Source organism: Agrococcus jenensis (assembly GCF_003752465.1).
GTDB classification, from domain to species: Bacteria; Actinomycetota; Actinomycetes; order Actinomycetales; family Microbacteriaceae; genus Agrococcus; species Agrococcus jenensis.
Genome location: NZ_RKHJ01000001.1, coordinates 506,120 through 1,400,638, shown reverse-complemented (window position 1 = coordinate 1,400,638; position 894,519 = coordinate 506,120). Strand labels below are relative to the sequence as shown.

Here is an 894,519-nt window from a genome sequence, read left to right as displayed (position 1 = left end):
AGACGCGCACGTACGTGAGGCGACCGAAGAAGGGGTGCACGGCGACCTTGAAGGCGAGCGCCGCGAAGGGCTCGTCGCGGTCGGCGTGGCGCTCGATGATGACCTCTTCGTCGCGCACGTCGTGGCCCGGGATGGCGGGCACGTCGAGCGGCGTCGGGAGGTAGTCGACGACCGCGTCGAGCATCGGCTGCACGCCGCGGTTCTTGAACGCGGAGCCGCAGAGCACGGGGTAGATCTCCGAGGCGACCGTCATCTTGCGGATGGCGGCCTTGATCTCGGCGACCGTGAGCTCCTCGCCCTCGAAGTACTTCTCCATGAGGGCGTCGTCCGTCTCGGCGACGGTCTCGAGCAGCGCCTTGCGGTACTCGTCGGCCTTCTCCTTGAGGTCGGCCGGGATCTCCTCGATGGCGTACTCGGCGCCCATCTTCACGTCACCCTTGGCGTCGCCGCGCCAGGTCTTCGCGTTCATCTCGACCAGGTCGACGATGCCCTCGAAGGCGCTCTCGGAGCCGATCGGCAGCTGGATGACCAGCGGACGGGCGCCGAGGCGGTTGATGATCGTGTCGACCGTGAAGTAGAAGTCGGCACCCATCTTGTCCATCTTGTTGACGAAGCAGATGCGGGGCACGTCGTACTTGTCGGCCTGGCGCCAGACGGTCTCGGACTGGGGCTCGACGCCCTCCTTGCCGTCGAACACGGCGACCGCGCCGTCGAGGACGCGGAGCGAGCGCTCCACCTCGACGGTGAAGTCGACGTGACCGGGCGTGTCGATGATGTTGATCTGGTTCTTGTCCCAGAAGCAGGTCACGGCGGCCGACGTGATCGTGATGCCGCGCTCCTGCTCCTGCTCCATCCAGTCGGTGGTCGACGCGCCGTCGTGCGTCTCGCCGATCTTGTGGTTGACGCCCGTGTAGAACAGGATGCGCTCGGTCGTCGTGGTCTTGCCGGCATCGATGTGGGCCATGATGCCGATGTTGCGGACCTTGTTCAGGTCGGTGAGCACGTCCTGTGCCACAGGGTTCCTCCGATGAGTGGATGGAGCGGGGTTTGGGGGTGTCGCGCCGACGCGGGCCCCGGCCGGGGCCGGGACCCTCGTCAGCGGACGATCACCAGCGGTAGTGCGCGAAGGCCTTGTTCGACTCGGCCATCTTGTGCGTGTCCTCGCGACGCTTCACCGCGGCGCCGAGGCCGTTCGATGCGTCGAGGATCTCGTTCTGCAGGCGCTCGGTCATGGTCTTCTCGCGACGCGCCTTGGCGTAGGAGACGAGCCAGCGCAGCGCGAGCGTGTTCGCGCGGTGCGGCTTGACCTCGACGGGGACCTGGTAGGTCGAGCCGCCGACGCGGCGCGACTTCACCTCGAGGGTCGGACGGATGTTGTCGAGACCCTTCTTGAGCACGACGACCGCGTCCTGACCGGACTTGGTGCCGACGCCGGCGAGCGCGCCGTAGACGATGCGCTCGGCGAGGCCCTTCTTGCCGTCGAGGAGGATCTTGTTGACGAGCTGCGAGACGATCGGTGCGCCGTAGACGGGGTCAGCAACGACCGGGCGCTTGGGGGCGGGACCCTTGCGAGGCATTACTTCTTCTCCATCTTCGCGCCGTAGCGGCTGCGAGCCTGCTTGCGGTTCTTCACGGCCTGGGTGTCGAGCGCGCCGCGCACGATCTTGTAGCGCACACCGGGGAGGTCCTTCACACGACCGCCGCGGACGAGCACCATCGAGTGCTCCTGGAGGTTGTGGCCCTCACCGGGGATGTAGGCGGTGACCTCGGTGCCGTTCGAGAGCTTCACGCGGGCGACCTTGCGCAGCGCCGAGTTCGGCTTCTTCGGGGTGGTGGTGTAGACGCGGGTGCAGACGCCGCGCTGCTGGGGGTTCGCCTTGAGAGCGGGCGCCTTGGTCTTCGAGACCTTCGGCGACCGACCCTTGCGGACCAGCTGCTGGATGGTGGGCACGTTGCTTCTTCCTGCTGCACGGTGACAGCGGTTCGATGTGGTTCGCCGGCATCGCCGGCACCATCGGTGATCCACCGCGCGCTCTCGCGCACTCCTCGCGGGTGGTGGATATGCCGTGGGGGATCGCGGACTCTGGTCCGCGGCCCAGTGCGGCCCGCTCGCTCCCCGCGCATGACGCAGGGCGCGCACGTGCGCACACCCGATCAAGGATAGGGCCACCGCCCATGCACGGTCAAGCGTCGGCGGTGCACGACGAAGGGGCCGACCTCCCGGTCGGCCCCTCGATGTCGCGTCAGCTCAGCTGCCGGCCATCTGCTCGTCGAGCGACTGGATCGCCTGCATCATGCCGCGCAGCGCCTCACCCATGTCCGAGATGCCCTCGATGGCCTGCTCCAGGCCCGTCGTCAGCTCCTCGTAGCCCTCGCCGAACTTGCCCGACGCGTGCTGCGTCTTGAAGTCCTCACCCAGCAGGGTGTCCACCTGGCTCTTCAGGTCCTTCAGGACCCCCGAGATGTCCTCACGGCCGGTGTCGAGCTTGCCCGCCACCGACTCCATCTCGGCGTAGGAAGCACCGAAATCGCTCATAGCCGTCTCCTCATCGAATCGAGTTCTGGGGCCCGACCGGACCACCTGCGAGCAAACCTACGGAGCGCACACCGGGAGCGCGATGGGGAGAGGTGCCCATGCCCCGACCGACGGGCCGCCGCGTCAGCGGCCGAGCGTCGCGCCGAGCCGCCCGAGCTCGACGTCGAGCGCCGCAGCCGCCTCGTCGGGGCCGATCGCGCCGTGCAGTCGCAGCCACTCGACCGCCGCCCGCCGGTCGGCCTCGAGCTCGCCCCGCACCGCGGGGTCGAGCTCGCGCACGGCCGCCGCGGCGGCCTCGGGGTCGGGTCCGGCGCTCGTCGCGCGCTCGCCCCGCGGCCGCGCGCGTCGAGCGAGCACCGCGTGCAGCGCGCCGATGCCGGCGCCGACGAGCGCGACCGCGAACCACGCCTGCCACGCCGGCACGTCCTGCCGGTCACCCACCACGGCGATGCCGACGGCGGTGAGCACGCCCAGCACGGCGATGCCGGCGCCGATCGAGCCGCCGTCGCCGCCGGAGCGGCCGCGCACGGTGCGCAGCAGCAGCACGACCTGCGCGAGGCCCGCGACGACCATCGCGATGCCGGCCACCGGGATCGCCGTGGCGCCGTCGACGTCGACGCGGCCGAACGCGTCGCCCGCGAGCGTCGCGAGGCCCCAGATCGGCGCCCACACCACCGCGAGGCCGACGACCGTCGCGAGCAGCACCGCGATGCCGAACCCGAGCTGCCAGCCGCGGCCCTCCGTGCGCACGACGCGCCCCGCGACGCCGAGCGACCGCAGCGCCGCGGGCTGGTCGCGCAGCACGCGGGCCTCGAGCTCCGCCCAGTCCACCCGCGCCCCGCGCGGGCGCTCGCGCACCCACTCGCTCGCGGAGCGCCGGCCGCTCACGCGTCGTCCTCCGGCGCCCAGCTCTCCCCCACCTCGAGCCCGAGCCGCTCCGGCAGCGCGAGCGCGCGCATGGGGCGGCCGTCGACCTCGATCACGAGGTCGGCCGCGAGCGCTCGCGCGTCGTCGAGCAGCGCGGGCAGCAGCTGCGGCACCGTCGGCTCGAGCGTGACGAGCACGTCGACCTCGTCGCCGGCGAAGACCGCCTGCCAGCCGACCAGGCCGTCCTCCGACTCGCCGGGGATCGGCGCGAGGTGCAGCCACTCGCATCCCGCGCCCATCGCGCCGTCGATGCGGTCGATGCGCGCCGCCCCGCTCGACGCGAGCCGCGCGGCGACCGCCTCGAGCCCCTCGGCGTCGTGGGTCGAGACCCGCACGACGCCGGCGATCGGGGCGTCGTCCGGCCACAGCTGCAGCGCGAGCACGTCCTGCGGCGCGCGCTTCGACAGCGCGTGCTCCACGGTCGCCCGCACGAAGGCAGGCTCGGTGAGCTCCCAGTGGGCGCTCGCCGCGACGCCGGCCTCGGTCGCGGCGTCGAGCCACGCCTCGCGGTCGAGCGGCTGGTCGAGGTGGGGCAGCACGATGCAGCGGTCGGCGTCGGCGTGGGCGAGCGCCGCGACGGACCGGCGGCTCACGCGCCGGCCTCCGAGCGCCGCCAGCGCACCGTCGACACGTGCGCGTCGAGCAGCAGCCTCGTGGCGGCGAGCAGCCGGTCGTCGGGATCGATCCCGGGCGGATGCGGCATGACGGCGCTGAGCGCGAGCGCCCGGCGGCGCCGCGTCCCCGGCACGGGCGTGAAGTAGTGCACCGTCGTGACCCCGAGCCGCACGCCGTCCTGCGAGACCTCGTCGGTCGACTCGCTGCGCACGAAGCGCCGGTCGCCGTCGAGCGCGGTGGCGCCGCCCGCGATGAGCTGCGCCATGTGGTCGTCGAGCCCCTGCTCCGCCGAGAGGATCGTCGCCGTGATCGACGCCGGCACGAAGGGCGCGTCGTCACCGCTCTCGAGCTGCAGCATGATCGCCTCGCCGCGCACGCGGCGCAGCTCCTCGAACGCGCGGTCGATCGACGCGCGCACCTGCGCCCAGAGGTCGGGCCGCTGCGCGGTGAGGAAGCGGGCGCGCGCCTGCGCGAGCAGCGCGTCGCGCGACGCGTCGCTCGCGTCCATCCGCACCCAGCCCGCGGGGAGCGTGATGTCGAACTGTGGATCGGTCGCGCCGAGGGCCTCGCGCAGGGAAGTCGTCACGCGCGAGAGCCTAGCCAGCGGGGCTGAAGAACCGGGGCCAGAGGCCCTCGCCCGTGCCCCACGACAGGCCCTGGTTGACGCGCCCGAGCTGGTTCCACCAGACCGTCACGAGGATCTCCGCGCCGTTCGTCATGCCGCCGATCTTCGCCGCGTCCTTGCCCGTGAACAGGCGCGCGATCGAGTCGACGAGGCGCCCCTGCTGGCCGTGGTTGCGCGCGAAGTGCGAGAAGCCGTTCTTGATGCCCTCGCGCATCGAGCCGCTGAACGCGTACGCCGCGCGACCCGACCCGATCACCTGCGACACCTCGGTGCGCAGCGCCGAGCGGCCGGGACCGGTGAGGAGCCCGCCGAGCGTGTCGTCGGCGATGCCCTTGAGGCCGTCCTTGCCCTTCGCGAGCTTGCCGAGGCTGCCGATCGGCAGCACGCCGATCGCCGCGATCCCGACGTCGAGCAGGTCGGCATCCTTGCGGCTGTACTGGTAGAGCGTCAGCACGAGGGTCGCGACGGCGACGATCGCCGCGAGCGCGGCGACGATCGGGCCGCCGATCACGAGCGCGGCGATGGCGAGGGCGATGCCCACCCACTTCAGCACCTGCAGCGCCCCGGCGACGAAGCCGTCGAGGTCGTCCCAGAAGGAGTCCTTGATCTTGCCCGCGAGCACGTCGCCCACGCGGTCGGTCGCCTTCTCGAACGCCGACTCCCAGGAGTCGTAGTCGTCGTCGAAGCCCTTCGCCTCGGTCTCCCAGGCGGCGTAGGCGAGGCGCTTCGCCTCGTCCTCGGCCGCCTGCTCCGCGGCCTCGGGGCTGTCGGCCTCGGGCTCGAACCAGCCGCCCGTGCCACGCGGCTCGAGCGAGCCGGGGAGCGACACGTACGCCTCCCACAGCGTCTCGCAGCGCGCGACGTGGCCGTCGATCGCCGGCTGGTCGGTCGCGAGCGCGACGCCGTAGTCGTAGACGACCGGGCCCGTCGGGCGGTACAGCTCCCCCGCCTCCTTGAGCGTGCCGTGCACGTCGCCGACGCCCTGGCGCAGCGTGTCTGCCGCCTTGCCCTTGAGGCCGTCGGTGCCGTCGGCGAGGCTCTGCAGCACCGTCGCGCTGTCGATCATCATCTGGCCGAGCTGCTCGATCTCGAGGCCCCGCGTCTGGATGCGGCCGGGCTTGCCCTCGACGCGCTCGATCCTGCGGCCCTTCGGCGAGTGTTCCATCCAGCTCATCGTGTGCTCCTCGAAGGGGTAGGGATGCGGGCGGTCGTCGGTCGGGCGGGGATGCGCGCGGTCATGACGTCGTCGTCATGCCCGCGGCGGTCTCGACGTCCCAGTCGGTGAAGCCCTCGATCACGCCCTGCACGTGCGCCTGCACCTGCTTGATGCCGTCGCGCAGCTCGTCGCGCTTGTCGTCCCAGCGGTCCTCGAAGTCCTCGACCGCCTCGCGCAGGTCGTTGCGGCCGAAGGGGTCGCCGATCGCGTCCTCGAGCTTGTCGGCGCGGCTCTCAGCGGCGTCGAACTCGGCCACGATCGCGACGAGGTAGTCGTTGAGCGTGCTGAGGTCGCTGAACTTGATCAGGACATCCATCGGGTCTCTCCTTGGCTTCGGCCGTGGTCCACGGCCCGGATCCAACGTATGCAGGGCGGCGCATGCGCGCCATGGGGAGGACTGCCCGGGCAGCCGCCCCCGACCTGATGAGGACCCGGCGGCGTCGCCGGGCCCTCATCGTCGGTCGTGCGTCAGCTCAGCTGCCGGCCATCTGCTCGTCGAGCGACTGGATCGCCTGCATCATGCCGCGCAGCGCCTCACCCATGTCCGAGATGCCCTCGATGGCCTGCTCCAGGCCCGTCGTCAGCTCCTCGTAGCCCTCGCCGAACTTGCCCGACGCGTGCTGCGTCTTGAAGTCCTCACCCAGCAGGGTGTCCACCTGGCTCTTCAGGTCCTTCAGGACCCCCGAGATGTCCTCACGGCCGGTGTCGAGCTTGCCCGCCACCGACTCCATCTCGGCGTAAGAAGCACCGAAATCGCTCATTGGCCCGTCCCCTTCTGATCTGCTCCGTCGACCCGTCCGGGCCACTCGAGCATCACGCTACGCATCGGATCCTGGGCGCGCGATGGGGAGGAGTCCCCATGCCGCGCGCTCATTCCGAGGCCGTCACGGGCTCCGCCGTCGGCACCTCGACGACCGGGGCGGGGCGCCGCGCGGCGCTCTCCGGCACGAGCGGCACCTGCACCGTGACGGCGCGGCCCTGCTGCACGAAGATGCCGCGGCCCTCTGGGAAGTCCGAGCGCTTGACCTTGGGGAACGGCACCTTGAAGACCGAGTCGCCGTCGTAGGCGTCGGGCTTCAGGATGATGCCCTTGCGCCCGGCCTTGAAGTCGCCGATGAACCCGTAGCCACCCGTGACCTGCGTGACGTCGGCGTCGCCGACGAGCAGGTGGTCGCTCCGGTTGATCGCCTGGAAGAGCTCCTTGAGCGCGCGCTCCGCGTCAGAGTCCGCGAACTGCGGCACGTTCTCGACGACGATCATGATCCGCCCGGGGATCGTCTCGTCGGCGACGATCTCGGCGAGCTCCTTCGCGAGCTCCTTCGCCGCATCCGGCCGGGTGACGCTGCGCACCCACGGGCGCCAGTCGTGCAGCACCGAGCGGCGGCCGCCGAAGTGGAACAGCTTCACCGCCGGGTCGAAGCGCTCCATCGCGACGACGAGCGCCTTCATGGCGTTCGTCTTGCCCGACCCCGGAGGGCCGGCGACGATGAACGTGCCGATCGGATCGAAGTCGCGCGCCGCGAGCGTGTCCTCCGCGACGCCGATGACCGGCAGGTCGTCGACGCGGTCGGGCAGCTGCTCGAGCGCGAGCCGGGTGGGCAGGGCGCCGATCTCCTCGACGTCCTTCGCGCCGTGCTCGCGCAGCGACTGCGCGAGCTGCGCCATGAGCTTCGACTGCTCGGCGACGTTGGGCGTGCCGCCGAGCACCGCCACCTGCATCTCGAGGCCGTCGACGATGCCCCTGCCGGGCGCCGACCGGTCGTCGAGCACGTCCTTGGGCGCGCCCACGAGCATGTAGCCCGACTCGTCCGAGAGCCGCAGCACGACGCGGCGCGAGATGTTCGAGCTCACCGCGGTCGGCACGGCCCCCGAGCGGTCGGCCGTGGCGATCGCGTGGATGCCGAGCGGCCGGCCCTCGCCGAGGATGCGCATGAACACCTGGTAGAACGGCGAGCGGGCGCTCGTCACCTCCCAGTCGGCCTTGAACTGCGGGAAGTTGTCGAGCAGCAGGAAGATGCGCGAGGCGCCGGGGTCGACGAGGTCGCGGTACTCCGTCAGGTTGGCGGCGTTCGCGGCGGCGAACGCCTTGCCGCGGCGGTCGAGCTCGCGCCCGAGCGAGCGCAGCAGCCGCTGCACGCGCTCGGCGTCGTCGCCGGCGATGATCGAGCCGACGTGCGGCAGCACCTCGAGCGACTTGAGCGCGCCGGAGGCGAAGTCGAGCCCGTAGACCTCGGCGCTGCCGAGCTCCGGCCGCATGCCGGCGGCCGTGCCGATCGTCTTCAGGAGCGTCGACTTGCCCGAGCCGGACGTGCCGTAGACGAGCATCGAGCCGTCGCGGTCGGGCAGGAGGTGCACGGGGTCCTGGCGCTGGCGCTCCGGCACGTCGGCCTTGCCGAGCACGATCTTCGCGTCGCCCTCGATGGGCAGGTCGCGCAGGTCGACGGTCGCGGCGAGGTCGTCGAGCCACGGGCGCCGGGGCGCCGGGATGCGCGCCTGCTGCGTCGCCGCGATGAGCGTGCGCACGATGCGCTTCTGGTCGTTGGGGCCGAGGTCCTCGTCGTGCGCGTCCGACTCCGGCGCGGTCTCGGGCTCCCAGCGCTGCTCGGAGCCGAACCGCAGCTCCGCAACCTTCACGTCGGCGACCTGCACCTCGTCGGGCCGGGTCCAGCCGCCCGCGTAGGCGGCCTGGAAGGGCACGAGCCTGCCGGGTCCGGTCTTCGCGATGCCGCGGCCGGGGATCGAGGGCGGGAAGGACGCCGCGATCGTGTCGTCGACGACGTCCTTCGAGTCCGACTCGTCGGCCATCCGCAGCGCGACGCGCAGGTTCGTGTTCGCGCGCAGGTTGTCCTTGATCACGCCGGCGGGGCGCTGCGTCGCGAGGATGAGGTGGATGCCGAGCGAGCGCCCGCGCTGGGCGATGTCGACGACGCCGTCGACGAACTCCGGCACCTCCCCCGCGAGCGCGGCGAACTCGTCGACGACGAGCACGAGCGCGGGCGGCGTCTCCGGGTCCTGCCGCTTCTCGAGCTCGAGCAGGTCCTTCGCCTTCTTGCGGTTGAAGAGGTGCTCGCGGTGGTGCAGCTCGGCGCGCAGGCTCGTGAGCGCACGACGCACGAGGTGCGGGCTGAGGTCGGTGACGAGGCCGACGCAGTGCGGCAGCTCGACGCAGTCGGCGAAGGCCGAGCCGCCCTTGTAGTCGACGAAGAGGAAGGTGACGCGGTCGGGGCTGTGCGCCGCGGCCATGCCGAGCACCCACGCCTGCAGGAACTCCGACTTGCCGGAGCCGGTCGTGCCGCCGACGAGCGCGTGCGGCCCCTGCGTGCGCAGGTCGAGCGTCATCGCGTCGGTCGCGCCCTGGCCCATGATGGCGCGCAGCGTGCCCGACTTCTTGAGCCGCGGCTTCGTGCCGCCCGAGCGGTCGAGGATGGTGTTGTTCTGCCGCCAGCGGTCGATCACCGCGCCCGGCTCCTCGGCGAGGTCGGGGCCGACGAGCGACAGGAAGGACACCTGCTCGGGGATGTCGGAGGAGTCGTTGATGACGATGCTCGCGTCGACCACCGGAGCGAGGCGCTTCGCGAACATCTGCATGTACTCGCCGGAGACGCCCTCGACGCGGGCGCCCTCGTAGTCGACACCGGAGCGCACCGTGCCGACGCGCGCCGCCTCGAGGCCGCCGCTCACGTCGACGAAGCTGCGGCAGACGGCCGGGAGCGACTCGACGGTCGGCGCGACGAACACGCCGTAGACGCCGACCGCTGCGCCGCGCTCGAGGATCTGGGTGAGGCGCGGCCGGTCGACCGGGGCGTCGTTCGTCACCACGAGCACGACCGAGGTCTGGATGCTCGTGACGGTGTCCTTCGCGGCGCGCTCGACGTCGGAGCCGTAGCGCATCGGGTCCCAGTCCTCGTCGAACGGCGTCTTGCGATCGGGCGCGGCCTGCTTCGACCGGCCGAGCACGAGCTCCTCGAGCGCGTTGAGCAGCGCGGTGCCGGCGGTCGCGGAGTCGGCGAGCGGCATCTGGCTGAACGGGCTCGTCTCGCTCGTCGTGTGCGGCAGCCACTTCATCCACTCGAGCTCGCTGGTCCACGCCGCGTCGCAGATCGCGACCGTCACGAGCTCGTTCGGCGCGTGCAGGCCGTAGAGCTGCACGGCCAGGCCGCGCAGCGCATCCGCGGTGAGCGACTTCGGCCCGGCGATGCCGATCGACCCGACGGCCGAGAACGACTCGACGATCGGCACGTCGTCGACGTAGCGGTAGCGCTCGCGCAGCCGGTCGACCCGCTCGACGTAGTCGGGCAGGCCGTCCTGGATCTCGTCCTCCTTGATGGAGTTGCGCGACTCGGCGCGGCACGTCCCGAGCCGCACCGAGAGGAAGTTCCAGTGCTCGGGCCTGCGCGTCCACAGCATCGGCCCGAGCCGCATCGCGTGCTCGAAGACCTCGGCGACCGGCGGCACCTCCATGCCGCGGACCTGCTCCTCCTTGGGCTTCTCGCGGTAGAGCAGCTCCTCGAGCTCCTCGTACCGCGACTCGAACATCTGCACCTCGAACTTCTGCTTCTGGCCGTTCTGCGTCTTCATGTTGATGAAGTTGCCGAGCAGCATGAGCGGCGTCATGAGGGCGATGAGGATCGAGCGCGGGTTGTTCGTCATCGCGAACATCGCGCCGGCGAGCAGGATCGGGGTGACGAGCATCGGCCACGGGAAGAGCCGCTGGATGATCTCCTTCGGCATCCGCGGGCCCTTGAAGTCAGTGCCGGGGTAGCGCGCCTCGACGCGCGGCGACCGGTTGAACATCAGGGCGCCGCCGCGCTCGAGCACGGGGTCGGGGCCGGATGCGTCGAAGGCGCCGGCGAGCGACACGGTCAGCTCGGTGTCGCCGATCGTGAAGCGCGCACCGGGGACGACGCGCAGGCGCGAGACGAGCCCGCCGTCGACGAGCACGCCGTTCGCCGAGTTGAGGTCGACGACCTCGATGTGCGCCCCGACCTCGATGCGTGCGTGGCGCTTCGAGACGAGCTGGTCGGCGAGCACGATGTCGTTCGACGCGTCGCGGCCGATCGTGGCGTGGCCGCGCCCGAGCTGGAACTCCTGCCCGGCGAGCGGACCGCTCACGGCGCGCAGCACCGCGACGACCTCGAGCGCGCTGCCGGCGGGCCCGCCGCGGCGCACGCCGCCGGCGCCGAGGTTGACGACCTGGGTGTGGAAGCCCGAGCCGATCGGCGCCTCGCCGATGAGCGCGTCGGGCTGCAGCTGCACGAGCGCCTGCTCCGTCGGCGGGGCGACCGCGAGCGAGAGCGTGTCGGTGTCGGCGAACGGGATCGAGCGCGCGGGGTCCGCGAGCGCGATCTGGCGCGCGACGTCCTCGACGGTCGCGGTCGAGTCGGCCGTGATGACGACGTCGGTGGGATCCGTCGCCGTCCGGTGCAGGGTGAGCTTGACCTTCACGTGGCTCCGATCAGTCCTGGTCGTCCGCCGCGCGGAGCGCGGGGTCGTCGAGCAGCGCGAGGTCGCTCCGGGTGACGAGCTGCGACGAGACGGCGTACTCGACGAGCCGGGCGCGGCGGTTGCTCGCGAGCTTGCCGACGCCGCCCCGCAGTCCCTGCACGCCCATCCGGTCGAGCTTGTCGCAGACGTTGTCGAGCTTGCGGTTGAAGCGGCTCATGGTCCAGCCGAGCCGCTCGGCGGCGGCGCCGCTCGAGGGCAGCTCGCTCACGCCGACGCCGTCGCGCCGCAGCATCGGCTCCGCGAGCGCGACGATGAGCAGCTTCTGCAGCTCGGTGAGGCCGACCGGCATGACGGTCGTCTCGCCCGAGGAGCGGCGGCGGTGCTCGGTCGACATCGCGAACGCCGCGTCGTCGGAGTGCACGCCGATCTCGTAGGTCGTGGGGCCGGCGGTGAAGACGATCGAGCACTCCGAGAAGACGATCGGCAGGCGCGCGCCCGGCGACAGCCATGACTGCACCGCGCCGCTGCCGCTCGAGATCGTCGCCGACAGCCGCGATCCGACGTTCGACAGCCACCAGAGGCCGTCGACGTGCCGCAGCTCGAGGAACGCGCGGTGGAGGTACTGGTTGTCGTCGACGGTCAGGTCGCCCTCGCGGCCGATGACGAAGGGGCGATCGGGGTCGAGCGTCATCCACTCCCCCGCGAACTCCAGCTGCAGCTGCGGGGCCGGGTCAGCCATCGACGCACCCTCTCGTGTCGGTGGAGGCGCGCCCGTCGGCGCGCACGAGGCTCACGAGGATGCACGACTCCCCGTCGGGGTCGCGCTCCAGCGTCACCGACGGCGACGGCACGGTCGAGGTCACCGGGTCGGCGCCGCTGCGCTCGTAGCGGTACTGGAAGGCGTCGCCCTCCTGCGGCTGCGGGTTGGTCCAGCGGAAGACGACCGTCTCGCCGGTGACCTCGCCCGCGACCGCGATGGGGGCAGGTGGCCGCTGGGCGGTCTGCGGGCCAGCGACCGTCTGCGTCGGGTCGGCGGCCGGCGGCGCCTGTCCGCCCGCGGCGAGCGCCATCCACACGATGCCGCCGCCGACGAGCACCACGACGGCGCTGCCGATGATCGTGGCGAGCGTGCGCCGGCGGCTCGCGGGCGCGGCCGGCTCCAGCGGCGCCTCGGGCGACGGCGCCTGACCGGGCACGGCCTGCCCGGGGCGCGGGCGGCGGACCGTCGCGTCGGTCGGCGCCTGCGTGCCGACCGGCGAGCCCGCCCTCGGCGAGCTCGCGTGCGGGTCGATCGAGACCACCCCGCGGATGCGCGTGGCGCCGCCGTCCTCCTCGTCGACCGCGTCGGGCTCGAGCGCGTCGTCGAGCACGTCGAGCGGCGTGACGGGCAGCGCCATCTCGGCCTCGACCTGCTGCAGCGCGCGCCCGAAGGCGACGGCCGTCGCGTAGCGGCGGGCGGGGTCGGGGTCCATCGCGGAGGCGAGCACGGCCTCGAGCCGCGGCGGCACGTCGTGGCGGGCGAGCGGCGAGATGTCGCCGCGCTGGCACCGGTCGATGAGGTCGACGCTCGTGTTGCTGCCGCCGGGCAGCTCGAAGGGCGTCCTGCCGGCGAGCAGCGTCCAGAGCGTCGCCGCGAGCGAGAAGACGTCGGACGCGGGGCTCGAGGCGGGCGGGTCCTGGAAGGCCTCGGGCGGCGACCACGGGATCGACATGCCGCTCGCGTCGTCGCCGGCGCCGGCGCTCGTGGCGATGCCGAAATCGGTGAGCGCCGGCCGGTTGTAGGCCGTGACGAGGATGTTCGCGGGCTTGATGTCGCGGTGCAGGATGCCCGCGCGGTGCGCGGTCTCGACGGCACCCGCGATCTGCACGCCGAGCGAGAGCACCTCGGGCACGGCGAAGCGGTCGCGGCGGTAGCGCACGCCGAGGTTCGGCTTCGAGCAGTACTCCATCGCGAGGAACGGCCGGCCGTCGGGCGCCACGGCGGCCCCGTAGATCGTCACGATCGACGGATGCGTCGACAGCTGGGCCATGACGTTGGCCTCGTGCCGGAAGTTCTCGATCAGCTCGCGGTTGACCGCGTCGGGCAGCAGCACCTTGATCGCGACCTTCCGCGACGGGAGCAGCTGCTGGTACAGGAAGACGTCGGCGAAGCCACCGGAGCCGAGCAGCGACACGTAGTCGTAGCCGGGCAGCGCCGGGGGCGCCGATGGGGCGCGCTTCGGGCTCACGAGGTCTGCCCGCTCGACGCCGGCTCGATCGTGACGACGACGCCGTCGCCGAGGTCGAGGCGGTCGCCGAGCTGGAGGATGGTCGCGACCTCCGGCCGCAGCCGCTGCGGCGCCGCGCCCTCGCGCAGCAGCAGCGTGCCGTTCGTCGAGCTGAGGTCGACGCCCACGAGGTTCCAGTCGTCTACGCGCAGCTCGAGGTGGCTGCGCGAGACGTCCTCGTTCGGGCTCTCGACCGTCACGAGCCGCGGCACGCGCCCGTCGGGCGCGCGGCGGGAGCGCGGTCGGCGACCGAGCACGACGCCCCGGCCGAGCGGCACGCGCTCGCCGGCCGGCAGCACGACGACGGCGACCTCCGGGCGGGGGCGCTGCGCGGCCGAGCCGTCGGCGACGGCCGCGCCGCACTGCGCGCACTGCACCGTGCCCGGCGCGTTCACGTGCCCGCTCGGGCACAGCGTCGAGAGCACGAGCGGACCGGTCGCGGGAGCACTCGGCTGCGCCGGCTGCGCCGCCTGCGCGGCGGACTCGGCGGCGCTGGCGCGCTCCTCCTGCAGCCGACGGGCCTGCTCGGCGGTGATCGTCATGCCGTCGTGATCCCCGTCCGCCGCGAGCGGTGCCGGCGGCGCTGCGGGCGCGGGCGCGGGCGCGGGCGGCGCCGGCCGGGTCTCGGGCGGGGCCGCGCGCAGGTCGACGGCGGGCCGGATGAAGCCGGGCACGGAGTCGATGAGGCCGCCGATGGGGTTGGGCTCGACCGCGCGCGGCGCCTCGGGTTCGGGCTCGGGCTCAGGCTCAGGCTCAGGCTCAGGCTCAGGCTCGGGCTCGGGCTCAGGCTCGGGCTCAGGCTCAGGCTCAGGCTCGGGCTCGGGCTCGGGCGCAGGTGCAGGTGCAGGCGCGGGTGCCGGCACCGCCGCCGCGGGCGTCGGCTCGATCGCCTGAGGCTCGACACGCTCGGGCTCGACCCGCCGGGGCTCGACCCGCTCCGGCTCGATGCGCTGCGGCTCGATGCGCTGCGGCGCCGCGGCGGGCGGCAGCGTCTCGCCGAAGGCGCCGGTGCGCGGCTCGGCCTCGGCGACCGGCGGCGCGCTCCGCGCCTCGGGAGCCGGCGGTCGCGGGGCGGCTCGCACGGCCGCGACGCGCACGACGCCGCCGTCGAGCGGCAGCACCTCGCCCGCGAGCGCGCCGAGCCCGCCGGCGGTGATCGTCGCGGCCGGGTCTGCGTCGTCGAGCGCCCAGTCGGCGCCGAACCGCTCGGGCAGCTGCGCGTCGTCGGCGGTCGCGGGCACGCCGTGCCGCCGCAGCAGCGCGCGGCGGTCGTCGAGGTCGACGAGTCCGAGCAGCGCGGCCGGCTCGGCGTCGAGCACGGTGCGCAGCCCCTCGAGCGAGTCGACGGCCGCCGCGGCGTCGTGCAGCGCCCTCGCCCGCACGGGTGGCAGGTCGCGCTCGCACACCAGCACGACGCGGCCGGCGGCGATGCACCAGGCCTCCCCCGGTGCGTACTCGATCCGAGCGCTCACGGGCGGGCCTCCCTGGGGACGGTGTCGTCGAGATCCGGCACGTGCGTGTCGAACAGGTCCTCGTCGGCGATCGCCACGGCATCCACGTCGACGACGACGATCGAGACGTTGTCGGGCGCGCCGGCATCGAGCGCTCGGCGCAGCAGCAGCGCGGCCGCGGCGGCGGGCGACGCGACGTCGCCGAGGATCTCGGCGATCTCGACGTCGTCGACCTCGCCGGTCAGGCCGTCGGAGCACACCAGCAGGCGCTGCCCGCGCTCCGCCGGGCGCAGCCACGCGTCGGCCGGCTGCCGCTCACCGGCGCCGAGCGCGCGGGTGATGACGTTGCGGTGCGGGTGGCGGCGGGCGTCCGCGCGGCGGAGCGCGCCGGTCTCGACGAGCTCCTGCACCACGGAGTGGTCGATCGTCACCTGCTCGAGGCTGCCCTGCTCGTAGAGGTAGGTGCGCGAGTCGCCGATGTTGAGCACGAGCCAGTGCGCGACGCCCGAGACGTCGACGAGCACCGAGCCCGAGAGCGTCGTGCCGCCGATCTCCTCGTCGGCGGCGCGCGCGCTGACCTGCTCGAACGCGTGCTCGACGGCCGCCTCGACGCACTCGACGTCGGCGAGCGTGCGGCCCTTGAGGCTGCGGAAGGCCTCGACCGCGAGCGCGCTCGCCACGTCGCCGGCCGCGTGGCCGCCCATGCCGTCGGCGACGACGAAGACCGGGAACGACGCGAAGACCGAGTCCTCGTTCACCGTCCGCCGCATGCCGGCGTGCGTGGCGCCCGCCCAGCGGAGCGAGATCGACGGATGGCTGAAGCGGAACTCCCCGATCGCGCTCATGCGGCTCCCTCGATCGTGAAGGTGCGGTCGCCGAAGCGCACGACGTCGCCGGGCACGAGCGCGAACGGCGTGCCGGGCTCGAGCTGCTGCTCGACGCCGCCGCGCACGACGGCGGAGCCGTTCGTGGATGCGCGATCGACGACCGCGAGCGGCGCGACGGTCACGAGCACGTGCGTCTTCGAGACCGTGCGGGTGTCGTCGGCGAAGGGCAGCAGGTGCTCGACGACCTCGCCCGCGCTCGGCGACGGGTTGCGCCCCACGAGCGCGGCGCCGGTGAGCGCGAAGCGGTCGCCGGTGTCGAAGGCCAGCGTGGCGACGGCCGGGCGGCCGGCGGACCTGGCGCGGGTCGCCTCGAGGTCCTCGTCGTCGGCGATCTCGACGCGCCGCACCGTGCGGTCGTCCACGTCGTCGATGTCGGGCTCGATGACGGTCTCGTCGCGGATCGTGCTCGCGACCGGCGCACCGCTCCGGGTGGCTGCCGAGGATGTCGCCGCCGAGGGCGTCGCCGAGCTCGTCGGCGCTGCGGCCGCCGGCATGGCGGCGGGTGCCGGGCGCGCGAAGCCGGGCGCGCTGTCGATGATGGGGCCGCCGATCGGCGCGGACGGCGCCGAGGCCGGGGCGGGCGCGGATGCCTGCGGCGTCGCCGGCTGCGGCGCGGCCGCGCCGCTCAGCTCGCCGGGGCGGTAGCCGCCGAGCCGCGCACCGCCCGCCGGCATGCCCGGCACGGTGTGCGACGGCAGGTCGGCGGCCGGCTGCGACGCGAGCCCCACCTGCTCGGTGCCGAGCTGCTGCGGCCTCGCGGCGCCGACGACGCCCGAGCTGATGCGCGCGCCGGGTCGGTAGGCCTGCGCGAGGCTGTCGGCCGGGGTGGCGAGCGACGGCAGCTGCGACTTCGCCGCCTCCGGCGCCGCCGAGACCGTCTTCCGCGCGATGCGCATCTTCTTGTCGTGGTACGGATCGAGGCCGTCGTTGACGTCGACGAACCAGGTGCCGCCGACCTTGTCGAGCCAGCCGCGGCCGCGCTTCTCGCGGTCGAGCAGCGGCGAGGCGAAGAACAGCACCGGCCCGACGACCGGCACGAGGAACACCGCCCACAGCACGAGGCCGCGGAGCACCGCGCGGCCGATGCCCGGTCGGGCGAGCGTCGCGACGTTGACGCTGCGGATGCCCGTGAGCGCCTTGCCGAGCGTCACGCCCCTGCGGCCGTGGAGCACGAGCTGGACCACGACGAACGCGATCGTCAGCACGGCGGATGCGGCGGTCGCGATGATCATCCACACGAGGTCCGGGTGGCTCGCGAGCCCGTAGGGCTGCAGCGCGCCGGTGGCGACCTTGACGAGCGACGGCAGCGCCACGAGCCAGTAGGGCAGCTGCAGCATGCTGAAGATCGCGAGCTCGATGGTCGTGGCGAGCGCTCGACGGCCGAGCGGCGCCGGCTTGAGCCCGAGCGCGGCGGCGTAGGCCGGGTCGGGCCGTCCGTCCTCGTCGAGGCCCTCGACGACCTTCCGGCCCTCGTCGATCTCCCAGATCATCGGCGTCTCCGCTCTCTCCTCCGTCGGGCGAACGACCGCAGCGACAGCCTGCCGAGCAGTCGTCGCCGCGCCGACGTCTCGGCCCGCATCCCCTTGACGCTGCGCTCGACGTCGAGCCAGAAGGCGTCGACCTCGGCCGCGTCGGGATCGCCGGGGCCGAAGACGCCCTCATCGACGAAGTCGCCGATCTCGGTCGCTCTCGATCGAGGGTAGCGATCCTCCACCACCGCGGCGACCTCGCGCCGGGTGACGCCGGCGGGCACCGGCAGGCCCAGGTCGACCGCCTCGTCGATCACCTCGTGCCACCCGCCCGACAGCCGGTCGCTCTCGCGCTCCGCGCGGCGGCGGCGCTTGCGGCGGGCCGCCTTGAGCGCCCCGACGACGAGGAACGGCAGGAGCAGCAGCACGAGCAGCAGCAGCACGCCGCCCGCGATCCACAGCCACAGCGTCCACGACTCGTCCTCGAGCTCCTCGTCGTCCTCCTGGCCCTCGTCGGCGACGGTGTCCGGCGACATCTCCGCCGGCTCCTCGGGCGGCTGCGGCGGCTGCAGCACCTGCGGCTTCGGCTCCGGCTGCGGCTCGGGCTCCGGCTGGATGTTGTCCTGGTCCTCGGGCGGGGTGGCATCGAAGCGCACCCAGCCGAGACCCTCGAAGGGCACCTCCACCCACGCGTGCATGTCGCCGCCCGTGAGCTCGACCGGCTGGTCGCCGCCCGGGAAGCCGTCGTCGGGGTAGAGCCCCATCACGACGCGCGACGGCACGTTGATGCGCGACAGCGCGAGCGCGAAGGCGACGGCGTACTGCTCGTCGTCGCCGACGAGCACCTCCTGCTCGAACATCGACTGCACGCGCGAGGCGCCGTGCCCTGCGAGCGACGGGATGGTGTCGTCCTCGAGCCCGTGGCTGAAGCTGCCGGCCTGCATGAGCCGCTGCATCGCCTGGATGTTCTCGAGCTGCGTGCGGCCGCTGACGCCGTGCTCGACGACCCACGCCTGCAGCAGGTCGGGGACGATCGCCGGCGCGGGCACCTCCAGGTCGGTGACCGTCGCGCGCTCGAGCTCCTCGGGCGACGGCTGCGCCGGCACGATCGCCTCGAGCTCGTAGGCGTCGCCGGCGCCGAGGCCGTCGAGCGCGATCGCCGTGCCCGTCTGGCCGTTGTAGTGGAGCGAGCCCTGCAGGTCGTCGGCGCGCGCGCCCTCGAACCGCAGCGCCTGGATGAAGCCGACGTCGGGCACCCAGATGCCCGAGTAGTCCTGCACCTCGACGCGCACGGTGGCCGGGTCGCCCGACTGCTGCACGAGCACCTCGTCGCCGATGCGCGCGAAGGAGCCAGAGCCGCTCGACTCGCGCGATCCAGCGACGGCGAAGACCGTGCCGTCGTAGTGGTCGAAGGTCGCGAGCCGCAGCCGGCTCTCCTCGGGCATGCCGGTGACGGTGAGGAGCGTCTCGTCCTCGAAGCTCTTCAGCCAGTTGCGGTAGCCGGCGAGCGGGCTCGGGTACTCGGCGAGCTCGACGGGCGGCTCGACGACGTCGCGGAGCACCGCGCGCTCGTGCGGCTGGATCGGGATGCTGACGAGCCCGGCCACGAGCAGCGCACCCGCGATCATCGCGACGGCGCCGCGGGTGCGCTCGCGACGGGCGCGACCGCGGTGCCGCGTGTCGTTCGTGACCTCGACCTCGTCGTTCAGCCCCGTGCGCCACCCGGCTCGACGCCAGGCGCACCAGGCGACGATCACGCCGGCGACGACGATGCCCAGCACGACCGGCCAGAACGCGATCTTCGTGCCGAAGGCGATGCCGACGACGAGGGCGACGACGCCCGGCAGCATCGCGAACGGCGCGCCGCGGCGGAGGCGCAGCGCCAGCACCGTCGCGAGCGTCGAGCACACGAGCATCGTCAGGAACGGCACGACCAGCAGGCTCGGGAAGCCCTCGGCCGGCGGCTCCGCGGTGAGCAGGCCCTTCCAGGAGTAGACGACGCCGAGCAGCAGCTCGCGCCACGCCTCGAGCGTCGGGACGACGCCGGCGATCGTCGAGCGCGGCACGGCGAGCGCCGGGCCGAAGACGACGAGCACGAGCATGACGCCCGCGACGGTCATGAGCCAGCCGCGCAGCGGGCGCAGCGACGTGGCGACGCCCACGCCGATGCCGAGCACCGCGGCGCCGAGCCCCGCCACGAGGTAGGCGGTGCCGCCGAACACGGGCCCGAACGAGAGGGTCGCCGCGAGCATGACGAGGAGGACGGCGGCGCAGTCGATCGCCGCGTGCACGGGTCTGCGCGGCAGGAGCCGGCCGGGGCGCGCGTCGCTCACTGCAGCCCCACCCCTCGCATGATGCGCGGCAGGTCGCTCACCGAGCCGAGCGTGGCGAGCGACACGTCGCCGATCGGCTGCAGGCGCGGCTTCGCGCCCTTGACCACGGTGAAGACGATCACGCGCGCCTGCGCCGGCAGCAGCGTGCGGGCGCGGCGCACGAGCGCGGGATCGACGGTCGCCCCGGCGTGCAGCATGATCACGGAGGCGCCCGCGTGCTCGCGCGCGATCGTGGCCGCGAGGTCGAGGAAGCGGTCGTGCCGCGGCGACCAGTCGACGCCGGACAGCGCGTCGAGCAGCCGCTTGCCGGTCGTCGCGGGCAGCGTGCCGCGCGAGGTGCGCACGACGAGGTCCGTCTCGTCGCGCACCGCCTGCAGCCCGACGGAGCCGAGGATCGAGATGGCCGTCTCGAACTCGAGCGGGTCGGCGTAGTCGTCGACCGCGGTCGAGAGGCCGAGCGCGAGCACGCTCCTGCGCGTCTGCTCGAACTGCCGCACCATGAGCTGGCCGGTGCGGGCGGACGACTTCCAGTGGATGTAGCGGCGGTCGTCGCCGGCGACGTAGTCGCGCAGCGCGTGGAAGGCGATGTCGCTGTTCGTGAGGTCGCGCGTCGTGATGCCCTCGAGGTCGCGGATGAGGCCGGGCGCGGTCTCGTCGAGCTGCACCGTCTTCGGGTGCACGTAGAGCTCGACCGGGTCGGTCCACTTCACCTGCCGGCGCAGCAGGCCGACGGGGTCGCCGCGCACCGAGCGCACGGGCCCGACCTGCAGGATCGTGCGGCGGCTCGTCGGGATCGCGAAGACGTCCTCGTGCACGTCGCCGGGGCGCATCCTGGGCAGGTGGAACGAGGCGAGCGCGCGTCCGACCGGCACCTCGATCGTGGCGGGCAGCAGCGGCTTCTGCGAGGCGGCGTGGATCTCGATGCGGCCGAGCGCCCGCTCGCCCACCACGACGCGCGTGTAGGCGAGGTCGAGCTCGATCCGGTAGCGGTTGCGGCCGATGATGAAGGCGATCGCGGCGAGCAGCAGCAGCGCCCCGGCGATGCCGATGACGATGAGCTCCTTCCAGCCGAGCGCGATCCCGAGCACGAGGGTGCCGACCGTGCCGATGAGCACCGCCCAGCCGAAGCCCGTGATCGGCTCGAGCACGGGCCAGACGACGCGGCGCACCCAGCCGGTGGCCCGCTTCGCCCCTGCGGCGACGACCGACTCCTCGCCGACCAGCCGATCGCGGGCGCGCTGCAGCGGCGTCCGGTCGCGCTCGACCACCCGCCGCAGGCGGGTGGTGTCGGACGGGCCGGTCGCGCCGAGGGTCGTCCGGACAGACGCGCCGGTCGACGTGCCGGTGTCGGGGTCAGGTGCGGGGGTCGAGGTCGCCCGCGGGGGCGCCTGCGTCATGCAGCGTGCTGCCGGTCCTGCGGCGCCGAGACGTCGGCGACGGCGCGGTCGATGATGCGGTCGCCGGTGACGCCCGAGAACTCGGCCTCGGGGTCGATGACGACGCGGTGCGCCCAGACGGGCTGCGCGAGCTCCTTGACGTCGTCGGGCAGCACGAACGCGCGGCCCTTGCTCGCCGCGAGCACCTTGACCGCGCGCACGAGCGCCATGGCGCCGCGCACCGAGACACCGAGGCGGGTGTCCTTCGAGTCGCGCGTGTGCTCCGAGAGCTGCGCGACGTAGTCGAGCACCGCGTCGTCGACGTGCACGGTCGCGGCGAGGTCGATCATCTCGGCGATCGCGCTCGTCGTGATGACGGGCTGCACGGTCGACGACGCGTTGCGGTTCGCGGAGCCGGCGAGGATGCGCACGGTCTGCTCGCGACCGGGGTAGCCGATCGACGTCTTCATGAGGAAGCGGTCGAGCTGCGCCTCGGGCAGCCGGTAGGTGCCGGCCTGCTCGATCGGGTTCTGGGTGGCGATCACCATGAAGGGCCTGCCGACGCTGTAGGGCGTGCCGTCGACCGTGACGCGGCCCTCCTCCATCACCTCGAGCAGCGCGGACTGCGTCTTCGGGCTCGCGCGGTTGATCTCGTCGGCGAGCACGATCGACGCGAAGATCGGTCCCTTGTGGAACTCGAACTCGCCCGTCTTCTGGTCGTAGACGGTCACGCCGGTGACGTCGGAGGGCAGCAGGTCGGGCGTGAACTGGATGCGGTGGTTCGTGCCCTGCACGGTCGCGCCCATCGACTTCGCCAGCTGCGTCTTGCCGGTGCCGGGCGCGTCCTCGAGCAGCAGGTGCCCCTCGGCGAGCATCGCGGTGAAGGCGAGCCGGATGACCTCGTCCTTGCCGAGCACGACGGTGCCGACGTTGTCGACGAGCCGGGTGAACGTCTCTGCGAACCAGGCTGCCTGCTCGCGGGTCATGGTGGCGCTCATGCGCGGTCCTTTCGGAGGAGCTCGTCGATGCGCATCAGGGCCAGCGCACGTTCGGGGTTCGGAGGTTGCCGTGGGCGATGTTGTCGGGTCCGCCCCAGACGTACATGTACGCCTGCCCGGCGAAGCCGGAGTAGCAGAGGCGCTCACCGTTCGGCTCGAACTGCGTCGAGCCGCTGAGGCCGCCGATCGCGACGTTGCCGCTCTCGAACGCGTTGCCGTCACCGTTGCTCGAGCCGGTGTTGTGGCACGCGAACTGGTACGTGCCGGGGCGCAGCTCGTTCCAGTTCAGCTGGAAGAAGCGGCACTGCTCGCCGTTGGCGCCCTGACAGTCGCCCGGGTAGGCGGCATCGCCCTTCGAGAGGGTGATCGACGGGCTCAGCCGTCGCTCCGCGGTCGCCTGGGCGGTCGCGGTGGTGGTCTGCGCGCCGTGCCCGGCTTCGGGCGCACCGGTGGTGGTCTCGACGGTGATGGTGACGGTCTGGCCGCCGTTCGCCGACGCGGACTGGGTGCCGTTGTTCGCGACGCCCTGCCAGCTGCCGTTGCCGATGCGGATGCGCGTCGAGATGTCGCGGCCGTTGCGGGCCGGCGCGGACCACGTGAACGTGACCTGCTCCACCTGCCCGGTGCCGCTCGCGCTCGGCGCGCCGATCGCCCCGTAGGGCCGGACCGCGTTGGACGACGATGACGAGGCGCCGGCGTACTGCTGGCCGTCGATGGTCGTCACGGCGCGGACGACGAACGAGTACGGTCCGCCGTTGTTCCCGAGCCCGCCGACCACGCCGCCGCCCGCAGCGATCGGCTGCCAGCCGCCCCCGTTGACGCTCACCTGGTACTGCACCTCGTTCTCGCGGGCGCCGTTCGTGCTCCCGGGGGTGAAGGTCACGTTCGAGTTCGTGTCGCCCTCGGTCGCGGCGACGTTCGACGGCGCCGCGGGCGCGGTGAACACGCGCACGGGCGCGGAGGGCGCCGAGGGCTGGCTCGTGCCCGCGTCGTTCGTCGCCGTCACGGTGAACGTCACGTTCTCGCCCGTCGCGTCGAAGCGGAAGCTCGCGGTCGTGCCGGTGACCTGCGCCGCTGCCGCGCCGTTCGAGGGCGTCACGGTGTAGCCGGTGATCGGTGCACCGTTCGCATCCGGCGCCGTCCACTGCACGCGCATCTGCACCTCGCCCGGCACGTCGCGGTTGGGGGTCGCGCTGACGCCCTGCACCTGCATCGGCGGGCCGGCCGGCGTGACCGACTGCGAGTACGCGGAGAAGTCGCTCGGCTCGTCGGCGAGGTTCACCGCCTGGATGCGGAACTGGTAGGCGACGCCGTTCGTGAGCCCCGTCCACGTGTGGCTGGTGCCTGCCGCCTGCTGCTGCACGACGCCACCGGGCGCGGGGGGCGAGATCTCGACGGTGTAGCTCTGGATGGGCGAGCCGCGGTTCACCGGCGGCTCCCACGACAGCAGCACCTGCGTGTCGCCGCGGACGACGCTCGGCGGCGCGGGCTGCTCGGGCCGCACGTCGGGTCGCGCCTCGTTCGAGGCCGCCGACGGGTCGGAGTCGCCGACCTCGTTCTGCGCGACGACCTGGAACGTGTAGGTCGTGTTGTTCACGAGCCCCGTGATGGTGCACGTCGTGGCCGAGCACGGGAAGCTGATCGCGCCGTCGGTCGAGCGCACGACGTAGCCGGTGATCGGCGCACCGTTCGCGGACGGCGGCGCCCAGGTGAGGGTGACCTCCGAGTCGCCGACCGCGTCGACGTTCGGGCGCGGCGGCGCGTCGGGGCGCGCCTTCACGTTGAGCGTGAGCGTGCCCGACACCTGGCGCTCGATGCGCTCGGTCGCGTCCTCGACGGTGTACCGGACCGTGAGCACGCCCGAGAAGTCGGTGCCGGGGGTGACCGTGACCTCGCGGTCGGTGTTCGACACCGCGCCGTCGCCCGCGACGATCTCCGCCGAGATGACGCGGAGCGGCCGCCCCTCGTTCTGGTACGGGTTGAAGTCGTTCGCGATCACGTCGGTGGTGAGCGGGATGCTCGCCGTGGCCTCGCCGGAGTCGGGGCGGGCCTGCGCGAGCGGCCGGTTCGTCGCGACGACCTCGACGACGACCGTGCCGGGCGCCTCGTTGCCGTGCGGATCGATGACGACGATCTGGAAGGAGCCGCTCGCACCGGGCGGCGTGTTGACCTCGGCCGTCGCCGAGAACACGCCGTCGTCCGAGAGCGAGGTCACGACGCCGGCCATCGAGCCGCCGCGCGACTCGAACCGCATCGCCTCGAGGTCGCCGGGGTCGGGATCGGACGTGGCGTCGCGCAGGTCGAACGTCGCGGCACCCTCGCCGGCCTCGGCGCGCACGACGGCGCCCGCGAAGGTGGGCGGCACGACGCTCGACGGCACGACCTCGATCGGGATCGTCAGGGTCGCGAGGTTGCCGTTGTCGGGCCCGGTGCCGTCGGTCACCTCGAACGTGATCGACGCCGGGCCGACGTAGCCCGCGGGCGACTGGAAGCGCAGCGTGTCGTTGTCGACGATCAGGCCGCCGCCGTCGCTGTTGACCGCCGTGACCTTCTCGCCGGTCGTGATGCGCGGCGTGTTCGTGGTCGAGACGGTGACGTACTCGCGCAGCTCCATCTGGAGCTCGATGCCGGAGCCGACCTGCACGGGCTCCGCGGAGGCGAGGAACGGTGCGCGGTCACGCACGGGCGGCACCGAGACGAACGCCTCCGCCGTCAGCCCGTCGAGGTCGGTCGCGCGGTAGGTGACGACCTGGAAGGCGTCGCTCGGCGTGACCTGGATCGTGTCGCCGACGACGCGGCCGGGGCCGGTCACGACCGAGAGCTCGAGGTCGCTCGGGTCGCCGTCCGCGTCGAGGTCGTTCTCGAGCACCGGCACGTCGAGCGGCACGTCGACCTCGAGGTCGTCGCGCGGCAGCGGGTCGTCGCGGGCGACCGGCGGCTGCAGCTCGGCATCCTCGGCGACCGTGAGCATGACGGTGCCGGTCGTCGACGCGCCGCGCGCGTCGACGACGCCGTAGGTGAACTGGTAGACGCCCGGCTCCGACGGCGAGCGCAGGTCGACGGTGCTGCGCTCGCCGTTCACGACGGCGCCCTCGAGCTCGGTCGGCAGCTCGAGCCGGTCGGACTGCAGCGAGAGCGCGTCCTGGTCGGGGTCGGAGTCGTTCTCGAGGACGGCGATCGCCACGGCGCGGTCGGGGCGGACGGTCACGAGGTCGGGCTGCGCGAAGGGCGTCTGGTTGACGTCCGCGGCCTGCGCGATGCCGATCACGACGGTCGCGGTGCCGTCGGCGCCCCACCGGTCGCGCACCCGGTAGGTGAACTCCACCGTGCCGGCGCTGCCCGGGAACGCCTCGAAGTCGAAGTAGTCCGGACCGATCGTGCGCAGGATCAGGCCGCCCTCGGGCGCCGTGTCGTAGCCGACCAGCTCGACGCCGTCGCCGTCCGGGTCGATGCCGTCGAGCGGGATCGGGATGCGCACGGTCGAGCCGGCGAGCACGCGCGACGTCACCGTCTCGGGCGCGGGCGGCGTGTTCTGCTCGGCCTCCCGCGGCACGATGGTGATCGCGACGGTCGCGGAGTCGCGGTTGCCGAAGCCGTCGGCGATCTCGTACGTCACCGTCGCCCGGGTGGGCGCGCCCTCGAGCGCGTGGACGCGCAGCTTGCCCTCCGAGAGGAACGCGACGCCCTCCTCCTCGCTCGCGAAGCTCGTCTCGACGATGCGCTCGATCGTGAACGGCGTGCCGTCGGGCGAGAAGTCGTTGCCGGTCACGTCGACGGTCGCGTAGTCGCCGGCGCGCACCGTCGCCTGGTCGTCGACGGCCTTGGGCGGTCGCGGCTGGGTGGGCGGCGTCACCGGGATCACCTCGACGGTGCCGATCTCGGAGAAGCGGCCGTTCGACACCGTGTAGGTGAGCTGGAACGGCGCCTCGAGCCGGTTGTCGACGATGCTGAGGATGCGCCGGTCGCGCAGCTCGACGGTGACGGGCGCGGCGCTCTCGATCGTGAACTGCTGCACGACGAGCACGCCGCCCGCCGGGTCGACGTCGTTCGCGAGCAGGTCGACGAGCGTCGAGCCCTGCTGCGGCAGCAGCGCGGTGTCGCGCACCGCGACGGGCCGAGCCTCGTCGTCGGGCGTGCGGATGTCGACGCGGATGCGGCCCGTGCTCGAGAGCGCGCCGTCGGCGACGAGGTAGGTGAGGTAGTGGCTGCCCACCGGGCCGCCGGTGACGCGGATCGTGCCGGAGTCGAGGTCGACGGTCGTCTCGAGGCTCTGGTTCGGCTCGACCGAGGCGAGGCGGAGCGGCCTGCCCGACGGCGAGAAGTCGTTGAGGAGCGGCCGCGCCGTCGCCTCGCGGCCCTCGACGGTCGAGACGAAGTCCGCGTTCGCGAGCGGCGGGGCATCGCCGCGCTCGCGCACGTCGACGAGGATCTCGGCGGTCGTGTCCGCGCGCCCGTCCGAGACCGTGACGACGACGGTCTGGATGCCCACCTCGCCCGTCGCGGTGTAGATGAGGCGACCCGACGGATCCGTCTGGATCGTGTCGCCCGAGTCGGTCGTGGCACCGCGGAGGTACATGTCGTCGCCGTCGGGGTCGACCCACTCGCTCAGCACCTGGTACTCGTACTCGCCGCCCTGCTCGACCGCGAACGCCTGCTCGCGCATCGGCTCGGGCACCGAGTTCTCGCCCTCGCCGCGCACGCGCACGGTCACCCGTCCGTCGTCCTCGCCGCCGCGGCCGTCGGCGACCCGGTAGTCGACCGTGAACGAGGCCGGCGCGAAGTCGGCGGGCAGCTCGACCTGCAGCTGCGAGTCGTTGGCGACCGGCGCGATCTGCACGCCGGCGGGCAGCTCGCCGACCACGCGCGCGGTGAGCACGTCGCCGTCCGGGTCGGAGTCGTTCCAGAGCACCGGCAGCATCGTCGAGCGACCCGTGCGCGCGCCGAAGTCGTCGTCGTTCGCGATCGGGTCGGTGTTCTCCTCGTTGATGGGCGGCGGCTGGTTCGTGAGCAGGTCCTCGGTCGACTCGGAGTCCTCCTCGTCGCTCTGCTCCTCGGACTGCGGCGGCACGAGGTCCTGCCAGTTGTCGACGAGCACGAGGGTGTCGGCGAGCAGCCAGGAGTTGCCCTGCACGAACTGGTTGAGCACCACCTGGTCGCGGTTGATGCGGAACGCGACCGGGGAGCCGTCCATGCCGTCGACCGGCTGGTCGAGGTCGCGCGCGTCGTCCGCGCAGTCGCGCAGGAAGGCGGAGCTGCCCGGCCACACCGCGTAGACGCAGCCGCCGAGCTGCACGGGCTCGACGGCCTCGCCGCCGCCCTGGCGCTGCTGCACCTCGGCCTCGCCGCCGCCGAGCGGCTGGCGGATGAGCGACGTCGGCGTCGCGAGGATCACGCGGTCGGAGGCGTCGCCGACGAGCTGCACCGCCGCGTCCGCGGGCGCCTCGACGGCGCCGCCCGGCACGAGGAGCGTCGAGGTGGCGGTGTCGAGCACGACCGGCTCGCCGCCGACGGCGCTGACGACCGGGTTCTGCATGCCGGCGAGCTCGCCGCGATCGCGCACGGTCGGCTCGCCGAGGCCGCCCTCCTCGAGCACGGCGATCGACAGCTGCTGGCCGTCGCGCGGCGAGACCGCGTGCACGGTGCCGTCGCGGTCGACGGTCGCGGCCGCGCCCTCGCCGAGCTCGAGCAGCGGCTCGGTGCTCTCGGCCGAGTAGCCGCCGATGTCGGCGAAGGGCATCGCCCACAGGTCGCCGTCGGCCGGGTCGACGATGACGACGGTGCCGCCGTTCAGCGCGATCTCGCCCTGCGGCGGCAGCTGCACGACCGCACCGGTGACGACCTGCACCGGGTCGACGATCATGACCGACGACGCCTCGCGGTTGTGGAGGAGGACCGCGGCGTCGTCCTGCAGCACGTCGAAGTCGGCGGTCGGCGAGATCAGGCCGGCGTCGAGCTCCTCCGCCTGCACGTTGATGCGGCCGAGCTGCTGGGAGTCCTGCTTCGTGACCCAGACGCCGCCGTCGTTGAGGTCGACGTCGGTCGTCGTGAAGCCGTCATACGTGAAGGCGAGGATGCCGAGCGCGACGGAGACCGCCGTGACGAGCGCACCGGCGGCCGTCGACTTGCGATGGCGCGTGACCCACCGGAGCAAGCTGCTCTCCCTCTCGCCGTGACCCGAGATCCAGAGCCGGCGCTAGGGCGCGCACAGGCTCGCGCTCAGTCTGTCAGACAAGAGGTGTCCTCAGCATCGATGCGGGCCACGAACTTCTGCGGCTCTTGCACCCGGAAGCGGTCGCGAGGGCGGGATCGCCTCCCGCGAGCGGCTCAGCGCGAGAGCCGGTCGGCGTTCTCCGCGTTGAAGTCGTCCATGGCCTGGCGGTTGTGCTCGCGGGCCTTGCGGCCGCGCCGGGCGACGATGCCGCCGACCCAGATCGGCACCTCGCGCGCCAGCACGAACGCCAGCACCGAGAGCGGGGCGAGCAGGAGCTCGCTGAGCGCCCGCGCGTCGATGCCGGGCAGCGCGGTGTAGCCCGCCCAGCCGCCCTGCGTCTCCATGTAGGCGCCCGCCAGGTGCGCGACGTAGACGAGCAGCGCCACGATGAAGCCGCCGAGCACGTGCGCCCACCAGCCGGCGCGGTTCACGATGAGCGTCAGCAGCCAGTAGGCGAGGAAGAACACGATGACCGGCAGCAGGTACGAGGGCAGCAGCCAGACCGTCTGCAGCGTCTCGGTCACGTCGAACTCGCGGTCGAAGAGGTAGCCCACGGCGAAGAAGGCGGCCGCGAACAGGATCGCGAAGATGAGCGTGGCGAGCAGCGCGACCGCGAAGCCGACGGCGCGCGCGCCCTTCCGGCGCGGCGGCACGGGCTCCTCGACGAGCACGACCGGCGTCCCTGCGGCCGCAGGGGCCGCGACGGTGCCGTCGTCGGCGCCGAGCGCGGGGGGCGTGTCGTCGCGCACGATGCCGAAGCGCTGCGGGCGCGTCTCGGTGGCGGGCTCCTGCGCCTCGAGCACGCGGGTGTCGCCCGCGTCCGCGTCGTCGGTGCCTCGCGTGCCGATGGGGCGCGTGGCGTCGTCGCTGCGGTCGCCGAGCCGCCCGTGGTGCGGCTGCTGGTCGATGGCCTGCGTCGGCTCCGGCTCGACGAACTCGCGCTCCTCGCGCGGTCGGGCCGCCGTCGCGCCTCCTGCGGCTGCGCCGCCCGCGGCGGCGAGGCCTGCGAGCGAGGCGACGGCAGCGGGGTCGGTGGCGTCGTGGTCGGTGGCGTCGTGGTCGGTGGTGTCGCGGCCGGTGGCGTCGTGGTCGGTGGCGTCGTGGTCAGCGGCCTCGTGGTCGATCGCGCCGTGCTCGGTCGCGCCGAGACCGGCGTCGCCATCGTGGCCGCTCTGGCGGCGCAGCCCGAAGGAGGGGCGGCGCGGCTCCACGAGCGCGGGAGGCTCGGTGGCGACAGGATCGGTCGCGATGGCCTCGGTGGGCGCGTCCTCGGCGTGCGTGACGTCGGCGCTCGGCTCGTCCGCGTGATGGACCTGCGCGATCTCCGGACGCTCGAGCGAGCTCGTCGCCGCATCGCTCTGCGGCTCGACGCGTGCGGTGTCGTCGGGGTGGGCCGCCGAGTGCGACGGTCCGCGGAGGGTCGACGGCGCGATGACGGTGGGCTCGATGGAGCTGTCGGCGGAGCGCGCGTCGCCCTGGTGCTCGACGAGCGGCTGGTGGTCGTCGTGCTCGTCGACCGAGGTCGACGCGATCTCGGCGTCGTGCGGCCCGCCGTCCGCGGAGCGGAGCGGCTGCGTGCTGGTGTCCTCGGCGGGCGCGTCGTCGTGCCCGGGGTCGGCCGCGTGACCGGCCGAGTCTGCCCCGTGACCGGACGGGTCTGCCCTGTGACCGGACTGAGCATCCTGGCCCGTGGGCTCCGTCGCCCGCTCGGGCGCACGGCCGCTGCCGAAGAAGCGGTCGCGCCAGGACGTCGGCTGCTCGTCGCTCATGGGTCCTACCTCCTGCGGCGGCACGGTGCCGCGTCGTCGGCCGATTGTAGGGGGACGTCGGCGGCGTCGGCTGGCGGCGCACCGCCGGGGGACGCGATTGGCGGCACGCGGAAGGGCCGCACCCTCGCGGGTGCGGCCCTTCGCTGACCTCAGGTCGTGCGGTGCTGCCTAGACGTACTGCCCCGGCTCCTGCTCGCCGAGCTCGCCGCCGGTGAAGGCGTCGAAGTCGAGGTACGAGAGGTCGGCCTCGTCGACGCTGCCCGCGTCGGCGAACAGGCGGTTCGGGTACCGCTCCGCCTTCGCCTCCTCGGTGGCCTCGACCGTGACGTCGCGGTAGCGCGACAGGCCGGTGCCCGCGGGGATGAGCTTGCCGATGATGACGTTCTCCTTGAGGCCGAGCAGCGGGTCGCGCTTGCCGGCCAGAGCCGCCTCGGTGAGCACCTTGGTCGTCTCCTGGAAGGAGGCGGCCGAGAGCCACGACTCCGTCGCGAGCGACGCCTTCGTGATGCCCATGACCTCCTGGCGCGCCGAGGCGGTCTTGAGGCCCTCGGTCAGCGCGGCACGGTTGATCTCGTTGTACTTCGAGCGGTCGACCAGCTCACCGGGCAGCAGGCTCGTCTCGCCGTGGTCGACGACCGTGACCTTGCGGAGCATCTGGCGGACGATGACCTCGATGTGCTTGTCGTGGATCGGCACACCCTGCGAGCGGTACACGTCCTGGACGCCCGAGACCAGGTGCTTCTGCACCTCGCGGACGCCGCGCACGCGCAGCACCTCCTTGGGGTCCACCGAGCCGACCTGCAGCTGCTGGCCCTGCTCGACGCGGTCGCCGTCGGCGACCTCGAGGGTCGCGCGGCGGAGCACCGGGTAGGCGAACTCCTCGTCGCCGTCATCGGGCGTGAGCACGATGCGCTTCGACTTCTCGTCCTCCTCGATGCGCACACGACCCGCGGCCTCGGCGATGGGCGACGAGTTCTTCGGGGTGCGAGCCTCGAAGAGCTCCGTCACGCGGGGCAGACCCTGCGTGATGTCGCTCGCGCCGACGGAGCCGCCGGTGTGGAACGTGCGCATCGTGAGCTGCGTGCCGGGCTCGCCGATCGACTGGGCGGCGATGATGCCGACCGCCTCGCCGATGTCCACGAGCTTGCCGGTCGCGAGCGAGCGGCCGTAGCAGTGGGCGCAGACGCCGACCGCGGACTCGCACGTCAGGACCGAGCGGACCTTGACCTGCTCGATGCCGGCCTCGACGAACGCGCGGATCTCGCGGTCGCCGATGTCGGAGCCGCCCGTGGCGAGCACGGTGCCGTCCGACGCCACCACGTCGACCGCGAGGTTGCGGGCGTAGACCGCGGACTCCACGTTCTCGTGCAGCGTCAGCTGGCCGTCGATGACCTCGGCGATCGGCACCTCGAGGCCGCGCTCGGTGCCGCAGTCGTCCTCACGGATGATGACGTCCTGCGACACGTCGACGAGGCGACGCGTCAGGTAGCCCGAGTCGGCCGTGCGGAGCGCCGTGTCGGCCGAGCCCTTGCGGGCACCGTGCGTGGCGATGAAGTACTCCGCCACGGTCAGGCCCTCGCGGTACGAGGAGATGATCGGACGCGGGATGACCTCGCCCTTCGGGTTGGTCACGAGACCGCGCATGCCGGTGATGTTGCGCACCTGGATCCAGTTGCCGTTCGCGCCGGCGGTGACCATGCGGTAGATGGAGTTGTTCTCGTCGAACGCCTCCTGCGTGGCCTTCTGCACCTCGTTCGTGGCCTTGGTCCACAGCTCGGTGAGGTCGGTGCGACGCTCCGAGTCGGTGATGAGGCCCTTCTCGAACTTGCCCTGGACATTGCTCGCCGAGGCCTCGGCGGCCGCCACGATCTCGCCCTTGCGGGCCGGCGTGATGACGTCCGAGAGCGCGACGGTGATGCCGGAGCGCGTGGCCCAGTAGAAGCCGGCGTCCTTGATCTTGTCGAGCGTCGCCGCCACCACGGTCTTCGGGTAGCGCTCTGCGAGCGCGTTCACGATGAGCGAGATGACCGGCTTCGCCGCGACCTCCGCCACGAACGGGAAGTCCGCGGGCAGCAGCTCGTTGAAGAGAGCGCGACCCAGGGTCGTCTCGTGCAGGAACGGCTCGCCGTCGACGAAGCCCTCGGGGCGGTCCTGGTCGCGGAAGACCAGACCGTGCAGACGGATCCGCACGGGTGCACCCAGGTCGAGCGAGTGCTGGTCCATCGCCATGATCGCCTCGGCGACCGACGAGAACGCACGGCCCTTGCCGACACCCTCCGGCTTGAGGGTCGTCAGGTGGTGCAGGCCCGAGACGATCTCGTGGGTCGGCAGGGTCACCGGACGGCCGTCGGACGGCTTCAGGATGTTGTTCGACGCGAGCATGAGCACGCGGGCCTCGGCCTGCGCCTCGACCGACAGCGGCAGGTGAACAGCCATCTGGTCGCCGTCGAAGTCGGCGTTGAACGCCGAGCACACGAGCGGGTGCAGCTGGATGGCCTTGCCCTCGACGAGCAGCGGCTCGAAGGCCTGGATGCCGAGGCGGTGCAGCGTGGGCGCGCGGTTCAGCAGCACGGGGCGCTCGCGGATGATCTCCTCGAGCACGTCCCAGACCTGCGGCTTCGACCGCTCGACCATGCGCTTCGCGTGCTTGATGTTCTGCGAGTGGCCCAGGTCGATGAGGCGCTTGATGACGAACGGCTTGAACAGCTCGAGCGCCATCTGCTTCGGCAGGCCGCACTGGTGCAGCTGCAGCTGCGGGCCGACCACGATGACCGAGCGGCCCGAGTAGTCGACGCGCTTGCCGAGCAGGTTCTGGCGGAACCGGCCCTGCTTGCCCTTGAGCATGTCGGAGAGCGACTTCAGCGCGCGGTTGCCGGTGCCCGTGACGGGACGGCCGCGGCGGCCGTTGTCGAACAGGGCGTCGACCGCCTCCTGCAGCATGCGCTTCTCGTTGTTCACGATGATCTCGGGAGCACCGAGGTCGAGCAGGCGGCGGAGTCGGTTGTTGCGGTTGATGACGCGGCGGTAGAGGTCGTTCAGGTCGCTCGTCGCGAAGCGGCCACCGTCGAGCTGCACCATCGGGCGCAGCTCCGGCGGGATGACCGGGACGACGTCGAGCACCATCGCGGCCGGGCTGTTGCCCGTCTGCAGGAACGAGTTCACGACCTTGAGGCGCTTGATCGCGCGGATCTTGCGCTGGCCCTTGCCCTCGGCGATCTGCTTGTGCAGGTCCTCGGACTCGGCTGCCAGGTCGAACGCCAGGAGGCGGAGCTTGATGGCCTCCGCGCCCATGTGGCCGTCGAAGAACTCGCCGTAGAGGTCGACGAGGTCGTGGTAGACCGCGTCCTCCGCCTTGAGGTCGCCGACCTTCAGCGAGCGGAAGTCGTCGAAGACCCGCTCGAGGTGGGCGATCTGGTCGTCGGCGATCTTGCGCAGCTGCGCCATCTCGCGCTCACCGGCGTCGCGGACCTTGCGCTTCTGGTCGGCCTTGGCGCCCTCCTCCTCGAGCTGGGCGACGTCCGTCTCCAGCTGCGCGAGGCGCTCGGCGATGTCGGCGTCACGGCGCTTCTCGATCTCGCCCGTCTTGAGGCGCAGCTCCTGCTCCAGCTGGGGCAGGCGCTCGTGACGAGCATCCGCGTCCACCCGGATGATCATGTACGCGGCGAAGTAGATGACCTTCTCGAGGTCCTTCGGCGCCATGTCCAGCAGGTAGCCGAGGCGGCTCGGCACGCCCTTGAAGTACCAGATGTGCGTGACGGGCGCGGCGAGCTCGATGTGGCCCATGCGCTCGCGGCGCACCGACGACTTCGTGACCTCGACGCCGCATCGCTCGCAGACGATGCCCTTGAAGCGCACGCGCTTGTACTTGCCGCACGCGCACTCCCAGTCGCGCGACGGGCCGAAGATCTGCTCGCCGAACAGGCCGTCCTTCTCCGGCTTCAGCGTGCGGTAGTTGATGGTCTCCGGCTTCTTGACCTCGCCGTAGGACCAGGCACGGATGTGGTCGGCCGTGGCCAGGCCGATCCGCAGTTCATCGAACGTGGTTGCGTCGATCAATGCAATTCCCTCTTGTCTGAGTTCAGTTCGCGGCGGATCAGATGTCGTCGATCGACGACATCTCCGGCCTGGAGATGTTGATGCCGAGCTCCTCGGCCGTGCGCAGCGCCTCGTCCTCGTCGTCGCGCAGCGTGACGAGCTCGCCGGCTGCGTTCAGCACCTCGACGTTCAGGCACAGCGACTGCATCTCCTTCATGAGCACCTTGAAGGACTCGGGGATGCCGGGCTCCTGGATGTTCTCGCCCTTGACGATCGCCTCGTACACCTTCACGCGGCCGACGATGTCGTCCGACTTGATGGTGAGCAGCTCCTGCAGCGTGTAGGCGGCGCCGTACGCCTCGAGCGCCCAGACCTCCATCTCGCCGAACCGCTGGCCGCCGAACTGGGCCTTACCGCCCAGGGGCTGCTGCGTGATCATCGAGTACGGGCCGGTCGAGCGGGCGTGGATCTTGTCGTCGACGAGGTGGTGGAGCTTGAGGATGTACATGTAGCCGACCGAGATCGGGTACGGGTACGGCTCACCGGAGCGTCCGTCGAACAGGCTCGCCTTGCCGGAGCCGTCGACGAGCCGCTGGCCGTCGCGCGTCGGGAGCGTCGCGTCGAGCAGGCCGATGATGGCCTCCTCGGTCGCGCCGTCGAACACCGGCGTGGCGACCTTCGTGTCGGCGGGCGCCTCGAGCGTGCGCGGGTCGAGACCCTCCGCCCACTCCGGGGTGCCCTCGACCTTCCAGCCCGTCTTCGCGATCCAGCCGAGGTGCGTCTCGAGCACCTGGCCGAAGTTCATGCGCTTCGGGATGCCGAGCGGGTTCAGCACGATGTCGACCGGCGTGCCGTCGGAGAGGAACGGCATGTCCTCCTCGGGCAGGATCTTCGCGATGACGCCCTTGTTGCCGTGACGGCCGGCGAGCTTGTCGCCCTCGGTGATCTTGCGCTTCTGCGCGATGTAGACCACGACCTTCTCGTGCACGCCCGAGCCCAGCTCGTCGTCGCCGTCCTCAGCGCGGAACTGCTTGACCGCGATGACCGTGCCCTGCTCGCCGTGGGGCACCTTGAGCGACGTGTCGCGGACCTCGCGGCTCTTCTCGTTGAAGATCGCGCGGAGCAGGCGCTCCTCGGCGCTCAGCTCGGTCTCGCCCTTCGGCGTGACCTTGCCGACCAGGATGTCGCCGGGGACGACCTCGGCGCCGATGCGGATGATGCCGCGCTCGTCGAGGTCGGCCAGCAGGTCCGGGCCGACGTTGGGGAGGTCACGGGTGACCTCCTCCTTGCCGAGCTTCGTGTCGCGGGCGTCGACCTCGTACTCCTCGATGTGGATCGACGAGAGCACGTCGTCCTTCACGAGGTTCTGGCTGAGGATGATCGCGTCCTCGTAGTTGTGGCCCTCCCACGGCATGAACGCCACGAGCAGGTTGCGGCCGAGGGCGAGCTCGCCCTGGTCGGTCGCGGGGCCGTCGGCGATGACCTCGCCGGCCTCGATGCGGTCGCCCGCCGAGACGATGACGCGGTGGTTGTACGACGTGCCCTGGTTCGAGCGGTCGAACTTGCGCAGGAAGTACTGCTGCGTGCCGCCCTCGTCGAGCTGGATCGAGACCATGTCGGCCGAGACCTCGGCGACCACGCCCGCGCCCTGCGCGGTGATGACGTCGCCGGAGTCGATGGCCGCGAAGCCCTCCATGCCGGTGCCGACGAACGGCGACTCGCTGCGGACCAGCGGCACCGCCTGGCGCTGCATGTTCGCACCCATGAGGGCGCGGTTCGCGTCGTCGTGCTCGAGGAACGGGATGAGGCTCGTCGCGACCGACACCATCTGGCGCGGCGAGACGTCCATGTAGTCGACCTCGGTCGGGACGACCAGCTCGACCTCCTCGCCCTTGCGGCGGGCGACGACGCGCTCCTCGATGAACTGCTGCTTCCCGTTGAGGCGGTTGTTCGCGTGCGCGACGACGAACTCGTCCTCCTCGGAGGCGGTCAGGTAGTCGATCTTCTCGGAGACGACGCCGTTCTCGACGCGGCGGTACGGCGTCTCGATGAAGCCGAACGAGTTGATGCGCGCGAAGGTCGCGAGCGAGCCGATGAGGCCGATGTTCGGGCCTTCCGGCGTCTCGATCGGGCACATGCGGCCGTAGTGCGAGGGGTGGACGTCACGGACCTCGACGCCGGCGCGCTCGCGGGAGAGGCCGCCGGGGCCGAGCGCCGACAGGCGGCGCTTGTGGGTCAGACCCGCGAGCGGGTTGTTCTGGTCCATGAACTGCGACAGCTGCGAGGTGCCGAAGAACTCCTTGATCGCAGCCGAGACCGGACGCACGTTGATGAGCGTCTGGGGCGTGATCGCCTCGATGTCCTGCGTCGACATGCGCTCGCGCACGACGCGCTCCATGCGAGCCAGGCCCGTGCGGACCTGGTTCTGGATGAGCTCGCCGACCGCGCGGATGCGGCGGTTGCCGAAGTGGTCGATGTCGTCGACGTCGAGGCGGATCTCGACGGGCTCGCCCTTGCGGACGCCCGGCAGGGTCGTCTGCTCGGCGTGCAGCGCGACGAGGTACTTGATCGTCGCGACGATGTCCTCGACCGACAGGACCGAGTCGCTCATCGGCACGTCGATGCCGAGCTTGCGGTTGATCTTGTAGCGACCCACCTTGGCGAGGTCGTAGCGCTTCGGGTTGAAGTAGAAGTTGTCGAGCAGCGCGCGGGCGGCCTCGGCGGCGACCTGCTCGCCCGGACGCAGCTTGCGGTAGATGTCGCGGAGGGCGTCCTCCTTCGACATCGGCGCATCCTTCTCGAGCGTCGCGATGATCGACTCGTAGCCGGCGAACTCCTTGGCGATGTCCTCGCTCGTCATGCCGAGGGCCTTGAGGAAGACGGTGACCGACTGCTTGCGCTTGCGGTCGATGCGCACGCCGACGGCGTCGCGCTTGTCGACCTCGAACTCGAGCCATGCGCCGCGGCTGGGGATGACGCGAGCCGAGTAGACGTCCTTGTCCGAGTTCTTCTCGGGGGTGCGCTCGAAGTAGACACCGGGGCTGCGCACGAGCTGCGAGACGACGACGCGCTCGGTGCCGTTCACGATGAACGTGCCCTTCTCGGTCATGAGCGGGAAGTCGCCCATGAAGACGGTCTGCGACTTGATCTCGCCCGTCTCGTGGTTCATGAACTCGGCCGACACGTACAGCGGCGCGGCGTACGTCTTGCCGCGCTCCTTGCACTCGTCGATCGTGTACTTCGGCACGTCGAGCACCGGCTCCGAGAACGAGAGCTGCATCTTCTCGCTCAGGTCCTCGATCGGGGAGATCTCCTCGAAGATCTCCTCCAGGCCCGAGTGCGCGGGGATGTCGTCGCGACCCTCGGCGTTCGCCTCGTCGAGGCGCGCCTTCCATGCGTCGTCACCGATGAGCCATTCGAAGCTCTCGGTCTGGAGCGCCAGCAGGTCGGGGACCGTGAGCGTCTCCGAGATGTGCGCGAAGCTCAGTCGGCTTGCGCGCCGACCGGTCTTGGGGGCCAGTTCAGCCAAGGCAGATACCTCCGGGCCGGGAAGGGTTGCGGGTCTTCCCGGGATCGTGTCGTCGGTGAGAGACTCGTCAACACCCTGAAGCGCCCTGTCCGGGCGCGCGCCGACCGCAATATGAAGGCAGAGGGGATGTCTGTGAGCGCAACTAGCCACGATACGCGGCTGGGCCCTGCGTGTCCAGTCCCTCGGCGTGTCGTCCTGCGGGTCGCCGTCGGCCGGTGGTAGCGCGCGCCCGATCGGGGATGCAGCGGTGCCGCGCACGGGAGGATGGAGCCCGTGAGCACCCCCAGCCGTCGCCTCTCGAGCGGCCTCCACGCGGAGATGCGCTACGCCTCGTCGGGCTGGCAGCTCGTCGTCGACGGCACCCCGCAGTCGCACGTCGACCCCGAGCAGCCGCAGCTGCTCATCTACGAGTACGTGCAGCAGATCGGCCACGTCATCGACGCGCTGCCCGCCGGCCCGATCACCGCCGTGCACCTCGGCGCGGGCGCCCTCACGCTGCCCCGCTACGTCGACGCGACCCGGCCCGGCTCTCGCCAGCAGGTGATCGAGCTCGAGCCGCTGCTCGTCGAGCTCGTGCGCGAGGTGGCCCCGCTCCCCCGCGGCGCGAGCGTGCGCGTGCGCTACGGCGACGCCCGCGAGCAGCTCTCGCGCCTGCCCGCGGGGCTGCGCGGGGCCGTCGACCTCGTCATCGTCGACGTCTTCTCGGGCGCGCAGACGCCCGCGCACGTGACGACCGTCGAGTTCCACGCGCTCGTGCGCGACCTGCTGGCGCCCACGGGCGTCGTGGTGGTGAACATCGCCGACGACCGCACGCTCGCGTTCGCGAAGCGGCAGCTGGCGGCCCTGCTCGAGGTGCACGAGGATGCGGCGGCGCTCGCCGACCCCGGCATGCTGAAGGGCAGGCGCTTCGGCAACGTCGTGGCGGTCGCCGGCCGCGAGCTGCCCGACCTCGACGAGATCGGCCGCGCGCTGCGCCGCGACCCGCTGCCCGGCAAGGTCGTCGCCGGCGCAGAGCTGCGCCGCTTCCTCGGCGGTGCCTCTCCGGCCCGCGACGCCGACGCGACGCCGAGCCCCGCGCCCGGCAGGGGCGTCTTCGGCTGACCCCGCTCTCAACGTCGCCCGTGGTCGCTCGCGCCGCATGCGGCCCCGTTCGACCACCCGCGACGTTGAGGTCCGATGCTGCGCAGGGACGGCTCGTCACGGATCGCGGCGCGTGCTCCCGGCGAATCGGTGCCGATGCGCGACGATGTGGGGATGAGCGAGTCGATCGGCTACGACCAGACCGCGCTGCGGAACGCCGTCGACGTCGCGGCGGCGGCCCGCAGGCTGCGCCAGCTCGGCCGCGAGCGCTCGCTCGCCGCGGTGTCGGAGCGCGCGTGGCTGCTCGAGAGCATCGGCAGGCTCGACGAGGCGCTGACGGCCGCGACCGAGGCCGTGACGCTCGCCCGCGCATCCGGCTCGCGCGACCGCGTCGCCGAGGCCCGGCTGCTGCGCGCATCCGTCGTGCAGACGCGCGGCGACCTGCGCACGGCGCTGCGCGAGTGCACGGCGCTCATCGCCGAGTCCCGCTCGAACGACTGGGTCGAGCTGTGGGCGCACGCGCTGCAGCAGCGCGGCACGGTGCACTTCGCGCTGCACCAGTGGCACGACGCGTGCGTCGACTTCACCGTGGCCGTCGAGCTGTGCCGCGAGGCCGACCTGCCCGCCGAGCAGCTGCAGGCAGCCGAGGTGGCGCTGCTCGTGGCGACCGACCGTGCGCAGACCGAGGCGATCCGCGCCGAGCAGGACGTGCCGCGCGCGACGCACCCGATCTGGGGCGGTCGCTGAGCCGCATCCACAGGGTGCGGTCGCCGGTTCGCGCCGGATCGGCAGCGGCTGGCATGCTCGCGGGGTCGGATGCAGGGCGGGGCAGGCGGAAGGGGCTCGCGGTGGCGGATCTCGAGCGCGTGCGCGTGTGGGCAGAGGCCCTCATCCGGCTGCACCTCGACGACGGCTGGACGTTCGGCTTCGACCGCGCCGTGAAGCGCGCCGGGCTCACCGACTACACGGCGCGGCGCATCTCGGTCTCGAAGCACCTCGCCGCGCGCTGGGACGACGACGACGTGCACCAGACGCTGCTGCACGAGGTCGCGCACGCGATGGCGGGGCCGGGCGCCGGGCACGGGCCGCGGTGGCAGCGCACGGCGCGCGAGCTCGGCTACGCCGGCGGGCGCACGCATCAGGGCGAGATCGCGTCGGAGCGCGCCGGGTGGGTCGGCTCCTGCCCCGGCGGGCACGAGCACGTGCGGTTCCGCGCGCCGCGCGGCCGCTACGCCTGCCGGGCGTGCACGCGCGCCGCGCGCCGGGTCGTCGAGATCCGCTGGCAGCGGCGCGCGAGCGCCGCGTGACGCGCGACGCTCCTTCGGCGCGGCGGACGCTGTCGAACGGGCTCGAGGCCGCCCTCCGCCCCGACGCGCACGGTCTCGTCCTCGTGATCGACGGCATCGAGCAGTCGCACCTCGGGGTGCCGGGCGCGCCGCCTCGGCACGCCTCGCATCGCTGGATGCTCGCGGCGTCGATCGCCGCGCTCGGCGCGCGGACCGGCGCGGTGCAGCCCGGCGGCGAGCCGCACCCTGGCAGCGCCGAGCTGCACCCTGGCCGCGGCGCTGAGCCTCGCGTCGTCAGCGGCGCGACCGCGCTGCACCTCGGCGGCGGTGCTGCCGCGCTGCACCTCGGCGGCGGCGCTGCCGCACTGCCGCGCGCGCTGCAGCACGCCGTGCCGGGGCTCCGGCAGCGCGTCGTCGAGCTCGAGCCGGCGCTCGTCGACCTCGTCGCCGAGGGCGCACCGCTGCCGCCCGGCATCGAGGTCGTCGTCGGCGACGGTCGCGCCGTGCTCGAGCGCGTGCCGTCGCCGGTCGCGCTCGTGACGATCGACGTCTTCGGCGCCGGGAGCGTCCCCGCGGCCTTCACGACCGTCGAGTGCTTCGCGGCGGCGCGAGCCTCGCTCGCCCCTGGCGGCACGCTGGTCGTGAACACCGCCGACGGCCCGCCGCTGCGCTTCGTGCGCAGCCAGGTCGCCACGCTGCAGGCGGTCTTCGCGCACGTCGCGCTCATCTCGACGGGCTCGACGCTCGCCGGCGCTCGCCACAGCAACCTCGTGCTCGTCGCGAGCGACGCGCCGCTGCCGGTCGACGACATCCGCGAGCGCGTCCGCGTCGGTCCGCCACCGGCCGCGGTCGTCGCGGGGCGACGGCTCGCGCGCTTCGCCGCCGACACCGCGCCACAGCCGGTGCGCGATGCGACCGCGGTCGACTCCCCCGCGCCCGTGCGTTCGGCCTACCTGGGCTCCGCCTCGCTGCCGCCCTCGCTCACGGACCCGACGGACGACTGACCGGCGTCGGCGTCGGCCGCGTCCTCGCCCTCGCCCGCGACCGGCGGCGCCGAGGCGTCGTACGACGCGCTGATCCGGTGGTACGAGCGGGTGAGGAACGCGAGCATCGCTGCCAGCACCATGATCGCGCCGCCGATGACGAAGACGAGCGCGATGCCGCGCGTGCTGCCGGTGCCGAGCCAGGGCTCGAGGGTCGCGGATCCCTCGCCGGAGCGCGCCCACGGGATCACCCAGAACTCCGCGATCGGGGCGATGAGGAACGCGGTGATCGGCGCGGCCGCCGACTCGAACGCCATCGCGAAGCCGAACACCCGGCCCTGCCGGCTGAGCGGCACGACGCGCTGGATGACCGTCTGCTCGGCCGCCTCGGCCGCGGGGATCAAGCACATGTAGAGCCAGATGCCGCCGGCGTACAGCCACCACTGCTCGCGGACGGCGAAGAGCGCGCCGAGCACGCCCATCGCGATCACGACGAGCAGCAGCGTGCGGATGGGCCGCTTGCCCAGGCCGAACCGCGCGATCGCGAGGCCGCCGATGATGAAGCCGGTCGCCGTGACGCCGAGCACGAGACCCCACATCTCGACCGAGAAGATCTCGAGCCCGTACGGGTCCATGAGCGCCATGTAGAGGCCGCCGATGAGGTTGTTGAAGGTCGAGAAGATGATGAGGGCGAAGAGGCCGCCGATCGCGAGCACAGCGCGGATCGAGCCGCGCAGATCGATCCCGCGCGCGGTGTCGTCGGCGTCGAGCGCGACGATGTCCTGCGGCATCCGCAGCGTCGCGAGGTGGCCGAGGCTCACGGTCGTGAGGGCGATGGCGATCGCGATCGTCCACCCCATCCCGAGCTGCCCGATCGCGAGGCCGGAGAACACGCTCGTGATGATGAACGCGAGGCCCTGCACCGTGCCGACCATGCCGTTCGCGTTCGCGTGCCGCTCGTCGGGCACCAGGATCGTCACGGTCGTCGACAGCGCGATGTTGCGCATGTGCTCGACGACCGCGCCGGCGAGGATGATCGTCGTGAAGAGCCAGAACCAGGGCTGGGTCAGGTCGAGCAGCGCCGGCTCTGGCAGCAGCAGGTACATCGCGCCGGCGAGCGCGAAGGCCGTGAGCGTGATGCTGCCCGAGAGCAGCATGACCCGCAGCTTGCGGTGGTGGTCGACGATCGAGCCGAACAGCATGCTGCTGAACGCGACGAAGAGCATGTAGGCGCCGCCGATGATGCCGGTGGCGAGCACCGACCGGGTCTCGAGGTACACCCAGAACGTGAGCGCGAACCACAGGAAGCTCGTCGTGATGTTCGCGAGCGCGGTGTTCGCCAGCACGTGCAGGAACGTGCGCTCACCGGACGTGGTGGGCTTCGTCGCCGTCATGGCCGACACGCTAGCCGGGGCCGCCCACACGCGACACCCGCGAGTCGCCGGGTGCTCCCGACGGCCCGCGGGCGGCGCGGATCAGCCTCGCGAGTCGCGCGCCTGCGCCCAGAGGTCGACGCCCGGCTCGTCCTGCGCGAGCTCGTCGATCGCGGCGAGCTCTGCGTCGGTGAAGTCGAGGCGGTCGAGCGCGCCGATGTTCTGCTCGAGCTGCTCGACGCGCGAGGCGCCGATCGTGAGCGAGGTGACGCGCGGGTCGCGCAGCGCCCACGCGAGCGCGAGCTGCGCGAGCGACTGCCCGCGGTCCTCCGCGATGTTCGCGAGACCGCGGATGCGCTCCATCGCCTCGGGCGAGACGTTCGGGTCGAGCGGCTTGCGCGGGCTGCCGCGGCCGGCGCGCGAGTCGGAGGGAACGCCCTCGAGGTACTTGCCGGTCAGCAGCCCCTGCGCGAGCGCGGTGAAGCCGATCACGCCGATCCCGAGCTCGCCCGCGGCGTCGAGCAGGCCGTCCCGCTCGATCCAGCGGTTCAGCATCGAGTACGACGGCTGGTGGATCGTGAGCGGCGTGCCGAGCGACGCGAGGATCTCGTGCGCGCGCCGCGTGTCCTCGGCGGAGTAGCTCGAGACGCCCACGTAGAGCGCTCGGCCGGTGCGGACGATGTGGTCGAGCGCGGCCATCGTCTCCTCGAGCGGCGTCTCGGGGTCGGGACGGTGGTGGTAGTAGATGTCGACGTAGTCGAGCCCCATGCGAGCGAGCGACTGGTCGAGGCTCGCGATGAGGTACTTGCGGCTGCCGCCGATGCCGTAGGGGCCGGGCCACATGTCCCAGCCCGCCTTCGTGGTGACGAGGATCTCGTCGCGGTGCGCGTGCAGGTCGCTCGCCATGACCCGGCCGAAGTTCTGCTCCGAGGCGCCGAAGGGCGGGCCGTAGTTGTTCGCGAGGTCGAAGTGCGTGATGCCCCGGTCGAACGCGGTGGTCAGCAGGTCGCGCTGGCGGTCGAGCGGCACGTCGTCGCCGAAGTTGTGCCACATGCCGAGCGTGAGCAGCGGCAGCTTCAGTCCGGATGCGCCGGCGCGGCGGTACTGCATGGCACCGGGGCGCTCGGCGTCGTAGCGTGCGGGGTCGGCCTGCCAGGTCATCGTTCGGCTCCTGCTCGGTGGTCGGTCGCGGACTGGATCGCGGCGTCGTCGGCCGCGACGAGGGTCTCGGTGGCGCCGCGCAGGGCGACGGCTGCCGCGCATGCGGCGGCGCACGCGGGGCTGTGGAAGTCGATGCCGAGCTCGGCGAGCTCGTCCACGACGCGGCCGGCGACGAGCAGGTCGGCGGCGGTCGGCCGCAGCGAGCCATCCGCCCACCGCGCGCCGGCGGCGACGATCGCGATCGAGGCGCGGTCCCCGCGCCGCTCCTGCTCGTCGAGCGCCGCCCGGGCGACGGCGGATGCGCTCGCGAGCGTCGCGTCGAGCACGAGCGACGTGCGCGGCGCGAGGTCGTGCAGCTCAGCGGTCTCGGGTCCGCGATCCGCGTCGGCGATCACGACGACGTCGGCGGCGGCGGCGCGCATGGCTGCCGCTCCCCACTCGAGGGTCACCTGGTACTGAGCGCTCATGCGGCAAGCCTACGGACGCCCGCCGGACGCATCCCGAGCGTCGGCGCCGCGCCGCTCAGCGGAGCGCGCCGCAGTGGGCGAGCGCCGCGCGAACGAGGCTGCCGCGGCCGCCCTCCATCTCGGTGGCGATGAGCTCGGAGGCCGCGGCCTCGGGGCTCAGCCAGGTGAGCTCGAGCGCGTCCTGCCGCGGGTCGCACGACCCCGTGACGGGCACGATGTAGCAGAGCGACACGGCGTGCTGCCGGTCGTCGGAGTAGAGCCCGTCCCCGTGGATCGGGAAGTACTCGGCGATGTGGAACGGCACCGGGCTCGCCGGCAGCTGCGGGAACGCCATGGGGCCGAGGTCCTTCTCGAGGTGGCGGTAGAGCGCGTCGCGCACCCGCTCGCCGCGCATGACCCGGCCGGAGACGATCGTGCGCGTCATCTGGCTGTGCTCGTTCATGCGCAGCAGCAGGCCGACGTCCGTCACCTGGCCGATGCCGTCGAGCCGCACCGGGATCGCCTCGACGTAGAGGATCGGCAGGCGCTCGCGCGCCTGCTGCAGCTCCTCGTCGCTGAGCCAGCCTGGATTCGGGTCGGGGGTGCGCACAGCCATGGCCCCATTGTGCCCGGTCGCGCTCCTCGCGCGGTCCGGACGTCAGGGACGCAGTCGCACGCCCCTGCGCTGGGCCCAGAGCGCGAGCGCGAGCCACGCCGCGACGACGAGCAGGCCGAGCACGACCGACGGGATGTCGCCGAGCGCCGCGAACCAGCCGACCGGGTCCGGGTCGGGCAGCGCCTCGAGCAGGGTGCGCACGGCGAGCGTCGTCCCGACCGCGACGAGGCTGATGCGGCCGACGGCGGCGAAGGGCTCCGCGAAGGCGCCGAGCGTCGACGTGCCACCTCGGAGGTCGGTGTCGACCGTCGGATGCGTCACGCCGGCGAGCACGGCGATGAGGCTCGCGACCGCGAGCGTGAGCGGCGGCGTCCACAGCGCGGTCGCGGGCTCGAGCGGCGGGTGGAGCCAGACGGTGGGCGTGAAGTAGGCGAGGATGCCGAGCACGCCGAAGAGCACCGCGGCGAGCAGCCCGTACCCGACGACGCGGCCTCGCTGGCGAGCGTCGACGCTGCGGGCCCGCAGCAGCGCGTGCACGAGCGCGGCCCCGGCGGCGGCCGGCAGCGCGAGGCCCAGCCCGGCGATCACCGTGGTGACCGCCTGCGTGACGGCGGGATCGGCGGGCACTCCCGCCGCATCCGCGATGCCGCCGACGAGGAGCGTCGCGGGGCTGCAGGCGTCGCTCAGCCCGCCCTGCGGCGCGCCGCACAGGCCGGCGCTCAGCCAGAGCGTGCCCGAGCCGATGGCGGCGGTGATCACGGTCGCCCACGCCCAGCCGGCCCAGGTGCTCGCGAGCAGGCCGAGGAAGCCGAGCGCGGCGAGCGCGACCGCGAGCTGCAGCAGCGGGCCGGCGACGCGCATCCGCTCGAGCCCGCCGAGCGTGCCGGCAGCCGGGTCGAAGGCGATGCCGGCGGCGACGCCGCCGATGAGACCCACCGCGGCCGCGAGCGCGAGGCCCGCGACGAGCAGCAGCGCGACGCGGCCGAGCACGCGCGCGCCGCTCGTCCAGCCGCGGTGCTGCGCCATCGCGAAGCCGCAGCCGGCGATGACGGCGAAGGCGGGCAGCGCGATCGCGTCGAGGCCCATCGCGCCCCACGGCTCCGACGCCGGGAACGGCCGGCGCGGCGCGGCGAGCCACGCGACCGTCGCGAGCACGAGCAGCCCGCGGGCGGCGTCGAGCGAGACCACCCGGCCGATCGTCCTGCCGCGGGGCCTGCGGGCGGCACCGCTCCGGGCGCGCGCCGTCGGCATCACCCTGGTGGTGGCCGAGGTGCTCGTCATGTGCCGCGCTCCATGCTTCGAGGCTACGGTGTGAGGGACGGCGCGGGGAGCCCGGCGTGGCGGTCGGAGGGAGTCACCATGCAGCAGATCGACGCGGATGCGGTGCGCTGGCGCGAGGGTGAGCGCGAGTCCGGCGAGGGCGACCTGCTCGTCGTGCTGCACGGCCTCGGCTCGCACGAGGGCGACCTCTTCGGCCTCGCCCCGCACCTGCCGGCGTCGCTCACGATCGCCTCGCTGCGCGCTCCGCTCCCCTACGGCGGCGGCTTCGCGTGGTTCGACCCGTCGCCCATCGACACCGACGAGCGCGCGCGCGACGCGAGCGCCGAGGGCGTGCTGCACTGGCTCGACGGCCTGGATCGCGGCTTCGAGCGCGTGCACCTGCTCGGCTTCTCCCAGGGCGGCGTGATGGCCGTGCAGCTAGCGCGGCTCGCCCCGGAGCGGTTCTCGTCGATCGTGCACCTCGCCTCGTTCGTGCACGACGGGGAGCTGCCGGGCGACGCGGCGCTCGCCGCGCGCGAGCTGCGCATCCCGATGCTCACCACGATCGGCGACCTCGACGACGTCATCCACCGCGACAGGATCGAGCGCGCGGCGCCGTGGCTCGACGCGCACTTCGACGTCGAGCGGCGCACGTACCACCGCGCCCACTCGATCGTCGCGGAGGAGCTCGCCGACGTCGTCGCGTTCCTCGAGCGCGTCTGACGGCGCCCGACCCGCTCGTCCGATCGGGCTGAGCGCCCCGCCGCGCCCGCATCCCGCCCACCTCGGCGCTCAGGCCGATCGAGCGCACGGCAGACTGAGGGCATGGAACGGTTCCGACTGGGCGGCGTGCCCGGCGTCACGCCCGCGAAGTGGATGCGGGTGTGGGCCGAGCGCATGCCCGACGTGCCGATCGACCTCGTCGCGGTCGACGACGCGGATGCGGCGGGTGCGCTGCAGGACGGGCGCGTCGACGCGGTGCTCGCGCGGCTGCCGCTCGACGAGGACGCGCTCGACGACCTGCACGTCGTCGGGCTCTACGACGAGCTCCCGGTCGTGGTCGCCGCGAAGGGCCACCCGATCGTCGCGTTCGACACCGTGGCCGTCGCCGACCTCGAGGGCGAGACGATGCTCGAGGCGGACGGCATGACCTCCGCACAGCTGCTGGAGGTCGTCGCGACCGGCGCGGGCATCGCGATCGTGCCGATGTCGGTCGCCCGCGCGCTCGGCGGCGAGGAGACGCGGCACCGCGTGGTGACGGATGTGCCCTCCACGACGATCGCCCTGGCCTGGCTGCGCACCGCCGACTCCCCGCTGCACCAGGAGCTCATCGGCATCGCGCGCGGCCGCAAGCCCGGCTCGTCCCGCGGCGCCGAGCGCGAGCATGGCGAGCGCGAGCACAGCGTCCAGCCCGGCCAGTCGGCGACGGGCGCGAAGCCGCGCGCCTCGAAGCCGAAGCAGCCGCCGCGCCCGAACCGCCCCCGCCGTCCCGGTGGCCCCGGCCGGTCCGGCCGCCCAGGTCCCGGGCGCCGCCGCTAGGCACCCGCCCGCCACTCGACCCGTTCGCGCCGAACGGACCCGCTGCAGCAGGTCGAGCCGGAGGGAACGGGTCGAGTCGCGACGGGGACGACGAAGGCCCCGCTCCCTTGCGGGATGCGGGGCCTTCGCCTCTGGCGGTGACGGTGGGATTTGAACCCACGGTGGAGGGTTACTCCACACGACTTTTCGAGAGTCGCACCTTCGGCCGCTCGGACACGTCACCAAGGGACGATCCTACACGAGGCTCGGGGCCGAGCCCAATCGCTCCGAGAACAGTCGCACGCGCCGCTCCTCGTGCATGCCCTCCTCGACCTTCCGGCCGCCGTCGGCGTGCCAGCCGTGCTGCTCGTAGAAGGCCGCGGCACGGGCGTTGCCGGCCAGCACCCACAGGTACGCGCCCTCGTGGCCGTCGGCGATGAGCCTGCGCTCGACCTCCATGAGCAGCGCGTGCCCGACGCCGCGCGACCACCGCTCGGCGATCGCGTAGATCGCGTAGAGCTCGCCGGTCGCGGGCGGGTCGGGATCGCGGGCGCGGCCCGCGAACGCCCAGCCGACCACCTCGCTGTCGGCGACCGCGACGAGGTCGTGCGCGGCGGCATCCGCGTGGTGCTCGTCCCACCGCTCGATCCGCAGGATCGTCTCTCGCTCGACGCTCAGCCGGTCGAGCACCTCCTGCGGCACGAGGCCGCGGTAGGCGGCGCGCCAGGTCTCGATGCGCACGCGGGCGATGCCGGCCGAGTCGCCGACCGTCGCCTCGCGCACGTGGGCGCTCATGCCGCCTCCCCCGGCGAGGCGTCGACGACGCAGAAGCGGTTGCCCTCGGGGTCCTCCATGATGAGGTAGTCGGCATCCGGCGGCCGCTTGGGCCAGTGCACGAGCTGCGCCCCGAGCGACTCGAGGCGCTCGACCTCGGCGGCCTGGTCGTCGGCGTACAGGTCGAGGTGGATGCGCGGCGGCAGCACCCGCTCGGAGGGCATCGCGTCGAGCGACACGTTGGGCCCGGTGTCGCCGCGCGGCCGGAGCAGCACGAAGTCGTCGTCGATCGGCAGGCGCGGCTCGTAGTCGAGCGCGGCTGTCCAGAACAGCAGCTGACGCTCGAGGTCGCTGCACCGGATCACGATCGAGCCGACGGTGAGCATGGGGTCACGCTAGCCGGTCGTCGGCGTTTGCGCCGCAATCTTCGAGCGATCTTCGGTTGAGTCGCACCCGCTCGGGCTGCGCAGGCCGCGCAGGCCGCGTGACCGGCGCGTCGCGCCGGGCCTGGGGAGCGTCGCCAGGCGGGGTGGGCGGTCGCCGATAGCCTCGCAGGCATGGTCAAGGCACCCGCGTACCGCTGCTCCGAGTGCGGCTGGACGACCCTGAAGTGGGTCGGTCGCTGCGGCGAGTGCCAGCAGTGGGGCACGGTCGGCGAGGCCGGCGTGCAGGCGAGGCGCGTGGCGCCCGCCGCGGTGCCCGACGCGCGCGCCGCGCGCCCCATCACCGAGCTGCGCACCGCTGAGGCGCCGCGCTGGCCGAGCGGCATCGCCGAGTTCGACCGCGTGCTCGGCGGCGGCCTCGTGCCCGGCGCGGTCGTGCTCTGCTCGGGCGAGCCGGGCGTCGGCAAGTCGACCCTGCTGCTCGCGGTCGCCGCGAAGGCCGCGCACTCGGGCCGTCGCGTGCTCTACGTCTCGGGCGAGGAGTCGCTCGCGCAGGTGCGCCTGCGCGCCGAGCGCACGGGCGCCCTCGAGCCGCAGCTGTACCTCGCGAGCGAGACCGACCTCGCCACGATCCTCGGGCAGATCCGCGACACCGACCCGGAGCTCGTGATCATCGACTCGGTGCAGACGGTCGCCAACGCCGAGAACGAGGCGCTCGCGGGCGGGCCGAGCCAGGTGCGCGACGTGGCTGCGGCCCTCACGCGGGCGGCGAAGGACGCGGACGTGCCGCTGCTGCTCGTCGGCCACGTCACGAAGGACGGCTCGGTCGCCGGCCCGCGCGTGCTCGAGCACCTCGTCGACGTCGTCGCGCACTTCGACGGCGACCGGCAGACGGCGCTGCGCTTCGTGCGCGCGTCGAAGAACCGCTTCGGACCGACGGACGAGGTCGGCTGCTTCGAGATGACCGGTGACGGCATCGTCGAGGTGCCCGACCCCTCCGGCCTCTTCCTCTCGCGCTCGGCGACGCCGCTCGCGGGCACGTGCGTCACGATCGCGCTCGAAGGCCGACGGGCGCTCCCAGTCGAGGTGCAGGCGCTCGTCGTGCCCGCCTCGACCGCGCAGCCCCGGCGGGTGGTGAACGGCGTCGACGCGTCGCGCGTCGCGATGGTGCTCGCGGTGCTCGAGCGGCACGCGCTGCTGAGCCTCGGCAGCCACGACGTCTACGTCTCGACGGTCGGCGGCATCAAGCTCACCGAGCCCGGCGCCGACCTCGCGATCGCGCTGTCGATCGCGAGCGCGCACCGCAACGTCGCGCTGCCGCGCGCGCTCGCCGCGGTGGGCGAGATCTCGCTCGCGGGCGAGATCCGCGCGGCGTCGGCCACGAAGCGGCGCGAGGGCGAAGCACGACGGCTCGGCTACTCCCGCTTCGTCGACGACGGCGTGGCGCTCGTGCGCATCGCGGTCGCCGAGACGATCGCCGCCGGCCGCAAGCAGGCGGAGCCGAGCCACCTGGTGGCCGTGCCCGAATTTTGAGCCCGGGTACCGCCTACTGCAGCACGAACTGCGCGCTCTGCTGGCTCGCGTAGTCGCCCACGCGCACCGCGAGCGTGTACGTGGCGCCACCCGCGTCGACCTGCGGCCGCTCCGCGGTGCACGTCTCGATCGACGAGGCGGTGCGGTCCCACTCGATCGGCACGGTCGACTGGGCCACGCCCGGCTCGAGCTGCACGACGTTGTCCTGCACGTCTGCGGCGCAGTCCGACCAGCGGTAGACGACCTGGTCCCCCGCGCGGATCTCGTACTCCTGCACGCTCGTGCCGGCGTTGAGCGAGCAGGCGCCCTCCCCGGTGTTCTCGATCGTGAACGACAGCTGCACCCGCTCGTCGGCCGCGTAGGTGTCCTTGTCGACCGAGGGGATGATGGCGATCTGCTCCGCCGCGCACGGCTCGGTCGGCTCGCCGGTCTCGTCGCTGCCGCCGACGGGCGTGAAGGGCCCGGTCGGCGTGGGCGTCGGCGTCTCGCTCGGTGCGGGGCTCTCGACGGGGGCCGCGGCGCTGCCGCTCGGCGCGGGCACGACGGCCTCCGGCGCCTGCCAGGGGCGCCACACGAGCAGCACGACGGCGACGACCGCCAGGATCGCGAGCAGGGCCAGCAGCGTGCGTCGCCGGCGCACGGCGGCGCGGCGCTTCGCAGTGGGTGCCTTGCTCATCGATCCAGGGTAGGCGAGCGGCGGCTCAGAGCCGCTTGAGCATGCGCGTGTTGCCGAGCGTGTTCGGCTTCACGTGCGCGAGGTCGAGGAACTCGGCCATGCCGCCGTCGGGCGAGCGGACCAGCTCGGCGAACACATCCGGGCTCACGACCTGCTCCGCGACCTCGACGTAGCCGTGGCGACCGAAGAACGCCGTCTCGAACGTCAGGCAGAAGAGCCGCGAGAGCCCGAGGTCGACTGCGCGCTGCTCGAGCGCCTCGAGCATCGCGTGCCCGACGCCACGGCCGAGGGCGCCCTCGGCGACGGCGATCGTGCGCACCTCGCCGATGTCCTCCCACAGCACGTGCAGCGCACCGCATCCGACGATCTGCCCATCGCGCTCGGCGACGACGAACTCCTGGACGGCCTCGAACAGCGTGACGAGCTCCTTGCCGAGCAGGATGCGCCGCTCGACGTAGGGCTCGATGAGGTCGCGCATCGCCCGCACGTCACCGGTGCGCGCACGGCGGACCACGAGCGCCGACGGGTCGAGGGCGGATGCGCCGGCTGCGGGTGCGTCGGTGGGGGCTGCGTCGGTGGTCACGGTCATCGAGCCTACGCGCGGGAGCCGAGCGCGAGGTCACGAGCCGTCCGACGCCGAAGGGGCGGAGCCGCAGCCCCGCCCCTCCGTGTCGATCAGCCGATCAGGCGATCAGCCGATCAGGCGATCAGCCGCAGACGGTCAGCGACGCGACCGCCGGGTGCAGCGTCGGCTCGCCGCCGATGAGCGACACGCTCGACACCTGCAGGCGCTCGAGCTCGTCGTGCACCCGCTCCGGCACGCACGTGGCGCGCGTGATGAGCAGCGGCACGTCGGTCGCCCCGGCCACCGCGGCGCCCGCGAGGGCGTCGGGGTAGTTCTCGCCGGACGCGAGGTAGGCCATCTCGACCGGAGCGTCGAACGCCGAGGCCGTGATGATGGCCGACGTCGCGAAGCGGTCGATGCCGCCGAGGCGGCTCACGGTGAAGCCGGCGTCGACCAGCTCGCCGGCGATCGCCGACGGGATGGTGACGATCGAGCCCGTGACGCGCACGCGGTCCACGCCCAGCGCGTCGAGCGAGCCGAGCATCGCGGCGGGGATCCGCTCATCCGGGTCGACGAGCAGCAGCGGCTGGTCGAGGTGACCGGCAGCCGCGCCGGCCGACAGGGCGTCGGGGAAGCTGCGACCGGTCGCCACGTAGGCGCCCGTCGCCGACTCGAAGGCGTAGTCCGCGACCAGCTGCGCGGTCTCGTAGCGGTCGTCGCCCGCGAGGCGCTGGACCGTCGTGACGGATGCGAGCGCGTCGATCTGCGCCTGCGTCGCCGTGCTGATCGTCGGCTCGCCGCCCACGATCACGACGCGGTCGGCGCCGAGGCGCTCGATCTCGTCGAGCACGATCTGCGGGGCCTCGCCCTTGCGGACGAGGAGCAGCGGGCCGCCCTCGTGCGCCGCGGCCGGGCCGGCGGCGAGCGCGTCGGGCCAGTTCTCGCCGCTCGCGACGTAGACGACGTCAGCGCCGTCCGCGTACGTGCTCGCCGAGAGCTCGACGGCGGTCGCGAAGCGGTCGTCGCCCGCGACGCGGTCCGACTCGAACGCGATCGAGATCGCGAGCGGCACCGCGGTGCCCGAGTCGGTGCGCAGCTCGAAGCGGTCGTCGCCGCGCAGCAGCGGCACCTCGAACGTGACGGTCGCCGAGTCATCGGTGACCGGGTACGAGCCGAGCAGCTCCTCGCCGTAGTAGAGGTCGAGCTCAGCGCTCTCGGGGGTGCCGAGCGAGGTGAGGTCGATCTCGTTCACGGTCAGCGAGACCTCGGAGCCCACGGCGACCGGAGCGGTCGGCATGCCGACGACCTCCAGCTGGCGGCGCGAGTAGTCGGGCGAGATCGGGGACTGCTCCTCGAGGTACGCCTCGAAGGCCTCGGAGTCGACGAGACCGGAGTCGCGGTCGTCCGTGCCCGCGATGAAGCCGCGGAAGTTGTCGCCACCCGACAGCAGGAAGCTGGGCACGGCGACGCGGAACGTGTCGGCCGCCGAGACCCACTGCTCGTCGACCCAGATGCCCGTGATGCGGGAGCCCTCGGGGAGCGTCGAGTCGTAGGTGTACTCGAGGTTGTCGCTGAAGCCGAGCTGCAGGTAGGCGCGCGAGGGCACGGTGCCGTCGGCGGCCCGCTGCCACTGCTGCTCCAGCACGACCTTGAGCTGCTCGCCCGTGAGGGTGGTCGTCCACAGGTTGTTCGCGAACGGCAGCACCGCGGCGGCCTCGCCCACGGTCACGATGCCGTCCTCGGACTCGCCCTCGGCGGCCTCGAAGTAGAACTCGTCGCGGAGGCCGCCCGGGTTCGTGATGCCGATCTCGGCACCGCCGCGGTTCTCGGCGGAGAGCTGGTCGCGCAGCATGTTGCCGACGAGCGTGCCCATCGTGGATGCGCTGGCGCGGTCATCGCGGGCGTCGCCCACGAAGGCCGTGGTGATGTCGCCGGTGATCTCGCCGAGCGGCTCGCGGCCGATGACCGCCGCCTGCTCGAGCGCCGCGGTCGTGATCGTGTCGACGGCCGCGACCCGCGGGTACGCGGCGACGAGCTCGGACGCCGGCGCCGTCGTGCGCGCGACGTTCTGCACCGTCGGGAAGGTCGCGGCGCCGGTGGCGGGGTCGATGACGACGACCACCTGGCTCACGTTCTCGGCGTACTGGCCGCTCTGCACGACCGGGCGCTGGTCCTGCTGGCTGCCCTCGGGGGCGGGCGCGAGCCAGGAGTAGGGCTTGTGCGTGTGGCCGTTGAAGATCACGTCGACGGCGGGAGCGGTCTCCTCGACGATCGAGCGGAACGCAGCGGAGGAGCCCATCGACGCCTCGAGCGCGGCGGCCTGGACGTCCTGCGGCGCGTTGAGCGCGAGCGTCGCCTGCGAGCCCTCGTGGTACTCGGCGATGAGCAGCTCGGCCTCCCCGTTGGCGGCGTCGCCGTCGGAGAGCCGCGCGGCGATCGCGTTGACCGCGTCGACCGGGTCGGTGAAGACGACGCCCTGGATGCCGGACGGGTCGACGAGCGTCGGGGTCTCGAGCGTGACGGCGCCGATGACGCCGACGGTGACGCCGTTGACCTCGAAGAGCTCGTAGCCCTGGTCGATGGGGGTGCCGTCGCGCGTGACGTTCGCCGCGAGGTAGGGGAAGTCTGCGGTGTCGCGGACGCGCCCCTGCAGGTCGTCGATCCCGCGGTCGAACTCGTGGTTGCCGGCGGCCGCCGCGTCGACCTCGAGCGCGTTCAGCACCTCCAGCGTCGGGGTGTCCTGCTGCGATGCGGACGCGTAGAGCGAGGCGCCGATGTTGTCGCCGCCGGAGAGGAGGAGCGAGGCGTCGTCGCCGTGCGTGGCGCGCAGCTGCTCGATCGTGCCCGCGAAGGCCACCGTGCCGCCGCGCGGCGTCGGGTCGGCGACCGTGCCGGCCGGCGCCTGCAGGCGACCGTGGAAGTCGTTGAAGTGGAGGATGTTCACGAGGCCAGGGGTGGCGGCCGCGGCGCCGACCTCGGCGGTCGCGGCGCCGGTGGCGACCGCCGCCTGCGGGGCGACGAGCAGCCCCAAGGCGACGGCGCAGGCGGCGCCAGCCGCCAGGTTGCGCTTCATGTGCTTGATCACGGGTGTATCTCCGATGCGAAGGGATCCAGACGGCGCGCAGGACACGCCACTGGTGAGCCTATGAAGTCGGAGACCGACGCGCGAGGCCCAATCGTTGCAGCGAGGTGAACAGCCGGTGACGATGCCGGAGACGCAGAAGAGGGGACCCCGCGGGGTCCCCTCTTCTGCGTCGCTCGTCGATCAGGCGTCGGCGGGCGCGAGCTCCGGCTGGTGCGGCTCGGGGCTCGTGTGCGTGAAGACGAACTCGTTGTCGGCGAAGTCCACCGTCACGTGCTCGCCCGAGCCGAGCTCGCCGTGCAGGATCTTCTCGCTCAGCACATCCTCGATCTCGTGCTGCACCGCGCGACGCAGCGGCCGTGCGCCGAGCGCCGGGTCGTGACCCACCTGGATGAGCCGCTTCTTGGCCGGCTCGGTGAGCTCGATCGTCATGTCGCGGTCCAGCAGGCGCTCCTGGAGCCGCTTGATGAACAGGTCGACGATCTGCAGCAGCTCGTCGTTGCTGAGCTGCGGGAAGACGATCGTCTCGTCGACGCGGTTCAGGAACTCCGGCTTGAAGTTGCGCTTGAGCTCCTCGCGGACCTTCGCGCGCATCTGCTCGTAGTCTCCGTGCGTCGAGCCCTCGAGCACGAAGCCGACGGGTCCGCCCGAGATGTCCTTCGTGCCGAGGTTCGTCGTCATGATGATGACGGTGTTTTTGAAGTCGACGACACGGCCCTGGCCGTCGGTCAGACGACCCTCCTCGAGGATCTGCAGCAGCGAGTTGAAGATGTCGTTGTGCGCCTTCTCGATCTCATCGAAGAGCACGACCGAGAACGGCTTGCGCCGCACCTTCTCGGTGAGCTGGCCGCCCTCCTCGAAGCCGACGAACCCGGGAGGGGCACCGAAGAGCCGCGAGACGGTGTGCTTCTCGCTGTACTCCGACATGTCGAGCGAGATCAGCGCGTCCTGGTCGTCGAAGAGGAACTCCGCGAGCGCCTTCGCGAGCTCCGTCTTGCCGACGCCCGTGGGGCCGGCGAAGATGAACGAGCCCGAGGGGCGGCGGGGGTCCTTGAGGCCCGCGCGCTGCCGGCGGATGGTCTTGGCGAGCACGCTGATCGCCTCGTCCTGGCCGATGACGCGCTGGTGCAGCGCCTTCTCCATGAAGATGAGCCGAGCCGACTCCTCCTCGGTGAGCTTGAACACGGGGATGCCGGTCGCGTTGGCGAGCACCTCGGCGATCACGCCCTCGTCGAGCACGCCGGTCGGACCGCCGTTGCCGTTGCGCCACTGCTTCTCGGTGCGGAGCCGCTCGCCGAGCAGCTCCTTCTCCTCGTCGCGCAGACGAGCGGCGGCCTCGAAGTCCTGGCCGTCGATCGCGGCCTCCTTGCGGGTGCGCACGCCGGCGATCCGCTCGTCGAACTCGCGCAGCTCGGGCGGGGCCGAGAGGATCGAGAGGCGCAGGCGGGCGCCGCCCTCGTCGATCAGGTCGATCGCCTTGTCGGGCAGGAAGCGGTCCTGCACGTAGCGGTCCGCCAGGTTGGCGGCCGCGACGAGCGCGCCGTCGGTGATCGTGACCTTGTGGTGCGACTCGTAGCGGTCCCGCAGGCCCTTGAGGATGTTGATCGTGTGCGCGACCGACGGCTCCTGCACCTGGATGGGCTGGAAGCGCCGCTCGAGCGCGGCATCCTTCTCGAAGTGCTTGCGGTACTCGTCGAGCGTCGTGGCGCCGATGGTCTGCAGCTCGCCGCGGGCGAGCAGCGGCTTCAGGATGTTGGCTGCGTCGATCGCGCCCTCGGCCGCACCTGCGCCGACGAGCGTGTGGATCTCGTCGATGAAGGTGATGATGTCGCCGCGGGTGCGGATCTCCTTCGTCACCTTCTTGAGGCGCTCCTCGAAGTCACCGCGGTAGCGGCTGCCCGCGATGAGCGAGCCGAGGTCGAGCGTGTAGACCTGCTTGTCCTTGAGCGTCTCGGGCACCTCGCCCTTGACGATCGCCTGCGCGAGGCCCTCGACGACGGCGGTCTTGCCGACGCCGGGCTCACCGATCAGCACCGGGTTGTTCTTGGAGCGGCGCGAGAGGATCTGCATGACCCGCTCGATCTCCTTCTCGCGACCGATGACCGGGTCGAGCTTGCCGTCGCGGGCGGCCTGCGTGAGGTTGCGCCCGAACTGGTCGAGGATCTGCGAGCCCTTGGCGTCGGTCTGCTGCGTCTGCTCGCCGCCGACGGCCGTCGTCTCCTTGCCCTGGTAGCCGGCGAGGAGCTGGTTGACCGTCTGGCGCACGCGGTTGAGGTCGGCGCCGAGCTTGACGAGCACCTGTGCGGCGACGCCCTCGCCCTCACGGATGAGGCCGAGCAGCACGTGCTCGGTGCCGATGTAGTTGTGGCCCAGCTGCAGCGCCTCGCGCAGGCTGAGCTCGAGCACCTTCTTGGCGCGCGGCGTGAACGGGATGTGCCCCGTCGTCTGCTGGCTGCCGGTGCCGATCATGTCCTGGACCTGGGCGCGCACGGCATCGAGCGAGATGCCGAGCTGCTCGAGGGCCTTCGCGGCGACGCCGTCACCCTCGTGGATGAGCCCGAGCAGGATGTGCTCCGTGCCGATGTAGTTGTGGTTGAGCAGCTTCGCCTCTTCTTGGGCGAGCACCACGACGCGGCGAGCGCGGTCGGTGAATCTCTCGAACATCGCTGGCTCCCTTCCTTGACTGCGAGCGTAGTCGCGGGGGTTCTCGCGAGGGGCCGTGTTCGCTGTCGGCGCGACACGGGAGGACGCTCGGCGACCGTCGGCGCGATCCGCTCATCGTGCTGTGCGATGCGCTCGACTGCCAGCCCGGGGAGCTCTTCGCAGTCGACGCCCATCGAACGCAGAAGGGACCTCGGTAGCCTCGAGGTTCAGACGCGAGGAGCATGGTGACCGATCAGCCCGCCCAGCCCTGGAGCCAGCCGCAGCACGACCAGGGCATGCAGCAGCAGGCGCAGCCCCCGTACGGGCAGCAGCCCCAGTACGGGCAGCCGCAGTACGGGCAGCCTGCATACGGGCAGCAGCCCCGGTACGGGCAGCCTGCCTACGGGCAGCAGCAGTACGGGCAGCCTGCCTACGGGCAGCCGCCCTACGTCCAGGGCGCTCCGCATCCGTCGTACGCGCCCGCGCCCTACGGTCAGCCCGGCTTCGCGCCGCAGCCCGCGCCGCCGAAGAAGCCCGCACTGCTGCCGGCCGCGCTGCCCGTCGACGGCCTGCCCTACGCGATGGCGTTCCAGCCGCTCGAGCGCCGCGTCGGCCGCTGGTTCCTCGCCTGGGCGATCGCCATCGGCTTCTTCTTCGGCGGCCAGGTCGTCTCGGTCGCGCTGCTCATGCCCGGCATGGTCGACTTCTTCAGCACCCTCGACCCGGCGACCGCGAGCGACCCGGACATCGCCGCCGACCTGCTCGGCGAGATCCTCGGCACGCCGCTCGGCATGGCGGGCGTCAACATGGCGTGGGCTGCGATGATCCCGGGCGCGATCGTGGCGATGGCGGCCTTCGGCAAGGGCGCCGCCGGCTACGCCTCGAGCGTCGTGGGCCGCTGGCGCTGGCGCACCGTCGGCCGTGCCGCGATCGTGATCCTGCCGATCTTCGCCGTCTACATCGGCATCTCGCTGTGGCTCGACCCGTCGGTCGAGTGGCAGTGGAACCCCAACTGGGGGCTCGTGGCGATCGTGCTGCTGACGACGCCGCTGCAGGCGACCGGCGAGGAGTTCACGTTCCGCGGCCTGCTGCCGCAGATGATGGCCGGCTGGCGCGTGCACCGCTACGTGCCGGCGCTCGTGATGCTGCTGCCGGTGGCCGCGGTCATGGTGCTGCAGCCCGCCACCTGGTACCTCTCGCTGCTCGCGCTCGTCGCAGCCGCGGTCGGGCCGTGGGTGCTGCGCGGCCGCTTCGGCAACGCGGTCTGGACCGGCCTCGCGACCGGGCTGCTCTTCGGCGCGATGCACGCGCATCCGTCGATCTCGGCGACGCTGCAGCTCTCGCTCGTCGGCTTCACGTGCTCGATGCTGACCTACCGCACGGGCGGCCTCGAGGCCGCGTCGGTGCTGCACACCGCGAACAACGTCTTCATCATGGTGCCGCTCGCGCTCACCGGGACGTCGGCGTTCGCCTCGTCGCAGCCGGTAGCCGGCGAGGACTGGCTGTCGTTCGGCATCACCGCGCTCGCGCTCGGCCTCGCCTACCTCGCCGTGCACGTCTTCCTCGCGAAGTCGCAGCGCTCGACCGTCGGCGCCCCGGGCGCCGAGCTGCTCGAGCCGCAGCCGGAGGCGCCGCGCGTGCAGCCAACCCCCGAGCCGGTCGGGGCGCGCTGAGCGGTCCGCCGATCGCGGCGCACTGCGCCGCGCCCCGTTCGGACGGCGCTAGGCGGAGGTGCGGTCCTGCCCGGGTGCTGCGCCGGGCGGCCGCTCGGCCGCCGCGGCGGTCGTCGCGGCAGGCTGGTCGGCGCTGGCCGCGGCCCCTGCGGCCGGGCGCGGCGGCAGACCGGCCTTCGCGCGCTCCTCGGCCTCGATCTGGTCGTACTTGAGGCGGGCGGTGCGGTCGCCGCGGATGATCATCCGCATGACCATCCAGAAGATGAGCCCGAGCACGATCGTCGGGATGAGCGAGAAGATCGCGTTCCCCCACCAGCTCTCAGGCATGCATCCAGGGTACCGCGCCCGCCCGGCCACGACGCCGAGCTTCCCCGAACCGCGGGTTCCTCGCGCCGAACCCCGCGGTTGAGGGAAGTTCGATCGGAGGTCAGGCGGTGAGGAGCGCGCGGACGCGCTCGGAGCCGATCGCCAGCAGCAGGGTCGGGATGCGCGGCCCGGTCTCGCGGCCGACGAGCAGGCGGTAGAGCAGCGCGAAGAACGCGCGCTGGGCCGCTGAGAGCGCCTTGTCGCCCTTGACGATCGCGTCGGGCTCGAGCCCGCGCTGCACCTTCGCGACGCCGTAGGTCTGGTGGGTGAGGCCGTCGAGCGTCCAGCTGTCCTCGATGGCCGGCAGGCCCTGTCCGCCGTCGAGCAGCAGGGCCAGCGCCTCGCGCTCGACCTCGGTGAGCGCGTCGAGCGCCTCGCGGTCGGGCGACTCCCGCACGGTCGTGTGCTCGTCGGCGGGCATGTGCGTCGCGACCCACGCCTCGACCCGGTCGAGCCGGGGCCGCAGGGGCTCCAGGTCGTCGATCGGGTCGGCCTCGTCGAGCCCGCGCAGGATGCGCAGGATCTGCGCCTCGTCGCCGAACGTGATGTCGACGACGGATGCGAGCGTCCGGTAGGCGACGCGGCGCGGCGTCTCGGGCAGGCGCTCGTGCGCCGTCGCGGTCGCGCGCTCGAGCGCCGCGAGCTCGGCGGGCTGCGCCGTGCCGGCCGCCGCCTTGCGCAGCAGCGCATCCCACTCGTCGTAGGTGCGCTGCAGGTCGGAGCCGAACGCGACGTCGAACGACTGGTTCATGCGGCGCCGGGCGTAGAGCCAGCGCAGCACCGGCGCCTCCATGACGGCGAGCGCATCCGCCGGCACCGGGGCGCCGCCGCGCGACGACGACATCTTCGCGACGCCGCCGAAGCCGACGAACGCGTACATCGGGCCGAGCGGCCGCTCCCAGCCGAAGACCGGCGCGAGCTCGAGGCCGACCTGGAACGACGAGCCGGGCGACTGGTGGTCGACGCCCGAGGGCTCGAAGACGACGCGCTCGTAGGCCCAGCGCATCGGCCAGTCGACCTTCCAGACGAGCTTGCCGGAGCGGAACTCGCGCAGCAGCACCGTCTCGCGGTGCCCGCACTGGCACGCGTACGTCATCTCGGTCGAGTCGTCGTCGTACGCCTCGATCGTCGTGAGGTCGGTGCCGCACGCGGTGCAGTAGGGCTTGTACGGGTAGTACTCGGCGCCCGCGGAGCCGTCGTCCTCGGCCGCGGCGCCGGAGCCGGCGTCGAGCGCGGCCTGCAGCGCCTCGTCCTCGTCCTTCGCGGCTGGGAGCGTGCGGTACTGCTCGAGGATCTCGTCGATCTCGCGGCGGTGGCGCATCGCGTGCAGGATCTGCTCGGTGTAGGCGCCCGCTGCGTACTGCTCCGTCTGGCTGATGCCGCGGTAGCGCACGCCCGCCTCGGCGAACGACGCCTCGGCCTGCGCGCGGAAGTGGGCGGCCCACGAGTCCGCGGTGCTGCCGGGAGGGGCGGGCACGCTGGTGAGCGGCTTGCCGATGTGCTCGGCCCACGACGCGTCGACGCCCTCGATGCCTGCCGGCACCTTGCGGAAGCGGTCGTAGTCGTCCCACGAGATGAGGTGCTCCGCGTCGACGCCGCGGCGCAGCAGCTCGTCGGCGACGAGGTGCGGGCTCATGACCTCGCGGAAGTTGCCGAGGTGGATCGGTCCGGACGGCGAGATGCCGGATGCCGCGACCGGCCGGGTGCCGCGGCGCGCGGCCTCGGCGATGACCTCGTCGGCGAGGCGGGAGACCCAGTCGGCGCGCTCGTGCTCGATGGCGGGCTCGGGCGATGGCTGCTGGGACTCGGTCACGACCATCGATCCTACCGAGCCGGGGCGGCGCCGCCGCGGTCGGCCGATCGTGCCCGCGCGGTCAGCCGATCGTGAACGTGGCGTTGTCGATCAGGCGGACGGTGCCGACGCGGGCGGCGACGAGCACCTGCACGGGGCCGCGGTGGTGCTCGGATGCCCCTGTGAACGTGCGCGGGTCGACCACGGCGAGGTAGTCGAGGCGCACGCCGGAGTCGTCCTGCATCACGCCCTGGGCGGCGGCGAGCATCGCCTCGACGCCGCGGTCGGATGCCGCGCCGGCCGCCTCGAGCGCGCGGGACAGCGCGAGCGCATCCGCCCGCTCCCCCGCCTGCAGGAAGCGGTTGCGGCTCGAGAGCGCGAGGCCGTCGGGCTCGCGCACCGTCGGCACGCCGAGCACCTCGACCGGCACGTTGAGGTCGCGCACCATGCGCCGGACGAGGAAGAGCTGCTGCGCGTCCTTCTCGCCGAAGACGGCGACGTCCGGCTGCACGATGGCGAGCAGCTTCGCGACCACCGTGAGCATGCCGTCGAAGTGCCCGGGGCGGCTGCGGCCCTCGAGCACCGTGCCGAGGTGGCCGGCGGTGACGACGGTGGACGAGCGGCCGCCGTCCGGATACATCTCCTCGACGGTCGGCATGAAGACGGCGGTGACGCCGAGCTCCGCGAGCCGATCGGTGTCGGCCTCCGGCGTGCGGGGGTAGCGGGCGAGGTCCTCGTGGGGCCCGAACTGCATCGGGTTGACGAACACCGACGCGATGACGAGGTCGGCGTGCTCGCGGGCCTCGCGCATGAGCTCGACATGCCCGTCGTGGAGCGCGCCCATCGTCGGCACGAGCGCGATGCGCCTGCCCTCGGCGCGGGCTGCGCGGACGAGCGCGCGAGCGGCGTCGATGGTCGTCAGGGTCTGGATGGCGTCGGGCACCACGCAAGCCTAGGTGCGCCCATCCCCGGTTTTGTCTCAACGGAGCGATCGGCGGCGGGAGGGCACTATCCCCTCGTGCTGCCAGCCGCTCCGTTGAGATCAGGGCTGGAGGGGCGGGTCGGGGTAGCGGGCGAGGGCCGACTCGACGGCGGAGCGGACGACGCCGCCGAGCACGCGGGCGGGCCGCTCGACGCCGATCTCATGCAGCTGCCGCATCGCCTGCGCGACGAGGCCGTCGGCGAAGCCGGCCGCCACCCCGACGGCCTCGGCGTAGGCGGGCCGGTCGGCCTCGTCGACGACGATCGGCTCGGCGCCCATCTCGACCGCGAGCGCCTGCCCGATCGGCAGCACCGGGCCGGGCGCGGTCACGGCGACGGTGGCGTCGAGCAGCCGCGAGAGGTCGAGCGACGTGCCCGTGAACGTCATCGCCGGGTGCAGCGCGATGGGGATCGCCCCGCGGGCGACCGCGGGCTGCAGCACCGCGACGCCGTGCTCGGCGGCCGTGTGGACGACGAGCTGCCCCGGCTGCCAGGCGCCGGTCGCCGCGAGCCCGGCGACGAGGCCCGGCAGCTCGGCGGTGGGCACGGCGAGCAGCACGAGCTCGGCCCGCTCGACGATCGTCGGGGCGTCGAGCAGCTCGACGCCGGGCAGCACGGCCTCGGCGCGCTCGATCGCGTCCTCGCCCGTGGCGTCGATGCCGACGATCGCGTGGCCTGCACCCGCGAGGGCCGCGCCCAGCACGGGGCCGACGCGGCCGGCGCCGATGATGCCGACGCCGAGCCTGCCGGGCTTCACGACTCGTCCCGCGGCCGCTGCCAGCGCTGGTCGGGCTGCTGCTGAGGCGGGGGCTGCGGCGCCGACGCCGGGGGCGCCGGCTGCGGCTGCGGGGGCTGCGGCAGCTGCGACGACTGCGGCTGCGCGGGCCACGGCTGCGGCGGTGCCGCGTGCTGGCCCGGCGGGCGCTGCTGCGGCCACTGCTGACCGGCCGCGGCAGGCGGTCCCGGCGGTGCCCACTGCTGCGGCGGGCGCTGCGGGTGCTGCGGCTGCGGCTGCTGCTGGGGCTGCTCGGGCTGCGGCCACGCGGGCTGCTGCTGCGGCTGCTGCCACGGCTGCTGCTGCTGCTGCGGCGAAGGCCACGGATGCTGCTGGGCCTGCTGCCACGGCGCCGCGACCGGCGGGCTCGGCGGCGACATCAGCCCGTCCTGCACCGCGGGCGCCGTCTCGAGCACCGCGTTGCGCGAGAGCGACGCGGCCCACGACTCCGACGCATCCCGATCGATCGCGACCTTGACCGTGCGCATCGCGTGGTCGAAGAGGATGCGGGCGTCGCCCTGGTCGATCGCGCCGATGCCGGGCGAGAGCACGGTGTCGGGCACGTGGAACTGCACGCGGCCGAGCCGCGCGAGGCCGTAGATCGGCCCCTGCTGCAGCGCGACCGACTGCACGCGGGCCTGCGGCACGAGGTGCAGCGAGCGCCAGATGCGGCCGGTCCGCAGCAGGAACGCGGCGTCGTGCACGTGGAAGCCGTTGCGGCGCACCGAGAACCAGCGGAACGCGCGAGCGCGCGGCGGGCTCACCACGAAGGCGTCGGGCGCCTGCCCGAAGAGCCCCGCGTCGACGAGCGGCGAGTGCGCGAGCTCGGGCAGCACGAGCCCGACGACCGTGCGCACGTCGCGCAGGTCGCCGACCGGCAGCAGGTAGCTCGCCATCTGGCTGCTCTGCCCGCCCTGACCGGAGCCGTCGGGCTTCGACTTGCCGGCGCGCGTGAACGTCACCTGCCACCACCCGAACGGCCGCCAGAGCAGCGGCTGCTTCACCTGCAGCGCGAAGATGCGCCCGGGCGGCAGGATCTCGGTCGTCGTCGAGGCGAGGCCGTAGGCGAGCCGGATGCCGTCGGGCGTCGCCGCGATCGAGTAGCGCAGCTTCGAGCCGAGCGAGCGCACGCCGGCGGCGAAGAAGGCGATCGCGCCGGGCAGCAGCGCGAACACGGCCCAGAACTGCTGGAAGCCGATGATGAGCACGAGCGTGCCGATCGCGTAGGCGACGGCCCACACGATCCAGCCGTCGAGCAGCGACGAGGCGACGATGCGGCCCAGCGGGATGCGCACGAGCGAGTGGGGCGCGAGGTGCGCGATCTCGGCGTCGGGTCGCAGGAACTCGTGCACGACGCCGCCCGCGGCGCCGGCGCGCTCGGTCGCCATGCGCTGGGCGTCGGCGGCGGACCTCCCGGAGGCGCGGTCCATGACCTCGTAGCGCAGGGCATCCGCGACCGACGAGCTCAGGTAGTTGAGGTCGACGTTGGCGTCGTTGCCCGCCTGCTGCACCTCGAACTTGCACGCGCCGAGCAGCCGCGCGAACCAAGGCTTCTGGATGTTGATCGCCTGGATGCGCGCGAGCGGCGCGCGGCGGTGCCGCTTGACGAGGATGCCCTGCTGGACCTCGACCGCATCGCCGGTGATGCGGAAGCGGTGCACGCGCCAGCTCAGCCAGAAGACGAGGATGCCGAGCAGCACGAGACCGACGGTGCCGAGCGCGACCCACAGGAGCTGGTCGATGATGAAGTCGCCGAACGGGTCCTGCTCGAACTCGTTCCACTCCTCGGGCACGACGATGCCGATGAGGCGGTCGCGGAACGTCGAGACGATAATGCCGAGGACGATGATGAGCGCGAGGCCGCCGCGCAGCAGCGGGGTCGCCGGGTGCAGCCGGTGCCACTCGCCGTCGACGAGCTCGATCGCCTTCGCGCGTGCGTCGCCGGTGCCGGCGGGCGGCTGCGGCTGCGGCTCCGGCGCTCCCGGCGACTGCGGCGGCCAGGGCTGCTGCTGCGGCCACTGCTGCATCGGCTGCTGCTGCGCCGGCCACTGCTGCGCCGGCGGCCGCTCCCCCGGCGCCTGCGGCGGGCGGGGCGCGTCGGTCACAGACCGGCCCGTCGGGACTCGGAGACAGCGACGAGGTGGTCGCGCAGCTCCTCCGCCGTCGAGCCCGGCATGCCGGGGATCGTGATGGCGCTCGACGCGGCCGCCGTGACGAACTTGAGCGACTTGAGGCCGAACATCCGCTCGATCGGGCCCTGCGTGATGTCGACGATCTGCATGCGGCCGTAGGGGACGGCCACGAAGCGGCGGAACAGCATGCCTCGGCGCACGAGCAGGTCGTCGTCGCGCTGCAGGTAGCCGATCGTGCGGGTGCGGAGGAACGACCAGACGACGCCGACGACCGCGAGGACCGCTGCGCCGATGAGGGGCAGCCATGCCCACAGCGGCATGTCGCCGTCGTGCAGGAGCCAGAGCGGGACGGTGACGCCCACGCCGACGATGACCCAGCCGATCACGGAGCCGATCGACTCGACCACCGCGTAGCGCATGCTGATGCGCTGCCAGGCGCCGGTGACGTCGAGGCGTTCTGCCACGGGGTTCCTCCACTGCTCTCCGGCGACCGCCGGCGGCCCTCGGCGGCCGGCCTCCAGGCTAGCCCGAGGGCGCTGAACAGGCCGTCTGCGATACTGCCCTCGTGACTTCGGAGACCCAGCCGCGACGACGGCACGCAGGCCGATGGATCGCCGTGTCGATCGTCGGCGTCATCGTCCTGGCGCTGCTCGCGGGCATCGGCTGGTACTTCCTGCGCATCAATCCCTCGGTGCAGCAGGTGGAGACGATCGAGACCGCGTTCCCCGAGGAGTCGCTGCGTCCGACCCAGCAGGCGACCGAGTCCGGCTCCCCCATCAACGTCCTGCTGCTCGGCAGCGACGCGCGCGCCTCAGACGGCTCGCTGCTGACGAGCCTCGGCGACCGGGCCGACACCATCATGGTCGCCCACATCCCGCCGGACCGCGAGACGGTGCAGATCATGTCGATCATGCGCGACTCGTGGGTCGACATCCCGGGCCACGGCACGCAGAAGGTGAACGCGGCGCTCGCGCTCGGCGGTGTGCCGCTCATGGTGCAGACCGTCGAGGGCATCATCGACCAGCGCATCGATCACATCGCCGTCATCGACTTCGAGGGCTTCAAGGGCCTGACGGAGGCGCTCGGCGGCGTGACGCTGCAGAACGACATCGCCTTCAGCGACCGCGGCTACGACTTCCCGGCGGGCGAGATCACCGTCTCCGGCGACGAGGCGCTCGCGTACGTCCGCGCCCGCTATCCCTTCGCCGACGGCGACTACCAGCGCTCGCACAACCAGCGCGCGCTGCTCCGCGGCGCGATCGAGCAGATGATGACGCGCGAGAACCTCACCAATCCCGAGCGCATGGCGAACCTACTCGCCACGGTCACGCCGCACCTCGCCACGTCCGACACCTTCTCGCTCCCCGACGCGCTCGGCCTCGGGCCGCAGCTCGCGCAGCTCGACTCGACGCGCATCCAGAGCTTCACGATGCCCACCCTCGGCACCGGCATGGAGGGCGACCAGTCGGTCGTCTACGTCAACTGGGAGGGCCTCGAGGAGATCCGCGAGGCCTTCGACCAGGACTCGATGTCGACGTTCGAGCCCGCCGCGGAGCGCTAGCCGCCTCGACTAGGCCGGCTCCGGCGCGGAGCCCGTGACGACGGCGTCGTCCTCGTCGTCGGGCGGCAGCACGCACCAGTGCTCGGCGAGCAGGCCGGCGGCGAGCTCGATCGCAGCGCCGACGGCGATCACGGTCACCGCGAGCACCGCGTCGCCCGCGACCACCGCGCGGGTCGCGAAGAAGGCGAGCGCACCGAGCGCGGCGCCCGTGAGCAGCGCGCCCACGACGGCGTTGGCCTTCGCGAAGCCCAGCACGCTCGTCGCGTGCCGGTAGTCGACGCGGCGCTTGCCGCGCGCGGCCTGCCGCACCGGCCAGGCGAGCAGCAGCAGCACGCCGCCGAGCAGCGCGAGCGCGATGCCGAGCGTCACGGTCGGCACCACCGCCGGGCGGCCGCTCATGACGAGCATCGCCTCGACCATCCACGCGAGGGCCGCCGCCACGACCGCGGTCAGGATGAGCGCGGTCGCGGAGGTGCGCCTCACGCGAGCCGCCAGACGTCGCCGTCGGCGTACTCGGCGAGCTCCGCGATCGGACCGTGGCCGGGCAGGGTCGCGGCCGGCTCGACCTCGAGCCACGGCTGCAGCACGAACTGCCGCTCGTGCGCGCGCGGGTGCGGCAGCGTCAGCTCGTCGGTGTCGAGCTCGAGCGCGCCGATCGCGACGATGTCGATGTCGATCGTGCGGCTGCCGTAGCGCTCCTCGCGCACGCGGCCGAGCGCATCCTCGACCGCCCGCGCCGCGTCGAGCAGCTCGAGCGGCTCGAGCGCCGTGCCGACGATCACGACGATGTTGGCGTAGTCGGGCGAGAGCCCCTCGCCGTCGGGGTGCCACGACGGCGACTCCCACGCGCCCGAGCGGTCCAGCACCCGGATGCCGTCGATCGCGTCGAGCGCGCGCACGGCGCGGTCGATGGTCGCCACGCGGTCGCCGAGGTTGGCCCCGAGCGACAGCACGGCCCGCCGCTCGAGCGAGAGCCTCAACGGATGCCCCCGCCGCGCCGCAGCCGCGCCCGCTGCACCGTCACCGCGACGTCGCCGAACGGCACGGCGATCGGCGCGCTCGGCTTGTGCACCGTCACGACCGCGTGCCCGACGCGGCGGTCCTCGAGGCAGACGTGCGCGATGCGGTCGGCGAGCGTCTCGATGAGGTCGACCGGGTCGCGCTCGATCGCCGCCACGATCCGCTCCGCGAGCTCGCCGTAGTGCACGGTGCGCGCGACGTCGTCGGTCGCGACGGCCTCGCGCACGTCGAGGCCGAGCGACACGTCGACGACGAACTCCTGCCCGTCCCTGCGCTCCTCGGGCAGCACGCCGTGATGCCCGGTCGCTCGGATGCCGCGGAGGTCGATCGTGCCGTGCAGCCGCTCCACGTCGTCGAGCACGACGTCCCAGTCAGGGCCGTCGGCGCGTCGGACGGCATCGAGGGACCGCACCGCCGAGACGGTCGAGGCCACGTCGTGGACGCGCACGGAGCCGGCGCCGCGCTGGGCGGCGAGCAGCGAGGTCGCGGCGGTCGCCGCATCGCGCTCCGAGGCGGGCGCGCCCTCGGGCACGAGGTCGCCGAGGAACCGCTTGCGGCTCGTGCCGACGAGCAGGGGCAGCCCCAGCTCGACGAGGTGGTGCAGCCCGGCGAGCAGTCGCCAGTTGTCGGCCGCCGCCTTCGAGAAGCCGAAGCCCGGGTCGAGGATGATGCGCTCGCGCGCGATGCCCGCGTCGACCGCGGCGTCGACCCGTCGCTCGAGGTGCTCGACGACCTCGCGCACGACGTCGTCGTAGTGCGTGTCCTGCGTCACGTCGATGCCGCGGGAGTGCATGAGCACGATGCGCGCGCCGCCCTCCGCGACCGTGCGCAGCATGTCGGGGTCGTGCTCGCCGGCCGTCACGTCGTTGATGATCTCGGCGCCGGCGGCCATCGCGGCGCGCGCGGTCGCCGCGTGGATGGTGTCGACCGAGACGCGGATGCCCTCTCGCGCGAGCTCCGTCACGACCGGCAGGATGCGGCGCTGCTCCTCGTCGGGATCGATGGGCGAGGCCCCGGGGCGGGTCGACTCCCCGCCGATGTCGATGACGCCGGCACCCTGCGCCCGCATGCGCCGCGCGTGGGCGATCGCCGCGCCCGCGTCGATGTAGCGGCCGCCGTCGCTGAACGAGTCGGGGGTGACGTTGAGGATGCCCCAGACCTCGGTGCGCTGCGTCGCCACCACTACCGCCGCTCCCCGATGAGCGCCATGATCTCGGCGCGCTCGATCGGCTCCGCGAGGGTGCCGCGGCTCGCGATCGTCACGGTCGACGACTTGGCCTGCCGCGCGCCGCGCGCGGCGACGCATCCGTGTGCCGCCTCGACGACCACGAGCACGCCGCGCGGCTCGAGGCCGGCGACGAGCGCATCGGCGATCTCGTCGGTGAGCCGCTCCTGGATCTGCGGCCGCGACGCGATGGTCTCGACGACGCGCGGGATGCGGCCGAGGCCGACGATGCGGTCGCTCGGCAGGTACGCCACGTGGGCGACGCCCGTGAACGGCAGCAGGTGGTGCTCGCACATCGAGCGGAACTCGATGTCGCGCAGCAGCACGAGCTCACCCGACTCCCCCGCCAGGTCGGCGGAGTCGAGGTGCGAGGAGGCGTCGACGCCGACGCCCGCGAAGTAGTCCGCGTAGGCCTCGGCGACCCGCCGCGGCGTCTCGGCGAGCCCGGCCCGCGCGGGGTCGTCGCCGATCGCCGCGAGCAGCTCGCGGACCGCCGCGGCGATGCGCTCCCCGTCGACCGCCATCAGACCTCGGCGACGGTCTCGGTGTCGGGCTCGACGGCCTCGTCGACGTGCTGCGAGACGGGCAGCTCGATCGGCGGGCGGTCGCTCACCGGTCGATCGGGGTGCGAGAGCCACTGCGGGCGCTCCGGCAGCTTCTCGACGTCCGCGAAGATCTCTGCGAGCCGCAGGTGGTCGAGCGTCTCGCGCTCGAGCAGCTCGCCCGCGAGGCGGTCGAGCACGTCGCGGTTGCGGTTGAGCACCTGCCACGCCTCGTCGTGCGCCTGCTCGATGATCGCCCGCACCTCGCGGTCGACCGCCTCCGAGAGCGTCGGCGAGTAGTCGCGGCTGCCGCCCATGTCGCGGCCGAAGAACTGCTCGCCCTGCGCCGACCCCAGCTTCACGGCACCGACCGCTGCCGTCATGCCGTACTCGGTGACCATCTTGCGGGCGATGCCGGTGGCCTTCTCGATGTCGTTGCTCGCGCCCGTGGTGGGGTCGTGGAACACGATCTCCTCGGCCACGCGGCCGCCCATCGCGTACGTGAGCTGATCGAGCAGCTCGTTGCGCGTGACGGAGTAGCGGTCGTTCACCGGGAGCACCATCGTGTAGCCGAGGGCGCGCCCGCGCGGGAGGATCGTGACCTTCGTGACGGGGTCGGAGTGCCGCATCGCCGCTGCCGCGAGCGCGTGGCCGCCCTCGTGGTAGGCGGTGATGAGCCGCTCCTTGTCGTTCATCACGCGCGTGCGGCGCTGCGGGCCCGCCATGACGCGGTCGACGGCCTCGTCGAGCGACTCGTCGGTGATCTGCGTCGCGTTGTTGCGGGCGGTGAGCAGCGCGGCCTCGTTCAGCACGTTGGCGAGGTCGGCGCCGGTGAAGCCGGGCGTCTTGCGGGCGAGCACGCTCAGGTCGACGCCGGGCGCGATGGGCTTGCCCTTCGCGTGGACCGTCAGGATCGTCTCGCGACCCTTCATGTCGGGGGCGTCGACGCCGATCTGCCGGTCGAAGCGGCCCGGGCGCAGCAGCGCGGGGTCGAGGATGTCGGGGCGGTTGGTGGCCGCGATGAGGATGACGTTCGTCTTCACGTCGAAGCCGTCCATCTCGACCAGCAGCTGGTTGAGCGTCTGCTCGCGCTCGTCGTGACCGCCGCCGAGGCCCGCGCCGCGGTGCCGGCCGACGGCGTCGATCTCGTCGACGAAGATGATCGCGGGGGCGTTCTGCTTGGCCTGCTCGAAGAGGTCGCGCACGCGGCTCGCGCCGACGCCGACGAACATCTCGACGAAGTCCGAGCCCGAGATCGAGTAGAAGGGCACGCCCGCCTCGCCCGCGACAGCGCGGGCGAGCAGGGTCTTGCCGGTGCCCGGGGCGCCGTAGAGCAGCACGCCCTTCGGGATGCGGGCGCCGACCGCCTGGAACTTCGTCGGGTCCTGCAGGAACTCCTTGATCTCGCCGAGCTCCTCGACCGCCTCGTCGGCGCCCGCGACATCCGCGAACTTGACCTGCGGCATGTCCTTCGTGATCAGCTTGGCCTTCGACTTGCCGAACTGCATGACGCCCTTGTTGCCGCCGGAGAGGCGCGTCATGAAGAAGTAGAAGAGCGCGCCGAGCAGCAGCACCGGGAGCAGGATGCCGAGCAGCGAGAGCAGCCAGTTGCCCTGCGGCACCTCGTCGATGTAGCCCTCGGCGGGGTCGGCGGCCGCGATGGCCTCGACGACCGCGGGGCCGCGGGGCGCGACGTAGTAGAACTGCACCTGCGCGCCGAGCTCGGCGTCGGGCTCGGTGAGGATGAGGTCCACGCGCTGCTCGCCGTCGACGATGCGCGCCTGCTGCACGCGGCCGTCCTGGATCATCTGCATGCCGACGTCCGTCTGCACCGGACGGAACTGGGGCGTCATGAAGAAGCTGAACGCGACTCCGACGATGAGGAGTGCGAGGACGATCCACGGGATCGGCCCACGCAGGAACTTCTTGAAGCTCATGACGTCCTTCTGGGTCGGGAGGGCACCAGGCTATCCCCGGCGGTGAGCGAGCTCGCCGCCTGTTCGCTCAGGGCGCGGACGGCTCGAGCAGCTCGAGCGACATGACGATCGCGCGGATCGTCGCGTACTCCTCGCTGCCGAGGTACTCCTCCGCAGCCGCGACGGAGTCCACCGCCCACGGGGCGCCGACCCCGGCGCCGGTGACGTTGACCTCCGAGCCGAAGCTGATGAGGCCGGCGGGCGTCTCGATCACGTTCACGATCGGGCAGCGGGGTGTCTGCGCGTCGGCGGCCGGACGGAGGCCGACGCTCACCACCCACTGCTCCCCCAGCTGCAGGGCGGCCGCGCCGAAGGCGATGCCGGCCGCGCCGGTGAGGGTCACGTCCTGGCGGTCGAGCACCGCGGTGCGCCAGCCGACGGGCGTGCCGTCGCCGTCGACGCAGCTGCCGTCGCCGGCCGAGACGCCCTCGGCGTAGCCGAGCTGCCGCTCGCCGTCGGCGCGCACGATGTCGAGCCCGCCCGCGGCCTCTGCGACCGACCAGTCGGCGGGGATGCGGAACGTGGCGGCGCCGCTCGGCACGGGGACCTGCTGCCAGCCGCTCGTGTCGACGCCCGCGATCTCGGCGGGCAGCGCCGACGTGACGGTCGGCGTCGGCGTGGCCGGCACGGTGGGCGGCGGTGCCGTGATGCCCGGAGGGATGGTCGGCTGGGGGTCGGGCGACGGCGTGCCGGAGCAGCCGACGAGGACCGAGGCAGCGATCGCGAGGGCGATCGGGGCGAGCAGCCGGGCGGGGGACGTCATGGCTCCATCATCCCAAACCGTGGGGGACGTTCGGCTGTGAGCGCGCCGGTGCGAGCGGCGCGGCGATCGCGCCGCGGGCACCCGTCACGGCGCCGCGTCCAGCAGCGGCGCGTCGGTGAGCTCCAGCGACTGGAGCACGCCGATGATGGCGTCGTGCTCGGCGCTCTCGAGCCACGCGCGAGCGGACTGCTCGTCGGGGAAGTCGATCGTCGGGTCGGGGATGCCGTCCTCGCGCTCGGCGTCGCCGACCACGTCGAGCAGCACGACGCGGCTGCCGCTCCAGAGCACGTCGGTGAGGTCGGAGCAGCCGTCCTGCGCGACGGGCAGGGTGGTGACGACACCCATCACCACCGACCACTCGCCTGGCTCCCCTGCCGCGTCGAACTGCGCAGCCTCGCCGAGCTCCGCGAGCGCGAAGGTCGGCCCGATCGGGTCGCCCTCTGCTGCGCGCGCGGCGGCGAGCTCCTCGGAGAACGGCGTGATCTCGGTCCGCTCGGCGTCTGCCGACACCTCGCGGCACTCGAGGAAGTCGTTGCCGTAGTCCTCGCGGTACCAGAGCATGCGGTCGCCGTCCTCATCGAGCACGACGAGCTCGTTGAGCCAGCTGGGGCCGTTGTCGTACATCTCGGACCCCTCGTGCATCGCGCTGCGGTCGTCGACCGACCAGCCCTCCGGCAGCGAGAATCGCACCGCGCCGTCCTGCGCCTCGAAGTCGTGCGTCGCCACCGTGATGCCCGGCGACGCGGTCGCGGAGGCGGTCGGCGACGCGGAGGCGGTCGGCGCCGCGGAGGCGGATGCGCTGGGCGGCGGGCCGTCGGGCGCCACCGTCGGCTCGGCGCCGGGCTGGGCGCATGAGGCGAGCGCCAGCGCCGCCAGGACGGCGACGGACGCTCGGACGGCGGCGGTGGTGCTGGTCATCGTGACTCCTCGGGCTCATCGGGCGCGGCGGCCCCTCGAACCGACATGTCCGATCGTCGCCCACGCGTCACATCCGGGCGGTCACGATCCGATCACGATCGTGCCCGACGGGCCCTGCCCGGCCGTCAGTTGTAGACGTGCGGCGCGAGCACGCCGATGCCGCGGAGGTTGCGGTACTTCTCGGCGTAGTCGAGGCCGTAGCCGATGACGAACTCGTTGGGGATGTCGAAGCCGCAGTACTTCACCTCGACCTGCACCTTGAGCGCGTCGGGCTTCCGCAGCATCGTGCAGATCTCGACCGACGCGGCGCCGCGCGACTCCAGGTTGGCCTTGAGCCACGAGAGCGTCAGCCCGGAGTCGATGATGTCCTCGACGATCAGCACGTGCCGGCCGGTGAGGTCGGTGTCGAGGTCCTTGAGGATGCGGACGACACCCGACGAGACCGTGCCGGAGCCGTACGACGAGACGGCCATCCAGTCCATCTCGATGTGGCGGCGGAGCGTGCGCGACAGGTCGGCCATCACCATGACCGCGCCGCGCAGCACGCCGACGAGCAGCAGGTCGAGGCCCTCGTAGTCGTCCTCGATCTGGCGGGCGAGCTCCTCGAGCTTGGCGTGCAGCTCGTCCTCGGTGATGAGGGTCTTGGCGAGGTCGCCCTCGACGTGCGTGAAGTCCATCTGCGCTCCTGGCGGTCGGCGTCGGCGGTGCGACCAACCTACCGGCCGGTCGCACCGCGCTCGCGCGTCAGACCCGGGCTTCGAACGAGAGCAGGATCTGCTTGAGGGTCGCGTACTCCTCGGTCTCGAGGTAGGCGCGCGCGTCCTCGATCGAGTCGACGATCCAGATGGCGGCGTCGCCCATGCCGCTCAGCTGCGACTCCGTGGCGAAGGTCATGATGCCGCCGGGCTCGCCCTCCGGTGCCGGACCGGTGGCGATGAAGTAGAACGGGCAGCCGAGCGGTTCCTGCAGCCACTCCTCGGCGGTGATGCCCATGCCGAAGATCCATCGCCCGTCCTCGAGCTCGACCGCGACCGCCCCGAACGCGACCGCCTCGGCATCGGCCGAGTCGTCGCCGAGGGTGAGTGGAGCCGTGTCGAGCAGCTCGCTGTCCGGCAGCATCGGCGTCGAGACGCCATCGCTGCCCTCGACGGCGCAGATCCCGCCGACGTCGCCCGGAGCCTGCGAGAAGGTGAGCTGCGGCTGCCCGTCGGGGCGGCGCACGGTGACGCCGTCGATCGGCTCGCCATCCTGCTCCGCGAAGGTGACGTCGGCGCTCCAGTCGGCGGGGATGCGGAACTGCGCGCGTCCGGACTCCGGCTGGATGAGCTGCCAGTCCGCCATCGGGTCGGCGCTCGCGGCCGGCGCAGCCGTGCCGGTCGGCGTCGCGGCCGGGGCGTCGGATGCGGTGGGCGCGGCGCTCGGCTCGGTCGCGGGTGCGGCGCAGCCGGCGAGCAGTGCGCCGAGCGCGAGCACGGCTGCCGCTCCTCGGAGTCGGGCGTGGTGCATGGGAGTCCTCTCGTGATGGATGGCGCGCGTCCTCATGGGAGCGCCGGGGCAGGGATGCCGGTCAGGTCGAGCGTCGCGACGATCTCGAGCACCGCCGTGACGTCGTCGCTCTCGAGCCACGCGACGGCCTCCGCCTCGCTGGCGAACTCGCCGCGGACGCCGAACGACACGGTGCGCTCCCCGTCGATGACGGTCGATGCCGGCGCGCTCTCGCCCGCCGGCGAGGTGGCCAGCCCGGCGTGCGCGGTGAAGGTGGTGCCGTCGCCCGTCGTCCACCACGCGCTCGCGTAGTGCTCGAGGTACGAGCGGTTCGTGTCCCCCGCTGCCGCGAGCTCGTCCGCATCCAGGGTCGCGACCGGCGTGGACCGCACGACGCCGAAGTCGGCGGCCGCACCCACGTCGTCGTACGGGCCGTCGGAGTAGCTGGCGGTCATGGTCGCGGTCTCGTCGCGCACGGTGATGGCGTTGACCCAGTGCTGCTCGCCGTCGTACGCGACCTCCTCACCGCCGACCTCCGCCGTCCACCCGGGCGGGATGCGGAACGTCGCCGTGCCGTTGGGCGTCGCGATCTCCTGCCAGTCGGCGCGCGGATCGGTCGGCGAGGGCGTCGGCGAGGGCGTCGGCTCAGCGCTCGTCGTCGGCGTCGGCTCGGCACTCGCCGTCGGCGTGGCCGTGGCCGTGGGCGTCTCCCCCGGACCCCCGGCCGTCGGGGCGCAGCCCGCGACCAGCAGCGCGATCGTCGTCAGGGCTGCTGCAGCCGCACCGCGGCGGCTCATCGTGCGGCCTCGAGCCGGAGCGACCGGAGCACGTCGACCAGCGCGGCGTACTCCTCGGTCTCGGCGTACGCGGCTCCGGCGTCGAACGAGTCGACCTGCCACAGCCCTCCGCCCATCGACGCCGAGGGCGTGCCGAGCGTGACCCAGGGGTAGCCCTCCGGCACGGCGACGTCGTCGTAGGTGAGGCACGGCATGCGATCTCCTTCTGGTCGTTCGGTGCTGTAGCCGACGTGGAACGAGAAGTCCCCCTCGGCCGGCTGGACGGTCGCTGCGTAGAGGTACGCCGGAGGTCCGTCGTCGAGGCTCTCGCCCGTCACGTCGACCTCCTCGACCAGGTGGATGCGCGCAGGCACGAACGCGGTGCCGTCGCCGTCCCAGTCGTCGCATGCCCCGCCGCGGTCGCCTCCGTTGCCGATGGCGAGGAGCGCCATCTCGTGCTGCAGCGAGTTGCGGACCCAGATCCACTCCACGTCGCCCACATCGCTCGCCACGGCCCCGCCCTCGACCGTCCAGGTCGGGGGGATGCTGACCGAGGCCATGCCGCTCTCCGTCGAGAAGCGGTGCCACGTCGCCTCGGGGACAGCGGTCGGCGAGGCGGCAGCGGTCGGGGACGCGGACGCCGGCGCGGACGAAGCGGGCGGTGCGGTCGTCGCCGCCGGCGCTGCGCCGGCGCAGGCGACGAGCAGCAGCGGTGCGACGAGGAGCGGCAGGACGGCGGCCCGTCGTGCGCCGGTCACGGGTGCACCTCGAGCGAGCGCACGATCGTCCAGGCGGCGGCGAGCCGGTCCTGATCGACCAGCTCGAGCGCACGGCTCGCCGAGGAGAAGCCGGCGAAGGACGGCGGTGACGTCAGGCTGGGGCCCGGGCTGCCGGTGCCGAAGGCGACGGATGCGATGCCGTCGGCACCGCTCGTCACGTCCACCGACGAGTCGGTGCAGCCCTCTGCGTCCGGCCGGCCGTCGGTCAGCGAGATCGACATCGATCCGCTCACGCCGAGCGCGTCGAAGCGCACCTCGGTCGAGAGCTGCCCAGGCGTGTCGATCGCGAGCTCCACCGGCTCCTCGTGCAGGACCCGCGCGTCGACCCCGGGGCCGTCGCATCGGAGCGTCCAGGGCTCCGCGTCGAGGTGGAGGCCCAGCAGGTGCTCCCCGTCATCGGTGTAGACGTGCGCGTAGCCCGCCGGCTCCGCCGTGCCGGGAGCGAACGCGTTCACGTCACGCACCTCCCAGGTGGGCGGGAGCCGGAACGACGCCTCGCCGCCGGGCATCGTGAACGTCTGCCAGTCCGTGGTGTCGACCGCCGACGGCCCGGACCAGGCAGGAGGCTCGGGCGCGGGCGGGGCGACCGTCACGCCCGGTGCCTCGGAGGGCGCGTCCTGCTCGTCCGCCGGGGAGGCGCTGGGGGTGGGGGTCGACGGCGCCGCGGTGGCGCTCGGCGCCTCGGTCGTGGCCGAAGGAGCCTCGGTCGGCTCCGCCGCGGGGGCGGCGCAGCCCGCCAGCAGCGCGGTGAGCGCCAGTGCGGCGGTGACCGCGCGCAGCCGTGGGGTGATCATCGTGATCCTCTCGTGACGAAGATGCAGGTGTCGTGCAACCCGACATGTCCGCCCCGACGGCGAGGTCACCCCCGCGAGGTCACGGTTCGATCACGAAGCACTCCATCGCATCGAACCGCACCGCGGCCGCCGGCAGGTGGCCGTCGGCTGGATGGCGGATCACGATCGTGCAACGACCTCGAACGAATCGAGCACATCGCGGATGGCGCGGTACTCGTCGGTCTCGGCATACGCGCGCGCCGCGTCGAAGCTGCCGAACACCGGCGCGGCGAGCCCGGCGTCATCGACGATCTCGAAGACCAGGTAGTCGTACCCCACGTCGTAGAGCGCGATGATCCCCGGCTCGCACGCCCCGTGGGGATCGTTCTGCGAGATACCGGCCGCGAAGATCACCCCGCTCGAGCCCTCGTAGGCGACGGCGACGCGCGCGGCACCGGCCGAGGCCACCGCGGCGCCCATCGGCGCCGCGTCGAGCACCTCGGTGGCGGGCCTCGTGCACGGCGTGTAGTCGGTGGCGTACTGGCCGCCGCTCGCGACCGCCTCGAACCGGAGCATCGGTGTGCCCGTCTCGTCGCGCACGAGCCCGCGGTGGTCGGTCCACACCGGGTTGCCCTCGACGACCTCGGTCGTGATGTCGGCGGTCCATCCCGGAGGCATGCGCCAGCTCGTGCGGCCGTCGGGAGCCGCGTAGCGCTGCCACCCGGGGCTCGCCGTCACGACCGGGGGCGCTGGCGTCGCGGTCGGCGGAGGCGTCGGCGTCGCGGTCGGCGTCGGCATCGCGGTCGGCACTGGCGTCGGCGTCGGGGCATCGCCGGTCGCCGACGGCGCTGGCGGCGCGGAGTCGGCCGGCGCAGGGCTCGGCGCGCATCCGGCGAGCACGAGCAGCGGCAGCAGCAGCGCGGCAGAGCGGAGCGCCCGTGCGGTGCGGTCGCGAGGGGGACGCATCAGGTGGCTCCTCCGGTCAGCGGACGCGGCGCGTCCGTCCACCCCGACATGTCCGGCAGCGCGCGACGGTCACACCGCGCCACGAGGCAGCGCTCAGGCCGCGACGAAGACGAGCCGACGCCCGTCGCGCGTCACGCGGATGCCCGGCAGGTGGATCGGCCCCTGGCCGTGCCAGTCGGTCACGAGGCGCGACACCTCGAGGGTCTGCTGCCGCGAGAGCGCGACGTGGAACTCGCTCTGCACGGCGAGGCGGATGATCCGCTGGCGCAGCGCGGGCGGGTTGGCGCCCAGCCCGCCCACGTCGAGCGAGAGTCCGCCCTCGGCGTGCTCGACGAGGTCGAGGATCTGCTCCTGCGCGAAGTGGGCGAGCGCCTCGGCGTCCTCGCGGAGCGTGTCGGCGGTGCGCGTGAGCGCGAGGGCGACGCCGCCGCCGAGCACCTCGTCGAGCATCGGCAGCACCCGGTGCCGCACGCGCACGCGGAGGAAGCGGTCGTCGTCGTTGTGCGGATCGCTCCACGCCTCGAGGCCCTGGTCGCGGCAGGACTGGTGCGTCGTCGCGCGCCGCACCTGCAGCAGCGGCCTGCGGAGGAAGCCGATCCGCGGGTGCATGCCCCAGAGGCTCTCGGAGCCCGACCCGCGCGCCAGCCCGATGAGCACGGTCTCGGCCTGATCGTCGAGCGTGTGGCCGAGGAGCACGGCGGCAGCGCCCTCCTCCTTGCGCGCCTGCAGCAGCGCTGCGTAGCGGGCCTGCCGGGCGGCCGCCTCGGGGCTGCCGTCGGACGCGACCTGCACGGGCATCACGCGCACCGGGGCGAGGCCCAGCTCGCGCGCCTGGTCCGCGGCGCGCTCGGCGATGTCGGCGCTGCCGGGCTGGAGGCCGTGGTCGACGATCACGGCGCCGGCCCGCACCCCGGACCGGGCGGCCTCGAAGGCGGTGGCCGATGCGAGCGCGAGCGAGTCGGGCCCGCCGGACAGGGCGACGAGCACGAGCGCGCCCTCCGGCAGGTCGGCGATCGACTCGCGCACGGCCCGGCGGACGTCGGCGACGGCAGGCGTCAGCCGCGGTCGACGGTCGCTTTCGGGCATGAAGTAACCTTATGCCGATTCCGCACCACCACGAGAAGGAGCCGCTCTTGGCCGCCTACGACGTCGTCATCGAGATCCCCAAGGGGAGCCGCAACAAGTTCGAGGTGGACCACGAGACGGGTCGCGTGTACCTCGACCGCGTGCTCTTCACGACCTTCGTCTACCCGACGGACTACGGCTTCTTCGAGGGCACCCTCGGCCTCGACGGCGACCCGGTCGACGCGCTCGTGCTGCTCGAGTACTCGGTGCCCCCGGGCGTCTTCGTGCGCGTGCGCCCCGTCGGCCAGCTCAACATGGAGGACGACGGCGGCATCGACACGAAGGTCATCTGCGTGCTCGAGAAGGACCCGCGCTGGGCGCACATCCAGGACATCACGGATGTGCCGCAGCAGACGCGCGACGAGATCGAGCACTTCTTCCTGCACTACAAGGACCTCGAGCCCAACAAGTGGGCCAAGCTCGGTGAGTGGGAGGGCGTGGAGGCCGCGGAGGCGACCGTGCAGGCCGGCTACGCCGCCTTCGACGCCGCCCACGGCGACCAGTCCGGCGAGAGCGTCGAGAAGCCCGAGGGCGGCCGCGACGTCACCGCCTGAGACGAGACGCGAAGAGGGGCGCACCGCGAGGTGCGCCCCTCTTCGCGTCTCCGCGCCGCTCGGGCTGGCGCGGCTCAGCGCAGGTAGACGCCCCGGGCGTTGAGGAAGGGCTCCGGGTTGACGAGCGAGCCGTTCACGCGGATCTGGAAGTGCAGGTGGCAGCCGGTCGAGTGGCCCGTCGAGCCCTCGTAGCCGACGACCTGGCCCGCGCGCACGCTCTGGCCCGGGTAGACGACCGCCGGCGCGATCATGTGGGCGAACTCGCTCTGCACGCCGCCGCCGTGGCTGATGTAGAGGATGTTCGCGCCGTAGATGTCGCGGCCGCGCAGCGCGACCGTGCCGTTCGCCGGCGCGTAGATCGGCGTGCCGCAGCCGGCGACGATGTCGACGCCCGCGTGCAGCTTGCGGCCGAGCACGCCCAGCGGGTCGTTGCGCCAGCCGTAGGCCGAGCTGAAGCGGCCGTAGTGCGGCGTCTGCCAGCCGCTGGACGCGGGCGGCGCGACCGGCACGGAGCCACCGCCGCCACTGCTGCTGCCACCACCACCACCGCCGCTGCCACCGCCGTTGCCGGCGTTCGCGGCTGCCTCCGCGGCCGCCGCGGCTGCCGCTGCGGCTGCTGCCGCCGCCTGGCGCTGCTGCTCGGCGATCCACCGCTGCCGCTCCGCCTCGCGGGCGGCGGCCTCCTCGGCGAGCCGGATGCGCTCCTGCTCGGCGAGGTAGGCCTGCCAGCGCTGGCCGGCCTGGAAGTCCTCCTCGGTCGCCACGCGGTTCTCGATGAGCACCGCGAGCTGGGTCTCCAGCTGGACGCGGTTCGCCTGCTCGAGCTCCACGGCGGCCTGCGCGGCGGTGGCGGCGTCCTGCGCGGCGGTGTACGCCGCGTCTGCCTGCTGCTTGAGGTCGAGGAGCGCCTCGCGCGCGACGGCGGCCTGGTCCTGCAGCGCCTGCGCGGTGTTGGCGTCGCGCTGGGCCTGCTCGTAGAGCGAGTCGGCGGTGCCGGCGACGCGGTCCATCAGGTCGAGGCGGTAGAGCCAGGTGTCGGCGGAGCCGGGGTTGGCGAAGAGCTCGGCGCTCATGTCGCCGGTGCCGCCGGAGCGCGCGAGCTGCGCGGCGAGCTGGCCGGCGGCGCGCTCGGAGTCGGTCGCGCGCGTCGAGGCCTCGTCGGCCTGCTGCTGGAGGCGATCGGCGACCGCCACCGCCTCGTCGTAGCGGGTCTGCGCCTCGATGGCTTCGGCAGCGAGCCGCTCGGCTTCGGCCTGCGCCGACTGGAGGTTGGACTCCAGCTGCGCGATGAGGCCCTGGATCTCCTGGATCTGCTGGTTCTTGGCCGACTCGTTGCCGCGGGCCGCCTCGACCTCCGCCCAGGTGGGGAAGCCCCAGTCGTCGACGGCATCGGCGGCGGGCGTGCCGGGCACGACCATGACGAGCACCATGCCCGCGACCGCGGCGGAGGTGGCGATCGCGTGGCGCAGGCCGCGCCAGTGGGCGGTCGCCTCGCCAGCGCCGGTCCGGTCGGGCCTCGCCATGTGACTCCTCGTTCGGCAGCGCCAGGCGCTGCTCAGGTCCATCGTGCCACCGCGGTGCGCGCACACAACGGGGGAAACTCTACCAACATTCACGCTCCGGCTGAAGGTTGGATTCCGCGCGATGCGGTAGGGCGTGTCGGCGGTCCCGTCCTCGCCCGGATCGCCTCGGCAGACCGGCTCCCGAGCTGCGCGGACACGCGGCATCCGCCGCCGGTTTGCACCGAGCGTCCGGCGTGCTGTAGCGTCTACCCTCGGTAGTCGAGCGCTCCGGCGCCCGGCCCCATCGTTTAGAGGCCTAGGACACCGCCCTTTCACGGCGGCAGCACGGGTTCGAATCCCGTTGGGGTCACTCAGGGCAGATTCGTTCTGTACGATGGGTCTACCAGCATGGCCCTGTAGCGCAGTTTGGTTAGCGCGCCGCCCTGTCACGGCGGAGGTCGCGGGTTCAAGTCCCGTCAGGGTCGCCATTGCCCTTGGCCCTCTCGAGAGAGAGGGCCTCGTGCAAGGGCGGACGATGTTCCGCCTGGCTCTGTAGCTCAGTTGGTAGAGCGCACGACTGAAAATCGTGAGGTCACGGGATCGACGCCCGTCGGAGCCACACCGGAAGCCCCCGCCGCGCGGGGGCTTCGTCGTTCCCGGAGCGACCGCCCGAAGCACGTGCTCACCTCGCCTTGAGCCAATCCTGTCCTGGACCCACGGCCTCGTTCTGTAACGTCGTTCGTGACGTGAGGGGGCGCACATGCGGGCAGTCGAGGTGCTGAGGTCGATGGTGCTGGATCGGCCGCCGACGCGCCGTCGCGAGGCGATCGCGGCACCGGCGCGGTGCGCCGAGACTGACCCGGATGGCCGGCGCTGCGCCAAGGACGGCGGGCACCTGCTGCCGCACCTCAGCCTCGCCGCCTCCGGGGCGGAGGCGCACGTGTGGCCGGACCGCGGACCCGACCAGGCGCTCGTCTACATCGAGGAGGACGGTCGGCTCTCGCTGCTCGACGGCGCGCGCGTGACGCATCGGCTCGACCAGGTGCGCATCGACTACCCGCTCGGCTCGCCCTGGAGCGGCAGCTTCATCGCCCGCAGCGACTCGACGCACTCGTGCCCGGCGTTCGGCACGCGCTCGACCTACGACGAGCTCCTGCTCGCCGCCGACCGACAGGGCATCGAGGTCTTCTGAGCCGAGCGCTCAGCCGATGAGCGCACGGAGCGTCGCGGCGTCCTCGTTCGCGCCGAACGCCGGGTAGCCCGGCTGCAGCCGCAGCCCCGCCTCGAGCGAGTCGAGCACGACGGGGTCGAAGCCGAACTCGTCGACGAGCCGCGCGACCAGGTCGACGTCGGCGCCGGCATCGCCCGCGACCGCGATCGCGCGCCGCTGCGGGTTGCCAGCGGGCCGCGGCCAGTCGGCGAGGTCGTGGTAGCCCATGTGGTTGAAGGCCTTGACGACCCGCGAGCCTCGCAGGAACTCCTGCACGATGACGCTCGTCGGCCGCGACGGGTCGGTGAACTCGTCGCGGATGCCGTCGGTCTCCCACCAGTAGTTCATCGCGTCGATGACGAGCTTGCCGCCCAGCGCCTCGACCGGCAGCGCGGTGTGCTGGCCGAGCGGTAGCGCGAGGATCACGACGTCGGCCGCTGCGGCGACGTCCGCGGCCGTCATCGCCTCGGCGCCCGGGGCGAGGTACTCGGTGATGAGGCGGATGCGCTCGGGGATGCCGGAGCCGGCGATGAGCGTGCGGTGCCCCGCCGCGAGCGCGCGGCGCGCGAGCGCCGTGCCGACCTTGCCGGCGCCGAGGATGCCGAGCGTCAGCGTCGCGCCGCGCGGGCGCTCGATCGATCGATCGGCGTCGAGCGTACTGGTGCTGGACTCGACCGGCTGCGTCATGCGGATGCTCCCCTGCTGCGGGCGCGCTCGTCCGCGACCCGTCACCATCATCCAACGCGAGGGCCCGGGCACGGCATTCCCGCGGCCGCGGCGGGCCGTCAGTCGGTGGCGCTGGCCGCGGGCTCGCTCTCGGGCGCCGGGGCCGCCTGGCGGTGGAAGCGACGGCCGGAGAGGCGGTCGAGGTCGATGCGCACGAACTCGCGGGTCACCGTCGGGATGAGCGGGTGGATGGGCAGCCGCTCGGCGGCCGCGATCTCGTCGCTCGACTCGAGGTGGCGGGCCCGCCCGTGGCCGATGACGCTCCACGCCTCGCGCACGCCGATGTGGTCGATCTCGAACACGACGTCGTCGGCGAGCAGCACTCCGGCGAGCTTCGTGCCGGGCGACGTGCGGAACGTGATCGCGCTGCCGTCGGCGTGGTAGTTCACCGGGAACACCTCGAGCACGTCGCCGACCCGGAACGCGATGCGCCCGAACTCGAAGGCCGCGAGCAGCTTGCGGCACTCCGCCTCGCTGATGTCGTGCACGGGGCTCTGGTCCATGGGCTCATGCTCGCACCGGCGGGGCCAGCGCACCAGGGGCCCACCGGGGCCGCGGCCGTCAGCGCTGGCGGCGCTCCTCGGCGAGCCGCGCGGCGAGGCCGGCCTCGTCGGCGAGCCGCGGCTCGGTGGTGCGCTCGGGATTGATGCCGACCTTGCCCGCGTAGAAGGCGCGGATGCGGTCCATGTCGGCCGGCACATCCCCGGTCATCGTCATCGTCGGGCCGAGCCCCGTCGTGCCGGTCGCGCTGTCGACCCAGCCGAGCGTGACGCCGATGCCGGTCTCGAGGGCGATGCGGTAGAAGCCGCTCTTCCACAGCGTCGAGCTGCGGGTGCCGTCGGGCGTGACGACGATCGCCGCGTGCGGGTCGTCGCGCACGAGCTGCACGATGCGGTCGACCAGGCCGGCGGGGTCGTCGCGGTCGACGGGGATGCCGCCGAGCCAGTGCATGACGCGGCCGAACGGGCCCTGGAACAGCTCCCGCTTGCCGAGCCAGCGCACGGGCAGCCGCGCATCCCACGAGATGGCGAGCATCAGGACGAAGTCGCGGTTCGACGTGTGCGGTGCGCCGATGAGCAGCCGCGGGCCGTCATAGGGCGGCTGCTCGCGCACGAGCCGCCACGGGCTCAGCCGCCAGTGCAGGGCGGCGAGCGCGTGGCGGACGGGGAGCCGCGGCCGGGTGGGGCCTCCGGTCACCGGCGTGCGTCGAGCATCGGGCAGTCGAACGGGTCGCGGGCGGCGAGGCCCACGCGGTTCAGGTACCGGATGACCGAGCCGTACGCGCCGACGAGGTTCGTCTCGGTGTACGGGATGTTGTGCTCGGCGCAGTGCGCGCGCACGATCTCGCTCGCCGCCTTGAGGTGCGGGCGGGCCATGTTCGGGAACAGGTGGTGCTCGACCTGGTAGTTCAGGCCGCCCATGAGCGTGCTCATGCCCCAGCCGCGGATGTTGCGGGAGGTGCGCACCTGCTTCGTGAAGAAGTCGAGCTTCACGTCGCGACCGACGGTCGGCATGCCCTTGTGGTTGGGCGCGAACGAGGCGCCCATGCCGACGCCGAAGACGGCGAGCTGCACGCCGAGGAATGCCAGCGCCATGAGCGGCGGCATGACGAGCAGCAGGAACGTGATGAGCACCGCGAAGCGGGTGGCGATGAGGCCGAGCTCGAGCCAGCGGCCGACGACCGGGCGGCGCTCGAGCAGCGTCATGACGGAGCGCACGTGGAGGTTGGCGCCCTCGAAGGTCAGCAGCGGGAAGAACAGCCAGCCCTGGCGCTGCGTGACCCAGCGCTGGATGCCGCGGGCCTTCTTGGCGTCGCTCGGCAGGAACGAGATCGTGTCGATGTCGATGTCCGGGTCGCGGCCGATCTGGTTCGGGTTCGCGTGGTGACGCGAGTGCTTCGTCATCCACCACTGGTGGCTGATGCCGACGATGCCGGCGGCGAGGATGCGCCCCAGGCGGTCGTTCGCGGGGCCGTTCTTCAGCACCTGGCGGTGCGAGGCCTCGTGGGCGATGAACGAGATCTGCGTGAACACGATGCCCAGGGCAGCGGCGATGAGCAGCTGGAACCAGCTGTCGCCGAGCAGGAAGGAGCCGACCAGCAGGCCGACGAGCGCGACGCCGAGCACGACCATCATGCCGACGTAGAAGCCGACGCGGCGCTCGAGCAGGCCCGCATCGCGGACGGCCTTCGCGACGACGCGGAAGTCTGCGCGCTCGGCGCGCTCGGCGCGCTCGCTCGCGGGGATCGTGGAGCGGAGGGCCCCAGTGGTCATCGTGGTGGTCATTGTGCCCCTCTCGGGCTCTGCAGCGACTTCCCAGTCCATACGGGTCGGGAGCATCCATGCTCCGAACCCCGGATGCTTTCAGCGTATGCCGTACGCAATGCCGTCTGCCGCATGCGACCTATGACTCGCAGATGGAAGCGCTGTACCCCACCCTGGGCGACCGCACTTTCCCGCAACGGCGAAGGACCCGAGCGCCGGCGTGGGCGCTCGGGTCCTTCATCGTGCGTCAGCGGGCTGCGACCTCGGTCGCCGCCTCCGCATCCGCTGCCTCGACCGCGTCGGCGTCCCGCTCGTCGCCGAGCTCGTGGTCGATCGCGACGACCTCCTCCGGGGGCAGCGGCGCGGCGCCGGCGCCGGCGAGCCGCTCCTCCCCCGCCGCCTCGCGCGCCTGCTTCTCGGGCACGGGCATCGCGCCGGACGCGCGCAGCGCCTCGTAGTGCGCGATCGCCTCCGCCTGTCGCTCGCCCTCGGCGCCGGTCGCGATCTTCGCGCGCAGGTGCGCATCGGTGAGCCCGAACGCCGAGACGAGGTCGAGCGCGTGCGGGCGCAGCTTCTGCAGCAGCCGCTCGATCGTCGAGGTGACGGCCTTCGAGCGGGCGCCCGACAGCCGGCCGTTCTCGAGGTGCCAGGCGGCGTGCTCCTCGATGATCGTGAGCGCGAAGAGGTCGCGGACGTGCGTCATGACCTTCTTCGTGGCCTCGGGCATCCGCTCGACGGCCGCGTCGAGCGCGTCGTACTGCTGCAGCTCGACCCACGCGCGCGCGGCCTCGATGAGCTCGTGCTGCTCGGCGTTGAAGGCCGCAGCGGCCTTCTCCTGGTCGCGCGGCGCGTGGCGCAGGCGACCGGCGATCTCGGCGACCATCGTCTCGACGCGGTCCTCGAGCATGTCGCGCTGGAAGTCGCGGTCGCGGATCGCGACGGATGCGTTCTGCACGCGGCGCAGGTCGCGCACGTCCTGCCCGAGCGTCCGCAGGCCGACGAGGGCGGTCGCGCGGTCGAACAGCTGGTCGGCGGCGAAGCGCGCGATGTCGGCCTTCGACGCGCCCTTGAGCTGCTTGGCGAAGTCGCCGAGCAGGCGCTTGCCGACGAGCTGCAGCAGCACGGTGTTGTCGCCCTCGAACGTCGCGTAGACGTCGAGGTCGGCGCGCAGCTGCACGAGCCGGTTCTCGCCCAGGAAGCCCGCGCCGCCGCAGGCCTCGCGCGCCTCCTGCAGGGTGTCGAGCGCCTGCCAGGTGGAGAGCGACTTCAGCCCTGCCGCGAGGGTCTCGAGGTCCTCGCGCTCCTCGGGGGTGTCGGTGCGGCCGGAGAACACGCCGTCGAACTGCGTGAGCAGGATCGCGTGCGCGTAGGTCTGCGCGTAGGCCTTCGCCAGGCGCGTGAAGAGGCGGCGCTGGTGCCGGCGGTAGTCGAGCAGCACCTCCTCCTGCGCGTCGCTCGACGCGTTGAACTGGCGCCGCTCGGTGCCGTAGCGGATCGCGATCGCGAGCGCCGCCTGCTGGGCGATGACCGCCGCGCCGTCGAGCGAGACGCGCCCCTGCACGAGGGTGCCGAGCATCGTGAAGAAGCGGCGGCCGGGGCTCTGGATGGGGCTCGAGTAGGTGCCGTCGGCCGCGACGTCGCCGTAGCGGTTGAGCAGGTTGGTGCGGGGCACGCGCACGTGCGTGAAGTGGAGGCGCCCGTTGTCGATGCCGTTGAGGCCGCCCTTGTAGCCGTCGTCCTCGCCGCCGATGCCGGGCAGGAAGGCGCCGGTCTCGTCGCGGAGCGGCACGTAGAAGGCGTGCACGCCGTGGTCGACGCCGCGGGTCACGAGCTTGGCGAACACGACGGCGTCGCGGCCGTGCAGCGCGGCGTTGCCGAGGTAGTCCTTCCACGCACCGCGGAACGGCGTGTGGATCTCGAACTCCTCGGTCTCGGGGTCGTAGGTGGCGGTCGTGCCGATCGACGCCACGTCGGAGCCGTGGCCGGTCTCGGTCATCGCGAACGCCCCGGGGATCTCGAGGCTCATGATCGCGGGCAGGAAGGCGTCGTGGTGGCGCTGCGTGCCGAGGTGCAGCACGGCGGCGCCGAAGAGGCCGAACTGCACGCCCGACTTGATCTGCAGGCTGGGGTCGGCGAGCACGAGCTCCTCGAAGCCCGCGATGTTGCCGCCGTGGTCGTCCTGGCCGCCGAGCCGGGTGGGGAACGCGGCGAGCACGGCGCCGTCGTCGACGAGCTGGCGCATCTGGTCCATCACGCGCTCGCGGTGGGCGGCGACCGTCAGGTCGTCGAGGCGCTGGTAGCGCGGGTCGGCGGCCTTCGCGCGCGCGGCGAGGCGGCGCTCGGGCCACGCACCGAGCAGGTCACGACCGAGCCAGTCGACGTCCACCTGCGCGTGCTGTCGGGGCTCGGTGCTGCGCGAGCGCTGGCGACGGTCGAGGCGTGCGGTTGCGGTGCGGTCGGCCATGGATCCCCCTTCCGGATCGGATGCGCCCCCACGGTAGGCGCGCCCCGCGGGTCCGTCGCGGGCGTTGGCCACCCCCGCAGAACGGCCGGGGACCGGCCCGGTGGCACTTGTGCCGCATCCACAACCGCCCGACGCATCCGCTGTCGGAACAGGCACCCCCGCGACGGCGGCTCAGCCGCGCCGCGGCACCGGCAGCGGCGGCAGCTGCGCGCGCTCGGCGACGATCTCGCGCACCTGCGCGTCGGCGACGCGGTCGGCCTCCGAGCGCAGCACGAGCGGCGCCATCGCCATCGCGTCGCCGTCGGCGCCGCGCACCACGTAGACCGACATGCACTGGGTCGCGAGCTCGAGCTCGTCGGTGCGCGGGTCGCCCGTGCGCGTGCGGGCGAGGATGTGCATCGAGCGCGGGCCGGTGTGCAGCAGCCGCGTCTCGATCTCGACGATGTGGCCGATGTGGATCGGCCGGTAGAAGTGGATGCCGCCGGTGTAGACGGCCACCGGGTCGGCGCCGGCGTAGCCCGCGGCGCACGCGGTCGAGGTCTCGTCGATCCAGCGCATGACGATGCCGCCGTGCGCGTTGCCGCCCCAGTTGACGTCGGTGGGGTTCGCGAGGAAGCGGAAGGTCTCGGACGGGCCGGTCATCGCCGGCGAGAACTGGATCGCGGTGTGCAGGTCGTGGATGCGCTTCCGCGCCTCGATGCGCTCCTCGCTGCCGCGCGCGAGCAGCTCGTCGTCGCTCGTGCGGGGCCGCCACGGCGGCACGGCCTTCGCCTTCCCCTGCTCGTCGACCGCCACGAAGACGAGCAGGCAGTCGAGCGCCACCTCGAACTCCCCGGTGCGCGGGTCTGCGGCCTCGACCGTGACGAACACGTGCATGCTCGACCGGCCGGTGTGCGTGATGCGGGCGCTCGCCTCGATGAGGCTGCCCGGCCGGATGGGCGCCGTGTAGTGCACGTTGCCGACGTAGGCCGTCACGCAGTACGACCCGGAGTAGCCCGCGGCGCACGCGAAGCCGGCCTTGTCGATCCACTCGAGCACGCGGCCGGCCTGGACGGTGCCGCCGCCATGCGCGGCATCCGTGGGTGCGGCCATGAACCGCAGCGTGATCCGATCGCGCATGAAGAGCTCCTTCGCCGGGACCGATCCTGCCAGTTCGGCCGAGCGGAGGGCAGGGTCAGGAGCGGATCGGCTGGCGTCAGCCCTCGAACACCGTCGCACCGTCGATCATCGTGAGGGCGACGGGCATGGCGCGGAGCGCTGCGGCGACCGCGCGCGGGTCGTCGTCCTCCGGCAGCGGCGCGGCGAGCACCGCCAGGTCGGCGGGCTCCCCCGCCGCGAGCCGGGAGCGCGCCGAGATGCCGACGGCCTGCTCGAGCGAGACGGCCTCCTCCGGCTGCCACGGCGACTCGTCGCCGCGCGTGCGGGTGACCGCGGTCGCGATGGCGAGCCACGGGTCGAGCGGCGTGACCGGCGCGTCGGAGCCGAGCACGACGGGCACGCCGGCGTCGAGCAGGCTGCGGATGCGGTAGGCGTCGCGGCTGCGGTCGGCCCACAGGGCGGCGGTCAGCTCGCGGTCGTCGAGCGCGTGCTCCGGCTGGATCGAGGCGACGATGCCGAGCCTCGCCATCCGCGGGATGTCGACGCCCGCGACGAGCTGGGCGTGCTCGATCCGTCCGCCCGTCATGCCGGCGCGCTCGAAGGCATCGATGGCCGCGGTGACGGCGGCATCGCCGATCGCGTGGACCGTGGCGTCGAGGCCGATCTCGCCGGCGCGCGCGAGCAGCCGGTCGAGCTCGGCCTCGTCGACGTTGCGCACGCCCGTGGTCGCCGGCGATCCGCCCCAGCCGTAGGGGTGCGCGGTCCAGGCGGTGCGGGTGCCGAGCGATCCGTCGAAGATCACCTTCAGCCGGCCGACGCGCGCGCGACCGGCGATCGGGTCGCCGGAGCGGATGCCGCGCTCGGCGGCGAGCTCGAGGTCGTGTCGGTAGACGCCCGCCTCGACGCGCGTCGGCGTCGCACGACCCGGCCTCGCCCAGGCGCCGACGGCATCCTCGAACTCGAGGTCCACGACGCCGACGACGCCGCGCGCGGCCGCGGCGGCGAGCGCGTCGACGACGTGGCCGTCGAGAGCTGCCGGGTCGAGCATCCCCTCGATCGCGGTGAGCGCGGCGAAGGCCGCGTCCTCGCGCAGCAGCGGTCCCTCGAGCTCGACGCCGAGCCGGCGGAGCATCGCGGTGTTGGGCCACGAGCAGTGCACGTCGCTCGACACCACGAGCGTCGGCACCGAGCCGGTGGCCGCGTCGAGCAGCGCGCGCGTCGGCGGCGAGGGCCACAGGCCGTCGCGCATGCCGACGAGCACGAGCGGGTCGGTGCCGCGGTGCGCCGCCGCGGCCTGCCTGGCGATCGCGGCGGCCTCGTCGGCGCTCTCGGCATCGAGCACGCTCTGCCGCGTGCGGTGCCGGGCCCACTGGCCCATGTGCGTGTGCTCGTCCCACAGGCCGGGGATGACCACAGCGCCCTCGAGGTCGCGGCGCTCGCCCACGGCAGCGGTCGAGCCGGCGAGGCTCACGCGCTCGATCTCGCCGTCGAGCAGGTCGATGTCCGAGAGGGTGCCGTCGAGCAGGCGGGCGTTCGCGAGGCGCATGCCTCCATTGTGGGGCGAGCGCGCGCTCGCACCCGCCATCCGGGCGAGCCGCAGCGGCGGGTCAGCGTGCCGGAGAACCGCTGCGCGCGACGCGTGCCAGGTCGATGCGGGTGCGGGGCGTGCGCTGCCGCAGCAGCGAGACGATCGTGCCCACCGCGCCGAGGGCGCCGATCGTCGTGAGGAGCAGGATCCACGTGCCGTCCAGCGGGACGTGGCTGAGCCAGGTGCCGTCCATGGCCCGATCCTCCGCCTGTCGCGGCGGGCGCGCCAGTGCCCGGATGCGGTCAGGGCGCCGGGACGGTGTCGAGCTCGACCTTCGGCGCGCGATCCCGGCGCACCGAGAGCGACACGAGCGCGGCGACGGCGCACAGGCCGGCGGCGGCGAACCAGGCGACCGTGTAGTGGCCCATCGCATCGCGCACGACACCGACGAGCACGCTCGCGATCGCGGCACCGATCTGGTGCGACGCGAAGACCCAGCCGAATACGACCGGCGCCCGCTCACCGAAGTGCTCGCGGCAGAGCGCCATCGTAGGCGGCACGGTCGCGACCCAGTCGAGGCCGTAGAAGACGATGAAGACCACCATCGGCGGCTGCACCTCTGCCGAGAGCAGGAACGGCAGCGCCATCAGGCTGAGGCCGCGCCCGACGTAGTAGATGACGAGCAGCAGGCGCGGGTTCCAGCGGTCCGTCAGCCAGCCCGAGAGCACCGTGCCCGCGATGTCGAAGATGCCGACGAGCGCGAGCAGTCCGGCCGCCGCCGTCTGCGGCATCCCGTGGTCGTGCGCGGCGGGGATGAAGTGGGTGCCGATGAGCCCGTTCGTCGTCGCACCGCAGATGGCGAAGCCGGCGGCGAGCGCCCAGAAGGTGCGGTGGCGCACCGCCTCCCGCAGCCCGTCGATCGCCGCGCGGGCGGGGTTCGTGCGCGGCGCGCTGCGCGGCACGACCGCCGGTGCCGCCACCCCGCGGGCGCCGGGCTCCGCGTCATCGCTCCCCGCCGCATCCGGAGCGCCGAAGGGCGTGACCCCGCGCGCCGCCGGGCTGTCGTGCAGGAAGAGCAGCACGAGCGGCACGACCGCGAGCGCGCCGAGCGCGACGAGCAGGCTCGCCTCGCGCCAGCCCCACTCGGTCGCGAGCCAGGCGGTCGGTGGGAGGAAGACGAGCTGACCGGTCGCGCTGCCCGCGGTCAGCACGCCGGAGACGGTGCCGCGGTGGCGCACGAACCAGCGCTGCGTGACGACGGCAGCGAAGACGAGCGCCATCGAGCCGGTGCCGAGGCCGATCATGACGCCCCACGTGAGCAGCAGCACCCACGGATGCTGCGCGAGCGTGCCGAGCGCGGCGCCGCCCGCGATCACGACGAGCGCGGCGGCGGTGACGCGCTTGAGGCCGAAGCGCTCCATCAGCGCGGCAGCGAACGGCGCCATGAGCCCGTAGAGCAGGATGTTGAGCCCGACGGCGGTGGAGAGCTCGGTGCGCGAGAAGCCCAGCTCGGTCTCGATCGGCACCATGAGCACGCTCGGCGCAGCGCGGAAGCCGGCCGCCCCCACGAGGGCGAGGAACGCGACCGCCGCGACGATCCACGCGGGGTGCAGGCGGCGAGTGGTCACCGGGACATTCTGATGGAGAGCGCCGTCGGCAGGCAGCACGCCCGCGCACTCGGCGCGGGCACGTGCCCCGACGGGATCAGGACCGTCGAGCAGCTCACAGCCCACCCGCCCAGAGCCGCTCGGTGCTGACGCGGTCGGTGCGGAGGCGGCGCTGGGGCGCAGCGGTGCGGGCGTCGCGCTCCTGCGCGAGCCGCTCGTCCGCCTGGCCGATGCGCTGCCGCGCGCGGTCGTCGGCGGTGCGGTCCCGCAGCAGCGCGAGCCGCTCGGGATCAGCGGGGGTCCTGGGCGCGCGCTCGGCGATGAGGGCGCGGATCGTGCTCGTTGCAGCCACGATCGCGATGGCGGAGATGACGATGATCCAGATGATGTCCATGGCAGGAAGTCTGCGCTTGCCAAGATCCCGCCACCAGTGGCAGGATGGCCAATGCTCGGCAAGATCCTGCCAGACTCGGCAGGGCCGATCCCGACCTCCCAGTCGGGTCGAGCGCACCGCCGAAGGAGCCCCATGCTGAAGATCGCCTGCATCGTGGATGACGACGTGAGCGTGTTCGAGCTCGCGGTCGCGGCCGAGGTGTTCGGCACCGACCGATCCGACCGCGGCGTGCCGCGCAACGACTTCCGCGTCGTCACGCCCACACCCGGACCCATCCGCCTCGCCGGCGGCCTGAGCCTGCCGGTGATGGTCGGCGAGGGGCTCGACTTCGCCGACGAGGCCGACGTCGTCATCGTCACCCCCTACGACGAGTGCAGCATCCACGGCGAGTGCTCGCTCAGCGTCGCCCGCGTGCTGCAGCGCGCCGTCGCACGCGGCGCACGCGTGCTCACGATGTGCACGGGCGCCTTCATCGCCGCGCGGTCCGGCGTGCTCGAGGGCCGCCGCGTCGCGACGCACTGGCGGCACGCCGACCAGCTCGCGGCGCAGTTCCCCGAGCTGGTGGTCGAGCGGGATGCGTTGTGGGTCGACGACGGGCCGATCACGTCGAGCGCCGGCACGGCGGCGGCGATCGACGCGTCGCTGCACATCGTCCGAGAGCTGCAGGGCGCGCAGGTCGCCGGCATCATCGCCCGCTCGATGGTCGTGCCGCCGCTGCGCGATGGCGGCCAGTCGCAGTTCGCGGTCGGGCCGGTCGCCGAGCAGCGGGCAGAGACGCTCGCCCCGCTCATCGACTGGATGGTGGAGCACATCGACGAGGACCACTCCGTCGCCTCCCTCGCGCGCAGGGCGCGCCTATCGGAGCGCACCTTCGCCCGCCGCTTCCGCGAGGAGCTCGGCACCACCCCGGCAGCGTGGCTCGCCTCGCAGCGGGTGCAGCGCGCGCAGCAGCTGCTCGAGGCGACCGACCTCGGGCTCGATGCCGTCGCCCAGCAGGCGGGATTCGGCACCGCAGCGCTCCTGCGTCACCACTTCACCCGGCAGCTCGGCGTGGCGCCGTCGGCCTACCGCCGCCGCTTCGCGTGCGTGGAGCCCGAGGACGCGGCCGGCTCGGCCGCGCCGGTGGCGATGGCGCAGCCGGCCGAGGGGTAGCGCACCGCGGGTCAGGGCCGCAGCACGATCCTCGGGCGGTGCAGATCGACCCGGGGCAGCGGCGCTCGTCGGCGATGACGCCGGGCGAGGGCTCGCCGTGCGCGGTGCTCGATGCTGTGCGGTTCATCGCTGTGCGGCTCGGCGCTCTGCGGCTCGACGCTCTGCGGCTCGACGCGCAGCGGCTCGATGTCGGCGCTCCGCCCGACGGCATCCGGCAGGCGGATGGCCAGCGGGGACGCGGCATCCACAGCCATCGACCCCGCGGCGACCGGCTCCGCGGTCGACCGCGAGCGTGCGCTGCGACGCACCGGCTGGAGCCGCGAGACGACGCGCCACTGCCCTGGCCGCGGCCCCGCTCGTTCGACGACGAGCCGCCCGGCGTGCACCTCGTGGTGGTGGTAGGCGCAGAGCAGGATGCCGTTGTCGACGTCGGTGGGACCGCCGAGCAGCCAGGCGAGCACGTGGTGCGCCTCGCACCAGGCGGCCGGCATCCGGCAGCCCGGCGCCTGGCAGCCGTGATCGCGGGCGGCGAGCGCCCGCCGCTGCGCGCGGTTGAAGAGGCGCTTCGCTCGCCCGAGCTGGAGCACGTGACCGCAGTCGTCGGTGACGGCGATCTGCACGAAGGCGTCGCAGAGCATCCGAGACGCCACGTCGACGGGCACGACGTCGCCGGTGTGCTCGACGCGCACGGAGCGCTCGCGGTGCTCGGCCCCGTCGAGGGCGGCGGCAAGCGCCTCGATCGTGCCGGTGATGAGCAGCGTCGGCGCTTCGCCGCCCACGGTCGGCGCGCGACCTGCGGCGGCGTGCTCGCGCACGATGCCGACCAGCACGTCGTGGCGCAGCTGCGCGGGGCTCCGGCCGTCGGGGACGTCGTCACCCGCATCGTCCCCCGCTGGCGCGTCTGGGTCGCGGAAGCGCACCGCGACGCGCGGGCCCTCGTACGCGTCGAGCACGGCCTTGAGCGCCGAGCCCTCCTCCGGCGGGGACACCAGCGTGATCACCCACATGCCGTCGGCGCGGCGGCCCACGGTGAGCGATCGCATCGCCCGCTGCCGCTCGGCTCCCGGCAGCACGCCATCGGGGTCGAGCACCGCGGCGTACATGCGGCCCTGCACGACGAGGAGCTCGGGCACGAGCGGCGCCGTGGGGGCGGTCGCCGCGTCGACGAGCGCCCGCTCCGCCCACGCCAGCTCGCGCTCGTCGGCGCGCGGCTCCGCGGGCCCGAGCGACTGCAGGATCGCGTCGGCCTGCGCGAGCGACAGCTCGCCGTCGGCGAGTGCGCCCGCGACGTGCGGGAAGCGCGCGGGCAGCATGCCGCCGGACAGTGCCGGCCGAGCGGAGGTCGCGGCGGCGACGGCGAGGAGGTCGGCAGCCTGGCGGCCGCGCAGCCCGAAGACCGAGCCGACGCACTCCTTCGCGCTGCGGTGGCCGAGCTGGCGGCACAGCGCCTCGTCGACCGAGCCGCGCGAGCGCTCGGCCACCTCTGCGGCGAGCCGCACCCGCTGGGCGTCGACGACCCGCGAGAGCTCGGCGGCGCGAGCCAGCAGCGCGGTGACCTCGGCGTCGGGGGCGAGCGACAGGCCGTCGAGCCCGGCGAGCATCGTGCGGGCCGCGTCGACCGCTGCCGCTGCCTGCTCGATCCGGGACATCATCGCCTCCTCTTGCCCGCAGGGTAGATGGGGCTACCCACATGGACCGCTGCAGCCGCATCCGTCCGCACGAGGCTGTCGGCGGCCGCGGGCTGGGAGCGAGCGCCAGCCGTCGGGCGTACCGTGGCGCGCACCGTGCGGCGCGCACCGGAGCGTGCTCTCCGCGCGGTGGTCATCGCACGTGCGTCGCACGTGATCACCCGCACGGGTCATGGAGGTTCGCATGCGCATCGTCGTCATCGGAGCGACCGGCAACGTGGGCACGGCGCTGCTGCGCCGGCTGCACGCCGCCGAGGAGGTGTCGGCGATCACAGGCGTCTCGCGGCGCGGCCCCGAGCGCGGCGGGGAGCCCTACGACGGTGTCGAGTGGCACCGGATCGACGTCTCGGACCCGACGTCCGGGCCAGCGCTCGAGCGCGTGCTGTCAGGCGCCGACGCGGTCGTCCACCTCGCGTGGATCATCCGCCCCAACCGCGACGAGCAGCTGCTCGAGCGCACGAACCTGGAGGGCTCGCGCCGGGTGTTCGAGGCCGCGGCCGCGGCGGGCGTGCCGCACCTCGTCGTCGCGTCGAGCATCGGCGCCTACGGGCGCCCGGACGCGACCCCACCCGGCTCCGAGCGCGCCGACGAGTCGTTCCCGCGCCACGGCGCCCCCACCTCGCACTACGGGCGGCAGAAGAGCGCGGTCGAGCGCATCCTCGACGACGTCGCCGCCGCGCACCCCGAGATGGTCGTCTCCCGGCTCCGCCCGGGACTGATCTTCCAGGCGGAGGCGGCGCCAGAGATCCGCGACTACTTCCTCGGCGCGCTCGTGCCCCGCACGCTGCTGCGCGCGCTGCCGCTCCTGCGACTGCCCGTGCTGCCGTGGCCCGCCGGCATCGTGACGCAGGCGGTGCACGCCGACGACATCGCGGATGCCTACTGGCGCGTGCTGCGCGGGCGCGCCGCCGGCGCCTTCAACGTCGCCGCGGAGCCGCCGCTCAGCCCGCAGTCGGTCGGCCGGCTCGTCGGTGCGCGACGGTGGCTGCCGATCCCGGTGCCGGTGGTGCGCGCGCTCGTCGCCGTCACCTACCGGCTGCGGCTGCAGCCGACGGACCCCGGTTGGGTCGACATGGCGGCCGTGACGCCGGTGATGGCGACCGACCGCATCCGGGCGCTCGGCTGGTCCCCGCAGCACAGCTCGATCGACACGCTGCGCGAGCTCGTCGCGCGGCTCGGCGCGCGCGGTGGCCTCGGCAACGCCCTGCACCGATCCCGCAGCCCGCTGGAGTGAGGCGGGCGCGCGATCGGATGCGCCGCGCGTGCCGGACCGTCGTCAGCCCAGCAGGCTCCAGCGCTCGGGCATGTAGCCCTCGGCCTGCAGCACGAAGCGTCCGATCGGCGTCGCCGGTCGCTTCCGCACCTTGGCGACCGAGGAGCGCAGCTCCTTGAACGGCTTGCCGTAGACCGTCACCTCGCGGCTGCCCTCGAACGCCTGGTCGGGGCGCTCGCGCGGGATCGTCAGCAGCCGGCCCGTCGCCCACGCGGGCTCCTTCGGCATGACCGGCTGCAGCTCGATCTCGCGCTTCTCCGGGAAGAGGAAGCCTCCGAACGCCACCGGTGCACCGCCGTCCACCGGGGTGAGCCAGCGCATCCACTGCCCGGGGTCGAACTCGGGCAGCGGCGATGCGGCGCGTGCCTCGAGGGCACGACGCGTGCCGACGAGCCACCGCTCGTACTCGCGGTCGTCGTCGCCGTCGGCGACGTAGAGCTGCAGGTCGAGCAGCGCGTCGTCGCCCTCGAGCGCGTGCTCCTCGATCTCGAGGGTGTCGGCGCGGACGGCGCCGTACGCCCACGGGTGGAGCGCCTTGCCGAAGCGGGTGGCCGCCTCGATGAGGAGCCCGCCCGATTCCTCGTCGCGCTCGACCTCGACCCGGAACGCGCTGCCGCTCTCATCGAGCGCCCAGAGCCCGTAGGGGTTGACGGGCTGGTCGCCCTCGCGCTCCGCGGGCGGCTCCTGCGGCTGGAAGCGCTCGGCGTGCGAGGCGATGAGCAGGTCCCGCTCGTCCGACTCCCACTCGTCGTCGAGCGTCGTGTCCAGGCGCACCTCGGCGCCCCGCGGCTCGGGCTCGAGATCGACCTCGACCATCCACCCACCGCGCTCGTCGAGGTCGACGACCTGCTTGAGCATCGTCGAGTAGATGCCCGGCGGCAGCTCACCGGCGCCCTCGGGCACCAGCACGTACGTGCGCGCGAGCCCGCCCGGCGAGTTCGAGAGCGCGATCTCGACGATCGGCCCGCGCCGGGACTCGAGGAAGCCGTGGAAGGGGAAGTCGAGCTCGCCGACGGTCTGCGTCACGCCTCCACGCTAGCCGTTCATCTCAACGGAGCAGCTGGTCGCAGGAGGGGATAGTGCCCTCGCGGCGCCAGCTGCTCCGTTGAGGATCAGGCGAGGAGGGCGCCGGCGCCGGGCGGGAGGGTGAGCGCGTCGGCGAGCGTGACGTCGGGATGCGTCTGGAAGCGCAGGTCGCGGCGCGAGACGGGCACGGTCTGCGGCTCGGTGCCGAGGTTGAGCACGATCTCGACCGCATCCGCCATGCCGGCCCGGCGGGTGAGGCGCAGCACGCGCGTCTGCTCGTCCGCCTCCACGAGGTTCCGCGCGTAGTGCGGATCGGTCAGCGCCTCGAGCTCGGCGCGCAGCGCCGCGAGCTGCCGGTAGCCCTCGAGCACGCGCGCGTGGCCCTCGCCCTGCAGCTCCGCCCAGTCGAGCTTCGAGCGCTCGAACGTCTGCGGGTCCTGCGGGTCGGGCACGACGGCCGGGTCCCAGCCCATCTGCTCGAACTCCTCGAGCCTGCCCTCGGCCGTCGCCTTGCCCAGCTCGGGCTCCGGGTGCGAGGTGAAGAACTGGAACGGCGTCGACGCCGCCCACTCCTCGCCCTGGAAGAGCATCGGCGTGAACGGGCCGCCGTAGAGCAGCAGCGCCGCGCACAGCAGCTGCGACTCGTCGAGCACCTCGGTCGTGCGGTCGCCGCGCGCCCGGTTGCCGATCTGGTCGTGGTTCTGCGCGCTCACGACGAGCCGCCATGAGAGCGAACGCTCGGTGTCGATCGGATGCCCGTGGTCACGGCCGCGGAACGACGAGTAGGTGCCGTCGTGGAAGAAGCCGCGCTCGAGCGCCTTCGCGAGCGCCGCGATCGGCTCGAAGTCGGCGTAGTAGCCCTCGGTCTCGCGCGTGAGGGCGACGTGCACGCCGTGGTGGAAGTCGTCGGACCACTGCCCGTCGAGCCCGTAGCCGCCCGCCTCGCGCGGCGTGATGAGCTTCGGGTCGTTGAGGTCGCTCTCGGCGATGAGCTCGAGCGGCCGGCCGAGGTGCGCCGACAGCGCCGCCGTCTCGATCGCCATCTCCTCGAGGATGTGCAGGTCGCTCTGGTCGACGAGCGCGTGCACGGCGTCGAGCCGCAGCGCGTCGACGTGCATCGTCTCGAACCAGTAGCGGACGTTGTCGAGGATGTACCGGCGCACCGCGGGCTCGGCGAGGTTCACGTGGTCGCCCCACGTCGAGCGGCCCTCGCTCGACAGGTAGGGGCCGTAGAGCGGCAGGTAGTTGCCGGAGGGGCCGAGGTGGTTGTAGACGACGTCCTGCACGACCGCGAGGCCCGCGGCGTGCGCGGCGTCGACGAAGCGCTGGTAGGCGTCCGGGCCGCCGTAGCCCTCGTGCACCGCGAACCACGCGACGCCGTCGTAGCCCCAGTTGTGGGTGCCGTTGAAGCCGTTGACCGGCAGCAGCTCGACGTGCGTGACGCCGATGCTGCGCAGGTGGTCGAGCCGCTCGGCTGCCGCGTCGAGCGTGCCCTCGCTCGTGAAGGTGCCGAGGTGCAGCTCGTAGAGCACGCCGCCGGCGATCGGGCGACCGGTCCAGCCCGCGTCCTGCCAGCCGTGCGCGGATGCGTCCCAGGCACGGGAGCGCTCGTGCACACCGTTCGGCTGGCGGAGGCTCCGCGGATCCGGGCGGACCGCGTCGTCGTCGTCGATCTGGAAGCCGTAGTCGCCGGCGCTCGCGAGCGCGTGCCACCAGCCGCCCTCGCCCTGCGACATCTCGACGGTCTCGTCGCCCGCCACCACGCGCATCCGCGCAGCGGTCGGTGCCCACACCCGGTACTCGTGCAGCTCGCTCATGTCCCCCATGCTGGCATCACGCTGCTCGGAGCCCGATGTGTATGGCGTGCACGGATGGCGTCGGCGCGGTCAGGCGTCGGCGGCGTCGCCCTCGCGAGGCGCACCCCGGTACCAGCGGCCGGACGCCGGGAGGGCGAGGAGCACGCCGCCGACGAGCGCCGCGAGCGCGATCCCGACCGTCTCGGGCGCGGGCGATCGCGTCGCCGCCATCGCGAGCAGCGCGAGCAGCCCGGCGCCGATGCCCGCGATGAGCGCGAACCACCGCGCCCACTCGCGGCGACGGCTCGCGAAGAGCAGGACGACCAGCAGCAGCACGAGCGGCACGACCGCGCCGACCACGCCGAGCGCCAGCTCGGCGGCCGTCGGCTGCCCACCGGGCAGGTCGATCGTGGCGAAGAAGAAGACGGTCAGGAGCGCCATGAGCCCGGCGAGGCACAGGAACGCGACCCACAGCAGCACGAGCCCGATGCGCACCGACCACGGCGGGTCCGCGGCAGCAGGCCGCCCCGGCTCAGCACCGTCGGTGCCAGGCGCCTGCCCCCGCCGCGCCACGTCAGTCGCCGCGGGTGAGCAGCGCGACCGGGAGCGTCCCGAGCAGGTCGCGCAGCCGGACCTCGCCGCCGCGGAGCTCCTTCGACGTGAGCAGGTCGCGCCAGTGCCCCTCGGGCAGCTGGATCGCCGTGTCGCCCCAGCCGCCGCGCTCCGCGAGGCCGATCGGCAGCCGCGTGGCGATGGCGATCGCACCGCCGCGGTCGAATGCCACGACGTGCTCGGCCGCCTCGCCGCGCGCGAGGAGCGGCGTGTAGGCCTCGAAGCGCTCGGGGTGCTCGCGGCGGAGGCGCAGCGCCTCGCGCACGAGCCGGGTCTTGGCGACCTCGAGCTCCCAGTCGCCCGACAGCGGCGCGCGCGCGGCCTGCCGCAGCGCATCCATCCGCTCCCAGTCGATCGGGCGGCGGTTGTCGGGGTCGACGAGCGACTGCTCGAGCGCCTCGGAGCCCTGGTAGACGTCCGGGAAGCCCGGGATCATGAGGTTGAGCAGCTTCGCGGCAAGCACGTTCGCGCGGAACCCCTGCTCGGTCTCGGCGAGGAACGCCTCGACGTCTCGCGACGCGGGCTCGGCCATGACGCTGCGGACGAGCTCGGCGAGATCGCGCTCGAAGGCCTCGTCGGGCGCCGTCCAGTGCGTGATCGCGTCGGCCTCGCGCGACGCCTTCTCCATGTAGGCGAGCAGCCGGTCCTCGCTCGCGGGCCAGGCGCCCACGACGGCCTGCAGCAGCAGGTTCACGAAGTCGCGCCCGCGGTTCGGCGCGAAGACGAGCAGCCGGTCGAGCAGCGCCTCCCAGCTCGAGGGGACCTCGGCGATCGTCGTGATGCGCGCGCGCACGTCCTCGCCGCGCTTCGTGTCGTGCGTCGACATCGCGTTCATGGCGAGCGGCCACTCGGCCTGCCGCCGGCCCATGAAGGCGTGGAAGTCGGGCACCGGGATCGCGAAGACGTCGGGATCGCCGCCCACCTCGTTGAGGCTCGTGAGCCGCGAGTAGCGGTAGAACGCGGTGTCCTCGACGCCCTTCGCCATCACCATGCCGCTCGTCTGCTGGAAGCGCAGCGCCGCCGGCTGCCGAGCGTTGCCGAGCACCGGCAGCAGCGCGTCGATGGTGTCGGCGAGGTCGGGGCGGTGCGCCTTGGCGCGCTCGGCCGCCTCACCCAGGTGCTCGAGGCCCTCGGGGAGGTAGGAGCGGTAGACGGGGAAGCACGCGAGCAGCTCAGCGATCGCGTCGGCGGCGTCGGCCGGCGCGCCCTGCGAGCCCCAGGCATCCGAGGCCTGCACCTCGCGCTCGAGCCGCAGCACCTCCGCGCGGAGGATGCCGTCGGCGATGCCCCGCTTCGTGCCGTGCGTGAGCTCGGCCCAGTCGACGCCCTCGCCGCCGCGCAGGCGCGCGTCGATCCCGTGCAGCGCGTCGGCGGCGGATGCGTCGGTGAGCACCCGGTCGATGACGCCCAGCGTGTCGTAGCCGGTGGTGCCTGCGGTCGCCCAGCGCGGCAGCTCCTCGCCGGGCTCGAGGATCTTCTCGACGAGCACGAAGGCGCCGCCCGTGAGGCGGTCGAGGTCCTCGAGGTAGCCTGCCGGGTCGCGGAGGCCGTCGGGGTGGTCGACGCGGAGGCCCTGCACGAGCCGCTCGTCGAACCAGCGGGCGATCTCGGCGTGCGTCGCCTCGAACACCTCCGGCACCTCGACGCGCACGGCGGCGAGCGTCGTCACCGCGAAGAAGCGCCGGTAGTTGAGCTGGTCGTTCCCCTGCTTCCAGTGGCCGAGCCGGTAGTGCTGGCGGGCGAGCACCTCCTGCGCGGTGCCGTCGCCGGTGCCGGGCGCGACGGGCAGCCGCGTGTCCCAGTAGCGGAGCGCCTGCGAGCCGTCCGCGCCCGCGGGCTCGAGCTCGAGGTGCGCGACGGTGCCGTCCTCCGACCAGTCGTCGTCGCCGACGATCGGCAGCAGCAGCTTGCCGCCGCCCGCGTCCCAGTCGACGTCGAACGCATCCGCGATCGGGCTCTCGCGCCCCTCGCGCAGCAGCTGCCACCACCACTCGTTGTGCTCGGGCACGGCGACGCCCATGTGGTTGGGCACGATGTCGACGAGCACGCCCATGCCGAGCCTGCGCGCCTCCGCCGCGAGCGCCTCGAGGCCCGCCTCGCCGCCGCGCGACGGATCGACCCGCGCGTGCGACACGACGTCGTAGCCGTGGTTCGAGCCGTGCTCGGCCTCGAGGATCGGCGAGAGGTAGACCCAGTCGACCCCGAGGTCGGCGAGGGCCTCGAGCCTGCCGGCGGCGTCGGCGAGGGTGAAGTCCTCGCTGATCTGCAGGCGGTAGGTGCTCTGGGGCGCGTGCACGGGACTCCTCCGGTGGTTCAGGGCTCGGTGTTCAGGACGCTGCGTGCTCAGGACGCTGCGTGCTCAGGACTCGGTGTCGGCGTCGGGCTCGATCGGCGGCACGATGCCGTCGACGCCCGGCTCGACGGGCTGGCCGGGCTCGGCGACCGGGGTGGACGCGTGCAGCGGCCGCCCCTCGTGCTGCGTCTGCTCGAGCGTCGTCACCGGCCCGGGCGCCGAGGTGCCCGTCGCCGCGGCGACGGAGGCGGCGACCGAGAAGTCCTGGTCGACCGGCGCGATGTGCTCGCGGAGCACCGCGATCGAGCGCGGCGCGAGGCGTCCGACCTCGCCGGCGCGCACCGCACCCTCGACGGCCTCCTGCGCACCCGTGTCGATCAGCACGTCCCACGACTCCGCGTACTCCGCGGGCGGGATCGTGATCTCCCGCTCCTCCTCGGAGGCGTTGCAGTAGATGAGGAAGTGGTTGTCGATGATGCGCTCGCCGCGCTCGCTGCGGCCCGCGATCCCGTTGCCGTTGAGGTACATGCCGACGGTCTTCTCGTGGGCGGCCTCGTCCCAGTCGCCGTCCTCCATCGGGGTGCCGGCGCTGCGCAGCCAGACGATGTCGTTGAGGCGCTCGCCGTTGCCGGTGCGCACCGTGTTGCCGGTGAAGAAGCGCTTGCGGCGGAACGTCGGGTGGTCGTGGCGCAGCTTCGCGACGGCGGCGGTGAACTCGATGAGCGGCTGGTCGATGTTCGACCAGTCGATCCAGCTCAGCTCCGAGTCCTGCGCGTAGGTGTTGTTGTTGCCCTGCTGCGTGCGGCCGAGCTCGTCGCCGTGGAGGAGCATCGGCACGCCCTGGCTCAGCAGCAGCGTCGCGAGGAAGTTGCGCTGCTGGCGCGCGCGGACGGCCTGGATCTCGGGGTCGTCCGTCGGGCCCTCGACGCCGTAGTTGTAGGAGCGGTTGTGGCTCTCGCCGTCGTTGCCGTCCTCGCCGTTCGCGTCGTTGTGCTTCTCGTTGTAGCTCACGAGGTCGCGGAGCGTGAAGCCGTCGTGCGCGGTGACGAAGTTGATGGAGGCGACCGGGCGGCGACCCGAGTGCTCGTAGAGGTCGGCGGAGCCGGCCATGCGGCTGGCGAACTCGCCGAGCGCCGAGGGCTCGCCGCGCCAGAAGTCGCGCACCTCGTCGCGGTACTTGCCGTTCCACTCGGTCCACTGGGGCGGGAAGTTGCCCACCTGGTAGCCGCCGGGGCCGACGTCCCACGGCTCGGCGATGAGCTTCACCTGGCTGATCACCGGGTCCTGCTGCACGAGCTCGAAGAAGGTCGACAGCTTGTCGACGTCGTAGAACTCACGGGCGAGCGCCGACGCAAGGTCGAACCGGAACCCGTCGACATGCATCTCGGTGACCCAGTAGCGCAGCGAGTCCATGATCAGCTGCAACGAGTGCGGGTGGCCGACGTTGAGGCTGTTGCCCGTGCCGGTGTAGTCCATGTAGAACTGCTCGTCGCCCTCGACGACGCGGTAGTACGCGCGGTTGTCGATGCCGCGCATGCTGAGCGTCGGACCCATGTGGTTGCCCTCGGCGGTGTGGTTGTAGACCACGTCGAGGATGACCTCGATGCCGGCGGCGTGCATGGCCTTGACCATGCCCTTGAACTCCTGCACCTGCTGACCGCGCTCGCCGGTGCCGGCGTAGCCGGCGTGCGGCGCGAAGAAGCTGAGGGTGTTGTAGCCCCAGTAGTTGCGCAGCCCCTTCTCCATGAGCGTCGCGTCGTGCACGAACTGGTGCACCGGCATGAGCTCGATCGCCGTGATGCCGATCTTCTGCAGGTGGGCGATGACCGACGGATGCGCGAGGCCCGCGTACGTGCCGCGCAGCTCCTCGGGGACGTCGGGGTGCGTCTGGGTGAGGCCCTTGACGTGCGCCTCGTAGATGATCGTCTCGTTGTAGGGCGTGCGCGGGTAGCGGTCGCCGGTCCAGTCGAAGAACGGGTTGATGACGACGCCCTTGGCCATGAAGGGGGCCGAGTCGTCCTCGTTGAAGCTCAGCGGGTCGCCGAAGTTGTAGCTGTGGAGCGGCTGACCCCACTCGATGCTGCCGCTCGTGGCCTTCGCGTACGGGTCGAGCAGCAGCTTCGCGGGGTTGTGCCGCAGGCCCTGCTCGGGCTCATAGGGGCCGTGCACCCGATAGCCGTAGCGCTGGCCGGGCTGCACGGACGGCAGGTAGCCGTGCCAGACGTAGCCGTCGACCTCCGTGAGCTCGACCCTCGTCTCGACGTCGTCCTCGTCGAAGAGGCAGAGCTCGACGCGCTCGGCCGACTCGGTGAAGAGTGCGAAGTTGGTGCCGGTGCCATCGAACGTGGCTCCGAGCGGATAGGCCTGGCCGGGCCAGACCTGCAGGGCGGATGCGGTGTCAGTCACTCTCCGGAGTGTATGGGGTACGCAAGAACTCGACCTGAGAGCCGTGTGACGGTCGCGTGAACGATGACGGACGGTTCAGCGTCGCCGTCAGTCGCCCACGACCATGGGCTCGCCGCCCGTGATCCGCAGCAGCTCGTCGTAGGTGAGCATGAAGACGGTGTCGGCGGTGCCGGCCGCCGCCGACAGCTGCGCGTAGTCAGAGAGCGCCACGTCGACGATCGTGCGGATGGGCGCCGGGTGGCCGAGCGGGGCGACGCCGCCGATCACCTGACCGGTGGCCGCCCGCACCTGCTCGGGCGTCGCGCGCTCGATGGGCCCCTCGCCCAGCTGCTCGGCGAGCGCTGCGGTGTCGACGCGGTGGCGACCGGAGGTCATGACGAGCAGCGGCGCATCCGCCATCCAGAAGATCAGCGAGTTCGCGATCGCGCCCACCTCGATGCCGAGCGCCGCCGCTGCGGCCTTCGCGGTGTGCGTTCCCTCCGCGAAGTGGATGACCTCGCGGTCGATGCCCATGTCGTGCAGCTGCTGCTGGATGGTCGCGGCCCTCGTCGGTAGCGTCATGCCCCCATCCTGCCGCCTGCGCAGCCCCGCTCGACGGGGCCACCCGGGGTCAGGCGATGCGACTGCCGGCGGCGAGCGTCTTCGCGGGTGCCCGCACCGCGGCGATCGCGCCCCAGACGGCGGCGCCCGCGAGCAGCACGTGGATGCCGAGGCCGACGAACCAGCTCGGCGCGGTGCGCTCGTAGATGCCCTCGACCGGGTCCTGCCACGTGCCGTCGTCGCCGTAGTCGGCGCACGACTCCGCGCGCGGCGGCTCCTGCACCATGCGCACGCCGAGACCGATCTGGCCGAAGATGTCGTCGGGATAGCCGTTCGCGTCGAGCTGCGGCGGGATCGCGTCGGCCATGATCACGTACGGGTTCGCGGCCAGCATGAGCCACACGCGGTCCGGTCGCGGCACCGTGGTCTCGTACGTGTTGCCGGTCGCGATGCAGGTCGAGTTGCCCGTGCGGTCGTCGAAGTCCCAAGTGATCTCGTCCCGCGTCTCCTCCTGCTGGAAGGCGAGCGTCCCGACGCCGAAGCCGATGAGCGTCCCGACGCTGAAGAACGCGACGACGAGGTACGTGACGACCGTCGACAGCACGGGCTTCCGGATCATGCCGGAGAGCCCGACGCCGATCGCGGAGACGAACCCGATCTCGAGCACGAGGATGGGGAGCGCGACGAGCACCGCCTCGATGCGCAGGCCGCCGAGCATGGCGGAGCCGAGCATGAAGGGCGTGCAGACGGCCAGGAAGCCGAGCGAGGCGATCCACGAGCCGATCACCTTGCCCAGCACGAGCTGCGTGCCGGTCACCTGCGTCACCTGTGTGGAGGCGAGCGTGCCGGCATCGCGGTCGCCGTTGATGGCGCTGCCGCTGAGCGCGGGCGTGACGAGCGAGGTCACGAGCATGACGAGGAAGATCGTCATCGCGAAGATCGCGCCGCCGAGGTCGCGCTGGAAGCCCTGCAGCGACAGGAAGAGCACGACGATCACGCCGCCGACCACGATCGCGACGATCACGAGCAGCACGTACCAGGCGACGCTCCGCACGCGCTGCGCGAGCTCGAGGCGGATCACGACGCCGAGCATCTGCAGCCAGCGGCTCATCGGGCACCTCCCGAGAGGCCGAGGTAGGTGCGCTCCATGTCGCCGACGGCGGGCGCGAAGTGGGTGATGGGCACGCCCGCGCCGACGAGCCGAGCGAGCACCTCCGCGGCGTGCTCGTCGCGGTCGAGCACGACGTAGGCGAGCTCGCCCTCGAGGCGCACGCGGTCGAACGCGACGCCGATGTTCGCGAGCTGGTAGCTGAGCGCCCTCGGGTCGAGGGCTCGGATGCGCCACTCGCGCGACGCCTGCTGGGCGAGCACGAGGCGCTCGCCGCGGACGACCTCGCCGCGGTCGACGAACACGGCGTCGTCGGCCATCTCGTCGAGCTCGCTGAGGTCGTGGCTCGAGATGAGCACCGTGCCGCCGTCGGCCGCGAAGCCGCGGAGCATGCCGCGCAGCTCGACGCGCGAGGTGGGGTCGAGGCCCGCCGCCGGCTCGTCGAGCAGCAGCACGCGAGGCCGGTGCACGAGCGCCCGCACGAGGCCGAGCCGCTGCTGCTGGCCGCGGGAGAGCACGCGGCTCGGGCGGTTCGCGAGCTCGTCGAGGCGCGCCTCGACGATGAGCTCGGCCGCGCGCTCGCGCGCCGCCGAGCGGTCGAGCCCGTGCAGGCGGCCGACGGTCGTGAGGATCTGCAGCGGCGTGAGCGTGCGCCACGTGCCCAGCACATCCGGCATCCACCCCATCGCCCGCCGGACGGCGCGCGGGTCGTGCATCGGGTCGGCGCCGTCGATGCGGATCGCACCGGAGTCGGGCGCGAGCAGCGAGGCGAGCATGAGCAGCAGCGTCGTCTTGCCCGCGCCGTTCGGGCCGATCAGCGCGGTGACGCGCCCCGGCTTGGCGTGGAACGTCATCTCGCGCACCGCGTGCACCGATCCGAAGCTGCGGTGCACGTGCAGGGCGACGATGCCGCCCTCGTCGAGCCCGGGCGCCGGCTCGCCGGCCGCGAGCGGATCGACGAAGGCGGGGTGGGATGCGGGGATCGGGTCCGGGCGTCCGTCGCCCTGCTGGGTCACCGTCGTGGCCGTCGTCGCTGCATGGCTCGATCCTGTCGGCTGAGCCCCGCCGACGCGAGCGGTCCCGAGCGAATCATCCTGCGGGATGACCGACCGCGCGGGGCAGGCGCTATGTAACATATTACTCATGGGCATGTTCGATGACCTGCTGCTGGTCGACGCGGAGCAGCTGCGGGGGCGCATCTCGATGGCCTCGGCGATCGCCGCGCTGCAGGCGGCGATCCGCGAGGGCTTCGACCCGGACGACGATCCGGCCCGCTCGATCGTCGACGTGCGCTCGGGACAGCTGCTGCTCATGCCCGCCGACCTCGGTCGCTTCACCGGGCAGAAGCTCGGCATGGTCGCCCCGGACAACCCCGCCCGCGGCCTCGAGCGCATCCAAGCGGTCTACGTGCTGCTCGACGCCGCGTCGCTCTCGCCCGTCGCGCTGCTCGACGGGACAGAGCTCACGAGCATCCGCACGCCCGCGGTGTCGGCCGCCGCGGTCGATGCGGTGGCAGCCCGCGACGCCGAGCGGCTCGTCGTCTTCGGCTCCGGCCCGCAAGCGGTGCGCCACGTCGAGGCGATGCGCGCGGTCCGTCCGCTCCGGGAGGCGATCCTCGTCGGCCGCGACCCGGAGCGCACCGCGCGCGCGGTCGACGCGGCGTCCCGGTTCGGCGTCGCCGTGCGCGCCGGGGATGCGACCGACGTCGAGGGCGCCGACCTGATCGTGTGCGCGACGACCGCTCGGGAGCCGCTGCTCGACGAGCGGCTCGTCGCCCCCACCGCGACGGTCGTCGCGATCGGGTCGCACGAGCCCGGCGCCCGCGAGCTGCCGGGCGTCCTGCTCGGGCGCTCACAGGTCGTCGTCGAGACGCTGCGCGTCGGCACGACGGAGGCCGGCGACGTGGTCATGGCGATCGCCGAGGGCCACCTCGAGCGCGACGACCTCGTCACGCTGCGGCAGGTCATGCGCGGCGAGGTGCCGATCGCCGGGGACCGTCCCCGCGTCGTCAAGACCTGCGGCATGGGCTGGCAGGACCTGGCCGTCGCATCGCTGCTGGGAGGCACCGCATGAGGTTCGAGACCGAGGACTGGCACACGGCGGGCGAGCCGTTCCGCATCGTGACGAGCGTCGCGACGACGGGCGCCACCGTCGCCGAGCGTCGCGTGCGCGCGATGACGGGCGCGCCGGACGACGCCCGGCGGTTCCTCTGCCTCGAGCCGCGGGGCCATGACGACATGTACGGCGGCTTCATCACGCCGCCGGACGACGAGGGCGCCGACTTCGGCGTGCTCTTCTGGCACAAGGACGGCTTCTCGACCGCGTGCGGCCACGGCACCATCGCGCTCGGCGCGTGGGCCGTCGAGACCGGTCGCGTCGCGGCGCCGGACGACGGCGAGGCGACCGTGACGATCGACGTGCCGAGCGGGCGCGTGCAGGCCGTCGTGCACCGCGAGGGCGGGCGCACGACGCGGGTCGTGTTCCGCAGCGTCGCGTCGAGGGTGCTCGTGACGGGCGTGCCCCTCACCACGAGCCGCGGCGACGTCGAGGTCGACCTCGTGTTCGGCGGCGCCGTCTACGCGACCCTGCCGGCCTCGGCCGTCGGGCTCTCGGTCGAGCCGCAGCACACGGCGGCGCTCATCGCGATCGGCCGCGAGATCAAGTGGGCGGTGGACCGCCACCCGGCGGCGCAGCTCGACGACCAGCGCCTCTCGGGCGTCTACGGCACGATCCTCGTCGACGACCTGGGCCGGGATGCGACCGGCCCCCACCAGCGCAACGTGACCGTCTTCGCCGACGGCGAGGTCGACCGCAGCCCGTGCGGCTCGGGCACCGCGGCGCGCGTCGCGCTCCTGCATGCCCGCGGCGAGCTGGCCGAGGGCGAGGTGCTCACGCACGACTCGATCATCGGCACGCGCTTCCTCGGCCGCGTCGCCGCGACGATCGCCGAGGGCGTGCTGCCCGAGGTCGAGGGCATGGCCCACCGCGTGGGGTCGAGCACGTTCGAGCTCGACCCCCGCGACCCGCTCGCCGCGGGCTTCAGCCTCCGCTGACGCAGCCTCGCGTCAGAACGCGCCGCTGAGCCCGCCCCAGCCCGACGAGAGGCCGGGCTCGCTCCGGCGCTGCGGCACGCCCCACGGGTTGGCGTCCTGCAGCGGTGCCGGCAGCAGCGACTCCGGCGCGTCCTGGTAGGCGACGCCCCGCAGGAAGCGCGTGATCGCCGCGGTGCCCACGCTCGTCGCATCCGTGGTGGTCGCCGGGTAGGGCCCGCCGTGCTGCATGGCGCTCGTCACAGAGACGCCCGTCGGCCAGCCGCCGAACAGCACGCGGCCGCTCGTCTCGGACAGCGCGTCGACGAGCGGGCGCACGGCATCGGCCTCCGCGTCCGTCGCGTGCAGCGTCGACGTCAGGTTGCCGGGGAAGAGCCGCTCGTGGAGGGCCGGCAGGGCCTCGAGCGCGTCGTAGCGGACGATGACCGAGAGCGGCCCGAAGGACTCCTCGAGCAGCGCGTCGCCGGCCGCGTCGAGCGCGTCGGCCGAGACCTCGACGATCGTCGGCGTCGCCCAGCGCTGGTCGTCGCCGTCGACCCGCACGGCGCCCTCGGCGAGCACCCGCACGCCGTCGGTCCCGAGCACCTCGGCCCTCCGCGCCTCGAAGGACGTGCCGATGCCGGGGTTGAGCAGCCGGTGCTCCGGCACGCCGCTGGCCGCGTCGGGCACGTCGCCGAGGTCGGCGTCGGCGGGTACGAAGAGGAACCCGGGCTTCGTGCACAGCTGGCCGGCGGATCCCGCGACCGACGCCACGAACCCGCGGAGGAGATCCGGCTCCGCCTCCACCGCGCCCGCGGTCGCGTACGCCGGGTTCACGGAGCCGAGCTCGCCGAAGAACGGGATGGGGCGCGGCCGCGCCGCGGCGATGTCGGCGAGCATCCGGCCCACCCGCCCGGAGCCGGTGAACGCGGCGGCGCGGATGGCGGGGTGCTCCAGCATCGCCGTGCCGTTCGCCTGGCCCTCGATGAGCTGGAACGCGCCGTCAGGCATCCCCGCCTCGGCCAGCGCGCCGACGACGACCTCGGCGGTCGCGCGCGAGAGCTCGGGGTGGCCGGAGTGCGCCTTGACGATCACGGGGCAGCCGGCCGCGAGCGCCGCCGCCGTGTCGCCGCCCGCGACCGAGAACGCGAAGGGGAAGTTCGAGGCGGCGAAGTTGAGCACGGGGCCCACCGGCTCCAGCACGCGGCGCACGTCGGGACGCGGGCCGATGACGTACTCGGGGTCGGGCGCGTCGATCCTCGCGTCGAGGTAGGCGCCGTCGACGATCGCCTCGGCGAAGAGCCGCAGCTGGTTCGACGTGCGCCGCACCTCGCCCGTGAGCCGCCCCTCGGCGAGGCCGGTCTCGCGCATCGCGATCGCGATCAGCGAGGGGGCTGCGGCGTCGAGCGCGTCGGCGGCCGCGACGAGGGCGGCGGCTCGGTGTCGCGGCGCCGTCGCGGCGAAGGGCCGCGCGGCGCGCTCCGCGCGCTCGGCGACGGCGTCGATGTCGATGTCGGTCATGGCGTCATCCCTCGTGTCGATCAGAACTCGAAGCCGTGCGGGAACGGGTCGGACGGATCGAGCAGGTAGGTGCCCATCCCCGTGACCCATGCCCGGCCGGCGATCGTCGGCACGACCGCGTCGCGGTCGCCGACGGTGGTCGTGCGCAGCAGCCGGCCGGTGAACTCGGTGCCGATGAACGACTCGTTGACGAAGTCGGTCTCGAGCGCGAGCTCGCCGCGGGCGTGGAGCTCGGCCATGCGCGCGCTCGTGCCCGTGCCGCAGGGCGAGCGGTCGAACCACCCGGGGTGGATCGCCATCGCGTGCCGCGAGCGCACCGCGTCGGAGCCCGGTGCGATGAACTCGACGTGGTGCACGTGGTCCGAGCCCTCGAGCGTCGGATGCGCGGGCGGTGCCTGCTCGTTGATCGCGTCCATGATCGCGAGCCCGCACGCCAGGATCTCGTCCTGTCGCGCCCGGTCGAAGGGCAGCCCCACGTCGTCGAGGTCGACCAGTGCGTAGAAGTTGCCGCCCCACGCGACCGAGTAGGGCACGCGGCCGACGCCGGGCACGTCGATGATGGCGTCGAGGCGCTCGACGAACGACGGCACGTTCTCGATCGTGACGCGCTTCGCGGCGCCTCCCTCGACCTCGACGCGGGCGACCACGACGCCGGCGGGCACGTCGAGCCGGATCTCGGTGACGGGCTCCGTCACCTCGACCATCCCGGTCTCGACGAGCACGGTCGCGACGCCGATGGTGCCGTGGCCGCACATGGGGAGGAAGCCCGACGCCTCGATGTAGACGACGCCCCAGTCGCAGTCGTCGCGCGTCGAGGGCTGCAGGATGGCGCCCGACATCGCGGCGTGGCCGCGCGGCTCGTGCATGAGGAGGCCCCTCAGCCCGTCGAGGTGCTCGATCGCGTGCAGCCGCCGCTCGTTCGCCGTGGCACCGGGGATGACCCCGACGCCGCCGGTCACGACGCGCGTCGGCATCCCCTCGGTGTGGGAGTCGACCGCCTGGAAGGCACGGCTGGCCCGCATCAGCGTCCGCGGATGGCCGCGAGGGCCCGCTCGGTGTCGGCGGTGACCTGGGCGACCTGCTCGGCGGAGAGCTCGCCGCGGGGCGGCCGCGTCGGGCCGCCGTAGGAGTTGCCGCAGATGTCCATCGACAGCTTGATCGCCTGCACGAACTCGGTCTTCGAGTCCCAGCGGAAGACCGGCACGAGGTGCTCGTAGAGCGCCTTCGCCTCCTGCCACTTGCCGGCCACCAGCAGATCGTAGAGCTCGACGGCCTCCTTCGGGAAGGCGTTGGGGTAGCCGGCGAACCAGCCGACCGCGCCGTTGATCATCATCTCGAGGAGCACGTCGTCGGCGCCGGCGATCACGTCGATGTCGCACAGCTCGCGGATCTCGTAGACACGGCGCACGTCGCCGGAGAACTCCTTGATCGCGACGACCTCGGGGATCTCGGCGAGCTTCGCGACGAGCGAGGGCGTGAGGTCGACCTTCGTGTCGAAGGGGTTGTTGTAGGCCATGATCGGCAGGCCGACCTTCGCGACCTCCCGGTAGTGCGCGATGACCTCGCCCTCGTTCGCGCGGTACATCGTCGGCGGCAGCAGCAGCACGCCGTCGGCGCCGTCCTCGGCCGCGAGCTCGGCCCAGTGGCGCGCCTGGTGGCCGCCGACGCCGTGCACGCCGGCGATGACGATGCCGCGGCCGTCGACCGCCTCCTTCGCGACCTGGATGACCTTGCGGCGCTCGTCGTCCGTGAGCGAGGAGTACTCGCCGAGCGAGCCGTTGGGGCCCACGCCGCGGCAGCCGTTGGCCATGAGGAAGTCGACGTGCTCGCCGAACCGGTCGTAGTCGACCGCCAGGCCGGCGGGGGCCGAGGCGTCCTCCTTGAAGGCGAGGGCCGTCGCGACGACGACGCCGCCCAGATCGATCGTGCTCATTGCTGCTCCTTGACGCTGCGGGTCCGACGGTGGCGCCGGACGCGCACCGTAATATGTCATATATTACACAGGGCTCGGCAGATCGCCAGGGGCATCGCGCGCACCGGCGAGCTCGCTCAGCCGCATCGGCGCGAGCAGCGGTCTGCGGTCGAGCCCGAGCCGCTCGCCGCAGAGCGCCTCGACCGCGGCGCCGCACGTGCGGCCCTGGCAGGCGCCGAGCCCTGCGCGCGTAGCGAGGCGCATGGCGCGAGACGCGGATCCGGCCGCGCGAGCGATCGTGCCGGCGTCCACCGATTCGCACCGGCACACGAGCGTGTCGTCCTCGAGCCACGTGCGCCAGCCGTCGCGCATGCCGTGCGCGCCCTCGAGGCGACGCGCGAAGGCGTCGGTCGCGTCCCGGCGGCGCACCGCCCTGCGGAGCGACGCCTCCGCGGCGCCGGCTGCCGTGCGCCCGGCGAGGTCGCCCTCGGCGAGCGCCGCGTCGGCGCCGCCGATGCCCGTGATCTCGCCGGCAGCCAGCACGCCGTCGACGCTCGTGCGCTGCACGGCGTCGACCACCACGAAGCGCGGGGCGCCGGGCGCCGCGTCGGTCACGGCGCATCCGACCTGCAGGGCTGCGTCGATGCGCGGCATGAACCCGTGGCCGAGCGCCACCGCGTCGCACGCCACCTCGCGCTCGGTGCCGGCGATCGGCCGCCACTGCGGGTCGAGGCGCGCGATGACCGCGCCCTCGACGCGGCGATCGCCGAGGATGCGCACCACGCCGTGGCCCGTGCGGTAGGGCGTGCGGTGGCGCGCGAGCGACGCGGCGTACTCGGCGAGCTCGCCTGCCTTGCCGGCGGCGCCGAGCAGCTCCCAGGGCCTGGCCAGCCACCCCGCGGCGAGCGCCGGCACCCGCGACGCCTCGAGCACCGCAACCACCTCGCTGCCCGCGATCGCGAGCGACTGCGCGACCGGCAGCAGGAACGGCCCGGCGCCCGCGACGAGCGTGCGCCGTCCGACGACGACGCCGTCGCGCTTCGCGAGCGCCTGCGCCGCGCCCGCGGTGATCACGCCGGGGAGCGTCCACCCGGGCAGCGGCAGCGCGCGGTCGTGCGCGCCGGTCGCGAGCACGATCGCGTCGCCCGCGATCTCGACGCGGCGGCGCCCCGGCGCGTCGGCCGTCCCCACGAGCGCGTGCACCCGGCGCGCCTCGCCGTCGATCCGCCACACCGCCGCGCGCTGGAGCACGGTCGCCCTCCCCGACTCGCACGCCGCCGCGATCGCGTCGCGCAGCGCGATGAACGCCGCCCAGCCATGCTGCAGGCGGGGGTCAGTCAGCCGCTCGTGATGGCGCCAGTACTGCCCGCCGAGGCGGTCGCCCTCGTCGAGCAGCGTGACCCGCGCACCCTCGGCGAGCGCACCGCTCGCAGCGGCGAGGCCCGCGGGACCGGCGCCGAGCACGATGACGTGTCGATCGCTCATCGCTCCTCCGGGGTGACGACGTCGCCCTCGCAGGCCGTGCGCAGGCACGCTCGCACGCCCGCAGCACCGTTCACGGTGACGATGCAGTCCTGGCAGATGCCGATGCCGCAGAAGACGCCCCGCTCAGCACCGGCAGCGGTGCGCCACGACGCACGGCCGCTCGCGATCAGCGCGCCGGCGATCGTCTGCCCGTCGCGCGCCTCGACCTCCCGGCCGTCGAACTCGAACGCGGGGCTCACGCGGCGACCTGCAGCCCGGGACGGCTGTGGAGGAACGGCGCCGGATCGAAGGGCGCCGCGGTGCCGAGCACGTGGTGGACGATGAGGGCTGCGGTCGCCGGGGCGAGGCCGATGCCAGCGCCCTCGTGCCCGGAGGCATGGAAGAGCCCCTCGACCCGCGCGTCGGGCCCGATGACGGGCAGGTGATCGGGCGCGAAGGGCCGGAAGCCGGCGTACGTGCGCAGCAGCTGCACGTCGGCGAGGAACGGGAACAGCCTGGCCGCCTTCGCCGCGATCTCGGCGAGCGCCGGCAGCGTGCCCGTCTCGTCGAACCCGACGCGCTCGCGGCTCGAGCCGATGAGCACGGTGCCGGCGGGCGTCGACTCCACGACGGTCGACGTCTGCAGCGCCGCGTCGCCCGAACCGACGGCGCCGACGTAGTCGGCGTCGTAGACCTTGTGGTGGACGCGCTGCCGCATGGGCGTCGTGACGAGGATCGTGCCGCGGCGAGGGCGGATGTCGACGTGCGTGCCCAGCCGCCCCGCGACCTCGCCCGACCACGGCCCCGCGCACACGACGACGGCGTCCGCGTCGATCGGCCCGGTCGTCGTGTCGACGCCGACGATCCGGTCGCCGCGCATGCGGGCGCCCGTCACCTCGGCGCGGACGACGGTGGCGCCGCACCGCAGCGCCGCAGCCGCCATCGACTGCGTAGCGAGCGACGGCTGCACCTGCGCGTCGTCGGGGTAGTGGACGCCGAGCTCCACCGCGGCCGAGAGGTCGGGCTCGAGCGCCGCGAGCGCCGCGCGGTCGAGCGGCTCCGCGCGGATGCCGATCGCGCGCTGCCCCTCCGCGAACCGCAGGAGGGCGTCGCCGCCGCCGGGGAAGGCGACGACGATGCCGCCCTTCGCCTCGTACTCCGTCGCCGGCCCGTCGCCGCGCTCGGCATCGAGCTCGGCAGCGAGGTCGCGCCACATCGCATTGGCCACGATCGCGAGCTCCGCCTCCGCGCGCACCGACGTGGCAGCGCTCTTGTCGCTCACGAGCACGTTGCCCTCGCAGCGGCTCGAGGTCTCCGCCGCGATGCCCGAGCGGTCGACCATCACCACCTCGGCGCCCGCCTGCGCGAGCCGCAGCGCGCACGCTGCGCCGATCACCCCGGCGCCGACCACGACCACCCGCATGCTCACGCGCCCAGGTATGCGTCGACGACGCGCGAGTCCCTCGCGAGCTCCGCCGCGTCGCCCTGCAGCGTGACGCTCCCCGTCTCGACGACGTAGGCGCGGTGCGCGATGCGCAGGGCCGCGCGCGCGTTCTGCTCGACGAGCAGCACCGTGGTGCCCTGGCGGTTCACCTCGGCGATGATCTCCATCACCTGCTTCACCACGAGCGGCGCGAGCCCCATCGACGGCTCGTCGAGCAGCAGCAGCCGCGGTCCCGCGACGAGCGCGCGCCCGATCGCGAGCATCTGCTGCTCGCCGCCGGAGAGCGTGCCGCCCTGCTGCTTGCGCCGCTCCGCGAGCCGAGGCATGAGCGAGTACGCGAGATCGACGCGCTCCGCGATCGCGCGCTGGTCCTTCACGGTGTAGCCGCCGAGCAGCAGGTTGTCGTGCACGGTCATCGTCGAGAAGATGCGCCGGCCCTCGGGCACGTGCACGAGCCCCTTCGACACGATGTCCCACGGCTTCGCGGCCGCGAGGTCGACGCCGTCCCACCGCACGCGCCCGCTCTTGGGCCGCACGAGCCCCGAGAGCAGGTTCATCGTGGTCGACTTGCCCGCGCCGTTGTTGCCGAGCAGGCAGACGATCTCGCCCTGCTCGACCGCGAACGACAGCCCGCGCAGCGCGTGGACCCGCCCGTAGAAGACGTCGGCGTCCTCGACCTCGAGCCAGCTCATGCCTGCTCCCCCTTGCGCTCGTCGTCCGCCGCGATCGGCACCGACTGCGTGAGCGTCGTGTCGTCGATCGCGGCCTCCTCGTCCTCGGCGCCCAGGTAGGCCTCGATGACGATCGGGTTCGCCTTGATCTCGGCGGGCGTGCCGTCGGCGATCTCCTTGCCGTAGTTGAGCACGACGATGCGCTCCGCGAGCTCCATCACGAGCCCCATGTCGTGCTCGATGAGCACGATCCCGACGCCGAGGTCGCGGATCTTGCGGATGAGCCGCATGAGCCCCTGCTTCTCGCCGTAGTTGAGGCCCGCGGCGGGCTCGTCGAGCAGCAGCAGCTTCGGGCTCGTCGCGAGCGCTCGCGCGATCTCGACGCGGCGCTGCTCGCCGTAGGGCAGCTGCGTGACGAACAGCTGCTCGTCGCCCTCGAATCCGACGAAGTCGAGCCAGCCGCGCGCCTCGCGAGCGCACGCCTCTTCGGCGCGCAGGTAGCGGGGCGTGTGCAGCAGGTTGTCGAAGATGCCCTCGCGGAGATTGGCGTGCATCGCCGTCTTCACGTTGTCCAGCACCGTCATCTCCTTGAAGAGGCGGAGGTTCTGGAACGTGCGCGCCATGCCGCGGCGCGTGATCGTGGACGGCAGCACCCGCATGATCGACCGGCCGTCGAACGAGATCGAGCCGCTCGTCGGGCGGTAGAAGCCGGAGATGCAGTTGAACGCGCTCGTCTTGCCGGCCCCGTTCGGACCGATGACCGCGAGGATCTCGCCCTCGCGCACCTCGAACGAGAGCCCGTCGACGGCCTTGACGCCGCCGAACCGCAGGTGCAGGTCGCGCACCTCGAGCAGCGCGGTCATCGTCGGACCTCCTCGTCGTCGGCCGGGTCCCCGGTCGAGGCAGCCTCCGGCCGCCCCTCCCTCGGCGCCGGCTCGTTGCGCGCGTCGTCGCCGAGCGACTCGATGGGCGCGGTGGCCGGCCACGCGCGCGGCTTGCGGGCGCGCAGCCATGGCAGCACCGCCGTCGCGGGCCACAGGCCGGAGGGCCGGAAGAGCATCACGACGACGAGCAGCACGCCGAAGATCAGGAAGCGCCACTCCGAGAACTCGCGCAGCAGCTCGGGCGCGAGCGACACGAAGAGCGCGCCGATGATGACGCCGGGGGTCGAGCCCATGCCGCCGAGCACCACGGCCATGAGGATGAGCGCCGAGTACAGGAACTGGAACGAGTTCGGGCTGATCGCCGTGAGATGGGTCGCCATGAGCTGGCCGGCGAGGCCCGCCCAGACGGCGCCGATGATGTACGCCGAGATCTTGGTGGCGTAGGTGTTGATGCCCATCGCCTCCGCCGCGTCCTCGTCGTCGCGCACGGCCTTCCAGGCCCTGCCCATGCGGCCGCGCGCGAGGCGACCGAGGCCGATGATGCCGAGCGTCACGACGATGAGGGCGACGAAGTAGTAGAAAAGGATCGTGCCCGAGAATCGGATGCCGAACAGCTCGAGCCCGTCCCGGAAGCTCCAGTCGCCGAACGACCAGGTGGGGATGCCGTGGATGCCGGAGGGGCCGCCCGTCACGTCGAGGTTGTTCGCCGTGATGCGGATGATCTCGCCGAAGCCGAGCGTGACGATCGCCAAGTAGTCGGAGCGCAGCCGCAGCGTCGGGCCGCCGATGATGATGCCGGCGAGGATGCACGCGAGGATCGTCGCCGGCACCGCGGCCCACATCGGCCAGTCGAGCACGGTCGTGAGGATGCCCGAGATGTAGGCGCCGACCGCGAAGAACGCGATGTAGCCCAGGTCGAGCAGCCCCGCGTAGCCGACCACGACGTTGAGGCCCATGCAGAGCATGATGTAGATGAGGGCGCTCGTGGCGATCGAGATCGTGTACGCGCTTGCGTCGATGAACGGCAGCACCGCGAGCAGCACCACGGCGAGGATGCCGAGGATCCGCATGAAGCCGCGCTGCGAGCGCGGGCCGGAGTCGGGCTTGCCGCGGTCGAAGAGCGGGGCCGGCGCGCGCAGCGGCGCGTGCTTCAGCGCCTGGTCGAGCTGGGAGGCCATGTCACATCCTCTCGACGACGCGGTTGCCGAGCAGCCCGGTCGGCTTGAAGGTCAGGATCAGGATGAGGACGAGGAACGAGAAGACGTCCCGCCACTCGCCGCCGAGCCAGGCGGAGCCGAACGACTCGAGCAGGCCGAGCAGCAGGCCGCCGAGCATCGCGCCGTACAGGTTGCCGATGCCGCCGATGACGGCGGCGGTGAACGCCTTGAGCCCGATCACGAAGCCCATCAGGAAGTCGATGGAGCCGTAGTACGCCCCCGCCATGACACCGGCAGCACCGGCGAGCGCCGAGCCGATGAAGAAGACGGTCGCGATGACGCGGTTGACGTTGACGCCCATGAGGTGCGCCGCCTGCGGGTCGAGCGCGATGGCGCGCATGGCCCTGCCCTCGCGGGTGCGCTCGACGATGTGGGCGAGCACGAACATGAGCACGGCGGCGACGATGACGAGGACGAGCTGCGACACCGAGACCCGCACGCCCAGTGCGTCGAACGACTCCGAGCTCAACCGCACCGGGAACGCTCGCGGATTCGGTCCGAAGATCTGGCGGATGCCGTACTCGAGCGTGAACGAGACGCCGATCGCCGTGATGAGCACCGCGAGGCGGGGGCTCCTGCGCAGCGGTCGATAGGCGACGCGCTCGATGCCGACGCCGATGAGGCCGGTGACGACCATCGCGAGCAGCAGGATCGCGAGCAGCGCGGGGATCGAGGCCGAGGCCGGGATGCCGCCGAACGAGCTGAGCACGACGAACCCGACGAACGAGCCGAGCATGTAGATGTCGCCGTGCGCGAAGTTCAGCAGCTTGATGATCCCGTAGACCATCGAGTAGCCGAGGGCCACGAGCGAGTAGAACGAGCCCACGATGAGGCCGTTCCAGATGAGCTGCATCACAGGGGTGCTGCTCCTTCCGGGTTCGCGGAGGTGGTGGAGGGCGGGAGCGTGCTCCCGCCCTCCATCGGGATCAGCCCAGCAGGTCGTCCTCGAGCACGAACTCGCCGGACTCCGGGTCGATCGAGACGATCACGAAGCCGCCGCTGTCGCGCGTGTGCGCGTCGGTGAACGTCAGCGGGCCGGCGAACGTCTCGAAGCCGTCGAGCCCCTCGAGCGCCGCGACGACCGCGTCGAACTCCGTGCTGCCCGCGTCCTCGATCGCCTGCGCGACGATGCGCACCGCGTCGTAGGCCTGCGTCGAGTACGGACCCGGGGCCTCGCCCGCGAGCTCCTCGTAGTCGGCGATCCACGTCTCGGCGCCCGTCAGCATGTCGGGCGTCTGCGTGAAGGTGCCGACGACGTTCTCGGTGTAGCCCTCACCGGTGATCTCGGCGAAGCTCGCGTCGACCGAGCCGTCGGCGACCATGAAGGTGCCGGAGAAGCCCGCGTCGACCGACTGCCGGTTGATGAGCGCGCCCTCCTGGTAGTAGCCCGTCCAGTAGACGACGTCGGGCGCCTCCTGCGCGAGCTGCGTCGCGACGGATGCGTAGTCGTTCTCGCCGGGCGTGACGGTCGCCTCGAAGGCGACCTCGACGCCGGCCTCGGTGGCCTGCTCGACGAACGCGCCGGCCAGGTCGGCCGAGTAGCTCGTGGCGTCGTCGATCACGGCGACCGACGCCGCGCCCTGCTCCTGCGCGTACTGCAGCGCGGACTGCGCCTGCTGCGTGCCCGTGCCGTTGATGAGGAAGACGCCGGGCAGGCCCGCGTCGGGGAGGTCGTTCGAGTTGGCGGCCGGGATGACCATCGGGATGCCGGCCTGGTCGAAGATCGGCAGCGTCGGGAGCGTGGCACCGGAGCAGTAGCCGCCGACCGAGGCGACGATGCCTTCGGTGACGAGCTTGTTCGCCGCGGCGACCGAGGCCGTCGCATCGCACGCGTCGTCCTCGACGACGAGCTCGAGCTGCTGCCCGAGGACGCCGCCCGCCTCGTTGATCTCCTGGATGGCGAGCTGCGCGCCGTTCTCCATGTAGGCGCCGAAGGCGGACTCGCTGCCCGAGAAGGGCGCGAGCATGCCGAGCGCGATGGGACCCTCGGCGGAGCCGGAGGCGTCGGGGCTGCCGCCCGCGAGGCCGCCGGAGCAGCCCGCGGTGACCGCGATCGTGCCTGCTGCGAGCAGGGCGGTGATGAAGCGCGCGGGGCGCGCGGAGGGTGCGGACATGGGACTCCTCAGGTGCATCGTTGCACCGCCCTGCGGCGGTGTGTGACATATTACACACGAGATCGAGGCGCCATGACACTGTTGCAACCAAACCGTAACCAAGCCGATCGCCGCCGGACACGGGGTGCGGAGCGTTGCTCGGCGCCCCCGCGGTCGCAGTACCGTCGACTCCGATGAGCCGCTCCTCGATCGCCTGGTTCGCGCCGCTCGTCGGCGTGCTGCTCGTGGTCGCCGCCATCAGCTCGGTGCAGCTGGGGGCCGCGATCGGCAAGTCGATCTTCGACGAGATCTCGCCCGCCGGGCTCACCTTCGTGCGCCTGCTGCTCGCCTCGCTCGTCATGGTCGCGATCGCGCGCCCACGTCCCCGGTCGTGGTCGCGGTCGACCGCCCTGCACGTGCTCGCGTTCGGCGCGGTGCTCGGCGCGATGAACCTCCTTTACTACGCATCGCTCGAGCGCATCCCGCTCTCGGTCGCCGTCACGCTCGAGCTCGTCGGCCCGCTCGCCGTCGCCCTCGCGCACTCGCGCCGCGCGTCCGACGTCGCGTGGGTGCTGTGCGCGGCGGCGGGCGTCGGCATCATCGCCGTCCAGGGATTCGAGGGCAGCATCGACCTGTTCGGCTGCGTCCTCGCACTGGCCGCCGGCGCGTGCTGGGGCGGCTACATCATGCTGTCGCAGCGCGTGGGGGCGCGGGTCCCGGGCCTCAGCGGCCTCTCCGCCGCGATGGTGGTCGGCGCGCTCGTCGCGCTGCCGTTCGGAGCCGTGCCCGCCGTCCAGGCCGTCGTCGACTCGCCGGCCGTGCTCGGCCCCGCGGCGCTCGTCGCGCTGCTCTCGAGCGTGCTCGCCTACGGCCTCGAGCTGCTCGCGCTGCGTCGCATCAGCGCGCACTCGTTCGGCGTCTTCATGGCGCTCGAGCCGGCCGCCGCAGCCCTCTTCGGGTTCCTCCTGCTCGCAGAGCTCGTCGAGGGACTCGACGCGCTCGCGATCGCGCTCGTCGTGATCGCGTCGGCGGGCGTCGCGATCACGACGGCCCGAGCGGCGCCGCGCAGGTCGAGCCCCGACGAGGATCTGCCGCCCATGCCGTGACGCCGACCCGGCTGCCTACGCCTCGTCGTCCTCGGCGTTGCCGCTCCAGATTCCGGGGACGTGCCCGATGTGCCGGTGCATGAGCGCTTCCGCCCCCTCGCCGTCGCCCGCGACGAGCAGGTCGAGGAGCTGGGCATGCTCTGCCGCCGACGCCGCCATCCCACCCGACTCGACGAGCGCCGCGAGGCCGCCGAGCCGCGTCTGCTGCCGCAGCTCGCGCACGATGCGGGTGAGGTGGTCGTTGCCGACGAGCTCGATGAGGGCCAGGTGGAAGCGCGTGTCGGCCGCGAGGTAGTCCTGCATGCGGCCCTGCTCGCCCGACGCGACGATCTCGGCCGCGAGCTCGCGCAGCTCGGCCAGGAGCGGCGCCGGCACGCGTCCTGCGATGTCGCGCATCGGCGGGCACTCGAGCAGCTGACGCACCCGCGCGAGCTGCTGCAACTCGTCGAGCGAGATGGCGGTCACGCGGAAGCCCTTGTTCCGCAGCGGCTCAAGGAAGCCGCGCCGTTGGAGCGTCAGCAGCGCCTCGCGCACCGGCGTCGCGCTGACGCCGAACTCTGCGGCGAGCGTCGGGGCGGTGAGCACCGTGCCGGGAGCGAGGAGGCCAGAGATCACCTGCGAGGAGAGCGCCTCCTCGACCTGCTCGCGCAGGCTCGCAGCCGGCTGCAGCACCGGACGCGGGCTGCTCTCGACCGGCTGCTGTGTCATGCGGCACATCGTACCGTCGTCGCTGACAGGATCGCGGCGGCAGCGGGCGTCACCTGCGACCATGGGGGCATGGCTGACGACGACGCGCGGCGCTGGGCACGGCCGACCGACCGCCCCGTCGCCGAGGGGCGTGGGATCGCGGACGAGCCGTCCCACTCGCCCGCGTCGGCCTGGACGCGCGGCGTTCGGCCGACCCGCGAGCCGGTCGACGCATCCGGCGTGCCCGTGCCTGCGCCGCCGTGGGAGGAGCCGCCCGCCGCGACGGACGAGGGGGTGCGGGAGCCGCGGATGTGGCCGATCGCGGCCGGCGTCGCGGGGCTCGCGGTGCTCGCGTGCACCCCGCACTGGGTTGCGCCCACGATCGCGCTGATGGTCTCGCTCGTCGGCATCCCGATCGCGTGGGGGTTCCGCCGCATCTCGCACGGGCGCCGGCGCGTGCAGTACATCGTCGTCGTGCTGACGCTGCTGCTCACCGCGACCCTGTCGATCGTCGCGCCGATGCTGTGGCTGCAGCTCGGCGTGCTGCAGCCGCTCACCGTCCCGACCTGATCCGGTGCGCCGGGTCAGCGGCGGTCGCCGCGGTGCAGCCACCCGGCCGCGAGCCTGGTGATGAACGGCAGGATGACGCCGACCATCACCGGCGTGAGGATGACCGTGGAGATGAGCAGTCGCAGCGGCAGCAGCAGCTCGTTGAAGCCCGGGATGAGCCCGAGCAGGAACGTGACGAGCACGTTCATCGGGAAGAACGCGAGCCAGACCACGATCATCTGCTTCCACACCGGCGGGGCGGACGCCGATGGCCGGATCTCGACCCGGTCGCCGTCGACGACGACGCCCTGCGGCGCGTCGAACCATCCCTCGATGCCCGTGCGGCGCTCGACGCGCGCCTCGCTCGCGAAGCCCGCGCCCGACGCGATCCACTGCTGCCGCTCGGGGCTGCGCTCCCACGCCTCGAGCGTCTCGGCGTCCTCGAAGCGGTAGAGCATGTGCCAGCGCTTGCTGCCGCGCGACTCCCGCACCCAGCCGGCCCCGAGGAAGCCCGGGAAGTGCGTCGCGAGGTCGACGCCGTGCCGCACCCACGCCTGGGCGTAGCGATCGAGGGTGGAGTCGACGGTGCGCTCGATGGCGACGGTGATGGGGCGGGGCTCCTGCATGCATCCACGGTGGCAGATCCGGGGTTTCGTCCGCATGTCGAGCGCCCTAGCGTGGCGGCATGACCAAGTACCTCATGTCCTTCCCGAGCGGCGAGATGCAGTTCGCCGAGGAGGACTTCCAGACCGTCGTCGACGAGTCGCACGCCGTGATCCAGGAGGCGAAGGACGCCGGCGTCTACGTCTTCGGCGGCGGCATCGACGAGTCGGTGCCGCCGGTGATGGTGGCCCACGACGGCACCGTCACCGAGGGCACCTACCCGCAGACGCGGCAGCTCGAGGGCGGCTACACCGTGCTCGAGATCCCGACGCGGGAGGAAGCGGTCACGTGGGCGGCGAAGATCGCGAAGGCGTGCCGCTGCCCGCAGGAGCTGCGCCAGTTCGGGTACGACCCGATGAGCTGAGCCGCAGATGCCCGGAGAGCTGTTCGAGGAGCTGCTGTCGGTCGCGTGCGTGCGCGAGCGGGCGGCGGGGCTGCGCTGGTACGAGGCGTTCTTCGGGCGCCCCGCCGACGAGGTGATCGGCGAGGAGGCGCTGTGGCGCGTCGGCTCGGACGCCTACCTCGTGGTCGACGAGCGGCCGGAGCGCGCGGGCGCGTGCACGATCACGTTCGCGGTGCGCGGCCTCGACGCGATGCTCGCGCGGATGGCCGAGGCAGGCATCCGGCCGGAGCACGCGGAGCGCTACGGCAACGGCGTGCACCACGTGACGATCGTCGATCCGGACGGCAACAGCCTGTCGCTCGCCGAGGCGCCGCCGGGCTTCGCGCCCTGAGCGCCGTCGGCCTCGAACGCCGTCAGCCAGAGATCACCGTCAGCAGGTGCCGTTCGCCTGCAGCGCCGGGTCGTGGATGATGCCACCGTCGATGTCGAAGCCCGTCACGAGCGCGTCGTCGAGCACCTCGATCGACTGCAGGGTCAGGGCGGCGGGCAGCGACGACGCGATGCAGACGCTGCGGTCCTGCAGCAGCGGCTCGAGCAGGCCGCCGAACTGCCCCCGCAGCTGGTCGGCCGTCACGGTCGCCTCCGCGACGGTGCCCTCGACGGGCGAGAGCACGAGGTCGCCGTCCGCGGCGCTCGGCGCGAGCGCGAGGCCGAGCGGGATGGTGGCGCCGAGCAACTCGATCTCGGTCGACGCCGTCACGTTCGGCGCCGCGAGCTCGATCGTCTCGGCGGGGAAGCCGTCGATCGTCGAGAGCAGCGAGCGCAGCTGCTCGGGGCTCATCCGCACCTCTGCCGTGCCGCCGGCCCCCGCCCGGTCGGCGCGGATGGGGACGCCCTGGAGCTGCGCGGTCACGTCGCCGCTGAACTCGCCGACCGTCACGTCGTCGGAGGCGATGCGCACGTCGGCGAGCGTGCCGGCGATGAGCTGCGGCAGGAGGATGCCGTCGACCTGCACGTCGACCGGGTGCTCCGCCGGCAGCTGCAGCTGCTCGACGACGGTCGAGCGGACGGTCGCGGGCACCACCTGCCGGGCGACGAGCTCGGCGACGACCGCGAGCACCGCCACGACGACCAGGACGACCAGGACGACGAGGAGCTCGATGAAGCCTCGGCCGCGACGGCGCGGCTTCGCGACGTCGCTCACGAGCGACCCCGCTCGTCGGGTCGGGGGTCGTCGCGCCGCGTCGTCATCACCCGACGAGCGTAGATGCGCGGAGGTCCGGTGGACCTGCACGCGCACCGCCGGACACGCGTGGGGCTCAGACGAGGAACGGCCCGATCCGGAGGATCGGGCCGTGACGAGCGGATGACGGGAATCGAACCCGCGCTATCAGCTTGGGAAGCTGAAGTTCTGCCATTGAACTACATCCGCGTGGCCGCCGGAGCGACGGGCCCATCCTACGCCACGACCGTCCGCCCATGCCTGAAGGCGTGGCTCGCGCGCTCGTGACGGGTCAGGGCGCCCGCCAGAACGGGACCGCGAGCACGGGCCGGCTGCGCGGGCGCGGCCGCGGCGCCGCCGCGGCCGCGCCGTGGTCGCGCGCTACGCCGACTGCTCGCTCGTGACCTCGCGCCGCGGCAGCACCCAGCCGGGGCGGGCGAAGTGGCAGGTGTAGCCGTTGGGGATGCGCTCGAGGTAGTCCTGGTGCTCGGGCTCTGCCTCCCAGAACGGCCCGGCTGCTTCGATCGTCGTCACGACAGGACCGGGCCACAGGCCGGATGCGTCGACGTCGGCGATCGTGTCGAGCGCAACGCGCTCCTGCTCGGCCGACAGCGGGAAGATCGCGGAGCGGTAGCTCGTGCCGACGTCGTTGCCCTGGCGGTTCAGCGTCGAGGGGTCGTGGATCTGGAAGAAGAGCTCGAGGATCTCGCGGTAGCTCGTGCGCGCCGGGTCGAAGACGATCTCGATCGCCTCAGCGTGCCCGGGGTGGTTGCGATAGGTCGCGTGCGCGTTGCTGCCCCCGGTGTAGCCGACGCGCGTGGCGACGACGCCGGAGCGAGCCCGGATCAGGTCCTCCATGCCCCAGAAACAGCCGCCCGCGAGCACGGCGGTCTCGGTGCCGGGGTTCTGCGTGATCGTGCCTGTGTCGGTCATCTGCTGCTCCTTCGTGGTGGATGCGGGCGCTCCGGCGTCGTGATCGCCGAACCCTCTGCTGTGCAACGTGTTCGAGACCGGATCTGGTCCCGGATGGGGCGATCGATGTGCGGCTCGACCCGCGGGCGTCAGGGACGGTACTCGTGCGCGACGAGGTCGTGGTGCTCGGGGTGCTTCACGAGCCAACCCTGCACGAACGTGCACTGCGGCACGATCGTGTGCGGGGCATCCCGCGCGCACCGCATCGCGAACGACGCGAGCGCGCTGCCGACCCCGTGCCCGCCGAACGCCTCGCCGACGACCGTGTGCCGGAGCGTGCGCTCGCCGGTCTCCTCGTCGTCCGAGTAGGCGAGCACGCCGGCGAGGTGATCGCCGATGTGCGCCTCGTAGCGCGAGCGGTCGGTGTCGTCGCCGACGACCACGTGCGAGGACTGCTCCGTCATGGCTCCATCCAAGCCCGTCGGGCCCGTCCCGACAAGGCGCAGCAGCGGTCGTCCTGACCGCCCGCCTCACGGCACGCGGTGCAGCCACTCCTTCGTGCTGAACTTCGTGCGGATGCGCTCGTCGGCCTCCTCGAGCTCAGCAGCGGAGAGCTCGCCGTCGGTGCCGCCGTAGAGCCTGCGGAAGGTCGCCTTCAGCGCGTCCTGCACCTCGGCCTTCTCCATGCCGGTCTGCGAGCGCAGCGGGTCGACGCGCTTCTTCGCGCTCGTCGTGCCCTTGTCCGAGAGCTTCTCCTTGCCGATCCGCAGCACCTCGGTCATCTTGTCGGCGTCGATGTCGTACGACATCGTCGCGTGGTGCAGCACGGCGCCGCCCGCGAGCCGCTTCTGCGCAGCGCCGCCGATCTTGCCCTTCGCCGAGGTGATGTCGTTGAGCGGCGCGTAGAACGCGTCGATGCCGAGCCCCTTGAGCGCCTCGATGACCCACGCGTCGAGGAACGCGTAGGAGTCCTGGAAGCTCATGCCTTGCACGAGGTCGCCGGGCACGTAGAGCGAGTAGGTGATGGCGTTGTCGGGCTCCGAGAACATCGCGCCGCCGCCGGTGATCCGGCGCAGCACCGGGATGCCGTGCCGCTCGGCCGCCTCGGGTTCGACCTCGTTCTTGTACGACTGGAACGAGCCGAGGTAGACCGCGGGGCCGGAGAGGTTCCAGAAGCGCAGGGTCGGGCCGCGCGTGCCCTTCGCGACTGCCTCGGTGAGCACCTCGTCGAGCGCGGTGTGCACGATCGGCAGCCGCGGCTCGTCGTCGATGATCGTCCACTCGTAGTCGCTGAACGAGCTCGCGTGCTGCAGCGCGCGGCGGATCGCGACGCCGACCGACTCGGGGGTGAAGCCGAGCAGCACGGCGTCGGCGGGCAGGCCGGCCTTGATCGCCTCGCCGATCTCGGCGGCGGATGCGGTGACCGCGAGGCCGTTCACCGACGCGTCGATCGCGCCGAGCGCCTCGTCCGGCTCGAGGAAGAAGTCGCCCGCGAGGCGGAAGCCGGCGATGCGGCCGTGCTGCTCCTCGAGGTCGACCACCACGAGCTTGCCGCCGGGGACCTTGTACTCGCCGTGCATGGCTCCAGCCTAGGGCGGGCCGCTCGGCGGATGCCTGCTAGTCGGTGCGGGCGCTCGGCGCGAGCTTCGCGTCGAGCCAGGCGACGAGGTCGTCGAGCACCTTCGACTTGTTGATCTCGTTGAAGATCTCGTGCCGCGCGCCCGGGTAGATCTTGACCGTGACGTCGGTCACCCCGCGCCGGGCGTAGGCCTCCCCCAGTCGCCGCAGCGACTTCGGGCCGGCCATCGAGTCGTCGGAGCCGCCGGCGATGAGCAGCGGCAGCTCGGGCGGGATGCGCTTGCTCGGCACCTGGTAGAGGCGCAGGCCCTCGACGATGCCGAAGGACTTGGCCGGCTTCGCGGCGAAGGTCAGCGGGTCGGCGACGAAGGCGTCGATCACCGACTGATCGCGCGAGAGCCACTCGAAGCCGCTATCGCCGAGGTGCACGTGGCGGGCGTTGAGGTCGCCCGCGTTCACCCAGCCGGGCATCGAGTACGCGGTGCCGCTGAGCACCGCAGCGTCGACGAGCTCGGCGCGGGTGCTCAGCAGCATCTGCGTCACGAGCGAGCCCCACGAGTGCCCGATGATCCCCACCGGCAGCCCCGGGTGCTCGGCGCGGATGCGCTTCAGCACGTTCACGAGGTCGCCGACCACCGCCCGCATGCCGCCCGGGCCGAGCCGGCCGAGCTGCGCGATGTCGCCGCCGTGCTGCTCGATGCCGGTCGCGCCGTGCCCGCGCTGGTCGAGCGCCCAGACGGCGTAGCCGGCCTGCACGAGCCGCTGGGCGACGTGCTCGTAGCGGAGCGCGTGCTCGCCGAGCCCGTGCGCGATGAGCACGACGCCGACGGGCTTGCCCGGCTTCCAGCGGTAGGTGTGGATCGTCACGCCTTGGAGGTCGACGAACGTCGACTCCTCACGCAGCGCGGTGAACTGGGGCACGTCGGGAGTCTACGTCGAGGCGTGCGGACGCGAGCCGAGACGCCCGTCAGCATCCGCTCAGGTCAGTCGAGCGCACCTCGGACCGCGACCGCGATCGCCGGCCTCGGGTCGGATGCGTCGTGGCGCGCGATGCGGTGCAGGATCAGCCCCTCGCAGAGCGCCATGAGCGCTTCGGCGGCCACCGCCGGCTCGGCCGCGCCGAGCGCGGAGAGCGCCTCGCGCGTGACGACGACGTAGCCCTCGCGCGCGGCCGCGAGCCGCGCCCGGAGCCGTCCGTCGTGCGCCGCCTCGAGGAAGAGCACGTGACGCGCGGTCGTTGCCACCCGCTCCGGACCGGTGACGAGCTCGACGAGGCCGGCGAGCACCTCGACGAGCTCAGCCGGGCCCTGCGGGCGCATCGCGTCCCGCAGCTCCGACATCTCCGCCGCGGCGATGCCGTCGACCGCTCCCTCGAGCAGCGCCGCACGAGTGCGGAAGTGGTTCGAGGTCGAGCCCTCGGACAGGCCTGCGGCCTGGTCGACCCGCCGGTGCGTGAGCGCGCGGGCGCCCTCGGTGCCGAGCAGCGCGATCGCCGCCTGCACGATGCGCTCGCGAGTGCTGCTCACGCGCGCCACCCTACGGCCGGAGCCGCCGACGAACTCGCCTCTCGCCACATCACTACGATCGTAGTACGTTGCCGCCATGCAGGTATCGATGCAGGCGCCAATGCCGGAGGTGGCAGGCGTCACCCATCGCCGGATCCGGGCCGGCGACCTCGACGTGCACGTCGCCGAGGCGGGCGAGGGCCCGCCCGTCATGCTGCTGCACGGCTCCCCGCAGCACTGGTTCGAGTGGCGCCGGGTGCTGCCGCTGCTCGCCGCCGATCACCGGGTCGTCGCGCCGGACCTGCGCGGATGCGGGTGGACCTCCGCGCCCGCCTCCGGCTACGACCTCGACACCCAGACGCGCGACGTGCTCGCGATCCTCGACGCGCTCGGGCTCGAGCGCGTGACGCTCGTGACCCACGACTACAGCGCCTTCATGGGGTGGCGGATCGCGTTCGACCACCCCGGCCGCCTGGACGCGCTCGTCGCGCTCGGCGCACCGCATCCGTGGTTCCGCCCGACCGCCGCGATGGCCGCGCAGCTCTGGCGCGTGTGGTTCCAGCCGGTGCTCGCGATGCCGGGCCTCGGCCAGCTCGTCGCGCGCGGCGGGCGGCAGCGCGTCGTGCGGTCCATGCTCGACGGATCCCGGCCGACGTTCGACGAGGCGGCGCGGCAGTCGTTCCTCGCCGCCTGGCGACCGTCCGAGCGCGCGCGGGCGCTGTCCTCGATCTATCGGCGGCTGATCCTCCCCGGCATGGCCGCGCTCGCGCGCGGGCCCTACGACGGTCGGCACCTGGCCGTGCCGACGCGGATCGTGCTCGCGGGCGACGACCCCGTCATCCGCGAGGCGGGCATGGGGCCCTGGCGCGGCACGGCGCACGACCTGCGGACGTCGACCGCGGAGCGCGCCGGCCACTACATCGCCGACGACCGTCCCGATGCCGTGGCGGCGGCGGTCCGCGAGCTCACCGGCCGCTGAGCCGCTCAGGCCGTGGCGAGGCGCTTCGCGAGGTGGTGGCCGGTGAGCGAGTCACCGGGGCTGGCCGCGAGCGCCGCGGGTGTGCCCTCGTAGACGATCGACCCGCCCTGCGCGCCGGCACCCGGCCCGAGGTCGATCAGCCAGTCGGCGCGCGAGACGACGTCGAGGTTGTGCTCGATGACGAGCACCGTGCGGCCGGCGTCGACGATGCGGTCGAGCAGGCCGATCAGGTTGTCGACGTCGGCCATGTGCAGGCCGGTCGTGGGCTCGTCGAGCACGATCACCTCGGCGTTCGTGCCCATCTCGATCGCGAGCTTCAGGCGCTGCCGCTCGCCGCCCGAGAGCGTCGTGAGCGTCTGCCCGAGCCGGATGTAGCCGAGCCCCACGTCGACCAGCCGGCCGAGCATCGGCTGCACCTGCTTCTCGGTGAAGAACTGCTGCGCCTCCTCGACCGACATGTCGAGCACGTCGCCGATCGACCTGCCGCGCAGGTGGTACTCGAGCACCTCCGCCGTGAACCGGCGGCCGCCGCACAGCTCGCACGGCGTCGTGACGCCCGCCATGAACGCGAGGTCGGAGTAGATGACGCCGAGCCCCTTGCACTCCGGGCACGCGCCCTCGGAGTTGGCGCTGAACAGCGCCGGCTTCACCCCGTTCGCGGCGGCGAACGCCTTGCGGATGGGCTCGAGGATGCCCGTGTAGGTGGCCGGGTTGGATCGCCGCGAGCCCTTGATCATCGTCTGGTCGACGAAGGTGGCGCCGTCCCGCGGCAGCGAGCCGTGGATGAGCGACGACTTGCCGGAGCCCGCGACGCCGGTGATCGCGACGAGCACGCCGGTCGGCACATCGACGTCGACGCCCTGCAGGTTGTGCTCGCGGGCGTCGCGGATCTCGATGCGCCCCGCTGGGGTGCGCACCGTCTCCTTGAGCTGCTGCCGGTGCTCGAGGTGCTGGCCGGTGCGGGTGCCGGAGGCTCGCAGCTCGTCGAAGGTGCCCTCGAAGACGACGGTGCCGCCGTGCACGCCCGCGCCCGGACCCATGTCGACGATGCGGTCTGCGATCGCCATCACCTCGGGCTTGTGCTCGACGACGAGCACGGTGTTGCCCTTGTCGCGCAGTCGGCTGAGCAGCCCGTTCATGCGCTCGACGTCGTGCGGGTGCAGCCCCGCGGTGGGCTCGTCGAAGACGTACGTGACATCGGTGAGCGCGGAGCCCATGTGGCGCACCATCTTCGTGCGCTGCGCCTCACCGCCCGACAGCGAGCCGGCTGGTCGGTCGAGCGAGAGGTAGCCGAGGCCGATGGCGTCGAAGGTCTCGAGCAGGTCGACAAGCTTGGCGCGCAGCGGCGCGGTCGCCGCACCGCCCGCGGTGGGCGGGATCGCGGCGATGAACGGCGCGAGGTCGGTGAGCTGCATCGAGGTCGCCTCGGCGATCGTGATGCCCTGCACCCGCACCTCGCGCGCGGCGGCGTTGAGGCGCGAGCCGCCGCACTCGGGGCAGTCCTCGAAGGTCGCGGCGCGCTCGACGACGGCGCGGAGCGTCGGCTTCATCGAGTCGACGTCCTTCACGAACACCGACTTCCGCAGCTTCGGGATGAGGCCCTCGTACGTCATGTTGAAGCCGGCGAAGTTGACCTTCTGCTCCTCGCCGTGCAGGAAGAGGTGCAGCTCGTCGGCGGTGTAGTCGGCGACGCGCTTGTCGGGGTCGAGCAGGCCCGACTCGGCGTAGATCTTCCAGTACCAGGTGCCCACGGTGTAGTTCGGGAAGTCGATCGCCCCGTCGTTGAGGCTCTTCGAGCGGTCGACGATCACGTCGACGTCGATCGTCGAGACCCGGCCGAGGCCCTCGCACGCCATGCACATGCCGCGCGGGTCGTTGAACGAGAACGTCACCGACGACTCGAGCCTGGGCTCGCCCACCCGCGACCACAGGATGCGGAGCATCGTGTACGCATCCGTCGCCGTGCCGACCGTCGAGCGCGAGTTCGCGCCCATCTGGTCCTGCCCGACGAGGATCGCGGCGGTGAGCCCCTCGAGGCTGTCGACCTCGGGCTGCGGCGCGGGCGGCATGAAGCCCTGCACGAACGCGTCGTAGGTCTCGTCGATGAGGCGCCGCGACTCCGCGGCGATGGTGCCGAACACGAGGCTCGACTTGCCGGAGCCGGAGACGCCCGTGAAGACGCTCAGCTGCCGCTTCGGGATGTCGACATCGACGCCCCGCAGGTTGTTCTCGCGCGCGCCCCGCACGCTGATGTGCTCTGCCACGGGATGACGGTAGCGCGAGGCGCCCACAGCCGCGCCTGCCATCCTGGCTCCGTGCCGCAGGTCGTCGTCCGCTCGTGGGTCCCCGTCGAGCCAGCGCTCGCGTTCGCCGTGTCGCAGACGCAGGGCGAGGTGCGGCTGCGCTGGGACCCGTTCATCCGCCACCAGCGGCTCGTCGATGCCGACCGCCCCGCGAAGGGCGTGCGCACGGTGACGCGCACGCGGCTCGGGCTCGGGATGGTGAGCGAGTACGCGTCGTACCGCCCGCCGACCTCGGTGGGCATGACGATGCTGCGGGGGCCGTGGTACTTCGAGCGGTTCGGCGCCGGATGGCGCTTCGCGCCGGAGGACCGCGACGGCGTGCCCGGCACCGCAGCGAGCTGGAAGTACAGCTACACGGTGCGGCCGGCGTGGCTGCGGCCGGTCGCCGAGCCCATCGGCCAGTGGCTGCTGGGCCGCGAGATCCGCGCTCGCATCGCGGCGTTCTCGGCCGCGTGCCAGGACGACGCCGTGCTCGCGGCGGCCAGGGCGGACCTCGCCGCCTAGCCGGATCCGCGCCTAGCGCAGCGCTGCCGCGTCCTCCCTCGGCGTGCGCCGGCGCGCGACGAGCAGCACCGCGGCCGCGAGCACGGCGCCGAGCGCCGCCCCGACGGTGTTCGCGATCGCGTCGTCGACGGCGCACGAGCGACCGAGCGCGGGCGCGAGCGCCTGCACGAGCTCGATCCCCACGGTGAGCACCGCCCCCGCGAGCGCGCCGAGCGCCGGCCTGCGGCTCGCGACGCCGACGAGCAGCCCGATCGGCACGAAGAGCGCAACGTTGGCGAGCGGCTCAGGGCCGGCGAGCGTGCCGTCGCGGCCGAGCACGCAGACGAGCTCGACCTCCCTGCCCGTCGGGTACAGCGTCGTGACGAGCACCGCGACCCCGGCGAGCGCCGCGAGCGCCCAGGCCGCGCGCGGGCGCGGCGCGAGCCACCACCCGAGCGCCGGGCCGACGACGACCGCGGCCGCGAGCAGCGCGAACGCCAGCCACGGATATGCCGCGAGCAGGGTGGAGAGCACATCGTGACGCTACGCCCGGGCGACGGCACCGCGCGTCCGCCGAGCGGATGACCCGTCCATCCGTCGCGCGGCGGGGTCGAGGCCGCGGCTGGTGGCCGGGCGGCGAGTACGATCCCGGAGGCGGCCGGCCGCCGTCCCCAGCTGGAACGACCGAGGAGCCGCATGTTCACCTGGAGCCGCCGCGACGACACGCGACTGCACGCATCCGAGCTCGTGCTCCCGGAGGAGCGCCTCAGCTGGGCCCGCACGATCGGGCTCGGCATGCAGCACGTCGTCGCGATGTTCGGCGCCACCTTCCTCGTGCCGATCATCACCGGCTTCCCGCCGTCGACGACCCTGCTCTTCTCGGGCATCGGCACGATCCTCTTCCTGCTGGTGACGGGCAACCGGCTGCCGAGCTATCTCGGCTCGTCCTTCGCCTTCCTCGCGCCCATCGGCGCGGCGACGACGATCGGCGGCCAGGGCTTCGCGCTCGCCGGCATCGTGCTCGTGGGCGCGCTGCTCGCGATCGTCGGCCTCATCGTGCACCTCGCGGGCACCCGCTGGATCGCCGCCCTCATGCCGCCCGTCGTCTCGGGCACGATCGTCGCCCTCATCGGCTTCAACCTCGCCCCGGCGGCAAGGGACAACTTCCTCGAGGACCCGCTGCTGTCGGTCATCACGCTCGGCGCGATCATCCTCACCGCCGTGCTGTTCCGCGGGCTCGTCGGGCGCCTGGCGATCCTGGTCGGCGTCGTCGTCGGCTACGCCGTCGCGGGCGTGACGAACAACGTCGACTGGACGGGCGTCGAGGAGGCGGCCTGGATCGGGCTCCCGCAGTTCCAGACGCCGACGCTCGACCCCGCGCTCATCCCCTCGCTGCTGCTCTTCGTGCCGGTCGTGCTGCCGCTCATCGCCGAGAACCTCGGGCACGTCAAGGGCGTCGGCCAGCTCATCGACCGCGACCTCGACCCGCTCGCCGGGCGCGCGCTCATGGCCGACGGCGGCGCGACGGTGCTCGCGGGCCTCTTCGGCGGCTCGGCCACCACGACCTACGGCGAGAACATCGGCGTGATGAGCGCCACGCGCGTGTTCTCGACCGCCGCCTACTGGGTGGCCGCGATCACCGCGATCGTGCTCGGCCTCTCCCCCAAGGTGGGCGCGATCATCTTCGCCGTGCCCGCGGGTGTGCTCGGCGGCGTCACGACCGCGCTGTACGGCCTCATCGGCATCATCGGCGTGCGCATCTGGATCGAGAACCGCGTCGACTTCTCGATCCCGCGCAACCAGTTCGCCGCGGGCGTCGGGCTCATCGTCGCGATCGCGAACTACACGCTCACCGCCGGGCAGCTCGTCTTCGAGGGCATCGTGCTCGGCACCGTCGCGACGCTCGTGATCTACCACCTCATGGATGCGCTCGAGCGGCTCCGCGGACCCCGCACGGACGCCCGGGACGACCACGCGCCGCCGGCGACAGCACCCGCCGGCGAGGCCCGCTGACCCGGATCCCCGGGAGAGGGGTCGAGGCTCGGCGATCCACGTGCCACGATGGCGCCATGGACGCTCCCGGCGATCGCTGATGCCCGCTCTCCCCTCACCGCGCCGCGTCCAGGGCACCTACTACGTGCTCACGCTCGGCAACACGCTCGCGGCCTCGTTCATCTGGGGCATCAACACCCTCTTCCTGCTCGACGCAGGGCTCACGAACCTCGAGGCGTTCGCGGCCAACGCGTTCTACACGGTGGGCGTGCTGCTGTTCGAGATCCCGACCGGCGTCGTCGCCGACACCCTCGGCCGGCGGGCGTCGTACCTGCTCGGCACGCTCACGCTCGCCGTCACGACGGTGCTCTACTGGCTGCTCTGGGTGTGGGAGTCGCCGTTCTGGGCCTGGGCGCTCGTCTCGGTGCTGCTCGGCCTGGGCTTCACCTTCTTCACCGGCGCGGTCGACGCCTGGCTCGTCGACGCGCTCCAGGCGGCCGGCTACGAGGGCAGCCTCGAGACCGTCTTCGGCCGCTCGCTCATCGTCAGCGGCGCGGCGATGCTGTCGGGATCCGTGCTCGGCGGCTTCATCGCGCAGGTGACCGACCTCGGGGTGCCGTTCCTCATCCGCGCGGGCGTGCTGCTGGCGATGATCGTCGTCGCGGGGCTGCTCATGCGCGACCTCGGCTTCCAGCCCGACCGCAGCGAGGGCCCGATCCGGGCGACGCGCACGGTGCTGCGGGCCTCGTGGCGGCACGGGCTCGGCAACGCGCCGGTGCGCTGGCTGCTGCTCGCGAGCCCGTTCACCGCGGGCGTCGGCTTCTACGTCTTCTACGCCCTGCAGCCGCACCTGCTCGAGCTCTGGGGCGACCCCAACGCCTACACGGTCGCCGGCCTCGCGGCCGCGCTGCTCTCGGGCGCCTCGATGCTCGGCGGGGCGATCGCCCCGCTCGTGCGCCGGCTGTTCCGCCACCGCACCTCGACCATCCTGCTCGCGACGGTGATGAGCATCGTCGTGCTCGTGGCGCTGGGCCTCGTGCAGGACTTCTGGGTCGCCATCGGGCTCGTCGCCCTGTGGGGCGTCATGTCGGCCATCGACGACCCCGTGCACCGCGCCTACCTCAACGACCTCATCCCCTCGAAGCAGCGGGCGACCGTGCTCTCGTTCGACTCGCTGCTGGGGTCGGCGGGCAGCACGGCGTTCCAGCCGGCGCTCGGGCGCAGCGCCGACATCGGCGGCTACGGCTTCTCGCTGCTGCTGAGCGGCGCCATCTCGGCGGTCGCGGTGCCGTTCGTGCTGCTGAGCAGGGCGCAGCACGACCCCGCAGACACCCAGCGCGACGTCGACGCCGAGGCGCCGGTGCCGACCGATCGGCCGCCGACGACCGGCACGGCCGTCCCGACCGAGCGGCCGGGCTCGACCGACTAGGCCGAGCCCGTCTCGACGGAGCCACCGGTCGCGCGAGGGGCATGTGCCCTCGCGCCGCCGACCGCTCCGTCCGGATGGAAGCGGCGGGGGTCGAGGAAGCCGATGTCGGTGAAGGGCTGCTCGTCGACGGCGAGCTGCGCGGCGAGCTCGCCGAGCGCGGCGGCGTGCTTGAACGAGTGCCCCGAGCACCCGCCCGCGACGACGACGCGGCCCGAGGCATCCGTCGGTCCGACGACGAACTGGCCGTCGGGCGTGTGCGCCATGATGCAGGTCGTGAGATCGGCGGGCTCGGGGTCGAGGTCGCGGAACGCGGCCTCGACGAGCTCGCGGATGCGGGCGGTGTCGGCCGGGCGGACCTCGCGGTCGATCGCGTCGGGATCGTCCTCGTCGAAGGGGCCGTCGAACTCGGGGCCCACCTTCGCGAGGTCACCGGGCAGGGCGCCGTGGCCCCAGATCCACTCCGCCGTGCCGGGCACGCTGCGGATGAACACCGGGATGCGGTCGATGGACGCGTCGTGGCCGTCGCGCGCGCCGAACCAGCTCATGACGACGCGGTGCGGCCGCACCGGCAGGCCGGTGAGCTGCGCGAGCCACGGGCCTGCGGCGATCACCACGCGGCGGGCGCGCACGTCGCCGCGCTCGAGCCGCACCGTGACGGCGGCGTGCCCGATGTCGCCGACGTCGTCGACCTCGATGCCGAGCACCCGCTCGCCGGTGCGGATGCTGGCGCCGGCGGCGCGCGCGGCGTCGACCGCCGCGACGATCGCCGCCTCGGGCCGCAGCACGCCCGCCTCCGGATCCCAGATGCCCACGTCGCCCGGGTCGAGCCGCGCGAGCGCCGGCAGCCGCTCGGCGATCGCCGCGGCGTCGAGCTGCTCGACGGGCAGGTCGTGCTCGCGGGCGGCGGCGAGCGTGCCGTCGATGATGCGCGTACCGGGCTGTCCGATCATGATGCCGCCGGTCTCGATGAGCAGCTCCTCACCGCTGTGCGCCTCGAGCTCGCGCCACAGCTCGCGCGCGCGGCGAGCGATGGGCGTGAGCCCCGGGTGCTCGAGGCACGCGACGCGGAAGAGCCGCGACCGGCCGTGCGAGCCGCCCCACGGGTGGCCCGGCTCGTGCTGATCGATGCCGACCACGTCGAGCCCGCGCGCGGCCAGGCGCCACGCGGCGCTCGACCCGACCGCGCCGAGCCCGACCACGACGACATCCACGACCCGCTCGCCCTGCTGCTCCACCGCATCCGCCTCCATGCTCCGACCCTAGTTCTCAACGTCGCCGGTGGTCGCACACCCCGCATACCGCCTCCAATCACCACCCGCGACGTTGAGGATCCGGGAATACAGTGTCGGCACCCGCGGTTGCAGATGTCGTTCAACTTTGAAATACTTGCCAGCGACGGAAGGAAGCGCCATGAGCACCATGCAGTTCGGCATCTTCTCGGTGAGCGACATCACCCAGGACCCCACGACGGGCCGCACGCCCACCGAGCACGAGCGCATCAAGGGCTGGATCGCCATGGCCGAGAAGGCCGAGGAGGTCGGCCTCGACGTCTTCGCCGCCGGCGAGCACCACAACCCGCCGTTCTTCTCCTCCTCGCCGACGACCATCCTCGGCCACATCGCGGCGCGCACCGAGCGGCTCATCCTCTCGACCGCCACGACGCTCATCACCACGAACGACCCGGTGAAGATCGCCGAGGACTTCGCGATGCTGCAGCACCTGAGCGACGGCCGCGTCGACCTCACGCTGGGCCGCGGCAACACCGGCCCCGTCTACCCGTGGTTCGGCAAGGACATCCGCGACGGCATCGAGCTCGCGATCGAGCACTACGCGCTGCTCCGGAAGCTCTGGACCGAGCCGGTCGTGAACTGGACGGGCAAGCACCGCACGCCGCTCACCGGCTACACCTCGACGCCCGCGCCGCTCGACGGCGTCGCGCCCTTCGTGTGGCACGGCTCCATCCGCTCGCCGCAGATCGCCGAGCAGGCCGCGTACTACGGCGACGGCTTCTTCCACAACAACATCTTCTGGAACAAGGAGCACACCGAGCGGATGGTGCGCCTGTACCGCTCGCGCTTCGCGCACTACGGCCACGGCGAGCCCGAGCAGGCGTTCGTCGGCCTCGGCGGCCAGATCTTCATGAAGCCGACCGAGCGCGAGGCGAAGGAGCGGTTCCGCCCGTTCTTCGACGTCGCCCCGGTCTACGGCCACGGCCCGTCGCTCGAGGAGTTCACCGAGGCGACCCCGCTCACGGTCGGCACCCCCGAGCAGGTCATCGAGAAGACCCTGAAGTTCCGCGACTACGTCGGCGACTACCAGCGCCAGCTCTTCCTCGTCGACCACGCGGGCCTGCCGCTCGAGGAGGTGCTCGAGCAGATCGAGGTGCTCGGCACCGAGGTCGTGCCGGTGCTGCGCCGCGAGTTCGACTCCGTGCGTCAGGCGGGCGTGCCGGATGCCCCCACGCACGCCGCGCGCGTCGCCGCCGCGAAGGAGGCGGGCACGCAGCTCGGCGAGCAGGGCAGCACCTGGCGCGACCAGGGCGAGCGCTCGGACCTCGACACCGGTGCGGCGATCGCCCGGCAGGGCGGTGAGGCAGCGTGACCTCCCCCCGCATCGCGGTCGTCTCGGCGGGCCTCGGCGAGCCGTCGAGCACGAAGCTGCTGGCCGACCGGCTGCGCGACGCCACCCTGCGCGCGCTCGCCGGTCACGGCCAGCACACCGAGGCGGTCGACGTCGTGCTGCGGCCGCTCGCGCAGGACATCGCGTCGCACATGCTCACGCACAACCCCTCGGAGGCGCTCGCCGCCGCGATCCGCGAGGTGGTGGACGCCGAGGCGATCATCGCCGTCACGCCGACGTTCAACATGTCGTACTCGGGGCTCTTCAAGTCGTTCTTCGACGTGATCGAGGAGGGCCAGCTCGCCTCGATCCCCACCGCGCTCGGCGCGACCGGCGGCTCCGCCCGGCACTCGATGGTGATGGACACGGCGATGCGCCCGATGTTCTCGTACCTCAAGGCGCAGGTCGTGCCGACGGGCGTCTTCGCCGCGAGCGAGGACTGGGGCACCGACTCCGGGCTCGAGCGCCGCATCGAGCGCGAGGGCAAGGAGCTCGCCGACCTCATGGTGGCGCTGCCGCGGCGCCGCGAGGCCGACCCGTTCGACGAGTCGGGCGAGGCGTTCCTGTCGTTCGAGCAGATGCTGGGGCACGCGTGACGAGCGACCGCGTCGCTCCGCGCGCCTGGCGCGCGTACTTCGAGGGCTCGCGGCTGCTCGAGAACGAGCTCGAGCGCCGCATGAAGGCGACGAGCGGGATCGATCTCGGCGACTTCAACGTGCTGCTCGTGCTGTCGGAGGCCGAGGGCGGGCGGATGCGCATGGGCGACCTCGCCCGTGCGATCGCCTTCGCGCCCGGCCGGCTGACGTACCGCATCGCCGCGCTCGAGCGCGAGGAGCTCGTGGTGCGCCAGCCGAGCACCGACGACCGCCGCGGCACCGACGCGGTGCTGACGGATGCCGGACGCCGCCGCCTGCGCAAGGCACGCCCGCAGCACGCCCGGCACGTCGAGGAGCTGTTCCTGGGCTGCCTCGACGCCGACGCCGTCGAGGTGCTCGACCGCGTCTTCAGCCCTCTGCGCTCGCGCCTGCTCGCCCGCGACCACGAGGACTGACCGCCGCGAGGATGTTGTCCGCACGAGCGCAAGCGTGCCGCGCACGAGCGATCTGCCCTCTCGGCAAGGGTCCGCCGCCGACCTAGCATTGCCCCATGGTGGCCCTCGCCGTTGCCGGACTCCTGGTGGTGACACCACGGCGCGTGCACGCAGAGGCGATGGCTCGGACGTTCGAGGCCACCCTCGGGGTACGGAGCGCTGGCGCTGCGACCGGTCACGCCGATGCCGTGGCTCGCATCATCGCGCAGCGGCCGCATGTCGTGCTCATCGACTTCGAGACGGCCGACCTGGTGCTGTGCCTCCGGGCGGTGCGTCGCACCGCTCCGTCGATGCCGGTCGTGGTCTACGGCGTCGGACGCGTCGCGGGCGTCGGCGAGCGCCTGATCCACGCGGCTCGGGCGGGGGTCAGCAGCTTCGTGGATGACGAGCAGCCGCTGGAGGAGATCGTGCCGGTGCTCGAGCTCGCCCTGCAGGGGCAGCCGTACTGCAGTCCGCACGTCGCCAGCGTCCTGCTCCACGCGGTCCAGCTCTTCCGCGAGCTGCCGCTCCCGCGGGACACCGATGCCCGCAGCGCGAGTGCGGTGCTGTCGCAGCGCGAGCGCATCGTCGCCGAGCTCGTCGTGTCGGGACTCACGAATCGGCAGATCGCCAACCACCTCGTCGTATCGGAGGCGACGGTCAAGTCGCACGTGCATGCGATCCTCCAGAAGCTCGGCATACGTCGGCGCGAAGAGGTGCGCCTGTGGTTCGGCCCAGCCCTCGCGCCGCCGGAGGCGCCGCTCCCGCTGCCGCTCCCGCTGCCTGCGTCCGAGCAGACTCCATCCCTGGTCGATGGAGCGCCCCGCCCAGTCCATCGATCGACCTCCACCGTTCCTGCACCGTCCTGGCCGTAGCGCGAGCGAGCCGTCGGCGCGACGCTCGACATAGCAGCGCGGGGTCCCGGCAGCCGACCGACCGACTCCTCGGCCCGCGCACGTACGCACCACTCTGGGGATCGGGGTCGACTGATGGACGTCAAGCAGCTGATGGGTGCGGTCGTCGACGCGCTCTACGACGGGCTCACCGGCGGGAGCGCAGAGCTGCCGCTGCCCGACAACGTGATGGTCAACTGGGTGCTGCCCGGCATCCCGTTCTCGGCGGATGCGTTCGACTTCGCCATCGCCGGCCCGTACTCCGGGCCGACGCCGCTCACGCTGCCCTACTTCCGTGAGCTCGTCGAGACGCTGATGGGACCGCCTGACGACACGGGGGCGACCCCGATGCCCCGAGAGCAGGCGATCGAGACCGCTCGCCTGATGTACCAGCAGCAGCTGCTCGGATCGTGGGAGCAGTGGTCACGGCTGGTGGACTTCATCCCACTGCCGGTGCCGACCGAGGCCTCGGCGCGCTGGACGGCGACCGGCGGCCAGGGCAAGTACAAGCACGTGTCGGTGGTCTACGGGCAGTCGGGCCATCGCTTGAGCGACATGTACGAGGACACGCTCCGGCGATGCGAGGTGGCCGATGAGGAGCTCACCGCCGAGGAGAAGGCGCTCGTCGAGCGGATGCGCTCGCTGCTGACCGAGACGGTCGAGGTCGAGGACTTCCTCACCGGTGAGAAGAAGCAGGAGCAGCGCGACAGCCGCGTCATGATCGCGTACAAGGCGAAGCGGAGCGAGTACGAGAACGCGGTGACCGACTACGCCGGCCGACTCGCGCGCGCGAACACCGGCTCCGCGCAGGACCTCATCGAGTGGCAGCGGTCCGGCGGCATCTACCGCCGCCGCGCCACTGAGGCGCTGCGGGAGTGGGAGTCGGCCGGCTACAAGCTCGACGTCGAACGGGCCCAGGCGACCCTGAACCACATTCTCGGCTCGTCGATGGTGGTGTGGAAGACGAACCTGCTCGCGGCGATCGATGACATCAACAACAACACGACCGGCCAGTTCGGCTACCCGTTCTTCCCAGCCACCGTGCTGCCGGGTTCCTTCGCGCGCTCGGACGGCTGGTCGACCTTCAACGAGCGGTCGCTATCGCAGCGCGCGACCTCGTCGACCCGCTCGCGCAGCGGCAGCGCCGGCCTCGGCTTCAGCCTCGGCATCTTCTCGATCGGTGCGAGCGGCAGCATGAGCAGCACGACGGCCGAGTCCGACTTCAAGTCCGACGACTTCGGCATGAGCTTCGAGTACACGACTGCCGAGATCTCGCGCCCCGCGTTCAACCCCGCGTTCTTCTCCTCCCGGGGCTGGCGGCCCACCACGGAGTTCGTAGCCGACAACGGCCCAGAGCACTCGGACGGCAAGCGGCCGCCGAGCGGCGCGATGATCGGCTTCCCGACGAAAGCGCTGTTCATCCGCAACCTGACGATCTACTCGGCGCAGCTCGCGACGTACATGCGCACGCAGGAGTCGCACATCAAGGGCGGCGGCGCGATCGGGATCGGGCCCTTCATCGTGGGCGGCAGCTACCAGCAGTCGAACCGCTCGAGCGAGTCGAACCTGCAGATCGACACCGCGTCCATCACCGTGAAGGGCCTCCAGCTCGTCGGCTTCATGTCGGCGATGCTCGACAAGGCCGCGAACCCGAACCCCGACGTCGCGAAGTGGATCTGACGAGGCGCGCATGGACGCTGGCCTGCACATCGGCATCGCCGCTTGGATCCACGCCCAGGGCGAGGCCCGCGGCTTCGCCGCCTGGCTCCCGTTCCCCGTCCGCATGACGCTCGTCGACCTCGAGGTCGCGAGCAGCATGAGCGACGTGGTGCGCGCGTGGGAGTTCGCGCAGCTGGCGAACGGCGGGGTGCGCGAGGGGATGCCGGTGGACAGCTCGGCGGCACCGCTCTGGTTGCGGCATCACGCGGTGCTGACGGCGATGGACCACGCGTCCCGCGCGTGGGACGCGACCGAGCAGGCGGAGCTCGAGCGGGCGCTCGCCGTGCTCTTCGAGCCGGGACCCTTCCCCGTGCAGACGCCGTCATACCTCCTCTACGAGGAGTACGCGAAGGCGCACCGGGACCTCGAGCAGACGCACGCGAGCGCCGCCGACATCGCCGCGGTGCTGGCCCTGTGGGTCGTAGCGGGCAGGAAGACGGAGATCGAGGCGGCGCAGGCGACGATCAGCCGGCTCATGCAGCGGTCTTCGCGGCCGGTCGCGGAGGCGGAGCGGGTCATGCTGCATCCGGACCTGCTGCTCAGCACACCATCGGGCAGCTACGCGCCGACGACCATGACGCCGCTGTCGGCCACGGATGAGACGACGTGGCTGCACGCCGAGGCGACCGTCGACGAGCTCGACCGCTCGATCGGCGACTCGCCCGCCAGGACGCAGTGGGATGCGTGGCGGGCCAACCGGCAGGGTTCTGTGCGGTTCAGGTTCATCGCGCTGACGCTGCACCGCTCCTGGTTCACGCCCTCGCTCTACGAGCGCCGCGACTGGCGGCTCGAGAGCGGCGAGGCCGCGGCCGCCGGCGACGGGGTCGGCGGGCCGGTGCCGGCCTTCGCCGACAGGATGTACCTCGCGGCCGTGGAGAGCACGCAGCTGCGCGGCATCGACCCTGGCCCGCGCCCGCAGCGCCCGCCCGACGGGCGCCCGATCGGTCCGATCGGGCTGCGCGACGCGGTGTTGCGGCCCGCCGCGCACCTGGCCCGACCCATGCGCGCCGGCATGAAGGGCCTCGACCTCGCCAGGATCGGGACGGTGCGCCCGGCGGCGGTGCCGTTCGGCCCGACACCGGCGGCCGAGCTGCGTCCCGAGCTCGCGGCCGCGACCGCACGGCCGCCGGTCGTGCCAGGGCCGATCGTGCTGCTGGAGCCGGCCATGCGGCCCGCCGTCCTGGGGCAGCTCGAGCTCGTTCCGCTCGCACGGCTGCACGCTCGCTTCGCGCTCGCGGAGCGCCTCGTCGTCCACGCGCCGGAGGCGCCGACGCCGCCCGCTGCCGCGCCCGCCTACGTCGTCGGCCTCGGCTGCCGAGCGCTGCCGATGGCACCGAACCCCGACGACCGCTACCAGTGGGTCGCCTAGACCATCCGAAGGAGCACATCATGTTTCAATCTCGACGCTTCACCACCGTGGCGACCCGCAGCACCCAGGACCGGCTCCTCGACGCACAGAGCAACGCCCGGCCCATCGTGCAGGGGGAATCGCACCGCGGGGCCGTCGTCGCCATCCAGGAGGCGCTCTGCGCCTTGAACTCCGGCTACATCCCGCCGAACGGCATCGACGGGTACTTCGGCCCGCGCACCTTCGCGGCAGTCGATGCGTTCCAGCGGGAGTACGGGCTCATCGCCGACGGCATCGTCGGCATGCAGACCCTCACGCAGCTCGACGCGCTCTTCTCCGGCGACGTGGTCCGTACGCCCGTCGGCGTCGGTGTGCACGTGGGGGTCGATCGCGTCGATCCCGCGCACTACGGGTCGCCCATGACCCTGCCGTCGTGCGGCAACGACGCTCGCGCGATGGCTGAGATCGCCGGCCGGCTCGGCTACGACACCGCCGTGCTGCTCGACGAAGAGGCGACGACAGCCGCCTTCTACGCGCTGCTGAACAACGCGGCCGTCAACCTCATGCCGGGCGACGCGCTGCTGGTCTCGTTCTCGGGCCACGGCAGCCAGCTGCCGAACGACTCCGCGGACCTCGAGGACGATGGGCTCGACGAGACGACATGCTTCTACGACCGCATGCTGCTCGACGACGAGCTCAACGAGTTGCTGCGCTGCCTGCGAGAGGGCGTCCGGGTGCACCTGGTGTTCGACAGCTGCCACTCGGGCACGGCGTTCAAGTCGATCCTCGACGCCGCCGACGCGAAGGACATCGCGACGGGCCATGCGAAGGACGTCAAGGGGGCGCTCGCGGCGACGAGCCCGCAGGACCTGCAGACGAGCGGCAGCGTGAGCCGCAACGACGTGATCCCGATCACGAAGGGATCGCTGTCGAAGGCGCTCGACGGTGAGGCCCCCGAGCTCGAGGCGGTCGCCGTCGACCGCTCGCGCGACGACGACGTCGCGAGCCTGTTCGGCGACCTCTACGTGCGCACGCAGGTCGGCGACGCCAAGTTCGCCGACGGCACCCAGGTGTATGCGACGAACAAGGAGCTCTACGAGGCGGTGAGGCTCGTCGCGACGAAGTCTGGGCCGGGCGAGCCGGTGCCACCCACGGTCACGATCCTCTCGGCGTGCGCGGACCACCAGACCACCCCGGCCGGCAATCCGCTATCGGCGTTCACCTACAACCTGACGACGGCGTGGGCGGGCGGCAGCTTCTCCGGCTCGTACGAGGAGCTCTACCGCACGGTGCGCTCGTCGTCGCAGCCGGATGCGACCCCCCAGCTCGGGACGCACGGCTCGCGCGGCGCTGCGGCACGGGTGCTCGAGCGACCGTTCGCGCTCTGAGAGGTCGCAGAGCTGAGGAGCGCGAGCGGCGTGCGCGCCGAAGCGGGTCGGGTGGTCACGACACGCCGCGGCGCGGGCGGCGGGGCGGCGTGTCGTGACCACTCGAGGTACCGCGCGGGGGTCGCTTCTTGGGCGAGCCCTCAGCGGTTCCTGAGACGATGACGAGGTGCTGGAGCAGCGACTGCTGGAGAAGGCGATCGGCGATGCCGGTCGCCTGATCGCCGTCGAGCCCTTCGGCGAGGGCAGCATCGCCCGCTTCGCCATCGACGCCGGCGAGCATGCCGGCGACTGGTTCGTCGACAGCTCGCGCCAGCCGGTCGCTCGCGAGACGGGCTTCGTGATCCGCTCGCGCGAGGGCGTCGCCGTCGCCCGCATCTGGCGGCATCCGCTCGACCCCCGGCTGCCGGCGCTCCGCACCGCGCTCGACCCCGTGCGCCTCGGGCGCATCGCGAACGCCGCGGGCAGCGGCGGCCCGATCGAGGCGCGCGTGCTCGCCTACCGGCCGGGCCGCCGAGCGGTCGTGCGGCTGACCCAGCACGGCGTGCACCTGTTCGTGAAGGTCGTCCGGCCCGGGGAGGCGGAGGACCTCGCCGAGATCCATCGCGCATGCCGTGCGGCGGGAGTCCCCGCGCCGGAGGTCGTGCACTGGACGCCCGCGGGCGTCGTCGTCGTGCGCGACGCCGAGGGCACGCCCGGACCCGTCGCCGCGAGCCGCACGCCCGCGGGCGAGCTGCTCGACGCGGTCGACGAGCTGCGCGAGCACCTGCTCTCGGTGCGCACGCGACGCATCGCGCGGGCGTCCGCCGGGTCGCGCATCGACTGGCACCTCGACCGGCTCGCCGCCGACCTGCCCGCGCGCGCCGCCGATGCGCGCGCGCTGCTGCCCGCGCTCGTGCCGCACCTGCGCCGGGTGGGCCAGGCGCGCGTCGTGCACGGCGACCTCCACATCGGCCAGCTCTTCCTCACCGGCGGGCGCGTGTCGAGCGTCATCGACGTCGACACGGCCGGGCTCGGCGACCCCGCCGACGACACCGCCGCGTTCATCGGCCACGCCATCGCGAGCGCCGTCACGAACGAGGTCGCGGGGCGCACGGCGGACGCCGCGCTGCTGCAGGCGATCGCCGACGAGGCGGCCGACCGCTGGCTGCGCGACGCGCACGCAGCGGCGCTCACGGCGCTGCACCTCGTGGGCCACGGCATCCGGGCCGCCGACCGCTCCCCCGAGGCGGCCAGCCTGCTGCTCGATCGCGCCCAGCGCATCGCGCCGGCTCGCGCGAGGCGCTGAGCCGCCGCTCGACGCGGTCAGACCAGGCGGTAGCCCATGCCGCGGACCGTCTCGATCCGGTCGGCGCCGAGCTTGTTGCGCAGGTAGCGGATGTAGACGTCGACGACGTTCGAGCCGGGGTCGAAGTCGTAGCCCCAGACGCGGCTGAGCAGCTGCTCGCGGGACAGCACCTGGCCGGCGTGCCGCACGAGCTCCTCGGCGAGCGCGAACTCGCGCCCGGACAGGTCGACCTCGCGGCCGTCCATCCTCGCGCGACGCGTGCGGATGTCGAGCTCGAGGCCCTGGTGCCGCAGCTCCGAGGGCGCCAGCGTGCCCGCGGCAGCCGACGCCATCCGCAGCCGGACGCGCGCGAGCAGCTCGTCGAAGCGGAACGGCTTCGCCATGTAGTCGTCGGCGCCGCCCTCGAGCCCGGCGACGGTGTCACTCCCGCCCCCGCGCGCGGTGAGGATGATCACCGGCATCGACGATCCCGAGCCGCGCAGCTGCGCGAGCACCTCGAAGCCGTCCATGCCGGGCAGCCCGATGTCGAGCACGAGCAGGTCGAACCCGTCGGTGAGCGCGAGGTCGAGCGCCTCGGGCCCGGTCGCGGCGACGCGGGTGCTGTAGCCGGCCGCGGCCAGCCCCTTCTCGACGAACGCAGCTATGCGCGCCTCGTCCTCGGCGATCAGGATCGATGCCACTGCTGCTCCCGGTGGTCGGCCGTCGTGTGGTCGTGGTCGTGGATGCCGCGGTCGTCCTGCCCCGACGGGGCCGCCGCCGACGCGATCGGCACGATCGCGGGCGGCACGATGGCGCCGGGCAGCGTGAGGATGAACTCGGAGCCGGCCCCGGCATCCGCCACCCACGCCCTGCCTCCGTGCCGGTCGGCGATGAGCGCGACGATCGACAGCCCGAGGCCCGAGCCGCCGTCGCCGCGCCCCTCGGCGGCGCCGCGGCGGAAGCGCTCGAACACCACCTGCTTGAGCTCGTCGGGCACGCCGGGGCCGCGGTCGCGCACGAAGAGCTCGAGGTCGCTGCCGCGCACCCTCGAGCCGATCGAGAACGGCCCTCGCGCGTGCCGCACCGCGTTCGCCGCGAGCTGCAGCATCGCCTGCGTGATGCGGTCCGGGTCGAGCCGGGCGACGACCGGCGTGGCCTCGACGTTCGGGTCGAGGTCGGCGCCGTCGATGGCGAGCGCCTTGACCGCGATCTGCTCGACGAGCGCCGCGACGTCGGTCTCGCGCAGCTCGAAGGCCGCCGGATCGCGCAGGCGGGCGGCGGCGCGCAGGTCGTCGACGAGCCGCGCCATCCGGTCGAGCTCGTCGATCGCGAGCTCGCGCGTCTCGACGACATCGGCCGGGCTCGCAGGATCCACGAGCTCGAGGTGGCCGCGCACGATCGTGATGGGCGTCTTCAGCTCGTGCCCGACGTCCTGCAGCAGCTGCCGCTGGTCCTCGAGCGAGCTGCCGAGCCGGTCGAGCATGCCGTTGACGGTCGCCGCGAGCTGCGACACGTCGTCCTTGCCCGTCACCGGGATGCGCTCCGACAGGTCGGCCCCCGAGGCGCGCTCCGCGACCTCGCGCATGTGCCGGATGGGCCGCAGCAGCCGCCCGGAGACGAGCAGGCCGATGCCGAACGTGGCCGCGGTGGCGAGCAGCGCGGTGAGCGCGAAGACCCGGGCGGCGCCGTCGAGCTCGGCGAGCTCCGCCTCGACGTCGTAGCCGGTGACGAAGACGGCGCGCGGCGGGCCGCTCGCGATCTCGCCGACCGTGACGGGCGCCGCCAGGTAGCGGATCGACCGCGTCCCCTCGACGTAGGTGCCGAGCACCGTGCGACCGTCCGCCGTCTCGGCGACGATCCGCTCGACGAAGCCGGGCAGCTGCTCGAGCGGCACGTCGGGCGCGATGCCGGGCTGCCAGGCCGCCTCGCCGTCGACGATGCCGAGGGTGCCGGTGTTGTCGTCCGGCGCGAGCCGCTGCACGATCGTCGAGACGGCCTCGTCGGTCGACGACCAGTCGTCCCCCTCGACGATGAACCGCACGGAGTCGAGCGCGGCGTCGAGGTTGGCGTCGATCTGCTCGAGCACCCGCACGCGATCGACCGCGTAGGCGACGCTGCCCGCGGCGATGGCTGTGATGAGCGACAGCAGCGTCAGGAGCCCCACGATCCGCGAGCGCACCGTCCAGGTGCGCAGGCGAGAGCGTGGCGCGTCGGGCATCTGACCATGCAACCACCCGCGGGTGCGCCATGCGCCGAAGGTGAGAGAAGCCTCACGGTCGCCCGCTGGCGCGTCGCGTCTGCTGGGATCGAGGCATGCAGGAGCAGCGCGAGCACGAGCAGGCGACGACCCAGCCGGTCGACGGCAGGAGCGCTGAGGAGCAGCTGCTGCGCGACGCGCTCGGCGACGAGCTGCGGGGCGGGCTGCGCGTGCTGAGCCACGAGCCGTACGGTCGGGGCGCGCTCACCGGCTTCGAGGAGGCCGGCACCGCCCGCGCCTGGTACGTCGACACCTCGGGCAAGCGGGTCGACAGCGAGACCGGGCTCGTGCTCGGTGATCCGCAGCAGCCGCAGGCGCGCATCTGGCTGCACCCCGCCGACCCGCGGCTGCCGGCGCTCTCGCCCGCCTCGTTCCCCGACGCCGCCACGACGCTCATGGCCCGCATGGGCGTCGTGATCGACCAGCGGCCCGAGCTGCTCGTCTACCGACCGGGCAAGCGCGCCATGTTCCGGATGCGCGAGGGCGTCCGCGAGACCTACCTGAAGGTCGTGCGCCCGTCGTCGTCGGCCGCGATCGTGCACCTGCAGGAGTCGCTGCGCGCGGGCGGCGTGCCGGTGCCCACCATCACCGCCTGGTCCGAGCTCGGCATCGTGCTCACGGAGGCGGCGGCGGGCGTGCCGCTGACCGCGCGGCTCGACGAGCTCGACCCCGAGCGCCTGCTCGACTCGATCGACGCACTGCGCGAGCGGATGGCAGCGGTCGACACCGGTCGCGATGCACGCGCCTCGCTCGCCTCGCGCACCCCCTGGTACGTCTCGCGGCTGCGCGCGGCGCTCGACCGCCACGACCGCCGCGACGGGGCCCGGCTCGAGGGGCTCCTCGCGAGCGTCGAGCGCTCGCTCGAGGCGTCGGACGCCGCCGCGCCCGACGACGCCGACCGCCGCACGGTGCACGGCGACCTCCACGTCGGGCAGCTGTTCGTCGACGCGGACGGGTCGAGCCGCATCGCCGGCGTCATCGACATCGACACGGCCGGCCTCGGCGATCCGGCCGACGACGAGGCGGCCATGATCGGCCACCTCGTCGCATCGATCGCGCTCTCGCGTGCCGACCCCGCGCGGGCGGCGGGCTTCCGGCGGCTCCTCGACGCGTCGGTGGCGCGCTGGCTCGCGCCCGGGCGACCGGGACGCGGGCGCGTCGCCCACCGCACCGCGGTCCACGTCCTCGCCCACGCCCTCACCCCGACGGAGCGCGGCGACCTCGAGACGGCCGAGGCCGAGCTCGCACTCGGCCTCGAGATCCTCGGTCGCGGCCGGTCCGCGGGGAGCGGCAGATGAGAGAGCTCTCATCCGACCCTCCTGCGCCGCTCACGCGCCGCCGCGATGGTGGACGCATGCAGCGGAACCAGTGGATCCTCGTCGGCACGGCCAGCGCGCTCAGCGTCGGCGCCCTCGCGATCGGCGCCGTCGGCGTCGCGAACGCGATGAGCGTGCAGGATGCGGCCGGCCGCCCGGTCGCGGGTGTCGAGATCCGCGGCGACGCCCTCGGCGGGTCGGCCGACGGGCTGCCGACGAAGGTGGGCGGCGACGTCATCCTCGCCCCGTCCCCGACCGCGATGGCCTCCGCGACCGGCGCGGCGAGCGCGGCTGCGCCCGCACCCGCACCAGCACCGGCGCCGGCCCCCGCACCAACGCAGCAGGCACCCGCTCCGGCGCCGGCGCCGGCGCCCGTGGCTCCGGCGGCCTCGGTCTCGGCCGCCTCCGCCGCGTCGAACGGCTGAGCCGCGCGCAGACCTCCCGGATCGGAGGGTCGTGAGGTAGACTAATGAAATGCCTGCCATCGCCCTCGCCGACTCCCTGCGCGTCGCGCTCGTGCGCATGGGGCGCCGCATGCGCCGCGAGCGGGCGGACGAGAACCTGTCGCTCCACCACCTCTCCGCGCTCGGCGCGATGCAGGCGCTCGAGGAGCCCACGCTCGCGAGGATCGCCGCCGCCGAGTGCGTGAAGCCGCCGAGCATGGTGAAGACGCTGCAGCACCTCGAGTCGCTCGGCTACGTCGAGCGCAGCGACCACCCGAGCGACGGCCGGATGGTGATCTTCCGCATCAGCGCCAAGGGCGAGCAGATGATCGGCGAGACCCGCGAGCGCCGCAATCGCGCGCTCGCCTCGGCGATCGAGCAGCTGAGCGCCGAGGACCGCGCCGCCCTCGAGCGCGCTGTGCCGATCATCGAGCGGCTGGCCGAGCAATGATGTTCCGAAGCTTGCGGCTCTTCAACTACCGCACCTGGTTCACCGGCGCGCTGATCTCGAACGTCGGCGCATGGATGCAGTCGACGGCGCTGTCGTGGACGGTGCTGACCGTCCTGACCGAGAACGACGCGACCGCCGTCGGCATCAACATGGCGCTGCAGTTCGGCCCGCAGCTGCTGCTCGTGCCCGTCTCGGGGCTCATCGCCGACAAGTACGACCGCCGGAAGGTGCTGCTCGTCACGCAATCCGCGATGGGCGTGCTCGCGCTCATCCTCGGCGTCGTCGTGACCACCGGCCTCGTCGAGCTGTGGCACGTGCAGCTGTTCGCGCTCGCGTTCGGCATCGTCCAGGCCTTCGACATGCCGGCGCGCCAGGCGTTCGTCTCCGAGCTCGTGGGACAGGGCGACATCGCCAACGCGGTCGCGCTCAACTCCGCCTCGTTCCACGGCGCGCGCCTCATCGGCCCGGCGGTCGCGGGCGTGCTCATCGCGCTCGTCGCGCCCGGCCCCGTCTTCCTCATCAACGCGGTGACGTTCATCGCGATGATCGTCGCGCTGCTGCGGATCCGCAGGAGCGAGCTGCAGCCGAGCCCGCGCGGCGCGAAGGGCTTCGGCGACATCGTGGAGGGCTTCCGCTACGTGCGGAAGCGCGGCGATCTGCTCATCGTCTTCGTGATGGCGTTCATCCTCGGCACGTTCGGGCTCAACTTCCCGATCTACATCTCGACCATGACGAGCGTCGAGTACCGAGCGGATGCGAGCACGTTCGGCATCCTCTCGAGCGCGATGGCGATCGGCTCCGTGACGGGCGCCCTGCTCGCCGCGCGCTCCGAGCGGCCGCGCTGGACGTACATCATCGGCGGCATCGGCTCGTTCGTGCTCGCGTGCGTCTTCGCCGCACTCGCGCCGAGCATCTGGGTCTTCGGCGTCGCGCTCGCGGTCGCGGGCTTCACGGCGCAGCTCTTCATGACGAACGCGAACTCGATGGTGCAGCTCACGAGCGCGCCGGAGGTGCGCGGGCGCGTCATGGCGCTCTACGGCGCGGTCTTCATGGGCGGCACGCCGATCGGCGCCCCGATCGTGGGCTGGGTCGCCGATCTCTTCGGCCCTCGCTCCGGCATCCTGGTCGCCGCGGCGACGTGCCTCATCGCCTTCGTCGCCGGCGCGATCTGGTGGGCCCGCGCGCGCCGCGGCGACCGGATGACGCGCACCGGCACGCTGACGCTGCCGCCGGCGACGGAGTCGGTCGACGTCGTGAAGTGACCGGTCGCGGGCGGCTCGAGGCTCCCGCCACTCGATCGTGGCCAGCCGGCTCCTGCGGGGTTGATAGGCGGGGTGCATAGCGTGGGCGCATGACCACGCGACCGACCGAGAACGTCTGGGACTACCCGCGCCCGCCCCGCATCGAGCCGAGCGACGAGCTCGTGCGCGTGGTGCTCGGCGGCGAGGTGATCGCCGAGACGCGCGCGTCGCTGCGCGTGCTCGAGACGAGCCATCCGCCCACCTACTACCTGCCGCGTTCCGCCTTCCGCGAGGGCGCGCTCGCGAGCGCACCGGGTGCGAGCGTCTGCGAGTGGAAGGGCCGCGCGAGCTACCTCACGGTCGCCGGCGGCGACCGCGCCGAGTCCGCAGCGGCGTGGTGGTACCCGACCCCGCAGCCGGGCTTCGAGCCGCTCGCCGACCACATCGCGATCTACCCGGGCCGCATGGACCGCGTCGAGGTCGACGGCGAGGCGGTCGAGCCGCAGGCCGGCGGCTTCTACGGCGGCTGGATCACGTCGCGCGTGACCGGACCGTTCAAGGGCGCGCCGGGCACGCGGGGCTGGTAGCCCAGGCGGTCAGCGCCCGCTCACTCCTCGTGGCCCATCTTCACGGCCTCCACCACGAGCCGCACGATGAGCACGACGAGGAACACGGCGAAGAGGATCGAGGCGGTGCGCGGGTCGAGCGCGATCGCGGCGGCCGCGCCGAGGGCCGTCGTCACGCACGCCGACAGGCCGACGACGAGGGCTGACAGCAGGTCGACGTTGCGCTTGCGCAGGTTGCCGATCGTGCCCGAGATCGCGGTCGGGATCATCATCGCGAGCGACGTGCCCTTCGCCACGAGGTCGCTCTGCCCGAACAGCAGGATGAGCATCGGCACGATGATGATGCCGCCGCCGACGCCGAGGATGCCCGAGAGCACGCCGGTGATGAAGCCGAGCACGACGAGCGCGGCGATCGACCACGGATCGAGCGCCGTCTCGGCCTCGCGCGAGGGCACCACGAAGAACAGGCTCACCGCGACGGCGGCGAGGAAGACGATGAACGCCCAGCGGATCGCGAGCACCGGCAGCTTGTGCAGCAGGTGCGCGCCGACCTGCGCGCCGATGACCGAGCCGATGACGAGGATGAGCGCGACGAGCCAGTCGACGTGCCCCGCGGCGGCGTAGCTGCCGACGCCCACGAGCGCCGACGGCACGATCGCGGCGAGCGACGTCCCGGCCGCGCGACGGCGGCCGAAGCGCGCGAGTAGCACGAGCAGCGGCACGATGACGATGCCGCCGCCGATGCCGAACATCCCCGACAGGAAGCCCGCGAACAGCCCGATGCCGACGAGGGCGAGGATCGGGCGGCGCTGGTCGGTCTCTTCGCTCTCGGTCACGCCTCCATCCTGCCGTGCTCGTGGGCCTCCTCCGGCGCGCGCGCCACGAGCACGACGACGACGAGCGTGAGGATGATCGCCGACACGGCGACCGGGAACGGCAGCACCGGGTCGAGCAGCACGAGCAGCGCGGCGGTCGGCACGACCGTGTTCACGACGCGGTCGCGCTGGTGCCGCAGCGCGATCCACCAGATGCCCATGACGAACACCGCGATCGGCACGGTGACGGTGAAGGACGCGATGAGCGGGTCGAGCGCGGACGTGCCGGTGAGCACGTCGATCTCGACCTCGATGCCGGCGGAGAGGGCGCCGGCGGCGGCGAAGACGAAGTAGTGCGCGTAGCCGTGCCGCACCGAGCTCGCGTAGTCGGTGATGAGCCGGTGGTGGGGCGACCAGAAGTAGATCCACCAGAGGGCGCAGGTGACGACGAGCGCGAGGGTCGCGATCCACAGCAGCGGGCCGAGCTCGTCGACCTCCTCGATCGCCACGATGACGGCGTTGGCGGAGGCGAGCAGGCTCTCGCCGAGCAGGATGAGCGTGAAGAGACCGAAGCGCTCGGTGAGGTGGTGCGGATGCCACGGCGTCGCGCCCTGCCGCTCGGCGACGATCGGCACGGCGAGCTCGACGAGGATGAGCACGCCGATCGCGACGAACGAGACCGGTTCCGGCAGCAGCAGCGACAGCAGCCAGAGCACTTGGGCGACCGCGATCCCGAGCGCGTACAGCTGCGTCGCCCGGCGGCTCTCGCCAGCCCACCGCGACGCGCGCAGCCACTGCGTCACCATCGCGACCCGCATCACGACGTAGCTGAAGATCAGCAGCGAGAAGTCGCGCTCCTCGAACGCGGGCTTCACGCCTGCCGCGAGCACGAGCACACCGGCCATCTGCACGAAGGTCAGCAGCCGGTAGAGCCAGTCGTCCGTCGCGAACGAGGTGGCGAACCAGGTGGAGTTGATCCACGCCCACCAGATGCCGAAGAAGATGACGGCGTAGACGAGCAGTCCCTCGACGATGTGGGCCTCGGTGAGCGCGTGGTGCAGGTTGACGGCGGCGACGCTGACCGCGACCACGAACACGAGGTCGAAGAACAGCTCGAGCGGCGTGGCCGTCCTCCCCGCCTCCTCGGGGTCACGCGGACGCATCTGCAGCAGCCGGAAGCGTCCCGCCTCCGCAGCGGGGACGACCTCGGGTTCGCCGCCCTCGCGGGAGCCGGCGTGATTGGACATGCTCATGGCGCTGAGCCTACGGTCGCGGACGCGCGCCGCGCGCCGCGCGCCGTCAGGGCTCGGCAGGTGGCCGAGCCGGTGACGGGGCCGCCGGCCGCATGGCGTGCGCCATCCACCACCAGGCGAAGACGCTCAGCACGATCGGCACGATGATCGAGGCGAGGCTGCCGATCGCGACGAACGGCCAGGCGATCGCGAGCAGCCGGTCGGCATCGGCCCACTCGGCCAGCGCATCCGGAGCGATGCCCGAGGACGACCCGCCGAGTCCCCCGGAGCCGATGCCCGGGAGTCCGCCGACGAAGGGGCCGCCGACGGAGGAGCCGAGCCCGCTGACGAAGCTCGCGGCCACGAGGGCGATGCCGAATGCGGCCCACGTGACGCCGGCGGGATGCGCGAGCCCCGGGTGGCGCAGCATGCGCGCGCTGAGCCACAGGCCGAGCAGCGCGATGCCGAGGCCCAACGGGACGCCGATCGCGAGTGCGATCGCGGTCGGCGTCCCGAGCCAGGGCAGCACCGCGCGGGCGATGCCGACGCCCGGGTCCGGCGCACCCTCCATCCACGCGACGGCGCCCAGCAGCAGGGTGGGGATCGCGAGCCCGAGCAGCAGCAGCGCCGCGCATGCCTGCGCGACGGCGAGCCCGAGCCAGGCGAGCCCACCGCCGACGCCGCCCGCGAGGCGGGCCCGGGGCGCCGCGGCGCGGGGCAGCGGCGGCCGCGGGACCGGCAGCGGCGCCGCCCCGATCGGCCGGCCGGACGCCGCGACGGCTCCCGGTTCCGACAGCGTCATGGCGTCAGGCTAGGACCGCGTCCCCCGGCGTGCCAGGGGCGTCATCGTGTCGTGCTTGCGGCAGCGCGGCGGTCAGGCGGCGAGCGCCTGCTCGACGTCGCCGCGCAGCTGCTCCGGCGTGGTGGTGGGCGCGAAGCGCTCGATCACCGTGCCGTCGCGGCCGATGAGGAACTTCGTGAAGTTCCACTTGACCGCGCCGCCGAGCAGCCCCTTCTTCTCCTCCTTGAGCCACTGGAAGACGGGGTGCGTGTCGCTGCCGTTGACGGCGACCTTCGCGAACATCGGGAAGCTGACGCCGTAGTTGCGCTCGCACGCATCGGCGATCGCCTCGGCCTCGTCGAGCTCCTGGTTGAAGCTGTCCGAGGGGAAGCCGAGCACGACGAGCCCCTCGGGCGCGAGGTCGCGGTAGAGCTGCTCGAGGCCCTCGAACTGAGGCGTGAGGCCGCACTGGCTCGCGGTGTTCACCACGAGCACGACCTTGCCCTCGTAGTCGGCGAGATCGACCTCGCCGCCGGTGAGTGCCTCTGCCTGGAAGTCGCTGAGCGTCGTCATGCGCTCATCCTCCCGGCTCTTGCTATGCGCGCGCCGAGCCGCGCGTCAGTCGGACGTCGTGGGCGCTGGACGCTCGAGCCCCGCGAACGGCGCGGTGCCGTCCCGGTAGGCCTGCTCGTCCGCCGCCTGGATGACGGTCGCGCCCGCCATGAGCGACACCTGCGACTGCACGGCGGCGTCCGTCTCCAGCGGCGCCCCCACCCCTCGATCGAGGTCCACGAGCATCACCGAGACCCAGGCGCTGCCGTTCGACGCCATGCCGAGCCACTGCCACATCTGCGCCGGGTCGAGCGACCCGTGCACTTCGACGACCTCGGCATCGCGCTCGGCCGGCGTCTGGTGCGCGTACGGCTCGCGATCGAAGTCCCAGACGATCGGGTCGAAGCCGCGCTCGGCGAGCTCGGCGTCGAGCGCGTCGCTGAGCGCCGGCCAGTCGTCGGGCACCGTTCCGGTCGACCGGTCGCTCGAGTTGTAGAGGTGGTGCAGCGTCGCCCCGCCGTAGCCGTTGCCGGTGTTCGCGAACATGCCGCCCGCCGCGCCCTCCGCCCAGGCGCCGCCCCTCGCGTGCTCGTCGACGACGCGCTGCAGATCCGTGAGGAGCGCGTCGCCGACCGACTCGATCTGCTCCGCTCGCGGCGCCGCGAGCACGTCGGCGGGCTCGATCCACGCCTCCCCGGGGAAGTCCGCCCAGGAGAGCGTGACCTCCTGCCCGGATGCGTCCGTCACCGTCGCCCTGGGCGCCGGCGGCTGCAGCAGCATGCAGCCCGTCACCACGGCACCGACGAGGCACAGCGCGGCGGCCGGCCAGGTCCAGTGGATGCGTCGCATGGCAGGAGCCTGGCAGGCGGCGGCGCCCGGCGGGGCCGCCGGAGCGCGCAATCATCCCTCCGATGGACGGCGGCGCGTCGAGCTCGGCGCCGTGCGTCAGCGCTCGACGCGCTCCCCGCCGATCTGCCAGCTCGTCGTCGCGATCAACCGATCGATGAGCGCGTGCATGCTCCGACGGAGCGCATCGGGGTCGCCGACCTCGCGATGCTCGAGCAGCTGGTGGCCGATGACGACGAGATCGCACGCCACCGGCGTGGGAGCGTCGAGCGAGCGAGCATCGGTGCGCGCGATCCTGACGCGACGGCGCGTGCGGAGCACCAGCAGCTCGCCGCCGTCGGCCTCGGCCAGCCGCGCGAGCTCGCCGAACACCGCGTCGGTGCGCCACATGCCGGGCTCCGGCGGCGGTCCCGAGCGCGGCTCGACCGGCGCGAGGAGGGCGTCCCGGTCGTGCCGGGTGCGCACGAACGGGTTGCGCCCGTTCCCGACGAGCATCGCGAGCAAGGGGTCTGCGATCCCGGACAGCAGCAGCACGCACGCCGCCGCCGCGAGCCCGGCGCCGAGGCTCGCGGGCGGATCCTGCTGCAGCACGAGCGCGATCGTGCCTCCGATGACGACGACGGCGAGGATCAGCAGCCAGCGCGCGCGGCGCAGGCGGCGCTCGTCGTCCTCGTCCATACGGCGAGCATCGCACGACCGCCGGCGCTCGCGCAGCCGCTCAGGCGTCCGGGTCGGCGGCCGCGTGGTCGAGGCGGCGGCCCAGGGCGACGGCGAGCGCCGCGCCCAGCACGCCGAGCGCGGTCGCCGCGATGAGCCAGCGGTAGTCGATCGCCCCGAGGAGCGCGCTGCCGAGCGCGAGCATGAGCATCTGCGGCACGTTGATCGAGACGTTGAGCGCCGCCGAGGTGCGGCCCTGCAGCCGCGGCCCCGTGCGCCGCATCCGCAGCGTCACGACGCCGACGATCACCCACGGGACGCCGAAGCCGATGAGCGCCTGCAGCGCGCCGACGCCCAGCCAGCGCATCCACGCCTCCGGCAGCGGCCACTGCACGACGAGGAACGCGACCACGGTGCCGAGCCCGACGAGCGCGAGCCCCCACGCGACGAGGCGGCGCTCGCCGATCCGCCGCAGCATCCAGGCGGAACACAGACCGCCCGCGAGCGCGCCGATGCCCTGGATCGCCTGCGCGGGTCCGAGCGCCGCGGGACCCTCCTGCAGGCCGTGCTCGACGAGCGGGAAGATCGTGGCGTTCAGCAGCCCGGTCAGGCCGAAGCCGATCGCGGTGGCGATGGTGAGCAGCCGGAGCAGCGGGTCGGCGAGCAGCGCGCGGAAGCCCGCCGAGAGCTCGTGCCAGTACGTCTCGCCGGCCAGTCGCGGCTCGGGCGGCGACTCCTGGATGCGCACGGTCGTGAGTACGATCGCCATGGTCAGGAAGCCGCCCGCGGCGAGCGCGATCACGGCCCACGGCCCGGCGGCGACGTACAGGGCCGCGCCGAGCGCCGGGCTGATGATGCGCATCCCGTTGTCGATCGACGTGAAGATGCCGTTCGCGCCGGCGAGCTCCTCGTCCGGCAGCAGGTCGCGCAGCAGGCCCGATTGCGCCGCGGCGGTGAGGTAGGCGGCGAGGCCGTAGCCGAAGGTCGCGGCGTAGATGAGCCAGACATGCTCGGCCCCCTGCACGAGCAGCAGCGTGAGCACGACGCCGGCCGTGCCGAGGTTCGTGCCGATGAGCAGCGGGCGGCGGTGCACGCGGTCGGCGAGCTGGCCGGCGAAGGGGGCGAGCAGCGCGGGCAGGCCGATGAAGAGGAAGACGAGCGCGCCCGCGGCGTCGGAGCCGGTGAGCTCCCGCACCCAGATCGCGAGCACGAGGTAGAGCGCGCTGTCGCCGAGGTTGGTGGCGACCCAGCCGACCATGAGGCGTCGGTAGGCGGGGCGGCGCATGGGCGACGCGGGCTTGGTGGCGGTCGCCGTGGATGCGGTGGTGGTCATGAGCGGTCCCTCGTATGGTGCGCGGGTGTGGTGCGCGGGCGGTGCGCGGGCGCGGCGGATCGCGACCGCGGGCGCGCGGCCGGGGCGTCGAGGCGGCGCGCATGGCAGCCTCGACGAGCGGACGGACGTCAGTCCGCGGCGGGCTCCGCGCCGGTCAGCGGCGCGTCGAGATCGGGGTTCAGGGTGGCGAAGAAGTGCGACTTGTGGCTGCCGACCGGGCGCAGCGACGCGTCGTCGTGGCGGCCGCGGAAGCGGTCGACGAGGTGGGCGATCTCCTCCGCGACCTCGGCGAGCTCGTCGGGCGTCGCCCAGAACGTGGAGATGTTGACGGTGACGCCGTTCACCCACTCCGGCAGCTTGCCGTTGCCGTGCGCGGTGAGGAACTTGATCATCCGGTCGGCCTCGTGCTGCACATAGAGGGCGCCGATCGTGCTCGACGACCGCACGGAGTCGATGTCGTCGGGGTCGGGGCGCAGGTCGCGGCTCCGGTGCGCCGACCGCCACGGCTTCGACGTGCCCTTGGCCTCGGCGCGCACGATGAAGCCGGCCTTCTCGAGCGTGCGCAGGTGGAACGAGCAGTTCGACGGGCTCTCGCCGACGCGCTCCGCGATCTGCGTCGCGGTCGCCTCCTCGAGCTCGTCGATGACGGCGAGGATCTCGACCCGCAGGGGGTGGGCGAGTGCGCGCAGCACCGCGGGATCGCTGCTCCGGAGCGCCGGGGCCTCATCGCCCGGCTCGCTCTGCGGTGCCCGATCGGACGGGTCGCGCGCCTCGGTCATGCTCAGATCAAACCACGCTGGATGCGCAGCTCGGCGCGCTCGCGGTCGTAGTAGCGCGCACTCGCCTCGCGCTCGACGCGGGCGCGGTTGCGCTCCTCGCTGGCGATGCGGTGCGGGATGCGGCTCGTGCGTCCCATGGTGTGCCTCCTCGGTGTCCGGCGGTGCAGGTGCCCTGCCGATATGCGAAACACTACCTTCGAAGCAGACGCTTCGCAAGGGTTCTTTCGAACGAGTTGCTTCGGCGTGTCGCGCCGCCAGCGGGCGGCCCGGGAGCCGCGGATGGCCCGCTCCGAGCTGGAGCGGGCCATCCGTGCGCGCGGATCCGCGCCGGGTCAGGCGGCGAACGTCGCCTTCGCCTCGGCGACCACGGCGGGGTCGCGGAAGGCGGCGAGCGCCGTGGCCGCGAGCAGCGCCGCGCCGTCCTCGATCACCGGCGTCGCCGCCGTGCCACCCGCCGCCTCGGCGAACTCGCGAGTGTGGGGCGAGCAGTCGGGGACGAGCGTGAGCATCGGGTGGATCGAGGGCACGACGTGGCTCACGTTGCCCATGTCGGTCGAGCCGCCCATCTGCGGCGCGACCGCGGGCGTGCGGCCGAGCGCGACGAGCGCCTGCTCGGCGAGGCCCGCGAGCGTCGGGTTGGGTCGCAGCGAGTAGTACGGCGGCGTCCGCTCCTCGATCAGCACCTCGCAGCCGGTGGCGATCGCCGCGCCCTGGAAGCACGCCTGCACGCGCGGCACGATGCTCGCGAGCAGCGCGTCGCGGTCCTCCGCGCGCACGAACGCGCGGATCGCCGTGTGCTCGGGGATGATGTTCGGCGCCTGGCCGCCGTCCGTCACGATCGCGTGGATGCGCGCGTCGTCGGGCAGCTGCTGACGCAGCAGGCCGATCGCGGTGAGCGCGAGCGTCGCCGCGTCGAGGGCGTTGATGCCGCGCTCGGGGTGCGCCGCCGCGTGGCTCGCGCGGCCCGTGAACTCGACGTCGAGCGCGACGCGCGACAGCGAGCTCGATGCGGCGACGTCCTCCCCCGCCGGGTGGATCATCATCGCCAGGTCGATGCCGTCGAGCACGCCGTGCTCGATCATCGGCACCTTGCCCGCCGCGCCCTCCTCGCCGGGGCTCCCGACCACGACGAGGTGGGCGGGCGCGCCGCCGTCGGCCGCGAGCGCATCCTTGACCGCGAGCGCCGCGCCCAGCCCCGCCGCGGCGATGATGTTGTGGCCGCACGCGTGGCCGATGCCCTCGAGCGCGTCGTACTCGAGGAAGACGGCGACGGTCGTCGTGCCGTCGGTCGCATCCGCCGTCGACCAGCGGCCGACGAAGGCGGTCTCGAGCCCCGCGAACCCGCGCTGCACGGCGAAGCCGGCGGTCTCGAGCTCCGCGGTGAGGCGCGCGGCCGCGTGCACCTCGGTGAAGCGGATCTCGGGGTTGGCGTGCAGGTCGGCGGCGACGTCGACGAGCGTCGGCAGGTGGGCGGCGAGCGCGCCGCGCGCCTCCTCGATCAGCGCGGGCACGTCGACCTCGCGGTGGGCGGCGAGCTCGGGGGCGATGGTGGTCATCGGGTTCCTTCCTGGGGCAGGACGACGGTGGATGGGTGGGGCCGGGTCACAGCGTCAGGCCGTGACCGGGGCCGAAGGGCAGCCCGGCGAGGCCCCACAGCGCGAACTGCAGGAGCCAGACGACGAGGATGACGATCGTGAAGGGCAGCACGAGGCTGAAGAGCGTGCCGATGCCGCCCTTCGGCGCCCAGCGCTGCATGAGGCCGAGGATGACCGGCAGCATCGGGTTCATCGGCACGAGCGGGTTCGTCGCCGAGTCGGTGATGCGGAAGGCCGTCTGCACGGCGGCCGGGTCGATGCCGTTGAGCATGAACATCGGCACGAAGATCGGCGCCAGCAGCGTCCAGAGCGCCGAGCCGCTCGCGAGCAGGAGGGCGGGGAGGATGACGAAGAGGCTGAAGAGCATGAGGCCGCCGACGCCGTCCAGCCCGGCCGCGCCCAGCGCATCCGCACCGCTCGTGGCCACGAGCAGCCCGAGCTTCGACCAGCCGAACCATGCGATCGCCTGGGCCGCCGTGAAGATGACGACGATGAAGGGCACGAGCTCCTTGACTGCGGCGACCATCATCTCGGGCACCTGCCCCCAACGGGTGAGCGTGCCGGCGACGAGGCCGTAGGTGATGCCGACGGTGAGGAACATGAGCAGCAGGAAGATCGGCAGGCCGTCCATGAACGGCGAGCGCAGCAGCTGGCCTCCCTCGCCCTGCAGGGGCGAGCCGGGCAGCAGCGCGGCCGTCGCGACGAGCGCGGCGAAGACGACGAGCGCGACGCCGGCCGCGATGAGGCCGCGGCGCTCGGCGCGCTCGAGCGGCTTCGTGTCGGCGGCCTCGGCCTCGCCGTTCCAGGCGCCGAGACGCGGCTCGAGGAAGCGCTGGCACGTGACCGTGATGGCGATCGCGAGGATCACGGTCGAGGCCGACATGAAGAACCAGTTGGCGAGCGGCGTGACCTGCGCCTCGGGATCGACGATCTGGGCGGCGGAGGTGGTGATGCCGCTCAGCAGCACGTCGGTGCCGGCGATGATGAAGTTGGCGCTGAAGCCGGCGACCACCGCGGCGTAGGACGTGATGAAGCCGGCGAGCGGGTGGCGCCCGGCGGCGAGGAACGCGGCCGCGGCGAGCGGCGGGATGATGACCATCGCCGAGTCGGAGGCGAGGTTGCCCATGAGGCTCACGACCACGACGACGATCGTGACGAGCGACTTGGGGGCCGCGAGCACCGCGCCGCGCATGAACGACGACAGCAGGCCGAGGCGCTCGGCGACGCCGATGCCGAGCATGACCGTGATGATGAGGCCGAACGGCGGGAAGGCGACGAAGTTGTCGATCGCACTGGTGAGCGCGTAGACGAGGCCCTCGGGCGACAGGATGCTCTGCACCGGCAGCTGCTCGCCGGTCGCGGGGTCGAGGGTGGATGCGCCGAGCCCGGACGCGATCGCGGAGGCGAGCGCGACGATGCCGGCGAGGATGAGGAACAGGTAGAACGGGTGCGGCAGCCTGTTGCCGACGCGCTCGATGCCCCGCAGCACGCGGCCGCTGGCGCCCGGCGCGTCGGCGAGGGCGAGCTCGGATCGCTCGGTCTCGGGACGGTCGTCCTTCGTGGTGGTCATGGTGGGCCCTCTCGGCAGGCGCTCGGGCTCTGGGGCCGGAGCGAACGTTGCGGACCAGGATGCGATCCCGGTGTTGCAGGCATGTGACATCTGCGCTCCTCGCCCCGGATTGCCGTCAGGATGTTCGATATGGACCTCGCCGCCGCCGAACCCGAGGACGTGCTGTCGCATTCGGACCTCGCCCTGATCGAGGCGCTGCAGCGCGATCCGCGCGCGCCGTGGTCGCAGGTCGCGCACGCGCTCGGGGTCAGCGCGCCCACCGCGCGGCGCCGCTGGGAGCGGCTGAGCGCCGAGGGCGCGGCGTGGATCACCACCTATCCGGGCATGGGGGCCGGGCTCGTCGCGGGGCTCGTCGAGGTGCGGTGCCGGCCCGGCACCTCCGACGACGTCGCCGCGGAGCTCGTGCGGCATCCGCGCATCGTCACCGTCTCGGCGCAGACCGGCGACCGCGACCTCGGGCTCATCATCTTCGCCGAGGACCTCACCGAGCTGCGGCGCATCGTGCAGCGCGACCTCGGCTCGCACGCCGACGTGCTGCACGTCCGCTCGTCGATCATGACTCGGGTGTTCCGGGAGGGGTCGCACTGGCGCGCGGGCGTGCTGGGCGGCACGTCGCGGGAAGCGTCGGCGGGGCCCACGGCGACGGTCGCGCGGCAGCTCGGCGCGCCCACCACCCGCGCGGTGCTCGGCGAGCTCGAGCGCGACGGGCGAGCGCCGACGGCCCGGATCGCCGAGGCGCTCGGCACCGGCGAGGCGCACGCCCGGCGGAGCGTGCACCGGCTGCTCGAGAGCCGGCGCATCGTGCAGCGCGTCGACGTGACGCTCGACCAGCCGCACTGGCCGCACTCGCTCGCGCTCTGGATGGTCGTGCCGGCCGGGCAGCTCGACGAGGCGGCGCGGCGCATCGGCGAGCTGCCGACGATCCGGCTGTGCGCGGCCCTCGCGGGCGGCGCGAGCAATCTCTACGTGATCGCGTGGCTGCGGAGCCTCGAGCAGGCCGCCGAGATCGAGGCGCAGATCACGCGCGGGCTGCCGGCGCGCGTGCTGGATCGCAGCCTGCTGCTGCACTACTACAAGCGGCTCGGCCACCTCTTCGACGACGAGCGGCGCCGCGTCGGGCAGGTGCCGTGGGTGATCGGCGACCCCCCGGACTGATCCTCGCCGACCGGATGTTTCGGTCTTGACGTATATAAGGCGCCGTGCAAGCATTGTGCTGTGCACGCACTCGATGTCCTCGGCGATCCGGTCCGGCGACGCATCCTCGAGCTGCTCGCTGACGGCGAGCAGAGCGCCGGTGCGATCGCGGCGACGATCGGCCACGAGTTCGGCATCAGCCAGCCCGCCGTGAGCCAGCACCTGCGGGTGCTGCGCGAGCAGGGCTTCGCGGTCGTGCGACCCGAGGGGCAGCGACGGCTCTACGCCGTCGACCCGAGCGGTCCGCGCGAGGCGAGCGAGTGGCTCTCCGCGTTCGACCGCTTCTGGATGCCGAGGCTCGCCGCGCTCGACACCGAGCTGGCGCGCGGACGTCGACGGCGGCGGCTGGACGCGGAGGCAGCGGAGCACGAGGCACCGCACGACGCGGAGCACGACCCTGAGCATGACCCTGAGCACGACCCTGAGCACGATTCCGAGCATGACCCCGACGCCGGCGACCGCCCCGTCGATCCCGATCCCACGAAGGAGACCTGACATGGTCGATGTGCTGGCCCAGCTGGGCGCCGTGACGCGCGAGGTGCGCGTCGACGAGATCGACGGCGCGGAGTCGCGCGTGCAGTCGCTCTCGCAGACCTACCGCTCCCCCATCGACGACGTGTGGGATGCCGTCACCGATCCCGAGCGGATCGCGCGCTGGTTCATGCCGGTGTCGGGCGACCTGCGGCTCGGCGGCCGCTACCAGCTCGAGGGCAACGCGGGCGGTGAGGTGCTCGAGTGCGAGCCGCCCGCGGGCGATGCTGCGCGCTACCGCGTGACGTGGGAGTTCGGCGGCGGCGTGACGTGGCTCACCGTGCGGCTCGCCGCCGAGGGCGACAGCACCCGGTTCGAGCTCGAGCACGTCGCTCGCGCGGCGGACGTGCCGAGCGAGATGTGGGAGACGTTCGGTCCGGGCGCCACCGGCGTCGGCTGGGACGGCGGGCTCCTCGGGCTCGCGCTCCACCTCGGGGCGACGCACGGGTCGCTCTCGCCGGGCGAGGCCGAGGCGTGGGCCGGCACCGACGAGGGCCGCAGCTTCTACCGCGGCGCGTCTGATGCGTGGGCTGCGGCTTCGGTCGCCGACGGCGCCGACGCGGAGGCGGCGGCCCGGCAGGCCGATGCCACCTACGGTTTCTACACCGGCGCGCCGGCGGCCTGAGGTTCCGGGCCTCGCCTCCGGCGGGTCGAGCCGGTCCGCGCGCCCACCCGCCGGTCGAGCCGGTCCGCGCGCTCCGGGCGCTGACCGAGTCGAGACCACCCGCTGATCCACGGCAGTGGCCTCGACTCGCGCGGCGCGCAGAGCGCGCCGTGCGGCTCGACCAGCAGACTGAGCGCGCCGTGCGGCTCGACCAGCAGGCGGAGCGCGCCGTGCGGCTCGACCAGCAGGCTGCGCGCGCAGTGCGGCTCGACCAGCAGGCTGCGCCCGCCATGCGGCTCGGCCAGCAGGCGGGAGGGCTACTCCGACGCCGGCGCGTCCACCAGCACCGGGCCGGACTGGCCCCGCTTCGCCATCGCGGTGCCCGCGGCGCTCCCCTGCGCGGTCGCGTTCACGATCGCCTGCAGGTCGATGCCCGTCGCATCCTTCATCATCTGCGTCATGGTCGCCATGTTGCCGACCATGTCGCTCGTGAGCTTGCCGGTGCCATCCGCCGAGACGACGGTGATCTGGCTCGAGGCGTACGCCTTGCCGAACGCCTCCGCCACCGCGGGCATCACCTTCAGCAGCTCCTGCGCGAGCACGACCTGCGCGTTCTCGGTGAGCGCCTTCGCGCGCGCCTCGATCGCCTCGCCCTCGGCGATGCCGCGGGCGCCGATCGCCTCTGCCTCCGCACGGCCGCGCGCGGCGGTCGCGACGGCCTCGGCCTCGCCCTCGACCTTCGCGGCCTCGGCGGCGGCGATGCGCGCCGTGCGCTGCGCGTTGCCCCGCGACTCGGTGACCGCGGCCTCCGCGACGCCCTCGGCCTTCGCCGCCTCGGCGCGCGCCTCGCGCGACGCTCGCTCGGCGTTCGCCTCGACCTGCCGCGCCTTCGCGTTCGCCTCGGCGGTGACCTGGATGCGGTACGACTCGGCGTCGGCGACCTTGCGCACGTCGGCGTTCAGCTGCTGCTCGCGCAGCTCGGCCTGCCGCTGCGCCGTGATCTCCTCCTGCGCGACGATCGCCTGCCGCTGCACCGCGTCCTCGAGCGGCTTCGCGGCGGCCGCCTGCGCCACGGCCTTGTCGGTCTCGGCGCGCACGGCCGCCTCCTGCAGCTGCAGCACGCGGTTCGCCTCGAGGATCTGCTTCTTCGCCTCGATCGAGGCCTGCTCCGCAGCCTTCTGCGCCTCGGTGTTGGCGATCGCGGCGGCGCGCTGCACGGCGGCCGACTCGGGCACGCCGAGGTTCGAGATGTAGTTCTGGTTGTCGTTGATCTCCTGGATCTGGAGCGTGTCGACGACGAGGCCCTGCTTGGTGAGGGCGTCCTCGGCGGCCTGCAGCACCGCATCCGCCAGCGCCTTGCGGTCGTGGATGATGTCGAGCACCGTCAGCTGGCCGATGATGCCGCGGAGCGAGCCCGAGAGCACCTCCTGCGTCGACGACTCGATCTCCTCCTGCTGCGACAGGAAGCGCTGCGCCGCGTTGCGGATCATCTCCTCGGTGCCGCCGACCTTGATCACCGCGACCGCCTGGGCGTGGATGGTGATGCCGTTCTTGGTCTGCGCAGTGGTGTTGAAGAGGAGGCGGCGCGAGCGCAGCGACAGCTTGAACGACTTCTGCACGAACGGCATGACGAAGACGCCGCCGCCGGTGACGACCTTCTGCCCCGAGAGGTCGGTGAAGGAGTGGCCGGATGCGTCGACCGTGGTCTTGCCCTTGCGGCCCGTGACGATGATCGCCTCGTCGGGTTCGGCGATGCGGTAGCGGCGCACGGCGCCGGTGATGAGCACGACGGCCACGAGGGCCGCGAGCAGGATGAGGATGAAGATCGGGTTGAGCAGATCGGGCACGAGCGCCTCCTGAGGTGCGGGGGTGTCTCCCGCAGGCTACGGTGCCGAAGCGGCAAGTTGCACGAATCTTCAGCAAATCGCCGCGCGGTTCCGCTCAGATGATCCAGGCCCGGGACGCGACGTCGGCGAAGAGGTCGGCATGCCGATGCAGGAGCCGCTCGCGCTCCTGCTGCTCGAGGCTCAGCGTGTGCCGCTCCTGCCAGGTCGTCCGGTCGTCCCCGTGGCGCGTGCCGCGCTGCTGACGTCCCATGATCGCTCCGATGCTCGTCGTCGAACGGTTCGAGACCATCCGATCACCGACCACTGACACGCGACCGCCCGCGGAGTGTCGGGTTCGCGCGCGAGTGTCGGGGCACTTCCGCAGCGACCCGACACTCCTGGGCAGGGTCAGCGGACGAGCAGGATCTTGCCGCCGGGCGCCTCGGCGCCGCCCATGAGGGCGTGCGCCTCGTTCGCGTGCGTCAGCCGCAGCTTCGCGCCGATGACGGGGGCGATCTCGCCGTCCTCGAGCAGCGGCCACAGCTCGCGGCGCACCTCGTCGATGACGTCGGCCTTCCCGCCGCGCCCGTTGTGCGGCCGCGCCCGCAGCGTCATGGCGCGCAGCGTGACGCGCCGCTGCATGAGGGCGCGCAGGTCGATCTCCGCCTTCGTGCCGCCCTGCGCGGCGATGACGGTGATCGTGCCGTCGAGCGCGAGCGCCGCGACGTTGCGCGCGAGGTAGTCGCCGCCCACGACGTCGAGGATCAGCTCGGCGCCGCGCCCGTCGGTCGCGGCATGGACGACGGCCTCGAAGTCCTCCGAGCGGTAGTCGATGGCGATCTCGGCACCCAGGCTGTGGACGAGGTCGTGGTGCCGCTCGCTCGCGGTCGTCGCGACCCGGTAGCCGCGCGCCGTGAGCACCTGGATCGCCATCGAGCCGACCCCGCCGCTGCCGCCGTGCACGAGCGCGAGCGCGTCGAGCGCGGGGGCGGGCGCATCCCGGATCGCGGTCCAGACCGTGCACGCCGCCTCGGGCAGCGCCGCCGCGTCCTCGAGCGAGACCCCCTTCGGCACCGGGAGCAGCTGGGTGGCGGGCACCGCGACCCGCTCGGCATACCCGCCGCCCGCGAGCAGCGCGCACACCTCATCGCCGACCGCCCAGCCCTCGACGCCGTCGCCGACGTGGACGATCGTGCCCGAGCACTCGAGCCCGATGACGTCCGACTCCCCGAGCGGCGGCGGGTAGTGGCCGGCCGCCTGCATGAGGTCGGCGCGGTTGACGGCGGTCGCGACGATCTCGACGACCACCTCGCCGTGCCCCGCGATCGGGTCGGGCGCATCCGTCCACTCGAGCGGGGCGCCCGGCCCCTGCTGCTGCATCGCCTTCACGTCTCGCTCCCGTCCTCGCCCGTGGCCCAACCCTAGAAGCCGGGCCTGTGCGGCAGGTGGCGGCGCGGCCGCGGCGCGCTCAGCCCGCGAGCACCTCGTCGATCGTCGTGATGGTGGCGAAGCGGCCCGACAGCGCGGCTGCCGTGCGCGCGATGACGTCGGCGGCGGGCAGCGTGCCAGAGCCGTCGTGGAGGGCGAGCGGATGCGTCGCGGTGGCGTCGAGCACGACCTCGACGTCGTAGCCCAGGTCGCTGCCGACGCGGGCGGTGGTCTCGACGCACTGCTCGGTGCGGATGCCCGCGAGCCGCAGCCTGCGGACGCCGGCCTGCACGAGCCGACGCTCGAGATCGGTGGTCGTGAACGCGTTGTGGCTGGACTTCACGACGACCGGCTCGTCGGGCAGCGGCTCGAGGCCCTCCTGCAGGCGCACGAGTCCGCTCGCCGGGTCGAACGCGCCTCCGGAGCCTGGCTCGGCGTGCAGCACCCAGATCACGGCGTCGCCGGCGCCACGCGCGTGCTCGACGAGGCGAGCAGCATCGGTGGCGATGCCGGGGTTCGAGATGTCGGCCCACGAGGGCTGCTCGCGGAAGGAGTCCTGCACGTCGATGACGAGGAGCGCGGTGGTGGTCACGGCCTCAGTCTGCGTGCTCGCCGGTCGCGGCGCCCAGCCCCGAACCGGTCAACCGCGCACAAGATGCCGCCAGCCGACCGGGGGGCGCCGCGCGGGCAGGGCCGTCGACCGTCGCGAACACCGGATGCGGCGTCACGCTGGAGGCGCACCCGGACCGGTGCGGCTGCCGGAGCCGCGCCCGTCCCCCGCGCGTCCCGCCGATCCGCGGTCCCGCGCCCGCTGCACGAGCGCCGAGCCCACGGCGAGGCCGATGGCGACGCCGACGATGTCGGCCACCGCATCCCACGGGTCGCCGGAGCGCTCGCCGAGCGCGAGGTGCTGCACGACCTCCGACACCACGGCATGGATCACGAGCAGCGGCGCGAGCACGACCGGCCGGATGCCCGCGAGCAGGCCGAGCAGCGCCGGGGCGAGGAACATCGCGGCATGCGCGACCTTGTCGAGGCCGGGGATGCCGCCGCCGGACGGCGCACGCGGGGCGTAGAGCCCGACGAGCTGCACGACGATCGCGAGCGCGAAGAGCACGAGCCAGCCGCGGCGACCGATCCATCCCATGCGTCGATGGTCGCACCTCAGCGCCGTCGCGACGCGCGCAGGCCGGCGCTGGGATACTCGTCGCGATGAAGGCGCACGAGACGGTGATGGGCTGGGTGACGGCCGAGCTGCAGAGCGGCCGGCTGTCGATCGGCGACCACCTGCCCGGCGAGCGCGCGCTCGCCGAGACGCTGCACGTCTCGCGCGGCTCGCTCCGCGAGGCACTGCGCGTGCTCGAGGCGCTCGGCACGATCCGCACGTCGACCGGCTCCGGGCCCCGTTCGGGCACGATCATCACCGCCGCGCCCGAGCAGGCGCTCGCGCTCGCGCTCGACATGCAGCTCGCGACCCGGCACGTCGAGCACGCGCACATCGTCGAGGTGCGGCTGCTGCTCGAGACCTGGGCGGCCGAGCACGCGCACGAGGGTGGCAGCGATCGGGCCGCCGCCGCGCAGCTGCTCGAGCGCATGGACGAGCCCGATCTGCCCGTCGAGGAGTTCCTCCAGCTCGACGCGGCCTTCCACGTCGAGCTGTCGCGCGCGGCCGGCAACCCGCTCATCAGCACGCTTATGGATGCGCTGCGCACGTCGATCGCCGATCACACCCTCGCGCGCGCCCGGTCGCTGCCCGACTGGCCGACGACCGCCGCGCGGCTGCGCTCCGAGCACCACGGCATCCTCGAGCGCGTGCGCGCCGGCGACCGCGAGGGCGCCGCGGGGCTGCTCCGCAACCACATCGAGGGCTACTACCGCGAGACCGCCGACGTCGACACCGGCGAGCCGCGGCCCTGACCGGCGCCTCGGTCCCTTGACCGGGCCGCCCGAGGGCGGCTATCGTTCGTGTGGTCCGACCACATCGACGAGGATCGACCATGAAGCGTCAGCTGCCCAGGATCGGTGAGCTCACCGAGCTCATGCAGTTCAAGAAGCCAGAGCTCGACGGACGGAAGCGGCGGCTCGACGCGGCGCTCACCATCGGCGACCTGCGCGCGATCGCGAAGCGGCGCACGCCCGCTGCCGCGTTCGACTACACGGACGGCGCGGCCGACGGCGAGCTCTCGCTGCACCGCGCGCGGCAGGCGTTCGAGGACGTCGAGCTGCACCCCGACATCCTGCGCCCGGCCGCGCACGTCGACACCTCGACGACCGTGCTGGGCGGACCGAGCGCGCTGCCGTTCGGCATCGCGCCCACGGGGTTCACGCGCCTGATGCAGACGGAGGGCGAGACGGCCGGCGCCAGTGCGGCGGGAGCCGCGGGCATCCCGTTCACGCTCTCGACCCTCGGCACGACGACGATCGAGGACGTCACGGCGGCCAACCCGACCGGCCGCAACTGGTTCCAGCTCTACGTCATGCGCCAGCGCGAGCTCTCCTACGGGCTCGTCGAGCGCGCGGCGGCGGCCGGCTACGACACCCTCATGTTCACGGTCGACACGCCCATCGCCGGCGCGCGCCTGCGCGACAAGCGCAACGGGTTCTCGATCCCGCCGCAGCTCTCGGTGAAGACGATCGCCAACGCCATCCCCCGCCCGTGGTGGTGGTTCGACTTCCTCACCACCCCCAAGCTCGAGTTCGCCTCGTTCTCGACGACCGGCGGCACCGTCGGCGAGCTGCTGAACGCCGCGATGGACCCGACCATCTCGTACGACGACCTCGACGTCATCCGCGGCATGTGGCCGGGCAAGCTCGTCGTCAAGGGCGTGCAGAACGTGGCGGATGCCGTGCGGCTCATCGACGGCGGCGTCGACGGCATCGTGCTGTCGAACCACGGCGGCCGCCAGCTCGACCGCGCGCCCGTGCCGTTCCACCTGCTGCCGCAGGTCGTGCGCGAGGTGGGCAAGGACGCGACCGTCATGGTCGACACGGGCATCATGCACGGCTCCGACATCGTGGCGTCGATCGCGCTCGGCGCGAAGTTCACGCTCATCGGCCGCGCCTACCTCTACGGGCTCATGGCCGGAGGCCGTCAAGGCGTCGACCGCACCATCGCGATCCTGCGCGGCGAGATCGAGCGCACGATGACGCTGCTCGGCGTCTCGTCGCTCGAGGAGCTCGAGCCGCGCCACGTGACGCAGCTCACGCGCCTCACGCCGCTCGGCGGCGCCCCTGCCGCCGCGGAGCGCACCGCCCGCTGACCCGCCCAGCCTGGTGAGGGTCTGCGTCCGGGTCGAGAGCAGCTCGGACGCGAACGCTCACCAGGCGGCGGGGTCAGAGGCGGGCGGCCGCCTGCATGAGGTGCGGGCCGGCGTTCCAGCCGGCGACGCCCGTGAGGCGGCCGGATGCGTCGGCGAAGTCGGTGAGCAGTCCCCCGCTGGCGAGCTCGTCGCTCGTCTCGCGGGCATCGACGCCGCGCACACCGCGAGCGCCGATCACGGCGCCGTAGGCCATGAGCGAGAAGCCGGTCGTCGGCGCCCACGCGCCCGGGTCGTCGCCGAGCCCGAGGTCGTGCAGCAGGGCGCGCGCGGCGTGCGCGCCCTGCGCGGTGGCCGCATCCCAGTGGTCGACGCGCACGCGGCCCAGCGGCAGCTCCGGCGCCGACACGCTGCCCGCCGCGTACACGCCGGGCATGGCCGGCACGCGGAAGCGGTCGTCGACGGCGATCGAGCCGTCGAAGCCGGCCCACGCGGCGTCCGGCTCTGACCCGACGGCGACCACCAGGGCATCCCCGGGGATCTCGCTGCCGTCGTCGAGCTGCACGACCACGGCGTCGTCGCGCCCCGGGATGCCCGCGGCGCGGATCGCGACGACCCGCGCGCCGAGCCGCGCGTCGACGCGCTCCGCGTGCAGGGCCGCGAGCCGCGCCGAGATGTCGGCGCCGATCGCCTCGCGCAGCGGCAGCCGTGAGCGCCCGATGAGCGTGACCCGGGCGCCCGCACCGACGTAGTGGCTCGCGACCTCCGCGCCGATGAACCCGGCGCCCAGCACCACGATGCTCGCCCCCGCGAGGTCGGGCACCGCGCTCCGCAGCTGCTCGGCATCCGCCGCGCTGTGCAGCGCGTGCTGGCGCACCGCCCCGTCGATCGCGATGGCGTCGTCGAGCCGGCGGGGCACGCTCCCGGACGCGAGCACGAGCGCGTCCGCCTGCAGCTCGACTCCGTCGTCGAGCACGACCGCGCGCGTCGACGCGTCGATCCGCACGGCGCGCGCGTCGACGACCTCGACATCCGCGACCGGTGGCAGCGCGATCTGCGCCCCCGTCAGGAGGCCCGGCAGCACGCCGGTGTCGACGAGCGTGCGGTTGATCGCCGGTCCGCCCTCGCCGTTGACGAGCCGGATGCGGCCGGCGAACCCCTCGCTCCGCAGCGTGCGGGCGCAGCTGTGCCCCGCCGCCCCCGCGCCGACGATCACCACCTCGTGCTCGATCGAATCCATCCGCTCCACCCTCTCGTCGCGCCTTGCATGCATACCCCCCTGGGGTATATCGTTCACGGTATCAGCACCGAGCAGCAGCGCTCGGGCCCAAAGCTCGGAGGACGACATGGCAACCACCCAGTACCAGGTGACCGGGATGACCTGCGGACACTGCGAGATGTCGATCCGCGAGGAGGTCGGCCAGATCGAGGGCGTCTCCGACATCCAGGTCAGCTCGACCGACGGCCACCTCGCCGTCACCACCGCGGGCGCGCCCGTCGACGACGCCGCGGTCTTCGCCGCCGTCGAAGAGGCCGGCTACGAGGCCCGCGTCGCCTGACGCCCCCGCGGCCGCGCGGCCGCCCGAGGCATCCGCCATCCCCAGCTCCACTCGCGCATCCCGATCGACCCGCGCATCCCGATGAAGAGGAACCGATGAACACGCCAGCCCGCCTCAGCCTCTACGGCCTCGGCCTCGTCGCCGCGTTCGGCACGGCATTCCTCGTCTCCGGCGCGGTCGTGCCCGACGCCGTCGTGGCCGACCGCATCGCGGCGACCGAGGACGGGCACGGCGGCGGCCACGAGGACGCCGCGGCTGCCGCCCCCGAGGCGGCCGGCGCGGCGCTCCCCGGCCTGTCGCTCGAGGCCGACGGCTACAGCCTCAGCCCGGTCGCGGCGCCCGCCGCGGTCGGCGAGGAGGGCGAGCTGGCCTTCACGGTGCTCGACCCGAACGGCGACCCGCTGCGCGAGTACACCGAGGAGCACGAGAAGGACCTGCACCTCATCGTCGTGCGATCGGACGGCAGCGAGTTCCGCCACGTGCACCCCGAGATCGACGACGCGGGCGAGTGGACGATCCCGTGGAGCTGGGACGAGGCGGGCACCTACCGCGTCTTCACCGACTTCACGCCGGGCACCGCCGACGCCGGCGTCACCCTGACCCGCACGATCAGCGTCGAGGGCGACTTCGCCCCGGTCGCGGTCGAGGACGAGGTGCGCGAGGCCACTGCCGGTGACTTCGACGTGACGCTCTCGGGCGATCTCGCCGCGGGCGGCAGCTCGACGCTCAGCCTCGAGGTGAGCCGCGACGGCGAGCCCGTGACGACGATGGAGCCCTACCTCGGCGCCTTCGGCCACCTGGTGGCGCTCCGCGACGGCGACCTCGCCTACCTGCACGTGCACCCCGAGGGCGCCGAGCCCGAGCCCGGCCAGGTCTCCGGACCCACCGTCGAGTTCGCCACCGAGGCCCCGACGGCCGGACGCTACCTGCTCTACTTCGACTTCCAGGTCGACGGCGAGGTCCACTCGGCCTCGTTCGTCCTCAGCACCTCTGGGGAGGCCACGGCCGCCACCGAGGCGCCCGCCGAGACCGACGCTCCCGCCGAGAGCCCCGCGCCCGCTGACGACGGCCACGACGACAGCCACTGAGCTGTCCGGGCCCCACGCACTCCACGAGAAGGATCAGCACCATGACGACATCCGAGGTCACGACCGAGCGGCCGGCGAGCACCTACGAGCTCGAGATCGGCGGCATGACGTGCTCGTCGTGCGCCATGCGCATCGAGAAGAAGCTCAACAAGCTCGACGGCGTCGCAGCCTCGGTGAACTACGCCACCGAGAAGGCGAAGGTCACGGCGCCCGACGACTTCGACCCGGCGCTGCTCATCGCCGAGGTCGAGAAGACCGGCTACACCGCAGTGCTGCCGAAGCCGAAGGCGACGACGCCCGAGGAGGGCGACGACGCCGAGCCGGTCGACCACGAGCTCGTCTCGCTGCGCCACCGCCTCATCGGATCGATCGTGCTCTCGGTGCCCGTCATCCTCATGGCGATGATCCCGGTGCTGCAGTTCACCTACTGGCAGTGGGCGTCGCTCGCGCTCGCGGCCCCGGTGATCATCTGGGCGGCCTGGCCGTTCCACCGAGCGGCGTGGATGAACCTCCGCCACGGCGCAGCGACGATGGACACGCTCGTCTCGGTCGGCACCGGTGCGGCCTTCATCTGGTCGCTCTTCGCCCTCTTCTTCGGCACCGCCGGCGAGCCCGGCATGACCCACGCGTTCGAGCTGTCGATCGCCCCGAGCGACGGCGCGGCGAACATCTACCTCGAGGTCGCCGCGGGCGTGACGATGTTCATCCTCGCCGGCCGCTACTTCGAGAAGCGCTCGAAGCGCCAGGCGGGCGCCGCGCTGCGCGCCCTGCTCGAGCTCGGCGCCAAGGACGTCGCGGTCGTCCGCGGCGGTGCCGAGGTGCGCATCTCGATCGACGACCTGACGGTCGGCGACGAGTTCGTCGTCCGGCCGGGCGAGAAGATCGCGACCGATGGCGTGATCGTCAGCGGCCACAGCGCGATCGACGCCTCGATGCTCACCGGTGAGTCGGTGCCGGTCGAGGCCGGCCCCGGCGACGCCGTCACCGGCGCGACCGTGAACGCGAGCGGCAGGATCATCGTCCGCGCCACCCGCGTCGGCTCCGACACCCAGCTGGCGCAGATGGCCAGGCTCGTCGAGGACGCGCAGTCCGGCAAGGCCGAGGTGCAGCGCCTCGCCGACCGCGTCTCCGGCATCTTCGTGCCGATCGCCATCGCGATCGCCGTCGTCGCCCTCGGCGCGTGGCTCGGCGCCGGCTTCCCGGCCGCGAGCGCCTTCACCGCCGCCGTCGCCGTGCTGATCATCGCCTGCCCGTGCGCGCTCGGCCTCGCCACCCCGACGGCGCTGCTGGTCGGCACCGGTCGCGGCGCGCAGCTCGGCATCCTCATCAAGGGACCGGAGGTGCTGGAGTCGACGCGCAAGGTCAACACGATCGTGCTCGACAAGACCGGCACCGTCACGAGCGGCCGGATGACCCTGGTCGACGTGGCCACCGTGCCCGGCACCGACCGCCGCGAGCTGCTCCGCCTGGCCGGCGCGATCGAGGACGCCTCGGAGCACCCGATCGCCCAGGCGATCGCGAAGGGCGCCTCGGAGGAGCTCGAGATCGACCTGCCCGAGGTCGAGGGCTTCCGCAACGTCGAGGGCAAGGGCGTCAGCGGTGTCGTCGACGGGCGCGCGCTCGTCGTCGGCCGGCAGTCGCTGCTCGACGACTGGTCGATCGCCGCGGACGGCGAGCTGCAGCGCCGCAAGGAGGCAGCGGAGCAGGACGGCAAGACCGCGGTGCTCGTGGCATGGGACGGCGAGATCCGCGGACTGCTCGTGGTCGCCGACACCGTCAAGCCGACGAGCGCCGAGGCCATCCGCCAGTTCCGCGAGATCGGCCTCACGCCGATCCTCCTCACCGGCGACAACGAGACCGTGGCCAAGCGCATCGCCGCCGAGGTCGGCATCGACCAGGTGATCGCCGAGGTGCTGCCCAGCGACAAGGCCGACGTGGTCTCGCGGCTGCAGGCCGAGGGCAAGGTCGTCGCGATGGTCGGCGACGGCGTCAACGACGCCGCGGCGCTCGCGCAGGCCGACCTGGGCCTCGCCATGGGCACCGGTACCGACGCGGCGATCGAGGCCTCCGACATCACCCTGGTGCGCGGCGACCTGCGGAGCGCGGCCGACTCCATCCGGCTCGCGCGGCGCACGCTCGGCACCATCAAGGGCAACCTGTTCTGGGCCTTCGCCTACAACGTGCTGGCCATCCCGCTCGCGGCGCTCGGCCTGCTCAACCCCATGCTCGCCGGCGCGGCGATGGCGTTCTCCAGCGTCTTCGTCGTCGGCAACAGCCTCCGCCTCCGCTCCTTCAAGAGTCGCGCGGTGGATACCCAGTCGTCCGTCCCCGTCACTGCGTAGTGCCCGGCGACGACGCCTGACCTCCCCCACCCGAAAGGAACACCACCATGTGCGAAGCCCACAACCACGCAGCGACCGACACGGCCACCGAGGCGGCAGCTGCGGAGACCAGCGCTGCGGAGACCACCGCTCACGACCACAGCGCGCACGACCACGGCACCGATGGTGGCGCGCACCACCACGACGTCGCGGCCGTGGAGTCCGAGACGGCCGAGTGCCTCGTGATGCGCGGCAACTACGTCAACAAGGCCGACGCCGAGGCCGCCGGACTCGTCCGCGAGCACGAGGGCACGAAGTACTACCTCTGCTGCGCCGCCTGCGGCCCGCTCTTCGACGCAGCCCCCGAGAAGTACGCGGCGGCCGCCGCGTAATCGGCGCCCGACGCCGGAAGAGGCGCCGCCCCGATCGGGGCGGCGCCTCTGCTCTGTCGTGCCGAGTGCCTACGCGTCGCTGCGCACCGGGGCGGCCAGTGCGGCGAAGGGGATGACCACCCACGCCTTGCGCAGCGTCTCGTGCACGACCCAGCGGCCCTTCCAGCCCTCGGGCGTGACGAAGAGCGAGCCGGCCTGCACCTCGAAGCTCGAGCCGTCCTCCTCGAAGATGGTCGCTCGGCCCGAGACGATCTGGCACATCTCGTGGTACTCCGGGCGGGTGCTGCTGAAGGCGCCGGGGGTGACCTCCCAGACGCCCGAGCGGATGCCCTCGGCCGACTCCCACACGGTGCGGGAGGACTCGGTCTGGCCGGGCTCCTCCGCGGTCGCCTTGTCGTGGTGCTCGCCGGCGTCGGTCGTGACGACATCGGTGATGTGGATGGACTTCGGCATCGCTGCACGCTCCTCGTTGCGCCGGTGCGCGCCCTCCCTGTGGGGCTGCGCAATCCCAGTATCGAATGGCCGGGTTTCGATTGTCAACAATCGACAACCACCTAGGCAGGGCCAGCAATCGCGCGTACCCTGAAATTGTCTACAATCCATCGGCGTCGGGCCATCCGCACCGCCCCGGAGTCGGGAGCTCGCATGAACGGCGTCCAGACCCTCTCGGTCATCAACAGCCGACCCACCGCGGTGGTCATCGCCGACCAGCTGCGCGAGGGCATCATCGACGGCGCGTTCTCGCCCGGCGATCAGATCAACGAGGCGCAGGTCGCGAGCCAGCTCAACGTCTCGCGCGGCCCGGTGCGGGAGGCGCTGCACCGCCTCGTGCAGGAGGGGCTGCTGCTGTCGCGCCCGAACCGCGGGGTCTTCGTGCAGGAGCTCACCACCCGCGATGTCGCAGAGATCTACCACTCCCGCGAGGTGATCGAGTGCGCCGCAGCGGAGATCCTCCTGCGAGGCGGACCGGAGCGCTGCGCTGCGACCGCCGAGGTGCTGGACGCTATCGTCGACCGCATGCAGGCGGCGCTCGCGTCCGACGACTGGACCACGCTCGGACGACTCGACCTCGAGTTCCACACCCGGCTCGTGAGCGAGGCCGGCAACAGCCGGCTCACGCGCGCCTACGCGACGCTCGCGACCGAGGCGCTCATGTCCCTCACGCACTTCCCGGGCGCGTATCCGCGACCCGAGCGCGTGATCCCCAGCCACCGCGCCATCGCCGAGCAGCTGCGCGACGGTGACATGGCCGTGCTGCACGGCACCCTGCACCGGCACCTCTCGCTCAGCAGTGCGGAGCGGCAGCTGACAGAGCCGCAGGGGGCCACCTGGCCGCATCGCCCCTCCTGGCGGCGCGAGGGCGACGAGCGATGAGGTGAGCGAGCGGTCGCGCAACCTCGCCAGCGTCTTCGACGCGCTGCTGTCGCACGACATCGCGACGCGAGGCGATCTCGTCGCAGCCAGCGCACTGAGCAAGGCGACCGTCTCCCGCCTGGTGGACGACCTGGCTGCGCAGGGCCTCGTGGTGCCTGCGGACCTCGCTCCGCACGCATCGAAGCGCGGACGGCGGCCGGAGGGCCTCACGATCCCGCGCTCGCTCGGGCACGTCATCGGTGTCAGCCTCGGGCTGCAGAGCACCGGGGTGCTCGCGACCGACATCGTGGGTCGTGAGCTGGCGTGGGCGACCGAGGCCACCCCCACCTGGGACTCCCGCGCCGCGGCGGTCTCATGGCTCGCGACGAGGATCGACGTGGCGAGCCGCGCATCCGGCGCACCGCTGCGGGGGGTCGCGGTGGCGGTGCCCGCACGCGTGCTGCGCGGCGTCGAGATCTCGCGACCGCCGCTGACGTTCGGCCCGCTCGCCGGCACCGACTTCGCGCTCGAGCTGGCGGCCGCCGTGGGCGCGCCCGTGACGTTCGACAGCGACGCGAACATGGCCCTCGCAGGGCTCACCATGGAGGGCGTCGTCCCCGGGACCGTCGGTCCCGTGCTCCTGAACATGAGCACGGTGCTGACGGTCGCCATGCGCCGCCGCGACGGCTCGAGCGCGCGCGGGTTCAGCAGCGCCTTCGGCGACTTCTCGCTGCTGCCGTTCCACGACCCCGCGGCGGACAGCACGCTCGGGGCACTCCTGAGCACGCACGGGCTCGAGTCCTACGCATCGCTGCGCGGGGTCCAGCTCGGGCACGTCGACGAGCTCTGGACCGAGCTCGACCCGCAGGCTGACGGGATCCGCAGCACGTTCGCGGCGGCACTCGTCGCGGCGCTCCGGGTCGTCGCGGTCATGGCGGATCCCCCCGTGGTGGTCCTGGCCGGTCGCCTCGTGCCGCTCGTCGAGCTGATGCTCCCGGCTGTGGCGGCGCAGCTGTCCGAGCAGCTGGCGGAGCCGCCGCGGATCATCACCGCGGACCCGAGCACGCGTGGGCACTCGACCTCCGCCGGTGCGGCGCTCATCGCGCGCCGGGCCGTCCAGCGATCGATCTCGTCGAGGATCGCGGGCGACGCCGGCGAGCGGCCTCCCGCCGTCGGGCCGACGGACTAGCGCAGCTCGCGGCGCGCCACGCCCTCCAGGGACTCGAGGAAGCGGTCGGTGTCCGCGTCGTCGAACGCGAGCGGCGGTCGGATCTTCAGCACGTTGACGCCGGGGCCGGCCGCGCTGATGAGGATCCGCTGCTCCCGCATCCCGTCGATCACGCGGGTCGTGCGCGCGCGATCCGGTGCTCGACCGTCGCGGTCCTCCACGATCTCGACGGCCGCGAGGAGCCCCGACCCGCGGACGTCGGCGACGTGCGGCGAGTCCGCCAGCAGCGCGCCGATGCCCGCGCGAAGCCGAGCACCGACGCGCTCCGCTCGCTCGGGGACGCGCTCCTGCTCGAACACGTCGAGGACCGCGGCCCCCGCGGCGATGGGCACGGACGATCCGCCGAACGTGTTGAAGTAGCGCACCTGCTCGCCGAAGTCGCGCGCCACCTCGGGCCGGAAGACGGCGGCGGACAGCGGGATGCCGTTGCCCATCGGCTTGCCCATGGTGACGATGTCGGGCACGACGCCATGGCGGGCGAAGCCCCAAAAGCCGGCACCGACGCGCGCGAACCCAGCCTGCACCTCGTCGGCGATGAAGACGCCGCCCGCGGCGTGCACCTCGTCGACCATGCCCTGCAGGTAGCCGTCCTGCTCGGGGAAGATGCCGTCGCTCATGAACGACAGGTCGAGCACGAGCGCCGCGGTGCCGAACCCGTGACGGCGCAGATCGTGGATCGCCCGCCACGTCTCGTCGAGCATGTGGCTGGCGAGGTCGCCGCCCGCCGGGACGAGGGTCGGGTCCGGCGGGTCGATCACCCGCACGTTGGCGCCGAGCGGCGATCCCTCCCCCAGGGCGGGCGAGATGCCCGCGACCTCTCGTGTGATGCCGTGATAGGCGTACCGGTTGACGATGACGCCCTCGTGGCCGGTGTGGTGGCGCGCGACGCGGAGCGCGAGGTCGTTCGCCTCCGATCCCGAGCAGGCGAACGTCACGCGCTGCAGCGGCTCCGGCAGCAGCGCGACGAGGCGCTCGGCGTAGTCGACGAGCCCCTCCTGCGCGTACCGGGTGTTCGTGTTGAGCGTCGCGAGCTGCCGACTCACGGCCTCGACGACGTGCGGATGGCAGTGGCCGACGACGGGCACGTTGTTGTACGCGTCGAGGTAGTCGCGGCCGTCGGCGTCGAAGAGGTGCGCTCCCCGGCCGCGCACGAACGCGACCGGGTCGTTGTAGATGAGCAGGTAGCCCGGCCCGAGCACGTCGAGGCGGCGCTCGATGTTGGCGCGCATGGCGGGTTCGACCTCGTCGAGCCGGGACGGATCGAACCGGCTGGGGTAGCGCTCTGCGGCAAGTGTGGCCATGGCGGTCGTCGCTCCTTCAGGGGGTGGCGTGCATCAGGTAGTCGAAGGCGGGGCCGGTGCCGACGCGCAGCGCGCGCTCGAGCCGATCCCAGTCGTGGCGAGCGTGCGAGCGGATGTACGCCTCGCGCTCGGTCCCGCGAGCGATCCGCCAGTTCGCGACGAGCGCGCGCAGCGCTACGCGCGCGAGCGTCGCGTGGATCAGCATGTCGACCTCGACGTCGCTGAGCGGGAGCTCGCGCCGGTAGCCGGCCAGCAGCTCGCGCGCTGCCGCCCACGGGTGGAGGAGCGCGCCGTGCAGGTGGTTCGCGAGGAGGACGGCGGGGTCGAAGATCACCGCGGTGCGGATGGCATCGCCGAAGTCGATGACGCCCTGGACGAAGGGATCGGCGCCCGGCTCGACGATGACGTTGTAGGGACTGAAGTCGCCGTGGATGACCTGCGTCCTCGCCGTGCCGAGCCGCGGTGCGACGTGCTGGTCGAAGCCGTCGAAGGCGCGGAGCGCGAGCTCGCGCCGCTCCGGATCCGCTTCGAGCTCGACGAGCGCGCGCAGGCTCGGGAAGCGCGAGAGGTCCCACACGAGCGCTCGCTCCTCCCCCTCGTGCTGGAAGCCGCGCAGCGCCACGTCGAGCCTGCCGAGGGTGGCGCCGACCTCGCGCAGCTGCTCGGGCGACGCAGCGGCGTCGGCGAGCAGCGTCCCCGGGATGTACTCCTGCACGCGCAGCAGTCCGAGCGGCCGGCCCGCGTCGTCGAGCAGCGGACGCAGGAGCTCCCCCGCGGCGTCCGGGACCATGCCCTGCACCCGGATGCCGGCGTCCTGCCGCTGCACGAAGCCCACCACGTCGACCTGGCACGCCACCACCGCCGCGGGCTCGTCGGGCTGGGAGACCTTCACGAGGAGCACGCCGTCGACCGCACCGCGCCGGCCCGTGAAGCGGAAGGTGGAGTCCTTCTCGGTGTCGAGCCGCGTGAGTCGCCCGTGCATGTCGTAGTGCTCGGCGAGCGCGCGGAGGACGAGCGGCTCGTCGGTGACGTGGGGCGGGCCCGTGAGGCCGGTCGCCCGGAAGAGGCCCTCGACCGCATCGTCCACGCCGCGCTCCCGTCGCTCTCGCGCACCGCCCGCTGCGAGTCCGCCGACGCAACGGTAGCGTTTTGTCTCAGGCTGAGTCAATATGGATGCACGGGCCCGCGACGTGCGGTGCTCGCATCTCGCAGCTGGCGAAAGGCACCCGATGACCCTCACGCTCCGCCGTCCGAAGTACATCTCGTTCGACATCTACGGCACGCTCATCCACTACCAGCTGCGCGCGACGGTCGAGCCGCTCGTGTCCGAGCGGCTCGGCGCCGACAGGCTCGAGCCGTTCTTCGAGCGCTTCCGCCTGAACCGGTACGACGAGGTCATGGAGTACCGCCCGTACGACGAGATCCTGGAGCGCTCCTTCCGGCGCACATGCAAGCGGTTCGGCATCGAGGCCTCCGCAGAGGACGTGACCGCGATCCAGGGCGCGCTCCTCACGTGGGGACCGCATCCCGACGTGCCCGCACCGCTCGCGAAGCTCGCCCAGCACTTCCCGCTCGTCGCGCTCTCGAACGCGGACGACCGGCACCTCGCCGTCAGCATCCCGAAGCTCGGGGCGCCCTTCCACGCGGTGCTCACCGCCGAGCAGGCCGGTGCGTACAAGCCTCGCCTGCGCGCGTACGACTACCTCGTGGAGTCGCTCGACTGCGACCCGTCCGACATCATGCACATCGCCTCCCACCAGCTCTACGACCACATCCCCATGTCGGAGCTCGGCTTCACCAACAAGGTCTTCCTGGACCGCGGCTACGACCCCGACCTGCCCGAGTACGGCGCGGTCCGCGTCACGTCGCTCGACGAGGTCGTCACCGCGCTCGGCATCGAGTGATGCCTCCCTGCGCCCCGGCCCTGGCGACGCAATCGCCGACCGGGGCCGCTAGGCCGCCGTGTAGCCGCCGTCGATCGGCAGCACGGCGCCGGTGATGTACGAGGATGCGGGCGAGCCGAGGAAGTAGATCGCCTCGGCGACCTCCTCCGGGCGTGCGAGCCGGCGCATGGGGATGGTGGCGGCCCGCTGCGCGCGGTACGCCTCCGGGTCGTCCCTCCGCTGGAACGACGCCTCGATCACCGGCGTCTCGGTGAGGCCCGGTGCCGCGACATTGACGCGGATGTTCTGGGGCGCGAGCTCGATCGCGGCGCCCTTGCCGAGCATGATGAGGCCGCCCTTCGCCGCGGTGTACATCACCTGCCCGGGGATGCCGACGATGCCGAGCCTCGAGCTCACGAGCACGATCTGCCCGCCGCCCTCCCGCATCGCCGGCACCGCGTGCTTCAGCACCGCGAACACGCTCAGCACGTTCGCGTCGAGCAGCTGGGCGGCGCGGTCGAGCGCCATGTCGACGAGCTCGCCGTCGGCCTGCAGCCCGTGGCAGGCGATGACCGTGTCGAGCGGCCCGAGCTCGTCGACGGCCTCCGCGACGAGCCGCGCGACGAACGCCTCGTCGCCGAGGTCGCCCGGCAGGTAGCGCTCGCCCTCGCGCAGGCTCGCGGGGGCCGCGTCGCGGCGGCCGGTGAGGAAGACGCGCGCGCCCGCCGCGCGGAAGCGCTCCGCGACCGCCTCGCCGATCCCGCTCGAGGCGCCGGTGATGAGCACCGTGAGCGCCGCGGCGGCGCTCACGCGCGCGCCTCGCAGACCATCTGCACCTCGACCGGGCTGTTCCGCGGCAGGCCGGCGACGCCGATCGCAGTGCGCGCGTGCCGGCCGTGCTCGCCGAGCACCTGGACGAGCAGCTCGCTGCCGGCATCCGCGACCCGCGACTGCTCGCCGAAGCCGGGGGCGCTCAGCACGAACACGAGCATCTGCACGATGCGCACCCGCTCGATGCCGCCGAGGGCGCTCGCCGCGACCGCGAGCGCGTTGAGCGTCGCCTGCGCCATGAGCTCGCGCGCCGCGTCGACCTCGACGGTGTCGCCCACGACGCCCGCGAGCGGCAGCACACCGTCGCGGTAGGGCAGCTGCCCAGAGATGTGCACGGTCCCGTCACGTGCTGCCCGCCAGTTGATGTACTTCGGGTCGTCGGCGATGACCGGCAGCTCGAGGCCGAGCGCCGCGAGCGCCGCGGCGGGGTCGGTCTCGGTGTCGGCCAGGGTGTGTGTACCCGTGCGGGCGTCTGCGTCGCTCATCGGTCGTGCCTCTCCATCATCAGTTCAGCTGTCCTTGCGCATCGACGGTCCAGGTGCCGAGCAGCTCGCCGGCGCGGTTCGCGATGATGAGCCGCTCGAAGCTGTTGACGACCGGGCAGACGTGGTGCGGGACGATCACGATGCGCTCGCCGACCGCCGGCCGCGCGCCGCCCTCCGGCAGCTGCAGGTAGCCGTGGTACTCGTTGAGCCGCAGCAGGTAGCCGCCGTAGTCGGGCACCTGGCCGTACCCGCGCTCGGGATTGCCCTCCCGTGCGAGCGCCTTCGTGCCGGCGTCGACCACGACGTGGGGGTGCCCCTGGTCGCTGACCACGGTCGTCGCCACGAACAGGCCGATGTCGTCGGCGCTGCAGTCGCCGATCCGCAGGTTGTCGAAGTCGTTGAAGACGTACTCGCCCGGCCGGATCTCGGTGATGACCGGATCGGTGCTGAGCGCAGCGGTGGGCGTGGAGCCGGCGCTGACGGTCTGCGCCTCGATGCCGTGCTCGGCGAGCGACGCGACCGCCGTCCGCAAGGCGAGCGCCTGGTCGCGCGCCGCGGCCTCGGGCGCGCCGACGCTGCCGCCGTGCCCCGGGTACGTGAAGACGCCGAGCGGCACGAGGCCGCGCGTGCGGGCGTGCGCGGCGAGCGCGCCCGCATCGTCGGGTCGCACCCCGGAGCGTCGCGCGCCGCAGTCGATCTCGATGACGACGCCGAGCATGCCGACGAGGTCGCCCATCGCGTCGGCGAGCCGGTCGACCGCCGCGATGCTCTCGGCGCCGACGCTCAGCGACGTCTCCTGCGCCAGGCGCACGAGCCGCTCGGCCTTCGTGCCGGTCGCCCAGAGCGGGTAGGCGAGGAAGATGTCGTCGCAGCCCGCCTCGGCGAAGATCTCGGCCTCGCTGAGGTTGCCGGCGGTGAGCCCGATCGCGCCGGCGTCGAGCTGCAGCCTGCCGATCTCGACGCTCTTGTGCGTCTTGACGTGCGGCCGGAGCGCCTTGCCGTGCGCATCCGCGAAGGCCTGCATGCGACGGATGTTCTCCTCGACGACGTCGATGAGCACCACGGGCGCCGGCGTGCTCACGCGATCGCCGAGCGCGGCGAGGACGGCCTGGAACGACTGCATCTGCATCTCCTACGAGCGCTCGCGCGCCGCGAGCATCGGGCCGAGCTGCTGCACCGGGAAGCGGTCGACGGTGCCGTCCGCCTCCAGCACGAGCAGCTCGCTGGCGTTCTGGACGGCGGTGCACGAGTGAGTCGGGATGAGCGGCAGCACCGTGCCGATCGGGTGCGGCGGCGACTCCCCCGGGTCGAGGAAGCCGTGGTACTCGTTCACGCGGGTGACGGCGCCGCCGCCCCCGGCGATCCGGCCGTAGTGACCGCGGTCGTCGACCTCCCTGCCGATCGCCATCGTGCCGACGTCGATGATCTGCGGATTCCCCGGCCCAGCGCTCACGACCGTCGTCGCGACGAAGAGCGCGATCTCGTCCGGGCTGCAGATGCCGTGGTCGCAGTGGTCCATCGAGAAGAAGACGTACTCGCCCGGCCGGATCTCGGTGATCCCGGGCGCGGCCGACCACGCGAAGGTCGGCGTGGAGCCGGCGCTGACGATCCGCGGCTCGATGCCGACCTCCCGCAGGCCCGATGCGGCGGCCGCGAGCGCAGCGGTCTGGTCGTGCGCCGCGCCCTCCGCCGCCCCGAGCGCCCAGCCGTGACCGGGATAGGTGAAGACGCCGGCCACCTCGAGGCCACGGTCGGCGGCGTACCGGGCGAGGTCGCCGGCCGCGGAGGGCGCGACCCCGGAGCGCCGCCCGCCGCAGTCGACCTCGATGACGAGCTCGAGCCGATCCACGCCCGCGAGGCCGCGGTCGACCGTCGCGTCGACCGCCTCGTGGCTGTCGAGCCCGAGCTTCAGGTCGACCGTCTCGAGCAGTCGCCGCACGCGTGCTGCCTTCGGCGCGGAGGGCCACAGCGGGAACGCCAGGAAGATGTCGTCGACGCCGTCGGCGGCGAAGACCTCGGCCTGGTGCAGGTCGCTGACCGTGATCCCGCTCGCGCCGGCCGCCAGCTGCATGCGCCCGATGTCGACCGACTTGTGGGTCTTCACGTGCGGGCGGAGCGCGACGCCGTGGCCGTCGGCGAACGCCTGCATCCGCGCGATGTTCTCGCGCAGCACCTCGCCGAGCACGACCACCGCCGGGGTGTCGAAGGCGTCGCGGTGCTGCCGCACCGCGTCGATGATCCTGTCCATGCGCCTCCTCGGTCAGCCCGGCCCGCTCGGGGCCGGGCATCGGCGGCCCTATCCCAGCAGGCTGACGATCACGTTCTTCGGCTCGCTCATCTCGAGGACGGCGCTCGCGACGCCCTCGCGGCCGACGCCCGATCGCTTCGAGCCGCCGAAGGGCATCGAGTCGATGCGGAAGTCGCTGGTCTCGTTGACGAGCACGCTGCCGACGTGCAGCCGATCGACGGCGTGCATCGCGGTGGCCATCGACGCGGTGAAGATGCCGGCCTGCAGCCCGAACTCCGTGTCGTCCACGCGGGCGAGCGCGTCGTCGAGGTCGCTGTAGGCGACGATCGAGACGACGGGGCCGAACACCTCGTCGCGCAGCACCTTCGCGTCGTCGGCGACGTCGAGCAGCACCGTCGGGTCGTAGAACGCGCCCCGGCGGCCGCCGCCGATCGCGAGCGTCGCCCCGTCGGCGATCGCCTCGTCGACCCAGCCCTCGATGCGGCGCGCCTCGCGCTCGGAGATGAGCGGGCCGACGTCGGTCGCGCTGTCGCGCTTCGACCCGACGACGAGCTTCGAGGTGCCGCCGACGACGAGGTCGACGAGCTCGCGGTAGCGGCTCTCGTGCACGTACACGCGCTGCACCGAGAGGCAGTTCTGGCCGGCGACGCCGAAGGCGCCGTCGACGATGCCCGCCGCGGCGGCGGCGACGTCGCCGTCCTCGCACACCACGACCGCGTTGTTGCCGCCCAGCTCCATGAGGATCTTGCGCGCGCCGGCCGCCCGCACGAGCGCGTCGCCCGTGACCGGTCCGCCGGTGAACGAGACGGCGGCCACGCGCGGGTCGCTGACGAGCGCGGTGCCCGCGTCGCGCTCCGAGACGAGCACGGCCATCCGGCCCTTCGGCACGCCCGCGCGCAGCAGGATGTCGAGCAGCGCGAGCGCCGACAGCGGCGTCGCCTTCGCCGGCTTCAGCACCACGGCGTTGCCCGCGATGAGCGCCGGCCCCACCTTGTGCGCGACGAGGTTCATCGGGTCGTTGAACGGCGTGATCGCCGCGATCACCCCGAGCGGCGCCCGGCGGTTCCAGCCGAAGCGCCCGGCGCCGCGCGGGGTGTCGGCGAGCGCGAGCGTCTCGCCCTCGAGCAGGTGACCGGATGCCGCCGAGAGGCGGATGGTCTCCGCCGTGCGCGCCGCCTCTCGCGTCGCCTCGGTGATGGTCTTGCTGCTCTCGGCCGAGATGATGCGCGCGAGGCGCACGGACTCCTGGCGGATGAGGGCGGCCGCCCGCTCGAGCGCCTCGCGCCGCTCCCACAGCTCCCAGTCGTCCTCGCGGAGGCTGCGCTGCACGCCGGCGATCGCGCGCTCCATCGTGGCGGTGTCGCCGACGTGGACGCGAGCGATGAGCGCGTCGTCCTCGGGATCGGTGACGGCCAGCGAGAGGTCGTCCGTGATCCACTCGCCGTCGACATACCCCCCGCCTGGGATCGCCAGAGCGTCGAGCCCCGCATCCCCGTCCATCACGCTGATCGCCTCACCGACGTTGCCTGCACCCATCGTTCGCATCCTCCTCGACGCTTCCTCTCAGCTCAGCTGAACTTGTCCTGCAGGCCGTAGTAGGCGCCTCCTGCGCGGAGGTGCAGCCACGGCTCTCCGAAGTACCCGGGGATCCAGGGGTTCTTGAGGTCGCGCCAGATGTTCGCCTCGGGGTTGCCCGAGATGACGTCGACCATGACCTTGCCCATGTAGTTCGCCATCTGCACGCCGTGGCCCGAGTAGTTCAGCGAGTAGTGGATGCCCTTGTGCTCGCCCGCGTGGACCATCTGGTCCATCGAGATGTCGACGAGGCCGCCCCACATGTAGTCGATCCGCGCGTCGCGCGTCTGCGGGAAGATGTGGTGCATCGCCTTCTGCAGGATCTCGCCGCTCTTGCGGTCCTGCGACGGGTCCGAGAGCGCGAAGCGCGCGCGGCCGCCGAAGAGCAGGCGGTTGTCGGGCGTGATCCGGAAGTAGTAGATGAAGTTCTTGCTGTCGGACGCCATGCGCCGGTTCGGCAGCAGCTCGTCGACGACCGCCTGCGGCAGCGGCTCGGTGACCACGATGAAGCTGCCGACGGGGATGATGCGGCGCTGCTGCCAGCCGAAGGGCTTGCCCGTGTAGCCGCTCGTGCCGAGCACGACGTTGCCGGCGCGGACGGTGCCGCGCGTCGTCTTCAGGTCGTGGATCGTGGTGTCGCCGATGCGCTCGACGTCGACGACCTCTGCCCGCTCGTGGATCGTGGCGCCGGCGTCGACGGCGAGGCCCGCGAGCGCGTGGCCGAACTTGCCGACGTGCATCCCCGCGCCGAGCGGGTCGACGAGCGCGCCGTGGTAGACGTCGGAGCCGATCTCCGTGCGGATGTTGGCGCGGTCGACGAGCTCGACGGGCTGGCCGACGAGCCGCTTGAGGTCCTCGGCCGTGCGCTGCATGCCCTCGAAGTGCGACGCCTTCCAGGCGAGGGTCATCTTGCCCGAGCGCTCGTAGTCGACGTCGAGGTCGTGGTCCTCGACGAGGTTCTCGATGAGGTCGATCGCCTTGTTGTACTCGTTGAAGTACCCGATGGCCCGCTGCTCGCCGTAGCGCTTCATCGCGCTGCGGAAGCCGATCGCCAGGCCGGTCGTGGCCATCCCGCCGTTGCGGCCGGATGCGCCCCAGTTGACCGTGTTCGCCTCGAGCAGCGCCACGGACTTGCCGGCCTTCGCCGCGTGGTACGCCGTCGAGAGCCCGGTGAAGCCGCCGCCGACGACCGCGACGTCCACCTCCTTGGGGATCGGGGTGCTGCTGTAGTCACCGCTCGGCGTGGACGTGTCGAGCCAGTAGGAGTGCATCTTCACGGGGGTCTCCGTCGTTTCTCTTCGTGCGTGGGTGCGTGTGAGGGACCGGGCGGGGCGCGAGCGCGCCCCGCCCGGTCGTGCCCGCTACTCGGCGGGTCGGGTGAACTCGGTGATCAGGCGACGCTCGAGCGGGTCGCGAGCGACGTCGGTCCAGGTGCCGGCCTCGCCCTGGACGACGCGGTCGTGCGCGATGGGCACCGCGGCACCGAGCTGCATGATCGCGGCCTCGATGTCCATGGTCGCCTGCTGGCGGTCGTCGCCCACGGGCAGCGGCTGACCGTCCGCGACCAGCTGGTCGACCGACGGGTCGCAGAGCCGAGCGATGTTGAAGCCGCCCTCGCAGGTGAAGTCCGCAGCCTCGAACGACAGCGGGTCACCCGTGTCGAGCAGCACGTTGCGCGACATGATCGCGGAGTCGAAGCCGCCCGAGAGCAGCTCGTCCTCCATGTTGATGTACTCGCGCACGTCCTGCGTCACCACGAAGCCGGCGGCCTCGAGCTGCTCCTCGAGCCGCACCGCGATCTCGGGCAGCTCCGCGCGGTCGGTGTAGGCCGCGAGGACGATCTCGACGCCCTCCACGTCGGCAGGCTCCGTGGTCGGCTCGACGTCGCCGCGGAGGTCTGCAGCCCACGGGATGGCCGGGCCGATCAGGCCCTCCGCGACGTCGGCGCGGCCCTCGTAGATCGTGTCGACGATGACCTGCGGGTCGATGGCCGCGTAGGCCGCGGCGCGCACCGCCGGGTCGGCGAACGGTCCGCTCTCGGTGTTGAGCGCGAGGTACGTGGTGCGCGACTGCTGCACCTCGAAGGCCATCGTCTCGTCGAGCAGGCTGGCCTGCGAGACGGGGATCGTCTCGGCGACGTCGGCCTCGCCGGAGCGGAGCGCGGCGGCGCGGGCAGCGCCGTCGGGCACGAAGGACACGTCGATGCCGGCGGCCTGCGCCGTCTCGCCCCAGTACTCCTCGTACCGGTCGAGCGTCGCGGTGGTCGTGCCGCTGAGCTCGGTGAGCTCGAACGGCCCGGTGCCCGTGCCGATCGGGCTCACGGTGCCGTCGTCGCCGTAGGCGGCATCCGAGAAGATCGAGAGCTGTGCGCTCGCGAGCCGGTTGACGAGCAGCGGGTCGGGCACGTCGGTCGTGATCGTCACCTCGAGGTCGCCCGTGGCCGCGGCGTCGAGCGTGACGCCTCGCAGCACGCGCGGCACCGGGTCGGCCGCAGCCGCCTGGTCGAGGCTGTTCTCGACGGCTGCGGCGTCGAGCGCGGCGCCGTCGTGGAAGGTGACGCCCTCGCGGATCGTGAACACCCACGTCAGGTCGTCGGTCTGCTCCCACTCGGTCGCGAGCAGCGGCTCGATCTCGAGGTCCTCGTTGAGCCGCACGAGCGACTCCGCGGTGCTCCAGCGGCTGAGCTTGGTGGCGTCGTCGCTGAACGGGCTGAGCGCGGTCTGCGGCGGCTGGAGCATCGCCAGCCGGATGCGCTGGTCGCTGCCCTCGCCGCTGCCGCCGCCTTCGCTGCTGGCCGGATCCGCACCGCCACCGGCACAGCCGGCGAGGAGGAGCGCTGCCGACGCCGTGAGGGCGACGGCGGCCCCGACCCTGCGCCTGAGTGTCTTGCTCATGATGGTGTTCCCTTTCATTGCCATGCGGAGGTCGTGCGGGGTCAGGCGATGCCGAGGGCGCTGTTGACCTCGTCGAGCGAGGTCATGCGCACCGCGCCGTAGGCGGGCAGGTCGGGGTCGTAGCCGCGGTCGAGGAACACCTTGTTGGTGAAGCCGAGCTTGGCCATGGGGATGTGGTCGTAGAGCTGGTGCGACGAGATGTGGAGGAACTCCGACGGCTTCGCGTCGAGCTGCCGCAGCATGTGGTCGAAGGCCTGGACGCGCGGCTTGTAGGCGCCGGTCTGCTCGGCGGTGATCACCGCGTGGAAGGGCGCGCCGAGGCGGGGGATGAAGGTGTTGAGGTGCCGGTCGTCGGCGTTCGAGAGCGCGACGAGCGGGAAGTGCTCGGCCATCTTCGCGAGCGGCTCGGGCACGTCGGGGTGCGCGCCCCACTCGAGCACGTCGCGCTGGATCGCGGCGACGTCCTCGTCGCGAGCCTCGATGCCGTAGCGCTCGCAGATGCGGCGGAAGGAGCGCTCGAGCACCTCGTCGTAGGGGTGGTACTCGAGGACCTCGTCGTAGCGGATGAAGCTGAAGTCGGCGAAGAAGGGCTCGAGCTGGTCGGCCGGCAGGCGGTCCTTGACGATCGGCTCGACCGTCTTGCGCATCTCGAAGTAGATGAGCGTGCCGATGACGTCGAAGGAGATGTACTTCGGACGAGGGAGTTCGATGGACATGTGCGCCTTTCGGTGGTGGTGCGGGACGGCTATCGGGTGACCGACGTGACGTCGGTCGTGGGCGGGACGCTGGTGGTGGGGAGGGCCGTCGGGATGAGGCCCGTGCGCTGGTCGGTGATGTTGCGGAGCGGCTTCCTGCGGCGGCTGACCTTGGCCTTGCCGCCGCGGAGGTCGATGCTGAGGCTCGAGAGCGAGACGGCGAAGATCGACAGCAGCACGAGCGCGCCGGCGGGCACGAGCACGACGAGCGGTGCGCGCTCCACGTAGGGCAGGCCCTCGGCGAGCACGAGGCCCCAGTCGGATGCCGGCGGCTGCGGGCCGAGGCCCAGGAAGCCGAGCGCGGCGAGCGCGAGCGCGATGCCGGGGAGGCGGAGGCACGCGTGGCGGAAGACCGGGCCGACGACGCTCGGCAGCACGTAGCGCAGCAGCATGCGCACCGGGCCGACGCCGAGCACCGGCGCGATCTTCACGTGCGGCTGCGCCTTCACCTCCGCGACGAGCGCCGCGGTGTGGGCCGCGAGCGGCGCCCAGCTGACGAGCGTGACGGCGACCGCGGCGCCGAACGACGACGGGCCCATGACGGCGGCGATGATGAGGCCCGCGAGGATCGGCGGGGCCGCGTTCGTCACCTCGATCGGCCCGGCACCGAGGTTGGGGAAGAGCCCGACGAGCAGACCGATGCCGAGGCAGACGGCCGCGACGACCGCGCCGACGCCGATCGTCGAGAGCGCGCCGTGCGAGATGCGGGCGAGCACGTCGCGGCCGCTCGCGTCGGCGCCGAGCGGCAGCTCCCAGCTCGGGGGCTGCAGGCGGGCGAAGTCGAGCGCGAAGGGATCGCGCGGCAGACCCGCGAGGACGACGACGAGGAGCAGCGCGAGCATGGCGGCGGGCAGCAGCAGCGCCCACTTCGAGCTGGGCGTCTTGGGCACCGCGGCCGGCAGGGAGTTGGAGCGCAGCGCCGGTCCCAGCAGCACCCGGCGCAGCAGCGTCGCACCGATGCCGAGCACCACCGCGAGGATCATGAGCAGGATCACGCCGCCCTGCAGCATCGGCAGGTCCTGCGACTGGGCGGCGGCGAGCGTCGCGCGGCCGATGCCGGGGATCGCGTACACCTGCTCGATCACCACAGCGCCGGCCGTGATGCCGACGAGGATGAGCGACATCGGTGCGGTCACGCCGGGGAGCGTGCGCCGGATCACCGCGAGGATGATCCGCGCCTTCGAGAATCCGGCGACCTGCCAGGTCGCGACCCAGCGCTCGCTGAACGTGCTCGCGAGGGCATCCGAGAGGAGTCGCCCGAGGAAGCCGCCGGCCGGCAGGCCCATGGACAGCGCGGGGAGCACGACGTAGTTGATGCCGCGCCAGCCGAAGGGCGGGAACCAACCGAGCCACACCGCGAAGACGACGAGCAGCACCGAGGCGAGCAGGAACTCCGGCAGCGCGGTGAACGCGGCGGCGAGACCGCCGCCCGTGCGGTCGGAGCGGCCGGCCAGGCCGCGGCGGAAGGTGCGGATCGTGAGCAGCGCGGCGAGGACGATCGCGATGACGAGGGCCGCGAGCATCAGGGTGAGCGAGTTGCCGAGCGCCTCGAGCATCACCGGCATGACCGGCTCCTTGGTCGTCCAGGAGACGCCGAAGTCGCCCTGCACGGCCTTGCCCACCCAGGCGAAGAACGCGCCGAGCGGGCCGGCCTCCAGACCGAGCTCGCGCCGGATGGCCTCGAGGGCCTCCGGCGTCATCTCGCCCTCGGCGTAGCGGGTGCGGAAGACCGAGGCGGCGATGTCGCGGCCGGAGAGCAGCGGGAGGATGCCGAGCAGGAAGATGACGGCGAGGATCGTGCCGACGCGGGACAGCGTCGAGATCATCGCCGCCTTCGAGCCGGTCGAGAGCGTGGTCCGGCGCTGCGTGCGTCGCAGGGCGGGAACGGCCTGGGTCGAGAGTGCCATTCGCGTGCCTTCCTAGGCGATCTGCAGGTCAGCGGGCATGACGTGGAGGGTGGGGATGGCGTCGAGCAGCTCCCTGGTGCGCTCGTGCCGCGGATCCGTGAGGACCTGCTTCGTGGAGCGGTCCTCGACGACCTCGCCGCCGTGCATCACGACCGTGCGCTCGCACAGGCTCGCGACCATCGAGAGGTCGTGCGAGACGACCACGATGCCGGTGCCGCGCTCCTCGGAGACCTTGCGCAGCAGGGCGACGATCGCCTCGCGCATCGGCAGGTCGAGGCCGCTGACGGGCTCGTCGGCGAGCAGGAAGTCGGGGCGCGTCGCGATCGCCCGGGCGATGGCGAGGCGCTGCGCCTGCCCGCCCGAGAGCTCGTTCGCGCGGCGGTGCATGAACGTCTCGTCGAGGCCCACGGAGTCGAGTGCCTCGCGCACCATCTCGTCGTGGTCGCCGTCGACGCCGAGGCGCACGAGCGGCTCGCGCACGAGCTTGGCGACCGTCATGAGCGGGTCGAGCGTGCTCGCGGGGTCCTGCGGCACGTACTGCACCTTGCGGCGGTACCACTTGAGCTTGCGCACCTCGGCCGGGAAGACCTCCTTGCCCTCGCACGTCACCGCACCGGTGTCGGTGGTGTCGAGCGCGAGCATGAGGCGCAGCAGCGTCGTCTTGCCGGAGCCGGAGACGCCGACGATGCCGACGCGCTCGCCCGCCCCGATGGTGAGGGTGGTCGGGTGCAGCGCCGTCTTCATCTCGCGCTTGCCGAACAGGCCCTTGCGCGGCATCGCGTAGGCCCGGCTGACCTCCCCGATGTCGTAGAACATCGCGCGGGCCGGCGCCTGCGCGGCGTCCTCGGCGCGGAGGTCCTCGAGCTCGCGCTTGAACCGCTCGACGTACGGGTCGACGGTCGCGGCGCGGGCGGCACGGATGAGCTCGCGGGTGTAGGGGTTCTTGGGGGCGGCGAAGATCGAGTGCACCTGGCCCGCCTCGACGACGTCGCCGTCCTTCATCACGACGGAGTCGCTGCACAGCTCGGAGGCGACCGCGAAGTCGTGCGTGATGAAGAGGAGCGCGGGGGTGTGCTGCCCGGCGGTGTACTTCTTCAGCACGTCGAGCACGCGCTTCTGGGTCACGACGTCGAGGGCGGTGGTCGGCTCGTCCGCCACCATGAGCCGCGTGTTGCACGCGAGGGCGAGGGCGATGCAGATGCGTTGGCGCTGACCGCCAGAGAGCTCTGCCGAGAAGCGGTCGATGATCGTCTCGGGGTCGGGCAGGCCGACCGACTCGGCGAGCTCGACGGCCGCCTGCAGCGCGTCCTCGCGGGAGAGCCCGCGGTGGCGGCGGAGCGGTTCGATGATCTGCTCGCGGATGCGCACGAGCGGGTTGAGCGCGACCGCGGAGTCCTGGAAGACCATCGCGACCCGCGCCTCCTCCGGGCGCTTCGAGGCCGGCACGCCGAGCACCTCGACGCCGTTGACCTTGATGCTGCCCGAGGTCACCGCGTTGGAGGGGAGGCGGCCGAGCACGGCGCTCGCCGTGAGCGACTTGCCGGAGCCCGACTCGCCGAGCAGGCAGACGCGCTGCCCGACGCGGACCGAGAACGATGTCCCGTTCACGATCGTGCGGCCGCCGATCGAGATCCGCAGATCTGTCACTTCGAGACTGTGCATGCTCACCCCGTCCAGAGAATCGGTGCCTGCTCCGTTGCTGGCCTACGGGTGACGCTAGACCTCCTAGCGGCAGATTGTCAACAATCCAATCATCTCGTTACCGCTCCGAAACATGCCCGTCACGCGCGGCGTCGGCGCAGCTCCGCGATGACGGCGGCACCCACCTCGACGGTGGAGAGCGAGCCGCCGAGGTCGGGCGTGACCTCGCCGCGCTCGAGCACCGCGGTGAAGGCCTCCTCGAGACCCGTGGCGATGTCGTCATGCCCGAGGTGGCGCAGCATCATGGCGCCTGCCCAGATCTGCCCGATCGGGTTGGCGATGCCGCGGCCCGCGATGTCGGGCGCCGAGCCGTGCACCGGCTCGAACATCGAGGGGTGCTCGCGCTCCGGGTTGAGGTTGGCGCTCGGGGCGATGCCGATCGAGCCGACCGCGCCCGCGACGAGGTCGGAGAGGATGTCGCCGAACAGGTTCGAGGCGACGATCACGTCGATGCTCTGCGGCGACCGCACCGCGCGCGCGGCGAGCGCGTCGATGAGCACCGACTCGAGCTGGACGCCGTCGGACTGCGCGACGACCTCGGCCACGACCTCGTCCCAGAAGGGCATCGTGTGGATGATGCCGTTCGACTTCGTCGCCGAGACGAGGCGGCCGGATCGGCCCTGGGCGACCTCGACGGCGAACCGCGTGATGCGCTCGATGCCGTGCCGCGTGAAGATCGACTGCTGGTGCGCGGCCTCGAAGGGCGTGCCCTGGTAGCTGCGTCCGCCGACGGCGGAGTACTCCCCCTCCACGTTCTCGCGCACGATCACGACGTCGATCTCGGGATCGCCGGCGAGCGACGAGCGCACGCCCGAGAACGAGCGCACCGGGCGCAGGTTGACGTACTGGTCGAACTCGCGGCGGATCGGGATGAGCATCCCCCACAGCGTCTCGACGTCGGACACGTCGGGGTGGCCCACCGCGCCGAGGAAGATCGCGTCGGTGGCGGTCATCGTGGTGATCGCGTCCGTCGGCATCATGCGGCCGTGCTGGCGGTAGTAGTCGCTCCCCCACGGCTGCTCGCGCCACTCGAGGCGCACGTCGTGCCCCTCGATCGCGGCCTCGAGCACCTCCATCGCGACGGGCATGACCTCCAGGCCGATCCCGTCCCCTGCCAGCACCGTGATCACGTGGGTGTTCATGTCGTCCTCCTCGTCGAGCTGCTGATGCAGACTGTCAACAATCTACACAACCGCTCGCTCGAGGTCACCGGTGCGAGGCGGCGAGCTCCGGATGCATCTCCCCGAGCGACGGCGTGCGCCATGCGTGCGCGGCGAAGCCGAGCGCGAGCGCGGCGAACACCGCGAGGAGCAGCGAGGTCGGACCGAAGCCGATGACCGTCGCACCCCAGCCCGCGACCGGGTAGCTGATGAGCCACCAGCCGTGGGCGAGCGAGAACTGCGCGGCGAACACGTCGGGGAGGTCGTCGTCCGGGACGGCGTCGCGCAGGACCCGCCCCATCGGCGCGAGCACCGCCGAGTAGCCGAGGCCCGCCAGGAACCAGATCGCCCAGAGCCACGGCAGCGCGTCCTGCCCGGAGGAGAGCGCGAGCACGGGCCACACGAAGGCCATCGACGCGATCATGAGCGCGAGGCCGGCGAGCATGTACGGACGCACCCCGATGCGGGCGATCATCATCGGCATCAGCACGGCGGCCGTGATCGACCCGACGCCGTAGACGGCGAGCAGGCCGGCCGCCTGGGCCTCGCCGCCGCCCAGCTCGCCGAGCACGAGGGGCAGGGTGAGCACGACCGCGATCGCGCCGACCGACGCGAGCGCGAGGTGCAGCGTCAGCACCGCGCGCAGCCGCGGCACCCGCAGCATGAGCCTCGTGCCGCGAGCGATCTCGCGGCGCACGCTGTGCACGCCGCGAGCGGGCGCCGCAGCCTTCGGCAGCGCCGCCGAGACGATGAGCAGGGCGGATGCGAGGAATCCGACGCCCGTGCCGAAGAAGAGCGCCGACGACGACGCCACGACCACCACGACGCCCGCGATCGACGGGGAGACGAGGGACTCGATGTCGTACGCGAGCCTGCTGAGCGCGAGCGCTCCGGTGTACTGGCGCTCATCCGTCACGACGGCTGGGATCGTGGCCTGGAAGGTGGGCGTGAAGAGGGCCGACGCCGCCTGCAGCACGAAGATCAGCAGGTAGGCCGTGACCACATCCCCGACGAACGGCAGCGCGAGCGCCACCGCGACGCGGGCGAGGTCGGTGAGCACGAGCAGCCGCTTCGTGCCCACGCGGCGCGCGACGAGGGGCGCGAGCGGCCCGAGCAGCAGGAACGTGAGCATCTTGATGCCCAGCAGCGTGCCGAGGACCCCGGCGGCGTTGCCGCCGGTCGTGTCGAAGACCAGGAAGCCGATCGCGATCGTCGAGAGGCCGGTGCCGAGGAGCGCGACGACGTGCGCTGCGAAGAGGCGGCGGAACACGCGGTGGCGGAGAGCGAGGAACATGGCTTCATTCTTTGCGTAGATGCGCAATAACGCAAGAGCGGATGCGGAAGTGCCGCGGCCGCAGTGCGCGACGGTGCGGTGCTGGTCGCCGCGAGCGGGGCCGGCTGGCAGACTGCAGCGGATGGACGAGGCACGGACGACGAGCGGCGCAGCCGCGGCGCGGCAGGTCGCTGCCGCGCCCGAGCGAGCGGTCGCGCCGCTCGCGCTGCAGCGCACGAGCGCCGCCGAGCAGGCCGCCGACCACCTCACCGCGCTCATCCTCGACGGCACGCTGGGGCCGGGTGAGCGCCTCCGCGAGAGCGCCCTCGCCGAGAGCCTCGGCATCTCGCGCAACTCGGTGCGCGAGGGCATCCGGCTGCTCGAGCAGGGCCGGCTCGTGCGCTACGAGATGCATCGCGGCGCCGTGGTCGTGACGCCGTCGATCGATGAGCTCGACGACCTGTTCCGCACCCGGCTGCACCTCGAGACGCTCGCCGTGGGCGCTGAGCGCACGCCCGCGCGCGTCGCAGCGCTCGAGGGCGCGTTCGAGGCGCTGGTCGCGGCTGCCGGCACCGGGCAGGCGCGCGAGATCGTCGCCGCCGACATGGCCTTCCACGCGGCGATCGTCGACGGCCTCGGCAGCGCTCGGCTCAGCGCCTTCTTCTCGTCGCTCACGACCGAGCTCGGCTACTACCTGCTGATCCTGTCGCACACCGACGACGAGCCCGGGCACGTCGACGAGGCGGTGCTCGCGCACCACCGGCGCCTCCTCGACACCGCGCTCTCCGGCGACGTCGAGGGCGCACGTGCTGCGCTCGCCGGGCACCTGCACGAGAACCACCAGCGCATCCGACAGATCCTGGCAGCCGGCGGCGCCGGCGCGACGGGCTGACCCCGGGGTCGCCCCCGGGATCAGCGCGCGAGCCGCGCTAGGCGCCGCGGCGGCCAAGGTTGTAGAACCGGATCTCCTGGTACTCCTCGAGGCCCTCACCGCTGCCCTCTCGCCCCAGGCCCGACGCCTTCACGCCGCCGAACGGCGCGGCGACGTTCGAGACGATGCCCTGGTTGATGCCCACCATGCCCGCGTCGAGCTGGTCGGCGATGTTCAGGGCACGGTCGATGTCCTGCGAGAAGACGTAGCTCGCGAGGCCGAACGGCGTGCTGTTGGCGCGCTCGATGGCCTCGTGCTCGCTCTCGAAGCGCGCGATCGCGGCCACCGGTCCGAAGATCTCGGTGTTCGCGATCTCCGCGTCGTCCGGCACCCGGTCGAGCACGGTGGCCTCGAAGAAGTGGCCGTCGCCCTCCGGTGCCGCGCCGCCGGTACGCAGGTCGGCACCCTTCGCGACGGCGTCGTCGACGAGCCGCGAGAAGCTCGACACCGCTCGGTCGTCGATGACGGGGCCGAGCGTGACGCCCTCCGCGAGGCCGTTGCCGAGCACCGCCTGGCGCATCCGCTCGGTGAAGCCCTCGACGAAGGCGTCGGCGATGCCGCTCTGCACGAGGATGCGGTTGGCGGCGACGCAGGACTGCCCGCCGTTGCGGAGCTTGGCCACGACCGCACCCTCCACGGCACGCTCGAGGTCGGCGTCGTCGAAGACGAGCAGCGGGGCGTTGCCGCCCAGCTCCATCGAGCTCTTGATGACGTGCTTCGCCGCCTGGCCGAGCAGCACGCTGCCGACGCCGGTCGAGCCGGTGAACGACACCTTGCGCACGCGGGCGTCGGCCATGAGCGCCTTGCTGAAGCCCGACGCATCCGTCGTGGTCACGACCTGCACGAGCTCGGCGGGCACGCCCGCCTCGACGAAGATCTCGGCGACCACGAGCGTGGTCAGCGGCGTGAGCGCTGCCGGCTTCACGACGGCGCCGCAACCGACGGCGATCGCCGGGGCGATCTTGCGCGTGGCCATCGCCATGGGGAAGTTCCACGGCGTGATGAGCAGCGTCGTGCCGATCGGCGCGCGAGTCGTGAGGATCGTCGAGCCGCCCGCGGGGTTCTCGCGGTAGTTGCCCGCGGGCCGGAGCGCCTCCTCGGCGTACCAGCGCACGTAGTCGGCGGCGTACTGCACCTCGCCGTAGGCCTCGGCGAGCGGCTTGCCCATCTCGCGCGTGATGACGCGGGCGAGGCGGTCCTTCTGCTCGATGATGAGGCCGTAGGCGCGGTGGAGCACGTCGGAGCGCTGGCGGGCGGTCGTGCGCGCCCACGCCCTGCCAGCCGCATCCGCGCGGGCGAGCGCGACGAGCGCGTCGTCGATCGAGTGGTCCGCGGGCGTCGCGATCACCCGACCGGTGGCGGGGTCGTGCACCTCGAACGTGTCGGTGGTGCCGAGCTCGAGGCGGTCGAGCACCACGCTCGCGATCGCGGCGTCGGAGCGCTCGCGCTCCTGCTGCGCGACGTCGCGCGCGACGGCGGCGGAGCGCTCGATGAGCTGCTGGTCGTCGCGGGCGCTCATCGGGCCACCGCCAGGCTGTCGGCCTTCGCATCGGCGGCGACGACGTCGAGCGCCGAGACCGTCGCGGCGACGATGCCGCGCAGCTCGTCGTCGGTCGTCGTGAACGGCGGGCTGATCTGCACGACGTTGCCGCGCAGGGGCCGCGCGATCCAGCCCTCGTCGACCATCGCATCCGTCACGCGCTCGGCCGAGAGCTCCGGACGCAGCTGGATGCCGCCGAGGAGGCCCGCGACGCGCGTCTCCTCGATGCGGTCGTCGCCCGCGAGCGCGTCGAGCTCGGCGTGCAGCACGCCCTCGAGGTGCAGCACGCGGTCGAGCAGGCCCTCCCGCTCGATGATCTCGATGTTCTTGAGCGCGAGCGCCGCCGACGTCGCGTGCCCGGAGTAGGTCGTGCCGTGCCGGTAGATCGGCGCGCCCGTGCGGTAGAAGGGCGCCCACACCTCGGGCGCGACGATGATGCCGCCGACTGCGGAGTAGCCGGAGGAGATGCCCTTGGCCATCGCGATGATGTGCGGGCGGATGCCGTAGCGCTGGGCCGCGAACCAGTGGCCCGTGCGGCCGAAGCCGGTGATGACCTCGTCGAGGATGAGCAGGATGTCGTGCTCGTCGGCGATCTGCTGCAGGCCCTCGAGGTAGCCCGGCGCCGGCGGGATGACGCCACCGGTGCCCTGGACCGGCTCGGCGATGATCGCAGCGATGCGGTGCGGGCCGATCTCGGCGACCGTCCTGCGCACCTGCTCGATGTCGTGGGTGTCGAAGCGCGCCGTGTCGGGCACGAGCGAGTCGGTGCCGTAGCCCTCGCGGTTGAAGTCGAGGCCCGCGACGCTCGTGCCGTAGGCGTGCAGCCCGTGGTAGGCGAGGTCGCGGCTGAGGATCATCGTCTTCTCGGGGCGACCCTGCAGCTGCCAGTAGCGGCGCGCGAGCTTGAGCGCAACGTCGATCGAGTCGGAGCCGCCGCTGTTGAGGATGATCTTGGCGTCGGCGATCGGCGAGAGGGACGCGACCTTCTCGGCGAGCTCGACCGCGCGGTCGTTGAGGTAGCGGCCGAAGACGTGGTACGTCTCGAGCGTGCGCATCTGCTGCGCCGCGGCCTCCGCCATCTCCTCGCGGCCGTGGCCGATGTTGGCGTGCCAGAGGCCCGCGGTGCCGTCGAAGAGGCGCTGGCCGTCGGTGGTGAAGACGTAGTTGCCCTCGCCGCGCGCGATGACGAGCTGGCGCCCGAGCACGGACGGCATGTGCGCCTGCGCGCTCCAGAGGGCGGACCCCGTGTTGGCTGGTGTGGTCACGGCAGAGCTCCTTCGACGATGGTCAGCACGCTGCGGTGCGCGGATCCTCTGATTGTAGGGCAATACTACGATGCGCGGAAGGGCAGGCGTGGAGCCTGCCCTTCCGCGCATCCGAAGGAGCGGATCAGGCCGCGAGGTCGAGGCCGAACGCCCGCGCGACACCGGCGTGCGTGACCGAGCCGGAGCGCGTGTTGAGCCCGAGGCGCAGCGCGGGGTCGGCCTCCGTCGCCGCCTCCCAGCCGCGGTCGGCGACCTCGAGCACGTAGGGCAGCGTCGCGTTCGTGAGCGCGCGCGTCGAGGTCTCGGGCACCGCGCCGGGCATGTTCGCGACGCAGTAGAAGACGGCGTCGTGCACGGCGAAGGTCGGCGCATCGTGCGTCGTCGGGCGCGAGCCCTCGAAGCAGCCGCCCTGGTCGATGGCGATGTCGACGAGCACGGCGCCGGGGCGCATGGTCGAGACCATCTCGTCGGTCACGAGCTTCGGCGCCGCGGCGCCCGGGATGAGCACCGAGCCGATCACGAGGTCGGCGTTCGCGACAGCCTCGGCGATCGCGAGGCGCGTCGAGGCGAGCGTGCGGATCGTGGTGCCGTAGCGCATCTGCAGCTCCTTGAGGCGCGGCAGCGAGCGGTCGATGACGGTGACGGATGCGCCCAGGCCGATGGCGTTCGCAGCCGCGTGCTCGCCCGCGACACCGCCGCCGATGACGACGACCTCCGCGGGAGGAGCGCCGGCGACACCGCCCATGAGCGTCCCGCGGCCGCCGCTCGCGCGCAGCAGCGAGTGTGCGCCGACCGCGATCGACAGGCGGCCGGCGACCTCGCTCATCGGCGAGAGCAGCGGCAGCGAGCGGTCGGCGAGCTGGACCGTCTCGTAGGCGATCGCCGGCGTGCCTGCCGCGACCAGCGCATCCGTCAGCGGTCGGTCGGCCGCGAGGTGCAGGTAGGTCATGAGGGTCTGGTCGGCACGCAGGTAGCCGTACTCCGAGGCGATCGGCTCCTTGACCTTGACGAGCAGCTCGGTGTCGCCCCACACGGTCGCCGCGTCGTCGACGACGGTCGCACCTGCGGCCCGGTAGGCGTCGTCGGTGATGCGCGAGCCCTCGCCGGCGCCGGCCTGCACGAGCACGGTGTGGCCGCGGTCGGTCAGGGCGTCGACGCCCGCGGGCGTGATGCCGACGCGGTGCTCGTTGTTCTTGATCTCGGTGGGGATGCCGATGCGCATGGGGGCTCCTCTGCTGCGGTGGTGCGATCGTTCTGGGAAGTGCCATCATCTTGGGGGCCTGTTCGGGTCAGGCGGCTCTTCTTCGCAGATCCTTCGGCAGATCGCGCCTATGCTGACGTCAGTCGCACATCGCGCCGGATGCGGGAGGCACGCGGATGCAGGATCTTCGGGAGCGCATGCTCGACCCGATCGACAGCACGCTCATCGGCGAGCTCGCGCGAGATGCGCGCGCGACGAACGCGCAGCTCGCGGCGCGGGCGGGCGTGGCGCCGTCCACCGCCCACGCGCGGCTGCGCGCGCTCGAGGGCCGCGGCATCGTGCGCGGCTACCACGCGAGCATCGACCAGGCGGCGCTCGGGCGCGGCCTGCAGGCGATGATCGGCGTCACCCTCCGGCCAGGCTCGCGGCAGGAGAGCATCGAGCGGTTCGCGGCGGAGGTGGGCGCGCTGCCGCAGGTCATCCAGCTCTTCTTCGTCGGCGGCGTCGACGACTACCTCGTGCACGTCGCGGTCGAGGACTCGTCGGAGCTGCGCGCCGTCGTCGTGCAGCACCTCTCGGCGCAGCACAGCGTCGCCTCGACGCGCACGAGCGTCATCTTCGCCTACCAGCGCAACGCGCTGGCGGCCCCCTTCGACTGACCGGCGCTCCCCGCTCGTCGAGGAGCAGCCTCACCGCGCTCGTCGAGCAGCAGCCGCACCACGCTCGTCGAGTAGCAGCTGGCGCAGCCGGCCGCGTATCGAGACGGACCGCGACCGCGCGACCCCATGGTCTCGATACGGGCCGGCTTCGCCGTCCTACTCGACCAGCAAGTGTGCGGGCCGCTCCGCCGTCCTACTCGACCAGCCCTACCCGCTCGTCGAGTAGCAGCCGGCGCAGCCGGCCGCGTATCGAGACGAACCGAGCCGGCGCGATCCCGTGGTCTCGATACGGGCCGGCTTCGCCGTCCTACTCGACCAGCAAGTGGGGCCGGCTCCGCCGTCCTACTGGACCAGCAAGTGCGGGCGGCTCCGCCGTCCTCCTCGATCCGCGTGGAGAGGGTCAGCCCTCCACGCGACCGTGCCGCAGCGTCTCCTCGTCGTGCGAGTGCAGATCGAGCTCGTCGATCGACAGGTGCTCGTGCAGCGCGAGGTGCACCGCCTCCATGTCGCCGGAGCGCATGAGCTCGGCGATGTGGACGTGGCTCGCGATCAGGTCGTCGTCGGGCTCGCTGTCGCCGAAGTGCAGCATGCAGATGAGCGCCTCGGTCGCGAGCGTCGTGTAGGCGCGGAGCAGCCGCGTGTTCTCGCCGCTGCGCACGAGCTGCGTGTGGAAGGCGAGGTCGGCCCGCCGCAAGCGGTCCCGATCGCCGGATGCCACCGCGGCCGCCATCGGCTCGGTGGCCGCCACCAACGCCTCGGCGATGCGATCGCGCTGCTCGGCCTCCATGCTCGTGATCACCTCGGCCGCCGCGCACTCGATCACCTCGCGCGCCTCCGCCACCTCGGCGATGTCGCGTCGCGTGACCTCCTTGACGAACACGCCGCGGTTCGGGCGGCCCTCGAGCAGCCCTTCCTGGACGAGCCGGTGGAGCGCCTCGCGCACGGGGCCGCGTGAGACCTGCAGCCGTTCGGCGAGCTGCGCCTCGTTGATCTGGTCGCCGGAGACGAACGTGCCCGCGACGATCCCCTCCCGCAGCTGGTCCGCGATGATGACCGCCGTCGAGCGATTCTCGATCGCCGAGAGCGTCTGGACTCCGTTCACGCTGCCTCCTGCCGACACGCTGGTGTCATGCCACTGTAGACATTCGGACGATGATATTGCTGTGCGGCGCGGTGCGCGTCACGCATGCAGCGCGTGCTCGTGATGCACGTGCTTCGCCGGCTCGAGCTGCAGCGTGGAGTGGTCGGAGTCGAAGTGCTCCCCGAGGCACGCGTGGAGCTCGTCGAGGATCTCGTGGTAGTCGCGCTGCTCCGCGGTCTCGTCGATGACGACGTGGGCCGAGAGGGCGTTGACGCCCGACGTGATCGTCCACGCGTGCAGGTCGTGCACGTCCGTCACGCCCGGCACCGAGAGCAGGTGCTCGCGCGTCTGGTCGAGGTCGACGTCCTTGGGCGTCGCCTCGAGCAGCACGCGCACCACGTCCTTGAGCAGGCTGTAGGCGCGCGGCGCGATGAGCAGCGCGATCGCGAACGAGGCGAGCTGGTCGACGATGTACCAACCCGTGAACAAGATGATGATTGCCGCGATGATCACGGCGACCGAGCCGAGCAGGTCGCCGAGCACCTCGAGGTAGGCGCCGCGGACGTTGAGGCTCTCCTTCTGGCCCGACTGCAGGATGAGCAGCGAGACGAGGTTCGCGACCGCGCCGATGATGGCGGCGATGAGCATCGGCCAGGCTGCCACCTCGACCTCGGTGCCGAAGCGGCGGACGCCCTCCACCACGATCACGACGCAGATCACGCCGAGGATGATGCCGTTGGCGAGCGCGGCGAGCACCTCGACGCGCATGAGACCGAAGGTGCGCTTCGACGTCGCCGGCAGCGCCGCGAGCAGGCTGGCGATGAGCGCGATCGTCACGCCGAGCGCGTCCGTGAGCATGTGGCCGGCGTCGGCGAGCAGGGCGAGCGAGTTGGCGATGAACGCGCCGATCACCTGCACGAAGAAGATGGCGAAGGTGATGCAGAGCACGATGACGAGCTTCTTGCGGTGCTTGCCGGTGCCGGTCGAGTGCCCTTCGAGGCCGTGGCTGTGCCCGTGCCCGTGATCGCCGCCCTCTGCGGCCGGGCGCGGCGGGTGCGCCTCGCCGAAGGCATGACCGCGCTCGTGGTCGTGGTCGTGGCCGTGGTGGTCGTGGGTCTCGCCGCTCATGTCAGCAATGTACCTCGGTTGCAGATTGTTGACAATACGATGATGCAAAGATCCTGATCATGGGGCTGCTTGCTGCGACGCTCTTGCTGTGTCACTGTTTGCGTATGAACGCAGATATGCAGTCAGCGGACGAGCAGGTCGAGCTGGCGGTCGAGGTCTTCTCGATGCTCGCCGACGTCACGCGGGTGAAGATCCTGCTCGCACTGCGCGACGGCGAGCAGTCGGTGGGCGACCTGGCCGCGGCGGTGCGGAAGCCCACCCCCGGGGTCTCGCAGCACCTCGCGAAGCTGCGGCTCGCGCGGATGGTCGTCGCCCGGCACGCGGGCACGCGCGTCTTCTACCGGCTCGCCGACGACCACGCGAGCGAGCTCGTCTCGGTCGCCATGCACCAGGCCGAGCACATGCTGGGCACCGCGCCCGAGCACATCCTCGTCGGTGACGCCGCAGAGCGCGAGCGGTCGGAGTCCGACCGTGCGTGACGTGCTGCGCAACCCCGCCTACGCCAAGCTCTTCAGCGCGCAGATCGTGGCGCTGCTCGGCACGGGACTCCTGACCGTCGCGCTCGGGCTGCTCGCGTTCGACCTCGCCGGTGGCGATGCGGGCGTCGTGCTCGGCGTCGCGCTCACGATCAAGATGCTCGCCTACGTCGGTGCGGGCCCGCTGCTGATCGCGGCGACGAGCCGCGTGCCGCGCAAGACGCTGCTCATCGGCGCCGACGTGATCCGCGCCGCGATCGCGCTCATGCTCCCGCTCGTGGGCGAGGTGTGGCAGATCTACGTGCTCATCTTCGTGCTGCAGTGCGCCTCCGCCACCTTCACGCCCGCGTTCCAGGCGGTCATCCCCGAGATCCTGCCCGACGAGCGGCAGTACACGCGCGCGCTGTCGCTCTCCCGGCTCGCCTACGACCTCGAGTCGCTGCTGAGCCCGGCGCTCGCCGCGGCCCTGCTGCTCGTCATGTCGTACTCGAACCTGTTCCTCGGCACCGTCGCCGGCTTCGTGCTCTCGGCGGCGCTCGTGCTCGCGACGCGCTTCCCGGCGATCGAGCTCGAGCGCGGATCGTCGTTCGCCGAGCGGCTGACGCGCGGCGTGCGGGTGTTCGGGCGGCACGCGGAGCTGCGCGCGCTGCTCGCCCTCAACCTCGCGGTGGCGGCGCCGACGGCGATGGTCATCGTGAACACGGTCGTGCTCGTGCAGGAGCGGCTCGGGCGGCCGCAGGCAGATGTCGCGATCCTGCTCGCGGCGTATGGCGCCGGATCGATGCTCGTCGCGCTCTCGCTCCCCCGCATCCTCGATCGCGTCGCCGAGCGCACCGTCATGCTGACGGGGGGCGCGGTCGTGGCGATCGGCCTCGGCGGCGTCGCGGCGAGCCTGGCGGGCGAGCCGCCGTGGGCGCTGCTGCTGCCGCTCTGGGCGCTGCTCGGCGCAGGCAACGCGGCGATCCTCACCGCGTCGTCGCGGCTCGTGCGCCGCAACGCGTCGACCGAGGAGCGCCCGGCGGCCTTCGCCGCGCAGTTCGCGCTCTCGCACGCGTGCTTCATCATCACTTACCCGCTCGCCGGCATCGTCGGTGCGGCGCTCGGCCTCTCGTGGACCGCGCTGCTGCTCGCGGCGATCGCGGCCATCGCGACGGTCGCGGCCGCCGCGCTCTGGCGCACCCGCGCCCTCGTCCCCGCCGGGTGAACGAGACGGCGAGGCGGGCCGACCAGCCGCCCCGCCTCGCCGTGGCTCGTGGCTCAGCTCTGCTGCATCGCGACGCAGTAGATGATGTGGCTGAGGTCCTTGCTGGTGCTGTGCATGTAGGCCATCCCGGACCACGGGTACATGATGACGTCGTTCGCGCTCGCCCCGGAGCCGGACTTCAGCACGAGCAGGGTGTAGATGCTCGGCGGCGCGATGGGGTCGAGCGTGTAGCTGCCGACGCCGTCGGGCAGCTCGACCTTCGTGCAGTCGCCGTAGCCCATCGCCTCCCAGTAGGCCTCGGTGTTCTGGGCGGCGTTGTCCGGAGGAGCGGCTTGCGCGGGTGTGGCGATGCCGAGCACGGCGAATGCGGCGACGGCGGTGGCCGCGAGCATCTTCTTCATGATGTGTCTCCTTGACTCGATGCGAGTGCCTCGGATCGAGCGACGCGCGACGTCGTCGTCATGTGTCGCCCGGATTCTGTAACGATGTTACGGCGAGGTGAGAGCGAGCGTAGAGCTCTGCGGGTCCTCCCGTAAGGGTCTGATTCCGCGCGCCGTGAGCGGCGCCATGGTGCAAATCGCTCTCGGCGCGTCCTGCTCAACCCTCTGCCCGTCAGGAGCGGAGGTCCTCCCGGCCCGGATGGCCCGCCCTGACCTCCGCCCGTGGCACGTCGCCGGATCGCACCGCCGCTGGTGGGGTCGCGTCAGCGACGCGGCCGCAGCGCCCCGCCCATCCACCGCCAGGCGCCCGCACCGGCTGCCGCACCGACGCCGACCCCGGCGAAGGCCGCCACGAGCGCGACGACCGCGATCCCGGTCGCCTCGTCGAGATCGGGCTGCAGCACGAACGACAGCAGGACGATCAGGATGTTCGTCCCGTGCACCGGCACCGCGGCGATCGCAGCGCCCGCGGCGGTGACGCCGAGCGCTCGCCCGCCGCCCCACCGGCGCAGCAGCGCCCAGCTGAGCGCGACCCCGAGCAGACACAGCACGGTGCCGACCGCCAGCACCGCCACGGTGAGCGGTGTGATGACGGCGGCGATCGCCTCCTGCAGCGGGTCGCCCTGGTCGTACGCGATGACGAGCGGCGCGAAGACCGCGGACATCCCGAGGATGAGCAGCCAGAAGAGCACCATGACGCCGCCGAGCCCGGTGCCGGCGCCGAGCAGCGCGCCGCTCGCGGCGCCCACGCGGAGGAGGCGACGGCGCTCGACGTCGGGCAGCGGCGCCCGGCTCTGGGGCGGCGGCGCAGCGGGATGCCACGCGATCGGCTGGCCCGGCGGCGGCGGGAAGCTCATGAGCCGACGGTAGGTGGCGACTCCTGCGAACCGCCTGCGCGACGCGCGTCTCGCCTCCGGGTGCCGCTCGAGCCGTCTGCGGCTCGTCTCTTCAGCTGAGTCGCGGCGCGAGGCAGCTGATGTAGTGGCTGATGTCCTTGCCCGAGCTGTGGAGGTAGGCGTAGCCGTCGTCGTACGGGTACGGGATCACATCGTTCGCCATCGCCCCGGATCCGGCCTTCAGCACGAGCAGCGAGAACTGCTGCGACGGTGCGGTCGCGGGCAGCCAGACGATGTCGGCGCCATCCGGGAGCTCGTACTTGGTGCACTCGCCGTAGCCGAGCGACTCCCAGTACGCCTCGGAGTTCATCGCGGCGGCCGATGGCTGTGCCGCGTTCGCGGGTGCTGCGACCCCGAGCACGGTGGCTGCGGCCAGCGCGGCGGCCGCGATTGCAGGCAGGTGCTTCATGATCAGACTCCTCGTGGAGAGCGCCCGGCGCCAGCGGCGGCGCCGGCTTCGCGGCTCAGCGTAACGGCGTTTCGCAGCGGCGCAGAGCCCCCCTCTTCGCTGCAGGTGACGCCCGAGCCTGAGGAGCCGCGGCGAGCGGGAGGACCCGTCGTCCTCGACTCGTGCACCCTCGACCAGATCTCCTCGTCTGCCGACGAGCGAGGGTCAGGCGTAGTGGGCAGCGAGGCGGCGCAGACCCTCGTCGAGCGAGACGGTCGGCGCCCAGTCCAAGTCCCGGCGGGTGTCGCGCTGGTCGAACCAGTGCGCCGTCGAGAGCTGCTCGGCGAGGAAGCGCGTCATCGGCGGCTCGTCGGCGCCTGCCCGCGATCCCACACCGGGCATCGCCCAGACCCGCTCGACGAGCGAGCCCGCGGCGCGGCCGAGCGACGCCGGCACGCTGACGCGCGGCGGGCGCACACCGGCGGCGAGGCAGATGCCGGCCAGCAGGTCGGCGACGGGGCGGGGCTCGCCGTTCGTGATGACGTAGGCGTTGCCGTGCGCCGCATCCGCGCGGTGCAGCGCGGCGACGATGCCGGTCGCGGCGTTGTCGACGTATGTCGTGTCGATGAGCGCCGTGCCGCCGTTCAGCAGCGGCAAGCGGCCGCGTCGCGCGCGGTCGACGACGCGCTCGATGAGCTGGGTGTCGCCGGGTCCCCAGACGATGTGAGGCCGCACGGCGATGACGTGCATCGCCGCCCCGTCGCGCGAGAGGGCGAGCAGCTCGGCCTCTGCCTTCGTGCGGGCGTAGTCGCCGCGCGCGTGCTCGGGCGAGGCGGGCTCGGCGCCGACGCCGGCGAGCGACGCGCCGGCGTGCGCGACCGACGGCGACGACACCTGCACGAAGCGCGTCACTCCGGCGCGCTCGGCCGCGTCGAGCAGCGTGCGCGTGCCCTCGACGTTGACCATGCGGAACTCGCTCGGGTCGCCCGCGAGCGAGACCTTCGCCGCGAGGTGGACGACGCCCTCGACGCCCTCCATGGCGCGCTCGACGTGGGCCGGATCGGTGATCGAGCCGAGCGCATCCGTCGCGCCGGGAACCTCGGACGGCCGGCGCTGCAGCGTGCGGACCTCGTGGCCGGCGGCAACGAGCTCTGCGGCGACCGCGCGGCCGAGGAACCCGGAGGCGCCGGTGGCGAGCACGATCATCGCTGGTTCCTCACGGGGCGCTGACCGTCTCGCCGGCAAGCGTGCGCTCGGCCCATGCGGAGAGCCGCGAGCGGTCGATCTTCGAGTTGTGGCGCACGTCGGTCGGCAGCTGCGGCACGACGAGCACGGCGGCCAGCGACTGCGGGGTGCTCGCGCGCACGGCGGCGGTCAGCTCGGGGTCTGCGAGCGCCGGCCGCCGGCTCGTGGGCACGGTCTCGACGACCGCGACCGCCTGGCGCAGCCGGTGCGGGCCGATGCCGACGACGGCGGCGCGGCGCACGGCATCCTCCGCCTCGATCGCCTGCTCGCTTTCGACCGGCGCGATCGGGCCGTCGGCGGTGACGATGACGTGCTGGATGCGGCCCTCGACCCACACGCGACCCTCGGCGTCGAGGTGGCCGACGTCGCCGGTGCGGTGCCAGCGGCTGCCGTCGGCCGCGAGCGGCTCGGTGTCGCGGGTCGCCGCGCGGTCGGTGAGGTGCAGCCGGTCGTAGTGGCTCTTGAGGTGCGGCGCCGAGATGACGATCTCGCCCAGCACCCCCGGCTCGGCGCTGGGCGCGCCGGTGGCTCGGCCGTCGGCGTCGAGCGCGCTGACGAGCACCCGGTTGCTGCCGATCGGCGCGCCGACGCAGACGCCGGCGTCGGGCGCATCCGCCGCGACGAGCAGCTCGTCGAGGGTCACGTCGGTGACGAGCAGGCACTCCGTCATGCCGTAGGGCGTGTGCGGGGTGGCGTTCGGCATGAGCTTCGCGACCGCCTGCAGCAGCGGAGCGCCGATGGGGGCGCCTGCCGACAAGAACGCTCGCACGCGCATGAGGGCCGCCTGGTCGGCGGCGGTGAGCGCATCCGCCGTCGCGACGACGTTGAGGATGGCCGCCGGCGAGAGGAAGACGATGCCGGCGTCGGATGCGCGCACCGCGGCCGCGACCGCGCTGGCGGTGAGCGTGCGGGGCGAGGAGACGTCCATGTCGGGCGTCGCCGAGCGGGTGCCGAGTGCCGGGCCGAGCAGCGCGAACGGCGCGAAGCCGGTGACGAGTCCGCTCTCGGGGGTGATCTGGAGGTGCGCGGCGAGCACGTCGCGCAGCGCGCTCAGCTGGCCGTGCGTGTAGACGACGCCCTTCGCGGGTCCGGTGGAGCCGGAGGTGAAGAGGATCGCGGCGTCGTCGGTGGGACCGGGTTCGGGCGGGAGGTCCGACTCCTTGCCGAGGGCGACGACATCGCGCAGGCTGCAGGCGACGCCGAGCGCGGTCGCCGCGATGCGCGGGAGCCGCTCGGCAGCGATGCGGAGGCCCGGCCAGCCGAGCGCGCGGGCGGCGGTGAGGCCGAGGCGCTCGCCGATGATGACGTCGGGCCACGAGCCGCGCACCGCGCGGGTCAGCCCCTTCACGCCGAGGCCGGCGTCGGCGACGACGACGACCGCGCCGATCCGGAGGCACGCGTAGAGGACGGCGGTGAGCGTCGGGCCTGGCTGCAGGAGCAGCGAGACGCGGTCGCCCCGCTGCACGCCCATCGCGTGCAGGCCGGCGGCGATGCGGCTCGTCTGCGTCTCGAGCTGGCGCCAGCTGACGCGGCGCGGCTCGCCGCCGCCGGCCATGTCGATGATGGCGACGTCGTCGTCGTCCGCGCGCGCCTCGAGCCCGCGCCAGAGCGGCACGTGGTCCTCGCTGGCGGTGGAGCCCTCGCTGCCGGTCGAGCCGGACGGCGCGCTCAGCGCGCCGCCCGAGTCAAGACCACCGCCACCGGCACGGCCTCGAGACGCGGCCTCCGGCTGCTCCTCGACCAGCGGGAGCATGCCGGTCGAGCCGGACGGCGCGCTCTTCGCGCCGCCCGAGTCGAGACCACCGTCACCGGCATGGTCTCGAGACGCGGCCTGCGGCTGCTCCTCGGCCAACGGGCGGAGCCACTCCAGCACCGTCGTCGCGTACGGCCGCTCCTCCGCCACGAGGTGGCTCGCCCCCTCGAAGCGGTGCACGTCGGCGTGCGGCAGCCGGTCGACGAGATCGTCGAGGTAGCGGTCGGTGAAGACCGGGTCCTTGGGCCCCCACAGCAGCAGCGCCGGCACCTCGAGCCGCGCGACGCCCGTGCTGATGCGCTCGAGTTCGGCGAAGCTCTCGTGCTCTGCATCGACCGGGATGTCGGCCACGAAGCCGCCGATGCCGCCGCGACGATCGGCCGAGCGGTAGGGCGCGCGGTACGCGTCTTTCACGTCGGCGGGCAGCGGTGGGGTCGCGAGCGTGAGCGTCGTGTCGAGGAAGCCCGTCGTCGCGACGGTCGCCGCCGAGAGCACACCGCGAGCGCGCGCGAGCCGCAGCGGCGCCGGGATCGGCACGCCCTCCGGGTGGTGCACGGCGGTGTTGAGCAGCGCGACGGCTGCGAGCTGCTCGGGGTGGTCGATGGCCCAGCCGAGCGAGACGACGCCGCCCCAGTCGTGTCCGAGGGTGACGACTGGGCCGTCGAGGCCGAGCGCATCCGTGAAGGCGGCGAGGTCGGCGACGCGCTGCGCGAGCGGGCGGTACAGCCCGGACCCCCCGGAGAGGACCGTGCGCTCCGAGAAGCCCATCTCGAGCTGGTCGACGGCGACCACGCGCCAGGCCGGCTGGCCGGCGACGGCGGCCGCCACGGACTCCGCCGCGATCGACCGCCACAGGTACGACCAGGTGGGGTTGCCGTGCACGGCGAGGATCGTGCCGGCGACGTGCGCGCCAATCTCGGCCAGGGCATCCGCGGTGTCGAGGCAGTGCCACTCGCGGGTGACGCTCTCGTCGAGGTCGCGGCCGCGCACGCCGACGATGCGGCTGAAGCGCGGGTCGAGGCCGGGCAGGTCGTGCGGGGGCAGCGAGGCCGCCTGGGTCACCAGGCCAGCTCCAGCATGGCCGTGTTGAGGCCCGAGCCGACGCCCATGAGCAGCACGCGGTCGCCCTGGCGGAGCGTCGCCTGCTCCTCGGCGAGGGTGATCGGGATGGATGCCGGCCCGACGTTGCCGTACTTCGGGAAGGTCGTGGGCACGCGCTCGGGGTCGAGCTTCGCCGCCTTGACGATCGCGTTCGTGTGCACCGAGGAGACCTGGTGGGTGATGTAGCGGTCCATCTCGGACCACTTCCACTCCGGTGCCGCCTCCTTCCAGGCGGAGACGACGAGGTCGAGGCCGCCCTTCAGCAGCGCCTTCGCGTTCGTGTACATGCCCTCGGCGCTGCCGACGCAGAGGTCGTGCCACTGCGTGGCCGCGCGGGTCACGCCCCCGAGGATGCGGTGGCCCTCGGGGTGCTCGTCGGCACGGCCGAGCACGGCGGCGGCCGAGCCGGAGCCGAGCGTCAGCGTGGCGAACTCGCTGAGGAAGTCGTCGCGGTCGATGTCGGCGCCGAGCAGCCGGTCGATCGTGTTGACCTGGATGTCGTCGGCGTCCTCGCCGTTGACGACGATCGCGTAGCGGATCTGGCCCGACTCGATCATGCCGGCGGCGAGGCTCATGCCGTTGACGAAGCCGAGGCAGGCGTTGGCGACGTCGAAGTTGACGGCCGAGGTGGGCAGGCCCAGCTCATGGTGCAGCCGCACGGCGACCGACGGCTCGAGGTGCTTGCGCGTGACGCTCGTGTTGATGAGGAGGCCTACGTCGGACGCCCGGACGCCCGCCTCCGCGAGCGCGCGCTCACCGGCCTGGACGGTCGCGGCGTCGGCCGACTCGCCCTCGCCCCAGTTGCGGCGCTCGAGCACGCCGGCGACGCGCTTGAGCAGTCCGCCACGCAGCTTCAGGCGCGAGAGGGCGGCCGCCAGGCGGTCCTCGATGTCTGCGGATGTCGTGACTCGGCTCGGCAGCGAGCTCGCGACGGAGAGGAGGGCCACGTTGCTGAAGCGCGTGGTGGCGTTGCCCGGGGCGGGGGCTTCGTCGAGAGCCGAGGCGAGCGATTGACGCATTGCTGAATCGTAGCGAGCCGACCTATGTCGAATCTGACCCCTGGGGTACGTCTTCCTGGCGGTTCGCCCGGCGGCCTTTCGCGCTGGTCGAGCAGCAGCAGGCCCCTTCTTGCTGGTCGAGTAGCAGCCGGCGAAGCCGGCCGCGTATCGAGACCACTCAGCCGCGCAAGGAGACCACCCCGCTACCGCACCGCCACCGTCAGCAGCACCGCGGCATCCGTCAGCGCATCCACCGCATGCCGAGCATCCGGCACGTCGACCACCTCGCCGACCCCGAGCTCGACCGCCTCGCTCCCCGACCGCAGCCGCACGCGCCCGACGAGCACCTGCAGCGTCTCCTCGCCGTTGGTCTCGTGCTCCTCGATGCCGTGGCCCTCGGTGAGCGCGAGCACGGTCTGCCGCAACGACAGCGCGCGGCCGGAGCGGGTCGAGCGCGCGGCCCGACCGCTGGTCGCGTTCCGGGCGATGCCGAGCAGCTCGTCGGCAAGGTCAGGCAGGTAGGAGGTCTCCATGGGGCCAGCATGGCCGTTCGACCCGCGCACCACTACCTCCGAGACAGGACAGCCGCGGATCAGACCCTCGACCCTTCGCAGGACGCAGGTGTAGGTTCCCCCGCATGACTGACGACGCCGTCTCGACCGCTCCCGGCTCCTACTCCGTCGTGTTCGAGAACGAGCGCGTGCGCGTGCTCGAGTACCGCGACACCCCGGGATCGAAGACGGACCGGCATCACCACCCCGACAGCGTGATGATCCCGCTGAGCGCGTTCCAGCTGCGGCTCGCGCACGGCTCGAAGGAGGCCGACGTCTCGTTCGAAGCGGGCGTCGTGAGCTGGGTGCCCGAGGAGTCGCACGCCGGCGAGAACGTCGGCTCGACCGCCGGCCACGCGATCCTCGTCGAGCTCAAGGAGCCGAACCCGAGCGGCGCGTCGACCGAGGCGGAGCCGGGCGCGGCGATCGACGTCTGAGGCCCCTCTTCTCGCTGGTCGAGTAGCAGCCGGCCCCACCCGCTGGTCGAGTAGCAGCCGGCGAAGCCGGCCGCGTATCGAGATCACTCCCGTGCGGAGCGAGCCGCGACCACCCCTCACTCCACGCTGACCAGCACCATCCCGCCCTCGTCGCGGTCATACGCGGCCGCGACCATCACGAGGTCCCCGTCGACCGTGCCGTTCAGCGTGATGAGCGGATTGGAATCGCCGCCGGAGTCGTCGTCCATCAGGCTCGAGTCATCCGCGCTCGAACGCCCCCAGAGCACCGAATCGAACTCGGCCTCCGCGCGGATCGACTCCTGCCCCGTCGTCACGCGCGCGATGAACAGGGCTGGCGCACCCGGCGCGACCTCCAGCGAGGCGCTCTCGCCCACGCCCACCACCGTCGAGCCCGTCAGCACCTGCAACTGGAAGCCGGTGCGGTCGCCGCTGTACTCGCCGAGCTGGATCCGATACGAGCCGGGTTCCAGCACCGCACCGATGAGCGGGTCGCGCGAGCCCATCTCGAACGCGAAGGCATCGAGCTCGCTGGAGCCGTCGTCGTTCTCGAGTTCCGCGCCATCGCCGACCAGCCGCATGGTGAGGTCCTCGTCGTCTGTCGACACCGCCCCGAGCACGACCGCGGAGCGATCAGCGACCTCGAGCTCGATCTCCGTCGTCCCGCCCGCCTCGACGAACCCCTCGCGCACGTCGGCGGCGCCGCTCGTGCCGGGCACGACCGGGTCGGTGTTCGGCGCCTGGGGCACGGGCGGTGGCGATGGGATGAAGCACGCGGTGAGCCCGACGAGCGTGGCCGCCGCGACCGTCGTGGCCGCGAGCATCCGCCTGGTGTGTGCTGCGCGCATGCTGCGGCTCCCTCTCGACGTGACCGGCCAGTCGAGTCGATCGTAGGCGGGGCCGCTGGCGGAGACGCGCCGCCGCGTGCCGGGATGATGGCAGCGTGACCATCCGACGCCGCTCCTCGATCGTTGCCGGGGTGCTCTGGATACTCAGCGCGCTCGTGCACCTCTCCACGGAGGCCGTGACCGCCGCCGCCTTCACCGGCTACTCCTACGCAACCAACTACATCAGCGACCTCGGCATCCCCGAGGTCGGCGAGTACCAGGGCCGAGCCATCGACTCCCCGCTGCACCTGGTGATGAACGTCGGATTCGTCGTGCAGGGCGCGCTGTACCTCGCTGCGGTCTGCGTCGTCGTCCGAGCGTGCGCAACCCGAGAGCGCCGGATGCTCGTCGCGCTGGCGATCGTCTACGCGATCGGCATCTCGCTCGTCGGCATCGTGCACGGCAGCCAGGCGAGCGACGACAACGGGTCGGCGATCTTCCACGTGCTCGGTGCAGGGATGGCGATCATCAGCGGCAACGTCGTGGCGATCGCGGTCGGCATCGGCGTCGCCCGCGAGCGTCCGCGATCGCCCTACGCGCTCGCCAGCATCGCGCTCGGCGCGATCGGGCTCAGCGGACTCGCGATGCTGCAGATCGACGCGGGGACGACGACCATTGACCTCCTGCCCGACGGCGTGTGGGAGCGGATCGCCGTCTACGCGGTGACCGCGTGGCAGCTCATGACGGGCACCGTGCTGCTCACGAGGAAGACTGACGGGTCGGAGGCGCGCCTCGCGCTGACGCGAGACCGAGTGACTTCGGCGCACCGCTGACCGCGGGCGCGCGCTCAGGGCAGGGAGCTCGGCCTTGCAGGCGCGGCGATAAGGTCGCCCCATGACCGAGCGCACCACCTATCTCCTCGTCGACGGCGAGAACATCGATGCGACGCTCGGGATCTCGGTGCTGAACCGCCGGCCGGAGCCGCAGGAGCGGCCGCGCTGGAACAAGGTGCTGTCGTTCGCCGAGCAGGCGTGGCAGCAGCCGGTGAAGGGCCTGTTCTTCCTCGCCGTGCCGGCCGAGCTGCCGACGTCGTTCGTGCAGGCGCTCATCGCGATGGGCTACACGCCCGTGCCGCTGCGGGGCGAGGGCAAGGTCGTCGACATCGCCATCCAGCGCACGGCGGATGCGCTCGTTGAGCGCGAGGCCGACGTGATGCTCGTCAGCCACGACCGCGACTTCGCGCCGCACATGGCACGACTCGCGGACCGGGACGCCCGCGTCGGCATCCTGGGCTTCGGCGAGTTCATGGCCGGAGGGTTGCGCGATGTCGACGGCGTCGAGTTCTTCGATCTCGAGTACGACGTCGCTGCCTTCAACAGCCGGCTCCCGCGCGTTCGCGTCATCCCGATCGACGAGTTCGACCCGCTGCAGTTCATCTAGTCGGCGGTCCCCGTCTTCGCCTCGACCCGCCGCGGCACAATGCGGCCATCGCCCCGCGCGGCAAGACCTGCCGCCATCGCCCATCTCGCTAGCTGACTGGCTCAGCCGGAGGCATCCAGGAAGCTCGCCACTGAAGCCGTGAGTGTCTTGTTGATTGCGTCAAGCGCTTTACCCCAGGCCTCCTCGACTTCGTCCGTGTGCAGGAACGTGACGCTGTCTGACGGTCGGAGCCGGATGAGACGCTCGAACGGCTGCGGTGTCTGTGAACTGGCTCCAGCCTTATCGCGCCGTGCAACTTTGCTCTCAGCGAAGAACGTCAGCGCAAGGATTCCAGTCTCCCCGTGACCAACCCTTTGCACGACTGCCACATAGTGAAGTTCTCGCTCAAGCACTCTCGCGGTCAACTTCGACCACCACACTCCATCCGACATGTTCGAGTAGAAGTCGACCTCGCGAGCCGCGCGAATGATCTCAGCCCTCCACCACTTAGACTTCTCGGAAGGCGGTTGCTGAGAGTCGGTCCAGACGTCCGCCCGGGGATCAATCTCGGCGAATACCGCCTGCAACTCGGCAGCGGTCTCGACGAGCAACTCATTCGTTTTCGAGTTGAGGTCCGTGGCGAGAGCTTCGGCACCCTCACGGCGCTCAGTGTTCGAGAACTCAAGACGCGCCTTGAGTGACCGAGCGTACTCCTGAGCGACTTCTACTGCCGACGTCGCGACCGTCGTCGGACGAATTTCTAGTTCCGCAAGTGCAGCTTGCTCTTCGAGCCGTGCGAAGAAGCGGATAAGAGGCTCAAGGTCTCCGCGATTGGCGAGGTCTAGCGCATCGATATACTCCTCTCTGCTGTCGCGACGCACGACGATCGGCACGAACTGTCCGTGCATGAGAGCAAGGAGCGTTAGCGCCCTGGCCACTCGACCATTTCCATCCGCGAAGGGATGGATGCTAATGAACGAGTGGTGCAGCCATGCCGCGAGTGCAATTGGATGAATCTCGGAATTTTGATAATCGAGATACAGCTCAACGAGTCGATCCATCTCATCCTGGATGAAGATCGCCGGCGTGTAGAGCTGCTTCGAGCCATCCCTCAGCATGACGTGGTTGTCCGTGCGCTTCCACACCCCATGCTCCAAGTGCACTGCCACCGCATGACCGAAGCTGTCTCGTGCGTCGATGAACCTCTGCGTCCTCGTGATCGCAATGTGCAACTCTTTCACGAAGCTTGTAGAGAACTCGCGCTTCTCGTTCACGAAACTGACGAGCAACTGCAGCCCGTCGAGCTGAGCATTGATGGTATCGAGCGTTTCTGGCGATACAGCGCCCTCACGCTCCGCAACATCGAGGGTGATACCTTCCGCCACCAGAGCCTCCGTCGTCCCCCAGTCAATATCGTAAAGACGCTCGATGATGCCGGTTTCAATCGCGTGCCGGCGGAAGTTGCGATTGCGACGAACCTCCAACTCGTCGTCGGTGGCTCCTTGCAAGAGTTCGCGCCAGCGCTCGCGGTACGCGTCGGCCCGTTCGAGCGCCGCGAGCGTTTCAGCTGATAGCGCTTCAGGGAACACCTGCAGCGCACGCCAGTCGAAGGTTTCCGTCATGCTCGCAGGTTACTTCAATGCACCGTGGCCGACGAGGCAACTACACCATGCCGCGTCGCCCAGGAATCGGTCTGTCGAGCGAATAGCGAGCTCCCGTGCCCGCACACCAGGGCACCAGCGGGTCGCCGCGAGTGGAAGAATGGCGTGTTGGCGCTCACGCGATCCGTGAGGCGCCGCATCACCTCACATCCACGCCGCTGTGCGATGCGCGTGCGGTGTGCCGCGCCCGCATCCGCTCCGCGCCCGCACCCCAGGGAGCACCCCATGAGCACCACTCATGCCACCGAAGCCACCACGCCGACCGAGGAGCAGACGTCGACGTCGGCCACCGCGAAGCCGGGCCGCACCACCCGCCGCTGGCCCTGGATCGTCGCGCTCGTCGTCGTCGCCCTGCTCGGCGCGCTCGGCGCCGGCATTGCCGCTTCCTCCGCCGCGAACGCGCAGGCGGAGCTGACCTCGGTCCGCGCCGAGCTCGCCGCCGTGCAGGCCGACTACGCCGACCTCGAGACGCGCGCGGGCATCGCCCAGAGCAGCCTCGACCTCATCCGCGAGCACCGCGACCGCCTCGAGCTCCAGCTCGAGGAGATGCAGGCGTCGCAGGGCTGACGCTTCACTCTACTGGCGGACGCGGCTCGGGCTTCGGCTCAAGCCGCGTCTTGCTTCTCACAGCGACGGCGCTCGGGTACGCACGCGTGAGCCGACTGGAACCGTCACCGCCCAGCAGGATCTCGATGGCGGTTTAGCCGGTCGCGCAAGCGGATCGGTCCTCGATCTTGCGATGGTTCCGACGAGGCTTAGGGCGACCCGAATGCAGAGACTGCATCATCGGTCGACGGGAGGCGTCGAGCCTCCAGCTCAGTTTGCTGCCTCTGCCCAGGCAAGCGACGACATCAGGGATACCTGCTCGATGTCAGCTCCCGACTATCGTGGGCGAATGCACGTGGGCAAGCAGGTTCGTCTCTTCCTCGTCGACGGCACGCCCGGCGGCCTCACGACGGCGGAGATCATCAACTGGACCGGCCACGTACTGAAAGGCAAGCGTGAGAAGCTCGTCGCGATCCGGGGACGCGAGGAGGCTAGACGCACTGGCGTCTACATCCTTCTCGGCGACGACGTCGGCGATGGCAGAATCGCTTACATCGGCCAGTCGGACGATGTTGCCAATCGACTTATGCAACACGATGCCAAGAAGGACTTCTGGGACGAAGTTGTTATCGTCACCTCAAAGGACTCCAATCTGACAAGTGCGCACGTGCGGTATCTCGAGTCGCGACTGATCAAGATGGCGAAATCCATCGGTCGCGTGCACTTGTCCAACGGGAACGAGCCCTCCGGCGGCGCTGACCTCCCCGAGGCCGACGCGTCGGACATGGACTACTTCATCGAGCAACTGCGCATTGTGCTCCCTGTGCTTGGCGTCGAGGTACTTCGAGGTCGTGAGGCTCGCTCCGAGCCAGGCGCTGCCGAGCAGCCTGTACATGACCAGTACGTCGACAGTCCCATTTTTACGCTGACGAATCGCGCAGGCGTTGACGCCCGTGCGCAGATGATCGACGGCGAGTTCACGGTGCTGAGGGGATCGCGCATTAGAACCGTCATGCAGCGTCCCAAGGCGGGCGTTGCGACCACCATGAGGCAGTTCGAGGCCCGATCTCGACTTCATGCACTCGTGATCGCCGACGCGGTGGCGTCGCCAGACGGAGCCACGATGAAATTAACCCAAGACGTCGTCTTTACCTCGCCGTCGGCCGCATCGGCCGTATTGCAGGGATACGCCACCGCGAACGGGCGCGCAGACTGGCGTACTACAGACGGGGTCACCTTCGGCGCCTGGGAGGCGGCCGGCGCGACGTGAGCGCCCCCCGCCGCCGAGCTCGCGCCCTCCCGGGAGGCGCTCGTCTGCCTCAAGGGTCATCCGCGCCCTAGGCGTTTGGGAAGCTAGCGTGCAGTCCTAGAAGGAAGGCGTAATCCTCCTCGGAAACTGCGTTCCCGTGGAAGGCAGTATTTCGAATTTCGTTGAAGCGGGTTACCCACTCAGACTTGTCCTTCCACGACGATGCCTTCGCGTCGCTAGGAAGCGTGAACCTGCTATCAAAAAGCTCGTTCCACGTCTTCATCCCGCCGTTACGCATTATCTTCTGATAGTCGACAACGTGAAGACAATCCCACCATTCCACCTGTGAATCCAAGTCCTGATCCCAGTTCTTCTTGGCGGCAAGCGTGGAAGCCTCCTCGAAGACTAACTTCGGGACGCCCTTCTTATACCACTCAGCTCCGTAGTTGTCCTCGAGCACCCGTCTGACCTCAATCTTCAGGAACGCCTCGATGTCATGCACCATCGTCAACGACTCGCTATTGAACTGTTTCTTTTGATCTACGAGCCACTCCGCCAGGCCCTCCGGTTCGAATGATGCGTCTTCCGCTGCGATCGCTGCCTGAAACTTTCGTAGGTACTTCGTCGGCGCGCCACTACCAAACCACCCGCGAAATTCAGTCACGTCGTCGGAGGCAAGCCCGGACAAGTAGTTCACCAGGTATGACAGGTAGGGGCGGACGTGCACGAACACAACCTCGGGCGCAGCATTGCGAGAGTCCGTGACGCCCGACGCATTGCAATGGTCGACAATATCTCCACAAAGCCGGACGACGGCTTCCGTCCCGGCGTTGGTGAAAACGAATCCGCCGTCCGCCCGCCCCAAGTTCCACTGCGCTTCCAAGCCATCTCTCAGGAAGTCGAGCGCGAGTTCGAGAAAAGACACAAGTGGGCCGACAGTGTCATCGTTGGAAGTCCTATAGAAGGATCCGAGCGTCTTTACTGAAGAAGCGTTGAACTCGCCGATGTAACGACCCCGGTCCACCCCTCTTTGAATCGCATCCAGGCTAATGCACCGGCGATCGCTGCTTTGCTCTTCCCCAAGAATGACGCGGCCCCTAAGCGGCGACGTCTTCTGCTCCCCCAGGAGTTGAGCCACTTTCAGCTTGAGTGCGTGACTTCTCTTACGAGCGTCGTCGCTGCCCCACAAGAGATCAGCGTTCAGCGTGTTCTGCAGATTCTTCGGCACCGATTGTTGGTTCTCATTGATCTGCATAAAGAGTTCTAGTTGCTTCTCTCCTGGCAGGTCAACAAATGCCACGACCGGCACCAGTTCACTTTGCGCTCTTTTCGACGTGGCGAAACCGTAGAGGCGGTGCTGCCCATCGATGATGTAAGCGGATCGATATTTCCTCGGCAGATGCAGCACCCCCAGATCGACGGCACCCATCTTCTGCCCGGCCGAATCGAATCTGACTTTGCGGCCACCGTTATTTAGATTGACGATCAGCGAGTTCGGGAAGAAGCCACCCGCCTCCACGAACGCGGCAACCTTCTTCAGTCGAGCGCGCTTGATGATGCGTTGGTACGTGGGCATCCACCGGGTATTCGCATTGTTCCGATGCAGCACGTAGGCCAGCTTGAGTAAACGCTCTGGCTCGATCGCGAAGGAGTAGTACGTGTGACCGCCCATCTTTCCCCTGATTGCAGGAACCGCGCTTTCCATCGCCTCGATCTGCGTTCCCGCAAACAAGTTGCCGAGCAACTGAAATTTCGCGGCAGGTCCTAGGTGGCCAGCCAACTCATGGTAGTAGTCGACTGCCTCTTCATCCAGTAGCGCAATGCTCGCCGCCTCCATGCGATCCTGGCTTTCGCGCCTGACTGCAATATTGTTGATCGCGAGAACGAATTTGACCTTACGGTCGGGGAACCGCTTCCGCAAGTCGCCGATCATGCGGGCGCGGTATCCCTGTATAGCTTCGATCTCAGTCTTGAACGTCATGACCGGCGCCCTGTCCGACGCCGACGACTTGCATTCGACTACGAGTAACACCTCATCGTCCACCGCAAGTACGTCGATCTGTTTGGTCTCGTTAGCATTTGCACCGTACGGCAGACTGAGGGTCCGATCTGCGTTGAGCGAAGGGAACCCAAGTCTCGCGAACATCGACCACACTCTGTCTTCGAAGGCCCGATCGTGAGTCTTCAGTTTTCGCATCCAGACGTCGCGCTTCAACTCTTTATCGATCACCCATTGCTGAGCGAGGTACTCGGGCACGCGTACGGCGGGGATCTTCTCGCGGACGTATGGCGACATCCGCTTCGGAAGCTCCGAGCGGATCGCCTTCTCATCAAGAAGTTGCATTTGCGTCTCGCATCTCAATGTTCGTGAAAAGGTATTCTTGCGCAGATCCGCGCGACGCTTTGAGCCCGCCAATAACGTTCTTGCGCGACACTCGCTCGACGCGTCCAAGCTTCCCGAATAATTCTAGAATGGAAGGATGCGCCGCGTTGCTGAGGATGAAATGCGCTCCCTGTTCTATAATCTGCGCGACGGCTGCCGCCAACCTCCGTTGATCTTCGAACGCGAAGAGATGCTGATTGTACTTTACGAAGCCATTGTCGTTGTGAGCGACCGTATAGGGCGGATCGAGGAACACTAGGTCGCCTCGTTGCACTTGCGATAGGGTCTGCGAGAAGTCTCCCGATGAGAGTTCCGCCAAGCTCAAGCGGCTGCTGATGAGAGTAAGTTCCTCCGCCGAGGGCATGACAACGTTCTTTCTATGGCCAAAAGGGACGTTGTACTCGCCGCGCAAGTTCACCCGGTAGATTCCATTGAATGAATGGTGGTTCAAGTAGATAAACCGGGCGGCACGCTCCGTCACGTCACCATGCTGGCTTGCTCGTGCATCGTAGTAGCAGTCCGCCGTGTTCTCGTAAGCGTTTAGCCGAGAAGCGACGGCCTCCGGGCTATCTCTTATGGTTAAGTACACCTCTATCAGGTCTTCGCTGAGGTCGGAGAGAAGCGCTCGTCTGCCAGAGGCGATCGCAAAGAAGACAGCGCCGCCGCCCAGAAACGGCTCGACGTAGCGCTCGAACTTGTGGCCTTCGATCATTCTTGCGAGTTGCGGTGTCAGCCACCTCTTGCCGCCCGCCCAACGCAGGAACGGTTGACCACCCGCGACCGCTTGATTCGCGGGCGTCGCCTCTGCGGTCGCGCGATGTGTCGCCAATTTGCCCCCTACATACTGGATCAACTCGAAGGTTAGCGAAGAAGTTGGATGTCCGTCCCCGCCTTGCCGCCATCGGACGCAACGATCGGACGCTGTGCCCAACGGCGATCGCTTGATAGCGGCGACACCCACCCCGCGAGCGGTCCGCGACTGCTGCTGACGTGTTCGGCTGACCCGCTCGAGACACGTCAGCTCTGCGAACCGAGGTCGAAAAGGTAGGAGTTTATGATTCGAGATCGCGCGATCGCCTCCGTGCGCACCTGTGCGACTGAGACGCCTGGACCATCGCTAAGCAGCACCGCGTTGTGCCCGAACGGCGTCGCGATGCAGCTGCGGCCAGTGAAGCCCGGACCGCACTGGTTCGCATAGGCGATGACCACGCCGTTCTCCAAAGCCCGCGCCGGCACTTGCAGCGTCGAGATCTGCGTCGCGGAGTAGTGCCACGCATCACCGAGCCCCTCGATGCCCTCCTCTACTCTCGGCACGGCCGTCGGCACGAGCAGGATGTCGGCGCCCGCGACCGAGAGCGAGCGAGCGAACTCTGGGAACTCCACGTCGTAGCAGATGCCGACACCCCAGCTCGTGCCGTTCCAATTGACCGGCTCGCCGTAGGCCGCCGCCGGCGTCATGTACTCCTGCTCGACGCCCCCGAAGAGGTGGCGCTTGTGCACGCGCGACAGCTCCTCCCCCTCGGGCGAGAAGAACGAGGCCGAGATGTGATGCGCAGGCCCCACCGTGTCGACCGACGATGCGACCAGTCCGATCCCGTGCGAGCGGGCTATGGCCGCGAGCGCCACTCGGATCGCCGCACCGTCGTGCTTCCACGCGCGGTCGGGCGCGTAGCCAGTGGCGAAGAGCTCGGGCGTCACGACGACGTCGGCGCCCTGCTCGGCCGCGGACGCGACCAGCCCATCGAGCGTCGCGAGGTTCTGATCGACGTCGTCGATCACGGCGACCCCCTGGGCGACGGCGATCGCGTGGCTCTTCGGCGCATCCATCCGAACATCCTCCCCTGCAGTGGGCGTCGCTGCCATCCGGAGTTGACGACAGCGCCATCGTGCCTCAGTATGACGCTAAACCAAATCGGATTTGGTTTACGGCCGCGAGCGCGGCCCGTCCCCTGCCATGGCGAAGGAGCCGGCGATGACGTCACCCCAGCAGAGCGCGACCGCAGCGTCGCACCCGACCGTGTTCGAGCGCACGCTCGTCGCCGGCGGCACCGATCCGGCGGTCGCCGCCGAGCTCGAGCGCCGCATCCAGATCGTCGAGCACGACGAGCGCGACGAGCCGTCGCGACTGCCGATGACCGGCCGCGAGATCGCGGTCTACGTCGGCGTCTCGGTCGTCGCGGTCGTCATCGGCCTCCTGGTCGTGGTCCTGTGAGCGCGCGCGGCGAGGCCGTCGTCGACCCGAAGCTCGCCAACGAGCACGTCTTCGGCACCTTCCCGCTGCTGAAGAAGGAGCGCTTCTGGAGCGCCCTCGACTTCACGTGGGTCAACACCGCCCTCGCGATCGCGACGTGGGCGTTCCTCGTCGGCGGCTCGACGGCGCTGCTCGTCGGCTTCGAGGCGGGCATCGCCGCGATGCTCATCGGCAACGCCATCGGCCTCTGCTTCATGGTGCTCGCCTCCGTCGTCGCCTCGCAGCGCTGGGGCTCGGAGCAGTACACGCTGCTGCGCGGCGCCTTCGGCGTCGTCGGCGTCGGCATCATCGTCTTCACCGTCATCCTCGTCACCGAGATGGGCTGGTCGTCGCTGCTCGCCGTCATGGCCGGCCGCGCCACGAGCCAGGTCGCCGCGACCTTCGCCGGCACCGACCTCGGCCAGTACGGCCCGGTCGTCACGATCGGCGGCCTCGTCGCCATCCTCATCGCCTGGTGGGTGCTCTCCCGCGGACCCGTCACGATCGGCCGCTTCAACGCGATCATCGCGCCCGGACTCGCCGTCGTCACCGTGATCATGATGGTGTTCCTCGTCGTCAACACGTCGTGGGACGCCCTCTTCACCGCCTCGCCGATCGCGCCGTTCGACGACCCGACGCTCAACTTCATGGTGGCGGTCGAGTTCAACGTCGGCGTCGGCGTCTCCTGGTACCCCGTGATGGGATCGCTCGCGCGCATGACCCGCAGCCGCAAGGCCGCCGTCTGGCCCGCCTACGGAGCACTGCTCGTCGCCACGCTCATCGCGCAGATCGTGGGCATGGCCGCCGCGCTCACGCTCGGCGACTCCGACCCGACCGTCTGGATGGTGCCGTTCGGCGGCGCGATCCTCGGCGCCGCGGTGCTCATCTTCATCGCCTTCGCCAACATCACGTCGATGTCGTCGATCGTCTACTCGACGATCCTCGCCATCCGGCAGTCGTCCGGTGGGCTGCTCGCGAAGGTGCCGTGGAAGGTGCTGACCGCGTCGTTCTTCATCGTGCCCGCGATCATGACCTTCTTCCCGCAGTTCATGTACGAGCAGTTCATGATCTTCGTCTCGGTCTCGGGCGCCTTCCTGACCGCCGTCTGCGGCATCGCCGTCGCCGACTACTTCGTGCTGCGCAAGCAGCGCGTCGACCTCCGCGAGCTGCACCTCGGGCAGCGCGGCACGCTCTACGCCTTCGCCGGCGGCATCAACTGGGCCGGCCTCATCGCGCTCGTCGCGGGCGCCGCGTTCTACCTGTGGCTCTACAACCCGATCACGCTGGAGACGCAGGCCGTCTTCTCGGTGATCACGGCATCCCTGCCCGCAGCCATCGTCGCCGCGGTCGTCTACCTCGCGCTCTCCGCCGTGCTCTACCGCGGCCGCGCCACGGAGGTGGTGCGCTGATGGCGACCACGCGCGCAGCCGTCTACAGCGGCAAGCCCGAGCTCGACATCCGCGAGGTCACCCTCCGCGACCCCGGCCCCGGCGAGGTGCTCGTGCGCATCGGCGCCTCGGGTGTCTGCGGCTCCGACCGGCACGTGCTCGACGGCGACTGGGAGATGCCGCAGCCGACGATCATGGGCCACGAGGGCGCGGGCGTCGTCGAGGCGGTCGGCGACGGCGTGCGCAGCCTCGAGCCCGGCGACCACGTGATCATGACGTGGTTCTACCCGTGCGGCGTCTGCACCAGCTGCCGCGAGGGCCGCACCTGGGTGTGCACCGGCTCCGGCTCGGAGGCGTGCGTGCTGCCGGATGGGTCGACCCCGATGACCCTCGACGGCGCCATCGCCTACCCCTACCTGGCGGTCGGCTCGATGAGCGAGCGCGTCGTGGTGGCCGAGCAGGCCGCGATCAAGGTGCCGAAGGAGCTGCCGTTCGACGTCGCGGCGCTCATCGGCTGCTCGATCGCGACCGGCGTCGGCGCGGTCGTCAACGACGCCGAGCTGAAGGCGGGCCGCTCCGCGCTCGTCATCGGCGCGGGCGGCGTGGGTATCAGCATCATCATGGGCCTCGCGCTCGCCGGCGCGAGCCCGATCATCGTCGCCGACGTGACGGATGCGTCGCTCGAGCTCGCACGCGAGTTCGGCGCGACGCACACGGTGAAGTCGGATGCGTCGCTCCCCGACCGCATCCGGGAGCTCGTGCCCGAGGGCGTCGACGTCGCGTTCGAGGCGATCGGCCGCCCCGACACGATCGCGATCATGCCGGCCACGCTCAAGCGGGGCGGCACCGCGGTCATCGTCGGCCTGCCGCCGCAGGACCGGCCGGTGCCGATCGACGCGCTCGCGCTCGCCGAGGAGGGCAAGTCGCTGCTCGGCTCGAACTACGGCTCGACCGTGCCGGCGCGCGACTTCCCGATGCTCGCGCAGCTCTACCTCGACGGCCGCCTGCCGATCGACCGGCTCATCACGAACCGCATCCCACTCGACGAGGTGAACGACGCCTTCGACCTCATGCGGTCGGGCGCCCGCGGGCGAAGCGTCATCATGTTCTGAGCCCCCCGCAACCGAACGGAGCCTCGTGGCCAGGCCGAAGCACCGCATCCTCTCCCCGCAGCTGATCGCGGGAGCGGCGCTTCGGCTGGTCGCGAAGCACGGCGACTTCACGATCCCGGGTGTCGCCGCGGCGCTCGGCGTGCACCCGTCGTCGCTGTACCACCACCTGCCCGGCGGGCGCGCGGCGATCGTGCACCGCATGCGCGAGGAGCTGTACGGCTCCATCGACCTCGGGCGCGCGCTCGACGCCTCCGAGGCACCGCTCGAGCGGCTGCGGCTGTGGATGCGGGCGTACCGCGCGGCCACCGCCCGCGTCCCGGCCGTCGTGCCGGTGCTCGTCGGGGCGCCGGTCGAGGACTTCCGAACGCTCGAGATCTACGAGGCGCTGTTCGTCATCCTGCGGGATGCGGGGGTGCCGGTCGAGCAGCGGGTCGCGTGCTCGGCGATGGTCGATGCGCTCGTGCTCGGGTCGGCCGTCGACGCCGGGTCGCCAGCGCCGCTGTGGCGCAGCGAGGGGCACGACCTGCCGGAGCTGCGAGGGGTCGTCGCCGCGCGAGATGATGCGGACCGCGCGCGCGCGGGCTTCGAGCTGGGCGTCGAGGCGGTCGTGGCCGCGGTGTCGAGCCTCGCGGTGCCGACGCGCGTCGCCTAGGGCGCACGTCGGCTGATTCTCGGAGCGCGCTACGCGCCGTCGACGAGCTTGGCGAGCAGCGACCGCAGCTGCGCTCGCTCTGCGGCATCGAGCGCACGCATCGCGGTCGACTCGGAGGTCACGGCGCCCACGAGGCGTGCACGGATCTCCACGCCTGCCGGGGTCGGCGCCAGCAGCTTCACGCGTCGATCTGGCCCAGCGGTCCGCTCCGCCACGCCGCGGGCTTCGAGCTCATCGGCGACGCCGGTGACGTACGAGGCATCGACGAGCAGCCGCTCGGCGATGCGTCGCATCGGCATCGGCTCGTCGAGCAGGAGCAGCACGCGCGCCATCGACGGCGTGATGCCCATGGGTTGCGCGGCTCTCGTGAGGTCCGCACCCGCGAGCGCGGCCGCGCGGTGGGTGAGCATCGCGAGCTCGCGCGTCTCCTGCAGGGCATCCGGCTCCGTCACCCCGCCAGAGTACTTGGGCAAATCAATGCTTGACCTGGTCAAGCATTGCGCGCATCATGAGGTCACGAGGACCCCGCATCGGGGTCGTGGCGGAGGAGGAATCATGACGAACGCATCCCAGCCCGGTGCAGCTGCAGCGCAGGTCGAGCTGCCCGCTGCCCCCGGGCACTCGCCGGGCCGCCGTCGCGGCCGTAGCCTGCTCGCGCGCGGGCTGCTCAGCGCGGGCATCGCGACGGCCGTCAACCTGGCGATCCTCGCGGCCGCCTCTGCTGCCGGCGCGTCCATGGTGGTGGCGCAGGGTGGATCGGAGATCGCGGTGGGACTCATCCCGGTGCTCGTGGCGACCTTCGTGCCCCTCGCGCTGGCGACGGTCGTCGCGTGGCTGCTCGCGAAGCGCTGGCCGCGCAGCATTCCGGTGCTCGCGTGGGTGGGCCTCGCCGTCGCGGCGCTGTCGACGACCGCGCCGCTCTCCGGCGCCCTCGACACGGGCACCGGCATCGCGCTGGCGCTCATGCACCTCGTCGCGGGGGTGAGCTGGTTCACGGCGCTCCGCTCGCAGCGCCGCCGCTGACTCGCCGCAGTGGTATCAGGCCGCGAGCGGCTCCCCGCAGTCCCGGCACGTGGCGGCGACGGGCACGACCATGAAGCAGTTCGGGCAGGTGGTCTCGCGCATCACCGCGGGCGGCGGGGTCGGCGCGGCCGCGGCCGCGCGGCTGCGCGACGGCTGAGCGCTGCGCGACGGCCGCGCCGGCCGAGACAGCACCGGCGCGAGCACGCTGGGCGTGCCGCCGTCGGCCGGCAGCTCTGCGCCGAAGGCGCGGTAGCACTCAAGGCGGTCCTCGGCGGCGCGCTGCTCCCGGGCGCGTGCGTCGAGGAGACCCGACGCCCCGGGGTGGCTGTCGCCGACCCGGCGCTCGGCGGTCACGCAGAGGGACGCGAGCCGCGGCTCGCCGCGCTGCTCAGCATCCGCCGCGACCGAGCCGAGGACGCGGCCGATCCACTCGGGCGCTGGCTGGTTCGTCGAGATGCCGGTGCGCTGCTGCACCTGCGCGCCGAGGTCGTCCTCGGTGATCCAGGCTCCGTACTCGTGAGCGGTGTCGATGAGCACCTCTCGGGCGGCCGGCCACCACTGGCGGATGGCGTCGGCCTGCGAGACGTACTTGCCGTTCGCGAGATGGGGCATGGAACCTCCTCGGGGCTGCGGCTTCAACGGTACGCGGGTTGGGGCGCGGGGGTTGACGACCGGATGGCGATCGGGAGGTGCAGCGGAGAAACGAGGTGGTCTCGATACGCGGTCGGCTGCGCCGACTGCTACTCGACCGGCAGGGAGGGAGTTGGTCTCGATACGCGGCCGGCTTCGCCGGCTGCTACCCGACCAGCGAGTGGGGTGGTCTCGATACGCGGTCGGCTTCGCCGACTGCTACTCGACCAGCGAGTGGGGGTGCCGCCGGCGGAGCAGGGTGCTGCGCCGCCGGCGGCGCGAGGGTTACGCGTCGAGGGTGGCGCGCTTGCTCGGGGCGGTCTCCGGCGACAGCAGCGCCGAGCCCAGCGAGATGACCGCGGTGATGAGCACGAAGACGCCGATCGCGACGGTGGTGTCGAAGGCGGTCAGCAGTGCCACGCAGACCACGGGCACGAGGCCGCCGAGGGCGCTCGTCAGCTGGAACGCGAGCGACGAGCCGGTGTAGCGCAGGTTCTGCGGGAAGAGCTCGGGCAGGAAGGCGCCCTGCACGCCGTACATGATCGCCCAGGTCAGGATGCCGACCGAGACCGCGAGCACGATCACCGGCGCCGACGCGGTGTCGAGCAGCGGGAAGAACACGAAGCCCCACACGGCAGTGGCGATCGCGCCGACGACGTAGAGCGGGCGGCGGCCGATGCGGTCGGAGAGCCGACCCGTGTAGAGGATGACGGGGATCGAGAGCGCGCTGCCGACGACGAGACCGGTGAGCACGATCGACGTGTCGGCGCCGATCTGCTTGAGGTAGGTGACGCTGACGATCGTGAAGACGTAGTAGCCGCTGAACACGACGGCCGTCGCGCCCATCCCGAGCAGCAGGCGCTTCCACTCGAAGCGGAAGACGTCGGCGACCGGCACCTTCGCGACCGCGCCGGCGGCCTCGAGCTGCTTGAACACCGGCGTCTCCTCGAGCCGCAGGCGGATGTAGATGCCGACGATCAGCAGTACGGCGCTCGCGATGAACGGCAGGCGCCAGCCCCACTCGAGGAACTGCTCGTCGGTGGTCGCGGTGACGGTGAGCAGCACCGCGCCGTTGGCGAGCAGCAGGCCGAAGGGCGATCCGAGCTGCACGAAGCTCGTGCCACGGCCGGCCAGCTTGGGGTCGCCGGACTCCGAGATCATGAGCACCGCACCGCCCCACTCGCCGCCGACGGCGAAGCCCTGCACGAGGCGCAGCAGCACCAGCAGCGCCGGCGCGACGATGCCGACGGTGCCGAAGGTCGGCAGCGCGCCGATCAGGATGGTCGCCACGCCCATGATGACGAGCGTCGCCATCAGCGCCTTGCGACGGCCGATGCGGTCGCCGAGGTGCCCGAAGACCGCGGCGCCGACGGGCCGAGCGAAGAAGCCGACCGCGAAGGTGGACAGCGACAGCAGCACGCCGATCGCAGGGTCGTCGCCGGGGAAGAAGAGCGCCGGGAAGACGAGCGCGGCGATCGTGCCGTAGACGAGGAAGTCGTAGAACTCGAGCGTGTTGCCCACCACGCTCGCGACCATCACGCCCCTGGGCGAGAGCCCACGCCCTGATGGATTGTCGGACAGTACGTCGTCACCGATGGTCGTGCTCATGGCGTTCCTCCGCGTCGTTGCGAATCGTTCAGCCTGATGGCGCGCGCTCAGATGGAGGCGCACCCTGATTGTCAGGCAATCATACGGACAGCACCGCGAAGCGCAAGACCTGTATGGGCGGCACTGAGCCTTGCACGGGCCGTTCAGGAGGCCGAAACACCCGACTTGACATTTTGTCTGACAATCAGGCACTCTTGCTCCGCGCGCTGCTGCGCGCCAGTACAAGGAGGTACTCGTGAGCACCAGCTCTGCAACGGCCGGAGCGCCGTCGAAGGCCAAGGTCGCAGTCGCGGTCGCGGTCGGCAACTTCATGGAGTGGTTCGACTTCGCGGTCTACGGCTTCTTCGCCGTGATCATCGGGCAGCTCTTCTTCCCGCCGGACACGTCCGAGTTCGTCGCGATCCTGTCGTCGCTGGCGGTCTTCGCGGTCGGCTTCTTCATGCGCCCGCTCGGCGGCTTCATCCTCGGCCCGATCGGCGACAAGTACGGCCGCCGCGTCGCGCTCGCGATCTCGATCCTCGCGATGGGCATCGCCACGACGATCATCGGCCTGCTGCCGACCTACGCGACCGTCGGCATCTTCGCCCCGATCCTGCTGGTGCTGTGCCGCTGCATCCAGGGCCTCTCGGCCGGCGGCGAGTGGACCGGCTCGGCCGCGTACCTCATCGAGTCGACCCCCACCGCGCACCGCGGCAAGTTCGGCAGCGTCATCTCGGCGACCGCCGCGCTCGCGACGATCGCGGGCAGCCTCTTCGCGCTCTTCCTCAACAACACGCTCGCGGAGGAGGACCTGCTCAGCTGGGGCTGGCGCGTGCCCTTCCTGATGGCCGCGCCGCTCGCGCTCATCGGCCTCTACATCCGCATGCGGCTCGGCGAGACGCCCGTCTACAAGGCCGTCACCGACAAGCACGAGGTCGAGAAGTCGCCGATCCTCCGCTCCTTCAAGGAGAACTGGCGCCCCATCCTGCTCACCGTCGCGATCGCGGCCGTGCAGGGCACCGGCTTCTACTACCTCGCGACCTTCATCGTGAACTACCTGATGACGACGGTCGGGATCGAGCGCCCCACCGCGCTCGCGATGAGCGCCACCGGCCTCACGGTCTACATGATCCTGTGCCCCATCGCCGGCGCGCTCTCCGACCGCTTCGGCCGCCGCCGGCTCAACATCATCGGCACGATCGGCTACGTGATCCTGCCCATCCCGGTGTTCATGCTCATGTCGGGCGGCTCCTTCGCCCCGGTCGTGTTCGGCATGATCCTGCTGACGATGACGCAGGCGCTCGTGAGCGTCACCACGGTCGTCATGCTCGTCGAGCTCTTCCCCGCTGCGAACCGCTCGAGCGCCAGCGCGATCGGCTTCAACTTCGCCCTCGCCTTCATCGCCGGCCCCGCCTCCTACATCGGCACCTGGCTCGCCGGCGCGACCGGCAACCCGGTCTCCCCCGCCTGGTACCTCGTGGTGCTCGCGCTCATCGCGCTGCCCTTCATCTGGAAGTGGCTGCCCGAGACCGCGGGCCGCGACATCACCTCCGAGTACCAGGCCGACCGCGGCGACGTGCTGGGCGTCGACCTCGGCCACCTCGAGGATCATGTGGGCACGGCGAAGACCACGCCCACGGCAGAGCAGCGCTAGGAGCAGGCGGATGACGAACCCGGTGTCCGACGAGCGGTCGACCGCAGCAGCGACCAACCGCGTCACGATCGTGCAGTACGGCACGCGACAGGGCCACAAGTCGGAGGTGTACCTCAACTGGGGCATCTACGGCCGCCCCGACGAGCCGATCGGCATGGACTACTTCTTCTGGCTCATCGAGTCGGCAGCAGGCACGATCGTCGTCGACACCGGGTTCTCCTCCGAGGGCGGCGCCAACCGCGCCCGCACCTTCCTCGTGCACCCCACCGAGGCGCTCCGCGCGCTGGGCGTCGACCCCGCCTCCGCCCCGGAGGTGCTCGTCACGCACGCGCACTACGACCACATCGGCAACCTCGACGCCTTCCCCGGCGCGCGCGTCACGATCGCCGCCGCGGAGCGCGACTTCTGGTCGAGCGGCATGGAGCGGCGGGCGCAGTTCCACCACTCCGTCGAGGACGCCGAGCTCGAGGCGCTGCGGCGCATCGAGGCGGAGGGGCGGCTGCGCACCTTCGACGACGAGCTCGAGATCGCACCTGGCGTGCGGATGCTCCGGGTCGGCGGGCACACGCCGGGGCAGTCGATCGTGCTGGTCGACACCGCCGACGGCACCGTCGCGCTCGCATCCGACGCCATCCACTACTACGAGGAGCACGACGACGACGTGCCGTTCGCCTACGTCGCCGACCTGCCCGCGATGTACGCCGGCTTCGACCTGCTGCACGCGATGGTCGCAGACGGCCGCGTGCAGCACCTCGTCTCGGGGCACGACCCCTCCACCCTCGACCGCTTCGGGCGCATCGCCGACGGACCGCTGCCCGGGCTCACCGCCCGCATCGGCTGACCCTCGACATCCACGAACGACGACACGACACCGACACAGGAGACCGCACACCATGACCGCATCGAAGAGGTTCGAAGGACTCGTCGCCGTCGTCACCGGCGCGGCCGGCGGACTGGGCGCCGCATCCGCGCAGCGCCTGGCCGCCGAGGGGGCGCGCATCGTCGCCGTCGACCGCGACGAGCGCATCGTCGAGGCCGCCGCGCAGCTGCCCGGCGAGGCCCTCGGCGTGGTCGCCGACATCGCGGATGCGTCCGCCGTCGACGCGTACATGGCCGCCGGGGTCGAGCGCTTCGGCCGCATCGACCGCTTCCACCTCAACGCCGGCATCTTCGGCTCGTTCTCGTCGCTCCCCGACCTGAGCGTCGACGACTTCGAGCAGGTCATGCGCGTCAACGTCACCGGCCAGTTCCTCGGCATCCGCGCCGCCTTCCGCCACTACCGCGACCAGGCCGCCGCCGGAACGTTCACCGGCGGCGCGATCGCCGTGACCGCATCCATCGCCGGGCACCGCGGATCGGCCGACCTGCTGCCGTACCAGACCTCGAAGCACGCGGTCGTGGGCCTCGTGCACGGCGCCGCCGTCTACGGCGGCCCGCTCGGCGTGCGCGTGAACGGCGTGGCCCCGGGCATCGTGCCGACCCAGCTCTTCGCCGCGGCCGCGAGCCAGAAGGGCGGCGGCAACGACATGGTGCAGCGCGCCTCGACGACGCCACTGCGGCGCGCGGGCGGGGCCGACGAGATCGCCGGCGCCGTGGCCTTCCTGCTGTCGGACGACAGCTCGTACACGACCGGTGAGATCGTCGCGGCCGACGGCGGCGCATCCATCGTCAACACAGTGCGCCCTGCCGGTGGCGCGGGCGCGTGGGACACAGCTCCCGGCGACGCGGCGCTCTACGCCGACTGGGCGCGCTTCGGCGAGGAGTCGACACGTGGCTGAGCGCATCGGCTTCATCGGCCTCGGCAACATGGGCGGGCGCATGGCCCGCTGCATCACCGGCGCGGGCGACGCGCTGCTCGGCTTCGACCCGCGCGCAGCAGCGATCGACGAGGCCGGCGCCTCGCCGGCCGCGAGCGCCGCCGACGTCGTCGCCGGCAGCGACATCGTGCTGCTCTCGCTCCCCGACTCGAAGGTGGTCGAGGCGGTCGTCTACGGCGACCCCGCCTTCCTCGACGCGGTGCACGAGGGCCAGGTGATCGTCGACCTCTCGACCGCTGCGCCCGAGTCGACGCGGCGCATCGCCGCCGACCTCGCCGAGCGCGGCGCTACCTACCTCGACGCCGGCATCTCGGGCGGCGCCGCGGCGGCCGAGAAGGGCACGCTCACGCTCATGGTGGGCGGCGACGCGGATGCGCTCGAGCGCGTGCGCCCGGTGCTCGACCGCTTCTCGGAGCAGGTCTTCCTGTGCGGCGGCTCCGGCGCGGGCCACACCGTGAAGCTGCTCAACAACTTCCTCAACGCGATCGCCCTCTCGGCGACCGCCGAGGTGATGGTGGCGGCCAAGAAGGCCGACCTCGACCTGCAGACGGTGCTCGACGTGCTGAACGCGTCGTCCGGCGTGAACTTCGCGACCCTCAACCGGTTCCCGAAGATCATCCACGGCGACTACCTGAAGGGCGGGCTCACGAACACGCTCATGCTCAAGGACGTCACGCTCTACCTCGAGCTGCTCGCCGGGCTCGGCGTCTCGAGCCTCAACGCATCCGGCCCCGTCGCCGCATTCGGGCTCGCCCGCGCGCTCGGCTACGCGGACGAGATCAGCAACACCGTCGTCGACGCGATCGGCGACGTCTCCGGGGGCGTGCGCCTCCACGACCGGAAGGACGAGGCATGAAGATCAAGCACCCCAGTGACTACGACGGCACCCGCGGCAAGCCGGGCTCGCAGTTCACCGGCGACGTCTACCCGTTCGTCACGATGGCGCAGACCGACGGCGTGACGATCAACACCGTCGACTTCACCCCGGGTGCCCGCACCTTCTGGCACCACCACGAGCACGGGCAGATCCTGCAGGTGCTCGCCGGCCGAGGCCTGGTGTGCGCGAACGACGAGGTGCACGTCATCCGCGCCGGCGACACCGTCTGGTGCCCGCCGGGTGAGCGGCACTGGCACGGCGCCGCCCCCGACTCGTACATGGTGCACACCGCCATCTCGCTCGGCGAGACGGTGTGGGCCGACGCCGTCGGTGACGACGAGTACGCACAGCAGCCGCTCGATGGAGCGACCGCGACCGATGGGAAGGACCAGGGCGATGTTCGCTGAGGGTACGCATCAGGAGACCTACGACGAGGGCCTCGCGATCCGCAAGGAGGTGCTCGGCAGCGAGCACGTCGAGCGGTCGATGGCGAAGGTCAGCGCCTTCTCGCAGCCGATCCAGGACTACGTGACCGAGTTCTGCTGGGGCGGCATCTGGTCGCGCGACGGGCTCGAGCGCAGCGAGCGCAGCCTCGTCAACATCGGCATCCTCACAGCGCTGAACCGGTCGCACGAGCTGGGCGTGCACATCCGCGGCGCCGTCCGCAACGGCGTCACCGTGCAGCAGATCCAGGAGGTGCTGCTGCAGACCGCCATGTACGTCGGTGCGCCCGCGGCGCTCGAGTCGTTCCGCGTCGCCGAGAAGGTGCTGCGCGACGAGCTCGGCGATGAGGCGGTCGACGGCGCGCACGCCTCGGCCGGTCAGCAGTGAGCCCCAACGTCGCCCTCATCGGGCTCGGGAACATGGGCACGCCGATGTCGCGCCGGCTCGTCGACGCCGGCAGCTCGGTGCGCGGGTACGACCTCGTGCCTGAGGCGCGCGAGCGGCTGCGCGACGGCGGCGGCACCCCGGCCGACACCGCGCCGGAGGCTGCGCGAGAGGCCACTGCGGTCATCCTCATGCTGCCGAACTCGGATGTCGTGGACGCCGTCGCCGACGAGCTGCTCGAGGCGGGCGCGATCGGCGAGGGCACGCTCGTCGTGGACATGAGCTCGTCGGAGCCGGCCCGCACGCGCGTGCTCGCGGAGCGGCTGGCGGATGCCGGCGTCGCGTTCGCCGACGCGCCCGTCTCCGGCGGCGTGCGCGGCGCCGAGCGCGGATCGCTCACGATCATGCTCGGGGCTCGCGACGCCGATCGCGAGCGCGCGCACGCGCTGCTCGCGCCGCTCGGCCGCGTCGTCGACTGCGGCGACGTCGGCGCCGGGCACGCGATCAAGGCCCTCAACAACCTCCTCTCCGCCACCCACCTCTGGGCGACGAGCGAGGCGATCGAGGCCGGCCGGCGCTTCGGCCTCGACCCGGAGGTCATGCTCTCGGTGTTCAACGGCTCGAGCGGCAAGAGCGGGTCGACCGAGAACAAGTGGCCCAACTTCATCCTGCCCGAGACGTTCGACTCAGGCTTCGGCCTCCGGCTGATGCTGAAGGACATGCGCATCGCGACGAACCTGGCGGCGCAGGTCGGGATGCCGTCGCGGCTCGGCGAGGACGCGGTCGACCTGTGGGCCGAGGCGGCCGAGGGGCTCGCCTCCGACGCCGACCACACGCGCGTCGCCGAGTGGATCGCGGCCCGCGCGTCGCCGGACGGCGGCCAGGGGGCGCAGGTGCGCGATGAGTAGCATCGCCGATGTGACCGAGTCGGCAGCGCAGCGGTGGGGCGTCTCCCCCGTCGGCAGGCTCGCCGCGCCGGTGAAGGAGCAGGTCGTCACCGCCATCCGTGACGCGATCCTCGACTTCAAGCTGCGACCGGGCGACCGGCTCGTCGAGCGGGAGATCATCGAGTCGATGGAGGTCTCGCGCGCGACCGTGCGCGAGGCGATCAGCGTGCTCGCGAGCGAGGGCCTCGTCACGATCGTGCCCCAGAAGGGCGCGCACGTGACGCAGCCGTCGCTCGACGACGCGGAGGACCTCTACGAGGTGCGCGCGTCGCTCGAGTCGCTCGTCGTGCGCCGGTTCATCGACCGGGCCACTGACGAGGACGTCGCCAGGCTCGTCGCGACCGTCGACCGCATGGCGGAGCGGCTCGACGAGCCCCCGACCATCCTCGACTTCCTCAAGGCGAAGGACGAGTTCTACGACGTGCTGCTCGCCGGCGCCCGCTCCTCGTCGCTCACCCAGCTGCTCGGCAGCATCCAGGCTCGCGTGCGCCTGCTGCGCGTCAGCTCGCTCTCCACCGCCGACCGCCTCCCCCAGGTCGTGCGCGAGATGCGCGAGATCGTCGACGCCATCTCGGCCCGCAACCCCGATCGGGGTGCCCGCCTGATGGCGGAGCACATCCACATGGCGTCGCGCCTCGCGCTGCGCACCCTGCGCGCGCAGTCCTAGCGACGCATCCCCACCGACCGCGCCTCGGCGCGGCCGTCAGCGAACCTCCGAAGGAGCAGCCATGACCCTCACCCCCCGACAGCAGCAGTCGAAGGACACGTTCATCGAGCAGCGAGGCGCGGGCGCCTGGAGCCCGCTGTGGGAGTCGATCGCCAAGATCGACCCCGAGTTCCTCGACGCCTACCGCGAGCTCTCGATGGTGCCGTGGCGCAAGACGCACCTCGATGCGAAGACGAAGGAGCTCATCTACATCGCCGTCGACGCGAACGCGACGCACATGTACCTGCCGGGCGTGCGCCAGCACATCAAGGCGGCCTTCGCGCAGGGCGCGACGGTGCAGGAGATCATGGAGGTGATCGAGTGCGCCTCGACCCTCGGCATCCACGCGATGAACATCGGCGTGCCGATCCTCGTCGAGGTGCTCGAGGAGCAGGGGCTGCGCACCGGCCCGGCGGAGCTCGACGCCCACCAGCAGCAGCTCAAGGACGACTTCACGCAGACGCGCGGCTACTGGCACGACTTCTGGAACGAGATCCTCGAGCTCGACCCGGAGCTGTTCGAGGCGTACACCGCGTTCTCGAGCGTGCCATGGCGCACGGGGACGCTCGAGCCGAAGGTGAAGGAGTTCGTCTACATCGCCTTCGACACCGCGGCCACCCACCTCTACAAGCCCGGCCTCAAGCTGCACATCGAGAACGCGATCGGCTACGGCGCGACCGCCGGCGAGATCCTCGAGGTGATGGAGATCGCCAGCGTCATCGGCATCCACGCGGCGACGACCGCCGTGCCGATCCTGGTCGAAGAGGCTGAGGCGGCGGGCAAGCCGCTCTCCTGAGCATCGCGGAGGCTGTCCTCAGCGCAGGCTGCGGACAGCCTCCACGATCGCGTCGTCGACCTCGATCCACCCGCGGGCGCGCGCCTCGGCGCGCTGCGCCATCGACCGCTCGAACGGCATGCGGACCGGCTGCGCCGCGTCCACCGGTCGGGTGCCGCGCATCAGGTCGGCGAACCCGTCGACCGACGCCGCGAATCCGTCATCAGCGATCAGGTCGGGGCGCAACGCGATGGCGAAGAACCCGAAGTCGCGCAGCTCGCCGGGCTGCGCCGGGCTGCCGGCGAGCATGCCGAGCAGCTGCACCGCGAGCGCCAGCCCCGACCCGCGGTGGCCGCCCCACGCGGCGAGCGCCCCACCCAGCGCGGCGGCAGGCTCGTCGGTCGGATCGCCGTTCGCGTCCAACGCGACACCCGGCGGCAGTCGCTCGCCGCGGCGTCCCGCGAGCACGACCTGCGCGTGGATGATCTGCGAGGTGCCGATGTCCCAGATCACCGGCGCGTCCTCGCCCGGGAAGCCGATGCAGAACGGGTTCGTGCCGAAGCGGGCCTCGGTGCCGCCCTCCGGCGCGACCCAGGGAGACGCGTTCGAGGCGATGATGCAGACGAGCCCGCGCTCGACGAGCTGCTCGGCGAAGAAGCTGAGCATCCCGGTGTACCAGGTGCCGTCCAGTCCCACGACGGCGATGCCCGCGGCTTCCGCCTTCTCGCCGAGCACCTCCGTCGCGCGCTGGGCGGCGAGGTAGCCGATCGCGTCGCCGCCGCGCAGCCGCGCGGATACCGGCGTCTCGCGTTCGACCACCACCTCGGTCGCCGGCGGACGCCCGCCAAGGCGCTCGGCGATCGAGAGGATGCGGGCGAGCCCGCTGAAGCCGAGCCCGCGCAGCTCGCAGTCGAGCAGGTGCTCGGCGATGCGCGACGCATCCGTCGCCGGGTAGCCGATCACGCGCAGGGCCGCCTCGGCCGTGGACGTCGCTTCGGCGATCGTCAGGCGCACGTGGTTACTCGATGACGCCGTCGCCCGAGTAGCCCACGACGACGCGGCTCTCGAGCATCGGGATGATCTGCATCTTGCCGATCGACGCGAAGTGGGCGCTCTCGCGGTGCGCGGTGAACGCCTCTTCGTCCCGGTAGACCTCGACGATCGTGAAGACGTTCGGCCGCTCGAGGTCACGGGCGATCGAGTAGGAGATGTTGCCCTCCTCCTGCCGGCTCGCCTCGGCGAGCAGCGGCAGCCGCTGGGCGACGCGATCGGCGGTGTCGGGCTTGGCGGTGTAGGTCGCGATGGCGACGTAGTGCTGGCTCATGGCAGGCCCCTTTCGATCCGTTCAGCGTAGGCGTGACGACATGGAGAACGCCCGCCCCAGCTTCCCGGGGCGGGCGTTCGACCCTGGCTAGAACCAGCCGAAGGCGACCGGCAGATACGTCACGCCCGCGAGGAACGCCAGGCAGATGCCGAACCAGGGCAGCATCGCCGGGATCACCTGCGAGATCGTCGTCTTGCCGATCTTGCACGAGACCAGCAGGCAGAGGCCGACGGGCGGCGTCAAGAGGCCGATGCCGAGGTTCACGACCATCACGAGGCCCAGGTGCACGGGGTCGATGCCGACCGCCGTCGCGACGGGCAGCAGCAGCGGCACGAAGACGATGAGGGCGGCGTTCGTCTCGATGACCGTGCCGATCACCAGCAGCAGGATGTTGATGAGGAGCAGGATCACCAGCGGGTTGTCGGTGAGCGCGAGCAGCGCCGCCGTGATCTGCTGCGGGATCTGGCCCGAGATCAGCGCCCACGAGTACATCTGCGCCGCCGCGATGACCAGCATGATGACGCCGACGAGCAGCCCCGACTCCGTGAGCGAGTGCACGAGCTTCTTGAGCGTCAGCTCGCGGTGCAGGAAGAAGCCGACGATGAGCGCGTAGACGACCGCGACCGCGCCGCCCTCGGTCGGCGTGAAGACGCCGAGCCGGATGCCGCCGATGATGACGACCGGCAGCAGCAGCGACCAGCCCGCGCGGCCGAAGGCGCGCATCACGTTGCCGAAGCTCTCCCGTGCCTCCGCCGGCTGCTTCTGCACGACGGCGAAGATGTACGCCGCGACCATGAGGACGACCACGAACACGACGCCGATGATGAGGCCGTAGAAGAACAGGTCGGCGATCGACGCCTGCGCGAGCACGCCGTAGACGATCAGGTTGATGCTCGGCGGAATGGTGACGAACATCGCACCGGCGGTCGCCATGACCGACACCGCGTAGTTGCGCTGGTAGCCGCGGGCGATCATCTGCGGAATCATGAGGCGGCCGACGTTCGAGGTGTCGGCGACCTGCGAGCCCGAGATGCCGCCGAAGATGGCGGTGGTCAGGATCGTGACGTGCGCCAGGCCGCCGCGGATCGAGCCGACGATCGCGTAGGCGAAGTCGACGAGCCGCTGGGTGATGCCCGAGGCGTTCATGAGCGCACCGGCGAGGATGTAGAGCGGGATGGCGAGCAGCGGGAAGCTGCGGATGCCCGCGATCATGCGCTGGGCGGTGACCTCGAGCGGCACGGCGGAGAAGAACTCCAGGCCGAACATCGAGGCGAGGGCGAGGGCGACGCCGATGGGCGCGCCGACCAGCAGGAGGAGCGCGAACGAGCCGAGCAGTGCGAGCGGCATGGGTCAGTCCTCCTTGGAGCGGTTGGGCGCGGATGCGTCGCCGGGCCCGCCCGGATCGCGCGTGCCGCTCGAGTCGGCTGCGAGCTCGTGCTCGAGCTCCTCGATGAGCAGCTGGTCGGGGTCCTCGAAGAGCGTCGTGATGCGACCCATCGTGAAGAGCACGGCGCGCTCGATCGAGAAGACGACCGAGAGCGCGCCTCCGACGATCACCGCCGCGTAGACCCACGACACCTTCGCCGGGATGCCGAAGCCACCGGAGATGCCGGCGAGCAGCTGGCGGTCGGCCGCGGGCAGCAGGTTGATCGTCAGCACGATGAGCACTGCGAACATCAGCACGTTGAGCGCCGCGATCCCGATGGCGATGCCCTTGGCGATCCCGCCGGAGAACCGCTTCGTGATGAAGTCGAGGGTGAGGTGCTCACCGCGTCGCAGGCCGAGCGGGATGGCGAGCATCGTGACCCACACGAACATGCTGATCGCCAGCTCCTCCGACCAGACGGTCGGGCTGTTCAGCGCGTAGCGCGCCGCCACCTGGACGAAGATGACCAGCGCCATCAGTCCGAGGCCCACGACGACCGCCCAGGACACGATCTTGTCGATCGCTCCGAGGATGCCACCGGAGAGCCCTTCGGGGCTCGGCATCCATCTCCGCTCTTCCATCGCGGTCTCTCCCTTGAATCCACGGCTGCGCAGGCGGCGTCCGTTCGGGACGCGGCGTGCGGAGTGCTGACTGGTCAACCAGTACTGAGTCACTGGTCTACCAGTAGGAGCACAATCCGCGCAACATTCCGAGAACGGACCCGGCAATAGCGGGAAATCGCGTCGCCAGTGGTTGACCACTTGACATGGGTTACGCACATCTCGCACAATCAGAGCACGCAGCCGCCTCGCACCGGGGCCACGCAGAACACCACTCGAGGGAGAGACATGCAGCTCGACGCGATCACCATCGCCATCGTCGGATCGGGGTACATGGGCGGCGGCATCGCTCAGGTGTTCGCCCGCGCCGGCGGACGCTGCGTGCTCATCGACGCCGAGCCGCGCCGCGCCGAGGCCGGCCACGCCCGCGTCATCGCCGAGGCGAAGGACCACGCCGCCCGCGGCTACATCTCGGACGAGCAGGCAGCCGCGGTCGAGGCGAACCTGTCGTGGGCCGGCTCCCTCGCGGAGGGCGTGCAGGGCGCCGACATGGTGCTCGAGGTCGTATTCGAGGAGATCGGTGTCAAGCACGCCGTGCTTCGCGAGATCGAGGCGGCCGTGGCGGACCACGTGATCATCGCCACCAACACCTCGGCGATCCCGATCGGCGAGCTCGCCGAGGTGCTCGAGCACCCCGAGCGGTTCCTGGGCGTGCACTTCTTCAACCCGGCGACGCTGCTGCCGGGCGTCGAGGTCATCCCCCACGCGACCACCGACGCGGCACTCCCGGACCAGCTCGTCGAGCTGCTCGCGCAGACGGGCAAGGAGCCGGCCGTCGTCGTCGACTCCCCCGGCTTCGTCTGCAACCGCCTCCAGTTCGCACTCTTCCGGGAGGCGGCCCGCATGGTCGAGGACGGTCACGCGAGCGCCGAGCAGATCGACACCATCGTGCGCGCCTCCTTCGGCTTCCGACTCGCGCTCTACGGACCGTTCGCGGTCGCCGACATGGCCGGCCTCGACATCTACGCGAACTCCTACACCTCGCTCGAGAAGGCGCTCGGCGATCGCTTCACCGTGCCGCCGTCGCTCAAGGAGCGCGTCGACGCCGGCGATCTGGGCATCAAGACGGGCGGCGGCTACCTCGGCCTCAGCGAAGCCGACGCGCAGGCGATGGTCGCCGCGCGCGACAACGCCTACAGCGAGCTCGGCAAGCTGCGTCGCACCCTGCAGTCGGCAGACCGCTGAGAGCATGACGTCATGACGCAGACCGAACCACAGCCCCCGCAGGCCACGAACGGCAACGTCCGTGCCGAGATCATCCACGCGCTCTCGACGCGGATGTTCTCGGGCGACGACCTGACCGGGTCGAAGCTCCCGAGCGAGCGGCAGCTGGCAGAGGAGCTCGGAGTGGGACGCGCCCAGGTGCGTGAGGCCATCCAGTCCCTCGGCCTGCTCGGCGTCGTCGACATCCGGCACGGCGACGGCACCTACCTGCGCGAGTCCGGCTCCGACCTGCTGCCGCGCGTCATCGAGTGGGGCCTGTTCCTCGGCGAGCCTCGGGTGCTCGACCTCATCGAGGCCCGCCAGTACATCGAGGTCGCACTCGCTGGGCTCGCCGCTCGCCGGGCGACCGACGATGACATCGCACAGATGCGCGCCTCGCTCGAGGCGATGGACCGCGTGTCCGGCGACGAAGCCGCGTTCGTCGACCTCGATGTCGAGTTCCACCGCGTCATCGCGGCCGCGGCACGCAACACGGCGCTCGCGGACGTCCTCTCCAACATCACGTCGCTGCTGCGCGTGTGGATGGCGAGATCGCTCCGCGCAGCCGGAGAGACGACCAGCTCGCACGGCGAGCACGTCGCGGTCGTCGACGCCATCGCGTCGCGCGACCGGCGCGCAGCCGAGTCGGCGATGCGCCAGCACATGCGCCACGCGGAGCGCCGACTCAAGCGAACGCTCGGCGACGCCCCGTCGCAGATCCAGGTCCGACACTTCCCCGACTAGACCCCCCAACACAACCGGCTCGGGTGGCTCACCCTCCCGAGGTGGCTGCGCCGCGCCCTCCAGCGCACCAACCCAAGGAGAAATCAATGAAGATCCGATCCAACCGACTCGCGACGACGGCCGTCGCCGCACTCGCGGCGAGCGCCGTGGTGCTCACCGGCTGCTCCTCGTCCGGAGGTGCCGCGCCGGGTGGCGCACCCGCCGCCGATGGCGCCATCGCCCCCATGACCCTGACGCTCGGCCACGCATACGCCGTCGACAGCCTGCAGCACCGCGCCGCGGAGCAGCTCGCCGAAGAGGTCTCCACGCTCAGCGACGGCGCCATCACGATCCAGGTGTTCCCGGCCGCGCAGCTCGGCAGCTGGGAGGAGATGCAGGAGGGCCTCGAGATCGGCTCGGTCAACATGGTGATCGAGAGCCTCGGCTCGCTCGAGCGCTACACCGACCTCGCCGCCATCGAGGGGGTGCCGTTCCTCTACGAGGACGCCGAGCACTTCTTCGAGGTCTGGGACGGCCCGATGGCCGAGGAGATCCTCACCACGGTGCGCGAGGACTCCGGCTTCCAGCTCATCGGCGCGCTCTACCGCGGTGGGCGCCAGCTCAACTCGACGCGTCCGATCGAGTCGGTCAGCGACCTCGCCGGCCTCAAGCTGCGTGTGCCGAACCAGCAGACGTACATCGACACGTGGCAGGCGCTCGGCGCCTCTCCGACGCCGATGGCGCTGAACGAGGTCTTCTCCGCCATGGAGCAGGGCGCCATCGAGGGCCAGGAGAACCCGATCGACGTCGTGCGCTTCTCGTCCTTCTACGAGGTCGCGCCCTACGTGACCGAGACCAACCACCTGTACGGCAACTTCCACTTCCAGATGTGGGGCGACACCTTCGACGGCTACCCCGCCGAGGTGCAGGAGATCCTGCTCCAGGCTGCCGACACCGTGTCCTCGACCTACCGCGAGACCTCGGTCTCGGAGGCCGAGGCGAACCGCCAGTTCCTCGTCGACGAGGGCGTGGAGTTCCACGAGATCGACCTCGAGGAGTGGCGCGAGCCGGTCGCAGGCCTGATCGACGACGCCGACCCGCAGGTCCAGGAGTGGGCCGAGGAGATCCTCGCCCTCCGAGGCTGAGCCACCGCTGCGCGGCCGTCCACCCGGGCGGCCGCGCAGCACCACATCCATCGTCGCCGCCCACCGGCGACCGCACGCAGCAGGAGGAACGCCATGCAGCTCGGCGTCATCGCAGACGACTACACCGGGGCCACCGACCTCGCTGGCATGCTCGCGAGGCTGGGGCTCCGCGCCGTGCAGCACCTCGGCGTGCCGACCAACCGCGCCGCGAGCGACGCCGACGTCGTCGTCATCGCGCTGAAGTCGCGCAGCATCCCCGCCACCGAGGCCGTCGAGCAGTCGCTCGCCGCCGCTCGCTGGCTGCTCGAGCAGGGAGCACCGCGCCTGTTCTTCAAGTACTGCTCGACCTTCGACTCCACCGACCGCGGCAACATCGGACCCGTCGCAGCGGCGCTCGCCGATCTCCTCGACGCCGAGTCGGTCGTCTTCGCCCCCTCGGTGCCTGAGAACGGCCGCACCACCTACCGCTCGCACCTGTTCGTGCACGACCTGCTGCTCTCCGAATCGCCGATGCGCGACCACCCGATCAACCCGATGCGCGACTCGGATCTCCGCCGCGTGCTCGCCGCGCAGGTCGACGAGCCGGTCGCGGCCGTGCACGCCGACGTGGTCGAGCGCGGTGCAGCGGCCGTCCGGGCGGCGCTCGTCGACGCATCCGCCGCCGGCACCCGCTTCGTCATCGCCGACGCCACCTCCGACGAGCACCTCACGACGCTCGGCGCGGCGCTCGCCGATGCCAGGCTCGCCACCGGTGCCGCTGGGCTCGCGCTCGGCATCGGCCGATCGGCGCTCACGGAGCGCTCGACGGCCGCGGACGACTTCCGCGTGCCCGCCGGCCCTGCCGCCGTGCTCTCCGGCTCCTGCTCCGCTGCCACCCGCCGGCAGGTCGCCCGCCACCGGCAGGCGCATCCCTCGTTCGAGCTCGACGTGCGCGCGCTCGCCGAGGGCGACGCCGCGATCGATGAGGCGATCGCATTCCTCCAGACGCACGCCGACGAGCGGCCCCTCGTCTACTCGTCGAGCGATCCGGACGTCGTGGCCGGCATCCAGGCGGACCTCGGCGTCGACGCATCGGCCGCCCTCGTCGAGCGCGCCTTCGGCCGGATCGCGGCCGCGGCGGTCGACGCCGGCATCCGCCAGCTCGTGATCGCCGGCGGTGAGACGAGTGGCGCGGTCGTCAACGGACTCGGCGTGCGGTCCCTGGCCATCGGTCCGGAGGTCGACCCCGGCGTGCCGTGGACGGCGAGCGGCGGCGAGACGCCCGTCGCCCTGCTGTTGAAGTCCGGCAACTTCGGTCAGGACGACATCTTCACCCGGGCCCTCGACACGGCACCCACCGGAGCGACCCGATGACCGGCGTCGCTGCGGAGCTCGTCCGCTACGGGCAGCGACTCGATCGACTGGGCATGTGCCCCGGCACGAGCGGCAACATCAGCGCCCGCGTCGACGACCGCATCCTGGTCTCTCCCACCGGCGCCTTGCTCGGCGAGCTCGACGCGGACCGGCTGAGCGTGCTCGACCTCGACGGTCAGCACGTCGACGGACCGCCTCCGACGAAGGAGGCGGTGCTGCACGCCGCCGTCTACCGCGTGCGCGCTCACGCCACGGCGATCGTCCACCTGCACTCGCCGTGGGCGCTCGCGGCGTCGTGCCTCGACGACCTCCCTCGTGAGGACGCCCTCCCCGCCTACACGCCCTACTACGCGATGCGCGTCGGCGTGCTGCCACGGGTGCCGTACGTCGCGCCCGGTCAGCCGGGGCTCGCGAGCGCCTGCGCGGACGGGTTCGCGTCGGACGAGCGGGCGCGGGGCGTGCTGCTCGACCGCCACGGCCTGGTGACGGTCGGCACGTCCGTGGGCGACGCCGCCGCGATCGCGGAGGAGCTCGAGCTCGCCGCGCGGATGCACTTCCTGCTCGACGGCCGGGCGGTCACGCCGCTGAGCGCTGCCGAGCGCGCCATGCTGGCCTGAGCGCATCGCGCGTCCCGGGCGCTCCTGGCCGACGCTGTCACCCGCGCTCCGTAGGCTCGCTGCCAAGGAGGCGACGTTGATCCTCGAAGCCGGCGATGTGCTGCTCACCGCGAGCGACCTGACGCGTGCGAGCACGTGCGAGTGGCAGGTGCTCACCGCGCTCGACGCGAAGCTCGGCCGACGCGAGCCTGTACCCGTCGAAGCCGACGCGATGCTCGACCGCACCGCCGAGCTCGGCGACCGGCACGAGGAGGCGCTGCTGGAAGTGCTCCGCGCCCGCACCGACGTCGTCGAGATCGCCAAGGGGCTCGACGCGGAGGGACGCTCGCTCGCCGTCGCGATGACCCGCAAGGCCGTGGACGACCGCGCCGACGCCATCTTCCAGGCCGCCTTCGAGGGCGAGCGCTTCTTCGGCTACGCCGACTTCGTCGAGCTCGACGACGAGGGCAGCTACGTCGTCTCGGACGCGAAGCTCGCCCGCCGCGCGAAGGTGACCGCGCTGCTGCAGCTCGCCGCCTACGCCCGCGCCTTGCGCTCCATGGGCGTGCCGGTCTCCGACGAGGTGCGGCTGCTGCTCGGCGACGGCCGCGTCAGCGTGCACCAGCTGCGCGACATCGAGCCGGTGCTGCTCGAGCGGCGCGCGCGGCTCGAGCAGATCGTCGACGACCGGCTCGAGGCCGACGCCGCGCTGCCCTGGGGCACGGACGGCATCCTCGCGTGCGGCCAGTGCGCGGCGTGCGCTGAGCAGATCGCGCTGCACGACGACGTCTTCCAGGTGGCCGGCATCCGCAAGCAGCAGCGCGACCGGCTGCGCGCGGCCGGCATCACCACGATGCCGCAGCTAGCGGATGCCGCGGCCGGCCCACCCGGGATGGCCGCGGCGACGTTCGCCTCGCTGCAGCGGCAGGCGAGGTTGCAGCTGCGCTCCCGCGACGCATCCGCCGTGACCTTCGACGTCGTCGACGACGCAGCCATCCGCGAGCTGCCGCAGCCGTCGCCCGGCGACCTGTTCTTCGACTTCGAGGGCGATCCGCTCTGGCAGCAGGGCGACATCTGGGGGCTCGACTACCTCTTCGGCGTGCGCGACGCCAACGGCACCTTCACGGGCTTCTGGGCACATTCGCTCGCCGAGGAGAAGCAGGCGCTCATCGACTTCCTCGCCTACGTCGACGAGCGGCGGCAGCGGCATCCCGACCTGCACATCTACCACTACGCCTCCTACGAGCGGACCCACCTGCTGAGCATCGCCGCCCGCCACGGCGTCGGCGAGGAGCAGATCGACGACCTCCTGCGTGGCTCGGCGCTCGTCGACCTCTACCCGGTCGTGAAGCGGTCGCTCGTGATCGGCAGCCCGAGCTACTCGCTCAAGAAGCTCGAGCCGCTGTACATGCCGGGCTCGCGGATGGGCGAGGTGACGAACGCTGGCGACTCGATCGTGTGGTTCCAGCAGGCGACCGAGCTGCGCGAGGCCGGCGAGGCGGCGAAGGCAGACGCGCTCTTCGCGCAGATCGAGGAGTACAACGCCTACGACGTCGAGTCGACGCAGTGGCTGCGCGACTGGCTGCTCGAGCTCGTGGCGGAGGGCGCCGAGGGGGCGCCGGTCCGAGACGCCTCACCGCCGAAGGAGCTCTCGCCGGAGCGCGCCGAGGTCATCGCAGCGCGCGAAGCCCTCGTCGAGCGGCTGCTCACAGGCGCCGGTGACGACCCTGCCGATCGCACGCCCGACCAGCTGGCGCTCGCGCTCGCTGCCGCCGCGGTCGGGTACCACGCGCGCGAGCGCAAGACCTTCTGGTGGGAGCACTTCAAGCGGCTCGCGGACCCGCTCGACGACTGGCGCGACCAGCGCGACGTCATCACGGTCGACGAGGTGCTCGAGGTCGGGCCCTGGGAGCAGGCGAAGCAGAGCCTCGTGCGACGCGTCCGCTTCCGCGGCACGGTCGGGCCGGGCACGCGGCTCTCCGACGAGACGACGCAGCAGTTCGCCGTCTACGAGCCGCCGCACGTGCCCGGCGACGACCCGAATGCGTGGCGCTCGACGCACGCGAAGACGACGCTGATGCTCGACGAGGACGTGTTCGAGCTCGTCGAGAGCGCGGGCCGCCACACCACGGCGATCCCGTGGAAGGCGACGCCGATCGCGCTCACGCCGGCGCAGCCGCCCAACAGCGCGCCGCTCGAGCAGTCGATCGAGCGCTGGGCCGATGCCCTCGCCGACGCGCTCGAGGACGGCGGCGAGCTCCCGGCGGCGCTGCCCGACGACGCCTCCCTCGACGTGCTGCGGCGCCGGGCGCCTGCTCGGCTCGCCGCGGTGGAGGGCGACGGCACGACCGACGCGATTGTCCGCTCGCTCGCCGAGCTGGACGCATCCTTCGTCGCCGTGCAGGGCCCGCCCGGCACCGGCAAGACCTACACCGGCGCGCGGGTGATCGCTGAGCTCGTGGGCCGTGGCTGGCGGATCGGCGTGGTCGCGCAGTCGCACGCGACCGTCGAGCACATGCTCGAGCGCGTCGTCGACGCGGGCGTGCCGGCCGAGCGGGTGCTGAAGAAGCCGCGCGAGGGCGACGTCGACGCGCACGCGTGGACGTCGGTGAAGGATGCGTCCGAGGCGCTGGGCGGCGAGCCGGGCGTGATCGGCGGCACGGCCTGGGCGTTCGCGGGGCACGCGAACAAGGGGTTCGCGCCGCTCGACCTGCTCGTCATCGACGAGGCCGGGCAGTTCTCGCTCGCGAACACGGTCGCCGCGGGCGGCGCGGCGCGGCGCCTGCTGCTCATCGGCGACCCGCAGCAGCTGCCGCAGGTGAGCCAGGGCACGCACCCGGCGCCGGTCGACGGCTCGGCGCTCGGCTGGCTCTGCGATGGCGAGGCGGTCATCCCAGAGCGCTTCGGCTACTTCCTCGGTACGTCGTGGCGGATGCATCCGGAGCTCTGCGCGGCCGTCTCCGACCTCGCCTACGACGGGCGGCTCGGCGCGCACGACTCCGCGCGGCGTCTGACCGGCGTCGAGCCAGGGCTCGAGCCCGTCGCGGTGCGGCACGCGGGCAGCACGACGTCATCGGCGGAGGAGGCGGATGCGGTCGTCGCGATCGTGCGCGACCTGGTCGGCCGCGAGTGGCACGACGGCACCGTCGCCCGGCCGCTCGATCCGCGCGACGTCATCGTCGTCGCGCCCTACAACGCGCAGGTCGGGCTGCTGCACGACCGGCTTGCCGCCGCGGGCTTCGGCGACGCCTCGGTCGGCACGGTCGACCGCTTTCAGGGGCGGGAGGCGGCGGTCGTGATCGTCTCGATGGCGGCGTCGAGCGCGGTCGACGTGCCGCGCGGCATCGAGTTCCTGCTGTCGGTGAACCGGCTCAACGTCGCGATCTCGCGCGGGCAGTGGCGGGCGTACCTCGTGCACTCCCCGGGGCTCCGCGCGCACCTGCCGCCGACGCCGGAGGGCGTCGCGCAGCTGAGCGCGTTCCTGCGGCTGCTCGGCTGAGCCGCGGCGGTCGGCGGTCGCGAGCGCCGGCGATCGTCACCGTCCGGGCCGACCCCTGGCCACGCATCCGCCCCTCTGTGAGACTCGGGGAGCGCGCCGGTGCGTCACCGCCTCGGCCGCGGCGCACTCGCGCCACCGACGAGAGGATGCACCATGACCGTGAAGCTCGAGGACGCCCGCCGCGTGATCGCCGCCGCCGAGGCGAAGGCCGACGAGATCGGCCAGCCCATGAACATCGCCGTCGTGGACGCCGGCGGGAACCTGGTCGCGCACGTACGGCAGGACGGCGCGTGGATCGGCAGCGTCGACATCTCGATCAGCAAGGCGTGGACGTCGCGCGCCTTCGACATCTCGACGAAGGACCTCGGGGACAACTCCCAGTCGACCCAGCAGTTCTTCGGCATCAACACGACGAATGGCGGGAGGGTCGCGATCTTCGCCGGCGGCATCCCGCTGACGCGCGACGGCGCGGTCGTCGGCGCTGTCGGTGTCAGCGGCGGATCGGGTGCGCAGGACCACTCGGTCGCGGAGGCGGGTGCCGCGGCCTTCTGATCGGGGGCGCAACGAGGGACTACTCGCAGCCCACGCCATCGTTGTCGCGGTCCAGGTGGCTCGCGTAGCCCGGCTCGCCCCTGTACACGGGTGCTGCCCCAGCGTTCCGTGCGGCCGTGCAGTTGGCGTAGTACACGTTGCCACCACCGCTGGACGATCCGGAGCCGGCCACGGGCGCGGGTCGTGCCGGCGCGGCCGGAGCCTGTGCGGCCGGAGCCGGCGCCGCCGCTGGCGGCGCCGGGGCGGGTGCTGGCGCGGCAGCGGCCTGGGCCGATGCAAGCGATGCTTCGAGTTCGACGATGCGCGCTTCGAGCCCCGCGATCGACGCCTCGAGTTCGGTGACGCGAGCATTGGCGGTGTCGAGATCTGCACCGCCCGCCGCCGCTGCGGCGACCGCCTCGTCGAGGTCCCCCTGCAACGCCTCCGCCTCTTGCTCGCAGCTTGCGACGAGCGCGCGCGCTTCCGCCTCCGCTGACTGCGCATCGGCGACCTCCACCGTGGCGTCGTCCAAAGCCTGCTGGGTCTCAGCCAGTTGCGTAGGGATGCCCCCCGCGGCGGCCACGCCGATGACGATGCCCGCGCAGTTGCTGAGGAGCAGCACGACTACGGCCGCTAGCGAGATCAGGACCCAGAACCAGGCCCCTCGCCGACGGGTCCGCGCGACCTGGGCGGTCGTCCCGACGTACGCGGTCGCAGGCACGCCCTGCGCCCACATGGGGTTCGGAGTGCGGCCTCGCGTGGAATCGCCCGGGCCCGGCTGCTGGAAAGGAGGCATGGCAGGCATCGCGGATCCTTGTCGTGCGAGAGATGGGGTACAGACGAGGATCGCGGTCTCGATGGGAGCGGGCAAGTGGACGGAGTCATACCTTCGGAAACGCTGAGCACCGGCGGCTCGTGGAGAGACGAGCGTCCCGTCGGTTCGTGCTGATGTCGCGGTAATCGGTTGGTGCACGGGCGACGTTCTGATCGCGTTCGCGGCGTCACTGCCTGCCGACCACGGGCGGCGCGACGCGCGGCGCCTCGGCGCGGCGTCGCGCGAGCGACACCATCCATTCGACGAGCAGCGCGAGCAGCCCACCGAGCCACGGGATGGCCGCGACCATGGCGATCACGGCCGACACGTCGTTGACCGGCGAGTCAGTGCCCGTGCTGCCGAGCATGAGGCCGAGCGTCGAGGCGACCGACTCACTCGTGTCGCCGCCGTCGACCACCGTGAGGCCGACGATGAGCACCCCGATCGAGGTGAGCCACGACCAGATGATGGCGCGCGTGCGATGACCTGGCCCGCGGAGCGATCCGCGCCGGCGCAGCATGCCGACGGCCGCCGGCACGACGACAGCCGCGTACCCGATGAGCCAGATCGGGAACGAGAAGACCATGCCGACGAGCAGCCAGCCGCCGGTGGGCAGCTTGAGCGCGATGGCCACGAGCGGCGCCAGGATGGCGACCCACGCGGCGGTGACGAGCGCCGCGTCGTCGTGGCCGCGCTCGGGCGGGTTCGGATGCATGCGGCTAGCGTGCCGCATCGACCTTCGGAGTGCGGCACGCGCGCCGTGTTGCGGCGGTGCGACGCAGCACGCCCGCACCCATCTCACAGGACAAAGGGGGGAGAGTTGGGGGACACACTCTCGATCGGAGGCCACGATGACCGACCGTCGCAGCGATGCCGACGACAACCTCGCGACCTACCTGAACGAGCACCTGCTCGCATCCGAGGGCGGCGTGCAGGCGTTCAAGGCGGCGGCGCGCACCTTCGAGGGCACCGCGCACGAGCAGGCGCTGCTCGCGCTCTCCGGCGAGATCGAGCGCGACCGGCGCGACCTCGCGCGCATCATCCAGCAGCTCGGGTTTCGGCCGAAGGGCTGGAAGCGCCTGCTCACGGGACTCCTGCGCATCGGCGGCGGCGTGAACCCCGTCAACCTGCTGCGGCTGCGCCGCAGCTCGCTCGCGCAGATGGAGCTCGACTTCCTCACCGGCGCGGTGCGGGCGAAGCGGTCGATGTGGGATTCGCTGCTCGAGCTGGCGGAGAGCGACCCGCGGCAGGATCGCGCGCTCCTCCTCTCGCTGCAGCTGCGTGCCGACCAGCAGATCGAGGAGATCCAGCGCATCAACCGCGAGACGGTGCGGGAGCGCTTCCATCGCAGCGCTGACTGAGGCCGTGCGAGCGGCTCAGCCGAGTCGCGGCGGCAGGACCGGCGGTGCGACCGACGCGACCGCACGCCGCGATCTGCCGGCGGCGACGATCCACTCGACGACGAGCGCCGCCCAGCCGACGATCCAAGCCACCGCCGCGATCCACGAGATGGCCTCGGTCAGGCTGTGCGCTGGCGACGGGCTGACGGGTGCGCCGAGCATGAGCGTCAGCGTCGACTGGACCGACTCCGTCGTATCGCCGCCGTCGATGACGGTGAACCCGAGCACGACGACGCCCACCGACGTCAGCAGCGCCCAGATGATGGCGCGGACGCGGCGAGTGCCGAACCGCAGCTGCCCGCGGCGCCGGAGCATGCCGAGCGACACCGCGACGATGAGCAGCCCGTAGCCGGCGAGCCAGAGCAGCCCCGAGATGAAGAAGAAGACCATGAGCCAGCCGCTCGACGGCAGCTTCACGAGCACGGCCACGATCGGCGCCGCGATCGCGATGACCGCCGCCACGACCGCTCCGGGGCCGGGCGCTGGAGGTGGCGCGTACCTCGGTGCGGGCGGAGGAGCGTAGGTCATGACGAGAGCATGGCGGGCGGTGGCGCGCAGGGCAACGGGACGGTCACGGCTCGGATGCTGCATCGCCGATCGCGTCGTCGTCGGAGGTTGCGTCGTTCGGCGCGACACGCGACAGCCACGCCGAGGCCACGAGGCTCAGCCCGGTGAAGGCGAACACGACCGCCGCGCCGCCGAGCGCGGAGATCGCCGCGACGAGGAGTGGTATCGCCGTCTGCCCCGCGCGATTGCCGACGAGCCGCATCGATGCGCCGACACCGCGCTGGTGACGCGGCGTGAGCATCGTCATCCACGACATCGTCAGCGGCTGCACGGTGCCGGCAGCGAGCCCGTAGACGACCATCGCGAGCACGAGCAGGACGGGGTGGACGGGCAGGGCGAGAGCCGCGAGCCCTACGGCAGACAGCAGCGATCCGACGATCAGCACGCGACGGCGACCGAACGCCCCGGTCAGCCGTCCGAGACTCAGTCGCGACACCATCGTTGCGAGACCGCGCGCCACGAGCAGCGCCGTGAGCACCCACGGCGCGAACGAGCGCTCCTGGGCGAGCAGCGGCAGGTAGGCGAGCGCGATGTCGAGCGACGACAGCACGAGGCTGCTCGTGACGAGCGCCGATACGACGCCGGGACGACGGAGCAGCCGCCACGCGGCCGGGGCGAGCCGCTCGGGCGTTGCATCGCGTTCGTCGTCAGCCAGGCGCCTGGTCGACCGCACGAGCAACGCCAGCACGAGCACCGCCGCGGACGCGCCCAGGCAGCACCACGACACCAGCTCGAACGGCGGTGACTGCGGTGAGCCGCCCGGCAGTGCCAGCAGGAACGGGCCGAGCATCTGCCCGCTGGAGGTGGCGAAGGTGTAGATGCCGAAGACCGCGTCGAGCCGGCCGCCGGGGGCATCGCGCATCACCCACGCCTGCTCGCCGACGACCGACCACAGCACGCCGAGGCCGAGCAGCACCGTCGCCGCGATGAGGCCGAAGAGCGTCGTCCCCCACAGCAGCGCCATGACCACCGCGCCGACGTAGGCGGCCCCGCCCATTGCGAGCGGCGCCCGCTCGCCGAAGCGGTCCGTCAGCCGCCCGGACGGGATGGCGAGCAGCAGCGGAGGCACCGCGAAGGCCGCGGTGGCGACGCCGAGCCAGACCGGACCGAAGCCGAGGTCGAGGATCGCGTAGCTGATCGCCGGTCGCATCGCGTAGCTCACGAGCTGCACGAGCACCGCGTGCGCGAGCAGCAGCGCGAGCTGCGGCGTCAACCAGCCGCGCCCCACCTCAGCGCCGGGGGCGTGGGTAGACGATGCCGTCCATGATCGGGCGCGCGGTGCGCACGATCGCGGTGCGCCGCACCTTGAGGCCGTCGAGCTCGATCTCGACCTCGAGGGCGCCCGTCGGGTGTTCGATCGAGAGCCGGGCGCCGTCCGGCGCGACGACCAGACCGTCGGCGACCGAGCCGGGCAGCAGCGCGGCGACGCCGACGCTCGCGGCGCCCAGCACGCCGATCGACGTGTGGCAGCGATGCGGGATGAACGTGCGGGTTGACAGCGTGCCGCCCCCCGTCGGTGCCGAGACCATCGTCATCTTCGGCACGGTTGCGTCGCGCACATCGCCGAGGCCCATCTGCTCGCCCGCGTCGATGCGGATGCGTTCGAGAGCCGCCCGCAGCGCATCGTCGGCCTCCAGCTCGGTCGGCGTCTCGTCGCCGCGGACACCCATGTCGGATGCGCGGAGCACGACGGTGGGCATGCCGTTGTCGACGAGGGTCACGGCGATGCCGTCGATCTCGTCGACCACCCGGCCGGTCGGCAGCAGGCTGCCGCAGCTGGAGCCGGCGGCGTCCTCGAAGTCCAGGACGATGCCGCCGGCGGTGCCGGGCACGCCGTCGATGCGGGTGCCGCCGTCATAGTCGACGACCCCGCCGGGCGTCGGGACGTGCGCGACCGCACCGCCGCCGGTGTTGACCATGCGGATCGGCACGAGCGTCTCGCCGTCGTCGGCGGGGATGAGGCCGCGCTCGATCGCGAAGGGGCCGACGCCGGCGAGCAGGTTGCCGCAGTTCTGCCGGTCGCTGACGAGCGCCTCGTCGACCGACACCTGCAGGAAGAGGTACTCCACCGCATCCGGCTCGCCATGCCCCGGCACGGGCCGCACGACAGCGACCTTGCTCGTGAGCGGATGTGCTCCGCCGATCCCGTCGATCTGCCGCGCGTCAGGGGACCCCATGATGCGCAGCAGCAAGTCGTCGCGCTCGGCTCGGTCGGCGGGCAGGTCCTCGGCCAGGAAGTACGCGCCCTTCGACGTGCCGCCGCGCATGAGCATGCAGCGCACGCCCGCGCCGGAGGCCCCCGTCACGACGCCGCCTCCAGCTGCGCGCGGGGCGCGTGCTGCGCCTCGGCCTCAGCCCGCACCGCGTGCATCGCGCTGATGACGCTGTCGAGGTGCGCTGCCATCGCCTGTTCGGCCGCCTCGCGGTCGCGGCGGCAGATGGTCTCGATGATGGCCAGGTGCTCGACGACGGAGACGTCGGCGCGCCCCGGCTTCTGCGCGAGCCGGAACTGCTGCCGCACGTTCTGCCCGCGCAGGCGTCGGATGAGCGTCAGCGCCGTGCGCTGACCGGAGATCTCGTGGACGCGGTCGTGCAGCTCACGGTTCTTCGCCGCGTACAGCTCCCGGTCGCCGTCGTCGACCGCGGTCCGCATGACCGTGCCGAGCGCCTGCAGCTCTGCGATCTCCGCATCGGTGATGGCCTCCGCCGCCTTGCCGGCGCACAGGCTCTCGAGCGCGCGCCTCGCCTCGGCGATTTCGATCGCCTCGTCGAAGCTGATGGCCCTCACTCGGGCGCCGCGGTTGGCCACGCGCTCGACCAGACCCTCGCCGGTCAGCTCGCGCAGGGCCTCGCGCACCGCGGGTCGGGATGCGCCGAACGTCTCGGAGAGGTCGGCCTCGACGAGCCGCTGGTTGGGCACCAGCTCGCCGTTCAGGATCATCTCCCGGATCTGCCCCGCAAGATCCATGCCTGTCTCCATCTCAATCGTCGTTCTCGGGTGCAGCCGGTGGGGCGACGATCGCCGCCCCACCGCGTCCGCACATCATCCCGTGTAGCCGAAGATCTCCGTCCACAGCGCCGCGTCCGCCTCGAGGTTGTCGAGCGACTCCTCGAGCGTCGAGCGGAACACGAACTCGGAACCAGCCTCGGGCAGCTCGACGTCACCGATCGTGGGGTTCGGAGCGCTCTCACGGACCGGGTAGTCGCCGAGCTCGGCGGCGAGCGTCTGACCCTGCGTCGAGAGGAGCCAGTTCACGAAGACCGCGGCCGCGTTGGGGCTGCCCGCATCGGCGGTCGCGCCGAGGTAGAACGGATACGCGGCGGCACCCTCCTCCGGCGTCGCGATCGTGATCGGCGCACCGTCGAGCGATGCCGCGTAGGCGGTGGCGATCGGCATCGGCCCGACCGCGATCTCGCCGCGCGCAACCGCGTCGGTCAGAGCCGCGGACGACTCGAAGATCCGCGGGCCGTTCGCCGCGAAGTCACGCATCCAGTCCTCGCCGAGCACGTCGAGCTGGAACCGCGTGAGCGCGGCGGTGCTGCCGCCGGCACCGACCTGCACGATGCCGGCCTGGCCACCCGACCACTGCTCATCCAGCAGGTCGGCCCAGTTCTGCGGGGCGCTCGCCTCGTCGACGATCTGGTTGTTGTAGCCGAAGCTGTAGACGCGGTCGAAGCTCGAGTAGTACAGGCCGTCCTCGTAGGTGGCCTCCTCGATGAGGCCGCCCGAGATGTCGTCGGTCAGCTCGACCGGCGCGAACGCCCCGGACTCGGCGATGCCGGCGATGAGGTCCTCACCCGAGATGCGGATCACATCCGCCGCGAGCTGACCCGCGGACTGCTCGGCCAGGATGCGCGAGTTGAGGCTGTTGGGCGCGAGCCGGACGATCTCGACCTCGAGACCGGTCGCCTCCGTGAACGCATCGGCAGCCTGCTGCTCCGAGACCTCGCTGCCGCCCGTGTAGAAGACGATGGCGTCCTCCTCCTGGGCGGCCGCGTAGACGTCGGCCGTAGCGATGACCTCGCCGTCGACGACGAGGTCCTCGCCGGCCGCCGGTGCGCCCTCGGAGGAGCTCGGCGAACCGCCGCCCGAGCAGCCGGTGAGGGCGAGGGTCGTGATGGCCGCGCCGGCGAGCGCGACCTTGATGGACTTGTGCATGGTGATCCTCCGTTGGATCGAATCGGGATGGGGTTGGTCGGCTACTTCGTCTGCTCGGCGCCGAAGCGACGTGCGATGAAGGCGAGCACGAAGATCACGACGCAGTAGACGAGGCTCGTCGCGGCGCTGCGCTGCAGCACGCCGTTCTCGAAGTCCTCGAAGATCACGATCGAGAGCAGCCTCGTGTCGGTGGTGAACAGGAACAGCGGCACGGTCAGCTCGCGCATCGAGAGCATGAGCAGCAGCAGGAAGGTGGAGGTGAGCGGCACCCGCAGCAGCGGCATCGTGATCCGCCATACGGCCCGCCAGCGGCTCGCGCCGTGCATCACCGCGCTGTCCTCGAGGTCGTGGTGGATCTGCAGGATCGACGAGCTCGCACCCTGGTAGCCCTGCGGCATCTGCGCTGCCACGAAGGCGATCATCATCACCAGCAGCGTGCCGTAGATGGGCACCGGCAGGATCAGCCAGGTCCACAGCAGGCCGAGGCCGAGCACGATCGCCGGCACGGCGAGCGGCAGCATCGAGATGTAGCCGAGGCCCTCGCGGCCGGGCAGCTTGGAGCGGTTGACGACGTAGGAGACCACGAAGGCGAGCAGCGTCCCCGCGAGCGCCGCGACGACGGCGACGATCACCGAGTTGATGGTGGCCTGGTGCACGACGGAGGAGCCGAGCGTCTCCTCGAACTGCTCGAACGACAGCCTGCCCTCGCTGAACGCCTGCGTGATGCTGCCGACGTAGGGCGAGTCGTGGAGGACGACGAAGAGCAGCGCGACGATCGGCAGCACGGTCGACAGCACGAAGTAGACGAGCCCGATGATGAGCGCCGGCAGCCTGAACCAGCCGAGGTTGACCACGCCGAGCTTCAGGCCCTTGCCCGAGACGGTGGTGTAGCTGCGCTTCGAGACCACCCAGCGCTGCAGGGCGGTGACCGCGAGCACGATGACGACGAGCGTGATGGCCACCGCGGCGGCCTCGTTGCCGCGCGACGGCGCCGAGTTCATGAGCCGGTAGATGTAGGTCGGCAGGGTGTCGAGGCCGCCGGCGCTGCCGATGATCTGCGACACCGGGAAGTTCTCGACCGTGAGGACGAAGATGAGGATGCCCGCGCCGAGGATCGCTGGGGTCGCGAGCGGGAAGGTGACCTTGCGCAGCACGGTAAGCGGCGTCGCACCGTGGATGCGCGCGGCCTCCTCGAGGTCGGGGTTCATGAGGCTCAGCGACGCGTGGATCAGCAGGAACGCGTACGGCGCGTAGTAGAGGGCGAGCACGAAGACGAGCCCGGCGACGTTGAAGATGTCGACGATCGCCGGCATGCCGAGGTCGCGAGCGAGGATGTTGAGCAGTCCTGCGTTCGGCCCGCCGAGCACTGCCCACGCGAGCGCGCCGACGTAGGACGGCAGGAACATCGGCAGCAGGCCGACGAAGTAGAGGAAACCCTTCGCGTAGGCGTTGGTGCGCGCCGCGACGAAGGCGAGGAAGCCGCCGATCGCGAGCGCGAGGATCGACGCGCCGACACCGACGAGCAGCGAGTTCAGCGCCGCCTGACCGGCACCGGGGCCGACGACCGCGGCGAAGTTCTCGAGGGTCAGCCCGGAGAGGTCGAGGTTGCCGGGCCGGGGCGTCGTCGTCGTGAACGCAGACAGCACGACGAGCGCGATCGGCATCACGATGAGGATCGCGAGCAGCGCGTAGAGCACTGCGGGCAGCACCCCGCGCCGCACGGCCGACGTGGCGGTCGACTTCGCCGTGGCTGCGTGCCGCTGCGGGCGCTCGAGGGTCGACGTCGCCATCAGGCCGCGACCTCTGCGTGCGCGGTCGTCGGCACGTCGGCGGGCGGCAGGTCGTCGACATCGAGCGGCAGCACCTGGATCGCATCGACGTCGATGCTCAGGCGCACCTCCTGGCCCTCGCCGCCGCGGAGCGGCCGGTGCTTCGAGCCGTAGACCTCGATCTGCACCCCCGGTGCGATCTCGACGCGGTAGATCGCGCTCGCGCCGAGGAACTCACGGGTGAGGACGTGACCGGTGATGATGTTGCCGTCGGGCCGGTCGTCCGCCGTGAGCACGTCCTCGCCACGGATGGCAGCCCGCAGCTGCGTCGCCTTCTCGTAGGCGGGTACGCGGAGCGTGAAGTCGGCGCCGGCGAGCCGCACGTGCGTGCTGTCGACCGCCTCGACGTCGAGGATATTGCCGACGCCGAGGAAGTCGGCGATCGAAGCGCTGCGCGGGCGGCCGTAGATCTCATCGGGCGTGCCGATCTGGACGATGCGGCCGTGCTGCATCATCGCGATCCGATCCGCGAGCGCCAGTGCCTCCTCCTGATCGTGCGTGACGTACACGGAGGTGAGGCCGAGCCGCTGCTGCAGCTCGCGCAGGTCGCCGCGCAGGCGGTGGCGCAGGCGGGCGTCGAGGTTGGAGAGCGGCTCGTCGAGCAGCATGATCGACGGCTGCATCACGACGCTGCGGGCGAGCGCGACGCGCTGCATCTGCCCGCCGGAGAGCATGCTCGCGCCGCGGTCGGCGAACTCCTCGAGCCCGACGAGCTCGAGCGTCTCCAGCACGCGCTTCCGGGTGTCGGCCTTCGACGAGCGCTGCATCTGCAGCGGGAACGCGACGTTCTCGAACACGGTCATGTGCGGCCAGATCGCGTACGACTGGAAGACCATCCCGATGTTGCGCTTGTGGGACGGGCGGTTCACGCCCGTGCTCGCGTCGAACAAGACGTTGTCGCCGACCGTGATGCGTCCCGTCGTCGGCGTCTCGAGCCCGGCGATGCATCGCATCGTGCTCGTCTTGCCGCAGCCGGACTGCCCGAGCAGCACGACCGATTCGCCCTCGCCGATGTCGAGGTCGAGATCGCGCACCGCGACGTTGTCGCCGTACTTGAGCGTCAGTGCTTCGACCTTGATCTCCATCAGGCCTTCTCCTCGTCCTCGGCTCGGAAGCCGTACGCGTCGTAGGACAGCTCGCCCGCGCGCCAGCGCGACCGGAGTCCTTCTTCCTTCTGCTCGCGCGCCCGCACGAGCTCGACAGCGATGTCGATCTCGTCGGCCGGCACGACGGCGGCGCCGTCGGCGTCGAGCACCACGATGTCGCCGGTGCGGACGGTCGCGCCGCCGATCTCGACGGCAGCATCGACCTGACCGCGGGCGTCCTTGCCGGCACCGTGTGCGCGGATCCAGCGCGTCCAGACCGGGATGCCCATCCCGCGCAGCTCCTCGACGTCGCGCACACTGGCGTCGCAGAGGATGCCCGCGGCCCCGGCGACCTGCAGCTGCGTCACGAGCAGGTCGCCGATGAGCGCGACGGGGCGGGCCTCGGGCATGGTCAGCACGGCGATCTCCCCGGGCTGGATGCGAGCGCACAGCTCGTGCACGCCGCGGTTGTCGTCCTGCGCGCACAGCACCGTACGGGCAGGGCCGGCGGCCCGGCTGCCCGCGACGAGCTGGATGAGGTCGACGTCGACGAGGCCCTTGCGACCTCGCGCCTCGTAGACCGTCGCGACCCCCGCGTCCGCGAGCGTCGAGATGGCCCCGGTCTGGACGGCGACGCCGCTCACAGCGCGCCGACCACGTTGGGTACGAGGCGCTGGAACGCCTCGGCCTGGCGGATGCCCTTGTCGCCGGTGACCTTGCGGGCGTGGTTGCCCCGGTGCTCGGCGCGCTCGGCGTAGTACTGCTGCAGGTACGACTGCGCCTTCATGGCAGCCATGGCCCGCTTCTTCTGCTCGAACACGTCGGTGATGTCGACGAAGACGGTCGGCATGAATCCGCAGAGCTCCGGCTGGTGCGGCTCGAAGACGAGGAACTCGCTCGGCGGTGCCGTGCGGAAGCCGGCCTCGACGACCGCACCGGCCGTCAGCAGGCGAGCCTTCGAGACGACGGCGTTCGCGACCGGGTGGTCGGGGTTGAAGGGGTCCTTGTCGGGATGCGTCAGCACCACATGCGGCTGGAAGTCGCGGATGAGCTCCGCGAGACGCTCCACCGTGTCCTCCCCCACGTTGAGCGGGTAGTCACCGCAGTCGAAGCTTTCGAAGCTCGCCCCGACGGCCTCTGCCGCCTCCGTCGCCTCCGCGTGGCGGTGGCGCTTGACGTTCTCGACCGTCTGGCCCGGCTCCTTCCAGAGCTCACCGCTCTCGCCGCGCTCGCCGTAGCTGAGGGCGACCACGCGCGCCTCGCCTCCGGCCGCAGTGTGCTTGGCGATGACTCCGGCTGCGCGCCAGACGAAGTCGGCGCTGTGTGCGCCGACGACGAGCATGCGTCGTGCTTCCATTCGTGGGGTTCCTTCCAGGTCGCCGCGGCCGGCCGTCAGGCCGTTGCCGCCGAGATCGGTGCGCTCTCGTCGCGGAGGCGACGGAGCCAGTTGCCGGCCGCGTCGGTCGACCAGCTGGGCTGACCGATCGAGCGGAGGTAGTCGGAGGCGTCCTGCACCTCATGGACGCGGCGCTCCGCGTGCTGCTTCGAGCCGACGATGAGCCGCTCGACGAAGGCCTCGGCATCGCCGCTCAGCTCGGCGACGATCTGCCCGCGCAGCCACGCCTCGCAGCCAGCGGCCTCGGCCGCGCCGACGCTCTCGAGGATGACGCCGGCGAAGCCCTTCATGAACGCGGAGCGGATGAGCTTGCGCGCCGCGGCGTCGCCCGCCTCCCCCTGGATCGACTCGACGTCGGCGCCGACGGGGGCGAAGAGCTCGACGAAGCGCTGCGCACCGGGACCGCTGACCATGAGCGGTGTCTGTGCGCCGGCACGAGGCACCGGCGCCAGGACGGCGACGTCGACGAACGGCACGCCCTGCGCGCCGGCGAGATCGCCGAGCTCGCGCTTCAGCGCGGGTGAGCCGGTGTTGAGGTCTGCCAGCACGGGGGCATGCTCGAGGGCGGCGAGCACCTGCTCGGTCACGCCCTTGGCGGCGCGAGCGCCGACGAGCGTGATGACGAGCTCGGCAGGCCGAAGCGCTTCGGCCAGGTCGTCATGCTGCGCGACATCGGGGTCGTCGAGGCGGGTGAAGGGATCGAATCCGTGGACCTCGAAGCCGGCATCGGCGAGCCCCCGGGCGTACAGCGCCCCTGCCTCACCGAGTCCGATGACCGTTGCCTTCGCCACGTTGCCTCCCGCGTCATTGCCGTGCAGGCTCGACCGTACGCGGCGGTCGCCAATCTTGTCAACGTATTTTGTAAGACAACTTTGGCGACGAAATGGTCAGGGCGAGAAGGGAAGGATGATGCAACGGAAGACGATGCCTCGTTTCGCTACACGGACCGCGGTTGGCGGCGGACCGGCCCGCGCTCGCAAGGCTGCGCTCCGCTTGCTCTGCTCAGGTTGACGCGGGAGGCTTGCGGCGCATCCGCTCGATCCGACGCATCCGCTTGGAGGCCGCATGACCACCGCCGTCATCGTCGGCGCCGGACCCAACGGCCTCACCGCCGCCGCCGTGCTCGCTCGCGCGGGCCTCGACGTCACCGTGCTCGAGCGCCTCGACTACGTCGGCGGTGCGAGCGCATCCGTGCCCGCCTTCGGCGACCAGGCCATCATCGACCTCGGCGCGGCGGGGCACCCGTTCGGCGCGACGAGCCCCGCCTTCCGGGCGCTCGGGCTCGAGCAGCACGGGCTCGAGTGGGTGCACGCCGACTACCCCATGGCGCACCCGCTGCCCGGCGGCCGCGCCGCAGTGCTGCACCGCGACGCCGAGCAGACCGCCCGCGAGCTGGGCGTCGACGCCCGCGCGTGGCTGCGGCTGCACAAGCCCGCGACCGACGACCCCAACGGCACGGCCGAGAGCATCCTCGGGCCGCTCGTGCGCATCCCGAGCGACCCGCTGCTGCTCGCCCGCATCGGCGTGCGCGGTGCCTGGCCCGCGACGATGCTCGCGCACACGATCTTCCGCTCCGGTGCCGCGCAGGCGCTCTTCGCCGGCAGCGTCACGCACGCGACGCTGCCGCTCGGCTACCCGCTGACGAGCGCGTTCGGCGTCGCCTTCGGCGGTGTCGGCCACACCGCCGGCTGGCCGTTCGCGAAGGGCGGGTCGCAGTCGATCGTGGATGCGCTGGCCCGCGTCGCCGAGCTCGCCGGCGCCCGCATCCAGACGGGCGTCGACGTGACGGACCTGCGCGACCTGCCCGATGCCGACCTCATCCTGCTCGACGTCACGCCGCACCAGCTCGCGCGCATGGCCGGCGACCGCATCGAGGGCCCGTACGCGAAGCGCCTGCGCACCTGGAAGTACGGGCCGGCAGTGTCGAAGCTCGACCTGCTGCTCGACGGCCCGGTGCCGTGGGAGGACGAGCGGGTCGCGCGCGCCGGCACCGTCCACCTCGGCGGCACGATGTCCGAGATCGCGGCCGCCGAGCACGCGGTCGCGGTGGGGCGGATGCCGGACGAGCCGTTCGTGCTCGTCACCCAGCCGACGGCTGCCGACCCAGACCGCGCACCTGCGGGGCGGCACATCCTGTGGGCGTACGCGCACGTGCCGCACGCGTGGCCGGGCGACGCATCCGCCGCGATCGAGCGGCAGATCGAGCGGTTCGCGCCGGGCTTCCGCGACCGCATCCTCGAGCGGCGGCCGATGACCCCGGCCGCGATGGAGCTGTGGAACCCGAACCTGGTCGGCGGCTCGATCGGCGGCGGCACGCTCGCGGGCACGCAGCAGCTGCTGCGACCGGTGCTGGCGCACCCGTACCGCGTGCCGATGCCTGGACGGGTCTTCCTCTGCTCGTCGTCGACGCCGCCGGGCGGCGGGGTGCACGGCATGAGCGGCTGGCACGCGGCGCACGCGGCGCTGCGCGAGATCGGTGTGCACGAGGGCTGAGCGATGGGTGAGCGCGCGGGTCTGGCGGTGCTCGAGCGTCTCTCGCCCGGGCTCGAGGCGACGCGTGGCCGTGGTCTCGATACGCGCGGCTCCGCCGTGCTACTCGACCAGCGTGTGGAGAGTGGTCTCGATACGCGCGGCTTCGCCGTGCTACTCGACCAGCGTGGGGGAACGCGCGGCTTCGCCGTGCTCCTCGACCCGCGTGTGGGGACCGGTCTCCTCGACCAGCGCGTCGGGGCGGAGGTGTAGCGATGGACTGGGGAGCGATCGTCGGCTGGCTCGACGCCCCGCACGCGGAGCTCGCGCGGCAGGTGCTGCAGCGCGGCACGGCCGCCATCTTCGCGGTCGCGTTCCTCTCGACGCTGCTGCAGTTCCCGGCGCTGCTCGGCGAGCGCGGCCTCTCCCCCGCGCCGCGGTACATCGCCGCCGGCGCGCTCGAGGGCCAGCCGAGCATCTTCCGGTGGCACTACTCCGACCGGTTCCTGCGCATCCTCTGCGTCGTCTGCATCGCGATCGCGCTCGCGCTCGTCGCGGGCCTGCCGCAGCTCGGCCCGCCGTGGCTGCCGATGCTCGCGTTCCTCGTGCTCTGGATCGTCTACCTCTCGATCCTGCCGATCGGCCAGGTGTTCTACGGCTTCGGCTGGGAGCTGCTGCTGTGCGAAGCAGGGTTCCTGGTCGCCTTCCTCGGCTCGGATGCGGTGGCACCGCCGACGCTCGCGCTGCTGCTCATCGTCTGGCTGGTGTTCCGGCTCGAGTTCGGCGCCGGGATGATCAAGCTGCGCGGCGGCCGCGAGTGGCGCGACCTGACGGCGCTCATGTACCACCACGAGACGCAGCCGATGCCGAATCCGCTCAGCCGCTGGGCGCACCTCGCGCCGGCGTGGTGGCACAAGGTCGAGGTGCTCGGCAATCACTTCGCGCAGCTCGTCGCGCCGTGGGTGCTGCTCGTCTGCGCCCTCGGCGCGATCGGCGGGGTGCGCGGCGACGCGACCGGCGTCACCGCGGTGCTCGGCGCGATCATGACCGCTGCCGCAGCGATCATGATCCTCACGCAGGGCTGGCTCGTGCTGACCGGCAACTTCGCCTGGCTCAACTGGATCACGATTGTGCTCGCCTTCGCGGCCGTCGACGATCGCGCCGTCGCGTGGCTGCTGCCCGCCTGGCCCGAGACCCGCGCGTACGAGCCGACGCCGATGTGGTTCGGCATCCTGATCGCCATCGTCTTCGTCGCCTACGCCTGGCTCTCGATCCCGTCGGCGCGCAACCTCGCGTCGGAGCGTCAGCTCATGAACGCGTCGTTCAACCGGCTGCGGCTCGCCAACGCCTACGGCGCGTTCGGCACCGTGACGAAGCGGCGCGACGAGATCATCATCGAGGGCACGATGGCGGATGCGCCGGAGGACGGCGACTGGGTCGAGTACGGCTTCAAGGGCAAGCCCGGCGACGTGCGACGGGTGCCGGGCTGGTTCGCGCCGTACCACCTGCGCCTCGACTGGCTCATGTGGTTCCTGGCGCTGGGACAGCGGGGCACATGGTTCCGGGTGCTGCTCGAGCGGCTGCTCGAAGCAGACCCGCCGACCCTGCGCCTGCTCGGTCACGACCCGTTCGACGGCGAGCCACCGCGCTGGGTGCGGGCGCGCGTCTACCGCTACCGGTTCGCCACCCGCGCAGAGCGACGCGCGACCGGGCAGGTGTGGATGCGCGAGGACCGCGGACTGCTCGTCGCGCCGATGCGGCTCGCGCGCCGCTGACCGCACTGGGCCGGTTTCCGGTACCGATGTGTCGGTGCGAGGCACCCGCGACCGACACATCGGTACCGGAACCGGAGCAAGCGCGCGTCGCTGCCAGGCGCCCGGTCAGCGCGAGGGCTGCGGCGGCTGGGCGGAGGCCGCCCAGTCCACCCGCTCGCGCATCGCCCGCAGCGCGAAGACGACCGTCGCGACGCCCGACTGCGGCTCCTCGTGCGCGATCGAGCTGCGGTAGAGCGCGTCGATGGCCTCCTGCGAGGTCGCCGACGCGGCGTCGACGTCGCCGCGGTCGTGCCACGCGCGCAGCTGCACGGCGAGCGCCGCGACGGCATCGGCGGCGAGCCTCCGCTCGTCGCGCTCGAGCGTGATCTCGATCGGCCGGTCCCACGCTGCGGCCGCGAGCGCCTCAAGCACGTCGTCCATCCGGAAGACGACCGAGCGCAGCGCCGACACCGCCTGCTCGTCGGCGTCGAGGTCGTGCCGGTGCCACAGCATCCGCACGTTGAAGCGTCGCGCCTCACGCGCCTCGTCGACCTGCGCGTCGAGCGCGACGACCCGGTCGCGGAGCTCCGGGCCCCACCCCGCCCAGTCCTCACGCTCGGGTGGCCACTCGCCCCTGAGCGTGTCGGCGAGCACCTCCGTGCGCTCGGCGAGGTCGTCGACGGTGTCGTGGATCTGCTGCCGCGTCTCGCGGTCGTAGAGCGGCGGCATCGCCACGGCGTTCACGAGCACGCCGATCGCCATGCCGAGCGTGAACTGCCCGACGTAGCCGATCGCGTAGCCGTCGGCATCGACGCCGCCGAAGATGATGACGAGGAGCGCGACGACCGGCACGACCGTCGCGGCCTGGCCGAAGCGAGGGATGCCCTGCATGAGCACGGCGACCCCCGCGATGAGGCCGATCTTGGCGATGCCGGGCCACTCGACGGCGAGCAGGCCGATACCGATGATCGCGCCCACCAGCATGCCGATCGCCTGCCGCAGCGCGGTGCGAGCGACGGTGAAGATCGTGGTGCCGGTCGCGACGAACGCCCCGAGTGGCGCGGCGTAGGCGTAGTCGGCCAGATCGCCGCCCATCCGGTTGGCGAGCAGCCAGGCGGCCATCGCGGCGAGCGCCGCGCGCACGGCGATCGCGACGCGGAACATCGGCAGGGCGCGGGCGACCGAGCGCTTCGCCACGCGCGCGGCGGCCTTCGCGTCGGGCGCGGCCGCGGTCATGGGCGCGAGCGCGCCCTCACCGGTCACCTCGGGATCGGCGACGGATGCGGGCCCGGTGCCGGTCGTCGACGCCTCGTCGCGCCCACCCCCGTCGAGCGGGCCACCACGCGGCTCATCAGGTCGAGTCACGGAGCCACCGTAGTCCCCCATCGGGGGACGAAGCAGCCACCGGCGATCGCCGATGCCCAGCGCTCGCTGCTGAGCGCCCGGACGCTGCAGTCCCCGATGCTGAGAGCATGGGGGCGTGCGGAGCGCGGTGAGGATCGCGGCGATGGTCATCGCGGCCACGCTGCTCGCCGGCTGCGTGCCCGGGGCGCTCGTCCCGACGCCGAGTCCCGCCGCATCCGCGACGCGCTCGGCTGAGCCCGAGCCGTCGACGGCGCCGTCACCGACGCCGTCTCCGCAGGCCACCCCCGTGCTGCTGGCGACCCTCGCCGCGTCCGACGGGCTCGCGATCGTCGACCCGGACGCCAGGTCGCCGGTGCTCGACGTCGTCACGGTGGGGCGCGCGCCATAGGGCGTCGCCGCTACGGCCGACACCGCGTTCGTCGCGACCGCCGAGGGGCTCGCGGTCGTCGACCTCGTGAGCCGAGAGCGCACCGCGCTCCTGCCCTTCCTCCACGACGCGCAGCTGCATCCGCCAGGTTCCGACGCGTTCGGGGAGTACCGCGACGGCGGGCTCGGCATCGCCGTCTCGCCCGACGGCACGCGGGTGTACGTCGCGGTGCACCGCTGGCCGGACCCGGCTTGGCTCGAGGTCTTCGATGTGGCGCAGGGCGCCTTCACGGCGAGCGCCGACGTCGGCGTGCGCCCGTTCGACGTGCTCGCCGACCCCGAGGGCGAGTGGGTCGCGACCGTCGACCACGACAGCTACACCGTGTCGCTCGTCGACACCGCGACGCTCGAGGTCGAGCAGGTCGAGATCGCGCCGTTCGGCAACTTCGGCTTCGCGGGGTGGGAGAAGCCGCACTACGCCTCGCTGACCGACGACGGCCGGATCGCGCTGCCGTACCAGGGGCTTGTGACGGTGCTCCTCGATCCGGCGACCGGCGAGACCCAGCGGGTCGAGGCGTCGGCGAACTCGCACCAGCACGGCGTCGCGACCGCGCCCGACGGGCGGCTCGTCGCTGCCGGCACCGGGCCGTTCGGCACGGCGACCGGCGGCACGAACGTCTCCTTCCTCGACCCCTCGGACGGCGACGAGGTCGTCGTGCCGCTCGCGCACCCGCACGAGACCGTGGCGATCTGGCAGCCGGATGCCGACGGCGCCTGGGAGGCGGTGCTCGCCGGCGGCTTCACGCGCGACGGCTGGTGGGACGGACTGACGCTCGTCGAGCCCTCGGGCTCCATCCGCGAGGTGCCGCTCGAAGGGCGGCCTCAGCACGTCATCTCGGCGACCCTGCCGGCCGTGGCGCCCTGAGCACAGCGAAGCGGGGCCGTTCCGGTGGGAACGGCCCCGCTGGTGCTGCGGTCACGACAGCAGCGTGCGTGCGAGTGCGTCCATCGAGGCGCGATCGCGGGCTGCGACAGCGCGCTCGAAGGCGGCGGCTTCGCGGCGAACCTGCTCGGTGACGACTGGCTCCAGGGCCCAGCGCTCGAGCAGTCGCGAAGCACTCAGAGCGAGCCGGCGGGGAGCCGGCAGCGAGAGGGTCACGGTTGACATGGTGATGCTGCTTTCTGGCATGGCGATATAGGCCTGCGAATGGGCGAGCGATATCGCTGAAGGAATTGCGTGGGAATTGCGCGACGAGCTGCACCATTCGGTGCGGATGCGCGGAATGCGACGAGTGGCGGACGGGTCGCGATGGACTCGGCCGTGCAGCTGTCGCCGATCAGCGAGGGGTGAAGGAAGGCGCAGGGCTCAGATGCCTGCAGTGGCCTGGCGATCGCGACGCCGGTGATGGCATCGCGGGCCGGTGGCCCGTGCGCTCCGCGCTAGCGGATCCCGCCGGGGAGGAGGGCTCCAGTGGTCTGGATGTTGACGGTCATGAACACGAGCTCCTCCTTTCTCGACGTGCGGGAGTTCGCAAGAGCGAAGGTATACCGAGGTCGCGACGGAATGCAAGCGGGATCGCGGAATTGGGTGAATGAACTGTCGAATGGGGGACAGAGCGGGGTGGAATGGTCTCGACTCGGGTGGCGCGCGGGGCGCGCCGTCCGGCTCGACCAGCAGAGCGGGTGGCCTCGACTCGGGCGGCGCGCGGGGCGCGCCGTCCGGCTCGACCGGCAAGGCAAGGGCGCCGTCCGGCTCGACCGGCAAGAGGGAGAAGCGCGCTGGGCGGCTCGACCAGCAACGGCGCAGGATTGGTCAGACCAATGTTGACAAGGGGTCGGCGCGTGCCGTAGCGTCCTGCACATTGGTCAGACCAATCGGTCGGGCCACTCGATGACGAGGAGGCGACATGGACGAGACGCGCGAGGCGTTCGCGATCCAGCTGATCGGCCTCTCGACGCCCGAGCCCGACGGCTCCCGTCGCCTCTTCCCCGAGCGCGAGCTCTGCACCCGGCTCGACGTCAGCCGCGGCGCGCTCCGCGAGCGCCTCTCCGAGCTCGAGTCGATCGGCATCCTCTCCCGCCGCCAGGGCCACGGCACCTACCTGCAGGCACCCGGCCCCGACGTCATCCGCACGTACTTCACCACCATGCGCGCCCTCGGCTTCCTCGACTCGAGCGAGATCGCCGAGGCTCGCGAGATGCTCGAGACCGTCGTCGCCGTGCAGGCCGCGCGCCGCGCCGGCGACGCCGACGCCGAGCGCCTCCGCGACCTCGTCGACGAGATGGTCGCGTGCACCGCAGCGGGCGATCACGACCGCGCGACCGAGGCCGACCTGGCGTTCCACGCCGAGCTCTTCGCCATCGTCGCCAATCCGGTCTTCACGATGGTCCACAACGGGCTCGCCCACGCGCTCGCGCAGGCGATGCACGAGCGCCGAGCCGCCGCGATCGCCGCTGAGGGCGTCACCGCCGACGGACGGGCCGAGACCGACACCATCCACTACCCGATCGTCGAGGCGATCGCCGCGAACGACCCCGATGCCGCCCGCAGCGCGATCCGCCGGCACTTCGAGATCCACTCGCTCATCACGCTGGACACCGCCAAGGAGGGCACCCCGTGAGCACCCCATCCCCCGTCGTCTTCGTCGGACTCGGTGCCATCGGCACCCCGATGTCGCAGCGCATCGCGGCGGCCGGCTTCGCCGTCACCGGCGTCGACCCGTTCGAGGCGGCGCGCGAGCGCTCGGCAGCGGCCGGCATCCCCGCCGTCGCGAGCATCGCGGAGGCGCCCGCCGACGGCGACGTCGTCGTCATGGTCGCCACGCCCGACCAGCTCGACGAGCTCGTCGCGCAGGCGACCTCCGCGGGCGTCGCCGCGGGACGCACGTGGGTCGTCATGTCGACCGTCGGCCCGGATGCCGTCCGTCGCGCCGGCGAGCAGCTCACGGCGGCGGGCGCCCGCGTCGTCGACGCGCCCGTCACGGGCGGCGTCGCCCGCGCCACGACCGGCGAGCTCATCATCTTCGCCTCAGGCGCGGAGCAGGACCTCGCCGCGACCGCCGACCTGCTCCGGCCGCTCGGCACCGCGCGCATCGTCGGCACCGACCTCGGGCAGGGCCAGGCGATCAAGGTCGTCAACCAGCACCTCTGCTCGGTGCACATCGTCGCGGCGGCCGAGGCGCTCGCGCTCGGCGCGGCGCTCGGGCTCGACAAGGCCGATGTGCTCGACCTCGTCGGCGGCGGCGCGGCCGGCAGCTGGATGCTCAGCGACCGCGGCCCCCGCATGCTGCAGGGCGCCGATGCCGAGGTCACCAGCACGATCGGCATCTTCGTCAAGGACTCCGGCCTGGTCGCGGATGCGGCCGCCGGCGTCGGCGCGGAGGTGCCGGTGCTCGCCGCCGCCCGCGAGCGCTACCTGCTCGCCGCATCCGCGGGGCTCGAGCGCCGCGACGACAGCAGCGTCATCGAGACCTACCAGCACTAGAACACGCGGCTCGGCCCCCCGGTCCGAGCGCAGCTCCCGCCACGGCCGATCCCGGCACGGGCTCACCACGCACGCACCCAGCACGAACGCCCGCGAGGCATGTTCGAGGAGGAACCATGTCCACCAGCAGCACCACCGACGCGCAGCCGCCCGTCGCGAAGAAGGACAACGCCGTCAAGGTGTCGCTCGCGTCGATGATCGGCACGGTCGTCGAGTCCTACGACTTCTTCATCTACGCGACCGCATCCGCCACCTACTTCGGCGCCGTGTTCTTCGCGACCGACGACCCGCTGGTCGGCGCGCTCGCCTCGTTCGCGACCCTCGCGATCGGCTTCCTCTTCCGTCCGCTCGGCGGCTACCTCGCCGGCCACTTCGGTGACCGCATCGGCCGCAAGCGCGTGCTCATCTGGTCGCTCGTGGTGATGGGCGTGGTGACGACGCTCATCGGCGTGCTGCCGACCTTCGCGACGATCGGCATCGCCGCGCCGATCATGCTCATCCTGCTGCGCGTCATCCAGGGCGTCGCCTACGGCGCCGAGTGGGGCGGCGCGGTGCTCATGGCCGTCGAGCACGCGCCCACGCACCGCCGCGGCTTCTTCGGCGCGCTGCCGCAGATCGGTATTCCCGGCGGCCTGCTCGTCGCCAACGGCACCATCCTCGCGACGAGCGGCCTGCCGGGCGACTGGGCCTGGCGCGTGCCGTTCCTGCTCGCGAGCGTCATGGTGATCATCGGCCTCTTCATCCGCCTCAAGGTGGCCGAGAGCCCCGCGTTCGAGCAGGCGAAGGAGCAGGGCGAGCTGCTCAAGCAGCCCGCGCTCGAGACCCTCAAGCAGGACTGGCGCGTGATCGTCCGCATCATCGGCCTGCGCCTCGCCGAGACCGGCGGCTACTACGTGACCACCGCGTTCACCGTCACCTACGTCGGCCTCGCCTCCATCACGGCCGGCTCGAACGTGCTGATCGGCACGCTCGTCGGATCGGCGCTCGGGCTCGGCAGCCACCTGCTCTTCGGCGCGCTGAGCGATCGGATCGGCCGCAAGAAGGTCTTCCTCATCGGCTCGGTCTTCACGATCCTGTTCGGCATCCCGATGTTCCTGCTCATCAACACGGGCTCGCTCGTCATGATCGTCATCGCGATCGCGCTCTCGCTGCTGCTGAGCCACGACCCGATCTTCGCGGTCGAGTCGAGCTGGTTCTCCGAGCTCTTCCCCGCCAACCGCCGCACCTCGGGCATCTCGCTCGGCTACAACGGCGCCGCCATCATCGCCGGCTTCCTGCCCTTCATCGCCACCGCCGCCTACGGGTGGATGGGCTGGATGGGCCCGGCGCTGCTGCTCACCCTGCTCGGCGTCATCTCGACGCTGACCGCGATCACGGCTCGCGAGACCGCGCCCGCCGTGGTCGGCGCATCCGCCGCCGCATCCGACACCCGCATCGCAGAGAGGGTCTCCGCATGACCATCGCCGACACCGCCGCCCGCGTCGCGGGCAAGGACGGCCGCAGCCGCGACGAGCGCATCACCGCCGTCGCCGACAGCGCCTACCGCGCTCGCCACCACGCCCTCGACATGGGCGAGGTGCAGGGACAGGGCTACGTCGGGCAGGCGCTCGGCGCCGCCGACATGATGGCCGCCGTCTATGCCGACCAGCTGCGCTACGACCCGGCCGACCCGCACTGGGAGGGACGCGACCGCTTCCTGCTCTCCACCGGGCACTACGCGATCGGCTTCTACGCCGCGATCGCCGACGCGGGCATCGTGCCCGTCGAGGAGCTGCTCACCTACGCGACCGACGACTCACGCCTGCCGATGTCGGGCATGGCGTCGTACACGCCGGGCATGGAGATCTCGGGCGGCTCGCTCGGCCACGGCCTGACGGTCGCGGTGGGCATGGCGCTCGCGCTGCGGCTGCAGGGCCGCTCGGACCAGCGCGTCATCAACTTCCTCTCCGACGGCGAGCTCGACGAGGGCTCGACGTGGGAGGCCGCGATGGGCGCCGCCCACCACCGCCTCGGCAACCTCACGGCGATGATCGACATGAACGCGCTGCAGGCCGACGGCCCGACCGCTTCGGTGCTGCGCATCGAGCCGGTCGAGGAGAAGTGGCGCGCGTTCGGCTGGCACGCCATCCGCATCGACGGCAACGACCCGGCGGCGCTCATCGACGCGCTCGACGAGTGCGCGGCGATCGCCACGGCAGACGGCCAGCCGCAGGTCATCATCTGCGACACGAAGGTCGGGCGCGGCGTGCCGCTGCTCGAGGAGCGCGAGAAGGCGCACTTCATGCGCATCGAGGAGCACGAGTGGCAGATCTGCCGCGAGCAGCTCACCGCAGGACGCGAGCAGGAGGCAGCACGATGACCACGGCCACGAAGCCCAAGGGGCTCAGCACGAGCGCGATGATCGCGTCGTTCGCAGACCCCGGCCAGCGCACCGAGTCGGCCCCGTTCGGCCACGCCCTCGCGGCGCTCGCCGAGCAGGACGAGCGGATCGTCGGCCTCACCGCCGACCTCGGCAAGTACACCGACATGCACATCTTCGCCGAGGCGCATCCCGAGCGCTTCTTCCAGATGGGCATGAGCGAGCAGCTGCTCTTCGGCGCCGCCGCCGGCATGGCGGAGCTCGGCCTCGTGCCGTTCGCGTCGACCTACTCCGTCTTCGCGGCGCGCCGGGCGTACGACTTCATCGCCCTCGACATCGCCGAGCCGAACCTCAACGTCAACGTGGTGGGCGGCCTCCCGGGCCTCACGACCGGCTACGGTCCGAGCCACCAGGCCACAGAGGACATGGCGATCTTCCGCGGCCTGCCGAACCTCACGATCGTCGACCCGTGCGACGCGCTCGACATCGCGCAGTCGGTGCCGCAGCTCGCCGCGCACGACGGCCCCACCTACCTGCGCCTGCTGCGCGGCAAGGTGCCGGCGGTGCTCGACGAGTACGACTACACGTTCGAGCTCGGCAAGGCCAAGGTGCTGCGCGTCGGCGCCGACGTCGTGCTCGTCTCGTCGGGCCTCATGACCATGCGCGCGCTGCAGGCGGCGGATGCGCTGGCGGCCCACAAGGTCGACGTGGCGGTCGTGCACTCCCCCACGATCAAGCCGTTCGACGCGGAGACCGTGCTCGCGGAGCTCGACACCCCGCGGCTCGCGTTCACGCTCGAGAACCACACGGTGGTCGGCGGGCTGTTCTCGGCCACGGCCGACGCCGCCGCGCAGCGGGGCCTCGGCAAGCGGATCGTGCCGATCGCGCTGCCGGACGAGTTCCTCGACGCCGGCGCGCTGCCGACGCTGCACGAGCGCTACGGCCTGTCGAAGGACCGCATCGTCGCGAAGGTGCTGGCCGAGCTGGGCTGAGGTGCGCACGAGGAGGGGAGGGGCGTCGAGCCCCGCCCCTCCGTCGTCCGCTCTCCGGTACCGATCTGCGGGTGCGGCTCGCCCGCATCCGCAGATCGGTACCGCAAATCGCAGTCCGCGGCGTTTGTGGCACCGATGTGCCTGCCAAAGGCGCCGGGAAGCGACAAGTCGGTACCGCAACCCGCAGGTCGGAGCGCTTTGCGGTACGGATGTGTCGCTCGAAGGCGCCAGTAGGCGACCACTCGGTACCGCAACCCGCAGGTCTCACCACTTCCCAGGCACGAGGCGCCCGTCGCAGCATGAGCTGGCGGCGACTCGGTGCCGCATGCGACTGCGGGCCGCGACCCAGCGCTCAGCGGCTGAGCGACGCCTCCATGCGAGCCGCGATCACGTCGCGCGCCGACGTGTTGTGGGCGCGCAGCACCCCGCGCGCCAGGTCGGCGTCGCCGCTCGCGATCGCCTCGACGATCGGCGCGTGCCGAGCCGCCGACATGTTCGCGATCGCGGTCTCCTGACCGGCCGCGGTGATGACCGCGCGCGCGAGCCCGCTCACCCGCCGCCACGATTCGACGAGCGTGTGGTTGCCGCTCGCAATGCAGATGGCCTCGTGGAACGCCAGGTCGGCCGCGACCTGATCGGCGATCGACGCCTGCTCGCTCTCCTCCATGCGCGCGAGCGCCTCGCGCAGCTGCGGCACGACCTCGTCGAGGTCGTCGCGCTGGCACACGACCTCGGCCGCCGCCGACTCGAGCGCGAAGCGCACGTCGAAGATCTCCCGCACCTCCTCGGGCGTGACGACGCGCACCGAGAGGCGGCCGCGCGCATCCTTCGACAGCAGGCCCTCCTCCTCGAGGTGGCGCAGCGCCTCGCGCAGCGTGCCGCGGGAGACCCCGAGCGATGCGCTCAGCTCGGTCTCGGCGAGGTGCGTGCCCGGCGCGAGCTCGCCGGTGCTCACAGCCGAGCGGAGCCGGTCGAGGATCAGCTCACGCCGTGTGACGCGCTCGATCGATCCCAGGGATCGGAACTGCGCATCGACTGTCATGTTGCCCACGGTATCGAGCATTCCTTCCTCGTGCCTCGCGAAGCGGGGGACGGATCAGCGCGTGCTGCGCTCAGTGGAGGTGGCTGGCGCCGTTGATGTCGATGTTCGTGCCCTGGAGGTAGGCGGCATCATCGCTCGAGAGGAACGCGAAGACGGCGGCGATCTCTTCGGTCGAAGCGACCCGGCCGATGGGGATGTCGGCGGCGAGCTTGGCCTCCGACTCGGGCGTGGAGCCGACCCGGATGTTCGTGTCGACCGCCCCGGGGGTGACGGAGTTGACGGTGACGCCCGAGTCGGCGATCTCACGGGCGAGCGCCTTCGTGAAGCCGAGGATCGCGGCCTTCGCAGCCGAGTAGGGCACCTTGCCGAAGACGCCGCCGCCACGCTGGGCGGAGACCGACGACATGTTGACGATGCGGCCCCAGCCGGCGTCGAGCATCGCGGGCAGGAACGCCTTCGTGACCAGGTAGGTGCCGGTGGCGTTGACCGCCATGACCTTGTTCCAGAGCGCCAGGTCGGTCTCGAGGAACGGGACAGGCGACGTGATGCCGGCGATGTTCGCGAGCGCGCCGACGGCGGGCAGCCGGCCGGCGTCGACCTCGGCCTGCACGGCGGCGTGGGCCGCGGTGACGGATGCCTCGTCGGCGACGTTCGCGGCGGTGCCGAAGGCGGGCACGCCGTGCCGCTCGCCGATCTCGGCGGCGACCTGCGCGGCGCGGTCGCCGTCGAGGTCGAGGATGGCGATCGCCCAGCCGTCGCGGGCGTAGCGGTCGGCGACGGTCATGCCGATGCCGCGCTCGGACGCCGCGCCGGTGATCACGGCAGTGCGCTCGGTCGTGGTGCTGGTCATGATGCTCCTTGGATGTTCAGGGACGGATCGGAGAGGTCTGGATCGGCGTCGAGGCCGGCGACGAGCGGCGCCATGCGGGCTGCCGCGTCGCGGATCGCGCCGACGCGGGCGGCGCGCGCCTCGTCGCTCAGCGCGCCGGTCGCGTCGTCCGCGTAGGCGCGCGAGGGCAGCTCGAGCGCGAATCCGCCCGCGTAGCCGATGCCGCCGAGCGCTTCGAGCGCGGCGGCGAAGTCGACCTCGCCGTCACCGATCGCTCGGCTGAACTCGCCGGCGACGGCGTCGCGCAGGTGCACGTGGGCGATGCCATCGCCCCACGCGCGGATGGTGTCGACGAGGTCGTCGCCCGCGGCGACGACGTGCGCGACGTCGAGGATTGGCCGCACGCCGCTGCCGGCGAGGCGCGCGTGCAGCGCGTCGGCGCGCTCGCGGTCGAAGCAGAGCCGCAGGAAGTGCAGCGACTCGACCCACAGCTCGACGCCGTGGTCGGTCGCGAGCTGCCCGGCGCGCACGAGCGCGGCGGCGACCCGGTCGAGGTCGGCGTCGAGGTCGACGATGGGCTCGTGATCCAGGGCGCCGCAGGGCAGCACGAGCGCGTCGGCGCCGATCGCGGCGGTGAGGCGCACGAGGCGCTCGACGTGCGCCGCCTGCGCGTCGGTGTCGGCATCCGGGTCGTTGAACGCCCCGACGTCGCTGTTGACGCTGCGCACCCGCAGGTCGTGGGCGGCGATGGTGGCGGCGACCTGCTCGATCGCGGCGTCGTCGAGCTCGTAGGGCACGTGGTCGCAGACGCCGGGCAGCGCGCCGAGGTCGATCTCGGCGAACCCGAGCCGCTCGATCTCGGCCAGCGCCTGCTCGAGCGTCAGGTGCTGGAACGAGATGGTCGAGCACCCGAGCCTGCTGGGCAGCAGCGACCCGGGGAGCCCGGCGACGACGTCGGTCATGGCAGCACGACGCCCTTGCGCGCGTCGCCCATGGGGATGGGGGTGTAGCGGGTCACCTCGACCGGGCTCGCGAGCAGTCCCTCGAGCTCGACGTTGAAGTCGGCGACCGGCGCGGCGGCGCCGTGCGCGTCGAGGGTCGCGGCGGAGTCCCAGTGCTCGATCATCGCGATCGTGCCGTCCTCGGCCTCCTGGATCGCGTAGAGGTTGCAGCCCTCCTCCTCGTGCACGCGCGGGATGACGCGCTGCATCGCGGCGAGCACCTGCTCGCGCTTGCCCTCGGCGGGGCGGAAGATGGCGGTGACCACCAGCGGTGCGTCGGTGCTGGATGCGTCGCTGCCAGGCGCGTCGGTGCTGGTCGCGTCGGTGCCGGTCACGTCGGGGTTGGATCCGTCGGGTGCGGTCGAGTCGGTCATGGCTGTTCCCTCGTGTCTGTCGTCGTCAGCGCTGCGGCCGACGGATCGTCTGGTAGATGCCGGAGTGGTCGAGGCCGCCGTCGCCGGCGGCGGATGCGGCCTCGAAGAGCGCGAGCGCCGTGCGGGCGGCGTCGAGCCGCAGCCCCGCGTCGTCGGCCGCTTCGCGCGCGAAGCGGAGGTCCTTCACCTGGTAGTCGATCGTGCCGCCGGGCTCGAACGACTCGGTGATCCAGTGGTGCCGCTTCTGCCGCAGCACCTCGCTCGAGGCGAGCCCGGAGCCGAGCGCGTCAGCGAGGGTCTCGGCGTCGATGCCGCTCGCGCGGGCGAGGGCGAAGGCCTCCGACAGCGCGGTGACCGTCTCGGCGACGATGAGCTGGTTGCACAGCTTGGCCATCGCGCCGGTGCCGGTGCCACCCATCCGCGTCACGCGCGAGGCGCACGGCTCGAGCAGCTCGGCGAGCTCGGCGACCTGGCGCTCGCTGCCGCCGACGAAGAAGCTGATGCGGCCCTCGGCCGCACCGAGCACGCCGCCCGACATCGGTGCGTCGACGACGTCGATGCCCTGGGCCGCGAGCTCGTCGGCCAGCTCGCGCAGCGCGACCGGCGAGACCGTGCCGTGCACGACGAGCATCGGATGCTCGACGCCGGCCGCCCGCCAGCCGGCGAGCAGCCCGTCGTCGCCCTCGAGCACCTCGCGCACCTGCGGCAGGTCGGGCAGCGCGGTGAGGACCACCTCGGCCGCCGCGGCGGCGGGCGTCGTGGCGACCACGACATCCGCCGCCCCGTCGCGCCGTGCCTCATCGCGCCGTGCCTCCTCACGCAGGGCCTCCTCACGCAGGGCCTCGGCACGCGACGCGCTGCGGTTCCAGACCGTCAGCGCGCCGCGCGCCGCGAGCCTGCGCGCCATCGGCAGGCCCATGGCACCCAGCCCGAGGAGGCTCAGCGAGCGGCTCATGAGGATCGGATCACGCCGCGGCTGCAGCGGCGAGCGCCTCGGTCTCGCGGCGCAGCTCGATGGCCTGCGCGAGCGAGTCATCGACCTCGACATCGTCCCAGCGCACGCTCTCGCCCTGCTTGATGTCGTTCTTGAGCGGCACGTGGTGCGCGAGCGCGACCGGCAGGTAGCCCTCGGCGACCGACGTGCGGGCCGAGACGAGCTTGCCGTAGACCGCGAAGCCGCCCTCGCCGTCGAGCGTGTCGCCCGCGGCCAGGTCCTTCTTGGCGGTCGCCACGACATCCGCCGTGAAGCCGATGGCCGTGCCCGTCGCGACGCCGCGCAGCACCGCGTTCGCGATCGAGACGTTGAGCTCGAGACCGACGTAGTGGTACGGGCGGTAGAGCGCCGCGTACTGCCCGGTCGGGTCCGGGTGCCACGGGTACTCCTGGAAGCACTCGGAGACGTAGTCGTTGGTCGCCTTCACGACCACGAACACGCCCTCCTGGGTGTTGTGGGGGATCCAGTCACCCTCGCGGGTGTAGCTCGACATCACGTCGACGGTGCCCTCGTGCGAGAGCACGCCGCCGACCGACTCCGGACGGCAGACCGTGGCGATCTCCTCGAGGTTGCCGGGCGTGAAGCTGAGGCCGGCGTCGCCGGGGACGAGGCCCGCAGCGTTGGCGACGGCTGCCATCTCGATGGCGGCCTTCGTGCCGTCGCGGAACGACGTGTGCATGTAGGGGTTGAGCTGGCCGGACTGCTTGAGCTCGTCCGAGAACTCCCAGTGGTCCCACACGTTGTCGGGGTTCATCTGGTTGTAGCCGGGCAGGTACTTCGCGCCCTTGCCGGCGCAGACGACGTCGAAGCCGCTCGTGCGCGCCCAGTCGACGAGCTCCCAGATGAGCGCGGGCTGGTCGCCGAACGCCATCGAGTAGACGACGCCCGCCTCCTTCGCGCGCTTCGCGAGCGCCGGGCCGGCGAGGGCGTCGGCCTCGACCGTCACCATCATCACGTGCTTGCCGGAGTCGATCGCGGCGAGCGCGTGCTTGATGCCGACGATCGGGTTGCCCGTCGCCTCGACGATCACGTCGATGTCGGTGCGGAAGAGGTCCATCGCGTTCGCGATGACGGCCGTCTTGCCCTCGGACAGGTCGTCGACCGAGTCGACGATGGCGTCCTCCGGCCAGCCGACGCGGGCGAGGGACTCGCGGGCGCGCGCCGTGTTGATGTCGGCGATCGCGAGTACGCGGACGCCGGGGATGTTGCGGGCCTGCGAGAGGTACATCGTCCCGAACCGGCCGGAGCCGATCAGGCCGACGCGGATCGGCTGGCCCTGTGCTTCGCGCTCCTTGAGCAGCTCGTGCAGGTTCATGGTCGCTCTCCTGAGATGTGGGATGTCGGGGATCGAGGGGTGGGGCCGCGCAGCCTGGGTGCTCGGATGCGGCGGGTCGTCCGGCCGGAAGACCGGAGGGGGTGGCGGGGCCCCGTGAGAGGGGCCCCGCCGTCGGTCACATGCCGCGGATCTGCTCAACCCAGGTCTGGACCTGCTCGGGCAGGCCCTCGACGACGGGCTGCGTCGCCTCGACCCATGCCTCGCGGTCGGTCACCTCGGAGAACGTCGCGCCGCCCTCCTCGAGCTCGGCCCGGTACTCCTCCATCTGGGTGATGGTGTTCTCGGTGTACTCCTCGCCGACCTGCGCGGCCGCGGTGCGGATGATCTCCTGCTGCGACTCGGGCAGGCCCACGAGGGCGTCCTCCCAGAGGATGAAGTGGTAGTTCGCGTACATGTGCTCGGTCTCGGCGATGTACGGGTTCACCTCGTGGATGGAGTTGAACAGGATCGCGTCGAGCGGGTTCTCCTGGCCGTCGATGACTCCCGACTCCAGCGCCGAGTAGACCTCGTTGAACGGCAGGGCCTCGGCGCGGGCGCCGATCGCCTCCCACGTCGCGAGCATCGTCGGAGCGCTGGGCGTGCGGATGGTGAGGCCCTGCACGTCGTCGATCGAGTCGACCGGCTCGCTCGTGGTGAGCATGCGCGGTCCGCGGTACATGTTGCCGAGCGGCTCGTAGCCGGAGGCCTCGCTGACCGCGTCGACGATCTCGGTGCCGAGCTCGCCGCCCCAGACGCTCTCGAACTGCTCGTAGTCCTCGTAGAGGAACGGCGCCGTCTCGACGCTCGCGAGGTCGGTGTACGACTCGAGCGAGAGGAGGCTCTCGATGACGATGTCGGTCGATCCGAGCTGCAGGCCCTCGATCATCTCCTCCCAGGTGCCGAGCGTCGAGGCGGGGTGCACCTCGACGGTGATGTTGCCGTCGGAGGCCTCCGAGACGAGCTCGGCGAAGCGCTCGGCGGCGACCTGGCGGGCGTCCTCCTCGCTGCCGGCGTGGCCGAGCACGAGGGTGAGCGGGGCGGCGGCGTCGCCCTCGCCGCCTGTCGATGCCGGAGCGGAGTCGCTCGGGCGGCAGCCCGTCAGGGCGATGAGGGCGATGGCGCCGACCGCGACGCTGCGGACGATGGTGCGCTGGTGCATGATGCTCCTTGCTTGGGTTGGGGTAGAGGTGGGGGAAGGGGTTCGGGCGATCACTGCAGCAGCAGGTTCGGGAGCCAGAGGGAGATCTCGGGCACGAACGTGATGAGCAGCAGGAAGAGGAGGCCGGCGAGCAGGAAGGGCACGACGGCCTTCACCGCTCGGAGCATCGAGACCTTGCCGATCTCGGCCGCGAGCATCAGTCCGATGCCGACGGGCGGGGTGAGGAGGCCGATGCTCAGGTTGACGACGATGATGATGCCGAGGTGGACGGGGTCGATGCCAGCAGCGGTCGCGACCGGCAGCAGGATCGGCGTGAGGATGATCAGCGCGGCGTTGGCCTCGATGAACATGCCCGCGACGAGCAGCACGGCGTTGATGAGCAGCAGCAGGATGATCGGGTTGCTCGTGATGCCGAAGATCGCCTCGGCGGCCTGCTGCGGCACGAGGCCGAGCGTGAGCGCCCACGAGTAGATCTGCGCGGCGGCGAGCACCAGCATGATGAGGCCGACGATGAGGGCCGAGTCGGCCATCCCGAACAGGAACTTCCTCCACGTCAGCTCGCGGTAGACGAAGATGCCGACGAGCAGGGCGTAGACGACGGCCACGGCCGCGGCCTCGGTGGGCGTGAACCAGCCGAAGCGGATGCCGCCGAGGATGATGAAGGGCAGCAGCAGCGCCGGCGTGGCCTTCCAGAGCGACGACCAGAACGGCGGGCGCTCCTCCTTGGGGATGGTGCCGATCGGCCGGTTCAGGGCCTTCGCCTCGGCGATCGCCTCGTCGGTGAAGCCGAGCGACTTCGAGGTGAAGTGCACGACGAGCATGAGGATGGCGACGTAGAGGAACGCGGGCACGATGCCGGCGAAGAAGAGCGCGCCGATCGACGTGCCGCTCACGACGCCGTAGACGATCATCGTGATCGACGGCGGCATGATCGGGTCGACGACCGGTGCGGCCGCCATGACGGCGGATGCGTAGGCCGGCTTGTACTTGCGCTGCTTCATCGCGGGGATGAGGATGCGCCCGAGGCTCGAGATGCTCGCGACCGCGGAGCCCGAGATGCCGCCGAAGAGCAGCGACGAGAGCACGGTCGTCTGCGCGATGCCGGCGCGCATGCCGCCGACGATCGAGTCGGCGAGGTCGAGCATCCGCTTCGTCATGCCGCCCTCGTTCATGACCGCACCGGCGAGCACGAACAGCGGGATGGCGAGGAGGGGGAACGGGGTCATGCCCGCGACGAGGCGCTGGGCGCCGACCGACAGTGGCGCGTCGGTCGTGAGCCAGATGGCGACGAACGAAGCTGCGGCGAGTGCGAATCCGACCGGCACGCGCAGCAGCATCGCTGCGCCGAAGGTCGACAAGATGGTGGGGCCCATCACACCTCTCCCTTGACGATGATCAGGTCTTCCGGCTGGTAGATCAGCGGAGGGTTGAGGGGGTCCTCGTCCTCGCCGGCGTTGAAGTTCAGCCACCACGCCTCGATCACGAAGATGAGGGCGATCGCCGAGCCGACGGGGACCGCGAGCGCGACCCAGCCGGTGGAGATGTCGAGGCCGGGAGCGGTGCGGCTCCACGAGGCGCCGAGGCCCTCGATGCCGAACCAGAGCAGCAGCAGCAGCGCGCCGGCGACGATGAGCGTGGCGACGGTGTCGATGGTGCGCGAGAGCCACTGGCGGTACTTCACGTACTCCCAGATGTCGAGCACCATGTGGCGGCCGCGACGCACGCCCAGGGCGATGGCCAGCATGGCGAGCCACACGAACGAGTACGACCCGAGCTCCGACGTCCACGCGGATGAGTCCTGCGTGACGTAGCGCGCGAGCACCTGCCACATGACTGCGAAGATGACGACCGCCAGCAGGGCGACGCACACCACCTGCAGCACGAGGTCCAAGCCGGAGAGCACCCGGCTGACAGCTCTCTTCATCGATCGCTCCTTTGCGATGCGGCCGGTTGATCCGGCGTCTTGCATGAGTGAACCAAGGTTGCGTTCTACTGTCAACAGTAGAACGCGCGCGTTATGAAACCGTGACGGACTGCTCGGCGCGGAACTCCGCCTCGAGCTCTCGGCGGAACCGGACGGCCGCGAGCGACCCGTCCGCATCCACGTCGTTCCAGGTGACCGAGCGGTCCTTGGGCACGTCGCGGATGAGCTTCGCGCCGTGCGCGAGGCCCAGCGGGAGCGCCTCCTGCTCGAGCGAGAAGCTCGCGGGGCGGAGCTTGCCGAAGACCGTGAAGCCGCCCTCGCCGTCGAGCGTCTCGCCGGCCTTGAGGTCGCGCTTCGCGGTCGTCACGACGTCGCCGCGGAAGCCTGTCGGGGCGCCGGTGGGCTCGCCGCGCAGCACAGCGCTCGCGATCGAGACCCCGAGCTCGAGGCCGATCATGTGGTACGGCCGGTAGAGCGAGCCGTAGCGGCCCGTCTCGTCGGTCTTCACGCCGTACTCGGCGAAGCACTGCACGGCGTAGTCGGTCTTCGCCTCGAAGGTGACGTAGACCCCCCAGCGGATGTCCCGCTCGACCTCCGAGCCGTCGCGGTGCAGGCTCGAGGCGATCTCGACGGTGCCACGGCGGTCGAGCTCGCCGCCGACGGAGCGCTCGCGGAAGATGCGCGGGAGGTCCTCGACGCCCGCGGGCGGGAAGTGGAGGCCCTCGAGCTGCGGCTCGAGACCGGTGCCGTTCGCGACGGCGGCCATCTCGATCGCCGACTTCGTGCCGTCGAGGAACGAGTTGAACATCTTCGGGTTGAAGTCGCCCGAGGCGAGCTGCTCCGGCGTGAAGCCGTAGTAGTCCCAGACGGTGTCGGGCGTCGAGTAGTGGTACTCGGGCAGGTACTTCGTGCCCTTGCCGGCGCCGACGACGTCGAAGCCGACCGTGCGGCACCAGTCGACGAGCTCGGAGATGAGCGCGGGCTGGTCGCCGTACGCCATGGAGTAGACGACGCCGGCCGCGGCAGCGCGGCGCTGCAGCAGCGGGCCGACCATGCAGTCGGCCTCGACGTTGACCATGATCACGTGCTTGCCGTTGTCGATGGCCGCGACCGCGTGGTCGGTGCCGACGATCGGGTTGCCGGTGATCTCGAGGATGACCTCGACCGAGGGATGCTTGATGAGCGCCATCGAGTCGTCGATCACGGCGGTCAGGCCGGTGCGCGCGGCCTCGTCGAGCGAAGTGGCGGCGTAGCGGTCGGCCGACCAACCGGTGCGCGAGAGCGCGTCCTTCGCCTTCGGCACGTTGATGTCTGCAACGCCGACGACGTGGAACTCGGGGGTGACGGATGCCTGCGTGAGGAACATCGACGCGAACTTGCCGGCACCGATCACGCCGACTCGGATGGGGCCGGACTCGGCCGCTCGACGACGCAGTAGCGCGTGGAGGTTCATGACTGCTCCTTTGCAGTGGGCATCTCGTGCTGTTCTACTGTTGACAGTAAAACACGGTCTGGGATCTCGTCAAGTGCGAGCTGTGGAGAGGCCTGACCGAGCGGGTGCAGCGCGGCGTACTCTGCCCCCATGCTCCGGAGGCTCGCAGCAGGCGCCGCGCTCGTCGCGGCGCTCGCGCTCGCGGGTTGCACGCCGCCGGGGCCGACGGAGTCCTCGACGCCGGTCGCGACGCCGACCAGCGAGCCACCGAGCGAAGAGGACCTTCTGGTTGAGGCGCGAGCTGCGTGGGACGCTTACCGAGATCGGCTCGATGACTTCGGAGCGGACCCGTCGACGGCCACTCGTGAAGGTCTACTCGAAGTGGCGACGCCGGAAGTTGCAGACGCGCTGCTCGTCAATTTCGAGGATGCCGCTGAGCGGCGCCTACACACCGAGGGCACTCGCGAAACGACGGCGTTTGAGGTGTCCGACTTCTCGTCCGGTCCGGCGTCACTTCAAGTCAGCGTCTGCGTCGACCTCTCCGGAGAACGCTACATAGGAGACGAGGGCACCGATCTCACTCCCCCGGACCGACCGAACCAGCGAGGCTCGCTTGTGGACCTAGTTCGAGCGCATCAGGGAGACAACTACCTGATCGCGGGCGAGGCTGAGCTCGCCTTGACCGACTCCCAAAACCCATGCGACTAGCAACCCGATGCCTTGCCTCCGCGACGCTGCTGATAGTCGGCGCAGCGGTTACTGCTGGCGCCGTCGCGCCTGAACCTCCGCCGGTCGTTTCCGAGTTTGAGGACGCCGCGCTCGTCTTGGCGGGCGAGAGGCTTGATGCCGGCACTCCCAGCACCGGTGCCCGCGCCGGCGCAACAGACTGGGCCGCACTCTGGGCCGCTTACATACAGTCGCTCCGCGAGGAATGCATGGCGAACTCCACGCCTGGGCTGGAGCGGTGTGACGTGCTGGTCGCGACGGGGCCCGGCCAGGCAGTGGCAGCAACTGGAGTCGCGCCGATCACGCTCGCGGACCTCGCGCAGTTCCGCCCGATCGTCGGGGAGCTCGTCGTCGAGCCGGACGGGTGGGGCGTCGTCGGCACACCGACGAACTTCTACGCCACCGCCGTGACGCACACGATGGACGGCGAGCTGTTCGACGCTCCGATCGAGGTGCGCTGGACACCCACCGCGTACGTCTTCGACTACGGCGACGGCACGACCGAGACGAGCGACGCATCCGGCGCGGCGTGGAGCGGCACCGACGAGTCGTGGACGGAGACCGCGACGAGCCACGCCTACGCGGAGCGCGTCGACGTCACCGCATCCCTCACGGTCGTCTTCACCGCCGAGGTCGACGCGGGCGGCGGCTGGTTCGCGGTGCCCGGCACCCTGCCCGTCGGCGCGCCACCGGTGAGCGTGAAGATCTTCGAGGTCGAGACCGTGCTCACGAACGGCGACTGCATGGCGAACCCCTCGGCCCCGGGATGCGGGTGACCCGGGCTAGAGTCGCCGCATGACGACCTCCTCGCCCGGCTGGGGCATCCTCGCGCCCGGCGGCATCGCCGGAGCATTCGCCCGCGACCTCGCCGTCGGCGGCCACCGCCTCGTCGCGGTCGGCAGCCGCGATCAGGGTCGCGCCGAGGCGTTCGCGACGACGCATGGCGCCACCACTGCGCACGGCAGCTACGAGGCCCTCGTCGCCGATCCCGACGTCGACGTCATCTACGTCGCGTCGCCGCACGGGCTGCACCGCGAGCACGCGCTGCTCGCGATCGAGGCGGGGAAGCACGTGCTGGTCGAGAAGGCGTTCACCACGACGGGCGACGAAGCGCAGGAGGTCGTCGACGCCGCCCGCGCGAAGGGCGTCTTCGTGATGGAGGCGATGTGGACGCGCTTCCTGCCGACGATGGTCGCCGTGCGCGAGCGCATCGCGGCGGGCGATCTCGGCGAGCTCGTGAGCGTCACCGCCGACCACTCGCAGATGCTCGACCTCTCCCCCGGCAGCCGCATGATCGAGCCCGCGCTGGGCGGTGGCGCGCTCCTCGACCTCGGCGTCTACTGCGTCTCGCTCGCGCACGCGTTCCTCGGTCCGGTGACGCAGGTGCGCGCGGCGGGTGCCGTCGATCAGGCGGGCGTCGACCACCGAGGCTCGGCGATCCTCACGCACGAGGGCGGTCGCCAGTCGACCGTGACCTTCTCGATGGAGACGCTCGGTTCCAACCGCGCCTCGATCGCCGGCACAGAGGGCGTGATCGAGCTCGACCCCGCGTTCTACGTGTGGACCGGGTTCACTCGCCGCCACGCATCCGGCGACAAGGAGACGTTCGTGCCCGAGACGGACGGACGCGGGATGCAGTTCCAGGCCGTAGAGGTCGAGCGCTGCGTCGCGGCGGGGCAGCTCGAGAGCCCGCTCATGCCGCTCGACGAGACGGTCGCCATCATGCGCGTGATGGACGAGATCACCGCGCAGATGCGCGCCTCCGCCTGAACTCTCAACGTCGCTGGTGGTTGCTCGCCCGCCATAGCGGCCCGAGCGACCACTGGCGACGTTGAGGATTCGGGTCAGCTCGCGGCTGCTGCGGCCGCCTCGCGCTCGGCGATGCGAGCCCGCACCTCCGGGCGGCGGAGCGGCGGCACGGTCTGCGGCGGCTGGCGCCGGTCCGGCAGGTCGGCGAGCAGGTGCTCGGTGATGTGCGCGATCTCGGCGACCGCGCGCTCGAACGCGTCGCGAGTCCGTTCCGTCGGATGCGTGATGCCAGAGACCTTCCGCACGTACTGCCGCGCGGCGGCCTCGATCTCCTCGTCGTTGGCGGCGGGCTGCAGCCCCCGCAGCTCGGTGATGTTCCTGCACATGGCGACCACGGTAGGCCGCCGGTGCGGTGATCGCCAAGGGCCGATGGTCTCGATACGCGGTCGGCTGCGCCGACTGCTACTCGACCAGCGAGTGATCAGGAGTACGCGGTCGGCTGCGCCGACTGCTCCTCGACCAGCGGGTGGTCAGGACTCCTTCGTGATCTCCACGCTGACGAAGAGCTGGCTCTTGCCGGCACCCGCGTAGACACCGCGCAGCGGCGGCACGTCGTTGTAGTCGCGGCCGAGCCCGACCTTGACGTGGCGCTCGCCGATGTCGATGAGGTTCGTCGGGTCCCACGCGTTCCACTCGCCGGTGAACCACTCCACCCACGCGTGCGACTCACCGCGGATCGTCTCGCCGATCTGCGCGTTCGGCCGGGGGTGCAGGTAGCCCGAGACGTAGCGTGCCGGGATGCCGACCTGGCGGAGCGCGCCGATCGTGATGTGCGCGATGTCCTGGCAGACGCCCTTGCGGTTGGTCCAGGCCTCGGCGGCGAGCGTGTGCACGTGCGTCACGCCCGACATGTACTCCATCTCCTCGCCGACCATGCGCGCGATCGCCGCAGCGGCGGCCCCAGGCGTCTCGGACGCATCCCGGATCTCCTGCGCCGCGGCGATGAGGTCGTCGGTCGGGCGGGTGCGGATCGTCTGGCCGAGCTGCTCGACGTACTGCGTGGCCCGCAGCGCGACCTTCTCGAGCTGCTCCCACGACAGGTCGTGCCCGCCGGTGAGGCGCGGGCGCACCTCGATGAGGCTCGTCGCGGTCAGCTGCAGCTCGGTGTGCGGGGCGAGCACGTCGAACGAGACGACCTTCGTGCCCCAGTAGTCCTCGTACGTGTTCACCGAGGTGTTGGGGCGGATGTCGAGGTTCGAGTAGATGACGAACTGGCCGTCGGATGTCGACGGCAGCATGCGCGACTCGTTGTACGACGCGACGGCCGGCTGCTCGTAGCGGTAGCCGGTGGTGTGACGGATGCGGATGCGGCTCACGATGCCTCCCTGGTCCAGGCGGGCATGTTGTGGGTCGGGAAGTAGCGCTCGCGCACGGCGTGCGACACGTTCGTCGTGGTCGTCTGGACCTTGTCCATCACGACCGGCAGGTCCTCGATGATGTCCTGGATCGGGCGGAACTCGAGCTCCGCGCGGATCTGCCCGAGCATCCGCTGGGCGATGTCGACGTAGCCGACCCGCTCCTGCCGCGGCTCGATGTCCTGCAGGCACGCCTCGGCGCTCCGCACCGAGAACAGGATCGAGCGCGGGAACAGCCGGTCGAGCAGCAGGAACTCGGCCGCGTTCGTGCTCGAGGGCACCCCGCGGTAGGTGCGCAGGTAGGCCTCGTAGGCGCCGACCGAACGCAGGATGGTCGTCCACGACGGGCCGGACGCCTCGGTGAGCGCGCGGGTCGCGAGCAGTCGCGCGACCATGTCGGCGCGCTCGATCGAGCGGCCCAGCGTGAAGAAGCTCCACGCGTCGTCGTGGCTCACCGTCGAGTCGGCCATCCCGCTCGCGAGCGCCGAGCGCTCGCGCACCCAGCCGAACATCTGGTGCACCTGGTCGGGGCTCACGCGCCGCGGCATGTTCGCGTAGGTGGCGTTGAGCACCTCCCACAGCTCGGTCGAGATGATCTCGCGAGCGCGGCGAGCGTTCTCGCGGGCGGCGTTCACGGAGTAGGCGATCGACGCCGGCTGCGTGCGGTCGGTCGCGAGCGAGTTCACGACGTCGACGCGCGTGAGCTTGCGCTCCGGCGGGGCGTCGTGGCCCATGACGCCGAGCAGCGCGCGGCAGGCGGTGTCCTCGTCGACCGCGACATCCTCGAGCAGCAGCTGGAGGTAGACGTCGAGGATGCGCGCGGTGCCGTCGGCCCGCTCGATGTAGCGGCCGATCCAGAACAGGCTCTCGGCGATGCGGCTGAGCATCATGGCTGGGTGCCTTCCGTGTCGGGCCGGTGTCGTCTCGGGACGCGGTCGGCTCCGCCGACCGCGCCTCGACGAGGGCCGGAGGACTGCGACTGGCGCTGCGACTGGCGCTGCCCGCCGCGCGACTGCGACTGCGACTGCGACTGGCTCTGCTGCTGCTGCTCGCCCTGGCCGCGCGGGGCGTCCTGCGGCGACTGGTCCTGCGGGTGCTCGTGGCCGGCGATGATCGAGATCGGCCGGGTCATCGGCTCACCCGACGCGCCGAACTCGGCGTCGTGGTCGATGAGCGGCAGCTGCTCGCGAGCGCCGGCGATCACCCAGGTGTCCTTCGAGCCGCCGCCCTGCGACGAGTTCACGACCAGCTGGCCCTCGGGCAGCGCGACGCGCGTGAGGCCACCGGGCAGCACCCAGACATCCTTGCCGTCGTTGACGGCGAACGGGCGGAGGTCGACGTGGCGGGGGCGCATGCCGTCCTCGACGAGCGTCGGGATGGTCGACAGCTGCACGACCGGCTGCGCGATCCAGCCGCGCGGGTCGTCGAGCAGCCGCTGCTTGAGCGCCTCGAGCTCCTCGGGCGTCGCGTCGGGGCCGACGACGAGGCCCTTGCCGCCCGAGCCGTCGACGGGCTTCACGACGAGCTCGTGCAGGCGGTCGATGACCTCCTCGAGCGCGCCCGGATCCTCGAGCCGCCACGTGTCGACGTTCTTGAGGATCGGCTCCTCCGACAGGTAGTAGCGGATGAGCTCTGGCACGTAGGTGTAGACCAGCTTGTCGTCGGCGATGCCGTTGCCGACCGCGTTGGCGATCGTGACGTTGCCGAGGCGCGCGGCGAGCATGAGGCCGGGGCTGCCGAGCATCGAGTCGGCGCGGAACTGCAGCGGGTCGAGGTAGTCGTCGTCGACGCGGCGGTAGATGACGTCGACGCGCGCCGGCCCCTCCGTCGTGCGCATGTAGACGCGGCCGCCGGAGGTGAACAGGTCGCGGCCCTCGACGAGCTCGACGCCCATGAGGCGCGCGAGCAGCGTGTGCTCGAAGTAGGCGGAGTTGTAGACGCCGGGCGTGAGCACGACGACGCGCGGGTCGTCGACGCCGGCGGGCGCGGCGGCGCGCAGCGCGTGGAGCAGCTTGTCGCAGTAGTCGCCGACCGGGCGCACGCGCATGGTCGAGAACATCTCGGGCAGCGTCTGCGCGATCACGCGGCGGTTCGAGATGACGTACGAGACGCCGGAGGGCACGCGCACGTTGTCCTCGAGCACGCGCCACTCGCCGTCCTGGTCGCGGATGAGGTCGATCCCCGAGACGTGGATGCGCACGCCGTTCGCGCCGACGACGCCCGCGGCCTGGCGGTGGAAGTGCGTCGACGTGGAGATGAGCTTCGCCGGGACGATGCCGTCCTCGACCGCGCGCTGGGGGCCGTACATGTCGGCGAGGAACGCCTCGAGCGCCCGCACCCGCTGCTGCACGCCCGACTCGACGTGGCGCCAGTCCTCGGCGGTGATGATGCGCGGGATGGCGTCGAGCGGGAACGGCCGCTCCTCGCCCGCGAAGTCGAAGGTGACGCCCTGCGCGAGGTAGGAGGTGGCGAGCGCGTCGGCGCGCGTGCGGAGGTCGTCCTTCGTCAGCTCCGAGAGCGCGTCGTACAGCGGCTTGTACGGGCCGCGCGCGGCGCCCTTGCTCTCGAACATCTCATCCCACGCGGTGCCCTCGCGCTTCCGGGGGTTCGCGAAGGGCTTGTCGTAGTCGTCGAACAGATCGCCCATGTCCGCGAGCCTAGCCGGACCGCTGTTTCCGGCTCGTGTCGGCGGCCCCGGCGCATCCGCGGTCCCGGGGCCCTCGACCGCTTCGTCAGCCGACCTTGCGGCGGTACAGCGCGGTGGCGAGCACCGCCGCGACGGCGAGGATGCCGACGCACCAGCCGAGCGCGATCCACAGCTCGGCGCCCACCGGCTGCTGCGCGAGCAGCGCCCTGATCGCGTCGACGATCGACGTGACCGGCTGATGCTCGGCGAACCAGCGCACCGGGCCGGGCATCGACTCGGTGGGCACGAAGGCCGACGAGACGAACGGCAGCAGGATGAGCGGGTAGGAGAAGGCGCTCGCGCCGTCGACGGTCTTGGCCGAGAGGCCGGCGATCACCGCGATCCAGGTGAGGGCGAGCGTGAAGAGCGTCAGGATGCCGGCGACGCCGAGCCACGCGAGCACGCTCGCGCCCGAGCGGAAGCCCATGAGCAGCGCGGCGCCGATCACGATCGCGACCGAGACGAGGTTCGCCACGAGCGACGTGAGCACGTGCGCCCAGAGCACCGAGGAGCGCGCGATCGGCATCGACTGGAAGCGCTCGACGATGCCGGCCTGCAGGTCGAGGAAGAGCCGGTACGCCGTGTACGCGATGCCCGAGGCGACGGTGATGAGCAGGATGCCGGGCAGCAGGTAGTCGACGTACGAGGCGCCGCCCACGTCGATCGCGCCGCCGAAGACGAAGACGAACAGCACGAGGAACGCGATCGGCATCACCGCGGTGGTGATGATCGTGTCGGGGCTGCGGAGGATGTGGCGCAGCGAGCGCCCGGTGAGCACGGCGGTGTCGCCGACGGCGTGCGTGGTCATGCGGACTCCTCGGAGGCGGGCGCCGCGGTGGGCGCATCGGTGCCGGCACGGCCGACGATGGCGAGGAAGACCTCCTCGAGGGTGGGCTGCACCTCGACGACCTCGACGGTCGCCTTGGGCAGCAGCGCGCGGAGCTCGGCGAGCGTGCCGTCGACCGCGATGCGACCCTCGTGCAGGATCGCGATGCGGTCGGCGAGCTGCTCGGCCTCCTCCAGGTACTGCGTGGTGAGCAGCACGGTCGTGCCGGAGCGCGCGAGCTCGCGCACCGCATCCCACACCTCGTTGCGGGCCTGCGGGTCGAGCCCGGTGGTCGGCTCGTCGAGGACGATGACCGGCGGCGAGCCGATGAGGCTCATCGCGATGTCGAGCCGGCGGCGCATGCCGCCCGAGTAGGTGCCGACCCGGCGACCGCCGGCCTCGTCGAGCGAGAAGCGCGCGAGGAGGGCGTCGGCGATGGCGCCGGGATCTTGCAGGTGGCGGAGGCGCGCGACGAGCGCGAGGTTCTCGCGGCCGGTGAGGATCTCGTCGACGGCGGCGAACTGCCCGGTGAGGCTGATCGCCTCGCGGACGGCCGCCGCGTCGGTGCGCACGTCGTGGCCCTCGACGGTCGCCGTGCCCGCATCCTGCCGCAGCAGTGTCGCGAGGATGCGCACGAGGGTCGTCTTCCCGGCACCGTTCGAGCCGAGCAGGGCGACGATCGTGCCCCGCTCGACGTCGAGGTCGACGCCGCGCAGCACCGAGAGCGCCTTGTACGACTTCTCGACGCCCCGGACCCGGATGACCGGCTCCGCGATCGCGGTGCTCATCGCTCCCCCTCGGCGACGGCCTTGGCGATCGAGGCGTTGAGGCGGGCGCGCTCCTTCGAGATCCAGCTGCCCTGCGGGTAGTTGGCGAGGAAGGTCTCGGCGAAGTCGACCGCGTCGTCGCCGAGCAGCTCGTGGATGGGCGTCCGCGCCTCGGCGCCCTGCTCGAGCAGCGTCACGAGGTCGTCGAGCATGGCGAGCAGCATCGCGGTGTCGTTGCCGGCGCCCAGGTTCATCAGGTACCGCTCGAGCGCTGCACCGCTCGCCCGGTACGGCTCCGGCAGCGCCTTCACGCGCGCCTTGTACTCGCGGTACTGACGCTTGCCCTCGAAGTCGCCGATGATCTTCTCGAAGATCGACATGGTCACATCCCTCCTGCCGTGGTGGGGCCGGTCCGGCCCTCTGCGCGCAGGGACTCGAGGCGCTCCGAGAGGAAGCCCCAGTTCGCCCAGAACTCCTCCAGGTACTCGCCGCCCTGCGCGTTCAGCGAGTAGACCTTGCGCGGAGGGCCCTTCTCCGAGGGCACCTTCTCGACGTCGACGAGGCCGCGCTGCTCCACGCGCACCAGGAGGGCGTAGATCGTGCCCTCCGCGATGTCGCTGAAGCCCTCCTCGCGGAGCCGCGCGGTGATCTCGTACCCGTAGGCGGGGCCGCCGCCGAGGATCGCGAGCACCAGGCCCTCGAGGATGCCCTTGAGCATCTCCGTCACCTGTCTGGGCATCCCGTCCTCCGTCCTGATGAGCACCGGCTGCATCTCTGGTGCCGACTACTCAGTGTCACTGACTACTGGTACATAGTATCGCTGAGTACCGGTTGCGCAAGCCCTTCGTGCGGTGGATCTGGCGACGGTCGTGGGGTGACACCGGCGGCGGCCCGGTGCACCCTGTCGGCATGGATGCGATCGCCCGACTCCGACCGGACGGCCTCGTCCGCTCCCCCGCCTTCAGCCATGTCGCGATCGTCCCGCCGGGGGCGACGATGGTCTACGTCGGCGGCCAGAACGGTGTCGACGAGACCGGCGCGCTCGTCTCGGACGATGCTGCCGCCCAGTCGGCGCGTGCCGTCGACAACGCCGCCGTCGCGCTTGCCGCGGCAGGCGCGTCGCTCGCCGACGTCGTGCAGTGGACGGTGCTGCTCGCCGAGGGCGCCGACATCGCCGCCGCCTACGGCGCCGTGGCGCAGAAGCTCGCGAGCGACGGCGAGCCGGCGCTCGTGACCGCGGCGATCGTCTCGGCGCTCGGCGTGCCCGGCGCCCTCGTGGAGGTGAGCGCCGTCGCGGCGGTCATGCCCGCCTGAATCTCGACGTCGCGGGTGGTAGCGCGAGCGGTATATCGCCTCGTGCGACCACCCGCGACGTTGAGATCCGGGGACGGTCAGCTCGAGGGGGCGCGGCCGCGGGACTGCTTGAGGCCGAGCATGTACGGGAGGCCCTCGCCGACGGCGCGGAAGGTGCTGCCGAGCCGCGCCGACCACGACGCCGGCGGCACCGGCGGCGGGTCGTCGAGGTCGGCGACGTCGACGAAGAAGGCCCGGATCTCGCCGATGCCCTCGAGGTCGGGGGTGATCTCGCGCACGTCGCCCGGCACGGACGCCTCGCCGGTGCGGTACAGGTCCTCCGAGAGCAGCACGTACTCGGGGATCGGCACGGTGTTCTTCAGCAGCCGGTGCGCGAGGATCACGTCGATCCCGACGAGCTTCCTGCGGCCGCGGATGGCCTGGCTCGCGACGTCGCCGACGTGCGCGACGAACTTCAGCTTCAGGTCGCGCGCCTGCCGGCATCCGCCGCAGGGGCAGAGGTTCGCGACGACGTACTCGCGCTCGTGGTGGAACGCGCGGTGCATCGCGACCGCGGCGCCCAGGATCTCGCCGACCGCGCCGTCGTCGCTGGTCCCCACCCGGCGCGAGAGGAACGCGGCGTCGCCCTCGATCTCGACGAGCTCGAAGCCCGGGGCGGCGTCGACCATCCGGTCGAGCATCCGCGCGGTGTTCACCTCGGCGTGCGCCAGGGTCATGCGGTGCGACCCCATGTAGTCCGTGTAGCCGCCGATGTCGGCGATGAGGAGGGTCGCCCGCTCGGTGGTCACGGCGCTCACGATCCCACCGATGCCCCCGCGCCACAACGGCGGATGTCACCGCGCCACGACCGGATGCCGCCGCGCGGCCGGTCAGGGCGCCGGCGGCTCCTCGAGCGGCTCGCGAGGGCCGTAGCGGTCGAGCTCGTCGCCGACGTGGGCGAGCGCGGCCTCGGTGCTCGGGGCGTAGCCGAGCACGGCGAGCAGGAACCGCTCCGCGTCGATCGCCCGCAGGCGGAGCGCGGTGCTCGCCCGCACGGTCGCGGTGCGGCGGGTGCGGCGCAGCAGCGCGATCTCGCCGAACCCGTCGCCCTCTGCGAGCGTCGCGACGACGCGACCGTCACCCACGACATCCGCTCGCCCGGACTCGACGACGTAGAAGCGGTCACCGATCTCGCCTTCGGTGATCACCGCCTGCCCGGAGTGCACCGCGATCGACTCGAGCCCGCGGGCGAGCTGCTCGATGGCCGGCAGCGGCAGCGGCGCGAGCATCGGCACCCGCTGCAGCAGGTGGATGGCGCCGTCGAGGTCGCCGACCGTCCCGTCGAGCCGGCGGAGGCGGCGCCAGGCGACGAGCGCGAGCACCGGGCACAGCAGGCCGATCGCGATGAGCGCCGCCTCGACGCCGAACCACTGCACGAGCGCCGACGCGAGGAGGGCGCCGACCCCGATCGAGACGGCGACGAGGCTCTCGAGGATGCCGAAGACGCGCGCGAGCACCTCGTCCGGCGCCAGTCGGCCGATCAGGGTGAAGCCGGCGACGTCGATGAGCGCGTTGCCGACGCCGATGAAGGCCAGCAGCACGAGCGCAGCGGGCTGCTCGGGGAAGACGCCCACGAGGGCGAGCGGCAGTCCCCACAGCGCGACGCCGAGGGCGAACCAGCCGCCCAGCCGCCCGGAGCCGACGAGGAACGACGCGGCGAGGGAGCCGGCGACCGCGCCGACGCCGACGGCTGCCATGAGGGCGGCGGCGCCGGGCTCGCCCGTGCCGAGCAGCTCGATCGCCACCACCACCGAGAACACCGTGAGCGCACCGCGCGTCAGCGACTGCGCGGCGGCGAGGACGAGGATGAGCTGGAGGTCCGGGCGCCCGGCGACCGCGCGGATGCCGTCCGCCGCCTCGCGCAGCAGTCCGGGACCGCGGGGCGCGGCCGCCCGAGGCGCACCGTCGTAGCGGACGCGGAGCAGCAGCAGCGCCGCCCAGATCGACGCGCCGGCGGCGACCGCGAACACGACCGACACGTCGGCGACCGCGAGCAGCACCGTGGCCAGCAGCGGTCCGACGAGCGTGGCCACCGAGTCGAGCATCCCGCGCACGACGTTGGCGCTCGTCAGCTCGTGCCCCGTGCGGCACAGCGTCGGCAGGAGCGCGGAGTGGGCGGGGCGGAAGAGCGTGGCGGCGATGGTCGAGAGCACCGCGAGGGCGTAGACGACGAGCGTCGGTCCGGCGAGCGCCACCGTGATGGCCGCGGCGCCGGTCGCGACGCCGCGCGCGGCGGAGACCACGACGAGCACCCGCTCGCGCCGCCCCCGATCGGCGAACGGCGACAGCAGCGGGGCGAGGATCGCCGACGGCACCATGCGGAGGAGGCCGACGAGGCCGACGGCGAGCGCGCCGCCGTCCGCGTAGGCGACGATGCCGAGCGCGACGGTGAACGCCCACTCCGCGGTCCACGCGCCGAGGAAGCTCAGCTGCGCGCGGCGGAGGTTGGGGTTGCGCCAGTTGCTCGTGAAGGCAGCCGCGGCCAGCGCGAGCCGGCCGCTGCCCCGCGCCTCCGCCATGCGGGCACTCTACGGCCGCACCGGGCACGGCGCTACGGCCGGGCGCGGGCCGCGCGCGGGACGGCGATCGGCGCCGATAGCGTGGAGGGATGCCCGACCCCAGCCCCGCAGCGCTCGAGCGCGCCGAGTCGCTCATCGCGATCACTCCCGACTTCCCGTCGCCGGGCGTGCTCTTCCGCGACATCGGACCGCTGCTGACCGATGCGGATGCGCTCGCGACCGTCACGCACGCGCTGGCCGCCCCGTTCGAGGGCGGCTTCGACCTCGTGGCGGGCGTCGAGGCGCGCGGCTTCCTGCTCGCCGGCGCGGTCGCGGCGACCGCGGGAACCGGTCTGCTGCCCATCCGGAAGGCCGGGAAGACGCCGCGACCCACCGCATCCGTCGACTACGCGCTCGAGTACGGGGTCGCGACGATCGAGGCGGCGGGCGACCTCACGGGCCGGCGGGTGCTGCTCGTCGACGATGTGCTCGCGACCGGGGGCACGCTCGTCGCGGCGATCAGCCTCGTCGAGCAGCTCGGCGGCACCGTCACGGGCGTCGCCGTCGTGCTCGAGCTCTCGGACCTCGGCGGCCGGCGGCGCCTCCCCCAGGCACGCGCGGTCTTCACCGCCTGAATCTCAACGGAGCGGCTGGTCGCGCGAGGGCACTATCCCCTCCTGCTACCAACCGCTCCGTTGAGATCAGTGGAGGGCGATCGTCTCGACGCTGCGCAGCTGGTCGCGGATGAAGCGGTTCGCGTGCGCGGCGAGGTCGGCGGAGTCGTCCCACAGGTTGCGCCAGATGCCGAGCGTGTTCGACAGCGACTCGGAGACCACCGCGCTCGAGAACGACTCGAAGACGATCGGGCCGTCGTAGCCGAGCCGGCCGAGCCCGCGGAAGAACGAGCCGAAGTCGACCGAGCCGGTGCCGAGGTAGCCGCGGTGGCTCTCACCGATGTGCACGTACTTCAGGCGGTCGCCCGCGTCGAGGACGGGCTCGAGCATCCCCGACTCCTCGATGTTCATGTGGTACGTGTCGAGGTGCAGGTGCACGTTGTCGTGGCCGACCTCCTCGAGGAAGCGCAGGCCGCCGCGGGCGGTGTTCGCGATGTTCGTCTCGTAGCGGTTGACGATCTCGAGCGAGAGGGTGACGCCCGCGGCGGCCGCCCGGTCGCCGAGCCGGCCGAGCGCGGCCGCCGAGCTCGCTCGGCCTGCCGCGGTCGCCGGTGCCATGTACTTCTGCATCGCCGAGTAGATGACGCCGCAGAGGTGCTGCCCGCCGGCCTCCGCCACCACGTCGATCGCGCGCTCGAGCAGCGTCTCGCCCTGGCGGCTGACCGCGGGGTCCTCGCTCGAGAGGTCGTGCGCGGCGTCGAGGCCGAGGCTCGAGGTCATGGCGACGCCGTGGTCGTCGAGCATGCGCCGCACGAGCGCGCCGTCGATCGCGAACGGATCCATGAGCGGCAGCTCGAGCAGGTCGAACCCCGCTGCCTGGGTGCCGGCGATGGCCGTCTGGAGGCCCGCCTCGTCGAATGTGCCGGTGAAGACGAGGCCGTGGACGCCGATCTGCATGGTGAGCTCCTTCGCTGGTGGTCAGTGGGCCGCGTCGAGGATGGCGCGGCGGACGTGCTCGTCGTCCCGACCGTCGATGCGGTCGAGGACGTCGTCGGACAGGAAGCGCGGCTCGCCCGCGGCGAGCGCGCCGAGCAGGATGCGCGCGAACTTGTCGGCCATCTCGGTGATGCGGAGGCACTCGGCCGGGCTCGCGCCGATGGCGAAGATGCCGTGGTTCTGCAGCCACGCGACCTTGGGCAGCGCGCCGTGCCGGTCGGCGAAGCCGCGCAACTCGTGCCGCATGAGCCGCCCGAGGCCGAGGCCGGGGTCGACGTACGGCACGAGCAGGCTGCGCGTGCCGAGCACGACGACCTGGTCGGGGAAGAGCGCGCCGGCAACGAGCAGCTCCGCCCGGTCCGAGCACAGCAGCGCATTGGCGGCGACCGGATGCGTGTGGCACGCGGCCTCGGCGCCGGACGTCAGGACGACGGCGTGCAGCAGCGCCTCGACGCTCGGCCGCTTCGCCGCCGGGTCGACGCGCGCATCCATGAGCGCCTGGGCGACCCGCGCGTCGCCAGCGCCGCCCTCGAACGCCGTCGGGTCGTCGAGCAGCTCGAGGATGGGCTCGAACCGGCACTCGACGAGGTCGTCGGGACCGGAGGCCGCGAGCGACGACCCGGTGGCCTTGACGAGCATCCGCTCGTCGTCGAGCCGCGCCGAGACGTTGCCCTCGGCGAGGATCGTGAGCTCGCGCTGCGGCTCCCCCACGGCGTGGGCGAGCCGCAGCAGCGACGCCTCGAGCGCGCTCATCGCACGGTCACTTGGCGCCCGGGGCGGTCCCCGGCACCGAGAGCGGCTTCGCGAGCCCGCCCTGCCGTCGCCGGATCGTCGCGTTCGAGAGCAGCGAGGCACCGAGCAGCACGACGCCGAGCGCGAGCAGCTGCGCCTGGGCGCCCTCGTTGCCGGGCACGACGAGCAGGATCGACGCGTTGAGCCACACGATCAGCAGCGCGGCGAGCAGGATGCCGCTCAGGCGCCCGATGCCGCCGGTGATGGCGACGCCGCCGAGCACCGCGATCGTGATGGCGGGCAGCGCCATGCCGCTGCCGCTCGTGCCCGCGTCGGGCCGGGCGGAGGCGAACTGCGCGACGGTGTAGACGCCGACGAGCCCGGCGATGGCGCCGGCGGTGACGTAGGCCATCATGCGGGTGCGGCGCGTGTCGATGCCGGCCCACTGCGCCGCCGTGTCGTTCGTGCCGATCGCGTAGAGCTTGCGGCCGTAGGTCGTGCGGTTGAGCACGAACCAGGCGACGATCGCGACGGGCAGCAGGAAGGTGAAGACGCCCAGCGGCACGAGCGGCAGCCCGCCGCCGATGACGGGCAGCTCGATCGCCTTCGCCGCGCTGTAGAACTCCGAGATCTCCGGGCCGGAGATCGGGCGCTGCTCGCTCACGACGAGCGCGATCGAGCGGTAGGCGTAGAAGGTCGCGAGCGTCGTGATGAGCGCCGGGTAGCCGAGGTAGGCCGTCAGGAAGCCGTTGACCGCGCCGAGCAGCGCACCGAAGGCGACCGCGAGCACGACGGCGACCGCGAGCGGCAGCCCCACCTGCTGGTAGAGCATCGCGAAGACGATGCCCGTGAGCGAGACCATCGAGCCGACCGAGAGGTCGATGCCGCCGCGGCCGGACGTGATGACGAAGAGCTCGGCGAGCGCGAGCAGCGCGAGCGGCACGTAGGCGATGAGCGTCGAGGCGAGGTAGTCGCTGTTGAAGCGGCCGCTCGTGAGCCCGATGCCGTCGAGGATCGCCATCGCGACGAGCAGCACGACGATGAGGGCGAGCAGCAGCACGGCGCGGTCCTTGAGGGCGCCGCCGGTGATCCAGTCGCGGAAGCGCGAGGGCTCGCGGCGCTGGTCGGCCGTGGTGGGGGTGGTGACGGCGGTCATGCGCGCCTCCTCGTTCGCTCGCGGATCAGGTCGGTGCCGACGGCCACCAGGATGAAGATGCCGACGAAGAGGAAGCCGAGCTGGGTGGGCCAGCCGAGCTGGGTGACGCCGGAGACGACGGTCTGCACGAGGATCGCGCCGAGCAGCGTGCCGACGACGCTGCCGCGGCCGCCGAGGATCGACGTGCCGCCGATCACGACGGCGGCGATGACCTGCAGCTCCTTGCCGGAGCCGACGGACTGGTCGAGCGTCGCGGTGCCGGTCGCGATGACCATGCACGCGGCCAGGCCGGCGAGGGCGCCGGTGACGACGTAGACCCACACGAGCCGCGGCTGCACCTTGATGCCCGCGAGCCGCGCGGCGTTCTGGTTGCCGCCGATCGCGTAGAGGTTGCGGCCCGCCTTCGCGTAGCGCAGGAACCACCAGGCGGCGGCGACCGCGATCACGGCGATCGCGAACGAGTGCGGCACCCCGAGGGTCGAGCCGGCACCGCCGCGCCCGAAGAACTCGAGCGTCGAGGGGATGCCGTTCACGGTCGACGAGTCGAAGACCCGCAGGCCCAGCCACTGGAAGAGGTTCGCGGTGCCGAACGTGATGATGATCGGATGCACGCGCCCGTAGGCGATGAGGAAGCCGTTGATCGCGCCGAGCGCCGCGCCGATCACGATCGCGACCAGCACGGCGGCGATCGCCGGGATGTCGAACGCGACGAGCATCCGCGCGGTCGTGACCGCGGAGACCATGATCATCGCGGCCACCGAGACGTCGATGCCCGCGGTGATGATGACGAAGGTCATGCCGACGCCGATGAGTGCGATCGGCGCGACCTGCACGAGCAGCGGGCCGATCGATGCGGGCGTGAGGAACGCGGGCGTGAAGATGCCGAGCAGCACCCACAGGATCACGAGCACGCCGAGCAGCACGATCTCCTGCCCGGTGACGATGGGCGGCAGGATGCGCCGCAGGCTCAGCGGCTTCGCGGCGGCCGGCGCGACGGTGTCGGTGCTCATCGGGGCTCCTCCCCAGGGGTGGGTCGACCGGGCAGGTCGGCGACGGGCTGGCCGGTCGCGGTCTGCGCGGCGGCGGGGTCGTCGACCGCGCCGGCGGCTGCGGCGAGCAGCGAGGCCTGGCTCGCGCTCGGCGGGAACTCGTGCGCGACGCGGCCCGACCGGAACACGAGGATGCGGTCGGCGATCCGCTGCACCTCGGCGAGGTCGGTCGTGATGACGAGCACGGCGGTGCCGCGCTCGGCGAGGTCGGCGATGATGCGGTGGATCTCCTCCTTGGCGCCGACGTCGACGCCCTGCGTCGGCTCGGCGAGCACGAGCAGCCTGGGCTGCTCGACGATCTGCCGCGCGAGGACGACCTTCTGGGCGTTGCCGCCCGACATGGCGCCGATGGGCTGGCGGCCCGACGGCGTCTTCACGGCGAGGCGGCGGATGAGGTCGTCGGAGATGCGGCGCTCGGCCTTGGGCGAGACCCAGCCCAGCCTGCCGAGCAGGCCGAGCGAGCCGATCGTGATGTTGAAGGCGATGGGCTGGAACGAGAACGAGCCCTGCGACGAGCGGTTGGCTGGCACCATGCGGATGCCGCGGCGCTTCGCCTCGGAGGGCGTCGCGGGGTGCCGGTCGTCGCCCGCGGCGCGCATGCGGCCGGAGCTCGCGGCGCGCATGCCGTAGACGACCTCGCCCACCTCGGCCGCGCCGGAGCCGACGAGCCCGTAGAGGCCGACGACCTCGCCGGCGCGCACCGACAGCGACACGTCCGAGAAGGCGCCGTCGAGCGTGAGGTGCTCGAGCTCGAGCACGAGGTCGCCGTGCTCGCCCTCCTTGTGCACGCCCTCGGCGATCTCGCCGCCGACCATGCGCTCGGCGATCTCGCGGACGGTCAGCTCGCCGATCGGCTGCGACGAGACCGTCTCGCCGTCGCGCATGATGGTGACCTCGTCGGCGATGCGGAAGAGCTCGTCGAGCCGGTGGCTGATGTAGATGATCGAGACGCCGTCGGCGGCGAGTCGCCGCACGACGCCGAAGAGCACCTCGATCTCGGCGTCGGTGAGGATGGCGCTCGGCTCGTCGAGGATGAGCACGCTCGCCTGCTCCAGCAGCGCCTTCGCGATCGACACCTGCTGCTGCTTGGCGATCGAGAGCGCGCCGAGCGGCTGCGAGGCGAGCGAGCGGTCGAGCCCGACGGTGTCGAGCAGCTCGAGCATGCGGGGCGCCTGCGCGCGCCAGTCGATGGTGGGGCCGCGGGTGATCTCGCGGCCGACGAAGAAGTTCTCGGCCACCGTCAGCTCGGGGAAGAGCTGCGGCTCCTGGTAGACCGTCTGCACGCCGAGCGCGATCGCGTCGGTCGTCGAGGCGATCGAGACGTCATGGCCGTCGATCGCGATCGTGCCCGTGTCGGGGCGCTCCGCGCCCGCGAGGATCTTGATGAGCGTCGACTTGCCGGCGCCGTTCTCGCCCACGAGCGCGTGGACGGTGCCGGGCCGCACGGTGATGTCGGCGTGGCGGATGGCGCGGACGCCGCCGTAGCGCTTGGAGATGTCGCGCATCTCGAGCCTCGGCGTCGGGCCCTGACCCGGTGCCGGGTCGGTGCGCTGGGCGGTGTCGGTCATGGTGCTCCTGGTCGGCGTCGGCGCCGGGTCGGTCACGGTGGTGCGAGTGGGAGTCGCGTGAGGGGGTGCCGGGGCGCGGCGCGAGCCGCGCCCCGGCAGTCGGGAGCCACGATGGCCGTGGCGCCCTGGGTCATCCGAGCCGGTGACTAGTAGTCGTAGTCCCCGGCGTTCTCGGCGGTGAAGACCGTCGGCGGGCCGAGCAGCAGGACGCCCGACGCCTCGTCGTACTCCGCCTCGGCGAGCGCCTCGTTGTCGACGCCGCTCAGGTCACCCAGGTCGCCGTCGTTCGCGAGCTGCACGCCGGCCCAGCCGGTGAGGTAGCCCAGCGCCTCGACGTCCCAGAGGATCGAGCCGCTCGACGCGCCCGACTCGAGGTAGGGCAGCATCGACTGCGGCGTGCCGAGGCCCACCGTGAAGACCTCGCCCGTGCGGCCGGCGTCCTGCACGGCCTGCGCGACGCCCGGTGCGCTCGAGGTGCACTCGCCGACGAGGCCGGTGAGGTCCGGGTTGCTGTTCATGAGGTCGGTCGCCATCTGCGTCGCCATGGCCTGGTCCTCGCCGGCGTACACGACGTCGACGATCTCGGCGTCGGGGTACTCCGAGGCGGTGTACTCCTCCTGCACCTCGATCCACGCGTTCAGGTTCGCCGCGGTCTCACCGCACGAGACGATCGCGTACTTGCCCGAGCCGCCCATGGCCTCGAGCAGCGTGTCGGTCAGCGCCTGGCCGATGCCCTCGACCGATGCCTGGTTGACGAAGACCTCGCGCACCGAGTCGGGTGCGTCGGTGTCGGTCGTGGCGACGTGGATGCCGGCCGCCTGGGCCTCCTCGAGCAGCGGTGCCATCGAGTTCGGGTCGTTCGGCGCCACGAAGAGCACGTCGACGCCCTGCTGGATGAACGAGCGCACGATGTCGGCCTGCGCGGCCGCGTCGGCGGTGGTCGGGCCCTGGTAGAGCCACTCGAAGCCGAGCTCCTCCGCGGCCTGCTGGCCACCGGTGTTCATGGCCTCGAAGTAGGGGATGCCCTGCAGCTTCGGGACGAACGCGATGGTCAGGCCCTCGGCGCTCGCGCCCTCGGTACCGCCGGAGGCGCCGGGTGCGGCGGACTCGCCGGGCTCGTTGCGCGACGTGCAGCCGGCGAGGACGACGGCAGCCGCCGCCGAGAGCGCCAGTGCTCCCGCGATCTTGCGTGAGATCTTCATCGATGCTCCTTCTGGGTGGGGCGACGGGTGCTTCCCGTCCGCGCCTGGACCGGCGCCGTGCCGGTCGTCTGGCCGCCGGGGACGGGAACGCGCGTGACAGGCACGCCGACCGCTCTCCAGTCCTCGACGAAGTCGTCGGATGCGCCCGCATCCGTGATGAGGCTCGTCACCTCGTCGGCGCGAGCGAACGAGTGCAGCGCGAAGCCGCGCGTCTTGCTCGAGTCGAACAGCCCGTGCACCGCGTCGCTCGCGGCGACGAGCGCCTGCTTCGAGACGGCCTCGTCGGTCGCGAGCTCGAGCAGCCCGCGCTCCGGGGAGAGGCCGACGACGCCGACGAAGGCCTTGTCGATGCGGCCGCGGCCCACGAGCGCGTCGGTGATGGGACCGACGAGGCCGGAGCTCTCGCGGCGCAGCGTGCCGCCGGGCATGATGACGCGGGCGTCGGAGCGCTCGAGCAGCACCATCGCGGTGGGCAGCGACTGGGTGACGACGACGAGGCCCTGGCGCTGCACGAGCTCGAGGGCGAGGTGGTGCGCGGTGCTCGAGGTGTCGAGCGCGATGACGTCGCCGTCGTCGACGAGTGCCGCCGCCTCGGCCGCGATCGCGAGCTTCGCAGCCGACTCGCGGTGCATGCGGTCGCGGAAGGCGCCCTCGTCGCCGCGCTCGGGGAGCACGGCTCCACCGCGGGTGCGTCGCAGGAGCTGCCGGCGCTCGAGGGCGTCGAGGTCCTTGCGGATCGTCACCTCGGAGACCCCGAGGTCGCGAGCGAGCTCGGCGACGGCCACGGAGCCCACGGCTCCGAGCGCATCGAGGATGCTCGCCTCACGACTGACCACAGCGTCTCCCTTGTCGGTGATGTTGGCGACAGTACGCATCCGAAACCGCTTTCGCAAGCGAGCGATACCAAATCGCAACATTTGGGCTTGCGTTCGAAACCCCCACCGGGCATGCTGGCTCGCAGCGAGCACCCCATCGCGCAGCCGCTCGGCCGCCGCGACGTCGACGAGGACAGGAGCGACCATGGCGATCACGCCCGCCGCGACCTCCGCCCCCCGCATGCGTCCCGTCTGCTTCCGCCTCCGCGTGCGACCAGAGCTCGTCCCCGCCTACCGCGAGCGCCACGCCGCCGTCTGGCCCGAGATGCTGCAGGCGCTCGCCGAGACCGGCTGGCACGACTACCGGATCTTCGTCGCCGACGACGGCACGTGCATCGGCACCTTCACGACGCGCGACCTCGACGCGTCGCTCGCCGGCATGGCCGCCCGCGACATCAACGCGCGCTGGCAGGCCGAGATGCAGCCCTTCTTCGAGGGCCTCGACGCACCCGCCGACCGATCCTTCGAGCTCATCCCGCTCGCCTTCGACCTCGACGCGCAGCTCGCCGCGCTCGACCCATCCCCTAGGAGCTGACATGGCCGTCACCCCCACACCTGCGCAGCTGGACCGGCTGCAGATCGAGGTCCCCAGCTGGGCCTACGGCAACTCGGGCACGCGCTTCCGCGTGTTCACGACGCCCGGCACGCCGCGCGACCCGTTCGAGAAGCTCGCCGATGCGGCCGAGGTGCACCGCCACACCGGCCTCGCCCCGACCGTCGCGCTGCACTACCCGTGGGACAAGGTGGACGACTGGGATGCGCTGCGCCGGCACGCCGAAGACCTCGGCGTGGCGCTCGGCACGGTGAACTCGAACACCTTCCAGGACGACGACTTCAAGTTCGGCTCGCTCGCCCACCCCGACGCGCGCATCCGCCGCAAGGCCGTCGACCACCACCTCGAGTGCATCGAGGTCATGCACGCCACCGGCTCGCGCGACCTGAAGGTGTGGCTCGCCGACGGCACGAACTACCCCGGCCAGGACTCGATCCGCGAGCGCCAGGACCGGCTCGCCGAGTCGCTCGCCCAGATCTACGCCGAGATCGACGAGGAGCACCGCATGGTGCTCGAGTACAAGTTCTTCGAGCCGGCGTTCTACCACACCGACATCCCCGACTGGGGGACGAGCTACGTGCACTGCCTCGCGCTCGGCGACCGCGCGAAGGTCGTGCTCGACACCGGCCACCACGCGCCCGGCACGAACATCGAGTTCATCGTCGCGCAGCTGCTGCGCCTCGGGAAGCTCGGCGCCTTCGACTTCAACTCGCGCTTCTACGCCGACGACGACCTCATCGTCGGCGCGGCCGACCCGTTCCAGCTCTTCCGCATCGTCGTTGAGCTCATCGCCGGCGGCGGCTACGGCGACCCCGACGTGCAGCTCGTGCTCGACCAGTGCCACAACATCGAGGCGAAGGTGCCCGGCCAGATCCGCAGCGTGCTCAACGTGCAGGAGGCGATCGCGAAGGCGCTCTCGCTCGACACCGACGCGCTCGCGGTCGCCCGCCGCGACTGCGACGTGCTGCTCGCGAACGAGATCATGATGGACGCCTACGCGACCGACGTGCGGCCGCTGCTCACCGAGCACCGCGCCGCGAAGGGGCTGCCCGAGAACCCGATGCGCGCGTTCCTCGACTCCGGCTACCTCGACCGCATCGCCGCCGAGCGCGTCGGCGGCACGCAGGCCGGCTGGGGCGCATGAGCGCCCGGATCGACGACGGAGACGACATGGACCAGGCAGTCAACGACCTCATCGCGCGGAGCAACCGGCTGGGCGCCGACCCGCGCAACACCAACTACGCGGGCGGCAACACCTCCGCGAAGGGCGTCGCCACCGACCCCGCGAGCGGCCAGGACGTCGAGCTCGTCTGGGTGAAGGGCTCCGGCGGTGACCTCGGCACGCTCACGCCCGCCGGCCTCGCCGCCCTGCGGCTCGACCGCGTGCGCGGGCTCGAGGCCGTCTACCCCGGCATCGAGCGCGAGGACGAGATGGTCGCCGCATTCGACTACTGCCTGCACGGCAAGGGCGGCGCGGCACCCTCGATCGACACCGCGATGCACGCGCTCGTCGAGCAGCCGCACGTCGACCACCTGCACCCGGACGCCGGCATCGCCATCGCGACCGCCGCCGACGGCGAGGCGCTCACGCGGCAGATCTTCGGCGACGGCGTCGTGTGGGTGCCGTGGCGCCGCCCGGGCTTCCAGCTCGGCCTCGACATCCGCGAGATCCAGCACGCGCACCCCGAGGCGATCGGCTGCATCCTCGGCGGCCACGGCATCACGGCGTGGGGCGCCACGAGCGACGAGTGCGAGGAGCGCTCGCTGCGGATCATCCGCACCGCGGAGGCGTACATCTCAGAGCACGGCAAGCCCGAGCCGCTCGGTGCGCCGCTCGAGGGCTTCGGCCCGCTCGAGCCCCAGGCCCGGCGCGCTCGCGCGGCCGAGCTCGCCGCGCAGCTGCGCGGGCTCGCGTCGACCGACCGCCCGATGGTCGGCCGCTTCACCGACGACGAGGTCGTGCTCGACTTCCTCTCGCGCAGCGAGCACCCGCGGCTCGCCGCCCTGGGCTCGTCGTGCCCGGATCACTTCCTGCGCACGAAGGTCAAGCCGATGGTGCTCGACCTGCCCGCCGACGCGCCCATCGACGAGGTGCGCGCCCGGCTCGTCGCGCTGCACGAGGCCTACCGCGCCGACTACACCGCCTACTACGAGCGCCACGCCACCGCCGACTCCCCCGCGATCCGCGGTGCCGATCCGGCGATCGTGCTCGTGCCGGGCATCGGCATGTTCTCGTTCGGCAAGGACGCGCAGACCGCCCGGGTCGCCGGCGAGTTCGCGATCAACGCGATCAACGCGATGCGCGGCGCCGAGGCGCTCTCGCGCTACCAGCCCATCTCCGACGAGGAGAAGTTCCGCATCGAGTACTGGGCGCTCGAGGAGGCGAAGCTGCAGCGGATGCCGAAGCCGCGCTCGCACGCCGGCCGCGTCGCGCTCGTCACGGGTGCCGCATCCGGCATCGGCAAGGCGATCGCCACCCGGCTCGCGGCCGACGGCGCGTGCGTCGTGATCGCCGACCTCGACCTCGAGAAGGCGCGGGCCGCCGCGGCCGAGCTCGGCTCGACCGACGTCGCGATCGGCGTGCGGTGCGACGTGACGAGGGCCGAGGAGGTGCAGGCGGCGGTCGACGCGACGGTGCTCGCGTTCGGCGGCGTCGACCTCGTCGTGAACAACGCCGGCCTCTCGCTCTCGCGATCGCTGCTCGAGACCACCGAGGCCGACTGGGACCTGCAGCACGACGTGATGTCGAAGGGCTCGTTCCTCGTCTCGCGCGCCGCCGCGCGGGCGCTCATCGACCAGGGCATGGGCGGCGACATCGTCTACATCTCGTCGAAGAACGCCGTCTTCGCCGGCCCGAACAACATCGCCTACTCGGCGACGAAGGCCGACCAGGCGCACCAGGTGCGACTGCTCGCCGCGGAGCTCGGCCAGCACGGCGTGCGCGTGAACGGCATCAACCCGGACGGCGTCGTGCGCGGCTCCGGCATCTTCGCCGGCGGCTGGGGCGCGTCGCGCGCGGAGGTCTACGGGGTGAAGGAGGAGGAGCTCGGCAAGTACTACGCGGGCCGCACCCTGCTGGGCCTCGAGGTGCTCCCTGAGCACGTGGCCAACGCGGTCGCCGTGCTCACCGGTCCCGACCTCAGCCACACGACCGGGCTGCACGTGCCGGTCGACTCGGGCGTCGCGGCCGCGTTCCTGCGATGACGGCGACCGTCGCCGCGATCGACCTCGGCGCGACGAGCGGCCGGGTCGTGAAGGCAGAGGTCGGGCCGAGCACGCTCCGGCTCGACGAGGTCGCGCGCTTCGAGAACCGGCCGGTGAAGATCGGCGACGGCCTGCACTGGAGCGTGCTGGCGCTCTACGACGCGGCGCTGCAGGGCGTCGCGACCGCGTCGCGGGATGCGTCGCTCGCGTCGGTCGCGGTCGACTCGTGGGCGGTCGACTACGGCCTGCTGCGGCGCGGCAGCCTGCTCGGCATCCCCTTCTCGTACCGCGACGACCGCACGGCGCACGGGCTCGAGCTCGTCGACGCGGTCATCGCGCAGCCGGAGCTCTACGCGCGCTGCGGGCTGCAGCGGATGCCGTTCACCACGATCAACCAGCTCATGGTCGACCGCGAGCGCGGCCTCCTCGAGGCGGCGGACCGGCTGCTCATGCTGCCCGACCTCTTCGGCTACTGGATGACCGGGCGGATGGTCACGGAGCGCACGAACGCGTCGACGACGGGGCTCATGCGCCTCGACGGCGCCTGGGACACCGAGCTCATGGGCATGCTGGGCATCGACCCGACGCTGCTCTCGGAGGTCGTCGAGCCCGGCACGCGGCTCGCGCCCATCAACGCGGTCACGCGGGCGCACTTCGGCATCGAGGGCGCGCCCGACGTGCTCGCGATCGGGTCGCACGACACCGCATCCGCCGTGGTCGCGGTGCCGATGGAGCCGGGCGGCGCCTACATCTCGAGCGGCACCTGGTCGCTCGTCGGCATCGAGACGCCGGCGCCCATCGCGACCGCGGAGGCGCTCGACGCCTCGTTCACGAACGAGGGCGGCGTCGACGGCCGCACGCGGTTCCTCAAGAACGTCATGGGGCTGTGGATCCTGAGCGAGGCCGTGCGCACGTGGCAGGCGGCGGGCGAGCGGCTCGGGCTGCCGGAGCTGCTCGAGGCCGCCGCCGCGGTCGACTGGGCCGTGCCGGTCTTCGACCCCACCGACGCCGTCTTCTACCCGCCCGGCGACATGCCCGAGCGCATCCGCGCCTGGTTCGAGGAGCGCGGGCAGCGCCCGCCCCGCGGCCGCGCGGAGGTCGTGCGCTGCATCCTGGAGTCGCTCGCGGAGGGCTACGCCGTCACGCTGCGGGATGCCGCGCGCATCAGCGGCCAGGCGATCGAGCGCGTGCACGTGGTCGGCGGCGGCGCGCGCAACGCGCTGCTGTGCCAGCTCACGGCCGACCGCACCGGCCTGACCGTCGTGGCCGGCCCGGTCGAGGCGACCGCGATCGGGAACGTGCTCGTGCAGGCGCGCGCGCTCGGCGCGGCGCCGGAGTCGCTCGAGGAGCTGCGCGCACTCGTCCGCGCGACCCACGAGCTGCGGGAGTACCGCCCCCGGCACCGCGCCTGAGCCGGCGCTGCCGCTCGCGGTGACGCGCCCGGGTTCGGCCGTCGGCGAGCATCCGGAAGCCTTCGCGCGCCCGGGCGTTGCATCTCATGGTGCGCCCACGCGGGGCGCTCGAGACGAAGGAGCAGGACGATGGCACGGTTCGACGGCAAGGTGGCACTCGTGACGGGCGGCGGCTCGGGCATCGGCGAGGCGGTGAGCAAGCGGCTCGCGAGCGAGGGTGCGCAGGTCGTGGTGACCGACATCGCCGTCGACGCGGCGCAGCGGGTCGTCGACGAGATCGTCGCCGCGGGGGGCACGGCGACCGCCGTGCAGCAGGACGTGGCCTCCGCGGAGGACGCCGAGCGCGTCGTCCGCACCGCGGTCGAGACCTACGGCGGCCTCCACCTCGCGGTCAACAACGCCGGCATCGGCGGCGCTCCGGCGCGCACGGCCGACATCGCGCCGGAGGCGTGGCAGAAGGTCGTCGACGTCAACCTCACGGGCGTGCTCCACGGCATGCGCGCGCAGATCCCGGCGATGCTCGAGCACCCGCAGCAGTCCGCGATCGTCAACATGGCGTCGATCCACGGCTCGGTCGCGGCACCCATGAGCAGCGCCTACACGGCCACGAAGCACGCGGTCGTCGGGCTGACGAAGAACGCGGCCGTCGAGTACGGCCCTGAGGGCCTGCGCATCAACGCCGTCGGCCCCGGCTACATCCTCACGCCGCTGCTCGAGCAGAACCTCGACCAGGCCGCGCGCGACGGGATGGCCGCGAAGCACGCGCTCGGCCGCCTCGGCACGCCCGACGAGGTCGCCGCGCTCACCGCCTTCCTGCTCTCCGAGGACGCGAGCTTCATCACCGGCAGCTACCACCTCGTCGACGGCGGCTACACGGCCGTCTGACGCCGTCCGCCACGAAGGGCCCGCCGCAGCAGCGCTGCGCCGGGCCCTTCGCCGTGCGGGTCAGAGGGCGACGTCGCCGCAGAGGTGCACGCGGATGCCCATGCCGGCGAACATCGCCGCCTTCGCGGTGAGCGCCCGGTCGGCGGCGTCCGCGTCGGGCGCGTAGGCGACCTGGATGTGGTTCGACTTGTGGCGCGCCATCAGCTGGTCGCGGCTCACGCCGTGCAGCACGGCGTGCATGATCGGCCACTGGCGGTCGGTCGACTCGAGGCGGCGCTGCGTCTCCTCCTCGGGCAGCGCGACGACGTGCGCCCTGCCGATGTCGACGTGCAGCGCGCCGTCCATGACGAACACGCGCGACCAGACGATCTCGCCCGGCTTCGAGACGCCCGAGAGCGTGCCGCCGCCCTTCGGGAAGAACATCGGCACCTGGCGCATCGAGTACGAGCGGTCGTAGCCGCCGTTGTGGCTCGCGGGCACCGAGCCCGAGATCTCGAACACCCAGACGAACTCGCCGTCGTAGTCCTCGCCCCAGCGGATGTCGTGCAGCGTCGTCGCGGGGTCGAAGCCCATCGCGGTCCACACCCGGTTCGTCACGAGCGCGTCGACCGCGACGCCCTCGTCGACCTCGTTGAAGTGCGGCAGCGGCGCGCCGGCCCACAGCTCCCGCTCGCCGTCGCGCGAGCGCACCGGCGGGCGCTCGACGTTGTTGAGCAGCCCCTCGGCGAGGTCGGACGCGGCGCACTGGTCCTTGAGGCCCTGCTGGTACTGGATGCCGATCGCGTCGACGCCGTAGTCGTCGCCGATGCGGAGCGCCGCGATGTACATGCGCATCTGGCTCAGCACCTGCTCCCGCGTCAGCTCGGTCGCGTCGTCCTCGCCCCAGTGGAACGTCAGCCCGGCGTCCTCGAGCCACCGCAGCGCGCCCTCCGCCTCGGCGTCCGGCACGCGGTCCATCTCGGCCAGTAGCGCGCTCTGCGAGAGGCGCTCCTTGTAGATGCCGGTCGGGTTGAGCATCTCGTCGTCGATGATCGCGTTGTACATGCCCATGCAGCCCTCGTCGAAGACGCCGATGACCGCGTGGTCGTCCCGCAGCTGTGCCGCGAGCTCGGTGCCCAGGCGGGCCTCCTCGCTCTCCGGCAGCGCCGGGAGGTCGCGCACGTGCTCGGTCGCGTGAGCGATCGTGCCGGTCTCGAGCCACTCCGCCAGCTTCGTGCGCGCCCACGCGTCGGTGAAGTCCTCGCTCCACAGGATCGAATGCGCGATCTCGGCCTTCGTCAGGCTCGCGGTGAGGTTGAGCAGCCCGACGAGGCCCGGGAACTGCCCGGACCAGTTGGCGACGATGAGGATCGGGCCGCGGTGGGCGCGGAGGCCCGCGAGCACGTGGTGGCTGTACTGCCAGACGGCGTCGACGACGACGACCGGCGCATCCTTCGGCACGTCGCGGAAGACGCGGATGCCCTTCGCCTGCGAGTCGATGAAGCCGTGCCCGGTCTCGGGGTCGACCTCGTGGGCGCGCTGCATGGCCCACCCGTGCGACTCGAGCGCCGCGCCGACCTGCGCCTCGAACGCCTGCTGGGCGGGCCAGCAGGTGGTGTTCGCGGCGAGCCGCAGATCGCCGGAGGCGACCGCGTAGACGGTGCGGGGGGCAGCCTCGGCGGCGACGCGCCGCTCGGGGAACGTGTAGGTGGTCACGGTGTCCTTCCTCGCGGCGCGCTCGCGCCGCCTGATGTCAGCGGTACGCGGCGACGACGCGGTGGATCTCGGCGATGGCGGCCTCGTCCGGTGCGTCGAGCATCATGCGGCAGGTGCCGTCGGCGACGCCGAGGATGCGCAGCGCCTCCTTCATGCGCGCCATGTCGCCGCCGATGATGGCGACGACGTCGTCGACGTCGTGCTGGGCGCGGTCGATCGCGGCCGCGTCACCGCTCGCGGCGGCGCCGGCGAGCGCGCGGAACGGCCGCGGCAGCACCGAGCTCACGCCCGAGACGACGCCCTGCGCGCCGGAGCCGGCGGCGGCGACGAGGTCGCGGTCGGCGCCGGTGTAGAGCACGAAGGACTCCGGCACCGCATCGCGGTAGGCCTGGATCTCGTCGAGCGAGAGCTCGCTCACCTTCGCGCCCACCACGTTCGGCAGCGTCGCGAGCCGCGCGAGCAGCGCGGGCGAGACGTGGTTGCCGCTGCGCGCGGGGTAGACGTAGACCCAGAGCGCGATGCCGTCGGATGCGGCCGACAGCTGCGCGAAGTAGTCGAGGATCGCCTCGTCGCTCACGGGCAGGTAGTAGGGCGTGATCGCGGCGACCTCGGTGGCGCCGGCGGCGCGGGCGATCGCGAGGCGGCGCAGGGCGCCGTACGCGCTCGGGTGGCCGATGTGCACGACCACGCGCATGGTGCCGCCGAGCGTGTCGATCGCGAGGCGCGTGAGCGTCGTGAACTCGTCCTCCTCGATGACGGGGAACTCGCCGGTCGTGCCGAGCACGAAGGCGCCCTCATTGCCGGAGCGGCCGACGTGCTCGAGGATCGCGCGGCTGCCCTCGGCGTCGAGCTCACCGCCGGGCAGGAACGAGGTGGGGACTGCGGTCAGGATGTCGTGGGGCACGTCAGCTCCGTCGGGTGTCGGCGCCGGGCGCGCTCGCGCCGGCAGGATCGGTGTGGTCGGTCTGGTCGGTCTGGCCGGCCTGGTCGGTCTGGTACTCGGCGGCCTCGGCCTCCGCCTCCTCGCGGAGGCGCTCGGCGAGCGAGCCCCGATCGCGGCGCGACCGCATCGCCGACCGGATGGCCGGCACGACGACGGAGAGCACCGCGAGCGCGAGCAGCACGAGCGCGATGGGGCTCACGACCTCGAGGAAGGGGCGCGTCGGCAGGATCGCGAGCGTGCGGGCGAGGTTCTCCTCCGCGAGCGGCCCGAGCAGGAGGCCGAGCACGACCGGGCCGGCGGGCATCTCGATGCGCTTGAAGACCAGGCCGACCACGCCGAACACGAGCATCGTGAGCACCGTCGAGAGGCTGTTCGTCGTCGCGTAGGTGCCGACGATGCAGAAGATGAGGATGCCGCTCCACAGGTACGGCTGCGGCACGTCGAGCAGGCGCACCATGCCCTTCATGCGCACGAGGCTGAGGCCGAGCGACAGCAGGGTCGCGAGCAGCATGATGCCGGCGATCGAGACGACGAGGTCGGGGTGGTTCGTGAAGAGGCTCGGACCCGGGGCGATGCCCCAGATGATCATCGAGCCGATCATCACCGCCATGACCGAGTCGCCCGGGACGCCGAGCGCCATGGTCGTCGTGAGCGACCCGCCGAGCGTCGCGCTCGAGGCCGTGTCGGCCGCGGCGAGTCCCTCGAGCGAGCCCTTGCCGAAGCGCTCGGGCGTCTTCGAGACGCGGCGGGCGCGCTCCCAGCCGATGAGCCCGGCGATGTCGCCGCCCGCGGCGGGGATGAGGCCGACGCCGAGCCCGACGCCGCCGCCGACGGCCACCGCACGGCCGGTCTGGCGCAGCTCCGAGCGGTTCGGCCACCACCGGCCGAGGCTCGAGATGGGCCGCACCGACGACTTCGTGTGGGTGAGCAGCTGGTCGAAGAGCTCGGCGATGCCGAAGAGGCCGATGATGACGGCGATGAAGTTGAGGCCCTCCTGCAGCTCGAGCACGCCGAAGGTGAAGCGCTGGTCGGCCGTGGCCGAGTAGGCGCCGACGGTGCCGAGCATGAGGCCGATGAGGCCGCCGAGGATGCCCTTGATCATCGACTTCGACGAGATGCCGATCATCACGGCGATGCCGAAGACGACGAGCGCGAAGAGCTCCGGGCTCTTGAACGACGACCGCGCGAACGAGGCGATCGGCACGGCGGCGGCGCAGAACAGGATGATCGACGCGAGGATGCCGACGGCCGAGACGAGCGCGGAGACGGTGAGCGCGAGGCCCGCCTTGCCCTGCTTCGCCATCGGGTAGCCGTCGAGCGTCGTCGCGATCGACGCCGGTGTGCCCGGCGTGTTCACGAGGATGGACGGCACGCGGTCGCCGAAGTTGGCGGCGACGTAGATGGACAGCAGCACCGCGAGGCCCTGCACGGGCTCCATGGTCATGGTGAAGCCGGCGGCGAGCGCGACGACCATGGTCGCGGTGAGGCCGGGGAAGGCTCCGACGAGCATGCCGAGGACCATGCCCACGACGAGGGCGATGATGACGTTGATCTCGAGCAGGGCCGAGATGCCGTCGACGAAGGCGTTCACAGGGGGATCCTCAGCAGCATCGCGAACAGCACCCAGTTGAGGGCTGCGAGCGCGATCGGGTAGATGACGAGGCCCTTCCAGCCGCGGTGGCCGTAGAGCAGCAGCAGGGCAGCGACCGCGAGCGCGGTCGCGATCGGGAACACGGGGATCTTGATGCCGGGCAGCACGAGGTCGTTCACGGCCCAGAGCGCGAGGTAGGCGAGCGCGATCGCCATGGTGCCGCCGACGCGGAGGAGGCCGCCCGGCTGGGCCGTCTCGATCTCGTCGCGCGGATCGGCGCCGCGCAGCATCGTGCGCAGCACGAGCGGGCCGGCGGTCACGACGGCGGCGACCCCGAGGAACACGGGCCACGCCCGGGCGTCCATCTGGCCCGGCGCCGCCTCGCGGCGCAGCTCGATCTGCGAGGAGAGCACGAGGTAGGCGATCGCGAGCGCGAGGAGCGCGAGCGACACCACCAGCTCCATCGCGGTGTCGCGCGTCCAGCGACGCGCGGGTGCGGGTGCGGGTGCGGCGTCCGTCATCGTCGACTCCTCAGCAGTCGCGCGGAAGGGGGCTGCCGGGTCGGCAGCGCGGGCCGGCGGGCTGGAGCCCGCGCGACGGGGATGGGGCGGCCGGGCTCGGCCCGGCCGCCCCGAGGCGTCAGCCCAGGAGGTCCTGGAAGATGCCGAACTGGTCCTCGACGAACGTCGTGAACTCCTCGGAGTCCCGGTAGACGACGAGGTTGCCCGAGTTGTCCTGGAACTGCTGGTAGCTCTCGCTCTCGACGGCCTGCGCGATCGCGTCCTCGAGCGTGGCGTGCACGTCCTCCGGAAGACCGGCCGGCGCGTAGATGCCGCCCCAGCCGCCGAACGCGACGTCCTCGCCGAGCGCCTCCTCGACGGTCTCGACGTCGGGTGCCTTCGGGTGGCGCTCGCCGTGCATGACGGCGAGCACGCGGACGGCGCCCTCTTGGGCGAGCGCCTCGCCGAGGCCAGAGACGGCCGCGTCGGCCTCGCCGGATGCCGCGGCGGAGACGGCGGTCGCGCCGCCGTCGTAGGGCACGGGGGTCAGCTGCGCGCCGGTGACGTCGCCGAGGCCCAGCGTGGCGGCCTCCCAGATCGAGCCTGCGCCGGAGTTGGCGACCGTGAGCGGCGCCTCCTCCGAGCGGGCGACGAGGTCCTCGAGCGTCTGGATGTCGCTGTCGGCGGCGACCGAGATGACGCCGGGGGCGAGCATGATCTGCCCCAGGAAGTCGTAGTTCTCGGGCAGCACGTCGGCGCCCTGCGTCGTGTTGAGCATCGCGATCTCGACCGGTCCGAAGCCGATGACGGTGCCGTCGGCGGGCTGCGACGCGACGTACTCCATCGCGAGCGCGCCGGAAGCGCCGGGCATGTTCTCGGCGATCACCGAGACGCCGAGGATCTGCTCGAGCTCCGCGGCGAGCGCGCGGGACGACAGGTCGGAGCCGCCACCGGGGTTGGCCTGGATGATCAGGCGGATGTCGCCCTCGGGGAACGTGGAGGCCGCGGACTCCTCGGGAGCCGCGCTCCCGTCGGTGCTCGGGGTGCTCGCGGAGCAGCCGACCAGTGCGGCGGCGCCGATGCCGATCGCTGCGAGTGCGGCGATCGGGCGGGGGGCGTGGGGACGGGGCATCGTTGCTCCTCCTCGTCATCGAGTGGGTCGGCGGGTGCCGATGGCCCGACACTAGCCCCGTTCACTGTTTACAGTCAACTGTTGTGCTGGATGCCGTCGTCGGCGTCTTGCCGGCGGGCGGGCGCGGGCGACGCCGGCAAGCGTGCCGGACGCCGCCGCGGCCAGGCGCGGCCCCGGTGCAGGCGGGTGACCGCCCGCCGTTGTCAGCGAGCCTCGATGGCAGCGCGCATGCGCGCGTGCGACCCCTCGAGGTGCCGCGCGAGCGCTGCCGAGGCGGCCTCCTCGTCGCCCGACCGCATCGTCTGCAGCAGCCGCGCGTGGTCCTCCGCCGCATCCGTGAGGTCGCGGTCCTGGTGGATGGTCACGTCGAGGAGCGCCTCGAAGGTCGGCTTGTACTGCTCCCACGCGCCCAGCAGCCGGGGGTGCTCGGCGAGGTCGTAGATGCGCGAGTGGAAGACGAGGTCGGCCGCGAGGAACGCCTCGGCGTCCTGCCGGCGGGCGCTCTCGAGCATCGCCTCGACAGAGCCTTCGGACTCGCGCCAGCGCTCCTCGTCCTCGACCCGCATCGCGCGCCGCAGCGCGAGCGCCTCGAGCGCGCCGCGCAGGCTGTAGAGCTGCTCGACATCGTCGAGCGTGAGGCCGATCACGAAGACGCCCGCGGGCTTGCGCACCTCGACGAGCCGCTCGAAGCTCAGCTGCGTGAAGGCGTCGCGCACCGGGCCGCGGCTGACGGCGAACTCCTCGGCGACGGCCTCCTCCACGAGGCGCGAGCCCGGCAGGATCTCACCGCGGACGATCCGCTGCCGCAGCACGTCCGCGACCTGGCGCCCGAGGCTCCTCGACCGCTGCACCTGCACTGACGACATCGCGCCCTCCTTCTGTCAACCGTAGACATTGTGCGCTGTGGGAGCCGTCCCGCGCGACTCTCGCGCCGGTCGGGGCGGCGGCTGCCGCTAGCCTCGAGCCATGCCTGAGACCAGCGGCGTCCTCATCGTCGGCTCGATCAACGTCGACCTGACGACCTTCTCGGCCCGCGTGCCCGAGCGCGGCGAGACCATCACCGGCGACGCGTTCGAGCTGCAGCTCGGCGGCAAGGGCGCCAACCAGGCGGTCGCCGTGGCACGGGCCGGCGCGACGGCGCACATGGTCGGATGCGTCGGCGACGACGTGTTCGGCCGGCTCGTCACCGAGAGCCTCGGCACCGCCGGTGTCGACCTCCAGCACGTCCGCACCGTGCCTGGCCAGACCGGCATCGCGCACATCCGCGTCGCCGACGACGGCGACAACGACATCGTCGTGGTGCCGCAGGCGAACGCCTCGCTCGACGCAGCGCAGCTCGAGCACGCATTCTCGGCCCTCGCAGGCAGCGCGCGCGTGCTGCTCACCCAGCTCGAGACGCCCTTCGCCATCACCCTCGCGGCAGCGCGGCTCGCGCGCGAGGCGGGGATGACCGTGATCCTCGACCCCGCGCCGGCAGCGCCGCTCGATCCGGCCATCTGGCCGCTCGTCGACATCGTGAAGCCGAACGAGTCGGAGGCGAGCCTGCTCACCGGCATCCGGGTCGACTCGCGCGAGGGCGCGATCGCGGCGGGGCGCTGGTTCCTCGAGCGGGGCGCGGGTGCCGCGCTCATCACGATGGGCGGTGCGGGCAGCGTGCTCATCACGGCGGAGGGCGCGACCGACCACCCGTCGATCCCGGTCGAGGTGGTCGACACGACCGCCGCGGGCGACGCCTACGCGGGTGCGCTCGCCGCGGCCATCGCCGCCGGCCTGCCGCTCGAGCAGGCGATCCGCCGCGCCGCGGCGGCCGGCGCGATCGCGGTCACGCGCCGCGGCTCCTCGTCCAGCGTGCCGACGGCAGCCGAGGTCGACGCGCTGCTGGGCTAGGCCGAGCCGAGCACGCCGAAGCCGCCGCGCGCCGCATCGGCGCTGCCGCGTGCATCGCGCTCCCAGGGAGCGGCGATCGGGAAGTACGCCTCGAGGAACGCGCGCACCGCGGCGGTGCGCTCCTCGACGGAGATCTCGGGGAACGAGCCGTCGTTGAGGCAGAACATGTCCTGGTCGCGCTTCCGCAGCAGCCGCTGCATCGCCGGCAGCGCCTTGCGCAGGGTCGTCTCGATGTACTGCACCTTCGCGCCGGTCTGCTGGACCGCTCGCCCGGTCATGAGCGCGTAGTAGTGGTAGAGCGAGTTCGTCACCGAGATGTCGGTCGCCGAGCGGAAGCGCGCCGCGGCCGTGCGGCGGAACTCCTCCGGGAACTCCCGCTCCATCTCGGCCATCACGCCGCGCGTGAGCGGCGCCGCGCAGTGCTCGAGGTGGCGGGTGGTGATGGCGCCGAAGCGGCGGCGCAGCACCTGCCGGTTCGTGCGCGCGGCGTTGTCGTGGCCGGAGCGGTCGGGCGTCGTGTCGCCGAGCCCGATGCGCGTGGTCGCCTCGACGAACTTCGTGACGCCACCGGGCGAGAAGAAGATGTCGGGCTTGAGCGCCCGGCCGAAGAACATGTCGTCGTTCGAGTAGAGGAAGTGCTCGCTGAGCCCCTCGATGCGGTGCAGCTGCGCCTCGACCGCGTGCGAGTTGTGCGTGGGCAGCACCGAGGGGTCGGCGAACATCGCCTCTGCGGGCACGATCGTGACCCTCGGGTGGTCGGCGAGCCAGGCGGGCGCGGGCGAGTCGGTGGCGATGAAGATCCGGCGCACCCAGGGAGCGTGCATGTGCACGGACCGCAGCGCGTACTTGAGCTCGTCGATCTGCCGGTAGCGGGCCTCGGAGTCGTCGCCCTCGCCGACGACGTACGCCTGCATCCGCTTCGCGCGCTCGCGCTGGAAGTCGTCGCTCGAGCCGTCGACCCACGAGAACACCATGTCGATGTCGAACGACACGTCGCTCGCGAGCGGCTCCCACATGTCCTGGATCGTCTGCCACTCGCGGCCGTAGCGCTGCACCGTGTCGACGACCGCCTCGTGGCGCGGCATCGTCGCGCGCATGAGGGCGTTGGGCAGCGGCGCGGTGAGCGACTCCTCGCCGAAGCGCCAGAGCTCGAGCTGCACCGCGGTCTCGCGGCCGTAGCGCAGCCGTCCCGCGGGCTCGACCCTCGGCCGGTAGACGCGCATGGCGGATGCCTTCGGGTGGCCGGCGAGGCGGCCGTCGGCGAGCAGCACCGGGCCGCGGCCCGCCTTCTTGGGCGCGATCGCCTCGGCGTAGAACGGCTCGCCCGCGAACGCCTCGGCGAGCGCCGCGGCGAGCGCCTTGCGGCGGGCGCGGTCGACCGCGATGATCGGCCGGCCGTCGTCGTCGCGCACGAGCAGGCACGGGATGCCGGCCTCGTCGAGCGCCGCGCCGATCGCGAGCAGGTCCTCGACCATCGACTCGTGCGGCGTCATGTGGCCGTCCGCGAGCGCGTACAGCCCCTTGCGCACCACGACGTCGTCCCGATCGAACCGCGCGAGCCGTCCGTCGACGTGCACCAGCACGAGCTCCGGCGCGGTCGACACCTGCGGTTCGACGTCGTCCGTGGGGCGCACGAACGCGGCAGCGTCAGCGGGATGCGGGTCGGGGATGCGGTGCTTCACGTGCTGGGCGGCTCCTGCCTTCTCGGGTGCGCCCGGCGTGCCGGGGCGCTCCCCATGGTACGACCGCCTCTCATCGGCCGTTCACCTGGCGTACACGCCGTGTGCAGACCCGGTTTCCGTGGGTGGACTGGAATAGGTTTCGACCAGTGCTCGATGCAGAGCGCACCCGACGACAGCGGAGGGCACCGTGCAGATCCGATCGGCCGAGCACCCGAGGCCGAACCACTTCCTGCTCCACATCTCTGACACCCATCTCCTCGCCGGCGGCGGCAGCCTCTACGACCGCGTCCCGAGCGAGGTGCACCTGCGCCGCCTCTTCGCCGAGTTCGAGGCGTCGGGTGCCCGGCCCGACGCGATCGTCTTCACCGGTGACCTCGCCGACCGCGGCGAGCCCGACGCCTATCGCCGGCTGCGCGCCATCGTCGAGCCGGTCGCCGACGACCTCGGCGCCCGCGTCGTGTGGGTCATGGGCAACCACGACGAGCGCGGGGCGTTCCGGCGCGAGCTGCTCGACGAGCCCGCCTCCGACGCCCCCGTCGACGCCGTGGTCGACCTCGACGGGCTGCGCATCGTGACGCTCGACTCGACCGTGCCCGGCCGCCACCACGGCGAGGTGAGCCCCGAGCAGCTCGAGTGGTTGCGGGGTGTGCTCGCGACGCCGGCGCCGCACGGCACGATCCTCGCGATGCACCACCCGCCGATGCCGAGCGTGCTCGACCTCGCCGTGAGCGTCGAGCTGCGCGACCAGTCGGCGCTCGCCGCGTCGCTCGTCGGCACCGATGTGCGCGCGATCCTCGCGGGGCACCTGCACTACTCGTCGACGGCGTCGGTGGCCGGCATCCCGGTGTCGGTCGCGTCGGCCACGTGCTACACGCAGGACCTCAACGTGCCGGTCGGCGGCACGCGCGGCCGCGACGGCGCGCGCGCGTTCAACCTCGTGCACGTCTACCCGAGCACGGTCGTGCACTCGGTCGTGCCGCTCGGCGAGTTCGCGGCGCTCGACTGGGTCGACGCCGACGAGTCGTCCCGGCGGCTCGAGGCGGCCGGGGTGCGGCTCGCCGAGCGGCAGGCGGCGCTGGTCTCGGCCTGACCCAGGGCCGGGGCCGAGGCGCTCAGACCAGCCGCGCCTCGAGGATCACGTCGTCGGTGACGCGCACCTGCACGTCGGCGAGCCGGATGCCCTCCGGCAGCTCCGCGGCGAGGTCGATGCGGCGGCCCTCGTAGCCGTGGACCTTGCCGCGCGTCGCCGCGAGCAGCGCCGCGACGAGCGGGTTGCCGCTCTCGAGCCTGATGTCGCTGAGCGTGACGCCCATCCGGTCGTCGATGCTCGCGCTCGCCGAGCCGTGCACCGACGCGCCCAGCAGCCCCTTGCGGACCTTGCCGTCGACGATGAGCCGGAGGCTGTGGGGGCCGGTCGACTCCACGTCGACGTCGAGCCGCGAGACGGTGACGCCCATGTCGAGCAGCGCCGACTCGGCGAGGCCGAGCACGGCGGCGCCGAGCTGGTGCTTGGGCACCGAGACGATCGCGTGCCCGTGCAGCGGGCGCTCGTTGCTGGGCCTCGCCAGCTCGACGGCGAGCTCGCGGTTGTCGGTCTCGATCCAGCGGAACGGCAGGTCGCGCAGCTGCGCGTCGAGCGTCACCTCGGCGCCGGAGACGCGCATCGGCGTCGCCCGGACGGTCAGGTTGCGGAGCACGGCCGGCTCGCTCGACACCGGTGCACCCTGCGGCTCCAGCCTGGCGCGGTCGCGGTCGATCTCGCCGGCGAGGGTGAAGTCGGTGAGGTCGAGGTGCAGCCGCGCGATGTCGGCGCCGTCGAGCTCCGCGTCGATGACGGAGGTGCACGCGATGCCCGCGGGCTCCGCCGCGATCACGAGGGTGCGGATGCGCTTCGCCAGCTGTGCGCCGTCGGTCGGCCTGGGGGCGTGCCCGAGGAGGATGCTCTCTGCCACGCCCGCGAGCGTACGCCAGTCTCGCCGGTAAGCGAACTCAGGCTCCCAGCGCTCGGCGCATCCCCGCCTCCGCCGAGCGCATGACGGCGCCGTGCTGCCGGGCGAGGGCGCCGTGCAGCAGCGGGCTCAGCGCGCGCAGGACGCGCTGGCGCACCTGCACCTCCTGCGCGAACGCGACGCGGGTGCCGACCCCCTCGGGCTCGACGCGCCACGCGCACCAGCCCTGGAGGTCGCCGCTGATGGCGGCGCGCAGCTCGTGCGGCAGCGGCTCGCCCCCTGCCTCGTGCGCGTCCTCAGCCAGGGTGATGCGCAGGCGGTAGCCGAGCGGCGCGCGCACCTCCAGGTCGGCCGTGCGCGCCCCTGCGGTGAGCGAGCCACCGGTCACCCGCACCGCGGGCCACCACGCGCCGTAGCCGGACAGGTCCTCGAGGAGCGCCAGCACGGCCTCCGGGGCCGCGTCGAGCTGCCACGCGTGGTCGAAGCGGTAGTGCGTGCGCATCCGTCCATCATGCCCCTGTCCACCCTGGGAGCCGGGGCGTAGCGTCGCGCCATGAGCAGCCTCGTCGTCCACTTCGAGATCCACGCGAGCGAGCCGCAGCGGCTCATCGACTTCTACGCCCAGCTGCTGGGGTGGCGGTTCGAGCGGTTCGGGCAGTGGCAGTACTGGTCGATCGCGACCGGTGAGGGCTCGATCGGCACGGGCTCGCCCGGCATGGGGATCGACGGCGGGCTCACGCAGCGCGAGGGTCCGGCACCCGCGGCGGGCGCGCCCGTCAACGGCAGCACGATCGTCGTGAGCGTCGACGACGTCGACGCGTCGTTCGCGCGCGGCATCGAGCTCGGCGGCGCAGCGGCCGTGCACCCTGCGGACCTCCAGGGCGTCGGCCGCGTCGGCTACCTGCGCGATCCCGACGGCAACGTCTTCGGCATGATCTCCGAGGTGCTCGCCGACGGCACCGACGTGCGGCAGCAGGCGGACGCGGCCGACCCGATGCAGGCGACGCCCGAGCCGTAGCAGCTCGGGGACCCCCGCCGCCAGCGGGGACCCGGTGCACCGGGTCCCGTCCGGTGGAAGGGGTCCCCGACGCCCGGGCTACGCCCCGACGGCCGCCCGGAACTCCCGGACGAGCATGTCGAGGTCGCCCTCCTGGATGACGATGGGCGGCGCGAGGCGCACGGTCTGGCCGTGCGTGTCCTTCGCGAGGATGCCGCGCTCGAGCAGCCGCATGCAGACGTCGCGCGCCGTGCCGACGGCCGGGTCGATGTCGATGCCCGCCCACAGCCCCGCGCCGCGCACAGCGGTGACGCCGTGGCCGACCAGCTCGCCGAGCCCCGCGTGCAGCCTGGCGCCCAGCGCGCGGGCGCGCGCCTGCATGTCGCCCTCGGCGAGCATCCGCACGACCTCGAGGCCGACCGCGGCCGCGAGCGGGTTGCCGCCGAAGGTCGAGCCGTGCGAGCCGGGCGTGAGGACGCCGAGCACGTCGGCGTCCGCGACCACGGCCGAGACCGGCACCACGCCCCCGCCGAGCGCCTTCCCCAGCAGGTAGACGTCGGGCACGACGCCCTCGTTGTCGCACTGGAACGTCGCGCCGGTGCGGCCGAGGCCCGACTGGATCTCGTCGGCGATGAAGAGCACGCGCTCGCGCGCGGTGATCTCGCGCACGCGCTGCAGGTAGCCGGCCGGCGGCACGATGATGCCGGCCTCGCCCTGGATGGGCTCGAGCAGCACGGCCGCCGTGTTGGGCGTGATCGCGGCCTCGAGCGCCTCTGCGTCGCCGAACGGCACACGCACGAAGCCGGGCGTGAACGGACCGTAGCCGGTGGTGGCATCCGGGTCGTCGGAGAACGAGACGATCGTGGTGGTGCGGCCGTGGAAGTTGCCCTCCATCACGATGATCTCGGCCTGCCCGGCGGGCACGCCCTTGACCTCGTAGGCCCAGCGGCGAGCCACCTTGATGCCCGACTCGACGGCCTCGGCACCGGTGTTCATCGGCAGCACCATGTCCTTGCCGGCGAGCCGCGCGAGCGCCTCGACGAACGGTCCGAGCGCGGCGGCGTGGAACGCCCGGCTCGTGAGCGTGACGCGGTCGAGCTGCGCGTGCGCCGCCGCCAGCAGGCGCGGGTTGCCGTGGCCGAAGTTGACCGCCGAGTACGCGGCGAGGCAGTCGAGGTAGCGGCTTCCGTCGACGTCGGTCACCCAGGCGCCGGACGCCTCGACGACCACGACCGGCAGCGGGTGGTAGTTGTGCGCGGCGCTCGACTCGACCTGCGCGATGGCGGCCTGCGTCGCGGTGCTCAGCGCGTCGGCGTGGGTCGTCGTGCCGGTCATCGTCGCAGCTCCAGCGTGCAGCACTTGATGCCGCCGCCGCCGAGCAGCAGCTCGGAGAGGTCGAGGCCGATCGTCTCGTAGCCGCGCTCGGTGAGCTGGCGCTCGAAGTCGGTCGCCCTGCCCGCGATGAGCATCGTGCGGCCGTCGCCGAACGAGTTGAGGCCCAGCACGGCGGCGTCCTCCTCGTTCACGTGCACGGCGTCGGGGTAGCGGCGCTCGAGCTCGGCGCGGCTGGCGTCGTCGAAGGCCTTCGGCAGGTAGGCGATGTTCTCGTCGTCGAGGATCGCGATCGCGGTGTCGAGGTGGTAGAACGCCGGGTCGACGAGGCGGAGGCTCACGACCTCGCGGCCGAAGATGCCGCGCAGCTCGTCGTGCGACTCGAGCGAGGTGCGGAAGCCGTGGCCGGCGAGGATCGCGCCGTTCGAGAGCAGGAAGTCGCCCTCGCCCTCGTTGATCTGCTGCGGCTCGTGCACCTCGAAGCCGTTCGCGGCGAACCACGCCATGTAGGCGGGGCCCTCCGGCACGCGCTGCTCGTAGGTGAACTTCGCGCCGTAGGCCTTGCCGTCGAGCGTGAAGCCGCCATTCGCGGCGTAGACCATGTCGTTGAGGCCCTCGATGGGGTCGATCAGCTCGACGTCGTAGCCGAGGCCGCGGTAGGCGTCGTAGAGCGTCTCCCACTGGCGGACGGCGGTCGAGGTGCTCGTGGGGATCTCGGGGTGCATCCAGGGGTTGATGCGGTAGCTCACGGTGAAGTGCTCCGGTCGGCACATCAGCACCGTCTTGTGCACGGCGGAGCGGGTGGTCGGGGCTGCGGTCTCGGGGCGCGCGATGATGGTCGTCTCAGGCTGCATGGCTCCATGCTCGCAAGGAATCGACGCACGGGCGGCGGTTTCGACGCCGGTTCTTTGCGAGCAGACCCGTGCGGGTCGTAGATTCGTGCGCATGGATCGCATCGACCACGGCATCATCGACCAGCTGCGGCTCAACGCCCGGGCGGGCTACGCCGACATCGGCGGCGAGGTCGGGCTCTCGGCCTCCGCCGTGAAGCGGCGCATCGACCGTCTGGTGGCCGACGGCGTCATCCGCGGGTTCACCGTGCAGGTCGACCCGGCGGTCGAGGGGCTCGCGACCGAGGCCTACGTCGAGCTGTTCTGCCGCGGGACGGTCTCGCCGAAGGACCTCAAGCGCATCCTCTCGGGCGTTCCCGAGATCGTCGAGGCGGGGACGGTGACGGGCGAGGCGGACGCGTTCGTGATCATGCGGGCGCGCGACGTGATCGCGCTCGAGGACGCGCTCGAGAAGGTGCGCGCGGCGTCGAGCGTCGACCACACCAGGTCGGCCATCGTGCTCTCGAAGCTCATCACCCGGAACGCAGGCTAGCCGCCGGCGATCGCTACCGTTGCAGGCATGCGCGTCATCACCGTCTCGGCGATCTGCTTCGAGCGCGAGGACGGCGCCGTGCTGACGGTGCGCAAGCGCGGCACGAGCGCGTGGATGCTGCCGGGCGGCAAGCCGGAGGCGGGCGAGGGCGCCGCGGCGTGCGCCGTGCGCGAGGTGCTCGAGGAGCTGGGCGTCGCGATCGCGCTCGACCGGATCGAGCCGATGGGCGACTTCGAGACGCGCGCCGCCAACGAGGCGGGCTTCGCGCTGCGCGCGAGCGTCTTCCGCACGCGTGACGCCATCGCACCGGAACCGCTCGCCGAGATCGAGGCGGTGCGCTGGATCGACCCGGCGGTCGGGATCGACGACGCGGCAGAGGCGCCGCTCAACCGCGAGCTCGTGTTCCCGCTGCTGCTGGCGGAGCGCGCTCGGCACCGCTGAGACGAGAAGGGGGCCCGACCATCGCGGTCGGGCCCCTCTTGCATCAGCGGGCGGCAGCGTCACGGCTGCCGCGCAGAGCCTCGCTCCATGATCGAGGGTCCCGCTCGTATTCCCTTGTCTGGCCCGATTCCCCTCCGCCTCTCGGCGTCGGGGCCCCAGCCGGGCCGTTCGACCACGGTAGTGACGCCACCTGGGCATCCGCCATGGGGAGAACTACCCATCGCTGGATGCGGGCCGACGTCACGCGTCGGCGTCGTGGAGGAAGCCCGGCGGCCCCTGCGTGGGACGCCGGGGCCGATAGCGGCGCCACACGTCGCGGAAGCCGAGGTAGCCCCGGCGCATGGACACCGCGCACCAGGCGAGGCCGACGGCGACGCCGACGGCGATCGCCCACGGCACGGAGCCGGTCGACGTGACCACGATCGCGGCGGCGAGCAGGCCGTCGACGCACGCGTTCACCACCACGATGAGCACCATCGAGCTGCCGAAGAGGTGGCTGGCTGCGCTGCGGCGAGCGATGAACGAGTAGGTCTGGTCCATCCCCGCCTGGTCGTCGGTGACAGCGGCGAGGAAGTAGCCCGCGACGCGGGGGTCGAGGTCGACGTAGCCGCCGCGCAGCCGGTTCATCGCGACGACGTACATCATGTCCTCCTGCGCGACGTTCAGCACGCGGAGCTGCGTCATGAAGCCGATCAGCGCGAGGAACGCCAGGATCGCGAGCATCGCCGGCGAGAACCAGCCGGCGTAGCCCGATGCCTGGCCGAGCAGCCCCATCGTGACGAGCCCGGCCGACACGAGCGTCAGGAAGATCGTGATGCGGGTGAGCACCTCGCTCTGCGCGGTGCCGCGAGCGGCGAGCAGCCCCCAGTGCTCGGTCGCGAGGATCTGGGCGCGCCGGGCGAGCGCGGCGTCGGTCTCGGCGCTCGCCGCGGCGGGGGCGTCAGCGCCCGACGCATCCGGCGCCGAGGGCGCGGCCAGGTCGTCGGCCATGGCTCATTGTGCGGCCGATCGCGCGTCGGCCGCCAGGGCCCTCCTGCAGCGGCGCAGCGCCGCAGCCGTGCTCAGTCGACGTGCCGCGGCGAGCGCCAGCCCAGCATCCAGTCGCCCGCGAGCTCGGCCAGCATCGTCGGCATGAGGTTGAACGCGCCGTTGCGGGCGGCGACCAGCACGGGGTTGCGCGCCTGCACCGTGGTGCGCGCGAGGCGGTGCGAGAGCTGCTGGAAACGCTGGGTGCGGCCGACCCGCTCGCGGTCGTACTGCCGCAGCGCCTCGTCGCGGGAGTGGTCCTCGAGCAGGATGCCGAGCGTCGCGGCGTCCTCGAAGGTCAGGTTGCCGCCCTGGCCGAGCGTGGGCAGCATCGCGTGCGCCGCGTCGCCGAGCAGCACCACGCCCGGGCGGTGGAAGCTGCGCAGCGGCGTCGCGAGCGACCACAGGTCGCGGCGCACGATCCCGGCCTGCGGCGTCGCGGCGATGTGATCGCGCACCTCGGGCGCCCAGGTGTCGAAGCGGGCGCGGGCGGCCTCGAGCTCGTCGCGCGAGGAGCGGCCCATGCGCGCGTGGGCCATGCCCCACCAGTAGACGCGGCCGCCGTCGATCGGCTCCATGCCGAACTCTGCGCCGCGACCCAGGTACTGCCGCACGCCCGAGGGCGAGTCCGCCTCCGCCTGCACGACGCCGTACCAGCAGGTCGCGCCGGAGTAGTCGGTGCGCGCCTTCGGCCAGAGCGCCTTCCGCACCGCGGAGTCGATGCCGTCGGCGCCGACGACGAGGTCGGCCTCGATCGTCTCGAAGCGGGCGGCCTCGACCGCGCGCACCTGCGCGCGGCTCGCGCGGCCCTCCGCCCGGCGGTCGATGGGGTCGTCGCCGGGCTCGAGTGCCCGGTGGATGCGGCGGCCCAGCTTCGTGCCGCGCGCCCGGTCGCGGCGGCGCTGGCGCTCGTCGCGGGCGTCGGCGGAGTCCGGGTCGGCCGCGCCGTGCTCGATCGTGACGCTCGGGCGGCCGCTCGCGCCGTCGGTCACGCCGACCACCCGCATGCCGGTCTCGATCTCGCGGCCCTCGCGGAGCGCATCCAGCAGGGTCGAGCGGTGGATCGCGTGGATCGCGCTCGAGTCGAGCTGGAAGCCGCGGTGCAGCGGCGAGCCCTGGTCGGTGAAGATGCCCTCCGGCAGTGCCCGGACGGCACGCTCGCGCACCGCGTCGCCGACGCCGAGGGCGTCGAGCGCCGCAAGCCCGTTCTCGGTGATGCTGATGCCGGCGCCGACGCTGCGCACGGCGGGCGCCGCCTCGAGCACCCGCACCTGCCAGCCGGCGGCCTCCAGTCCACGGGCGGCGGCGAGGCCGCCGAGTCCTGCACCGACGATGATGGCGGTCTGCGTCATGCCCGCAGGCTACCGTCGTGGGCTGGACGGCGCGGCGGGACGATCCTCCGAGGCGTGGTCGGCAGCAGAGGGGTGGCGGAAGCGCCACCTTCCGCTCGTCGGTCGCCGGGTGCACGATCCTGCTCGAGGGCCGGCATCCGGGCCGGCCACGGCATCGGCAGGAGACGTGATGCGAACGGTGATGCGCGGCGTGGCAGCCGCAGGACTGGCAGGGGCGATGCTCGTCGTCGCGCCTGCCGCGCACGCGGCCAGCGGGTGCGAGGTGATGACGATGCGGCAGCCCGCGAACGCCCAGTACGGCACGGTCATGGACATCGAGCAGGTGCCGGGCGTCGGGACCGTCTACTACGGCAGCTTCGAGCTCGTCGAGGGGGACGGCAGCTGGGGCAGGCATCCCGTCGTCTGGTACGGCCTCGACGGGGAACCCGTGCGGGTCGGGCCGACGGACATGGTCGACGGTGTCGCCTTCGAGCTGACCCCGACCGGCCTCATCAACGGCCAGGGCTTCGACGCATCCGGTCGCGAGCGCGCCTGGGTGCAGAGCCTCCGGTCGGGGCGGATCACCTGGGTCGAGACCGAGCAGGAGGCCGCTGGGATCGGCGTGCGACGCATCAACGACCGCGGTGATGCGGTCGGCACCGTCTGGACGAGCGACCTCGAGGCCGAGGCCCGCGTGTGGTCGCCGCGCCTCGACCGACCGGGCACGGCACTGCCGAACGACAGCGCATTCCCGTACGCCGAGGGTTGGGACATCACCAACGACCTCCGGGTCGCGGGCGCGACCTCGCTCGAGCTGCCGGACCTCGAGGCCGTCGTGCCATGGGGAGCGATCTGGTCACGGCGGGGCGAGGTCACGCACGTGGCGAGCAATCCCGGCGTCGAGGCGGACACGTACGTGCGCCTCCTGGACGAGCGCGGCGAGGCGGCTGGGGTCGCGTGGTTCGGCGACTGGTTCGGCGGCCACTACGAGGCCGCTCGATGGCCCTCGCCCACGACGATCGAGTCGCTCGGACTGCTGCCGGGAGGCGGCTTCAGCGCGGTCTACGGGCAATCGGAGGGCGGCTGGGTCGTCGGCCTCGCCGACCGGTTCGACCCGGCCAGCGCTGGGGCGAACGAGGAGGGCGTCGTCGACCACAGCGTGCTCTGGACCGATGACTCGGGCGTCGCACGCGTGCTGCCGAGCCCCTACGCGCTCGAGCAGGGCCAGGAGGACTGGCGAGACTGGATCGGCGGCGCCGCCCACGGCGTCAACGCCGCGCTCGACCAGGTGGGCTCGACCTCCCACACCGGCTGGCACGTGGACGGCAGTCCTCGCCTCGACCCCGTCGTCTACACGAACGCGAGCGCGTGCGGTGCGGCGGTGACGACGAGCCACACGGCGTTCTGGGAGGAAGCGGCGCCCGAGGGTGCGGCCGCGACGGCCGGCGCACGGACCGCGGCGAGCGGGCAGCAGCCCGAGGGCTATGAGCACGCGAGGGCGCAGGAGCGGATCGCCCGGGTGCGCTGACGGCGGCCGGAGCACCGCCCGCAGCGCGGGTGGGGCTGCACTTCAGCGGAAGGTGCGTACGCCTCCCACACGCGCGGCGTCCCTCCACAGGACGGCGAGCTCGGTGCGCGAGCGCGCTCCCGTGCGGTCGAACAGCAGCGCGAGGTGCTTGCGCACCGTACGGCTCGAGAGCCCGAGCCGTCGTGCGACCTGGTCGTTGGTCATGCCCGCGGACACGAGCTCGACGACCTGCGTCTGCCGACGTGTGAGTCCGACCGGGCCACGGCCCGTCCCCGCGATCGCCTCGAGCGACCGCAGCGACTCTCGGGCGCGCAGCGACGCACCCAGCGCCGTCGCCAGCAGACCGACCGCATCGACGTCGTCGTCGCTGAAGTCGTCGTCGGTCCGCCACATCGACAGCAGCGTCATCCGGCTGCCTGCGCGCTCGACGACGAGCGCAGCCTGATAGGTCAGCCCACGCGGCTCCAGGCACACCTGGAACACCTCCGAGCGCCGCAGCTCGCGCACGTCGACGACCTCGGTGAGCCGACGCCGCGGCCTGTTCGCCGTCGCGAGGTGCGTCGCATACGGATGGGTGCCGAGCAGCCGTCGCCACGCAGCGCCTTCGCTGACGTCCAGCGGCGCGGCACCGTGCGTCAGCACGTTCGACGAGCCGTCGGCGAGGTCGACGCTCGAGAGCGTCACCGCGTCGGTGCCGACCTGCTGCGCGACGAGCGCCAGCAGCTCCGGCAGCGCATCCTGGCCGTCGACCACGGCGCGGCACAGCTCGACACCGCCGAACGCGAGGGCGCGAGCATCCATGCGCCGAGTATGCGCACCTGTCGCTCGCGACGCCAGAGCCGAGGCGGTGCGGTGCGAGTCGGTCGAGCGTCAGTCCCGCTCGGGCGCATCCGCCTCGCCGGCCCGCTGCGACACCCGCCGGTCCCAGACGAGCCACTTCTCATCGATCGCCTGCTCGATGTCGACGCCCGTCGCCTCCGCGAGCGCGAGCAGCATCCCCACCGCGTCCGCGAGCTCGAGCGCGAAGCGGCGATCGATCTCCTCCGGGCTGTGGCCCTTGTCTCGCTGCCGGCCGGTCTTCGCCAGCCACGCCTGCACGACCTCGCCGACCTCCTCCTGCAGCTTGAGCACGAGCCAGTCGGCGTCGCGCTCGAAGCCGTAGACGTCGGCGTACCGGCGCGAGATCGCGTCGATCTGGCGGGCGAGCGCTCGGAGCTCCATGCGGCCCATGCTCGCACGCGCGGTAGATTCGGTGACCATGGAACACGCCTTCGACGACCTGCTCGCGAGCAACCGCGACTTCGCCGCCTCCTTCGACCTGCAGGGCTTCGACGGTGTCGCGAAGTCCGGCGTCGCGATGGTGACCTGCATGGACTCGCGGATCGACCCGCTCGGCATGATCGGGCTCGTGCCCGGTGACGCGAAGATCCTGCGCAACCCGGGCGGCCGCGCCACCGAGCGCACGCTCGTCGCGCTCGTGCTGGGCGTCAACCTGCTGGGCGTCGACCGCGTGCTGCTCGTGCAGCACACGCGCTGCGCGATGGCCTCGAAGTCGGAGCGCGAGCTGCTCGTCGACATCTCGCACGCCGCCGGCACCGACGCGTCGTGGCTCGACCTCGGCGCGATCGAGCACCAGCGGCTCTCGATCATCGAGGACGTGCACCGCGTGCGCTCGCACCCGCTCATCGGCGACCGGGCCCGCGTCGGCGGCTTCCTCTACGACGTCGACTCCGGCCTCCTCGAGCAGGTCGCCTGAGCCTCGACGGAGCAGCCGGCGCCGCGAGGGGATAGCGCCCTCGCCCGACCGATCGCTCCGTCGGGATCTCGCCGGACGGAACCCGCGGCGGCAGGATGGGGGCATGGATCCCTTCCTGCAGGTGCCCCTCGCCGACCTCCGCGATCGGACGAGCATCAAGTGGCGGTTCTTCGAGCCCGACGTGCTCCCGCTGTGGGTCGCCGAGATGGACGTGCTGCCCGCCGAGCCGATCACCGAGGCCGTGCACGCGGCGATGCTTCGCGGCGACACCGGCTACCCGCACGGCACCGGCTACGCGGAGGCCTTCGGCCGGTTCGCCGCTGACCGCTGGGGCGCCGCGGTCGACGTCGAGCGCACCGCGCTCGTCAGCGACGTGATGATGGGCGCGTTCGAGCTCATCCGCATGCTCACCCCGCCCGGCGGCTCCGTGATCGTCACGAGCCCGGTCTACCCGCCGTTCCACGCCTACGCCGCGCACGCCGAGCGGCAGGTGGTCGAGGCGCCGCTCGGGCCCGACCTGCGGCTCGACCTCGCGGCGATCGAGGAGGCCTGCGCGCGCGTCGGCGGCGCCGGAGCGGTCGTGCTGCTGTGCAACCCGCACAACCCCACTGGCACCGTGCACACGCGCGCGGAGCTCGAGTCGCTCGCCGAGATCACCGCGCGCCACGGGGTGCGGGTGATCGCCGACGAGGTGCACGCACCGCTGCTCTTCGACGCGACCTTCACGCCCTACTGGACCGTCGACCCGCGCGGCTTCTCGCTCACGAGCGCGTCGAAGGCGTGGAACCTCGCGGGCCTCCGCACCGCGCTCATCGTCGGCGGCGCCGAGACGGCCGACGACCTCGCGGGCATCGCCGAGGTCGTGAGCCACGGCCCGTCGCACATCGCCTCGATCGCGCACGTGGCGGCCTTCGACGACGGCCGGGCGTGGCTCGACGACGTGCTCCTCGCCCTCCGCGAGCACCGGGCGCTGCTCGCGCGGCTGCTCGTCGAGCACGCGCCCACGATCCGCTGGCGACCGGGCGAGGCGACGTTCCTGGCCTGGCTCGACTGCAGCGCGACGCGCGTCGCCGACCTCGACCCGCACGCCGAGGCCGGCTACATCGGGCTCTCCACCGGCCCCGCGAAGGCGTTCCTCGAGCAGGCGCGCGTGGGCCTCAGCGCCGGCGAGGCGTTCGGCACCGGCGGCGAGAACCACGTGCGCCTCAACCTCGGCACGCGGCCCGAGGTGATCGAGGAGGCGGTCCGGAGGATGGGCGCGGTCGCCTGATCCGCGCGGCGACCGTCGACGGCTGGCCGCGTCGTCGCGCTCGTGGGCGCCGGCCCCTAGCGTCAGGGCATGACGATCCGACTGCGGCCGCTGCGCGACGACGACCTCGACCAGCTCTTCCGCTGGGAGCGCGACCCCGACGCCGTCGCGATGGCCGCCTTCACGCGCGAGGACCCCACCGACCGGGCGGCCTTCGACGCCCACTACCGGCGGGTGCGCGCCGATCCCGAGAACCACCTGCTCGTCATCGAGCAGGGCGCGCAGCTCGTCGGCGCCGTCTCGACGTTCACGATCGAGCAGGAGCGCGAGGTCAGCTACTGGATCGACCCGGCCCGCTGGGGGCGCGGCATCGCCTCCGCGGCGCTCGCGCTCCTGCTGGAGCGCGAGCGGCAGCGGCCGCTCTTCGCCCGCGCCGCGGCGCACAACCCCGCCTCAGCCGCCGTGCTGCTGCGCAACGGGTTCGTGCTCGTCGGCTCGGAGACGTCGTGGGCCGCCGGCGTCGGCAGGGAGATCGTCGAGCACGTCTACCGGCTCGACTGACCCAGCCTCAGGCGCCGGCGAGCAGGTCGACCATGCGGTCCTCGAACCCCGGCTCGACCTCCATGACGACGCGATGGCGAGCGCCCTCGCGGTCGGGCCAGGTGCCCCACTCCCCCTCGAGCCGCGCGACGGTGCGCCCGCGCGAGGGGCCGTCGCTGCAGTCGACCTCCACGTCGACGATCGGCGACAGCGTCGTGCGCACGAGGCCGGTCGCCACCGCGAGCGCGAGCGCGTCGTGGTTGCCTGACGCGCGCTCCCCCGTGTAGCCCTCGTAGTAGCCGAGGTAGAAGTCGAGGATGTCCGACGAGAAGCGGCCGACCGCGCCGCCGGCGGCGAGCCGCGCGCGATGCTCGTCGGTGATGAGCGAGGTCATCGTCACGTCGAGGCCCACCATCGTCAGCTCCCACGGCGCGTCGAAGACGGCCTGCGCCGCCTCCGGATCGTGCCAGATGTTCGCCTCCGCGGTGTCGCTCACGTTGCCCGCCGCGAGCGCCGCACCGCCCATGATCGTCACCTGCCGGATGCGCTCGGGCAGGGTCGGGTCGGCGTCGAGCGCGGCCGCGAGGTTCGTGAGCGGTCCGACCGCCACGATCTCGAGCGTGCCGTCGTGCTCGTGGCTGAGCCGCAGCATGAGCTGGACCGCGCTCTCGGCCGCGAGCCGCGGCTCGTGGGCGGTGTCGGCGCATCCGCCCAGCCCGTCGTCGCCGTGCACCTGGGGCGAGAAGACGGCGACGCGGCCGTTGCGGGGGCCGGCGGCGCCCACCGCGATCGGCACATCCGCGTGCCCGGCGAGGCGCAGCACCTCGGAGGTGTTGCGCGCGCCCTGATCGACGTCGACGTTGCCCCACACGACGGTGCAGCCGACCAGTTCGATCTCGTTCGAGAGCGCGGCGGTGAAGAGGGCGAGGGCGTCGTCGATCCCGGTGTCGACGTCGAGCAGCACGGTGGTCACCCGTCGAGCCTAGGCGGGCGCGCCACTGGCGGCGGCGCTCGGGCAGGACGACACTGGGGTCGTGATGCGCCTGCCGGATCTGCCGCAGCGCGACCGCATGCAGCTGCGCGCAGCGTGGGCGGACGCGGTGGGCGTGCCCGTCACGGCCTTCGACGGCGAGGGCGTCACCTGGGTCGAGCGCGACGACCTCGACTCGGTCGTCGTCATCGAGCTCGGCGCCGCGATGGTCGTCGCGGCGCCCAGGAGCGCGCTCATCGCGCTCGAGACCCGCCACCGGGTGACGCTGCGGGATGCCGCCGCGGTCGCGGCGCTGCTGCCGGGCTCGCGAGTGGTCGGCTCCGCGCACCTGCTCTTCACCGGCACCCGGCCCGCAGCGCCCTCGCACGGCGTCGTGCCGGGCGACGATCGCGACCTCGCGCTCGTCCGCGAGGCGGTCGACGGCGACGAGTGGGCCGAGGCGGGCGTCGAGCCGATGGAGCGCCACTGGGCGGTGCGCGAGGGCCGGGAGCCCGTCGCCGTCGCGGGCTTCCAGCGCTGGCACACCACCATCGCCCACATCGGCGTCGCCACCGCGGCACGGCGGCGCGGCCGCGGCTACGCGTCGGCCGCGGCGACCGGCGCGGTGTGCGCGGCGATCGACGCGGGGCTCGTGGCGCAGTGGCGCTGCCGCACCGGCAACGCGGCATCGCTGCGGGTCGCCGACCGGCTCGGGTTCACGCGCGTCGGAGCGCAGGCAGCCGTCGCGCTCGCGGTGCCCTAGCGACGGGCGGTCGCGTCAGCTGCTGCAGAGGCAGAACGGGTGCCCGGCAGGGTCGAGGAAGACGCGGAACGTCTCGCCCGGCTGGTGCTCGTGCTTCGTCGCGCCGAGCTCGAGCACGGCGGCCTCACCCTCGTCGAGGTCATCGACGACGACGTCGAGGTGCATCTGCTGCGGGTGCTCCTGGCCTGGCCAGTCGGGCGCCGCATACTGCTCGACCTGCTGGAAGCAGAGCATCTGGCCGTAGTCGGCCTTGATCTCGACCCAGTCGTCGTCGGAGCTCGACACCGGCCAGTCGAGGAGCGCGCTGTAGAACCGCGCGAGCGCGGCGGCGTCGGGGCAGTCGATGACGAGCGTGGGGAAGCGTGCGATGGCCATGGCGGCGAGGCTACGGGAGGCCGCCGACATCCGGAACACCGGCTTCTCGACGACGGCGCGCGATCAGAAGCCGTGGACCAGCGGGAAGATCGGCAGCGCCTCCTGGTGGTGCGCGTGCACGATCACGAGGAACACCACCGCGTCGAACAGCAGGTGCACCGTCACGACGTAGAAGAGGTTCTTCGTCCAGGAGAAGATCGCGCCCTGCACGAGCGCGAACGGGATCGTCAGCAGCGGCCCCCACGACTGGTAGCCGAGCTCCCACAGGAACGAGACGAAGATCGCCGCCTGCAGCAGGTTGGCGAGCCACGGCCGGAAGTGGCGCAGCAGCAGCGTGTAGACGGTGCAGATGAAGAAGAGCTCGTCCCACAGCCCGACCGCGTTGACGCCCATGAACAGGCGCCCGATCATGTCCCACTCCGCGACCGGCGGCCAGTTGCGGTAGACGCCGGAGGTGAGGAAGTAGAACGGCAGGATCAGGTAGGCGGCGAAGACGACCACGATGAGGTACGTCCACATCCGCCGCGACCAGCGCCCGCCCTTCCACGGGAAGCGCACCGCGTGGTCGCGGTAGACCCAGCGCGAGATCGCGTAGGGGATGAGCACGGCGCCGCCGAGCGCGATCGTGAACCGCAGGATGCCGGCGTTCGAGATGTCGGCGTGCAGGGAGATCATGCTGATCCAGGCGAGCGCGATCGCGATGATCGCGAGGTCCTGCCCGAGCTTCGACGAGCGGCCGGCGCGGTCGGTGAGCACGCCGCCGAGCACGCCCAGGATGAGCGGCAGGTAGCCCCAGTCGGTCATCACCCAGAACTGCAGCACGGCGCCGAGCGAGACGAGCGCGGCGGGGATGATGGCGACGGGGTGCGTCGCGGTGCCCTCGGCCGCGATCCGCGACGAGCCGCCGGCGGCACGGCCGCCACCGGTGCGGCCGTCATCGGAGCGGCTGCCCGGCGCGAGGCGGCCGGATGCCGGCGTGTTCGGGGCGGCGGTCGTCACGCACCCAGCCTACGGACGAGCGCCTGTCAACCGAGGGGATGATCCTGCATCCACCGCTCGATGCAAAGGCGCCGCGATCGCTCGGATCTGCGGCCGGGCGATGCTCGGATGGAGCCATGCAGACCAACAGACTCGATGCCCAGCGGCTCACCCACACCTACGGCGAGGGCAACAGCGCCGCTCCCGCGCTCGCCGACGTCTCGCTCACGATCGGCGCGGACGGCCCGGAGGCCGTCGCCATCATGGGCCCCAGCGGGTCGGGCAAGTCGACCCTCCTCCACGTGCTCGCCGGCATCATCGCGCCCGCCGACGGCCGCATCGTCTGGCGCGGACGCGACCTCGCGACCATGCGCGACGGCGAGCGCACCCGGCTGCGCCGCAGCGACTTCGGCTTCGTCTTCCAGTCGGGCCAGCTGCTGCCGGAGCTGCCGGCCATCGAGAACGTCGCGCTCCCGCTCATGCTCGGCGGCGGCTCGCGGTCGGCCGCGGAGGCGCAGGCGGGCACCCTGCTGCACCGGCTCGGCCTCGGCGGCATGCTCGCGCGCCGGCCGGGCGAGCTCTCGGGCGGCCAGGCGCAGCGCGTCGCGATCGCGCGGGCGCTCGTCGGCCAGCCCGGCATCGTCTTCGCCGACGAGCCGACCGGCGCGCTCGACCGGTCGACGGGCGACGCGGTGATGAGCCTGCTCATCGGCGCGACGCTCGGCCATGGCGCCTCGCTCGTCGTCGTCACGCACGACCCGGAGGTCGCGGCGATGTGCTCGCGCGTCGTCCGCCTGCAGGACGGCCGCATCGTCAGCGATGAGCGCGCCGCCGGCGACGGATGGCCGCAGACCGCCCCCGCCGGCGCGGAGCGGCCGGCCGCGACCACGCCGCTCGGCATGGGCGTGCCCGTCGCGCAGGCGGCGCTGCCGCAGCACCCCTCCTACGGCGCCGCGCGTGCCGAGCAGCGCGTCGAGAACCCGATGACCGCGCACCAGGGCTGGATCGAGGCGTCGCGATGACCGCCCTCCGACTCTGGGCGCGCCTCGCCCGCGCGACCGGCCCGCGCGCGACCGACGTGCTGAGCGCGATCGCCTTCGCCTTCGCGACCGCGGCGCTGCTCGCCGTGCTCGGCGGCGTCAACGCCTTCCGGATGCGGCTCGAGAGCGGCGCCGTCGACCGGTTCGACGGAGAGTTCGTGCTGACGCTCGCCTTCGTGGCAGCCGCGCTGCTGCTGCCCGCGGTGTGGACGCTCGCGCAGGCCGCCGTGCGGCTCGCCATCGCCCGCCGCGACGACCGGCTCGCGGCGCTGCGGCTCGCCGGCGCGACGCGCGGCCAGGTGAGCGCGATGGCCGTGCTCGACGCACTCGCGCAGGCGGTCGTCGGCGTCGCGATCGGCGCGCTGCTCGCGCTCGCCGTCACGCCGCTCATCGCCCGGATCGAGTTCCAGGGCATGCCGTTCGCGATCACCGAGCTGCTGCCGCCCGCCTGGGTGTGGCTCGCCGCCGCCGGCGCCGTGCTCGCGGTCGCGCTCGGAGCGGCGCTCGCGTCGCTGCGCCGCGTCCACGTCACCCCGCTCGGCGTCGCCCAGCGCGTGCGCGGCAAGCGGCTCTCGCTCTGGCGCATCCTCGTCTTCGTCGCCGCGGCGGCCGCGTACGTCGCCATCGTCGTCTACGACGTCGTCGACCTCGGCATCGCGTTCTCGATCGCGCTCATCGCCGTCTTCGTGCTCGCGTACACGTTCCTCGGACCGCTCATCATCCAGGGCGTCGCCTGGCTCGTGGCCAAGGGCGCGCGCCGTCCGGCGACGCTGCTCGCCGCGCGCCGCGTGCTCGACGACCCGCGCGGCGCCTTCAACATCGTCGGCGCGATGGCGATCGCCGTGCTGGCCGGCGGCTTCGCCTCCCTCGCGCCCGCGACCGCCGGCGGCGCGGACCAGATGAGCACCGACATGGCGACGGGCGCGGCGCTCACCATCGCGATCGCCGGCGTGCTCGGCGCGGTCCTCGCCGGCATCGCCCAGTCGGCGAAGGTGCTCGACCAGCGCCGCGAGCACCGGGCGATGCACCGCATGGGGGTCGAGCTGCCGGTGATGCGCGCGGCGATCGTGCGGCAGGTGGCGCTGCCGCTGCTCGTGGCGGTCGGCGGCGCTGCAGCGGCGGCCCTGCTGCTGATCCTCCCCACCTTCCTGTGGTGGATCCAGACGCCCGGCTCGATCATCATGTGGGCGCTCATGGCCGTGGGCGCCGTCGCCCTGACGCTCGCGGCGACCGCGTGCGCGCTGCCGCTCGTGCGCCGCGTCGCGACGGAGCTCGCGGCGGCGTAGCCGGCCGGCGCATCCGCCGCTCCGGCCGCGCTCCACCGCCACGACCCGACCCGCCCCGCCGACCCGACCTGCCGCAGCAGGTCCGGTCAGCGCGGGCGGGTCGAGCGGAGGTCAGCGCGGGAGGAGCGGGAGCACGTCCTCGGAGAAGTGCTCGAGGAAGCGGCGCTGGTCGTCGCCGGGGCCGTGGAACACGAGGTGGGTGAAGCCGAGCTCGGCGTAGTGGGCGATCCGGGCCGCCACGTCGGCCGCATCCGAGCCGACGATCCAGCGCTTCGCCACCTGCTCGATCGGCAGCTCGTCGGCGAGCCGCTGCATCTCGAGCGGGTCGTGCACGCTGTGCTTCTGCTCCTGCGTGAGCGAGAGCGCCGCCCAGAAGCGGGTGTTGTGCAGCGCCGCGTCGGGGTCGCGGTCGTAGGAGACCTTGATCTCGATCATCCGGTCGACGTCGGCGGTGTCGCGGCCCTCCTTCTCGAGGCCCTCCTCGAGGTTCGCGACGATCGTGTCGCGGTAGTACTCGTCGCCCTTGCCCGACGTGCAGATGTGGCCGTCGGCGAAGCGCGCCGCGTACCGGGTGGTGGCGGGCCCGCCGCCGGCGACGTAGATGGGGATGGGGGCGTCGGGCCGGTCGTAGATCGTCGCACCGCTCGTCGCGTAGTAGTCGCCCTCGAAGTCGACCCGCTCCTCGGTCCAGAGCCGGCGCATGAGCCGCACCGACTCGCGCAGCCGGGCGAACCGCTCCTTGAGCTCGGGGAAGTCGACGCCGATCGCCTGCTCGTTGAGCGACTCCCCCGTGCCGACGCCGAGGATCAGGCGGCCCGGGTGCACCTGGCCGAGGGTCGCGAACTGCTGGGCGACGACCGCCGGGTGGTAGCGGAGGGTCGGCGTGAGCACCGAGGTGCCGAGCACGATGCGCTCGGTGCGCTCGAGCGCCATGCCGAGCCACGCGACCGCGTTGGGGGCGTGCCCGCCGTCGTGCCGCCACGGCTGGAGGTGGTCGGAGATGAACGCGCTCTCGAGCCCGACCTGCTCCGCGAGCTGCACGAGCTCGAGCAGCTCAGCCGGGGAGAACTGCTCGGCGCTGGCCTTGTATCCGTACCGCATGGAGCAAGTCAAGCACTCGCGGCCGGAGGGACGGCCCTCGCCGGTCGGCGAGGTGCCGCTCGACAGCCGGAAGGGCTAGACCTTCAGCGCCAGCATCTGCTCGTCGGGGTTGCCGAAGCGGTGCGCCGTGATCGACACCGCCTGCTCACGCAGGAACGGCAGCAGCTCGATGCGGCCCTCGGTCGTCACCGGCCCGTCGTAGACCGCGACGCGCACGTTCCCCGCGAGCACCTCGCGCAGCTGTGGGTCGGACCCCACGACGCGGATGCGCCGCACCGGCTCCGACACGCGGGTCAGCCCGAGCGCGTCCTCGGTGTGCACCGGCTCGAGCGCCCCGCCGGAGCGGATGCGCTCGTGGAAGGCCGCGTCGGACTCCTCGACGATCTCCTCGATCCGCAGGTGCGGGATCGGCAGGCGCGAGAGCTTCACGACGCCGCTCGGGACCTCGAGCGCCGACGAGATGCGCACGACCGCCCGGGTGCGCGCCGCCGCGGCGAGCAGCCGCACGAGATCGACCATCGCGCCGTCGTCCGCCACGCGGATGAGCAGCTCGGCCGGCCGGTAGCGGAGCACGTTGCGCTCGACGCCGAGCGCGGAGACGTCCTTCGACACCCCGAACTCCTCCTCCCACCAGCGCTCGTCGCTGTTCGCGCCCGCGCGCACGCGGTCGAACTCGATGAAGTCGAGCTGCGGGGTCGCCGCCTCGATGACCCCCGCCACGCGCTTGTGCAGGCCGTGCAGGCGCACGGACTTCCTCGGCTCGGCGTGCACCGGCTCCCAGTCGACGAGCGTCGCCAGGTAGTTCGGTCCGCCCGCCTTCGCGCCGGGGCCGACCTGCGAGAGCTTCCAGCCCCCGAACGGCTGCCGGCGCACGATCGCGCCGGTGATGCCGCGGTTGACGTACAGGTTGCCCGCCTGCACCTCGTCGAGCCAGTGCGCCACCTCGTCGGGGTCGAGCGAGTGGATGCCGGCCGTCAGCCCGAACGGGGTGGCGTTCTGCGCCTCGATCGCCTCGTCGAGCGTGTCGACCTCGATGAGCGACAGGTGCGGGCCGAAGAACTCGGTCACGTGCGACATCGTGCCCGGCAGCACGGCGTCGCGGATGCCGGGCGACCAGAGCCTCCCCGACGCATCCAGCTGCCGCGGCTCGAGCAGCCACTCCTCGCCGTCCTCGAGCGTCGTCAGCGCGCGCAGCAGGTCGCCCTGCGCGGGCTCGATGAGCGGCCCCACGTGGGTGCGCGGGTCGAGCGGCGAGCCGACCCGCAGCGTGCGCGCCGCGTCGATGAGCTGCCGGCGGAAGCGCTCGCTGTCGCCCGCCGTGCCGACGAGGATGGCGACGGACGCCGCCGAGCACTTCTGGCCGGCGTGCAGGAAGGCGCTGCGCACGATGTCGGCCGCCGCGAGCTCGAGGTCGGCCGAGGGCGTCACGATGATGGCGTTCTTGCCGCTCGTCTCGGCGAGCAGCGGGAGGTCGCTGCGCCACGAGGTGAAGCGCGCCGCCGTGTCGGACGAGCCGGTGAGGATGAGCCTGCCGACGGCCGGGTGGGCGACGAGCCGCTGCGACAGCTCGCCCTCGTCCATGTCGCACAGCACGAGCACGTCGCGCGGCACGCCCGCCTCCCAGAGCGCCTCGGCCAGCACGGCCGCCGAGCGGCGGGCCTGCGGCGCGGGCTTGAGGATCACTGCGGACCCGGTCGCGAGCGCCGCGGTCACGCCGCCGCAGGCGATGGCCACCGGGAAGTTCCACGGCGGGGTGACGACGGTGAGCGCCACGGGCCGAGGCCGCGCGTCCTCCACCTGCTCGAGCAGGATCGCCTGCTCGGCGTAGTAGCGCGCGAAGTCGATGGCCTCCGACACCTCGGGATCGGCCTCGCCGATCGTCTTGCCCGTCTCGGCGATCATCACCTCGACGAGCCGCCCGCGGTAGACGCCGAGCGCCTCGGCCGCGTCGCGCAGCACTGCGGCCCGGCGCTCGGCACCCAGTGCCGCCCAGTCCCCCGCCGACTGCGCTGCCCGGTCGATGCGACGCTCGAGCGTGGGCCAGTCCTCGATGCGGTTCATGCCCAGCGTGCGGATGCCGAGCTGCGACTCCGCGGCGCGTGCCACCACCTGCCGTCCCCACGCGCGGTTCGACGCGAGCGACGGGTCGGTGTCGGGCTCGTTCTCGAACCCGAGCGGATGCGTCACCGACACGGCGAGGTCGCCCAGCCGGTCCTGCGTGCGGTTCGGACGCGGCTCCCCCGCGGCGTCCTCGCGCTCGAGCAGCGCGATCGAGGCGAGGAAGCGGTCGCGCTCGCGCTGCAGCACGGCGGGGTCGGCGAGGTCGAACATGCTCGACATGAAGTTCTCGCCCGAGGCGTTCTCCTCGAGCCGGCGGATCAGGTAGGCGACGGCCGCGTCGAACTGGTCGGGTCGCACGACGGGCGTGTAGAGCACGATCCGCGGGAAGACCTCGCGCACGGCCTCTCGGTGCTCGGCGGCCATGCCCAGCAGCATCTCGGCGTCGATGCGCTGATGCGTGCCGTGGTGGCGGGCGATCTCGGCCGCGTACGCGAGGTCGAAGAGGTTGTGGCTCGCGACGCCGAGCCGCACGGCGAAGGCGTTCTCGGGCAGCAGCGCCTCGCGCAGCACGCGCTTGAAGTTCGCGTCCGTCGACGCCTTCGACGGCGCGACGGCGAGCGGCCATCCGTGCAGCGCCGCGTCGACGCGCTCCATCGCGAGGTTCGCGCCTTTCACGAGCCGCACCTTGATGCCCGCGCCCCCGTCGGCGCGGCGCTGCTTCGCGAAGGCGGCGAGGCGGCGGTAGGCAGCGAGGGCATCCGGCAGGTACGCCTGCAGCACGATGCCGGCGTCGAGGCTCGCGAGCTCAGGCCGGGTGAGGAGGCGCTCGAAGACCGCGATCGTCAGGTCGAGGTCGCGGTACTCCTCCATGTCGAGGTTGATGAACTTCTGCGGGCTCGACTCCGCGGCGAGGCGGTAGAGCGGCAGCAGCCGCTCGACCACCTCGTCGACGGTCTCGTCGAACGCCCACGCCTGGAGCTGCGGCGCCATCGCCGACACCTTCACCGAGACGTAGTCGACGTCGTCGCGCTGCAGCAGCGCCATCGTGCCCTCGAGGCGGCTCACCGCCTCCTCGTCGCCCAGCACGGCCTCGCCGAGCAGGTTGATGTTGAGGCGCGTGCCGTCCGCGCGCAGCTTGCTGAGCGGCCGCGCGAGCCGGTTCGGCGAGGCGTCGATCACGAGGTGCGAGACCATGTCGCGCATCGCGCGCTTCACGATCGGGATGATCAGGCGGGGCGTGACGATGCCGAACCCGCCGCCGACGGTGACCCCGAGCTTGAGGTACCAGTCGAGGAAGCCGGGGATGTCGCGGCTGAGGGCCTCGAAGTTGCGGGCGCTCACCCGCGGATCCTCGGGCCGCACGACCTTGTCGACGAAGCCGATGGCGAAGTCGAGGCCGGCCGGGTCCTTCAGCAGGCCGGCGAGGCGCTCGGCCGCCTTGTCGGGCTTCGAGGTGCTGGGTCGCGCCGCCCAGCCGCGCACGCGTTCGACCGCCGCGAGCGCGAAGGGGTCCGCGGACTCCGGCTCGGTCAGCGCGACGGGCTCCGGGGCCGAGGCGGGCGCCGCGGCGAGCGGATTCGGGACGGGCGGGGGCGCGACGGGTGCCGCCTGCGGCGAGGGCATGGGGATCGCACGCTCCGGCTCCGGCTCCGGCGCCGGCTCCGGCTCGGGCTCCGGTTCGGGCTCGGGCTCCGGCTCGGGCTCCGGCTCGGGCTCGGGCTCGGGCTCGGGCTCCGGCTCGGGCTCGGGCTCGGGCTCCGGCTCGGGCTCGGGCTCCGGCTCGGGCTCGGGCTCCGGCTCGGGCTCGGGCTCGGGCTCCGGCTCCGGCTCGGGCTCCGGTTCGGGCTCGGGTTCGGGCTCCGGTTCCGGCTGAGGCTCCGGCTCCGGCTCCGGTTCGGGCTCCGGCTGCGGTTCGGGCTCCGGCTCCGGCTGCGGCTCCTGCTCGTGCACCGGCTGCGGCTCCGGCTGCGGCTCCTGCACCGGCTGCGGCTCCGGCCGGGCTCCGGGCTCCAGCGCGATCCCGGGCTCCGGCGCCGGCGGCGCCGTCGGCTCGGGCTGCATGTCGAGCTCCGGCTCGAGCTCGCGCCCGGCACGCTCCGCGGCCGCGCGCGCGGCGACCCTCGCGGCGAGGCCGCCGATGCGCGGCTGATCCGAGGGCGGCAGCACGGGGAGCATGGGCGAGACGGCGTGCCGGGCGCGAGCGGCGGCATCCCGGGCGTCCGACGTCGGCGCGTCGGTCGGCCGCGCCTCGCTCGGCGCGGCGACCGCGCGCAGCTCCGCCGCCAGCTCGACGGCGTCCATCTGCTGGGTCGGCACGTCGGCGCCCTCGCGCGACAGCGACCATCCGCCGGCCGGCAGCGCCTCGCCGACGTGGGCGGACGGGGACAGCTCCGCGGCGGCGAGGGGATCCGTCGCGGCCGCGAACGTCGCGTCGTCGACCTCGAAGGCCGGCAGGGAGTCGCCGGGCCGCAGCGCCACGAATGGATCGTCCGCGCGCTGCTCGTCGACGACCTCGACGTGCTCCTCCGGCTCGAGCGCCGGACCGTCGGTGCGGTGGTCGGCGTCGGCATGGGCGATCGCGTCGGCGATCAGCGCGTCGAAGTCGTCCCTGCGCTGCTCACTCATGCCGCATATCGTATGCGTGCGGACTCTCGAGGCCGACGGACGCCGCACCTGCGCGCGCCCGCGGCGCGGTGCATCCGCCGACCTACGAGGAGGCACCATGCCGCGCGTCGCCATCATCGGTGGAGGCCACAACGGGCTCACCGCAGCCGCCTACCTCGCCCGCGCGGGGGTCGAGGTGACCGTGCTCGAGCGGCTGCCGCACGTCGGCGGCGCGGCCGTCTCGGCGCAGGCGTTCGACGGGCTGGACGCGCGGCTGTCGCGCTACTCCTACCTCGTGAGCCTGCTGCCCGAGCGGATCATCCGCGACCTGGGGCTCGACGTGCGGCTCGCGCGGCGCCGCTACTCCTCCTACACGCCGGAGCCCGGCACCGATCGCGGCCTGCTCATCGACGCGGGCGACTGGGAGGCGACGCACGCCTCGTTCGCCGCGATCGGCGCTGCGGACGACGCGGATCGCTTCGCGGCGTTCTACGGCCGCACGACCCGCCTCGCGGGTGCCCTCTTCCCCACGATGACCGACCCGCTCCCCACCCGGGCGGCGGCGCGCGAGGCGGCCGGCGCCGCATCCGCGTGGTCGGAGGTCGTCGACGCGCCGATCGCCGACGCCATCGAGCGCGCCGTCGGCCACGACCTCGTGCGCGGCGTGATCGCGACGGACGCGCTCATCGGCACCTTCGCCGCGCTCGACGACCCCGGGCTCGAGCAGAACCGCTGCCTGCTGTACCACGTGATCGGCGGCGGCACCGGCGACTGGGACGTGCCGATCGGCGGCATGGGGCAGGTCTCCGGCGAGCTCGAGGTCGCCGCGCGGCAGGCCGGGGCGACCGTGCTCACGGGCGTCACCGTGACGCGCGTGACGCCGGACGGCGACGTCACCTGGAGCGAGCACATCGGCGGCCTCGCGAACGACTCCGAGGGGCTGCCGACCGGCACCGAGCTCACGGCGCAGTTCGACCTCGTGCTCTCTGCCGTCGCGCCGCACGTGCTCGGACAGCTGCTCGGCGACGAGGCCGACGCCGCGCCGCGCCCCGAGGGCGCGCAGGTCAAGGTCAACATGCTGCTGTCGCGGCTCCCCCGGCTCCGCGACGGCGTCGCGCCCGAGGCGGCGTTCGGCGGTACCTTCCACATCAACGAGGGCTACGGGCAGCTCGGCCGGGCCTACGCCGAGGCGGCCGCCGGCCGCATCCCGGATCCGCTGCCGTGCGAGATCTACTGCCACTCGCTCACGGACCCGTCGATCCTGGGAGACGACCTGCGCGCATCCGGGGCCCACACCCTCACCGCCTTCGGCCTGCACGTGCCCGATCGCCTGCTGACGCGGGAGACGAACGACGGGATGCGCGACGAGCTCGAGCGCGCCGTCGTCGCGTCGCTCGACTCGGTGCTCGCCGAGCCGATCCGGCCGCTGCTGCTCGAGGGCGCCGGCGGGCCGGCGATCGAGACGAGGACGACGCTCGACGTCGAGGATGCGCTCGCGATGCCCGGCGGCAACATCTTCCACGGACCGCTCTCGTGGCCGTGGCTCGAGCAGGAAGCGACGTCGATCGCGGAGGCGTGGGGCGTCGAGACGCGGCATCCCCGCATCCTCATGGCCGGTTCGGGCGCTCGTCGCGGCGGGGCCGTCTCGGGCATCGGCGGCCACAACGCGGCGCACGCGGCGCTGGAGCTGCTCCGCCCGTAGCCGCCGGTCGCCGATGCGCTGGGCGCGCTCAGCGCGGCGTGCGGCCCGCCCAGTCGGAGCGGTGGGTCGCGCGGCTCGGCGGCAGCGCGTTGAGCCGAGCCCACTCGGCGACGCGCTCGTCGAGCTCCGGCAGCTGCACCTCGATGCCCGCCGCCTCGAGCACCTCGACGACGCGGGCGATCTTCGCCGTGCCGACGCCCTTCTCGATGAAGCGCGCCTGCACGACGCCGCGAGCGTGCAGCTCCCCGTCGACGACGAAGCGCTGCTGCAGGTAGATGGCGCGCTCGTCGCCCCCGAGCACCGCCGTCTCGATGTCGAAGCGCTGCCACAGGTCGAGGCTGCGTCGGTAGACCATGGACGACTGCCCCACGACGGCGTAGATGCCGGCCTTCGCGATCGCGTCCGCCATCCCGGTGCGTGCCGTCATGTCGACGCGCGCGAGGTCCATGTACGACGGGTACCGGCCGTTGTTCATGTGGCCGAGCAGGTCGATGTCGGTCGGCAGCACCCGGAACGAGGTCTTCGCCACGTCGTCGATCGCGAGCTCCGGCTTGCCCTTGCTCTTGACGGTCATGGCCATCAGCCACTGCAACCACATGTTCACGAGGAGCCATCCTGCCCGACCGTCGAGCCGCGCCCGCGCACCTTTGGACCTCTCGCACAACGCAAGCCCGGTCGCGGATCCGCGCGGCTGTGCAGCCCTCGCCGCCCGGCAGTGCCGACATCCGGGGCGAGGGCTTGCATCGTGCGGGAGGGCCGGTGTCGGCGATCGGGGCGCGGGGCTGGGAGGATCGTCCGATGCACAAGGTGCTGCTCTACTACCGCTTCACGCCCATCGCCGACCCGGAGGCGGTGCGGCTGTGGCAGCACGCGCTCGCGACGTCGCTCGGCCTCACCGGCCGCATCCTCATCTCCCCGCACGGCATCAACGGCACCGTCGGCGGCGACATGGAGGCATGCAAGCGCTACGCGCGGGCCACCCGCGAGTATTCGGGGTTCCGAGGCATGGACATCAAGTGGTCGACCGGCACCGGTGACGACTTCCCACGGCTCACCGTGAAGGTGCGCGACGAGATCGTGACGTTCGGAGCGCCCGACGAGCTCGAGGTGGACGCGGGCGGCGTGGTCGGCGGCGGCACGCACCTGCAGCCTGCGGACCTGCACCGGCTCGTCGAGGAGCGCGACGACGTGGTCCTCTTCGACGGGCGCAACCGCTTCGAGGCCGACATCGGGCGCTTCCGGGGCGCGATCGTGCCCGACGTCGAGACGACCCGCGACTTCGTCGACCTGCTCGACTCCGGCGCCTACGACCACCTGAAGGACAAGCCCGTCGTGACGTACTGCACCGGCGGCGTGCGCTGCGAGGTGCTGTCGTCGCTCATGACGAAGCGCGGCTTCAGCGAGGTGTACCAGCTCGACGGCGGCATCGTGCGCTACGGCGAGACGTTCGGCAACGCCGGTCTCTGGGAGGGCTCCCTCTACGTCTTCGACCAGCGGCAGACGATGGACTTCGGCTCCGGCGCGGCGATCCTCGGCACCTGTGTGCGCTGCGGCACCGCCACGAGCGGCATGGGCAACTGCGCCGTGTGGTCGTGCCGCAAGCAGGTGACGACGTGCGAGACGTGCGAGCCCGCGTGCGCCGCGCACGCCGCTGCCGCCGCCTGAGGCGGCGCGCAGACCCCCGCCGCTACGCTGACCGCATGGGCGACGGCGACACGGGTGACGGTGGCACAGGCGACGGCGGCCTCCGCATCCGGCCGGCGACGACTGCGGACGCCGACGTGCTGCTGCCGCTCTTCGCCGCCCATCGCGCGGCCGACGAGCCCGACGAGAAGGTCGACCGCTACCGCGAGCGCCTCGGATCGCTCGTCGAGAACCACGCCCATCACATCGTCGTGGCCGAGCTCGACGGGCGGGTGATCGGCTACGCCGCCGCCCAGGACTACGGGCCGGCGCCGCACCGCGACTGGTCGATCGCCCGGATGCACGACCTGTGGGTGTCGCCGGACGCCCGCGGGCACGGCGCGGGCACGGCGCTCTTCGAGGCGGTCCGGTCGTGGGCGGAGCTCGACACCCGCGTGCGCGTGCTCGAGTGGCAGTCGCTCGACGTCGCGGCCGCGTTCTACCGCAGGCTCGGCCTCTCGGGCGAGCACGTCGACGAGACCGACCCGCGCGAGCGCTACGAGCTCGAGGTGCACCTGCCCTCGCGGCGCTGACCGAGCCGCCGCGCGGCGTCGGCCGCGTCAGACCCGGCCGGTGACGTTGTCGATCGCCATCCGCAGGATGATGCGGTCGGGCGAGTCCGGCGGCGCCTGCGTCGACGGGTTGCCGTAGCGGTTCTGCAGCTCGACGTAGAACGCGCCCGTCGGGTCGTCGATGACGCCCGCGAGGTGGCCGCGGATCTCGACGTAGAGCAGCGGGTCCTGCGGGTCGACGATCGACAGGCTCATCGTCGGGTTCGCCTGCAGGTTCTTGAGCTTCTGGCGCTTGCTCGTGTGCGTGAAGCGCACCTCGTCGCCCACGACCTGGAACCACATCGGGTTCGACTGCACCGTGCCGTCGGGCCGCACGGTCGCGAGGTGGGCGAACAGCGGCTGGTCCGTCAGGTAGCGGTACCGCTCGGGGATCGTCATGCCGTCAGCCTCGCACGCGGGCGCGCTACCGCGCGATCGACGCGTCGGCCGTCTCGCCGAGCCCGTCGAGCCGCCAGACGAGCGTGCGCGCGGGCAGCGAGATGGTCGTGACCGAGCAGTTCGGCAGGATCATGTCGGGCGTCAGCTCGGGCACGAGCTGGCGCAGCATCGAGGTGATGAAGCCGCCGTGCGAGACGACGAGCACCTGCACCTCGTCGTCCCCGGGCACGGCGGATGCCGCGCGCACGATGCGCTCGAGCGCCACGTCGGCGCGCACCACGGTCTCGGCGGCCTGCTCGGCCTGCCCGCTCGCGTCGAGCTGCGCGATCGTGTCGAACAGGCCGCGCCAACCGACCTGCTCACCGATCGAGCGGAGCGCGCTCAGCTCTCGATCGACCTCGAACCCGTGCTCGACGATGACCTCGCGCCACACGTCGGCCGCGGGGCGCTCCTCGTGGCTGCCGAAGTGCCACTCGCGCAGCACCTCGTCGTAGGTGATGGACGGCTGCGGGTCGAGCCGGGCGAGGATGCCCTCGGCGGTCGTGCGCGTGCGCTGCAGGTCGGAGGAGAAGGCGAGGTCGAAGCGCTCGCTCGAGAGCCGGTCGGCGACGGCGGCGATCTGGTCGCGGCCGCGCTCGGTGATCGGCGAGTCCGACCAGCCCTGCATGAGGTGGTTGATGTTGTGCTCGGTCTCGGCGTGCCGCACGATGCGCAGCCGCAGCGCGCGACCCTCGGCGTAGGCGGCGAGCTCCTCCGGCAGGTGCTGCTCGGGGCGGTCGGCCGGCCCGCCCGCCTCGTGACGTCCCTCGGTCATCGCTTCCCCATCCGCTCGAGCATGTCGTTGTAGGCGTTGAGGTCCGCGTCGCCGTCGCGCGACGCGGCGCGGTCGGTGCGCACCTGTTCGCGCCGGTCGCTGCGCGCCCAGAGCACGACGGTCGTGATCGCGAGGATCACCGTCGGGATCTCGCCGATGGACCACGCGATGCCGCCGCCGACCCGCTGGTCCGCGAGCGCGTCGACGCCGTTGCCCATCGCGCCGAACCAGTCGGCGAGCAGCAGCGCCTCACCGGTCATGAGCGTGAGGCCGAAGAACGCGTGGAAGACCATCGCGCCGAGCAGCAGCACGAGGCGCAGCGCGTAGGGCGGCCTGGCAGGGCCGGGGTCGATGCCGATGATCGCCTGCACGAACAGGTAGCCCGAGCCGACGAAGTGCACGACCATCCAGACGTGCCCGAGGTGCTCGTGCATCGACCAGGAGAAGAGCGGCGTGTAGTAGAAGAGCCACAGGCTCGCGACGAACAGCCCGGCCGCGACGAGCGGTGAGCTGAGCACCTCCATGTACTTCGAGTGCACGATGGCCATGAGCCACTCGCGACCGCCGCGCGAGCCGTCGCGGCGCTTCTGGATCGCCCGCATCGCGAGCGTGATCGGCGCGCCCGGCACGAGCAGCACCGGCACGGCCATGCCGAGCAGCATGTGCACGAGCATGTGGAGCGAGAACTGGAACTCCTGGTAGAGGTTCAGCGCGCCGTTCGTGCACCACCACAGCAGCGCGACGCCGGCGACCCACGCGACCGTGCGCTGGAGCGGCCAGCGGTCGCCGCGACGCGCGAGACGGGCGACGCCCGCGAGGTAGAAGAACGCCAGCATCGCGCAGATGACCGACCAGAGCGGGTCGATCGACCACTGGTCGGCGAGCCGCGCCGGCTCGAAGGTCGCCGGCAGCGGTCGCCCGGTGAGGATCTCGGCGGGCGTCGCCTCGGCACCGGGCGGCACCTCGGCGACCGGCGTCGGCGTGCGCGCGAGGCCGGCGGCGACGCCTGCGGTGACGCCCATGACCGCGAGCTCCAGCGCGAGCAGCAGCGCGACCGCGCGACCCGACACCCGCTGCGGCACCGCCGTCGCGGGCCGCAGCACGCGCATCCGCTGCCACGCGCCGAAGCCGCCGAGCACGAGCAGCAGCGCCGCCTTCGTGAGCGACAGGAGGCCGTAGGGGCTGAACCAGTCGCCCTCCATGCGCACCCAGGCCGAGACGATGCCCGAGAACGCGACGACGAGGAAGCTCACGAGGGCCAGCGAGGAGTAGCGCAGCAGCACGTCGCCGTAGGCGGCGTCGGCGACGACGTCGGATCCGCCGGGCTGCGGGTCGCGGCGGGCGAGCAGGCCGACGTGCAGCAGGCCACCCAGCCAGATCGAGACGAAGATGAGGTGCAGCAGCAGCGAGGACACGGCGATCGTGTGGTTCGCGGTGCCGCCCGCGTGCCCGCCGGAGGCGATGAGCCAGAACGGCACGGCCCAGAGCACCACGGTGAACGCGACCGCGACGGGTCCGCGCGCGACGAGCAGCAGCACGGTCAGCAGCGCGAGCGCGAGCAGCGTGCCGAGCAGCAGCCGGCCGGTCTCGACCTCGACGAAGAAGAACTGCAGCAGCTGGCCGAAGTCGTTCGTCGCGGTGACGGGGTTCGTCACCACCTGCCGGAACGACCCGAAGCCGACGAAGCCGTGCGCGACGGTCGCGATGCCGGCGGCAGCGCCCGCGAGGTCGAGCGTGCGGTGCCAGTCCCGGCTGCGCGGCCGGAGCGCGAAGCAGGCGAGCACGGCGCCGCCGAACGCGGCCGCGATCGCGACGTTCCGCAGCATCGTGGCCATCGGCACGCCGTAGCGCACGGCTGGGCCGGGGTCCTGCAGGCTCGGGGCCGCAGCGCCGCCGCCGAGCTCGAGCGCCGCCCACGCCGCGGCCAGGCCCGCGAGGATCGCGAGCGCCGGCGCGAGGAGACGGATGCGCTGCACCCGCCCAGGGTAGTCGTCGCCCCTATGAGCGACGTCGGCCCCCGGACGACAGGAGGGGCCCCGCCTCACGGCGGAGCCCCTCCTGCTGCTGTGGTGGTGCGAGCTACTTGACGGCAGCCTTGAGCTTGGAGCCGGCGGTCAGCTTGACGCGGTGGCCAGCGGCGATCTTGATCTCGGCGCCCGTCTGCGGGTTGCGGCCCGTGCGGGCAGCGGTCTCGGTGCGCTCGGCGCTGAAGAAGCCCGGGATCGAGACCTTGTCGCCAGCGGCGACGGCCGTCGAGACCTCGTCGAACAGGGCGTCCAGCACTGCGGTGACCTTGGCCTGCGAGAGGTCGGTCGTCGCTGCGATCTTCGAAGCGAGGGTGGTCTTGTTGATGGTCTCAGCCATGGTGTCCTCCTGATGGTGGCATGTCCGTCCCGCCTGGGGGCGGGCATCCGTCGGCGCCCGAGGGGGCTCCGACCAACCCCGAACGTAGCCCTGAACCCCTGGCGGGCACCGGAGAACCCGGGCGACACGCCGCAGTTTCCGCGGTTTTCCGCGGATCGCGAACGGATCAGCGACCCGGATCGACTCCTCGGCGGCTCGTGAGCCGCGCGACCGTCGCCGCACGGCGCCGCGCGAAGAGCGGCAGGAAGATGCCGATCAGCGGGCCGATCCCGAAGGCGAAGATCACGGTGCCGACCCCGACCGGGCCGCCGAGCAGCCAGCCGAGCAGCAGCACGGTGCCCTCGATGAGGGTGCGGACGATCCAGACGCGCCAGCCCGTGATCCGCACGATGCCGGTCATGAGGCCGTCGCGCGGCCCGGGACCCAGCTGCGGCGCGATGTAGAGCCCGGTCGCGAAGGCGAGCAGCACCATGCCGCCGACGAGCAGCGGCACCTGGGCCCACAGCCCCTGCACCTCGGGGATCAGCAGCAGCCCCACGTCGGCCGAAGGGCCCACGAGCACCGCGTTGAGGAGCGTGCCGATGCCCGGCCGCTGGCGCAGCGGGATCCAGATGAGCAGCACGAGCGCCGACACGGCGATCGTGGCCATGCCGTAGCTCATGGGCAGGTGCACGGCGAGGCCGAGCGAGAAGACGTCCCACGGACCGACGCCGAGGTCGGCGCGGATCAGCAGCGCGAGCGCGATGCCGTAGAGGAACAGGCCGACGAGCAGCTGGACGACCCGCGCGGTCGTGTCGCGCGGGCCCAGCGCATCGATGGGCAGCAGCAGCCGTCGGATCGGGTGCCCGGCGGATCGCTCGTGCGCTCGTGGGTGCTGCTGCTGGTGGGGACCGGTCGTCACAGCATCCATTCCACTCCATGGGCCATGCCGCCGTCGCGGGCCACTCCCCCGCAAGTGGCTCGTGCTCTCCAGTCCACTGAGGCGGCAGGATGAGCACATGGCATCCAGGCTCGGCACCCAGCTCGGCGAGTGGCGCGCGACGACCGCGGTCGCGCAGTCGCTCGCCGACCGCATCCGCATGCTGCTGCTCGACGGCCGCATGACGGTCGGCGAGCGGCTGCCCAGCGAGCGGGCGCTCGCCGCCGAGCTCGGCCGCTCCCGCGCCACGATCGCGCGGGCCTACGAGCTCCTCGAGTCGGGCGGCTACGTCGTGCGCACGCACGGCTCGGGCACCCGGGCATCGCTGCCGGCGCAGCGCCTGCAGCGTCCGGCCGCGGCGGACCACGACGTGATCGACCTCACGATCGCGTCGATCGGCTCCGCGCCGGGGCTGCACGCGGCGACGGTGCGGGCGCTCGACCGGCTCGCGGGACTGCTCGGCACCCCCGGGTACTCGATCGACGGCCTGCCGGAGCTGCGGGCGCGCATCGCGGATCGCTACACCGCGCGCGGCCTGCCGACCGACCCCGACCAGATCGTCGTCACGAGCGGCGCGATGCACGCGCTCTCGATCGTGCTGGCGGCATTCGGCGAGCGAGGTCGCAGCGCGGTGGTGGAGCAGCCGAGCTTCCCGCACGCGATCGACGCGCTCCGCCGCACGGGGCACCGGCTGCTCCCGACGCCCGTGACGCCGGATGCGGGCCCGGACGGCAGCGGCGGATGGGATGCGAACCACCTCGTCGAGACGCTGCGGTCGCAGCGGCCGGCGCTCGCCTACCTGGTCGCCGACTTCCACAACCCGACCGGGGCGACGATGCCCGAGCTCGAGCGGGCGAGGCTCGCCGCGGTCGCGCGCGCGACCGGCACGCTGCTCATCGTCGACGAGACGTGCGCCGAGCTCGACATCGACCGCGGCTGGACCCCGCGGCCCTTCGCCGCGCACGGGCCGGCGATCCTGCTCGGCTCGATGTCGAAGATCGCGTGGGGCGGGCTGCGCATCGGCTGGATCCGCGCGGGCCGCGAGCAGGTGGCCGCGCTGCTCGGCGCGCGGCCGTCGATCGACCTCGGCACCCCGCTGCTCGAGCAGTGCATCGCGATGGAGCTCTTCGACGAGATCGATGCGCTGCTCACGAGCACGCGCGACCGGCTGCGCGCCGGCCGTGCCGCGGTCGCGGCCGGCCTCGCCGAGCACCTCCCGGGCGTGGCGATGCCGCCGATGCCGGGCGGCCTCGCCGCCTGGGTCGACCTGGGCGGCCCGTGGTCGACCGCGCTCTCGCTCGCCGCGCGCGATCGAGGGCTGCTCCTGCCGCCCGGGCCGCGGTTCTCGGCCTCCGGCGTGCTCGACCGCTTCGCCCGCATCCCCATCACGTGGGAGCCGGCGCTCACCACCGAGGCCATGGTTCGCCTCGGCAGCGCCTGGCGCGCGCTGCACGCGGGCGAGCGCTCCAGCCGCGAGCACCTCGACCGCTCGGCGGTCGTCTAGCAGTCGACGCTGGACGCGCGGGCATTGACCAGCCGACGTGCACCCGGTTCGCTGGAGCGATGACCGTCCTCGGATTCCACGCGTCCCACGAGCAGCTGCCCCCCAGCAGGCTCCTCGCCGCGGTCCAGCACGCCGAGGCGGCGGGCTTCGACGCGGCGATGTGCTCCGACCACCTCGCCCCCTGGAGCGTGCGGCAGGCGCACAGCGGCTTCGCCCTGTCGTGGCTCGCCGCGGCGCTCGCCACCACCTCGCTGCGGTTCGGCGTCGTGACGGCGCCGGGGCAGCGGTACCACCCGGTCGTGCACGCGCAGGCGCTCGCGACGCTCGCCGAGATGTTCCCCGGGCGCTTCTGGGCCGCTCTGGGCTCCGGCGAGGCGATGAACGAGCACGTGACGGGCGACCCCTGGCCGGAGAAGGCCGTGCGGGAGCGACGGCTCGTCGAGTGCGTCGACGTCATCCGCCGCCTGCACGCCGGCGAGGAGGTGACGCACGAGGGCGAGATCACCGTGCATCGCGCCCGCGTCTGGTCGCTGCCGGAGGAGCCGCCGCCGCTGCTCGCCGCCGCCACCACCCCGGAGTCGGCCGCCGCCCACGCCGCCTGGGCCGACGGCCTCATCACCGTGGCCGGCGACGCCGAGTCGCTCCGACGGATCGTCGAGGCATATCGCGACGCCGGGGGGCGCGGCCCGGTCGCCGGCCAGCTGCACCTCTCCTGGGCGAGCGATGAGCAGGAGGCGCTGCGGATCGCCCGCGAGGAGTGGTCCAACGGCGTCATCCGCCCCCCGGAGGCCTGGGACATCGCCTTCCCCGAGGAGTTCGACCGGCGCAGCGCCGGCGCGAGCGAAGCGGACATCCGGGCGGCCGTGCACGTCTCGAGCGACCTGTCGCGGCACACGACCCACATCGCCGGGCTGCTCGCCACGGGCATCGATGCGCTGTACCTGCACCACGTCGGCGAGGAGCAGGCACCGTGGATCGACGCGTTCGGCGAGCGGGTCCTCCCCGCGCTGCGGGTCGGCGCGTGAGCCCGCGCCCGATCGAGGCCGCCGACAGCTGGTGGCGGAACGCCGTCTTCTACTGCCTCGACGTCGAGGTGTTCCAGGACTCCGACGGCGACGGGATCGGCGACCTGCAGGGACTCGTCTCGCGCATCCATACGCTCGCCGACCTCGGCGTCACGTGCCTGTGGCTCATGCCGTTCTTCCCGACCGCCGACCGGGACGACGGCTACGACATCACCGACTTCTTCGCGGTCGATCCCCGGCTCGGCACGCTCGGCGACCTCGTCGAGGTCATCCGCGTCGCCCGCGCGCAGGGCATGCGCGTGATCATCGACTTCGTCATGAACCACACCTCGGACCAGCACCCGTGGTTCCGGTCCTCGCGCTCCTCGCGCGACTCACCGCATCGCGACTGGTACGTGTGGCGGGATGCGCCGCCGGCGAAGCAGGACGCGCCCGTCTTCCCCGGCGAGGAGGACTCGACCTGGACGGAGGACGAGCGCACGGGCCAGTGGTACCTGCACCACTTCCGCGCGCACCAGCCCGACCTCAACATCGCGCACCCGCCCGTGCAGGTGCAGATCGAGCGGAACCTCGGGCTCTGGCTCGAGCTGGGCGTCTCGGGCTTCCGGGTCGACGCGGTGCCGTTCCTGTTCAGCAGCGCGCCCGCGCACGGCACCGAGACGACCGGCGCCGCGCCCGACTACCAGGGCGCCGACCACCTGCGCGGGATCCAGCGCTTCGTCTCGCGCCGCAACGGTGAGGCGATGCTGCTCGGCGAGGTCAACCTCCCGCACGAGCAGCAGCTGCAGTGGTTCGAGGCGGAGGGCGAGGCCTCGGGCCTGCACCTGCAGTTCGACTTCGTGTCGATGCAGCAGCTCTTCCTCTCGCTCGCACGCAAGGACGCGCGGCCGCTCGCCAAGGCCCTGCGCGACCGGCCGGAGCTGCCACCGGCGAGCCAGTGGGCGAACTTCGTGCGCAACCACGACGAGCTCACGCTCGACAAGCTCGCGCCGGAGGAGCTCGAGGAGGTGTTCACCGCCTTCGCGCCGGACGAGGGCATGCGGCTGTACGGGCGCGGCATCCGGCGTCGGCTGCCCACGATGCTCGGCGACGAGCGCGCGGTGCGGCTCGTCTACACGCTGATGTTCTCGCTGCCGGGATGCCCGGTGCTCTTCTACGGCGAGGAGATCGGCATGGGCGAGGCGCTCGAGGTGCCCGGCCGCTACGCGGTGCGCACGCCGATGCAGTGGGAACCGGATGCGAGCGGCGGGTTCTCGACGGCGCCGCAGCGGCGCTGGACCCGGCCGATGCCCGAGGGCGAGCTCGGCCCGCAGCGGGTGAACGTCGCCGACCAGCAGCGCGATCCGACGTCGCTCTGGCGGCACATCCAGCAGCTGACCGACCTGTACCGCGACACGCCGGAGCTCGCGTGGGCCGACCTCGAGGTCATCGGCGTGCGGCAGCGGTCGGTGCTCGCGCACGTGTGCCGCGGCGACGACTGGACGATGCTCGCGCTGCACAGCCTCGGCGACGAGCGCTCGGCCGTGCGGCTCGAGCTGTCGGCCGACGGCCCGGTGACGCTCGTCGACCGCTTCGACGGGTCGACGATCACGGTCGACGGGATGCTCGAGCTCGAGCTCGACCCGTACGGCTGGCGCTGGCTGCTCGTGACGCCCGCCGACGCGACGATCCGGCGCGTGTAGCGGCTACGCCGCCGGCGGGGCGGGCGCGGCGGACGGCGCCGGCCGGGCATCGCGACCGCGCGCGACGAGCTCCTGCAGGGAGCGGTCGATGCGCAGCAGCGCCCGCAGCCCGATGACCACGACCGCGATCACGGCGATGAGCGTCAGCAGGCTCGGGATGGCCAGGATGAGCGTGCGCGGGTTGCCGGTCATGAGGTACATGAGGAAGTCCATGCCGCCGACTCTTGCATGCGTCCGCCCGGGCTGCGATCACGATCCGAGCACGATGCGGGCATCGGACGACGAGGGGCCCCGACCGCGAGGTCGGGGCCCTTCGTGCGAAGCGGGTGGTTACCAGCTCGACTTGGTCACGCCGGGCAGCTCGCCACGGTGCGCCATGTCGCGGAAGCGCACACGAGAGATGCCGAACGCACCGACGTGGCCGCGGGGGCGGCCGTCGATCGCGTCGCGCTTGCGCACGCGGACCGGCGAGGCGTTGCGGGGCAGCTTCTGCAGCCCGAGACGAGCGGCCTCGCGCTCCTCGTCGGTGCTCTTGGGGTCGACGAGCGCCTTCTTGAGGGCAGCGCGCTTGTCGGCGTAGCGGGCGACGATGATCTTCCGCTGCTCGTTCTTGGCGATCATGCTCTTCTTGGCCATTTATCGCTCCTCTCGGAACTCGACGTGCTGACGCACGATGGGGTCGTACTTCTTCAGCACAAGTCGGTCGGGGTTGTTGCGACGGTTCTTCTTCGTCACGTAGGTGTAGCCGGTGCCGGCCGTCGAGCGGAGCTTGATGATCGGACGGACGTCCTGGGACTTCTTCGCCATCAGAGCTTCACCCCCCGAGCCTGCATGTCACGGACGACGGCCTCGATGCCACGGGCATCGATGACCTTCATGCCCTTGGCCGAGACGTTGAGCGTCACGTTGCGCTTGAGCGACGGGACGAAGTACGTCTTGCGCTGCACGTTCGGGTCGAAGCGTCGCTTCGTGCGCCGGTGCGAGTGCGAGATGTTGTGTCCGAAGCCGGGAACGGCTCCGGTCACCTGGCATACGGCTGCCATTGGTGCCTCCATGTGGTTACCGTGGGCCGGAGCCCACCCAAGATCACTTGCCTGCGCACGCTGAACCCTGGTCCTTGCGGGGTGGGAGGCACGTGCGCTGCGCGGCCGAAGCCGCACCAACGACCTATCGTACGGCATCCGGCTGCTGCGCGGCAATCCTCATCTGCAGCGGTCGCTGCGGCGCCGCGATCAGTGGGACGGCGGGAAGGCGGGCTGCCCGTCGGGCCCCATCGGCAGCGGGGTGCCGTCGGCGTAGGTCGGCCACGGGAGCAGCCCGGTCGGCGGCTGCTGCTGCGGTGGCATCTGCTGCTGCACCGGGTGGAGCGGCATCTGCTGCTGCACGGGCTGCTGCTGCATGGGCTGCTGGCCCGGCCACGCCGTCTGCTGCGGCCACGGCTGCTGCCCGGGCGCCGCGACGGCCGCGGGACGCACGTGCTCGCCGCGCGCCTCCGCCTCCTGCCAGTCGATGTTGCGGCGGTTCCAGTAGAGGAGCACGGTGATCGATGCCGCGAGCGCGGTCACGACGATCGCGGCGACCGTGGCGCGCCAGTACCACTCGCCCACGTCGAGGCCGAGGGCGTCGAGCGCGAAGTGCAGCGTGAGCAGCACCCCGACGAGCCCGAGCAGCGCGGCCGCGATGAGGCCGATGACGCGCGCCATCGCGGCGCGGCTGCGGTTGCCGAGCGAGATGAGCCCCCACGCGCCGGCCGCGGCCGCGCGCACGACCAGGATGGTCAGCAGCACGATGCCGAGCAGCTCGGCGAAGAGGAAGTCGTCCTCCCACGGCTCGCGCTCGGCCTCGCGGGGGCCGTCCATCCAGATGGCGATCATCAGCACGGCGAGCAGGTAGACGTTGGCCGCGACGCCGATCACGAGCGGCGTCGCGGAGCGCCGGGCGAGCACGAGGTCGAGCGCGAGCAGCCCGGTGAAGGCGAGGAAGACGACGACCGTCCAGACGACCCGGGACGCCTGGCTCTCGAAGTCGCCGACGAAGATGAGCACCACCGTGATGATCGTGACCACGGCCAGCAGGCAGATGCCCACGAAGAGCACCGGCTGGATCCCCAGGATGCGGCGCTGGCGGGATGCCGGTGCCGGAGCCTGCTGCGCTGGCTGCCGTCGCTGCGTGACGTCGTCGACGCCGCTCGGGTGCTGGGCGCCGTAGGCGCTGGGCGGGTTCGTCACGACGACCTCCTGGGGCTGCTGCCGTCATGATCACAGCCATGCCTGGGCGCTCGCCGCATATCTCTCGGCCCCTGTGGACGCGCGAGCCGCGGCGGTCGCTAGCGCGCCGCCGCGCAGACGGCGCAGAGGCCGAAGATGTCGACGACGTGCTCGGGCTCGACGAAGCCGTGCGCGGCAGCGACCTGCCCGGCCCAACGCTCGACGGCGGCCGCCTCGAGCTCGACCGTGCGGCCGCAGCGGCGGCAGATGAGGTGGTGGTGGTGCGTGCGCGTGCAGGCCCGGTAGAGGGCCTCGCCGCCTGACTGCAGCGCATCCGCCTCGCCGTCCTCGGCGAGCGCCGCGAGCGCGCGGTAGACGGTCGCGAGGCCGACCGTCGAGCCGGACTGCCGCATCGACTGGTGGAGCGCCTGCGCCGAGACGAACTCGTCGCTCGCGCCCAGCGCCTCCCGCACGGCTTCTCGCTGCTTCGTGGTGCGCCGCGGGGCGTCGGCGCTGGGGCCTGCGGTCGTGATCTCTGCGTCGCTCATGGTGTCCTCGCCTCGATGGTCGCACGGACCGCGGTGGGGCGCGCCCGGTCGCGCGCGCTGCCCACGAGCCACGCGGCGCCGTAGAGGAGCGCCGCGACCAGCGCGATCGCGCCGCCGGCCGCGAGATCGAGCCAGCGCGACGCCAGCAGGCCGACCACCCCGGAGGTGATGCCGATGGCGGGCGCGAGCACGAGCATCCACCGCCAGTCGCGCACCACGAGGCGCGCTGCGGCGGCGGGCGCGACGATGAGCGCGACCCCGAGGATGGCGCCCACGACCGGCATGATCGCCACGACCGTGCCGGCGATCAGCGCGAGCGAGACCGTCTCCGGGATCCACGGGCGCATGCCCGCCCGCCGGTAGCCGGCCTCGTCGGCGCTCGAGAAGACGAGGTGCCGCCCGGCGAGCGCCCACACGGCCGCCGCGGCGACGAGCAGCACGGCCGTCAGGCCGACATCGGCGCCGGTCACCGCCAGCACCTGGCCGACCAGGAACGACTCGACGTCGATCGCGAGGGGCGCGAGCGACTGCAGCAGCGCGCCGAGGGCGAAGCCGGCGGTGAGCATGACACCGGAGGCGACGGCAGGGCCCTGGGACCGGATGCGCCCGATGCCGACGGCGACGGCGATGAGCGCGACCGCGGCGACCGCGGCGCCGATCGGCACCGAGCCGCCGAGCATCGCCGCCGCGACGGCCCCTGGGAAGGTCGCGTGGGTGAGCGACATCGTGAAGAACGCGCGCTCGCGCAGCACGACGAGCACGCCGACGATCCCGGCGAGGGCTCCGGCGAGCACCACCTCGAGCATCGCGAGGGCGAAGAAGTCGAGCTGCGGCATCATCGCGTCCCTGCGACGGCGAGCGGGGCCCGCCGACGGCCGCGACCGCGCACGGCGCCCGCGGCGAGCGCGAGCAGGTAGCCCGCGATCATCGTCAGCGCGACGGTCGCGCCCGGGGCGGCGTCGAGGCCGAGCTCGGCGAGCTGCACCACGAGCCACAGCCCCAGCCAGCCGGTGACGGCGCCGAACAGGATGGCGACCACGATCGCGGCCCGCAGCGAGCCGGTGACCGCTCGTGCTGCTGCGGCAGGCACGATCACGACGGCGAGCGCGAGCAGCGTGCCGACCGACGCGGATGCGGCGACCACGACGAGCGCGACCGCGACCGTGCCGATCATCTCGAGCGCGAGCACGGGCAGCCCCGCGCGGCGGGCGCCGGCCGCGTCGAAGGCCGCGAACAGCTGCGCCCGGGCGGTCGCCGCGACGAGCGCGACGCCGACCGCGATGAGCGCGAGCGCGATCCAGAGGTCGCCCCACGTGATCGTGAGCAGGCGTCCGAAGAAGAAGTCGGAGAGGCTGCCGGCGATGCCCTCGGTCGCCGAGACGAGGACGACGCCGAGCGAGAAGAAGCTCGTCAGCACGATCGCCACCGCCGTGTCGCGGGGCTGCCCGCGGCGCGCGATGAGCGCGAGCACCACGGCGGCGACGAGCGCCGCACCGATGGCCCCCGGGAGCAGGCCGGCAGCGCCGCCGAGCACCGCGCCGATCGCGAGGCCCGGGAAGACCGCGTGCGTGAGCCCGTCGGCCGAGAACTCGAGCCGCCGCAGGTGCACAAGCACGCCGACGGTGCCGGCGGCGACCGCGAGCGCGAGCAGCAGCAGCAGCGGCCGCGCCATGAACGGCACGGCGAACGGCGTGAACGGGTCGAGCAGCGCCGCGATCGCCGGCGCCGTCATCGGGCGTCGCGGCGGTCGAGCCCGTCCTCGGCCTGCAGCAGGTGCTGGTGGCGCTCGGTGTGCTCCGCCTCGTGGTGCTCGGTGGTGGCGAGCGTGTGCCCGTCGATCTCCATGACGTGCGACGCGAACGCGGCCTCGACCCGCTCGAGCGTCAGCACGCATCCGGTCTCGTCGAACGCGATCTGCCGCTGGTTGACGAGCAGCGTGCGGTCGCACACGGCGCGCGCGAGCTCGAGGTCGTGGGTGGTGATGACGAGTGCGACGCCGCGCGCCTTCAGCGCGCGGACGGTCTCGAGCAGCGCCTCGCGCGAGCCCTGGTCGAGGCCGTTGAACGGCTCGTCGAGCAGCAGCAGGCGCGGCTCGCTCGCGAGCGCTCGGGCGAGGAGGCCGCGCTGGCGCTGCCCGCCGGAGAGGTCGCCGAACCGCGTGCGGCGCTGGGCGCTCAGGCCGACGGCCTCGAGCGCGTCGGCGACGATGCGCCGGTCGGCGCCGCCGGGCCAGCGCAGCCCGAGGCGCGGCGTCCGGCCCATCGAGACGACCTGCTCGAGCGTCACCGGGAAGGCCGGGTCGATCTCGCTCGACTGCGGCAGCGAGCCGATCTCGCCACGGCCCGTCGGCACGCGGAAGACGCGCGCGTCGTGCTCGGCGAGCCCGAGGAGACCGGCGAGCAGCGTCGACTTGCCGGCGCCGTTCGGCCCGATGAGCGCGACTGCCTCGCCGGGCAGCACCTCGAAGCTGACGTCGGTGAGCACCGGCGCGGCGCCGTAGCCGAACGCGGCGTCCGCGATCTCGACGACCGCGCCGGTGCTCGTGCTCATGACAGCGATCCTGGCACCGGCAGCGGCTCGGCGCCCCATCCGGTGACGAGCGCCGTCGTGTTGTGGATCTGCGAGCCGATGTAGGTGCCGGTCGGCGACCCCTCTGCACCCAGCGCGTCGGCAGCGAGCGCGTCCTCGCCCTGCCGCAGCTCGACGCCGGCCTCGCGCGCGATCGTCGCGGCGAGCTGCGGGTCGATCGCGTTCTCGCTGAAGACCACGGGCGCTCCGGTCGCGCGGATCTCGGCGACGAGCTCGTCGATGTGCGCCGCGCTCGCGTCGGCGCTGTCGTCGAGGCTCGGCAGCACCGTGCCGACCACCTGCACGTCGAACGCTCGCTCGAGGTAGCCGACGGTGTCGTGCGTCGTGACGACGAGGCGATCCTCGACCGGCACCTGCTCGATCGACGCGCGCATCCAGGTCTCGAGCTCGTCGAGCTCTGCGAGGTAGGCATCGGCGGAGGCGGCGATGTCGGCCTCCGGGTCGGCCGCGATCACGGCGTCGCGCACGGCCTCGGCCTGCACGATCGCGTTGGCCGGGTCGGTCCAGACGTGCGGGTCGAACTCGCCGTGGTCGTGGCCCTCGTGGCCCTCCTCCTCGGCGTGCTCGGCGTGCTCCTCCGCCGTCTCCCCCTCGTGGCCCGCGTCCTCGTGGTCGGCGTGCTCCTCCGCCGTCTCGCCCTCGTGCGCCTCCTCGGCGTGGTCGTGGCCCTCGTGCGGGTCGTCCTCGGCGGCGAGCAGCTCGATCCCCTCGGAGGTGTCGACGATCGTGCCGGCGAAGCCCGACGCCTCGACGGTGCTGTCGAGCCAGGTCTCGAGGCCCGCGCCGCTGATGACCAGCAGGTCGGCGCTCGCGAGCGCCGACAGCGCGGCGGGGCCGGGATCGAACGCATGGGCGGAGCTGCCGGGCTCGAGCAGGCTCGTCACCGTCGCGGCATCGCCGACGACCTCGCGCGTGATGTCGGCGAGCTGCGTCGTCGTGGCGACGATCTCGAGGCCGTCGTCGGTCGTGCCCTGGCCCGCCGCGCTGCCCGCGCATCCGGTGAGTGCCATCGCCATCGCGCCGATCGCGCCGACAGCAGGGAGGTTCCGCATGGGTGTCCTTGTCCAGCACAGCGCCCTGCCGTGCCCGTCCACGCTACGCGGAAATGAGAACGATTGTCAATCGCGCGGACTCGCAACACGTTCGAAACCAGCCGGGTCTAGGCTTCCCGCCATGGAGCGCACCACCGGCACACCGCAGTCCGCCATCATCGCCGCACTCGAGGCCCAGCCCTCGATCGACCCGGCGCCCGAGCTCGAGCGACGCATCGGCTTCCTCGTCGACTACCTCGCCGCCACGGGCGCGAAGGGGTTCGTGCTCGGCATCTCCGGCGGTCAGGACTCGACGCTCGCCGGACGCATCGCGCAGCTCGCGGTCGAGCGACGGCGCGCGGCGGGCGAGGATGCCTCGTTCGTGGCGGTGCGCCTGCCCTACGGCGTGCAGCACGACGAGGAGGACGCGCAGCTCGCGCTCGACTTCATCAAGGCCGACCGCGAGGTCGTCGTCGACGTGAAGCCCGGCGTCGACGAGCTCGAGCGCGAGGTCGAGGCCGCGATCGGCGAGGTCGTGGACTACCACAAGGGTAACGTCAAGGCGCGGGCGCGGATGGTCGTGCAGTACGCGATCGCGGGGCAGCTCGGCATGCTCGTGCTCGGCACGGACCACGCCGCCGAGGCGGTGACCGGCTTCTTCACGAAGTACGGCGACGGCGGCGCCGACGTGCTGCCGCTCTCGGGGCTGACGAAGAGCCAGGGCAAGGAGCTGCTGCGGGAGCTCGGGGCGCCGGACCGGCTGTGGCAGAAGGAGCCGACCGCCGACCTGCTCGACGGCAAGCCCGGGCAGGCCGACGAGCACGAGCTCGGGGTCAGCTACGAGCAGATCGACGCCTTCCTGCGCGGCGAGGACGTGGACGACGACGTCGCCGCCGAGATCGTCACGAAGTACGACCGCACCGAGCACAAGCGGCGGATGCCGGTGGCGCCGAGCGACGACTGGTGGCGTCCGCAGGCGGCGGAGTAGCGCCAGGCTCGTCGAGGAGCACGCCTCCCTGCTCGTCGAGGAGCACGCCGAAGGCGCACGTATCGAGACGGACCTCCGGCGCGAGCAGTGTGATCTCGATACGCGGCCGGCTTCGCCGGCTGCTACTCGATCGGCAGGTCACGCTCGTCGAGTAGCACGCCGGAGGCGCGCGTATCGAGACGAATCTCTGACGCGAGGAACGTGATCTCGATACGCGGCCGGCTTCGCCGGCTGCTACTCGATCGGCAGGGGGCGGCCGGCCTCGCCGGCCGCTCCTCAGTCAGCAGGTGGGGCGCTCAGTCGAGCAGCAGCGCCGGCTCCTCCAGGATCGACGCGACGTCGGCCACGAAGCGGCTGATCACGTCGCCGTCGATCGCGCGGTGGTCGAACGAGCCGCCCACGGTCGTCACCCAGCGGGGCCGCACCTCGCCGTCGACGACCCACGGCTTCTGCCGGATCGTGCCGAGCGCGATGATCCCCGTCTCCCCCGGGTTGAGGATCGGCGTGCCGGTGTCCATCCCGAAGACACCGATGTTCGTGATCGTGAACGTGCCGTGCTGCATGTCGCCGGGCTGCGTCCTGCCCTCGCGCGCGGTCGCGGTGAGCTGCTGCAGCGCCTTCGCGAGCTCGAGCAGCGACATATGCTGCGCGTCCTTCACGTTCGGCACGAGCAGGCCGCGCGGCGTCGCCGCAGCGATGCCGAGGTTCACGTAGTGGTGCACGACGAGCTCGTCGCCGGTGAACGTCGAGTTCACCTGCGGCGACCGGCGGATCGCCCACAGGATCGCCTTCGCCATGATGAGCAGCGGCGAGACCTTCACATCGGCGAAGTCGGCCGACCCCTTGAGGCGCTGGACGAACTCCATGGTCCGCGTCGCGTCCACGTCGGTGAACACCGACACGTGCGGCGCCGTGAACGCGGAGTCGACCATGCCCTGCGCGATCACCTTGCGCACGCCCTTGACCGGGATGCGCTCCTCGCGGCCGCCCGACCACTGCGGCGTCTCGAGGTTGCGGAACACGCTCGCCTGCTTGGCCGACTGCACGACGTCGTCGCGCGTGACCTCGCCAGCCAGGCCGGTGCCGGCCACGAGCGACAGGTCGACGCCGAGATCCTTCGCGAGCTTGCGGATCGGCGGCTTCGCGATCACCGGCGACGCGGATGCCGCGGGCACGGAGGCAGGCGGGGCCGGTCGCGCCGAGACGACGGCGGGCGGCACGTCGCGCACGGTGTGGGGCTTGCGGCGGCGGGTCTCCGCACCGCCGCGCACGCCGTAGCCGACGAGCACGGCGCCGCCGTCCTCGTCGCGGTCGACGGTCTGCTGCGTGTCGAGGGTCGTCTCGACCGCGTCCGCGTCGCCACCGGAGACGCGGATGATCGGCGTGCCGACCTCGACCGTCTGGCCCTCCTCGACGAGCAGCGCCTCCACGGTGCCGTCGAACGGGCTCGGCAGCTCGACGAGCGACTTCGCGGTCTCGACCTCGAGCAGCACGTCGTTGACGTGCACGGTGTCGCCGGGGTGCACGCGCCACGTGACGATCTCGGCCTCGGTGAGGCCCTCGCCCGGATCGGGCAGCCTGAACTCCTGCATCGGTCGTCCTCCGGTCGTCGTCAGTAGGCCAGCGAGCGGTCGACCGCGTCGAGCACGCGGTCGGCGTCGGGCAGGTAGATGTCTTCGAGCTGCGCCGGCGGGAAGGGGGTGTCGAAGCCCGACACCCGCAGCACCGGCGCCTCGAGCGAGTAGAAGGCGCGCTCGGCGATGGTCGCGGCGATCTCGGAGCCCACCGACACGTGGCCGGGCGCCTCCTGCGCGACGATCACGCGGCCGGTGCGCTGCGCCGACTCGACGAGCGGCGCCCAGTCGATCGGCGACAGCGAGCGCAGGTCGACGACCTCGCACGACGTTCCCTCGCCCTCCGCGATGAGAGCCGCCTGCAGCAGCACGTGCACCATCGCGCCGTGGCCGATGAGCGTCACGTCGGTGCCAGGCTTCGCCACGACGGCCTGGTGCAGGCGGGCGGCGGGCGCGGGCAGCACCTCGCCCTTCGACCAGTACTTCGACTTCGGCTCGAGGAAGATCACCGGGTCGTCGCTCTCGATCGCCTGCCGCAGCATCCAGTGCGCGTCGTTCGCGGTCGACGGGCTCACCACGCGCAGACCGGCGGTGTGCGCGAAGTACGCCTCCGGGCTCTCCTGGTGGTGCTCGACGGCGCCGATGTGGCCGCCGTAGGGGATGCGGATGACGATCGGCATCGACACGCGGCCGCGGTGGCGGGCCGTCATCTTCGCCAGCTGCGAGACGATCTGGTCGAAGCCCGGGTAGACGAAGCCGTCGAACTGGATCTCGATGACCGGCCGGTAGCCGCGCATCGCGAGGCCGATCGCAGTGCCGATGATGCCGGACTCGGCGAGCGGGGTGTCGAGCACCCGGTGCTCGCCGAACTCGGCGTGCAGCCCGTCAGTGATGCGGAAGACGCCGCCGAGCGGGCCGATGTCCTCGCCCATCAGCAGCACCTTGTCGTCGGCGCGCATCGCCTCGCGGAGCGCCGCGTTCAGCGCCTTCGCGATGGGCATCGTGACGGATGCCGCCGGCACCGCCTGCGCCTGCTCTGCCTGGGTGTCGCTCGTCATGCCTCGCCTCCGAAGCCGGCCTCGAACTCGGCGAGCGCGCGCTTCTGCTCGAGCACCAGCGGGTGCGGCTCGCTGTACACGTGGTCGAAGATGTCGTCGCTCGCGGCGGTGCCGGCGGCGAGCGTGCGGCGCCGCATGTCGGCGGCGAGCTCGGTCGCCTCCGCGTCCTGCTCGGCGAGCGCAGCGTCGTCGACGCCCAGCTCGCGCAGGTGCGCGGCGAGCCGCGCGATCGGGTCGCGCCGGCGCCACGCCTCCTCCTCCTCGGAAGGGCGGTAGCGCGTCGGGTCGTCGCTCGTCGTGTGCGCGCCCATCCGGTACGTGTCGGCCTCGACGTAGCCGGGCCGTCCCTGCCTGGCCGCGTCGAGCATCCGCCGCGTGACGGCGAACGAGGCGAGCGGGTCGTTGCCGTCGACCCACGCGGCGTCGAGGCCGAAGCCGCGCGCCCGCTCGTGCAGCGGGGTGCGGCTCTGGCGCGTGGACGGCACCGAGATGGCCCACTTGTTGTTCTGCACGAAGAAGACGATGGGCGCGTCGTAGCTCGCGGCGAAGACGAGGCCCTCGCTCGCGTCCCCCTGGCTGGCCGCGCCGTCGCCGTAGAACGCCATCACGGCCTCGTCGCGGGACGCGTCCCCGGTGCCGCACGCGCCATCGAGGCGGATGCCCATGGCGTAGCCGGTCGAGTGCAGCGCATGGGTGGCGATCACGAGCGAGTAGATGCGCATGCCGCGGGTCTCGAGCGGGTCCCAGCCGCCGTGCACGGCACCGCGGAAGATGTCGATGATCTGCAGCATGTCGACGCCGCGGTGCAGCGCGATGAGGTGCTCGCGGTAGGAGGGGAAGATCGTGTCCTGCTCGCGCGACGCCCAGGCCGCGCCGACCTGGGCGCCCTCCTGGCCGATCGACGGCACCCAGAGGCCGAGCTTGCCCTGCCGCTGCAGGTGGCCCGCCTCGATGTCGAACCGCCGGGTGCGCAGCATCTCGCCGTGCATCTCGAGCCGGTCGTCGGTCGACAGCTGCGCCGCGAGCTCGCGCCACTCCGCGTTCGCGTCGGACTCGACGAGCGAGCCGTCGGCGTCGAGCAGGCGGATGGGCTCCGTCGCGGCGTCGGCCGGGGTATCGGCCCGCGTCACTGCAGCGCCTGGATCTCGACGGCGGCCGCCACGATGTGGTCGTCGGCCTCCGGCTCCCCCACCGAGATGCGCACGCCGTCGGCGAAGACCTTCGCGACGATGCGGTTGGCGGCGAGGATGTCGTGGATCGCCTCCTCCTGACCGGGCTGCGACGGCACCCAGACGAAGTTGCCGAACGGCCGCGGCACCGGCACGCCGGCGTCGACGATGCGCTGCCAGAGCGCGTCGCGCTGCGCGGCGAGCACCTCGATGCGCGCGTAGGTCTCGTCGCGGTGCGCGAGCGCGGCGATCGCGGCGGCGGACGCGAGCGACGTCTGCGACAGCGGCACGCCGCACAGGTCGGCCCCGCGCAGCACAGCCGGGTCGCCGACCGCGTAGCCGACGCGCAGGCCGGCGAGGCCGTGCGCCTTCGAGAAGGTGCGCAGCACGACGAGGTTGGCGTGCTCGCGCTGGAGCGCGATGCCGTCGATCGCGGAGTCCTGCACGAACTCGATGTAGGCCTCGTCGAGCATGACGAGCACGTCGGAGGGGACGCGCGCGAGGAAGGCGTCGAGCGCAGCCGCGTCGACGATCGTCCCGGTGGGGTTGTTGGGGCTGCAGACGATCACGGCGCGCGTGCGCTCGGTGATGGCGTCGGCCATGGCGTCGAGGTCGTGCGCGTGCTCGGCGTCGACCGGCACCTCGATCGGCGTCGCGCCGCCGGTGCGGACGAAGAGCGGGTAGGCGTCGAAGGAGCGCCAGGCGTAGACCACCTCGTCGCCGGGGCCGGCGACGGCGTGGATGAGCTGCTGCAGCAGGGTCGCGGAGCCGTCGCCGATGAGGATGCTGCCCTCGTCGACGCCGAGCTCGGTCGCGAGCGCCGCCCGCAGCTCGGGCGCGCCGGGCCGCGGATAGCGGTTCACGCGCAGCGCCTCGCGCTGCACCGCCTCCACCACCGCGGGCAGCGGCGGGAAGGGGTTCTCGTTGCTCGAGAGCTTGTAGCCACCCTGGGGCGCCGGCCGTCCCTGCTGGTAGGGAGGCACCGCCGCGATCTCGGGTCGAAGTCGCACAGTCACCGGTTCAGGCTATTGCGCCTGCTGGCTCCGTCGGGGATATGGATGCCACAATCGGCCCATGCGCTTCCTGCTCCGCGTCGCCTTCACCGCGGTCGCCATCTGGCTCGTCACGCTCTTCGTGCCGGGCATCAGCATCGACTCGATCGGCAGCGCCTGGTGGGAGGTCGCGCTCACGACGCTCGGCGTCGCGCTGGTCTTCGCGATCGTCAACGCGACGATCGGCAACCTCATCCGGATCGTGGCGTTCCCGCTCTACATCCTCACCATCGGCATCGTCGCGCTGTTCGTGAACGCCTTCCTGCTGATGATCGTGCACTGGCTCTCGCAGCTCGTCGGGTACGGCATCGAGGTCGAGAGCTTCTGGTGGGGGATGCTCGCGGCGGTGTGCATCGCGTTCCTCACGTGGTTCATCACGATCGTGACGCGGCCGATCTTCGGCAAGGAGCGCCCGCGGGAGCGGTGAGCCGGCCGCGCTCGTCGAGGAGCACGGCGACGGAGTCGCCGCGCGTATCGAGACGAACTCCCTAGCGGCGGACCGCGACGCTCCACCCCGCGACGCCCTCGCCGCCGTCGGTCGCCGCGCGCAGGCGCTCCGCGAAGGTCGCCACGACGAAGTCGTCGGCGGGCGCCCGCGCGAGCGACTCGACGTACTCCTGCCCGTCGTGCCGCGCCGCAGCCCCCGTGCCGTGGCCGCCCGCGCTCTCGAGCGCGACCGTCGTGATCCCCTGCGCGTCGCCGATGCCGCCGAGCGCCGCGACCGGGTCGCCCGCGTGCGCGACGGACAGCACCTCGACGCCCGGCGGCAGCGCGGTGCCGTCGACCGGACCGCCGACGAGCATCGCCGTCTCGACGCTGAACCGCTCGGTCGCGGCGACGTTCGCGGCGGCCGCGGCGCCCTGCGAGTAGCCGAAGAGGTCGACCGGATCGTCCGGGCGGATGCCGGCCGCCTCCATCGCCTGCACGAGCGCCGCATCCGAGCCGCGCAGCACGTCGGGCGTCGAGCCCGCGTTCTCGAGGTTCGCCGGCCCGTCGAGCCCGGTCGCCGCATCCGGCAGCCGCGCCTCCGTGCCGCGCACGAAGACCTGGAACCGCCGCCCGCCGCCCGGCATGCGGTGCTCGTGGATCGTGATCTGCTCGTCCTGCGCGAGGATCACGCGCATCGCCTGCGCGGGTGAGGCGACCGGGCGCGCGGGCGGCGGGACCGGGCGCACCTCGGTGGCGCGCACCCGCTGCAGACCGCCTCCCACGCGCACCCCGAGCCCCGCGCCCGCCGCGAGCGCAGCGAACAGCTCGTCCTGTCCGATCGCCGCCTCCAGCCCGGCCGCGACCGGCGCGGGCACGCGCAGCAGCCCGGCGAGCGCCTCGTCCGTCGACTCCATGGCGATCGCGAGCGCCGGCACGAAGCCCGGCGTCGCGACGAGCCGCTCACCCGCGCGATCCCAGAAGCCCGCCGCGTGCGCCATGAGCTGCTCGAGCCGCACACCCGCAGCTCGGGCGTGCGCGACGAGGGCGGTGACGTGCTGCGGATGCGTGACCGCGAGCCGCGCGGCGAGCGGCACCACCACGAGCCCCGTGGCCAGCACGGCGCCGGCGCCCAGCACCAGCAGCGGCGACGACGCGGCGACCGCGCCGATCGCGAGCGCCGGCGCTACCGCGCCGAGGACGTGCGCCGCCCCACCGGCGAGCTCCTCGACGAGGCGGAGCACCGCGTCGGACGCCAGCTCGTAGGCGCGCCCCGCGAGCATCGTGTCGTCGTGCAGCCGCTCGAGCTCAACGGCGAGCGCGGCGGCGGCGGCGGTCCGCGCATCAAGCTCGGCAAGGCACGCGCGCATGCCCGCGGCGTCGACGCCGGGCGCCGCGTCGAGCAGCAGCCCGGGGACGCCGCGGAGCGCCAGCACGGCCCGCCGGACGAGCCAGCCCGCGTCGCGCAGCCGCGCGCACGCGATGCCCGTGACGCTGGGGTCCCACGCGCTCGCGGCGGCCTTCGGCGGCATCCCGAACGCCCCCGCGCCGACCACCGCGCCGACCGCCGCGCCCACGCCGAACGAGCCGCCCGCGCCGGAGCGGCCACCGAACCCGCCGGGGTCCGCACCGAACGAGCCGCCGCCGCCGTCCACCGCATCGGTCACGTCGCCCCCTCGATCGCGAGCGCGAGCATGCGGAGCTCGAGCTCCTCCTCGGCCAGCCGATCGTGCAGCGCGAGGCACCGCGCGTCGAACGCTGCCCGCGCCGGACCGAGCCAGGCGTCCTGCCCGCGCAGCAGCACGAGCCCAGCCGCCTCGTCGAGCAGCAGCGCCGCCCGGCGCACGGCCGCCTCCACGGCCCGAGCCTGCGCGACCGCCTTCGCGTGCGCGGCCGCCGCCGCCGCATCCGTCATCGTCATCGCACTCCCCCGGGGCACCGTGGCACTCGCGGAGCCCCGGGCGCCCGGCGCGCGTGCCGCCCTGTGGAGAGATCGGCCAGCGCCCGTGGCTCGGCGGCGGCGCGCGTTTGCCACAATGGGGCCGTGACCATCGACCGGGAGTTCGCCGACGCCACGCGCTTCCGCGTCTGCTTCGTCTGCACGGGCAACATCTGCCGCTCCCCGATGGCCGCCGCGGCGTTCGAGCGGCTCGCGCAGCGGCACGGCGTCGCCGAGCGGCTGCTGGTCGCGAGCGCCGGGATCAGCGAGTACCACGTGGGCGAGACCGCCGACCCGCGCACGCTCGCCGTGCTCTCGGATGCCGGCTACGAGGCCGGTGCGCACCGCGCCAAGCAGTTCAAGCCGCGCTGGCTCGACGACTTCGACCTCATCATCGCCTTCGACCGCGGGCAGGAGCGCGCGCTCCGCTCGCTCGCGCGCGGCGACGAGCAGCTGTCGAAGATCCGCCTGCTGCTCTCGTTCGACCCCGACGCCACCGGCCAGGACGTGCCGGACCCCTACTACTCGGAGGACGCCTTCTTCGGCACCGTCCTCCGCCAGATCGAGACCGCCGTCGGCAGGCTGTTCCGCCAGATCCAGCCCGCCATGCGCCCCTGAAGGAGCCCCATGCCGCTGCCCATCCAGCCCCTCTCCCCGCTCGACGGCCGCTACCAGCGGCAGACGTCGGCCCTCGCGGAGCACCTCTCGGAGGCCGGCCTCAACCGCGCGCGCGTGCACGTCGAGGTGGAGTGGCTGCTGTGGGTGGCCGAGCACCGGCTCTTCGGCGCGACCCCCGTCGAGCCGGGTGATGCGGAGGCGCTGCGCGCCTGGGCGGCCGGCTTCGGGCAGGCCGAGATCGACTGGCTCGCCGAGAAGGAGGCGGTCACCCGCCACGACGTGAAGGCGGTCGAGTACCTCGTGCGCGATCGGCTCGCGCAGCAGGGCCTCGAGCGGCTCTCCGAGGCGGTGCACATCGCCTGCACGAGCGAGGACATCAACAACCTCTCCTACGCCCTCACCATCCGCGCCGCGGTGCAGGACGTGTGGATGCCGGCGTTCCGCGCCGTCATCGACCGGCTGCGCGAGCTCGCGCTCGAACAGCGCGATCGCCCGATGCTCTCGCTCACGCACGGCCAGCCGGCGACGCCCACGACGCTCGGCAAGGAGCTCGCGGTCGTCGCCTGGCGCCTCGAGCGGCAGGCGACGCGCATCGAGGGCGTCGAGGTGCTCGGCAAGTTCGCCGGCGCGACCGGCACCTTCTCGGCCCACGTCGTCGCCGAGCCCGGCGCCGACTGGCCGGCCACCGCATCCGCCTTCGTCGAGCACCTCGGGCTGACCTGGAACCCGCTCACCACGCAGATCGAGTCGCACGACTGGCAGGCGGAGCTGTTCGGTGCGATCTCGCACGCCGGCCGCATCCTGCACAACCTGGCGACCGACGTGTGGACCTACATCATGCTCGGCACGTTCACGCAGATCCCGGTCGCGGGCGCCACCGGCTCGTCGACGATGCCGCACAAGATCAACCCCATCCGCTTCGAGAACGCCGAGGCGAACCTCGAGCTCGCGTCGGCGCTGCTCGACTCGCTCTCCGCCACGCTCGTGACGAGCCGCCTCCAGCGCGACCTGACCGACTCGTCGACGCAACGCAACATCGGCGTCGCGCTCGGCCACTCGCTGCTCGCGCTCGACAACCTGAAGCGCGGGCTGAGCGAGATCGCCGTGTCGGAAGCATCGCTCGACGCCGCGCTCGACGGCAACTGGGAGGTGCTCGCCGAGGCCATCCAGACGGTCATCCGCGCCGAGGTGCTCGCGGGCAGCTCGTCGATCGACGACCCCTACGCGCAGCTCAAGGAGCTGACCCGCGGGCAGCGCGTCGGGCAGGCGGAGCTCATCGCGTTCGTCGACGGCCTCGACATCTCGGATGCCGCCAAGGAGCGCCTGCGCCGCCTCACCCCCGGCACCTACACGGGCGTCGCGAGCGAGCTGGTCGACCGCCTGCCGTAGGGGTCGCCAAGGCGCGCGTGCCAGGCTGGTGGCATGCGAGCGACGATCCTGCACGCCCCTGGCGACATCCGTGTCGAGGAGTGGGCCGACCCGACCATCGAGCAGCCGACCGACGCGATCGTGCGGGTCGTGGCCGGCTGCGTGTGCGGCTCCGACCTCTGGTCGTACCGCGGCATCAACGAGGTGCTCGAGCCGCGCACGGTCGGCCACGAGGCGATCGGCGTCGTCGAGGCGGTCGGCGCGGACGTCGGTCGGGTGCGCGTCGGCGACTTCGTCATCGTGCCGTTCGACCACTGCTGCGGTCGCTGCGTGCACTGCCTCGCCGGGCAGACCCAGGGCTGCGTCGAGCTGGCGATGACGGCGAGCGGACAGGCGGAGCTGACGCGCGTCACGAACGCCGACGCGACCTGCTTCGTGCTCGACGAGGCCCCGTCGGCCGATCGCCACGCGGCCGTGCTCGCCCTCAGCGACGTGCTGCCCACCGGCTACCACGCAGCCGTCTCGGCCGGCGTCGGACCGGGCATGACCGCGGTCGTCGTCGGTGACGGCGCCGTCGGCCTGTGCGGCGTGCTCTCCGCTCGCCGCCTGGGCGCCGAGCGCATCATCGCCCTCTCGCGCAACCCCGAGCGGCAGCGCATCGCCACGGTGTTCGGGGCGACCGACCTCGTGCCGGAGCGGGGCGACGACGCGGTCGAGGTGGTGCGCGAGCTCACCGGCGGCGTCGGCGCGGATGCCGTGCTCGAGTGCGTCGGCACCGAGGAGTCGATGGCGACGGCGTTCGAGGTGGCCCGGCCGGGCGCGACCGTCGGGTACGTCGGCGTCCCGCATGGCGCAGCAGTCCCGTGGCGTTCCGCGTTCCGCGGCAACATCGGCCTGCGCGGCGGCATGGCGCCGGTGGTGCGCTACCTGCCGGAGCTCGTCCCGGCCGTGCTCGCGGGCGACCTCGACGCATCCGCCGTCTTCGACCTCGAGCTGCCGCTCGACGAGGCCGCCGAGGCCTATCGGGCGATGGACGAGCGCCGCTCCGTGAAGGCCCTGCTGCGACCCTGACGCCGGCGGCGATGGACGGGGAGTTCTCCCCATCGCCCTCCCCCGCCGCGGAGCCCTAGCGTGAGCACATCGGTAGACGGAGGTGATGTGTCGTGGCGATGAACCTGCCCGGTGAGCTGGTCTGGGTGCTCGACATGCTCGGCTACGACTGGCCGCCGCTCGACGAGGACGAGATGCGTCGCGCTGCCCAGATCATGCGGCAGTTCAAGGACGACATCGAGGGCACGATCGACGTCGCCGAGACGCGTGTGAAGGACGGCGTCGGTGCGGCGCTCACGGGGCAGGCCTCGACCTCGTTCAAGAGCGCGTGGGACGCCGACAGGTCGACGAACATCCAGAAGATGGTGGATGCGCTCGACCCGGTCGCAGGCGGCGTCGACATCGCGGCCGACGCGGTCGTGGCGCTCAAGGTGAAGGTGATCGCCGAGCTCGTCATCACCGCCGCGCAGATCGCCGCGGCCGCCGCGAGCGCGGTCTTCACGCTCGGCGCGAGCCTCGCGGCGAACGCGGCGATCATCGCGCTGCGGAAGAAGGCGCTCGACGTGCTGACGAACATCATGGTCGACCAGCTCGCGCAGCAGCTGCTGCCGATGATCATCGAGCCGCTGCAGGGGCCGATGATGGACGGCCTGACCGCGATGCTCGAGGCCGAGCTCGTCGAGGGCGCGATCGGCGACGTGAGCGAGTTCGAGGCTGACCTCGACGCGCTCGACCAGGCCGCCGGCGACCTCGAGTCGAACGCCGCAGATCAGGAGCGGCTCGCCGACGACTTCATCGCCCAGATCTCCTCCTGCCAGATCGTGACGGGGTAGCGCCGCATGTCGACCATCAAGATCATCGTCAAGGAAGCGATCGACACCATCGAGGAGATGCTGCCGAAGGTCGCCCGCGGCGTCGCCGAGAAGTCCGGCAGGCTCAGCTCCAAGACCCGTCAGATCAAGCAGCAGATCGAGGCGAAGGACCGCGAGCTCGCCGGCTCGCAGCGGGCACCGGACCGGCCGCGCGACCACGATGCGCCCGACCGCGTCACGCCCGAGGCCGATCGCCTCGAGGGGCCGCGGCGGCCTGAGCAGTACGAGGTCTACTACGAGATGACCCTCGACGAGGTCGACTGGGCGCGATCGCGCAGCGTGCACTTCAACCGCGCGAACACGGCGCTCGACGAGGCGATGCAGACGGACGCAGACTTCGAGGACTGGATGGAGTCGGTCTCGCCGGGCATCGCGGACCGCGTCGCCCAGCCAGGGGGCCGCCAGAACCCGTCGCCCGCCGACTTCATCTGGCACCACGCCCACCCCGACACGGTCCTCGGACGGAACGGCGTGATGCAGCTCGTGCCCACGCCGCAGCACACGCCCGGCTCGCTCTGGTGGGGTATCCTGCACCCGGGCAACCGCGGCGGCTTCGCGATCTGGGGGAAGAAGTGACGACGGGACGATCGATCTGGCTCACCGATCCGAACGGCGCGGAGGTCGAGGGAGACGCCTCGATCGAGACGCTCGACACCCTCCTGCTCGCCCTGCGCGATGCCGATGAGGAGCACGCGACGGTCTCGATGACCGATTCCGACGAGTGGAACCTCGAGTTCGGCGCCGATTCGGTGCTGCTCGAGAACGTCGGCCCGGACGGCCAAGAGGTCGGCACGCTGCGGTTCGCGGACGCGGGCGAAGCACGATCCATCGCTGCGGAGTTCCTCGCGGGCGACTTCGAGGCGCTGCGCGCTCGGCCGTGGGCGGCCTGAGCATGTCCGAGACGATCGACCGCTACGCCGGAGCACCGATGGTGCGCTTCCTCGACGCGTACGTCCTCGACGCGATCGGAGCGCTCGACGACGCGACGCGCGACACCATGGACCGGAACGTCTCGCGCATCCGGCAGGCCCTGCAGGTCGAAGGCGACACGTGGCAGGAGGTCGTCGAGACCGCGATGGCCATGCCGGACGACGCCGCGGACGGGGTGCGCACGTCGTGGGAGATGTTCGTCGACGAGTGCTTCCGCGCCGGCCAGACGCCCGACGCGCTCGCCTGGTCCCACGCCCTCGTCGACGCGCGCTTCCGGAGCTGATGCGGACGGCTTGCTCCAGGCCTCTCCGGGACGCGGCCGATCTCCGCGGTCGTCATGCGGATCCGCTCCCGCTCGCACGTCGATAGGGTCCCTGCGTGATCGAGATCCCGGACTTCGTCCCGCACGCCCCCGTGCCTGCCGACCTGATCGACGCCTACCGCGACCGCGTCCCGGAGGACCTCGTCGAGCTGTGGCAGCAGTACGGCTTCGGCACGTTCGGCGAGGGGTTCGTGCGCGTCATCGACCCACGCGCCTACGAAGCGGGCATCGGCGACGTGCTCGGCAAGGTCACGGGACAGGGCATCGCGATCCCGATCATGGTGACCGGGTTCGCCGACGTCGTCACCTGGGACCCGGGCGACGGCGTCACGGGCATCACGTACCGGAGCGAGGAGACCACCGGCCTCGGCTCGAGGGTCTCGACCTTCGTGAAGCTGACGGTCGGCGGCGGCGCGAAGCACCTGGAGCGGAAGCTCGACTGGGGACTCTTCCCGCACGCCGTCGCGAAGCACGGCGCGCTCGCCTTCGACGAGTCGTTCGTCTTCGTGCCGCTGCTGTCGCTCGGCGGGCCGAAGGACGTCGAGCACCTGCAGCCGCGCAAGACCATCGAGGCGATCCGCACGATGGTCGAGCTCCAGGGCGTCGTCGAGCACTGAACCGCTCGGCGGCCGCGTCCACCGGCTCCCGCGGTGAGCCGGGACGACATCACGCTGCCCGCGCCGACGATGGTCGGCGCGGGCAGCGCGGGTCGAGCGGCTAGAAGACGGCGGGCGTGCGCACCGGCTCGGACGCGAGCGACGTGCGCGCCTCCGAGATCGGCGTGAGGCCTGCCTCGATGCGAGCGCCGAGCCCGGCGTCCACGCTCTTCCAGTACTGGATCGCGCGCTCGCGGATCTCGGGCACGCGCGTCTTGCCGACGTGGCCGACGATGTTCGCCACGAGGCGCTCGCGCTCCGGGTCGCTCAGCACCTCGCGCACGAGCGTGCCGGCCTGGCCGAAGTCGTCGTCCTCCGGGTGCAGCGTGACGGCCGACCGCACGAGCTCGCCGTCGCTCTGCCAGCCGCCGCCGTCACCGGCCGCAGCGGCATCCGCCGCCGGTCCGCCGAACGAGTTGGGCGCGTAGACCGGCCGGCTCGGCGAGCGGAAGGTGTGGCGCAGCTGGCCGTCCTTGTCGTACGAGTCCACCTCGGCCGCGCGAGCGCGGTTGACGGGCAGCTCGGCGTGGTTGGCGCCGACGCGGTACCGCTGCGCGTCGGCGTAGCTGAAGATGCGCGCCTGCAGCATCTTGTCAGGGCTCGCCGCGATGCCGGGCACGAAGTGCGCCGGGCTGAAGGCCGCCTGCTCGATCTCGGCGAAGTAGTTCTCGGGGTTGCGGTCGAGCGTCATCTGGCCGACCTCGATGAGCGGGTAGTCGCCGTGCGGCCACACCTTCGTCAGGTCGAACGGGTTGAAGCGGTACGACACCGCGTCCTCGTACGGCATGACCTGCACCGAGAGCGTCCACGACGGGTGCTCGCCGTCCTCGATCGCGCCGTAGAGGTCGCGGATGTGGTGGTCGGCGTCGCTGCCGGCGAGCTGGTCGGCCTCCGCCTGCGTCAGGAAGTCGTTGCCCTGGTTCGTCTTGAAGTGGTACTTCACCCAGAAGCGCTCCCCCGCCGCGTTGATCCACTGGTAGGTGTGCGAGCCGAAGCCGTCCATGTGCCGCCACGTCTTGGGGAGGCCGCGGTCGCCCATGAGCCACGTCACCTGGTGGGCCGACTCGGGCGAGAGGGTCCAGAAGTCCCACTGCATGTCGTTGTCGCGCAGGTTCGAGCCCGGCAGGCGCTTCTGCGAGTGGATGAAGTCGGGGAACTTGATGCCGTCGCGGATGAAGAAGACGGGGGTGTTGTTGCCGACGAGGTCGTAGTTGCCCTCGGTCGTGTAGAACTTCAGCGAGAAGCCGCGCGGGTCGCGCCACGTGTCGGGGCTGCCCTGCTCGCCGGCCACGGTGGAGAAGCGTGCGAGCATCTCGGTCTCGACACCCGGCTGGAAGAGCGCGGCGCGGGTGTACTGCGAGACGTCGTGCGTCGTGACGAAGCGGCCGTAGGCGCCGCCGCCCTTGGCGTGCACCACCCGCTCCGGCACCCGCTCGCGGTTGAAGTGGGCGAGCTTCTCGACCAGGTAGTGGTCGGTCAGGGCGATCGCGCCGTCGGCGCCGACGCTCTGCGAGTGCGCGTCGCTCGCGATCGGCGTGCCGACGCTGTTCGTGGTGGGAGTCGTCATGCTTCCTCTTCCTCTGATCCTCGGTGTGTCCGCTGGGGGTCTCTGGGCACGGCGCGGCTGCGCCGTGCTCGGCGTGGGGCGGGCGACGCTGCCCGGGTGGTGTCGGTCAGGCGGGGTTCGCGCAGTCGGCGCAGAGCCCCACGAACGTGACCTCGGCCGCCTGCACCGTGAAGCCGGCCGGCGCATCCGCGTGCATGCACGGCGCCTCGCCCACCACGCAGTCGACGTCGTCGACGCGACCGCAGCTCGCGCAGACCGCGTGGTGGTGGTTGTCGCCGACGCGCCGCTCGTAGCGCGCGGACGACCGCGCCGGCTCGAAGCGGCGCACGAGACCGGCGGCGGTGAGGTCGCCGAGCACGTTGTGCACCGACTGCACGGACGTGTCCGCGCCAGCGCCTGCGAGCGCGCGGTGCACGTCGTCGGCATCGGCATGCGGCAGCCGGTCCAGCACCTCGAGCACCGCGAGGCGGCCCTGCGTCACGCGCAGGCCGCGTGCTCGCAGCAGCGCTGCGTCCGGCTCCGTCATGCCCTCACCGTAGCGCTTATCGTGAACGATTCAAAAGAATCCTCGACACTGGCGTGTCGACCGGCCGCGAGGCGGCAGTCGCCGCGCGTCAGTCCCCGGTGACGACGGGGCGGCCGGAGTCGTCGCGGCCCCACTCGGACCAGGAGCCGTCGTAGACGGTCGCCTCCCGGCCGGTGAGCGTCGCCGCGAGCGCGAGCACCGCCGCCGTCACGCCGGAGCCGCAGCTCGCGATGATCGGCCGCTCCCCCGCCGCCGCTCCGAGCCGCTCCGCCAGCGCCGCGGCGGGGAGCATGCGGCCGTCAGGCGCGATCGAGGCGTAGTGCAGCGAGTCCGCGCCCGGCATGTGCCCGGCACGCACGCCCTCGCGCGGGTCGGGCTCGGCGCCGCGGAACCGGCTCGGCGAGCGGGCGTCGAGCACGGCGGCGTCGCCGCTCGCGAGGGCCGCGGCAGTGACGTCGGCGTCGACGAAGGCGCTCGCGTCCCACACGACCGTCAGGTCGCTCGGGCGGCCGAGGCTCGCGGCGACCGGCGCGGTCGGGTGCCCGGCCTCCCTCCAGGCCGGCAGCCCGCCGTCGAGCACCGCGGCGTCGACGCCCGCGGCGCGCAGCATCCACCAGGCGCGGGCGCTCGAGAAGAGCCCCGCCGCGTCGTAGGCGACGACCCGGTCGCCGACGCGGATGCCGAGCCCGCGCAGCGCGCGCTCGAAGTCGGCGGGCGCGAGCAGGTCGTGCACGCCGACCGGCCCGAGCCCGTCCGCCTCGTCGTGCCGGGACATGGCGCCGTCGATGTCGAAGCGCACGGCACCCGGGATGCCGTCCTCGGGCAGCGGATCGCCCGAGCCCGGCGGCGCCATGCTCGCGTCCACGACGACGAGACCCTCGTCGTCGAGGTGGTCGGCCAGCCAGTCGACGGTGACGAGATCGCGCATGCCACCATCGTGCCAGCGGCCCCGCGCCGCAGCGCGCTACGGCTTCTTCTTGTCCTTCTTCTCGTCGACGATGCCGCCCAGCAGCCCGCCGATCGCGCCGCCCAGCGCGCCGCCCGCCGGTCCCCCGATGATGGCGCCGATGCCCGCGCCGATGCCCGCGAGGCTCGAGCCGTAGCTCACCCTCGCGATCGTCACCGTCGTCGAGCCGTCGTCGCCCGGCGCGACCTCGAACGAGCCGACGCCGGCCGACGCGACGATCAGCGCGACGGGGCTCGCGGTGCCGCTCGCCGCCATCCGGTCGTACATGCCGCGCGACTCGAAGAACGCGCGCTGCACGTCGCCCTTGCCCTCGCCCGCCTCGTAGCCGATCCGGTACAGCTCGAGCAGCGTCCTGGCCTCGTCGCCGGTGATGAGCTCGGCCACCTGCAGCCGATCGAGAATCGCCTCGTGGTCGCTCACGACGTCGCCCTTCGAGGCCTCCATGACGCGCCGCGCCTCCGCTCGGGTGGCATGCATGAGCCCGGCGATGTCGAGACCCACGGTGGCCGGTTGCTCCATCTTCATGATGCGCCTCCTGGTCGAGCCACTCGCGATGGAGGACCCAGGACGAAGGGCTCAGTCGTTGGATGCGCTCAGTGAAGCACCGGGCATGCGCCCTCACCAGGGGCGAGTCGCGGCCGCGATCCGCCGCCCGTCGTCACTGCTCGTCGGGGAACGCCGTGATGACCTGTCCGGAGCCGATGCCGACACCCACCGTCACCATCCACGACCGCTCGACCGAGCCGCCGTCGACGTACTCGACCAGCACGTCGTAGTTCGCGATGTCGTCGCGGTAGGGCTCGACGCGCGTCGGCCGCTCGAGCGCGAGATCGATCGCGAACCACGCGACGTCCTCCCAGCCCGCGCCGACCAGCTCTCCGAGCTCGCCGAAGTCGCCGGTGTGGCCGTCGGCGATGTGGCGCCAGCCCGCCCCGTCGGCGTTCCCGCACGTGAGCGTCGCGTCACCCGCAGCCACGCCGAGCGCGGGTGCCGCCGCACGATCGAACGTCGCGAGCGCCTCCCGACCCGCTCGGCCGTCGCAGACCTCGGTGCCGGCGACGTCATCCGCGATCGGATCGAGCCAGCGGCCGGCGGCGGTGAGGTGCGGGCCCGTCGGCGCGGATGCCTGGCCCGACCGCGACGCGGTTGGCGCGGGCTCCGCCGACCCGCCGGGCAGCAGCTGGAGCGAGCATCCGGCGAGCGCCGCCACGACGAGCACGCCGAGCAGCGCCCGACGGCTCACGGCTCGAAGCCCTCGCGCTTGTCGAGGTCGGCCGCGGACCGGCCCTTCGGCTTGATCGCGAGCATGAGCGTCGCGGTCAGCAGCAGCGTGAAGATGAACGCGACGCCGAACGCGACGAGCGCGAGCACGACGTCGCGCACCGACAGGAGCACGACGAGGCCAGCGAAGACGCCGGCCACGGCCGCGAAGGCGAGGTACTCGAACGGCTTCAGCTGCTGGCGCCGGGTGGGCTGGACGGGACCGTCGGTGCGGCGGTGATCCTGGCCGTCGGGTCGGTGGTGGTCGGTCATGCCTGGCTCCGCTCGCTCGCTGTGGTGCGCGCCGGGCGTGCGGAGGCCGCCGCGAGCGCGTGGTAGACCCCGACGATCACGGCGTAGGCGCCGAGCAGGCCGGTGAGGGTGACGGCGTCGCGCACGAACAGGAAGACGACGCCGAGCAGGAGGGTGAGGACCGCGACCGCGCGCCAGTCGCGCACGAGCCGCAGGGTGCGCGGCTCCCGCTCGCCGCGCATCCGCCACCAGCCGAGCAGCTCGATCGCGCCAGCACCGATGCCCCAGGCCGCGACCGTCAGCGCTAGCGTCAGCTCGCTCGGGGCCAGCAGCGCGAGCAGCGCGACGACGGCGAGCAGGGCGCTCCAGATCGCGCCGTGCGCGGGCCAGCGCCCCGCCCCGGCAGGCACCAGGCCTCGGCCGAGCCAGAGGGCCACCGCGGTGCCCGCGAGCAGGACGACGAGCGCGATGAGCCCGACGAGCGGCGAGTGCAGCTGGATGAACGGCAGCGGCAGACCCACGGCGAGTGCGGGGACGGCGCGCATCGCAGGGAGGTGCCAGGGGTGCCATCCCTGCGAGGGGCTCGGCGTGGCGGTCACGGCTCTCCTCACAGTTCCCCTCCATGCTACCGCTCGGCCCTCAGCGCCCGCCCCGGCGTAGCCTGGCCGCATGACGCTCGAGAGCCACCGCCCGTTCATCGAAGACCTCTACCGCGAGCTGCACGCGAGCCCCGAGCTCTCGAACCGCGAGCACCGCACCGCGGCGCGGATGGCGGAGCTGCTGCGCGAGGCCGGCCTCGACGTGCACGAGCAGGTGGGCGACTCCACCGGCGTCGTCGGGGTGCTGCGACGCGGTGACGGACCGACGGTGCTGCTGCGTGCCGACATGGACGGCCTGCCCGTCACCGAGGTCGAGCAGGTGCCGTACCGCTCGAGCGCGACCGACGAGTTCGAGGGCCAGCGCACGGGCGTCATGCACGCGTGCGGGCACGACACCCACATGGCCGCGCTCCAGGGCGCGCTGCGCATCCTGGCGGAGCAGGACGACTGGTCGGGCACGATCCTCGCGGTCTTCCAGCCCGCCGAGGAGATGATGGTGGGTGCCCTCGGCATGCAGGAGGCCCTGCGCGAGCGCTTCCCGGACGGCATCGACGTGGCGCTCGGCCAGCACGTCATGCCGGCCGCCGCCGACGAGGTGCGCAGCGCCGCGGGACCGGTGATGGCCGCGAGCGACCACCTCATCGTCACCGTCCACGGCCGTGGCGGCCACGGCTCGCAGCCCGAGAAGACGATCGACCCGATCGTGCTCACGGCGAGCATGGTGGTGCGGCTGCAGACGATCGTCTCGCGCGAGGTCGCGCCCTCCGACCGCGCCGTCGTCTCGATCGGCACGTTCCACGCCGGCACGAAGCAGAACATCATCCCGGAATCCGCGCGGTTCGAGGTGAACGTGCGCTCGTTCGAGGAGCCGGTGCGGCGGCGCGTGCTGGCCGCCATCGAGCGGATCGTGCAGGGCGAGTGCCAGGTCGCTGGGGCACCGCCGGCCACGATCGTGCGCGGCGACATCGCGCCGCTGACCGTGAACGACGACGACGCGGCCGCGACGGTGGGCGCGGCGTTCGATGCCGTCTTCGGCGACCGGCACGCCGCGCAGCAGCCGCTGCTCGGCTCCGAGGACTTCAGCTACCTGCCGGAGACGTGGGGCGCGCCCTACGTCTACTGGATGTACGGCGGCTTCGACCCCGAGCTCGTCCGGGTCGCGCGCGAGCGCGGCACCTTCGACATCGACGTGCCCTCGAACCACTCGCCCGACTTCATCCCCGTCCTGCAGCCCACCCTCGACACCGCGACCACCGCGATGGTGACGGCCGCGCGCGCGTTCCTCGTCTGAGCCGCGCACGCGGCGCCCACCGGGTGCTCGGCGCTGCCGTCGCTCGCGCGGGAATATCTGACATCAGACGCGACGTTGGACTCGGCGGCGCCGCAGGTGTGCGCCACGACTCTCTACGTCCTCGAGGAGCATCATGTCTGCACGTCCCCAGATCGGCATCATCGTCGGCAGCACGCGTCCCGTCCGCGTGGGCCGCCCGGTCGCCGACGAGATCGCGACGCTGATCGAGGCCGCCGGCGGCGACGTCGTCATGCTCGACCTCGCCGAGATCCGCCTGCCGCTGCTCGACGAGGCGCTGCCGCCCGCCTCCGGCGTGCGCACCCAGCCGCACTCGATCGCCTGGGGCGAGCAGATCGCGGCTCTCGACGGCGTCGTCTTCGTCACCCCGGACTACAACAGCGGGTACCCGGCGGCGCTCAAGAACGCGATCGACTACCTGAAGGCCGAGTGGAGCGCGCTCCCGGCCGTCGTCGTCTCCTACGGCTGGTCCGGCGGCGCCTCCGCGGCCGCGCAGCTCAGCGCCGTGCTCCGCTTCATCGGCCTCGACCTGCAGGGCGAGGGCGTGCAGATGCCGTTCCAGCCGACCGACTTCGACGCCTCGATGCGCATGACGGATCCCGCCGCGTTCGCGGGCCGCTCGGTGGAGCAGCTGCGCGCCGCCGTCGAGCAGCTCGTCGAGGTCTCGGCGCAGGCGGAGCGCGCCGCGGCCTGACCGCTCTGCACGGGCGGATGCGCGGCCGGCTGGCCGGCGCATCCGCCCGTCGCTGCATCCGGCCCCGTCGCCCGCCGGTCGTCCGCCGCCCGCCGAGATCGCGAGGGTCCCTAGGCTGGGGGCATGATCGCCGTCATCCTCTCGTTCTCCGACGACCCCGCCCGCCTCGAGCTGCGCCCGCGCCACCGCGAGCTGCTCGGCGAGATGCACGAGCAGGGGCTGCTGGTCGCCGCCGGCCCCTTCGCCGACCAGTCGGGAGCGCTGCTGCTGTTCGCGACGGACGACGTCGCCGAGGTGAAGACGGCCCTCGCCCGCGACCCGTACTACGGCGCACCGGGCGTCCAGATCGTCACGATCCAGCCATGGAGCGTGGTGACCGGCTCGGTCTGACCGCTCCTGGGGGGGGCGTCAGCGACGGGCTGCGGGCTCAGCGCCGCACGCCCAGCCGCGAGAGCACCCGGTCGGCGAGCGGCTTCCCGCCGGTCTGGCAGGTCGCGCAGTACTCGAAGGTGCTGTCGGCGTAGATCACCTGCCGCACGGTGTCGCCGCACACCGGGCACGCCTCGCCCTTCCGGCCGTGCACGCGCATGCCCTGCCGCTTCTCGCTCTTGAGCGAGGACGCCTTGACCCCGTGCGCGCGCTCGACCGCATCACCGAGCACCTTCTGCAGCGACGCGTACAGCCGGTGCACGTCGTCGGGCGGCATCGACGCCGGATGGAAGGGCGACATCCGCGCCGCGTGCAGGATCTCGTCGGAGTAGGCGTTGCCGATGCCGGCGATGCGCTGCTGATCGCGCAGCACGCCCTTGATCTGCGCGCGCCCCGCGTGCGCGAGGATCTGCGCGAATCGCTCCTCGGTGAAGGACGCGTCGAGCGGCTCGGGGCCGAGCGTCGCGATGCTGAGCACCTGGTCGGGATGCGCGACGACGTGGATCGCGAGCCGCTTCTGCGTCGCCTGCTCGGTGACGTCGAAGCCGTCGCCGCCGACGCCCTCGTCGCCGTCCGGCCGCTCGAGCACGACGCGCGCGGCGAGCGGTCCCCGACCGCGACCGGTCGTCGGCTTCGGCGCCTCCGCGCGCCACCGGACCCACCCCGACCGGGCGAGGTGCAGCACGAGGTGCAGGTGACGCGGCTCCTCGTCGCGCTCGACGTCGATGACGAGGTGCTTGCCGCGCCGGCCGGTGCCGGTGATCACCGCGTGCTCGAGCGCGTCGACCGGTGGGTCGAACGTCTTGAGCGCCGCGACCTCGGCGATCTGGACGCGCCGGATCGTGCGGCCGATCAGGCGCTCGCCCAGATCGGCCGCCAGCGCCTCCACCTCGGGCAGCTCCGGCATGCCGTCATCCTGCCGGATGCCGCCGACATCCGCACTGGTCGCGCGACGATGGGTGCGTCAGTCGCCCTTCAGGCGCAGCAGGCGAGCCTGGCCCTCTTCGCGCATGTCGACGACCTCGCCGCGCGCGGTGACGAAGTCGGTGAACGATCGGTGGCCGAGCGACTTCTCGTTGAACACGGGGTCCATCCGCTTCATCTGCTCCTTGACGACGTTCGCGTGCAGCCACTCGTCGTCGTTCTTCTGGTGCAGGATGCGCATCGCCCGCTCGAGCAGCCCCGTCGCGGCGTCGCCGCGCTGCGCGGTGGTCATGGCGACCTCGTCGGTCTCGGCCGCGACGGAGGCGCTCGACGCGCGCCGGCTGCGGCGACCCCGCGCGGGCTGCTGCTGCGCGGCCACCACCTCGGCCTCCGCGACGATCGCCTCGGCCTCGGCAGGGGTCGGCTCGGGGGCGTCGGGCTCCGGCTCCGGCTCGTCGATCTGCACCGGTTCGATGCCGGGCAGCGCGTCGTAGTCGGCGAACTCGTCGCACGCGGCGGCGAGCGACTTGGAGGTGCTGCCCGCGACGCCGATGCCGACCATGAAGCGGCCGAGCCGCTTCGTGCGCTGCGCGAGGGCGATGTAGTCGCTGTCGCCGGCGACCACGACGACGTGCGTGATGTTGTCGAGCCGGAACAGGTCCTCGACCACGTCGATCGAGAGGCGGATGTCGGCGCCGTTCTTGAGCGATCGGGTGGTCGGGAACATCTGCACGAGGTCGACCGCGCGGGCGAGCAGCTGATCGCGGTACGCGGCGTGGGCGGGCACCGACCAGTCGGCGTACGCGCGGCTCAGCACGATCGAGCCGTAGCTCGACGCGTAGTCGATGATGGCGCCGAGGTCGACGGTCGCCTGCGAGAAGCGGGTGCGTGCCTTCGACTCGCGGCCGTCGGTCGTGAGCGTGCGGACCTTGTCGGCGTGGAAGGCACCCCGACCGTGGATCTGGTCGTAGCGAGAGATGAGGATGTTGTCGAAGTCGATGTAGACGGCGACACGCGCCTCGGAGTCGGTGGGCATGCAGCCAGTCTGGCAGGGTCCTGGCCGGACGCATCCCGCGCACCGACACGCCCGGCTCCGGCCGCGGCTTGCATCGGCGGCCGATCCTCGGCATCGTGGCCGGCTCGCCAACGGAAGGAGCAGCCATGCTCACCCTGACCGAGAACGCCCAGACCATCATCACCGGCATCGTCGACGGCGCGCAGGCGCCCCAGACCGGCGGCCTGAGGATCGCGCAGGACGCCGAGGGTGCCGGGCTCAACGTCACCGTCGCCGAGCTGCCGGAGGCCGACGACCAGGTCGTCGAGTCGGCCGGCGCGAAGGTCTTCCTCGACCCGTCGGCCGTCGTCGCGCTCGACGACAAGGTGCTGGACGCATCCGCGACCCCCGACGGTCGCGTCGACTTCGCGATCGGCCAGCAGGGCTGACGCAGCGCACGAGGAAGGGCCCCGGTCGCATCGACCGGGGCCCTTCGCCGTGTCAGCCCTCGACGGGCGGCGGAGCGCCGTAGGGCACGCCGCCGAACGGCGTGCCACCGGGGGGCATGCCCGGCCCCCCGTCGCCGCCCATGCCGGGTGCGATGTCGACGAAGCGCGCGAGGTGGCCGTGGAACGCGACCGGGATCGTCTTCGTGGGGCCGCCTCGGTGCTTGGCGACGATGATGTCGGCCTCGCCCGGGCGGATGTCGCGGTCGTACGCGTCCTCGCGGTGCAGCAGCATCACGATGTCGGCGTCCTGCTCGATCGAGCCCGACTCACGGAGGTCGCTGATCGCGGGCTTCTTGTCGCCGCGCTGCTCCGGGCCGCGGTTGAGCTGCGAGAGCGCGATGACCGGCACCTGCAGCTCCTTCGCGAGCAGCTTGAGCGAGCGGGAGAACTCCGAGACCTCCTGCTGGCGCGACTCGACCTTCTTGCCGCTCGTCATGAGCTGCAGGTAGTCGACGACGACCATCTTGAGGCCCGCCTGCTGCTTGAGGCGTCGGCACTTGGCGCGGATCTCGACGAGCGTGAGGTTGGGGCTGTCGTCGATGTAGAGCGGCGCGTCGTTGATGCGCCCGCGCACCTGCGCCAGCGTCGTCCAGTCGCGGCCCTCGATCGCACCCTTGCGCAGCTTCTGCAGCAGGATGCTCGACTCGGCCGAGAGCAGCTTCATGGCGATCTCGGTGCGCCCCATCTCGAGCGAGAAGAAGACCGAGGGCATGTCGTTCTTGATGGAGCACGACCGCACGAGGTCCATCGCGAGCGTGGACTTGCCGAGGCCTGGTCGGGCGGCGACGACGATCAGCTGGCCCGGGTGCAGGCCGTTCGTGAGCTCGTCGAGCTCGCGGAAGCCGGTCGGCACGCCCGTCATCACGCCGTCGAGGCCCTTCGCGGCCTCGATCTCCTCGATCGCCGACTCGACGGCGAGGCTGAGCGGCACGTAGTCCTCGGACTGGTCCTCGCCCATCACGGAGTAGATCTCGGCCTGCGCGTGGTTGACGAGGTCGGTGACCTCGCCCTCCGAGGCGTAGCCCATCTGCACGATGCGCGTGCCCGCCTCGACGAGCCGCCGCAGCACCGCCTTCTCGGCAACGATCTCGGCGTAGTAGCCGGCGTTCGCCGCGGTCGGCACCATCGACGTCAGCGAGTGCAGGTACTGCACGCCGCCGGCGCGCGAGAGCATCGCCGTCTTCGTCAGCTCGTCGGCCACCGTGATGACGTCGGTCGGCTCGCCGCGCGAGTAGAGGGAGAGGATCGCCTCGTAGACGATCTCGTGCTTCGGCTGGTAGAAGTCGTTGCCCCGGACCGTCTCGAGGCAGTCGGCGACCGCGTCCTTCGACAGCAGCATGCCGCCGATGGCGGACTGCTCGGCGAGCATGTCGTGCGGCGGGGTGCGCTCGCTGTAGCGGCTCTCGTCGAGGCCGATCTCTGCAAGGTCTGTCATGCCCATCCCCCCTGTGCGCCAGATGCTGGCGCAGGCCGCCCACACCGATCGATCGAGGGAGCCTCGCACAGGCTAGGAGCGCTGGGCCGCCCCGTCGAATCGGTCCTGTGGAGAGCGCTGTGGAGAGCTGTGGACAGGGCCGCGAAACGCCGAGGGCTCAGCGCCGCTCCATCCCCAGCCCTGTGCACAGATCTGTGGATTCGAACTGCGGATAAGCCCAGAAAGCGGCTCTGACCGGGGGTTTCCCTTTCCACATCCGGCGTGTGGAATGTGGTGTCAAGTGCACGTTGAAGGTTGTGCGATCGAGCGCTCGAGGGTCCGTCGAGCTGCACACGAGGGCAAGCGGAAGGGCCCGCATCCACAGGGGATGCGGGCCCGACAGCGGTGACGGGGAACGTCACTTCGCGGCGACCACCTTGAGGGTGATCGTGGCGATGATGTCGTCGCGGAGGCGAGCCGTCGCCTGGTGGTCGCCCACCGAGCGGATCGGCGTCGGGATCTCGATGACGCGCTTGTCGACGGAGCCATGACCGGCGGCCTGGACGGCGTCGGCGATGTCCTTCGTCTGGATGGAGCCGAAGAGACGGCCCTCGGCGCCGGCCTTGGCGGTCAGCGTGACGGGGTTCGCCTCGAGCCGGGCGCGCAGGTCCTGCGCCTCCTCGATCGTGGCGTGCTCGCGTGCGACGCGGGCTGCCTTGATCTGCTCGACCTGCTTCTCACCACCGCGCGTCCACATGACCGCGAGGCCCTGCGGGACGAGGTAGTTGCGAGCGAAGCCGGTCTTGACGTCGACGACGTCACCAGCGGAGCCGAGGCCGGAGACCTCGTTCGTGAGGATGAGCTTTGCCATGTTCCTCAGCCCCCTCAGCGTCCGGCGCCGGAGTAGGGCAGGAGCGCCATCTCGCGCGCGTTCTTGATCGCCTTGGCGATCAGGCGCTGCTCCTGCACCGACACGCCGGTGATGCGACGGGCACGGATCTTGCCGCGCTCGGAGATGAACTTCTTCAGCGTCGCGACGTCCTTCCAGTCGATGACGCCGACCTTGATCGCCTTCGCCGGAGCGAGCGGCTTTCCGCCCTTCGGGCCCCGCGGCTTGCGGTTGTTCTGCGGCTTGCCAGCCATGTGTCCTTCTTTCGTGCTCGGGACTGCCGTCCCGTGAGTGCTTGGTGCCGAGAAGCCTTAGAAGGGCGTCTCGTCGTTGTACGAGGTGCCGGGCGCGCCCCAGACGTCGCCGCCCGATGCGGGCTGCGCCTGCTGCTGGGCGGGCTGACCCCACGGCTCGTCCGCGACCTGCTGCGGCTGACCGAAGTTGCCGCCGCCGCCCTGGCCGCCGGAGCTGCGGCCTGCGCCGCCGCCCTGTGCGCGCGTGACCTGTGCGGTCGCGTAGCGGAGCGAGGGGCCGATCTCGTCGACCTCGAGCTCGATGACCGTGCGCTTCTCGCCCTGCTGCGTCTCGAAGGAGCGCTGCTTCAGGCGACCCTGCGCGATGACGCGCGAGCCCTTCGTCAGGCTCTGCGACACGTGCTCGGCGAACTCGCGCCAGACCGACGCGCGGAGGAACAGCGCTTCGCCGTCCTTCCACTCGTTCGCCTGGCGGTCGAAGGTGCGTGGGGTCGACGCGATCGTGAAGTTCGCGACCGCGAGCCCGTTCTGCGTGTAGCGCAGCTCCGGGTCAGCCGTCAGGTTGCCGACCACCGTGATGATCGTCTCGCCTGCCATGGCTACTTGGCCTCGACCTCTGCGGGAGCCTCGGTGGCTGCAGGGGCTGCGGGGGTCGCGTCGACGGGCGCCGCGGGCTGCGCCGGTGCCTTGTCAGCCTTCGCGGCGGCCTTGGCAGCCTTCGCGTCGTAGTGGCGCTTCGAGTCACCGGTCTGCGAGACCGCGGTCTCGGAGCGCAGCACCTTGGTGCGCATGACGGCCTCGGACAGGCCCAGCTGGCGATCGAGCTCGTCGGTCGTGGCGGACTCGGCCGAGAAGTTGACGACGGCGTAGATGCCCTCGGTCTTCTTGTCGATCTCGTATGCCAGGCGCCGACGGCCCCAGATGTCGATCTTCTCGATGGTGCCGCCATCGTTGCGGATGACGTTGAGGAACTTGTCGAGCGACGGAGCGACGGTGCGCTCGTCCACCTCCGGGTCGAGAATCACCATGAGTTCGTACTGCTGCATGCTTCACCCACCTCCTTCGGACTAGAACGGCTGCAGACGATCTGCAGCAGGAGGGTATGCATGTGCGGGATCAGAGTCCGCGCAACCTGTCGATCCTACCGCACCGGCCACTCCCCCGCTACGAGACTTCTCAACGGAGCGGGTGGCAGCACGGGGTGATGCTGCCCTCGCGCGACCAGCTGCTCCGTTGAGGACGAGGTCAGGACGAGCGGGAGGCCCACCAGTCGCGGAGGACCTGCTCCGCGCGCTCGGCGCCCAGCGGGCCGTGCTCGAGGCGCTGCTCGAGCAGCATCCGGTACGCCTCCCCCACCTCGCGGCCGGGCCGGATGCCGAGGATGGCCATGATCTGCTCGCCGTCGAGGTCGGGACGCACCGCGTCCATCTCCTCCTGCTCGCGCAGCTCGGCGATCCGGTGCTCGAGGTCGTCGTAGGCGAAGTCGAGCCGCTCCGCCTTCCGGCGGTTGCGGGTCGTGACGTCGGAGCGCGTGAGGATGTGCAGCCGCTCGAGCAGCGGTCCGGCGTCGCGCACGTAGCGGCGCACCGCGGAGTCGGTCCACGCCTGCTCGCCGTAGCCGTAGAAGCGCAGGTGCAGCTCGACGAGCCGCGCGACCGCCTTCACGGTGTCGTTGTCGAAGCGCAGCGCCTTGAGCCGCTGCTTCGCCATCCGCGCGCCGACGAGGTCGTGCTGGTGGAACGTGACGACCCGCCCCTCGATGCGTCGCGTGGCGGGCTTGCCGATGTCGTGCAGCAGGCCCGCGAGCCGCGACACGAGGTCGGGCGCCGCATCCGGGTTGCGCGATGCCTCGAGGTCGATGCCCTGCTGCAGCACGGTGAGCGAGTGCTCGAAGACGTCCTTGTGGTGCGCGTGCTCGTCGGCCTCGAGCCGCAGCGCCGGCACCTCCGGCAGCACGATGTCGAGGATGCCCGCGTCGGTCAGCAGCCGCAGCCCCGGCACCGGGGTGCTCGTCAGCAGCAGCTTCGAGAGCTCGTCGCGCACCCGCTCCGCTGAGATGTCGCGGATCCGCTCGGCGAGCGCGGCCATCGCCTCGAGCGCGCGGGGCGCGACCTCGAAGCCGAGCTGCGCGGCGAAGCGCGCGGCGCGCATCATGCGCAGCGGGTCGTCGTCGAACGAGCGCTCGGGCGCCATCGGGGTGTCGAGCACGCCCTGCAGCAGGTGCTCGAGCCCGCCGCCGACGTCGATGAGCTGCGGCACCGTCGCCTCGCTGCCGTCGCGCCGGGGCGTGAGCATGAGCGCCATCGCGTTCACCGTGAAGTCGCGGCGCTCGAGGTCGTCCTCGAGCGAGTCCCCGAAGGCGACGGTCGGCTTGCGCGAGACGCCGTCGTACGTGTCGGCCCGGTAGGTGGTGATCTCGACGTCGGCGCCGCCGATGCGCGCGGCGATCGTGCCGAACTCGCGGCCGACATCCCAGGTCGCGTCGGCCAGCGGCGCGACGAGCGCGTGGATCTCGTCGGGCGTCGCGCTCGAGGCGAAGTCGAGGTCGGTGACCGGCCGGTCGAGGAAGGCGTCGCGCACCGGGCCGCCGACGAGCGCGAGCTCGTGCCCGGCGCCGGCGAAGGCCTCGGCCAGCTGGGCGGTCGGCGCGGATGCGACGAGGGCGTGCAGTCGCGCGGTCGCCTCAGCCATGTCGGTCACGAGACACCATTCTGGCAGGGCCACTCGCCGTCGCCCGCGCGGCTGCGCGGCACCACGGCCGCGCCGATGCTTCGGCGGTACCCTGTCAGCCATGCTGTCGGCAGGTCGCCTCGCGCGTCGGCGCGCGACCGCGTGCGCCGCCGCGGCTGTCGCGACGGCGCTGCTCGCCGGCCCGCTGCTGGCTCCGAGCCCGGCGAGCGCGACGACAGCGACCGACGAGGCACCGACCCTCATGCTCGCCCCCGTCGACCCGCTGCTGAGCGAGGGCGAGGCGCTCGAGGTCGAGGTGCTGCTGCGCAACCCCACCCGCGAGAGCCTGCCCCCGACGCGCATCGAGGTGCTGCGCACGAGCGCGCCGATCGGCACGCGCTACGGGCTCAGCCGCTGGTTCGAGGGCGACGGGATCCTCGCGAGCTCGGTCGTCGCCACCCTGGACCTGCCGGGGGTCGCCGCGCTCGGCCGCACCTCGACGACCATCACGGTCGATGCGGACGCGCTCGGGCTCGACGGCGCGAGCTGGGGCGCCTACGGCCTCGCCGCATCCGCGCCCGACATGGAGGGCGCCACGAGCGTCGTGGTCCGCGACGAGCCGGGCGAGGCGAGCCCCACGCGCCTGGCGCTCGCCGCGCCGATCGACGCCGGCGTCGACGCCACCGGCCTGCTCACCGCGGAGGAGCTGGCATCGCTCACCGAGCCGGGCAGTGACACCGACGAAGCGCTCGACGCGGCGCTCGACGCCGGTGCGACGATCGGCGTCGACCCGGCGATCGGCGCGAGCGCCGAGGCGCTCGGCACGGACGCGCCCGAGTCGGCCGCCGACTGGCTCGAGCTCGCGGAGACCCGCGACACCTATCCGCTGCTGTACGCGAACGCCGACCCGATCGCGCAGGCCCGCGCCGGCGCCTTCCCGGTCGAGCCGCTCGGCATCCCGGTCGAGGACGACGAGCCGCTGCCCGGCACCGCCGGCGAGGTCGGCGCGCGCATGCCGGTGATCGACGCGACCGGCGCGATCGTGCAGGAGGCGGAGCTCGGGACGCTCGCCGGCATGGGCACCGTGGTGCTCTCGACCGACAACCTCGCCGAGGCGCTCGAGGGCAGCACGCCCAGCGCGCACGCGAGCGTCGGCGGCGTCGACGTGCTCGCCGCGGATGCCGAGGTGCAGCAGCGGCTGCAGGACGCGACGGACGCGAACGCCGACACCGCGGCGCAGGGGCGCGCAGAGCTCGTGGCGCTGCTCGCCACGATCACCCGCGAGCGACCGAGCGACCAGCGCACGCTCGCCGCGGTGCTGCCCGCCACCACGCAGGGATCGCCGGTCGCGGTGCTCGAGACCCTCGCCGACGCCGGCTTCGTCGAGACGGTGAGCATGGACGACGCGCTCGAGACGCCCACCCGCGAGGCGGTGCTCGCCGCGATCGACGACCCCGAGCGCGACGCGGGGGCTGAGCTCGTGAGCGCCGCGCTCGCGCAGGAGGCAGAGGCGTCGCGCGTCGCGACCATCGTCGACGAGCCCGCGTCGCTGCTGGCGGGGCTCCGGCTCACGCTGCTGGCGGCGCTGCCGGATGCGGGCCGCGCCGTGACCGACGCCGACCGCGCGGCGATCGACGGGCTGGGCGGCGAGCTGGGCCAGGTGCGCGACGCGGTCCAGATCGTCGGCGGCAGCGACATCCGCGCCGTGGGCGAGAGCGTGCCGCTGCCGATCACGATCGCGAACGGTCTCACCGTGCCCGTGCAGGTCGTGCTGTCGCTGCGACCGCTCAACGCGCTGGTCTCCGTGCCGCAGCCCAGCACGAACATCAGCCTCGCCGCGAGCACGCAGCAGCGCGTGCAGGTGCCGATCGACGTCGTGGGCACCGGTACGGTGCTCATGGTCGCCCAGCTGCACACGCCCGACGGCGTGCCGCTCGGGCAGCCGCAGATCATGCGCGTGACCGCGCAGCCCACCATCGAGACCGCCGTCGCCGTGGCGCTGGGCATCGCCATCGTGCTGCTCATCGCCTTCGGCATCTGGCGGTCGGTGCGCAAGCGTCGCCGGGGCGAGGCCCACGGCGACGCCGATGACATCAGCGATCGCGCAGCCCGCGATCAGCCCGTGAAGGAGTCCCTGTGAGCACAGGCAAGGCAAGCGCGATCATCGCGGCAGGCACGATGGTGTCGCGGGTGCTGGGCTTCATCAAGATGGCCATGCTCGTCATCGCGATCGGCCAGTCCAGCTCGGCGGCCGGCGCGGCGTTCGGCCTCGCCAACCAGCTGCCCAACAACGTCTACGCGCTCGTCGCCGGCGGTGTCATGAGCGCCGTGCTCGTGCCCCAGATCGTCAAGGCGTCGAAGGCTGCAGACGGCGGAGAGGCGTACGTCTCGAAGATCCTGACGCTCGGGGGCTCGGTGTTCATCGCGCTCGCCGTGATCGCCACGGTCGCGGCGCCGGTGCTCGTCGACCTCTACGCCATCGCCGGCGACGGCTTCAGCGCCGAGCAGATGACCGTCGCGATCGGCCTCGCCTACTGGTGCATGCCGCAGATCCTCTTCTACGCGATCTACACGCTGCTCGGCGAGATCTACAACGCCCGCAGCCAGTTCGGGCCGTACACGTGGGCGCCGGTCGCGAACAACGTCATCTCGATCGCCGGGCTGGGCTTCTTCATCTGGCTGTTCGGCGGCGAGGCCGTGAACCGCAGCATCGACGTCTGGGACTGGGACCGCGTGATGGTGCTGGGCCTCGTCACCACGGCGGGCGTGGCCGTGCAGGCGCTCGTGCTCGTGCTGTTCTTCCGCCGCACCGGCATGCGGTTCCGGCTCGACTTCGGCTGGCGCGGCGTGGGCCTGCGCGCCACCGGCAAGGCCTCGCTCTGGCTGTTCGGCATCGTCATCATCGGGCAGGTCAAGGGGCTCGTGCAGTCGCGCGTCGCCACGCTCGGCGACGGCGCCAACATCCTCACGATGCAGAACGCCTGGTACCTCTTCTCGCTCCCGCACTCGATCATCGCCGTCTCGATCGCGATCGCGTACTTCACCCGCATGTCGCACCACGCGGCGTCGCACGACATGGGCGGCATCCGCGCCGACCTGTCGAGCGCCCTCCGTGCCGTCGGCATGCTCACCACCATCTCGGCGCTCGTGCTGGCCGTCGTGGCGGTGCCCTTCGCGCGCATCCTCGAGCCGCGGTTCGAGCTCATGATGGCGATGGCCTGGGTGATCTGGGCGTTCCTCGTGTGCCTCGTGGCGTTCAGCGCCGAGTACGTGGTGCAGCGCGTCTTCTTCGCGCTCGGCGACACCCGCACTGCGTTCGTCTACTCCTGCTTCGGGATGTTCGTCACGTTCGCGGGCCTGTGGTGGGCGTCGACGCTGCCGCCGGAGTGGATCATCGCGGGCACGGCGCTCGCCGTCTCGGTCGCCAACCTCATCTCCTTCGCCGTCTGGCTCGTGCTCGTGCGGGTGAAGATCGGCGCGTTCGGGTTCAAGCTCATCGCGATCCGGCACATCCAGTACCTCGCGTACGGCCTGCTCGCCGCCGCCGCCGGCTTCGGCGTCGTGCTGGCGCTCGGCGGCTACCGGCCGGACGGCTTCGGCACGATCAACGTGCTCGGCGCCGTCACCACGTGCGTCGCCGCCGGGCTCGTGATGGGGCTCATCTACTTCGGGCTGCTCTTCATCACGCGCAACCCCGACTTCCGGGCGACGGTCGACGTCGTGCTCGACCGCTTCCGCCGCGGCCGCTCGAGCGCCGAGCCCGCCGAGCGCGTGGAGCCCGCCGAGCCGGTCTGAGCGGCGCATCCCGCTGGGCAAGCCCACAAGGTCGGCGTCTAGGCTGGCGACCCGGCACCGTCGCAGGCAGCCGGGGATCAACGCCAGGGGGATCGCATGGCCAGCTCGCTCATCCGCGTCGCCGGACCGCTGCTCGTCGGTGTCGCCGCAGGCATCGGGGCCATCGTGGGCGCGTCGCTCACGCGCGACCGCAAGCAGCAGCTCGAGCTGGAGTCCGCACCTCGCCCGCTCGCGGTCGAGGGCTGGTGGTCGTCGGATGCGTCGTCGTCGCTCGCGCACTCCCACCCGGCCGTGCTCATCGTGGACGCCGACACCGCGCGCCTCGTCGACTCGTGGGATCGCCGCGCTCGCGCGCGCGTGCACCACCCCGTCGTGCGCCGCACCCCCGAGTGGCCCGCGACCGGCCTCATCGTCGTCGACGCCGCCACCGGCGACCTGCTGGCGGTCGTCAGCGAGCCAGGCCACGCGGGAATGCCCGCCACCTAGAATCTGTTGACCCCAAGGATCCCGCCTCGACTCAGGAGACAAGAGTGCACGACCTCATCATCATCGGCTCCGGCCCCGCCGGCTTCACCGCGGCCATCTACGCGGCACGCGCCAACCTGAAGCCGATCGTGCTGGCCTCGAGCGTCGAGATGGGCGGCGACCTCATGACCACGACGGATGTCGAGAACTTCCCGGGCTTCCCCGAGGGCATCCAGGGTCCTGACCTCATGTTCGCCATGCAGCAGCAGGCCGAGCGCTTCGGCGCCGACGTGCGGATGCAGGACGTCACCGACCTCGAGCTCGACGGCGAGGTGAAGCGCGTGCACGTCGGCGACGAGGTGCTCGAGGCTCGCGCCGTGATCTTCGCGACCGGCTCGGCCTACCGCAAGCTCGGCATCGACGGCGAGGAGCGCCTCTCCGGGCACGGCGTCTCGTGGTGCGCCACGTGCGACGGCTTCTTCTTCAAGCAGAAGCAGCTCATCGTCGTCGGCGGCGGCGACTCCGCGATGGAGGAGGCCAACTTCCTCACGAAGTTCGCCGACAAGGTCACGATCGTGCACCGCTCCGAGACGTTCCGCGCGAGCGAGGTCATGCTCGACCGCTCGCGCGCCAACGAGAAGATCGAGTTCGTCACGAACGCGTTCGTCGAGTCGATCGAGGGCGAGGCGCAGGTCTCGGCGGTCACGCTGCGCGACCGCATCACGGGTGAGACCAGCCGGATGCCGATCGACGGCGTGTTCGTCGCGATCGGCTCGGACCCCCGCACGCACCTCGTGCACGGCAAGCTCGAGCTGACCGCCGAGGGCACGATCGCCGTCGGCGGCCGCAGCTCGCGCACGTCGGTCGAGGGTGTCTTCGCCGCCGGCGACGTCATCGACCCCACGTACCGCCAGGCCGTCACGGCCGCCGCGTCCGGCACCGTCGCCGCGCTCGACGCGGAGCACTACTTGGCCGCGCACGCCGTGCCGGTCCTCGTCACGAGCCCTGAGGAGGCAGCACTGTGAAGGAAGTCACCACCGCGTCGTTCGAGCAGGACGTGCTCAACGCCGACAAGCCCGTCCTCGTCGACTTCTGGGCCGCCTGGTGCGGCCCGTGCCGCGCGGTCAGCCCCATCCTGGAGCAGATCGACGGCGAGACCGAGAAGCTCGACGTCGTCAAGGTGAACGTCGACCAGGAGCCCGACCTGGCCATGCGCTACAACATCACGTCGATCCCCGCCATGAAGCTCTTCCAGGGCGGCGCGGTCGTGAAGGAGCTCATCGGCGCTCGTCCGAAGCCCGCGATCGAGCAGGAGCTCGCAGCGTTCCTGTGATCCACGCCTGACGAAGGCCCCGAGGATGCGTCCTCGGGGCCTTCGTCGTATGCGCTGCCGTGCGGCGAGCGCTCAGTCGTCGGAGGGCTCCAGGCCGGCGCCCACGCCCTGCTCCCCCAGCTCGGAGAGGATGCGGTTGAGGTCGCCCACCGTCGCGAAGTCGATCGTGAGCTGGCCCTTCGAGCGTCCGAGCGCGATGCGCACGCGCGTGTCGAGACGGTCCTCGAGCCGCGTCGCGATCTCGTCGAGGCCGTGCTGCACGGCGCCCTTCGTCGGCGTCCGGCGGGGGCTCCGCGCCTGGAACAGCCCTGCCGCAGCCTCCGCTGCACGAACTGAGAGATCTTCATTGACGATCTTCGCGGCGAGCTGCTCCATCGCCTCGACGGTCGGCAGCGAGAGGATCGCCCGCGCGTGGCCCGCCGACAGCACCCCGCCGGCCACCTTCGCCTGGATCGACTCGGGGAGCTTCAGCAGCCGGATCGTGTTCGAGATCTGCGGCCGGCTGCGGCCGATCCGCTTCGACAGCTCATCTTGCGTGATCGAGAAGTCGTCCATCAGCTGCTGGTACGCCGATGCCTCCTCGAGCGGGTTGAGCGAGGCGCGGTGCAGGTTCTCGAGCAGCGCGTCGCGCAGCATCGCGTCATCGGGGGTGTCCTTGATGACGGCGGGGATGGTCTCGAGGCCGGCTCGCTGGCTCGCGCGCCAGCGCCGCTCCCCCATGATGAGCTCGTAGTGCGTGCCGTCGTCGCCGACCGACACGGGGCGCACGACGATGGGCTGCAGCACGCCGAACTCGCGGATGGAGTGCTCGAGCTCTGCGAGGTCGTCCTCGTCGAAGACGGTGCGCGGCTGGTTCGCGTTCGGGCGGATGTCGCCGGGCGCGACAGCACCGAAGGTCGCGCCCGGGATGGCGAGCAGCCCCTGCGCCTCGTCCTCCTCGCCGGAGAAGAACACATCGACAGGCCGCCCGCCGGGCCTCGGCGCTCGTCGAGCGCGTCGGTGCGCCGGTGTCATCTCGGATGCCGTCGGCGCAGCGTCGTCGCGCTCGTCGATCTCTGCTGCCGGCGCCGGCCCCGTCGGGATGAGGGCGCCGATGCCGCGCCCCAGTCCTGCCCTCTTGCTCATGCCGTTCCTCTGCGTGCGATCTCTGCGGCTGCCTCACGGTACGAGAGCGCGCCCGGGGAGTTGGGGTCGTAGGCGATCACCGTCTGTCCATAGCCGGGGGCCTCGGAGACACGCACCGACCGCGGGATGATCGCGTCGAGCGTCTGCTCCGGGAAGTGCTTGCGCACCTCGTCGACGACCTGCCGCGACAGCAGCGTGCGACCGTCGAACATGGTGAGGAGCACGGTCGAGAGATCCAGCGTGGGGTTCAGGTGCGCCTTGATGCGCTCGATCGTGTCCATCAGCTGCGACACGCCCTCGAGCGCGTAGTACTCGCACTGGATGGGCAGCAGCACCTCGGTCGCGGCAGTGAACGCGTTGATCGTCAGCAGACCCAAGGAGGGCGGGCAGTCGATGAAGATGTAGTGCGGCGGCTCCGACGTCGCGCTGAGGTAGGCGTCGAGCGCCTTCCGCAGGCGGTGCTCGCGCTGCTCCATCGCGGCGAGCTCGAGATCGGCGCCTGCGAGGTGGATGGTGGACGGCACGACCTGCAGCCGGTCGCTCTGCGGGCTCACGGCGATCGCGGACTGCAGCGGCTCGCCCTCGATGAGCACGTCGTAGGTGCTGACGACGTCGGCGTGGTGATCGATGCCGAGCGCGGTCGACGCGTTGCCCTGTGGGTCGAGGTCGAGCACGAGCACCCTCGCGCCGCCCTGTGCGAGCGCTGCGGCGAGGTTCACGGCGGTCGTGGTCTTGCCCACGCCGCCCTTCTGGTTCACCACGGTGAAGATGCGCGTGCGCTTCGGCAGCGGCAGTTCGACGGATGAGAGCGCCTGTCGGCGGCGTGCCATCGCGGCGAGCTCGCGTGCGATGGGGGTGGTGTCGAACTTGCCCGTGGTCACGCATGCCCTCCTGATCGATGTTTCACGTGGAACATCGAGCGCGGGCAGCGAGGTTCCGGGACGTGGTCCAAGGGGTCCAGTCTGGCCCCTCCGGCGTCGATCGCAAAGTCGAGGGCGACGTTCGCGCGGCGAGCGTTGTACACAGGGCTGTGGAGAACGCTGTTTGCAATCCCTCGGCCTCGCCTCGAGCATGAAGGTTGGCTGCGTACCGCGATATCCCGCGTGATTCCGCGGATTTCGGCACTCTGCCGGGTGGTTGGCACCACCCTTGGTGTCGGCTCGAGCTCGCTGGTTATGCACATCTTTCCACAGGCCGAGCACTGCTCCGCGTGTCGCTGAGCGCAACGGGGCGCGTCGCTGCACTCCTGTCGCCGGGCAAGCTGATGAATCATCACACGCACCCATGTCTCCAGCCGGTGGAGTCCTTGGCACGCGTAAGTGCCCTGAGCGGCGCCACGAGCCCGGTCTGTCGGCGCGGATGTTCCACGTGAAACACCGGGAAGCGTGTTGCGGCACGCGCTGGCACATCGTAACGGAGGCTCTGATGTGCCGACGCCGATTGCGGTCGCCATTCGGGCGCCGGCAGCGCGTGCGCGTGCGTGCGAGGCGTCGCGCTGCACGCGTCCGCAGATGGCTCTGCACACGAATGTTCCACGTGAAACATCGCGCGACGGCGAGTGTTGCACATACGCATCTGTTCGGGGCACGATCGCCACCGACGCGCGCTTCAACATGGATCGTTGCTGAGCCAGTCGGCGCGCGATGTTTCACGTGGAACATGGGACACACCTGTCGCCGACTCCCAACTGCTCGCGATCCACGACGCGACGATCCACGACGCGACAGACCACGGATGAGCGCCCGCTGTACCGGCGGCGGTACGACGCCACGCTGCGGAGGTGCCGCGTGCACGCCAGCGGCTTCACGCTCCCAGATGTTTCACGTGGAACATGCAGAGCCGTCGCCGGTGCTGGAGCGCGTCAACGGCCAGCAGGAGAGGCAGCGGGGCCGCAGACCCTCGGGTCGATGGAGCAGCTCCTGCGCGGGTTGCTGGACGGGCCTGCCCGTTCTCTCCCGCCCGGTTCGTGTACTGTCCGCAGCGCACTGCGACGACGCAACCGAACTCACGGCAGATGTTCCACGTGAAACATCCGGCTGTGCCGGCGGATGCACCCCTAATCCGCGTCCGGCGCCGCGAGCGACGCTCGACCGGCACATCGTGAGGGCAAAGAGACACCCCCGCCGGGATCGGCGGGGGGGTGTGGCGATGCGCGACGACCTTCAGGGATCTACGAGCGCTCGGACGACGCGCGTCGGCTCCAGACCGGCGTCGGCGCCCAGCTCCAGCACCTCGACGTCCTCCAGGCGATGCTTCCGGATCACCTTCTGCGCCGCGTCGATCTCCTCCGCGGCACGTCCGCCCTTCATGAGCAGCAGCGTGCCACCGCTCCGCACCAGGGGCGCGGTCAGCGGGATGAGCGTGCGCAGGGCCGAGACCGCTCGAGCCGTGACCTGGTCGAGGGGGAGGAGCGCCCCCGAGCCTGGCACCTCCTCGGCTCGAGCGCGCAGCACCGCCACGTTGTCGAGGCCCATCCGGTCGACCTCCGCCTGCAGCCAGTCGGTGCGGCGCTCCATCGGCTCGATCAGCGTCAGGTGCACGTCCGGCCGGGCGATCGCCAGCACGAGGCCTGGCAGTCCCGCCCCAGAGCCCACATCGCCGACCCGGCCCTCGAGCAGCGGAGCCAGCAACGCAGAATTGAGGATGTGTCGACTCCAAAGCTGCGGGAGCTCGCGGGGTCCGATCAAGCCGAGCAGCTCGCCCTTCGCCGCGAGCGACGCGGTGAACGATCGCGCCAGCTCGATCCGGTCGCCGAACAGCTGGGCGGCGGCGGCGGGCTCGTCCTCGAGCACCGGGGGAGCGGTGTCCGCCACGGGTTCAGGCGGGCAGGACGACGATGTGGCGCGCAGCGCCCTCACCCTCGGAGTCGCTCGTCAGCCCGAGCTCCCGCACCAGGTCGTGCACCAGCTTGCGCTCGTACGACGACATCGGCTCGAGGGCCACGCGGGGCTCCCCAGCCTCCAGCCTCGCTGCTGCGGCGTCGACCATCGCCTGCAGCTCCTCCGCGCGGGCGTCGCGCGACCCCGCGACGTCGAGCACGAGCCGCGAGAACTCACCGGTCTGCTGCTGCACCGCGAGGCGCGTCAGCTCCTGCAGCGCGGCCACGACGTCGGGCTTCGCGAGGCCACCGAGGTCGTCGCCGGCCTCACCCACGACGATCGTCGTGCGCATCTCGGTCTGCTCGATCTCGATGTCGCCGTCGAGGTCCGCGATGTCGAGCAGTCCCTCGACGTAGTCCGCGGCGATCTCGCCCTCGTCCAGCTGGCCCTGCGCCTCGACCTCGACGGTCGACTCCTGCTCCGTCATGCTCAGCCCTCTCGCTGCGACTTCGGCTTCTTGCCGCGCGGCTGTGCGCGCTGCGTCCTGAGGTCGATCTGCGCCTGCGTCTCGGTCGGCTCGGCCTCGTCGACGGCCGGCAGACCCATCCGCTGCCGCTTGCGCGCCATGCGCGCCTCGCGCGCGAGCGCGGCCTCGGAGCCGGGCGTGGGCAGCTTGTTGATGATGATGAGCTGCTGCACGAGCGTGTAGATGTTCGAGACGAGCCAGTAGAACATCGTGCCGAGCGGGAAGAGCCAGGCCGAGATGAGCAGGAAGACCGGGATGATGTACAGCAGGATCCGCTGCTGCCGGTACATCGGCGACTCCTTCATCGCCGGCGTCTGGTTCTTCGTCATGATCTGCAGCTGCGTGTAGAACTGCGTCGCGCACATGATGAGCGTCAGGATGACCGCGGTGATGATCACCGGGACGTTGCCCTCGGTGAAGCCCGCCTGCATCGTCTTGTGCAGCGGCACGATGCCGAACAGCGTCGACTCGCTGAACTTGATCGCCAGGTCCTGGGTCAGCAGGCCGACACCCGGACGGCGGTTGTTCGCGTCGGTCAGCACCTGCACCAGGCCGAGGAAGATCGGCATCTGGATCAGCAGCGGGAGGCACGAGGCGAAGGGGTTCGTGCCCGCCTTCCGGTAGGCCTCCATGGTCTCGCGCTGCATCGCCTCGCGGGAGAACTGGTCCTTCTTGCCCTTGTACTTCTTCTGGATGCGCTGGATCTCAGGCTGGATCTCGAGCGACTTGCGCGACGAGACGATCTGGCGCACGGTGAGCGGGATCATCGCGCTGCGGATGACGAGCACGAGGCCGACGATCGAGAGCACCCACGTCAGTCCCGAGCCCGGGTCGCCGCCGAGGGCGGTGACGATCCAGTGGAATCCGACCAGGATCGCCTCGATGACCCACTTGATGGGCCACATCAGCAGGGCGAAGATGTCCAAGCTGTCACTGCTCCTTGCGAGCGAGGACGAACCCCGCTCGAGTCGTTGCGAGCCGCGCGTGCGGCTCTGGGATGTCGTCCACTCCGCCGGCCGCCCAGGGATGGCAGCGGATGATGCGCCGAGCGCCCAACCAGATGCCGCGCACCACCCCGTGCTGCTGGATGGCCTGGAGGGTGTAGCTCGAGCAGCTGGGGTAGTAGCGGCACACGTCGCCGTAGAGCGGTGAGACCACCGCGCGGTAGGCGACGAGGATCGCGACGCAGATGTTGCGAGGGAGCAGCCACAGCCTCAGCAGGCTCCGACTCATGACCGACGCACCAGCAGCGGCGCAATGCCGGCCCTCAGTGTAGCGAAGTCAGCCTCGCCCGCCGGGGGGAGTGCGCGGATCACGATGTCGGCGGTCTCGATGCCGTCGAGCTCTGCTCGGACGATCTCGCTGAGCCGCCGCTTCACGCGGTTGCGGACCACGGCGTTGCCGACCTGCTTGGACACGATGAACCCGAAGCGGCTGACTGCCGCTTCGGGCTTCGCGCGGTGCACCACCGCGAGGGGGCCGCCCGCGCGGCGACCGGTGCGCACGATGCGACGGAAGTCGTCGCCGCGCATGATCCGGTTCGCCTTCGCGAGCACCTCGTGGGCTACGCGGAGAGCTCGGTGCGGCCCTTGGCGCGGCGCGCAGCGAGGATGGCGCGGCCGGCACGCGTGCGCATGCGGAGGCGGAAGCCGTGCTTCTTGGCGCGGCGGCGGTTGTTCGGCTGGAACGTACGCTTGCTCATGGTGGATCTCCCGTGGTCCGGCTCGATCGCCGGAAGTCGTCTGGTCGAGCCGCGAGGCTCGACGATGCGCCGCACGACGGGCGCGGCAACCTGACAACCATACGCGAGTCCTGGCCCTCGGTCAACGACGCCCACCCCCGCTGCACGCCACGCCGAGGTCATGACGCGAGGACTTGCACCCTGTGCGCTATGCGTGCAGACTCTGGGGATCCGCGCCGCGGCAGGTGCCCGGGGAGCAGTGCACGGCGTGGACGGCACACCCCATCACCTGTGGATAATGGTGTGGAAAGCACCGACCCTCCACAGCACCAGAAGAGGAACCGCATCCTGATGGCCCCGGACACCCGAACCGGACAGCTCTGGTCCTCCGTGCTGACGACACTCGAGGGCGATGCCCGGATTCCCCCGTCGTTGCGCGGATTCTTGGACCTCGTGGAGCCGCAGGGCGTCATGGGCTCGGTGCTGTACCTCGAGGTGCCGAACGACCTCACGCGCGACATGCTCGAGCAGCGGCTGCGCGTGCCGATCACCGATTCGCTTGTGGACAACGCTGTGGACATCGCGTCGTTCAAGATCGTCGTCAACCTCGAGCTCGAGCGCGAGGAGCCGCTGCCGGACGTCATCGACGATCCCACCGCCGAGCCCGTCGTCTCGCCGATCCCGTCGTTCGAGCGCGAGCCGTCCGAGCAGTCGTCCCGGCGCGTCGACTCGCGGCTCAACCCGAAGTACGTCTTCGACAACTTCGTCATCGGCGGCTCGAACCGGTTCGCGCACGCGGCAGCGCTCGCCGTCGCCGAGACGCCGGCCAAGGCGTACAACCCGCTCTTCATCTACGGTGACTCGGGCCTCGGCAAGACGCACCTCCTCCACGCGATCGGCCACTACGCCGAGGGCATGTACCCGGGCATCCGGGTGCGGTACGTGTCGAGCGAGGAGTTCACGAACGACTTCATCAACTCGATCGCCAACAACCTGAACCAGTCGTTCCAGCAGCGCTACCGCGAGGTCGACGTGCTGCTCATCGACGACATCCAGTTCCTGCGCGGCAAGGAGTCGACGCAGGAGGCGTTCTTCCACACCTTCAACACGCTGCACGACCACAACAAGCAGGTGGTCATCACCTCCGACGTGGCGCCGAAGCTGCTGCAGGGCTTCGAGGCCCGCATGGTGAGCCGCTTCGAGTGGGGCCTCATCACCGATGTCACCGCTCCCGACCTCGAGACCCGCATCGCGATCCTCCGCAAGAAGGCCGAGGCCGAGCGGATCCAGATCCCGCCGGAGGTGCTGTCGGTCATCGCCGACAAGGTGCAGTCGAACATCCGCGAGCTCGAGGGCACGCTCATCCGGGTCACCGCGTTCGCGAGCCTCAACCGCCTGCCGGTCACGATGGACCTCGCGCAGACGGTGCTCAAGGACCTCTTCTCCTTCGACGAGGAGGCGGTGGTGTCGCCGAGCGACATCATCAGCCACACGGCGGCCTACTTCCGGCTCACCGTCGAGGATCTGCACGGCTCATCCCGGTCGCAGACCATCGCGCTCGCGCGGCAGATCGCCATGTACCTGTGCCGCGAGATGACGAGCATGTCGCTGCCGAAGATCGGGCAGCTGTTCGGCAACCGCGATCACACCACCGTCATGTACGCGAACAAGAAGATCGAGAAGCTCATCCAGGAGCGCCGGTCGGTCTACACGCAGGTGACGGAGCTCACGTCGAGGATCCGGCAGCAGCAACGTTGACGGTCGAGTAGCAGCCGGCTTCCCGGCCGCGTATCGAGACCCGTCGGGCTCGGCCCCACATGCTGATCGAGGAGCACGGCCGGAGGCCGCGCGCATCGAGATCTCTTCCGTCGACCGCGGGGAGCGCTGTCCGCTGTGGCTGCTCGAGCACGGTTCAGCGGTGAGGTCTCGGTACGCGGCCGGCTTCGCCGGCTGCTACTCGACCTTGCGTGCTGCACGCAGAAGTCGTTCCTCCTTGCGCGCTCCGCACGCAACCCTCAACGTGCACTTCATGTGGTTCGGGTGTGGACGGCCACGGCGAGCCTGTGGAGAACCAGGCCTCGAGCTGTGGACGGCGGCCCGAGGCGCCGCCTCCGAGTCCACCGATCTGTGGACGCCCGTCAACAGCGGCTCAACATCTTCCAACGTTGTAGTTCCCAATCCAGGACCGGCGAGGAGGTGAGCGATCCACAGAACCCACAGGGGTTATGAATGACAGAGTTCTTGAGATGAGATCCGGCGAGTCACCAACCATGAGCGTCGGACCGGTGCGGGACCGCGGTCTGCGGATGACGAGCCTGTGCCAGAATCGACACCGCCGTGCACGCCCTGCCGTGCGGCCTCTGCCCAGCAGGGCCACGAGCAACCGAAGGAGGATGCCGAGTGAAGTTCGTCATCAATCGTGATGTCTTCAGCGACGCCGTGTCGTTCGCCGTGAAGCTGCTGCCGCAGCGGCCCACGATGCCGATCCTCAGCGGTGTCCGCATCGAGGCCACGCCCGACGGCGTCGTCTTCTCGTCCTTCGACTTCGAGTCCTCGGCCCGCACCTCGGTGCAGGCGGATGTCGACACCGAGGGCGTGGTGCTCGTCTCCGGCAAGATGATGAGCGACATCGCGGCGAAGCTGCCGCAGCGCGAGGTCCGCATCGAGGACGACGGCCAGAAGGTCTCGATCCGCTGCGGCAACGCCAACTTCTCGCTCGCGAAGATGCCGCTCGAGGAGTACCCGACCGTGCCGACCGTCGAGGGCCGCACCGGCGTCGTCGAGGGCAAGGCCTTCGCCGAGGCCATCGCGCAGGTCGCGATCTCGGCATCGCGCGAGGACGTCACGCCGGTCATCACGGGCGTGCAGCTCGAGGCCGCCGACAACGTGCTCACGCTCATCGCCACCGACCGCTACCGCGTCTCGGTGCGCAGCATCCCGTGGGACGCCGGCGACCAGACCGATGCGCTCACGTCGCTCGTGCCGGCTCGCACCCTCACCGAGGTCGGCCGCACGTTCGGCGGCGCCGACCGCATCGAGATCACGATGAGCGAGGCCGGCGAGCGCCAGCAGATCGCGTTCTCGACCGCCGACCGCACCGTGACGAGCCTGCTCATCAAGGGCAACTACCCGCCGGTGCGCCGCCTGTTCCCGGAGCAGGTCGAGCACCACGCCGTCGTGAACACGGCGGAGCTCGTCGACGCCACCCGGCGCGTGCAGCTCGTGCTCGACGCCGAGGCCGCCATCCGCTACACCTTCAGCGACGGCCAGGCGCAGCTCGAGGCGATCGGCTCCGAGCAGGCGCAGGCCTCCGAGATCATCGACGCCGTGCTCGAGGGCGGCGAGATCGTGCTCTCGATCAAGCCGCAGCTGCTCATCGACGGCATCCAGGCGACCCACTCGGAGTTCGTGCGCGTCGCGTTCACGCACTCCGAGAACACGAACAAGCCGGGCCCGATGCTCATCCGCGGCCAGACCTCGCGCGACGACGCCGAGGCCACCGACTTCAAGTACCTGCTGCAGCCCAACCTGCTGCTGCGCTAGCGAACCGGCGAGGGAGCACCATGACGCACATCGGCCTGATCGGGCTCGGCAAGATGGGCGGCAACATGCGCACCCGCCTGCGCGCCGCCGGCATCGAGGTGACCGGCTTCGACCGCAACCCCGAGGTCACCGACGTCGAGAGCGTCGACGCGCTCATCGCCGCCCTGCCGACGCCGCGCGTCGTGTGGGTGATGGTGCCCGCCGGCGAGATCACGGATGCCGTGGTCACCGAGCTCGGCGAGAAGCTCGAGGCGGGCGACCTGGTGATCGACGGCGGCAACTCCCGCTTCACCGAGGACGAGCGGCACGCCGCCCAGCTCGGCGAGCGGGGCATCCGCTTCGTCGACGTCGGCGTCTCCGGCGGCGTCTGGGGCCTCGAGAACGGCTACGGCCTCATGGTCGGCGGAGAGAAGGCCGACGTCGACTCGCTGCTGCCGGTCTTCGACGCGCTGCGCCCCGAGGGACCGCGCGAGGAGGGCTACGTGCACGCCGGCCCGACGGGCGCAGGCCACTACGTGAAGATGGTGCACAACGGCATCGAGTACGGCCTCATGCAGGCGTACGCCGAGGGCTTCGAGCTGCTCGAGCGCAAGGAGCTCGTGCACGACGTCGCCGGCAGCTTCAAGGCCTGGCAGCGCGGCACCGTCGTGCGCTCCTGGCTGCTCGACCTCATGGTGCGCGCGCTCGACGAGGACGACGACCTGTCCGAGATCGAGGGCTACGTCGACGACTCCGGCGAGGGACGCTGGACCGTGGAGGAGGCGATCGCCAACGCGGTGCCGATGCCCGCGATCTCGGCGTCGCTCTTCGCCCGCTTCGAGTCGCGCCAGGACGACAGCCCGGCCATGAAGGCCGTGGCCGCGCTGCGCAACCAGTTCGGCGGCCACGCGGTCAAGAAGGCCTAGGTGCGCGTCAGCCGACTCGCGCTGACCGACTTCCGCAACTATCGGGCGGCGGACGTCGTGTTCGAGTCCGGCGCGAACCTGCTGGTCGGGCGCAACGGCCAGGGCAAGACCAACATGGTCGAGTCGCTCGTGTGGATCGCGACCGGCTCGAGCCACCGGGTGCCGACCGACGTCGCGCTCATCCGTGCGGGGGAGCAGCGCGCGATCGTGCGCTGCTCGGTCACGAACGACGAGCGAGCCTTCCAGCTCGACGTCGAGCTCAACGCGCGCGGCGCCAACCGCGCGCAGGCGAACGGGCAGAACGTGCGCATCCGCGACCTGCCTCGCTACCTGCAGGCGGTGCTCTTCAGCCCCGAGGACCTGCAGCTCGTGCGCGCCGACCCCTCTGGCCGGCGGCGGTTCCTCGACGAGCTCGCGGTGATGCGCGCGCCGCGGCTCGCGGGCGTCCACAGCGACCTCGACCGCGTGCTGAAGCAGCGCAACTCCCTGCTGAAGAGCGCCCGTGCCGCACGGCTGCGCCCCGACGACCTCACCACGCTCGAGGTGTGGGACGGCAGGCTCATCGAGCTGGGGCTCGAGGTCACGCGCACCCGCCGCGCGCTCGTCGCCGACCTCGCGCCGCACGTCGATGCGTCATACCGGCTGGTCGCGGGGGATGAGCACGCGGCGAGGATCGCCCTCGTCACGAACGTGCCGGACGACGCGGATGCCTTCCGCGCGCTGCTCGCCGAGCGCCGGCGCGACGAGCTCGACCGCGGCGTGAGCCTCGTCGGGCCGCACCGCGACGACCTCGAGCTGCACCTCAACGACCTGCTCGCACGGCACTACGCGAGCCACGGGGAGTCCTGGTCGTTCGCCCTCGCGCTCAAGCTCGCCTCCGCGGAGCTGCTGCGCGACGGGTCGGGCGGCGACCCGGTGATGATCCTCGACGACGTGTTCGCCGAGCTCGACGCCGGTCGCCGGCAGCGGCTGGCGGAAGCGGCGGGAGGCTTCGAGCAGGTGCTCATCACCGCGGCCGTCGAGGACGACGTGCCGGATGCGCTGCGCGACCACCGCATCCGGATCGTCGGCGGCGAGGTGGTCGACGATGCGTGAGCTCGCGGCGACCGAGCCGGAGCGGGTCTGGCTGCGGCTCAAGGCCAAGCTCGGCGACCCCGAGATGGTCACGCGCGACGGCCGCCGGCGCTCCCGCCGCGAGCCCGGCGCATCCGTGCCGTTCGGCAAGGGTCGCGACCCGCGCGCGCTCGGCGACGTGCTCGTCGGCTTCGCCGACGACCGGGGCTGGACCGCGACGCTCGCACGCGCCGACGTGATCGCCCACTGGGGCGAGCTCGTGGGGGAGGAGAACGCGGATCGCACCGAGCCGGTGTCGTTCGACGAGGGCGTGCTCACCGTGCGCTGCGCCTCGACGGCCTGGACGCAGCAGATGCGGATCCTGCGCGCCGAGACGACGACCCGCATCCTCGCCCGCTTCCCGGACTGCGGCCTGCAGCGCGTCGAGTTCGTGGGGCCGAGCGTGCCGAGCTTCTCGAGGGGCCGCCGCTCCGTGCCCGGGCGGGGGCCGCGAGACACCTGGGGCTAGCCGGATAAGGTGTCAGACATCCGAGCTCGAGGAGGAGCGATGCCCAGGCCTTCGCGCACCCATGACGCCGTCGACCAGCTGCTCGACGCCATCATCGACGGGACGCTGACCGCGGGCGAGCAGCTGCCGCCCGAGGGCCAGCTCGCCACGGAGTTCGGCGTCTCGCGCCTCACGCTGCGCGAGGCCGTGCGCCTGCTGCAGGCCCAGGGTGTCATCGTGCAGGTGCCCGGCAGCCGGCATCGCATCGCCCCGGTCTCGGAGTGGACCGGCATGGATGCGGTGGTGCGCCACGCCCGCAGCGCCGGGCAGCGCCGGCGGTCATCGCTCGAGCTGCTCGAGGTGCGGGTGATGATCGAGACCGGCGCGGCGCAGCTCGCCGCCGAGCGCCGCACGGCCGAGCACCTCGACGCGCTCGAGTCGTCGCTGCAGCGGATGGTCGCGCACCACGAGGCGGACGAGGTCGACGCGTTCGTCGCGGCCGACCTCGAGTTCCACGAGACGATCCTGCACGCGGCCGAGAACCGCATCCTCATCGCGGCGATGCTGCCGCTCACCTCGATGCTCGCGGAGACCCGCGGGGAGACGAGCGCGGTGGCCGAGATCCGCGAGCATGCCATCGCCCAGCACGGCAAGCTGCTCGAGGCCATCCGCGCGGGCGTGCCGGTCGCGGCGAGGGATGCCATGTGGACGCACATGATGCAGACGCGCGACGACCTCATCGCCCTCGTCCTCGACTGAGACCGCGTCTTGACATCCGGCGCACACCGCTCGAAGATGTCTGATATCTGATCCGACCGCGCGCACCGCCTCGCGCCGTGGTCCCCGCGAACAAGGGAGTTCTCGTGCAGCTGAGCGAGCTGCTGGCCACCGCGCCGGCACCGATCGAGGTCGCAGCGGCCGATGTGGCCGCCGCGCGCAGCGACGACCTCGTCTTCGTCGTCCTCGACGACGACCCGACCGGCACGCAGTCCGTCGCCGGGCTCCCGGTGCTCACCCGCTGGGAGGCCGAGGACCTCGACTGGGCGCTCGCGCAGTCCGCCCCCGCCGTCTACGTGCTGACGAACACGCGCTCGCTCGGCGAGGACGATGCCGCCGCGCGCAACCGCGAGGTGGTGGCGGTCGCGGTCGCCGCAGCGGCCCGCGCGGGCAAGCGCGTGTCCTTCGTCAGCCGCAGCGACTCGACGCTCCGCGGCCACTTCCCGCTCGAGACCGCTGTGCTGAGCGCCGCCGCTGCCGAGCACGCGGGTGCCGCCCCGCACCTCACCATGCTTGTGCCCGCGTTCCCGGATGCGGGCCGCATCACCGTCGACGCCGTCCACTACTGGGTGGTCGACGGCGAGGCGACGCCGGTGGGGGAGACCGCCTTCGCGGCCGACGCGACGTTCGGCTACGCCTCGTCCGACCTGCGCGACTGGGTGGAGGAGAAGACCGGCGGGCGCATCCGCCGCGATGACGTCGCCGCCCTGACGCTCGGCGTGATCCGCGCCGGCACCGCTGCGGTCACCGACTTCCTCCGGGCGCTGCCGGCCGGCACGGTCGTCGCGGTCGACGCCGTCGACGAGCACGACATGCGCCAGGTCGCGCTCGCGCTCCACGCCCTCGACAAGGAGGGCGTCACGACGCTCCTCCGCATCGGCCCGCCCTACCTGCGCGCCCACATCGGCCAGGAGATCGCCGCGCCCGTCACCGCCGACCGCATCGAGATGGTCCACGAGCGCGGCGGCCTCGTGGTCGTCGGCAGCCACGTGCCGCTCACGACCGCGCAGCTCGAGGCGCTCCGCGCCGACCGCCCCGACACCGTGACGATCGAGCTCGACGTGCGCTCGCTCATCGACGAGCGCCGCGAGGCGCACCTGACGGAGCGCGCGGATGCGGTCGCGCACGCGATCGCCGCAGGCACCGTCATCGTGCACACGAGCCGCGAGCTCGTCACGGGCCGCGACGGCGCCGAGAGCCTCGACATCGCCCGACGCGTGTCGTCGGGGCTCGTCGAGCTCGTCGCCCGGGTGCTCGAGGCGGCGCCCCCGCGCTTCGTCATCGCGAAGGGCGGCATCACCTCGAGCGACGTCGCCTCGGAGGCGCTGCAGATCCGCCGCGCCGAGGTGGTCGGCCCGATGCTGCCCGGCATCGTCTCGCTGTGGCAGCCGCAGGTTGGGCCCGCCGTCGGCATCCCCTACGTCGTCTTCGCCGGCAACGTCGGCGAGCGCTCGTCGCTCGCGCTCGTCGTGCGCACGCTCGCCGGCTGAGCCGTGCCGACCACCACCCCGCTCGAGAGGCGCAGCATGACCACCACCGTCGCAGTGATCGGGCTCGGCGCCATGGGGCTGCCCATGGCGACCCGCCTCGCCGAGCGGTTCGACGTGCGGGGCTTCGACATCGCCGAGGCCCGGCTCGACCTGGCGGCGCAGCACGGCGTCGCGCCCGCGGCGTCGGCGGCCGAGGCGGTCGAGGGTGCCGAGGCGGTCATCGTCGCGGTGCGCACGGGCGAGCAGCTCCGCGACCTGCTCTTCGGCGACGAGGGCCTCGCCGAGCACCTGGCCGAGGGATCGGTCGTCATCCTCACGAGCACGGTCGGCACGGACGGCATCGCCGAGCTGGCTGCGCGGCTCACGTCGCTCGGCGCCGCCCTCGTCGACGCGCCGCTCTCCGGCGGACCCGTGCGGGCCGGCGAGGGAGACCTGCTCATCGTCGTCGGTGCGGCGCCCGCAGCGCTCGACACGGCGAGGCCCGTGCTCGAGCAGCTGTCGTCGACGCTCTCGGTCGTGGGCGACGAGCCGGGCGACGGCCAGGCGCTCAAGACGGTCAACCAGCTGCTGTGCGGCGTGCACATCGCCGCGGCCGCCGAGGCGCTCGCGCTCGCCGATGCCCTCGGGCTCGATCGGGAGCGCACGCTCGAGGCGCTCAGCGCCGGTGCCGCCGGCTCGTTCATGCTCGGCAATCGCGGCCCGCGTTCGCTGCAGGCCTACGACGATGGCGGCGCCGAGGTGCTCAGCCGGCTCGACATCTTCGTGAAGGACCTCGGCATCGTCGGCGACGCCGCGCGCAAGGCCCACCTGGCCGTGCCGGTGGCCGCCGCGGCCGAGCAGTTGTTCCTCCTGGGGGAGGCGCAGGGCCTCGGCGAGCTGGACGACTCCGCCGTCATCCGAGTCGTCGCGCCGACCCGTCGGAGCCCCTCCCGGGCGTGACGCGCGACCGGCTCGCGACCGAGCCGCGCGGCCGACCCGGTTCCGAGCGGGGGATCGTCCTCCGACGTGATCGTGCCCGAGGAGCCCGGTGGAGGCCTCCAGCGCCTCAGAACGCGACTTCGGCGGTGTGTTCTGGCCTCCGGCTCGGAGATCGTCCCGCAGAGGCGCGTTCATCGCAGCGCCGACCGCCGTTCCGGGGTAGAATCGGAGGGTTGCGCAGCCCCCGGTGGCCGCGCGGAAGGCGGACGCAGGAACGATGGCGAACGAGCAGGACGCACAGCCCGACGACCAGAGGGCGAAGCAGCCCGAGCAGGGCGACTACGGCGCCGACCAGATCCAGATCCTCGAGGGTCTCGAGGCGGTGCGCAAGCGCCCGGGCATGTACATCGGCTCGACCGGCCCCCGCGGCCTGCACCACCTCGTCTACGAGATCGTCGACAACGCCGTCGACGAGGCGCTCGCAGGGCACTGCGACAACATCGAGGTGACGATCCTGCCCGACGGCGGCGTCCGCGTCGCCGACAACGGCCGAGGCATCCCGGTCGACCCGCACTCGAGCGACCCCTCCAAGTCGACCGTCGAGGTCGTGCTCACCGTGCTCCACGCCGGCGGCAAGTTCGGCGGCGGCGGGTACGCGGTCTCCGGCGGCCTGCACGGCGTCGGCTCCTCGGTCGTGAACGCGCTCTCGTCGAAGCTCGAGGTCGAGATCCGCCGCCAGGGCAGCGTGCACCGGCAGGCGTTCGCCGTCGGCGTGCCCGTCGGCCCGCTCGTGACCGGCGAGGACGCCGACACCACCGGCACGACGCTGACGTTCTGGCCGAGCACCGAGATCTTCGAGACGGTCGAGTTCGACTACGAGACGCTCGCGAAGCGCTTCCAGCAGATGGCCTTCCTCAACAAGGGGCTGCGCATCGCGCTCGAGGACCTGCGCCCGGAGGCGCTCATCCAGCCCGACGGCGACGACAGCGCCGCGCCGGTCCAGCGCGCCGACGAGTTCCTCTACGAGCAGGGCCTCAAGGACTACGTCGCCTACCTCAACGAGTCGAAGAAGTCCGAGCCGGTGCACCCCGAGATCATCGACTTCGAGTCGGAGGACAAGGAGCGCCGCATCTCGGTCGAGATCGCGATGCAGTGGACCGGGTCCTACCAGGAGGCCGTCTACACCTACGCGAACACGATCAACACGCATGAGGGCGGCACGCACGAGGAGGGCTTCCGCGCGGCGCTCACCACGCTCGTCAACCGCTACGCGCGGCAGACGAACCAGCTCAAGGAGAAGGACGAGAACCTCACGGGCGAGGACGTGCGCGAGGGCCTCACGGCGATCGTCTCGGTCAAGCTCGGCGAGCCGCAGTTCGAGGGGCAGACGAAGACGAAGCTCGGCAACACCGAGGCGAAGTCGTTCGTCCAGCGCGTGACGGGCGAGCAGCTCGGGCACTGGTTCGAGTCGAACCCCGCCTCGGCCAAGGAGATCGTCCGCAAGGCGATCCAGGCGGGCATGGCGCGCCTCGCCGCCCGCAAGGCCCGCGAGCAGACGCGGCGCAAGGGGCTGCTCGAGTCGAGCGGCATGCCCGGCAAGCTCAAGGACTGCCAGTCGAAGGACCCGACCATCTCGGAGATCTTCCTCGTCGAGGGCAACTCGGCAGGCGGCTCCGCGGTGCAGGGGCGCGACCCCTACCGCCAGGCGATCCTGCCGCTGCGCGGCAAGGTGCTCAACGTCGAGAAGGCGCGGCTCGACCGCGCGCTCGGCAACGCCGAGATCCAGTCGATGATCACGGCGTTCGGCGCCGGCCTCGGCGAGGACTTCGACCCCGACAAGGCCCGCTACCACAAGATCGTGCTCATGGCCGATGCCGACGTCGACGGCCAGCACATCACGACGCTGCTGCTGACGCTGCTGTTCCGCTACATGCGGCCGCTCATCGACAAGGGCTACGTCTACCTCGCGGCGCCGCCGCTGTTCAAGCTGAAGTGGACGAACGCCGACCACGAGTACGCCTACAGCGACCGGGAGCGCGACGCGATGCTCGCGAGCGGCTCGGCCTCCGGCAAGCGCATCCCCAAGGACAACGGCGTGCAGCGCTACAAGGGCCTCGGCGAGATGAACTACTCGGAGCTGTGGGAGACGACCATGGACCCGAAGACCCGCACCCTCAAGCAGGTCACGATGGACGACGCCGCGGTGGCCGACTCGATGTTCTCGACCCTCATGGGCGAGGACGTCGACGCGCGACGCACCTTCATCCAGAAGAATGCCCGCGACGTGCGGTTCCTGGATATCTAAGAGCTGCCGCGCGTCGCGGGCAGGTCGAGTAGCACGGCGAAGCCGCGCGTATCGAGACCACGTGACGTGCACGCCCAACGCACCCGAACGCATCCGCACGCAAGCGAAGAACACGAGACCCCATGACTGACACCACACCCCCCGAGCCCTTCGACCGCGACGCGCCCGATCACGGCGCGATCGAGCAGGTCGACCTGCAGCTCGAGATGCAGCGGTCGTACCTCGACTACGCGATGAGCGTCATCGTCGGCCGCGCGCTGCCCGAGGTGCGCGACGGCATGAAGCCGGTGCACCGTCGCGTGATCTACGCGATGTACGACGGCGGCTACCGCCCCGACAAGGCGTTCTCGAAGTGCTCGCGCGTGGTGGGCGACGTCATGGGCCAGTTCCACCCGCACGGCGACACGGCCATCTACGACGCGCTCGTGCGCCTCGTGCAGCCGTGGAGCCTGCGCTACCCGCTCGCGCTCGGGCAGGGCAACTTCGGCTCCGCCGGCGACGACGAGGCCGCCGCCCCCCGGTACACCGAGACGAAGATGTCGCAGCTCGCCATGGAGATGGTGCGCGACATCGACGAGGACACCGTCGACTTCCAGGACAACTACGACGGGCGCACGCAGGAGCCCGCCGTGCTGCCGGCGCGCTTCCCGAACCTGCTCGTCAACGGCTCGGTCGGCATCGCGGTCGGCATGGCGACGAACATCCCGCCGCACAACCTGCGCGAGGTCGCCGACGGCGCGATCTGGCACCTCGAGCACCCGGATGCGTCGAAGGAGGAGCTGCAGGCGGCGCTGCTGCAGCGCATCCACGGCCCCGACTTCCCGACCGGTGCGCAGATCCTCGGCACCAAGGGCATCCAGGAGGCCTACCGGACGGGCCGCGGCTCGATCACGATGCGCGGCGTCGTCACGGTCGAGGAGATCCAGGGCCGCACCGCGCTCGTGGTCACCGAGCTGCCGTACCAGGTGAACCCGGACCGCCTCGCGGTGCGCATCGCCGACCTCGTGAAGGACGGCAAGCTGCACGGCATCGCCAACCTCGAGGACCAGACCTCCGGCCGCACCGGCCAGCGCCTCGTCATCACGCTCAAGCGCGACGCGGTCGCGAAGGTCGTGCTGAACAACCTCTACAAGCACACGCAGCTGCAGGAGAACTTCGGCGCGAACATGCTGGCGATCGTCGACGGCGTGCCCCGCACGCTCTCGATCGACGGCTTCATCACGCACTGGGCCGACCACCAGGTCGAGGTCATCGTGCGGCGCACGCAGTTCCGCCTCGCCAAGGCCGAGGCGCGCATGCACATCCTCGAGGCCTACCTCAAGGCGCTCGACGCGCTCGACGAGGTGATCGCGCTCATCCGCCGCTCGCCCACGACCGAGGCGGCGCGCGACGGGCTCATGGAGCTGCTCGACATCGACACCGAGCAGGCGAGCGCGATCCTCGAGATGCAGCTGCGCCGGCTGGCGGCGCTCGAGCGGCAGAAGGTGCACGACGAGGCCGAGGAGCTCACCGTGCGCATCGCCGACTACAAGGAGATCATCGCGAGCCCGGTGCGGCAGCGCCGCATCATCGTCGAGGAGCTCACCGAGATCGTCGACAAGCACGGCGACGACCGGCGCACCGAGATCATGCACGGCTACGGCGGCGACGTCTCGATGGAAGACCTGATCCCCGAGGAGCAGGTCGTCGTGAGCCTCACGAACGGCGGCTACATCAAGCGCACCCGCATCGACCAGTACCGCGCGCAGCACCGCGGCGGCAAGGGCGTGCGCGGCGCACAGCTGCGCAGCGACGACGTGGTCGAGCACTTCAGCGTGAACTCCACGCACGACTGGATGCTGTTCTTCACGAACCTCGGCCGCGTCTACCGCATGAAGGCGTACGAGGTGGTCGAGGCCGGTCGCGATGCGAAGGGCCAGCACGTCGCGAACCTGCTGGCGTTCCAGCCGGACGAGCAGGTGCAGACGGTGCTGACGCTGCGCGACTACGCGCAGGCCGAGTACCTCGTGCTCGCGACGCGCGACGGCCAGGTGAAGAAGACCCGCCTCGAGCTGTACGACACGAACCGCACCGGCGGCATCATCGCCGTGAACCTCGCCGAGGGCGACCGGCTCATCTCGGCGATGCTCGCGGATGCGTCCGACGAGATCCTCGTGGTGACGAAGTCGGGGCGCGCGGCGCGCTTCGCGGCGACCGACGAGGCCCTGCGGCCGATGGGCCGCAACACCGGCGGCGTGCGCGGCATCCGCCTCCGGGACGGCGACCAGGCGCTCGCGGCCATGGTGATCGGCGACGAGGGCTACGTGTTCGTCGTCACCGAGCAGGGCTTCGGCAAGAAGACGCCGGTCGCCGACTACCCGTCGAAGGGCCGCGGCACGCAGGGCGTGCTCACCTTCTCGTCCGGGGACCACGACCGCGGTGCGCTCGTGGGCGCCACGATCGTCGGCGACGGCGAGGAGCTGCTGCTCATCCGCGCCTCCGGCAAGGTCATCCGCTCGCACGTCGACGAGGTGCGCGCGACCGGCCGCACGACGATGGGCGTGCAGTTCGCCGAGAAGTCGACCACCGACCTCGTGATCTCGATCGCCCGCAACATCGAGCGCGAGGTCGAGGAGGAGGCGCTCGTCGACGAGGCCGCCCACGTCGAGGATCCCGCCGAGGCGGCGCTCACCGACGAGGCTGCCGCGGTCTCGGAGACCGATGGCGCTATCGTTGACGCCACGGACGCGGTCGCGCCCGAGGCCGCAGAGGCCGACGCCGACGCCACCGAGGAGACCGACGAATGAGCATCGCCGAGAAGCTGCAGAGCAAGACGCCTCGCCGCAGCGGCTCGAGCAAGCAGGTGCGCCTGCGACTCGTGCACATCGACTTCTGGTCTGCCATGAAGGTCTCGGCGGTGCTGGGCCTCGTGCTCGGCATCGTGCAGCTCGTGGTCACGTTCGTGATGTGGACGCTGCTGCAGGTCGTCGGCCTGTTCGGCAAGCTCGACGAGGTGCTGCGCGACATCCTGGCGCAGCCGGACTTCGCGATCACGTCGATCATCTCGCTGCCGCAGGTGATGATGTTCACGCTGCTCGTCGCGGTGCTGAACTTCGTCGTCATCACGGTGCTCGGCGCCGTCATCGCGGCGCTCTACAACATGTCGGTGCGCATCACCGGCGGCCTCCAGGTCGGCTTCGCCAACCAGTGAGCCGGCGCGGGGCCGGGTGCAGCACAGCCCGGACTTCGTGGTAGAGTCGATGCTTGTGCTCGGGGCTATAGCTCAGGCGGTTAGAGCGCTTCGCTGATAACGAAGAGGTCCCTGGTTCGAGTCCAGGTAGCCCCACCACGCACAACTCCCACGGCACGCAGGTGCCACGGGGCCTTAGCTCAGTTGGTAGAGCGCCTGCTTTGCAAGCAGGATGTCGGGAGTTCGATTCTCCCAGGCTCCACACCCAGCCCCACCCTCCGGTGGGGCTTTCGTGTTGCCAGGGGCAGTCGGCCGACCCGGTCGCGCTCCGGGCGGATGCCAGGATGGAGTCGATGGACGGGCGGATGGACGGGCGCAGGGACTGGCGCCGGCGGCTGGTGAGCGCGATCCGCACGGACCCCGCGCAGCGCCCGATGACGGAGGCGCTCCTCACGATCGACGACGTGCACGCGCGCAAGGTGATCGACCTCGCGATGCGCATCGCCGAGGCCCTCACGACGGTGGGCGCGTCCGCCAACGATGCGACCCTCGCAACGACGCGCGTCGCGGCCGCGCTCGGCATCCGGCCAGTGCACGTCGACATCACCTACAACTCCATCGGCGTCTCGTACCACCGCAACCACGACGACCTGCCGATCACGCTCATCCGGGTGGTCCGCGCGCCGGTGCCCGACCACGCGAAGCTCCAGCGGCTGCAGGCGCTCGTCGCCGAGATCGAGGGGGGCATCGCGCTCGAGCAGGCCCGCGCGCGGTTCCACGAGATCCGCCGCACGCCCTTCCTCTACCGGCCCACGTTCGTCGTGCTCGCGCAGGGCATGCTCGCGGTGGGCGTCTGCGTGCTGTTCGGGGCGTCCTGGGTGATCGCCGCGATCGCCTTCATGGCGTCGTGCGCCGCCGCGATGGCGCAGCGGGGCATGGCGCGCCTGCGCGTGCCCTACTTCTTCTCGCAGATCGTCGGCGCCCTCGTGGTCACCGCTGCGGCCGCGGCCACCGGCGCGCTCTCGAGCATGGGGGTGCCGCTCCTCGACGGCGTGCGGCCGTCGATCATCGTCGCCGCCGGCATCGTGCTCATGCTCGCCGGGCTGTCGGTCGTGGGCGCTGCCCAGGACGCGATCGACGGCTTCGCGCTCACCGCCGGCGGACGCATCCTCGACCTCGTGATGCTGACGCTCGGCGTGGTGATCGGCATCATCGGCGGCCTGTCGTTCGCGAGCTCGCTCGGCGCGGGCTTCGTCGTCACGAGCGAGGCGCCCGCGCTCGGTCCGCTGCCGCTGCAGCTCGCCGGCGCCGTCATCATCGCGGTCGCCGTCGCGCTCATGAACGGCGCGGGGCTGCGCGCGACGGTCGTGAGCGCCCTGCTCGGCGGCATCGCGTGGATCGGCTACAGCGCCGGGATCGCCGCGGGGCTCGACGTCGCGGTGGCGAGCGGGCTCGGCGCGCTGCTCGCGAGCTTCATCGGCATCGTGGTGGCCCACCGGCTCCACGTGCCGTCGATCGCGGTCACCACGGCGGCCATCGTGCCGCTCGTGCCCGGCTACGCCGTCTTCCGCGGACTGCTCGAGCTCGTGGAGTCCGACGGCAGCGCCGGGAGCCTCGTGCTGGGCGGCGCGACGCTCGTCGGCGCCGCCGCGGTCGGCATCGCGCTGGCCTCCGGGGCGTCGCTCGGGCTGTTCCTCGGGGCACCCTTCCGCGACACCGTGCAGAGCGTCGTGCGGGGCCGCGGCCGGGCGCGTTGAGCGCGCTCGAATCGCATCCACAGCAGATTCCTACTACCGTTGATGGGTCGCGATGCGTCCATCCGGCGCATCGACGACGTGCGATGCGACTGAGGGAGATGCGATGAGCGAGATGACGAGACCGGCCGAACGACCCGAGAAGCCCCGCCGGATGCCACGCCGGCCGAAGCCCCTCCACCCCGCGCTCGACGTCCCGCCCGCCCCCGCGAAGGACGCCGCAGGGCGCCCGCTCGACCGCATCGTCTTCGCCGTCGCGGCAGCCGTCGCGCTCGGCTTCGTGCTGTGGGGCGCGATCTCCACCGACTCGCTCGCCGTCGCCTCGGCCGCCGGCCTCGAGTGGGTCGTGCACAACACCGGCTGGCTGTTCGCGCTCGCCGCCACCGGCTTCGTGATCTTCATCGTCTGGATCGCGGCGAGCCGCTTCGGCAGCATCCCGCTCGGCGACGACGGCGAGGACCCCGAGTTCAGCACCGTGTCGTGGATCGCGATGATGTTCTCGGCCGGCATGGGCATCGGCCTCGTCTTCTTCGGCGTGACCGAGCCGGTCAGCCACCTCGTCACGCCCCCGCCGGGCACCGGCGGCGGCGACGAGTCCGAGGCGATCCGCACGGCGATGGCCACCACGATGTTCCACTGGTCGCTGCACCCGTGGGCGATCTACGCCGTCGTCGGGCTCGCCCTCGCGTACAGCGTGTTCCGCAAGCGGCGCGCGCTGACGATCTCGGCCGCGTTCACGTCGCTGCTCGGCAAGCGCACCGTGGACGGCCCGGTCGGCCGCGCGATCGACATCTTCGCGATCTTCGCGACCCTGTTCGGCTCGGCGACCTCGCTCGGCCTCGGCGCGCTGCAGATCGGCTCCGGCCTCGAGATCGTCGCCGGCATCGGCGAGATCGGCAACGGCGTGCTCGTCGCGATCATCGCGGTGCTCACCGCCGCGTTCGTCGTGTCGGCCGTCTCGGGCATCTCGCGCGGCATCAAGTGGCTCTCGAACATCAACATGGTGCTCGCGGCGGCGCTGGCGCTCTTCGTCTTCGTCATCGGCCCGACGATCTTCATCCTCAACCTGCTGCCGACGACGATCGGCGGCTACTTCGAGCAGCTCGCCGTGATGTCGGCCCGCACGGAGGCCGCAGGCGGCGAGGCCGTCGCCGCCTGGCTGTCGGGCTGGACGATCTTCTACTGGGCGTGGTGGGTCAGCTGGACGCCGTTCGTCGGCATGTTCATCGCGCGCATCTCGCGCGGCCGCACCATCCGCCAGTTCGTCACCGGCGTGCTCGTCGCCCCGACCCTCGTCTCGCTCGTCTGGTTCGCGATCTTCGGCGGGCTCGGCATCGACCTCGAGCGGGCCGGCGTCGACCTCGGCAGCTCCGGCAGCCCGGAGGCGACGCTCTTCACGGCGCTCGCTGAGCTGCCGCTCGCGCAGATCAGCTCGATCGTCGTCATGGTCCTGGTCGCGATCTTCTTCGTCTCCGGCGCCGACGCTGCCTCCATCGTCATGGGCACGCTCTCGCACCGGGGCTCGCTCCGGCCCGCGCGCAGGACCGTCATCTTCTGGGGCATCGCGACCGGCGCGGTCGCGGCGATCATGCTGCTCATCGGCGGCGAGGACGCGCTCAACGGCCTGCAGCAGGTGACGATCGTCGCGGCGCTGCCGTTCGTCGTCGTGATGATCGGGCTCGCGATCGCGCTCACGAAGGACCTCTCGCAGGATCCCGTCGTCGTGCGCCGCGCCTACGCGTTCGCCGCGGTCGAGCAGGCGGTGGTGGCGGGCGTCACCGAGCACGGCGACGACTTCCAGCTCACCGTCGAGCAGACCGCACCCGGCGAGGGCGTCGGCGAGATGGTGCCCACCCAGGCCATCGAGCCGACGGCGCACCCGTCCGACCCGTCGCCCGGGCCGGATGCGCCGGGCTGGCGCGGCGCGGACCGCGACGCGAGGCTCGCGGCGGAGGACGCAGACGCACCCACGGCGTCGGCCGAGCGGCCCTAGGATGGCGGGATGCGCATGCGAGTGGCCGCCTACGCCCTGATCACCAGGGGCGAGGGCGACGCGCGCGAGATCCTGCTGCCGCACTGGAACGAGGGTGGCATGAGCGGCTGGACCCTGCCGGGCGGCGGCGTCGAGCCGGGCGAGCACCCGGCCGACGGCGCCGTGCGCGAGGTCAAGGAGGAGACGGGGTACGACGTGCGGCTCACGAGCCTGCTGGGCGTCGACTCCGCCGTGGTGCCCACGAGCCTCCGGGGCGACGAGATGCAGGCGCTGCGGATCCTCTACCGCGCCGAGGTCATCGGCGGCGAGCTCACGGTCGAGGTCGACGGCACGACCGACGACGTCGCGTGGCACCCGCTGTCGTCGGTGCGGCAGCTGCGGCACGTGCATGCCGTCGACTGGGCGATCCGCCACCTGCACGACGCCGGATCACCGCTGCGCTGACCGATGCATCCGCTCGTCGTCGTCGGTCTCTGCATCATGGTGGCCAGCTGCATCGTCAGCGGCGTCGACGCCGTCCGCACGATGCGGTCGGGTCGCGAGCCCGAGCGGCGGATGCGCGCGTTCGTGCTGGCCGGCGGGCTGCTGCTGGCCGGCGGCCTGCTCGTGGTGCTCGGCGTCAGCCTCGGCTGAGCACCGCGCTGCCGCGTACGACGAAGGGGCCCCCGCCGGATGGCGGGGGCCCCTTCGTCATACGGGATCAGGCCTGCGGCGCGCCGGCCTCGGGACCGTCGGCGAGACCGCCGGAGGGCTGGTCCGTCGGGCGCGGGGGAGCGTCGATCGCGGAGTCCTCGGCGTCCGGGATCCACAGGTCGTCGTCGGCGCGGAGCGTCTGCCATGCCGCGTAGGCGGCGCTGACGACGGCGACCGAGCCGACGCCGATGAGCAGCCACTGCCAGGCGTTCGGGCCGCTCTTCTGCGCCGGGACCGGCACGAGGTCCGGCACGGTCGTGTAGCGGCGCACGTTCTCGATCGCGCTCTTCACGCGGTCGTCCTTCGCGACCTGCGCTACAGCGGCGAGTGAGCCGAGCCCCGACGCGATCGCGGGCACGACGGCGGCGTTCCAGCCGCGCGTGGCGCGCGAGATGCCGTCGCGGCCGGCGTCGACGCCGCGGTGCACGTACTGCTCGGCGGTGGGGATGAGCGACTCGGTGCCGTAGGCGCGAGCCTGGGCCTTCGCCTCGCGGGCGATGCGGGCGGCGTGCTGGCTGACGACGCGCTGCTCAGCCCAGAGCTTGTCGGCCTGCTTGCGGAGCTTCTTGATCTCCTTCGCGCGCTTGCGCGTGAGTTCGAGCGACATAGATGTCCTTCCGTGGTCGAAGCCTGGGCGTCATCCTTGCAGGTTTTCCTGAGCGAGTCACCCAGTCCGACGCGGTTTCGCTGTCGTCGAACGGGCGCATCCCGCGACCTCCGGCGACCCCCGCTGTGGGAGGATCGAGCCATGGCTCATCACACCGCTGTCGCGACGATCCGCACCAACCTCGGCGAGATCAAGGTCAACCTCCTCGGCGACCACGCCCCAAAGACCGTGCAGAACTTCGTCGAGCTCGCCACCGGCGCGCGCGAGTGGACGCACCCCGCCACCGGCGAGAAGTCCACCGCCCCGCTCTACGACGGCGTCGTCTTCCACCGGATCATCCCCGACTTCATGATCCAGGGCGGCGACCCGCTCGGCCAGGGCGTCGGCGGTCCGGGCTACCAGTTCGACGACGAGATCCACCCGGACCTCGGCTTCAACGCCCCCTACGTGCTTGCGATGGCGAACGCCGGCAAGGTCGCGGGACGCGGCACCAACGGCTCGCAGTTCTTCATCACGACGGTCGCGACCCCCTGGCTGCAGGGCAAGCACACGATCTTCGGCCTCGTCGAGGACGCCGAGTCGCAGCGCGTCGTCGACGCCATCCAGGCGGTCCCCACCGACGGCCGCGACCGCCCCCTCGACGACGTCGTCATCGAGACCGTCGAGATCGCGCAGGTCTGACCCCCCGGTGAGCGCCGCACCGCCCGCCGATCGCTGCTACAGGCACCCGGATCGGTCCAGCTGGGTCCTGTGCCAGCGCTGCGGCCGCACGATCTGCGGCGAGTGCCAGCAGCAGGCCCCGGTGGGCGTGCGGTGCCCCGACTGCGTGCGCGAGCTGCGCGCTGAGCAGCAGACGATGCTGCGCGAGACGCGCGCGTCCAACGGCGCGCCCCGCACTGCGATCGGCCGCCGAGCGCGTCAGTGGCTCGCGCAGCCCGCGCCGGTCACGATCGCGATCGCGGTGGTCACGGCTGCCGTCGGGGTGCTCCAGATCCTGCCCGGCGACCTCGCCGAGTCGCTGCTCTTCTACACGCCGTTCTCGCTGGCCGAGCCCTGGCGCTTCGTCACCTACGCGCTCGTCCACGCCGGCGTGCTGCACTTCGTGTTCAACATGCTCGTGCTCTGGATGGTCGGACCACCGATCGAGGAGCGCATCGGCAGGCTGCCGTTCCTGGCGGCCTACCTCGTGAGCGTCGCGGGTGCGGCCGTCGCGGTCGCGTGGTTCACGCCGGCCGCGGGTGTGGTCGGCGCATCCGGCGGCATCTACGCGCTGTTCGGCATGACGATCGGCATGCAGCGGATGGTCGGGCGCGTGAATCGATCGCTGCTCATCATCGTCGGCATCAACCTGGTCATCACGTTCCTGTTCGCGAGCATCTCGTGGCCCGCGCACGTCGGCGGGCTGCTCATCGGGCTCGCGCTCGGCTTCGGCATCGGCTTCGCCGACAAGCGGTCGAAGGTCAGGACGTCGACGTCGTCGTGGCTCGTGATCGGCGCGACCGCCCTCGTGCTGGCCGCGCTCTTCGCCGCGAGGGTCGCGACGCTCCTCTGAGGCGCGTCACGAGCCCCGCGCGTCACGCTCCGCGGGCCGTGGGAGCGAGTTGTCCACAATTCTCTCCACAGGTGTGGAGAACTACACCGGTGTAACTCGCTACTTCCAGCGGGTGGTCATGATGAACCCGATGAACATCACGCCGAAGCCGATCACGATGTTCCAGGAGCCGAGCGACGGCACCGGCAGGGTCGTGCCGGAGATGTAGTAGACGATGACCCACAGGAAGCCCACGAGCATGAAGCCGAACATCACGGGCTTGAACCACGCGGGGTTCCGCTGCTCGTCGTGCGGGGAACGCGCCGACTTGGCTCTCGCCGTCGACGCCTTGTCGACGGACTTCTCGCTAGGGCTCATGGCAACCCATGCTAATGCAGTCGACGCCTAGGATTGTCCTGTGGTCGGGCAGCAGCGCACGGACCGGCGCCCCCGGCGTCGGGCCACCGTGGTGAGCGTGCTCGGCGAGCTGCTGCTGACCGCGGGCGTGCTCGCGCTCGGGTACGCCGGCTGGCAGCTCTGGCTCTCGGACGCGGTGCTCGGCAGCGAGCAGCAGCAGGCCGCCAGGTCGTTCGCCGCGCAGCTGGGGCCGCTCGAGCCGGCCGAGCCGACGACCGAAGGGCTCCGCACCGACGAGCCCCCGGCCGAGGCGGCGGTCGCCGACCGCGAGTCGTTCGCCGTCATGCACATCCCTCGGCTCGGCGCCTTCCAGCGCGTCGTCGGCGAGGGCACGAGCCGCGCCGTGCTCGATTCGCTCGACCAGGGCCTGGCGCACTACAGCGACTCCGCGCAGCCGGGGGCGCTCGGCAACTTCGCGGTCGCCGGGCATCGCAACGGCCAGGGCGGCCCGTTCACCCACCTCGACGAGATGCGGGTGGGCGACCGGATCTTCGTGCAGACCGCGAACGCCTGGTACGTCTACGAGTTCCGCAACCACGAGTACGTGCCGCCGACGGCGGTGGGTGTCGTCGCGATGGTGCCGCAGCAGCCGACCACGCCCGCGGACGGCCGCTACCTCACGCTCACGACCTGCAACCCCGAGTGGTCGGCGGCTGGCCGCCTGGTGGCCTACGCCACCTTCGTCGGCTGGCAGAGCGCGGCAGACGGCATGCCGAGCGAGCTCGCCGACGCGATCGGGGCCGCCTGATGTACGCCGCGCTGTGGCGGGCGCTGCCCGGCCCGTGGCCGCTGCGGCTGCTGATCGTGCTGCTGCTGGTCGCCGCCGTCGCGGCCGCGCTCATCCTCCACGGCTACCCGTGGGTGATGCAGACCTTCTTCCCCACCCCTGACCCCATGCTCGAACGAGCACCGTCCGAATGAGCAGAGCCACCCCCATGACCCGGATCCTCGTCGTCGACAACTTCGACAGCTTCGTCTACACCCTCGCGGGCTACCTCCAGGAGCTCGGTGCCGAGGTCTCCGTCGTGCGCAACGACGAGGTCGACGCCTCGACGATCGGCGAGTGGGATGCGGTGCTGCTCTCGCCCGGACCGGGTGCGCCGGGTGATGCGGGCGTCTCCATCCCGATGGTGCATGCCGCGATCGAGCACCGCACGCCGCTCCTCGGCGTCTGCCTCGGGCACCAGGCGATCGCCGAGGCGCTCGGCGGGGTGGTGACGCACGCGCCCGAGCTCATGCACGGCAAGACGAGCCTCGTCGACCACGACGACTCCACGATCTTCCACGGCCTGCCGAGCCCGCTGACCGCGACCCGCTACCACTCGCTCGCGATCGTCGACGGCACGATGCCGGAGGCGCTGCGGGTGACCGCGCGCACGGCGGGTCCCGGCGCGGTCATCATGGCGGTCGAGCACCGCGACGCGCCCGTCTGGGGCGTGCAGTTCCACCCCGAGTCGGTGCTGACCGAGGGTGGCTACCGGATGCTGGGCAACTGGCTCGAGGCGGCAGGTCTCGCGGGCGCCGCCGAGCTCGCCGCCGGACGAGCGCCGCTCGTCACGCTCGCGCCGCCGCCCGACCACGTGGCCTGACGCGCGCTCCGGGCGTCAGCCCTCGTCGCCGCCGCCACCCTCTTCGCCGCCGCCCTCTTCGCCGCCGTTGCCGCCGCCGTTGTCCCCACCCTCGGGCTCCGTCGGCTCGGCCGGGGGCTGGGTGGGCTGGGTCGGCGGGGCCGGTGCCGGAGCCGGCGCGGGGCGGGACTGGCCGTTGCAGTAGAGCAGCGTGATCGTGCTGCCCTGGGGGTGCGCGCCCGGCGTGAGCGACTGCTCGACCACGTCGCCGCCTCGGCAGCGGGTCGTGAAGCGGCGGTCGACGGTCAGGCCGAGCGCCGACAGCTCCTCGGCGGCCGCGGCGATCGGCCGCTCGAGCACGTTCGGCACGTCGACGAGCCCGGACGACAGCACGAGGTTGACGGTGGCGCCGCGCGCGACGTCGGTGCCGGCGCTCGGGTCGGTGCTGATGACGAGGTCCTGCGGCACGGTCGACGAGTTCTCGCGGGTGACCGAGCCGACGCTGAAGCCGCCGGCCTCGAGCGCCTGCCTGGCCTGCGCCTCGCTGAGGTTGGCGACGCTCATGAGCGGCGCGGGTGGTGGGCCGTTGGAGATGACGAGCGTCACGGCGGCGCCGGGCGAGACCGTGATGCCCGCATCCGGCTCCGTCCGCAGCACCGTGCCGGCCTCCGCCTCGTCGATGACGCGCCGCACCTCGGGGGTGAGGCTCGCCTCCTCGATCGCGGTGATGGCCGCCTCCTCCTCGAGCCCGGAGACCGTGGGGACCACGGTCGAGAGCCCGGCGATCGGCAGGCTGCCGCCGAGGCTGACCGCCCAGACGACCGCGCCGACGACGAGCACGCCGATGAGCGCGACCGCGGCCCAGAGCCAGACGAGGTGGGGGCGGCGGCTCCGCTGCACCGGCTGCTCGACCTCGGGCTCGGCGTCGTCAGCGGCGAGCGCCGCGAACATCGTCGTCGCCGCGCCGATCTCGAGCGGCGCGGTCTGCGTGCGCACGAACGGCACGAGCACCCCGGCGAGCGCGTCGTCGAGCGCCTCCTTGAACTCGCTCGCCGTCTGGAAGCGGTCGCCGCGGCGCTTCTCGAGTGCCTTGGTGACGATCGAGTCCATCTCCGGCGTGATGCCGGGCGTGATCGACGACGCGAGCGGCGGCTCCTCGGCGACGTGCTGGTAGGCGACGCCCACCGCCGTGTCGGCCTCGAAGGGCGCGCGGCCGGTGAGCAGCTCGAAGAGGATGACGCCGGTCGAGTACAGGTCGGTGCGCGCGTCGACGGTCTCGCCGCGGGCCTGCTCAGGGGAGAAGTACTGCGCCGTGCCGAGGATGAGGCCGGTCTGCGCGACGTTCGCGCTCGTCTCGCTGACGGCGCGGGCGATGCCGAAGTCCATCACCTTGATCTGCCCGCCGGGCGTGACCATGACGTTGCCGGGCTTGATGTCGCGATGCACGATGCCCGCGCGGTGGGAGTACTCGAGGGCGGTGAGGATGCCCTTGGTGATGCGCACGGCCTCGGCCTCGGAGAGCGGGCCCTCGGCGATGATGTCCTTGACCATCCGGCCGTCGACGTACTCCATCACGATGTACGGCACCGCGGCGGGCTCGCCGTGCGGTCCCACGGCGGGCTCCTCGCCGGCGTCGAAGACCCGCACGACGGTGGGGTGCGACATGCGCGCCGCCGACTGCGCCTCCTGGCGGAAGCGGGTGCGGAACTCCGGGTCGAGCGAGAGCTCGGGCTTCAGCAGCTTGACCGCGACCTGCCGGTCGAGCCGCGTGTCGCGCGCGCGGTGCACCTGCGCCATGCCGCCCTGGCCGATCAGGTCGCCGATCTCGTAGCGGTCGCCGAGGGTCCGCAGCGACGCGATGATGCTGTCGGTCATCGCTGGTCCTCTCGTCGTGCGTGGCCTTCGACCCTGCTCGCGCGGGGATCCGTCGATTCTACGGCACCCGGCGGTTCAGGGCCCGTCGGTCGGCTCGACGGGCAGCGTCTCGATCGGCTCCGTCGGCGTCGGGGTCGGCTCCGGCTCGGGCTCCGGCGTCTCCTCGGCGGTGGCCGTCATGGTGAGCGCGGGCGACGAGCCGCTCGTGAGCGTCTCGCCGTCGGGGATCTCGCAGCGGTAGACGTACGAGACCGATGTCTCGCCGGCGGGCACGGTCGTGAAGTCGAGCTGCGCGGTGCCGGTCTCGAACGTCTCGGTCTGCCCGTCGGGCCACACGACCGTCGCGGTGTACCCGCCGAGCGTGTAGCCGGCCGGGCAGCTCGCGGCGTCCCAGACGACCGAGACCGCGGCGCCCGCCGTCACGGCGGCAGGGTCCGATCCGTCCGACAGCCGCGGCGCCGCGGTCGGGTCGGCGATCTCGGAGACCGGGCCGTAGATCGTGCCGGTCACGGTGGAGCCCTCGGCGACCGGGCCGGTCGGGTTCACCGCGTAGACGAGCCCGATGTCGGCGGGGTCGGTCGCGGCGTTGCCCGTCTCGACGTCGGCGACGAGCCCGAGGCCCTCGATCGCGCCGCGGAACTCCGTCTCGTCCATCCCGATGAACGTCGCCTCGTCGATGTCGACCGTCGCGGCGGTGCTCTCGGTCGGCTGCTGCGACGTCTCGGTCGCGGCGGGCGGCGTCTGGTTGCCGTTCAGCAGCATCAGGGCGATCGCGACGCCGGCCGCCACGAGCAGCACGGCGAGGATCACGACGGGCCAGATCCACGGGTTCGTGCGGCGCTTCTCGGCGTCGCGCGTCGTCGTGGTCGTGCGCGTCACCGGCAGCGCGGCCGTCGCCGGGCTCGACTGCGTCGTGATGACGCGGGTCGCCGCCTGCGTGGGCGAGTCGATCGTGGCGAACGAGTCGGTCGATGCGATGCCCGGCACGATCGCCGCGGCGCCCGCGATGTCGCCGCGGCGCAGCATGGTCGCCGCGCGCGAGAGGTGCGCCGCCGACGTCGGCCGGTCGGCGGGGGTCTTCGCGATGCACGACAGCACGAGGTTCCGCACCGGCTCGGGCACGGTGCCCGGCAGGTCCGGCGGCGCGTCGTTGATGTGCGCCATCGCGATCGAGACCTGCGACTCGCCCGTGAACGGCCTGCGGCCCGCGAGGGCCTCGTACGCGACGATGCCGAGCGAGTAGATGTCGGTCGCGGGCGCGGCCTGCTGCCCGGAGGCCTGCTCGGGGGAGAGGTACTGCACCGTGCCCATCACCTGGCCGGTGGCCGTGAGCGGCACCTGGTCGGCGATCCGGGCGATGCCGAAGTCGGTGATCTTGACCCGGCCCTCGGGGGTGATGAGCAGGTTCCCGGGCTTGATGTCGCGGTGCACGAGCCCCGCCTGGTGGGCGGCGTGCAGCGCGGCAGAGGTCTGCGCGACGATATCGAGCACCTTGTCGGCCGAGAGGGTGCGGTCGCGGTCGAGGATCGCGCTGAGCGGCTCGCCCGGCACGAGCTCCATCACCAGGAAGGCGCTGCCCTCCTCCTCGCCGTAGTCGAAGACGTTGGCGATGCCCTCGTGGTTCACGAGCGCGGCGTGCCGGGCCTCGGCGCGGAAGCGCTCGAGGAACCCGGGATCGCCCATGTACTCGTCCTTGAGGATCTTCAGCGCGACGGTGCGGCCGATCACCTGATCGGTCGCCTGCCACACCTCGCCCATGCCGCCGATGGCGATCCGGCTGGACAGCTGGTATCGCCCACCGAAGGTGAGTCCGCTGGAAGGTCTCATGAGTTCAGCACCGCCTCGATCACTGCTCTCCCGATTGGCGCGGCGATCACGTTTGAAGTATCACCGACGATGTTCTCATCTGGCACGACCACGACGGCCACCGCCACGCTCCGATCGTCGAGCTCTCCGTAGCCTGTGAACCACAGGTTGAAGGGCTCGTTGTTCTCACCGGTCTCCGCGGTGCCGGTCTTGCCGCCCACGGTGACGCCCGGGATCTGCGCGTTCGTCGCGAGCCCCTCGTTGACGGCGAGCTCCATCGCGGCGCGCATCTCGGCGGCCGTGGCCGACGACACGGGGTTGCCCATGATCGTCGGCTCCGGGTCGTCGAGCACGTCGAGGTTCGGCGCCAGCACGCGGTCGACCATGTTGGGCCGCATGAGCGTGCCGTCGTTCGCGATCGCCGCGGTCGTCATCGCGATCTGCAGCGGCGTCACGCGCACGTCGAACTGGCCGAACGAGGTGAGCTGCAACTGCGAGGGATCGAGGTCGCTCGGGTACCTGCTGGGCTGCACCGAGACCGGGATGTCGAGGTCCTGGCCGTAGCCGAACGCGGCGGCCTGCTCGGCGATCGCGTCCTCGCCGAGCTCCTCGCCGAGCAGGGCGAAGGGGATGTTGCACGACAGGCTCAGCGCGGTCTCGAGGTTCACCCGCTCGCCCGGCCCGCAGGTCGTGCGGGACGCGTTGCGGATCTCGGTCGACGTGCCGGTGAGCGTGAGCGTCTCGGGGTTGTCGAACTCGGAGTCGAGCGTGTAGCGGCCCGACTCGAGCGCCGCGGCGAGCACGAGCACCTTGAAGACCGAGCCGGGGAAGTAGAGGTCGCCGGCGATCGCGCGGTTCTGCAGCGGCTGCTCGGGGTCGTTCAGCAGCTGGTTGTAGGTCTCGGTGACGGCGGCCGTGTCGTGCAGGGCGAAGGCGTTCGGGTCGAACGTGGGGCTCGAGTACATCGCGAGCACGTCGCCCGTCTCGGTGTCGAGCGCGACGACCGCGCCCTCGCGCGCGCCGAGCGCATCCGCCGCGGCCTGCTGGGCGGCGCTCGAGATCGTCAGCTCGACCGACGAGCCGGCCGGGTCCTGACCCGTGAGGGTCGCGACGATCTGGTCGAGGAACTGGCTGTTCGCGGTGCCGGTGAGCTCCTCGTTCATGGCGCCCTCGATGCCGGTGTTGCCCTGGCCGAGGGTGTTGTAGCCGGTGACCGGCGCGTAGAGCGCGCCGAGCGGGTACTCGCGCTGCCACTCGTACTCGTCGTCCGACGGCGTCGAGAGCGCGACTTGCACGCCGTCGACGACGATCGAGCCGCGCTCGACCGCGAACGAGTCGCGGAGCGTGCGGGTGTTGCGCGGGTCGCCGTGCAGCGCATCCGCCTGCACCGCCTGGATCATCGTCGACGAGCCGAAGAGGCCGACGAACATGATGAGCAGCAGCGTGCTGATGCGGCGGATCGGCCGGCGCATGCTCTGCTCCGGGTCCGGGTTGCTGGTCATGCGATCCCCCTTCCGCGCACCGAGTCGCTCAGCCGCAGCAGCAGCGCGACGATGAGCCAGTTGGCCAGCAGCGAGGAGCCGCCGGCGGCGAGGAACGGCGTGGTGAGGCCCGTGAGCGGGATGAGCCTCGTGACGCCGCCCACGACGATGAACACCTGCAGGCCGATCGCGAAGGCGAGGCCGATCGCGAGCAGCTTCGTGAAGTCGTCAGGACCCTGGAAGCCGACGCGCACGCCGCGCGAGACGAGCACGAGGTACAGCGCGAGGATCGCGAAGATGCCGGCGAGGCCGAGCTCCTCACCGAGCGACGGGATGATGTAGTCGCTGTTGGCGTAGGGCGTGATGCCCGGCCGCCCCAGCCCGAGGCCGGTGCCGAGCAGGCCGCCGTGCGCCATGCCGAAGACGCCCTGCACGATCTGGAACGAGCCGCCCGTCGCGCCGTAGACGTCGGCGTCGAACGCGTGGATCCACGCGTGGATGCGGCGCTGCACGTAGCCGAGCGTGAAGTAGGCGGCGACGCCGCCGAGCGCGACGAGGCCGACGCCGATGAGCATCCACGAGCGGCGCCCGGTCGCGACGTAGATCATCACGAGGAAGAGCCCGAAGTAGAGCAGCGAGGTGCCGAGGTCGCGCTGGAACACCAGCACGAGCATGCACATCGCCCAGACGATGAGGATGGGGCCGAGGTCGCGCAGGCGCGGGAACCGGATGCCGAGGAAGCGCTTGCCGACCACCGAGAGCGAGTCGCGGGCGGTCATGAGGTAGCCGGCGAAGAAGATCGCCAGCGCGATCTTCGCGAGCTCGCCCGGCTGCAGCGAGACGAGGTCGCCGACGCCGATCCACACGGTCGCGCCGTTGATCGTGCGGCCGAGGCCGGGCACGAGCGGCAGGATGAGCAGCAGGATCGCGACGGCCATCGCGAGGAACCGGTAGCGGGCGAGCACGCGGTGGTTGCGCACGACGACGATCGCGACGATCGCGACGATGATCGCCATGCCGGTCCACGCGATCTGCCGCATCGAGGCGGCGTCCCAGCCGGTGACGCCCTCGTCGATGTCGATCCGGTAGATCATCGCGATGCCGATGCCGTTGAGCGCGGTCACCACCGGCAGGATGATCGCGTCCGCCTCCCGCGCGACGACGCGGAGCGTGATGTGCAGCGCGAGCGTGAGCACGCCGAGCCCCGCGGCGAGCTGCAGCGGGAACAGGTCGACGCGCTGCAGCGCGCCGAGCTGCACGAGCACCATGGCGCCGCCGGCGATCACCCAGGCGATCACGAGCAGGAAGAGCTCGAGGTTGCGCAGCTTCGCGGGGTTGCGGATGCGCACCTTGATGGCCTCGGTCACGTCGCGCAGCTGCACGATGCCGGTCTGCAGCGCGTTCGGGGAGGTCCGGTCGGACGGTGTCGTCTGCTGCGTCATGGCGATCGCTCCAGTCGCTCGATCACGGCTTCGGCGTCGGCCAGCGAGTCGGCCGAGATCGTCTGCTCCACGCTGCGGCGGTTGAAGGGGGTGAGGTCGTCGACCGCGATGTCGGTCTCCTCGACCTGCGTCGCGAGCACGATCGGCCCGATCTGCTGCTGGATGCCCTGGTAGATCGCGACGTTCCCCGCCTCGTTGACGCCGACGAAGTAGCGGTCCTGCGTCCAGGTGTAGAAGAGCACCGAGAGGATGCCGATGCCGATCACGGCGAGGGCCGCGCCGACGCTCCAGCTGATCCGCCGGTTGCGCCGCATGCGGCGCTGCTCGGCGAGCAGCTCCTGCAGGAACTCCTCGCTCTCGGGCTCGAAGTGCTCGAACGCCGGCTGCTGGCGCGACTGGCGCGGGTGGAGCAGCAGCTGGCCGAGCGAGACCGACGTCCGCTCCGGCTCGACCGCCTCGTAGGAGATGGGGGCGGCGGCGGAGCCGACCGTGGTCGGCTCGATCGACGAGCGGCGGCGCTCGTCGATGTCGCAGAGCACGACGGTGACGTTGTCGGGGGCGCCGCGGGAGAGCGCCTCGTTGACGAGGCGCTGCACGGTCGACGGGGTGTCGAGGCCCTGCTCGAGGATCGCCCGCAGGCGCTCCTCGTCGACGTAGCTCGACAGGCCGTCGGAGCAGACGAGCCACCGGTCGCCGGGGAGCGCGTCGTGGACGGCGGTGTCGATCTCCGGGTCGGTCTCGACGTTGCCGAGCACGCGCATGACGACGTTGCGCCGCGGGTGGTGCTCGGCCTCCTCGCGCGTGATGCGCCCGGCGTCGACGAGCCGCTGCACGAAGGTGTGGTCGGTGGAGATCTGCTCGAGCGCGCCGACGCGGTAGCGGTAGATGCGGCTGTCGCCGATGTGCGCGAGGCCGATGCGGTCACCGACCCGGATGATGCCCGAGCCGGTCGTGCCCATGCCCGAGAGCTCCGGGTGCTCGACCATCGCCTGCTGCAGCGCGTCGTTGCCGGTGCGGAGCGCCTGGGCGAGGGCCGCGGCCGCCTCCTCGGCGGTCGCGTACTCGCGGTCGGCCTCGCGCGCCTTGCGGGTCACGATCGCGCTCGCGACGTCGCCGCCCGCGTGGCCGCCCATGCCGTCGGCGACGAAGCACAGGTAGGTCCCGGCGTAGCCGGAGTCCTGGTTCTCCGAGCGGATCCTGCCGACGTGGCTGATCGCGGCCGCGAGGGGTGTGCTCAAGCTCAGCGCCTCAGCTCGAACGTGGTGGTCCCGATCCGCACCGAGCTGCCGACGCGCACCGGGGTCGCCTCGGTGATCCGCTTGCCGTCGACGTAGGTGCCGTTCGTCGACCCCAGGTCCTGCACCATCCACTGGTCGCGCCAGCGCACGATCTTGGCGTGCGCGCTCGACGTGTAGTCGTCCTTGATCTGCAGGCCCGACCCGCTCGAGCGCCCGATCGACAGCCCCGTCTCAGGCAGGTCGAGCTCGAGGCCGGCGCGCGGGCCGGAGGTGATGACGACCCGGCTCGCGGCGCCGCCGCTCGGCGCGACGCGCTCGGTGACGGTCGTGGGGGTGTCGGCCGGGGCAGGTGCCTGTGCGGTCGCGCCCGCCGCGGCCGCGCGGTTCTGCTGGCTCTGCACGGCGACGCGCTGCAGCGGCGTCAGGCGCGGCCCGAACAGGTCGCTGCGCAGCGAGTAGAGCACGATGAAGATGAACAGCCACAGGAGCGCGAGGAAGCCGATCCTGATGATGATGAGGGTCAGCTCGCTCATGCTCGCCCCTTCGGCTGCGCCAGCACGCGGTACACGATGCGCGTGGCGCCGATGTCGATGATGGAGTCGGGCTCGAGCAGCGCGCTGCTGAGCGCGCGCCCGTTGAGGGTCGTGCCGTTCGTGGAGCCGAGGTCGCTCACCTGGGCGCGGGTGCCGTCCCAGACGATCTCGGCGTGCTTGCGGGATGCGCCGGCGTCGTCGACCGTGATGTCGGCATCCGAGCCCCGGCCGATCACCGTGCGGCCGCGGCGGAGCGCGTGGCGCTTGCCCTTGATGTCGACGACCGCCGTCCAGACGACCTCGCCGGCCTCCGTGCCGGAGACGATCTCGAGCATGCCGGTCGTCTTGCCGTCGTCGGGCTCGAGGCCGAGGTCGATCGCGCCGGCGAACGAGTAGCCCGACTGGCGCGCGTGCGCCTGCACGGTGCCGGTCAGCTCGTCGAGGAGCGCGTCGCCGAGGCGGCGGAGGCGCTCGAAGTCGGCGGGCGCGAGCCGGACGGTCAGGCGGTTGGGGACCAGGATGCGATCGCGCGAGACCACCGACGCGTTCGTGTCGAGCTCGCGCTTGAGCGCGCTGGCGATCTCCACCGGCTCGACGCCCGAGCGGAAGGTCTTCGCGAAGGCGCCGTTGACGGCCTTCTCGAGCCCGCGCTCGATCGAATCGAGGAATCCCATGGATGTATCACCGTCCTTTGCCGCCGTCAGCGTACCTGCCGAGCCTAGGAACCTGATATTCTCGTGTGGTTGCCCGGTTCCGACCAGGCTTCGCGCGAGTGGCGGAATTGGCAGACGCGCTGGCTTCAGGTGCCAGTGTCCGCAAGGACGTGGGGGTTCAAGTCCCCCCTCGCGCACGAACGGCCCCGGGCTCCACCCCGGGGCCTTTCGCTTGCCCGATCAGTGGGCGGTCGGCTCGAGGACGACCTTGATGCACTCGTCCTCCTTCTTCTGGAAGATCTCGTACATGTCGGGCGCCTGCTCGAGCGGCACGCGATGCGTGGTGAGGTCGGCGGTGCCGAGCGGGTCGGCCGGGTCCTCGACGATCGGCAGCAGCTCGTCGCGCCACGACTGCACGTTGCACTGGCCCATCCGCAGCGTGATCTGCTTGTCGAAGAGCGTCATCATCGGCATCGGGTCGGCCGAGCCGACGTAGACGCCGCTGAGCGACACGGTGCCGCCTCGCCGCACGGCGTCGAAGGCCGTGTGCATCGCCGAGAGCCGGTCGAGGCCCGCGTGCTTCATGAGCGGCTTCGCGAGCAGGTCGGGCAGCGCGCCGACGAGCTGCTGCGCGGTCGCGGTGCCGGGCGCGCCGTGCGCCTCCATGCCGACGGCATCGACGATCCGGTCGGGACCGCGGCCCTCGGTGAGGTCCGTGAGCGCGTCGGTCGCGTGGTCCATGTCGAGCGTCTCGACGCCGTAGCGCTCCGCCATGGCACGGCGCTCGGCGACCGGCTCGACGGCGATGACGCGGTGGCCGAGGTGGCGGCCGATGCGCGCGACGAACTGCCCGACCGGGCCGAGGCCCATGACGCCGAGCGTCTCGCCGGGCTGGAGGCCGGCGTAGGCGACGCCCTGCCAGGCGGTCGGCAGGATGTCGCTGAGGAAGAGGTAGCGGTCGTCGGGCAGCTCGGAGCCGACCTTGGTCGCGTTGAAGTCGGCGAGCGGCACGCGCAGCCGCTCGGCCTGCCCGCCGGGCACCGAGCCGTAGAGCGACGTGTAGCCGTAGAGCGCGGCGCCGGCGCCCTGGTCGCGGTTCTGCGTCGTCTCGCACTGCGTCGTCAGGCCGCGCGAGCACATGAAGCAGCTGCCGCACGCGATGACGAACGGGATCACGACGCGATCGCCCGGCTGCAGGCTCGAGACCGCCGAGCCCACCTCCTCGACGATGCCCATCGGCTCGTGCCCGAGGATGTCGCCCTTCTTGAGGAAGGGGCTGAACAGCTCGTAGAGGTGGAGGTCGGACCCGCAGATCGCGGTCGACGTGATGCGGATCACCGCATCCGTCGGCTCTTGGATCCGCGGGTCCGGCACCTCGTCGACCGAGACCTTGCGCTTGCCCTGCCAGGTGAGTGCTTTCATGCCTCCACGCTAGGCCGGTGGGGTACAGATCGGCTGAGATTCGGAGCAGACGTGGAGGTCCCGGCCCGCGCGCTCAGCGGTCCTTCGCGACCTTCCCGATGAGCGCCTCGCCGATCGCGAGGCGGTCCTGGTCGTCGTCGCCCGGCACCCGGTCGCCGCGCAGGCTCCGCCCGGCCGTCTCGTTGAACGTGAGGATGGCGAGCAGGCCGACGATGCCGGCGACGGTCATGTAGAAGCCGGGCACGAGCGTCGAGCCAGTCTGCTCGATGAGCGCCTCGTTGATGAGGCCGGCCGGGCCGCCGAGCAGCGACGTCGCGACGTTGTAGCCGAGCGCGAAGCCCGCGTAGCGCACCGTGGTGGGGAAGAGCGCCGGCAGCGACGCCGAGATGTTGCACAGCAGCATCACGAGGAAGAGGCCGAAGATCGCAAGCCCGAGCACCTGCAGCACGAGGTTCCCGGTGTTGAGCAGCATCACCGCCGGCACCGAGAACAGCGTGAACCCGATCGCGGCCGTGAGCAGCAGCGGCCGTCGCCCGATCCGGTCCGTGAGCGCCCCCATGGGGATGATCACCGCCATCATCACGAGCTGGACGCCCACGAGCATGAGTCCCGCCTGCGTGCCGTCCATGTCGAGCGAGGTCTGGAGGAACGTGGGCATGTAGGTGAGCACGAGGTAGAACGCGGTGTTGATGAGGATCGTGATGCCCATGATCTTCAGCAGCTGCTTCGGCTGCTGCGTCACGAGGTCGCGCAGCGTCTGCCAGGCGCTCGTCCGGGTGTCCTGCTCCTTGGCCTCCTCGAAGACGGCCGACTCGTGCAGGCGCGCGCGCATGGCGAGGGCGATGAGGCCGAGCGGCAGCGTGAGCAGGAACGGCAGGCGCCACCAGCCGGCCTCCATGCCGTCGCTGCCGACGATCGCCTCGAGCGCGGTGACGAGGATGGCCGCGAGCGAGAAGCCGAGCAGGGTGCCGAACTCGAGGAACGACCCCCAGAACCCGCGGCGGTCGTCGGGCGCGTGCTCCGCCATGTAGACGGCGGCGCCCGCGTACTCGCCGCCGGCCGAGAAGCCCTGCACGATGCGCAGCAGGAACAGCAGCACCGGTGCGAGCCAGCCGACCTGCTCGAAGGTCGGCAGCAGGCCGATGGCGGCGGTGGCGACCGAGATCATCATGATCGTGAAGACGAGCACCTTCTGGCGCCCGATGCGGTCGCCGAGTGGGCCGAGGATCGCGCCGCCGAGCGGGCGGACGAGGAACGAGACGGCGAAGCCGAAGAGCGTCCAGAGGATCGCGTCCTCCGAGCCGCCGAAGATCTGCGTCGAGAGGTGCACGGCGAGGTAGCCGTAGATGCCGTAGTCGAACCACTCGATCGCGTTGCCCGCCATGGCGCCCATGACCGACTTGCGGACGGTCGTGCGCTGGACGGGGGAGAGGTCGATCTCGCGCGTGATGGGCGGCGGGCCGCTCTCGGGGTGTGCGGGTGCTGTCTGCTCGGTCATGGGCCGTATCCCTTCCGGATGGGTGGATCGTGCGGGGTGTGCGGTCGTGCAGGGCGGTGGTCAGCGGTGCAGGTGGAGGGCGAGGCGCACGTAGGCGCGGGCGGCGGCGTGGAGGTCGGCGATGCGGACGCGCTCGTCCGGCTGGTGCGCCTGCCCGGTGATGTCGCCCGGGCCGAGGATGATCGTCGGGCAGCCGTGGTGCCGCGCGATGAAGCCGCCCTCGCACGCGGCCGTCCATGCCTCGACGGGCGCGGGAGCGCCCTCGGCGACGAGCGCGTCGACGGCGGCGGCGACGAGCGGATGCGCGCGGTCGGTCTCGAAGCCGGGCATCTCCATGAGCAGCGAGGCCTCGGCGGTGCAGCCGTCGTCGCGGAGCGCGCCCTCGATGCCGGCGCTGAGCTGCCCGAGCGCCTCCGCCCCGGTCTCGCCCGGCATGAGCCGCCGGTCGACGAGCAGCGTGCAGCGGTCCGGCACGATCGAGGTGCCGTGCCCGCCCTCGATGCGTCCCACGTTCCAGGTGGCGGAGCCCAGCAGCCCGGCGGCGCCGGCGCGCAGCCGCGCGTGGTCGTCGGCGATCCAGTCGACGATGCGCGCCGCGGTCGTGATCGCGCTCGCGCCGTCCTCGGGACGGCCGGCGTGCGCGGCGCGGCCGCTCACCTCGACCTGCAGGTTGGCGGCGCCCCGGCAGGCGATGACGACGGCGAGGTCGGTCGGCTCGGCGACGATGCACGCGCGGTAGACGGAGGCGGCGTCGGTCGCCGCGAGGTGCGCCTCGATGCCGGTCGCGAGGTCCTCCTCGTCGACGGTCACGAGCAGCTCGAGCGGCAGCTCGGGGCGCACGGTGTGCACGGCGGCGAGCGCCTGCAGCGCCGCGGCGATGCCGCCCTTCATGTCGGCGGCGCCGCGGCCCGTGAGCCAGCCGTCCGCGACGCGCGGGTTGAACGGGTCGGCCGCCCAGCCCTCACCCGCCGGCACGACGTCGCTGTGGCCGAGCATGAGGATGCCGGGCATCGCCTCGGTCGGGTCTGGCCCGAAGCGGATCGACAGGTTGGGGCGATCCGGCGCGACCGGCTCGCGGCGGCTGCGCCCGCCCAGCCGCGACGCGATCGACTCGAGCACCCGCACGGCGACGAGCTCGGTGCCGCCGGGGTTCTCGCTCGCCGCGAGGATGAGCGAGGATGCGTCGGCGACGATCGTCGCCTCGTCGACGAGCGCGAGCGCCCGCTCCAGGTCGGCGTCGACGCTGCCGGCGGCATCCGTCACGCGTCGCCTCGCACGATCAGCTCGCGCGGCGCGCTCGTGAGCACCTCGACGCCGTCGGCGGTGATCGCGATCGACTCGCTCAGCTCGCAGCCGTAGCCCGACATCCACATGCCCGCGATGATGTGCAGGCAGACGCCCGGCTCGAGCACCGTCGTGTCGTCGCCGCGCACCGAGACCGTGCGCTCGCCCCAGTCGGGCGGGTAGCCGATGCCGATCGAGTAGCCGAGCCGCGAGGGCTTCTCGACGCCATGCTGCGCGATGTGCTGCGCCCAGATCGCGTGCACGTCGGCGACCGCACGGCCGGGACGCAGCCCGTCGAGCACGAGCGCGAGCCCCTCGGCGGTGATGTCGGCGAGCCGCTCGAGCCGCGCGTCGGGGCGACCGAGCGTCAGCGTGCGCGCGAGCGGCGCGTGGTAGCGGTGGTGGGCGCCCGCGAGCTCGATCGAGACGGCCTCGCCGGCGCCGAGCCGACGCGCGCTGAAGGTCATGTGCGGGGTGTCGGCCGACTCGCCGGTCGGCAGCATCGGCACGATCGCGGGGTAGTCGCCCTCCGCGCCCTCGACGCCGGTCGCCTGCGCGAACTGGATCGCCGCAGCGACGTCGTTGAGCCGGGCGCCCTCCGTGACGGCGTCGATCCCGGCCTGCATCGCGGCCGACGCGACCCGGCCGGCCTTGCGCATGAGCTCGAGCTCGGCCGGGCTCTTCACGAGCCGCGCCCAGTTCACGAGCTCGTGGCTGTCGACGAGCTGCCACTCGGGCAGCCCGCGCTCGAGGGCGTGGAACGCGCGCACCGAGAAGAAGTGGGCGTCGGCCTCGAAGCCGACGCGGCCGCGCTGCGCGAAGCCGTGCTCGCGCAGCTGCTGCGCCGCCCAGTCGAACGGGTGCACGGCCTGCTGGTGCACGAGCGCCTCGGGGTAGCCCAGGATGCGCTCGGGCGGCGTCTGCGCGGTGCGGTGCGCGCCGCCGGCGTCCATCGCCCGCATGATGAGCAGCGGCTCGCCGACGAGCGGCACGAACAGCAGCTGCGGCATGTAGAACGACCACGCGTCGTAGCCGGTGAGGTAGTGCAGGTTCGCCGGGTCGACGACCACGAGCCCGTCGAGCCCCGACGCCTGCATGCGTGCGCGCGTGCGGGCGAGCCGGTCGGTCAGCGCTTCGGGGCTGGGGCGCACGGATGCCTCCTCGAGTCGGTCCAGCAACCCTATGCCGGGGGCCGCCGGGTCCCGCCGGAGCCGCGCGGTGCCCGCGCCGTCCCGACGGCCCGGTCATGCACGCGCCGTCGTGCCCGCGCCGTCACTCCCGCAGCGGCACGAAGGCGTACCGGCCCCGGTCCTCCCGCGCGCGCGGCCGCCCGTCGCGCACGTCGACGACGGTCATCCGGCCCGCGACGGGGGCGACCATCCGGCCGCCGTCGGCGAGCTGCGCGACGAGCGCGTCGGGCATCCGCCACAGGTCGGCCGAGACCAGGATGCGGTCGAAGGGCGCGTCGTCGGGCAGGCCGAGGATGTGCGGCGTCGCCTGCCGCACGCGCGCGCGGCTGCCGTGCGCTGCGAGGTTGGCGTTGGCGGTCTCGACGAGCTGCGGCACGAGCTCCACGCCGATCACGGCAGCGCCGAGCTCCTCGAGGATAGCCGCGGTCCAGCCGGAGCCGGCGCCGACGTCGAGCACCCGGTCGCCCGGTCCGGCGTCGAGCAGCTCGAGCATGCGGGCGACCGTGGACGGCTGCGAGCTCGTGGCGTCCCAGCCGATCCCGACGGGGCGGTCGACGTCGGCCAGGTGCCGCACCACGGGCGGCAGGAAGGTCGCGCGCGGCGTCGCCGCCATGGCGGCGCGCACCCGCTCGACGACCCCTGGCTCGACGTGCAGCTCGCTCACGGATCGCACGCTACGCCCGCGCGCTGCGCAGGTCGAGGGCCGCTGCCGCGGCGTGATGGAGCGGTGCGGACTGGCTCATGGGCGCTTGCGCTCTCGCAAGGTCTGGTGAAGGCGCCTGGTCTGTCCGCACCGCTCGACTTGGCCGCGACTGTACGCCGACGGCCACCCCGCCGCAACGGTCCGGTCGTCGGCTGTGGACGGGCGCGAGGCCGTCAGCCGAGCGGCACCTGCGGCGCGCGGATGCCGGGGTGGCCGCGCGGGATCGATGCGAACAGCACCCAGCCCGAGATCGCGACGCAGGCGATGATGAGCGGGTAGGTGAGCGCGACGCGCATGATGGCGAGCCAGGTCGCCTCGTCGAGCCACCACAGCACCGTGAAGACGGCGACGCGGACGACGTACTGCGCCACCCAGACCCACGAGGCGCGGCTGTACGCGCGCAGCAGCCCGGGGTCCCGGCGCCATCGCGTCCGGGTGCCGATGAGGCCGCCGACGATGAGGCCGAGGAACGGCCAGCGCACGGCGATCGACACGATCCACGCGAGCGCGCTCGCCGCGTTCGACAGCAGCTGGACGAGGAAGAAGTTGCGTGCCTCACCCGTCTGCTGGGCGATCATCGCGGCGACGGCGGTCGCGAGCATGCCGATGAGCACCGCTCGCGCTGTGCGGCGCTGCACGACGGACAGCACCAGGACGACGGCGCTCGCGGCGAGCGACCAGACGACGGATGCGGTGAGGTCGCCGTCGCTCGCGAGCCAGCCCACGAGGAACCCGACCGGGGGCACGCTGCCCTCGACGGCCGCCCGGCCGCCGCCGAGCAGCCGCGCGAGCGACTCCTCGCGCGTCGGGTCGGCGTCGGCACGCTCGCCGATGGGCGGGGGATCGGCGGCGTCGCCGGGGAGATCAGACATCGGGCGCGCCACGGAGCGAGGCTATCCCGGGCCGGCATCGGGCCGCCAGGCGGCCGGGGCGGGGCTGCGGCTCAGTTCGTGCGCCACCCGCGCGGGCCGCGCGAGCCCGCCCGGTACTCGTGCATCGGCACCGCATCCGATCGCCACGCGTCGAGCACCGGCTCGACGATGCGCCAGCACTCCTCGGCGGCGTCGCCGCGCACCGCGAGCCGCGGGTCGCTGTCGAGGATCGACGCCAGCACCTCGCCGTAGGGCAGCAGCGACCCGCCGCCCAGCTCGCCGCGCAGCACCGTCTGCTCGAGGGTGAAGGGGTCGCCCTTGCCGTTCGTCGTCAGGTGCAGCTCGAAGCCGTCGGGCTTGAAGTCGATGACGAAGCGATCGGGGGTGTCGCGGCCCGAGAGCCCCTTCGGCACGTGCGCGGGCGCCTTCCAGTGCACGATCGCGCGCTTGCGCACGCCCGCGAGCGACTTGCCGGAGCGCAGGATGAACGGCACCCCCGCCCAGCGCGGGTTCGCGATCTCGACCTGCACCTCCGCGAGCGTCTCGGTGCCGAGCGACGGGTCGACGCCCTCCTCGGCGACGTAGTCGGGCACGTCCCGCCCCTCGACGGCGCCCGCGGTGTAGCGCGCGCGGCGCGAGTGCCGGACGGGGTCGACGACGCTCGCCGCGCGCAGCACCTGGCTGATCGCGTCGCGGAGGTCGCGCTCACCGACGCTCGCGATCGGCTCGATGGCGATGAGCGCCATGATCTGGAGCAGGTGGGACTGGATCATGTCGCGCAGCGCGCCGTTGCGGTCGTAGTACCCGGCGCGGCCCTCGAGCGTGACGGTCTCGTCGTAGAGGATCTCGACCCGCTCGATGCCGTCGCGGTCCCAGGTCGGCTCCAGCAGCCGGTTCGCGAAGCGCAGGCCGAGCAGGTTCAGCACCGTGTGCAGGCCGAGGAAGTGGTCGATGCGGAAGATGCGCTCCTCGGGCACGATGCGGGTGACGAGCGCGTTGAGGCGCCGCGCCGACTCGAGGCTGTCGCCGAACGGCTTCTCGATCGCGAGGATCGTGCCGTCGGGCACGCCGATCTGCTCGAGGGTGCCGCACACGAGCTCGGTGATGTGCGGCGGCAGCGCGAAGTAGATGACGAGCCGGTCGCACGCGATGCTGTCGAGCAGTGCGCGGAGCGCGACCGGATCGGTGGCGTCGGTCGCTACGTAGCGCGTGGACGACAGCACGGCCTTCGCAGCCGCGCCCTGGGCGCCTCCGACGTTCAGCGCGGTGCGCACGCGATCGTGCCAGTCGCCCGCGGCGAGCTCGCGCAGATCGGCGCCGACGATCTCGACGCGGCGCGACGGCTGCGATCGCAGCAGCGTGGCGATGCCCGGCAGCAGCAGGCGACTCGTGAGGTCGCCGGATGCGCCGAGGATGAGCAGGGTGGTCGAGCGGCTCGGTGCCATGGCCCGATCCTCGCATCCCCGGCTGGGGGCGCGTCAGGCGGGGCGGCTCACCACCAAATGCCGCCGCCCGCCGAGATGCCCGCCAAGGTGAGCGCGACGAGCACGAGCGCCACGACGGCGGGGGCGATGCCGCGGCCGCCCGCGTGGCGCGACTTGAAGAGCGCGATGATCGCGAGGATGCCCGCGATCGCCGCGGGGCCGCCGCCGAAGATGACGCCGATGAAGAACGGGATCGGCATGAGGACCAGGCCGACCAGGCCGATCCCGAACGCCCACCACGCCCACGGGTTGGATCGCTTGGTCTCCATGGCCCCATGGTCGCAGCAGGAGCCTCGGAGGCCGCTGGTGATCGCGGCACCGATCGGCTTCCTCAGCACCGCCCGACGTTGTCGTCAGGCTTTTGCGGACACTGTTGCGATTGACGGTTCGCGGGTCTTTGCTGGTCGCAGCAACTGCGACGAGGGCCGTGCGAGGCCCGAGCGCGCTGCCAGGCGCTGCGGCGCCGCGGCCGGGAGTGGACGATGCGGGCAGAGGGTCGGGGACGCGCGCCGGGGGCTCCCGCGCCCCGGTCGCGCACGCCCCGCCACGCCGCGCCGCGCGTGCGCCACCGCGGGCACCGCGCGCTCGCGGCCGCGGTCGCCATCACCACGAGCCTGCTCGCGCCGCTCGGCGCGGCACCCGCGGCGGCGACCGAGCCGCCGCACGAGCCGGACGAGGTCACGGCCACGCTCACCCTGCTCGCGGAGGTCGACGGGGGCGACGGCGGGGATGCCGCGCTCGGCGAGTGGGTGCTCGAGGCAGTCGGCCCGACGCCCATCCGAGGCGCGAGCGGCGACCCCTCGGTGACCGGCACGCCCGTCGCGGCCGGCGCCTACGCGCTGCAGGTGACCGGCGGCAGGGGCGGGTACGGCGCCTCCGCATGGTCGTGCACCGGCGGCGTCCTCGACCAAGCCACGGTGACGCTCGTCGCCGGCGACGACGTGACCTGCGCCGTCGTGCTCGACGACCACCCCGTCGACCTCGCGCTCACGCTCGACGACGGCGGCGCCGCCCCGGCGAACGGCGGCGCGTTCGACCTCGCGATCGGCGTGCACAACCTCGGCGCCCGCGACGTCGACCTCGACGAGGCGGTCACCGCGATCGCGGCCGTGCCCGTCGGCGCCGTCGTGACGGCCGTGCCCGGCGGCTGCTCGGCGTCGGCCGGGATCGTCACGTGCGGCATCGACCCGGCGGCGCTCGCCGCCGGCGCAGCTGTGTCGCTGTCGATCGCGCTCCGGTTCGACGCGGGCGCGACCGCCGGCGCGTTCGTGACGGTCGCATCCGTCTCCACCGACGACGACGCGGCGCCCGTCCCCGCGGCGTGCGGCGCGTCGAACAACGTCGACTGCGAGCAGACCGAGCTGCGCTACCCCACGCTCACGCTCGTGCAGGTGCTCGCGACCGACGACGGCGGCGACGCCACGCTCGCCGACTTCACGCTCAGCGCATCCGGACCCGTCGAGATCGGCGGCCCGAGCGGCGCGCCGGCCGTCACCGTCGCACCGGTGCCGGCCGGGGCCTACCGGCTGGGCGCCGCCGGACCCGCGGGCTACGCGGCAGGGGCGTGGAGCTGCACCGGCGGGTCGCTCGAGGGCGACACGCTCGTGATCACCGGCGCCATCGACGTCACCTGCACCATCGGGCGCGACGACGGGGCCGTCGACCTGGAGCTGACGGCGAGCGGCGACGAGGTCGTGGCGGTCGGCAGCGAGACCGGCCTCTCGCTGCTCGTCCGCAACCTCGGCGCCCGAGCCGTCGACCACGACGAGCCGGTGGCGGTCGCCGTGGCGCTGCCGACCGGCATGCGCTTCGTGAGCGGGGCGGGCTGCGCCGCCGACGGCGGCACCGTCGCCTGCGCGATCGACCCGGCCGCGCTGGGATCCGGCGCCGCCGTGCGGCTCGAGCTGCGGGTCGCGATCGCGGCGGACGCGGTCGCCGGCACGCTCGACAGCGGGGCGACCGTCTCGACCGAGGACGATGCCGTGCCCGCGGGCGGCTGCGAGCGGCCCTCGAACAACGCCGCGTGCCTGCACACGCGCGTCGTCGCCGGGTCGGTGACGGCGCAGAAATCGGTGTGGGAGCGCGTGAACGGGGCGTGGATGTCGTCCGACGGCACCGTCCGCTTCGGCGACAGCGTGCAGTTCCGCATCGTCGTGCGGGCGGTGGGCGAGGCGCCGAGCACCGGCGTCGTGCTCCTCGACCGGCTGCCCGACGGCCTGCGCGTCGACGAGGCGGCCCGCTGCTCGATGCCGTGCACCGTCGACCTCGACGACGCCACCGGCACGCAGCGCATCACGATCGGGACGATGGCGCCCGGCGACGTCGTCACCGTGACAATCGAGGCGACGGTGCCGGGCGTCCCGTCGCAGGCGGACGGGACCACCGTGCGGGTCGCCTTCGACAGCGCGGCGTCGCTCTCGAGCGACAACGTCGAGAGCGCGCCCACGAACATGGTCACGCTGCGCGCGAGCCACGCGCTGCCGGCCGCGCGCCGCAGCGGCGGCGAGATCCCGCTCGGCGGCATCGGCCTCGCGCTCGCCCTGCTCGTCGCCGGCGGGCTGCTGCTCGTCCGCTCCCGGGAGCTCATGCCCCGCTGACCCCACCGACCCCGAGCCCCCGTCTGTCGTGACCAGGCGGGGGCTCGGCCCTGTCCCGGGCGGATGCGCCGTGGCAGGCTGTGGCCATGACGCGCGAGCTCCACCTCACCGGCGACGACGCCGCCGACCGCCTGCTCTCCGACGACGACTTCGCGCTGCTGACGGGCATGCTGCTCGACCAGCAGGTGCCGATGGAGACGGCGTTCGCGGGGCCTGCGAAGCTGCGCGACCGGCTCGGCGACCTCGACGCGGCGGCGATCGCGACGATGGACCCCGACGCGTTCCAGGCCGCGTTCGCCGAGAAGCCGGCGGTGCACCGCTTCCCCGGCTCGATGGCGAAGCGCGTGCAGCAGCTCGCCGCGGTCGTCGCTGACGAGTGGGGCGGCGACGCCGGCGCCATCTGGCGATCGGGCGATCCGGACGGCGCGGAGGTGCTCCGTCGGCTGCAGGCGCTCCCGGGCTTCGGCGAGCAGAAGGCGCGCATCTTCCTCGCGCTGCTCGGCAAGCGCGCCGGCTTCGATGGTGCGGGATGGCGGGAGGCGTCCGCGCCCTACGGCGAGGAGGGCTCGAAGCGCTCCGTGGCCGACATCGTCGACGCCGACTCGCTCGCCGAGGTGCGGAAGGCGAAGCAGGCGGCGAAGGCCGCCGCGAAGGAGGCCGCCGGCTGATCGAGCCTCAGGCCGAGCGCGGACGTGTGCGCGCGACAGGCGACGGCGCGCCCGTCGCTCATGACGGGATGCCGGGCGCGACGCCGGTCGTCACCAGGTACGCAGCGGTCGCGAGCATGGCGATGTTGACGATCAGGGCGCCGATGCCGATCCCGGTCGCGAGCGCGACCAGGGTCGATCGGGCGCCTGCCGCGCGAAGGCGCTTGCGCACGACCAGCCCGCCTACGGTCGCCACCAGCGCCGGGACCACGCCGACGGCCGGCGCGATCCAGGCGAGGAGTGCGGCGACGAGCAGCATCCAGCCGGCAGTCCGGGAGGGGCTCGAAGGTCGAGGCCGGGACGCGCCGATCCCCGAGTGGATCGACGGGTGCTGCAGTGATTGCTGCGATGGGTAGCGCTGCGACGGAGGCGAGCTCCGAGTCGGCGCTGGGGCGGCAGGGCCCGGTCGCGGCATCTCGAACGCTCGCCGGGCGAGCTCTTCCACCCAGACCTGATCGAGCGCTGACCCCTCTACGCCGAAGCCGTCGAACCACGCCTGCAGACCTGAGGCGGTGAGCACGAGGGTGCGGCGGTTAGATGCGTCCGCTGCGACCTCCGCCTCTGGATTGGTGAGCACGATGACGGACGTCACGAGGTGCGGGCTCAAGTAGCGTCGCCAGAGGTCGAGCTGCTTCGGAGTGTTGACGAGGCCGCCCTTGAAGGGCTGGCCATTTCGGACGAAGTGGAGCTGGTCACCTTCGCGCGAGATGACCTCGTAGCGCAGCGGAACGCCTCCGGCGGCGCCCCTCCAGTGCTTGGCATCCATGAGCCAGAACTGGCCACCGGCCCAGAGGAGCTGGTCGATGTCGCCCCGTTGTCCGGGCGGCCGCAACGAGAAGAAGACCATCATGCTCGGGTTCCGCTGGAGCGCCTGCAGCGAGTAGGACGCGAGGAGCTCCTCACCCTTCGTCCCTGCCCGCACGAGGCTCGGAGCGATGCCTCGCGCCGACGCCAGCCCCGCACCAGGCGTGCCGAAGGCGCGTCGGTGCGCGCTCGACGGCGCTGGTGTCGTCATGGTCCCCCTTGGCGCCTGAGCGAGGGTGCCTCCCTGCCCCACCGGCATCTTGCACGTTCAGCAAGTGCCGCGCCCAATCGAGGCGAAGCGCTCGCGGTTACCGCGCGCGGGTCAGCGCCGCTTCGCGCGTCCCCGCGGCAGCAGCTCGACGGTCGGGATGCGCGGCGACGGCAGCGTCGTGCCCGAGCCGTCGTCGACGACGCCGAAGCGCGGGCGCGCATCGGTCGGTGCCTCGCGCTCCGCCATCCACGCCTCGCGCGCCCGCTGCACCGTGGCGTGGTCGCGGCCGATGAAGTTCCAGAACATCACGACCTCCTCCTCGTGCGGCACGCCGCCGAGCAGGATCGCGACGCCGTCGGCGCGCTCCGCCGACACGATCGCGGAGGCGCGCCCGGGCTCGAGCACGCCGATCTCGCCGACGCCGATGGGCACGTCGTCGAGCGCGATGCCCGGCGTCAGCGCGAGCACCCCGTGCTCGAAGCGCTCCTCGAGCGCGAGCTGCGCCTCCGCGCCGCCCGGGATGCGCAGCTCGGCGCCCAGCAGCGGCGAGAACGTGGGCGCGGCGCTCGTGGCCCCGGCGTGGGAGCCGACGAAGACGCGCACCGTCGCGCCGCCCGGCAGCCGCGCGCTCGGCACGTCGTCGACGCCCGCGAACGACGGCTCGACGTCGTGGTGGTCGAGCGGCAGCGCCGTCCACAGCTGCACGCCGTGCAGCACGGCCGTGTCGCTCGTGGAGTACTCGCTGTGCGAGATGCCGTGCCCCGCGGTCATGACGTTGACGCCGCCCGGGCGCACGGTGTGCTGCGCGCCGGTCGAGTCGGTGTGCGCGATGGCGCCCTCGACGAGCCACGAGACCGTCTGCAGGCCGGTGTGCGGGTGGGGCGGCACATCCATGCCCGGGCCGTCGCTGATGTCGACCGGCCCGAAGGAGTCGGCGAAGCACCACGCACCGATCATGTGGCGGTGCTTGTTGGGCAGGCTGCGCAGCACCGGCAGCGCGCGCGGCCCGCCGAGCGGCACCTCGCGCGGCAGCAGCAGCTCGACGCCGGCCGCGCGCGCCTCGTCGATGCAGGCTCGCTCCGCCCCTTCGACCAGCAGCGCCTCGTCGTTGCTCATGCGTCCACGCTAGTCTCCGCCGCGCGGATTCCGTCGGCCGGTGGAGGCGCCCGGCCGGGCGCCGCCCTACCGTGGCGGGCATGGACCTCACGATCCCGGAAGCCGTGCTCCTGCTCGCCATCGACGACGAGGCGGGCACGCCGCTCATCGACGACTCGTCGCTCGGCATCGCGATGGCGGCCGCTGCGACTGCGCAGCTGCTGCTCGACGGGCGGATGCGGCTCGCGGGCGCCGGCGAGCCCGGCTCGCCGGAGGGCGCCCTCGTCGCCGCCACCGGCGGCACCGACGCGCGGCTCGAGCCGCTCGTCGCCGAGGTCGCCGGGCGCACGCCGAAGGCCGCGATCGAGCGGGTGGCCGGCTGGGGCGGCACGCGCACCCCGGGCGGGAGGCTGCGCGGGCGCCTGACGGACGACTTCGCGGCCGCCGGCGTGCTCGCGCGCGAGCAGGATCGCTTCCTCGGCATGACCTGGCGCGAGCGCTGGGAGCGCGGCGAGCGCCGCGCGGTCGAGGATGCGCTGCAGGCCAGGGCGCGCGCGGTGCTCGACGGCAGCGACGAGCCGCGCGTCGCGACGGCGCTCGCGATCCTGCACGGGGCCAAGGCGCTGCCCGCGGTGTTCCCCGACCTGCCGAAGGAGGCGCTCGAGCGCCGCGGCGAGGAGCTCGCGAGCGCGAGCTGGGCGAGCGCGTCCGTGCGCGCCGCGATCGAGGCGATCGAGGCCGCGATGGTGGCGATCATGGTCGTGACGATGATCGTGCCGATGACGTCGAGCGGCTCCTAGGCGCCAAGCCGCGATCCGGCTGCGGCGCAGGAGCGCGGTGCCAGGATGGGGCGACCGCTCGACCGACCGAGGAGGCACGACGGATGCCGCACGTCTCGACCGTCATCGGCCACGCCCTGGGCGCCGGCTTCGCCGTGCTCGCGTCGGTCCGACGGCCCCACCCGATCCACCCGCACGGCGTGCAGCTGCGCGGCTCCCTCCGCCGCACCGGCTGCGCGCTGCGGACCGGCGTCCCGTGGTTCGACGGGGCAGACGCTGTGCCCGTGCGCGTGCTCGCGCGCGCGTCTCGCTCCGCGGGCCTCCCGGCCCCGCTGCCGGACGTGATCGGCCTCGCCGTGCAGGTCGACGGCGACGACGGCCGGGCCGACCTCGAGCTCGCGTCGACCGGGCGGGGCTGGCCGTCGCGCTTCTGGCTGCTGCTGCACCGCTCGCCGTCGCGCGCGCACCTCGGCTCCCTGTTCCCGTACCGGACGCCCACCGGCCCGGTGCTCGTCGCCGCGCGGACCCGCGCACCCGCCGACCTGCCGATGACGCCGGAGGCGCTCGGCGAGCGCCTCGAGTCGGAGCCGTGGCGCCTGACCCTGCTCGTGGCGCGCCCTCGCGGGGCGTGGCATCCGTTCGCCGAGCTGGAGCTCATGCGCGAGCCCGGCCCGCTGGATCCGCTCCTGCGGTTCGACGCCGGGCGGCATCCGCTGCCGGGCACGGAGCAGTACGACTGGGCGCGGCGAGCGCGGCAGCCCTCCTACGACCGCGTGCAGCGCGACGCGGCTCGGCGCTGACGCGTCAGATGCCGAAGAGCTGCTTGCCGAAGACGATCACGACGATGCCCGCGATCGCGAGCAGCGCGCACAGCGTGAGCAGCAGGCCGGCCACCGCCGTCGAGCCGGGCCGGTGGCTCTCGAGCGAGCGGATGGCGAGCGCGTAGACGACCGGGATGCCCGCGCCGAGCAGCAGCCCGACGGCGAGCACCGAGACGATGGCAGTGGCGAGCGCGCCCAGGTCGAAGCCCATCAGCGGTCCTCCGTCCGGGGCTTGGGTCGCTTCTTGCGCTTCCGCGGCTTCGCGAGCGGCGCGATGCCGGACGCGACCGCGCTCAGCTCGCGGTCGATCTCGCGCTTGCGCTCCGCCTTCGGCTGGTCCCACTCCTCGGTGACGTTGTGGTGGCCGACGTGGCTCGCGCGCGAGCGCAGCCACATCACGAGGCACGCGGCGAGCAGCAGGAGGGTGACGACGATCGATCCGCCCAGGTGCCCGAAGATGCTGGCGATGCCGAAGCACAGCGCGCCGACGGCACCCGCCGCGGGCAGGGTGATGAGCCACGCGATGAGCATGCGGCGCGCGACCGACCAGCGCACCTTGGCGTCCGTGCGGGCGACCCCCGAGCCGATGACGGAGCCGGAGGCCACGTGCGTGGTCGACAGCGGCAGCCCGAGGTGGCTCGAGGTGAGGATGATCGAGGCGCTCGAGAAGTCGGCCGACATGCCCTGCCGCGGCGAGATGTCGACGATGCCCTTGCCGAGCGTCCGGATGACGCGCCAGCCGCCCATGTAGGTGCCGGCGGCGATCGCCACCGCGCAGACGACCCGCACCCACAGCGGCATGTCCGCCTCCGGGTCGAGCGTCCCGTGCGCGACGAGCGCGAGGAAGATGACGCCCATCGTCTTCTGGGCGTCGTTCGTGCCGTGCGCGAGCGACATGAGGGAGGCGGCGCCGATCTGGCCCCAGCGGAAGTCGGTGCGCTCGCGCCGCTCGCTCAGCCCCGCGGTCACGCGCTGCACGAGCCACGTGCCGCAGAAGGCGACGAGGCCGGCGATCACCGGCGCGAGCAGCGCCGGGATGAGGATCTTCTGCGCGACGCCGCCCCACAGCACACCGGTGAGGCCGAGCGCCGCGATCGTCGCCCCGATGAGGCCGCCGAAGAGCGCGTGGCTCGACGACGACGGCAGCCCGAAGAGCCACGTGAGCACGTTCCACACGATCGCGCCGGTGAGCCCGCACAGGACGATGAGCATGAGGCTCTCGCCGTCCACGCCCGTGAGGTCGACGATCCCCGACCCCACGGTGCGCGCCACCTCGATCGAGAGGAACGCGCCGACGAGGTTGAGGGTCGCGGAGAGGGCGACGGCCGGCTTCGGCTTGAGCGCGCCGGTCGCGACGGACGGGGCCATCGCGTTCGCGGTGTCGTGGAAGCCGTTCGTGAAGTCGAACGCGAGCGCGACGACCACGACGATCGCGAGGATGACGGTCTCCTGCATCGCGCCAGTCTCCACCACCGGCGCCCTCGGCGTCCAACCGCCGTAGCATCGGGGCATGACCTCGACGCCGCCGCCGTCCTCGCAGCCGCCCGGGTGGTACCCGGATCCGTACGCCGCGACGCCCGGCATCGAGCGCTGGTGGAACGGCCTGCAGTGGCTCGCCGAGACGCGCGACCCGGCCGCGCAGCCGACCTGGTCGCCCGCCCCGTGGGAGGACGTCCCGGAGCCGGAGCGGCAGACCGCCAGCTGGGGCGCTCGCCTCGGCGCCTACCTGCTCGACATGATCCCGATGGTGGTGCTCGCCATGGTCGTGCTCGGCGCGTTCGGCTGGTTCGGCCTGGTCGGCCGAGCGGCGGAGGGCGACGAGGCCGCGTTCGCCGAGCTCGAGGCGCTCAGCGCGCCCGGCAGCCCCGCCTCCATCGCGAGCATCGTGATCGGCGCGATCGCCTACTTCTGCTACAACGTGGGCTTCCACATGGCGAAGGGCCAGACGCCCGGCAAGATGCTCGTCGGCATCCGGGTGCGGATGCGCGACGAGGACCGGCTGCCGGACGCGCGGGCGGCGATCGTGCGCTGGGCGGTGCAGCAGGGCGCCCCGCAGCTGCTGAGCGGCTTCGCCGGGCTCGGCTTCTTCGCCGGCGTCTTCAGCATCGTCGACCACCTGTGGCCGCTGTGGGATCCGCGCGGGCAGGCGCTGCACGACAAGGCCGCGCGCACGATCGTCGTCCGCGCGCCGCGCCGGGGCGTCAGCTGAGGCCGAGCCAGTAGAACGACTGGGTGCCGAAGGTCAGCGAGAAGCGCCCGTCCTCGGCGATCGTCGGGAACTGGCCGCCGCCGAACAGGTCGTTGAGCCGGGCGCGCGCGAACTGCGGGGCGTCGATCGTCACGTGCACCGGGTTGTGGCTGAACGAGAAGACGCAGAGCACGCGCTCGGCCCTCGGCCCGGCGTAGCTGCCGTCGCCCTCGTACGAGCGCACGAACGCGAGCACGGCGTCGTTGTCGGTGTCGAGCACCGTGATGTCGCCGAGGCCGAACACCGGATGCGCGCGGCGCACGTGCAGCACCGAGCGCATCCAGTGCAGCAGGCTCGACGCCTGCGCCATCTGCGACTCCACGTTGACGGCGGCGTAGTGGTAGACGAGCGACTGCACGACCGGCAGGAACAGCTTGCCTGGGTCGGCGTTCGAGAAGCCGGCGTTGCGGTCGGGCGTCCACTGCATCGGCGTGCGGGATGCGTCGCGGTCGTCGAGCCAGATGTTGTCGCCCATGCCGATCTCGTCGCCGTAGTAGAGGAACGGCGAGCCCGGCAGCGAGAAGAGCAGCGCGTTGGCGAGCTCGAGCTCCGCGCGCGAGTTGTCGAGCAGCGATGACAGCCGGCGGCGCACGCCCACGTTCGACCGCATCCGCGGGTCGTAGGCGTACCAGCCGTACATCGCCTGCCGGTACTCCTCGCTCACCATCTCGAGCGTCAGCTCGTCGTGGTTGCGCAGGAACACCCCCCACGCGGCGCCCGGCGGCACGTCGACCTGCTCGGCGAGGATGCGCTTGAGCTCGAGCGCGTTCTGCGCCCGCAGCGAGTAGAAGATGCGCGGCATCGTCGGGAAGTCGAAGGCCATGTGGCACTCGGGCTCCGCGGCCGTGCCGAAGTACGCGGCCGTCTCGGCGGGCCACTGGTTCGCCTCGGCGATGAGCACGCGGCCCGGGTACTCGTCGTCGACGATGCGCCGCAGTCGCTTCACGTACTCGTGGGTGGCGGGCTCGGACTCGCCGTTGCCGCCCTCCGACTCGTAGAGGTAGGGGATCGCGTCGAGCCGGATGGCGTCGACGCCGAGGTCGAGCCAGAAGCGCAGCACGTCCTCGATCGCGGCGTGCACGGCGGGGTTCTCGAAGTTGAGGTCGGGCTGGTGCGAGAAGAAGCGGTGCCAGTAGAACTGGCGGCGCACGGCGTCGAACGCCCAGTTCGACTCCTCGGTGTCGACGAAGATGATGCGCACGTTGGGGTAGCCGTCATCGGAGTCGCGCCACACGTAGAAGTCGCCGTACGGGCCCTCCGGGTCCTCGCGGGAGGCGAGGAACCACGGGTGCTGATCGCTCGTGTGGTTGATCGGCATGTCGATCATCACGCGCATGTTGCGGGCGTGCGCCTCGGCGACGAAGTGGCTGAAGTCGTCGATCGTGCCGTACTCGGCGAGCACGGCCTTGAAGTCCGAGACGTCGTAGCCGCCGTCGCGCAGCGGCGACTGGTAGAACGGCGGCACCCAGATGCCGTCGACGCCGAGCCACTGCAGGTAGTCGAGCTTCGAGGTGAGGCCCTGGAAGTCGCCGAAGCCGTCGCCGTTCGAGTCGACGAACGAGCGCACCATCACCTCGTAGAAGACGCTCTTGCGGTGCCAGTCGCGATCGAGGGCGAGGCCTGGCACGTTGCCGCCGATAATCGGGATGGGCGAGGTGAAGCTGGAGGTGAAGCTCACGGGCGCTCCTCGAGGTGCGGTGCCTGGGAGCGCAAGCCAACCACGGATCCGCACGCGAGGGCGATGGACGCGCACGCGGCGCCGGCGCCCCTCGGGCACCGACGCCGCGGTCGGGTCAGCCGGCGAGCGCGAGCTCGTTCGGCGCCCCGGCGATCGTGCCGGTGGCGAGCACCTCGCCGGTCGCGAGGTCGATGCGGTGCACCGCGTTCGAGGCGGGCTCGGTCACGATGGCCGTGTCCCCGTCGACGAGCAGCGCGGGGTGGGCCTCCTGCCACTCGGACGGCCCCTCCCACGCCTCGATGACCGGGTAGGAGTCGACGAGCTGGCCGGTGGTGACGTCGATGCGGTGGATGCCGCCGTCGGTGCCGAGCAGCCACGCGTCACCCGCGTCGTCGCGACCGATGCCGCGCCAGGTGTACGAGACGCGGTCGGGCAGCGGCACGACGTCGAGCTGCGCGCCGTCCTCGACCGCGCCGTCCCTGATCGCACCGGTGTCGACGAGCGCGATGCTGTGGAGCAGCGAGCCCTCGGCGTCAGGGTCGTCCTTGTAGTCGACGACCGCGATGGGCGACCCCTCGGTGACGTAGGCGTTGCCGACCCGGCCGAACGCGTCGGGGCTCGCGAGCTTCGCGAACGCGCCGTCGATGTAGGTCAGCACGCCGTCCTCGCAGCCGAAGAGCACGGCCTCGCCTGCGGCGACGCCCTCCCCGTGGACCGCGGGGCACTCCTCGAACCGCGCCGTCTCGTGGCCGTGGTCGTCGAGCACGCGCACCCCCGAGCGCGACTCGCTGTCGCCGAGCGTCGAGAGGATGGTGCCGTCGGCGAGCTGCACCGCGACGCCGTGGTGGGCGGCCTCCGACTCGAGCGTCTCCATCTCGGGCAGCCCGTCGGCGCCGAGCAGCGCATCGGTCTCGAACAGGTGGAAGTCGCCCGTGCCGTCGTCGAAGAGCACGGTGCGGCCCTCGTGGCGCACGACGTGGCCCGGCGTGGTCGCCGGGAACATCGTGTCGGTGAGCTCGGCGTCGCCGCCGGTCGCGCCGGTGGCGAGCACCTGGAAGCCGCCCTCGGTCGTGACGAGGACGTGCTCGCCGTCGCCTGCGGTGTTGAGGCGGTTGAAGCCGTCGAGCGGCAGGTCGGCGACCTGCTCGAGCGACGCGGCGTCGAGCACCGCGATCCCGCCGTCATAGGCGATCGCGAGGCGCTGGCCAGGCTCGGCGGGAGTCGAGGCCTCGGCCGTCGCGGGGGCCGTCTCGGACGCGGCGGGGGCCGAGCCGGTCGAGCAGCCGGCGAGCGCGATGGCTGCGGCCGTCGCGAGGCCTGCGACGGCGAGGTGCCGTCGGCGGGAGGTGGTGGGGTGGTGCATGGGTGACTCCTCGGGTGGTGGTGGTGGTCGGGTGGATGGTGCTGGGCGCGCCGATCGGCGGGGGGTCAGGCGAGCGCTGCCTCGATGCGATCGGCGTTCGCGCGGAGCATCTCGAGGTACGTCTCGGCGCCCTCGCCGGGGCCGGTGAGCGACTCGGTGAAGAGGGTCTCGACGCGGACCTCGAGGCCGGCCTCCTCGGCGAGCACCTGCACGAGCCGGTCCGGTTGCGACGACTCCGCGAAGATCACCGGCACGCCGGCGTCCCGGATCGCGCCCGCGAGGTCGGCGAGGTCGCTCGCGCTCGGCGCGGCGAGGGTCGTGCCACCGGGCACGACCGCCCCGACGAGCCGGAAGCCGTACCGCTCGGCGAGGTAGCCGAAGACGTGGTGGTTCGTCACGAACGCGCGCCGTGCCTCGGGGATCGCGCCGAAGCGCGCGGCGAGGTCGGCGTCGAGGGCGTCGAGCTGCCCGCCGTACGCGGCCGCCGCCTCGTCGAGCACCGTGACGTCGATGCCGTGGACGTGCTCGGCGATCGCGGCGCGGAGCGCGTCGACGACGGCGCGCATCTGCGTGGGGTCGGTCCAGAAGTGCGGGTCCGCGCCCGCGGCGTCTTCGCTCGAGTACTCGAGCACGTCGACGTGGTCGCCGGCCTCCACGATGGGCACGCCCGCGGCCTCTGCAGCCGCGACGTGCTGCTCGAGGCCCTCCTCGAGCCCGAGGCCGTTCGCGACGACCAGGTCGGCGGACTCGAGGCCTGCGGCCTCCTGGGCCGAGATCTCGAACGAGTGGGGATCGGCGTTCGGCCGCATGAGGGTCGTCACCATCGCCTGCTCGCCGACGAGCTCGCCGACGACGTCGCCGAGGATGTTCGTGGTCACGACGATGCTGGGCTGCTCGGCGGCGACGGGTGCGCAGCCCGCGACCCCGATCGCGACCGCGAGCGCGGCGACGGCAGCCGCCGCGCGGCGGCTCGAGCGACGCGCGCTCATCGGCCGGTCTCCGCGAGGTGCAGCGGCGCGGGCACCGAGAGCGTGCGCGCGATGCGCGCGCCGTCGGCGTAGTCGATCTCGAGCACCGCGTCGTCGGCCGCCACCGGCACGTAGGCGCGGTTCGCGTCGACCTCGAGCGCCAGCGATGCGGCGGCGCCGGGGTCGGCGAGCGCGGCCGCGAGCACCGGCTCCGTCGCGCCGAGCGCCGCGCCCGCCTCGTCCAGCACGAGCACCCGGCCGTCCGCGGCGATCGCGACGACGTGCCCGGCCTCGTCGTCGACGGCCACGACGCGCTTGAGCGGCACGGGCGTCTCGACGAGCGTCCAGGTGCGCTCCCGGGTGTCGAGCAGCCAGAAGCCGGCCTCGCCTGCGACCGCCGCGGTCGTCGCGCGACCCGCGCGCATGCCGAAGCCCGTCGGGCGGAGCTCGGCGACCGTGCCGGCCGGGAGCGCGATCGCCTCGAGCTGGACGCCCGCGTCCGTCTCGGTCGCGAGCACGGCACCCGCCTCGCAGCCGACGACCGCGCTGACGCGCGTGACGATGCCACCCGCGGGTGCGGCGCACGGCTCGCTCGCCAGCTGCGTGCCCGCCGCGTCGAGCACGACGACGGCGCCGTCACGGGCGACGATCGCGCCATCGCCCGCGGGCGTCGCGAACCCCCCGGCCGCGGCGTCGAACCGCCCGGTCTCGACGAGCTCACCGCGGCCGAGCGCGTCGCGGTCGAGCAGCACGACCTCGTCGCCGCCGAGCACGGCGGTGCGCGACTCGGTGGACGAGATCGACACGGGCCCCGCGAGGTCGAGGTCGCCGACGACCCGGGGGTCGGCGCGGTAGTAGTGCACGTGGTCGGCGTGGTCGACGGTCCAGACCCCCGTGTCGACGAGCGTGACGCCGTCGGCCGTGGTCGCGGCGAGGAAGCGCCCGTCGTGGGTGAGCGCCTCGACCTCGCCGAGCGCGCCGAGCTGCTCGACCGACTCGTCGAGCGGATCGAGCAGGTGGGCCTCGCCGTCGGCGCCGACGGCGGTGAGGAGGTGCTGGGGCTCGGCGAGCTCCGCCGCGCCCTCGACGTAGCCGTGCGGCACGGCGCGCTCGGTCGCGTCACCGGTCGCGCTCGGGGCTGCCGGTGCAGGCGCGCTGCAGCCGGCGAGCGCGAGCGCCGCGATCGCCAGCAGCGCGCCGGCCGCGCCTCGTCGGTGGGTGGTCGGTCCCAAGGTGGTCGGTCCCAGGGTGGTCGGTCGCAGGGTCACGCTGCGCTCCTCTCGCTGGCGCGCGCGGGCGCGCCGTCCGTCGGTGTGGGGGCGGCGAACCGCGCGCCGTCGCGCGGTCGGAGGTCGACGAGGGCGCGCAGCGCGCTCGAGGCGGCGAAGGCCAGCACCGCGGCGATCGCGATCGACGCCCCCGCGGCGGTGCCGAGGTGCCACGAGCCGATGAGACCAGCGGCCACGGCGGCCGAGCCGATCGCGGCGCCGCCGAGCATGCCGCCGACGATGCTGCGCGACCACACCGCGGCGGCGGCGGGCGGCGCGACGAGGAGCGCGACGACGAGGAGCGTCCCGACTGCCTGGTACGAGGCGACGACGGCGATCGTGATGAGGGCTGCGAGGCCGACCCGCGCGATGCCGGGGCGCAGCCGCAGCGTGGTCGCGATCCGCTCGTCGAAGGCGAGCGCCAGGATCGGGCGGTGCAGGAGGGCGGCGAGCGCGGCGGTCGCGCCGAGGCCGATCGCGAGGGCGAGCAGCTCCGCCTCGCGAATCGCCAGGACGTCGCCGAAGAGGATCGCGGTCGCGTCGGTCGCGAAGCTGCCCGAGTGCGACACGATGACGACGCCGAGCGCGAGCATGCCGACGAAGGCGATGCCGATGGCGGTGTCGTCCCGCAGCCGCGCGCGGCGCGTGAGCCAGCCGATGCCGACGGCCATCGCGGCGGCGCTCGCGGCCGCGCCGACGAGGGGCGAGCCGCCGACGATGGTCGCGATCGCGACGCCCGGCAGCATCCCGTGGCCGAGCGCCTCGCCGAGGAACGCCATGCCCCGCGCCACCACCCACGCGCCGGCGACGGCGCAGATGCACGCGGCGAGCGCGCCGCCGAGGAGCGCCCGCGCGAAGAAGCTCGTCTCGAACGGCGCGAGCAGCAGCTCGAAGGACCAGGGCATGTCAGCAAGATAACGATAATGATTCTCAAAGTACAATCGGGGGCATGAGCACAGCATCCGCCCTCCCGACCTCCGGCTCGACCGGCATCCGCGTCACCGACCTCGTCGTCCGGCGGGGCGACGTCACCGCCCTCGACGCCCTCGACTGCGAGCTGCCCGCCGGGGTCGTGACGGCCGTGGTCGGCGGCAACGGCTCCGGCAAGTCGACGCTCCTCGAGGTGCTGGCCGGCATCGTCGCGCCGACGACGGGCGCGATGGCGGGGCTCCCCGACGCGCGAGCGCTCGTCGTGCAGCGCACCGGGGGCGACGACCGGCTGCCGCTGACCGGCAGGCAGGCCGTCGAGATGGGGCTGTGGCGCGAGCTGGGGCCCCTGCGGCGGGTCGGCCCGCACGGCCGCCGACGGGTGGACGCCGCGCTCGACGCGGTGGGGATGCGCGGCGAGGCGCACCGGCAGCTCGGCGCGATGTCGGGCGGGCAGCGGCAGCGCGTCCTCGTCGCGCAGGGCCTCGTGCAGGACGCGCCGCTGCTGCTGCTCGACGAGCCGGCTGCGGCCGCCGACGTCGACGCGCGCGACCGCATCGACGCCGCGCTCGCCGAGCGGGCTTGGCAGGGCGCGGTCGTCGTGGTCGCCACCCACGACCGCGCGAGCCTCGCGCGAGCCGACCGCGCGCTGCTGCTGGACCGCGGGCGGCTCGTCGCGGCGGGCTCGCCCGCCGAGGTGGCCGTCGCGCAGGCGGCGCGAGCCGCGGCGGCGCTCGCGCCTCAGGCCGGCGGCGCACCCGTCGACGAGCGGATGACGAGCACGGGCGCGTAGCTCGTGTGGCTGCGGTCAGGCTCGGTGACGGGCCGGCCGTGCGGATGCTCGGCGAGCGCCGTCATGATCCAGGCGACCACGTCCTCGCCGTGCTGCGCGGGATCCTGCCGGATGGTCGTGAGGCCGAACGCGGCCGCCGTGGGCACGTCGTCGACGCCGATGACGCTCAGCTCCTCCGGCACGCGGATGCCGAGCTGGTGCGCGGCGAGGAGCACCCCGAGCGCGACCTCGTCGGTGCCGGCGACGATCCCAGTGGGGCGATCGGCCCGGGCGAGCAGCTCCCGGGCGGTCGCGTGCGCGCCCTCGAGCGTGGTCGGCACCGTCATGATCGGGCGCATCCGGAGGCCATGCTTGGCAGAGACTCGCTCGAACGCCCGCTTGCGCCGGTCGGACGACGAGGCGTCGATCGGCTGCACCTCCGTCTCGCTCATCATGTGCAGCAGGTCGCGGTGACCGAGGCGCACGAGGTGCTCCGCCGCCTGCTCGCCGGCCGCGTCGTCGTCGAGGCAGAACGAGCGCGAGTGCGGCGTGGGCTCGCCGACCGTGGCCACCGGGATGCCCAGCTCGTCGAGCCGCGAGAGGTCGCCGCCCACGAGGCTCCAGGTGATCGTCACGAGCCCGTCGACCTCGCCGCGGTCCATGAAGCGCTCGAACTTCTCGTGGCCGCCCCGTCCGAACGCGCCGAGGTCGTAGAGCAGCACGTCGTGCTCGTGCGCGTCGGCGGCGTGCGCGATCCCGTGCAGCACCGAGCCGAAGTACCAGCGGTCGACGGAGGGGGTCAGCACCCCGATCGTGCGCGTCAGCCCCGTCGCGAGCCGCCTCGCCGCGCCCGAGGCGCGGAAGCCGAGGTCGCCCGCGGTGCGGCGCACGCGCTCGCGCGTCTCCGGCGACACCCCGTCGGCGCCGGAGAGCGCGCGGGATGCGGTCGCCTTCGACACCCCTGCGGCGCGGGCGACGTCGTCGAGCCTGGGCATCGCGCCTCCTCGCGCCGTGACGGGCCTCGTCGCCCGTCCATCGATGGAACCGGTTCCGAGGGTATAGCGCCACCATGTCGCACGCGAGCGTCGGCCCGCCGTGATCGTGACCGAATCGAAACATTGTCATGTGGCCAGGACCCGTCCGCCGTGCGCTACCGTCACTGGCAGTGGAACCGGTTCCGGCTCCCTGCACGAGGCCGTGCTCCGTCGCGGCTCGTACCCCTTGGCACTGAGCGAACGAAGGAGTTCACGTGAAGCACGCACGCAGGATCGCGGTGCCGCTCGGCATCGCCGGCGTCACCGCGCTCGCCCTCACGGGCTGTGTCGGCGACGCGCCCACCGATCCGTCGGCGGCACCCGGCGCATCCGGTGGCACCGCGGCGGAGGGCTGTGAGGCCTACGCCGACTACGGCACGTTCGACGGCGCCGAGGTCAACGCCTACGGCACCATCCTCGACGCCGAGGCGGACCGCCTCAACGAGTCGTGGGCCGAGTTCGAGGAGTGCACCGGCATCGACGTCGTGTACGAGGGCTCCGCCGAGTTCGAGGCGCAGATCAACGTCCGCGTCCAGGGCGGCAACCCGCCCGACCTCGCCTTCTTCCCGCAGCCCGGCCTGCTCGCATCCGTCGTCGGCACCGGCAGCGTGCTGCCCGCGCCCGAGTCGGTGGCCGCCAACGCGACCGAGTACTGGAACGAGACGTTCCAGGGCTTCGGCACGGTCGACGGCACGCTCTACGGCGCACCGCTCATGTCGTCCGTCAAGGGCTTCGTCTGGTACTCGCCGTCGGTCTTCGAGGAGAACGGCTGGGAGATCCCGACCACGCTCGACGAGCTCGACGAGCTGACCGCGACCATCGCCGAGACCGACGTCACGCCCTGGTGCGTGGGCTTCGGCTCCGGTGAGGCGACGGGCTGGCCCGGCACCGACTGGCTCGAGGACTACGTGCTGCGCCTGCACGGCGCGGACGTCTACGAGCAGTGGGTCGCGCACGAGATCCCGTTCGACGACCCCCGCATCGTCGAGGCGCTCGACCGCGTCGGTGACCTCATCAAGAACCCCGAGTACGTGAACGGCGGCATCGGCGACGTCTCGACGATCGCGACGACCGACTTCGGCGAGGCCGGCCTGCCGGTGCTCGACGGCGAGTGCGCGATGCACCACCAGGCCTCGTTCTACGAGGGCTTCTGGAGCGACGACAACTCGGTCGAGGTGGCCGAGGACGGCCAGGTCTGGGCGTTCCTCCTGCCCGGCACCGAGGCTGACGCAGCTGCGGTCACCGGCGGCGCCGAGATCGTGGCGGCGTTCAACGACTCCGACGAGGTCGTCGCGGTGCAGACCTACCTGGCGAGCCCCGAGTGGGCGAACAGCCGCGTCTCGCTCGGCGGTGTGCTCTCGGCCAACTCGGGTCTCGACCCGGCGAACGCCTCGAGCGACCTGCTGCGCCAGGCCTACGAGATCCTGCAGGACCCGAACACGACGTTCCGGTTCGACGGGTCCGACTCGATGCCGGGCGCTGTCGGCTCGGGCACGCTGTGGACCGGCATGGTCGACTGGATCTCCGGTGCCGACACGCAGTCCGTCCTGTCCACGGTGGAGCAGAGCTGGCCGTAATCGGCCGTTGATGCCCGATGTGGGGGCCGCGCACGCGGCCCCCACATCCGCATCTGGGAGGTGTCCATGACCACGTTGGATCTTTTCGGCAAGGTGCTGCAGGCGATCGTCGCGCTCGCGGCGTTCGGTGTCGTGATGGCGCTGCTGCTCGCCTTCCTCGACCGCGACGACACCGTGCAGCGGCGCGGCTTCCTCGCATCGCTCAAGGTCGGGCTGCGACCGCGCATCATCATCGCGGCGGCGTTCGTGCTGCTCGCGGTGCTCGCGCGCGTGCTCTACGGCACCGTCTCGTGGATGACGCAGGAGCTCACGAACTCGCTCATCCTCATCGGCATCCTCGGCGTGGTCGGCGTCGTGCTGCAGCTGCTGCTCGACCGGGCGCTCGAGCCCGCGTCGCCCGCGGTCCGCAGCGCGGTCTTCCGGCTCGTGGCGGCCGCGCTCATCGCGGTCGTCATCGTCCTCGCCCCGATGGGCGAGAGCGGCGCGATCCCGATGCTCGACTGGGTGACGCCGGCGCTGTCGCTCGCGGCGACCATCGCGGGCTGGCCGCTCGTCGCGGCGCTCGTCGCGACCGCCGCCATCGCGTTCGCGCCCGCGCGCATCCGCCGCTCGCTGCGGCTGCTCGCTTGGATCGCGGCCGCGGTCGCCATCGTGGTGATCGCGCTCGTGCTCGAGGGCGGCCGGGAGGTGCCGATCGGCGTGTGGCCGTGGGCCTTCGCCGCGGCGCTCAGCATCGCCGGGCTGCTCGGCTACCTCGCCGACCACGACGAGGACTCGAAGCCGATGCTCGTGTTCCTCATGCCGGCGGCGCTGCTGCTCACGATCGGCCTCGTCTACCCGGCGATCCGCACCGCGATCCTCGCGTTCACCGACGCGACGGGCACGTTCAACGGCGCCGACAACTTCGTCTGGATGTTCACCCAGCCGGAGGCGCTCATCACGCTCGGCAACACGATCGTCTGGGTGATCCTGGTGCCGCTGCTCTCGACGGCCATCGGCCTCGCGTACGCGATCTTCATCGACAAGAGCCGCGGCGAGCGGTTCTTCAAGATGCTGCTCTTCATGCCGTTCGCGCTCTCGATGGTCGGCGCGAGCATCATCTGGAAGTTCATGTACGCCTACCGCGGGCCGGAGCAGGACCAGATCGGCTTCGTCAACCAGATCATCGTCTGGCTGGGCGGCGAGCCGCAGCAGATCCTGCAGAACAGCCCGTGGAACACGCTCGCGCTCATCATCGTGATGATCTGGATCCAGACCGGATTCGCGATGGTCGTGCTCTCCGCGGCCATCAAGGGCGTGCCCGTCGAGCAGATCGAGGCCGCATCGATCGACGGGGCCAACCCGTGGCAGCGGTTCTCCAACGTGGTGCTGCCGGGCATCCGCTCGTCGCTCGTCGTGGTCGTCACCACGATCTCGATCGCCACGCTCAAGGTGTTCGACATCGTCCGCACGATGACCGCGGGCAACTTCAACACCTCCGTGGTGGCGAACGAGATGTACACGCAGGCGTTCCGATCGGGCGAGCCCGGCCGAGGCGCCGCGCTCGCGCTCATCCTGTTCGTGATGGTGCTGCCGATCGTCGTCTACAACATCCGAGTGCTCAACCAGCAGAAGGGCATCCGATGAGCCAGATCGCCGTGACCCCAGACCCCGAGATCACGCTCGCGTCGACCGACGCGGCGCTCGGCACGAAGCTCGACCGCGTGAAGCGGCGCCTCACCAGCCCGTGGGCCACGATCGCGGCGATCGTCATCGCCGTGATCTGGACCATCCCGACCTTCGGGCTGCTGCTGTCGTCGTTCCGTCCCTCCGACCAGATCTCCGGGTCCGGCTGGTGGACGTTCTTCACCGACCCGCAGCTGACGCTCGCGAACTACAGCGAGGTGCTGTTCTCGGCGTCGTCGTCGTCGCCGCAGCTGGGCGAGTACTTCGTGAACTCGCTCGCGATCGCCATCCCCGGCACGATCTTCCCGCTCGTGCTCGCGTCGCTCGCGGCGTACGCCTTTGCCTGGATCAAGTTCCGCGGCTCGTCGACGCTCTTCGTGATCGTCTTCGCCCTGCAGATCGTGCCGCTGCAGATGGCGCTCATCCCGCTGCTGCAGCTGTTCGTGACGTTCATGCAGCCGTTCCAGGACGCGCTGCACGAGACGCTGCCGTTCATCAGCGAGCGGCAGTTCCTGCCGGTGTGGATCGCGCACACGATCTTCGCGCTCCCGCTCGCGACGTTCCTGCTGCACAACTTCATCTCGGAGATCCCGGGCGAGGTCATCGAGGCGGCGCGCGTCGACGGCGCGGGGCACGGGCAGATCTTCTTCCGCATCATCCTGCCGCTCGCGACGCCGGCGATCGCGTCGTTCGCGATCTTCCAGTTCCTCTGGGTCTGGAACGATCTGCTCGTCGCCCTCGTGTTCTCCTCCGGCACACCGGATACCGCGCCGCTCATGCAGCGGCTGGCAGAGCTCGCGGGTTCGCGCGGCGAGAACTGGGAGCGACTCACGGCGGGGGCGTTCGTCTCGCTGCTCGTGCCGCTCGCGGTGTTCTTCGGCCTCCAGCGCTACTTCGTCCGAGGCCTGCTGGCGGGCTCCGCGAAGGGCTAGTCACCCGCGCGTGCGGTACCGGATCGTCGTCTCGGAGTCAGCGAGGCGACGATTCGGTACCGCTATTCCGATTGCTTCGAACCAACGCGTCGGCGACGCCGCGAATGCGCTCTCGGGGAGGGCTCTGCTCGGCCATCCCCGACGTTGCGCCGGCGCGTGCGTCAGTTCGACCGGCGCAACATCGAGCGAAGCGTGAGTTGGAATGCCGCCAAGCGACCGAAGGCGGGGACAAGCGCTGCTTCGATGCATTTGTCGAGATGTCACCGGCGATACATAGACTCGAGACGACGAAAGAGGACCGATGGCACGCAGGCGCGGATTGCTGGCAGAGATGCAACGGCAGGCGAGGTTGGCGGAGCAGCGACAGCGCCAAGCGCAGCGGCAGCAGCAATCGGCGAGCGCGGCGCATATTCGCTAGCTCGAGAGAGCGCGGGCCGCGGAGGCGCGCGCGGATGCTGCGTTCGCGCGCGCCTCTGAAGCGGACCGGAAGCGTCTCGAGAAGGAAGCCGCTGCGGCTCATCAAGCAGCAATGCTCGAAGAAGCAGAGTTCAGGACGCAAGAGCTGCAGGATCACCTGCAGGCCCTTGATTCGCTGCTTGCAGCGACGCTGTCCATCGATGACTTCGTCGATCTGGAGGCGCTGAAGCAGCCAGTAGTGCACCCGCCGTTCCCGCGGTGGGATCTGGAGTCGCCGATAGCGAGCCCGCCCGAATTCCCGGACCCGCCGATGCCTGTGCTCGAGCCAGTGCCGGAACCCAAGGCGCTCTTCGGCAAGCAGAAGAAGTGGGAGCTCGCGAAGGCCGAAGCCGAGCATCGGCACAGTGCCGCGCTCGCGCAGTGGAACGGCGAACGCGCACGCCTGGCGTCACTGCGTGACGCCAATGTGCGACTTCACGAGCAGGCGGAACGGGAACGCCTGACCGCCTTGTCCCAAGCTCGGACCGCATATCACGCGCAATCCGAGGCGCGAATCGCCCAAGCAGCAAAGCAGCACGAGGAGATCGACGCCCTCGTCGCGGGCCTGGCTTACGGAGTTCCCTCGGCCGTCGACGAGTACGTCACCATCGTGCTTGCCAACTCTGTCTATCCAGAAGGCTTCGACGTCGAGCATGACGCGAACTTCGATGCTTCGAGCGGCGAACTCGTCCTCAGAGTCAGCATCCCGGACCCGGCTGCGGTCCCGACCGATCGGGCATTCAAGTACGTGAGAGCGAGCGACGAGATCGTTGCCGTCGCGCAGACGCAGAAAGAGTCGCGCGAGCGGTACGCGTCCATCGTCCATCAGGTTGCACTTCGCTCCCTTCACGAGGTGTTCGAGGCGGACCGAAGGAACTTGATTCGCTCCGTCTCGCTCGAGGTGGGCACGCTTACGCAGCACCCTGCGACCGGCAGAGACACGTTCATCCGCTTCGTCGCGGTCGCCGCAGACCGTGATCGATTCGGAGAGTTCAACCTCGGTGCGGTCGTCCCCGCCGCCACCCTGGAGCTATTGGGCGCGGCAGTGGCGAAGCAGCCGTACCTGCTGAAGGGTGTGGACGCCAACGGCGTTCGCTCGTACGCGGGGGAGTAGCAGGTGAGGTTCAATCCGCCGCCCAATTGGCCGCAGCCACCTGCTGGCTGGCAGCCGCCACCCACCTGGACGCCGGAGCCGTCCTGGGGTGCAGCGCCGGAGGGTTGGCAGCTCTGGGTTGACGATGACCTAGCATCCGGGACTGCGCGCCCTGCGGCCGTTCCGGAGGCTCAACTCAGAGATGAGACGCTAGCGGGGGCCGTCCAGCAGGCTCCGCCGAGTGATTCCGCGGACGACGAGCTGTCGGTCATCGACCTCGACGACGAGCGAGTGCTGCAGTCGGTTGGGATCTATCGGTACCACCACCCGCTCGAGTCTGCGCCAGCGTTTGCGGCGGCACTGGAAGACCTCCAGAAGGAAGTGGCCGCGTCGGTCAAGGACGACAGCGCCATCCTGCGCTCCAACTTGTTCACGCTGAACAACTCGCTCGCCGAGGGGCGGCGCATGTCCGCCGACCTCGCCAAGCTGATGCTGTCCGCCTATAACGCTGAGGCTGATAACTGCGTCCGGACGCTGCGAGCCGGCAACGTTGAGATCGCCAAGCGCCGACTGGAGGCCTGCCGTCGGAGAATCTCAAAATACGGCGCGCGAATGGAGATGCGGGTCAGCGACCAGTACCACGAGCTTCGCGTTCGTGAGCTCGAGCTCACAGCGGACTGGCTGATGAAGAAGCAGGAAGAGCGCGAAGAGGCCCGTGAACAGCGCGCCGCACTCAAGGAGCAGAAGCGGGTGGAGCGGGAGCTCGCGGAGCAACGCGAGCTGCTCGAGAAGGAGCGCGCGCACTTCCTCAACGCTCTCGCTGCGGTGGGTGTTGATTCGGACGAGGGTGTAGAGCTGCGGGCGCGGCTTAGCGAGATCGACGCGGCGATCGAGCAGAACGATTTCCGCGCGGCGAATATCCGAGCCGGTTACGTCTACGTGATCTCCAACCGGGGGGCATTCGGGCGTCAGGTCGTGAAGATCGGCCTGACACGGCGTCTGGACCCGCTTGAACGCATCTCAGAGCTCAGCGGAGCGTCAGTCCCGTTCAGGTTTGACGTGCACGCCCTGTACTTCTCAGACGACGCAGTGGGACTCGAAGCAGAGTTGCATCGTCACTTCAGATCTCGCGCGCTCAATGTCGCGAATAATCGCAAGGAGTTCTTCTTCGCGACACCTCAGGAGGTGCGGACGGTCCTCATGGCGCAGGTCGGCAACCTGCTCGAGTTCGACGAGGAGGCCGCCGCCACCGAGTACTTGCAGTCAGTTGGCAGCTGGCCAGAGGGCGCCCTCTCTGGCCCGATCAGTCACTGAGTGGGACTTCTCGTGCATCAGCTGCCGGCGAGCGCCCGGTGCACCGGCACGACCGCCGCGGCGCTCCACGCCTGCGGGCGGCACGACGCCGGGTAGGCGACGGGGGAGGAGGCCTCGTCGCGGCTGAAGCCGGCGAAGAGCTCCGGCAGCCGGCCGTCGAACGCGTCGGCCGTGCGCACGAGCTGCGCGGCGAGCACGCGGGCCGCGTCGCCGAGGCCGGCCCGCAGCATCCCCTCGATCACCACGCCGGTGTCGTGCGGCCACACCGACCCGCAGTGGTACGACAGCGGCCAGTAGCCGCCCTGGTCGGTCGACATCGTCCGCAGCCCCCAGCCGGAGGCGAAGCGCTCGTCGACGAGCAGCCGCGCGATCTGCGCCTCTTCCTCGGCGGTGAGCAGCGTCGTGCCGAGCAGCTGACCCATGTTCGAGGTCTTCGCGTCGACCGGCTCGCCCGCGCCGTCGAGCGCGATCGCCGGGTAGCGCTCGCCGTCGCGCTCGACCCAGAACGTGGCGCGGAAGCGCTCGCGCATCCCCTCGGCCCACGCGCGCCACTCGTCGGCGCCCTCGGTGTCGCCGAGCGCCTCGAGCAGCGCCGCGCCGCCCTCCGCCGCCTGGCACGCCTGCGCCTGCACCTCGCAGAGCGCGATCGGCCCCTCCGCGATGCGGCCGTCGCGGAAGCGCACGGAGTCGCCCGAGTCCTTCCAGCCCTGGTTCGCGAGCCCGGTGCCCGTCTCGTCGATGTACTTCAGGAAGCCGGAGCCATCGGGGCTGCCGTGGTCGCGCAGCCAGCCGAGCGCGCCCTCGAGCGCCGGGCGCAGCTCGCGCACCGTCGCGATCGGCAGGCCGGCGCGCCAGGCGTCGTGCAGCAGCACGACCCAGAGCGGCGTCGCGTCGATCGTGCCGAAGTACACGGGCGGCAGGACGATGCCCTCGCCGGGCATCGTGAACGTCGACTGCCGCAGCTCGTGCAGGATCTTGCCCGGCTGCTCCGCGGTCGCGGCGTCGACGACGACCCCCTGGCGGGCGGCGAGCGTGCGGAGCGTGCCCTCGGCGAGCTCGAGCGAGAGCGGCAGCAGCAGGCGGGCGGTGATGAGCGAGTCCCGCCCGAAGAGCGTCATGAACCACGGGGCGCCGGCCGCCGCGAACGGCCCCTGGCCGGCGTCGAGCAGCAGCGCCTGCAGGTCGTCGGCGGCGCGGACGGCCCAGCGGTCGAGCGCGGCGTCGCCGCTCGGCTCGAGCGCGGCCAGCGGGCGGTCGGCGGCCGGCCCGACGACGGCGGTCGGGTCGTGGAGCCCGATCGTGAGGCCCGCATCCGCCACGGAGCCGGGCGCCACCTGCAGCCGCCAGCGCACGACGACGCGGTCGCCGTCGCGCGAGACATCGGCGCCCGGCGCGGCGAGCGCCAGCGCGCGCGTCCCGTCGCCGGCCTCGAGGGCTCCCGGCCCCTGCTCGCGCCACGAGAGCGGCATCGGCGCGGCCAGCCCCGCCTTCACCGTCGAGAGCTCGGCGATCGAGACGTCGACCGCGAGCTCCACGTCGGCGGTGACGGCTGCGTCGAGGCCGTTGCGGATGCGCACGCGCTCCTCGAGCGCGCCGGCCGCGACGGTGCGCTCGCGCTCGACGAGCACCCGCGGGTCGGGGGTCTCGTCGTCGATCGCGCGGGCGACCCCGTGGAACACGACGCGACCGGCGGACCGGGCGGTGCCGGTCGCCTCGACCGGTTCGCCGCCGACGCGCAGCGACAGGCCGCGCACGTAGCGCCAGTCGCCGTGGAACACCCCGTGGATCGCCGCGCCGCCCATCTCGCCGGACGGGTCCGACCACGACTGCGTCGGCGCCTCGAGCACCACGAGGGCGTCGTTCAGCAGCGGCTGTCGACCGCGATCCGACGCTGGAGCTGCACTGCTCATCCTGGGCCTCCCGACCGGGGTTCACTTCGGACGATCGATACGCTACCGTCAGGATTGGAACGATCCAAGCGGGCTTTCGCCGCGCGGGTCGAAGGCATCACAAGGGTGTGAGACCGAGGAGCAGCTGATGGGGACGACCCTCGCCGACGTCGCGGCGCATGCCGGCGTCTCGGTGCAGACCGTCTCCAACGCGCTCAACAACCCGGGGCTGCTCAAGCGGTCGACGCTCGACCGCGTGCTCGCCGCCGTCGACGACCTCGACTACTCGCCGAACCTCCAGGCGAGGCGCCTGCGGCAGCAGACCGTCGCGACGATCGGGCTGCGCATCGACCCGCTCACCGAGAACGTCGCCGCGTCGCTGCTCGACCGATTCCTGCACGAGCTCACCGCCCGCGCCGACGCGCAGGGCAGGCACGTGCTGCTCTTCACCGCCGTGGACGACGAGGAGGAGGTGCGCAAGATCCGCGAGCTCGCGAGCCAGCGGGTCGCCGACCGCTTCCTGCTCACGTCGACCCACCTCGGCGACGCGCGCGTCACCTCGCTGCTCGACGAGGGACTGCCGTTCGCCGCGTTCGGCCGGCCCTGGGGGGCCGCGCGCGAGCACAACTGGGTCGACGTCGACGGCGCCGCGGGCACGCGCGCCGCGACGGATGCGCTGCTCGACGCCGGTCACCGGCGCATCGGCTTCCTCGGCTGGCCCGCGGGCAGCGGGTCCGGCGACGACCGGCGACGCGGCTGGGCCGAGGCGATGGCCGAGCGGCTCGGCGTCGGCGGCGATGCCCTCGACGCCCTGACCGCGCGCTGCCAGGACCGCGTCGCGGATGCGCTGGTCGCCGCCGGACCGCTCCTCGAGCGGGGCGTCACCGCGCTCGTCTGCGCGTCCGACTCGCTCGCGACCGGCGGCATCGGCGCGGCGTCGCAGCTGGGGATCCGGCTGCCGGTCATCGGCTTCGACAACACCTCGCTCGCCGCGGGGCTCGGCTTCCCGAGCGTCGACCAGAGCCTCGGCGAGGTGGCCACCGCGGCGCTCGCCGCGATCGACGCCCAGCCGGGCGCCGTCACGACCATCGTCCGGCCGCACCTCGTGCGGCGGGACGACGCACGGTGGGGGATCGCCCCCGCCGCCGACCGGGGACCCTCCCCATCCTGAAAGGAACAACCATGCGACACAGCAAGCTGGGCAGCGTCGCCCTCGCCGGCACGCTCGCCCTCGCCCTGGCCTCCTGCTCCGGGGGTGGCAGCACCGGCTCCAGCGGAGAGCCCGAAGCGCCCGCCGAGGCGCTGACGATGCTCATCGGCTCGTCCGGCGAGGCGGAGACGGCGGCCGTGCAGGCCGCGGCCGACGCCTGGAGCGCCGAGTCGGGCACCACCGTCGAGGTCATCGCGGCGTCCGACCTCAACCAGGAGCTCGCGCAGGGCTTCGCGGGCGACTCGGCACCCGACGTCTTCTACATGGGCTGGGACCAGTTCCAGACCTACGCGGGCGACGACTACCTCGAGCCCTACGCGGGCGACCTCGCGAACGCGGGCGACTTCTACCCGGCGCTCGTCGACACCTTCACCTTCGACGGCGAGTTCGTGTGCGCCCCGAAGGACTTCTCGACGCTCGGCCTCGTCATCAACACGCAGCTGTGGGAGGCCGCGGGCCTCACCGACGCCGACGTGCCGACGACGTGGGAGGAGCTGCAGACCGTCGCCCAGACGCTGACGACCGGCGACACCGTGGGGCTCTCGATGGGCGCGGAGTACGCGCGCGTCGGCGTCTTCATGGAGCAGGCGGGCGGCGGGCTCATGGACGGCGACACCGTGACCGCGAGCTCGCCTGAGAACGTCGAGGCGCTCGAGTACGTGCAGGGCCTGCTCGAGGCGGGCTCGCTCAAGTGGCCGGCCGACCTCGGGGCCGGCTGGGGCGGCGAGGCGTTCGGCAACGGCGCAGCGGCGATGGTGATCGAGGGGCCGTGGATCCGCGGTGCGCTCGAGGCCGACTTCCCGGACGTGGAGTTCCTGGTGGCGGAGCTGCCGGAGGGACCGGCCGGTCCCGGCACCTTCTCGTTCTCGAACTGCTGGGGCATCCCGCAGGGGCAGGACACCGCGGCCACCGCGCAGGAGCTCGTCGCCTTCCTGACGAGCGATGAGCAGCAGCTCGAGTTCGCCGACGCCTTCGGCGTCATCCCCTCGACGCAGGGGGCAGCCGCCACCTACGCCGAGACCTACCCGGAGAACGCCGCGTTCGTCGCGGGTGCCGACTACGCGGTCGGCCCCGTGAACTTCTCCGGCGCGGCCGACGTCGTGACCGAGTTCAACAACACGATCACGACGCTGCAGGGCGCTGACCCGCAGGCCGCGCTCGACGAGCTGCAGACGCAGCTCGAGGCCGCCTACGAGTCGTCGCAGGGCTGATGAGCTCCGTCTCGACCGCCCCCGCGCCGCGCAAGCGGCGCGGGGGCGCGCGGGGCGGTGAGGCGGTCGCCGGCTGGCTCTTCACGCTGCCGGCGATCCTCATCATCGGCGTCTTCCTGATCGCGCCGATCGCCCTCGCGCTGTGGGTCTCGTTCACCGACTGGAACGGCCGCAACTCACCGCTGTTCAACGAGAGCGTCGACGTCGTCGGCCTCGAGAACTACGCGGCGATCACGACCGACGACTCGCTCACGCGCGAGCTGTTCGGCCGCTCGATCCGCAACACCGTCTACTTCGTGCTCTTCGTCGTGCCGCTCCAGACGGCGCTCGCGCTCTTCCTCGCCGTGCAGGTGAACCGGCGGCTGCTGAAGGGCAAGGGCTTCTTCCGCACCGCGTTCTACTTCCCGTCGGTGACCTCGTCGATCGCGATCACGGGCGTCTTCCTCTTCCTCTTCGCGGCCACGGGCGTGGTCAACCGCGTGCTCGGGGCGCTCAGCGTCGACGGCCCGAACTGGTTCGCGGATCCGCGCGGGGTGTTCCACATCCTCTTCCGCAGCACCGCAGCGCCACCCGGGCTCGACTCGCCCGGGTTCCTGGGCGTCACGCCGTGGGAGTGGATGGCGGGACCGTCGGTCGCCATGGTCGTGATCATCGCCATGGTGATCTTCACCACCTCCGGCACGTTCATGCTGCTGTTTCTCGCGGGGCTGCAGAACATCGGCGCCGAGGTCGGCGAGGCGGCGGTGATGGACGGCGCGGGCCCCATCCGCACCTTCTTCTCGGTGACGCTGCCGATGCTCCGACCGACGCTCTTCACGGTGCTGACGCTCGGGCTCATCGGCACGTGGCAGGTGTTCGACCAGATCTACCTGACGCGCGGCACCCCCGCGGCACCGACGCTCTCCAGCCCGGCGTACCTCGCCTTCAACCAGGCGTTCGAGAACAACGAGCCCGGCATCGCCGCGGCCATCGCCTTCGTGCTGTTCCTCATCATCATCGCCATGACGCTCATCCAGCGGCTGGTGCTGGGGGAGCGGGACGAGAGCGGCATGGGCAAGCGGCGCAAGGGGCGCGACCGCGAGGCACCGCTGCTCGCAGAGGGCGCGGTGCGGCTCGAAGCCGGTCCGCAGAGCACCACGGGAGGTGGACTCACATGAAGGAGCGCGTCAGCGGCGGCCTGATCGTCGGCTACGTCATCCTCGTCATCTTGGCGCTGGTCTACATCTACCCGTTCGTGATCGCCGTGAGCGGCTCGTTCAAGACGGATGCGGAGGCCAACGGGGATCCGATGTCGCTCATCCCGCAGACGTTCACGTACGCCGCCTACGAGCGGCTGTTCACCGGCGACCTGCCCCTGTGGGCGGCGAACTCGGCGTTCATCACGATCGTGGTGACCGTGTTCCGGGTGTTCTTCGACTCGCTGGCGGGCTACGCGCTGTCGCGGCTGAAGTTCCGCGGCCGCGGCTTCGTGTTCGCGGTGTTCATCGCGGTGCTCGCCGTGCCGTCGGTGGTGCTGATGATCCCGCGCTTCCTGGTGATCAAGGAGCTCGGGCTCTACGACACCTACGGCGGCATGATCATCCCGCTGCTGGCGACCGCTGCCGGCGTCTTCATCATGAAGCAGTTCTTCGACTCGATCCCGGTCTCCATCGAGGAGGCCGCCCGGATCGACGGCGCGGGCGTGTTCCGCACCTTCTGGTCGGTGACGCTCCCGATGGCCTCGCCGGCGCTCATCACGCTGACGATCCTGTCGTTCCAGGGCTCCTGGAACGAGTTCGGGCACTTCGTCATCTCGCGGCAGAGCCCCGAGCTGCACACGCTCACGACCGGTGTCGGCTCGCTCGTGTCGGGGGCGCTGGGCTCCGGCACGCAGTTCCCGCTCAAGCTCGCGGCGGCGGTGCTGATGACGATCCCGGTGGCGATCGTGTTCTTCATCTTCCAGAGGCGCATCATGTCGACGACGGAGGGCGCCGAGAAGGGGTGATGCCGGACGCCGGAGGGCGCGGGCGGCAGCGCCGCACCGCGCCCTCCGGCGTCAGCGGGTCGAGGCGATCGCGCGCCTCACCCCTCCGGGTCCACCAGCCGCAGCCGCGGCCGCTGGGTCGACCGATCGCCGCTGCCCGTGCCCCGCAGGAGCGGCAGCTGCACCGGACCGGTGTCGTGCCGCTGCACGCGCTCGACCGCCGCGAGGTGCCGCTCGCCGGTGTCGATGCGCTGCTTCGGCCGGCTGGCCCGCGCCTCGAGCGCGCGGTGGACGACGACGACGGCGGCGGCGCTCGCGGCGTGCGGGCTCCCCGCTCCCGGCAGCGGCACCGGCATCGTGACGTCCTCGAGGCCAAAGCCCGCGAAGGCCGCCGGCAGCCGCCCGTGGAACGCGTCGGCCGCGGCGAGGAGCCGCTCGGCGAGCGCGCGTGCCTCGTCGCGGAAGCCCGCGCGCAGCAGCCCCTCGATCGCGAGGGCCGTCTCGTGCGGATGGATCGCGCCGCCGCGCTCGAGCAGCGGCCAGTAGTCCCGGTCGTCCGCGGCGAGCGAGCGCAGCCCGAAGCCGGAGGCGATCGCCTCGTCGAGCAGCATCCGCGCGACGATCGACTCCTCGTGCTCGTCGAGGATCCGGGTGCCGAGCAGCTGGCCGAGCTCCGCGCCGAGGCGGTCGTGCGGTGCGCCGTCGTGGTCGATGGCGAGCGAGGGGGTGCGCGCGGAGCCGTCGCCGCTCCAGAAGGCGTCGCGGAAGCGCGAGCGCAGCCGAGCCGCCCACGCCCGCCACTCGTCGCCGTCGTCGCCGAGCGCGTCGAGCAGGTCTGCCGCGCCGACGGCGGCTCGGCAGGCGATCGCCTGCACGGCCGCGCTCACCTCGTCGTCGTCGGGATCTGCGAGGAAGCCGTCACCGGTGCGCACGGCGAGCCAGCCGAGCGCGGCGTGCAGCGCGGTGCGCAGCTCGCGGGCGGTCTCGGTGGGCATGCCGGCGAGCCACGTCTCGTGGAGGAGCACGATCCAGAGCGGCGTCGCCTCCACCGATGCGCGGAAGACGGGCGCGCTGCCGTCCTGGCGCACCTCGTGCGGGATGCGCCCGGGCTCCTCGCCCGTCTCGGCGTCGTGGAGCACCCCCTGCCGGGTCGCGAGCGTGCGCAGCGTGCCCTCGGCGATCGCGGCGGTCTGCGGCAGCGCGAGGCGCGCGGCCACGAGCGCCTCGCGCGACAGCAGCGTCAGCTGCCAGGGCGCGGAGGCGGCGAGGAACGGGCCGTGGCCGACGTCGAGGGAGAGGTCGTCGAGATCGGCCACGGCACGCCCGGCCCAGCGATCGAGGGCTGCGACGCCGGTCGCGCGGAGCGGGGGGAGGGACGCGGTCGGCGGCCCCGGCTCGGCGAGCTGCGCGTCGTCGACCGCGAGCTCGATCGAGAGGGTCGCCCAGTCGCCCGGTCGCACGACGACGCTGCGCGACGCCGTGACGCGGTGGCCGTCGATCTCGATCGCGCCCTTGGCGCTCGCGCATCGCAGCGTGCGGGTGCCGTCCGTCGCCACCGCAGCGCCATCGTCGAGGCGGAGGTCGATCGGCACGGCCTCCGGCCTGCCGGCGTGCACGGAGGCGAGCGGCGCGAGCTCGAGGTCGAGGCGCAGCTCGAGGAGCGCGGTGACCTCGACGTCGCGGCCGTTGACGATCGTCACGCGCTCGACGAAGCCGCCGGGCTCGACGGCGCGCATCCGCTCGACGAGCACGCGCGGGGTCGACGAGTCGCCGTCGAGCTGCCGTGCGACGGCGCGGAAGACGGTGCTGTCGCGGTCGTCCGCGGTCGTGAGGTGCTCGATCGGCCGGCCGTCGACGAGCAGCTCGAGGCTGCGCACCCAGCGCCAGTCGCCGTGGAAGATGCCGTCGGCGGCGCCGCCCATCGTGCCGTCCCGGCGCGACCACACCTGCGTCGGCGCCGAGAGCGCGACGAGCTCGTCGTGGAGGAGCGGCGGTCTGCCGGTCTTCGCATCGAGCTCGGGATGCATCGGATGTCCTATCGTCGCCGTGCTGCGGCACTCGTCACGCTAGCCGCGGCGTCGGAGGGCAGCGCCCAAGGCGCCCTCAGCCTTGGCGCACGGGAGGCTCAACCGCCCGCGCAACCGCCCCACGCAGCGACCGGGTGCTGGGCGGACCGCTACGGCGTCGGCGTGCGGGCGTCGTAGGCGAGGAAGGAGCGCTGCGCGCGCGTGACGACCGCGATGAGCGCGACGATGAGGAGCCCGCCGATGAGCGGCGGGCACCACAGGGCGACGAGGCTCGCGGCGGCGCCCGCGTAGAGGTCGCCGATGCGCGGTCCGCCCGCGACGACCACGGTGAACAGCCCCTGCGTGCGCCCGCGCATCTCGTCGGGTGCGGCGGTCAGCATCATGGTCGAGCGGAAGATGGCGCTGATCTCGTCGCTCGCGCCCATGCCGGCGAGCGCGAGCGCCGAGACGGCGAGCGCCGGCCACGCGACCTGCGACCAGTCCGCGCCGACCGGGCCGCCCCATCCGAGCGACATCGCGAGCAGCACGGCGCCGAAGAGCGCGACGAACGCGCCGTAGACGGTGATCGCCCGGGCGACGGCGACGCCGTGCCGGTGCACGTGCGCGACGGGGCCGGAGAAGAGGCTCGCGAGCAGCGTGCCGACCGCAGCGGCGGCGGTGAGCACGCCGACGGTGATCGGGCCGCCGCCGATCGCGATCGCGCCGACCGCCGGGAGCAGCGCGAAGGGGCGGCCGAACGACATGGCGATGATGTCGACGAGGAACGACATCCGGATGTTCGGCGCCTGCCGCAGGAACCGCCAACCGTCGAGCAGCGACTCGAGGCCGGGCTTCGCGACCGCGCCGAGCGGCGGCAACCGCGGCAGCCCGAGGATGCCGACGAACCCGGCGGTGAAGAGCACCGCGTCGATCGCGAACGTGATCGGCAGGCCGACGCCGGCGACGAGCACGCCCGCGAGCGCCGGCCCGACGGTCAGCATGATGCCGATCGCGATGCCGTTGAGCGCGGTCGCGCGCGAGATCAGGTGCGCGGGCAGGATGCGCGGCGTGACGGCCGAGCGCGTCGCCCCCGAGACGGTCGCGGCGACGGTGTTGAGCGTCGTGAGCACGTAGAACGGCCAGACGAGCGCGCGCTCCCCGTCGGCGACGAGCGCCGCGTCCCAGGTCGAGAGCGCCACGAGGCCCAGCACCGCCGCCCAGCCGACGAGGCTCGAGACGATGAGCACGGCGCGGCGGTCGAAGGCGTCGGCGATCATCCCGCCCCAGAGGCCCGCGACCACCATCGGCAGCAGGGCGATGCCGCCGACGAGGGCGACCGCCATGGTGCTGCCGGTCATGTCGAAGATCTGCAGGCCGACCGCGACGACGGTCATCTGCGCGCCGATGCCGCTGATCGCGTTGCCGATCCACAGCCGGGCGAAGACGGGGGAGGCCGTCAGCGGTGCGAGGTCGACGAGCCGTCGGCGCTTCGCGGGCGCGGGTGCGCCGGCCGTCTCGCGCGGGTCGGTCTCGACCCCGGCGGGCGGCAGGATCGCGTGGTCGCCGGTCGCCGTGCTCTCGTCCTGGCCGGTCACGCCACGTCGTCGATGCCGTAGAGCGCGTCGATCGCCGACAGGAAGTCGTCGTGACGGCCCTCGGCGGCGAGCTCGCGCGCGCGCACCGTCGGCTTGTGCAGGAGCACCCCGGCGAAGTGGCGCAGGGCCTGCTCGGCGGCGCGCCGCTCCTCCTCGCTGCCGCGCTTCGCGACGCGGGCGAGCTCGGCCTCCATGGCCTCCTCGACGTGCTGGCGCAGCGCGGCGATCGCGGGTCCCAGGCGGCGCTCCTCCGTGCCGCGCTCGAACCGGCGCGCGGCCTTGCGCACGAGGTCGCGGGCATCGGCGGCGGCGGTCAGGTGCTCGAGCGGCGCGTGCAGGCGGATGGTCTCGAGGTCGAGCACCTCGACCCCGGCGACCGTCGCGACATCCGGGTCGACGTTGCGGGGCATGCCCATGTCGATGACGAGCTGCGCGCCGCGGCCGTGCTCGACCGGGCAGCCCGCCACCGTCGCGCCGGCGGCGTGCATCGGGCATCCCGCGCTCGTGCCGCCGAGGGCGACGGGGCAGGTCGCGGCGTCGTGCGCCTGACCGGGGAAGTCGTGCGTCGCGAGCCGCGCGCGGCCGGCGTGCAGCAGGGCGGCGTCGACGACGAACCGGTCGGCGCTCGTGCAGGTGACGATGACGTCGGCGGACGCTGCGGCGAGCGCGGCGTCGCGCGCGTCGACGTGACCGATCGCGTGGCTGCGGGCGAAGCCCTCGCCGCGGTCGGACGGGCTCCAGACCTCGATGTGCTTCGCGCCGCGGCGACGCAGCTCGGCGAGCGAGACGCCCGCGAAGCGGCCGGTGCCGACGAGCAGCACGCGAGCGTCCACGAAGTCGACGCGCGCGCTCGCGAGGTCGAGCGCGAGGCGCACGATCGAGCGGCCGGCCTCGCCGATGCCCGTGCGGTTCTTGATGCCGCGCTGCGTCTCGGAGGCGCGCTGGAAGAGGCGCTCGAGGTGCGGCGACGTGGTGCCGGCGACCTGCGCCGACTGCAGCGCCCGTCGCACCTGGCCGGCGATCTCGCCCTCGCCCACGACGACCGACTCGAGGCCGGCGGCGACGGCGAACAGGTGCTCCGCGGCCTCGACGTCGGCGAGCGGCTCGAGCGTCTCGGGCTGGTGGAAGCCGAGCGCGTCGGCCGCGACGGTCTGCGCGATGCCGGCCGCGTCATCCGCCTCGGCGTCGATGTCGAGGTACACCTCGAAGCGGTTGCAGGTCGAGACGACGACCGCCCCGTCGACAGCGGGGTGCGAGGCGAAGGAGCTGGGCAGCTGTGAGGCGTCAGCCGTCGACAGTGCCTCGAGGGCAGTGAAGTCGGCGTTCTTGTGACTCGCCGTCAGGCAGATGAGCACCAGACCATCCTACTGTCCCCCAGGGGTGCCCGCGGAGCACGTGCGCCTCCGCCCAGCGCGAACGGGAGCGGCCCGGGCGCTCGCCCGGGCCGCTCCGCCGGCCTCACTTGCCGAAGGCGTCCTTCGCGGCGTCCTTGACGTGCTCGCCCGCCTGCTTGGCGTTCGCGCTCGCCTGCTGGGCCTTGCCCTCGGCCTCGAGGCGCTCGTCGCCGGTCGCGGCGCCGAAGACCTCCTTGGCCTTGCCGCCGAGCTCCTCGACCTTGTGGCTCATCTTGTCGTCCGTGCCCATGTCGGGCCTCCTTCGTAGGATGCGCGGGATCGCGCGATGGCTGCGGCGCGATCGCGCCGCAGAGGTCGGTCACTCGGCCCGGCGGGCGCTCGCGACGGCGGCGCGCAGCCCGCCGCTGACGTGGATGAGGATCGGCACCTGCGCGCCGAGCCGCTGCTGCGTGCGCTCGGCGGCGGTCGCGGCGCGCTCCACGACCTCGTCGAGCCGCGCGCCGTGCCGCACGTGGAGCGCGATGCGCCACGCCGGCCGGCCGCGCCGAGCCCACCAGGGCTGCACGTCGACGTCGAGCACGTCGGGCATCGTGCCGAGCTCGAGCCGGTAGAGGTCGCGGACGGCGTGCTTGTCGACGGCGATGCCGTGGTCGGCCACCGCGTCGCCGCTGCGGCCGCGGCCGCGGGTCGCGCCGTGCACCGCCGCGAGCAGCACGAGGACGGCGCCGGCCGCGGCCGCGACGATCGTCCAGTCGAGCGCCGCCGCCGTCGCGGCCAAGGGCGAGAGGGCGGCGTGCACGAGGTCGGGTCGCACGTGCCAGAGCACGACGACCGCGCCCAGCGCGAGCCACGCGGTGCCCAGGAGGGCGAGCAGCATCCGGTTGAGGGTCCTCGACGAGCGGCTCACGCGTCGCGCTCCTCTCGGACGACGACGCGCACCGTCGGTCGCGGCCGCAGCGCCTCGATGAGCGCGCGGGCTGCCTCGTCGGCGGCGGCGGTGTCGGTGCCGAAGCCGCTCGGCGGCCGCAGCGCGACCTCCGCCGAGGTCCTGCCGAGCGTCGTGCGGGTGCGGTCGACCGGCGCTCTCGACGCGAGCGCCGCGGTTCGCGAGATGGCGCTCGCGAGCACGGCGTCGTCGGCGACGATCGCAACGCCCTCGCGCTGCAGCGCTCGCCGCGAGCGTCGCCCGGGGGCGAGCGCCAGGGCGAGCATCGCGAGCCCGACGAGCCCGGCGGCAGCGCCGATCCCGATGCCGACGGCACCGGCGCCGCCCGCGAGCGAGGCGAGCTCCGCGCTCCCCGGCAGCGTCGCACCGGGCACGGTCGTGCCCGTGCGCTCGAGCAGCAGCAGCGCCGCGACGGCAGCGACGGCGAGGGCGGTCAGCCACAGCGCGATGCTCGCGGAGAGGGAGCGCGAGCGGTGCAGCTCGCGCCGCTCGAGGCGCCGGAGCTCGCGCGCATCCGGGGCTGGAGCGCTCGCCGGGGGACTCGACTGCGGGGTCATGGGGGTGTCCTTCCTGGGGGGTGGAGCGCTCAGCGGACGCGCGAGCGCTCGGGCACCGAGCAGCCCGTGATGCGGACCTCGCACGCGCCGAGCGTCGCGCCGGTGAGGGTGCCCGCCCGCTCGAGCAGCTGCCGCCTGGCACGCTCGGCAGCGGCCAGCACGGTCTCGTCGCCGAGGCCGATGGGGGTGGTGATGCGGAGGTCGAGCGACGGTCCGCGCTCGACCACGTCGGCCCGGACGTCGGCGCGCGGGGCGCCGAACGCCTCCGCCGCGGCCGCGCGCACGGTGGCGCGCAGCGCGCGGGGGGCGATCGTGATCGCGCCGGGCACGTCGGTCACCCGACGCTCCTGCCCCGGGCGGCGTCCACAGCCGCCCGCAGGTCGAGCCTCCTGGTCGCGACCGCGCCGACGAGGGCGCCGAGGGCCGCGAGCGCGAGGCCGAGGAGGAAGCCCCCGAAGCCGAACGCGAGCGCGAGCGCTGCGAGGGCGAGCCCGGTCAGGACGCCGACCGTGATGGCGTTCATGCGGCGCGCGGCTCGTCGGGCTCGTCGTCCTCGCCCGGGATGTGCACGTCGGAGACGGTCACGTTGACCTCGGCGACCTCCATGCCGATGAGCTCGACGATCGCGGTGCTCACCGCGCGGCGCACGTTCTCGGCCACGATGTGCAGCTGCTCGGGGTAGGCGACGACGATCGTGACGTCGGCGGCCACCTGGCGCTCGCCGACCTCGACGCGCACGCCCTGACCGAGGTCGCTCTGCCCGAGCGCGTCGCGGACGGCGCCGACCACGCGCGCCGCGCCGCCGCCGAGCGCGTGCACGCCGGGCACCTCGCGCGCGGCGATGCCGGCGATCTTCGCGACGACCGGGTCGACGACGGTCGTGGTGCCCTGGACGCCGTCGGCGGTGCGCCCGTCGGTCGGTGTGGTGCTGCTCATGGTGTCCTCCGGTTCCGGGGGCGGATCCGCCCTCCGTGACTGTGACGTCACGAGCGATGGATTCGTCACGGATCGCCTCCGCGGATCCCGCGTCGGGTCGCGGGCGTCGCTCGCGGCGACTCCGGCTACGCTCCGAGCAGATGAGCGTGCAGCTGGAGACGGCACCCGACGCACTCCTCGCGCAGCGCGCGAAGGACGGCGACGAGCGGGCGTTCGCCGTGCTCGTGCGGCGGCACTCGCCGTTCCTCATCGCGTTCGCGACCCGCTACCTGGGCGGCTCGAGCGACGCCGACGACGTCGTGCAGGAGGCGCTCGTCACCGCCTGGCGGCAGCTCGACGAGCTGCGCGACCCCGCGCGCGTGCGATCGTGGCTCGCGACGTCGGTGGCGAGGCGGGCGACCGACGTGCTGCGCACGCGGGCGCGCCGCGACGTGCAGCCGCTGCCCGACGAGGAGGGCCCGGCGACCTCGCCGCAGCCGGACGCGGTCGCCGAGGGCAGGGCGGCGACGCGAGCGCTCGGGGACGTCCTGGCGGCGCTCCCCGAGGACCAGCGCGAGGTGTGGCTGCTGCGCGAGATGGCGGAGCTCTCCTACGACGAGATCGCGGCACGGCTCGAGGTCAGCCCCGCCACCGTGCGCGGTCGGCTGGCACGCGCCCGGGGTGCGGTGCTCGCGGCGATGGCAGAGTGGAGGTGACCATGGACGACACGATCGGAGGATCCGGCCGGACGCTCGAGGAGCTGTCCGCCTACTTCGACGCGGGCAGGTCGCCGCGGGTCGTCGCCATCGAGGAGGACGCGGAGTGCCGCGCCATGCTCGCCTCGATGGAGCGCCTGTCGCGCCTGACGCGGGCGCTCGTCGTCGAGGAGTCGGGCGCGGTGGACGCCGGGTGGGTCGACCGCGTGCTGGCCGTGGTGCGGGACGAGGTGCGCGCCGGCCGCGACCTGCCGCTCGAGGCGATCGACGACCGCACCGAGACGACCGTCACCGAAGGGGCGCTGCGCGAGCTCGTCCGCCGCGCGGGCGACGAGGTCGACGACGTGCTCGTCGGCAGCGTCGAGCTGCGCATCGACGAGGCGCCGGCGCTGCACGTGCGCGTGACCATCGGGGTGCGGTTCGGCTCGCCCATGCGCGCCAGGGCCGACGCCGTGCGCGCGGCCATCGGCGCCGCCCTCGCCGCGCACGCGCCGGCACCGGTGCGCGAGATCGACGTGGTGATCGACGACGTCTTCGACGCGGGGGTGCTGGATGCCTGAGAGCCCGCAGCGCGTGGCCGAGCTCGTCGACGCGGCGGTCGCCGCGCATCCGAGCGTCGCGCGCGCCTACCGCGCCGTGCCGACCGTCGCCGGCAGGGCGGCGCCTTCGAGCGTGCTCGCGCACGTCACGCTGCTGCCCCGACGGGTGGCCGTGAGCGTGGGCGTGGCCGAGGTCGACGACTCGCGCGTCGTGGCCTCCGACGTCGCCCGCGCGGTGCGCGACGCGCTGCCGGAGGACTGGGGCGACGCCGCGGTGCGCGTGCAGGTGCGCCGCATCGAGCAGCCGGAGGTCGACGCGCACGGCTGAGCGCGCACGGCGCGGCCCCACGTACGAGGTGGGATGATGGAGGGGATGCCTGCTCTCCGCGAAGACCACCCGCTCAGCACCCGCACCGGCTCGTCCGGGCTGGTGCGGGCGTACCGCGGCGACCGCCCCGCGGTGACCCCCGTCTGGTTCATGCGGCAGGCCGGTCGATCGCTGCCCGAGTACCGCGAGCTGCGCCGCCGCACCGACGGCCCGGAGCGCGACATGCTCGACACGTGCCTCGACCCCGCGCTCGCGAGCGAGATCACGCTGCAGCCGGTGCGCCGCCACGGCGTCGACGCCGCCATCTTCTTCAGCGACATCATGGTGCCGCTGCGGCTCGCGGGCGTCGACGTGAAGATCGAGCCGGGCGTCGGCCCGGTGGTCGCGCAGCCGATCCGCACGCCGGAGGACGTCGAGCGGCTCGTCTCGCTCGACCCGGCAACGCTCGACGGCGCGCTCGAGCCTGTGCGCGAGGGCGTGCGGCAGACGGTCGCCGGCCTCGCCGCGATCGGCGACGGCTCGACCCCGCTCATCGGCTTCGCGGGCGCTCCGTTCACGCTCGCCGCCTACCTCGTCGCGGGGCGTCCCTCGAAGGACCACCTCGAGGCCCGCACGCTCATGCGTGCGTTCCCGGATGCCTGGGACCGGCTCGCGCGCTGGACCGCCGACGTCACCGGGCGCTTCCTCCGCGCGCAGGTCGAGGAGGGCGCCTCGGCGGCCCAGCTCTTCGACTCGTGGGCGGGCTCGCTGCCGCTCGAGCAGTACCGCGAGCACGTCGCGCCGGCCTCGCGCATCGCGCTCGACGCCGTGCGCGACCTCGTCGACGCCTCCGGCCGCCGGGTGCCGCTCGTGCACTTCGGCGTCGGCGCGGGCGAGCTCTACGGCGCGATGGACCTCGACGTCGACTGCGTCGGCGTCGACTGGCGCGTGCCGCTCGACGTCGCGCTCGAGCGCATCGGCTCCGACGTGACGGTGCAGGGCAACCTCGACCCCGCCGTGCTCGGCGCCCCGTGGGAGATCGTCGAGGCGGCGATCGACCACGTGATGATGGCCGGCTCCGTCGCCCGCGCGCACGTGTTCAACCTCGGCCACGGCGTGCCGCCGTCGACCGACCCGGATGTGCTGACGCGCGTCGTGCAGGCGGTGCACGCGCGGTGACCGCTGACGCTGGGCAGGCGGACGCGACCCCGCTGCCCGAGGGCTCGCTGCCGGAGACCCCGCTGCCCGAGGGGCAGCGGTGGGACTCGATCGTCGTCGGCGCCGGCGCCGCCGGCCTGACCGTCGCGCACGACCTCGCCGGACGGGGCTACCGCGTGCTCGTGCTCGAGGCCTCCGATCGTCTGGGCGGCGTGGCCACCGGCATCGACGTCGCGGGGCTCGCGCTCGACGCCGGCGCCGAGTCGTTCGCCACCCGCGGCGGCGCCGTCGCCGAGCTCGCTGCGGAGCTCGGCCTCGCCGACGACATCGTCTCGCCGAACCCGGCGGGCGCGTGGCTGCAGCTGGGCGACCGCGCGGTGCCGCTGCCGAAGGCGAGCCTGCTCGGCATCCCCTCGTCGCCGCTCGCCCGCGACGTCATCGACGCGCTCGGCTGGGGCGGCGCGATCCGCGCCTACGCGGACCGGCTGATGCCGGTGCTGCGCATCGGCAAGGACGACGCGCTCGGCCCGCTCGTGCGGCGACGCATGGGGCGCAAGGCGCTCGACCGGCTCGTGGCGCCGCTCGCGGGCGGCGTCTACTCCGCCGACGTCGAGCGGCTCGACGTCGCGACGGTCGCGCCGGGGCTCAACAACGCGCTCACGCAGGCGGGCTCGCTCTCGGGCGCCGTCGCCGTCGTGCTGGAGGAGCGTGCCGCCGCCGTGGCGCGCGGCGACGCCGCGCCCAGCAACGCGCAGCGGCCCGGCTCGGCGGTGCAGGGCATCCGCGGCGGCGTCCACCGGATCACGGCGGCGCTCGCGGAGCGCGCTCGCGCGCACCACGCCGACCTGCGCACCGGGGTGCGCGTGACCGCGGCGTCGCCGACGCCGACCGGCTGGGCCGTCGAGACGGATGCGGGCGCCTTCGCGGGTTCGTCGCTCGTCGTCGCGCTGCCGGAGCCGGAGGCGCTGCGCGTGCTGGGCGGGCTCGACGGCTTCGCGCCGCTCGCGACCGACGCGACCGGCGTCACGGTCGAGCTCGTCACGCTCGTCCTCCCGCCCGGCGCGATCTCGGGCGACCCGCGCGGCACGGGCGTGCTCGTCGCGGCCGACGCCCCCGGCATCCGGGCGAAGGCGCTGACGCACGCGAGCGCGAAGTGGCCGTGGCTGCGCGACGCTGCCGATGGCCGCGAGGTCGTGCGGCTGTCGTACGGCTCCGGCGCCGCCGCCCCGGCGACCGAGGGACTCGACGACGACGCGGCCGCGGCGCTCGCGCTGCAGGACGCGCGCGCGATCCTCGGCCGCGACCTCCCGGAGCCGGTCGCGAGCGCGCGCGTGCGGTGGGAGCAGGGGCAGCCGACGACCGTGGTCGGCGCGCGCGGCCGCCACCAGGCGCTGCGCGAAGCCGCCGACGCGCACCGCAACCTGGTCCTGGTCGGCGCCGCGGTCGCGGGCACCGGCCTCGCGCAGGTCGTGCCGGACGCACGGCGGGCGGCGCTCGGCATCCGCCGCGAGCGCTTCGCGGTGCCCGGCACCCCGTGGACCGACGAGGTGGCCCCCGAGGGGGCCGCGCACCACGAGACGGACGGGGCGGCGCCGCCCGCCGCATCCGCCACCGCAGCACGAGACGCAGACGAGCGAGGAGACGCATGAGCGAGCACACGCCGCAGCAGGCCGGTCAGGAGCAGGCCGACCAGCAGCAGGACGACGGCTACACGATCTGGAGCGTCCACCGCCGCGGCGCGACCGCCGACGGCGCCTCGGGCGCGGGCACGTCGCTGGCCGACGAGATCGCCGCGCTCGAGCGCGAGGGCATCGTCGTCCGCGGCATCTACGACGTCTCAGGCATGCGCCACGACGCCGACGTGATGGTGTGGATGCACGGGGCGCCCGGCGCCGCCCTCGAGCCGCAGGCGCTGCAGGCGGCCGTGCGCCGGGTGCGCCGCACCCGCGAGCTCGCGGGCACCACGCAGACGTGGGGCGCGATGGGCGTGCACCGCGACGCCGAGTTCAACAAGCGGCACGTGCCGGGCTACATGCGCGGCATCGAGCCGAAGCGGTGGGTGACGGTCTACCCGTTCAACCGCTCGTACGACTGGTACCTGCTGCCGGCCGAGGACCGCGGCCGGATGCTCGCCGAGCACGGCCGCGCCGGCGCCGCCTACCGCGGCGTCGTGGCGAACACCGTCTCGGCGTTCGCGCTCGGCGACTACGAGTGGATCCTGCCGCTCGAGGCGGACGAGCTGACCGAGCTCGTCGACATGATGCGCGAGCTGCGGGCCGTCGAGGCGCGCATGCACGTGCGCGACGAGATCCCATTCTTCACGGGCCGCCGGATCGCGGCCGACGAGATCGAGGAGGTGCTCGCATGAGCGACACGACGACGACCGGCGGCTGCTGCGGCGGTGGGTGCTGCGGCACGTCCGCATCGAATGCCGTGCAGCAGCAGGGCGAGCAGCAGCAGGCGGAGCAGCAGGCACCGCAGCGGCGCGAGACGAAGGCGCCGGCAGCGACCTCCGTGCACCTCGAGCCGGGTGCCGCCGTGCCGAGCGCGAGCCCGGCTGCGCAGGCGGGCCCCGAGCACGTGGAGGAGCCGGTCGCCTACGACGGCATCCTGCTGTCGGGCTTCGGCGGCCCGGAGGGGCAGGACGACGTCATCCCCTTCCTCCGCAACGTCACGCGCGGCCGCGGCATCCCCGACGAGCGCCTCGAGGAGGTCGCGGGCCACTACCGCCACTTCGGCGGCGTGAGCCCCATCAACGAGCAGAACCGCGAGCTCAAGGCGGCGCTCGAGGGCGCGCTCGCGGCCGCCGGCGTCGACCTGCCCGTCTACTGGGGCAACCGCAACTGGGCGCCCTACCTCGACGAGGCGCTGCAGCAGGCCGCCGACGCGGGCGCCACGCGCCTGATCGCCATCCCCACCTCGGCCTACTCGTCCTACTCGTCGTGCCGCCAGTACCGCGAGGACTGGGCGGATGCGCTCGAGGCGACCGGCCTGCAGGCGTCGATGCAGATCGACAAGGTGCGGCAGTTCTTCAACCACCCGGGCTTCCTGGCGACCTTCGTCGACGGCGTGCGCGCATCCGTCGCCGAGGCGCGCGAGGCGGGCTTCGCCGACGCCGAGATCGAGGTGCTCTTCGCGACCCACTCGATCCCGACCGCCGACGCGGAGCGCTCCGGCGCACCCGACCTGCACGAGTGGGGGCCGGGCGGCGGCTACGAGGGCCAGCACCTCGCCGCCGCCGAGCACGTGATGGCGGAGGCGGCGCCCGGCATCGCCTGGCAGCTCGTCTACCAGTCGCGCTCCGGCCCCGCGTCGCAGCCGTGGCTCGAGCCCGACATCAACGACGCAATCGAGGCGCTCGAGTCGCGCAAGGCCATCGTGATCGTGCCGCTCGGCTTCGTGAGCGACCACATGGAGGTCATGTGGGACCTCGACGAGGAGGCCATCGAGACGGCCACCGAGGCGGGGCTGTGGGCGCGCCGCGCGCCGACCCCCGGCATCGATCCGCAGTACGTGGGCGCGCTCGTCGACCTCGTGCAGGAGCGCCTCGAGGGCCGGCCGGAGGCCGAGCGCAAGTCGGTCACCTCGATCCACACCTGGTACGACGTCTGCCGGCCGGGCTGCTGCGAGAACCCGCGCCTCGGGTTCCGGCCGGCGATCGCGGGGCTGCAGCCGTGACCATCCGGGTGGGCACGCGCGGCTCGGCGCTCGCGCTCGCGCAGACCACGGCGCTCGCGGCCCGCTTCGCGGGTGAGGTCGAGATCGTCGAGATCACGACGCAGGGCGACACCGACCGCTCGTCGCTGTCGCAGCTCGGCGGCACGGGCGTGTTCGTCTCGGCGCTGCGGGATGCGCTGCTCGACGGCCGCGTCGACGTCGCCGTGCACTCGATGAAGGACCTCCCCACCGCGCCCGCCGCCGGCATCGAGCTCGCGGCCGTCACGAAGCGCGAGGACGCCCGCGACGCGCTGTGCGCGCGCGACGGGCTCACGCTCGCCGACCTGCCGGAGGGCGCCAAGGTGGGCACCGGCTCGCCGCGCCGCATGGCGCAGCTGCGGGTCGCGCGGCCCGACCTCGAGGTCGTCGACATCCGCGGCAACGTGCCGACGCGGCTCGCCCGCGCGCAGGGCGACCCGCAGACCGGGGAGCGCGACCTCGACGCGGTCGTGCTCGCGCTCGCGGGGCTCAAGCGCCTGGGGCTCGAGGACCGGGCGACCGAGGTGCTCGACCTCATCGACTTCCCGACCGCGCCCGCGCAGGGCGCGCTAGCGGTCGAGATCCGCGACGGCGACGGCGCCGCCAGAGCGGCGGTCGCGAAGACCGACCACGCGCCGACGCGCGCGGCGGTCGACGCCGAGCGGCGCGTGCTCGCGGGGCTCGAGGCGGGCTGCGCGGCACCGCTCGCCGCGCACGCGGAGGTCGCCGACGGCATGCTCTTCCTCTCGGCGATCGCGTACGCGACCGACGGCTCGAGCCGGGTGGCCGCATCCCACGCCTACACGCTCGACTCGACCAGGGCATCCGAGCTCGAGGAGGCCGCGCGCGACGTGGCCGACCGCGCGGTCGCAGAGCTGCTGGACGGCGGCGCGGCCGACCTCGTGCAGGCCGCCAGGGCGTAGCCGCCGGCCGAGCGCGGCCGCGTGCAGCGACCACCCCTGTGACGACGGGCCGTGACCACGAGCCCGGCTGGGTCTGCGAGGATGCGGAGCACCCACCACCGATTCCGGAGGAACCCATGCGCGTCCTGATCCCCCGAGGCGGCACCTGGGGCGACGAGGTGGCCGAGCTCGTCACCGATGCCGGCCTCGAGCCGCTCATCCTGCCGCTCGTGCAGATCGAGCCCGCCGAGGACCAGCAGCGGCTGCAGCAGATCCTCGGGCAGCTCGCGGAGGGCCGCTTCGACTGGCTGGTCGTCACGAGCCAGTCGACCGTGCGGGTGCTGCCGCGCGTGCCCTCGTCCGTGCAGGTCGCGGCCGTCGGCTCGGTGACGGCGGCATCGCTGCGCGAGCGCGGGGTGCCGGTCGCGTTCATCCCCACGCGGCAGTCCGCGGCCGGGCTCGTCGACGAGTGGCCGATCCGCGAGGGCCGGGTGCTGTGGCCGCACGCGCTCGACGCGCGGCCGACGATCGCGAGCGGGCTGCGCCAGCACGGCATGCAGGTCACCGAGGTGGTCGCCTACCGCACGGTGCCGGTGTTCGAGTCGGGCGAGCAGCTCGTCGAGGCCGTGACGACGCAGACCGGAGCGATCCCGATCGTCGGTGCCCCGGCGCATCCCGCGAGGACGGACGCGCAGGAGCAGCAGGCCGCACAGGGCCCCGCGGCGGCCGAGCGGGACGCCCGCGAGCAGGACGCCCGCGAGCAGCAGGACAGGGACCACGTCACGGAGCAGGGCGCCCACGACGCCGTGCTCACGGCCGTCGAGCCCGCGGAGACGCCCATCGACGCGGTGCTCGTCACCTCCGGCTCGGTGGCGAAGCAGGTCGCGCGGCTCGGCCTCGCGGCCGAGACCCGCATCATCGCGATCGGCGAGCAGACGGCGGAGGACTGCCGCAAGTACGGCCTGCAGGTCGCGGGCATCGCGCAGCGCCCGAACGCGCAGGCGCTCGTCGCGGCCCTCGTCGCTACCGCCCGCTGAGATCTCAACGTCGCGGGTGGTCGCACACCGGCGATATCGCCTCGTACGACCACCCGCGACGTTGAGAACCGGCATAGCCTGGCGGCATGGCCGACACGAACCCCGCGCTCGAGGCGCTCGCCGCATCCGGGCTCGAGCATGAGATCACCCGCCACGGTCGCGTGTCGTCGCTCGCGGAGGCCGCCGAGGCCCGCGGGGTCAGGCCCGCCGAGGTCATCAAGACGATGGTCGTGCGCCGAGGGGAGGGCGACCACCTGCTCGTGCTCGTGCCGGGCGACCGCACGATCGCCTGGCCGAAGCTGCGGCAGCTGCTCGGCGTCAGCCGCCTGTCGATGCCCGACGCCGACGCCGCCTTCGCCGTGACGGGGTTCCGGCGCGGCACGATCACGCCGTTCGGCACGACGACCCCGCTGCCGATCGTCGCCGACGAGCGCGTGCTCGGGCACCGCGTGTCGATCGGCGGCGGTGAGCACGGCGTCGCGGCGACGCTCGACGGCGACGCCCTCGTCGCGCACCTGAACGCGCAGGTCGCCGACGTCACCGAGCACGAGGTCTGACCGGGACTGCGTCAGGCGGGCGGCTCGTCGAGCGCCCGCAGCACCTCGAGAACCTGCTCGGCGGGCATCTCGCACGGCCGCAGCAGCGTGCCGGCTCGGGTGCGCCAGACGTTGGCGCTCATCCGGCGCGCACCGCCGAGCTCCTCGCCGTCGATCGTGCTCGAACGGCCGTCCGCGCGGTCGACCCGCGTGATGCCCCAGGCGCGCCCGTCGATGCGCTGCCGGCTCCAGCCGAGCGGCACGCGCGCGACGAGCGCGTCGAGGTCGTCCGGCGCATCCTCCATGCCTCGACGGTAGTCCCGGTGCCGCGGGACGGCGTTGCCGCGGCGCCGCCCGGACGGCGGCAGCGGGGCGGCTCGGCAGCCGCCCCGCTCCCGTCAGCTCAGCCCTCCCAGTGCTCGCACGTGACGTCCGGGTTGAAGTCGGCGTGCATGCCCCAGGGGTTGTGCTTGAACACCCAGGCGTGCAGCGCGTAGAACGGCGCTGTCCCGGGCGGGGCGACCACCTGCATGACGCGGTCGAAGAGCATCGGCGGGTCGTCGTGCTCCGCATCCCACTCGGCCTGCGGCACGATGTACTCGACCGCGACGAGCCGCAGCCCGCCGTTGCGCATCGGCTCGTACACGAGCAGCTCCGGCGCGCCCACCTCGGCGGTGGTGTCGTAGAGCGACCAGTCCGCCCAGTGCACGCCCATGCCGGCGTCCGGCAGGGTGAAGCACGCGTCGAGCAGGGTGCCCTCCTCCGGGGGCAGGTAGCCGTCCGCCATCGCGTGATCGGTGTTGTGGTACTGCGCGATCGAGGCACGGAGCTCGGCCAGATCGCTGTTGTAGGCCGAGGGCGTGTGCCCTGCGGCTCCCGCGGCGGTCGGAGCGGCGACGAGCGCTCCGGCTGCGAGCAGCGCCACGATGGCGCTCCTGAGACGAGTCCTCATGGCACGAGCCGATCGAGGACACGCGTGTGCAGCATCGTCTTCTCCTTCGATTGCGGCGGCGTCCGCCGCCGATGGGCGCATGCTACGACTGGCCGAGCGGACCGCACACGGCGTCATCGCTTGGGGGAGGCGCCACTGCCATCAGCTGAGGGATGCGCTGGGCCGCTCGAGCGCGTAGCATCGCTCGCGCAATCGTCGGCGGTGTCAGCGCCGACGCCCCACGCCAGGAAGCAGCCGAGATGACCGAGATCCGCGGAGCCGCGACAGCGCGCTGACCCGACGACCACGCATCGTCGACGCATCCGTCAGCGCTCATCCGCTCTCGGAGGATCTCTCTTGGCACACCCTGTCATCGCGCTCTCGCGCGTCACCTTCCACTGGCCGGACGGCACCGGCGTCTTCGGCGCCCCGGGCGTCTCCGGCGCGCTCGGCCACGGCCGCACGGGCATCGTCGGCCGCAACGGCGCCGGCAAGTCGACGCTGCTCGGGCTCATCGAGGGCCGGCTCGAGCCGGCCTCCGGCGAGCTCGTCGTGCACGGCAGCGTCGCGACGCTGCCGCAGCAGCTCGACCTCGGGCCCGGCACCGTCGCGGATGCGCTCGGCATCGCCCCGGTGCTCGACGCGATCGCCGCCATCGAGCGCGGCGACGTCGCGACGCGGCGCTTCGACGCGGTCGGCGACCGCTGGGGCGTCGAGGCCGAGGCGCTCGGCGAGCTGGCGGCGCTCGGCCTCGCGGGCGACGAGGCGCTGCTGCGGCGCCCGATCGCCACGCTCTCCGGCGGCGAGGCCGTGCTCGTCGGGCTCGCCGCGATCCGGCTGCAGCGCGCCGACATCGCGCTGCTCGACGAGCCCACGAACAACCTGGATGCCGGGGCGCGCCGCCGCCTGCACGACGCCGTCGCGGCGTGGCGCGGCTCGCTGCTCGTCGTGAGCCACGACATCGAGCTGCTCGAGCGAGTCGACCGCATCGCCGAGCTGCACGGATCGGCGCTGCGCACCTTCGAGGGTCCCTACTCGGTCTACCGCAGCGCGGTCGAGGCGGAGCAGGCGGCGGCCGCGCATGCGATGCGCGACGCCGAGCAGCTCGTCCGGCGCGAGCACCGCGACCGCCTCGACGCCGCGGAGCAGCGGTCGAAGGCCGAGGCGGCCGGCCGCCGCGCGGGCCAGGCGGGCGGCATCCCGAAGATCGTCGCCGGCGGCCTGCAGCGCAGGGCCGAGCGCACGAGCGCCCGGTCCAAGGCGCTGCACGAGGGGCGGGAGGCGACCGCCGAGGCGGCGCTCGAGCTGGCCGAGGAGCGGCTCCGCGACGACCGGTCGATCCGCATCGACCTGCCCGGCACGCGCGTGCCACCCGGCCGCGACGTGCTCGCGCTGCGCACGAGCACCGGCGACGTGCTGGTGCGGGGCGCCGAGCGCATCGCGCTCACGGGCGGGAACGGCGCGGGCAAGACGACGCTGCTCGACGCGATCGCCGGCCTCGAGCCGCCGCCCGGACGGCCGGATCCGATCGCCGAGGTGACGCACCGCATCCGGCAGACCGCGATGCTGCCCCAGCGCATCCGCTTCGCCGACGACGACGCGACGCTCGTCGACGCGGTGCGCGAGACGGCGCCGACCCGGCCGCCGCAGGAGGTGCGGGCGCAGCTCGCGCGGTTCCTCTTCCGCGGTGCGCGCGCCGAGCAGCGGGTGCGCGAGCTGTCGGGTGGCGAGCGCTTCCGGCTCGCGCTCGCGCGGCTGCTGCTCGCCGACCCGCCGCCGCAACTGCTGCTGCTCGACGAGCCGACGAACTCGCTGGACCTCGACAGCATCGACGGGCTCGTGGATGCGCTCACCGCCTTCGAGGGCGCGGTCGTGGTCGTGAGCCACGACGCCGCGTTCCTCGAGCGCCTGGGGCTCACCCGCCGGTGGACGATCGACGGCGGCCGGCTCATCGACCGCCCGGCCTGACCGGCGTACGATCCGACCAGCACGAGGGGGCAGCCATGCACGTGGATCCTGCAGCGCTCGACGCCGCCGTCGCGAAGCACGCGTTCACCGGCGTCGCGACGATCGATGTGGGCGACCGGCGCACGCTCGAGCGCTGCGAGGGCTTCCTCCACCGGGCGCTGCGGGTGCCGATGACCGCGGAGGCGCGCATCGCGATCGCGAGCGGCAGCAAGGCGCTCACCGCGCTCGCCGTGATGCGCCTCGTCGAGGACGGCCGCCTGCGCCTCGACCAGCGGGTGCGCGAGCTGCTCGGCGACGACCTGCCGCGCATCGACGACGCCGTCACGATCGAGCAGCTGCTGACCCACACCTCCGGCATCGGCGACTACCTCGACGAGGAGGCCGACTGGGAGCCCGAGGACTACGTGCTCACGGTGCCGTCCCACGAGCTCACGAGCGCCGCGGCGTTCCTGCCGATGCTCGACGGCCACGACCAGAAGCTCCCGCCGGGGGAGCGGTTCTCGTACTGCAACGGCGGCTACATGGTGCTCGCCGTGCTGCTCGAGCGCGTCACGGACGAGGGCTACCACGACGTGGTGCGCCGGCTCGTGCTGGAGCCGGCGGGCCTCGAGCGCACCGGCTTCCTGCCGCTCAACGACCTGCCGGCGGATGCGGCGCCCGGCTACGTGGCAGACGCGGGCGACCTCATGAACACGCTGCACCTGCCGGTGCTCGGCAACGGCGACGGCGGCGCATTCACGACTGCCGCCGACCTGCACCGCTTCTGGCTCGCGCTGCTCGACGGCCGCATCGTGTCGCAGGGCAGCGTCGAGGCGATGATCCGGCCCCGCTTCGACGTGCCCGACGAGCGCAAGCGGTACGGGATGGGCTTCTGGCTGCACCCGACCCACGACGCGCTCATCCTCGAGGGCTACGACGCCGGCGCCTCCTTCCGCTCGACGCACCTCGTCGCGAGCCGGACGACGGTGAGCGTGCTCGGCAACAGCTCGGAGGGCGGCTGGCCCGTCATCTTCGCGCTCGCCGACGCGATCGACGCGGAGCTCGGCGCGTGAGCGACCCGCACGTGCTCGGCCCTGACCTGGCGCCGACGCCGTTCACCGCCGACGAGATCCGCGCCGGCAATCCCGACGGCCGCAGGCTGCTCGTGCGCACCCGGCTCGAGGGGCGCACGACCTACCACTGCGACAGCTTCCAGGACGGCGACACCGACGGCTGCGTGCTCTCGCAGGTCGTGACGGATGCGTCGGGCACGCCCGTCGACGACCCGCGCACCTCGCGCGTCACCTGGCGCGAGCTGCAGGCGCACGCCGCGTTCCCGGAGGCGGCGACCACCGTGACGCCCGAGCGCATCCGGCTCGCCGTCGGCGAGGTCGACTGCCTGCGGTACGACGTGCAGCGGGCCGACGGCACCAGCACGTTCTGGTTCGCCGTCGACCGCCCGGGCATGCCGCTCCGCTCCGCCTCCCGGGGCGCGGAGGTGGAGGTCGTCGAGATCGCCTGAGCGCCGCGTCAGCGGTCGATCGAGGCCATGTTCGCGTCGTCGTGCCGGGCGCCTGCTGCGGGCTCGAGCGCGTCGAGCCGCGCGATCTGGTCGGAAGAGAGCCCGATGCCGTCGGCCGCCGTGTTCTCCTCGACGCGCGCCACGCGGCGGGTGCCGGGGATCGGCGCGATGTCGTCGCCGCGCGACAGGATCCAGGCGAGCGCGGTCTGTGCCGGCGTCGCACCGATCTCGGCGCCGATCGCGGTGACCTCGTCGACGAGCGCGAGGTTGCGTGCGAAGCTGGCGCCGGTGAACCGCGGGTTGGTCTTGCGCCAGTCGTCGTCGGCGATGTCGTCGACGCTGCGGATGCTGCCCGCGAGCAGCCCGTGCCCGAGCGGCGAGTAGGGCACGAAGCCGATGCCCAGCTCGCGCAGCACCGGCAGGATCTCGCCCTCGACATCGCGCGTCCAGAGCGAGTACTCCGTCTGCAGCGCCGTCACCGGGTGCACGGCGTGCGCCCGCCGGATCGTCTCGGCCGACGCCTCCGAGAGCCCGAGGTGCAGCACCTTCCCCTCGGCGACGAGCTCGGCGACCGCGCCGACGGTGTCCTCGATGGGCACGGCGGGGTCGACGCGGTGCTGGTAGTACAGGTCGATCCTGTCGGTGCCGAGGCGACGGAGGGAGCCCTCCACCGCGGCTCGGATGCTCTCCGGCCGGCTGTCGATCCGACCGGGCTGCGGCTCCGCGCCGCCGCGGTGCGAGACGAGGCCGAACTTCGTGGCGATCACGACCCGGTCGCGGCGGTCGGCGACGGCGCGCCCGACGAGCTCCTCGCTGAGGAACGGCCCGTAGACCTCTGCGGTGTCGATGTGCGTGACACCGAGCTCGATCGCCCGGTGGATGGTCCGGGTGGACTCGTCGTGGTCGAGCGCCCCCTCTGACGTGTAGGTGCCGGCCATGGTCATGGCGCCGAGGCCGATGCGGGAGACCTCGAGGTCTCCGAGTCGTGCGGTCTGCATGGTGGTGCTCCTTCGGTTCAGGCCTGCGAGGTGGGCATGGCCCACAGCTCGGCGATGGACGAGTGGCTGGGCCGCGTCACCATGTAGGCGATGCTGTCGGCGATGTCGTCGGGCTGCAGGCGCACGGGGATGTCGTCGGTCGCGTCGAGCCCGTCGCGCACCTCCTGGCTGTTGTGCGAGACGAGCTCGGTCACGACCGCCCCCGGCTCGAGCACGCCGACGCGGACCTGCTGCTTCGTGACCTCCTGGCGCAGCGCCTCCGTGAAGCCGAGCACGCCGAACTTCGTCATGGCGTAGACGCCGAAGCTCGGCCATGCCTGGCGCCCGGCGATCGACGAGACGTTCACGATGTCGGCGACACCGCGCAGGTCGTCCTTCGCCGCGGCGAGCAGGTGCGGCAGCGCCGCGTGGGTCATGTGCAGCAGGCCCTGCTGGTTGATCGCGATCATCCGGTCCCACTCGTCGATGTCGGCGCCGAGGACGGGGCCGAGCAGCATGAGGCCGGCGTTGTTCACGAGGATGTCGAGGCGGCCGAAGGACTGCACCACGGTCGCGACGGCGGCCTGCGCCTGCGCGCGGTCGGTGATGTCGGCCTCGACGGCGAGCGCGGTGCCGCCGTCGGCCTCGATGGCGGCGACGAGCTCGTCGAGCCGGTCCTTGCGGCGGGCGACGACGGCGACGGTCGCGCCGTGCTCGGCGAGGCGCCGGGCGGTCGCCTCGCCGATGCCGCTGCTGGCTCCGGTGACGATCGCGACCGTGCCGGTGAGTGCGGTGATGCGCATGGGATTCCTTCGGTGGTGGTGTCGGCGTGTCAGGCGTCGTGCGAGAGCGAGGCCGAGAGCTCGCGGTGGGCGTCGATCTGCTGCTGCACGGTCGCCTGCTTCTGCTCGATGCCGGCCATGGCGTCGGCCCCTGCGATGAAGCGGCCGGGGAGCGCGCCGCCGTCCGAGAGGGTCACGAGCGCCGCGGCCAGCTTCGCCGGGTCGCCGACCTGGGTGCCGTGCATGCCGCGCCACGCCTCGATGGTCTGCGCGGTGCCCTCGGCGTAGTCCTCGATCTCGAGCTCGGGCCAGAGGGTCGACGAGCCCTCGACGAGCAGCTCGGTGCGGAAGAAGCCGGGCTCGACCGACATGGTGTCGATGCCGAACGGCGCGACCTCCTCCGCGAGCGACTCCATCCAGCCCTCGAGGGCGTGCTTCGAGGCGGCGTAGGCCGACGTGAAGCCGCCGCCGACGAAGCCCGCGGTCGACGTGACCGTGATGATCTGGCCGGAGCGCTGCGCGCGGAGGACCGGCAGGACCGCGCGCGTGACGTTGAGCGGGCCGAAGAAGTTCGTCTCCATCTGCGCGCGCACCTGCTCGGGGCTCAGGGTCTCGAAGTAGCCGGCGTAGAAGTTGCCCGCGTTGTTGACGAGCACGTCGATGCGACCGAAGCGCTCGACCGCGGCGGCGGTGGCGCGCTCGGCGGACGCGGGGTCGGTGACGTCGAGCGCGACCGCCAGCAGGCGGTCGTGCTCGCCGAGGGCGTCGGCGACGCGCCGCGCGTCGCGGCCCGTCGCGACGACGGCGTGCCCTGCCGAGAGCGCTGCGTGGGCGATGTCGATGCCCATGCCGCGGCTCGCGCCGGTGATGAGCCAGACCTTGGGGTCAGCCATGGTGGGTGCTTCCTTCTCTCGGGTGTCGGCCCAGCGGCCGGTGTCCGTTGCGGATGCCCCCAGTCAACGTGCGCGCCGCGGCCCGAGGGAGACCCGGTCGATAGGGTCACTGGCCGTACCTCCCTGGGGCGCCGGGGGTGGCCTAGCGTCGACCCCATGGACATCCGGGACGACATCCGCGAGTTCCTGACCACGCGTCGGGCGCGGCTCACCCCTGCCGACCTGGGGCTGCCGGACTTCGGCGGCCGTCGCCGCGTCGCGGGCCTCCGCCGCGAGGAGGTCGCGCTCGTCGCGGGCGTGAGCGTCGAGTACTACGTGCGCCTCGAGCGCGGCAACGCGACGGGCGTCTCGGCGTCGGTGCTCGAGGGCGTCGCCCGCGCCCTGCGGCTCGACGACGCGGAGGTCCAGCACCTCCACGACCTCGTGCGCGCCGCGAACGACGGCGCGGCTCCCGCGCGGCGTCGAGCACGGCCCCGGACGCAGGCGATCCGGCCCGGCATGCAGCAGCTCCTCGACGCGATGCACGGCATCCCGGTGGTGGTGCAGAGCGGACGGCTCGACGTCGTGGGCGTCAACGCCCTGGGTCGCGCGCTGTTCTCCGAGCTCTTCGACAGCCCGCGCCAGCCGGCGAACTTCGCCCGCTACCTCTTCCTCGATCCGCGCGCGCCCCGGTTCTACCGGCAGTGGGACGACTCGGCCCAGCAGATCGTCGCCCTGCTGCGCGCCGAGGCCGGGCGCGCCCCGCGCGACCGCGACCTCAGCGACCTCGTGGGCGAGCTCGCGACCTGCAGCGACACGTTCCGCGCCCTGTGGGCGTCGCATGACGTGCGCGAGCACCGGACGGGCGTGAAGGCGGTCACGCATCCGCTCGTCGGCGAGATCGACCTCTCGTTCGAGGCGCTCGACGTCAGCACGGAGCGGGGGCTGCAGCTGATCGCGTTCACCGCCGAGCCCGGCTCCGCGTCCGACGGGGCGCTGCGACTGCTCGCGAGCTGGGCGGCGTCCGAGCCCGCCGCGGCGTCGGTCGACCGCCGGACCGCCGGCACGGGCGGGTAGCGACCGGCGTCAGCGCGATGCGGCGATCGCCCGGAGCAGCCGCGCCACGTGCTGGATGCCGGGGCTGCCGGTCATCGTCCTGCGGTGCACGATGCCCACCCGCCGCGCGGGGAGCGGATCGTCCACCGGCACGGCGACGACGCCCTCGGGGAGCGTGGGCCTGCCGAGCCGAGGCACGAGCGCGACGACCACCGCCTGCTCCACGAGCGCGACGTGGGTCGCGAAGTCGGGGTCGTAGACCCTGATGTCGGGCACGCGGCCGAGGTCGGCGAAGATCCGCAGCAGCGCCTCGTGGCAGATCGCACCCCGCGTCGAGCTCACCCAGCGCTCGTCGAGCAGGTCGGCGGCGCCCACCGCCTCGCGCGCCGCCAGAGGGTGGCTGCGGTGCACCAGCAGGTCGGCGACGTCCTCGCAGATCCACTCGAGCACGAGGTGCTCCGGCTCCGGCAGCGGCACAGAGCTCCAGTCGTGCACGATGCCGATGTCGGCCTCCGCCGCCGCGACGCGGGCGATGGCCTCTCGCGGGTCCTCCGCGAGCACGTGCACGTCGAGCTCCGCGCCGTCGGCGGCGAGCGCGGCGAGCATCGGCGCGACGAGTCCGCGGCACGCCGTGGAGAACGCCGCCATGCGGATCCGCCCCTGCGGCTTCGTCGGGTCGGTCAGCAGCGTGGATTCGAGCTCCTCGAGCTCGGCCAGGAGCTTGCGCCCGTACGCCGCGAGCGCCATCCCGCGCTCCGTCAGGAGCACGCCCCGCCCTCGCCGCTCGAGCACCGGGAAGCCCGTCTGGCGCTCGAGCTTCTTGATCTGCTGCGACACCGCCGAGGGGCTGAAGCCCAGCGCCTCGGATGCCGCGGCGACGGTGCCGTGGTGCTCGACGGCGGCGAGCGCCTGCAGTGCTCCGGTGTCGATCATGAAGCGACGCTACCGGATGCTGTGCACGAATGGCCGCTGGTCCTTCACGCCCGGCCCTGCCACCGTGGGTGGGCGCGGACGACCGCTCCGTCGCTCATGATCTGCGACGGAGGACCGAGCATGGCGAGCATCCTGCAGGACGGCTTGATCTCGCTCGAGGACGTGCAGCGGGCGCGAGCGAGCATCGGCGAGCACTGCTTGCGCACGCCCGTCATGCTCGCGCAGCCGCACGCGCCGGGCGGGCGGTCGCTCTGGATCAAGGCGGAGTCGCTGCAGCACACGGGCTCCTTCAAGCTCCGCGGCGCCACCAACGCGATCGCCGCCCTCGGCCCCGACGCGAGAGCGGCGGGTGTCGTGGGCTACTCGGCGGGGAACCACGGCCGCGGGCTCGCGCGGGCGGCCCGCCTGGCCGGCGTCGCCGCGACGATCGTCATGCCCGACGCGGCGCCCGAGGCGAAGGTCCGCGGCACGAGGGAGGAGGGCGCGACGGTGATCCTGCGCCCGCCGACCGAGACCACGGCGCACGCGAAGCACCTCGCCCTCACGCTCGGGCTGACGGTCGTCCCTCCGGACGACGACCCGCACATCATCGCCGGGCAGGGCACGATCGGGCTCGAGCTGCTCGAGCAGATCGACGAGCTCGACGTCGTGCTCGTGCCCGTCGGCGGCGGCGGCCTCATCTCCGGCATCGCGGTGGTGCTCAAGCGCCTGCGACCGCAGGTCCGGGTGATCGCGGTCGAGCCCGCGCTCGCGGGCGACCTCGCCGAGGGGTTCGCCGCGGGCGAGCGGAAGCGCTGGTCCAGGGACGTGACCGGTCGCACGATCGCCGACGGCCTCCGATCCACCAACGTCGGCGACCTGCCGTGGGTGCACATCCAGGCGCTCGTGGACGACGTCGTGACGGTCTCCGAGGCGTCGATCGTCGAGGCGATGCGGTGGCTGTCCGACGCGACCGGCCTCGCGGTGGAGCCGAGCGGCGCGGTGGCTGCCGCGGCCGTCCTCGAGCACGCCGCCACGATCGGCGACGGCACCGTCGCTGCGATCGCGACCGGCGGGAACATCGACCCGGCGGTGTTCGCGGCGCTCGTCGCCCGCTGACCGCCGCGACCGCGACTGCCTCGTCCACCGCGGAGCAGCGTCCGGCGCCCGATCCGCACATGCGCGCCGCGCTCCGACGCGTGCCAGCATGATGCGACGGGCGCCGGCCGCGCGCCGACGGAGGGGAGCAGCATGACCGGGAGCCAGCCGCATCGCCTCGAGACGGGAGCCGGAGGGGGAGCGGGGGCATCCGCGCACCCACCGCTCGACCACCGGCTCCGGCGCATGGTCGGCCGCGACCCCGATGAGCCGCACCGCAGCGCGACACCGCTCGAGCTGCTCTTCGACCTGACGTTCGTCGTCGCGTTCAGCCAAGCCGGGACCCAGGCCGCACACCTGCTCGAGATCGGGCACGTCGTGCCGGCGATCATCGGCTTCACGATCGCCGTCTTCGCGATCTGCCTCGCCTGGATCAACTACTCGTGGCTCGCCTCGGCGTTCGACAACGACGACATCTTCTTCCGCGTCGCGACCATGGTGCAGATGATCGGCGTGCTCGTGCTCGCCCTCGGGCTCCCACCCGCGTTCCACTCGATCGACGAGGGCGAGCATCTCGACAACGGCGTGCTGGTCGGCGGCTACGTGATCATGCGCGTCGCCACCGTCGCGATGTGGCTCCGGGTCGCGCGACACGCGCCGGCGCAGCGTCGATCCGCGCTCGCCTACGCGGGTGTCATCGGGCTCATCCAGGTCGGCTGGGCGACGACCATCGTCATCAATCCCGCACTGCCCGTCATGCTGGGGATCTTCGTGGTGCTCGGCACCCTCGAGCTGCTCGGCCCCTACGTGATCGAGCGCCGCGTGGGCAGCACGCCGTGGCACGCGCACCACATCGCCGAGCGCTACGCCCTGCTCGTCATCATCACGATCGGCGAGGTCATCCTCGGCACCATCCTCGCGATCTCGGCCGTCGTGGAGGAGCAGGGCTGGAGCGTCGAGGCCGCGCTCGTCGCCTTCGGCGGCACGGCGCTCGCGTTCTGCATGTGGTGGGTCTACTTCACGATGCCGTCGGGGAAGGTGCTGCACCGGTTCCGTGCGCGCGGATTCACCTGGGGGTACGGGCACCTGGCGATCTTCGGCTCGATCGCGGCGACCGGCGCCGGCCTGCACGTCGCGGCGTACGAGATCCAGGGGGTGGCCCACATCGACCACGTGGCGGCGATGGTCACGGTCGCCGTGCCGGTCGGCGTGTTCCTCATCGCACTGTTCGCGATCTACTCGCTCCTGCTGCGCGAGCTGGACCGGTTCCACATCCTGCTCTTCGCCCTCAGCGTGGCAACGCTGGCCGCCGCGGTGCTCGCGGTCGTCGCGGGGGCGAGCATGGGCACGGGCATCGTGCTCACGGCCTGCGCGCCGCTCGTCGTGATCGTCGGCTACGAGGCGATCGGGCACCGGCACCAGGCCGCGGCACTGCACCGCGCGCTCGACCGGTAGCCCACGCCCGACAGCGCTCCGCTGCAGCGCGAGAGTACCCTTGGGAGGATGCCTCCCACCCTCCGCCCCCGCAGGCTGCGGCAGAGCGCTCCCATGCGCCGCCTCGTGGCCGAGACCCGCATCCACCCGGCGCAGCTCGTGCTCCCGATGTTCGTCGCCGAGGGGATCGATGAGCCCCGCGCGATCCGCTCGATGCCCGGGCAGGTGCAGCACACGCTCGACTCCGCGGCGCGCGAGGTCGAGCGCGCCATCGCCGCGGGCGTCGGCGGCATCATGCTCTTCGGCGTGCCGACGGCGAAGGATGCGGTCGGCTCCGGCGCGACCGACCCCGACGGCATCCTCAACGTGGCGACGCGCTTCCTCGCCGAGCGCTTCGGCGACGCGACGGTCGTGCAGACCGACCTGTGCCTCGACGAGTTCACCGACCACGGCCACTGCGGCGTGCTCGACGAGCGCGGCGCGGTCGACAACGACGCGACGCTCGAGCGCTACGCGGCCATGGCGATCGCGCAGGCGGAGGCCGGATCACAGATCCTGGGGCTCAGCGGCATGATGGACGGCCAGGTCGAGCACGTCCGCACCGCCCTCGACGCGGCCGGGCACCTCGACACCGCCATCCTCGCCTACTCGGCGAAGTACGCGACCGCGCTCTACGGGCCGTTCCGCGAGGCCGTCGACTCGAGCCTCACCGGCGACCGCAAGACCTACCAGCAGGACCCGGCGAACCGCCGCGAGGGCCTGCGCGAGGCGCTGCTCGACATCGCCGAGGGCGCCGACATCGTGATGGTGAAGCCGGCGAGCCTCTACCTCGACGTGCTCGCCGACGTCGCCGCGGCCTCCGACGTGCCGGTGTGGGCCTACCAGGTCTCCGGCGAGTACGCGATGGTCGAGGCGGCCGCCGCGAACGGCTGGATCGACCGCGACCGGATGATCGCCGAGAGCCTGACGAGCATCGTGCGCGCGGGCGCCGACGTCGTGCTCACGTACTGGGCGATCGAGCACGCACAGCTGCTGGGCACCCACGGGCTCGGCGCGCCGACGACGGGAGCAGGACGATGAGCACGAACGCCGAGCTGTTCGAGCGGGCGAAGCTCGCGATCCCGGGCGGCGTCAACAGCCCCGTGCGCGCCTTCGGCTCGGTCGGCGGCACGCCCGCGTTCCTCGTGCGCGCCAAGGGCGCCCACGTGACCGACGCCGAGGGGCGCGACCTCGTCGACCTGGTCGCGAGCTGGGGCCCGGCGATCCTCGGCCACGCGCATCCGGAGGTCGTCGAGGCGGTGCAGGACGCCGCAGCGCACGGGCTCTCGTTCGGCGCCTCGACGCCCGCCGAGGCGCTGCTCGCCGAGGAGGTGGAGCGGCGCGTCGGCCCGGTCGAGCGGCTGCGGCTCGTCTCCACCGGCACCGAGGCGACCATGACCGCGATCCGGCTCGCGCGCGGCGCGACCGGCCGCGACCTGCTCGTGAAGTTCGACGGGCACTACCACGGGCACTCCGACGGCCTGCTCGTCGCAGCGGGCTCCGGCCTCGCGACGCTCGCGATGCCCGGGTCGGCGGGCATCCCCGCCGCCGTCGCGGCCACGACGGTCGTGGTCCCCTACAACGACCGCGCTGCGATCGAGCAGCTCTTCGCCGAGCGCGGCAGCGAGATCGCCGCGATCATCGTCGAGGCGGCGGCGGCGAACATGGGCCTCGTCGAGCCCGACGGCGACTTCAACGCCTTCCTCGCCCGCACGGCCCACGCCCACGGCGCGCTGCTCATCAGCGACGAGGTGCTCACCGGCTTCCGCGTGCACCGCTCCGGCATGTGGGGGATCGAGCAGTGGACGGGCGACGACGCCCCCGACCTCCTGACGTTCGGCAAGGTCATCGGCGGCGGCATGCCGCTCGCCGCGCTCGGCGGTCGCCGCGACCTCATGGAGCTGCTCGCGCCGCTCGGCCCCGTCTACCAGGCTGGCACGCTGTCGGGGAACCCGGTCGCGGTCGCGGCCGGCCTCACGACGCTGCGCCTCGCGACCGACGACGTCTACCGCAGGCTCGACCACGCGGCCGACGTCATCACCGGCGCGCTCACGGACGCCCTGCGGGCGGAGGGCGTCGCGCACGCCATCTCGCGCGTCGGCAGCCTGTTCTCGGTCGCGTTCCGCGACGGCGCCCCGCGGAACTTCGACGAGGTGAAGGCGCAGGACGCCTTCCGCTACCCGCCGTTCTTCCACGCGATGCTCGACGCGGGCGTGAGCCTGCCGCCGAGCGTGTTCGAGGCGTGGTTCGTCACCGCCGCGCACGACGAGGCGGCGCTCGGCCGCATCGTCGACGCGCTGCCGGGAGCGGCGCGCGCGGCAGCGGCGGCGACCGCCGTCTGACCCTGGCTCTAGGCGGACGACCGCCCGCGGACTAGCGTGGCGGCATGGCGACGTCGCCGAGGTGCCCGAGCTGCGGCACCCCCATGCGCGAGATCGTGTGGGGGTACGGCACGATCGCCGACGTCGAGGACGCCGGCGACGTGGTGATCGGCGGATGCGTCATCGACGTCGACGACGACGGCCGCGTCGCGGCGCTCCAGTGCCCGGTCTGCGGCACGCGCGCCGACGCCCAGGGCGTCGCGCTCGAGGCGCCGCAGGCGCCCGCGACCACCGAGCACCCCTTCGCCGTGAGCTTCAGCAGCCCGCCCCGGGAACGATGGGAGGTCACCATGACGGATGCGCACGAGGTGCGACCGGACACCGGATCGTCGCACGCGCCGCCGGACGGCGCGGAGGCGTCGCCGTTCGTCGACGAGGACTTCGGCGGTGCCGCGAGCGGCGACGGCTGGCGCGATCGCGTCGAGCCGTACTCGTCGCGCGACGACGCGCTCCCGCCGCCGTCCGCCCCGACGCCCGACCACGTCGAGCCGTACGCCTCGCGGGAGGACCCGCTGCCCGCCGGCGGACCCGTCACGCCCGACCGCGTCGAGCCCTACGCGTCGCGCGCGCACGACCTGCCGCCGGCATCCGCGCCCGGCCGCGACCACGTCGACCCCTATGCGTCGCGCCAGGACCAGCTGCCGCAGGCGACCGGCGCGTGGCGCGAGCGGGTCGAGCCGTACAGCGGCTCGCCCGCCGACGAGGCGCCCGTCGACCCGGCATCCGCGGGCATCCCGCCCGTCGACGACGGGGCCGACGCCGTGCCCGGCGAGGCGGTCGACGCGCGCTGGAGCTTCACGAGCGACTTCACCGACGCCGAGGAGGAGGGCTGGCCGCCCGGCAGCCGCGACGACGACTGATGCCGCGGCGCGGCCGCGATCAGAACAGCCGCGCGTGCCCGGAGTCGATGCCGCGCATCTCGTCGTAGTCGAGCACGACGCAGCGGATGCCGCGGTCCTCGGCGAGCGTGCGGGCCTGCGGCTTGATCTCCTGGGCGGCGAAGATCCCGCTCACCGGCGCGATGCGCGGGTCGCGGTTGAGCAGCTCGAGGTAGCGGGTGAGCTGCTCGACGCCGTCGATCTCGCCGCGGCGCTTGATCTCGACCGCGACCGTGACGCCGGCCTCGTCCTTCGCCAGGATGTCGACCGGGCCGATGGGCGTCATGTACTCGCGCCGCCACAGCTCGTAGCCGTCGCCGAGCCGCTCGATCTGCTCGGCGAGCAGCACCTGCAGGTGCGCCTCGACGCCGTCCTTCACGAGGCCCGGGTCGACGCCCAGCTCGTGGCTCGAGTCGGAGAGCACCTCGTGCACCGAGACGATGAGCGAGTCGCCGGTCTTCTTGTGCGTCACGGTCCACACCTCCGTGATGCCCGCGTCCCGCTGCGCCTCGTCGGGCTCGGATGCGTGGAAGACGGCGGGCGGGCTCATCCAGTTGAGCGGCTTGTACGAGCCGCCGTCGGAGTGCACGAGGATCGAGCCGTCGGCCTTGAGCATGAGCACGCGCGGGGCGAGCGGCAGGTGGGCGGACAGCCGGCCCGCGTAGTCGACGGAGCAGTGGGCGACGACGATCCTCACGACCGCACCTCCTGGACGCGGTCGCGCTCCCGCGCGACGTGGCTGGTGAGCAGCGAGAGCAGCACGAAGGCGAGCACCGCGAGCATCGCGGTGCGCAGCCCCACGAGGTCGCCGAGCAGGCCGAGCAGCGGCGGTCCGGCGAGGAAGGCGATGTAGCCGATCGCCGAGACCGTGCCGACGCGGGCGGCGGCGAGCCGCGGCTCGTCGGCGGCGGCGCTCATGCCGACCGGGAAGCCGAGGCTCGCGCCGAGGCCCCAGAGCACGACCCCGGTGATGACGAGCGCCGGGTGGTCGGCGAAGATCACGAGCAGCAGCCCGATCGCGGCGAGCGCCGCTGTGCCGCGCAGCACCGGCACGCGGCCGAAGCGCGCGAGCAGCCAGACGCCGAGCAGCCGGCCTGCCGTCATCGCGGTGAGGAAGAGCGCCAGCGTGAAGGCGCCGCCCTCGAACGTGAAGCCGTGGCCGTCGACCATCACGAGCGCGAGCCAGTCGTTGGCGCTGCCCTCGGTGAGCGCCATGCCGAGCACGAGCAGGCCGAGCAGCAGCGTGCGGGGGTCCTTCCAGACGGCGAGGCGCTCGCGGAGGGTGACGGGCTCCTCGTGCTCCTCGACCGCGTCCTCGGGGAGGTGGCGGTAGACGACGACGCCGAGCGCGACCGTGAGCGCGGCCACCAGGGTCGCCTGCCAGCCGAGCGTGACGCCGAGCAGCTCGCACAGCCCGCCGAGCCCCGCGCCGGCCACGGTGCCGATCGAGAAGAAGGCGTGGAAGATCGGCATGATCGGCTTGCCCGCGGCGCGCTCGTTCGCGGCCCCGGAGATGTTCATCGCCACGTCGGTGATGCCGGTCAGGCTGCCGCCGACGATGAAGCCCGCCACCACGAGCCACGGCAGCGACGCCTCCGCGGCCCAGCCCGCGATGGCGAGGCCGCCGGAGACGGCAATCATGCCGAACGAGGCGACGATCCGCGTGCCGATCGCGTGGATCACGTGGCTCGCGACGAGCAGCCCGGTGATCGACCCGATCGAGATGCCGAGCAGCAGGAGGCCCATCTCGCCGGTCGAGACGCCGAGCACGTCGCGCACGTGGGGGATCCGCGCCATCCAGCTGGCGAAGCCGAAGCCCATGGTGAAGAAGGCGGCGAAGACGGCATTCCGCCAGGCGATCAGAGGGGGCACTCCGACATTCTGCCGTGCGCGGTGCCACGGCGCACGCTCGGCCGCACTGCCACGTCGCGCCCGGGGCTCCGAGGAGTAGCGTCGGGATCGTGGCAGGCACGGTCATCGGGACCCCCGTCATCCGGACCTCGGGTCTCGACAAGCGGTTCGGGCGCGTGCGAGCGCTCGACGGGCTCGACCTCGTCGTCGAGCGGGGCGACGTGCACGGCTTCCTGGGGCCGAACGGCGCCGGCAAGTCGACGGCCATCCGGGTGCTGCTCGGGATGCTGCGCGCGACCGGCGGCGAGGCGCGTGTGCTCGGCATGGATCCGTGGCACGACACCGTGGCGATCCACCGACGCGTCGCCTACGTGCCCGGCGACGTGACCCTCTGGCCGACCCTGACCGGCGGCGAGGCGATCGACACGATCACGCGGCTGCGCGGCCACCTGGCGCCCGCCGCGGACCGCGCCCGGCTCATCAGCGCCTTCGACTTCGACCCGCGCAGGAAGGCCAAGACCTACTCGAAGGGCAACCGGCAGAAGGTCGCGCTCATCGCGGCGTTCGCGAGCGAGGCCGACCTCTACATCCTCGACGAGCCGACGAGCGGGCTCGACCCGCTCATGGAGAGCGTCTTCCAGGCGGAGGTGCGGCGGATCGCCGACCGCGGGGCCACCGTGCTGCTCTCGAGCCACATCCTGAGCGAGGTCGAGCGGCTCTGCTCGCGGGTGTCGATCATCCGCGACGGCTCGATCGTCGAGTCCGGCACGCTCGACGAGCTGCGCCACCTCCAGCACACCGTGGTGGCCTACCGGGGGCCGGTGCCGGAGGGCGTGCCGATCGCCGACGTCTCGATCGACGGCGAGCGCGTGCGCGGCTCGATCGCGGGGGCGGACGTGCCGGCGGTGCTCCGCTGGCTCGGAGAGCGCGGGGCGCAGGGCGTCACGCTCACGCCGCCGAGCCTCGAGGAGCTGTTCCTCCGCCACTACGGCGACGAGCCGCGGGTCGACCGGGCGCGCGCAGAGCGCGCGATCGGCGATCGGCACGCGGATGCGACGGCGGTCGTCGAGGCATCCGGTACGGACGAGGATGTCCGCGCCGCCGAGGATGTCCGCGCGGCCGACGATGCCGGCGCGAACGCCGCGCCCGTGCATCCGACCGGGCACGGCCGCCACTCGAGGTGAGCGTGACCGGCACCGGATTGCTGCTCGCGGCGGCGCTGCGGCGCGACCGCCTCGTCGTCGTGCTGTGGGTCGTCGGCATCGCCGGCCTCTGGGCCGCGGGCGTCGGCGGCGTCGGCGCGGCGTTCGACGAGTCGGCCAGGCGCGGGCTCGTCGCGCTGCTGTCGGCGCAGCCGGCGCTGCTGCTCGCGCGCGGCGCGCCGGCCGGCACCGGCCTCGGCGCGGTCATGTTGGTGTCGACCTACGCGTACCTCGCGGTGATGGTGGCGTTCATGATGACGTTCTTCGCGGTGCGGCACTCGCGCGGCGACGAGGATGCGGGGCGCGCGGAGCTCGTCCGCGGCACCGCGGTCGGGCGCTGGGCGCCGCTCGTCGCGACGCTGCTCGCCGGCGCGATCGAGCTGGCCGTCGTGTGCGGCGTCACCCTCGCGGCATCGGTGGCGCTCGGCCTGCCGCCACTCGGCTCGCTGCTGCTGGCGGCGGCGCTCGCGGGCGTCGGGGTGGCCGCGATGCTCGTCGGGCTGCTGGCAGGGCAGGTCTTCCCGACCTCCCGCGCCGCGAACGGCGCGGCGGCGATCGTCGTCGGCGTGTGGTTCTTCGTGCGCGGCATCGGGGATGCGCTGGGCGAGCCGAGCGCCGACCTCACGCGCGTCGAGTCCGCGTGGCTCAGCTGGGCGTCGCCGATCGGCTGGGGCGCCCTGGCGCATCCGTACGCCGACGAGCCGTGGGCGCCCGACGGCACGCCGCTGCTGCTCTTCGTCGCGGCCGCCGTCCTGCTGGGCGCGATCGTGCTGGTGCTCGAGGCGCGGCGGGAGCTGGGGCGCTCGCTGCTGCCGGAGCGGCCGGGGCGGGGCGCCGGCAGTGCCCTGCTAGGCTGTCACCCGGGCGGTGCGCCGGTCGGGCTCACCGGGCGGCTGCTGCTCGGCGCGACCGTGGGCTGGACCGTCGTCGGCCTCGCGCTCGGCGTGATGGCGGGCCGCCTCGCGCCGATCATCGCGAGCGCGCTCGACGACAACCCGGCGCTGGCGGCGCTCGTGAGCAGGCTCGGCGAGGAGGGCGGCGGCGACGCCGAGGCCACCTTCATCACGGCGCTCGCGGGCATCCTCGGCGTGATCGCGTGCGCCGCCGCCATGCAGGCGGTGCTGCGGCTGCGGCACGAGGAGCAGGCGCACGGCGAGCTGCTGCTCGCGACGCCCGTGCGGCGGTCCGGGTGGCTCGGCAGCCACCTGCTGCTCGGGGCGCTCGCGGCGCTCACGACGCTCGCGGGCTTCACCGTGGTGACCGGCGCGTCGCTGGCCGCGAGCGACGACGACCGCTGGCGGCAGCTCGTCGACATCGCCGTCACGCACCTGCCGCTCGTCGCGATCTACCTCGCCGTCGGCGCGGCGCTCGTCGCCTTCCTGCCGTCGACGGTCACGTGGCTCGGCTGGGTGCTGCTCGTCGGCCTCATGCTCGTGGGCGAGTTCGCGCCGCTGTTCGGCGATGCGTGGGCGTGGATCGAGAACATCAGCCCGTTCCACTGGGTCGCGAACCCGCTGGCCGCCGATCCCGACTGGACCGGCAGCTGGTGGCTGCTGGGCGTCGCGGCGGTGCTGCTCGCCGCGTCGGTGCTGCGCTTCCGCCGCCGCGACGCCCTCGTCTGACGTTCCACGCCCACCGCCCGCACGACGCAAGCCCGGCAGCTCCGCTGAGCGGGAGCACGGGCGGACGACGCGGATCCGGCAGGGATGACGGATGCAGGGCTTGCGTTGTGCGCTGGCGCTGCTCAGCGCACCGCGCCGAGGCGCAGCCAGGCGTCCGAGCGCGCGCGGAGCCCGAGCGTGACCGCCCTGGCGCCCAGGTAGCCGAACGAGAACGCCGCCCAGATGACGGCGAGCGCATCCCAGCCCGGGACGAGCGCGAGCAGCAGCAGCGGCAGGAACACCGCGAGGTTCACGACGCCGGTCCAGGCGAGGTAGCGCGCGTCGCCGGCGCCGATCAGCACGCCGTCGAGCACGAAGACGAAGCCGGCGATCGGCTGCGCGAGCGCGAGCAGCACGAGCGCGACCGGCAGCGCCGAGCGCACGTCGGCGTCGGTGGTGAAGACGCCGCCGAGCACCCAGGCGACCGAGAGCAGCAGCGCACCGACGACGCATCCGAAGCCAACGCCCCAGCCCTGCAGCCGTCGGGTCACCGCGCGCGCCTGCGCAGCGTCGTGCGCGCCGAGCGCCTTGCCCACCATCGCCTGCCCCGCGATCGCGAGTGCGTCGAGGGCGAACGCGAGCGTCGAGAAGAGGGTGAACGCGATCTGCGTCGCGGCGAGCGCGGTGGTGCCCGCCTGCGTCGCGACCGCGGTGGTGGCGAGCAGGGCCGCCCGCAGCGAGAGCGTGCGCACGAAGAGCCAGCCACCGGTCGACGCGGTGCGCCCGAGGTCGCCCCAGCGGATGCCGAGCGGCACCCGTTCCCGGATCGCGGCGCGCACTGCGAACCAGATGAAGAACGCGGCCATGCCCCACTGCGCGATCACCGTGCCGAGCGCGCTCCCCGCGACGCCGAGCCCCACGCCGTAGATGAGCGCGACGTTGAGCACCGCGTTCGCCGCGAAGCCGATCGCGGCGACGACGAGCGGCGTGCGGGTGTCCTGCAGCCCGCGCAGCAGCCCGGTCGCGGCGAGCACGATGAGCATCGCCGGCAGGCCCAGGATCGAGATGCCGAGGTAGACCGCGGCGTGCTCGGTGACGGCGGATGCGGCGCCGAAGAGGGCGACGACCGGACCCGCGAGCGGGGCGGTCGCGAGCAGCGCGATGCCGGCGACGATCGCGAGCCAGATGCCATCGATGCCGGCGCGGATCGCACCCGGCCGGTCGCCCGCGCCGAGCAGCCGCGCGACCGCCGGCGTGGTGCCGTACGCGAGGAAGATCAGCAGCCCGACGACGGTCGAGAGCACCGCGACGCCGATGCCGACGCCCGCGAGCTCCTCCGCACCGAGGTGGCCGACGAGCGCGGTGTCGACGAGCAGGAACGCGGGCTCGGCCACGAGCGCGCCGAGCGCGGGGACGGCGAGGGCGAGGATCTCCCGATCCAGCCCATCCGCCCGCCTCCGCACCCGCCAACGCTAGCGGGGCACGCTCGCTCTAGGCTGGCGGCATGACTCTGCCCTCCGGCCTCCCCGTCGACGACTTCAGCGACCGCATCCGGCCGCAGGACGACCTCTTCCTCCACGTGCACGAGCGCTGGCTCGAGCGCACCGAGATCCCCGACGACAAGGCGCGCTGGGGCTCCTTCGCCGTGCTGGCCGAGGAGGCCGAGCGAGCCGTGCGCGAGATCGTGATCGAGATGCAGGAGGCCGAGCCGGGCACCGACGCGCGCAAGGTGGGCGACCTCTACGCGTCGTTCCTCGACGAGGCGGCGGCCGACGCGAAGGGCATCGACCCGATCCGGCCGCTGCTCGAGCGCGTCGAGCAGGTGACCGACATCGAGGGCCTGCTCGCCCTCATCGGCGACCTCGAGTCCATCGGCGGGCCGAGCATCGCCGGGCAGTGGGTCGACACCGACCCGGGGGACCCCGGTCGCTACATCGTGCAGATGAGCCAGGGCGGCCTGGGCATGCCCGATGAGTCGTACTACCGGGAGGAGAGCTTCGCCGAGGTGCGCGAGGCCTACCTGGCGCACCTGACGACGATGTTCGGCCACCTCGGCTCCGAGCACGCGGAGGCCGACGCCGCGACGGTGTTCGCGCTCGAGACCGAGCTCGCGACCCACCACTGGGACCGCGTCGCCTCGCGCGACGACGAGAAGACCTACAACCTGCAGCGGCCCGCCGAGGCGCACCCGCACCTGCAGCCCTGGCTGAGGGCGATCCGCGCGCCTGAGGGCGTCTTCGACGAGGTCGTCGTGCGCCAGCCCAGCTACTTCGAGGGGCTCGCGACGATGCTCGTCGAGGAGCGGCTCGACGAGTGGAAGGCGTGGCTGCGGATGAGCATCCTGCACGCCTTCGCCTCCTACCTCACGACGCAGATCTCGCGCGACCAGTTCGCGTTCTACGGCACGGTGCTCACCGGCGCGAGCGTGCAGCGCGAGCGCTGGAAGCGCGGCGTCTCGCTCGTCGAGGGGCTGCTCGGCGACGCGGTCGGCAAGATCTACGTCGAGCGGCACTTCCCGCCGCACGCGAAGGCGGCGATGGACGTGCTCATCGAGCACCTCGTGGGCGCCTACCGCGAGTCGATCGCGGCGCTGGAGTGGATGAGCGAGGGCACCAGGGCGCGCGCGCTCGAGAAGCTCGAGCAGTTCACGCCGAAGATCGGCTACCCCGCACGCTGGCGCGACTACGGCTCGCTCGAGATCGGCGACGACCTCGTCGCCAACGTGCAGGCGGCGACCCGGTTCGAGCACGACCGCGAGCTCGCGAAGATCGGCAGGCCGATCGACCGCGACGAGTGGTTCATGAACCCGCAGACCGTCAACGCGTACTACAACCCGGGGTTCAACGAGATCGTGTTCCCCGCGGCGATCCTGCAGCCGCCGTTCTTCGACGCCGGGCGTGACGCCGCGTCGAACTTCGGCGCGATCGGCGCGGTCATCGGCCACGAGATCGGCCACGGCTTCGACGACCAGGGCTCGAAGTACGACGGCGAGGGCCGGCTGTCCGACTGGTGGACCGACGACGACCGGGCCGCCTTCGAGGAGCGGACCGGCTCGCTCATCGCGCAGTACGACGCGCTCGAGCCCGTCGCGGCGCCCGGCACCACGGTGAACGGGGCGCTCACCATCGGCGAGAACATCGGCGACCTGGGCGGGCTCGGCATCGCGTGGAAGGCCTACGTCGCGTCGCTCGGCGGCGAGGATGCGCCGGTCATCGACGGCTACACCGGCGCCCAGCGCTTCTTCCTGTCGTGGGCGTACGCGTGGCAGCTGAAGATCCGCACCGAGGAGGCCATCCGTCTCGCGTCCCTGGACCCGCACTCGCCGAACGAGCACCGCACGAACCAGGTGGTGAAGAACCTCGACGCGTTCGTCGAGGCCTTCGACGTGCGTCCGGGCGACGAGCTGTGGCTCGATCCGGCGGCGCGCGTCACCATCTGGTGACGCGCGGCCGCGCGCCCGCCCCGCGCCCCGGTCGGGGGACGAACCTGGGAGCGCGCCGCGGTCTCGCGTGGGTATCGTTGGGGCGACCAGGTCCAGCACAGCTGGCCCCCGAACGTCAGGAGCGAACATGCGCGGCAGGATCCTCTTCGTGATCGGCCTCGGCGCGGGCTACGTGCTCGGAGCGAAGGCCGGACGTCAGCGGTACGAGCAGATCGCGAGCACCGCCGACAAGCTGTGGAACTCCCCGAGCGTCAAGAAGCAGCGCCACGAGGTGCAGCACTTCGTCGAGACGAAGGCGCCCAAGCTCGTCGAGACCGCGACGGGCGCTGCAGGCGACGCCATCGGCAAGGTGACGAAGCGCAAGGGCCGCCGCGGCGACCACGGCACCGAGATCGCGCGCCCCGAGGACGTCTGATGGTGCAGCGCAAGTCGCTCGGCGACCTCCTCTCGGAGACGCCGCAGCTCATCGTCGACCTCGTCAAGGCCGAGATCGCGCACCTGAAGGGCGAGATCTCGGAGAAGGCCAAGGGGATCGGGGTGGGCGCGGCACTGCTCGCCGCCGCCGGCTTCTTCGCGATCTTCCTCTTCGCATGGCTCATCTACGCGGGCTTCGAGGGACTCAACGTGGTCTTCGCGCCCTGGCTCTCGGCGCTCATCGTCTCGGCGGTGCTGCTGATCGTGGTCGCGATCCTGGCGCTCGCGGGCCTGAGCTCGATCAAGAAGAACAAGGACTTCGATGACCTCGAGGCCGTCGACAGCATCAAGGACGACGTGAACATGGTGCGCGGGCTCGGCTACGCGGCCGATGGCACGAACCCGCTCGACGATCTGCCCGCGCCGTCGAGCAGCGGGGCGACGGTCGCGGCGCCCAGGACGAACGGAGACGTGCGATGACCGAGCAGCGCGAGATCGACCAGCGCGAGATCGACCGCAAGCGCGAGGAGCTGCGCCAGCACCTCAACGAGATCGAGGACCGCGTCAACCCCAGGAAGGTCGCGGACCGCGTGGTGGGCAAGGCGCAGGACTCCTACAACGAGGACCCGACGCCCTGGATCGCCGGCGCCGCCGGTGTCGCCGTACTCGTGCTGGGCGGCATCGCCCTCGCGATCTTCGGCCGCAGGTAGGCGCTCGCGCGGTCAGCCGACCTCGACCACGAGGCCCGGGAGCAGCCGCAGGTTGCGCGCCACGACGCCGCCGAGCTCCCACGCGGACTGCTGCTCCGTCGCCGCGGCGATCGCCTCGAAGGTGACGGTCTGGAAGACCAGGTCGGCGAGCGGCGCGAGCCGCAGCGCGCGGTCGACGTCGACGCTCGGGAGCGCGTCGCGCCAGACCGCGGCGTAGACCGCCTTCGCGGCCGACGCCGAGGCGTCGTCGGCGAAGCGCGTGAGGTGCGTCGCATCCAGGAACGGATGGCTCACGCAGCCGTCCGTCCAGTCGAAGATGCGCAGCGCGCGGCCGTCCCACGCGACGTTGCCCAGGTGCAGGTCGCCGTGCGCGAGGGTCTCCGGGATGCCGGCCTCCCAGCACGCGCGCGTCAGGGCGACCGCGCGGTCGGCGGCGGCGCGCACGTCGGCCAGCTCGGCATCCGTGAGCAGCTCGAGCTCGGCGCTCGTGGCGAGGAGGCGCAGGAAGGCGGCGATGGTCGCGTCGGCGCCCCGGTGCTCGAGGCCCGCGGCCAGCAGCGCGGGCACGTGCTCGATCGCCTCGAGCTGCGCGGCCGCCCACCGCTGCGCGACCTCCGCCGCGGTGCCCGCGGGCTGCTCGTCCTGCTCCGTGCCGTCCATCGGCTCCATGAGCAGCCAGCCCTCGTCGCGCTCGATCGCGACGAGCCGCGGCACGAGGTCGGGCAGCAGGCGCTCGACCGCGGCGTGGATGCTGGCCTCGCGCCGGAAGTGGTCGCACGACGCCTTGCACCACAGCTCGCCGCCGTCCGTCGGCACGCGCACGACGGCCGAGATGCTCCACAGCCGGAACGGCTCGACCGGCCCCGTGCGTCGCCGCCCGCTCGGCGCGAGCACGGCGTCGATCCACGCCTCGACGAGGTCGAACCAACCCGGGCGGAACCAGTCGGGACGCAGCACCGGTGACCGCCGGGGGTCGAGCTCGGCGAGCGCGGGCGCCACCACGGCGGCGTGGGCGGGGTCCGCGAGGGCGTCGGGTGCGACGAGGGCGCCCTCGGGCGCGCCGCCCCGCATGCCCACGAGGTGCACGAAGCCGCCGTCGGCGAGCTTCGCGGTGGGGGCGAGCGGGATGTCGGCGCCGACCAGGGCGAGGACGTCGGCGAGCGCGTGGCCGTCGTGGTCGGCAGGCAGGTCGGGCAGTACCGGCAGCGCACCCGTCGCATCCACGAGCACGGCACCGCGGTGGATGAGCGCGACGTGCTCGAGCGCCGCGATCGGCGGCTCCTAGGCTGCGGCCTCGACCGGGCGCAGCTCGCGGCGGTCGACGGTGAGCTCGGCGAGGTCGACGCGCACCGCCGTCTCCGGCGCCATGCGGTTCCAGCCGTCGCCCGTCAGCCCGCTCGAGGTCACGGCGATCGAGCCGTCCTCCGAGCGACGCCAGGAGAGCTGGTAGTAGTGGTCGACGTGGCCGGCCGGCAGGTCGTCGCCGAGGCCCGACTCCTCGAACAGCTCGTGGGGGATCGGCGCGCCCTCGTTGGCGTGCACCGCGATGAGCTCTCGGGGCGAGAGCACCAGCAGGTTGAGCGCCGAGGTCGGGAACTCGCGCCGCAGCTCGGTCACCGTCGCGGTGACGGCGTCGAACAGCGGCTCGCCGGCGTCGTGCCGGCGCAGGATGAGCGCGAAGACGACCGCGGTGTCGGTCTCGCCGCCCACGCGGGCGAGCTCCTCGTCCGTCACCTTCGCGCGCAGCCGGGCGAAGGGCGTGACGGAGCCGTTGTGCGCGAGCACGATCTCGTCGACGCGGAACGGGTGCGTGTTCTGCACGCGGCTCGCGAAGCCCTCGGTCGCGAGCCGCAGGTGCGTGAGGCGAGCGCGCGAGGGCGTGTCGCCGAGCGCGTCGGTGAGGTCGGGGTTGTCGAGGCCGCGCACGGGGTCGCGGTAGCGGCGCACGGCGTCGCCGTCGAGCCACGCGGTGCCCCAGCCGTCGGTGTGCAGTCGGCCGAGCCGCTGCCACTCGACGGCGGCGCGAGCGCCGATCACGTCCTTCGTGGTGGCAGGCGCGGGGGAGACGTGCGCCAGCAGTCTGCACATGGTCTTCCCCCTCTCCGTCCCCTCCATCCTCTCGCATCCTGCGCGCCGATGTCGGATGCGTCGTCACACTCGGTCACACAGGCCGACCCACAGCCGCGCGGCGGCGCTCCCGGCTGTCGCGCCCGGATGCGGGAGGATGGTGGGATGACCGTCGAGCTCACCCCGGAGCAGCTGGCGATCTTCGCATCCATCGAGGACGGCGACGGCCACCTGTTCATCACCGGCCGCGCCGGCACGGGCAAGTCGACGCTGCTGCGGCACCTCACCGAGCACTCGAAGAAGCAGATCATCGTGTGCGCTCCGACCGGCGTCGCCGCGCTCAACGTCGGCGGCCAGACGATCCACTCGCTGCTGAAGCTGCCGCTCGGCGTGATCGCCGACGCGCCGCTGCGGCAGAGCGCCGAGCTCAAGCGCATGCTGGGCAAGCTCGACCTGCTCGTCATCGACGAGATATCGATGGTGAACGCCGACCTCATGGATGCGATCGACCGGTCGCTGCGCCAGGCCCGCGGCGTGCGGTCGGTGCCGTTCGGCGGCGTGCAGGTCGTGATGTTCGGCGATCCCTACCAGCTCGCCCCGGTGCCCGGCGATGCCGAGGAGCGCGCCTACTTCGCCGACCACTACGAGTCGATGTGGTTCTTCGACGCGCGCGTGTGGCGCGAGGAGTGCGACCTCACGGTCGTCGAGCTCGTGCACATCCACCGCCAGACCGACCTGGAGTTCAAGCAGGCGCTCAACGCGGTGCGGCACGGCACGGTGACGGCCGACATCGCGCAGCTGCTCAACGACGCCGGCGCGCGCACGCCGCCCGGCGACGACGTGCTCACGCTCGCGACCCGCAATGACACCGTCAACCGCATCAACGCGCGCGAGCTCGCGCGCCTCCCCGGCAGGCACAAGACGGCGATGGCAGAGATCTCCGGCGACTTCGGCGGCCGGCAGTATCCGGCCGACGCCGAGCTGCAGATCAAGCTGGGCGCGCAGGTGATGTTCCTGCGCAACGACGCGGAGGGGCGCTGGGTCAACGGCTCGCTCGGCAAGGTCGTCGACATCGGCGGCACCGTGTGGGTCGAGGTCGACGGTCAGCAGCACGAGGTCGAGCCGGCCGTCTGGGAGCAGTACCGCTACTCCTACTCGCCGACCACGAAGGAGATCAAGCGCAACGTGGTGGCCGAGTTCACGCAGTTCCCGCTGCGGCTCGCGTGGGCGGTCACGATCCACAAGTCGCAGGGCAAGACCTTCGACCGGGCGGTCGTCGACCTCGGCACGCGCGCGTTCGCGCCCGGCCAGACCTACGTGGCGCTGTCGCGGCTCACGTCGCTCGCTGGCCTGTACCTGACCCGGCCGCTGCGGCCCGCCGACATCATCGTCGACCAGCGCGTGCGCCGCTTCATCCACGAGGTGCGCGCGCGCGACGCGGCGCGCGCCGCGCGCGACGACCTGCGCCAGGAACCGGCGCGCGATGCCGCGCCGGCCGAGACGGCCGCGGAGGAGGATCGTCGCGACCGCGTCGACGCCTTCGCCTCCGACGCGCCGCCGCCCTTCTAGCGGCTCAGCGCGCGACGGGAGGGGCGCTGTGGTCGAGCACCGGCAGCGCCGCGAGCTCCCGCAGGAAGCGGGTCGCCGCCCGCCGCTCCTCGCTCGACATCGCCGCGGCCACCGCGAAGCGGCGCGTGTGGTCCCTGCCGACCGATGCGGTCGCGGTCTCCCGCGTCTCGTCGGTCACGACGATCGAGAGCGCGCGGCGATCGGTCGGATGCGCCTCGCGGCGGATGTGCCCGGCGTGCTCCAGGCGGTCGAGCAGCTTGGTCACCGAGGGCCCGGTGATCCCGAGGTGCTCGGCGAGCATCGTCGAGGTGACGATGCGCCCCTCGCGTCGGGCGACCATGAGGAAGCGGACCGCCCGCATGTCGTTCTCGTTGAGCTTCATGAAGCGCCGGGTGGCCTCGCTGTGCGCCTCGGACGCCTGGTGCCAGCGCCGGAGGGCGTGGAAGAGGTCCATGACCTCCTCGACGTCGGCGTCGCTCATCCCGAGCTCGGTCACGAGCTCGGCGGATGCGTCGAGGCGCCGGGGGTCGAGCATCGCTCGCTGCTCGGCGGGGATGTCCTCTGGGCGCATCATGTGCCCATAGTAGGACGAAAGACTCATAGTTGCGTAGGCTCACTATTTGCTACGGTGTCGTCATGACGATCATCGAGCCGCTCGAGCAGGAGCTCGTCGTCCTCCTCGACGAGCGACGCGAGCCGATCGGCTCCGCCCCGAAGGCGACGGTGCACACGACCTCGACCGCGCTCCACCTCGCGTTCTCGTGCCACGTGCTCGACGACGACGGTCGCATGCTCGTCACCCGTCGTGCGCTCTCCAAGGTCGCGTGGCCCGGGGTGTGGACGAACTCCTGCTGCGGCCACCCCGCGCCCGGCGAGTCGATGGAGGCGGCCGTGCGCCGCCGGCTGCAGCACGAGCTCGGCGCCGAGGTGGGCCAGCTCGAGCTCGCGCTCCCGGACTTCGCCTACCGCGCGGTCGACGCGAGCGGCATCGTCGAGAACGAGGTCTGCCCCGTCTTCGTCGCCCGCGTCGTCGGCGCGCTCGACCCGGATCCGACCGAGGTGGCCGAGTGGCAGTGGGTCGAGCCCGACCAGCTGCTCGCGGGCATCCGTGCCACGCCGTGGGCGTTCAGCCCCTGGCTCGTGCTGCAGGCCGAGCAGCTGCCCGCGCTCGTGGGTGCGCCGTGACCGCCGTCGACACCCCGACGCTGCTCGCCGAGGTCGAGCAGCGGATCGCGCTGCTCGCGGCGCCGACGGGGCAGCACCCCGTGCAGGTCGCCGCCCAGCACGCCGTCGCGGGCGGCAAGCTGCTGCGCCCGCGGCTCGTCGTCGCGGCCGCGGGCGAGGGCGCCGATCGCGAGGCGGTGATCGCGACCGCCGCGGTGGTCGAGCTGCTGCACGCGGCGCTGCTCGTCCACGACGACGTCATCGACGCCGACGACGAGCGCCGGGGCCAGCCGTCGCTGTCCCGCGCCGCCGCCGACACCGCGATCGCCGCCGGCATCCCCGCCGCGACCGCCGCGCGCATCGGCATGACCACGGCGATCGTCGCGGGCGACGCCCTGCTCGTGCGCGCGATCGCAGCGCTCGCGCGCCTCGACGTGCCGACGGCCGTGCGCATCCGGCTCGCCGACATCGTCGAGCGCGCGATGGTGCGGGCGGCGGAGGGCGAGCACGACGACGTCCTGTTCGCCGGCGCCGTGCCCGACGAGGCGGCGATCGGCCGCATCCTCGAGGGCAAGACGGCCGACTACTCCTTCCGCGCACCGCTCGAGCTGGGCGCGGTGCTCGGTGGTCGCGACGAGGCTGTGATCGCCGAGCTCGGCGCGATCGGCCTGCGGATGGGCGTGCTCTACCAGCTGCGCGACGACGTGCTCGGCGTCTTCGGCGACGAGGCGGTCACGGGCAAGAGCGTGCTCAGCGACATCCGCGCCGGAGCGCCGACGCTGCTCTCGGCGCTCGCGAGCCGCGACCCGTCGTGGGCGCGCGTTGCGCACCACTACGGCGACCCGACGGCCGACGAGGGCGCCGCAGCCCGCATCCGCGCCGTCATGCGCGGCAGCGGGGCGCTCGACGAGGTCGAGCGGCGCATCGACGCCGAGTGCGCGGCCGTGAAGGCGCTGCTCGAGGCCGCACCGATCGAGGAGCGCCTGCGAGCCGAGCTGACCACGATCGTCGGCCGCTGCGCGGAGCGCGGACGATGACGGGCCTGGAGCTCTACACCGCGACCGCGCGGCGGGCGAGCTCCGCGGTGATCGCCGCATACTCGACCTCGTTCGGCATGGCGAGCCGGCTGCTGCCGCCCGCGATGCGCGGCGACATCCAGACGGTCTACGCCCTCGTGCGCGTCGCCGACGAGATCGTCGACGGCCCGGGCGCCGAGTCGGGGCTCGACGTGGCCGCGTGCCGCCGCGTGCTCGACGGGCTCGAGCAGGAGGTCGAGCGCGCGATCGCGACCGGCTTCAGCGCCGACCTCGTCGTCCACGCGTTCGCAGAGACAGCCCGCAGGGTCGGCATCGACCGCGGGCAGACCGCGCCGTTCTTCGCCGCCATGCGCCGCGACCTCGACCCCGTCGCGTTCGCCGACGACCGCGAGCTGCGGCAGTACGTCTACGGCTCCGCCGAGGTGGTGGGCATCATGTGCGTGCGCTGCTTCACCGTCGGCCACAGCCTGCCCGACGCCGAGGCGCGGCGGGTGGCGCGCGGCGCCCGAGCGCTCGGCAGCGCCTTCCAGGTCGTCAACTTCCTGCGCGACCTCGGCGCCGACGCCCAGGGGCTCGGCCGCACGTACCTGCCGGGGCTCGACCCAGCGCATCCCACCGACGAGGCCGTGGGTCGCGTGCTCGACCGGCTCGAGGGCGAGCTGCGCATCGCCCGTGGCACGATCCCGAGCCTGCCGCGGGAGGCACGGCCCGCCGTCACGGCGGCGCACGACCTCTTCGCCTCGCTCGCGCGCCGCATCCGGGCGACCCCCGCGGCCGAGCTGCCGGCGCGGCGGATCAGCGTGCCGCGCACCGAGAAGGCGGCGATCATCGCCCGGGCGGCGCTCGGCGCGGGCCTGGCGCGCGCCTCTGCGTCGTCGGTCCGGATGCCGCGGCCGGAGCCCGTCCGATGAGCCGCATCGTCGTCATCGGCGGCGGCATCGCCGGGCTCGCGAGCGCCGGCCTGCTCGCGCGCGACGGGCACGACGTCACGCTCGTCGAGCAGTCGGACGCGCTCGGCGGCCGCGCAGGGGTGTGGCGCTCGCGCGGCTTCACGTTCGACACCGGCCCGTCGTGGATGCTCATGCGCGAGCCGTACGAGCAGGCCTTCCGGATGCTCGGATCGAGCCTCGACGCCGAGCTCGACGTCGTGCGCCTCGACCCCGCCTACAAGGTGCTGTTCGAGGGCGAGCCCGAGGCGCTCGAGATCTCGGGCGACCTCGCGACCACGATCGAGCGCGTCGAGGCGATCGAGCCGGGTGCCGGCGCGCGCCTGCGCCGCTACCTCGACTCCGCGACCGAGACCGCGGCGCTCGCGACCGGCGGCCTGCTCTCCAACCGGTTCGACTCGCCCAGCGCGTTCGCCGGGATGGGGCTCGCGCGCCGCTTCCCGACCCTCGCCCGGCTGCTCGTGGAGTCGCTCGAGTCGCGCATCGCGCGCTCGTTCCGCGACCGGCGGCTGCGGCAGGCGCTCGGCTACCCGGCCGTGTTCCTGGGCACGGAGCCGAGGTCTGCGCCCTCGATGTACCACCTGATGAGCCACTTCGACCTCGTCGAGGGCGTCTGGTACCCGCAGGGCGGCTTCACGCGGATCGTGGAGGCCGTCGCGCGGCTCGCGACCGAGGCGGGCGCGACGCTCCGCACCGGTTCGCGCGTCGAGCGCATCCTCGTCGAGGACGGCGCGGCGCGGGGCGTCGTGCTCGCCGGCGGCGAGCGCATCGACGCCGACCTCGTGGTGTCCGCCGCCGACGGCCACGCGACCGACACGAAGCTGCTGGCGCACGTGCCGGGCCTCGCCGAGCGCGGGCGCCGCCGCTGGGCGCGCGGTGTCGCCGGCCCGTCCGCCGTGCTCGTCATGCTCGGCGTCGAGGGGCAGGTCCCCGAGCTCGAGCACCACACGCTGCTCTTCACGCGCGACTGGGAGGAGGGCTTCCGCCGCATCTTCGGGCCGCCCGCCGCCGACCCCGCCGACGGCGTGACCGATCCCGCGTCGCTCTACGTCAGCCGCACCTCCGCGACCGACCCCTCGGTCGCACCGGCGGGCCACGAGGCGCTCTTCGTGCTCGTGCCCGTGCCCGCCGACGTGCGCCTGGGCGCCGGCGGCGTCGACGGCGCGGGCGACGCGGCTGTCGAGGCCATCGCCGACCGGGCGATCGCGCAGATCGCCGAGTGGGCGGGCATCGACGACCTCGCCGGCCGCATCGTCACGCGCCGCACGGTCGGCCCCGCCGACTTCGCCGCCGACTTCGACGCGTGGCGGGGCACCGCCCTCGGCCCCGCGCACACGCTGCGGCAGAGCGCGTTCCTGCGCGGCTCGACGAAGCACCCGCGCGTGCGCGACCTGCTGCTCGCCGGCTCGACGACCGTGCCGGGGATCGGCGTGCCGATGTGCTTGATCTCCGCGGAGCTCGTCGTGAAGCACGTGCGGGGCGACCGCTCGACGGGCCCGCTGCAGCCGCTCGCGCCCGCGGCCGAGGGCACCCGATGAGCCTCGCGTACCTCGGCGCGATCGCCGTCGCGGCGCTCGGCACCGGCGCGCTCGACGCCCGCTACCGCCTCGCCCTCTTCCGCGACGCCCCGCGCACCCTGCTCGCGGTGGTGCTGACCGCGCTCGTGATGGTCGGCTTCGACCTCGCAGCCATCGCGACCGGCAACTTCCGGCTCGGCGCGTCGCCCTGGATGACGGGCATCGAGGTGCTGCCGCACCTGCCGATCGAGGAGCTGGCCTTCCTGCTCTTCCTCGCATACGTCGCGCTCGTCGCCTTCACCGGCGCGGAGCGCGTGCTCGTGTCGCGCCGGACGAGGGAGGCGTCGTGACCTACGCGCTGCTGCTCGCGCCGCTGCTGGCGGCCGCGATCGTCGCGGTCGTCGTCGCGCTCCGCCGCCGTCGCCGCAGCTGGGCGTCGCTCGCGATCGCCGCCGCGATCCTGCTCACCCTCACGATCGCCTTCGACTCGGCCATGATCGCGATCGACCTCTTCCGCTACGACGACGCCCTGCTCCTCGGCCCGCGCCTCGGCCTCGCCCCCGTCGAGGACCTCGCCTACGCGCTCATCGCCCTCTTCGTCGTGGTCGCGCTCTGGCGGCTGCTGCCGACGCGCATCCGCTCGTCGCGCGCGGCGCGCGCTAGCTGGGCGGAGCGCGCGCCCGGCGGCGCGGGAGCCGGGGAGCGCGCGGATGCCTGAGGTCGATCGCGCGGCCGGCCTCGGTCGCCGCCTGCTGCTCGCCTCCCGGCCGGTCAGCTGGGTCAACACCGCCTTCCCGTTCGCCGCCGCGATGCTGCTCACCACCGGCGAGGTCGACGCCCGGCTCGTCATCGGCACGCTCTTCTTCCTCGTGCCGTACAACCTCGCGATGTACGGCATCAACGACGTCTTCGACTACGAGTCCGACGCGAAGAACCCGCGGAAGGGCGGCGTCGAGGGCGCGCTGCTGCCGCCCTCGACGCACCGCGCGACGCTCGCGTGGTCTGTCGGGCTCGCGGCGCCGTTCGTGCTCGTGCTCCTCGCGCTCGGTGGGCCCGGGTCGTGGGCGGTGCTCGCGGTGAGCCTCTTCGCGGTCGTCGCCTACTCCGCGAAGGGGCTGCGCTTCAAGGAGGTGCCGTTGCTCGACTCGATCACCTCGAGCACCCACTTCGTCAGCCCCGCCGTCTACGGCCTCGTGCTCGCGGGCGCCGACTGGAGCCCGCAGCTCGCCGCGGTGCTCGCCGCCTTCTTCTGCTGGGGGATGGCGAGCCACGCCTTCGGCGCCGTGCAGGACGTCGTGCCCGACCGCGAGGCCGGGATCGGCTCGATCGCGACCGCGCTCGGCGCCCGCGCGACCGTGCGGCTCGCGATCGCGCTCTGGGCGGCCGCCGGCGCGCTCACGCTGCTCACGCCGTGGCCCGCGTGGGTCGCGGCCGCCGTCGCGCTGCCCTACATCGTGCTCGCCGCGCCGTTCTGGAGCGTCACCGACGCTGCGAGCGCCGCCGCCAACCGCGGCTGGCGGCGGTTCCTGTGGGTCAACTACGCCGCCGGCTTCGTGGTGACGATGGTCTGCATCCTGTGGGCGATGGGCGTGCGATGACCGGCCGACACGTGCTCGTCACCGGCGCCACCGGCTACGTCGGCGGCCGCCTCGCCCCGCGCCTCGTCGAGGCGGGGCACACCGTGCGCGTGCTCGCCCGCGACCCCGGGCGGCTGCGCGACGCCGCGTGGGCGGATGCGGTCGAGATCGTCCGCGGGGACCTCGAGGCGCCGGCTGACGTGCAGCGCGTCATGGAGGGCATCGACGTCGTCTACCACCTCGTGCACGCGATGGGCGCCGGCGGCGACTTCGCGAAGGCCGAGCTCGTGCAGGCCCGGCACGTCGCTGCGGCGGCGAAGGCGGCGGGCGTGCAGCGCATCGTCTACCTGTCGGGGCTGCACCCCGAGGGGGAGCACCTGTCGAAGCACCTCGCGTCGCGCGTCGCGGTGGGCGACGTGCTGCTCGCCTCCGGCGTGCCGACGATCGTGCTCGAGGCGGGCATCGTGATCGGCTCGGGCTCCGCCTCCTTCGAGATGATCCGGCACCTCACCGACGTGCTGCCCTACATGCCCGCGCCCCGCTGGGTGCGCAACTTCGTGCAGCCGATCGCGGTGCGCGACGTGCTGCACTACCTCGTCGAGGCTGCCTCGGTGCCCGGCGACGTGCACGGCACCTTCGACATCGGCGGCCCGGACGTGCTGCGCTACGGCCAGGTGATGAACGGCTACGCGGTCGAGGCCGGGCTGCCGCAGCGGCCGATCGCGCCGCTGCCGGTGCTCACGCCGTGGCTCGCCTCCCAGTGGGTCAACCTCGTGACCCCCGTGCCGCGCGCGATCGCGATCCCGCTGATCGGTTCGCTGCTGCACGACTGCGTGGTCGAGGAGCGGCGCATCGACGCGGTCATCCCGCCGCCCGAGGGCGGCCTCACCGGCTACCGCAGGGCTGTGCGCCTCGCGCTCGCGCGCGAGCGCTCTGGCGACATCGAGTCGAGCTGGCGCTCGGCGTCGGCGGCCGGCGCGCCGTCGGATCCGCTGCCCACCGATCCGCGCTGGTCGGGCACGACGGTGTTCGAGGATGCGCGGGAGCGCACCACGTCGGCGTCACCCGCTGCGGTCTGGGCGGTCGTCGAGTCGATCGGCGGCGCTCGCGGCTGGTACTCCGTGCCGCTGCTCTGGAGCCTCCGCGGCCTCGCGGACCGGCTCGTCGGCGGCGTCGGACTGCGCCGCGGCCGCCGCGACCCCGACCGGCTGCGCGAGGGCGACACGGTCGACTGGTGGCGCGTCGAGCGCATCGACCGCGGACGGCTGCTGCGGCTGCGCGCCGAGATGAAGGTGCCGGGACGAGCGTGGATCGAGTTCGAGGTGACCCCGGAGGGCGACGGGGCGCACTACCGCCAGCGCGCGATCTTCCTGCCGAGCGGCCTCACCGGCCGCCTCTACTGGTGGTCGCTCGTGCCCGCGCACCACGTGATCTTCGAGGCGATGGCGAGCCGCCTCGTCGGGGTCGCGGAGGCGTCGGAGCGATCCTCGCGCGGCTAGCATCGAGCAGATGAGGATCTGGTCGCTGCACCCCGCGCTGCTCGACCGCCAAGGGCTGACCGCCTGCTGGCGGGAGGGACTGCTCGCGCAGGCGGTGCTCGCCGGGCGCACGAAGGGCTACCTGCGGCACCCGCAGCTCGAGCGCTTCCGCGCGCAGCCGGATCCGCTCGCGAGCATCGGCGCCTACCTCGCGCGCGTCGCCGACGAGGCGGATGCGCGCGGCTACACCTACGACCGGACGCGCATCGACCGTCCGGGGCCGGCGCCGCTCATGGCGGTCACCGACGGCCAGCTCGAGCACGAGCTGCAGCACCTGCGCGCGAAGCTCGCGGGGCGCAGCCCCGACCGCCTGCCGCTCGCGGTGCGCGCGCTGCCGCATCCGTGCTTCGTCGTGGAGGCGGGCGGCATCGAGGGCTGGGAGCGCGTGTCGGACGGGACGGGCGCGACCTCCTGAACCGGCCCCGTGCGGGGCGGACGGTCGCGCCGCGCCCCCGTCATCCCGGCTGCGCGCAGATCTCGGCCATCTCGGCGAGGTAGTCGGCGTACGGCGCGAGCCCCGCTTCTGCGCGGATCCGCTCGATGCCGTCGGGGTCAGAGAGCGGCGTCGCGGGCACCGGCCCGTCGTCCGTGCAGGCGACCTGGGTGCCGTACCGCTGAGGCGCACCCGCCGCGGCCTGGATGCGGTCGTCGAGGTAGGCGAGGTTGCCGGGCGACCCCTGGCCCGCGTCGACGGCGACGCGCAGGTGCTCGAGCGCGCACCGCTGGAACCCCGGATCGAGGTCGGCGTGCTGGGCGATCGCCCACGCCGCGTCCTCGCCGTCCTCGCCCACGAGGTCGAACGTCGGCCACCCGTGCTCCGCGATGATCTCGGCGAGCCGCTCCGTGCGCGCCGCATCGCCCTCCTCGTCGGGGCCGGTGCCGAGCCGTCCGGCCTGATCGCGCTCCAGCATCGCCACCAGCTCGTCGTGCAGCGCCTGGTCGAACGCGGTGCCGGCGGCGGGCGGGGCCGGCGCGGGGCAGTCCGGCTCGGTCTCGATCGACGTGGGCGAGCTCGATGCGGATGCCGCCGGGGATGCGGTCGGCGACGATGAGGGCGGCGTCGAGGAGTCGTCGACCACCGGGTCCGCTGCGCAGCCGCAGAGCACCGCCACGGCGAGCAGCGCCGCCGCACCGATCGAGCGCGACGCGCCGATCGATCGCGACGCACCGATCGATCGCGACGCACCGGGGGCGGCCATGGGCGCGATGCTAGTGGATGCCCGCACCTCGGCGGGGCCCTCGTCTCAGCGGTGCTCGAACCGCCAGGGGAGCGCCCCCACGTGGAGGCGGTGGCGGGGGCCTTCCTCGGTGTCGGGCAGGCCGTCGTAGGCCTCATCGCCCGCCCAGATCGCAAGCCCGCGCTCGGGGTCCTGCTTCGTCGCGTAGCGCCGCAGCTCGTGCCGCCCGATGCCCGCGATCGCCGCATCGACGGTCGGGTAGGCCATGAGCGTGTCGAGCGTCACCCAGGTGGGCGGGAACAGCCGGAGCGTGCCGGCGCCGTGCTGCTTGAGCGCATCCGCCGGGCGGATCCACCGCGCGGCCACGGCCTCGGCCTGCTGCACCACGACCTCGCCCGCGGGCGCCTCGGCGACGAAGAACCAGGTGATGAACTTCGTCGCGAGCTGCTCGGGCGGCGACCAGTGCGAGAGCGGCACGAGCGCGTCGGGCGTCACGACGAGGCCCGACTCCTCGGCCGTCTCGCGCACCGCGGCGTTGCGCGCGGTGGTCTCCTCGTCGTCGACGCGATCGACCGGCTCGACCTTGCCGCCGGGGAACACCCAGGCACCCGCGAACGCGCCGCGGTCGGGCCGCTGCAGCAGCAGCACCTCGATCGCGCCCGCGCCGTCGCGCATGAGCACGAGCGTGGCGGCGGTCGGGATGACGGTCACGGACTCACGCTATCGCTGAGGAGGCCTCATCCGCGTCTGCAATGCCGGGATGCTCGCGGATCTGCGTCACCGAGACCGCGTGCAGGTCGGGCTTCTGCGCCGGCACGGCGAGCACCTCGAGGGGCGGCGTGCGATCGAGCGACGGATCGAGCCCCTGCAGGCTCGAGAACCGCCGCGCCTGCGTGACGACGTTGCGGTCGAGCGATGCGTTGAACGCGTTGTACGCCTCGACCGTGCTGTTGAGGCGCTTGCCCAGCGTCGTGAGGTGCGACCCCATCGTGCCGAGCCGCTTGTGCAGCTCGCGGCCGACCTCGAGCACCTGCATGGCCTCGCCGGCGAGCTGCTCCTGCCGCCAGGTGTAGCCGACCGTGCGGAGCAGCGCCACGAGCGTCGCGGGTGTGGCGAGGATGACGTTCCGAGCGAAGGCGCGCTCGAACAGCGTGGGGTCGCGCTCGAGCGCCGCGTTGAGGAACGGCTCCGCGGGCACGAACATGACCACGAACTCGGGAGTGCCGGGCACCGCCTCCCAGTAGGCCTTCGAGCCCAGCTGGTCGATGTGGTCGCGCATGTGGCGCGCGTGGGCGTCGAGGCGCTTGTCGCGGGTCGCGTCGTCGCGCGCCTCCATGGCCTCGAGGTAGCCGCTGAACGCGACCTTCGCGTCGACGATCACCTGCTTGTCGCCCGGCAGGTGCACGAGCATGTCGGGGCGCAGCGCGCCGTCGTCGGTGGCGTGGTGGGCCTGCTCGGTGAAGTCGACGTGCTCGAGCATGCCGGCCGACTCGACGACGCGCCGCAGCTGCAGCTCGCCCCAGCGCCCGCGCACCTGCGGCGCGCGGAGCGCGGTGACGAGCTGCCGCGTCTCGACGGTCAGCTGCTCGGACGATGCGCGCATGGCCCGCAGCTGCTCGGCAAGCGCGGCGTTCGCCTGCGCGCGCGCCTGCTCGGCCGCCGTCACCTCGCCGCGCACCGACTCGAGCGACTTCGACAGCGGCTCGACGAGCTGCTGCACCGCGGCCTCGCGCTTCGCGAGCTCGGCCGCGCCCTCGGTCTGCGATCGCCGCAGCCGCTCCTCCGCCTGCTCGAGGAAGACGGCGGAGTTGCGCTCGAGCGCCGCGCTGCTGAGCGCGGCGAACTCGTCGGCGCGGCGCTGCGCATCCTGCTGCAGCTCGGCGAGCACCTCCCTGCCGCGCTCCCGCTCCTCCGCGACGCGGCGCTGCGCCTCGTCGCGCACCTCCTCGAGCTGGGCGGCGTGACGGCGCTCCGCGATGTCGCGCTCCCGGATGCGCTCGGCCTCGAGCACCTCGAGCCGGCTCCGCGCGGCCAGCAGGTCGCCCGTGGTCGCGGCGCTGTCGGCGGTGGCGCGCGCGTGCCCGATCCGCGTGCCGAGCAGCGCGCCGAGCGCGCCGGCGAGCAGCACGGCGGCGAGTGCGGCGACGATGACGAGCGGCTCCATGGGTCCATGGGACCAGAGGCCGGTGACATCGTCGCCGGGACGCGCCAGCGGGGCGGATGCCCGGCGTCGTAGGGTCGACGCATGGTCGAGATCGAGCGCATCCTGGCACCCAACCCCGGCCCCATGACGCTGGACGGCACGAACACCTACGTGCTGGGCGGGCAGGTCGTCGTCGACCCGGGCCCTGCCGACGCCGAGCACATCGAGCGGCTGGTGCGGCTCCGGCCGCGGCTCATCCTCGTGACGCACCGCCACCCCGACCACACGGAGGGCGCGGCCGAGCTCGCGCGCTCCACCGGCGCCGCGCTCCGCGGCCTCGATCCCGACGAGTGCCTCGGCGGCGAGCCGCTCGTCGACGGCGAGTGGATCCCCGTCGACGACGTCGAGCTGCAGGTCATCGCCACCCCGGGCCACACGGCCGACTCGGTGTGCATCGTGGTGCCGGGCCGGGCGGTGCTCACCGGCGACACGATCCTCGGCAGGGGCACGACCGTGATCATGCACCCCGACGGCGCGGTCGGGCCCTACCTCGCGACGCTCGACCGGCTGGAGGCGCTCGGCGACCTCGAGGCGCTGCCGGGCCACGGCGATCCGCTGCCCTCCGTCGCCGCGGTGGCGCGCGAGTACCGCGCGCACCGGCTCGAGCGGCTCGAGCAGGTGCGCGACGCGCTCGCGACGCTCGGCACGACGGCCGCGGACGCACCCGTCGCCGCCGTCACCGACGTCGTCTACGCCGACGTCGACCCGTCGGTGCGGCAGGCGGCCGAGGCGTCGATGGCGGCGCAGCTCGCCTACCTCGCGCAGGCAGGCTGACGCCGGCGCTCAGCGCGAAGCGCGAGCACCAGCGAGGGCCCGGCTCAGCCGCTCTTGCGGCGGTGGACGCGCTTCTGGACGGCGGGACCGGAGTGCGCGCCCTGCACGCCGCCGGGGGCGCCCATGCCCTGCCCGTGGTGGCCGAGCTTCTTCTTGTCGAGCGCCTCGCGGAACTTGCGACGCTGCGCCTCCTCGGCCGTCTCGGTGCCCTCAGGGGTGTCCTGCGGCGTCTCAGGCTCGACCGGATCGTGACTCGTCATGGCTCAACCTTGCCCGCTGCGGGCACCGATGTCGAGTCGGCCGCACCCGCGGTCAGGTCGCGGGCGCCGCACGCAGCGGCGACGGCGACCCCGACGGGCGACTCTCCTGCGGCACGAGCGCGGCGAGGGTGCGCACGAGCGTCGTGAGCCAGACGAAGAGGATGCCGACGGCGATCGCCTCGAGCGCCGTGGCGCTGTAGACCTCGAGCGGTCGCCACAGCAGCACCGCGACGACGAGCGCGACCCCGGCCCCGACGGTCGTGAGGAGCAGCGCGCGGGGCGGCCCGGGCATCACGATCGTCACCACGACCATCGTGATCCCGAAGAGCCCGAGCGTGCCGAATGCCGCGATGTCGTGGAGCAGCTGCCCCCGATGCACCGGGAAGACGCCGACGCCGGCGAGCGCGGCACCGGTGAGGGCGAAGAGCGCGACCACCAGCGCGATCCGGCGCAGCGCGGCGTCGCCGAGCCGGCGGTGCAGGTCGCGACCGATGTACGCGCCGATCGTCGCGACCAGCAGCCCCGCGACGATGAGCGTGAGGTTGAACGCCCAGCCGGTGCCGAGGTCGGAGAAGTGCCGCTCCCACCAGCGCGGGTCGGCTGCCGTGATCATCGCGAACACGGTGCCGATGGTGAGGAACGCGAAGAGCAGGGTGGCCAGGTCGGTGGTGCGCAGCTCGACGCCCGCCTGGAAGGCGAGCCACCCGGCGGCCGCGCTCGCGGCGCCGGTGAGCAGCGCGCCGCCCAACGCGGGTGCCTGCAGCCCCTGCAGGCCGAGCGCGAGGATCTCGCCGGCCGTGAGCACCGCGAGGTACGCGACCGCGGCGAAGGCGATGGTGATCGCGATGGTCGAGACGCGTGCGATGACCGCCTGCCAGCGCGGCATCGGTGTCGTCTCCCCGCGTCGGTGCACGGCGGAGCTGACGGCGAACGCGGTGGCGGCGACGAGCGCGGCGATGCCGGCGGCCGGAAGCGCGACCGAGCCCTCGCCGGCGATCGGGCGCGGCGGGCCGGCGAGGGCGATGAGCCCGAGCGCGATGCCCACCGCGAAGCACGCCCACGCGGCCGCGATCGCGCGCGACTCGCGGCGCGCGTCCGCCTCGACCGGTGCCTCCATGCTGCCGATCGAACCACGCGGGACTGACCGGCAGCGGTGCGACCCGCGCTCGCCTCCCGACGGAGCGCTCCGAGCGGCCGCCCGGACGGCGATCGACCCGCCCCGCCGAAGCGGGACGGGTCGACGATGCGGCGCGAGGCCGGACGGTCAGCGGCGCAGGCCGCCGTCGCCGTCGATGCCGCGGTCGCGGTCGCGGTCGACGTCGCCGTCGCGGTCGATGTCGACCTGCTCCTTGGAGACCTCCGCGGAGACGCGCTCCTGATCGGTGACCGTGCGCTTCTCGACACCGATGCGCTCGGCGTCGACGACGTCCTTGTCGACGACCGGACGCTCGGCGTGCGTGGTGACGGCGATCTCGTCGTCGCCGAGCGTGCCGCCGGTCGAGGTGCCGGTGATCGGCTCGCGCACGACCTCGAACTCCTCGCGCTCGACGGGCACGGTCACGGTCTGCTGCTCCGTGACGACGTGCTTGCGGATGCGCAGGCGGCCCGTCTCGACGCGCTCGGTGCCGACGTTGAGCTGCTCCTCGCGGCGCACGATCGACTCGTCGCCGAGGTCGGAGGTGCGGTCGCGGTCGAGGTCCAGGTCACGGTCGCGGTCGCGGTCGAGCGATCCGTCGCCCAGCCCGCCGACGCCGCCCACGCCTGCGGTGGTGTCGCGGTCGTACGTCGTGGTGTCACGGCCGCCACCGCTGTAGTCGTAGTAGCGGAAGAGCTCGTCCTGCTCGCTCTCCTCCATGTGGCCGTCGGCCTCGATGCCGGGCGCGTCCTTCACGAAGGCCTTCGTGTACGGCACGTGGATGTCGTCGCCCTGCCGGGTCGCGCCGCTTACGGGCACGAAGCTCTCGCGGGAGCCGAACAGGCCGGTGTTGACCGTCACGAACTGCGGCTCTCCGGTGGTGTCGTCGGTGTAGACCTGCTTGACAGCACCGATCTTGTCGCCGTCGGAGTCGTAGACCGTGCCCCGGTAGAGCTCGTCGATGCTGAAGGTGTGATCCGTCATTGGTTCCCCCTCTTCTCTGCGCGCACCCCGGGTTGGGGTACAGCGGGTGGGGGACAACAGTGACAGACGCTTGGGCGTGCCGCACTCGGGAGACGCTCAGCATTCAACCAATTGACTTTCGATAGATATCGCGCGAGACTCGATGGATGTTGCAGTCCCGCCTCGTCGTCTTCGCCCTCCGCGTCGTGCTCGTCGTCGCCGCCCTCTGGCTGCTCGTGCTGCTGACGTTCGCCCTGCCCGGCGAGCTGTCCGACGGCACCCCGGAGCCCGGCGTGCGCCTGCCGACGCAGATCGTCCTCTCACTCGTGCTGCTGAGCGTGCTCGCGGTGATCGTCTGCATCTGGCGGCTGCTGACGCTCATCGGCCGCGACCGGCTGTTCAGCGACGCGTCGCGGCGCTGGGTGGATGCGATCGTGTGGTCGCTCGCGATCGGCTGGGCGCTCCTCGCCGGCTTCGCGCTCGCGGTCACGGCGGTCATCTTCTTCACGCCGGAGATCCGCGACCCGGGCATCCCGATGCTGCTGTTCGGCGTCGTGGTGCTCTCGTCGCTGCCGCTGCTGCTCATGATCGTCATGCGCGGCCTGCTGCGGCAGGCCACCGGCTACCGCGCAGAGCTCGAGGAGGTCATCTGATGCCCATCGTGGTGCGGATCGACGTCGAGCTCGCGAAGCGCAAGCTGAGCGTCGGCGACTTCGCCGAGCGGGTCGGGCTGACGCCCGCCAACGTCGCGGTGCTGAAGAACGGACGGGCGAAGGCCGTGCGCTTCTCGACGCTCGACGCGATGTGCCGCGTGCTCGAGTGCCAGCCCGGCGACCTGCTCGAGTGGGTCGAGGAGGCGGAGCCCGCCTGAGCCTCAGAGCAGCGTCTCTTGCGCCACGACGTCGCAGCTGTAGGTCGCCGCGCTCGAGGCACCGGGTTGGTTCACGCGTCGTCAGGACCCACGACAGAGAGCCATGTCCGAACCTCTCGCATCATCATCGCGCCACGCTCCAATACCGGCTCTCGCAGCATCGCCGTGAGAAAGGCGGCGTCCAGGACCAGAACGCGCGCGGGATCAGTCGGATCAGCATCGATCTCCACCTCGATTGCGACGAGATGCGAGTCGCGATCGTGCACTGTTGATGTTGATGCTGCCGGCGCTCCAAGACTGACAAGGATTCCCTCGAGCAGGATCATCATCCGGTGGTCGATGAACGCCCAGCTCTCGGAGGTCGCCTCACGGCCCCAGGCACCGATGATCTCTTCCTCGAGCATCTGCTCGAGGCGCCTGCCCTTGAGCCGCGACATCGTCCGCACGTCATTAGCGTCGAGCACGAGAACCCCGCAGATCAGCTCTGGGTAGTCTTCCCACTCGATGTCGTCGTCGTCGGGGTCTAGTCCGGTCTCTGGGGCCGGATCAGAGAAAAGGATCTGGACGATGAACGCGGTCGCGCCCTGCTCTACCTTGTGCTGAACCGCATTCAGATGCAGTCCGCAACGCTCTCGCAAGTATGTGCTCACGGCTCGGGCGGCGTGGTCGAACGAGGCGGGCGCCGGCAGTGCGCGCGACGACAGCTCCCGCACGCCGGCGTACATCTCCTCTTCCTTCAGATGTTCTGTCCGGCGTAGCCAGATGGAAGTGGCCGTGGACACGACGAGCAGCGTAGAGACGACAACCTTGCCGGGGACAGAATCGGTGACCGAGGTGGCCGACCCGAGGAGCCCCACGAGCAGAGTCGTGAGGAGGACCACGACATTGAGCCCCATGAACCTAACCGCCCCGCTTCCTGAGCCTCAGAGCAGCGTCTCCTGCGCCACGACGAAGGGCACGGAGGCGTCGAGCTCGATGCGGGCGTAGCCGAGCGGACCCGAGCCCACCGCGCCGCCGTTCGTCTCGAGCCACGCGTAGACGTAGATCGCGTAGCGGCGGCCCGGGACGGCGACGAAGTCGGTGACGAGCCCGTCGCTCGACACCGCGGTGCCGCTCGTCTGGCTGTCGAAGAGGTAGCCCTCCGCCGACGTGCGGTGCACGACGGTGACGAAGTGGTCCCGCTCCTGCTGGGTCTGCGCGTCCCCCGGCCGCCAGCTCTCCACCAGGATGCCGAGGTGGCAGACGACCGACGCGCCGATCGAGTAGTGGTTGAAGGACGTGAGTGCCACCCACGGCACGTAGGGCCGGACCGAGACGCGCGAGGCCCCGTGCTGCGCGGTGAAGAGCATCCCCGCGCCGCCGACGCTGAACGCCCACTGGCCCCAGTAGACGCCGCAGCTGCCCGCGAGCCTGCCGGAGCGCACGATCGCCGGGCCTGTGGTGCTGAAGGCGCTCGCGTACGTGCTGTGGTCCAGCCATGCCCACCGGTAGTAGCGCTGCTCGCCGGTGGCGTCGCGGTCGGGCCCGTAGACGTGGAGCAGGTCGCGCGGCTCCGGCCGGGCCGCCGCCTCGAACCATCCGCTCATGGTGAGGTCGAGGCCGTCGGAGACCTTGTGCATGACCGCGCCGCGCAGGTCGAGGTGGGTCAGCGGCACGAGCGTCTGGCGGAAGCGGTCGAGCCGCTCGGCCACGGCGTCCGGCACCGGCCGGTCATCGAGCAGCTGCTCGTCGACCGCCGGTCCGGATGCCGCTGCGATGATCGCGCGGCGCCGGAGCGCGGTCCTGCCGAGGGAGCCGACGAGCATCTCGATCTCGTCGTCGCCGATGTGGTCCTCGCGCTCGCCGCCGTCGGCCATCGCCGCCACCCCTTCGCAGCACCGCCCCGATCCGTGCGGCATCCGCATGACCCCGCGCGTCGGGACGATCCGAGGATGGCACCGCGCCACGAGGCGCAACAGCCCCGACCTCGTCGGCTCGCGCCGGCCCGTCCAGGGCCCCCTCGATAGCCTCGACGGATGCGCAGCCCCGTACCCGACTACCTGGACGAGGTGCGCCGGTCGTGCGCCGACGACGGCGACGAGGGCGAGGTCGCGAGCTACATCCCCGAGCTCGCCGATGCCGACCCCGAGCGCTTCGGCGTCGCGATCTGCACGATCGACGGCACGCTCTACGGCGCGGGCGACGACGAGCACCGCTTCACGATCCAGTCGATCTCGAAGCCCTTCGCCTACGCGCTCGCCCTCGCCGACCGCGGGCTCGAGACCGTGCTGGAGCACGTGGGCGTCGAGCCGTCCGGCGACGCGTTCAACGAGATCTCGCTCGAGCGCAACGGTCGCCCGCGGAACGCCATGATCAACATCGGAGCCATCACGACGCACACGCTCGTGGGCGAGGCCGACGCCAGCCCGGCCGAGCGGGTGGAGCGCATCCGCTCGGGCCTCTCCGCCTTCGCCGGTCGCGAGCTCGAGATCGACGAGCAGGTCTACGAGTCGGAGCGCTCCACCTCGAGCCGCAACATGGCGCTCGCCTACCTCGTGCACGCGCAGGGCAAGCTCGAGGGCGAGCCGCACGACGCCGTCGACGGCTACACGAAGCAGTGCTCGCTGCTCGTCGACGTGCGCGACCTCGCGGTGATGGCGATGACGCTCGCCGCCGGCGGCCGCAACCCCGTGACGCGCGAGCAGATCGTGCCCGCGTGGGTGTGCCGGCAGGTGCTCAGCGTGATGGCGACGTGCGGCATGTACGACGCGGCCGGTGACTGGATGAGCCACGTCGGCATCCCGGCGAAGAGCGGCGTCGCGGGCGGCGTGCTCGGTGCGCTGCCCGGCCAGGTCGGCATCGGTGCCTTCTCGCCGCGGCTCGACGAGTACGGCAACAGCGTGCGGGGCGTGCGCGTGTGCGAGCGGCTCTCGCGCGACATGGGCCTGCACCTCATGCAGGCGCCCGAGGTGGCCTCGCACGTGCTCTACGGCGTGGTGGAGCCGGACGCCGATGCTGACGGCGTGCGCGAGGTGCAGCTGCAGGGCACGATGCACTTCGCGGCCGCGGAGGTGGCGCTGCGGGAGCTCGAGCGCGTGCCGCAGGACGGCGAGCCGGTCGTGGTCGACCTCTCGCGCGTCGCCTCGACGAACAAGGTCGGCCGGCGGATGCTGCGCGAGGGCATCCGGCGCCTCGAGCGCGACGGGCACGAGGTGCGCGTCGAGGACCCGGACGGCCTGCTCGAGACCTGAGCCGGCTGGCGGGTCGGCCGGGCACGACGAAGGGGGCGGCCCCCTCGCGCGGTGCCGCCCCCTCCGGGACGGGTCAGACGGTCTGCTCAGATCGTCACGATGTCGATCTGCGAGTACTGCTCCTCTCCCACGACCGACGCGATCCAGTCGAGCACCTCTTGACGGTCCGTGCGGTAGGCGAAGTCGACGCCTCGGCACCATTCGTTGAGGCCGAAGGACGTCACCGCGACGATCGTGTTCGACTCGTACCCGCCGTAGAAGACGGGGCCGCCCGAGTCGCCGGAGCAGGTGCCGCCGCGACCCGCACCGTTGCCGTTGGTCTGCAGGTTGAACCCGTCCGTGTTCCTGCTCGAGAGGTTCGTGAGGATCGCGGAGGCCATGAGGCGCTCGCGGTACGACTCGACGGCGACCGGACTGCTCTTGGTCAGCCCGTAGCCGCTGGCCGTGAAGGTGACGTCCTGCCTGCCGCGCGCCGTCGCGAGGCTGTCGAGGGATCCCGGCGCCGCCAGAGCGCCGTACTCGTCGAGGTCGATCGGCTGATCGAGGATGACGATGCCCACGTCGTAGGTGTTCGGGAAGGATGCGAAGTCGTCGAAGCCGTAGTTGTAGAGCTCGTCGGACGTGGCGCAGAGCACGCCGAGCGTGTCGCCCGCGCAGGTCTCGGGATAGCCGGTGATCGGATCGAGCTCCGTGACCGGGTCGTAGTTGGCGCCGGCGTCCTGCTGGAAGTAGACGATGGCCGTCGCGTTGTCGTCGGTGCAGTGCCCCGCGGTGAGGAACACGGTCGGCGTGAGCAGGGATCCGGAGCACCGGCCGGTGAACTCGCCCTCCTCGTCGTAGAAGACCACCAGCCCGACGTACGGATGCTCGTTGTCCTCGACGTAGTTCCCGGTGATCGCAGACGCCGGGGCTGCGCTGCCCAGGATCAGTGCCACCGCGGCCACGACCCCCAAAAGTAGCTTTCGCATGAAACTCCTCCTTGAGCCAAGCGATGACCTGGTCCGCCGACAGGCGGCAGGCTGTTGGCGGTCACGCTATCCGCGGACAGCGTTACGCTCAAGCCTGGGCCGCCCGCAGCATGCGCTCGGAGCATCCACGTGCCGCTGCGAGCGGCTCTCGCGCGACATGGGCCTGCACCTCATGCAGGCGCCCGAGGTCGCCTCGCACGCGCACTACGGCGTGGTCGAGCCGGACGGCCTGCTCGAGACCTGAGCCGGCGCACCGCTCACGGTTCCGGGAGCGGTCACGGTCCGCAGCCGGCGGGCACCGAGCGACTGGCGCACCGCAGACACCGCGTCGTACCATCCGGTCAGCTCGTTCCCATCGAGGAGGTCGCTCGTGTCGCAACACACCCTCGCGCTGCCGGAGGTCGACCTCGTCTACGACGTCCACGGGCCGCTGCCGACCGCCGATGGCCGGCCGCCGCTGATGATGATCGGCCAGCCGATGGACGCGAGCGGGTTCCAGGCGCAGGTGGCCCTGTTCGGGGACCGCACCGTCGTGACCTACGACCCGCGAGGCCTGGGTCGGAGCACGCGAAAGGACGGCGCGACGACGAACGAGCCGGAGGTGCAAGCCGAGGACGTCCACGCCATCATCGAGGCGCTCGGCGCCGGCCCGGTCGAGATGCTCGCCAGCAGCGGTGGCGCGGTGACCGCGCTGGCCCTGGTGACGGCCCACCCTGGGGACGTGTCGACCCTGGTCGCGCATGAGCCGCCGATCGACTGCGTCCTGCCGGACGCGGAGGCGGTGCAGCGAGCCCGGACGGCCTACACGCAGGTGTACCGGGACAAGGGCTGGGGCGCCGGGATGGCTGCCTTCATCGCGATGACCTCGTGGGAGGGGGAGGTCACGGATGAGCACCTGGCTCGACCAACGCCGGACCCGGCCGCGTTCGGCCTGCCGACCGCGGACGACGGGACGCGCGACGATCCGCTGCTGTCAGACCGATCCTGGGCGGTGCCCCTCTACCGGCCGGACCTCGACGCACTGAGGGCGGCGCCGACCAGGATCATCGTCGCGGTCGGGGAGGAGTCGGTGGACGTCTACACCGGCCGGACCGCGATCGCCTTGGCGGAGCAGCTCGGCCAGCAGGCGACCGTCTTCCCCAGCCACCACGGCGGCTTCATGGGCGGCGAGTTCGGCTATGCCGGCCAACCGGAGGCGTTCGCCGCCAAGCTCCGCGAGGTGCTGGACCGCGCGTGAGGCCCGGCGTCCCGTCGGCAGCGCCTACGGCATGAGGCCCGCGACGGCAGTGATCTGCTGTCGCGGGCCTCTGCGGGCACTGCGAGACGGGTCGCGACTCAGAAGTCCCAGTCGTCGTCCGAGGTCGCCTCGGCCTTGCCGATCACGTACGACGAGCCCGACCCCGAGAAGAAGTCGTGGTTCTCGTCGGCGTTCGGCGAGAGCGCCGAGAGGATCGCGGGGCTGACGTCGGTCACCGTCGACGGGAACAGGGGCTCGAACCCGAGGTTCATGAGCGCCTTGTTCGCGTTGTAGTGGAGGAACTTCTTGACGTCCTCGGTGAGGCCGACGGCGTCGTAGAGGTCGGCCGTGTACTTCGACTCGTTCTCGTAGAGCTCGTAGAGCAGCGAGTACGTGTAGTCCTTGATCTCGGCCTGCTCCGCAGGGCTCAGCTTCTCGTAGCCCTTCTGGAACTTGTAGCCGATGTAGTACCCGTGCACGGCCTCGTCGCGGATGATGAGGCGGATGAGGTCGGCCGTGTTCGTGAGCTTGGCGCGGCTCGACCAGTACATCGGCAGGTAGAAGCCCGAGTAGAACAGGAACGACTCGAGCAGCGTCGAGGCGACCTTGCGCTTCAGCGGGTCGTCGCCCTCGTAGTAGTCGATGATGATCTCTGCCTTGCGCTGCAGGTAGGGATTCTCGGTCGACCAGCGGAAGGCGTCGTCGATCTCGGGCGTCGACGCGAGCGTCGAGAAGATCGACGAGTACGACTTCGCGTGCACCGACTCCATGAACGCGATGTTCGTGTAGACGGCCTCCTCGTGCGGCGTGATCGCGTCGGGGATGAGCGACACCGCGCCGACCGTGCCCTGGATCGTGTCGAGCAGCGTCAGGCCCGTGAAGACGCGCATCGTGAGCGTCTTCTCGTCGGGCGTCAGCGTGCCCCACGACTGCACGTCGTTCGACAGCGGCACCTTCTCGGGCAGCCAGAAGTTGTTGACGAGCCGGTTCCAGACCTCGAGGTCCTTGTCGTCCTCGATGCGGTTCCAGTTGATCGCCCGCACGAGCTGGTTGTGCTTGTGCGCGCGCTGCTGCGCCTCGGTCTGCGGCTTGCCGGCGCCGAGCGCCGCCTCGACCTCGTCGCGATCGGCGGCGATCGCCTCGCGCGCCTCGGGGGCGACCGGGGCCTCGGCGATCTCGTCGAACGCCGAGCCCGTCTGCGTGTCCTGCGTGTCCATGTCGGTGTCTCTCATCGTCTCGTCGTCGGCGTCACAGCATGCAGGAGACGCAGCCATCCACCTCAGTCCCTTCCAGCGCGAGCTGGCGGAGACGGATGTAGTAGATGGTCTTGATGCCCTTGCGCCATGCGTAGATCTGCGCCTTGTTGATGTCGCGGGTCGTCGCGGTGTCCTTGAAGAACAGCGTGAGCGACAGGCCCTGGTCGACGTGCTGCGTGGCCGCGGCGTAGGTGTCGATGATCTTCTCGGCGCCGATCTCGTAGGCGTCCTGGAAGTACTCGAGGTTGTCGTTCGTCATGAACGGCGCCGGGTAGTAGACGCGCCCGAGCTTGCCCTCCTTGCGGATCTCGATCTTCGACGCGATCGGGTGGATCGACGACGTCGAGTTGTTGATGTACGAGATCGAGCCGGTCGGGGGCACCGCCTGCAGGTTCTGGTTGTAGATGCCGTGCTCCTGCACGAGCGCCTGCAGCGCGCGCCAGTCCTCCCGCGTCGGGATGTGGATGTTCGACGTGTCGAACAGCTCCTGCACCCGAGCCGTCGCCGGCTTCCACTCCTGCTGCGTGTACTTCTCGAAGAACTCGCCCGACGCGTACTTCGAGCGCTCGAAGCCCTCGAACGTCTGGCCCTTCTCCTGCGCGAGCAGGTTCGACGCCCGGAGGGCGTGGAACAGCACCGTGTAGAAGTAGATGTTCGTGAAGTCGAGCCCCTCCTCGGAGCCGTAGTGGATGCGCTCGCGGCCGAGGTAGCCGTGCAGGTTCATCTGGCCGAGGCCGATGGCGTGGCTCATCGAGTTGCCGCGGGCGATCGAGGGCACCGAGCCGATGTTCGACTGGTCGGAGACCGCCGTCAGCGCGCGGATGGCCGTCTCGACCGTCTTGCCGAAGTCGGGCGAGTCCATCGACAGCGCGATGTTCATCGAGCCGAGGTTGCAGGAGATGTCCTTGCCGACGGACTCGTAGTCGAGGTCGTCGTCGTAGGTCGACGGGGTGTTGACCTGCAGGATCTCGCTGCACAGGTTCGACATGTTGATGCGGCCGTCGATCGGGTTGGCCCGGTTCACCGTGTCCTCGAACATGATGTACGGGTAGCCCGACTCGAACTGGATCTCGGCGAGCGTCTGGAAGAACTCGCGCGCGTTGATCTTCGTCTTCGTGATCCGGGCGTCGTCGACCATCTCGTGGTACTTCTCGGTCACCGAGATGTCGCTGAAGGGCACGCCGTAGACGCGCTCGACGTCGTAGGGCGAGAAGAGGTACATGTCCTCGCCCTTCTTCGCGAGGTCGAACGTGATGTCGGGCACGACGACGCCGAGCGACAGCGTCTTGATGCGGATCTTCTCGTCGGCGTTCTCACGCTTCGTGTCGAGGAACCGCATGATGTCGGGGTGGTGCGCCTGCAGGTACACCGCGCCCGCACCCTGACGGGCACCGAGCTGGTTCGCGTACGAGAAGCTGTCTTCGAACAGCTTCATCACGGGGATGACGCCGGAGGACTGGTTCTGGATCTGCTTGATCGGTGCGCCGTACTCGCGGATGTTCGTGAGGTTGAACGCCACGCCGCCGCCGCGCTTCGAGAGCTGCAGCGCCGAGTTGATCGAGCGGCCGATCGACTCCATGTTGTCCTCGATGCGGAGGAGGAAGCAGGAGACGAGCTCGCCGCGCTGCTTCTTGCCCGCGTTGAGGAACGTCGGGGTGGCCGGCTGGAAGCGGCCGTTCACCATCTCGTCGACGTACGCCTCGGCGAGCGGCTCGCTGCCCTCGGCGAGCGCGAGCGCGACGTTGACGACGCGGTCCTCGTAGCGCTCGAGGTAGCGCTTGCCGTCGAACGTCTTGAGCGTGTACGAGGTGTAGTACTTGAACGCCCCGAGGAACGTCGGGAAGCGGAACTTGTAGCCGTAGGCGCGCTTCATGAGCGACTTGATGAACTCGAAGGAGTACTGGTCGAGCACCTCCTGCTCGTAGTACTCGTTCTCGACCAGGTAGTCGAGCTTCTCCTTCAGCGAGTGGAAGAAGACCGTGTTCTGGTTGACGTGCTGCAGGAAGTACTGGTTCGCAGCCTCGCGGTCCTTCTCGAACTGGATCTTGCCGTCCGGTCCGTAGAGGTTGAGCATCGCGTTGAGCGAGTGGTAGTCCATCACGGACGTCTTGCCCGTCGTCATCTCTGGCGTCACCGTTGCCATAGTGCATCCAATCCATCGTTCACGACGCGCACGTCGTCGGGGGTTCCGAAGAGCTCGAAGCGGTAGAGGTGGGGCACGTGGCACTTCTTGGCGATGATGTCGCCCGCCAGTCCGTAGCCCGCACCGAAGTTCGTGTTGCCGGCGCTGATCACGCCGCGCAGGTGCTGTCGGTTCTGCTCGTCGTTGAGGAACCGGATGACCTGCTTGGGCACCGCGCCCTTGCCGTCGCCGCCGCCGTACGTCGGCACGATGAGCACGTAGGGCTCACGCTGCTCGAGGGGCGGCTCGGTGGCGTAGAGGGGGATGCGCGAGGCGGGCCGTCCGAGCTTCTCGACGAAGCGGGCGGTGTTGCCCGAGACGCTCGAGAAGTAGACGACCTCGCTCACGGCAGCCTCCACGACGGCGGTGCGGCTCAGGCCGCGAGGATCGCCTTGATGCGGTCGGGCTGGAAGCCCGACCAGTGCTGCTCGTCGGCGATGACGACGGGCGCCTGCATGTAGCCGAGGTCCTTGACGGTCTGGAGCGCCTTGTCGTCGGCGGTGACGTCGAAGATCTGGTACTCGATGCCCTGCGCGTCGAGCGCGCGGGTGGTCATCGTGCACTGGACGCAAGCGGGCTTGGAGTAGACGGTGACGGTCATGAGCGGCACTCCTCGTGTGTGTTCTCGTGTGGTGCGTGTGCTGGGAAGCAGTCCGGCCGTTGCCGGGCTCCCACTATATGTGGGGTCTGCGGCGGAGCAACGACACAAGATGGTGTGTTTCTCCACATCTGTTTCAACAACCATCCCCAGGTCGGGATTCCCGCCGCGGAACGACGCGGAAAAGCCTGTGGAGAGCGGCGGCGGCGACCTGTGCACGACCGGGAAACTCCATCCGCGACACGCCGGACGCGAACTACAGCCGTGTCGTTCGAGCTGCGCATCGCGTCCTCCCTGCGGTCGCCGGAGCCGTCCGACGGGTGGTGGATCACCCCGTCGTGGCCACGCTACGACCGGCCGCCCACACGATCCGGCGTGCTCTGCGTGCTCGCTGCGGACTCACACTCGGCACGGATTCGCCGGGGGTATCGTCCCCGACGTACCCCAACTGGAAGGAGCACAGCCATGGCTGACATCACCGGCAAGAAGGTCGCGTTCATCCTCACGGACGGCTTCGAGGACTCGGAGCTCACCAGCCCGTGGGAGGCCGTGCAGGGCGCCGGCGCGCTGCCGACCCTGATCGCGCCGAAGGACGGCCAGGTCGAGGGCAAGAACGGCCACACGCAGGCGGTCGACGCCGTCTCGGCCGACGCCAGCGCCGACGACTTCGATGCGCTCGTCCTCCCCGGCGGCGTCGTGAACGCCGACCACCTGCGCATCGACCAGCCGTCGGTGCAGCTCGTGCAGCGCTTCGTCGAGTCCGGCAAGCCGATCGGCGTGATCTGCCACGGCGCATGGATCCTCATCGAGGCCGGCGGCGTCTCCGGCCGCACCATCACGAGCTACCCGACGCTGCGGACCGACCTGCAGAACGCGGGCGCGACGTGGGTCGACGAGGAGGTCGTGACCGACCAGGGCCTCGTGTCGAGCCGCACGCCCGACGACCTGCCCGCCTTCAACGCAAAGCTCATCGAGGAGTTCGCCGAGGGCGTACACCCGCGCTGATCCGGCGCTGAGCGCCGTCCCTCGTCGACGCTGGCGCGTCGGGGAGGCATCCCTCAGCAGGGCACGGGATGCTTCTTCGACGCGCCGCCGACGACCGCAGGGAGCCCGATGGAGATCATCGTCACCGATGCCGACGCGATCGGCGCGCTGGTCGCCGACGAGGTGGAGGCGCTGCTCGCCCGCCGGCCGGATGCGGTGCTCGGCCTCGCGACGGGCTCGAGCCCGCTGCGCGTGTACGACGAGCTCGCGACGCGAGTGCGCGCAGGTCGGATGAGCTTCGCCGGCGCCCGGGGCTTCACGCTCGACGAGTACGTCGGGCTCGCGCCCGACGACCCGCGGTCGTACCGGGCGGTCATCCATGACGAGCTCGTCTCGCGCGTCGACTTCGCGCCCGGCGCCGTGCTGGGCCCGGATGGCGGTGCGCGCGACCTGCCCGCGGCTTGCGCCGCCTTCGAGCGCGAGATCCAGGCTGCCGGCGGGATCGACCTGCAGCTGCTCGGCGTGGGCACGACCGGCCACATCGCGTTCAACGAGCCGGCCTCGTCGTTCGCGTCGCGCACGCGCGTCAAGACGCTCACCGCGCAGACGCGGCGCGACAACGCGCGCTTCTTCGACGGCGACGTCGCCGCCGTGCCCCGCCACTGCCTGACGCAGGGGCTCGGCACGATCCTGGAGTCGCGGCAGGCGGTCGTGATCGCGACCGGCGCCGCGAAGGCGCCGGCGGTGCGCGAGATGGTGGAGGGCGCCGTCTCGGCGCGCTGGCCCTGCACGGCGCTGCAGCTGCACCCGAACGCGCTCGTCGTGCTCGACGAGGAGGCGGCTGCGGGGCTCGAGCTCATCGACTACTACCGCGAGGTCGCCGAGCACCGAGCGGCGGTGGGCGGGCACGTCTCGCGCTGACCGGGCGGCGGGAGCGACGCGTCCCGCGATTGCGCGAGCGGAGCGTCTCCACCGGGCGTGCGCCGGAGCGAACCGGATGGCATGCTCGCCCCGTGACCGACCGAGATCCCGTGCGAGCGCTGCGACGCGCCTCCCTCATCGTCGCAGCGCTCAACCTGGCGTACTGCTTCGTCGAGATGGGCGTGGCCCTCGCCATCGGCTCGGTGTCGCTGCTCGCCGACAGCGCTGACTTCCTCGAGGACACGGCGATCAACCTGCTCATCGTCATCGCGCTGGGCTGGTCGCTCGGTGCGCAGGCGATCGCCGGCCGGGCGATGGCCGGCATCATCCTCGTCCCCGCGGCGGTCGCCGCGTGGCAGGTGGTGGTGAAGTCGTCGGATCCGACGCCGCCGGATGTGCCGCTGCTCGTGATCACGGCCGCAGGCGCCGCGCTCGTCAACCTCGTGAGCGCGCTCGTGCTCGCTCGCGTGCGGCGGATGAGCGGTTCGCTGTCGAAGGCCGCGTTCCTCTCCGCCAGGAACGACGTGATCGTCAACCTGCTGATCATCGCGATGGCGCTCGTCACGGCCTGGACCGCGAGCGGCTGGCCGGACATCGTCCTCGGCGCCGTCATCGTGCTGCTCGCCGGGCACGCGGCATGGGAGGTCTGGGAGGCGGCGGGCGAGGAACGGCTCGCCGCGAAGGCGCTCGCGGGCGAGGCGGTCGACTGAGCCGGTCGTCAGTCCTCGAGCCAGCCGAGCTCGCGCGCGACGGCCGCGAGCGACGTGAAGAGGTGCGCGTTGTAGTCCGGGCCGAGCTGGCTCGGCAGTGCGAAGAGCACGGTGTCGGCCGCCTGCACCGCCTCGTCGGCGAGCAGGCGCCGGGCGACGTGCTCGGGATCGCCCGCGTACGTCGGTCCGCCGCGCACGGCGCCGCCCTCGATGCGCCCGGTCCCGTCGCGCTGCTCGTCGGCGAGGCCGAAGTAGCGCCGATCGTCGTCCGACACGATGGGGAAGGCGCTGCGCGTCACGGCGGTGCGCGGGCGGATGCCGTGACCCGCGCCCGCGTGCACCTCGAGGTAGGCGCGCACCTGGTCGGCCTGCTGCACGTGGAAGGGGCGGCCGTCGTCCTGGGTCAGCAGGGTGGACGAGAGCAGGTGGTAGCCGTGCTCGGCGGCCCAGAGCCCGGACGCGTGGTTGCCGGCGCCCCACCACAGCCGGTCGGCGAGCCCGGGGGAGCGCGGCTCGACGGGCAGGTCCGGCCCCTGCCCGAGCTCGACCGCGCGCTCGGATCGCGCCACCGGCTCACCGCGCAGCGCGCGGCGGAAGCGGTCGGCGCGCGCTCGCGCCTCGTCCGACCAGCTGCCGCCGGGCGCGAGGCCCAGGCCGAAGCGCTCCTGGCCGTCGGTGGCCCGCTCGGGGGAGCCGCGCGAGATGCCGAGCTGCAGGCGGCCGCCTGAGAGCAGGTCGGTCGCCGACGCGAGCTCGGTCATGGCGATCGGCTGCTCGTAGCGCAGGTCGATGACGCCGGTGCCGAGCTCGAGCGTGCTCGTGCGCGCCGCCATCGCGGCCAGCAGCGGGTAGGGCGTGGCGAGCGACTGGTCGAAGTGATGCACGCGCACCCAGGCGCCGTCGAAGCCGGCCTCCTCCGCCGCGACCGCGAGCTCGACGTGCATCCGGAGGCTGTCGCCGGCGGTCGGTACGCGCGAGCCGGGCACGTCGCGGTAGTGGCCGAAGGAGAGGAATCCGATCCGCTTGCGCATGTCGGAGGGAACCCGCGGGCGCGCGGCGCGATTCCCGCGCAGGATCGGAGAAGCGAGCGTCGTCCAGAGCGGCCATGATCGGTACCAGCGGGCCCCGAGCGGTCGGATCCCATCCCGCACCCGGACCAGCACGGAGGAACCCATGGCCGACGACACCCTCTCCGACGTCGAACGCACGGCGGTCAAGCAGCGCGCCGCGGAGCTGAAGAAGCAGGCGAGCCGCAAGGGCGGGACGAAGAAGGAGCGCGAGCTGCAGGATGCGCTCGAGGCGATCGACGGGCTCCCGGAGCCCGACAGGTCGATCGCGCAGATGGTGCACGAGGTCGTCACCGAGGTCGCGCCGCAGCTCGATCCGAAGACCTGGTACGGCTTCCCCTCGTACGCGAAGGACGGCAAGGTCGTCGTCTTCTTCCAGCAGGCGTCGAAGTTCGACTCCCGCTACGGCACCCTCGGCTTCCAGGACATCGCCACGCTCGACGACGGCGACATGTGGCCGACGTCGTACGCGGTCGTCGCCGACACCCCGGCCGTGCGCGAGCGCATCGCCGAGCTCGTCCGTCGGGCGGCCGGCTGACCGCTTGCGGCACCGATGTGCCCCCTCGCCGGGCGCGGAGGCGGCGCATCGGTGCCGCGAACAGCGCCGCAGACCGGCCTCCCGAACACGCGCGCACGGATCGGGAATGCATCCGCTCACAGCCCGTTCTAACTTGAGTCGAGCAGACTCAAGTTCGACGAACAGACTTCGAGGGGATGCACATGGCAGCCATCTACGGACCCATCGGCGACGGATCGTTCGACGACTTCATCGCCCGGATCCTCCAGGGACAGCGCGTGCCCGCGCAGCGCGCGATCGACCTGTCCCGACTCGTCTCGCGGCGCACGAGCTCGGTCATGGCGAGCGCGGTCGAGTACGCCCGCGAGCACCGGCACGCGGAGGTCGACGCGCTCCACCTGCTGCGGGCGCTGCTCGAGCTGCGCGAGGTCGCGACGGCCGTGCAGGGCACCGGCGCAGAGGTCGACGCGCTCCGTGCGGCGATCGAGGGTCGCATGCCCGCCGACGGCGAGCGCGAGGTCGACGGACCGCCGAGCCTCACGCCGTCCGCCCAGCGGGCGCTGCGCGACGCGTACCAGATCGCCCGCGCCAACGGCTCGAGCTACATCGACCCCGAGCACCTCTTCTTCGCGTTCCTCGTCGCGGGCGACACCGCGGCGGGCGGGCTGCTGCAGGAGGCCGGCATCACGCCCGAGGCGCTGCAGCGCGCGGCGACGCAGGCGCAGCGCGAGGCGATCGAGTCGCAGCAGGGCCGCACGCCGAGCAAGGCGGTCGACCCCAGCTCGACGACGCCCACGCTCGACGAGTTCGGCATCGACCTCACCGAGCGCGCCCGCGAGGGCAAGGTCGACCCGGTCATCGGCCGCGCCGACGAGATCGAGCAGACGATCGAGATCCTCTCCCGCCGCACGAAGAACAACCCCGTGCTGATCGGCGAGGCCGGCGTCGGCAAGACCGCCATCGTCGAGGGGCTCGCCCGCGCGATCGCCGAGGGCGACGTGCCGAAGTCGCTCATGGGCAAGCGGGTCGTCGCGCTCGACCTCACCGCGATGGTCGCCGGCACCCGCTACCGCGGCGACTTCGAGGAGCGCATCACGAAGGCGATGGACGAGATCACCGCCCACCGCGACGAGCTCATCGTCTTCATCGACGAGCTGCACACGATCCTCGGCGCCGGTGGCGGCGGGGAGGGCGGCATGGACGCCGCGAACATCCTGAAGCCGCGGCTCGCGCGCGGCGACCTGCACATGATCGGCGCGACGACGCTCGCGGAGTTCCGCCGGATCGAGAAGGACGCGGCGCTCACTCGCCGCTTCCAGCCGGTGCTCGTGGCCGAGCCGAGCGTCGAGGACGCCGTGCGCATCCTCGAGGGCCTCGCGTCGGCCTATGAGGAGCACCACCGCGTCTCGTACACGCCGGAGGCGCTCCGCGCCGCGGTCGAGCTCTCGCACCGCTACATCAGCGACCGCTTCCTGCCCGACAAGGCGATCGACCTCATCGACCAGGCCGGAGCGCGACTGCGGCTGCGGCTCGGCGCGAAGGTCGACGTGGATGCGCTGACGAAGGAGCGCGAGCACCTCGAGGACGAGAAGCGGCAGGCCGTCGAGGCGGAGGAGTTCGAGGAGGCGACCCGCCTGCGCGACCGCATCGCGGCCATCCAGTCGGCGATCGACTCCGGCTCCGGCGAGGACGGCGAGGTCGGCGAGGAGGAGATCGCCGAGGTCGTCGCGCGCGCGACGGGCATCCCGGCCGCGCGCCTCACCGAGGGCGACCGCTCCCGGCTCGCCCGTCTCGAGGAGGAGCTCCACGAGCGCGTCATCGGCCAGGACGATGCCGTCACCGCGGTCGCGAAGGCCGTGCGGCGCTCGCGGTCGGGGCTCGGCGACACCGGGCGCCCGATCGGCTCGTTCCTGTTCCTCGGCCCGACCGGCGTCGGCAAGACGGAGCTCGCGAAGTCGCTCGCGTCGAGCCTCTTCGGCTCGGAGGGCGCGCTCGTGCGCTTCGACATGTCGGAGTTCGGCGAGAAGCACACGGTCGCGCGCCTCATCGGCGCCCCTCCCGGATACGTCGGGTACGACGAGGCAGGCCAGCTGACCGAGAAGGTGCGGCGCCAGCCCTACTCCGTCGTGCTGCTCGACGAGATCGAGAAGGCGCACCCGGATGTCTTCAACCTGCTGCTGCAGGTGCTCGAGGACGGCCGGCTCACCGACGGCCAGGGACGCACGGTCGACTTCCGCAACACCGTCGTGATCATGACGTCGAACCTCGGCGGCGAGTTCCTGGCGTCGAAGTCTGGCCCGATCGGCTTCCAGGCCGGCGACGGCACCGGCTCGGCCGACGAGCTGCGGGCGAAGGTCATGGGCCGGCTGCGCGAGCAGATGCGCCCCGAGCTCATCAACCGCATCGACGAGATCGTGCTGTTCCAGAAGCTCGAGCCCGAGCAGCTGCGGCAGATCGTCACGCTGCTGCTCGACCGCGTAGCCGACCGCCTCGCGGCGCAGGAGCTGCGGCTCGACGTGACGGATGCGGCGCTCACGTGGCTCGCGCAGCGCGGCTACGAGCCCGAGTTCGGCGCCCGACCGCTGCGCAGGCTCATCCAGCGCGAGGTCGAGGACAGGGTGGCCGACCTCATCGTCGGCGGCCTCGAGTCGGGCACGGTGCGCGTCGACGTCGCGGGTGACGAGCTGTCCGTCGTCGCGTCGAACGACGAGCCGGCGACCGCCGCGATGTAGCGACGGCTGGTCGCGGTCGGTGTCATCCCGCGCCGATGATGTCGGCGCACACCGGCTGCCGATCGGGCAGCCACGAGAGGTAGGTCTGCCACTCCTCGTCGGTCAGCTCACGACCGGCGAGGAGGCAGGCTGCCTCGACGTGCGCCTGCGGGCGCGCGTCCCACAGCTGCACGCCCTGTGCGACGTTGACGAGGAACGCGTCGCCGTCAGGGTGCAGGAACCCCTGCGCGATGAGCGGGGCGTCGGCCGGGATCGGGTCGCCGAGCCGTCGGCCCGACGCGACGTCGTACAGGGTGACCGTCTCGTCGTTGGCGGTCGCGAGGAGCGTCGCGCCGTCAGCCCCGACCTGCAGCCCGTTGACCTCCCCGCGAGCGCCAGGCAGCGCGCCGGTGCGCGCGAGCGTGCCGAGGTCGTGGCGCGTGATGCGATTGTCGGCGGCGGCGAACAGCTCGTCGTCGCCGAAGGCGGTCACGCCGGGGCCGTCGAGCGCGTCGACGACGAGCGCCCCCGTGTCGCCGTCGAAGATGCCCGTGCGGAGCGTGCCGTCGAGCTCTCGCGTCACGGCGATGAGCGAGTCGTCCGCGCTCGCCGAGATCCATCGGACCCGCCCGCCGGTGGGCTCGATCGCGAGCGGCAGGAGTGCGCCCGTCCGCCCGTCGATCGCCCCGACGGACCCGCCCTCCATCGACAGGTAGGCGCGGGCTCCGGAGGGGCTCGGCCACAGCCGCTCGCTCGTCGGCGGCACGGGGCCGCCATCGACGCTCTCGCCGGTCGATGCGCGCAGCAGCACGAAGCGCTCGTCCGCGGGCCGGAACGCGATGATCAGGTCGTCGCCGAGCCATCCGGTGCCCCAGACGGGGTCGGGGATCGCGACGGCTGCCCGGTCGAGCGCCGGATCCCAGACCGAGAACGCCGTCATGTCGGTGTCGTAGACCGCGTCTGCGGGTCGCTCGGCGACCACGATCCGCGAGCCGTCGAGGCCGAACCCGTCGAACGCGACGTGGCCGGCCGCGACGACGCGCGAGACCGCGCCGCCGCCGTCGGTCCGGAAGAGCGAGAGCGTCGGGGTGGCTTTGCCGATGACGAGCAGCTGGGCGCCGTCGGCGGTCAGGCTGACCCCCGCCATCTCGCCCAGCTGCGGGTCGAAGCTGCGGCCCGTCGGCGAGCCGTCGGTGAGGCTGTGCTCGCTGACGCCGCCGAACGCGTCCGCGCAGTACGCGAGACCGGAGGCGGCGGAGGCCGCGAGGTACAGGCACGCGGTGGGCTTGGATGCGTCGAGGTCGCGCGCCCACAGCACCTCGCCGCGCTCCGGGTCGACCGCCACGGTCGAGAGCTCGCCGCTGCCGACGATCGTGCCGTCCGCGACGCGCACGAGCGCGTTGTTCGCGGAGCGCTCCGGCACCGGGATGCGGCCCGACACCTCGAGCGTCCGAGGGTCGAGCACGAGCAGCTCGGGAGCGGAGGTCCCGAGCACGACGGCACCGGAGGCGGTGAAGGCGAGCGCCGCGGCGAAGCTGCCCTGCGGCGGCTCGGCGGGGGCGAGCGCGCCGCTGCTGCGCAGCGCGCCGGTCGCCACGTCGATCGTGCTGACAGCGCCGTCGTCCAAGGCCATGGCGATCGTGGCGCCGTCGCCATCGATCGCCATGGCGCGCGGCATCGCCGGGAGGACGACCGGTGCGCCGACCTGCTCGAGCTCCGGCAGCGAGAAGGCGGTGACGGAGAACGAGCCGCTCGCATCCACGCCGAGCACCGCGGCACGAGCGCCGTCGCCGCTGGCAGCGACCGCCACGGGCTCCGGGGCGACCGCGGTGCTGAGCACGACCCCGCCCGTGCGCGGATCCCGCAGCACGAGTCGCTCCGCGTCCTCCACGGTCAGCGCCTGCCCGGTCGGCGTCATGGTGCCGGTCATGCCGCCGACGTCCAGGTATCGGGTGCTGACGAGCCCGCCGCTCGCCGTCACGACGCCCATGAGCGCCGAGCGCGCGCGGGCGTCCTCGGGCCAGCGCTGCCACAGCGTCGCGGCCAGGAGCGCCGAGACGTCGCGCTCCGAGCCGCGGAGGGCCAGTGAGGTCCCCAGCAGCGCCTCGATCGCGGCGTCCTCCCGCGCGGCGCTCGCGGCGGTCGCGCTGCGCGCCGCATCGGTGCTGCGGGCCACCGCGACGCTCCCGGCGGCGAGCGCGAGCACGAGCAGCGCGGCGACGCCCGCGAGCGCGGCGCTCAGCCGGTGGTTCTGGCGGCGATCGCGCATCGATCGCGCAACGAGCGCCGCTGCGGCCGCTCGCTCCGTGCCGGCCGAAGCGTCCAGGAACCGCGCCTCCGTCGCGGTCAGCACGGGATCGGCGCGCATCTGCCACTCGAGCGCCGCGGTCAGTCGGCTGCCGCGCAGGAGGTCCTCGGGGCGCTCGCCATCCGTCGCCCAGCGGTGGGCCGCGACCGACAGCTGCCGCATCGCGCGAGCATCGTCGGCGTCCTCCTCGAGCCAGGCGCGGAGCTGGGGCCACGCGGTGGCGACCGCCTCGTGTGTGATGACGAGGGCGTCGGCATCCGCGCTCACGAGCCTCGCGCCGGTGAGGCGCGCGACCACCGCGCGGCGGGCGGGGTCATCGGCGAGCATGTCGGCCGCCAAGCGCCGGCGCACCGGCTGCCCGTCCAGCCCGGGCTCGACGAGCCGGAGCATGATGTCGCGGCACAGCCGACGGTCGATCGGATCGAGCGAGCGGTAGAGCGAATCCGCGGAGCGGCCCACGGCGCCGGCGATGCCGCCCGAATCCTCGTAGCCCGAGACCGTGAGCACCGATCCCTCGCGGCGCGACCACGTCTCGACGAGGGCGTGCGACAGCAGCGGCAAGGCGCTGCTCTCACCGTCCGCGTCGCGGAGCAGCAGCTCGGTGAGGCCCGCCTCGAGTCGCAGTCCGGCATCCAGGGCAGGCGTCTCGATCGCTTCGTGGAGCTCGGTGCGCGACATGGTTGTGACCACGAGCACGGCAGCGGCGATGCGCGCGCCGACGTGGTCGAGGGACGCCGCTCGGTCGAGGAAGTCCGATCGCAAGGTCAGCAGCACGCGCACGCCTGCATCGGCGGCACTTGCGATGAGCGCGCACTGGCGATCGCGATCGGACGGCGAGAGCTGGAAGACCTCCTCGAACTGGTCGACGATGAGCAGCCGCCGTCCGCCACGGTCGTGCGCGATGCGATCGAGGGCGCGGGTCGCCTCACCGGTGGGCACCACCGTCTCGACCGACCAGCCCGCGGCACCGAGCGCCGCGCCGACCCCGGCGAGGGCGACGGACGACTTGCCGCACCCCGACGCGCCGATCAGCGCCAGGAATCCGGAGCGCTCGAGTCGCGCGGTCGCCGACCGCACCATGGTCCTGCGGCCGTGGAAGGCGGCGGCGTCCTCGATCGTGAACGCGGCGAGGCCGCGGTACGGGCAGTCGGCGCTCGCAGGTGGTGTGCGCCTCGGCGGGAGGAGCCCGGGGTCCTGACGCAGGATGCCTGTCTCGAGCGCGACCAGGTCGGGACCCGGCTCGATCCCCAGCTCGTCGGCGAGCGTGCGGCGCGCGGCGCGCAGGGTCGCGAGCGCCTCGGCCTGCCGCCCGCTGCGGTAGTTCGCGAGCGCGAGCAGGTGCCACCGCGATTCGCGGAGCGGCGCATCGCGCACGAGCTGCTCGGCGGCACCCAGCACGCTGCGGTGCTCACCGCACGCGAGGTGCGCGGCCTGCAGCTCCTCCTCGCCGGAGCGCCGCAGCTCCTCGAGCGCCCCGGCGGCGTCGCGCGCCGCCGGCCAGTCCGGGAGGTCGGCGAAGGGCGGTCCGCGCCAGAGGGCGAGCGCGCGCTGGTACGCATCCACCGCTCGCTCCGGCTCGCCGGCGTCGAGGCGCAGCCGCGCCGACACCAGCCCGCGCTCGAACTCCTGCCAGTCGACCGATGCAGCGGCGTCGAGGGCGTAGCCATCCGGTGCCGTCGTGATCGCGTGGCGGCCGAGCAGCCGACGCAGGCGGCTGACCGTCGCCTGCAGCTGCTTCGGCCAGGTGTCGGGCAGGCGATGCGCCCACGTCGCCTCGGCGAGCGCTGCGCTCGCGACGGCGAGGCCGGGTCGCACCGCCAGCGCGGCGAGGACCGCTCGATCGCGAGGGCTCAGCGCGCCGTCGTCGACCGCGGTGCTGCCGAGCACGCGGATCGCCACGGTCGCATTGTCTGCCCGCACCCGCGAGCGGTCAACGGGCGCTCGGGCCGCCGCATACCGGATGCATACCGGGGCGGGTCACGTCGATACCCAGGCCGGGCACGCTCGCGTCATGCACACCACCCGCAGCCACCCGCTCAGCTCACCTGCCGCCGCCGTGCTCACCGCAGCCGTGCTGCTCACCGGATGCGCCACCTCCGAAACGCCCGCGTGGACGCTCCTCGCCACCGACGCCGACCCGTCGCTCGTGCTCGAAGGCGATGCCACGCTCGTCGACCGCGTCCTGGTGCTCGACGGCCAGACGGGGTACGCGACGGTCGCCGCACCCGCCGAGCTCGACACGACCGCGGGCTTCACCGTCTCGGCGTGGGTCGCCCTCGCGGATGTGCAGCCGTTCGCCACGGCGGTCTCGCAACGAGGCTCGGTCGCGGGCAGCTTCTACCTCGGCGTCGCTGAGAGCGTATTCGCGTTCAGCATGAAGGACGCCGACACCAACGAGGAGGGCCACACCGTGCGCGCGCAGGGTGCGGCAGCGGTCGCCGATGCGCAGCGGTGGGTGCACCTGGCCGGCACGTTCGATGCCGCCGCGGGCGCGATGACCCTCTACGTCGACGGTGCCGAGGCGGCGACCACGGCGTTCGACGCGCCGATCCGCGTCGACGGCGACCTGCTGGTGGGCGGAGCCCAGGCGCACGCCGCCCCCGCGGACTTCTGGCCGGGAGCGGTCACCGCGGTGCGGATCACGCCCGCGACCGCCGATGCCGACGCGGTCACCGCCGAGATGGAGGCCACGCGCCCCGGGTCGGCGCCGCCCGAGGCCGCAGCGCCCGACCCAGCCGCCTACGGCGACGGCCTGCTCGACGGCACCTGGGACTACGTGTACGCGCCCGACGAGCGCGCGTTCCTCGCCGGGCTGCTGGGACCGGAGGCGATGGCAGAGATCGGCGACCTGACCGGCGCCCGCCTCGGCTTCGACGGCCCCCGGTGGTGGCAGGGCTTCGTCGGCGATGGAGAGGTGTGGGTGGTCGACGGCGTGCCGGAGGGCGACGGCGGTCCGTTCACGATCGACGGGAGCCGGCTGCGGATGGGCGACGACGCATCCGGGGCGACATACGAGTGGAGCCTCGCGGGCGACGAGCTGACGCTCCTGCTGCTGGACTGCAGCGCGGCTGGGAACCCGTGCACCGACACCGACATCGTGCGCTTCATCACCGAGCGCACGTGGACCCGGACCAGCACGGACCCCTCCTACTGACGCAGGCGGTTGTGCCCGCCCCCGTCGACCGCCATGCTCGATGCCCTGGAGGCGACATGGCTGCCGATCTCTCGCCGCGGCTCGCGGCGGTGCTGCAGGCGCTGCCGCTGCGCCCGGGGATGCGCGTGCTCGAGGTCGGGTGCGGGCCGGGCGCGCTCGCCCGCGCGATCGCCGAGCGCGTGGGGCCCGAGGGCCACGTGCTGGGCATCGACCGCTCGCCGCTCGCGATCGCGGCAGCCCAGAGCGCCCCCGACCGCGGCGGCCTCGACTTCCGCGTCGCCGCCGCCGAGGAGTTCCGGCTCCGCCGCGACGAGCAGCCGTTCGATCTGGTGGTCGCGATCCGCGTCGGCGCGCTCGACGGCCGGCATCCCGAGCTGGAGCAGGCGGCGCTCGCGCACCTTGCGGCGGCGACGACGCCTGACGCATCCGTCTACATCGACCGCGGCGACCCCCTCGAAGCGGTCCCCCTCCACTGATCTCAACGTCGCCGGTGGTAGCTGACCGCGATAGTGCGCTTGAGTGACCACCAGCGACGTTGAGGAGGATCGATGGGGGAGCGGGTCGCCGTCATCGGGGCGGGCGTGATCGGGCTGTCGGTCGCGCTCGAGCTCGCCGAGCGCGGCGGCCGCGAGATCGCGGTGCTGCACGACCAGGACCCGCTGGAGTCCACGTCGGCCGTCGCCGGCGCCGTCTGGTTCCCCTACGCGGCCGAGCGCTCCGCCGTCGTCGACGCGATGCTCGGCTCGACGCTCGAGCGCTGCACGGGGATCGCCGCCGAGCACCTGGAGGCGGGCATCGACCTCCGCACCGGCGTCATCGTCGAGCGGTCGCCGCAGCCGGACCGCTCGTGGACGGCGCTCGTGCGGGCGACCGAGGTCGATGCGGCCGAGCTGCCGGCCACGCTGCGCGGGACCGGCGCGACCGGCATGCGCACGACGGTGCCGCTCGCGACGATGTCGCTCTACCTGCCGTGGCTGCGGCGCCGGTGCGAGGCGCTCGGCGTGCGGTTCGAGCGCCGCGCCGTCGACGACGTGGATGCGCTCGCCGGCGACTTCGACGCCGCGATCGTCGCGGCCGGGGCGCGCGGCGGCACGCTGCTCGGCGACGACGCGAGCGTCGTGCCGATCCGTGGCCAGGTGGTGCGCGTGGAGGACCCGGGCGTGACGGAGTTCATCGTCGACGACGAGAACCCGGCGGGCCTCGCGTACGTGCTGCCGCGGCGCGACTGCCTCGTGCTCGGCGGCACGCACGAACCGGGCGCCACGTCGCTCGAGCCCGACCCCGCGATCGAGGCCGGCATCCTCGAGCGCTGCGCGGCGCTCGTGCCCGCCGTCGCCGGGCAGCGCATCCTGTCGCGCGCGGTCGGGCTGCGGCCGGGCCGGGAGCGGCTGCGGGTCGAGGAGGTCGCAGGCAGGGCGCTGCGCGTCGTCGCGGCGTACGGGCACGGCGGCTCCGGCATGACCCTCTCCTGGGGCACCGCCGAGCGGGTCGCGGCGCTGCTCGCGGAGCAGTGACGGCCTCGGTCTCGATCACGCTGCCGGGCACATAGGAAGCCTGGCTACCATGCTGCGATCGAGGTGCCTCCGGACTGCATGAGCGGCCCGTGCATCCGCCCGTGAGGAGCGCTCGTGAGCCAGACCACCGATCCGACCGCCCCCGCCGATCGCTTCGTCCGGTACCGCTGGTGGGGACTGCTCGCCATCAGCCTCGGCGTCGCGCTCATCATCATGGACTCGACGATCGTCTCGGTCGCGATCCCGTCGATCGTCGACGACCTCGGCATCTCGAGCACCGAGATCCAGTGGGTGCAGGAGATCTACACGCTGCTCTTCGCCGCGCTGCTGCTCACCTGGGGTCGGCTCGCCGACCGCATCGGCCGGCGCCGCATGATGCTCATCGGCGTCGTCATCTTCATCGTCGCGAGCGTGCTCTGCGCGATCGCCGACAGCGGGGCGCTGCTCATCGGCGGCCGCGCGCTGCAGGGTCTCGGCGGCTCGATGATCCTGCCGACCTCGCTCGCCCTGCTGAACGCCAACTTCCACGGCCGCGAGCGCGGCATCGCCTTCGCGGTCTGGGGCTCGACGATCGGCGGCATGGCGGCGATCGGACCGCTCGCGGGCGGCTGGCTGACCGAGAACGCGAGCTGGCGGTGGGCGTTCGGCATCAACGTGCCGGTGGGCCTGCTCATCATCGCCGGCCTGCTGCTGTTCGTCGCGGAGTCGTCAGAGGCGGTGGCCGGCGCGGTGCAGCGGCTCGACCTCGGCGGTGCGCTGCTGTCGATCCTCGGCTTCGGCGCGCTCGTCTTCGGCCTCATCGAGGGGCGCAACTACGGCTGGTGGACCGCCTCGGAGGATGCGCCGTTCGACGTCGCGGGGCTCTCGCCCGTGCCGGTCGCGTTCCTGGTGGCCGTCGTCGCGCTCACCGCGTTCGTGCTGCTCGAGCGGGCCAGGAGCCGTGCGGGCAAGGGCGTGATCCTCGACCTGTCGCTCTTCCGCATCCCGTCGTTCGCGAACGGCAACATCACCGCGCTCATCGTGAGCTTCGGCGAGTTCGGGCTCATCCTCTCGCTGCCGCTGTGGTTCCAGAACGTGCTCGGCTTCTCGGCGTTCGAGGCCGGGCTCGCGCTCGTGCCGCTCGCCGCCGGGTCCTTCCTCGCGAGCGGTGGGGTCGCGGCGCTCTCGCGCCGGTTGAGCCCGATCGCCGTCGTGCGCATCGGCATGGTGCTCGAGATCGCCGCCATCGCTGCGCTCGCCCTGCTCATCCGCCCCGACAGCACCGCCTGGCTGACCTCGCCGGTGCTCTTCGTCTACGGCATGGGCGTCGGGCTCGCGACCGCGCAGCTCACGAGCGTCGTGCTCGCGGACGTGCCGGTCGAGCGGAGCGGCCAGGGTTCTGCCACGCAGAGCACGGCGCGCCAGACCGGCTCGGCGCTCGGCATCGCGGTGCTCGGCACAGCCTTCTTCACGACCCTGCAGGTCGGCACCGAGGACCGGCTCGCGGATGCGGTCGCGGGCGACCCGACCTTGCAGGGCCTCGTCGACTCCGTGAACGCGAGCTCCGGCGGCAGCATCGCCGCGCTCGCTGCCAATCCGCAGACGGCGTTCGTCGCGGATGCGGCGCGCGCCGCGATGACGGACGGCACGTCGCTCGCAGCCTGGATCGCGGCGAGCGCGCTCGTCGTGGGCCTGCTCTCGAGCCTGCGCATCCGGCCGGAGGTCGGCGCCGTCGCACCCGAGCGGGCCGATGCGGCCTGACGACGCCCGCATCGCGACCTCCGTCGACGAGGTCGCCGCGCGCATCCGCGCCCTGATGGCGGAGCGCGACGTCGTGGTCGTCGGTCTCGCGGGCTACGGCGGCGCCGGCAAGACGACGCTCGCGCGGGCGCTCGCGGCCCGGCTGCCCGCCGAGCGGGTGCGCGGCGACGACTTCCTCGACCCGCGCGGCAGCCGCGACCGCAGCGACGACTGGGCCGCGCTGCTGCGAGACGAGCTCGGCTCCGTGCTCGACGCGCTCGGAGCGGGCCAGCCGGCCGAGTTCCGCCCCGTCGACTGGGCGACCGGCGGCCGGCAGCCCGCGCGCATCGCGCCGGCGGCAGCGGTGCAGCTCGTCGACGCCGTCGGCCTGCTGCATCCGCAGCTGCTGCCCCGGCTCGACCTCACCGTCTGGGTCGACGTGCCGCTCCAGGTGGCGACGGAGCGCGGGATGCGTCGCGACCGCGAGGCCGGGAACGACCACGACGCGCTCTGGTGCGACGTGTGGGCCCCGACCGAGCGCGCGTTCGACGCGCGCTTCGCCCCGCGCGACGTGGCCGACCTCCGGTACGTCGCCGACTGACCGCTACGCCTGCAGGGCGAGGGTGAAGGGCAGCACCGCGGATGCGCCGGCGCCGCGGAGCAGGCGGCCCGCGACCGTGATGGTCCACCGGCTGTCGACCAGGTCGTCGACCAGCAGGACCGGCTGCCCCGCGACGCCCTCCAGCGCGGTCGCCAGCTCCGGTCCGACGTCGAAGCGGTCCCAGACGCTCGCCAGCCGGTAGGCGCTGTTGCCGCCCGGCTCGCCCGACGGGCCGCCGTCGACGAGGCTGAGCGCGCCGAGGTACGGCAGGCGACCCACCTCCGACAGCGCCCGGGCGACCGAGTCGACCAGCTGCGGCCGGCGCCGCGACGGCACGCTCACGATCGCTGCCGGGCGCTCGTCCCAGCCCCACTCGGCCAGCACCCGCACGCACGCCTGCACGAGCGCCGGGCTCGCCGGCGCGTCGGGCGTGCTGGGCGAGAAGAGGTCGCGGAGGGCGCCGCCCCAGCCGAGGTCGGTGAGCCGCGCGAGCGCTCGCCCTGCTTCGAGGCGATCCGCCGGCGGGATGTTGCCCTTGACCGGCACGCCGAGGGAGCCGGCGCCGGTCGGCCACTGCGCGCGCGGCTCGATGGCGACGCCGACCCGGCTGAGCGACTGCTGCGCCTGGCCGGACGCCTCTTCCCGCACGTCGCGCGGGTACCAGGCCGGCTGCCCCGCCGCGGCCGCGCAGGTGTCGCAGCGGCCGCAGGGCACGGCGGTGTCGTCGTCGAGCGCTCGCTGCAGGAACTCCATCCGGCAGCCGCTCGTGCGCTCGTACTCGAGCATCGACTGCTGCTCCTGCACGCGAGCGGCGGCGATGCGCGCGTAGCGCTCGGCGTCGTAGACCCACGGCTCGCCGGTGGCGACCCAGCCGCCCGTGACGCGTCGCACCGCACCGTCGACGTCGAGCACCTTGAGCAGCAGCTCGAGCGGGGTGCGCTTGAGGTTGACGCGGGCCTCGAGGGCGGGCGTCGACAGCGGCGCGCCCTCGTACGCGAGCTCGTCGATCACGGCGAGCGCCTTCCGCTCGTCGGGCATCGACGAGGTCGCGAAGTACTGCCAGATGGCCTCGTCCTCCGTGCCGGGCAGCAGCAGCACGTCGGCGCTCGCGGCCCGGCCGGCGATCATCGCGGCACGACCGGCGCGACCGACCTGCTGGTAGTAGGCGACCGGCGATGAAGGCGCCCCGAGGTGGATGACGAAGCCCAGGTCCGGCTTGTCGAAGCCCATCCCGAGCGCGCTCGTCGCGACGAGCGCCTTCACGCGGTTCTGCTTGAGCGCCTGCTCGAGCCCTTCGCGCTCGCCGGCATCCGTCCGCCCCGTGTACGCCTGCACCTCGTGGCCCGCCTCGCGCAGCAGCCGGGCGGTGTCCTCGGCCGCGGAGACGGTGAGCGCATAGATGATGCCCGAGCCGGGCAGCTCGCCGAGGTGGCTGAGCAGCCACCCGAGCCGCGCGCCGGCATCCGGCAGCCGCAGCACGCCCAGGCGGAGGGATGCTCGCGCGAGCGGGCCGCGGATCGTCACGACCGGCTCGCCGCCGGCGTGCTCGAGCTGCTCGGCGACGTCGGTGACCACGCGCGAGTTGGCGGTCGCGGTCGTGGCCAGTACGGGGACGCCGTGCGGCATCTCGGCGATGAGGTCGCGGAGGCGGCGGTAGTCGGGGCGGAAGTCGTGGCCCCAGTCGGAGATGCAGTGCGCCTCGTCGACGACGAGCAGCCCGGTGCGCGGGATGAGCTTCGGCAGCTGCTCCTCGCGGAAGCGCGGGTTGTTGAGGCGCTCGGGCGAGACGAGCAGCACGTCGACCTCGTCGGCGTCGAGCTGCTGCAGCACGTCGCCCCACTCGTGCGGGTTGGCCGAGTTGATCGCGACGGCGCGCACGCCGGCGCGGGCGGCGGCCTCGACCTGGTCGCGCATGAGTGCGAGGAGCGGCGAGACGAGCAGCGTCGGGCCCGCGCCTCGCGCGCGCAGCAGCAGCGTCGCGACGAAGTACACCGCCGACTTGCCCCATCCGGTGCGCTGCACGACGAGCGCGCGCTGCCGGCCCTCGACGAGCGTCTCGATCGCCTCGAACTGCCCCTCGTGGAAGTCGGCGTCGGATGACCCGACGAGGGTGCGCAGGATCTCGAGGGCGTCGTCGCGCGTGCTCGTCACGGGTCCGAGCGTCTCAGGTGCCGCTGACAGGGCCGTCGGTCGGCGGGCCGTATGCGGGCGGTCCGTACGCCGGCGGGCCGTATGCCGGCGAGCCGTATGCCGGCGAGCCGTACGCGGGGTGCTGCGCAGAGCCCTAGGGCGCCATCTGCGCGCGGTAGGCCGGGTCGAAGCGGATGCCCGCGGGGTTCGACGGGAACACGCTCATGACGAGCGGCACGATGCCGACGCCGATGAGGGAGAGCAGCGCGAACGCGCCGTGGAAGCTCGCGTCCTGGAGGCGTCGCCACATCGCCGCGTAGGTGGGGAGCGCCAACGCGAGCGAGACGATCAGCATGATCCCGATGGTCGCGAGCATCCCGCCGGACAGCGCGAGGGTGGCGGGGTCGACCGAGGTCTCGATCCCGCTGCCGGTGCTGCTGGCGGCCGCGATGACCTGCACCATGAACGCCGCCCACACCACCCAGAACGGGATCTGCACGACGAGCGAGACGAGGAACGTGAAGAGCATCGCCCACCAGAACTCGCTCAGGCTCGCGCGCCCGGAGAAGGTGACGTAGCCGCGGAAGAAGCGGCCGACCGCCTGCCGGAACGACGCCCCGGGCAGCGGCTGGCCGATGGGGACGACGGAGGAGGTGCTCACCCCTCCAGTGTGGGGTACGCCGGACACGGATGGCGACGCTCGGGCCGGCGCTGGGGGATCAGGGGGTGAGCCCCGCTCTCACCGCGGCCTCGGCGAGCGCCCGTTCGCCCTCCACCTCGACGCCGTCGGCTGCCAGCCGGTCGTCGTCGGGCACGCCGCGGCCCCACGCGAGCAGCGCGAGGGAGCGCGCGGACCCCCGCACGACCGCCGTCGGCGCGTCGGCGGGCGCACCGGCGAGCTCGAGCCGCGCATCCGCGTCGACGGGCGCGAACACGACGCGCACGCGCGGCGGGGCGATGCGGCCGAGCCGCACCTGCCGCGGGTGCATGACCGTCACCACCTCGTCGAGGCAGTCGAGCCAGACGCGGTCGTCGACGTCGAGGTCCTCGCCGATGGCCGTGCGCAGGTCCCACAGGTGCACGAGCGTCTCGTGCACCTGCCGCCGGTGCCAGAACGCGACGGTGCCGGTCTGCTGCGCGCGCGGCACGCCGTCGTCGATGAGCGCCCACGCGGGGGCGGCGGGGTCGAGCTCGGCGAGCGTCTCTCGCAGCTCGCGCGCGCACGCCTCGTAGAGCGCGGGCAGGTCGAAGGGTCCACGGCCGAGCGGCGACTCCTGCTGCCGGCGCGCCTGCCCTGCCGCCCAGTGGTGGATGCGCGCGAGGTGCACGACGAGCGACTGCACCGTCCACCGCCCGAGCCACGGGATGCGCGCGGCCGGATCGGCGCGGCGCGTGGTCTCGAGGAAGCGCGCCTGCAGGTCGACGAGCACGGCGAGGTGGTCCATGCCGCGAACGCTACTCCCGGTCGCCGACCTCGGTCCGGCCGGTGAAGGCGGGGGTGCGCTTCTGCTGGAAGGCGGCGAAGCCCTCGCGGAAGTCGGGCGTCTGGGCGAGCGCCGCCTGCGCGATGTTCTCGGCGTCGACGGCCTGCCACAGGCCCATCCGCTCGTCGCGGAGCCCGCGGATGATCTCCTTCGAGGCGAGGTAGGCGAGCGTCGGGCCGGCCCCCGCGTGCGCGGCCGCGGCGCGCGTCGCCGCCAGCACCTCGTCGTCGGGGAACGACTGCGAGAAGAGTCCGAGCGCGACCGCCTCGGCGCCGGTCATGAGCCGGCCCGAGTAGATGAGGTCGAGCGTGCGGTGGGCGCCGAGCCGCTCGTAGAAGAGGGCGTGGCCGCCCGAGTCGAGCGTCGCGCCGAGCGCCGCGAACGGGCTGCCGACCTTCGCCGACTCGGCGACGTAGACGACGTCGGTGGCGATGAGCAGCCCGAGCCCGATGCCGAGGCACGCGCCGTGCGCGACCGCGAACGTCGGGGCGGGGAAGGCCGCCATCCGCTGCAGGAGGGGCTGCAGGGAGCCACGCAGGAAGCCGATCGCGTCGTCGGTGCGGGGGTCGACCTGCGAGATGTCGCGCCCCGCGCAGAAGGCCCTGCCCTCGCCGCGCAGCAGGAGCGCGCGCACGCCGGCGCGCTCGGCGGCCGCGTAGGCGTCCGACAGCTCCTGCAGCGCGGATGCGTCGAGCGCGTTGCGCCGATCGGGCGCGTCCAGCACGACCTCGGCGATGTCGTCGGTGATGGTGAGGTCGATCATCGGGACTCCTTCGTCGTCGGAAGCCTACGGTCGCGACCGGCTGCGGGCCCCGTCGTCACTCGGCCGCCTCGGCGCGCGCACGGTCCGAGAAGGGACCGCGGAGCGCAGCCCACTGCAGCAGCATGATCGTCTTGGCGTCGACGATGTCGGCCCCGATGCGCGCGAGCGCGTCGTCGATGTCGAGCTCGACCACCTCGGTGTCCTCGCCCTCCGCCGCGACGCCGTGCCGCGAGCCGGCGATGACGGATCCGCGGTCGTACGGCGCCGCGAAGCAGTGGAGCCGCTCGGTGACGGAGCCGGGGCTCATGTACACGTCGAACACGTGCTCGACGGGGCCGACGCGGTGCCCGAGCTCCTCCTCGGTCTCGCGCCGGATGGCGGCCTCGGGCTCGTCGGCGTCGAGGAGCCCCGCGGCGGCCTCGATGAGCATGCCGTCGGGGTGCTCGTTCACGTAGGCGGGGTAGCGGAACTGGCGCGTGAGCAGCACGGTCCGCGCGCCCTCGTCGTAGAGCAGGATGCAGGCGCCGTCGCCGCGGTCGTAGGTCTCGCGCTCCTGCGTCGACCAGCTGCCGTCCGAGTGCTGCAGCTCGAGCGTCGTCGCCCGCGTGACGAACCAGTTCGAGGTCAGCAGGCGCACGTCCGTGACGACGACGCGCGGGTTGCGGTCGAGGTCGCGGCCGGCGCGGTCGAGGCCCGTGCGGCCGCGGCGGTCCGGGATGTCGACGCCGGGCACGCCGGCGGGCGCATCGATCTCCTGGGCCATGCCGCTACACGTCGTAGTCGACGACGACTTTGGCCGTGTCGGACTTCGGATGCGACTGGCAGGTGAGCACGTAGCCGCGCGCGATCTCGTCGGGCTCGAGCGCGTAGTTCTCGGTCATCGTGACGCTGCCCGAGACGACCTTCGCGCGGCACGTGCCGCACACGCCGCCCGCGCACGCGAACGGCACGTCAGGTCGCACGCGCAGCGCGGCGTTGAGGATCGACTCGCGCGCCGACAGCGGCGACTCGACCTGCGTCGACTGCCCGTCGAGCGTGAAGTCGAGCGTCCAGGTGTCCTCGCCGGCATCGACCTGCACGGGACGTCCGCGGTCGCCTCCCGCCGCATCCGGCTTGCCCGTCGTGAACAGCTCGAAGCGGACGTGCGACGGGTCGACGCCCTTCGCGGCGAGCACGTCGCGGCACAGCTGCACGAGCTCGAACGGCCCGCAGAGGAACCACTCGTCGACGGTGTCGGGGCGGATGAGGTCGGTCAGGATGCGCTCGAGCCGCTCCTCGTCGATGCGGCCCGACATGAGCGGGGCGGCACGCTGCTCGCGCGAGAGCACGTGGTGCAGCGCGAGCCGCGAGGGGTAGCGGTCCTTGAGGTCGGCGAGCTCCTCGATGAACATGACGTCGAGGGTCGACCGGTTCGAGAACAGCAGCGAGAAGGTCGACGTCGCGGAGCGCGAGAGCACCTCGTGCGCGAGCGCCATCATCGGCGTGATGCCGCTGCCGGCCGCGATGCCCACGACGTGCGCGCCGTCGACCTCGTCGAGCGCCGAGGTGAACGTGCCCTGCGGCACCATCACGTCGATGCGCGCGCCGGGCTGCAGCTCTGCGTTCGCCCAGGTCGAGAAGCGGCCGCCGAGGTCGCGCTTGATCGCGACCGAGATCGAGCCGGGGGTCGGCGGGCGGCAGATCGAGTAGGAGCGGCGCACCTCGTGGCCGTCGATCGTCGCGCGGAGCGCCAGGTGCTGGCCGGCGACGTAGCCGAAGTCGTCGTGCAGCGCCTCGGGCACGGCGAACGTGACCTCGACGGCGCTCTCGGTGAGCGGTCGCACGGCGGCGACCTCGAGCTCGTGGAAGCGGGCGCGCTTGCGCGACGTGCTCGAGCCCAGGTTGATGGCGGCCACGCTCAGTGCACCTTGAAGTGGTCGAACGGCTCGAGGCACGCGAGGCACTCGAAGTGCGACTTGCAGGCGGTGGAGCCGAAGCGCGAGACCTCGCGCGTGCGCAGCGACCCGCAGCGCGGGCACTTCACCCCGAGCGAGAGCGGGATCGGGCCCTGCCGCTCGCCCGCGCGGTGCGTGGGCGGCGCGATGCCGTACGCCTCGAGCTTCGCCTTGCCCGCGTCGCTCATCCAGTCGGTCGTCCAGGCGGGGGAGAGGGTGAAGTCGACGCGCACGTCGCGGAAGCCCTCGACGGTGAGCGCGAGCAGCACGTCGTCGCGCATCTGGTCGATCGCCGGGCAGCCGGAGTAAGTGGGCGTGAGGGTGACGACGGTGGTCTGCCCCTCCATGCGCACGTCGCGGAGCACGCCGAGGTCCTCGATCGTGAGCACCGGCACCTCGGGGTCGGTGACGGCCGCGGCGATGCGCCACGCCTCCCGGGCACGCTGGTCGAGCCGCCCGCCGGAGGCGCGCGAGTCGAGACCATCCACGACCGGCGCGGCGCTCACCACGATGCTCCGGGGTGGCGGCGCGCGAGCACCTGCATCTCGGCGAGCAGCGGGCCGAGGTGCGTGGAGTGGTGGCCGTGGCGGCCGCCGCCCGACGACTGGCCGATCTTCGAGTTCGTGAAGTCGGCCTCGGAGATCTCCGCCTCTGCGAGGACAGCGGTCCAGATCTCGTCGAAGCCGGCGCGCAGGCTCGACGGCCGCGGCGCGATGTCGCCGAGGCGGTCGTGCAGATCGTCGTCGCGGAAGAGCTCGTCGGTGTACGGCCAGGTGTCCGTGAGCGCGACGAGCAGGCGGCGGCGCGACTCCTCGGTGCCGCCCGCGAGCCGGAGCGTCCACTGCACGGCGTGGTCGCGGTGGTACGCGACCTCCTTCACCGACTTCGCCGCGATCGCGGCGAGCGACGCATCCGTCGACCGCGACAGCGCCGTGTAGAGCTCCTGCATCCAGATCGCCGCGATCAGGCCGCGAGCGATCGTGTGCGCGAAGTCGCCGTTCGGCTGCTGGAAGAGCCACGCGCAGCGGAACTCGTGCTCGTCGCGCCAGTAGGCGAGGTCGTCCTCGGTCTTGCCGGATGCGGTGCCGGCGTAGTGCAGCAGCGAGCGCGCGTGCCCGAGCAGGTCGAGCGCGATGTTGCCGAGCGCCATGTCCTCCTCGAGCTCCGGGGCGCGCGAGATCCACCAGCCGAGCCGCTGGGAGAGGATGAGCGCGTCGTCGCCGAGCCGGAGCGCGTACGCCGCGACGTCGGGCGTCGCCGTCGCCGACGCATCCGCGCCGGACAGCTCGGACTGCAGCTCGAGCTCGTCGACCGAGACGTCGCCGTGCACGGCGTCGGCGTCGGCCTGGTGGGCGGCGGCGACGGATGCGGCGTCGCGGGCCGGGGGCTGGGGAGTCACAGGTGGGGGACCTCCGCGCTCTTCTCGTAGTACTTGGCGTGGCGGTAGTTCTTGCCCGCGGGGCTCTCGAAGAAGGCGCCCTTCTGGTCGGGGTCGCTCGTCGTGATCGCGCTCGAGCGCACGACCCACACCGAGACGCCCTCGTTGCGGCGCGTGTAGAGGTCGCGCGCGTTGCGCAGCGCCATGTCGTCGTCGGGCGCGTGGAGCGACCCGACGTGCACGTGGCTCAGGCCGCGGTTGGCGCGCACGAACACCTCGTACAGCGGCCAGCCCTCGCCGGCAACGTCTCCGGGTGTCGACATCTTCGTCTCCTCGTCCTGCTCCGTCGAACTTCCCTGAAGTCCGGGTCTCCTGCGCCGAAACCCGGAGTTCGGGGAAGCTCGACGGTCGTGTCGGTGTGGGTCAGGCGGCCTGGCGGGCGCGCGCGGCCTGCTTCTCGGCGTAGGCGGCGGCTGCCTCGCGCACCCACGCGCCGTCCTCATGCGCGTCGCGGCGGTGCTGGATGCGCTGGGCGTTCGCGGGCCCCCGGCCGGCGAGCACCTCGTTGAACTCGGTCCAGTCGATCTCCGACATGTCCCACTCGCCGCGCTCCTCGTTCCAGCGGAGGTTCGGGTCGGGGAGCGTGAGCCCCAGCACCTCGGCCTGCGGCACGAGCATGCTGACGAAGCGCTGGCGCAGCTCGTCGTTCGAGAAGCGCTTGATCTTCCACGCCATCGACTGCGCCGAGTTCGGCGACTCGTCGTCCGGCGGGCCGAACATCATGAGCGACGGCCAGTACCAGCGGTCCACGGCCTCCTGCGCCATCCGGTGCTGCGCCTCGGTGCCCTGGCTCAGCTCGAGCAGGATCTCGAAGCCCTGGCGCTGGTGGAACGACTCCTCCTTGCAGATGCGCACCATCGCGCGGCCGTAGGGGCCGTACGAGGCGCGGCACAGCGGCACCTGGTTGCAGATCGCGGCGCCGTCGACGAGCCAGCCGATCGCGCCCATGTCGGCCCACGTCGGCGTCGGGTAGTTGAAGATCGAGGAGTAGCGCGCGCGTGACTCGATGAGCTGCTCGGTCATCTCGTCGCGGCTGATGCCGAGCGTCTGCGCGGCGGAGTAGAGGTAGAGCCCGTGGCCGGCCTCGTCCTGCACCTTGGCCATGAGGATCGCCTTGCGCTTCAGGCTCGGGGCGCGCGAGATCCAGTTGCCCTCGGGCTGCATGCCGATGATCTCGGAGTGGGCGTGCTGGGAGATCTGGCGGATGAGCGTCTTGCGGTACGCGTCGGGCATCCAGTCGCGCGGCTCGATGCGCTGGTCGGCCTCGATGAGCGCATCGAAGCGGGCCTGCAGCTCGGCCTCGTCGAGGTCGCCCGTGGCGGATGCGTCGGGTGCGGTGAGCGTCATCGTCGCCTCCCCTTCCTGGGATTCGGAATTAGTTACCGAACGTTCAGTAAGTATAGACTCACCCGGAGCGGACCCGCAACGGCCGCTCGAGCACGACAGATCACACGGGCGATGGAGCACGGATGCGAGACGAGAGCTGGCTGGCCACGATCATGGCCGAGACGGACCGGGCCAAGGAGGCGTTCGGCATCGAGATCGCCGAGCTCGAGCGCGGCCGCGCCGTGCTCACGATGCCCATCACCGATGCGATGGTGAACGGCTTCGGCATCACCCACGGCGGGCTCGTCTTCACGCTCGCCGACACCGCCTTCGCCTACGCGTGCAACGAGGACGCCACGGTGACGGTCGCCTCCGGTGCCGACATCACGTTCGCGAAGGCCACGCACGTCGGGCAGACGCTCACCGCGACCGCCGAGCGCCGCTGGCGCTCCGGCCGCAACGGCATCTACGACGTGTCGGTCGTCGACGAGACCGGCGACACCGTCGCGGAGTTCCGCGGCCGCTCGTTCGCCACCAATCGCCCTGCCCCCGCGACGCCGACCGGCGCCGGCGGCCCCGCCTGACCCACCCGCGAGACGCCGAGCTTCCCCCAACCGCGGGTTTCCGCCCCCGAAACCCGCACTTCAGGGAAGCTCGGCATCACGAAGCACGAGGAAAGAGAGCGACGATGCTTGACCAGACCACCGCATCCGATGACCTCCGCGACCCGGATCTGCGAGACACCGGCGAGCGGCTCTCGCTCGACGAGCTGCGCGCCCTGCAGCTCGAGCGGCTCCAGCAGACCGTGCGCCACGCCTACGCGAACGTGCCGACCTACACGCGGAAGCTCGACGAGGCCGGGGTGACGCCCGACGACATCCGCTCGCTCGACGACCTGCAGCTGCTGCCCTTCACCACGAAGGAGGACCTGCGGGCGTCGTACCCGTTCGGCATGTTCGCGGTGCCGATGGCCGAGGTCGCGCGCATCCACGCGTCGTCCGGCACGACCGGCCGCCCGACCGTCGTCGGCTACACGAAGGCCGACCTCGATGTGTGGGCAGAGGTCGTCGCGCGCTCGCTGCGCGCCGCGGGCGTGCGACCGGGCATGAAGGTGCACAACGCCTACGGCTACGGCCTCTTCACCGGCGGCCAGGGCGCGCACGCGGGCATCGAGCGGCTCGGCGCGACCGTCATCCCCGTCTCCGGCGGGCAGACGGCGCGGCAGGTGCAGCTCATCCGCGACTTCGAGCCCGACGCGATCATGTGCACGCCCTCGTACCTGCTGACGATCGCGGATGCGTTCGAGGACGCGGGGCTCGACCCGCGCGAGACGTCGCTCAAGGTCGCCATCTGCGGTGCCGAGCCGTGGACGAACGAGATGCGGCACGAGCTCGAGCGGCGGATGGGCATCGACGCGGTCGACATCTACGGGCTGTCGGAGGTCATGGGCCCCGGCGTCGGCAGCGAGTTCGCGACGACGAAGGACGGGCCGACGATCTGGGAGGACCACTTCCTGCCCGAGGTGATCGACGGCGAGACCGGTCGGCAGCTGCCCGACGGCGAGATGGGCGAGCTCGTCTTCACGTCGCTCACGAAGCAGGCGTTCCCGGTGCTGCGCTACCGCACGCGCGACCTGACGCGGCTGCTGCCCGGCTCGGCGCAGTCGACGATGCGACGCATCGAGAAGATCACCGGCCGCAACGACGACATGATCATCCTCCGCGGCGTGAACCTCTTCCCGACGCAGATCGAGGAGATCGCGCTCGAGATCGAGCACCTGACGCCGCACTTCGTGCTCGAGCTCGTCAAGCGCGGGCGCATGGACGGCCTGGTCGTGAAGATCGAGTGCACGCCCGGGCTCAAGCCGGTCGTCTCCACCGCGGCCGCCGAGGTGCTCAAGCTGCGCGTGAAGGAGCGGATCGGCACGACCGTCGACGTCGAGGTCGTGCCGGCCGGGTCGCTGCCGCGCTCGGAGGGCAAGTACAAGCGCGTCTACGACCTGCGCGAGTCCGCTGCGGTGGTCGAGTAGCAGCCGGGCGGAGCCCGGCCGCGTATCGAGACCACGCCCGATGCTGGAGGATGGATCGATGACCGCCACCGCCGAGCCCGCCCGCCGCGGCCGCCCGGGCTACGACCGCGACTCGATGCTCGAGGTGGTCGTCGCGGCGTTCAACGAGCGCGGCTACGACGCGACGTCGCTCGGCGTCATCGCCGAGCGGCTCGGGCTGTCGAAGTCGGCGATCTACCACCACTTCGCCTCGAAGGAGCAGATGCTCGAGGTGGCGCTCGCCCAGGCGCTCGACGCGCTCGAGGCCGTGTTCGACGCGCCGGAGGCGACGTCGGGACCGGTGGTCGACCGCATCCGCTATGTCGTGCGCAGCGCCGTGCTCGTGCTGTGCGAGCGGAAGCCCTTCGTGACGCTGCTGCTGCGCCTGCGCGGCAACACCCCGATCGAGCTCGAGGCGATGCGCCGCCGGCGCGAGATCGACCGCAAGCTGCGGCTGCTGTTCGAGGCGTCGCGCGACGAGGGCACGCTGCGGCCCGACATGGATCCGCGCATCGCCGAGCGCCTGACCTTCGGCATGGTGAACTCGATCGCCGAGTGGTACCGGCCGGGCGGCTCGATCACGCCGGAGCAGCTCGCCGACTCGGTGCTCGAGCTCGTGCGCACCGGACTGCGCGAGCCGTCCTCGCTCTAGGCACATGGAGGGCTCGGAGGTCGCGCGCATCGCCGCGTGGCTCGCTGCGCGCGGCGTCGTCTACCAGTGCAACGGCGGCTGGGCGGTGGATGCGCTGGTCGGGCGGCAGACGCGGCCGCACGGCGATCTCGACGTGTTCCTGGACGCGGCGGCGGTCGCGGATGCCGTCGCCTGGCTCGAGCAGGACGGCTACGGCGTGGCGGAGGACTGGCTGCCCGTGCGCGTCGAGCTGCGCGCGGAGGGCCGGGCGGTCGACCCGCACCCGATGCGCCTCGAGCCGAACGGCGACGGGGTCCAGGCGCTGCTGGACGGTGGCTCGATCGTGCATCCCGTCGCGTCGCGCACGATCGGCCGCGTGGCGGGCTTCCCCGTGGTCGTGGCCGACGCCGCGCGGCTCATCGCGCTGCGTGCGGGCTACGAGCTGCGGGCGGTCGACCGGCATGACCTAGCGCTGCTCAGATCGCTGGAGGCCGCGCCGACGACGACGTGATCGTTACCGAATCGTGACAATGGGGTAGTGTGGGCGACTTGCACCGCGAAGGACGGCCGTCGCATCCGCCCCGAGAGTCCTTCGTGCCATCGAATCCAAGTCTTCCGGCCGGGCGGTCGCGCGCTCCGCGTGCGCGAGACGGGGCCTTGGAGTTCATCGTGAGCAAGCACACCACGTCCGGCATCACCTCCGGCACCCGCGCCCGCCGATCGAAGCGCGCGATCGCGGGGCTCGTCGCCACCGGCGTCGCCACCGTCGCGGGCGCCGTGCTCGTGCCGACCGCTGCGAACGCGGCATCGGACTCGACCTGGGACGCGCTCGCGCAGTGCGAGTCGGGCGGCAACTGGTCGATCAACACCGGCAACGGCTACTACGGCGGGCTGCAGTTCTCGCTGTCGACCTGGCAGGCCTACGGCGGCAGCGGCAACCCTGCCGACGCGTCGCGCGCGGAGCAGATCCGCGTGGCCGAGAACACGCTCGCCGGCCAGGGCTGGGGCGCATGGCCCTCGTGCTCGGCGCAGATCGGCGCGAGCGGCGCCGCCGAGCCGCGCGCTGCAGCGCCGGTGCAGCAGGCCGCTCCGGCCCCGCAGCAGCAGGCCGCCCCCGCGGCGCCGGCCGCGCCCGCCCAGCAGGCGGCACCCGCGCAGCAGGCGGCGGCGCCCGCACAGCAGGCGCCGGCAGCGCTGCAGCTGCCCGACGTCGAGCCGGGCGACGTGACCTACGCGGTCCTGCCGGGCGACACGCTCTTCGAGATCGCCGAGGCGCAGGGCGTCGAGAGCGGCTGGCTCGGCATCTTCGCCGTGAACCAGGACACGCTGTCGAACCCCGACCTGATCATGGCGGGCCAGCAGCTGGTGCTCCCCGCCGAGTAGCAGCCGGTCCTAGACGCGAAGCGGCCCCTCCCAGCACGTGGGAGGGGCCGCTCCGCGGCATCAGCGGCCGGACTGCTCCTGCGCCTGCGCCTGCTCCTTCGCGACGTAGGTCAGCAGGTCGTACTGCGCGACCGTCTCGTCGTCCTGGTTGGTGAGCACCGCATCCCATCGAACCTCGCCGTAGGGGTCGGTCTCGCGCGGCGTGATCTGCTTCGCCGTGAGCGTGACCCGCAGCGAGTCGCCCGGCGAGACGGGCGTCATGAAGCGGAGGTTGTCGAGGCCGGTGTTCGCGAGCACGGGACCCGGCGCCGGCTCGACGAAGAGCCCCGCCGCGAACGACAGCAGCAGGTAGCCGTGCGCCACGCGTCCCGGGAAGAACGGGTTCGCCTCCGCCGCCTCCTGGTCCATGTGGGCGTAGAAGAGGTCGCCGGTGAAGTCGGCGAAGTGCTCGATGTCGTCGAGCGTGATGACGCGGCGCTCCGAGACGACCTGGTCGCCGATGCGCAGCTCGGCGAGCGACTTGCGGAACGGGTGGGGCGCATCCGTCGACGCCGCGGCGCCCTGGTGCCAGACGCCGGTGAGCGCGGTGAGCATGGTCGGGCTGCCCTGGATGGCGGTGCGCTGCATGTGGTGGAGCACCGAGCGGATGCCGCCCAGCTCCTCACCGCCGCCCGCGCGGCCGGGGCCGCCGTGCACGAGCATCGGCAGCGGCGAGCCGTGGCCGGTGGAGGCGCGCGCGTCGTCGCGGTCGAGCAGCAGGATGCGGCCGTTGTGCGGCGCGATGCGGCGCGTGAGCTCGGCGACGAACACCGGGTCGTGGGATGCGACCGACGTCACGAGCGAGCCGCCGCCGCGCGCGACGATCTCCGCCGCCTGCTCGGGGCTGCCGTACTCGACGAGCGACGAGACGGGGCCGAACGCCTCGATCTCGTGCAGGGCCTCCGACTCGGGATCGCGGAACGCGAGCAGCGTCGGGGCGACGAACGCGCCGTCGACCGCCTCGCCGAGCGAGCCGTCGGCGAGCGTCACCTGGCCGGCGTCGCCGCCGACGACGATCTGCCCGCCACCCTCGCGCAGCTTCATGACCTGCTTGAGCACCTCGTCGCGCTGCTCGGTCGACGCGAGCGGTCCCATCGTCACGCCCTCGGCGCGCGGGTCGCCGACGACCACCTTCGCGGCGATGCGCTCGCGCACGGCGTCGGCCACCGCATCCGTCATGTCGGTCGGCACGATCGCGCGGCGGATGGCCGTGCACTTCTGGCCGGCCTTCGCCGTCATCTCCGTCACGACGCCGCGCACGAACGCGTCGAACTCCGGGGTGCCAGGCTCGGCGTCGGGGCCGAGCACGGATGCGTTGATCGAGTCGGTCTCGACGGTGAAGCGCACGCCGTGGGTCTGCACCGCGTCGTGGAGGCGCAGACCGGCGGCGGTCGACGCGGACCCGGTGAAGCTCACGGTGTCGCCGAGCCGCAGGTGGTCGAGCAGGTCGCGCGCGGAGCCGGAGACGAGCTGGATCGCGCCCGCGGGCAGCAGGCCCGACTCGGCGAGGATGCGGACCATGTGCTCGGCGACGTAGCCGGTCGGCGTCGCGGGCTTGATGAGCGTGGGCATGCCGGCGAGGAACGCGGGGGCGAGCTTCTCGAGCGCACCCCAGACGGGGAAGTTGAAGGCGTTGATCTGCACCGCGACGCCGGGCAGCGTCGTGCAGATGTGGCGGGCGAGGAACGAGCCGTCCTTCGAGAGCTGCTCGACCGGGCCGTCGAGGTAGATCGTCGACTGCGGCATCTCGCGGCGGCCCTTCGACGAGTAGGTGAACAGCACGCCGATGCCGCCGTCGATGTCGACCCACGAGTCGTTCTTCGTCGCGCCCGTGCGGCTCGAGAGCTCGTAGAGCTCGCCCTTGCGCTCGGTGAGCGCGAGCGCCATGCGCTTCAGCAGGATCGCCCGCTGGTGGAAGGTGAGCGGCGCGAGGCTGTGCTGGCCCACGGTGCGGGCGTGCTCGAGCGCGGCCGCGAGGTCGAGGCCCGTCGTCGAGACGCGCACGACCTCCTCGCCGGTGGAGGCGTCGCGTACGATCGCCGCGTCGCTCGCGGCGTCGCCGGTCGGCTCCCACCAGCCGTCCTGGACGTAGCTCGGCAGGATGCGGGTGCGGGTCATGAGGTCGGACATCGTCGTCTCCATCTGTCGTCGTCGTGGGTGGTCTCGAGGCGCCACGGCGCCTCGACCAGCGGGTCAGGTCCAGTCGTAGAAGCCGCGGCCGCTCTTCTTGCCGAGCCGGCCGTCCGCGACCATCTGGCGCAGCAGCGCGGGCGGCTCGAAGCGCGGGCCGAGCTCGCGGTGCAGCTGCTCGGCGATGCCGAGCCGCACGTCGAGGCCCACGATGTCGGTCGTGCGCAGCGGGCCGGTCGGGTGCTTGTAGCCGAGCTCCATCGCGAGATCGATGTCGCCCGGGCTCGCGACGCCCTCCTCGACCATGCGGATCGCCTCGAGGCCGATCGCGACGCCGAGCCGCGAGCTCGCGAAGCCGGGCGCGTCGTGGACGGTCACCGGCGCCTTGCCGATCGCCTCGACCCAGGCGCGCGCGTCGTTCGCGAGCCGCGGGTCCGTGTCGTCGCCGAGCACGATCTCGACGAGCGTCGATGCGGGCACCGGGTTGAAGAAGTGCAGCCCGAGGAAGCGGGCGGGGCGCTCGAGCGCCGCGGCGAGCCTGCCGATCGAGATCGACGAGGTGTTGCTCGCGAGCGCCGCGCGGTCGTGCAGGACGGCCTCGACGCGGGCGAGCGCCTCCGCCTTGAGCGCCTCGTCCTCGGGCACCGCCTCGATGACGAGGTCGGCGTCGGCGAAGGCGGTGACGTCGGTGGCGACGCGGATGCGGCCGGTCAGGTCGTCGAGCGGCTCGGCCCAGCCGCGCTCGACGCTCTTCGCGAGGCTCGCGCGCACCCGCTCGTCGGCGGCGTGCGCCGCGTCGGCGTCGCGCTCGACCACGACGACCTGGCTGCCGGCGAGCACGAACGCGTGCGCGATGCCGGCGCCCATGCGGCCGCCGCCGAGCACGCCGACGCGCTCGGGCGCGCCCGCGCCGACCGTGGCATCCGTCGTGTCGGTCATCGTCCTGCCTTCCGCTCGAGGAACGCGGTCATGCGCCGATGCTTCTCGGGGCTCTCGAAGAGCACCGCCTGCTCGGCGAGGTCGATCTCGGGATGCGCGCTCGCGGGGGCGAGCAGCGCGCGCTTCGTCGCCTGCGTGGCCGCGGGGTCGAGGGCCGCGATGCGGTCGGCGAGCTCGGCGGCGCGGGCGAGCGCCGCCTCCGGCTCGAGCACGGCCGAGACGAGGCCGGCGGCGAGCGCCTCGTCGGCGCCGAGCACGCGACCGGCCAGCAGCACCTCGCTCGCGAGCGCCTCGCCGACGATCTCCTTGAGGCGCCAGGTGGCGCCGGCGGCGGCGATGATGCCGAGGCCCGTCTCGGGGTTGCCGATCTTGAGCGTGGGCGTGCCGATGCGGATGTCGGCGGCATAGGCGAGCTCGGCGCCGCCGCCGAGCGCGTAGCCGTCGAGCACGGCGATGACGGGCATCGGCAGCGCGCGGATGCGCTGGAAGCAGCGGGTGTTGATGCCGGCGAGGGCGTCGGTCGCGCGGCGCTCGCGGAGCTGCGCGATGTCGGCGCCCGCCGCGAAGGTGCCGCCGGAGCCGGTGATGACGAGCGTGCGGCGCTCGACCTCGAGGCGGGCGCAGAGCCGGTGCAGGGCGTCGATGAGCTCCTGGTCGATCGCGTTGCGCTTCTCGGGCCGGTCGAGCGTCGCGAGCACGAAGCTGTCGCGCTCCTCGACCCGCAGCCCCCCGCTCACGCCCTCGTTCCGTTCTTCTCAACGGAGCGATCGGTCGTGCGAGGGGATAGTGCCCTCGCGCGACCGACTGCTCCGTTGAGGATGGGGATCACGGGCGCTCCAGGATGATCGACGTGCCCTGGCCGACGCCGACGCACATCGTCGCGAGGCCGCGGCGCGCGCCCTCGCGCTCCATGCGACCGAGCAGCGTCACGACGAGGCGCGCACCCGACGAGCCAAGCGGATGCCCGAGCGCGATCGCGCCGCCGTCGGCGTTGACGATCGTGTCGTCGAGCCCGAGCCGCCGGATGACGGCGAGCGACTGGGTCGCGAACGCCTCGTTGAGTTCGACCGCGCCGATGTCGTCGATCGTGAGCCCCGTGCGCGCGAGCAGCTTCTCGGTCGCCGGCACCGGGCCGAGCCCCATGATCTCGGGGGCGAGGCCCGCGCTCGCGCCGCCCACGATGCGGGCGCGCGGCGTCAGCCCGAGGCGACGCACGGCATCCTCGCTCGCGACCACGATCGCCGAGGCGCCGTCGTTGAGCGACGACGCGTTGCCCGCGGTGACGACCGAGCCGCCCGCGACGACGGGCCGCAGCGCTGCGAGCCGCTCGAGCGTGGTGTCGCGGCGCGGGCCCTCGTCGACCGCGACGTCGCCGCGCTTCGTGGGCACCGCGACGATCTCGTCGGCGAACCGCCCGGCGTCGATGGCGGCGATCGCCCGCTCATGCGAGCGCAGCGCGAAGGCGTCGGCCTCGGCGCGGGTGATGCCGTCGACGCGGGCGACCTCCTCGGCCGTCTCCGGCATCGCGTAGGTCGCCTTGTCGCGCGCTAGCAGCTTCGGGTTGGCGAACCGCCAGCCGATCGACGTGTCGAACGCCTCGCCCGGCTTGGCCCACGGCTTCTCCGGCTTCGCCTGCACCCAGGGCGCCCGCGTCATCGACTCGACGCCGCCGGCGACGACGATGTCGGCGTCGCCCGAGCGGATCATCTGCGACGCCATGATGATCGCCGACATGCCGGATGCGCAGAGCCGGTTCACCGTGATGCCCGGCACGGAGTCGGGCAGGTCGGCCAGCAGCACGGCCATGCGCGCGACGTTGCGGTTGTCCTCGCCCGCCTGGTTGGCGCCGCCGAGGATGACCTCGTCGATCAGACCGGGGTCGATGCCCGCACGGGCGACCGCCTCGCCGAGCACGAGGGCCGCGAGGTCGTCCGGGCGCACGCTCGCGAGCGCGCCGCCGTAGCGTCCGACCGGCGTTCGAGCGCCGCCGATGAGGAAGGCCTCGGGCATGGGACTCCTGACTGCGTCGTCAACGGCCGCGAATTAGTGACCGATCGTTCAGGAATAGCGTAGGCCCCGTCGGATGCCCTCGCAACCGCGCCGGGCGCGGCGTCAGCTGCGGTGCGGCTGCCGCGTGGGGCGAGAGCCGGAGAGCCACACGACCGCGGCCACGGCGAGGCCGAGCACGAGCATCGTGCCGGCAGCGAGCGCGAGCACCGTGAGGGCGATCTGGGCGAGCGTCCCGAGCAGGGCGAACAGCGACATGGTGGGCTCCTCTTCGTCACCTCCGACGCTATGGATCGGTGCCGTCCCGCCGCGTCCTCCCGCGGTCGCGCGCGGGTCATCCTGCGGGATGATCGCCGTCGCTCGCGCGGCCCGTGCCATGCTCGACCCATGCCGATCGAGCCCGACACGAAGGACTGGACGTGGGTGCTCCGCGAGCGCTGCGACGAGTGCGGGTTCGACCCCGCCGCGGTGGAGCGCGACGCGCTCGGCCAGCGCATCCGGGAGGCCGCCGCGGCGATGCATGCGCGCCTGCACGGTGATGCGGTGACGACGCGACCCGACGACGCCACCTGGTCGCCGCTCGAGTACGGCGCGCACGTGCGCGATGTCTGCACGGTCATGCACGGCCGGCTCGAGCAGCTGCTCGCCGAGGACGACCCGGAGTTCGCGAACTGGGACCAGGACCGCGCCGCGATCGACGGCGACTACACGAGCCAGCAGCCAGAGCACGTGGCGGTCGAGCTCGACCTCGCGGCGGCGGCCTTCGCGAGCGCGGCGGATGCGGTGCCCTCGGATGCGTGGGAGCGGCCGGGCAGGCGGTCGAACGGCTCCGTCTTCACGGTCGAGACGCTGCTGATCTACGCGCTGCACGACCTCGAGCACCACGTGCACGACGTGCGGCCGCTCGCCGCGTAGCCGCTCGGCCCTCCGCTCGTCGCGTAGCTCGGTGACGAAGCCGCCGCGCGCATCGAGACGATCCGTGTCCTGATCTCGATACGCGCGCGGCCTGCGGCCGCGTGCTACTCGATCAGCAGTGCCGCACTCAGCCGCGGAACGCGCTCAGCCCCGTCAGCGCCTGCCCGATCACGAGCGTGTGCACCTCGTCGGTGCCCTCGTAGGTGCGCACGCTCTCGAGGTTCGCCGCGTGCCGCATGGGGGAGAGGTCGAGCGTGATGCCGTTGCCGCCCAGCAGCGCCCGCGCCTCGCGGCAGATGTCGATCGCCGCTCGGCAGGAGGCGAGCTTGCCCATCGAGATCTCGTGCGGGCGCAGCAGCCCCGCGTCCTTGCGCCTCCCGAGGTGCAGCGCGAGCAGCTGCGCCTGCTGCAGTGCCAGCACCATCTCGGCGAGCCGGGCCTGCGTCAGCTGCATCCCGGCGAGCGGGCGGCCGAAGACCTCGCGCTCGCCGACGTAGGCGAGGGTCGTCTCGAGCGCGTCGCGCGCTGCGCCGAGCGCGCCCCACGCGATCCCGAAGCGCGCCTCGCTCAGGCACTCGAACGGCGCCCGCAGGCCGCGGGCATCCGGTAGCCGCATCGACTCGGGCACGCGCACGCCGTCGAGCGCGATGTCGCACTGGATCGACGCCCGCATCGACAGCTTCGGCGCGATCGGCGTCGCAGTGAATCCAGGCGACGACGTCTCGACGAGGAAGCCGCGCACCCCCTCGTCGGTCTGGGCCCAGACGACGGCGACGTCGGCGATCGACGCGAGGCCGATCCAGCGCTTCGTGCCGTCGAGGATCCAGTCGTCGCCGTCGCGGCGCGCGACCGTGCGCATCGCGCCGGGGTCGCTGCCGGCATCCGGCTCGGTGAGCGCGAAGCAGCCGATCGCCGAGCCGTCGGCCATGCGCGGCAGCCAGGCGTCGCGCTGCGCGTCGGACCCGTGCTTCGCGATCGCCGTCATCGCGAGCGATCCCTGCACCGAGACGAACGTGCGGATGCCGCTGTCGCCGGCCTCGAGCTCCGCCATTGCGAGGCCGTACTCGACGGCGCTGCGGCCGGCGCATCCGTGGCACGTGAGGTGCATGCCGAGGAGTCCCTCGGCGGCGAGCGCCGGCACCAGCTCGCGCGGGAAGTGGCCGCGCTCGAACCAGTCGGCGATGTGCGGCTTGACCTCGCGGTCGACGAGCGCGCGGATGCGCGACTGCACGGCGCGCTCCTCGTCGCTGAGCAGCGAGGCGATGTCGAGGAGGTCGGTGGTCATGGGAGGGAGTCTGGCAGGCGGGAGGTGTTCGATCGGCGGGGAAGTGGTCTCGATGCGCGGCCGACTTCGTCGGCTGCTATTCGACCAGCAAGGAGGGGTGGTCTCGATACGCGGCCGACTCCGCCGGCTGCTACTCGACCAGCACGGGGGGCTAGACCGCGAGGTCGGCGACCGTCTTGTCGGCGCGGAGGCCGCGCCAGACCGGGTGCCGCAGCGCCCCGGACGTGGTGCGCTCGGCGTGCTCCACCTCGCCGACCGCCGCGCGCACCCAGCGCACCTTCTTCACGACGTCGGCGGGCACGCCGTCGACGGCGGGCGTCGTCCTCCGCGGCCGCAGCTGGTCTCGCAGCCGGTCGCGGTCGGCCCCCGAGAAGCCCGACCCGACGCGGCCGGCGTACTGCAGCCGTCCGCCCTCGCCCGGTCGTGCGAGCACGAGCGAGCCGACCGTGCCGGCGAGCGACCCGTTGCCCTCGAGCCAGCCGATGACGACGACCTCCTCCATCTGCTGGTGCTTGAGCTTGCGCCAGTCGTCGCTCCGCCTGCCCGGCCGGTAGCGGCTGTCGTGCCGCTTCGCCATCACGCCCTCGAGCCCGCGCTCGGCCGTCACCTCGAGGATCCGCTCGAGCGATCCGCGCAGCGGCTTCGAGATCTTCACGCGCGCGCTCTCGTGCACGAGGGCGTCGAGCCGCGACTGCCGGTCGTCGAGCCGCTCGTCGAGGAGCCGCTCGCCCTCCTCCTCGAGCAGGTCGAAGAGCATGATCGTCGCCGGCGTCGCCTTCGCGGCCCGCGCCGCCTGCCGCCCGCTGAGCCCGCCGCGGTCCTGCAGCGCCTCGAAGTCGGCCGCGCCGCGCTTCAGGATGACGATCTCGCCGTCGAGCACCGCATCCGTCGCGACCGCGGCCGGCACCGCCTCCACGAGGTCGGGGAAGGCACCCGACAGGTCGCGGCCGTTGCGGCTCAGCAGCCGCACGGTCGTGCCGCTGCGCTCGACGATCACCCGCCAGCCGTCCCACTTCACCTCGAACGACCACTCCCGCTCGTCGTCGATGGCGGATGCGTCGCTGAGCGACGCGAGCATCGGCCGCAGGTCGGTCACGCGGTCGCCCTTCGAGCGCCCGGAGCCGAGCTGCTTGCCGAGCCGACGCTTCGGCGGCGCCGCCTGGGCCGTGTCGGCCTCTGCATCGACGTCGGCATCCCCCGCCTCGCCCTGCGCCTCGCGCGCCTCGGCCGCCTTCGACGGCGCGTAGCCCTTCAGCCGCGCGTCGCGCTCGGCGTCCTGCTCCTTCATCCGGTGCACGAGCCACTGCCGCTTGTCCGCATCGGTGCGGATGAGCGCGAACCGGTACGGGTCGCCGCCGAGTCCGCCGTCGGGCCGGCCGTGCAGCGTGGCGATCACCTCGTCGTCGCGCCACTTCTCGAGCTCGTACGTGCCCGCGTCCCAGATCTGCACCGTGCCGGCGCCGTACTCGCCCTTCGGGATCGTGCCCTCGAACGAGCCGTACTCGAGCGGGTGGTCCTCGGTCTGCACGCCCAGGCGGTTCTGCTTCGGGGTGGACGGGAGCCCCTTCGGCACCGCCCACGACACGAGCACGCCGTCCTGCTCGAGCCGGAAGTCGTAGTGCAGCCTGCTCGCCTGGTGCTTCTGCACGACCCACGAGCGCCCGTCGGTCGAGGTGGGCGGCTCGGCGGGGACGGGCTCGGGCGTGCGGTGCGCCGAGCGCATGCCGCGGTACTTCGCGAGCCGGTCGGGCGGCGGGTCGAGCGACGCGATCAGGTCGCCGTCGCGCTCGAGCCGCTCGAGCACCTCGGTGTACTCCAGCTGCTGCAGGCCGCCGGCCTCGATCTCGTCCCAGGTGCGGGGGGCGGCGACGGTCGGCAGCAGCCGGCCGCGCAGCGAGTAGGGCGCGACCGTCGTCTTCGAGCCGGAGTTCTGGCTCCAGTCGAGCAGCACCTTGCCGGTGCGGAGCGACTTCTTCATGTCGCTGACGATGAGCTCGGGATGCATCGCCTCGAGCGAGCGCGCGAGCTGGTGCGCGACCTCGCTCGCCTGCTCGCTCGTCACCGTGCCGTCGAGCCGCGCGTACATGTGGAGGCCCTTCGACCCGCTCGTGAGCGGCACCGGGTGCAGGCCGATGTCCTCGAGCAGCTCGCGCACCCAGAGCGCCACCTGCGCGCAGTCGTCGAGGTCGGCGCCCTCGCCGGGGTCGAGGTCGAGGACGAGCCGGTCGGGGTTCTGCCGGTCGCCGTCGAGCATGCGCCACTGCGGCACGTGCAGCTCGAGCGCGCCCATCTGCGCCATCCACGCGAGCGCGGCCGGCTCGGACAGCACCGGGTACTGCTTCGGCCCGGTCGAGTGCTGCAGCTCGACCGTCTGGATCCAGTCCGGCGCGCCCCGCTCGAGCGTCTTCTGGAAGAAGACCTGCCCCGGCTTCTGCTCGGTGCCGACCCCCTCGACCCAGCGCTTGCGGGTGACCGGGCGGCCGCCGGCGTGCGCGATGAGCGGCCCGGATGCGCGCAGCACGTACTCGAGCACGTCGCGCTTGGTCGTGCCGGTCGACGGATACAGCACCTTGTCGGGGTTGGAGAACCGCAGGCTCCGCCCGCCGACGACGATGCGATCGGCCGCCGCCACCTCAGGCGGACTTCCGCTTGCTCGCCGCCGTGGACTTCGCCGCCGGCTTCTTGGCCGCCGTCGTCTTCGCCGCCGGCTTCTTGGCCGCCGTCGTCTTCGCCGCGGGCTTCGAGGCCGGCGACTTCGCCGTCGACTTCGCGGCGGGCTTCTTCGCGGCCGGCTTCTTCGCCGCCGCCTTCGCGTCCGTGGACTTCGCCGCCGACGACCTCGCCGTCGTCGACCTCGACGTGCGCTTCGCCGGCGCGTCCTTCGCGGCGTCCTCCTCCTCGGCCTCGTCCTCCGCGTCGTCCGCGTCGCCCTTCGCGCTCGACCCCTTGCGCTTCTCGACGGAGCGCTGCAGCGCCTCGAGCAGGTCGATCACCTCGGCGCCCTCGTCCTCCTCGGTCTCGCCGAAGGTCGCGGCGGTGTTGAGCGCGTCACCCTGCTCGAGCTTCGCCTCGACGAGGGTGCGCAGCTGCTCCTGGTACTCGTCGACGTACTGCTCCGGCTCGAAGTCGGCCTCGAGGTCGCGCACGATCGAGCGGGCGAGGTCCATCTCGCGCTTGCCGACCGTGACGTCGTCGTCGAGCGCCGAGAACTCGGCCGCCCGCACCTCGTCCGACCAGCGGATGGTCTGCACGAGCAGCACGTCGTCGCGCACCCGCATCGTCGCGAGCCGCGTGCGCTGCCGCAGCGAGATGCGCACGACCGCGGTGCGCTCGGTCTCCTCGAGCACGCGGCGCAGCAGCACGTACGCCTTCGGGCTCTTGGAGTCGGGCTCGAGGTAGTAGCTGCGCTCGAACAGGATCGGGTCGATCTGCTCGTTGGGCACGAACTCGAGCACCTCGATCTCGCGGCTGCGCTCGGCCGGCAGCGCCTCGAGGTCCTCGCCGGTCAGCACGACGGTCTGCTCGCCGTCGTCGTACGCCTTGTCGATGTGCTCGTACGCGATCTTCTTGCCGCAGACCTCGCACTTGCGCTCGTACCGGATCCGCCCGCCGTCGGCGTCGTGCACCTGGTGCAGCTGCAGGTCGTGCTCCTCGGTCGCCGAGTAGAGCTTCACGGGCACATTGACCAGCCCGAAGGTGATCGAGCCCTTCCAGATCGCGCGCATGTGCTCACTTTCCACGATCCACCTGGACTTCCACCAGCCCCCGAGCCTGGGAGTCGATCGCGCTCGCGCGTGCGGTCGGCGTCCAGGGTGCGGGGGGATGATCCGCGCATGACCCTGCAGCATCCTGTGCGGCGCGCTCCTCGCACGTTCGGCGTAGAGGAGGAGGTGATCCTGCTCGAACCGGGCTCGCTCGCGCCGGTCGACGTCGCCGACGAGGTGATCGCCGAGCTCGAGCACTCCGATGCCGACGTGCACTGGATCACCCACGAGTACCTCCGCGCGCAGGTCGAGTTCTCGTCGCCCGTGCTCGCCGATGCGGATGCGGCCGATCGGGTGGTGCGGGAGTTCCGGCGCGCGGTCGCGGGCGCGGTCGCGCGCCGCGGGCTGCTGGCCGCGAGCTCCGGCACCGCGTACGGCGCCGGCCGGTCGGCCACCGGGGCGGGCGAGCGGTACGCGCGCTTCGCGCAGGAGCTGGGCGCCATCCATCCCGACCACCGCATCCAGGGGCTGCACGTGCACGTCGCGGTCTGGTCGCGCGAGGAGGGCGTCGCGGTGATGCGCGCGCTGCGGCCGTGGCTCGCGCCGCTCCTGGCCCTCACCGCGAACTCCCCGTGCTTCGGCGGCATCGACACCGGCTTCGCGAGCTGGCGCACCATCGTGGGGCGCCGCTTCACGACGGCGTCGGTGCCGCCGGCGTTCGCGGATGCCGCCGACTACGACCGGCGCGTGCGCGCCCTCGTCGGCCTCGGCGCGACGCTCGACCGCTCCTCGATCTTCTGGATGATGCGGCTCGCCGAGCGCTACCCGACGGTCGAGCTGCGCGTGTTCGACGCGCAGCTGACCGCCGACGAGACGGTCGGGGCCGCGCTGCTGGCCCGGGCTCTCGTGGAGTCGGCGGCCGCCGGTGACCTGCCGCATGCGGCGGCGGCCGCGCACGCCGAGCACCTGGACGCCGCGGTGTGGCACGCCGCGCGCCACGGGCTCGACGACGTGCTCGTCGACCCGGTCACGGCATCGATCGCGCCCGCCCGGCACGTGATCGAGCGCATGCTCGACGCCGTGCGCCCGGCGCTCGACGCATCGGGCGACCGCGATCGCGTCGAGGCGCTCGTCGCGCGGCTCCGCGCCGAGGGGAACGGCGCCGCCCGGCAGCGCGCGGCGCTCGCGGAAGGCGTGCCCGCGCTCGAGCGGCTGCTGCGCACGAGCTTCGCGCCCCCGGCCGCCGCCTAGGCCGCGGCGCCGCCGGGTTCTGCCGTCGCCGGGGCCGGGCGCCGAGCGCTACTCGACCGGCGCGATCGGCGGCGTCGACGACGACGCGGCGGGGCGCAGGTGGGCGTCGAGGAACGCGAGCGTCGACGACCAGGCCGCGGCCGAGGCATCCGCGTCGAACCGGCGCTCGATCTGCGCGTTCTGGAAGCCGTGCACGGCCCCCTCGTAGTGGCGCACCTCGATGCCGTCGAAGCCCTCGGCCGTGAGCCGCGCCTGCAGCTCCTCGGGCGATTCGCGCCCGGTCCAGTCATCGGTCTCGGCCAGCTGGAACAGCACCGGCACCCGCGGCGTCACGGTGCCGCGGGTCGTGCCGTAGTAGGCGACGACCGCGTCGAGCGATCCCTGTGCGGCGTAGGCGAGGGCGATCGTGGCGCCCATCGAGAAGCCGACGACGCCTGCGCTCGGGCTGCCGAGCGCCCGCGCCTCGCCGATCGCCTCGCTCACGAGGTGGAGGGCTCCGGGCAGGTCGTCGAGGCGCTCCCGCAGCAGCTCGCCGGCCTCGTCGTCGTCGGTCGTGGTGCGACCGCCGAAGAGGTCCGGCACCGCCACGCGGTAGCCCTCCGCCGCCAGCCGAGCGGCGAGCTCGTCGATCCACGGCAGCCGGCCGTTCCAGTCGTGCGCGAGCACGACGAGCGGTTCGCCCTCCTCGCCGTGCCAGGTGGTCGCCGTGCCGGACTCGTCACTGGACTCGCGCATGCTGCTCCCTCGGTCGGTGCGGCCACGCTAGCCGAGGCCGCAGGGCGGATCGGTCAGGATCCGGCCGCGGCGCCGCCGGTGAGCGCGTACTCGGCCGCCTCGAACGCGCCGTAGTCGCGCCCGCGCTGCTCGGCGGCGCGCAGGCGCTCGGCGTGCCCCCGTTCGGCGAGCTCGTCGAGGTAGCGGGTGTGGAAGACGAAGGCGGGCGCGTCGAAGACGGCGGTGCGAGCACGGATGGCGGCGGCCGCGCCGGCGAGCACGCCTGCCCGATCGACGTCGTCGCGCGCTGCGGCCACGGCCGCGAGCCCCTCGAGGCCGTAGGCGATGCCCTCCTCGTGCCGCAGTCCGACGGAGGTCGCGACGGCGTCGAGGAACAGCGGCTCGGCGTCGTCGCGCGCCCCGGTCAGCAGCAGGGCCCGTCCGAGGTGATGCGTGGCGACGCTCGCGGTGAACCGGTCGCCGCTGCCGACCGCGGCCTCCACCGCTCGCCGGAAGTCGGCGGTCGCGGCCTCGAGGTCGCCGGTGAGCACCGAGATGCGCCCGAGCGCGACGAGCGCGAGCGACTCGCCCCAGCCCGCGCCGAGCTCGCGGAACCGGCGCGCGCCGTCCTGCAGCCATGCCGAGGCCTGCGGGATGTCGGGGTCGGCCGTGTTGATCTCGGCGAGCCCGGCGGTGGCGACCGCCATGGTGGCGCCGAGCTCGTCGCCGCTGTCGGCGAAGGCCTGCGCGGCGCCGAGCAGCGCCGTCGGGATCTCGTGCGAGGGCGCGAGCCACATGTCGCGCCACGACACGTAGAAGGTGGCGATCGCGGTCGCGCGCGGCGAGACGGCGCCGGGCGGGCTCGCCACCACCTCGTCCATCCACATCGCGACCTCGATGAGGAACTCGCCGACCCACCAGTAGAGGAACAGTCGCCACGCCATGTCGGCGGCGGTCTCGACGTCGCCGCCGCTCGTGAGGTGCCGCACCGCCGTGCGGAGGTTGCCGCGCTCGAGGTTGAGGCGCGCGACCGCGCCGACCTGCTGGCTGAAGCCGAGCCCGCGCCCCTCGCGCCGCGCGAGCTCGAGGTAGACGGCGGCGTGCGCGTCGCGAGCGGCCTGCTCGTCGCCGGCCTCGCGCAGTCGCTCGACGCCGTGCTCCCGCACCGTCGCGAGCATCGAGAACACCGGCTCGCCGCCCATGTCCTCCTGCCGCAGCAGCGAGCTGTCGACGAGCGTCTCGAGCACGACCATGACGTCGGCGTCCCAGCCGCGCGCCTCACCGAGCGCCTCGATCGACTCGAGCGTGAAGCCGGGCGAGAAGACCGACAGGTCGCGCAGCACGCGCCGCTCCGGTTCGGTCAGCAGGCCGGTCGACCACTCGATCGTGGAGCGGAGCGTGCGCTGCCGCGGCGGGAGGTCGCGTGACGCGTCGACGAGCAGCGGCAGCTGGTGGTCGAGCCGCTGCAGGATGCCGGCAGGCGTGAGCACCCGCATGCGCGCAGCCGCGAGCTCGATCGCGAGCGGGATGCCCTCGAGCACGCGGCAGATGCCCACGATCGCCTCCACGTTCGCGGCGGTGACCTCGAAGTCGGGCTTCACCGCGTGCGCGCGCTCGACGAGCAGCTCGACGGCGGGGGAGGAGCGCGCTCGCGCGATCGAGTCGGGCGACGCCGGGTCGTGCGTCGCGAGCGGCGGCACCTCGACGACGCGCTCGCCGCGCACCCGCAGCACGGCCCGGCTCGTCACCAGGAACGACGCATCCGGGGCGATCGTGAACAGCCGCACGACGATCGGCGCGGCGGTGACGAGCTGCTCGAAGTTGTCGAGCACGAACAGCATGCGGCGCCCGCGCAGCGCGATGGCGAGCCGCTCCTCGAGCGGCAGCTCGCCGGTGTCGCGCACGCCGATGGCCGCGCCGATCGCGGGCAGCAGCAATGCGGGCTCGAGCACGTTCTCGAGCGGCACGAACGCGGCGCCGTCGGGGAAGCGATCGCCGTCCTGCGCGGCGGCCTCGGCCACGGCGATCGCGAGCCGGCTCTTGCCGATGCCGCCGGGTCCCAGCAGCGTCACGAGCCGGGTGCCGGGGTCGGCGAGCAGCGCGAGCGTGTCCCGGACCTCGCGCTCCCGGCCGATGAGCCGCGTGTACGGGGAGGGGATGCGGGCCGCGAGCAGGTCGAGCGCTGCGGGGACCGAGGCGTCGGGCGTGGGCACCGGGCGGGCGACGGCGGCGTCGAACCGCTCGGCGAGCAGCGTGGCGAGGTCGGCCTCGACGAGCTCGGCGAGGTCGTCCGGCGAGCGGTACGTCTTGTAGGAGGCCGTGTCATCCGCCTGGATGCGCTCGATCAGCTCGTCGAGGCGCGGCTCCCGCGTCGCGCCCTCGCGCAGGTAGATGAGCCGGGGCATCGACGGCCGCACGAGCCGGTACTCGTCCTCGAGGCCCGAGACGTCCTCGCCCGGCGCGACCCACCCGTAGCGCTCGGCGTAGATGCCGACGAAGACGTCGCTCTGCTCGAGGTAGGCGCGGTAGAGGTCCCGGGGCGGGTGCGGCCTCGCGCCGAGCTCGAACATGACGGGCGCGAGCCGCAGCCGCTCGATCGCGCCGCGCACCGCTCGCCGCTCGGCCTCGAGCTCGCGCAGCGTCGACGAGACGAAGACGCGCAGGCGCTGGTCGGGAGTCCGGATGCGCGCCCGGCCGCCGTCGCTCACCAGCTCGCCAGCGCGGGAGCGATCTGCTCGCGCTCCTGCTCCGGCAGCGCGAGGGCGATCGCCTCGGCGACGCTCAGGTCGCGGCCGTACCGCTCGCCCGCGGCGACGCCCTGCGGCTCCGTGGCGCGGATGGCATCGAGCTGCGGCATGTGCACGGTGAACGCCTCCGCGTCGAAGACGCCGATGCGCTGCCGGATGCCGTCGGCGACCGCCCACAGCGTGCCGGCGCGCTCCGCCTCGCCTCGTGCCGCGGCCACGGCGCAGAGCCCCTCGAGGGCGTACGCGACGCCCTCCTCGAAGTGCAGCCGCACCGAGACGAGCAGGGTGCGCACGCAGCCCGCCTCCGCCGCGTCGATCTCGCCGCGGACGAGCTGCAGGCGCGCCTGGTGGTTGCCCGCGACGGACACCGTGAAGAGGTCACCGACCGACTCGGCGACCTCGGTCGCCCGGTCGAAGCACGACTGCGCGTCGTCGGTGAGGCCGCGGAGCCACGCGAGCCGGCCGCGGGAGACCTCCGTGATCGCCTCCGCCCAGGGGTTGCCGAGCTCGCGAAGCCGCTCCACGGCCTCCCGCAGCTCGCGCTCGGCGGTGTCCAGGTCAGGGAGCGGCAGCTGCAGGCGCGCGGTCGCGCGCGCGGCGACGGCCATCGCCGCGGCGTCGCCGTCCTCGCTCTCGGTGAACAGGCGCACGCACTCGCCGAGGCCGGCCACGACCTCCTCGGTCGGGTGCTGCCACATCTCGCTCCAGAGCGAGAAGAACCACGCGACCGCCCGGGTGTGCGGGGTGATGGGCTTGTCCTTGCCGAGCAGCTCGAGCATCCAGACCCGCACCTCGCCGAAGAAGCCCGCGATCCACCAGTAGACGAGCAGGCGCCACGCGAAGTCGCCCGCGTCGTCGAGGCGGTCGATGTGCACGAGGTGCCGCACGGCCGCGCGGAGGTTCGGCAGCTCGAGGCCGAGCTGCACGACCGCGTCGCCCTGGCCCGCGCCGCGCAGGCCCGGGGCGACCGCCGCGACCAGGGCGCTGTAGTAGTCGGCGTGCGCCGCGCGCATCCGCCCCGCCTCGCCGTGCTCCTTCAGCTGCCCGAGGGCGTACTCGCGCACGACCGCGAGCAGCGAGAGCACCGAGCGGCCGCCGATCTCGGCCTGCTTGACGAGCGAGGCGTCGACGAGCGCCGCGATGCCGTCGATCGCCTGGCCCTCCCACGGGCGGCCCTTGCCGAGCGCCTCGACCGCCTCGAGCGTGAACTGGCGGGCGAAGACCCCGAGGTCCTCGAGCATCGCCCGCTGCTCGGGCGGCAGCAGGCTCACGCTCCAGTCGATCGTGGCGCGCATCGTGCGGTGCCGGCTGGGCAGATCGCGCGCGGCCGCCGTGAGCAGCGGCAGGCTCTGCTCGAGCCGCTGCGCGATGCCGCGCGGGGTCAGCAGCCGCACCTTCGCCGCCGCGAGCTCGATCGCGAGCGGCAGCCCCTCGAGCCGCCGGCAGATGTCGGAGACCGCGGCGGCGTTCTCGTCGGTGAGCTCGAAGTCGGGCTTCACGGCCTGCGCGCGGTCGACGAACAGCGCGCCGGCGGGGGAGCGCCGCACGCGCTCGGGGCCGGCTCGCGCGACGGCGTCGGGCACCGCGAGCGCCTTGACGTCGTACACGCGCTCGCCGCGGATCCGCAGCACGGTGCGGCTCGTGACGAGCAGCGACACCGTCGGGGCGACCGCGAAGAGCCGCACGAGCAGCGGCGCCGCCTCGACGATCTGCTCGAAGTTGTCGAGCACGAGCAGCACGCGCCGGCCGGCGAGCGCTCGCGCGATGCGCTCCTCGAGCGCCGCCTCGCCGGTGTCGCGGATGCCGAGCACGTAGGCGATCGTGGGCACGAGCAGCCCGGGCTCGAACACCCCCTCGAGCGGCAGGAAGTAGCGGCCGTCGGGGAACAGGTCGGCGGTGCTCTGCGCCACCTCGATCGCGAGCCGGCTCTTGCCGATCCCGCCCGGCCCGATGAGGCTCACGAGCTTCGTGCCGCGCTCGAACAGCTCCCGCACCTCCGCGATCTCGCGCTCGCGGCCGATCGTCGTGGTCGGGGGCACGGGGATGCGCGACTCGGGGGTCGGCGGGATCTCCTCCGCGCCGCCCTGCGGCTGCAGCTTCGACTCGTCGAAGCGCTCGGCGAGCAGCGTCGCGAGGTCGTTCGAGACCTTCTCCTCGAGCTCGGCGGCCGTCTCGAACGGCAGGTAGGCGGCGGAGTCGTCCTCGCGGATGCGCGCGATCAGCTCCTCGAGCCGCGGCTCCCGGTGCTCCGAGGCGCGGATGTAGATGAGCTTCGGCATCTCCGGCGGCGCGAGGTTGTACTCGTCCTCGAGCCCCGAGACCTCCTCGTCGGGCGCGACCCAGCCGTAGCTGTCCGCGTAGATGCCGACGAACACGTCGCTCTGCGACAGGTACGAGCGGTAGAGCGCGCGGGGCGGGTGCGGACGCGCGCCCAGCTCGAACATGACGGGGGCGAGCCGGATGCGCTCGATCGCCGCTCTGGCGGCACGGCGCTCCTCAGCGAGCTCACGGAGCGTCGAGCTCACGAACACCCGGAGCCGCTGGTCTGGGGTGCGGATCACGGGCCGGTGGGCGCCGGTCATGGCCACATCTTGGCCCCGCCGCGACGCGGACGCCAGATCCTTGATGAGAAACCATCGACACTCTTGAGCGTTAGCGTGGGGTCATGAACCGAGATGGGCGGTCGAGCGCCGCGGCGTCGGCCAAGGATGCGGCTGGCTGGGCGACCGACAAGGCACAGGATGCGGCGGCGGGTGCCGAGCGGCATCGCGCGGCGGACTGGGTCACGGGTGCCGGTCAGATCGCCAACGGCATCGTGCACTTCGCGATCGGCGCCATCGCGCTCGGCGTCGCGTTCGGCGGCGGCGGCTCGGCCGATCAGTCCGGGGCCATGCGGGCGATCCAGGAGTCGCCGCTCGGCAGCGTGGCGCTCTGGGCGGTCGGGCTCGCGCTGATCGCGCTCGCGCTGCTCGCGTTCGTCGCGGCCGTGGCTGCGTCGCGCCGCGGGTGGAAGGACGCGCTCAAGGAGGCCGGACGCGGCGTGGCCTACGCCGCCGTCGGTGCCACGGCGCTCGTCGTCGCGACGGGCGGCACCTCGGACGGCGAGTCGCAGACCGAGTCGTTCTCGGCGCAGCTCATGTCGAACCCGTTCGGTGCCCTGCTCGTCGGTCTCATCGGCGCGGGCATCGCCGCCATCGGCGTCTACTTCGTCGTCAAGGGCGCCAAGCGCAAGTTCCGCGAGGACGTCGCGCCGCCCGCCCGCTGGCGCCGCCTCGTCGACGTCCTCGGGACCGCCGGCTACATCGCGAAGGGCGTCGCGATCGTCATCGTCGGTGCGCTCTTCGTCATCGCGGCTGTGCGGCACGACCCGGAGGAGGCCGGTGGCCTCGATGGCGCGCTCCAGTCGCTCACGACCGTGCCGGGCGGCGTGATCGCGCTCATCGCCATCGCGGTCGGGCTCATGCTCTACGGCGTCTACTGCTTCGCCCGCGGCCTCTGGTCACGCTGAACCGGCGGACGATGACGGGCGACGCGCGGCCGGAGGTGCCGGCGCGCGCCGACGGCGCGGGCGGCGCATCCCACAGCCCGGCACGCAAGGCGCAGGACGCCGCAGCGGGAGTCGAGGACCACCGCGCGACCTCCTGGGTCGAGGCGGCGGGGCAGTCGGCGAACGGCGTCGTGCACGTGGTGATCGGCGGCATCGGCCTGAGCGTCGCGTTCGGGGCTGGCGGCTCGGCCGATCAGTCCGGTGCGATGCGCGCCCTGCGCGAGACTCCGGTCGGCGGCCTGGCGCTGTGGGTGGTCGGGGTCGCGCTCGTCGCGCTCGCGCTGCACGCGTTCGTGATCGCCGTCGCGGACTCGCGCGACGAGCGGCGCAACGCGATGCGCGCGGCGGGCCGCGGCATCGGCCACGCGGTCGTCGGCGGCACCGCGCTCGTCTTCGCGCTCGGCGGGTCGGTCGACGGCGAGGACGCGACGGAGTCGTTCTCGACGGGCGTGCTGCAGCATCCGGTCGGGCCGTGGCTGCTCGGCGTCGCCGGACTGGTGATCGCCGGCGTCGGCATCGCCTTCGTGATCCGCGGCGCCCGGCGCACGTTCTTCGAGGACGTCGCCCCGCCGCGGCGCTTCCGACGCATCGTCGAGGCGCTCGGCGCCCCGGGCTTCATCGCGAAGGGGGTCGCGGTGACGATCGTCGGCGGCCTGTTCGTCGTCGGGGCCGTGCGGCACGACCCGGGCGAGACCGGCGGCCTCGACGGCGCGCTCCAGTCGCTCACCACGGTCCCGGGCGGCGTGGTCGCGCTCGTCGCGATCGCCGTCGGACTGATCGTCTACGGCGTCTACTGCGTCGCGCGCGGCGTCTGGGCGCGCTGAGCCGGACCTACTTGGCTCGGCCCTGACGCGGGTGGGGCATGATCGGGTTCCGCAGCCGCGCGAGCCGCTTCGCGAGGTCGGCCGGGCGCACCCCGCGCTCGTTCAGGTCGTCTGCGGACAGCTCGTCGAGCGTCGCCTGCGGGCCGCGCTCGAGCGGGCGCCCCGCTGCAGGAGCGTCCCCGGCGTCTTCCGCCGCATCCTCCGGCGCCGACGGAACGTGCGGTGCGTGCTCGCCGTGGGCCGCGCCGCGCAGCCGCGCATCGAGCGCGCTCAGGTCGGGGCCGGTGGACTGCAGGTCGCGGCCCAGTGTGCGCAGCACGCGCACGGTGGTCTCGTAGTCGGCGTCCGAGACCGAGGCCTCGGTGCGGCGCGCGACCTCGGCGTCGCCGAGCGACGCGCGCGCCCGCTCGATCGCGGCAGCCGCGAGGTCGATCCAGTCCTCGAGGCGCCGATTGCGATGTACCGCCATGGTCGCCTCCTCCGCCGATCGTCGTGCCTCCATCTTCCTCCTCCAGGCTGAGCGCGACATGGGCGAGATGGCGGGCGATACGCTCGGCGCGTGCTGCTCAGCGACCGCGACATCCGCGCCCGACTCGCGTCCGGCGACCTTGCCCTCGACCCCCTCGACCTCGGCATGGTGCAGCCGTCGAGCGTCGACGTGCGGCTCGACAAGGGCTTCCGGCTGTTCGACAACCACAAGTACCCGTTCATCGATCCCGCCGAGGACCAGCCTGAGCTCACGCGGCTCGTCGAGGTCGGGCCGGACGAGGCGTTCATCCTGCACCCGGGCGAGTTCGTGCTCGGCGCCACGTACGAGCGCGTGACGCTCCCGGACGACGTCGCCGCCCGCCTCGAGGGCAAGTCGTCGCTCGGACGCCTGGGGCTCTTGACGCACTCGACCGCTGGCTTCATCGACCCGGGCTTCTCGGGCCACGTCACGCTCGAGCTCTCGAACGTGTCGACGCTGCCGATCAAGCTGTGGCCGGGCATGAAGATCGGGCAGGTCTGCTACTTCCAGCTCTCGTCGCCCTCGGAGCACCCGTACGGGCAGGGCCCGAACCTCAACCGCTACCAGGGGCAGCGCGGACCGACGGCGTCCCGCTCGTTCCAGAGCTTCCACCGCACGCGGATCGACTGAGGCTCGGGCGATGGCCGGGCCGCTCCGCGTCGAGCACGAGGTCGAGGTCGCGCGATGGGTGCAGGAGGCGCTGCGCGAGGACTTCTCGGTCAGCGCGGTCGTGCCGCCCGTCTTCGAGGCGTGCGCGCGCATCCTGCACCCGGCGTCGCTCGACGTGCCGACGGACGAGATGGATGCGTGGGGCAACCTCCAGTTCGCGTCGCGCGAGATCACCTGGGCGGAGGCTGCCGAGCTGATCGGCGATCGCGCGAGCCGCAGCCAGCCGTACACGGCGTGGCTCGCCCGCTTCGGCGAGCAGCAGTTCGAGATGCCCGATGGTGGCTGGCTGAACGAGCCGCACCAGGGCGACATCCCGCTGCCGCTGCTGACCGCGCTCGCGCAGTTGCTGCTCGACGAGCACGGCGAGGCCGACGTGCTCGCCGCGGTCTGGGAGGGGAGCGGGCTCGACATGAGCTCGGTCAGCGTCTTCGCCGCGGCTGATGACTCGATGAGCGGTCTGCTCGCCGACTGGCGCGCTCGGCGCGACGCCGAGGATGCGCACATCGCCGAACTGCGCGCGTCCATCGATCCTGACGTCGTCGACGCGATGCGGCATGGCCACGTACTCGGACTGCCGAGGGAGCACCAGGGGCGCGGGCACGTGCTGCTGCGCGGGCGGCTCGTCTCGTTGACCGACCCGACGTGGGTCGAGGCAGCAGGGCTGGGCTGGCGGCCCGGAGGGTGGGAGGGCGACGGGCGCACGCCCAACCTGCTCTGGCCGGCCGAGCCCGACGCGTCTCCCGCATGGATGGTCGCGACCGACCTGGACCTCGACACGACGCTCATCGGCGGCAGCGCGCGGCTGATCGGCCGGGTGCTCGCGCATCCGTCGTTCGAGGCGGAGCGGGTGCTGCCGACCGACCCGCTGGTGTGACGCACGAGGACGCCCTCGCCGAAGCGAGGGCGCCCTGGTGCTCGGTCAGAGTCAGCGCTGGTGGCGCAGATCCATGCCGATGCGCCGCAGCGTGCGCATGGTGGTGACGTAGTCGGCGTGGCTGACCGTGGTCGCGATGCGGTGCTGCAGCTGCTCCGGCGTGAGGCCGGAGTGGCGGATGCGCCGCGCAGACTTCACGATGCTGCGCGCGAGCGTCGGCCGTCCTCGACCGCCGTGGCCGAAGCCGTGGCGGTGCGGGGCGAAGCCGTGCTCCCGGTGGGCGAAGCCGTGCTCCCGCGGGCCGAAGCCTGGAGCGGAGCCGAGCGGCTGCTCACCGTGGTCGTGGCCGTGGGGCTGCTCGCCCGGGCCCCAGCGGTGCCCGCGCGGGTGGTCGGCACGCGCACGGTGATCGCCGTGCTCGCGGCCGAAGCCGTGCCAGTCGTCGTGGTGACCGTGCTCGCGGCCGAAGCCGTGCCGGTCGTGGTGGCCGCGGCCGCAGCCGTGTCCGGCGGGGTGCCGGTGTGCGTCCGGGTCGTGGTGCGGGTGCTCGGCGTGCTCGTGCTCCGCAGCGTGGTGCTGCTCGGCGTCAGGCTCGTGCGGGAGCGGGGCAGCGTCGTGCTGCTCCGGAGCGTCGTGCTGCTCGGCAGCGTCGTGCTGCTCGGCAGCGTCGTGCTGCGCGGGAGCGGTGCGGTCGAGCCCGTCGGTGGGCTGACCGTCGTCGGTGACGTGGTCGTCGGATCGCATGGCGATCTCCTCTCGATGGTGGGGCGGCCATCCGGCCGCTGCTGCAACCCGTCCGGAGGGCGGTGCAACTACATGTCATTGTGCATGTACATGTAGAGTGACATACATGTCGGACGGACGTCAAGAGCCCAGCGCGGATCCCAGCCCCGAGACCCAGCAGATCGCCGATGCGCTCGATCGCATCGGCATGCGCCGGCCGCCGCGGCCGGGACGCGGCGGACCGCCGTTCGGACCCGGTGGGCACCCGATCGGGCACGGCGGACCGCACGGCTTTGGACCGCGCGGCCATGGCGGACCTTCGCACGGTGACGGTGGCCAGGACGACCTCCGCGGCGACGGTGCGAGCCGCGGAGGGCCGTTCGCCGCGCGAGGCATGCGCGGGGCGATGGGCGCTCGGCGGATGCTGCACGCGGTCGTGCGCGCTGAGCAGCCGTCGTCGATCACCGACCTCGGGCACGCCATCGGCGTCGATCAGCCGCGTGCGTCCCGGCTCATCCAGTCGCTCGCCGACGCGGGCCTGGTGCGTCGCATCCCCGATCCCCGTGACGGCCGTCGCGTCGTGATCGAGGCGACCAAGGCGGGCCGCGCGCACATCGCCGCGCACGCGGAGGAGCGGGCCGCCGAGGTCGCGATCGCGGCCGAGGCGCTCACGCCCGCCGAGCGAGCCGAGCTCGCGCGCCTGCTGACGCGCCTTGCCGACGCCTGGCCGGCGCGCTAGGCGCCCGCTTCGTCAGCTGCTCGCGAGCGTCGTGAGGGTGGCCGTCGCGGGATCCCAGTAACGGATCGCGACGGCGGATGCGTCGATGGGCTCGCCCAGGAGCGCGAGGGCGGTCGGGATGTCGACGAGGCGCAGCCGCCGGGCGAGCGTCACGTGCGGCAGCCAGCGTCCGGGGAGGAAGTGCTCGTCGTCGGCGGGCCCCGCCGCCTCGCGGATCGTCGCCTGCAGCGCGAGGAGGGCCGGGCTCGGCAGCACGGCCCGCGCGAGCACGCGGCGGTCGCCGGACCCGAGCAGCATCGGCGGGCCGAGCACGAGGGGAACGGGCACGAGGGGCACGGGGAGCTCGACCTGCTCGAGCGGCAGCGCCGGCAGCCCGACCCGAGCGAGCAGGGTCACGTGGGGCCGATTGCTCGCCGCGTCGTGCCGGGCGAGGCTCGACAGCCCTGCGTCCGCGAGCGCGGTCCACTCAGCCCGCACCTGCGCCTCCGCGCCCTCGTCGAGCAGCAGCTCGACGCTCGACATCCGGGTCTCCATCCCCTCACCCTGCCCGACTGAGCCCGCTCGAGCCTGTTTCCGGTACCGATCTGCGGGTGCACGACGCCACGACCCGCAGATCGGTACCGGAGATCAGCTGGGGACACCTCGTCGCGCCAGGGCCGCGCGGACACGCTGCACGAGCACGGCTCCGCCGTTCCGCAGGTCGGCCTTCGTCACGCGGATGACGATCCACCCGAGCGACTCGAGCAGCTCCTGCCGACGGATGTCCTTCGCCCACTGCGCCGGATCGGTCAGGTGATGCTCGCCCTCGTACTCGATCGCGATCTTCCACTCCGGGTAGGCGAGGTCGATCACTGCGCGCAACTCCTCGTCGACCCACACCTCGAGCTGCACGGCGGGCTCCGGCAGCCCGGCCGCGACGATCGCGAGCCGCGAGCGCGTCTCCTGCGGGGACTCGGCGCCGGCGCGGGCAGCGGTCACCGCAGCCAGGAATGCCATGGCACCGTGCATGCCTCGGCAGCGCGCACCGAACTCGAGGAGGGTCTCGAGGTCCGTGAACGGCCGCCGGGGCATGCGCAGATCCGGGTAGTGCGTCGACGGGGTGACGAGCGCTTCGATGAGCACCACGAGGTCCTCGTGGCTCGTCTCCCTCGCCATCGACATGACGGTCGAGGCAGGGCCCAGGAGTGGCAGTCCGTCGAGCGTGCCTGACGAGAGCCGTGTCGCGTCGAACTCGCGTGCGCGCACGCCACGTGCGCGCGTCCGCGTCGTTCCGGCCGGGACACCGATGACCAGCGCTTCAGCGCGGGTCCACCGAGAGGCGACGGGCAGCTCCCACAGCCGAGCCGACGTCATGCCGGCGAACACGTGACCAGATCGCAGGTGCTGAGCGAACGCGGCGGCATGCTCGGCGACATCTACCGGCTCTCCCCGGGTGCGCACGCCGGTGAAGGGCGTCGTCAGGTCGCGGCTGCGGAGCCTGCTCGGCGAGACGCCTCGGGTGAGCGCCGTCGCGACGGAGAACGGGCCGTCGGCGAACGGCTCGGGTAGCTCCGCACGCCGGTTCATGGGCGCATGGTGCGCCGCAACCGAGCGCGTGCGGGTCGCGTCCACCCCTGCCTGTGGACGGGAGCGTCCCCGCCCGGGTGTTTCCGTTACCGATCTGCGGGTGGATCCGCTGCGCATCCGCAGATCGGTACCGGAAACGCGCTAGTCGGCTCGGGCCGCCGCGGCGCTCGGCTCGCCCTCGATCACCGTCGGCTTCGGGTGCACCGGCAGCACCAGCAGCAGGCCCGCGACCAGCACGAGCACGATGCCCAGGATGCCGAAGCGCACGTCGCCTGCGACCGTCACGAAGATGCCGAAGAGCGTCGGTGCGAGGAAGGAGACCGCGCGCCCGGTGGTGGCGTAGAGGCCGAACATCTCGCCCTCGCGGCCCGCCGGCGTGATGCGCGCCATGAAGGAGCGCGACGCCGACTGCACGGGGCCGACGAACGTCGACAGCGCGAGGCCGAAGACCCAGAACATGCCCTTCCCCTCGACGAAGAGCACCGCGAGGCCCGAGAGCGACAGCACGATGAGCGAGATGACGATGACGATCTTCGGGCCGAACCGGTCGTCCGCCCATCCGCCGATGAAGGTGCCCGCGCCGGCCATCACGTTCGCGGCGATCGCGAAGAGGATGACCTCCTCCGACGAGAAGCCGAACACCGACGAGGCGATGATCGCGCCGAAGGTGAACACGCCCGAGAGTCCGTCGCGGAAGATGGCGGACGCCACGAGGAAGAGCAGCGTCTTCGGCGCCGTGCGGCGGATGCGCCCGATCGTGCGGAAGAGGATGCGGTACGACTCGAGCATCCCCACGCGCTTGGGCGCGGCGCCGGTCGGCGGCACCTCCGGCACCCTGAGCAGCAGCGGCAGCGCGAAGACCAGGAACCAGATCGCGCTCGCGAGCACCGCGAGTCGCACGTCGAGCGCTCCGCCCTCGCGGCCGTTCGGGATCTGCAGCACGCCGCCGGCGTCCGGGTCGGCGAGCGGGAAGATGAAGAGCACGAGCAGCAGTCCGAGCAGCACGATGCCGCCCACGTAGCCCATGCCCCAGCCGTAGCCCGACGTGCGGCCGAGCGCCTCCTTCGTCGACACCTGGTGGAGCATCGCGTTGTAGTTGACCGACGCGAACTCGAAGAACAGGTTGCCGGCGGCGAGCAGCGCGGCGCCGAGCCAGATGTACTCGGGCACCGGCGCGACGAAGCACATGCCGATCATCGCGACGATCGTCACGCCGGTGTTCACCGCGACCCACAGCTTGCGACGGCCGCCGCCATCGGACCGTTGGCCGATGACCGGCGCGAGCGCCGCGACGAGCACGCCGGCGATCGCGATCGCCCACGCCACGATCGAGGCGTTCTCGGCGAGCGCGCGCGTCAGCTCGGGGGAGCCGCTGTCACCCGCGGCATCCACGATCGCCGGGTCGACGAAGAGGTCGGATGCGATGTACCGGCTGAAGACGAAGGTGGTGATGACCGCGTTGAACGACGCTGAGCCCCAGTCCCAGAGCGCCCACGCCGTCGCGCGTCGGCTCAGCTCGCGGCGGGCGATCGGCGCCACGCCGATCTGCGACGGCTGCACCAGGTCGTCGGGTGCGGGCTTGGCGGTGACGGATGCCGCGCGCGGCTCCTGAGGGGCGCTCATGCCCCTGAGCGTACGGCCGGAAGGCGAACGAGCGGGGCGACGCGGGTGTCGCGGCGGTGTCGCGTGTCGGGGCCGCCGCGGCGCCTGCGAGCGGCGACCTTTCACGGCGGATGCACAGCCGCGAAAGTTGACACAGGTCGACTCAAGGTGGAAAAGTTGAGCCATCGCGACTCAAGTCGGCGTCCAGCCGGGCGCAGGTCGCGGCTGCGGTTCCGGGGGACGAGCCCACCGCCAGGCAGCGCATCCAGCCGATGCGCTGCGGGGGATGTCGGTGCGCTCCTCCGCCGGAACCAAGCAGAGCAGGCAATCAGCAGGCAGACCGCAGCACAGCTGCGAACAGGAGGCACCACCATGGCACGAGCAGTCGGCATCGACCTCGGCACCACCAACTCCGTCGTCGCATTCCTCGACAACGGCGAGCCCACCGTCATCGCGAACGCCGAGGGCTTCCGCACGACCCCGTCGGTCGTCGCCTTCGTCAAGGAGGGCGAGACGCTCGTCGGCGAGCCCGCCAAGCGCCAGGCCGTCACGAACGTCGACCGCACCATCTCGTCGGTCAAGCGCCACATGGGCACCGGCTGGAAGCAGGACATCGACGGCAAGTCGTTCACGCCGCAGGAGATCTCGGCGCGCATCCTCGGCAAGCTCAAGCGCGACGCCGAGACGTACCTCGGCGAGCCGGTCACGGATGCCGTCATCACGGTGCCCGCGTACTTCAACGACGCCGAGCGCCAGGCCACGAAGGAGGCCGGCGAGATCTCCGGCCTCAACGTGCTGCGCATCATCAACGAGCCCACCGCCGCCGCGCTCGCCTATGGCCTCGACAAGGGCAAGGAGGACGAGCTCATCCTCGTCTTCGACCTCGGTGGCGGCACGTTCGACGTCTCGCTGCTCGAGGTGGGCAAGGACGACGACTTCTCGACCATCCAGGTGCGCTCGACCGCCGGTGACAACCGCCTCGGTGGCGACGACTGGGACGACCGCATCGTCGAGTGGCTCAAGAAGCGCTTCCAGGAGCAGACCGGCGTCGACGTCTCGAAGGACAAGATCGCCATGCGCCGCCTGAAGGAGGCCGCCGAGCAGGCGAAGAAGGAGCTCTCGTCGTCGTCGACCACGAGCATCCAGCTGCCCTACTTCTCGCTCACCGAGAACGGCCCCGCCAACCTCGAGGAGACGCTCACCCGCGCCCAGTTCGAGAACATGACGAAGGACCTGCTCGAGCGCACCCGCAAGCCGTTCGAGGACGTCATCCGCGAGGCCGGCATCACCGTCTCCGAGATCGCGCACGTCGTGCTCGTCGGCGGCTCGACCCGCATGCCCGCCGTCTCCGACCTGGTCAAGCAGCTCACCGGCGGCAAGGAGCCCAACAAGAGCGTCAACCCGGATGAGGTCGTCGCCGTCGGCGCCGCGCTCCAGGCCGGCGTGCTGAAGGGCGAGCGCAAGGACGTCCTGCTCATCGACGTCACGCCGCTGTCGCTCGGCATCGAGACCAAGGGCGGCATGATGACGAAGCTCATCGAGCGCAACACCGCCATCCCGACGAAGCGCTCCGAGACCTTCACGACCGCCGAGGACAACCAGCCCTCGGTCGCGATCCAGGTCTTCCAGGGCGAGCGCGACTTCACCCGCGACAACAAGCCGCTCGGCACGTTCGAGCTCACCGGCATCGCGCCGGCCCCGCGCGGCATCCCGCAGGTCGAGGTCACGTTCGACATCGACGCCAACGGCATCGTGCACGTGTCCGCGAAGGACAAGGGCACCGGCAAGGAGCAGTCGATGACGATCACCGGCGGCTCGAGCCTCTCGAAGGAGGACATCGAGCGGATGGTGAAGGACGCCGAGGAGAACGCGGCTGCCGACCACGCCCGCCGCGAGGCCGCCGAGCTGCGCAACACCGGCGAGACGCTCGTCTACTCGGTCGAGAAGGTGCTGACCGACAACGCCGAGCAGCTGCCCGACGACGTCAAGACCGAGGTGCAGGCCGACGTCGACGCGGTGAAGTCGGCCCTCGCGGGCGACGACGACGAGGCCGTGAAGACGGCGGTCGAGACGCTGCAGCAGTCGCAGTCGAAGCTGGGCGAGGCGATCTACCAGCAGGCGCAGGCGCAGCAGGGTGCCGAGGGCACCGACGGTGCGCCCGAGGACGGCGCCGCCCCGCAGGGCGAGCAGTCCGCTGAGGACGACGTCGTCGACGCCGAGGTCGTGGACGACGAGGACGAGAAGAAGCAGCCGTGAGCGAGCGCGAGGAGTCGAACATGCCCGACGAGTCGAACGAGCCCGACCGCCAGGACGCCGACGGCGCCCACGGCGAGGCCGGCACCCCGCAGCCCGCAGCCGCCGAGCCCGAGCAGACCGAGGAGGCCGCGCCCAGCGCGGCCGCCTCGGCGCCCGGTCCGGACGACCTGAGCGACGAGGACCGCGCCCTGCTCGAGGGCGAGGCCGCGGCGATCGAGGCTGAGCGTGCCGCGTTCGAGGCGAAGTCGGCCGCGCAGCTCGACGAGCTGCAGCGGCTGCGAGCCGAGTACGTCAACTACCGCAACCGCACCGAGCGGGAGCGCGCGGGCGACCGCGACGCGACCACGGCATCCGTCATCAAGGCGATGCTGCCGGCGCTCGACGGGCTCGACCTGGCCGAGAAGCACGGCGATCTCGCCGAGGGGCCGCTGGCGCTCGTGGCGCAGAAGCTGCGCGCCTCGTTCGACCAGCTCGGCGTCGTGCGGCTCGGCGAGGTCGGCGAGGCCTTCGACATCGACAAGCACGAGGCGGTGGCGCAGCTGCCGAACCCGGAGGTGACCGAGATGGTCGTCGCCGACGTCGTGCAGTCGGGCTACCGCGTCGGCGAGCGCACGGTGCGAGCCGCCAAGGTCGCGGTGTTCGTGCCGGCCGAGTGAGCTGAGGTCCGGCATGGCGAGCAACGACTGGTTCGACAAGGACTTCTACGCCACGCTCGGCGTGCAGAAGGACGTCACGCCTGCAGACCTCAAGAAGCAGTACCGCAAGCTCGCGCGCCAGTTCCACCCGGACTCCAACCCGGGCGATGCGAAGGCGGAGGCCCGGTTCAAGGAGATCTCCGAGGCGCACGCGGTGCTGTCGGATGCGAAGCAGCGGCAGGAGTACGACGCGATCCGCGCGATGGCCGGCGGCCGTCCGCGGTTCGCGCCGGGCGGCTCCGGTGGCTTCGAGGACGTCTTCGGCGGCTTCGGCGGCGGCCCGCGGGTGCAGTACTCGCAGGGCGACTTCGATGACCTGCTCGGCGGGATGTTCGGCGGGAGCAGCCCGTTCGGCTCGCGTCGTCCGGCCAAGGGCCGCGACGTCACCGCGCGGGCGGCGCTCGACTTCACGTCGGCGGTCCAGGGCGACACGCTCAAGCTGACCGTCGGCGGCAGGACGATGACCGTCAAGGTGCCCGCGGGCGTCCACGACGGCCAGAAGATCAAGCTGGCCGGCAAGGGCGATCCGTCGCCGACCGGCGGCGATCCCGGCGACCTGATCCTCACCGTGCAGGTGCGACCGCACCCGGTCTTCACGATGGACGGGCTCAACCTGCGCGTCGACGTGCCGGTCACCTTCGCGGAGGCGACCCTCGGCGCGACGATCGAGGTGCCCACGCTCGGTGGCAGCCCCGTGCGACTCAAGGTCGCGCCCGGCACGCCGTCCGGTCGCGTGCTGCGCGTCAAGGGCCGCGGCGTCGCCGGCAAGAAGGGCACGGGCGACCTGCTCGCGACCATCCAGGTCGCGGTGCCGAGTCACCTCACGAAGGACCAGGTCGAGCACCTCGAGCGCTTCGTCGAGGCGGGCCCGACCGAGTCGCCGCGCGCCGACCTGCTCGCGAAGGCGAAGGCAGCCTGATGGCGAGCGCGCCGGCCGGCTTCGACGAGACGTCGCCGATCTTCTCGATCGCGGCGGCCGCCGAGCTGGCCGGCCTGCACGCGCAGACCCTGCGCCAGTACGACCGGCTCGGGCTCGTGCAGCCGAGCCGCACCGCGGGCAACACCCGCCGGTACTCGATGCGCGACGTCGGGCGGCTCCGGCAGGTGCAGCTGCTCTCCGGCGAGGGCGTCTCGCTCGAGGGCATCCGCCGCATCCTCGAGATGAGCGACGAGAACCGCGACCTGCGGCAGCGCGTGCGCGAGCTCGAGTCGGCGCTCGCGGATGCGGTGATGCAGCAGCAGGGACGCCGCGTCTTCGCGGCCGGCACCGCGGGCATCACGACGATCCGGGCGGGCGCCCGGCCGACGAGACCGGGCTCGGTCGTGCTCTGGCGGCCCTCCGCCCGCTGACCGCCGCGCAGCGCCGAATGCTGCGCAGGGCCGGATGCCGCGCAGGGCCGGATGCGATGATGTGCGCGTGGACCAGGAGCCTCGCGCGAGCGTCGACCCCGCGGCGCCCCCGCCGCCGGGCACCGACACGCCCGTGCCCTCGGACGCCACCGAGCGAGCCGCCGCCGCCGGCCGCGTGCGGCGGCGCGAGGCCCCGGCAGCACCCGCCGCCGACCGGCTCGTGCCGGCCAAGGCGATCGAGACCCGCGCCGAGGAGCGCGCGCGACTGCGGCGCGAGCGGCTCCTGCTGCAGCCGCCCGTCGGCGCGCAGGGCGTCGCGAACCCCGCCGCCGGCTTCGCTCCGTCCGGCGCGATGCTGCCGCCCGGGCTCATGCCGGCGGTCGCCGACTCGATGCCGCAGCGGCTCGCGCCGCAGCAGCAGACCGCTGGGCACCCGCAAGGCGTGGCTCCGCACGGAGCGAACCCCTACCTAGCGCCTGCGTACGCCGCAGGTCCGTATGTCGCAGGTCCGTACGGTGCTGGCCCCTACGCCGCTGGTCCCTACGTACCCGGCCCGTACGCCCCGCCCGGGTACGGCCCCTACCCCCAGCTCGTGCTGGTGCCGCCGCGCATCCGCTGGACGACGCGGCAGCGCAGCGCGGCGCTCCTGAGCTCCTGGGTCGGGCAGACGCTCATGGCGCTCGCGACGCACCTCCTCACCGCGTTCTTCCTGATCGTCGGGTTCGCGTTCCTCCTGCACGCCTCCGGCGACGAGGTCTCCGACTTCGAGGCCGACTCGTTCACGACGGTCGTCTCGCTCTGGTCGACGCCGGAGCGCATCGGGGCCACGGTCGTCATCGGGCTGCTCGTCGGCGGCGGCCTCCTCGCGCTCGGCTGGCTGGCGCAGGCCCTCTGGTCGAAGTCGGCCGGACTCGCGAAGCCGCACCGCTCGACCTGGCTCGCCTGGCTGTGCACGACGGCGACGACCGGCTTCATCGGCGTGATGGTGTGGCCGATGGCGCTCATGGGCGGACTGTTCTTCATCCTCGGCGCGAGCTCCGCCTCGCTCACGACCGGCACGATGTGGACGACCCTGTTCGCGCTGCTCGGCATCGCGATCGTGCTGACGGGCGGCGTCGGGCTGCTGTTCGGCTGGCTCTTCCTGTCGACGGCCCGGCCGCGGGTCGACTTCGCCGCGCTGGCCGAGCAGGAGGAGGCCGCGGCTCGCGCTCGCGACGAGGCGGAGCTCGCGCGCGTCGAGCTGCGCGGCGAGCCGAGCCGGTGAGCCGCGCCCGGGCGGTCGCGCCCGACCCGCTCGACGCCGGGCAGCGCGCGGCGGTGCGGGCCGCCGGCAGCATCGGCCTGGCGCTCGTCGCGGCCGGCGCGAGCCTCGTGTGGGGGCTGCTCGTCGCGGCGATCGTGCTGCTGCTCGTGCGCTCGGTGGTGGTGGATCTCTTCGACGACGTCGCGTGGGGGCGCTCGGTGGTCGCGTGGGTCGAGCAGCTCGACGGCACGCCGCTCGCGCCCGTCGTGCTCGGGCTCGTGCTGCTCGCGGTCGGGGCGATGGCGCTCGGCTGCTGGCTCAGCACGCGGCGGATGCACCGGGCCGGCGTGCCCGCGGCCGCGGCGGTCACGTTCCGAGGCGCCGCGCTCGGCACCGGCATGCAGGCGGTGCTCTCGACGCTCTCGAGCTGGCTGCTCGGCCTGCTCGTGCTGCTGACCGGGGTGATCGGCTTCTGGATCGTCGCGGCCATCTACGTCGCCGGCTCGATCGTCGTCTCGACGCTCATCGGATGGCTCGCCGGGCCGCGCACGTGGCTCGCGATCGCCCGGCGTGAGGCACGGCGCGCGGTCGGCCCGGAGCATCCGGCTGTCAGGGGCGTCACGAGCGGATAGTGCGGTCGAGGCGTCGCTGGGCGCCGGATCCGCCGGGGGTGCCGGTCACCCCGCGCACGCAGCGGCGCCCCCGCCGCGGGGACGGGGGCGCCGCTGCGTGGATGCGCCGCTGCGGCAGGCGCCGCTGCGCCAGGTCAGGCGCCGGTGCTCGCCGACTCCGAGGGCGGCGACGCGTCAGCGGTCTCGTCCGAGCCGCCGGCGCTCAGCTGCGACCGGCGGTCGCGCTGCTCGACCGAGATCTTGCGCGGCTTCGCGCGCTCGGCGACCGGGATCGTCAGCATGAGCACGCCGTGCTCGTACGTCGCCTCGATGCGCTCGAGGTCGACGTCGTTGCCGAGGCCCAGCTGGCGCATGTAGCGACCGGCCGGCCGCTCCTGCGCGAGCCACTGCGCTCCGTCAGCCGCGCCGATCGTGCGCTCGGCCTGGATCGTCAGCGTGTTGGCGTCCACGTCGAGGTCGATCGAGCCGGGGTCGACGCCCGGCAGGTCGACGTTCACGATGTAGTGATCACCCGCGCGGTAGAGGTCCATGGGCATCCAGCTCGACGAGCGCTCGGTGCCTCCGCTCGTCAGCAGGCGGGCGGCCATCCGGTCCATCTCGCGGAACGGGTCGAAGGTCAGTGCCATTGACAACCACCTCCTCAACGTCGGGCCGTCGCCCCCATGCGACGGTCCCCGGTGTCTTAGGCAGCCCCTCGGGGCGTGCCCCGCGGAGCGACGCCAGATTAGCACTCTCGGTAGGAGAGTGCCAGCCGTTCTCAGCGACCTCTCGGCAGCATCTGACCCCTTGCGAAGGGTCCGGGTGCCCCGCATGCTCGATGGGATCGCGGCTGGCGCCGATGCCGACGCGACCGACACCGAGGGGGCGCAGATGCGACTGATCGCGCACGAGTTCATGACGCTGGACGGCGTGATGCAGGGGCCGGGCGGGGCGGAGGAGGACACCTCCGGTGGCTTCCGCTACGGCGGATGGGTGGCCCCGGCGTTCGACGAGACCGTCGGCGAGGTCGTCACGGGGTGGTTCGCGAAGACCGACGCGCTGCTCTTCGGCCGCGTCACCTACGGGATGATGGCCGACTACTGGCCGCAGGTGACCGACCCCGACGATCCCGTCGCCCAGCGCCTCAACACCGCGCCGAAGCACGTCGTCTCGACGACGCTCCGGCCCGAGGACGCGACGTGGGGCGGCACGGAGTCGGTCATCGGCGACGACGTCGTCGCGCGCATCCGCGCGCTCAAGGAGGGCGGCGACGGCGAGCTGCAGGTGCACGGCTCGTGGCAGCTGCTGCAGACGCTGATCGCCGAGGGTCTCCTCGACGAGCTGCGGCTCATCGTCTTCCCGACCATCGTCGGCCCCGGCAAGCGGCTCTTCGACGACGTCGCGCAGCCGTCGGGCTTCGACGTCACGGATGTGCGCATCGCCGACAGCGGCGCGGTGGCGATGACGCTCACCCCGGCGCCGTTCCGCACCGCGACCTACGCCATCGTCGACGGCAAGGAGGTCCAGGTCGAGGGCTGAGCGGTCAGGCGCGCCCGGCGCTCCGCGCGAGGATCCGCCTCGCGGCGCGGACCCGCACCGGGCGGCACCCCGCGTCGGTCAGGCGGGCGACGATCACGGGCTCGCGGCGCGCGAGCAGCATGCCGCGGCGCACGAGGAACGCGGGGCTCTTGCGGCGCTCGCGGAGGTCGCGCGCGAACCGCAGCCCCATCGTCACCCAGCGGGAGCGGTGCACGCAGAGCGCGTCGGCGAGGATGCCGCGGCGGCGCGCCTCGGCCACGACCTCGCCGACGAAGACGCCCTCGGCGACGAAGAGCGTGGCGCCGTCGAGCGTGACGTCGCGGCTGCCGACGGTCGCGCTGCGCGAGATGTCGTAGACGGGCGCGCTCGTGCGGCCGGTGCGCGCGAGCTGCTCGAGGGCGTCCGCCGCCCGATCGAGGTGCCACGAGCCGGGGTGGTCCCAGTCGACCTCGCCGGTCTCGAGCCGCGGCAGCGCGGGGTCGTCGCCCTCGCGGTAGAAGTCGTCGAGCCGCAGCACCGGCAGCCCGGAGCGCTCGGCGATGCGCGACTTGCCCGAGCCCGAGGCCCCGCCGATGAGCACGACCCGCGCGAGGGGCTCGGCGACGGCAGGCATGGGCTCCATCATCCCAGATCGGCCGACCCGCCCGCGTCGACCGGCGTCGTTCAGCGCCGCGTCAGTCGCCAGGCGGCATGCTCGACGCATGCGGGTGCTCCTGGTCGACGACGAGGTGCGGCTGGCCGACGGCATCCAGCGCGGGCTCCGCGCAGAGGGCATGACCGTCGACGTCGCCCACGACGGCGTCGACGGCCTCTGGCGCGTGCGGGAGTTCGCCTACGACGTCGTGCTGCTCGACGTGATGATGCCCGGCATGAGCGGCTACCGGGTCTGCCAGACGATGCGCGCGGAGGGCAACTGGACGCCCGTGCTCTTCCTCACCGCGAAGGACGGCGAGTGGGATGAGGTCGAGGGCCTCGACACCGGCGGCGACGACTGGCTCACGAAGCCGTTCTCGTTCCCGGTGCTCGTCGCCCGCATCCGCGCGCTCGTGCGGCGCGGCGCGCGCGAGCGGCCGGTGGTGCTCGAGGCGGGCGACCTGCGGCTCGACCCGGCCGCGCGCACGGTGCACCGCGGCGACACCGAGGTCGAGCTGACGGCGCGGGAGCTCGCGGTGCTCGAGCTGCTCATGCGCCGTCGGGGCGAGGCGGTGACGAAGGCCGAGCTGCTCGACGACGTCTGGTCGGAGGACTTCGAGGGCGACCCCAACATCGTCGAGGTCTACGTCGGCAGGATCCGGCGCAAGGTCGACCGGCCGTTCGGCAGGGATGCCATCCAGACGGTGCGCGGCGCCGGCTACCGGCTGGCGGCCGACGGTGGCTGACGCGGACCGCCCACCGCCGCAAGGCGCGTCCATCCGCCTCCGGATCACGGCTGCCGCGCTCGCGGTCGTCGCGGTCGCGCTCGGGCTCGGCGCGGTCGGCATCGTGTGGTCGCTCGACCGGCTGCTCACCGCCTCCGTCGCCGAGCAGCTCGGCGACGAGCTCGCGGCCCTCGCCGACGGCGTCGACGCCGGCACGATCCAGACCGCGGCGCTCGTGCAGCGCGACGACGACGTGCTCGTCGCCCTGCGCTCCGCCACCGGCGTTGTGGTGAACGCCGACCGGGCGACCGCCGTGCCGGTGCCGCCCGGCGCGGAGCCGCTCGAGGCGACCGTGGAGGGCGAGCGCTACGTCGTCGTCGCCCAGGAGGTCACGGCCGGCACGATCGTCGTCGCGCGCTCGGCGGCCGACATCGACGACGCCGCGCGGCTCGCGACCTCGCTGCTCATGATCGCCGTGCCGCTCGCGATCGTGCTCGTCGGGACGGTCGTCTGGATCGTCGTGGGCCGTGCCCTCGCGCCGGTCGATCGGATGCGCGCGCAGGTCGACGCGATCGACGCGACCGCGCTCGACCGCCGCGTGCCGACGAGCGGCCGCGACGACGAGGTCGACCGCCTCGCCGCGACCATGAACCGGATGCTCGCGCGCGTCGAGGAGGGCGCGAGGGCGCGGCGGCGGTTCGTCGCCGACGCCTCACACGAGCTGCGCTCGCCGCTCGCGTCGATGCGGCAGTTCGCCGAGCTGTCCCGCGCGCATCCCGACTCGACCGCGCCCGGCGAGCTCGCCGACGTCGTGCTCGAGGAGGGCGAGCGGATGCACGGCATCGTCGAGGGGCTGCTGCTGCTCGCCCGGCTCGACGAGCACGAGGCCGGCCAGCGGCGGCCCGTCGACCTCGACGACCTCGCGCTCACGGAGGTGGAGCGGGTGCGCGCCCTCGGGCGCGTGGCCGACGGCTCGGCGGTGCGCGTCGCGCCGGTCGTCGGCGACGCGCGGCTGCTCGCCCGGGCGCTCCGCAACCTCGTCGACAACGCCCTCCGCCATGCGCGGGACGCCGTCGCGCTCGGCTCGGTCGTGCGCGACGGGCGCGCGATGGTGTGGGTCGACGACGACGGGGCCGGCGTGCCGGAGTCGGAGCGCGAGCGCGTGTTCGAGCGCTTCGTGCGGCTCGACGAGGGGCGGGCGCGCGACGACGGCGGCTCCGGTCTCGGCCTCGCGATCGTGCGCGAGGTCGCGAGGGCACACGGCGGCGACGCCTGGATCACCGCCTCGCCCTCGGGCGGTGCGCGCTTCGTGCTCGAGCTCCCGGTCGCGACCGATCGATCCTGAAGCGGTGTTCAGCATCGTTCAGACGCGCGTCAGCGGTGGTCGAGGAAGGTGAGGCCCATGAACGAGACTCCCCGCGACCCCCAGCAGCCCCACGGCCAGGACGGCGACGGCCAGCACGCCGACGCCATCGCCGCCAACGACCCGGCCCCCCGCGACCCCGCGACCGGCGACGCCGCGCTGCGCGACGCCGACGCCACCACCCGCATCCACGAGGCGGCCCCGGCCGGCGCCCCCAAGCGGGGTCGCGGCATCCTCAAGCCCGTGCTCATCGGCTCGGCGGCCGCCCTCACCGTGCTCGCCGTCGCCGGCGTCGGCATGACGATCGCCGACGCGGTCGACGACGGCGACGACCCCTCGCCCTCCGCCTCGTCGGCGCCGCTCGCATCGGCCCCGGCGCCGAGCGCGTCGAGCGACCCGACCTCGACCGACGACCCGACCTCGACCGATGCCCCGAGCGCGACCGACGGCCCGAGCGCCAGCGCCGAGCCCGGCGACGACGACGCGCCCGCCGGCGGTGCGGCATCGGCCGAGGCATCCGACCTCGTCGCCGCCATCGACGCGGCGATCGCCGCCGCCGGCGGCGGCTCGGCGACGAGCATCGAGGTCGAGCAGGGCGCCTGGAAGGTCGACGTCCGGCTCGACGACGGCAGCGAGCTCGACGTGCGCGTGCCCGTCTCGGGCGACGCGGTGGTCCGCGAGGACGACGACGACGACGACCGCTCGAGCGACGTGCCGCTCGACCCCTCGCGCATCGCCGGGATCATCGACGCCGCCGTCGCGGCGGCGGGCGGCGGCACGGTGACCTCGATCGAGACCGAGGACGACCAGGTGCGCTACGAGGTGGAGGTCGCCGTCGACGGCGACGACGTCGACGTCGAGCTCGCCGAGGACCTCGCGGTGCTCTCCGCCGAGCGCTGATCCTGCGCGACGACCGCCGCCCGCCCGATGGCGACGCGGCGGTCGTCCGCGTGCGGCGGCGCCGTCAGGACAGCTGCGCTGGAATCACGACACCTGGCTCGCCGGGCTGGGCGCACCCGCCACGATGCTGAGGAACTCGTCGTACTCGCGGATGTAGTCGGCGTTGTCGTACTCGTGCGAGGCCAGCACGACGAGCACGGCGTCGGGGCTGTAGGCGTACTGCGTGCCCCAGGTGAGCGGCTGCATGTAGAGCCCGATGTCGGGCGCGTCGAGCAGGTACTCGCGGCGCTTCGTGCCGTCGTCGGCGATGGCGTGCACCGAGCCCTTCACGCAGATCAGGAACTGGTGGCACGCGCGGTGGGCGTGCGCGCCGCGGGCGTAGCGCGTGGGCACGTCGTAGACGATGAACATGCGCTTCGGTGGGAACGGCAGCCCCGCCGCGAACTCCACGGCCGAGAGCGAGCCGCGGAGGTCGATGGCGTGCTGCAGCTCGATGAGCCCGAAGCCGCCGTCGGCGATCGCGTGGTTGATGGATCCCGGCGCCGCGTGGATCGGCCCGATCGTCTCGGTGTCGGCGTACCCGATGATGCGGGCCGGGTTGCCCGCGACGATCGCGTACGACGGCACGTCGCGCGTCACGACGCTGCCGGCGCCGACCATCGCGTGGCTGCCGATCCGGATGCCCGGCAGGATCGTCGCGTTGCCGCCGATGGATGCGCCGTGCTCGACGACGGTCTGCGGGTAGGCGTCGGGCCGCTGCTTGCTGCGCGGGAAGCGATCGTTCGTGAAGGTCGCGTTCGGCCCGACGAAGACGTCGTCCTCCAGCCGGATGCCGTCCCAGATCTGCACGCCGCACTTGAGCGTCACGCGGTCGCCGATGACGACGTCGTTCTCGACGAAGACGCCGTCGTTGAGATTGCAGTCGGCGCCGATGACGGCGCCCGGCAGCACGTGCGCGAACGCCCAGATGGTCGTGCGGTCGCCGACCCGCTCGCTCTCGCAGATGCCCCGCTCGTGCACGAAGTGGTTCACGAGTCCACCTTTCCCAGTCGATGCCGCGGTCGCAGGAACAGGAGCCGTCCTGCGAGGAAGCTGAGGGGCACGGTCACGGCCAGCAGGATCCCGCTGGTGAGCAGCAGCTCGACCAGTCCGACGGGATCCGTCAGTGCGACGATGAGCCGGCCCACCATGTAGACGACGACGTAGACGGCGACGAACGCGCCCATCCGTCGCCAGCTGGCGCCGGTGCCGAACACGAAGCGCGGCGTCATGGCGGTGACGAGCGCGAGGCCGGCCAGGTAGCCCGCCGTGTACGCGATCCAAGGCGCGACCACGAGGCCCAGCAGGATGAAGATGCCGTAGCTCACGGCGACGTTGAGGCCGCCGACGAGGAGGAAGCGCACGGCCTGCCTCCCGAGCTCGCGGCTCATCGCTCGAACTCCGTCCTGCGTGCCACGATCGCGTGCGGGCGCCGCTTCGAGTTGTCGAACCCGCGTCGCACGTAGCTGCCGATCACGCCGAGCGCGATGAGGATCGCGCCCGTGCCCCCGAGGTTGACGAGCATGAGCGCGGTGAAGCCCTCGACCGGGATCCTGCCGAGCGCCCAGGAGATGAACACCGTGAGCGCGATGACGATCGTCGTGACGGTGCCGAGGATGCCGACGAGCGTGATCACCGTGATGGGCGCGTTCGTGAACGAGAACGAGCTGTCGAGGAAGTAGCCGATCTTCCGGCGCAGCGACCAGCCGCTCTTGCCGTGCTCGCGCGCCACGCGGGCATAGGGCACCTCGACCCGCCGGTAGCCGACCCACAGGAGGAGTCCGACGAGGCTCGAGTGCGACTCCTCGAGCGCGACGAGCCGGGCGGCGACCTCGCGCGTGCAGCCGAAGATGTCGATGCCGCCCTTGGGCATCTCGGGCTGGATCAGCCGGCGGTAGAGCGACCAGTAGGTGCCGGAGAGCAGCTTCGACGAGCCCGGGTCGTCGCGCGACTGCCTCGTGCCCACCGCGACGTCCCAGTCGCCGGCCTCGAGGATGGTGAAGAACTCCTCGACGAGCGACGTCGGCTCCTGCAGGTCGGCCGCCATGACGCCGACGTAGTCGCCCCTGACGACCGCGAGCCCCGAGCGGATGGCCTCGAACGACCCGAAGTTCCTGGAGTGCTCGACGAGCTGCACCGAGAACGGGGCGTCGGTGAGCTCGGCGCGGATGACGTCGGCTGAGCGATCCGGCGAGCCGTCGACGACGAGCACGACCTCGAGGTCGCGCCAGCGGGTCGACAGGTCGCGGAGCCGCGCGAAGAGGCTCGGGATCGTCTCCTCGTTCTTGTAGACGGGGATGACGATGGAGTACCGCGGGGCCATGGCGTCACGACATCTCGTGGAGCGCGGCGACGACGCGCGCCTGCTCGTCGTCGGTGAGCCCCGCGTAGAGCGGGACGCTGATGATGTGCTCGCTCGCCCACTCGGTGACCGGCAGCGGCGGCGCTTCCGGCTCGGCGATCGGCTGGTGGTGGTCGGGGAGCGGGTAGTGGATGTCGTGCCCGATGCCGTGGTCGTCGAGGATCGCGGTCACCCGCTGCCGGTCGTCGACGACGACGACCGCGAGGTGGCCCGCATAGGAGGGGGTCGCGCGGTTGACCATCCGGATGCGCCCGCTCGCCGCCGCCTCGTAGCGCGCGTGGATCTCGCGACGACGGGCGACGTCGGCGTCGAGCGCGGGCAGCAGGCGCCGCAGGACCGCGGCCTGCAGCTCGTCGAGGCGGGAGTTGCGGCCCCCGGCCGCCGACGAGCGGTACTTCGACGACCAGCCGTACTGCCGCAGCTGGCGGATGCGCGCGACGAGCTCGACGTCGTCGCTGAAGACGGCGCCGCCGTCGCCGACGGCGCCGAGGTTCTTCGTCGGGTAGAAGCTCGTCGTGGCGACGGTGCCGAACGTGCCCGCGGCCCGGCCGTCGCTGCGGGCGCCCATCGCCTGCGCGCAGTCCTCGACGACGGGCACGCCGTTGGCGGCCTCGACGATGCCCCGGGCGTCGGCCATCTGCCCGAACAGGTGCGTGACGACGATCGCGCTCACGGGCATCGGCGCGCTCCGGAGCGCAGCGTTCACCGTCGCCGGGGTGGCCTGCAGCGTCGCCGGATCGACATCCGCGTACCAGGGGGTCGCGCCGATCGCGCGGGTCGCGGTCGACGTGTAGCCGCCGGCGTTCGCGACGGTGATGACCGCGGTCCCGGGCCGCGCGCCCACCGCCTGGAGCGCGAGCTGCAGGGCGTCGGTGCCATTGCCGACGCCCGCAGCGGCCGCGATGTCGAGCGAGGCGGCGAGCTCGCGCTCGAAGGCGTCGTGCTGCGGGCCGAGCACGAACCAGCCGGAGGCGAGCACCTCCTCGATGGCGTCGCGCACCCCGGGTGCGGTGCTCTGCAGCCCGCGTCGGAGGTCGTTGAAGCGCACCACGTCAGGCATCGATCTCTCCTCGACCGTCCGGGCCGGCGCGGCGCCGACGCGAGAACCACAGGATCGCGGGCGCGAGCGCGGCGATGACCGCTCCGGCCCAGAACAGCAGCCAGCCGGTGCCGAGCCCCGGCGTGGCGTAGGTCAGCGTCAGGCGCGACTCGCCCTCGGGCACGTCGACCGTCACGAGGCCGTCGGTCGCCGTCGGCGCGCTCGTCGCGCACGCGTCGATCGCGCACACGGCCGCCTGCCAGCCGCGGTAGTACGGCTCGTTCAGGACGACCGCGCCGGCCGTCGTCGCCTGCAGCTCGTACTCGAGGCGCTCCGGCTCGTACGCGACCGGCGTGACCCGCACGCCTCCGCACGCCTCCTCCGCGCATCCCTCGTCGAAGGCGGCCGCGGTGATCGCCGTGCCGGGGCGGGAGAGGAAGGCGAGCAGCTGCTCCGCGCGATCGCCCTCGCTGATCGCGGACCGCAGCGCCTCGAAGTAGGTGTTGCCCTTGAGGTTGAGGTACCCGCCGAGCGCCGCCTCGCCGGTGTAGTAGGCCACGTTCCACTCGGTGCTCCGGATGCCGTCGAGGTCGACGTCCGCGGGCAGCGGGGTGCGTCCCGGTCGCCGGTCGCCGGCCTGCGGCTCGGTCGCTGCGACGAGCTCCCCGACGAGGCCGTCGAACCGGCCGAGCTCGGCCTCCACCCGGTCCGTCCGCCACGGCCCGCGGTTCGAGTAGGCCCACAGGCCGCCGGATGCGACGACGCCGACGATCAGCAGCGCCGCGAGGTCGCGCCGGCCGCTGCTCACGGCGAGCACGAGCGCCGCGGAGGCGACGAGCACCGCGAGGGTCAGGGCGTAGTCGCGCAGGTCGATGCGGGCAAGCAGCCCGCCGACGGCGAGCAGCACGACGACGGCCGCGGCGGCGGCCACGCGCGTCCGCTGCCAGGGGAGGGGGGCGCGGTGCCGCACGAAGCCGTCGACCGCCGAGGCCGCGAGCAGCAGCACGCCGAAGAGCATGAAGACCTTGAAGTCGCTCATGGTGAAGCGGCTGAGCGACAGCCCGGGGAGCTGCTGCAGCGCGTCGAACCACGGGAACAGCGGCAGCCCGAGCAGCGCGGCGGGGATGAGGATGCCGAGCCCGAGCCGCGTGAGCGGTGACCCGGGGCGCGCGAAGAGGGCGGCGAGCAGCACCGCGGCGGGGATGAAGAACGAGCGCATCGAGATGTCGTTCGGGTAGAAGCCGTAGTCGTAGCCGAACTGCAGCGAGAGGAGCATCGACCACGACCACTCGGACGCGTCAGGCGCCCGCACGCCGCTGAGGTCGTTGCCCAGCGCGTAGGGCAGCAGGCGCACCATGCTGAGGAGCAGCGCGGCGACCATCCCGATCCCGAGCGGCAGCAGGAGGTCGGCGAACCGAGCGCGGCTCTGCACCTGCTGCAGCACCACCCAGACGGCGCCGATGCACGCGTAGGCGACGAGCATCCCCGGGTAGACGCCGGATGTCGCCTGCCACAGCACGAGCGTCGCGACCGGGATCGACCACCAGCGCCGCCACGGCCACCTCGTCGACGCGACGAGCAGCACCCACGGCAGCCACGCGTAGCCGCGGGCGATGTCGGGGTGCTCGGCGTTGCTGAAGGCGCCGACGGCGAAGAACCACCCGGCTGCAGCGAAGAGGCCGGCGAGGAACGAGACGCCGTGGCGGCGCACCAGCAGGTATGCGCCGACGCTGCCGAACGCGACGTGGACGGCGGAGAGGAACGCGAGGGCCCACGGCGTCAGCGGCACGACGGCGGCGACGGCGCCGTACGGCAGGTACCAGGCGCTGTTCTGCAGGCTGAGCGACGAGGGATAGCCGCCCCGCACCGCCGGGATCCACGACACCGGGTCGAAGAAGCCGCCGTGCGCCCACCACCAGTACGCCTCCTGCGCGTATGCGCCGAGGAAGTCCCACGGGGGCACGCGGGCCCCTCGGATCCAGCCCTCGAGGACCAGCACCTCGAGGGCGGCCACGAGACCCGCGAGGACCGCGACCCTGAACCACCGGCGCCCGGACAGCCGGCGCAGCCAGGCGACGCGATCGGCCAGCGGCGTCGGGCGCACGCGCTCGTCTGCTGGGTGGATCAGGTGCATCGTCGACCTCCCGGACCGTCGACAGCGGTGGGAGCGGGCCGTGGATCCCTAGCGTCGTCCGCGTCGGGGGCGAGCGGGCGCTCTTGACGAACTCCTGACGCAGTGCTGAGCCTGCAGAGAGGAACCTCGGAGGGGCGGTCGCTAGGCGCGCGCGGCGTCCGTCGTCCGCGGCGCGAGCGACCGGCGGCGCGAGCGCGCGTACGCGACGAGCGCGGCCGCGCCGAGCAGCACCGTCGCTGCGACGATGAGGCACATCACCGCCACCCCGGCGTAGCCGTTCGCGTGCGTCGCCGGGTCCAGGAACGGGTACGGGTACCACCACGACCGGCCGCTCGCCTGGTCGAGGGTGACGGGTCCGCGGAGCAGCGTGTAGACGAGCCACAGGACGGGGTAGATCGCGACGATGCGCAGATCGGCGAAGCGGACCTCGCGCTTGCCCGCGGTGAGCAGCCAGTCGATGAGCATCCAGAGCGGCGCGATGAGGTGCAGCACCTCGTTCGACCAGCCGAGCGTCGCGCCCTGCGGCAGCTCGATGCCGCGCAGCAGCGCGTTGTAGACGATGCCGGTCACGACCATGTACGTCGTCGCGCACAGCAGCAGCACGTCGAAGCGACGCCCGATCCTGGGCCGGCCGAGCTGGGCCGCGACCAGCAGCGCCAGCACGACCATGGCGAGCACGTTCGACTCGATCGTGAAGAAGCTGAAGAAGTTCAGCAGGTCGAGCGGGATGGATACGTCACCGCGGGCGGTCCAGAAGGCGACCGAGGTGATGAGCTGGCCGATCACCGCTGCGAGGATCGCGATCGCGATGATCGCGCGGCCGACGAGCACGACGCGGCGGATCGGCGAGGCGGTGGTCGGGCTGGTCGTCATGCGGGCTCCTGACTCCGGCGGTCGGGTCGTGCACCGCGATCACCGCGAGCGTAGCCGGATCGACCGCACCCGGCTCGGAGCCGCGCTCGGCTGGGGCCGCGCTCGGCCGGGCTAGCCTTCGCGCATGGGCCCGATCACCGTCACCGACGACCTCGCGCGCATCGACCTCGACGTCGTGCACCGCTGGCTCTCGACCGACGCCTACTGGGCGCTCGGGCGATCCCGCGAGACGGTCGAGGCCGCGGCCCGCGGGTCGCTGAGCTTCGGCGCGCTCGTGCGGTCCGACGACGGTGACGAGCTCGTGGGCTACGCGCGCGTCGTGACCGACCGCGCGACGTTCGCCTGGCTCTGCGACGTCTACGTCGCGCCGTCCGCGCGCGGGCGAGGGGTCGGCTCCGCGCTCGTGCGGGCGGTGCTCGAGGCGCTCGAGCCCATGGGCCTGAGCCGCGTCATGCTCGCGACCCACGACGCACACGCGCTCTACCGGCGCCACGGGTTCGGTGAGCCTGCGCACCCGGAGTGGCTCATGGCGCTGCAGCCGACGCCCGCCGCGTCGCCGGCGACGCCCGCCGTCTAGCCAACGTCCAGCATCCGGAGTAAACTTGAGCCGACAGCACTCAAGTTTGATCGGATGGGGGATTCGATGGCACGGATGGGCGGCATGATGCCCGGTCAGGACGACCAGCGGTCGGCGCTCGAGCAGTTCGGCACCGACCTGACGGCGATCGCGCGAGCAGGCAGGCTCGACCCGGTGATCGGCCGCGACGCCGAGATCCGCCGCATCAGCCAGGTCCTGTCGCGCCGCACGAAGAACAACCCTGTGCTCATCGGCGAGCCCGGCGTGGGCAAGACGGCCGTCGTCGAGGGCCTCGCGCAGCGCATCGTCGCGGGCGACGTGCCCGAGAGCCTCAAGGGCAAGTCGCTCGTCTCCCTGGACGTCAACGCCATGATCGCGGGCAGCAAGTACCGCGGCGACTTCGAGGAGCGCATGAAGAACGTGCTCGCCGAGATCGCGAAGGCCGAGGGGCGCATCGTCACGTTCATCGACGAGCTGCACATCATCATGGGCGCCGGCGCGGCCGAGGGCAGCCAGGGCGCGAGCAACATGCTGAAGCCCATGCTCGCCCGCGGCGAGCTGCGCCTCATCGGCGCGACGACGCTCGACGAGTACCGCGAGTTCATCGAGAAGGACGCGGCCATGGAGCGCCGCTTCCAGCAGGTGTACGTCGGCGAGCCGAGCGTCGAGGACACCGTCGCGATCCTGCGCGGGCTCAAGGAGCGCTACGAGGCGCACCACAAGGTGACGATCGCCGACAGCGCGCTCGTCGCCGCCGCATCCCTCTCGAACCGCTACATCACCGCCCGCCAGCTGCCCGACAAGGCGATCGACCTCATCGATGAGGCCGCGAGCCGGCTGCGCATGGAGATCGACTCGGCCCCCACCGAGATCGACCAGCTGCGCCGCACCGTCGACCGCATGGAGATCGAGCGGCTCGCCCTCAAGCGCGAGCGGGACGACGCGTCGAAGGAGCGGCTCGCCGCGCTCGAGCAGACGCTCGCCGGGCTGCGCGCCGAGCTGTCCGAGCTCGATGCGCGCTGGCAGACCGAGCGCGCGAGCCTCAACCGCATCGGCGGGCTGCGCGAGCAGCTCGACGAGCTGCGCAGCCGCGCCGAGCGCGCCCAGCGCGAGGGCGACCTCGAGCGCGCCTCGCGCCTGCTCTACGGCGAGATCCCGCAGATCGAGGCGCAGCTGAAGCAGGCCGAGACCAGCGCCGCCGAGGCGGGCGCCCGGATGGTCGGCGACCAGGTGACGGCCGACGACATCGCCGCGGTCGTCGCGGCCTGGACCGGCATCCCCGTCGGGCGGCTGCTGCAGGGCGAGACCGAGAAGCTGCTCGCGCTCGAGGGCGAGCTCGCGCACCGCGTGGTCGGCCAGCGCGAGGCGGTCACGGCGGTGGCGGACGCGGTGCGCCGCACTCGCGCGGGCGTCTCCGACCCCGACAAGCCCACCGGCTCCTTCCTCTTCCTCGGCCCGACCGGCGTCGGCAAGACCGAGCTCGCGAAGGCGCTCGCCGAGCTGCTGTTCGACGACGAGAAGGCGCTCGTGCGCATCGACATGTCGGAGTACGGCGAGAAGCACTCGGTCGCGCGCCTCGTCGGCGCCCCTCCCGGGTACATCGGCTACGAGCAGGGCGGCCAGCTCACCGAGGCCGTGCGGCGCCGCCCGTACTCCGTGATCCTCATGGACGAGGTCGAGAAGGCGCACCCGGAGGTCTTCGACCTGCTCCTGCAGGTGCTCGACGACGGCAGGCTCACCGACGGCCAGGGCCGCACCGTCGACTTCCGCAACACCATCCTCATCCTCACCTCCAACCTCGGCTCGGCCTACCTCACCGACCCGACGGTCGCGCCCGAGACGGCGCGCGACGAGGTGATGGGCGCGGTGCGCGCCGCGTTCAAGCCGGAGTTCGTCAACCGCCTCGACGACATCGTCATCTTCGACTCGCTCTCGATGGAGGAGCTCGGCTCGATCGTCGACATCCAGGTGCTCGGTCTCGACCGGCGGCTGCGCGAGCGGCGCCTCGTCGTCGAGGTGACCGAGGCGGCCAGGCAGTGGCTGGGGGAGCGCGGCTACGACCCGATGTACGGCGCGCGGCCGCTGCGCAGGCTCATGCAGCGCGAGATCGACGACCGGCTGGCCCGCGCGCTGCTCGCCGGCGAGGTGCGCGACGGCGACACCGTCGTGGTCGACGTGCAGCCCAGCGGCTCGGGGCTGTGGGTCGGCCCGCAGGGCGCGGCCCGGCCGGCGCAGTGGTCGTTCGACGCCGAGTCCGACGCGAGCGGCGTCGTCGAGGGCGAGCCCATCGACGACCTCTAGCGGGCGTCCGCCCGAGCGGGTGCCGACAGAGCGGGTGCCGACAGAGCATCGGCGGCAGGGCATGATCGATCGGGTGCGGACCCGCACGGGACCGGAGGATCGATCGTGGCTGTCGCGCCGCCCGTCGGGGCTGAGCCAACCCTGCCGCCGCTGACGCCGGGTCCTCATCGGCGACGCCTCGGCGTCATCTCGATCGTCGCGTGCTTCGGCGGCCTGCTGTTCGGCTACGACACCGGCGTCATCAACGGCGCGCTGCGCCCCATGAGCGCGGAGCTCGGCCTCGACGCGCTCGCCGAGGGCATCGTCACGAGCTCGCTCGTCTTCGCCGCCGCGATCGGCGCGCTGGGCGGCGGACGCGCATCCGACCGGTTCGGCCGCCGCTCGACGCTCGTGGCGCTCGCCGTGCTCTTCTTCGTCGGCACCGTCGTCATCGTCGCGGCGCCGGGCCTCGCGGTGCTGGTCGTGGGCCGCGTCCTGCTCGGGCTCGCGGTCGGCGGCGCCTCGACGGTCGTGCCGGTCTACCTCGCCGAGCTCGCCCCCTTCGAGATCCGCGGCTCGATCTCCGGCCGCAACGAGCTCGCGATCGTCTCGGGGCAGCTCGCCGCCTTCCTCGTCAACGCCGTGATCGGCAGCACGCTCGGCCACCTCGACGGCGTGTGGCGGGTCATGTTCGCCGTCTGCGCGCTGCCCGCGGTCGCCCTGTTCGTCGGCATGCTGCGCATGCCCGAATCGCCCCGCTGGCTCGCCGAGCACGGCCGGCACGAGCGCGCGCTCGCGGTGCTCCGCAGCGTGCGGGCGCCCGAGCGGGCGATCGCCGAGCTCGCGGCGGTCGAGCGCTCGGTCGAGCGGGAGTCGCGCGGCTGGACCGGGCTGCGCACGGTGCTCGCCAACCGCTGGCTCACGCGCATCCTGCTCGTCGGCATCGGTGTGGGCGTCGCCCAGCAGCTCACCGGCATCAACTCGATCATGTACTACGGCCAGACGGTGCTCGTGGGGTCGGGCTTCTCGGAGTCCGCCGCGCTCATCGCCAACGTCGCGCCGGGTGTCATCGCCGTCGTCGGCGGCATCATCGCCCTGTGGATGATGGACCGGATCGATCGTCGCCGCACCCTGCTCATCGGCTTCTCGCTCACGACCGTGTGCCACGTGCTCATCGGCGTCGCCTCGACGGTGCTCGAGCCCGGTGACCCGCTGCGGCCGTTCGTGATCCTGGCGCTCGTCGTCGCGTTCGTCGGCTCGATGCAGACGTTCCTCAACGTCGCCACCTGGGTCTACCTGTCCGAGATCTTCCCGCTGCGCATGCGGGGACTCGGCATCGGCGTCGCCGTCTTCGCGCACTGGACCGCGAACGGCGCGCTCGCGCTGGCCTTCCCGTCGCTCATCGACGCGGTCGGCATCACCGGCACGTTCTTCCTGTTCGCCGCCATCGGCGCGGTGGCGCTCGCCTTCATCGCGACGCAGGTGCCAGAGACGCGCGGCCGCACGCTCGAGGGCCTCGAGGCCGACACCCTGTCGGGCGCGCTCTTCCGTCGCCGCGACCGCGGCGCGCGGCCGCGCGCGGCGCGCGGCGAGGCCGGCTAGAGGCCGCCCGTGCCCCGCACGCGGTTGATGACGCCGTTCGGGGAACTCGAGATGTGCACCGCGGCGAGCGCGGGGCCGTCGTCGGTGACCCGGCGATAGCCGACCACGGCGAGGACGATGCCGACGGGGATGAGCACGAGCAGCACGATCGCGAGCACGAGCTGCAGCGCGGAGCCGTCGGTGCCGAGGAAGAAGGTCGCGACAACGTCGAGCTCCGTGCCGCGCACCGCCTCGGCCGTGGGGCCGACGCGCGTGCCGAGCGCGATCATCGCGCCGGTCGTCAGCACGAGGCCGGCGGCGAGCATGACGATGCCGACGAGCCTGCGGCGCCGGTCAGCAGCCGTCGCCTCCGGCCGGCGCGAGCTGTCGAGCGAGCGCTCGACGGGCAGGGCCGCGGCCTCGGGCGCAGTGCGCAGGATGCCGGTCTCGCTGGGCTTCTGGGCCATGGCGACCTCCTCGTGGGATGTCACCGCACGATAGCGCGCCGACGGCCGGACGTGTGCAAGTTTGCGCGATGGGCATCCGGCCGGGTCAGTGGAACGGGCACTTCCCGCGCGTCGCCGGGCGCTCGGCGGCTGCGCTGCGCACGCGCCCGCCGGAGGCCGGCTTCGTCGGCATGCGGCGCCGGCTGACCTCGAGCCCCTCGCCCGAGAGCGTCACCCGGGGGTCGCTGAGGGCGGCGATCGCGCTCGTGAGGGTCGAGAGCGTCACCTTCTCGCCCGGGCAGCGGTGGCCGGAGTTCGGGCGGCCGCCGCCCTGCGGCACGAAGGCCTCGATCGACTCGAAGTCGTCGACGCCGACGAAGCGCTCCGGGTCGAACGTCGAAGCGGTCGACCAGCTCGCGTCGTCGAGATCGGTGCCGAGCACGTCGAGGAAGACCTTGCCGCCCGCGTCCACGCGCTGCCCGTCGAGCTCGATGTCGCGGATCGCCTCGGCGGGCAGCATCGGCACGAACGGCACCGTGCGGCGCAGCTCGTGGGCGAACGCGGTCGCGAGCGGTCCGCCCGTGAGGCGGCCGCGCTCCGCCGCCTCGGCCGCGATCCGCGCCCGCCAGTCGGGATGCTCGTGCAGCTCCTTCGCGGCGAACGCCACGAAGCGCGCGACCGCGATCGCGGGCCGGAAGGAGTTCTGCAGCTCGATGCCCGCGAGGCGCGCGTCGAGCAGCTCGCCGTCAGGATCGCGGTGCCAGGCCCACGCGTGGAGCGCGGTGCCGGCCGTCGCCTCGAGCGTGCCTGCGCGCACCGCCTCGATGAGCTCGCGCGCGTGCCGGTCCGACCAGGCCCGGTTCAGCATCGTGAGCAGGTACTCGGGGGAGTAGGGCGAGCCGAAGCCGTCGACGATCTGCGCCTGCCGGCGCGCCCATCGCGTGCGCGCATCCGCGGTGCCCGGCAGCCCCGCCCACGCCTGCATCGCCCGGCCGATCGCGCCCACCGCGGCGTCGTAGGCCGTGCGCTCGCCGCCCGCCTGCCAGTCGTCGAGCTCGCGCCGCCACTCCTGCTCCAGGAACGGCTCGAGCCGGGTGACCTGCGCGTCGTCGTAGGCGAGGCCGAGGAACGTCTCCTTGCGGTGCCGGTGCTCTGCGGCGTCGAGCGTGTGCACGGAGCCGTGCCCGAAGAGCGACTCCTGGATGAAGCTCGGCATCGCGCCGTGGCGGCGCACGCTCTGGTCGTCGTAGAAGAGGCGTACGCCTTCCTTGCCGCGGACGAAGATCGCGTCGTCGCCGAGCACTCGCATCGGCGCCGCGCGGGCACCGGCGCGCACGCGCTTCCAGATCTCCGCGCCGGCGTCGTAGCCGCGGGTGAGGATCAGGAGGCCATCGTCCTTCAGGGGGTTGGGCATGTGGGGGACAGTAGCGAGCGCACGTGAGCGCGGCGTCCAGGCGGACGTGCATCGCGGCGGCTACACGTCGAAGCGATGCCAGACGGACGGCTCGTCGACGGGGCGCAGCGGCGGTCCGTCGGCGGTGGCCGTGGCGATGAGCCGCTGGCCGGCGGCGACGAGCGCGGCGCCGACGACGCCGAGCGCGATCCAGCCGAGCACCAGCGCCAGCACCGCGGGCGAGTCGCCCTCGACGCCGAGGAAGTAGACCGCGGCATGCTCCATGCCGTTGTCCCCCGCGATCGTGGCGGTGGGGAAGACCCGGGTGCCGAGCAGCACGAACGCCGCGTAGGCGGCGATGAAGCCGGGCACGAGCAGCCCCAAGCCGATGGCGTCGCGTCGCAGCACAGCACCTCCCCGGGCCCGCTCAGGTCAGCCAGCCTACGTCCGTCGAGCCCGCGGCGGCAGGGGGAAGTCAGGGCTCGGGCGGGCGCTCTGGCGCGATGTCAGACTCCCCTGCTAGACTGGGGGCACTGTGCGAGCAGGGCGTCGAAGCCGGCTCGCCAGCGGGAACCACTTCCCAGCGTCGTAGAACGCTCCTCTCTCCGCCCGGTCCAGCCGGGCGTCGACGAACTTCCACGGCGAACGATCGCGACCACCGTCGCGCTCGCCGAACTGCGTCGATGCACCCACTGCTCGTCCCGCACGGTCCTGCCGTGCCTGGGGCGAGGGTGCACGCGCACGCTCAACGAAAGAGCAACGCATTGACTGACACCACACTGACCTTCGCCGAGCTGGGCGTCCCCGCAAAGCTCGTCACCGCCCTCAAGGGCATGGACCGCGAGACGCCGTTCCCGATCCAGGCGGACACGCTGCCCGACACCCTCGCGGGCCGCGACGTGCTCGGCCGCGGCAAGACCGGCTCGGGCAAGACGCTCGCCTTCTCGATCCCGCTCGTCGCCCGCCTCTCCGGCGAGCTCGCCGGCGGCGGTCGCCGCAAGGGCCTGCCGCTCGGCCTCGTGCTCGCACCGACGCGCGAGCTCGCGACCCAGATCGCCGCGGAGATCGCGCCGCTCGCCAAGGCCGCCGGCCTCACCGTCACGACCATCTTCGGCGGCGTCTCGCAGCGCCCGCAGGAGACCGCGCTCCGCAACGGCGTCGACATCGTCGTCGCCTGCCCCGGTCGCCTCGAGGACCTCATGAACCAGGGCGTCGCGAGCCTCTCGGCCATCGAGATGACCGTCATCGACGAGGCCGACCACATGGCCGACCTCGGCTTCCTGCCGGTCGTCACGAAGATCCTCGACAAGACGCCCAGCTCGGGCCAGCGCCTGCTGTTCTCGGCGACGCTCGACAACGGCGTGGACAAGCTCGTGAAGCGCTTCCTCACCAACGAGGTCATGCACTCCGTCGACGAGGCGAACTCGCCCGTCGCCGCGATGACGCACCACGTCTTCGAGGTCGGCGCCGACGACAAGAACCTGCTCGTGCGCCGCCTCGCCTCGGGCGAGGGCCGTCGCATCCTCTTCACCCGCACGAAGCACCAGGCGAAGAAGCTCGCGAAGCACCTCACCGCGTCCGGCATCCCGGCCGTCGACCTGCACGGCAACCTGTCGCAGAACGCCCGCGACCGCAACCTCGCGCAGTTCTCCGAGGGCATCGTGCGCGTGCTCGTGGCGACGGATGTCGCCGCTCGCGGCGTGCACGTCGACAACGTCGAGCTCGTCGTCCACGTCGACCCGCCCATGGAGCACAAGGCCTACCTGCACCGCTCGGGCCGCACGGCTCGTGCCGGCTCGGCGGGCGACGTCGTCACGGTGATGATGCCCTCGCAGCGCGGCGACACCATGTCGCTGCTGCGCAAGGCCGGCATCGGCGCGAAGCCGCAGATGGTCATCGCGTCGTCGGATGCCGTCGACGAGCTCGTCGGACCGTACGCGCCGCACGTGGCGCCCGTCCCCGGCGGCCCCGGCTCGGGCAACGAGATCCAGCAGCAGCAGGGCGGCGGCCGCTCGGCCGGCGGTCGCGGCCGTCGCGGACCCCGCGAGGGTGTCGCAGGTTCCAGCGCGCACGGCGCCGGTGGCGGCGCGGCTCGTGCCGAGCGTCCCCGCAAGGACCGCTCGGGTCGCCCCGACGTCAAGCAGCCTGCGGCAGCAGGCGGCCGCGGTGGCCAGGGCGGCGCCCGCTCGGGCCAGCCGGCCCGCGGCGGCCGTGGCGGCCAGGGCGGCGCAGCCCGCGGCGGCTCGTCCGTCGCGTGGTCGTCGACCGGCGGCGGCTCGCTGCAGTCCGGCGGCAGCGAGGGCGGCCAGCAGCGCCGCGGCTCGCGTCGCGCGCAGGGCTGATCCCCGCGCATCCCCTCAGCTGAGGCACGACAAGGTCCCTCCCGCTCGCCGGGAGGGGCCTTGTCGCGTCCCGAGCGCGCGCGAAGGCCGTGAGCGTCGGCGCTTCGGCGTGAGGAAGCCGTGAGAGCGACGATCCCGTCGTCGCCTGAGGCGTTGGATCGGATCGTCGCCCCGCGGGGCGGCCGCGACCTTCCCCGGTCGTGCTCCCGAGTGAAGAAGCTGATCCACATGCTCGACGTGATCGTCGTGGCGAGCGCGCTCGCCCTGTTCGCCCTCCTGGGGCTCGTCGTCAAGGCGGTGGAGCGCCTGTGATGATCGTCGAAGTCATCGCCGCCGTCGCAGCGATCGGCGCGATCGTGCTGCTCGCGACCGCGCTCGTGCGTCCCGAGCGGTTCTGATGGAGTGGCTCTCGGGGGCCTCGTCCCTCCTCGTCGTCGTCGCCGCCCTCGCGGTCGTGCACCGCCCGCTCGGCGACTTCCTCGCGCACACCTACACGTCGACGCGGGACCTGCGCATCGAGCGCGGGATCTACCGCGTGATCGGCGTCGACCCGGAGTCCGAGCAGACGTGGCAGGCCTACGCTCGCGCCATCCTCGGGTTCTCGCTCGTCGGCATGCTCGCGGTGTACGCGCTGCAGCGGCTGCAGCCCGTGCTGCCGTACTCGCTCGGCCTGCCGGCGGTGCCAGAGCTGCTGTCGATGAGCACGGCGGCATCCTTCACGGCCAACACGAACTGGCAGTCGTACCTCCCCGAGTCGACCCTCGGCTACACGGTGCAGCTCGCGGGGCTCGTGGTCCAGAACTTCGTCTCTGCAGCCGTCGGCATGGCCGTCGCGGTGGCGCTCGTGCGCGGTCTCGCCCACCGCCGCTCGGGCACGATCGGCAACTTCTGGGTCGACCTCGTCCGCGGCACCGTCCGCGTGCTGCTGCCGATCTCGATCCTGGGCGCGCTCGTGCTGCTCGTCGGGGGCGTCATCCAGAACTTCAACGGCTTCCAGGACATCCAGACGCTCACGGGCGCCGCGCAGGTGCTGCCCGGCGGCCCGGTGGCGTCGCAGGAGTCCATCCGGCTGCTCGGGACGAACGGCGGCGGCTTCTTCAACGCGAACGCCGCCCACCCGTTCGAGAACCCTGCCGCCTGGACCAACATCCTGCAGATCCTGCTGATGCTGCTCATCCCGTCGGCCATGCCGCGCATGCTCGGCACCATGGTCGGGGACCGCAAGCAGGGCTACGCGATCCTCGCCGTCATGGGCGTGCTGTTCCTGGCGCTGTGGGCGGCCGCGATGGCGTTCGAACTCGCCGGCGCCGGGACGGCCCCCGGCCTCGCCGGTGCCGCGATGGAGGGCAAGGAGGCCCGGTTCGGCATCCCCGGATCCGTCCTGTTCGGCATCGTGTCGACCGGCACCTCGACGGGTGCGGTGAACTCGATGCACGACTCGTGGACCGCGCTCGGCGGCATGATGCCGCTCCTCGCGATGATGCTCGGCGAGGTCGCGCCGGGCGGCGTCGGCACCGGCCTCTACGGCATCCTCGTGCTCTCGATCATCGCGGTCTTCATCGCCGGTCTGCTCGTGGGTCGCACGCCCGAGTACCTCGGCAAGAAGATCAGCACCACCCAGATCAAGCTCGCAAGCCTGTCCATCCTCATCACACCGGCGCTCGTGCTCATCGGCACCGCGCTGTCGTTCGCGGTCCCCGCGGTGCGCGCCGATGTCGAGGGCACGTCGATCTGGAACCCCGGCGTCCACGGGCTGACCGAGGTGCTGTACGCGTTCACGTCGGCCGCGAACAACAACGGCTCGGCATTCGCAGGGCTCACCGCGAACACCGACTGGTTCAACGCCGCGCTCGGCGTCGCGATGCTGCTGGGCCGCTTCCTCCCGATCATCCTCGTGCTCGCGCTCGCCGGCTCCCTGGCGAAGCAGGACCACGTGCCGGCGACCGCCGGCACCCTGCCGACGCACAAGCCGCTGTTCGTCGGGCTCACCGCCGGCGTCATCATCCTCGTGACCGCGCTCACCTACTTCCCGGTGCTCGCGCTCGGTCCGCTCGCAGAAGGGCTGGTCGCATGACCGCCGTCATCCAGGCGCCCGAGGCGCCCGCAGCACCCCCCGAGACGAAGCGCTCGGGCATCGGTTGGGAGCAGGTCCGGCAGGCCGTCCCGGGCGCCGTCCGACGACTGTCGCCCCGGCACCTGTGGCACAACCCCGTCATGCTCATCGTCTGGGCGGGGGCCGTCCTCACCACGGCGATCGCCGTCATCGAGCCCTTCGCGGGCGGCCCCGGCACGTCCGGCGGCACGCAGGTGCCGGTGGCCTTCACCGCCATCATCGCCGTGTGGCTCTGGCTGACGGTGCTCTTCGCGAACCTCGCCGAGGCGATCGCGGAGGGGCGGGGCAGGGCGCAGGCCGACTCGCTGCGCGCCACCAGGACCAGCACGACCGCGCAGCGGGTGCACGCCTACGACGCCGACGCCGACGCGCCCGCCGAGCGCGCGCGCACGGCCGCGGTCGCCTCGAGCGACCTGCGGCTGGGCGACCACGTCGTCGTCACGGCGGGCGAGCTGATCCCCGGGGACGGCGACGTCGTGTGGGGCGTCGCCTCCGTCGACGAGTCGGCCATCACGGGCGAGTCCGCGCCCGTCATCCGCGAGTCGGGCGGTGACCGCAGCGCCGTCACCGGCGGCACGCGCGTGCTCTCCGACCGCATCGTCGTGCGCATCACGTCGAAGCCGGGCGAGACGTTCGTGGACCGGATGATCTCGCTCGTCGAGGGCGCCGCGAGGCAGAAGACGCCGAACGAGATCGCGCTCGACATCCTGCTCGCGTCGCTGTCGATCGTCTTCGTGCTCGTGGCGCTCACGCTCAACCCGATCGCGTCGTACGCCGCGAGCCCCGTGTCCCTCGCCGTGCTCATCGCGCTCCTCGTGTGCCTCATCCCCACGACGATCGGCGCGCTGCTGAGCGCGATCGGCATCGCCGGGATGGACCGGCTCGTGCAGCGCGGCGTCCTGGCGATGTCGGGCCGCGCCGTCGAGGCGGCTGGCGACGTGACGACGCTGCTGCTCGACAAGACCGGCACGATCACCTACGGCAACCGCCGCGCGACGGACGTGGTGCCGCTCGCGGGCGTCACCCGCGAGGACCTGCTGCGTGCGGCGGCGCTCTCGTCGCTCGCGGATCCCACGCCGGAGGGCCAGTCCATCGTGGAGCTGGCGCGCGCCGAGGGGATGACGCTCGACGCGCGGACGCCGGGCGACGTCGTCCCCTTCACCGCGGAGACGCGCATGTCGGGACTCGACCGGCCCGACGGCACCCGGATCCGCAAGGGCGCCGGCTCGGCGGTGCGCGCGTGGCTCGCGGCAGAGGGGGCGCCGCTCTCCGAGGCGGACGCGCAGGCGCTCGGAGCCGCGACCGACGCGATCGCGTCATCCGGCGGCACGCCGCTCGTCGTCGCGATCGCCGCACCGGGCGCGCCGGCTCGCGCCCTGGGCGTCGTCCACCTCAAGGACGTCGTCAAGGAGGGCCTGACGGAGCGCTTCGCGGAGCTGCGCGCCATGGGCATCCGCACCGTGATGATCACGGGCGACAACCCGCTCACCGCTGCGGCGATCGCGAAGGAGGCAGGGGTCGACGACTACCTCGCCGAGGCGACGCCCGAGCAGAAGCTCGCGCTCATCCGGAAGGAGCAGGAGGGCGGCAGCCTCGTGGCCATGACGGGCGACGGCACGAACGACGCCCCTGCGCTCGCGCAGGCGGACGTGGGCGTCGCGATGCACTCGGGCACGTCGGCGGCGAAGGAGGCGGGCAACATGGTCGACCTCGACTCGGATCCCACGAAGCTCATCGACATCGTGCGGATCGGCAAGCAGCTGCTCATCACCCGCGGCGCGCTGACGACGTTCTCGATCGCCAACGACGTCGCGAAGTACTTCGCCATCATCCCGGCGATGTTCATGGGCGTGTTCCCCGGGCTCGGCGTGCTCAACGTCATGGGGCTGCACTCGCCGGCGTCCGCGGTACTGTCAGCCGTCATCTTCAACGCGCTGGTGATCGTGGCGCTCATCCCGCTCGCCCTCAAGGGTGTGCGCTACCGGCCGGTCGCGGCGTCCCAGCTGCTGGGCCGCAACCTCCTGGTCTACGGGCTCGGCGGTCTCGTCGCCCCCTTCATCGGCATCTGGCTCCTCGACCTCGTCGTGCGCCTCATCCCCGGCTTCTGAGAGGCACCCATGTCCAGCACCAGAACCACTGTCCGCACCCTGTGGGTGTCGGTGCGGGCCGTCGCGGTCCTGACCATCACCACCGGCGTGCTCTACACGCTGGCGATCACCGGCATCGGCCAGCTGGCCCTCCCCGCTCAGGCGAACGGCTCCCTCCTCCGCGACGATGAGGGGCGAGTGATCGGGTCGTCCTCGATCGGCCAGCCCTTCACCGGCGCCGACGGCGAGCCGCTGCCGGCGTACTTCCAGCCCCGGCCGTCCGCGGCGGGCGACGGGTACGACGGCGGGCTCTCCTCCGGCTCGAACCTCGGCCCGGAGAGCCCGGAGCTCATCGCCGCTGTGGAGGAGCGCCGCGCAGAGGTGGCGGAGCGCAACGGCGTCGCCGAGGAGGATGTGCCCGCCGACGCGGTGACCGCCTCCGCCTCCGGCCTCGACCCGCACATCTCGCCCGCGTACGCCGCCATCCAGGTGGAGCGCGTCGCCGTCGAGCGCGGACTCGACCCGGCCGTGCTGCAGGCGCTCGTCGCCGCGCACACCACCACCCCCGTCGCCGGCATCGGCGGCGCGCCCGTGGTGCACGTGCTCGAGCTGAACGTCGCGCTCGACGGCCTGGACGGCTGACGTGGCACGGGGGCGGCTGCGTGTGCTGCTCGGCGCCGCCCCCGGCGTCGGCAAGACCTACACGATGCTCGAGGAGGGCAGGCGGCTGCATGCCGAGGGGCGCGATGTGGTCGTGGCGCTCGTCGAGACGCACGGGCGTGCCGCGACCGCGGCCATGGTCGCGGACCTCGAGGTCGTGCCGCGCGCCGACGTCACGCACCGAGGCATGCGCCTCGACGAGATGGACCTCGACGCCGTGCTCCGCAGGGCGCCGGAGCTCGCGCTCGTCGACGAGCTCGCGCACACGAACGCGCCCGGGAGCCGCAACGAGAAGCGCTGGCAGGACGTGCACGTGCTGCTCGACGCCGGCATCGACGTGATCTCGACCGTCAACATCCAGCACATCGAGTCGCTCCACGACGTGGTCCAGCGGATCACCGGCATCGCGCAGCGCGAGACCATCCCCGACCACGTGCTGCGCGAGGCCGACACGGTCGAGGTCGTGGACCTCTCGCCGCAGGCGCTGCGCGATCGGCTCGCGGGCGGCAGCGTCTACCCGGCCGAGCGCATCGACGCGGCCCTGTCGAACTACTTCCGCCTCGGCAACCTCACCGCGCTCCGCGAGCTGGCGCTCCTGTGGCTCGCCGACGAGGTGGACCAGGCGCTGCAGCGGTACCGAGCCGAGCAGGGCATCGACGCGTCGTGGGAGGCGCGCGAGCGCGTCGTCGTGACGCTCACCGGTGGGGTCGAGGGCGAGACGCTGCTGCGGCGCGGCGCGCGCATCGCCACCCGCTCGTCCGGCGGCGAGCTCCTCGCGGTGCACGTCACGACGCAGGACGGTCTCCGCCGTGGCGATCCCGAGGCGCTGGCCCGGCAGCGCGCGCTCGTCGAGGAGCTGGGCGGCACCTTCCACCAGGTCGTCGGCGACGACATCCCGGCAGCACTGGTCGACTTCGCGAAGGCCGTGAACGCGACGCAGCTGGTGATCGGTGTGTCCCGCCGCGGTCGGCTGCAGTCGGCGCTCACCGGCCCCGGCATCGGGCAGAGCGTGATCCGCGCCGCCGGACGCATCGACGTGCACGTCGTCAACCACGCGGCAGCCGGGGGCAAGCTCCGACTGCCGCAGCTCGGCAGCGCGCTCTCCACAGGTCGTCGGGTCGCGGGCTTCGCGCTCGCGCTCACCGCCGGGCCGCTGCTGGCGTGGCTGCTCGCCGGCGCCCGGGAGGAGGAGCAGGACCTGCTCACCACGGACGTGCTCGCCTTCCAGCTGCTCGTCGTGATCGTCGCGCTCGTCGGTGGCCTGTGGCCTGCGGTGTTCGCCGCGGTCATGAGCGGTCTGACGCTGAACTTCCTGTTCACGGACCCGATCTACACGATCTCGATCGACGAGCCGGTGCATGCGGCGACCATCGCGCTGTACGTCATCATCGCCGTGCTCGTCAGCATCGTCGTCGACAGGGCTGCTCGCCAGACCCGAGCCGCCCGACGGGCAGCGGCGGAGGCGGAGCTGCTCGCGATGGTCGCCGGCAGCGTGCTGCGCGGCGACGACGCGCTGCAGGCGCTCGTCGAGCGCGCCCGTGAGGCGTTCGGGCTCGAGAGCGTCGCCCTCGTCGACGGCGGCACGGTCGCCCTCCGGTCGGGTGCGTCGACGCGGGAGCCCGCATCGATCCCGGTCGGCGACCAGGCGACGCTCCAGCTGCACGGCCGCGAGCTCGCCGCGAACGAGCGCCGGCTGCTGGGCGTGATCGTCGCGCAGCTCGAGGCCGCCCTCGAGCGCGACGACCTCGCCGAGACGGCGAGCGAGGTCGCGCCGCTCGCCGCCAACGACAAGGTCCGCACCGCCCTGCTCGCGGCCGTCAGCCACGACCTGCGACGGCCGCTCGCGGCCGCGGTCGCCGCGGTCAGCGGGCTGCGGGCCACCGGCGACATGCTCGCGGACGAGGATCGTGACGAGCTGCTCGCGACAGCGGAGGAGTCGTTGGAGGCCCTCACGGCCCTCCTCACCGATCTGCTCGACGTCTCGCGGCTCCAGGCCGGCGTGCTGGCGATCTCGTCCACCCGTGTCGACCCCGCCGCCGTCGTGCTGGCCGCTGTGGAGGAGCTGGAGCTGTCGGCTGCGGAGGTCGACCTCGACCTCGACGCGATGGACGCAGCTGCGTCGACCGACGTGCTCGCCGACCCCGTGCTGCTGCAGCGCGTGCTCGTGAACGTGCTCGCGAACGCTCGCCGCCACTCGCCGCCGGACGCCCGCGTCCGCATCGCCACGAGCGCCTTCGCCGGGCGCGTCGAGGTGCGCATCGTCGATCACGGACCCGGCATCCCGGCAGATCGACGCGACGAGGTGTTCGTGCCCTTCCAGCGGCTCGGCGACACCGACAACACGACCGGGCTCGGCCTCGGGCTCGCCCTGTCGCGGGGCTTCGTCGAGGGCATGGGTGGCACGCTCGAGGCGGAAGACACACCCGGAGGCGGCCTCACCATGGTCGTCACCCTGCACGCGGCCGACGCCGCCCAGGAGTCAGCATGAAGATCCTCATCGCCGACGACGACCCGCAGCTGCTGCGCGCCCTCCGCATCACGCTCACCGCCAAGGGCTACGAGGTGATCGCCGCCCCCGACGGCACCGCGGCCGTCTCGCTCGCGGTCGACGCCCGGCCGGATCTCATCATGCTCGACCTCGGCATGCCCGGCCTCGACGGGATCGAGGTGATCCAGGCCATCCGCGGCTGGTCGTCGACGCCGATCCTCGTCGTCTCCGGACGCACGGGCTCGGCCGACAAGGTGGAGGCGCTCGACGTGGGCGCTGACGACTACATCACCAAGCCGTTCGCGATCGACGAGCTGCTGGCACGGCTCCGTGCGCTCAGCCGGCGCATCCCCGACGAGCCCAACCTCGGCACGATCGCCTTCGCCGGCATCTCCGTCGACTTCGCCGCGCGCCGCGCGATGCAGGGCGAACGGGCGATCCGCCTGACGCCGACCGAGTGGCGGCTGCTCGAGCTCCTCGTCGAGCAGCAGGGCAGGGCGGTCTCCCGCGAGTCGCTGCTCGACGCGATGTGGGGGCCGTACTACTCGCGCACGTCCAGCAACCTCCGCTTCTACATCGCGCAGCTGCGCAAGAAGCTCGAGCCCGAGCCGAGCGAGCCCGTGCACATCGTCACCGCCGACGGCAGCGGCTACCGCTTCGAGCTGGGCGGCGGCATCGACGGGCGAGAGGACCGGACGGAGGCCTGAGCGACGGGCGTGGCCCGCGCTGCGGCGCCTACGGTCAGCGCGAGGCGAGCACCGCCGCGCCGATCGCTGCGGCGTGGCCGCCCAGGCGGGCGAGCTCGAGCCGACGCGGCTGCGGGACGCCCTGCAGCGGCGCGTGGGCGGCGAGCTCCCGCTCGATCACCGGCAGCAGCAGGTCGGCGCACTCGAGCATCACGCGGCCGCCGAGCACGACCACCTCGGGATCGAAGGCCGGCAGCAGGCGGCGCAGCCCCGCGGCCACCGCCCATCCGGCCCGCTCGAGCACGGCGAGCGCGGTCGCGTCACCGGCCCGCGCCGCGCGCTCGAGGTGCACGGCGGTCGCCCGGCCGCCCGGCGCGAGCGCGACCGCCGCCGGCACCGCGGCCGCGTCGCGCGCGAGCGCGTTGCCGCCCGCGTAGGCCTCGATGCAGCCGCGCGCCGTGCACGAGCAGACCGGTCCCTGCTCGTCGACGGTCACGTGGCCGAGCTCGCCGCCGAGGCCGTGCGCACCGATGAGCGGCCGGCCGTCGACGACGAACGCGCCACCGACGCCGGTGCCGAGCGCGATGAGGATCGACGACGACGCATCCGCCGCCGCGCCCATCGCCGCCTCGCCGACCAGGTAGCCGTTCGCGTCGTTGTCGATCGTCACCGGCACGCCGAGCCGGTCGGCGAGCGCCGCGCGGAGGGCGAAGTCGCGCACCGCGAGGTGCGCCGCCCAGGTGACGACCTCGCGGTCGCGCGTCAGCCACGCCGCGATGGCGAGGCCGACAGCCTCGATCGGCGCGTGGCCCTCCTCGGCGAGCAGCTCGTCGAGCTCGCGCACCGCCGCCTCGAGCGCGTCGAGCAGCGCCTCGGGCCCGTGGATGCGGTGGGCACGGTGGGTGCGCGCCAGCACGTCGTCCTCGGCCCACACCGGACCGCTGCCTGGGTCGCCGCCGCGCCCGCGGAGGGCGACCCCCGCGATCTTCGTCCCGCCCACGTCGAGGCCTGCGATCGTCACGGTCTCATCCTGCCGTGCCGCGCGGCATCCCGTGCGGGGAGGCCTCCGCAGGCAGGATGCAAGCATGCGGCTCGCCTCGTGGAACGTCCTGCACGGCCGGACGAGCGCCGACGCCGCTGTCGATGGGGATCGCTTCGCCCGAGCGATCGCGGCGATCGACGCCGATGTGCTCGCGCTCCAGGAGGTCGATCGCGGGCAGGCGCGCTCCGGGCTGCTCGACCTCGCCGAGATCGCCGCCGAGGCGACGGGCAGCGCCGTCGCGCGGTTCGTGCCCGCCATCATCGGCGACCCCGCGCGCGAGTGGCGCGCCGCGGAGGCCGCAGACCTCGACGCGGTCGCCGACGGCTACGGCATCGCGCTCGTCTCGAGATATCCGGTGCTCCGCTGGCACGTGCTCCGGCTCGAGTCCTCGGAGCGCTTCCGCGCGCCCGTGCTGATGCCCGAGACGCGCAGCGTCCTCTGGCTCCGCGACGAGCCGCGCGCGGTCGTCGCGGCCACGATCCGCACGCCCCTCGGCGATTGGACGGTGGCCTGCACGCACCTGTCGTTCCTGCAGGGCGTCAACGTGCGGCAGCTGCGGCGGACGATGCGATGGCTGCGCCAGCTGCCGGGGCCGAGGGTGCTGATGGGGGACCTCAACCTCCCGCCCGCGGTCGCGCGCCGGGTCGCGCAGGCCGACCTCCTGGCGCGCGGCGCGACCTTCCCGCAGCAGCGGCCGCTCGTGCAGATCGACCACATCCTGAGCGCCGATGACCTGCCGCGATCGCGGCAGGTCCGCCTCGCGCGGCCCGCGCTCTCCGACCACATGCCGATCGCGATCGACTTCGAGGAGTAGCACCCGGGGTGTCCCGGATCGAGACGCGGGGCAGACTGGGTCGCATGCGCATCCTCGTGACCGGCTTCGAGCCCTTCGGCGGCGACGCCGAGAACGCGAGCCTCGAGGCGGTGCGGCGGCTGGAACGGGCCTGGTCGGCGGACCCGCAGCCGGGCGTCGAGCTCGTCACCGGCACGCTGCCGGTCGCCTTCGCTGCAGCGGGGGAGGCGCTCGCGGCGCTCGTCGCCGAGCACCGGCCGGATGCCGTGCTCGCGGTCGGCGAGGCCGGCGGCCGGGCGGCGATCACGCCGGAGCGCTGGGGCGTGAACGAGGACGACGCCCGCATCCCGGACAACGACGGCGACCAGCCGCAGGGCACGCCGATCGATCCGGACGGCCCGCCGCGGCGCGCATCCGGCTTCGACGTCGACGCGCTCGCGGGCGCGATCCTCGCGGTCGGCCTGCCCGCGCATCCGAGCGCCGATGCCGGCCGCTTCCTCTGCAACCACGTCGCCTACCTCGCCGCGGGCCTCGACGTGCCCGGTGGCTTCGTGCACGTGCCGGCGGTGCGCTCGGGCGGCACCGCGGGCGTCGGGCGCGAGACCGACGCGGCCGCGGCGCCCACCGCGTCCGCGCTGACGTTCGACGACCTCGCGCTCGGGCTCGCCGCTGCCGTGCGCGCGATCGCGAGCGGTCGCGTCGGCGCGTCGGATGCCTCCGAGGCCGGGACGCGCATCGACCGCGCGGGCACCGTGATCGCGGTCGCGCCCGAGCGCGTCTACGAGGCGCTGCTCGACCCGGTCGCGCTCGCCGCCTGGCTGCCGCCCGAGGGCACGACCGGCACGATCGAGGACATGGATGCCCGCGAGCGTGGCGGCTTCCGCGCCGTGCTGCGCTTCGAGCACCCCGACGACACGAAGACGACCGACGACACGGATGCGTCGGTCGTCACCTTCGTCGAGCTCGTCCCCGGCCGGCTGGTCGTGCAGCGGGTGGCGTTCGAGACCGACGAGGAGCGCTTCCGCGGCGACATGCTCATGACGTGGCGGCTCGAGCCGGTGCAGGCAGGCACGCGGGTGACGGTCTCGGCGACGGATGTGCCGGCCGGCATCGCGCAGGAGGACCACGAGGTGGGCCTCGGCTCGTCGCTCGCGAACCTCGCCCGCTACCTGGAGCGGTAGCGCCCGCCGCCGCCGCGACGGGGCGCGCTCAGCCGGCGGCGCGCGCCGCAGCCGCCGCGCGCTCGACCCACTTCGGGGTCTCGCCGTAGCGCTGCGGTGGGATGAGCCTGCCCGCGGCGGAGTCGTCGGCGAGCTGCCGCGCCCGCTGCTCGCGCGTCTCCGCGCGCTTCGCGCCGAGCACCCAGGCGGTCGCGCCGCGCCGGTAGGTCGCGGTCGCGGCGGCCAGGAACGCCTGCGCCGCGGGCGACGCGTCGAGGTGGGCCTGCAGCTCGGGCGGCAGCGCATCCACCTGCGTCTCGTAGGCGTAGATCGCGGTGCGGTCGTCGCGGCGGGCCTCGAACGCGGCGATCCCTGCCGGGCGCATCCGCCCCTCCGTCGTGAGCCGCTCGACGTGCGCCACGTTGACGGCCGACCAGTTCGAGGTCGCCTTCCGCGGCGTCCAGCGCTGGCGCCGCGCGTCGTCGTCGATGCGCTGCGAGAGGGAGTCGATCCAGCCGAAGCAGAGCGCCTCCGGCACCGCCTCGGCCCACGTCAGGCCGCGCGGTTCGACGTGCTTCGCGTTGAGCCCCATCCACAGCTCGGTGGCCGTCTCGTGATTCGCCTCGAGCCATGCGCGGAACTCCGCCGCGTCGCGGAAGAACCTCGCGGGCCGGTCCGCCGTGCCGCCCTGCGTCCCCGTGGATGCCATGCCGGAAGCGTGCCACAGGCCGCAGACGTCTTCAGGCCAGCACGGATGCAACGTTCAGGAATGGGGTACAGAGTCCATAGGAGCAGGGGGACAACCTCCCGCGTCAACAGGATTGGATGACTCATGACCGACGCATACCAGCCCAATGACCCGCTCCGTCGGCCCGCTGGGCTCCCGCCCGAGGCTGAGGCGGTCTTCGACAGCCCGACCGTGCCGGTAGCGGCGACGCCCGCGACGGGCACCACCGTGCCGCCCATCACGACCACGCCGTCGACCGGTAGCGGGCAGACCTCGGGCGTGAAGGACACCGCCAAGGAGTCCGCCAAGGACGTGAAGGACACCGCCAAGGAGGAGGCCGCCAACGTGGGCGAGTCCGCCAAGGACGCCGCAGGCCGCGTCGCGGGCACCGCGAAGGACGAGGCGCGCAACGTCGCCACCGAGGCGAAGCAGCAGGCTCGCCAGCTGCTCGACACGACGCTGCAGGAGGCGCGCAGCCAGGCCTCGACGCAGCAGCACCGCGCCGCCGACGGCCTCCGCACCATCGCGAGCGACCTCAGCTCGCTGTCGTCGGGCAGCGGCGGCACGGACGGCGTCGCCTCGCAGATCATCGGCGAGGTCGGCAGCCGCGTGGAGTCGGCCGCGAGCTGGATCAGCGAGCGCGAGCCCGCGGATCTCCTCGAGGAGCTCAAGCGCTACGCGCGCCGCAACCCGGTGACGTTCATCGCCATCTCGGGCGTCGCGGGCCTGCTGGTCGGCCGCCTCACGAGCGGCCTCATCGCGGGCGCCAAGGACGAGCGGGCCGCCACGGCCGGCACGACCGGCCCGACGTACGGCACCACGACCGGCGCCGCCTACGGCACTGGCGCCGCCTACGGCACTGGCTCCGCCTACGGCACCGGTTCGGACTACGCGACCGGCTCGGACTACGGCACCGGCACGACCGGTGACGTCACCGCGCCGCGCCACTCGGCGGTCGACACCGCCGCATGGGTCGACGAGCCCCTGACCGGCACCGCCGCGGACGACGCCATCTACGGGACCCGTCCCACGGAGGAGCGCGGGCTGTGAGCAGCACCGAGTACGGCGCGCCCGGCGCGCATGCCGCCCACGAGGACCCGGTCGTCGCGGCAGCCACGAACGACGCCGAGCGCCGAGCGGCGCAGCAGTCGATCGGCGACATCGTCGGCGACCTGATGCAGGACGTCTCCGCCCTCATGCGCGATGAGATCGCGCTCGCGAAGGCGGAGGGCATCGAGCAGGCGAAGCGCGCCGGCAAGGGTGCAGGGATGCTGGGAGGCGCCGGCTACGCCGGTCACCTCGTGGTCCTGTTCCTGTCGCTGACGCTGATGTTCGTCCTCGGCGACCTGCTCGACCACCTCGGATGGGGCGCGCTCATCGTCGCCATCATCTGGGCCGTGGTCGCCCTCGTGCTCTTCCTGCAGGGCCGCAAGGCGCTCAAGCAGGTGGAGCCGATGCCCGAGACGGTCGACTCCGTCAAGCACATCCCCGATGCACTGCACACCAAGGAGGAGAACCGATGACTGAGACACCCGAGGAGATCCGCGCGCGGATCGACCGCACCCGCAACGAGGTCAGCGGCGACGTGGACGCGCTCGCCGAGAAGGTCTCGCCCAGCAGCATGGTCGACCGTCAGGCGACGCGAGCCAAGGCCGCGATCGGTGACGTCAAGGAGCGCCTGTTCGGCAGCGACCACCCCGCTGACTCCGGAGCCGTCGGCCGCGTGGGCGACCGCGTCGGTGACAGCGTGCACGGGGCCGTCGGCAACGTGCAGGGCGCCGTCGGCCGCGTCGGCGAGGGCGCTCAGGACGCCGCGCAGACCGTCGCCCGCAAGGCGAAGGGCAACCCGCTCGCGGTCGGCCTCATCGCCTTCGGCGTCGGCGCGCTCATCGCGTCGCTGATCCCGGCGAGCGAGCCCGAGAAGCAGGCCGCCGCCAAGGTCAAGGAGAGCGCCCAGCCCCTCATGGAGGAGGCGAAGGACGTCGCGAAGGAGGCGGGCGAGCACCTGAAGCAGCCCGCGCAGGACGCCGCGCAGTCGGTCAAGGAGACGGCGCAGGACGCCACGGCCAACGTCAAGGACGAGGCGCAGGGCGCCGCCGGCCAGGTCAAGGACGACGCGCAGCAGGCGAAGGACCGCGTGCAGGGCGAGGCCCAGCAGGCGAAGGACCGCGTGCAGGGCGAGGCGCAGTCCGGCTCCTGATCCAGCAGGACGAAACAGCCACGGGGCCTCGGCGGAGTACCGCCGGGGCCCCGATGGTGTCTGCGGCCGGCCGGCTCAGCTCGTGGGCGGGAACGGTGCGGCGGGCAGCGGCTCCGCGGGCGTCGCCGCCTCGACCGGCTCCCCGCCGACGGCCTCGCGCACGGCCTCCGCGAGCGCGTCCACGTCAGCCTCGGTGGTGTCCCAGGTGCACATCCAGCGCACCTCGCCGGCGGCGGCATCCCAGTCGTAGAAGAAGAACGCCTCGCGCACCGCGTCGGCGACGCCCTCGGGCAGCCGCGCGAACACGCCGTTCGACTGCGTCGGGTAGGCGAACGAGACGCCCGGCAGCTGCTCGACCGCGGCGCGCAGCCTGGCCGCCATCGCGTTCGCGTGCACGGCGTTCTCGCGCCACAGCTCGCCCTCGAAGAGCGCGACGAGCTGCGCCGAGATGAAGCGCATCTTCGATGCGAGCTGCATGTTGAGCTTCCGCAGGTAGACGAGCCCGTGGCCCGCGCGCTCGGAGAGCACGACGACCGCCTCGGCGCCCATCGCCCCGTTCTTCGTGCCGCCGAGCGAGAGGATGTCGACCCCGGCATCCGTCGTGAACGCCCGCAGCGGCTGGTCCAGCGCGACCGCGGCGTTGGCGATGCGCGCGCCGTCGACGTGCAGCAGCATGCCCTTGGCGTGCGCGTGGTCGGCGATCGCGCGGATCTCGTCGGCCGTGTAGAGGGTGCCGAGCTCGGTCGACTGCGTGATCGACACGGCGAGCGGCTGCGCGCGGTGCTCGTCGCCGTAGCCCCATGCCTCGAGGTCGATGAGCTCGGGCGTCAGCTTGCCGTCGGGCGTCGGCACGGTGAGCAGCTTCATGCCGCCGACGCGCTCGGGCGCGCCGCCCTCGTCGACGTTGATGTGCGCGGTCTTCGCGGCCACCACGGCGCCCCAGCGGGGGAGCAGCGACTGCAGGGCGAGCACGTTCGCCCCCGTGCCGTTGAAGACCGGGAACGTCTCGGCCTGGTCGCCGAAGTGGCGCCGCACGACCTCCTGCAGGTGCGCGGTGTACTCGTCGGCGCCGTAGGCGGTCTGGTGGCCGCCGTTCGCGGCAGCGATCGCGGCGAGCACCTCGGGGTGCACGCCGGAGTAGTTGTCGGATGCGAAGCCGCGGCGGTCCGCGTCGTGGAGCGTCTGCACGGATCCATCCTTGCAGGCGTCCAGGACGGTTCCAGGTCGGGGGACGAGAGTGCTGTGCGCCAGCGGTGCCGCCGGTGCCGCAAGAGGATCGGAGTGGACATGTCTGACGAGACCGACCAGGCACGGGTGCCGGAGGGTGCGGGCGCCGTGCTCCCGGACGACGCGATCCCGGCGTCGGCCGACAGCCTGGGCGCGGCCGAGTGGCCGGCAGGCGAGGCGGACGAGCCGCAGGGCCAGCACGAGGTGCAGTCCGGCGACGGCGGCCGGGTAGCGGGCACCGCGTCGGCGGAGGACGAGCGACTGCGCGCGGATCGCGAGACGGATGACGGCGAGCTCACGCCGAGCGACCCGTCGAGCGCCGAGCAGGGGAAGCCCCCGGCGAACCTCGCCGAGCCGCTGCGCTGAGCGCACATCGGGCATCCGGCGGGCGGCAGTAGCCTGCCCGCATGGGTGCCCAGATCGTGTGGTTCCGGCGCGACCTGCGAGTGCGCGACCATCCCGCGCTCGTCGCGGCCGCCACGGCCGGCGAGGTGCTGCCCGTCTTCATCGTCGACCCGGCGTTCGTCGGCGCGGGCACCGCGCGCGCCGCGGCCCTGCGCACCGCCCTCGCCGCGCTCAGCACGGCCACCGAGGATGCGCTCGTCGTGCGGGAGGGCGCCCCCGAGCAGGTGCTGCGCGAGCTCGTCGACGAGGTCGGGGCGGATGCGGTGCACATCTCCGGCGAGTCGACCCCGGGGGGTCGCCGGCGCGACGCGCGGGTGGAGCAGGCGCTCGACGTGCCGCTCGTCGCGACGGGCACGCCCTACGCCGTCTCGCCGGGTCGCGTGAGGAAGGCCGACGGCTCGCCCTTCCGCGTCTTCACGCCGTTCTCGCGCGCCTGGCTCGCGCACGGCTGGCGCGCGCCCGCCGAGCTGCCGGACGCCGTGCGATGGCTGCGGGGGATCGAGGGCGAGCCGCTGCCCGCGGTGCCCGAGACCGAGGCCGAGCTGTCCTGGGCGGCGGAGGACACGGCCCTCGAGCGCTGGGCCGCCTTCCTCGACGGCCCCATCGACGACTACGACGAGCACCGCGACCGCCCCGACCTCGACGGCACCTCGCGGCTCTCGATCGCGCTGAAGCTCGGCACGGTGCATCCGCGCACGCTGCTCGCCGACCTCGATCGCATCGCGCCGCGGCGCAGCAAGGCGGCGCAGCGCTCGCTCAAGCGCTTCCAGGCCGAGATCGCGTGGCGCGAGTTCTACGCCGACGTGCTGTGGCACCACCCGCGATCGGCGTGGCGCGACTTCGGGGACCAGCTGCGCGGCATGGCCTACGACGAGCCGGGTGAGGGCTTCGAGGCGTGGTGCGAGGGTCGCACCGGCTTCCCGTTCGTCGACGCGGGCATGCGGCAGCTGAGTTCGCAGGGCTGGATGCACAACCGGGTGCGCATGGTGACGGCGAGCTTCCTCACGAAGGACCTGCACGTGTGGTGGGTGCACGGCGCCCGGTTCTTCCAGGAGCAGCTGGCCGACGGCGACCTCGCCTCGAACAGCCACGGCTGGCAGTGGACGGCGGGGACGGGCACGGATGCGGCGCCCTACTTCCGCGTCTTCAACCCGGTCGTGCAGGGCCAGCGCTACGACCCCGACGGCGAGTACGTGCGTCGCTGGGTGCCGGAGCTCCGGCACATCGCCGGCGCCGCGGTGCACGAGCCGTGGAAGGTCGCGGACGGGTGCGCCCAGGGCTACCCCGAGCGCATCCTCGACCACGCCGTCGAGCGCCAGGAGGCACTCGACCGCCTCGCCGCCGTGAAGGGCTGATCCGGCTCGCCTGCGCGGCCATCCAGGTTGTCAGTGGCGGTCCAGGTTGCCGGAGAAGACTCGCGGCGCGGAAGCAGCGGCACCGACCGGTGCCGTCCGCGCAGCAGGAGGGAGACCCGATGACGGACGCATCGCAGAGCGGCGACGAGCTGCAGCCCGGTGGCACCACCGGCGCTGAGCACGACGGCAGGATCCAGCAGGTGGCCGCGGAGTCGCAGGACGCGCTCGACGAGGCGCTCGACGGCCCGTCGCCATGGGGCGCAGACCGGCCCATCAGCGGCGAGCCGACCGATCCGCTGGCCGGCTCCGGCGCCCCGACCGAGGGTGCGGGTGAGCCGCAGCAGGCGGTCGCCGCCGACGACGACGACGCCGCCGAGGGCGCAGCGCCCTAGCGAGACGAGCGGGGCCCGCCCGAGTCGACGACTCGGGCGGGCCCCTGCTGCGTGCTCGGCTCAGCGAGCCTGCGCGCGGCGCACGAGCGCGAGCCAGACGGCCGCGCCGACCGCCCCGAGGAGGGCGACGACGCCCATCCAGGGCAGCCAGCCCATCGTCCCGACGTCGACCGCGAAGCCGCGGAACGGCTCCGAGAGCACGAGGCCTGCCGAGAAGGCCAGCACCACGACCGCGAGCGCGATCCAGAAGACCCAGAGGAACGACTGCCCCCAGCGGTGGAAGGCGGTGGTGATCGCTGCGCCGACGAGCATCACCGAGAGGATGAGCAGGAACGTCTGCACGAGCGTCTGCCACCACTCGCCGGTGCCGGTGAAGTGCGTGTCGAAGAATCGGATGCCGAGCCCGAAGCCGCCCGTCGCGACCTCGATCACCTTGCCGATCGTGATGATCACCGCGTAGAAGGCCGCGTTGCCGGCGAAGACGAGCGCGGTGCCCGTCGCGAACTCGCGGCGGGTGAGGCCGAGGCCGAGCGCGAGCGGGAAGTACTGCCCCATCGCGGTGAAGCCGAAGCCGATGAGCGGGCCGAGCAGCGCGAAGATCGCGCCGTTCCACTGCATGCCCATGTTCATCCCGGCGCGCGCCTGGGCGCCATCGCCGGCTGCGGCTGCGACGTTCACGACGAGCGCGCCGATGATGAGCACGACCGTGAGCGACATCAGCATGATGACGAGCGGCCAGCCGAAGGCCTGCAGCTTGTTGACGGTGTGGAGCTGGACGACGTTGCGGATGCGCATGACGGTGCCTCTCAGGAGGTCGCGACGTCGGTCGCGGAACGGGTGCCGATGGGCTGCTCGGCGGCTGCGGCGTTCGCCGTGGTGAGGTGCACGAAGAGTGCCTGGAGCGAGACCTGGCTCACGTCGAGCCCGGCCTCGCGGGCGGCGCGCTCGTCACCGGCGCGCGCGGTGAAGGTGGCGGTGGCGAGGGTGCCGAGCACGGTGCGCTCGAGCACCTCGCGGTCCGACAGGAACGCATCCACGTCGGCCGCGCGGCCGGAGACCGCGATCGCCGCGTGGTGCAGCTCGTCGGTGTCGGCGTCGAGCAGCACGCGCCCCTCGTCGAGGATGATGACGTGCTCGAGGAGGTTCGCCACCTCGTCGATGTGGTGCGTCGAGAGCACGACGGTGCGCGGGTGCTCGCTGAAGTCCGCGAGCAGGCGGTCGTAGAACATCCGCCGGGCGACCGCGTCGAGCCCGAGGTAGGGCTCGTCGAAGAACGTCAGCGGCGCGCGCGAGGCGAGCCCCACGACGATGCCGATCGCCGACAGCTGGCCGCGCGAGAGCTTCTTGATCATGCGCTTGACCGGCAGCCGGAACTCGTCGACGAGCCGGTCGGCGAACGCCTGGTCCCAGTTCGGGTAGGCGCCGGCCGCGACCCGCAGCACGTCGATCGCGCGGAACGTGTCGGGGTACTTCTGGCTCTCCTGGATGAAGCACGTCTGCATGAGCACGTCGGCGTTCTCGACCGGGCTCGCCCCGAGCACCTCCATGGTGCCGTCGGTCGCGAAGACCTGGCCGGTGAGCAGCTGCATGAGCGTGGTCTTGCCGGCGCCGTTGCGGCCGAGGAGGCCGTGGATGCGGTGCTCCTCGAGCGCGATCGAGACGCCGTCGAGGGCGCGTACCTCGGGGTAGTGCTTCGACAGCTGGCGGGTGACGATGGCGGTCATCGGACGGCTTCCTTCGTGATCATGTCCGCGAGGTCCTCGGCGGAGATGCCGAGCTGTGCTGCCTCGCGGAGCAGGGGTGCGATGAACTGGTCTTGGAACGCGAACCTCCGGCGCTGCCGGAGCGCTTCACGAGCGCCTGGGGCGACGAACATGCCGATCCCTCTCCTCTTGATGAGCACCCCGGCGTCGACGAGCAGGCTGAAGCCCTTGCCGGCGGTCGCGGGGTTGATGCGGAGGAAGGCTGCGAGCTCGTTCGTCGAGGGCACGGGGTCGTCCTCGGCGTAGGTGCCGTCGAGGATCCCGTCCTCGATCTGCTCTGCCACTGCTACGAACAGCGGCTTGCTGTCGTCGAGCATGCTGCTTCCTTCGGTCGGTGGGTCGGATGTGCGCACATCCGGGAGCGGGCGGGTCGCTGACGCGTTCCGCCGAGCTCCGTTGGTTCATTACTTGACTAATGAACCACAGAACCTCCCGAGGTGCAAGGGCTCTTCGCTGCCCTTGCTCGCACGACGCAAGCCCCCAGCCAGGCTGCTGCGGCTGCCGACCCGGAGCGGGCGCGACAGCCGCAGATCGCCGGCCGAGGGCTTGCGTTGTGCGGAGGGGCGGGGAGACCGGCGGGAGCCCGTCAGGCCTTGAGGGCGTCCTTCCACTTGACCGCCGAGCCGGTCTTGAGCAGCGACCGCTCGTAGACCTTCGCCGCGAAGACGATCACGAGGATGGTCGAGACCACCAGGATCGCGAGCGAGAGGAACGGCTCCCACCACTCCATCGTGCCGAGGTAGACGCGCATCGGCTCCGCGACCGGCGACGAGAACGGCACGTACGACATGATCTGCAGCGCGAGCGGGTTGTTGTTGAAGATGATCACGAGGAAGTACGGGATCATGATCAGCATGATGAGCGGGCTCGTCGCGGAGCCCAGGTCCTCGGCGCGCGAGACGAGCGCCGCCGCCGCCGCGTAGAGCGCCGCCAGCATGATGAAGCCGACGGTGAAGAGCACCACGAACCACACGATCGGCATGCCGAGCCCGTCGAGCAGCAGCTGCGAGCCGGTGATCGCGCCGCCCAGCAGCACCACCGCGGCGATGAGCAGGATCTGCCCGAACGCCAGGATCGAGTTCCCGATCACCTTGCCGGCCAGGATGGCGCGGGCCGGCACCGTCGCGAGCATGATCTCGACGATGCGCGACGCCTTCTCCTCGACGACCGAGTTGGCGATCGTCTGGCCGAACGTCATCGCCGACATGAAGAAGACGAGGCCGAAGGCGAGGCCGATGAAGTAGGTCAGCATCGGGTCGGGCGCGTTCGGGTCGAGCAGCTCGAGGTCGGGCGTGATGCTGAGCAGCTGGAGCAGGCTCGAGGGCGCCTCGCGGTCGCCGATGACGACGAGCCCGGAGGGGCCCTCGCCCGCGACGACGCCGGCGTCGACCGAGCCGTCGCGCACGGCGTCGCGCACCGCATCCGCGCTGTCGGCGGGGACGACGGCGATGCCGTCGAGCTGCTCGAGCGTCGGCGCGAGCTCCGACGTGGTGGCGACGTCGGTGTCCTCGTCGAACAGCTGCGGACCGATCGACGAGAACAGCACCGCGCCGAAGACCAGCGCGAGCGTGATGATCGTCGAGATGATGAACGCCTTCGAGCGCAGCTGCGTCATGATCTCGCGCTGCGCGACGATCCCGACGGCCTGCGCGAAGCGCGTGCGCCCGCGGGTGTTCGCGCCCGGGGCGCGGGTGGTGGTGCTCATCGGATGACCTCCTGGAAGATCTCGGTCAGCGGTCGGATGGAGGGGGCGAAGCTGCGGACGGTGCCGCGCTCGATCGCCTCGCGCAGCACGCGGTCGGCGTCGTCGTCGGTGGGGGCGGTGAAGCGCACGTGGCCGCCGTCGAACTCGATGACCTCGATGCCGCGGATGCCGCGCACGAAGCCCGCGTCGTCGGTCTCGAGCACCCACTCGGGCCGCGCGTGTGCCGAGCGGATCTGCTCGCGCGTGCCCGCCGCTCGCACCTCGCCGCCGGCGAGGATGACGAGCGAGTCGCACAGGCGCTCGACGAGGTCGAGCTGGTGGCTCGAGAACAGCACCGGGGCGCCGCTGCGGGCGACGTCGCGGAGCACCTCGACGGTCGTCTCGACCGCCATCGGGTCGAGCCCCGAGAACGGCTCGTCGAGCACGAGCGCGGTGGGCTCGTGCACGAGCGCGGCGGCGATCTGCGCGCGCTGCTGGTTGCCGAGGCTGAGCGACTCGAGCTTGTCGTCGCGGCGCTCCCCGAGGCCCAGCTGCTCGAGCAGGTCTGCCGCGCGGGTCGACGCGTGGGCCGAGCTGAGGCCGTGCAGGCGGCCGAGGTACACGAGCTGCTCGTGGACCTTCATCTTCGGGTAGAGCCCGCGCTCCTCGGGCATGTAGCCGAACTGCGCGCGGTCATCGGCGGTGATCGGCCTGCCGTCGACGAGCACCTCGCCAGAGCTCGGCGTGAGCACGCCGAGGATGATGCGCATGGTCGTGGTCTTGCCGGCGCCGTTGGCGCCGACGAAGCCGGTCATCAGGCCGTTCTGCACGTCGAAGCTGACGTCGTTGAGCGCCCGGTGCCCGTTGAAGGAGCGGGAGATCGATCGGATGGAGAGCATGCTCCGACGCTACGTCGGCGGCATCGCGCCGACCTCCCCCTGACGGCTGGACTTGCGCCTCCGCCGTGCGGGGGAGCGGGGGCAGCGGCTCCGACGAGCGGCCCCCGGACTGGTGCGCGCGGCGTCGATCGGCCAGGCTGGCCGCATGGACTTCGCCGAGCCCGACGGCCCGCTGGACGACCCGCCCACCCTCGAGGCGGTGTCGGCCGAGTTCCCCGTGCGGCTCGCGACGCTGGTCGCCCAGCCGAGCATCCGCGAGACCGGCGTGAGCACGATCGCGTCGAGCAGCGACGGCGGGCCGTTCCAGCTCGACGCCGCCGCCATCTCCTACGCGATCCTCTGGAACCCCGACGACCTCGACGACCCGATCAACCACGTGCGGCTCTCGCCCGACCTCGAGGCGGCGCTCGCGGATCCGTCGCCCCGACTGCCCCCGACGGCCGTCGAGTGGATGCGCTGGATGCGCTTCCCCGCGGCGTACGAGGCGGTGCAGACGGTCGTGCCGCGCGACGACGAGTCGGTCGCCGACGTCCTCGCCCTGCACATGCGCAACGTGATCGGCAACACCTTCCGCGAGGAGCGCGACCCGACGCCGCACGAGCCCGACGCCTTCGTCGACGAGCCCTCCGCGCTCGACGCCGTCCCGAGCGCCATCCTCATCGACGGCGAGGAGGTCGCCTGCGTCGAGATCGGCGACGAGCACGTCGTCGGCCTCGGTGTCGGGCTGGGCGACGCGGTGGCCGCGGTCGTGTGGCCGAGGCACCTGCTCCCGCTCGTGCGCCTCGAGCTGACGCGGCGGCCGCGGCCGGGCGAGTGACTCGCGGTCCGCGGCGCGGCTAGCCCGCGACCGGCCGGTACCGCAGGTTCACCTCAGCGGTGGGGTCGTCGCCGTTCACGAGCGACAGCCGGATCGGCGTGCCGCCCGGCGCGTGGTGCAGTCGGATGCCGTCGCCGAGCAGGATCGGCGCGACGTGCAGGTCGATCTCGTCGATGAGTCCCCGCTCGAGCAGCTGGCTGCCGATCGAGGGCGAGAGCACCTCGAGGTTCTTGCCGGCGGCCGCCTCGAGCCCGATCCGCACCGCCTCTGCCACGTCGCAGTCGAGGAACGTCACGCCCTCCGTCGGCTGCGCGTCCTCCGGGTGGTGCGTCAGCACGAACAGCGGCCCCTGCCACGCGCCGCCGTAGGTCATCCTCGGGTCGGGGAACATGTCCCAGCCGACGCGACCGCCGAGCACGGCGCCGGTCGTCCCGACGTACTCGTCGATGAGCCCATCGCGGTTCGTCATGTCGGTCATCCAGTCCATGGCGTGCTCGGGCCCCGCGACGAAGCCGTCGAGCGACATCGTGAAGTGCCAGAGCACCTTGCCGCCGGCGGTCTGCGGCTCGGTGTCCCTCATCGCCCGCCTCCGTCGATCGCGTACTCCGTGACGACGTGCCCGGCCGGATGCGCGACCGACGACTCGAGCCGCAGCATCCGGAGCCCGAGCGACGCGGGCGTGAAGCGCAGTCCGTCGCCGATCAGCGCGGGCGTCGTGCGCAGCCGGAGCCGGTCGACGAGGCCTGCGTCGAGCAGCGCGTCGGCGAGCGACAGCGATCCCCAGACGATGATCGAGCCGAACCTGCCCTTGAGCGCCCGCACGGCATCCGCGGCCGTCGGGTCGGGACGCACGACCTCGATCTCGCCGTCGCCCCACGGTGCGCGCTCGAGCGTGGCCGAGAGCACGAGCTTCGGCAGTCGCGCGATCGGCTCGGCGACGCGCTCCACCGTCGGATCGGCGGTCGGCCAGTAGGCGGCGAACATCTCGTACGTGCGCCGGCCGAGCAGGATCGCGTCGACGCCCTCGAGCATCGTCAGCTGGCCCTCGTCCGAGATGTCGCCGTCCGGCGTCGTCGCCTCGACGAAGCGCATGCCGCCGTCGGGCTCGGCAGCGAAGCCGTCGACCGAGACGATCTGCTCGACGATGAGGCCGCTCACGAGGAGCGCTCGGTCGTCGAGGCGAGGGCGTCGTCGAGCTCCTCGAAGGCCTCGGTCCAGCCGTGGAAGACGCTCTGCTCGCTCACGCGGTCCTCGTCGACGCCCGACAGGTGGAAGGTCATCTCGCATCGGCCGCCATCGACCTCGGTGAGGTCGACCGTGATCTGCATGGCGTCGTCGACCGCGTCACCGGGGTCAGCCCACGAGAAGCGCAGCCGCTCGGGCTCCCGCACCTCCAGGTACTCGCCGCCGGTCGGGTACTCGCTGCCGTCGGGCGCGATCATCAGGTACTCGTAGCGGCCGCCGACCTGCGGATCGATCCGCACCGACTCGGGCGGCACGGCCACCTCGTGCGGGTGCCACCACTGCGCGGCGATCGCCGGGTCGGTCCATGCCCGCCAGACCGCTGCCCTGGGCGCGTCGAACGTGCGCGTGATCGTGAACTGCCTCGTTGCGGTCATCACTGCTCCTTCGGATCGCCGACGGATGCGTCGGCCTGGTCGGTCGTGCTGGTGTCGGATGGTCCGGCATCGGATGCCTCGTGATGGGCGTCACTCGCGCTGCCGGCGTCGCGCTCGCCGGCGACGAGCGCGGCGAGCGTCTCGTCGAGCCGGTCGAAGCGCGACTGCCACGCGGCGCGGTGCTCGGTGACCCACTGCTCCGCGTCGTCGAGCCCCTCGGGGCGCAGCGCGCAGCTGCGCCACTGCCCCTGTCGGGTGCGCTCGATGAGGCCGGCCTGCTCGAGCACGCCGAGGTGCTGCGACACCGCCGGCCGGCTCATCGCGAACGGCTCGGCGAGCTCCCCGACGGTCGCGGCACCGGCCGCGAGCCGCTCCAGCATCGCGCGCCGTGTCGGGTCGGCGAGCGCGAAGAAGATGCGGCTGAGCGGATCGGTCGCGATCGGCACTGCACACCTCCCTGCGTAAGCAACTGCTTACATGGTGCGCCCGCCGGTCTGCGGTGTCAACCCCCTGCAGTGTCAACCCCCTGCGGCATCGACCTCAGGTGGCTGCTCGCCCTCGAGCGGCAACCGCATGAGCCAGCGCTCCCTGCCGCCCGACTTCGACGATGTCTTGACCACGCGCTCGAAGCCGGCCGCCTCGAAGAGCGACGTCGTGCCGACGTAGGCCAGCGCGGTGCTGATCCGCTCGTCGCCGGATTCGATCGGATAGGCCTCGAGCATCGGGGCGCGGCGGCTGCGCGCGAACTCGACCGCGCCCGCGAGCAGCGCGTGCCCCAGGCCTTGGCGACGGAACCCGGGACGGACGACGAGGCACACGATGCTCCACACCGGCACGTCGTCCACTGCAGGGATCGTGCGCGAGCGCGTGAGCCGATGATGGCTCGAGCGGGGGCTCACCGAGCACCACCCGGCCGGCTCGCCGCCGACGTAGGCGATGACGCCCGGCGGCGTGCCCTCCTCGGCGTAGCGGCGCAGTCGCGCCGGTCGGTCCGCACCGGCGAGGGCGTTGAACTCGGCGCCCGGCACGCGATAGCTCAGGCACCAGCAGGCCGGCGCATCGGGGTTGCGCGGTGCCAGGATCGCCGCCAGGTCGTCGAAGCGGTCGGCCGTGGCCGGGTGCACGGCGATGTCGAGCTCCATGGCCCGACGGTAGTGCGAGCCACCGACATCCGCAGGTGGCGATGCGACCCCGGATCGCCGGCGCTGAGCGGGCTCTCGGCAGCCGGTGCGAGGGTGGGCGCATGGAGGAGGAGCGCCGCGAGACCGCGCCGGCCGCCCGCGCGCGCGTCGGGATCTCCGGCTGGCGCTACGCCGAGTGGCGCGGCGACTTCTACCCGCGCGGGCTGCCGCAGTGCCGCGAGCTCGAGCACGTCGGCGAGCGGATGTCGTCGCTCGAGCTCAACGGCTCGTTCTACTCGCTGCAGCGCCCGGCCAGCTACGAGCGCTGGCGCGACGCGGTGCCCGACGACTTCGTCTTCGCGGTGAAGGGATCGCGCTACATCACCCACATGCTGCGGCTGCGGGGCGTCGAGGTCGCGATGGCGAACTTCTTCGCCTCGGGCGTGCTCGCGCTCGGCGCCAAGCTCGGGCCGTTCCTCTGGCAGCTGCCCGAGCGCGAGGAGTTCGACGCCGAGGGGCTCGACCGCTTCCTCGCCGGCCTGCCGCGATCGACGGGCGAGGCGCTCGAGCTCGCGCGTCGCCACGACGACCGGATGCGGGGACGCACGTGGCTCGAGGAGGGGCCGGACGTGCCGATGCGGCACGCGCTCGAGCCGCGGGCGCGCTCCTTCGAGGACCCGGCCGCGGCCGAGCTGCTGCGGCACCACAGGGTCGCGCTCACCGTCGCCGACACGGCCGACCGCTGGCCGGCGTTCGGCGAGGTCACCGCCGACTTCGCCTACGTGCGCCTGCACGGCTCGCGCGAGCTGTACGCGAGCGGCTACACGCCCGACGAGCTCGATGCGTGGGCGGAGCGCATCCGCGGCTGGACGAGCGGCGTCGCCACGCCCGACGGCTCGCCGCGCGACGTCTACGTCTACTTCGACAACGACATCCACGGGCACGCGCCGCACGACGCCATGGCGCTGGCGCAGCGCGTCGAGCCGACCTGATCGGCGGTGCGACCGGGTCAGCGCTCTGGCGACGCGCGACGGTGCAGCGCGACCGCGCGCATCCCGAGGAAGAGCGGGAAGGCGAAGGCGATCGCGATGACCGCACCCAGCACGACGAGCACCCACACCCACCGCGCCCATCCGAGCCGAGCGCCCTCCACGATCATGAAGATCGAGGCCGCGACGGCGACGACGAGCAGGTCGATCGATGCTGACGCGCTCGCGGCGTTCGCGAACCATCCCTCGAGGTAGCCGAGCCCGCCCGGGTCGGCGAAGAACGCGATGTTGTACCACCACGTGCCGACGAGGCCGGCCGCCGAGAGCGCGAACCACGCGACCGCCACCGCGGGGATGCGCCGCGTGCGCGGCTGCGGCGCACGCGCACGGACCGGCTCAGCCACGGGGCGCGACCACACCGTGCTCGTACGCCCAGATGACGGCGTGGATGCGGTCGCGGATGCCGAGCTTGAGCAGCACGTTCGACACGTGCGTCTTCACGGTCGCCTCGCCGACGAACAGCTCGCGCGCGATCTCGGCGTTCGAGCGCCCGCGCGCGAGCAGCAGCAGCGTCTCGCGCTCGCGATCGGTGAGGTCGACGAGCACCGGGCTCGGGGGAGCGGCGAGCATCTCGCCCGTCGTCACCGCGGCATCCGTCGAGCCCGTCGCGCCGGCGAAGCGCTCGATGACGCGACGGGTCACCTCCGGCGAGAGCAGCGCGTCGCCGCGCGCGAGCGCGTGCACGGCGTCGATGAGCTGCTCGGGCTCGGCCGTCTTGAGGAGGAAGCCGGAGGCGCCGGCCGAGAGCGCGTCGAACAGGAAGTCGTCGCGATCGAAGGTCGTCAGCATGAGCACCGCGGCGTGGCCGTCCGCGGCGCAGATCGCCCGGGTCGCCTCGAGCCCATCCATCACGGGCATCTGCACGTCCATGCAGATCACGTCGGGCTGCAGCTCGGCGGCGAGGCGCACGCCTTCGGCGCCGTCCTTCGCCTGGCCGACCACGTCGAACCCGGGCTCGCTCGAGAGGATCGTCTCGAAGCCGGCGCGCACGAGCGCCTGGTCGTCCACCAGCAGGATGCGCGTCACGCGCCCCACGCTACCGGCGCGGCGACCGCGGGTCAGGCGCCGCGTACCCCGACCGATCCCTCGACGCCTGCCGAGTGCGCACATATGCTGAAAGCAACTTCCTCATGCGTGAACGCCCGAAGCTTGCGCCCGAACGAACGGCCCGCCGATGCGCCTTCGCCCTCGTCTTGTCGCTGCCGCGGCCCTCACCGCGCTCGTCGCCGGTCTGCTGACGGTCACCCCGCCCGCAGGCACCGGTGGCAGCGCCACGGCCGCGGTGGCGGCCGACTTCGAAGCCGGCTACCTCGTCTCCGACGAGCAGTTCTACGACGGTGGCGCGATGACGGCCGCGCAGGTGCAGGCGTTCATCGACGCCAAGCACGCGGGCTGCACGGCCGGGTACACGTGCCTCGACACCTACCGCCAGAAGACCCCGTCGATTCCCGCGGACGCCTACTGCGGGGCGATGACGGGGAGGGCGGACGAGTCGGCCGCGAGCATCATCGCGCGCGTCGGCCAGGCCTGCGACATCTCGCAGCGATTCCTGCTGGTGCTGCTGCAGAAGGAGCAGACGCTCATCACCCACCCGTCGCCGAGCGCGTCCCGCTACGAGAAGGCGACCGGTTTCGGCTGCCCCGACACCGCGCCGTGCGATGCCAGCGTCGCCGGATTCTTCTACCAGGTCTACTACGGCGCCCGGCAGTTCCAGCGCTACGCGGCGCACCCCGAGCGCTACAACCACCGCGCCGGCGTCGTGAACCAGATCCGCTACGACACGGAGGTGGCGTGCGGCTCGAGCCCGGTGCTCATCCGCAACCTCGCCACGGCGGGGCTCTACAACTACACGCCCTACCAGCCCAACGCGGCGGCGCTCGCGAACCTCTACGGCACGGGCGACTCGTGCTCCGCCTACGGCAACCGCAACACCTGGCGTATCTGGACCGACTGGTTCGGCGACCCGACCGAGCCGCTGCCGAGCGCGCAGCGCATCGCCGGCGCCGACCGGTATGCGACGTCGGTCGAGATCTCGCGCCGCACGTTCCCGACGGGTGCGCCGGTGGTCTACCTCGCGAGCGGCGAGAACTTCCCGGACGGCCTCGCTGCGGGGCCGGCGGCCGCGCACGCCGGCGGACCGGTGCTGCTGACGCCGCGAGGCTCGGCCATGCCGGCCGTGCTGGCCGAGATCCAGCGCCTGAACCCGGCGGAGGTCGTCATCGTCGGCGGCGCGCCCTCGGTGTCGGTAGCGGTCGAGGATGCGGTGCGTGCGCTCGCGCCCGCCCGAGCGGTGCTGCGGCTGGGCGGCACCGACCGCTTCCACACGAGCAGGCTGGTCGCCGAGCACGCCTTCGACTCGGCGGATGCGGCGTTCGTCGCGACGGGGCTGACGTTCCCGGATGCGTTGGCCGCAGGCCCCGCTGCGGCGTTCCGCGGCGGGCCGGTGCTGCTGGTCGACGGCGGCAGCGGCTCGCTCGATGCGGCCACGCGCGCGACGCTGCAGGGGCTCGGCGTCGACTGGGCGGGGATCGTCGGCGACGGCACCTCGGTCTCGACGGGGGTCGCGAACGGGCTCTCGGCTGCCGTGCCGAGCGTGGTCCGCTACGCCGGGGCCGACCGCTTCGCGACCGCGGCGCAGCTCGCCGACGTCTTCGACGAGGTGCGCACCGTCTACATCGCGAGCGGCACGGACTTCCCCGACGCGCTGGCCGGCGCGGCCGCGGCGGGGGCCGAGGGCGCGCCGATGCTGCTCGCCCGACGCGAGTGCCTGCCGGCCGTGAGCCGCAGCACGCTCCTCGGCTCTGGCGCCGACGAGGTGCTGATCCTGGGCGGCCTGCCCACGCTCAGCGAGGCGACCGCCGCGTACACCCGCTGCCCCTGACCTCCGGCTCTTGAGCGTCCGCGTCCGAGTGGCCCTGCACTCGGACGCAGACCCTCAACGGGCGGATGCGTCGGCGCTCGTGGGCGCGTCGGCGGGTGCGGCGCTGGCGGGGGCCTCGACGCCGGCGGTGGCCGCCGGCTCGCCAGCGGAGGCTGATGCCTCGTCGGCGAACCCCAGCGTCGCCTCGTCGGCCCGTGCCGGGCCGGGGCTCGGCACGCGCGCCCGCACGAGCCATCCGCCGCGGGATCGCGGCCCTACCTCGAGCGATCCGCCGAGCGCGGCGACGCGCTCGCGCATGCCCATGAGGCCAGCGCCGGCGCCGTGCGTCCCGGCGGCGCCGCCGCGGCCGTCGTCGGTCACCTCGACCTCGATCTCGTCATCGAGGTAGCGCAGCCGCACGTCGACCCGCGCCACCGGACCGGCGTGCTTGCGCGAGTTCGTGAGCGCCTCCTGCACGATGCGGTAGACCGTGAGGCCGACCATCGACGTCACGGGCCGCGGGGTGCCGATCGACTGCAGCTCGATCCGCTGCCCGCTCTCGCGCGCCGACTCGATGAGCGCGGGCAGCGCAGCCAGCTCGGGGGCCGCCGACGTGCCGTCGTCCTCAGAGCGCAGCGTCACCACGAGCGAGCGCAGCTCGCCGATCGCGTCGCGCGCCGACTGCTCGACGTGCCGCAGCGCATCCGCCGCCTTCACCGGGTCGCGGTCGAGCACTCGCCGGGCGGCACCTGCCTGCACGCCCATCGCCGAGACGTGGTGCGCCACGACGTCGTGCAGCTCGCGCGCGATGCGGAGCCGCTCGAGCGAGACCGCCTGCTCGGCGAGCCGATCCTGCTGCGCCTGGATCTCGGCGTGAGCGGCGTCGAGCGCCTCGCGCTCCACGGCGCTGCGCCACGCCCTGTCGCCGAAGACCCAGCCGGCGCCGAAGTAGGCGGCGTTGATGACGATCTGGATGACCAGGAAGGCGAAGAACGCCGACACCCCGCGCTCGCCCGTCTCGGGGTCGAAGAAGCCGCGGACTGCCGACGAGGCGAGCCAGACCGCCATCGCGATGACGATGACCAGCCGCGACCAGAACGCCCTGCGGCGGTCGGCATCCCATGCGCCGATCGAGTAGAAGCCCATGAAGAGGCTCACCTGCGAGGCGTAGAGCTCGAGCACCGCCGCCTCGCCGGCCACGATGTAGATGACGATCTGCGCGATCGACACCGGCAGCGGATGCACGCGGCGCAGCACGAGCGGCGCCGGCAGCAGGACCGCGGCGAGCAGCGGCGCCCAGATCGGCACGTCGGCGAACTGCAGGCCGGTCATGGCGCTGAGCGCCACCATGACGCAGCCGATGAGCGCGAGCGCCACGGCCAGCACCAGGTCGGCGCGCAGCGAGCTCGCGTCGGGGGCGCGGCGGACGGACATGGCGTCCAGCGTAGGCGCGCCGATGCGTCGGCCGCCTCCGCCGCCCGGCGGGCGCCCCGCCGTGGTCGCCTCCGCCTCGCGGGGGAGCGGCGCCCGAAGCATGTGCGGCGGAGCGGCAGGGCGAGCGGACTATCCACTCGACGCCCCGCTCCGCTGCACATCTTCCGGTCTTCGCGCTGGGATCGGCACCGTGACCGAACCGTGACTCCCACGACGGGCCGAGCAGGAGCATCCTGGACGCATCTGGACCGACGGGGGAGTCGCGACCAGAAGGAGCAGGCCATGATGATCGCCACCCGGCCGTCCGCTCGCGCGGTCGGCGCCGCAGCCGCGCTCGCGGCGGCCGTGCTGCTCGTCGGCTGCGGCCCCGACGTGCCGACGGCCCCGTCCGAGACGGCGGCCACGCCGTCGCCCGCGGTGGAGACCGCCAGGCCGACGCCCGTCGAGCCGACCCCCACCGGATCCGTCACGCCGGCGCCGACCATCACCCCGGCACCGACGAGCACCCCGATGCCCACCGAGATGGCGAGCTCGACGTTCGAGACGCAGAACGGCACGATGCGCCTGCAGCTGCCGGAGGGCTGGACTGTGCTCGACAACAGCCGCCTGACGATGGACTTCGACGGCGACCCGTGGTGGGAGAACACTGTCGGCTTCACGTCGCCCTCCGGCACCGACATCACGTACTACGACGGCTTCGGTGACTCGGCCGGCTACCTGAACGCCGACTTCGGCATCGTCGAGGAGCGCGCGATGGACATCGCAGGCACCAAGGCCATGTCGTGGTGGGTGCACGCGGCCGACCGCTGGTTCGTGCACGCAGGGGTCGCGCGGCCCTCCCAGGAGGGGCTGGAGCCGATCCCGTCGTTCGGGCTGCCGGATGTCGAGCGCACCCACACCTGCACGGTGCTGCTGCTCGGCGACGACCAGGCGGCGGTCGGCTCGCGGGCCGAGGCCGAGCAGCTGCTCAGCAGCGCGCCGGTGCTCGAGGCGCTCGACGTCATGGCGACGCTCGAGCTCACCGGCGTCGACCCGTCGACGATGCCGGCCGGGGTGGAACCGTAGCGCCTGCAACTGATCGCGTCGTGCGTGTAACCAGGGACCGCATCCCGGACAATCCTGGATGTGGACCTCGCGCAGACCGACGAGCAGCTGTGGCGTGCCGTCGTGCGCGGGGACGGGGTCGCCTTCGCCGCGATCTTCGACCGCCACGGAGACCGCGTGTGGCGACACGCATGGAGGCTGATGCAGCACCGACAGGACACCGAGGACGTCACGGCCGCCGTGTTCGCGGAGGCGTGGCGCAAGCGCTCGCGCGTGCGCATCGTCGACGACTCGGTGCTGCCGTGGCTGCTCGCCACAGCGACGAACTGCGCGCGCAACGCCCGCCGCAGCATCCGCCGCAACGAGCGGCTGATCGCGCACATCCCGCTCGGCCCGGATTCGCCTGACACCGCCGACGTCGCGGGCGACCGCTTCGCGCGGGTCGACGCGTCGAGCGCGGTCGGCGCGGCCCTGCGGGAGCTGTCGGAGACGGATGCGCGGCTCGTGTCGCTCGTGCTGCTCGAGGAGATCCCGCTCGCCGACGCGGCCAAGGCGATCGGCGTGAGCTACGGCGCGGCCAAGACGCGCATCCACCGGGCGAAGCAGCGGCTGCGCGGCCACCTGCAGGCGGCCGGCGCCGGCGACCTCGAGGAGGTGTCGGCATGAACGATCGGCAGCAGCAGGGCATGAGCCCCGACTTCCGGGCGCGGATGCGCCAGGGCCTGTCGACGATGGCGGTGCGCGAGCGCGTGCGGGAGCGGCGCCGCAACCGGGCGATCGCCGGCGGCGCGGTCGCCGCGGTCGCCGCCGCGGTCGTCGGGGTCGGCGTCTGGCAGTTCGCCGGCGCGCTCGACCCTCGCATCGACGAGGCCGCACCGGCGCCGACGACCACGATGGAGCCGAGCGCCGAGCCGACCGTCGAGCCGACGGCGACGGCGACCGCGCCGCCCGAGCCGGAGCCGACGGAGACCGCACCCGTACCGCCGCCGGGCTTCGAGGGCGTGGCGGCCGGCGCGCCGATCGTCACCGACTTCGTGGACTGCCGCAACGGATGCGGTGACACCGGCGCCGCAGGCGGACCGACGCTCGAGCGGTATTACGACGTCTACGTGCTGTGCGAGGGATCCGGCTCGGTGCTGTTCGGCGGTGCCGAGTGGATCGACTGCGCGGACCACGAGCCGGGCACCGGTTGGGCGCTCGTCGACCGAGCCGATGTCGTCGGCGATGGAGATCCGCAGTTCACGGCGTCACCCGACTTCGACGGGCAGCTGCAGGTCGTGGATCCGGGCGAGGTGCCGCTCGGCTCGGTCGAGGGCGCGACGGCGACCGTCTACTACGCCTGCGGACCGACGGTCACGATCGGCGGCGTCACCTTCGACTGCAACGCCGATCCGGGCATCATTCCCCAGCTCGCTGCCTGGGGGGTCCCCATCGGGGACGGTTCGTTCGCGCCTCGGATGGAGTCCGGCGAAGGGGTCGCGCGGTCCGACATGCGATGGGTGATGGAGCGATGATGCGCCGCGCATCGGGATGGGCCGCAGGACCGCTCGCGGTCGCGGTGCTGCTCGGGCTCGTGGCGTGCGGGCCGGCCGGGGGGCTCGCTCCGGCGCCCGTGCCGGAGCCCTCCAGCCCCAGCCCGACCACGGCGACCTCGCCTGCGACGACGTCGGAGCCCGCTACGCCTGCCCCGACCGAGACGCCGACGCCGACGCCGACGCAGACGCCGACGCCGACGCCCACACCGCAGGCGGCGCGCACGCCGCCCACGACGCCGCCGCTGCCCGTCCTCTCGCCTGCAGGCACGCCGGTACCCGTCGTCGGCGCCGAGCTCGCCGAGGGCGAGCGCTACGACTACCTCATCCCGTGCGCGCCGGCCGTCCCCATGTGGTTCGACGCGGGCGACGGTCGGTTCTCGCATGACTCGACGGACCGCATGATCCCGTGCGACCAAGGGCTCGCCGCTGCCATCTCGGTGAGCGTCGGCCGCGAGATGTCGCTCCTGACAGCGTTCGAGCAGGACATCGGCGCGCCGACCGCCTTCCGCGTCGTCACCGGGGCGGGCTTCGACGAAGCCACCGCGGCGGAGGTGGCCGCGCAGACCGGTGCGCAGATGGTCGACATCGAGCTGGCGTGCGCCGGCGGCGACGGCGAGCTGATCGAGGTGGGCGATCGCTACGCCTATTGCACCGAGCCTTGGGGCTCCGCCGTCATCCCGGACGTCGCCGTGAGCGATGCGCTCACGCAGGTGGGCGTCGGATTCGGGTACTCGCGCGAGCTCTTCTTCCGGGCGTCGTGATCCGCTCGCGTCCCACCGCGTGATCCAGAAGAAAGTTGAGCGGATGTCACACGCGCGTCGTACAGTGGTCCGAAGTCGTGCAGAGTTGCCTGATCGGCAACTCTGTGTTTCAGCAATGCCCCACGAGGAGAGATCGCGACTATGTCCTTGACCGAGCAACCGAGGGTGGTGCCGGAGTCGAGCGTCTGGGCCGGGTGGCACCACGCCGACGCTGCCGCGTGGGCCGACGCCCTGCTCGCCTTCGAGCGGCACCGCTTCACATCGAAGCCGAAGCACATGCTGCTGCACGCGCTGTGGCACGACTGGCACGAGCGCGGCGCGCTGCCGGAGCTGCGCCGGTGGGAGCAGCTCGCCCGTCGATTCGAGGCGCAGGGCGTGTCCGCCGATGCGTTCGAGCGGATGCATCGCGACGCCGGCGCGATGCCGTGGTCGCCAGAGGTCGAGCGCAACTGCCCCGAGCTGGCACCGCAGCCGGGAGCCTGAGCCGCTCCGCCGTTCGTGATGCAATCGTGACCCGATCGGCGTGACCGCCGCCTGACGCTGGACATGTCAGAGCGTGCGGGGATGAGCCTCGCGAGAGAGGAACCCCGCCGTGCGCCCTTCCCCGAGCCGAGTGCTCGCCACCACCGCGATCGTCACGCTGACCGCCATGCTGGGCGCTTGCGCGCAGGCCCAGCCCGGGTCGACCTCGGCGCCCGATCGACCGCGATCGACGCCGACCGCCAGCGCGACGCCGACCGCCAGCGCGACTCCGACCGCCAGCCCGACTCCGACGCCGACGACCTCCGCCGGCGCGACCGGCGCACCGGGCACCGCGACACCGCCCGAGCGCGATGCCGTCGAGCTCGTCCCGTTCGAGACGCAGAACGGCACGATGCGCATGCAGATCCCGGCGGACTGGACCGTCGAAGACAGCAGCCGTGTCGCCCTCGGCTACGACGGCCTGCAGCGGTGGGACAACATCGTGGCGGTCACCGGTCCCGATGGCGGCCACTTCTGGTTCGACGACGGTATGCCCGATGACGTGGGCGCGGCGGCGCTCGAGGAGCACGTCGTCGAGCGCATCGACATCGGCTCAGGCCTCGCGGCTGCTGCCTGGTGGGAGCGGTACGAGAGCGACATCTACGTCGCCAGCGTCGCCGTGATCGACGGCGAGGCGCCGCTCTCCGACTCGTTCCGCGTCGGTGGGTCCACGAGACTGCACTTCCTGAAGTTCGAGCACCCGGACGCGGAGGAGCAGTTCTCGAGCCGCGACGCGGTCGAGGCCTACCTGGGGAGCGACGAGGTCGCGCTCGCACTCGACATCATGGCGACCGTCGAGATCTCGGGCGACGACACCGCGGTCCCGGCCGGCATCGGCGTCGAGCACGAGGGCACGACGTACCTCCCGTACACGACGCAGAACGGCACCTCGACCTTCCTGGTCCCGCTCGAGTGGCGCATCGACGACAGCAGCCGCGTGGGCTTCGGCCACGGCGGGGTGCCCGTGTGGGAGAACTGGGTTCAGCTGTTCCGGCCGAACGGCGGCAGCGCGGTCCTGTACGTCGACTACGTGCTGTTCAACGGGGAGGAGCCGGAGTGGCCCTGGACCGCCGGTGAGGTGCGGCCGACGACGGATGGTCTGCACGCCGTCTCGTACATGCTGGGCGACACTGGCGACTACAACGCCGGGCTGGTGGGGGTCAACCTCACCGACCAGGGGGATGCGTCACGGCCGACGGGCACCGTGTGCGCCGAGACCATCTGCCGCGTGTTCAGCAGCACGCAGCTGAGCGATGGCGACGCCTTCTTCGGCGGAGCGACCGAGGAGCAGCTGCTCACCGTCATCGCGTCGCTCGAGCGGCACCACGACGACGCCCGCATGCCCTGAGGCAGGTGCAGCACGAGGGCCGGGCGGAGCACCGCCCGGCCCTCGCTGTTCCTGCCGGCCGAGGAGCACGCCGCAGGCGCGCGTCTCGAGACCACCCCGGGCTCGCTGAGAAGCGTGACCGAACCGTGACCTCCCGCCAGTGACCCGCCCCCGCATCCGGACATGTCAGGGCAAGCGGGGGAGATGCCCCGCGAGAGAGGAGCCCGCCGTGCGCCCCATCGAGAGCCGCCTGCTCGCCGCGACCGCCGTCATGGTCGTCGCGACCATCACCCTGGGCGCATGCGCGCAGGCTCAGCCCGACGAGGCGTCAGCGCCCGTGCCGAGCTCCGCACCCGACGAGACGGCCACGCCGACTCCGACGCCAACGACCGGCGGCGAGCGCGAGCCGGGCACGACCGGCACCGCGACACCGCCGCAGACTGCGGAGCCCACGGCGGACGAGGCTGCGCCCGTCGAGCTCGTCGACTTCGAGACGCAGAACGGCACGATGCGCATGCGCATCCCGGCCGCATGGACGGTGGAGGACCACAGCAGGATCGCGGTCGACGTCGAGAGCCGGCAGCGGTGGGACAACACAGTGTCGATCTCCGACGCCGACGGCGGCAGCATCTGGTTCTCGGATGGGCAGTGGGACAGCGTGGGTGCGGCCCCGAGCGAGGTGTCCGTCGTCGCGCAGATCCCCGTCGGCGACGGCCTGGCCGCCACCGCGTGGTGGCAGCGCTACGACGAGAGCTTCGGAGCGTACGTCGCGCTCACCAACCCCGAAGACCCGGGCTTCGCCTTCACGCTCGAGGGCGGGAGCCGCATCCTCTCGCTCGCGTTCCAGCACCCGGATGCGTTCGAGCCCTTCCCGACCGCGACGGCCGCCGAGGAGTACCTCCGCGGCGACGTGGTCGAGCTCGCGCTCGATCTGCTCGCGACGGTCGAGCTCACCGGCGAGGACGACGCACTGCCGGCCGGCATCGGCGTCGAGCACGAGGGCACGACCTACCTGCCGTACACGACGCAGAACGGCACCGCGAGCTTCCTCGTGCCGCAGCACTGGCGCATCGAGGATCACAGCCGCCGTGGCACCAATCGAGCCGGCCAGGAGGTGTGGGACAACTCGGTCGCGCTCTACCTGCCGAACGGCAACATGGTGCTGCACTACGGCGACATGTGGTTCACCAATCTCATCGAAGAGTGGGAGTGGACGCTGGGCGAGGTCCGTCCGACGCAGACGGATGGGTGGCAGGCGGTCTCCTGGACGCTCGGCGACTCTGTGCCCAACCACGCGGGCTACGTCGGCGTGAGCCTCTCGGACCAGGGAGGTGCGGTGCGTCCGGCGGACAACGTCTGCAGCGAGAACCTGTGCCGGAGCTTCAGCAGCATCCCGCTCTCCGTGCGCTGGCTCGACGACGGGCTCGACAGCACCGAGGACTTCTTCGGCAGCGCGATCGAGGAGCAGCTGCTCACCGCCGTCGCATCGCTCGAGACGCACCACGACGACGCCACGCGGATGCCCTGGTAGCGCCGCGGTCGCAGATCCGGGGGCCGGGCGGAACACCGCCCGGTCCCTGTGGCCGCTGCGAGGTCGTCCTGCTACCGTGTCGCGCGATGGCGGAGTGGCGGATGGGCACGTCGACGCGGCGCTGGGGGCAGACCCCGGGTCGGGCGCTGTCCGCGCGGACGCTGCTGCTGCTCGGCGCAACCGTCGTGCTGCTGATCACGGGCCTGCTCGGCATGCACGCGCTGGGCGGCTCGGCGGGCGGGCACGGCTCAGGCCATGCGATCGCCGGCCATGCGGACGTCGGCCAGTCGAGCGCGGCGATCACTGCTGGCGATGACCACGGCTCGCACGCAGCCCCGGCGCACCACGCGCAGGACGCGGCGGCTGCGGCGAGGGCGAGCGGCTGCACCGATGCATGCGCAGCCGACGGACCTGCCGCGCCCGGCCACTCGGAGCTCATGGCGTGCGTGCTCGCGCTGCTCGCGGGCCTGCTCGTGCTCGTCCCGCCCGCGCGTCTCGGCATCCCCTGGGCGTCGATCGTGAACATCCCGACGTCGGCCGACGCATCCGCCGCCCGGGCCGAGCCGCCCACGCCCTCGCTCATCCTGCTCTCGATCAGTCGGACGTGATCGGTCTGCCTGGCCACCGGCCAGGCCGCCGGCATCGCCCCCGCGGTGTCGCAGATCCATCACATCCACTTGAGATCGAGAACAGGACCACCACCATGAAGACCATCAACCGCGCGCTCGGAGTCAGCGCGCTCGCCCTCGCCTTCGTCGTCACCGGCTGCTCCGCGGGCGGATCGACGGGCACCTCCCCGGCCGCATCCCCCGGCATCACCGAGGCGCCCTCATCGGCCGCCGGCTCGTCGGAGGCGAACGCCGCCGACGAGATGTTCGTGACGGGGATGATCCCGCACCACCAGCAGGCCATCGAGATGTCGGAGATGGTGCTCGAGAAGGACGGCCTCGACCCGCGGGTCGCCGACCTGGCCGAGCGCATCCGCGCCGCGCAGGCGCCCGAGATCGAGCAGCTGCAGGGCTGGCTCGACGAGTGGGGCGTGGAGGCGTCGGCAGATGGCGGCCACGGCGGGCACGGCGCGGGCGGCGGCATGATGTCGGAGGACGACATGCAGGCGCTCGAGGACGCCGACGGCGCTGAGGCGAGCACGCTCTTCCTCCAGCAGATGGTCGCGCACCACGAGGGCGCCGTCGAGATGGCGGAGGTGGAGGTCGCCGACGGCCAGCACCCCGACGTCGTCGCGCTCGCGCAGCAGATGGCCGACGCGCAGTCGGCTGAGATCGCCGAGATGGAGCAGCTGCTCACCGAGCTCTAGCCCCTGTTGAGGGTTTGCGTCCGAGCTGCCCTGCACTCGGACGCAAACCCTCACCCACGCTGGGCCGGACGACGGGCCTGCAGCGCCGGCTACCCCGCCCGGCGGAACGCTGCCTGGAGCGCCTCCAGCGTCGCCGCGCGCTCCCGCTTCGCGAGCCACCGGTAGGCGGGCGTCATGAGGCGGCGGATGCCGTGCACCTCGACCCGCGCGCCATGGCGCACGAGGGTGATGCGGTCGGAGGCGGCTTCCAGCTCGTAGCCGGGCCAGCCTTCGGCGGTGATGCGGCCGTCGCGTGCCAGCTGCCACCAGTGATAGACGAGGCGGGTCGGAGGCTCGAACGCGACGATCTCGCCGGGGGCTGCGCCTGCTGCGGTGCGATCGACGTAGGTGGTGCCCAGCTGCGGCTCGCCGGGCGACGTCTGCTCCGTCGTGCGGAAGATGCTCCCCTTGCGTGGCATCCAGTCGTTGTAGCCCTCGACGTGGGCGAGGCGCGCGAACACCGCATCGATCGGTGCGTCGACGACCCCGTGCAGCTCGAACTCGATCACGGTCATGACTCAGCGTGCTCCTCGGGGAGCGCGTCCACAAGCGGGCCGGTGCGAGTTGAGCGCGCGCCGTCGCCCGGTGTGACCGCGGGGCGTTGCCGGACATGTCTGGGTAGGCGGGGCGTTGCCCCCGCAGGCTCCGAGGAGGGCTCGCATGCATCGACGCACCCCGCCGCTCGCTCCGCTCGCCGGCGCAGCGGGCGCCCTGGTCGTGGTCGTGGCGACCATCGCCAGCTGCTCAGCACCGGGCGCAGCGGCGCCGCCCGAGCCCAGCATGACGACCGGCGCTCCGACCCCGGCGACGACCGCGCCGGCCCTCGAGCCGAGCGCTGACCCGACGGCGGCGCCGAGCGCCGTACCGACGGCGGAGCCGAGCGCAGAGCCGACGGCCGCCCCGACCGCATCCGCGGGATCAGAGCAGGCGTTCGTCACGCAGATCGGCAACGCCGCGTTCGAGGTGCCGCGCGGTTGGACGGTGCGCGACGAGAGCCGCGTCGGGCTCGATCACGAAGCCCAGGACCAGTGGATGAACAACGTCGTCCTGCTCGACGACAGCGGCCGGGAGCTGCTGCGCTACATCGACGGCGCCATCGATGCGCAAGGGCAGATCACCGCGGGCTGGGGCATGGTCGAGCAGCGTCCGATCGCCGCGGCGATCCCCGACGAGAGCGGCGTGCCGACGGCCGCGGCGAGCTGGTGGGTGGAGGGGGAGGCTGGCGTGCAGGTCTTCGCCTCCGTTACGCTCGTGCCCGACGGAGAGGCGCCGTGGGGCATCGTCCCGGCGGGGGATGCCCGGTCTGCGCAGTTCATCGCCGATCTCTCGCTGCTCGACGCCTGCCAGCAGGTGGTCGACGTCGCGGATGCCGAAGCGTGCCTCGAGAGCGACGACGTCGCCGAGCTGATGGCCGTGCTCGCGACGCTCGAGCAGCATGCGGTCCCGCGCGACGCGATGCCCTGATCGCACGTCCAGCCGGGCGCACGATGCACGACCTCGAGACAGGAGCACGCATGCGCAGCACGCACCACCGACCGCGCGCCGCCCTCGCCCTGCTCGCGGCCGGCGCGGCACTGGTCGTCAGTGGATGCGCGACCCCTGTTGAGGTCGCGCCGCAGGTCACGCCCGCCTCGTCCTGGCAGCAGGTCGAGACGCAGACCGGGTCAGCACGCTTCCGCATCCCACCGGGTTGGACCGTCGAGGACCGCAGCAGGTTCATGGGTGAGGACATGGTGTCGTGGGTGAACGTCGTGGCGCTGCTCGACGAGGGGGGCGAGCAGCAGCTCGTGTACGTCGACGAGCCGGTGCTCTCGTCCGCGTATGCGTGGGATGAGCCGGTGTTGTCGTGGTTCTACCGCCACGGGCCGTCCGGAGCGTCAGCGGCAGGGGATGGCCTCGTCGTCGAGCGCGAGGCCAGCGAGGGCCGGGTCGTCACCGGCTGGTGGGAGGAAGCCGTCAGCTGCGGGCTGCTCTGCGAGTGGTACTACATCCCGCACCTGGCGGTGATCGATCCCGCGGCGGGGCCCAGCCGGACGCTCACGACCGAGCAGTCCGACGGCAGTCGACGGCACGCGTTCGGACTGCGGCGCGCACCCGACGGCACCGATCCGAGCAGCTACGACTCGCCGGACGAGGTGGCGCGCTTCGTCTCGGGGGAGCAGGGGCAGCTGCTGCAGGCGGTGCTCAGCACGCTCGAGCTGCACTCGGTGCCGCTCAGCGCATTCCCGGCCGGGGCGTCGCCTCCCGCCGATGTGCGCGAGACGTTCGCGTACGACGGGCCGCTCGAGCGCTTCACGACCGCAGACGGCGCGATCGCGTTCGACGTGCCGCACCTCCACACCGTCGTCGATGAATCCACGACCGGTCCGGGCGCGGAGCACCGGATCCGCGTGGTCGAGCCGTTCGGCGAGACGGTGCTGACCATCACCGACGGCACGTCACCTCCCCTCGACCCGACCGTTGGGTCGGGCGTGATCACGGTGATCGAGCAGCGCCGGATCGACGAGCGGCTGGCGGCGACGAGCTGGCTGATCCAGTCCGAGCGCGGCGTCACAGCGCACATCGCGCTCACCGAGCTCGGCACCGAGAACCCGGTCGGCTTCGTGCCGCTCGCCGACGGTCGGGCGCTCGTCGTCCACGCCCAGTGGTGGACGGGCGGATGCGCGATGCTCAGCGGCGTCAGCGAGGCCCGCGAGTGCCTGGCGGAGGTGGGCCCTGCCGCGCTGCTCGACGCGATCGAGTCGATCGAGCTCGACGGCGGCTGACCTGCGGGCCTCAGTGCGCGTAGGAGCCGGTCAACACACCAGGTGGACGCGGATGACGCGCGCGCTCGCCCTCAGCGCGAGCGTGGGAACGCGAGCATCGTGAGCGCTCCCACGACCCACACGGCCCCCGAGGCGGCGAGCAGCAGGAGCGGGTCAAGGCCGGCGAGCAGACCGGCGACGGCCGTGCCGCCCGCGCTCGCGGTCGTGCGCAGCGCAGAGCCGACGGTGAACACCTGCGCGACGACGTCCTCGGGGCTCTCGAGCCGCCGGAGCGTGAGCATCGCGGCGGTGGGTGCGGCACTGAACACGCCGGAGACACCGACGAGCACGATCGTCCACCAGAACCCGAGGTCGAGCGCGGCGGCGAGCGTCGCGAGCCCCACGAGCCCGAACCCGACGAGCATCGTCGCCTGCGGCGACAGGCTCGTGCGGCGGATCGGCTCGACGATGGCGCCGACGAGCGCGCCGATCGCGAAGGCGGTGACGATGAAGGCGCTCGCGGCTGCGTCGCCCGTCGCGAGTAGCGCGATGCCGATCGCCGCGATCGGCATGATGCCGCGGCCGAACTCGACGAGCGTGCCCGAGACGGTGATCGTGGCGAGCGGCCGATGCGTCGACAGGGCGACGAGCCCCGCGCCGATCGAGCGCCACAGCCCCTTGCGCTCCGCCTCCCGCCGCTCGATGCGCAGCAGCGGGTAGGCGGCGAGCGACACGAGCGCGATCCCGGCCATCGAGGCGAGCGCCCAGCGCGGCCCGAGCGTCGGCGCCAGCAGCGCGACGAGCGCCGGACCCGCGACACCGGAGAGGTTGTAGCTGAGCGCGTCGAGCGCGTACGCGCGGCGCGCATCCGTGCCGGCCGGCGCGACGAAGCTCGAGAGCCCGCCGAAGCCGAAGGGGTTGAGGAGGCCGCTGAGGACGAGCGCGATCGCGACGAGCCACACCGGCAGCGGGTCGAGCGCTGCGGTCAGCCCGTAGGCGACGGCGGTGCCCGCTGCGGCCGCCATCATGAGCGGGCGCGGCCGGTGCACGCGGTCGAGGATCGCGCCGACGAGCGGCGCGGCGATGATGCTCGGCACGAGCGCGAGCGCCGCGAGCGCCGCTCCGAGGGCGATGTCGCCCGTGATCGACACGACCAGGATTGGGATCCCGATCTGCGCTCCGCTGGCAGCCGTTCGGATCGGCACGGATGCGGTGAGCTGGCGCATCCCCGCGGCCTTCCCCTCGTGGTTCACGAGCGATGCGGTCGACGACGCGGGGGCAGACGAGGGCCGATCGGCGTCGCGGGGGGATTGCATCCCTCAAGCATGCCGCCCTGCCTGCCGTGCAGCCGAATGCGCGGTCTGCGCGCGGTGTGCGCCGCGTGCGAGCCCGGCGCGGATCAGCGCCGCAGGACGATGCTGATCCGCGGCGGCCGATCCGCCCGCCCTCGATGCTGGCGCGCTCGGCCGTGCTCATGGAGCAGCGTGCGGATGCGTCGCTCGGTCGATCCGACTGCGCTCCCGCCGGATGCGTTGGCGGCAGCACGCGGGCGCCGTCGCGGTCGCGTGACGCACTCGGAGGACCTCGGCTCGTTCGATTCGACGCTCGCCCTCGTGTGCGGCTCGATGCGGGGGCCGACAGGCTCCGGCAGCTTCACGGCGAGCGAGGCGGGTGCGGTTGCGCCGAGCGATCCCGGGGCGCCGGTCGCCGTGGGGAACGCGGCGGCGATGGACATCATGGCGGAGGCGTCGCGACCCTGCCGCGCCGCCTGCAGCTGCGGCACGATCCGCCAGCTGCCGGGCTGCCGGCCGACCTTCTCGACCCGCAACCGCCCGGCGTGGATCTCGTGGTGGTGGTAGCTGCAGACGAGGATGCCGTTGTCGACGTCGGTGGCGCCGCCGTCCTGCCAGGGGACGATGTGGTGCGTCTCGCACCAGGCGACCGGCATGCCGCAGCCGGGCACTCGGCAGCCCTTGTCGCGCTTGGCGAGGGCGCGCTTCTGCGCGCGGGTGAAGAGCCGCTGCGTACGACCGAGCCAGAGCGGGTGGCCCTGCTCGTCGACCACGAGGTGGTGGAGGTCGGCGAAGCAGACGAGCTGGTCGACGTGCTCGATGGGCACGAGGCTGCTCGTGTGCTCGATCGTGAGCGTCCGCTCGGCGCAGCGAACGCCCTGCACGTAGGCGCCGTACGCCTCGATCGTGCCGGTCAGGACGAGCGAGGGCGACTCGCCGCCGGCCAGCGGCGCATCGCCGGAGGCAGCGTGCGCCTTCACCATCGCGACGAGGGCGTCGTGCGCCTTCTGCTCGGGCGAGCGGTCGTCGAGCGAATGCTCCGCGCTGCTGCAGTCGGCTCCCGAGCATCCGCCGTGATCGCAGTGCTCGTCGTGGAAGGCGACCTTGACGCGTGGGCCGGTGTACGCATCCACCACCGCCTTGATGGCGGAGCCGTCCTCGGCGGGGGAGCGGATGACGGTGAGCCACGAGCCGTCGCGCTGCTGACGGATGCGCAACGAGCGGAGCGCTCGCTGCTGCTCGTCGTTCGGGAGCACCCCATCTGGGTCGAGGAGCGCCGCGCATCGGCGGGCCAGCACGATCAGCTGCTCTGGTGGCAGCGGCGTGGCCGGATCTGTGGCTGCCTCGACCAGCAGCTGCTCGGCCGTCGCCAGCTGCTCGACCTCGGCTCGCGGGGCGGCGGGTTCGATGGTCGCGACGATCGCGTGCGCCTGCGCGAACGAGATCTCGGCCCCGGCGAGCGCGCCAGCGACCGCCGGATATCTCGCGGCGATGGGGGCACCGGTGATGGCGTTCGACGGCGATGTCGCTCGCCCCATGAGCAGCAGGTCGAGTGCGCGGCGGGGGCCGAGGCCGAAGGCCCTCGCAACCGCCTCCCGCACGTGCCGAGCCCCCAGCCGTAGGCACAGGGGCTCATCGACCGCGCCGTGCGAGCGCTCCTCCACCTCGTGCGCGAGCCGCACCTGCAGGCTCTCGGCGATGCGCGCCAGCTCAGCGACTCGGCCGAGCAGCTCGGCGACCTCGGCGTCCGACGTCGTCGAGAACGACGGCGCTTCGGCGAGCAGGGCGCGGGCGGCAACGACCGCTGTTCGTGCCTGCTCGGTGCTCGTCATCGCCGCCTCCTTGTGAGGAGAGTAGGGGCGGCCACCCACATGGACTCCGCTCTCGGCGCGAGCAGAGGAGATGCGATCACAGCCACGCGACCCGCGCCGGAAGACGAGTGCGCCGCGTGCACAGGGCACGCGGCGCACTCTCATTCCGGCTCGGGGATCAGCCCGCCAGCGGTGCCGTCACTCGGTGCCGGGGACGATCAGGCCGCCCCACGTCTCCAGCATGTAGGCGTCCGTCTCCTCGCTCGTGAGCAGCTCGTACAGCGCGGCGACGCGGGGGTCGTCCTGCAGCTCGGGCGTCGTCGCGAGGATGTTGAAGTAGTCGGAGTCGTCGCCCTCGGTGAGGATGGCCTGGTCCTGCGTGAGGCCGGCCGGCAGCGCGAACGATGCGGTGACGAAGACGGCGTCGTTGTCCGGGATCGCGAGCGGCAGCGTGGCGTTCTCGACCTCGGTGAACTGGAAGTTCGACGGGTTCTCGGTGATGCCGTCGAGGTTGGTCGCGCCCTCCTCGATGCTGATGAGGCCCTCGGCCGCGAGGATGCCGAGCGCGCGGCCCTCGTTGGTCGGGTCGTTCGGGATGGCGATCGTCGCGCCCTCGCCGAGCTCGTCGATCGAGGTGAGCGACTCCGAGTAGAACGCGGCGGCCGGCAGGTAGACCTCGCCGACCGAGACGAGCGTGCCGCCGGCCTGCGAGTTGTACGTCTCCATGAACGTCGAGTTCTGGAAGAGGTTGGCCTCGGTCGAGCCGTCGGAGAGGGCCGGGTTGGGCGTGTTGTAGTCGGTGAACTCGACCCACTCGATGTCGAGACCGGCCTCGGGGGCGAGGTTCTCGTCGACCCAGGTGAGGATGTCGCCGGCCGGCACGGGCAGAGCGCCCACGCGGATCGTGCCGAGCGAGCCGTCCTCGGCGGCGCCGGAGGCCTCGGGAGCGGCGGCGGGCGTGCCCGACGAGCAGGCGGCGAGGGCGGCGACGGCGACGCCGGCGGCGATGGTCGTCGCGACGCGACGGCGGAAGATGCTGGTCATGGGGGTTCCTTAAGGAGTGCTCGACGGAGGCGTCGGGCGGCGGGGGTCGGGGATCGTGAGGTCCACGTCGAGGTGGGCCTGCGCATCCGCCGTCGCGTCCTTCTTGGGGCCGCGACGAGTGCTGGGTGCGCCGAGCTTCCGGGCGAGCGCGGTCAGCGCCCACTGGATGAGCTGCACGAGGGCGAAGAGGATGATGACGACGCCGATGATGTGGATGCTGCTGTAGCGCTGCATGCCGTAGGTCAGGGCGACGTTGCCCAGGCCACCGCCGCCGACGACGCCGACCATCGCCGAGAAGTTGATGATCGACGTGATGGTCGTGGCGGTGCCGAGCAGGATCGACGGGGTCGCCTGCGGCAGCAGCACGCGGCGCACGAGCAGCCAGCGGGAGGCGCCGAGCGATTCCGCGGCCTCGAACAGGCCGGGGTCGACCTCGCGCACGGCGATCTCGACGACGCGCACGAAGAACGGGATCGCGATGAGCGTGAGCGGCACGATCGCAGGCCCGGTGCCGATGAACGAGCCGAGCAGCCAGCGGGTGAGCGGGATGAGGGCGATCATCAGCACGATGAACGGCACCGAGCGGCCGAGGTTGACGATGAAGCCGAGCAGCGCGTTGATGACGCGGCCGAGCGCGCGCGAGCCGAAGGGCGCCTCGAGGAAGCGGCCCTGCTCGGTGCCCACCAGGATGATGCCGAGCGGCAGGCCGACGACGAAGGTGATCGCCATCGCGATCGCCGTCATGTAGATCGTCTCCCACGTGCCCTCGAGGAGCACCGCGATGAGCTGCGGCCAGAAGGTGGGGGAGCTGACGTCGATCATGCGAGCACCTCCCAGGCGGTGACGCCCTGTGCCGTCAGGCTGTCGACGACCTGGCGGGCGGTGTGCTCGTCGCCGGGCACCGCGAGGCGGGTGCGGCCGGCCTGGTGGCCGTTGATGGTCTCGAGCGCGGCGCCGAGGATCGAGACATCGAGGCCGAAGTCGCGGGCGAGCTGCGCGATCACCGGCCGGTCGGCGCTGAGGCCCGTGTAGGTGACGTCGACGATGCGGTGGCCCGGGATGCGGTGGGGCTCGCCGACCGGGAAGAGCTCGGCGGCGACCTGGCTGCCGGGCGTGCGGATGAGCTCGTCGAGCCCGCCCTGCTCGATGACGCGGCCGGTCTCCATAAGGGCGGCCGCGTCGCAGATGCGCTTGACGACCTCCATCTCGTGCGTGATGAGCAGCACGGTGAGGCCGAGCTCGCGGCTCAGGCGGCGGATGAGCTCGAGGATGGAGCGGGTCGTCTCGGGGTCGAGGGCGCTCGTCGCCTCGTCGCTGAGCAGCACGTCCGGGCCGGACGCGAGGGCGCGCGCGATGCCGACGCGCTGGCGCTGGCCGCCGGAGAGCTGGCCGGGGCGGTCGTCGGCGCGGTGTGCGAGGCCGACGAGGTCGAGCATGTCGAGCGCCTTCGGGCGGCGGTCCTTCTCGGCGGCGCCGGTCGCCTCGAGCGCAAACTCGACGTTCTGGGCGACCGTGCGGTTGCCGACGAGGTTGAAGTGCTGGAAGACCATGCCGATCTTGTGGCGCTCGTTGCGGAGCGCCTGGCCGCTGAGGGCGGTGACGTCGACGCCGTCGACGGTGACGCGGCCGGAGTCAGGGCGCTCGAGCGCGTTGACGGTGCGGAGCAGCGTCGACTTGCCGGCGCCGGACTGCCCGACGACGCCGAAGATCTGCCCCTTCGCGACATCGATGGAGACGTCGTCGAGCGCGACGACGGCGTCAGGGCCGTCGCCGAAGCGGCGGCTGACGTGCTCGATCGAGATCATGGAACTCCAAGCGGGGGCGCGGTCGGCGCCCTGTGTTGGGGGAAGGGTCACCCGGCTGCGGCGGCGGGCTGCCTTCTAGTGTCTCGTGGATCGAGGGACGGTGCAGGCATGTGACGCCGTGTGACAGTGATGCGGGGCGTAGCCGTTCGTCAGGTCGCGCGATGCTGCGCGGATAGTGTCTGAACATGACGCTCTTCTCCATCGAATACATCGGGGGCTCGGCCGGCTCTTCCGGGTCTGAGCATTTCGACCGGCTCAGAGATGGACTGGCACGCGACACTTCAGTACGCAGCGAGGTCGAAGCAGCGATGCGACTCAACATCGACCGGGTGAATCCCTCCGACCCGGGTAATCGATTCGTCGTCGGTGGAGCGGTCGAATGGCTGATCGCGGCCGCAGCATGGGCGCTCGGAGTGCTCACCCTTCCTGGAGGCCATTCGGCTCGAGGCTTCGACCTGATGGATCTGCAAGACGCCGCCCGCGGCCTCTGGTCCGTGAAGGCTCAGACCTCGGCCAACAAATCCGCGTTCCGCCTCACGAACGGCCTCGGTGGCAGTGGGAAAGGCTTCCAGGAGCCGACTGTATTCGTCTCGCCTCATCTGCCTGGACTGGTGTTCATCGACCCGGCTTTGCACGACGAGCCGGCGTCTGCCGTGCGAGTCAAGCCCGATGCAGTCGAATTGCCGTTCGGTGCCGTCTCGGCGCATGCGCAGAATCACCCTGAGTGCGTTGCTGTCCTGGTGGCGCCTAGGAACGAGGGGCGTGGTGCCGAAAATCCGTTCCTGGCCTACGCCGAGACGATCGCGACACCGGATCGTTTCCCGCGTCTAGCGACGATGTTCGCGGCTGCGAAACCTCCCTCAGCGGGCCGTGCCGCGGAGATCGCCGAACTGCTCGCTATGAAGCAGTCCGGCGCGATCTCAGACGCTCAATTCAACGCGCTCGTCGATCGGCTGGCCGGCATCTAGCTTCGCAGCGCGTGCTTGGCCGGCGTTGAGCGCTCCCGCGATAGCCGCGGTCGGATCGACATCCGCTTCTTCTCACGACGTCTGCGCAGCGACGTGACGCAGCCTGACGCTCTGGTAGCGCCAGGGCGGCTCGAAGACTCGGGGCGCTCCGCTCGATAGCGAGCCACGCGGGGCGTTACTGTCCTCAACATGACAGGTGCTCAATTGAACGCTCAATCACGGCGACGGATCGCTATCGACGCGCTCGGTAGCGAAATCAGCACCGACCCCGATTCAGCCTCTGCACGACTAGCTGGGCTGCTCGGCCAGTCGCGTCCCCTCGCTGTCAGCGCGGACATCGACGGCCTCGTCTCAGCCTCGATGTTGGCATCTGTGGCCCCCGGGTTCGAGATTGTCGCCTTCTCTATCAAGTCCCACTCTTGGCTGGTGCACCCCGACTTCCGCGAAAAGACGCCGTCGAACCTGATGATGGTCGACCTGTTCTCGCCGCGGTTCGACAGTCTGAGCAACCACGTAGTTCGGTGGGGGTCAAAGCGGCCTCAGTCAGCAGAAATTCGAGGCGCGTACCAGTACTGGGACGGCGTGGTGGATGCTGCGAGCCGCGAGAGGTTGCTCGCGGTCCCTTCGCTATGGGCCGCCACGCAGGGGGGATACGAAGACGTGGATCGAGCAGATTCCGCCAGATACAAATACCCGCTCGGCACCGCGCAGTTCCTGCTAGCGATGCTCGAGGCTTCTGGCCACGCTCCTCGGTTTTACGACCGCACATATCTACCATGGTTGGTCGCGAACTGTGACGACGGGATCTTGACCTACACGAGGTACTCCGACAATGCCCGCGTTTGGTGGCCCGTATTGGCCGGTGCCGTCGGACCCGGAAGTTTGACTGAGCAGATTTTCTCGATGGTTGACCGGATGCGACCACACGACTTCGTGGATGCGGTACATCGGCTCGATAGAGAGCGCGCGGCGTCGGGCACCGCCCCGTGGTTGGACGACAAGTGGAACCTCTCGGGGTCCACGCCGGCCACCCTGGCGGCCGCGCTGGGCTGGCTTGGCGAACTCACCGGGTGGCGAGATCCGTTGCGAGGCGGAGTGGCCGACCTGAACTCTTGGGTAACGGTGCAGGCAAGCGGTACGGGTGCAGTTCATCTCGCCGGAGTCAACAAGATGTCGGATCTCGAGCGCTCGGGGGCGGCTGACCGGATCCGGAACGCTGCCAATGCGCTTAACGCGAATTTCTACTATGGCGGCAGGGGTGATGGCTCACGCTTCAACTGGGTCGGCGGATGGGCTTGACTTCGCGTTCACCTCGGACGCGGGGGCTAAGCGGCGCGAACGAACCGGTCGGACTCGCTGAGCGCCTCGTCGGGATTGCGGGGAGCGGACAGGATCGCGTTCACCACTGCGGGTGACGTCTCCTCGATCAGCTTCGCGTCCCGCTCGACGTGGGTCCGGAGCATGAAGGCGGCAGCGCCGACGTTGACACCGTTGCCGAGTTGCTTGTAGGTGAGGGCGTCCCGCTGACCACCGAATGTGAACCAGTCCGGCAGTCCTTGTAGACGCGCGGCCTCGCGCGGTGAGATGCGCCGTCCGCGAGAGCCAAGGATCGAGGTCTGTGTGATCGCGACGAGCGCGGGCAGGTACGTCGCTCGCTTGGCGCGCAGTCCTGACGGGCGGAGGTGCATCACGGTGTCTCGCAGGGCTGCCGTCGACTGCGCCTGCCACTCGAGCTTGCGGCGCGAAGCGGGTAGGTCTCGCAGCTCGCCGTGGGCAAGCAGCCAGGCGTCGATCACGTCCTGATGCTCCGAGTAGAAGGCGGAGTTCTTTCGCAAGAAGTCGGCCTTCCAGGTCGGTACATCCTCGCCGATCTCGAGGGCCTCTAGGTGAGTGAAGTGGTCCGCCCAGATGGGGAAGCCAGGGAGCTTGGAGACGCCCTTCTTGCGTAGCCTGTTCACGAAGTCCGCCCAGACGTCGATCACGTAGGAATCCGCTTCGGTCAATCGGTAGTCGTCCAAGCGGACCACCTCCTGATCGGGCTGGATCAGCGGTCGCTGGTCAGGTCCGATCGGCGTCTTGAAGATGTCCCAGTCGTCGGGGTTCCATCCGCCGATAGCTCCTCGCGGAACGAGCGGCACGTTCGGCGAGAGCGCTCGAGCCCGGGCGGGGTCTCCGACGTAGGTCGCCATGATGAAGACGCGGTCCCGGATCTGTGGTCGCCCGCCCAGCTCCGGCGGCAGGAGATGGGGCGAGAAGACCGTCGGCGTCGTGGACACCTTGTAGCCCGCGTCCTGCATCAGCCGCACGATCGTGGCCCACGTCTCCCGATGCCTGGGGCCAGCGAGGTTCCGCACGTTCTCGAGCATGACAACGGAAGGCTTGCGCTCTTGCAGGATCCGCAGGATGTTGAAGAACAGCGTGCCGCGTGCTTCGTTGATCCCGCGCTGGAACCCGGACTTGGAGAAGGGCTGGCAGGGGAAGCCAGCGCTCAACACGTCGTGAGCGGGAACCGCCATCCGGCTCTCGGTCAACGGGATGATGTCGCCCTCGGGTGCCTCGTCCCAGTTCTGGGCGTAGATCGCGGCGGCGGGAGCATCGATCTCGGACGCCATGGCGAGCGTGCCGCCGTTGACGGCGCCCAGCGCTGCGTGGAAGCCTCCGATGCCAGCGAAGAGATCGACGAACTTGAAGGAGGACATGGATCGAATGTACCTTCGGCCACCGACGAAAGCTAGCCAGCTCGCCGCCCATGAGGAAAGCTGTGAGTGAGCTGAGCGACGAGGTCGAGGCGGTGCTCCGCGGGAAGCGGGCCATGCCCGGTGGGTGGGCATCGAGCGCGAGCGCTACGGCCGTCATGAAGGGGAACGGTCGCCGGGATACTCAGCCCGAGCTGCAGGTGCGCCGCCTCATCCACGCCGCCGGCCTCCGATACCGCGTCGACATGGCGCCGCTTACGTCGGATCGGCGCCGTCGCGCTGACATCATCTTCACGCGGCGGAAGATCGCCGTCTTCATCGATGGTTGCTTCTGGCACGGTTGCCCACAGCACTTCGTCCCACCGCGGGCCAACGCCGACTACTGGCAACCAAAAATCGCACGCAACCGCGAGCGAGACTTGGAGACCACAGCACGGCTCGTCGCTGCGGGTTGGGAGGTGCTCCGCTTCTGGGAGCACGAAGACCCGGTCGCCGTCGCGCACAGCATCGCAGCGCACTACCACTCTCGAGCTTGATGCGACGCCGATGCCGTGGTGGGCGCCCGGGCAAGGGAGCGCGCCGCGCGAAGCCCGTCGCTCCCAGGCCGCGTAGCCTCGGAGCATGGACGAGACGACGATCACGCCGGTTGAGCTGTCGCGCGAGTTGGGGCTGGATCGCAAGGGCAAGCAGATCCGCGGGTTCCTGCGCAACCCGCAGGACGGTGAAGGGCCGTTCGAGGATCACGAGATCGGGACCGAGTGGCACCTGACGGTGGCGCAGGCGGAGCGGATTCGGAAGCACTTCGGGAAGGACTGAGCGCGTTCGGCTGGGTCGGTGCAGCGCGCGGGTGGTCTCGATACGCGGCCGGCTCCGCCGGCTGCTACTCGACCAGCAAGTGACGCGGCCGGCTCCGCCGGCTGCTACTCGACCAGCAACTGACTTCGCCGGCTGCTACTCGACCAGCGGGTCGGAGGAGCGGAGCGGTCAGACCAGGACTGGCGTGCCGATCATGCCGTAGAGGTCCTTCGGGTCCTCTGGCTCGGTGATGAGGTCGATCGGCTCGGAGAAGCGCGTGGCCGCGGTCGCCTTCTGCACGTAGCGGAGCGCCGTGAAGTCCTCGATGGCGAAGCCGACCGAGTCGAAGACCGTCACCTCGTCGGCCGAGATGCGTCCAGCATCCGCACCAGTGATGACGCGCCACAGCTCGGTCACCGGGAAGTCGGCGGGCAGCAGCTGGATCTCGCCCTCGATACGCGTCTGCGGCGTGTGCTCGACGAAGACGCGGTTGCGGCGCACGAGCTCGATGTCGAGCTCGGTCTTGCCGGGGCAATCGCCGCCGATCGCATTGATGTGTGCGCCTGCCGGCACTTCGTCGAGGTGCAGCACGGTGGCGTTCGTCTTGTCCGCCGTGCAGGTGGTGATGATGTCGGCGTCGCGCACGGCGTCGGCGGCGGATGTCTCGATCGTCACGTCGAAGCCGAGCGAGCGCAAGTGCCGGCTCGCGGTCTCGGCCGTCGGCCGGTCGACGTCGAACAGCCGCAGCCGCGTGACGCCCGGCCGCTGCGAGCGCACGGCGAGCGCCTGGAACACCGCCTGCGAGCCGGCGCCGATCATCCCCATGACACTGCTGTCCTCGCGTGACAGGTGCCGAGCGGCGAGCCCAGAGACGGCCGCCGTGCGCAGCGCCGTGAGGATCGTCATCTCCGACAGGAATGTCGGGTAGCCGGTCATCACATCGGCGAGCACGCCGAAGGCCGTCACGGTTTGGAAGCCACGCGACGGGTTCGAGGGGTGGCCGTTCACGTACTTGAACCCGTAGGCGGTGCCGTCGCTCGTCGGCATCAGCTCGATCACCCCGAGCGGCGAGTGGCTCGCGATGCGCGGCTCGCGCTCGAACCGCTCCCAGCGGCGGAAGTCGACCTCGAGCTCGTCGACCGCACGCGGTGGACTCAAGGGTCCGCTCGCGTCGACATTGTTCGAGATTGGCGACGGCCGGAACAATCCGGCGCGGCTGATCGCGCCAGCGTAACCCACGCTCGCCGCGCAAAGAACTCTTCCCTCGAGCGCCCTTGTCGCGGCATGATCAACGCAAACAACGTTCCGAAAACCAGAGCAGCCTCCGCTTTACGTGACGCGGTCGACTGAGGACATGATGACGGCACCCATCGCGGCAGAGGACGGTCACGTCCGAGAGTTTTTCGAGCCGCGCCTACCCAAGGGGGCGGTCGGGCCTTCCCGTTTCGGTGTGGACCGCGGGCTGCCCGACGCGCTCCTCGACCTCAACGCGCGCAATGGCAAAGGCGACACTAGCCTTGACAGCGCCACTTACGAGGTGCACCACGGGGATGGCGACGACTATCGGTGGCCAAACCAGGGCGTAGGTGTCCTCAGCGTAGGCGTCAAATGTGGCCATAACGCTTTGGCCAGTGAGCAACCGGTCATCGCGATCGGGCTGCCGACGACGCATGTCCGGCGCGCGGCACGGCGCGTTGACGAGAGCGACGATGAGCCAATAGACCAAGTGGACACGGGCGTTGGCGTCCCAGGCAACGACAACGACGCCTGCCATGGCGTCATCGAGTGCACGAACGGCCAAGCGCCTTCAGAAAGCGTGGCATGGCCGGTGTGGCAACGGCTCCAACGGCACATCAAGCGGCTTCCACAGTTGAAGGGCTGGTCCTACGACTGTCGGAAGAGCCGCGTCAGGGTGTTCCGAGTCCTCGGTCTGTGGGCCATCGCCACACTGCTCGTCGGCTGTGGTGCACGCATCGACACAATCATGCGGATTGCCGCGGATGGGTCCGGTACAAGAGTGATGGTACTAATCCTTCCTGCAGAGGATGCCGAGCAGCTCATCGGCGGCATTTCTGCCGTAGATGCCTCGGTGGAAAGGCACCTACCTGAAGAGCTCTCCTACTCCGGTATCGCCGTCCAGGCTGATGGCGCGCTGTCCGCGACGATCAGCATGTCCTTCGCATCGACCGATGAATACCTCTCCAAGGCGACGGCCCTACTTGCTGCAAGCGGTGTCAGCCGCCCGTCGCCCCTGTTCAGCGTGGCGAAATCTCCCCTTGTGAGCGTGCTCCGTATCGAAGAGGAGTTCACGAGCGCCGAACTGCTCGGCTGGCTGTTCGCGGGGCTGGAAGAGGACGGCGTCATCGCCAGCGCGAGTAACGCTTGGGAGTTCGGCGACACCACGCTCGAATACGCGGGCCAAGCAGCCGTCATGCATGACGGACGGATGGTAGCCAGCCTGATCAACGACCGCGGCTTCGCGAGGGTCACCGTCCGCACCGACATCCGCGATGCGAGCGAGGCCACTCGTGCCATCACGTACGAGATGGGCGCAGACAGCGACCCGGTCCTATACGAACGCTACCTCGCCGACCACACACCCGAGGGAGCGCAGCTGATCAGGAACGGTAACGTCTGGGCCGTGTCCTTCAGTGGCACGCTCGATGTGGTTGCTGCCGCGACCGATGTGGCGCTGGACACGGAGGGGACGGTCCTAGCGGCGACCGTGGAGCCGGCTGCGGATGACCCTGCGAGCGTCACGCTGACCTTGGAGGATTCGAGTAGTTGCGCGAATGTCTGCGCGGCCGATGCGCCGCCGCTCACCGACGTAGTGACGGTCGCTCTTGCGTCGACGCGGAAACCGTCGATGTCGATATGAGCGCGAACGAGCCGGCCACCGTCCATTACTCACCGCCGTTCCAGCGCGTGCAACAGCGCCTAAGTCTTGGTCAGTTCGATTCGGTCACGGCGACCACATCGTTCAGCGTCCTCAACTCTGATGTCGAGCTCGTCGGTGACGGCTTCGAGCGGCTGCTAGGAGTTGAGGGGACGACCGCGGGCGTAGCGGTTTCCACCGCTGGCCACGAGACCACCTACACAGTGACGGTCGAGGCGGAAAATCACGAGGAGTTCGCCGCCGCATACGCGCAATGGGCGCCGGGCGGCGGCTTTGTCGCGACGGATGACTCGTCCTTCATCGTCGTTTCGACCGCCTACTCGTTCTCTCCCGGCCTTCTATCGATCACGGGAGCTCACGAAGTGCTGGAGGGCACCCCGACGGCTGTCGCCCTGCCCTTCGGCATCTGGGTCGACGGCGGAGCAGCAACTGGCGCCGGTTTCAGCGCGGACGTGGCCTTCGACGTGGAGGGCGTTCGGCCAGGAGGACTGCTGACCGGTGCAGGGATGCTTGTCGTGATCGCCGCCAGCCTGTTCGTCATAGTCCGAAACCGGCATCGGATCGGAGTGGCGCTTGCCGTCGTTCGCGCTACGGCACTCGGTGCTGTGGACAGTCGAGTGAGCCCGTCCGAGCAGTGGTCGCTCTCGCTCGTCCGCCCGACGCAACGTGTGTTTGCTAGGCGCTCGCTCACGCAGCTCTCAGTCCCGTCGCGCGCGGCGGTGCGGTATTCGCTCGTCGACCTCTCCACTGGGCGGCCAGTTCACAGTTCCGTTGATCTGCTGACCGACACTCCTTCGATTCCATCACCAACCGCGCGTTCGTCGCTCATCGACTACGCCAAGACAGGAGACTGAGCATGTTCGAGCCGAGTAACACTTCGCCCACGACGCCACTCGCGGCGACCGATCCGTCGCCCGATGCGACGCACTACCCGTTCCGTCTTCTTAAGGACGAACGTGTGCTCGCGAGTTACCCAATCACCTCGATGCGGCGGCCCCTCGGACACCTGGTTAGTTTTCTCTTCGTCACCGACTCCCGCGTTGTTTATGCTGCGGAAGCGAAGACATTGTTCTCAACCTCCACCGCGTTCCGCGAGACGAACCTCGGGAAGGTCGATGGCATTGAGGTGAAGTGCTCGCGCGGTGTCTCTGCGCTCGGCGTAGCGGTGGCCGTGGCCGTCGCGCTGAACGTCATCGGCATCCTCGCCCTCGGCGGCACTCTGACATCCGCCGTGTCCAGCTTGTTAGATGAAAACTACTCGAATATTCCCGCCGCCGGTCTCGGCGTCGCCACAGTCGCTCTCGCGATCGCCACCTCGGTCATTGGCGTCATCCTCGTCATTAGCGTCTCGCGGCAGAGCGGCGCGCTGGCACTCATCGGCGCAAGGGATTCCGTGCAGCTTGCCGAGTACCGGGACTGGCTGACCACAGGAGCCGCGGTCGTGATATTCCTCCTACTCGCACTGCTCCTCCCTGTGGCGCTCCTCGTTTGGCTGGGAGCACGTGCGCTAGGACTCTTCGGTGCCGAGCAGGCATTCCTCTACGCGAACTCGAAGAACATCGACACCATCGCTTACGACGCAGGCGCCGTCATCCTGGATGCCCAGGCCCGAGGCACCATGGCCGGGAGCTGACCTCAGTCAACTATGGCACTGCGCCCGTCCGAGGTTCACCCAGACGCAGAGCCTACCCATCGCGATTTCCGCCATTCTGGCTGCACGATAAGGAGGACAGACGCATGGCTCCAACCGCCACTCAAGCCAGCGAGTTCGACACGCACGCGGCGCCGTTCATCGAGGCCAGTGAGCCGGTCTATGCGCTGATCGGGGCGGTCATAATTGGCCAAGACCGTGACGGGAGTCCCGCTTACTACCTGACAGTAGGGGAGGGCCTCGCGCGGCCGTTCGACCTGGTTCTGCTGCCAGCGATGGAGTTCTTCGAGAAACCGCGCACTGAGAGCCAGGTCCGAGCTTGGCTCACCCTACTTGGCGAGACCACCGCGTTGCTCGATCAACTTCTGGCGAATCAGCTTCTCGTCAAGATCGATACGACGACACCGCTTTCGGCGCTGGAGAGCCTTTCGGGCCTCACGGTTATAGCCCAGTCTCTGCCCGATGCAAGTCAGACGCAAATCGACGGAACGGTATGGGCGCTGCCATTCGGCGGCGGGCCTGCATACATCGTCGGCGCTGAGCTGGCCTCGGCGCTCTGGTGGCCAGATAGAACCGCTGAGTTGTCCACCATGGTATCGAGCATCGCAACTGCCCAAGGGGACGGCTTAGATATCGCGGCTCGCCGTGTACTGACAGAGATTCCAGCACTTCTGGAGTTCGGCCTCGCAAGGTTGGAATGGCTCAATGGCCCCAGAGGTTGACCCGAGCGCACCGCAGTCCCCGCGCGGATGGGTGGCATCTGCTCTTCATAAAGCGCGCCCGCTGCAGGAGATCGGCGTCGCGGTCACAAAGATCGGTGGCGCAACGGCGGCGGCCATCGAAGGGTTCGTTCACGAGCCGCTTGTTGCCGAGCTCATGGGCTACGGAATCTCGAGCCCGCTCGCTGCTGGCGTCGCGGGAGGAGTGGTACTTGGGTCGACTATCCCGTCGGGGTGGAAGGGCTTTAGAGCGGCCCAAACTCTATGGGATGCGAGGCACGATCCCGAGCGCGGGCGCAGTCTGGATGACAAATATGCAGCGCACCGTTCCTTTGCTGAAACTCAGATGGGCCTTCATCGCGGCAAGGCGCACCTCTTCAATGAAGGGGTCCAAGCTCGCTGGCGAGGAGATCCAGTGGGCGCGTCCTGGGATCAAGTCCAAGTTGAGGGGTTCAAGGTAGCTGGTCGGATTGGCCGCAACAATTCGCGTGAGGACCTGCAAGCGTTCAGCGCTCAGTGCGCCGATATTGCCGCTCTCGAGGCCAGCACGCACAAGCAGTCGCAGGTCTCGGTAAATAGCGATGAGACGGCCGCCGTCGACAGCCTGACAGCGGCACCGAATGCCCCACCGCGCGACATCGAGCCGTCGGCTACTGGAAGTCAACCCGCGGCTGGGCCGGAGGGGGCATTTGCCGGTCGCGAAGCCCCATCGGCGCCGTCCAATGCATCGACAGCTGAACAAGGTTCAGAATCCCAACATGAGTTGAGGCCGCACGTCGACGCTACAGCGATGCCGGAGCGCGAAAGCGAATCGGATCTCGAAGCCACCGGAGTTGAACCTGCAGTGGAGTCTCCCGAGTCAGCGCGCGGCTTCAAGCCCCGCCCAGTGCCTAGCCCCGCGGCTGGTACAGAAGCCGAGACGCCAAACCCTGCACCGCAAGTCCACGATGTTCTCGCAGGCTCTTCCCCGACGTACCCGATCAACGCGGGCAGGGTCTCGTCGCCACCCGTTCCCGGGCCGGAGCCCGAGCCCGAGCCCGAACCAGAACCCGAGAGTCTGTCCGAGGCAGGAGCGAGCAACGAACCAGAGCCACAGTCCCAGCCGGAATCAGGGATGCAGCCCCGGCCGATACGGCATCCCGAGGCTGATGGCGCCCCAGCGCACGAGTTCAGATCGGCCCCAGGGCCGATGCCGGGATCCGAGTCGAAGTTGAAGCCGACGGCTGAAGTTCAGTCGCCGTCGAGTCGCGGGGTGGACGCCGACCCAGGGCAGCCCGGTCGGCGACCTGAGCCGGAGCTGGTGCTCGCGCTGGGGCCGGAGTCGAAGCTCGAGCCGGTGCCGGCATCGATGCTCGAATCGGAGCCGGAGCTCAACTCCGCGTCCGAGTCTGAGCCGGAGCTTACTTCTGCGTCCGAGTCGAAGCCGGACCTGGACTCCGAGTTCGGGCCGGAACCGGCGACAATGCCGACATCACAGTCGGAAGGGAAGTCAGCATTGGAGCCCGAGCCCGAGCCCGAGCCCGAGGGGGAAAACGATGTCAGGTCTGAGGCAGAACCGGACTTAAGGTGGTGAACCCGCCGTTGTATTCGGAGACGGTCATAAGCGGATTCGCCCTGGCATCAGCGGCGGGACACGTCGGGCCTACCCCATGTGAGTTCGGCGTACAGGGCACAGGCGGTACATCCCTCGGGCTGACCGACGCGGTGCTCGGTCGTCACGTGCTGTTCCTCGGAGGCATCGGTACGGGCAAGACGGTGGGGATGACTGCGCTTGTGCAGTCGGTGCGCGCGGCTCGGCGCCCGGACGACGTGCTCGTATTCTTCGACACGAAGGGCGACTACCTCGATGCGTTTGGGCGCGAGGATGACAGAGTCATTGGGGCGTCGGGGAGCGACGACCCGCGACAGCAGGCGTGGAATGTGTTCGAAGAGTTCGCGGCCACACCCGCGGGTCGGGACGTCGACGACGAGGTGCTCGAGGTAAGCAATGGTCTGTTTTCTAGCCTTCTGCGGAACGCTGGCGACAACCTCTACTTCGCCAGCGCAGCCCGCGATTTGTTCGTGGCTCTGCTATCAGCGATGTTGCGTGAGTCCATGGGTCGAACCAACCATGACATCCGCGTCGGGCTCGCGGGTATGTCTGTCCCCGAGATGCACGAGATGCTCGACCGGCCCGGAAATGAGGACCTTAGAGGCGCCAAGCACTACATCCCGAAGGAGGGCTCGCCGTCCGCGATGGCGTGCGTCGCATTCATGCAGCAGGTTATCCAAGAGTCGTTCCGTTCCAACTTTGGGCGCCCTGGCTCCTTCTCAATTCGGCGCTTCCTGCGCGAAAAAGGCGCACGAGCTTTGTTCCTCGAGTACGACATCGCGTCGGGAACGATGCTCGCGCCCATCTACAAGACGATGCTCGACATCGCGATGAAGGAAGCGATGTCTCGGCAGCGCGCAAGCGGCCGCGTCATCTTTGTCCTCGACGAGTTCGCTCTACTGCCGGAACTTACCCACCTGACGAATGGGCTGAACTTCGGACGGTCGTTAGGGCTGCGGTTCATCGTCGGGACTCAGAATACCCACCAGGTGGAGGCGATGTACGGACCCGAGACGGCAGCGTCCGTTCTCTCGGCGTTCGGTACCGTCTTTGCGTTCCGACTCTTCGACGGCTCGTCTCGACGGTTCGTCCGCGACCGGTTTGGAGAGAACATGAAGCTTATCCGTCTTCAATCGAGCGTGCGGTCAAAAGGTCTGATTGAGACGGTGCAGGCTGGCCATGTGGTCGAGGACTGGGACCTGTCGTCGTTGCCCGTCGGCACCTGCATCGCTGCCTCAGCCGAGACCCCGCCGGTGCGCTTCACCTTCGTGCCGCCGCGGTAGGCGTGAGGTGCGTGTCGGCGCGAGTGCGCGGCTGGCCGCTGGTGCCGACTGCCGCTTTGAGGCGCGGACGACGCGACTGCGGCGGTCGCGCTCTCGCGGGAGCTGGGACTCAACCTCACGCTCGTTCGGCAGTTGCCGTGTGCGTTCGTGATGCGCGACGCTGCTATGCCGCGGCCGGAGGTCGGCGTGCGACCGGGTTTGCATCAGCTGTCCAGGTCGCCCGAGAAGCTCAGGGAGGCGCTGCAGTCGCCATGCCTACGACGCAGCGAGGTTGTCAGGGAGGTGCTCGCCGAACTCGCGACCGCCCACGGACTCGAGGTGCGGCTCGTACGGCTGACGTGGGCGGGAGCGGCTCAATCAGCGGGAGGGGTAAAAGGCCCGACGCGCGCCAGCAGCGCGTCGGCATCGGCAAGCTGACGGGCGAGCTTCGCGCGTCGCTCATGCATCTGGGTGCGGAACCACTCGGCGCGCTCCGCGGGCAGTGCCGCGAGCGGGTCGGCCGGGGAGCCCTCGATCGCATCGGCCAGCTCCGCGAGCTCCTCGAGCGAGAAGCCGAACGGCTTCATGCGCATGATGAGCCGCACGCGCTCCTCATCGGCCTCGGTGTAGAGGCGGAAGCCTCCGTCCGTGCGGCCGGACGCGTGCACGAGCCCGACGTCGTCCCAGTGGCGGAGGGAGCGCAGCGACAGCCCGACGCGCTCGGCCAGCTCGCCGATGTGCATCATGTCGTCCGCCCTTCCATCGCCGCCAACTCTACCGTGACGTTAGGGTAGAGTCGTCCGTGGTCGACGTCTCGACCGCCGCCGTCCCCTCGCTCCTGCGATGGACGCGCCCGCGCGAAGCCGCGCCCCACACTTCCCCTCGCCGCGGGATGCCCGCGAGCCTTCCCGAGGAGCCTCCATGGCCACCACAGCCCCGACGCGCGAGCGCTACCGCGACGACCCGTCCGTGCTGACCGTCCTCAAGAGCCCGCGGCTGCTGACGCGCGAGGCGCTCGCCGGGCTCGTCGTCGCGCTCGCGCTCATCCCCGAGGCGATCTCGTTCTCGATCATCGCCGGCGTCGACCCGCGCGTCGGGCTCTTCTCGAGCTTCGTGATGGCAGTGACGATCGCGTTCGTCGGCGGCCGCCCCGCCATGATCAGCGCCGCCACCGGTGCCGTCGCCCTCGTGATCGCGCCGATCATGCGCGACCACGGCTTCGACTACTTCATCGCCACCGTGCTGCTCGCCGGCGTCATGCAGATCGTGCTGGCGCTCCTCGGCGTCGCCCGGCTCATGCGCTTCATCCCGCGCAGCGTGATGGTGGGCTTCGTCAACGCGCTCGCGATCCTCGTGCTCATCGCGCAGCTGCCGCACCTCTTCGGCGTGCCGTGGCTCGTCTACCCGCTCGTCGTCGTCGGCGTCGCGGTGATCGTGCTCATCCCGCGACTGCAGAAGGTCGTGCCGTCGCCGCTCATCGCCGTCGCGCTGCTGACCTCCGCCGTGCTCGTCTTCGGCTGGTCGGTGCCCGACGTCGGCGACCAGGGCGAGCTGCCCCGCAGCCTGCCCGAGCTCTTCGTGCCGCAGGTGCCGCCCACCCTCGAGACGCTCAGCATCATCGCGCCGACCGCGTTCGCGATGGCGCTCGTCGGCCTCATGGAGTCGCTCCTCACCGCCAAGCTCGTCGACGACATCACCGACACCCGCTCGAACAAGACGCGCGAGTCGTGGGGCCAGGGCGTCGCCAACCTGCTCTCGGGCGTCTTCGGCGGCATGGGCGGTTGCGCCGTCATCGGCCAGACGATGATCAACGTGAAGGTCTCCGGCGCCCGCTCGCGCGTCTCGACCTTCCTCGCCGGCGTCTTCGTGCTCGTGCTCGTCGTGGCGCTCGGCGACGTCGTCGCGCTCATCCCGATGGCGGCCCTCGTCGCGGTCATGATCATGGTCGTCGTCAGCACCTTCGACTGGCACAGCATCCGCCCATCCACGCTCAAGCGGATGCCCGTCTCCGAGACGCTCGTCATGGTCGTCACCGTCGTGGTCGTCGTCATCACGCACAACCTCGCGATCGGCGTCATCGTCGGCGTCATCACCGCGATGGTGCTGTTCGCCCGCCGGGTCGCGCACTTCCAGACGGTGACGCGCACCGTGACGGATGCAGCGGCCCACTACGCCGTCGAGGGTGAGCTCTTCTGGGCCTCGTCGAACGACCTCACGACGCAGTTCTCCTACACGGAGGACCCGGCGCACGTCGTCATCGACCTCTCCCGCTCGCACATCTGGGACGCCTCCACCGTCGCGGCGCTCGACGCGATCGAGACGAAGTACGCGCGACTCGGGAAGACGGTGGAGCTGCGCGGGCTCAACGCGGCGAGCACCGGCATGCGCGAGCGGCTGACCGGGCAGCTGGGCGCTGAGTGATGCGCGGCCGGGCGATTCGGCCCTAGCTGGCGGAACTGACAGGCTCAGGCCATCGACATTGCATCGGCATCGTGGGGAGCAGAGTGAACAGTCCCGAGCCTTCCGGCAGGTCCTCGGAAGAGTTAGCAACTCTCGTCGGAGATATACCGCGACGGCTCCAGGAGGCTGGCGTCAACCTCAGCCCGGCGGTTCCTTCGGCGATTCGCTCCCCCGACATCTTCTTTACGGCCGAGGCCGTGAGTGTCGAGCAAGTCATCGGGACGATCGCGCAAGCACAAGCGCGCATGGTGTTCCTCGAGTCGACGACCTTCGACTCCGCTCTCCTCGTCGAGCCGTCGGAGCTCGAGTACGACGAGGTCATGGATGTCATCGCGCGCGCTGCAGCGCGCGACGGGGACCTGAGCGACGTCAGGCTGACTTGGGCTGTGGACGGTCTGCTCTGCGTGTGGTCGTGCACGGCGGGATGGAGCGACCGACTCAGTGACGACGCCGAAGAGGCTGCGATCCGCGCTCGGGATGGGCAACGGGAAGACTTCGAGCTGGAGTCACGCGAGCGCGTTCGCGAGGCCGCGCGCTTGCGCGAGATGCTACTTGCGGATCCAACATTCCGCCTCGCAACGGTGAACAAGCGAACAGCGGTTGCCAAAGCGGTGCTTGCCGCGCACGGCGAGAACCTAGACAGTGTCTTCAGCGAGCGCTTGTTCATGAGTGCTCTGCGTCAGCAAGCGAGCATCGCATCCGAGCATCAGGAGATGCTCCTGCAGGAACGTGCCGATGAGATTGCGGCAGAGCTGCGCTCGCGAGAGCCCCGGCTTTCGTTCGCGACGAAAGCGCAGCAGCTTGCAGGGGCAGCGCAGTACCTCTCCTCCATGGCGGATGGATGGATGCTGTCGTCGCAGTTCATCGATCGGATCAGACGACTCGCATTCGACATCGGCTAACCCAGCAGGCTTCGGCGTCGCGCGTCCTCAAGCGACGAAGCCCATGTGCGCTCCGATGAAGGCGAGGTACTCAGTGTGGGCTGAATGCCGATGCGGCGCGGACGTAACCTGAGAGCATGCTCAACCCCGAAGCACCAGAGCAGTCGCGCGTCGCGCTCGTCACCGGCGCGACCTCGGGCATCGGCGTCGAGATCGCCCGCCGGCTCGTCGAGGATGGGCTCCGGGTCGTCATCAGCGGGCGCTCGCGCGAGCGGGCTGAGTCGGTCGCCGACGACATCGGCGCACGATTCATCGCCGCCGACCTGACTGCACCGGGGGCCGCCGACGAGCTCGTCGCCGCCACCGTCGCCGCCGAGGGTCGCCTCGACGTGCTCGTCAACAACGCCGCCAGCGACCACACCGGCTGGCTGCTCGACACCCCCGCCGATGAGGTGCGCACGACGTTCGAGACCAACGTCTTCGCCGCGATCGCCTGCCTGCAGGCGGCAGGCAGGGCGATGCGCGACGCCGGCCGCGGCGGCTCGATCATCAACATCACGTCGCGCCTCGCGAGCATCGGCGTGCCGACGATGAGCGTCTACAGCGCGAGCAAGGGCGCGATGCTCGCGCTCACGACCGCGGCTGCCGTCGAGCTCGCGCCGCACGACATCCGGGTGAACGCCGTGGCGCCCGGGATGACGCGCACGCCGCTCTACGAATCGTGGGTCGCGGAGCAGGACGACCCGGCAGCGACGGAGCAGCGCGTGGCCGCGGCGATCCCGCTGCAGCGCATCGCGACGCCGCAGGATGTGGCCGCGACGGTCGCATTCCTGGCGAGCCCGGGTGCGGCCTACATCACCGGCACGTCCATCCCGGTCGACGGCGGCTACCTGGCGCAATAGGAGGAATCGTCACCATTCGTGATGTTTCAGCCTCGTGACGTATCGCCGATCACGCTCGATCAGATATGTACGATCAGGTGTCGCCGCCGCAGATGCTGCTCGCGGCCCACCCCATCAGAAGGAGCGATCCCTTGGCACGCGACCCCATCACCGGCTCGAGCGCCAGCTCGCCGTACGACAACCCCGTCTCGCCGGAGACCTCCGCCGGTCAGATCGTCGGCAAGAAGCTGAAGTCGCGGCACGTCACGATGATCGCCCTCGGCGGCATCATCGGCGCGAGCCTCTTCGTCGGCTCGGCCAACATCATCATCGCGGCCGGCCCCGCGGCCACGCTCTCGTACCTCGCCGGCGGCATGATCGTCTTCCTCGCCATGCGGATGCTCGGCGAGATGGCCGCTGCGCGCCCGGCCGTCGGCTCCTTCATGGAGTACGCCCGCGTCGGCCTCGGCGACTGGGCGGCCTACATCGTCGGCTGGCTCTACTGGTACTTCTGGGTCGGCGTCATCGCCTACGAGGCCGTCGTCGGCGGCGGCATGATCGCCGAGTGGTTCCCCGCCGTGCCCGCATGGGTCGGCTCGCTCGTGCTGCTCGCGATCTTCGTCACCACCAACCTCGTGTCGCTCCGCTCCTTCGGCGAGACCGAGTTCTGGCTGGCGAGCATCAAGGTCGTCGCGATCGTCGTCTTCCTCGCCGCCGGCCTGCTCTTCGCGTTCGGGCTGTGGCCCGGCTCCTCGATCTCGATCCCGAACCTCTGGGAGCACGGCGGCTTCATGCCCAACGGCTTCGGCGTCGTCATCTCGTCGATCGCGCTCGTGCTCTTCGCTTACTTCGGCGCGGAGATCGCCGTCATGGCGGCGGCCGAGTCGGAGGACCCGGCGAAGGGCATCCGCCAGGCGGCCAACACCGTCATCTGGCGCGTGATGCTCTTCTACGTCGGCGCGGTGCTCATCATCGTGACGGTCGTGCCGTGGAACCAGCTGCCCACGCCCGACGAGATCGCGCCGTTCGCCTACGTCTTCAGCCTGCTCGGCATCCCCGGCGCCGAGGCGATCATGACGCTCGTCATCTTCACCGCCGTCATCTCGGTGCTGAACTCGGGCACCTACTCGGCCTCGCGGATGTTCGCCGCGCTGTCGGAGCAGCGGCTCGCCCCGGCGATCATGTCGAAGCGCTCGAAGCGGGGCGTGCCCGTCTTCGCGGTGCTCGCCTCCACCGCTGGCGGCCTGGTCGCGACGCTCGTGAACTTCATCGCGCCGAGCTCCGGCATCTACGACTTCATCATGAACTCCACCGGCCTCGTGGCGCTCTTCGTCTTCGTCTTCATCGCGGTGACGCAGTGGCGCCTGCGCCTCGCGATGACGCCGGAGCAGTGCGCGGCGCTCACGCTCAAGGTGTGGATGTTCCCGGTGCTCAACGTGCTGCTCATCGCGGCGGCGATCGGCATCGTCTTCATCATGCTCGGCACGGATTCGGGACGCGCGCAGGTGCTGACGAGCTTCATCGCCGTCGGCGCGCTCGCCATCTTCTGGCCGATCGTGCGCAAGAACCTGCGCCGCGCGCGGGCCGAGGGCGTGATCGAGCCGGAGCCAGAGCCGACACCGATCGGCTGATCAGCTGACCGGACGAAGGGGGAGGGGCGGATGCCCCTCCCCCTTCTCGTTGCGGCGTGGGCCTACCCGTGCGCTCCCATCCCGCCGCCGAGCGTCGCGGCAGCCGCAACGAGCAGGCCGCCGAGCATGAAGCTCACAATGACGCCGACGAGGAAGCCGGACGACAGGTCCGGGATGAAGCGACGGGCGCCCACCGCGGGCTGGGCGCCGTGGTGGTACTGATGGGTCAGCGCGTGCCCCTTCCCGCGCTGCAGCAGCACGCGATTGACGGGATAGGCGGCGAAGAACGCGACGGTGAGCGCGATCATCATCCCGATCCAGAAGACGGGATTGACGAGCCCCGCGTCCATCGCGCCAGGGATCAGGGCCATCACTCCGTTGTCGACGAGCTCCATGGTCGCGATCGAGAGCGTGTCCGCAGCGAGCACGACGCCCAGGGCTGTGCCGAGCGAGAGGCCGGCCTTGAGGAGCGGCAGGGTCGAGAGCGCGTAGCCGAAGAGGAACGCGAGGCCCACCGCGAGCACGACGGTCCACAGCGCCGACAGACCGATCGCGGTGCCGATGACGAGCCCCAGGATCTCGCCGATCGCGCATCCGGTCAGGCAGTGGAGCGTCGCGCTGGCCGCCATCCGGTTGATGCCGCCCGCGCCGGCGTGCTCGTGCTCGTGGCTCACCTCGCTCGAGGCGACGTGCTCCCCTTGGTGCTCCGCATGGTGCTCCCCGTGGTGCTGTCCGTGGTCGTGATCCATCGCCATGTCGGTACGGTCGCACCTGCGGGAGCGCGCGTCAACGCGCCGGGGGCCGGATGCGCGTCACTCGGGCGAGAAGAGATCCTCGATGCGGCACTCGAAGACGGCGGCGAGCCGGAACGCCACCGGCAGCGATGGGTCGAAGCGACCCTTCTCGATCGAGATGACCGTCTGGCGGGAGACGCCCAGCTCGTCGGCCAACCGCTGCTGCGACCAGCCGCGCGCCTGACGCCGCTCCGGCAGCGCGTTGCGCATCAGGCGCCCGCGCGCTTCGCGAGCAGGTAGCGCACGGCGAAGTCCAGTGCGATGAGCACCGAGAGCCCGAGCAGCAGCATGCCGGTGTCGACCTGCACGCGGGTGATCGAGAAGACCGCGGCGGCGAGGCCGACCGTGACGAACACGTCGAGGAAGGCGCTGCGGGCTGCGGAGTCGTACCAGGCCGACTCGACCGAGTCCTCGGGGCGCTCCACCGCATCCGGCAGGCTCGAGCGGTCGACGAGCACCGCCCACGCGAGCGCGGAGGTGACGGGCAGAGTGACGAGTGCCATCACGGTGAACCGGAGGCCCGCCGCACCCGGCTCGCCGAGCAGCGCGAAGCCGACGCCGAGTCCGGCGGCGAGCGCCGCCCCGATGAGCACCGCGACCAGGATCAGGGCGGCGCTGCCTCCGCCGAAGCGAGCACGGCCGAAGCGCGCGGGGGTGCGGGACGAGGAGGACCTGGTCACGGGATGCCTTCCGGAGGAGCGGTCGATGTCAAGGTCGCTTGACTGGTGCTGCCAGCGTAGAGACAAGCGACCTTGACTGTCAAGCGTGCTTGACGTGCGGGGGCGGCCTGGTCGGCGGACGCATCGCCGGCGACCGTCGACGCGTCGGGGCCGGCGCTACGCGCGCGGCAGCACCGCTGCGGCCACGACCACGTTGTTCACGACGATCGCCGTCATGGTGCGCGCGACCGCGTGCGCGGCGGCATCCGCGCCCCAGTCGCCCTGCTCGAGCTGCTTCGCACGCTCGATCACCGGGGTGTCCCACGGGATCTCGCGGTGGAGCTGCGGCAGCACGCCGCTCGCCGACACCAGCGCGGTCAGCGCCGCGAAGCGCGGGGTCGGATCGGCCCCGTCGACGAGCACTGCGCGCACGGCGGCCAGTAGCGCGGCGCGACGGTCGCCGCCGTCACCCAGGAGCACATCCGTCGTGAACAGGCCGAGCGACCTGCGCTGCCCGCGCTTGATGTCGCCGTGCTCGATGAGCCGCTCCAGCACCGGTGCGCGCAGGGTCGGGCCGATGGCGGCGAGCACCGTCTGGACGCCGCGCGGCCGCTGCGCCACGTACTCCCACGCCGTGCGCAGCAGCACGTCCACCGGAGGGTTGGCGGCCACCGCACCGACGCGTGCGGCTCGCGTCGACTCGTCTGCGCGCACGTGGTCGCCGAGCGCGAGCTCGGCCAGCACCGCGCCCGCGAGGGCGTAGAAGAGCGTGCCCTCGCCGGCGATGTGGCCGGTGCCGGAACGCCTTCCGGATCCTGGCTGGAACAGCAGCAGCATCAGGTCTTCGGCGAGGGTCGGGTCGGCAGGCTGATCCTGGTCGTTCGATGGGCGCACACGAGTTCCTCTCGGGGTCGGTGTGGATGCGTCAGGCCAGCAGCGCCGAGACGGCGAGCCAGGCGGCGACGGTGGTGAGCGTGGTCCACAGCACGATCGCGATGGCCTGCCACAGCAGCACCCAGCCGCGGGGCACGCCGGAGGCGACGAGCGTCGCGGCGGTGAAGTGCGTCGGGATCGCGAGCGGCCCGAGCAGGCTCGCGCCCGGCACGCCGAAGCGCACGAGCCAGCGCTTCAGGCGCTGCTTGCCCTTCGATTCCGGCTTCGCCGGCCCGGCGGGCTGGTCGTCCTCCAGGGTCATGACGGCGCCAGCCTCGCCGCCGGCGAACGTGGCGCCGGATCGAGCGCCGCGCCGCGCCGTCAGGGTCTCCCGCGTGCGGGAGGTGAGCATGACGACGGCGAGCACGGCGAGGAGGTTGCCGGTCGCGGCGGCGATGCCCGCCACGATCGGATGGATGCCGCCGACGATGCCGATCGGCGAACCGCCCTCACCCTCGATGAAGGGGATCATGCCGGCGAGCATGACGATGAAGGGCTGCAGCAGCTCGGGCACAGCGGCCACGAGCTCCTGGAAGCCGATGACGAGGTCTTCGATCGGGTTCACGGTGCTCCTTGAGTGAGATCAGGCGCCGAGATCTCGGCGCTGAACCCAGTAGGCACTGTGTTCCCACCACAGGGTCAAGCGCGCCCGCGGCGGTGGGCCCGCGGGCGAGCGCTCGACCCTGTCGGAGACAGGTGAGCGAGGCGCAGGGCGGTGAGCGAGGCGCAGGCGGGGTTCAGGAGCCGGGCTCGTCCTCCGCGTCGTCGTCGGCCGGGTCGGCCTGCTGCAACCGCGATCGCGCGATCGCGTCGCTGCGGGCGAGCACGTCGAGCTGCGCCGGGTTGTAGAGCTCGACGACGGCGCTGACGAAGGCCTCCGTCGTCGCCTCGGCGCTGTGCCGCGACCGAGCGACGGGATCGAGCACCCAGGGGTAGTCGCGCATGTGCTGCTCCATGGCCGGGGCGAGCGCCTCGGCGACGCGCTGGCGGGTCGCGTCGTCGGCATCCGGCCCCAGCGCGTTGAACGCCGCCTCCGCGCTGTCACCGACCTCCGCCTCGACCATGCGGCGCAGATCCGCGATGGCGTCCTCGTCGTACAGCTGCGCGTAGAGATGGAGCATCGAGCTGTCGGCGGATGACAGCTGTGCCGAGACCGACTCGAAGCCGCGCGGGCCGTCAGCGGGCCCGTTGCCGGCGAGGATGGCCGCGATGTCCTGGCGCGCCCGCTGCAGCTGCTCGATCTGCTCGGCGAGGTGCGCGTCGACTGCGAGCAGTGCCTCAGGCGTGCGCTCGACCTCGCTGCTGATCCCCGAGATCTGCGCGAGCGGGACACCGAGCTCGACGAGGCGCCGGATGCGCAGCAGCCGCACCACGTGCTGCACGCCGTACTGCTTGTAGCCGTTGACGGTGCGCTCCGGCAGCTCGAGCAGCCCGAGCCGGTGGTAGTGCCGCACCGTGTTGACGGTCGTGCCGGTGAGGTCGGCGAGCTGGCGCGTGCTCCAGGCCATCGGATGTCTCCCTCGCAGGTGCTGGCTCGACCCTAGTCACCGCTGCGGATGGCGGGGAGGCTTCCACGTCCGGCCGAGGCGCGCTCGCTAGCCTGACTGGCGCGGGCGGGACGGGCCGCGCGCTGACGAGGGGACCGCATCCGATGCAGGCATGGACCGACATCGCCCACCACTTCTCGACGACGGCCGTCGCGCACCTCGCGACGCTCCAGCCGGACGGCGCGCCGCAGGTCGTGCCGCTGTGGATCGACCGGCACGGCGACGACGAGCTGGTGTTCTTCACGATCGCCGGCTCGCGCAAGGACCGGAACATCGGCCGCGATCCTCGCGTCGCCGTCTCGATCACCGCACCGGACGACGCCTACGTGATGGCCACGGTGCGCGGCGAGGTCACGGCTCGCATCGACGGCGAGGAGGGCATGGCGATCGTCGATCGGCTCTCCGTGAAGTACACGGGGGAGCCGTACGCGGAGCGGGAGGGCTTCGTCGCGTTCGTGATCCGTCCGCGGAAGTGGTCGGCAGTCGACTACGGCGCGGCCGACTCGACCGGGAGCTAGCGGCCTCGGGCTCGCCGCTCCGAGGCTCCCGCGGGCACTAGGCAGTCCCGCGTGAAACACGCAGGGCGGCTGGATGCTGCTTCGCTATGGTCGGCCGCATGGGGAGGTTCCTGAGGTCGACGGGCGCGATCGCCCTGGCGGTGACGGTGCTGACGGGATGCGCGACCGTGCCCGCGGACCCCGACGGCACGCTCGAGCGCGTCCAGGGCGGGGTCCTGCGCGTTGGCGTCACCGAGAACGCGCCGTGGGTCGAGCTGAGCGACGGCGGCGACCCCTCTGGCACCGAGCCTGCGCTCATCCTCGAGTTCGCCGAGCGGCTCGACGCGGAGGTCGAGTGGACCCCGGGCAGCGAGGCGACGCTCGCGGAGGCGCTCGAGGCGGGCGAGCTCGACCTCGTCATCGGCGGCTTCGTCGAGGACACGCCCTGGACGGAGTTCGGCGCCTCCACCCGCCCCTACGTCGAGGCCGGCACCGCCGAGGGGAACGACAAGCACGTGATGCTCGCGCCGCTCGGCGAGAACGCCTTCCTCGTCGCGCTCGAGACCTTCCTCGACGAGCAGGCCGTCTCGTGAACCCGCGCTTCGGCCGCACCGAGCTGCCCGAGCGTCAGGCGAAGGCGCTGCGCAAGGCCATCCGGTTCGAGTGGGGCACGCTCGCGTTCCTCGCGGTCGCGATCACGATGGTCTACCTCGTGATGGGCAGCTCGCAGGCGATGAAGGCCGCCTGGATCGAAGACCTGCTCTCGCTCGCCCCGCCGATCGCGTTCCTGCTCGCGGTGCGGCTCGTGAACAAGACGCCGAACCCGAAGTACCCCTACGGCTACCACCGGTCCGTCGGCGTCGCGCACCTCGTCGCCGGGGTCGCGCTCTTCACCATGGGCGCGTTCCTCATCTACGACTCGGCGACGGGCCTCATCACCGCCGAGCATCCGCCGATCGGCTCGGTCGTGCTCTTCGGGCAGACCGTCTGGCTCGGCTGGCTGATGATGGGCGCGATGGCGCTCACCATCCCGCTGCCGATCTACTTCGGCCGGGTCAAGATGCGGCTCGCCGAGGAGCTGCACGACAAGGTGCTCTACGCCGACGCCGACATGAACAAGGCCGACTGGATGACCGCGGCTGGCTCGATCGTGGGCGTCGCAGGCATCGGGCTCGGCCTCTGGTGGACCGACGCGGCGGCCGCGCTCTTCATCGCCGCGAGCATCCTCTCGGACGGCTTCAAGAACATGAAGGCGGCCATCACCGACCTCATGGACACCCGCGCGACCACCTTCGACGACGGCCGGCCGCATCCGGATGCGGCCAAGGTCGACGCCTACCTCGAGAGCCTGCCGTGGGTCGCGCGGGCAGGCTCCCGGGTGCGCGACCAGGGGCACGTGTTCCACGTCGAGGCGTTCGTCGTGCCGCACCGAGGCATGATGCCGACGCTGACCGAGCTGCTCGACGCGCGCGACGGCTGCATCGACCTGGACTGGAAGGTGCAGGACATCGTGCTCGTGCCGATCGACGAGCTGCCGGAGGAGGTCGGCGGGCCCGACCGCAGCAGGCAGTCGGAGCGGAACCGGTAGGTCGCGCGAGCAAGCCTCATCTTCGTGCAGAATCGAGGCACGGAGCTGTTCGGCTGGCGGCCGAGCACCCGTGACGGAGGTGCTCCATGGACGTCCTACTGCGCGCGCTCGAGGGCGCGCTCGCGATGCTGCAGCCGGCCCTGCCGTGGCTCGTTCCGCTGCTCGTCGCCGTCGCGGTGCTGCGATTCCCGATGCCCGGACGGGGCCCGGGCTTCGCTCGTCGCGATCCGTGGCGCACCTTCCGGTTCGGCCCCAGGGCGACCGTGATGGAGCGGGCCGCCAGGCGATGCGAGAGCGCCGCCTTCATCGCCTGGGGCCGGTGCGATGCGCCCGCCACCGAGGTCGATCACGTCTTCCCCTGGTCGCGCGGCGGCCCCACGGTCGAGAGCAACGGGCAGGCGCTGTGCCGCGGCCACAACCGCTCGAAGGGCGCGATGCGACCGCCGTGGTGGTACGTGCTCGGCCTCGAGCGTCGCCGCCGATCGTACTTCCCGGCGGGCGCCGACGTGCGCGTCTTCGCCGTGATGAGCGACGACGACCGCGCGGCGCGGACGGTGCCGCGCGTGCCCGAGCGTCGCAGCCGCATGCGCTCCTAGGCTGAGCGGGACACGAGGAGGTCGTGATGTCGGAGACCGTGCCGGACCTGCTGGCGGAGCTCGCCGCGCTCGACGACCCGCGCGCTCGCGAGGTGAACGAGCGCCACGGCGACGACCACGGCGTCAACCTCGGCAAGCTGCGCGCGATCGCGAAGCGGTTGAAGACGCAGCATGAGCTCGCGGTCGCGCTGTGGGCGACAGACGAGACCGCCGCGCGGCTGCTCGCGCTGCTCATCTGCCGGCCGAAGGCCTACTCGCGCGACGAGCTCGACCGCATGCTGCGCGAGGCGCGCGCGCCGAAGGTGCACGACTGGCTCGTGAACTACGTCGTGAAGAAGCACCCGGAGGCCGAGGCGCTGCGGCTGCGGTGGGTCGACGACGCGGATCCGGTGGTCGCGAGCGCCGGATGGGCGCTGACGAGCGAGCGGGTCGCCAAGCGACCAGAGGGGCTCGACCTCGACGGGCTGCTCGACACGATCGAGGCCGAGATGCGCGAGGCGCCCGACCGGCTGCAGTGGGCGATGAACACGTGCCTCGCGACGATCGGCATCGCGCACCCCGAGCACCGCGCGCGGGCGATCGCGATCGGCGAGCGGCTCGAGGTGCTGAAGGACTACCCGACGCCGCCGAACTGCACGTCGCCGTTCGCGCCGATCTGGATCGAAGAGATCGTGCGGCGGCAGGATGCGGCGGCGCTGCAGGTCGGCTGAGCAGCGCGGTCAGCAGACGGGTCGATCGGCTCCGGGTGTGCCGGAGTGCTCGGCCCGACGCAGCGCCCGCCTCGACGACGCCGCGTAGCGCAGCCGACCGCCGGCATACGGCACCCCTCCGGCCGCGCGCCAGGCGAGCGCGATCCACGCCGTGACCGCCCGCTCGGCCACCCACGCCGGCGCCCACAGCGCGGCGGTCGGCGCGTACACCCGCCGACCGCCGGCGACGCGTCGTCCGCGCTCGGCGATGGCGACGGCGGCAACCGCCCAGGCGAGGTAGGCGCGCGGCGCCCTGGCCTGCAGCAGCAGGGCGGGCAGCAGCGCGAGCTCGGCCGTGAGCCGCCAGGGCTGCGCCTGCGAGTCGTACGCCTGCCGCCCGCGCTGCGACCGGAAGTGCCGTGCACTCGGCGGCCGGCGTTCGACGAAGAGGTCCCGCGCCCGCTCGACCGTCCCGCCGCGCGCCGCGACCATGCGCAGCAGCTCGAGGTTCTCGAACAGCACGTCGCCGCGGTAGCCGCCGGCCGCGAGCGCTCGCCGCACCGCGACCGTGCCGGCGTAGTCGGCGCCGATCGCGCGGTTGAGCAGCGACCTCGCCGTGTCCCACCGCGCGTGCCAGGGCAGCGGCCGGAAGTGGTTCTGCGGCATGACGATGCCGGCGCGGTCCAGCCGGCGGACCACCTCCGCGAGCCCGCGCTCGTCGTAGCGGACGTCGTCGTCGGCGATCACGATGCGGTCTCGCCGCGTCGCGCGGATGCCGGTCAGCACCCCCGCCACCTTGCCGTTCGGGCATGGCGGCCCCTCCGGCGGGATGTGGCGCACCAGCCCAGACCACGCCGCATCATGCTCGGCGAACACGGGCGCGTCGGAGCCATCGACGACCACGACATTCGCCCACGCGCGCAGGCGTGCGAGGTAGGCGGTCAGCTCCTCCAGCTCGCGCCGCGACGTGTCGGCGTCCCACCGCAGCGGGAGGATGTAGTCGACCCGCATCCGCCGCTCGCTCCCGTGGTCCGGCGGTCAGTCCGCCGCAGTGAAGAACGTGCCGGCGACCTTGGCGAGGTCGTGGAGGTCGCTCACGCCCGCGAGCTCGCGGGCCGAGTGCATCGACAGGATCGGGATGCCGACGTCGACCGTGCGGATGCCGAGCCGCGTCGCCGTGATCGGCCCGATCGTAGAGCCGCACGGCACCGCGTTGTTCGAGACGAACGGCTGGCTCGTCACGCCGGCCTCGTCGCACCACGCCTGCCACGCGGCGGCACCCGCGCCGTCGGTCGCGTAGCGCTGGTTCGCGTTGATCTTCAGGATCGGGCCGGAGCCGAGCACCGGCCGCACCCGCGGGTCGTGCTTCTCGGCGTAGTTCGGATGCACCGAGTGGCCGACGTCGCTCGAGACGCACCACGACGCCGCGAGCGCGCGCATCCGCTCCTCACGGCTCGCGCCGAGCGCGAGGCCGATGCGCTCGAGGACGTCCTCGAGGAACGGGCCGGCCGCGCCGGAGCGGGTCGCCGAGCCGATCTCCTCGTGGTCGAACACCGCGAGCACCGGGATGTGCGCGGCGTCGAAGCCATCGGCGGCCGTGGCGAGCGCGACCGTGCCGGCGTGCACGCTCGCGAGGTCGTCGAGCCGCCCGGCGGCGAAGAAGGCGTCGTCCTTGCCGAACACCGCGCCGCGGGCGCTGTCGGCCGTGACGAGGTCGAAGCCACGGATGCGGGCGGCGTCGACGCCACTCGACGCGGCGACCTCGGCCAGCAGGTCCGCCGACTCGGGCGAGCCGAGCCCCCAGACCGGCTGCGTGTGCGCCTGCTTGTCGAGTGTCAGCCCGTCGTTGGCGCCGCGGTCGAGGTGGATGGCCAGCTGCGGGAGCCGGAGCAGCGGCCCGGAGTCGGCGAGCACGTGGCTGCCGTCGTCGAGCACCAGCCGGCCGGCGAGGCGCAGCTCGCGGTCGAGCCACGAGTTGAGCAGCGGGCCGCCGTAGACCTCGACGCCCGCCTGCAGCCAGCCGAGCCGGCCGGTGGACGGCTGCGGCTTGAGCTTGAATCCGGGGGAGTCGCTGTGCGCGCCGAACACCCGCACGGGCGTCGTGGCGCTCGCGGATGCGGGCACGATCCACGCGATGACGGCGCCGTCGCGCACCACCAGGTAGCGGCCGGCGGCCTCGGGCCACGCATCCGCCTCGTCGAGCGCCGCGAAGCCGGCGTCCTGCAGGCGCCGGGCGACCTCGGCGGCCGCGTGGTAGCTCGACGGCGACGCGTCGACGAACGATGCGAGGTCGTCGGCGTGGGCGCGGGCGGTGTCGGACGCGGATGCTGCGGGCACGAAGGGACCTCCTGGGCGACGGGCTCCGATCGTATCGAGCCCGCTCGGGCGCTCGACCGGTCCGCTCGCCCGCTCACGACCGAGCGCTGTCGATCTCAACGGAGCGATTGGTAGCAGGAGGCGATAGTGCCCTCGCGCGACCACCCGCTCCGTTGAGATCCTGCGCAGCGGGCGAGGCGGAGGGCGGTCAGCGGACGTCGACGGATGCGCGGATGTAGTCGGAGGCCGTGCGCGGCTCGATGCCGGCCGCGCGCAGCGGTGCGTCGTCCGCCGTGCTCGGGTGGGTGTCGCTGAAGAGCGCCATCGCGAGCATCGACGCGAGCGCGGGCTTCATGTTCCACAATGCCCGCGACGCGAGGTCGAGCACCCCGCGTGGCACGTGCCGCACGCGCAGCTCCCGCCCGGCCGCCGCGGCGAACGCTGCCACGACCTCGTTGCGGGTGAGCGCCTCCGGCCCGCCCACCTCGACCACACGAGGCGGGTCGTCGACGGTCGCGAGGTGCGCGCAGAGCGCCGCGAGGTCGTCGGCCGCGATGTAGCGGTGCGCAGCCTGCCCGCGCCCGTAGACGACCGCCTTGCCGTTGCCCGGGTCGATGCCCGAGAGCGGCTCGAGCCAGATCTCCATGAGCATGTCGCTGCGCACCACGACGCTCCGCATCGGCGACGCCGCAAGCGCCTGCTCGGCGTGCCACTTCGCCTCGGTGAGCGGCGCGAGGCGCTCGAGCCCCCGGCCCATCCCGGCCGCCGAGACGAACACGAACCGCCGCACGCCCGCCTCGCTCGCCGCCCGGATGAGGTCGAGGTTGCCGGCGAGGTCGACATCCGCGATCGTGAGGTCCTTGTCGCCGTCGAGGATGCGGCTGACCGCGTTCGCAGAGGTGACGACGGTGTCGACGCCCGCGAGCGCGGCGCGCACGCTCGTCGGGCCGCGGAGGTCGCCGCGCGCGATCGTGACGCCGGATGCCTGCAGGGCCGACGCATCCGTGTCGGGGCGGACGAACGCCCGCACGGCCTGCTCCGCCTCGACGAGGTGCTCGACGATCCGGCTGCCCAGCAGCCCCGTGGCTCCGCAGACCAGGATCATGACGGCTCCCTCTGCGCCGGAGCCGGTCGTGCTCACGACCCGCCGCAGCCCCGACGGTGTGCGCCGAACGCTACTCCCGCGCGCGACCGCCGGACAGGCGAATCTTCTGCAACTCTGCTGGGCCCGCGCCGAGAGCCCGCGCTAGCGGATCGCGCGCTTGATGGTCTCGCGCTCCTTCTCGAGCTTGCGCACGCGACGGCTCAGCTTGAAGAGGCGCACCGAGCCGAGCAGCGCGGCGATGAGCACGCCCGCGATCGCCGCGAAGAGCATCGCGACGCCCAGCGGCAGGTTGAACGCGAAGCCGAAGTAGGCGAAGTCGGCGGGCACGTTGTTCTGCAGGATGAAGATGAGCAGCAGCACGAGGATGAGCGTGCCGAGGATCAGCGCGATCCACGTGCCACCGGTCACGCCCTGCCGCTGGTGCGAGTCGAGCGAGGGGTCGAGCGTCACGCGCTTCGGCTCGACGGCGGTGGGCGCGGCCTGCGTGCTCGCGTCGCGCGTCGTCGCGCTGCGGTCTGTCGAGGTGTCGGACGCGGTCGCTCCGTCGCGCTGCGCGCGGTCGTCGAGTCGCTCGGTCTCGGCGCGATCGGGGATGCCGTCGCCGTCGGCGTCGGCGCGACGCGCTGCGTTGGGGTCGTCGTACTGGGACATGACGCTCTCCTTGCTCGCGGACTGCTGCGGGGTACACGCTAGCCCCGCCCGCCTGGGATCCCGCGGTGGATTGCGCCGCGGGGCTAGCGCGGGCGCCGCTCCGGCGCCGGCGGCACGGTCTTCGCCGCCACGATGTCGGCGATCGCGATGACGACCTCGCCGCGACGGGTCGCGACCGTGCACGTCGCTGGGCCGACGGCGACCAGGTCGCCGAGCGCATCCGTGGCGCCGTGCGAGTCGCCGTGCAGCCGGTAGCGCACGACCACGCGCGTGCCGGGCGGCAGCGCCCGCAGCTCGGCGGGCGTCATCGAGTCGCGGTCACGTCGTCACCAGGACCTGCGCTCACCACGACCTGCGCTCACCAGGAGCCGGGCGCGTAGTCCTTGAGGAAGACGCCGAAGAGGTCCTCGCCCGCCTCGCCGCGCACGATCGGGTCGTAGACGCGGGCGGCGCCGTCGACGAGGTCGAGCGGGGCGTGGAAGCCCTCCTCGGCGAGCCGCACCTTCGTGAAGTGCGGCCGCTCGTCGGTGATCCAGCCCGTGTCGACGGCGGTCATGAGGATGCCGTCGCTCTCGAACATCTCGCGTGCGCTCGTGCGGGTGAGCATGTTGAGCGCGGCCTTCGCCATGTTCGTGTGCGGGTGGCCGGGGCCCTTGTAGCCGCGGCCGAAGACGCCCTCCATCGCCGACACGTTCACGACGTAGGTGCGCCGGGCGCTCGACGCGGCGAGCGACGGCCGCAGTCGCGAGACCAGCAGGAACGGCGCCGTCATGTTGGCGAGCTGCACCTCGAGCATCTCGAGCGGCTCGACCTGGTCGACGTGCTGCGTCCACGAGTTGACGTGCTCCTCGTCGGGCACGAGTCCGCCGGCGTCGATCGCGGTGCCGGCCGCGAGCCGCTCGAGCGAGCTCGAGCCCGCCGCCATCGCCTCGGCGGTGAGCTCGTCGGCGGTGCGGGCGGTGCTCGCGAGCACCGGGTGCGCGGCGACGGATGCGGTGAGCGAGAGCGGATGCGCGTCGTTCGTGTGCCCGAAGGTCACGAGCTCGGGCAGCGGGCCGCCGTTCGGCCCGGCGGCGGGCAGCGGCTCGAGCTCGGCCTCGACGAGCGGCGCGTAGGCGCCCGCGGAGCGGCGGACGGTCTGCGCGGCGTTGTTGATCAGGATGTCGAGCGGACCTGCGGCAGCGACTTCCTCGGCGAGCCCGATCACCTGCGCGGGGTCGCGCAGGTCGATGCCGACAACCTTGAGGCGGTGCAGCCACTCCGCAGAGTCGGGGAGCGACGAGAAGCGGCGCACCGCATCCCGCGGGAACCGCGTCGTGATCGTCGTGTGGGCACCGTCGCGCAGCAGCCGCAGCGCGATGTGCATGCCGATCTTCGCCCGGCCGCCGGTGAGCAGCGCACGCTTGCCGGTGAGGTCGGTGCGGGCGTCGCGCTTCGCGTGGCTCGTGGCCGCACAGGCAGGGCAGAGCTGGTGGTAGAAGGCGTCCACGAGCGTGTACTGCTGCTTGCAGATGTAGCAGCCGCGCGACTTGATGAGCGTGCCCGCGGTGGGCGCCGCGGCACGCGTCGCGAGCGGGATGCCGCGCGTCTCGTCGTCGATGCGGTCGGGGGCGCCGGTCGCGGTCGCGGCGACGACGGCACGGTCGGCGGCCTGGATGCGCGCGTGCTTCGCCTTGCGGCTCGCGAGCTTGACCTCCTTGAACATGTTCGCGGTCGCCTGCCGCACCGCGACGTAGTGCGGGTCGTCGCGGTCCATGCTGTGGAGCGTCTCGAGCACGCGGAGGGTCGTGGCGACGTCGGCGGCGTCGAGCGTCGCGGGCGCCGCTTCCGCTGCTGCGTCGGCTGCCGCATCGGGCGACGCGGGCTGGTCTGCGGGCACGCCGGACGGGTCCGAATGATGGGGGAGCACAGGAGATTCTACCGAGCGGCGCGTGGTGCGGGAGGATCGACGGGATGAGCCTCCTCGACCACGCGCCAGCGACCTGGGATTCCGACGCCGCGTTCGAGGCGTTCGCCGCCTGGTCGGCCGAGCGCGGACTGCCGCTCTACCCGGCGCAGGAGGAGGCGCTCATGGAGATCGTCAGCGGCGCCAACCTCATCCTCTCGACGCCCACCGGCACGGGGAAGTCGCTCGTCGCGGCCGGCGCGCACTTCGCCGCGCTCGCGCAGGGCAAGCGCACCTTCTACACGGCGCCCATCAAGGCGCTCGTGAGCGAGAAGTTCTTCGCGCTCGTCGAGATCTTCGGTGCCGAGAAGGTCGGCATGGTGACGGGCGACTCCTCGGTGAACGCGGATGCGCCGATCATCTGCTGCACCGCGGAGATCCTCGCGAACCTGGCGCTGCGCAACGGCGACGCAGCCGACGTCGACCAGGTCGTCATGGACGAGTTCCACTTCTACGGCGACCCGCAGCGCGGCTGGGCATGGCAGGTGCCGTTGCTGACGCTGCCGCACGTGCAGTTCGTGCTGATGTCGGCGACGCTCGGCGACGTGACCCGCATCGCCGACGACCTCAGTCGCCGCACCGGCCGCGAGACCGCGGTCGTCACCGGCGTCGAGCGGCCCGTGCCGCTCTCGTACGAGTACGCCATGACGCCCGTGCACGAGACGATCGAGGAGCTGCTCTCCACCCAGCGCGCGCCGGTCTACATCGTGCACTTCTCGCAGGCGGCGGCGCTCGAGCGCGCGCAGGCGCTCACCTCGGTGAAGATCATCAGCCGCGAGCAGCGCGACCAGATCGCCGACGCGATCGGCGAGTTCCGCTTCACGACGCGCTTCGGGCAGACGCTGTCGCGGCTCGTCCGCTCGGGCATCGGCGTGCACCACGCCGGCATGCTGCCGAAGTATCGGCGGCTCGTCGAGCAGCTCGCCCAGAAGGGGCTGCTGCGCGTCATCTGCGGCACCGACACCCTCGGCGTCGGCATCAACGTGCCCATCCGCACGGTGCTGCTCACCGGGCTGACGAAGTTCGACGGCACCCGGATGCGCCAGCTCTCGGCGCGCGAGTTCCACCAGATCGCGGGCCGCGCGGGCCGCGCCGGCTACGACACCGCCGGCACGGTCGTGGCGCAGGCGCCCGAGCACGAGGCCGACAACGCGAAGATGCTCGCGAAGGCGGGCGACGACCCCAAGAAGCGCCGCAAGCTCGTGCGCAAGAAGGCGCCCGAGGGCTTCGTCTCGTGGGGTCAGCCGTCGTTCGAGAAGCTCATCGCCGCCGAGCCCGAGCCGCTCACCTCGCACATGCAGGTGAGCCACTCGATGCTGCTCAACGTCATCGGCCGCGGTGGTGACGCGTTCGCCGAGATGCGCGAGCTCATCGCCTCCTCGCACGAGTCGTGGCGGTCGCAGCTGACGCTGGAGCGCCGGGCGCTCGCGATCTACCGCACGCTGCGCACCGCGGGCGTCGTCGAGCAGCACGCCGATTCGCACGGCGGTCCCGACCGCATCCGCCTCACCGTCGACCTGCAGCCGAACTTCGCCCTCAACCAGCCGCTGTCGCCGTTCGCGCTCGCGGTCATCGACATGCTCGACCCGGCTGACCCGACGCATCCGCTCGACGTCATCTCGGTGATCGAGTCGACGCTCGACGACCCGCGGCCGATCCTGTCGCAGCAGCAGTTCCTCGCGCGAGGCGAGGCGGTCGCGGCGATGAAGGCCGACGGCATCGAGTACGACCAGCGCATGGAGCTGCTCGAGGCGGTCACGCACCCGAAGCCGCTCGACGAGCTGCTCACCGAGGCGCTCGCGGTCTTCGCATCGTCGCAGCCGTGGGTGTCGGACTTCGCGCTGTCGCCGAAGTCGGTGGTGCGCGACATGTGGGAGCGGGCGATGACGTTCGCCGACTACGTGCAGCACTACGCGCTCGCCCGCAGCGAGGGGCTCGTGCTGCGGTACCTGTCGGATGCGTACCGCGCGATCCGCCAGACGGTGCCGGACGAGGCCAAGACCGACGAGCTGCTCGACCTCATCGAGTGGCTCGGCGAGGTCGTGCGGCAGGTCGACTCGAGCCTGCTCGACGAGTGGGAGGAGCTCATGCATCCCGCCGCGCCCGGCGAGGCGCCGATCGCGCCGCCGCCGCCGCCCTCGGTGGTCGCGAACCCGCGGGCGTTCCGGGTGCTCGTGCGCAACGAGCTGTTCCGGCGCGTGCAGCTCGCCGCGCTCGACAAGCACGAGGAGCTGGGCGAGCTCGACGCGGCCGCGGGCTTCGGCGCCGATGCCTGGGGCGAGGCGCTCGACGCCTACTACGAGGAGCACGGGTCGATCGGCACCGGGGCGGACGCGCGCAGCGCCCGGATGCTGCAGATCGACGAGGGCCCGTCCGTCTGGGAGGCGCAGCAGATCCTCGCCGACCCGGCCGGCGACCACGACTGGCGCATCTGGGCGTCGATCGACCTCGCCGCATCCGCGGAGGCCGGCACCGCCGTCGTGCGCGTCACCCGCGTCGGTCGCCTCTGATCCTCAACGTCGCGGGTGGTTGCGCGAGGCTGTGAGGGCGATGCGCGACCACTGGCGACGTTGAGAATCCTGCGGGTCAGGGGGAGAGGACGCGGTAGCGGACGTGCGTGGCGCGTGGGGTGCTGATGACCTCGGCGATCTCGAGCCGGATGGGGGCGGGCAGCACGTCGAACAGGCGGCGGCCCGCGCCGAGCAGCAGCGGCACGTGATGGATCTGGATCTCGTCGATCGCGCCCGCCTCGAGCGCGGCCGGCACCCACGCGGCGCCGATCATGTGCACGCGTCGCTGGCCCGCGGCAGCCTTCGCCTGGCGGATCGCGTCGACCGGGTCGGCGACGTAGTGCACGAGCGGGAACGCTGCCGCGTCGGCGCTCGGCTGGTGCCGGCTGACGACGAAGATCGGCACGCCCATCCCGTGGTGGTCGCCGCCCCAGTGCCCGGCCTGCTCGGCGGTGCGCCTGCCGGACAGCACCGCGCCGGCGTCGCGGACGGCGTCCATGAGCTCGCGGTCGCGGCCGTCGGCGCTGCCGGGGTCGTCAGGGTCGCCGATCCAGTCGTGGAGCGAGAAGCCGGCGCCGCCGGGCAGCTGAGGGCTGTCGTCGGGTCCGGCGATGAAGCCGTCGAGCGACATCGACATGTCGAGCACTGCGATGGCCATGGGTCCTCCCGGGGTGCGCCGCTGCATGGACCGTACGTCGGCGCGCCCGCTCGGGCAACGCTCGGCTTCGGTCTCGCGGCCGGGCTACGCTCGCGAGGGACGAAGGAGCACGCATGCCATTGACGGGCGAGTACGCACCCAGCACCTCCGAGTGGGCGCGCAAGCAGGCGGAGGCGTTCGAGGCATCCGCCGGCGCCGAGGCCAACACCCTGCGGGGCAAGCCGATCATCCTGCTGACGAGCGTCGGCGCGAGGTCGGGCAAGCTGCGCAAGACCGCGCTCATGCGCGTCGAGCACGAGGGCGAGTACGTCGTCGTCGCCTCGAAGGGCGGCGCCCCGGAGCACCCCGTCTGGTACTACAACCTGCAGCAGCACCCGCTCGTCGAGCTGCAGGACCTCGCCGAGCGCCACGACTACGTGGCGCGCGAGCTCGAGCCGGGCGCCGAGCGCGACGCCTGGTGGGAGCGCGCGGTCGCGGCATGGCCCGACTACGCGAGCTACCAGGAGAAGACCGACCGCCTCATCCCGCTCTTCCTGCTCACCCGCACCGACTGACCTCTCAACGGAGTGGCTGGTCGCAGGAGGGGATACTGCCCTCGCGCTACCGGCTGCTCCGTTGAGAGAACTCTGCGGTGAGCTCGGCGGCGAGGGCGGTGACGTCGGTGTGGCCGGCGAAGTCGCGGTCGGGCTGCGCCGCGCGGTCGGCGTCGGAGACGAGCGCCTTCACCCGCTTCACGACCGTGCGGGCCGGGGTGGCGCGCAGCTGGTGGGCGACGGCGGCGAGCCACGCCTCGGCGGCCGCCTTGAGCGCCACGTAGTTCGCGTTGCCGGCGGTCGGCCGCTCGACGCCGGTCGTCGAGACGATCGCGATGACGCCCGCCTCCGATCGCCCGATCGCGTCGGCGAAGGTGCGGGTGGTGTTGCGCAGCGTGCGCACGACGCGCGCCTCGAGCCACGCCCAGTCCTCGTCGGACTGACCCGCGAGGCCGCCGCCACCACGCCAGCCGCCGACCAGGTGCAGCAGGCCGTCGAGCTCGCCGACCTCCTCGCCGAGCTGCCCGACCGCATCCGGGTCGGTGAGGTCGCACTCGAATCGCTCGCTCGCATCGACCATGCCCAAGCGGTCGGCGTTCGAGCCGACCGCGATGACGTGGTGACCGGACTCGAGCAGGGCGGATGCCGTGGCGTGCCCGAGCGCGCTCGTGGCGCCGGCGATGAGGATGCGCATGGCTCCAGTGTGCCGTGCGCGCCCGCCCTCGTGGATCCGCGTGGTCAGCCGGCGGCGACGACGAGCCCAGCGGTGATGGAGACCGCGATGACGCTCGCGCCGATGAGGCTCACGCGCAGCGTGCGGCGGCGCTGCACCGCGAGGACGACGACGGCGATGGCCGCGGCGATCCAGAGGGCGAGCGGCAGCTGCCACGTGAGCAGCATCGCCCACGTGCGGGCGGCGCCACCCTCGGGGTTCGCCGCGAACAGCAGCACGCCCATGACGATGGTGGCGGCGTAGCCGAGCACCGCGATCGCGACGAGCACGGCGGCGCTGCTGAGCACGTCGGCGGTGCGGCGCCTCGGGTCGACCGGCGGGATGAGCGATGCCATGGCGTCAGCGTAGGGGCGAGCCGCGCCGATCGCGCGTCATCCGCGGAGACGGCCCCAGAGCCGGCCGTCGAACGGCGATGGGACGGCACCCGTCGTCAGCCGGAAGAGCCGCACCGTGCGGCCGGAGTCGCGCTCGTACTGGCGGTAGCCGGGCCACTGCCGCTCGATGCGCGCCCAGGTCGCCTCGCGCTCGGCATCGCGCACGAGCTCGGCGTGCACGCGGAACCGCCGGCCCCGGACGACGACCTCTGCGTCGGGATGCGCGGCCAGGTTCGCCGTCCATGCCGGATGCGCCGCGCGCGCGAAGCTCGTGCCTGCGACGATGGCGCCGCCGCGGCCGTCCGGGGTGTACATCAGCTCGGAGCTGCGGGGCTGCCCGGACCGCGCGCCGGTCGTTTGGAGCACGAGGGACGGCACGAGGATGCCCGACACCACGAGCCGTCCGCCGGTGGCGCGGCGCAGCAGCCGCTCGGCGACCGGCAGCGCTCGCGGTCCGACGCGGCGGAACCATCGCGTGCGCGACACCGGCGCCGCGATGCGCCGCAGCGCTCGCAGCACCGGGTTCGCCACGCTCAGTCGTGGTGCTTCGCCGCGCCCGCGCGCGCCTCGCGCACGAGGTCGCGCACCTCCACCTCGCCGGGTGTCCCGCCGCCGGCGTCGAGCTGCTCGAGCACCGCGGCGACCGCGTCGTCCTCGCTGCCCTCCAGCGGCACGCGCAGGCCGCGCTTCAGGAGCTCACCGTAATCAGGGATCCACTCGACGTCCATGCCAGCACTGTCGCAGACGCGCGGCGCTCGCGACAGGGGCGGATGCCGCTGCCGCGAGCGAGCCCGCTCAGTACGCGAACGAGATGTGCTCGCGCACGTGCGCGCCGGCCTCGATCTCGTCGACGATCGCGAGCCCGAAGTCGGGACCCGAGATGACCGACTGCCCGTCCGCGTCGTAGAAGGCCGCGTCGCCGCCGGTGCGGTACTCGCCGCGCCGCGTCTGGTCGGGCACGTACCCGCCGAAGGTGCCGGCCGGGCTCACGTAGGTCCAGTCGACGTCGGTCGCGCTCACGCGCTCGAAGGCGGAGAAGAGCTCGAGCGACTCGGGCTTGTACTCCGGCGCGAACGCTGCGGTCTCGACGATGCGGTCGCCCGCCTCGTCCTTCAGCGAGCCGAAGCCGCCGACGATGATGAAGCGCGTGCCGGGCGCGAGCCGGGCGGCGACGTCGGCGTAGGCATCCGCGACCTTGCCCTCCATGTCGCCGCGGGGCGACAGCGCGCCCACCACGACGTCGGCGCCGTCGATCGCCTGGGCGAGCACGTCGGCGTCGAGCACCGAGCCCTGGATGACGCGAGCGCCGGCGGGCGCGTCCTGCGGCGCGGACCGCGAGACGAGCGTGAGCTCGTGGCCGCGGCTCGCGGCCTCCGCTGCGATGTGGCCGCCGGCGAACCCGGTGGCGCCCAGCACGGTGATCTTGGTCATGGTGAACCCTTCCTCGAAGCCTTCGACGCTCAGCGAGCAGTCCTCGAGGCGAACCTCCGAGCGGCGTACGGCATTCCGCATCCGCATGCAGCGAGGAGGCTCCCTGCCGGGAGCCTCCTCGCTGGTGAGTGGACGAGCGCTAGGCCGTGATGCCCTTCGTCGAGGCGATGACGTCGCGCATCTTCTTCTCGAAGGCCTCGTAGAACATCGACAGCGGGAACTCGTCGTCCATCACGAGGTCGGTCAGCTGTCGCGGCGCCCCCTCGAGCGGCAGCGCGCCGGCCTTCCACGCGGATGCGGGGTGCGGCTCGACGACGGAGGAGACGAGCTCATAGGCGGCGAGCCAGTGCGCGATCTTCGGCCGGTCGATCGACTTCCAGTACAGCAGCTCGATCGCCTCGCCGAGCTTGTTCACGACGTCGGGCACCTCGTCCCAGTCGAACGCGAGCTGCGTGTCGGTCCAGTGCAGCACGCGGTGCTGGTGCAGCCACGCGAAGAGCAGCTGGCCGCCGAGGCCGTCGTAGTTGCGCGTGCGGGTGCCGGTGATCGCGAAGCGGAAGATGCGGTCGAAGATCACCGCGTACTGCACGAGCTTGGCGTGCTTCGCCAGGTCGCGGTCGGCCTCCGTCGCAGCCCCCTCGCCGGTGACCGGCATCGCCGCGATGCGCCGCTCGATGGCGACCGACTCGCGGAACGCGGTGAGGTCGCAGCGCAGCTCCTCGAGCGAGTAGAGGAAGAAGGGCATGCGCTGCTTGATCATGAACGGGTCGAACGGCAGGTCGCCCCGCATGTGGGTGCGGTCGTGGATGAGGTCCCACATCACGAAGGTCTGCTCGGCGAGCGACTGGTCGGCGAGCATCTCCGCGGCGTCGGCGGGCAGCTTGAGCTTCGTCACCGCGCACGCGGCCTCGACGACGCGACGGAAGCGCGCGGCCTCGCGGTCCTGGAAGATCGCGCCCCACGTGAACGTCGGGATCTCGCGCATCGCGACGGTCTCGGGGAAGAGCACGGCGGAGTTCGTGTCGTAGCCGGCGGTGAAGTCGATGAAGCGCAGCGGCACGAAGAGCGCGTTCGAGTAGTCGCCCGCCTCGAGGTCGGCGATGAAGTCGGGCCAGATGACCTCGACGAGCACGGCCTCCACGAGCCGGTCGCTCGAGCCGTTCTGCGTGACCATCGGGAAGACCACGAGGTGCTGCAGGCCGTCGACGCGGTGCTGCTGCGGCTGGAACTCCACGAGCGCGTCGAAGAAGTCGGGCACGCCGAAGCCCTCGGCGGCCCAGCGCTCGAAGTCGACCGCTGCCTGCGCGAGGTAGGCGGCGTCGTGCGGGAACTCCGGCGTGATCTCGCGGATGCCCTCCACGAGGTCGGTGACGTGGCCGCGGGCGGCGTCGTGGTCGGCGGCGTCCTCGATGGCGCCGCTCTTCGACTGCATCGGCTGCAGCGCCGTCGCGGCGGCCTTGATGCGGAGCCAGGCGGGGTGCTGGCGGAGGTCGGCGGCGGTGGCCTGGGTCATCGTCATGGGAGCCTCCATGGTTCGGTCGGGGATCGGGGCGGATAGAGCCGTGCGCGATGTGAGCGGTGCACGATCCGTGCGTGAATCCAGCGTATGGAGTCCGTCGCGCACGTTTGTTGCACCCGGCCCCGGCTTTCCTGCCACTTCCCGGCGTCGCGCGCGGTCCGGCTGTCGGCCGCAACGGACGTGCGCGCGTGCCCCGGATGCGCCCGTCAGGCGAGCGTCGACGCGACGAGGAAGCCCGTCCAGCTCGCGATCGCCGCGAGCACCGGCGGCACGATCGCCCAGCGCTGCCGCGTCGCGGCCGCTGCGGCGCCGATCCCGTTGCCCACGATCGTCGCGCCGAGCAGCGTGATCCAGAAGGTCAGCCGCGCGGGGCCGACGTCGGTGCCCGACGCCTCGGCCGCCTGCACGAGACCGCCGTCGCCGAGCGGCGCGAGCAGCAGCAGCCCGAGGAGGTTCGCGAAGATGAGGACCCACGCAGCGAGCCGCAGGCGTTCGGCGGGGGTCCGCACGCGCCGCGGCTCGAGCTCCTCCCAGTCGGCTCCCTCGTCGAAGGTCATGCTCGCGACACGTCCATCGCGACGAAGAGCACGATCCAGCAGGCGACCGCGGCGAGCGCGGCCCAGCCGAGCCCCCAGCTGCGGCGCTGCCAGATGGCGAGGCCGTTGAGCACGACCGTGGCGATGCCGAGCGCGAGCCAGTAACCGGCGACGACGCCGCCGGGTGCCTCGGTGCCGGCGTTGTCCTGGGAGACCTGCGACTGCAGCTCGACCGCGGCCGCGCCGAGCGCACCCAGGATCGCGAGCGCCAGCAGGTTGAGCGATACCCCCGTCAGGGTCGCGATCTCGAGCACGCGCGCGGTGCGCGAAGGCGCGGGGACGCCGACCGGCGCGTCGACCGGCCCGTCGACCGCCGCGTCCTGCGACGGCGCGGGACCCCCCGACGCATCCGTCATCAGAAGATCATCGGGCGGTCGTCGTCGAGCTCGGTCTCGAGGTCGAGGTCGACGACCACCGGCACGTGGTCGGAGGGCGCGTCGCCCTGCCGCTGATCGCGGTCGATCGAGGCGTGCGTGACGAGCTCGGCGAGCTCGGGGGTGCCGAGCACGAAGTCGATGCGCATCCCCTCGTTCTTGTTCCAGCGCCCCGCCTTGTAGTCCCAGTAGGTATAGCCGGGGGCGCGGTCGCGCACGACGTCGACGAGCCCCGCCTGCAGCAGCGCGTCGAACGCGGCCCGCTCGGGCTTCGACACGTGCGTCGAGCCGTCGAACGCGCCGATGTCCCACACGTCGGTGTCGAGCGGCGCGATGTTGAAGTCGCCCATGAGGGCGAGCGGGCGTCCGCCCCACGTGTCGAGGTGGTCGGCGAGCACGCGCAGCCACTCGAGCTTGTAGCCGTAGTGCGCGTGCGCCAGGTCGCGGCCGTTCGGCACGTAGAGGCTCCACAGCCGCACGCCCTCGACGGTCGCGGCCATGGCGCGCGCCTCGACCACCGGGTCGCCGGTGTTCGCGTAGCCCGGCTGCCCCTGGAAGTCGCGCTCGACCTCCGTCATCGGCAGCCGCGACGCGATCGCCACGCCGTTCCACTGGCTGAAGCCGTGCGCCTGCACCTCATACCCGGCGGCCTCGAACGCGGCGTAGGGGAACTGCTCCGTCTTGCACTTGATCTCCTGCATGGCCAGCACATCGACGTCGCTGCGCTCGAGCCAGTCGACGATGCGAGCGGTGCGGGCGCGCACGGAGTTCACGTTCCAGGTGGCGATGCGCATGCATCGAGCCTACGGGCGGGACCCTTCCGCGGGCGCTCCGACGCGCATCCGTGGGGCCTCGCCTGCGCTCGGCGCCGCGGCTCGGCGCGTGCGACGGTGCACTATGGATGGATGGGCACCGCTCGCGAACGCTACCTCCAGGCTCTCGACCTGTTCTCGGCCGAGGCGCGAGCCGGCGCCGACCGGTTGGGCCTGCCCTCGGCATGCACCGACTGGTCGATCGCCGACGTGATCCGCCATGTCACGGGTGTGCAGGCGGAGTACGGCGCCGGCGCGCTGCTCGGCCGCGCCGAGGGGGAGGGCGACCTCACGGCCGACCACGGCACCGTCATGGCGCACGGCTCCGACTTCGAGGCCGTCGAGGCGTGGGAGGTGCTCGCCGCCCGGCTGCGCTCAGCCGCGCACGACGCCGACGAGGATGCGTTCCGCGCACTGCCGCTCGCGACGCTCGACATGGCGCTCCACGCGTGGGACATCCGCTGGGGCTCCGCCCGCGTCGGGCTCGCCGGCAACCTTGACTTCCCGGCCGAGCTGCTCGAGTGGATGGAGGACTACCGCGAGCGCGCGAACGAGGCCTCGATCCGCAAGCCCACCATCTTCGGCGCGGCGATGGAGCCGCCCGCCGACGCGTCGCCGTCGGAGCGCTTCGCCGCCTGGACCGGCCGCGAGACGCGCACCGGCCGCGAGCCGCGCGGCGACAGCCTGCCCGGCCCCAGCGACGGCTGACCGGCGCTGTCTGCTCAACGTCGCGGGTGGTCGGACGAGGCGCTGAGCGGCACGAGCGACCACCGACGACGTTGAGAAGTAGCCTTGGGGGCGTGACCGCGCGCGACCAGCTCATCCAGCTCATCCGGGACGAAGCCGTCTTCCACGGCGACTTCGTGCTCACCAGCGGCAAGCGCGCCAGCTACTACATCGATCTGCGCAAGCTCTCGCTCGACCACCGCGCCGCGCCGCTCATCGGCGACGTGCTGCTCGACCTCATCGCCGACATCCCCGACGTCTCGGCCGTCGGCGGGCTGACGATGGGCGCCGACCCGCTCGCGAACGCGGTGCTGCACCGCGGCCTCGCGCGCGGCCTCGAGGTGGATGCGTTCGTCGTGCGCAAGGAGCCGAAGGACCACGGACGCGGGCGCCAGATCGAGGGACCGGAGCTCGAGGGCAAGCGCGTCGTCGTGGTCGAGGACACCTCGACCACCGGCGGCAGCCCGCTCAAGGCGATCGAGGCGCTCCGCAAGGTCGGCGCGGAGGTCGTCGCCGTCGCCGTCATCGTCGACCGCGCCACGGGCGCGCAGGCCGTGATCGAGGCCGCCGGCGTCGAGTACCGCGCGGCGATCCGCCTCGACGACCTGGGCCTCGAGGCCCAGTAGCCCTCCTCTGCCGGTCGAGCCGGACAGCCGCCCCCGGCGGCTGCCCGAGTCGAGACCACACCCCGCATGGCACGCCCGACGCCGCGGTGATGTCAGACTTGTCCCGACCAGCGGACGAGCGAGCGCGGAGGTGACATGGGCGGCGTGCTCATCGGCTTCGCCGTCATCGGGTTCGTCATCTTCGTCGGCTGGCTCCTCGCGCGGCTGAACGTCGTGAACCAGGAGGGCCGCCTGGTCCTCAACAAGACCTCGTTCTTCGCCGCGAGCCCCGCACTGCTCTTCATCGTGCTGAGCGAGGCCGACGTGGGCCTCCTCTTCTCGAGCGTGCTCGCCGTCGCGCTCATCGGCTTCATCGCCGTCGCCGTCATCTACATCGTGGTCGCGCGGATCTGGTTCACGCGCGACCCCAGCCGCATCGCGCTCGGCGCCACCGCATCCGGCTACAGCAACGTCAACAACATCGGCCTGCCGGTCGCGATCTACGTGATCGGCGATCCCGGCTTCATCGGGCCGATGCTGCTGCTGCAGCTGCTCGTGCTCGCGCCGCTGCTGCTCACGACCCTCGACGTGCTCACCGCCGGCCGCGCATCCTTCATGGGCATCATCACGCAGCCGCTGCGCAACCCGATGCTCATCGCCGCGGCGCTCGGTGCGCTCGTGTCGGCGCTCGGCATCCAGCTGCCCGACCCGGTGCTCGCGCCGCTCGAGATCCTCGGCGGTGCCGCGGTGCCGCTCATGCTGCTCGCCTTCGGCATCTCGCTCGGCGGGGAGCGCCCGCTGCAGCCGGGCTCCGGCCGCAAGGAGGTGGCGCTCGCGGTGGTGCTGAAGTCGCTCGCGATGCCGGTGATCGCCTACCTGCTCGCGCGGTTCGCGTTCGGGCTCGACGAGCAGCTCGTCTACGCGTGCACCGTGATGGCGGCGCTGCCGTCGGCGCAGAACATGTACCAGTACGCGCTGCGCTACGACCGCGCGACCGCGGTCACGCGCGACATCGTGCTCCTGACGACGATCGCCTCGCTGCCCGTGATGCTCGTCGTCGCCTGGCTGCTGAAGCCGGCCTAGCCCGGCCACTCCGTCAGCGGCGGCGCAGGCTGCAACCGCCCGCCGTCCGGCACCGGCAGCTCCCAGAAGCGCGCGTCGCCCCCGACCGCGCCGAGGTCGTCGCGCTTGACGCGCACCCGCTCGGGCGTGATCTCGGTGACGCGCACGCGCACCTCGCCGCCGTCGACCGTGAGCAGGAACGCGTCCATGAGCCACGCGAGGCTGTGCTCGTCGAGCAGCGCCTCGGCGTCGGACCAGTCGTCCGCCTCGGCGAGCGGGCGGCCGAGCAGGTCCATCGGCTGGAAGCCGTCGCCGGCCTCGCGCAGGTAGCCGACCACCTCGCCGTCGGCGCGGCGGTGCGGCATCCAGGATGCGGGGATCATGCCTTCGACCCTAGGGCGGCCGGGCTCGGTCGACCAGCGCGCGGGCGTAGCGTTGCAGCGTGCGCTGGTCCGACCGCCTCTTCCGGAGGCCGCCCCTCATCGTCGCCGGGCAGCCGGCCACGGGGTGGCTCGGGCTGCTGACGTCGTGGGGCACGGCCGGCTACGGCGCAGCATCCGCCTCGAGCGCGACGGGGATGCTGCTGTCGGCCGAGGAGGCGTGCGGCTCGCTCTCGACCGCCGTCTGCCAGGTCGCGGGCTGGGGCGGGCTGCTCATGGGCGTCGTGCTGCTCGCGGTCGCCGCCGTGCTCGGCCTGGTGGTCGCGCGCGGCTTCGGCCCGCCGATCACCTGGTGGGTGCTGCCGATCATGCTGGGCGCGCTCGCCTTCGCGCCGTTCCGGGCGGCTGCGGGCGCGTCGGTGCCGTGGCTGTGGCTGCTGCTCGCGGTCGCGTCGGCGATGCTCGCGCTCGCCGTCGCGGGAGCCGCGGTCCGGCGCGGCAAGGCCGCGCTCTACGGCTGGATCCGGATCGACGGGCTCGACGCGCGCGAGGTCGCCCACCGCCCGATCGACCGCGTGCTCGCGCCCGCCGCGCTCGCCGCAGCCGTGATCGCCGGCCTCTTCGGCGCCCACGTCATCCGCCTGCTCTCCGAGTCCTGACCTCTCAACGGAGCAGCTGGCAGCGCGAGGGCACTATCCCCTCGCGCTGCCAGTCGCTCCGTTGAGAATCCTGCGAGAGGGGGTCAGACGTCGGTGTGGGGCTCGTCGAGCTCGGACTCGGGGGGCACCGGGTCGACGAGCTCGTAGACGCCCTGCAGCGTCTCGTCGGGCCGGAACGGGTAGGTGGCGACGAGCGAGGGGTCGGAGATGCCGGTCATGACGAGCACCGTGTGCAGGCCCGCCTCCATGCCGGCGATGATGTCGGTGTCCATGCGGTCGCCGATCATGCCGGTGACCTCGGAGTGCGCGCCGATCTTGTTGAGCGCGGAGCGGAACATCATCGGGTTGGGCTTGCCGACGATGTAGGGCACGCGGCCCGTCGCCTTCGTGATGAGGGCGTTGATGGCGCCGGTCGCCGGCAGGATGCCGTTCGCGCTCGGGCCCGTCGCGTCGGGGTTCGTCGAGATGAAGCGCGCGCCGGCTGCGATGAGCCGGATCGCCTTCGTGATGGCCTCGAACGAGTACGAGCGGGTCTCGCCGATGACGACGAAGTCGGGGTCGGACTCCGTCATCGTGAAGCCGATCTCGTGCAGGGCGGTGATGAGCCCGGCCTCGCCGATCACGAACGCCGAGCCGCCGGGCATCTGGTCGTGCAGGAAGTCGGCGGTCGCGAGGGCGCTCGTCCAGATGCGCTCCTCGGGCACGGTGAGGCCGGATGCGCGCAGGCGCGCGGCGAGGTCGCGGGGCGTGAAGATCGAGTTGTTCGTGAGCACGAGGAACTCGGTGCCGGCGTCCTGCCACTGCTGGAGCAGCTCCTTGGCGCCGGGGAGGGGCCGCTCCTCATGGACGAGCACGCCGTCCATGTCGGTCAGCCAGCATTCGATGTCAGCACGGGTGCGCATGGGCTCAGGCTACGCGCCCCGAGGGCCGCCCTCTGTGACGCCCTCGTGAACACCTGACTTCGTTCGAATTCGAACCAACCTTGCTGAACGCTGAGGTTGCTCAGCCGTGAACTGAGGATTCCTTTAGCGCTCCGGGCAAGTTTGCTGAGACTCGCTCAATACCGTTCTGGAAGAACCACCGCCCGGTGCGCGAACGCCTGCCCACCACTCCTGCGCGGTCCTGTTCCCCCTCTCGAAGGCAGTCATCTCCATGCGCATCCGCACGTCCACGCCACGACGCTCCACGCGAGCCGTCGTCGCTGCGGTCGTGCTGTCGGTCATGAGCGGACTGCTGCTGCCCTTCGCGACGGTGGCTGCCGCGCAGGCCGTCCCGGGCCCCGAGACGATCAGCTCCTCGTCGGTCGCATGGCGCGTGACGGATGCGTCCGGCGCGCTCGTCGGCGGCGCGACGTTCGAGCTGCAGGGCCCGCGGACCAGCACGGTCTGGGGCAACATGGAGTGGAACGTCAGCTGGAACACGGCCATCACCGTCACCGACTGCAGCGCTGCGCCGTGCGCGGGACCGGACATCGACCCCGACGCCGGCGAGCTCCAGGTCGCGAGCATCGGCTCGCACCGCGTCGAGACGGGCGCACGCTACCGCCTGCGCCAGACGGCGAGCGCGGCCGGCTACGAGTCACCGTCGACCGCCTGGTCGGAGATGGGCAGCAACGCGCAGTGGCAGTCGCGCGTCTACAGCTTCCCGGCCTTCCAGGTCGTGGCGCTGCCGGAGGTCTCGTGCGCGTCGAGCCGCCTCTACGCGACGTCCGCGAACGGCACCGTGAGCGCGATCGCCGTCACCGGCGCCCCAGCGAGCCTGTCCACGTTCGGCCAGTGGCCCGGCGTCGACGACGTCAACGCCCTCGGCGCGAGCGCCGACGGCGCGCTCTACGCCCTGCAGCGCGCGAGCGCCACCTCCGTGCAGAGCGTGCTGCGCTACAGCAGCACCAGCGGCTGGCAGTCGATCCCCGCGAGCTACAGCGCCGGCAGCTCGCTCATCGCCGGCGCCGTCAGCCCCGTGAACGGTCGCTTCTACTTCGGCGGCGGCTTCCTCGAGGGCAGCGTCTACAACTTCCGCCTGCACCAGTTCGACCCCGCGACCGGCGCCGTCTCGCGAGTTGGCATCATCACGACGAGCCTCACCGCCGAGCAGAACGCCGACATCGCGTTCGACGCCGCCGGCAACCTCGTGGTCTTCCACAGCCCGCTCAACGGCAGCACCACCGTCTCGCGCTTCGACGTCGCGGCCGCCGCGGTGAGCGCCGGCACCGGCACGACCCGGCTCGCGTCGGTGCGCTCGACGATCGCGTCGGTCGCGACCAACGTCAACGGCGTCGCCTTCGACTCCGACGGATCCGTGTACTTCGGCACCGAGACGCAGCTGCGTCGGGTGGATGCCGCGGGCGGCACGCCGACGACGATCGGCCAGCTGCCGAGCAGCGTCGACCTCGCGAGCTGCGCGGCGCCGGTGACGATCACGGTGCAGAAGGCCGTCCCGGCCCGTGTCGCCGCGACGGACCAGTTCGCGCTCTCCATCCGCCAGGGCACGAGCGGCACGGTGCTCGGCACTGCCACCACGACCGGCACCGCCACCGGCGTCCAGGGCGCCCGCATCACCGACATCACCGTCCCCACCTCCGAGACCGTCACGATCTCCGAGTCGATGGCCTCCGGCACCGCGGCGAACTACGACGCGAGCTGGGCCTGCGTGAGCGGGACGCAGGTCATCGCCTCCGGGACCGGTACGTCGGGCACCTTCATCACGCCCGCCACGGGCGGGGCGAGCGTCGTCTGCACCTTCACCAACGCGCCGCTCGTCACGAGCATCACGGTGCGCAAGGACATGCAGGACGTCAACGGCGCGAACACCGCCCCGCGCGAGCGCTGGACGGTCGGCGCGGCGGTCGCCTCCGGCGCGACGCAGATCGGCGCCGTCACGACGTCGACCCAGTTGACCGCCGCGAACGGCACCGCGAGCTGGACGATCCGCCACACCAGCGCCAGCACGGCCGCCCGGATCGCCATCAGCGAGCAGCAGCAGGCCGGCTTCGACTTCGTGCAGGCGTACTGCGACGTGACCCCGCCCGGGGGCACCCCCGCGCGCACGGCGATCACGAGCGCGGCCGGCAGCACCCTCACCATCGCGCCGGGATCGACCGTGAGCTGCGTCTTCACGAACAAGGTGCGGCCGACGACGCTGACGCTCGTCAAGCAGGTCACCTTCGGCACCGCCCAGACCAGCCTCTTCACGCTCACCGCGACGGCCCCCTCCGGCGCGCTCGCCGGACCGACCGGTGCGAGCGGCGCCGCCACCACGACGAGCGCTCGCATCACGCCGGCCGTCGCCTATCGCCTCTCGGAGTCGGGCGGTCCCGCGACCTACACGCAGGTCGGCAGCTGGACGTGCGTGAACCAGGCGGGCGCCCCGGTCGCCGTGAGCGCCGCGGGCGACATCACGGCGCCGCAGGGCGACGACGTCACCTGCACGGTCCGCAACGCCACGGCGAACCTCGTCATCCTCGAGCGCATCGAGGGCACGACCTCGCTGACGGCGAGCCAGTTCTCCCTCACCTCGACGCCGACGGCCCTCGCGGGCCTCGAGGCGACGACGGTGACGGGCTCCGAGTCGGTCGCGAGCGGGAGCACCATCCAGGTGCGCCCCGGTCACGGCTACGCGCTCACCTCGACCTCGACCGCGGCCTCCATCGGCCTCCGGTTCGAGCGCTACACCGGCACGGTGGGCGCCAACGGCTCGGTCGACCACACCAACGCCGCCCTCTGGGTGGCGGCCGATCCCGCGACCGTCTCGGTCGCCGCGGGACAGACCGGCATCTACCGGTTCGTCGCCACCGCGCCCAACCCGTTCGTGCTGCCCACCACGGGCGGCGTCGGCACGGCCCAGATCCAGCTGCTCGGCGGAGGCTTCGCGGCCCTCGCCCTCCTGACCGGCCTCGGACTCCTGCTCCAACGCAGGCGCCACGCGGCCTGACCCCCTCACCCATAGACCCGGCGCCACGCCGAACCCGATCACCGCGATCGGCATCATCAAGGAGAACGACATGAACACCACCACTCGCAGGAAGGGCAGCCGCCTCGTCGCTGGCCTCGTTGCCGCGGGCATCGGCGTGGCCGCAGCCCTCGGCGTGGCCACCCCGGCCATGGCCGCCCCGGACTCGTCGAACATCAACCCCACGGCGACCGGCTCGGTCGTCGTGCACAAGTTCCAGCAGCCGACCACGCAGGGCGCCCGCTCGACCGGCTCGGCGCTGCCGAGCGCGCAGACCTCGACGCTGACCCCCGTCTCGGGCGTCACCTTCTCGGTGCGCCGCGTCACCCACGCCACGGCCCTCGACCTCACGAAGTCGTCGACCTGGCAGACGCTGTCGGCCCTCACGCCGGCGCAGGTCACCGCCGCAGGCAGCGGCTACTCGCTCGGCACCGCGGCCACGCAGGTCACCGCGGCCGACGGCACGGCCACGTTCGGCTCGCTCCCCGTCGGCGTCTACCTCGTCGAGGAGACCGCGGTCGGCGCCCAGCCCGTCGCGCTCCGCGCTCAGCCGTTCCTCGTCTCGATCCCGCTGCCCGAGAACGGCGCCTGGGTCTACGACGTGCACGTCTACCCCAAGAACGCGCTCACGGGCATCACGCTCGCGCAGGACACCACCGCCGCGCGCGCGCTCGGTGACACCGTGAAGTACACCGTCACCACGAACGTCCCGAACAAGCAGACCGGCAACCCGATCACGTCGTACGTCATCACCGACACCCTCGACGTCACGCAGGTCACCTACGCGAGCTCGGTCGTCCGCCTCGGCACCACGGTGCTGAACGCCCCCGGCACCGCGACGCCCGACTACACGCTCACCACCGACGCCGCGACCGGCCTCGTCACGGTCACGCTCACGCCGGCCGGCATCGCGAAGGTCAACGCCGCGCCGAACGGCTCGCAGGTCATCCTCGAGGTCAACGCCACCGTCACCGCCCTCGGCGACGGCAGCATCGAGAACAACGCGACCGTGAACATCAACAGCACCACGACGGTCCAGGCCACGCAGGTCGTCTCGAGCTGGGGCGCCGCCCGCATCATCAAGTACCCGTCGACGAACGAGAACCTCCGCCTCCAGGGCGCGGTCTTCGAGGTCCGCCTCCCCGGCTCGGCGACGGCCATCCCGGTCGGCACCGGCACGCCCCGCCAGACGCAGTTCACGACCGGCGAGAACGGCGAGGTCGTCATCCCGGGCCTCATCGCGGGCAGCTACGAGCTCGTCGAGATCACCGCGCCGACCGGCTACCAGGTCAACTCGACCCCGATCGCGTTCACCGTCACGGCCGGCACCACCGCCAACGCCGTGCAGGTGAAGGTCGCCAACACGCAGGTCCCCGCGTTCGCGCTCCCCATCACGGGTGGCGACGGCCAGATGGCCTTCATGATCGGCGGCGGCTCGCTCCTCGTCGTCGCAGCTGGCGCCTTCCTGTTCGTCGCCGGCCGCCGCCGCGCCGAGCAGCAGGCCTGATCCACCACGAGGGGAGGTCGCGGCAGCAGCCGTGACCTCCCCTCGCCTCTCCATCCCGTCCCCGACCCCAGGAGCATCCATGCGTCCCTTCCGCCCCACCCGCCGCGCCGTGCGCGGGGCGGTCGCGGTCGCGGTGCTGACGATCCTGGGGGCGGGGACGATGCTCTACCCCGCGGGGGCATCCTGGTTCTCGCAGCTCGAGCAGTCGCAGCTCACGCAGGAGTACTCGGTCGAGCGCGGCACCGAGGGGGCGGCCGTCGAGCGCGAGGCGCTCGTGCACGCCCGCGCCTACAACGACACCCTCCCCGGCGGCGCGATCGGCGATCCCCAGGACCCGAGCTCGGCCGACGGCACGGGGGAGATCGCCGAGCAGTACCGCTCGCTGCTCGCGAACGACGCCAACGGCGTCATGGCGCGCATCCGCATCCCGTCGATCGGCGTCGACCTGCCCGTCTACCACGGCACCATGGAGGAGACGCTGCGGGCCGGCATCGGCCACCTGTTCGGCTCGTCGCTCCCGGTCGGCGGCGTCGGCACCCACTCGGTGCTCACGGGGCACCGGGGGCTGCCGGAGTCGGTCCTCTTCACCGACCTCGACAAGGTGGTCGTCGACGACCTCATCCAGATCGACGTCGAGGGCGAGACGCTCACCTACCGGATCATCAGCTCCGAGGTCTTCGATCCCGCCGACACCGACCCCCTGCTGCCGGTGGTGGGTCGGGACCTCGTGACCCTCGTGACCTGCACGCCGCTCGGCATCAACAGCCAGCGCATCTTCGTCACCGCCGAGCGCGTCGCGAACCCGCCCGCCGACGACCCGGCGCTCGTCATGCCGGAGATCCCGGGCAAGCCGTGGTGGACCGTCGCCCTCGCGGGCGCCTTCGCGCTCGGCGCGATCGTCGTGACGGGCACGTCTCGCCCTCGAGCGCCGCTGCAGCCGGTGCAGGGTCGCCACGGCAGGGGGCGCGCCGGGCAGCACGCCGAGCCGGCGAGCATCGCTCCCGCCTCGATCATCGTCTGACGCGCCCTAGCCTGGAGCGGTGGGGGAGCGCGAGCCGGACGGATCCGAGCGGGATGCCGCCGAGCAGGATGCCCCCGAGCAGGATGCCCCCGAGCCGCAGCTCGAGGTGGGCGTCGGCCCCTGGCAGGGAGAGCGGCCCGAGGACGACCGCTTCGACCCCGAGCTCATGGCGCTGGGCGACCGGCGCAACGTCGTGGACGGGTACCGCTACTGGCGCATGGAGGCGATCGTCGCCGACCTCGACACCCGTCGCCACCCGTTCCACGTCGCGATCGAGAACTGGCAGCACGACCTCAACATCGGGTCGATCGTGCGCACCGCCAACGCGTTCACCGCATCCGCCGTGCACATCGTCGGCAAGCGCCGCTGGAACCGGCGAGGCGCGATGGTGACCGACCGCTACCAGCGCATCGAGCACCACGAGTCCGTCGACGCGCTCGTCGCATGGGCCCGGGCCGAGGGGCTGCCGATCGTCGCGGTCGACAACACCGCAGGTTCCGTGCCGGTCGATGCCGCGCCGCTGCCGGAACGCTGCGTGCTGCTGTTCGGACAGGAGGGGCCGGGCCTGACGGATGCCGCGATCGCGGCTGCGGACGCGCACGTCGCGATCCGCCAGTTCGGCTCCACGCGATCGATCAACGCCGCCGCGGCGGCCGCGATCGTGATGCACGAGTGGGTGCGGGAGTGGGCGCGCTGACCGGTCTGACGCGCCATGCCCGTCCAGGGCGCATACAGCGCGCGTAGGACAAACATTCACCTTCATGCAAGGTTGCGTCTGACGCACGAAAATCCTTGCATCTTCTGCAATCTGCCCGTACCGTCGTGATCGTCACACGAGGTGAGCTCGACGCCGGAGTCCTCGACGCTCACCCACTCTCGACGAGGACGACGCCGCATGCCCTGGTCCATGTCACGCCGCGTGCGCGCACGCGCGGTGGCGACGGGCGTGGCGCTGGTGCTGGCGATCGGAGCGCTCGTGGGACCGGTCGTCCCGGCACCCTCGGCAGCCGCCGTCACCGGTCCCGAGCCGACCGTCGCCGCGCCGTACCTGCACTGGCGCGCGACCGACTCGGCGACGGGTGCGCTCGTCGGCGGCGCGACCTTCGAGCTGCAGGGACCGCGCTCGGCGACGGGCATGACGTGGAACACCGCCATCACGGTCGCAGACTGCTCTGCCGCGCCGTGCACGGGCGCGGATCTCGACCCCGACGCGGGCGAGCTGCAGGTCACGAACATCGGCAACCACCGCATCACGGCCGCCGACCGATACCGCCTGCGGCAGACCGCCTCGCCGTCGGGCTACGTCGCGCCCACGACCGCGGCGTCGACCTTCGTCGAGATGCCGGCCGGGGCGACGTGGACGGCGGGCGCCTACAGCTTCGGCACCTACGCGCTCACCGCCCGGGCAGCGCTCGCCTGCGCGACGGGCACGTTCTACTCCGTCAGCTCGGCCGGACTCGTCCGTCGCGTGAACAACGTCAGCGGCACGGGGACGATCACCGACTTCGGCACGTTCCCCGGCACCCTCGCCAACGTCAACGCGCTGGGCATCGGCTCCGGCGGCACGACGATGTACGCGGTCGAGCGATCGACCTCCGCGGCCGACGTGCTCTCGGTGCTGCGCTACACCGTGGCGAGCGGGTGGGAGACGGTCGCGGGTTCCGCGTACACGACCGGCAACTCCTCGTCGCTCGTCGCCGGCGCGGTGAGCCGCACCAACGGCCGCTACTACTTCGGTGGCCCGCACCAGGCGGCCGGCAGCTCGACCTTCAGCTTCCGCCTCCACCAGTTCGACCCCGCGACGGGTCAGCGGTCCCTCGTCGGGACGATCGCCACGAGCTCGACCGTCGCCGCCAACGGCGACATGCTGTTCGACTCGGCCGGCAACCTCATCCTCATCCTGAGCGGCACGAGCGGCGTCACCACGCACACCGTCGCGGCGGCGACCCTCGCCGCGGCCACCGGCGGTGCCCTCGCCGCGACCTCGACGACCGTCGCGAGCAGCGTCGGCGCCGACATCAACGGCTTCGCGTACGAGTCGGACGGCTCCGTCTACGCCGGCAACGGCACGACGGTGCGGCGCTACGACCCCACCACCTGGACGCAGATCGGGACGACGCCGGTCACGACCGCCCTGACGAGCAGCACCGACCTCGCGAGCTGCGCCGCGCCCGTCTCGATCACGGTCGTCAAGACCGTCACCGGTCGCGTCGCGGCCACCGATCAGTTCACGCTCGCGGTGCGCAACGCGTCCAGCACGGTGCTCGGCACCGCCACGACGACCGGCACGAGCCTCGGCCAGCAGGCCGCGCGCATCACCGGCGTGAACGTGCCCACCGGCGCCGCGCTGACGATCGCCGAGACCGCCGCATCCGGCAGCCTCACCAACTACCAGTCGACGTGGGCGTGCACGAGCAACGGCGCCGCCTACACCTCCGGCACCGGCGCCTCGATCGCCCTCACGACCCCTGCGGCGCCCGGCGCCAGCGTGGTCTGCACGTTCACGAACGCGCCACTCATCACGAGCGTCGTCGTGCGCAAGGTCGTGCAGGACTCCGCGGGCGCGAACCCGCAGCCCGGCGTCGGTTGGACGGTCCGCGCCGCCACCACCGCGCAGACCGGCACCGTCACCGCCGCACCGACCGCGAGCACGCAGCAGACGCTCGCCGACGGCGCGGCGCGCTGGAGCCTGCGCCACAGCGCCACCTCCGCGCTCGCGACGATCGCCGTCGGCGAGACGCAGCAGGCCGGATTCGACTTCGCGAGCGGGCAGTGCACCGTCACGACCGCGGCGGGCGCGGTCTCCACCGTCGCACTGCTGAGCGCGAGCGGCGCGAGCGTCACCGGCGTGCAGCCGGGCTCGAGCGTCGACTGCACGATCGTGAACCGGGTGCGCGCCACCACGCTCACGCTCGTCAAGGCCGTGTCGTTCGGTGACGCGGCGCCCGGCTCGTGGCCGCTCGCGGCGGTCGGCCCCAGCGGCTCGCTCGCCGGACCGTCCGGCACGTCCGGCGCCGCGTCGGCGAGCGGCCGCATCACGCCGGGCGTGGCGTACCGCCTGAGCGAATCGGGTGGGCCCGCGACCTACGTGCAGGTCGGCGGCTGGGCGTGCGTGAACCAGGCCGGCGCGGCGGTCACCGTCTCAGCGGCCGGCGAGGTCACCGCGACCCAGGGCGACGCAGTCACCTGCACGGTGACGAACGCGACGGCGCAGCTCGTGGTGCTCGAGCACATCGAGGGCACCGCGACCGTGCAGCCCTCCCAGTTCTCGCTCACCGCGACGCCCGCCGCCCGCCCCGGGCTGTCGGCCTCGACCGTGCCCGGCTCCGACGTGGTCGGGACCGCCGCGACCGTGCAGGTCCGCCCCGGCCACAGCTACGCGCTCGCCTCGACGTCGGAGGCGCCGCACCTGCAGCTGCGCTTCGAGCGCTACGTCGGCACCGTCGGCGAGGGCGGCGCGGTGGATCACGCGGACGCGAGCCTGTGGCGCGCCGCCGATCCGTCCACCGTCGCGGTCGCGGCGGGCCAGACCGCGATCTACCGCTTCGTCGCCGCCGAGCCGTTGGCGTTCGCGCTGCCGTACACCGGCGGCGTCGGCCTCGACCAGGTCCAGCTCCTCGGCGCCGGCGTCTCCGCCGTCGGCCTGCTCGCCGGACTCACCGCCCTGCTGCTGCGCAGGCGACGGACCCCCTGACCCCTTCCTCTCGACCACTCGACATCGACCGCCCGGTCGTCACCCAAGGAGAAACCATGCACACCACCACCCGTCCGAGGGGCGCACGCCTCGTCGCGGGCTTCGCGGCAGCGGCCGTCGGCGCCTTCGCGGCGATGGGCGTCATCGCCCCGGCGTCCGCCGCCCCCAACATCGACCCCGATCAGACGGGCTCGATCACCGTCCACATGTTCGAGCAGCCGGCCACCACCGGCACGCCGAGCGACGGGCGCCCGCTGCCCAGCACGAACGGCCTCACGCCGCTCGAGGGCGTCACCTTCAACGCGCAGCGCGTGACGTCGATCGACCTCTCCTCGAACACCGGCTGGACGACCGCGAGCGGGCTGACCGCGAGCGAGGTCATCGCTGACCCGATCGCCTACCCGCTCACCGTAGGCACGCCCGACACCACCGACAGCGCCGGCGTCGCGACGTTCACCGGCCTCGAGATCGGCGTGTACCTCGTGCAGCCGACGGCCGTCGGCGGCAACGAGGTCGCGCTGCCGACGCAGCCCTTCCTCGTCTCCGTCCCCACGCCCATCGAGGGCGACGAGTGGCTCTACGACGTGCATGTCTACCCCAAGGCCTCGCTGACCGACATCACCATGTCGCTCGACGACCAGGACGCGTACGAGCTCGGCGACGACATCACCTGGACGATCGACGTCCTCGTGCCGCGGCAGAGCGAGGGCGACACCATCTCGTCGTTCATCGTCACGGACCAGCTCGACGCGACCCGCCTCGACCTGCAGTCGACGACGGTCACGCTCGGCAGCACGACCCTCGTGCTCGGCGTGCACTACTCGCTCACCGAGGTCGACGGCCTCGTGACGATCACGTTCCTGCCCGACGGCCTCGCGCTGCTCAACGCGAGCGGCGGCCAGACGCTCGAGATCGCGCTCGTCACGACGGTCGTCGCGCTCGGCGACGGCACGATCGAGAACTCGGCGACGCTCTACGTGAACGACGCGGCCTTCGACGCGCCGTTCCCGTCCGACACCGAGATCAGCTACTGGGGTGCGGCCGTGATCGTGAAGCACGCGCTCGGCGATGAGGCGGCGCTGCTCGACGGCGCGGTCTTCGAGCTGCGCAACAGCGCGGGCACCGTCCTCGAGACGATCACCGTCGACGGCAGCTACACGATCCCGGGGCTCCGCACCACGCCCGCTCGCGAGGTCTACACCCTGACCGAGATCGAGGCGCCGACGGGCTACGTGCTCGACGCCACGCCGCGATCCTTCGCGGTCATCGCCGGCCCGCTCGCATCCGCGGTCGAGCTGCAGATCGCCAACGCGCAGGCTCCGGCCTTCGAGCTGCCCGTGACGGGTGGCGCCGGCCAGACCGCGTTCCTGATCGGTGGCGGCGCGCTGCTCGCGGTCGCGCTCGGCGCCCTGCTCGTGCAGGTCGGCCGACGCCGCACGGCGAAGCAGGACTGACCCGATGATGGGGGGCCGCGGCGACGCGGCCCCCATCTTCCATGGACGAAGGGACGAGCAGGTGCGGCGGATGCGACGGACTCGCAGCGCGACGCGCGGCGCGCTCGGCGTCGTCGCGCTGCTCGTCTCCGGCGCGTGCATCATGCTCTACCCGGCGACGGCCGCGTGGTTCGCCGAGCTGCGCCAGTCGCAGCTGCTCGGCGACTACGCGACCGTCGTCGAGCACACCGACGGCGCCGCGCAGCGCGATGCGCTCGCGTCGGCGCAGGCCTACAACGAGACGCTGACGGGCGGCGCGATCGTCGAGCCCGACCTGGAGCGCGCCTCCGACACCACCGGTGAGGCGGCGGCGGACTACCGTGCCCAGCTCGCCGGCGACGAGCACGACGTGATGGCCCGCGTGCGCGTGCCCGCGATCGGCGTCGACCTGCCGATCTACCACGGCACCTCCGAGGAGGTGCTGCGCCGGGGCGTCGGCCACCTGTTCGGCACCGCGCTGCCGGTGGGCGGTGCCGACACGCACGCGGTCATCACCGGCCACCGAGGGCTGCCCGAGTCGACGCTCTTCACGAACCTCGACCAGGTCGGCGTCGGCGACCTCGTGCAGATCGACGTCGCCGGCCAGCTGCTCACCTACCGGGTGTCGGCCACGCGGGTCGTCGAGCCGAGCGACACGCACTCGCTGTTCCCCGTGCCCGGGCAGGATCTGCTCACGCTCATCACGTGCACGCCGCTCGGCATCAACAGCCACCGCATCCTCGTGACGGCCGAGCGCATCCCCAACCCGTCGGCAGACGACCCGGCGCTCGAGATGCCGCCGATCCCGGGGCTCCCGTGGTGGAGCGTCGGCCTCGCGGCAGCGCTCGGCGCGGCGGCGGCGATCGTCACGACGTCGTCCCGGCCGCGCGACGAGGTCGCCCGCGAGCGCCGCCAGCCTGTGAACGCCGAACTTCCCTGAACAGCGGGTTCTCCCGCCCGAATCCCTGCGTTCAGGGAAGCTCGGCGCAGGATCAGACGGCGGCCGGCTCGGGCTGGCAGCGAGGGCACCACTGCACCTGGCGCAGCATGCCGTCCTCGAGGCCCAGCTGCGCATCGCGGATGCGCGTGCCGCAGCGCAGGCACGGCTGGCCGCCGCGGCCGTAGACCCACGTCCGCCTGCCGCGCCGCGCATCACCGGTGAACGTCCGCTCGGTGCGATCGCGGTTCGCGACCATCAGCCGCCGGGCGAGCGCGACGAGCGGCTCGACGTCGACCTGCGCGATCGGCGTCACCGGATGCACGCCCCGCAGGAAGCACAGCTCGCCGCGGAAGACGTTGCCGAGCCCGGCCACCGCGTGCTGGTCGAGCAGGGCGACGCCGACCGGCGCACCCGTCGCCCGCAGGCGTCGCGCCGCCTCGGCGGCCATCGCGTCGTCCCAGGCGGGATCCAGCAGGTCGGGGCCGAGGTAGGCGAGCGCCTCGAGGTCGCCCGCGCGCGGCAGCAGCTCGAGCACCGGCAGGCTCGACCCGACGATGTCGTGCTCGGCGGTCGACAGGACGACGCGGATGGTGTGGCTCGCGACCGGCGCGCGGCCGCCCGGCGCGAGCACGTGCCACAGACCGTCCATGCCGGCGTGCGAGTGGATCGTCCAGTGCTCGCCGCGCATGAGCAGGTGCTTGCCGACGCTGCGGACCTCCTCGATGCGCTCGCCCGAGAGGTCCGCCGTCGCGAGCGACGGCACCCGGAAGTCGCTGCGCTCGAGCGTCCGCCCCGCCATCGCGGCGCCGAGGTTGACCGCGGCGCGATAGATCGTGTCGCCCTCAGGCATCAGCCCGCCTCCTTCTCAACGTCGCCGGTGGTCGCGCGTCGGCCAGAGCGCCTCGTGCGACCACTGGCGACGTTGAGATCCTGGTCGGTCACGGGCCGATCCGGTAGCCGCGCGGGGTGCGGCGCAGGTTCGCGCGCTCGAGCATCGGCGCGAGGTCGGCGTCGAGCGACGAGCGGCCGTCGACCTGCTCGAGCACGCGGCGGCGGCCGCCGAGCCGCGCGACGGCGTCGGCGAGGCTCTCGAGCGCCCGCACGAGCACGTCCTCGTCGTCGACGAACGTGAGCAGCGACTTGCCGCCGCGCTCGAGGTGCAGCACCGGACGGCCGCCGACGATCGTCGTCAGCGCGCCGACGCGGCGGGTGGGCCGGTGGTCGCCGCGAGGCTCCGGCCAGGGGAGCGCGGCCCCGAAGGGGTTCGCCGGGTCGACGGCCGAGACCGTGGCGATCGCGTCGCCCGGGCCGCTGGACTGGCGGGCGCGGAGCGCGTCGACGACCGGCGCATCCGCGAACTGGGCGGCGCCGAGGCCGTCGACGAAGTAGCCGCGGCGGGTGTGGCCGGCCTCCTCGAACGCCTTCAGCACCTGGTAGACGCCGTGGAACCCGCCCGGCACGTCCTCGGCGACGACGCTGCCGCGCGTGACGACGCCGTAGCGCGCGAGCAGCGCGTCGGCGGTCTGCGCGGCGAGCTCGGTGGGCGCGCCGGCGGGGCTCGACGCGAGCAGCCAGCGGCCGGCGAGCAGCGGCATCGCGTCGCTCCTGGATGGGCGCGCGAGCCCGATGCGCCGACGGCTGGCAGGGGACGCGCGCCGGCTCGGGGCGGGCGCCGCGCGGGCGCGGGCGCCGAGCAGGTGGGCCCGCAGCGGCGCGATCGTGTCGTTCGTCACCCGGCCGGCCCAGACGAGCGGCCACAGCACCTCCGCCAGCCGAGTGGGGTCGAGCGCGACCATGTCGCCGAGCTGGCGGGCGAAGAGCGCGCCGCCCTCGGCGAGCGCGGCCAGGATCGCGGCGGCCTCCGGGTCGTCGTGGCTCACGTCGCGGCGCTGCGCCACCCCGTCCGCCGCGCGCAGCACGACGCGGCCGTCCTTGCCCGTCAGCGCGCCCGCGCCGGCCCAGGTGATGAGGCCGCTCGCGGTCAGCTCGTCGAGCATCGACGGCCGGTAGCCCTTCACGCGCGACGGCAGGATGAGCGTCTCGAGCGCGCTGAGCGGCAAGGGCAGGCCGTCGAGGCCGTCGAGCGCCTCGAGCAGCCCGTCGCTGCCGGTGAGCGGGCGCGTCACGTGCTGGTGGGCGAGCAGGTGGTCGGCGAAGACGGCGTGGTCGACGGGCTCGACGTCGCTGCGCAGCGCCTGCAGGCTGCGGCGCTTGAGCTTCGACAGCACCTGCGCGTCGATCCACTCCTCGCCGCTGCCGCCCGGTCGGTAGGCGCCGGGCAGCACGCGACCCTGCGCCTCGAGCGCGCGCAGCGCCGAGCGCGCGACGGCTGGTGCGAGCCCGAGCCGGGTGCCGACATCCTCGACCGTGAACGGCCCGTGCGTGCGTGCGTGGCGGGCGACGACGTCGCTGATCGGGTCGAGCACCGTCTCGAGCAGCGCCGACGGCACGCCCGGCGGCGGCGGCACGCCGAGCGCATCGCGCAGGCGCGCGACGTCCTCGATCGCCGCGACCCGCTCCTCGTCCCCGATCCGCACGCGCACCGCGCGGCGCGCGTCCACGAGCTCGGCGGCGAGGGCAGCGGCGCCGGCCTCGTCGAGCGCCGCGTCTCCGGCTCCCTCGAGGCGCGCCGCGAGCTCGCCGACCGTGAGCGGTCCGAGCAGCCGCAGCAGGTCGGCCGCGCCCTCGACGCCGCGCGCCCGGCGATCGGGCGCGAGCCGCTGCAGCTCGAGCTCGATGCGCTCCACGACCGCGGGGTCGAGCAGCTCGCGCAGCGCCGTCGTGCCGAGCACCTCGGCGAGCAGCGTCGGGTCGAGGGTCAGCGCCGCAGCGCGGCGCTCGGCGAGCGGGGCGTCGCCCTCGTAGAGGAACGCGCCGACGTAGCCGAAGAGCAGGTGGTGCGCGAACGGCGACGGGCTCGGCGTCTCGACCTCGACGACGCGGATGTCGCCGTGCTGCAGCCGCTCGGCGATCGACCGCAGCGCCGGCAGGTCGTACGCGTCCTGCAGCACCTCGCGCAGCGCCTCGAGCACGATCGGGAAGTCCGGGTAGCGCTTGGCGACGTCGAGCAGCTGCGCGGCGCGCTGCCGCTGCTGCCAGAGCGGCGCGCGGCGCGCGGGGTCGCGCTTCGGCAGCAGCAGCGCACGGGCCGCGCACTCGCGGAACCGGCTCGCGAACAGCGCGGTGCCGCCGGCCTCCGTCTCGACGATGCGCTCGAGCTCGTCCGGCTCGAAGCGCAGCAGGTCGAAGCCCGGCGGCTCGGCGTCGGAGTCGGGGATGCGGATGACGATGCCGTCGTCGGACGCCATCGCCGCTGCCCCCAGGTCGCGGTCCTCGCGCAGCCGCCGGTCGATCGCGAGCGCCCAGGGCGCGTGCACGCGCCGCCCGTAGGGGGAGTGGACGATGAGCCGCCAGTCGCCGAGCTCGTCGCGCGAGCGCTCGACCACGATCTGCCGATCGGTCGGCACGGCACCGGTCGCGGCCAGCTGGTCGCGCACGTACGCCTCGAGGTTGCGGCGCGCGCGCTCGTCGGAGTGCGTCAGCTCGAAGCCCGTGCCGGCCGCGAGTGCGGCGGTCGCGCGGCCGATCGAGGCGCCGAGGTCGGCGGGCCTGCCCTCGTTGTCGCCGTGCCAGAAGGGCAGCTTGCCGACCTCGCCGAAGGCCGGCACGACCAGCACGCGGTCGTGCGTGATGTCGACCACGCGCCAGCTCGTCGCGCCGAGCGCGAAGACGTCGCCGGTGCGCGTCTCGTAGACCATCTCCTCGTCGAGCTCGCCGACGCGCGCGCCCGGCTTGCCCTCCTGGCCCGAGAGGAACACGCCGAACAGGCCGCGGTCGGGGATCGTGCCGCCGCTCGAGACGGCGATGCGCTGCGCGCTGGGGCGGCCGGTGATCGTGCCGGCCTCGCGATCCCACACGACGCGCGGCCGCAGCTCGGCGAACTCGTCGCTCGGGTAGACGCCCGCGACGAGGTCGAGGGTCGCGTCGAACGCGCCGCGGGACAGCTGCGCGAAGGGCGCCGCCCGCCGCACGGTCTGGAACCAGTCGTCGACCACGAGCTCGTCCATCGCCGCGGCCGCCACGGTCTGCTGCGCGAGCACGTCGAGCGGATGCCGCGGCATCCGGATCGGCTCGAGCTCGCCGCGCGCCATCCGGTCGGCGACGACGGTCGCGTGCAGCAGGTCGGCGCGGTGCTTGGGGATGATCACGCCGCGCGAGGCGTCGCCGACGTTGTGCCCGGCGCGGCCGACGCGCTGCAGGCCGCTCGCGGTGCTCGGCGGGGCCTCGACCTGCACGACGAGGTCGACCTCGCCCATGTCGATGCCGAGCTCGAGGCTCGAGGTCGCGACCACGCAGCGGAGCCGGCCGGACTTCAGCTGGTCCTCGATCTCGCTGCGCTGCTCCTTCGACACCGAGCCGTGGTGGGCGCGCGCGAGCGGCGGCGCCTCGGCGTCGGGACCGGCCGCGTCGCGCGCTGCGGCGCGCTCGGCGAGGCGCAGCCGGATGTGCTCGCTCACGTCGCGCAGGATGACGCCGCTGCCCGCACGGCCGGCCGCCGCATCCGCCGCCGGCGCAGCCTCGGCCTCGTCGAGCCGCTCGGCGTCGAGCTCGTTGAGCCGCGCGGTGAGCCGCTCGGCCGCGCGCCGGGCGTTGACGAAGACGATCGTGGAGCGGTGCCGGTCGACGAGCTCGAGCACCTCGCGCTCGATGTGCGGCCAGATCGACGGCTGGTCGGGCTTCGTCGCGCCGAACGCGCTGCCCGTCGGCGCCGCCTCCTCGCGCTGCGGGCCGCGCAGGTCGGTCATGTCGTCGACCGGGACGGTGATGGTCAGCTCGATGCGCTTCTCGCTCGGCGGCGCCACGACCGTGACGGGCGCGGGGCCGCCGAGGAACGCGGCGACCTCCTCCGCCGGCTTCACGGTGGCGGAGAGGCCGATGCGCTGCGCGGGTCGCTGCAGCTGCGCGTCGAGCCGCTCGAGGCTCAGCGCCAGGTGCGAGCCGCGCTTCGTCGGCACGACGGCGTGCACCTCGTCGACGATGACGGTCTCGACGGTGCGGAGCGTCTCGCGCGCGCGGCTCGTGAGCAGCAGGAAGAGCGACTCGGGCGTCGTGATGAGGATGTCGGGCGGATGCTTCGCCTGCGCCCTGCGCTCCTCCTGGGGCGTGTCGCCAGTGCGGAGGCTGATGCGGATCTGCGGCGGCTCGGCGCCGTCCGCGCGGCCGCGCGCGGCGATGCCGGCGAGCGGTGCGCGCAGGTTGCGGTCGACGTCGACGGCGAGCGCCTTGAGCGGCGACACGTAGAGCACCCGCACGCCCGGCTCACGCTCCTCGTGGGGCGTCGCATCCTCGCGCTGCAGCCGGTCGAGCGCCCAGAGGAACGCCGCGAGGGTCTTGCCCGACCCGGTCGGGGCGACGACGAGGGTGTGCTCGCCGCGAGCGATCGCCGCCCACGCCTGCGACTGCGCGGCCGTCGGGGCGGAGAACGCGCCCGAGAACCACGCGCGGGTCGCGGGGGAGAACTGCTCGAGCGCATCGCTCACCCGCTCAGTACAGCACAGCGGCCTTGGGGGACGGCCTGAGGACGTCGCTCGCCCGGCCGCTCACTCGCAGCTGGTGAACGACCGCTCGACGACCATGCGCGGCTCCACGTCGAGCCCCTCGACCCGTCGGAGGTGGAAGTCGTCGCGGATCACGAGCTCGGGCGCGTCGGTGCCTGGAGATGCCAGCCGGATGCGGGCCGTGATGTTCACCCCGTGGGACCCGTCGGCGTACTGGGTCTCGAAGAACGTCCCGTTGCCGTGCACGCCCTGATGGATGATCGTCCGGTCGACGTACTCGACGCCCGTCTCGAGCCCCACGGCGGTGGCGTGCACGGTGCGGATGTGGAGCTGCGTGACGACACCGCCCGAGGCGCTCGTCACCTCCTGCTCGGTGAAGCGCACCTCGCCGCCGGTGTACATGAGCGGCTCTGTGCAGCCCTCGTCGATGATGCCGCCCGCGAGCGGGATCACGATGGTGCTCCGCGCGACGGCGGCGGAGGCCGGTGCCGCCGTGCCGAGGACCGCGCAACCGGCGACCGCGACGACTGCCAAGGATCGGAACCTGCTCACGGTGATCATCTCCTTCGATGTGCGCTCACCGCGCTGCCTCATCACGTGCGTCCACCGTGGCACTGCCGAGCAAGCGGGTCAACGGCCGTCCTCGCCCGGCGCCTTCGGTCAGCACAGGCCGCGTGGGGGACGAGCATGAACAATGGAGCGGTGCCCGCTGCCCCCTCGCTCGACGTCGACATCGACCGCGGTGAGGGTGCCCGAGCGCTCCTTCGCAGCATCGGTGCGCTGCCCGCCACTGTCGCCGATGCGCTCACGATGGCGCCGGCGATCGCCGCCGCGGTGCCGCTGCCCGCGAGCGGCCGGACCGCGGAGCGGCTGGAGGCGCTCGCCACGCTCGGCGCCCATGACCTCGAGGTCGCGCGCGCGATCGAGCCGCATCTCGACGCGGTTGCGATCCTGTCCGAGGCCGGTATCGCCCCTCGGCCCGGCGCGTACGGTGTCTTCGCGGCGGAAGGCCCCGGCAGTCGGCTCGAGCTGCGCGAGGGGCGGCTTGCGGGCGAGAAGCCGTGGTGCTCGCTCGCCGACCGCCTCGATCGCGCGCTCGTCTCGGCGTGGCAGGGCGAGGAGCGCGTGCTCGTCGACGTCGACCTGCGGCAGGACGGCGTCCGGGTCGTGCCGGGGGCGTGGCACGCGCGAGGACTGGTCGGCATCCCGTCCGGTCCGGTCCGCTTCGACGGCGCCGCGGCGGAGCCCGTCGGGGAGTCCGGCTGGTACCTGCGGCGGCCCGGCTTCGCCTGGGGCGGCATCGGCGTCGCGGCCTGCTGGCACGGCGGCGCGGTCGCGGTCGCTCGGCGCCTCGTCGGCGCGACGGCGGATGCACCCTTGCGGCTCGCGCACCTGGGTGCGGTCGACGAAGCGCTCACGGCGTCGCGGCTCGCGCTCGCCGACGCCGCACGGCGCATCGACGCCGGTGACGCGTCGGTCGACCCCGGAACGCTCGCGCTGCGCACGCGCGGGATCGTCGCCCGCGCGGTGGACGAGGTGCTCGCGCGCGTCGGCCGGGCACTCGGACCCGCCCCGCTCGCGCTGGAGGCGGAGCACGCCCGCCGCGTCGCCGACCTGCAGCTGTACGTGCGGCAGCACCACGCGGAGCGTGATCAGGCCTCGCTCGGCGAGGCGGTCGCTGCGATGGCCGCCGGAGGACGGAGCGCGTGGTGACGAGCGGTCCTCCGCGCTTCGAGGGCGACGATGCCGGCACGCCGCACGACGCGTGGCTGCGCAGCGCCGCGCTGCGCGATGCGCCCACGCTCGAGCGGTCGCCGAGCGCGCTGCTCGTCGTGGCCGCGCATCCCGACGACGAGGTGCTCGGCGCCTTCGGCTCGATGCACGCTGCCGCTCGCCGAGGCCTTCCCGTCACGGTGGTCGTCGCGACCGACGGCGAGGGCTCGCACCCCGGCTCTCCGACGCTCGAGCCGGCGGCGCTCGCCGAGCGTCGCCGGGCCGAGCAGGAGGAGGCGCTCGCCGGCGTGGGGGCGCGGCTGATCCGGCTGGGGCTCCCCGACGGAGCCGTGCACGCCCACCGACGCGAGCTCGTGGCCGCGGTCGCGTCGATCGTCGCGGCGCTGCCGGACGACGCGCTCGTGCTCGCGCCCTGGTCGCGCGACGGTCACCCCGATCACGAGGCGGTGGGCGACGCCGTCGCTGCCGTCGCTCGCGAGGCGGGGCGCGCGTGCGCGTGGTCGCCGATCTGGGCTTGGCTCTGGGGCGAGCCGGAGCTGTTCGACGGGATGCCGGTGCGCCGCGTGCCGCTGGATGTCGACGCTCGCGACGCGAAGGTGCGCGCGATCGCCGCGCATCGATCGCAGGTGGCGCCGCTCTCGTCGCACCCGGCCGACCGCGTCGTGCTCACCTCGGCGATGCTCGAGCGCTTCGCGGGCGACGAGTGGCTGGTGCTCGCTCCGGCCGCCGAGCGCACCGCATTCGACGAGCGCTACGCGTCGGAGGGCGACCCGTGGTCGACGCGCTCGTCCTGGTACGAGCGGCGCAAGCGCAGCCTCGTGCTCGCGTCGCTGCCCGACGAGCGCTACCGGCTCGCCGTCGAGGTCGGCTGCGGCACGGCGACGCTCACGGCCGAGCTCGCCGCCCGCTGCGACGGGGCGCTCGGCGTCGACGCGTCGGTGCCGGCGCTCGCCGAGGCGCGCCGCACGCTCGCGGATGCGCCGAACGCGTGGGTCGAGCACCGCACCGCTGCCGACGGCCTGCCCGCCGCCGACGTCGACCTCGTCGTGCTGAGCGAGCTCGGCTCGTACATCGCCGACGCCGACCTGCTGCACGTCGTCGAGCAGGCCCGCGACCGTGGCGCGCACCTCGTGCTGTGCCACTGGCGAGGCGAGAGCGACGACATGCGCCGCTCCGCCGAGGAGGTGCACGCGCTCGCCGCGGGCATCCGCGGCCTGCGGCGAGTGGTCGAGCACCGCGACGACGCATTCCTGCTCGACGTGCTGGTGCCGGAGTGACGCCGATCGCTCGCGTGCTGGTCATCGTGCCGGCGCGGGACGAGGCGTCGACGGTGGGAGCGTGCATCGCGAGCATCGACGTCGCTCGCGCGGCGCTCGCGGCACGCCAGCCGGGCATCGAGACGGCGGTCGTCGTCGTCGCCGACGCGTGCGTCGACGGGACCGCAGTGACCGCCCGCGCGGTGGGCGCCGAGGTGGTCGAGATCGAGGCGGCCGCCGTGGGTGAGGCGCGGCGCGCCGGGATCCAGCACGGGCTCGCCCGCTGGCCCGACGCCGAACCTGCGGCGACGTGGATCGCCATGACCGACGCGGACAGCACCGTGCCGGCACGCTGGCTGCTCGACCACGTCGCGGCCGCGCACGACGGTGCGGACGTGCACATCGGACGCGTCGTGCCCGACGGCTCGCACCTGCCGCAGCGCGTGCTCGAGGCGTGGCACGCGGCGCATGACGCCCTGCCGGCCGGAGCGGCGGTGCACGGCGCGAACCTCGGCGTGCGGGCCGACGCGCTCGCTCGCGTGGGCGGCGTCGCGCCGATGCGGCTGCACGAGGACGTGGACCTCGTCGCCCGGCTTCGTGCGCACGGCGCGGTGCTCGACCTTCGCCGACGTGCTCCGGTGCGCACGTCGGATCGCACCCGCAGCCGCGTCGACGGCGGCTTCGCCACCTACTTGGCGGTGCTCGAGGGGTGCGGACAGCCGCTCATCGACTAGCCCTGCGCGGCGCACTCGATCGGGCAGAGCGAAGGGCCGGCCGCGCATGCGCGGCCGGCCCCGACTGCGCCCGATCGATCGGACGCGTCAGTCGATCAGTCCGTGCCCAGATCCATCGCCGCGCGGTCGTTCCACTGCTCGAGCGCCTCGGGGTCGTCGGTGGGCGACGCGACGATCTCGTCGGCGCGGCCCGCCTCGAGGGCACCGAGCAGCGCCTTCGTCTCGCCCTCGATGAGGCCGGCGGCGGCGTACGCCTCGAGCCGCGAGCGCGAGTCGGCGATGTCGAGGTTGCGCATCGTCAGCTGGCCGATGCGGTCCTCCGGACCGAACGCTGCGTCGCCGACGCGCTCCATCGACAGCTTGTCGGGGTGGTACGAGAACCCCTCGCCGCGGGTGTCGACGATCGTGTAGTCCTCGCCGCGGCGCAGCCGCAGCACGACCTCGCCGGTGACCGACGAGCCCACCCAGCGCTGGATCGACTCGCGCAGCATGAGCGACTGCGGGTCGAGCCACCGGCCCTCGTACATGAGGCGGCCGAGGCGGCGACCCTGCTCGTGGTAGGTCGCGACCGTATCCTCGTTGTGGATCGCGTTCATGAGCCGCTCGTAGGCGATGTGCAGCAGCGCCATCCCCGGCGCCTCGTAGATGCCGCGGCTCTTCGCCTCGATGATGCGGTTCTCGATCTGGTCGCTCATGCCGAGGCCGTGACGACCGCCGATCGCGTTCGCCTCCATGACGAGCGCGACGGCATCCGGGAACTCAGTGCCGTTGATGGCGACCGGCCGTCCGGCCTCGAAGCGGATCGCGACGTCCTCGGTCGGGATCGACACCGACTCGTCCCAGAACTTCACGCCCATGATGGGCTGCACGATCTCCATCGACTCGTTCAGGTGCTCGAGCGTCTTCGCCTCGTGCGTCGCGCCCCAGATGTTCGCGTCGGTCGAGTAGGCCTTCTCGGTGGCGTCGCGGTAGGGGTAGCCGTGCTCGACGAGCCACTCCGACATCTCCTTGCGGCCGCCCAGCTCGGTGACGAACCGCTGGTCGAGCCACGGCTTGTAGATGCGCAGCGCGGGGTTGGCCATCAGGCCGTAGCGGTAGAACCGCTCGATGTCGTTGCCCTTGTAGGTCGATCCGTCGCCCCAGATCTCGACGCCGTCCTCCTTCATTGCGCGCACGAGCAGCATGCCGGTCACGGCACGGCCGAGCGGCGTCGTGTTGAAGTAGGTGCGGCCGCCGGAGCGAATGTGGAACGCGCCCGTCGCCAGAGCCACCAGGCCCTCCTCCACGAGCGACGCCTTCGCGTCGACGAGGCGGGCGGCCTCCGCGCCGTACTCGTTCGCGCGTCCGGGCACGGCGTCGATGTCGGGCTCGTCGTACTGCCCGATGTCGGCGGTGTACGTGAAGGGCACGGCACCGTTGTGCCGCATCCACGCGACGGCGCACGACGTGTCGAGGCCTCCGGAGAAGGCGATGCCGACGCGCTCGCCGACGGGGAGGGAGGAGAGGACCTTGGACATGGCCTCAATCCTACGGTCGGGGCCGGTTGCTGTGCGCCGCCTGAGAACGCCCCCGATCGGCTTGTTGCGCGCCGCGCACCGTGGGACCATCGGCTCTGGGGTACAACGCGGTGCCCCAGGACGATGAGGTCGGAGGCGAAGATGCAGATCGATGAGTCGTTCGAGGTGGCAGCGCCCCGCGAGGACGTCTTCCGCGTGCTGACGACGTTCGAGCTGTTCCCCGAGTTCATGACCGGCGTGGAGTCGGTGTTCGCCGAGACGCGGGAGCGATTGCGCTGGCGCGTCTCGATCGCCGGCGTGCCCGAGACCTTCTACGCCGTGATCACGGAGCTCGTGCCCGACGAGCGCATCGCGTGGACGAGCGTCGACGCGACCACGATGGCGTGGTCGGTGCAGCTCGCCGAGCTCGACCCTGAGACGACGTGCGTGACGGTGCACGTCAAGTGGTCGCCGCCCGGTCACGAGACCGCAGCCGATGTGCCGGAGCTGGATGAACTGAGCGTCCGCTGTGACTTCCACCGATTCCGGATGCTCGCCCAGGGTCTTCACGCCGCCGCCGCGTAGCATCGCGAATCCGTACGACGACAGCAAGAGGAGCATCGCAATGCCGCAGGTCACCGACAGCATCGACGTCAAGGCCCCCATCAGCGCCGTCTACGCGCTGTGGACGAGGTTCGAGGAGTTCCCCCGCTTCATGGGCGGCGTGGAGTCCATCACCCAGCTCACCGACGCGAAGCTGCACTGGGTCGTCTCGATCGCCGGCGTGGAGCGCGAGTTCGACGCCGAGATCACCGAGCAGCACCAGGACGAGCGCGTCGCCTGGCGCAGCACCGACGGCGAGACCCACGCGGGTGTCGTCACCTTCCACCGCATCTCCGACGACGAGACGCGCGTGAACGTGCAGATCGACTGGAAGCCGCAGGGCATCGTCGAGGCCGCAGGCGCGCTGCTGCAGGTAGACGACGTGCAGATCGGCAAGGACCTCAAGCGGTTCAAGGAGATCGCCGAGGAGGCGCCCGCGCAGCTCGCGGCCGAGTCCGGCTGGGAGGGCGACATCGACCGCGCGCCCGACAGCACCGGTCACTAAGCACCGCCACCCGTACGCCCCGCTCCTGTGCTCCGGCACAGGAGCGGGGCGTACGTTCGCGTCATGGGCATCCAGCACTGGAGCACGATCGACGCCTCGCCCGACGAGGTCTTCGCCTGGCACGAGCGGCCGGGGGCGCTGCAGCGGCTGATGCCGCCGTGGATGCCGGGATCGGTGCGCCGCGAGGCGACCTCGCTCGAGGATGGCCGCGCCGAGCTCGCGCTGCCCGGCGGGCAGGTGTGGGTCGCGCAGCACGACCCGGCCGGCTTCGAGCCCGGCCGCGCGTTCGTCGACGAGCGGGTGCCCGGCCTCTCCTCCGCCGCCCTCGGCCCGCTCCGCTGGCGGCACGAGCACCGGCTCGAGCCGCAGGGCGGTGCGACCGTCATGCGCGATCGCGTTGACACGCAGGTGGGATCGCGGCTGCTGCGGCCCATGTTCGTCTACCGCCACCGGCAGCTCGCCGACGATCTGGCGCGACACCACGAGCTCGCCGCTGCCCCCATGACGATCGCGATGACGGGCGCCTCCGGCCTCATCGGCACGGCGCTCGCCGCCTTCCTCACGACCGGGGGCCACGAGGTCGTGCGGCTGGTGCGGCACGAGCCGGCGCCGGGCGAGCGCCGCTGGGATCCGGATGCGCCGGCAGCCGACCTGCTCGACGGCGTCGATGCGGTCGTCCACCTCGCGGGCGCCTCCATCTTCGGCCGCTTCGGCGACGAGCACCGCGAGCGGATCCGCGACAGCCGGATCGGGCCGACCCGCCGCCTGGCTGAGCTCGCGGTGGCGAGCGGCGTGCGCGCGTTCATCAGCGCATCCGCCATCGGCATCTACGGCGACGACCGCGGCGACGAGGTGCTCAGCGAGGCGAGCGATCCGGGCGACGGCTTCCTCGCCGATGTCACGGTCGACTGGGAAGCCGACACGGCGGCGGCCTCCGAGGGCGGCGTGCGCACGGCGCTCATCCGCACGGGTCTCGTCCAGACGCCCCGCGGCGGCGTGCTCCAGGTGCTGCGCCCGCTCTACGCGGCAGGCCTCGGCGGGCCGCTCGCGGGCGGCCGCCACTGGCAGTCGTGGGTCGACCTCGACGACCTCGTCGACATCTACGCCCGCGCCCTCGTCGACGAGCGGATGTCCGGCGCGATCAACGCCGTCGCGCCCGAGCCGGTGCGGCAGCGCGACTACGCCGCGACGCTCGCGGCGGTGCTGCACCGGCCGGCGCTGCTGCCGACGCCCGCGCTCGGACCGCGCGTGCTGCTCGGCGAGCAGGGCATGCGCGAGCTCGCGCTCGCGAACCAGCGCGTCGTGCCGTCCCGGCTGGCCGAGCTCGGCCACCGCTTCCGCCGCCCTACCCTCGAGGACGCGCTCCGCCACCAGCTCGGCCGCTTCGCCTAGCCGCAGCGCCGCCGCCCGAAGCGCACCGCAGGGTGGTCACGACACGCCGCGCCGAAGCGTCGGCGACGGCGCGTCGTGACCACCCGCGCGGCGCGTCGCGACCACCCGGGTGCGGGCGGGCGCGTCAGCGCGCGGCGGGGGAGCCGAGCGCGCGCGAGATCGCCTCGGCAGCGGCGATCGCCTGCGGTGCGAACTGCTCGATGCTCGAGCCCGGGTGCTCGAGCGCGATCGACGAGATCGACAGCCCGTAGGTGACGCGGCCCAGGTGGTCGCGGATGGGCGCCGAGACGCAGACCGTGCCTCGCTCGTTCTCGCCGAGATCCATCGCGTACCCACGGGCGCGCACGCGGGCGAGCTCCTCGTGGAGCGCGGCCGGATCGGTGATCGTGTCATCGGTGCGCGCCGGCAGGCCGACGTCGGCGATGAGCCGGTCGACCTGCTCGGGCGTCCACGACGAGAGCACGGCCTTGCCCATCCCGGAGCAGTGCATCGGCAGCGAGAGGCCGACGCGCGAGCCCATCCGGTAGGGCTTCGAGGAGTCGCGCCGGAGCGCGTAGACCATCTCGAAGCCGTTGAGCACGCCGACGTGGATCGTGCAGTCGACCTCGCGCACGAGCTCGTCGACGATCGGCTCGGCGATCGCCGAGATGTCGAGCCGCGAGATCGCGCTGCCAGCGATGCCCAGGAAGCGGGCGCCGGGCTGGTAGCCGCGGTCGCTGTCGCCCGAGATGAACTCCTGCTCGACGAGCGTCGCGAGGATGCGGTGCACCGTCGCCTTCGCGAGCCCCGTCTCCTCGACGATGTCGGTGAAGCGGTCGTGCAGGATCGCGGCCTCGAGCACGCGGAGCGTCTTCTCGCTCGCCCCCACCGACGGCGCGGGGCTCGCGTCGAGCGTCCTGTGCTCCAGGGTCATGGTCCGCCTCATCTCATGTCGACGATCGCGACGCCGTCCATGTCGTCGAACGACTGGTTCTCACCGGCCATGGCCCACACGAACGAGTAGTTGGATGTTCCCACACCCGAGTGGATCGACCAGGAGGGCGAGAGCACGAGTCCGCCGTCGGCCACGAGCAGGTGCCGCGTCTCCTGCGGCTGGCCCATGAGGTGCACGACCCGGGCGTCCGCGTCGACGTCGAAGTAGACGTAGAACTCGGTGCGGCGGTCGTGCGTGTGCGAGGGCATCGTGTTCCACATGCTGCCCGGATGGAGCTGCGTCACGCCCATGACGACCTGGCAGCTGCGCACGCCGTTCTCGTGGATGTACTGGTTGAGCGTGCGGCGGTTCGAGGTGAGCGGGTCGCCGAGCTCGCGCACCGTGCCGTGACCCGGCTCGACGAGCGCGGTCGGGTAGGTGGTGTGCGCGGGCGCCGAGAAGCCGTAGAAGCGCGCCGGCGTCGCCGCGTCGTCGCTCTGGAACGAGACGTCGCGCACGCCGCGGCCGAGGTAGAGGCACGCGCCGTTCGCCATCGCGTGCCGCTCGCCGTCGGCGACGACGGTGCCGGCGGCGCCGATGTTGACGATGCCGATCTCGCGGTGGTCGAGGAACTGCTCGCTGCGGATCTCCGGCACCGCCTCGAGCGCGAGCGGCGCATCCGTCGGCACCGCGCCGACCGCGACGACGCGGTCGTAGTGCGTCACGACCGTGCGCACGGCGCCGGGCACGAAGAGGTCCTCGACGAGGTAGCGGTCGCGCAGCTGCTGCTGGGTGGATGCAGGGATCTGGTCGGGCGACGTGGGGCCGTAGACGGCGTTCATGGTGCTTCCTTCCGGTCGAGGATCAGAGCAGGCCCATGACTCCGGGGAGCCACAGGGAGAGCTGGGGGACGAACACGATGACGAACAGCATCACGATGAGCACGATGAGGAACGGCACGAGCTTCACGATGACCGGCTCGAGCCTCGCCTTCGCGACCTGCGCGCCGACGAAGAGCACCGGCGCCGACGGCGGCGAGATCACCGCGATCGAGAGGTTGAAGACCATCATGATGCCGAAGTGCACCGGGTCGATCCCGTACGAGACGGCGATCGGCAGGAAGATCGGCGTGAAGATGAGGATCGCGGGCGTCGGGTCGAGCGGGATGCCGATCACGAGCAGCACGAGCATCATGATGAGCAGCACGACGACCTTGGAGTCGGTCCAGCCGAAGAGCGACTCCGCGATGAGCTGCGGCAGCCGCGCGTAGGTCATGACGTACGACATGATCGTCGACACCGCGATGAGGAAGATGACGATGGCGCTCGTGCGGCAGGCGTCGTAGAGGATGCGCGGCAGGTCCTTCACCGAGATCGTCCGGTAGACGAACGACAGGCCGAGGGCGTAGAGCACGGCGATGGCCGAGCCCTCGGTGGGGGTGAAGAAGCCGGCGACGATGCCGCCGATCGCGACGACGATGAGGCCGAGCGACGGGACCGCGCGCCACAGCGTCGTGAGGAAGACGGCCATGCCGGGGAACGACTCGCCCTTGAGGTCGGGGTGGCGGCGCGCGTACACGAAGACCACGACCGCGCAGGCGAGCGCCCACAGGATGCCGGGCACGTAGCCGGCCAGGAAGAGCGCACCGACCGACGTGCCGCCCGCGGCGAGCGAGTAGACGATGAGCGTGTTGCTCGGCGGGATGAGCATGCCGGCCGGAGCGGAGGCGACGTTGACGGCCGCGCTGAACGCCGGGTCGTAGCCGGCCTTCTTCTGCATCGGCGCCATGGTCGAGCCGACGGCGGCGGCCGAGGCGACGGCCGAGCCCGAGACCGTGCCGAAGATCGCGTTCGCGAGGATGTTCGTCTGCGCGAGCGGGGCGGGCGTGCGCCCGACGAGCACGCGACCGAGGTTCACGAGCCGCTCGGCGATCCCGCCGTTGTTCATGATGACGCCGGCGAGCACGAAGAACGGGATGGCGAGCAGCGCGAACGAGTTCGCGCCGCCGAGCATCTGCTGCGCGGACGTGATGGCGCCGCGGTCGAAGTCGACGATGAGCAGCATGCAGAGCGCGCTCGGGAGCGCGATCGAGATGGAGACGGGCGCGCCGATCGCGAGCAGCAGCACGAGGCCGCCCACGAGGATCGCGGTGATGGTGCCGGGGTCGATCACAGTGCGGCCGCCTCGAGGTCCTCATCGGGCGTGCCCACGTGGCCGACGTAGCGGCTCGAGAAGGTCCCGACGATGTGGATGAGCAGGTAGATGGAGAGGAGCACGCCGGAGATCGGCAGCACCAGGTAGAGCTGGCCCTGCGAGAGCGGCAGCAGCGGGTTCTTCTGCGCCCAGGCGAGCATCGACTGCTGCAGGCCGCCGAGCACCATCACGTACAACACGAACGCGAGCGTCGCGAGGTAGGCGATGATGTCGGCGACCCGCTGCAGGGAGCGCGGCAGGCGCTCGACGAGGAAGTCCATGATGACGTCGGCCTTCTCGCCGACCGCGATCGCGATGCCGATGAGGCTGACCCACACGAAGGCGTAGCGGGCGGCCTCCTCCGACCAGGCGCTCGGCTCGCCCAGCACGAGGCGGGTGAAGACCTGCCACGCGACGAGGAGCACGAGCACGGCGAAGAGCACGACGCAGATCGCGCGGAGGGTGCCGTCGAGCCAGGCTCGAGCGGTCGTCATGAGCTTCCTCGTGGCCATCAGCCGCGCGCCGCCTCGATGGCGTCGTAGATCGTCTGCGTGCGCTCGGTCGTGACGCGCTCCTCGTGGAGCGGCAGCACGGCCTCGCGGAACGCCTCGACGTCTGCGTCGCTGAACTGGGCGCCGGCCTCCTCGGCTGCGGCGACCGACTCCTCGACGGCGGCGGCGAAGCGCTCGAGCTCGGTGTCGACGGATGCGGCGAGCAGCTCCTCGAAGATCGCCGTGGTCTCCTCGTCCATGCCCTCCATGACCGACGGTGCGGCGATGAGGTAGTCGGGCATCATGAGGTGCTCGGTGCGCGAGTAGAAGCCGGCGATCTCGGCGTGCGAGAGCGACGAGTAGATGAGCGGGTTGTTCTCGGCACCGTCGAGCACGCCCGACTGGATGGCCGTGTAGACCTCGCCCTGCGCCATCGGCGTGCCGACGCCGCCCATGAGCTCCATCATGCGCACGTTCGTGTCCGAGCCGATGACGCGGATCTTCTGGCCGGCCAGGTCGGCCGGGGTCTCGACGGGGCCGACGCTCGAGTACACGTTGCGCACGCCGCCGTGGTACGCCGCCATCACGTCGATGCCGTCCTCGAGCAGCGCGTCGTAGAGGTCGCCGACGATCGCCTCGTCGTTGAGCACGCTCATCTGGTGCTCGGGCGACTCGTAGAGGTACGGCAGGTTGACCACCGACATGTCCGACTCGAAGTTCTCGAGCAGGCTGCCCGCGACCATGGCGAAGTCGATCGTGCCGGCCTGCACCTGCTCGATCGTGGCGGCCTGGTCGCCGAGCGTCTCGTCGGTGTAGAGCTCGAGCGCGTACGCGCCGTCGGTGCGCTCCTCGAGCGCGTCCGAGAGCTCGGTGAGCGCCTGCGCCTGCGGGTGCTCGGCGTTCTGGTTGAAGGCGACCCGGAAGACGGTCGGCTGCTGCGCGCCGCCCTCTTCTCCCTCGCCGCCGGCTGCGCTCGAGCACGATGCGAGCGCCAGCGTCATGACCGCTGCGGCGCCGATGGCTCCGAGCATCCGTCGTCCCTGCATGGGGTTCCTCCTCGTTGAGTCGCCATCCCGGTCGCACTTGCGCGAGTGGGTGGGTCGGGGGCTACTCTAACCAGATAGAACCGAGTTGCGCCACACGGAACACGAAATAGAACCGAGTTTCGCGCGCAGCCACCAGCTCGAAGAGGAGACGGCGTTGCGAGCAGCGAAGTACATCGGCGGAGGACGCGTGGAGGTCGGCGAGGCCGACGCCCAGGCGCCCGCGGCAGGCGAGGTGAGCATCCGCGTCGCCTTCAACGGCATCTGCGGCACCGACCTGCACATCGTGCAGGGCCACATGGATGCCCGGGTCGACATGCCCGCGACCATCGGTCACGAGATGAGCGGCGTCATCGAGGCGGTCGGCGACGGCGTCGACCTCGCGGTCGGCGCCCCCGTCACCGTCATGCCGCTGCGCTGGTGCGGCTCGTGCGCCGCCTGCGCCGCGGGCCACCAGCACATCTGCCAGCGCCTCGACTTCGTCGGCATCGACTCGCCCGGCGCCCTGCAGGAGCTGTGGACCGTGCCCGCGTCGATCGTCGTGCCGCTGCCCGAGGGCCTCTCGCTGCAGCACGCCGCGCTCGTCGAGCCGCTCGCCGTGGCCGTGCACGACGTGCGTCGCTCGCGCCTCGCCACCGGGGAGACGGCCGTCGTCATCGGCGGCGGCCCGATCGGGCAGCTCATCGCCGTCGTCGCCCGCGCGACTGGCGCGACCGTGATCCTCGCGGAGCCCGACGCCGCCCGCCGCGACTTCGCTGCCCAGCAGGGCGCGATCGTCGTCGACCCGATCGAGGGCGACCTCGCGGCGGTCGTCGAGGAGCGGACCGCCGGCGCCGGCGCCGATGTCGTCTTCGAGGTCGCCGGCACGCGCGGCACCGCGCTCGACGCCACCCGGCACGCGCGCACGCGCGGCCGCGTCGTCTTCGTCGCGATCCACCCGGAGCCGGTGCCGGTCGACCTGCACCGCATCTTCTGGCGCGAGCTCGAGGTGCTCGGCGCCCGCGTCTACGAGCGCGAGGACTTCGAGCGCGCGATCGAGCTGCTCGCCGCCGGGCAGGTGCCGGCGGACGCGCTCATCACGCGCGTCGTGCCGCTCGACGCGACCATGGAGGCCTTCGAGGCGCTCCTGTCGGCCGCCGCGATGAAGATCCTCGTCGACGTGCAGGGGGTCGGCGCATGAGCATCTCCTTCGACCTCACCGGCAGCACCGCGGTCGTCACCGGCGCCCGCCGCGGCATCGGCTTCGCGATGGCCGAGGCGCTCGCGATGGCGGGCGCCGACATCATCGCCGCCTCGTCGAGCCAGGAGGCCGACGGCGGCGAGATCGGCCGCCGCGTGCGCGACCTCGGTCGCGCCTTCGAGGGCCACGCCGTCGACTTCCGCGACCGCGACGCCGTGCTCCGCTTCGCCGAGGCGGTCGGCGACCGCGCCGACATCCTCGTGAACAACGCGGGCACGATCCAGCGCGCCCCCGCGGCCGAGCACCCGCTCGAGTGGTGGGACGAGGTGCTCGACGTCAATCTCCGCAGCCAGTTCGTGCTCACCCAGGCGCTCGCGCAGGGCATGCTCGCGCGCGGCTCGGGGCGCATCGTCTTCACGGCGAGCCTCCTGAGCTTCCAGGGCGGGATCAACGTGCCCGGCTACACCGCGGCGAAGTCCGGCATCGCCGGGCTGGTGAAGGCGCTGAGCAACGAGTGGTCGGGCCGCGGCGTGACCGTGAACGCGATCGCCCCCGGCTACATCGCCACCGACAACACCGCGGCGCTCCGCGCCGACGAGGACCGCTCGCAGTCGATCCTCGAGCGCATCCCGGCCGGCCGCTGGGGCCGGCCCGACGACCTGCAGGGCGCCACGGTCTTCCTCGCCAGCCCCGCCGCGGCCTACGTCACGGGTGTCACGCTGCCCGTCGACGGCGGCTGGATGGGGCGATGAGCGCGCTCGGCGGCGTCGTGCCGCTCGCGACCGTCGCGGACGCAGCCTCGGCCGACGCGCTCGCCGACGGCCTCGTCGCGGGCGGCCTGCCCGTGCTCGAGGTCGCCCTGCGCAACGAGTGGGGGCTCGACGCGATCGCCCGGATCGCCGCGCGCGGCGACGTGCTCGTCGGCGCCGGCACGGTGCTGACCACCCGGCAGCTGCGCAGCGCGCTCGACGCGGGCGCCGGCTTCGTCGTGGCTCCCGGTCTCGACGAGGAGATCGTCGAGGCCGCGCTCGCCGCCGGGGTGCCCGTGCTGCCCGGCGTCATGACGCCGAGCGACGTGCAGCGCGGCATCCGGCTCGGGCTCGACCGGCTGAAGCTGTTCCCCGCGGGCGTCGTCGGCGGCCTCGGCATGATCGGCGCGCTCGCGCCGGTGTTCCCGGGCGTGCGCTTCATGCCGAGCGGCGGCGTGAGCGCCGCGAACCTCGCCGAGTACCTCGCGCACCCCGCGGTCTTCGCCGCGAGCGGCTCGTGGATCGCGTCGCCGGCCCGCATCGCGGCGGGCGCCGAGGCGGTCGCCGAGGCTGCTCGCGAGGCGGTCGCCATCCAGCAGGCATCCGAGCGGGTGTCGCCGTGAGCGTCGTCGCGCTCGGCGAGTCGCTCGGGCTGCTCGTCGCCTCGCGCATCGGCCGGCTCGAGCTCGTGCCGACCATGGACCTCGGGTTCGGCGGCGCCGAGAGCAACGTGGCCATCGGGCTCGCACGCCTCGGCGTGCCGGTGACGTGGATGGGCCGGCTCGGCGACGACGCGCTCGGCCGCCTCGTCGAGCGGCAGCTGCGCGCCGAGGGCGTCGGCGCGGCCGTCACGCGCGACCCGGAGGCGCCCACCGCGCTCATGCTCAAGGAGCGGCCCTCCGCGGGCTCGAGCGCCGTCTCGTACTACCGCGCCGGCAGCGCCGGGTCGCGGCTCGCGCCGGAGCACCTCGACCTCGACCGCATCCGCGACGCGCGGGTGCTGCACGTCACCGGCATCACCGCCGCGCTGGGCGACGCCCCGCGCGCAGCGCTCGACGCCGCCGTGGATGCGGCGCACGAGGGCGGCACGATCGTGTCGTTCGACGTGAACCACCGCTCGCGCCTGTGGGACGCGGAGCGCGCGGTGCCGGCGTACCGCGCCCTCGCCGCGCGCGCCGATGTCGTCTTCGCGGGCGATGACGAGGCGGAGCTGCTCACCGGCGAGCGCGACACCGACGCGCAGATCGCGGCGCTCGCCGCGCTCGGGCCCGCACAGGTGGTCGTGAAGCGCGGCGCCGACGGCGCCACCGCGCTCGCCGACGGCGAGCGGGCCACGCAGGCGGCGTTCCCGGTGCACGCCGTCGACACCGTCGGGGCGGGCGACGCGTTCGTCGCCGGCTACCTCGCCGAGCTGCTCGCCGGCGCCTCGCTCGCCGAGCGGCTCCGCACCGCCGCGGCCTGCGGCGCGCTCGCGTGCACCGCTCCCGGCGACTGGGAGGCCGCGCCCGACCGCGCCGCCATCGCCCGACTCCTGGTCGGCGGGGACCCCGTCCAGCGCTGACCGCCCGGTCCGGGTAGGGCGGGTGGTCACGACACGCCGCCCCGCCCGCGCCGGGTGGTCACGACGCGCCGTGCCGCCGCGTCGGCTGCGGCGTGTCGTGACCACCCGGCGCCAGGCCCCGGGCGCGGCCGCGGGGGAGGGGTCAGCGCTCCCGCACGACCGCGTCGGCGAAGCCGGCCGCACGCATCCGCAGCTCGTCGATGCGCCGGAGCCTCGCCGCCTCGAGGTCGTAGCCCTCGTAGGCGAGCGGGGGCAGCTTCCGCACGTTGCGCGAGCACTCGAAGTCCTCGCACAGCAGCGTGCCGACGGTGTCGCCGCGGCGGCCTGCCGCGCCGGCGAGCTTCGCGCTGTAGAGCACGACGTCGTTCGGCAGTCGCACGTCCTGGCACCACGAGCACTGGGCTCGGGCGCGCGGCGTCGCGTCGGCGCGGCGCAGCACGATGCCGACGTGCTCGCCGTCGAGCGTGGGCGCCACGACGTACGCGCGCCGCGCGATCTTCGGGTCGCGCCAGCCGAGGTAGTCGAGCGAGGCCCAGTCGGCGTCGTCGAACCAGTCGGGGAGGGTGATGCTCGCGACCTCCTTGCGGCTCGCGTTCACGAACGCGGCGCGGAGGTCGACAGGGGTGATGGGCAGCATGGTGGGTCGTCTCTCGAGAGCCGGTCGACGCGACCGGCGATGGGTGGAGGAGGCACGCCGAGATGGGCCCGTGCGGGCCATCGCGGTGCCGCGGGCCGGTCGGCGATGGACGCGGACCGGGCGCGGCGACTACCTGCCGCCGACGGGGTTGCCGCCGACGACCTCCTCACGCCTCGAGGGCGTCGCTGCTGCGAAGCTCACCCGTCCAGCGTACGCGCGCCCGCGCCGGCCGGGGGCCGGGCGCTCGATAGGGTGGGGTGTACGCGAACCCGTCGAAGGGATGCCCCATGCCAGGAATCGTCATCATCGGCGCCCAGTGGGGCGATGAGGGCAAGGGCAAGGCCACCGACCTGCTCGGCAGCCGCACGGACTACGTCGTGAAGTTCAACGGCGGCAACAACGCCGGGCACACGGTCGTGGTCGGCAACGAGAAGTACGCGCTGCACCTGCTGCCGTCGGGCATCCTCACCGAGGGTGTCACCCCGGTGATCGGCAACGGCGTGGTCATCGACCTCGAGGTGCTCTTCGACGAGCTGACCGCGCTCTCGGCGCGCGGCGTCGACGTGTCGAAGCTGCGCATCTCGGCGAACGCGCACGTCATCACCGACTACCACCGCACGCTCGACAAGGTCACCGAGCGGTTCCTCGGCAAGCGCTCGATCGGCACCACCGGCCGCGGCATCGGCCCGGCCTACGCCGACAAGATCAACCGCGTCGGCATCCGCATCCAGGACCTCTTCGACGAGTCGATCCTGCGCCAGAAGATCGAGGGCGCGCTCGACGTCAAGAACCACATGCTCACGAAGGTCTACAACCGTCGCGCGGTCACGGTCGACGAGGTCTTCGACGACCTGACCTCGTACGTCGAGCGCATCCGCCCGATGGTGGGCGACACCGGGCTCGAGCTGTCGCAGGCGCTCGACGCCGGCAAGACGGTCGTGTTCGAGGCCGGCCAGGCGACGATGCTCGACATCGACCACGGCACCTACCCGTTCGTGACCTCGTCGACCGCGACCGCGGCGGGCGCCGCGTCCGGCTCGGGCGTCGCCCCCGCGCGGCTCGACCGCGTCATCGGCATCGTGAAGGCGTACACGACCCGTGTCGGCGCCGGCCCGTTCCCGACCGAGCTGTTCGACGAGTGGGGCGACCTGCTGCGCAGCAACGGCTTCGAGTTCGGCACCACCACCGGACGCCCGCGCCGCTGCGGCTGGAACGACACCCTGCTGACCCGCTACGCGTCGCGCGTCAACGGGCTCACCGACATCGTGCTCACGAAGCTCGACGTGCTCACCGGCATCGAGCGCATCCCGGTCTGCGTGGCCTACGACGTCGACGGCGTGCGCTACGACGAGATGCCCGTCTCGCAGTCGGACTTCCACCACGCGAAGCCGATCTACGAGGAGCTGCCCGGCTGGAGCGAGGACATCACCGGCGCCCGAGACTTCTCCGACCTGCCGGCGAACGCGCAGGCCTACGTGCGGTTCCTCGAGGACTGCTCCGGCAGCCGCATCTCGGCGATCGGCGTCGGGCCCGCGCGCGACGAGATCGTGCAGCTGCACGACCTCATCGACTGAGCCCCGGCGACGGAGCATCGCCGAGGGGACCGGCGCGCGCCGACCGCCGTCCGGGATGAGGCGGCGGCGCCCGCCTCCTCCATTCGGATGAATCCTGCACCGGGCTCGGAGGCTCAGCGGCTAGCCTCCGAGCGTGCCCGGATCGGCCGTGCACCGAGAGGGAGGCGACGTTGACCCGGATCGGCCCGACACGAGCCCCCGTCCGCACACCGACGATCGGCGTCACCGCGGTGCTCGTGCTCGCCGCGGGATGGGCGACGCTCGCAGCAGGTGCAGGTGCGCTGCTGGCCTGGCTCGCGACGCCCGCCGATCCCGTCGGCTGGGGTGCGCTCGTCGTCACCGCGTGCCTCATCGGCCTCGCGCTGCTCGTGGGGCTGCGGCAGCTCGTGCTGCTGCTGGTCTCGCTCACCGTCCGTGCGCGCCCGGCGCCCGCATCGACGCCGATGACCGGCGCGCGCGTCGCGATCCTCTACCCGACCGCCGACGACTTCCGCGCCGACGTCGTGCAGCGGAGCGCGCGGCAGACCCACGCGCGCACGCGCACCGTCGTCCTCGACGACTCGCGCCTGCCCGAGACGCGCGCTCGGGTGGCCGAGCTGGAGGCCGACGGGATCGAGGTGCACCGGCGCGGCTCCCGCACCGGCGCGAAGGCCGGCAACCTCAACGCGTGGCTGCGCGCGCACGGCCACGAGGTCGACCACATCGTCGTGCTCGACGCCGACCAGGAGGTCGACGACGGCTTCGTGGCGGGCGCGCTCGCGCGCTTCGCCGCGCACCCCGAGGCGGCCGTCGTGCAGGGACGCATCCGGTCGCGCGACGGTGACACCTCGTTCGCCCGCGACTTCTCCGGCCTCTTCACCCGCCACTCCGACACGAAGCTCGCCGCCCGCGCGGTGCTCGGCGTCGTCGACTTCTCCGGACGCGGTGCCATGCTCGACGTCGCGGCGCTGCGCGAGGCGGGCGGGTTCCCCGAGGTCGTCATGGAGGACACCGCGCTCACGATCGAGCTCGAGCGCCGCGGCTGGTCGATCGTGGCCGCGCCCGAGCTCGTCTCGATCGAGGACGCGCCCGTCGACCACACGGCCTTCGCGGTGCAGTTCGGCAAGTTCGCCGAGGGCGCCGTGCAGCTGCTCGTGCGCTCGCGCAGGAGCCTCGTCGACCCGCGACTGCGCGTGCGCCGCCGCGTCGACCTCGCGCTCGAGCTGCTCGTCCCGGTGCTCGCCGCGCTCGTGCCGCTCGCCCTGTTCACCTACTCCGTCGTCGGCGCCGTCACCGGCATCGCCGCCTTCCCGTGGCAGCTCGGCCTGCCGCTCGCGCTCCTGAGCCTCGTGCCGCTCGTCCCGGAGGCGCTGCACCGCTGCCGCTCGCGCGGGCTGCCGTCAGGGATCGCCTTCGCGGTGCGCGCCTCGATGCTCTACGCCTCGATCGGCGTGGTCGCGGCCCGCGCGGTCGTCGCGGTGGCGGTCTCGGGCCGCGCCCGGTTCCGCATCACGCCGAAGGAGCGCGCGGGCGGCAGCGCCACCGTGGTCGTGCGCCGCCGCGCCCTCGAGCTCACCGTGGCCGTGCTCGCGCTCGCCGTCGCCGTGCTGTGGGCCGGCCGCCCAGAGATCGCCGCGCCGTTCGTCGTCATCGCGGCGACCGCCCTGGCGTTCGGATGGCGCGACGCGGTGGGCGAGCGACTCGGCTGATCCTGCTCAGTTGCCCGCGCGCAGCACGCCCGCGAGCCCCGCATCCGGCCTGCGCCCGGTGAGGAAGCGCAGCGCCTCCTCGCCGACGCCGCGGGCGGAGGCGTTCGCCGCGGCGAGCTGCACCGCGTCGAGCAGGTGCGCAGGCGGCGGCGACCACGCGACCGACGCGGCGTCGGCGATGTCGATGCCGTGGACCGTGAGCTCGAAGACGCGCGTGCGCAGGTACTCGTCGAGGCGCATCGAGACACCCGCGGCCGGCTCGCCGATCGCGACCAGGCGGTCGAGCCCGGCCCGATCGACGGCCTCGACCGCGGTCGTGGCGAGGTCGGCGATGGCGCCGACGGGGTCGTCGCCGAGCATCGACGCGCTCTCGCGGCCGCGGGCGGCGATCGCGTCGTCGTCGCCCCGCTGCCGCAGCACGACCTCGAGGTAGTCGCTCGCGGTCCGCACGGTGAGCTCGCGCGGCTCGGGCTGCGCGAGGTAGCCGACGACGGTCGAGAGCGCGCGGGACGTGTGCCCGATCAGCTCGCGGAGCGTCCACTCACCGAGGCCCGGGTCGCCGAAGCGCTCGGGGGGCACGATCGCCACGAGGTCGACGAGCTCGAACGCGGCCCGACCGAAGTGCACCGTCATGCGCGCATCGTCGCACGCGGCGCGACGGCGGGCAACGCCCGCGCCGCGGGGTGGGCCGGCGAGCGCTGCCCGGCAGAATGGGGCGGTGAGCATCCTCGACCTGCCCGTCCTGACGCATCCGCTCGTCACCCTCGAGCCGCTGTCGCACGACCACGCGCCCGCGCTCGCCGCCGCAGCCGCGGAGGGCGACCTGTGGCGTCGCGCCTGGTACACGTCGGTGCCCGAGCCGGATGCGGTGGGTGCCGAGATCGATCGCCGCCTCGGCCTGCACGCGGAGGGCACGATGGCGCCGTGGGCGATCGTCGCCGGCGGCCGCGCGGTCGGGATGACGACCTACATGCACATCGAGGCGGAAGCGCCGCGGCTCGAGATCGGGTCGACGTGGATGGCGGCGTCGGCGCAGGGCTCCGGCATCAATCCGGCGATCAAGCTGCTCATGCTCGAGCGCGCGTTCGACGAGCTGGGCTGCATCGCGGTGGAGTTCCGCACCCACTGGCACAACCGGCAGTCGCGCGACGCGATCGAGCGGCTGGGCGCGAAGCTCGACGGCGTGCTGCGCAGCCACCAGATCTACAAGGGCACGCTGCGCGACACCGTCGTCTACTCGATCATCGCCCCCGAGTGGCCCGCCGTGCGGCGCGGCCTGGAGGCGCGGCTCGACGCCCGCGCGACCTAGGCTGGAGGCATGAGCTCGCCCGACGACCAGCTGCAGCGCCTGCGGCGCTCGATCGACAACGTCGACGCCGTCCTCATCCACACGCTGGCGGAGCGGTTCAAGCTCACGCAGGCGGTCGGCGAGCTGAAGGCGCGGCACGGCATGCCGCCGTCGGACCCCGGCCGGGAGCGCACGCAGATCGCCCGGCTGCGGCGCCTCGCGGAGGACGCCGACCTCGATCCCGAGTTCGCCGAGAAGTTCATCACCTTCGTGATCGCGGAGGTCATCCACCACCACGAGCGGATCGCCGGCGGCGAGTAGTCAGGCGGCGGGCCAGCCTCGCTCGTACCCGACGGCGCCCGGCGACCGGATCGCGCGCGCGTTCTCCTCCCGCACCATGCCGGGCGTCAGGAACAGGTCGACGAACCACCAGACGGCGACCGCGGTGAGCGGCAGGAAGCCCACGAGCACGATCGCGGTCATCGCGCCGACGATCGTCAGCGCGAGCATCGCGATGGCGGTGCCGGTGCGGCCGAGGTAGAAGCGGTGGGCGCCGACGGTGCCGAGCAGCAGGAGCAGCAGGTAGGCCACGGCGAGCTCCTTCGCCGGGGCGTGGACGACGTGATGCACGACCGTGTGCCTCGGCACAGCGACCGTGGGGTCGTGGAGGAGGCGCGGGTCGAGCCGGGCGGACGCCTGCGCGACCCGTGTCGGCGTCGCTGCCGGAGCGTCCCACGGCGCGTACGCGCCCCAGCGCTGACCGTCCCACCAGCGGCGCCGCCCCGCGGGGTCGTCGTACCAGCCGGGTCCGTGGGGCATCGTCACCGAGCCAGCATAGGTCGAGCATGGCTCACCACTGGTGCGCTTGCGCGACTCCTGAGCCTAGGCAGCCTCGGCGGCCGCCGCGATGTCGTCGAGGTCCTGGCGCATCATCTTCCGCGTCATCGCCATGCCGATGGGCGCGGTCAGCGTCGCCATCGCGCGCTGCACCCACGAGGGCGACAGCAGGGTGCCGCTGAACCGCATCCGCAGCAGCGTGCCGACGCCGGTCTCCCACTGCACCGGCTCGAGCGTGAGCTCGGTGCGGTAGGTCATGCCGGGCGCCTCGGCGGCGATGATCGTGGAGCGGCCCTCGTCGATGCCGACGACCTCCATCTCCTCGGTCGACTCAGCGCCCAGCGCCCTGCGGGTCTCGCGCCAGCGCGTGCCGATGCTGTAGCCGACGCCCGCGAGGCGCTCGACGCGCGTGACGCCGGAGAGCACCGTCGCGGACCGCTCGATGTCGGTGAGGACGCTCCACACCGCGGCCGGCGGCGCCGCGATCGACCGCTCGAGGGTGAGGGTGATGTCGCTCATGCTGCCGGCGGCCAGAGTCCGATGACGAGGGCCATCGCGGTGATCACGAGCAGCTCGTTGAGCGCCGTGTGACCGGTGACGCGGAAGCCGCGCGGGTCGAACGCGTCGTGCACGACGACGCGGGCGAGCGTGAAGCCGACGAAGAGGATCCAGGCGGTGACGAGCGCATTGAGCAGGAAGGATCCGCCGTAGAACTCGTGGCTCATCCAGGCGGCGCCGGCCAAGACCCACGCGGTGACGAAGGCGCAGACGATGATGAGCGGGTAGATCCACGGCTTGACGCCTCGGCCCATCGACTCGCGGTCATGGCCGATCGCCCGCATCCACGAGGTGCCGAGCACCTTCGGGTGGTAGTAGGCGAAGCCCACGGCCATCGCGACGACGGTCGCGAGCAGGACGGCGAGGATGTTGATCGCCGGGACGGTTGGCTCCATGGCAGAAGCCTAGGCTTCCCCGCCTCTCAACGGAGCAGCCGGTCGCAGGAGGGGATAGTGCCCTCGCGCGACCGGCTGCTCCGTTGAGGATGAGGGATCAGGCGAAGCGGCCCCGGATGGGGGCGCGGTTGGCGGTGCGGAGGTCGTCGAGCGAGAGGCGCGCGACGTCCTGGATCTCGATCGCGCCGCTCGTCGCATCCGTCACGCCGATGCGGAGCACGGGCACGCCGCGCGCCTCGCACATGCCGGTGAACTTGACCTCGTCCTCGCGCGCGACGGCGACGAGCGCGCGGGCGCCCGACTCCGAGAAGAGCGCCGCGGTGTCGTCGATGCCGTCGCGCTCGGTGATGCCGCTGAGCCAGATGCGCGCGCCGATGCCGAACCGCAGCGCGCCCTCGACGACGGCCATGCCGAGCCCGCCCTCCGAGAGGTCGTGGGCGGCGGTGGCGAGGCCCTCGAACGCGATGCCGTGCATGAGCCCGGCGAGCGCCTTCTCGGCGGCGAGGTCGACCTTCGGCGGCAGGCCGCCGAGGTGGTCGTGCACTGCGCCGGCCCACGCGGAGCCGTCGAGCTCGTCGCGGGTGGTGCCGAGCAGGAAGAGCGCCTGGCCGTCGTCCTGCCAGCCGGAGGGCAGGCGACGGTCGACGTCGTCGATGATGCCGAGCACGCCGACGACGGGCGTCGGGTGGATCTGCGTCTCGCCGGTCTGGTTGTAGAACGACACGTTGCCGCCCGTCACCGGGATGCCGAGCTCGACGCAGCCGTCGGCGAGGCCGTCGACGGCCTCCGCGAACTGCCACATCACGGCCGGGATCTCCGGGTTGCCGAAGTTCAGGCAGTCGCTCACGCCCACCGGCGTCGCGCCCGAGACGGCGACGTTGCGGTACGCCTCGGCGAGCGCGAGCTTCGCGCCCTCGCGCGGGTCGAGCTGGCAGTAGCGGCCGTTCGCGTCGACCGCGACCGAGAAGCCGAGCCCCGACTCCTCGTCGATGCGCACCATGCCGGCGTCGTCGGGCGTCGAGAGCGCGGTGTTGCCGAGCACGTAGTCGTCGTACTGGTCGGTGATCCAGGATGCGTCGGCCAGGTTCGCCGAACCGGCGAGCGTCAGCAGCTGGTCGCCGAGGGCCTCGCCGGTCGCGCGCTCGAGCGTCGCAGCGGTGTCGGCCTGCAGCGCGTCCTGCCAGTCGGGGCGCGCCATCGGGCGGTCGTAGACGGGGGAATCGACCGCGACCGTCTTCGGGTCGACATCGACGATCACGTCGCCGGTGTGCGTGATGACGAGTCGGCCGTCGCCGGTGACCTCGCCGAGCACGCTCGTCTCGACGTCCCACTTGCCGGTGATGGCGAGGAACTCGTCGAGCTTCGCCGGGTCGACGATCGCCATCATGCGCTCCTGCGACTCCGACATGAGGATCTCCTCGGCCGTGAGCGTGGGGTCGCGCAGCAGCACGTGGTCGAGCTCGACCTTCATGCCCGAGTCGCCGTTCGCCGCGAGCTCGCTCGTCGCGCACGAGATGCCGGCGGCGCCGAGGTCCTGGATGCCCTCGACCACGCCCGCGGCGTAGAGCTCGAGGCAGCACTCGATGAGCACCTTCTCGGCGAACGGGTCGCCCACCTGCACCGCGGGGCGCTTCGTGGGGCCCTCGTCGTCGAACGACTCCGAGGCGAGGATGGATGCGCCGCCGATGCCATCGCCGCCGGTGCGGGCGCCGAAGAGCACGACCTTGTTGCCGACGCCCGTCGCGTTCGCGAGGTGCAGGTCCTCGTGCCGCAGCACGCCGACGGCGAGCGCGTTCACGAGCGGGTTGCCCTGGTAGACGGCGTCGAAGACCGTCTCGCCGCCGATGTTCGGGAGGCCGAGGCAGTTGCCGTAGAACGAGATGCCGCCGACGACGCCGTGCACGACACGGGCGGTGTCGGGGTGGTCGATCGCGCCGAACCGCAGCGCATCCATCACCGCGACCGGTCGCGCGCCCATCGAGATGATGTCGCGGACGATGCCGCCGACGCCCGTCGCAGCGCCCTGGAAGGGCTCGACGAACGACGGGTGGTTGTGGCTCTCGATCTTGAAGGTGACGGCCCAGCCCTCGCCGACGTCGATGACGCCCGCGTTCTGGCCCATGCCCACCATGAGGCGCTCGGTCATCTCGGGCGTGACCTTCTGCCCGAACGTGCGCAGGTGCGTCTTCGACGACTTGTAGGAGCAGTGCTCGCTCCACATGACCGAGTACATCGCGAGCTCGGCGCTCGTCGGGCGGCGGCCGAGGATGTCGCGGATGCGCGCGTACTCGTCGGGCTTGAGCCCGAGGGCGGCGAACGGCTGCTCGCGCTCCGGGGTCGCGGCTGCGCGGTCGACGGTGTCTCGCTCGACGGTGGGGCGCTGGGTGGAAGCGGTCACGACTCTCCTCGGAGCTCTGCTCTGCGGTCCCTCGATCCTACCGAGCGGGCCGCGCCGGGCCGGTCGCGGGTCGGCACCCGTGCCAGTCGCCCGTGGCCCGCGCGCAGGCTCAGCGGCGAGCGCTCAGGCGAACCACTCGCTCGGCGGGCCCGCGGTGAGCAGCGCCGCGAACACGACGGCCACGACGACGAGGGCGACGACGGCGAGCAGGATCGGGTGGGTCACGCCCCAGCGGAACGCGCGGTCGGTCGCGGTCGCGTCGCGCGGGTCATCGCCCGGCTCGGTGCGCCAGGCACCCTCGAGCGCGCCGCGGCGCTCGAGGCGGCGCTCCCAGGGCACGGTCGCGTAGGGCACGACCGCCGTGACGATGCCGAGCAGCACCGTGCCGGCCGACCAGCGCTGGTTGCGGCCGATGACGAGCTGCATCGCGGCGTAGGCGAGGAAGACGAAGCCGTGGATGGGTCCGGCGATCGGCACGAGCGCGTCGACCTCGAAGCCGTACTTCGCGATCATCGCCGCGATGAGCAGCGTCCAGGTGACGGCCTCCGCGATCGCGAGCGAGCGGTAGACCCGCTTGGGCGTCAGTCCGGTCGAGGTCGTGCGCATCGCATCCGTCATGTAGCCAGCCTACATTCCCTGCCCTGGTGCACAACGCAAGCCCGAACGGGTGATCGCGCGGCTCGGCGGCGTCGGCCGCACGGTCTGCGGCTGAGCACGGCGCGGGGGCTTGCGTTGTGCGAACGCGGTCGGGAGGAGGTGCGGGGTGCGGGAGGGAGAGGCGGGTCAGGCCGTCAGGCGGCGATGCGCTCGAGCGCCGACTTGAAGATGTCGAGGCCGTCGAGGCCCGCCTTCATGCGCGTCGTCGTCGGGCCGAAGCCGAGCTCGACGGCGTGCTCAGGATGCGGCATGAGGCCGACGACGTTGCCCTTGGCGTTCGCGAGGCCGGCGATCGCGTCGACGGAGCCGTTGGGGTCGTCGCCGACGTAGCGGAACACGACGAGCCCCTCGCCCTCGATGCGCGCGACCTCGTCGGGCGTCGCCACGAAGCGGCCCTCGCCGTTCTTCAGCGGGATGACGATCTCCTGGCCCTCGGCGAACCGGTTCGTCCAGTCGGTCGACGTGCGCTCCACGCGCAGCACCTGGTCGCGGCGCACGAAGACGCCCGTCTGGTTGCGCACGAGGCCGCCCGGCAGCAGCCGCGCCTCCGTGAGCATCTGGAAGCCGTTGCAGATGCCGAGCACCGGCATGCCGCGCTCCGCGGCGTCGACGACCTCGGTCATGATCGGCGATCGCGCGGCGATCGCGCCGCAGCGCAGGTAGTCGCCGTACGAGAAGCCGCCCGGCAGCACGAGCGCGTCGACGCCGTGCAGGTCGTGCTCGCCGTGCCAGAGCGCGACCGGCTCGTGGCCCGCGAGCCGCACGGCGCGCTGCGCGTCCCGGTCGTCGAGCGTGCCGGGGAAGGTGATGACGCCGACCCTCACAGCGAGGCTCCCTGCGCCGCCTCGTCCACGACGTGGATGTCGACGACGTCCTCGATGACCGTGTTCGCGAGCACGTCGTCGGCGACCTGGCGCACCTCGGCGAGCAGGGCGTCCGTCACCGGTCCGTCGACCTGCAGCTCGAAGCGCTTGCCGACGCGCACGTCGCCCACCGCCCCGTGGCCGAGCCGGGCGAGCGCGCGGGTGACCGCCTTGCCCTGCGGATCGAGGATCTCCGCCTTCGGCATGACGTCGACGACGATGAGGGCCATGGGTCGCTCCCTGGGGCTCGAGGGGTGGGGGTGCGCCTCCAGTCTACGGATGCGGCGGATGCCGTCGGCGGCCGGTGCCGTCCGCGGCGCCGGGATTCCCGGCGGCCCCGCACCGCCGCCGGGCTATTGTCTGTCCATGACCTTCAGGGGCAACGCGAACTTCGACACCAGCACGGTGAGCCGGGGCGGCGGTGGCGGCCGCGGCGGCGGCGCGATCGCGGTCGGCGGCGGCGGCATCCTGACGGTCATCCTCGTGATCGTCTCGATGGTCTTCGGCGTCGACCTGACCGGTCTCGCACCGGGGTCGCCGATCGAGCCGCAGTCGCAGACCCAGTCGCAGGGCGAAGAGGTCACCGGCTGCACCGGCGAGGAGGCCAACGACCCGGGCAACGTCACCTGCCGCATGGAGGGCGGGGCTGACTCGCTCTCGCGGTTCTGGACCGAGACGGCGGCCGCGAACAACATCCAGTACGCCGACCCCTCGGTGCAGCTGTTCGACCGGCAGGTCGAGACCGGATGCGGCGGCGCGACGAGCGCGGTCGGGCCGTTCTACTGCCCGCCCGACCAGCGCATCTACATCGACACCACGTTCTTCCAGCAGATGCGCGACCAGTTCGGCGCCTCCGGCGACTCCCTCGCGCAGCTCTACGTGCTCGCGCACGAGTGGGGCCACCACATCCAGGGCATCACCGGCCAGCTCGAGCGCGTGCAGCAGGGCGACACCGGGCCCCAGTCGTCGGCCGTGCGCAGCGAGCTGCAGGCCGACTGCTACGCCGGCGCGTGGATCGCGGGTGCCTCGCAGACGCGCGACGACGACGGCGGCGCGCCGGTGCTGGTCGCCCCGACGCAGCAGGAGATGAGCGACGCCCTCAACGCGGCGGAGACGATCGGCGACGACGCCCTGCAGCAGATGGGCGGCGGCGGCGTGAACCCCGAGGGCTGGACGCACGGCTCGAGCGAGCAGCGGATGCGCTGGCTGTCGACCGGCTACAACGAGGGCGTCGGCGCCTGCGACACCTGGAACGCGCCCGAAGTCTGATCCGTAGAGGTCTCGCTCCGGGCGGTCTCGCTCTCAGCGGTCTCGTCGCCCGGGCATCCCGGGCCTGAGTCCGGCGTCGGTCAGCGGGTGGCGCGCTGACCGACGACCGTCCTCAGTTGACGACCGGCCCCAGCCGACGAGCGGCCTCAGCCGACGAGCGGCCCTAGCCGACGAGCGGCTCGACCTCGCTGCCGGTGAGCCGCTCGAGCAGCTCGCGGTAGCGCGCCGCGGTGCGCTCGACGATCTCGGGCGGCAGCACCGGCGGCTCGCCCTCGCCGTCCCAGTGCTCGCTGAGCCAGTCGCGCACGATCTGCTTGTCGAACGACTCGACGCGGCCCTCGGCGAGCGGCGCCGCGTCCCAGTACCGCGACGAGTCCGAGGTGAGCACCTCATCCGCGAGCACGAGCTCACCGGTGATGCGGTCCCGCCCGAACTCGAGCTTGGTGTCGGCGAGCACGAGCCCCGCCTCCGCCGCGATCGCGGCGCCCTGCTCGAAGACGCGCAGCGACAGGTCGCGGATCGCGGCCGCGTCCTCCGCGCCGACGAGCTCGACGGTGCGCTCGAACGAGACGTTCTCGTCGTGCTGGCCCTGCGGCGCCTTCCACGCGGGCGTGTAGATGGGCTGCGGCAGCGCATCCCCGTCGACGAGGCCCTCGGGCAGCGGGACGCCCGAGATCGAGCCCACCTGCTGGTACTCCTTGAGCCCCGAGCCGGTCACGCGCCCGCGCACCACGCACTCGACCGGCAGCATGTCGAGCGTGCGCACGAGCATCCCGCGTCCGCGCACGGCGGCCGGCGTGCGCTCGTCGCCCTCGGGCGCGAGCTGCGCGGGCAGCCCCAGCCGCTCGATCCACCAGCGGGTGAGCGTCGTGAGCAGCTCGCCCTTGCCGGGGATGGCGGGCTCGAGCACGTGGTCGAACGCCGAGACGCGGTCGGAGGCCACCATGAGCATCTCGGGCGCGCTCGCGAGGTCGAGCCCGGTGGGCACGTACAGGTCGCGCACCTTGCCGCTGTAGACGAGGTCCCAGCCCTCGAGCGCGGGCGCGTCGGTCACGCGCCGGCCGCGATGTCGGTGCGCGCCTGGCCGCCCTCGAGCCCGATCCGGGCGAGGCCTGCGTAGGCGCGCTCGCGAGCCTCGGCGATCGTCGGGCCGGTGCCGACCACGTTGAGCACGCGTCCGCCGGTGGCCGTGAGGCCGTGCTCGCCGGCACCGGTCGCGGCGTGCAGCACCTGCACGCCCTCGAGGCCGGCCGCCTCGTCGACGCCCGTGATGGGCCGGCCGGTGATCGGGTCGCCGGGGTAGCCCTCGCTCGCGAGCACGACGGCGACCGCGGCGGTAGCGCTCCAGACGAGCGGCGGCGCCGCACCGAGCGAGCCGTTCGCGGCGGCGAGCAGCACCTCGCCGAGGCCCGACTCGACGCGCGGCAGCACGACCTGCGTCTCGGGGTCGCCGAAGCGCGCGTTGAACTCGATGACCTTCACGCCGTCGTCGGTGACGATGAGGCCGCAGTAGAGCAGGCCGGTGAACGGCGTGCCGGCGTCGGCCATGGCGCGGATCGTCGGCAGCGCGACCGTCTGCACCACCTCGTCGACGAACGCCTGCTCGCTCCCGTAGCGGTCCGCGAGCCAGGGGAGCGGCGAGTAGGCGCCCATGCCGCCGGTGTTCGGCCCGGCGTCGCCGTCACCCAGTCGCTTGAAGTCCTGCGCGGGCGCGAGCGGCACGGCGTGCACGCCGTCGGTGATCACGAACAGGCTCACCTCGGGGCCGGCGAGGAACTCCTCGATGAGCAGCGGCCCGTCGGGCAGGAACGCCTCCGCGTGCGCCTCGGCGGCGGCGCGGTCGTCGGTGACGATGACGCCCTTGCCGGCGGCGAGGCCGTCGGCCTTCAGCACCCACGGCGGCGCAGATGCGTCGAGCGTCGCGCGCACCTCGTCGAGCGTCGTCGCGGTGGTGTCGGCGCCGGTCGGCACGCCCGCGCGCGCCATGACGGCCTTGGCGAACGACTTCGAGCCCTCGATCGCGGCCGCGGCCTTGGTCGGGCCGAACGCGGGCACCCCCGCCTTGCGGAGCGCATCCGCGACGCCGGCCACGAGGGGCGCCTCCGGGCCGATCACGACCAGGGCGTAGGCGCCGTCGACGGCGAACTCGGCGACGAGCTCGGGGTGCTTGATGTCGATGCGCACCGCCTCGACGTCCTGCGCGATGCCGGCATTGCCGGGCGCGGCCGTGATCTCGTGGCCGCCCTCCGCCAGGAGTGCCGCGATGATGGCGTGCTCGCGCGCGCCGCTGCCGAGAACGAGGATCCGCACCGGTCCATTGTACGAAGCCGGGAGGTGCGCGGTGTCGCGGGCACGGATGCATCGGTGATGAGTGCGCTGGACGCCGGGCCCGGGCGGGCCCGCCTCGCCGCCGTTGACACCGGCGAGCCGCCGTGCGGAGGATGGGTGCGACGACACCCGAGGGGAGCGCACCGTGACGAGCGCCGACGCACGCCCGACGCCCGGTCGCGTCGAGCGCTCCACGACCGACCGGCGACTCGTGCTCTCCGGGGTGCTGTTCGGCGCCGGCATCGCCGCGTCGGTCGTCGACCTCTTCGTGCTCCACCTGCTGCTGCAGTGGCACCACTTCTACGACCTCTCCACGACCGAGGTGGCGCTCGCGGCCGACGGGCTCTTCCACGCCGTGGCGTGGGGCATGACGGTCGCAGGGCTGTTCCTGCTCGCCGACGCCCGCCGGCGCGACGCGCTGCCGTGGGGCCGGTGGACCGGGGCGGTGCTCGCGGGGCTCGGCGGCTTCCAGCTGCTCGACGCCCTCGTCAACCACAAGCTGCTCGGCATCCACCAGGTGCGCTACGACGTCGACCTGCTGCCCTACGACCTGGCGTGGACCGGATCGGCCGCGGTCCTGCTCGTCGCCGGCCTCGCCGTGCTCTGGCGGACCCGGCACCGGGCGTGAGCGCGCCGGTCGCGGCCGCCGCGCACCCGCACGGCACCGCCGTCGACGCGTGGGCCGTCGTGGAGGGTGCTGGCCTGACGGCGCTCGGCGTCGCCGCGGCGCTCTACGCCATCGCCCTCTGGACGTCGCGCCGGCGGAGCCCCTGGTCGGTCGGGCGCTCCGCATGCTGGTTCGCCGGCCTCGCCTGCGCGGCGCTCGCCATCGGGCCGATCGCCAGGGCCGCGCACGAGAGCCTCACGGCGCACATGGCGGGGCACCTGCTCCTCGGCATGGTCGCGCCGCTGCTGCTCGTGCTCGGGGCGCCCGTCACGCTCGCGCTGCGGACGCTGCCGGTCGACGAGGCTCGCGCGCTCTCGCGCCTCCTCCGCCGACCCCCGGTGCGGTGGCTCACGCACCCGGTCGTCGCGGGCGTGCTGAACGCCGGGGGGGCTGTGGCTGCTCTACGGCACCGCAGCCGACGAGGACGGCCTGTTCGCGCTCATGCACGGCTCCGCCTTCGTGCACGCCGTCGTCCACCTGCACGTGCTGCTCGCCGGCTACCTCTTCACCGCCTCGCTCGTGGGTCGGGACCCCGACCCGCATCGCGCCCCGCTCGCCGTGCGCGCCGCGGTGCTGCTCGCCTTCATCGCCGTGCACTCGATGCTCGCGAAGCGGCTCTTCGCGCATCCGCCCGCCGGCTTCGACCCGGTCGACGCGCGGGCGGGGGCGCAGCTCATGTACTACGGCGGCGATGTCGTCGACGTGACGCTCCTCGTGCTGCTCGGCCTCGGCTGGTTCGCGGCGACCCGGCCCCGCGCGCGGGCGGCGCGCCCCGTGGCGGCCGCGTAGCCTGGCGGGATGCCGAAGCGCATCCCCGACCTCGACGGTGTCGACGCCGTGCGCGCCGCGCTGCAGCCCGGCGCCGCGCGTGCCGACACGGCGCTCGCCGTGCGCTACACGCTGCAGTGCCTCGGGGAGCGGGCGCCGGGCAAGAGCGTCGAGGTGCGGGTGCCGCCCTTCGGCGCCGTGCAGGCCGTCGAAGGACCCGGTCACACGCGGGGCACGCCGCCGAACGTCATCGAGACCGATGTCGCGACGTGGCTCGCGCTCGCCACCGGCGCCGAGACGTGGGCCGAGGCGGTCGGTCGCGGTGTCGTGCGCGCCTCCGGCGTGCGCGCCGACGTCTCGCCGTGGCTGCCGCTCGTGCGCCCGGTGGAGCGCCCGGTGGAGCGCTGACGCGACGGCGCTCTCGCGCTGCGGTCACCCCGCCGCCCGGATCCCAGCCGGTGCCCCCATACTGAGTCCATGGCCCAGGTCGTCCGTCCGCAGGGATTCATCGGTCCCCTCGTCGTGACGGTGATCGGCGTCATCCTGCTCTTCAACGGGGTCCCGGCGCTCTGGCAGTGGATCGGCTGGGTCGCGCAGACGGCGCTCGTCGTCGGTCCCGAGCGCGCGATCGAGATGGCGCTCACGCCGCTGCTGATCGCGGGCGGCGCGACCTTCGTCGGCTTCCTCATGCTGCGCGGCGGCTTCGGCGCGCTGCGCTCGCTCATGCGCGGCGCGACGCAGCGGGCGCAGGCGCAGGTGCGCGGTGGCGTGCAGCAGGCGCGCGGCGGCGTCCAGCAGGCGCGCAACGAGGTGGGGCAGCGCTACGGCGAGGCCCGGGCGCAGGCGGAGCACCTGCAGCCGTCGGGCCAGCAGGGCTGGTTCGAGCGCATCGAGTCGCTCGGCCGCGAGGTCGAGGCAGAGCGCGCCCGCCGATCCGGGCAGCCGGTCGCGCAGCAGCAGCCGCAGCGGCCGCAGCAGCAGCGCCCGCAGCAGCCGCAGCAGCGCCAGCCGCAGCAGCAGCGCCCCCCGCAGCCGCAGCCGCAGCGAGCGCCCCAGCCGCAGCAGCAGCCGCGCGCCGGTGGCCCCGGGGGCGAGCGGCTGGGCCGCATCGAGGAGCTGCGCCAGCGCGTCGACACCCGCGTGCAGCAGGCGACGCGCATCGGCGACGCCGGCACGCAGGCCGCGCAGCGGGTGCGCCAGGCGGCCTTCGACGAGGCTGCGCGCGTGAAGCAGCGGCAGCTGCCGAATCCGTCCGACGAGGTCGCCGCACTCATCGGGCGCCTCGACCTCGCCGACCACGAGCGGGTGGTGCATCGCGGCTCGTCGCTCACACGGTCGTCGCTGCGCACCTCCGCGCTCTCGAAGACGTCGCTCAGCCTGAACTCGCTCCGGCAGCACCGCCGCTGAGCTCCTCGACCCGGTCCGTGGTCGGCCGGCGCGACGATCCCGACCTCCCCGCACCGGCTCGGTTGCGGATGCGTCGTCGGGCGCGTGGGATGCTGGTCGGCATGGATGCCACGCGCGAGCCGGCCCCGCAGGGCGACGAGGGCCAGCAGCACGAGACCACGCGCGAGGAGCTCAGCGTGACCGTGCGACGCTCGCCCAGGTACGGCGTCTTCATGGCGATCGGATCGGTGCTCGGCATCGTCATCGCCTGGATCCTGTCGTCGATCACGGAGCCCGCGGTCAACGAAGCAGGCCAGCCGGTCGACACGACCGCGGTGATCGGGCTCGTGCTCGTGATCGGCTTCGTCGCCGGGGCCGCGGTCGGCGGCATCGTCGCGCTCATCGTCGACCGCTCGCTCGCGAAGGGCACGCGCACCGCCGTCGCGGAGCGGGTCGAGACGCGCGAGCGGGAGACGCTCGACGAGCTCGCCGCGGCCGACGCGGGTGAGGCGGCGTTCGAGCACCTCGACGCCGGTCCCGGCGTCGACGCGCCCACCGCGCTGGACGCTGACGGCCCCGGCCGCAGCCCCGGCCGCGCTGATGCGCGCGACCTGGCCACCGACGACGACCGCCCGCGCGAGGCCTGACGTGCCGCGTGCGCGGCTCGGGCTGGCGCACGCCCTCGCGTGCGCCAGTTGGGGTGCGGCCGCGGTGCTCGTCGCCTCGCAGCCGATCGCGCCCGCATCGCTGGCACTGGGCGGCGCGGTCGCCGCGGGCACCGCTGCGATCGGCGTGCTGCTGCCGCTGCGCGCCCGAGCGCGCAGCGTCGTCGTCGGCGCGCTCGTCCTCTCGCTCGTCGCGGTCGTCGCTGTCGCGGTCGCGTCGCTGCTCGCGGGCGAGCTGCACACCGCCGTGCTCGTCGCGCCGCTCGCCGCCGCGGCCGGCATGCACGCGCGCGCGATGAGCGCCGCCGGTGCTGCGGACCCGAGCCTCGCGCCGCGCGTGCGCCTCGCGCCGAGCCTGCTCGGCCTCGCCGGCGGCGCGGCGCTCGTCGCCGCGGCGGCAGCGCTCGGCCAGCCGGCGCTCGTCGTGCTCGCGGTCGTCGCGCTGCTCGAGCTCGCGGCGCTCGCGCTGCTCGTCCGCCCTGCGGCCGATGTCGAGCCCGAGAGCGCGCCCGCCGCGACCGGATCGGCGCCGCCCGCGCGGCTGCTGCCGCTGCTCGCGGTCGCAGTGGCCGGCGCGGCAGCGGTCGTCGCGCTGCGCCCCGCCCTCTCTGCGCTCGGCGCCGACGAGCCGCAGCCGGCCGGACCCGCAGCGCTCACCCTGGCGATCGGCGGGCTCGCGGGGCCGCCGCTGGCCCGCCTGGTGGCGCGGCTGGGGCTCGGCCGCGGCGGTGCGCTGCTCGCGACGCTCGCCGGGGCCGCAGCCCTCGTCGCCCCGATCGCGCGCCCCGGCGCCCTCGACGTGCTCAGCGCCGCGGTGCTCGGCATCGGGCTCGCGGCCGCGGTCGCGCTCGCGGAGCTCGCGCGACGCTCCGGCGTGACCTTCGCGCCGCGCGCGGTGACGCTGCTGCTCCTCGCGGCAGCGCTCGGTGCCGCCATCGCGGCCCTGCTGCTCACGAGCGTGCCGCTGCCGGACGTGGTGCTCGGCGCATCCATCGCCTGCCTGGTGGCAGGACTCGGCGCGTGGGCTCCCGCCCCGCGAGAGCGGGTCGCCTGACCCGACACAGCGCTCAGCTGAGCTGCGTGCGCTCCACCCAGTCGAGGTACTCGTCGGTCACGGTGCCGGTGACGTACTCACCCGTGAAGCACGACATGTCGAGGCCCTGGATGTCGGAGCCGTCGAGGATGGCGCGCTGCAGGTCGTCGACCTCCTGGTAGACGAGGAAGTCGCTGCCGAGCGCCTCGTTGACCTGCGGGATCGAGCGGCCGGAGGCGATCAGCTCGGCGCGCGACGGCATGTTGATGCCGTAGACGTGCGGGTAGCGCACGGGCGGCGCCGCGGAGGTGAACGTGACGGAGTTGGTGCCGACCGAGCGCATCATCTCGACGATCTCGCGGCTCGTGGTGCCGCGCACGATCGAGTCGTCGACGACGAGCACGTTCTTGCCGCGGAACTCGCTCTCGAGCGCGTTGAGCTTCTGCTTCACAGACTTCTTGCGCTCCTGCTGCCCGGGCATGATGAAGGTGCGGCCGACGTAGCGGTTCTTGTAGAAGCCCTCGCGGTACTCGATGCCGAGGCGGCGCGCGACCTCCATCGCGGCGGGCCGCGACGAGTCGGGGATGGGCATGACCACGTCGATCGCGCCGGAGGGCGTGTAGCGCTCGATCGTGTCAGCGAGCCGCTCGCCCATGCGCAGGCGCGACTCGTAGACGTTGATGCCGTTCATCACCGAGTCCGGGCGCGCGAGGTAGACGTACTCGAACGAGCACGGCAGCAGCACAGGGGCGTCGTGCGTCTGCGCCGAGGCGAGCTCGCCGTCGGGGGTGATGAACACAGCCTCGCCGGGGGCGACGTCGCGCTCGATGTGGAAGCCGGAGCCGGTGAGCGCGACGGACTCGCTCGCGACCATCCACTCGGTGCGGCCGCTCTCGGCGAGGCGCGAGCCGAGCACGAGCGGGCGGATGCCGAAGGGGTCGCGGAAGGCGAGCAGGCCGTGACCGGCGATGAGCGCGATGACGCCGTAGGAGCCCTCGACCCGCTCGTGCACGCGGCGGACGGCGGTGAACAGCCGCTCGGCGTCGAGGTCGCCGCCCTTGACGAGCGTCTGCAACTCGGAGCCGAGCACGTTGACGAGCATCTCGGTGTCGCTGCCGGTGTTGACGTGCCGGTGGTCGACGGTCGCGAGCGCGTGCTCGAGCTCGCGCGTGTTCGTGAGGTTGCCGTTGTGCACGAGCACGATGCCGTAGGGCGCGTTCACGTAGAACGGCTGCGCCTCGAGCTCGTTCGTCGCCTCGCCGCGGGTCGCGTAGCGCACGTGGCCGAGGCCGATCTTGCCGAGCAGCGCCCGCATGTCGCGGGTGCGGAACGCCTCACGCACCTGACCCTTGGCCTTCTTGACGTGGATCGAGCGGTGCTCGGCCGTCGCGATGCCGGTGGAGTCCTGCCCGCGGTGCTGGAGGAGCGCGAGTGCGTCGTAGACCTGCTGGTTGACGCTCGAGTCGGAGACGATGCCGACGATGCCGCACACAGGCGAGCTCCTTCTGTCGCGGGGGGAGGAGTCCAGTCTACCGAGGCGCGCGTGCCGAGCCGCGCCGCCGGGAGGGCGCGACGGGGAGACCCGGTCAGGCGTCCGGGTGCTGCAGCCGGTGGGCGAGCCGCTCCGCGAGCTCGCGCAGCGGTTCGAGCGCCACGCTGTGCTCCTCGTGGACTCCGACGAACGGCACCATCGCGGGCGTCGTCAGGAACCACCGCACCCGGAAGCGGGCGCGCGTCGCGTCATCGGCAGCGGGGGAGAGGTCGACGACGAACGTCCCGACCCGCACACCGTGCCTGCGGACGCCGCCGGTGACCGTGCTCCCGACCAGGATGCGGTCGACGGCGGCCTCCGTCGTGTCGTCGCTCGTGCCGAGCGCCTCCGACCGGATGAGCTCGACGACCCGCTGCTCGCTCGCCGGCGCGACGACGTCGAACGACAGGGCCGCCATGCGGTCGGCGATGGACTCGCCGGGCCGCGGCGCGTCCTCCGGCGGCGCTCGCGAGAGCCCGGGCTGCGTCAGGCGCTCGGCGAGCTCGCGGGTCGGCACCGCGAGCACTGCCGGGTAGCTCTCGGCGATCGTCGGCGCTGCCGCGACGAGCGCGCGCGGGTCGGCCCGCACGGCGAGGATGACGCAGACGCCTGCCAGCAGCGCGAGCGAGGCGGCGACCGCCCACCACATCGGCCAGGGCACGCGGGATGCCTCCCAGGAGCCGAGCGCGACGCCCTGCGTCGTGGCCACCAGCAGCGACCCGGGGTCGCGGGAGTGGCCGAGGGCGGCCGTCGGCAGCGGGGTGCCGAGGCGGATCTCCGAGAGGGTGGCGCCGGAGCCGAGCTCGACGAGCGCCAGGCGCGGCACGGATCCGCCGGTGGCGACCATGAGCGTGCCGTCGGTCGCCCCGTCGGCGGCGCCGGTGATCGGGTCCGCGGGGTCGTAGCGCGCGGAGGCGTGCAGCGAGCGGGGGTCGAGCAGCAGCAGCTCCGCGTCGTTCCAGACGGCGACCGCGGCGCCGTCGTCGACGAGCGCCACGCCCGTCGGGCCGCCGCTCGGGGGGATGGCGGAGTCGAGCACCCGCCCCGCCGCCGCATCGAGCACGAACACCGCGTTGTCGGTCAGCGCGTACACCGTCGATGCCGGCCCGGACGCGACGGCGGTGATCTCCCGATCCAGGTCCACCTCGCGAGCGGGACCGCTCCCGCGGCTGCGCAGCTGGAGCCGCTGGGAGCTCGCGGGCGCCACCGCCACGTACGCGCCGTCGGCGCTCGTCGCGACCGCCGCGCCGGCCGCGTCGTCGAGCTGCACCGTCGTCGCGCTGAGCGGTGACGCGTCGGCACCCTCGACCTCGAACAGCGACAGCGCGCCGGTCGCGTCCACCGCCGCGAGCAGGTCCGCCGTCGGCGAGAGGGCGACGCCCAGCACGTCGCCGCGGAGCCCGAGCGTCGACTCTGTGCGCGATCCGTCCGCGAAGGCCGTGAGGTGCACGGCCGAGCCGTCGACGCGAGCAGCCGTGCCGTCAGCGACCGCGACCAGCGAGCGATCGCCCGGCTCGCCGCCGTCCGCCGCTCCGCCCTCGAGCCCACCGAGGTCGACCGCGCCGAGGTCCGGTGCCGCGAGCGTGCCGTCGCTCAGGCGCGTGGCGGCAGCCTGCGTCAGCGTCTGGTGGAGCAGCGGCACGCCGAGCGAGCAGAGGGCGAGCGCACCGAGCGCGGCCGCCGCGACCCTCGCCCAGCGGCGATCCCGGCGCGCGGGCCCTTCGACGTCGCTCGCCACGCAGACCTCCTCCGCGCTCGGTCGCCATCCGCGACATGGCGTCGAAGGTACGCGGGGCCGGAGCGGGCGTCTATGACCGCTTGTACCCCGATGCTCCTCGCCGCGGGTGCGGATGCGGGCTCGCGGGCGGCCACCGCCGGCTCACGAAAGCCCCGCGCTCACGGCACCAGCACCTCGAACGCGTGCCCGGCGCCGACCCAGTGCGCGACGATCAGCGCACGTCGGTGCGGCGACGCCGCCAGCGGTCGAGCAGCCCCACGGCGCGGTCAGGCGGCGACGCGCTCGCGCGAGGCCGCGAAGGCCGCGACCGCGCGATCGACGTCGTCGTCCGAGTGCGCCGCCGAGAGCTGCACGCGGATGCGCGCCTGACCCTTGGGCACGACGGGGAACGAGAAGGCCGTGACGTAGACGCCCTCCTCGAGCATCGCATCCGCCATGCGGCCCGCGAGCCGCGCGTCGTGGAACATCACCGCGGTGATCGGGTGCTCGCCCGGCAGCAGCTCGAAGCCGGCCGCCTCCATGGCCTCACGGAAGCGCACGGTGTTGCGCTGCAGCCGCTCGCGCAGCTCGCCGGCCCCCTCGACGAGGTCGAGCGCGGCCAGCGATCCCGCCACGACCGACGGCGCGAGCGCGTTCGAGAAGAGGTAGGGCCGCGAGCGCTGGCGCAGCAGGTCGACGATCTCGGCGCGCGCCGCGATGTAGCCGCCGGAGGCACCGCCGAGGGCCTTGCCGAGCGTGCCGGAGATGATGTCGACCCGGTCCTGCACCCCGGCGAGCTCGGGAGTGCCGGCGCCCGACGGCCCGGTGAACCCCACCGCGTGCGAGTCGTCGACCATCACCATCGCGTCGTAGCGCTCGGCGAGGTCGCAGATCGCCTCGAGCGGGGCGAGGTAGCCGTCCATCGAGAAGACGCCGTCGGTGACGATGAGGCGGCGGCGGGCACCGGCCGACTCCTGCAGCAGTGCCTCGAGCTCGGCCATGTCGCGGTTCGCGTAGCGGTAGCGGGCGGCCTTCGACAGCCGGATGCCGTCGATGATCGACGCGTGGTTGAGCGCGTCCGAGATCACGGCGTCGTCGGCGCTGAGCAGCGTCTCGAAGAGCCCGCCGTTCGCGTCGAAGCACGACGAGTAGAGGATGCACGCGTCCTGCCCGAGGAACGTCGCGAGCCGCGACTCGAGCTCGAGGTGCTGGGTCTGGGTGCCGCAGATGAACCGCACCGAGGCCATCCCGAAGCCCCAGTCGTCGAGCGCGGCCTTCGCCGCCTCGACGATCTGCGGGTGGTCGGCGAGGCCGAGGTAGTTGTTCGCGCAGAAGTTGAGCACCTCCGCACCGCCAGCGACGACGGTCGCCGACTGCGGCGACTCGAGCGGCCGCTCGCGCTTCGTGAGGCCGGCGGCCTCGATGTCGGCGAGCTCTTCGGTGATGGATGCGCGGGCGGAGAACATGGTTCAGGCTCCCTGGGAGTCGGTGGCGGTGCTGGTGAAGTCGAGGATGACCTTGCCGGCCGCGCCCGAGCGCGCGCGGTCGAGCGCGCCCTGCCAGTCGGCGAAGGCGAAGCGGTCGGTGATGACGGGCGCCACGTCGAGGCCGGTCTGCGCCATCGCCGACATGGCGTACCAGGTCTCGTACATCTCGCGGCCGTAGATGCCCTGGATGGTGAGCATGTGCGAGACGACCTTGCCGAGGTCGATCTCGATGGGCCGCGACGGGAGTCCGAGCACGGCGATGCGGCCGCCGAAGTTCAGGTTCTCGATGATGTTCCCGAGCGCGCTCGGCGCGCCCGACATCTCGAGCGCGACGTCGAAGCCCTCCTGCATGCCGAGCTCGTGCTGCACGGCCGCGAGCGGCGAGGGGCCGCCTGCTGCGCCTCGCGGATCCAAGGCGCGGAAGCCCAGCGACCGCGCGAGCTCGAGCCGCGGCTCGGCGATGTCGGTGATGACGATGTGGCGGGCGCCCGCGTGCCGGGCGACCATGGCGGCCATGAGCCCGATCGGGCCGGCGCCGGTCACGAGCACGTCCTCGCCGATCACCGGGAACTTCAGCGCCGTGTGCACGGCGTTGCCGAACGGGTCGTAGATGCCGAAGACGTCGAGCTGGTCCGGTGTGGTGGAGCCGGCGGTCACGCCCGGGTGCACCCACACGTTCGACGCGGGGAGCACGACGTACTCCGCGAAGCAGCCGTCGCGCTGCACCCCGAGGTTCGCCGTGCGGATGCACAGGTGGCGGCGCCCGGCGCGGCAGTTGCGGCAGTGGCCGCAGACGACGTGGCCCTCGCCCGACATGATCTGGCCGACGGCGTAGTCGGTGACGCCCTCGCCCACCTCGACGATCTCGCCGCAGAACTCGTGCCCGACGGTGAGGCCGGGCGTGACGGCCGACTGCGCCCAGGCATCCCACGCGTCGATGTGGAGGTCGGTGCCGCAGATGCCGGCGCGCAGCACGCGCACCTTGACATGGCCGGCGGGGGTCTCGGGCTCGGGCAGCTCGATCAGCTCGAGTCCTGGCCTGCCTCGGGTCACGAGTGCATGCATGGGCGTCTCCGTCGACAGTGGTGGGTGTGCCGCCCCCATCCAACCACCCGCGCTGGACTCTCAACGGAGCAGCTGGCGGCACGAGGGCACTATCCCCTTGCGCCGCCGATCGCTCCGTTGAGGATCACCCGCGGTGGCAGGGCTCGGTAGCCTGGGAGCATGACCGATCCGTATGCGTCCGCCGGCGTCGACACCGAGGCGGGCGACCGCGCCGTGGAGCTCATGAAGGCCGCCGTGTCGCGCACGCACGGCCCCGGCGTGCTCGGCGGCGTCGGCGGCTTCGCCGGCCTGTTCGACCTCTCGGCCGCCGGCGCCTACGCGAAGCCGCTGCTCGCGACGTCGACCGACGGCGTCGGCACGAAGATCGCGCTCGCGCAGGCGATCGACAAGCACGACACGATCGGCCAGGACCTCGTCGGCATGGTCGTCGACGACATCGTCGTGGTGGGCGCGAAGCCGCTCTTCATGACCGACTACATCGCGTGCGGCCGCGTCGTGCCCGAGCGCATCGCCGACATCGTGCGCGGCATCGCGCTCGGCTGCGAGGCCACCGGCACCGCGCTCGTCGGCGGCGAGACGGCGGAGCACCCCGGCGTCATGGAGCCCGACGACTACGACGTCGCGGGCGCCGCGGTCGGCATCGTCGAGGCGGATGCGGTGCTCGGCGCCGAGCGCGTGCAGACCGGCGACGTGGTGGTCGCGATGGCCTCGTCGGGGCTGCACTCCAACGGCTTCTCGCTCGTGCGCCACATCCTGGCCGAGCGCGGCATCGCGCTCACGGACCGGGTCGACGACCTGGGCGGCGTCGCCGCCGAGGTGCTGCTCGAGCCGACCAGGCTCTACACGCTCCCGCTGCTCGGCATGCTCGACGACGGCCTCGGCATCCGCTCCATCTCGCACGTCACGGGCGGCGGCATCGCCGCGAACCTCGCGCGGGTGCTGCCGCAGGGCATGTCGGTCGAGATCGACCGCAGCGGCTGGCAGGTGCCCCCGGTGTTCGGCGCGCTCGCGCAGCTGGGCGGCTTCCCCCTCACGCAGGCAGAGGGCACCTGGAACCTGGGGCTCGGGATGCTCGTCGTCGTCGACGAAGCCGACGCGGCGTCGGTCGTCGCGGCGAGCGAGCGCGCCGGCATCGACGCCGCCACCGTCGGCCGCGTCGAGCCGATCGGCACCGACGCGCTGCAGGGCGCGGGATGGGTGCAGGGCGCCAAGGGCGTCGACGGCGGCGCCGTGCGGCTGGCCGGCGTCTACCGCTGAGCGCCCACGCAGCTGCCACGGGACGTCCAGGAGACTCGGACCCGGGCGGCCTATGGTTGCCGTGCAACGAGCCGAGCAGCACACGTCGACGAGCACAGGGAGGTACGGGATGCAGCCAGATCCGGATCGCTTCCGGCCGCGCGACGCGTCGCCGGCCGTGCAGTCGCCGCCGTCCGCGAGCGCCGAGCCGAAGCGCGAGCGCGAGCCGCGGCGGCCGCAGCGCTACGCGGCTCCGCAGTACGGCGCCCCGCAGCAGTACAACGACCCGCGGCACGGCAGCGCCAAGGCCCGCCCGGGCCCCGGCTACGCGCCGCCGCAGCCGACGGCCCGCTACGGCCAGCCGCCGCTCGAGGGCCGCGACGCGCCGCTCATCCACCCTGCCGCCGCGCAGGCGTCGAGCGTCACCCACTACGGTGCCCCGGTCTACCGCACGCCCGTGTACGCCTACGCGCCGCAGCCGCAGCGCGGCCTGTCGATCACCGCGCTCGTGCTCGGGCTCTGCTCGTTCGTCTTCGCGTGGACGCTCGTCGTCGTGCCGATCCTCGGCATCGTCTTCGGCTTCATCGCCCTCAAGCGCGAGCCGGCAGGCAGGGTCCTGGCGATCGTGGGGCTCATCGCCTCGGCGATCGGCCTGCTCTTCGTGCTGCTCTTCTACCTGCTGCCGCTCTTCGGAGTGCTGATGGCCATGGTGCTCACGGCCGGCGCCGTCTGACCCTGCCGTGGTCCGGTGATCGGCCCTACGCTGGAGCCGACGCGTCCCGCGTCCCTGCACCAGCCTTCGTCACGCGAGGAACCACGATGACCTACACCCCTCCTGAGCAGCCCCAGGGCGGCTACCAGCCGGCCGAGAGCGGCTACCAGCCCGCCAGCGGCTACCAGCCCTACCAGGGCAGCTCGCCCAGCTACGGCGCTGCGCCCTCCACCTCGAAGAAGCTGTCGATGTGGGGGCTCATCCTCGGCATCTCCAGCATCATCATCCCCATCTGGATCAACGCCATCGCCGGCGCCGTGCTGTCGGGCATCGGCCTCGCGAAGGAGCCCGCAGGCAAGACGATGGCGATCTGGGGCCTCGTGACCTCGGTGCTCGGCTTCATCTGGGCGTTCATCTTCTGGCCCGTCGTGCTGTTCGGCATCATCTTCGCCGCGGTCGCGCCCTACGCGACCACCGGTTCCTGACCCATCTCTCGACGAAGGGCCCGCCGATCGGCGGGCCCTTCGTCGTGGCGGGTGCCGCGCTCAGCACTCGATGAACGCCACGGCGAGCCCGCCGAGCGAGGTCTCCTTGTACTTGTCGCTCATGTCGGCGCCGGTGCGGCGCATCGTCTCGACGGCGGTGTCGAGGCTGACGTAGTGGGTGCCGTCGCCCTGCTGCGCCATCCGCGCCGCGTTGATGGCCTTCACGCTCGCCATCGCGTTGCGCTCGATGCATGGGATCTGCACGAGCCCCTTGATGGGGTCGCACGTGAGGCCGAGGTTGTGCTCGATGCCGATCTCGGCCGCGTTCTCGATCTGCTCGGGGGTCGCGCCCAGCACCGCGGCGAACCCCGCCGCGGCCATCGCGCACGCCGAGCCGACCTCGCCCTGGCAGCCGACCTCCGCGCCCGAGATCGACGCGTTCGACTTGATGATGATGCCGATCGCACCGGCGACGAGCAGGAAGCGCACGTGCCACGGCACCTCGTCGTCGACGCAGTTCGCGAAGCGGTCGGCGTAGTGCATGACGGCGGGGATGATGCCCGCGGCGCCGTTCGTCGGCGCGGTCACGACGCGGGCGCCCGCGGCGTTCTCCTCGTTCACGGCGAGCGCGTAGAGGTTCACCCACTCCATGCCCTCGAGCAGGTCAGGCCTGCCGGTCTTCGGGGCGGCGTCGCGCGCGAGCAGCTTCTCCTGCCAGTCCTTCGAGCGCCGCTTCACGTCGAGCCCGCCCGGCAGGATGCCGTCGGTCGCGATGCCGTGCGCCACGCACTCCTGCATGACCTCCCAGATGCGCTCGAGCTGCGCGATCGTCTGCTCCCGCGGGCGCCAGGCGGTCTCGTTCTCGAGCATGAGCTCGGCGACCGACATGCCGGTCTCGCGGCAGCGCGCGACGAGCTCGTCGCCGTGCGAGAAGGGGAACGGCATCGGATGCGCCTGGATCGCCGGCGCCGGCACGGGGGAGAGCACGTCGCCCTCGTCGTGCCGCATGACGAAGCCGCCGCCGATCGAGTAGTACCCGGCGGTCGCGATGGTCTCGTCATCGGCGTCGTACGCGGTGATCCGCAGCGCGTTCGGGTGCTCGGGCCGCACGGTCAGCGGACGGAAGACGAAGACCTTCGCCTCGTCGAACGCCACCGGGCGGCGGCCGCCGAGGCGCAGCTCGGTCGTCGCTCGGATGCGCTCGAGCGTCTCGGCGATCTGCGGCGTCTCGACCGTGTCGGGTGCGAGGCCCGAGAGGCCGAGCATGATCGCCGTGTCGGTGCCGTGCCCGGAGCCGGTCGCGCCGAGCGAGCCGAACAGGTCGACGCGCAGCCGCACGATCTCGTCGAAGCGACCCGACGCATCCGCCTGCACGACGAAGTCGAGCGCGGCCCGCATGGGGCCGACGGTGTGCGACGACGACGGGCCGATGCCGATCTTGAACAGGTCGAGCACCGAGAGCGATTCGAAGACCGGTGCCGTCTCGGTGGCATGCCGGCCGAGGGCGGCGGGCGCGTTCAGCGGTGCGGTGGGCACGTGCGAGGTCACGATCGGCTCCTTCGCCTAGGCGCAGCGGAGCCGGGGTGGTGGCTCAGGCGCTGCGGCCCGTCTGGTACTCGTCAGCGTAGTCGTCGTCGTCGGTCTCGGTGCCCGGCGCGTACTCCGCGTAGTCGGCCCACTTCTCGGCGTCGGGGCCGGCCTCGGGGGTCGCTCCCAGCTCTGCCGCGAGGACGTTGTAGTTGATGTTCGGGCTGAACGACTTCAGCTCGCGCGCCAGCTTCGTGTGCTTGGCCTTCTGCCGACCACGTCCCATGCTGGACCCCCTTGCGGACTGCGCCGGCCCGGGGCCGGCGAACGGTGAGAGAACTGCGGTTTAAGTCCAACCTCCATCCTAGCATCGAGCCCGCCTGTCGGCTGTGGCCCCGCGATGCGTGGGGATAGGGTTCCGCTTCCTCAGGCCGCGGCCGCCGGCGCGAGCATCGCGCCCAGGAGCAGGCCGGCGGATGCGGCGATCGCCCCGCCGACGACCGTGACCGCGACCGTCGCGAGCACGCGGCCGCTGCGCCGGTGCTCGAGCTGCTCGACCGCCTGCACCGCGAACGCCGAGTAGGTCGAGAGTCCGCCGCAGAAGCCGGTCACGAGGATCGCGCGCCACGCGTCGTCGAGCACGAGCAGGCTCGTGAGGATGCCGGCGAGCAGGCTCGCGGCGAGGTTCACGGCGATCGTGGCGCGCACCGGGCGCTCGTGCGCGAGCGCACCTGTCAGGAAGCGGACGACCGCGCCCAGGCCGCCGGCGCCGGCGATGGCCAGCAGCTCGAGCGGCGTCATGCGGCACGCCCGCGGGCGAGGCGACGGCCGAGCGCGAGCCCCGCCCAGGCGGCGAGCAGGCAGGCGACGAGCATGCCGACGGCGATCGCGATCCCCGGGAGCGCGGGCACGAGCGCGGGCCATCCGTCGCCCGCCGCGCTCGCCGAGACGCTCGCGACCGCGATCGCGCTGAAGGTCGTGAAGCCGCCGAGGAGCCCCGCGCCGATCCCGTGCCGCAGCCAGTCGGGCGCCCCTGCGAGCGCGGCGACCGCGAGGCCGAGCAGCCCGCAGCCGACGGCGTTCACCACGAGCAGCGCCCACCAGTCGGCGATCGCGGCCTCGAGCAGCGCTCGCGCGGCCGTGCCGATCGCGCCACCCACCGCGACGGCGAGCACGGAACGGGCGAGGCGCATGCGAGCCAGCGTAGGCGGCGGATCGGATGGCGCGGGGCGAGGGGCTTGACGTTGACGCTGCGTCAACGCCTAGCGTCGTCGACATGGAGTGGTCGATCCAGCGCATCGCGAAGCTCGCCGGCGTCTCGAGCCGCACCCTGCGGCACTACGACGCCGTCGGCATCCTCGCCCCCGCCCGCACCGACGCAGGTGGGATGCGCTGGTACGACGAGGCATCGCTCGCCCGCCTGCAGCGCATCCTGCTGCTGCGCGGGCTGGGCGTCGGGATCCCCGCGATCGCCGAGAGCCTCGAGCGCGCATCCGACGAGGAGGCGCTCTCGGCGCACCTCGCCGACCTCGCGCGCGAGGCCGACCGCATCCAGAGGCAGATCCGCGCCGTCGAGCAGACGCTGCGGGCACGAGAGGAAGGAGCCGCCATGACGGCAGAAGGAGCGCTCGACGGGTTCGACCAGGGCCAGTACGAGCAGGAGGTGACGGAGCGCTGGGGCGCCGACGCCTGGCAGCGCGGGCAGCGCTGGTGGAAGGGGATGTCGGACGCCGACAAGCGCGGCTTCCAGCAGGAGCACCGCGACATCGCGGCGGGCTACGCCGCGGCGCGGGAGGCAGGCGAGCCCGTCGACGCCGAGCGGGTGCAGGCGCTCGCCGAGCGGCACTACCGCTGGATCGGCGCCGGCTGGCAGACGGCCGAGCCCGACCCCGAGATGTTCGCGAGCATGGGCGACATGTACGTCGCCGACCCGCGGTTCGCGGCCAACTACGGCGGCGCCGATGGGGCCGCGTACGTCCGCGACGCGATGCGGGTGTTCGCCGATCGGCGGCATCCCTGACGCCCCCGCCCGACCCCGCCCCCGCACCCGCGCCCGCGTCAGCGCCTCCTCGATTGGTCACTTCCGGCCGCCCCGGGCTTTGAGTGGTCGCTGGTGGCTGCCCGAGCGGCCGCTGAGCCGCCACACGCGACCAATCGAATGCCCCGAACCTCCCGCATGGGTGAGAGGTTGCACACCGCCCCGCGCGGCCTCGAGCGCTCGCTCCCGGCCGCCCCGGCTTCCACTGGTCGCTCGTGGCTGCCCGGGCGGCCGCTGAGCCGCCATCCGTGACCGATCGAGCCCCGGAACGGGCGGGAGTGACCAATCGACGTGGGGCGGATGCGGGGGCCAGCCCCCATATCCGCCCCACAGCAGGTGATGCGAGGATCGCCAGGTGCATCTGCTCTCGCTCGCCAGCCTGAAGAACCGTGCGCTCATCGTCCTCGCGACGATCTGCATCGCCATCTTCGGCGGGGTCGCCCTCTCCAGCCTGAAGACCGAGCTCACCCCCGAGCTCGAGCTCCCCGCGGTCGTCGTCACGACGACGCTGCCCGGCGCGAGCCCGGAGATCATGAGCGAGGACGTGACGGGCCCGATCGAGCGCGCGATCCAGTCGGTGCCGGGGCTCGAGGGCACGACCGGCACGTCGTCGACGAGCTCGAGCGTCGTCTTCGCGGAGTTCACCTACGGCATCAACATCCCGACCACCGAGCAGCGGGTGCAGCAGGCCGTCAACCGCATCCTCTCCCAGCTGCCCGAGAACGCCGAGCCGACCGTGCTCACCGGCTCGATCGCCGACTTCCCGGTGCTGCGCATCGCGATCTCGAGCCCCGGTGACCAGGCGGCGCTCGTCGACCGCATCGAGACGGTCGCGGTGCCGCAGCTCGAGCGGACCGAGGGCGTGCGCGCGGTGCAGCTGCAGGGCGCCCCGGGCCAGCGCATCACGATCGACCCGGATGACGCGGCGCTCGCCGCCGCGGGGCTGTCGCGGCTCGACATCACCGAGGCGATCGACGAGCACGGCCAGCTGCTGCCCGGCGGCACGGTCGACGACGGCGACCAGACGCTCAGCGTGCAGATCGGTGAGCGGCTCGCCTCCGTCGACGACGTCGCGAGCCTGCCGCTCAGCCGCGAGCAGCCCGCCGAGCCGGATCCCGCGAATCCCGCGAACGCACCGCCGGCCGACACCGTGACGATCGCCGACGTCGCCGACGTCGCCCTCGAGCAGGACCCGGTCTCGTCCATCGCGCTCGTCGATGGCGAGCCCGCGATCATCCTCTCCATCACGAAGACGCAGGCGTCGAACACCGTCGACGTCTCGCACGCCGTGCAGGAGCTGCTGCCCGGCCTGCAGTCCGAGCTCGGCGACGACGTCACCTTCACGACGGTGCTCGACCAGGCGCCCTACATCGAGCACTCGATCGAGGCGCTCGCGGTCGAGGGCGTGCTCGGCCTCGTCTTCGCGGTGCTCGTCATCCTCGTGTTCCTGTGGTCGCTGCGCTCGACGCTCGTCACCGCGGTCTCGATCCCGATCTCGGTGCTCATGACCTTCATCGGCATGTGGGGCTTCGGCTACTCGCTCAACGTGCTGACGCTCGGTGCCCTCACCATCTCGATCGGCCGCGTCGTCGACGACTCGATCGTGGTGATCGAGAACATCAAGCGCCACCTCGCCTTCAGCGCCAGCAGGTCGCGGGCGATCGTGGATGCGGTGCGCGAGGTCGCCGGCGCGATCACCGCCTCGACCATCACCACCGTCATCGTCTTCCTGCCGCTCGCCTTCGTGAGCGACATCACCGGCGAGCTGTTCCGGCCCTTCGCGCTCACCGTGACGCTGGCCCTGCTCTCGTCGCTCATCGTCTCGCTGACGATCGTGCCCGTGCTCGCCTCGTGGCTGCTCAAGCGGCCGAAGGAGGCTGTGGACGCCGACGCTCAGGCCGCCGCGGCCGCTCGCGCGGCTGCCGTCGTCGCCGAGCCGCGCCCGACGCGCCGCCGCGTGCTCGGCCGCCGCCTGCCGGGCCGCCACCGCGCAGACGCCGGGGCCTCCGCCACGTCGGTCACCGCCATGTCGGCCACCGCCACGGCGGCCACCGCCACGTCGGCGGTCGCCGACGAGGCCGCCACGACCCGCCCCGCGGACGCCCCGGAGCGCCGCGACCGGCTGCGGCGCGGCTACCGGCCGATCCTGCTCGCCACCCTCCGCCGTCCGTGGCTCGTGCTCGTCGGCGCGGTCGCGATCCTCGGCGCGAGCGTCGCGGCGTTCCCGCTCCTCGCGACGAACTTCCTCGGCGACGACGGCCAGACCACCGTGCAGGTCTCGCAGGCGCTCGAGCCGGGTGCATCGCTCGACGCGCAGCTCGACGCCGCGCGGTCGCTCACGACCGAGCTCGAGCAGCTGGAGGGCGTCGAGACCGTCTCGGCGACCGTCTCGAGCGGCGCCTCGTCGTTCGCGGCCTTCACGGGCGGCGGGGGCGGCGGCGCCATCTCCTACGGCGTGATCGCCGCGGAGGGCACCGACATGCCCGCGCTGCGCGAGCGCATCCTCGCGGCGGCCGAGAGCGCGGAGGGCGAGATCACCGTCGGCCAGTCCGCGGGGCTCGGCGGCAGCGACATCGCGATCGACGTGCAGGCGCCGACGCCCGACGCGCTCGACGCGGCCACCGCATCCGTCGTCGACGCCGTCACGGGCCTCGAGGGCGTCGCGCAGGTGACCGACTCGCTCGAGGGCGCGCAGCCGCTCGTGCAGGTCGCCGTCGACCGCGAGCTCGCCGCGAGCCTCGGCCTCAGCGAGGCCGCCGTCTCGGGCCTCGTCGCGCAGGCGATGCAGCCGACGCCGGTGGGCGAGATCCAGCTCGAGGGCTCGCTCGTGCGCATCTGGCTCGACGCGATCGCGCCTGCGGCGACGCTCGAGGAGCTGCGCGAGCTCGAGCTGCCGACCCCGAACGGCCCGCTCCCGCTCGCCGACGTCGCGGAGGTCTCGCAGATCGAGGGCCCCGTCTCGATCGAGACGAGCGACGGCGCCCGCACCGCGACCGTCACGGTCACGCCCGACGCCGCCGACGTCGGCGGCATCTCGGGCGGCGTGCAGACCGCGCTCGGCGAGCTCGAGCTCGCCGACGGCGCGACCGCGACCGTGGGCGGCGTCGCGACGCAGATCACGGATGCGTTCACGCAGCTCGGGATCGCGGCGCTCATCGCCGTGCTGCTCGTCTACGTCGTGATGGTCGCGACCTTCAAGAGCCTGCTGCAGCCCTTCCTGCTGCTCGTCTCCGTGCCCTTCGCCGCGACCGGCGCCATCGCGATGCAGCTCATCACCGGCGTGCCCCTCGGCGTCGCCTCGATGGTCGGCGTGCTCATGCTCGTCGGCATCGTGGTGACGAACGCGATCGTGCTCATCGACCTCGTGAACCAGTACCGCGACCGTGGGCTCAGCGTCCGCGACGCGCTCGTCGAGGGCGCCGAGCGCCGACTGCGGCCGATCCTCATGACCGCGGCGGCGACGATCTTCGCGCTCATCCCGATGGCGGCGGGGCTCACCGGCCAGGGCGGCTTCATCTCGCAGCCGCTCGCGATCGTCGTGATCGGCGGCCTCATCTCGTCGACCCTGCTGACGCTCGTGGTGCTGCCCGTGCTCTACCTCGTCGTGGAGGGCGCGATCGAGCGCCGGCGCATCCGCGTCGGCAAGGGCACGCGGGCCGATCGGCGCGGCGAGCTCGCGGAGGCAGGCGCTCGCTGACCGCACTCACAGCCCACGCGCACAGCGCGTTGGTTGAATGGCCCTGCCCGTCGAGCCCGTCGAGCAGGGAAGGAGGATGCCGGTGCCGAGCTTCCTCATCGTCCACTGCGCGAGCCAGGACGGCCGCATCGACGCCTACCGGCAGCCGCCGACCCTCGACATCGGCGGCCTGCGCGTGCCGCTCGACTGGGGCGACACGACCCTGCACGTGCCCGCGGGCGACCTGCCCGTGACCGTGTTCGTGACCCGCGCCTCCGGCCAGGTGGAGGGCGCCAAGATCACCGTGCGCTCGCCCGCCGGCACCGGCACGCGGCTCACGTTCGTGCCGCCGATGCAGCCGGGCGGCGCGTCGCACCTGCGGATCGACGGCCAGTGGCCGGCCGACTCGTCGATGCACTACTACGCGGCGCGCGACGCCCGCACGCTCGCGCCGCCCGCCGCCTCCTCGGTGCCGACGCCGCACATCGGCGGTGGCAGGCAGGTGGCCCAGGCGGGGCTGCGGATGGCCGGCACGATGCCGCCGCCGCAGCCTGCCTCGCCTGCCGTGCGGTCGGCGCCGATGCAGCCGGCACCTGTGCATCCGGCAGCGCAGCAGCAGCAGCCCGCGCCGCTGCCGCCCGTCGGTCCGACGCCGGGCTCGACCGCCTCCGTGCCGCCGCGCGCCTCGTCGTTCGGACAGCAGCAAGGCGCGCTGGTCGACCCGGTCGTGCCGGCCTCCCAGCCGTCGCCGTCACAGCCGCCGTCCCGACCGGCGCCCCAGCAGCTGGCACCGCAGCAGCCGGCGCCCCAGCAGGCCGCGCCGCCACGGTCGGCGCCACCCGCCCAGCAGCCTGGGCCGTCGCACGTGCGGCCGCAGGCCCAGCCCCCGTCGTTCGGGCAGCGGAAGCAGCCCCCGCCCATCCTCACGCCCGCCGAGTTCGACCGCCTCGAGCGCGAGGCGCAGGAGCAGCAGGCGCGCGCCTACGAGGCCTGGGTCGCGCAGCAGCACGCGCACGCGGCCCAGCAGGCCGCGCCCGGCACGCACGGCGCCGCGCCCACGCAGCACGACGGCGCCCCGCGCCCGGTCGGGCTGCCCACGGCCAGCACGGGGCAGGCGCAGCCCGCCTGGTACCCCGACCCCTACCGGCGTGCGGATGCCCGCTGGTTCGACGGTCGGCAGTGGACGTCGTCGGTCATGCGAGCAGGGGTGCGCGTGCAGGACCTGCCGGGCTGACCGGGGCTTTGCCCCTGTCGCTCGCCACCCCGATGCCGTAAGGTGGACAGGTCGGCTCGGGACAGGCGTGTTTGTGTGCGCCACATGGAGTGTCGCCGCGGCCGGAGTTCCCGCGAGCATCCTCGCGGTTGACCAGATGATCCCGCGATGACTGCGGCTCTACCAGCGCGAGCTTCGATCTTGCGCGCAATCCCGAGATGAGCGATGGCACGGAATGACGAGCGCCCCTACGGCGCGAACCGATCGACCGACCGACAGACGAACCGCCCCGGCTCCCGCAGCCCCGGGCACCGCGGGCACCGCGACGAGCAGCCCTCGAAGGGCCGCTGGAACCGCGACGACCGCGACCGCCGCGACGCCGGCCGTGGCGCCGAGAGCGCCTCGCGCCGCCCCAACTGGACCCCGCCCGAGGAGCGCAACCGCGACGATCGTCGCGGCCCGGCGTTCCGCACCCGCGGCGGCGCCCAGGGCGGCCGCGACCACCAGCGCGACGACCGCCTGCACCGCGGCGAGCGGCCGCGCGGCTTCGACCGCGCCCGCGACGAGCACAACGGCCGTGGACGCGGCGCCGCCCCGGAGCGCGGCTTCGACAGCCGCGGTGGCGAGCGTCGCTTCGACGACCGCCGTCCGGCCCGTGACGACCGCGGTGGCGAGCGTCGGTTCGACGACCGCCGTCCTGCCCGTGACGACCGCGGCTTCGACGACCGCCGTCCGGCTCGTGATGACCGTGGTGGCGAGCGTCGCTTCGACGACCGTCGTCCGGCTCGTGATGACCGGGGTGGGGAGCGTCGCTTCGACGACCGCCGTCCGGCTCGTGACGACCGCGGCGCCGAGCGTCGCTTCGACGACCGCCGTCCCGCCCGTGACGACCGTGGTGGGGACCGTCGCTTCGACGACCGCCGTCCGGCTCGTGATGACCGTGGTGGGGACCGTCGCTTCGACGACCGCCGTCCGGCCCGCGATGACCGCGGCGCCGACCGCCGTCCCGCCCGCGACGACCGCGGTGGCGAGCGTCGCTTCGACGACCGCCGCCCCGCCCGCGACGACCGCCCGCGCCGCGACGACCGCCGCTTCGACGAGCGCCCGCGCCGCGACAGCACGTACTACCCGTCGGCCGAGTCGAAGCCCTTCGCGCCCAAGGAGGACGTCGTCCTCGAGCGCCTCGAGGCGCAGGCCACCCGCGCCGAGGACATCGAGGGCATCACCTTCGCCGACCTCGGCCTCGGCACCGGCATCGCCGGCGCGCTGAAGTCGATGGGCGCACCGACGCCCTTCCCGATCCAGGCCGCCACGATCCCCGACGTGCTCGCGGGTCGCGACGTGCTCGGCCGCGGCCGCACCGGCTCCGGCAAGACGATCGCGTTCGGCGCGCCGATCATCGAGCTGCTCATGCGCAACCGCCCCGAGCGCCGTGAGATCGGCCGCCCGCCCCGCGCGCTCATCCTCGCGCCGACGCGCGAGCTCGCGCAGCAGATCAACCACACGGTCATGGGCCTCGGCCGCGCCGTCGGCGTCTTCACGACCGTCATCGTCGGCGGCGTCAAGCAGGACCGCCAGGTCGAGTCGCTGCGCCGCGGCGTCGACATCGTGATCGGCACCGCCGGTCGCATCGAGGACCTCGTCGAGCAGGGCCGCCTCAACCTCGGCGGCGTTGAGATCGCCGTGGTCGACGAGGCCGATCACATGTGCGAGCTCGGCTTCCTCGAGCCCGTGCAGCGCATCCTCCGGGGCACGCGCCCCGGCAGCCAGAAGCTGCTCTTCTCGGCGACGCTCGACTCGGAGGTCGCGACGATCGTGCGCGAGTTCCTGCCCGAGCCCGCCGTGCACGAGGTCGCCGGCGAGGACCAGGCGACGTCGACGATCGAGCACCAGGTGCTCGTGGCCGACCGCTTCGACAAGGATGCGGTGCTCGAGCAGATCGTGCGCAACCCGGGTCGCATCATCGTCTTCACGCGCACCCGCGCCTACGCCGACCGGCTCGCCGAGCAGTTCGACGACGCGGGCATCGCCGCGGCGAGCCTCCACGGCGACCTGTCGCAGTCGCAGCGCAACCGCGCGCTCGAGAAGCTGCGCCGCGGCAAGATCGACGTGCTCGTCGCGACGGACGTCGCCGCGCGAGGCATCCACATCGACGATGTGGCCCTCGTCGTGCAGGCCGACCCGCCGGACGAGTACAAGACCTACCTGCACCGCTCGGGCCGCACCGGCCGCGCGGGCAACGACGGTCGCGTCGTCACGGTGATCGCACCCGCGCGCCAGAAGCGCATGCAGCAGCTGCTGCAGCGGGCCGAGATCAAGGCGCCGATGATCCCCGTGCGCCCGGCGTCCGAGATCCTCGAGACGCTCACGGCCGGCTCGGCAGCCGCCGACGCGCAGATGGCCGAGGCCACCGCGGAGTGAGCCCCGGCGGGCATCCGGTCCTCCGGACGCCCGCCGCACCACGCACGCCCGTCAGGGCCAGACGGCCCGGATCCTCGCGATCCGGGCCGTCTGCCGTGCGCGGGCCCGAACGGGCTTGCGTTGTGCTGGCGCTGGCGTAGCGTGAAGGCATGCGCGTCGTCGTCATCGGTGGATCCGGGAATGCGGGAGCGGCGATCGTGCGGGCGCTCGGCCGTCGAGGCGCGCAGGCGGTGCCTGTGTCGCGCTCCGGGAAGGCCATCGCGGGTGCCCCCGGCGCGAAGGCCGACATCGTCTCGGGCGACGGCCTCGACGCCGCGCTCGAGGACGCCGACGTCATCGTCGACGCCTCGAACTCGCGCAATCCGCTCGACCTCAAGCCCTTCACGATCGGCGCCAGGAACGTGGTCGCCGCCGCCGAGCGCGCCGGCGTGCACCGCGCGGTGCTGCTGTCGATCCTCGGCGTGGACCGCTCGAAGCTGCAGTACCACCGCAAGAAGCACGAGCAGGAGCTGACCTACCTCGGTTCCTCGCTCGAGGTCGCCGTTGTGCGGGCGTCGCAGTTCCATGAGTGGTCGGTCGACTTCTTCGAGGCGGGCGCCGCGGTCGGCGCCATCCCCGTCTTCCTCGGCGGGCGGCTCCAGCCGGTCGACGTCGCAGAGGTGGCCGAGCTCGTCGCCGACGAGGCGACGGCGCCGTCGGGGCAGCAGATCATCGACTTCGCCGGCCCGCAGGTGCGCGTCTCCCGTGACCTCGCCCGCGCCTGGCAGACCGCGACCGGCGCGCGCGGCCTCATCGTGAACGGCCCGTTCCCGCCCACGATGCTCGACTACCTGCGCAGCGGCGCGAACCTCACCGAGGAGCGCAAGGGCAAGGTCTCGTTCGAGGAGTGGCTGGCGCGCAGGCGCTGACCGCCATGGAGCTCCGGGCCGCGCTGCAGCAGGTCGCCGACGAGGCGGTCGAGCAGCACGGCGTGCCGGGCGTCGTGGCGGCCGTCGCCGACCAGGAGGTCATCGCGGTCGCGGCCGCCGGAGAGCGGGCCATCGGCGGTGCCCGGATGACGCGCGACACCGTCTTCCGGATCGCGTCGGTCACGAAGCCGATCATCGCCGCGGCCGCCCTGGCGCTCGTCGACCGCGGGGTGCTGCGACTCGACGCGCCGGTCGTCGAGTGGCTGCCGGAGCTCGCCGAGCCGCGCGTGCTGCGGCATCCGGCGGCGGAGCTGGACGACACCGTGCCCGCCGAGCGGCCGCTGCTCGTCGAGCACCTGCTCGCGCTCACCGGCGGCCTGGGCTTCACCGACGACATGGGGACGCCGCTCGCCGCGGCGCTCACCGACCGGCTCCGGCAGGGCAGGGACGACCCCGCCGGCTGGCCAGGTCCCGACGCCTGGCTCGCGGAGGCGGCCAGCCTGCCGCTCGCGCACCAGCCGGCCGACGGCTGGACCTACAACACCGGCTACGACATCGTCGGCGTGCTGCTCGCGCGTGCCGCGGGTCGGAGCCTCGGCGCGGTGCTCGCCGACACGCTCCTGAACCCGCTCGGCATGGTCGACACCGGCTTCCGCCTCCGCCCGGAGCAGGTGCCGCGCACCGCCACGGCCTATGCGGCGCAGGGCTCCGGCCTGGAGCCGATCGACGGGCCGGACGGCGCCTGGACAGGCGACATCGCGTTCGAGTCGGGCTCCGGGGGCCTCGTGTCGACCGCCGACGACCTGCTCGCCTTCGGGCGGATGCTGCTGGCAGGCGGCGACGCCCCGGTGGCCACCGGTGGCGGCCGCGTGCTGAGCCCCTCGGCCGTCGCGCGCATCCTCGCGCCCGGCGAGCCCTCCCCGCCCGACCACGTGTTCCTCGAAGGGCAGTCGTGGTCGCTCGGCGGCAGCGTCGACGTCGTCGAGCGGCACCCGTGGGACGTGCTCGGGCGCTACGGCTGGATCGGCGGCTCGGGCACCGCGCTCTACGCCTACCCCGCCGCCGGTCAGGTGGCGGTCTGGCTCACGCAGCGCGAGCTCGCGGGTGCCGACGACGCCGAGCGCATGGTGCCGATGCTGACCCTCGCGGCCGAGCGCGCCAAGCAGGTAGCCAGGGGCCCCGCCCACTGACGGGCGGCCAGTGAGCGTCCGCCCGCGCCCGGTCCCCAGGGCCCCAGGCCTCGGCACGTCGTGTCCGCCGTGCGGCTTAGGCTGGATGGGCGGGGACGCGAAGGGGGACGCGTGACGGACGCGAGGCACGACGAGTGGGCACCGCCCAGCGATGACGACGCTCCCGAGTCCTGGGACGCGTGGCAGGACGCGCCGGACGACGGCTGGGTGCCGCCATCCGACGATGACGCGCCGCTCGCGGGCGCCGGGTCGTCAGCGAGCCGGGGCGCTGCTCGGAGCAGCGACCGCAGCGGCGCGCGCAGCAGCAGCACCCGCACGCTCGCCCGTCCTTCGGTCGCCCGTGCGCCGGGCATCGCGGCGACGGCCAAGGCGGCGACGCCGCTCGAGGCGCTCACCCGCGTGTGGGGCTACGACGCCTTCCGCGGCGAGCAGGCCGAGATCATCGACGAGCTCGTCGCGGGCCGCGACGCGGTCGTGCTCATGCCCACCGGCGGCGGCAAGAGCCTCTGCTACCAGATCCCGTCGCTCGTGCGCGAGGGCACCGGCGTCGTCATCAGCCCGCTCATCGCGCTCATGCACGACCAGGTCGATGCCCTCGAGCAGCTCGGCGTGCGCGCGGCCTTCCTCAACTCCACCCAGTCGATCGACGAGCGCCGCGACGTCGAGCGCCGGCTGCTCGCGGGCGAGCTCGACATGCTCTACCTCGCGCCGGAGCGCCTGCCCGTCGCGCAGGGCCTCCTCGACGCGGCCCCGATCGCGCTGTTCGCCATCGACGAGGCGCACTGCGTCAGCCAGTGGGGTCACGACTTCCGCCCCGACTACCTGCAGCTGCAGGTGCTGGGCCAGCGGTGGCCCGACGTGCCGCGCATCGCCCTCACCGCGACCGCCACGGCAGAGACCCGCGCCGAGATCGTCGAGCGGCTCGGGCTCGACGGCGCGCGCGTGTTCGTCTCGAGCTTCGACCGGCCCAACATCCAGTACCGCATCGCGCCAAAGCAGGACGCGAAGGCGCAGCTGCTGCGCATCATCCGCGACGAGCACCCGGGTGCCGCCGGCATCGTCTACTGCCTGTCGCGCAAGTCGGTCGAGTCGACCGCCGCCTGGCTGACGACGCAGGGCGTCGACGCGCTGCCGTACCACGCGGGCCTCGACGGCAGCGTCCGCGCCGCGAACCAGCAGCGGTTCCTGCGCGACGACGGCGTCGTGATGGTCGCGACGATCGCGTTCGGCATGGGCATCGACAAGCCCGACGTGCGCTTCGTGGCGCACCTCGACCTGCCCAAGTCGGTCGAGGGCTACTACCAGGAGACCGGTCGCGCGGGCCGTGACGGCGAGCCGTCGACCGCGTGGCTCGCCTACGGGCTGCAGGACGTCGTGCAGCAGCGGCGGATGATCGCCGAGGGCGACGGCGACGCCCAGCGCAAGCGCAACCAGACGCTGCACCTCGACGCGATGCTCGCGCTGTGCGAGACGGTCGAGTGCCGCCGGCAGCAGCTGCTGGCTTACTTCGGTGAGCCGAGCGAGCGCTGCGGCAACTGCGACACCTGCCTCACGCCGCCCGACTCCTACGACGGCACCGTGCCGGCCCAGAAGCTGCTCTCGACGATCGTGCGGCTGCAGCGCGAGCGGCGGCAGGCGTTCGGCGCCGGGCACCTCGTCGACATCCTGGTCGGCGCCGACACCGAGCGCATCCGCACGCAGGGCCACGACCGGCTCGCGACGTACGGCATCGGCAGCGACCTGCCGGCCGCCCAGTGGCGCGGCATCGTGCGGCAGCTGCTCGCGCAGGGACTGCTCAAGGTGCAGGGCGAGTACGGCGTGATCGCGATCACCGAGGCGTCGTCCGCGGTGCTCGCGGGCGAGCGCGAGGTGCGCCTGCGGCACGAGGCCAAGGCGCCGGCGAAGGCCGCGCGGCGCTCCGAGAGCACGATGCAGCTCGACGACGTGCAGCAGCAGCGGTTCCAGGCCCTGCGCACCTGGCGCGCGGCGACGGCCAAGGAGCAGGCGGTGCCCGCCTACGTCGTGTTCAACGACAAGACCCTCGCCGCGATCGCCGAGCGCAGGCCGGCGACGATGGTCGAGCTGTCGACCATCTCGGGCGTGGGGGAGTCGAAGCTCGAGCGCTACGGCGACGCCGTGCTCGAGGTGCTGGCGGCCGCGTGAGCGGGCAGGGCGCGGCGGGGACGGCGTCGGGCTCGGTGCGGCTCGACGTCTGGATCTGGGCCGTTCGACTGTTGAAGACCCGGGCGGCGGCGACGGCCGCGTGCCGCGGCGGCCACGTGAAGCTCAACGGCCAGGCGGCGAAGGCCTCCCAGCCGGTGCGCGTCGGCGACGAGGTGCGGGTGCGCATCGCCGGCTTCGACCGGATCGTCGGGGTGCAGCAGCTGCTCGCGAAGCGGGTCGGCGCCGCGATCGCCGTCGACGCGTACGACGACCGGTCGCCGGCCCGACCGACCGCCATCGACGCCGCGCAGGTGCCGCGGCGCGACAAGGGCTCCGGTCGGCCGTCGAGCCGGGAGCGGCGCGAGATCGACCGGCTGCGCGGCCGGATCGACTGAGCCGGCTACCAGAGGCCTGGCACGTCGTCCATCGCCGCACCGATGAGCGCGACGACGACCACGACCGCGAAGCACACGGCGACGAGCCCGCTGATGATCGCGAGCCACCCGCCGACCTTCGGCACCGAGCCCGTGCCCTTGGCACTCAGCACGAGGCCGACGACGGCGAGCACGATGGCGACGGCGAGGACGATGAGGATGGCGACGAGCGGCGCGGGCATGGCTCAGTGAAGCACGCCTCCGCGGGCCGATGCCGTCAGGGCATGCCGATGACGAGCCAGATCGCAGGCGGCACCGCGATGACGCAGCCGATCACGAGCGCGGTGATGCCGAAGGTCAGCATCGCGGAACCGGCGCCGCCGTCCGGGCCGCGGCGCCGCCCGCCGACGAGCAGCGCGACGCCGACGAGGATGACGAGGACGCCCAGCAGCAGCGCGCCGACGAGCAGCAGGAACGGGAACGCGGTCGCCATGGCGTCAGCCTCCCACGCGGGGCTCAGGGCGGCCCGAGACCTCGCACCCGGGGCTGGCTAGGCTGGAGCGCGTGCCCTCCACAGACGTCTCGCCCCTGATCGCCCGCTCCTGGCTGCTCGTCCCCGCCTCGAAGCCCGAGCTCTTCCAGATCGCGCAGGAGAGCGAGGCGGACGCGATCATCATCGACATCGAGGACGCCGTCGCCGCGAAGGACAAGGCGCAGGCCCGCGACGACACGGTCGCCTGGCTCTCGAGCGGCCACCGCGCGTGGGTGCGCATCAACGATGCCGCGAGCGAGTTCTGGAGCACCGACTGCGCCGCGCTCAAGGACGTGCCGGGCCTCGAGGGCGTGATGCTCGCGAAGACCGAGTCGGCGAGCCACGTCAACGACACCGCCGACCGCCTGCCCGAGGGCATGCCCATCCTCGCGCTCGTCGAGACCGCGCGCGGCGTGCTGCACGTCGAGCAGATCTCGAACGCCCCGTCGACGTTCCGCATCGCGTTCGGCACCGGCGACTTCAAGCGCGACACCGCGACCGGCGAGGACCCGGTCGCGCTCGCCTACGCGCGCTCGCAGCTCGTGATCGCGTCGCGCGCCGCGCGCCTGCCCGCGCCCATCGACGGGCCGACGCTCTCGGCGGAGGCGCTCGTCGACGGCACCCGGCTCGCGAAGGAGATGGGGATGTCGGGCAAGCTGTGCCTGACGCACACGCAGGCGGCGACGATCAACGCCGGTCTCGCTCCCAGCCCGGAGGACGTCGCCTGGGCGCACGGCTTCGTGCGGGCGTTCGAGGAGTCGGGCGGCAAGATCACCGACGGCAGCGACCTCCCGCGCCTCGCCCGCGCGCAGAAGATCCAGACGCAGGCGCGCGACTTCGGCATCGAGGCGGACGCGGCGGAGCTCGGCAGCCTCAACTACTAGCGGCATGACGAAGGGCGGGGCGCGATGCGCCCCGCCCTTCGCGGTCGGTTCGGTTCAGCGGAAGGTGTCGCGGACGTCGTCCGCGGCGTCCTTCACGTGCTCACCGGCCTGCTTGGCGTTCGCCGAGGCCTGGTCCTTGTGACCCTCGGCCTCCAGGCGCTCGTTGTCCGTGGCGTCGCCGAGGCCTTCCTTGGCCTTGCCGACGGCGTCCTTGGCTGCGTTCGAGATCTTGTCGTCGAGACCCATCTGAACCTCCTATCGTCGGGAGCCGGTTGCTCCTCGACCAACGCTAGGCGGACAACCTGGGAGCCGTCAGGACGTCCCCGACCGACCGCCGTCCCGCCGCGCCGCGCCCTCCGACACGATCGGGTTCGACGCCGTGACCGGCCGCGCGACCGAGCCGGGTGCCGACGCATCCGCTTCGAGCTGCGCCCGCTCGGCACGCTGCTGCATCGCCTCCTCCATGGCCGACTTCTGCCGCAGCGGCGGCGCCTTGAAGAAGAGCGCCAGCACGAGCGCGACGAGCACGACGACGAGCGCCGCCCAGAACGGACCGGTGGTGGCGTTCGAGAAGCCGTCGAGGAACGGCGCCGCGAGGCGCGGGTCGGCCGTGTTCAGGAACGACGAGTCCTCGTTGAGGGCGCCGCCGATCTGAGCCGGGTTCTGCAGGATGCCGAGGATGCGCTCGTTGCCGGGGTCGGCGAGCACGTTCGGGTCCTCGAGCGCGGTCGCGAGGTCGGCGCGCAGGTCCTGGCGACCGAATGCCGCCTGCAGCGTCTCGGGGAGGCGCGAGTAGAGCATCGAGAACACGACCGCGACGCCGGCGGTGCCGCCGAGCTGGCGGAAGAAGGTCGCCGAGCTCGTCGCGACGCCCATGTCCTTCGGGTCGACCGCGTTCTGCGAGGCGATCGTCAGCGTCTGCATGAGCTGGCCGAGGCCGAGGCCGAGCAGCAGCTGGCCGAGCAGCAGCATCCACAGCGGGGTGTCGAACTGCAGCGTGACGAGCACGCCGTAGCCGATCGCCATGACGGCGAGGCCGATCACGGGGAAGAAGCTGTAGCGGCCGGTGCGGGCGATGACCTGGCCGGAGCCGATCGACGCGATCATGAGGCCGAGGATCATCGGCAGGGTCGACAGACCCGCCTCGGTCGGGTTCATGCCGTGCACGATCTGCAGCACGAACGGGATCATCATCATGCCGGCGAACATGCCGAAGCCGGTGAAGACGCCGAGCACCGTCGCCATCGAGAACGTGCGGTTGCGGAACAGCTGCAGCGGGATCAGCGCGGCGTCACCCATCCGTCGCTCCACGACGATGAAGAGCACGATGCCGATGGCCCCCACGACGTAGCAGGCGATCGACATGAGCGAGCCCCAGCCCCACTCGCGGCCCTGCTCGCCGACGAGCAGCAGCGGCACGACGCCGACGGCCAGCAGCGCGGCGCCCCACCAGTCGATGCGCACGCGCTCGTGGTGCGCGGGCAGGTGCAGGTAGCGCCACACCATCCAGAGCGCCGCGGCGCCGATCGGCAGGTTGAAGAGGAAGACCCAGCGCCAGCCCTCGAGGAAGAGCAGCTGGTCGGCGCCGGCGAGGACGCCACCGATCAGCGGGCCGAGGATCGACGAGACGCCGAAGACCGCGAGGAAGTAGCCCTGGTACTTGGCGCGCTCGCGGGGGCTCAGCACGTCGCCCATGATCGTGAGCGGCAGCGACATGAGGCCGCCGGCGCCGAGGCCCTGCAGGGCGCGGAAGGCCGCGAGCTGCACCATGTCCTGGGCGAACGAGCAGAGGATCGAGCCGACGAGGAAGAGCACGATCGCGATGATGAACAGCGGTCGGCGCCCGAAGATGTCGCTGAGCTTGCCGTAGATCGGCGTGACGATCGTCGAGACGATGAGGAACGCGGTCACGACCCACACCTGCAGGTCGAGGCCGTGCAGGTCATCGGCGATCGTGCGCATCGACGTGCCGACGACGGTCTGCGACAGCGACGACAGGAACATCGCCATCATGAGGCCGACCAGCACGAGCATGATCTGGCGGCGGGACATCAGGGGTTCGTCGGCCTCGCGCGGCTCGACGGAGCGCGGTTCGCGCTGCGGCATGGATGGATCCTTCGATATGGGGAGAGATCGTTAGTCTAGCGAATGGCTTGCCCTCTCCGCCACTGGCGCGTCGCATGTCGCGGCGGCACATCCCGCCGGCGCGCGCGTGCGACGATGGACGGGTGCGAAGGGTGATGGTGGTGCTCGCGGCCGTGCTGCTGGTGAGCGGATGCGCTCCCGTCGCGACCCCGGACGCGTCGTCCCCGCCCGCGTCGCCCACAGCATCCAGCGCCTCGCCGACGCCGACGCCCACGGCCACGCCCACGGCGAGCGCAACGCCGGAGCCGGCCGCGACGACGGAGCCGGCCGCCGCGCCCGCGCCGACCGCCGCGCCGCAGCCGCCCAGCACCGCCGGCGTCGACATCGACTCGGCGGCGAGCCTGCAGGTGCTCGTCAACAAGCGCCGGCCGCTCGTGCCCGCCGACTACCAGCCGGTGCTCGTGCCCGTCTCGATCGCGCAGGACGGCGACGAGGCGGTGCGCCCGGAGGTCGACGCGGCGCTCGCGCAGATGTCGGCCGCGATGCAGGCCGAGATCGGCGAGGGCATCCACGTCTTCTCGTCGTACCGCGGCTATGCGCGGCAGACGCAGCTCTACAACGGCTATGTGGCGCAGTACGGGCAGGCCCAGGCCGACACCACGAGCGCGCGGCCCGGGCACAGCGAGCACCAGACGGGGCTCTCGGTCGACGTCATGGGCACCGGCGGCGCCTGCCGCCTCGACGTCTGCTTCGGCGGCACCGCGGCCGGGCGGTGGATCGCCGAGCACGCCTGGGAGCACGGCTTCATCGTCCGCTACCCCGACGGGCTCCAGGGCATCACCGGCTACCGCTTCGAGCCGTGGCACGTGCGCTTCGTCGGCCCCGAGGTCGCGACCGCGATGCACGAGCAGGGCATCGCGACGTTCGAGGAGTACGCCGGCACCGGCAGCGCCCCCGACTACGGCTGAGCCGACGCGCGCGCCCGAGTGAGTTGCGCCGATGCGAGGCGCGCACGCAGGAACGGGTCGTAGCCTGCCCGCATGGCGAAAGCAGGACGATCCGGTGGGGGCTTCAAGAGCAGCGGCAGGAGCGGCGGCGGTGGCGGCTTCGGCGGCGGCTCGCGCAGCTTCTTCGGCGGCGGGTCGCGGTCGAGTGGCGGCGGCTCCTTCGGCGGCGGATCCCGGTCGTCGTCGGGCTCCGGCAGCTCGTGGGGATGGGGCTCGAGCTCGGGGTCGAACTCGTACCGGCACTCCGGCTCGAGCGGCTCGTCGGGCACCGGGACCGACTGGGTGATGGCCGCCGTCGCGATCGTCATCCTGCTCGTGCTCTTCGCGATCTTCGCCGGCAGCTGATCGGGCGCCCGCGGCCCTAGCCTGGTGCCATGGAGACGGCAGCCAGCAGCGGAGCGGCGGCGCGCCCCGCAGCGCGTAGGGGACGCACGAGCACGGTCGGGGCGGCCCCGCGAGGCGCTGCCCGGCGACGCGGCGCCCGTGCCGCGGTCGTGCTGGCGACGGCAGCCGGACTGCTGCTGACCGGCTGCACGCAGGGATCGCTCCAGCCCGCGCCCAGCGCGAGCGATCCGGCGGCGCAGCCGAGCGCATCCGCGCCGACCCCGACGCCCACCCCGGAGCCGAGCACGGTCTCGGTCTCGGCGATGGGCGACATGCTGCCGCACGACTCGGTGACGCTCGACGCGCAGCAGCCCGACGGCAGCTACGACTACGGGCAGTTCTTCGACGCCGCGCGACCCATCTGGGCCGATAGCGACCTCGTCTACTGCAACCAGGAGGCGCCCTCGGCGGGCGTCGAGCTGGGCCTCACCTACTTCCCGGCGTTCAACGCGCCGGTCGAGTTCGCGCAGGGCCTCGACGCGGCCGGCTGCAACACGATCGGCCTCGGCAACAACCACACGTTCGACCGCGGGCAGGAGGGCGTCGACCGCACGCGCGCGGTGTGGGACGAGCTCGACCCGCTGCTGATCTCAGGCGCGTTCCGCTCGGAGGAGGAGCGGATGGCGGTGCCGACCGCCGAGGTGAACGGCCTCACGGTCGCGTTCCTCAACTTCGTGGACCTCTCGAACACCCCCACGAACGACTACGTCGTCACGTGGCTCGACGACCCGCTCGTCGAGCAGCAGCTCGCCGAGGCCGAGGAGATCGCCGATGCGACGATCGTCGCGGTGCACTGGGGCGACGAGTACTCGGCGGTCGTGAACGATCGGCAGCGCGAGCAGTCGCAGCGGCTCGCCGACCTGGGCGCGGAGGTCATCATCGGTACGCACCCGCACGTGCTGCAGGAGGCCGAGTGGCTCGAGCGCGCCGACGGCTCGCGCGCGTTCGTCTACTACTCGATCGGCAACGCCCTCACGACGCAGATGGCGATCCCGCGGGTGGTGAGCGCGGTGGCGCAGTTCGACCTCGTCGGCATGCCCGGCGGCGAGGTGGAGGTCGTCGACCCGGCCGCCGTGCCGCTGTACATGCACTTCGACCTGACGCCGCAGCAGTTCGTCTCGCAGGACTGGATCCACCGCCGCAACCTGCAGCTGCACCCGCTCGTCGACGCGGCCGAGCCGATCACCCGGTCGGCCTGGCGGAACGAGCTGACGGTCGAGTCGGGCGTCGCGCTCGTGACCGAGGTGCTGGGCCCCGACGTGCGGATCGTGACGGACAGCTTCGAGCAGTAGCGGCCCGCCCGAGCCGGTGGTCATGCGCTGGAGCGGTGGCGCTGCGCGCCAGGGGTGTTCGTGCGCGAGAGGTGGCGCTGCGCGCGAGAGGTGGCGCCGCGCCCGAGAGGTAGTCCTGCGCCCGAGGGGTAGCGGCGCGCGGCCACCTCTCACGCGGTGCGCTACCTCTCGCTGCCGGCGCCGCACCCGCTTGACTGGCGCCTTCCGCTCTAGCGGGCGAGCGCCTCCAGCTCCAGCACGGCGGCGGCCACCTCGTCGGGTGTCTCGAGCGCGGGGAAGTGCCCGCCGCGCTCGAGCACCGAGTACGATCGCAGGTCGCGGTAGCTCCGCTCGGCGAGCGAGCGCGGGTAGTCGCGCTCGCGGCGCTGGACGCGCACCGCGACCGGCACGTCGACGAGCGGATGCGGTCCGCCGCCGCTGTCGCTGTAGGGCCGGAACGACGTGCCGATCGATCGTGACAGCCAGGAGAGGGTGACGGTCGTGAGCACGACGTCGTCGGCGAGGCCGTCGTCGCCGGCCCACTCGAGCAGCTTCTCGCCGACCCACGCGAGCAGCCCGATGGGGGAGTCGAGCAGCGCGGCCGCCGTGGTGTCGGGGCGGGAGCCCTGCTGGTGCGCGTAGCCGCCCGCGAGCGGACCCTCGGCGGCCATGCGCGCGAAGAACGCCGTCTCGGCCGCATCCATCGGCTCCCCGCGGTCGCGCACGCCGAACGACGCGTGCGTCGCGACGAGGCCGGCGACGACGTCGGGGTGGCCTCCCGCGAGCCAGTCGCTCACGCCCGTGCCGACGTCCTCGCCATACGTGAGGAAGCGGTCGTAGCCGAGCTCGTCGACCATGAGCGCGCGCCAGCGCCGCGCGACGGCCTCGTCCGTGAAGGGTTCGGCCAGCGGCTCCGACCACCCGAAGCCCGGCAGCGACGGCACGACGACGTCGAGCTCCCCGCGGAGCGCCTCGGCGAGCGGCAGCATCTCGGCGAAGGAGTAGGGCCAGCCGTGCGACAGCACGATCGGCAGGCGGCCGGGCTGCCCGCCGCGGAGGTGCACGAAGTGGATGCGGGTGCCCTCGATCGTCGCGACGCGGTGGTCGTGCGCGAGGAGGCGTGCCTCGACCGCGCGCCAGTCGAAGTCGTCGCGCCAGCGGTCGAGCAGGCGCTGCAGCGTGGGCATCGGCATCCCGTGGGCGCCGGGCGTGGGGTCGGGCACGATGCTCTCGTCGAGCCGGCGCCGCAGCCGCTCGAGCTCGTCGTCGGACGCGCGGAACGTGAAGGGCTCGCTCATGGAGCGAACCTACGCGCGTCCGCCGACATCCCGCGCGGTGCATCTGCGGTCAGGTGGTGCGACCCGCGACAGGTGGTGCTGCCCGCCGCGGGTCGTGCTCACCGCGACAGGTGGTCTTACCCGCCAGGGGTGGCACCGCAGCCGCACCTGCCGCGGGCGGCCCCTCCCGTCAAGCGCGGACCCGACCGGCGTACGGCGCCGTCTGTGCCGAGCGGTGGTGCTGCCCCCGAGCGGTGGAGCTGCAGCCCCACCTCTCACGGGCAGCCCCACCCGTCACGCCCGGGCCCACCTGCCAAGGCCAGGCCCACCTGTCACGGCCGGGCCCACCCGTCACGCCCGGGCCCACCCGTCATGGCCGGGCCCACCTGTCACGGCCGGGCCCACCTGTCACGGCCAGCTCCACCTATGACGACGCGCCCACGTCGGCCCCAGCCGACCCGCGGATACCGCCCCCTACGCGCCCAGCGCGTCGTCGACGATCCGCTTCGCCTCGGCCTGCACCTGCCGCAGGTGCTCCGGCCCGGCGAACGACTCGGCGTAGATCTTGTAGACGTCCTCGGTGCCGGACGGCCGCGCCGCGAACCACGCGCGCTCGGTGACGACCTTGAGGCCGCCGATCGCGGCGCCGTTGCCGGGCGCCTCCGTGAGCTTGGCGACGATCGGGTCGCCGGCCAGCTCGGTCGCGGTCACGGCGTCGCCGGTGAGCTTGCCGAGCCGCGCCTTCTGCTCGCGCGACGCCGGCGCATCCACGCGCTCGTAGACCGGGGCGCCGAAGCGCTCCGTGAGCTCGCCGTACAGCTGCGACGGGCTCTTGCCGGTGACGGCGCGGATCTCGGACGCGAGCAGGCACAGCAGGATGCCGTCCTTGTCGGTCGTCCACACGGTGCCGTCCGACTGCAGGAACGACGCACCGGCGCTCTCCTCGCCGCCGAAGCCGACCGACCCGTCGACGAGCCCCGGCACGAACCACTTGAAGCCGACCGGCACCTCCCAGAGGCGGCGGCCGAGCGCCTCCGCGACCCGGTCGATCATCGACGACGACACGAGCGTCTTGCCGATCGCCGCGTCGGGCCGCCACTGCGGCCGGTGCGCGTAGAGGTACTCGATCGCGACCGCGAGGAAGTGGTTGGGGTTCATCAGGCCGCCGTCGGGCGTGACGATCCCGTGGCGGTCCGCATCGGCGTCGTTGCCGGTGAGGATGTCGAACTCGTCGCGGCGGGCGAGCACCGAGGCCATCGCGTTGGGGCTCGAGCAGTCCATGCGGATCTTCTCGTCCCAGTCGAGCGTCATGAACGCCCAGGTGGGGTCGACGATGGGGTTCGTGACCGTCAGGTCGATGCCGTAGCGCTCGGCGATGGCGCCGTAGTAGTCGACGGCGGCCCCGCCGAGCGGGTCGGCGCCGATCCGGATGCCCGACGCCTTGATCGCGTCGAAGTCGATGACGCTGCCGAGCGCGTTCACGTACGCCTCGCGGAAGTCGTAGAGCTCGACGCGGGTGTCGCTGCCGCCCGTCACGTCGGCGCGCTGCACGCCCTCGAGGCCGGCGGCGATGAGCTCGTTCGCGCGCTTCGCGATCCAGCCGGTCGCGTCGGAGTCGGCCGGACCGCCGTGCGGCGGGTTGTACTTGAAGCCGCCGTCGCGGGGCGGGTTGTGCGACGGCGTGACCACGATGCCGTCTGCCTGGTCGCCGGCGGATGCCGTGGCGTTGTACGCGAGGATCGCGCGCGAGACCGCCGGGGTCGGCGTCACCGAGCCACGGGCATCCGCGCACACCCGCACGCCGTTCGCGACGAGCACCTCGAGCGCCGTGCGCTCGGCCGGGAGCGACAGCGCGTGCGTGTCGCGGCCGATGAAGAGCGGGCCCGTGATGCCCTGGGCGGCGCGGTACTCGCAGATCGCCTGCGTGATCGCCAGGATGTGCGCCTCGTTGAAGGCGGTGTCGAAGGCGCTGCCGCGATGGCCGCTCGTGCCGAACGCGACCGCCTGGTCGGGGTTCGAGACGTCGGGGACGAGCTCGAAGTACGCGCGCTCGAGCGCGGCGACATCGATGAGGTCCTGGGGCTGGGCGACGGTGCCGGCTCGGGTCATGGCTCCATCCAAGCATCGAGCGGCTCCCGGAGCGATGGGCGCCCCGAGAAGACCCGTTGCCCCACCTGGGGGCCGGTGGAACACTGGCGCTCGTGGACGATCGTGGCCGTGCTCTCGACGCCGCGCACCGCAGCGCGATGGCCTTCCTCGGCACCCTCGACGACCGACCGGTGTGGCCCCGAGCGACCCTCGACGACATGCTCGTCACCTTCGGCGGGCCGCTGCCCGACGAGGGACTCGATCCCGTCGAGGTCGTCGAGCAGATGGCCGCGGGCGCGGATCCGGGCCTCGTCGGCATCCCGGGCGGCCGCTTCTTCGGCTTCGTGATCGGCGGCACGCTCCCCGCGGCGCTCGCGGCCGACTGGCTCGTCTCCGCGTGGGATCAGAACTCCGGCTCCGCGATGCTGACCCCGACCACGGTGGCGCTCGAGCGGATCGCCGGGCGCTGGATGCTCGACCTCCTCGGCCTGCCGCAGACGGCGAGCGTCGGGTTCGTCACGGGCGGCCAGATCGCGAACTTCACGTGCCTGGCGACGGCCCGGCACGCGGTGCTCGCGCGCTCCGGCTGGGACCTCGCCGAGCGTGGGCTCCGCTCGGCCCCCGCGGTGCGCTTCGTCGTCGGGGCCGACCGCCACGGCTCGATCGATCGCGCCGCGCGCTTCCTCGGCATCGGCCGCGCCGAGATCGTCGTCGTCGACGCCGACGACCAGGGGCGGATGCGCCCGGAGGCGCTCGAGCGCACGCTCGAGCGGTGCGAGGGCCCGCTCATCGTCTGCCTGCAGGCCGGCGAGGTGCACACCGGCGCCTTCGACGACCTCGCGGCGCTCATCCCGATCGCGCACCGCAACGGCGCGTGGGTGCACGTCGACGGCGCCTTCGGGCTCTGGGCCGCCGCGTCGCCGGCGCTGCAGCACCTGACGGCGGGTCTCGAGGCCGCGGACTCCTGGGCGACGGATGCGCACAAGACCCTCAACGTGCCCTACGACTGCGGCATGGCGATCGTGCGCGACCCGGCCGACTCGATCGCCGCGTTCCGCACCGGCGGCGACTACCTCGTCTACACGGGGCTCGACCCCTGGGATGTGACGCCCGAGCTCTCGCGCCGGGCGCGCGGCGTGCCCGCCTGGGCGGCGCTGCGCAGCCTCGGCCGCTCGGGCGTCGCGGCGCTCGTCGACCGCCTGCACGAGCACGCGGTCGCGATGGCCGACGGGCTCGCCGGGATCGACGGCGTCGAGGTCGTGAACGACGTCGTCTACACGCAGGTGATGTTCCGGCTGGGCTCCGACGACGAGACGCGCGCGCTCGGGGCTGCGCTGCTCGCCGAGGGCACCGCGGTCGTGACCGGCGCCGAGTGGCGCGGGCACGCGACGCAGCGGTGCTCGATGTCGTCGTGGGCGACGACACCGGACGACGTCGAGCGCACGCTGACCGCCATCCGCTCACTCGTCCCCGCCTGAGCAGCTTGCCCTGGCCGCCTGCCCGCACGAGCACCTGACCTCCGCGCCGCCAACCGCCAGTCACCCCCTCCCGTCGCCATCCGCGCGTGCCCCGATGCACAACGCAAGCCCGCGCGCCGGCTCGCGCGGCGCAGGCGGCGAGCGTCGTCCATCCGCCGTTGCTTGCGCTGGCCAGGCGTGCGTTGTGCGAGCGGGAGGGGAGAGGCGGCCCGGATGGTCTGCGGCCACCGAGCCGCAGCCGGAGCCGCAGCCGCGACGGCCGGGCTGCAGCGCCCTCCGCACAACGCAAGCCTTGCCGGCCCGAATGGCGGCGGATGGCCGGCGAGGATGCGGGAGCCGCCGGAACCGCCGGTCGGGCTTGCGCTGTGCGCCAGGGCGCGGGGGGTCGGCCGCGGGAGGCGGAGCCGCCGGCTGGGCGCGAGCCTAGGCTGGTGCCATGGTCCAGCCCCGCGTCGTCACGTTCCTCGGCCCTCGCGGCACGTTCACGGAGGCCGCGCTCGAGCAGGTGCCGGGGCTCGAGACGACGGAGCGGGTGCCGGTCGCCAACGTCGCCGAGGCGCTCTCGGCCGTCTCCGAGGGCCGCTCCGACGCCGCCATGATCGCGATCGAGAACTCGATCGAGGGCGGCGTCACCGCCGCGCAGGACGCGCTCGCCGCGACGCCGGGCATCCGCATCCTCTCCGAGCACGTCGTGAGCGTGAACTTCTCGCTCGTCGCACCCGCCGGCACGCGCATCGAGGACGTGCGGGTCGTCGCCGCCCACCCGGTCGCGTGGGCGCAGTGCAGCGGCTGGCTCCAGCGCGAGCTGCCGGGCCGAGCGCACCTGCCGGCCGCGTCGAACGTCACCGCGGCCGCCGACCTGACCACCGGCACGGCGCAGGCGGCGCTCTCGACGCCGACGATCGGCCACTGGGTCGACGGCCTCGACGTGCTCGCCGACCGCATCGGCGACAACCCGGATGCCGTGACGCGCTTCCTCTTCGTCGGTCGCGCCGGCGAGGCGGGGGAGCCGACCGGCGCCGACAAGACGAGCCTCGTCGTCGAGCTGCCGAGCGACGAGCCGGGCGTGCTGCTCGACATGCTCGAGCAGTTCGCCACCCGCGGCGTGAACCTCTCGCTCATCCAGTCGAGGCCCATCGGCGACCGGCTCGGCCGGTACCGCTTCGTCATCGACGCCGACGGCCACATCCGCGACGAGCGGGTGGCGGATGCGCTGCTCGGCCTCGCGCGCTTCAGCCCGTCGGTGACGTTCCTCGGCTCCTACCCGCGGGCCGACCAGCAGCACATCCGGGTCGAGCGCCGCTACTCCGACCGCTCGTTCGAGGATGCGCGCGACTGGCTGCGCGGGCTCATCGCCGGCGAGCCGGGCGCCCGCTCGGCCGACTGACCGACCGACCGGTCCCGACCGCTCACGCCGCGGCGCCGCTCAGACGGCCGCGCCGCTCAGACGGCGGCCCCGCTCAGACGGCGGCCCCGCTCAGACGGCGGGACCGGCGTCGCGCGCGTGCTCCTTGGGCACGCGCACGACGAGCGCGTCCTGCCGGATGCCTGCGCGGAGCGCGATCGCCTCGCCCACGACGTCGCCGTCCACCTGCACGGCGCGCGGCTCCTCGAGGCGCGCCTGCGTCTCCTTCGCCTGGCCGTAGCCGAGCGCGGCGCCGGTGCGCTGCCGTCCCAGGTGGCCGCGGCGACGCAGCAGCTTCGTGACGAGCATGTTGTTGCGGGCGATGTAGCCGCTCAGCTGCAGCCAGCCGCGCACGCCGCGCGGGCGCACGAGCGCGATGTCGAGCATCCCGTCGTCGACGGCCGCGTCGGGAAGGATGATGATGCCGTTCGTCACGGTGCCGCAGTTGCCGATCAGCATCGTGTTGACCGTCGATCGCACCGTGCGGCCGCCGTCGAGGCGCACGTGCACGCGCACCTTGTCGAGGCTCGAGATCACCCGGCCGGCGGCGTCGACGTAGGCGAGCCAGCCGACCTTCTTCTTCAGGTCCTCGTCGGTCTTGTCGATCATCTCGGCGTCGAGCCCGAAGCCGACCATGACCGCGAAGGCGTGCTTCGAGCGCGTGCCGTCCGGCGCCTCGATCTCGAGCTCGCCGAGGTCGATCTCGCGCTCCTCGCCGTCGAAGGCCGTCTGCACCGCGTTCCGCAGGTTGGTGACGTCGATGCCGAGGTTGCGCGCCAGCAGGTTGCCCGTGCCCGCGGGGATGATCGCGAGCGGCACGCGAGCACCGGTCGCCGCATCGGCGGCGACCCGCACCGTGCCGTCGCCTCCGGCGACGAGCAGCAGGTCGACGCCCTGCTCGAGCGCGGTGCGCACGGCGGCCTCGCCCGCGTCGTCCGCGTCCGTCTCGATCCAGAACGGCTCCGACCAGTCGAGCGGCTGCGCCGACTCGATCTGGGGCGCGAGCGTGTCGCGGTCCATCTTGGACGGGTTGTAGACGATGGCAGCGCGCATCCTCGCACTGTACCGGCGGATCCGCCCCGGAACCCGGGTAAGGGCGCACCCGGCTCGCAGGTGCGCGCTGCGGCGCGCTCGTAGAATGGTCGGCGTGATCGATCCTCAGCTGCTGCGCGAGCAGCCCGACCTCGTGAAGGCAAGCCAGGAGCGCCGCGGCGACCCGGTCGGCTACGTCGACGAGGCGCTCGGCGCCGAGGGCGCCCGCCGTGCTGCCATCACCGAGTTCGAGCGGCTGCGGGCTGAGCAGAACGCGCACGGCAAGCTCGTCGGCGCCGCCGCCAAGGAGGACCGGCCGGCGCTCATCGAGCAGGGGCGCGCGCTCGCGGCCGGCGTGAAGGACGCGCAGGCGCGCGTCACCGAGGCGGAGGCGGCGTTCGACGCGGCCGTCTCGAAGCTCGGCAACCTCGTGCACCCCGACGTGCCCGCCGGCGAGGAGGCGAACTTCGTCACCCTCTCGACCCACGGCGAGGAGCGCTCCTTCGACTTCGAGCCCCGCGATCACGTCGAGCTCGGCGAGAGCCTCAAGGCGTTCGACATCGTCCGCGGCGCGAAGGTCGCGGGCAGCCGCTTCTACTACCTGACCGGCATCGGCATGCGGCTCGAGCTCGCGATCATGCTGATGGGCCTCGACCAGGTGCTCGCCGACGGCTTCACGCCGCTCACGACGCCCACCCTCGTGCGCCCCGAGATCATGCGCGGCACCGGGTTCCTGGGCGAGCACGCCGACGAGGTCTACCACCTGCCCGCCGACGACCTCTACCTCACCGGCACGAGCGAGGTGGCGCTCGCGGGCTTCCACGCCGACGAGATCGTCGACCTCGCGCAGCCGCTCCGCTACGCCGGCTGGTCGACCTGCTACCGGCGCGAGGCGGGCTCCGCGGGCCGCGACACCCGCGGCATCCTGCGCGTGCACCAGTTCAACAAGCTCGAGATGTTCTCCTACGTCAAGCCCGACGACGCCGAGGCGGAGCACGAGCGGATGCGCGCCCTGCAGGAGCGCATGCTGCAGGCGTGCGAGCTCGACTACCGCGTCATCGACGTCGCGGCCGGCGACCTCGGCTCCTCCGCCGCCCGCAAGTTCGACATCGAGGCGTGGATCCCGTCGCAGCAGCAGTACCGCGAGCTCACCTCGACCTCGAACTGCACCACCTACCAGTCGCGCCGGCTCGGCACCCGCTTCCGGACGGAGTCCGGCAAGACCGCACCGGTCGCCACCCTCAACGGCACCGCCGCGACCACCCGCTGGCTCGTCGCGATCCTCGAGACGCACCAGCAGCCCGACGGCTCGGTGCGCGTGCCCGCGGCCCTGCAGCCGTACCTCGGCGGCATCAGCACGATCGAGCCGGCGTGATGCGGCCGCTGCTGATCGGCCTCGACATCGACGGCACCGTCGTGCACGAGGACGACTCGCTCGCGCCCCGCGTGCTGGAGGCGGTGCGCGCCGTCGTCGACGCGGGCCACGTCGTGGTGCTCGCCACCGGACGCTCGCAGGCGACGACCGAGTCGACCGCGGTGCGGCTCGGCATCGAGCCGAGCCACCTCGTCTCGGCGAACGGGGCGCTCGTGCTCGAGCGCCGCGGCGACGCGTACGAGCAGGTGCACGTCGAGACCTTCGACCCGTCCGAGGCGCTCACCGCGATCTCGGCGGTACTGCCGAAGGGCTCGTACATGGTCGAGGACCCGAGCGGGCACCGCCGCTACACGAACGGCATGGTCGACTGGAACCTCGACGACGCCGAGCTCGTGCCCTTCGAGGGCCTGCTCGCGCAGCCCGCGATGCGCGTCGTGGTGATGAGCCCCGTTCACGAGGTCGACGAGTTCCTCGAGATCGTCGAGTCGCTCGGCCTGCACAAGGTCTCGTACGCGATCGGCTTCTCCTCTTGGCTCGACATCGCGCCGGACGGCGTGAACAAGGCGACCGGCCTCGAGCGCGTCGCCGAGGCGCTCGAGATCCCGCGCGACCGCATCGTCGTGGTGGGCGACGGCCGCAACGACATCGACATGTTCCGCTGGGTCGCCGAGGGCGGCGGCCGAGCGGTCGCGATGGGGCAGGCGCCCGACGAGGTCAAGCAGGCCGCGACCGACGTCACCGCCACCGTCGAGGACGACGGGCTCGCGCTCGTGCTCGAGGAGCTGCTCGTCCGGGCCTGAGCGCCGACCGGGGCGCCGCCCTCAGGCGGCTGCGAGCGCCGTCGAATGCCGCGCATCCGGTGTCGCTCTATGATCGTCCGAAGGCCCGCCGCGCGCCCCCAGCGCTGAGGGCACGGGAGGGCTGTCCGAGCGGCCGATGGAGCCGGTCTTGAAAACCGGTGGGCAGAGATGTCTCGTGGGTTCGAATCCCACGCCCTCCGCGGCAGAAGGAGAACGCATGGCAACCGAGCGCACCGGGAGCGTCGTCGACACCACGTCGATGTCGCCGCGGCACGGACGGCTGCGCCGCCACTCGGGCGTCGCGCACGTCTTCCGCTGGATCGCGCTCGGGATGGCCGTCGTGCTCGTCGCGGTCGTCGGCGTCGTCGGATTCTCGATCCTGCGCTTCACCACGGGCATCCAGACCGTCGACCTCGTGGCTGACGTGCCGCCCGCGCAGGCCGGCTTCGCCCCCTACGAGGGCGGCTTCAACATCCTGCTCGTCGGCTCCGACCAGCGCGAGGGCCAGGGCGAGGAGTTCGGCGAGTCGGCCTACGACGGCGGCAGCCTCAACGACGTGACGATGCTGCTGCACGTCAGCGACGACCACGAGGTCGCGCGCGTCGTCTCGTTCCCACGCGACCTCCTGGTCGACTTCCCGGCGTGCGAGGACCCGGAGACCGGCGACGCCGTGCCGGCCGAGAACGACGTGCAGTTCAACCAGGCGCTCGCCCGTGGCGGGCTGTCGTGCGTCGCCGAGGTGGTCTCCGACCTCACCGGCATCGACGTGCCGTACGCCGCGATGATCACCTTCCAGGGCGTCATCAGCATGTCGACCGCGGTCGGCGGCGTGCCGGTCTGCTTCGCGGGCCCGATCGACGACCCGTACACGGGGCTCGTGATCGAGTCGGCAGGCACCCACGACCTCGAGGGCGCGCAGGCGCTCGCGTTCCTCCGCTCGCGCCACGGCGTCGGCGACGGCTCGGACCTCGCCCGCATCTCGTCGCAGCAGGTGTTCCTCTCGTCGCTCATCCGCACGCTGCAGTCGGATGCGGTGCTCACCGACGTCACGAAGCTCTACGCGATCGCGCAGGTCGCGATCGAGAACATGACGCTGTCGTCCGGGCTCGGCGACGTGGGCACCATGGTGTCGATGGCGCGCGTGCTCGCCGACATCCCGCTCGAGACGATGCAGTTCGTGCTGTACCCGAACGTGCCCTCCGGGCCCCGCGTCGTGCCCGACGAGGAGCGCGCGGACGAGCTGATGCGCCGCATCCGCCAGGACCTGCCGATCGAGCTGGGGGAGGACTCGCTCGGCGTCGGCTCGACCGAGGAGACGCCGGGCGCGACGGAGACGCCGCTGCCCACCGAGACGCCCGCCGCCACCGAGACCCCGACGCCCACCCCCACGGACGAGCTCGACGGGGTCGTGGGGCAGGATGCGTCGCAGGAGTCGTGCGTCGTCCCGTACGGCAGCTGAGCGGGCCCCGAACCGGCCCGCACGTCCGAGGCTCGCGCGTTTGGTAGAGTTGCCGTCGGCCTGCCAGCAGGTGGGCCGAGGAGACGTCGCATAGTCCGGCCGAGTGCACCACCCTGCTAAGGTGGAGTCCCCATTAGGGGACCGAGGGTTCAAATCCCTCCGTCTCCACGTCTGCCCCTTCGTCTCGCCACGAAGGGGCATTCGCATGCCCGGCGGGGCTGCGCGTCGTCGACGAGCCGCGGATCGGATGTCGAGGACGTGTCCACGGGGCAGCGGCGCCCCAGCTCTGAAGCGCGGCCTTGGCGGGCGCCCGCGGGCGGGGACCGGGCCCGGCGGGACGCTCTCGCTGTGTGTGGTGGTGCGGCGGCCACGCTAGCCCACCTCCCTGACGGCGCGGGTCGAGACCCCTGTGGGCCGGCTCGATGCACCATCGCGCCGGTGGCGCTGTCGCGCTGCCGGTCCTAGAGTCGTCGAGAAGATCAGGTGGCGAGCTGTGATGCTCCACCGCGGCAACGCGGCGAGGTGATCCCTCCTCGACCGCTGCGGTTCGAGGAGGACAGGTGCCATGGACAGGGTGCTGACGGCGGAACGCCTCGGCGAGGCGCTCGCGTCGCTCGCCGAGACGCTGACCTCGGAGTACGACGTCCTGCAGATGCTGAGCACGGTCGTCGGCGAGTGCGTCGAGCTCGTGGACGCGGGAGCCGGGGGACTGCTGCTGAAGGACGCGCACGGGCGGCCCGAGCTCGTGGCCTCCTCGGAAGAGGGGGTGAACTTCGTCCAGGTGATGCAGCTGAACGCCGGCGCCGGCCCGTGCGTCGAGGCCGCGCGGACCGGTACCACGGTGTCGGTCGCCGACGTCGAGCACGTGGACGGCAGCTGGGCCGAGTTCCGCGAGACCGCGCTCGGCTATGGCTACCGGTCGGTGCACGCGGTGCCGCTGCGTGCGCGTGACGAGGTCATCGGCAGCATGGGCCTGTACCGGACGGCCCCCGGCGAGCTGAGCCGTGCTGACGCTGCTGCCGCTCGCGCGCTCGCGAACCTCGCGTCGATCGGGATCATCCAGGAGCGAGCGATCCGCGAGAGCGGCGTGCTCGCCGAGCAGCTGCAGCATGCGCTCGACAGCCGCGTCTGCATCGAGCAGGCGAAGGGCGTGATCGCTGCATCGGCGGACGTCGACATGGATCGAGCGTTCCGGATGCTCCGCGACCACGCCCGCAAGCACAACATCAAGCTGCTCACGGTCGCCCAGGGCGTCGTCGATCGGAGCCTCGAGATCGGCCTGTCGAGGGACCGCAAGCCCGCGCAGTGAGTGCTTGCAGCCGGCGCGTGCAGCATGCGCGAGTGCCGCACCGAGAGTCTGCGTCATCTCCCAGGGGGCGCCCACCGCATCGTCAGAGCCGTCGGGAACGCTGAGTGCGTCCTCCACAGCCGGAGGCTCCCGACGACCACGAGAGAGGCAGGACCATGACGGACAGCAACGGCCGCACCGATGCGCTTTCGGACGGCACGATCTACGACTCGAGCGGAGCGAAGGTCGGCAGGGTCACCCAGGTCTACCTCGACGACGCGACCGGCGAGCCGGCGTTCGCGACCGTCAGCACCGGGTGGTTCGGTGCGCGCGAGAGCTTCGTGCCGATCGACGCCGCGGCCGTCGAGGGCGACGAGATCCGCGTCCCCTACGACAAGGAGCTGATGAGGGGTGCCCCGAGCGTCGAGGCCGACACGCACCTGACCGAGGCTGAGGAGGACGAGCTCTACCGCTACTACGGCCTGGGCGGCTCGGCCGGCTCCGTCGGCAGCGGCGGCCACGACCACGACCACGACCACGACCACGACCACGTTGCTGGGCAGCACTTCGACGAGGACCTCGGCACGACGCCTCGCGAGGTGGTCGATGCCGACGACGCGTCCGTCGTGCGGCGCGAGGAGCAGCTCCACGTCGGCACCGAGCGCGTGGAGACCGGGCGCGTGCGGCTCCGCAAGCACGTGGTCACGGAGCGCGAGAGCGTCACGGTCCCCGTCGAGCGCGACGAGCTGGAGGTCGTGCGCGAGCCGCTGGACGGCACCGCCGCATCGACCGGTGCCCTCGGCGACGACGAGATCGACGTCCGCCTCACCGAGGAGCGCCCCGTCGTCGACAAGGAGGTGGTCGACGCAGAGCGCATCGGCCTCGATCGCCGCACCGTCACCGACCAGGAGACGGTCCGGGCAGACGTCGCTCGCGAGGAGGTCGACATCGACAAGGACGGCGACGTCCGACGCTGACCGAGCCGGTCGCCGCGCCCCCTCCCCGCGCGCCTCGCTCGTCGGAGGGGGCGCTCGCGCGTCGCGCCCGGGCTGCGAGCGGCGGTTGACGCGCGGTCAGCGCGGCGCGTCGGTGACGATCGCCCGCAGCACCTCGAGCGGCAGCTTCGGGCGCCGGTGCTCGTCGACGAGCCCGTTCGCCTCCTGCAGCGTGTCGGTCAGCTGCGTGTAGCAGAGGCCGGCGAGCGCGCCGCCGTGCAGCGCGCCGAAGACGTCGCGGAGCCTGCGCTCGAAGTCCTCGGCCGACGACGCGACGCCGTAGCCCCAGGTGGCGATCGGGGCGTCGGGCGCCCAGGTGACGCCGCCGAACTCGCTGACGACCACCGGCGCGTCCGCGAGCCCGGGCGCCGCGGCATCCGGCAGCAAGCGGATGCGGCGGCCGGCCGGCCCGATGCCCGCCGCGGTGCGCTCGATCGCGGCCGCGTCGCGGTACGACGCCGCGAGGCGCTCGCGGTCCTGCTCGTAGTCGTGGATCGTCAGCAGGTCGGAGTCGCCGTGCTCCCAGCCGTCGTTCGAGATGACGAGGCGCGTGTCGTCGAGCGCCTTCGTGAGGTGGAAGAGCGCCCGCACGAGCTGCTGCTGCCGCTCGTCGTGGGCGATGTGCTGCACGCCCCAGCTCTCGTTGACCGGCACCCACGCGACGATGCACGGGTGTGACCGGTCGCGCTCGATCGCCTCCTGCCACTCGCGGCTGAGGCGCTCGACGCTCGTCGCCGAGAACGCGTACGCGCTCGGCATCTCCTCCCAGACGAGCAGGCCGAGCCGGTCGGCCCAGAACAGGAAGCGGGGGTCCTCGATCTTCTGGTGCACGCGCACGGTCGTGAAGCCGAGCGCCTTGATGAGCTCGACCTCGGCGCGCAGCGCGTCGGCGCTCGGCGCCGCGAGGTGGCTGCCCGGCCAGTAGCCCTGCTCGAGCACGGCGATGACCGGATGCGGCCGGTCGTTGAGCAGGAAGCGGCCGCCGGCGGCGCTCACGCTGCGCAGCCCGAGGTACGACGCGGCGGCGTCGATCGCCGAGCCGCTCGCGTCGAGCAGCTCGACCGTCGCGTCGAGCAGGCGCGGATGCGCCGGCGACCACAGCATGGACTCGTAGCCCTGGCCGTTCTGCAGCGCGTGCACGGGCAGGTCGATGCGCGCGCGCGGCGACCGCACGGGCTGCGTGACCGCGGCGAGCTCTTCGCCGTCCTCGTCGGCGATGCGCACCCGCACGGAGGTGCCGGCGGGCGGACGCCGGGAGAGCGCGAGCTCGAGCGAGACGCGCGCGGCCGGCAGGTCGCTCGACCACCCGAGGCGGTCGATGCTCGTCTCCGGCACCGCCTCGAGCCACACGGGCTGCCAGATACCGGTCGTGCGGTCGTACCAGATCACGTGCGGCTCGGGCAGCCAGTCCTGCTTGCCGCGCGGCTGCTCGAGGTCGAGCGGGTCGTCCTCCGCCCGCACGACGAGCTCGAAGGGCTTCTCCTCGCGTGCAGCGCCGGTGGCATCGACGGCGAACGGCGTGTGACCGCCCTCGTGCTCACCGAGCATCGCCCCGTCGGCCCACACGGTCGCGCGGTAGTCCACGGCGCCGAAGCGCACGAGCAGGCGCATCCCGGGCTGCCAGCCGGCGGCGCGCACCTCGTCGAGGGTCACCGTGCGGCGGTACCACACGACCGGGTGGTGCCCGCGCTCACCGATGCCGGATGCGTCCGACTCGGGCGGGAAGGGCACCACGATCGTCCGCGCTGCATTGCGGCCGGGCCGAGCCCAGCCCTCGCGCACGCCGGCGTCGTGGTCGTCGTGCTCGAAGCCCCAGGGTCCGCTGAGATCGGTCCAGGCGGACCGCAGCAGCTGGGGACGCGGATGCGTCCCGGTCTGCGCGGTGGCACGGGGCAGCGCGTCGGTGGTCATGCGCCCCATCATGGAGCACTGCTTGCAGCGCTGTAAAGCCGGAGCGTGCCGGTCAGCGTCCCGCGGTGCTCTGGCGCTGCTCGATGCCGTGGGGCGCGATGCGGTGCCGGCCCACACCCTGGTGGCCACCGATCCGCTCGATGAGCAGCTCGAGGGCGATCCGGGCGATCCCGCGCTTGTCCGGTGCGATCGAGCTGAGGGTCGGCGTGCTGATCGTCGCGAGATGGGTGTCATCCCAGCCCAGCACGGCGACGTCGTCCGGCACCGAGAGCCCCGCCTCCGCGAGCGCTTGGAGGGCGCCGATCGCGAACCGGTCGTCGCGGCACAGCACCGCGTCGATGTCGAGCCCGCGCGCGAGCGCCGCCGAGAGCGCGGCGCGGGCGTCCTCGACGCGGAAGCCGCCGGTCTCGAGCACGAGCGAGGTGTCGCCCGGCACGCCGGCGAGCTCCAGCGCCTCCTGGTAGCCGTGCAGCCGCTGGGCGGTCGAGCCGGTGACGTCGTGCGACACGGTGCCGAGGAACGCGATGCGACGGCCCGTCCGGCGCAGCAATTCGGTGCCGTCGCGCGCCGCCTGCACGTTGTCGATCATCACGTGGTCGGTGGTCAGCGGCCGCGCCGATTCGCCGAGCAGCACGAGCGGCAGGTCCCGCCGCAGCTTGCCGATCTCGACCGTCGTCATGCTCACCGGGTGGAAGATGACGCCGTCGACGAGGCCGGCCTCGCGGTCCATGATCACCGCGCGCTCGGCCTCGGCCTCGCCGAGCGTCTGCTCGATGAGCACCCGGTAGCCCATCTCGGCGGCGACCTCGGCGATCGAGCGGGAGAGCTCCGAGAAGTACGGGTGGTCGATCTCGGGCATCGCGAGCGCGATCATCCCGGTGCGGCCGGTCGCGAGCCTGCGCGCCGTGAGGTTCGGGCGGTAGCCGAGCTCGTCGATCGCCTCCTGCACGCGGGCGCGCATGGCGGGGGAGACGTGCGGATGGTGGTGCACCACGTTCGAGACGGTCTTCATCGAGACGCCGGCGCGGGCGGCGACGTCGGTGAGTCGAACGCGCGTCATGCTGCCCCTCTCGCACCCCGGTGGACCGCCGCCATCCTAAGCCGCGATCGGGGGACTGGACAGCGGCTTTACAGCGCTGTACGTTGTCGGCACGGTGCCGCGTGCTGGTGCCCACTTGTTTTCAACGAGGAGGATCAAGTGCTCACGACTTCCCCGCGCCGCTCCCGGCGCACCACGGTCACGGTCGCGGCTGCCGCGGCCGTGGCGCTGCTCGCCGGCTGCAGCGCAGGACCGGGCGAGACGTCCGGCGGCGAGTTCACCGGCGAGTACGACGGCCCGGCCGTCACGCTCTCGTTCTGGAACGGCTTCACCGGCGGCGACGGCCCCTTCATGCAGGAGCTGGTCGACCAGTTCAACGAGGAGCACGAGAACATCACGGTCGAGTCGAACACCATGCAGTGGTCCGACTACTACCAGCGGCTCCCCGCGGCCGTGACCGCGGGCGAGGGCCCCGACGTCGGCGTCATGCACTTCGACCAGCTCGGCTCGAACGCGGCGCGGCAGGTCATCATGCCGCTCGACGACATGGCCGAGCAGCTCGAGCTCAGCGCCGACGACTTCACCGAGGCGGTCTGGGACGCCGGCGTCTACGCCGACGAGCGCTACGGCATCCCGCTCGACATCCACTCGCTCGCGATGTACTACAACACCGAGCACTTCGAGGCGGCCGGCATCACCGAGCCGCCGACCGACGCCGAGTCGTTCCAGGCCGCGCTCGACGCGCTGCAGGCCGCGGGCTACGAGACGCCGTTCTGGATGCCGTCGCGCTGGCCGGCGCACCTGATGTTCCTCACGCTCGACTGGCAGCACGGCGGCGAGCCGTACGCGGCCGACGGCACGGCCGCGACGTTCGGCGACGAGGCCGGGGTGCAGTCGCTCGAGTGGATGCGCAGCATGGTCGAGCAGGGCTACAGCCCCGCCGACGTGGCGCAGGACGCGCAGTACGTCGCCTTCAAGAACGGCGAGACGTCGATCACGTGGGACGGCATCTGGCAGTTCAACGACCTCGACGCGTCGGGCCTGCCCTACGCGGCAGCCCCCATCCCGGCCATCGGCGGCGAGCAGGCCGCGTGGGCCTCGTCGCACCAGTTCTTCCTGCCCCGGCAGGAGGACCCGGACCGCATCAACGCGGCGAAGGTCTTCATCGCCTGGATGAGCGAGCACTCGGCTGACTGGGCGCAGGCGGGCATGATCCCGGCACGCCAGTCGGTGCGCGACGAGGGCGCGCTCGAGGGCACGCCGCAGGAGCCGCTCGCCGAGTCGCTCGACGCCATGCGCTTCATCCCGACGACGCCGGGCATCGGCACGGTGCAGACCGAGACCGTCGAGGTCGCGGTCGCGGAGGGCGTCCTCGGGCAGGGCGAGCCCGCCGCGGTGCTGGAGGCCGCGCAGGGCACGGCGACGCAGCTGATGGAGGAGAACCTCGAGGCGTTCGGGGAGTGACCCGATGACCTCGACCAACCCAGCCGGCGTCCTCCCCGTTGCGGGGCGGGCGCCGGCCAGGCGGGGACTGCAGAGCCACGGGCGCGCGACGCCCTGGCTCTTCCTCGCGCCCTACCTGCTCATCTTCGGCGGCTTCGTCGCGCTGCCGGTGGTGCTCGGCCTCTGGATGAGCCTGCACCGCTGGGACTACACGCTGCCACGCAAGCCCTTCGTCGGGCTCGAGAACTACACCGACCTGCTCGATCCCGGATCGACGACGTTCGGGCCGTTCTGGCAGGCCATGCAGGCGACCGGCGTCTTCATGGCGCTCTCGGTGCCGCTGCTGCTCGTCGTGCCGCTGCTCGTCGCGATGCTCATGAACGGCCGCTTCCCGGGCCGGAACTTCTTCCGGGCCGTCTACTTCGCGCCGTACGTGCTCGGCGTCGCGGTCGTCGCGGTGCTCTGGCGCTACCTGCTCGACACGAACATCGGCCTCGTCAACTACTACCTCGAGCTGCTCGGCCTGCCCGGCGACACCGCGTGGCTCACGTCGACGATCCCGGCGTGGACGTCGCTCGTCGGCGTCACCGTGTGGTGGACGCTCGGCCTCAACGCCGTCATCTACCTCGCGGCCCTGCAGGACATCCCGGCCGACCTGTACGAGTCGGCGCGCATGGACGGCGCCAACGCCTGGCAGCAGTTCTGGGCGGTCACGCTGCCCGGCCTCCGCCCGGTGCTGATGTTCGTGATGATCAACACGATCATCGCGTCGGCGAACATGTTCGGCCAGTCCTTCCTCATGACCCAGGGCGGACCGGGCCGCGAGACCCGCACCGCGATCTACCTGATCGCCGAGGAGGGGCTGCGCAACTTCCAGATGGGCAGCGCCGCCGCCATGAGCTACGTGCTGACCGTCGCGCTCGTGCTGCTGAGCGTCATCGTCTTCTGGCTCTTCCGCGAGCGCAAGGAGAAGGAGTCATGAGCACAGCGACCGCGGCGCCGACGCCAGCACCGGGACAGGCGCCGACGCCGACACCGACGTCGACGGCGAGCCGGCGACGGCCGCCGAGGCAGCGCGCCGGCATGTGGGCGCGCTGGCTCGTGCTCGTGGTGATCGCGCTGCTCTTCATCAGCCCGCTCGTCTTCATGCTGCTCACGTCGTTCAAGACGCGGGCCGACGCGACGAGCCTGCCGCCGCAGTGGCTGCCGGAGGAGTGGACGCTCCAGGCCTACGAGTCGATCCTCGGCGCCACGGCCACCCCGGTGTTCACGTGGTTCCTCAACAGCATGCTCGCCGCGGCTCTGCACGCGGCGCTCGTCGTGGTCACCGCGACCCTTGCGGCGTATCCGCTCGCCCGCATGCAGTTCCGCGGCAAGGGCATCGTCTTCGGCGCGGTCATCGCGACGCTGCTCGTGCCGCCGGTCATCCTGATCATCCCGAACTACCTCATCGTGAGCGAGCTCGGGTGGCTCAACTCCCTCATGGCGGTCATCGTGCCGACGGCGGCGAGCGCGTTCGGCGTCTTCCTCATGCGGCAGTTCTTCCTGAGCCTGCCGCCGGAGCTCGAGGAGGCGGCGCGGCTCGACGGCGCGAACCCGTGGAGCACGTTCGTGCACATCATCCTGCCGCTCGCGAAGCCCGCGATCGCGACGCTCGCGCTGCTGGCGTTCCTCGGCAACTGGAACGACTTCCTGTGGCCGGTGTACGTGCTCTTCAACCCCGACGTGCAGACGCTCCCCGCCGGCCTCGCGACGCTGCAGTCGGCGAACGCGGTGCGCTACGACCTGCTCATGGCGGGCGCGGTGATCGCGTCGGCGCCGGTGCTGCTGCTCTACGTGCTGCTGCAGCGCTTCATCGTCGAGGGCGTCTCGCGGTCCGGGATCAAGGGATGACGCGGTCGCCTCGTCCGCATGCCTGGCTGGCGGGCGGGGCGCTCGCCGTCGCCGCGGGGCTGCTCGCCGGCTGTGCAAGCGGCCCGCCGCCCACCGAGCCGGTGCTCGCGGACGACTTCGCCGATCCGGATGTCGTGCAGACGGACGAGGGCTACTGGGCGTACTCGACCGAGTCCAACCGGCAGACGGTGCCGACTGCCTTCTCCGAGGATCTCGTGACCTGGGAGCGACGCGGCGACGCGATGCCGGAGCTGCCGTCGTGGGTCATCCCGGGCAAGACGTGGGCGCCGGAGGTGACGGCGCTCGCGCCGGATCGCTTCGCGCTCTACTTCACGGCGACCGACTTCGAGTCGGGCCGCCAGTGCATCGGCGTCGCGATCTCGGCAGAGGCAGGCGGCCCGTTCGAGGTGCAGGGCGACGGGATGCTCGTCTGCCCGGCGGAGGACGGCGGCGCGATCGACGCCTCGACGGCCGTCATCGACGGGCAGCGCTGGCTCGTCTGGAAGAACGACGGCAACGCCGTCGGTGTCGACACCTGGATTCAGGCGGCGCCGCTGACCGACGACGGGCTCGCGCTCGACGGCGAGACGGTGCGGCTCATCCGCCAGGACCAGGCGTGGGAGGGCGAGCTCGTCGAGGCACCGACGCTCGTCGTGCACGACGAGGGGCTCACGCTGCTCTACTCGGCCAACTCCTACGGCGGCGACCAGTACGCGATCGGCTACGCGACCGCGCCGTCGATGGACGGCCCGTGGACGAAGGCCGAGGAGCCGCTGCTCACCACGGCGGCGACCGGCGACGAGGTGCGGGGCCCGGGAGGGCAGGACGTCGTCGGGGCGCCGGATGGCTCGGCGCGGCTGATCTTCCACGGCTGGGACCCGAGCTACACCTACCGATCGCTGCACGTCGCGCCGCTCGAGTGGGACGGGCTGGAGCCGGTCGTCGGCATCGGCTGAGCGCGCGAGCGCGCGGTCCTGAGGGCTGCGCGCTCGCGCCTCCCGACGCCGGCTCGGCGGGTCCGCAGAAGTTTTGCTAGGGCGTGGAGCCCATGACCGCTAGGGTGGAGGAGGCGCAGGACGATTCTTGTTCTGCGCTTTTCGCGTGGCTCAGGCCACACAGCAAGATTGAAGGAATTATGGCAACCGGCACCGTCAAGTGGTTCGACTCCGGCAAGGGCTTCGGCTTCATCGCTCCGGACGACGGCGGCAAGGATCTGTTCGCTCACTACAGCCAGATCCAGTCCAATGGCTTCAAGACCCTCGAAGAGGCTCAGGCAGTCGAGTTCGAGATCGTTGAGGGCAACAAGGGCCCGCAGGCTGCGAACATTCGCCCCCTGTGAGGCTGGTCGCGTCCTCGTGACGCGGCTCGATTCGCGCTGACGGCCAGGGATCAGGTAGTCTGATCCCTGGCCGTTCGGCCAAGCGCCCGTAGCTCAACGGATAGAGCATCTGACTACGGATCAGAAGGTTGGGGGTTCGAATCCCTCCGGGCGCGCACTGTGTTGAGACAGTGAAGAAGGCCATCTGCGGAAGCAGGTGGCCTTCTTGGTTTCCGCGGGTGTCCGACCCTGTCCACCTGCTCAGCAGCGCTGCCATCGACAGGTTCCAGCGCCATGCGTTGGCCCCCATGCCCGGCTTGCCCTCGCTGGACGATGTCGGCGTGCTGACCCTGGGGAGAGGCGAGTCCCGGCTCAGTCGGACCGCCACGCCCCTCCGAGCGTCGAGCGTCGCGGGATCAGCCTCGGCTGGACGACGGCCGTGCGCTTCGCGGCATCGGGGTCGAGCATCCGCTCCAGCAGGAGCTCCGCGGCGATCTCGCCCATGCGCTCGGCTTGCTGACTGACCGTCGTCACCGGGATGTCGCTCTCGGCCGCGAGGTGGTTGTCGTCGTAGCCGGTGATGGCGATGTCCTCTGGCACGGTGAATCCTCGCTCTCCCCGGAGGACCTGGATGAGCCCGATCACGAGGAGGTCGGAGGCCGCGACGATCCCGTCGTACTCGCCGGCGCCCGCAGCCAGAATGCGATCGCCGATGGCACGACCGTGCTTCACGGTGAGCCCTCGGGTCTCGATGACACTCATCGTCACGCCCGTCGCGGCTGCGGCTGCGGCGAGGGCACCGTCTCTACGGTCGCGCACCGCCGCCAGGAACGATGGCCCGCCCACGAAGAGCAGTCGCTTGCGGCCGAGCTGGATGAGGTGCTGTGTTGCAAGCGCCCCACCCGCGCGCTCGTCCACGGAGACGCCCGAGTACGGCTGGCCAGCCGACTCGAAGTTGACGAAGACGGTGGGGGCTCGCGTCGGCAGCTGTCCCGCGCGCGCGAGCGGGGTGTCGAGCGGTGCGAACAGGATGCCGGCGACGCGCGTCCGCTCCATCAGCTCGAGGTTGTGGCGCTCCCGGTCGACATCGACGTCGGAGTTCACGATGACGACGTCGTGTCCGCTCTGGCGCATCACGTGCTCGGCCCCTCGGGCGATCTCGACGAACAGGGAGTTGCCGAGGTCGGCGACCACGAGCCCGACAGCCGTCGAGGTGCCGGCGGCGAGCGACCTGGCGGAGTCGTTGCGGACGAAGCCCATCTCGGCGATCGCAGCGAGCACGTTGCGGCGCGTGGTCTCGCGCACCCGCTCCGGATGGTTCAGCACGTTCGAGACGGTGGCGATCGAGACGCCGACCCGAGCCGCCACGTCCGCCATGCTCGGAGCGGTCGCTGCGCGGCGGTCGTCGGCTGCGGGCACGGCGGCATCCTTCCTCAGTCGCCCTCGCGTCGTCGCGAGGGACGCTCGCAGTCAAGCATCGTGGGCGCCCTCGCGCAAGATTGAAGCGTTTCATCGATTTATCGATTGCCGCTTGACAACTCGGTCCGGAGGGCCTTTCCTGTGTCTTGAAGCGCTTCAATGATGAGGCGTCACATTCGAGGAGGAATGGTGTTCACAGCATCACGGCGGCGCGGGGCCATCCCTGTGCTCGGACTCGTCGGCGCCGCTGCGCTGACCCTGACCGCCTGCAGCGGCGGCGGCACGCCCAGCGGCACGGAGGCGTCGTCCGGCAGCGACGGCGACTTCACCTACCTGGGGCAGACCCAGAACACGGTCATCTCCAGCACGCTCGAGTCACTCGCCGCGGACGCGTGCAGCGCCGCGGAGGAGACCGCTCCGCTGAGCGTCGACGCGATCGACGGGACGACGTGGGACCAGCAGCTCCAGGTGCTCGCGGGCAACAACGCGCTCTCGGACGTGAGCATGGCCGGGGGAACGCCGGCGCTCATGCAGGAGTTCATCGACGCCGGGCTCGTCGTGAACCTCAGCGAGGAGCTCGAGGAGCTGGGCGTCTCCGACCGCATCCTGCCGGCAGCCGCATCGACGATCCAGGCGCTCTACGACTCGGAGGACATCTACTCCCTGCCGACCGAGCTCAACATCGAGGGGTTCTGGTACAACACCGAGCTGCTCGAGCAGGCGGGGGTCACCGAGCCGCCGCAGACCTGGGACGAGCTCGCCGCGGCGGCAGAGGCCCTGCAGGCGGCCGGGATCCAGCCGTTCATCGCTGCGGGGCAGGACGGCTGGCCCATCACTCGGCTCGTCGGCAACTACATCTTCCGCTCGCTCGGCGCCGACGCGCTCCAGCGAGTCGTCGACGGCGAGGCGTCGCTGACCGACCCCGAGTACGTCGCCGCGGCTGAGGCCGTCGCCGCGCTGGGCGCCGAGGGCTACTTCGGCGACGCGGCCGGCTCGATCGACTACAACACGGCCATGAACCAGTTCCTGACCGGTGGCGGCGCGTTCTTCTACATGGGCAGCTGGGCGCTCGGCAACTTCAACGACCCCGAGCAGAACCAGATCGGCGTCGAGAACATCGGCTTCGCTCCGTTCCCCGCCGTCGAGGGCGGCGAGGGCAGCATCGACGAGGTCCCCGCCAACGTCGGGATCCCGGTGATGTTCACCACCAGCGGGTGGGACGACGGATCGGCGGCATGGCTGGAGTGCATCGCTCAGCACTACGGCGATGCAGCGCTGAGCGAGTCCGGCCAGGTGACAGGGTTCGTCGTCGACGAGGTGCCGGCCGAGCAGTCCGAGCTCACCACGCTCGTGCAGGACGTCATCACCGAAGCGCCGAGCAGCGTCCTCTGGTTCGAGGCGGCCTTCACCCCGGAGGGCACGAGCGTCAGCCAGACCAACGGTGGAGGCCTCGCGACCGGCAGCCTCTCGGGCCAGGAGTTCATGGAGCTCGTGCAGGCCGCCAACGAGGGCTGACCCTCCACCAGCCCCGATCGGGGCGGAGCCCTTCGCTCCGCCCCGATCCCACCTCACGGAAGTGATCCGCTCATGGAACGCATGCTCGGCGATTGGCGCGCGGTCGCCATCCTGCTCGGCCCGGCGCTCGCCGTCTACTCGGCAGTGATGCTCGTCCCGATCTTCTGGTCCACCGGCTACACGCTCTTCGAGGGCAACGCGATCCGGGGCTTCGAGTTCGTCGGCCTCGCGAACTTTGTCGAGTTCTTCGAGGACCCGACGGCGCTGCAGTCGGTCTCCTTCACGCTGCGCTACGCCATCGTGCTCACCGTGCTGCAGGTGGGAGCGGGCTACGGCCTCGCGCTGCTGTACGTGTTCGCGCTGCGGCGCGGCGGAGCGGTCATCCGCACGCTCGTCTTCTTCCCGGTGATCCTGCCGACCGTCGCCGTCGCGCTGCTGTTCCGGCGCTTCTTCGAGGCCGCCCCGGCGGTCGGGCCGGTCAACTCGCTCGTGATGTCGTTCGGCGGCGAGAACCCCGACTGGTTCGGCCAGCCCGACGCGTCCTTCTGGGTGATCATCCTCATGGACCTGTGGCGGTCGATGGGCTTCTACGCGGTGCTGCTGTACGCCGGCCTCGTCGAGATCCCCGACGAGCTGCTGGAGTCGGCGCGCATCGACGGCGCGAGCGGCTTCCGCCTCATCAGGTCGATCGTGCTGCCGCTGTCGCTGCCCGTCCTGCTCTCTGCGCTGATCTTCTCGATCAACGGCACCTTGAAGGTGTTCGACACCATCGTCGCGCTGACGAACGGCGGCCCGGGCACGGCCACGACACCGCTCACCGTCTACATGTTCCGCACCGCCTTCAGCTTCGGCGAGTACGGCTACGGCAGCACCATCGCCCTCGTCCTGACGCTCATGTGCCTGGTCGTAACCGTGTTCATCTTCCGGTCGACCCGACGCGACCTCACGAAGGGCTGACCCATGAACGCCGAGACCGCAGCGCAGCGACGGCACCGCCGTCCGCCCACCGATGCGCGAGCATCCCGCCGGCGCCGCGCGCGGGTGCGCTTCGTGCGCCGGCTCCCGCTCATGCTCGGGCTCGCCCTCCTGATCGTCGTCGTCGCGTATCCGCTCGTGTGGATGGTGCTGGGGTCCTTCAAGTCGCAGGACGAGTTCCTGAGCGAGCCGTTCTGGGCGCTGCCCCGGGAGTGGGGGTTCGACAACTACATCGAGGCCTTCGTCGGGGGCGGGCTCGGCACGTACATCCGCAACAGCCTCATCGCCGTGGTGCCGTCGCTGATCCTGATCGTGCTGCTCGGCACGGCGGCCGGCTTCGCGCTCGAGGTGATGGTGTGGAAGGGCCGCGGCTTCGTCCTGATGCTGTTCCTCGCCGGGATCATGATCCCGGTCCAGATGATCCTGCTGCCGCTGTTCACCATCTACTTCAACCTGCACCTGACCGGCACCCTGTGGCCGCTCATCATCACCTACACGGCCATCGGCCTGCCGCTGACCGTGTTCATGATGGCGACCTACTTCCGCTCCGTGCCGCGGGAGGTCTTCGAGGCCGCCACGATCGACGGGGCGAACGTCTACCGCCTGTTCTGGAGCGTCGGCCTGCCGCTCGTGCGGAACGCGGTGTTCACGGTCGGCCTCGTGCAGTTCTTCTTCATCTGGAACGACCTGCTCGTCGCACTGACGTTCGTCAACACGCAGGAGCTCAGGACGATCCAGGTCGGCCTGCTCAACTTCACCGGTCAGTACGGCGCGATCGACTACGGGCCGATGTTCGCCGGGATCGCCGTCAACGTCCTCGGCACCCTCGTGCTCTACCTCTTCCTCAACCAGCAGGTGATGAAGGGCCTCACCGCCGGATCCGTGAAGGGCTGACATGTCGACGATCACCGAGATCTGGCTGGAGAACCGCCGCGGCGGCAGCGCACTGGGCATCGACGAGAGCGCACCCCGCGTGACGGTCATCGCCGACGGGCCGGCACCCGACGGGTTCGTGCTGGAGCTCCTGCACGACGACGACAGCGTGGAGCGCGCGGAGGTCGACGAGGCGAGGCTCGTCGCGTGGCCGTTCCGAGCGCTCGAACCGCGCGCCGGGGGCAGGTTGCGCGCACGGGTCGGCGCGAACGGGCCATGGTCGTCACCGCTGAGGGTCGAGCGCGGCATCGCGGACGGCTGGCGCGTCGACTTCGTCTCGCCCTCGCTCAGCGCCTCGCCGGAGACTCGAGCGGCCCACCTCCTGCGCGCCGAGTTCGACATCGCCGCGCGCGGCATCGCCGTCGCCGACATCGTCCGGGCTCGCGCCTACGTGAGCGCGCACGGCGTCTACGAGCTCGAGCTGAACGGCGACCGGGTCTCCGACGAGCGCCTCGCGCCGGGCTGGACGTCCTACCGCCATCGCCTCCGGCACCAGACGTTCGACGTGTCGGGCCTGCTGCGCGGAGGCGCCAACGTGCTCGGGGCCTGGCTGGCGGACGGCTGGTACCGCGGACACCTCGGCTTCGACGGCGGGCTCTGGGACATCTACGGCACCGATGTGGCGCTGCTGCTCCAGCTCGACGTGGTCACTCGCGACGGGCGGCGCCATGAGATCCCGCTCACCTGGCGCCATCACGCGTCACCGATCCTGGCTGCCGGCCTGTACGAGGGCGAGTCGTACGACGCCCGCCTGCTGCCGCGCGGGTGGTCCGAGCCCGGCTTCGACGACATCGCGTGGATGGACGCTGCCGTGCTGGACCGCTCGCGCTTCGCGGCCGCCATCGAGCCCCCGACGGCGCCGCCGGTCCGCGAGACGGAGCGGCTGCGGCCCGTCGACGTCAGCCGCCGCGAGGGCGGTCGCATCCGCCTGGACTTCGGGCAGAACATCTCCGGCGTCCTCGCGATCCGGCCCCGCGCGCCTCGAGGCACCGTCATCCGCCTGCACCATGCCGAGGTCATTGAGGACGGTGAGCTCGGCACGCGGCCGCTGCGCGGCGCCACCTCGGTCGACAGCTACGTCTGCTCGGGCGAGGCGCCCGAGGAGTACACGCCGCGCTTCACGATCCACGGCTTCCGCTACGCGGAGATCGAGGGGTGGGTCGGCGAGCTGCGCACGGGCGACGTGGAGGCCCTCGTGATCCACACCGACATGCAGCGCACCGGTCGGTTCGCGAGCAGCAGCCCCGAGCTCGACCGCCTGCACGAGAACGTGGTGTGGAGCATGCGGGACAACTTCGTCGACGTGCCGACGGACTGCCCGCAGCGGGACGAGCGGATGGGCTGGACCGGCGACATCCAGGTGTTCGCGCCGACGGCGCTCCGACTCTACGCCGCGCACGGCGTGCTCACCGGCTGGTTGCGGGACGTGGCAGCGGAGCAGCACGACGACGGCCACGTGCCGCAGTTCGTCCCCTGGGTGGAATGCGGCTTCCCGAACCACCCCACCGCCGCGTGGGGAGACGCCGCGGTCATCGTGCCATGGGAGATGTACCGCAACGACGGCGACGCGACGATCCTCCGGGAGCAGTACGACAGCATGCGGGCGTGGGTCGACCTCGTCGATCGGCTCACCGGTCGGACGGGGCACTGGAGCGCGGGCTTCCAGCTGGGCGACTGGCTCGACCCGGCGGCCCCGCCCGAGCGGCCCGGGGACAGTCGCACGGATCGCTACCTCGTCGCGACGGCGTACCACGCGCGGACGGCGCGCATCATGGCGCAGGTCGCGGCCGTCCTCGGTCGCGAGGCGGACGCCGCCCACTACGAGGAGGTTGCGGCGCGCGCCGCGGCTGCCTTCCGCGATGAGTACGTCGCGCCGTCCGGGCGCGTCGTGAGCGACACCCCGACGTCGATCGCGCTCGCGCTGACCTTCGACCTGCTCGCCTCCGACGAGCAGCGACGATGCGCCGGCGACCGCCTCCTCGAGCTCGTGGCGCAGGACGGCTTCCACATCAGCACGGGGTTCGTCGGCACCCCCATCATCTGTGACGCGCTGATGGCCGCAGGAGGCCGCGATCACGCGTACCGGCTGCTCATGCAGCGGGAGCTGCCGTCCTGGCTGTACTCCGTCTCGATGGGCGCGACCACCATCTGGGAGCGCTGGGACAGCATGCTTCCAGACGGCTCGATCAATCCCGGCGACATGACCTCGTTCAATCACTACGCGCTCGGCGCGGTCGCCGACTTCATGCACCGCGTCGTCGCGGGGCTGGTTCCCGACGCGCCGGGATGGCGGCACATCCGCTTCGCTCCGCAGCCCGGCGGGGGCCTGCAGCACGCCTCGGCCAGCTACGACAGCGTGCACGGTCCCGCCGCGATCGCCTGGCGGCGCGACGGCAGCACCATCACGATCCGCGCGACGGTGCCGGCCGGCTCCTCCGGCACCGTCGTGCTGCCCGCCACGGGGGAGGAGGTCGCCGTCGGGCCGGGCGTCCACGAGATCGTCGCCCCATGCTGGTCTGCTGCTGATGACATCACCTCGAGCGAGCGGACCGACCCCGCACCGCCCTTGCACCGACCCACGATGGCCGAACGGAAGGCATCATGACCACGCGCAGCACGATCGCACCGGGCCAACCATGGCTCGACACCGCCGGCAACCGGATCCACGCGCACGGCGGGTCGATCATCACGGTCGACGGCGTGCACTACTGGTACGGCGAGAACAAGGAGCGCTCCACGCCCGGGAGCGGCATCTGGCACTGGGGCGTGCGCTGCTACTCGTCCACCGATCTCGTCGCCTGGGAGGACCGCGGGCTGATCGTGCCACCCGAGCTCGACGATCCAGACTCGCCGTTGCATCCGGGGCAGCTCGCCGATCGTCCGCACATCGTCTTCAACCCCGAGACGCGGAAGTTCGTGTGCTGGATCAAGGTGATGACGCGCGGTTCGGTGCAGCGCTCGACCGTGCTGACCGCCGATTCGATCCTGGGCCCGTACACGCTCGTGCGCTCCTGGCTGCGCCCGCTCGGGATGAGCGCCGGCGATTTCGACCTCGTCGTCGACCCGCATGACGGCAAGGGGTACTACTACTTCGAGCGGGTGCACTCGGAGATGATCTGCGCCGACCTCACTGACGACTTCACCGACGTCACCGGCTACTACTCGACGCACTTCCCGCAGCCCCAGCCTCCGTTCGTGCGCGAGGCGCCCGCGCACTTCGCCAGGGACGGCCAGCACTACCTGCTGACGTCGGGCACGACGGGGTACTACCCGAACCCGTCGGAGGCCGCGGTCTCGCCGAGCTACCACGGCCCGTTCACGGTGCTCGGCGACCTGCATCCGAGCGACAGATCGCGCACGTCGTTCCACTCGCAGATCTCGTCCGTCTTCAAGCACCCCGGCAAGCGCGATCTCTACATCGCGCTGGCAGATCGATGGCTGCCGCGCTACCTCGAGCACGGCGACCGAGCGCATCGCGCGTTCGTCGAGCACTTCGCGCCGGGGCGCGACGGCGACGAGCCGATGGAGGAGCTCGCCGAGGTCGACACCTCGCTGGCCGACTACGTGTGGCTGCCGATCGAGTTCGAGGGCCGGCGGCCGGTCATCCGGTGGCGCGACGAGTGGAGCCCGGATGAGTACGAGGACGCCTGATCTCCGGCGCGAGGCAGGCGAGACGACCGCTTCCTGCCTTCGCGCGCGGGACCGTGCTCGGCGAGGGTGATCGCTGTGCGCCTCCTGCCGACCACGGTGTCAGGCTGAAGTTGGCCTGGCGCATGAGCTGCCGATCGTGCACACACATCTCTGCGAGCCACGCGAGCGGGGATGAGCGCGGCCGATGTCCAACAACGGGTCCAGGAATCACGGCACGAGCAGGTGGCCATGGGTCGCGTGTGCGGCACGGGCAACCGGTACGGGCGCAGGACCGCGGAAGTCGCTCGATGCGCAACGGCCGCTAGAGGGCAGAAGGTTGGGTTCGAATCCCTCCGGGCGCGCGTTGTGTCGACGCAGCAGAAGGCCATCTGCGAGAGCAGATGGCCTTCTTGGTTCCTGCCGGGTTCGCGAGCGCGGAACGGCTGCTTTACCGCTTGCCCTTGAGCTGGATGGTCTGCTCGGCGAAGTACTCGGAGCAGAAGGCGGTCCCGCAGGCGACCGAGAACGTGATGCTCGCGGCCTTCCCGCCCTTGAAGAGCCCGTTGTCGCCGGAGATGTTCAGGCTCCACGGCTGCGCGGTGCCGTCGCACACCACCCCGGTGGCACCGAATCCGCGGATCAGCAGCCGCCCGACGCGCTGCGTCAGCTGCGCCTCCAGGAAGGCGACCTCTGCGTCCTCGCTGCACAGGAGGGTCCCGGAGAGGGTGGCGATGCCGGTCCTCGCGTCGAAGCGCCCCGTGCGGTCGACCGTGACCTCGAGGGTGGGCGGCGGGGGTGCGACGTCGACCACGAGCGACATGCTGCCGCCGTTGCCGCCGCCGTCCTGCTGGTCGTCGATGACGACGATCCAGTAGGTCTCGCCGGCCGTCGCCTGCCACATGGCGCCACCCGGGCCGCATGCCAGCACGGAGAAGGCCCCGGGTGATCCGGTCGCGACGAAGACGCCGGCCGAGTAGTCCGACGCTGACACGTCGGCGATGTAGGAGGCGTCGGCGGGCGCGGTGAAGCTGTACCAGACGCTGGCGTCCATCGCGGGAGCGCCGCAGACGTTCAGCTCGGCGTCGTCGGCGTCGGTGGTCGCTTCTGTCGTGTCGAGCGTCGTGCTGAAGGGGATCGCGGGGATCACCTCGGCGGCGGCGTACACGTCGTTCGACGGTGGTGCAGCGAGGGCCGGCGGCACGCCCAGCCCGACCGTCATGACCGCGGTGGCCGCTGCCAGCGCGAGCCCATGGAAGACCTTCATCGTCCTGTCCCCTCTCGGTGCAGGCGCGGCGCAGCTCTGAACGGCAGTGTCCGCGCTCTTGACGCGTCCCCCGCCGCAGTGTGGCGTGGGCCACGAGGCTGACGGTAGTGCGGGCCGACCCGCGCCGGAAGAGTGCACTTGTGCGCGCCTGCGGCGCCGGCGACTACTGCTCGCCGACCTCCGTGGCGAAGCCCTCCGTGCCGAGGTCGACGAGGTCCCCGGCCCGAGCGGCGACGGCAGCGTAGGCGGGAGCCTCGCGGAACGGCTGGACGTCCTGTGCGTAGAGGGGCGTCCAGCCGCCCTCGCGCGCGGGGGCGATCGCCTGCGAGACGTAGCTGCCGCCCGGGTCCTGCACGAACATCGCAGCCACGGGGCCGCTGCGACCCGCCTCGAGGGCGTCGAGGTGCTCGGCGGCGGCCTGGTCGTTGCCGCGGATGTGGTCGGCGAACGCCGCGTTGGCCGTCGCCGCCTGCCAGAAGAAGTACGCCTGCGCGACGCCGTTGCCCTGCTGCCACGCGCCGCTCTGGCCCTCGCGCAGCCACGTCTCGGTGGGCCACGCGTAGCCATCGGGGAGCGCGAGCGGGAAGGCTGCGGCAGCCGCCCGGTACTCCTCGTTGACGGCGTCGACGTCGGGGAGCGAGCCGTCGGACGCGCTGAACTGCGCGACGTAGGCATCCACAGGCAGGGGAGACGTCGCCGTCAGCACGCCGGACGCGGGGGCGGCGCTCGCAGCCGCGGTGGCGACGGGCGCCGGGGTCGGGTCGCCGGCAGGGGCCGTCGCCGGGCCGGTTGGGGCGCAGCCCGCGAGCCCGGCCAGGACGACGGCGGCGGCTGCGACGGCTGCCATGCGCTTCGGGGCGTGCATGCTCCGAGGGTGGCATCCGTCGCGCGGGAAAGCGAGCGATCCTTGAAAGCCTGTCGCGGCCACTCGCTACAGTCGGGGCATGTACAGCCTCGAGCAGCTGCGCGGCTTCGTCGCCGTGAGCGAGCACCTGCACTTCGGGCGGGCAGCCGAGTCGTTGCAGATGACGCAGCCGCCCTTGAGCAGGCAGATCCAGAAGCTCGAGGCCGAGCTCGGCGTGCACCTCTTCACCCGCACCAACCGACAGGTGGAGCTCACCGCGGCGGGCGTCGAGCTGCTCGAGCGCGCACGGCACATCCTCGCCCTCGCCGACCGCTCGCGGGCCGCCGTGCGGAGCGTCGCGCACGGCGAGCGCGGCACACTGACGATCGGCTTCACCGCCACCTCGGCGCTGTCGGTGCTCGGGCCGCTGCTGGATCGCATCCACGACCAGCTGCCCGACGTCGACATCGACCTGCGAGAACGCGTCTCGGGGCTGCAGCGCACCGAGATCGACCGGGGCTCCATCGACCTCGGGCTGCTGCGCACCGTGCCGGCGGGGGACTACGGCGTCCGGGAGCTGTTCCGGGAGGACCTCGTGCTCGCCGTGCCGGACCGCCACCCCCTGGCGGAGGCGGGCCGTCCCGTGAGCGTCGACCGGCTCGTCGAGCACCCGATGATCGGCTACGCGCGGCCGGAGTCGGAGTACTTCCTGCGCAAGGTCGAGCGGATCCTGGGCGATCGGCAGGTGCGCACCGTCTACAGCGTCGCGCAGATCCTCAGCATGCTCTCGCTCGTCGCACGATCCATCGGGGTCGCGCTCGTGCCGCGCTCCACCGAGTCCCTCCGCCCGCATGGGGTGACGTTCCTCGAGCTCGACCTGCCCGGCCGCGTCGCCGCCGAGGCGCAGGTGACGATCGCCGCCGTCTGGGACCGCGGCTCGCGCAACCCGGTGCTGCCGCGCGCGCTGGAGGCGATCGCGGCCCCGCTGCAGCTCGGCTGACGATGCGGCGTCGATGCGCCCCGCGCATCGACGCATCGAGCATCTGCATCGATGCGGCATCCCTCCGTGCCTAGGGTTGAGATGCCCCTGCGGGGCCGATGCTCGACGACGAGGCCCGGAGGACGCACGTGACCGACAGCCCCACGACCTGGATCGTGCTCGGCGGCTTCACGGACGGCGACGCCGACGGAGCGCCCAGCGGCCTCGCGGTGCACGCCGCCGATGCCGCGGGGGACGAGCCCGTCGACGTGCTCGCGCTCGAGAACCCGACCTGGATCACGCCCGCACCGCGAGGGCCGCTGCTCTACGTCAGCCACAGCGCCCGTCGCACGCTCAGCGCGGTGCGCCTCGACGCAGAGGGCACGCTGCAGCTCGTCGACGAGATCGACATCGGCGCCATGAACCCCGCGCACGTCGCGGTCGGGCCCGACGGGCGGAGCCTCATCGCCTCGTGCTTCACCGAGGGCGCGGTGGTGCGGGTCGCCCTCGACGAGCAGGGCGCCTTCGCCGGCATCGACAGGACGTGGCCGCTCGCGGGTGCCGCTCCCGGCGCCACGCACCGGAACGCGCTCCAGAGCGACGCCGAGCCGCACCAGGCGACGCTGCTCGACGACGGTTCGCTGCTCGTCCCCGATCGCGCGCAGGATGTCGTGCACCGCATCGCGGCCGACGGCAGGCACGAGATCGCAGCCGTCCTCCGCCCCGGCTCTGGGCCCCGGCACCTCGTGCTGCACCCCACCGCTCCCGTCGCGTACCTCGTCTGCGAGCTCGACGCCTCCCTCGTGACGCTGCGGCGCTCCGGACCGGCGGGGGAGGCGCTCGAGCCGATCGACGTGCGCACGGTGCTCCCCCCGGACTGGTTCGGCGAGAGCGCCGCGGCGGCGATCTCGCTCGACGCCGGCCGCCATCGGCTGTACGTGACCAACCGCGGGCACGACTCCGTCGCCGTCATCGACGTGCGCGACGCGCAGGCGCCCGAGGTCGTCGGCTGGCTGCCCGTCGAGGGCGCGACCCCGCGCTTCGCAGGCGTGCTGCCCATGCTCGACGTCCTCGCCGTCGCGGCCATGGGGTCGCACCGCGTCGACCTGCTCGACCCCGGCAACGCGGCCGAGGGCATCCGCGCGGTGCGGCGCGCGCTCGTGCACGCCGCACCGGCGTGCGCGGTGGCGGTCGCCCGGTGACCGCGCGGCTCCGCCGCGCCCGCGTCACGCTCCTCCGAGCGCCGACGAGGCTCGCCTCGAGCGAGATCACCGCGCCGATGGACCGCTTCGTCGACCATCGGGGCAGGCGGGCGAGCTGGTACGGGTCGATGGAGACCGTGCTCGTCGAGCTCGGCGTCGATGGCCTGGACGACGCCTCGCCGGTCGGTCTTGCCGTCACGCAAGGCGGAGCGGCGGTGGCGGCGCTGCTCGCCGACCACCTGCTGCCGCTCGCCATGGGGACGCCGATCACCGACGCCGACGGCGTCGAGCGGCTCTGGGAGCGGATGCGGCTGGCGACGCTGCCGTACGGGAGCGACGGGCTCGCCGCGATGGCCCGATCGGCGATCGACATCGCCGCGTGGGACCTGCTCGGGAGGCTCTCGGGCGCACCCGTGGTCCGGCTGCTCGGGGGCGAGCCGCGGAGGCTCCCGGTCTACGCGACCGGCAACGACATCGAGCACCACCGCGCGCTCGGGCTGCGCACCTCGAAGATCGGCCTGCGGGCGGGCCCCTGGCACGACGACGGCCTCCGGAGCGCCATCACGCAGATCGAGGACGCGCGCGCGCTCGCCGGCGACGACCACGGCCTCATGGTCGACGGCTGGATGGGCCTCGACGTGCCGTTCGCGGTGGCCCTCGCGCCGGCGCTGCGCGAGGCGCGGATGCAGTGGCTCGAGGAGCCGCTGCCGCCGGATGATGTCGACGGCCTCTCGGCGATCGCCGCCGCGCTCGGCGAGGTGCTGCTCGCGAGCGGCGAGCACGCCACGAGCGAGCGAGCGCTCCTCGCGCTGCCGCCGTCCGGGGTGCGCGTGCTGCAGCCCGACCTCGCATGGTGCGGCGGCATCACCGCGCTGCGTCGGCTGCACCGCGCGCTCCCGGAGGGGATCGAGCTCGCGCCGCACCTCTCCGGCGCGCCATGGGGCGTGCACGTCGCCGCTGCGCTCCCGTCGGTGCGGCGCGTCGAGTGGTACGTCGAGTCGAGCCCCGGTGAGCCGTTCGACGCCGTCGACGCTCCGCTGCTCGGTGGGCCGGTGCCGCTCGACGGCGAGATCGCTTCCGGCGATGCCCCCGGTCTCGGCGTCGCGGTCGACCGCGGGCATGTCGAGCGGTGGGCGGTGGACTTGCGAGCCGTCGATGCGTCGCACGCATCAATCCATGCTGATTAAGTCTTGGACAACATCGCTCGACGGGCGTTTGCTGAGACCCAAGAACCTCCGACGACGACGACGAAGGCGCACTCAATGACGAGAATGATCGCGGACGACCTCGGTGTCGCCGCACCTGTCGCGGCAGCCGCCGTGGACCAGCCGCCGCGCCCGCCGCGTCGGCGCCGCACCTGGCGTCGCTCAGCCGCGCCGTGGCTGCTGCTCTCGCCGGTGATCATCCTGAGCGCCGCGTTCATCGTGGCGCCGGTGCTCAGCGTGTTCTGGAACGCGATGTTCGAGCGCAAGCTCACGGAGCCGTGGAACGACGCGTTCATCGGGCTCGAGCACTTCCGGTTCATGTTCTTCGAGGACCCGAAGTTCTGGCCCTCGCTCGGCTTCACGGCGCAGTGGGTGCTCGTCGAGGTGGTCCTGCAGCTCGTCTTCGGCCTCATCATCGCGCTCGTGGTCAACGAGGCGTTCCGTGGTCGCGGCTTCTGGCGGGCGCTGGTCTTCTCGCCCTGGGCGATCTCGGGCGTGCTCACGACGGCGATCTGGATCCTCGTCTACAACCCCGGCACCGGCATCTTCCGCCTGCTGGCCGAGCTGGGCATCGGCGACGGCCGGCAGGCAGTGCTCGTCGACCCCGACAGCGTGTTCTGGGCAGTGGTGATGGCCGAGCTGTGGCGCGGTGTGCCCTTCTTCGCGATCATGCTCCTCGCCGAGCTGCAGAGCGCCCCCAAGGAGCTCTACGAAGCGGCCGCGGTCGACGGCGCCGGCCGCATCAAGCGCTTCATGCACGTGACCCTGCCGCACCTGAAGACGGCGATCATCCTCACGACCCTGCTCCGCGGGGTGTGGGAGTTCAACAACGTCGACCTGCTGCTGACGATGACGAACGGCGGGCCGGCCGGCATGACGACGACCCTGCCGCTCTACGTGGCCCAGCTGGCCACGCAGGCGCACGACTTCGGCTACGGCTCGGCGCTCACGGTCTTCGCCTTCCTCATCCTCCTCATCGTCTCGATCGTCTACCTGAAGCTGACCGCGTTCTCGCGCGAGGAGGACTGACATGGCCGTCACCGCACTCCAGGCGCCGCGCCGGCGCGTCGCCCCTCGCATCCGCACCGCGCGGGCGTTCAGCTTCCACGCCCGCATCTCGCTGCCGCTCGCGCTCTACACGGTGTTCACGATCATCCCCTTCTACTGGGTGGTGCTCTTCGCCTTCCGCGAGCCGTCGTCGAACAGCTGGCTGCCGTTCCCCATCACGTTCGACAACTTCGTCTTCGTCTGGCAGGAGGTGGGCTACGAGTTCTTCTTCTGGAACAGCGTGCTGGTCGGCGTGCTCACCACCGTCGCGACCCTCGCCCTCGCGCTGCCGTCGGGATACGCGATGGCCCGCTACCGGTTCAAGGGCAAGCGCGCGTTCACGCTCGCGCTCCTGTGCACGCAGTTCATCCCCGGCGCGATGATGCTCATCCCGCTGTTCCAGATCTTCAACTCGCTCGGCCTGATCAACAACCTGCTCAGCCTCGCGATCGCGGACACGGTCTTCAGCCTCCCGCTGGCGATCATGTTCATGACCTCGTTCATCTCGAAGATCCCCTTCGAGCTCGAGGAGGCGGCGATGATCGACGGCTGCAGCCGGTTCCACGCCTTCCGCCTCGCCGTGCTGCCGGTGCTGGGACCGGCGATCATCGCGGTCGGCTCCTTCAGCTTCATCGGCGCCTGGAACAACTTCCTCTTCGCGCTCATGTTCATCCAGACCCAGCAGCGCTTCACGCTGCCCGTCGGCCTCAGCTACACCATGGGCGAGTTCGGCGTGAACTTCGGCGTGCTGGCGGCCGGCGGCATCGTCGCGGCGCTGCCGGTGATCATCATCTTCGCCTTCATCCAGAAGTACCTCGTCCAGGGCCTCGGGGCCGGGGCCGTCAAGGGCTGACAGCCCGCAAGAAAGGGAGACTGACATGCGACAGCGAACGTGGAGGGCTGCAGTGGCGGCCAGTGCGACGGCGGCGCTCGTGGGCGGCCTGGTCGGATGCTCGGCCGCGGCCGGCGAAGACGGCCCGGTCACGCTGACCTTCTGGGACCACAGCGGCAACCCGACCCGAGCCGAGACCTACGAGGCCCTCATCGAGGAGTTCGAGGCGGCGAACGAGGGCATCACGGTCGACTTCCTGACCCTGCCGTCGGACTCTGCCTTCGAGAAGATCCAGACGAGCCTGGCCTCTGGCGAGGCGCCCGACATCTCGTCGCTGAGCGGCACCTTCCTGGCACCCCTCACCGCGCAGGAGGCGCTGCTGCCGCTCGACGAGCAGTTCGCGGGCTCGCCGCTCGCCGAGCAGATCGACCCCGCCCTCATCGACGTGATGCGGCAGGACGCGCGGGACGGCGGGCTCTACGCGCTGCCGTACACGCTCACGAACGGGCTCTTCTGGTACCGGACCGACCTCTGGTCGGACGCCGGCTATCCCGACGGTCCTGCCACGTGGGACGACTTCTACGCCGGCGCCGCGGAGCTCACCGACGCGGACGCCGGCCAGTACGGCTTCGCGATGCGCGGCGGCGCGGGCGGTGTCTTCCAGTTCCTGCAGGCGATGTACGCGCAGTCGGGCGTCGAGACGCTCTTCGACGAGCAGGGCGTCTCCACCATCGACGACCCGGCGAACGTCGAGGCGTTCGAGCAGTACGTCGGGCTGTACGACACGGCGACGAGCCAGGCCGACCTCGGGTACGGGTACCCGGAGATGGTCGCGGCCTTCGGCTCCGGCTCGGCCGCGACGCTGCAGCACAACCTCGGCTCGTACCCCGAGCACGAGGCCGCGCTGCCGGGCCAGTTCGCCGCCGTGCCGCTCCCCGAGAGCTCGGACGGCAGCCGCGTGGTGATCGCCGACCCCATCCCGTCGTTCGCGATCTACGAGCAGTCGGAGCACCCGGAGGAGGCGTGGGCGTTCCTGCAGTTCATGCTCAGCGAGTCGTCGAACGGCGCGCTGAACGAGACGATCGGGCAGATCCCGTCGAACCTCGAGTCGCGCAGCGCCGACTGGCTCACCGCCTCGCAGTCGGTGAGCGCCGCGAGCGACTGGATCGAGGGCGACAGCGTCACGATCCTGTCCGCTCCCACGCACCTGCCGGACTACGGCACGATCATGCGCAACGAGCTCGAGCCCGAGCTGCAGCGCGTGCTGCTCGGCGAGCTGGCCCCCGCGGACTTCCTGACGCTGTGGGCCGACAAGATGACGGAGGCGCAGCAGGCCTACCTGGAGCAGGGCTGATGCCGGCGACCATCGAGTCGTTCGAGATCGCGGTCTTCGAGACCGAGACCAGGTCGATCCGCGACGTGAACGGGCACCGGCACCCGGGGCCGGCCGCGCCGGCGACCGAGGCGCTGCTGACCGTGCGCGACTCGGACGGCGTCGAGGGGCGGGTGGTGACGCACGTGCGCAACGCGCGACCCGACGCGATCGTGGAGTCGATGCTCCGCCCCCTGCTCGGCAAGCCGGCGGTCGCCGTCGAGGCGCTGCAGCGGCAGCTCACGATCGCGCAGCGTGGCAACCCGGTCGACATCGCCGAGCGGCGGCTGGCGGTGGTCGACGAGGCGCTGTGGGACCTGATCGGCCACCGTGCCGGCGAACCGGTGTGGCGGCTCCTCGGCGGTGCTCGTCCTCGCGTGCAGGCCTACGCGAGCACGATGTGCGGCGACGAGACGCCGGGAGGCCTCGCGACGCCCGCCGACTTCGCGGCCTTCGCGGTGGCGCTCGTCGAGCAGGGCTACCGGGCGATCAAGCTGCACACCTGGTTCCCCCCGGTGTCGTTCGCGCCGAGCGTCGAGCGTGACCTGGAGGCGTGCGCCGCGGTGCGGCAGGCGGTGGGGCCCGACATCGACCTCATGCTCGACGGCTACCACTGGTACGACCGCCAGCAGGCGCTCGCGGTCGGCCGCGGCATCCAGGAGCTCGGGTTCCGCTGGTTCGAGGAGCCGATGGAGGAGACCTCCATCAACGCCTACCGGTGGCTCAGCGAGCAGCTCGACATCCCCGTCATCGGTCCCGAGACGATCGCCGGCCGCAACCTCGCGCGCGGCGACTGGGTGCTGGCCGGCGCGGTCGACATCCTGCGCATCGGCCCGCAGAACGGCGGCGGCATCACCTCCACCATCAAGGCGCTCCACCTGGCAGAGAGCGTGGGCATGACGTGCGAGATCCACGGCAACGGGGCCGCGAGCCTCGCGGTCGTCGGAGCGACGTTCACGTCGCAGCTCTACGAGCGCGGCCTGCTCCACCCGCACGCCGACTACGACTGGCTGCCGCCGCACCTCGCCTCCCTCGTCGATCCGCTCGACGACGACGGCTGGGTGACGCTGCCGGAGCGACCGGGGATCGGCGTCGAGCTCGACATGGCGCACATCGCCGCGCACACCCTCGAGCGCGTGGAGGTGTCGCGATGAGTCGGGTGGTCATGATCACGGGCGGCGCAGGCACGATCGGGCAGGTGCTGCTCGACCGGCCGGAGCGCGAGGGCTGGCGCGCCGTCGTGCTGGACCCGCTGCCGCTGCCGGAGGCGTTCGCGTCGCGGGCAGACGTCGAGCAGGTGCTCGGCAGCCTCACCGACCGGGACGCGGTGGAGCACGCCATGCGGGACGCGACCGACGTCGTCCACCTCGGAGCGGTGAGCACGGAGGACGAGTGGGAGAGGATCCTCGACGTCAACGTGACGGGGACCCGCACCGTGCTCGACGCGGCGTCCGAGCGGGGCGTCGGCCGCTTCGTGTACGCCTCGAGCAACCACGCGGTCGGCTGGTACACGCCGCGCGATGCCGGCGGCCTGCTCGCCGACGATGCGCCGCCCCGCCCGGACACGTACTACGGCTGGAGCAAGGCCGCAGGCGAGGCGCTCGTGCGCCTCTACTGCGAGCGGGGGCGGATGCGCGGCGTCGCGCTGCGCATCGGCCACTGCTTCCCGGAGCCGCGGACCGGCTCGAGGCTGCCCGTCTGGCTCTCACCGGTGGACACCCGCGCGCTCGTGCAGGCGAGTCTCGAGCACGACATCGAGCCGTTCCAGGTGGTCTGGGGCGTCTCGGCGAACACGCGCAGCTGGTGCTCGCGGGAAGGCGGTCGACGCATCGGCTTCACCGCGGTCGACGACTCCGAGCGCTACGCCGACCGGTTCCCGGAGTCTCCTGGGGTCGATCCGGATGAGCCGCTCGGCGCGCACTTCGTGAGCATGCCGCTCGGGGAGGCCTCGGCCGTCCGATGACGACGTGAACGATGCTCTAGACGCATCCGACGAGACCCAATCGATTCTGGACACGCATGAAAGCGCCGCCATAGCGTGGCGACAGCCGCTCAGCGGCAAGTGAGGAGCAACAGGATGCACGCATCGCACCAGGAACTGGCGAGCAGGCTCGGCGACGGGCTGCTCTCGTTCCCCATCACCACCTTCGACGCCGCGGGCGACCTCGACGCCGAGCACTACCGCGAGCATGTCGCGTGGCTGTCGCAGCACGACGTCAGCGGCCTGTTCGCGGCCGGCGGCACGGGCGAGTTCTTCTCGCTCACGCCCGACGAGGTGGCCGACACCATCCGCCTCGCGCTCGACGCATCGGGCGGTGCCGTGCCGATCCTCGCCCCGGCGGGCGGCTCGACCCGCAGCGCGCAGCAGCACGCCCGGATCGCGGAGGACGCCGGTGCGGCGGGCCTGCTGCTCTTCCCGCCGTACCTGACCGAGGCATCGCAGGAGGGCCTCCGCGACCACATCCGCGCGGTCGCGTCGAGCACGCGCCTCCCCGTGATCGTCTACGGCCGCGCGAACGCGGTGCTGGAGCCCGACACCCTGGAGCGCCTGGCGGACGAGTGCCCCAACCTCATCGGCTACAAGGACGGCATCGGCGACCTCGAGCGGATGACGCGGATCGTCGCGACCGTCGGCGACCGCCTGCTGTACGTCGGCGGTCTGCCGACCGCCGAGACCTTCGCGCTGCCGTACCTGGAGCTCGGGGTGACGACCTACTCGTCGGCCATGTTCAACTTCGTGCCCGAGTTCGCGACCGCGTTCTACGCCGACGTGCGGGCTCACGACCGCGCAGCCGTCACGCGCCGGCTGAAGGAGTTCGTGCTGCCCTATCTCGAGATCCGCGACCGCGGCAGGGGCTACGCCGTCTCGATCGTGAAGGCAGGCGTCGACGCGATCGGTCGCTACGGCGGCCCCGTGCGCCCGCCCCTGTCCGAGCTGCGCCCCGACGAGCGGCAGGACCTCGCCGCGCTCATCGCCCGCGTCGCCCAGCCGGTCGTCGCATGAGCATCGTGCAGGTGGAGCAGCCAGTGTCGCTCACGGGTGACCTGTTCGTCGCGGGGGAGCGCCGGCAGGGGAGCGCGGGCGTCGTCCGTGGCATCGCCGCCGCCACGGGTGCTCCGCTCGAGCCCGCCTTCGGCCTGGCGACCCGCGCCGATGCGGCCGACGCCGCCGCCGCTGCAGCCGACGCCGCGCCGGTGCTGCGCGCGGCACCGCGAGCGACCCGCAGCGCGCTGCTGCGCGCCATCGCCGATGGGCTCGACGCCCGCGCCGAGGAGCTCGTCGCGCGCGCCGCGCTCGAGACGGGGCTGCCGCAGCCGAGGCTCGTCGGCGAGGTCGCCAGGACCAGCGGACAGCTGCGCCTCTTCGCTGCGCTCGTCGACTCGGGGCTCTCAGAGGGCGTGCGCATCGACCCGGCGCAGCCCGACCGCGCGCCCGCGCCTCGGCCCGAGCTGCGGCAGCGGCGCCTGCCCCTCGGGCCGGTGGTCGTCTTCGGCGCCAGCAACTTCCCCTTCGCGTTCTCGAACGCCGGTAGCGACGTCGCCTCCGCGCTCGCGGCGGGATGCCCGGTGATCGTCAAGTCGCACCAGGCGCATCCGGGCGTCGCGGAGCTCGTCTCCGCGGTGATCGCCGCCGCGGTGCGCGACCTCGGGCTTCCGGCCGGCACCTACCAGGCGCTCCTCGGCTCAGGGCGAGAGGTCGGCACGGCGCTCGTCGAGGACCCGCGGGTGCGGGCGGTCGGCTTCACCGGCTCGCGCTCCGGGGGTCTCGCGCTCATGGAAGCAGCACGCACCCGGCCCGTGCCGATCCCGGTCTACGCCGAGATGAGCAGCGTGAACCCGGTCATCGTGCTGCCCTCCGCCGCGACCGCCGAGCGAGGCCGCGCCTTCGTCGACTCGCTGCTGCTCGGCGCCGGCCAGTTCTGCACGAACCCCGGCCTGGTGCTCGTGCCGGTGGGCGAGGCGGGGGAGGCGTTCGTCTCCGCTGCCGCCGAGGCCATCCGTGGGCGCGACGGGCAGGTCATGCTCACCGACGGCATCCGCGACGCGTACGTCGCCGGGCGCGACGCGCTCGCGGGCCGCGCCGTGCGCGTCGCCGAGGGCTCCGAGGGCGAGCGAGCGCCGGCGGCGAGCCTGATGGAGGCATCGGCCGCCGAGCTGCTCACCGAGCCGGCGCTCGCCGACGAGGTGTTCGGCGCGAGCGGGCTCGTGCTGCGCTACGGGGACGCCGACGGGCTCCTCCGCGCGCTGCAGGCGCTCGAGGGACAGCTCACGGCCACCGTCCACATCGACCTCGCCACAGCACCGGACGCCGAGCGTGCGCTCGGGGCCCAGCTCATCGAGGCGCTCGAGGAGCTCGCGGGCCGCATCGTGGTGAACGGCTGGCCCACCGGCGTCGAGGTCGGTCACGCGATCGTGCACGGAGGGCCGTTCCCGGCCACCTCAGACGGCCGGTCCACGTCGGTCGGCACCCTCGCCATCGAGCGCTTCCAGCGTGCCGTGGCCTACCAGGACGTGCCCGAGTCGCTGCTGCCCGAGGCGCTCCGCGATGTCGCCGTCGCGGCCGTGCCGAGGCTCGTCGACGGCGCGGTCGTGCTGCCCTGACGCGAGGGGCGCGGCCCGGTGTCGAGGTGGTCGTGCTGCGGTCGCACCGGATCCGCGCCTCCTCGCGCACAGGTCAGCGCTCACTGTATGGTCATCACATGCTGACCATTGCCACTCGGCTCGACGTGATGCATCGCCTGGGGCGTGCGATGGCGGATCCCACGCGCGCACGCATCCTGCTCCAGCTCCTCGAGCAGCCGGGCTACCCGGCTGTGCTCGCGCGCGAGCTCGAGCTCTCCCGGACCAACGTGTCGAACCACCTGGCGTGCCTGCGGGACTGCGGCATCGTCGTCGCCGAGCCCGAGGGCAGGCAGACGCGCTACGAGATCGCGGACCCGCACATCGCGCGAGCGATCGACTCCCTGCTGGCGGTCACGCTCGCCGTCGACGAGGGTGCCCCGTGCATGAGCTCCGGCTGCCAGGTGCCGGGCTGCTGCGAGGACTCGGCATGACCGCGACGCTGTCCGAGGAGCGCCGGGCGCGGCTGCGCCGTCGCGTGCGCTGGATCGTCGGCTTCACGATCTCGTACAACGTCATCGAGGCCGTCATCGCGATCTGGGCCGGATCGGTCGCGTCGTCGGCAGCGCTCATCGGGTTCGGCCTCGACTCGATCATCGAGGTGCTGTCGGCTGCTGCGGTGGCGTGGCAGTTCACCCGCAAGGATCCCGAGCGGTGGGAGCGCATCACGGTGAGGGTCGTCGCCATCGCGTTCTTCGCGCTCGCGGCGTACGTCTCCGTCGACGCCGTCCTGGCGCTGGTGGGCGTGACGGAACCGGAGCACAGCCCGGTCGGCATCGCGATCGCGGCGCTCAGCGTCGTCATCATGCCGGCGCTCGCCTGGCTCGAGACGCGCACGGGCAAGGAGCTCCGCTCCGCGAGCGTGCAGGCGGACGCCAAGCAGCTGCTCGTGTGCACCTACCTCTCCGCGGCCGTGCTGCTCGGGCTGCTCGCCAACTCGCTGCTCGGCTGGTGGTGGGCCGATTCGGTCGCGGCGCTCGTCGTCGCCGGACTGGCGATCCGCGAGGGCATCGAGGCGTGGCGCGGTGACCTGTGCTGCGCCCCGTCGTTCGGCGAGCACGAGCACGCGCATGACCACGGCGTCGAGGCGCAGCGGGAGCGCTCGGAGGAGTCGTCCGGCGCCTGCTGCGGATCGTGCGTGGTCGAGCCGTCCAGGTGAGTCCCGGCGCGCGTCAGTACCCGCAGAGCCAGCCCTCCGCCTCCTCGACGACGACGCGGTACTCCTCCGTGGTCCAGCCGTAGCGCTGCGCCTGCGCGGCGTGCTCGTCGGCGTCGCCGATCCGCTCCTCGTCGACGTAGAGGAGGTCGCACCACTCGTAGCCCACGCCGATCGCGAGGTGCCGGAACTCCTCGAGCGACTCGCCCTCGGCAGGCGGCAGCGCTGAGCCGACCTCGTGCAGCTCCTGCGCGACCTCCTCGGCGAAGTCGAGCTCCATGGCGCGGTTCTCGGCCTGCCACTGCTCCTCGGCAGCCGGGTCGAAGTCCTCGGCGGCCGGATCGTAGGGGCCGTACCCACCCGCGAAGCCGAAGCCGTAGGGGTCGAGGATCGGCGGCGCGATCACGCAGCCGGTGAGGGCGATCGCGGCTGCGGCGGCGACGGTGAGCGAGGCGAGGGTGCGGCGCATGGGCGGCCTTTCGTGCGAGCGGGCTCGGGCGGCCGCGCTGATGCTCGTCGCTCCGGGTGGATCCTCGCATGGCGCGCTGCCTCTCTTCAACGGCGAGCTCGGCTTGCGCTTGTCGACCACATGGTCAACAATTGCGCGAGCGCCCGCTGCGCTGAGGCGCGGGCGACGAGCAGGCGAAGGAGCCTCCATGACGAGATCGATCGAGCGCACGGCTGAGGCCGCCCCGAAGGGCGGCGTCACGCGCAAGGGACTGGGCATCGGGAAGGTCGGCGTCATCGGCGGCGCCATCATCGGCGTCTCTGCGGTCGCCCCCGCATACACGCTGACCTCCGGGCTCGGGCCGGTCGTCGCCGAGGTCGGTCTGCAGGTGCCCGCGGTGCTGCTCATCGGGTTCGTGCCGATGCTCTTCGTGCTGTTCGGCTACCGCGAGCTCAACGCCGCGATGCCCGACTCGGGCACGAGCTTCACCTGGGCGACCCGCGCGTTCGGCCCGTGGATCGGCTGGATGGCCGGCTGGGGGCTCGTCGCGTCGACGATCCTGGTGCTGTCGAACCTGGCCGCCGTCGCCGTCGACTTCCTCTTCATCCTGCTCGCCCAGGTCACGGGCGACGACTCGCTCGCCGACCTCACCGGCATCCTCTGGCTCAACCTCCTCATCACCGGCCTGTTCGTCGCGGGCGCCGCGTGGATCAGCTACCGCGGCGTCGACGCGACCAAGAAGGTGCAGATCGGCCTGGTCGTCTTCCAGGTCGGCGCGCTCGTCTGGTACGCGATCGCGGCGTTCGTCGCGGTCGGGCAGGGCAACGGGTTCGACCCGCAGCCGGTCACCGCTGACTGGTTCAACCCGCTCGCGGCGTCGAGCCTCTCGGCCATGTCGGCCGGCGTCTCGCTCGCGATCTTCCTCTTCTGGGGCTGGGACACGGTCGTCACCATGAACGAGGAGGCGAAGGACCCGAAGCGCACGCCGGGTCGCGCCGCCATCGTCACCATCGTCGTCACCATGGCGCTCTACCTGCTCGTCACCATCGCCACGCTCGCCTACGCCGGCGTCGGCGAGACCGGGCTCGGGGCGGGCAACCCGGAGAACCAGGAGTCGATCTTCGCGGTGCTCGCGGAGCCGATCATGGGCCCGTTCGCGATCCTCATCTCGATCGCGATCCTGCTGAGCTCCGCCGCCTCGCTGCAGTCGACGATGATCTCGCCCTCGCGCACCATCCTGGCGATGGGCCACTACGGCGCGATGCCGCGCACCTTCAGCACGGTGAGCTCGCGCTTCCGCTCGCCGTCGGTCGCGACCCTCGCATCGGCGATCACCGCGATGGCGCTCTACGCCGTCATGAAGGTGCTCTCCGAGAACGCGCTCTGGGACACGATCAGCGCGCTCGGCATGATGGTCTGCTTCTACTACGGCATCACGGGCCTCGCCGCGGTCTGGTTCTTCCGCCGCTCCTGGTTCCGCAGCGTCCGGAGCGCGCTCACGCGCCTGGTGCTGCCGCTGCTCGGCGGCGTCGCCCTGCTCGCGCTCTTCTGCAAGACGGCGATCGACTCGATCGACCCCGCGTACGGCTCCGGCTCGGCGATCTTCGCCACGCGCTGGGATGCCGACGGCATGGCGCAGGACGGCGTCGGCCTCGTCTTCGTGGCGAGCATCGGCATCCTCGTGCTCGGCGTCGTGCTCATGCTGCTCCAGGCCCGGCGCGCGCCCGCCTTCTTCCGCGGCGAAGTGCTGCCGGTCGCGGTGGACGACCCGGATGCGCCCGACACCGCGGTGCTCGACGCGCAGGGCGCCGGCACCGCGGCCGGCGACGACGAGCCGATGGCGCGCGTCTGACGCCGCACGGTGCTCCGGGCTCGAGGCTGCGCCTCGGCCCGGAGCGTCGTCGTCTGCGGGAGGATGGGGAGCATGGAGACGAAGCCGCGACGCACCCGGAAGTCGCCTGATGACCGGCGAGCCGAGATCGCGGCGACCGCTCGTGCGATCGCGCTCGAGGAGGGCCTCGACGCCGTGACCCAGCGGGCCGTCGCAGGCCGCGCCTCGATGGCGTCGGCGCTCGTCGCGCACTACGTCGAGAGCATGGACGCCCTCGTCGCCGACACCTTCTCGGAGATCGTCGCGGAGGAGATCGGCGAGGTGCGCGAGCTCGTCGCGGCCGAGCCGAGTGCGACCGCGGGGCTCGTCGTGCTCATCGACGCGGCGCTCGACCCGCAGCGGCAGGACGTCACGTCGCTGTGGGTGCAGGCGTGGTCGCTCGGCCGGCACAACGCCGCGCTGGCCGCGGCCGTGCGGCTGCGGATGGACGAGTGGCTGTCGATCATCCGCGACGCGATCACCGCGGGTGCGGAGGCCGGCGCACTGCGGTGCGACGACGTCGACGGCACTGCCCTGCACCTGCTCGCGATGATCGACGGCCTCAACGCGCACGAGCTGGTCCACTGGGGCGCCGGCGCCGCGCAGGGCGCGATCACGAAGCGGGCGGCCGAGGGGCTGCTCGGCCTCGCGCCGGGCGCGCTCGAGGCGGCGGCCGACGGCGCGAGCGCTCGCGCCTGAGCGCCCTCAGCCGAGGGCGGGCGTCCGGGGCGGCGCGGTCCGGCGATCGCCGGTCGCCTCGAACGCGGCTGCGACGCGGAGCAGTGCCTCGTCGTCCCAGCCGCGGCCGGCGAAGGTGAGGCCGACGGGCATCCCGATGTCGGCCATCGTCCCCATCGGCACGGTGACGGTCGGCACGCCGAGGTGGCGGATGGCGAGGTTGCCGTTCGCGACCCAAACCCCGTTGCGCCACGCGAGCGCCGCAGAGGCCTGGTCGACGTCGGCATCGGCGGGCCCGACATCCGCCATCGCGGGGAAGACCACCGCGTCGAGCCCGAGCTCGTCCATCCACGCCTCGAGGTCGATCCGGCGCGTCTCCTCGAGCCCCCGCACTCCCTGCTCGAGCTCGGGGATCTCGACGAACGACCCGACCGGGTGGTCGCGCACGTGCCGCGGGTAGTCGGCGATGTCGTCGTCGAAGCCCTCGTAGCGGTCGGGGAGCGCACCCTCAGGATGCGGGAAGATCGCGGCGCCGTCGACGTCGGCGAGCCTGTCGAGGGCGGGGTCGGCGTTCGCGGCGAGGAAGTCCTGCCACGCCCAGGCCGAGAGGTCGAGGATCTCGCGCCGCAGGAACGCCTCGGAGACGAGCCCGCGGGTGGCGATCGTGGGAGCGCCGGCGCGGTCGCCCTCGTAGTTCGTGACGAGCGGGAAGTCGACGTCCACGACCTCCGCGCCGGCCGCCTCGAGGTCGCGGCGGGCAGCCTCCCAGAGCGCGAGCACGCTCGCGCGCGGCTCGATGCGCTGCCCGGTCGGGCCGCCGATGCCGGTGGCGCCGACGCCGGCATCCGGGTCGGTGCCGAGGTACATGCGGGGCACGCCGAAGCGCTTGCCCTCGAGGGCGGCCCGCGCGGCGTCGGCGTCGACGGGTGCGAGCGCCGGGTAGGAGTCGGGCCGCACGGTCGAGGCCGACGGGATCGGCACCCAGGGCTGCCCTCGCCAGAAGTCGCCCCGAGCATCCGGGTCGTCGGCGACGATCACGTCGAGGATCTCGAGCAGGTCGGCCATGGTGCGCGCGTGCGGCACCACGACGTCCATCGTGGGCACGAGCGGCCAGTTGCCGCGCACCGAGATGACGCCGCGGGAGGGCGTGTAGGCGCACAGCGCGTTGCACGAGGCGGGGGCGCGACCGCTCGACCAGGTCTCCTCGCCGAGCCCGAAGGCCGCGAGGCTCGCGGCCGTCGCCGTGCCCGAGCCGTTCGACGATCCGGAGGCGAACGCCGAGGTCAGGTATGCCGCGGAGTAGGGGCTCTCCGCTCGGCCGTAGACCCCGCGCTGCATGCCGCCGTTCGCCATCGGCGGCATGTTCGTGAGGCCGAGGCAGATGGCGCCCGCCGCGCGCAGGCGCTCGATCGTCGCCGCGTCGCGCTGCGCGACCAGGTCGGCGAAGGCCGGGCTGCCGGCTGCGGCGGTGAGCCCGCGCACGAGGAAGCTGTCCTTGGCGGTGTAGGGGATGCCGTCGAGCGGCCCGAGCGTGCGGCCGGACGCCCGGCGGCGATCGGCGTCGGCCGCCTCGTCGAGCGCCCGCTCGTTGCGGACGACGACCGCGTTGAGCGCCGTCGCGCTGCCGGGCTCGTCGAAGGCCGCGATGCGCGCGAGGTATGCCTCCACGAGGTCGACGCTCGTGGTCGCGCCGGATGCCAGCCAGTCGCGCAGCTGCGCGATGGATGCCTCGTGCACCTCGACCGCGCGGGTGGACGAGGGGGAGTCGGAGTCGGGATGAGCGAGCATGGCGGGACCTTCCTGACGGCGGTGTCGTCGACACCTTAAACGATTAAGCGCGGGCGGCGCAAGGGTCCCGCCGGTGGGTTAGCCTCGACGCGTGACCACCGCCCGCCCGACGCTCCGCGACGTCGCCGCGGCGACGGGCGTGTCGGTCGCCGCGGCCTCGATGGCGCTGCGCGGCCTGCCCGGCGTCTCGGACGCGACGCGCGAGCGCGTGCTCGAGGCCGCGCGCGAGCTGCGGTACGAGCCCAACGCGAGCGCGCGGAGCCTCCGCACCGCGAGCTACCGGACGATGGGGCTGCTGCTGCCGAGCACCGGCGGCACCTCGCCGTACTACGCCGAGTTCGCGTTCGGGGTCGTCGACGCCGCTCACGCGCGCGGGTGGTCGGTCATCCTGCTCCCGCGTCCCGCCGCCGACGCGCCGGCTGCCGCGCACGTCGACGGGTTCGTCATCATCGACGCCGCCGCCGGCGATGCGGCGGTCGATGCGCTGCTCGACGACGGCAGGCCCGTCGTGAGCGGGGAGCGTGTCGCTCGCGCGGTGCCGTCGCTCGTCGCGAGCGTCACCGCCGACCACGCCTCCGCGACGGTCGAGCTGCTCGACCACCTGTCTGCGGCGGGCGCCGCCCGGATCGCCGCCCTGCTGCCACCGGCCGACACGGCGTGGGGTGCAGAGGTGGCGGAGGCGCACCGAGCCTGGTGCGCGGAGCGCGGCCTCCCGGCGCTCATGACGACCATCGGCTTCGAGCCCGACGCCCGGGAGGTGGAGGCGGCGACGCGCAGGCTGCTCGAGGACGCGGCGGTCGACGCGATCCTCACCGTGCCGAGCGGCACCGCCGGCCCGGTCGCGGCCGCCGCGGCGCGCGACGGGCGCCGGGTCGGGGTCGACCTGCTGCTCGCGGCCTACGTCGACGAGCCGGCGCTCTCGCTGCTGACGCCGCAGGTGACCGCGCTCGACCTGCACGAGCGGGAGCACGGCGCTCGGTGCGCGGCCGAGCTCATCGATGCGCTCAGCGGTGCGGAGCCCGGCGCGGCGCTGCGCACGCTGCGCCCGACGCTCGTCGCCCGGGCCAGCACGCGCGAAGGCCGGCCGCGCCCGTAGCGCCGCCGGCCTCCGATCGCGTGCTGCTAGGCCAGTGCTGCGATCACGTCCTTCGCCGCTGCCCAGCCCGAGCGGATGCCGCCGTCGACGTGCTGGAAGCCGTGCCCGGCGAAGTCGCTGCACGCCCAGTGGATGGGCCCGACGGGCGTCCGCTGATCCGCGCCGTACCGCGTCAGGCCACCGAGGTCGTACGAGGCGGCGTAGGCGCCGCGCGTCCACTCCTCCGTGCCCCAGTCGCTCTCGAAGTAGACGATCGGCTCGCCCGCCTCGTCGCCGAAGTAGTGCACGAGGCTCGTGAGGATGCGCTGCTTGCGCTCCTCGGCCGAGAGCGCGAAGACCTCGTCGGCGTGCTCGTCCGAGACGAAGCCGACGAGCGTGCCCTTCTCGTCCTCGTGGTTGGAGTTGTCGTACGCCTCATGCACGAGCTCGTACGGGCTGAACGCGGTGCCCGAGAGCCCCTTGTCGCGCCAGAACGGCCGGTCGTACACGGCGTGCACCTTGATGACCAGCCCGAGCGACAGGTGCTGGTGCAGCTGGTGCTGCCGGCGGGGGAGCGGCGGCTGGTAGTCGATGCGCGAGAACAGGTTCGGCGGCATCGCCACGATGACGCGCTTGCCGCGCACCGTGCCCCGGTCGGAGACGACCGTCACGCCGTCGGCCCCGTGGTCGATGCGCCGGACGGGGGCGTCGAGCACGACGCGGTCGCCGAGCGCCGCGGCGAGCGCGAGCGGCACGCCCTGCAGGCCGCCGACCACGCGGCGGTCGAGGATGAACTCCGAGTCGACGAGGTTCGAGAACGAGCCGGCGGACGCCGCCATGAACACCGCCTGCAGCGCGCTGAAGGCGTGCGCCGGCTTCGTCAGCATCGCCTCGGCGATGAAGAGGGAGATGTGGCGGCGGGCGAGCGCGTCGTCGGTCTGCGCCTCGAGCCACTCCTCGAACGACACGGTGTCGAGCTCGCGCGCCTGCGGGTGCGCCCACGGTGCATCGGGGTCCATCGCGGCGGCGAGCTCGTCGAGCACGACCGTCAGGCGCTCCATCTCGGCCTCGGTCTCGGCCGGCACGGGCAGCTGCTCGCCGAGGAACTCGACGCGCTCGCCGCCGTCGGCGATGTAGACGTTCTGGCCCTCGCGGTACCGGGCGAAGGTCTCGAGGCCGAGCGCATCGATGGTCTCGAGCAGCGCAGACTGGTCAGGGGAGACCCACTGGCCGCCGATCTCGAGCATCGCGCCGTCGATCTCACGGGTCCAGAGCCTGCCGCCGACGCGGTCGCGGGCCTCGAGCACGACGACCTCGTGCCCGGCCTCGCGCAGCCGCGTCGCCGCCGAGAGGCCGGCCACGCCTGCGCCGATGATGACGACGTCGCACTCGCGATGCTCGTCGAGCTGGTGGTTGCTCATCCTGTGTCTCCTTCGTCGTGCAGGTGGGAGGACGCCGCGCGGGTCGGCATTGACGGGAGCCATCGTCCTCAGTACGGTCGCTACAACTGTTGATCGCTTGGTCAATAGTAGGCGTGGAGAGGGACGATCGCAATGACATGGCGGATGCCTGCGGAGACGGCCGAGCACGAGCGCACCTGGATGGCGTTCCCCAGGGAGGGCGTGACGCTCGGGGCCACGGCCGAGGAGCGGCAGGAGGGCTACGAGGCGTGGGCTGCGGTGGCGAACGCCGTCGCCGGGTTCGAGCCGGTCACGATGGTCGCCGACCCCTCCGAGGTGGCTCGGGCACGCCGGATGCTCGACGGCGCGATCGAGGTCGTCGAGGCGCCGCTCGACGAGTTCTGGATGCGCGACGTCGGCCCAACCTTCGTGCTCGACGAGGGCGGCCGGCTCGGCGCCGTGGACTGGATCTTCAACGGCTGGGGCGCACCGGCGTGGGCCGAGTGGCAGCTCTCGGCAGCCCTCGGGACGACCGTCGGCGCGCTCGCCGGCGCCGAGCGGATCGGCTCGCTGCTCGTGAACGAGGGCGGCGGCATCCACGTCGACGGTGAGGGCACGGTGCTGCTCACCGAGACCGTGCAGCTCGATCCCCGCCGCAACCCGCACGCGGATCGCGCGCGGGTTGAGGCGGAGCTCGCGCGCACGATCGGCGCGGAGCACGCGATCTGGCTGCCGCGCGGGCTCACCCGCGACTACGAGGAGTTCGGCACCAACGGGCACGTCGACATCGTCGCCGCCTTCGCGTCGCCCGGACGCGTGCTGCTCCACGAGCAGCAGGACCCGGCGCATCCCGACCACGCCGTGAGCCAGGAGATCCGCGCGGTGCTCGAGGCGAGCACCGACGCCCGCGGGCGCGCGATCGAGGTCATCGCGCTCCCGGCGCCCGCGACGCTGCGCGACGACGAGGGCTTCGTCGACTGGAGCTACGTCAACCACTCCGTGGTGAACGGCGGCGTCGTCGTCTGCGGGTTCGGCGAGCCGGAGGCCGACGCCCGAGCGCGCGCAGTTCTCGTCCAGGCCTACCCAGGCCGCGAGGTCGTCACGGTCGACGCGCGCCCGATCTTCGCGCGCGGCGGCGGCATCCACTGCATCACGCAGCAGCAGCCGCGCGCCTGACCGTGCGGCGATGACCGCATGAGGATGGCCCCGGATCCAGCGATCCGGGGCCATCGTCGTGCGTGGCTGCGCTCGTCAGCCGACGATGAGCTTCTTGTTCATGAACTCCTCCATGCCGTGGGGGCCGAGCTCGCGGCCGAAGCCAGATCGCTTGGTGCCGCCGAAGGGCATGTCGTAGTCCTCGGAGCCGGCGCCGTTGATCGAGACCATGCCGGCGTCGATGCGGTCGGCGACCGAGGCCGCGAGATCCGGGTCCGAGCACCACAGGCGCGCGCCGAGCCCGAAGGGGGTGCCGTTCGCGATCCGGAGCGCGTCGTCGACGTCCGTCGCGCGGTAGACGGTGCCGACGGGGCCGAACAGCTCCTCCCGGAACGCGTCCATCTCGTCGGTGACGCCGCCGAGCAGCGCGGGCGTGATGCGGGCGTCGCCGGAGGCGGTGATGGTGCCGGCGAGCACCTGCGCGCCCTCGGCGACCGCGGCGCCGGTCTGCTCCCGCAGCCGGTCGGCGGCGGCCTGCGACGACAGCGGGCCGACGAGGGCGTCCTCGTCGTCGGCCTCGCCGACCGGGAGCGCCGTGATGGCTTCGCCGAGCTTGCGCGTGAACTCGTCGTAGAGGTCGTCGATGACGATGAACCGCTTGGAGGCGTTGCAGGACTGGCCGGAGTTCTCCATCCGCGTCTCGACCGCCGCCGCCACCACGGCGTCCATGTCGTCGGTGGAGAGGACGATGAACGGGTCGGAGCCGCCCAGCTCGAGCACGACCTTCTTCAGGTGGCGGCCGGCGATCTCGGCGACCGCGGCGCCCGCGCGCTCGGACCCGGTGAGGGAGACGCCGCGGACTCGCGGGTCGGGGATGACGATGTCGCCGATCTGGTCGTTGGTGGCGAAGATGTTCTCGTACGCGCCCGCCGGCAGCCCCGCCTCGGCGAGGATCTCGGCGATCACGGTCGCCGACCACGGGCACTGCGGCGCGTGCTTCAGCAGCACCGTGTTGCCGAGCATGAGGTTCGGGAACGCGAACCGCGCGACCTGGTAGTAGGGGAAGTTCCACGGCATGATGCCGAGGATCACGCCCTGCGCCGACTTCCGCACCCGCGCATCGACACCGGACCGGACCTGCAGCACCTCGTCCGCGAGGAAGGCTTCGGCGTTGTCGGCGTAGTACTGCACGATCTCGCCCGAGAACTCCGCCTCGAACACACCCTGCCCGAGCGGCTTCCCCATCTCGGTCCGGATGATCTCCGCCAGCTCCCGGCTGCGCGACGCGAACGCGTCCGCAGCACGGCCCAGGACCGCCGCCCGCTCCGCCAGCGGCGTGCTGCGCCACGGCTCATAGGCCGCGTGCGCGCGCTCGATCGCCGCACGCGCCTCATCATCCGTCGCGGTCGGGAACTCCTTCACGACCTGACCCGTGTACGGGTCCGTCACGCGGTAGTGGCTCAGCTGGTTCTCGCTCATCGATTCCTCCTCGGATCGGTGTTGGCGTCATCGTGCGGTCGACGGCGACCGGCGGATGCGCGGCGACGCCCGGGGATGGCACGCGGGCGTCGCGACTGACATTAAACGATTGAGCGTGCTCCTGTCACGCGCCGGCCTCCGTCGCCCGCTCGGTCAGGGCCGCTGCCAGCGCGGCACGTCGGCGGCCCGGAGCAACGCCCAGAGCGTGGCGCGATCGGCGAACGCGTCGGCATCGAGCTGCAACTGCTCGGCGATCGCCCGGATGCGGCTGCGCACGGAGTGCCGGTGCATCCCCACGATGCGAGCCGTCGCGTCCCAGCTGCAGTCCTGCTCGAACCAGGTGCGCACGAGCGCGAGGCGCTCCGCGCCGTCGGCCTCTGCGGCGATCGGCGAGAGCTGTGCGCGGGCGGCATCGCGGGCGTCGCGGTCGTCGAGCATCCCGAGCAGCCCGTCGAGCGCTCGTTCGAACGTCGCGGTCGCCGCGCCGGTCCGCTTCGCGCGCTGCAGCGCGGCGGCCGCCTCGGAGGCCGCGACCGGCGCGTGCCGCCAGGACGACGGCTGCGAGACGCCCGCGGTGGCATCGAGTCGCGTGAGGAAGGCATCGAGCCGCTCGCGCTCCGCGAGCGAGACGACGAAGAGCAGCCGCTCGCCGTCTGCGGTCCACAGCACGTCGCCCGCCGTGTCGCGGAGCGCGTCCTCCATGGCGTAGCGCGCGAGCGCCGTCTCGGCGCTCGCCACCACGATCGGCTCGGACGGCAGCCGGCGACCCGTCTTGAGCAGCAGCGCGCCGACCGCATCCGCCTGCCCCTCGAGCGCGAGCGCGGCGAGCGCTCCCTCGAGCTCGTTGAGCCGCCGCGTCGCGTCGACCGCGCTGACGAGCGAGAACTCGAGCCACGCCGCGGCGACGGTCGCGACCGACTGCGCTGCGGTGTCGAGCGGATCGCGCGTCCAGATGCAGACGCAGCCGAGCGACCGGTCGCCCGACCCGAGCGTCGCGACCGTCACGGATCCCTCGGCCGTCACGTCGGTCGACGTCGTGCGGCGGGCCGAGCGCAGCGTCTCGCGCGCCGCCGCGAGCGCGGCCGGCGGCACGGCGGTCCGGCTCGTCGCGCGCTCCCGGCCGGCGCTGTCGAGCAGCGCGACGCCCGCCCCGAGCTCCGTCGCGAGCCGCCGCACGACCGCGCGGTGCCCCGTTGGGGCGAGCGCCGCGGCGGCGACGGCCCGCTGGGCGCTCGTCGCCCACCGCTCGCGGTCGCGCTGCAGGTCGGCGCACCAGTGGATGATCGCGAGGAACGGGGTGGCGAGCGGGACCTCGAACAGGGGCAGCGCCGCGGCGGCGCAGGCGTCGACGAGCGCCGACGGCACCTCCGGCGCGTGCAAGCCGGTGGCGAAGCCGAGTCCGAGGATGCCGCCGCGCACCAGGGCGTCGACGTAGGTGTCGGCCGAACCCTCGCGCTCGAGCAGCTGGCGCCCGGTCGTCAGCAGCACGTGCCCGGGGGAGAGGAAGGGGGTGGGGTCGTCGAGGTCGGAGCTCGCGATCCAGGCGATCGGTGCGTCGCGGCGCGCGTCGCCCGCGACGAGCGATCGCACGTCGAGCTGCCGCTGCCCGAGGAGGCGGACGATCGTCGCGGTGCCGGGCGTGCCATCGGTTGCCATGGCGGCAATCATGGCAGCGATCCGTGCCGCAGTGGCACACCCTCCTGCGTGCGGGTCGCCGTAGCGTGCGAGCACACCGAGAGAACGGAAGCCCACCATGCACGCGATCGACGACGTCGTCGGAGGACCCGCACTGGCGCAGGTCCGCGAGCTGCGCACGCCCATCCCCGGACCGCGCTCCACCGAGATGCTCGCGCGCAAGCGCGAGGCGGTCGCGGACGGCGTCGGGATCACCCTGCCGGTCTTCGTCGATGCGGCGGGCGGCGGCATCGTGCGCGACATCGACGGCAACTCGCTCATCGACCTGGGCTCCGGCATCGCCGTGACGTCGGTCGGCAACGCGCACCCCGGTGTCGTCGCGGCGAGCGCCGAGCAGCTCGGCCGCTTCACGCACACCGCCTTCACCATCACGGGCTACGAGGGCTACGTCGCCGTGTGCGAGGCGCTCAACCGCATCACGCCCGGCGACCACGCCAAACGCAGCGCGCTCTTCAACTCGGGCGCCGAGGCCGTCGAGAACGCGATCAAGATCGCCCGTGCCGCGACCGGCCGGAGCACCGTCGTCGCCTTCGACCACGCGTACCACGGCCGGACCAACCTCACGATGGCGCTCACGGCGAAGTCGATGCCCTACAAGCGCGGCTTCGGGCCGTTCGCCGGCGACGTGCACCGCGCGCCGATGTCGTACCCGTTCCGCGACGGCCGCACGGGCGAGGAAGCCGCCCGCATCGCGATCGAGCGCATCGAGCGCCAGGTCGAGCTCGACGAGATCGCCGCCGTCATCATCGAGCCGATCCAGGGCGAGGGCGGCTTCGTCGTCCCGGCCGACGGCTTCCTGCCGGCGCTCGCCGACTGGGCCGCGAGCCACGGCATCGTCTTCATCGCCGACGAGATCCAGACCGGCTTCGCGCGCACGGGCGAGATGTTCGCCTCGACGCACTCTGGGCTCGTCCCCGACCTGATCGTCACCGCGAAGGGCATCGCCGGCGGCCTGCCGCTCTCGGCGGTGACCGGCCGCGCCGAGCTCATGAACGCCGCCCACGCCGGCGGCCTCGGCGGCACCTACGGCGGCAACCCCGTCGCGTGCGCAGCAGCGCTCGCCTCGATCGCCGCGTTCGAGGACGGCCTGGTGGAGCGGGCTCGCGCGATCGGCGACATCATCCGTGAGCGGCTCGAGGCGCTGCGGACGACCGATCCCCGCGTCGGGGACGTGCGCGGCCACGGCGCCATGATGGCGCTCGAGCTCGTCGACCCCGGAACCGGCCGTCCCGACGCCGCGCTCACCGCGCGCGCCGCAGCCGCGGCGCACGCGGCAGGCGTCATCGTGCTCACGTGCGGCACCGACGGCAACGTCATCCGCCTCCTGCCGCCGCTGTCGATCGGCGACGACCTGCTGCGCGAGGGCCTCGACGTCCTCAGCGACGCGATCGCACGCGGATGACCGCCCTGCTCGCCGCCCAGCTCGGGCCGCTCGACGAGGCGCGCGCGCAGCTGGCCGACGCCGTCGAGATCCTGGGCCTCGACGAGGGCGTCGCCGCGATGCTCGCGGTGCCGCGGCGCGAGATGACGGTCGCCGTGCCGCTGCGGCGCGACGACGGCTCGATCACGACCTTCATCGGGCACCGCGTGCAGCACAACCTGTCGCGCGGCCCCGCGAAGGGCGGCCTCCGCTACAGCTCCGCCGTCGACCTCGACGAGGTGCGCGCGCTGGCGATGTGGATGACGTGGAAGTGCGCGCTGCTCGACGTGCCCTACGGCGGCGCGAAGGGCGGCATCGCCGTCGACCCGCGCACGCTGAGCGACGGTGAGCTCGAGCGGCTCACGCGGCGCTACACGAGCGAGATCCTGCCGATCATCGGACCGACGCGCGACATCCCGGCGCCCGACATCGGCACCGACGAGCGCACGATGGCGTGGATGATGGACACCTACTCCACGGCCGTCGGCCACACGGTGCCGGGCGTCGTGACGGGGAAGCCGCTCAGCCTCGGCGGATCCCGCGGCCGAGCCAGCGCCACCTCCGCGGGCGTCGCCCTCATCGCCCGCGCGGCGCTCGAGCACGTCGGCATCCCGGTGCGCGGCGCGACCGTGAGCGTGCAGGGCTTCGGCAAGGTCGGCCGCGACGCCGCCCGCTTCCTCGCCGAGTCGGGCTGCCGGATCGTCGCGGTGAGCGACGCCGACGGCGCCGTCACGAGTTCGGCGGGTCTCGACATCGCCGCGCTGTCGGCGCACGCGGCACGCACCGGGTCGGTCGCCGGGTTCCCCGGCGGTGAGCCGATCGAGCCGTCGCGCGTGCTCGAGCTCGACGTCGACCTGCTGGTCCCGGCCGCGGTCGAGGGCGTGCTCCACGCCGGCAACGCCTCGCGCGTCACCGCTCGCGTCATCGTCGAGGGCGCGAACGGCCCGACCGCGAGCGAGGCGGATGCGATCCTCGAGGCGCGAGGGACGCTGGTCGTCCCCGACATCCTGGCGAACGCCGGTGGCGTGCTCGTCTCCTACTTCGAGTGGGTGCAGGCCAACCAGTCGTACTGGTGGACCGAGCGCGACGTGCAGGAGCGCCTGGGCGAGCGCATGACCCGAGCATGGGGCGACGTGCTGGATGAAGCACGGCGGCGAGGCGTCTCGCTGCGCACCGCCGCGACCTGCCTCGCCGTGGAGCGAGTCGCACAGGCACACAAGCTGAGAGGACTGTACCCGTGAGCATCACGACCGACACATCCATCCGCGAGGCCGAGGTCCTCGACGCCGTCCGCGGCCAGCTGTTCATCGGTGGCGAGTGGATCGATGGGGAGCAGGGCACGATCGACGTGCGCGACCCGGCAACGGGGGACGTGCTGAAGCAGATCGCGAACGGCTCGGTCGACGACGGCGTGCGCGCGCTCGACGCGGCCGTCGAGGCGCAGGAGTCGTGGGGCCGCACGCCCGCGCGGGTGCGGGGGGAGATCCTGCGGAAGGCGTTCGATCTGCTGCAGGAGCGGAAGGAGGAGTTCGCGCTCCTCATGACCCTCGAGATGGGCAAGCCCCTCGCGGAGGCCCGCGGCGAGGTCGCGTACGGCGGCGAGTTCCTGCGCTGGTTCTCGGAGGAGGCGGTCCGGATCGACGGCCGCTACACGATGACCCCGGAGGGCACCGGGCAGATGATCGTCACCCACCGCCCGGTGGGTCCGTGCTTCCTGATCACCCCGTGGAACTTCCCGCTGGCGATGGCGACCCGGAAGCTGGGTCCTGCGCTCGCGGCCGGCTGCACGGCGGTCGTGAAGCCCGCGACCCTCACGCCGCTGACCACGCTCGCGCTGGTCGCGCTGCTGGAGGAGGCGGGGCTCCCGAAGGGGGTCGTGAACGTCATCACCACGAAGTCCACCGGCGCGCTGTCGGAGCGGCTGCTCGCCGACCCGCGCCTCCGCAAGGTGTCGTTCACCGGCTCCACGCCCGTGGGCGTGCAGCTGCTGAAGCTGGCGGCCGACAACGTGCTGAAGGCGTCGATGGAGCTGGGCGGGAACGCCCCGTTCGTCGTGTTCGACGACGCTGACCTGGACAAGGCTGTGGAGGGGGCGCTGCTGGCGAAGTTCCGCAACATCGGGCAGGCGTGCACGGCCGCGAACCGGTTCATCGTCCACGAGTCCGTCGCGGACGAGTTCTCGAAGCGGATCGGTGAGGCGGTCAAGGGCATGAAGATCGGCCGCGGCACCGAGGAGGGCGTGCAGATCGGCCCGCTGGTGGAGGACAAGGCGGTCGACAATGCGGTCCGGCTGGTCGACGGGGCGGTCGCGGACGGGGCGACGCTCGTCACCGGCGGGAAGGCGATCGACGGGCCGGGCTCCTTCTTCCAGCCGACCGTGCTCGACGACGTCACGGCCGAGATGGCGGTGTCGATCGAGGAGATCTTCGGACCGGTGGTGGCGATCCAGCGGTTCGCGACCGAGGACGACGCGGTGCGGCTCGCGAACGCGACCGAGTACGGGCTGGTCGGCTACGTGTTCACCGAGGACACCAAGCGCGGGCAGCGGATGATCGACCGCATCGACACGGGCATGATGGGCCTCAACGTCGGCGTCGTCTCCAACGCCGCAGGACCCTTCGGCGGCGTGAAGCAGTCCGGGCTCGGACGCGAGGGCGGCGCCGAGGGGATCCACGAGTACCTCGAGACGAAGTACACGCTCATGCCCAATCCCTTCGCCTAGCCGGGGTCGTCTCGATACGCGCGCCCTCCGGGCGTGCTACTCGACGAGCGTGGGTGGGGGAGTGCTGCTCGACGAGCGTGGCCCCCACCTGCTGATCGAGGAGCGGCGCGGGCGCAGCCCGCACGCGTATCGAGATCACTCACCGGTGTCGTCTCGATACGCGCGCCCTCCGGGCGTGCTACTCGACGAGCGGGTGGGAGAGCGTAGCCCCCACCCGCTGACCGAGTAGCGGCGCGGGCGCAGCCCGCACGCGCATCGAGATCACCGACCTCAGGCGTTGGGGATCGCCCGCCGCAGTGTGCCGGGCGGGAGCGCCAGGGCCCACTCCGCCACGTCCGACGCGAAGCTGGCGGAGGCGGGGTGCTCCTCCTCGATCGCACTGTTGACGGAGGAGCCACGACCGTCGATCGCGATCCAGATGCGGACGCTCGCCGCCTCGGCATCTGTCTCAGCGAACTCGCCGGCAGCGATGCCGTCGATGATCAGCTGGGTGAGGCGCGCCCGGTCGAGGAGGTCCTGCTCGTCGAGCGTGCGGTTGAGCGCCGGGCTGAAGCGCGACAGGTGCCGCGCGTTGAGCCATAGCCGCGCGAGCGGCAGGGACGCCCCGCTCTCGATGTAGCCGATGAGGTGCGCCAGGCGCCGCAGCGCGTCGCCCTGCGCCGGGAAGAACCGCTCGCGCTCGATGATCGCGGCGCGCGCGAACCCCTCGACGACGAGGTCCTCCGCGGCGGGGAAGTAGTGCGTGATGAGCCCGGGGCGCACCCCGAGCCGCTCGGCGACCGCGCGGAGCGTGATCCGCTCCAGGCCCTCGTCGATCGCGATCGACGCGGCGGCCGAGAGGATCTCCTCGCGCCGCTCCTCCGGCCGCTTCCGAGATCTGCGCTGCGCAGTGCTTGACGTCATGCGGTCCATGCTATTGACTGTGTGACCAACAGTCCATTGGGCGCATGACCAATAGCAATGACGCTCGGTCCGGAGAGGAAGCGCATGTCCCAGATCTCGAACATCCCGGAGGCGTTCGTCGACACCGCCGCCCGTCCGGAGACCCGCGGCATCGAGCTGATCGGCGACGCTGCTCGACACGGGCGGGCGCGCGACCTCGTGCTGGTGTGGGCGGCGCCGGGGGTCAGCATCCTCAACTTCACCATCGGCGCGACGCTGATCCTGCTCGGGCTCGAGATCTGGCAGGCGATCGGCGTGATCCTCGCTGCGTCGCTGCTCTGGATCCTGCCCGGCGTCATCGCGGCGAGCGGATCCGCCGCCGGCACCTCGGGCTCCGTCGTGACGCGCGCCATGTACGGGATCCTGGGCAACCGGCTCTTCGTCGCCTTCGTCGGCTGGTTCATCGGCGCTGTGTTCCTGTCGCTGACCTGGCTGGCATCGTCGTTCATGGGCGCCGACCTGCTGCGGCGGCTCGGGGTCGACGACCCGGTGTGGGTGCCGATCGGCGTGACGCTCGTGGTCTCTGCCGTGACGGTCGTCGTGGCCATCTTCGGCCACGGCCTGATCCTGCGGGCCTACCCCGCGATGGCCGCGGTGCTGTTCGTCGTCTTCCTCCTCGTCGCGGCGTTCATCATGCCGACGGTCGACTGGTCGTACACGAACCCCGAGCCGCTCGAGGGCACCGCGCTGCTGTCGTCGCTGTCGATCGGCTTCACGATCCTCGCGTCGACGCCGCTGTCGTTCATCAACAGCCCGGACATCGCCCGCTACCTGCCGCGCTCGACGAAGCCGTCGCACATCGCGGCCGCCACCGCGCTCGGCGGCGCGGTGCCGTTCATCGTGTTCACGAGCGTCGGCGTGCTGCTGGCGACGGGGCTCAGCCAGTCCGCGTTCGAGATCGGGCTCGACGCGGCCCTGTTCGAGCTGCTGCCGGTCTGGCTCGCGCCCATCCTCGTCGCCGGCGTCGTCGTCAACACGATCGCGCTCAACGCGATGACCACCTACACGTCGAGCATGGCGCTGCAGGCGATCGGGTTCCGGCTCCGCCGCATCCCCGCGGCGATCATCGTCGGCATCGTGGGCACCGCGCTCACGATCTACCTGGTGCTGTCGTCGAGCCTGCTCGAGGCCGCGAACCTCATGCTGCAGTTCCTCGTCATCGTCTCGGGGCCCGCCATGGCGATCTTCGTCGTCGACGTGCTGCTGCGCCGCTACGCCTACGACGGCGTCGACCTGTTCGACGACCGTCGGGGTGGCCGGTTCTGGTACACCGGCGGATGGAGCATCCCGGGCCTCGCGGCGCTGTTCGCGGGAGGCGGGACGACGGCGGTGTGCCTGGCGACGGATGTCTGGGTCGGCCCCGTCGCGCAGGCGACGGGCTTCGTCGACCTGTCCGTGCCGGCGGGGATGCTCGTCGCCGGCGCGATCTACGCGGTGCTGCTGCGCACGCCGCTCGCGAAGGAGGGACGACCGTGACCACGCTCTACCGCAACGGACGCATCTTCACCGCCGATCCGGACACCGCCTGGGCCGAGGCGCTCGTCGTCGACGGCGACAGCATCGCGTTCGTCGGCGCCGACGCCGACGCGCCGCAGGCCGACGAGACGGTCGACCTCGGGGGACGCCTGGTGCTGCCCGGCTTCACCGATGCGCACACCCACCTCCTGATGCTGGGCGCAGCGCTCGGCCAGGTCGGCCTCACCGACGCCCAGAGCCTCGACGAGATCCAGGCGACGCTCCGCGACGCGCGCGCCGCTGACCCGGGCGCGACCGCGCTGTGGGGGCGCGGCTGGCTCTTCGGCTCCATCCCGGGCGGCAGGCCGACCGCGGCGATGCTCGACGCCGCGGTGCCCGACATCCCCGTATACCTCGACGCCAACGACTACCACTCGTGCTGGGTCAACACCGCGGCGCTCGCCGAGCTGGGCATCACGCGCGAGACGCCCGACCCGCTCGGCGGCGAGATCGTCCGCGACGAGCACGGCGAGCCGACGGGGCTGCTGCTCGAGACGGCCGCCACCCACCACGCATGGGCGCACCGCGATGCGGTCACGGTCGACGCGGACCGGGATGCCGGGGCCGAGCGAGCCATCGAGGCGTACCTCGCCGCCGGGGTCACCGGCGTCGTCGACATGGCCTTCGACGAGCTCGGCCTGGCCGCGCTGCGGCGCATGCAGGAACGGCGAGGCGACCTGCCTATCCGCATCGCCGCGCACTGGTTCATCGACAACACCGGCGACGAGGCGCAGAACCTCGCGCAGGTGGCTCGGGCCGTCGAGCTCGCCGCCGACCCCTCGACCCCGTGGCTGCGAGTGGTCGGGATCAAGCTCATCCTCGACGGCGTGATCGACGCGTGCACCGCGGCGATGCGGCACCCCTACGCCGATGGCTCGAACGCCGACCCGATCTGGCCTGCCGAGCACCTCGAGCCCGTCGTCGCGGCGGCCGACGCGGCGGGGCTCCAGGTCGCGATGCACGCGATCGGCGACCTCGCGAGCGACGTGGCGCTGACGGCGATTGAGCGTGCCGTCGTGGCCAACGGTGATCGCCCCCGCCGGCACCGCATCGAGCACCTCGAGTACGCGGCGCCCGGCACCGCAGAGCGGATGGCGCGGCTCGGCGTGACGGCGTCGATGCAGCCGGTGCACGCCGACCCGGCGATCTTCGCCAACTGGGCGGAGATGCTCGGCGACGAGCGGGTCGAGCGCGCCTTCCCGTGGGTCGAGTACGAGGACGCCGGCGCGCTGCTGGCGTTCTCGACCGATGCGCCGACCGCCCCGCACGGCGCCCTCGCGAACATGTACGTGGCGGCAACCCGGGCATCCGCCCTGGATCCCAGCGTGCCCGCCGTGCATCCGCACTTCGCCCTGCCGCTCGAGCGCGCCATCGGCCACGCGACGCGCGACGCCGCGGCCTCCGTCGGCGACGGCGCGTGGCGCGGCCGCATCGCCGTCGGCTCCGCCGCGGACCTCATCGTGCTCGACCGCGATCCCTTCACGGCCGGCGCGCGCTCGCTGCTCGAGGCCCAGGTCGTGGAGACGATCGTCGCCGGACGCACGCGCTATAAGAAGGAGTGATCGCGGTCGATCACCGTGCCGCAGCCTGCTCGGCGTCGAGCACCGACAGCAGCTCGAGCTTCTCGTGGCTCTCGCTGCCCGGGGTCGCGGTGAAGACGAGCAGCGAGTGCGCCTGCGCCGGATCGAGCAGCACCTGGCACTGGAGCTCGAGGTGGCCGACCGCCGGATGCTGGTACCGCTTCACCTCCCGCGGCGCGAGCCCCACCTCGTGCTGCTCCCAGACCGCGCGGAACTCGGCGCTCGATGCGAGCAGCTCGCGCGCGAGCCGGGCTGCCCGGGAGTCCGGTCCGCGCAGCGTCGCCACGCCGCGGAGGCCCGAGGCGTAGAGGCGCGCATAGAAGTCGTGGTCCTCGAGCGGATGGAGCGCGCGGGCCGCCGGGTCGGTGAACCACCGGTAGCCGATGCTGCGCGCGGCGCCGGTGAACCGCGTCGAGTCGCCCATGAGGGCCGCACCGAGCCGCGTCTGCCGCAGGGTCTCGCCGAGCTCGGTGACGATCTCGGCGGGGGTGTCGCCCAGCCGGTCGAAGATCCGCATCATGCCGGGGCTGACGTGCTCCGTGCCGGAGCCGCGCGGGGGCGCCTCATGACCGGCCAGCCGGTAGAGGTGATCGCGCTCGTCGCGCGTCAACCGGAGCCCCTGCGCGATCGAGGCGAGCATCTGCTCGGAGGGCCGCGGCCCGCGCTCGCGCTCGATGCGCGAGTAGTAGTCGGTCGACATGTGGCAGAGCGCCGCGACCTCCTCGCGGCGGAGCCCGCTCGTGCGACGGCGCTGCCCACGCGGCAGTCCGACGTCCTCGGGCTGCAGCGCCTCCCGGCGGCGGCGGAGGAACTCGGCGAGCCCGGTGCGATCGATCATGCGAGCATCCTCTCCCGACTCGGATCCCGCAGCCACGGATCGTCAGGCCGTGGCTGCGCGCTGCACGCCCCGCGACGATCGACGAGGGCGCCCGACGGCGCACCGCATCCACGTGAGGAGAGGCATCCGCATGCCACGCAGACCGTACGACATCACCATCCCCGACCTGACCGGCAGGCGCGCGGTCGTCACCGGCGCGAGCGACGGCATGGGCCTCGGCATCGCGACGCGGCTGGCCCGCGCCGGTGCCGACGTCGTCATGCCGGTGCGGAGCATGCGGAAGGGCGAGACGGCGGTCGCTCGCATCCGCGCGGAGCAGCCGGATGCGCGGCTCACGCTCGCGCAGCTCGACCTCGCGTCGCTCGCCTCGATCGCTGCGCTCGGCGAGCGGCTGCGCGCCGAGGGCGAGCCGATCCACCTGCTCATCAACAACGCCGGGGTCATGACGCCGCCCGAGCGGCAGACGACCGCCGACGGCTTCGAGCTGCAGCTCGGCACGAACCACCTCGGTCACTTCGCGCTCACCGGGCAGCTGCTGCCGCTGCTGAGGGCCGGTCGCGCGCGCGTGACCTCGCAGGCGAGCATCGCGGCCCGCAGCGGCGCGATCCACTGGGAGGACCTGCAGTGGGAGCGCTCCTACGACGGCATGCGCGCCTATCAGCAGTCGAAGATCGCGGTGGGGCTGTTCGCGCTCGAGCTGAGCCGCCGCAGCCGCAGCGGCGGGTGGGGGATCACGAGCAACCTCTCGCACCCCGGCGTCGCGCCGACGAGCCTGCTCGCGGCACGACCGGAGGTCGGCAGGGCGCAGGACACCCCGCAGGTGCGGGTGATCCGCTGGCTCTCGGCTCGCGGGCTGCTCGTCGGCACCGTCGAGAGCGCGGCGCTGCCGGCGCTCATGGCCGCGACGACTGCAGACGCGGAGGACGGCGGGTTCTACGGTCCGCAAGGGCCGGGCAGCGTCGGCGGTCCTCCTGGACGGCAGTCGCTCTGGCCGCCGCTCCGCAGCACGGAGGGCGCGAGGCTGTGGGAGATCTCGGAGACCCTGACGGGCGTGCGGTTCGACTGAGCGCGCGAGCGGATCCGCACGGCGCGCATCCGCTCCGGAACAGACGATGGCCGCGGTGCCGACTCGAGGAGTCGGCGCCGCGGCCATTGGGTCGACTGCTTAGTAGTCGGTGCCCATGATGATGAAATCGTCACCCATGATGATGAAGTCGTCGCCACCCATGATGATGAAGTCGTCACCACGGCGGCTGGGCTTGTTGAACTTCATGACGCTCCTTCTAGGTTCAGGTTGGACGGAAGATCGTCTGATCTTTTTATAGTCGATGCGTCAGGTTTTCTGCGGAAGCAAAGTTTTCCCTGAGCAAATCTTCAGGAACGGAGTTCTACCGAACCGAGCTGGATGTCGACGCCTGCGAGGGCCTGCGACACCGGGCACTCGGCCTTCGCCTGCTCGGCGAGCTCCGCGAACCGGTCCTGATCGATGCCGGGCACGACGCCCGAGACGGTCAGGACGCTCGTCGTGATGCCGGTGCCGGCGACGAACGAGACCTTCGCGGCGGTGTCGAGCGACTCCGGCGGGTGACCGGCCTGCTCGAGCGTGTGCGAGAAGGCCATCGCGAAGCACGATGCGTGCGCCGCGGCGATGAACTCCTCCGGCGTCGAGGCGCCGCCCTCCTCGGCGCGGGCTCGCCACGTGAGGTCGAAGGTCGATCCGGTGCCGAGCGTGGTCGTGCCCGAGCCGCTGCCCAGTCCGCCGGTCCAGGTCGTGCTCGCGTTCGAGGTGATGGCCATGCAGTTTCCTCCTCAGGTCGGCGCGCCGCCGATGCGGCCGCTGACCTCAGGCTACGTCGGAGCGCCATGCCGTGATAGGGCCGACCGATACCCTCTCCCCATGCACGACGTGGCGACCGAGGTGACGCTCGTCGTCGTGGTGGGCATCCTGCTCATCGGCGCCGTGGCCACGATCGCCAACCGGATCGGCGTGGCAGCGCCGCTGCTCCTCGTGCTGCTCGGCGCCGTCATCGCGCTCGTGCCCGGCTCGCCCGAGATCGTCGTGCCGCCGGAGGTCTTCCTCACGATCATCCTGCCGCCGCTGCTCTACACCGCGGCCCTGCGGGTGCCCGCCGTCGACTTCCGCCGCAACCTGCGCGTGATCGGGTACCTCTCGGTCGTGCTCGTCGCCCTCAGCGCGCTCGCCGTGGCGCTCGTGCTGCAGTCCATCTGGCCGGTCATCGGCTTCGCCGCCGCGCTCGCGCTCGGCGCGGTCGTCGCCCCGCCGGATGCCGTCGCGGCCACCGCGCTCGGCAAGCGGCTCGGGCTGCCGCCGCGGGTCGTGACGATCCTCGAGGGCGAGGGGCTCCTCAACGACGCGACCGCGCTCGTGCTGCTCACGACCGCCGTCGCCGCGATCGAGCGGCCGGGCAGCTCCGAGGTCGAGGGCGCCGCGCTCGTCGGCGACTTCGCGCTCGCGGTCGTCGTGGCGCTGGCCGTCGGCCTCGTCGTCGGCTACGCGACGGTGCTCATACGCCAGCTCGCGGGCGACCGCGCCATCGACACCGCGATCTCGATCGCGACCCCCTTCGTCTCGTTCCTCGCCGCGGAGTCGCTGCGCGGCTCGGGCATCGTCGCCGTCGTGGTCACCGGGCTCGTGATCGGCAACCGCAGCCAGATCCGCATCCGCGCCACGCGCCGAGCGCAGGAGTCGGCCACCTGGAGCACCTTCTCGGTCATCGTCGAGAACGGCGTGTTCCTCACCATGGGGATGCAGCTGCCCGCCGTGATCACCGCCGTCGACGAGGGGGAGCGGCACCTCGCCGGCGTCGTCGCGGTCGGCCTGCTGCTGTGCGCGGTGCTGCTCGCCGTGCGGCTCGCGGCGCTCCCGCCGCTGCTCGCGTGGCTGCGCCACCACGCCGGCCGCGTGCAGCGCGGGCACGCCCGGCTCGCCGAGCGCCTCGACAGCGTCGACACGAGCACGAAGCGCGGCGCGAGGCTCCGGTACGCCCACATCGTGCGCGGGCACGACATCACGGCGCTGCGCGACCAGCGGCTCGGGTGGCGCGACACGCTCGCGATCGGCTGGGCCGGGATGCGCGGCGTCGTCACGGTCGCCGCGGTGCAGACGCTGCCGGCCGACACCCCGATGCGCGCCGAGCTCGTGCTCGCCGCCTTCGTCGTCGCCATCGTCACGCTCCTCGTGCAGGGCGGCACGCTCTCCTTCCTCGTGCGCGCACTGGGCGTCGGCAAGAACGCCTCCGACCGACGGCGCGCCGAGCTCGAGTCGCTCGTCGGCGAGGCGATCGACGCCGGCATCGAGGCGATGCGCCGGGAGGCCGAGGTCAACGGGATCGACGAGATGATCGTCGAGGTCGCGAGCGAGCGGATGCTCGCCCGGCGCGACTGGGCCGCCCACGTCGCCGAAGTGGACCCGGACGACCCGTCCACCGACGTCGCGCAGATCTCGCGCCTCCGCCACGTCGCCATCGAGGCGGAGCGCGTGTGGCTCGATCGCGTGCGCCGCACCGGGCGGTTCGACTCGAGCACCGTCGCGGTCGCGCAGCGCATCATCGACCGCGAGGAGATCGGCCTGCAGGCCGACGAGGACGAGCACTGAGCCTGCCCTCGCGCGAGCGTGCGAGGATTGGCGCATGACTGAGAAGCCCCAGATCGACGCCCCCGAGGGCCCCGCCCCCACCGAGCTCCAGATCACCGACATCACCGTCGGCGACGGCGAGGAGGCGGTGACCGGCAAGCAGGTCAGCGTCCACTACGTCGGCGTCACGCACTCCACCGGTGAGGAGTTCGACGCCTCCTACAACCGCGGCGCCCCGCTCGACTTCCCGCTCGGCGTCGGCATGGTCATCAAGGGCTGGGAGCAGGGCATCGAGGGCATGCGCGTCGGCGGCCGCCGCCAGCTCGTCATCCCGCCCCACCTCGCCTACGGCGAGCGCGGCGCCGGCGGCGCCATCGGCCCGAACGAGACGCTCATCTTCGTCTGCGACCTGGTCGCCGTCCGCTGACACCACCCCGCCCGTGCGCCGGGTGGTCACGACGCGCCGGGCAGCGGTAGCCGCGCGCGACGTGTCCTGACCACCCGGACGGGTGGGCTCGGCGGGCTAGATCGCCTTGCCGGGGTTCAGGATGCCGGCGGGGTCGAAGGCGGCCTTCACGGCCCGCTGCAGCGCGAGCTGCCGCTCGCCGAGCTCGTCGACGAGCCATCGCCGCTTGAGGATGCCCACGCCGTGCTCGCCGGTGAGCGTGCCGCCCATCGCGATCGCCGCCTCGAACACCTCGTTCGCGCAGGCCCAGATCGCCTCCGAGGGCTCGGTGCCGTCGAAGACGAAGGTCGGGTGCAGGTTGCCGTCGCCGGCGTGCGCGGTGGTCGCGAGCCGCACCCCGTGGCGCTCTGCGGCCTCGTCGCACGCCCGGAACATGTCGGCCATCCGCGACCGCGGCACCGAGACGTCCTCCACGAGCACGGTGCCGAACGACTCGAGCGCGAAGTGCACCTGCCTGCGCACCTGCACCAGCACATCCGACCGAGCGGCGTCGTCCGTGCGCTCGACGCGGCCGCCGTGCGCCGCCAGGATCTCCGCGACGACCTCTGAGGTCGCGGCGGCGCCCAGCTCGTCGGTCTGCACGAGCACGAACGCGCCCGCCATCGGCTGCCCGGTGTAGGCGGCGAGCATCGAGACCGCGTCGCGGCCGACGAGCTCCATGATCGCCGGGCGGATGCGCGCTGCCGTCACCGCCGTGCACGCCGCGGCCGCGACAGCCTCGTCGTCGAAGAAGGCGCCGACCGTCCACACGCCGCCGTCGGGCAGCGGCCGCAGCTTCAGGGTCGCGCCGACGACGATGCCGAGCGTGCCCTCCGAGCCGATCATGAGCGCCGTGAGGTCGAGTCCGGTGACGCCCTTCACGGTGCGGTGACCGGTCGAGATCCGGCTGCCGTCCGCGAGCACGACATCGAGCGCGAGCACCCACTCGCGCGTCACGCCGTACTTGGCGCACAGCAGGCCGCCCGCGTTCGTGGCGATGTTGCCGCCCACCGACGAGATGGCGCGGCTCGCGGGGTCCGGCGGCCACCAGAGGCCGTGGGTGGCGAGCATGTCGTTGAGCTCGGCGTTGCGGATGCCGGGCTCGACCCGGCACGACTGGTCGACGATCGAGACGTCGAGCAGCCGCCGCATCCGGTCGACCGAGACGACGAGCTCGCCCTCGCCGGCGATCGCACCGCCGGCCAGCCCGGTGCCCGCCGCACGCGGCACGACGGGCACGCCGTGCTCGGTCGCCCAGCGCAGCGCGGCCTGCACGTGCGAGGCGTCCTCCGCCTCGACGATCGCGAGCGGCGGCGCGACGGAGCGATGGCCCGACTTGTCGGCGCGCGCGACGTCGAGCGCGACGGGATCGGTGACGAGCACGTGGGCGGGCAGCGCTGTCCGCAGGGCGTCGAGGCTCACGCGAGCACGAGTCCGTCGACGACGTGCCAGGCGCCCGGGACGCCCGAGAAGCGGACGGAGTGCGCGTTGTCGGGGGTGCGCGTCTCCTGGCCCGTGACGTGGTCGGCGAACGCACGGATGAAGGTGCCGTGCGTGACGATGACGAGCGCGTCGACGGGGTTGCGGGCGGCGACGTCGTCGACCGCGGCGACGGCGCGGCGCTGCAGGTCGTCGAAGTCCTCCTCGCCGGGCCAGTCGCTGCCGAAGCGCGCGACGGCCTCCTCCTTCGTCAGCCCCTCGGCCTCGCCGTAGGCGCGCTCGATGAGGCTCGGGTAGCGACCGCAGACCTCGAGGCCGAGCTCGGCGGCGATGATGTCGGCGGTGACGGCCGCCCGCACGAGCGGCGATGACACCACCGCGTCCCAGCGCGCATCGGTCGACGGGCCGTCGGCGAGCAGCCGAGCAGCGGTGTGCGCCTGCGCGATGCCGGTCTCGTTCAGCGGGATGTCGCTCGTGCCCTGCAGCCTGCCGTCGCGGTTGAAGTCGGTCTGGCCGTGTCGGACGAGGGCGATCTCCATGCCCCGAGCCTAGGGCGGCGCGACGTCGCTCATCCACAGGCTCACATTCCGTCGCCCCCGCGCGTTAGCGGAGTATGAGAGGAATGCGGCCATGACCCACACCATCATCGACAGCCCCATCGGCCCGCTCACGCTCGTGCGGAGCGAGCGCGGCATCACGGGCCTGTACATGCCCGACCATCGGCCCGCGCCCGACGAGGCATCGTTCGGCGAGCGCGACGACGCCGGCTTCGCCGCTGCGGCGCAGCAGCTCGGTGAGTACTGGGCGGGGGAGCGACGCGCGTTCGACCTCGACCTCGACCCCACGGGCAGCCCCTTCCAGCTGCGCGTGTGGGAGGCGCTGCGCTCCATCCCCTACGGCGAGACGCGCAGCTACGGCTGGATCGCGGCGTCGATCGGGCAGCCGACGGCGGTGCGGGCGGTCGGGCTCGCCAACAGCCGCAACCCGATCTCGATCGTGGTGCCCTGCCACCGGGTGGTCGGGTCGACGGGCTCGCTCACCGGCTACGCCGGCGGCGTCGAGCGCAAGCGCTTCCTGCTCGACCACGAGGCCGGATCGTCGCTCGCGGCGGTCGGGCTAGATTCGGTCGCGTGACCCGTGCGCCCTTCGAGTCGATCGTCGCGCTGCACGGCGCGAGGGTCTGGCGCGTGTGCCGGGCGCTGCTCGACGAGGTCGACGCCGACGACGCCTGGAGCGAGACGTTCCTCGCCGCGCTCGAGGCGTATCCGCGGCTCGCGGCCGACGCGCGCGTCGAGGGCTGGCTCGTGACGATCGCGCACCGGAAGGCGATCGACGTGCTGCGGCGGCGCGCGCGCCTCGTGGTGGGCGACGTGCCGGACAGGCCCACGGCCTCGGTGGCGCGCGACCTCGACCTCGCCCGAGCGCTCGCGCTGCTGCCGGCGCGGCAGCGCGAGGCCGTCGTGCTGCACCACCTCGGCGGGCTGCCGTTCGCCGAGGTCGCGGCGACGCTCGGATCGTCGGCGGATGCTGCGCGGCGCGCATCCTCCGACGGCGTGCGCCGGCTGCGCGAGCTGCTGGGAGGCGTCGATGCCTGAGGTCGGCCTGCTCGGCGGCATCCCCGAGGCGCCCATCGCCGCGCTGCACGCGCGGCTCGTCGAGCGCGCCGCCGAGCGGGGGCTGCTCGACGTGGCGTACCGCTCGCTCGACACGGCCGTCGGCTCGCTGCTGCTCGCGGCGACACCCGCGGGCCTGGTCTCGGTGACGTTCGACGGCCGCGATCCCGCGGCGACGCTCGAGCGGCTCTCGACCGCGCTCAGCCCGCGCGTGCTCGAGGCGCCCGCGCGGCTCGACGACGCCGCGCGCCGGCTCGAGGCGCTCATCGCCGGTCGTGCTCGCGCCTTCGACGGTCCGCTCGACCTGGCGCTCGCGCGCGGCTTCGGGCGCGACGTCGTCGAGCGGCTGCGCGAGATCCCGTACGGCGAGACGCGCAGCTACGCCCAGGTCGCCGCAGCGGCCGGCTCGCCACGCGCGGTGCGCGCGGTCGGCACCGCGTGCCGGCGCAACCCGCTGCCGATCGCGATCCCGTGCCATCGGGTCGTGCGCAGCGATGGAGCGCTCGGCCAGTACGCGGGCGGCGTCGAGGCGAAGCGGCTGCTGCTTGACATCGAGGCGGCGCCCGGGGGATAGCTGGTCGATCGACCTCACGCTGCCGGTCGAGCCGCACCGCCGCTTGCGGCGGCGCGCGTCGAGACCAAGGGCTGCACCGCGCGGTGGTCTCGACTCGCTCCGCGCCTGGGGGCACGGTGCGGCTCGACCGGCAGACGGGGGCCGCTACGTTGGACCCCGTGCCCACCACCGAGCTCCTCGCCGTCGTCGAGCGCGACGGCTTCATCGAGTCCCAGCACCGAGGCGTCGCGGTCCTGATCGATCCCGACGGCACCGTGATCGAAGCGCATGGCGACGTCGCGGCGCCCTTCCTCGCCCGCAGCGCGCTCAAGCCGCTCTTCGCCGCGGCGCTGCTCGACGCGGGCCTCGTGGAGCTCCTGCCGGCGCACGCGGCGCTCGCGAGCGCGAGCCACTGGGCCGATCAGGAGCACCTCGACACCGCGCAGGCGATGGCCGAGCGCCTGGGCGTCGCCGAGGACGGGCTGCGCTGCCCGCCGATGAAGGCGCCGGACGGCTCGATGCGCCGCTTCGCGCACATGTGCGTCGGCAAGCACATCGCGCTCGCCGCGGCGGCCCGCGCGCTCGGCACGCCCAGCGACTACTGGGCCGACGACCACCAGCTCGCCGACGTGCTGCGCCAGGGCGTCGCGACCGCCGCCGGTGAGCCCATCATCGGCCTGGCGCACGACGGCTGCGGCGCGCTCGTCTTCCCCACCTCGCTCGTCGGGCTCGCGCGCGCCTTCCGCCGGCTCGCGCCCGACGCGATCGGGGGCGGACGAGCCGTCGGCGACGCGATGCGGGCGCATCCGACGCTCATCGACGGCGCGGGACGCCCCGATGCCGTCGTGATCGCCGAGACCGGATGCGCCACGAAGTTCGGCGCGGAGGGCACGCAGGCGATGGTCGCCCCCGACGGCACCACCGCGGTGGTGAAGACGGCCGACGGCGCGCGCCGCGCCGGCGCGCCGGTCGCGCTCACGATGCTCGAGCGCGCGGGGGCCATCCCCGAGGGCACCCTCGAGCGCCTGACCGAGCCGCTCGGCCTGCTGCAGCTGAGCGCCGACGTCGCGGTCGGACGCCTGCGCCCCGTCGTCTAGGGCTGCAGCAGCTCCCAGGTGCCCTCGGAGACGACCTCCACCGCACCGTCGACCACCACGATCGCGGTCGCGTCGTCGATGGCGTACGTCGGAGCGGGGATGCCTGCCGCCCATCGCTGCACGACGGCGAGCGAGGCGCCATCCGCACCGTCGCCGACGAGGTGCGGCACGAGCGCGAAGTCGACCAGCCCGAGCGTGCGCTCGGCCTCGAGCGCCATCTCGCTGCCGTCGGGCACGAACTGCAGGTCGAACTCGGCGTCGCAGTTGTACGCCGTCACCGCGATGCTGCCGGCGCTCACCCCCACGTAGACCGTCTCGGCGAGCGAGGGGAGGAGGTCCGCCAGGCCGGACTCGCGCATCCAGTGGCTCAGGTACAGCACGTCGCCGCCCCAGACGAGCAGGGCGTCGGCATCCCGCACCGCGGGCACCCAGCTCTCCTCGCGGATGGTCGGCAGCGCCGTGAGCTCGAGCACGCCGAGCGATCTCCAGCCGAGCTCGCTCAGCGGCCCTGGCGCCGTGCCGGAGATCGCCTCGCGCGCCATCCAGGGTCCTTCGGCGAACGGGTACGCGGCCGTGGGGATGATGAGCGCGCTCGACTCGGCGATGGGCTTGCCGAGCAGCCGCTCGAGGGCATCGGCGATGCTCGGGTTGGTGACACCCATCGACGTGAGCAGGAGCTTCACCAGGGTCGCCTCGGGGTGCGGTGCATGCCTGCATCATGCCGCGGGCGAGCGTCGGGGGCCAGCGAGGCCCTCGACCGTCAGCGCCCCGTCGTGGGCAGCGTGAGGATCTCGGCGCCGTCGTCGGTGATCGCGATCGTGTGCTCGCTGTGCGCCGTGCGGGCGCCCGTCGCGCTGCGGAGCGTCCAGCCGTCGGCGTCGACGACCAGCGTCGCGGTGTCCTGCATGATCCACGGCTCGAGCGCGAGCAGCAGGCCGGGTCGCAGGCGGTAGCCGCGGCCGGGCCGCCCGGTGTTGGCGACGTGCGGGTCCTGGTGCATCGTCGAGCCGATGCCGTGCCCGCCGAACTCCGTGTTGATCGGGTAGCCGGCCTCGGTGAGCACGCTGCCGATCGCGTGCGAGATGTCCCCGATGCGGGCGCCGGGGTCGGCCGCGGCGATGCCCGCGGCGAGCGCGCGCTCCGTCGCCTCGATCATCGCCAGGCTCTCGGCGGGTCGGCTGTCGCCGACCACGAAGCTGATGGCGGCGTCGGCGGCGATGCCGTCCTTCGAGACGGCGAGGTCGAGGGTCAGCAGGTCGCCGTCGGCGAGCGCGTGGTCGTGCGGCAGGCCGTGCAGCACCGCGTCGTTGACGCCCGTGCAGATGGAGTGGCCGAACGGTCCGCGGCCGAACGACGGCGCGTAGTCGACGTAGCAGGAGACGGCGCCGGCCTCGGCGATCATGGCCTGCGCCCAGCGGTCGATCTCGAGCAGGTTGGTGCCCACCGCGGTGCGTGCGCGGAGCGCCTGCAGGATGTCAGCGACGATCCGGCCGGTGATCCTCGCGCGCCCGAGCTCGGCAGGGTTCAGGATCTCGATCATGCATCGCCCCTTTGGTGACCAATACCTATCCCGGTAAGACTATCCCGGCTAGCATCGAGCCATGGTCAGACTGCCGCTCACCCCCGCCGACGTGGAGCGCGGCCGGCGCCTCGGTGCCGTACTGCGGCGCGCCAGGGGCGATCGCACGATGCTGTCGGTGGCGCTCGACGCGGGCGTCTCGCCCGAGACGCTCCGCAAGATCGAGGCCGGCCGCGTCGCGACGCCCGCCTTCTCGACCGTCGCGGCGATCGCCGCCGTGCTCGGCCTGTCGCTCGACGCGGTCTGGGCCGACATCGATGCGCACGGTCGGGAGCGCGTCGCCCGCGAGCAGCTCGCCTCCTAGGGTCGCGGGACCCGGCGTCGGCCTACAGCCGCAGCGCGCACGCCTCCGCGAACGCGGCGAACCCGCGCTGCACGACACCCTGCAGGGTGGGGTCGGTGGCGAGGTGCGCGCGCCACGCGGCCACGGCGTCCGGGCTCCGCAGCTCCGACAGCGTCGGCGACGCGACCGAGTCCCAGAGCCGCATGACCCGGTCGTCCGCCTCGAGGTGGAACTGCATGCCGACCGCGGATCCGTAGCGGAACGCCTCGTTCTCGACCGTCGCGCTCGTCGCGAGCAGCGTGGCGCCGGGTGGGAGGGCGACGACGTCGCTGTTCCAGCGCATCGCGCCGACGCGGCCGACGTGCTCGCCGAGCCACGGGTCCGGCGCGAGCACGTCGATGTCGATGATGCCCACCTCGTCGACCGCGCCCTCGCGGTGCTCGCCGCCGAGCGCGCGCCCGATGATCTGGTGGCCGAGGCAGAGCCCGAGCACCGGGATCTCCGCATCGATCGCGCGCAGCGCGAGGTCGGCCGTCAGCGCGAGCGACGGGTGCTCGTGCTCCTCCGCCGCGCTCATCTGCCCGCCCGTGATGACGACGCCCGCGATCTCGTCGAGCGCTGGCAGCTGCGCGGGGAAGACGGCCTCGCGCGTCGGCAGGTGCGACGTGAGCGTCGCCGCGTGCCCGCCCGTCTCGTACTCGATGTGCTTGATGAACAGGACGGAACGTGCCACGCGGACCCTCTCTCGGATGTGCGTAGCCTATGACGAGCGGGATGCGCGTCCTGCACCGTGAGGAGCTGCATGACCGTCTTCGCCATGGCCCCCGACGGGGTCCGCATCGCACTGCACGAGCTCGGCGACCCGGACGGCGCTCCGGTGCTGCTCATCCACGGGTTCTCGTCGAACGCGAAGCGCAACTGGATCGACACCCGCTGGGGCGACGCGCTCGCCGAGCGGGGGCTGCGCGGCATCGCGATGGACCTGCGAGGGCACGGCGAGAGCGACCGGCCGTCGATCGGCTACACCGTGCCGCACTTCCTCGACGACGTCGACGCGGTGCTCGAGCAGCTCGCGCTGCCGGAGGCGCCGGGCGCGGTCGGCTACTCGATGGGCGCGAGGCTGCTGTGGCGCCACGCGGGCACGCGGCCACACGCGTTCCGCGCGCTCGTGCTGGGCGGCCTGCCCGCCGGGGATCCGTTCCAGCGGTTCGACGTCGACCTCGCCCGCAGCGCGCTCCGCGACGAGGGGGAGCCGGGCGAGATGGAGGCCTTCGTGGTCGAGCTCGCCGGCGTCTTCCCGGAGCACGATCCCGAGACCCTCGTCACCCTCGCGGGCGAGGTGTCGCGCACGCTCTTCGACCCGGAGGCGGCGCCGCCAGCGATGCCGACCCTGCTGATGACGGGCGACAAGGACCGGCGCGCGGCTGATACGCAGGAACTGCTGCCGCTGCTGCCGGATGGCCGCTTCGAGCCGATCCCCGGTCGCAACCACATGAACGCGCCGACCTCCGGCACCTTCCGGCGGCGTGCGGCCGAGTTCCTCGCCGCCGCGCGCTGACGGGGCATGCAAAGGGCCGGTCGGGTTCTCCCGACCGGCCCCAGTCCCTTGCACCAAGCGAGGCATCGGCCATCGCTTCCGTCGACCGCCACAGCACTACGATCAACGTGCGCTCAACGTATAACGGATCGGTAACGAACCGCCCCAGAGCCGCCTGTGAGAAGGCTGTGGCCGCTCAGAAGCGGTCGGGGCTCGGGCCGGTCGCGAGCACCGTCACGTCGGCGTGCCGGTCGAAGCGGTAGCCCGCGCCGCGCACCGTCCGGATGATCTCGGCGTAGTCGCCCAGCTTGGAGCGCAGGCGGCGCACGTGCACGTCGATCGTGCGCTCGTTGGGCCGGTTCTCGTCGTCCGCGTCCCAGAGCGCGTCGATGATGGCGCAGCGTCCGACCGTCGAGCCCTCGCGCAGCACGATGTGCTGGAGCAGCTCGAACTCGCGGTAGGTGAGCGCGGCGATCTCGTCGCCGATCGCGACGCGCTTGCGCGTCAGGTCGATGACGATGCCGGGGTCGGTGTCGACGACCGGCTGCTGCACGGCCGGGTCCTGCAGGGCGCGACGCACGACATCCACGTCGCGGCCGCCCGCGCCGGCCGGGGCGAGCGCGACGGCGGCGTGCGTCTCGGCGCTCGGGGCGAGCCGGGAGGTGAGGGCGCGCAGCTCACCGACCAGGCGAGCGAGCTCGATGTGGTCGGAGGCGGCCGCATCCTCGCCGAGGCCGACGTAGAGCACGAAGCCGCGAGCCTCGGTGCCGTCCGGCACCGGGCGGATCTGCGGCGCGCGGGCAGTCGTGCGAGCGGGTGCCGCGATGGCGCGCTTCGGGGCGAGTGCCGAGGAGCCGTCGACGCGGGTCTCGAGCGACGGGCGACGGGTGCGGGTGGGGAGAGCGGTGATGGTCACGGGGATGCCTTCCGGCGAGCGGTCGGCGGCCGTCCGACCAGCGATGCCGGGTCGGGCGATGAGGGCCGTCGACTCATGGAGGACACCGATGCGCGGTGGCACGGTGTCGAGTGTCGAGTGCGAACCGACGATGCGGTTCGGGGATCGCTCGCTAGGGCTGCTCAGGCCCGCAGGCGACGCGCGAGGGCGTCAGCGCTGCTGGAGCGATCGGACGGTGCGAGCTGCGCTCAAGCACACATTCGACGCATGGCAACCATCGGCATCATCATGCCGTTCGTCCCATCGGCCGCGAAGACGGTCGGGAGGGCAGAGGTGGTCGTCATGCCTGTCAGTATCGCGGCTTGCATCCGGCGATGTCAAACGACGCCGTCAGCGAATGTGACGAAGTGTGACGCCGGCTGCCGGGCCGCGCGAGCGCCTAGTGGTCGACGGTGCCGTACAGGCGGTCGCCCGCGTCGCCGAGCCCCGGCACGATGAAGCCGTGCTCGTTGAGGCGCTCGTCCAGCGCGCCGAGCACGATCGTCACGTCGTGGCCGTCCATGTCGCGCTCGACGCGCTCGATGCCCTCGGGCGTGCCGAGCAGGCAGATCGCGGTGACGTCGACCGCGCCGCGATCGAAGAGGAACCGCATCGCCGCCGACAGCGAGCCGCCGGTCGCGAGCATCGGGTCGAGCACGAAGCACTGGCGGTCGGAGAGGTCCTCCGGGAGGCGCTCGGCGTACGTGTACGGCTCGAGCGTCGTCTCGTTGCGGGCCATGCCGAGGAACCCGACCTCCGCCGTCGGGACGAGGGTCGTCATGCCGTCGAGCATGCCGAGGCCGGCGCGCAGGATCGGCACCACGAGCGGCCGCGGCTCGGCGATCTCGACACCCGTCGTGGTCGTCACCGGCGTGGTGATCTCCTTCGGCGTCACGCGCACGTTGCGGGTCGCCTCGTAGGCGAGCAGCGTCATGAGCTCCCCGACGAGCGATCGGAACGTGGGGGAGGGCGTGCGCTCGTCCCGCAGGACGGTGAGCTTGTGCGTGATGAGCGGGTGGTCGGCGACGTGGACGCGCATAGGCTTCAGGGTAGTGGGCGCGGGACGGCGCGCCCGATCGGGGAGGGCGGATGCGGCCTGCGGCACGCGACGAGGCGCTCATGCGCCTCGCGCTCGACGAGGCGGCGGCCGCGACCACGAGCGCCGACGTGCCGGTCGGCGCGATCGTGGTCGACGCATCCGGCACGGTGATCGGCACCGGCCGCAACGAGCGCGAGCTGCGCCACGACCCGACCGCCCACGCCGAGGTGGTGGCGCTGCGCGAGGCGGCGGCCCGGCTCGGCTCCTGGCGCCTCGACGGCTGCGCGCTCGTCGTCACGCTCGAGCCGTGCGTCATGTGCGCGGGTGCCATCCTCGCGAGCCGGGTGGAGCGCGTCGTGTTCGGCGCGTGGGACGACAAGGCGGGCGCGGCGGGCAGCGTGGTCGACGTGCTCCGCGAGCGCCGGCTGCCGCACCGCGTCGAGGTGGTCGCCGGCGTGCTCGCCGCCGAGGCCGAGGCCCAGCTCCGCGCCTTCTTCGCCCCCCGCCGTTGATCCTCAACGGAGCGGCTGGTAGCGCGAGGGGATAGTGCCCTCGCGCGACCGGTCACTCCGTTGAGGATGCCCTTGGCGGTCGGTGGCGGTCCTTCGGCTCGAGGTCGTCGACGCTGTCGCCCGCCTCGGCGCTGCGCTGGTCCGCGATGCGCTGCTCGTACGTGGCCGGCCGGTAGATCTCGTCGATCACGCCCAGCCCGCCCATGCGCCGGGCGCGCTGCGTCGATGCGCTGTGCCAGATGCGCGGGCCGAGGGCGACGAGCACCGCGGTGGCGCCGATGACGCCCGCCCAGGCCAGCACGTCGAGCCAGGGCATCGGGCGGCCGTCAGGGCCAGAAGACGGCGATGAGCAGGTTCACGGCGGCGAGGCCGCCGGCGGTGTGGAAGAACGGGCCGAGCTTGCGCTCGACCTGCAGGTTGCCGACCGAGACGGCGCCGCCGGCGGTGAGGCGGGACCGCTCGGCATGCATCGCGCGCTGGCGCAGGAAGCCGATGAGCGCGGCGACGAAGACGACGACCGCGATGAGGCCCTTCACGCCGAGCTTCGCGTGGTTCACGTCGCCGTCGCCCGCCATGGCGAGGCCGTAGAGGCCGACGCCCGAGACGAGCTGGATCGACGCGCCGATCAGCATCATCGTGAAGTTGTAGCCCGCCCGCGCGCGCATCTGGAGGATGAACGTGCCGATGAGCATCGACAGCCCCACGAGGTGGGCGGTGAGCAGCAGCGAGTGCAGGAACTCCATGCAGTCAGCCTACGCAGTCGCGCTCAGTTGCCCGACTGGATGACGATGTGGTCGGTGGAGGGGGCGATCTCCGGCTGCTCGACGTAGAGGTCCGGCTCGATGTAGATCACGCGCGCGTGCGGCACCTGGGTGCGCAGGTCGGCCTCGAGGTCGTTAATCGTGCGCGACACGTGCTCGATGTCGGACTGCGGCGGGAACGCGATCTTCGCGGCCACCATGAGCTCGTCGGGGCCGAGGTAGAGCGTCTTCATGTGGATGACCGACTCGACGCCCTTGTGCGCGTTGAGCAGGGCGGCGATCCGCGCGTTGTCCTCGCGGGTCGCGCCCTCGCCGATCAGCAGCGACTTCATCTCGACCGCGAGGATCGCGGCGACGGCGATGAGCAGCACGCCGATGCAGAGCGTGCCGATCGCGTCGAAGAGCGGGTTGCCGGTGATGGCGGTGAGGCCGACGGCGGCGAAGGCGAGCACCAGGCCGACGAGCGCGGCCAGGTCCTCGAGCAGGATGACGGGCAGCTCGGGGCTCTTCGACTTGCGGATGAACGCCCACCAGCCGGCCTTGCCGCGCACCTTGTTGGCCTCCACGATGGCCGTCCGGAACGAGAAGCTCTCGAGCACGATCGCGATGCCGAGCACGACGAGCGGCAGCCAGATGATGTCGAGCTCGTGCGGGTGCTGGATCTTCGAGATGCCCTCGAAGATCGAGAACAGGCCGCCGACCGAGAACAGCACGAGCGCGACGATGAACGCCCACACGTAGCGCTCGCGGCCGTAGCCGAAGGGGTGGTCGGGCGTCGCCTGCTTCTTCGCGAGCCTGCCGCCGAGCAGCAGCAGCAGCTGGTTGCCGGCGTCGGCGACCGAGTGGATGGCCTCGGCGAGCATCGACGCGGAGCCCGAGAAGAACCAGGCGATGAACTTGGTGATGGCGATGCCGGTGTTCGCGAGGAACGCCGCGACGACGGCCTTCGTACCGTGGGATGCGCTCACGACCGGGAGTCTACGCGCGACGATGCGCGTGGGTCGGCCCCTGCCGCCCGGCTACCCTGGCCGCATGCCTGCGACCCTCCCTCCCATTGCCATGCTCGGCGTCGGCTCGATGGGCGGTGCGATCCTCGCCGGGCTCGCCCGCCACGGCGCCGAGCGCATCGTCGTGACGAACCGCACCGCCGAGAAGGCGGCCGCGGTCCGGCTCGACGGCGTCGAGTCGATCGCGCTCGCCGACGAGCCGGACGGCAATGCCCGCGCGGTCGCGGGCGCGAAGCTCGTCGTGCTCGGCGTGAAGCCGGCCGGCATCGTCGATCTTGCGCGCGAGATCGCTCCGCACCTGGCCGCGGACGCCGTGGTCGTCTCGATCGCGGCCGGCACCACCGTGGCGTCGATCGAGGCTGCGCTGCCGGCATCGGTCGCCGTCGTGCGCGCCATGCCGAACACCCCGTCGCACGTCGGGCTCGGCGTGACGGGCGCCGCCGGCGGCACCCGCGCCTCTGCCGACGACGTCGCGCTCGTCGCCCGCATGTTCGAGGCGGTCGGCGAGGTGATCGTCGTCGACGAGTCGCAGATCGACGCGCTCTCGACCATCTCGGGCTCCGGCCCCGCCTACGTCTTCCTGCTCATCGAGGAGCTCACCGCCGCGGCCGAGCGGATGGGCTTCACGCCAGAGCAGGCGGCGACGATGGTGCAGGGCACGTTCCGCGGCGCGAGCGAGCTGCTCGCCGCCGACGGCTCGGTGCCGATGACCGCTCGGCCGGCGGAGCTGCGCCGCCGGGTCACGAGCCCGAAGGGCACGACCGAGCGCGCGGTCGCGGTGCTGCAGGACGCCCGGCTCGGCGAGGTCTTCGACCGCGCGACCGCCGCGGCCCTGGCGCGCGCGCAGGAGCTCGCCGCGGGCTGAGCCCGCCGGAGCGGGCGGCGACCCGTCAGACGGCGTCGCCCTGCACGTACTGCCAGCCCTGGTCGCGCCGGAAGCTGCTGAGCTCCCGCAGCACGCCGCGCTGCCCGTCCGCGACCCAGTGCGCCTCGAAGGCCACCGTGCCCTCGCGGTCGAAGGGGCCGCCGCCGCTCGTGCCCTGGATCTCGAGGCGCAGCCAGCGGATGCCCGGGTCGAGCTCGAGCGATCGCGGCCGGGTCGTGGGGTGCCAGGAGGCGAGCAGCCAGTCGACGTCGCCGGTCGCGAACGCCGTGAAGCGGGAGCGCATGAGCACCTCGGCGGTCGCCGCCTCGCGCTCGCGCCGGTGGATCGGCCCGCAGCACTCGCCGTAGACGAGGCCCGTCCCGCACGGGCAGCGCTTCGCGTCGTCGATCGTCATCGGCCGCTCAGGCGCCCAGGCCCGCGAACCGCTCGATGTCGGCCTGGTTGCCGGAGACGATGATGAGGTCGTGGTTCGAGACGATCGTCTCGGGCGTCGCGTAGGTGAACTCGCCACCGGGGCTCTTCACGCCCACGACGGTCAGGTGGTACTTCGAGCGGATCCTCGACTCCGCGAGCGTGACGCCGCGGATGTGCTTCGGCGGGTACATCTTCACGATCGCGAACTGATCGTCGAACTGGATGTAGTCGAGCATCCGGCCCGACACGAGGTGCGCGACGCGCTCGCCGGCCTCCGCCTCCGGGTAGATGACGTGGTTCGCGCCGATGCGGCTGAGGATCTTGCCGTGCGACTGGCTGATCGCCTTCGCCCAGATCTGCGGGATGCCGAGGTCGACGAGGTTCGCGACGATGAGCACCGACGCCTCGATCGACGAGCCGACCGCGCAGACCGCGATCGCGAAGTCCTGCGCGCCGACCTGCTTGAGCGCGTCGATGGAGCGCGCATCCGCCTGCACCGTGTGCGTGAGCCGCTCCGACCACTTCTGCACGAGGTCGATGCTGCCGTCGATGGCGAGCACCTCGCGGTCGAGTCGCGCGAGCTGGCCGGCGGTCGCGGCGCCGAAGCGGCCGAGGCCGATCACGAGCACCGGGGCGTCGTGCGGGATCCTGTCAACCAACGATCGGCCTCTCCTCTGGGCGGGTGAACAGCTGCGTCGTCTGGCTCGCCGCCAGCGCGGCGGCGAGCGTCACACTACCGATGCGTCCGACGAACATGGTGATGGCCAGGATGATCTTGGCCGGGTCCTCGAGGCCGGGGTGGGTGAAGCCCGTCGAGAGCCCGACGGTCGCGAAGGCGCTGATCACGTCGAACAGCACGAACGACAGCGGCGCGCCGGTGATCTCGAGCAGCACGATCGTGACGCCCGCGACGATCGTCGCGCTCCACAGCGTGACCGAGACGGCCAGGCGCAGCACGTCGGACGGGATGCGGCGGCCGAACGCCTCCATCGACTTGCGGCCCCGCGCCTCGGCGATGGCGGCGAGGAACAGGATGGCGAGGGTCGTGACCTTGATGCCGCCGGCGGTCGAGGCGGAGCCACCGCCGACGAACATCAGCATGTCGGTGACGAGCAGGCTCGAGTTGTGGAGCAGCCCGAGGTCCTCGAGCGCGAAGCCCCCGGAGCGGGCCATCGACGACAGGAAGAACGCGTGCAGCAGCTGCTGGCCGAAGCCGTCGGTGCCCCACGAGTCGGGGTTGCCCCACTCGAGCACGAGGAACGAGAGGCCGCCGAGGAGGAAGAGCAGGAGCGAGACCGAGATCGTCAGCTTGACGTGCAGCGACCACTGGCGGGGGCGGCCGAGGTGCCGCAGCAGCACGAAGTAGACGGGGAACCCGAGCGACCCGGTGAAGACGCCGAGCACGAGCACGATGAGGAACCACGGGTCGGTCGCGTAGGGGTCGAGGCCCTCGGGCGTGGGCACGAAGCCGGAGTTCGTGAAGGCCATGAACGACCAGTAGGTCGCCTCGTAGAGCGCCTGCAGCGGGTTCTTGCCCTCGAGCAGGATGCGCGGGTACAGCAGCACGATGAGCGCGGCCTCGAAGACGAGCACCGACAGCGCCACGGTGCGCAGCAGCCCGCCGACCTCACCGAGCCGGATCGCCTGCCCCTCCTTGACGACGCCCTTGCGCACGCGCGAGGGGTTGGAGTCGCTCGCGGCCATGAGCTTCTGCCGCAGGCCGAGCTTGCGCGCGACGGTCAGGCCGAGGATCGAGGCGAGCGTCAGCACGCCGATGCCGCCCACCTGCACGCCCAGCAGCACGACCGCGTTCCCGAAGGGGCTCCAGTGCGTCGACATGTCGACGACCGTGAGGCCCGTGACGCAGACGACGCTCACCGCCTGGAAGAAGGCGTCGACCGGGCCGGTCGGCTCGCCGGTCGCGCTCGCCCACGGGGTCATGAAGAGCAGCATGAAGAGCAGGTTCATCGCGGCGAACACCATGATCGCGAAGCGCGCCGGGTAGCTGCCCGTGAAGCGGTCGAGGGAGTCGCGGGATCGGCTGAGGAACGTCGAGCCGTCCGACGTCCGCAACTGCGCCACCTGCTGTGCCTCTCGCGGGGACCGAGCGCCGCGGAGCGGCGCAGAACGGGCCCACTGTAGTCCTCTTGCGCCGACTGCTCCGGACGATCGGGACGGGCGTCGGCGGGGACATCGCGGTCGAGGCCCCAGGCGCGTCGACCGCCCGGCCTGGAGCGCGGTTTGGCGCGCCTCTCCCGCGCTGGCATGCTTTCGCCATGGCCGACATCTTCAGCGTGATCGCGGACAGCACGCGACGGGACATCCTCAGCGTGCTGCTCGAGCGGCGCGGGACGACGGGCGATGCGAGCGTCAGCCAGATCGTGGATGCGCTCGGCGTGCCGCAGCCGACGGTGTCGAAGCACCTCCGGACGCTCCGCGACGCGGGGCTCGTCACGGTGCGCGAGGACGGCCAGCACCGCCACTACGCCATCGTGCTGACGCCGTTCGACGAGATCGACGACTGGCTGATGCCCTTCATCTTCGCCGAGGGCGATCAGGAGGAGGCGACGCTCGGCGCCGCCGCCTTCGCTGCCTGGGCGGGCGTCAACGTGCAGGCGCCGCTGCGGGCAGCCGCGGACCAGGCCCGCATCGCCGCGGAGCAGGCCAGGGTCGCTGCCGAGCAGGCGCTCGCGCGCGTCGCCGACCGCGTCGAGCACCCGGCGCCCGTCGGCGCCTCGCTCGGCCGTCGTGCCGCGGAGAGCGTGCACGACGTGCAGGAGCGCGTCCAGGAGGCCAGGGACCGCATCCACGACGTGCAGGAGCGGCTCGTCGAGCTGCAGGCGCGCGCGACCCAGCGGTTCGACGACGCCCGCGACAAGAAGCGCCCGCGGGGGATCGAGGGCGAGGCGGACGATGCCGTCGAGGGCGCCGAGCACGACGGCCCGGGGCACGACCACGCGGCGCGCGACAGCGACGACGCCCGCCTCGACTGAGGCATCCGCCACTGCTCGGCCGAAGCCTTCGGCCCGGGCCCAGACGCCCCCGGGCGCGCGTCCGCCGCTTTCCGGTAGGATGCCGAGAGCGTTTTCCCTGCGCGGACCTCGAGGTCGTGCAGCGTCAGCGAGCAATCCCGATCGGAAGTGAGGAACCTCTATGGGTTCTGTGGTGAAGAAGCGCCGCAAGCGCATGGCGAAGAAGAAGCACCGCAAGCTGCTTCGCAAGACGCGCCACCAGCGTCGCAACCGCAAGTAGTCGGTTGCGCCAGAGCCGGGATCCCCATCGGGGTCCCGGCTTCTGCGTTCCCGCAGGCGGGAGCGCGGCGACCTAGGCTTGCTGCATGGTCGAGATCACGCTCATCGGCAAGCCCGGCTGCCACCTCTGCGACGAGGCACGCCCGATCGTCGAGCGGGTCGTCGCCGGGTTCCCCGAAGCGACGCTCACCGAGCTGTCGATCCTCGACGACCCGGCGCTCGAGTCGCGCTGGCACGACGACATCCCGGTCGTGCTCATCGACGGCCGCCAGCACTCCGCATGGCGCGTCGACGCCGGGAAGCTGACCGACCGCATCCAGGCCGCCACCGCCGCCACGAGCTGAGGGCCTGCGTCCGAGCGCAGGGCGACTCGGACGCAGGCCCTCAGGGGCGGATGCCGCTACGGCGTCAGGCGCGTCGGGCCGCGGAAGAGGTACGTCGACTCGCGGATCGAGCCGAGGCCGAGCATGAGCATGACGACGCGCGCGAGGCCCATGCCGAAGCCGCCGTGCGGGGGCGTGCCGTAGCGGAAGAAGTCGAGGTACTCCTCGAGCTCCGCGGGGTTCATGCCCTTCTCGACGATCTGCGCCTCGAGCACCTCGACGCGGTGCTCGCGCTGCGCGCCGGTCGAGATCTCGACGCCGTTGTAGATGAGGTCGTACGAGTTCGTGACGTCGGCCCGGCCCTCGGGGCGCAGGTGGTAGAACGGCCGCACGCTCGACGGGAACTCCGTGACGAAGACGAAGTCGTGGCCCATCGTCTCCTTGACGTGCGCCGAGATCTGGCGCTCCGCCTCGGGGTCGAGGTCGCCGTCCTCGCGCTCGATCGTGTGGCCGCGGGCCTCGACGATGGCCTTGACCTCGGCGTGCGGGATGCGCGGGAAGGGCAGCGTGGGCGCCTCGAGCGCGATGCCGAAGTGCTGCTCGATCTCGGCGCCGTGGCGCTCGACGACCGCGGTGACCGCCTTGGCCAGCAGCGCCTCGTGCAGCTGCATGACCTCCTCGTGCGAGTCGATCCAGGAGATCTCGCTGTCGATCGAGGTGAACTCGGTCGCGTGGCGGCTCGTGTACGAGGGGTCGGCGCGGAAGGCCGGGCCGATCTCGAAGATCTTGCCGAAGCCGGCCGACTGCGCCATCTGCTTGAAGAGCTGCGGCGACTGCGCGAGGTAGGCGGTGGTCTCGAAGTAGGGCACCTCGAAGAGCTCGGCGCGCGACTCGGAGGCCGTCGCCATGAGCTTGGGCGTGTGGAGCTCGATGAAGCCCTCGTCGATCCAGTGCTGGCGCATCGCGTGCTCGATGGTCGTCTGCACGCGGAAGATCAGCTGCGCCTCGGGGCGGCGCAGGTCGAGGAAGCGCCAGTCGAGGCGCTTGTCGATCGACGAGTCGTCGGCGATCGGGCTGTCCTTCGCGACCGACTCGACGGTGAGCGAGCGCACCTTGACCTCGAGGCCGCCGAGCTTGACGCGCTCGTCCGCCTTGAGGTCGCCCTCGACGGTGATGAACGAGCCGTGCATGAGGCCGGAGATGGTCGCGGCGGTCTCCGCGGTGTCGTCGTTGACCGGGTTCACGAGCTGGGCGGAGCCCGACTCGTCGCGCAGGATCACGAACTGCACGCGCTTCTGATCGCGCACCGTCTCGACCCAGCCCTGCACCTTCACGGGGCCGTCGGGGAGCGATGCGAGGTCATGGATCAGGGTGCGAGAGGTCACGGCCCGATCCTACCGGCCCGCTGCGGCGCCCCCGGCGGGGCGCCGGGTCAGCGGCGGCGGCGCTCGACCGCTGCGGGGGCGACGGTCGCGAGCGCGACCCAGCCGCCCACGAGCGCCACGACGGATGCGGCGAGCACGACCCATCCGGCCGTCGCGCTCACCGGCGAGCCGGGCCCGTCGGAGGCGACGAGCAGCCAGACGCCGGCGGCCGCGAGCGCGCCGACGACGAGCGCGGCGGGCGTCGCGTAGGCGCGATGGGCGAGGTAGCGCGCCCACGTCCACATGAGGCTCGCGGCGAGCACGACGACGAGCGCGATCGCGAGCGGGACGAGGAGGGGCACGGCTCCATCTTCCCCTGCCGCTCGGTCGTCGCGGCGCTCAGGCCGTCGCGCGCTCGACGACCGCCCGCACGAGGGCGGCGTTGCCCTCGGCGACGCTCCCGTCCGGCAGGAGCGTCGAGTCCTCGAGGCCGGCGCGCGTGGGCAGCCGCCACGCGAGCGCGAGGTCGATCGCGGGCCAGGTGGATCGCTCCTCGCCGTGCAGCAGCACCTCGATCGACGGCTCCGCGGCGCGTGCGCCATCCACGAGCCGGCGGGCGAGGCGCTCGATTGCCGTCGGATCGTCGAGGTCCGGGATCTCCACCAGCACGCGCATGCAGGCCGCCCGCATGGGCCAGCGCATCCAGCGCTCCAGCGCCGCGACGCTCCACAGCCCGGCCTCGACGCCGACGCCGCGCTCGAGCAGCGCCGTGGCGACCCGCTCGGCACCCTCTTCGTGCGCGTTGACGGAGGCGAAGTCGGGCAGCGTGCGCCATCCGCGGATCACCGCGATGCGCGCGTCGGCGTCGCCGGTCCACGCGCCCGTCGTCACGCCGACCGGCACGTCGACGGCGGCGCGGGCGGCCGCCACGAAGCGGCCGACGTCGCCGGGGGCGAGGCTGTCGCGCCCGTCCGCATCCTTCGGGTGCAGGTGCACCGCGGCCGCGCCTGCCGCGACGGCGGCCGCCGCTTCGCTTGCCAGTAGCCCGGGATCCGGCCGGAGGCGCGGGTGGGCGGACACGTCGCGGGCACCGTTCAGGCAGGCCTTCACCAGCATGCGAGCGAGCGTACGGGCCTCGCCCGAGGCGGGCCGCCCGTGCCGCGTTGATAGGGAGCGCCGGTACGATGGAGGCCATGCCCGCCCGCCGCCTCCATCTCGTGCGCCACGGCGAGGTCGACAACCCCGGTCGCGTGCTCTACGGCCGCATGCCGGGCTTCGTGCTCTCCGAGCGCGGCCACCGGATGGCCGAGCTCGCCGCGGAGCACCTCGCGACCGGCCAGGCCGCCCGCTCGGTCGTGCGGCTCGCCGCGAGCCCGCTCGAGCGCGCGCAGCAGTCGGCGCAGCCGTGGGCGGACGCCTTCTCGCTCGACATCCGCACCGAGCGCCGCATCATCGAGCCGACGAACCAGTTCGAGGGCAAGACGTTCGAGGCGAGCGGCGCGCTGCGGCACCCCTCCGCGTGGCCGCTGCTCCGCAACCCGTTCCGCCCGTCGTGGGGCGAGCCGTACCGCGCGATCGCGCAGCGCGTGATCGCCGCGATGGAGGACGCCTGGGACGAGCTCGCCGAGTCCGACGACGACGGCGACATCGTCCTCGTCAGCCACCAGTCGCCGATCTGGATGGCGCACCTCGCCATCGCGGGGGAGCGCCTGTGGCACGACCCGCGCTCGCGGCGCTGCCAGCTGTCGTCGATCACGAGCTTCGCCCGCGTCGAGGGCCGCTTCGTCGAGGTCGACTACGCCGAGCCCGCCGCCGGCGTCGCCGCGATCGACGCGGGGGCGGTGTGATGCGCCGCCGGATGCGCGTGACCGCCATCGCGCTCGCCGCGCTCGCGCTCGCGGGCTGCGCGTCGGCCGACGGCGTGGCCGGGCAGGTCGGCGATGCCGGCTACATCGCCGGCGACGGCATCGTCACCGAGATCGCGCCCGACCAGCGCGCGGCGCCCGCCGCCTTCGCCGGCCCGCTCGTCGACGGCGGCGACCTCGACTCCGCCGAGCTCGACGGCGTCACGCTCATCAACTTCTGGTACGCCGCGTGCCCGCCGTGCCGCATCGAGGCGCCGGTGCTCGCCGAGCTGCATGCCGAGCTCGGCGACCGGGTGAGCTTCCTCGGCGTCAACACCCGCGACGGCGCCGCGCAGGCGGCCGCCTTCGAGGAGCAGTTCGGGGTCGAGTACCCGTCGATCCTCGACGACGAGACGGCATCGGCGCAGCTCGCCTTCACCGGCATCGTCGCGCCGAACGCCGTGCCGTCGACGATCATCCTCGACGCGGAGGGCCGCGTCGCCGCCCGCGTGTCCGGCGCGGTGACCGACACCAGCATCCTCTCGACGCTGCTGCGGGAGGAGCTCGAGCGGTGAGTGCCGCCCTCGCGCTCGTCGCACCCGCAGCCGCGATGGCCCCCGCCGTCGCCGGTGCTGCCGCGATCGACGCGGCGGCGTTCGACCCTGCCGGCGCGGTGCTGAGCGGCCAGCTGCTCGTCTCGCTGCCGATCGCGCTGCTCGCCGGGCTCGTCTCGTTCGCGAGCCCGTGCATCCTGCCGCTCGTGCCCGGCTACCTCGGGCTCGTCGGGTCGCTCGTGGGGGAGCGCGGCGGCCGCGGCCGGCTCGTCGCCGGCGTCGCGCTCTTCATCGCCGGCTTCACGCTCGTCTTCGTGCTCGGCACCGCGATCGTCGGCGGCGTGAGCTCGTTCCTGCTGCAGTACAGCGACCTCATCGTGCGCATCCTCGGCGTCGTGCTGATCCTGCTCGGGCTCGTCTTCGTCGGGCAGTTCTCGTTCCTGCAGCGCATCTGGAAGCCGCAGCAGGTGAAGGCGGGCGGCATGTGGGCGGCACCGCTCGTCGGCGTCGTCTTCGCCCTCGGCTGGACGCCCTGCTCCGGGCCGACGCTCGCCGCCATCAGCGCGCTCACCGTCACCACCGGATCCGCGTGGCAGGGCGCGATCCTCGGCCTCGCCTACGCCCTCGGCCTGGGCGTGCCCTTCCTGCTCATCGCGCTCGGCCTCGGCTGGGCCGGCGGCGCCGTCGCGTGGCTGCGCCGGCACATCCGCCTCGTGAACGTGCTCGGCGGGGCGATGCTCATCGCCGTCGGCGTGCTCATGGTCACGGGCGCGTGGAACGCCATCATGCAATCGCTCCAAGGATGGATCGCCTCCGTTGTCACGATCATCTGACCCGCTGCGGCCGGGCGACCACATCGACTCGCCGGAGGCGCCGGCTCGGCAGCCCGGCGACCCCAAGCTCGGGCCGCGCGGCTGGGCGCGCTTCCTCTGGCGGCAGCTGACGTCGATGCGCACCGCGATCGTGCTGCTCCTGCTGCTCGCGATCGCCGCGGTGCCGGGCAGCCTCGTGCCGCAGCGCTCCTCCGACCCGAACGGCGTCATCCAGGTGCGCGCCGACAACCCCGAGCTCGTCTGGCTCTACGACGCCCTGTCGCTGCACGACGTCTACTCGAGCCCGTGGTTCTCGGCGATCTACATCCTGCTGTTCACCTCGCTCGTCGGCTGCGTCATCCCGCGGCTCGCGCACCACTGGAAGGCGATGCGGGCGCTCCCGCCGCGCACGCCCGCGCGGCTGTCGCGGCTCGTCGGGTTCCAGACCGTGCCGGGCGGGGCATCCGACCTCGACCGCGCCGACCGCGTGCTGCGCCGGCTCGGCTACCGCACGACGCGCTACGGCGACTCGGTGTCGGCGGAGCGCGGCTACCTGCGCGAGACCGGCAACCTGCTCTTCCACATCTCGATGCTCGCGCTGCTGCTCGTCGTCGGCCTCGGCTCCGGCTTCGGCTACTCGGGGCAGCGGCTGCTCGTCGAGGGCAGCGGATTCGCGAACACGCTCTCGAGCTACGACTCGTTCACGGCGGGGCAGTGGTTCGACGACGACGGCCTCGAGCCGTTCGCGGTCGAGCTCGACGGGCTCGACGTCGTCTACGAGACCGAGAACCCGAACGCCGTCGGTGCCCCGCTCGACTTCACCGCACGGGTGTCGGCGACGGAGGACGGCGCGCAGCGCGA

Annotated in this window: 870 protein-coding genes, 11 tRNA genes and 3 pseudogenes (2 of these 884 only partly in view); 408 read left to right on the top strand and 476 right to left on the bottom strand. The window is 72.4% G+C overall.

The window, feature by feature from the left end; all coding sequences use genetic code 11:
- From fusA to rpoB, 23 genes are all read right to left on the bottom strand, one after another.
- A protein-coding gene (gene fusA / locus EDD26_RS06880) for an elongation factor G (protein ID WP_123697028.1) crosses the window boundary here: on the bottom strand, positions 1-1,015 show its 5' end (the start). The gene continues 1,100 nt to the left of window position 1, outside the view; 1,015 of the gene's 2,115 nt are visible here — the first part of the coding sequence; its start codon is at positions 1,013-1,015; its stop codon lies off the left edge, out of view.
- Between the two features lie 91 nt (positions 1,016-1,106).
- Positions 1,107-1,577 carry a 30S ribosomal protein S7 gene (gene rpsG, locus EDD26_RS06875; RefSeq protein ID WP_123697027.1) on the bottom strand — a complete coding sequence of 157 codons (471 nt, stop codon included), beginning with the start codon at positions 1,575-1,577 and terminating at the stop codon, positions 1,107-1,109.
- Entirely contained in the window at positions 1,577-1,951 is a 375-nt protein-coding gene (rpsL, locus tag EDD26_RS06870; protein WP_021010916.1) for a 30S ribosomal protein S12, read from the bottom strand. Before rpsL ends, rpsG begins: the two co-directional genes overlap by 1 nt.
- A gap of 297 nt (positions 1,952-2,248) precedes the next feature.
- On the bottom strand, positions 2,249-2,536 hold the full coding sequence (locus EDD26_RS06865; RefSeq protein WP_123697022.1) for a WXG100 family type VII secretion target: 288 nt from the start codon (positions 2,534-2,536) through the stop codon (positions 2,249-2,251).
- 123 nt (positions 2,537-2,659) lie between these two features.
- Positions 2,660-3,424: a hypothetical protein gene (locus EDD26_RS06860; protein ID WP_170165558.1), complete on the bottom strand. Its 765-nt coding sequence runs from the start codon at positions 3,422-3,424 to the stop codon at positions 2,660-2,662.
- Positions 3,421-4,056: a hypothetical protein gene (locus EDD26_RS14650; protein ID WP_170165557.1), complete on the bottom strand. Its 636-nt coding sequence runs from the start codon at positions 4,054-4,056 to the stop codon at positions 3,421-3,423. Before EDD26_RS14650 ends, EDD26_RS06860 begins: the two co-directional genes overlap by 4 nt.
- Positions 4,053-4,664 (bottom strand): hypothetical protein, encoded by a 612-nt coding sequence (locus EDD26_RS06855; protein WP_123697025.1) that lies wholly within the window; start codon positions 4,662-4,664, stop codon positions 4,053-4,055. Before EDD26_RS06855 ends, EDD26_RS14650 begins: the two co-directional genes overlap by 4 nt.
- 10 nt (positions 4,665-4,674) lie before the next feature.
- A complete protein-coding gene (locus tag EDD26_RS06850; protein WP_148058713.1) occupies positions 4,675-5,877 on the bottom strand; it encodes a hypothetical protein in 1,203 nt (400 codons plus the stop codon).
- Positions 5,878-5,938: 61 nt separating this feature from the next.
- The gene (locus EDD26_RS06845; RefSeq protein ID WP_123697023.1) at positions 5,939-6,235 is read right to left on the bottom strand and encodes a flagellar protein FlgN; all 297 of its coding nucleotides are present in this window, start codon (positions 6,233-6,235) and stop codon (positions 5,939-5,941) included.
- Between the two features lie 157 nt (positions 6,236-6,392).
- Positions 6,393-6,680: a WXG100 family type VII secretion target gene (locus tag EDD26_RS06840; protein WP_123697022.1), complete on the bottom strand. Its 288-nt coding sequence runs from the start codon at positions 6,678-6,680 to the stop codon at positions 6,393-6,395.
- Between the two features lie 109 nt (positions 6,681-6,789).
- Positions 6,790-11,364, bottom strand: a complete 4,575-nt coding sequence (locus tag EDD26_RS06835; protein ID WP_123697021.1) for a type VII secretion EssC family protein — start codon at positions 11,362-11,364, stop codon at positions 6,790-6,792.
- A gap of 10 nt (positions 11,365-11,374) precedes the next feature.
- Complete coding sequence (locus EDD26_RS06830) at positions 11,375-12,103, bottom strand: FHA domain-containing protein (RefSeq protein ID WP_425453410.1); 729 nt, start codon at positions 12,101-12,103, stop codon at positions 11,375-11,377.
- Positions 12,096-13,592, bottom strand: a complete 1,497-nt coding sequence (locus EDD26_RS06825; protein WP_123697020.1) for a serine/threonine-protein kinase — start codon at positions 13,590-13,592, stop codon at positions 12,096-12,098. Before EDD26_RS06825 ends, EDD26_RS06830 begins: the two co-directional genes overlap by 8 nt.
- The gene (locus EDD26_RS06820) at positions 13,589-15,103 is read right to left on the bottom strand and encodes an FHA domain-containing protein (protein WP_123697019.1); all 1,515 of its coding nucleotides are present in this window, start codon (positions 15,101-15,103) and stop codon (positions 13,589-13,591) included. Before EDD26_RS06820 ends, EDD26_RS06825 begins: the two co-directional genes overlap by 4 nt.
- Entirely contained in the window at positions 15,100-15,927 is an 828-nt protein-coding gene (locus tag EDD26_RS06815) for a PP2C family protein-serine/threonine phosphatase (protein WP_123697018.1), read from the bottom strand. The genes EDD26_RS06820 and EDD26_RS06815 overlap by 4 nt, the downstream gene beginning before the upstream one ends.
- The gene (locus EDD26_RS06810) at positions 15,924-17,459 is read right to left on the bottom strand and encodes an RDD family protein (RefSeq protein WP_123697017.1); all 1,536 of its coding nucleotides are present in this window, start codon (positions 17,457-17,459) and stop codon (positions 15,924-15,926) included. Before EDD26_RS06810 ends, EDD26_RS06815 begins: the two co-directional genes overlap by 4 nt.
- A complete protein-coding gene (locus tag EDD26_RS06805) occupies positions 17,456-19,771 on the bottom strand; it encodes a transglutaminase TgpA family protein (RefSeq protein WP_123697016.1) in 2,316 nt (771 codons plus the stop codon). Before EDD26_RS06805 ends, EDD26_RS06810 begins: the two co-directional genes overlap by 4 nt.
- Positions 19,768-21,168: a DUF58 domain-containing protein gene (locus EDD26_RS06800; RefSeq protein ID WP_123697015.1), complete on the bottom strand. Its 1,401-nt coding sequence runs from the start codon at positions 21,166-21,168 to the stop codon at positions 19,768-19,770. Before EDD26_RS06800 ends, EDD26_RS06805 begins: the two co-directional genes overlap by 4 nt.
- Positions 21,165-22,145, bottom strand: a complete 981-nt coding sequence (locus tag EDD26_RS06795; protein WP_123697014.1) for an AAA family ATPase — start codon at positions 22,143-22,145, stop codon at positions 21,165-21,167. Before EDD26_RS06795 ends, EDD26_RS06800 begins: the two co-directional genes overlap by 4 nt.
- A gap of 34 nt (positions 22,146-22,179) precedes the next feature.
- Positions 22,180-28,296 (bottom strand): Ig-like domain-containing protein, encoded by a 6,117-nt coding sequence (locus EDD26_RS06790; RefSeq protein ID WP_123697013.1) that lies wholly within the window; start codon positions 28,294-28,296, stop codon positions 22,180-22,182.
- A 173-nt stretch (positions 28,297-28,469) separates the two neighbouring features.
- Positions 28,470-30,125, bottom strand: coding sequence for a hypothetical protein (locus EDD26_RS06785; RefSeq protein ID WP_123697012.1), 1,656 nt, complete (start codon positions 30,123-30,125; stop codon positions 28,470-28,472).
- A 168-nt stretch (positions 30,126-30,293) separates the two neighbouring features.
- Positions 30,294-34,181, bottom strand: coding sequence for a DNA-directed RNA polymerase subunit beta' (gene rpoC, locus EDD26_RS06780; RefSeq protein WP_123697011.1), 3,888 nt, complete (start codon positions 34,179-34,181; stop codon positions 30,294-30,296).
- Between the two features lie 37 nt (positions 34,182-34,218).
- Positions 34,219-37,689: a DNA-directed RNA polymerase subunit beta gene (rpoB, locus tag EDD26_RS06775; RefSeq protein WP_123697010.1), complete on the bottom strand. Its 3,471-nt coding sequence runs from the start codon at positions 37,687-37,689 to the stop codon at positions 34,219-34,221.
- Positions 37,690-37,953: 264 nt separating this feature from the next.
- Between rpoB and EDD26_RS06770 the strand changes: the two genes are divergently transcribed.
- The 4 genes from EDD26_RS06770 to EDD26_RS06755 all read left to right on the top strand — a co-directional run bounded on the left by EDD26_RS06770 (position 37,954) and on the right by EDD26_RS06755 (position 41,059).
- On the top strand, positions 37,954-38,790 hold the full coding sequence (locus EDD26_RS06770) for a spermidine synthase (RefSeq protein WP_123697009.1): 837 nt from the start codon (positions 37,954-37,956) through the stop codon (positions 38,788-38,790).
- A 153-nt stretch (positions 38,791-38,943) separates the two neighbouring features.
- Positions 38,944-39,516: a hypothetical protein gene (locus EDD26_RS06765; RefSeq protein WP_123697008.1), complete on the top strand. Its 573-nt coding sequence runs from the start codon at positions 38,944-38,946 to the stop codon at positions 39,514-39,516.
- A gap of 101 nt (positions 39,517-39,617) precedes the next feature.
- Positions 39,618-40,076: a SprT-like domain-containing protein gene (locus EDD26_RS06760; protein ID WP_123697007.1), complete on the top strand. Its 459-nt coding sequence runs from the start codon at positions 39,618-39,620 to the stop codon at positions 40,074-40,076.
- Positions 40,073-41,059: a spermidine synthase gene (locus EDD26_RS06755; protein WP_148058712.1), complete on the top strand. Its 987-nt coding sequence runs from the start codon at positions 40,073-40,075 to the stop codon at positions 41,057-41,059. Before EDD26_RS06760 ends, EDD26_RS06755 begins: the two co-directional genes overlap by 4 nt.
- Here the strand turns inward: EDD26_RS06755 and EDD26_RS06750 are convergent.
- From EDD26_RS06750 to EDD26_RS06730, 5 genes are all read right to left on the bottom strand, one after another.
- Positions 41,005-42,432, bottom strand: coding sequence for an MFS transporter (locus EDD26_RS06750; RefSeq protein WP_123697005.1), 1,428 nt, complete (start codon positions 42,430-42,432; stop codon positions 41,005-41,007). The two genes, EDD26_RS06755 and EDD26_RS06750, sit on opposite strands and share 55 nt — an antisense overlap.
- Before the next feature lie 81 nt (positions 42,433-42,513).
- Positions 42,514-43,572: an L-glyceraldehyde 3-phosphate reductase gene (gene mgrA / locus EDD26_RS06745; RefSeq protein ID WP_123697004.1), complete on the bottom strand. Its 1,059-nt coding sequence runs from the start codon at positions 43,570-43,572 to the stop codon at positions 42,514-42,516.
- Positions 43,569-44,039 carry a hypothetical protein gene (locus EDD26_RS06740; protein WP_123697003.1) on the bottom strand — a complete coding sequence of 157 codons (471 nt, stop codon included), beginning with the start codon at positions 44,037-44,039 and terminating at the stop codon, positions 43,569-43,571. The genes mgrA and EDD26_RS06740 overlap by 4 nt, the downstream gene beginning before the upstream one ends.
- A 55-nt stretch (positions 44,040-44,094) precedes the next feature.
- The gene (locus EDD26_RS06735; protein WP_123697002.1) at positions 44,095-44,634 is read right to left on the bottom strand and encodes an NUDIX hydrolase family protein; all 540 of its coding nucleotides are present in this window, start codon (positions 44,632-44,634) and stop codon (positions 44,095-44,097) included.
- Positions 44,635-44,676: 42 nt separating this feature from the next.
- Complete coding sequence (locus EDD26_RS06730; RefSeq protein ID WP_148058711.1) at positions 44,677-45,915, bottom strand: hypothetical protein; 1,239 nt, start codon at positions 45,913-45,915, stop codon at positions 44,677-44,679.
- 78 nt (positions 45,916-45,993) lie between these two features.
- Between EDD26_RS06730 and EDD26_RS06725 the strand changes: the two genes are divergently transcribed.
- Positions 45,994-46,617, top strand: a complete 624-nt coding sequence (locus EDD26_RS06725; RefSeq protein WP_123697000.1) for an alpha/beta hydrolase — start codon at positions 45,994-45,996, stop codon at positions 46,615-46,617.
- A gap of 102 nt (positions 46,618-46,719) precedes the next feature.
- Positions 46,720-47,433 (top strand): LysR substrate-binding domain-containing protein, encoded by a 714-nt coding sequence (locus EDD26_RS06720; protein ID WP_123696999.1) that lies wholly within the window; start codon positions 46,720-46,722, stop codon positions 47,431-47,433.
- Between the two features lie 132 nt (positions 47,434-47,565).
- On the opposite strand, the gene EDD26_RS06715 is transcribed toward EDD26_RS06720, so the two are convergent.
- The 3 genes from EDD26_RS06715 to EDD26_RS06705 form a co-directional block, all read right to left on the bottom strand.
- A tRNA-Ser gene (locus EDD26_RS06715) sits at positions 47,566-47,656 on the bottom strand.
- 11 nt (positions 47,657-47,667) lie between these two features.
- On the bottom strand, positions 47,668-48,207 hold the full coding sequence (locus tag EDD26_RS06710) for a GNAT family N-acetyltransferase (RefSeq protein WP_123696998.1): 540 nt from the start codon (positions 48,205-48,207) through the stop codon (positions 47,668-47,670).
- Positions 48,204-48,572 (bottom strand): VOC family protein, encoded by a 369-nt coding sequence (locus EDD26_RS06705; RefSeq protein ID WP_123696997.1) that lies wholly within the window; start codon positions 48,570-48,572, stop codon positions 48,204-48,206. The genes EDD26_RS06710 and EDD26_RS06705 overlap by 4 nt, the downstream gene beginning before the upstream one ends.
- A gap of 171 nt (positions 48,573-48,743) precedes the next feature.
- On the opposite strand from EDD26_RS06705, the gene radA reads away from it, so the two are divergent.
- Entirely contained in the window at positions 48,744-50,102 is a 1,359-nt protein-coding gene (gene radA / locus EDD26_RS06700) for a DNA repair protein RadA (protein ID WP_123696996.1), read from the top strand.
- A 13-nt stretch (positions 50,103-50,115) separates the two neighbouring features.
- Here radA and EDD26_RS06695 read toward each other — a convergent pair whose 3' ends face one another.
- From EDD26_RS06695 to EDD26_RS06680, 4 genes are all read right to left on the bottom strand, one after another.
- A complete protein-coding gene (locus tag EDD26_RS06695; RefSeq protein ID WP_123696995.1) occupies positions 50,116-50,778 on the bottom strand; it encodes a hypothetical protein in 663 nt (220 codons plus the stop codon).
- A gap of 25 nt (positions 50,779-50,803) precedes the next feature.
- Positions 50,804-51,292, bottom strand: a complete 489-nt coding sequence (locus EDD26_RS06690) for an amino-acid N-acetyltransferase (RefSeq protein WP_281273328.1) — start codon at positions 51,290-51,292, stop codon at positions 50,804-50,806.
- Between the two features lie 193 nt (positions 51,293-51,485).
- Positions 51,486-54,428, bottom strand: coding sequence for a cell wall-binding repeat-containing protein (locus EDD26_RS06685; protein WP_123696993.1), 2,943 nt, complete (start codon positions 54,426-54,428; stop codon positions 51,486-51,488).
- A 180-nt stretch (positions 54,429-54,608) separates the two neighbouring features.
- Positions 54,609-57,089 (bottom strand): ATP-dependent Clp protease ATP-binding subunit, encoded by a 2,481-nt coding sequence (locus EDD26_RS06680; protein WP_123696992.1) that lies wholly within the window; start codon positions 57,087-57,089, stop codon positions 54,609-54,611.
- On the opposite strand from EDD26_RS06680, the gene EDD26_RS15055 reads away from it, so the two are divergent.
- The gene (locus EDD26_RS15055; protein WP_123696991.1) at positions 57,077-57,286 is read left to right on the top strand and encodes a helix-turn-helix domain-containing protein; all 210 of its coding nucleotides are present in this window, start codon (positions 57,077-57,079) and stop codon (positions 57,284-57,286) included. The genes EDD26_RS06680 and EDD26_RS15055 overlap by 13 nt on opposite strands.
- A gap of 27 nt (positions 57,287-57,313) precedes the next feature.
- Positions 57,314-58,741, top strand: a complete 1,428-nt coding sequence (locus tag EDD26_RS06670) for a CPBP family intramembrane glutamic endopeptidase (RefSeq protein ID WP_211333842.1) — start codon at positions 57,314-57,316, stop codon at positions 58,739-58,741.
- A gap of 48 nt (positions 58,742-58,789) precedes the next feature.
- Here EDD26_RS06670 and EDD26_RS14835 read toward each other — a convergent pair whose 3' ends face one another.
- The 6 genes from EDD26_RS14835 to EDD26_RS06640 form a co-directional block, all read right to left on the bottom strand.
- Positions 58,790-59,068 carry a hypothetical protein gene (locus EDD26_RS14835; RefSeq protein WP_123696989.1) on the bottom strand — a complete coding sequence of 93 codons (279 nt, stop codon included), beginning with the start codon at positions 59,066-59,068 and terminating at the stop codon, positions 58,790-58,792.
- Between the two features lie 100 nt (positions 59,069-59,168).
- Complete coding sequence (locus EDD26_RS06660) at positions 59,169-60,920, bottom strand: lysine--tRNA ligase (RefSeq protein WP_245989793.1); 1,752 nt, start codon at positions 60,918-60,920, stop codon at positions 59,169-59,171.
- A gap of 61 nt (positions 60,921-60,981) precedes the next feature.
- The gene (gene panC, locus EDD26_RS06655) at positions 60,982-61,845 is read right to left on the bottom strand and encodes a pantoate--beta-alanine ligase (RefSeq protein WP_123696987.1); all 864 of its coding nucleotides are present in this window, start codon (positions 61,843-61,845) and stop codon (positions 60,982-60,984) included.
- A gap of 96 nt (positions 61,846-61,941) precedes the next feature.
- Positions 61,942-62,637 (bottom strand): DUF2520 domain-containing protein, encoded by a 696-nt coding sequence (locus EDD26_RS06650; protein ID WP_245989791.1) that lies wholly within the window; start codon positions 62,635-62,637, stop codon positions 61,942-61,944.
- On the bottom strand, positions 62,634-64,760 hold the full coding sequence (locus EDD26_RS06645; RefSeq protein WP_123696986.1) for a PH domain-containing protein: 2,127 nt from the start codon (positions 64,758-64,760) through the stop codon (positions 62,634-62,636). Before EDD26_RS06645 ends, EDD26_RS06650 begins: the two co-directional genes overlap by 4 nt.
- Complete coding sequence (locus EDD26_RS06640) at positions 64,757-65,251, bottom strand: PH domain-containing protein (RefSeq protein WP_123696985.1); 495 nt, start codon at positions 65,249-65,251, stop codon at positions 64,757-64,759. Before EDD26_RS06640 ends, EDD26_RS06645 begins: the two co-directional genes overlap by 4 nt.
- Before the next feature lie 101 nt (positions 65,252-65,352).
- On the opposite strand from EDD26_RS06640, the gene EDD26_RS06635 reads away from it, so the two are divergent.
- Positions 65,353-66,348, top strand: a complete 996-nt coding sequence (locus EDD26_RS06635) for an LCP family protein (RefSeq protein ID WP_148058710.1) — start codon at positions 65,353-65,355, stop codon at positions 66,346-66,348.
- Between the two features lie 9 nt (positions 66,349-66,357).
- Here EDD26_RS06635 and EDD26_RS06630 read toward each other — a convergent pair whose 3' ends face one another.
- The 14 genes from EDD26_RS06630 to tilS form a co-directional block, all read right to left on the bottom strand.
- Entirely contained in the window at positions 66,358-66,831 is a 474-nt protein-coding gene (locus EDD26_RS06630; protein ID WP_123696983.1) for a DUF3180 family protein, read from the bottom strand.
- On the bottom strand, positions 66,828-67,301 hold the full coding sequence (gene folK, locus EDD26_RS06625; protein ID WP_245989790.1) for a 2-amino-4-hydroxy-6-hydroxymethyldihydropteridine diphosphokinase: 474 nt from the start codon (positions 67,299-67,301) through the stop codon (positions 66,828-66,830). Before folK ends, EDD26_RS06630 begins: the two co-directional genes overlap by 4 nt.
- A 23-nt stretch (positions 67,302-67,324) precedes the next feature.
- Entirely contained in the window at positions 67,325-68,548 is a 1,224-nt protein-coding gene (folP, locus tag EDD26_RS14640; protein ID WP_170165470.1) for a dihydropteroate synthase, read from the bottom strand.
- A gap of 2 nt (positions 68,549-68,550) precedes the next feature.
- Positions 68,551-69,117 carry a GTP cyclohydrolase I FolE gene (folE, locus tag EDD26_RS06615; protein WP_123696981.1) on the bottom strand — a complete coding sequence of 189 codons (567 nt, stop codon included), beginning with the start codon at positions 69,115-69,117 and terminating at the stop codon, positions 68,551-68,553.
- On the bottom strand, positions 69,117-71,072 hold the full coding sequence (ftsH, locus tag EDD26_RS06610) for an ATP-dependent zinc metalloprotease FtsH (RefSeq protein WP_123696980.1): 1,956 nt from the start codon (positions 71,070-71,072) through the stop codon (positions 69,117-69,119). The genes folE and ftsH overlap by 1 nt, the downstream gene beginning before the upstream one ends.
- A 67-nt stretch (positions 71,073-71,139) precedes the next feature.
- On the bottom strand, positions 71,140-71,874 hold the full coding sequence (locus tag EDD26_RS06605; protein WP_123696979.1) for a hypothetical protein: 735 nt from the start codon (positions 71,872-71,874) through the stop codon (positions 71,140-71,142).
- Positions 71,875-71,958: 84 nt separating this feature from the next.
- Positions 71,959-72,792 (bottom strand): hypothetical protein, encoded by an 834-nt coding sequence (locus EDD26_RS14830; RefSeq protein ID WP_211333841.1) that lies wholly within the window; start codon positions 72,790-72,792, stop codon positions 71,959-71,961.
- A gap of 125 nt (positions 72,793-72,917) precedes the next feature.
- Positions 72,918-73,469, bottom strand: a complete 552-nt coding sequence (gene hpt / locus EDD26_RS06595) for a hypoxanthine phosphoribosyltransferase (RefSeq protein ID WP_123696978.1) — start codon at positions 73,467-73,469, stop codon at positions 72,918-72,920.
- Between the two features lie 67 nt (positions 73,470-73,536).
- On the bottom strand, positions 73,537-74,298 hold the full coding sequence (locus tag EDD26_RS06590; RefSeq protein WP_148058709.1) for a hypothetical protein: 762 nt from the start codon (positions 74,296-74,298) through the stop codon (positions 73,537-73,539).
- A gap of 32 nt (positions 74,299-74,330) precedes the next feature.
- Positions 74,331-75,074, bottom strand: a complete 744-nt coding sequence (locus EDD26_RS06585) for a hypothetical protein (RefSeq protein WP_123696976.1) — start codon at positions 75,072-75,074, stop codon at positions 74,331-74,333.
- Positions 75,071-75,811, bottom strand: a complete 741-nt coding sequence (locus EDD26_RS14825) for a hypothetical protein (protein ID WP_211333840.1) — start codon at positions 75,809-75,811, stop codon at positions 75,071-75,073. The genes EDD26_RS06585 and EDD26_RS14825 overlap by 4 nt, the downstream gene beginning before the upstream one ends.
- The gene (locus EDD26_RS06575) at positions 75,808-76,626 is read right to left on the bottom strand and encodes a hypothetical protein (RefSeq protein ID WP_123696975.1); all 819 of its coding nucleotides are present in this window, start codon (positions 76,624-76,626) and stop codon (positions 75,808-75,810) included. The genes EDD26_RS14825 and EDD26_RS06575 overlap by 4 nt, the downstream gene beginning before the upstream one ends.
- A gap of 159 nt (positions 76,627-76,785) precedes the next feature.
- Positions 76,786-77,571, bottom strand: coding sequence for a hypothetical protein (locus tag EDD26_RS14820; protein WP_123696974.1), 786 nt, complete (start codon positions 77,569-77,571; stop codon positions 76,786-76,788).
- Between the two features lie 93 nt (positions 77,572-77,664).
- Positions 77,665-78,657, bottom strand: coding sequence for a tRNA lysidine(34) synthetase TilS (gene tilS, locus EDD26_RS06565; RefSeq protein WP_123696973.1), 993 nt, complete (start codon positions 78,655-78,657; stop codon positions 77,665-77,667).
- A gap of 47 nt (positions 78,658-78,704) precedes the next feature.
- Here tilS and EDD26_RS06560 point away from each other — a divergent pair, with 47 nt between their 5' ends.
- Positions 78,705-79,250 (top strand): inorganic diphosphatase, encoded by a 546-nt coding sequence (locus EDD26_RS06560; protein ID WP_123696972.1) that lies wholly within the window; start codon positions 78,705-78,707, stop codon positions 79,248-79,250.
- A gap of 74 nt (positions 79,251-79,324) precedes the next feature.
- Here EDD26_RS06560 and EDD26_RS06555 read toward each other — a convergent pair whose 3' ends face one another.
- Positions 79,325-80,773 carry a M23 family metallopeptidase gene (locus tag EDD26_RS06555; RefSeq protein WP_123696971.1) on the bottom strand — a complete coding sequence of 483 codons (1,449 nt, stop codon included), beginning with the start codon at positions 80,771-80,773 and terminating at the stop codon, positions 79,325-79,327.
- Between the two features lie 276 nt (positions 80,774-81,049).
- On the opposite strand from EDD26_RS06555, the gene EDD26_RS06550 reads away from it, so the two are divergent.
- The 4 genes from EDD26_RS06550 (at position 81,050) to EDD26_RS06535 (ending at position 81,944) form a co-directional block, all read left to right on the top strand.
- Positions 81,050-81,122: transfer RNA gene (locus tag EDD26_RS06550), tRNA-Glu, on the top strand.
- Between the two features lie 40 nt (positions 81,123-81,162).
- Positions 81,163-81,240 (top strand) — tRNA-Asp (locus EDD26_RS06545).
- Positions 81,241-81,298: 58 nt separating this feature from the next.
- A tRNA-Phe gene (locus EDD26_RS06540) sits at positions 81,299-81,371 on the top strand.
- A gap of 141 nt (positions 81,372-81,512) precedes the next feature.
- Entirely contained in the window at positions 81,513-81,944 is a 432-nt protein-coding gene (locus EDD26_RS06535; protein ID WP_123696970.1) for a hypothetical protein, read from the top strand.
- A gap of 9 nt (positions 81,945-81,953) precedes the next feature.
- Here the strand turns inward: EDD26_RS06535 and EDD26_RS06530 are convergent, their stop codons facing one another.
- The 10 genes from EDD26_RS06530 to EDD26_RS14935 all read right to left on the bottom strand — a co-directional run bounded on the left by EDD26_RS06530 (position 81,954) and on the right by EDD26_RS14935 (position 92,043).
- A complete protein-coding gene (locus EDD26_RS06530) occupies positions 81,954-82,649 on the bottom strand; it encodes an NADPH-dependent F420 reductase (protein ID WP_123696969.1) in 696 nt (231 codons plus the stop codon).
- A gap of 98 nt (positions 82,650-82,747) precedes the next feature.
- Complete coding sequence (locus EDD26_RS06525; RefSeq protein WP_123696968.1) at positions 82,748-83,191, bottom strand: pyridoxamine 5'-phosphate oxidase family protein; 444 nt, start codon at positions 83,189-83,191, stop codon at positions 82,748-82,750.
- A gap of 58 nt (positions 83,192-83,249) precedes the next feature.
- Positions 83,250-83,885 carry a 1-acyl-sn-glycerol-3-phosphate acyltransferase gene (locus EDD26_RS06520; RefSeq protein ID WP_123696967.1) on the bottom strand — a complete coding sequence of 212 codons (636 nt, stop codon included), beginning with the start codon at positions 83,883-83,885 and terminating at the stop codon, positions 83,250-83,252.
- On the bottom strand, positions 83,882-84,973 hold the full coding sequence (locus tag EDD26_RS06515; protein WP_123696966.1) for a fatty acid desaturase family protein: 1,092 nt from the start codon (positions 84,971-84,973) through the stop codon (positions 83,882-83,884). Before EDD26_RS06515 ends, EDD26_RS06520 begins: the two co-directional genes overlap by 4 nt.
- Positions 84,974-85,199: 226 nt before the next feature.
- On the bottom strand, positions 85,200-87,416 hold the full coding sequence (locus EDD26_RS06510; protein ID WP_123696965.1) for an acyl-CoA dehydrogenase family protein: 2,217 nt from the start codon (positions 87,414-87,416) through the stop codon (positions 85,200-85,202).
- Between the two features lie 171 nt (positions 87,417-87,587).
- A complete protein-coding gene (locus EDD26_RS06505; protein ID WP_123696964.1) occupies positions 87,588-88,535 on the bottom strand; it encodes an acyl-CoA thioesterase in 948 nt (315 codons plus the stop codon).
- A 76-nt stretch (positions 88,536-88,611) separates the two neighbouring features.
- Positions 88,612-90,060, bottom strand: a complete 1,449-nt coding sequence (locus EDD26_RS06500) for an amidohydrolase (RefSeq protein ID WP_123696963.1) — start codon at positions 90,058-90,060, stop codon at positions 88,612-88,614.
- A gap of 61 nt (positions 90,061-90,121) precedes the next feature.
- A complete protein-coding gene (locus EDD26_RS14635) occupies positions 90,122-90,295 on the bottom strand; it encodes a hypothetical protein (protein WP_170165556.1) in 174 nt (57 codons plus the stop codon).
- Positions 90,296-90,344: 49 nt separating this feature from the next.
- Complete coding sequence (locus EDD26_RS06495) at positions 90,345-91,670, bottom strand: MFS transporter (RefSeq protein WP_245989789.1); 1,326 nt, start codon at positions 91,668-91,670, stop codon at positions 90,345-90,347.
- A 94-nt stretch (positions 91,671-91,764) separates the two neighbouring features.
- On the bottom strand, positions 91,765-92,043 hold the full coding sequence (locus EDD26_RS14935; protein ID WP_245989787.1) for a hypothetical protein: 279 nt from the start codon (positions 92,041-92,043) through the stop codon (positions 91,765-91,767).
- A gap of 132 nt (positions 92,044-92,175) precedes the next feature.
- On the opposite strand from EDD26_RS14935, the gene EDD26_RS06490 reads away from it, so the two are divergent.
- A complete protein-coding gene (locus EDD26_RS06490) occupies positions 92,176-93,195 on the top strand; it encodes a GlxA family transcriptional regulator (RefSeq protein ID WP_123696962.1) in 1,020 nt (339 codons plus the stop codon).
- Positions 93,196-93,206: 11 nt separating this feature from the next.
- On the opposite strand, the gene EDD26_RS06485 is transcribed toward EDD26_RS06490, so the two are convergent.
- Positions 93,207-94,844 carry an HNH endonuclease signature motif containing protein gene (locus EDD26_RS06485; RefSeq protein ID WP_170165555.1) on the bottom strand — a complete coding sequence of 546 codons (1,638 nt, stop codon included), beginning with the start codon at positions 94,842-94,844 and terminating at the stop codon, positions 93,207-93,209.
- A 223-nt stretch (positions 94,845-95,067) separates the two neighbouring features.
- Here EDD26_RS06485 and EDD26_RS06480 point away from each other — a divergent pair, with 223 nt between their 5' ends.
- Positions 95,068-96,117 (top strand): NAD-dependent epimerase/dehydratase family protein, encoded by a 1,050-nt coding sequence (locus EDD26_RS06480; protein ID WP_123696960.1) that lies wholly within the window; start codon positions 95,068-95,070, stop codon positions 96,115-96,117.
- A gap of 42 nt (positions 96,118-96,159) precedes the next feature.
- Here the strand turns inward: EDD26_RS06480 and EDD26_RS06475 are convergent, their stop codons facing one another.
- The 8 genes from EDD26_RS06475 to EDD26_RS06440 form a co-directional block, all read right to left on the bottom strand.
- Positions 96,160-97,182 (bottom strand): hypothetical protein, encoded by a 1,023-nt coding sequence (locus tag EDD26_RS06475; protein ID WP_123696959.1) that lies wholly within the window; start codon positions 97,180-97,182, stop codon positions 96,160-96,162.
- Between the two features lie 86 nt (positions 97,183-97,268).
- Positions 97,269-98,999, bottom strand: a complete 1,731-nt coding sequence (gene treZ / locus EDD26_RS06470; protein ID WP_123696958.1) for a malto-oligosyltrehalose trehalohydrolase — start codon at positions 98,997-98,999, stop codon at positions 97,269-97,271.
- Positions 99,000-99,068: 69 nt separating this feature from the next.
- A complete protein-coding gene (locus EDD26_RS06465) occupies positions 99,069-99,551 on the bottom strand; it encodes a hypothetical protein (protein ID WP_123696957.1) in 483 nt (160 codons plus the stop codon).
- Between the two features lies 1 nt (position 99,552).
- The gene (treY, locus tag EDD26_RS06460; RefSeq protein WP_123696956.1) at positions 99,553-101,886 is read right to left on the bottom strand and encodes a malto-oligosyltrehalose synthase; all 2,334 of its coding nucleotides are present in this window, start codon (positions 101,884-101,886) and stop codon (positions 99,553-99,555) included.
- A gap of 63 nt (positions 101,887-101,949) precedes the next feature.
- Positions 101,950-104,268 (bottom strand): glycogen debranching protein GlgX, encoded by a 2,319-nt coding sequence (gene glgX / locus EDD26_RS06455; protein ID WP_123698482.1) that lies wholly within the window; start codon positions 104,266-104,268, stop codon positions 101,950-101,952.
- Positions 104,269-104,376: 108 nt separating this feature from the next.
- A complete protein-coding gene (locus tag EDD26_RS06450; RefSeq protein WP_123696955.1) occupies positions 104,377-104,850 on the bottom strand; it encodes a YbaK/EbsC family protein in 474 nt (157 codons plus the stop codon).
- A 49-nt stretch (positions 104,851-104,899) separates the two neighbouring features.
- Complete coding sequence (locus EDD26_RS06445; protein ID WP_123696954.1) at positions 104,900-105,940, bottom strand: ABC transporter permease; 1,041 nt, start codon at positions 105,938-105,940, stop codon at positions 104,900-104,902.
- On the bottom strand, positions 105,937-106,953 hold the full coding sequence (locus EDD26_RS06440) for an ABC transporter ATP-binding protein (protein ID WP_245989785.1): 1,017 nt from the start codon (positions 106,951-106,953) through the stop codon (positions 105,937-105,939). Before EDD26_RS06440 ends, EDD26_RS06445 begins: the two co-directional genes overlap by 4 nt.
- A gap of 85 nt (positions 106,954-107,038) precedes the next feature.
- On the opposite strand from EDD26_RS06440, the gene EDD26_RS06435 reads away from it, so the two are divergent.
- On the top strand, positions 107,039-108,010 hold the full coding sequence (locus EDD26_RS06435) for an ornithine cyclodeaminase family protein (RefSeq protein WP_245989783.1): 972 nt from the start codon (positions 107,039-107,041) through the stop codon (positions 108,008-108,010).
- A complete protein-coding gene (locus EDD26_RS06430) occupies positions 108,007-108,990 on the top strand; it encodes a proline racemase family protein (RefSeq protein ID WP_123696952.1) in 984 nt (327 codons plus the stop codon). Before EDD26_RS06435 ends, EDD26_RS06430 begins: the two co-directional genes overlap by 4 nt.
- Before the next feature lie 12 nt (positions 108,991-109,002).
- On the opposite strand, the gene EDD26_RS06425 is transcribed toward EDD26_RS06430, so the two are convergent.
- The 11 genes from EDD26_RS06425 to EDD26_RS06375 form a co-directional block, all read right to left on the bottom strand.
- Complete coding sequence (locus EDD26_RS06425; protein WP_123696951.1) at positions 109,003-110,487, bottom strand: aldehyde dehydrogenase family protein; 1,485 nt, start codon at positions 110,485-110,487, stop codon at positions 109,003-109,005.
- Positions 110,488-110,507: 20 nt separating this feature from the next.
- Positions 110,508-111,509, bottom strand: a complete 1,002-nt coding sequence (locus EDD26_RS06420) for a proline racemase family protein (RefSeq protein ID WP_123696950.1) — start codon at positions 111,507-111,509, stop codon at positions 110,508-110,510.
- Positions 111,509-112,420 (bottom strand): dihydrodipicolinate synthase family protein, encoded by a 912-nt coding sequence (locus EDD26_RS06415; protein WP_123696949.1) that lies wholly within the window; start codon positions 112,418-112,420, stop codon positions 111,509-111,511. The genes EDD26_RS06420 and EDD26_RS06415 overlap by 1 nt, the downstream gene beginning before the upstream one ends.
- Before the next feature lie 63 nt (positions 112,421-112,483).
- The gene (locus EDD26_RS06410) at positions 112,484-113,884 is read right to left on the bottom strand and encodes an FAD-dependent oxidoreductase (RefSeq protein WP_123696948.1); all 1,401 of its coding nucleotides are present in this window, start codon (positions 113,882-113,884) and stop codon (positions 112,484-112,486) included.
- Complete coding sequence (locus EDD26_RS06405) at positions 113,881-114,123, bottom strand: (2Fe-2S)-binding protein (protein WP_123696947.1); 243 nt, start codon at positions 114,121-114,123, stop codon at positions 113,881-113,883. Before EDD26_RS06405 ends, EDD26_RS06410 begins: the two co-directional genes overlap by 4 nt.
- A complete protein-coding gene (locus EDD26_RS06400; RefSeq protein WP_211333894.1) occupies positions 114,120-115,286 on the bottom strand; it encodes an NAD(P)/FAD-dependent oxidoreductase in 1,167 nt (388 codons plus the stop codon). The genes EDD26_RS06405 and EDD26_RS06400 overlap by 4 nt, the downstream gene beginning before the upstream one ends.
- 2 nt (positions 115,287-115,288) lie before the next feature.
- Complete coding sequence (locus EDD26_RS06395; RefSeq protein ID WP_123696945.1) at positions 115,289-115,999, bottom strand: ABC transporter ATP-binding protein; 711 nt, start codon at positions 115,997-115,999, stop codon at positions 115,289-115,291.
- Positions 115,996-116,841, bottom strand: a complete 846-nt coding sequence (locus EDD26_RS06390; protein WP_123696944.1) for an ABC transporter ATP-binding protein — start codon at positions 116,839-116,841, stop codon at positions 115,996-115,998. The genes EDD26_RS06395 and EDD26_RS06390 overlap by 4 nt, the downstream gene beginning before the upstream one ends.
- Positions 116,838-118,040: a branched-chain amino acid ABC transporter permease gene (locus EDD26_RS06385; RefSeq protein WP_123696943.1), complete on the bottom strand. Its 1,203-nt coding sequence runs from the start codon at positions 118,038-118,040 to the stop codon at positions 116,838-116,840. Before EDD26_RS06385 ends, EDD26_RS06390 begins: the two co-directional genes overlap by 4 nt.
- A gap of 1 nt (position 118,041) precedes the next feature.
- Complete coding sequence (locus tag EDD26_RS06380; protein WP_211333893.1) at positions 118,042-118,932, bottom strand: branched-chain amino acid ABC transporter permease; 891 nt, start codon at positions 118,930-118,932, stop codon at positions 118,042-118,044.
- Between the two features lie 73 nt (positions 118,933-119,005).
- The gene (locus EDD26_RS06375) at positions 119,006-120,193 is read right to left on the bottom strand and encodes a branched-chain amino acid ABC transporter substrate-binding protein (RefSeq protein ID WP_123696941.1); all 1,188 of its coding nucleotides are present in this window, start codon (positions 120,191-120,193) and stop codon (positions 119,006-119,008) included.
- A gap of 173 nt (positions 120,194-120,366) precedes the next feature.
- Between EDD26_RS06375 and EDD26_RS06370 the strand changes: the two genes are divergently transcribed.
- Positions 120,367-121,278 carry an EamA family transporter gene (locus EDD26_RS06370; RefSeq protein ID WP_123696940.1) on the top strand — a complete coding sequence of 304 codons (912 nt, stop codon included), beginning with the start codon at positions 120,367-120,369 and terminating at the stop codon, positions 121,276-121,278.
- A gap of 15 nt (positions 121,279-121,293) precedes the next feature.
- On the opposite strand, the gene EDD26_RS06365 is transcribed toward EDD26_RS06370, so the two are convergent.
- Complete coding sequence (locus EDD26_RS06365) at positions 121,294-121,986, bottom strand: GntR family transcriptional regulator (protein ID WP_123696939.1); 693 nt, start codon at positions 121,984-121,986, stop codon at positions 121,294-121,296.
- 69 nt (positions 121,987-122,055) lie between these two features.
- On the opposite strand from EDD26_RS06365, the gene EDD26_RS06360 reads away from it, so the two are divergent.
- Positions 122,056-122,535 carry a hypothetical protein gene (locus EDD26_RS06360; RefSeq protein ID WP_123696938.1) on the top strand — a complete coding sequence of 160 codons (480 nt, stop codon included), beginning with the start codon at positions 122,056-122,058 and terminating at the stop codon, positions 122,533-122,535.
- Positions 122,536-122,549: 14 nt separating this feature from the next.
- Here EDD26_RS06360 and EDD26_RS06355 read toward each other — a convergent pair whose 3' ends face one another.
- Positions 122,550-123,140 (bottom strand): antibiotic biosynthesis monooxygenase, encoded by a 591-nt coding sequence (locus tag EDD26_RS06355; RefSeq protein ID WP_123696937.1) that lies wholly within the window; start codon positions 123,138-123,140, stop codon positions 122,550-122,552.
- Between the two features lie 59 nt (positions 123,141-123,199).
- Here EDD26_RS06355 and EDD26_RS06350 point away from each other — a divergent pair, with 59 nt between their 5' ends.
- Entirely contained in the window at positions 123,200-123,541 is a 342-nt protein-coding gene (locus EDD26_RS06350) for a YciI family protein (protein WP_123696936.1), read from the top strand.
- 7 nt (positions 123,542-123,548) lie between these two features.
- On the top strand, positions 123,549-123,911 hold the full coding sequence (locus EDD26_RS06345) for a VOC family protein (RefSeq protein WP_123696935.1): 363 nt from the start codon (positions 123,549-123,551) through the stop codon (positions 123,909-123,911).
- Between the two features lie 39 nt (positions 123,912-123,950).
- Here the strand turns inward: EDD26_RS06345 and EDD26_RS06340 are convergent, their stop codons facing one another.
- The 7 genes from EDD26_RS06340 to EDD26_RS06310 all read right to left on the bottom strand — a co-directional run bounded on the left by EDD26_RS06340 (position 123,951) and on the right by EDD26_RS06310 (position 128,758).
- Entirely contained in the window at positions 123,951-124,724 is a 774-nt protein-coding gene (locus EDD26_RS06340; protein ID WP_123696934.1) for an LmeA family phospholipid-binding protein, read from the bottom strand.
- A gap of 157 nt (positions 124,725-124,881) precedes the next feature.
- Positions 124,882-124,952 (bottom strand) — tRNA-Gly (locus EDD26_RS06335).
- Between the two features lie 171 nt (positions 124,953-125,123).
- Positions 125,124-125,675, bottom strand: coding sequence for a peptide-methionine (S)-S-oxide reductase MsrA (msrA, locus tag EDD26_RS06330; RefSeq protein ID WP_123696933.1), 552 nt, complete (start codon positions 125,673-125,675; stop codon positions 125,124-125,126).
- Positions 125,676-125,803: 128 nt separating this feature from the next.
- The gene (locus EDD26_RS06325) at positions 125,804-126,118 is read right to left on the bottom strand and encodes a GNAT family N-acetyltransferase (RefSeq protein WP_123696932.1); all 315 of its coding nucleotides are present in this window, start codon (positions 126,116-126,118) and stop codon (positions 125,804-125,806) included.
- Positions 126,119-126,184: 66 nt separating this feature from the next.
- Positions 126,185-127,234, bottom strand: a complete 1,050-nt coding sequence (gene lplAB, locus EDD26_RS06320) for a lipoate-protein ligase LplAB (RefSeq protein ID WP_123696931.1) — start codon at positions 127,232-127,234, stop codon at positions 126,185-126,187.
- Positions 127,235-127,271: 37 nt separating this feature from the next.
- Positions 127,272-128,153 (bottom strand): alpha/beta fold hydrolase, encoded by an 882-nt coding sequence (locus EDD26_RS06315; RefSeq protein WP_123696930.1) that lies wholly within the window; start codon positions 128,151-128,153, stop codon positions 127,272-127,274.
- 62 nt (positions 128,154-128,215) lie between these two features.
- Positions 128,216-128,758: a TetR/AcrR family transcriptional regulator gene (locus EDD26_RS06310; protein ID WP_123696929.1), complete on the bottom strand. Its 543-nt coding sequence runs from the start codon at positions 128,756-128,758 to the stop codon at positions 128,216-128,218.
- Positions 128,759-128,834: 76 nt separating this feature from the next.
- Here EDD26_RS06310 and EDD26_RS06305 point away from each other — a divergent pair, with 76 nt between their 5' ends.
- Complete coding sequence (locus tag EDD26_RS06305) at positions 128,835-129,716, top strand: alpha/beta fold hydrolase (protein ID WP_123696928.1); 882 nt, start codon at positions 128,835-128,837, stop codon at positions 129,714-129,716.
- A 5-nt stretch (positions 129,717-129,721) separates the two neighbouring features.
- On the opposite strand, the gene EDD26_RS06300 is transcribed toward EDD26_RS06305, so the two are convergent.
- Positions 129,722-132,022 (bottom strand): ATP-binding cassette domain-containing protein, encoded by a 2,301-nt coding sequence (locus EDD26_RS06300; RefSeq protein ID WP_123696927.1) that lies wholly within the window; start codon positions 132,020-132,022, stop codon positions 129,722-129,724.
- Positions 132,023-132,031: 9 nt separating this feature from the next.
- Here EDD26_RS06300 and EDD26_RS06295 point away from each other — a divergent pair, with 9 nt between their 5' ends.
- A complete protein-coding gene (locus tag EDD26_RS06295) occupies positions 132,032-132,523 on the top strand; it encodes an SRPBCC family protein (protein WP_245989781.1) in 492 nt (163 codons plus the stop codon).
- Positions 132,524-132,535: 12 nt separating this feature from the next.
- On the opposite strand, the gene EDD26_RS06290 is transcribed toward EDD26_RS06295, so the two are convergent.
- The gene (locus tag EDD26_RS06290) at positions 132,536-133,036 is read right to left on the bottom strand and encodes a VanZ family protein (RefSeq protein WP_123696926.1); all 501 of its coding nucleotides are present in this window, start codon (positions 133,034-133,036) and stop codon (positions 132,536-132,538) included.
- Positions 133,037-133,198: 162 nt separating this feature from the next.
- On the opposite strand from EDD26_RS06290, the gene EDD26_RS06285 reads away from it, so the two are divergent.
- Positions 133,199-134,515 carry a uracil-xanthine permease family protein gene (locus tag EDD26_RS06285; RefSeq protein ID WP_123696925.1) on the top strand — a complete coding sequence of 439 codons (1,317 nt, stop codon included), beginning with the start codon at positions 133,199-133,201 and terminating at the stop codon, positions 134,513-134,515.
- A 79-nt stretch (positions 134,516-134,594) separates the two neighbouring features.
- Positions 134,595-135,923 (top strand): MFS transporter, encoded by a 1,329-nt coding sequence (locus tag EDD26_RS06280; RefSeq protein WP_123696924.1) that lies wholly within the window; start codon positions 134,595-134,597, stop codon positions 135,921-135,923.
- Here the strand turns inward: EDD26_RS06280 and solA are convergent.
- On the bottom strand, positions 135,920-137,173 hold the full coding sequence (gene solA, locus EDD26_RS06275) for an N-methyl-L-tryptophan oxidase (protein WP_123696923.1): 1,254 nt from the start codon (positions 137,171-137,173) through the stop codon (positions 135,920-135,922). The genes EDD26_RS06280 and solA overlap by 4 nt on opposite strands.
- 169 nt (positions 137,174-137,342) lie before the next feature.
- On the opposite strand from solA, the gene EDD26_RS06270 reads away from it, so the two are divergent.
- The 8 genes from EDD26_RS06270 to EDD26_RS06235 all read left to right on the top strand — a co-directional run bounded on the left by EDD26_RS06270 (position 137,343) and on the right by EDD26_RS06235 (position 146,244).
- On the top strand, positions 137,343-138,524 hold the full coding sequence (locus EDD26_RS06270) for an LLM class flavin-dependent oxidoreductase (RefSeq protein ID WP_123698479.1): 1,182 nt from the start codon (positions 137,343-137,345) through the stop codon (positions 138,522-138,524).
- Complete coding sequence (locus EDD26_RS06265; protein WP_123696922.1) at positions 138,521-139,138, top strand: CE1759 family FMN reductase; 618 nt, start codon at positions 138,521-138,523, stop codon at positions 139,136-139,138. Before EDD26_RS06270 ends, EDD26_RS06265 begins: the two co-directional genes overlap by 4 nt.
- Entirely contained in the window at positions 139,135-139,593 is a 459-nt protein-coding gene (locus tag EDD26_RS06260; RefSeq protein WP_245989780.1) for a MarR family winged helix-turn-helix transcriptional regulator, read from the top strand. The genes EDD26_RS06265 and EDD26_RS06260 overlap by 4 nt, the downstream gene beginning before the upstream one ends.
- A 227-nt stretch (positions 139,594-139,820) precedes the next feature.
- On the top strand, positions 139,821-140,486 hold the full coding sequence (locus tag EDD26_RS06255; protein ID WP_170165554.1) for a response regulator transcription factor: 666 nt from the start codon (positions 139,821-139,823) through the stop codon (positions 140,484-140,486).
- Between the two features lie 114 nt (positions 140,487-140,600).
- Positions 140,601-142,184 (top strand): hypothetical protein, encoded by a 1,584-nt coding sequence (locus EDD26_RS06250; RefSeq protein ID WP_123696920.1) that lies wholly within the window; start codon positions 140,601-140,603, stop codon positions 142,182-142,184.
- A 10-nt stretch (positions 142,185-142,194) separates the two neighbouring features.
- Positions 142,195-143,592, top strand: coding sequence for a hypothetical protein (locus EDD26_RS06245; protein WP_123696919.1), 1,398 nt, complete (start codon positions 142,195-142,197; stop codon positions 143,590-143,592).
- Between the two features lie 20 nt (positions 143,593-143,612).
- Entirely contained in the window at positions 143,613-144,959 is a 1,347-nt protein-coding gene (locus EDD26_RS06240; protein WP_123696918.1) for a caspase family protein, read from the top strand.
- A 166-nt stretch (positions 144,960-145,125) separates the two neighbouring features.
- Positions 145,126-146,244 carry a phosphotransferase family protein gene (locus tag EDD26_RS06235; protein WP_123696917.1) on the top strand — a complete coding sequence of 373 codons (1,119 nt, stop codon included), beginning with the start codon at positions 145,126-145,128 and terminating at the stop codon, positions 146,242-146,244.
- A gap of 17 nt (positions 146,245-146,261) precedes the next feature.
- Here EDD26_RS06235 and EDD26_RS06230 read toward each other — a convergent pair whose 3' ends face one another.
- Together EDD26_RS06230 and EDD26_RS06225 are read right to left on the bottom strand one after the other, a co-directional pair.
- The gene (locus EDD26_RS06230) at positions 146,262-146,924 is read right to left on the bottom strand and encodes a response regulator transcription factor (protein WP_123696916.1); all 663 of its coding nucleotides are present in this window, start codon (positions 146,922-146,924) and stop codon (positions 146,262-146,264) included.
- Positions 146,909-148,441: a sensor histidine kinase gene (locus tag EDD26_RS06225; RefSeq protein WP_123696915.1), complete on the bottom strand. Its 1,533-nt coding sequence runs from the start codon at positions 148,439-148,441 to the stop codon at positions 146,909-146,911. The genes EDD26_RS06230 and EDD26_RS06225 overlap by 16 nt, the downstream gene beginning before the upstream one ends.
- A gap of 95 nt (positions 148,442-148,536) precedes the next feature.
- Between EDD26_RS06225 and EDD26_RS06220 the strand changes: the two genes are divergently transcribed.
- From EDD26_RS06220 to EDD26_RS06200, 5 genes are all read left to right on the top strand, one after another.
- Positions 148,537-149,778 carry a phosphotransferase family protein gene (locus EDD26_RS06220; protein WP_123696914.1) on the top strand — a complete coding sequence of 414 codons (1,242 nt, stop codon included), beginning with the start codon at positions 148,537-148,539 and terminating at the stop codon, positions 149,776-149,778.
- Between the two features lie 56 nt (positions 149,779-149,834).
- A complete protein-coding gene (locus tag EDD26_RS06215) occupies positions 149,835-150,221 on the top strand; it encodes a hypothetical protein (RefSeq protein ID WP_123696913.1) in 387 nt (128 codons plus the stop codon).
- A 49-nt stretch (positions 150,222-150,270) separates the two neighbouring features.
- Positions 150,271-150,690, top strand: a complete 420-nt coding sequence (locus EDD26_RS06210) for a MarR family winged helix-turn-helix transcriptional regulator (RefSeq protein ID WP_123696912.1) — start codon at positions 150,271-150,273, stop codon at positions 150,688-150,690.
- An 11-nt stretch (positions 150,691-150,701) separates the two neighbouring features.
- Positions 150,702-151,952, top strand: coding sequence for an MFS transporter (locus EDD26_RS06205; protein WP_170165553.1), 1,251 nt, complete (start codon positions 150,702-150,704; stop codon positions 151,950-151,952).
- Positions 151,953-152,041: 89 nt separating this feature from the next.
- Complete coding sequence (locus tag EDD26_RS06200; protein WP_123696910.1) at positions 152,042-152,518, top strand: DUF427 domain-containing protein; 477 nt, start codon at positions 152,042-152,044, stop codon at positions 152,516-152,518.
- Positions 152,519-152,538: 20 nt separating this feature from the next.
- On the opposite strand, the gene EDD26_RS06195 is transcribed toward EDD26_RS06200, so the two are convergent.
- From EDD26_RS06195 to EDD26_RS06145, 11 genes are all read right to left on the bottom strand, one after another.
- On the bottom strand, positions 152,539-153,333 hold the full coding sequence (locus EDD26_RS06195; RefSeq protein ID WP_245989779.1) for a sulfite exporter TauE/SafE family protein: 795 nt from the start codon (positions 153,331-153,333) through the stop codon (positions 152,539-152,541).
- Complete coding sequence (locus tag EDD26_RS06190; protein WP_342769298.1) at positions 153,330-154,565, bottom strand: low temperature requirement protein A; 1,236 nt, start codon at positions 154,563-154,565, stop codon at positions 153,330-153,332. Before EDD26_RS06190 ends, EDD26_RS06195 begins: the two co-directional genes overlap by 4 nt.
- A 46-nt stretch (positions 154,566-154,611) precedes the next feature.
- Positions 154,612-155,346 (bottom strand): hypothetical protein, encoded by a 735-nt coding sequence (locus tag EDD26_RS06185; protein ID WP_148058708.1) that lies wholly within the window; start codon positions 155,344-155,346, stop codon positions 154,612-154,614.
- Between the two features lie 72 nt (positions 155,347-155,418).
- Positions 155,419-155,898, bottom strand: coding sequence for a glutathione peroxidase (locus EDD26_RS06175; RefSeq protein ID WP_123696907.1), 480 nt, complete (start codon positions 155,896-155,898; stop codon positions 155,419-155,421).
- Positions 155,899-155,943: 45 nt separating this feature from the next.
- Positions 155,944-156,726, bottom strand: a complete 783-nt coding sequence (locus EDD26_RS06170; RefSeq protein WP_123696906.1) for a hypothetical protein — start codon at positions 156,724-156,726, stop codon at positions 155,944-155,946.
- A 96-nt stretch (positions 156,727-156,822) separates the two neighbouring features.
- Entirely contained in the window at positions 156,823-157,401 is a 579-nt protein-coding gene (locus EDD26_RS06165) for a hypothetical protein (RefSeq protein WP_123696905.1), read from the bottom strand.
- A gap of 40 nt (positions 157,402-157,441) precedes the next feature.
- The gene (locus EDD26_RS06160) at positions 157,442-158,713 is read right to left on the bottom strand and encodes an MFS transporter (protein WP_123696904.1); all 1,272 of its coding nucleotides are present in this window, start codon (positions 158,711-158,713) and stop codon (positions 157,442-157,444) included.
- A 128-nt stretch (positions 158,714-158,841) separates the two neighbouring features.
- The gene (locus EDD26_RS06155) at positions 158,842-159,492 is read right to left on the bottom strand and encodes an ArsR/SmtB family transcription factor (protein ID WP_123696903.1); all 651 of its coding nucleotides are present in this window, start codon (positions 159,490-159,492) and stop codon (positions 158,842-158,844) included.
- A gap of 2 nt (positions 159,493-159,494) precedes the next feature.
- On the bottom strand, positions 159,495-159,629 hold the full coding sequence (locus EDD26_RS15000; protein WP_281273314.1) for a hypothetical protein: 135 nt from the start codon (positions 159,627-159,629) through the stop codon (positions 159,495-159,497).
- A 195-nt stretch (positions 159,630-159,824) separates the two neighbouring features.
- Positions 159,825-161,048, bottom strand: a complete 1,224-nt coding sequence (locus EDD26_RS06150; RefSeq protein WP_123696902.1) for an amidohydrolase — start codon at positions 161,046-161,048, stop codon at positions 159,825-159,827.
- A 46-nt stretch (positions 161,049-161,094) separates the two neighbouring features.
- Positions 161,095-162,657 carry an AbgT family transporter gene (locus EDD26_RS06145; protein ID WP_123696901.1) on the bottom strand — a complete coding sequence of 521 codons (1,563 nt, stop codon included), beginning with the start codon at positions 162,655-162,657 and terminating at the stop codon, positions 161,095-161,097.
- Between the two features lie 129 nt (positions 162,658-162,786).
- On the opposite strand from EDD26_RS06145, the gene EDD26_RS06140 reads away from it, so the two are divergent.
- Genes EDD26_RS06140 through EDD26_RS06130 form a run of 3 tightly spaced genes read left to right on the top strand, consistent with a single transcriptional unit; the run spans position 162,787 to position 165,007 of the window.
- Positions 162,787-163,812 carry an Lrp/AsnC family transcriptional regulator gene (locus EDD26_RS06140; protein ID WP_170165552.1) on the top strand — a complete coding sequence of 342 codons (1,026 nt, stop codon included), beginning with the start codon at positions 162,787-162,789 and terminating at the stop codon, positions 163,810-163,812.
- Between the two features lie 60 nt (positions 163,813-163,872).
- The gene (locus EDD26_RS06135) at positions 163,873-164,346 is read left to right on the top strand and encodes an ArsR/SmtB family transcription factor (RefSeq protein WP_123696899.1); all 474 of its coding nucleotides are present in this window, start codon (positions 163,873-163,875) and stop codon (positions 164,344-164,346) included.
- A 1-nt stretch (position 164,347) separates the two neighbouring features.
- Positions 164,348-165,007: an SRPBCC domain-containing protein gene (locus tag EDD26_RS06130; RefSeq protein WP_123696898.1), complete on the top strand. Its 660-nt coding sequence runs from the start codon at positions 164,348-164,350 to the stop codon at positions 165,005-165,007.
- Positions 165,008-165,303: 296 nt separating this feature from the next.
- Here EDD26_RS06130 and EDD26_RS06125 read toward each other — a convergent pair whose 3' ends face one another.
- The 5 genes from EDD26_RS06125 to EDD26_RS14815 form a co-directional block, all read right to left on the bottom strand.
- Positions 165,304-166,833 (bottom strand): SPFH domain-containing protein, encoded by a 1,530-nt coding sequence (locus tag EDD26_RS06125; RefSeq protein WP_123696897.1) that lies wholly within the window; start codon positions 166,831-166,833, stop codon positions 165,304-165,306.
- A 94-nt stretch (positions 166,834-166,927) separates the two neighbouring features.
- Positions 166,928-167,083, bottom strand: a complete 156-nt coding sequence (locus EDD26_RS14630) for a hypothetical protein (protein WP_170165551.1) — start codon at positions 167,081-167,083, stop codon at positions 166,928-166,930.
- A gap of 137 nt (positions 167,084-167,220) precedes the next feature.
- Positions 167,221-168,192, bottom strand: coding sequence for an NAD(P)H-quinone oxidoreductase (locus tag EDD26_RS06115; RefSeq protein WP_245990047.1), 972 nt, complete (start codon positions 168,190-168,192; stop codon positions 167,221-167,223).
- Between the two features lie 88 nt (positions 168,193-168,280).
- A complete protein-coding gene (locus tag EDD26_RS06110) occupies positions 168,281-168,832 on the bottom strand; it encodes an isochorismatase family protein (RefSeq protein WP_123696894.1) in 552 nt (183 codons plus the stop codon).
- Positions 168,833-168,964: 132 nt separating this feature from the next.
- The gene (locus EDD26_RS14815) at positions 168,965-169,387 is read right to left on the bottom strand and encodes a VanZ family protein (RefSeq protein ID WP_211333837.1); all 423 of its coding nucleotides are present in this window, start codon (positions 169,385-169,387) and stop codon (positions 168,965-168,967) included.
- A gap of 65 nt (positions 169,388-169,452) precedes the next feature.
- Between EDD26_RS14815 and EDD26_RS06100 the strand changes: the two genes are divergently transcribed.
- Both EDD26_RS06100 and EDD26_RS06095 read left to right on the top strand, forming a co-directional pair.
- On the top strand, positions 169,453-170,157 hold the full coding sequence (locus EDD26_RS06100) for a FadR/GntR family transcriptional regulator (RefSeq protein WP_123696893.1): 705 nt from the start codon (positions 169,453-169,455) through the stop codon (positions 170,155-170,157).
- 80 nt (positions 170,158-170,237) lie between these two features.
- Positions 170,238-171,500: an alpha-hydroxy acid oxidase gene (locus tag EDD26_RS06095; RefSeq protein WP_123696892.1), complete on the top strand. Its 1,263-nt coding sequence runs from the start codon at positions 170,238-170,240 to the stop codon at positions 171,498-171,500.
- 73 nt (positions 171,501-171,573) lie between these two features.
- On the opposite strand, the gene EDD26_RS06090 is transcribed toward EDD26_RS06095, so the two are convergent.
- On the bottom strand, positions 171,574-172,737 hold the full coding sequence (locus EDD26_RS06090; RefSeq protein ID WP_170165550.1) for an FAD-dependent oxidoreductase: 1,164 nt from the start codon (positions 172,735-172,737) through the stop codon (positions 171,574-171,576).
- Positions 172,738-172,843: 106 nt separating this feature from the next.
- On the opposite strand from EDD26_RS06090, the gene EDD26_RS06085 reads away from it, so the two are divergent.
- The 4 genes from EDD26_RS06085 (at position 172,844) to EDD26_RS06070 (ending at position 176,857) form a co-directional block, all read left to right on the top strand.
- A complete protein-coding gene (locus tag EDD26_RS06085; protein ID WP_123696890.1) occupies positions 172,844-173,056 on the top strand; it encodes a heavy-metal-associated domain-containing protein in 213 nt (70 codons plus the stop codon).
- A 95-nt stretch (positions 173,057-173,151) separates the two neighbouring features.
- Entirely contained in the window at positions 173,152-174,144 is a 993-nt protein-coding gene (locus tag EDD26_RS06080) for a heavy-metal-associated domain-containing protein (protein ID WP_123696889.1), read from the top strand.
- Positions 174,145-174,185: 41 nt separating this feature from the next.
- Positions 174,186-176,486 (top strand): heavy metal translocating P-type ATPase, encoded by a 2,301-nt coding sequence (locus tag EDD26_RS06075; protein WP_123696888.1) that lies wholly within the window; start codon positions 174,186-174,188, stop codon positions 176,484-176,486.
- Between the two features lie 47 nt (positions 176,487-176,533).
- Positions 176,534-176,857 carry a YHS domain-containing protein gene (locus EDD26_RS06070; protein ID WP_123696887.1) on the top strand — a complete coding sequence of 108 codons (324 nt, stop codon included), beginning with the start codon at positions 176,534-176,536 and terminating at the stop codon, positions 176,855-176,857.
- 69 nt (positions 176,858-176,926) lie between these two features.
- Here the strand turns inward: EDD26_RS06070 and EDD26_RS06065 are convergent, their stop codons facing one another.
- On the bottom strand, positions 176,927-177,310 hold the full coding sequence (locus tag EDD26_RS06065; RefSeq protein ID WP_123696886.1) for a cupin domain-containing protein: 384 nt from the start codon (positions 177,308-177,310) through the stop codon (positions 176,927-176,929).
- A gap of 192 nt (positions 177,311-177,502) precedes the next feature.
- On the opposite strand from EDD26_RS06065, the gene EDD26_RS06060 reads away from it, so the two are divergent.
- Positions 177,503-178,231: a GntR family transcriptional regulator gene (locus EDD26_RS06060; RefSeq protein ID WP_123696885.1), complete on the top strand. Its 729-nt coding sequence runs from the start codon at positions 177,503-177,505 to the stop codon at positions 178,229-178,231.
- A 1-nt stretch (position 178,232) separates the two neighbouring features.
- Positions 178,233-179,399 carry an ROK family transcriptional regulator gene (locus EDD26_RS14625; protein ID WP_170165549.1) on the top strand — a complete coding sequence of 389 codons (1,167 nt, stop codon included), beginning with the start codon at positions 178,233-178,235 and terminating at the stop codon, positions 179,397-179,399.
- Here EDD26_RS14625 and EDD26_RS06050 read toward each other — a convergent pair.
- Positions 179,396-180,739, bottom strand: a complete 1,344-nt coding sequence (locus EDD26_RS06050) for an aspartate aminotransferase family protein (protein WP_123696884.1) — start codon at positions 180,737-180,739, stop codon at positions 179,396-179,398. The genes EDD26_RS14625 and EDD26_RS06050 overlap by 4 nt on opposite strands.
- A gap of 16 nt (positions 180,740-180,755) precedes the next feature.
- Positions 180,756-181,826: a phosphotransferase gene (locus tag EDD26_RS06045; RefSeq protein ID WP_170165548.1), complete on the bottom strand. Its 1,071-nt coding sequence runs from the start codon at positions 181,824-181,826 to the stop codon at positions 180,756-180,758.
- 142 nt (positions 181,827-181,968) lie between these two features.
- Between EDD26_RS06045 and EDD26_RS06040 the strand changes: the two genes are divergently transcribed.
- Complete coding sequence (locus tag EDD26_RS06040; RefSeq protein ID WP_170165547.1) at positions 181,969-182,643, top strand: haloacid dehalogenase type II; 675 nt, start codon at positions 181,969-181,971, stop codon at positions 182,641-182,643.
- A 48-nt stretch (positions 182,644-182,691) separates the two neighbouring features.
- On the opposite strand, the gene EDD26_RS06035 is transcribed toward EDD26_RS06040, so the two are convergent.
- From EDD26_RS06035 to EDD26_RS05980, 12 genes are all read right to left on the bottom strand, one after another.
- Positions 182,692-183,432, bottom strand: a complete 741-nt coding sequence (locus EDD26_RS06035; RefSeq protein ID WP_123696882.1) for an SDR family NAD(P)-dependent oxidoreductase — start codon at positions 183,430-183,432, stop codon at positions 182,692-182,694.
- Positions 183,429-183,938: a RidA family protein gene (locus EDD26_RS06030; protein ID WP_123696881.1), complete on the bottom strand. Its 510-nt coding sequence runs from the start codon at positions 183,936-183,938 to the stop codon at positions 183,429-183,431. Before EDD26_RS06030 ends, EDD26_RS06035 begins: the two co-directional genes overlap by 4 nt.
- A gap of 19 nt (positions 183,939-183,957) precedes the next feature.
- Positions 183,958-185,061: an alanine racemase gene (locus EDD26_RS06025; protein ID WP_123696880.1), complete on the bottom strand. Its 1,104-nt coding sequence runs from the start codon at positions 185,059-185,061 to the stop codon at positions 183,958-183,960.
- 9 nt (positions 185,062-185,070) lie between these two features.
- Positions 185,071-186,186, bottom strand: coding sequence for an alanine racemase (locus EDD26_RS06020; protein WP_123696879.1), 1,116 nt, complete (start codon positions 186,184-186,186; stop codon positions 185,071-185,073).
- Between the two features lie 48 nt (positions 186,187-186,234).
- The gene (locus EDD26_RS06015; protein ID WP_211333836.1) at positions 186,235-187,722 is read right to left on the bottom strand and encodes an aldehyde dehydrogenase family protein; all 1,488 of its coding nucleotides are present in this window, start codon (positions 187,720-187,722) and stop codon (positions 186,235-186,237) included.
- A 32-nt stretch (positions 187,723-187,754) separates the two neighbouring features.
- Positions 187,755-189,032, bottom strand: a complete 1,278-nt coding sequence (locus EDD26_RS06010) for an NAD(P)/FAD-dependent oxidoreductase (RefSeq protein WP_245990045.1) — start codon at positions 189,030-189,032, stop codon at positions 187,755-187,757.
- A gap of 90 nt (positions 189,033-189,122) precedes the next feature.
- A complete protein-coding gene (locus EDD26_RS06005) occupies positions 189,123-190,655 on the bottom strand; it encodes an ABC transporter substrate-binding protein (protein ID WP_123696877.1) in 1,533 nt (510 codons plus the stop codon).
- A gap of 41 nt (positions 190,656-190,696) precedes the next feature.
- Complete coding sequence (locus tag EDD26_RS06000; protein WP_123696876.1) at positions 190,697-191,371, bottom strand: HAD-IA family hydrolase; 675 nt, start codon at positions 191,369-191,371, stop codon at positions 190,697-190,699.
- A 29-nt stretch (positions 191,372-191,400) separates the two neighbouring features.
- Positions 191,401-193,317 (bottom strand): ABC transporter permease subunit, encoded by a 1,917-nt coding sequence (locus EDD26_RS05995; protein ID WP_123696875.1) that lies wholly within the window; start codon positions 193,315-193,317, stop codon positions 191,401-191,403.
- 12 nt (positions 193,318-193,329) lie between these two features.
- Positions 193,330-194,964 carry an ATP-binding cassette domain-containing protein gene (locus EDD26_RS05990; RefSeq protein WP_170165546.1) on the bottom strand — a complete coding sequence of 545 codons (1,635 nt, stop codon included), beginning with the start codon at positions 194,962-194,964 and terminating at the stop codon, positions 193,330-193,332.
- Between the two features lie 134 nt (positions 194,965-195,098).
- The gene (locus EDD26_RS05985; RefSeq protein WP_123696873.1) at positions 195,099-196,160 is read right to left on the bottom strand and encodes an isocitrate/isopropylmalate dehydrogenase family protein; all 1,062 of its coding nucleotides are present in this window, start codon (positions 196,158-196,160) and stop codon (positions 195,099-195,101) included.
- Positions 196,161-196,224: 64 nt separating this feature from the next.
- Positions 196,225-197,472: an MFS transporter gene (locus tag EDD26_RS05980; RefSeq protein WP_170165545.1), complete on the bottom strand. Its 1,248-nt coding sequence runs from the start codon at positions 197,470-197,472 to the stop codon at positions 196,225-196,227.
- A gap of 121 nt (positions 197,473-197,593) precedes the next feature.
- Here EDD26_RS05980 and EDD26_RS14525 point away from each other — a divergent pair, with 121 nt between their 5' ends.
- On the top strand, positions 197,594-198,343 hold the full coding sequence (locus EDD26_RS14525) for a GntR family transcriptional regulator (protein WP_170165544.1): 750 nt from the start codon (positions 197,594-197,596) through the stop codon (positions 198,341-198,343).
- A 37-nt stretch (positions 198,344-198,380) separates the two neighbouring features.
- On the opposite strand, the gene EDD26_RS05970 is transcribed toward EDD26_RS14525, so the two are convergent.
- From EDD26_RS05970 to ald, 3 genes are all read right to left on the bottom strand, one after another.
- Positions 198,381-199,901 carry an NAD-dependent succinate-semialdehyde dehydrogenase gene (locus EDD26_RS05970; RefSeq protein WP_123696871.1) on the bottom strand — a complete coding sequence of 507 codons (1,521 nt, stop codon included), beginning with the start codon at positions 199,899-199,901 and terminating at the stop codon, positions 198,381-198,383.
- The gene (locus EDD26_RS05965) at positions 199,898-201,187 is read right to left on the bottom strand and encodes an aminotransferase family protein (protein ID WP_211333835.1); all 1,290 of its coding nucleotides are present in this window, start codon (positions 201,185-201,187) and stop codon (positions 199,898-199,900) included. Before EDD26_RS05965 ends, EDD26_RS05970 begins: the two co-directional genes overlap by 4 nt.
- A gap of 124 nt (positions 201,188-201,311) precedes the next feature.
- Entirely contained in the window at positions 201,312-202,409 is a 1,098-nt protein-coding gene (gene ald, locus EDD26_RS05960; protein WP_123696869.1) for an alanine dehydrogenase, read from the bottom strand.
- A gap of 155 nt (positions 202,410-202,564) precedes the next feature.
- On the opposite strand from ald, the gene EDD26_RS05955 reads away from it, so the two are divergent.
- Positions 202,565-203,047, top strand: a complete 483-nt coding sequence (locus EDD26_RS05955; RefSeq protein WP_123696868.1) for an Lrp/AsnC family transcriptional regulator — start codon at positions 202,565-202,567, stop codon at positions 203,045-203,047.
- 400 nt (positions 203,048-203,447) lie between these two features.
- Here EDD26_RS05955 and EDD26_RS05950 read toward each other — a convergent pair whose 3' ends face one another.
- Complete coding sequence (locus tag EDD26_RS05950; protein WP_148058704.1) at positions 203,448-204,149, bottom strand: GntR family transcriptional regulator; 702 nt, start codon at positions 204,147-204,149, stop codon at positions 203,448-203,450.
- Positions 204,150-204,227: 78 nt separating this feature from the next.
- Entirely contained in the window at positions 204,228-205,256 is a 1,029-nt protein-coding gene (locus EDD26_RS05945) for a cation diffusion facilitator family transporter (protein WP_123696866.1), read from the bottom strand.
- A gap of 116 nt (positions 205,257-205,372) precedes the next feature.
- Here EDD26_RS05945 and EDD26_RS05940 point away from each other — a divergent pair, with 116 nt between their 5' ends.
- A complete protein-coding gene (locus EDD26_RS05940) occupies positions 205,373-205,735 on the top strand; it encodes an ArsR/SmtB family transcription factor (RefSeq protein ID WP_245989777.1) in 363 nt (120 codons plus the stop codon).
- Entirely contained in the window at positions 205,728-206,936 is a 1,209-nt protein-coding gene (locus EDD26_RS05935) for an MFS transporter (RefSeq protein WP_123696864.1), read from the top strand. The genes EDD26_RS05940 and EDD26_RS05935 overlap by 8 nt, the downstream gene beginning before the upstream one ends.
- Before the next feature lie 53 nt (positions 206,937-206,989).
- Here EDD26_RS05935 and EDD26_RS05930 read toward each other — a convergent pair whose 3' ends face one another.
- The 7 genes from EDD26_RS05930 to EDD26_RS05900 all read right to left on the bottom strand — a co-directional run bounded on the left by EDD26_RS05930 (position 206,990) and on the right by EDD26_RS05900 (position 214,290).
- A complete protein-coding gene (locus EDD26_RS05930; protein ID WP_123696863.1) occupies positions 206,990-207,337 on the bottom strand; it encodes a hypothetical protein in 348 nt (115 codons plus the stop codon).
- A gap of 302 nt (positions 207,338-207,639) precedes the next feature.
- Entirely contained in the window at positions 207,640-208,233 is a 594-nt protein-coding gene (locus EDD26_RS05925; protein ID WP_123696862.1) for a hypothetical protein, read from the bottom strand.
- Between the two features lie 91 nt (positions 208,234-208,324).
- On the bottom strand, positions 208,325-208,681 hold the full coding sequence (locus EDD26_RS05920; RefSeq protein WP_123696861.1) for a hypothetical protein: 357 nt from the start codon (positions 208,679-208,681) through the stop codon (positions 208,325-208,327).
- A 204-nt stretch (positions 208,682-208,885) separates the two neighbouring features.
- A complete protein-coding gene (locus EDD26_RS05915) occupies positions 208,886-209,866 on the bottom strand; it encodes an NAD-dependent epimerase/dehydratase family protein (RefSeq protein ID WP_123696860.1) in 981 nt (326 codons plus the stop codon).
- 10 nt (positions 209,867-209,876) lie between these two features.
- Positions 209,877-212,720 (bottom strand): alpha/beta fold hydrolase, encoded by a 2,844-nt coding sequence (locus EDD26_RS05910; RefSeq protein ID WP_123696859.1) that lies wholly within the window; start codon positions 212,718-212,720, stop codon positions 209,877-209,879.
- Positions 212,717-213,778 (bottom strand): 3-oxoacyl-ACP synthase III, encoded by a 1,062-nt coding sequence (locus tag EDD26_RS05905; RefSeq protein WP_123696858.1) that lies wholly within the window; start codon positions 213,776-213,778, stop codon positions 212,717-212,719. The genes EDD26_RS05910 and EDD26_RS05905 overlap by 4 nt, the downstream gene beginning before the upstream one ends.
- Before the next feature lie 182 nt (positions 213,779-213,960).
- On the bottom strand, positions 213,961-214,290 hold the full coding sequence (locus EDD26_RS05900; protein ID WP_123696857.1) for a cupin domain-containing protein: 330 nt from the start codon (positions 214,288-214,290) through the stop codon (positions 213,961-213,963).
- A 104-nt stretch (positions 214,291-214,394) separates the two neighbouring features.
- Here EDD26_RS05900 and EDD26_RS05895 point away from each other — a divergent pair, with 104 nt between their 5' ends.
- On the top strand, positions 214,395-214,745 hold the full coding sequence (locus EDD26_RS05895) for a cupin domain-containing protein (protein ID WP_123696856.1): 351 nt from the start codon (positions 214,395-214,397) through the stop codon (positions 214,743-214,745).
- 116 nt (positions 214,746-214,861) lie between these two features.
- Here the strand turns inward: EDD26_RS05895 and EDD26_RS05890 are convergent, their stop codons facing one another.
- The gene (locus tag EDD26_RS05890) at positions 214,862-215,455 is read right to left on the bottom strand and encodes a hypothetical protein (protein WP_148058703.1); all 594 of its coding nucleotides are present in this window, start codon (positions 215,453-215,455) and stop codon (positions 214,862-214,864) included.
- 251 nt (positions 215,456-215,706) lie between these two features.
- On the opposite strand from EDD26_RS05890, the gene EDD26_RS05885 reads away from it, so the two are divergent.
- On the top strand, positions 215,707-216,423 hold the full coding sequence (locus EDD26_RS05885; protein WP_123696854.1) for a DUF998 domain-containing protein: 717 nt from the start codon (positions 215,707-215,709) through the stop codon (positions 216,421-216,423).
- 61 nt (positions 216,424-216,484) lie between these two features.
- Positions 216,485-217,030, top strand: coding sequence for an NYN domain-containing protein (locus EDD26_RS05880; protein WP_123696853.1), 546 nt, complete (start codon positions 216,485-216,487; stop codon positions 217,028-217,030).
- 101 nt (positions 217,031-217,131) lie between these two features.
- Here EDD26_RS05880 and EDD26_RS05875 read toward each other — a convergent pair whose 3' ends face one another.
- A complete protein-coding gene (locus tag EDD26_RS05875) occupies positions 217,132-218,631 on the bottom strand; it encodes a Fic family protein (RefSeq protein WP_123696852.1) in 1,500 nt (499 codons plus the stop codon).
- A 264-nt stretch (positions 218,632-218,895) separates the two neighbouring features.
- On the opposite strand from EDD26_RS05875, the gene EDD26_RS05870 reads away from it, so the two are divergent.
- Positions 218,896-219,237: a hypothetical protein gene (locus EDD26_RS05870; protein ID WP_123696851.1), complete on the top strand. Its 342-nt coding sequence runs from the start codon at positions 218,896-218,898 to the stop codon at positions 219,235-219,237.
- A gap of 328 nt (positions 219,238-219,565) precedes the next feature.
- The gene (locus EDD26_RS05865; RefSeq protein WP_123696850.1) at positions 219,566-220,486 is read left to right on the top strand and encodes a GIY-YIG nuclease family protein; all 921 of its coding nucleotides are present in this window, start codon (positions 219,566-219,568) and stop codon (positions 220,484-220,486) included.
- 67 nt (positions 220,487-220,553) lie between these two features.
- Here the strand turns inward: EDD26_RS05865 and EDD26_RS05860 are convergent, their stop codons facing one another.
- From EDD26_RS05860 to EDD26_RS05850, 3 genes are all read right to left on the bottom strand, one after another.
- Positions 220,554-222,809 carry a DGQHR domain-containing protein gene (locus tag EDD26_RS05860; RefSeq protein ID WP_123696849.1) on the bottom strand — a complete coding sequence of 752 codons (2,256 nt, stop codon included), beginning with the start codon at positions 222,807-222,809 and terminating at the stop codon, positions 220,554-220,556.
- Positions 222,796-223,677, bottom strand: a complete 882-nt coding sequence (locus EDD26_RS05855) for a DNA adenine methylase (RefSeq protein ID WP_211333834.1) — start codon at positions 223,675-223,677, stop codon at positions 222,796-222,798. The genes EDD26_RS05860 and EDD26_RS05855 overlap by 14 nt, the downstream gene beginning before the upstream one ends.
- A gap of 188 nt (positions 223,678-223,865) precedes the next feature.
- Entirely contained in the window at positions 223,866-224,675 is an 810-nt protein-coding gene (locus EDD26_RS05850; RefSeq protein WP_170165543.1) for a nitrilase-related carbon-nitrogen hydrolase, read from the bottom strand.
- A gap of 145 nt (positions 224,676-224,820) precedes the next feature.
- On the opposite strand from EDD26_RS05850, the gene EDD26_RS05845 reads away from it, so the two are divergent.
- From EDD26_RS05845 to EDD26_RS05830, 4 genes are read left to right on the top strand one after another with little or no spacing between them, the layout of a single operon-like run.
- Positions 224,821-225,060: a hypothetical protein gene (locus tag EDD26_RS05845; protein WP_123696847.1), complete on the top strand. Its 240-nt coding sequence runs from the start codon at positions 224,821-224,823 to the stop codon at positions 225,058-225,060.
- Complete coding sequence (locus EDD26_RS05840) at positions 225,057-226,487, top strand: purine-cytosine permease family protein (protein ID WP_123696846.1); 1,431 nt, start codon at positions 225,057-225,059, stop codon at positions 226,485-226,487. The genes EDD26_RS05845 and EDD26_RS05840 overlap by 4 nt, the downstream gene beginning before the upstream one ends.
- On the top strand, positions 226,487-227,578 hold the full coding sequence (locus EDD26_RS05835) for an alcohol dehydrogenase catalytic domain-containing protein (RefSeq protein ID WP_123696845.1): 1,092 nt from the start codon (positions 226,487-226,489) through the stop codon (positions 227,576-227,578). The genes EDD26_RS05840 and EDD26_RS05835 overlap by 1 nt, the downstream gene beginning before the upstream one ends.
- 25 nt (positions 227,579-227,603) lie before the next feature.
- Positions 227,604-228,230: a TetR/AcrR family transcriptional regulator gene (locus EDD26_RS05830; protein WP_123696844.1), complete on the top strand. Its 627-nt coding sequence runs from the start codon at positions 227,604-227,606 to the stop codon at positions 228,228-228,230.
- A gap of 29 nt (positions 228,231-228,259) precedes the next feature.
- On the opposite strand, the gene EDD26_RS05825 is transcribed toward EDD26_RS05830, so the two are convergent.
- Complete coding sequence (locus EDD26_RS05825) at positions 228,260-228,682, bottom strand: MarR family winged helix-turn-helix transcriptional regulator (protein WP_123696843.1); 423 nt, start codon at positions 228,680-228,682, stop codon at positions 228,260-228,262.
- 103 nt (positions 228,683-228,785) lie between these two features.
- On the opposite strand from EDD26_RS05825, the gene EDD26_RS05820 reads away from it, so the two are divergent.
- Positions 228,786-229,253: a DUF6069 family protein gene (locus EDD26_RS05820; protein WP_123696842.1), complete on the top strand. Its 468-nt coding sequence runs from the start codon at positions 228,786-228,788 to the stop codon at positions 229,251-229,253.
- Between the two features lie 15 nt (positions 229,254-229,268).
- Here EDD26_RS05820 and EDD26_RS05815 read toward each other — a convergent pair whose 3' ends face one another.
- Positions 229,269-229,865, bottom strand: coding sequence for a hypothetical protein (locus tag EDD26_RS05815; RefSeq protein ID WP_123696841.1), 597 nt, complete (start codon positions 229,863-229,865; stop codon positions 229,269-229,271).
- 303 nt (positions 229,866-230,168) lie between these two features.
- Positions 230,169-231,491, bottom strand: coding sequence for an MFS transporter (locus EDD26_RS05810; RefSeq protein ID WP_170165542.1), 1,323 nt, complete (start codon positions 231,489-231,491; stop codon positions 230,169-230,171).
- Between the two features lie 235 nt (positions 231,492-231,726).
- Here EDD26_RS05810 and EDD26_RS05805 point away from each other — a divergent pair, with 235 nt between their 5' ends.
- From EDD26_RS05805 to EDD26_RS05765, 9 genes are all read left to right on the top strand, one after another.
- A complete protein-coding gene (locus EDD26_RS05805) occupies positions 231,727-233,124 on the top strand; it encodes an MFS transporter (RefSeq protein ID WP_148058702.1) in 1,398 nt (465 codons plus the stop codon).
- A gap of 10 nt (positions 233,125-233,134) precedes the next feature.
- Positions 233,135-233,965 carry an N-acyl homoserine lactonase family protein gene (locus EDD26_RS05800; RefSeq protein WP_123696838.1) on the top strand — a complete coding sequence of 277 codons (831 nt, stop codon included), beginning with the start codon at positions 233,135-233,137 and terminating at the stop codon, positions 233,963-233,965.
- A gap of 52 nt (positions 233,966-234,017) precedes the next feature.
- Entirely contained in the window at positions 234,018-234,902 is an 885-nt protein-coding gene (locus EDD26_RS05795) for an SDR family NAD(P)-dependent oxidoreductase (RefSeq protein WP_123696837.1), read from the top strand.
- The gene (locus tag EDD26_RS05790) at positions 234,895-235,797 is read left to right on the top strand and encodes an NAD(P)-dependent oxidoreductase (RefSeq protein WP_211333833.1); all 903 of its coding nucleotides are present in this window, start codon (positions 234,895-234,897) and stop codon (positions 235,795-235,797) included. Before EDD26_RS05795 ends, EDD26_RS05790 begins: the two co-directional genes overlap by 8 nt.
- Positions 235,794-236,225, top strand: a complete 432-nt coding sequence (locus EDD26_RS05785; protein ID WP_123696836.1) for a cupin domain-containing protein — start codon at positions 235,794-235,796, stop codon at positions 236,223-236,225. Before EDD26_RS05790 ends, EDD26_RS05785 begins: the two co-directional genes overlap by 4 nt.
- Positions 236,215-236,649 carry a carboxymuconolactone decarboxylase family protein gene (locus EDD26_RS05780; protein WP_123696835.1) on the top strand — a complete coding sequence of 145 codons (435 nt, stop codon included), beginning with the start codon at positions 236,215-236,217 and terminating at the stop codon, positions 236,647-236,649. Before EDD26_RS05785 ends, EDD26_RS05780 begins: the two co-directional genes overlap by 11 nt.
- Positions 236,646-237,554 (top strand): NAD(P)-dependent oxidoreductase, encoded by a 909-nt coding sequence (locus EDD26_RS05775; RefSeq protein WP_211333832.1) that lies wholly within the window; start codon positions 236,646-236,648, stop codon positions 237,552-237,554. Before EDD26_RS05780 ends, EDD26_RS05775 begins: the two co-directional genes overlap by 4 nt.
- 10 nt (positions 237,555-237,564) lie before the next feature.
- Positions 237,565-238,260 carry a GntR family transcriptional regulator gene (locus EDD26_RS05770; RefSeq protein WP_211333831.1) on the top strand — a complete coding sequence of 232 codons (696 nt, stop codon included), beginning with the start codon at positions 237,565-237,567 and terminating at the stop codon, positions 238,258-238,260.
- A gap of 61 nt (positions 238,261-238,321) precedes the next feature.
- Positions 238,322-239,095, top strand: a complete 774-nt coding sequence (locus EDD26_RS05765) for a carboxymuconolactone decarboxylase family protein (RefSeq protein WP_123696833.1) — start codon at positions 238,322-238,324, stop codon at positions 239,093-239,095.
- 18 nt (positions 239,096-239,113) lie between these two features.
- Here the strand turns inward: EDD26_RS05765 and EDD26_RS05760 are convergent, their stop codons facing one another.
- The 4 genes from EDD26_RS05760 to EDD26_RS05745 all read right to left on the bottom strand — a co-directional run bounded on the left by EDD26_RS05760 (position 239,114) and on the right by EDD26_RS05745 (position 242,387).
- Positions 239,114-240,088: an Ldh family oxidoreductase gene (locus EDD26_RS05760; protein WP_123696832.1), complete on the bottom strand. Its 975-nt coding sequence runs from the start codon at positions 240,086-240,088 to the stop codon at positions 239,114-239,116.
- 4 nt (positions 240,089-240,092) lie between these two features.
- Positions 240,093-240,398: a putative quinol monooxygenase gene (locus EDD26_RS05755; RefSeq protein WP_123696831.1), complete on the bottom strand. Its 306-nt coding sequence runs from the start codon at positions 240,396-240,398 to the stop codon at positions 240,093-240,095.
- A gap of 87 nt (positions 240,399-240,485) precedes the next feature.
- Complete coding sequence (locus tag EDD26_RS05750; RefSeq protein ID WP_123696830.1) at positions 240,486-241,745, bottom strand: TRAP transporter large permease; 1,260 nt, start codon at positions 241,743-241,745, stop codon at positions 240,486-240,488.
- A 3-nt stretch (positions 241,746-241,748) separates the two neighbouring features.
- The gene (locus EDD26_RS05745) at positions 241,749-242,387 is read right to left on the bottom strand and encodes a TRAP transporter small permease (protein ID WP_170165541.1); all 639 of its coding nucleotides are present in this window, start codon (positions 242,385-242,387) and stop codon (positions 241,749-241,751) included.
- A gap of 285 nt (positions 242,388-242,672) precedes the next feature.
- On the opposite strand from EDD26_RS05745, the gene EDD26_RS05740 reads away from it, so the two are divergent.
- The 7 genes from EDD26_RS05740 (at position 242,673) to EDD26_RS05710 (ending at position 251,515) form a co-directional block, all read left to right on the top strand.
- The gene (locus EDD26_RS05740; RefSeq protein WP_123696828.1) at positions 242,673-243,629 is read left to right on the top strand and encodes a 3-hydroxyacyl-CoA dehydrogenase family protein; all 957 of its coding nucleotides are present in this window, start codon (positions 242,673-242,675) and stop codon (positions 243,627-243,629) included.
- A 12-nt stretch (positions 243,630-243,641) separates the two neighbouring features.
- The gene (locus EDD26_RS05735; protein ID WP_123696827.1) at positions 243,642-244,391 is read left to right on the top strand and encodes a FadR/GntR family transcriptional regulator; all 750 of its coding nucleotides are present in this window, start codon (positions 243,642-243,644) and stop codon (positions 244,389-244,391) included.
- Positions 244,392-244,477: 86 nt separating this feature from the next.
- Positions 244,478-245,515 carry a TRAP transporter substrate-binding protein gene (locus tag EDD26_RS05730; protein ID WP_123696826.1) on the top strand — a complete coding sequence of 346 codons (1,038 nt, stop codon included), beginning with the start codon at positions 244,478-244,480 and terminating at the stop codon, positions 245,513-245,515.
- A gap of 93 nt (positions 245,516-245,608) precedes the next feature.
- Positions 245,609-246,868, top strand: a complete 1,260-nt coding sequence (otnK, locus tag EDD26_RS05725; RefSeq protein WP_123696825.1) for a 3-oxo-tetronate kinase — start codon at positions 245,609-245,611, stop codon at positions 246,866-246,868.
- A complete protein-coding gene (locus EDD26_RS05720) occupies positions 246,865-247,485 on the top strand; it encodes a class II aldolase/adducin family protein (RefSeq protein WP_123696824.1) in 621 nt (206 codons plus the stop codon). Before otnK ends, EDD26_RS05720 begins: the two co-directional genes overlap by 4 nt.
- 76 nt (positions 247,486-247,561) lie before the next feature.
- Complete coding sequence (locus EDD26_RS05715) at positions 247,562-250,963, top strand: TM0106 family RecB-like putative nuclease (protein ID WP_123696823.1); 3,402 nt, start codon at positions 247,562-247,564, stop codon at positions 250,961-250,963.
- A 153-nt stretch (positions 250,964-251,116) separates the two neighbouring features.
- A complete protein-coding gene (locus EDD26_RS05710) occupies positions 251,117-251,515 on the top strand; it encodes a GlcG/HbpS family heme-binding protein (RefSeq protein ID WP_123696822.1) in 399 nt (132 codons plus the stop codon).
- Between the two features lie 19 nt (positions 251,516-251,534).
- On the opposite strand, the gene EDD26_RS14810 is transcribed toward EDD26_RS05710, so the two are convergent.
- Both EDD26_RS14810 and EDD26_RS05700 read right to left on the bottom strand, forming a co-directional pair.
- Entirely contained in the window at positions 251,535-252,116 is a 582-nt protein-coding gene (locus tag EDD26_RS14810) for an excalibur calcium-binding domain-containing protein (RefSeq protein ID WP_245989775.1), read from the bottom strand.
- A 379-nt stretch (positions 252,117-252,495) separates the two neighbouring features.
- Positions 252,496-253,023: a hypothetical protein gene (locus EDD26_RS05700; protein ID WP_123696821.1), complete on the bottom strand. Its 528-nt coding sequence runs from the start codon at positions 253,021-253,023 to the stop codon at positions 252,496-252,498.
- Positions 253,024-253,159: 136 nt separating this feature from the next.
- On the opposite strand from EDD26_RS05700, the gene EDD26_RS05695 reads away from it, so the two are divergent.
- On the top strand, positions 253,160-253,669 hold the full coding sequence (locus tag EDD26_RS05695; RefSeq protein ID WP_123696820.1) for a hypothetical protein: 510 nt from the start codon (positions 253,160-253,162) through the stop codon (positions 253,667-253,669).
- A gap of 15 nt (positions 253,670-253,684) precedes the next feature.
- Here EDD26_RS05695 and EDD26_RS05690 read toward each other — a convergent pair whose 3' ends face one another.
- The 10 genes from EDD26_RS05690 to EDD26_RS05645 all read right to left on the bottom strand — a co-directional run bounded on the left by EDD26_RS05690 (position 253,685) and on the right by EDD26_RS05645 (position 263,535).
- Positions 253,685-254,170, bottom strand: a complete 486-nt coding sequence (locus tag EDD26_RS05690; RefSeq protein ID WP_123696819.1) for a hypothetical protein — start codon at positions 254,168-254,170, stop codon at positions 253,685-253,687.
- Between the two features lie 109 nt (positions 254,171-254,279).
- Complete coding sequence (locus EDD26_RS05685) at positions 254,280-255,488, bottom strand: MFS transporter (RefSeq protein ID WP_148058701.1); 1,209 nt, start codon at positions 255,486-255,488, stop codon at positions 254,280-254,282.
- Positions 255,489-255,504: 16 nt separating this feature from the next.
- Positions 255,505-256,581, bottom strand: a complete 1,077-nt coding sequence (locus EDD26_RS05680; RefSeq protein WP_245989774.1) for a 4-oxalomesaconate tautomerase — start codon at positions 256,579-256,581, stop codon at positions 255,505-255,507.
- Positions 256,578-257,243: a GntR family transcriptional regulator gene (locus tag EDD26_RS05675; protein WP_123696817.1), complete on the bottom strand. Its 666-nt coding sequence runs from the start codon at positions 257,241-257,243 to the stop codon at positions 256,578-256,580. Before EDD26_RS05675 ends, EDD26_RS05680 begins: the two co-directional genes overlap by 4 nt.
- 75 nt (positions 257,244-257,318) lie before the next feature.
- Positions 257,319-258,434, bottom strand: a complete 1,116-nt coding sequence (locus EDD26_RS05670; protein WP_123696816.1) for an ABC transporter substrate-binding protein — start codon at positions 258,432-258,434, stop codon at positions 257,319-257,321.
- A gap of 41 nt (positions 258,435-258,475) precedes the next feature.
- The gene (locus tag EDD26_RS05665) at positions 258,476-260,224 is read right to left on the bottom strand and encodes an ABC transporter permease (RefSeq protein ID WP_123696815.1); all 1,749 of its coding nucleotides are present in this window, start codon (positions 260,222-260,224) and stop codon (positions 258,476-258,478) included.
- A complete protein-coding gene (locus EDD26_RS05660; RefSeq protein ID WP_123696814.1) occupies positions 260,224-261,348 on the bottom strand; it encodes an ABC transporter ATP-binding protein in 1,125 nt (374 codons plus the stop codon). Before EDD26_RS05660 ends, EDD26_RS05665 begins: the two co-directional genes overlap by 1 nt.
- Complete coding sequence (locus EDD26_RS05655) at positions 261,348-261,992, bottom strand: RraA family protein (RefSeq protein WP_245989773.1); 645 nt, start codon at positions 261,990-261,992, stop codon at positions 261,348-261,350. The genes EDD26_RS05660 and EDD26_RS05655 overlap by 1 nt, the downstream gene beginning before the upstream one ends.
- Positions 261,989-262,705: a PIG-L deacetylase family protein gene (locus EDD26_RS05650; protein ID WP_123696813.1), complete on the bottom strand. Its 717-nt coding sequence runs from the start codon at positions 262,703-262,705 to the stop codon at positions 261,989-261,991. Before EDD26_RS05650 ends, EDD26_RS05655 begins: the two co-directional genes overlap by 4 nt.
- Before the next feature lie 35 nt (positions 262,706-262,740).
- Positions 262,741-263,535: an NAD(P)-dependent oxidoreductase gene (locus EDD26_RS05645; protein WP_170165540.1), complete on the bottom strand. Its 795-nt coding sequence runs from the start codon at positions 263,533-263,535 to the stop codon at positions 262,741-262,743.
- A gap of 274 nt (positions 263,536-263,809) precedes the next feature.
- Here EDD26_RS05645 and EDD26_RS05640 point away from each other — a divergent pair, with 274 nt between their 5' ends.
- Genes EDD26_RS05640 through EDD26_RS05630 form a run of 3 tightly spaced genes read left to right on the top strand, consistent with a single transcriptional unit; the run spans position 263,810 to position 266,988 of the window.
- On the top strand, positions 263,810-265,237 hold the full coding sequence (locus tag EDD26_RS05640) for a phytoene desaturase family protein (protein ID WP_123696811.1): 1,428 nt from the start codon (positions 263,810-263,812) through the stop codon (positions 265,235-265,237).
- A gap of 3 nt (positions 265,238-265,240) precedes the next feature.
- Complete coding sequence (locus EDD26_RS14620) at positions 265,241-265,486, top strand: hypothetical protein (protein WP_123696810.1); 246 nt, start codon at positions 265,241-265,243, stop codon at positions 265,484-265,486.
- A gap of 2 nt (positions 265,487-265,488) precedes the next feature.
- A complete protein-coding gene (locus EDD26_RS05630; protein WP_123696809.1) occupies positions 265,489-266,988 on the top strand; it encodes a lipase maturation factor family protein in 1,500 nt (499 codons plus the stop codon).
- Between the two features lie 105 nt (positions 266,989-267,093).
- Here the strand turns inward: EDD26_RS05630 and EDD26_RS05625 are convergent, their stop codons facing one another.
- Entirely contained in the window at positions 267,094-268,332 is a 1,239-nt protein-coding gene (locus EDD26_RS05625) for an FUSC family protein (RefSeq protein ID WP_123696808.1), read from the bottom strand.
- A 142-nt stretch (positions 268,333-268,474) separates the two neighbouring features.
- Here EDD26_RS05625 and EDD26_RS05620 point away from each other — a divergent pair, with 142 nt between their 5' ends.
- Together EDD26_RS05620 and EDD26_RS05615 are read left to right on the top strand one after the other, a co-directional pair.
- Positions 268,475-268,720 (top strand): hypothetical protein, encoded by a 246-nt coding sequence (locus tag EDD26_RS05620; RefSeq protein WP_123696807.1) that lies wholly within the window; start codon positions 268,475-268,477, stop codon positions 268,718-268,720.
- Positions 268,721-268,786: 66 nt separating this feature from the next.
- Positions 268,787-269,623, top strand: a complete 837-nt coding sequence (locus tag EDD26_RS05615) for a YncE family protein (RefSeq protein WP_123696806.1) — start codon at positions 268,787-268,789, stop codon at positions 269,621-269,623.
- Between the two features lie 51 nt (positions 269,624-269,674).
- On the opposite strand, the gene EDD26_RS05610 is transcribed toward EDD26_RS05615, so the two are convergent.
- Complete coding sequence (locus EDD26_RS05610) at positions 269,675-269,857, bottom strand: hypothetical protein (protein WP_148058700.1); 183 nt, start codon at positions 269,855-269,857, stop codon at positions 269,675-269,677.
- 748 nt (positions 269,858-270,605) lie between these two features.
- Here EDD26_RS05610 and EDD26_RS05605 point away from each other — a divergent pair.
- From EDD26_RS05605 to EDD26_RS05585, 5 genes are all read left to right on the top strand, one after another.
- Positions 270,606-271,319 (top strand): FadR/GntR family transcriptional regulator, encoded by a 714-nt coding sequence (locus tag EDD26_RS05605; protein ID WP_123696804.1) that lies wholly within the window; start codon positions 270,606-270,608, stop codon positions 271,317-271,319.
- Complete coding sequence (locus EDD26_RS05600) at positions 271,316-272,182, top strand: NAD(P)-dependent oxidoreductase (protein WP_245989772.1); 867 nt, start codon at positions 271,316-271,318, stop codon at positions 272,180-272,182. The genes EDD26_RS05605 and EDD26_RS05600 overlap by 4 nt, the downstream gene beginning before the upstream one ends.
- A 116-nt stretch (positions 272,183-272,298) precedes the next feature.
- Positions 272,299-273,639 (top strand): MFS transporter, encoded by a 1,341-nt coding sequence (locus EDD26_RS05595; RefSeq protein ID WP_123696803.1) that lies wholly within the window; start codon positions 272,299-272,301, stop codon positions 273,637-273,639.
- Positions 273,636-274,541 carry a transketolase gene (locus EDD26_RS05590; protein WP_123696802.1) on the top strand — a complete coding sequence of 302 codons (906 nt, stop codon included), beginning with the start codon at positions 273,636-273,638 and terminating at the stop codon, positions 274,539-274,541. Before EDD26_RS05595 ends, EDD26_RS05590 begins: the two co-directional genes overlap by 4 nt.
- Positions 274,538-275,533 (top strand): transketolase family protein, encoded by a 996-nt coding sequence (locus EDD26_RS05585; RefSeq protein ID WP_123696801.1) that lies wholly within the window; start codon positions 274,538-274,540, stop codon positions 275,531-275,533. The genes EDD26_RS05590 and EDD26_RS05585 overlap by 4 nt, the downstream gene beginning before the upstream one ends.
- A gap of 352 nt (positions 275,534-275,885) precedes the next feature.
- Here the strand turns inward: EDD26_RS05585 and EDD26_RS05580 are convergent, their stop codons facing one another.
- The 10 genes from EDD26_RS05580 to EDD26_RS05535 form a co-directional block, all read right to left on the bottom strand.
- Positions 275,886-276,575, bottom strand: coding sequence for a GntR family transcriptional regulator (locus EDD26_RS05580; protein WP_123698466.1), 690 nt, complete (start codon positions 276,573-276,575; stop codon positions 275,886-275,888).
- Positions 276,576-276,645: 70 nt separating this feature from the next.
- Positions 276,646-277,425: an SDR family NAD(P)-dependent oxidoreductase gene (locus tag EDD26_RS05575; protein WP_123696800.1), complete on the bottom strand. Its 780-nt coding sequence runs from the start codon at positions 277,423-277,425 to the stop codon at positions 276,646-276,648.
- The gene (locus tag EDD26_RS05570; protein ID WP_123696799.1) at positions 277,422-278,366 is read right to left on the bottom strand and encodes a sugar phosphate isomerase/epimerase family protein; all 945 of its coding nucleotides are present in this window, start codon (positions 278,364-278,366) and stop codon (positions 277,422-277,424) included. The genes EDD26_RS05575 and EDD26_RS05570 overlap by 4 nt, the downstream gene beginning before the upstream one ends.
- Positions 278,363-278,779 (bottom strand): putative quinol monooxygenase, encoded by a 417-nt coding sequence (locus EDD26_RS05565; protein WP_123696798.1) that lies wholly within the window; start codon positions 278,777-278,779, stop codon positions 278,363-278,365. Before EDD26_RS05565 ends, EDD26_RS05570 begins: the two co-directional genes overlap by 4 nt.
- Positions 278,780-278,804: 25 nt before the next feature.
- Entirely contained in the window at positions 278,805-279,734 is a 930-nt protein-coding gene (locus EDD26_RS05560; protein WP_123696797.1) for an NAD(P)-dependent oxidoreductase, read from the bottom strand.
- 10 nt (positions 279,735-279,744) lie between these two features.
- A complete protein-coding gene (locus EDD26_RS05555) occupies positions 279,745-281,088 on the bottom strand; it encodes an NAD(P)H-dependent oxidoreductase (protein WP_123696796.1) in 1,344 nt (447 codons plus the stop codon).
- Positions 281,089-281,224: 136 nt separating this feature from the next.
- Positions 281,225-282,247 carry a TRAP transporter substrate-binding protein gene (locus tag EDD26_RS05550; RefSeq protein WP_123696795.1) on the bottom strand — a complete coding sequence of 341 codons (1,023 nt, stop codon included), beginning with the start codon at positions 282,245-282,247 and terminating at the stop codon, positions 281,225-281,227.
- A 50-nt stretch (positions 282,248-282,297) separates the two neighbouring features.
- A complete protein-coding gene (locus tag EDD26_RS05545; RefSeq protein ID WP_123696794.1) occupies positions 282,298-283,620 on the bottom strand; it encodes a TRAP transporter large permease in 1,323 nt (440 codons plus the stop codon).
- Positions 283,620-284,171, bottom strand: a complete 552-nt coding sequence (locus tag EDD26_RS05540) for a TRAP transporter small permease (protein WP_170165539.1) — start codon at positions 284,169-284,171, stop codon at positions 283,620-283,622. The genes EDD26_RS05545 and EDD26_RS05540 overlap by 1 nt, the downstream gene beginning before the upstream one ends.
- Before the next feature lie 91 nt (positions 284,172-284,262).
- Positions 284,263-285,624 carry an NAD(P)H-dependent oxidoreductase gene (locus tag EDD26_RS05535; RefSeq protein ID WP_123696792.1) on the bottom strand — a complete coding sequence of 454 codons (1,362 nt, stop codon included), beginning with the start codon at positions 285,622-285,624 and terminating at the stop codon, positions 284,263-284,265.
- A 129-nt stretch (positions 285,625-285,753) separates the two neighbouring features.
- Here EDD26_RS05535 and EDD26_RS05530 point away from each other — a divergent pair, with 129 nt between their 5' ends.
- The 3 genes from EDD26_RS05530 (at position 285,754) to EDD26_RS05520 (ending at position 288,099) form a co-directional block, all read left to right on the top strand.
- A complete protein-coding gene (locus tag EDD26_RS05530; protein ID WP_123696791.1) occupies positions 285,754-286,311 on the top strand; it encodes a hypothetical protein in 558 nt (185 codons plus the stop codon).
- 293 nt (positions 286,312-286,604) lie between these two features.
- Entirely contained in the window at positions 286,605-287,105 is a 501-nt protein-coding gene (locus tag EDD26_RS05525) for a hypothetical protein (protein ID WP_148058699.1), read from the top strand.
- Positions 287,106-287,124: 19 nt separating this feature from the next.
- Positions 287,125-288,099: a Gfo/Idh/MocA family protein gene (locus tag EDD26_RS05520; RefSeq protein WP_123696789.1), complete on the top strand. Its 975-nt coding sequence runs from the start codon at positions 287,125-287,127 to the stop codon at positions 288,097-288,099.
- 74 nt (positions 288,100-288,173) lie between these two features.
- Here the strand turns inward: EDD26_RS05520 and EDD26_RS05515 are convergent, their stop codons facing one another.
- From EDD26_RS05515 to EDD26_RS05480, 8 genes are all read right to left on the bottom strand, one after another.
- On the bottom strand, positions 288,174-288,464 hold the full coding sequence (locus tag EDD26_RS05515) for a DUF2277 domain-containing protein (RefSeq protein WP_123696788.1): 291 nt from the start codon (positions 288,462-288,464) through the stop codon (positions 288,174-288,176).
- Positions 288,465-288,608: 144 nt separating this feature from the next.
- The gene (locus tag EDD26_RS05510; RefSeq protein ID WP_123696787.1) at positions 288,609-289,454 is read right to left on the bottom strand and encodes a transglutaminase family protein; all 846 of its coding nucleotides are present in this window, start codon (positions 289,452-289,454) and stop codon (positions 288,609-288,611) included.
- Positions 289,451-290,380, bottom strand: coding sequence for an alpha-E domain-containing protein (locus EDD26_RS05505; protein WP_123698465.1), 930 nt, complete (start codon positions 290,378-290,380; stop codon positions 289,451-289,453). Before EDD26_RS05505 ends, EDD26_RS05510 begins: the two co-directional genes overlap by 4 nt.
- Positions 290,380-292,140, bottom strand: coding sequence for a circularly permuted type 2 ATP-grasp protein (locus EDD26_RS05500; protein WP_123696786.1), 1,761 nt, complete (start codon positions 292,138-292,140; stop codon positions 290,380-290,382). Before EDD26_RS05500 ends, EDD26_RS05505 begins: the two co-directional genes overlap by 1 nt.
- An 85-nt stretch (positions 292,141-292,225) precedes the next feature.
- Positions 292,226-292,987, bottom strand: a complete 762-nt coding sequence (locus tag EDD26_RS05495) for an ABC transporter permease (protein WP_123696785.1) — start codon at positions 292,985-292,987, stop codon at positions 292,226-292,228.
- Positions 292,984-293,793, bottom strand: coding sequence for an ABC transporter ATP-binding protein (locus EDD26_RS05490; protein WP_123696784.1), 810 nt, complete (start codon positions 293,791-293,793; stop codon positions 292,984-292,986). Before EDD26_RS05490 ends, EDD26_RS05495 begins: the two co-directional genes overlap by 4 nt.
- Positions 293,790-294,152, bottom strand: coding sequence for a DUF1048 domain-containing protein (locus EDD26_RS05485; RefSeq protein WP_123696783.1), 363 nt, complete (start codon positions 294,150-294,152; stop codon positions 293,790-293,792). Before EDD26_RS05485 ends, EDD26_RS05490 begins: the two co-directional genes overlap by 4 nt.
- Before the next feature lie 2 nt (positions 294,153-294,154).
- On the bottom strand, positions 294,155-294,511 hold the full coding sequence (locus tag EDD26_RS05480; RefSeq protein ID WP_123698464.1) for a PadR family transcriptional regulator: 357 nt from the start codon (positions 294,509-294,511) through the stop codon (positions 294,155-294,157).
- 170 nt (positions 294,512-294,681) lie between these two features.
- Here EDD26_RS05480 and EDD26_RS05475 point away from each other — a divergent pair, with 170 nt between their 5' ends.
- Entirely contained in the window at positions 294,682-295,086 is a 405-nt protein-coding gene (locus EDD26_RS05475; protein ID WP_123696782.1) for a RidA family protein, read from the top strand.
- 77 nt (positions 295,087-295,163) lie between these two features.
- Here EDD26_RS05475 and EDD26_RS05470 read toward each other — a convergent pair whose 3' ends face one another.
- Both EDD26_RS05470 and EDD26_RS05465 read right to left on the bottom strand, forming a co-directional pair.
- Entirely contained in the window at positions 295,164-295,874 is a 711-nt protein-coding gene (locus EDD26_RS05470) for a DUF2652 domain-containing protein (protein WP_123696781.1), read from the bottom strand.
- Positions 295,875-295,955: 81 nt separating this feature from the next.
- Positions 295,956-297,644, bottom strand: a complete 1,689-nt coding sequence (locus EDD26_RS05465; protein ID WP_123696780.1) for an MFS transporter — start codon at positions 297,642-297,644, stop codon at positions 295,956-295,958.
- A gap of 89 nt (positions 297,645-297,733) precedes the next feature.
- Between EDD26_RS05465 and EDD26_RS05460 the strand changes: the two genes are divergently transcribed.
- Positions 297,734-298,258, top strand: a complete 525-nt coding sequence (locus EDD26_RS05460; protein ID WP_123696779.1) for an adenine phosphoribosyltransferase — start codon at positions 297,734-297,736, stop codon at positions 298,256-298,258.
- Positions 298,259-298,324: 66 nt separating this feature from the next.
- On the opposite strand, the gene EDD26_RS05455 is transcribed toward EDD26_RS05460, so the two are convergent.
- From EDD26_RS05455 to EDD26_RS05425, 7 genes are all read right to left on the bottom strand, one after another.
- Complete coding sequence (locus EDD26_RS05455) at positions 298,325-299,194, bottom strand: sugar phosphate isomerase/epimerase family protein (RefSeq protein ID WP_123696778.1); 870 nt, start codon at positions 299,192-299,194, stop codon at positions 298,325-298,327.
- 21 nt (positions 299,195-299,215) lie between these two features.
- The gene (locus tag EDD26_RS05450; RefSeq protein ID WP_123696777.1) at positions 299,216-299,986 is read right to left on the bottom strand and encodes a class II aldolase/adducin family protein; all 771 of its coding nucleotides are present in this window, start codon (positions 299,984-299,986) and stop codon (positions 299,216-299,218) included.
- Positions 299,987-299,993: 7 nt separating this feature from the next.
- Positions 299,994-301,121 carry an ABC transporter permease gene (locus tag EDD26_RS05445; RefSeq protein WP_123696776.1) on the bottom strand — a complete coding sequence of 376 codons (1,128 nt, stop codon included), beginning with the start codon at positions 301,119-301,121 and terminating at the stop codon, positions 299,994-299,996.
- Positions 301,118-302,131, bottom strand: a complete 1,014-nt coding sequence (locus EDD26_RS05440; RefSeq protein ID WP_123696775.1) for an ABC transporter permease — start codon at positions 302,129-302,131, stop codon at positions 301,118-301,120. The genes EDD26_RS05445 and EDD26_RS05440 overlap by 4 nt, the downstream gene beginning before the upstream one ends.
- Positions 302,128-303,738: a sugar ABC transporter ATP-binding protein gene (locus tag EDD26_RS05435; protein WP_123696774.1), complete on the bottom strand. Its 1,611-nt coding sequence runs from the start codon at positions 303,736-303,738 to the stop codon at positions 302,128-302,130. Before EDD26_RS05435 ends, EDD26_RS05440 begins: the two co-directional genes overlap by 4 nt.
- Positions 303,739-303,884: 146 nt before the next feature.
- On the bottom strand, positions 303,885-304,940 hold the full coding sequence (locus tag EDD26_RS05430) for an autoinducer 2 ABC transporter substrate-binding protein (protein ID WP_123696773.1): 1,056 nt from the start codon (positions 304,938-304,940) through the stop codon (positions 303,885-303,887).
- On the bottom strand, positions 304,937-305,776 hold the full coding sequence (locus EDD26_RS05425; protein ID WP_170165538.1) for a DeoR/GlpR family DNA-binding transcription regulator: 840 nt from the start codon (positions 305,774-305,776) through the stop codon (positions 304,937-304,939). Before EDD26_RS05425 ends, EDD26_RS05430 begins: the two co-directional genes overlap by 4 nt.
- A 184-nt stretch (positions 305,777-305,960) precedes the next feature.
- On the opposite strand from EDD26_RS05425, the gene EDD26_RS05420 reads away from it, so the two are divergent.
- The 5 genes from EDD26_RS05420 (at position 305,961) to EDD26_RS05400 (ending at position 311,869) form a co-directional block, all read left to right on the top strand.
- Positions 305,961-306,350, top strand: coding sequence for an L-rhamnose mutarotase (locus EDD26_RS05420; RefSeq protein ID WP_245989771.1), 390 nt, complete (start codon positions 305,961-305,963; stop codon positions 306,348-306,350).
- A gap of 1 nt (position 306,351) precedes the next feature.
- Positions 306,352-307,512: an L-rhamnose isomerase gene (rhaI, locus tag EDD26_RS05415; RefSeq protein WP_123696771.1), complete on the top strand. Its 1,161-nt coding sequence runs from the start codon at positions 306,352-306,354 to the stop codon at positions 307,510-307,512.
- Between the two features lie 26 nt (positions 307,513-307,538).
- Positions 307,539-309,572 (top strand): bifunctional aldolase/short-chain dehydrogenase, encoded by a 2,034-nt coding sequence (locus EDD26_RS05410; protein WP_123698462.1) that lies wholly within the window; start codon positions 307,539-307,541, stop codon positions 309,570-309,572.
- Positions 309,569-310,984 (top strand): rhamnulokinase, encoded by a 1,416-nt coding sequence (locus tag EDD26_RS05405; protein ID WP_123696770.1) that lies wholly within the window; start codon positions 309,569-309,571, stop codon positions 310,982-310,984. The genes EDD26_RS05410 and EDD26_RS05405 overlap by 4 nt, the downstream gene beginning before the upstream one ends.
- Positions 310,985-311,113: 129 nt before the next feature.
- Positions 311,114-311,869 (top strand): SDR family NAD(P)-dependent oxidoreductase, encoded by a 756-nt coding sequence (locus EDD26_RS05400; protein ID WP_123696769.1) that lies wholly within the window; start codon positions 311,114-311,116, stop codon positions 311,867-311,869.
- 60 nt (positions 311,870-311,929) lie between these two features.
- Here the strand turns inward: EDD26_RS05400 and EDD26_RS05395 are convergent, their stop codons facing one another.
- The 6 genes from EDD26_RS05395 to EDD26_RS05370 all read right to left on the bottom strand — a co-directional run bounded on the left by EDD26_RS05395 (position 311,930) and on the right by EDD26_RS05370 (position 318,596).
- Entirely contained in the window at positions 311,930-313,564 is a 1,635-nt protein-coding gene (locus EDD26_RS05395) for a fucose isomerase (RefSeq protein WP_123696768.1), read from the bottom strand.
- 37 nt (positions 313,565-313,601) lie between these two features.
- Complete coding sequence (locus EDD26_RS05390; RefSeq protein WP_123696767.1) at positions 313,602-314,468, bottom strand: dihydrodipicolinate synthase family protein; 867 nt, start codon at positions 314,466-314,468, stop codon at positions 313,602-313,604.
- Position 314,469: 1 nt separating this feature from the next.
- Positions 314,470-316,098 (bottom strand): tripartite tricarboxylate transporter permease, encoded by a 1,629-nt coding sequence (locus tag EDD26_RS05385; protein WP_123696766.1) that lies wholly within the window; start codon positions 316,096-316,098, stop codon positions 314,470-314,472.
- Positions 316,095-316,619: a tripartite tricarboxylate transporter TctB family protein gene (locus tag EDD26_RS05380; RefSeq protein WP_123696765.1), complete on the bottom strand. Its 525-nt coding sequence runs from the start codon at positions 316,617-316,619 to the stop codon at positions 316,095-316,097. The genes EDD26_RS05385 and EDD26_RS05380 overlap by 4 nt, the downstream gene beginning before the upstream one ends.
- Before the next feature lie 118 nt (positions 316,620-316,737).
- The gene (locus EDD26_RS05375; protein WP_123696764.1) at positions 316,738-317,730 is read right to left on the bottom strand and encodes a tripartite tricarboxylate transporter substrate binding protein; all 993 of its coding nucleotides are present in this window, start codon (positions 317,728-317,730) and stop codon (positions 316,738-316,740) included.
- A 203-nt stretch (positions 317,731-317,933) separates the two neighbouring features.
- Entirely contained in the window at positions 317,934-318,596 is a 663-nt protein-coding gene (locus EDD26_RS05370; protein ID WP_123696763.1) for a GntR family transcriptional regulator, read from the bottom strand.
- Positions 318,597-318,696: 100 nt separating this feature from the next.
- Between EDD26_RS05370 and EDD26_RS05365 the strand changes: the two genes are divergently transcribed.
- The gene (locus tag EDD26_RS05365) at positions 318,697-319,617 is read left to right on the top strand and encodes a ribokinase (RefSeq protein ID WP_123696762.1); all 921 of its coding nucleotides are present in this window, start codon (positions 318,697-318,699) and stop codon (positions 319,615-319,617) included.
- Here EDD26_RS05365 and EDD26_RS05360 read toward each other — a convergent pair.
- Positions 319,614-321,221, bottom strand: a complete 1,608-nt coding sequence (locus EDD26_RS05360) for a stealth family protein (RefSeq protein WP_245990041.1) — start codon at positions 321,219-321,221, stop codon at positions 319,614-319,616. The genes EDD26_RS05365 and EDD26_RS05360 overlap by 4 nt on opposite strands.
- Before the next feature lie 265 nt (positions 321,222-321,486).
- On the opposite strand from EDD26_RS05360, the gene EDD26_RS05355 reads away from it, so the two are divergent.
- Positions 321,487-322,389 (top strand): phosphodiesterase, encoded by a 903-nt coding sequence (locus EDD26_RS05355; protein WP_123696761.1) that lies wholly within the window; start codon positions 321,487-321,489, stop codon positions 322,387-322,389.
- Between the two features lie 22 nt (positions 322,390-322,411).
- Here EDD26_RS05355 and EDD26_RS05350 read toward each other — a convergent pair whose 3' ends face one another.
- Positions 322,412-323,251, bottom strand: coding sequence for a hypothetical protein (locus EDD26_RS05350; protein WP_123696760.1), 840 nt, complete (start codon positions 323,249-323,251; stop codon positions 322,412-322,414).
- 37 nt (positions 323,252-323,288) lie between these two features.
- A complete protein-coding gene (locus tag EDD26_RS05345; RefSeq protein ID WP_123696759.1) occupies positions 323,289-323,750 on the bottom strand; it encodes an SRPBCC family protein in 462 nt (153 codons plus the stop codon).
- Positions 323,751-323,801: 51 nt separating this feature from the next.
- Here EDD26_RS05345 and EDD26_RS05340 point away from each other — a divergent pair, with 51 nt between their 5' ends.
- A complete protein-coding gene (locus EDD26_RS05340) occupies positions 323,802-324,266 on the top strand; it encodes a VOC family protein (RefSeq protein WP_123696758.1) in 465 nt (154 codons plus the stop codon).
- Between the two features lie 78 nt (positions 324,267-324,344).
- On the opposite strand, the gene rocD is transcribed toward EDD26_RS05340, so the two are convergent.
- Positions 324,345-325,580: an ornithine--oxo-acid transaminase gene (gene rocD / locus EDD26_RS05335; RefSeq protein ID WP_123696757.1), complete on the bottom strand. Its 1,236-nt coding sequence runs from the start codon at positions 325,578-325,580 to the stop codon at positions 324,345-324,347.
- Positions 325,577-326,431, bottom strand: coding sequence for a dimethylargininase (ddaH, locus tag EDD26_RS05330; RefSeq protein WP_123696756.1), 855 nt, complete (start codon positions 326,429-326,431; stop codon positions 325,577-325,579). Before ddaH ends, rocD begins: the two co-directional genes overlap by 4 nt.
- A gap of 91 nt (positions 326,432-326,522) precedes the next feature.
- Between ddaH and EDD26_RS05325 the strand changes: the two genes are divergently transcribed.
- Both EDD26_RS05325 and EDD26_RS05320 read left to right on the top strand, forming a co-directional pair.
- Positions 326,523-326,960: an Lrp/AsnC family transcriptional regulator gene (locus tag EDD26_RS05325; protein ID WP_123696755.1), complete on the top strand. Its 438-nt coding sequence runs from the start codon at positions 326,523-326,525 to the stop codon at positions 326,958-326,960.
- A gap of 27 nt (positions 326,961-326,987) precedes the next feature.
- Positions 326,988-327,401, top strand: coding sequence for an NUDIX hydrolase (locus tag EDD26_RS05320; protein ID WP_211333830.1), 414 nt, complete (start codon positions 326,988-326,990; stop codon positions 327,399-327,401).
- A gap of 240 nt (positions 327,402-327,641) precedes the next feature.
- On the opposite strand, the gene EDD26_RS05315 is transcribed toward EDD26_RS05320, so the two are convergent.
- Positions 327,642-328,391: a hypothetical protein gene (locus EDD26_RS05315; RefSeq protein ID WP_245989770.1), complete on the bottom strand. Its 750-nt coding sequence runs from the start codon at positions 328,389-328,391 to the stop codon at positions 327,642-327,644.
- Positions 328,392-328,462: 71 nt separating this feature from the next.
- The gene (locus EDD26_RS05310) at positions 328,463-329,779 is read right to left on the bottom strand and encodes an FAD-dependent monooxygenase (protein ID WP_123696753.1); all 1,317 of its coding nucleotides are present in this window, start codon (positions 329,777-329,779) and stop codon (positions 328,463-328,465) included.
- A gap of 169 nt (positions 329,780-329,948) precedes the next feature.
- Here EDD26_RS05310 and EDD26_RS05305 point away from each other — a divergent pair, with 169 nt between their 5' ends.
- Positions 329,949-331,286, top strand: coding sequence for a hypothetical protein (locus EDD26_RS05305; RefSeq protein ID WP_123696752.1), 1,338 nt, complete (start codon positions 329,949-329,951; stop codon positions 331,284-331,286).
- Between the two features lie 42 nt (positions 331,287-331,328).
- Here the strand turns inward: EDD26_RS05305 and EDD26_RS05300 are convergent, their stop codons facing one another.
- Together EDD26_RS05300 and EDD26_RS05295 are read right to left on the bottom strand one after the other, a co-directional pair.
- A complete protein-coding gene (locus tag EDD26_RS05300; protein ID WP_123696751.1) occupies positions 331,329-332,087 on the bottom strand; it encodes a helix-turn-helix transcriptional regulator in 759 nt (252 codons plus the stop codon).
- Between the two features lie 69 nt (positions 332,088-332,156).
- Positions 332,157-332,507 (bottom strand): nucleoside triphosphate pyrophosphohydrolase family protein, encoded by a 351-nt coding sequence (locus EDD26_RS05295; RefSeq protein ID WP_211333829.1) that lies wholly within the window; start codon positions 332,505-332,507, stop codon positions 332,157-332,159.
- Positions 332,508-332,544: 37 nt separating this feature from the next.
- Between EDD26_RS05295 and EDD26_RS05290 the strand changes: the two genes are divergently transcribed.
- From EDD26_RS05290 to EDD26_RS05280, 3 genes are all read left to right on the top strand, one after another.
- Positions 332,545-333,042, top strand: coding sequence for a beta-class carbonic anhydrase (locus tag EDD26_RS05290; RefSeq protein WP_123696750.1), 498 nt, complete (start codon positions 332,545-332,547; stop codon positions 333,040-333,042).
- Between the two features lie 103 nt (positions 333,043-333,145).
- Complete coding sequence (locus EDD26_RS05285) at positions 333,146-334,312, top strand: MalY/PatB family protein (protein ID WP_123696749.1); 1,167 nt, start codon at positions 333,146-333,148, stop codon at positions 334,310-334,312.
- 69 nt (positions 334,313-334,381) lie between these two features.
- A complete protein-coding gene (locus EDD26_RS05280; protein WP_123696748.1) occupies positions 334,382-334,852 on the top strand; it encodes a GNAT family N-acetyltransferase in 471 nt (156 codons plus the stop codon).
- Positions 334,853-334,859: 7 nt separating this feature from the next.
- Here the strand turns inward: EDD26_RS05280 and EDD26_RS05275 are convergent, their stop codons facing one another.
- Positions 334,860-335,804: a nucleoside hydrolase gene (locus EDD26_RS05275; protein WP_123696747.1), complete on the bottom strand. Its 945-nt coding sequence runs from the start codon at positions 335,802-335,804 to the stop codon at positions 334,860-334,862.
- Between the two features lie 64 nt (positions 335,805-335,868).
- Between EDD26_RS05275 and EDD26_RS05270 the strand changes: the two genes are divergently transcribed.
- A complete protein-coding gene (locus EDD26_RS05270; RefSeq protein WP_245990039.1) occupies positions 335,869-336,564 on the top strand; it encodes a GNAT family N-acetyltransferase in 696 nt (231 codons plus the stop codon).
- A gap of 15 nt (positions 336,565-336,579) precedes the next feature.
- Here the strand turns inward: EDD26_RS05270 and EDD26_RS05265 are convergent, their stop codons facing one another.
- Together EDD26_RS05265 and EDD26_RS05260 are read right to left on the bottom strand one after the other, a co-directional pair.
- Positions 336,580-336,939, bottom strand: coding sequence for a VOC family protein (locus tag EDD26_RS05265; RefSeq protein WP_123696745.1), 360 nt, complete (start codon positions 336,937-336,939; stop codon positions 336,580-336,582).
- A gap of 63 nt (positions 336,940-337,002) precedes the next feature.
- The gene (locus EDD26_RS05260; protein ID WP_123698458.1) at positions 337,003-337,830 is read right to left on the bottom strand and encodes a CPBP family glutamic-type intramembrane protease; all 828 of its coding nucleotides are present in this window, start codon (positions 337,828-337,830) and stop codon (positions 337,003-337,005) included.
- Positions 337,831-338,054: 224 nt separating this feature from the next.
- On the opposite strand from EDD26_RS05260, the gene EDD26_RS05255 reads away from it, so the two are divergent.
- Together EDD26_RS05255 and EDD26_RS05250 are read left to right on the top strand one after the other, a co-directional pair.
- Positions 338,055-338,939 carry an ABC transporter ATP-binding protein gene (locus EDD26_RS05255; protein ID WP_123696744.1) on the top strand — a complete coding sequence of 295 codons (885 nt, stop codon included), beginning with the start codon at positions 338,055-338,057 and terminating at the stop codon, positions 338,937-338,939.
- A complete protein-coding gene (locus EDD26_RS05250; RefSeq protein ID WP_170165537.1) occupies positions 338,936-340,243 on the top strand; it encodes an FtsX-like permease family protein in 1,308 nt (435 codons plus the stop codon). Before EDD26_RS05255 ends, EDD26_RS05250 begins: the two co-directional genes overlap by 4 nt.
- 111 nt (positions 340,244-340,354) lie before the next feature.
- Here EDD26_RS05250 and fgd read toward each other — a convergent pair whose 3' ends face one another.
- Positions 340,355-341,344, bottom strand: a complete 990-nt coding sequence (fgd, locus tag EDD26_RS05245; RefSeq protein WP_123696742.1) for a glucose-6-phosphate dehydrogenase (coenzyme-F420) — start codon at positions 341,342-341,344, stop codon at positions 340,355-340,357.
- 75 nt (positions 341,345-341,419) lie between these two features.
- Entirely contained in the window at positions 341,420-345,028 is a 3,609-nt protein-coding gene (locus tag EDD26_RS05240) for a proline dehydrogenase family protein (protein ID WP_123698457.1), read from the bottom strand.
- Positions 345,029-346,127: 1,099 nt separating this feature from the next.
- Between EDD26_RS05240 and EDD26_RS05230 the strand changes: the two genes are divergently transcribed.
- Positions 346,128-347,711, top strand: a complete 1,584-nt coding sequence (locus tag EDD26_RS05230) for a phytoene desaturase family protein (protein WP_123696741.1) — start codon at positions 346,128-346,130, stop codon at positions 347,709-347,711.
- A 28-nt stretch (positions 347,712-347,739) separates the two neighbouring features.
- On the opposite strand, the gene EDD26_RS05225 is transcribed toward EDD26_RS05230, so the two are convergent.
- Entirely contained in the window at positions 347,740-348,285 is a 546-nt protein-coding gene (locus EDD26_RS05225; protein WP_170165536.1) for a thioesterase family protein, read from the bottom strand.
- 224 nt (positions 348,286-348,509) lie between these two features.
- On the opposite strand from EDD26_RS05225, the gene trhO reads away from it, so the two are divergent.
- Both trhO and EDD26_RS05215 read left to right on the top strand, forming a co-directional pair.
- On the top strand, positions 348,510-349,376 hold the full coding sequence (trhO, locus tag EDD26_RS05220) for an oxygen-dependent tRNA uridine(34) hydroxylase TrhO (RefSeq protein WP_123696739.1): 867 nt from the start codon (positions 348,510-348,512) through the stop codon (positions 349,374-349,376).
- Positions 349,377-349,411: 35 nt separating this feature from the next.
- Positions 349,412-349,927, top strand: coding sequence for a GNAT family N-acetyltransferase (locus EDD26_RS05215; protein ID WP_123696738.1), 516 nt, complete (start codon positions 349,412-349,414; stop codon positions 349,925-349,927).
- Between the two features lie 27 nt (positions 349,928-349,954).
- On the opposite strand, the gene EDD26_RS05210 is transcribed toward EDD26_RS05215, so the two are convergent.
- The 5 genes from EDD26_RS05210 to yczE all read right to left on the bottom strand — a co-directional run bounded on the left by EDD26_RS05210 (position 349,955) and on the right by yczE (position 354,423).
- Complete coding sequence (locus tag EDD26_RS05210) at positions 349,955-350,344, bottom strand: PPOX class F420-dependent oxidoreductase (protein WP_123696737.1); 390 nt, start codon at positions 350,342-350,344, stop codon at positions 349,955-349,957.
- Between the two features lie 25 nt (positions 350,345-350,369).
- Positions 350,370-351,158 (bottom strand): histidine phosphatase family protein, encoded by a 789-nt coding sequence (locus EDD26_RS05205; protein ID WP_123696736.1) that lies wholly within the window; start codon positions 351,156-351,158, stop codon positions 350,370-350,372.
- Positions 351,155-353,134: a bifunctional copper resistance protein CopD/cytochrome c oxidase assembly protein gene (locus EDD26_RS05200; protein ID WP_245989765.1), complete on the bottom strand. Its 1,980-nt coding sequence runs from the start codon at positions 353,132-353,134 to the stop codon at positions 351,155-351,157. The genes EDD26_RS05205 and EDD26_RS05200 overlap by 4 nt, the downstream gene beginning before the upstream one ends.
- Positions 353,135-353,237: 103 nt before the next feature.
- Positions 353,238-353,522: an HU family DNA-binding protein gene (locus tag EDD26_RS05195; RefSeq protein WP_123696735.1), complete on the bottom strand. Its 285-nt coding sequence runs from the start codon at positions 353,520-353,522 to the stop codon at positions 353,238-353,240.
- A 166-nt stretch (positions 353,523-353,688) separates the two neighbouring features.
- A complete protein-coding gene (gene yczE, locus EDD26_RS05190) occupies positions 353,689-354,423 on the bottom strand; it encodes a membrane protein YczE (protein WP_245989763.1) in 735 nt (244 codons plus the stop codon).
- A gap of 97 nt (positions 354,424-354,520) precedes the next feature.
- Here yczE and yczR point away from each other — a divergent pair, with 97 nt between their 5' ends.
- From yczR to EDD26_RS05175, 3 genes are read left to right on the top strand one after another with little or no spacing between them, the layout of a single operon-like run.
- On the top strand, positions 354,521-355,945 hold the full coding sequence (gene yczR, locus EDD26_RS05185) for a MocR-like transcription factor YczR (protein WP_123696734.1): 1,425 nt from the start codon (positions 354,521-354,523) through the stop codon (positions 355,943-355,945).
- A gap of 59 nt (positions 355,946-356,004) precedes the next feature.
- Positions 356,005-356,970: a TIGR03885 family FMN-dependent LLM class oxidoreductase gene (locus EDD26_RS05180; RefSeq protein ID WP_123696733.1), complete on the top strand. Its 966-nt coding sequence runs from the start codon at positions 356,005-356,007 to the stop codon at positions 356,968-356,970.
- A complete protein-coding gene (locus tag EDD26_RS05175) occupies positions 356,967-358,652 on the top strand; it encodes an alpha-amylase family protein (RefSeq protein WP_123696732.1) in 1,686 nt (561 codons plus the stop codon). The genes EDD26_RS05180 and EDD26_RS05175 overlap by 4 nt, the downstream gene beginning before the upstream one ends.
- Positions 358,653-358,655: 3 nt before the next feature.
- Here the strand turns inward: EDD26_RS05175 and EDD26_RS05170 are convergent, their stop codons facing one another.
- The 10 genes from EDD26_RS05170 to EDD26_RS05125 form a co-directional block, all read right to left on the bottom strand.
- A complete protein-coding gene (locus EDD26_RS05170; RefSeq protein ID WP_123696731.1) occupies positions 358,656-358,865 on the bottom strand; it encodes a hypothetical protein in 210 nt (69 codons plus the stop codon).
- A 117-nt stretch (positions 358,866-358,982) separates the two neighbouring features.
- Positions 358,983-359,288: a 30S ribosomal protein S14 gene (gene rpsN, locus EDD26_RS05165; protein ID WP_123696730.1), complete on the bottom strand. Its 306-nt coding sequence runs from the start codon at positions 359,286-359,288 to the stop codon at positions 358,983-358,985.
- Positions 359,289-359,459 (bottom strand): 50S ribosomal protein L33, encoded by a 171-nt coding sequence (gene rpmG, locus EDD26_RS05160; RefSeq protein WP_123696729.1) that lies wholly within the window; start codon positions 359,457-359,459, stop codon positions 359,289-359,291.
- Positions 359,459-359,695 (bottom strand): 50S ribosomal protein L28, encoded by a 237-nt coding sequence (gene rpmB / locus EDD26_RS05155; RefSeq protein WP_123696728.1) that lies wholly within the window; start codon positions 359,693-359,695, stop codon positions 359,459-359,461. Before rpmB ends, rpmG begins: the two co-directional genes overlap by 1 nt.
- 189 nt (positions 359,696-359,884) lie before the next feature.
- Positions 359,885-360,880 carry a hypothetical protein gene (locus tag EDD26_RS05150; protein WP_123696727.1) on the bottom strand — a complete coding sequence of 332 codons (996 nt, stop codon included), beginning with the start codon at positions 360,878-360,880 and terminating at the stop codon, positions 359,885-359,887.
- A gap of 98 nt (positions 360,881-360,978) precedes the next feature.
- Positions 360,979-361,407 carry a Fur family transcriptional regulator gene (locus EDD26_RS05145; RefSeq protein WP_123696726.1) on the bottom strand — a complete coding sequence of 143 codons (429 nt, stop codon included), beginning with the start codon at positions 361,405-361,407 and terminating at the stop codon, positions 360,979-360,981.
- Positions 361,404-362,246 (bottom strand): metal ABC transporter permease, encoded by an 843-nt coding sequence (locus tag EDD26_RS05140; protein WP_245989762.1) that lies wholly within the window; start codon positions 362,244-362,246, stop codon positions 361,404-361,406. Before EDD26_RS05140 ends, EDD26_RS05145 begins: the two co-directional genes overlap by 4 nt.
- Entirely contained in the window at positions 362,243-363,139 is an 897-nt protein-coding gene (locus tag EDD26_RS05135; protein ID WP_170165535.1) for a metal ABC transporter permease, read from the bottom strand. Before EDD26_RS05135 ends, EDD26_RS05140 begins: the two co-directional genes overlap by 4 nt.
- Positions 363,136-363,957 carry a metal ABC transporter ATP-binding protein gene (locus tag EDD26_RS05130; protein ID WP_123696723.1) on the bottom strand — a complete coding sequence of 274 codons (822 nt, stop codon included), beginning with the start codon at positions 363,955-363,957 and terminating at the stop codon, positions 363,136-363,138. The genes EDD26_RS05135 and EDD26_RS05130 overlap by 4 nt, the downstream gene beginning before the upstream one ends.
- A complete protein-coding gene (locus EDD26_RS05125) occupies positions 363,954-365,048 on the bottom strand; it encodes a metal ABC transporter substrate-binding protein (protein ID WP_123696722.1) in 1,095 nt (364 codons plus the stop codon). Before EDD26_RS05125 ends, EDD26_RS05130 begins: the two co-directional genes overlap by 4 nt.
- A 121-nt stretch (positions 365,049-365,169) precedes the next feature.
- Here EDD26_RS05125 and nadE point away from each other — a divergent pair, with 121 nt between their 5' ends.
- Positions 365,170-366,015: an ammonia-dependent NAD(+) synthetase gene (nadE, locus tag EDD26_RS05120; RefSeq protein ID WP_123696721.1), complete on the top strand. Its 846-nt coding sequence runs from the start codon at positions 365,170-365,172 to the stop codon at positions 366,013-366,015.
- Between the two features lie 296 nt (positions 366,016-366,311).
- Here nadE and EDD26_RS05115 read toward each other — a convergent pair whose 3' ends face one another.
- Genes EDD26_RS05115 through EDD26_RS05100 form a run of 4 tightly spaced genes read right to left on the bottom strand, consistent with a single transcriptional unit; the run spans position 366,312 to position 370,832 of the window.
- Positions 366,312-367,607 (bottom strand): dihydrolipoamide acetyltransferase family protein, encoded by a 1,296-nt coding sequence (locus EDD26_RS05115; RefSeq protein ID WP_123696720.1) that lies wholly within the window; start codon positions 367,605-367,607, stop codon positions 366,312-366,314.
- Between the two features lie 20 nt (positions 367,608-367,627).
- Positions 367,628-368,647 (bottom strand): alpha-ketoacid dehydrogenase subunit beta, encoded by a 1,020-nt coding sequence (locus tag EDD26_RS05110; protein ID WP_245989761.1) that lies wholly within the window; start codon positions 368,645-368,647, stop codon positions 367,628-367,630.
- On the bottom strand, positions 368,644-369,777 hold the full coding sequence (locus EDD26_RS05105; protein WP_123696719.1) for a thiamine pyrophosphate-dependent enzyme: 1,134 nt from the start codon (positions 369,775-369,777) through the stop codon (positions 368,644-368,646). The genes EDD26_RS05110 and EDD26_RS05105 overlap by 4 nt, the downstream gene beginning before the upstream one ends.
- A complete protein-coding gene (locus EDD26_RS05100) occupies positions 369,774-370,832 on the bottom strand; it encodes a histidinol-phosphate transaminase (RefSeq protein WP_123696718.1) in 1,059 nt (352 codons plus the stop codon). Before EDD26_RS05100 ends, EDD26_RS05105 begins: the two co-directional genes overlap by 4 nt.
- 58 nt (positions 370,833-370,890) lie before the next feature.
- Between EDD26_RS05100 and EDD26_RS05095 the strand changes: the two genes are divergently transcribed.
- On the top strand, positions 370,891-371,295 hold the full coding sequence (locus EDD26_RS05095; RefSeq protein WP_123696717.1) for a phage holin family protein: 405 nt from the start codon (positions 370,891-370,893) through the stop codon (positions 371,293-371,295).
- A gap of 61 nt (positions 371,296-371,356) precedes the next feature.
- On the opposite strand, the gene EDD26_RS05090 is transcribed toward EDD26_RS05095, so the two are convergent.
- Both EDD26_RS05090 and EDD26_RS05085 read right to left on the bottom strand, forming a co-directional pair.
- On the bottom strand, positions 371,357-372,961 hold the full coding sequence (locus EDD26_RS05090) for a hypothetical protein (RefSeq protein ID WP_123696716.1): 1,605 nt from the start codon (positions 372,959-372,961) through the stop codon (positions 371,357-371,359).
- Positions 372,958-373,215, bottom strand: a complete 258-nt coding sequence (locus EDD26_RS05085) for a hypothetical protein (protein WP_123696715.1) — start codon at positions 373,213-373,215, stop codon at positions 372,958-372,960. Before EDD26_RS05085 ends, EDD26_RS05090 begins: the two co-directional genes overlap by 4 nt.
- A gap of 123 nt (positions 373,216-373,338) precedes the next feature.
- On the opposite strand from EDD26_RS05085, the gene EDD26_RS05080 reads away from it, so the two are divergent.
- From EDD26_RS05080 to EDD26_RS05045, 8 genes are all read left to right on the top strand, one after another.
- On the top strand, positions 373,339-373,851 hold the full coding sequence (locus EDD26_RS05080; RefSeq protein WP_123696714.1) for a low molecular weight protein-tyrosine-phosphatase: 513 nt from the start codon (positions 373,339-373,341) through the stop codon (positions 373,849-373,851).
- 9 nt (positions 373,852-373,860) lie between these two features.
- Complete coding sequence (gene purB / locus EDD26_RS05075; RefSeq protein ID WP_123696713.1) at positions 373,861-375,240, top strand: adenylosuccinate lyase; 1,380 nt, start codon at positions 373,861-373,863, stop codon at positions 375,238-375,240.
- A 33-nt stretch (positions 375,241-375,273) separates the two neighbouring features.
- Positions 375,274-376,290 carry a zinc-binding dehydrogenase gene (locus EDD26_RS05070; RefSeq protein WP_123696712.1) on the top strand — a complete coding sequence of 339 codons (1,017 nt, stop codon included), beginning with the start codon at positions 375,274-375,276 and terminating at the stop codon, positions 376,288-376,290.
- A gap of 98 nt (positions 376,291-376,388) precedes the next feature.
- A complete protein-coding gene (locus tag EDD26_RS05065) occupies positions 376,389-377,102 on the top strand; it encodes a WXG100 family type VII secretion target (RefSeq protein WP_245990034.1) in 714 nt (237 codons plus the stop codon).
- A gap of 6 nt (positions 377,103-377,108) precedes the next feature.
- Positions 377,109-377,717, top strand: coding sequence for an HNH endonuclease family protein (locus EDD26_RS05060; RefSeq protein ID WP_123696710.1), 609 nt, complete (start codon positions 377,109-377,111; stop codon positions 377,715-377,717).
- Positions 377,714-378,031, top strand: coding sequence for a hypothetical protein (locus EDD26_RS05055; RefSeq protein ID WP_123696709.1), 318 nt, complete (start codon positions 377,714-377,716; stop codon positions 378,029-378,031). Before EDD26_RS05060 ends, EDD26_RS05055 begins: the two co-directional genes overlap by 4 nt.
- Before the next feature lie 2 nt (positions 378,032-378,033).
- A complete protein-coding gene (locus EDD26_RS05050; RefSeq protein WP_148058698.1) occupies positions 378,034-378,354 on the top strand; it encodes a hypothetical protein in 321 nt (106 codons plus the stop codon).
- A gap of 95 nt (positions 378,355-378,449) precedes the next feature.
- A complete protein-coding gene (locus tag EDD26_RS05045; RefSeq protein ID WP_123696707.1) occupies positions 378,450-379,010 on the top strand; it encodes a GAD-like domain-containing protein in 561 nt (186 codons plus the stop codon).
- A 100-nt stretch (positions 379,011-379,110) separates the two neighbouring features.
- Here EDD26_RS05045 and EDD26_RS05040 read toward each other — a convergent pair whose 3' ends face one another.
- The 7 genes from EDD26_RS05040 to EDD26_RS14615 all read right to left on the bottom strand — a co-directional run bounded on the left by EDD26_RS05040 (position 379,111) and on the right by EDD26_RS14615 (position 384,220).
- Positions 379,111-380,616, bottom strand: a complete 1,506-nt coding sequence (locus EDD26_RS05040) for a catalase (RefSeq protein WP_123696706.1) — start codon at positions 380,614-380,616, stop codon at positions 379,111-379,113.
- Between the two features lie 106 nt (positions 380,617-380,722).
- The gene (locus tag EDD26_RS05035) at positions 380,723-381,142 is read right to left on the bottom strand and encodes a Fur family transcriptional regulator (protein ID WP_123696705.1); all 420 of its coding nucleotides are present in this window, start codon (positions 381,140-381,142) and stop codon (positions 380,723-380,725) included.
- Positions 381,143-381,230: 88 nt separating this feature from the next.
- Positions 381,231-382,070 (bottom strand): sulfurtransferase, encoded by an 840-nt coding sequence (locus EDD26_RS05030; RefSeq protein WP_123696704.1) that lies wholly within the window; start codon positions 382,068-382,070, stop codon positions 381,231-381,233.
- Positions 382,071-382,106: 36 nt separating this feature from the next.
- Positions 382,107-382,634: a hypothetical protein gene (locus EDD26_RS05025; protein ID WP_123696703.1), complete on the bottom strand. Its 528-nt coding sequence runs from the start codon at positions 382,632-382,634 to the stop codon at positions 382,107-382,109.
- Positions 382,635-382,767: 133 nt separating this feature from the next.
- Positions 382,768-383,352, bottom strand: a complete 585-nt coding sequence (locus tag EDD26_RS05020) for a hypothetical protein (protein ID WP_123696702.1) — start codon at positions 383,350-383,352, stop codon at positions 382,768-382,770.
- Entirely contained in the window at positions 383,349-383,642 is a 294-nt protein-coding gene (locus EDD26_RS05015; RefSeq protein WP_123696701.1) for an ABC transporter ATP-binding protein, read from the bottom strand. The genes EDD26_RS05020 and EDD26_RS05015 overlap by 4 nt, the downstream gene beginning before the upstream one ends.
- Positions 383,639-384,220: a hypothetical protein gene (locus tag EDD26_RS14615; protein WP_123696700.1), complete on the bottom strand. Its 582-nt coding sequence runs from the start codon at positions 384,218-384,220 to the stop codon at positions 383,639-383,641. The genes EDD26_RS05015 and EDD26_RS14615 overlap by 4 nt, the downstream gene beginning before the upstream one ends.
- Positions 384,221-384,290: 70 nt before the next feature.
- Between EDD26_RS14615 and EDD26_RS05005 the strand changes: the two genes are divergently transcribed.
- From EDD26_RS05005 to EDD26_RS04995, 3 genes are all read left to right on the top strand, one after another.
- Positions 384,291-385,511, top strand: a complete 1,221-nt coding sequence (locus tag EDD26_RS05005) for an amidohydrolase (RefSeq protein ID WP_123696699.1) — start codon at positions 384,291-384,293, stop codon at positions 385,509-385,511.
- Positions 385,512-385,644: 133 nt separating this feature from the next.
- Positions 385,645-386,223, top strand: a complete 579-nt coding sequence (locus EDD26_RS05000; protein ID WP_123696698.1) for an NADPH-dependent FMN reductase — start codon at positions 385,645-385,647, stop codon at positions 386,221-386,223.
- Between the two features lie 123 nt (positions 386,224-386,346).
- The gene (locus EDD26_RS04995; RefSeq protein ID WP_123696697.1) at positions 386,347-386,613 is read left to right on the top strand and encodes a YciI family protein; all 267 of its coding nucleotides are present in this window, start codon (positions 386,347-386,349) and stop codon (positions 386,611-386,613) included.
- A gap of 37 nt (positions 386,614-386,650) precedes the next feature.
- Here EDD26_RS04995 and EDD26_RS04990 read toward each other — a convergent pair whose 3' ends face one another.
- Positions 386,651-387,559: a DNA-formamidopyrimidine glycosylase family protein gene (locus EDD26_RS04990; RefSeq protein WP_123696696.1), complete on the bottom strand. Its 909-nt coding sequence runs from the start codon at positions 387,557-387,559 to the stop codon at positions 386,651-386,653.
- Positions 387,560-387,616: 57 nt separating this feature from the next.
- A complete protein-coding gene (locus tag EDD26_RS04985) occupies positions 387,617-388,612 on the bottom strand; it encodes an NYN domain-containing protein (RefSeq protein WP_123696695.1) in 996 nt (331 codons plus the stop codon).
- Between the two features lie 125 nt (positions 388,613-388,737).
- Here EDD26_RS04985 and EDD26_RS04980 point away from each other — a divergent pair, with 125 nt between their 5' ends.
- Positions 388,738-389,019, top strand: a complete 282-nt coding sequence (locus tag EDD26_RS04980; protein ID WP_123696694.1) for a Fe-S cluster assembly protein HesB — start codon at positions 388,738-388,740, stop codon at positions 389,017-389,019.
- Between the two features lie 142 nt (positions 389,020-389,161).
- Here the strand turns inward: EDD26_RS04980 and dnaB are convergent.
- The 6 genes and pseudogenes from dnaB to EDD26_RS04950 all read right to left on the bottom strand — a co-directional run.
- A pseudogene (gene dnaB, locus EDD26_RS04975) lies at positions 389,162-390,514 on the bottom strand (replicative DNA helicase); the annotation flags it as partial.
- A gap of 397 nt (positions 390,515-390,911) precedes the next feature.
- On the bottom strand, positions 390,912-391,364 hold the full coding sequence (gene rplI / locus EDD26_RS04970) for a 50S ribosomal protein L9 (RefSeq protein WP_123696692.1): 453 nt from the start codon (positions 391,362-391,364) through the stop codon (positions 390,912-390,914).
- A gap of 14 nt (positions 391,365-391,378) precedes the next feature.
- The gene (gene rpsR / locus EDD26_RS04965) at positions 391,379-391,636 is read right to left on the bottom strand and encodes a 30S ribosomal protein S18 (protein ID WP_123696691.1); all 258 of its coding nucleotides are present in this window, start codon (positions 391,634-391,636) and stop codon (positions 391,379-391,381) included.
- 57 nt (positions 391,637-391,693) lie between these two features.
- Positions 391,694-392,233: a single-stranded DNA-binding protein gene (locus EDD26_RS04960; protein ID WP_123696690.1), complete on the bottom strand. Its 540-nt coding sequence runs from the start codon at positions 392,231-392,233 to the stop codon at positions 391,694-391,696.
- 86 nt (positions 392,234-392,319) lie between these two features.
- Positions 392,320-392,682 (bottom strand): annotated as a pseudogene (rpsF, locus tag EDD26_RS04955) (30S ribosomal protein S6); the annotation flags it as partial.
- Between the two features lie 199 nt (positions 392,683-392,881).
- Positions 392,882-394,336: a CCA tRNA nucleotidyltransferase gene (locus EDD26_RS04950; protein ID WP_425453403.1), complete on the bottom strand. Its 1,455-nt coding sequence runs from the start codon at positions 394,334-394,336 to the stop codon at positions 392,882-392,884.
- Positions 394,337-394,427: 91 nt separating this feature from the next.
- Here EDD26_RS04950 and EDD26_RS04945 point away from each other — a divergent pair, with 91 nt between their 5' ends.
- The 5 genes from EDD26_RS04945 to trxA all read left to right on the top strand — a co-directional run bounded on the left by EDD26_RS04945 (position 394,428) and on the right by trxA (position 399,899).
- Complete coding sequence (locus EDD26_RS04945) at positions 394,428-396,446, top strand: DUF6049 family protein (protein ID WP_123696688.1); 2,019 nt, start codon at positions 394,428-394,430, stop codon at positions 396,444-396,446.
- The gene (murJ, locus tag EDD26_RS04940; RefSeq protein WP_123696687.1) at positions 396,443-398,101 is read left to right on the top strand and encodes a murein biosynthesis integral membrane protein MurJ; all 1,659 of its coding nucleotides are present in this window, start codon (positions 396,443-396,445) and stop codon (positions 398,099-398,101) included. The genes EDD26_RS04945 and murJ overlap by 4 nt, the downstream gene beginning before the upstream one ends.
- Positions 398,102-398,197: 96 nt before the next feature.
- Positions 398,198-398,587 (top strand): hypothetical protein, encoded by a 390-nt coding sequence (locus EDD26_RS04935; protein ID WP_123696686.1) that lies wholly within the window; start codon positions 398,198-398,200, stop codon positions 398,585-398,587.
- 44 nt (positions 398,588-398,631) lie between these two features.
- Entirely contained in the window at positions 398,632-399,591 is a 960-nt protein-coding gene (gene trxB, locus EDD26_RS04930; RefSeq protein WP_123696685.1) for a thioredoxin-disulfide reductase, read from the top strand.
- Positions 399,588-399,899 (top strand): thioredoxin, encoded by a 312-nt coding sequence (trxA, locus tag EDD26_RS04925; protein WP_123696684.1) that lies wholly within the window; start codon positions 399,588-399,590, stop codon positions 399,897-399,899. Before trxB ends, trxA begins: the two co-directional genes overlap by 4 nt.
- 72 nt (positions 399,900-399,971) lie before the next feature.
- Here trxA and EDD26_RS04920 read toward each other — a convergent pair whose 3' ends face one another.
- From EDD26_RS04920 to rpmH, 8 genes are all read right to left on the bottom strand, one after another.
- Positions 399,972-401,024 (bottom strand): ParB/RepB/Spo0J family partition protein, encoded by a 1,053-nt coding sequence (locus tag EDD26_RS04920; protein WP_123696683.1) that lies wholly within the window; start codon positions 401,022-401,024, stop codon positions 399,972-399,974.
- The gene (locus EDD26_RS04915) at positions 401,021-401,854 is read right to left on the bottom strand and encodes a ParA family protein (protein WP_123698452.1); all 834 of its coding nucleotides are present in this window, start codon (positions 401,852-401,854) and stop codon (positions 401,021-401,023) included. Before EDD26_RS04915 ends, EDD26_RS04920 begins: the two co-directional genes overlap by 4 nt.
- A 1,332-nt stretch (positions 401,855-403,186) precedes the next feature.
- Positions 403,187-403,837 (bottom strand): 16S rRNA (guanine(527)-N(7))-methyltransferase RsmG, encoded by a 651-nt coding sequence (rsmG, locus tag EDD26_RS04910; RefSeq protein WP_123696682.1) that lies wholly within the window; start codon positions 403,835-403,837, stop codon positions 403,187-403,189.
- A gap of 4 nt (positions 403,838-403,841) precedes the next feature.
- Positions 403,842-404,330, bottom strand: a complete 489-nt coding sequence (locus tag EDD26_RS04905) for a Jag family protein (protein WP_123696681.1) — start codon at positions 404,328-404,330, stop codon at positions 403,842-403,844.
- Between the two features lie 2 nt (positions 404,331-404,332).
- Positions 404,333-405,295 (bottom strand): membrane protein insertase YidC, encoded by a 963-nt coding sequence (yidC, locus tag EDD26_RS04900; protein ID WP_123696680.1) that lies wholly within the window; start codon positions 405,293-405,295, stop codon positions 404,333-404,335.
- Positions 405,296-405,299: 4 nt separating this feature from the next.
- A complete protein-coding gene (yidD, locus tag EDD26_RS04895; protein WP_123696679.1) occupies positions 405,300-405,602 on the bottom strand; it encodes a membrane protein insertion efficiency factor YidD in 303 nt (100 codons plus the stop codon).
- The gene (rnpA, locus tag EDD26_RS04890) at positions 405,599-405,925 is read right to left on the bottom strand and encodes a ribonuclease P protein component (protein WP_123696678.1); all 327 of its coding nucleotides are present in this window, start codon (positions 405,923-405,925) and stop codon (positions 405,599-405,601) included. Before rnpA ends, yidD begins: the two co-directional genes overlap by 4 nt.
- 8 nt (positions 405,926-405,933) lie before the next feature.
- Positions 405,934-406,071 carry a 50S ribosomal protein L34 gene (gene rpmH, locus EDD26_RS04885; protein ID WP_071299798.1) on the bottom strand — a complete coding sequence of 46 codons (138 nt, stop codon included), beginning with the start codon at positions 406,069-406,071 and terminating at the stop codon, positions 405,934-405,936.
- A gap of 330 nt (positions 406,072-406,401) precedes the next feature.
- Between rpmH and dnaA the strand changes: the two genes are divergently transcribed.
- The 17 genes from dnaA (at position 406,402) to EDD26_RS04800 (ending at position 425,098) form a co-directional block, all read left to right on the top strand.
- On the top strand, positions 406,402-407,808 hold the full coding sequence (gene dnaA / locus EDD26_RS04880) for a chromosomal replication initiator protein DnaA (protein WP_123696677.1): 1,407 nt from the start codon (positions 406,402-406,404) through the stop codon (positions 407,806-407,808).
- 642 nt (positions 407,809-408,450) lie between these two features.
- Positions 408,451-409,593, top strand: coding sequence for a DNA polymerase III subunit beta (gene dnaN, locus EDD26_RS04875; protein ID WP_123696676.1), 1,143 nt, complete (start codon positions 408,451-408,453; stop codon positions 409,591-409,593).
- Positions 409,594-409,613: 20 nt separating this feature from the next.
- A complete protein-coding gene (gene gnd / locus EDD26_RS04870) occupies positions 409,614-410,498 on the top strand; it encodes a phosphogluconate dehydrogenase (NAD(+)-dependent, decarboxylating) (protein ID WP_123696675.1) in 885 nt (294 codons plus the stop codon).
- Positions 410,499-411,593, top strand: a complete 1,095-nt coding sequence (recF, locus tag EDD26_RS04865) for a DNA replication/repair protein RecF (protein ID WP_123696674.1) — start codon at positions 410,499-410,501, stop codon at positions 411,591-411,593.
- Positions 411,586-412,080, top strand: coding sequence for a DciA family protein (locus EDD26_RS04860; RefSeq protein ID WP_170165534.1), 495 nt, complete (start codon positions 411,586-411,588; stop codon positions 412,078-412,080). The genes recF and EDD26_RS04860 overlap by 8 nt, the downstream gene beginning before the upstream one ends.
- Positions 412,081-412,119: 39 nt before the next feature.
- The gene (locus tag EDD26_RS04855) at positions 412,120-412,818 is read left to right on the top strand and encodes a FadR/GntR family transcriptional regulator (protein ID WP_123696672.1); all 699 of its coding nucleotides are present in this window, start codon (positions 412,120-412,122) and stop codon (positions 412,816-412,818) included.
- Between the two features lie 104 nt (positions 412,819-412,922).
- Positions 412,923-414,326, top strand: coding sequence for a four-carbon acid sugar kinase family protein (locus EDD26_RS04850; RefSeq protein ID WP_123696671.1), 1,404 nt, complete (start codon positions 412,923-412,925; stop codon positions 414,324-414,326).
- A 36-nt stretch (positions 414,327-414,362) separates the two neighbouring features.
- A complete protein-coding gene (locus EDD26_RS04845) occupies positions 414,363-415,265 on the top strand; it encodes an NAD(P)-dependent oxidoreductase (RefSeq protein ID WP_123696670.1) in 903 nt (300 codons plus the stop codon).
- Positions 415,266-415,521: 256 nt separating this feature from the next.
- Complete coding sequence (gene gyrB, locus EDD26_RS04840) at positions 415,522-417,549, top strand: DNA topoisomerase (ATP-hydrolyzing) subunit B (RefSeq protein WP_123696669.1); 2,028 nt, start codon at positions 415,522-415,524, stop codon at positions 417,547-417,549.
- A gap of 122 nt (positions 417,550-417,671) precedes the next feature.
- Positions 417,672-420,335, top strand: coding sequence for a DNA gyrase subunit A (gene gyrA / locus EDD26_RS04835; RefSeq protein WP_123696668.1), 2,664 nt, complete (start codon positions 417,672-417,674; stop codon positions 420,333-420,335).
- A complete protein-coding gene (locus tag EDD26_RS04830) occupies positions 420,332-420,739 on the top strand; it encodes a DUF3566 domain-containing protein (protein WP_123696667.1) in 408 nt (135 codons plus the stop codon). The genes gyrA and EDD26_RS04830 overlap by 4 nt, the downstream gene beginning before the upstream one ends.
- 61 nt (positions 420,740-420,800) lie before the next feature.
- Positions 420,801-420,877: transfer RNA gene (locus tag EDD26_RS04825), tRNA-Ile, on the top strand.
- 30 nt (positions 420,878-420,907) lie between these two features.
- Positions 420,908-420,980: transfer RNA gene (locus tag EDD26_RS04820), tRNA-Ala, on the top strand.
- 91 nt (positions 420,981-421,071) lie between these two features.
- Positions 421,072-422,475: a threonine/serine exporter family protein gene (locus EDD26_RS04815; protein WP_170165533.1), complete on the top strand. Its 1,404-nt coding sequence runs from the start codon at positions 421,072-421,074 to the stop codon at positions 422,473-422,475.
- Between the two features lie 151 nt (positions 422,476-422,626).
- Positions 422,627-424,465, top strand: a complete 1,839-nt coding sequence (locus EDD26_RS04810; RefSeq protein ID WP_123696665.1) for a BCCT family transporter — start codon at positions 422,627-422,629, stop codon at positions 424,463-424,465.
- Between the two features lie 9 nt (positions 424,466-424,474).
- On the top strand, positions 424,475-424,909 hold the full coding sequence (locus EDD26_RS04805) for an NUDIX hydrolase (protein WP_123696664.1): 435 nt from the start codon (positions 424,475-424,477) through the stop codon (positions 424,907-424,909).
- Between the two features lie 3 nt (positions 424,910-424,912).
- The gene (locus EDD26_RS04800) at positions 424,913-425,098 is read left to right on the top strand and encodes a hypothetical protein (protein WP_123696663.1); all 186 of its coding nucleotides are present in this window, start codon (positions 424,913-424,915) and stop codon (positions 425,096-425,098) included.
- A 67-nt stretch (positions 425,099-425,165) separates the two neighbouring features.
- On the opposite strand, the gene EDD26_RS04795 is transcribed toward EDD26_RS04800, so the two are convergent.
- Positions 425,166-425,765, bottom strand: coding sequence for a hypothetical protein (locus tag EDD26_RS04795; protein WP_123696662.1), 600 nt, complete (start codon positions 425,763-425,765; stop codon positions 425,166-425,168).
- 141 nt (positions 425,766-425,906) lie between these two features.
- Between EDD26_RS04795 and EDD26_RS04790 the strand changes: the two genes are divergently transcribed.
- Both EDD26_RS04790 and EDD26_RS04785 read left to right on the top strand, forming a co-directional pair.
- The gene (locus tag EDD26_RS04790) at positions 425,907-426,446 is read left to right on the top strand and encodes a peptidylprolyl isomerase (protein ID WP_123696661.1); all 540 of its coding nucleotides are present in this window, start codon (positions 425,907-425,909) and stop codon (positions 426,444-426,446) included.
- A 121-nt stretch (positions 426,447-426,567) separates the two neighbouring features.
- Positions 426,568-427,317: a rhomboid family intramembrane serine protease gene (locus EDD26_RS04785; protein ID WP_123696660.1), complete on the top strand. Its 750-nt coding sequence runs from the start codon at positions 426,568-426,570 to the stop codon at positions 427,315-427,317.
- 99 nt (positions 427,318-427,416) lie between these two features.
- Here the strand turns inward: EDD26_RS04785 and EDD26_RS04780 are convergent, their stop codons facing one another.
- Positions 427,417-427,674: a cell division protein CrgA gene (locus EDD26_RS04780; RefSeq protein WP_123696659.1), complete on the bottom strand. Its 258-nt coding sequence runs from the start codon at positions 427,672-427,674 to the stop codon at positions 427,417-427,419.
- Between the two features lie 40 nt (positions 427,675-427,714).
- Here EDD26_RS04780 and EDD26_RS04775 point away from each other — a divergent pair, with 40 nt between their 5' ends.
- Genes EDD26_RS04775 through EDD26_RS04770 form a run of 3 tightly spaced genes read left to right on the top strand, consistent with a single transcriptional unit; the run spans position 427,715 to position 429,302 of the window.
- A complete protein-coding gene (locus EDD26_RS04775) occupies positions 427,715-428,461 on the top strand; it encodes a class E sortase (RefSeq protein ID WP_123696658.1) in 747 nt (248 codons plus the stop codon).
- Positions 428,461-428,634 carry a hypothetical protein gene (locus tag EDD26_RS14610; protein ID WP_170165531.1) on the top strand — a complete coding sequence of 58 codons (174 nt, stop codon included), beginning with the start codon at positions 428,461-428,463 and terminating at the stop codon, positions 428,632-428,634. The genes EDD26_RS04775 and EDD26_RS14610 overlap by 1 nt, the downstream gene beginning before the upstream one ends.
- A gap of 14 nt (positions 428,635-428,648) precedes the next feature.
- The gene (locus EDD26_RS04770; RefSeq protein ID WP_123696657.1) at positions 428,649-429,302 is read left to right on the top strand and encodes an anthranilate synthase component II; all 654 of its coding nucleotides are present in this window, start codon (positions 428,649-428,651) and stop codon (positions 429,300-429,302) included.
- Positions 429,303-429,317: 15 nt separating this feature from the next.
- Here the strand turns inward: EDD26_RS04770 and pknB are convergent, their stop codons facing one another.
- The 7 genes from pknB to EDD26_RS04735 all read right to left on the bottom strand — a co-directional run bounded on the left by pknB (position 429,318) and on the right by EDD26_RS04735 (position 438,330).
- Positions 429,318-431,156 (bottom strand): Stk1 family PASTA domain-containing Ser/Thr kinase, encoded by a 1,839-nt coding sequence (gene pknB, locus EDD26_RS04765; RefSeq protein WP_123696656.1) that lies wholly within the window; start codon positions 431,154-431,156, stop codon positions 429,318-429,320.
- 75 nt (positions 431,157-431,231) lie between these two features.
- On the bottom strand, positions 431,232-432,983 hold the full coding sequence (locus EDD26_RS04760) for a protein kinase domain-containing protein (protein WP_123696655.1): 1,752 nt from the start codon (positions 432,981-432,983) through the stop codon (positions 431,232-431,234).
- Entirely contained in the window at positions 432,980-434,464 is a 1,485-nt protein-coding gene (locus tag EDD26_RS04755) for a peptidoglycan D,D-transpeptidase FtsI family protein (protein WP_342769293.1), read from the bottom strand. The genes EDD26_RS04760 and EDD26_RS04755 overlap by 4 nt, the downstream gene beginning before the upstream one ends.
- Positions 434,461-435,885, bottom strand: a complete 1,425-nt coding sequence (locus EDD26_RS04750; RefSeq protein ID WP_123696654.1) for an FtsW/RodA/SpoVE family cell cycle protein — start codon at positions 435,883-435,885, stop codon at positions 434,461-434,463. Before EDD26_RS04750 ends, EDD26_RS04755 begins: the two co-directional genes overlap by 4 nt.
- Positions 435,882-437,123: a PP2C family protein-serine/threonine phosphatase gene (locus EDD26_RS04745; protein ID WP_123696653.1), complete on the bottom strand. Its 1,242-nt coding sequence runs from the start codon at positions 437,121-437,123 to the stop codon at positions 435,882-435,884. Before EDD26_RS04745 ends, EDD26_RS04750 begins: the two co-directional genes overlap by 4 nt.
- 2 nt (positions 437,124-437,125) lie before the next feature.
- Positions 437,126-437,656: an FHA domain-containing protein FhaB/FipA gene (locus EDD26_RS04740; protein ID WP_123696652.1), complete on the bottom strand. Its 531-nt coding sequence runs from the start codon at positions 437,654-437,656 to the stop codon at positions 437,126-437,128.
- Positions 437,653-438,330, bottom strand: a complete 678-nt coding sequence (locus tag EDD26_RS04735; protein ID WP_123696651.1) for an FHA domain-containing protein — start codon at positions 438,328-438,330, stop codon at positions 437,653-437,655. Before EDD26_RS04735 ends, EDD26_RS04740 begins: the two co-directional genes overlap by 4 nt.
- A 92-nt stretch (positions 438,331-438,422) precedes the next feature.
- Here EDD26_RS04735 and EDD26_RS04730 point away from each other — a divergent pair.
- A tRNA-Leu gene (locus tag EDD26_RS04730) sits at positions 438,423-438,506 on the top strand.
- 43 nt (positions 438,507-438,549) lie between these two features.
- On the opposite strand, the gene EDD26_RS04725 is transcribed toward EDD26_RS04730, so the two are convergent.
- From EDD26_RS04725 to EDD26_RS04690, 8 genes are all read right to left on the bottom strand, one after another.
- A complete protein-coding gene (locus EDD26_RS04725; RefSeq protein ID WP_123696650.1) occupies positions 438,550-439,731 on the bottom strand; it encodes a zinc-dependent alcohol dehydrogenase in 1,182 nt (393 codons plus the stop codon).
- A 73-nt stretch (positions 439,732-439,804) separates the two neighbouring features.
- The gene (locus EDD26_RS04720; protein ID WP_123696649.1) at positions 439,805-441,229 is read right to left on the bottom strand and encodes an MFS transporter; all 1,425 of its coding nucleotides are present in this window, start codon (positions 441,227-441,229) and stop codon (positions 439,805-439,807) included.
- A 60-nt stretch (positions 441,230-441,289) separates the two neighbouring features.
- Complete coding sequence (locus EDD26_RS04715; protein ID WP_211333828.1) at positions 441,290-442,492, bottom strand: M20 family metallopeptidase; 1,203 nt, start codon at positions 442,490-442,492, stop codon at positions 441,290-441,292.
- Positions 442,489-443,664, bottom strand: coding sequence for a M24 family metallopeptidase (locus EDD26_RS04710; protein ID WP_245989760.1), 1,176 nt, complete (start codon positions 443,662-443,664; stop codon positions 442,489-442,491). Before EDD26_RS04710 ends, EDD26_RS04715 begins: the two co-directional genes overlap by 4 nt.
- Positions 443,665-443,785: 121 nt before the next feature.
- Positions 443,786-444,367 carry a protein-L-isoaspartate O-methyltransferase family protein gene (locus tag EDD26_RS04705; protein ID WP_245989758.1) on the bottom strand — a complete coding sequence of 194 codons (582 nt, stop codon included), beginning with the start codon at positions 444,365-444,367 and terminating at the stop codon, positions 443,786-443,788.
- A gap of 212 nt (positions 444,368-444,579) precedes the next feature.
- Positions 444,580-445,278, bottom strand: a complete 699-nt coding sequence (locus tag EDD26_RS04700) for a DUF3159 domain-containing protein (RefSeq protein ID WP_123698447.1) — start codon at positions 445,276-445,278, stop codon at positions 444,580-444,582.
- 71 nt (positions 445,279-445,349) lie between these two features.
- Positions 445,350-446,723, bottom strand: coding sequence for a glucose-6-phosphate dehydrogenase (locus tag EDD26_RS04695; protein WP_123696648.1), 1,374 nt, complete (start codon positions 446,721-446,723; stop codon positions 445,350-445,352).
- A gap of 47 nt (positions 446,724-446,770) precedes the next feature.
- Complete coding sequence (locus EDD26_RS04690; RefSeq protein ID WP_123696647.1) at positions 446,771-447,031, bottom strand: hypothetical protein; 261 nt, start codon at positions 447,029-447,031, stop codon at positions 446,771-446,773.
- Positions 447,032-447,322: 291 nt separating this feature from the next.
- Between EDD26_RS04690 and EDD26_RS04685 the strand changes: the two genes are divergently transcribed.
- Positions 447,323-449,359 (top strand): DUF11 domain-containing protein, encoded by a 2,037-nt coding sequence (locus EDD26_RS04685; RefSeq protein WP_123696646.1) that lies wholly within the window; start codon positions 447,323-447,325, stop codon positions 449,357-449,359.
- 86 nt (positions 449,360-449,445) lie between these two features.
- Positions 449,446-450,027, top strand: a complete 582-nt coding sequence (locus tag EDD26_RS04680) for an HhH-GPD-type base excision DNA repair protein (protein WP_123696645.1) — start codon at positions 449,446-449,448, stop codon at positions 450,025-450,027.
- Between the two features lie 58 nt (positions 450,028-450,085).
- Here EDD26_RS04680 and EDD26_RS04675 read toward each other — a convergent pair whose 3' ends face one another.
- Both EDD26_RS04675 and EDD26_RS04670 read right to left on the bottom strand, forming a co-directional pair.
- Positions 450,086-450,913 (bottom strand): hypothetical protein, encoded by an 828-nt coding sequence (locus EDD26_RS04675; protein ID WP_148058697.1) that lies wholly within the window; start codon positions 450,911-450,913, stop codon positions 450,086-450,088.
- 279 nt (positions 450,914-451,192) lie between these two features.
- Entirely contained in the window at positions 451,193-452,197 is a 1,005-nt protein-coding gene (locus tag EDD26_RS04670) for a pirin family protein (protein WP_123696643.1), read from the bottom strand.
- 80 nt (positions 452,198-452,277) lie between these two features.
- On the opposite strand from EDD26_RS04670, the gene EDD26_RS04665 reads away from it, so the two are divergent.
- Positions 452,278-452,976, top strand: coding sequence for a GOLPH3/VPS74 family protein (locus EDD26_RS04665; protein ID WP_123696642.1), 699 nt, complete (start codon positions 452,278-452,280; stop codon positions 452,974-452,976).
- A gap of 83 nt (positions 452,977-453,059) precedes the next feature.
- Positions 453,060-453,755, top strand: coding sequence for a hypothetical protein (locus EDD26_RS04660; protein WP_123696641.1), 696 nt, complete (start codon positions 453,060-453,062; stop codon positions 453,753-453,755).
- Positions 453,756-453,759: 4 nt separating this feature from the next.
- Here EDD26_RS04660 and EDD26_RS04655 read toward each other — a convergent pair whose 3' ends face one another.
- Both EDD26_RS04655 and EDD26_RS04650 read right to left on the bottom strand, forming a co-directional pair.
- A complete protein-coding gene (locus EDD26_RS04655) occupies positions 453,760-453,987 on the bottom strand; it encodes a hypothetical protein (RefSeq protein WP_123696640.1) in 228 nt (75 codons plus the stop codon).
- A complete protein-coding gene (locus tag EDD26_RS04650) occupies positions 453,987-455,231 on the bottom strand; it encodes an inorganic phosphate transporter (protein ID WP_123696639.1) in 1,245 nt (414 codons plus the stop codon). The genes EDD26_RS04655 and EDD26_RS04650 overlap by 1 nt, the downstream gene beginning before the upstream one ends.
- 55 nt (positions 455,232-455,286) lie before the next feature.
- Here EDD26_RS04650 and EDD26_RS04645 point away from each other — a divergent pair, with 55 nt between their 5' ends.
- Positions 455,287-455,985, top strand: coding sequence for an RDD family protein (locus tag EDD26_RS04645; RefSeq protein ID WP_123696638.1), 699 nt, complete (start codon positions 455,287-455,289; stop codon positions 455,983-455,985).
- Here EDD26_RS04645 and treS read toward each other — a convergent pair.
- From treS to aztB, 5 genes are all read right to left on the bottom strand, one after another.
- Positions 455,978-457,702: a maltose alpha-D-glucosyltransferase gene (gene treS / locus EDD26_RS04640; RefSeq protein WP_123696637.1), complete on the bottom strand. Its 1,725-nt coding sequence runs from the start codon at positions 457,700-457,702 to the stop codon at positions 455,978-455,980. The two genes, EDD26_RS04645 and treS, sit on opposite strands and share 8 nt — an antisense overlap.
- 115 nt (positions 457,703-457,817) lie before the next feature.
- Entirely contained in the window at positions 457,818-459,065 is a 1,248-nt protein-coding gene (locus EDD26_RS04635) for a hypothetical protein (RefSeq protein ID WP_123696636.1), read from the bottom strand.
- Between the two features lie 65 nt (positions 459,066-459,130).
- Positions 459,131-460,054 carry a zinc ABC transporter substrate-binding protein AztC gene (aztC, locus tag EDD26_RS04630; RefSeq protein WP_123696635.1) on the bottom strand — a complete coding sequence of 308 codons (924 nt, stop codon included), beginning with the start codon at positions 460,052-460,054 and terminating at the stop codon, positions 459,131-459,133.
- Positions 460,051-461,301 carry a hypothetical protein gene (locus EDD26_RS04625; protein ID WP_123696634.1) on the bottom strand — a complete coding sequence of 417 codons (1,251 nt, stop codon included), beginning with the start codon at positions 461,299-461,301 and terminating at the stop codon, positions 460,051-460,053. Before EDD26_RS04625 ends, aztC begins: the two co-directional genes overlap by 4 nt.
- A complete protein-coding gene (gene aztB / locus EDD26_RS04620; protein ID WP_123696633.1) occupies positions 461,298-462,206 on the bottom strand; it encodes a zinc ABC transporter permease AztB in 909 nt (302 codons plus the stop codon). The genes EDD26_RS04625 and aztB overlap by 4 nt, the downstream gene beginning before the upstream one ends.
- A gap of 44 nt (positions 462,207-462,250) precedes the next feature.
- On the opposite strand from aztB, the gene EDD26_RS04615 reads away from it, so the two are divergent.
- Positions 462,251-463,021 carry a metal ABC transporter ATP-binding protein gene (locus tag EDD26_RS04615; protein WP_123696632.1) on the top strand — a complete coding sequence of 257 codons (771 nt, stop codon included), beginning with the start codon at positions 462,251-462,253 and terminating at the stop codon, positions 463,019-463,021.
- Here the strand turns inward: EDD26_RS04615 and EDD26_RS04610 are convergent.
- Positions 462,970-463,995, bottom strand: coding sequence for a LacI family DNA-binding transcriptional regulator (locus EDD26_RS04610; protein ID WP_123696631.1), 1,026 nt, complete (start codon positions 463,993-463,995; stop codon positions 462,970-462,972). The two genes, EDD26_RS04615 and EDD26_RS04610, sit on opposite strands and share 52 nt — an antisense overlap.
- A gap of 254 nt (positions 463,996-464,249) precedes the next feature.
- Here EDD26_RS04610 and EDD26_RS04605 point away from each other — a divergent pair, with 254 nt between their 5' ends.
- The 5 genes from EDD26_RS04605 to EDD26_RS04585 all read left to right on the top strand — a co-directional run bounded on the left by EDD26_RS04605 (position 464,250) and on the right by EDD26_RS04585 (position 471,071).
- A complete protein-coding gene (locus tag EDD26_RS04605; RefSeq protein ID WP_123696630.1) occupies positions 464,250-465,611 on the top strand; it encodes an ABC transporter substrate-binding protein in 1,362 nt (453 codons plus the stop codon).
- A 492-nt stretch (positions 465,612-466,103) separates the two neighbouring features.
- Entirely contained in the window at positions 466,104-467,237 is a 1,134-nt protein-coding gene (locus tag EDD26_RS04600) for a carbohydrate ABC transporter permease (protein WP_123698446.1), read from the top strand.
- Positions 467,234-468,208, top strand: coding sequence for a carbohydrate ABC transporter permease (locus EDD26_RS04595; RefSeq protein WP_123696629.1), 975 nt, complete (start codon positions 467,234-467,236; stop codon positions 468,206-468,208). The genes EDD26_RS04600 and EDD26_RS04595 overlap by 4 nt, the downstream gene beginning before the upstream one ends.
- 529 nt (positions 468,209-468,737) lie before the next feature.
- Positions 468,738-469,778 carry a hypothetical protein gene (locus EDD26_RS04590; protein WP_245989757.1) on the top strand — a complete coding sequence of 347 codons (1,041 nt, stop codon included), beginning with the start codon at positions 468,738-468,740 and terminating at the stop codon, positions 469,776-469,778.
- A 3-nt stretch (positions 469,779-469,781) separates the two neighbouring features.
- Positions 469,782-471,071 (top strand): SNIPE associated domain-containing protein, encoded by a 1,290-nt coding sequence (locus tag EDD26_RS04585; RefSeq protein ID WP_123696628.1) that lies wholly within the window; start codon positions 469,782-469,784, stop codon positions 471,069-471,071.
- A 17-nt stretch (positions 471,072-471,088) separates the two neighbouring features.
- Here EDD26_RS04585 and EDD26_RS04580 read toward each other — a convergent pair whose 3' ends face one another.
- Entirely contained in the window at positions 471,089-472,981 is a 1,893-nt protein-coding gene (locus EDD26_RS04580; protein WP_123696627.1) for a glycogen debranching N-terminal domain-containing protein, read from the bottom strand.
- A 127-nt stretch (positions 472,982-473,108) separates the two neighbouring features.
- Here EDD26_RS04580 and EDD26_RS04575 point away from each other — a divergent pair, with 127 nt between their 5' ends.
- From EDD26_RS04575 to EDD26_RS04560, 4 genes are read left to right on the top strand one after another with little or no spacing between them, the layout of a single operon-like run.
- Complete coding sequence (locus EDD26_RS04575; RefSeq protein ID WP_123696626.1) at positions 473,109-474,131, top strand: LacI family DNA-binding transcriptional regulator; 1,023 nt, start codon at positions 473,109-473,111, stop codon at positions 474,129-474,131.
- Between the two features lie 11 nt (positions 474,132-474,142).
- A complete protein-coding gene (locus tag EDD26_RS04570; protein WP_123696625.1) occupies positions 474,143-475,381 on the top strand; it encodes a sugar ABC transporter substrate-binding protein in 1,239 nt (412 codons plus the stop codon).
- On the top strand, positions 475,381-476,538 hold the full coding sequence (locus EDD26_RS04565) for a carbohydrate ABC transporter permease (protein ID WP_123696624.1): 1,158 nt from the start codon (positions 475,381-475,383) through the stop codon (positions 476,536-476,538). The genes EDD26_RS04570 and EDD26_RS04565 overlap by 1 nt, the downstream gene beginning before the upstream one ends.
- Positions 476,535-477,365: a carbohydrate ABC transporter permease gene (locus tag EDD26_RS04560; RefSeq protein WP_123696623.1), complete on the top strand. Its 831-nt coding sequence runs from the start codon at positions 476,535-476,537 to the stop codon at positions 477,363-477,365. The genes EDD26_RS04565 and EDD26_RS04560 overlap by 4 nt, the downstream gene beginning before the upstream one ends.
- Positions 477,366-477,442: 77 nt before the next feature.
- On the opposite strand, the gene EDD26_RS04555 is transcribed toward EDD26_RS04560, so the two are convergent.
- The 9 genes from EDD26_RS04555 to EDD26_RS04515 all read right to left on the bottom strand — a co-directional run bounded on the left by EDD26_RS04555 (position 477,443) and on the right by EDD26_RS04515 (position 484,739).
- Positions 477,443-479,371, bottom strand: coding sequence for a glycogen debranching N-terminal domain-containing protein (locus EDD26_RS04555; RefSeq protein ID WP_123696622.1), 1,929 nt, complete (start codon positions 479,369-479,371; stop codon positions 477,443-477,445).
- A gap of 149 nt (positions 479,372-479,520) precedes the next feature.
- On the bottom strand, positions 479,521-480,945 hold the full coding sequence (locus EDD26_RS04550; RefSeq protein ID WP_245989755.1) for an MFS transporter: 1,425 nt from the start codon (positions 480,943-480,945) through the stop codon (positions 479,521-479,523).
- On the bottom strand, positions 480,942-482,300 hold the full coding sequence (locus EDD26_RS04545; protein WP_123696621.1) for a glutamyl-tRNA reductase: 1,359 nt from the start codon (positions 482,298-482,300) through the stop codon (positions 480,942-480,944). The genes EDD26_RS04550 and EDD26_RS04545 overlap by 4 nt, the downstream gene beginning before the upstream one ends.
- A 103-nt stretch (positions 482,301-482,403) precedes the next feature.
- Complete coding sequence (locus tag EDD26_RS04540) at positions 482,404-482,589, bottom strand: CsbD family protein (protein ID WP_123696620.1); 186 nt, start codon at positions 482,587-482,589, stop codon at positions 482,404-482,406.
- A gap of 69 nt (positions 482,590-482,658) precedes the next feature.
- Positions 482,659-483,207, bottom strand: a complete 549-nt coding sequence (locus tag EDD26_RS04535; protein WP_123696619.1) for a hypothetical protein — start codon at positions 483,205-483,207, stop codon at positions 482,659-482,661.
- Positions 483,204-483,803, bottom strand: a complete 600-nt coding sequence (locus EDD26_RS04530; RefSeq protein ID WP_123696618.1) for a hypothetical protein — start codon at positions 483,801-483,803, stop codon at positions 483,204-483,206. The genes EDD26_RS04535 and EDD26_RS04530 overlap by 4 nt, the downstream gene beginning before the upstream one ends.
- Before the next feature lie 29 nt (positions 483,804-483,832).
- A complete protein-coding gene (locus tag EDD26_RS04525; protein ID WP_123696617.1) occupies positions 483,833-484,141 on the bottom strand; it encodes a hypothetical protein in 309 nt (102 codons plus the stop codon).
- On the bottom strand, positions 484,138-484,326 hold the full coding sequence (locus EDD26_RS04520) for a hypothetical protein (RefSeq protein ID WP_123696616.1): 189 nt from the start codon (positions 484,324-484,326) through the stop codon (positions 484,138-484,140). Before EDD26_RS04520 ends, EDD26_RS04525 begins: the two co-directional genes overlap by 4 nt.
- Positions 484,323-484,739 (bottom strand): Asp23/Gls24 family envelope stress response protein, encoded by a 417-nt coding sequence (locus tag EDD26_RS04515; RefSeq protein ID WP_123696615.1) that lies wholly within the window; start codon positions 484,737-484,739, stop codon positions 484,323-484,325. The genes EDD26_RS04520 and EDD26_RS04515 overlap by 4 nt, the downstream gene beginning before the upstream one ends.
- A 140-nt stretch (positions 484,740-484,879) precedes the next feature.
- Here EDD26_RS04515 and EDD26_RS04510 point away from each other — a divergent pair, with 140 nt between their 5' ends.
- The 10 genes from EDD26_RS04510 (at position 484,880) to EDD26_RS04465 (ending at position 493,630) form a co-directional block, all read left to right on the top strand.
- Positions 484,880-485,434, top strand: a complete 555-nt coding sequence (locus tag EDD26_RS04510; protein WP_123696614.1) for an RNA polymerase sigma factor — start codon at positions 484,880-484,882, stop codon at positions 485,432-485,434.
- Between the two features lie 2 nt (positions 485,435-485,436).
- Entirely contained in the window at positions 485,437-485,994 is a 558-nt protein-coding gene (locus tag EDD26_RS04505; RefSeq protein ID WP_123696613.1) for a hypothetical protein, read from the top strand.
- A complete protein-coding gene (locus EDD26_RS04500) occupies positions 485,987-486,301 on the top strand; it encodes a hypothetical protein (protein ID WP_148058696.1) in 315 nt (104 codons plus the stop codon). Before EDD26_RS04505 ends, EDD26_RS04500 begins: the two co-directional genes overlap by 8 nt.
- A 45-nt stretch (positions 486,302-486,346) precedes the next feature.
- Positions 486,347-487,459 carry a uroporphyrinogen decarboxylase gene (gene hemE, locus EDD26_RS04495; RefSeq protein WP_123696611.1) on the top strand — a complete coding sequence of 371 codons (1,113 nt, stop codon included), beginning with the start codon at positions 486,347-486,349 and terminating at the stop codon, positions 487,457-487,459.
- On the top strand, positions 487,456-489,087 hold the full coding sequence (gene hemG, locus EDD26_RS04490; protein ID WP_245989753.1) for a protoporphyrinogen oxidase: 1,632 nt from the start codon (positions 487,456-487,458) through the stop codon (positions 489,085-489,087). Before hemE ends, hemG begins: the two co-directional genes overlap by 4 nt.
- On the top strand, positions 489,084-489,806 hold the full coding sequence (gene hemQ, locus EDD26_RS04485) for a hydrogen peroxide-dependent heme synthase (RefSeq protein ID WP_123696610.1): 723 nt from the start codon (positions 489,084-489,086) through the stop codon (positions 489,804-489,806). Before hemG ends, hemQ begins: the two co-directional genes overlap by 4 nt.
- Positions 489,803-491,116: a ferrochelatase gene (locus EDD26_RS04480; RefSeq protein ID WP_123696609.1), complete on the top strand. Its 1,314-nt coding sequence runs from the start codon at positions 489,803-489,805 to the stop codon at positions 491,114-491,116. Before hemQ ends, EDD26_RS04480 begins: the two co-directional genes overlap by 4 nt.
- A complete protein-coding gene (gene hemC, locus EDD26_RS04475) occupies positions 491,113-492,057 on the top strand; it encodes a hydroxymethylbilane synthase (RefSeq protein ID WP_211333827.1) in 945 nt (314 codons plus the stop codon). Before EDD26_RS04480 ends, hemC begins: the two co-directional genes overlap by 4 nt.
- Positions 492,058-492,173: 116 nt before the next feature.
- Positions 492,174-493,073 (top strand): uroporphyrinogen-III synthase, encoded by a 900-nt coding sequence (locus EDD26_RS04470; protein ID WP_123696608.1) that lies wholly within the window; start codon positions 492,174-492,176, stop codon positions 493,071-493,073.
- 86 nt (positions 493,074-493,159) lie between these two features.
- Entirely contained in the window at positions 493,160-493,630 is a 471-nt protein-coding gene (locus EDD26_RS04465; RefSeq protein WP_123696607.1) for an aminoacyl-tRNA deacylase, read from the top strand.
- An 11-nt stretch (positions 493,631-493,641) separates the two neighbouring features.
- Here the strand turns inward: EDD26_RS04465 and EDD26_RS04460 are convergent, their stop codons facing one another.
- Together EDD26_RS04460 and EDD26_RS04455 are read right to left on the bottom strand one after the other, a co-directional pair.
- Entirely contained in the window at positions 493,642-493,914 is a 273-nt protein-coding gene (locus EDD26_RS04460) for a peptide methionine sulfoxide reductase (protein ID WP_123696606.1), read from the bottom strand.
- A 98-nt stretch (positions 493,915-494,012) separates the two neighbouring features.
- Positions 494,013-494,561, bottom strand: a complete 549-nt coding sequence (locus tag EDD26_RS04455) for a hypothetical protein (RefSeq protein WP_148058695.1) — start codon at positions 494,559-494,561, stop codon at positions 494,013-494,015.
- A 336-nt stretch (positions 494,562-494,897) separates the two neighbouring features.
- Between EDD26_RS04455 and EDD26_RS04450 the strand changes: the two genes are divergently transcribed.
- The 3 genes from EDD26_RS04450 to EDD26_RS04440 are packed head-to-tail and all read left to right on the top strand — an operon-like array spanning position 494,898 to position 498,009.
- Positions 494,898-496,508: an ABC-F family ATP-binding cassette domain-containing protein gene (locus tag EDD26_RS04450; protein WP_123696604.1), complete on the top strand. Its 1,611-nt coding sequence runs from the start codon at positions 494,898-494,900 to the stop codon at positions 496,506-496,508.
- 35 nt (positions 496,509-496,543) lie between these two features.
- Positions 496,544-497,560 carry a serine hydrolase domain-containing protein gene (locus tag EDD26_RS04445; RefSeq protein WP_123696603.1) on the top strand — a complete coding sequence of 339 codons (1,017 nt, stop codon included), beginning with the start codon at positions 496,544-496,546 and terminating at the stop codon, positions 497,558-497,560.
- Positions 497,557-498,009, top strand: coding sequence for a hypothetical protein (locus EDD26_RS04440; protein WP_123696602.1), 453 nt, complete (start codon positions 497,557-497,559; stop codon positions 498,007-498,009). Before EDD26_RS04445 ends, EDD26_RS04440 begins: the two co-directional genes overlap by 4 nt.
- Positions 498,010-498,017: 8 nt before the next feature.
- On the opposite strand, the gene EDD26_RS04435 is transcribed toward EDD26_RS04440, so the two are convergent.
- Genes EDD26_RS04435 through EDD26_RS04425 form a run of 3 tightly spaced genes read right to left on the bottom strand, consistent with a single transcriptional unit; the run spans position 498,018 to position 500,661 of the window.
- On the bottom strand, positions 498,018-499,007 hold the full coding sequence (locus EDD26_RS04435; protein WP_123696601.1) for an aldo/keto reductase: 990 nt from the start codon (positions 499,005-499,007) through the stop codon (positions 498,018-498,020).
- 17 nt (positions 499,008-499,024) lie between these two features.
- Positions 499,025-499,789 (bottom strand): SDR family NAD(P)-dependent oxidoreductase, encoded by a 765-nt coding sequence (locus EDD26_RS04430; RefSeq protein WP_123696600.1) that lies wholly within the window; start codon positions 499,787-499,789, stop codon positions 499,025-499,027.
- Between the two features lie 29 nt (positions 499,790-499,818).
- A complete protein-coding gene (locus tag EDD26_RS04425; RefSeq protein WP_123696599.1) occupies positions 499,819-500,661 on the bottom strand; it encodes an SDR family oxidoreductase in 843 nt (280 codons plus the stop codon).
- Between the two features lie 156 nt (positions 500,662-500,817).
- Here EDD26_RS04425 and EDD26_RS04420 point away from each other — a divergent pair, with 156 nt between their 5' ends.
- The gene (locus tag EDD26_RS04420; protein WP_123696598.1) at positions 500,818-501,717 is read left to right on the top strand and encodes a helix-turn-helix domain-containing protein; all 900 of its coding nucleotides are present in this window, start codon (positions 500,818-500,820) and stop codon (positions 501,715-501,717) included.
- Positions 501,718-501,726: 9 nt separating this feature from the next.
- Here EDD26_RS04420 and EDD26_RS04415 read toward each other — a convergent pair whose 3' ends face one another.
- Positions 501,727-502,629, bottom strand: coding sequence for a LysR family transcriptional regulator (locus EDD26_RS04415; protein ID WP_123696597.1), 903 nt, complete (start codon positions 502,627-502,629; stop codon positions 501,727-501,729).
- A 120-nt stretch (positions 502,630-502,749) separates the two neighbouring features.
- Here EDD26_RS04415 and EDD26_RS04410 point away from each other — a divergent pair, with 120 nt between their 5' ends.
- The 5 genes from EDD26_RS04410 to EDD26_RS04390 all read left to right on the top strand — a co-directional run bounded on the left by EDD26_RS04410 (position 502,750) and on the right by EDD26_RS04390 (position 508,420).
- Positions 502,750-503,727: a threonine ammonia-lyase gene (locus tag EDD26_RS04410; protein ID WP_123696596.1), complete on the top strand. Its 978-nt coding sequence runs from the start codon at positions 502,750-502,752 to the stop codon at positions 503,725-503,727.
- Positions 503,728-503,859: 132 nt separating this feature from the next.
- Positions 503,860-505,161, top strand: coding sequence for a low temperature requirement protein A (locus tag EDD26_RS04405; RefSeq protein WP_211333826.1), 1,302 nt, complete (start codon positions 503,860-503,862; stop codon positions 505,159-505,161).
- 48 nt (positions 505,162-505,209) lie between these two features.
- Entirely contained in the window at positions 505,210-506,220 is a 1,011-nt protein-coding gene (gene hemB, locus EDD26_RS04400) for a porphobilinogen synthase (RefSeq protein ID WP_123696594.1), read from the top strand.
- Positions 506,217-507,521: a glutamate-1-semialdehyde 2,1-aminomutase gene (gene hemL / locus EDD26_RS04395; protein WP_123696593.1), complete on the top strand. Its 1,305-nt coding sequence runs from the start codon at positions 506,217-506,219 to the stop codon at positions 507,519-507,521. Before hemB ends, hemL begins: the two co-directional genes overlap by 4 nt.
- Before the next feature lie 83 nt (positions 507,522-507,604).
- On the top strand, positions 507,605-508,420 hold the full coding sequence (locus tag EDD26_RS04390; protein ID WP_148058694.1) for a hypothetical protein: 816 nt from the start codon (positions 507,605-507,607) through the stop codon (positions 508,418-508,420).
- 19 nt (positions 508,421-508,439) lie between these two features.
- On the opposite strand, the gene nucS is transcribed toward EDD26_RS04390, so the two are convergent.
- Together nucS and EDD26_RS04380 are read right to left on the bottom strand one after the other, a co-directional pair.
- Complete coding sequence (nucS, locus tag EDD26_RS04385) at positions 508,440-509,135, bottom strand: endonuclease NucS (protein WP_123696591.1); 696 nt, start codon at positions 509,133-509,135, stop codon at positions 508,440-508,442.
- Positions 509,132-510,310, bottom strand: a complete 1,179-nt coding sequence (locus EDD26_RS04380) for an MFS transporter (protein ID WP_123696590.1) — start codon at positions 510,308-510,310, stop codon at positions 509,132-509,134. Before EDD26_RS04380 ends, nucS begins: the two co-directional genes overlap by 4 nt.
- 89 nt (positions 510,311-510,399) lie before the next feature.
- On the opposite strand from EDD26_RS04380, the gene EDD26_RS04375 reads away from it, so the two are divergent.
- The gene (locus EDD26_RS04375; protein ID WP_281273312.1) at positions 510,400-511,473 is read left to right on the top strand and encodes an ABC transporter ATP-binding protein; all 1,074 of its coding nucleotides are present in this window, start codon (positions 510,400-510,402) and stop codon (positions 511,471-511,473) included.
- 2 nt (positions 511,474-511,475) lie between these two features.
- Positions 511,476-513,113, top strand: a complete 1,638-nt coding sequence (locus tag EDD26_RS04370) for an ABC transporter permease (protein WP_123696589.1) — start codon at positions 511,476-511,478, stop codon at positions 513,111-513,113.
- A 122-nt stretch (positions 513,114-513,235) separates the two neighbouring features.
- Here EDD26_RS04370 and EDD26_RS04365 read toward each other — a convergent pair whose 3' ends face one another.
- Positions 513,236-514,555, bottom strand: a complete 1,320-nt coding sequence (locus tag EDD26_RS04365; RefSeq protein ID WP_123696588.1) for an MATE family efflux transporter — start codon at positions 514,553-514,555, stop codon at positions 513,236-513,238.
- Between the two features lie 41 nt (positions 514,556-514,596).
- Here EDD26_RS04365 and EDD26_RS04360 point away from each other — a divergent pair, with 41 nt between their 5' ends.
- The 4 genes from EDD26_RS04360 to EDD26_RS04345 all read left to right on the top strand — a co-directional run bounded on the left by EDD26_RS04360 (position 514,597) and on the right by EDD26_RS04345 (position 517,658).
- A complete protein-coding gene (locus tag EDD26_RS04360; protein ID WP_123696587.1) occupies positions 514,597-516,534 on the top strand; it encodes a M13 family metallopeptidase in 1,938 nt (645 codons plus the stop codon).
- Positions 516,535-516,661: 127 nt separating this feature from the next.
- Entirely contained in the window at positions 516,662-516,949 is a 288-nt protein-coding gene (locus EDD26_RS04355; RefSeq protein ID WP_123696586.1) for a hypothetical protein, read from the top strand.
- Positions 516,949-517,428, top strand: coding sequence for a phage holin family protein (locus EDD26_RS04350; RefSeq protein ID WP_123696585.1), 480 nt, complete (start codon positions 516,949-516,951; stop codon positions 517,426-517,428). The genes EDD26_RS04355 and EDD26_RS04350 overlap by 1 nt, the downstream gene beginning before the upstream one ends.
- Entirely contained in the window at positions 517,425-517,658 is a 234-nt protein-coding gene (locus EDD26_RS04345; RefSeq protein ID WP_123696584.1) for a DUF3618 domain-containing protein, read from the top strand. Before EDD26_RS04350 ends, EDD26_RS04345 begins: the two co-directional genes overlap by 4 nt.
- 12 nt (positions 517,659-517,670) lie before the next feature.
- Here EDD26_RS04345 and EDD26_RS04340 read toward each other — a convergent pair whose 3' ends face one another.
- A complete protein-coding gene (locus tag EDD26_RS04340; RefSeq protein ID WP_123696583.1) occupies positions 517,671-518,888 on the bottom strand; it encodes an aminoglycoside phosphotransferase family protein in 1,218 nt (405 codons plus the stop codon).
- 51 nt (positions 518,889-518,939) lie between these two features.
- Positions 518,940-519,746 carry a class II glutamine amidotransferase gene (locus EDD26_RS04335; protein ID WP_170165530.1) on the bottom strand — a complete coding sequence of 269 codons (807 nt, stop codon included), beginning with the start codon at positions 519,744-519,746 and terminating at the stop codon, positions 518,940-518,942.
- Between the two features lie 144 nt (positions 519,747-519,890).
- Here EDD26_RS04335 and EDD26_RS04330 point away from each other — a divergent pair, with 144 nt between their 5' ends.
- Entirely contained in the window at positions 519,891-521,294 is a 1,404-nt protein-coding gene (locus EDD26_RS04330; RefSeq protein ID WP_123696581.1) for an ATP-dependent DNA helicase, read from the top strand.
- A 4-nt stretch (positions 521,295-521,298) separates the two neighbouring features.
- On the opposite strand, the gene EDD26_RS14995 is transcribed toward EDD26_RS04330, so the two are convergent.
- On the bottom strand, positions 521,299-521,868 hold the full coding sequence (locus EDD26_RS14995; protein ID WP_281273311.1) for a MarR family winged helix-turn-helix transcriptional regulator: 570 nt from the start codon (positions 521,866-521,868) through the stop codon (positions 521,299-521,301).
- Positions 521,869-521,930: 62 nt separating this feature from the next.
- Here EDD26_RS14995 and idi point away from each other — a divergent pair, with 62 nt between their 5' ends.
- From idi to EDD26_RS04280, 9 genes are read left to right on the top strand one after another with little or no spacing between them, the layout of a single operon-like run.
- Entirely contained in the window at positions 521,931-522,479 is a 549-nt protein-coding gene (gene idi / locus EDD26_RS04320) for an isopentenyl-diphosphate Delta-isomerase (RefSeq protein ID WP_211333825.1), read from the top strand.
- Entirely contained in the window at positions 522,476-523,495 is a 1,020-nt protein-coding gene (locus EDD26_RS04315; protein ID WP_170165529.1) for a polyprenyl synthetase family protein, read from the top strand. Before idi ends, EDD26_RS04315 begins: the two co-directional genes overlap by 4 nt.
- A complete protein-coding gene (locus EDD26_RS04310; RefSeq protein WP_123696579.1) occupies positions 523,492-524,406 on the top strand; it encodes a phytoene/squalene synthase family protein in 915 nt (304 codons plus the stop codon). Before EDD26_RS04315 ends, EDD26_RS04310 begins: the two co-directional genes overlap by 4 nt.
- On the top strand, positions 524,403-525,980 hold the full coding sequence (crtI, locus tag EDD26_RS04305; RefSeq protein WP_123696578.1) for a phytoene desaturase family protein: 1,578 nt from the start codon (positions 524,403-524,405) through the stop codon (positions 525,978-525,980). The genes EDD26_RS04310 and crtI overlap by 4 nt, the downstream gene beginning before the upstream one ends.
- A complete protein-coding gene (locus tag EDD26_RS14990; RefSeq protein ID WP_123696577.1) occupies positions 525,977-526,309 on the top strand; it encodes a lycopene cyclase domain-containing protein in 333 nt (110 codons plus the stop codon). The genes crtI and EDD26_RS14990 overlap by 4 nt, the downstream gene beginning before the upstream one ends.
- On the top strand, positions 526,306-526,677 hold the full coding sequence (locus EDD26_RS04295) for a lycopene cyclase domain-containing protein (protein ID WP_123696576.1): 372 nt from the start codon (positions 526,306-526,308) through the stop codon (positions 526,675-526,677). Before EDD26_RS14990 ends, EDD26_RS04295 begins: the two co-directional genes overlap by 4 nt.
- Positions 526,670-527,557 (top strand): prenyltransferase, encoded by an 888-nt coding sequence (locus tag EDD26_RS04290; protein ID WP_123696575.1) that lies wholly within the window; start codon positions 526,670-526,672, stop codon positions 527,555-527,557. The genes EDD26_RS04295 and EDD26_RS04290 overlap by 8 nt, the downstream gene beginning before the upstream one ends.
- Positions 527,554-529,035 (top strand): SDR family oxidoreductase, encoded by a 1,482-nt coding sequence (locus EDD26_RS04285; RefSeq protein WP_123696574.1) that lies wholly within the window; start codon positions 527,554-527,556, stop codon positions 529,033-529,035. Before EDD26_RS04290 ends, EDD26_RS04285 begins: the two co-directional genes overlap by 4 nt.
- 10 nt (positions 529,036-529,045) lie before the next feature.
- The gene (locus EDD26_RS04280; RefSeq protein ID WP_123696573.1) at positions 529,046-529,489 is read left to right on the top strand and encodes a pyrimidine dimer DNA glycosylase/endonuclease V; all 444 of its coding nucleotides are present in this window, start codon (positions 529,046-529,048) and stop codon (positions 529,487-529,489) included.
- Between the two features lie 40 nt (positions 529,490-529,529).
- On the opposite strand, the gene EDD26_RS04275 is transcribed toward EDD26_RS04280, so the two are convergent.
- From EDD26_RS04275 to EDD26_RS04265, 3 genes are read right to left on the bottom strand one after another with little or no spacing between them, the layout of a single operon-like run.
- On the bottom strand, positions 529,530-530,273 hold the full coding sequence (locus tag EDD26_RS04275; protein WP_123696572.1) for a DUF6624 domain-containing protein: 744 nt from the start codon (positions 530,271-530,273) through the stop codon (positions 529,530-529,532).
- A gap of 45 nt (positions 530,274-530,318) precedes the next feature.
- On the bottom strand, positions 530,319-530,963 hold the full coding sequence (locus EDD26_RS04270; RefSeq protein ID WP_211333824.1) for an NUDIX hydrolase: 645 nt from the start codon (positions 530,961-530,963) through the stop codon (positions 530,319-530,321).
- A gap of 4 nt (positions 530,964-530,967) precedes the next feature.
- On the bottom strand, positions 530,968-532,416 hold the full coding sequence (locus EDD26_RS04265; protein ID WP_123696571.1) for a DNA recombination protein RmuC: 1,449 nt from the start codon (positions 532,414-532,416) through the stop codon (positions 530,968-530,970).
- Between the two features lie 81 nt (positions 532,417-532,497).
- Between EDD26_RS04265 and EDD26_RS04260 the strand changes: the two genes are divergently transcribed.
- Positions 532,498-533,229 (top strand): MBL fold metallo-hydrolase, encoded by a 732-nt coding sequence (locus EDD26_RS04260; protein ID WP_123696570.1) that lies wholly within the window; start codon positions 532,498-532,500, stop codon positions 533,227-533,229.
- A gap of 44 nt (positions 533,230-533,273) precedes the next feature.
- On the opposite strand, the gene EDD26_RS04255 is transcribed toward EDD26_RS04260, so the two are convergent.
- The 3 genes from EDD26_RS04255 to EDD26_RS04245 form a co-directional block, all read right to left on the bottom strand.
- Positions 533,274-533,489, bottom strand: a complete 216-nt coding sequence (locus EDD26_RS04255) for a DUF5302 domain-containing protein (protein ID WP_123696569.1) — start codon at positions 533,487-533,489, stop codon at positions 533,274-533,276.
- A gap of 52 nt (positions 533,490-533,541) precedes the next feature.
- Positions 533,542-534,606: a DUF998 domain-containing protein gene (locus EDD26_RS04250; RefSeq protein ID WP_123696568.1), complete on the bottom strand. Its 1,065-nt coding sequence runs from the start codon at positions 534,604-534,606 to the stop codon at positions 533,542-533,544.
- A 147-nt stretch (positions 534,607-534,753) separates the two neighbouring features.
- Positions 534,754-535,608: a DUF2382 domain-containing protein gene (locus tag EDD26_RS04245; RefSeq protein WP_123696567.1), complete on the bottom strand. Its 855-nt coding sequence runs from the start codon at positions 535,606-535,608 to the stop codon at positions 534,754-534,756.
- Between the two features lie 146 nt (positions 535,609-535,754).
- Between EDD26_RS04245 and EDD26_RS04240 the strand changes: the two genes are divergently transcribed.
- Together EDD26_RS04240 and EDD26_RS04235 are read left to right on the top strand one after the other, a co-directional pair.
- Positions 535,755-536,240, top strand: a complete 486-nt coding sequence (locus tag EDD26_RS04240; protein ID WP_123696566.1) for a DUF2975 domain-containing protein — start codon at positions 535,755-535,757, stop codon at positions 536,238-536,240.
- Positions 536,240-536,458: a helix-turn-helix domain-containing protein gene (locus EDD26_RS04235; RefSeq protein ID WP_123696565.1), complete on the top strand. Its 219-nt coding sequence runs from the start codon at positions 536,240-536,242 to the stop codon at positions 536,456-536,458. Before EDD26_RS04240 ends, EDD26_RS04235 begins: the two co-directional genes overlap by 1 nt.
- Before the next feature lie 71 nt (positions 536,459-536,529).
- Here the strand turns inward: EDD26_RS04235 and EDD26_RS04230 are convergent, their stop codons facing one another.
- Both EDD26_RS04230 and EDD26_RS04225 read right to left on the bottom strand, forming a co-directional pair.
- Entirely contained in the window at positions 536,530-537,354 is an 825-nt protein-coding gene (locus EDD26_RS04230) for a hypothetical protein (RefSeq protein ID WP_123696564.1), read from the bottom strand.
- Positions 537,355-537,381: 27 nt separating this feature from the next.
- Positions 537,382-538,314, bottom strand: a complete 933-nt coding sequence (locus EDD26_RS04225) for a hypothetical protein (RefSeq protein WP_123696563.1) — start codon at positions 538,312-538,314, stop codon at positions 537,382-537,384.
- Between the two features lie 159 nt (positions 538,315-538,473).
- On the opposite strand from EDD26_RS04225, the gene EDD26_RS04220 reads away from it, so the two are divergent.
- Positions 538,474-539,688 carry a glutaminase gene (locus tag EDD26_RS04220; protein WP_123696562.1) on the top strand — a complete coding sequence of 405 codons (1,215 nt, stop codon included), beginning with the start codon at positions 538,474-538,476 and terminating at the stop codon, positions 539,686-539,688.
- 86 nt (positions 539,689-539,774) lie between these two features.
- Here the strand turns inward: EDD26_RS04220 and EDD26_RS04215 are convergent, their stop codons facing one another.
- A complete protein-coding gene (locus EDD26_RS04215; protein ID WP_170165528.1) occupies positions 539,775-540,623 on the bottom strand; it encodes a trypsin-like serine protease in 849 nt (282 codons plus the stop codon).
- Positions 540,624-541,026: 403 nt separating this feature from the next.
- On the opposite strand from EDD26_RS04215, the gene EDD26_RS04210 reads away from it, so the two are divergent.
- Positions 541,027-541,893, top strand: coding sequence for an alpha/beta fold hydrolase (locus EDD26_RS04210; protein WP_123696560.1), 867 nt, complete (start codon positions 541,027-541,029; stop codon positions 541,891-541,893).
- A gap of 98 nt (positions 541,894-541,991) precedes the next feature.
- Here the strand turns inward: EDD26_RS04210 and nrdF are convergent, their stop codons facing one another.
- From nrdF to nrdH, 4 genes are read right to left on the bottom strand one after another with little or no spacing between them, the layout of a single operon-like run.
- Positions 541,992-543,125, bottom strand: a complete 1,134-nt coding sequence (gene nrdF, locus EDD26_RS04205; protein ID WP_245989750.1) for a class 1b ribonucleoside-diphosphate reductase subunit beta — start codon at positions 543,123-543,125, stop codon at positions 541,992-541,994.
- A gap of 16 nt (positions 543,126-543,141) precedes the next feature.
- Positions 543,142-545,271 carry a class 1b ribonucleoside-diphosphate reductase subunit alpha gene (gene nrdE, locus EDD26_RS04200; RefSeq protein WP_123696558.1) on the bottom strand — a complete coding sequence of 710 codons (2,130 nt, stop codon included), beginning with the start codon at positions 545,269-545,271 and terminating at the stop codon, positions 543,142-543,144.
- A gap of 8 nt (positions 545,272-545,279) precedes the next feature.
- Complete coding sequence (nrdI, locus tag EDD26_RS04195) at positions 545,280-545,678, bottom strand: class Ib ribonucleoside-diphosphate reductase assembly flavoprotein NrdI (protein ID WP_123696557.1); 399 nt, start codon at positions 545,676-545,678, stop codon at positions 545,280-545,282.
- Between the two features lie 26 nt (positions 545,679-545,704).
- Complete coding sequence (gene nrdH, locus EDD26_RS04190) at positions 545,705-545,932, bottom strand: glutaredoxin-like protein NrdH (protein ID WP_123696556.1); 228 nt, start codon at positions 545,930-545,932, stop codon at positions 545,705-545,707.
- Positions 545,933-546,394: 462 nt separating this feature from the next.
- Here nrdH and EDD26_RS04185 point away from each other — a divergent pair, with 462 nt between their 5' ends.
- The 3 genes from EDD26_RS04185 to EDD26_RS04175 all read left to right on the top strand — a co-directional run bounded on the left by EDD26_RS04185 (position 546,395) and on the right by EDD26_RS04175 (position 548,544).
- On the top strand, positions 546,395-546,934 hold the full coding sequence (locus tag EDD26_RS04185; protein WP_123696555.1) for a type 1 glutamine amidotransferase domain-containing protein: 540 nt from the start codon (positions 546,395-546,397) through the stop codon (positions 546,932-546,934).
- Between the two features lie 108 nt (positions 546,935-547,042).
- A complete protein-coding gene (nagB, locus tag EDD26_RS04180) occupies positions 547,043-547,834 on the top strand; it encodes a glucosamine-6-phosphate deaminase (RefSeq protein ID WP_123696554.1) in 792 nt (263 codons plus the stop codon).
- Between the two features lie 92 nt (positions 547,835-547,926).
- Entirely contained in the window at positions 547,927-548,544 is a 618-nt protein-coding gene (locus EDD26_RS04175; RefSeq protein WP_123696553.1) for a cation efflux transmembrane domain-containing protein, read from the top strand.
- A gap of 8 nt (positions 548,545-548,552) precedes the next feature.
- On the opposite strand, the gene EDD26_RS04170 is transcribed toward EDD26_RS04175, so the two are convergent.
- A complete protein-coding gene (locus tag EDD26_RS04170) occupies positions 548,553-549,575 on the bottom strand; it encodes an LLM class flavin-dependent oxidoreductase (RefSeq protein WP_123696552.1) in 1,023 nt (340 codons plus the stop codon).
- A gap of 142 nt (positions 549,576-549,717) precedes the next feature.
- On the opposite strand from EDD26_RS04170, the gene EDD26_RS04165 reads away from it, so the two are divergent.
- Together EDD26_RS04165 and EDD26_RS04160 are read left to right on the top strand one after the other, a co-directional pair.
- Positions 549,718-550,149 (top strand): iron chaperone, encoded by a 432-nt coding sequence (locus tag EDD26_RS04165; RefSeq protein ID WP_123696551.1) that lies wholly within the window; start codon positions 549,718-549,720, stop codon positions 550,147-550,149.
- A 182-nt stretch (positions 550,150-550,331) separates the two neighbouring features.
- On the top strand, positions 550,332-552,860 hold the full coding sequence (locus EDD26_RS04160) for an ATP-dependent Clp protease ATP-binding subunit (RefSeq protein ID WP_123696550.1): 2,529 nt from the start codon (positions 550,332-550,334) through the stop codon (positions 552,858-552,860).
- 22 nt (positions 552,861-552,882) lie between these two features.
- Here EDD26_RS04160 and EDD26_RS04155 read toward each other — a convergent pair whose 3' ends face one another.
- The gene (locus EDD26_RS04155; RefSeq protein WP_148058693.1) at positions 552,883-557,046 is read right to left on the bottom strand and encodes an nSTAND1 domain-containing NTPase; all 4,164 of its coding nucleotides are present in this window, start codon (positions 557,044-557,046) and stop codon (positions 552,883-552,885) included.
- 112 nt (positions 557,047-557,158) lie between these two features.
- Here EDD26_RS04155 and EDD26_RS04150 point away from each other — a divergent pair, with 112 nt between their 5' ends.
- The 5 genes from EDD26_RS04150 (at position 557,159) to EDD26_RS04130 (ending at position 562,135) form a co-directional block, all read left to right on the top strand.
- Positions 557,159-558,301 (top strand): LamG domain-containing protein, encoded by a 1,143-nt coding sequence (locus EDD26_RS04150; protein WP_170165527.1) that lies wholly within the window; start codon positions 557,159-557,161, stop codon positions 558,299-558,301.
- 56 nt (positions 558,302-558,357) lie between these two features.
- Positions 558,358-558,777 (top strand): methyltransferase domain-containing protein, encoded by a 420-nt coding sequence (locus EDD26_RS04145; RefSeq protein ID WP_123696547.1) that lies wholly within the window; start codon positions 558,358-558,360, stop codon positions 558,775-558,777.
- 72 nt (positions 558,778-558,849) lie between these two features.
- Positions 558,850-559,815 carry an NAD(P)/FAD-dependent oxidoreductase gene (locus EDD26_RS04140; protein WP_123696546.1) on the top strand — a complete coding sequence of 322 codons (966 nt, stop codon included), beginning with the start codon at positions 558,850-558,852 and terminating at the stop codon, positions 559,813-559,815.
- Positions 559,816-559,929: 114 nt separating this feature from the next.
- Positions 559,930-561,555: a DHA2 family efflux MFS transporter permease subunit gene (locus tag EDD26_RS04135; protein WP_245989748.1), complete on the top strand. Its 1,626-nt coding sequence runs from the start codon at positions 559,930-559,932 to the stop codon at positions 561,553-561,555.
- Positions 561,545-562,135: a uridine kinase family protein gene (locus tag EDD26_RS04130; RefSeq protein WP_245989746.1), complete on the top strand. Its 591-nt coding sequence runs from the start codon at positions 561,545-561,547 to the stop codon at positions 562,133-562,135. Before EDD26_RS04135 ends, EDD26_RS04130 begins: the two co-directional genes overlap by 11 nt.
- A gap of 3 nt (positions 562,136-562,138) precedes the next feature.
- Here EDD26_RS04130 and EDD26_RS04125 read toward each other — a convergent pair whose 3' ends face one another.
- The 10 genes from EDD26_RS04125 to paaA all read right to left on the bottom strand — a co-directional run bounded on the left by EDD26_RS04125 (position 562,139) and on the right by paaA (position 571,231).
- Positions 562,139-564,316, bottom strand: coding sequence for a RecQ family ATP-dependent DNA helicase (locus EDD26_RS04125; RefSeq protein WP_425453459.1), 2,178 nt, complete (start codon positions 564,314-564,316; stop codon positions 562,139-562,141).
- Positions 564,317-564,419: 103 nt separating this feature from the next.
- Positions 564,420-564,926, bottom strand: coding sequence for a DUF805 domain-containing protein (locus EDD26_RS04120; protein ID WP_170165526.1), 507 nt, complete (start codon positions 564,924-564,926; stop codon positions 564,420-564,422).
- Between the two features lie 58 nt (positions 564,927-564,984).
- On the bottom strand, positions 564,985-565,710 hold the full coding sequence (locus EDD26_RS04115) for a maleylpyruvate isomerase family mycothiol-dependent enzyme (RefSeq protein WP_123696543.1): 726 nt from the start codon (positions 565,708-565,710) through the stop codon (positions 564,985-564,987).
- 10 nt (positions 565,711-565,720) lie between these two features.
- Complete coding sequence (locus EDD26_RS04110) at positions 565,721-566,512, bottom strand: enoyl-CoA hydratase/isomerase family protein (protein WP_123696542.1); 792 nt, start codon at positions 566,510-566,512, stop codon at positions 565,721-565,723.
- A 55-nt stretch (positions 566,513-566,567) separates the two neighbouring features.
- Entirely contained in the window at positions 566,568-567,275 is a 708-nt protein-coding gene (locus tag EDD26_RS04105) for an NUDIX domain-containing protein (RefSeq protein WP_123696541.1), read from the bottom strand.
- A gap of 4 nt (positions 567,276-567,279) precedes the next feature.
- Entirely contained in the window at positions 567,280-568,407 is a 1,128-nt protein-coding gene (gene paaE, locus EDD26_RS04100; RefSeq protein ID WP_123696540.1) for a 1,2-phenylacetyl-CoA epoxidase subunit PaaE, read from the bottom strand.
- 2 nt (positions 568,408-568,409) lie between these two features.
- Positions 568,410-568,934 (bottom strand): 1,2-phenylacetyl-CoA epoxidase subunit PaaD, encoded by a 525-nt coding sequence (paaD, locus tag EDD26_RS04095; RefSeq protein WP_123698436.1) that lies wholly within the window; start codon positions 568,932-568,934, stop codon positions 568,410-568,412.
- 14 nt (positions 568,935-568,948) lie between these two features.
- Positions 568,949-569,845: a 1,2-phenylacetyl-CoA epoxidase subunit PaaC gene (gene paaC, locus EDD26_RS04090; RefSeq protein WP_123696539.1), complete on the bottom strand. Its 897-nt coding sequence runs from the start codon at positions 569,843-569,845 to the stop codon at positions 568,949-568,951.
- Positions 569,842-570,147, bottom strand: a complete 306-nt coding sequence (paaB, locus tag EDD26_RS04085) for a 1,2-phenylacetyl-CoA epoxidase subunit PaaB (RefSeq protein WP_123696538.1) — start codon at positions 570,145-570,147, stop codon at positions 569,842-569,844. The genes paaC and paaB overlap by 4 nt, the downstream gene beginning before the upstream one ends.
- 100 nt (positions 570,148-570,247) lie before the next feature.
- Positions 570,248-571,231, bottom strand: coding sequence for a 1,2-phenylacetyl-CoA epoxidase subunit PaaA (paaA, locus tag EDD26_RS04080; RefSeq protein ID WP_123696537.1), 984 nt, complete (start codon positions 571,229-571,231; stop codon positions 570,248-570,250).
- Positions 571,232-571,353: 122 nt separating this feature from the next.
- Here paaA and paaI point away from each other — a divergent pair, with 122 nt between their 5' ends.
- The 5 genes from paaI (at position 571,354) to EDD26_RS04055 (ending at position 575,271) form a co-directional block, all read left to right on the top strand.
- Positions 571,354-571,794 carry a hydroxyphenylacetyl-CoA thioesterase PaaI gene (gene paaI / locus EDD26_RS04075; protein WP_123696536.1) on the top strand — a complete coding sequence of 147 codons (441 nt, stop codon included), beginning with the start codon at positions 571,354-571,356 and terminating at the stop codon, positions 571,792-571,794.
- A gap of 104 nt (positions 571,795-571,898) precedes the next feature.
- A complete protein-coding gene (paaK, locus tag EDD26_RS04070; RefSeq protein ID WP_123696535.1) occupies positions 571,899-573,239 on the top strand; it encodes a phenylacetate--CoA ligase PaaK in 1,341 nt (446 codons plus the stop codon).
- A gap of 58 nt (positions 573,240-573,297) precedes the next feature.
- Positions 573,298-573,909 carry a TetR/AcrR family transcriptional regulator gene (locus tag EDD26_RS04065; protein ID WP_123696534.1) on the top strand — a complete coding sequence of 204 codons (612 nt, stop codon included), beginning with the start codon at positions 573,298-573,300 and terminating at the stop codon, positions 573,907-573,909.
- 4 nt (positions 573,910-573,913) lie between these two features.
- Entirely contained in the window at positions 573,914-574,399 is a 486-nt protein-coding gene (locus EDD26_RS04060; RefSeq protein WP_123696533.1) for a nucleotidyltransferase domain-containing protein, read from the top strand.
- Between the two features lie 158 nt (positions 574,400-574,557).
- Positions 574,558-575,271 carry a transglycosylase family protein gene (locus EDD26_RS04055; RefSeq protein WP_245989745.1) on the top strand — a complete coding sequence of 238 codons (714 nt, stop codon included), beginning with the start codon at positions 574,558-574,560 and terminating at the stop codon, positions 575,269-575,271.
- 60 nt (positions 575,272-575,331) lie between these two features.
- Here EDD26_RS04055 and paaZ read toward each other — a convergent pair whose 3' ends face one another.
- The 5 genes from paaZ to EDD26_RS14605 all read right to left on the bottom strand — a co-directional run bounded on the left by paaZ (position 575,332) and on the right by EDD26_RS14605 (position 580,644).
- On the bottom strand, positions 575,332-577,452 hold the full coding sequence (gene paaZ, locus EDD26_RS04050; RefSeq protein WP_245989744.1) for a phenylacetic acid degradation bifunctional protein PaaZ: 2,121 nt from the start codon (positions 577,450-577,452) through the stop codon (positions 575,332-575,334).
- Between the two features lie 51 nt (positions 577,453-577,503).
- Positions 577,504-578,379, bottom strand: a complete 876-nt coding sequence (locus EDD26_RS04045; protein WP_123696532.1) for a 3-hydroxyacyl-CoA dehydrogenase family protein — start codon at positions 578,377-578,379, stop codon at positions 577,504-577,506.
- Complete coding sequence (locus EDD26_RS04040) at positions 578,376-579,116, bottom strand: enoyl-CoA hydratase/isomerase family protein (RefSeq protein WP_123696531.1); 741 nt, start codon at positions 579,114-579,116, stop codon at positions 578,376-578,378. Before EDD26_RS04040 ends, EDD26_RS04045 begins: the two co-directional genes overlap by 4 nt.
- An 88-nt stretch (positions 579,117-579,204) precedes the next feature.
- Positions 579,205-580,389 (bottom strand): thiolase family protein, encoded by a 1,185-nt coding sequence (locus EDD26_RS04035; RefSeq protein WP_123696530.1) that lies wholly within the window; start codon positions 580,387-580,389, stop codon positions 579,205-579,207.
- Positions 580,390-580,491: 102 nt separating this feature from the next.
- Positions 580,492-580,644: a hypothetical protein gene (locus EDD26_RS14605; protein WP_170165524.1), complete on the bottom strand. Its 153-nt coding sequence runs from the start codon at positions 580,642-580,644 to the stop codon at positions 580,492-580,494.
- Positions 580,645-580,773: 129 nt separating this feature from the next.
- Here EDD26_RS14605 and EDD26_RS04030 point away from each other — a divergent pair, with 129 nt between their 5' ends.
- Positions 580,774-581,301 carry a DinB family protein gene (locus EDD26_RS04030; RefSeq protein ID WP_123696529.1) on the top strand — a complete coding sequence of 176 codons (528 nt, stop codon included), beginning with the start codon at positions 580,774-580,776 and terminating at the stop codon, positions 581,299-581,301.
- A 127-nt stretch (positions 581,302-581,428) separates the two neighbouring features.
- Here the strand turns inward: EDD26_RS04030 and EDD26_RS04020 are convergent, their stop codons facing one another.
- The 3 genes from EDD26_RS04020 to ku all read right to left on the bottom strand — a co-directional run bounded on the left by EDD26_RS04020 (position 581,429) and on the right by ku (position 586,311).
- Entirely contained in the window at positions 581,429-582,586 is a 1,158-nt protein-coding gene (locus EDD26_RS04020) for an acyl-CoA dehydrogenase family protein (RefSeq protein WP_123696528.1), read from the bottom strand.
- Between the two features lie 151 nt (positions 582,587-582,737).
- Positions 582,738-585,218 (bottom strand): ATP-dependent DNA ligase, encoded by a 2,481-nt coding sequence (locus EDD26_RS04015; RefSeq protein ID WP_245989743.1) that lies wholly within the window; start codon positions 585,216-585,218, stop codon positions 582,738-582,740.
- Position 585,219: 1 nt separating this feature from the next.
- Positions 585,220-586,311, bottom strand: a complete 1,092-nt coding sequence (gene ku / locus EDD26_RS04010) for a non-homologous end joining protein Ku (RefSeq protein WP_123696527.1) — start codon at positions 586,309-586,311, stop codon at positions 585,220-585,222.
- A gap of 108 nt (positions 586,312-586,419) precedes the next feature.
- Between ku and EDD26_RS04005 the strand changes: the two genes are divergently transcribed.
- A complete protein-coding gene (locus EDD26_RS04005; RefSeq protein ID WP_123696526.1) occupies positions 586,420-587,541 on the top strand; it encodes a carboxylate-amine ligase in 1,122 nt (373 codons plus the stop codon).
- Between the two features lie 48 nt (positions 587,542-587,589).
- On the opposite strand, the gene EDD26_RS04000 is transcribed toward EDD26_RS04005, so the two are convergent.
- From EDD26_RS04000 to EDD26_RS03975, 3 genes are read right to left on the bottom strand one after another with little or no spacing between them, the layout of a single operon-like run.
- Positions 587,590-588,276: a dienelactone hydrolase family protein gene (locus EDD26_RS04000; RefSeq protein WP_123696525.1), complete on the bottom strand. Its 687-nt coding sequence runs from the start codon at positions 588,274-588,276 to the stop codon at positions 587,590-587,592.
- Between the two features lie 53 nt (positions 588,277-588,329).
- Positions 588,330-590,963, bottom strand: coding sequence for an ATP-binding protein (locus EDD26_RS14985; RefSeq protein WP_148058692.1), 2,634 nt, complete (start codon positions 590,961-590,963; stop codon positions 588,330-588,332).
- A complete protein-coding gene (locus tag EDD26_RS03975) occupies positions 590,960-593,584 on the bottom strand; it encodes a DUF4062 domain-containing protein (protein WP_148058691.1) in 2,625 nt (874 codons plus the stop codon). The genes EDD26_RS14985 and EDD26_RS03975 overlap by 4 nt, the downstream gene beginning before the upstream one ends.
- Before the next feature lie 83 nt (positions 593,585-593,667).
- Between EDD26_RS03975 and EDD26_RS03970 the strand changes: the two genes are divergently transcribed.
- Complete coding sequence (locus EDD26_RS03970; protein ID WP_123696520.1) at positions 593,668-594,510, top strand: DUF1206 domain-containing protein; 843 nt, start codon at positions 593,668-593,670, stop codon at positions 594,508-594,510.
- An 11-nt stretch (positions 594,511-594,521) separates the two neighbouring features.
- Positions 594,522-595,373 carry a DUF1206 domain-containing protein gene (locus EDD26_RS03965; RefSeq protein WP_123696519.1) on the top strand — a complete coding sequence of 284 codons (852 nt, stop codon included), beginning with the start codon at positions 594,522-594,524 and terminating at the stop codon, positions 595,371-595,373.
- Positions 595,374-595,380: 7 nt separating this feature from the next.
- Here the strand turns inward: EDD26_RS03965 and EDD26_RS03960 are convergent, their stop codons facing one another.
- Entirely contained in the window at positions 595,381-595,842 is a 462-nt protein-coding gene (locus EDD26_RS03960; protein WP_123696518.1) for a hypothetical protein, read from the bottom strand.
- 90 nt (positions 595,843-595,932) lie between these two features.
- On the opposite strand from EDD26_RS03960, the gene dcd reads away from it, so the two are divergent.
- Positions 595,933-596,511 (top strand): dCTP deaminase, encoded by a 579-nt coding sequence (gene dcd, locus EDD26_RS03955; protein ID WP_123696517.1) that lies wholly within the window; start codon positions 595,933-595,935, stop codon positions 596,509-596,511.
- A 10-nt stretch (positions 596,512-596,521) separates the two neighbouring features.
- Positions 596,522-597,424: a hypothetical protein gene (locus EDD26_RS03950; protein WP_123696516.1), complete on the top strand. Its 903-nt coding sequence runs from the start codon at positions 596,522-596,524 to the stop codon at positions 597,422-597,424.
- A 51-nt stretch (positions 597,425-597,475) separates the two neighbouring features.
- Here EDD26_RS03950 and EDD26_RS03945 read toward each other — a convergent pair whose 3' ends face one another.
- Positions 597,476-598,168, bottom strand: coding sequence for a hypothetical protein (locus EDD26_RS03945; RefSeq protein WP_123696515.1), 693 nt, complete (start codon positions 598,166-598,168; stop codon positions 597,476-597,478).
- A 373-nt stretch (positions 598,169-598,541) separates the two neighbouring features.
- On the opposite strand from EDD26_RS03945, the gene EDD26_RS03940 reads away from it, so the two are divergent.
- Positions 598,542-598,886 carry a MarR family winged helix-turn-helix transcriptional regulator gene (locus EDD26_RS03940; protein ID WP_245989742.1) on the top strand — a complete coding sequence of 115 codons (345 nt, stop codon included), beginning with the start codon at positions 598,542-598,544 and terminating at the stop codon, positions 598,884-598,886.
- Positions 598,887-598,898: 12 nt separating this feature from the next.
- On the opposite strand, the gene EDD26_RS03935 is transcribed toward EDD26_RS03940, so the two are convergent.
- From EDD26_RS03935 to EDD26_RS03925, 3 genes are all read right to left on the bottom strand, one after another.
- Entirely contained in the window at positions 598,899-599,420 is a 522-nt protein-coding gene (locus EDD26_RS03935; RefSeq protein ID WP_123696514.1) for a 2'-5' RNA ligase family protein, read from the bottom strand.
- Positions 599,421-599,513: 93 nt separating this feature from the next.
- A complete protein-coding gene (locus tag EDD26_RS03930; protein ID WP_170165523.1) occupies positions 599,514-600,452 on the bottom strand; it encodes an endonuclease domain-containing protein in 939 nt (312 codons plus the stop codon).
- 141 nt (positions 600,453-600,593) lie between these two features.
- Positions 600,594-602,075, bottom strand: a complete 1,482-nt coding sequence (locus tag EDD26_RS03925) for an MFS transporter (protein WP_123696512.1) — start codon at positions 602,073-602,075, stop codon at positions 600,594-600,596.
- A gap of 351 nt (positions 602,076-602,426) precedes the next feature.
- Here EDD26_RS03925 and dnaK point away from each other — a divergent pair, with 351 nt between their 5' ends.
- The 6 genes from dnaK to EDD26_RS03895 all read left to right on the top strand — a co-directional run bounded on the left by dnaK (position 602,427) and on the right by EDD26_RS03895 (position 608,230).
- The gene (gene dnaK / locus EDD26_RS03920) at positions 602,427-604,310 is read left to right on the top strand and encodes a molecular chaperone DnaK (RefSeq protein ID WP_123696511.1); all 1,884 of its coding nucleotides are present in this window, start codon (positions 602,427-602,429) and stop codon (positions 604,308-604,310) included.
- Positions 604,307-604,966 carry a nucleotide exchange factor GrpE gene (locus EDD26_RS03915; RefSeq protein ID WP_245989741.1) on the top strand — a complete coding sequence of 220 codons (660 nt, stop codon included), beginning with the start codon at positions 604,307-604,309 and terminating at the stop codon, positions 604,964-604,966. The genes dnaK and EDD26_RS03915 overlap by 4 nt, the downstream gene beginning before the upstream one ends.
- Positions 604,967-604,979: 13 nt before the next feature.
- On the top strand, positions 604,980-605,924 hold the full coding sequence (locus tag EDD26_RS03910) for a DnaJ C-terminal domain-containing protein (protein ID WP_123696510.1): 945 nt from the start codon (positions 604,980-604,982) through the stop codon (positions 605,922-605,924).
- Positions 605,924-606,355, top strand: coding sequence for a heat shock protein transcriptional repressor HspR (locus tag EDD26_RS03905; RefSeq protein WP_123696509.1), 432 nt, complete (start codon positions 605,924-605,926; stop codon positions 606,353-606,355). The genes EDD26_RS03910 and EDD26_RS03905 overlap by 1 nt, the downstream gene beginning before the upstream one ends.
- A 67-nt stretch (positions 606,356-606,422) precedes the next feature.
- Positions 606,423-607,619, top strand: coding sequence for a hypothetical protein (locus EDD26_RS03900; RefSeq protein WP_123696508.1), 1,197 nt, complete (start codon positions 606,423-606,425; stop codon positions 607,617-607,619).
- A complete protein-coding gene (locus tag EDD26_RS03895; RefSeq protein ID WP_123696507.1) occupies positions 607,616-608,230 on the top strand; it encodes a hypothetical protein in 615 nt (204 codons plus the stop codon). The genes EDD26_RS03900 and EDD26_RS03895 overlap by 4 nt, the downstream gene beginning before the upstream one ends.
- A 134-nt stretch (positions 608,231-608,364) precedes the next feature.
- Here EDD26_RS03895 and EDD26_RS03890 read toward each other — a convergent pair whose 3' ends face one another.
- Positions 608,365-608,856 (bottom strand): Hsp20/alpha crystallin family protein, encoded by a 492-nt coding sequence (locus tag EDD26_RS03890; protein WP_123696506.1) that lies wholly within the window; start codon positions 608,854-608,856, stop codon positions 608,365-608,367.
- Between the two features lie 184 nt (positions 608,857-609,040).
- Between EDD26_RS03890 and EDD26_RS03885 the strand changes: the two genes are divergently transcribed.
- A complete protein-coding gene (locus EDD26_RS03885; RefSeq protein ID WP_245990022.1) occupies positions 609,041-609,748 on the top strand; it encodes a dihydrofolate reductase family protein in 708 nt (235 codons plus the stop codon).
- A gap of 4 nt (positions 609,749-609,752) precedes the next feature.
- On the opposite strand, the gene EDD26_RS03880 is transcribed toward EDD26_RS03885, so the two are convergent.
- Positions 609,753-610,361: a uridine kinase family protein gene (locus EDD26_RS03880; protein ID WP_123696505.1), complete on the bottom strand. Its 609-nt coding sequence runs from the start codon at positions 610,359-610,361 to the stop codon at positions 609,753-609,755.
- 88 nt (positions 610,362-610,449) lie between these two features.
- Here EDD26_RS03880 and EDD26_RS03875 point away from each other — a divergent pair, with 88 nt between their 5' ends.
- Genes EDD26_RS03875 through EDD26_RS03865 form a run of 3 tightly spaced genes read left to right on the top strand, consistent with a single transcriptional unit; the run spans position 610,450 to position 613,369 of the window.
- Entirely contained in the window at positions 610,450-611,127 is a 678-nt protein-coding gene (locus EDD26_RS03875) for a response regulator transcription factor (RefSeq protein WP_123696504.1), read from the top strand.
- On the top strand, positions 611,120-612,451 hold the full coding sequence (locus EDD26_RS03870) for a sensor histidine kinase (protein ID WP_245989739.1): 1,332 nt from the start codon (positions 611,120-611,122) through the stop codon (positions 612,449-612,451). Before EDD26_RS03875 ends, EDD26_RS03870 begins: the two co-directional genes overlap by 8 nt.
- A 57-nt stretch (positions 612,452-612,508) precedes the next feature.
- Complete coding sequence (locus EDD26_RS03865) at positions 612,509-613,369, top strand: hypothetical protein (RefSeq protein ID WP_123696502.1); 861 nt, start codon at positions 612,509-612,511, stop codon at positions 613,367-613,369.
- An 84-nt stretch (positions 613,370-613,453) separates the two neighbouring features.
- On the opposite strand, the gene EDD26_RS14980 is transcribed toward EDD26_RS03865, so the two are convergent.
- The 6 genes from EDD26_RS14980 to EDD26_RS03835 all read right to left on the bottom strand — a co-directional run bounded on the left by EDD26_RS14980 (position 613,454) and on the right by EDD26_RS03835 (position 619,816).
- Positions 613,454-614,401: a WxcM-like domain-containing protein gene (locus tag EDD26_RS14980; protein WP_123696501.1), complete on the bottom strand. Its 948-nt coding sequence runs from the start codon at positions 614,399-614,401 to the stop codon at positions 613,454-613,456.
- The gene (locus tag EDD26_RS03855; protein WP_123696500.1) at positions 614,398-614,799 is read right to left on the bottom strand and encodes a GtrA family protein; all 402 of its coding nucleotides are present in this window, start codon (positions 614,797-614,799) and stop codon (positions 614,398-614,400) included. Before EDD26_RS03855 ends, EDD26_RS14980 begins: the two co-directional genes overlap by 4 nt.
- The gene (locus EDD26_RS03850; RefSeq protein ID WP_123696499.1) at positions 614,796-615,731 is read right to left on the bottom strand and encodes a glycosyltransferase family 2 protein; all 936 of its coding nucleotides are present in this window, start codon (positions 615,729-615,731) and stop codon (positions 614,796-614,798) included. Before EDD26_RS03850 ends, EDD26_RS03855 begins: the two co-directional genes overlap by 4 nt.
- A gap of 4 nt (positions 615,732-615,735) precedes the next feature.
- On the bottom strand, positions 615,736-616,830 hold the full coding sequence (locus tag EDD26_RS03845; RefSeq protein WP_123696498.1) for a DegT/DnrJ/EryC1/StrS family aminotransferase: 1,095 nt from the start codon (positions 616,828-616,830) through the stop codon (positions 615,736-615,738).
- Positions 616,823-618,943, bottom strand: a complete 2,121-nt coding sequence (locus EDD26_RS03840) for a YfhO family protein (RefSeq protein ID WP_148058690.1) — start codon at positions 618,941-618,943, stop codon at positions 616,823-616,825. Before EDD26_RS03840 ends, EDD26_RS03845 begins: the two co-directional genes overlap by 8 nt.
- A gap of 141 nt (positions 618,944-619,084) precedes the next feature.
- Positions 619,085-619,816, bottom strand: a complete 732-nt coding sequence (locus EDD26_RS03835) for a Pr6Pr family membrane protein (RefSeq protein WP_123696496.1) — start codon at positions 619,814-619,816, stop codon at positions 619,085-619,087.
- A gap of 124 nt (positions 619,817-619,940) precedes the next feature.
- On the opposite strand from EDD26_RS03835, the gene EDD26_RS03830 reads away from it, so the two are divergent.
- The 3 genes from EDD26_RS03830 (at position 619,941) to EDD26_RS03820 (ending at position 624,275) form a co-directional block, all read left to right on the top strand.
- The gene (locus EDD26_RS03830) at positions 619,941-620,393 is read left to right on the top strand and encodes a GNAT family N-acetyltransferase (protein ID WP_123696495.1); all 453 of its coding nucleotides are present in this window, start codon (positions 619,941-619,943) and stop codon (positions 620,391-620,393) included.
- Between the two features lie 66 nt (positions 620,394-620,459).
- Positions 620,460-622,694, top strand: a complete 2,235-nt coding sequence (locus tag EDD26_RS03825; RefSeq protein WP_425453398.1) for an ATP-dependent Clp protease ATP-binding subunit — start codon at positions 620,460-620,462, stop codon at positions 622,692-622,694.
- 105 nt (positions 622,695-622,799) lie between these two features.
- Positions 622,800-624,275: a sugar porter family MFS transporter gene (locus tag EDD26_RS03820; protein ID WP_123696493.1), complete on the top strand. Its 1,476-nt coding sequence runs from the start codon at positions 622,800-622,802 to the stop codon at positions 624,273-624,275.
- Here EDD26_RS03820 and EDD26_RS03815 read toward each other — a convergent pair.
- The 3 genes from EDD26_RS03815 to EDD26_RS03805 form a co-directional block, all read right to left on the bottom strand.
- Positions 624,272-624,721 carry a hypothetical protein gene (locus EDD26_RS03815; protein ID WP_123696492.1) on the bottom strand — a complete coding sequence of 150 codons (450 nt, stop codon included), beginning with the start codon at positions 624,719-624,721 and terminating at the stop codon, positions 624,272-624,274. The genes EDD26_RS03820 and EDD26_RS03815 overlap by 4 nt on opposite strands.
- Positions 624,722-624,806: 85 nt before the next feature.
- Positions 624,807-626,114, bottom strand: a complete 1,308-nt coding sequence (locus tag EDD26_RS03810; protein WP_123696491.1) for a cytochrome P450 — start codon at positions 626,112-626,114, stop codon at positions 624,807-624,809.
- 60 nt (positions 626,115-626,174) lie between these two features.
- On the bottom strand, positions 626,175-626,501 hold the full coding sequence (locus tag EDD26_RS03805) for a hypothetical protein (RefSeq protein ID WP_123696490.1): 327 nt from the start codon (positions 626,499-626,501) through the stop codon (positions 626,175-626,177).
- Positions 626,502-626,857: 356 nt separating this feature from the next.
- Here EDD26_RS03805 and EDD26_RS03800 point away from each other — a divergent pair, with 356 nt between their 5' ends.
- From EDD26_RS03800 to EDD26_RS03775, 6 genes are all read left to right on the top strand, one after another.
- Positions 626,858-628,435, top strand: a complete 1,578-nt coding sequence (locus EDD26_RS03800) for a DEAD/DEAH box helicase (protein WP_425453397.1) — start codon at positions 626,858-626,860, stop codon at positions 628,433-628,435.
- 397 nt (positions 628,436-628,832) lie between these two features.
- A complete protein-coding gene (gene kdpA, locus EDD26_RS03795) occupies positions 628,833-630,509 on the top strand; it encodes a potassium-transporting ATPase subunit KdpA (protein ID WP_123696488.1) in 1,677 nt (558 codons plus the stop codon).
- Positions 630,506-632,656: a potassium-transporting ATPase subunit KdpB gene (gene kdpB, locus EDD26_RS03790; protein WP_123696487.1), complete on the top strand. Its 2,151-nt coding sequence runs from the start codon at positions 630,506-630,508 to the stop codon at positions 632,654-632,656. Before kdpA ends, kdpB begins: the two co-directional genes overlap by 4 nt.
- A gap of 9 nt (positions 632,657-632,665) precedes the next feature.
- Entirely contained in the window at positions 632,666-633,277 is a 612-nt protein-coding gene (gene kdpC / locus EDD26_RS03785; RefSeq protein WP_123696486.1) for a potassium-transporting ATPase subunit KdpC, read from the top strand.
- Position 633,278: 1 nt separating this feature from the next.
- On the top strand, positions 633,279-635,783 hold the full coding sequence (locus EDD26_RS03780) for a sensor histidine kinase (RefSeq protein WP_123696485.1): 2,505 nt from the start codon (positions 633,279-633,281) through the stop codon (positions 635,781-635,783).
- Positions 635,780-636,490: a response regulator transcription factor gene (locus tag EDD26_RS03775; RefSeq protein ID WP_123696484.1), complete on the top strand. Its 711-nt coding sequence runs from the start codon at positions 635,780-635,782 to the stop codon at positions 636,488-636,490. The genes EDD26_RS03780 and EDD26_RS03775 overlap by 4 nt, the downstream gene beginning before the upstream one ends.
- Positions 636,491-636,524: 34 nt before the next feature.
- Here EDD26_RS03775 and EDD26_RS03770 read toward each other — a convergent pair whose 3' ends face one another.
- Positions 636,525-637,490 carry an ROK family protein gene (locus EDD26_RS03770; protein ID WP_170165522.1) on the bottom strand — a complete coding sequence of 322 codons (966 nt, stop codon included), beginning with the start codon at positions 637,488-637,490 and terminating at the stop codon, positions 636,525-636,527.
- 64 nt (positions 637,491-637,554) lie between these two features.
- Here EDD26_RS03770 and EDD26_RS03765 point away from each other — a divergent pair, with 64 nt between their 5' ends.
- Positions 637,555-638,325 carry an endonuclease/exonuclease/phosphatase family protein gene (locus EDD26_RS03765; protein ID WP_123696482.1) on the top strand — a complete coding sequence of 257 codons (771 nt, stop codon included), beginning with the start codon at positions 637,555-637,557 and terminating at the stop codon, positions 638,323-638,325.
- 44 nt (positions 638,326-638,369) lie between these two features.
- Positions 638,370-639,485, top strand: a complete 1,116-nt coding sequence (locus EDD26_RS14895) for a pyroglutamyl-peptidase I family protein (RefSeq protein ID WP_123696481.1) — start codon at positions 638,370-638,372, stop codon at positions 639,483-639,485.
- Between the two features lie 28 nt (positions 639,486-639,513).
- Here the strand turns inward: EDD26_RS14895 and EDD26_RS03755 are convergent, their stop codons facing one another.
- The gene (locus tag EDD26_RS03755; RefSeq protein WP_123696480.1) at positions 639,514-640,173 is read right to left on the bottom strand and encodes a YdeI/OmpD-associated family protein; all 660 of its coding nucleotides are present in this window, start codon (positions 640,171-640,173) and stop codon (positions 639,514-639,516) included.
- 123 nt (positions 640,174-640,296) lie between these two features.
- Between EDD26_RS03755 and EDD26_RS03750 the strand changes: the two genes are divergently transcribed.
- Genes EDD26_RS03750 through EDD26_RS03740 form a run of 3 tightly spaced genes read left to right on the top strand, consistent with a single transcriptional unit; the run spans position 640,297 to position 642,391 of the window.
- Positions 640,297-641,241 carry a hypothetical protein gene (locus EDD26_RS03750; protein WP_123696479.1) on the top strand — a complete coding sequence of 315 codons (945 nt, stop codon included), beginning with the start codon at positions 640,297-640,299 and terminating at the stop codon, positions 641,239-641,241.
- Positions 641,238-641,714 (top strand): phage holin family protein, encoded by a 477-nt coding sequence (locus EDD26_RS03745; protein ID WP_425453395.1) that lies wholly within the window; start codon positions 641,238-641,240, stop codon positions 641,712-641,714. The genes EDD26_RS03750 and EDD26_RS03745 overlap by 4 nt, the downstream gene beginning before the upstream one ends.
- Positions 641,711-642,391 (top strand): DUF3618 domain-containing protein, encoded by a 681-nt coding sequence (locus EDD26_RS03740; protein WP_123696477.1) that lies wholly within the window; start codon positions 641,711-641,713, stop codon positions 642,389-642,391. The genes EDD26_RS03745 and EDD26_RS03740 overlap by 4 nt, the downstream gene beginning before the upstream one ends.
- A 75-nt stretch (positions 642,392-642,466) precedes the next feature.
- Here the strand turns inward: EDD26_RS03740 and EDD26_RS03735 are convergent, their stop codons facing one another.
- Positions 642,467-643,579 (bottom strand): threonine aldolase family protein, encoded by a 1,113-nt coding sequence (locus EDD26_RS03735; RefSeq protein WP_123696476.1) that lies wholly within the window; start codon positions 643,577-643,579, stop codon positions 642,467-642,469.
- A gap of 99 nt (positions 643,580-643,678) precedes the next feature.
- Between EDD26_RS03735 and EDD26_RS14890 the strand changes: the two genes are divergently transcribed.
- The 3 genes from EDD26_RS14890 (at position 643,679) to EDD26_RS03720 (ending at position 645,770) form a co-directional block, all read left to right on the top strand.
- Positions 643,679-643,984, top strand: a complete 306-nt coding sequence (locus EDD26_RS14890; protein WP_148058689.1) for a hypothetical protein — start codon at positions 643,679-643,681, stop codon at positions 643,982-643,984.
- A gap of 41 nt (positions 643,985-644,025) precedes the next feature.
- Positions 644,026-645,378, top strand: a complete 1,353-nt coding sequence (locus tag EDD26_RS03725) for a cryptochrome/photolyase family protein (protein ID WP_123696474.1) — start codon at positions 644,026-644,028, stop codon at positions 645,376-645,378.
- 119 nt (positions 645,379-645,497) lie between these two features.
- Positions 645,498-645,770, top strand: coding sequence for a hypothetical protein (locus tag EDD26_RS03720; protein WP_123696473.1), 273 nt, complete (start codon positions 645,498-645,500; stop codon positions 645,768-645,770).
- A gap of 60 nt (positions 645,771-645,830) precedes the next feature.
- Here the strand turns inward: EDD26_RS03720 and EDD26_RS03715 are convergent, their stop codons facing one another.
- The 5 genes from EDD26_RS03715 to EDD26_RS03695 form a co-directional block, all read right to left on the bottom strand.
- Positions 645,831-646,565 (bottom strand): hypothetical protein, encoded by a 735-nt coding sequence (locus tag EDD26_RS03715; RefSeq protein WP_123696472.1) that lies wholly within the window; start codon positions 646,563-646,565, stop codon positions 645,831-645,833.
- 11 nt (positions 646,566-646,576) lie between these two features.
- The gene (locus tag EDD26_RS03710) at positions 646,577-647,494 is read right to left on the bottom strand and encodes an ABC transporter ATP-binding protein (RefSeq protein ID WP_123696471.1); all 918 of its coding nucleotides are present in this window, start codon (positions 647,492-647,494) and stop codon (positions 646,577-646,579) included.
- Positions 647,491-647,850 carry a GntR family transcriptional regulator gene (locus EDD26_RS03705; RefSeq protein WP_123696470.1) on the bottom strand — a complete coding sequence of 120 codons (360 nt, stop codon included), beginning with the start codon at positions 647,848-647,850 and terminating at the stop codon, positions 647,491-647,493. The genes EDD26_RS03710 and EDD26_RS03705 overlap by 4 nt, the downstream gene beginning before the upstream one ends.
- A 269-nt stretch (positions 647,851-648,119) precedes the next feature.
- Entirely contained in the window at positions 648,120-649,238 is a 1,119-nt protein-coding gene (locus EDD26_RS03700; protein WP_123696469.1) for an ABC transporter permease, read from the bottom strand.
- The gene (locus EDD26_RS03695) at positions 649,235-650,116 is read right to left on the bottom strand and encodes an ABC transporter ATP-binding protein (RefSeq protein ID WP_123696468.1); all 882 of its coding nucleotides are present in this window, start codon (positions 650,114-650,116) and stop codon (positions 649,235-649,237) included. The genes EDD26_RS03700 and EDD26_RS03695 overlap by 4 nt, the downstream gene beginning before the upstream one ends.
- A 145-nt stretch (positions 650,117-650,261) precedes the next feature.
- Here EDD26_RS03695 and EDD26_RS03690 point away from each other — a divergent pair, with 145 nt between their 5' ends.
- Positions 650,262-650,933 carry a hypothetical protein gene (locus EDD26_RS03690; protein WP_123696467.1) on the top strand — a complete coding sequence of 224 codons (672 nt, stop codon included), beginning with the start codon at positions 650,262-650,264 and terminating at the stop codon, positions 650,931-650,933.
- Positions 650,934-650,952: 19 nt separating this feature from the next.
- Here EDD26_RS03690 and EDD26_RS03685 read toward each other — a convergent pair whose 3' ends face one another.
- From EDD26_RS03685 to EDD26_RS03665, 5 genes are all read right to left on the bottom strand, one after another.
- Positions 650,953-651,513 (bottom strand): dihydrofolate reductase family protein, encoded by a 561-nt coding sequence (locus EDD26_RS03685; RefSeq protein ID WP_123696466.1) that lies wholly within the window; start codon positions 651,511-651,513, stop codon positions 650,953-650,955.
- Positions 651,510-652,091 (bottom strand): dihydrofolate reductase family protein, encoded by a 582-nt coding sequence (locus tag EDD26_RS03680; RefSeq protein ID WP_170165521.1) that lies wholly within the window; start codon positions 652,089-652,091, stop codon positions 651,510-651,512. The genes EDD26_RS03685 and EDD26_RS03680 overlap by 4 nt, the downstream gene beginning before the upstream one ends.
- Complete coding sequence (locus tag EDD26_RS03675) at positions 652,088-652,552, bottom strand: SRPBCC family protein (protein WP_123696464.1); 465 nt, start codon at positions 652,550-652,552, stop codon at positions 652,088-652,090. Before EDD26_RS03675 ends, EDD26_RS03680 begins: the two co-directional genes overlap by 4 nt.
- Positions 652,552-652,998, bottom strand: a complete 447-nt coding sequence (locus tag EDD26_RS03670; protein WP_123696463.1) for an ArsR/SmtB family transcription factor — start codon at positions 652,996-652,998, stop codon at positions 652,552-652,554. The genes EDD26_RS03675 and EDD26_RS03670 overlap by 1 nt, the downstream gene beginning before the upstream one ends.
- Positions 652,999-653,070: 72 nt before the next feature.
- Complete coding sequence (locus EDD26_RS03665; protein ID WP_123696462.1) at positions 653,071-653,694, bottom strand: GNAT family N-acetyltransferase; 624 nt, start codon at positions 653,692-653,694, stop codon at positions 653,071-653,073.
- 101 nt (positions 653,695-653,795) lie between these two features.
- Here EDD26_RS03665 and EDD26_RS03660 point away from each other — a divergent pair, with 101 nt between their 5' ends.
- Positions 653,796-654,665, top strand: coding sequence for a DUF72 domain-containing protein (locus EDD26_RS03660; protein ID WP_123696461.1), 870 nt, complete (start codon positions 653,796-653,798; stop codon positions 654,663-654,665).
- 17 nt (positions 654,666-654,682) lie between these two features.
- Here the strand turns inward: EDD26_RS03660 and EDD26_RS03655 are convergent, their stop codons facing one another.
- Entirely contained in the window at positions 654,683-655,066 is a 384-nt protein-coding gene (locus tag EDD26_RS03655) for a DUF2834 domain-containing protein (protein ID WP_211333819.1), read from the bottom strand.
- Positions 655,059-655,748 (bottom strand): response regulator, encoded by a 690-nt coding sequence (locus EDD26_RS03650; RefSeq protein WP_245989736.1) that lies wholly within the window; start codon positions 655,746-655,748, stop codon positions 655,059-655,061. Before EDD26_RS03650 ends, EDD26_RS03655 begins: the two co-directional genes overlap by 8 nt.
- 148 nt (positions 655,749-655,896) lie before the next feature.
- Here EDD26_RS03650 and EDD26_RS03645 point away from each other — a divergent pair, with 148 nt between their 5' ends.
- Entirely contained in the window at positions 655,897-657,603 is a 1,707-nt protein-coding gene (locus EDD26_RS03645) for a cell wall-binding repeat-containing protein (protein WP_123696459.1), read from the top strand.
- Positions 657,604-657,657: 54 nt separating this feature from the next.
- Here the strand turns inward: EDD26_RS03645 and EDD26_RS03640 are convergent, their stop codons facing one another.
- Complete coding sequence (locus tag EDD26_RS03640; RefSeq protein WP_170165520.1) at positions 657,658-659,016, bottom strand: sensor histidine kinase; 1,359 nt, start codon at positions 659,014-659,016, stop codon at positions 657,658-657,660.
- A gap of 282 nt (positions 659,017-659,298) precedes the next feature.
- Between EDD26_RS03640 and EDD26_RS03635 the strand changes: the two genes are divergently transcribed.
- The 9 genes from EDD26_RS03635 (at position 659,299) to EDD26_RS03595 (ending at position 667,051) form a co-directional block, all read left to right on the top strand.
- A complete protein-coding gene (locus tag EDD26_RS03635) occupies positions 659,299-660,081 on the top strand; it encodes a hypothetical protein (protein ID WP_123696457.1) in 783 nt (260 codons plus the stop codon).
- Positions 660,082-660,141: 60 nt separating this feature from the next.
- Positions 660,142-660,726 carry an RNA polymerase sigma factor gene (locus tag EDD26_RS03630; RefSeq protein WP_245989735.1) on the top strand — a complete coding sequence of 195 codons (585 nt, stop codon included), beginning with the start codon at positions 660,142-660,144 and terminating at the stop codon, positions 660,724-660,726.
- The gene (locus EDD26_RS03625; RefSeq protein WP_123696455.1) at positions 660,723-661,574 is read left to right on the top strand and encodes a hypothetical protein; all 852 of its coding nucleotides are present in this window, start codon (positions 660,723-660,725) and stop codon (positions 661,572-661,574) included. The genes EDD26_RS03630 and EDD26_RS03625 overlap by 4 nt, the downstream gene beginning before the upstream one ends.
- A complete protein-coding gene (locus tag EDD26_RS14795; protein ID WP_123696454.1) occupies positions 661,574-662,356 on the top strand; it encodes a hypothetical protein in 783 nt (260 codons plus the stop codon). The genes EDD26_RS03625 and EDD26_RS14795 overlap by 1 nt, the downstream gene beginning before the upstream one ends.
- A gap of 147 nt (positions 662,357-662,503) precedes the next feature.
- Positions 662,504-662,839: a hypothetical protein gene (locus EDD26_RS03615; RefSeq protein WP_148058688.1), complete on the top strand. Its 336-nt coding sequence runs from the start codon at positions 662,504-662,506 to the stop codon at positions 662,837-662,839.
- Between the two features lie 109 nt (positions 662,840-662,948).
- On the top strand, positions 662,949-664,226 hold the full coding sequence (locus EDD26_RS03610) for a hypothetical protein (RefSeq protein WP_148058687.1): 1,278 nt from the start codon (positions 662,949-662,951) through the stop codon (positions 664,224-664,226).
- Positions 664,227-664,434: 208 nt separating this feature from the next.
- A complete protein-coding gene (locus EDD26_RS03605; protein WP_123696451.1) occupies positions 664,435-665,736 on the top strand; it encodes a hypothetical protein in 1,302 nt (433 codons plus the stop codon).
- Positions 665,737-665,822: 86 nt separating this feature from the next.
- Positions 665,823-666,344 carry a hypothetical protein gene (locus tag EDD26_RS03600; protein WP_123696450.1) on the top strand — a complete coding sequence of 174 codons (522 nt, stop codon included), beginning with the start codon at positions 665,823-665,825 and terminating at the stop codon, positions 666,342-666,344.
- Between the two features lie 95 nt (positions 666,345-666,439).
- On the top strand, positions 666,440-667,051 hold the full coding sequence (locus tag EDD26_RS03595; protein ID WP_123696449.1) for a DUF305 domain-containing protein: 612 nt from the start codon (positions 666,440-666,442) through the stop codon (positions 667,049-667,051).
- An 89-nt stretch (positions 667,052-667,140) separates the two neighbouring features.
- Here the strand turns inward: EDD26_RS03595 and EDD26_RS03590 are convergent, their stop codons facing one another.
- Positions 667,141-667,605 (bottom strand): SRPBCC family protein, encoded by a 465-nt coding sequence (locus EDD26_RS03590; RefSeq protein WP_123696448.1) that lies wholly within the window; start codon positions 667,603-667,605, stop codon positions 667,141-667,143.
- A gap of 145 nt (positions 667,606-667,750) precedes the next feature.
- Here EDD26_RS03590 and EDD26_RS14600 point away from each other — a divergent pair, with 145 nt between their 5' ends.
- Together EDD26_RS14600 and EDD26_RS03575 are read left to right on the top strand one after the other, a co-directional pair.
- On the top strand, positions 667,751-668,554 hold the full coding sequence (locus EDD26_RS14600; RefSeq protein WP_170165519.1) for a PT domain-containing protein: 804 nt from the start codon (positions 667,751-667,753) through the stop codon (positions 668,552-668,554).
- A gap of 50 nt (positions 668,555-668,604) precedes the next feature.
- Positions 668,605-669,855: a hypothetical protein gene (locus tag EDD26_RS03575; protein ID WP_123696445.1), complete on the top strand. Its 1,251-nt coding sequence runs from the start codon at positions 668,605-668,607 to the stop codon at positions 669,853-669,855.
- 71 nt (positions 669,856-669,926) lie between these two features.
- On the opposite strand, the gene EDD26_RS03570 is transcribed toward EDD26_RS03575, so the two are convergent.
- The 5 genes from EDD26_RS03570 to EDD26_RS03550 form a co-directional block, all read right to left on the bottom strand.
- The gene (locus EDD26_RS03570; protein ID WP_123696444.1) at positions 669,927-671,150 is read right to left on the bottom strand and encodes an MFS transporter; all 1,224 of its coding nucleotides are present in this window, start codon (positions 671,148-671,150) and stop codon (positions 669,927-669,929) included.
- A gap of 83 nt (positions 671,151-671,233) precedes the next feature.
- Positions 671,234-672,958, bottom strand: coding sequence for an HNH endonuclease signature motif containing protein (locus EDD26_RS03565; RefSeq protein ID WP_170165518.1), 1,725 nt, complete (start codon positions 672,956-672,958; stop codon positions 671,234-671,236).
- 177 nt (positions 672,959-673,135) lie between these two features.
- Positions 673,136-673,981 carry a MetQ/NlpA family ABC transporter substrate-binding protein gene (locus EDD26_RS03560; protein WP_123696442.1) on the bottom strand — a complete coding sequence of 282 codons (846 nt, stop codon included), beginning with the start codon at positions 673,979-673,981 and terminating at the stop codon, positions 673,136-673,138.
- Positions 673,982-673,990: 9 nt separating this feature from the next.
- Positions 673,991-674,803: a methionine ABC transporter permease gene (locus EDD26_RS03555; protein WP_123696441.1), complete on the bottom strand. Its 813-nt coding sequence runs from the start codon at positions 674,801-674,803 to the stop codon at positions 673,991-673,993.
- Positions 674,800-675,786 carry a methionine ABC transporter ATP-binding protein gene (locus EDD26_RS03550; RefSeq protein ID WP_123696440.1) on the bottom strand — a complete coding sequence of 329 codons (987 nt, stop codon included), beginning with the start codon at positions 675,784-675,786 and terminating at the stop codon, positions 674,800-674,802. Before EDD26_RS03550 ends, EDD26_RS03555 begins: the two co-directional genes overlap by 4 nt.
- A 185-nt stretch (positions 675,787-675,971) precedes the next feature.
- Here EDD26_RS03550 and EDD26_RS03545 point away from each other — a divergent pair, with 185 nt between their 5' ends.
- Both EDD26_RS03545 and EDD26_RS03540 read left to right on the top strand, forming a co-directional pair.
- The gene (locus EDD26_RS03545; RefSeq protein WP_148058685.1) at positions 675,972-676,754 is read left to right on the top strand and encodes a hypothetical protein; all 783 of its coding nucleotides are present in this window, start codon (positions 675,972-675,974) and stop codon (positions 676,752-676,754) included.
- A gap of 189 nt (positions 676,755-676,943) precedes the next feature.
- On the top strand, positions 676,944-678,053 hold the full coding sequence (locus tag EDD26_RS03540; protein WP_148058684.1) for a hypothetical protein: 1,110 nt from the start codon (positions 676,944-676,946) through the stop codon (positions 678,051-678,053).
- A gap of 26 nt (positions 678,054-678,079) precedes the next feature.
- On the opposite strand, the gene dcm is transcribed toward EDD26_RS03540, so the two are convergent.
- Entirely contained in the window at positions 678,080-679,453 is a 1,374-nt protein-coding gene (gene dcm / locus EDD26_RS03535; RefSeq protein WP_123696437.1) for a DNA (cytosine-5-)-methyltransferase, read from the bottom strand.
- A 62-nt stretch (positions 679,454-679,515) separates the two neighbouring features.
- On the opposite strand from dcm, the gene EDD26_RS03530 reads away from it, so the two are divergent.
- Together EDD26_RS03530 and EDD26_RS03525 are read left to right on the top strand one after the other, a co-directional pair.
- A complete protein-coding gene (locus EDD26_RS03530; RefSeq protein ID WP_342769289.1) occupies positions 679,516-679,986 on the top strand; it encodes a very short patch repair endonuclease in 471 nt (156 codons plus the stop codon).
- Positions 679,987-680,071: 85 nt separating this feature from the next.
- On the top strand, positions 680,072-680,266 hold the full coding sequence (locus EDD26_RS03525; RefSeq protein WP_123696436.1) for a hypothetical protein: 195 nt from the start codon (positions 680,072-680,074) through the stop codon (positions 680,264-680,266).
- 168 nt (positions 680,267-680,434) lie between these two features.
- Here the strand turns inward: EDD26_RS03525 and EDD26_RS03520 are convergent, their stop codons facing one another.
- Complete coding sequence (locus EDD26_RS03520) at positions 680,435-681,403, bottom strand: ornithine cyclodeaminase (RefSeq protein ID WP_245989734.1); 969 nt, start codon at positions 681,401-681,403, stop codon at positions 680,435-680,437.
- Between the two features lie 196 nt (positions 681,404-681,599).
- Between EDD26_RS03520 and EDD26_RS14510 the strand changes: the two genes are divergently transcribed.
- The 5 genes from EDD26_RS14510 (at position 681,600) to EDD26_RS03485 (ending at position 688,385) form a co-directional block, all read left to right on the top strand.
- The gene (locus EDD26_RS14510; RefSeq protein WP_148058683.1) at positions 681,600-683,123 is read left to right on the top strand and encodes a hypothetical protein; all 1,524 of its coding nucleotides are present in this window, start codon (positions 681,600-681,602) and stop codon (positions 683,121-683,123) included.
- Positions 683,120-683,995, top strand: a complete 876-nt coding sequence (locus EDD26_RS03505) for a hypothetical protein (protein ID WP_123696432.1) — start codon at positions 683,120-683,122, stop codon at positions 683,993-683,995. Before EDD26_RS14510 ends, EDD26_RS03505 begins: the two co-directional genes overlap by 4 nt.
- A 2-nt stretch (positions 683,996-683,997) precedes the next feature.
- Positions 683,998-684,774: a hypothetical protein gene (locus tag EDD26_RS03500; RefSeq protein WP_123696431.1), complete on the top strand. Its 777-nt coding sequence runs from the start codon at positions 683,998-684,000 to the stop codon at positions 684,772-684,774.
- Positions 684,775-684,878: 104 nt separating this feature from the next.
- Positions 684,879-685,514: a hypothetical protein gene (locus EDD26_RS03495; protein WP_123696430.1), complete on the top strand. Its 636-nt coding sequence runs from the start codon at positions 684,879-684,881 to the stop codon at positions 685,512-685,514.
- A gap of 1,716 nt (positions 685,515-687,230) precedes the next feature.
- Complete coding sequence (locus EDD26_RS03485; RefSeq protein ID WP_170165517.1) at positions 687,231-688,385, top strand: type IV secretory system conjugative DNA transfer family protein; 1,155 nt, start codon at positions 687,231-687,233, stop codon at positions 688,383-688,385.
- Positions 688,386-688,738: 353 nt separating this feature from the next.
- On the opposite strand, the gene EDD26_RS03480 is transcribed toward EDD26_RS03485, so the two are convergent.
- On the bottom strand, positions 688,739-689,110 hold the full coding sequence (locus EDD26_RS03480; protein ID WP_123696427.1) for a helix-turn-helix domain-containing protein: 372 nt from the start codon (positions 689,108-689,110) through the stop codon (positions 688,739-688,741).
- A 175-nt stretch (positions 689,111-689,285) separates the two neighbouring features.
- On the opposite strand from EDD26_RS03480, the gene EDD26_RS03475 reads away from it, so the two are divergent.
- From EDD26_RS03475 to EDD26_RS03460, 4 genes are all read left to right on the top strand, one after another.
- Positions 689,286-690,785, top strand: coding sequence for a SulP family inorganic anion transporter (locus EDD26_RS03475; RefSeq protein WP_123696426.1), 1,500 nt, complete (start codon positions 689,286-689,288; stop codon positions 690,783-690,785).
- 83 nt (positions 690,786-690,868) lie between these two features.
- A complete protein-coding gene (locus EDD26_RS03470; RefSeq protein ID WP_148058682.1) occupies positions 690,869-691,726 on the top strand; it encodes a hypothetical protein in 858 nt (285 codons plus the stop codon).
- Positions 691,727-691,842: 116 nt separating this feature from the next.
- The gene (locus tag EDD26_RS03465; protein ID WP_123696424.1) at positions 691,843-692,607 is read left to right on the top strand and encodes an SDR family NAD(P)-dependent oxidoreductase; all 765 of its coding nucleotides are present in this window, start codon (positions 691,843-691,845) and stop codon (positions 692,605-692,607) included.
- A gap of 131 nt (positions 692,608-692,738) precedes the next feature.
- Complete coding sequence (locus EDD26_RS03460) at positions 692,739-694,217, top strand: amino acid permease (RefSeq protein ID WP_245989733.1); 1,479 nt, start codon at positions 692,739-692,741, stop codon at positions 694,215-694,217.
- A 62-nt stretch (positions 694,218-694,279) separates the two neighbouring features.
- On the opposite strand, the gene EDD26_RS03455 is transcribed toward EDD26_RS03460, so the two are convergent.
- The 6 genes from EDD26_RS03455 to EDD26_RS03430 all read right to left on the bottom strand — a co-directional run bounded on the left by EDD26_RS03455 (position 694,280) and on the right by EDD26_RS03430 (position 698,111).
- Positions 694,280-694,972 carry a DUF4396 domain-containing protein gene (locus EDD26_RS03455; protein ID WP_245989732.1) on the bottom strand — a complete coding sequence of 231 codons (693 nt, stop codon included), beginning with the start codon at positions 694,970-694,972 and terminating at the stop codon, positions 694,280-694,282.
- 57 nt (positions 694,973-695,029) lie between these two features.
- Positions 695,030-695,221, bottom strand: coding sequence for a helix-turn-helix transcriptional regulator (locus tag EDD26_RS03450; RefSeq protein ID WP_123696423.1), 192 nt, complete (start codon positions 695,219-695,221; stop codon positions 695,030-695,032).
- Positions 695,221-695,691 carry a hypothetical protein gene (locus tag EDD26_RS03445; protein WP_123696422.1) on the bottom strand — a complete coding sequence of 157 codons (471 nt, stop codon included), beginning with the start codon at positions 695,689-695,691 and terminating at the stop codon, positions 695,221-695,223. The genes EDD26_RS03450 and EDD26_RS03445 overlap by 1 nt, the downstream gene beginning before the upstream one ends.
- Positions 695,692-695,847: 156 nt before the next feature.
- The gene (locus tag EDD26_RS03440; RefSeq protein ID WP_245989731.1) at positions 695,848-696,564 is read right to left on the bottom strand and encodes a GOLPH3/VPS74 family protein; all 717 of its coding nucleotides are present in this window, start codon (positions 696,562-696,564) and stop codon (positions 695,848-695,850) included.
- Positions 696,565-696,595: 31 nt separating this feature from the next.
- A complete protein-coding gene (locus tag EDD26_RS03435; protein WP_123696421.1) occupies positions 696,596-697,168 on the bottom strand; it encodes a small multidrug efflux protein in 573 nt (190 codons plus the stop codon).
- Between the two features lie 172 nt (positions 697,169-697,340).
- Positions 697,341-698,111 carry a MerR family transcriptional regulator gene (locus tag EDD26_RS03430; protein ID WP_123696420.1) on the bottom strand — a complete coding sequence of 257 codons (771 nt, stop codon included), beginning with the start codon at positions 698,109-698,111 and terminating at the stop codon, positions 697,341-697,343.
- Between the two features lie 143 nt (positions 698,112-698,254).
- On the opposite strand from EDD26_RS03430, the gene EDD26_RS03425 reads away from it, so the two are divergent.
- The 5 genes from EDD26_RS03425 (at position 698,255) to EDD26_RS03405 (ending at position 701,541) form a co-directional block, all read left to right on the top strand.
- Positions 698,255-698,668: a TIGR03618 family F420-dependent PPOX class oxidoreductase gene (locus EDD26_RS03425; protein ID WP_123696419.1), complete on the top strand. Its 414-nt coding sequence runs from the start codon at positions 698,255-698,257 to the stop codon at positions 698,666-698,668.
- Positions 698,669-698,766: 98 nt separating this feature from the next.
- Positions 698,767-699,240: a transporter substrate-binding domain-containing protein gene (locus EDD26_RS03420; protein ID WP_123698424.1), complete on the top strand. Its 474-nt coding sequence runs from the start codon at positions 698,767-698,769 to the stop codon at positions 699,238-699,240.
- A complete protein-coding gene (locus tag EDD26_RS03415; RefSeq protein WP_123696418.1) occupies positions 699,237-700,235 on the top strand; it encodes a cation efflux transmembrane domain-containing protein in 999 nt (332 codons plus the stop codon). Before EDD26_RS03420 ends, EDD26_RS03415 begins: the two co-directional genes overlap by 4 nt.
- An 86-nt stretch (positions 700,236-700,321) precedes the next feature.
- The gene (locus EDD26_RS03410; RefSeq protein WP_123696417.1) at positions 700,322-700,831 is read left to right on the top strand and encodes an HNH endonuclease; all 510 of its coding nucleotides are present in this window, start codon (positions 700,322-700,324) and stop codon (positions 700,829-700,831) included.
- A 26-nt stretch (positions 700,832-700,857) separates the two neighbouring features.
- On the top strand, positions 700,858-701,541 hold the full coding sequence (locus tag EDD26_RS03405) for a DNA alkylation repair protein (protein WP_123696416.1): 684 nt from the start codon (positions 700,858-700,860) through the stop codon (positions 701,539-701,541).
- Positions 701,542-701,550: 9 nt separating this feature from the next.
- Here the strand turns inward: EDD26_RS03405 and EDD26_RS03400 are convergent, their stop codons facing one another.
- From EDD26_RS03400 to EDD26_RS03375, 6 genes are all read right to left on the bottom strand, one after another.
- Positions 701,551-702,531: a glycosyltransferase family 2 protein gene (locus tag EDD26_RS03400; RefSeq protein ID WP_123696415.1), complete on the bottom strand. Its 981-nt coding sequence runs from the start codon at positions 702,529-702,531 to the stop codon at positions 701,551-701,553.
- Between the two features lie 27 nt (positions 702,532-702,558).
- Entirely contained in the window at positions 702,559-703,857 is a 1,299-nt protein-coding gene (locus EDD26_RS03395; RefSeq protein WP_123696414.1) for a M18 family aminopeptidase, read from the bottom strand.
- 187 nt (positions 703,858-704,044) lie between these two features.
- A complete protein-coding gene (locus EDD26_RS03390; protein ID WP_123696413.1) occupies positions 704,045-704,977 on the bottom strand; it encodes an SDR family oxidoreductase in 933 nt (310 codons plus the stop codon).
- 105 nt (positions 704,978-705,082) lie between these two features.
- Positions 705,083-705,592 (bottom strand): LapA family protein, encoded by a 510-nt coding sequence (locus EDD26_RS03385; RefSeq protein ID WP_123696412.1) that lies wholly within the window; start codon positions 705,590-705,592, stop codon positions 705,083-705,085.
- Positions 705,593-705,675: 83 nt separating this feature from the next.
- The gene (locus EDD26_RS03380) at positions 705,676-705,900 is read right to left on the bottom strand and encodes a putative acetyltransferase (protein ID WP_123696411.1); all 225 of its coding nucleotides are present in this window, start codon (positions 705,898-705,900) and stop codon (positions 705,676-705,678) included.
- A gap of 50 nt (positions 705,901-705,950) precedes the next feature.
- Entirely contained in the window at positions 705,951-707,471 is a 1,521-nt protein-coding gene (locus EDD26_RS03375; protein ID WP_123698423.1) for an SDR family oxidoreductase, read from the bottom strand.
- A gap of 74 nt (positions 707,472-707,545) precedes the next feature.
- Between EDD26_RS03375 and EDD26_RS03370 the strand changes: the two genes are divergently transcribed.
- The gene (locus EDD26_RS03370; RefSeq protein WP_123696410.1) at positions 707,546-710,047 is read left to right on the top strand and encodes a DEAD/DEAH box helicase; all 2,502 of its coding nucleotides are present in this window, start codon (positions 707,546-707,548) and stop codon (positions 710,045-710,047) included.
- 76 nt (positions 710,048-710,123) lie between these two features.
- On the opposite strand, the gene EDD26_RS03365 is transcribed toward EDD26_RS03370, so the two are convergent.
- A complete protein-coding gene (locus EDD26_RS03365) occupies positions 710,124-710,705 on the bottom strand; it encodes a dihydrofolate reductase family protein (protein WP_123696409.1) in 582 nt (193 codons plus the stop codon).
- A 113-nt stretch (positions 710,706-710,818) separates the two neighbouring features.
- Between EDD26_RS03365 and EDD26_RS03360 the strand changes: the two genes are divergently transcribed.
- Positions 710,819-711,259 (top strand): nitroreductase family deazaflavin-dependent oxidoreductase, encoded by a 441-nt coding sequence (locus EDD26_RS03360; RefSeq protein WP_123696408.1) that lies wholly within the window; start codon positions 710,819-710,821, stop codon positions 711,257-711,259.
- Positions 711,260-711,305: 46 nt separating this feature from the next.
- Here EDD26_RS03360 and EDD26_RS03355 read toward each other — a convergent pair whose 3' ends face one another.
- The 9 genes from EDD26_RS03355 to EDD26_RS03315 form a co-directional block, all read right to left on the bottom strand.
- Positions 711,306-711,932: an SDR family NAD(P)-dependent oxidoreductase gene (locus EDD26_RS03355; protein ID WP_123696407.1), complete on the bottom strand. Its 627-nt coding sequence runs from the start codon at positions 711,930-711,932 to the stop codon at positions 711,306-711,308.
- 44 nt (positions 711,933-711,976) lie between these two features.
- Entirely contained in the window at positions 711,977-712,306 is a 330-nt protein-coding gene (locus tag EDD26_RS03350; RefSeq protein WP_123696406.1) for a hypothetical protein, read from the bottom strand.
- Positions 712,307-712,342: 36 nt separating this feature from the next.
- A complete protein-coding gene (locus tag EDD26_RS03345) occupies positions 712,343-712,876 on the bottom strand; it encodes a nitroreductase family deazaflavin-dependent oxidoreductase (protein WP_245989730.1) in 534 nt (177 codons plus the stop codon).
- A gap of 2 nt (positions 712,877-712,878) precedes the next feature.
- Positions 712,879-713,073: a hypothetical protein gene (locus EDD26_RS03340; RefSeq protein WP_123696405.1), complete on the bottom strand. Its 195-nt coding sequence runs from the start codon at positions 713,071-713,073 to the stop codon at positions 712,879-712,881.
- Between the two features lie 67 nt (positions 713,074-713,140).
- Positions 713,141-713,776 (bottom strand): NAD(P)-dependent oxidoreductase, encoded by a 636-nt coding sequence (locus tag EDD26_RS03335; protein ID WP_123696404.1) that lies wholly within the window; start codon positions 713,774-713,776, stop codon positions 713,141-713,143.
- A gap of 139 nt (positions 713,777-713,915) precedes the next feature.
- Positions 713,916-715,295, bottom strand: a complete 1,380-nt coding sequence (locus EDD26_RS03330) for a DUF6421 family protein (RefSeq protein ID WP_123696403.1) — start codon at positions 715,293-715,295, stop codon at positions 713,916-713,918.
- A 206-nt stretch (positions 715,296-715,501) separates the two neighbouring features.
- Positions 715,502-715,852 carry a hypothetical protein gene (locus EDD26_RS03325; RefSeq protein WP_123696402.1) on the bottom strand — a complete coding sequence of 117 codons (351 nt, stop codon included), beginning with the start codon at positions 715,850-715,852 and terminating at the stop codon, positions 715,502-715,504.
- The gene (locus EDD26_RS03320) at positions 715,849-716,247 is read right to left on the bottom strand and encodes a hypothetical protein (protein WP_123696401.1); all 399 of its coding nucleotides are present in this window, start codon (positions 716,245-716,247) and stop codon (positions 715,849-715,851) included. Before EDD26_RS03320 ends, EDD26_RS03325 begins: the two co-directional genes overlap by 4 nt.
- The gene (locus EDD26_RS03315) at positions 716,247-717,059 is read right to left on the bottom strand and encodes an exodeoxyribonuclease III (RefSeq protein ID WP_123696400.1); all 813 of its coding nucleotides are present in this window, start codon (positions 717,057-717,059) and stop codon (positions 716,247-716,249) included. The genes EDD26_RS03320 and EDD26_RS03315 overlap by 1 nt, the downstream gene beginning before the upstream one ends.
- Positions 717,060-717,170: 111 nt before the next feature.
- Between EDD26_RS03315 and EDD26_RS03310 the strand changes: the two genes are divergently transcribed.
- The 3 genes from EDD26_RS03310 to EDD26_RS03300 all read left to right on the top strand — a co-directional run bounded on the left by EDD26_RS03310 (position 717,171) and on the right by EDD26_RS03300 (position 719,491).
- Entirely contained in the window at positions 717,171-717,785 is a 615-nt protein-coding gene (locus EDD26_RS03310) for a DinB family protein (protein ID WP_123696399.1), read from the top strand.
- A 92-nt stretch (positions 717,786-717,877) separates the two neighbouring features.
- Positions 717,878-718,429, top strand: coding sequence for an orotate phosphoribosyltransferase (gene pyrE / locus EDD26_RS03305; RefSeq protein ID WP_123696398.1), 552 nt, complete (start codon positions 717,878-717,880; stop codon positions 718,427-718,429).
- A 135-nt stretch (positions 718,430-718,564) separates the two neighbouring features.
- Positions 718,565-719,491, top strand: a complete 927-nt coding sequence (locus EDD26_RS03300) for an AEC family transporter (RefSeq protein ID WP_123696397.1) — start codon at positions 718,565-718,567, stop codon at positions 719,489-719,491.
- Here the strand turns inward: EDD26_RS03300 and EDD26_RS03295 are convergent.
- Complete coding sequence (locus EDD26_RS03295; RefSeq protein ID WP_123696396.1) at positions 719,488-719,853, bottom strand: hypothetical protein; 366 nt, start codon at positions 719,851-719,853, stop codon at positions 719,488-719,490. The genes EDD26_RS03300 and EDD26_RS03295 overlap by 4 nt on opposite strands.
- Before the next feature lie 59 nt (positions 719,854-719,912).
- Here EDD26_RS03295 and EDD26_RS03290 point away from each other — a divergent pair, with 59 nt between their 5' ends.
- Complete coding sequence (locus EDD26_RS03290; protein WP_123696395.1) at positions 719,913-720,509, top strand: hypothetical protein; 597 nt, start codon at positions 719,913-719,915, stop codon at positions 720,507-720,509.
- Positions 720,510-720,592: 83 nt separating this feature from the next.
- Here the strand turns inward: EDD26_RS03290 and EDD26_RS03285 are convergent, their stop codons facing one another.
- Positions 720,593-721,411, bottom strand: a complete 819-nt coding sequence (locus EDD26_RS03285) for an HAD-IIA family hydrolase (RefSeq protein ID WP_123696394.1) — start codon at positions 721,409-721,411, stop codon at positions 720,593-720,595.
- 250 nt (positions 721,412-721,661) lie between these two features.
- Here EDD26_RS03285 and EDD26_RS03280 point away from each other — a divergent pair, with 250 nt between their 5' ends.
- From EDD26_RS03280 to EDD26_RS03250, 7 genes are all read left to right on the top strand, one after another.
- Entirely contained in the window at positions 721,662-724,439 is a 2,778-nt protein-coding gene (locus EDD26_RS03280; RefSeq protein ID WP_123696393.1) for a hypothetical protein, read from the top strand.
- Between the two features lie 70 nt (positions 724,440-724,509).
- Positions 724,510-725,964, top strand: a complete 1,455-nt coding sequence (locus EDD26_RS03275; RefSeq protein WP_123696392.1) for a SpaH/EbpB family LPXTG-anchored major pilin — start codon at positions 724,510-724,512, stop codon at positions 725,962-725,964.
- A 79-nt stretch (positions 725,965-726,043) separates the two neighbouring features.
- Positions 726,044-726,985 (top strand): class C sortase, encoded by a 942-nt coding sequence (locus EDD26_RS03270; protein ID WP_148058681.1) that lies wholly within the window; start codon positions 726,044-726,046, stop codon positions 726,983-726,985.
- Positions 726,986-727,004: 19 nt separating this feature from the next.
- The gene (locus EDD26_RS03265; protein ID WP_425453393.1) at positions 727,005-727,682 is read left to right on the top strand and encodes a TrmH family RNA methyltransferase; all 678 of its coding nucleotides are present in this window, start codon (positions 727,005-727,007) and stop codon (positions 727,680-727,682) included.
- A gap of 198 nt (positions 727,683-727,880) precedes the next feature.
- The gene (locus tag EDD26_RS03260; protein WP_148058680.1) at positions 727,881-730,679 is read left to right on the top strand and encodes a hypothetical protein; all 2,799 of its coding nucleotides are present in this window, start codon (positions 727,881-727,883) and stop codon (positions 730,677-730,679) included.
- 56 nt (positions 730,680-730,735) lie between these two features.
- On the top strand, positions 730,736-732,133 hold the full coding sequence (locus EDD26_RS03255) for a SpaH/EbpB family LPXTG-anchored major pilin (RefSeq protein WP_123696390.1): 1,398 nt from the start codon (positions 730,736-730,738) through the stop codon (positions 732,131-732,133).
- 70 nt (positions 732,134-732,203) lie between these two features.
- Positions 732,204-733,091: a class C sortase gene (locus tag EDD26_RS03250; RefSeq protein ID WP_123696389.1), complete on the top strand. Its 888-nt coding sequence runs from the start codon at positions 732,204-732,206 to the stop codon at positions 733,089-733,091.
- 52 nt (positions 733,092-733,143) lie between these two features.
- On the opposite strand, the gene EDD26_RS03245 is transcribed toward EDD26_RS03250, so the two are convergent.
- The 3 genes from EDD26_RS03245 to EDD26_RS03235 form a co-directional block, all read right to left on the bottom strand.
- Positions 733,144-733,941 (bottom strand): DNA-formamidopyrimidine glycosylase family protein, encoded by a 798-nt coding sequence (locus EDD26_RS03245; RefSeq protein WP_123696388.1) that lies wholly within the window; start codon positions 733,939-733,941, stop codon positions 733,144-733,146.
- Between the two features lie 88 nt (positions 733,942-734,029).
- Positions 734,030-738,631, bottom strand: coding sequence for an ATP-dependent helicase (locus EDD26_RS03240; RefSeq protein WP_123696387.1), 4,602 nt, complete (start codon positions 738,629-738,631; stop codon positions 734,030-734,032).
- A gap of 60 nt (positions 738,632-738,691) precedes the next feature.
- A complete protein-coding gene (locus EDD26_RS03235) occupies positions 738,692-739,183 on the bottom strand; it encodes a hypothetical protein (RefSeq protein WP_148058678.1) in 492 nt (163 codons plus the stop codon).
- A gap of 168 nt (positions 739,184-739,351) precedes the next feature.
- Here EDD26_RS03235 and EDD26_RS03230 point away from each other — a divergent pair, with 168 nt between their 5' ends.
- The 3 genes from EDD26_RS03230 to EDD26_RS03220 are packed head-to-tail and all read left to right on the top strand — an operon-like array spanning position 739,352 to position 742,373.
- Positions 739,352-740,362, top strand: a complete 1,011-nt coding sequence (locus EDD26_RS03230) for an acyl-CoA/acyl-ACP dehydrogenase (protein ID WP_123696385.1) — start codon at positions 739,352-739,354, stop codon at positions 740,360-740,362.
- Positions 740,359-741,660, top strand: coding sequence for a PIG-L family deacetylase (locus tag EDD26_RS03225; RefSeq protein WP_170165516.1), 1,302 nt, complete (start codon positions 740,359-740,361; stop codon positions 741,658-741,660). Before EDD26_RS03230 ends, EDD26_RS03225 begins: the two co-directional genes overlap by 4 nt.
- A complete protein-coding gene (locus EDD26_RS03220; RefSeq protein ID WP_211333818.1) occupies positions 741,657-742,373 on the top strand; it encodes a glycosyltransferase family 2 protein in 717 nt (238 codons plus the stop codon). Before EDD26_RS03225 ends, EDD26_RS03220 begins: the two co-directional genes overlap by 4 nt.
- Before the next feature lie 95 nt (positions 742,374-742,468).
- Here EDD26_RS03220 and argG read toward each other — a convergent pair whose 3' ends face one another.
- Complete coding sequence (argG, locus tag EDD26_RS03215) at positions 742,469-743,890, bottom strand: argininosuccinate synthase (RefSeq protein ID WP_123696383.1); 1,422 nt, start codon at positions 743,888-743,890, stop codon at positions 742,469-742,471.
- A 141-nt stretch (positions 743,891-744,031) separates the two neighbouring features.
- On the opposite strand from argG, the gene EDD26_RS03210 reads away from it, so the two are divergent.
- The 3 genes from EDD26_RS03210 to EDD26_RS03200 all read left to right on the top strand — a co-directional run bounded on the left by EDD26_RS03210 (position 744,032) and on the right by EDD26_RS03200 (position 746,369).
- Positions 744,032-744,454: an SRPBCC family protein gene (locus EDD26_RS03210; protein ID WP_170165515.1), complete on the top strand. Its 423-nt coding sequence runs from the start codon at positions 744,032-744,034 to the stop codon at positions 744,452-744,454.
- A gap of 40 nt (positions 744,455-744,494) precedes the next feature.
- The gene (locus EDD26_RS03205; RefSeq protein WP_123696381.1) at positions 744,495-744,977 is read left to right on the top strand and encodes an SRPBCC family protein; all 483 of its coding nucleotides are present in this window, start codon (positions 744,495-744,497) and stop codon (positions 744,975-744,977) included.
- A gap of 63 nt (positions 744,978-745,040) precedes the next feature.
- Positions 745,041-746,369: a TIGR01777 family oxidoreductase gene (locus tag EDD26_RS03200; RefSeq protein ID WP_123696380.1), complete on the top strand. Its 1,329-nt coding sequence runs from the start codon at positions 745,041-745,043 to the stop codon at positions 746,367-746,369.
- A gap of 124 nt (positions 746,370-746,493) precedes the next feature.
- Here the strand turns inward: EDD26_RS03200 and EDD26_RS03195 are convergent, their stop codons facing one another.
- Genes EDD26_RS03195 through EDD26_RS03175 form a run of 5 tightly spaced genes read right to left on the bottom strand, consistent with a single transcriptional unit; the run spans position 746,494 to position 751,012 of the window.
- Positions 746,494-747,282, bottom strand: a complete 789-nt coding sequence (locus tag EDD26_RS03195) for an IclR family transcriptional regulator (protein ID WP_211333817.1) — start codon at positions 747,280-747,282, stop codon at positions 746,494-746,496.
- An 8-nt stretch (positions 747,283-747,290) separates the two neighbouring features.
- Positions 747,291-748,124: a 5-dehydro-4-deoxy-D-glucuronate isomerase gene (kduI, locus tag EDD26_RS03190; protein ID WP_123696378.1), complete on the bottom strand. Its 834-nt coding sequence runs from the start codon at positions 748,122-748,124 to the stop codon at positions 747,291-747,293.
- 22 nt (positions 748,125-748,146) lie between these two features.
- Positions 748,147-749,454 carry a TRAP transporter large permease gene (locus tag EDD26_RS03185; RefSeq protein WP_123696377.1) on the bottom strand — a complete coding sequence of 436 codons (1,308 nt, stop codon included), beginning with the start codon at positions 749,452-749,454 and terminating at the stop codon, positions 748,147-748,149.
- On the bottom strand, positions 749,451-749,969 hold the full coding sequence (locus EDD26_RS03180) for a TRAP transporter small permease (RefSeq protein WP_170165514.1): 519 nt from the start codon (positions 749,967-749,969) through the stop codon (positions 749,451-749,453). The genes EDD26_RS03185 and EDD26_RS03180 overlap by 4 nt, the downstream gene beginning before the upstream one ends.
- A 17-nt stretch (positions 749,970-749,986) precedes the next feature.
- Positions 749,987-751,012, bottom strand: a complete 1,026-nt coding sequence (locus EDD26_RS03175) for a TRAP transporter substrate-binding protein (RefSeq protein WP_123696375.1) — start codon at positions 751,010-751,012, stop codon at positions 749,987-749,989.
- 154 nt (positions 751,013-751,166) lie between these two features.
- On the opposite strand from EDD26_RS03175, the gene EDD26_RS03170 reads away from it, so the two are divergent.
- Genes EDD26_RS03170 through EDD26_RS03155 form a run of 4 tightly spaced genes read left to right on the top strand, consistent with a single transcriptional unit; the run spans position 751,167 to position 754,499 of the window.
- Positions 751,167-752,189: a zinc-dependent alcohol dehydrogenase gene (locus EDD26_RS03170; RefSeq protein WP_123696374.1), complete on the top strand. Its 1,023-nt coding sequence runs from the start codon at positions 751,167-751,169 to the stop codon at positions 752,187-752,189.
- Complete coding sequence (locus EDD26_RS03165) at positions 752,186-752,941, top strand: SDR family oxidoreductase (protein ID WP_123696373.1); 756 nt, start codon at positions 752,186-752,188, stop codon at positions 752,939-752,941. Before EDD26_RS03170 ends, EDD26_RS03165 begins: the two co-directional genes overlap by 4 nt.
- The gene (locus EDD26_RS03160; RefSeq protein ID WP_123696372.1) at positions 752,938-753,561 is read left to right on the top strand and encodes a bifunctional 4-hydroxy-2-oxoglutarate aldolase/2-dehydro-3-deoxy-phosphogluconate aldolase; all 624 of its coding nucleotides are present in this window, start codon (positions 752,938-752,940) and stop codon (positions 753,559-753,561) included. The genes EDD26_RS03165 and EDD26_RS03160 overlap by 4 nt, the downstream gene beginning before the upstream one ends.
- Entirely contained in the window at positions 753,558-754,499 is a 942-nt protein-coding gene (locus EDD26_RS03155; RefSeq protein ID WP_245989729.1) for a sugar kinase, read from the top strand. The genes EDD26_RS03160 and EDD26_RS03155 overlap by 4 nt, the downstream gene beginning before the upstream one ends.
- 142 nt (positions 754,500-754,641) lie before the next feature.
- Here EDD26_RS03155 and EDD26_RS03150 read toward each other — a convergent pair whose 3' ends face one another.
- Positions 754,642-755,136, bottom strand: a complete 495-nt coding sequence (locus EDD26_RS03150; RefSeq protein ID WP_123696371.1) for an FBP domain-containing protein — start codon at positions 755,134-755,136, stop codon at positions 754,642-754,644.
- Positions 755,137-755,423: 287 nt separating this feature from the next.
- Between EDD26_RS03150 and EDD26_RS03145 the strand changes: the two genes are divergently transcribed.
- Both EDD26_RS03145 and EDD26_RS03140 read left to right on the top strand, forming a co-directional pair.
- Complete coding sequence (locus EDD26_RS03145; protein WP_123696370.1) at positions 755,424-756,710, top strand: adenylosuccinate synthase; 1,287 nt, start codon at positions 755,424-755,426, stop codon at positions 756,708-756,710.
- Positions 756,711-756,880: 170 nt separating this feature from the next.
- A complete protein-coding gene (locus EDD26_RS03140; RefSeq protein ID WP_148058677.1) occupies positions 756,881-758,398 on the top strand; it encodes a glycosyltransferase family 2 protein in 1,518 nt (505 codons plus the stop codon).
- Between the two features lie 6 nt (positions 758,399-758,404).
- On the opposite strand, the gene EDD26_RS03135 is transcribed toward EDD26_RS03140, so the two are convergent.
- Positions 758,405-759,031 (bottom strand): maleylpyruvate isomerase N-terminal domain-containing protein, encoded by a 627-nt coding sequence (locus tag EDD26_RS03135; RefSeq protein WP_170165513.1) that lies wholly within the window; start codon positions 759,029-759,031, stop codon positions 758,405-758,407.
- 85 nt (positions 759,032-759,116) lie between these two features.
- Between EDD26_RS03135 and EDD26_RS03130 the strand changes: the two genes are divergently transcribed.
- Together EDD26_RS03130 and EDD26_RS03125 are read left to right on the top strand one after the other, a co-directional pair.
- Positions 759,117-759,707 carry a GNAT family N-acetyltransferase gene (locus EDD26_RS03130; RefSeq protein WP_245989727.1) on the top strand — a complete coding sequence of 197 codons (591 nt, stop codon included), beginning with the start codon at positions 759,117-759,119 and terminating at the stop codon, positions 759,705-759,707.
- 9 nt (positions 759,708-759,716) lie between these two features.
- Complete coding sequence (locus EDD26_RS03125; RefSeq protein ID WP_123696366.1) at positions 759,717-760,007, top strand: chorismate mutase; 291 nt, start codon at positions 759,717-759,719, stop codon at positions 760,005-760,007.
- Here EDD26_RS03125 and EDD26_RS03120 read toward each other — a convergent pair whose 3' ends face one another.
- The 7 genes from EDD26_RS03120 to purS form a co-directional block, all read right to left on the bottom strand.
- A complete protein-coding gene (locus tag EDD26_RS03120; protein WP_123698417.1) occupies positions 760,008-760,505 on the bottom strand; it encodes an NINE protein in 498 nt (165 codons plus the stop codon).
- A 63-nt stretch (positions 760,506-760,568) separates the two neighbouring features.
- Entirely contained in the window at positions 760,569-761,042 is a 474-nt protein-coding gene (locus EDD26_RS03115; RefSeq protein ID WP_123696365.1) for an SRPBCC family protein, read from the bottom strand.
- On the bottom strand, positions 761,039-761,476 hold the full coding sequence (locus tag EDD26_RS03110; protein WP_123696364.1) for a DUF1761 domain-containing protein: 438 nt from the start codon (positions 761,474-761,476) through the stop codon (positions 761,039-761,041). The genes EDD26_RS03115 and EDD26_RS03110 overlap by 4 nt, the downstream gene beginning before the upstream one ends.
- 97 nt (positions 761,477-761,573) lie before the next feature.
- A complete protein-coding gene (purL, locus tag EDD26_RS03105; protein ID WP_123696363.1) occupies positions 761,574-763,874 on the bottom strand; it encodes a phosphoribosylformylglycinamidine synthase subunit PurL in 2,301 nt (766 codons plus the stop codon).
- A gap of 123 nt (positions 763,875-763,997) precedes the next feature.
- Positions 763,998-764,492 carry a DUF3817 domain-containing protein gene (locus EDD26_RS03100; RefSeq protein WP_245989725.1) on the bottom strand — a complete coding sequence of 165 codons (495 nt, stop codon included), beginning with the start codon at positions 764,490-764,492 and terminating at the stop codon, positions 763,998-764,000.
- 173 nt (positions 764,493-764,665) lie between these two features.
- On the bottom strand, positions 764,666-765,355 hold the full coding sequence (purQ, locus tag EDD26_RS03095) for a phosphoribosylformylglycinamidine synthase subunit PurQ (RefSeq protein WP_123696362.1): 690 nt from the start codon (positions 765,353-765,355) through the stop codon (positions 764,666-764,668).
- Positions 765,352-765,624, bottom strand: a complete 273-nt coding sequence (gene purS / locus EDD26_RS03090) for a phosphoribosylformylglycinamidine synthase subunit PurS (protein WP_123696361.1) — start codon at positions 765,622-765,624, stop codon at positions 765,352-765,354. Before purS ends, purQ begins: the two co-directional genes overlap by 4 nt.
- A gap of 136 nt (positions 765,625-765,760) precedes the next feature.
- On the opposite strand from purS, the gene ypfJ reads away from it, so the two are divergent.
- The gene (gene ypfJ, locus EDD26_RS03085; RefSeq protein ID WP_123696360.1) at positions 765,761-766,663 is read left to right on the top strand and encodes a KPN_02809 family neutral zinc metallopeptidase; all 903 of its coding nucleotides are present in this window, start codon (positions 765,761-765,763) and stop codon (positions 766,661-766,663) included.
- A 163-nt stretch (positions 766,664-766,826) separates the two neighbouring features.
- Here the strand turns inward: ypfJ and EDD26_RS03080 are convergent, their stop codons facing one another.
- Both EDD26_RS03080 and purD read right to left on the bottom strand, forming a co-directional pair.
- Positions 766,827-767,717 carry a phosphoribosylaminoimidazolesuccinocarboxamide synthase gene (locus tag EDD26_RS03080; protein WP_123696359.1) on the bottom strand — a complete coding sequence of 297 codons (891 nt, stop codon included), beginning with the start codon at positions 767,715-767,717 and terminating at the stop codon, positions 766,827-766,829.
- Positions 767,714-768,973 (bottom strand): phosphoribosylamine--glycine ligase, encoded by a 1,260-nt coding sequence (purD, locus tag EDD26_RS03075; protein WP_123696358.1) that lies wholly within the window; start codon positions 768,971-768,973, stop codon positions 767,714-767,716. Before purD ends, EDD26_RS03080 begins: the two co-directional genes overlap by 4 nt.
- Positions 768,974-769,136: 163 nt before the next feature.
- Between purD and EDD26_RS03070 the strand changes: the two genes are divergently transcribed.
- The 7 genes and pseudogenes from EDD26_RS03070 (at position 769,137) to EDD26_RS03045 (ending at position 773,531) form a co-directional block, all read left to right on the top strand.
- Positions 769,137-769,619 carry a DUF2243 domain-containing protein gene (locus EDD26_RS03070; RefSeq protein ID WP_123696357.1) on the top strand — a complete coding sequence of 161 codons (483 nt, stop codon included), beginning with the start codon at positions 769,137-769,139 and terminating at the stop codon, positions 769,617-769,619.
- Positions 769,547-769,993 (top strand): annotated as a pseudogene (locus EDD26_RS14975) (cytochrome c oxidase assembly protein); the annotation flags it as partial. The gene EDD26_RS03070 and the pseudogene EDD26_RS14975, both read left to right, overlap by 73 nt.
- 106 nt (positions 769,994-770,099) lie before the next feature.
- Positions 770,100-770,447: a cytochrome c oxidase assembly protein gene (locus EDD26_RS14970; protein WP_281273308.1), complete on the top strand. Its 348-nt coding sequence runs from the start codon at positions 770,100-770,102 to the stop codon at positions 770,445-770,447.
- Positions 770,448-770,456: 9 nt separating this feature from the next.
- A complete protein-coding gene (locus tag EDD26_RS03060) occupies positions 770,457-770,834 on the top strand; it encodes a sterol carrier family protein (RefSeq protein WP_123696356.1) in 378 nt (125 codons plus the stop codon).
- A 69-nt stretch (positions 770,835-770,903) separates the two neighbouring features.
- On the top strand, positions 770,904-771,833 hold the full coding sequence (locus EDD26_RS14595; RefSeq protein ID WP_170165512.1) for a hypothetical protein: 930 nt from the start codon (positions 770,904-770,906) through the stop codon (positions 771,831-771,833).
- A gap of 101 nt (positions 771,834-771,934) precedes the next feature.
- On the top strand, positions 771,935-772,459 hold the full coding sequence (locus EDD26_RS14590) for a DMT family transporter (RefSeq protein ID WP_170165511.1): 525 nt from the start codon (positions 771,935-771,937) through the stop codon (positions 772,457-772,459).
- 1 nt (position 772,460) lies between these two features.
- Entirely contained in the window at positions 772,461-773,531 is a 1,071-nt protein-coding gene (locus EDD26_RS03045; RefSeq protein ID WP_148058676.1) for a hypothetical protein, read from the top strand.
- A gap of 13 nt (positions 773,532-773,544) precedes the next feature.
- Here the strand turns inward: EDD26_RS03045 and purF are convergent, their stop codons facing one another.
- From purF to tdh, 4 genes are all read right to left on the bottom strand, one after another.
- A complete protein-coding gene (gene purF, locus EDD26_RS03040; RefSeq protein ID WP_123696353.1) occupies positions 773,545-775,002 on the bottom strand; it encodes an amidophosphoribosyltransferase in 1,458 nt (485 codons plus the stop codon).
- Positions 775,003-775,096: 94 nt separating this feature from the next.
- On the bottom strand, positions 775,097-776,779 hold the full coding sequence (locus EDD26_RS03035; protein WP_123696352.1) for a WD40 repeat domain-containing protein: 1,683 nt from the start codon (positions 776,777-776,779) through the stop codon (positions 775,097-775,099).
- 266 nt (positions 776,780-777,045) lie between these two features.
- Entirely contained in the window at positions 777,046-778,224 is a 1,179-nt protein-coding gene (locus EDD26_RS03030) for a glycine C-acetyltransferase (protein WP_123696351.1), read from the bottom strand.
- A gap of 3 nt (positions 778,225-778,227) precedes the next feature.
- Entirely contained in the window at positions 778,228-779,310 is a 1,083-nt protein-coding gene (gene tdh, locus EDD26_RS03025) for an L-threonine 3-dehydrogenase (RefSeq protein ID WP_123696350.1), read from the bottom strand.
- A 159-nt stretch (positions 779,311-779,469) separates the two neighbouring features.
- On the opposite strand from tdh, the gene purM reads away from it, so the two are divergent.
- The 3 genes from purM to EDD26_RS03010 all read left to right on the top strand — a co-directional run bounded on the left by purM (position 779,470) and on the right by EDD26_RS03010 (position 781,743).
- Positions 779,470-780,567 carry a phosphoribosylformylglycinamidine cyclo-ligase gene (gene purM / locus EDD26_RS03020; protein WP_123696349.1) on the top strand — a complete coding sequence of 366 codons (1,098 nt, stop codon included), beginning with the start codon at positions 779,470-779,472 and terminating at the stop codon, positions 780,565-780,567.
- A 109-nt stretch (positions 780,568-780,676) separates the two neighbouring features.
- Positions 780,677-781,279: a DUF4190 domain-containing protein gene (locus EDD26_RS03015; protein ID WP_123696348.1), complete on the top strand. Its 603-nt coding sequence runs from the start codon at positions 780,677-780,679 to the stop codon at positions 781,277-781,279.
- Positions 781,280-781,365: 86 nt separating this feature from the next.
- Complete coding sequence (locus EDD26_RS03010; protein WP_123696347.1) at positions 781,366-781,743, top strand: hypothetical protein; 378 nt, start codon at positions 781,366-781,368, stop codon at positions 781,741-781,743.
- A 60-nt stretch (positions 781,744-781,803) separates the two neighbouring features.
- Here the strand turns inward: EDD26_RS03010 and EDD26_RS03005 are convergent, their stop codons facing one another.
- The 4 genes from EDD26_RS03005 to EDD26_RS02990 all read right to left on the bottom strand — a co-directional run bounded on the left by EDD26_RS03005 (position 781,804) and on the right by EDD26_RS02990 (position 784,463).
- The gene (locus EDD26_RS03005) at positions 781,804-783,264 is read right to left on the bottom strand and encodes an L-serine ammonia-lyase (RefSeq protein WP_123698415.1); all 1,461 of its coding nucleotides are present in this window, start codon (positions 783,262-783,264) and stop codon (positions 781,804-781,806) included.
- 70 nt (positions 783,265-783,334) lie between these two features.
- Positions 783,335-783,556: a DUF3073 domain-containing protein gene (locus tag EDD26_RS03000; protein ID WP_123696346.1), complete on the bottom strand. Its 222-nt coding sequence runs from the start codon at positions 783,554-783,556 to the stop codon at positions 783,335-783,337.
- A 140-nt stretch (positions 783,557-783,696) separates the two neighbouring features.
- Positions 783,697-784,071 carry a fluoride efflux transporter FluC gene (locus EDD26_RS02995; RefSeq protein WP_123696345.1) on the bottom strand — a complete coding sequence of 125 codons (375 nt, stop codon included), beginning with the start codon at positions 784,069-784,071 and terminating at the stop codon, positions 783,697-783,699.
- Positions 784,068-784,463, bottom strand: coding sequence for a FluC/FEX family fluoride channel (locus EDD26_RS02990; RefSeq protein WP_123696344.1), 396 nt, complete (start codon positions 784,461-784,463; stop codon positions 784,068-784,070). Before EDD26_RS02990 ends, EDD26_RS02995 begins: the two co-directional genes overlap by 4 nt.
- An 83-nt stretch (positions 784,464-784,546) precedes the next feature.
- Here EDD26_RS02990 and EDD26_RS02985 point away from each other — a divergent pair, with 83 nt between their 5' ends.
- From EDD26_RS02985 to EDD26_RS02950, 8 genes are all read left to right on the top strand, one after another.
- On the top strand, positions 784,547-785,290 hold the full coding sequence (locus EDD26_RS02985) for a MerR family transcriptional regulator (protein ID WP_123696343.1): 744 nt from the start codon (positions 784,547-784,549) through the stop codon (positions 785,288-785,290).
- 373 nt (positions 785,291-785,663) lie between these two features.
- Positions 785,664-789,005 carry an efflux RND transporter permease subunit gene (locus tag EDD26_RS02980; RefSeq protein WP_123696342.1) on the top strand — a complete coding sequence of 1,114 codons (3,342 nt, stop codon included), beginning with the start codon at positions 785,664-785,666 and terminating at the stop codon, positions 789,003-789,005.
- An 82-nt stretch (positions 789,006-789,087) separates the two neighbouring features.
- On the top strand, positions 789,088-790,218 hold the full coding sequence (locus EDD26_RS02975; protein ID WP_123696341.1) for a DUF2510 domain-containing protein: 1,131 nt from the start codon (positions 789,088-789,090) through the stop codon (positions 790,216-790,218).
- A 204-nt stretch (positions 790,219-790,422) separates the two neighbouring features.
- A complete protein-coding gene (locus tag EDD26_RS02970) occupies positions 790,423-792,618 on the top strand; it encodes a DEAD/DEAH box helicase (RefSeq protein ID WP_123696340.1) in 2,196 nt (731 codons plus the stop codon).
- 149 nt (positions 792,619-792,767) lie between these two features.
- A complete protein-coding gene (locus EDD26_RS02965; protein WP_123696339.1) occupies positions 792,768-793,526 on the top strand; it encodes an SDR family oxidoreductase in 759 nt (252 codons plus the stop codon).
- Positions 793,527-793,531: 5 nt separating this feature from the next.
- On the top strand, positions 793,532-794,716 hold the full coding sequence (locus tag EDD26_RS02960; protein WP_123698414.1) for a serine hydrolase domain-containing protein: 1,185 nt from the start codon (positions 793,532-793,534) through the stop codon (positions 794,714-794,716).
- 111 nt (positions 794,717-794,827) lie between these two features.
- Positions 794,828-796,879, top strand: coding sequence for a DNA helicase RecQ (gene recQ, locus EDD26_RS02955; protein WP_425453392.1), 2,052 nt, complete (start codon positions 794,828-794,830; stop codon positions 796,877-796,879).
- Complete coding sequence (locus EDD26_RS02950; protein WP_123696338.1) at positions 796,876-797,274, top strand: RNA-binding S4 domain-containing protein; 399 nt, start codon at positions 796,876-796,878, stop codon at positions 797,272-797,274. The genes recQ and EDD26_RS02950 overlap by 4 nt, the downstream gene beginning before the upstream one ends.
- A 5-nt stretch (positions 797,275-797,279) precedes the next feature.
- Here EDD26_RS02950 and EDD26_RS02945 read toward each other — a convergent pair whose 3' ends face one another.
- Both EDD26_RS02945 and EDD26_RS02940 read right to left on the bottom strand, forming a co-directional pair.
- A complete protein-coding gene (locus EDD26_RS02945) occupies positions 797,280-797,495 on the bottom strand; it encodes a hypothetical protein (protein WP_123696337.1) in 216 nt (71 codons plus the stop codon).
- Between the two features lie 35 nt (positions 797,496-797,530).
- Positions 797,531-797,746, bottom strand: coding sequence for a hypothetical protein (locus EDD26_RS02940; RefSeq protein WP_123696336.1), 216 nt, complete (start codon positions 797,744-797,746; stop codon positions 797,531-797,533).
- A gap of 71 nt (positions 797,747-797,817) precedes the next feature.
- Here EDD26_RS02940 and EDD26_RS02935 point away from each other — a divergent pair, with 71 nt between their 5' ends.
- Positions 797,818-798,669 (top strand): HpcH/HpaI aldolase/citrate lyase family protein, encoded by an 852-nt coding sequence (locus tag EDD26_RS02935; RefSeq protein ID WP_245989724.1) that lies wholly within the window; start codon positions 797,818-797,820, stop codon positions 798,667-798,669.
- Positions 798,670-798,723: 54 nt separating this feature from the next.
- On the opposite strand, the gene EDD26_RS02930 is transcribed toward EDD26_RS02935, so the two are convergent.
- A complete protein-coding gene (locus EDD26_RS02930; RefSeq protein ID WP_123696334.1) occupies positions 798,724-798,915 on the bottom strand; it encodes a CsbD family protein in 192 nt (63 codons plus the stop codon).
- Positions 798,916-798,981: 66 nt separating this feature from the next.
- Positions 798,982-800,775, bottom strand: a complete 1,794-nt coding sequence (locus EDD26_RS02925; protein WP_245989723.1) for an MDR family MFS transporter — start codon at positions 800,773-800,775, stop codon at positions 798,982-798,984.
- Positions 800,776-800,897: 122 nt separating this feature from the next.
- Here EDD26_RS02925 and EDD26_RS02920 point away from each other — a divergent pair, with 122 nt between their 5' ends.
- The 3 genes from EDD26_RS02920 to EDD26_RS02910 all read left to right on the top strand — a co-directional run bounded on the left by EDD26_RS02920 (position 800,898) and on the right by EDD26_RS02910 (position 803,437).
- Positions 800,898-801,722 (top strand): M15 family metallopeptidase, encoded by an 825-nt coding sequence (locus tag EDD26_RS02920; protein WP_148058675.1) that lies wholly within the window; start codon positions 800,898-800,900, stop codon positions 801,720-801,722.
- Between the two features lie 72 nt (positions 801,723-801,794).
- Complete coding sequence (locus EDD26_RS02915) at positions 801,795-802,106, top strand: hypothetical protein (protein WP_123696332.1); 312 nt, start codon at positions 801,795-801,797, stop codon at positions 802,104-802,106.
- Between the two features lie 29 nt (positions 802,107-802,135).
- Entirely contained in the window at positions 802,136-803,437 is a 1,302-nt protein-coding gene (locus EDD26_RS02910) for a CapA family protein (RefSeq protein WP_123696331.1), read from the top strand.
- 209 nt (positions 803,438-803,646) lie between these two features.
- Here the strand turns inward: EDD26_RS02910 and EDD26_RS02905 are convergent, their stop codons facing one another.
- On the bottom strand, positions 803,647-804,714 hold the full coding sequence (locus EDD26_RS02905) for an epoxide hydrolase family protein (protein WP_123696330.1): 1,068 nt from the start codon (positions 804,712-804,714) through the stop codon (positions 803,647-803,649).
- A gap of 453 nt (positions 804,715-805,167) precedes the next feature.
- Positions 805,168-806,802, bottom strand: a complete 1,635-nt coding sequence (gene pgm, locus EDD26_RS02900) for a phosphoglucomutase (alpha-D-glucose-1,6-bisphosphate-dependent) (protein WP_123696329.1) — start codon at positions 806,800-806,802, stop codon at positions 805,168-805,170.
- Between the two features lie 92 nt (positions 806,803-806,894).
- On the opposite strand from pgm, the gene EDD26_RS02895 reads away from it, so the two are divergent.
- Both EDD26_RS02895 and pheA read left to right on the top strand, forming a co-directional pair.
- On the top strand, positions 806,895-808,259 hold the full coding sequence (locus EDD26_RS02895) for a pyridoxal phosphate-dependent decarboxylase family protein (protein ID WP_123696328.1): 1,365 nt from the start codon (positions 806,895-806,897) through the stop codon (positions 808,257-808,259).
- 436 nt (positions 808,260-808,695) lie between these two features.
- On the top strand, positions 808,696-809,646 hold the full coding sequence (gene pheA, locus EDD26_RS02890) for a prephenate dehydratase (RefSeq protein ID WP_123696327.1): 951 nt from the start codon (positions 808,696-808,698) through the stop codon (positions 809,644-809,646).
- 90 nt (positions 809,647-809,736) lie between these two features.
- Here pheA and EDD26_RS02885 read toward each other — a convergent pair whose 3' ends face one another.
- Positions 809,737-810,717: a diacylglycerol/lipid kinase family protein gene (locus EDD26_RS02885; protein ID WP_123696326.1), complete on the bottom strand. Its 981-nt coding sequence runs from the start codon at positions 810,715-810,717 to the stop codon at positions 809,737-809,739.
- 94 nt (positions 810,718-810,811) lie between these two features.
- On the opposite strand from EDD26_RS02885, the gene serS reads away from it, so the two are divergent.
- From serS to EDD26_RS02850, 7 genes are all read left to right on the top strand, one after another.
- Entirely contained in the window at positions 810,812-812,071 is a 1,260-nt protein-coding gene (gene serS, locus EDD26_RS02880) for a serine--tRNA ligase (protein WP_123696325.1), read from the top strand.
- A complete protein-coding gene (locus EDD26_RS02875) occupies positions 812,071-812,871 on the top strand; it encodes an HAD family hydrolase (RefSeq protein ID WP_123698411.1) in 801 nt (266 codons plus the stop codon). Before serS ends, EDD26_RS02875 begins: the two co-directional genes overlap by 1 nt.
- A 115-nt stretch (positions 812,872-812,986) precedes the next feature.
- Positions 812,987-813,071, top strand: a tRNA-Ser gene (locus EDD26_RS02870).
- A 17-nt stretch (positions 813,072-813,088) separates the two neighbouring features.
- Positions 813,089-814,330 carry an LCP family protein gene (locus EDD26_RS02865; protein WP_123696324.1) on the top strand — a complete coding sequence of 414 codons (1,242 nt, stop codon included), beginning with the start codon at positions 813,089-813,091 and terminating at the stop codon, positions 814,328-814,330.
- A 79-nt stretch (positions 814,331-814,409) separates the two neighbouring features.
- Positions 814,410-814,498, top strand: a tRNA-Ser gene (locus tag EDD26_RS02860).
- A 397-nt stretch (positions 814,499-814,895) separates the two neighbouring features.
- On the top strand, positions 814,896-815,639 hold the full coding sequence (locus EDD26_RS02855; protein ID WP_123696323.1) for a GAF and ANTAR domain-containing protein: 744 nt from the start codon (positions 814,896-814,898) through the stop codon (positions 815,637-815,639).
- A gap of 155 nt (positions 815,640-815,794) precedes the next feature.
- Complete coding sequence (locus EDD26_RS02850) at positions 815,795-816,595, top strand: DUF2382 domain-containing protein (RefSeq protein WP_123696322.1); 801 nt, start codon at positions 815,795-815,797, stop codon at positions 816,593-816,595.
- A 96-nt stretch (positions 816,596-816,691) separates the two neighbouring features.
- Here the strand turns inward: EDD26_RS02850 and EDD26_RS02845 are convergent, their stop codons facing one another.
- Both EDD26_RS02845 and EDD26_RS02840 read right to left on the bottom strand, forming a co-directional pair.
- Complete coding sequence (locus tag EDD26_RS02845; RefSeq protein WP_245989722.1) at positions 816,692-818,524, bottom strand: sugar-binding domain-containing protein; 1,833 nt, start codon at positions 818,522-818,524, stop codon at positions 816,692-816,694.
- 52 nt (positions 818,525-818,576) lie between these two features.
- Positions 818,577-819,584 carry a LacI family DNA-binding transcriptional regulator gene (locus EDD26_RS02840; RefSeq protein ID WP_123696320.1) on the bottom strand — a complete coding sequence of 336 codons (1,008 nt, stop codon included), beginning with the start codon at positions 819,582-819,584 and terminating at the stop codon, positions 818,577-818,579.
- A gap of 138 nt (positions 819,585-819,722) precedes the next feature.
- Here EDD26_RS02840 and EDD26_RS02835 point away from each other — a divergent pair, with 138 nt between their 5' ends.
- From EDD26_RS02835 to EDD26_RS02810, 6 genes are all read left to right on the top strand, one after another.
- Positions 819,723-821,027: an ABC transporter substrate-binding protein gene (locus tag EDD26_RS02835; protein WP_170165510.1), complete on the top strand. Its 1,305-nt coding sequence runs from the start codon at positions 819,723-819,725 to the stop codon at positions 821,025-821,027.
- Between the two features lie 4 nt (positions 821,028-821,031).
- Positions 821,032-821,988: a carbohydrate ABC transporter permease gene (locus tag EDD26_RS02830; RefSeq protein WP_123696318.1), complete on the top strand. Its 957-nt coding sequence runs from the start codon at positions 821,032-821,034 to the stop codon at positions 821,986-821,988.
- Positions 821,985-822,899 (top strand): carbohydrate ABC transporter permease, encoded by a 915-nt coding sequence (locus EDD26_RS02825; RefSeq protein ID WP_170165509.1) that lies wholly within the window; start codon positions 821,985-821,987, stop codon positions 822,897-822,899. The genes EDD26_RS02830 and EDD26_RS02825 overlap by 4 nt, the downstream gene beginning before the upstream one ends.
- On the top strand, positions 822,896-823,855 hold the full coding sequence (locus EDD26_RS02820; RefSeq protein ID WP_123696316.1) for a glycoside hydrolase family 43 protein: 960 nt from the start codon (positions 822,896-822,898) through the stop codon (positions 823,853-823,855). The genes EDD26_RS02825 and EDD26_RS02820 overlap by 4 nt, the downstream gene beginning before the upstream one ends.
- 179 nt (positions 823,856-824,034) lie before the next feature.
- The gene (locus EDD26_RS02815) at positions 824,035-824,238 is read left to right on the top strand and encodes a cold-shock protein (RefSeq protein ID WP_092666090.1); all 204 of its coding nucleotides are present in this window, start codon (positions 824,035-824,037) and stop codon (positions 824,236-824,238) included.
- Positions 824,239-824,320: 82 nt separating this feature from the next.
- Positions 824,321-824,393 (top strand) — tRNA-Arg (locus EDD26_RS02810).
- 196 nt (positions 824,394-824,589) lie between these two features.
- Here the strand turns inward: EDD26_RS02810 and EDD26_RS02805 are convergent.
- Complete coding sequence (locus EDD26_RS02805; RefSeq protein WP_123696315.1) at positions 824,590-825,636, bottom strand: LacI family DNA-binding transcriptional regulator; 1,047 nt, start codon at positions 825,634-825,636, stop codon at positions 824,590-824,592.
- A 189-nt stretch (positions 825,637-825,825) separates the two neighbouring features.
- Here EDD26_RS02805 and EDD26_RS02800 point away from each other — a divergent pair, with 189 nt between their 5' ends.
- From EDD26_RS02800 to EDD26_RS02780, 5 genes are all read left to right on the top strand, one after another.
- Positions 825,826-827,151 carry an ABC transporter substrate-binding protein gene (locus EDD26_RS02800; protein ID WP_245989720.1) on the top strand — a complete coding sequence of 442 codons (1,326 nt, stop codon included), beginning with the start codon at positions 825,826-825,828 and terminating at the stop codon, positions 827,149-827,151.
- A 72-nt stretch (positions 827,152-827,223) separates the two neighbouring features.
- Positions 827,224-828,108, top strand: a complete 885-nt coding sequence (locus EDD26_RS02795; RefSeq protein ID WP_123696313.1) for a carbohydrate ABC transporter permease — start codon at positions 827,224-827,226, stop codon at positions 828,106-828,108.
- A 3-nt stretch (positions 828,109-828,111) separates the two neighbouring features.
- Positions 828,112-829,020 (top strand): carbohydrate ABC transporter permease, encoded by a 909-nt coding sequence (locus tag EDD26_RS02790; RefSeq protein WP_123696312.1) that lies wholly within the window; start codon positions 828,112-828,114, stop codon positions 829,018-829,020.
- Position 829,021: 1 nt separating this feature from the next.
- Positions 829,022-831,664 carry a glycoside hydrolase family 78 protein gene (locus EDD26_RS02785; protein ID WP_123696311.1) on the top strand — a complete coding sequence of 881 codons (2,643 nt, stop codon included), beginning with the start codon at positions 829,022-829,024 and terminating at the stop codon, positions 831,662-831,664.
- Positions 831,661-832,710, top strand: coding sequence for a family 43 glycosylhydrolase (locus EDD26_RS02780; protein ID WP_123696310.1), 1,050 nt, complete (start codon positions 831,661-831,663; stop codon positions 832,708-832,710). The genes EDD26_RS02785 and EDD26_RS02780 overlap by 4 nt, the downstream gene beginning before the upstream one ends.
- A 427-nt stretch (positions 832,711-833,137) precedes the next feature.
- Here the strand turns inward: EDD26_RS02780 and EDD26_RS02775 are convergent, their stop codons facing one another.
- Both EDD26_RS02775 and EDD26_RS02770 read right to left on the bottom strand, forming a co-directional pair.
- Complete coding sequence (locus tag EDD26_RS02775; RefSeq protein WP_123696309.1) at positions 833,138-833,953, bottom strand: DUF6299 family protein; 816 nt, start codon at positions 833,951-833,953, stop codon at positions 833,138-833,140.
- A gap of 163 nt (positions 833,954-834,116) precedes the next feature.
- Positions 834,117-834,818 (bottom strand): hypothetical protein, encoded by a 702-nt coding sequence (locus tag EDD26_RS02770; RefSeq protein WP_148058674.1) that lies wholly within the window; start codon positions 834,816-834,818, stop codon positions 834,117-834,119.
- Positions 834,819-834,897: 79 nt separating this feature from the next.
- Between EDD26_RS02770 and EDD26_RS02765 the strand changes: the two genes are divergently transcribed.
- The 12 genes from EDD26_RS02765 (at position 834,898) to EDD26_RS02710 (ending at position 847,213) form a co-directional block, all read left to right on the top strand.
- The gene (locus EDD26_RS02765) at positions 834,898-835,797 is read left to right on the top strand and encodes a LysR family transcriptional regulator (RefSeq protein WP_123696307.1); all 900 of its coding nucleotides are present in this window, start codon (positions 834,898-834,900) and stop codon (positions 835,795-835,797) included.
- Positions 835,798-835,925: 128 nt separating this feature from the next.
- Entirely contained in the window at positions 835,926-836,978 is a 1,053-nt protein-coding gene (locus tag EDD26_RS02760) for a lactonase family protein (protein WP_170165508.1), read from the top strand.
- Positions 836,975-838,165, top strand: coding sequence for an enolase C-terminal domain-like protein (locus EDD26_RS02755; RefSeq protein WP_123696305.1), 1,191 nt, complete (start codon positions 836,975-836,977; stop codon positions 838,163-838,165). The genes EDD26_RS02760 and EDD26_RS02755 overlap by 4 nt, the downstream gene beginning before the upstream one ends.
- Before the next feature lie 75 nt (positions 838,166-838,240).
- Complete coding sequence (locus EDD26_RS02750; RefSeq protein WP_211333815.1) at positions 838,241-839,212, top strand: carbohydrate ABC transporter permease; 972 nt, start codon at positions 838,241-838,243, stop codon at positions 839,210-839,212.
- Position 839,213: 1 nt separating this feature from the next.
- Positions 839,214-840,083, top strand: coding sequence for a carbohydrate ABC transporter permease (locus EDD26_RS02745; RefSeq protein WP_123696303.1), 870 nt, complete (start codon positions 839,214-839,216; stop codon positions 840,081-840,083).
- 52 nt (positions 840,084-840,135) lie between these two features.
- Positions 840,136-841,416, top strand: coding sequence for an ABC transporter substrate-binding protein (locus EDD26_RS02740; protein WP_170165507.1), 1,281 nt, complete (start codon positions 840,136-840,138; stop codon positions 841,414-841,416).
- Positions 841,416-842,588: an enolase C-terminal domain-like protein gene (locus EDD26_RS02735; RefSeq protein WP_123696301.1), complete on the top strand. Its 1,173-nt coding sequence runs from the start codon at positions 841,416-841,418 to the stop codon at positions 842,586-842,588. Before EDD26_RS02740 ends, EDD26_RS02735 begins: the two co-directional genes overlap by 1 nt.
- Positions 842,585-843,397: an NAD-dependent epimerase/dehydratase family protein gene (locus tag EDD26_RS02730; RefSeq protein WP_123696300.1), complete on the top strand. Its 813-nt coding sequence runs from the start codon at positions 842,585-842,587 to the stop codon at positions 843,395-843,397. The genes EDD26_RS02735 and EDD26_RS02730 overlap by 4 nt, the downstream gene beginning before the upstream one ends.
- A 114-nt stretch (positions 843,398-843,511) precedes the next feature.
- Complete coding sequence (gene kdgD, locus EDD26_RS02725; protein WP_123696299.1) at positions 843,512-844,438, top strand: 5-dehydro-4-deoxyglucarate dehydratase; 927 nt, start codon at positions 843,512-843,514, stop codon at positions 844,436-844,438.
- Complete coding sequence (locus tag EDD26_RS02720) at positions 844,435-846,036, top strand: aldehyde dehydrogenase (NADP(+)) (protein ID WP_123696298.1); 1,602 nt, start codon at positions 844,435-844,437, stop codon at positions 846,034-846,036. The genes kdgD and EDD26_RS02720 overlap by 4 nt, the downstream gene beginning before the upstream one ends.
- Before the next feature lie 98 nt (positions 846,037-846,134).
- Positions 846,135-846,488: a Cd(II)/Pb(II)-sensing metalloregulatory transcriptional regulator CmtR gene (cmtR, locus tag EDD26_RS02715; protein WP_123696297.1), complete on the top strand. Its 354-nt coding sequence runs from the start codon at positions 846,135-846,137 to the stop codon at positions 846,486-846,488.
- The gene (locus tag EDD26_RS02710; protein WP_123696296.1) at positions 846,485-847,213 is read left to right on the top strand and encodes a cation diffusion facilitator family transporter; all 729 of its coding nucleotides are present in this window, start codon (positions 846,485-846,487) and stop codon (positions 847,211-847,213) included. The genes cmtR and EDD26_RS02710 overlap by 4 nt, the downstream gene beginning before the upstream one ends.
- Positions 847,214-847,226: 13 nt before the next feature.
- Here the strand turns inward: EDD26_RS02710 and EDD26_RS02705 are convergent, their stop codons facing one another.
- Complete coding sequence (locus EDD26_RS02705; protein WP_123696295.1) at positions 847,227-847,679, bottom strand: hypothetical protein; 453 nt, start codon at positions 847,677-847,679, stop codon at positions 847,227-847,229.
- Between the two features lie 187 nt (positions 847,680-847,866).
- Between EDD26_RS02705 and EDD26_RS02700 the strand changes: the two genes are divergently transcribed.
- Positions 847,867-849,510 carry an APC family permease gene (locus EDD26_RS02700; protein ID WP_123696294.1) on the top strand — a complete coding sequence of 548 codons (1,644 nt, stop codon included), beginning with the start codon at positions 847,867-847,869 and terminating at the stop codon, positions 849,508-849,510.
- Between the two features lie 72 nt (positions 849,511-849,582).
- Complete coding sequence (locus tag EDD26_RS02695) at positions 849,583-850,227, top strand: TetR/AcrR family transcriptional regulator (RefSeq protein ID WP_123696293.1); 645 nt, start codon at positions 849,583-849,585, stop codon at positions 850,225-850,227.
- 6 nt (positions 850,228-850,233) lie between these two features.
- Here EDD26_RS02695 and EDD26_RS02690 read toward each other — a convergent pair whose 3' ends face one another.
- Positions 850,234-851,994: an amidase gene (locus EDD26_RS02690; RefSeq protein WP_123696292.1), complete on the bottom strand. Its 1,761-nt coding sequence runs from the start codon at positions 851,992-851,994 to the stop codon at positions 850,234-850,236.
- Between the two features lie 91 nt (positions 851,995-852,085).
- On the opposite strand from EDD26_RS02690, the gene EDD26_RS02685 reads away from it, so the two are divergent.
- Positions 852,086-853,090 carry a LacI family DNA-binding transcriptional regulator gene (locus tag EDD26_RS02685; protein ID WP_123696291.1) on the top strand — a complete coding sequence of 335 codons (1,005 nt, stop codon included), beginning with the start codon at positions 852,086-852,088 and terminating at the stop codon, positions 853,088-853,090.
- 26 nt (positions 853,091-853,116) lie between these two features.
- On the opposite strand, the gene EDD26_RS02680 is transcribed toward EDD26_RS02685, so the two are convergent.
- Complete coding sequence (locus EDD26_RS02680; RefSeq protein WP_123696290.1) at positions 853,117-854,490, bottom strand: flavin monoamine oxidase family protein; 1,374 nt, start codon at positions 854,488-854,490, stop codon at positions 853,117-853,119.
- 132 nt (positions 854,491-854,622) lie between these two features.
- Here EDD26_RS02680 and EDD26_RS02675 point away from each other — a divergent pair, with 132 nt between their 5' ends.
- Positions 854,623-855,645, top strand: coding sequence for an agmatine deiminase family protein (locus EDD26_RS02675; RefSeq protein WP_123696289.1), 1,023 nt, complete (start codon positions 854,623-854,625; stop codon positions 855,643-855,645).
- A 75-nt stretch (positions 855,646-855,720) separates the two neighbouring features.
- Here the strand turns inward: EDD26_RS02675 and EDD26_RS02670 are convergent, their stop codons facing one another.
- Positions 855,721-857,103 (bottom strand): NAD-dependent succinate-semialdehyde dehydrogenase, encoded by a 1,383-nt coding sequence (locus EDD26_RS02670; RefSeq protein ID WP_211333814.1) that lies wholly within the window; start codon positions 857,101-857,103, stop codon positions 855,721-855,723.
- A 153-nt stretch (positions 857,104-857,256) separates the two neighbouring features.
- Positions 857,257-858,759, bottom strand: a complete 1,503-nt coding sequence (locus tag EDD26_RS02665; protein WP_170165506.1) for a PucR family transcriptional regulator — start codon at positions 858,757-858,759, stop codon at positions 857,257-857,259.
- A gap of 97 nt (positions 858,760-858,856) precedes the next feature.
- On the opposite strand from EDD26_RS02665, the gene gabT reads away from it, so the two are divergent.
- From gabT to EDD26_RS02650, 3 genes are read left to right on the top strand one after another with little or no spacing between them, the layout of a single operon-like run.
- Positions 858,857-860,200 (top strand): 4-aminobutyrate--2-oxoglutarate transaminase, encoded by a 1,344-nt coding sequence (gene gabT, locus EDD26_RS02660; protein WP_123696287.1) that lies wholly within the window; start codon positions 858,857-858,859, stop codon positions 860,198-860,200.
- Positions 860,197-861,459 (top strand): Glu/Leu/Phe/Val family dehydrogenase, encoded by a 1,263-nt coding sequence (locus EDD26_RS02655; RefSeq protein WP_123696286.1) that lies wholly within the window; start codon positions 860,197-860,199, stop codon positions 861,457-861,459. The genes gabT and EDD26_RS02655 overlap by 4 nt, the downstream gene beginning before the upstream one ends.
- A complete protein-coding gene (locus EDD26_RS02650) occupies positions 861,456-862,940 on the top strand; it encodes an NAD-dependent succinate-semialdehyde dehydrogenase (RefSeq protein ID WP_425453390.1) in 1,485 nt (494 codons plus the stop codon). Before EDD26_RS02655 ends, EDD26_RS02650 begins: the two co-directional genes overlap by 4 nt.
- A gap of 270 nt (positions 862,941-863,210) precedes the next feature.
- On the opposite strand, the gene EDD26_RS02645 is transcribed toward EDD26_RS02650, so the two are convergent.
- The gene (locus EDD26_RS02645; RefSeq protein ID WP_123696285.1) at positions 863,211-863,843 is read right to left on the bottom strand and encodes a TetR family transcriptional regulator; all 633 of its coding nucleotides are present in this window, start codon (positions 863,841-863,843) and stop codon (positions 863,211-863,213) included.
- An 84-nt stretch (positions 863,844-863,927) separates the two neighbouring features.
- Between EDD26_RS02645 and EDD26_RS02640 the strand changes: the two genes are divergently transcribed.
- On the top strand, positions 863,928-865,358 hold the full coding sequence (locus EDD26_RS02640; RefSeq protein ID WP_123698408.1) for a purine-cytosine permease family protein: 1,431 nt from the start codon (positions 863,928-863,930) through the stop codon (positions 865,356-865,358).
- On the top strand, positions 865,355-866,959 hold the full coding sequence (locus EDD26_RS02635; protein WP_123696284.1) for an amidohydrolase: 1,605 nt from the start codon (positions 865,355-865,357) through the stop codon (positions 866,957-866,959). Before EDD26_RS02640 ends, EDD26_RS02635 begins: the two co-directional genes overlap by 4 nt.
- 10 nt (positions 866,960-866,969) lie before the next feature.
- On the opposite strand, the gene EDD26_RS02630 is transcribed toward EDD26_RS02635, so the two are convergent.
- A complete protein-coding gene (locus tag EDD26_RS02630) occupies positions 866,970-867,815 on the bottom strand; it encodes a helix-turn-helix transcriptional regulator (RefSeq protein WP_123696283.1) in 846 nt (281 codons plus the stop codon).
- A 130-nt stretch (positions 867,816-867,945) separates the two neighbouring features.
- Here EDD26_RS02630 and EDD26_RS02625 point away from each other — a divergent pair, with 130 nt between their 5' ends.
- Positions 867,946-868,881: an SDR family oxidoreductase gene (locus tag EDD26_RS02625; protein ID WP_123696282.1), complete on the top strand. Its 936-nt coding sequence runs from the start codon at positions 867,946-867,948 to the stop codon at positions 868,879-868,881.
- 308 nt (positions 868,882-869,189) lie between these two features.
- Here the strand turns inward: EDD26_RS02625 and EDD26_RS02620 are convergent, their stop codons facing one another.
- Positions 869,190-869,612, bottom strand: a complete 423-nt coding sequence (locus tag EDD26_RS02620) for an OsmC family peroxiredoxin (RefSeq protein ID WP_123698407.1) — start codon at positions 869,610-869,612, stop codon at positions 869,190-869,192.
- Positions 869,613-869,712: 100 nt separating this feature from the next.
- Between EDD26_RS02620 and EDD26_RS02615 the strand changes: the two genes are divergently transcribed.
- A complete protein-coding gene (locus EDD26_RS02615) occupies positions 869,713-871,431 on the top strand; it encodes a cation:proton antiporter (RefSeq protein ID WP_170165505.1) in 1,719 nt (572 codons plus the stop codon).
- Between the two features lie 34 nt (positions 871,432-871,465).
- Positions 871,466-871,837 carry an FKBP-type peptidyl-prolyl cis-trans isomerase gene (locus EDD26_RS02610; RefSeq protein WP_123696280.1) on the top strand — a complete coding sequence of 124 codons (372 nt, stop codon included), beginning with the start codon at positions 871,466-871,468 and terminating at the stop codon, positions 871,835-871,837.
- A gap of 96 nt (positions 871,838-871,933) precedes the next feature.
- Here EDD26_RS02610 and EDD26_RS02605 read toward each other — a convergent pair whose 3' ends face one another.
- Entirely contained in the window at positions 871,934-873,277 is a 1,344-nt protein-coding gene (locus EDD26_RS02605; protein ID WP_123696279.1) for an FAD-binding oxidoreductase, read from the bottom strand.
- Positions 873,274-873,834, bottom strand: coding sequence for a histidine phosphatase family protein (locus EDD26_RS02600; RefSeq protein ID WP_123696278.1), 561 nt, complete (start codon positions 873,832-873,834; stop codon positions 873,274-873,276). The genes EDD26_RS02605 and EDD26_RS02600 overlap by 4 nt, the downstream gene beginning before the upstream one ends.
- A gap of 91 nt (positions 873,835-873,925) precedes the next feature.
- Here EDD26_RS02600 and EDD26_RS02595 point away from each other — a divergent pair, with 91 nt between their 5' ends.
- The 4 genes from EDD26_RS02595 to EDD26_RS02580 all read left to right on the top strand — a co-directional run bounded on the left by EDD26_RS02595 (position 873,926) and on the right by EDD26_RS02580 (position 876,558).
- On the top strand, positions 873,926-874,429 hold the full coding sequence (locus tag EDD26_RS02595; RefSeq protein WP_123696277.1) for a methylated-DNA--[protein]-cysteine S-methyltransferase: 504 nt from the start codon (positions 873,926-873,928) through the stop codon (positions 874,427-874,429).
- Positions 874,426-874,890: an RNA polymerase sigma factor gene (locus EDD26_RS02590; protein WP_123696276.1), complete on the top strand. Its 465-nt coding sequence runs from the start codon at positions 874,426-874,428 to the stop codon at positions 874,888-874,890. Before EDD26_RS02595 ends, EDD26_RS02590 begins: the two co-directional genes overlap by 4 nt.
- Positions 874,883-875,482, top strand: a complete 600-nt coding sequence (locus EDD26_RS02585; RefSeq protein ID WP_123698406.1) for a methylated-DNA--[protein]-cysteine S-methyltransferase — start codon at positions 874,883-874,885, stop codon at positions 875,480-875,482. Before EDD26_RS02590 ends, EDD26_RS02585 begins: the two co-directional genes overlap by 8 nt.
- Positions 875,483-875,640: 158 nt before the next feature.
- On the top strand, positions 875,641-876,558 hold the full coding sequence (locus EDD26_RS02580) for an asparaginase (protein ID WP_170165504.1): 918 nt from the start codon (positions 875,641-875,643) through the stop codon (positions 876,556-876,558).
- On the opposite strand, the gene EDD26_RS02575 is transcribed toward EDD26_RS02580, so the two are convergent.
- Together EDD26_RS02575 and map are read right to left on the bottom strand one after the other, a co-directional pair.
- Positions 876,555-877,241 (bottom strand): Type 1 glutamine amidotransferase-like domain-containing protein, encoded by a 687-nt coding sequence (locus EDD26_RS02575; RefSeq protein WP_123696274.1) that lies wholly within the window; start codon positions 877,239-877,241, stop codon positions 876,555-876,557. The genes EDD26_RS02580 and EDD26_RS02575 overlap by 4 nt on opposite strands.
- 77 nt (positions 877,242-877,318) lie before the next feature.
- On the bottom strand, positions 877,319-878,098 hold the full coding sequence (gene map / locus EDD26_RS02570; protein ID WP_123696273.1) for a type I methionyl aminopeptidase: 780 nt from the start codon (positions 878,096-878,098) through the stop codon (positions 877,319-877,321).
- A gap of 61 nt (positions 878,099-878,159) precedes the next feature.
- Between map and EDD26_RS02565 the strand changes: the two genes are divergently transcribed.
- Positions 878,160-878,441: a helix-turn-helix domain-containing protein gene (locus EDD26_RS02565; RefSeq protein WP_123696272.1), complete on the top strand. Its 282-nt coding sequence runs from the start codon at positions 878,160-878,162 to the stop codon at positions 878,439-878,441.
- 22 nt (positions 878,442-878,463) lie between these two features.
- Here the strand turns inward: EDD26_RS02565 and EDD26_RS02560 are convergent, their stop codons facing one another.
- Positions 878,464-879,153 (bottom strand): type 1 glutamine amidotransferase, encoded by a 690-nt coding sequence (locus EDD26_RS02560; protein WP_123696271.1) that lies wholly within the window; start codon positions 879,151-879,153, stop codon positions 878,464-878,466.
- A gap of 69 nt (positions 879,154-879,222) precedes the next feature.
- On the opposite strand from EDD26_RS02560, the gene EDD26_RS02555 reads away from it, so the two are divergent.
- Positions 879,223-879,978, top strand: coding sequence for an alpha/beta fold hydrolase (locus EDD26_RS02555; protein ID WP_123696270.1), 756 nt, complete (start codon positions 879,223-879,225; stop codon positions 879,976-879,978).
- A 175-nt stretch (positions 879,979-880,153) separates the two neighbouring features.
- Here the strand turns inward: EDD26_RS02555 and EDD26_RS02550 are convergent, their stop codons facing one another.
- Entirely contained in the window at positions 880,154-880,873 is a 720-nt protein-coding gene (locus EDD26_RS02550; protein ID WP_281273307.1) for a winged helix-turn-helix domain-containing protein, read from the bottom strand.
- Positions 880,874-881,291: 418 nt separating this feature from the next.
- Positions 881,292-881,930 carry a uracil phosphoribosyltransferase gene (upp, locus tag EDD26_RS02545; protein WP_123696269.1) on the bottom strand — a complete coding sequence of 213 codons (639 nt, stop codon included), beginning with the start codon at positions 881,928-881,930 and terminating at the stop codon, positions 881,292-881,294.
- 50 nt (positions 881,931-881,980) lie between these two features.
- On the opposite strand from upp, the gene tadA reads away from it, so the two are divergent.
- Complete coding sequence (tadA, locus tag EDD26_RS02540) at positions 881,981-882,442, top strand: tRNA adenosine(34) deaminase TadA (RefSeq protein WP_123696268.1); 462 nt, start codon at positions 881,981-881,983, stop codon at positions 882,440-882,442.
- A 52-nt stretch (positions 882,443-882,494) separates the two neighbouring features.
- On the opposite strand, the gene EDD26_RS02535 is transcribed toward tadA, so the two are convergent.
- From EDD26_RS02535 to EDD26_RS02525, 3 genes are read right to left on the bottom strand one after another with little or no spacing between them, the layout of a single operon-like run.
- Positions 882,495-882,758, bottom strand: a complete 264-nt coding sequence (locus EDD26_RS02535) for a hypothetical protein (protein ID WP_123696267.1) — start codon at positions 882,756-882,758, stop codon at positions 882,495-882,497.
- Positions 882,759-882,768: 10 nt separating this feature from the next.
- Positions 882,769-883,185, bottom strand: coding sequence for a hypothetical protein (locus EDD26_RS02530; RefSeq protein WP_123696266.1), 417 nt, complete (start codon positions 883,183-883,185; stop codon positions 882,769-882,771).
- A gap of 23 nt (positions 883,186-883,208) precedes the next feature.
- Positions 883,209-884,171, bottom strand: coding sequence for a cation diffusion facilitator family transporter (locus tag EDD26_RS02525; RefSeq protein WP_123696265.1), 963 nt, complete (start codon positions 884,169-884,171; stop codon positions 883,209-883,211).
- Between the two features lie 64 nt (positions 884,172-884,235).
- On the opposite strand from EDD26_RS02525, the gene proC reads away from it, so the two are divergent.
- Positions 884,236-885,075, top strand: a complete 840-nt coding sequence (gene proC / locus EDD26_RS02520) for a pyrroline-5-carboxylate reductase (protein WP_123696264.1) — start codon at positions 884,236-884,238, stop codon at positions 885,073-885,075.
- Positions 885,076-885,100: 25 nt separating this feature from the next.
- Here proC and EDD26_RS02515 read toward each other — a convergent pair whose 3' ends face one another.
- Genes EDD26_RS02515 through EDD26_RS02505 form a run of 3 tightly spaced genes read right to left on the bottom strand, consistent with a single transcriptional unit; the run spans position 885,101 to position 887,592 of the window.
- Positions 885,101-885,490 carry a YchJ family protein gene (locus tag EDD26_RS02515; protein ID WP_123696263.1) on the bottom strand — a complete coding sequence of 130 codons (390 nt, stop codon included), beginning with the start codon at positions 885,488-885,490 and terminating at the stop codon, positions 885,101-885,103.
- 7 nt (positions 885,491-885,497) lie between these two features.
- Positions 885,498-886,169, bottom strand: coding sequence for a potassium channel family protein (locus tag EDD26_RS02510; RefSeq protein WP_123696262.1), 672 nt, complete (start codon positions 886,167-886,169; stop codon positions 885,498-885,500).
- Entirely contained in the window at positions 886,162-887,592 is a 1,431-nt protein-coding gene (locus tag EDD26_RS02505) for a TrkH family potassium uptake protein (protein ID WP_342769287.1), read from the bottom strand. The genes EDD26_RS02510 and EDD26_RS02505 overlap by 8 nt, the downstream gene beginning before the upstream one ends.
- 194 nt (positions 887,593-887,786) lie before the next feature.
- Between EDD26_RS02505 and EDD26_RS14790 the strand changes: the two genes are divergently transcribed.
- The 3 genes from EDD26_RS14790 (at position 887,787) to EDD26_RS02490 (ending at position 889,105) form a co-directional block, all read left to right on the top strand.
- The gene (locus tag EDD26_RS14790) at positions 887,787-888,503 is read left to right on the top strand and encodes an ArsR/SmtB family transcription factor (RefSeq protein WP_211333813.1); all 717 of its coding nucleotides are present in this window, start codon (positions 887,787-887,789) and stop codon (positions 888,501-888,503) included.
- Positions 888,504-888,663: 160 nt separating this feature from the next.
- The gene (locus tag EDD26_RS02495) at positions 888,664-888,762 is read left to right on the top strand and encodes a 30S ribosomal protein bS22 (RefSeq protein ID WP_021011861.1); all 99 of its coding nucleotides are present in this window, start codon (positions 888,664-888,666) and stop codon (positions 888,760-888,762) included.
- A gap of 85 nt (positions 888,763-888,847) precedes the next feature.
- A complete protein-coding gene (locus EDD26_RS02490) occupies positions 888,848-889,105 on the top strand; it encodes a glutaredoxin family protein (protein ID WP_123696261.1) in 258 nt (85 codons plus the stop codon).
- Positions 889,106-889,161: 56 nt separating this feature from the next.
- Here the strand turns inward: EDD26_RS02490 and aspS are convergent, their stop codons facing one another.
- The 3 genes from aspS to EDD26_RS02475 all read right to left on the bottom strand — a co-directional run bounded on the left by aspS (position 889,162) and on the right by EDD26_RS02475 (position 891,564).
- Entirely contained in the window at positions 889,162-890,454 is a 1,293-nt protein-coding gene (gene aspS / locus EDD26_RS02485; RefSeq protein ID WP_123698403.1) for an aspartate--tRNA(Asn) ligase, read from the bottom strand.
- 62 nt (positions 890,455-890,516) lie between these two features.
- Positions 890,517-890,810, bottom strand: a complete 294-nt coding sequence (locus tag EDD26_RS02480; RefSeq protein ID WP_123696260.1) for a hypothetical protein — start codon at positions 890,808-890,810, stop codon at positions 890,517-890,519.
- Between the two features lie 37 nt (positions 890,811-890,847).
- Complete coding sequence (locus EDD26_RS02475) at positions 890,848-891,564, bottom strand: 3-keto-5-aminohexanoate cleavage protein (protein WP_123696259.1); 717 nt, start codon at positions 891,562-891,564, stop codon at positions 890,848-890,850.
- Between the two features lie 77 nt (positions 891,565-891,641).
- Here EDD26_RS02475 and EDD26_RS02470 point away from each other — a divergent pair, with 77 nt between their 5' ends.
- The 4 genes in view from EDD26_RS02470 to resB are tightly spaced (at most 35 nt apart) and all read left to right on the top strand, a layout consistent with a single transcriptional unit that may run on beyond the window.
- Positions 891,642-892,295 (top strand): histidine phosphatase family protein, encoded by a 654-nt coding sequence (locus tag EDD26_RS02470; protein ID WP_123696258.1) that lies wholly within the window; start codon positions 891,642-891,644, stop codon positions 892,293-892,295.
- 11 nt (positions 892,296-892,306) lie between these two features.
- Complete coding sequence (locus EDD26_RS02465; RefSeq protein ID WP_425453389.1) at positions 892,307-892,867, top strand: TlpA family protein disulfide reductase; 561 nt, start codon at positions 892,307-892,309, stop codon at positions 892,865-892,867.
- Positions 892,868-892,902: 35 nt separating this feature from the next.
- On the top strand, positions 892,903-893,679 hold the full coding sequence (locus EDD26_RS02460) for a cytochrome c biogenesis CcdA family protein (RefSeq protein WP_123698401.1): 777 nt from the start codon (positions 892,903-892,905) through the stop codon (positions 893,677-893,679).
- Positions 893,663-894,519 carry the 5' portion of a cytochrome c biogenesis protein ResB gene (gene resB, locus EDD26_RS02455; protein WP_245989714.1) on the top strand. 751 nt of this gene lie beyond the right edge of the window, so the window shows 857 of its 1,608 coding nt (coding positions 1-857); its start codon is at positions 893,663-893,665; its stop codon lies beyond the right edge, outside the window. Before EDD26_RS02460 ends, resB begins: the two co-directional genes overlap by 17 nt.

What these genes read in the sequence shown, in the direction of transcription:
- EDD26_RS03965 (WP_123696519.1), top strand. Translation starts at nt 594,522, where the DNA reads ATGACGGGCGACGCGCGGCCGGAGGTGCCGGCGCGCGCCGACGGCGCG.
- EDD26_RS03495 (WP_123696430.1), top strand. Translation starts at nt 684,879, where the DNA reads ATGGCTCCAACCGCCACTCAAGCCAGCGAGTTCGACACGCACGCGGCG.
- EDD26_RS03880 (WP_123696505.1), bottom strand. Translation starts at nt 610,361, where the DNA reads ATGCCTGCCGTCGCCGAGCCCCTCGCGCGGGTCGTGCTCATCGGCGGG.
- gnd (WP_123696675.1), top strand. Translation starts at nt 409,614, where the DNA reads ATGACGCACATCGGCCTGATCGGGCTCGGCAAGATGGGCGGCAACATG.
- EDD26_RS03725 (WP_123696474.1), top strand. Translation starts at nt 644,026, where the DNA reads ATGGGTGCCCAGATCGTGTGGTTCCGGCGCGACCTGCGAGTGCGCGAC.
- EDD26_RS03370 (WP_123696410.1), top strand. Translation starts at nt 707,546, where the DNA reads ATGAGCCTCCTCGACCACGCGCCAGCGACCTGGGATTCCGACGCCGCG.
- EDD26_RS06345 (WP_123696935.1), top strand. Translation starts at nt 123,549, where the DNA reads ATGCCCGGAGAGCTGTTCGAGGAGCTGCTGTCGGTCGCGTGCGTGCGC.
- EDD26_RS02655 (WP_123696286.1), top strand. Translation starts at nt 860,197, where the DNA reads ATGACCGCCCTGCTCGCCGCCCAGCTCGGGCCGCTCGACGAGGCGCGC.
- EDD26_RS05015 (WP_123696701.1), bottom strand. Translation starts at nt 383,642, where the DNA reads ATGACCGACCACCACCGACCCGACGGCCAGGATCACCGCCGCACCGAC.
- EDD26_RS03850 (WP_123696499.1), bottom strand. Translation starts at nt 615,731, where the DNA reads ATGGCCCCGCGGTACTCCATCGTCATCCCCGTCTACAAGAACGAGGAG.
- EDD26_RS05400 (WP_123696769.1), top strand. Translation starts at nt 311,114, where the DNA reads ATGGCACGGTTCGACGGCAAGGTGGCACTCGTGACGGGCGGCGGCTCG.
- EDD26_RS05665 (WP_123696815.1), bottom strand. Translation starts at nt 260,224, where the DNA reads ATGGCGACGTCGACCCTCGAGCGCCCGCAGCGGCACGCAGCCACGGCG.
- EDD26_RS06365 (WP_123696939.1), bottom strand. Translation starts at nt 121,986, where the DNA reads ATGACACAGCAGCCGGTCGAGAGCAGCCCGCGTCCGGTGCTGCAGCCG.
- EDD26_RS03525 (WP_123696436.1), top strand. Translation starts at nt 680,072, where the DNA reads ATGGACGAGACGACGATCACGCCGGTTGAGCTGTCGCGCGAGTTGGGG.
- tdh (WP_123696350.1), bottom strand. Translation starts at nt 779,310, where the DNA reads ATGCATGCACTCGTGACCCGAGGCAGGCCAGGACTCGAGCTGATCGAG.
- nrdF (WP_245989750.1), bottom strand. Translation starts at nt 543,125, where the DNA reads ATGAGAGACACCGACATGGACACGCAGGACACGCAGACGGGCTCGGCG.
- EDD26_RS06535 (WP_123696970.1), top strand. Translation starts at nt 81,513, where the DNA reads ATGCGGGCAGTCGAGGTGCTGAGGTCGATGGTGCTGGATCGGCCGCCG.
- EDD26_RS05800 (WP_123696838.1), top strand. Translation starts at nt 233,135, where the DNA reads ATGACGAACCCGGTGTCCGACGAGCGGTCGACCGCAGCAGCGACCAAC.
- EDD26_RS06350 (WP_123696936.1), top strand. Translation starts at nt 123,200, where the DNA reads ATGACCAAGTACCTCATGTCCTTCCCGAGCGGCGAGATGCAGTTCGCC.
- EDD26_RS06750 (WP_123697005.1), bottom strand. Translation starts at nt 42,432, where the DNA reads ATGACGGCGACGAAGCCCACCACGTCCGGTGAGCGCACGTTCCTGCAC.
- EDD26_RS05630 (WP_123696809.1), top strand. Translation starts at nt 265,489, where the DNA reads ATGGACTGGGGAGCGATCGTCGGCTGGCTCGACGCCCCGCACGCGGAG.
- EDD26_RS04810 (WP_123696665.1), top strand. Translation starts at nt 422,627, where the DNA reads ATGCCACGCCGGCCGAAGCCCCTCCACCCCGCGCTCGACGTCCCGCCC.
- EDD26_RS04140 (WP_123696546.1), top strand. Translation starts at nt 558,850, where the DNA reads ATGGGGGAGCGGGTCGCCGTCATCGGGGCGGGCGTGATCGGGCTGTCG.
- EDD26_RS03595 (WP_123696449.1), top strand. Translation starts at nt 666,440, where the DNA reads ATGAAGACCATCAACCGCGCGCTCGGAGTCAGCGCGCTCGCCCTCGCC.
- EDD26_RS05095 (WP_123696717.1), top strand. Translation starts at nt 370,891, where the DNA reads ATGCGCTTCCTGCTCCGCGTCGCCTTCACCGCGGTCGCCATCTGGCTC.
- ddaH (WP_123696756.1), bottom strand. Translation starts at nt 326,431, where the DNA reads ATGCAGCCTGAGACGACCATCATCGCGCGCCCCGAGACCGCAGCCCCG.
- EDD26_RS04920 (WP_123696683.1), bottom strand. Translation starts at nt 401,024, where the DNA reads ATGAGCAAGAGGGCAGGACTGGGGCGCGGCATCGGCGCCCTCATCCCG.
- EDD26_RS04510 (WP_123696614.1), top strand. Translation starts at nt 484,880, where the DNA reads ATGAGCGTGCAGCTGGAGACGGCACCCGACGCACTCCTCGCGCAGCGC.
- EDD26_RS05820 (WP_123696842.1), top strand. Translation starts at nt 228,786, where the DNA reads ATGACGAACGCATCCCAGCCCGGTGCAGCTGCAGCGCAGGTCGAGCTG.
- EDD26_RS04350 (WP_123696585.1), top strand. Translation starts at nt 516,949, where the DNA reads ATGGTGCAGCGCAAGTCGCTCGGCGACCTCCTCTCGGAGACGCCGCAG.
- EDD26_RS05375 (WP_123696764.1), bottom strand. Translation starts at nt 317,730, where the DNA reads ATGCCCCGTCCCCACGCCCCCCGCCCGATCGCCGCACTCGCAGCGATC.
- EDD26_RS06445 (WP_123696954.1), bottom strand. Translation starts at nt 105,940, where the DNA reads ATGAGCCGCTGGCTGCAGATGCTCGGCGTCGTGATCCGCCTCGAGCTC.
- EDD26_RS05735 (WP_123696827.1), top strand. Translation starts at nt 243,642, where the DNA reads ATGACGCAGACCGAACCACAGCCCCCGCAGGCCACGAACGGCAACGTC.
- EDD26_RS02475 (WP_123696259.1), bottom strand. Translation starts at nt 891,564, where the DNA reads ATGCTGGTGAAGGCCTGCCTGAACGGTGCCCGCGACGTGTCCGCCCAC.
- EDD26_RS03280 (WP_123696393.1), top strand. Translation starts at nt 721,662, where the DNA reads ATGCGCATCCGCACGTCCACGCCACGACGCTCCACGCGAGCCGTCGTC.
- pheA (WP_123696327.1), top strand. Translation starts at nt 808,696, where the DNA reads ATGGTCCAGCCCCGCGTCGTCACGTTCCTCGGCCCTCGCGGCACGTTC.
- EDD26_RS06390 (WP_123696944.1), bottom strand. Translation starts at nt 116,841, where the DNA reads ATGACCGCGCTGCTCGAGGTGCGCGACCTGCACCTGCGGTTCGGCGGC.
- EDD26_RS03550 (WP_123696440.1), bottom strand. Translation starts at nt 675,786, where the DNA reads ATGATCTCGATCGAGCACGTCAGCCGCCGCTTCGGCGACGGCCCTGAC.
- EDD26_RS04480 (WP_123696609.1), top strand. Translation starts at nt 489,803, where the DNA reads ATGAGCGACACGACGACGACCGGCGGCTGCTGCGGCGGTGGGTGCTGC.
- EDD26_RS04690 (WP_123696647.1), bottom strand. Translation starts at nt 447,031, where the DNA reads ATGGAGACCAAGCGATCCAACCCGTGGGCGTGGTGGGCGTTCGGGATC.
- EDD26_RS05435 (WP_123696774.1), bottom strand. Translation starts at nt 303,738, where the DNA reads ATGACCGACACCGCCCAGCGCACCGACCCGGCACCGGGTCAGGGCCCG.
- EDD26_RS06865 (WP_123697022.1), bottom strand. Translation starts at nt 2,536, where the DNA reads ATGAGCGATTTCGGTGCTTCCTACGCCGAGATGGAGTCGGTGGCGGGC.
- EDD26_RS02940 (WP_123696336.1), bottom strand. Translation starts at nt 797,746, where the DNA reads ATGGCGACCGCGTTCCCGTTCCTGCTGCTCGTCGGCGCGCTGCTGCTG.
- EDD26_RS02905 (WP_123696330.1), bottom strand. Translation starts at nt 804,714, where the DNA reads ATGAGCGAGCCCTTCACGTTCCGCGCGTCCGACGACGAGCTCGAGCGG.
- EDD26_RS03430 (WP_123696420.1), bottom strand. Translation starts at nt 698,111, where the DNA reads ATGGCCTGGAGCACGCGCCAGCTCGCCGACCTCACCGGCACGACCGTC.
- EDD26_RS03300 (WP_123696397.1), top strand. Translation starts at nt 718,565, where the DNA reads ATGGGCGGCGTGCTCATCGGCTTCGCCGTCATCGGGTTCGTCATCTTC.
- EDD26_RS03505 (WP_123696432.1), top strand. Translation starts at nt 683,120, where the DNA reads ATGAGCGCGAACGAGCCGGCCACCGTCCATTACTCACCGCCGTTCCAG.
- EDD26_RS05500 (WP_123696786.1), bottom strand. Translation starts at nt 292,140, where the DNA reads ATGGGCGATCTGTTCGACGACTACGACAAGCCCTTCGCGAACCCCCGG.
- EDD26_RS05000 (WP_123696698.1), top strand. Translation starts at nt 385,645, where the DNA reads ATGTCTGCACGTCCCCAGATCGGCATCATCGTCGGCAGCACGCGTCCC.
- EDD26_RS02695 (WP_123696293.1), top strand. Translation starts at nt 849,583, where the DNA reads ATGGAGACGAAGCCGCGACGCACCCGGAAGTCGCCTGATGACCGGCGA.
- EDD26_RS05440 (WP_123696775.1), bottom strand. Translation starts at nt 302,131, where the DNA reads ATGAGCACCGACACCGTCGCGCCGGCCGCCGCGAAGCCGCTGAGCCTG.
- EDD26_RS03700 (WP_123696469.1), bottom strand. Translation starts at nt 649,238, where the DNA reads ATGAGCACCACCACCCGCGCCCCGGGCGCGAACACCCGCGGGCGCACG.
- EDD26_RS05550 (WP_123696795.1), bottom strand. Translation starts at nt 282,247, where the DNA reads ATGCACCAGCGCACCATCGTCCGCAGCGTCGCGGTCGGCGCCATCGCC.
- EDD26_RS02875 (WP_123698411.1), top strand. Translation starts at nt 812,071, where the DNA reads ATGCGGCCGCTGCTGATCGGCCTCGACATCGACGGCACCGTCGTGCAC.
- EDD26_RS05380 (WP_123696765.1), bottom strand. Translation starts at nt 316,619, where the DNA reads ATGACGGACGCCGCACCCGCACCCGCACCCGCGCGTCGCTGGACGCGC.
- EDD26_RS06500 (WP_123696963.1), bottom strand. Translation starts at nt 90,060, where the DNA reads ATGCGCCTCGCGAACGCCCGCCTGCTCGACGGCACCCTCTCGGACATC.
- EDD26_RS03015 (WP_123696348.1), top strand. Translation starts at nt 780,677, where the DNA reads ATGCAGCCAGATCCGGATCGCTTCCGGCCGCGCGACGCGTCGCCGGCC.
- EDD26_RS05240 (WP_123698457.1), bottom strand. Translation starts at nt 345,028, where the DNA reads ATGCCCTCGCCGCAGGCGGCACCCGTCGCGCCCCCGCCCGTCCCGAAT.
- EDD26_RS04065 (WP_123696534.1), top strand. Translation starts at nt 573,298, where the DNA reads ATGACCGCCACCGCCGAGCCCGCCCGCCGCGGCCGCCCGGGCTACGAC.
- nrdE (WP_123696558.1), bottom strand. Translation starts at nt 545,271, where the DNA reads ATGACGACGGGCAAGACGTCCGTGATGGACTACCACTCGCTCAACGCG.
- EDD26_RS04530 (WP_123696618.1), bottom strand. Translation starts at nt 483,803, where the DNA reads ATGACCCCGCAGTCGAGTCCCCCGGCGAGCGCTCCAGCCCCGGATGCG.
- aztC (WP_123696635.1), bottom strand. Translation starts at nt 460,054, where the DNA reads ATGAGCGCGCGTCGCTCGAGCCGCCGCGCGGCGGCTGCCGTCGCCGCG.
- EDD26_RS03600 (WP_123696450.1), top strand. Translation starts at nt 665,823, where the DNA reads ATGGCGGAGTGGCGGATGGGCACGTCGACGCGGCGCTGGGGGCAGACC.
- EDD26_RS03100 (WP_245989725.1), bottom strand. Translation starts at nt 764,492, where the DNA reads ATGACGGATGCGATGCGCACGACCTCGACCGGACTGACGCCCAAGCGG.
- EDD26_RS03255 (WP_123696390.1), top strand. Translation starts at nt 730,736, where the DNA reads ATGCACACCACCACCCGTCCGAGGGGCGCACGCCTCGTCGCGGGCTTC.
- EDD26_RS05700 (WP_123696821.1), bottom strand. Translation starts at nt 253,023, where the DNA reads ATGCATCCGAACCCGCCCGAGCGCGGCCACGACGACGCGGCGCTCGTC.
- EDD26_RS06085 (WP_123696890.1), top strand. Translation starts at nt 172,844, where the DNA reads ATGGCAACCACCCAGTACCAGGTGACCGGGATGACCTGCGGACACTGC.
- EDD26_RS05810 (WP_170165542.1), bottom strand. Translation starts at nt 231,491, where the DNA reads ATGAGCACGACCATCGGTGACGACGTACTGTCCGACAATCCATCAGGG.
- EDD26_RS05475 (WP_123696782.1), top strand. Translation starts at nt 294,682, where the DNA reads ATGGATGCGATCGCCCGACTCCGACCGGACGGCCTCGTCCGCTCCCCC.
- EDD26_RS02530 (WP_123696266.1), bottom strand. Translation starts at nt 883,185, where the DNA reads ATGGAGTTCCTGCACTCGCTGCTGCTCACCGCCCACCTCGTGGGGCTG.
- kdgD (WP_123696299.1), top strand. Translation starts at nt 843,512, where the DNA reads ATGCACGCATCGCACCAGGAACTGGCGAGCAGGCTCGGCGACGGGCTG.
- EDD26_RS03270 (WP_148058681.1), top strand. Translation starts at nt 726,044, where the DNA reads ATGCGTCCCTTCCGCCCCACCCGCCGCGCCGTGCGCGGGGCGGTCGCG.
- EDD26_RS05740 (WP_123696828.1), top strand. Translation starts at nt 242,673, where the DNA reads ATGCAGCTCGACGCGATCACCATCGCCATCGTCGGATCGGGGTACATG.
- EDD26_RS04505 (WP_123696613.1), top strand. Translation starts at nt 485,437, where the DNA reads ATGGACGACACGATCGGAGGATCCGGCCGGACGCTCGAGGAGCTGTCC.
- EDD26_RS05445 (WP_123696776.1), bottom strand. Translation starts at nt 301,121, where the DNA reads ATGACCGCCGTCACCACCCCCACCACGGCCGACCAGCGCCGCGAGCCC.
- EDD26_RS06695 (WP_123696995.1), bottom strand. Translation starts at nt 50,778, where the DNA reads ATGAGCAAGGCACCCACTGCGAAGCGCCGCGCCGCCGTGCGCCGGCGA.
- EDD26_RS04170 (WP_123696552.1), bottom strand. Translation starts at nt 549,575, where the DNA reads ATGCGCAAGCGGATCGGATTCCTCTCCTTCGGCCACTACCGCGACGTG.
- EDD26_RS04580 (WP_123696627.1), bottom strand. Translation starts at nt 472,981, where the DNA reads ATGAGCAGTGCAGCTCCAGCGTCGGATCGCGGTCGACAGCCGCTGCTG.
- EDD26_RS04815 (WP_170165533.1), top strand. Translation starts at nt 421,072, where the DNA reads ATGGACGGGCGGATGGACGGGCGCAGGGACTGGCGCCGGCGGCTGGTG.
- EDD26_RS02790 (WP_123696312.1), top strand. Translation starts at nt 828,112, where the DNA reads ATGAACGCCGAGACCGCAGCGCAGCGACGGCACCGCCGTCCGCCCACC.
- EDD26_RS04990 (WP_123696696.1), bottom strand. Translation starts at nt 387,559, where the DNA reads ATGCCGGAGCTGCCCGAGGTGGAGGCGCTGGCGGCCGATCTGGGCGAG.
- rpmH (WP_071299798.1), bottom strand. Translation starts at nt 406,071, where the DNA reads ATGAGCAAGCGTACGTTCCAGCCGAACAACCGCCGCCGCGCCAAGAAG.
- EDD26_RS05420 (WP_245989771.1), top strand. Translation starts at nt 305,961, where the DNA reads ATGGCGATCACGCCCGCCGCGACCTCCGCCCCCCGCATGCGTCCCGTC.
- EDD26_RS05025 (WP_123696703.1), bottom strand. Translation starts at nt 382,634, where the DNA reads ATGAAGATGGAGCAACCGGCCACCGTGGGTCTCGACATCGCCGGGCTC.
- purS (WP_123696361.1), bottom strand. Translation starts at nt 765,624, where the DNA reads ATGGCCCTCATCGTCGTCGACGTCATGCCGAAGGCGGAGATCCTCGAT.
- EDD26_RS02705 (WP_123696295.1), bottom strand. Translation starts at nt 847,679, where the DNA reads ATGCGCCGCACCCTCGCCTCGCTCACCGTCGCCGCCGCAGCCGCGATC.
- EDD26_RS05320 (WP_211333830.1), top strand. Translation starts at nt 326,988, where the DNA reads ATGCGCGTCATCACCGTCTCGGCGATCTGCTTCGAGCGCGAGGACGGC.
- EDD26_RS05945 (WP_123696866.1), bottom strand. Translation starts at nt 205,256, where the DNA reads ATGAGCGGCGAGACCCACGACCACCACGGCCACGACCACGACCACGAG.
- EDD26_RS02565 (WP_123696272.1), top strand. Translation starts at nt 878,160, where the DNA reads ATGGTCAGACTGCCGCTCACCCCCGCCGACGTGGAGCGCGGCCGGCGC.
- EDD26_RS03690 (WP_123696467.1), top strand. Translation starts at nt 650,262, where the DNA reads ATGGACTTCGCCGAGCCCGACGGCCCGCTGGACGACCCGCCCACCCTC.
- EDD26_RS02775 (WP_123696309.1), bottom strand. Translation starts at nt 833,953, where the DNA reads ATGAAGGTCTTCCATGGGCTCGCGCTGGCAGCGGCCACCGCGGTCATG.
- EDD26_RS06355 (WP_123696937.1), bottom strand. Translation starts at nt 123,140, where the DNA reads ATGCAGGAGCCCCGCCCCATCACCGTCGCCATCGAGCGCACCGTCGAC.
- paaB (WP_123696538.1), bottom strand. Translation starts at nt 570,147, where the DNA reads ATGTCGACACCCGGAGACGTTGCCGGCGAGGGCTGGCCGCTGTACGAG.
- EDD26_RS03000 (WP_123696346.1), bottom strand. Translation starts at nt 783,556, where the DNA reads ATGGGACGTGGTCGGCAGAAGGCCAAGCACACGAAGCTGGCGCGCGAG.
- EDD26_RS03160 (WP_123696372.1), top strand. Translation starts at nt 752,938, where the DNA reads ATGAGCGCGCTCGGCGGCGTCGTGCCGCTCGCGACCGTCGCGGACGCA.
- EDD26_RS05345 (WP_123696759.1), bottom strand. Translation starts at nt 323,750, where the DNA reads ATGCGCACGCACTACCGCTTCGACCACGCGTGGCAGCTCGACGCGGCC.
- EDD26_RS02990 (WP_123696344.1), bottom strand. Translation starts at nt 784,463, where the DNA reads ATGCGCCTCGCCCGTTCCGTGCTCGCCGTCGCGGTGGGTGGCGCGATC.
- dnaA (WP_123696677.1), top strand. Translation starts at nt 406,402, where the DNA reads ATGGCCCCGGACACCCGAACCGGACAGCTCTGGTCCTCCGTGCTGACG.
- EDD26_RS05170 (WP_123696731.1), bottom strand. Translation starts at nt 358,865, where the DNA reads ATGGACTTCCTCATGTACCTCATGACCGGCAACCCGCGCACGCTCATC.
- EDD26_RS04725 (WP_123696650.1), bottom strand. Translation starts at nt 439,731, where the DNA reads ATGAAAGCACTCACCTGGCAGGGCAAGCGCAAGGTCTCGGTCGACGAG.
- EDD26_RS05340 (WP_123696758.1), top strand. Translation starts at nt 323,802, where the DNA reads ATGAGCAGCCTCGTCGTCCACTTCGAGATCCACGCGAGCGAGCCGCAG.
- EDD26_RS04345 (WP_123696584.1), top strand. Translation starts at nt 517,425, where the DNA reads ATGACCGAGCAGCGCGAGATCGACCAGCGCGAGATCGACCGCAAGCGC.
- EDD26_RS04655 (WP_123696640.1), bottom strand. Translation starts at nt 453,987, where the DNA reads ATGGGCTTCGACCTGGGCGCGCTCGCCACTGCCATCGTCTCGGTGCTC.
- EDD26_RS04330 (WP_123696581.1), top strand. Translation starts at nt 519,891, where the DNA reads ATGACCGTCGAGCTCACCCCGGAGCAGCTGGCGATCTTCGCATCCATC.
- EDD26_RS05050 (WP_148058698.1), top strand. Translation starts at nt 378,034, where the DNA reads ATGTCCGAGACGATCGACCGCTACGCCGGAGCACCGATGGTGCGCTTC.
- EDD26_RS03275 (WP_123696392.1), top strand. Translation starts at nt 724,510, where the DNA reads ATGAACACCACCACTCGCAGGAAGGGCAGCCGCCTCGTCGCTGGCCTC.
- EDD26_RS06010 (WP_245990045.1), bottom strand. Translation starts at nt 189,032, where the DNA reads ATGCACTCCTACTGGCTCGACACGTCCACGCCGAGCGGTGACTACAGC.
- EDD26_RS03125 (WP_123696366.1), top strand. Translation starts at nt 759,717, where the DNA reads ATGAGCTCGCCCGACGACCAGCTGCAGCGCCTGCGGCGCTCGATCGAC.
- EDD26_RS04165 (WP_123696551.1), top strand. Translation starts at nt 549,718, where the DNA reads ATGGCCGACGACACCCTCTCCGACGTCGAACGCACGGCGGTCAAGCAG.
- EDD26_RS14790 (WP_211333813.1), top strand. Translation starts at nt 887,787, where the DNA reads ATGGCCGACATCTTCAGCGTGATCGCGGACAGCACGCGACGGGACATC.
- EDD26_RS04220 (WP_123696562.1), top strand. Translation starts at nt 538,474, where the DNA reads ATGCGCAGCCCCGTACCCGACTACCTGGACGAGGTGCGCCGGTCGTGC.
- EDD26_RS05695 (WP_123696820.1), top strand. Translation starts at nt 253,160, where the DNA reads ATGACCGACCGTCGCAGCGATGCCGACGACAACCTCGCGACCTACCTG.
- EDD26_RS03865 (WP_123696502.1), top strand. Translation starts at nt 612,509, where the DNA reads ATGAACGAGACTCCCCGCGACCCCCAGCAGCCCCACGGCCAGGACGGC.
- EDD26_RS06410 (WP_123696948.1), bottom strand. Translation starts at nt 113,884, where the DNA reads ATGAGCGATCGACACGTCATCGTGCTCGGCGCCGGTCCCGCGGGCCTC.
- EDD26_RS05575 (WP_123696800.1), bottom strand. Translation starts at nt 277,425, where the DNA reads ATGACCAGCACCACGACCGAGCGCACTGCCGTGATCACCGGCGCGGCG.
- EDD26_RS05145 (WP_123696726.1), bottom strand. Translation starts at nt 361,407, where the DNA reads ATGAGCGACGCAGAGATCACGACCGCAGGCCCCAGCGCCGACGCCCCG.
- EDD26_RS04845 (WP_123696670.1), top strand. Translation starts at nt 414,363, where the DNA reads ATGACCACCACCGTCGCAGTGATCGGGCTCGGCGCCATGGGGCTGCCC.
- paaZ (WP_245989744.1), bottom strand. Translation starts at nt 577,452, where the DNA reads ATGGAGACGACGATGTCCGACCTCATGACCCGCACCCGCATCCTGCCG.
- EDD26_RS04415 (WP_123696597.1), bottom strand. Translation starts at nt 502,629, where the DNA reads ATGATCGACACCGGAGCACTGCAGGCGCTCGCCGCCGTCGAGCACCAC.
- yidD (WP_123696679.1), bottom strand. Translation starts at nt 405,602, where the DNA reads ATGAGTCGGAGCCTGCTGAGGCTGTGGCTGCTCCCTCGCAACATCTGC.
- EDD26_RS06225 (WP_123696915.1), bottom strand. Translation starts at nt 148,441, where the DNA reads ATGCCCGACGCGCCACGCTCTCGCCTGCGCACCTGGACGGTGCGCTCG.
- EDD26_RS04280 (WP_123696573.1), top strand. Translation starts at nt 529,046, where the DNA reads ATGAGGATCTGGTCGCTGCACCCCGCGCTGCTCGACCGCCAAGGGCTG.
- EDD26_RS05270 (WP_245990039.1), top strand. Translation starts at nt 335,869, where the DNA reads ATGCGCCTGCCGGATCTGCCGCAGCGCGACCGCATGCAGCTGCGCGCA.
- EDD26_RS03810 (WP_123696491.1), bottom strand. Translation starts at nt 626,114, where the DNA reads ATGCCCAACCCCCTGAAGGACGATGGCCTCCTGATCCTCACCCGCGGC.
- gyrB (WP_123696669.1), top strand. Translation starts at nt 415,522, where the DNA reads ATGGCGAACGAGCAGGACGCACAGCCCGACGACCAGAGGGCGAAGCAG.
- EDD26_RS03330 (WP_123696403.1), bottom strand. Translation starts at nt 715,295, where the DNA reads ATGACGATGACCCAGGCCACCGCCGCCGACCTCCGCCAGCACCCCGCC.
- EDD26_RS05835 (WP_123696845.1), top strand. Translation starts at nt 226,487, where the DNA reads ATGGCGACCACGCGCGCAGCCGTCTACAGCGGCAAGCCCGAGCTCGAC.
- EDD26_RS04425 (WP_123696599.1), bottom strand. Translation starts at nt 500,661, where the DNA reads ATGGCTGACCCCAAGGTCTGGCTCATCACCGGCGCGAGCCGCGGCATG.
- crtI (WP_123696578.1), top strand. Translation starts at nt 524,403, where the DNA reads ATGAGCCGCATCGTCGTCATCGGCGGCGGCATCGCCGGGCTCGCGAGC.
- EDD26_RS06795 (WP_123697014.1), bottom strand. Translation starts at nt 22,145, where the DNA reads ATGAGCGCCACCATGACCCGCGAGCAGGCAGCCTGGTTCGCAGAGACG.
- EDD26_RS05785 (WP_123696836.1), top strand. Translation starts at nt 235,794, where the DNA reads ATGAAGATCAAGCACCCCAGTGACTACGACGGCACCCGCGGCAAGCCG.
- EDD26_RS05085 (WP_123696715.1), bottom strand. Translation starts at nt 373,215, where the DNA reads ATGACGATGACGGATGCGGCGGCGGCGGCCGCGCACGCGAAGGCGGTC.
- EDD26_RS05915 (WP_123696860.1), bottom strand. Translation starts at nt 209,866, where the DNA reads ATGATCGTGCTCGCCACCGGCGCCTCCGGGTTCCTCGGCCGCGCGGTC.
- EDD26_RS04130 (WP_245989746.1), top strand. Translation starts at nt 561,545, where the DNA reads ATGCGGCCTGACGACGCCCGCATCGCGACCTCCGTCGACGAGGTCGCC.
- EDD26_RS02820 (WP_123696316.1), top strand. Translation starts at nt 822,896, where the DNA reads ATGACGCGGTCGCCTCGTCCGCATGCCTGGCTGGCGGGCGGGGCGCTC.
- EDD26_RS03705 (WP_123696470.1), bottom strand. Translation starts at nt 647,850, where the DNA reads ATGCTCGACGACAGCAAGCCGCTGTTCGTAGCAGTGGCAGAGCAGATC.
- EDD26_RS06270 (WP_123698479.1), top strand. Translation starts at nt 137,343, where the DNA reads ATGCAGTTCGGCATCTTCTCGGTGAGCGACATCACCCAGGACCCCACG.
- EDD26_RS03420 (WP_123698424.1), top strand. Translation starts at nt 698,767, where the DNA reads ATGGGGAGGTTCCTGAGGTCGACGGGCGCGATCGCCCTGGCGGTGACG.
- EDD26_RS06705 (WP_123696997.1), bottom strand. Translation starts at nt 48,572, where the DNA reads ATGCTCACCGTCGGCTCGATCGTGATCCGGTGCAGCGACCTCGAGCGT.
- EDD26_RS05970 (WP_123696871.1), bottom strand. Translation starts at nt 199,901, where the DNA reads ATGAGCGCCCGCGACGACCAGCAGCTCATCGAGCGCTCCGCCGCCGTC.
- kduI (WP_123696378.1), bottom strand. Translation starts at nt 748,124, where the DNA reads ATGAACGCCGTCTACGGCCCCACGTCGCCCGACCAGATCCCTGCATCC.
- EDD26_RS02780 (WP_123696310.1), top strand. Translation starts at nt 831,661, where the DNA reads ATGACCACGCGCAGCACGATCGCACCGGGCCAACCATGGCTCGACACC.
- EDD26_RS05865 (WP_123696850.1), top strand. Translation starts at nt 219,566, where the DNA reads ATGCACGTGGGCAAGCAGGTTCGTCTCTTCCTCGTCGACGGCACGCCC.
- EDD26_RS03890 (WP_123696506.1), bottom strand. Translation starts at nt 608,856, where the DNA reads ATGGCACTGACCTTCGACCCGTTCCGCGAGATGGACCGGATGGCCGCC.
- EDD26_RS05870 (WP_123696851.1), top strand. Translation starts at nt 218,896, where the DNA reads ATGAGCACCACTCATGCCACCGAAGCCACCACGCCGACCGAGGAGCAG.
- EDD26_RS06485 (WP_170165555.1), bottom strand. Translation starts at nt 94,844, where the DNA reads ATGTCCCGGATCGAGCAGGCAGCGGCAGCGGTCGACGCGGCCCGCACG.
- EDD26_RS06840 (WP_123697022.1), bottom strand. Translation starts at nt 6,680, where the DNA reads ATGAGCGATTTCGGTGCTTCTTACGCCGAGATGGAGTCGGTGGCGGGC.
- EDD26_RS05130 (WP_123696723.1), bottom strand. Translation starts at nt 363,957, where the DNA reads ATGAGCACGAGCACCGGCGCGGTCGTCGAGATCGCGGACGCCGCGTTC.
- kdpB (WP_123696487.1), top strand. Translation starts at nt 630,506, where the DNA reads ATGACCGCCGTCATCCAGGCGCCCGAGGCGCCCGCAGCACCCCCCGAG.
- EDD26_RS04000 (WP_123696525.1), bottom strand. Translation starts at nt 588,276, where the DNA reads ATGCGCGAGTCCAGTGACGAGTCCGGCACGGCGACCACCTGGCACGGC.
- EDD26_RS03635 (WP_123696457.1), top strand. Translation starts at nt 659,299, where the DNA reads ATGATGATCGCCACCCGGCCGTCCGCTCGCGCGGTCGGCGCCGCAGCC.
- EDD26_RS04455 (WP_148058695.1), bottom strand. Translation starts at nt 494,561, where the DNA reads ATGAGGACTCGTCTCAGGAGCGCCATCGTGGCGCTGCTCGCAGCCGGA.
- EDD26_RS03925 (WP_123696512.1), bottom strand. Translation starts at nt 602,075, where the DNA reads ATGAGCGCCCCTCAGGAGCCGCGCGCGGCATCCGTCACCGCCAAGCCC.
- EDD26_RS06065 (WP_123696886.1), bottom strand. Translation starts at nt 177,310, where the DNA reads ATGCCGAAGTCCATCCACATCACCGATGTCGTCACGACCGACGCCGGC.
- EDD26_RS05580 (WP_123698466.1), bottom strand. Translation starts at nt 276,575, where the DNA reads ATGACAGTCGATGCGCAGTTCCGATCCCTGGGATCGATCGAGCGCGTC.
- EDD26_RS03450 (WP_123696423.1), bottom strand. Translation starts at nt 695,221, where the DNA reads ATGCGCAACGCGCTGCCGGAGCGGCGTCAGGCGCGCGGCTGGTCGCAG.
- EDD26_RS04310 (WP_123696579.1), top strand. Translation starts at nt 523,492, where the DNA reads ATGACGGGCCTGGAGCTCTACACCGCGACCGCGCGGCGGGCGAGCTCC.
- EDD26_RS04005 (WP_123696526.1), top strand. Translation starts at nt 586,420, where the DNA reads ATGACCCTGCAGCATCCTGTGCGGCGCGCTCCTCGCACGTTCGGCGTA.
- EDD26_RS05265 (WP_123696745.1), bottom strand. Translation starts at nt 336,939, where the DNA reads ATGGCCATCGCACGCTTCCCCACGCTCGTCATCGACTGCCCCGACGCC.
- EDD26_RS02815 (WP_092666090.1), top strand. Translation starts at nt 824,035, where the DNA reads ATGGCAACCGGCACCGTCAAGTGGTTCGACTCCGGCAAGGGCTTCGGC.
- EDD26_RS05405 (WP_123696770.1), top strand. Translation starts at nt 309,569, where the DNA reads ATGACGGCGACCGTCGCCGCGATCGACCTCGGCGCGACGAGCGGCCGG.
- EDD26_RS05060 (WP_123696710.1), top strand. Translation starts at nt 377,109, where the DNA reads ATGTCGACCATCAAGATCATCGTCAAGGAAGCGATCGACACCATCGAG.
- EDD26_RS04960 (WP_123696690.1), bottom strand. Translation starts at nt 392,233, where the DNA reads ATGGCAGGCGAGACGATCATCACGGTGGTCGGCAACCTGACGGCTGAC.
- solA (WP_123696923.1), bottom strand. Translation starts at nt 137,173, where the DNA reads ATGGAGGCGGATGCGGTGGAGCAGCAGGGCGAGCGGGTCGTGGATGTC.
- EDD26_RS05765 (WP_123696833.1), top strand. Translation starts at nt 238,322, where the DNA reads ATGACCCTCACCCCCCGACAGCAGCAGTCGAAGGACACGTTCATCGAG.
- EDD26_RS02830 (WP_123696318.1), top strand. Translation starts at nt 821,032, where the DNA reads ATGACCTCGACCAACCCAGCCGGCGTCCTCCCCGTTGCGGGGCGGGCG.
- EDD26_RS04755 (WP_342769293.1), bottom strand. Translation starts at nt 434,464, where the DNA reads ATGACCAGCAACCCGGACCCGGAGCAGAGCATGCGCCGGCCGATCCGC.
- kdpC (WP_123696486.1), top strand. Translation starts at nt 632,666, where the DNA reads ATGTCCAGCACCAGAACCACTGTCCGCACCCTGTGGGTGTCGGTGCGG.
- EDD26_RS06185 (WP_148058708.1), bottom strand. Translation starts at nt 155,346, where the DNA reads ATGACGCTGTCGGAACCGGGAGCCGTCGCGGCGTCCGGCCGGCCGATC.
- EDD26_RS05795 (WP_123696837.1), top strand. Translation starts at nt 234,018, where the DNA reads ATGACCGCATCGAAGAGGTTCGAAGGACTCGTCGCCGTCGTCACCGGC.
- EDD26_RS05250 (WP_170165537.1), top strand. Translation starts at nt 338,936, where the DNA reads ATGACCGCCCTCCGACTCTGGGCGCGCCTCGCCCGCGCGACCGGCCCG.
- EDD26_RS06100 (WP_123696893.1), top strand. Translation starts at nt 169,453, where the DNA reads ATGAAGGCGCACGAGACGGTGATGGGCTGGGTGACGGCCGAGCTGCAG.
- EDD26_RS05450 (WP_123696777.1), bottom strand. Translation starts at nt 299,986, where the DNA reads ATGAGCGCGCTCGAGGCGTCGCTGCTGCGGCTCGCCCACGCCGTGGGG.
- EDD26_RS03825 (WP_425453398.1), top strand. Translation starts at nt 620,460, where the DNA reads ATGGCACGGATGGGCGGCATGATGCCCGGTCAGGACGACCAGCGGTCG.
- EDD26_RS02535 (WP_123696267.1), bottom strand. Translation starts at nt 882,758, where the DNA reads ATGCCCTGGCTCGACGTGCTGGCCTGGGCGGGCGTCATCGGCGCCACC.
- EDD26_RS05195 (WP_123696735.1), bottom strand. Translation starts at nt 353,522, where the DNA reads ATGGCTGAGACCATCAACAAGACCACCCTCGCTTCGAAGATCGCAGCG.
- EDD26_RS02770 (WP_148058674.1), bottom strand. Translation starts at nt 834,818, where the DNA reads ATGCACGCCCCGAAGCGCATGGCAGCCGTCGCAGCCGCCGCCGTCGTC.
- EDD26_RS04520 (WP_123696616.1), bottom strand. Translation starts at nt 484,326, where the DNA reads ATGAACGCCATCACGGTCGGCGTCCTGACCGGGCTCGCCCTCGCAGCG.
- purB (WP_123696713.1), top strand. Translation starts at nt 373,861, where the DNA reads ATGCCGCTGCCCATCCAGCCCCTCTCCCCGCTCGACGGCCGCTACCAG.
- EDD26_RS03555 (WP_123696441.1), bottom strand. Translation starts at nt 674,803, where the DNA reads ATGATCGACGTCAGCTCCCCCACCTTCTGGCCGCAGCTCATCGCGGTG.
- EDD26_RS05595 (WP_123696803.1), top strand. Translation starts at nt 272,299, where the DNA reads ATGTCCACCAGCAGCACCACCGACGCGCAGCCGCCCGTCGCGAAGAAG.
- EDD26_RS04760 (WP_123696655.1), bottom strand. Translation starts at nt 432,983, where the DNA reads ATGAGACCTTCCAGCGGACTCACCTTCGGTGGGCGATACCAGCTGTCC.
- EDD26_RS03410 (WP_123696417.1), top strand. Translation starts at nt 700,322, where the DNA reads ATGGACGTCCTACTGCGCGCGCTCGAGGGCGCGCTCGCGATGCTGCAG.
- EDD26_RS03355 (WP_123696407.1), bottom strand. Translation starts at nt 711,932, where the DNA reads ATGCGCATCCTCATCGCCGGCGCCACGAGCGCGCTCGGGCACGCCACG.
- EDD26_RS05535 (WP_123696792.1), bottom strand. Translation starts at nt 285,624, where the DNA reads ATGAACCTCCACGCGCTACTGCGTCGTCGAGCGGCCGAGTCCGGCCCC.
- EDD26_RS05295 (WP_211333829.1), bottom strand. Translation starts at nt 332,507, where the DNA reads ATGGAGCTCCGAGCGCTCGCCCGCCAGATCGACGCGATCTCGCGCCGG.
- EDD26_RS06325 (WP_123696932.1), bottom strand. Translation starts at nt 126,118, where the DNA reads ATGACGGAGCAGTCCTCGCACGTGGTCGTCGGCGACGACACCGACCGC.
- EDD26_RS06850 (WP_148058713.1), bottom strand. Translation starts at nt 5,877, where the DNA reads ATGAGCTGGATGGAACACTCGCCGAAGGGCCGCAGGATCGAGCGCGTC.
- argG (WP_123696383.1), bottom strand. Translation starts at nt 743,890, where the DNA reads ATGTCCAAGGTCCTCTCCTCCCTCCCCGTCGGCGAGCGCGTCGGCATC.
- EDD26_RS06080 (WP_123696889.1), top strand. Translation starts at nt 173,152, where the DNA reads ATGAACACGCCAGCCCGCCTCAGCCTCTACGGCCTCGGCCTCGTCGCC.
- EDD26_RS14600 (WP_170165519.1), top strand. Translation starts at nt 667,751, where the DNA reads ATGCATCGACGCACCCCGCCGCTCGCTCCGCTCGCCGGCGCAGCGGGC.
- EDD26_RS05215 (WP_123696738.1), top strand. Translation starts at nt 349,412, where the DNA reads ATGGGCGACGGCGACACGGGTGACGGTGGCACAGGCGACGGCGGCCTC.
- EDD26_RS06360 (WP_123696938.1), top strand. Translation starts at nt 122,056, where the DNA reads ATGGCTGACGACGACGCGCGGCGCTGGGCACGGCCGACCGACCGCCCC.
- EDD26_RS04675 (WP_148058697.1), bottom strand. Translation starts at nt 450,913, where the DNA reads ATGGTCTTCTTCTCGTTGCGGCCGCCCGGACAACGGGGCGACATCGAC.
- EDD26_RS05430 (WP_123696773.1), bottom strand. Translation starts at nt 304,940, where the DNA reads ATGAAGATCTCACGCAAGATCGCGGGAGCACTGGCGCTCTCGGCGGCG.
- EDD26_RS04230 (WP_123696564.1), bottom strand. Translation starts at nt 537,354, where the DNA reads ATGGGGCTCAATGTCGTGGTCCTCCTCACGACTCTGCTCGTGGGGCTC.
- EDD26_RS03365 (WP_123696409.1), bottom strand. Translation starts at nt 710,705, where the DNA reads ATGGCCATCGCAGTGCTCGACATGTCGATGTCGCTCGACGGCTTCATC.
- EDD26_RS04410 (WP_123696596.1), top strand. Translation starts at nt 502,750, where the DNA reads ATGGCGAGCATCCTGCAGGACGGCTTGATCTCGCTCGAGGACGTGCAG.
- EDD26_RS03480 (WP_123696427.1), bottom strand. Translation starts at nt 689,110, where the DNA reads ATGATGCACATCGGCGAGCTGGCCGAGCGCGTCGGGCTGTCGCTGCGC.
- EDD26_RS02610 (WP_123696280.1), top strand. Translation starts at nt 871,466, where the DNA reads ATGACTGAGAAGCCCCAGATCGACGCCCCCGAGGGCCCCGCCCCCACC.
- EDD26_RS02855 (WP_123696323.1), top strand. Translation starts at nt 814,896, where the DNA reads ATGGACAGGGTGCTGACGGCGGAACGCCTCGGCGAGGCGCTCGCGTCG.
- EDD26_RS02675 (WP_123696289.1), top strand. Translation starts at nt 854,623, where the DNA reads ATGACATGGCGGATGCCTGCGGAGACGGCCGAGCACGAGCGCACCTGG.
- EDD26_RS05210 (WP_123696737.1), bottom strand. Translation starts at nt 350,344, where the DNA reads ATGACGATCCCCGAGCGGTACCGCTACCTGACGGACCAGCCGCTGTTC.
- EDD26_RS04860 (WP_170165534.1), top strand. Translation starts at nt 411,586, where the DNA reads ATGCGTGAGCTCGCGGCGACCGAGCCGGAGCGGGTCTGGCTGCGGCTC.
- EDD26_RS06175 (WP_123696907.1), bottom strand. Translation starts at nt 155,898, where the DNA reads ATGACGACGCTCAGCGACTTCCAGGCAGAGGCACTCACCGGCGGCGAG.
- msrA (WP_123696933.1), bottom strand. Translation starts at nt 125,675, where the DNA reads ATGACCGACACAGGCACGATCACGCAGAACCCCGGCACCGAGACCGCC.
- EDD26_RS05745 (WP_170165541.1), bottom strand. Translation starts at nt 242,387, where the DNA reads ATGCCGAGCCCCGAAGGGCTCTCCGGTGGCATCCTCGGAGCGATCGAC.
- EDD26_RS05460 (WP_123696779.1), top strand. Translation starts at nt 297,734, where the DNA reads ATGCCCGACCCCAGCCCCGCAGCGCTCGAGCGCGCCGAGTCGCTCATC.
- EDD26_RS14830 (WP_211333841.1), bottom strand. Translation starts at nt 72,792, where the DNA reads ATGACCAGCACCACCGCCGCCGTCCGAGCGTCCGTCGCCGTCCTGGCG.
- EDD26_RS04700 (WP_123698447.1), bottom strand. Translation starts at nt 445,278, where the DNA reads ATGTCTGATCTCCCCGGCGACGCCGCCGATCCCCCGCCCATCGGCGAG.
- EDD26_RS06505 (WP_123696964.1), bottom strand. Translation starts at nt 88,535, where the DNA reads ATGCGCGATCGGATCACGCTGCGGTTCATGGCCGCACCCACGGATGCC.
- EDD26_RS06150 (WP_123696902.1), bottom strand. Translation starts at nt 161,048, where the DNA reads ATGACCACCATCGCCCCCGAGCTCGCCGCCCACCGCGAGGTCGACGTG.
- EDD26_RS04115 (WP_123696543.1), bottom strand. Translation starts at nt 565,710, where the DNA reads ATGGACCACCTCGCCGTGCTCGTCGACCTGCAGGCGCGCTTCCTCGAG.
- EDD26_RS04555 (WP_123696622.1), bottom strand. Translation starts at nt 479,371, where the DNA reads ATGCATCCCGAGCTCGATGCGAAGACCGGCAGACCGCCGCTCCTCCAC.
- EDD26_RS05315 (WP_245989770.1), bottom strand. Translation starts at nt 328,391, where the DNA reads ATGGCCGACGACCTGGCCGCGCCCTCGGCGCCGGATGCGTCGGGCGCT.
- EDD26_RS05115 (WP_123696720.1), bottom strand. Translation starts at nt 367,607, where the DNA reads ATGCAGGAGTTCAGGCTGCCCGATCCGGGCGAGGGCCTCACCGAGGCC.
- EDD26_RS06250 (WP_123696920.1), top strand. Translation starts at nt 140,601, where the DNA reads ATGGACGTCAAGCAGCTGATGGGTGCGGTCGTCGACGCGCTCTACGAC.
- EDD26_RS04800 (WP_123696663.1), top strand. Translation starts at nt 424,913, where the DNA reads ATGCATCCGCTCGTCGTCGTCGGTCTCTGCATCATGGTGGCCAGCTGC.
- EDD26_RS03295 (WP_123696396.1), bottom strand. Translation starts at nt 719,853, where the DNA reads ATGATCCCCGCATCCTGGATGCCGCACCGCCGCGCCGACGGCGAGGTG.
- EDD26_RS02495 (WP_021011861.1), top strand. Translation starts at nt 888,664, where the DNA reads ATGGGTTCTGTGGTGAAGAAGCGCCGCAAGCGCATGGCGAAGAAGAAG.
- EDD26_RS14895 (WP_123696481.1), top strand. Translation starts at nt 638,370, where the DNA reads ATGCGCATCCTCGTGACCGGCTTCGAGCCCTTCGGCGGCGACGCCGAG.
- EDD26_RS05485 (WP_123696783.1), bottom strand. Translation starts at nt 294,152, where the DNA reads ATGTCGATCTTCGAGAAGATCATCGGCGACTTCGAGGGCAAGCGTCAG.
- EDD26_RS03250 (WP_123696389.1), top strand. Translation starts at nt 732,204, where the DNA reads ATGCGACGGACTCGCAGCGCGACGCGCGGCGCGCTCGGCGTCGTCGCG.
- EDD26_RS06725 (WP_123697000.1), top strand. Translation starts at nt 45,994, where the DNA reads ATGCAGCAGATCGACGCGGATGCGGTGCGCTGGCGCGAGGGTGAGCGC.
- ald (WP_123696869.1), bottom strand. Translation starts at nt 202,409, where the DNA reads ATGCGCATCGGCATCCCCACCGAGATCAAGAACAACGAGCACCGCGTC.
- EDD26_RS02600 (WP_123696278.1), bottom strand. Translation starts at nt 873,834, where the DNA reads ATGGAGATCGCCCTCGTCCGACACGGCCAGACCGACTTCAACCGCGAC.
- EDD26_RS06525 (WP_123696968.1), bottom strand. Translation starts at nt 83,191, where the DNA reads ATGGACCAGAGCCCCGTGCACGACATCAGCGAGGCGGAGTGCCGCAAG.
- EDD26_RS04590 (WP_245989757.1), top strand. Translation starts at nt 468,738, where the DNA reads ATGCTCGAAGAAGCAGAGTTCAGGACGCAAGAGCTGCAGGATCACCTG.
- EDD26_RS03765 (WP_123696482.1), top strand. Translation starts at nt 637,555, where the DNA reads ATGCGGCTCGCCTCGTGGAACGTCCTGCACGGCCGGACGAGCGCCGAC.
- EDD26_RS05495 (WP_123696785.1), bottom strand. Translation starts at nt 292,987, where the DNA reads ATGACCACGCACGCCGTCGGCGACACCGCCGTGCTCACCGGGCGCTCG.
- EDD26_RS04830 (WP_123696667.1), top strand. Translation starts at nt 420,332, where the DNA reads ATGAGCATCGCCGAGAAGCTGCAGAGCAAGACGCCTCGCCGCAGCGGC.
- EDD26_RS04060 (WP_123696533.1), top strand. Translation starts at nt 573,914, where the DNA reads ATGGAGGGCTCGGAGGTCGCGCGCATCGCCGCGTGGCTCGCTGCGCGC.
- gabT (WP_123696287.1), top strand. Translation starts at nt 858,857, where the DNA reads ATGCACGCGATCGACGACGTCGTCGGAGGACCCGCACTGGCGCAGGTC.
- EDD26_RS03120 (WP_123698417.1), bottom strand. Translation starts at nt 760,505, where the DNA reads ATGCCCCACGGACCCGGCTGGTACGACGACCCCGCGGGGCGGCGCCGC.
- EDD26_RS03855 (WP_123696500.1), bottom strand. Translation starts at nt 614,799, where the DNA reads ATGAGCCGCGAGCTCGGGAGGCAGGCCGTGCGCTTCCTCCTCGTCGGC.
- EDD26_RS06130 (WP_123696898.1), top strand. Translation starts at nt 164,348, where the DNA reads ATGGTCGATGTGCTGGCCCAGCTGGGCGCCGTGACGCGCGAGGTGCGC.
- EDD26_RS05590 (WP_123696802.1), top strand. Translation starts at nt 273,636, where the DNA reads ATGACCATCGCCGACACCGCCGCCCGCGTCGCGGGCAAGGACGGCCGC.
- EDD26_RS05850 (WP_170165543.1), bottom strand. Translation starts at nt 224,675, where the DNA reads ATGGATGCGCCGAAGAGCCACGCGATCGCCGTCGCCCAGGGGGTCGCC.
- EDD26_RS02735 (WP_123696301.1), top strand. Translation starts at nt 841,416, where the DNA reads ATGCCGGCGACCATCGAGTCGTTCGAGATCGCGGTCTTCGAGACCGAG.
- EDD26_RS03755 (WP_123696480.1), bottom strand. Translation starts at nt 640,173, where the DNA reads ATGGCATCCACGGGGACGCAGGGCGGCACGGCGGACCGGCCCGCGAGG.
- EDD26_RS04575 (WP_123696626.1), top strand. Translation starts at nt 473,109, where the DNA reads ATGGGGACGACCCTCGCCGACGTCGCGGCGCATGCCGGCGTCTCGGTG.
- EDD26_RS14995 (WP_281273311.1), bottom strand. Translation starts at nt 521,868, where the DNA reads ATGATGCGCCCAGAGGACATCCCCGCCGAGCAGCGAGCGATGCTCGAC.
- EDD26_RS06515 (WP_123696966.1), bottom strand. Translation starts at nt 84,973, where the DNA reads ATGACCACCACGATGACCACTGGGGCCCTCCGCTCCACGATCCCCGCG.
- EDD26_RS06385 (WP_123696943.1), bottom strand. Translation starts at nt 118,040, where the DNA reads ATGGCCTCCCAGCTCGACCAGGCGCTGAAGCACGCGCCGCTGCGCGCG.
- EDD26_RS05955 (WP_123696868.1), top strand. Translation starts at nt 202,565, where the DNA reads ATGCAGGATCTTCGGGAGCGCATGCTCGACCCGATCGACAGCACGCTC.
- map (WP_123696273.1), bottom strand. Translation starts at nt 878,098, where the DNA reads ATGATCGAGATCCTGAACCCTGCCGAGCTCGGGCGCGCGAGGATCACC.
- EDD26_RS04770 (WP_123696657.1), top strand. Translation starts at nt 428,649, where the DNA reads ATGACCCGGATCCTCGTCGTCGACAACTTCGACAGCTTCGTCTACACC.
- EDD26_RS05845 (WP_123696847.1), top strand. Translation starts at nt 224,821, where the DNA reads ATGACGTCACCCCAGCAGAGCGCGACCGCAGCGTCGCACCCGACCGTG.
- EDD26_RS06845 (WP_123697023.1), bottom strand. Translation starts at nt 6,235, where the DNA reads ATGGATGTCCTGATCAAGTTCAGCGACCTCAGCACGCTCAACGACTAC.
- EDD26_RS05675 (WP_123696817.1), bottom strand. Translation starts at nt 257,243, where the DNA reads ATGGATCTTGCGGGGCAGATCCGGGAGATGATCCTGAACGGCGAGCTG.
- EDD26_RS03675 (WP_123696464.1), bottom strand. Translation starts at nt 652,552, where the DNA reads ATGACCGCAACGAGGCAGTTCACGATCACGCGCACGTTCGACGCGCCC.
- EDD26_RS06070 (WP_123696887.1), top strand. Translation starts at nt 176,534, where the DNA reads ATGTGCGAAGCCCACAACCACGCAGCGACCGACACGGCCACCGAGGCG.
- hpt (WP_123696978.1), bottom strand. Translation starts at nt 73,469, where the DNA reads ATGGACTTCACGCACGTCGAGGGCGACCTCGCCAAGACCCTCATCACC.
- EDD26_RS03325 (WP_123696402.1), bottom strand. Translation starts at nt 715,852, where the DNA reads ATGACCTTCGACGAGGGAGCCGACTGGGAGGAGCTCGAGCCGCGGCGC.
- EDD26_RS03245 (WP_123696388.1), bottom strand. Translation starts at nt 733,941, where the DNA reads ATGCCTGAGGGCGACACGATCTATCGCGCCGCGGTCAACCTCGGCGCC.
- rpmB (WP_123696728.1), bottom strand. Translation starts at nt 359,695, where the DNA reads ATGGCAGCCGTATGCCAGGTGACCGGAGCCGTTCCCGGCTTCGGACAC.
- EDD26_RS06095 (WP_123696892.1), top strand. Translation starts at nt 170,238, where the DNA reads ATGAAGCGTCAGCTGCCCAGGATCGGTGAGCTCACCGAGCTCATGCAG.
- EDD26_RS05030 (WP_123696704.1), bottom strand. Translation starts at nt 382,070, where the DNA reads ATGCGCGATCTCGTCACCGTCGACTGGCTGGCCGACCACCTCGACGAC.
- EDD26_RS14990 (WP_123696577.1), top strand. Translation starts at nt 525,977, where the DNA reads ATGAGCCTCGCGTACCTCGGCGCGATCGCCGTCGCGGCGCTCGGCACC.
- EDD26_RS02795 (WP_123696313.1), top strand. Translation starts at nt 827,224, where the DNA reads ATGGAACGCATGCTCGGCGATTGGCGCGCGGTCGCCATCCTGCTCGGC.
- EDD26_RS14890 (WP_148058689.1), top strand. Translation starts at nt 643,679, where the DNA reads ATGTCTGACGAGACCGACCAGGCACGGGTGCCGGAGGGTGCGGGCGCC.
- EDD26_RS03740 (WP_123696477.1), top strand. Translation starts at nt 641,711, where the DNA reads ATGACTGAGACACCCGAGGAGATCCGCGCGCGGATCGACCGCACCCGC.
- EDD26_RS03475 (WP_123696426.1), top strand. Translation starts at nt 689,286, where the DNA reads ATGGCCACCACAGCCCCGACGCGCGAGCGCTACCGCGACGACCCGTCC.
- EDD26_RS06060 (WP_123696885.1), top strand. Translation starts at nt 177,503, where the DNA reads ATGAACGGCGTCCAGACCCTCTCGGTCATCAACAGCCGACCCACCGCG.
- EDD26_RS05930 (WP_123696863.1), bottom strand. Translation starts at nt 207,337, where the DNA reads ATGAAGAAGATGCTCGCGGCCACCGCCGTCGCCGCATTCGCCGTGCTC.
- EDD26_RS02490 (WP_123696261.1), top strand. Translation starts at nt 888,848, where the DNA reads ATGGTCGAGATCACGCTCATCGGCAAGCCCGGCTGCCACCTCTGCGAC.
- EDD26_RS04360 (WP_123696587.1), top strand. Translation starts at nt 514,597, where the DNA reads ATGACTCTGCCCTCCGGCCTCCCCGTCGACGACTTCAGCGACCGCATC.
- EDD26_RS03180 (WP_170165514.1), bottom strand. Translation starts at nt 749,969, where the DNA reads ATGACGACCGCTCGAGCCTGGCTCGACGGCACCCTCCGCGCGATCTGC.
- EDD26_RS05905 (WP_123696858.1), bottom strand. Translation starts at nt 213,778, where the DNA reads ATGCGTCAATCGCTCGCCTCGGCTCTCGACGAAGCCCCCGCCCCGGGC.
- EDD26_RS05560 (WP_123696797.1), bottom strand. Translation starts at nt 279,734, where the DNA reads ATGAGCCGCTCGCTGAGCCTCCTCGGGCTGGGTGCCATGGGCCTGCCG.
- EDD26_RS06300 (WP_123696927.1), bottom strand. Translation starts at nt 132,022, where the DNA reads ATGGCAGGCGCGGCTGTGGGCGCCTCGCGCTACCGTCATCCCGTGGCA.
- EDD26_RS04235 (WP_123696565.1), top strand. Translation starts at nt 536,240, where the DNA reads ATGCCCATCGTGGTGCGGATCGACGTCGAGCTCGCGAAGCGCAAGCTG.
- EDD26_RS04660 (WP_123696641.1), top strand. Translation starts at nt 453,060, where the DNA reads ATGCCGCACGTCTCGACCGTCATCGGCCACGCCCTGGGCGCCGGCTTC.
- EDD26_RS03335 (WP_123696404.1), bottom strand. Translation starts at nt 713,776, where the DNA reads ATGACCAAGATCACCGTGCTGGGCGCCACCGGGTTCGCCGGCGGCCAC.
- nagB (WP_123696554.1), top strand. Translation starts at nt 547,043, where the DNA reads ATGGAGATCATCGTCACCGATGCCGACGCGATCGGCGCGCTGGTCGCC.
- EDD26_RS03205 (WP_123696381.1), top strand. Translation starts at nt 744,495, where the DNA reads ATGCCGCAGGTCACCGACAGCATCGACGTCAAGGCCCCCATCAGCGCC.
- EDD26_RS02845 (WP_245989722.1), bottom strand. Translation starts at nt 818,524, where the DNA reads ATGACCACCGACGCGCTGCCCCGTGCCACCGCGCAGACCGGGACGCAT.
- EDD26_RS03575 (WP_123696445.1), top strand. Translation starts at nt 668,605, where the DNA reads ATGCGCAGCACGCACCACCGACCGCGCGCCGCCCTCGCCCTGCTCGCG.
- EDD26_RS14590 (WP_170165511.1), top strand. Translation starts at nt 771,935, where the DNA reads ATGGATGCCACGCGCGAGCCGGCCCCGCAGGGCGACGAGGGCCAGCAG.
- EDD26_RS04790 (WP_123696661.1), top strand. Translation starts at nt 425,907, where the DNA reads ATGGCTCATCACACCGCTGTCGCGACGATCCGCACCAACCTCGGCGAG.
- EDD26_RS06305 (WP_123696928.1), top strand. Translation starts at nt 128,835, where the DNA reads ATGCAGGTATCGATGCAGGCGCCAATGCCGGAGGTGGCAGGCGTCACC.
- EDD26_RS04945 (WP_123696688.1), top strand. Translation starts at nt 394,428, where the DNA reads ATGCTGTCGGCAGGTCGCCTCGCGCGTCGGCGCGCGACCGCGTGCGCC.
- EDD26_RS05490 (WP_123696784.1), bottom strand. Translation starts at nt 293,793, where the DNA reads ATGAGCACCGCGATCGCGGAGCCGGTCATCCGGGTCCGGGGCGTCGAG.
- EDD26_RS05040 (WP_123696706.1), bottom strand. Translation starts at nt 380,616, where the DNA reads ATGACGACTCCCACCACGAACAGCGTCGGCACGCCGATCGCGAGCGAC.
- EDD26_RS04335 (WP_170165530.1), bottom strand. Translation starts at nt 519,746, where the DNA reads ATGTGCAGACTGCTGGCGCACGTCTCCCCCGCGCCTGCCACCACGAAG.
- EDD26_RS05255 (WP_123696744.1), top strand. Translation starts at nt 338,055, where the DNA reads ATGCAGACCAACAGACTCGATGCCCAGCGGCTCACCCACACCTACGGC.
- EDD26_RS02840 (WP_123696320.1), bottom strand. Translation starts at nt 819,584, where the DNA reads ATGACGCGCGTTCGACTCACCGACGTCGCCGCCCGCGCCGGCGTCTCG.
- EDD26_RS04160 (WP_123696550.1), top strand. Translation starts at nt 550,332, where the DNA reads ATGGCAGCCATCTACGGACCCATCGGCGACGGATCGTTCGACGACTTC.
- EDD26_RS05565 (WP_123696798.1), bottom strand. Translation starts at nt 278,779, where the DNA reads ATGACCGACTCGACCGCACCCGACGGATCCAACCCCGACGTGACCGGC.
- EDD26_RS05285 (WP_123696749.1), top strand. Translation starts at nt 333,146, where the DNA reads ATGGATCCCTTCCTGCAGGTGCCCCTCGCCGACCTCCGCGATCGGACG.
- EDD26_RS03060 (WP_123696356.1), top strand. Translation starts at nt 770,457, where the DNA reads ATGCCGAAGCGCATCCCCGACCTCGACGGTGTCGACGCCGTGCGCGCC.
- EDD26_RS04145 (WP_123696547.1), top strand. Translation starts at nt 558,358, where the DNA reads ATGGCTGCCGATCTCTCGCCGCGGCTCGCGGCGGTGCTGCAGGCGCTG.
- EDD26_RS05515 (WP_123696788.1), bottom strand. Translation starts at nt 288,464, where the DNA reads ATGTGCAGGAACATCACCGAGCTGCGGGGGCTGCAGCCCGCCGCCAAC.
- EDD26_RS04445 (WP_123696603.1), top strand. Translation starts at nt 496,544, where the DNA reads ATGCACGTGGATCCTGCAGCGCTCGACGCCGCCGTCGCGAAGCACGCG.
- EDD26_RS06735 (WP_123697002.1), bottom strand. Translation starts at nt 44,634, where the DNA reads ATGGCTGTGCGCACCCCCGACCCGAATCCAGGCTGGCTCAGCGACGAG.
- EDD26_RS05985 (WP_123696873.1), bottom strand. Translation starts at nt 196,160, where the DNA reads ATGAACACCCACGTGATCACGGTGCTGGCAGGGGACGGGATCGGCCTG.
- EDD26_RS05280 (WP_123696748.1), top strand. Translation starts at nt 334,382, where the DNA reads ATGACGATCCGACTGCGGCCGCTGCGCGACGACGACCTCGACCAGCTC.
- EDD26_RS05570 (WP_123696799.1), bottom strand. Translation starts at nt 278,366, where the DNA reads ATGACCGACGTCGTCGCCGGGCTCCCCGGGTCGCTGCTGCCCAGCAGG.
- EDD26_RS02630 (WP_123696283.1), bottom strand. Translation starts at nt 867,815, where the DNA reads ATGATCGATCGCACCGGGCTCGCCGAGTTCCTCCGCCGCCGCCGGGAG.
- EDD26_RS05545 (WP_123696794.1), bottom strand. Translation starts at nt 283,620, where the DNA reads ATGGGCCCCACCATCTTGTCGACCTTCGGCGCAGCGATGCTGCTGCGC.
- EDD26_RS06370 (WP_123696940.1), top strand. Translation starts at nt 120,367, where the DNA reads ATGAGCCGCTCCTCGATCGCCTGGTTCGCGCCGCTCGTCGGCGTGCTG.
- EDD26_RS02720 (WP_123696298.1), top strand. Translation starts at nt 844,435, where the DNA reads ATGAGCATCGTGCAGGTGGAGCAGCCAGTGTCGCTCACGGGTGACCTG.
- EDD26_RS06815 (WP_123697018.1), bottom strand. Translation starts at nt 15,927, where the DNA reads ATGAGCGCGATCGGGGAGTTCCGCTTCAGCCATCCGTCGATCTCGCTC.
- EDD26_RS03150 (WP_123696371.1), bottom strand. Translation starts at nt 755,136, where the DNA reads ATGCTGCCCATCACCCCTGTCGACCTCCGCGCCGCGTTCGTGAACGCG.
- EDD26_RS05755 (WP_123696831.1), bottom strand. Translation starts at nt 240,398, where the DNA reads ATGAGCCAGCACTACGTCGCCATCGCGACCTACACCGCCAAGCCCGAC.
- EDD26_RS05365 (WP_123696762.1), top strand. Translation starts at nt 318,697, where the DNA reads ATGCCTGAGACCAGCGGCGTCCTCATCGTCGGCTCGATCAACGTCGAC.
- EDD26_RS14510 (WP_148058683.1), top strand. Translation starts at nt 681,600, where the DNA reads ATGATGACGGCACCCATCGCGGCAGAGGACGGTCACGTCCGAGAGTTT.
- tadA (WP_123696268.1), top strand. Translation starts at nt 881,981, where the DNA reads ATGCGGCCTGCGGCACGCGACGAGGCGCTCATGCGCCTCGCGCTCGAC.
- EDD26_RS06210 (WP_123696912.1), top strand. Translation starts at nt 150,271, where the DNA reads ATGCCTGCCATCGCCCTCGCCGACTCCCTGCGCGTCGCGCTCGTGCGC.
- EDD26_RS06800 (WP_123697015.1), bottom strand. Translation starts at nt 21,168, where the DNA reads ATGACGCAGGCGCCCCCGCGGGCGACCTCGACCCCCGCACCTGACCCC.
- EDD26_RS04740 (WP_123696652.1), bottom strand. Translation starts at nt 437,656, where the DNA reads ATGAGCGAGCTGACCCTCATCATCATCAGGATCGGCTTCCTCGCGCTC.
- EDD26_RS06030 (WP_123696881.1), bottom strand. Translation starts at nt 183,938, where the DNA reads ATGAGCGACGCAGACGCCCGCACGGGTACACACACCCTGGCCGACACC.
- EDD26_RS06220 (WP_123696914.1), top strand. Translation starts at nt 148,537, where the DNA reads ATGCAGGAGCAGCGCGAGCACGAGCAGGCGACGACCCAGCCGGTCGAC.
- EDD26_RS03340 (WP_123696405.1), bottom strand. Translation starts at nt 713,073, where the DNA reads ATGGACGTCGAGTGGATCCCTGATTACGGTGAGCTCCTGAAGCGCGGC.
- EDD26_RS05230 (WP_123696741.1), top strand. Translation starts at nt 346,128, where the DNA reads ATGCCGCGCGTCGCCATCATCGGTGGAGGCCACAACGGGCTCACCGCA.
- EDD26_RS02710 (WP_123696296.1), top strand. Translation starts at nt 846,485, where the DNA reads ATGACCGCGACGCTGTCCGAGGAGCGCCGGGCGCGGCTGCGCCGTCGC.
- EDD26_RS06165 (WP_123696905.1), bottom strand. Translation starts at nt 157,401, where the DNA reads ATGGACGAGGACGACGAGCGCCGCCTGCGCCGCGCGCGCTGGCTGCTG.
- EDD26_RS02730 (WP_123696300.1), top strand. Translation starts at nt 842,585, where the DNA reads ATGAGTCGGGTGGTCATGATCACGGGCGGCGCAGGCACGATCGGGCAG.
- ypfJ (WP_123696360.1), top strand. Translation starts at nt 765,761, where the DNA reads ATGACCTTCAGGGGCAACGCGAACTTCGACACCAGCACGGTGAGCCGG.
- radA (WP_123696996.1), top strand. Translation starts at nt 48,744, where the DNA reads ATGGTCAAGGCACCCGCGTACCGCTGCTCCGAGTGCGGCTGGACGACC.
- EDD26_RS02515 (WP_123696263.1), bottom strand. Translation starts at nt 885,490, where the DNA reads ATGACGATCGACGACGCGAAGCGCTGCCCGTGCGGGACGGGCCTCGTC.
- EDD26_RS05605 (WP_123696804.1), top strand. Translation starts at nt 270,606, where the DNA reads ATGGACGAGACGCGCGAGGCGTTCGCGATCCAGCTGATCGGCCTCTCG.
- EDD26_RS06730 (WP_148058711.1), bottom strand. Translation starts at nt 45,915, where the DNA reads ATGACGAGCACCTCGGCCACCACCAGGGTGATGCCGACGGCGCGCGCC.
- EDD26_RS06160 (WP_123696904.1), bottom strand. Translation starts at nt 158,713, where the DNA reads ATGACCACCACCGCATCCACGGCGACCGCCACCAAGCCCGCGTCGCCC.
- EDD26_RS05370 (WP_123696763.1), bottom strand. Translation starts at nt 318,596, where the DNA reads ATGTCGTCAGTGCAGGTGCAGCGGTCGAGGAGCCTCGGGCGCCAGGTC.
- EDD26_RS05005 (WP_123696699.1), top strand. Translation starts at nt 384,291, where the DNA reads ATGACGCTCGAGAGCCACCGCCCGTTCATCGAAGACCTCTACCGCGAG.
- EDD26_RS05035 (WP_123696705.1), bottom strand. Translation starts at nt 381,142, where the DNA reads ATGACGGAGCCGGACGCAGCGCTGCTGCGAGCACGCGGCCTGCGCGTG.
- EDD26_RS02745 (WP_123696303.1), top strand. Translation starts at nt 839,214, where the DNA reads ATGGCCGTCACCGCACTCCAGGCGCCGCGCCGGCGCGTCGCCCCTCGC.
- EDD26_RS02915 (WP_123696332.1), top strand. Translation starts at nt 801,795, where the DNA reads ATGGCGAAAGCAGGACGATCCGGTGGGGGCTTCAAGAGCAGCGGCAGG.
- EDD26_RS03665 (WP_123696462.1), bottom strand. Translation starts at nt 653,694, where the DNA reads ATGGAGCTCGACATCGCCGTGCACCCGGCCACGGCCGACCGCTTCGAC.
- rplI (WP_123696692.1), bottom strand. Translation starts at nt 391,364, where the DNA reads ATGGCAAAGCTCATCCTCACGAACGAGGTCTCCGGCCTCGGCTCCGCT.
- EDD26_RS05465 (WP_123696780.1), bottom strand. Translation starts at nt 297,644, where the DNA reads ATGGCGGAGGCGCGGGGCAGCGGCCGGCTCGCGCTGGCCGCGGCTGCC.
- EDD26_RS14970 (WP_281273308.1), top strand. Translation starts at nt 770,100, where the DNA reads ATGCACGGCTCCGCCTTCGTGCACGCCGTCGTCCACCTGCACGTGCTG.
- EDD26_RS03875 (WP_123696504.1), top strand. Translation starts at nt 610,450, where the DNA reads ATGCGGGTGCTCCTGGTCGACGACGAGGTGCGGCTGGCCGACGGCATC.
- mgrA (WP_123697004.1), bottom strand. Translation starts at nt 43,572, where the DNA reads ATGACCTGGCAGGCCGACCCCGCACGCTACGACGCCGAGCGCCCCGGT.
- EDD26_RS03750 (WP_123696479.1), top strand. Translation starts at nt 640,297, where the DNA reads ATGACCGACGCATACCAGCCCAATGACCCGCTCCGTCGGCCCGCTGGG.
- purM (WP_123696349.1), top strand. Translation starts at nt 779,470, where the DNA reads ATGACCGATCCGTATGCGTCCGCCGGCGTCGACACCGAGGCGGGCGAC.
- EDD26_RS05540 (WP_170165539.1), bottom strand. Translation starts at nt 284,171, where the DNA reads ATGAAGAGAGCTGTCAGCCGGGTGCTCTCCGGCTTGGACCTCGTGCTG.
- EDD26_RS05750 (WP_123696830.1), bottom strand. Translation starts at nt 241,745, where the DNA reads ATGCCGCTCGCACTGCTCGGCTCGTTCGCGCTCCTCCTGCTGGTCGGC.
- EDD26_RS14815 (WP_211333837.1), bottom strand. Translation starts at nt 169,387, where the DNA reads ATGGGATGGATCGGTCGCCGCGGCTGGCTCGTGCTCTTCGCGCTCGCG.
- EDD26_RS05065 (WP_245990034.1), top strand. Translation starts at nt 376,389, where the DNA reads ATGAACCTGCCCGGTGAGCTGGTCTGGGTGCTCGACATGCTCGGCTAC.
- EDD26_RS02640 (WP_123698408.1), top strand. Translation starts at nt 863,928, where the DNA reads ATGTCCCAGATCTCGAACATCCCGGAGGCGTTCGTCGACACCGCCGCC.
- hemQ (WP_123696610.1), top strand. Translation starts at nt 489,084, where the DNA reads ATGAGCGAGCACACGCCGCAGCAGGCCGGTCAGGAGCAGGCCGACCAG.
- treZ (WP_123696958.1), bottom strand. Translation starts at nt 98,999, where the DNA reads ATGAGCGAGCTGCACGAGTACCGGGTGTGGGCACCGACCGCTGCGCGG.
- EDD26_RS06575 (WP_123696975.1), bottom strand. Translation starts at nt 76,626, where the DNA reads ATGATCACCCCACGGCTGCGCGCGGTCACCGCCGCACTGGCGCTCACC.
- nadE (WP_123696721.1), top strand. Translation starts at nt 365,170, where the DNA reads ATGGAGCGCACCACCGGCACACCGCAGTCCGCCATCATCGCCGCACTC.
- EDD26_RS05180 (WP_123696733.1), top strand. Translation starts at nt 356,005, where the DNA reads ATGACCGTCCTCGGATTCCACGCGTCCCACGAGCAGCTGCCCCCCAGC.
- EDD26_RS03115 (WP_123696365.1), bottom strand. Translation starts at nt 761,042, where the DNA reads ATGAGCGACATCACCCTCACCCTCGAGCGGTCGATCGCGGCGCCGCCG.
- EDD26_RS04435 (WP_123696601.1), bottom strand. Translation starts at nt 499,007, where the DNA reads ATGCAGACCGCACGACTCGGAGACCTCGAGGTCTCCCGCATCGGCCTC.
- EDD26_RS04110 (WP_123696542.1), bottom strand. Translation starts at nt 566,512, where the DNA reads ATGATCGACCTCACCATCACCGACGACATCGCCGAGGTCGTGCTGGAC.
- EDD26_RS03695 (WP_123696468.1), bottom strand. Translation starts at nt 650,116, where the DNA reads ATGCTCTCCATCCGATCGATCTCCCGCTCCTTCAACGGGCACCGGGCG.
- EDD26_RS04500 (WP_148058696.1), top strand. Translation starts at nt 485,987, where the DNA reads ATGCCTGAGAGCCCGCAGCGCGTGGCCGAGCTCGTCGACGCGGCGGTC.
- EDD26_RS04560 (WP_123696623.1), top strand. Translation starts at nt 476,535, where the DNA reads ATGAAGGAGCGCGTCAGCGGCGGCCTGATCGTCGGCTACGTCATCCTC.
- idi (WP_211333825.1), top strand. Translation starts at nt 521,931, where the DNA reads ATGACGATCATCGAGCCGCTCGAGCAGGAGCTCGTCGTCCTCCTCGAC.
- EDD26_RS06530 (WP_123696969.1), bottom strand. Translation starts at nt 82,649, where the DNA reads ATGACGCAGCCGGTCGAGTCCAGCACCAGTACGCTCGACGCCGATCGA.
- EDD26_RS05860 (WP_123696849.1), bottom strand. Translation starts at nt 222,809, where the DNA reads ATGCAACTTCTTGATGAGAAGGCGATCCGCTCGGAGCTTCCGAAGCGG.
- EDD26_RS03380 (WP_123696411.1), bottom strand. Translation starts at nt 705,900, where the DNA reads ATGACGCCCGCCGAGCTGCGGGCGCTGCCGCCCGGCACGCGCGTGGTC.
- EDD26_RS06415 (WP_123696949.1), bottom strand. Translation starts at nt 112,420, where the DNA reads ATGAGCACGATCGATCTGGGCGGCGTCGTCGTCGCGACGGCCCTCGCC.
- EDD26_RS04565 (WP_123696624.1), top strand. Translation starts at nt 475,381, where the DNA reads ATGAGCTCCGTCTCGACCGCCCCCGCGCCGCGCAAGCGGCGCGGGGGC.
- kdpA (WP_123696488.1), top strand. Translation starts at nt 628,833, where the DNA reads ATGGAGTGGCTCTCGGGGGCCTCGTCCCTCCTCGTCGTCGTCGCCGCC.
- EDD26_RS06680 (WP_123696992.1), bottom strand. Translation starts at nt 57,089, where the DNA reads ATGTTCGAGAGATTCACCGACCGCGCTCGCCGCGTCGTGGTGCTCGCC.
- EDD26_RS04035 (WP_123696530.1), bottom strand. Translation starts at nt 580,389, where the DNA reads ATGCCCGAGGCCTTCCTCATCGGCGGCGCTCGAACGCCGGTCGGACGC.
- EDD26_RS04290 (WP_123696575.1), top strand. Translation starts at nt 526,670, where the DNA reads ATGCCTGAGGTCGATCGCGCGGCCGGCCTCGGTCGCCGCCTGCTGCTC.
- EDD26_RS02960 (WP_123698414.1), top strand. Translation starts at nt 793,532, where the DNA reads ATGGAGCTCCGGGCCGCGCTGCAGCAGGTCGCCGACGAGGCGGTCGAG.
- EDD26_RS05455 (WP_123696778.1), bottom strand. Translation starts at nt 299,194, where the DNA reads ATGCAGATCGGCGTCCACGGCCTCGTCTTCACCGGCACATTCGACGAG.
- EDD26_RS03145 (WP_123696370.1), top strand. Translation starts at nt 755,424, where the DNA reads ATGCCAGGAATCGTCATCATCGGCGCCCAGTGGGGCGATGAGGGCAAG.
- rpmG (WP_123696729.1), bottom strand. Translation starts at nt 359,459, where the DNA reads ATGGCGAAGAAGTCCCAGGACGTCCGTCCGATCATCAAGCTCCGCTCG.
- EDD26_RS14630 (WP_170165551.1), bottom strand. Translation starts at nt 167,083, where the DNA reads ATGGGACGTCAGCAGCGCGGCACGCGCCACGGGGACGACCGGACGACC.
- EDD26_RS04275 (WP_123696572.1), bottom strand. Translation starts at nt 530,273, where the DNA reads ATGGCCGCCCCCGGTGCGTCGCGATCGATCGGTGCGTCGCGATCGATC.
- EDD26_RS03110 (WP_123696364.1), bottom strand. Translation starts at nt 761,476, where the DNA reads ATGGAGCCAACCGTCCCGGCGATCAACATCCTCGCCGTCCTGCTCGCG.
- EDD26_RS06075 (WP_123696888.1), top strand. Translation starts at nt 174,186, where the DNA reads ATGACGACATCCGAGGTCACGACCGAGCGGCCGGCGAGCACCTACGAG.
- rpsN (WP_123696730.1), bottom strand. Translation starts at nt 359,288, where the DNA reads ATGGCCAAGAAGAGCATGATCGCCAAGAACGAGCAGCGGAAGATCATC.
- EDD26_RS14525 (WP_170165544.1), top strand. Translation starts at nt 197,594, where the DNA reads ATGGACGAGGCACGGACGACGAGCGGCGCAGCCGCGGCGCGGCAGGTC.
- EDD26_RS03175 (WP_123696375.1), bottom strand. Translation starts at nt 751,012, where the DNA reads ATGCAGGGACGACGGATGCTCGGAGCCATCGGCGCCGCAGCGGTCATG.
- EDD26_RS06710 (WP_123696998.1), bottom strand. Translation starts at nt 48,207, where the DNA reads ATGAGCGCCCACGTGCGCGAGGCGACGGTCGGCGACTCGGCCGGCATC.
- EDD26_RS04855 (WP_123696672.1), top strand. Translation starts at nt 412,120, where the DNA reads ATGCCCAGGCCTTCGCGCACCCATGACGCCGTCGACCAGCTGCTCGAC.
- EDD26_RS06200 (WP_123696910.1), top strand. Translation starts at nt 152,042, where the DNA reads ATGACCACGCGACCGACCGAGAACGTCTGGGACTACCCGCGCCCGCCC.
- EDD26_RS06090 (WP_170165550.1), bottom strand. Translation starts at nt 172,737, where the DNA reads ATGGATTCGATCGAGCACGAGGTGGTGATCGTCGGCGCGGGGGCGGCG.
- EDD26_RS05880 (WP_123696853.1), top strand. Translation starts at nt 216,485, where the DNA reads ATGACCGAGCGCACCACCTATCTCCTCGTCGACGGCGAGAACATCGAT.
- EDD26_RS03315 (WP_123696400.1), bottom strand. Translation starts at nt 717,059, where the DNA reads ATGCGCATCGCCACCTGGAACGTGAACTCCGTGCGCGCCCGCACCGCT.
- hemB (WP_123696594.1), top strand. Translation starts at nt 505,210, where the DNA reads ATGCCTCCCACCCTCCGCCCCCGCAGGCTGCGGCAGAGCGCTCCCATG.
- EDD26_RS06740 (WP_123697003.1), bottom strand. Translation starts at nt 44,039, where the DNA reads ATGAGCGCTCAGTACCAGGTGACCCTCGAGTGGGGAGCGGCAGCCATG.
- EDD26_RS05070 (WP_123696712.1), top strand. Translation starts at nt 375,274, where the DNA reads ATGCGAGCGACGATCCTGCACGCCCCTGGCGACATCCGTGTCGAGGAG.
- EDD26_RS03030 (WP_123696351.1), bottom strand. Translation starts at nt 778,224, where the DNA reads ATGTTCTCCGCCCGCGCATCCATCACCGAAGAGCTCGCCGACATCGAG.
- EDD26_RS06400 (WP_211333894.1), bottom strand. Translation starts at nt 115,286, where the DNA reads ATGCGGGTGGTCGTGGTCGGCGCCGGGGTGATCGGCGCAGCGTGCGCG.
- EDD26_RS03845 (WP_123696498.1), bottom strand. Translation starts at nt 616,830, where the DNA reads ATGCCTGACGTGGTGCGCTTCAACGACCTCCGACGCGGGCTGCAGAGC.
- proC (WP_123696264.1), top strand. Translation starts at nt 884,236, where the DNA reads ATGCCTGCGACCCTCCCTCCCATTGCCATGCTCGGCGTCGGCTCGATG.
- EDD26_RS04430 (WP_123696600.1), bottom strand. Translation starts at nt 499,789, where the DNA reads ATGCGCATCACCGCACTCACCGGCACGGTCGCGATCGTCACCGGAGCC.
- EDD26_RS06280 (WP_123696924.1), top strand. Translation starts at nt 134,595, where the DNA reads ATGCCCGCTCTCCCCTCACCGCGCCGCGTCCAGGGCACCTACTACGTG.
- EDD26_RS03200 (WP_123696380.1), top strand. Translation starts at nt 745,041, where the DNA reads ATGGGCATCCAGCACTGGAGCACGATCGACGCCTCGCCCGACGAGGTC.
- EDD26_RS02750 (WP_211333815.1), top strand. Translation starts at nt 838,241, where the DNA reads ATGACGAGAATGATCGCGGACGACCTCGGTGTCGCCGCACCTGTCGCG.
- EDD26_RS03885 (WP_245990022.1), top strand. Translation starts at nt 609,041, where the DNA reads ATGCTCGATGGGATCGCGGCTGGCGCCGATGCCGACGCGACCGACACC.
- EDD26_RS03660 (WP_123696461.1), top strand. Translation starts at nt 653,796, where the DNA reads ATGGAGGAGGAGCGCCGCGAGACCGCGCCGGCCGCCCGCGCGCGCGTC.
- EDD26_RS05980 (WP_170165545.1), bottom strand. Translation starts at nt 197,472, where the DNA reads ATGTTCCTCGCTCTCCGCCACCGCGTGTTCCGCCGCCTCTTCGCAGCG.
- EDD26_RS05110 (WP_245989761.1), bottom strand. Translation starts at nt 368,647, where the DNA reads ATGACGAGCGACACCCAGGCAGAGCAGGCGCAGGCGGTGCCGGCGGCA.
- EDD26_RS05140 (WP_245989762.1), bottom strand. Translation starts at nt 362,246, where the DNA reads ATGATGCCGCAGCTCGACTTCTTCGCCCTCGCGATGCTCGAGGTGGTG.
- EDD26_RS05305 (WP_123696752.1), top strand. Translation starts at nt 329,949, where the DNA reads ATGCGAACGGTGATGCGCGGCGTGGCAGCCGCAGGACTGGCAGGGGCG.
- EDD26_RS06005 (WP_123696877.1), bottom strand. Translation starts at nt 190,655, where the DNA reads ATGAGCAAGACACTCAGGCGCAGGGTCGGGGCCGCCGTCGCCCTCACG.
- tilS (WP_123696973.1), bottom strand. Translation starts at nt 78,657, where the DNA reads ATGCCCGAAAGCGACCGTCGACCGCGGCTGACGCCTGCCGTCGCCGAC.
- EDD26_RS03500 (WP_123696431.1), top strand. Translation starts at nt 683,998, where the DNA reads ATGTTCGAGCCGAGTAACACTTCGCCCACGACGCCACTCGCGGCGACC.
- EDD26_RS04265 (WP_123696571.1), bottom strand. Translation starts at nt 532,416, where the DNA reads ATGGAGCCGCTCGTCATCGTCGCCGCACTCGCCGCCGTGCTGCTCGCC.
- EDD26_RS06480 (WP_123696960.1), top strand. Translation starts at nt 95,068, where the DNA reads ATGCGCATCGTCGTCATCGGAGCGACCGGCAACGTGGGCACGGCGCTG.
- EDD26_RS05555 (WP_123696796.1), bottom strand. Translation starts at nt 281,088, where the DNA reads ATGAACCTGCACGAGCTGCTCAAGGAGCGCGAAGCACAGGGCCAGCCG.
- EDD26_RS02865 (WP_123696324.1), top strand. Translation starts at nt 813,089, where the DNA reads ATGGCAACCGAGCGCACCGGGAGCGTCGTCGACACCACGTCGATGTCG.
- EDD26_RS05135 (WP_170165535.1), bottom strand. Translation starts at nt 363,139, where the DNA reads ATGACGGCGCCGGCGATCGCGGCGCTGCTCGACCCGTTCACGCCGTTC.
- EDD26_RS03285 (WP_123696394.1), bottom strand. Translation starts at nt 721,411, where the DNA reads ATGCGCACCCGTGCTGACATCGAATGCTGGCTGACCGACATGGACGGC.
- EDD26_RS14595 (WP_170165512.1), top strand. Translation starts at nt 770,904, where the DNA reads ATGGCCCAGGTCGTCCGTCCGCAGGGATTCATCGGTCCCCTCGTCGTG.
- EDD26_RS03710 (WP_123696471.1), bottom strand. Translation starts at nt 647,494, where the DNA reads ATGACCGCCATCGTCACCCGCCAGCTGTCGAAGCACTACCCCGAGGTA.
- hemL (WP_123696593.1), top strand. Translation starts at nt 506,217, where the DNA reads ATGAGCACGAACGCCGAGCTGTTCGAGCGGGCGAAGCTCGCGATCCCG.
- EDD26_RS04030 (WP_123696529.1), top strand. Translation starts at nt 580,774, where the DNA reads ATGCCGATCGAGCCCGACACGAAGGACTGGACGTGGGTGCTCCGCGAG.
- EDD26_RS05650 (WP_123696813.1), bottom strand. Translation starts at nt 262,705, where the DNA reads ATGGAAGCACGACGCATGCTCGTCGTCGGCGCACACAGCGCCGACTTC.
- EDD26_RS04615 (WP_123696632.1), top strand. Translation starts at nt 462,251, where the DNA reads ATGAGCACAGCATCCGCCCTCCCGACCTCCGGCTCGACCGGCATCCGC.
- EDD26_RS06435 (WP_245989783.1), top strand. Translation starts at nt 107,039, where the DNA reads ATGACCGACCGCGCGGGGCAGGCGCTATGTAACATATTACTCATGGGC.
- EDD26_RS04980 (WP_123696694.1), top strand. Translation starts at nt 388,738, where the DNA reads ATGCTCACCCTGACCGAGAACGCCCAGACCATCATCACCGGCATCGTC.
- EDD26_RS04780 (WP_123696659.1), bottom strand. Translation starts at nt 427,674, where the DNA reads ATGAGCCCTAGCGAGAAGTCCGTCGACAAGGCGTCGACGGCGAGAGCC.
- EDD26_RS02970 (WP_123696340.1), top strand. Translation starts at nt 790,423, where the DNA reads ATGGCACGGAATGACGAGCGCCCCTACGGCGCGAACCGATCGACCGAC.
- paaI (WP_123696536.1), top strand. Translation starts at nt 571,354, where the DNA reads ATGCGAGACGAGAGCTGGCTGGCCACGATCATGGCCGAGACGGACCGG.
- EDD26_RS03975 (WP_148058691.1), bottom strand. Translation starts at nt 593,584, where the DNA reads ATGACCGGCGCCCACCGGCCCGTGATCCGCACCCCAGACCAGCGGCTC.
- EDD26_RS02615 (WP_170165505.1), top strand. Translation starts at nt 869,713, where the DNA reads ATGCACGACGTGGCGACCGAGGTGACGCTCGTCGTCGTGGTGGGCATC.
- EDD26_RS02555 (WP_123696270.1), top strand. Translation starts at nt 879,223, where the DNA reads ATGACCGTCTTCGCCATGGCCCCCGACGGGGTCCGCATCGCACTGCAC.
- EDD26_RS03350 (WP_123696406.1), bottom strand. Translation starts at nt 712,306, where the DNA reads ATGGCATCGCTCATCCCGCCGGTCGACCCGAGGCGCCGCACCGCCGAC.
- EDD26_RS04570 (WP_123696625.1), top strand. Translation starts at nt 474,143, where the DNA reads ATGCGACACAGCAAGCTGGGCAGCGTCGCCCTCGCCGGCACGCTCGCC.
- EDD26_RS03945 (WP_123696515.1), bottom strand. Translation starts at nt 598,168, where the DNA reads ATGCGATCCGACGACCACGTCACCGACGACGGTCAGCCCACCGACGGG.
- EDD26_RS02765 (WP_123696307.1), top strand. Translation starts at nt 834,898, where the DNA reads ATGTACAGCCTCGAGCAGCTGCGCGGCTTCGTCGCCGTGAGCGAGCAC.
- EDD26_RS06555 (WP_123696971.1), bottom strand. Translation starts at nt 80,773, where the DNA reads ATGGCGAGGCCCGACCGGACCGGCGCTGGCGAGGCGACCGCCCACTGG.
- EDD26_RS05520 (WP_123696789.1), top strand. Translation starts at nt 287,125, where the DNA reads ATGACGACCTCCTCGCCCGGCTGGGGCATCCTCGCGCCCGGCGGCATC.
- EDD26_RS04985 (WP_123696695.1), bottom strand. Translation starts at nt 388,612, where the DNA reads ATGCCCACCGACTCCGAGGCGCGTGTCGCCGTCTACATCGACTTCGAC.
- EDD26_RS04255 (WP_123696569.1), bottom strand. Translation starts at nt 533,489, where the DNA reads ATGACGAGTCACGATCCGGTCGAGCCTGAGACGCCGCAGGACACCCCT.
- EDD26_RS06115 (WP_245990047.1), bottom strand. Translation starts at nt 168,192, where the DNA reads ATGCAGCAGCAGGGGCCGGGCGCCCCGCTCGAGTGGACGGATGCGCCC.
- EDD26_RS04795 (WP_123696662.1), bottom strand. Translation starts at nt 425,765, where the DNA reads ATGTCGCTCGAACTCACGCGCAAGCGCGCGAAGGAGATCAAGAAGCTC.
- EDD26_RS06000 (WP_123696876.1), bottom strand. Translation starts at nt 191,371, where the DNA reads ATGTCCATCGAACTCCCTCGTCCGAAGTACATCTCCTTCGACGTCATC.
- EDD26_RS03720 (WP_123696473.1), top strand. Translation starts at nt 645,498, where the DNA reads ATGACGGACGCATCGCAGAGCGGCGACGAGCTGCAGCCCGGTGGCACC.
- EDD26_RS02930 (WP_123696334.1), bottom strand. Translation starts at nt 798,915, where the DNA reads ATGGGTCTCGACGACAAGATCTCGAACGCAGCCAAGGACGCCGTCGGC.
- rocD (WP_123696757.1), bottom strand. Translation starts at nt 325,580, where the DNA reads ATGACCGGCACGACGACCCACGCCGACGCGCTGAGCACCGCGACGCAG.
- EDD26_RS03715 (WP_123696472.1), bottom strand. Translation starts at nt 646,565, where the DNA reads ATGCGCATCCGCAACGTCGTCCAGCTCCACACCGTCAACAAGCTGCAG.
- EDD26_RS02785 (WP_123696311.1), top strand. Translation starts at nt 829,022, where the DNA reads ATGTCGACGATCACCGAGATCTGGCTGGAGAACCGCCGCGGCGGCAGC.
- EDD26_RS04250 (WP_123696568.1), bottom strand. Translation starts at nt 534,606, where the DNA reads ATGGAGGCACCGGTCGAGGCGGACGCGCGCCGCGAGTCGCGCGCGATC.
- EDD26_RS04285 (WP_123696574.1), top strand. Translation starts at nt 527,554, where the DNA reads ATGACCGGCCGACACGTGCTCGTCACCGGCGCCACCGGCTACGTCGGC.
- EDD26_RS06145 (WP_123696901.1), bottom strand. Translation starts at nt 162,657, where the DNA reads ATGACCACCACGAAGGACGACCGTCCCGAGACCGAGCGATCCGAGCTC.
- EDD26_RS02910 (WP_123696331.1), top strand. Translation starts at nt 802,136, where the DNA reads ATGGAGACGGCAGCCAGCAGCGGAGCGGCGGCGCGCCCCGCAGCGCGT.
- EDD26_RS05900 (WP_123696857.1), bottom strand. Translation starts at nt 214,290, where the DNA reads ATGGAGACCTCCTACCTGCCTGACCTTGCCGACGAGCTGCTCGGCATC.
- EDD26_RS03685 (WP_123696466.1), bottom strand. Translation starts at nt 651,513, where the DNA reads ATGAGGGACACCGAGCCGCAGACCGCCGGCGGCAAGGTGCTCTGGCAC.
- rpsG (WP_123697027.1), bottom strand. Translation starts at nt 1,577, where the DNA reads ATGCCTCGCAAGGGTCCCGCCCCCAAGCGCCCGGTCGTTGCTGACCCC.
- fgd (WP_123696742.1), bottom strand. Translation starts at nt 341,344, where the DNA reads ATGCGGTACGGATACAAGGCCAGCGCCGAGCAGTTCTCCCCGGCTGAG.
- EDD26_RS06025 (WP_123696880.1), bottom strand. Translation starts at nt 185,061, where the DNA reads ATGCAGTCGTTCCAGGCCGTCCTCGCCGCGCTCGGCGATCGCGTGAGC.
- EDD26_RS02825 (WP_170165509.1), top strand. Translation starts at nt 821,985, where the DNA reads ATGAGCACAGCGACCGCGGCGCCGACGCCAGCACCGGGACAGGCGCCG.
- rhaI (WP_123696771.1), top strand. Translation starts at nt 306,352, where the DNA reads ATGGCCGTCACCCCCACACCTGCGCAGCTGGACCGGCTGCAGATCGAG.
- EDD26_RS05310 (WP_123696753.1), bottom strand. Translation starts at nt 329,779, where the DNA reads ATGACGCAGACCGCCATCATCGTCGGTGCAGGACTCGGCGGCCTCGCC.
- EDD26_RS05875 (WP_123696852.1), bottom strand. Translation starts at nt 218,631, where the DNA reads ATGACGGAAACCTTCGACTGGCGTGCGCTGCAGGTGTTCCCTGAAGCG.
- EDD26_RS02925 (WP_245989723.1), bottom strand. Translation starts at nt 800,775, where the DNA reads ATGCCGCAGCGCGAACCGCGCTCCGTCGAGCCGCGCGAGGCCGACGAA.
- EDD26_RS06810 (WP_123697017.1), bottom strand. Translation starts at nt 17,459, where the DNA reads ATGATCTGGGAGATCGACGAGGGCCGGAAGGTCGTCGAGGGCCTCGAC.
- EDD26_RS06605 (WP_123696979.1), bottom strand. Translation starts at nt 71,874, where the DNA reads ATGACGTCCCCCGCCCGGCTGCTCGCCCCGATCGCCCTCGCGATCGCT.
- EDD26_RS03135 (WP_170165513.1), bottom strand. Translation starts at nt 759,031, where the DNA reads ATGACGGTGCACTTCGGTCGGGCCGCGTTCGAGCTCGTCGACCTCGTG.
- EDD26_RS06215 (WP_123696913.1), top strand. Translation starts at nt 149,835, where the DNA reads ATGCAGCGGAACCAGTGGATCCTCGTCGGCACGGCCAGCGCGCTCAGC.
- EDD26_RS03560 (WP_123696442.1), bottom strand. Translation starts at nt 673,981, where the DNA reads ATGACCAGCATCTTCCGCCGTCGCGTCGCGACGACCATCGCCGCCGGC.
- EDD26_RS02690 (WP_123696292.1), bottom strand. Translation starts at nt 851,994, where the DNA reads ATGCTCGCTCATCCCGACTCCGACTCCCCCTCGTCCACCCGCGCGGTC.
- EDD26_RS06490 (WP_123696962.1), top strand. Translation starts at nt 92,176, where the DNA reads ATGCTGAAGATCGCCTGCATCGTGGATGACGACGTGAGCGTGTTCGAG.
- EDD26_RS04390 (WP_148058694.1), top strand. Translation starts at nt 507,605, where the DNA reads ATGCGCGAGATCGTGTGGGGGTACGGCACGATCGCCGACGTCGAGGAC.
- EDD26_RS05670 (WP_123696816.1), bottom strand. Translation starts at nt 258,434, where the DNA reads ATGCACAAGTCCATCAAGGTCGCGCTCGCCGGCGCGGCCATCACGACC.
- EDD26_RS04150 (WP_170165527.1), top strand. Translation starts at nt 557,159, where the DNA reads ATGCACACCACCCGCAGCCACCCGCTCAGCTCACCTGCCGCCGCCGTG.
- EDD26_RS06245 (WP_123696919.1), top strand. Translation starts at nt 142,195, where the DNA reads ATGGACGCTGGCCTGCACATCGGCATCGCCGCTTGGATCCACGCCCAG.
- dcm (WP_123696437.1), bottom strand. Translation starts at nt 679,453, where the DNA reads ATGTCCTCCTTCAAGTTCGTCGATCTCTTCGCTGGCATCGGAGGCTTC.
- EDD26_RS06450 (WP_123696955.1), bottom strand. Translation starts at nt 104,850, where the DNA reads ATGACGCTACCGACGAGGGCCGCGACCATCCAGCAGCAGCTGCACGAC.
- folE (WP_123696981.1), bottom strand. Translation starts at nt 69,117, where the DNA reads ATGGCGGTCGACGGGGAGCGCATCGCCGCGGCGGTCCGCGAGCTGCTC.
- paaA (WP_123696537.1), bottom strand. Translation starts at nt 571,231, where the DNA reads ATGACGCTCACCGCACCCGACGCATCCGCCACGGGCGACCTCGACGAG.
- EDD26_RS03625 (WP_123696455.1), top strand. Translation starts at nt 660,723, where the DNA reads ATGAACGATCGGCAGCAGCAGGGCATGAGCCCCGACTTCCGGGCGCGG.
- EDD26_RS05895 (WP_123696856.1), top strand. Translation starts at nt 214,395, where the DNA reads ATGACTGACGACGCCGTCTCGACCGCTCCCGGCTCCTACTCCGTCGTG.
- EDD26_RS06140 (WP_170165552.1), top strand. Translation starts at nt 162,787, where the DNA reads ATGGACCTCGCCGCCGCCGAACCCGAGGACGTGCTGTCGCATTCGGAC.
- EDD26_RS14935 (WP_245989787.1), bottom strand. Translation starts at nt 92,043, where the DNA reads ATGGACATCATCTGGATCATCGTCATCTCCGCCATCGCGATCGTGGCT.
- EDD26_RS06590 (WP_148058709.1), bottom strand. Translation starts at nt 74,298, where the DNA reads ATGCACCACGCCCGACTCCGAGGAGCGGCAGCCGTGCTCGCGCTCGGC.
- EDD26_RS03320 (WP_123696401.1), bottom strand. Translation starts at nt 716,247, where the DNA reads ATGACGGATGCGTCGGGGGGTCCCGCGCCGTCGCAGGACGCGGCGGTC.
- EDD26_RS02645 (WP_123696285.1), bottom strand. Translation starts at nt 863,843, where the DNA reads ATGACGTCAAGCACTGCGCAGCGCAGATCTCGGAAGCGGCCGGAGGAG.
- EDD26_RS06170 (WP_123696906.1), bottom strand. Translation starts at nt 156,726, where the DNA reads ATGCGACGCATCCACTGGACCTGGCCGGCCGCCGCGCTGTGCCTCGTC.
- EDD26_RS05780 (WP_123696835.1), top strand. Translation starts at nt 236,215, where the DNA reads ATGTTCGCTGAGGGTACGCATCAGGAGACCTACGACGAGGGCCTCGCG.
- EDD26_RS03940 (WP_245989742.1), top strand. Translation starts at nt 598,542, where the DNA reads ATGCGCGGGGCGATGGGCGCTCGGCGGATGCTGCACGCGGTCGTGCGC.
- EDD26_RS06430 (WP_123696952.1), top strand. Translation starts at nt 108,007, where the DNA reads ATGAGGTTCGAGACCGAGGACTGGCACACGGCGGGCGAGCCGTTCCGC.
- EDD26_RS05995 (WP_123696875.1), bottom strand. Translation starts at nt 193,317, where the DNA reads ATGGCACTCTCGACCCAGGCCGTTCCCGCCCTGCGACGCACGCAGCGC.
- EDD26_RS05410 (WP_123698462.1), top strand. Translation starts at nt 307,539, where the DNA reads ATGGACCAGGCAGTCAACGACCTCATCGCGCGGAGCAACCGGCTGGGC.
- EDD26_RS04595 (WP_123696629.1), top strand. Translation starts at nt 467,234, where the DNA reads ATGAGCCAGATCGCCGTGACCCCAGACCCCGAGATCACGCTCGCGTCG.
- EDD26_RS03195 (WP_211333817.1), bottom strand. Translation starts at nt 747,282, where the DNA reads ATGACCCTGGAGCACAGGACGCTCGACGCGAGCCCCGCGCCGTCGGTG.
- EDD26_RS04540 (WP_123696620.1), bottom strand. Translation starts at nt 482,589, where the DNA reads ATGGGCACGGACGACAAGATGAGCCACAAGGTCGAGGAGCTCGGCGGC.
- EDD26_RS02995 (WP_123696345.1), bottom strand. Translation starts at nt 784,071, where the DNA reads ATGACGCCGCTCGAGCTGCTGGCCATCGCCGGCGCCGGCGGCCTGGGC.
- trhO (WP_123696739.1), top strand. Translation starts at nt 348,510, where the DNA reads ATGCACAAGGTGCTGCTCTACTACCGCTTCACGCCCATCGCCGACCCG.
- pgm (WP_123696329.1), bottom strand. Translation starts at nt 806,802, where the DNA reads ATGACCCGAGCCGGCACCGTCGCCCAGCCCCAGGACCTCATCGATGTC.
- EDD26_RS05925 (WP_123696862.1), bottom strand. Translation starts at nt 208,233, where the DNA reads ATGAGCTTCCCGCCGCCGCCGGGCCAGCCGATCGCGTGGCATCCCGCT.
- EDD26_RS03960 (WP_123696518.1), bottom strand. Translation starts at nt 595,842, where the DNA reads ATGGCGGTACATCGCAATCGGCGCCTCGAGGACTGGATCGACCTCGCG.
- EDD26_RS04405 (WP_211333826.1), top strand. Translation starts at nt 503,860, where the DNA reads ATGACCGGGAGCCAGCCGCATCGCCTCGAGACGGGAGCCGGAGGGGGA.
- EDD26_RS02680 (WP_123696290.1), bottom strand. Translation starts at nt 854,490, where the DNA reads ATGAGCAACCACCAGCTCGACGAGCATCGCGAGTGCGACGTCGTCATC.
- EDD26_RS03400 (WP_123696415.1), bottom strand. Translation starts at nt 702,531, where the DNA reads ATGCGGGTCGACTACATCCTCCCGCTGCGGTGGGACGCCGACACGTCG.
- EDD26_RS04915 (WP_123698452.1), bottom strand. Translation starts at nt 401,854, where the DNA reads ATGGCACGCCGCCGACAGGCGCTCTCATCCGTCGAACTGCCGCTGCCG.
- EDD26_RS06015 (WP_211333836.1), bottom strand. Translation starts at nt 187,722, where the DNA reads ATGGGTGCAGGCAACGTCGGTGAGGCGATCAGCGTGATGGACGGGGAT.
- EDD26_RS06050 (WP_123696884.1), bottom strand. Translation starts at nt 180,739, where the DNA reads ATGGCCACACTTGCCGCAGAGCGCTACCCCAGCCGGTTCGATCCGTCC.
- EDD26_RS04020 (WP_123696528.1), bottom strand. Translation starts at nt 582,586, where the DNA reads ATGACCACCGACCTCCTCGACATCGCCTCGCTGCTCAGCGACGAGGAG.
- EDD26_RS06380 (WP_211333893.1), bottom strand. Translation starts at nt 118,932, where the DNA reads ATGCAGCTCATCTGGAACGGCCTCATCGTGGGCTCGTTCTACTCGCTC.
- EDD26_RS03405 (WP_123696416.1), top strand. Translation starts at nt 700,858, where the DNA reads ATGTCGGAGACCGTGCCGGACCTGCTGGCGGAGCTCGCCGCGCTCGAC.
- EDD26_RS03835 (WP_123696496.1), bottom strand. Translation starts at nt 619,816, where the DNA reads ATGACGACCAGCCCGACCACCGCCTCGCCGATCCGCCGCGTCGTGCTC.
- pknB (WP_123696656.1), bottom strand. Translation starts at nt 431,156, where the DNA reads ATGACCGACAGCATCATCGCGTCGCTGCGGACCCTCGGCGACCGCTAC.
- EDD26_RS04610 (WP_123696631.1), bottom strand. Translation starts at nt 463,995, where the DNA reads ATGCCCAGGCTCGACGACGTCGCCCGCGCCGCAGGGGTGTCGAAGGCG.
- EDD26_RS02885 (WP_123696326.1), bottom strand. Translation starts at nt 810,717, where the DNA reads ATGCGCGCTGCCATCGTCTACAACCCGTCCAAGATGGACCGCGACACG.
- EDD26_RS04635 (WP_123696636.1), bottom strand. Translation starts at nt 459,065, where the DNA reads ATGCACCACCCCACCACCTCCCGCCGACGGCACCTCGCCGTCGCAGGC.
- cmtR (WP_123696297.1), top strand. Translation starts at nt 846,135, where the DNA reads ATGCTGACCATTGCCACTCGGCTCGACGTGATGCATCGCCTGGGGCGT.
- aztB (WP_123696633.1), bottom strand. Translation starts at nt 462,206, where the DNA reads ATGCCCTGGTCCTTCGAGCTGCTGCTCGCGCCGTTCGAGACGAGCTTC.
- EDD26_RS05720 (WP_123696824.1), top strand. Translation starts at nt 246,865, where the DNA reads ATGACCGGCGTCGCTGCGGAGCTCGTCCGCTACGGGCAGCGACTCGAT.
- EDD26_RS03210 (WP_170165515.1), top strand. Translation starts at nt 744,032, where the DNA reads ATGCAGATCGATGAGTCGTTCGAGGTGGCAGCGCCCCGCGAGGACGTC.
- EDD26_RS05640 (WP_123696811.1), top strand. Translation starts at nt 263,810, where the DNA reads ATGACCACCGCCGTCATCGTCGGCGCCGGACCCAACGGCCTCACCGCC.
- EDD26_RS04225 (WP_123696563.1), bottom strand. Translation starts at nt 538,314, where the DNA reads ATGGCCGACGGCGGCGAGCGCGAGGACCACATCGGCGACGACGAGATC.
- EDD26_RS06395 (WP_123696945.1), bottom strand. Translation starts at nt 115,999, where the DNA reads ATGAGCTGGCTCGAGGTCGAGGACGCCGACGTCTTCTACGGGCGGGTC.
- EDD26_RS06285 (WP_123696925.1), top strand. Translation starts at nt 133,199, where the DNA reads ATGTTCACCTGGAGCCGCCGCGACGACACGCGACTGCACGCATCCGAG.
- EDD26_RS03910 (WP_123696510.1), top strand. Translation starts at nt 604,980, where the DNA reads ATGGCGAGCAACGACTGGTTCGACAAGGACTTCTACGCCACGCTCGGC.
- otnK (WP_123696825.1), top strand. Translation starts at nt 245,609, where the DNA reads ATGCAGCTCGGCGTCATCGCAGACGACTACACCGGGGCCACCGACCTC.
- EDD26_RS02945 (WP_123696337.1), bottom strand. Translation starts at nt 797,495, where the DNA reads ATGCCCGCGCCGCTCGTCGCCATCCTCATCGTCCTCGCCGTCGCCATC.
- EDD26_RS05710 (WP_123696822.1), top strand. Translation starts at nt 251,117, where the DNA reads ATGACCGTGAAGCTCGAGGACGCCCGCCGCGTGATCGCCGCCGCCGAG.
- EDD26_RS04735 (WP_123696651.1), bottom strand. Translation starts at nt 438,330, where the DNA reads ATGGGATTCCTCGATTCGATCGAGCGCGGGCTCGAGAAGGCCGTCAAC.
- EDD26_RS04935 (WP_123696686.1), top strand. Translation starts at nt 398,198, where the DNA reads ATGGCCAGCTCGCTCATCCGCGTCGCCGGACCGCTGCTCGTCGGTGTC.
- EDD26_RS05730 (WP_123696826.1), top strand. Translation starts at nt 244,478, where the DNA reads ATGAAGATCCGATCCAACCGACTCGCGACGACGGCCGTCGCCGCACTC.
- EDD26_RS06155 (WP_123696903.1), bottom strand. Translation starts at nt 159,492, where the DNA reads ATGACCGAGGCGCGCGACCCGTCCGATCGGGCACCGCAGAGCGAGCCG.
- EDD26_RS06720 (WP_123696999.1), top strand. Translation starts at nt 46,720, where the DNA reads ATGGAACGGTTCCGACTGGGCGGCGTGCCCGGCGTCACGCCCGCGAAG.
- EDD26_RS05225 (WP_170165536.1), bottom strand. Translation starts at nt 348,285, where the DNA reads ATGACCGTCAAGAGCAAGGGCAAGCCGGAGCTCGCGATCGACGACGTG.
- EDD26_RS05325 (WP_123696755.1), top strand. Translation starts at nt 326,523, where the DNA reads ATGGATCGCATCGACCACGGCATCATCGACCAGCTGCGGCTCAACGCC.
- EDD26_RS05125 (WP_123696722.1), bottom strand. Translation starts at nt 365,048, where the DNA reads ATGCGGAACCTCCCTGCTGTCGGCGCGATCGGCGCGATGGCGATGGCA.
- EDD26_RS04750 (WP_123696654.1), bottom strand. Translation starts at nt 435,885, where the DNA reads ATGACGCAGCAGACGACACCGTCCGACCGGACCTCCCCGAACGCGCTG.
- EDD26_RS06510 (WP_123696965.1), bottom strand. Translation starts at nt 87,416, where the DNA reads ATGGCCGACCGCACCGCAACCGCACGCCTCGACCGTCGCCAGCGCTCG.
- EDD26_RS06425 (WP_123696951.1), bottom strand. Translation starts at nt 110,487, where the DNA reads ATGACCGACATCGACATCGACGCCGTCGCCGAGCGCGCGGAGCGCGCC.
- EDD26_RS02850 (WP_123696322.1), top strand. Translation starts at nt 815,795, where the DNA reads ATGACGGACAGCAACGGCCGCACCGATGCGCTTTCGGACGGCACGATC.
- paaK (WP_123696535.1), top strand. Translation starts at nt 571,899, where the DNA reads ATGCTTGACCAGACCACCGCATCCGATGACCTCCGCGACCCGGATCTG.
- EDD26_RS05530 (WP_123696791.1), top strand. Translation starts at nt 285,754, where the DNA reads ATGCTCCGGAGGCTCGCAGCAGGCGCCGCGCTCGTCGCGGCGCTCGCG.
- upp (WP_123696269.1), bottom strand. Translation starts at nt 881,930, where the DNA reads ATGCGCGTCCACGTCGCCGACCACCCGCTCATCACGCACAAGCTCACC.
- EDD26_RS14835 (WP_123696989.1), bottom strand. Translation starts at nt 59,068, where the DNA reads ATGCCTGAGAGCTGGTGGGGGAACGCGATCTTCTCGCTCATCCCGACG.
- EDD26_RS03545 (WP_148058685.1), top strand. Translation starts at nt 675,972, where the DNA reads ATGACGCTCTTCTCCATCGAATACATCGGGGGCTCGGCCGGCTCTTCC.
- EDD26_RS02460 (WP_123698401.1), top strand. Translation starts at nt 892,903, where the DNA reads ATGGCCCCCGCCGTCGCCGGTGCTGCCGCGATCGACGCGGCGGCGTTC.
- EDD26_RS04720 (WP_123696649.1), bottom strand. Translation starts at nt 441,229, where the DNA reads ATGACCGAGCAGACAGCACCCGCACACCCCGAGAGCGGCCCGCCGCCC.
- EDD26_RS03455 (WP_245989732.1), bottom strand. Translation starts at nt 694,972, where the DNA reads ATGGCGATGGATCACGACCACGGACAGCACCACGGGGAGCACCATGCG.
- EDD26_RS03010 (WP_123696347.1), top strand. Translation starts at nt 781,366, where the DNA reads ATGACCTACACCCCTCCTGAGCAGCCCCAGGGCGGCTACCAGCCGGCC.
- EDD26_RS03840 (WP_148058690.1), bottom strand. Translation starts at nt 618,943, where the DNA reads ATGCACCTGATCCACCCAGCAGACGAGCGCGTGCGCCCGACGCCGCTG.
- EDD26_RS05290 (WP_123696750.1), top strand. Translation starts at nt 332,545, where the DNA reads ATGGAACACGCCTTCGACGACCTGCTCGCGAGCAACCGCGACTTCGCC.
- EDD26_RS05505 (WP_123698465.1), bottom strand. Translation starts at nt 290,380, where the DNA reads ATGCTCAGCCGCATCGCCGAGAGCCTGTTCTGGATCGGCCGCTACATC.
- EDD26_RS03565 (WP_170165518.1), bottom strand. Translation starts at nt 672,958, where the DNA reads ATGACGAGCACCGAGCAGGCACGAACAGCGGTCGTTGCCGCCCGCGCC.
- EDD26_RS06785 (WP_123697012.1), bottom strand. Translation starts at nt 30,125, where the DNA reads ATGAGCGACGAGCAGCCGACGTCCTGGCGCGACCGCTTCTTCGGCAGC.
- EDD26_RS04420 (WP_123696598.1), top strand. Translation starts at nt 500,818, where the DNA reads ATGGACATCCGGGACGACATCCGCGAGTTCCTGACCACGCGTCGGGCG.
- EDD26_RS04995 (WP_123696697.1), top strand. Translation starts at nt 386,347, where the DNA reads ATGATCGCCGTCATCCTCTCGTTCTCCGACGACCCCGCCCGCCTCGAG.
- EDD26_RS05620 (WP_123696807.1), top strand. Translation starts at nt 268,475, where the DNA reads ATGGTCATCGCGGCCACGCTGCTCGCCGGCTGCGTGCCCGGGGCGCTC.
- EDD26_RS04680 (WP_123696645.1), top strand. Translation starts at nt 449,446, where the DNA reads ATGACGCGCGAGCTCCACCTCACCGGCGACGACGCCGCCGACCGCCTG.
- EDD26_RS06375 (WP_123696941.1), bottom strand. Translation starts at nt 120,193, where the DNA reads ATGTCCGCACCCTCCGCGCGCCCCGCGCGCTTCATCACCGCCCTGCTC.
- EDD26_RS03360 (WP_123696408.1), top strand. Translation starts at nt 710,819, where the DNA reads ATGCCATTGACGGGCGAGTACGCACCCAGCACCTCCGAGTGGGCGCGC.
- EDD26_RS04515 (WP_123696615.1), bottom strand. Translation starts at nt 484,739, where the DNA reads ATGAGCAGCACCACACCGACCGACGGGCGCACCGCCGACGGCGTCCAG.
- EDD26_RS04695 (WP_123696648.1), bottom strand. Translation starts at nt 446,723, where the DNA reads ATGGCACCGAGCCGCTCGACCACCCTGCTCATCCTCGGCGCATCCGGC.
- EDD26_RS04805 (WP_123696664.1), top strand. Translation starts at nt 424,475, where the DNA reads ATGCGCATGCGAGTGGCCGCCTACGCCCTGATCACCAGGGGCGAGGGC.
- EDD26_RS03385 (WP_123696412.1), bottom strand. Translation starts at nt 705,592, where the DNA reads ATGTCCCAGTACGACGACCCCAACGCAGCGCGTCGCGCCGACGCCGAC.
- EDD26_RS04260 (WP_123696570.1), top strand. Translation starts at nt 532,498, where the DNA reads ATGGTCGAGATCGAGCGCATCCTGGCACCCAACCCCGGCCCCATGACG.
- EDD26_RS06830 (WP_425453410.1), bottom strand. Translation starts at nt 12,103, where the DNA reads ATGGCTGACCCGGCCCCGCAGCTGCAGCTGGAGTTCGCGGGGGAGTGG.
- EDD26_RS03645 (WP_123696459.1), top strand. Translation starts at nt 655,897, where the DNA reads ATGCGCCTTCGCCCTCGTCTTGTCGCTGCCGCGGCCCTCACCGCGCTC.
- EDD26_RS03165 (WP_123696373.1), top strand. Translation starts at nt 752,186, where the DNA reads ATGAGCATCTCCTTCGACCTCACCGGCAGCACCGCGGTCGTCACCGGC.
- EDD26_RS06420 (WP_123696950.1), bottom strand. Translation starts at nt 111,509, where the DNA reads ATGCGGGCCAGCCGTGCCTTCCAGGCGGTCGACTCCCACACCGAGGGG.
- EDD26_RS04470 (WP_123696608.1), top strand. Translation starts at nt 492,174, where the DNA reads ATGCGCGTCCTGATCCCCCGAGGCGGCACCTGGGGCGACGAGGTGGCC.
- EDD26_RS03260 (WP_148058680.1), top strand. Translation starts at nt 727,881, where the DNA reads ATGCCCTGGTCCATGTCACGCCGCGTGCGCGCACGCGCGGTGGCGACG.
- EDD26_RS05940 (WP_245989777.1), top strand. Translation starts at nt 205,373, where the DNA reads ATGCAGTCAGCGGACGAGCAGGTCGAGCTGGCGGTCGAGGTCTTCTCG.
- EDD26_RS03590 (WP_123696448.1), bottom strand. Translation starts at nt 667,605, where the DNA reads ATGACCGTGATCGAGTTCGAGCTGCACGGGGTCGTCGACGCACCGATC.
- EDD26_RS03570 (WP_123696444.1), bottom strand. Translation starts at nt 671,150, where the DNA reads ATGCAATCCCCCCGCGACGCCGATCGGCCCTCGTCTGCCCCCGCGTCG.
- yczR (WP_123696734.1), top strand. Translation starts at nt 354,521, where the DNA reads ATGGCATCCAGGCTCGGCACCCAGCTCGGCGAGTGGCGCGCGACGACC.
- EDD26_RS02670 (WP_211333814.1), bottom strand. Translation starts at nt 857,103, where the DNA reads ATGAGCGAGAACCAGCTGAGCCACTACCGCGTGACGGACCCGTACACG.
- EDD26_RS02585 (WP_123698406.1), top strand. Translation starts at nt 874,883, where the DNA reads ATGCCTGAGGTCGGCCTGCTCGGCGGCATCCCCGAGGCGCCCATCGCC.
- EDD26_RS02620 (WP_123698407.1), bottom strand. Translation starts at nt 869,612, where the DNA reads ATGGCCATCACCTCGAACGCGAGCACGACCTGGACCGGCGGACTGGGC.
- EDD26_RS04645 (WP_123696638.1), top strand. Translation starts at nt 455,287, where the DNA reads ATGACCTCGACGCCGCCGCCGTCCTCGCAGCCGCCCGGGTGGTACCCG.
- EDD26_RS03425 (WP_123696419.1), top strand. Translation starts at nt 698,255, where the DNA reads ATGCAGGCATGGACCGACATCGCCCACCACTTCTCGACGACGGCCGTC.
- EDD26_RS14820 (WP_123696974.1), bottom strand. Translation starts at nt 77,571, where the DNA reads ATGCGTCCCCCTCGCGACCGCACCGCACGGGCGCTCCGCTCTGCCGCG.
- hemE (WP_123696611.1), top strand. Translation starts at nt 486,347, where the DNA reads ATGCCTGCTCTCCGCGAAGACCACCCGCTCAGCACCCGCACCGGCTCG.
- dnaK (WP_123696511.1), top strand. Translation starts at nt 602,427, where the DNA reads ATGGCACGAGCAGTCGGCATCGACCTCGGCACCACCAACTCCGTCGTC.
- rpsR (WP_123696691.1), bottom strand. Translation starts at nt 391,636, where the DNA reads ATGGCTGGCAAGCCGCAGAACAACCGCAAGCCGCGGGGCCCGAAGGGC.
- EDD26_RS06585 (WP_123696976.1), bottom strand. Translation starts at nt 75,074, where the DNA reads ATGAGCCGCCGCGGTGCGGCTGCAGCAGCCCTGACGACGATCGCGCTG.
- EDD26_RS04245 (WP_123696567.1), bottom strand. Translation starts at nt 535,608, where the DNA reads ATGACGGATCACACCTTCAGCATCGACGAGCTCTACCGGGGCACGGTC.
- EDD26_RS03930 (WP_170165523.1), bottom strand. Translation starts at nt 600,452, where the DNA reads ATGAACCGGCGTGCGGAGCTACCCGAGCCGTTCGCCGACGGCCCGTTC.
- EDD26_RS05205 (WP_123696736.1), bottom strand. Translation starts at nt 351,158, where the DNA reads ATGACCGAGGGACGTCACGAGGCGGGCGGGCCGGCCGACCGCCCCGAG.
- EDD26_RS05815 (WP_123696841.1), bottom strand. Translation starts at nt 229,865, where the DNA reads ATGCCCCATCTCGCGAACGGCAAGTACGTCTCGCAGGCCGACGCCATC.
- EDD26_RS03815 (WP_123696492.1), bottom strand. Translation starts at nt 624,721, where the DNA reads ATGGCCCAGAAGCCCAGCGAGACCGGCATCCTGCGCACTGCGCCCGAG.
- EDD26_RS03775 (WP_123696484.1), top strand. Translation starts at nt 635,780, where the DNA reads ATGAAGATCCTCATCGCCGACGACGACCCGCAGCTGCTGCGCGCCCTC.
- EDD26_RS06020 (WP_123696879.1), bottom strand. Translation starts at nt 186,186, where the DNA reads ATGGACAGGATCATCGACGCGGTGCGGCAGCACCGCGACGCCTTCGAC.
- EDD26_RS03310 (WP_123696399.1), top strand. Translation starts at nt 717,171, where the DNA reads ATGGGCACCGCTCGCGAACGCTACCTCCAGGCTCTCGACCTGTTCTCG.
- EDD26_RS05300 (WP_123696751.1), bottom strand. Translation starts at nt 332,087, where the DNA reads ATGGATGCTCGCGCCCTCGCGTTCGGCGGTGTCGAGCTGTGCCGCGCC.
- EDD26_RS04355 (WP_123696586.1), top strand. Translation starts at nt 516,662, where the DNA reads ATGCGCGGCAGGATCCTCTTCGTGATCGGCCTCGGCGCGGGCTACGTG.
- ku (WP_123696527.1), bottom strand. Translation starts at nt 586,311, where the DNA reads ATGCGCGCGATCTGGAAGGGCTCGATCACCTTCGGGCTGGTCAATGTG.
- EDD26_RS04465 (WP_123696607.1), top strand. Translation starts at nt 493,160, where the DNA reads ATGGCCGACACGAACCCCGCGCTCGAGGCGCTCGCCGCATCCGGGCTC.
- EDD26_RS02700 (WP_123696294.1), top strand. Translation starts at nt 847,867, where the DNA reads ATGACGAGATCGATCGAGCGCACGGCTGAGGCCGCCCCGAAGGGCGGC.
- EDD26_RS04185 (WP_123696555.1), top strand. Translation starts at nt 546,395, where the DNA reads ATGGCTGACATCACCGGCAAGAAGGTCGCGTTCATCCTCACGGACGGC.
- EDD26_RS14610 (WP_170165531.1), top strand. Translation starts at nt 428,461, where the DNA reads ATGTACGCCGCGCTGTGGCGGGCGCTGCCCGGCCCGTGGCCGCTGCGG.
- EDD26_RS06040 (WP_170165547.1), top strand. Translation starts at nt 181,969, where the DNA reads ATGACCCTCACGCTCCGCCGTCCGAAGTACATCTCGTTCGACATCTAC.
- EDD26_RS05660 (WP_123696814.1), bottom strand. Translation starts at nt 261,348, where the DNA reads ATGGAGATCAAGGTCGAAGCACTGACGCTCAAGTACGGCGACAACGTC.
- EDD26_RS03540 (WP_148058684.1), top strand. Translation starts at nt 676,944, where the DNA reads ATGACAGGTGCTCAATTGAACGCTCAATCACGGCGACGGATCGCTATC.
- EDD26_RS04665 (WP_123696642.1), top strand. Translation starts at nt 452,278, where the DNA reads ATGGACCTCACGATCCCGGAAGCCGTGCTCCTGCTCGCCATCGACGAC.
- EDD26_RS14620 (WP_123696810.1), top strand. Translation starts at nt 265,241, where the DNA reads ATGGGTGAGCGCGCGGGTCTGGCGGTGCTCGAGCGTCTCTCGCCCGGG.
- EDD26_RS03905 (WP_123696509.1), top strand. Translation starts at nt 605,924, where the DNA reads ATGGCGAGCGCGCCGGCCGGCTTCGACGAGACGTCGCCGATCTTCTCG.
- lplAB (WP_123696931.1), bottom strand. Translation starts at nt 127,234, where the DNA reads ATGCACGGCGAGTACAAGGTCCCCGGCGGCAAGCTCGTGGTGGTCGAC.
- EDD26_RS02470 (WP_123696258.1), top strand. Translation starts at nt 891,642, where the DNA reads ATGCCCGCCCGCCGCCTCCATCTCGTGCGCCACGGCGAGGTCGACAAC.
- EDD26_RS02465 (WP_425453389.1), top strand. Translation starts at nt 892,307, where the DNA reads ATGCGCGTGACCGCCATCGCGCTCGCCGCGCTCGCGCTCGCGGGCTGC.
- EDD26_RS05480 (WP_123698464.1), bottom strand. Translation starts at nt 294,511, where the DNA reads ATGCCCAGACAGGTGACGGAGATGCTCAAGGGCATCCTCGAGGGCCTG.
- EDD26_RS04670 (WP_123696643.1), bottom strand. Translation starts at nt 452,197, where the DNA reads ATGAGCAACGACGAGGCGCTGCTGGTCGAAGGGGCGGAGCGAGCCTGC.
- EDD26_RS04240 (WP_123696566.1), top strand. Translation starts at nt 535,755, where the DNA reads ATGTTGCAGTCCCGCCTCGTCGTCTTCGCCCTCCGCGTCGTGCTCGTC.
- EDD26_RS06190 (WP_342769298.1), bottom strand. Translation starts at nt 154,565, where the DNA reads ATGAGCATGTCCAATCACGCCGGCTCCCGCGAGGGCGGCGAACCCGAG.
- EDD26_RS03465 (WP_123696424.1), top strand. Translation starts at nt 691,843, where the DNA reads ATGCTCAACCCCGAAGCACCAGAGCAGTCGCGCGTCGCGCTCGTCACC.
- EDD26_RS04105 (WP_123696541.1), bottom strand. Translation starts at nt 567,275, where the DNA reads ATGGCCCAGGAGATCGATGCGCCCGCCGGCGTGCCCGGCGTCGACATC.
- EDD26_RS14635 (WP_170165556.1), bottom strand. Translation starts at nt 90,295, where the DNA reads ATGGACGGCACCTGGCTCAGCCACGTCCCGCTGGACGGCACGTGGATC.
- EDD26_RS02595 (WP_123696277.1), top strand. Translation starts at nt 873,926, where the DNA reads ATGACCCACACCATCATCGACAGCCCCATCGGCCCGCTCACGCTCGTG.
- nrdH (WP_123696556.1), bottom strand. Translation starts at nt 545,932, where the DNA reads ATGACCGTCACCGTCTACTCCAAGCCCGCTTGCGTCCAGTGCACGATG.
- EDD26_RS06770 (WP_123697009.1), top strand. Translation starts at nt 37,954, where the DNA reads ATGGAGCCCGTGAGCACCCCCAGCCGTCGCCTCTCGAGCGGCCTCCAC.
- EDD26_RS06765 (WP_123697008.1), top strand. Translation starts at nt 38,944, where the DNA reads ATGAGCGAGTCGATCGGCTACGACCAGACCGCGCTGCGGAACGCCGTC.
- ftsH (WP_123696980.1), bottom strand. Translation starts at nt 71,072, where the DNA reads ATGAGCTTCAAGAAGTTCCTGCGTGGGCCGATCCCGTGGATCGTCCTC.
- gyrA (WP_123696668.1), top strand. Translation starts at nt 417,672, where the DNA reads ATGACTGACACCACACCCCCCGAGCCCTTCGACCGCGACGCGCCCGAT.
- EDD26_RS06240 (WP_123696918.1), top strand. Translation starts at nt 143,613, where the DNA reads ATGTTTCAATCTCGACGCTTCACCACCGTGGCGACCCGCAGCACCCAG.
- EDD26_RS02665 (WP_170165506.1), bottom strand. Translation starts at nt 858,759, where the DNA reads ATGGCAACCGATGGCACGCCCGGCACCGCGACGATCGTCCGCCTCCTC.
- EDD26_RS02965 (WP_123696339.1), top strand. Translation starts at nt 792,768, where the DNA reads ATGCGCGTCGTCGTCATCGGTGGATCCGGGAATGCGGGAGCGGCGATC.
- EDD26_RS03970 (WP_123696520.1), top strand. Translation starts at nt 593,668, where the DNA reads ATGAACCGAGATGGGCGGTCGAGCGCCGCGGCGTCGGCCAAGGATGCG.
- EDD26_RS14795 (WP_123696454.1), top strand. Translation starts at nt 661,574, where the DNA reads ATGCGCCGCGCATCGGGATGGGCCGCAGGACCGCTCGCGGTCGCGGTG.
- EDD26_RS03640 (WP_170165520.1), bottom strand. Translation starts at nt 659,016, where the DNA reads ATGTCCGTCCGCCGCGCCCCCGACGCGAGCTCGCTGCGCGCCGACCTG.
- EDD26_RS03830 (WP_123696495.1), top strand. Translation starts at nt 619,941, where the DNA reads ATGGGCCCGATCACCGTCACCGACGACCTCGCGCGCATCGACCTCGAC.
- EDD26_RS02985 (WP_123696343.1), top strand. Translation starts at nt 784,547, where the DNA reads ATGGAGTGGTCGATCCAGCGCATCGCGAAGCTCGCCGGCGTCTCGAGC.
- EDD26_RS04460 (WP_123696606.1), bottom strand. Translation starts at nt 493,914, where the DNA reads ATGGAGGATGCGCCGGACGACCTCGACGCGCTCGTCGCGCGCGTGCCG.
- EDD26_RS05920 (WP_123696861.1), bottom strand. Translation starts at nt 208,681, where the DNA reads ATGAAGCACCTGCCTGCAATCGCGGCCGCCGCGCTGGCCGCAGCCACC.
- EDD26_RS14605 (WP_170165524.1), bottom strand. Translation starts at nt 580,644, where the DNA reads ATGTCGCTGTTCGCCCTGCTCGGGACGCTCGCCCAGATCGCCCTCACG.
- EDD26_RS03950 (WP_123696516.1), top strand. Translation starts at nt 596,522, where the DNA reads ATGGCCGGGCCGCTCCGCGTCGAGCACGAGGTCGAGGTCGCGCGATGG.
- EDD26_RS02625 (WP_123696282.1), top strand. Translation starts at nt 867,946, where the DNA reads ATGCCACGCAGACCGTACGACATCACCATCCCCGACCTGACCGGCAGG.
- EDD26_RS15000 (WP_281273314.1), bottom strand. Translation starts at nt 159,629, where the DNA reads ATGGGACGCACGAGCCGCATCCCGCACCGCATCGCCAGCGAGGAGCGC.
- EDD26_RS04600 (WP_123698446.1), top strand. Translation starts at nt 466,104, where the DNA reads ATGCTCGACTGGGTGACGCCGGCGCTGTCGCTCGCGGCGACCATCGCG.
- EDD26_RS04905 (WP_123696681.1), bottom strand. Translation starts at nt 404,330, where the DNA reads ATGACGGAGCAGGAGTCGACCGTCGAGGTCGAGGCGCAGGGCCAGCTG.
- EDD26_RS03935 (WP_123696514.1), bottom strand. Translation starts at nt 599,420, where the DNA reads ATGGAGACCCGGATGTCGAGCGTCGAGCTGCTGCTCGACGAGGGCGCG.
- EDD26_RS05585 (WP_123696801.1), top strand. Translation starts at nt 274,538, where the DNA reads ATGACCACGGCCACGAAGCCCAAGGGGCTCAGCACGAGCGCGATGATC.
- EDD26_RS04045 (WP_123696532.1), bottom strand. Translation starts at nt 578,379, where the DNA reads ATGACCGACACGACGGATGCCACGGTCGGCGCGGGCGCGCCCGAGCGC.
- EDD26_RS04650 (WP_123696639.1), bottom strand. Translation starts at nt 455,231, where the DNA reads ATGCAGGAGACCGTCATCCTCGCGATCGTCGTGGTCGTCGCGCTCGCG.